This is a genomic window from Candidatus Poriferisodalis sp., from assembly GCF_965237655.1.
Taxonomy (GTDB): Bacteria; Actinomycetota; Acidimicrobiia; order Acidimicrobiales; family Poriferisodalaceae; genus Poriferisodalis.
The window spans coordinates 57,397-965,288 of the sequence record NZ_CBDEGB010000001.1 but is presented as its reverse complement, the minus strand read 5'-3'; the positions used below and the strand labels follow the sequence as shown (position 1 = coordinate 965,288).

Genomic DNA, 907,892 nt, shown 5'->3' with positions numbered 1-907,892 from the left:
GGTCGTTGAATACGAAACACAAGGCCGGATAGCGATCTTCACGCTGAATCGGCCCGAAGCCCGCAACGCAATCAGCCACGAGGTGTCCTCCGCCATGGAAGCCCATCTCGACGCCTTCGAGGCCGATCCCGACGTGTGGGTTGGGATCCTGGCCGGAACAGGCACCGTGTTCAGCGCCGGCGCCGACCTGAAGTCGGTGGCCGCCAAGAAGCCCATCGAGACCTCCAAGGGCGGCTTTGCCGGGCTCGCTCGCTATCCCCGTACCAAACCGCTCATCGCAGCGGTGGACGGGGCAGCCCTGGCCGGGGGCTTGGAGATCGTGCTGTCGTGCGATTTGGTGGTCGCGTCGCCCCGAGCCCGTTTCGGCATTCCCGAGGTGAAGCGATCGCTGGTGGCCGCTGCCGGCGGGCTGTTCCGGCTGCCGCAGGTGGTGGGACGCAATGTGGCGCTGGAGCTGGCGATGACGGGCGACCCGATCTCGGCCGAACGGGCCTTCCAGCTCGGGCTCGTCAACGAGATGGCCGACGAGGGTGAGGTTGTCCCAGCCGCCATCGCACTGGCTGGGCGCATCATCGCAAATGCTCCGAAGGCGGTGCGAGAGAGCCGCGCCGTGGTGCTCGAGAGCCATGCGCGCACGGAGGATGACGGCTGGGAAATCACCAAGAATCACTTCCGCAGCATCCTGGGCACCGAGGATTTCCTCGAGGGGCCAAAGGCCTTCGTTGAGAAGCGCGATCCTGTGTGGACCGGTCGCTGAGGCAGACTCACCACTGATCCGCTCGGATCAGCCCTCAGCCCGGAGCCTCACAGGAGCACTCTCATGGCCTACACGGCACCGACTGACTCATTCCGGTTCGATGAGTTCCGAACCGCGGCAACGGGCAAACGTGTGCTGATCACCGGTGCCGGCAAGGACGGCGGCATCGGCCAGGCATTCGCGCTCAGCACCGGGCTCAACGGCGCCGAGTCGGTCGGCGTGCACTTCCATCGCAGCTACGAAGACGGCTTCGACCTCATCGCCCAGCTGCGCGACGAGGGTGTGCACGCCTTTCCCGTGCAGGCCGATGTCACGAACCTGCGTGACCTCTGGGCGATCCGCAGCTACGTCATCGACCAGATGGGCGGACTGCCGCCGAACTTGATCATCTGCAATTCGGGCCTCACCGAGTCGGGCTACAACCTGGGTCGCACGCTGCGGCAGGTGGAGGGCGAATCCTCGTCGCTGCGGCGAGCCCGCGTGCGCCAGCACTTCATCGACAACCTCGAACAGTCGCGGCTGGTGCTCGACACCAAGGTCGACGGCTTCTTGGCCTCGACGCACTTGTGGGCGGGTGAGGCGGTCTACGCCGGCGAGCCGGCCCAGATCGTCTACGTGTCCTCCCGCCAGGCGATCGACCCGGGACCGGCGGTGCCCGGCTACGCGCTCAGCAACTGGGCGGTGCTGCAGCTGCCGAGAGTGCTGAAGGTGAATCTGGGACGCAGCGCCGACCTGGTGAGCTGCTTCACGCTGCTGCTGCCATTCGTGCGCACCGGAATGACCAACGAGTACGCCGGCAACGAGCGGGTCTATGGGCGCTGGCAGCCCCGGATGCTGGAACCGTGCGAGATGGCCGAGGCGTTCATGGCGCTTCTGGCCCGGCCGATCAACGAGACCGACGGCGGAATGTTCGAGTTGATGGTGAACTCCGTTGGAGGCACCGGCGATGCTGAAGATGCCGGCCCAGCTGGTGTGGAGCTGGTTTGGCACCAGCTGTCACTGAACCTCGACGAGCAGCCAGTCGGCTGGAGCGCGGAGGAGCCGCTGCAGTTCTCGTGAGTCATTCGCGCGCGAGTCAGATTCCATCCGGTTAGCGGACTCGACACATTTCGTTAGGTATCCTTGACATCGAACGGAAACAGTGGCTAAGGTGCGACGCCATGTCCACGACGTCTCGTTCTGTATCCCGCCCGTCGTCACCGTGCCGCTCAACTCGGTGGCATCTTCGCTGGGCCGCGATGGCCGTTGCGATCGCGACCATTGCAACTGCCTGCGGGTCGGCGCGCACGCTCGAGGGCCCGGCTGCTGCGATATACGACGGTGAATGCCAAGACGCAAACGGCCGGCAGCTCACCGTGTACTCGGGCCGCACCGAGAACCTCATCGGGCCAGTGCTCGACGCCTTCGAGTGCGAGAGCGGCATCGAGGTGGCCGTTCGCTGGGGCGCTTCGACCGACTTGGCACTGCTGCTCGCCGAGGAAGGCGACCGCACCGCCGCCGACGTGTTCCTGTCGCGCTCACCTGGTCCGGTCGGATTTCTCGAAGGCAAGGGTCTGCTCACCGCCATCGAACATGACGTCCTCAGCCTCGTCAGCGATGAGAACAGTTCAGACGAGGGAACGTGGGTGGGATTCACCGGCCGCAAGCGAGTGCTCGTCTACAACGTCGACGAGGTGCCCGACGACGAGCTGCCCGATTCTGTCTTCGACCTCACCGATGAGCGCTACCGAGGCCGGGTGGCGATCCCCGCCACCAACGGTTCGTTCGTGGACTGGTTCACCGTGTTCCGCAACCAGCACGGCACTGAGGTGGCCATGCAGTGGCTCGACGACATGGTCGCCAATGACGCCCGCTACTACCCGAACAACCGGTCCATCGTGGAGGCCACCGGCCGAGGCGAAATCGACATGGGCCTCGTCAACCACTACTACCAGTACCAAGTGGCCGAAGCGTCCGGTGAGGACCACAGGGCTGCGAACTGGGACTTCACCGACGACGACATCGGCTCGCTGCTGATCATCACCGCTGCCACCGTGACCGCCGCCAGCGACAACGTCGAAGCCGCACACGAGTTCATCGCCTACCTGTTGAGCGGGCCCTCGCAGCGCTACTTCAGCAGCGAGACGCTCGAGTACCCGCTTGCGGCGGGGGTCGCTCCCGCCGACGTCCTGCCGGCGTTGGGTGGTCCCGAGGTCGGGAGCATCAACTTCGACTCGCTCGGCGAGGGTTTCGCCCGCTCGACGGAGATCATCGAGGCGAGCGGCATCCTGAACGGGTGACGACCGGCCCGAGCGGCGAAATGATCCCAGCAGCCCGGCGGGGGCGCAGCAGCGCACCGCCGGCGCTGCGCGTCGCCGGCGTGGTGCTGGCGTTCTTGTTCGCCTTCCCCGGCGTGTACCTGGTGTTCCGGGCGCTGCGTGACGGCACGGGTCCCGAGGGTCTGCTGTGGAGTCCACGCACCCTGGGCCCGATGTGGCGCACGCTCCGGCTCGCCATCTCCGTGTCTGCGAGCGCGCTGGTGCTCGGCACGGGCCTGGCGTGGCTTGCCATGCGCACCGATCTCCCGCTGCGCCGGTTGTGGCGCGTGCTGCTGCCGCTGCCGCTCGTCTACCCGACCTTCGTGGGCGCCGCCGCGTTCATCCGCACGCTGAATCCCGGCGGCCTCGCGAACGACGTGCTCGCACGCATTGGCATCGCTTCGGTGCCCGAGTTGCGAGGGTTCTTCGGGGCCTGGCTGGTGTTGCTGCTGATGACTTACCCCTACGTGTACCTGCCGGTCGCGGCACGGCTGCGGCAGCTTCCCGGCAGCCTCGAGGAGAGCGCCAGACTGCTCGGGGACAGCGCATTCGCCGTGTTCCGACGCATCTGCCTTCCCCATGCCGGCACGGCAATCGGCGCGGGGACGCTGCTGGTGTTCCTGTACACGCTGAGTGACTTCGGTGCGGTGCAGCTGATGCGCTACGACACGCTGACCCGCGCCATCGCCACCAACTATCTGGCAAATCCGCCGGTGGCGCTGGCGCTCAGCCTCATGCTGCTCGTGCTCGCCGCGGCGGTGGTACTGGCTGAGCGTTGGTTCTCCCGCCGCCTGCCCGACGGAACACGCTCGGGCTCGCAACGACCCCTCGACTATCACTTGGGGCGCTGGCGGCCCGTCGCCCTGGCAGCGGTGGCAATCACCGTCTTCGCCAGCGTGGGCGCACCCTTCATCGCCTTGGTGGACTGGGCCCAGCGGGGCGTGCTGCGCTCGATCACCGGCGACCGGGCACTCGCTGTCGACTACGCGAGCATCGCTGACGCCACCTTCAACACGGTCTGGGTGAGTGTCGTGGCCGCAGTGGTGTCAGTTGCCGCGGTCTTGCCCATCGCGATGCTGGTAGGGCGACATCGCTCACGGACCGGATCGCTCGCTCACGCAGTCGTCATCAGCACGTTCGCGCTGCCCGGCCTGCTCATCGCCCTGTCGATGCGCTTCTGGACACTGCGGACCGACCTGGTGCTGGAACTGCTCGGCGACTCGACGGTGCTGCTGATCTTCGCGTACATCGTTCGCTTCGGGTCGCTGGCGATGGGCGTGAGCGTGGTCGCAGTGCGCAGCGTGCCCGATCGCCTGCACGACTCGGCCCGGCTGCTCGGCGCCGGACCGGTGCGCCGCTTCTTCTCCGTCGACCTGCCGGTCATGGGACCCGCATTGGGGGCGGGTGCTGGCCTGGTGCTGTTGTCGGTGATGAAGGAGCTGCCGATCAGTCTGCTGGTCTCTCCGCTGGGCTTCTCGACGCTGACCACCCGGATCTTCGGCTTGTTCGAGGACGCCTTCATCGCCGAAGCTGGCCTGATGGGCGTGATCCTGGTGGTCTTGTCCTTCGCCCTCACGTGGTTCCTGGTGGTGCGCCGTCAAGAACACACCTGACGCTCTCGCAAGCGCCATCGGCTCGCGCGTTGGCTAGCGGTGGTCGACCATCACGTGCTCTTTGGCCAGGAACATCACCGAACGGGAGAAGTCGATGAAGTTGGCCTCGTCCTCGTAGGCCCGCCGGGACGCGGCCCGGTTCTCGGGGATGGCGTTGCCCATCGCACTGCGGTCCATCCAGACCTCGGCGTGACCGGTGTAGGGCTCGACAGTTGAGTCCCGTGAACGGTTGATGGCTGCGGTGAAGGAGTGTTCGTCGGCGTGTACCTGCTGGTAGCGCAGGATGCCGGATGATTGCGCTTGACGCCGGATAACCGGCCCGTGGTGGGTGCGCCAGTACCACTGCGCTTCATCGATGCTGAGCGCTGGCAGGTGACGGAAGGCGAAGTAGAGCTTGACGAGGCTGGAGCGGTCGGTGGCAACGATGTTCTCCGGCGTCGGATTCACCTGCGGGTACTCGTAGCAGTAGTAGGCCGACGAGCGCTTGATGTCCGCGAAGTTGAGTTCGTCTTCGCGCAACAGCCGGTCGAACTCGCGACCGGCGTCGGTCTGCATGGCCTCGAGCATCGACTCACGCGACTCCCACCACACCTCAGCCACACCGTCGTAGGGCTCTTCCATTTCGCCCCGCCGGCCCGGCAGGCGGCTGTGGTCGTCGTCTGTGGTGTGCACCTGCACGTAGCGCAGCATCTTCGCCTGCGCCGCGTGAGCGCTCACCAGCGGGCCGTGCACGTTGAGCCAGTAGTCCTGCATCTCGGCCCGGGTCATGCCTTCCTTGCGCCGCAGCAAGAACGTGAGTCGCAGCATCGTTCGCCTCCTCGGGCGTCGGGGAGCTCGCCTCGCGGCGAGGCTAGTTGAGCTCCTATGTCAAGTTGGGGGCTTGGAGGTGGGTCCAGATGCGGTCTGGCGCGTGCGTTTCCGATCGTCATGCGGAGCGCGACTAGATTCGGCGGCTGCATGGACCACATGCCATGCTGGGATCTCGGTCATGCTCGAACTGAAGCAGGTCCCGCGTCATGTCGCCCAAGCTCACCGACCTGCTCAAGGGTTCAATCGACCGCACTTCTGTGGCTTCAAGCGTCAATTCACACGAACGCAGCTATGACTTTGGGAGCCGCCACGGCCAAGATCCGCGTGCGGCGAATTACCGAGAATTCATTGAGAACAATTACAACCTCGTCACCGACCTCTATGAGTACGGCTGGGGTGAATCGTTCCACTTCGCGCCACGGGTCCCAGGCGAGAGTTTTCATGCCTCACTGGCTCGTCACCAGCACTTCATTGCGCTCGCGCTCGGCTTGCGGCCTGGCATGCGTGTAGCAGACCTGGGGTGCGGTGTCGGCGCTCCGTTGCGCGAGATCGCCCGATTCTCGGGATCGCAGATCGTGGGCGTCAACATCAGCGCCTACCAACTCGAACGAGCACCGAAACTCACCGATGAAGCCGGACTGAGTCACCTGGCGGAGTATCTCGAGACTGATTTCACTAGAACTGGTGAACCGGAAGGCTCCTTCGACGCGGTGTATGCGATTGAAGCGACATGCCATGCGCCAGATCGGGCCGACGTGTTCGGTGAGGCGTTCCGCCTGCTCAAAACCGGCGGCTGCTTTGCGTCGTACGAGTGGTGCGTGACCGACCAATTCGACTCACTCAATTCGCACCAGGTACAGGTCAAGAACGACATCGAGTTGGGCACGGCAATACAGGACCTCATCACGACGCACGACGCAGACGTCGCGATGGGCAAGGCTGGCTTTGGGCTGCTGGAGACCCGCGACCTCGCGGATCAGGCCGGGCCTGCAATCCCTTGGTATGAACCCCTGGTCGGCTCCGGTGTGTCGCTGACGAGCCTTCGAAGCTCACGTGTGGGACGGGCAGTGACACACCAGTCCCTGCGCGTGCTCGAGGCGCTTCGCGTCGTGCCGCCGGGAACACCGGGTATGTCGAGAGTTCTGAACATCGGTGCGGCGGCCCTCGCGGAGGCCGGTCGGCTCGGGATCTTCACTCCGATGTACTTCGTGCTTGGGCGCAAGCCGGTCTAGCGCTCCGCCATATTGCCCGCCTCGGGTGTGCAGCCTCGGATCGGTTGCAGGGGCGCCTGATAATTTCGGCTGGGGCGCCGATGCGGCGCCGAGGGGGTTGCCACCATGCCGATCACTGAGTTCTTTCCTGGCATCAAGATCATCGACTCGGACACGCACTGGACCGAGCCGCATGACCTGTGGACCAGTCTCGCCCCGGCGAAGTACCGCGATCTTGTCCCGCAGGTCCGCGAGCACAACGGCAAGCGCAAGTGGGTCGTCAATGGCGACATCCCGATCGCCGGCGACTCGGCGGTCTCGGCGATCCTGCCCGACGGCAACAAGATGCTCGGGCTGAAGTTCCTCAAGCACGACATCGAGATGGTCCACGCGGCGTCTTACGACTGCGACGCCCGCCTGGAGCTGATGGATGCCATGGGCGTGAGCCACGGCATCGTGTACCCCAACGTCGGCGGGTTCGGGAACCAGAACTTCCTCAAGGTCGAGGACCGGGCGCTGCGCATCGCCTGCGTCGAGATCTACAACGACTGGATGAGCGACCTGCAGGCTCGCTCGGGCGGGCGCATCCTGCCCATGGCCCTGGTGCCGTGGTGGGACATCGACGCCAGCGTCGGAGAAGTCGATCGCATGCATCGCAACGGCGCCAAGGGCATCGTGATGTGCTCCAACCCCCACGACTCGGGCATGCCGAACTTCGCCCAGCCCGACTGGCGACCGTTCTGGGAGATCTGCGAAGCGCTCGAAATGCCGGTCAACTTCCACATCGGCGCCTCCGAAGGCGACATCAATTGGTCCGGCTCGGTGCCGTATGACACCTGGTCGGGCGACGTGAAGATCTCCTTGGGAGGAGCGGCGATCTTCCTGAGCCAGCTGCGCTGGATGGTGAACCTGCTGGTCAGCGACGTCCCCGAGCGCTACCCGAACCTCAACTTCGTGTCAGTGGAGAGCGGCATCGGCTGGATCCCGTTCCTGCTGGACGCGCTCGACTACCAGTGCGGCGAGACAGCGCCCGAGCATCTGGCCCACCTGTCGATGAAGCCCTCGGAGTATTTCCGGCGGCAGTTCTTTGGCTGTTTCTGGTTCGAGTCCCAGACGCTGGCGCCGGCCATCGACCACATCGGGGCCACCCAGATCATGTTCGAGACCGACATCCCGCACCCCACCTGCCTCTACCCGCGCAGCGTCGAGCGGGTGCGTGACGCGATCGGCAGCCTCGATCCCGCCGTCCAGAAGCGGATCCTGCAGGACAACGCTGCCGAGCTCTACAAGATCGACGTGTAGCAGAGCAGTTGGGGCGGTTGCCGGCGGGGGCGGTCGCTACGCGGCGGTGGCCCCTCGGCTGAGTCGGTCGGCGCCCCAGCGGGCGATGTCTGCTTCGAGATCAAGCGGGATGTTGCGCGGAGCGTCTTTCTCGTAGAGCTCCAGCGGCACCTCCCACATCACTTCGAATTCGATGCCGTCAGGGTCGTGGCAGTACAGGCTGCGGCTGGTGCCGTGGTTGTTCTCGCCCACGAGAGCATCCATCTCGGCCAGCCGGGTCTTGGCCTCGGCCAGTTCGGCGAGCGTGGCGACTTCCCAAGCCAGGTGGTACAGGCCCACATGTCGAGGGGGAGCGCCCTCGCCGACCGCGCCGAAGAGTCCAAGGTCGTGGTCGGTGTTCGATTGGGGTGACGCCATGTAGATGCCGGTGCCATAGCGGTTCACCACGTCCAGACCGAGCGCCTGGTTGTAGAAGCGGGCTGACGCCTCGGGGTCGCTCACCCACAGCACTGCGTGCCGGATGCCGAGTGTGGCCATGACGCCTCCCATCGGTGCTGATCGGGCCGCGGGCGCTGGCAGGGTCGTCGATTGCACCCATTGCCCCGCTTGGAGCGTACCGAGCTACCCGTGTCTCAGGGCAGTCGGAGCTTGATGCCACCGATGGCAGCGTCGTCGGGATCTCGGAGGGCATTGGTGGCCTCCAATTGGCCGCCGGTAGCCCCTTTGTCGTGCCAGGGCATAGCTGCCGTCCACCGCCACGCGAAGCTCATGACTCTCATCAGTACTGCAACATCATCAGCCTGCGTTGTCGAGGTGCGTCGGAGGCAGCCGATGTACTCATTGCGGAACACACTCGGGATGATGATCCGCGCAGCATCGACTGCCGACAGCTCGGCGTTCATCATCACGCGCGCCACCCTCCCATTGCCGTCGGTGAAGGGGTGAACCTCGGCCACCATGATCATGATGTAGAGCGCGCGCCGGAAGCCAGCGGGAACCGAGAGGGACAGCTCGAAACCTTGACGCAGTGTGCCTTCGACCAAGGGGGGATCGACGAAGAGATATGCGCCGACTTGGTTGGGTGCCTGCTTCCACTGCCCCGGACCCACTTCGGGGCGGCCTGCGAGAATCATCTGATGTCGCTCGCGCAGGTGACTCAGGAACCCTTCAACATCGTCAGCGGTGGCCCTGCGTCCGACGGTGTCGGCGACACAGCGATAGGTGCCCAAGATGTCGTGGCCATCGGCTGGGCGAGTGGGTGGGGGTTGCTGGGTGTCAATGATGCGACGGGCTTCGGGCACCGTGAATACTGTGCCCTCGATGTAGTTGGAGAAGTAACTCTCGAAGAACGGCAGCGGTTCCGCTTCGGGTCCTGCTGGGAGCCAATCGGGCACATCCGGGTCGTCGTAGCCGGTCAAGCCCTGAGCCAACCGGTTGAACATCTCGACCCTGCGTTCATCCCAGGCTCTACCGTAAGTCAACGCTTGTAGAAGCGGGCCGGCTGTGGGACGCAACGGCTGGTCGCCCGTCAACTGGTCAAACAGACGCTTAATCCTGTCGACCTGATCGACCTTGCCTAAGACGTCGGCGAGGGTGGTCGCGTCGTCGCGAAGTCGCGACATCCGTTCTGGCCCCCAAGTGATGGCCTTGGCGGCCAGCCAATCCTCAAGCTCCGCCAGCGACAGTGTCCGGGGCGTCCGCCCGCTGCGGCCGCGAGTGACGGCGAGGTTGTCCACCAAGATGCGAGCCGGGCTGGACATCCTGAGCCCGTGGGGCCAAGGCGGATCCTCTAGCGGTTCGGTCAAGGGCCTGCCACAGCGGATCCGGACCTCCATCCCTGGCAGCTGAATGGATTTGCGCCCATTCTCTGTTGCGACGAAGATGCAGTCTCCACTCACGCTGCCGTCTTGCGCGGCCGAGCGATCAACGATGACAGCACCGGGAAGCAAGTGCCCCAGGATGAGCCATCGGTTGGCAACCACGATCTCAGCGGGGTCGCTGACGAGGTCGGCAGAGTACAGCCGTGGTGCCAGCCGGCGAATCCTGCCATCGGCCACAGCCCGGCTGAGCGTGTCCCGCGACGCCACGTCGTCGAAGAACACTGTGCGAGGCTCAGTCGGCCAAGGGGTGGAGACTCTTCGAGCCATAGTCTGACGCTAACGCCCCGAGAACTCAAGAAGCAGCAATATTTCTCTGAGAAGAGATTTTGAATCAGTCATATTCTGGTCAAGAACTTAATTGTCTGATGTTCTTAGCTCGAAAGATGTGGCAAGACGAACTGCACCGTCTCGTCGCTCGCCGTCGGTTGCGGGATTCAGTTGCGGCGGGAAGCGGAGTAGGGGATGTCCTTGGAGTCGTCTGGCTCCTTGGGCAGGCCCAGCACCCGCTCGCCGATGATGTTGCGCTGTATCTCGTCGGTGCCGCCGGCGATCGACATCGCCGGTGTGGACAAGAGGATCTCCGAGACGATGCCGTCGGCGTTGCTGCGGGGCCCCACGAGCATTCCCATCGGGCCGGCGATCAGCGTGTGGGCCTCGTGGCAGGCGCGGGCGGTGACCGACATGTTCAGCTTGGTGAGCGAGCCTTCGGGGCCGGGCGGTTTGCCAGCGGCACGTGCGGCCCGGGCGCGCTTGGCGGTCCACGACGAGATCCGGCGAAGCGTCTCGACGCGGGCGATCTGCTGTCGGACCAGCGGGTCGCTGACCCGTCCGGTCCGCTGTGCCTCGGGGATGACCAGGTTCGCCCGCCCCGCCCGCTGCGGGTACCACTTGTAGGTGGCGAAGTATTCGTCGCGCTCGCGCTTGGCCTGGGTCACCGTCGGGCCGCCGTCGGCCGGGTAGCGGGGACGGCGGGTGGCCACCGCGGAGCGCTCGTGCGCCAGCGTGGTGAGGGCAATGCGCCAGCCGTCGCCGGGATTGCCGACCATCTCGCTGTCGGGTACCCGGGCATCGACAAAGAACACCTCGTTGAACGACGCATGGCCGTTCATCTGGCGCAGCGGGCGCACCTCCACTCCGGGCTGCTTCATCGGCATCAGGAAGTACGAGATGCCCTGGTGCTTAGGGACCTCCCAGTTGGTGCGGGCCATCAGGATGCCGAATCGGGCCTTGTGCGCCCCGGAGTTCCAGACCTTCTGGCCATTGACAATCCACTCGTCGCCGTCGCGGTCGGCCCGTGTCACGAGCCCCGCCAGATCCGACCCGTTCGTGGGCTCGGAGAACAGCTGGCACCACTTGTGCTCGCCGGTCAGGATCGGGCGAAGGTGACGCCGCTTCAGCTCGTCGTCGGCATGAGCCAGCAGCGTCGGCGCCACCAGGTACATGCTGACGCCGGCCGCAACGCCGATGGCTCCGACCGCGTCGAACTCGCCCGCCACGACGGCGTCCATGGACGGCGGCAGGCCTCGGCCGTGCCACTGCGTCGGCCATGACGGGGTGCCCCAGCCAGTGTCGGCCAGCAGGTTGCGCCACTCGATGAGCGGCCGCTCGGGGTGCCAGTGCTCGTCAAGCCATGTGCGGGCTTCGTCACGTACCTCGCCGGCACTCGCCATGAGTTGAGCGTAGGACCACAGCGCATTCGACGCCCGTTGGTGCGAAGCGGACACTGCGCGGGCCGCGACCCCACGGCGCGTGTGAGACGCCGGGGTTACGTTGAGCCGATGGACTTGGGGCTAGTGCAAACGTTCGTCGGGTTGGTGTCCGCGTGGCGGGGTGTGGTTTGTGGTTTGGTCGGGGGTATGGTGAGCGCGGGTCCGTCGGTTGACCCATCACGTTGCAGCGGATCGTGCGTCGCGGCGCCGACAAGTCGCCGGGGTCTCATGTGCGATGGCGGCGTGCGGTGGTGATCCATGCGTCGGCGGGCGGGAACTCGGTGCCGGTGATCGCGCAGCTGGCGGCGACGTCGCCTGATCGGGTGCGCGAGATGATCCACAGGTTCAACGAGTCGGGGATGGTGTCGTTGGACCCTCAGTGGGCGGGTGGCCGTCCCCGCCGGATCACGACTGACGATGAGGCGTTCATCGTCGAGACGGCCCGCACCCGCCCGCGCAAGCTGGCTCAGCCGTTCACTCGGTGGAGCATCCGCAAGCTCGCGACGTACCTGGCCGACAACCCGACCCGGGTGGTGCAGGTCGGCCGGCAGCGGCTGCACGAGATCCTCACCGAGTCAGGCATCACGTTCCAGCGCACCAAGACCTGGAAGGAGTCCAACGACCCTGACCGTGACGCGAAGCTGGACCGCATCGAGCATGTGGCGGACAAGCAACCGGACCGGGTGTTCGCGTTCGACGAGTTCGGGCCGCTGGCCATTCACCCGACCGGCGGGGCGTGCTGGGCGCCGCGGTCGCGTCCCCAGCGGCTGCGCGCGAACTACAACAAGCTCCACGGGGTGCGCCAGTTCCACGGCTGCTACAGCGTCGGCGACGACGAGCTGTGGGGTGTCGTGCGGCGCCGCAAGTCCGCAGCCAACACCCTCGCAGCGCTCAAGACCATCCGCGCCCGGCGCCCTGACGGCGAGCCGGTCTATGTGATCTTGGACAACCTGTCCGCCCACAAAGGCACCGACATCGCCAGATGGGCCAAGCGCAACAAAGTCGAGCTGTGCTTCACCCCGACCTACAGCTCATGGGCGAACCCCATCGAAGCGCACTTCGGGCCGCTGCGCGAATTCGTGCTCAACAACTCCGACCACCCCAACCACACCGTGCTCACCCGCCGCCTGCACGCCTACCTGCGCTGGCGCAACGCCAACAAACGCTCACCCGAACTGCTCGCAGCCCAACGGCGCGAACGAGCCAGAACCCGAGCCGAACGGCAACAACGATGGGGCCGACCCGCCAAAGCAGCCGCATGACCAAAGCGCGCAAACGTTTGCGGACACAGCACTAGCAGGCAGGCGCGCCGTGATCACTGGCGCATCAAAGGGAATCGGGCTGGGGTGCGCTATGGCGCTTGCCCGCGAGGGCTGCGATGTTGCGCTGGCGGCGCGGTCGGCTGATGTCCTGGCCAAGGCCGCCGGGGAGGTGGAGTCTGCGGCGCCGGAATCGACGGTCTCGACGCACGCTGTTGACCTGTCCACGACCGGGGGACGCCAGACGCTACTGGCCGAGACCGGCCTCGACGGCCCCGTCGACATCTGGGTCAACAACGCCGGGGCAATCCCCGGCGGTGACATCGTGACCGTCGACGACACCACATGGCGCGACGCCTGGGACCTGAAGGTGTTCGGTTACATCGACCTGTGCCGGGCCATCTATCCCCTCATGTCCGCTCGAGGCAGCGGTGTCATCGTCAACGTCATCGGGGCGGCCTCGCTACGGCCGCAGCCGTCCTACATCGCCGGTGCGGTCGGCAACAGCGGTCTTGTGGCGATGACTGCGGCGCTGGGCAGCCGGAGCCTGCGCGAGGGCGTGCGGGTGGTGGCCGTCAATCCCGGGCTCATCATCACCGACCGCATGGGTGATTTGCTGCGCCGCCAGGCGGTCGACGAATGGGGCGATGAGTCCCGCTGGGAAGAGCTGATCCCTGCCGATCCCGCTCCGGGAACCGTGGAGCAGGTAGCCGACGTGGTCGCCTTTCTTGCATCGGATCGGTCCAGCCACGTCAGCGGCACGTCGATCACGATCGACGGCGGCGCATCAGCTCGCTGACATCGCAGCGCCACCGGACCGGCCCAGACCGGTTAGTAGTGTCGTGCCTCCGGGGGGTGGACTGACATGGACGTGCCCGACTTCAGGACAGTGACAGTTGAAGCGCTGGTGTCGATGGTGCGAGACCGGACGCTGACCGCCGGGGAGGTGACCGAGCACGCTCTTGAGCGCATCGAAGCCCTGAACCCGCACCTCAATGCGTTCGTCGCCATTGACGAAGCGGCCGCTCGCTCCCAAGCCGCTGCCATCGATGTACGCCTCGATGCCGGCGAGGACGTGGGACCGTTGGCGGGCATCCCGATCGGCGTCAAGGACCTCGCCGACGCCGCAGGGTTCGGTACCACTCGCGGAGCCATGCACCTGCGCGACACCCCGCCGGTCACCGCCGACTCCACCGAAGTCGCGCGTTTGCGGGCTGCTGGCGCCGTCATCGTCGGCAAGACCAATACGCCAGAGTTCGGCTGTATGGGCGACACCTACAACCCAGTGTTCGGAGCGACGTGGAATCCATGGAACCTGAGCCGTTCTCCCGGTGGTTCGTCGGGGGGCACCGCTGCTGCGATTGCATCGGGCATGGTGCCGGTCGGCACTGGCTCCGACGGTGGCGGCTCCATCCGGATCCCCTCGGCGATGTGCGGCCTGTCGGGCATCAAGACGAGCCAGGGACGTGTGCCGAGCGGGCCGCCGCCGCCGGGACTGTTGGACCTGTCGTGCGTGGGGCCGATGGCTCGCCTCATCCGTGACGTGGCGTATTGCCTCGACGCAGTGGTGGGCCCCCATCCGTCCGACCTCCGCAGCCTGCCGGCACCGACCGAATCGTGGCACGGGGCGCTGGACGACCCCCCGCTGCCGAAGCGTGTGCTGTGGGTTCCCTCGTTCGACGGCGAACCGGTGGACGCTGAGATCCTGGCCAGCTGTGCTGCTGCGGTCGAGCGGCTCGCGGCGGAGGGCGTCGAGGTTGTCGAGATGGGCACGCTGTTCGACACGGTCTCGGGGGCGTTTCTGCCGCTCTTCCTGGGTGGGCTGATCGGGCCGGCGTTTCGGCCCCTGTACGGAACGCCCGCGTGGGATGACGTCACCGACGTGCTCGCCGTGGCGTTGGAAGAAGCCTTTGAACGAGTGACGGTGGACACGGTGGCAGCGGCCCGCCAGCAGGCCGCCGAGCTGTCGATGCAACTCGGCGAGGTGATGGCTGGTTTCGACGCGATGCTCTCGCCGACAATGGCGGGCCAGACACCTGTTGTCGGAGGGGACGGGACCATCAACGGCGTCGAGACGGAGAATTGGGTCCGCTTCACGCCGCTGGCCAACCTCACCCGGCGCCCAGCGGGAACCATCTGCTGCGGCTTCACCGATGACGGCATGCCCATCGGCCTGCAGGTGCTCGGCCATCAAGTCGACGACATCGGCGTGCTGCAGACGCTTGCCGTGCTGGAGGATCTGCTTGGTCTCGACCCCATCGCGCCAGAGATCGCCTCTGCCTCAGACTGAACTGCCGGAGCACGTCGCTTCGGGACGGGGGGTTACGTTGGGCCGGTGGACGCCGACAAGGTGACCGAGTTGCTGGGCCTCACTCCACTAGCGAGCGAAGGCGGCCAGTGGGCCCAGACCTGGCGCGACGAGCATTCGTCAGCGATCTACTACCTGATGCAGCCGGGGGACTTCTCCGCTCTGCATTGTCTCGGGGGCGTCGAGCTCTGGCATCACTACGCCGGGGCACCCGTCGAGATACTGCTGCTGGAACCCGGTGGCGGCGTCGAGCGTCCGATGCTCGGTGACGACTTGGCAGGTGGACAGCGGCCCGTCGTCGCAGTCGGGCCCGGTGTCTGGATGGCGGCGGGAACTACGGGCGACTGGTCGCTTGTCGGCACGACGATGGCGCCCGCATTCACCGATGCCGGTTTCGAGCTGGGCGAGCGGGATGCGCTTGTGGCCGCCTACCCGCAGGCGGCCTCCGACATCGCACGCTTCACGCGAATGGAGAAGGACTATGGCTGATCACGACGACCTTCGGGCGCCAGCGGACCTGCTGCGACTGGACGGCCGCGTCATCGTGGTGACCGGCGCTGGTGGTGGCGTCGGCACTGGCATCGCCCAGCGCCTCGGAGCGGCCGGTGCAACGGTGGTGGCCCACACGCGGTCGTCGCCAGTCGACCATCTGGTTGATGCCGCCGGCAACCCCGTGACCTCGGTCGAGGCGGATCTGCTCGCCCCCGACGCTCCGCAGCGCATCGTGGCCGCTGCGATCGATCATCACGGCCGCATCGACGGTTTGGTCAACAACGCCGCCATCGCGAACGTTGCACCGTTCGCCGAGCTGACCGACGACCTATGGTCCGAGATGATCGATGTCAACCTCAACGCGACACACCGGCTGACTCAGGCCGCCGTCCGCGCGATGCAGGCGCAGGGCTCCGGCGGCGCCGTAGTGCACATTGCGTCGATCGATGGACATCAGCCCGACGACGGGACCGGGCACTACTCCACTTCCAAGGCCGGGCTGCTGATGCATGCCAGGGCCGCGGCCGCTGCCTACGGCCCCGACGGGATCCGCGTGAACAGCATCTCGCCAGGTCTGATCGACCGGCCCAGCCTCGCCGACGACTGGCCCGACGGGGTGTCCCGCTGGCACGCAACGACACCGCTGCGACGGCTGGGCACCGCCGCGGATGTCGGCGACGCGTGCGTGTTCCTGTGCTCGGACCTGTCCAGGTGGATCACCGGAATCGCCCTTGTTGTGGACGGCGGCGTGCTGACGCGGCCCACCTGGTGATTCAGCGCGCCGGTGGCGCGTAGATCAGCCCGCCTTCGGTCCATCGCGCATTGGGCGTACCGGTCCGCTGTAACCCGACAGCTTCGAGGTTGCGGGCATAGATCTCGTCGTAGTTCCCGATCTGGCGGACCACCTCGTAAAACGCATCGGGCTCCAAACTCATCTTGGTTTGCAGCTCGCCTTCGCCACCGAGCAGCCGTATTGCCTCGGCATCGAGCTGGCCGCTGCCCAGCAGGTCATCGACGTTGGCAGACGTGATGCCCTTCTCGTCGAAGATGATCGTCGCGTAGATCGTCCAGTTGACGATGTCGCCAAAGGTCGACTGGTTGGGCAGGTACAGCGGGGCAAGCGGCTCCTTGGAGAAGGGTGCTGCGGGGAAGATCACCCACTCCTGGTCACCCTGTTGGCGATTCCGGCGGCCGATAAGCCCTGAGCCATCGGTGGTCATCAAGTCGCATGTGCCGGTGATGAAGCTGTCGGTGATGATGTCGAGGTCTTCGAAGGTCTGCAGCCTGATCTCGACGCCTGCAGCGTTGGCTGCGTCAGCGATGTTCTTCTCGGTGGTGGTTCCAGCGGTGGCGCAGACCGTTGCGCCGGCGATGTCCGCCACGGTCGATGCAGGCGTGAAGCCGTCACGGGCGCGGCCCATCAACTGCTGGCCGTCGTAGAAGGTGACTGGCGCGAAGTCGAATTTCAGGTCGCCGTCGCGGCTCTGCGTCCAAGTCGTGTTCCGCACCAGCACGTCGATGAGGCCGCTCTGCAACGCCGTGAATCGTTCGGCCGATGTGAGCGGCACGAAGTTGACCGCGCCAGCGTCGCCGAGCATCGCGATGGCGAGGGCCCGGCAGTAATCGGCGTCGAAACCGGTGGTGCTGCCGTCGGGTTGCGTCTCGGAGAATGCCACCGCGGCGCCGTACACCCCGCAGTTGAGGACGCCCCGCGACCTCACCGTCTCGAACAGGTCGATGTCTTGCGTCGCTTGAACCGGCACCGGATCGGCTGGCATCGCTGCGGTCCCTGCGTCGACATCGTCGCCGGACGCGCACCCGAGGATCAGCAGCACCACGACGGCGACTACGCCGAGCAGGCGACGGGCAGCTCGCATTCGTGTGACACCCCCTTGGTGCACTGCAGTGAGGACAACGTGCACCCCAACAGCATGGTGCACAGAGATGGAAAAGTCACCATGAACACACCCACCGAGACCCGTGCTCGCACCGGCGACTGGCTGCTCGCCATCGCTGTGGCGCTCGCCGGCTGCCTGCTTGTCGTCAGCTGGACCATGCCCAGCGGATAAGCCGGCACGGGTGCATCGAGCCTGATTCGGGCCCGCGGGGTCCCGTAGCGATCGCGCCGAGCAGGGCAACCGCCTGCGCGACACGCTGTCGGACGGTTAGCTCGCCGAGCGCTTTTTGCTGCCGCCAGGTGCCGAGACCATGCAAGATCAGTACTGTCCGGGTGTTCCCTCGCGACTGCGCGGGACGTGGCACAGCGAACACTTCCGATGGGAGTCGAACCATGCTCATCGCCAACCCCCGAGGCGGGTACCGCTTCCTCACGGGCATTTCCCCGTTCTCCAGCGGGGTAGTAGCCGAGGGGGACCACGAGATAGTCCACGCGACGCTGGGAACCCAGCTGCCGTGGCGGAAGGGCTTCGAGCTGATCGACGCCCACCTGTCCGAGGTCGGGCGGGAGCGTCAGGCCCTGTGTGCGATCGAGCTGCGTTGCCCAGTCCCGTACTCCATGCCCGGCTTTATGGAATTCAACGCCGGCTACGTCGAGCTGGTCCGGTCATGGGATCTCTACGTCGACGACCACAACCCCGTTGCACGCACCAATGTGGCTCCGGCCCACAACCCACCCACCGAGCCGGTTCTGCACGCCTTCTCCTACACCGCTGAGAGCGACGGAGCCGCTCCGGCGACATTCGTGGTCTCGGGAGCCGGGGAGATTCCCGAAGCGACGCTCGACGACAACGCGATCATCCGCAAGGGCGAGACCGGGTCCGAGGCCATGCGCGAGAAGGCCGGCCACGTCGTGGCCACCATGGGTTCGCGCTTGGGGGCCATGGGCGCTAGCTGGGATCTCGTCACGACTGCCGACGTGTACACGGTGTTCATGCATGAAGGGTTGCTGGAGGACGCGGTGATTCCCGCGTTGGGACCAGCGACCCGTCACGGACTGCGGTGGTACCGGTCGCGCCCGCCGGTACACGATCTCGACTTCGAAATGGACGTCCGAGGCATCCGGCACGAGATCACGATCTAAGAGAGGGATCGAGAGGGGGTCGAATTCGGCCCGCGGAGTCAGCGAAGTGCTGCATTGGCTAAACAGTCGTTAAGACTACGATCAGCGTTCAGTGCCGCTTCTCCCGAATTCCGATTCCCCGGTTCCAGCTGAAACGGCATCGCGCAGTCGAGGACCCGAGGAAGTCACGCATCGCCTCTTGAATTCGGCGATCAGCGTATTCAGCGAGCGCGGCTACGAATCCGCGACCGTCTCGGATATCGCCCGCAGGTGCGGTCTGACCACCGGGGCCATCTACGCGCGTTGGCCCACCAAGCGCGAACTGTTCACCGCTGTCATCGAGCACACATCGGCGCAGCGAATGCTGCTGTTGATCAAGGATACTGAGGCGACCACTGCCGAGAAGCTCACGATGCTCGGCGCGGCGCTGTTCATATCGACACGCGATGACACTCGCAACCTTTGGATCGAGGCATGTGTCAGCGCCAGCCGGGAACCGTGGCTGCACCCGGCCGTTGCCCAGTGCCAGGAGGCAGAAGCGGGCGATCTCGCGGAGATCGTGGCCGAAGGCAAGGCGACCGGCGTCATCGACCCGTCGTTGAGCACCGATGCTGTCGTCTTCTTGTGCCAGGCACTCGGCCTTGGCACCTATCTGACCATGCGTGTTCAGGCCGAGGAGCGGGGTCGCCCAACCGATGACGACTGGTCCGAAGTCGTGGCTCGGCTCATCCGAGCAATCAGACCGGGGCACTGAGTCGAGCCGGCGGGAGGCAGTACGGCTGCTCACCGTGCTGCTCGTACGGCTGCTCGTGGTGGCAGCAGCCGCCTGCAGCAGCGAAGACGTTGCGCCGACAGCTGGCCCAAGTGGGCATCGCCTCGCTGCGCTTCGACGACCGTGGTGTCGGCGGATCTTCGGGCGACGGTCTGGAGGCAACCATCGAGGACCGAGCCTCCGATGTCGAAGCAGCCGTCAAGCTGCTCCGCTCCCGAGACGACCGAGGCCGGCAGCATCGGTCTGCTCGGTCACAGCGAAGGCGGCATGGTTGCGCCGTACGTGGCCAACCGGTCTGACATCGTCGCATTCGTCGTTCTTCTGGCCTCTCCCGCCGTGCCGGGCAATGAACTGCTCAGGACGCAGCAGCTCGATCTTCTGAGGCTGGCATGGTGCTTCCCGCCATTGACTATGCACGAACGGGTCCAGATGTCGTAAAGGCGCATAGCTATGGCTTGGTAGATGATGCGTACCACGCTTCGCCGTACGAACTAAATCTCGGACGCTTTGTGGACTTCAACAAGGGTGACTTTGTCGGAAGAAACGCACTCCTTACTGAAAGTCAAGCTGGAGGCATCGGACGTCGTATTTGGGCCATGAGAGTTGATTGGCGTCAGCTTATTTCGTCATACTTGGAGCGTGATGAGATGCCCATCGTCAACGGTAAAATTCGGCGTATCCCCCCTATGCAATTGCTGAGTGGGGGTGACGTCACTGGATTCGCGACGAGCATCGGTTGGAGTTCGAATCTCAAGGAAATAATCGGGTTCGCCCAATTGCCGGCTTACCTAGATCCTCATGATGCTGTATTCCTGAGATGGGATGAGAGTGAACAACCGATCGATGTTCCGATTTCTCTCTCGAGACTGCCGTTCGTGAAGCCGTCGCGAAAATAGGAGGCACGACCGGCTCGGCATTCCCGGTTTGAGCTTCGCCGACGGACCGCGGGGCTGCGTGGTCGGCCGTTGCTCACCGAGGTGCTGCGCGACGACTGGGGTTGGAACGGGCTGGTCGTCACCGACCTCATCATGGGGCTCCGCGACCCTGTGGCCGGCTTGCCCTTGGGTGGCGACCGAGGCTCCTTGCGGCTGCATCCGGGCGATGAGCAGCTCATCGCTGACGCTCGGGCTGCGTGCGACCGGGTGATCGTGGCAGTCATGTCGGGAGGCGCAGTGGTGATGCCCTGGCTCGACAGCGTCGCGGCCACGTTGATGGTGTGGTACCCCGGGTCCGAAGGCGGCAACGCGTTGGCCGACGTGCTGCTGGGCCAGGCCGAGCCCGGCGGGCGACTGCCGTTCGCCGTGCCGCGCGACGAGCGCGAGCTCACCGACTTCGACCCAGAGGCCGAGACGGCGACCTACGGACTGCTGCACGGCCAGTGGCACCTCGACGCCAAGAGCACTCCGGCCCACCTGCCCTTCGGACACGGCCTCGGCTACACCGCGTTCGAACTCGGCGATGCTCGCCTCGACGGCGACGAAGTGATCGCCACTGTTAGGAACACCGGTCTGCGTCCCGGTTCCGCCGTCGTGCAGGTCTATGGCAGCGTGCCCGATTCTGTTCACGAACGTCCTGCGAAGCGGTTGGTGGGCTTCGCCAAGGAGCGCATCGCCCCCGGAACTGCCAGCAACATGCGAGTCCGGATCGACCGATCGCTGCTTGATCTGCGCATCGATGGCGAATGGCACCGCGAGGACCTGCCGATCGAGTTCTCCGTGGGGTTCGATGCCGCCACGGCCCGCCGCCTCTCAACCTGAATCCACCTGCTGAGCCGCTTCGCGATCAGCTTGCTCTGCGATGCCCGGCTTGGCAACGACCACCCGGGGGCGGCTGTGGATGGCCGCATGTGCCGCCTCGACTCGTCGGCGCTCCGCATGTGCCCGACGTCGGAGCAACGGTGGCCTTGCTGGGCGTTGACAGCGTCAGGTTCTGAGCAGATTGCTGGCGCACTGATTCGTTGAAGGCGTCCATCATGTCGCGGCACTCGAACACGCGGTTGCGGCGACCAGCGCTTCGTTGCTCCAAGACGCCTGCGTCGGCAAGTCGGGCGACCGCTCGTTGGGCTGTTCGCTTGTCAACCCGCAGCAGGCCCATTGCGCTGTCGACGGTGATCACGGGGTGCTGAGGGAGTTGCTGCAGCAGGCGGAACGCAGCGCTCGAGGTTCGAATGCTCGACGAGCGAGCCTGATGGACCCATCGTTCGGTGAGCGATTCGACGTGCGAGGTGAGCCTGCTCCGCAGAACGCAAGCATGGTCGGTCGCCTCAGCCAGTAACTCGATCCAAGGCCGGATTGCCTGCGACCGCTGAGGTGCATCAGGCGCACAGACGACACGAGTCAGGTCGAGCGCGTCGAAATACCGCTCCTTGTTGAGCATCAGCGACGAACTCACCGGCAGCGCTCCGCTCCCGATCACCCCGTCGCGCAGGTACATGTACTGGATCAGTGCACGGCCGGTTCTCCCGTTCCCGTCGGGGAAGGGGTGGACTGTCTCGAACTGGGCATGAGCGATCGCTGCACGCACGAGCGGTATTCCGTCGCCGTTGATGAACTCGATGAGGTCTTCGAGCAGATCGTGCACGAGTTCCGGTGGCGGGCCGACATGGCGAGCTTCGAGCGGGCCGCCAAGGGCGCCGCCGCCGACCCAGTTCTGCCGGTCGCGGAGCTGCCCGGCGATCGGGTCGTCGTCCCCCATCAACGTTGCGTGGATCTCGCACAACGCATCGATCGTCAGGTCTGCGCTCGATGCTGCCAACTCACTCGCCTTCCTTGTTGTCGCGACGTTGCGCAATGCCTCCATCTCGGGAAGGGGCGGCTGGGTGCCAAAGAGGCTGAGTTGCGCTTCCGCCCGGGCAACCCGACGAGCTGACGGCCGGATCTCTTCGATCGTGCTCGAGGCGATGCTCTCAGCTCGGTCCAAGAGCCACTCCGAAGCCAACCCTGGAGCGCCCGCTGTCGACTGCGCGAGGTCCTCGCATCGCTGGGCCGCAGCGGTAATCCGCTGCCATGTGTCAGCGTGCAGTTCCGGTGCCCATCCGCTGATCAGATGAGGGACGAAGGCAGAGAAGACCTGCTCTTTCGGGTCGGTCGGTCGCGCTGCGCGAGACGTGAATGTCCGGTCGTCCCAGAATCGCTGCTGGTTCCAACCCACGATCGTGCCCTTCCGAGTTGTCGCTCTGACGAGTTTAGCGACATTTCAGATGTTATTTGACGATGAATTGTCGTTCGGACTGCTCCTTCTCTGTGGTCACTCTGACCCCCCCATCCAGGTACCCGCAATTGCAGGTGACATGGCGTTCGCGGCCGTACTTACGCTGCGAACGGTTCGGCCCTTTCGAGGGTCGCGACGACGGACGACCTGGGGGTAGCGGTGGCCATTCCAGTACCGGACTTGGACGAGCTTCGGGCGATTTCGCAGAACTGGAATCTGGGACTTCACGACGACGAGCTCTCGGTGTATCAGGCGCTGATCGAAGGCACGCTGGGGTCATACGAGTACGTCGATGCGATGTACGACGCATCCAAACCCGCTGCGCCGGAGCGTCACAGCTACCACCCGGCTGAGGGCGACAACCAGCTCGGGGCCTGGTACTTCCGGTGTGAGCTCCGTGAATCCGAGTTCGGTCCGCTGACGGGAAAGACGTTCGCCATCAAGGACAACGTGGCGGTCGCTGGAATCCCGATGATGAACGGCTCGCGCATCGTCGAAGGCTACGTCCCCACCATAGATGCCACTGTCGTGACCCGGATCCTGGCTGCGGGGGGAACGATCCTGGGCAAATCAGCATGCGAGGATCTGTGCTTCTCAGGCGCCAGCCATACGTGCGCCACGGGTCCCATTCGCAACCCCTGGGACACGTCGCGAACCTCAGGGGGTTCGTCGGGTGGCAGCGGCGCCCTGGTGGCTGCTGGCGAAGTGGACATGGCCATCGCTGGCGATCAAGGCGGTTCGATCCGGATGCCTTCAGCGTTCTGCGGCAACGCCGGGCTGAAGCCAACCTTCGGCCTTGTCCCCTACACCGGCGCATATCCGATCGAGTGGACCATCGACCATCTGGGCCCGATCGCACGAAACATGGCAGATCTGGCGGCATTCCTCACCGCGATCGCCGGTCCTGACGGCCACGACCCACGCCAACCCCATGCGCCATCGGGCATCGACTACTCCGCCGGCATGGATGGCGGGATCGAGGGTCTCAGGGTTGGCGTCGTTGCCGAAGGATTCGGATGGGAGGGACTCAGCGACCCCGATTCCGACTCACTCGTGGAAACTGCCGCTCATCGTCTCGCGGACGCCGGAGCAATCGTCGAGACCGTCTCGATCCCCGAACACCGAGACGCGCTGCATGTCTGGAACGTCATCGCAACCGACGGTGCCATGTGGCAGATGATTCGAGGCAACGGCTACGGCATGAACTACCGAGGCCGGTTCGACCCCGAACAGATCGAGCACTCCCATCGAGGCTGGAAGGCCAAAGCCCAGCTGACATCGAAGACGCTCAAGTTCGTGATGCTGTGCGCGGAGCACACGATCTCCCATACCGGTGGCGGGGCCTATGCGCGAGCCTCCAACGTTCGCCCGCAGATCAACGCCGCCGTCGACGCGGCGCTCGCCGACTACGACATACTGTGCTATCCGACGCTGCCGTTCTCGGCGAAAGAAATCCCATCGAGTGACGCCCCGATCGACGAGTACGTGGCGCGTGCGCTGGAGATGATTCCCAACACGGCGGTTTCCAACGTGACCGGCAATCCTGACCTGACGATTCCGGTCGCAGCAGGCCATGGCATGCCGGTCGGCATGAGCATCGTGGGCAAGCAATGGGATGAGTGCACGCTGATTCGGGTAGGTCGTTCCTATGAGAAGCTTGTGGGCGGATTCGCCCTATCTCCGGTGGCAAGAAAGAGGCTCGACGGCTGAACGAAGAGCACACGAACCGTGCTCTATCAATTGGGGAAGCGTTGGTCTCAGAGCGCGAGGGAGCCATGACTGAAGTCAGGCCCAGGGGGAACGGCACCAGGGGCAGCGACGCTGTCGGCCTTGAGGATCTCGAACGGCTCGCGGATCTCAGCGAGACGCTCGTCGGATTCCTCGACCCGGGAGCGCTCGCCCAGCACACCGCCACGATGCTGCATCGCCTGCTGGGGCTCCCGCTCGTTTCAGTGGCCGTACGTGACGGCATGTCGCACTACGCGATGCGCGGCGTCCATGGCGCACGCACCGACCGTTTCCGCCAAGTTCAGTTGTCGACGGGCGAAGGCATGGGCGGCAGGGTGATGATCGAGCGGCAGCCGATCGAGGTGGAGAACTACACCACCGACCCGCGCATCACCAATCACTTTTCCGACGTGGTGTCCGCTGAGGGGCTCGGCGGCATGGTGGCTGTGCCCGTCGAGTACGACAACGAGCTCGTGGGAATCCTGTACGGCGGCCTGCGCTCCATCGGGTCGATCGGCGACCGATCCAAGGTGCTGCTCGAAGAAGCCGCCTTCAACCTGGCGCCGATGATGGCCGCCTCGATTCGAGCCGCCACTGCCATCCGGCGGCACGTCGATGCCGAACGTCAACGCATTGCGAGCAATCTCCACGACGACGTGAGCCAGCTGCTGTTCTCGATCAGCGTTGCCGCACAATGTCTGCGCGATGGCGGCAGCGAGAGCCAATCCGCGATCGCCGAGCGCATCGAGCGGCAAGCTCAAGAAGCAACCCAACGCATGCGCCAGGCCTTCAAAGTCACAGAGCCCAGCGTGTCCAGCGAGTCCGCGACCGTTGCGCTGCAGAGCGAGATCGACGACTTGGCCGGCAGATCGGGGCTCATGGCGCACTTCGTAGTGCGGGGTGCAATTCGTCCGATACCGCAACGAGTCGAGGCTGCTCTCGTCAGCATCGCCCGCCAAGCCTTCTTCAATATCGAACAGCACGCGCAAGCGTCGATGGTCGTCGCGACGCTGGAATTCAGAGACGCAGAAGTCTCACTGGTCATCCAAGACGACGGCCACGGACTGCCGGAGGAATTCCAGCTGCTGGTGGTCCCGTCGGGCGACCGGCACTGGGGCTTGGCCTCGATGCTGCGACGGGCACAGCGCCAAGGCGGCGACTTCGAGGTGCGGCCCGGAGAGGACGGCGGGACGACGGTCCGCATCACGATGCCCGTCGGCGAGCATCAATGACCGCTTCGGTACTGGTGATCGACGATCATCCTGTGGTGATTGAAGGGGTCCGCCAGCTGTTGGCCGGCGAGCTGGACTTCGACATAATCGGCGAGGCCACCAACGGCGACGAAGGGGTGGTACTGGCAAAGTCGCTGACACCTGACCTGGTGCTGTTGGACTTGAAGCTGGGCGACTGCTTCGCACCGCACCTCTGCCGGCTTCTGTCTGACGTCTCGCGGACGTCTCGCATCGTAATTCACACAGCCTTCGATGACCGGGAACCGCTGCGGGCCTGCCTGAACGCGGGCGCGGTGGGAGTCGTGCTGAAAGACGCCAGCAATCTGGTGGACGCACTGCGCCGCGTGATGACCGGAGAGATCTACGTGGATCCGTCGCTTGTTGTGGACCCGAAGGTTCGGGCGCTGCGGCTCGGAGAGGAAGGCGGCGTGTACGAGTCGCTGACCCTGCGGGAATACGAGGTCTTGTGTGTCATGGCGCTGGGCCGCACCAGTAAGGAGATCGCGGCCGAGTTGCATCTCGCGGAGAACACGGTGCGCAGCTACACCCAAGCGCTGCTGTCGAAGCTGCACGCACGAAACCGCATAGAAGCCGTGGCGATAGCTCGCGAGTTGCGACTCCTTTAGCCAGCACCTGCATTCGCGCGTAGTTGCGCGAGACCCTGCAATCGCGTGTGTCGGCGCATCGAGCTTGCGAAATAAGCACTGTGCAGAACACGCCTCAGATGCATCGCGCCGGAGGGGCCGCATGGTGCGGCGCCTGTGATCGATGACTGAAGCGTCACGAAGGGGAGACCAGTTCCTATGTCTGCAAATGCAAGCGTGGCCAGGCCCCGCGCCCGGAGTCACCTATACAGACTCGCTGTCGCACTCGTCGCGCTCGGACTGACGGCGACGGCATGTACCAGCAGCGATGATGCCGCCGAACCAGCGACTGAAACCGCTACGGCCGCCGACGCGGGCGCTGCCGACACTGCTGCGGGGGCCACCGAGACCACGACTGCGGACATGGCGGACGACGAGGCCGCGGCGCCAACCGAGACAGAGCCGATCCGTGTCGGCAGTCTCCTCGACGAGACGGGACCGCTGAACATCTACGGCACGCCGATGGCAGACGCCACGCGGCTCGCGATCGCCGACATCAATGCAAAGGGCGGAGTGCTCGGCCGTCAGCTCGAGCTCGTGGCACTCGACTCGAAGTCTGATCAGAACGAGTACATCGCCGGAGCCGACCAACTGGTGGCCCGAGACCTCGCCGTGGTCCATGCCGGCATCACCAGCGCTTCGCGTGAGGCGATCCGGCCCATCTTCGACGAGGCCGAGTTGCTGTACTTCTACAACGTCCTCTACGAGGGCGGCGTGTGCGACCGCAACACCTTCGTCACCGGAGTGGTGCCGACCCAGCAGCTGCAGGTGCTGATCCCGTGGGCGATCAAGAATATGGGGCCACGCCTGTACGTGCTCGCCGCGGACTACAACTACGGCCAGATCTCGGCCGACTGGGTGCGTGAGTACGCAGCGGAGAACGGCGGCGAGATCGTGGGCGAGGACTTCTTCCCCCTCGACGTCGCCGAGTTCGGCACCACGATCTCCGAGGTGCAGAACGCCAGCCCCGACGCGGTCGTGTCACTGCTGGTCGGCGGCGCTCACATGTCGTTCTACAGCCAGTACAACGCGGCCGGGGTCAACGCCGACATCCCCATCGTGTCGACGACGTTCGGACTGGGCAGCGAACAAGTCGCACTCGATGCAGCCTCCTCGGAAGGAATCGTCGTCGCCTACCCGTACTTCGAAGAACTCGACACCTCTGTCAATGCAGCATTTGTCACTGCTTGGCAGAACGAGTTCGGCGGCGACTACCCATACATCACAGACCTTGCTGTCTATGTCTGGGAGGGGTGGCACCTGTGGGCTGACGCTGTGAACGCCGCAGGGACCTTGGACCGCGACGCAGTGATCGCACAACTCGAGAGCGGTGTCAGCTTCGGCAGCCCGAAGGGCGAGGTGAGCATGGACGGCGGATCGCACCACCTGATCCAGCCGGTCAGCCTGGCCCGTGCCAATGCCAGCAACGGCTTCGACGTCTTCGAGACGTTCGACAACATCCCGCCGTCGTTCGAACAGGACGTCTGCGATCTGATCGCCAGCCCCGACACGAACGAACAGTTCACTCCCTGATCCCTCCCGGCGGGGCCAGCGACATGCAGTCGCGGGAAGGCGCCAACACCCCTCGGCGCTTCCCGCGACTGCCTCATGAATCCGAAGAACAACGGAGCACGCCGAGCCGATGGCCTTCGACCGACTCTTCAACCTCGGCTTTGATCTCACCACGACGATCTCGGTGCTGGCCTTGGTGTCCATCGGGTTGGCAATCACCTTCGGCATGCGGGGGATCATCAACCTCGCTCACGGCGAGTTCATCATGCTGGGAGCCTTCGCCACGCTCAGCGGGGTTCGCAACGGACTCAACGTCTGGGTCGCGATGCTGGTCGCTTCGCTGGCCGTTGGCGTGTTCGGCATCATCGTCGAGCGGTTGCTCATCCGATGGCTCTACGCCCGCCTGACCGACACGATGCTCGCGACCTGGGGGCTGTCGCTGATCATGGTCCAGGTCATCGAGAACCTCTACGGATCGGTGACCGAGGGCATCGCGGTGCCAGTCGGCAACTTCAACGTCGGCAGCTATTCGATGTCGACCTACAACGTCGTGCTGATGGGGGCTGCTGCGGCGTGCGTACTGGTCACCTACGGCGTCATGCACCACACCCGCTACGGGCTGCATGCGCGAGCGTCGGTGCAATCCTCCACCATGGCCGAGAGCCTCGGCGTCAATACGTCCCGGGTGAACATGTGGACGTTCGGGTTTGGCGCAGCGCTGGCCGGGGCCGCTGGTGCGCTGCTGGCTCCGCTCGTCGGCGTCATCCCGACCATGGGCCAGACGTTCGTGGCCCGCTCGTTCATGACGGTGATCGTCGGCGGGCCGGCCTTTGTCGCCGGGCCCGTGTCGGCCAGCGGGCTGCTGGGGTTCATTGAGAACCTCAGCACGAACTGGTTCACACCGGTGATTGGACAAGCCATGCTGCTGATCGCGGCGATCGTGATCCTGCGGTTCATGCCCCAAGGCCTCACCGGCCGTCGGAGCCTGCGATGAACGCCTTGCTGGCGCGGCTCAGCGCACCAGGCGGGGGAACCGCACATGGAAGGCTGCGCACGGACCTTGCCGGCGCCGCCGCTGCGTTTGTCGCAGCTGCGGTGCTGGCGAACTTGGTGCAGGAATTCACCGCGTTCGAGTGGTCGCTGTGGGCTACCCAGGCGATCCTCGCGCTGTCCCTGACGCTCGTATGGGGACAGGGCGGCATCTTCAGCCTTGGCCAAGCGGCCATCTACGGCATCGGCGGCTACACCTACGGGTTCTGGGCCATCAACTTTGCTGACAACACCGGCGAGACCATCACTGCAGTAGTGGCCGCAGTCGTCGTCGGGTCGATCTTCGCAGCGCTTCTCGGCTATTTCATGTTCTACGGCAACGTCACTGACGTGTATGTGGCGATCATCACGCTCGCCACGAGCCTGGTGCTGTTCGCATTCGTGAACTCGACATCGGGCACTGCGTACCGCATTGGCGACGCCCCGTTCGGCGGATACAACGGAATGACTCGCATTCCTCGCCTCACATGGCGGCTGCCAGGCGCCGACAGCCACGTTCTCACCCGGACGCAGTTCTTCTTGGTGTGCGTCGCCGCTGGATTGCTCATCGCGGTGATCATCCGGGTCATCGCGCGACGGCCGTTCGGGCGGATCGCCGTCGCGCTGCAGCACAACGAGTTGCGCACAGAACTGCTCGGCTACGACGTGCGCTGGCACAAGCTGGCGCTGTTCACCATCGGTGGCGCCATCGCAGGACTTGCAGGCGCCCTGTTCGCGGCGTGGGGCCGGTTCATTAGCCCACCGGTGTTCTCGCTCGCTCCGGCGGCACTAGTGGTGATCTGGGTGCTGGTAGGCGGCCGCACGAGCGTCGCCGGGGCAATTGTCGGAGTGCTCGTCGTCAAGGGCTTCTCGTCCTGGTTCGGCGGTGCGAGCGGTGACAACGAGCCGATCGTTCTCGGACTGCTGCTGATCGTGATCGTGTTGGCATTGCCTGGCGGAATCGTCACCGGCTTGGGTCGGGTCCGCATCTGGTCCCGGAACCGCCTAGCCGGCAGTGCTCGCCAGCTTGCTCACCAAGGCGTCGTGGCAAGAGACGGCGCCGGTGGTCAACGCGGCACCGGTGCGACCGCGCTGCGCGACGCCATCGAGCAGCCAGCGCGCCGTATCGCAGCTCGTGACGTAACGAGACGATTCGGCGGACTGGCAGCGGTGGACGACGTCACGTTGGAGTTCCCGCCACGGGGCGTGTCGTGCCTCATCGGACCCAACGGCGCCGGCAAGAGCACGCTGCTCGCATTGCTGTCGGGCCAGCTGCGCGCCACATCGGGATCTGTGACGCTCGACGATCATGACCTGACGAAGTGGCATCCCTACCGCAGGGCCCGCAGCGGCATCGGCATCAAGCTGCAAGTCGCTTCCATCTACAAGACGTTGACGGCACGGGAAAACCTCTGGCTCGCGTGCTACGCAAAGGCTCGCACTGTCGAGTCGGCCCGGAACCGTTCGGCGGACCTGCTCGAGTGGCTCGGGCTCAGCGACGACGCCGAACGTCCCGCCGGCACTCTGTCCCACGGCCAGCAGCAATGGCTGGAAATCGGCATGGTCGTCGCGGGCGATCCAGGCATCGTGCTGCTCGACGAGCCGACGGCTGGAATGACACGAGACGAAACCGAGCGCACCGCCAGCCTCGTGACTGAATTGGGCGAACAGGCATCCGTCATCGTCGTAGAGCACGACATGGAATTCGTGCGCCAGCTTGGCGCGCCGGTCACCGTGCTCCACATGGGATCAGTGTTCGCTCAAGGCACCTTCGGGGAGCTGTCAGACGACGAGCGCATCATCGACATCTACTTGGGAGGGAGCCACGCCGATGCTGCAAGCGACTGATCTGCGTGCCGGGTACGGAACCGCGGCGGTCCTCCACGGCGTCGACCTGTCCCTAGAAGCCGGAGAGCGCGTTGCCGTCCTCGGACGCAACGGCGTCGGCAAGACAACGCTCATGCGAACCATCAGCGGCGCAGTCGGCTGCACCGGCGGGACCCTGACCTTCGAAGGCACCGATCTCACGCCGCTCAAGCCCTACGAACGCGCCCGCATGGGCATCGCCCACGTGCCACAAGGCCGGGACATTTTCCCGAAGCTCACCGTGGCAGAAAACCTCAAAGTGGGAGCCGCGGCAGTCGGGCGCTCCAGCGACAGCAGCCTCGACGAGATCTACGACGAGTTCCCCCTCCTGGCAACCCGTCGCCGGGCCCGGGGCGGCAACTTGTCCGGCGGCCAGCAGCAGATCCTGGCGCTCGCCCGCGCACTTGTCTCCGAGCCGAGGCTGCTGCTGCTCGACGAGCCCTCCGAAGGGATTCAGCCGTCGATTCTCGATCAGATCGCGGAGGTCATCGACCACATCAACTCCAAGCGCGGCATTGCCGTCCTCGTCGTGGAGCAGAACCTCGACTTCGCCGCCCGCATCGCCCGCCGGGGTCTGATCATGGAGAAGGGCGAGATCATCGAGAGCCTCGACATCGCGGAGCTTCGCAACGATCGGGACCTTCAACGCAAGTTCATGGCCCTGTAGACGCCAGCCCGTTGATCCAGACACGAGGTGTACAGCGCCATGCAATTCACCGACGAGCAGAACCAATTCCGGTCCGTCGTGCGCGACTTCGCGAACGCCGAGATCGCCCCCTACGCGGCGGAATGGGATCTCGACCACACCTTTCCCACGGACACCGTCAAGGCGATGGGCGACCTCGGGCTGTTCGGGCTGATCTTCCCGGAGGAATTCGGCGGAGCAGAGGCGGACTTCACCACTCTGTGCATCGCCATCGAGGAAGTAGGCCGTGCCGATCAGTCGCTGGGGATCACCTTGGAAGCGGCTGTCTGCCTCGGCGCCAAGCCCATCTTCGAGTTCGGATCAGACGCACAGAAGCACGAGTACCTGCCCGACTTAGTGGCCGGTCAAGCGCTCGCCGGGTTCGGTCTGACGGAGCCCGACGCCGGCTCGGACGCCGGCGCGACCAAGACACGCGCCACGCTCGACACCTCAGGCGACCAGCCGCACTGGGTGATCGATGGATCGAAGTGCTTCATCACGAACTCGGGCACTGATATCACCAGCCTGGTCACGGTGACGGCGCGCACCGCCGACGGCATCTCGACCATCATCGTGCCCTCCGGCACCTCTGGCTTCGTCGTGGAATCGGCATACCACAAGATGGGATGGCACGCATCGGACACCCACGGGCTTCGGTTCGACGGATGCCGAGTGCCTGAATCCAACCTTCTCGGGGCGCCCGGCCGAGGGTTTCAGCAGTTCTTGGCCACCCTCGACGACGGGCGGATCGCCATCGCGGCACTCGCAGTCGGGTTGATTCAGGCGTGTCTCGAAGAATGCACGGCGTACGCGAACCAGCGGATCGCATTCGGCAGGCCGATCGGCAGCAACCAAGCGGTCGCATTCAAGTGCGCCGACATGGCGGTAGCCGCTGAAACAGCTCGACAGGTGACCTACGCCGCTGCGGCACGCAAAGACGCAGGACTGCCGTTCAAGAAGGAGGCAGCCATCGCCAAGCTCTATGCGACAGAGGCAGCTGTGGCGGCGACCCGCGAAGCGACGCAGATCTTTGGCGGCTACGGCTTCATCGACGAAACCCCTGTGGCGCGGTTCTATCGCGATGCGAAAATCCTGGAGATCGGCGAAGGCACCAGCGAGATTCAACGAATCGTAATTTCGCGCGAACTCGGCCTCGGCTGAGAGGTCCCCTGCAGCCCGGCTGTCACGAGTCGCTGCTTCAGGCCGGTGGCTGCATCGACCTCACGGCCGTGTGCGGGCATCTCGCCGTGATCAGTCGCCGACGTAGCGGGCTCGAAAGCGGAAGCGAAGCGGCCCCTCGTCGTATTCCTCCAGAGCGTGAGTGACCCAGCCGACCGTGCGCGCAATAGCGAAGACGGCCTCACCCGCCTCGGTCTGCATGTCTGCCAGATACGTCAGAGCACCGAGCGCGAAGTCCACGGTGGCGATGCCGTCAGTGCGGTCGGTCGCGAGGTCGTACACCTCCAGCACCGTTTGGAGACGCTCGTCCGTGGGCCAGGCGCTCGTGACGGCTTCCAGCAGTGCTCCGCATCGAGCATCGCGTCGCTTGAGCGTGACGTGACCGAACCCTGGGGTGCTTCTCAGCGTTCGCTGCGCATCACCCAGTGCACGGGCCGCATCACCGCTGCGTGCGGCTTCGGCGAAGAGACGGTGGACCGGAGCGCTTGCGGCGCCGTGCAGGCGCCCGCCGAGCACGCCGAGGCCAGCAGTGATGACCGAGTACGGATCGGCGCGCACAGAGGCCGCGACGCGAGCCCCGAGCGTGGAACTCGCCATGCCGTGCTCAAGCAGCAGCACCAGAGCGCGACTCAATGCAAACCGGCGCCGCTGGCCCGCCTGTCGCCGCGCCAAGCGACACCACAACGCGTCGGCAACGCCATCACCCTGAAGCGAACAGCGACGCGGAAGCGACATCACCATCATCCGCACCGCTCGACGGCCAGCCGTGCGCACGGCTGCCGGCGAGAGATCATCGCGCAGGGGGTCCGCGGCAGAAGCCAGCGCTACTCCGATGCGAAGCCGATCCATGGGGGGCGTATGCCTCGAGAGTCGGGATTGGACGTCGTCGAGAAGTTCGTCTGCATCGACGACGGACGGCCACGTCTCATCTGCGCCTGCCTGCCACACCCGATCCGCGGCCTGTTCAAACGTCGACAACGAGGCTTCGGCCACCAGGTCGCGACCACGCACGTACAGGCCTTCGTCAGTCGGCCGCGAGATTCGTGTCGACACGAGCGTGGCGAATTCTCCGTCTGATCGGTGCCGCTGGCGCAGGCGATCAATCTCTCCGGGGTCGAAGCGCGACCTCCGGCCGTCGGCGTCGAGCGCCCTGTGCAGCAGGCCCCGGCTCACATAGGCGTAGAGCGTCTCGCGTTTGATGCCGAGGCGGGCGGCTGCTTGCTCAGTTGTCAGCCAATCATCCATGTCCGTGGCTTCTTCTCAGCCAGCGCTCCACCGCGCCGTTGGTGTGGAGCAAAGCAATATTGACATTGATCAATATTGTCAATATATCCAGGCATGCATAGCCTCCCCGCCATGAGTGCAGAATTCGTTCCCGCAGGCGCTGTCGCCCCGCCTGGGTTGAAGGGCTTGATCGTCGCCAATACGGCGATCGGCACGGTCCGAGGCGATGAGGGCTGGTACCACTACCGAGGCCACGACGCCACCGACCTCGCACGCTCGGTGTCATTCGAGGCAATTGCCCGCTTGCTGATGGACGGGGTGCTGCCCGAGTCCGGCGGAGGGACTGCTTTCGCAGCTGAGCTTGCGACCTACCGGGCGCTGGCTTCCGAGGCTCGCGACCTGACCGTCAGGCTGTCGCACACGGATCTGGATCCGCTGGCCGTCCTGGCCAGCGTGCTACCGCTGGTTGTCGATCCGCGACCGACGATCGACATGACCCATGCAGAGCGACGCCGAGCCGTACTGCGGGCAATCGGAGTTGCGCCGACGGTCCTCGGCACCGTCAACAGGATTCGGTCAGGTGGCGAGCCAGTCAGTTCCGATGACACCCACTCGTATGCAGCGCACTACCTGAGATCAGCGCTGGGTGAGACTCCGCGAGCAGTCCACGCGAAGGCGGTCGAGACCTATCTGAACCTCACTGCCGAGCACGGCTTCAACGCCTCGGCGTTCACCGCCCGGGTCATCACCAGCACCGGTGCCTCCGTCGCAGGCGCAATCGCCGGCGCTCTGGGAGCGCTGTCGGGCCCGCTCCATGGTGGCGCCCCGAGCCGCGTCCTCGACATGCTCGACGCCATCGGCGACCCCGCGAACGCTCGGGCATGGGCCTCGGCCGAGCTCAACGCCCGTCGCAAACTCATGGGATTCGGGCATGCCGTCTATCGGGCCGCAGACCCCCGCTCGCAGACACTGAAGCAAGTCGCGTTGGAGCTCGGCGGCGAACTCGTCGAGCGGGCAATCGCCATCGAGTCAGAAGTCCTGACATTGCTCGCTGAGCACCGGCCCAGTGCCGTCATCGTCACCGACGTGGAGTACTACGCCGCCGTCGTTCTGCATCTCGCCGGGCTCCCCCAGGACGCCTTCACGCCGACCTTCACCGCAAGCCGAATCGTCGGCTGGGGCGCTCACATTCTTGAACAGGCCAATGACAACAAGATCATCCGGCCGAGCGCGAGGTACGTCGCGGCGGGTGGCGAGGCCACGGCGCGCAGCCGGCGGGCCCGAAATTCACCGGCTCCCACGGTTGTCACGCCATAGATTGCGTCTCAGCCTCGCCGCCGGGCTGAAACGGCGCGCCTGCCTCACCGCACCGCCTGCGAGACCGCTCCCTTGTCGAGCCTTGCCGACTCGCCCGCAGTGGTCCAAGGGCGCCCATCGGGGAGGCCGCCCGCCTGCGCGCCTGCACATGCTTACACTTGAGGAGAAGCCCGTGGCCATCGAAGAGATCGAACGGAACGCACTGGTGAACAAGCTCATCACCACACTCGGCGAAGATCCTGCCGCCACCCTCATGAAGACCGTCTGGCCCCACGGCACCGACAACCTCGCCACCAAAGACGACCTGTGTAAATTCGCCACCAAAGACGACCTGCGCAAGTTCGCCACCAAGAACGACCTGCGCAAGTTCGCCACCAAAGACGACCTGCGCGCTGTCGAGGAACGGCTACGCGCCTACGTCGACAGCGCCATCGCTAGGCAGACCCGCACGATCATGCTGGCCATGGCAGGGTTCATGACGGCCCTGTTGGCGCCGCTGTACGCAGGGCTGCTCGCCTAGATCTTCCTATCGGGACTTCTTGAGGAAACAGGTCCCTCAGGCGGAGCTGGTGCTGCAACAGGGGTTGCGAGACCTGAGAGACTGAACGCCGTGGCCCACAACGTTCTCGGCGGTGAGCTGCAGCCCTGCTCATACGACCCGCTCACCGGTTGGTTCCGGGATGGCTGCTGCAACACAGACTCCGGCGACCACGGAGTCCACACTGTGTGCGCCGTGATGAGCGCTGAGTTCCTTGAGTTCTCCAAGGCGGCAGGCAACGACCTGTCTACGCCGCAGCCGGCCGCAGGCTTCAACGGACTGGTCCCCGGCGACCACTGGTGCCTGTGCGCGTCCCGTTGGACGGAGGCACTCACCGCGGGAGCCGCACCCCAGGTCGTGCTGGAGGCGACCCATGCGCGCACCCTGGAGTGGGCAGACCTCAGCGACCTCCGGGCCCACCGCTTCAGCAGCGACCCAGTCTGATCCGCGCCCCGCAAGCATCTTTCGCGCCAGTCCGACCGCAGACCCCGGCGCAGCGAGCCACAATTGATTCCGCACTGTATTTCGCACCGTATGCAGCACTACATTTTGCACACACTCTCGCCCTCGTGCGGTTGGTGCGATTGGGTAAAGCCCCAGGTCAGGGTCTTGCGCTGTCATCTCGTGGAACGTGCGAACCTAGCCGTCGGGACGAACCTCGATCGGTGCGGGCGGCACCCGCACAGCGTTGAGCAGGGCGCGTTCGCCTAGCGGCTGAGACAGCTCGACCGTCACCCGTGTGAACGGGTTTCCCTGGCAGGTGACCGCGCCAGTGGTGATCGGCACGACAGCAAACGCCACGAGCACGCTGTCCTCGGTCTCGATGACCTGCGGTCCTTGAAGGGCGTCGCCCATCTCGCGGCCACTCGCGCAGTCGATCTCTCTCACCTGCAGGTGAATGCTCGTGTCGGCGGGCTGTGGCAGCGAGCCGGGATCGAGGTGGACCTCGACATGGGCGAGACCCGGCGGGAGCGCTACGCGTGCTTTGCACGGGCGGTTGCTCGTGCCGAAGCCTGACAGCACCCACCTCTCGCCAGCCAAGCGAAACGATGCACGCCCGACGATGACGTCGCCGTCGATGATGGCGAACGTGGCGCGGTCGTCGTCGATGCGCATGACTGACCAGTCGCCCATGAGCAGTGGTTCGGGGCCCGGAGATCGGAGCTCATCACGCAACGCCTCCACAGCGGGATGATCGACCTCGTCGACCGAGAGCGGGTTGACCAGCAGGGAGTAGCGCACCGATCCGATGCCGCGGCAAACCACCAGCGGGTCGTCGGCACTGACCAGCGGGACGATGTCCAACGGCCCGCTGGGCGGCTCGGGCCTGTAGGAGACATCGACGCACACCGGCTCTGCGGACACAAGTTCAGCGAGCCGGTCCAGCGTGGCGTCGGGCGGGTCGATGAAGCCGACTTCGACCCGGTTCCGTGTCGTCCGGATGCCGAAATGGCTCATTCCTTCGAGTTCTTCTGCGTTGGCTTGGATCTCGGCCCGGACCACCTCGAGCTCAGCAGTGGAATAGTCGGCCCGGACGACATCGAATCTCGCGCTGTCTGGCAGCAGGGCCGCTAGTGCCTCGCGGTGGGACTCAAGACCGTCCGTGAACGCTGCCACGAGCGCCCCGCCGTGCGCCCGATCGATCCACAGATCGGCGAACGTCTCACGGTGCTGTCCGCCGTAGTCCCGGATGGTGCGAGTCAGCTCGTCATCGGGATTCTGGGTGCCGCTCAGATTGCCTTCGACGGTGCTCTCCAGCTCGGGAATGTCATCGCACGCCACGAATGCGCTGAGCGGCGAGGCCGCTGTTGACGTCGTTGGCGACGGTTCGCTGGATGGCGACGGTGCGGCCGTCACGGGAGCAACCAGTGCAGTTGGGGTTGTCGAGTCCTCGGCAGTGTCCATCCCGGCAGTCGAGACTTGGTCCACCCGGTCGGCCGAACCGCACGCTGCGGCAGCGAGGACTGCAACAGCACCCAAGACCCAAGTGCGGGTCCGCAACGGGAATCGCGCCGCCATGTCGCAGGCGTACTACACCGTTCGACACACAGCCAGGCGCGCCGCCTGATTGACGCAACGTTGTCGTCAATTTGACGCCGTATTGCCCAGGTCGGACTCCTGCAACCTACGCAGGTCGCCCAGCTCACCGGTCCATGCCGTGTCGGCACGTGCGCCAGCGAGCAGCTCTTTGACGTCAAGTCATTGGCCGCCGAGGTGGCTCGCATAGCGTGGATGCGTGGTCGCATGGTTGCTGGCGGCCGCTGTGGCGCTTTCCCACGGGCTGCTGGCCGTCTTCATCGTGTTCGGCGCACCGCTGGCTGCGCGCAGTCCCCGGGTGATGCGCTGGTACCTCGTCGCGCTGGCGCCTATCGCGGCGGTGAACTTGCCCGGGCTGCCGTGCCCGCTGACGGTCTGGGAGAAAGATCTCTGGCGCCTCGCGGGTCACACGCCCTACCGGGGCGGCTTCATCTCCCAGTACTTCGTCGAACCGTTCTACGCACCCGGCCTCGACGCTCGTGGCGAGACTGTTCTGCTGGTCGCTGTGACGGTGTGGTGCGGGGGGTGGCTGCTGTACACCGCTGTGCCACGCCTGCGTCTGCGCGCTGCACGCTGAGAGGGGCGGCGTCGCCTGAATCTGAAGCGGTGCGTCAACCGTACGTGGCGATGGAGACGCCGGTGAGGCCATCGAACCCCGTCGGGTCGGCGGTCACGACCGTGCGGTTAGTCGCGCGTGCAGTGGCGGCGATGATGAGGTCGTGGGCGCCGCGCGCCTGACCAGCTCGGTGCGTGTCTGCCAGCAGCGCTGTCATGCGCGATCGTCGACCTCAAGCAGCCTGCGTAGGTCCGCGAGCTCATCGGCCCATGCCGGGTCCGGACGTGTGGCGGAAAGCAGCTCTTTGACCTCACGACCTTCGCCGAGGCCGAGAGGCTCGATGCGGGCGATCGCCTTGCCGCGCCGGACGACGGTGAATTGCTGGCCACGGTGCTCGACGGCATCGAGGACGGACGCAAAGCCTCGTGCGGCTTCGGTTGCGCTGATCTCCGTCATGAAATCAGATTATCTGATCGATGTTGCGATCTCGATCGATTTTCGGGCCAGCAATTGAGCGGCATCTTTCACCCAGAGTTTCTTGCGCGCAACGCCATTATTCGAGAGACACGCGGCGGGCCGCTCGCTAGGTTGCGGCCCTTATGCCCGAGCCAGCTGCCCAGTCGCCCGATGGTGACATTTTTCTGATCACTGGCATCCCGGCGTCGGGCAAGTCGACGATCGCCGAGGCACTCGCCCAGCGGACGTCTCGATCGGTTCATTTGCGAGGTGACATCTTCCGCCGCTACGAGCTCAGCGCGCATGCAGCTCGGGCGTACGCCGCGGCCGGCTTCACGGTCTTCTACCAAGACGTGATTCTCGGCGACTTCTTGGGCGAGATGGTCGAGCTGCTTCGTCCCGCTCGGCTTCATGTCGTCGTCCTGGTTCCGTCTATCGACGAGGTGGAACGCCGGGAACGAGGACGGATCAAGGTGGCCAACCGCGCCGCCGCGCGGATTCGGGTGCGGTGACGGTGACCGTCACATGACCGCTCCGCAGTCGAGGCGGTCGGAAAGGAGTTGAGCCGCGTCGCGGGCGTCCCGGACCGCGCCGACATGCATGACAGGACCGGTGTCGCCGAATACCGAGGTGATGAACTCCTTCAGCGTCTCGATCTCATCGACGGTGGCGGGGCGGGTGTCGCCGACGCGACAGGTGAGGAGGTTGTGGTCCTCGACGAGGCACTGGTCCCCGGTTTCCTCGAACTGTTCGAGCAGCCCGACGAGGACGAGCGTGTCCTCGTCATGGAGGTGCTTGGTAACCGACCCAGCCGGGTTCTCGACGAACATCTGAATCCTCATGTGAGCGCGCTCCAAACGCAAAGGTGCCTCTCAGGGAATCTTCGAACCGCTGGGATGGGACCTGCTCCACCGAATCCGCTCGACAGAACCAACCAACACACGAGTGCCGACGAGCTTCGAACCTACCCTTGGAGGAGTGCCGATCCTGAAGTGGTCCGATCCGCTGCCGGGGAAGCCGAAGCGAGTCTTGGTGGCGGGTGCGACAGGCGTCGGCAAGTCGACGCTTGCACGGCAGGTAGGGGCCCACCTGGCGCTGCCCTATGTGGAGATTGACACCCTTTGCCACGGTCCGGAGTGGCAACCGAGACCGACGTTTCGCGACGACGTCATCGCTCTGGCTGCTGAGGATCAGTGGGTCACGGAGTAGCAGTACCCCGTCGCCCGCCCTCTGCTGGCCGAGCGTGCCGATCTTCTGATCTTTCTCGACTTGCCGCGATGGGTGGTGACCTCGCGGATCGTGCGGCGAACACTGCGGCGGGCGCTGCACCGAACCGAACTCTGGAATGGAAGTCGTGAGGCACCCCTCCGGACGATCCTGAACGATCCCGACCACATCGTCCGCTGGGCGATGCGAACTCAACCCGAACACGCACCGCGTATCCCGGCATCGGCCGAGCAGCGTCCCGAACTCCCAATCGTGTGGCTGTCCTCGCGGCGTGAGCTCAGAGCGTGGACCGGCTCGCTGACTGCGCGGTCACCCGGCTCGGTCGACCCCTCGTAGAGCCGGGGCGTGCGCGTAACGGTGTCCCGCTCAGGGCAACACCTGCTTGATGAGCGCTTGGATCCTTGTCTCCCGGCGTGTGGCTTCGACGTCAGAGAGATTCTGCGCTCGGCCGATCTCATCTATCGCGTCACCGCCTCGCGCGAACTGTGTCGTGAGGACCTGTCTGACAGATTCCTCGTTGGGACCGAAGTCGATATCGCGTATGCCGGCAGCGGCGCAGACCTCAAGTGCGCGCCAGACGTCGACAGCATCGCTGTCTGCGCGCCGTACCGTACGGGCCATGATCTTGAGGGTCAGAACGTCGACGACGGCATAGTTGTTGCTGACAGCGGTCGGCAGGCAGTCGATGCGCACTTCAAGTCGAGTTGTTCTAACGGGCTAGTAGCCATTCACGAATTCCCTCTGCGGCTTCGTGTCGGTCGGTCCCGCCGAGTCGCTGGAGATCCAAGATCACCTGCGTCGGATGGGCAAGAGTCGGATCGCCGTCATGGCGGATACGTAGTACCGAGGCATCTGCCGGCACGATCAACTCGACGTTCGCGTCTTCGGGGCCTTGAGCGGGAGTCATCTCAAAGTGGGCAGCCAATCGATGATCGCTCGTGTACACCGTCGTGTGCGTAGGTACGCGCCACGGGACCAGGCGGTCAGCGGCGACGTCACCCGAGATGACGGCGTCAGCCTGCAGGGACTCTGCAGCGGCCACGATTCGGTCGCATGTCTGCTGAGGAGGATCAAGCGAGTAGAACCAGCTAGTGAACCCGCGCGCTCCCGCATAGTCCCTCAGTAGGGCATCGAGCAGCGCCGGCCGGTCCGCGGCCCATGTTGATCGCCCCTGGCGTTCGACGAGTCCGGCAGCCAACAGCGCCGACAACACCTGTGACACCCGAGGCTGGCTGACGCCAGCTCGTTCGGCGAACTCGGTTTCCCCCTCCACAACGCCCTCGGAAATGAGTGAACGGATGATCGACCACGATCCGGATCCTGTCGGCAAGCCGCGACGCGGTTTCCTCACAGAACGGCTCGGTATGCGCCGACTGATGCGGATTCCGCGTGCACGGACATCAGCGTTGCCGTGGGTGTCGGCCCACGACCACTGCGCTTCGGTGAGCGCCCGTCCGGTGGACTCGGTAATGAGCGGTGCCACGAGCAGAGGGACACCCTCGGCTGCGAGACGATCTCGCTGGGGCTCCAATCGCCGGGTCTCACCGGGATACGGAGCGCGGCTCTTCACCTCGACAGCGAATCGAACCCGCATGTCGTCAACCTCGGCGTCGAGCACGGCATCTGCATGGGCAGTTGTATGCGCGTCTGAACTCAGAGTCCCGGCGATGCCAACGCTGTCGAATAGCTGCATTACCTCCATAAGCATGTGAATATTATAAGTGACGTGCTTATTTCTGCCAATTGCTTATTCGACGACACACTTCTCAAGTCGAACGCCGCTGTCGGAGCGTGTCAAGCCGATATCTGCCGCCACTTCGTCATCAACGACTGGGGCGGAATTGCGCTTCTGCGCTAGCGGCGGTCGCTGACTGGGCAATGAGAGTGCAGAGCTGCTCGGCGGCCTGGCGCTGACTGTCGAGCGTTTCGAGGATCCCTTCCCGTCCCAGTCGATGAATGCCGTCGCCTGTCCGTCCCGAAAGACGGTGTGGCGCGGGGCTATGTCCCCGTGGCACACGACCTGACCCGAGGCGACTGCCTGAGGGCCTTCGGGGAAGCCTGTCTCGGGAGCAAATCCTGCGATGCTGTCGTGATACGACCGCAGCAGTTCCCCGACCGACGCCAACTCGCTGAGTCCCAGTCGCCAGCACTCGGCATCGGTCAGCACCCACCCCTCGATCCAGCTGAGCACGATCGAGCCATCGGGCTCGGCACCGAGGAATCGGGGGGCACCATCGAAACCGGATTGCTCGAGGTGCACGAGCAGTTGCAGATTGCCTAGCGGCTCAGCGTTCGCCTGCGGTCGCCTGTGTGCTGTGAGGCTGTACGGACGGCGGTCGCATCCGGTTTGACGGACGGGCTCATGTCGGTCTCAGAAGCCCGGGATGAAGAAAGTGTCTCGGTGGTACTCGAATTCCGCTCTTGCCTTGGCAGCCTTCGAGCCACGTCGCTCAGCACTGCCGCTGAAGCCCCTCGCACGGCCCCGTTCGAACCATCGGATCCGGGAGTGCTTGGACATGCTGGCTGCTGAGCCGACCGATCGAGCACACAGCATCTGGCGGCGCTTGATCCGGTGACGACGAGCCGCCGCCCCGCCGATGACATCCCTCGGGGCCATGCGATCCAGACTATGGCGTCTGGGCAATGTGGTCGACAACGGAAGGATGACTTGAGCCTCCGGAACGAACACGGCGACGAGAGCACGACCGACACACCAGGAGGACGGCACGCCACACTTGATCTCGCACCTCATTCCGAACTGGACTCAGCAGTACATTCCGCACACACCCCGCCCTCGTGGGGCTTGCGCGAAATAGGAAACCGCTAGGTCAGCGGCCTACACCAGATTTGGCTAGGAACGGATTTTCGCCAATCTTGGAACGGATTTTGCGGCCAGTCGTGCAGACCGGAGGCCGCTGAAGCGGCATTTTCTCAGGTCAGGGCGCTGCTGGAAGGGGAAACGGAGCCAGGAAAAGATGGGGCAGAGGAGCACTGAACCAGGCTCTTACCTCACCATTTCTTCGCCCACCTTTCCCACGTGTACACACCCTCGATGGCGATCCGGCAATTCTCGTGATCAAGCGTCGACTTGCCTCCGCTGCCGAGCCAGTGGGTATCCAGGTGATCCTGAAGGTCGTTGACTAGGTTGACTGCAGCTGGCCTTGGTCCCAGGACACCACGACTCTTAGCGAAACGACAATCGAACAGACTTGGGTTCTACCGCGGCTGCTCGCGACGCCGAATCCGCTACGGCCCGAACCCAAGTAGGGCTGTGCCCTTGGCTGCCCAGTCCCGTGAAGATCCGGCGCCGTAGTCAGCCCCACAGGCTGGAAAACGCGTTCAACGATTCCGCAATGTCGCCGTCCGTTGGTGGTGCCTATGGATCCGTGAGTCATGGTGACGACCGGTGCATCAGGGACGGTTGAGGCGACTGTAGTGGTATCGGTAGTGTCGGTGGTATCGGTGCTGTCGCGCATCTTGTAGCTTGACTGCCGACATCTGTAGCGGCGGGTCGCGGCGCGGTGCGTCGGGCAATTTGGCGGGTGCTCCGGGCGCTTCTTCTGTCGGCACAGATGCGGCTGTTCCCGATCAGCGATCAAGTATCCCCACTGGCCTTCCGGCTGTCCATGACGTAGCTGTCGTTCATCAGGAGACAGCGATGAACCGACCTGCTCACCATCCCGAAACGGCTGCTCTGTTGGCCAGCCGCAGCGCCGGCGACGGACTGGCGCCTGGACTCGAGCCATCCACAGCGTTCGGGGCCGCGGACGCGGCGGATGCCGCTCGCAGAGCCGTACGCCCCCGTGTCACCGATTTCTACGGGAGGTACGGCAATCCCACGGTGCAGGCATTCGCCGACGCCGTGGCCGAACTGGAGGGTGCCGAGGCAGCCATCTGCAGCTCCAGCGGAATGGGCGCCATCTCGACGGTGGTGCTCGGGATGTGCTCGCAAGGAAGCCATGTGGTCACCCAGCGTCAACTGTTCTCTGGCACGTTGCAGCTCTTCGCCCGGGTATGTCCGCGATTCGGGATCGACGTCACTTTTGTGGATGTGGACCAAACCGAGGCGTGGCTGGCCGCCGTCGAGCCGGGCCGCACAACGTTGGTCTTCGTCGAGACGCCCAGCAACCCGACGCTTGCCCTGGCCGATCTCGATGCGTTGGGTGCCATGGCCGGCCCGATCACCGTGGTCGACTCCACGATGGCCACGCCGCTCATCCAGCGTCCTTTGGACTACGGAGTGGACCTCGTGGTCCACTCAGCCACCAAAGCACTGTCGGGCCACAACGACGCCACTCTCGGGGTGATTGCCGGCGAGAAGACGCTGGTCAACGAACTGTGGGGCTATGGGGTGGTGCAGGGCAGCTCGGCGTCGGCGTTCGACAGCTGGAATGCGCTGCGCGGCCTCAAGACACTCGGGGTCCGCATGGAGCGCCAGTGTGCGAATGCCCTGGCAGTTGCCGGCATTCTCAGCGCCCACAGCGCCGTCGCCGAGGTGTTCTACCCCGGACTCGACCGGCATCCTCAGCGCGAACTCGCGGCCAGACAGATGGCATCGGGCGGAGGCTGCGTCACCTTCGAGCTCGTAGGAGGCTACGAGGCAGCCTGCACATTTGTGGATGCGCTGCATCTGGCCTACTTGGCGCCTTCGCTGGGTGGTCCCGAGACGCTCGTCAACCATCCTGCGTCGATGACGCATGCCCAGCTTGCACCCGATGAGCGTGCAGCAATCGGCATCGGCGAGGGGATGATCAGGATGTCGATGGGACTCGAGCATCCCGACGACGTGACAGCCGACATCTGCTCGGCACTGCAGGCTGCACACACCTGTTCGTGATCGCCACCCTGTGAAGTCTCGGACCGGCATAGTGCTGGCCGGACACACCGCAGCTAATTCCTGACCAAGTTGATCATATTTGTCGGTAATATGGCTGCCGCCTATGTCAACACCCGTATCAACACCTGCCACGTCCCTTGCCGACCGGCACTCGTACCCCGTGTACCTCGACCTTCGCGGCCGTCGGGTGCTGGTGGTCGGCGCAGGCGTCGTGGCCGCACGCAAGATCGAGCGCTTGGTGCCCACCGGTGCGGCAGTCACCGTCGTGGCGCCGACTGCGGTCCCCGCAATCGCCGAGCGAGATGACGTGCGATGGCACCGCCGGCCCTACCAGCAGGGCGAAGTCGCGGGCTACCGGCTGGCGTTCACCTGCACGGGCGAACTCGAGGTGGACGCGCAGGTGTTCGCAGACGGCGAAGCGAGCGGCGTCTGGGTCAACTCGGCCGACGACATCGACAATTGCTCGTTCATCCTGCCGGCTGTAGCGCGACGAGGCACGCTGTCTGTCTCGGTCTGCACGCAAGGCGTCACTCCGGCGCTGGCGTCGTGGCTGCGCAGCCGCTTCGGGCGCGAACTCGACGACGGCGCAGAGGAACTCGTTCGGCTCTTGAGTGCTGCACGGGCTGAACTGCGCGCGGCCACGGGGTCGTCGGAGCATCCGGGCTGGCAGGAAGCCCTCGACGACGGCCTCCTCGACGCCGTCAGGGCTGGCCGGGGCGCGTGGGCACGGCGGCGGCTGCGCGCCGCCCTCGGCCTTGACGCAGCCGACGACGACGCGGACACCGCCGACGACACAGAGCAGACGCAAGCGGTGACGCTTCGATGACGGTGTATCTAGTCGGCGCAGGACCCGGCGACCCGGACTTGCTGACGATGCGGGCAGCGCGACTGCTGGAACGGGCCGATGTGGTGATCCATGACCGGCTCGTCGGATCGGGTGTGCTCGATCTCATTCCGTCGGGAACACCGCTGGTCGATGTCGGCAAGCGACCGGGCGATCCGCGTCGCGCCCAGGCCGACCTCAACGCCCTGCTGCTCCACTACGCGGCTCTCTACGAGGTCGTTGTCCGGCTCAAGGGCGGCGACCCTTATGTGTTCGGCCGAGGCGGCGAGGAGGCCTTCGCGTTGCTCGACGCCGGTCATCACGTGGAAGTAGTGCCCGGCCTGTCGAGCGCTATTGCTGCTCCCGCGGCCGCCGGCATCCCGCTGACCCATCGAGGCCGATCGCATGGCTTCACCGTTGTGACGGCTGCCAGCGCCCACGACGTGGCGGGCGTGGACTGGCTTGGGATCGCCCGGCTCGATCACACGCTGGTGGTGCTCATGGGGGTGCGCTTGGCGCCTCACATCGCCACGGCGCTGATCGCAGGCGGCCGGTCGCCCGATGAGCCGGTCGCGGTGATCGGCTCAGCCACAACCGCATGTCAACAGGTGGAGCGCACCACCCTTGCCCGGCTCGCACAGGTCCGGGTTCCCGCCCCGGCAATCATCGTGATCGGCGATGTCGCGGGTTTTGAAGGGTTGCCGGTGTGGCAAGGCGACCATCTCACCAACCACCACGGCACCGCTCACGACAGCACCACCCACCACAACAGCACCCACAACGGCACCACCCACCACAGCACCACTCACCACGGCGCCCTCGGAGGCACAGCATGACAATCATCGACCGACCAGCTGCTCGCCAGCGGCCCATACCTCGCGACACGGAGCTCGCCGAGCCGTTCCTGGGCGACATCGTCAAATGGGAGTCGATCACCCAGCAGTACTTCGACGGTCACATCGACCCCGACGTGTACAAGACGTATCGACTGACCAACGGCGTCTACGGCCAGCGCCAAGGCGGACGCAACCAGATGGTGCGCATCAAAGTGCCGTACGGGTCGATTCAGCCCGAGCAGCTCGAGATGATCGGCTACCTCGCCGAGCACTACAGCCGGGGCTGGGCGCACATCACCACACGTCAGAACTTGCAGATGCACTACGTGCAACTCGACCAGATCGGCGAAGTGCTGCGGCTGCTGGCGAGTGTGGGCGTCACGACGCGGGAGGCATGCGGAGATACGGTGCGCAACATCGCGGGCTGCCATCTGGCCGGTGCGTGCCCGTATGAGATTCTGGACATCTCGCCGTGGGCCGAGGCCGCATACGAGCACTTCGTGCGGAATCCCATCGCCCAGCGGCTTCCCCGGAAGTTCAAGATCAACTTCTCGGGCTGCGACACCGATTGCGGCCAGGCCATGTTCAACGATGTCGGTGTTGTAGCGACCGTCGACATGAACGAAGGGGGCAAGCCGCAAGCCGGCTTTCGGGTGTATGTGGCTGGAGGCCTTGGGGCCAACCCCCATGCCGCGCTGGCATTGGAGGACTTCACTCCACGCGAAGACCTGCTGCCGACGATCGAAGCGATTCTGCGGGTCTTCGACCAAGCGGGCAACCGCGACAACAGGCTCCGCGCCCGCATGAAGTGGCTCGTGGACACGCTAGGGATCGACGAGGTCCGGCGTCGAGTGCTCAGCATCCGCCGAACGCTGATTGCGTCGACGAGCTGGCCCGGCGGGCTTCCCGATGCCGTGATGGCAGACGGCGACGAGCCTGCGGGGCGGGCATCGGACGGTGTCAGCTTCGTGGGCCATGGCGCTGCATCGGTCCCTGTGACCATTGCTGCCCGCCGCCCGGTCGACGGGGTGAGCGAATACGCCGACTGGGAGCGGGCCAACGTGGTGCGCGGCACCACCAACGGCACCGTCTCTGCCTACGCACATGCCCCCCTCGGCGACATCACCACGGCACAGTTCCGCGCCCTCGCAGACGTCCAGCGCTCCCTGGGGGCAAGCGTGCGGCTGACGAATCGTCAGAACCTCGTCTTCCGAGACCTGCAAGAGCATCAACTGGGAGACCTCTACCGCCGGCTCGCTGAGATCGGCATGGCCTCCGCCGGCGCCGAGCTGCTGCGCGATGTGGTGGCATGCCCGGGTGCCGACACGTGCAATCTGGCGGTGACCCAGTCGAGAGGGCTGGCAGAAGCGATCACCGATGCACTCGAAGAAGCCGGGCTGGCCGAAGTACCAGGGCTTCGCATCAACATCTCGGGCTGCATGAACAGCTGCGGTCAGCATCATGTCGCGGACATCGGCTTCTTCGGCATCGAGCGGCGCGTCGAGGCCAAGTCGGCACCCGGGTACCAGTTGCTGCTCGGTGGTCATGTCGGCCAAGAGCAGATCAAGTTCGGGTCCCGGGCGCTGCGACTGCCCGCCAAGAATGCGCCGCATGCGGTCGTGCGAATCGTCGAGCGCTATGTGGGGGAGCGGGATGCAGGCGAGACGTTTGCAACCTGGCTCGAGCGAGCGGGCGGCGCATCAGCGGTGGCGCGCAGCCTGCGAGACCTCGATCGCTTCGACACCGAGGAGCACTTCGCCGACTACAACGAGACGGGTCCCTTCGCGGTTGCCGTCGGCGAGTCCGAGTGTCTCTGAGCGAGTGATGCCGGCGCGGTGTTCAGAACAGCTCAGAAGAGCGTGGTGTCGGGATGGGCGGACGCTCGGGCGTAGGTTGCCAGTGCTGAGCTTGTGTTCCGGCGCGATCGACGCGCTGATGAGGCCTCCGAGTCCGAGCGACTTCGACTGACCGACCCTCCACAATTCGGGGGGAAACCCAACACTGGTCTTGTCCGAGACGACCTAGGCATCCGCCATGTCCCGAAGCTCGTCGAGGGACGCACCGAAGATGGCTACGCCATCGCGGGCGATTTCTTCCCACACTTGCCCGCCGTCCGACAGCTTTCCGACGGCAGTGGTCAGCCCGATCTCGATGACCTCGATGTCGTTCCCCGTGATTGCTCTGGCGTTCTCGCGCCATCGGTCAATCCCTTCGGTCCATGCGTCATCGTCGGGGTCCACCTCGTCGGGGCGCACGATGACGACATCGATGTCGCTTGTCCGGTCAGCTTCGCGGCGGGCGAACGACCCGAAAACGATCAAGCTCGCAGGCGACTGCGGCAGATCCCCTGCAGCGGTGCCGATTCGCCTGAGCACATTGTCTCGCAATCGAGCCAGCTCGACGACGATTCGAGCGGCCTCGTTCTCGCGATTGAGGCGGAACAACGACGACGACGGCACCTCTCGTCGTTCCGCACGACCCGAAAACGATCAAGCTCGCAGGCGACTGCGGCAGATCCCTTGCGCCCCTGCAGCGGTGCCGATTCGCCTGAGCACATGGGGTGTCGGAGGCTCGCAATCGAGCGGAGCGAGCTCGACGACGATTCGAGCGGCCTCGTTCTCGCGATTGAGGCGGAACAACGACGACGCGGTGATCGGGACACCTCTCGTCGTCGATCCACAGCAGCAAGCCGAGCCAGATATGGCTAAGCCCCACCTCATCGAGGTACCCCCCGACCCGCAGAATCCGCGACGTCGCCGGGCTGTACGAACGCCCGACGCTTGTGATCCAGCGCTCACGCACCGCGCCGAGCCATGCCCGACGCCAGCGGTGCGCCAGGTTGCAGCCCTCACGCGGATCATCACCTCCATGACAGCCCGGCACCGCAGCGAGGAGTTCTCCGCGAGCACCGCAAGCACTCGTCCTTGCGCGCCCTGGGATCACGGCATTGACCGGATGCACGAAATCCATGCTGGCACCCTAGCCATATAGCGAGCATAAATATAACAATCGTTGCATATTTGATCTATGCCGGAACATCAAATACCGCCTCGCCATCGCTGCGGCGGCCGGCGCGCACCCTTCAACAACGTCCGGAGCGTTACGTCTCGTCGTCTGAATCTGTTCGTCGCAGCCAGAGATCGAGCGTTGCTGTGGTCCACGTCGGCACGCCGGTGCCCAGGAAGTCGTTGTCGTTGGTCCACACCCCGGCGCCGAGCGACAACGCGCACGCCACGACTGGCCAATCATCTGGGTCGCGCACCGAACGAGCCCGCGCCTCGTCTTCTCGTGCCATGCAGATCGGCTCGGCAACGACCTCGACGTTTCCCATGACCGCTTCCAAGCAGGCCGTTACGAGGTCATGCTGGGTCGCCGGCGAGAGGCCGTGCTGCTGGGAGAATTGCTCTATCCGGACAGGAAGCATCCACTGGGTCTCCTGCCACATTTGCTCGGGCAGGAACAGGTTCAGGCGAGTGTCGCGCAGGCGCTCCCGTCCGGCCTTCCACAAGAGTTCGCCGACGAGAACGCTGGTGTCAACGACGAGCCTCATCAGGCTCGCGTGCCCACGGCGTGGCGGTATAGACGACACCCTCGGACGGGTTGCGGCTCACTCGAGCAGACTGCAGCTGGATTCTCCAGTCGCGATCACCGTCGGTGTCCGCGATCTCAGACACCAATTCGTCCTCGGTCCGACCGGTCTCTTCGAGCACTTCGGTGACGAGAACGTCCAGCCGCTCAAGCGCTTGTGCCCCGGCACGCCGGTCCTTGGCAACAATCGGCACGAAAAAACCGACCGGCCGGCCGTGCTTCTCGATGACGAGCGTCTCGCCGGAGCCGATCAGCTTCGTCGCATGGTCACGGAACTCCCGCACCCCTACTGACCTCATCTGATCTGCCTCCCGCACTGGTTCGCTGTTTTGTGACCACAAGCGTAGCCACAACGGCACGTGCGTGGCAATGTGCCAACGTGAACGTCGATGCGATGAGAAGAGGCCGACAGCGCTGTCATGGCACTTGATGAGCCCGTGAGCTCGCCTGCCCGGGTCTGAATTTTGCGCTCTTGCCAATGGTTCGGCCCCCGGCGGCTGCCAAGCCTGCCGCCTCAGATCCGGTGCCGAGTGCGGAGCTGGCCAATCGCTTGAGCCGTCCCGGCGCATCGCGCTCGGACTCGGATTCAGCCTTCTCGTCTCCGACATCCACGAGAGCGCTCTACTTCCTTGGGCTGATGGATGCAATCTCGTCGGCACGCTGTTCAGACGAGCCGACCCGAGTCAGGCTGGGTCTGAAACTGAATCGGTACCGTCAGCAGACCCCTGCCCGCGGTGTACGCGGTCGGGTTGTGGCCTGATCTCTTCCATCAGCGCCAGCAAGTCAATGACGTCGTGCGTGACGATGGTGCCGCGGAACTCTCCGTCCGGTCCGTCGACAACCGGTGTCACGTTGACAGCGTATTTCGCCATGCGTTCAAGCACATCGCTGATCGGCTCGTCGGGCCGAGCTTCCATTGGACATGGGCGCATCACCTTGTGCAGCGGCGTACTGGCCCGCGTTCTGCGGCGAACCCTCTTCAGACGGGCGGCAGAGACGATGCCCACGGCTTCGCCGTCGGACACCACGACATAGTCGGTGTGCCCGGGGACGGTCCAATTCTCAAGGAATTCTTCAATGGGCACTTCCGGGCCCGGGAACATGCGCGTTGCATCGAGCAAGCTGCTGGCCTGGACGCCAGCAAGGGCATAGCGGGCGAATGACGGCGGCATGGACAGCGGCGTCGCAGGTGCGCCGGTTGCCCGCGCATGCTCCACGGAGGCGGTGATGAGCGGCGGAATGAGCAGCATGTACCCGAACATCACGAGCACCAGCATCGAGAAGACATCCGCACCGATGACGCCGCGTTCCAGCATGACCAGCAGGAAGCCGACTTCGGCGACACCCTTCGCCATCAAGCCCGTGGCGAGCGTCAGCGGTGCATCGATGCGCACGAGATATGCGCCGATGAAAGCGCCGGCGAACTTGCCCGCCAGCGGGATGATGACCAGCGCGGCGATAGTGGACGCAGGCAGATCCAAGAACGACAGATCGAAGTACAGCCCGGCCGACGCAAAGAACAGTGGCACGAACAGACCTTCGGATGCGCTGCGCAGCCCGGGCATGATGTCGCCGCGCACCTGCTCAGGCAAGCCAGATAGGGCTGCGCCAAACAGCAGCGCTCCAATGGTGCCGTGCAGGCCCATGCGCTCGGCGCCGACCACCATCAGGAACAGCCCGCCCAGCAACAGGCCAAATGACAGCTGAGGGACGTTGAATATTCGCTGCAGCAACGCGATGGCGGTCGGCAGCACCCGGGTAGACAGCAGCCAGGCAACCAGGACGAAGCCCACGATCTGGGCGATCAACCCGACCGCCGCGGCGGCATCTGCCGTTTGGGCCTGTTCGCCAACCGTGAAGCCAACCACCAGCAGCGTCATGATTTCGGCGATGAGCACAACGGCGAAGATCCTGAGACCGATGCTCTCGCGCAGCTGCCCGCTGTCGGACAGCACTTTGGCCACTAGGCCCAGACTTGAGAGCGAAAGCACGCCCGCCAAGGCGAGCGCATCGGTGATCGGAAGGTTGAGCGAAAAGCTCAGGCCGAAGATGTCTGACGTGACCGACAGGGCAACCGTCGTGGATATCGCAACGGAGATGATCGCGGCGGCGAAGTAGCGGCCCCCAATGATCGACACGAAGCCCCGTACATCGATCTCGTCGAAGCCGATGTTGAAGAACAGCACGAAAATGCCCAGGCCCAAGAAGAGCTGCAACTCGTCGTTGGGCGTCACCCAATTGAGGACCGGCCCGAGCAAGATGCCGGTCAGCACGTATGCGATGATCGAATTCAGGCCAAGCCGTCCCAGCGCCCCTTCGAACAGCTTGGCCACCACAATGAGCAGTCCCAGCGGGACCAACAGCTCAGGCAGCATGTGTTGCCACAGTTGGCGCTACCGACCCTTGGGGGTGTTCCGAGTGGTCGGTGCCACGCACTCTCGTTCAACTCCCGTGCACTCGGGGTGCTGAACGTGACGCCCTTGCCGTTGTCGTCGGCGATCTCGTCGATTTGACGCTGGCACTAGGGATAGCGCCGTTGCAGAGGAGGCACCTGACAGTGCTTGCTTCGTAGCCGCCGATGCTGGGATCGTACCCGACGACCCAGTCTTGGGCCGTGGGGATCGTGACAGCCAACGCCTGGACGGCAGACACGTGGGTAGTGACCGGCATGTCGTCATGCTTTGTGGATCCGAGCATCACGCACCCTGGCATTGCCCCGCGATAATCCGGGATCTGCTGAAGAAGTAGACCCTCTGGCGTCTCAGGCCTGCCGTGTGTGCAACGTGACGCCGAGGGCCGCTGCGATGCGCTGAAGATCGCGCTCGTCGCTGGTGATCACGACGTCGCCCCGAGCGGAGGCCCCGACCACAACTGCGGCATCGACTACGTCATTGGCGCCGGCTGAGGCACATGCCGTGCCCGCAGAACGAGCCCGAGTCTCGTTGAGCGATTCGATCCGGCAGCCCGACAGCAGCCTCGACATCTGCGCCTGTGGACCGCCGCGCCACCCTTGGGCCAGCACACCAGCGGGAACCGTCGGGGTCATGCCATCTCCAAGTACACCCTGGTGCAACGCCCATACCTGCTGGTCGTTGCGTGCTGGTCGTTGCGTTCAGCGGCAATCAGCGCTCCGGTGTCGTACGTGATTCCACTCACGCTGGCGACTCAGGAACTCTTGACGGAGGCAATCACCTGCTCAGCCCATGTCAGTGCCTCAGGGCTGAGTTCACCGTGCTCCTGCTCCCATTCGCGCACAGCGGCGAGCCCTTGCTCGACACGCAACGCACGCTCCGCAGCCGCGTTCAGCCACGCCGACAGGCTGACCCCGTGCGTCGCCGCTGCGCTGGCCGCTCTCTCGGCGACCGATTCGTCCAATGCGACCGACAGCTTCCTCACAGCCACGAAAATTACGGTAGTCCCACGTTCCGGCCAAGCAGATTTCTGCCCGACGCTGGCTGCGCAGACCTAGGTGACTGGGCGGCGTCGTCTGAAGCGATCTCGGCAGCGAATTTCAGCCGTGCTCGTACGACCCGCTCAGGGTCCGGTTCCGTGATGATCTTCGTAGCCTCGCCGCCAGATGGCCGAGTTGGCACGGATCGTTGGTGTGGCATTGGTCGCAGGGCTGGTCTTGGGTTGCAGCGGCAGCGCTGCCGACCATCCCGAGGCGAAAGATCAGCCCCGCCACCGGGTCGTCAAGTGCATAGGCGTCATCGATGCGATCCCTGAGCTCGTTCCCGGCTACACGGCATACGGCGCCGACGGCGGGTTCGTCGCGCTGCCCTCGGGGGTGTTGCAGCTCGGGCGATCGGGGTCGGCGGTCTCGGGTCATGAGGACTATCGGTTCGCGAAGTTCGGGCTGCTCGTGCGTCGCTCCCGCCAGGCGTCGCTCGGGATCGTGGGAGCCCCGGACGGCGCATTCCTTGACTACGGGGAGATCAAATTGGGGTCTGCGAGTGCACTGACGGTCGGTCCCTGCGACACGCATGGTCCCCTATGCGAGGCCGACGCGGCCGGCAACGCCCCAGGCTGGCCGTGTGGGGCCGATCGCGGTGAGTGGCTCGTCTGGGCGGGCGGCATCTGGCTGAACGAGCCCGGCTGCGTCGAGGTGCTCGCCTCGTCCGATGACGAGGCGATCCACGTGTGGCTAGCGGTCGGTGCTTCCTGCGATGCGGAGGCCTAGCGGTCGGGGCGAACACACCGTGGAGCAGTGCACGGTCGCCCAAGCGCCCTGGCGCGTAAGTAAAGCCAGCTTCGACACCGGCTCGGGCGACTACAGGTCGAGGTGAAGACGGAGGGCGTCGTCGAGTCGCTGCATGAGTTCGAACGGCAGCACACCGATGCGGTCGCCGATGCGGCTCGCAGCGACTGAGCGGACCTGTTCGGCCTGAGCCTTGGAATCAACGGGCAGCCCTGCATCAGCGGCCTCGATGAGGACTTGGAACGGCAGTACCCGGTCGGTATTCGAGGTCAGCGGCACCACGGTGACCACGCCGCGTCCGGTGATGCCGACCGCAGCGTTGGCCGCATCATTGCTCACGATGACAGCGGGCCGCCGTCGGGCAGCCTCAGAACCAACGGTGGGCCCGAAGTCGACGACGCGGACCTCGCTGCGCTGCATCAGGCAGTCTTGAGTCCGTCATCCGCGGCGGTGTCCCACAGATCTGCATCCGCTCCCGACCACTCCTCGAACGCTTCGGAATAATCGACCACCAAGTCCGACGTGCGCAGTAGGCGGATGGCCTGTCTGATCGTCGCCGACCGAGACGGCAGCCGGTGCGCTTGCGCGTACGCATCGAGCGTTGCGACGTCCTCGTCGGGAATGCTCACGCTGATCTTCATACCAGAATCCTACTGTGGTAGGAAACTTGATTTCAGAGATGAGTTGGCGATCCGCGTCCAGCTCGCGGTCCTTGACCCTTGCGGCCTCTTTGGCGCTGCCATGTCGCCCGGCCTACCACGCCGCTCTGCGCACAGCCAAACGGGGTGCGCGAGGTCTCAACATCGGCGTCGAGACGAAGATCCCGTCCCAATCGATGAAGGCCGCCGCCCACCCGTCCCGAAAGACTGTCTTGCGTGGTCAGGCGGTGACCGATACTGGGGCTGTTCGTGTGTGTGGCGTACCCGGAATTCTCAGGGATCGAAAGCCGACTCACGTTTGTCGTGCGTGAATGCTCCCGGGCCGGTCGGAGGCGAAATGTGACGCTGGAAGTCGAGCGATTGAACCGGCTCCGTCGCACGATGGAATCGCTTGATGTCATGGCGGTCCTGACCGCTGATCCGGTCAATGTCGTCTATGCGACTGGCGTGCGGAACATGACGGTGTTCTCGATGATGGGCGCGTTCCGGTTCGTGCTCGTGCTCGCTGAAGGACCGGTCGTGCTGTGGGAATTCGCTGGTTGCGAGCACTTGGCCGCGAGTGCTCCGTCGGTCACCGAAGTGCGAATTGCTCCTGATTTGACGCCGGCGAGCGGGTCGCGTTGGGCCGAGTCCACCGAGGGCTTCGCTCGCGAGGTCGCCGATCTCATCAAGGTGCAACCGTTCGGCGGACGCCGTCTCGCGATCGAACGGTTCGATCACCATGTGACCGACGCGCTGCGCGCACAGGGTTGTGAGCTCACTTCGGCTACCAAGGTTTTCGCCTCGGCCCGCCGAATCAAGACCGCCGGCGAACTGGCCGCCATGCGCTCCGCGATGGACATCGTCACAGCGGCACTTGAGACGATGAGAGACCGGATCGAGCCCGGACGAACCGAGGTCGAGGTCTGGGCTGAGCTGCACCGGGGCCTCATCGCGCAGAACGGCGAGTTGATCTCGACACGGCTCGCCCAGGCGGGGTCCCGGACGTTCCCGTACTTCAACGAGGCCGGCACGGCCACGATCTCCAGCGGCGATCTGTTCTGCGTCGACACCGACGCGATAGGACCCGGCGGCTATGGCGCCGACTTCTCGAGAACTTTCGTGTGCGGTGATCGCCGACCCTCGCCGGCTCAGCAGAGCATTTTCTCGATGGCTCTTGAGCAGCTGCGGCACAATGCGTCGCTGTTGGCGCCAGGACGCAGTTACGAGTCATTCGCCCGATCGGCGTGGGCCGTGCCTGAGCGGTTTGCACCGTACCGCTACTACTGCTTGGCCCATGGCCTCGGCCTCACCGGCGAGCCTCCCTACATTCCGGTCCACGACCCATCACGCCCGTTCCCGGTCTCGGGTGCTTTCGAACCGGGAATGGTGATCTGCATAGAGAGCTACATCGGCGATTCGGAAAGCCATCAGGGAGTGAAACTGGAAGACCAGTACCTCATCACCGAACAGGGAACGGAACTGATGAGCACCATGCCGCACGCACTGACTGGTTCTTCGCGGCATAAGAGACTGTCGTGAACCCAGACCCTCGCTGATACGCCCCGAGGTCATCCGGCACGAGGCGGCAAGCATCACGATCTCGCTTGGCTCGGCAGAAGTCGCAGGGTTGCCGGAGCTCAGCTCAAGCAGCAGCGGCTTGCGCTACGAGCGTTCGGTGCTGCTCGGCGGCTCGGTGCTGACTGTCGAGCGCTGCGAGGATCCCTTCGCGTTCCATTTGCACGAATGCTGGGATCCCCGCAGCGATCTTGCAGACCACGCTGCGTCTGCAGCCGGCGATGACCTCGACGACCATGTCCGCGAGTCCATGGGCCCGGTCGGCGCTCAGCCGGTAGCCGCCGACCAAAGCTGCAATGCGCGCAGACCGATCGGGCGTGCTCGGCCAGTCTCCTAACCAGGGATCGGCATCGTCGCAGACAGGGGCGAATTGCCAGACGGCGTGCGCGAGGTCCCACATCGGCGCCGAGACGAAGATCCCGTCCCAGTCGATGAAGGCCGTCGCCCGTCCGTCCCGAAAGACCGTGTTGCGCGGGGCTACGTCCCCGTGACACACGACCTGACCCGCCGCCACCGCCTGGGGACCCTCCTCGAAGCCTGTCTCGGGAGCGAAACCCGCGACGCGGTCGTGAAACGACCGCAGCAGCTCCCCCACCGACGCCAACTCACCGAGGCCCCCTTCGCCAGCACTCGGCATCGGTCGGCACCCACCCCTCGACCCAGCTGAGCACGATCGAGCCATCGGGTTCGGCACCAAGGAAACGAGGGGCTCCATCGAAACCGCCATGCTCGAGGTGCACGAGCAGTTGCCGCACGGACACTGAGGACTCCGTTGCGGGACGCCGGACTGTGTCACCGACTTTGACGAACTCGGTGACGCGCCCGGCCTTCGGTTCCGGCTCAGGGGTGGGCTCTGGGCGGATCTGCATTGAGCGAGCACGCTAACGAGCGAGGTGCTGCGCCAGGGGTCGTGGGCGACGCCGAATGCCACGGGCAAACTGCCGCAGTGCGCGTGCTGCGGCGCGGATTGACGTTGGCCTGTCCGGCCTGTGGCGGCCGCGGCTTGTTTCAGAGTTGACGGCTTACCATCGTGGGAGGCATGACAACGAGTCGCAGCAGGAAGGTTCAAATCGAGAGCCAGTTCAGCCGAGCCGCTGACATGTACGCGATTTCTGAGCATCACTCCGGCTCTGATCTTGACACCTTGATTGAATTCGCCGAACCCGTCAGCGACGATGTCGTCTTGGATGTTGCAACTGGCGCTGGTCATGTGGCGCTGGCCCTGGCGCCGTTGGTCTCATCGGTAGTCGCCACCGACCTCGCGACAGGGATGGTCGACAAGGCACGTGAGCGTGGTACCGAAGCTGGCGTGCCGAATCTTGAGTGCGGCATCGCAGATGCGGAACGGCTGCCCCTTGATGATGAGCCGTTCGACCTTGTCACCTGCCGAATCGCCCCGCACCACTTCGTCGACATCAACGCCGCCATCGGGGAGGCCGCACGCGTCCTGCGTCCTGGTGGACGGTACGTCGTTGTTGACAGCATGTCGCCCGACGATCCCGAGCTTGACGCCTTCCTCGACATGGTCGAGCGACGCCGTGACCCGACTCACGTCCGTAGCTACCGTCGAGACGAGTGGATGCGCATCATCGAGCGGGCTGGTCTATGAGTGGAGCGGGTTGCTTCCGTTCGAAAGGGTCGGTCGTTCGAATTCTGGCTTGAACGCGGTGGCGTTGAAGGCGAGGATGCCGACCAGCTGCGTGAGATCTTCCGCGACGCATCCAATGCAGCCAAAGAGTTCTTCGAGATCCAAGTTGATGGAGACGTCATCAAGGGTTTCAGCGATGACAAGATCGTTGTGCGTGCGACAAGACCACAACTCTGATGTACGAGAACTGAGCAGACAAGTACTCGGATGCGGGAGTGCTGAAACAAGCGGAAGCGGCTCCAACCGGTCCGCGAGGGCCGCCATGGTCAAACGTTGCGCTTAGGGCAACACCCGCTGGATGAGCGCTTGGATCCGGGTCTCCAGGCGGGTGGTTTCGACGTCAGAGAGATTCCGCGCTTGGCCGATCTCAGTTGTCGCTATCGACCGTCGCTGCGGCGACATCTGCCAGCGCGCTGAATCCGAGGTGTTCGGCAGCCGACGCGCAAGTCAAGTCAAGTTGCTCTAGCGGGCCAGCAGCCATTCGCGCACTCTCTCTGCGGCTTCGTGTCGATCGGCCCCGCCGAGTCGCTGGAGGTCCAATATCACCTGCATCGGATGAGCCAGAGCCGGATCGTCTTCCCGGCGGATGCGTAGAACCGAGTTGTCTGCGGGAACGATCAACTCGACATTCGCATCGTCGGGGCCTTGAGCGGGAGTCAACTCAAGGTGGGCCGCAAGCCGATGATCACCCGTGTACACCGTCGTGTGCGTGGGCACGCGCCACGGGACGAGACGGTCAGCGGCGACGTCACCCGAGATGACAGTGTCAGCTTGAAGAGACTCTCCGGCAGCCATGATCCGCTCGCAAGTCTGATGGGGAGAATCCAAGGAGTAGAACCAGCTGGTGAATCCTCGTGTGTCCGCATAGTGGTTCGAGAAGGAATCGAGCAGCGCCGACCGGTCCACGGTCCACGTTGATCGTCCTTGGCGTTCGACGAGCCCAGCGGCCGACAACGCCGACAACACCTGCGAGACCCGGGGCTGGCTGACACCAGCACGTTCGGCGAGCTCAGCTTCCCCTTCCACGACGCCGTCCGAGATCAGCGAGCGGATGATCGACCATGATCCGGACCCTCTGGGCATGCCGCGCCGGGTCCTTCTCACCGAACGACTCGGCACGCGGCAACTGATGCGAATACCGCGTGCGCGGACATCAGCGTTGCCATGGGTGTCGGCCCACGACCACTGCGCCTCCGTGAGCGCCCGCCCGGTGGACTCGGTAATCAGTGGAGCCACGAGCAACGGCACACCTACGGTTGCGAGGCGATCTCTCACGGGCTCCAAGCGCGGGGTCTCGCCGGGGTACGGAGGGCGGCTCTTGATCTCGACAGCGAACCGAATCCGTATGTCGTCAACCTCAGCGTCGAGAACGGCATCGGTGACGGCAGTCGTCTTCGTGTCTGTCAAGGGCCAGTGGGATCTGCCCAGTGGCGGACAGCAGGACTGCCCGTTGGTGGCCAACAGAACTGCCCGGTGGTGGCCAGGTGTTCTGCCCGTGGGTCAGTTGGTCAGTGGCGTCACCCCCTTGCCGGCGGTGGCTTGGGTGAGGCGGATGCTGTCGCCGGCGGTCATGACGACGTGGGCGTGGTGGAGCAGCCGGTCGACGGTGGCGTTGGCGATGGTCTTGGGCATGAGTTCGTCGAACCCGGCGGGGTGAAGGTTGCTCGACAGGGCGATGGAGCGTTTCTCGTAAGCGGCGTCGACGACCCGGTAGAGCGCCTCGGCGGTCTCGGTGGTGACTGGGAGCAGGCCGATGTCGTCGATCACGATGACGTCGGAGCGCATGATCCGCCGGATGGCCTTGGCGGCGGTGTCGTCGGCGCTGTGGCGGCGCACGAGCGCGCCGAGGTGCTCGAGACTGAACCAGGACACCTTGTGGCCGGCATCGACGGCGGCCTGGCCGAGCGCTTCAAGGAAGTGCGTCTTGCCTGTGCCTGATGGTCCGCACACGACGAGGTTCTCGTGGCGGTGGATCCACTCCAGGGTGCGTAGCGCCCGCTGGGTCGGCGCCGGGATCGAGCTGACGGTTCCGTCCCAGATGTCGAAGGTCTTGCCGGTGGGGAACCCGGCCGCTTTGCGCCGGGCCCGGATTGAGGATGCTTGGCGGCCGGCGAGCTCCTCGGCCAGCAGTGCCCTCATTGCTTCGGCCGGTTCCCAGCGTTGTGCCTTGGCGGTGGCCAACAGGTCCGGTGCTGCGGCGCGCATGTGGGGTAGGCGCAGGGCGCGGAGCAAGTCGACGACCTCGTCGATCGGCGCTGGGTTCATCGGTCGCCTCCGAGGCGACCCCAAGCGGCGGTGCCGGGCTGCAGCGAGTGCGCGTCATCGGCGCGCCGGGGTTGTCCGGGCGGGTCAGCAGCCAGGATCGAGGCCAGGTCGCCGTCTGCGAAGCGGCCGAACATCGCGGAGTGGCCGAGCGCCCAATCAACGCGGACCTGGCCGTGGAGGCGGGCAAGGGTGACGGCTTGGGCCATCTTGACCTTCATGCGGGTCGTGCCCGCGGCGGCTGCTTCAACGAGCCAGGTGCGGGCGCCGTCTCCGATGGCGAGGAACTCGGTCTCGGCCGCGCTCGTCGGCTTCGGACGCCGCGCCAGTGGCCCAGCCGGGCGTGGCGGGTAGTGGGCGTCGTCGATCATCGGATGCCCGGGTGTCGAACTCTGGTGGCGGGCGACCTCGATTGGGCCTGACGGTGCGCAGTGGGTGACGACGACCTGGTCACCGTCGACGCGCACCCACACCGTCTCATCGGCGAGGGTGTGCGGGACCGAGTAGGTCACGCCGCCGAAGCTGACCGTGGAGCTCCAAGAGACTTTCCGGGTCTCCCCGAGCGCTGCCGTGTATGGGCGTTCGGGCAGCGCGTGCAGCCGGTGCCGTTCCTCGGTGAGCATCTCCACCGGCGCCCGCCGGGTCACCCGATGGACCCGCTCGTTCACCTCAGCGGTGAACGCCTCGCAGGCCTCGACCAGCTCGGCCCAACTGGCGTAGTCGCCGCGCAGGTTCGCGTCGGTTGGCACCAAGTCGGCCTTGGCGACCCGCACCGTCGCCTCGCTGCCGCCTTTGGATTCAGGGTCCGCCGGCACACACGTCGCGACCGTCACGCCGTAGTGGCCGCCGACCGCAACGATCTCCGGATGGCGCACGGCGATCCCGGCGACGTGGTCGATCGTGACCGTGCGCTCGTTGTCGGTGAGCCAATACGTCGCAGCGCCGCCAAAGGCTCGCATCGCCCGATCCACACAGGCGATCACCGTGGGCAGGGTGCGGTCCCAGGTCGCGATCACCACCCGGAACCTCGACCACGCCAGCCACGCGCAAAACAGATTCGTCCGCCGCCCGGCGATGACCGGGCCCGCGCCCCAGTCCCACTGCGCCCACATGCCCGGCTCGGGGATCCACGGCCGATACACCCGCCGCCGACCCGCCCGGAAGCTCTTCTTGGCCTCCGCCACTGCTCGGCGCACCGTGCGATCCGAACCCTCGAACCCCAACGCTTTCAGCTTGGCGTGGCAACGATCGGCGCGGATCTTGCCACAGGAGCGCTCCACCCACTCCTCGATCTTCGGCAGCCACGGATCGATGATCCGTTTCCGCCGCACCGGGCCCACACCCCCCAGCCGACCCTCGTCGCGCTCAGCCACATACGCGGCGACGGTGTGATGCGAACAACCGGCCAGCTCGCCGGCATCCCGGAACGACCCAGTCAGGTCGAACGCTTCCAACATGTTCATGATTTCCTCGCGAGACTTCACTTGCTCCTCCTGCTCGATGGTCACGGTTGTGGTGACCGGCTATTCGAGTAGGAGGAGCACCCCGCCGCGGTGCACCCCGACGGGAAATGGACTTCAACGCGGGCAGTTCTGTTGGCCGCCGCTGGGCAGAACCGTCGGCCGCCAGCGGGCAGCTACATGGCCGCCACTGGGCAGGATCTCATGGCCGCCGACACGTGTCTGAACCAACAGTCGCCATGACCCCGGCGCTGTCGAACAGCCGAGTTACTTCCATAAGCATGTGACAATTATAAGCAGCGTGCTTATGTAATTGAAATCCTTATTTGAACGCGAAGCTCTCTCGTCGAGCACAGCGGCCGGGCCATGCCCAGGCCGCAACAACCGCCGCCTTGACTTGAGCGATCGGTTAGGGATTGCGTCTCGGCAGTTGAGTTGGTGGCGGTTAGCGCGGCGAGCGTGCCCAGCTGCTCGGCTCCACGATGCTGTTCACCGTCGTGACCCTGCCGACGTTCCGAGCCGAGGCGGCAAGCAGAACCACGTCTGATGCGCCAGCTCGGTCTCAAACCGACCAGCGCGTGCCTGTGCCTCGAGTTCCTCACGCGTGAATCCGGTCTGGGCGATCGCGGCTTCAAGCGCTTCCCGTGCCTCGTCAGGTGTCAGCCGATGCACGACGATCTCGCTCGGCTCGGCGTACGTCGCAGGCACTTGATCTCGCCCGTTGGGCACCATTTCGGTCCGGGTTCCGGTGGAACCCGCTTTGCTAGGGATCTCTGTCGAGGTCCAGCTGGGACCCCCGATGGGGATCCCTTTTTTTCGTTTGGCGGCAAGTGTCGTCAGACATAACGTCGCCGGGGTGTCTGACAGCTGTTCAGTAAGATGATCAGTATGACAGCCACGAAGAGCCGGTTGACGATCACCGTCGACTCCGACATCGTCGACCGAGTGAAGGCGCTGGTTGCCCAAGGTGGCGCATCGAGCGTGTCGGCTTATGTCGAACACTCCGTGCAATGCCAGCTCGCGGCCGACGCTGACTTCGACGTGCTGCTGGCCACAATGCTCGACGAGACCGGCGGGCCGCTCACACCCGACGAACGCGCTGCCGCCAGGCGCGTGTTGTCGGGCGACGCTGCTGCGTGAACAGCGCTGTTATCGACACCGGGGCACTCATCGCGTGGGAACGCGCGACCCGAACCATGGTCGCGCTCGTCGCGGAAGCACGCGCTATCGGCGCGACGCTGACGGTCCCGGCGGGTTGTGTCGCCCAAGCGTGGCGCAACCCACGCCGTCAGGCACGACTTGCAGCACTGCTTCGCAGGCCCGAGATCGACATCGTCCCGCTGGATGCGAGCGACGCGCGTCTAGTCGGCGTGCTGCTGGCGTCAACGCAGACCACCGACACAGTCGACGCGCACGTCGCCATCTGCGCCCTGCGCTTGGGCCAGCCCGTGCTCACCAGCTGACCTTGAGCAACTGATCTCCCCGGAACGTTTCCCGACCTTCGTGACACTGGCCAATGCCGACCGCTCTCTGGCCGTTGATCTGTACGAGTGGACTGGAGCCATCCCGGGAGCACTCTTCACCGACTTCCGAACGCTTGAGATCGTCTACCGAAACCACGTCGACCAAGCTCTCAGCAACCACGTGGCGAGCGTCGCTCCGCATGTCCAGCACTGGATGTGGGACTCGTCTTGGATTCCTGCAAGTGGCTACTGGTGGCACACGGATGCGCTCGAGTTCCTCAACCGCGTGATGGGCGGCTCGTCTGGCTCCTGAGCCCACATCGCCACGAATCTTGACCGAAGTCTTGGCTCCTCATCTGTGGTCCTGGGGACGTGCAGTTCGTTGCGGCCCCAATTGAGTCGTTGCATACACAGCGTTCGTGGCATCCTCAGGACGAGCACGCATCCCGGGAGGTGCTGATGAGCCAGGTCACGTCCCTGCTTCACCGTGAGTTGTACGTGATGAGCCAAGTGGACCGCCTGCTCGACTTGGGCACCGGTACGGCGCGGCGTTGGATCGACGGCAATGAGCGGCGCGGTCGCCGATATGAGCCGCTGGTGCGTGTGGGGACCACTGGGTCAGATGTGGCGACTTGGGGTGAATTCGTCGAGACCCGGCTGATCGCCGAGTACCGCAGCCGCGGCGTCTCGGTCGTGCGGATGCGTCCGGCGATCATGGCGCTGCGAGAGGAGTTTGGTACCGACTATCCGCTCGCGACCGCTCGCCCGTTCCTCAGCGAAGATGGTAGAGACTTGGTGTTACGTGTCCAGGACGAGACGCTTCTGAGTCCTTCGCTGCGTTTCGTGGTGCGCACCAACCAAAGCGTCATGCTCTCGATGGAAGTGCAGCGCTTTCAGCAGGACGCCGAGTACGAGAAAACGGACGAGGTGCGCCGCTTCCGTTTGTTCGGCACCCCGAACGTGGTGCTGGACCCCGAATTCGGTTTCGGCGAGCCGACCGTGCGTGGCCGGCGATTGCGGGTCTCGGCAATCGCGGAAGCTCTTGCTGCTGGCGAGACGCGCGACGACATCAAGGCAACGTGGGACATCACCGACGACGACGTCGACGACGCCCTGAGATGCTCACGGGTCGCATGAGCCTGAACGACCATGGCGGAAGGCGGCACGTTCAACGGAGTGTTCATTGACGAGAACATCCTCGGCGTTGCCAAGGAACTCGAAGCCATGCACCCAGGGCTCGTGTACTACGTCGGACATCCAGCGATTCCGGAAATCCCAGCGTCAACCAAGGACCCCGACCTGCTCGACGCGCTCGGCGCGAGTGGTCGTGACCTGATCTTCATTACACGTGACAAGAGGATCCGTCGCGACAAGAACGAGCGCAAGCACCTGATGCGATCGGCAGTGAGGGCTGTGTTCCTGACGAGCACCAAGAACCTGAACAAGACCCAGATGGCTGCGCTCATCGAGCGGCACTGGAATGACATCGTCAGCGAGGTCGGTACCCAAAGCGGACCGTCCCTCTGGGCCCTGACGCGACGAGATGGTCTGAAGCCAATCGACTAGCCCTGATTATTCACGAGAATGCCTGTTCAGGGTTTATGGGTTGTGTTTTGGTGTGTCGGGCGGGTTTGTCGGCTTGACGGGACCCGGTGGGTGTTGTTTGGTGCCGCTGGGGTGGTCGCAGGGCCGGTGTTGGACCCTGACATGGGTGTGTGGGCGCGACGGGTCGGCCGCCGCGTGAGCGGCGCTGTTGGCGGCTGGGGGTGCGGGGTGCTCAGTTGGGGTGCTGGGCGGCGAGCAGGCTTCGGGTGCCGGGGTGTGCGGTGGGGAGCCGCAGCCAGGTGCGTCGGCCGGTTTCGCATACGAGCGCGGGCAGGTGCCACAGCTGCCAGCGGAGCCGTTTGGGTGCCGCGCGTTTGAGCGGTCCGGCAAGGCGCTGTGTCTGGAACCAGTGCACGAGCGCGGCGCTGATCATGCACAGCGCTGCCCATGCACAGTTGGCGTCCCAGGCTGTGAAGGGCATGCGGGCCAGTCCGCTGTCTTTGAGGCGGGCTATGGCGTCCTCGACGTCGGCGTGCTTGCGCATGAGACGGTCGAGCCGGGCGGGGCTGCCCGCAGCGTCGGTGAGGAATCCCCAGTAGCGGAAGTTCTCGGACGCGAACAGGCTGCGCTGCGCGCCCGGATGCAAGGGCTCGCGTCGGATGATCAGCCGTGTCCGCGCTGGCCAGCCCGACAGGTCCACCAGGTCGGTGAGCTCGGCGACGTGCGCTTTGGGATGCCGCTGTTTGGGGTTCGGCACCCCCGGCGTCCACCGCCCTGGGTCGCAGCGGGCCGCAGCGATCGCGGCGTCGATGCCTGCTGTGGCCCGGGCGGACATGAAAAACGTCACGTTGCGGTCCCTGCACGCCGCGGCGATACGCGCCGAACAGCCTCCTGAGTCCAAGCGCAGCACCATCTCGCGTCCTGCGAGCGCCAGATCGTCGCCTGCCCGATGGCCTGCCGCGTCAGCGTCGGGCAGCACCGATATCGCAGCGTCGAGCACCTCGACGTGATCGGCGATGCTGTTCGCGGCCGCGTTGCCCGGGCGCAGCTTCGCCCACAACGGCTCCCCGTCCGCGGTCGAGCAGATCATCGGGTGGAACCCGTACCCGCCCTTGAAATGCGGCGCCGCACCCGCCTTGTTGGGCGAGTGGACCTCCACCAGCGTCGAGTCGATGTCGACCACCAACGGACCCGAACCGCGGCGCTGGGACCACACTCGCTCACGCGCCTCGGCCGCGGCTGCCCACAGCCCGCCCAGCGCCGAGGCGTCGATGCCCCGCAGCGCCCGATACAGCGTCGAGTCCGACCCCACCGCCCCGAACAGCTCCCGCTGAGACCGCAGATGCTCGATATCTGTGCACGCCTCACCGCCGCCGGCGAGCACCAACAGCAAATGCGTCAACAGCCGGCCCCGGTCATGGACCGGGGCGCGCTCGCCGCGGCGCGGCACCGCCGCCGACAGCGCCTCGGTCAGCCCGACCCGGTCCGCGAAACCGCCCAAAGCGAACAGCCCCGCACCCCACACCACCCGATCCCCGCCGCCTGCCAGACGCGCGTTTGTCACACTGCTAAGTTTCACCTCGGAGATGCCCCCCTGAACTGCCGACCGCGTGCCTCGACAACACGCATCGTCGCAGATCAGAGGGGCTTTTCCGCGGACTCACACACCCAAGCCCACCAGACTCATGAAAAATCAGGGTTAGTGCCATGACTGGTGCCGGGATGCTCTCGGGGTCCGGCATGTCACCGGAGCCGAACTTTGGGAATCCCGGATGAGACTCAGCCAGATCACCGAACCGCTTGTGCCGATTCGCGTACTCGCCAATTGATTTGCCGACTCGCGCGTCGATCGCGCTGAACAAATCACGGGCTTGACGGGCGGTAAAGCCGAGGCGTCCTTGACATAGCACGTTCAATTGCGGATCGTCGAACAGCAGATCGAGTGTGCGCTCGGCTATGTGTTCGTAGGTTGGGCTTCGCACAAAGATCTCACGTTGGCTCGCAATGAACGCCAAGACATCACGAGAGTCGCCCTCCTCAACAGCACTGAGGAGCCTTCGGATAACTGTCAGGTCAACAATTTCACCCCCGAGATCGAGCGCCCGCTGAACAGCCTCCGAAGGATGCTCAATCTGATTTGGCTCGCCTAGAAAATCGTCAACTGGCGGCTGGGCAGTGAGCGCCAGAGCGACAAGCTCCAAGAGCGGAAGAGAGCCTCGATGAGTGGACTCTTGATACGTATTCGGGTTATGGACTGTCTGTGTGAACCTTGCTTGGTCAAGGAGGTCGAAGATGGGAAAAGTGCGGCCGATTGCATTGATTTCTCTCGCGCACGACCGTAAGTCCTCGGTCGCAGCTGCTAGTGCGCCCCGGTTGTCACCGTGCGATTCCTGATAATGCAAGAATCTCTTAAGCATGTGCGACGCCGCTTCCACTGGTTGCGGCATGAACGGACGATCATCCGGCGCGGTCGTATTCGATTTACGACGCGCTGGTTGACGTTTTGACCTTCTATTGCGTTTTCGGTTGGCCACTCAGGCGAGCCTAGAGACGTCGTGCTGGAATCATGGATACATCGGCGGAGGAAGATGATGTGACGCGGACCCGTTAGTTGGTCCGTGGGGCCCAAGTTAAAGAGCCTGCGCGGAAACGTGGGGATTGGGGTGGTTGAGGGTCCCTGAATAGGGGTGTGTCCCGTGTCAAGTTTGTTGCTCAGGTTTCGGGGGTTTCGGTTTGAGTGTCGGGGTATGCAGATATGCGTCGAGGGGGCGGGCCCAGTCGAGGCTCTCGTGGGGTCGGATTCGGTTGTATTCGTCGATGAAGTCGGCGGCGTGGTCGGCGAGGCCGATGCCGTCTGCGATGTCGTGGCGGTAGAGCCGTTCGTATTTCAATGCTTCGAACCAGCGTTCGATCACTCCGTTTGTGTGCGGCGACCGGTGCCTGGTTCTTACGTGCGAGAAGTGGGAGCGGTCGGCGAACCAGCGGGCGACGGCCGCTGATTTCATGGCCGGGCCGTTGTCGGTCACGATCACGATCGGGGTCGATCTCGCCGGTGTCGTCGTCGGTGCAGTCCTCGACGAGCCGGTGCCCCAGCAGTTCGCTGGCGCGGGTCTCGGCAGCGTCGAACGCGGCGCACAGGTCCCCGGCGGTCTGGGTTGCGCTCACCGGGCACGCCAACACGAGCTTGGTGACGTAGTCGACCACGCCGCCGAGCTGCCAGGCGCCGGCGGTCTCGGTCTCGAACTCCGAGAAATCGGCCTGCCATACCCGGTTCCGTCGCGACGGGGTCTCCGCGAAGACGGCTCTGCGGGCTTTGGCCAGCTGGCGCCGCTCAGCCTGGTAGCGGACCGGTTGCAACAGCCCCCGGCGGGCCATCGCGCGTCGCACCGACGACTGGGATCCGAACTCCCAGCCGGCGTGGCGGCCCATGGCCCAGATCTTGCGATGACCCCACGCCGGCCACGGCCCGGCCGGCGGGTCGCCGGCGCGGTGGGTGGCCAGCCGGTGCTGGTAGGTCCGCCGGGGCACGCCGATCACAGCAGCGAACCTCGCGATGGGCATGCCCGCTTCAGTGCGAATCACCTCGAGGTCCCCAACGGGGGGAGATACTCCGCCCCCTTCTTCCACACCCGCAGCTGCACATGGGCCTCGCCCAACGCCGCCTTGAGCTCCTCACACTCCGCTTCGAGCTCCAACTCGCGCGCCGATCGACGGCGACCGCCGAGCGCCAGACGGTCCCGACCCCCCTCCAAGAACGCCTTCTTCCAATTGTGCACCGTCTGCTCAGAAACCCCCGCCCGGCGACCCGCCACCGACGCGGACAACTCGCCGCGCAGCACGCTCAACACCACCCGCAGCTTCTCCTCGGGCGACTTCTTCGAAGCCTTCGCCATGCTCAACTCCTCGCAACAGACTCAAACCAAGAACTGTGCAAGAAACGATGACACGGGACAGGTCGAGGCCCTGCTGGGATCGGTGATTGGTAGATCACGATCCAGGAGGGCCTCGATGGCTTCCGATGTTATGCGGGTGCGGTTGCACCTGCGTCAGTTGCGCGTGCTGAGTGTGCTGGTCGACGAGGTCGACGAGCTGCGGGTGGAGGTCGCGTCCACGGTCAGGCGTCCTCGGTGCCCGGGGTGCGGGCTGGGCAGTGCTGGGGTGCACGACAGACGTCGCCGCGAGATACGCGACCTGGAGGTGTCGGGCCGGTCGGTGACGCTGGTGTGGCTGCGCCGCCGGTTCGCGTGCTGGGGCTGCGACAGGCGCTGGGTGGAGGACCACCCCGAGTTCGAGGGCCGCTTGACGCGGCGTCTGGCGCGTCGGCTGGTGTCGGACGCCAAGGCGATGCCGATCCGTGCGGTCGCTCGCCGTCACAGGATCGGCTGGGAAGCGGTGATGACGCTGGTGACGGCCTGGTCGGCGCTCGTGGCAGACCATCGCCGCAGCCGCCGCAGCCGGGTGCTTCTGGTCGATGAGACCTCGATGCGCAAACGGCACCGATACGTGACTGTGATCATGAACGGCGACTCCGGCGAGACCCTGGCAATGGTCCCCCACCGCAGCGCTGCAGCGCTTTCGGGGTTCCTGGCAGCTCAGGGGCCTCGCTGGTGCAAAGGCGTCAAGGTCGTGGTCTCAGACGGCTCCAAGGCGTACAGGGCCGCTATCGACGCCCGCCTCGGGCACGCCCGCCACGTGCTGGACCGCTTTCATGTGATCCGCTGGTTCAGCGCCGGGCTGACCGCGGTGCGCCGCGACATCCAGCGCCGCCGCCCGCCCGGCGTCAAGCCAGCGTTCGACCGCGAGGTGTTCAAGGCGAGGTTCGCGCTGGGGCGCCGCGGCGACCAGCTCAACCCAGCCGACCGTGCCCGCCTCGAAAAGCTCTTCGACGCCCACCCGCGACTGCGAGCCGGCTGGGCGGCCCTCCAGGAACTGCACGGCCTCTATCTCGCCGAAGACGAACAAGGCGCCCTCGAAGCCCTGGACCGGTTCGCCGATCTCTACGCCACCGGCGAGCTGCCCGAGTTCAGCTCCGTCGTGGACACCGTCATCGCCTGGTCCACAGAAATACTCGCCTGGCACCACACCGGCCGACCCTCAAACGGACGCATCGAAGGAACCAACAACCTCCTCCAAGTACTGCGTAGAACCGCCCACGGCTTCACCAACCCGCACAACTTCGCCGCCCGCGGCATCCTCACGACATAATGACCCCCACCGATCCCAGCAGCCCCAACCCCACAAAACCGCGCAGGACCAAGTTAAAGACCCTGTCGGCTAGTTCCATCTCCTCCGGAGTGACTCATGCTCGTGCCACCCTGCCACGCTCCGGCGGTTAAGCCACAGTGCTGCCGTGGGTCAAAGCCCGTCTACGGAACGGAGGCCCATGCTGCAGACGATGTTGGGTTCGGCTTGGGTGCCTTGGGGGACGGGAGGCACGCTGAGCCGGTCGTCGTTGTGGAGGTCAACGATGAGCGCGGCGAGGTCGTCGTCGCTGCGTTCTCGCAATGCCCGAGCGAGCCGCTGGATAGCTGAGTCGTACAAGGGACGTGCGTTGATCGCGTCCAGCGCCGCTTCGAGGTCGGCTTTGGTGACCCACAGGGTGTCGGTGAACTTGTCGAGCTGGCCGTCGAAGCGGTTCCACACCTTGCCGCGCACGCCTTGCAGGGCGCCGCTGGTGCGGCCTGTCGGTGTGCGCAGCGCGCCGCTCAGCGCTGCTGCGACGAGGTCATGGTGACCGTCGAGACGAGGCGCCGACGGTGTGGACGGTTCGGATTCAGCAAGACGAAGCGCTTCTTGGGGGGTGACACGCCGGCCGCCTCCGCTGGGCTCGATGAAAGCGAACGCGTCTGCGCCGGCGTGGGTCTGCGTGTGAATCACCACACCGGGCGTCGCGCCGGGCGGGCCATGGGCGAGTTGTTTGGTCGCGTACACGACATTGGGCAGCGCCGCGACTTTCTCCGCCAGGTCGGGGTCGGCGTCGGCTGCGTGACGCCAGATCTCATATGCCATCGACACAGGGTCCACTTCGTCCACGCCGGCACCCAGCCTGAACCCCGACGACTCGTCGAACACTCCTGAGATCACCTGCCGCTCGGAGTGGTGACCGAAGAAAGCCTCATCGGAGCCGAGCAGGCGCGCGTTCTCTCCCAGCCGGCGTAGCACGCGCCCGCGCAGTTCGATCTCCTTCTCCACCGAGGCGTCAGGCATCAGCGACACCACCACCACTTCAGCCGAGCGCTGTCCGATGCGATCGACTCGTCCGGCGCGCTGCACCAGCTTGACGATCGCCCACGGCAGGTCGTAGTTGACGACGATGTGCGCGTCCTGGAGGTTCTGGCCCTCCGACAGCACATCGGTCGACACCAGCACTCGCAACTCGTCCCGCACCGGGTGCCCGTCTCCGCCGAGACCGTTGGACACCGGCGAGAACCGCTGCGCCACTGCCGTGGGGTCCTCGGTGTCGCCTGTGACGAGCCCTGCGTCGCTGACGCCACGCCGTACTAGCTCTGCCCACACATAGCGGGCGGTATCCGCAGCCTCGGTGAAGATCAGCACCTTGGCGTGGGGATGCTGGACCGTGAGCACGTCCATCAGTGCTGCGATCTTGCCGTCGCGGTCCGCGTCCCAGTCTCCGAAGCGCCCCAGCAGGTCGCTGATGATGTCCGCATCGTCGCGCAGCTCGTCGGCGAGATCGGCGCTGAACATGTGCGGCGGCGCCCAACGGATCGCCTTGGGGCTCTTGGCGCGCAGCTTGTCGTATGCGCTCGCTGCAGTGTCCTCGTCTGTGCCGAACAGCACAGCACCGTCGCTGTCATCGTCTTCGCCGCTGTCTTCGAGTTCTTGGTCGGTCTCGGCCGCCCACAATGCGTTGTCAACGGAACCGATCGGCATGTCCAAGCCGTTCGCCAGCGCATAGGCCGCCACCAGGTTCCGAAGTCGATGACGCCGAAGGGTCGCCACAAACGCTGGCCCCGACGACGACAGCCGCTTGAACATCGTGATCCTGGTGAAGCCCGCCAGGTTGCCTTGCACTGAGTTCTCGAGGTCCTCCATCAACTGCCGCTCATCCCCATCGCCGGGCACGAAGTCCTCGTCGATGAAGTAGCCAAGCTGGTAGCGAGGCAGCCGCAGGTCGCGGATCGCGTCGAGGGTGCGATCCGAGATCATCTCGTGTGCCGGGTCGTCCTCGGCGAGGTCCCAGTCGACCGGCTGGGGTGTCCGTTCGGGGAAATGGAACCGTTTGCCCGTGCCGAACTCCAGATAGCGCCGACCTTGCTCATCGGTGAGTGCGTAGTTGTCTTCCACGAAGCGACGCGTGCGACGCACCATGTACTGGGACATGAGTGCTTGCCAGTCCTCCAGATGTTCCGACCGTCGGAACGCCGCCAGAGAGGAGGTCTGACCGTCGCACAAATACGAGAAGTCGCCCTCGCCGATCTCAGCAATCGCCCGCTCGGGCCGGACGCCCAGATCGGCGTCGGGACGGATGAACAGCGACAGCTGCGACGCGAGATCACCGAGTTGCTTGTTGTAGGGGGTCGCGGTCAGCAGCAGCGTCCGCGAGTCGTTGTCGGTGATGTAGTCCTTGATGACTTGATGGTCCCGGCGCTTGTCGCTTCTGAGATTGTGTGCCTCGTCGATGATGACCAGCCGGTAGCGCCGGGCATCAGGCAGGTTCTTGTGAACCATCGACAGCGACTCCACCTTGCCGCGCACCTCATAGCGGTGCAGGTACGACTCCCACATCTCGGTCAGATTCTTCGGGCAGACCACCAGCGTCTCGAAGCCCTGCTCTTCTTGGAGCAGCCGGGCGATCGCGGTGCCGACAAGCGTCTTGCCCAGCCCGACCACATCGCCGATCATGGCCCCGCCCTTTTGCATCACGATCCGGGCGGCGATCTTCACCGCCGCTGCTTGGAAGTCCAGAAGCTCGTTCTGCATCGATGCCGGCAGGCCGTACTCGACCAGGCCCTCGCGTGCCTCCTGCGAAAGATGGAAGGCCATCTTCAGATACACCAGGTACGGATCGAGCGGCTCCTCCGAAGCCCACGACTCCTTGAGAACCTCCGCCAGCTGCGGTGTGGCGTCAGCGCTGAGCGGATCGTTCCAGCGATCCTCGAACCAACCAGCGAGCTTCTCGGTGGCATCGCCGTCCACCACATCGACGTTCAGCTCGCCCTGCTCTCGCAGCCCTGAGCTCGTCAAGTTCGACGATCCGACGTACGCCACGCGAGGCGCCGCAGAGTCGTCGCGATGGCAGAGATACAGCTTGGCGTGCAGCCGATGAGCCATGTGTACCCGGACCTCGACGGTCCCCGACTCGATCTGGCGCAGCAGAGCCCGCAGCGCTGCCTCGTCGCCATACGTCGGCAAACCGACCTGCAACTGCTCCCGATACTCCCCGACCGTCTCGTTCTTCAAGCGAGCGGCACCAGCATTGTCCATCGGTGCGGCCCGCCCAAGACGTGCCAAACGAGCCATTTCATCGGCCGGGGCCTCGTGCATGCCAACAAGAATCCGCGCCTTCGGCCCACCGGCCCGCGCCGGCAGTGCATCCACCGCCTCGGCCAATAACCCCCAGCCGCGCAAGTTGAAATAGCCGATCGCTGCATCCAACCGGTAGGACGACGACAGCGAGTCAAGCAGTTCCCGCTCAGCATCAAGAACGATGTTGTCGATGATCTTCGGCACGTCGTTATTCCCTATTGCCGAACACCATGCGGTCGCGCAGATTCCCCGCCGCGTCGAATGCGTCCTCGATACCCCACGCCTGCGCCAGCAGCCAGTCGGCACGGTCGGTCATGTGGCGCAATCTGGACATGTTGTAACGACCAACCAAGACCCGCTTATTGCCGCTGCCGCGCAGGTGAAACTCCAAGTGATCGGCCGCACCCTCCAACAGCTTCTTGGACAGCTTCACTAAACTCTCGAATTTCATGTCACCCGCGGCAGGGTTGCCCATATGGACCGCATCAGAGCTCAGCCGTTTGATGTCACCTGGGAACGCTGCAAGCGTGCCGCGGGTGACATGAAATTCGTCGCCGTACAGAAGCCACCATAGATAGCCCCAGCGCCCGCTGAACACGGCCACGGCGATGTTCCGGCAGAATTCGTCATCAAAATAGAACCAGCCGCTTCTGTTAGATGCGGTTTCGGCAGGCACTCGCGAAATTGGATCAACCGTCGGCGGCTCGATGTCAAATACGGCAAGCCAGTTAGTAGCCGTCGTCTTGAATCCAAGGGCGTAGTTCGAATCGCTGGTTGTACTGCTGACGACGGGCTCGTTTGCGGACAACATCGAGGCGAATGCTCGATCCAAAACGACGCTGCATGAGAATGGCCAAACCTTCACACCGCACCCGGAGTCCAACCTGTCGATCAGCCGGGTGTACTTCAAGTTGTCCATCAAGTGCGTCCGCGCGACTACCAACCAGCGATGGCATTGCGTGGTGAATACTTCGCGTGATCCCGTGCGGCTCCCAATTGCTATGGAGTTGCGAACCTTTGCCGATCCAGAAAACAGACTGTCAGACGCGCGGCTGTATGAAGACACCCACAGGCAGCCGAATGCTGACGCCATGCATGCACGAAGAGACACAAAATGACGACTGAAGCAGAGGGAGTGCATCACGATCATGGCGAAGCGGCCACCGTCGTTGAGCAAGTTCGACGCCCGTTCCATGCAGACTGCATATAGATCCGGGCAGGATTGTGTCTCGTAGCCCAACCAGCGATAGCTCGTGACCTTCGAGGTCTTGATGTAGGGCGGGTTGCCGATGATGACGTCGAACCCGCCTTGTCGCCACACGCTCGGGAACTCCACGAACCAGTGGAACGGTTGGTGCGAACTCGCCCAATCGTCGAGGTCGCCATCCTCGTCTCGCATCTCGTGCAGCAGCGAGTCGGCCATGCTGCGCGCGGCTTGAAGCTTGGCGTGGAGTCTCTGTTTCGCGTCCGAGTGGTCAAGCTGGCCGGTGTCATCCGTTTCCGCAGCGATGTAGGCGTCGAAGGCATCGGCGATGTGCTGCGCCGTCTCCTCGACTTGTTGCAGCTGGCTCACATGGTCGAGTCTCTGACTGAACAGGCGTTGCTTTGCGTCCTCGGTGTCGGCGATGCCCACGAGCAGATTGCCGCACTTGATGTTGAAGTCCAGGTCGGGCAGCGGTTCCAAGTGCTTCACGTCGTCGATCTGGGCAGCGAGCTTCAAGAACAGCCGGAGCTTGGCGATCTCCGGCGCGTCGCGCATCAGGTCGACGCCGAACAGGTTGTGCAGGCAGATCGTCTTCAGCAGCCAGTACCGGCTGCTGGGGTGCGCGCGTGCCTCGGCGAGGAATGGAGGCACAGGTGAGCCGCGGGCCTCGAGTTCGGCGGCGCGTGCCAGCACTTCGCCGTACAGCGGTTCGAGCACATCGAGCACCGCGAACAGGAAGGCCCCAGAACCCACCGTCGGATCGCAGACAGTCAGCGAGCGCAGCACCTCGAACGCGGCGTCGCACTCGGCAGCGTTCGACAGCTGGCTCAGGTAGTCGCGCAGCAGCTCCGGGAGATCGAGATTCTCGGTGATCGCGTCATCGACGGTCCATGTCCGCTGCGGGTCGGACAGCAGTCCGGTTTGGCGTCGGTAGCGCTCCCGCCTATGCACTACGTCGCACCAGCGTTCGCCGGGCAGCGCAAGGTGCTCGCCTGGGGGCGGCAACGCCATGTAATCGGCTGGGTCGCCGCTGTGCCACTGCCACGGCCATGCATCCCCGACAGGCGGCAGGTCGCCGTCGCCGCGTCCGTCCGTCCGTCTCGAGGTTGGGAGTTCTACGCCGTGAGCGTTGCCGTCATGGAGGTAGGCGTCACCCGAGCCGGCCAGCAGCAGCGTCGGGTCATCCAGCCCGGCGGCGACGAGACGATCGGCGACCGCGGGCAGGATCGTCGATGATGCCATGTAGCCGGTCACGTCCGGCTTGGTGTAGTAGGCGCCTTTCTCCTTCTGGCCTGCATCTGTGAAGTTGATGTACTGCTCGAAGATGAACCCGAGGATGTCCGGGTTGATCTCGTCCGTCGCGCCGGTGGGGGTCTCGTCCAGGTGCCAGCGCCATGCGTCGAAGAAGTCGAACAAGGACTCGAATGCGTCGTCATTGATCTCGATGTCGTAGGCCACCTCCAGCTCGTGAGGCTCAAAGATCCCGCCGTTGACATACGGCACATCGCCGATGATGCGCTCGATCTCGGGGTCAACGCCTGCGCGATGACCCGGGGGACTTCCGAGACCTGCGTGGAAGAGCGGCACAAGGAATCGCTTGTAGAACGCGTAGAACCGGTCGGCGCCGTAGCGCTGCCGCACCATCGTCTGGCGGCTGCGGAGATAGTTCCGATCGCCTTCAAGGAACCCCTTGCGCTGGATGAAATAGATGAACATGATCCGGTTCAGCAACACCGACGCGTACCATCTGCGGTCCTCATCCGCAGCAATCCCCTCCACTGTCGCAGCGAAGTTCTTGTGGTGCTTCTGGAACTCCCGGTAGAACGACTTGGTGATCTGGTCGGCGTTGAACGTGCGTCGAATCCGGGCGAGCACCGACGTCGCGGTGAGCCCGTCCTCTTCATCAAGGGTGAAACTTGCTTGAACGAGCCGCTGCAGCAACGCCTCGGTTGGCGCCACCGAGGGGTACCCATGATCCACGAGGCGGTGCCCGACTCCGCTGGACCGCTGCTCCGGCCACAGCCACAGGTGCTGGGCTGGCGATACGAATACGACGAGCTGGTCACGGCTGAAGCGCTTGAGCCGCCGCACGACGCGATGCTGCTCCGAACGCTGCGGCACACCAGCGGGACACGCCACTAGCCACGCTGTCACGCCCCGCTTGTCGGCAACCGCCGTCGGCTCGAGGTCGCTCTCATCCACCTGCACGGTCCCGATGGCCCCAGGATCGTCCCAGCCCATCCTGCGAAACAGCGACCCGAAGTCACCCTGCTGCAGCAGCTCCCGCAGCTCCTGCTCGATCACCGCCTGCCCCGCTTGACCAAGCAGTGCTGTCGGCGTTCCTCAAATGGCGAGCACAGCACCGATTCGGCTGACGGATCGAACTCGACCTCTGTGGCCACCTCTGCCAGATCGCTGGGCATTCCGGTCAACTGCAGCTCGGCGCCGAAGCCGGCTGCAGTGTGAAATTGCCGTTATCCCATAAGTTCTGACCTTGTATGACTACATGCAATTGTCGGGATATTGCATATCGTCAGTGGCATTCGCGAAGATCGAGCGCTTGCGGGATCGTTCCATGACAAGACCCCGTGGGCGAGCGTCCGATTCGGAGCTTGCGTGTGTGGACCGGTCAGTGCCGCCAGTCGAAGCCACTCGGATCAACAAAGCCAACGGCTCTTGCGAAGAATCGGAAGCGCTCCGTCTATCGACATTCGAGGATCCGACGGGGCAGGCTGCTCCCCGGCGCGGCAGTTGCTGGCAAGAAGTCGTCCGCGGCAGTGTGGTTGTGACCAGCGAGCAATTGATTCGAAACTCGTCCGATAGACGCCCCGGATACAAGGCAACCTCCGATGTTGTTCTCCTCACAGAATCCGATGCGGAGAATCTGAGTGGACTGTTTTGCCACGAGATCACGCACAACACGATCCGTAGCTACAGAAGTCAATGGCGCAGCTTCGTCACCTGGGCCACTGCTCGGAGAGTCCCAGCAATTCCTGCCAAGCCCGAGCATGTTGCTGCGTACTTGGCCGAACGCTTTGAGCAGCGCGGGCACAAGCCGGCCACGCTGCGCGTGGCCGCTGCTGCGATCGCTTACGTCCACAACAACTGCGGCCTCGCGAACCCGTGCAGTCATCCGGACGTCAAGAGAACCCTCAGGGGAGCGACTCGAGTAGCCGGCAAGGCTCAGAAGCAGGCGAAGGGCCTCACGGCGGATGCACTCGATGCAATCGCAGCCACCGCCTGCCGGCCGCGTCTCGGAAAGAACGGCAGACGAGAGAGCGCACAGGCTGCCGCGAGGAGAGGAAGTGTCGACATCGCTCTCGTGAGGCTCATGCGCGACGCGATGCTCAGGGTCTCTGAGTGCGCCGCGCTGACCTGGAGCGACATCGAGACGGTGCCTGATGGCAGCGGGCGACTGCTAATTCGACGCTCGAAGACCGACCCCGACGGCGAAGGTGCTGTGGTGTTCGTGTCGACGCAGACCATGGCGGCCCTTGCGTCGATTCGTAACGGCGCCCCAGCGGGACTCCGGGTGTTCGAACTCAGCCCGAATCAGATCTCGCTTCGGATCAAGAAGGCAGCCTTGGGGGCCGGCCTGGGCGACGGTTTCAGCGGACACTCGCCACGTGTCGGCATGGCTCAGGACCTTGCACGAATAGGCGTCGAACTGCCCAGTCTGATGACCGCGGGACGATGGCGTTCCCCGACGATGCCCGCGCACTACACCCGCAATGAGACCGCCGACCGAGGCGCTGTCGCGCAGTTCTATGACTACCCGCGGGACCCCCGCTAACCGCCTCAGGCAACCTGATCCACGCAGAACGGCTCCGCGCGCAGCACCTACTGCTCGTCAACCGGACGCAGCGAACCGTGACTAGGTCTTCCGCTCGTCGGGATTGGGACTCTGGCTCGGAAGGCTCGCGCTAGCGTTGCTTCGTTGCGGAATCGGCCTACCAAGGGGACTCAAGGTCATGGATAACGGCAATTATCCTCGCCGCGATTTTGCCCGTGTACAGGCACGAGAACAAGTCCTCATTGAGTGTTTCTCTCGATGATTTAGCCCGTATTCGACGCAATTGCTTGCTAGCTCCCATCACCACGAATTCCCAATCGGACCATGCGCATCCGGCCTCACTGGACTGAGATTTCGTGCCCAAAGACGGCGGCGTCTAACCTCAACGCCGGTGACGGTGATCCGATTGTCGGTCAAGCTGGAACGAAGTCAGGGACCCCAGTCACACGGGAGAACACCTGCAACATGACCCGCCGCCCATGACTGAGCTCTTGCTCGATCCTGCACGGGCGCTGGTGCTCTCGCTGAAGCCGAGGTTCGCCCAGGCGATCTTGGCCGGCACCAAGACGGTCGAAGTGCGACGAGTCATGCCGCGCATCACCATCTCGACGCTCGCGCTGCTGTACGCATCGGGCAGTGCGCGAGCGCTGGTCGGCACATGTGTGGTCCGAAGTGTTGCCCGGTACTCAACCGACGAGCTGTGGCATTTGCACGGCGTCGACACCGCCCTGTCCAAGACTGAATTCGACGCTTACCTCGAAGGCCGAGATTGCGGCGTGGCGCTGTTGCTGGAGTGCCCCGAGCCGCTGCCGCCCCGATACCCCTGCACACGCTTCGGCAGGCTCACGACTTTCGCCCGCCCCAGAGCCTCGCCTATGTGTGCCACGCCCAGCGCAAGCGTCTGCTGGCAGCGTAGAGATCGGCGAGGGGCCAGATTGGCGTCAGCCAGCGAGAGTCGCTTGAGGGGTTGAGATCTCGACTTCGACCGTTTCGAACCGAGTCGAGAGCGTCGACGTGGCGTCGCCGTAGTCAGCCATCGACTCCGCGTCCGAATCGGCGAGGGCCTGGCCGTGGTACGCGATGGCATCGTCGATGGACATCGCAGGCACCGGCACAGGGTCGCCGCTCTCGACCAGGCCATCGATGTGGAAGGCGAGCGCCTCGCGGATGTTCGCGAGCATCTCATCGGGGGTCTCGGCGGTGCTGATGCATCCCGGAACGTCTGGCGCGTAGGCACCGCAGTTGTTGGAGATCTGCTCAATGACCACTGCGTAGGTCAGCTTCATCACGAACTCCGGCGGAGGCCTGCTTGTCTCAAGATGTTGAGCCACGTACCCCTCGGCACCGCATCCTCCAAACTACCCGGGATCGTGACCATGCCCGGCTGGTCAGGATGGCGAAATTGTCGGTGGCTGCAAGTGGGTCGCTCACGATGTCCAGCGGCGTGGAGCGTGGTCACGGCTGCATTTCCCGATGGGCGCACATGACGCGCGAGACGGGAGGCCGGTCCGCCTGAAGTCGGCTCAGGGCCGAGTGCTCAGGTTCCCCTGCGCAAGCGGTGGGTTCCGCGCCGCCCGTTGCCCGTCACCATAGCCATGAGGGTGTGACAGGCGGTCGAAGTGCGACGGGTCATGCCGCGCATCGCCATCCCGGCACTGGCGCTGCGGTCGGTTGGCCCGCGAAGGGCGACTTTGCAAGCTTTATAGGGAATTTGTTCTGACACCAAAAGCGCTATAAACCCAATAAAGCGGACACGTCGAAGAGTCGGCCCGCATCCACCGGCCGTCGTCGCAGCTGCATGTCATCGGTGAGACCGAGGCGATGAGCGTCCCGGGGAGTGCGCGGTCAGTGCGTCCAGGTGTCAATGAGGTCGTAGGCGGCGTACCAGTCGCGGTTGCGGCCTACGCCGGGTGTGGGGGCCTCGACGGCGGTGAGGATGCCGCGGTCGGCGAGGGACCGCAGCGCGGTTCTCGCGGCGGGTCTGCTGATGTGCAGCAGGGCAGCGGTGTCGGGAGCGCTCTGGAGGGGGTGAGCGACCAGCAGCGGCACCGGCGCCAGTGCTGCGCTGTCGGCGCGCAGTCCGCTCAGCCTGTCCTGCCACGAGTCGATGATGTGGCGTGTGCGGTCAGCGAGCTGATCGGTGATTGCTGCGGCATGTTGCGCGACGCCAGCGAACCAGGCGATCCACGGGCCGGTCCTGCCTAGCTCGAACAGATGCAGTCCCGACAGGTAGCCGCCGGCGTCTCGTGCGATCGCGACGCTGATCGGCACCGTCGAATGGCGGGTCAGGCCCGCTCGTCGCAGGGCTCTGGTGATGAGTATCCGGCCGAGTCGGCCGTTGCCGTCGCCGTAGGGATGGATCGCCTCGAACTGGGCGTGCAGGATCGCCGCGTGGGAGATCGGGTCCACGTCGGTCCGGTCGTTCGCGAAGCCGATGAGATCGTCGATCAGGCCGGGGATCTCGCTCGGCGGCGGGGGGATGTACGTCGCCGTGAGCGGTGAGCTGCCGCCGACCCAGCCGACTCTGGGACGGAACGCCCCGATCAGCTCGGGGTCCAGGTTGCTGTTGCGCATGAGGCGGGCGTGCCAGCCGTGCAGCACCTCCACGCTGAGCGGCTCATGCGCACTGGCGAGGGCAGCGTCGATGACAGCGAGGTTGTCGGCCACCCATCCGGCCGACGCGCGCGACTTCCTTGCGCATCTCGCCGCTACGCGGTCTCGAACTGGAGCGCGTTGAGGTTGAGATGAGGCGATCTGGCCGACACATTCAGCATCTCGATGCCGACGACCTGTTCGGCAGCGTTGAAATCCAACACCACGCCGGGCACGACCTCGAGCGAGTCGACAATCGCAGAGTCGTCGAGATGGAAGTACAGCGCGTCGTCCTCCTTGTCGATTCGCAGCTTCATGCCTCACCTCGCATTCCGCGGTCAAAGAACACCGTAACCACTCGCCACGGATCCGACGACGTGTTCACCGCCGCAAGCAGCACTCGGCCATCACGCTCGTCAATTGGCCCATAGAAGCGCTCCACCGTGCTGTCACCCGGGTCCCGCATGCGATGTGACGGCGACGCCACGACCCGCTTCGCCCACGACCAAGGAATCTCTCGCCGTTCCATCTGCCGTCGAGCGTGCTGCGTGTACGTCAGTTGCATCTCAGCCTCTTCATGGCAGCTCGGCTCTCAGGCGACGACGTCGAACTGGCGTTCAAGCCGTGACCTCGGAGGGAACGGTCAATTCTGACAGTCCCCTTGCTCGGTCGTGCACGGGCGCTAGGAGGGTGGTCGGAAAGTCCGGGGGTGGGTCCTCGTGTTGGGGGGCGTGATCGCGGATGATGGTGGGGTGCGCGGTTCGGCTGATGGTCAGGGTTCGATTTTCGATGTCGGGGTGTTGGTGGGCGGCCTGCTCGACACCGAGGGGTTCTTGGTGACGTTGGGGCAGGCTCGGGGCGAGCTGTTCTGTGATGCCGATTTTGATGCGTTGTATGCGTCTGGCCGGGGTCGGCCGTCGCATCCGCCGTCGGTGGCGGCGGCGTTGTTGTTGTTGCAGTTGTTCTATGGCGTGTCGGACCGTGAGGCGCAGCGGCGTTCGCGGTTCGACATGTCGTGGAAAGCGGCTTTGGGTTTGCCGCTGGAGCATCGGGGGATTGCTCATGTGGTGCTGGTGGAGTTCCGGGCGCGTCTGGTTCGCGCCGGGATGGAGTCCTTTTTGGGGGATCGTGTCAAGATCGCTGCCAAGCGCGCCGGGGTGATCGGCCATCGCCGCACGATGGACTCGACCGGTGTGGCGGACTGCGTGCTGACCCAGGACACGATCACGCTCATCAGGTCCGGGGTCCGCAGGTGCGTCGGGGTGCTGGGCGGGATCGACGCCGATGCCGGGGCGGAGCTGGCGGGGCTGTTGTCGCGTGACGACTACGACCGGGGGGCCAAGCCGCAGATCATGTGGGCAGACCCCCAAGCACGGGCGGCTCTGGTCGCGGAGCTGTTCGGCGACGCCGAGACCGTCATCGGGTTCTGCGCCCGTTTCGGGGACCCGGGCCTGGCTGGGGCGGTCGAGCTGTTGAGGGTCGTGGCGGGCCAGGACATCGAGATCGCCGCCGACGACGACGGAGCCCAGACCCCGCGGATAGCTCAACGGGTGGCCCCGGACCGGGTCATCTCCACGGTCGATCCCGACGCTCGGCACGGGCACCGTTCGCGCACCGACCGCTACGACGGCTACAAGCTGCACGTGTCCGCGGATGTGGACTCGGACCTGGTCTGCTCAGCGGCCGCGACGCTCGCGACCACCCACGACGCCGCTGTGATCGAAGACCTCATCGACGCCGACCCGGTCCCGGTCGCCGAGATCATCGCCGACACCCACTACGGATCGGGGCCCACCCGCCAAGCGATGGCCGACCGAGGCATCCACCTCGTCGCCCCCGCCCAGCCGATCCCGACCCGCGGCGACAAGCTCACCAAAGCCGACTTCGACATCGACCTCGAAGCAGCGACGGTCACCTGCCCGCAAGGGAACACCGCACCCATCCCGCCGCCGCGCGGCGCCAAACGGCGCCAGGCGCGGTTCGCAGCAACCGATTGTGCAGCATGCGAGCTCAAGCCCCGATGCACCACACGCGACGGCGGCCGAATCGTCGAGATCAACCCCCACGAAGAACTCCTCGCCCCCGCAAGAGCGCAACGATGGACACCGGAGTTCCTCAGCCGATACCGACTGCGAACCCAAGCCGAACGCAAAATCGCTCAGATCAAGTCCCGCACCAAAAACGTCCCCTGGCGCGGCCTCGACAAGGCCAACCTGTGGCTCGACCTGCGAATCGCCGCCCTCAACCTCGACCGCGCCGGCCGCCTCGGCATCATCAGGTAAAACACCCGCCCCGACCGGCGACCCCGGCCCCCACTGGCCGACCGACGATGCGCCTGGGCATCATCAAGCAGAACACCCGCGCCCAACCCACCCCGAACCACCGACCAGACAACCGCGCACGCTCAACAAACAACACACACCACACCCCAATTGCCGACCACCCTCCTAGGGGTTTCCCTGAAGCCGAGGTTCGCCGAGACGATCCTGACCGGCACCAAGGAGCACGGCTAACGCAAGCGTCTGCCGACGGCGCAGAGACCGGCGAGAGCCCGGGCTGGCGTCAGCCGGCGAGCGTCGCTTGAGGGGTTGAGATTTCGACTTCGACCGTCTCGAACCGGGTCGAGAGCGTCGCCGTCGCGTCGCCGCCCTCAGCCGGCCACTCCGCATCCGCATCGGCGAGGGCCTGGCCGTGGTACGCGATGGCATCGTCGATCGACATCGCAGGCACCGGCACAGGGTCGCCGCTGCGGACCAGGCCATCGACGTGGAAGGCGAGCGCCTCGCTGATGTTCGCAAGCATCTCATCGGGGGTCTCGGCGGTGCTGATGCATCCCGGAACGTCTGGCGCGTAGGCGCCGTAGTTGTTCGGGGTCTGCTCAATGACGACTGCGTAGGTCAGCTTCATCGCAAACTCCGGCGGAGGCCTGCCTGTCTCAAGATGGTGAGCCACGTTCCCCTCGGCACCCCGTCTCGAAGCTACCCGGGATCGTGACCTTGCCCGGCTTGTCAGGACGGCGAAACTGCCGGTGGCTGCCACGTGTTCGCGCATGGACCCAACCGTCGCGTTCGACCAGCCGTATTGCGTCGCGCACTGTCGGCATGACCTGCTCCGTCCGGCCGTCCAAGACAGCTGCTCAGCGGCGCATTGCAAAATACTATGCTTTTTGCATGACGCAACTCGTTACGCGCATCGATGACGATCTTGCCGCCCAAGTTGACGACCTCGTCGCTGCCGGCGAATTCGAGTCTCGCTCCGACGCGGTGCGGCGTGGACTCACATCGCTGGTTGATGAGCACCGCAGACGGCGGATCGGCAAGGTCATCGTGGACGGTTACCTCCGCCATCCGCAGACCGAACACGACGTCGGATGGTCCGACGCAGCCACGGCGGCAATGATCGCCGATGAGCCGTGGTGACGCCCGCACGAGGCGACATCTGGTGGGCAGAAGCCGAGGACAAACGACGGCCGGTCTTGGTAGTGACCCGGACAGATGCCATCGCAGTGCTGAGGTGGATCATCGTCGCTCCGGTCACGCGCACGGTGCGCTCAATTCCCACAGAGATCCAGCTCGGACCCGCAGAGGGACTGAGCGACGAGTGCGCAGCGTCGTTCGACAACCTGCAACCGATCAACAAGTCGTTCCTCACCGAGCGCATCGGAAGCGTCGGATGGCGCTACGTCGAGATATGCAGCGCCCTGGAAGCGCTCGCCGACTGCTGACCCTCTAGGTGAGCCACGTCGTGGATGAGGGACGACACGGCATCCTTCAGCGGCCTCGCCGATCACTCTCGTCAGCGCAGCCCGAAGACCTTCGAAAGCGACGTTCCGCCTTCACCTCGTCCCCCGGCTCCGGCTGGTCGGTGCGACACATCTGTGACACTCTGCTGATTCGGGGTCGTGCAGCCGGTGCTCTTGAACTACTACTGCGTTGCGGTCGCTGTGGCCGTGGGGGCCGCCTCGGGGATCTTCTCGGTGCGGTGGCTGCGTGCAGGCCTGCGCAGCGGACGGGTTGTCGGGCGTGCTGCGGGCGTGGGATTGGTGGGCACGGCCGTGTTGAGCGTCGGGGCGCTGCTCATCACCGGTGCGGACGGGTTCACGCTGATCCATGTCGCCTATGTCGTTGGGACCGTGGGGGTGCCGCTGGCGGGCGGCATCGTGCGGCTTTGGGCCCGCCCGCGCCCACGGGCAATCACCGCCGCCTGCGTCATCGCCGTGGCCGCCGTCCCGGTCGGCGTCTACGCGACCTATGTGGAGCCCTTCTGGTTGAGGGTGGACGCCGTGGGGCTTGCGGTCGACGACGTCGATGAACGGATCCGGATCGGCGTGCTGGCTGATCTGCAGACCACCGCGGTCGGCGACTACGAGCGCGATGCGACCGAACGTCTGCTCGGCTTCGCGCCCGACATCGTCCTGGTGCCCGGCGACCTGTACCAGTTCGATGCCGAATTGCTGGACGAGCGAGCACCGCAATTCACACAGCTGATCAGGCGGATTGTCGACGATGTGCCGCTCGTGTACCTGGTGAGCGGCAACACCGACACCGTCGCGGGCCTCCGCCGGATCACCGCCCGCACCGGCGCGAGGGTGCTCGACAACGAGATCGACACGTTCGAGCTCAAGGGCGTCTCGGTGAGCATCGGCGGCACGACGCTCTTCGGCGACGACGCGGCGGCTCGGCGGATGGCAAAGCGGCTCGCGGGCAACGGGCAAGCCGGAGTGCGGATCCTCCTCGGGCACAAGCCGGACGCCATCGAGTTGGTGCAAGCGACGCCTGTCGATCTTCTGGTAGCCGGCCACACCCACGGCGGGCAGGTCTCGTTGCCGATCCTCGGCCCGCCGCTGACGTTGTCGAGCGTGCCGAGGCACGTCGCCGCAGGCGGGCTGCATGAGCTGGACGGGACACCGATCTACGTGTCGACCGGCGTGGGCCGCGAGCGCGGCAACGCCCCGCAGCTCCGATTCGGCGTGCGCCCCTCGATCGGGATCATCGACCTCGTGAGCGCCGCCGGTGATCTCGGGTGATCTCCGGCGATCGTCTGCCGGCCCGCCGAGAAGGCCCGCAACCACGACGCGATGCTGGCGGCGCTGCCGGCGACGGCCCTACCCGGCCAGAAGCTCAGCCCCACCCTGCTGCCGCTGCACACACACGTCGATCGGCCCCACGTCGGCAGGATCAACATCGAGCATCAGGGCGATCGCCTCGCAAGCGGCCGCCGGCACCTCGTCGAGGTGTCTCGCTTGCGAGAAGACGCCCCGAAGCGAAGGAACCGTTATCGCCCACCACTCGCCAGATTGCACAACTTCGACGCGATGTCCCAAGGTGGTCACGTCAGGTTTCATGGTTCAACCATCTTGTCAGCTTCGGCGAGGATGCCGCGAGCGCCACGGCGTGCCGAACTCTGCTGCGAAAGGGGCAGACTTCGGACAGCCGTCCTCTCGGGGACGTGTGCGAATTGCCCTCGTGGGACGTGCTCGCATTGCGACTGGCGGCTATAAGTGCAGGTCAGAGGCCTGCACTTGAACGTTCGTTTGCAGTCCGCGGAACGCTAATCGCCAAAATCCGGAACGCGGGTGGGCCGTCAGCGCAACGAAATCCGAGCCGGTTGGCATCACAATGACACCATAACCGCAGGTCAGAGGACATTTCGGTTGCAGTTCGCAGTGCTGGTTGGATCCGCTGGGACACGCTGAGGTCATGCCAATGCGGAACGCGTGGACTTACCGCCGCGAGTCCAGTGCAGCATGCCAGCGACAGCTGGCAGCTCCTTGGTGAGATCGAGGCGCTTGCCGTTAGCGAATGCCAGAGGTAGGTCCCGGCCGAAGCGGTCGATCCCTACGACGCAGTCGGGTCCGAAGCTCGATCAGCGCATGCTTGTGGGTGCCCGATATTCGGACGTGAGTGCTGACCAGGCACGATGTGCTGCGATTCTCGTGCCTCGTGTCTCGCATTCTTTGCCGCTTCCTCGCGGCGCTGGCCGGTCTGGCCGTGCGCTCGGGCCGTTCCAAGGATCTCGAGATCATCGTGTTGGGCCACCAACTGACGGTGCTCCGCCGGCATCACCACCAACCCAACCGGCGCCTGGACTACCCAAGCAGCCCGCAACCTGTACCTGCGCCAGAACGAACGACTCGCCGATGCCCGAGCACTCGTCCGTGACCGTGGCAGCCAATCCATCGACGCCTTCGACGAGATCTTCCGAACCGAGGGCCTCAAGATTCTCAAGACCCCGGTCCGGGCACCCATGGCCAACGCCTTCGCCGAGCGCTGGATCGGCACCGTGCGACGCGAGCTCCTCGACCGCACCATCATCTGGAACCAACGCCAGCTCCAGCGGCTCGTGATCGACCACATCGACCACTACAACATCCACCGGCCCCACCGCTCGCTCGATCAACGGCCCCCAGCGCCGACGCAACCGCCGAACGCCAACGGACAGCAGCTTCGAATTGTCCGAGCGACACGCTGCGGCGGACTAGTCAACGAACATCGAAAAGCCGCCTGACCAGCCACGACAGGGTTTCGGGCACCCACACGCCGATGGCCAGCCATCGCGCAGCCTGAACCGACGCGCCTGCGGCCGGAGTGGCCGTGACGACTGCACCGGCTCCGATAGGTGGGCGACGGTCATGGTGCGCCAGCTCCGGGACAGGAGCGCCGCAACGGCTCAGGAATCATGTCGCCGTGCGCCTCGATCAGATCGTCCACCAGAGACCAGATCTGGTCAAGGTCGAGTTCGCTGGCGGTCCGGGGATCGAGCATGGCCGCGTGGTACACGCACTCGCGACGCCCAGACTTCAGCGCCTCGACGGTCAACTCCTGGGCTGCGATGTTCGTCCTGATCAGCGCCGCCAGATGCGCCGGCAGGCGCCCCACAGCGGTCGGTGAGAGGCCCTCACTGCTCACCGTCGCCGGAACTTCGACGATGCACTCGCTAGGAAGGTTCTCGATCAGGCCGTCGTTCCGGACGTTGACGTACACCGTGCGCTCAGTTCCGGTCTCGAGGCTGTGGATGATCCGGGGCGCGAACTCGTCGCTACCGGGAACCTCCACGGAGCTGGAGGGATCCTCGAGGCGGCCCCTCAACTCATCCCATCCCGCGATCTGCAGTTTGCACCGCCGTATGTACTCGCGTACGGGAACCTGGAAACGCTCGGCCAGATCAGGACGGTGGTTCCTGAGGAAGTACGGGGTGTACTCCGCGAAGTGCTCGCTCGACTCCGTCACGAAATAGCCGACGCGGCGCAACATCTCGTACCGGACCGCGTCGGGAAGGCCCCACTCGCCGCGCCTGGGGGCGTCGGCGGGGTCCGGGTACAGACGCTTGAGTTCCGGATAGAGGTCGCGGCCGCGATGCTCGAGGCGGAGGAAGAAGGCCATGTGGTTGATGCCGGCCACGACGTAGTCGAGTTCCTCTACGACGATTCCGAGGTCCGAGGCCAAGTGGGCGGCGGTTTGGGGCACGCTGTGACACAGTCCGTAGACCTCCACCTCGCAGAACTCGGCCAGTCCCCACAGGTTGATGGCCATTGGATTCGCGTAGTTGAGAAGAACGGCGGCGGGGCACCGCCTCTTCATCGCCTCAGCCACCTCCACGAGGGCCGGGACGGTCCGCAGGCCCCGCATGATGCCGCCAATGCCGACCGTGTCGGCGATCGTCTGCTGCAGTCCGTAGCCCTCTGGCAGATCGAAGTCGATGACTGTGGCCGGCTCGTATCCGCCAACCTGGAACATCGTGACCACGTAGTCGGCACCCTCAAGGGCTGCGTCCAGGTCCGTCGTCGCCCTGACGCGCGCCGCGGCGCCCCGTGCCTGAACCAGTCGCAGGGCCACAGTCTCCGACGTCGCAAGCCTGCGCTCGTCGATGTCGTGAAGACGCAAGTCGAGCTCGTCACGCAGATCGTCGAAGGCGAGCAGATCACAGACGAGGCCGCGGGCGAACACCGTGCTTCCCGCTCCGATGAACGCGACCGCTACCACTTCGCTCCTCCTCGAAGAAGGCTGCTCCTGAACGGATCGTCCGTTAGAACTTCCGTTAAAAGATTCGGCCTGTGGATAACCCAATCTTGTAGATCGGCACTGAATCTAGCCGACGGATGTCGCCCACCCCAGCAGACCACGAGACAGAGATGTGGCTCCGCGTCGTCCGTCCACTAGAAGATCCATTAGAGGTCAAGCGGTCGCGCCAGTGATTCTTGCCAATGTGCGCTCGCCGGATACGCGTAGAAGTCTGCAGTGGCAGGACGGAAGGCGGTTCCCGCGCCCCGGTCGATCCGACCACCGCTTGGGGGTGACGATAGAATCAGGGTCCCCTATGGGTGGAACCCCGCTTCTGCCTGCTGTCGGTCTCGGTACTGCGCCGCTTGGAGGGCTCTACGCCCGAGTCTCGCCAATCGACGCCGCCGCTGCGGTAGCGGAGGCGGTGGAGATCGGCTACCGGTACTTCGACACCGCGCCCCTCTATGGCTACGGCGCGGCCGAGCGGGCCCTCGGCCGCGGACTGGAAGGCTGCGGGGCTCAAATGGCGGTGTCTACCAAGGTAGGTCGCATCATTGATGAGATCGCGCCGAGGCCCGCAGGCGACATGTTCGCCGGTGGCAGCGGCGCGACCATGTGGGACTTCTCCGCTGACGGGGTACGCCGGTCTTTGGAGGCGAGCCTGAAGCGACTGGGCCGCTCCTACATCGATGTCGTGTTCATCCACGACCCCGACCGTCACGCCCGCCAGGCCCTGGACGAGGCCTACCCGGCTCTGGAACGCCTACGTGATGAGGGTGTGATCGGAGCAGTGGGCGTGGGAATGAACGAACCCAAGCTCCCTACCCAGTTCGTGACCGACACCGACATCGACGCGGTGCTCATCGCGGGCCGCTACACGCTGCTGGACCGATCCGCTGATCGGGCACTCTTCAGCGCCGCCATGGCCCGAGGGGTCCATGTGATAGCTGCAGGCGTCTACAACTCCGGAATACTCGCCGCCGTCGAGACCAATCCCCACTTCGACTACGCAGTCGCCTCAGCAGAGATCGTGTCGCGGGCCCGCCAACTCCAAGCGGCGTGTGACGACTTCGGCGTGCCGCTTGCCGCGGCCGCGGTCCAGTTCGTCATCCGCCATCCAGCCGTAGGCACTGTGCTGCTCGGGGCCCGCAGCCAAGCTGAGGCCGCCGAGAACTGGTCCTACACCCACGCCGGTCTGCCCGATGACCTGTGGACCGCGCTCGACGAGATCATCGAAGGGGCAGACGATGTGGATTGACGCCCATCACCATCTATGGGATCCGTCGGTGCGGCCTCAGACCTGGATGGACCAGAGTTGGCCCATCAACCGCCCCTTCGACACTGGGGATCTGCGAGCCGCCATCGAAGGCACCCCAGTACAAGCCTCCATCGTGGTTCAAACCGAGCCCATCATCGACGAGACCCTCGAGATGCTGTCGGTGGCCGCCGCCGACCCGCTGATCGCGGGGGTGGTGGGGTGGCTAGACCTCCACAATGACGTGAACCGCCAACTCGACGAGCTTGCCCCCTCCCACGGCGACGAGCTCCTTGTCGGAGTCCGCCACCAGGCCGAGTCCGAGGCCGACCCGAACTGGCTGAGCACCAATCCAGTTGTGGAATCGGTGCGCGCTCTCGGCCGCCGCGGGCTCACGTACGACCTGCTCGTCAAGCCCCACCAACTCGCCTCCGCCATCAACTTGGCCCAAGCCACACACGACGCCACTCGCCTCGTGCTGGACCACTGCGCGAAGCCGCCCATCGGCTCAGACCTCACGAACTGGACCCGATCCATCCGGACCCTCGCCGGCTTCGAGCACGTTGCATGCAAACTCTCCGGCCTAGTCACAGAAGCCGACTGGGCGGCCTGGACCCCAACGGACCTCACGCTCGTCTCCGATGTCGTACTGGAGTGCTTCGGTCCCGACAGGACGATGTTCGGCTCGGACTGGCCCGTCTGCCTGCTCGCCGCCACCTACCACGAAGTCACCGACTCCGCTGACGCTATGACGACAGGACTGAGCGACCACGAGCGAAGCCAGCTATTCGAGGGCACTGCCCGCGAGTGGTACAGCCTCACGTAGCAGCCGGGTCCGTCCGTCCATTGGGAGATGCATGAGAAGTTGAGCGGTCGCGCCGGTCATTCCCGCCAATGTGCGCCCTCCGGGTACCCGAAGGAGTCTGCTGTGGCGGGACGGAAGGCGGTTCCCGCACCGGGCTGGGTGGGCAGCCGGTAGCAGCCCGCTGTGACCTCCACAGGCTGGGCCATGTGCTCGTGGAGGTGGTCTACGTATTCGAGCGCCAGTCGAGACGGGTCGGCGGCGACGTTGACGGCGTTGAAGAAGGCGAAGCGCTGGACGGCCACGCACAGGCCGACGCCCCCGGCGTGGGGAATTACGTCGACTTCTGCGTGGGCAGCTAGCAGGATCATGGCGACCAGGTCGTGAACGCCGGCAACTCTGGTCGCGTCGATCTGCAGGATCTGGGCGCCCCCAAGTTGCAGCAGCTGTTTGGCCATCGTGGGGTTGGCGAGGTGCTCGCCGGTGGCGATGGGCACCGGGTGCACGGCCTTGGCGATGGCGGCATGGCCGACAAGGTCGTCGGGATGGGTGGGCTCCTCGACCCAGCGCAGATCGAATTGCGCGAGCTGGTCGATGGCGGCGATGGCTTCGGGGACGCTCCAACGCTGGTTGGCGTCTATGGCCAGAGCGGTGTCAGACCCGATGGCGCAGCGGGCGATGCCGAGCCGCCTCCGGTCGCTGGCGAGGTCGGCACCGACCTTGAGCTTGATGGTGTTGAAACCGTCATCGAGGGCTTGCCGGCACAGCCGGTCGAGCTTGTTGTCGTCATAGCCCAGCCAGCCTGGAGAGGTTGTGTACGCGGCGAGGCCGTCACGGTGCAGATCAGCGATGCGGCTGTCGCGCTCGCTGCGGCGCTCCTCAAGCATCTCCCGGGCGTGTGCCGGGTCCAGGAAGTCCGCCAGGTAGGTCCAATCAACTAGAGCAACGACCTCGGCTGGCTCTAGGTGGCCCAGCGTGGCCCACAGCGGACGTCGTTCGCGCTTGGAGCGCAGGTCCCAGACTGCGTTCATGACCGCGCCCACTGCCATGTGAATCACGCCCTTGTCGGGACCCAGCCACCGCAGCTGGCTGTCCCAGGTGAGTTCCCGGTTGATCGCGCCGGGATCCTCCAGCAGCTCGTCCAGACTTCTGCCCACCAGGCGGTCAGCGACCGCGGCCAGCGCGGCGGCCTGGATGTCGTTGCCGCGCCCGATGGTGAACACGAAGCCGCAGCCGGTCAGATCCGGATCCGACGTCGACAGCTCCAGGTAGGCGGCGGAGTAGTCAGGGTCGGGGTTCATGGCATCGGAGCCGTCGAGTGTCCCGCTGGTCGGAAACCGCAAGTCAATCACCGCGGCGGCTCTGATAGTGGTCATCGCACTCGAACCTCTCTGAACCCGCTCGGCTCTAGAGCCGGGAATGCAAGCCCTGTGTTGATCGGTTGGTCCAGAGACCGGCGTGCAGCGCAGCTCCGACCACTCCGCTGAGATCTCCGTGGGCAGCGAGGGCGACCGGAGGCGGCGGCCGCAATGGCGCTAGGAGAGCCTCAAGCCGCGGACCTACAGCCTCTAGGAGATGTCGGCCTGCTTTGGAAAGCCCACCTCCTAAGACCACTATCTCTGGATCGCTGAAACACACGGCTGTGGCGAGGCCGTGGGCCAGCGCGTCCATGGCGGTGGACCAGACCCGCGCCGCGACGGGATCCTCGGACAATGAGGCCACGATCTGCGGGACGCCGAGGGCTTGTCCCGTCTCTCGACGGTAGGCATCGCTGATGGCTCGCCCGGATGCCACCCGCTCGAGGGGGCGGCTGTCGCTGCCGACCGGTACGAATCCCATCTCGCCTGCCAGTTGCGAGCCGCCGCGCTCGGTGCCAGCGACAGTGAAGTGGCGCGAAGCCACGCCCGTTCCGACAGACACGTACAACATCGACGCAGCGCCCACGCCGCGGCCTGTTTCCCACTCGGCTCGGGCCCCGAGGTAGGCGTCATGGTCCAGCACGATTGGCAGCCCAAGACCCCGCCCCACCGCGGCGGACACGTCGATATCGCGCCACCCCAGATTCGTCGCTTCAATCACGACGCCGGATGGACCGTCCACGATGCCCGCACAACCAATCCCGACTCCACGGACGTCGGCACCCTCCGCGGTGCACACGAGTTCGTCGATCGCTTCACGGATGGCTGCCAGGATCGCAGCAGCCGGCTTGTCGGGCCCTGTGCGTCCCCGCAGCACTCGGCCCAGCCCCGTGCCGTCGTAGACCGCTGCCTTGAAGGCGGTGCCGCCGATGTCGACGCCGATGGCGGCAGATGAGAGCGCTTCGGATTCAAAGCTTGTGTTTGGCGATGGGGATTGGGGGACATTGATGCGCTCGGTCCGGCGGTATGCGATCCTTCCTTCGAGCATGGTGGCTACCGGATGAAGCTGCGCGTCCACGATGGCGATATCGGCCCGGCGGCCTGGTGAGAGGCGGCCGCGTTCGGTGTCGCCGAGTAGATCGGCGGGGTTCGTCGATGCGACCGCGGCCAGCTCATCCCATGTGGCGCCGGTGACTCTCTGCACCTGCCGGACCGCCTCTGGCATCGTGAGCAACGAGCCGGCGAGGCTTCCATCGCCGTTACGGGCCGCTTCACCGCACTCGACGATCTCGCTTCCGATGCGGTAGGTACCAGCCGGCGCGCCCATGCCGGCCATCGCGTCGGTCACCAGGAAGATGCGGCCGGGTCCGGCCAGGCGCCAAGCGATCTGGATGGCTTCCTCGCTGAGGTGATGATCATCGGCGATAAGCGAGACATAGGCCTGGGAGTGCAGTAGCCCAGCACCAGCCGCGCCCACCTCACGGTGATGCAGCGGCCCCATCCCGTTGAAAACATGGGTTAATCCCGACGCTCCCGCGTCGAGCGCGGCGGACGCCTGTGCCGCAGTTGCGCCTGTGTGTCCGAGCGAAACAGCGATCCCCGCCTCGACCAGCCGCGCGATCGAGTTCGATGCACCCTCCACCTCGGGGGCGATGGTCACAAGAGCCACTACATCCGCCTCGCGGAGGAACTCGACTGAGAGTTCTTCAGAGCCGCTTACGAGTTCGGTGCGCGGATGGGCGCCCGCGTAGTCGGGCGCGAGCTCGGGCCCCTCGATGTGCAGGCCGAGCGGCATCGCGCCCCGATACCCGGCCGGCCGGGATCTGATCGCGTCATAGGCGGCTTGCCGCTGCTGCGGGGGTGAGGTTATGACCGTGGGTAGGAATGCGGTCACGCCATGGCTCAGGAGCCGCTCGCCGATCGACCACATCTTCGAGGGGTCGGTCGTGATGTCGTGGCCGAAGGCACCGTTCAGTTGCAGGTCGACGAATCCGGGCAGGGCCACGTGGGGGGTGAAGTCCAGATCCGCGTCGCCATCCGGGCCGCTGCCGGGCAGCGGACCCACCTCGACGATGCGGCCGGAGGCGACGACGATGCGGCCGCAGTAGAGCCCACCCCGTCCGTTCGGCAACATGGCGGCTAGGCGCATGTCGCTCGGCCCCCGGTGCGTTCCTCGACAACGTGTTGTGATCGCGACCCGGGGGACGACCCCTTCGACGGGACGACGCCCTTCAGCATTGCCCCACCCGGGCTCGGTCAGCCGACTCGAAGGCGTCGACGACAGCGAGGAAGTTGTCACCGATCCTTGCTTCAGCCTCGGTCTGGGCGGTCTCGCGGTTGCACAGCGCCAGGATTGGCTCCTGCCAGATGGAGCGACCGACGGCGAAACCCCGATAGTGCTCATTGCCGTCTCGGCAGGAAAACGCCTGCCGCAGCCTGCCGATGTCGGATCCTCCCCCCAAGATGAGAATCCCCGTGTCCGGGCGGGCCGATGCCACGAGCGCATCCAGGCGGGCAGCCTCCTGCGCGTTGGAATGGCCCTCCATCTTCCACAACGCGGGCGAGATCCCCGAGCTCAGGATCTCCTCCGCGGCCGCCCGCTGGAGGCCCGCAAGCACGCCGTCCGTGTGCAGCCGCGACGACGAGTCGTCCAGCCCGTCGTGCGGCCTGGGGTGGATCAGCAGCTCCAACAGGAGTTCAGCGCCGGAGTCTGAGATGACGTCGTGGATATCGCGCAGCGCAACCAGTTGCCGCCGCTTCCTGGTATCGAGATCGCCGGGATGCCATCGCATCAGCACCTTCCCGAACCCTCCTCGGAGCGCGAGCAGCTCCCGACGCAGGACGGCGGCTGCCGCGTCGGGGCGGAGCGTGTCGCCTCCTGACTCCTCCAGGGCGAGGGCGACCCGGACGCCGGCCGAGTCGGCTTCACGTCCGATGCGCTCGTTGCCGCGGTCGATGAGTACGGCAACGTCGGCGTCCTCGGCAACGTCTGGCAGCGCCGTCTTCAGGCCCTGCCAGACGATCTGCTTCAGCTCACTGAGGTGTGCCGGCCCAGTATTGGCTCCGATGACGCTCAGAGCACGCCGGTGGCTGCGGCGATGGTCGAACGCCACCATGTACACCGGACGCTGATGCACGAGTTTGATCATTGCTGCTCATATGTGTCTGCAAGGACACCCGTACCCTGGCGGGTGTCTTCGCCCAGAGGGGTCTGTCCCGTCGTGGGATTCAGTTCCACATGGGCGTGAACCCCGAGCGGGGCGTCCGGGTCCAGGCCCTTGGCCAGGCCGCGCCGCAGACCGGCGAGCTGGGACACGATCAGGCAGGCCACCGCAGTCGATACTTCCGAGGCGCCGCGAGGAGTCTCGATGCTGCAGCGCGGGTCCGGGCCCACCGTGAACACCCGGGCTCCGCAGGCCTCGATGTCGGCTGCCACGGCGAGTTCATGGGCGAGGCTGGTGCCGCACAGGACGAGGGCGGCGGTGCGCTGGTCCGCGAGCGAGATCGGTCCGTGGCGGAAGTCCAGGACGGGGAACCCTTCGGCGAACGTGGCCGACATCTCCTTGATCTTCAGCGCGGCCTCAGGCGCCAGCTGCCCGTTCAATCCACTACCGAGCACGAACACCGACTCGAGCGATACATCAGCAAGCTGCTCGGTCATGTCCGGGGCCGCGTTGATGACTTCCTCACCCATCTCGCTGATCCCCTCGAAGACGGCCGCGGCGTTGCTGCCGGCCGCGGTGAGCTGCGCGGCCAGGGAGGCCAGGAGCATGCTGGTGAACGATCTCGTCTGCACCACCGACTCCTCCGAGGCGAAGTCGACAACGACGGATTCGGTGCACACCTCGCTCAGCGGACTGTGGGGGCTTGCAGTCACGGCCATCAGCGTCGAGCCCAGCCTGCCGGCTCGCCGGCACGCTTCGATCGTCTCGGTGGTCTCGCCCGACCTGGAGACGGCGACCACCGTATGGGCGCGGGGTGACTGCGGGTCCGATGCAAGCCAGATCTCCGAGGCCGCCTCGGACCACGCGAACGTCGGCAAACTCCGACGGTGGGCGAAGGCCAACGCCCGGGCGAGGTGAGCCGTAGATCCACAACCGATGTACAGGGTCGGCCCCCGAGTCAGCTCGTGCTGCAACGCAGTTGCGGACACCCCGACCTCGACGGCTCGAGGCCAAAGGCCAGGCTGGGAAGCGATCTCCGCAGAGGTCGCAGACCCGGCGCCGTGACTGGCGGCCTGGGTCTGCGGCTCGGTCACGCCGTGCCCGATGGTGCGCTCGGGTGCGCGACGGCAACGCCGGCGACCGCCAGCCGCAGCAGGTTCTGGATCGAACGCTGACGTGCGCCCTTCATGGGCGGCTCCCCGTTCGGTCAGCGCCCAATAGAAGAGATTGGGACGAGGCTTCGTCTGGAACCTGCTCCGGCAAATCGCGGGGATCGACCACTGTGCTGTGGCGACGGGCCTCTTCGGTGGCGAAGGCCACGCGGTGGGTGCGCAGGGCCTCCCCGAACGCTTGCCGTCCTGCCTTCGTAGGCTCACCGATCTCGTCCAGGTACCGGTGCACGAGGGCGCGGTCGCCGCCGGCGTGGCTGGCGCTCAGGCCTGCGCGCTCGGCACCATCGGCAGCCCAGAACCGGCGGCGCCGATCAGAAAACGAGTAGAGCTCGACCCCCGCGGCGGTCACAGTGGCCTCCGCTTGGGTGCCCGAGATGATCGTGTGCCTGCTGCGCAACTCGGTGAACGCGCTGAGGGTGATCGTGGCGGTCTGACCGCCCGCGAACAACAGTGACGCCACCTGGGTGTCAGCCACGTCGTTGTCGCCGAGGTAGACGCACCGGCCATACCGGCTGTTCTCCAATGCGTCCCTGACCGATGCGACCGTCGGGTCGGCCACGATGGCCTCGACGGGCCACGAGAAGTCTCCCGCGAGGGCCGCGTCCAGGTAGATCCTCCGAGCGTCGTAGACACAGTCCACCGAGCAGTCAATACAGCGCTCGGCAGCACCGGTCGGCCTCGATTCAGGCCGGAAGTGGGTGAGGCTGGCGAACGATGACACCGCCACGCACTCGGAGTCGATCAGGTGCATGATCCAATCCACGTCATGGCACGCCTTGGCCACCATGAAGTCAGCGGCCGTGGCGGTGGAGTGCCAGTTGCCCCGGACGAACGAGTGGGCGAAGTGCCAGAACCCGACCGGCTCGAGATGCAGAACGTTGACTATGTCGCCTATGGCGCCGTCGGCGATCAGCGAGCGCAGCAGCCGTGTGTATGGCGCATACCGCAGCACGTGGGCCACCAGGATGGGCGGGGCGGCATCGCCGAGTCCGGCCCGGAGCCGACAGCAGTCCTGCCATGACCGCGCGATCGGCTTCTCGAGCAACATGGGCACTCCCAGCCGAGCGAACCGCAGGGTCGGCTCGACGTGCATGTCGTCCATCGTCGCCACAATCACGCCGTCGACCTCACCGGCGTCCAGCTCGAGGGCGTCCCAACTCGACGCTTGCCGCGCCCCGGCCGACCCGAACGAGCTGAGGAGCCGCCGCTGCTTGCGGACGTCGGGCTCGGCGACGGCCACGACCTCGGCGCCGCGCTCGGCGGCCAGACGGGCGTAGGTGTAACCCCTCGTTCCGGCCCCGATCACCGCCAGCTTCAGACCTTGGTTCACCGTCGTGCTCATGGGCTCATCCCTTCATGTCCGTGAGGGTGATGCCGCGGATGAGGTGCTTTTGCCCCAACGCCAACATGACGACAAGCGGCACGATCGACACCGTGGCCGCGGCCATGGTCAGGCCCCAGTCCACCTGGTACTGGGTCACGAAGTAGCGAATCCCGACGCTGAGCACCCGCCGCTCGTTGTTGTTGGCCACCACCAGCGACCAGATGAACTCGTTCCAGAACCCAGCAGGTTCGAAACGATGAACGTTGATGATCTCACTGAGGACACCGTCCGTAATTGGCTATCAGTCAACCCTTCGAACTGCCGGATAGCAGGCCGCTAGCAAACTGTTTCTGCAACAATAGATAGTAGATGAGAATCGGTATAGAGGCCAAAAACATGATCGCGAACATCTGCCCATAGTCGTTGTTGTACTGGCCCAGAGCCACAAAGATCCCTGAGGTGATTGTTATGCCCTGGCTGGGTCCCAGGATGAACAGCGGCGTCACTAGGTCGTTCCAGGTCCACAAACCGATAAAAATAGCGACAGTCGCAGTCGCCGGGCGCAGCAGTGGAAAGATGACGTACACCAGCGTCTGCATCGGCGTAGCGCCGTCAACGAGAGCAGCCTCATCGAGATTCTTGGGGAGTGTCGACATGAAGCCGACGTAGACGAACACGGCGAATGACAGAAAGCCTCCCCCGACGTTGAACAGCACCAGCCCGGGAAACGTTCGAGCGATACCGAGAAATTCCAGCACCTCGACTGCGGGGATGAAAACCACGTGAGGGGGGATCATCATGCCCGACATCAGCACTATGAGAGCGATCTTTGTGATTCTGTTCCGGCGCCGCACTACCCAGTAGGCGACCGTGGCGGCGATGGGGACGATGATGATGACGGTGGCAGTCGAAATTATCATGCTGTTCCGCAACCCGATCCACAACAGATTGTCAGAGCGAGTCAGGCCATCGACCAAATTCTGCGTGGTGACGGGGTTCGGCAAAGCGAGGGGTCGGCGCGAGATCTGCGTGTTGATCTTGAGGACATTCACGACGGCTATGTAGAGCGGAAGCGAGAATGCTGCGACGGAGATGCCAGCGAGCAGCAAGCGCGTCCGACGCGTCAGTGTTGTCTCGCGGGTCCTGCTCACAGCTGGACCTCACGACGTCGCATCAGACCGATCACGATTGCGGACACAGAACCGATGATCAACAAGAGCACAAACGCGATAGATGACGCGTAGCCGGTCCGGTTGTTTGTGAACCCCATGCGCAGGAGGTAGAACACTGCGGTTTCCGTCCGGAAACCTGGACCCCCACCGGTCAGCACGGCTACGTGGTCATACAGTCGGAGTGTGGTGATGAGGACGATCGTCACTGCGATGGTCACGCCTTGCCCCATGAGCGGAAACGAGATCTTGGAGAAGCGCTTCCACGCTCCTGCGCCGTCGATCCGAGCGGCGTCCAATAGCTCATCCGGTACCGACTGCAGAGCCGCTAGGTAAACCACGGTAGTAAAGCCGATCATCTGCCAGATAACCACCGCCGCAATCGACCAGAGCGCCAAGTTCGGCTTGCCCAACCATGGCTCGGCCAGGCGCTCCAATCCGATGGACTCAAGCACCGAGTTCAGGATCCCACGGTTGGACAGGATCGTGACGAAGACGAAACTCACCACGACTGCACTCAAGACTTGAGGTATGAAAACCAGCGTACGGAGGACACGATAGTAGCGCGACGTCCCATCCAAAAGGACAGCCAAGGCCAATCCACCCACATTTGCGCCGATTGTGACGGCGATTGTCAGCTTCGCCGTGTTCTTGAGAGCCCGGTGCAGCGGCTCGTCGCCGAACAATTCGCGATAGTTGTCGAGGCCGACGAAGTTGGCGTCCTTGAGCAGCGGATTCTGGTCGGTGAACCCGATATAGAAGCTAATTGCCAGAGGTATGAGAACAAACGTCGTGAACAGCAGCAGGCCTCCGGAGGCCGCAACCTCGAGCATCGTAAACCGGCGCCCTCCGCTCCGACGATGGATCAATCGATGCAAGGAAGACCTTCACCTCCCTCAGGAGAAACTCTTCGGCCTGCCGCACCTCGCACCACAGGTCGAAGAGAATTGCCGCACGTCCATTAGGAGGCCTGATCTAGCGGTTCGCGGCGTCGAAGGCTTCGTCGAGTCGGGCCATCTCGTCGACGACGTCGTCACCGAGGAAGATGTTCTGCGCTGCCGCGTAGAACTCATCGTTGAAGCCCGGGGGCATGAGCATCCGGTCATTGACGGTCCAAGCGAATGGGGGCACGACGGTGTTGCTCGTGTCCGTGGTCCAGGCGAAGGCCTCGTTGTAAATGGGCAGCACGTCAGCACCAAGATCGGGCGCTCCCTGTCCCTTCACATACACGAACAAGCCGTCAGACTCAATCAAGAAACGCGACACCTCAGGGTCGGTGTGCCAGTTCTGCGCGAATTGCATCGCTCTGTCGACGTCCTCGGCCAGAGCCGAGACCGACAAGTTACCGCCGACGTGAAGCGGGACGACCACATCCCCGCTGTCGGTTGGGAACGGGAATACACCCACAGGGAAGTCAGCTTGCCCGGCCGCACCCAGCCACCACGAACCCATCATGTACATCGCTGCCTCCCCGTCGAGGAAGGCGTTGGTGGCACCATCGTAGTTGACGCCGAGCGCTCCGGCATCAAGTAGGCCCTCATCGACGAACTGCTTCCACTTATTGGCCGCGGCCACAACATTGTCATTGGAGAACGACACCTCGCCGGCTGTGCGCTTGATGACCCAATCGGGGTCCTGGCCCAGCACGTCGACTGCCATGATCGTGGAGAGCGTTAGCGAAGCAGACCAAGGCTCCGCTCCGGCGTAGGAGATGGGCACGAGCCCTGCATCCTTGGTTGCCTTCGCAACATCGAGGAACTCGGCGTAGGTGGTCGGGACGTCTAGACCAAGCTCAGCAAAGACGCTCTCGTTGTAGAAGACCATGGTGATGATCTGGCCACCCGATGGCGTCTGCCAGGCGTTGCCGTCGATCTTCGTGGCATCCGGGAAGAGGTAGTGCTCGTTGAGGTAGTCGTCGCGGAATGGGACCAGCAGGCCGGCCTCCACGAAGTCATTGACGTTCAGTGCGGCCAGAACATCGGGGAGCTGGCCCGAGGCCTGGAGTTGCTTTGCGTAGGCCGTCCTGTCGAGATCCGGAGTCACGAGTTTGACGACATTCAGCCCGTCAATGGGTGCTGCAGCTGCGGCCAATGTGGCGTCCCAGAACTCGGGAGTAAGCGCCGGCGTTTCAAAGACAAGCACCTCCAGATCGAACTCTTCCGCGGGCGCAGCACCGTCGTCGGCCGCGGGCGCAGCACCGTCGTCGACCGCGGGCGCAGCACCGTCGTCGACCGCGGGCGCAGCACCGTCGTCGACCGCGGGCGCAGCAGTGTCGTCGGCCGCAGGTGCAGCACCGTCGTCGACCGCGGGTGCAGCGCCCTCGTCGTCGCCACATGCCCCGGCTATCAAGGCCAACAGAAGAAACACCCCAAAGAGTCGGACGATGATATTGGACTTGGACATTGAGAATCCCCCTTCGAGTAATCGATTACTCGAACACTCGATCTTACAACACAACCTCAACGGTCTGTCAAGTGGCGATTTGAGCCTCGCCGTGTCGCGCTGAGGCCGAGATGCGTGAACAGCCAAGGGACCTCGCTGGTTGCCATGCATGGCTCCGGTGGCGCAAGGCTCATGCGAGGGCTCACCGTGAGGGGCTGGTCACCAACCCCCAAGCTCACACGCCGCATCTGGCGCAACGAACGCCTTCAGCGGCCTTCTCAGCGCAAGGCCAGGCGCCGCCTCTCAGTCGGCAACGCCGCACGGCCGCGCGCCCAAGGGTCCCAACGATGTGTGGGCGCTGGACTTCTGTTCCCGACGAGACATTGGATCGGCGCCGCATCAAGCTGCTCAACGTGGTTGACTAGCGCACACGCGAGGCCCTCGCTGTCGAAGCCGACCACAGCATCGGCGCTGGCGGCGGCGTCGCCACTGTGGAGCGCCTCGTCACACACCGAGGCGCTCCAGCGCACCTAAGCTTGGACAACGGCCCCGAGCTCATCCCCTCAGTCGCCGATTGGCCATCGCCTATTGTTCACGACCATGGCGACAATCCGCGACGTGGCGGCTGAGGCTCGATTATCGACGGCCACAGTGTCCCGAGTAATAAACAACAACGGCCGCGTGGATGTGGCGTTGGCAGCTCGCGTGAACGAGGCCATTGACCGGCTCGGCTATCGGGCGAACCCGCTCGGCCGCGCGCTGCGACGCAAACGGACGCCTATCTGGGGCTTCCTGGCATCTGACATCGAGGCTCCTTTCTTCGCGTCGCTCCTGCACGGGCTCGAAGGACAAGCTTTGCTGAACGACAAGCTGCTCATGCTGTGCAACACGGGCGAGGATCTCGAACGAGAGCGCCAGTACATCCAGACAGCGCTCGACTACCAGTTCGGTGGACTTGTCATCGCGGCAGCATCGATGACCGCGACCGAGTTGGACGTGCTCCAAGACGAGATGCCAGTCGTGCTGGTTGACCGTGTCTCGGCTACTTACCCCGAGATCGATGCAGTGCTGGTCGACAACCACCTCGGGGCCCACTTGGCGGTGACTCACCTGTTGGAGAATGGCTACCGGCGTATCGGGTTCATAGCCGGTCCGTCGGACATCAGCACGGCTCAACAGCGTCGAGCGGGCTACTGCTCAGCGCTCGTCGACTATGGGATCGGCGCGACTGATGACCTCGTCGCGACCGGCGATTTCTTCGCCCCCAGCGGTTACGCAGCAGCAACGGCGCTTGTCACGGCGGATCAACCTGCGGATGCATTGTTCGTCGCAAACGGACAGATGGCAGTGGGAGCTTACGCTTCGGTGCGCGACCTCGGCCTCTCCATCCCAGATGAGTTGGGGTTCGCTACATTCGATGACGATCTGTGGACGACGCTGGTCGATCCATCAATTACCGTTGTGCGGCAACCTGCCTATGAACTCGGCGAGGCTGCAGCCGATATTCTGCTGCGTAGAGAGAGCGTTAAGGATCGAAAAGCGGACGAGGTCGTCCGCCACATCTTGGAACCCGAACTAATTGTGCGGGCCAGCAGCTGTCGCGAGGTGGGCTCCTGACTTGGGTCCGCGTGTCCCCTCAACGGGCCTCGCAACTGAGCGGCACGGTTCGCCGCCAATCGGCTCAGAGGACACCCTTGCGAATCGTCGCGTTCCCATAGGGACGCGACTCACCTGTCTGCACGATGACAACGGCGGACCTGGCGTAATCGTAGAAATCGTGCCGCTTGAGTCCCACGACGTGCTCATCGGCTACCCCGGCGCGTCTGAGAACGGCTCTGCACTCAGCATGAACTTCGACCTCGCCGCGTGGTGCGGCCATTAACATGGCGCTGGGCAGATCGTCGATATCCACCGGAATTGCCGAGACTACGGCCTCAAGCGCTTCCGGTGTAGAACATCCCACAAGCCGGACGACCGGCGGACCCAAGGAGCCCGCGGGGAAGTTGCGATCTACAATGGCTGCCACGTCCCCGTGCCCCATCCCAGCCAAGGCCATGAGCAGTTCCGGGGACAGCCGCGGGTCAACACCGATGATCATTTGACTCCTTAGTAATCGATTACTCAAACTATAGAACGTGTCGCACAGGAGCCGCAAACGAACCGGTGTCGTTCACTAGCGCGGTTCAACCTGTGCCATCGCTTGCTCCCGACGGACCCACCACCCCATCGTCCCCGCCTGGCAGCGAGGCGCGTCGATCACCATGCGCATGGACACACCACTCGAAGAACTCGACGCCGAAGACCCCACGCTGCGTCCCGGCAGCGTCTCGTCGATAGCCGAATCCGATCCGCACTTCGACATCGTCTTCGGATGCCGCGAAGACTGCGAATCAGGCAACCGCGACCACAAAGAAAGGCTCCGCGACAAACGGTGCATCACCAAGTCCCGAGACAACAACCGCTACCAAGCCCTCGGCTTCCAGCTCCTCCAGCTCGCACGAGCGATGCTCGCCCACGCCAAACGCACCGGCAACCACCACACCGAAATCTTCGGACGGCTCCTCGTCCCCGAGAGCGACAGCCAGACTCTGCCCCCGACTCGGGAGGGTCTTGCCGTGCAGCAGCTACGGCGGTGGAGCCGTGCGGTTTATCAGCGGGACTCAGGGTGAGGCTTCCAACTGCCAGGTTCCGCAGGCGTCGGTCTCGAAGTACTCGCCGTCATTTAGCTCAACTCGCCTGCCCCACGCATCGCCAAAGTGGGTGGTGACCACGGCGTTGAGCGATCCGCTGAGATCGGTGACGGCCGCGTAGTAGCAGACGGACCCGGTACCGGTGGCGACGTAGCGGCCAGGTGTCAAGTCGGTGCCGACTAGGTACATGCCGTCTTGCTGTATCAAGGCCAGTGGGCGCGAAAACGGCAACGGCTCCGGCTGAGCAGCCGGTGCCAACTCGAGATCGGCGACAGTGCTGACTTGGGGATGTGCGGCGGGCCTTGGCCACGGCCCCCACTGTGCTGCCGCGAGCCAGCCGACGCCCACGCCGATCGCGAGCACCGACCCGAGTGCCACAAAGGACGGGCGTCGGCGGTTCGTGTCGTCGGGCAGTCGCCGGAGTTCGATGTCCGCGCCAGCGGATCGATCGCGCGTGGCGGGCGCTGCGCGAGCGCTGGTCGCGGTGGTTCGTCGCACTCTCGGGGATCGTAGCTTCGGCATCGGAGTCCTCTGCGTGACGTTGGCTGCCTGGCCTTGCAACACGCTGATTGTCGCTCGGCAGCGCATAGCTTGCGGCTGTGAGCCGCAGATCGACTCGACGACAATCGGCCCGAGTGGCATCTGTGGTGCTCGCCGCTCTCATAGTAGTGATGCCGCTGCCGGCAGGCGCTGTCGCTGGCCCATATCGAAGCCCGGTCGTTCGCAACCTGTCGTATCCCGGCGACGTGCTGCTTGACGGCTCTTTGAGGTCGGCGGGCAGCGCTCCGGAGCTGTTCCGCGACAACGCGATCCGCGAAGCATTCCGGCGCGCAGCAGTCGACATCGGCGTTGCCTACTGGGTCACCGATCTCAAGCACGAGCCGAACCTCGACGGTCTGTTGGTGGGTTACCGACCGCCGTCGGGCAATGTCGGCGAAGCCGACGCCTCGGAATTGTCGCGCCTGGTAACGCTCGCCAGCCGCCGTGAACTCGTGGCAGCCGACGCGTGGCATCAGCACGTTACGCGCTTGCTGGCACGCGATACGGACTGCCCCATCGGCCGTGGTCCGCAACAGTGTCCGGCCCTGCTGCTTTGGCTGGTTCCGCACTTCGAGCCGGCGACCGACGGCGCCTTGGAAATGCTGGCGGACAGCCGCACCCGCGGCACCGCCGTGAATGGGTTCGACTATCTCAACGCCGCGTTTGAGATCGATGTGTGGAGGCCGGCGGGCGTCCACCCCATGCTGGCCGAGGCAGCCCGCAACGCCGCCGCTGTCATGCGGCTGCGTACTGCGTCGCATCCGCACCCGTGCGGCGTGACAGCGCTTTGGGTAGTGGCAGCAGTCAGCGCTGACGTTCCAGAGATTACCCGTATCGGCTACGGAGAATGGCACCGAGGGGACCGCGTCGTCGAACTGCGGTCGGTGACCCGCAACGCGGCCGTGCGAGGTTGCCGCGCCTCCGCTGCGCTTGCCGAGCAGTACGACGAACTCGGCATCGGACCGCCAGCCTGGCCGTTCTGGGAGCGACATCTCGTCGAGGCGATGTCCGACGCGACAGCAGCAGGCTTAGCCGACACGCTCGACCGGATGACAGCGGGCTCGCTCAGATCGTCCCCGAGATCGCCGCTTCCCGATGACGCGCCTGCGCTGACGCCGTACCGGGCCTGCGATCAGCAGTCACCGGTGCTCCCGTTCTCGGAAGCGGTCGTCGTCGCAGGATTCAGAGTGGCTCCTTGCCTGGCAGACTCGCTGCGCGCTCTGCTCGACGCAGCGTCCGCTGACGGCATCAAGCTGAAAGGCTGGGGCTGGCGATCCACCCTTACTCAGATCCGGCTGCGACGCCAATACTGCCCGCTGCCCCCGCCCGATTCGGACCGGTACTGGCTGCAGTTGTCCCTCATGGAGTCAAACGAGTGCACGCCGCCTGTCAGCAAGCCGAGATCGTCGATGCATGAGAGCGGGCGCGCCGTCGACTTCACATGCGGCACCAGCGGTGCCTCCATGCGCCCCGGGGTCTCCTGTTTCGAATGGCTCTTGGCCAACGCACACCACTTCGGCCTGTACAACTTCGTCCTCGAGCCGTGGCACTGGTCTACCAATGGCCGCTGAGTCATCGTTGTTCGGCGGACGGCGGAACGCCGATCGCATGCACCGCTGCGGCAATTCCGTCGTCGATGCTGCTGGCGACACTGCTGCAAGCGGGGACAGGCTGGCGTGTGACTCCTTTGCCCGGTGCACCGGGCCGAGACCGGTATGGTCGCTGCGAGAGGAGTCGTCGGACTTCTGCCTTCATCGGTGAGGTCCTGTGGTCAACCCGCGGAGAGAGTTCCGAGGTCGTCATCCGCTGACAGCAGCGACGCTCTCGGCGATCCTGCCCGGATTCGGTCATTTCGGATACAACAACCGCCGCGCGTATGCGCTCATCATCACCTCGGTCGGGGCAATGGCGGCTGTGCTGGCGTATGTGTCCACGCGCAGCGCGACGACCCTGCTGATCTGGGGCGTGAGTCCATTTCGGCTCCGGCTTGTCATCGCCGGTGCCGTGGTGCTGCTCATTGTCCGCATCGCGGTTGCCGTCGACGTCTACATGACCGTCTCGCGGATGCGACTGTTGAAGGACCAAGGCGCCCGCCGAGTCTGGTCGGTGGCCAGAGTTGTCGTGCTGTTCGCGATTGTCTTGGTGCCGCACCTGTTGGTCGTACGCTACGCCGCGGCACAGCTGCACCTGCTGTCACGAGTCTTCGCTGCGGCCGAAACCCCGGCGGCCACACCGAGTCCGGCTGCGGTCGTGACGGTTCCTCCGGCAGCAGCCGTCGTTCCCGAAACGCCGCAAGCTCCGGATCCATCACCGCTGGTGATTGCGGCGCCGACGGACACCGCGCTGCCGCGAACCTGGGACGGCGCCGAGCGCCTTACCATCGCCTTGCTTGGTGGCGATGGCGGATTTGACCGCGTGGGTGTGCGAACCGACACCATCATCGTTGTTTCCATCGATGTGGACACTGGCGGGGCGGCCGCATTCAATGTCCCGCGCAACTGGCGGCACCTAACCTTCCCCGACGGAACACCTGCCGCACTACTCTGGCCTGACGGCTATCCGGAAATAGCGAATGCGATCTACGGCCTAGGACAGAGGTCTCCTGAGGTGTTTCCCGATGTCGAGGATCCGTCTGGCCATGCGATCAAGTCTGCGCTTGCGCAGCTGACCGGCTTGCCGATCCAGTACTACGTGCTCATCGACATGCAGGGGCTTGTCAGGGCAATCGACTTGTTCGGCGGCATTGACATCCACGTAACCGAGTCGATCAACGATCGCATCAGGCCCATATCTGAGGGAGGGCCGCTCATCGACATCGTTGTCGAGCCTGGCGAGCACCACTTCGACGGCCTGACCGCGCTCGGCTACGTGAGGTCCCGCAGAGGCAGCTCGGACTATCACCGCATGACCCGGCAGCGATGCGTGGTCGAAGCCTTGATCGACCAGAATTCGCCGTTGGAGATACTCCTGAGATACCCCTCGCTCACCGACATCGTCTCCGGGCATGTGCAAACCGACATTCCGCTCGACCGCCTCGATGAGCTGCTCGCGCTTAGCCGCTCTGTCGACACGTCAACGATCGTCACTGTCAACTTCATTCCCCCTGAGTTTCCCCGCGGGAGCGCGCCGATCGCCAAGGTGCGCGCCGCAGTGGCTCAGGCTCTCCTGGGCAGCGCGGAGGAGGCGAACGCCTCGTTGGCTGACAGCTGTCAAGCACCGGAATGACCCTCGCCGTTGGCATTGCCGTCGAGCAGAACGCCGAAGCGCTGCTGGCAGCTCCAACCGCCGGCACGCAATGCGGCTGATCGGACGGGGGCGGCGCGTGGCGCTCGCAGGGTCCGCGGTCGGCTCTTGAGCCGCTTGCGGCCGCTGGAGGTTGTCGATTGGGGCGCCCAGCGCCCGTCAAGGGGCTCAACAGGCCGTCGGGATTCGCGCTCAATGACGCTATTCGATGACGACAACCGGAGTACCGACGGGGACCCACTCGAAGAGCTGGCGCGCTTTGCTGTCCTGCTGGCGCACACAGCCCCCAGAACGCGGCTCGCCCAATTCGTGAATGCTCTGCGCGGGAGCGTCCGAGAGCGTTCTCGGGATGGAATGGAAACCGATGGCCGCGCCGTTTGGCCCGCGAGCGAATCGCACCATGTGCTCAATTGTCAGGCTGCCGTCGAGAGAGCGTGACCGCAAGGACTTGGAGAAGACTGCATACCTGCCGGGTCCGGGAAGCGAGTCCTTGCCGCTGACGGGATAGGTGTCAAGGAGCGTGCCGTCAGCTTCCAACAGCCACACGCGCTGCGCGCTGCGCCCGTAGACAACATGGCGTCGCCCCTGCAGCCCCACATCTGGCGTGGAGACGCCTGCTGTCCAGATCACCCGCTCGTCCCCGAGACCGACGACGACGGCGCCTGTGTTGACGACGCTCAATGACGCTCCCGCCCATTCCGAGGTGCGCGTCTGCCAGATCGGCCCGGCACGAGCAGGATCAGCGTCGTGCAGCACGAGATGGCCGTCGCGCTGCATCGTCAGCGTCAACTCGGCGGGCCGCGCTGCCGTCGATGCACCAGCGCTCCACACACTCCGCGCAATGCCTCCGGCAATGAAAGCGGTGTCGCCCCTGAAGCCGCCGAAGACTTCCACGGCGTCGGCGGCCGACCACGCAGTCATGTCGTAGAGCACGAGATCGCCGTGCGGCTCGAGAACCAGCCGGTAGCCGCCGTCGGGCGAACTGATCGCGGCACCGGCGGACAGCGTCTCGCCTGGGAGCAGCGTCTCTGCATCGCCGGGCAGCCAGGTCGCCTCCTTCGCATCGGCGTACGCCAATGCGTCGATAGTCGGCGCGGCCGCTGCCGGCGTCGTTCCCACTGCTGTTGCAGCCATGCAGGCGACCAGCGCCAATGCCGCCGCGCCGAGGCCTTGTGCATCGCGGGCGCGAGGTCCCCGGCATTGGAACGCCGAAGTCACGGGAGTATCGAGGCGGCAACCTTGGGCTGAGAGCGATAGCCCCAACAGGTCACCGTGCCGTCAGGGCGATGTCCGCACATGTGCCGACGGCCAGCCGAGACATCGGTGAACGAGCCTTCAGGCGGTTGCGATTCGCCGTCGTCGTTGTTTCCCCAGCACTCAACGGCAGCATCGTCTCGCACGGCGCACCCGAAGTTCTGACCCAGCGCGGGTGCAGTGAATCTGCCCGCCGGCGGCCTCGATTGGCCCTTGACGTTCTGACCCCAGCACACCAGACGACCATCGGTGCGGATCGCGCATGAGTGCGAGGACCCGATGGCGACGGCTTTGTACTTACCGCCGGGAGCACTCGCCTCTCCTCCAGCGTTCTCGCCCCAGCACTTGACTTGGCCGTCGGTGCGCAGGGCGCAGGTGTGGCCCCCGCCCGCATCCAGCGCGGTGAAGATGCCGCCGGGCGCGGCCGTTGCGCGGTTGCGACTGTTGCCCCAGCATGTCAGGCGGCCGTCAGTGCGAACGGCGCAACTGTGCTGCCAGCCGGGAGAGACTGCTGAGAACTTGCCGCCGGGCGGCGACGCGCGACGGTACGTGTCTCGGCCCCAGCACGCCAAGCGGCCGTCAGTGCGAACGGCGCAGGCATGGTGAGATCCCGCCGAGACCGCTGCGAAGTTTCCGTTCGGCGGCGTCGCTGTGCCGTCGCTGTTGGAGCCCCAGCACTCGATCTCGCTCGATGCCAGCAGCCCGCACGCAAAGCTCGAGCCGACCGAGAACGTCTCGAAGGCCTGCTCGGTGGAGCTCTCGCCAGTCGCCGCCGAGCTTCCCGGAAGCCCGAACCCAGGTATCGTCGAGATCGCTTGGCCGACGACCGTGATGCGCTCGGGCGACCATCCGTCGCGGAGCTTGTAGCTGGCAGTGCTGGGCACGTCTCGGCGCGCGAGCAGCACCACGGCCCCGGGATCGTTGGCCGCGACCACGGCGCCAGACATCACACCGCCCGGATTGTCCGCATCGACGAGCACTCCATGACGCAGTTCCAACGGCAGCGACCCACCACTGGACGAAGCGATGATCTCCCCAGGTTCTGAGTTCTCGTAGCGCTCGATCGGCATGGCGCCGAGGCTGTCAAGGGCCTGCCCGACAGGGCTGTGAGGCGCGGCGACACTGCCCAAGAGCAGGATGCGGCCCGGCGGATGATCGGCGATCGATTCGGCAACAGTGTCGCTGAGCCGTCCCGCTCCAGTGAGGAGCACGGCATCCGCGCCGCCCGACGCGACGAGGGCCGCGCCGAGCGCGACGTCTCGATCGGTCCAGCCGTGAACGATCACAAGTGAACGCGCCGCGTCACGGTCACGACCTTGCCGCTCTACCAGCGCAGCGGTGACGATGCGGCTGCTGCCCGCAATGCGCTCGATCACAGCTCCGGGCGCCAGTCCGGCTATCTCCCGCTGCAGTGCTCGCGACAGCACGGCCTCACCCCCGACCAGCACGGCCCGAGCCGGGCGCCGCCGGGCTATCGAAGCGGCGGCCTGATCGCCCAGGGAATCCGCGCCCTCAGCGAGCACGACCGTCGCTCTCGGATCGGATGCGGCGAGACTGATCGCGGCGGCTGTGTCCGCGAGGGATGCCTCGTTCGCGATCACGACGGCCGGACCACCTGACTCACCGACGGAGTGCGCCGATGCAGCGGGCGCCGCGAAGGCGAAGTGCCCCGCTACCAGCATCGCCGCCGCGACTGCCCAGACAGCGCGCCATGGCGGGTTCGCGGCTAGCGGCGGCGGGTGCTTCCCCCCGTTGGCCGGTCACCTCGACTAGGAGGTAGCCATGTCATTGGTGGAGGAACAGCAGCGGGCTGGGCCGGTGTTGCCGGCGGGCCGGTCGCGGTGATCGTTCTCGAAGGAGTTCAAGGCTGACGCTGTTGCGTTGGTGCTCGATGAGGGCCGCACGATCGCGTCGGTGGCGCGTTCGCTGGGGATCGGGGCGACGAACCTGGGCAACTGGGTGCGCCAGGCGCGGGTCGATCGGGGCGAGCGCGACGGGACCACGACAGCGGAGCGTTCCGAGTTGGCCGAGCTGCGTTGGGAGAATGCCCGGCTGCGTCAGGAGCGTGAACTGCTCAAAGGGGCGACGGCCTTTTGGGTGAAGGAGTTGGGACAGTGACCCGCTATGGGTGGGTGGCTGCCCGAAAGGCCGAGGGCTTCCCGACCAGGTTGTGCTGCCAAGCAGCCCGTGTGTCGCGTCAGGCGTTCTATGGCTGGAGAGCCAAGCACGCTGCGGGGCCGACGGTGCGCGAGCGCGCCGAGGCGGCCCTCGTGGGGCGGATCCGAGAGATCCATGCCGGCTCGGGCGGCGCGTATGGGGCGCCGCGTGTGACAGCAGAGCTGCGCGCCGAAGGCTGCCTGGTGAACTCCAAGCGTGTGGAGCGGCTGATGAGAGCACACCAGATAGCGGGAATACGCCCTCGGCGGCCCAAGCGCACCACGACGCCGTCGCGGTCCGCGCCCAAGCTGCCCGACCTTGTGGGTCGCCGCTTCGTGCCGGGCACCCCGGATCGGGCGTGGATCGCGGACATCACCTATGTGCGCACCGACCAGGGCTGGCCGTGCCCTCGCGGTCGTGCTCGACCTGGGCAGCCGCCGGCTCTTGGGCTATCAGATGAGCGACCGCATCGACACCCGCTTGGCCCAGGACGCCCTCGACATGGCCGGCGCGTCGCGCGGGGGCCGCACCGCGGGGATCATCTTCCACTCCGACAGGGGCAGCCAATACCTCGCTGGGAAGTTCACCAAGACCGTCACGTCCTGGGGCATGAGCCAATCAGTGGGCCGCGTCGGGTCATCAGCGGACAACGCCGTCGCCGAATCGTTCTTCTCCACCCTCAAACGCGAGCTCGTCCACCGGCACCGATACCCCGACCGAGCCACCGCGCGCCGGTCCATCTTCGAATTGTCCCGTGTCATCGTTTGTTGCTCAGGTTCGGGTTTTTTGCCCGTGCAAGGAGAGACAGGTGCCGAGACCGTCGAATAGGTCCGCGGAGCAGAAGCTCCGAGTGGTGCTGAGTGTGCTGGGGGGTGAGCAGAGCGCTGCTGGGGCTGGCCGCAAGGCTGGGGCCGGTGAGCAGTCGGTGCACAACTGGAAGCGTTTGCTGGTGGAGTCGGGTCGGGAGGGCCTGGCTGGGGGCCGTAGGCGCCGGTCGTCTCGTGAGGTCGAGCTCGAAGCGGAGAACGAGGAGCTGAAAGCGGCACTGGGCGAAGCCCATGTGGAGCTGCGGGTGTGGCGCAAGGGGGGGGAGTATCTCCCCCCGTTGGGGACCTCGAGATGATCCGCACCGACGCGGGCATGCCCATCACGAGGTTCGCGGCTGTGGTCGGCGTGCCCCGACGGACCTGCCAGTACCGGTTGGCCACCCGCCGCGCCGGTGGCCCGCCGAAAGGGCCGTGGCCTGCGCCGGTGGTGGATCGGATAGAACCGGCAGTTGCCGAGCTGGCTGGGGAGTGGCCGGGGTGGGGGCATCGCAAGATCTGGGCGATGGGCCGCTACGACGGCCACGACTTCGGGTCCCAGTTGTCGGTCAGGCGGGCGATGGCCCGCCGGGGCCTGGGCGAGCCGATCCGCTGCCAGGCCGAGCGGCGCCAGCTCGCCAGGGCCCGCAGAGCGGTCTTCGCCGACGCCCCGTCGAGACCGAACCGGGTATGGCAGGCCGAGGTCTCTGAGTTCGAGACCGCAGCGCAGGGCACCCGCCAGCTCGGCGGCGTGGTCGACTATGCCGCCAAAGTGGCTGGCGTGCCCGGTGAGCGCCACCGGGACCGCCGGGGACCTGTGCGCAGCGTTCGATGCCTCCGGGGCCCGAGCCGGCGAGCTGCTCGGGCACGCTCTCATCGAGGACTGCACCGACCCCGACACCGGCGAGACCGCCCCGGTCGTGATCGTGACCGACAACGGCCCCGCCACCAAATCAGCAGCCGCGGCCCGCTGGTTCGCCGCCAGGCCGCACTTCGCGCACGTGCGCACCCGGCATCGCTCGCCGCACACCAACGGCGTGATCGAGCGCTGGTTCGAAGCCCTCAAATACGAGCGGCCCTGCCGCCACGACATCGCAGACCGCATCAACCTCGCCGCCCACGCCACCGACTACATCGACGAATACAACCGCGTCAGGCCCCACGAGAACCTCGACTGGGCACGCCCCCTCGACGCACACCCCCAAGCCCCGACCCTCAAACAAGACGCACCCGAGACTGAGCAACAAACTTGACACGGGACACGGCGGGTGTAGTCGATGGTGGGCTGGTGGAAGCGCATGCGCACGATGACGGCGCGGTAGAGCGCTGCGTTGGCGTGTCGGTGCCCGCCGCGGGAGAGCCGGTGCCGGTTGGTGACGCCCGATGAGGCGGGGATCGGGCAGGCGCCGCAGAGTTTGGCGAAGGCTGCTTCGGAGCGGATCCGGTCGGGGTTGTCGCCGAAGACGATGAGCATCTCGGCTGCGGTGTCAGCGCCGATCCCGAACCCGTCTCGCAGGTTCGGGGAGTGGGCGCGGGTGAGTTCGTCGAGTATCCGGTCGTGATCGCCGATCTCGGCGTTGAGGGCGATCCAGCGCTTGGCCAGCGATCGCAGGGTGTGCTTGGCCGACGCGGTCGGCGTGTCCATGGGGCCAGGCCGCAAGCCGGAACAGCGGCCGATGAGCGCCTTGTCCGCCATGCCCTCGAGCTGCTCGCGCAGCTCGGCGGGGACGGTCACGATCACCGCCTTGAGAGTGACGATCGCCGATGTGCGGCCCTTGCGGGCGGTGTCGCGGGCGATCTTGATCTGGCGGATCATCTCCGCGGTGCCGTCCGCGGACTTCGGCACGGCGGTGGACTCGCCCGACAGCACTGAGCGCGCGGCGGCTTCGGCGTCCAGGGTTTCGGTCTTGCCGTTCATCCTGCGGGAACGGCGATCGCCCCGATTCACCTCAACCAGCCGGTAGCCGTTGCGGCGCAGCCAGCTGGCCAGACCGACGCCGTAGCTGGCGGTGCCCTCGACCCCGAACGCCATCGGCCGCCCCAGCGACACGGCCCATGCCTCAAGCTGCGCGTAGCCCTCCCGGTTCGCCCGCACATGGCATTCGCCGAGGCGGCTGCCCAGCTCGTCGACGGCGACCGCGGCATGCATGTGCTTGTGCGTGTCAACGCCGACGACGATTCTCACCCGCTTCGGCCCTGGCGCGATACTGGTCATTGCTGTCCTCCTGGGACTGTGGATGCCAGCTGGTCGGGCGGGAAGGACAGGACTGTGACGGGTCGGTCCAAAAGAGCAGGCCCCCATTCGGTCACGACCCTCCCGGCCAGCCGGCACTGCGTTGATCGCTGCCCGACTGGCGCCGACAGATCAACGCCAAGGCACACCGGCCAGTCGTAAGCAAGGGTCAAACACCAGCCGGACAGCGAACACCATCATGCTCACAGTCATAGCTGTCGCCTCGGCTGCCGACCGACGCCACGATGTCGTTGTCGGCGAGCCGCTGGGAGCACCGGATGGACAGGTATTGCGATCCCGTGTCGCTGTGATGGGTGACCTCGGCGAGGTCTGCGCCTGTGCGCCGCCGGCCCGAGACGGCCATGTCGAGGGCGTCGAGGGCGAGGTCGGTGCGCAGCGAGCGTGATGCCGCCCAGCCGATCACCATGCGCGAGTAGGCGTCGATCACGAACGCCATGTACGCCCAGCCGCTGCGGGTGCGCACATAGGTGAGGTCCGCGAGCCACAGCCGGTTCGGGGCCGGCGCGGTGAAGTCCCGCTCGACGAGGTCGGCGGGCCGGCAGGCGTCGGGGTCGGGGGTGGTGGTGCGCACCGCCTGGCGGCCTCGGCGCACTCCTTGAAGGCCCATGCGGCGCATGAGGCGCTCCACGGTGCAGCGAGCCACCGCGACGCCCTCAACAGTGTTGAGGTGGTCCCACACCTTGGCCGCCCCGTAGGCGTCGTAGTCCTCCCGATGCACCCGAGCGATCACCGCGCACAGCTGGGCGTCGCGCACGGCCCTTGCCGAGGGCCGCCGGGTCTTGGCTGCGTAATAGGCGGACGGGGCAATCCCGACGCCGTGCTCGGCGAGCACAGCGCAGATCGGCTCGACCCCGAACCGGTCACGGTGAGCGTCGATGAACGCCACTATCTCTGGGACTGGCGGTCGAGCCCCTTACCCGAAGAAAGCCGACGCCGCCTTGAGGATCTCGTTCGCTCGGCGCAGCTCACGGTTCTCGCGCTCGAGCTCTTTGATCCGAACGCGCTCAGCCGAGGTCACGCCCGGGCGGGCGCCGCCGTCGATCTCCGCGCGGCGAACCCACAGCCGCACCGTCTCCGCGGTCGGGCCCAGCTTGTCCGCGACCGAGCAGATCGCCTCCCACCGAGACCCATACAGGCGCTCATTGTCGAGCACCATCCTCACCGCCCGCTCACGCAGCTCGGCTGGATATCTCCCATTTCCTGGCATCGCTCAGCGTTGCGTCTGATTTCGCCGCGGAGAGTTGGTTGATAAATGATCCAAGTCTGGTTGTGTTCTCGCTGACGCGTGAAGGAGCATCTGATGACGATCGGCGAGGGTCGGCGTCGACTCAAGAGGCTGTCCGCGGAGACGAAGTGGGAGATCTGCTTGCAGGTCACGAGCGGAGCGGTCGCCCAGGCCGACGCTGCCCGGAGGTGGGGGGTCGATGTGTCGACGGTGATCACCATCGGCCGCACGGTGAAGGACGCGGCGCTGGCGGCGCTGGCACGCAGGCCGGGCCGGCCGGCTGCCGAGCGGAACTGGGAGCTCGAAGAAGCCCAGGCGGAGATCGGCCGGCTCGCCGAGGCGGTCAAGGCCCAAGCGATCGAGTTGGCCATCGTGCGGGGAAAATCCGGCTGGGACTGAGCGGGCCGGTCCCCGCAGGAGTCCCCGCCGAGGCTAAAGAGCTGGTCCTCAACACTGTCGACGACGCTGTTGCCGCCGGGTTCTCGCACACGTGGGCTGCGGGCGTGTGGCAGGTCTGCGACGACCGGGTGCACCGCTGGCGGGCCCGCCGGCGGGAGCTGGGCACCCTGTGCGATCTGGCCCCCGCAGGCGCGCCGGTGCACGCCTTGCTGGCCGATGAGGTCGCGGAGATCCTCGTCGTCGCCGAGGAGTGGGGGCCAATCGACCGATCACACCGCAAGCTCGCCCACCGTGGCTCCTATGTGGACAGGGTGTGGGTGGCACCCTCGACGTTGCGGCGTGTTCTCGCTGCTCACGGGCTTGTGCTGCCCGAGCGGGCACCGGCGCCGAAGCGGCCGAGGACACCGTGGCCGCACTGGCTGGTCTGGGAACCGAACCGGATCCGGGTCTGGGACGTGACCCGCCTCGGGCGGGCCCGGCGCTGCGTGCTCGCGATCGTCGACATGGTCTCGCGCTGCTGGACCGCCACGCTGGTCTCGACCGAGGAGACCTCCACCCAAGTGCGTGCCGTGTTCGACCAGGCGCTGGTGGCCCAAGGCCTCGACGAGCTGCCCGCCGACGACCGCCTCGACCTCGGCGTCGACGACCCCGACCGGCCCATCCTGCTCGCCGTGTCCGACAACGGCCCGGCAATGACCAGCCACGACACCCGCGCCTGCATGGCGATGATGGCCATCGCCCAGCACCACGGCCGGCCCCGCACACCCACCGGCCAAGCCTGGATCGAGAGCTTCTTCGGGCACATCACCCACGAATGGCCCCACCTGTGCTCGATCACCGACCCGGCGCTGCCCGACATCGAGCCGGCGCGCGTCCGGATCGACTACAACGAAGTCCGACTGCACGAAGCGATCGGCTGCGTCACCCCCAACGACGAACACCACCAACGAGGAGAAACGATCCGCGAGGCCCGCCGGCGGGGCCTCCAGCGAGCCCGAACACGACGGCTCGAACACAACCGCCGGACCGCTGCCAACAAACCTGAGAACACGGCATGACTTGGTTCATTTCTGAGCCGATCTCCGCGGAAGAGTCAGACACACCTCAGCTCCATCCTCTCAAGGAACAGAGCCTCCACCAAACCCGGGGTGATTCAAATAGAAAACCCGATCGCATACGTATCGGGTTTCTCTGCCCTTGGCTTCGGGCTCAGGCATTGTGGCTTCGCCCCGAAGGGACCTCAGGTTGCTACCCCAACAAGTTTGGCGGTCCACAGGAGGATGTGGGGGTGAGTTCTGCTACACACCGGGCTACAAGTCGGCGTCAGTGTCTGCCGCACCATTGCGGGCGGGGGGCGGGGGGTCTGAGCTTTGCGCGCAACACGGCCTCGGGGCCTTGTGTCACATGGAATAGTAAAGCAGCTATACTATTTTGTGTGACACAAGAGACGGTCGTGCTCGCCGCTCCAGGCGGCCTTCGCCGCTGTGTTCGTTTCCTGCGCCGCCGGCTCGGCTGGAATCAGGTGCAGTTGGCCGCGGCCGTCGGTCGGTCCCAGCAGTGGGTGTCCAGCTTTGAGAGCGGCCGTACCGACGCGTCGCTGGGCGATGTGGTGGCTGCGCTGTCGGCGTTGGAGGCCAGCGTCATCGTGCGGGCTTCGGGCGCACCGCCCGAAGAGGTGTAGCGCATGGCGGGGTCGACGCACTGCCTCTACGTATTCCTGCACGGCGAATTGGTCGGCCGCGCAGTGCGTTCGTTGCGAGGAGCCGTGCACTTTGGGTACCTCGACGACTATCCGCTGTCAGCCGCGCCTGTGTCGCTGTCGCTCCCGGTCGGTCAGCACAGCCGATTGGACATCTCGCCGTGGATCGACGGGCTGCTGCCGGACAACCCGCGCACTCGCTCGCGGTGGATGCAGGAACTGGAGGCGACCTCCACAGCCCCGTTCGACCTGCTGAGCACCCAGGCTGGGCTGGAGTGCGCGGGGGCGGTGCAGTTTCACCCGGACCCGGTGTTGCCCGACCCGCAACTGGCGGTCCTCTCGAGAGTCTCGGATTCCGAGTTGGCCGCGATGCTTCGCCTCATCGCGCAAGACGCAGAAGACGCCCCCACTGAAGGGCTGGGAGAACTGCGGCTGTCGCTCCCCGGCGCCCAGCCCAAGATGGCGTTGAGGCTCACCGTCGACGGGTGGCATTTGCCCACCGGCTCACTCGCGACGACCCATATTCTCAAGCCCCAGCGAGGGCATCTGAACTCGGCCTTGCGGGACTCCATAGCCGTGAACGAGCATCTGTGCCAGACGGCGGCCGGGACTCTCGGGCTGGAAGCGGCACGCACATCGCTGGCAGCATTCGAGGACGAGATCTGCCTGGTCGCCGAGCGTTTCGACCGCCATGAACGCGAAAGCGAAGTGCATCGCTCCCACTTTGAGGACCTGTGCCAAGCGCTGGGGTTGCGCCCGGACCTCAAGTATCAGTCGGACGGCGGGCCGACACCCGAGGCAGTCATCGGGCTGCTGCGGCACGAGACAGGCAGCGACGACCCTCGCAAGTTCTTCTTGTCTGTGTTCTACAACTGGCTGATCGGCAATGCCGACGGGCACTCCAAGAACTACGGGGTGCTGTTGGACGGCCGCGTTCCCAGGCTGGCCCCCTTGTACGACTTGAGTTCGGCCGTCGCCTACGTGACGCCCGATGCCCAAACGATGCGTCCCGCGATGCGCTTCAATGAGCCGAGCCCAACGACAGTGCAGCAGTGGTCACAGATCGCCGCGCGGCTTCGGGTCGATGTCGCCGCCGACGAACTCCACGACATGGCACAAGATATGCCGAACGCTCTAGAGTCGGCTGCCGCGCAATGCCCCGAGTGGGCGCTCGGCACGGCACAGTTCGTCTGCGAGCGCGTCGTCGCGCATGCTCGCCAAGCGGTGCGAGGCAACAACGCCATTCTGGCATTCTCCGGCCGGGAGCGGGATGCGTCGCTGCTCGCGGCGGCTGCTCCGCCTGAGATCGAGACATGCGGCGAGACGGTCAAGCGCACCCGCAAGCCCTGTCTGCTTCGTCCCGGCCACAAAGGCAGGCACAGGTCGTTGCTGTGATCGAGGGCTGCAAAGTCGGGTCGGCCGCCGATCTCGGGGCGGTGGTGCGCGAAACACGGCTCGCGGCCGCGATGACCCAACAGCAACTCGCGGATCAGGTGGGCACTACCCGGCAGTGGGTCATCCGGCTGGAGCAGGGCGATCACAGCTCAACGTCGAGCAAGGTGCTGGCGGCGCTGACTGTGCTCGGGCTGGAAATGGTCGCCCGATTCGATCTGCCGCTCCGTGGTGCCGATTGATGATCGCGACCGGTCGCTGTGAGCACATCGCGGAATGCCTGAACTCGGGTTGCGGCAGAGCGAGCCGGCACAGCCGCGACTGACCCTGGCTGCTCGGGTCAGACGCCCGCCACGATGATGGTCAACATGGCGCGGCGAGCAGGTGATAGCGAGTCGACGGTTGACGATGCGCTTCGGAACGGTCCGGCGATTGTCGGTGAGATCACGGCTGAGGTCGCGGCTGAGCGCGGGCTGCCGCGGGATTGGCCAAGAGAGGTCGGAGAACGCCTCGGCTCCACCGGACGCTCTCTGAACGTCTGCGAACGCATGGCGCAGAGTTCGCCTTGGCGCCATAGCGTCGAAAGGCCCGAACGAAACGCGTTGGAATTTCCCTTCCAGATCCGGCCAGAATCCCTGCCAATCAGGGCAATATCGCCTGCAAGCGGCGAATTCGCGCTCCTCTGACCTGCGGCAACGAATTTCGCGCCAGCGCCGGAGGGAGAGGCGATGTTCATGTCATAAGGGATGCCGCGAGCGCCCTGGGGTGCCGATCCCACAGCACTTTGCGTTCGCTGTCCACCCATGCGGCCTCGGACGGCCCGAGCGGTGCCCGCATGGATCGGCGCAGGCGAATCCACGCGTCGCCTCGTCGGGCGGTCACGATGTTTGCCCACTGGTCAGGGACGCTGCCCAAGCTGCCGCCGGGGTCGCTGGCGGCGAGGCGGCGCAGCGCGTCCGCGATGGACGACAGACGCCGCAGTCCTGCCCGCATCTGCAACGCGTCGCTGATCTCGACGGCTTCTTCGGCATCGAGGATGGCGCCGCCGTCCTCGGCGAACACCCACGCGATGCGCTCGTCCCACAGAGGCGCAGCAACATCATGCTGAGCGGTCTCGACCGCAGCGCGCGTCGGGGACGACATCCAAGTGCGCTCGGTCAGCCTCGCCGCGAAAAGGCAGACACGATCGCGGGGTTCACTGAACACTGTGATGCCCAAAGGCATCGCCGTCCTGGCGTGTTCATGCGGGAACGACAGTTGCGGTCCGACGACCAACGGCACGCCCGCTGCTTCAAGCGCCATCAAGTGCGACATTCGGCGCGGCGCAGCACCGAATGCTGCATCCATGAGGCACTCGTTGGCGTTCATCCAAGCAGGCGGGAACGGATGAGGCGTGCTGCACTCGGCGACAGGCGCTTCGCTGTCGCTGCGCTGCCACAGACCCCGCCCGACTCTTGAGACGATGCCTTCAGCGGCGGCGGCACGCAGGGAGCGCGACGCAGACGACGGCTTGACGCCAGCACACGCGCAGAACTCACGCGTCTTGAACACGAACGGCATGCTGGCGAGCGCCTCAGCAGAATCCATACGAATAGTAAACATCGTCGAGCGCCGATACGGCAATCCCCTCACCCCACCGTCACCCTCAACGACGAACAACATCGACTACGCCATGCCCTTGGCGCAATCCACGATCGCGTTGGCAGCCGACACCGCTACCCACTTGGGATGGTCGGAACAGGGTGCCGGGCTCGACCCCGGCATCGATGCGTGCCTGACGGCGCCACGTGTAGATCGACTGCCCGCTGATCCCCAGCTCAGCCGCCACCGCAGCGACCGGACGACCAGACTCGACCAGATCGATCACACGCCGCCGGAACTCTGCCGGCATCTCACGAACCCCGCCTCTCTGGTGTCGAACAGCGAGTCCCAAGCAGATGGTGCGCGGATCGGGCCGAGCAGCTTTGACATCGGTGACCCCGAGCGACGCACCAGCAGGCCCAGTGCCCACCCTCCCGATGCGGGCAGCACGAGATAGAGGCCCGGGACGAGGTACAACCACCACGGCAACGTCTCGCGTTCCGCGAAATCACGCCCGTAGGTGGCCATCAGCCAGTACAGCGGCCCCGCCCCCACTGCGAGGCACACCGCCGACAGGCCGGCCAATCGCAAGAGCCAGTCGTTCAGACGCCGGCCGTAACGCTGTACATGCCGCTCGAACCCCCAGGCTGCAAATGCTCCGGGGAGCAGCAGCACCAGCACCAGCAGTGCGGCCTCGTAGCCAGAGGTCACCGGGCTGCCCTCAACCGCTGTGGCAACACGCTCGGCGTGGTCGTTGCGTCATGGCGGCAGAGTAGGAGTGATCCCCATGTCGGTCACAGCCGTTTTGCTGCGTCGCTCGCACAATCCCACGCGCACCGACCGCTCGGCATCGGGGCTGGGTGCTCGATCTCAGCCCTGAGGCGATCCAGCGCTCGCAGAAACAGCGGCCTGGGCGATGCGGGAGTGGAGCCGTTCGGCGCTAGGCCGAGGCGTCGGCCTACTTGGTCGACCGAGCCTCCATCTGCGCCCCATCTGTATTCGTTTGTTATACAATCACCTCTGTGGAGATCCTCTTCGACCTGGATCTCCTCGACGATGATGACCCGTTCGAAATCATGGACCAGCTGCCGCATCTTTTCAAGCACGGCGCGCTCGGCGTGCCCGACATCGTCGACGTCTGGCGAAGCGACCCGCTCTTCTACCCTGCAACCCCGCCGGCGCTCTGGCTCATGGTCTCCGAGGTCAGCGGAGTGGTGCTGGTGGTCCTTCTTGCACCGTCGGACTCGGGCGACCCGACACGGTGCCGACCGATCGGCTGCTACGAGGCGCCCTCGTATCTCATTGCCCAGTACATGGAGGACAGATGAACGCTGAGCCCATGACCCCCGCCGAGGAATTCGAGTTCTACAGCCAGCCGGAAAACCTGCGTCCCCAAGGACCGGCGCGGCGACGCACGCCGAAGCTGTCCGATCCGATCGCCGTGCGCTTTCCGCCGAGTGTGCTCGAACAGATCAGAGTGGCTGCGGCAGCCGAGGATCGCTCGGTGTCATCCTGGATTCGACGCGCAGTGAGCGACGCTCTGCCGACCCCGTCCCGCTGAGTCCCGTCACACCTTGCGGGCACGGTCTGCTCTGCCCCGTGCCTGCGTTGATGGGTGGCGTGGCCTTTGCGCCCACGAGGCAGCGGTTCTTGGCGCCGGTGCCGTCACGGCGTGCGGTGCCTCCTCAAAGCCCCGGAACCGTCCTGCTTCGGTAAACGGTCGGGGTTACGTCTTTGCGGGATTCGACACTTCGGGCACCGCCAAGTGGGTGCTCTCGGCCGAAGCTGGGTCCGCGACGACGGCTTGGGCGATGAGGGAGTGGAGCTGTTCGGCGGCTCGGTGCTGGCTATCGAGCGCTTCGAGGACGCCTTCGCGTTCCAGCTGCACGAATGCCGGGATCCCCGCAGCGATCTTGCGGACAACGCTGCCTGTGATGCCGGCGATGACCCCGGCGACCATGTCTGCGAGCTCATCGGCCCTGTCGGCGCTCAGCCGGTAGCCGCCGACCAGCGCCGCGATGCGCGCTGACCGGTCGGACGGGCTCGGCCAGCCACCCAGCCAGGGATCGGCATTGTCGCAGACAGGGGCGAACTGCCAGACGGCGTGCGCTAGGTCCCACATCGGCGTCGAGACGAAGATGCCGTCCCAGTCGATAAACGCCGTCGCCCGCCCGTCCCTGAACACGGTGTTGCGCGGCGCTATGTCCCCGTGGCACACGACCTGACTCGCCGCGACGGCCTGCGGGCCTTCTTCGAAGCCGGTCTCGGGAGGGAAGCCTGCGACGCAGTCGTGATAGGACCGCAACAGCTCCCCGACCGACGCCAGCTCGCCGCGGCCCAGCCGCCAGCACTCGGTGTCGGCCGGCACCCACCCCTCGATCCAGCTGAGCACGATCGAACCGTCGGGCTCGGTGCTGAGGAAACGGGGAGCGCCGTCGAATCCGGTGTGCACGAGATGGGTGAGCAGCCGTCGGACCGACACTGAAGACTCGGTCGCGGGTCGCCGGACGGTGTCAGCGACCCTGACGAACTCGGTGACGCGGCCGACCAGCGCCTCCGGCTCAGGGGTCAGCGCTGGGTTTTCCTGCGTGAGCACAACCATGGCGTCACGCCACGCCAGAAGCACACCGTCAGGGTGGCCCGAACTGTTGACGTATCGCCGCCACGGTGCGAGGGAGACCTACGTCTCGAAGCCGTTCAAGGAGTTCTTCAAATGTCATTTCAGGCCTTGTGAGCGCACGAGCCTGATCCTTGATGATGCCGATGACTCGAGCCGGCGCGAGTTCAAGCACATTGATCACGAACTCATCAGGACTCTGCGCCTCAATGTCGAACGGTGCTAGTGATTCGTCGGGGAAGTGACGCAGATTGGCGGTTACGATCACTTGGGCGTTACAGACGATGGCGGCCGCCAGGATGTGGCGATCTGCTGCGTCAGGTAGCACCAATCCCTCTGTCAGGGACTCGTAGCCGGTGACCTGTGCGTCGGTGAGCGCGTTGTTCATCAATTCACGCGTCCGCCCCAACTTGTCGGCCAGCTCGGGCTGGTCTCGGACGATCGCGGAGAATGTCTCATCAAGGATCTGATCAGTCCACTTTGCTTGAAACAATCGGGATTGACCAAGTCTCACCAGAAGATCACGCAACGATCCCGGATAGAGGACGTTGGCGTCGTACAAGGCGACGAACGTCATGATCGTTAGTAGCTCTGCGCGATCTCTTGAGCCTCACGAGTGAGTTCATCTGCGATCTCTCGCCGCATCGCCTCATCGCGGCGCTTGTACTCAACTAGATCAACCAGCAGCACCTTGCGCCGATTGCCGACGCGCCGGTACGGGATCTCCCGCTCGTCGAGCAGCTTGACGAGGTACGGCCGACTCACATTCAAGATGTCCGCTGCCTGTTGTGTGGTGAGCTCAGCATGAACCGGAGCAACCGTGACTGCGTTTCCATTCGCCAGCTCAGCGAGAACGTCGACAAAAAACCGGAATGCCACCGACGGAACGACAATCCGGGTCGCTCCGTCAGGATCCTCGCTCACCAGCTGCACGTGCGTCGTCGGCGTTGGGTGCGCCCGGAGAAACGCCGTCAGCTGTTCAACAGCGTCAGCAGCTTGCTCGGCTCCATGCTCGTCGAGCAGTTCGAGTTCCCTAACTGATCCTTGTGCCATCGGTGCACCTCCGCGGGCCGCTAGTGCCTTTCGGGCACGGTAGCAGGGTATCGTTATTTTCGCAATATTCGAAACGCTCGAATCCCAAGCGCTATTCGCAATTTTCGAACACCACATGTGTAAGCTGGCCTTGAGCCGAACGATAGGTGACACCTGGTGAGCAGAAACGGACATCTCCGCTCCACAGCACCAGCGGCGCAGCAGCTACGGCCCCTCCCGTCGCTGGATCACGCCGGACTCAGCGATGCACGCCTGCTTCCAGACGCCGACTTCGCCGCTTACTGGGACGCCGTGGTATTGCCCAACGGCGACAAGAACCGAATCGCTCAGACGGCCGCTGCCGGATTCGTCCTTCGCCGCAGCATCGCATTCGAGCGTTTGCCACTCCATGGCGTGATCCTCCTCGTTGGACCACCAGGTACCGGCAAGACCACCCTCGCTCGAGGATTGGCAGACCGCTTGGCCAAGCTCATCTGCGGTCCCAGCCAGTTCGCCTATCTCGAGATCGACGCCCACACCTTGGCAAGCTCGTCGTTGGGCCGAAGCCAGCAGGCGGTCCAACAGCTGTTCGACACCACCATTGCCGAGGTCGCCGCCGGAGGACCCCTTGTGGTGCTACTCGACGAGGTCGAGACCATCGCAACGGATCGCGGTCAATTGAGCTTCGACGCCAACCCCGCAGACGTTCATCGGGCGGTGGACGCAGCCCTCATCGGCCTCGACCGGGTGGCACGTACTCGCCGAGACGTTCTATTCGTGGCCACATCAAACTTTCCAGCAGCGATCGATGGCGCACTCATGAGCCGGGCCGACCTCGTGATCTCGGTCGATCTTCCGACGCTTCAGGCCCGCAAGGCCATCCTCGCCGACACGATCACCGCACTCGCCGAGGCATACCCAGGGGCACGGCGCCTACTCGCTGACGACCTCCTCGATCGGGCTGCGGCCGTCTCCGAAGGACTCGACGGTCGTCGACTCCGCAAAGTCATCGCCGCTGCAGCTGGCCGCAACGCAGTGTCGACCGTCGATCCCGGCGAGATCACGTTCGACGATCTCCAAGCCGCTATCGGCGACGCCACAAACGGGGCGCTATGACGACAATTGCTCGCCGAATCGCGTCGACACCGATTCGCACCGCGACAGACACTTGGTCGCTCATTCGTGATCTCGTCAGCGTCGCCGGCCAGAACATCACGCATCAACTCGATCTCGCAGCCAACACGGCATGCATGCTCATCGCCGAAGAGCACACCAAGACCGACCCGATCGTGATCACCGGCTGTGGGCCGCAGATCCGCATCTACACGCTCCATGGCAACGACGCGATCGACGGTTCCACCGTCATCGAACAGCCCCTCATGATCACCGCCGACGACGATTGGCGGCTGTCGATTCCAGCGACCGGGTCCGACTACGACCTAGCCGAGGCTGTGCTTGCCTCTGTCGTCCACGTGACCGTCTACGACCCTGCCACGACACCCACGGGCCAGTCACTCGCGGGACAACCCGTCGACCACAAATCGTTGATGATCGATCTCACGGCATTGGAGACATGACATGGCAACTGCCGTACAGGTCAACGTGCACACCTATGCCACGACCCACGTCGCCACGAACCTCATCCGCAGCCTCAAGCAGCTGGTGGTCGGCTGCGGGCTCGACGCCGCCAAGCTCATCGGCCAGTGGCAGACCCTCGAACGCGGCGTCGCGACATGGCTCGGCAGCGGCCATCTCGAACGCCTCATTCTTGAGATTTACTCAAGATCTAGCCACAGGTTGATCCGGTGCTTCGACTTCGACATTGACTACGGATACAACCCTGGTGGAGACGGCGACCTGTGGATCGACCCTGACACTGTCGCCTATGCGCTCAAGAAGAGCGGAGAACTTCCAAGGAACTGCACGTACGACATCCTCGCGCGAACCAGCGCCGGGCGACCTGATGTCGCCGGCTGGAGCAAAGGCGCGCTGCGTTCGACCAGCGGACTCACCCGACGAAGCCTCGGCGCGACCGTCGGCGGCGGCAGCCTCGGTGCTTCTCTAGGCGTTTGGAAGTAGACCCACATGCTCTCCATACCCCAAGCATTCACCAAGTTCAAGAACCGGCTTGAGCTAAGCGGCACCGAGCAAGCCGACGCCGCGAGCCGCCAACAACGAATCCGTACGGTCATGGACGACGCGTTCGACGTCAAACATGACTTCCTCACTGGCTCCTACAGTCGCCATACCAAGACCAAACCCCTCCACGATGTCGACATCTTCGTTCAGCTTGGAGACGCCGAAGCGCACTACCAAGACAAACACCCCGACAGCATCCTGACCTCCGTGCGGACGGCTCTGGCCACCGAGTACGGCGAACAGCGCGTGGCTCTTCAACGACGGTCAGTGCGCGTAGATTTCGGCGTCAAACTCGTCGATGACCTCACCGATGCCGTTATGTCTTTCGACGTCACGCCAGCCTTCGGCAATGGTGGGCACTACCTCATCCCCGATCGCACGACCGGCGACTGGATGCCGACCGACCCTCAGGTTCATGCCACCAAAGCCACGGCCGCCAACGCCGCTTTCGGCGGCCATTGGAAACCGGTCGTCAAGATGATCAAGAAGTGGAACGAGCACCACGACAAGCCGATCAAGCCCTCGTTCCTCATCGAGGTCATGTCGCTCGAAATCGTCGCGGACTGGGGTGGCTCCTACCCACGTGAACTCAAGGCCTGGTTCGCCACCGCAATCGATGCGATCGACCAGACCTGGGACGACCCTGCTGGCCTAGGCCACCCCGTAAGTGATCGCATGAATGCCGACGCCGGTCAACTCGCTACGGCTCGCCTTGCGCTCAAACAAGCCGAGGCGGCCTGCACAAGCGCCCTGAATCACGATCGTGCCGGCCATACCGGGGCTGCGCTCGACGTGTGGCAACAACTTTTTGGCACGGCTTTTGCCAAGAGCTGAGGGCCGATGGACTCACCTGTAGCGATGGTCAGCTATTCTTGGCGTGATGACGTCGCCGCCGAGCTCATCCACGACGAGTTGGCTCTTCGCGGTTTCCGCGTAATTCACGATCGTCACAGCTTCACCCACGGCAGCCGCATCCCCGCCAACATGGCCAGCGCTGTTGACGCCTGCGACGTCTTCGTCGCCTACCTCACCCCAAGCAGCCTCTACCTGGATCGCCCGGACGACCAGCCGCGGCCCGCGCTCGTTGGCGAGCTGCGGCCGGCTCTGCGCCAGCGCCGCGAGAATCTCAGACCCGGAGCCGTTGACACCCCGGTCATTCTCGCACTCGCCCATGGTCTCGGAGATCGCAATGCCGCAGCAGAGATCATCCGTCGGCAAACCGGCGAGGACATCGCCAGTCTCTGGATTACCCCCCTCGATCAAGCCACGCCCCACATCACCCATCACGAAGCGGCGCTCGTCGCCAACAGTGCCCTTCGTGCTCTGACTGATCGCCAACCTCCAGCAGTACCGATCGATTTGTTCGTCGCGACCCGCGGAACAAAGCCGCCTCCACGCCGCCTCACCATTGACGGCACACGCCTGCTCGGCGGTGACCGCAACCCGAACAGGACTACCAGTTGGGCAAGGTTCTTGGGTGCCCTACATGGAGTCGCTGCAGTTCTTGCGCCAACAATCACCGATCACCGCATCACAGTCGACCTCCGATGCCACCTCAGCGCCGCTTTCGCAACTGGTCGAGTCTTTCATCAGGCCACCAGATGGTTGCCCGCCTTCACCACTCGGCATGGCCCAATCAGGCCCGCCGACACCGACCTCGGGTCCCATCTCAAGGGAGACTTCGACCACTACAACGAATCCGGTGACCTCATTGTCGACATTGACCTGCTCGGCCACGACGTCGCGGACCTCACCAGCCAGCTGGCCGCGAGCCTCCCACGGGTCGGTGGCCGAATCAGCTTGAGTCGTCGGGTCTCAGGCGTCGACCTCTCGCCGGCCGAGATAGCCAGTTCCGCGCGCTGGGCTGCAAACCTCATCCGCAAAGCTCACGCCGCCCTCCGTCCCGCCACGATTCACCTGACGCAGGCCACTCCAGCCGCATTCGCTGCGCTTCTTGGCCATCACCTCACGGCACTCGGCGCCAATGTCACCTGCTATGAACTTGACGGCGCCCGATACACCGCGGCCTTGACGATCCCCCATGCGGCCCCATAGCACGTGTGGTGCACTCGACGGCCATTCGTTCTCAGTGCATTCTGGCCGTGGCCGACCGCCCAGCACCAGCAACACACGGCACTCGGGCGCCCGCCCGCATCACGCGCATACAACTTCACGCGAAGCGACACTTAGTCGAATGCTGAGACGGTTCAACGATGTCCAAGAAAGCTGATCACAAGAAGCGCAAGCGGGCCAAAGCACGCTCGCGGGCTACTCCGATCTCCGAGGTCGACCCAGCAGAGCTGCCCATGGCTGTGCGTGTGATGCAGTCCGCTTGGCAACGCTTCCTACAATATGCGCAAGGGTACTTGACCGGTACTGAGAGCAAGGAAGAGGCCGTCGAGCGGATCACGGATGACATTACTGCGGCAATGGACGACATCGAGCGAGTTGCGCGGGCCTTTCCGATATTCGACATCTTGGAGCGTGTGCGTTTCGATGAGCTGGCGGCAGATCCAAACGAGTACAAGGAATCAGAAACAGAAGGCCGCGGTGCAGTAATCGAACTCATTGCGTACATTCTGGCAACCAGTTCACGCGATTCGGGAACCGAAGCAGAGCTTTCTGCAGCCGAAATGGACTTCGGTCAAGCTGTCCAGCAAATCGTCAACCAAGGGCGCATCGCTGCGGATCTGATTTCTACGCTCGCCGTTGTCGAGTCATTGGGCACCGGACCGTTCGGACCCGATGAGTGGCTAGCGCAGCGAGCACGGGTTCATCTCATGACTGTACGGAATCCCGCATATCCTCATATGATTCGCGACAGCCTCGTTACTCTATTCGGCGCACCCGAAGTGGAAACCTTGTGCTTGAAGGAACTCGGGTTCACTGTCCAACAAGCGTGCGCAGTGTTCCGAGAGGTGGAAGTCCTCGGGGAAGCATCGTCGCGACGCTTTCAAGAATTCGTCCGCACGGAATTGGTTTCCATCGTTGCGCAAGGGGGCGACAGGTTTAGCCGCCGGACAGAAGACACGCCGCCACCAGGTGTGGACAGCCTCAGTCAGGAGGTGCAGCAACTGATCGCCGCGGCGGTTCAGCGCGCCGACAACCAGCTTTGGTCACGTATCGGTGCAGATTCGACGTTCGATGCCGCGGCGCTGGCCACAAGGACAGGACTCTCCCCCGAAATTATCGAGCGAGTGCTCAAGCTGTTCGAATTCCCCTTCCAAGCTGCTAGCTCACAAGACAGAGTGAAGGCTCTGAGAGCCGATCCCGCCCCGCTCCGCCTGTCGCCCAAACTCCGTGACCGGAATGGTGTTGGCTTCTCTGCACACGGGCCTTACGGCATACACGCAGTCCGCGAAGTTGTCGAAGAGAAGCTTAAGAACTCGGCGTCATGGAACAAGTACTCGCAACACCGGGGCGACTACTTGGAGGATGCCACCATCCAGCTGATGCTCTCCATGCTGCCTGCGGCGGCACATCACCACAACCTCAAGTACATGGCTCCCGACTCGTCCGCCGCGCCGTCAGAAGACGCGCCCGCAAGCTACACCGTGCTGGTCGAGTGCGACGCACTACTGTTGATAGACGACATCGCGATCGTCGTTGAGGCAAAGTCGAACACGCTGCGGCCCAAGGCCCGCAGCGGCAACCAACAAGTACTGAACCAAGGCCTAAAGAGCATCGTGCGCCGAGCGGCAGACCAAGCCACGCGGCTACGCGACCTTATCCACGAGGACCGAGGTCTGCGACTGAAAGATCGAACATGGCTGGATCTCACGAATATTCGCGAAGTCCACGCTATAGCAGTGAGCCTCGAAGACCTGTCCGGCATCGCGACCGTCACGGCTGAACTTATCGACGCCGGGCTCATAGACAAACGATCAATACCTTGGACGGTATGGCTCTACGATCTCCGGATCATCAGCGAGCTTATCGAACGCCCAGCCGACCTTATCTTGTACTTGCGCCGCCGCACTCTGCCAGAGGTCACTCGCTTCTATCAAGCGAACGATGAACTCGATCTGTTCCTCGAGTACTTCGTGACCGGCCTATATGTGGACCCCGATCCCGAAGAAATCAAGCGGCAGTTGCCGCAATTCGGTGAACCGACCACGGCTGCCAAACGGAAGTACAGGCGCCAACAACCAAGAGTGCTCCTTAGCAGAACGGACCAGCTTGACGCATGGTACTTCTACGAACAACGCCATCGATCCGAACTAGCTGATCGGCCATCCAAGAGCGTCACGCCCGGGATTGCACAGATAGTCGATGCACTCGCCGAAATGCAGGAGCCGGGATGGCTAGCTGTCGGAACAACGCTGTTGGAATCGTCGGGCGCGACCCAGGAGAGCTATTTGCGCACAATAGAGCAACTCCGATCTCGAGCTCATGAAGACGGACGCGCTCACGACGCCTGCATTCCAGGTGGAACTCAATTTGCAAACAGCTTCATCCTGGTATTCGTCGTAGGACACGATCTCGACACAAACGCGGGAGAGCAAGAAACGATTCGGCGATACGTAGCCGCCAAGAAGCACCAGATGCAAACTGCGATCGGCGCAGCTGTTCTATTCGGTATGGAGCCATCGAGCAGACCGCACTCATTTATGTACGACAACCGCCGTCCCGGCGAGGATGCTGAACTCGATGCAATCGTGAAGCAAGTGGGCCTGAAACCATACGGCGCATTTCAATCCATGGCCAAACCGCCACCCAGAACACCCTCGCGCATAACACCTCGAAAGCGCCGAAAGTCGAAATAGATGCTCCGCCTCAAGGGTGCCGCTACCTTCGCCCGTGCCCGACGATCACAGCACGTCCAGAGACCGGAACTGCAGCGCAGGCTCTGCCAACTTCACACTACGGGTCCCTGTGCGCTCAGAGAGTTGCGCAGACTTTGGTCGAGCGGAGTCGAGTCGACGGCGTAGAACATCCCAATCGGCGCGCGACACGGCGAATAGCATTGATTGCAACAATCGTTCGCGAGAACGGGAGGTTCTCAATGACGCTTGAACCGATGGGCTGGGCGGGCTTCGCCAACAGCGACAATCCCCTCATCAGAGCGTTCGGACTCTGGCAGTTGCTGGTTATCGGCGCTATATCGCTCTCGCTGGAAAGCGTGCTCGCGAACGGAGACCACCGCTACAGCGTCGCACTGATCGTCATCGGGGCGATGCTGGCCTACAAGGGCCTCGCGCCCGAAGCACCACTGTCAGACAACGACCCGGCCGGACCCCGCAGTCACGAAATCCATGTCCTGATGGATCGCGTCTCGGTACTGCTTCTGCTGCTGTGGCTGGCGTACGCAACCATTCAAATCGACTGGCTGACAGACCACTTGCGACTGACAGCGATCATGCTCACCGTCGCGCGATTCGTGACTCGCAATCGGATCTGCGAGGCCTACGCCGTGCTGAAGGAATCGGTCGACAACCCCAAACCGGCACCGCTGCACCTCATTTGGCACGAAACCAAGAAGACCGGTCTTCGCACACTGCTTTTCTATGCGGCGATTCCCCTGCTCGCAGCCACTGTTCACCTGGCTGCACGGTTCAGCGGCCACGAGGGCTGGCTCAGCCCGAGCAGCTTCATTGCGTCGCTCATTTTCGGAAGCGTGGCCTATCAGTGCGCCGTCATCGCCCTATTTGGCCGTTCGGCCGTTCACGCTCTCGCATCGGAACGCGTCGTGTCAGTGAAGACTCGGCGAAGACCGCCGTGGGCTGTCTCCGCGATTCGGTCGCTCGCGTTCAACGCACCGCTCATCCTCACCGGCCTGCTGCTCGCTGTCGACGTGATCTTCTTCGGTGCCAACCCGGGTCTCAACATCGTTCTCGAGGTCCTGGGCACGCTTGCGCTGCTCTACTACGGCGTGGCGTACCTTCACCGCGACCGACGCGCAATCTACGACATCATCGCCGGCACCATGGTGCTCCGCTCCGACCTGACGCTGACTGCCTAGTCCGGCGCGCTCAATCTCACGGAGCCTGCTGCGTTCGTCGCGCGTGACGATACGCGGTCCGAGGAAAGTGGACTGCGCTCCTCCCGCCGCTGTTGTCCTGCTCAACTCCCTCGCTCCGCACAGGGCCGCGACACCATGCTCCACCGCTCGCAACTGGCTCGGCTGCTTCGTCGCAGTTGGCCTCCGATACATCACGCAGCAACCCAAACTCCCGACCAACAACGAACTCATGACCCTTATCGCGCGCATATTTGGCGAGCATGCCAACGCTGTGCATCTCGGGACCATCTATGAGGAGGTGGCGCAGCGATACCCCGCCGAGATGCACCAGCGGCCGTACCCAGTCAGCAACCGAGTCCCGCTGCGTTCGTGCATCCACCGGTCCCTATCGAAGCTGAAAGATCAAGGACTGGCCGTGAGCCCGACGCGGGAATGGTGGCGCATCAGCACCCAATAGCGGTTGCACGATCAGCAGCCCGCCACACATAAGTTCTCCCCGATGCGCACCAGCAACTAGCCCTCGATCTCCTTTGGAGCGATCTAGGGGCGTTTCACTGGGTTCCCGTCGCTGGCCCACACGAGATGAACGCTTGCAGCATCAGGCCACGTTACGCATGACTCTCAAGGAGGCACGCCCCGGGTTGTCCGCTTGATGCCGCTTTGTCGCGCCCGGGCGGTCAAGCCACTGTGCTGCCGTCGGTCATCACCCGTCTACGGAACGGAGGCCCATGCTGCAGACGATGTTGGGTTCGGCGTGGGCGCCCTGCGGGACGGGAGGCACGCAGAGCCGGTCGTCGTTGTGGAGGTCCACGATGAGCACGGCGAGGTCGTCGTCGCTGCGTTCGCGTAAAGCGCGGGCGAGCCGCTGGATGGCTGAGTCGTACAAGGGACGTGCGTTGATCGCGTCCAGCGCGGCTTCGAGGTCGGCTTTGGTGACCCACAGGGTGTCAGTGAAGTTGTCGAGTTGGCCGTCGAAACGGTTCCATACCTTTCCGCGCACACCTTGCAGGGCACCGCTGGTGCGGCCTGTCGGAGTGCGCAGCGCGCCGCTCAGCGCTGCTGCGACGAGGTCGTGGTGGCCGTTGAGGCGTGGCGCCGACGGCGTGGACGGTTCGGATTCAGCGAGATGAAGCGCTTCTTGGGGGGTGACACGCCGTCCGCTTCCGCTGGGTTCGATGAACGCGAACGCGTCGGCGCCGGCGTGGGTTCGCGTGTGAATCACCACGCCGGGCACCGCATCGGCTGGGCTGTCGGCGAGCCGTTTGGTCGCGTACACCACACTGGGCAGCGTCGCGACTCTCTCCGCCGTGTCAGGGTCGGCGTCGGCTGCGTGACGCCAGATCTCGTATGCCATAGACACGGGGTCCACTTCGTCCACGCCGGTGCCTAGCCCGAAACCTGACGACTCGTCGAATACTCCTGAGATCACCTGCCGCTCGGAGTGGTGACCGAAGAAAGCCTCATCAGAGCCGAGCAGTTGCGCGTTCTCCCCCAGGCGGCGCATCACGCGCCCTCGCAGCTCGATCTCTTTCTCTACCGAGGCGTCAGGCATCAGCGACACCACCAGCACTTCGGCCGAGCGCTGTCCGATGCGGTCGACTCGTCCGGCGCGTTGCACCAGCTTGACGATCGCCCACGGCAGGTCGTAGTTGACCACGATGTGCGCGTCCTGGAGGTTCTGGCCCTCCGACAGCACATCGGTCGACACCAGCACTCGCAGCTCGTCCCGCACCGGGTTCCCGTCTCCCCCGAAACCGTTCGACACCGGCGAGAATCGCTGTGCCACTGCGGTGGGGTTCTCGGTATCGCCTGTGACGAGCCCTGCGTCGCTGACGCCGCGCCGTACTAGCTCTGCCGACACATAGCGAGCGGTGTCCGCAGCCTCGGTGAAGATCAGCACCTTGGCGTGGGGATGCTGGACCGTGAGCACGTCCATCAGTACTGCGATCTTGCCGTCGCGGTCCGCGTCCCAGTCTCCGAAGCGGCCCAGCAGCTCACTGATGATGCCCGCGTCGTCGCGCAGCTCGTCGGCGAGATCGGAGCTGAACATGTGCGGCGGCGCCCAACGGATCGATTTGGGGCTCTTGGCGCGCAGCTTGTCGTATGCGCTCGCTGCAACGTCGCCGTCCGCTTCGAACAGCGCAGCACCGTCGCTGTCGTCGTCTTCGCCGCTGTCTTCGAGTTCTTGGTCGGTCTCGGCTGCCCACAATACGTTGTCAACGGAGCCGATCGGCATGTCCAAGCCGTTCGCCAGCGCATAGGCCGCCACCAGGTTCCGAAGTCGATGACGCCGAAGGGTCGCCACAAACGCTGGCCCCGACGACGACAGCCGCTTGAACATCGTGATCCTGGTGAAGCCCGCCAGGTTGCCTTGCACCGAGTTCTCGAGGTCCTCCACTAGGTGTCGCTCGTCCCCATCGCCGGGCACGAAATCCTCGTCGATGAAGTAGCCGAGCTGGTAGCGAGGCAGCCGCAGGTCGCGGATCGCGTCGAGGGTGCGATCCGAGGTCATTTCATGTGCCGGGTCGTCCTCGGTGAGATACCAGTCGACCGGCTGGGGCGTCCGCTCAGGGAAATGGAACCGCTTGCCCGTGCCGAACTCCAGATAGCGCCGGCCTTGCTCATCGGTGAGGGCGTAGTTGTCTTCCACGAAGCGGCGCGTGCGACGCACCATGTACTGGGACATGAGTGCTTGCCAATCCTCCAGATGCTCGGACCGTCTGAACGCCGCCAGAGAGGAGGTCTGACCGTCGCACAGATACGAGAAGTCGCCCTCGCCGATCTCAGCAATCGCCCGCTCGGGTCGGACACCCAGATCGGCGTCGGGACGAATGAACAGCGACAGCTGCGACGCCAGATCGCCGAGCTGCTTGTTGTAGGGGGTCGCGGTCAGCAGCAGCGTCCGCGAGTCGTTATCGGTGATGTAGTCCTTGATGACCCGATGGTCCCGGCGCTTGTCGCTTCTGAGGTTGTGCGCCTCGTCAATGATGACCAGCCGGTAGCGCCGGGCGTCGGGCAGGTTCTTGTGAACCATCGACAATGACTCCACCTTGCCGCGCACCTCATAGCGGTGCAGGTACGACTCCCACATCTCGGTCAGATTCTTGGGGCAGACCACCAGCGTTTCGAAACCCTGCTCTTCTTGGAGCAGCCGGGCGATCGCGGTGCCGACAAGCGTCTTGCCCAGCCCGACCACATCGCCGATCATCGCCCCGCCCTTCTGCATCACGATCCGGGCGGCGATCTTCACCGCGGCCGCCTGGAAGTCCAGAAGCTCGTTCTGCATCGACGCCGGCAAGCCGTACTCGACAAGCCCTTCGCGTGCCTCCTGCGAGAGGTGGTAGGCCATCTTCAGATAAACCAAGTACGGATCGAGTGGCTCCTCCGAAGCCCACGACCCCTTGAGAATCTCCGCTAGCTGGGGTGCAGCGTCAGCGCTGAGCGGGTCGTTCCAGCGGTCCTCGAACCAACCAGCGAGCTTCTCGGTGGCGTCGCCGTCCACCACGTCCACATTCAGCTCGCCCTGCTCTCGCAGCCCCGAGCTCGTCAAGTTCGACGACCCGACATACGCCACGCGAGGCGCTGCAGTATCGCCGCGATGGCAGAGATACAGCTTGGCGTGCAGCCGATGGGCCATGTGTACCCGGACCTCGACGGTCCCCGACTCGATCTGACGCAGCAGAGTCCGCAGCGCTGCCTCATCGCCATACGTCGGCAAACCGACCTGCAACTGCTCCCGATACTCCCCGACCGTCTCGTTCTTCAAACGAGCAGCGCCCGCATTGTCCATCGGTGTCGCTTGCTCAAGACGTGCCAATCGAGCCATTTCATCGGCCGGGGCTTCGTGCATGCCAACAAGAATCCGCGCCCTCGGCCCATCGGCCCGCGCCGGCAGCGCATCTACCGCCTCGGCCAATAGCCCCCAGCCACGGAGATTGAAATAGCCGATCGCTGCGTCCAACTGGTACGAAGAAGACAACGAGTCAAGAAGTTCTTGTTGCGTCTCAAGAGCAATGTTGTCGAGGATCTTGGGCACGCGGACTATGCCTTGTTGCCGAAGATTGTTCGATCGCGCAGATTGCCAGCCTCGCCAAATGTATCCTCGATCCCCCAAGCTTGGGCCAGAAACAAATCAGCCTCATCGGTAATTGCACGACATTCCAACATGTTGTAGCGACCTACCCGCACCCCAGCGTTTAGTTTCCACGCTGTGTGTCTTGGCATCTCGCTCTTGAGCGCCGATGCAAAATCATAGATCCTCTGCGCAGCGGTAAAGCCCGCGTGGTCAGTACTACCTTTCGCCAACAACCGGTTCAATCCACCAGGGAATGCCGCGAGCACCCCATCAGTGACGTTGAACTCATCTGAGTAAATTAGCCACCACAAGTAACCCCAACGGCCCGCCAATATCAGTAGGGCCGCATCTCGTTGACTCGGGCTCTCAAAGGAGAACTGGCCTGAATTTTGGTGCTCATCGGCTCCGCTTGTTGGAAAAGGCTTATCAGATACACCCATCATGTACTGGGCCGTCTTCTTGTAGACCAACCGATGATCCGAAGCAGCTACAATTGATGCCGACAATGGGTCATTGGTCGACATTAGCTTGCCGAATGCGATAGCAACCGCGTTTGAGTCTACGAACGGCCAGACACTCCGTCCTCTTAGAATCCTCATGGTGTCAGGCGGCTTGACATACTCGGTAGTAGAAAATAGGTGAGGCCGACGTTCAGTCAGCCAACGACGACATGACGAAGTGAATAACCCACGCGGAATGGTTCGAGTACCAATAAGAATGCTATTGCGCACTCTCGCTGATCCGCTAAAGAGACCATCCGGCATGCGTGAGTATGAAGATACCCACGTAGTCGAAAAGTGCTCAGAAAGGAACTCTCGGAGTGGACCAAAATCCTTGTTGTAACTGAGTGAGTGCATTACCACCATCGACATGCGACCAGCATCTTTGACGAGCGTCGAAGCACGCTCAAGGGACGGTGCGTAGAGATTGCGACAAGGCTGAGATCTGTAACCCACCCACGCATAGTTCGTGATCTTCGCAACTGCAACATATGGTGGATTTCCGACTACGACGTCGAACCCCCCGCTTCTCCAAGCGCTTGGAAATTCGACGAACCAGTGAAACGGTTGATGGGACTGTTTCCAATCGTCAAAGTTGACGCTAGTTGCGTCAGATCGCTTACTGTGAAGTAAGACATCTGCCAACTTACGCGCCGCTTCAAGTTGAGCGTTTAGGAATTGCTTCGCCGAAGCGTGTTCAGATGTGCCGGTATCCGTCGACTGGGCGATTGTGAAAGATTCGAATGCATTTGCGACGCTTTCAGTCAGCAACCTAATCTCGGCGATCTTACCTCCGAGATCCAACTGACCCGCGTTCAGCCTTAACTCAGCATCTCGTTGGTCCTTAATCCCCACGAGCAAGTTTCCGACTTTGATGTTGAAGTCAAGATCAGGCAAGGGTTCGATGTGGCTCTTGTCGTCAATCTGCGCTGCGAGCTTCAAGAAGAGCCTGAGCTTCGCGATCTCGGGTGCCTCATCCATCAGGTCGACGCCGTACAGGTTGTTGAGGCACAGGGTCTTGAGCATCCAGTAGCGCTCGCTGTGGTGTCGACGCGCTTCGGCTAGACACTCAGCCATTGCGTCGGCATCGTCTTTGCCGTGTAATTCGGCCGCGCGTCCGAGAACTGTCTCGTATAGGGGGTCAAGTACCTCAAGAGCAGCGAACAAGAACGCTCCCGAGCCAACCGTGGGATCACACACCGTCAGCGACTGGAGCACCTCGAACGCTTGGTCGCATTCGTCGGCACTGGCGAGCAGGCTCAGATAGTCCACCATCAGCTCCCGAAGATCCAGATTCTCTGTTACGGCATCGTCAATGCTCCACGAGCGACCCTGATCCGAGAGAATCTCTCGAAGTCGCGCGCAGCGTTCGCGGCGGTGCACGATGTCGCACCAACGTTCCCCAGGAAGGGACAAACTGTCGGATGGCTCCTCGTCGCCGTTGTCCCAATCCTCCGGTAGCGGATCGTCCACCCCGTGCAGGACGCTGTCGTGAATGTAGGAGTCGTCGGAACCGCTCAGAAGGACGGACGGTTCCTCCAAACCGGCACCGGCAAACCGGTCCGCGAGCGCAGGCAGGATCGTCGAGGAAGCCATGTAGCCAGTCACGTCGGGCTTGGTGTAGTAGGCGCCGTTCTCCTTCTGGCCGGCTTCGTTGAAGTTGATGTACTGCTCGAAGATGAACCCGAGGATGTCGGGGTTGATCTCATTCGATTCGCCCATCGGCCGCTCATCCAGGTGCCAACGCCAAACCTCAAAGAACTCGAACAGCGACTCAAACGCTTTGTCCGGCACCTCGATCAGATGCGTCTTCTCCAGCCTGTGGGGCTCGAAGATCCCGCCGTTCACATACGGGACATCGCCGATCAGGTTTCCGGCCTCGATCCCGGAGTAGTCAGTGCTCGGACTGCCGAGTCCTTCGTGGAACAACGGCAACAAGAACTCGCGGTAGAAGGCGTAGAAGCGGTCCTCGCCGAACTGCTCGCGAACGGACCACAGCCGATTCCGAAGGTAGTTCTGATCCCCGTCCAGAAACCGCTTCTGCTGGATGAAGTAGATGAACATCAACCTGTTCAGGAGCACTGACACGTACCAGCGTCGGTTCGCGACCGTCGATATGCCCTCGACCTCGGAAACGAATTCCTTGTGATGCTTCTGGAACTCCCGGTAGAACGACTTGGTGACCTTGTCGGCGTTGAACGAGCGTCGAATCCGGGCGAGCACCGACGTCGCGGTGAGCCCGTCCTCTTCATCAAGGGTGAAACTTGCTTGAACGAGCCGCTGCAACAACGCGTCGGTTGGCGCCACCGAGGGGTACTCATGATCCACGAGGCGGTGCCCGACTCCGCTGGACCGCTGCTCCGGCCACAGCCACAGGTGCTGGGCTGGCGATACGAATACCACGAGCTGGTCACGGCTGAACCGCTTGAGCCGCCGCACGACCCGATGCTGCTCCGAACGCTGCGGCACACCAGCGGGACACGCCACTAGCCACGCTGTCACGCCCCGCTTGTCGGCAACCGCCGTCGGCTCGAGGTCGCTCTCCTCCACCTGCACGGTCCCGATGGCCCCAGGATCGTCCCAGCCCATCCTGCGAAACAGCGACCCGAAGTCACCCTGCTGCAACAGCTGCCGCAGCTCCTGCTCGATCACCGCCTGCCCCGCTTGACCAAGCAGTGCTGTCGGCGTTCCTCAAGTGGCGAGCACAGCACCGGGTCGGCTGACGGATCGAACTCGACCCCTGTGGCCGCTTCTGCCAGATCGCCAGGCATTCCGGTCAACTGCAGTTCGGCGCCGCAGCCGGCTGCAGTGTGAAATTGCCGTTATCCCATAAGTTCTGACCTTGTATGACTACATGCAATTGTCGGGATATTGCATACCGTCAGTGGCATTCGCGAAGATCGAGCGCTTGCGGGATCGTTCCATGACAAGACCCCGTGGGCGAGCGTCCGATTCGGAGCTTGCGTGTGTGGACCGGTCAGTGCCGCCAGTCGAAGCCACTCGGATCAACAAAGCCAACGGCTCTTGCGAAGAATCGGAAGCGCTCCGTCTATCGACATTCGAGGATCCGACGGGGCAGGCTGCTCCCCGGCGCGGCAGTTGCTGGCAAGAAGTCGTCCGCGGCAGTGTGGTTGTGACCAGCGAGCAATTGATTCGAAACTCGTCCGATAGACGCCCCGGATACAAGGCAACCTCCGATGTTGTTCTCCTCACAGAATCCGATGCGGAGAATCTGAGTGGACTGTTTTGCCACGAGATCACGCACAACACGATCCGTAGCTACAGAAGTCAATGGCGCAGCTTCGTCACCTGGGCCACTGCTCGGAGAGTCCCAGCAATTCCTGCCAAGCCCGAGCATGTTGCTGCGTACTTGGCCGAACGCTTTGAGCAGCGCGGGCACAAGCCGGCCACGCTGCGCGTGGCCGCTGCTGCGATCGCTTACGTCCACAACAACTGCGGCCTCGCGAACCCGTGCAGTCATCCGGACGTCAAGAGAACCCTCAGGGGAGCGACTCGAGTAGCCGGCAAGGCTCAGAAGCAGGCGAAGGGCCTCACGGCGGATGCACTCGATGCAATCGCAGCCACCGCCTGCCGGCCGCGTCTCGGAAAGAACGGCAGACGAGAGAGCGCACAGGCTGCCGCGAGGAGAGGAAGTGTCGACATCGCTCTCGTGAGGCTCATGCGCGACGCGATGCTCAGGGTCTCTGAGTGCGCCGCGCTGACCTGGAGCGACATCGAGACGGTGCCTGATGGCAGCGGGCGACTGCTAATTCGACGCTCGAAGACCGACCCCGACGGCGAAGGTGCTGTGGTGTTCGTGTCGACGCAGACCATGGCGGCCCTTGCGTCGATTCGTAACGGCGCCCCAGCGGGACTCCGGGTGTTCGAACTCAGCCCGAATCAGATCTCGCTTCGGATCAAGAAGGCAGCCTTGGGGGCCGGCCTGGGCGACGGTTTCAGCGGACACTCGCCACGTGTCGGCATGGCTCAGGACCTTGCACGAATAGGCGTCGAACTGCCCAGTCTGATGACCGCGGGACGATGGCGTTCCCCGACGATGCCCGCGCACTACACCCGCAATGAGACCGCCGACCGAGGCGCTGTCGCGCAGTTCTATGACTACCCGCGGGACCCCCGCTAACCGCCTCAGGCAACCTGATCCACGCAGAACGGCTCCGCGCGCAGCACCTACGGCTCGTCAACCGGACGCAGCGAACCGTGACTAGGTCTTCCGCTCGTCGGGATTGGGACTCTGGCTCGGAAGGCTCGCGCTAGCGTTGCTTCGTTGCGGAATCGGCCTACCAAGGGGACTCAAGGTCATGGATAACGGCAATTATCCTCGCCGCGATTTTGCCCGTGTACAGGCACGAGAACAAGTCCTCATTGAGTGTTTCTCTCGATGATTTAGCCCGTATTCGACGCAATTGCTTGCTAGCTCCCATCACCACGAATTCCCAATCGGACCATGCGCATCCGGCCTCACTGGACTGAGATTTCGTGCCCAAAGACGGCGGCGTCTAACCTCAACGCCGGTGACGGTGATCCGATTGTCGGTCAAGCTGGAACGAAGTCAGGGACCCCAGTCACACGGGAGAACACCTGCAACATGACCCGCCGCCCATGACTGAACTCTTGCTCGATCCTGCACGGGCGCTGGTGCTCTCGCTGAAGCCGAGGTTCGCCCAGGCGATCTTGGCCGGCACCAAGACGGTCGAAGTGCGACGAGTCATGCCGCGCATCACCATCCCGACGCTCGCGCTGCTGTACGCATCGGGCAGTGCGCGAGCGCTCGTCGGCACATGTGTGGTCCGAAGTGTTGCCCGGTACTCAACCGACGAGCTGTGGCATTTGCACGGCGTCGACACCGCCCTGTCCAAGACTGAATTCGACGCTTACCTCGAAGGCCGCGATTGCGGCGTGGCGCTGTTGCTGGAGTGCCCCGAGCCGCTGGCCACCCCGATACCCCTACACACGCTTCGGCAGGCTCACGACTTTCGCCCGCCCCAGAAGCTCGCCTGTGTGTGCCACGCCCAGCGCAAGCGTCTGCTGGCAGCGTAGAGATCGGCGAGGGGCCAGATTGGCGTCAGCCAGCGAGAGTCGCTTAAGGGGTTGAGATCTCGACTTCGACCGTTTCGAACCGAGTCGAGAGCGTCGCCGCGGCGTCGCCGTAGTCAGCCAGCAACTCCGCGTCCGAATCGGCGAGGGCCTGGACGTGGTACGCGATGGCATCGTCGACGGACATCGCAGGCACCGGCACAGGGTCGCCGCTGCGGGCCAAGCCATCGAGGTGGAACGCGAGCGCCTCGCGGATGTTCGCGAGCATCTCATCGGGGGTCTCGGCGGTGCTGATGCATCCCGGAACGTCTGGCGCGTAGGCACCGCAGTTGTTCGAGATCTGCTCAATGACCACTGCGTAGGTCAGCTTCATCACGAACTCCGGCGGAGGCCTGCTTGTCTCAAGATGTTGAGCCACGTACCCCTCGGCACCGCATCCTCCAAACTACCCGGGATCGTGACCATGCCCGGCTGGTCAGGATGGCGAAATTGTCGGTGGCTGCAAGTGGGTCGCTCACGATGTCCAGCGGCGTGGAGCGTGGTCACGGCTGCATTTCCCGATGGGCGCACATGACGCGCGAGACGGGAGGCCGGTCCGCCTGAAGTCGGCTCAGGGCCGAGTGCTCAGGTTCCCCTGCGCAAGCGGTGGGTTCCGCGCCTCCCGTTGCCCGTCACCATAGCCATGAGGGTGTGACAGGCGGTCGAAGTGCGACGGGTCATGCCGCGCATCGCCATCCCGGCACTGGCGCTGCGGTCGGTTGGCCCGCGAAGGGCGACTTTGCAAGCTTTATAGGGAATTTGTTCTGAAACCAAAAGCGCTATAAACCCAATACAGCGGACACGTCGAAGAGTCGGCCCGCATCCACCGGCCGTCGTCGCAGCTGCATGTCATCGGTGAGACCGAGGCGATCAGCGTCCCGGGGAGTGCGCGGTCAGTGCGTCCAGGTGTCAATGAGGTCGTAGGCGGCGTACCAGTCGCGGTTGCGGCCTACGCCGGGTGTGGGGGCCTCGACGGCGGTGAGGATGCCGCGGTCGGCGAGGGACCGCAGCGCGGTTCTCGCGGCGGGTCTGCTGATGTGCAGCAGGGCAGCGGTGTCGGGAGCGCTCTGGAGGGGGTGAGCGACCAGCAGCGGCACCGGCGCCAGTGCTGCGCTGTCGGCGCGCAGTCCGCTCAGCCTGTCCTGCCACGAGTCGATGATGTGGCGTGTGCGGTCAGCGAGCTGATCGGTGATTGCTGCGGCATGTTGCGCGACGCCAGCGAACCAGGCGATCCACGGGCCGGTCCTGCCTAGCTCGAACAGATGCAGTCCCGACAGGTAGCCGCCGGCGTCTCGTGCGATCGCGACGCTGATCGGCACCGTCGAATGGCGGGTCAGGCCCGCTCGTCGCAGGGCTCTGGTGATGAGTATCCGGCCGAGTCGGCCGTTGCCGTCGCCGTAGGGATGGATCGCCTCGAACTGGGCGTGCAGGATCGTCGCGTGGGAGATCGGGTCCACGTCGATCCGGTCGTTCGCGAAGCCGATGAGATCGTCGATCAGGCCGGGGATCTCGCTCGGCGGCGGGGGGATGTACGTCGCCGTGAGCGGTGAGCTGCCGCCGACCCAGCCGACTCTGGGACGGAACGCCCCGATCAGCTCGGGGTCCAGGTTGCTGTTGCGCATGAGGCGGGCGTGCCAGCCGTGCAGCACCTCCACGCTGAGCGGCTCATGCGCACTGGCGAGGGCAGCGTCGATGACAGCGAGGTTGTCGGCCACCCATCCGGCGGCACCGCCGGCGCCGGTGCGTTCGGCTATCAGCACAGACACCAGCGGTTCTCGCAGTCCCTCGATCCCGACGAAGCGACGGCTCGGCGGGGTTGATCATGTCGAGAGGATGCCGCGGGCTTCGAAGCTGGTGTAGCTGGTGAAGCCGTGGGCAGCGCGTTGCGTGTCAGCCGTCGGACGTCTGCGCGCCGGAACATTGCATCTCGCTATGCTTCTTGCATGACGCAACTCGTTACGCGCATCGATGACGATCTTGCCGCCCAAGTTGACGACCTCGTCGCTGCCGGCGAATTCGAGTCTCGCTCCGACGCGGTGCGGCGTGGACTCACATGGCTGGTTGATGAGCACCGCAGACGGCGGATCGGCAAGGTCATCGTGGACGGTTACCTCCGCCATCCGCAGACCGAACACGACGTCGGATGGTCCGACGCAGCCACGGCGGCAATGATCGCCGATGAGCCGTGGTGACGCCCGCACGAGGCGACATCTGGTGGGCAGAAGCCGAGGACAAACGACGGCCGGTCTTGGTAGTGACCCGGACAGATGCCATCGCAGTGCTGAGGTGGATCATCGTCGCTCCGGTCACGCGCACGGTGCGCTCAATTCCCACAGAGATCCAGCTCGGACCCGCAGAGGGACTGAGCGACGAGTGCGCAGCGTCGTTCGACAACCTGCAACCGATCAACAAGTCGTTCCTCACCGAGCGCATCGGAAGCGTCGGATGGCGCTACGTCGAGATATGCAGCGCCCTGGAAGCGCTCGCCGACTGCTGACCCTCTAGGTGAGCCACGTCGTGGATGAGGGACGACACGGCATCCTTCAGCGGCCTCGCCGATCACTCTCGTCAGCGCAGCCCGAAGACCTTCGAAAGCGACGTTCCGCCTTCACCTCGTCCCCCGGCTCCGGCTGGTCGGTGCGACACATCTGTGACACTCTGCTGATTCGGGGTCGTGCAGCCGGTGCTCTTGAACTACTACTGCGTTGCGGCTGGTGTGCTGGTGGGGGCCGTCTCGGGGATCTTCTCGGTGCGGTGGCTGCGTGCATGCCTGCGCAGCGGACGGGTTGTCGGGCGTGCTGCGGGCGTGGGATTGGTGGGCACGGTCCTGTTGAGCGTCGGGGCGCTGCTCATCACCGGTGTGGACGGGTTCACGCTGATCCATGTCGCCTATGTCGTGGGGACCGTGGGGGTGCCGCTGGCGGGCGGCATCGTGCTGCTGGGGGCCCGCCCGCGCCCACGGGCGATCACCGCCGTCTGCGTCATCGCCGTGGCCGCCGTCCCGGTCGGCGTCTACGCGACCTATGTGGAGCCCTTCTGGTTGAAGGTGGACGCCGTGGGGCTTGCGGTCGACGACGTCGATGAACGGATCCGGATCGGCGTGCTGGCTGATCTGCAGACCACCGCGGTCGGCGACTACGAGCGCGATGCGACCGAACGTCTGCTCGGCTTCGCGCCCGACATCGTCCTGGTGCCCGGCGACCTGTACCAGTTCGATGCCGAATTGCTGGACGAGCGAGCACCGCAATTCACGCAGCTGATCGAGCGGATTGTCGACGATGTGCCGCTCGTGTACCTGGTGAGCGGCAACACCGACACCGTCGCGGGCCTCCGCCGGATCACCGAGGGCACCGGTGCGAGGGTGCTCGACAACGAGCTCGACACGTTCGAGCTCAAGGGCGTGTCGGTGAGCATCGGCGGCACGACGCTGTTCGGCGACGATGCGGCGGCTCGGCGGATGGCACGGCGGCTCGCGGGCAACGGGCAAGCCGGAGTGCGGATCCTCGTCGGGCACAAGCCGGACGCCATCGAGTTGGTGCAAGCGACGCCTGTCGATCTTCTGGTAGCCGGCCACACCCACGGTGGGCAGGTCTCGTTGCCGATCCTCGGGCCGCCGCTGACGTTGTCGAGCGTGCCGAGGCACGTCGCCGCAGGCGGGCTGCATGAGCTGGACGGGACACCGATCTACGTGTCGACCGGCGTGGGCCGCGAGCGCGGCAACGCCCCGCAGCTCCGATTCGGCGTGCGCCCCTCGATCGGGATCATCGACCTCGTGAGCGCCGTCGGTGATCTCGGGTGATCTCCGGCGATCGTCTGCCGGCCCGCCGAGAAGGCCCGCAACCACGACGCGATGCCGCCGACGCTGCCGGCGACGGCCCTACCCGGCCAGAAGCTCAGCCCCACCCTGCTGCCGCTGCACACGCACGTCGATCGGCCCCACGTCGGCAGGATCAACATCGAGCATCAGGGCGATCGCCTCGCAAGCGGCCGCCGGCACCTCGTCGAGGTGTCTCGCTTGCGAGAAGACGCCCCGAAGCGAAGGAACCGTAGTCGCCCACCACTCGCCAGATTGCACAACTTCGACGCGATGTCCCAAGGTGGTCACGTCAGGTTTCATGGTTCAACCATCTTGTCAGCTTCGGCGAGGATGCCGCGAGCGCTACGGCGTGCCGAACTCTGCTGCGAAAGGGGCAGACTTCGGACAGCCGTCCTCTCGGGGACGTGTGCGAATTGCCCTCGTGGGGTTGGTGCGAAACTGTGTTCTCGCAGGTCAGCGAGATGCCGCTGGGTGGCCGCGGAACGCGTTACGACGGTTTGCGGAACGCGTTTGGTCGATTCGCGGAACGCGTTGTGGCCAGGACCGGAGGCCAGAGCATCACCTCTTCTTGCTCGAGCCACCGACCAGCGAGAACCACATCGCCATCGACGCCCAGCAGTCGAGCGATGAGCAGATGGCCTGCCTCGGGGACGGTCTCAGGATGACGCAGCGGCCTTGCTTGGGGCACCTAGCTGTCGAGGTCTTGGGTGAGTGGGCCAGTTTCGTCAAATGGTGCGTCTTCGAAGGTCGAGTGGTGGAATCTCGCGAGCAGTTCGAATGCAAAAGCAGCTGCATTGGCAGCGGCGATTGGTTGGCTGCCGCCCGCGTCCGCCTCTGCCTTGCCGTCGAGGAGGTCGGATATGGCCCGTATCGCCAAACACTTAGATCCAGTCCAGTCTGCTGCGGTGGCGACGCCCATATCTTCCATGTCGACTGCGACGGCATCGCCGTAGGTCTCCTTGATTCGGCGTGCATCTGCAGAATCTCTGGACCCGACGACGCGCTCGCCCGCCACAATCGGAGCGACTATCGCCTTGGGTGCTGAGGCCGCGTCGGCTTCGCTCAGCCGTCGGGATTTCCATGTGTCGTCTGCGGCAACATCTCGGGCGACCTGAACCAGGTCTTGTGAAACAGGTCCATGGTCAGGTCGTGGTGCCTCATGATCGGCCTCACTCTTGCCGGATTCGGCCCAGTAGATCTTGCTCGATGCGACCACATCGCCGATATCGACATCCTTGACTCCGCCGGCCACACCCACCATCAGAACGATCTGCGGCTGCAGCCCTTCCACGGCCATCGTCGTGATGGTGGCTGCGCCGATGTTGCCTTGACCGACCTCAATGACTCCGACGCGGAGCGTCCGCTCGCCGCCTTCGAATGTTCCGACGTCGACGGTGATCTTCTTGTGGCGTAAAGACTTCCAATCCTCGAGGTGTTTCCGAACAGCCTTTCGCTCTATCTGAATTGCTGTGACGATCAGCGCATCTAACGTTCCTGGCAGAGTGTCATTTCTGAGGCGTGCGCGAACTGGCTTCGGGTACCTACCGAGCATGGCATCAAACCAGTCGACCACGGTCATGAGGAAGACCTGCCGGCACTTGCCTTCAATCGACGCGAGATCCGGCCTGTCCGGGGCCTTGCGGATGACGTAGCGTGCTGCCCCTGTCCAGCTTCGGTGAACGATGAGGTCAGCGAACCGGTCAGCATCGACTCCGAGATCGGCTGCCTTGACTACAGCTTTGGCGATATCGGAGTTCGCATGCGCAGCGAGTGTCTCAAGGGCATCGATTGCCGCTGAGACATCCGAGGCTGCTGCTCGTGCCATGACGTCAGCGCTGAGAACAGCGCTGCGCAGCGCCGGCTCGAGGTCGTCGGTCACCGTGCCCTCGAGGACAATTGTGACCGCAGTGCGGCGGAGCAGGCGGGAGCGTGCTGGTTCTTGGATGATGCCCCATGCTTCAGTTCGTCTGGGGTAAGTGGCGAGATCGATGTCGTCGTGCTTACTCAGTTCGGTCAGAATCCTCGCCATGGACTGATTGCCGTCCATGAGAGCGTCGATAACCGGCACCACAGCCTCCTCGGGTTGGAGCCAGATCCATGGGTCGGCACCGCCGTCAACTGCATGCGCCCAGATGTCCAGCCAGTGTCGGTTGGCTGGCTGCGCCGGCAAGAGAGCGTCAACATCTTGTAGAGCAGCTCTTGCAGCAAGTGGGATGAGGTCGGGTGCCCCGAGGGCGCACGCAGCCGATACGACGTGCTGCGGCCTGCACCTAGCTGCGAGTCGCGCGCATGACTCGGCCGAATGTCCAGAGATTGATAGGTGCGCGCTGAATGCACCGATCGGCTCATCCGTCGGGCACGAGCTGGCGTGGAAGAGGGGCAGCTCTTCAAGTCGGGCAATCTCGTGAGTCCAATCTCGACTACCGATTGCGCTCACGGATGCCAACATCAAATCGCCCCGGGTTCGGTCAAGGTGGCGGGCAAGCGCAGCGAATACGGCTCGATTGTCCACAGTCAGCGCAGCATCGAAGTGGCCCATGATCGCCTGACCGCTCGCTGCGATCTGCTCGGCTAGCGCGGCTTCCAACTTGGAAGAGAGCGGATCCGACGGGGTGACTGCCGTCTCAGCCAAAGCGGCCTCGAGATCATCGATGCGGTTTGGGTCCCGAATCACTGCATCTGCCCACGGATCGATGGCGTCCCTGAGCTGAACGCCTAGATCGTCGAGCTCGATACTGCGAAGACCTCGGATATGCGAGAAGGGAGCGCTCGCACTTGACTCGACGATCATCGTGCCCAACCGCTGTTTGATCGACAGGCCGTCTTCTGGCTCAGGGGCGAGCAGCATGACGAGATGAGCGCAGGACCGGAGCTCATCGGGATTCGAGATGCCAGCTTGGTTGTAGTAGCGGTTTGCCTTCGAGAGATGGAGCCACTGGCGAAGCGATGGTGTTTCGATGCCGAGATCGGCTGCGATGCCCGTCCTGCCAGCGAGTATGTCGCTGGCAGGCTCGCCGGCGACAGGCGGATTCGCTGCGCTGACTATCGATCTGGTCTGGAATCTCGAGCGCAGATGCTCCGGCACGCGGTAGACGCCGTGCGTTGTTCCGCTGATCAGTGGGTACGGAATGCTTGTTGGCGTGAACAGCGCCCCGAACACGAGCGCCGCTCGATCTTCCGCATTCAGCACTTCCCAGAGTTGGTCGACCAGTAGGCCGAAAGTCGGGTCTCCGACCCAGTAGGCCGGCCCTGAGCCCGCCAGTAGGTTCAAGACAGCGCCGAGGCCGTCTATGCGTTCGTGACGGTGCGGAGGGGCTGCGGGTTCGCTGATCAGGGCAGACGCCCGTCGGAGGGTTGCTAGCGCGACCCTTCCAACTTCGCTGAGGCCAACCGTGACCAATGTCGTTGCGACCATCCCGGGCCGGCTGGCTTGAGTGTCGGGCTGGGTGAACTGAACGACGTACTGGTCCCCGATCGGGTAGCCGGCGAAGAACGCAGGCCATTCGGACGGTGCGGCAGGCGGCAGGTCAGTGTGCCAGCGAATGTCGCTGAGCAGATCGCTCTCAATGCCATTCGCATCGATCAGGTTGTGCCCGCCGTTCACATCGCCGAATCTTGCCCACCCGAATCGCTCACTCATCGTGCCAAGAGTTCAGTGAGGTCGTCTGTCACCGTCCCGTCTTGTCGCACGAGGAACCCCATCGACTCGGGGCCGAGGTCAATGAACTGGGCGTTCGGATTCGACTCTTCGAGCGAAAGCCCTTGCGCCGAGAGCCCGACGACAGACAAGCGGGCAGGCTCCCAGCTGGCTTCCGCATACGAGTGCATGAGCGGTGCCCGCTCATGCAGGATGGACGCCGGCGCAATGCCGTCAGGTTTATCTGAGATCTCATCCCAGCACGACATCACGATCGTTAGGTCTGGCATCTCGGATGCAGACGGCTTTCGCCGTCGACGTTCGTGGCGCAAGATCTGGAGCAGCTCGACTAGCCGGATGTCCATGGGCAGTTCGCGTTGCAGGTCGGGGGAGCTTGGGGTCGACACTTCGCGTGCGGGCAAACCAGGGAGGTCGGGCATCTGCTCGACCCGAACGAACAGCAGCCATCGAGCGGATTCCACGGCCAGATCGCGCCAGCGGAAAGGAACACGGCGACGAGCAACCAGTTCGTCAACGGCTTCGCCCGGGTAGTCGGGGATGGACACCCGCACTTCCGCACCGTCGTTCCTTACGGTCTTGAGTTCTTGGATGAGTTCCGCCCCGGTTGAGGTATGGCGAACTGGCAACCCTTGGGCGAGACGGTTCAGCCCGTCTCTGACCGGGCCAAGGCTCTCTGGCGCGTCGACGAGCGAGAAAGCGCTGGAGCCTTCTTGGAGGCGACCGAACAGTTGCACCAGATACGTTGATTTCCCACTGCCGGGTCCTCCGATGATGAGGGTGAGCTCGGCCGGGGTTTCGGATTCGCCTGTTGAGCTCATGTCTTGGCCAAAGGGCTGCGATAACTGAGGAACGGGTCCGAAGACAGTCTTGGATCGGTAACGGACAACTGTGCAGGAGCGGTCACCCGTTGAACGATCTCGTCAAGTACATGGAGTGCGTCTGGCACGGGAGATTCTGCGATCACCGATAGAGGAGCGGCGGTTTGCCCGAAGAGGTCGATGTCCGTCTTGTTGAGCGCTTCGTCAATTTCGGCGGCAACCGTGGACATCAGGTCGTACTTCGCCCTAACTGGGTAGACCTCGCGCCCATTCGCGACCGAGGAGACCCGGCTTGCCAGCACGCGGTATGCGTTGCGTGCTGCGCCGCGTGACTCGCCTGACAACGCAGCGGAATCGGACAGAAGCACGAACATGTCCGCACGCTCAGATATCCATTGCGCCCCAGGCATCTCGACAGGTTCATAGGCCCATTCTTCAAACCACTCCCCGGGGGCGTCAGTGAAGTAGATGTCCCAGAACGCCCTCGAGCCGGACGCGAGGCGGACATGGAGCAGCGCCGGCTCGCGGCCGCTCGTGGTGTGCGGAGGGAATCCTCGTGTGCCCTCTGGAGGGAATGCGGCGAGGTAGGTGACCTGATCCCATCCCAAGAGTGTGTACGAGCCAGCAAAGCGCAGGCCACCGATGGGGCTTCCATGCCGAAGCCGAGTGAATATGGCCGTAAGAAGCGAGGTCTTGCCGGCGCCGGTACCTCCGACTAGCGCGACTACCCGTGCCCGCCGAGTTGCAGCGACGCCGCCTGCATCCACGGTTCCGAGGGCCAGCCCAGACCAAGGCGGGCGTTCACCTTCGACCATCGGAGCGGACTGGATCGGAATGTCCTGTTGCCAGTTGATGCAACTGGCAATCTCGAGTTCACCGAGATGGCAGTTGGAATCAGGAGCAAAGCAGTACCGGTTCGTGCATCCACCAGCCTGATCCAAGGCGACATCTTGAGCCTCGGCTTGAGCCCGACCGTGAGCCAGCGGTTCGCCACCAGGCACTTCGGGTGAGGGATCAGCGATCGACGTCAAGGCCGCATCTCTTGCAGATCAACTGTTCGTCTCGTTGAGCAGTCGGAGGACTTGAAGATCTCGATACACAATCGCGGCGACATCACAAGCCGTGAGAGTCTCCGGAAGGGTTGAGCCCGTCACACTTGCGTCGCCACTTGAAAGCGCAGCCAGCACGAGGCCACCATCAACGACACCGAACTCGTGGTCGGAGGTGATCTGCTGCCATGCTTCCACCAAATCCACGAATGAAACGGCGACTTGCCTTTCACAGGTGGAGTCGACAGTGGCCGTGAGAAGATGCTCGACGGCGCGCGGAGCAATGGCGGGCGACAGTCTCCAAACATCGACCGCTGCAGCGATGCAGCGGATCGCGGTGGCTTCCACTTCGACGTAGCGCATCTTCAGAGTCTCGGAGTACGCCGCGAGGTGCCACCACAACAGCCTCTCCCTCAACTGGGTCGCACCGACAACGGCCCACTGGGCCTCCAGTTGCGACCGGAGGTTCCCACCGACTTTCTCCGCGAAAGCTCGCAAGTCAGATGACTCGTCGCCAGATTCTTCCAATGCCGGCATCGGCGGCATTCGCAACTTCCCTGCGGCCGGCGAGGGCAGCCATGTGGCTTCCAAACGCTTCTCGACAGCCGTGTTGATCCTCTCGGCTTCACCTCGCACCACCTCCTGCCATCTGCCTACCGAGATCTTCAACGTCTCGGCTGTCCGAAGCACGTACGAGAGAACGGCCTCGAGTGTCGGGTCAGAAGCCGCCGCCGAGATGGCGGCTTGAAACACCGTTGCTCGCAGGAGCTCAGCTGGTGGCTCAGCGAACGCATTGCGAAACGACGGCCACTGCTCCAGCAGGCATTCGTCAGCAAAGCTCAAGACCGGATGGTTGATCGTCGTGATCGACTCGTCAATCGAGTGAATCAACGATGCCGCCAACTGGGAGCGGCCGTCGCTGCCGAGCCACTCGGCAACACGGTCGGACGCTGCCTCTGCCCGCTCTCGCCGCTGGTCGTCATCACCGAGCGCGGAGAGCAAGCCTGCGTGAAGGAGCTTTCGCAGGACCTGGTTTGACATCCGATCCCTCCGGCTGAAGCGAAACTAGGCGGCACCAAGTGACGCTACCGGAACACAGAAAGAACGTTGGTTCCTAACGTTGTCCTTGAGGTGGTCCTACCCGCAGCAACAGGGGGCGTTCGCCGTGCTCCCATTGGGTATATGCACCCGCAGGCCGATTCGGGATCGCCCGGGACGTGCGCGAAACTGCGTCCTGCCTGGTAGTGATCTCGAGGTTGCAACGCCGTGGAACGCGTCTATGCCAGAACTGCCGGTCGGAGCGCGGGGCGATCTCAGATTGGGGCCACAACCGACTCCCAATTGGGTCAGCGTTATTGAGATGTGCCCCGAGTCACAGCTCCGTGTTGAATGGGCGGGGAACGTGCGAACGTCGATTCTGGAACGTGTTTGGACGGTATGCCCTGATCAGGGTGCTGCGCTGACGGCTCTCAAGACTGGCTTGCTGCGGCGAAGTACTTCTCATCTTGGGACGCACCGCTGCGGTCAACGTACTAGACAGTCGCAAGATCTGGCCCTGCCGAGTTGGTCTCGCAACTTCGTTTCGCGGGACAGGACACGCGACCGGGCGAGGGGGCGTCGATGAGCGAGAACGAGATCGGGACACTTGAGAATGTCCCCGTGCGCAATGTGTGGCCCGACGAGGCCGGCGACTTCACGCCGTGGCTGGCCGAGCATGTCGAACTGCTGAGCGAGGCCCTCGGGATGGAACTCGAGCTGGAGGGCCGAGAGGTCGAGGTCGGCGAGTTCAGCGCTGACCTCGTGCTGCGGGACCTGTCGTCGGACGGCCTCGTGGTCGTGGAGAACATGTACGGCTCGACGAACCATGACCACCTCGGCAAGCTCATCACCTACGCGGCCGGCCTCAAGGCGAGCTACGCCGTGCTGCTGACCGAGAAGTTCCGCCCCGATCACCGCTCCGCGCTGAACTGGCTGAACTCGGTCTCGACTGAGGACTGCGGTTTCTTCGGGCTTGCCCTGGAGATATGGCGCATCGGCGAATCGATACCTGCGCCGCAGCTGCAGGTCGTGGTGCAGCCCGACGACTGGTCTAAGAGCGTCAGGGCGACCAAGGACCGCCAGGACAGCGAGCGCAATGCGCTCTATCGCAGATTCTGGGCCGCGGCGCAGACGGCGTTCCGCGAGGACAGTCCAGGATGGGCCGGGCAGGGCAAGCCATCGAAGCACTCGTGGATGAGCTTCAAGCGGCGTCTAGGAGTGGCGTTCGGCGTTTCGTTCTGTCGGCTGGACGGAGCCCCGCGCCTGCGTGTCGAGGCATACGTCGACACCGGCGACAAAGACGCCACGGCCGACTTGTACTCGGCTCTCGAAGCGCGCAGCGTAGACATCGAGACGGCTTGCGGCGAACCTTTGGAATGGTCACCGCTCGAAGACAGGCGGGCATCTCGTGTGAGTGCCTACTTCCCCGCCGAGATCACCATCGACGACGAAGACCAGTGGCCAGACGCCTACGCCTGGATGGTGCTCACCCTGGGGAAACTGCGGAGTGCTGTCGAGCCGGTCCTCGGCGAACTCTGAGCAGTCGAGAGACAGTCCGGCAAAATCCGGATTCGCATCGAGTCTGGGACAACTCGAGGCTACGGCTCCGCGGAATTGGTGCCAGAGCCCAAAGCCTTAGGTCAGGGCGCTGCATGCTTGCATCGTAGAATGCGCGGCCCCCAACTCCGGAACTCGCCCAGTTGGTCACCGCTGGTCAGAGTGTCGTGGGCTGAGTCGGCTGTGCTGGCTCGCGGACCTCAGCGTCATCGATCCAGCGTGCCAGCACGCTCAGTGAAGCGAGGTATCCCAGCGCCTCTTGTTCGTTGAGTCTGTCTGTGCCGTGCACGTTCAGGTTTCGGATTCCTTGTGCACAACCCCGACCGAAGTGCATCGCGCCCTCGTGCGCCGATGTCCAATTCTTGGTCCGTTCGCCGTTGGAAGTCCGCTCTTGGATGTTCCCGAAGCGCAGCCGGCGGCTGTCTGGTTGGGCGTCCGGTTTGTCGACCTTGAACGCTTGCGTGTACAGATCAGCGCCGTTTAGGTCGCCCCGATCGAGCTTGAGCTGGGTGTGTTGCTCCACGGCCGCCGCGGCAGCATTGACTGCCTCTCTGTAATGCTCGCCGTCCCAGAGGTCTGCTGCTGCGTTCCAGACCCACTTGTGCATTCCCCCGGCTGCGAGCTTCGGGCCGCCGGGACCCAAGATCGCGGCTTCTTCTGTAGTTCGTTCAAGGATGCCGACGAGCCGATGAGCTGACGCGTGCGCCTCGCGCCAAGACCACAGGGTTCCTCTAGCGCCTTCCTGAAACGACGCGTTCGTGAAGTCGGGGTCAACCTGCTTGGCGATGCCCTCTACCAAGGGAAGTCGTCGCCAGATCGCCACATTGAGATCGTCTCGTCGCTCGCGCAACGGTTCCTGCGCGTTGCCGTGATCACCCTTGGCGTCCGCCCATAGGTCCTCGAAGGAGTCGATCTGGTCGAAGCATCGCTTGTGCTCCTCAAGGAGCCCTATGAACTTCTGCGCCACGTCGAGCGCTCCAGCTGGATCGGCGACTCCCACCACTCCTCCTTGTCGGCCAGAGGACCAATGCAATCGCTGGCCATACCGGACGTCCCAATGTAGGGAGCATCCGCACGTCTCCTACGGCGCGTCCACGTCTGCCTTCTCAACCCGCCTGAACTCCCGCAGTCGCCCCTACCGCGCTGTCGCGCCTAACCGAGCGCGTGGTAGATGAACGCACCTTGCAAAATCGCTGTGCGTCGCGCCCGGAGCTCGTTCAGGGACGCTTCCAGAGCCGCTGAGTTGACACCGACCAGTACTGCGGTGATCGAGGCGATCCGCTCAAATCCGCGGGCTGCCGCCTCGATCGAGACGGCGTAAATGAGTGCTGTCAACGACGGGAAGGTGTCGCGGCGAATGTGCCAGTTCGAGATGGGCGTGGCGTGCACGAACTGTGACAGCACGGCGTACATCGCCCGGGCGGAGTCGACACCGGACGCGTTCGCGTACGCGGATTGCAGCATCTGGTCCAGGCTCGGCGGCGGTTGCGCCGGCGGTTCGGGTTGCGGGATTGCTAGCGCTGCTCCAAGCACATCGTCGATCAAGTGCTGCGGCACCCCCTCAGAACTAAGGCGTTCGGCGATTCTGTCTCGGCGCCAAGTTGCGTTTTTGACCAGCGCCTTCAGGGTCTCGCCCGGTCCGGCCTGAGTCGCATCGGGCAGCAGCGCAGCCCATCTAGCTCCGTCCTCAAGAAGCACGCGCGCAGCGAACGGCATTAGGGCCTTGCTGAGAGTTCCCTCAAGCCCGGCCTGGATGACCAGCATGTTCGACAGCGAGAGCCTGAAACTCTGCCTCGGAATCCACGTCTCTGGATCCGCCGCCCAGGCATCGTCAGACACAACCACCCCTGCGAACTCGTCGGCGGCGGTCAAGAATGCCATTCCCAGCCGAGTCAGTTCACGGGGAGCCGTCTGCATTCGCTGGGCAGAAGCAGTGACGCTCATCGAAGGCGACGATCTTGCCCTCGGCGGCCGCTTCGGCAAGTGCGACGCCGTGGGAGATTGAGAAGGCAATTCATGAAGCTCACATGCGACTTCAGCCACTCGCCCAAACTGCCCCGCCGCGTCAGGGCTGAGCGCGGCGATGTCGTCCCACGCGTGTTCAGTTGTGAACTCGTAAGGCTCGCATTCAGGCAGGGTCGTCTTTTCGGCTGCGCCGCCGCGCACCACGGCTGGGGGTCCGCTCGGGCGCGGATGCGGGCTCTGGGGTTGCATCGCACCGTAGAGGTGGGGTGTGACGCACAGCGAGTGATTTCGGGCCGAGACCGACCGCGGGAATGGGTTGGGAAGCTGTCGGCGGATTCCCACGACGGCGATGCGAAGAGGGGCCTTGGGCGGTTCTGCTCGGCAGCTGGGACCGCGCGTGTGACATTCGTTGGCGAGATGTGCGGTCCTGGACCGGTGGGTCGTGGCGTGTCCGCGGCGAGCTTTCGCGGCGGCGAGGTTGGATGTTTGTGACACCCCTTCGCGAGGGTCGCGGCCATGTCTGGGACAAACATGAGCAAGCGCCGGGTCGTGGTGTGGCCGCAGGGCGATCTGGTTCGCCGAGTGATGCTGGACGGCGTCGAGGTCGTCTTGGAGCGGCGGGCCGGCGTGTGGGCTGTGGTCGACGAGGAGGTTTTGGCTTCGGAGACGGCACTGCTTGAGACCTTGGGGCAGCCCAATGAGGCGCTGGGACGTGCGCGGGGTGTCACGGCGGCGCTGAATGCGAGTCTGGTGCGCCCTGATCAGCTCAGCGGCCTGGTTCGCCGGCTGGCGTGGCTGTGGATCCGCCGACCGTATGGATATTGGCATTTGGCGTTCGATGAGCGTGACGCGTTGGCGGTGGCGTGCGCGCATCTGGGCAGCGACGCGGCGTGGGAGTTCGTGTCGTGGGTGCTCGCGAAGCGGCTGGAGCGTGCGTTGTGGCGCACGCCGTGGCGGCTGCCGGGCTGGTCCAACTGGACGGGCGAGGGCCGCTGGGAGTTCGACACGCAGGTCGGGCAGCGGCTCGGTGCGGGGTTCTTCGACACGATGGCCGCGCATTCCGATCGGCGTTTCCGGGATGTGGCCACAGCCACGGACCCGGATGCGGACCCGCGACGTTTGGGCGAGCTGGCTGGCGAGCGCGATCGGCAGATTCGCGATCTAGTGGCGGTGAACCCCTCTACCCCGGTCGAAGCGCTCAAGAAGTTGGGCTGCAAGACGGCTCACAGTTTCGACGATGTGTGCGTTCGGCTGCGGGTGCTGCAGAACCCGTCCACGCCCGCCTGGCTGGTCGCCGAGGCTGCGGTGGGGCGGGTGGAGGAGTTCTATGCGAGGCAGACGTGGCGTGGGGGCAGCGCGGAGGTGTTCCAGCAGATCTTTGCCGCGATGCATCCGCGTGCGCCAGCACGGCTGCTGCGCGATCTGGCTTCCCACAGCGACCCGACGGTGCGAGCCACGGTCGGTCGGGCGCCTCGTGCGCCGGTGCGGGTCCTCGAAGCGCTCGCCCCGAGCCTCGACACAGAGGTGCGCGTCGCGGTCGCCGCGAACCCCGCTTCGCCGGCGAGGCTGCTCGACGCGCTCGCGGCTGATCCGCACAGGTCGGTGCGCGCCGCCGCCTCAGCGAACCACGCCACGCCCCCAGTAGTGCTGGAACGGCTGTCGAGGGACCGTGTGGTGTTGGTGCGGCGCCGGGTCGCCGCGAACTGTGCGACACCGCCGGGGGTGCTGCGGGGGCTGTGCGAGGACCCCGACAGCCAAGCGGCGGCCGAGGCCGCAGCGAACCCCGCCACCGACCGCACCGACATGGCCGGTGTAGCCGAGCGTCTCGCGTGCGACAGTCACTGGTGGGCCCGCCTGATCGCTGCGGGGATGCCCGAAACCCCCGTCAGGCTGCTGGAGCGTCTGGCCACGGACCCGCATCGGCACGTTCGCGAAGCGACTGCGAGAAACCTGCGCACACCCCTGGGTGCGCTGCGGGCGATCGCTGAGTGTGCCCAATCCGACGAGGACCTCGACACGCTCGGGGCGCTGTTGGACAACGACGCGCTCGACGCCGAACTGCGCAAACAGGTCGGGGACGCATACGTGACGGTCTGCGGACCGCCTCCCGAGAACTGCACGAGCCCCGCCGACCGCCGCCGATGGACACAGCGGTGACCTCACGAACGACGGCCCCGTCCCGGTTCGGTGCGATGTGTGTCACACCCCTGTGGCAGCGTTCGCGGCTTCCAACGACGACTGAATTTGCAAGGAGAAAACGATGAGCGACACGACTCAGCGGCTCACCCTCGAAGCGATGCAGATCCTGCTCGCAGCACGCATCCCGGTGCTGATCTGGGGCGACCCGGGCACCGGCAAAACCGTCACCGTGGAAGCGTTCGCCGCAGCCGCAGGATGGGCGACCGAGACGGTGGTTGCGTCGCTGTATGACCCCACTGACATCGGCGGGCTGCCGGTGCGCACCCCCGCCGGGGTGATTCTCGAGCCCCCCGCATGGGCGCGACGCGTCGCCGAGCGCGACTCCGACACGCTGGTGTTCTTCGACGAGATCAACACCGCCACCCCCGCCACCCAGAACGCACTGATGCGCGTCGTGCTCAGCGGCCGAGTCGGCGACATCGACCTCGGCGCCAAAGCCAGATTCGCCGCAGCAGCGAACCCACCGTCGCAGAACTCCGGGGCGTGGGATCTCTCCGCGCCGCTCGCGAACCGGTTCGCACACCTCAGGTGGCCATTGGGCGTCGATGAATGGGCAGCTGGGCACCTCGGCGGCTGGCCCGTTCCCGAGCCGCTCAAGATCGGCGACCCGGACCCTGGGCGGGTGTCGTTCCATCGGGCGATGCAGACCGCGTTCATGCGACGCCGCAGCGAACTGCTGTGCGCCGTGCCCCACAGCACCAGCGTGTCCGACGACAGCGGCGAACAAGGATGGCCGTCGCCGCGCACCTGGGAACGCACCGCCACCTGCCTCGCCGCAGCCGACACCGCCGGTGCCAATCCCGACGTGCACGAACTCGTCGCCGAAGCGCTGCTGGGCACCGCCGCCGCAGCGGAATACCTGACATTCCTCGCAGAGCTCGACCTGCCCGACCCCGAAGCGCTCCTCGCCGAGCCCGCGTCGCTGCGACTTCCCGAACGCTCCGATCAGCAGCTCGCGTGCCTGCACGCCGTCGCCGCCGCGGTCACCGAGCACAACACCCCCGCACGATGGGCCAAAGGCTTCGAAGTGTGCGTCGCAGCAGCCCGACAGCACGCACCCGACATCGCCATGACCGCAGCACGCACCTTCGCCGCTATCCGGCCCCCCAAAGCACGCCTCCCCGAAGGCCACGAACTCCTCAACAACGTGTTCCTCGAACTCCTCGACCCCCACAACAACCCCGAGCCCGGCACATGAGCACACACCACGACTACGACAATCCCGACGATTCGACAGCAGCCCAGCAGGCCGCGCTGCGGCGCATGCGCGCCGCCCGCTACTGGATCGCGTCCCACTGCCCGTATTACATGACCGCGCTGTTCCGCTGCCCGCTGCACACCACCGGCCACATCGACACCGTCGCCATCGACACCAGCTGGCGCATCTGGGCCAACCCCGATCACATCAACACCCTCACCGTCGACCAGACCGCAGTCGAGCTCATGCACGTCCTCAACCACGCCCTGCGCGGCCACCACCAACGCGCCCGACGCGCCGTCAACAACCCGCTGCACACACACGCATGGAACCTCGCCGCAGACTGCGAGATCAACGACGACCTCATCGACGGCCTCCCCTACAACACTGCCGAACTGCCCGACCACTGGCCCGGGCCATGGGACATGCACTACCCCGTCTCCCAGACCGCCGAGACCTACTACCGCCATATTCTCCACAGCGACCGCATCGACCCCGACAACGGCACCATCGCATGGGGCGACCCCAGAACCGGCGACATCCACCGCATCGACGCCGACTGCGGCTCCGCAGCCACCGGAATCACCCCCTGGTGGGAACCCCCACCAGACACCGGCACACCCACCAGCACCCAAGAACGCATGCTGTGCCGACGCGTCGCCCAAGCAGCCCTCGACCACGAACAAAACGACCCCGACACCGTCCCCGACAGCCTCCTGCGCTGGGCCGACCAGCAACTCCGCCCCCAAGTCGACTGGCGCCGCATCCTGCTCGCCGCGCTGCGCCGCGCCACCTACCAACGCGCAGGCGACGCCGACTACACCTGGACCCGACCACCCAGACGACCCAACACCAACACCGCGCACGGCGAGATCCTGCGGCCCGCCACCACCCGACCCATCCCCGACCTCGCCGTCATCATGGACACCTCAGGCTCCATGGAAACCGACGAACACCAACAAGCCGCAGCAGAAATCCACAACATCTGCACACAAGTCGTGCCCGGACACCACATCGACTACTACGCCTACGACACCGAGACCCAAGCCCACCAGCGCACCACCGGCACCCGCAACCTGCCCCTGCACGGAGGCGGCGGCACCGACATGGAAACCGCCATCAACACCATCGCCCAAACCCGGCCCACCGCCATCATCGTCCTCACCGACGGATACACACCCTGGCCCGATCAGCCACCACCCGGACGGCCCACCGTCATCGCCGCCCTCATCGGTGACAACGCCCCAACCGAAGACGTCCCTTCTTGGATGCGCACCATCCACATCATCTGAATACCGACAAGAGCGAAATGGACATGGCGCCGATCCAGCGCACACGGCCCGAGTGTGCTTAGGTGACCCGGATGCCCGGAACTAAGAAGCTGCCGATGGTCCTGGTGACCCTCACACCTGACCAGATCAACCGAGTCAAGGAAGCCAATGGACGGCGCAAGCAGATCACCCACGCTCTGGTCTGCGTCGACTACGGGCAGATGTTCGGCACCGAACGCCAATGCCTCAAGTACTACGACGTGTGGAAAACGGACTTCCGTCCGCTGTTCTCAAAGGTCCGGAAGACCAAGAAGCACATCGTCGAGGACTACACGACCACCGAGAACCTCGTGATGCGCCTCATCGAAGCCGACGACAAACGCGCAAAGCGGCGCTAGCAGCCTCGCCGGTGAATCTGTCGATGGTCGCCGCGTAGCCCTGCGTCGTGGGCATCGGGACGCACTGACCGGCGCTACGCCGAACGCAGCGAGGTCCAGCGCCATCACACCTAGCGGTCAGGCACCTAGCGTCATTGCGCCGACGTATCAAACCTCTCCCGAACGACCCCGCTGAGAACTGGACCGGCTAACGGGTCCCCCTCGCTGTCGCGCTCTGGCTGGCTTGTTCGCTGCGGGGTCTAGATGATTAGTTCCAAGGGGTCGGGTCCACCGGTTGTGGGGTGAGGGTGTCCAAGCTCGGGGTGTGTATTCACGCTTCGATCTTGGAGGTTCTCAGCATGGGCCCGGACTTGGACACCCTCGCGACCGCACTGTATGTGAGGATCGATGACCTGTTGGCACAGAACCCTGGGTGGGCGCCGCGGCGGCCTGTGGTGGGGTTCGCCCCGAAGCTGTCGGACGCGGAGCTGGCCGGCTTGGCGGTGATCTCGGCGCTGCTGGGCTATGACAACGAGTCGCAGTTCATGCGCTACGCCCACGCGCATCTGGGGCCGTGGTTCCCCTATCTGGCGAACCGCGACGGGTACAACAAGCGGCTGCGGCGCAGCGCCGAGATGATCGCTCATGTCATGGGATGTCTCGCACGCGAGTGCGAGTCCTGGCACGACGACGTGTGGCTGGTGGACTCCACCCCGGTCGAGTGCGGCCGAAGCCGCGAGACCCAAAAGCGCTCTGACCTCGCCCGATGGGCCCAATACGGCTGGTGCGCGTCGCATTCGCGGTACTTCTGGGGTCTGCGGCTGCACCTTGTCGCCACCCCGGCGGGGCTGCCGATCGCGTTCGCGCTCGCCGGCGCGAAAGCCGACGAACGCGAGGTCTGCGCGGACATGATCGCCGCGGCCCGGATCGCCCGGCCGGGCCAGACCCTCATCGCCGACAACCGCTACCGCTCCAAAGCGTTCGAAGCCGACCTCAACGACGTCGGCATCACCCTGCTGCGCCCCGCCACCCGCTCCGAGGCCCCACGGCCCGGCGCAAAGTTCCTGCGGCCCCTGCGCCAGATCATCGAATCGATCAACCAGACCCTCAAAGGCCAACTCAGCCTCGAACGCCACAAAGGCCGCACCCGCTCCGGCGTCGCCGTGCGCATCGGCACCCGCCTCCTCGCCCTCACCGCCGCCATCTGGCACAACGAGACCTACCACCGAACACGCCCCAGCCGCTCACTCACCGCCTACGACCACTAGACCCTTGGAACTAATCATCTAGCTGGCGGCCGTCTTAGAGGCTGATAAGCCCCGGCGTCCGCTGATGTCCGCAGCAGCTAGCCGCGGTTGGAATGTTCGCAGCGTTGAGCGCTGTGACGATGTGGCCGATGCTCCAATCAATGCATCGCACGCGCCCCCCAATGGCATGAGCATTTGATTGGCGTAGGTGACTTCCCCACCCGGTCCATCACAACGCGAATACTCAACGGCTTCACTTGCAGACACACTTACCTCCTTGGGGAAACAGCCCTATAACCCCCAAACCCGGGGCGATTCAGCGGCGCGTGTTGCGGTCTCGTAGTGCCATCCGATACGGTTCGTGCATTCCTCCCCGCCGTCCCGGCCTTGCCGGGCCTGGCGGGGTTATCTTTTGGCCCCATGCCTGAGTCGACGTCCGGGTCCGACAGCACCAGGGTCGCGGTGTTCGTGGACTACCAGAACACCTGGCACACCACCCGAGCGCTGTTCGTGCCGACAGGGTCGCCGTCGTGGCATGGCCACGTGCATCCGGAGCTGCTGGGCGAGCTGCTGTGCCAGCGAGGCCTCAGCGTCGACCCGGCGCGACGTCTCGACAGTGTGCAGGTGTACCGGGGCCAGCCGGGACCGCGCAGCTCCGCGAAGCTGCGCTCGGCATTCGCCCACCAGAAGGCCGATTGGGAAGCGCTCGACGACGTGAGCGTGCACACCCGCCCGATGCGCTACTGGCCCGCCGGCATGCATCCTGACGGCCGGCAGCGCTGGCGGGCCGAGGAGAAGGGCGTCGACGTGCTGCTGGCGCTGCACCTCGCACTGGGCGCACACAACGACCTCTACGACGTCGCCGTGGTGGTGTCCGCCGACACCGACCTGCTGCCCGCCGTCGAGGAAGCCGTGCGCCTGGGCAAGCGCGTCGAGACCGCCACCTGGTGGGCACCGCCCGAGCCGCACAAAGCGCTGCGCATCCCCGGCCGGCAGCTCTGGAACCACTACCTCGACGCCGGCGACTTCGCCGCCGTGCGAGACGACACCGACTACCTCGCCGGGCCATAAGCCAGCGCCGTTCCGGAGCGCTGGGCGCTCAGTCCCCGATGGGCGATCCGCGTGGGCGTTCGACAGTGAGGCCTGCGTCGAGAAGGTCTCGCAGCGTCCCGGCGGTGAGCGGCCTCCACTGGGACAAGTGGTCGCACAGCCACCACACCGTCCCCTCATGCCAGTAGGGCAACCAGGTGTCGGGCAGCGGGACGGGCAGCGCGTCGGCGATGGCCGCGACGCCGTGGGCTGCGACGCCGTGGGCTGCGACGCCGTGGGTGTCGCTGTCTCTGAGATGCCGGACGGTGGGCGGCGTCGCAGTCCCGCACAGGCGGGGGTGCCACACCACGGTGCTGGCCCAGCGCCGGCAGTCGGCGTGGTCCTCGGGGTCGAGCTTCAGGGCGTCGTAGGGGTCCCGCAGCGTGCTCGGCGGGTGGTGGATGAGCCGGCAGTCGGCCCTGGTCTCAAGCATGGCGCCGGTCTCGATCGCGACGCTGCGCTGGGACCTTGTCACGGCAGGCCGCCGGGCTGCTTGCCGCTCACGCCGGATCGAGCACTTCAAGCGCCACGTCGCACGGACAGCCTTCCGCATGCCCTGACATCACGCATCCCAGGCCGTCGCCGGCGGACACGCACAGCAGCACCCGATCGCAGCTGCACCACAGCACCAGGCCCTCTGCCCCGCAATCGCCGCAGACACCCACCCTGAATGCCGTCGACCCGCTGATCTCGTTCTTCATGCCCGCTCCCGGAGGACGCTGAGCTGCCGCTAGCTGGCGGCCACGACGATGCGGGCCCGGAACGGGAAGTCGCCCCAGCCGAGTTCGGTGCCGTCCTTGAGGCTGTACGCCGCCTCGCGGTGCGCCCTGGCGAGCAGTTCCGCTACCGGATCGCCGGACGCCTGGTGGTTGCACGAGTCGCAGCGCAGTCCCAGCAGCATCTCGCCCTCGGTGCCGGTGCGGACCTCGGTGGCGGGCTTCCCGCATTCGACGCAGAAGAACACCACGCGGTACGCGCCGCCGTCAGTGTTCATCGACGCTCTCCGCTGCCGCCTGTCGTTGTCGTGCTGAGTGGGCTCATACCAGGCTGAGGATAGACTCCGCTGCCGCTTCGGAGCGGGATTACGTGGCTCTACGCAACCAAGCTGGGACGTCGGGTTCGGATTGGTGTGACGGGTTGAGTTTGGCATGGTTGGCGTCCGGCGGCGAGCAGGATGCGGAGCCGGTAGATGCTCCTATGTGTGTCAAGTGGGGAGTTGGGCGAGGTGTTGTTGGTAGCGCTTGGCGAGGTCGTTGTTGTGGCGTAGGCCTCTTTCGAGTTCTGAGATGCGGGTGAGTGGCACGTTGAGGGCTTGGCCTGTGTCGCGGAGGGTGAGTCGGGCGCGTTGGCGGGCTCGGCGCAGGTCGGCGCCGTGGGGGGTTTGGGGCGGGTCGGTGAGGAGCCGGTAGATCTCGCGTGCGATGTGGCGTTTGAGGCAGCGGATGATCTCGCGGCGGGTTTTGCCTTGGGCGCGTCGGCGTTGGGCGTAGTCGATGGTGCGCTGGTCGACGCGCAGCCTGGTGATGGCGATGCGCCACAGGGCGTTGTTGGCCTGGCGGTTGCCGCCGCGGTTGAGGCGGTGGCGCACGGTGGCGCCTGAGGACGCTTCGATGGGGCTGGCGCCGCACAGCGCGGCGAAGGACGCTTCGTTGCGCATGCGGTGGGGGTTGTCGCCGGCTGTGACGAGCAGCGCCGCGGCGACGTCTGGGCCGACGCCGCAGGCGCCCAGCAGAGCGGGGTTGGCGTGCTCGCAGAGCTCGAGCAGCTCGGCGTCGAGCTGGGCGATCTCGCCGGTGAGGGCTTGGTGGCGGCGCGCTAGGGACCGCAGGGCGGTCTTGGCGGCGGCGGTGACGTGGTCGGGGCTGCGGTCGGGCCGCCAGCGGGTGCATGTCTCGACGAGCGAGGCGGTGCTGTGGCCTGCCAGGCGGTCCTTGAGGTGCTCGGGGGCGGTGACGATCAGGCCGGCGATCTGGTTGGCGGCCTGGGTGCGGGACTTGACCGCGGAGCGCCGCGCCACGGAGAGCATCCTGATCGCCTCCACGGGGCCGTCCGCGGATTTCGGCACAGCAGCGGCCTGGCCGTTGAGTGCCGCACGCGCAGCAGCCTCGGCGTCGACAGCGTCGGTCTTGCCGCGGCGGCGGCGCGTCTGGCGGTTCGGGCGGTTCACCTCGACCACGTCGACGTCGGCGGTTGCGAGATGGCGGGCGAGGCCGGCGCCGTACGAGCCGGTGCCCTCAACGCCGACGCGCGTGACACGGCCGTGCGAGCTGAGCCACCCCAACAGATTTGCGTAGCCGTGGGCGTCGGCTGCGAACTCAGCGGTGTCCAGCAGCCGCCCCGCGGCGTCGATCGCTGCGGCGACATGGATGTTCTTGTGGGTGTCGACCCCGCCGAATATCTCGGTTCGGTCCTGTGTCATGATGGCAATGCCTCCTTGTGGTCATCCAACTCTTGGGGGCACCACCGGCCGCGACGGCGGACAGAACACTCACGGTGTGGGGTTCAAGGCTCCTATCAGGTCACGTCCGCCCGACCGGTCGGTGCGCGCCCTGCCGTCGGCAACGAGCCGACAGATCTACCGAAAGGCATCAAGAAGAGCCAGTTGTCAAGCGGGTCAGACCCGTCCCGACGGCAAGGCCCCAACAGTCTGAGTGTTGGCAAGGTTGCGGAAGCCTCGTGCTGATCGTTTGACGTCTTTGATTCGTGCGTTGGCTGCTTCGGTGCGGGCGTTGCTGGTGCGGGTTCGCACGGCGGTTCCGATCTCGGTGTGCCAGCGGCGCAGCGTGCGGGCCAGCGTGGTGAGCTCGGGCGGTGCGCTGGGGTGCTCGCACCAGGCGATCGCTTCGTTGAGGTGGGCTTCCCCCGGAATCTAGGAGGCATGCTCTTAGAGGAAAGGGAGCTATGCCTGAGACACGAAGAAGGTTCGATCCGGAGTTCCGCGCCGGCGCGGTTCGGATCGTGACAGAGACCGGCAAGCCGATCGCTGTGGTCGCCCGTAACCTGGGGCTTCATGCGGGCACGCTGGGCAACTGGGTCGCGGCCCAGCGCCGCGACGGCGGCGATGTTGCACTGGATGTCGACGAGCGCGCCGAGCTGGTGCGGCTGCGGCGCCGCTGCGCTGAGCTGGAGATGGAGCGCGATGTGCTCAAACGATCCGTGGTCCTGTGGGTGAACGAGGCGACAAAGTGAGCACCGCAGCTTTCGTCGCTTCCCAGAGGACCGAGTTCGGGATCCCCCACGCGGTCGCGTGCCGGGCCTTGAGGATCAGCGAGTCGTGGTTCTACCGGTGGCGCAACGGCCCTCCCTCAGCCATCGAGCCGCGCCGGGCCGACCTCGACGCGGCGGTGCGGGACTGCTTCGCGGACTCCAAGGAGACCTACGGGTCGCCGAGGGTCCATGCGCAGCTGCGCCGCGACGGCCGGGCGGTGTCGCGCAAGTCCGTGGAGGCCTCGATGGCCCGCCAAGGACTGGCGGCGCGCCGCCGCAAGCGCCGCAAGGGCCTCACACGGGCCCAGCGAGCAGCAGCGGCCCCGCAGGACCTGTTGGGGCGCGACTTCACCGCCGCGGCGCCCGATCGCCGCTGGGTCGGGGACTTCAAGGAGGTCCCCACCGGCGAGGGCCCGGTGTTCGTGGCCACCGTCATCGATCTGTCCTCCCGCCGGGTGGTCGGCTTCGCGACCTCGAACTCCCATCCCACCGCCGAACTCGCCGAGGCCGCGCTGAACATGGCCGCCGCCATCCGAGGCGGCGACGTCACAGGCGTGATCTTCCACACCGACAAGGGCTCCCAATACACCGCGGGGGACTTCGCCGCCGCCTGCGAGCGCCTCGGCGCCGCCCAGTCCACCGGACGCGTCGGGTGCGCCCTGGACAACGCCGTTGCCGAGTCGTTCTTCTCCACCCTCCAGCACGAACTCGTCAACCACAACAACTGGGCCACCCGCTGCCAGGCCCGACGCCACATCGCCGCCTGGATCACCGACTGGTACAACACCCGACGGCTCCACAGCACCCTCGACATGACCAGCCCGACCGACTACGAACTAGCCAACACCAACTGACCAACCCTCCACGATTTGGGGGGAAGCCCAGTCTCACCAAGGTTGACAGGTGCCGTGATCGGATGCGTATGGGCGCCCGCGATATCCGGAGCTCGGGGGGGGATGTTCTTCGATGCGAGCCCATTGTTCGTCAGTGAGCATGGGTCTCATGACCCACTATGCACGGGACCCCACCAGGATCGGGTGTTCGGATAACACGCCTGTTGTTCGGGAGGAACATGTGTATACTCTCAGGCGAGTCTTGTCTGCATCAGCTTCCTGACTCAAAGGTTCGGCCCCGACACACTGCCCCTCGACCTGGTCACATCAGGCGAATTGGACAGTGGCCGGGGCCTAGCCGCGCATCGTCATGCGCGGCGTATCCCACATCCTAGCGGGCGCGAACAGGTGATCGCGTGCCGCACGACATGCGTGGAATTCCACGGCGGTGGTTCGGTGGGGTCCCCATACCCTGGCCTCATGACCGCATCATCCGACTTTGTAAACAGGCCCTAGTCAAGCGGGCGGCAGGTGCGTCGCGAGTCGCGACAATCGGAGCAGATGACACACGTGACGAACATGGCCGAGCAATGCGCCCTTGACGGCGCTGACGCTATGCCTCCATGTTCGAATCCAGCTAGGAGAACTCCTCGAGTGTCGTCGGACATCCCGCGACGAACTCAGCAAACGCCTGGCGGATCTCGTCTTCACTCATATCAGTCGACGGCGACTTGAGAGGGTCCCGAATCTCCTCCAACGACCTCCATCCGCCGCGGCGCTTCGGGGACGTCGAGGCACAGGTCAGGGTCGGATTCGGTCAGCTCCCGACTGGTCTCGACGTAGATGACAGCGATCTGCCGGAACGCGTCGGTCACGGCAGGGTCGGCGGCCGGCCTGTGGTGGTCTCCGGCTGCCGTCATGGGTTCAGCGTAATTCGGGCCGCCTGGGCGAATCGCCCGGACGCGGTCCTGTGTGACGGCCCAGTTGGCGGCGATGTTGGTGTTGCGGCTGGTGCCGCGTCGCCGGGCAGGTCAGTCGTGGTCGGTTGTGTCGAGGCTGCGTGCTGCTTTGGCGGCCGTTTCGAAGCGGGGCTTGGCGCCCCACACGGTGGCGTCGAGCGCTCGGTGGTAGCCGTCTCGCAGCGCTTGATAGGCGGGGGTGCTTTCGGTGAACGCGGGCGAGGTCCCACAGCCGTGTCGGGGCCGCGGTGTGGGTGCGCGCACGGCTGCGGACGCGGTGCGCCACATCTGCGGCGCCTGTTCGCGGGTCTGGGCTGCGTGGGTCCGCTGCGTGGCGATGGACCACAGGTCGTACAGGTCCCGTCCGCGTGCGCGCAGCCCATCGAGATCGCCGGTGGCGGCGCGACGGTGCAGCGCGTCGAGCTTGTTGACAGCTGTCCACCACGGGCGGACACATGGCAGCTCGAAGCCGCCGAGCTCAGGGAATCTTCCGACCGATCCGGGGTCGCCGCGGCGGGCGAGCAGCGAATTCACCTCGCAGCTCGCGGCCAGCTCGCCAGTTGCGTGCAGCAATGATGTCTCGAGTTTCACCTCGGCTTCTGCGGCTGGATGGTGAGCATCGTGGCGCGAACCCGGTTCCCGATGGTGGTCCCGCAGCTCGCTGCGGGATCGGAGGCGGCCCACTCTGCGACGGCTCGGCAGGCGTGCGCGTGACGATTGGGCGATCCCTGATGGCGTGGGGAGGCGAGCAGGGTGCCGTCGATGTCGTCGGAGAATCGGCGGGTGATGCCCCACGCCATCGACAGCGAGTTCCCACCGCTGAACGCCCACCCGCCGACGCTCGGTGACTCAGCGGATCGACCGTGATGGCGGCGCGGCTGCGCTTCGCTCAGGGTGCCGTCGGCGGGAAGGCGGAGATGCAGCGTGTACAGGACTCGAACGATCCAATAGTCCACGACCACCTGGCGGGCTGTCAGGCCCGTGTCCGCCGTGACGTGACGCACAGCGGCTTCGAATTCGCGCTCGTGCGCCGCGAACCGGTCATCGGCACGCGTCCGGCTCGCGCGGGTCCGGTCAAGCTGCGGGCGCGCGACCGCGCCTCGAGCGCCCTGGGGAGTCTCCGGCAATGAAATGCATCTGGGAGGGCGAGAGCAGATCGGGCCGACTCGCAGCGGCCATCGCCAGCGCGAGACCGATCCGCGACCAATATGCCCCGCCATTGCCAGCCAGCCGGCAAGGCGGGGAGAAGTACCGTCAGTGTACGGCCAGGCGATGCCGCACGCGGCTAGGCGCGCAAGCGTCGGACCGGCTCTTCGGCGGCCTGCCGGCGGCGGGCTCGGCTGAGCGTGCCCGTATCGCACTGCGAGCGTGTGCAAGGCGTTGCGCGGTCAACCACGCCGGCATGTTGCCCGGTCCATTCGGCCGCGTCATCAACGGATCGGTGGCTTGGGTGGGTTGTGAAGGTCCCGGAACCGTCACTGCTTCGGCAAACGGCCGGGGTCGCGTCCTGTCAGATGCTCGCCTCGCCCGCAAACGCGTATTCGAGCACGCCGAACGAATGCGGTGAAGTGCCGATCCGTTCCAGCGAGAAGTTGCCGGCCCCGTACCGCTGCAGCCCGAGCTCGTACGCAACGTCTTTGTCTTCGACGGTCTCGACGACTTCGCCGTCATGCATCAAAGCCAGTTTCCCCGAGTGGTCTGGCTCGAGCCGTGCCTGATGCCGCTCGACGAACGCAGCATGATTATCACGCGCTTGGGTTGACATGCTCATCGTTCCCCCGTGCCCGTCGTGTGCGGTGTCCACACGCGACAGTATGCGGCTTCCCGTATTTCGAACGACCGGAAGCCAACGGTTCAGCGTCGACCGCGCCAGGCGGCAGCCGAGCCACGGGCGCGAAAACCATGCAGGTGCTGTGACACCGGATACCTATGGTGCGGTCATGGCCCGCTGGTACACCTCGGATCATCATTTCGGGCATCGCAACATCATCGGCTACTGCGACCGGCCGTTCGCCGACGTGGACGAGATGAACGATGCGATGGTCGAGCGATGGAACGAACTCGTCGCAGACGACGACGAAGTGCGGGTGATCGGCGACATCGCGCTCGGCGACCTGCGCGTCTGCCTCGCCGAGCATGTCGCACAGCTGCGGGGCCGCAAGATCCTCGTGCCCGGTAACCACGACCGCTGCTGGGCCGGCCGAGACAACCACCAGGCCAGCCGCAGCGACTATCTCGAACTTGGCGGCTTCGAACGAATCGTCGATGCGCCCAAGCCGATTCGGATCGGTCGCAAGAAGGTGCGCATCAGCCACTTCCCGTACCTGCTCGATGAGACCTACGATCTCAAGTACCTCGATCACCGGCCCCGCGACGACGGCAGCTGGCTGCTGCACGGACACATCCACGAGAAATGGCGCCAGCGAGGCCGCCAGATCAACGTCGGCGTTGACGCATGGGACTTCGCCCCAGTGTCGGAGGACACCATCGCTGAACTAATCGCAGAGGGCCCTGCTGACCGCGAACCGCTCCCAGCGCGAACGCCATCCCAGTCCCGCCACCGCTGAACTCTGGCAGTTCTGCAGCCCAAGAGAACCAGTGTCTCGACGCGGACCGTGTGACTGGCAGTGCGTCGTTACAGTCGACCCCGCCGATAGACCACCGGGATCCCGAGAACACCTGAGCGAAGTCTGACCCACGCGCTTGCAGGAGGGAGACAGACACGAATTGGCCGCCGCGCCGTCCGCTCACCGAGGTGACAACCACCAGCACCCTCAGCCGCATCGACACGGACGGAGCTCGACCGCTCACCTACGACGAGTTCGTCGAGTTCGTTGACAGCATCGCCGATCATCTCCATGCGGACAGCGACCTCATCGACCCGAGTGTTTCCGGGCAGGCCAGTACCGGGGAGGTCGCGATCGTGTTCGGTGTACTGATGCCGATTGGAGATCCTGAGCTCAACGGACGGCTCACCGAGATCTTCGACAGCCTCAGCACGGCGCATGATCTTGTGTGGTCCCGCGACCCCGCACCTCGCACACATAGTCACGCGGCGACGATGCTGCATCTCAGGAGCCAGCATCTCGACAAGCTCGACGAGTCAAGCGCTCGCTTGAACTCTGACGTGTGCGGGGCGATCCGAATTCGGACCGATGAGCGCTTTGCGAGGCAGTCGGTGCCGGTTCAGACGGCGGCAAGGTCAGCTGCGTCGAGGCAAGAGCTCCGCGGGCGCCGGCCTGAGATCCGCAGCGCCCGATGGGAACGAGCTATGGCCGCCACGTGACGGTCGTGAAGCGTTCGCCTAGTCGAGAAACTTCTTGGCGAAAGATAGACCCCGCCATTCCCGGCAAGCCGGGAAGGCGGGGAGCATTGGGATGACACTAGCGCCGACTTACCGTTGCCGACGATGTCGGGAGCGCTCGCCGCGGCCGGGAAGACGACCCGTAGCTGAGGCGAAGCAGCAGGATTCCGAGGTCGTGGACCGCGTCTTGGCTGAGTCGCTGCCCAAGCCCGGTGTCGCCCAAGCCGCTGGTCCGGGTCGATCAGAGCATCAGTGCCGACCAGTTCTTCGGATTCGACTGGCGGGGCTGATGTGTCTCGTTGGCGCGGTAGAACTCGAGGGGGCGGTTTCTGCGAGTTCGTGAGGTGAAGTAGTGGTGCGAGTGAGGTGTGTCTGACTCTTCGCGACAGATCGCCGGTTTTTTCAGGCCGCATCGGCGGGTGGGCGGTGGTGGTTGGTTGGTCATGGTAGTGGTCGGTTTCGGTGCCAGGCTCGGCGTTGCCGGTCGGCGTTGCGCATCCCTTGTTGGCGGGCGGTTCGGATGGCGTCACCGCGGCTTTCGTGTTCGTCGTTTGGGGTCACGTAGCCGATGGCTTCGTGCAGCCGGACGCTGTTGTGGCGGGCTCGGGCCCGTTCGAGCTCGGCGGCGAGCAGGGCGGGGTCGGTGATCGCGGTGAGGTGGGGGTGCTCGTGTTTGACGTGGCCCCACAGCGACTCGATCCAGGCTTGGTCGGTCGGTGTGGAGGGGCGGCCGAAGTGCTGGGCGATCGAGCACAGGGCCATGAACCGGCGGGTGTCGTTGGCGCGCATCTCGGTGCCGTTGTCCGAGATCGCCAGCAGCAGCGGGATCTCGGCTCTGTCGTCGGGGGGTTCGGCGTCGGGGTCGTCGAGGCGTGCCCGCAGCTCGTCGGTGAGCAGCCCCTCGTTGTCGAGGCCGCGCATGAACAGGACCCGAGCGGCGACCGAGTCGGGGTTGGCGGTGAGGTGGGTGCAGATCCATTTGCGGCTGACGAGGTCGACGATCGCGTACGCGTGCTTGGCTGGGCGGCAGGCCGGGAACTGGGTGCCGTCCCAGCACCACAGCTGGTTCGGGTGCCATTCGCACCAGGCCGGCCACGGCGTCTTCGCGCTGCGCGCTGGCCGCGGATCGCCTTGCAGGGCAAGGCCGTGACGGCTCAGCACCCGATCCACTGTCGAGGGCGACACCCACACTCGCTGCTCGTAGGAGCCGCGATGAGCGAGCTTGCGGTGCGAGCGGTCGATGTCGCCCCAGTCGTCGAACAGCGTCACGATCTCGGCTTGTTCCCACTCGAGGAGCCCATGGATCGGGTTCCCGCCCGGGGCGAGGTCCTCAAGACCGCCGACGGCTCGGCGCTGCCGCCAGCGCCACACCCTGCCCCGGTCCACTTCGAGGACCGCGCAGGCCCGGGCCGCACTCCAGCCCGCAGCCGCTGCGTCGCCGATCAAGCCGAGCAGCGCTGCCTTGGCGGCCCCGTCGACGCGGGCGGGGATCGGGCCGCTCATCCCCAATGCGATTTTCCCCGCAGGACCGCCAGCTCGACCGCCTGCTCGACCACCGTGGACTGGAGCCGCTCGACCTCGGCGCGCAACGCCGCCGCCTCGGTCGCCTCTGCACGGGACCGGCGCGGCCGCCCCGGCCTGGACGCCTGCAAAGCGGCGATCGCCCCGTCGCGAGCCACCGCACGCAGCCGAGAGATCACCGAACGATCCACCCCCGCCTCCGCCGCCGCGTCGGCCTGGGTGATCTGCCCGGTCAGCATCCGCAGCCACAAGTCGTACTTCTGCTCCGCTGTCAGCACCCGCTTCGCTATTCGGTCCTGCGAACTCATCGGCCGCAGCCTCCTCCTCTGAGACCGCCAACCCTGCCCGACGCTGCCTGAAAAAACTCAGAACCTGTCGCGCTAAATCAGACGCAACACAAGTAGTGGTGCGAGCAGACTTGGTGCGCTGTCGAGATACGAGGGTGCTGGGCGAGAGGCTGGCTCGGTACGAGTCAGAGGTCGGCACGCTGTCGGGGATTGCCGTTGACGGGCGCCGGTGCGAGTTCGTCGAGCATCTCGTCGACAGCGGGCACAGCTCGGACTCGCTGCGCGCACTGGCTGAGGGCCATGTTGAGGGCGGATGCTCGGACCCGTCGTCTGAGGACTTCGATCCGCTGTGCGCTGCTGTGTCTCATCACCGCCGAGGCGACCTAGAGGAAGCCTGCTGGCTGGTGTTCCTCGCTACCGCGTTCGACATCTCGCCCATACACGGCTGGCACATGGTTGCCGCCGTGTACCGCCGCGAGAACGAGCCGGGGCTGTGGGACTGGGATGCTGCGTCCTCAGACGTCGTGCTGCTGCGGGAGTGGCTGCAGCGCAACCGGCACCGATTCGCGGGCGTCGGCTTCGGCAACCACCGAAAGTTCGAGTCGCTCAACGACCGAATCGGCGTCGGCAGGACCATCGAGTCGTACGTCGGTTGGGTGCGCCGAGCAGGAACCCACCAGACGCTGTTCGAGATAGCCCGACAAACGGCGGACCCGTTCGATTCGCTGTTCGGCTCGATGGTGGGCAACTGGAGGTTCGGGCGGCTAGCCAGGTTCGATTACCTGTGCTGCCTCGAAGCGCTCTGCATCGCCGACTTCGCTCCGCGCAAGGCGTACCTGAAAGGAGCGACCGGACCGCTCAAGGGCGCACGGCGCATGTACGGCGCACCAAGAGGCACCTGGGCAGGCAATCCGCTCCTGCTCGACGAGCGGCTCATCGAGCTCGAGGGCTACTTGGACGTCGGCTTCGATGTCCTCGAAGACGCGCTGTGCGAATGGCAAAAGCACCCCAACGGGCCAGATGCAGCGCCATGCGGTGTGCGCGGAACACTGCACATCTGCTCAACAGCAAGAAAGAGGCCGCGACGCTGCTGAAGACAGCAATCAGCGTCGCGGTCGGCTATACGTAGGACACCACAAGGCCCGGCTGGGTGCGAAGCAACGCAGTGCTATCTCGGCGTCCGTCTTCAGCGAGTCCGATCACTTCGGTGCGGTCGCTGATGCGCTCGGCGTTGGCCTGGTGCCAGTGGCCATGCAGCAGGAGCTCGGGCTGGGTGCGGTCGACGGCTGCGGCGAGCAGCCGACGGCCGCGTTCAGCTTCTCGCAGCACGTCGATGGGGATGCCGGTCATGCCTGACTTGAGACCGGTGACTTGTGCGGGGGCGTCGTGGGTGAACAGCACATCGAGACGGCCGTCGAACTCCGCTTCGGTGTTCGCGATGAGCCGTTCGATGTCGTCCTCGGTGAGGGCCTCTTCGGGCCATCGGTAGTGACGCACCTCAGGCAGCCGTTTGTCAGGCGACACGGCGCCGCCGAGCGCGCCGAATGCGTGCCTGTTCCAGCGCCAGACGCTGCCGCGCCATGCCCACCACAGCGATCCGCCCAGATGCAGCGGGCGGCGTGCAACCATTGCGTCCCGGGCGGCGGCCGTCAGCGCGTACCGGCCCAGCGCGGGCCAGATCTCGTGGTTGCCGTCGATCACGATGATCGGCAGCGGCGAGTCGCAAGCAGTCTGCATGTACTCCGCCTGCAGGGGGCTGAAGCGGCTCCAATGGCGGTCCGCCAGCCAGAAATCGCCGACCTGCACGATCGCCTGGGCACCGAGATCGGCAGCGTGGGTGATCGCGTCGGTGAGGTGGGTCTTGGTGCCGTGGATGTCCCCGACCACCAGCACGTCCCGAACAGCGTCAGCGGCGACCTCGGCTGTGTCGTCCCAGGTCTTGTCGGTCGTGAACTCGAACGAGCCCCGTTGCGGCATCTCAACCCTCCGCGGCCATTGAACCGGCCGAGTCCGCCGACACCTCGGGTGCGATGCGGGCGACGGCGATCGTCGTGTTGTCGCTCAGACCCGCGACGCGAGCGGTGTCCATCAGCGTGTCCGCTACCTCTGCGGCGGTGCCGCGCCGATCCGCCGGCAACGCAAAGCCGAGGCTGTTGTCGTCGGGATCGTCGTTGAACCACTCACGGCGGTAGGCCTCGAGGATCGGGCGGATCAGCCCGTCACTGGCCAGCACCACCAGCAAGCCACCGTCGACGATCCACCCACCGACGCGAGAGCGGGGAACGACATCGCCCATATGGTCCACCTCCCCCGACGGCAGGTCGAAGCTGTCGGGGTCGGCGCGGGACATCCCGATGCATCGGCTGACGAACCCCAGCAGGTCATTGTGCGGCTTGCTGTGCCAGCCCGGCGCGGCGCCGAGCGGCACGATGAACCCGAACGAGTCCCCGATCCACGACACCAGCAGTCCGGCCTGCGGAGTCCACGCAGCGACGACCAAAGTGGTGAGCGCGATCATCGACTCGCCTTCATCGGCGGCGCGCATCTCCGGGTGCAGCACCCACGCAGCCGCATTTGCCGCATCGAACGCCGCTGTCATCTCGGCGGTGCTCCCGATACGAGCCGGCAATGCGTCGACAGCCGCCTGCGCAGCTTCGTCGCCGAACGGATGCCCGCCCAACCCGTCAGCCACCGCCACCATCCATGAGCCATCAGCATTCACAACAGCCCGGACGCGGTCCTCCTGACGATCCCGAGAACCGATATCAGTGCGAGTCGCGATGTCCGTCATCAGGTTCTCAGCCATGCCCGCCGTCCAAGTTGGGGTGCTATTCGGACCGTAGCGACCCGGTGTGACATCACTCGAAGCGATTTTCCGAACCGAGCCACGCACGGAGGCCACAGTCGGACTCGTTGAGGGCCGCAGTTGCGCATCGTTGCCAACTGGCCGTGTCTGTCTTCGACAAGATTCTCGGTGTCGTCGCCGGATGGGTGTCACTCCGTCCCCCAATAGATTGAGCGCTTCGTGTCGTGGCGAAGCGGCACTGGGGGTGCAGGGTGCGTTTGAAGTCTTTTCAGGTGATGGTGTTCCGGAACGTCGTCGACTCAGGCGTCATCTCGATCGAGGGTCAGGTGACGTGTCTCGTCGGAAAGAACGAAGCCGGCAAGTCGGCCCTGCTCGAAGCGCTCTACCTCTTCAATCCTGCCTACGGCGACGTGTTCAGCGTCGAGGACCAATATCCGAGGTGGCTCGCGGTCCAAGACCGGCGAAAGGGCGACCTCGACAAGGCAACCCCAATAGCCGTCTCGCTCGAACTCGAGGATCACGAAGTGGCCGAGGTCACCGGCACCTTCGGCGCGGCAGTCTTGACCAGTTGTGAAATCACGGTCGCGCGGCAGTACGGCGGCGAGAGGACTTGGGAATTCGCGTTGTCCGAGAATTCCGCTGTTGAGTACCTGTTGAGCGAGTTTGCGGCGCCGGTCGCAGATGCGCTCGCGGATGCGGACACGTTGGACGGCCTCAGGGATGCCCTCGCTGGCCTTGTCCCGGACGGCGAGGAATCTGAGCCGAGTGCCGATCAAGGTGACGAGGAACACGAGTCTGGGGCGACGGACGACGGCCGGGGGCCTGGTCTCAGCAAAAAGAACATCAATGAGGCAAAGGCCCTTCTCGCGAGCCGGGGACTTGAGAGCGGCAGCATCGAAGACCGACTCGAGAGCGCCCTTGAGCCGCATCTGCCGAAGTTCTTCCGCTTCACGGAGTACTCGACGCTTCCGGGCCGCATCGACTTCGCCGATATCGCCAGCGGCGACGGAGACGGCCCCGCACGAAGCGGCTTCGAGGCCGCTCGAGCGCTACTCGAGCTCGCGGGAACAGAACTCAGTCAGCTCCAGAACGACGACTATGAACTGCGGCGCGGCGAGCTCGACGCGGTGCAGATCGACCTGACCAACCAGGTCTTCGAGTATTGGACGCAGAACCCCGATCTCCGAGTGGTTACCGATGTTGACAAGCAGACCGTGCAGCGGCAGAACGGCACGACTGCTGTAGCGCGTTTCCTTGAGATCCGGCTCTCTGATAACCGAACCGGGTATTCCAACAACTTCTCCCAACGCTCGTCCGGATTCCAGTGGTTCTTCTCCTTCTTGGCGGCGTTCAGCGAGTTCGACCAGCAGGACAAGCCGGTCGTGCTGCTCGACGAGCCGGCGCTCACCCTTCACGGCCGAGCGCAAGGGGATTTCCTGCGCTTCATCAACGAGCGACTGGCACCTGAGTCGCCCGTGCTGTACACCACCCACTCGCCGTTCATGGTGGAGGCCGGTCGGCTGGAGCGAGTGAGGATCGTCGAGGACTTGGGCCCGCCCGCAGGCGCGATCGCGACCACGGAGGTGATGGGAGCCCACTCTGACAGCCTGTTCCCCCTCCAAGCGGCACTCGGCTACGACATCGCGCAGAATCTGTTTGTCGGGCCGGACAACCTCCTGGTCGAGGGAACTTCCGACTTCGTCTATCTCACGATCATGAGCCAGTTGTGTGCGGCGACGGGCCGGTCACAGCTCGATGACCGCTGGAGAGTCCTGCCGGCGGGTGGAGCGACCAACATCCCGACCTTCGTCAGTCTGATCGGTCCTCACCTGGACATCACCGTCCTCGCCGATGCCAACGCGAGAGGCATGCAGCGAGTCGCTGACATGATCCAACGAGGCCTCCTCAGCGCCAACCGGCTGATCCTGACGAGCGTTGCGGCACCGTCTAGCAACGCCGACATAGAGGACCTGTTCAGCGAAGGCGACTATCTGACGCTCTACAACAGGACCTTCGCGACATCCCTGAAAGAGAGCGACCTTCCTCCTGGCGATCGCATTGTCAAGCGGCTCGAGCAATCGCAGGGAGAGTACGTGCACGGCCAGGTCGCCGAGACATTGCTCCGAAACTACTCCGACATCACATTCACCGACGCGACGCTGGATCGATTCGCGGCGCTATTCGACGCGCTGAATCAAACACTGAGCACGTAGGCCCGCTGCTCAGCAGTGGTCACGGGTCACCGCGATTGTTTGGCTTCGCTGTCGCCGTGATTCGCTAGGGATCCCTGAACGCATCCAACGGTGCCAGCGCTGCAGCGTCGTCGGAATACGGCGGCTGCGCCGTGAATCGTGGTACAGATCTGGTACCGGAATGCGCTGCACGACTCTGTTCCCCTGGGGATGGCTGGGTGTACCGGCACCGGCGAGGGCCGGGCATTGAATGCACCTCCGAGGTACCGCCAGCCTCGGACAGAGAGCCAACCACACTGCCGCCGGAGGGCGTGCTGTCAAGGGCCAGTGGGATCTGCCCAGTGGCGGACAGCAGGACTGCCCGTTGGTGGCCAACAGAACTGCCCGGTGGTGGCCAGGTGTTCTGCCCGTGGGTCAGTTGGTCAGTGGCGTCACCCCCTTGCCGGCGGTGGCTTGGGTGAGGCGGATGCTGTCGCCGGCGGTCATGACGACGTGGGCGTGGTGGAGCAGCCGGTCGACGGTGGCGTTGGCGATGGTCTTGGGCATGAGTTCGTCGAACCCGGCGGGGTGAAGGTTGCTCGACAGGGCGATGGAGCGTTTCTCGTAAGCGGCGTCGACGACCCGGTAGAGCGCCTCGGCGGTCTCGGTGGTGACTGGGAGCAGGCCGATGTCGTCGATCACGATGACGTCGGAGCGCATGATCCGCCGGATGGCCTTGGCGGCGGTGTCGTCGGCGCTGTGGCGGCGCACGAGCGCGCCGAGGTGCTCGAGACTGAACCAGGACACCTTGTGGCCGGCATCGACGGCGGCCTGGCCGAGCGCTTCAAGGAAGTGCGTCTTGCCTGTGCCTGATGGTCCGCACACGACGAGGTTCTCGTGGCGGTGGATCCACTCCAGGGTGCGTAGCGCCCGCTGGGTCGGCGCCGGGATCGAGCTGACGGTTCCGTCCCAGATGTCGAAGGTCTTGCCGGTGGGGAACCCGGCCGCTTTGCGCCGGGCCCGGATTGAGGATGCTTGGCGGCCGGCGAGCTCCTCGGCCAGCAGTGCCCTCATTGCTTCGGCCGGTTCCCAGCGTTGTGCCTTGGCGGTGGCCAACAGGTCCGGTGCTGCGGCGCGCATGTGGGGTAGGCGCAGGGCGCGGAGCAAGTCGACGACCTCGTCGATCGGCGCTGGGTTCATCGGTCGCCTCCGAGGCGACCCCAAGCGGCGGTGCCGGGCTGCAGCGAGTGCGCGTCATCGGCGCGCCGGGGTTGTCCGGGCGGGTCAGCAGCCAGGATCGAGGCCAGGTCGCCGTCTGCGAAGCGGCCGAACATCGCGGAGTGGCCGAGCGCCCAATCAACGCGGACCTGGCCGTGGAGGCGGGCAAGGGTGACGGCTTGGGCCATCTTGACCTTCATGCGGGTCGTGCCCGCGGCGGCTGCTTCAACGAGCCAGGTGCGGGCGCCGTCTCCGATGGCGAGGAACTCGGTCTCGGCCGCGCTCGTCGGCTTCGGACGCCGCGCCAGTGGCCCAGCCGGGCGTGGCGGGTAGTGGGCGTCGTCGATCATCGGATGCCCGGGTGTCGAACTCTGGTGGCGGGCGACCTCGATTGGGCCTGACGGTGCGCAGTGGGTGACGACGACCTGGTCACCGTCGACGCGCACCCACACCGTCTCATCGGCGAGGGTGTGCGGGACCGAGTAGGTCACGCCGCCGAAGCTGACCGTGGAGCTCCAAGAGACTTTCCGGGTCTCCCCGAGCGCTGCCGTGTATGGGCGTTCGGGCAGCGCGTGCAGCCGGTGCCGTTCCTCGGTGAGCATCTCCACCGGCGCCCGCCGGGTCACCCGATGGACCCGCTCGTTCACCTCAGCGGTGAACGCCTCGCAGGCCTCGACCAGCTCGGCCCAACTGGCGTAGTCGCCGCGCAGGTTCGCGTCGGTTGGCACCAAGTCGGCCTTGGCGACCCGCACCGTCGCCTCGCTGCCGCCTTTGGATTCAGGGTCCGCCGGCACACACGTCGCGACCGTCACGCCGTAGTGGCCGCCGACCGCAACGATCTCCGGATGGCGCACGGCGATCCCGGCGACGTGGTCGATCGTGACCGTGCGCTCGTTGTCGGTGAGCCAATACGTCGCAGCGCCGCCAAAGGCTCGCATCGCCCGATCCACACAGGCGATCACCGTGGGCAGGGTGCGGTCCCAGGTCGCGACCGGCACCCGGAACCTCGACCACGCCAGCCACGCGCAAAACAGATTCGTCCGCCGCCCGGCGATGACCGGGCCCGCGCCCCAGTCCCACTGCGCCCACATGCCCGGCTCGGGGATCCACGGCCGATACACCCGCCGCCGACCCGCCCGGAAGCTCTTCTTGGCCTCCGCCACTGCTCGGCGCACCGTGCGATCCGAACCCTCGAACCCCAACGCTTTCAGCTTGGCGTGGCAACGATCGGCGCGGATCTTGCCACAGGAGCGCTCCACCCACTCCTCGATCTTCGGCAGCCACGGATCGATGATCCGTTTCCGCCGCACCGGGCCCACACCCCCCAGCCGACCCTCGTCGCGCTCAGCCACATACGCGGCGACGGTGTGATGCGAACAACCGGCCAGCTCGCCGGCATCCCGGAACGACCCAGTCAGGTCGAACGCTTCCAACATGTTCATGATTTCCTCGCGAGACTTCACTTGCTCCTCCTGCTCGATGGTCACGGTTGTGGTGACCGGCTATTCGAGTAGGAGGAGCACCCCGCCGCGGTGCACCCCGACGGGAAATGGACTTCAACGCGGGCAGTTCTGTTGGCCGCCGCTGGGCAGAACCGTCGGCCGCCAGCGGGCAGCTACATGGCCGCCACTGGGCAGGATCTCATGGCCGCCGACAGCGTGCGACCAGTCGAGCTCCACGAGCAAAGCTGCGTTTCGCAGCGGCGGCGTTAGCTGATGCTTCGGGAACTGCTCGCCGCAGCTGGCACATGCACCGGAGTTGTGAGCGCGGGCGGCAAGGCAGCAACGGTCATTGGTCTCACCGAATTGCCAGCAGATGGCGCATTCCTGTGCGGTGCACTGGGTGTCTCAGCGAGTGCGATTCGATTCGAAGGGCTGACCGATCGGCTCGAGAATGCATAGACGCTCAGCAAGAGCCCTTCCCGGACACCACCGCCGTCGGCAGTGCCACCGTAATGGGAGGGCTTCCTGGGCATCTAGGATCGGCGAGTTATTCGAAGGCCTACCCACCGACAAGGATCTGGCGAATCTCGGGCACAGCGTCACTATCGCCGAGCCGTTGTCTTTCGCCGTCGGGGCCCCTGCTGAGGTCGCAGACAGCCTTGCGGGCAGCCTCCGATCAGTGGCGCCTATCGTCGCCTCACCCAGCGACCGATTCGTCTCTGGGAAGCGTGCGCTCGTCGCTCCAGGATCTCCAAGCAAGTCAGGCGTCGCCGGACGCGGTACAGAGCAAGCAAGGACAAAACGACATGACTGATCATCAATTGTTGAGCAGCAGTTTCCACTCTGGGCCGGCGAGACGTTCGTGCGCTCGCAAGGCTGATCTGATGCGGACTGCGCTTGCGTCGCGCCGGTGCGCGCGACTTCCGAAGGCTGTTCGATGACTAGTGAGTTGTTCGCCGGAGAGCGTGTCGAGGGCGTCGATGTCACCGGCCAGGTTGTGGACATCTGGGTTCGGCCCAACCACCACGAGATTGAGCGTCGGAGATCACACAGCGTCGGCGCCATGTGCGACCACGACCACATCCGAGCACTGATGGATCTGCCTGAGGGCCTTCATGTTCCGCTGAATTGCCTCGACGGCGCCACGCTCTTGGCAATGGATGACCTGGTCGACCGAGGCGCAGTCGAATTCGACGGTGACTCTGTAAGCCGTGTGGCCGTTCAGCCTGTCGCGATGGTTGGAATCTCGAAGGTCGCCGAGTGCTGGGACGACGCCCGTCGGATCACGTGGCTGGGGTCGCACGCGCCGCGGTACGTGATCGCTTCGGGCCGAATCGCAAAGCGGGTGCTCAAGGAGATTGACCCACAGGTTGGATTGGCAGTCCAACACGACGGCGAATGCCGGATCGCCAGAACTGCCGGTGCCCGCCGCGTGTTCCCGAGCTGGCAGCGTTGGGTGATAGCCGAGAGAACGTTCGAGAAGTGGCTCGAGACCACTCAGCCAAGCCATGTCAGCCAAGCGTCCAGCATCGGCGGACGCGAGGCGGGCATGATTCCGTCGGTATCGAAGCGGGCATAGGTGTCGGCCGCCCGTTCGCAGACTTCCCTCCATCTCGCTACGGGATCGCTGGCCGCCGCAATCTGGCGCACGAGAGCGATCGCAGCGGCGTTGGAATGCTCTCGCTGGATGGCCGCTCCGACCGACAGCAGATCGCGTACATCGCCGCCATCGCCGCACACCGGGCAATCGCAACGAAACGGCTCACCCGCACGAGGTTCCAAAACAGCCTCTGCGAGATCCGTCAACGGCACCCAGCTGGCAGCGGCGGGCACGAGGATCGTTCGGGAGCGATTTGACCCTGAGTTCTTACGCGGAAGCCAGAGATTCCGAACCGTGGAACTCGTTCCCACTGCCCCGGCATCGGCTCCAAGCGCCATCAGCCCAGCCAAACCGAGATCTCCACGCATCGCGAACACAAACGGCGCCGCTTCGATGACCTCAAGAACGCCGTCCAAGCAGGCCGGTGTCGAGAACGGATGCTCATAGGAGGCGAACACTGGCGCTATCGGCAAGCTGAATCGCCCTGGGTTTGTTGGAGACTCAGGGGTTTGGTTTTCCAGCCCCGGTTGGGGTGGTCTGTCGGGCAGTGTAGAACGCTGCTTCGAATTCTGCGGGCGGGGTGTCGTTGCAGTGGCCGTGGAGCCGTTGCTCGTTGAACCAGTGCACCCAGGACAGGGTGGCGAGTTCGAGCTGGTCGATGTCGTCCCAGCCGTGTGTGTCGGGTCCGTAGGCGCATTCGGCCTTGTAGAGCCCGTTGGTCGTCTCGGCCAGTGCGTTGTCATAGGAGTCGGCGACGGTGCCGATGCTGGGCCGGGCCCCGATCTCGTCGAGGCGTTCGGTAAATCGCAGAGACGTGAATTGCGACCCCGCGTCGGAGTGGGCCACGAGCCCGACCAAGCGCCGGCCGCCGCGTGAGCGGCGGGCCATCTCGAGCGCGTCGAGGACCATCTCGGTGCGCATGTGGGCTGCGACGCGCCAGCCCACGATGCGGCGGCTGAACGCGTCCACGATGAAGCACACATAGGCCATGGCTGCCCGGGTCGCGACATAGGTGAGATCGGTCACCCACAACGCGTCGGGCCGATCAGCGGTGAAGTCGCGGTTGACCAGGTCCGGGGCCCGAACAGCGTCCAGATCGCGGCGGGTGGTGAACATCTTGCGCCGCCGGCTGACGCCGCGTACGCCCAGCTCACGCATCAGCCGGGCGACCTGGTCCCGGCCGATCTCGTGACCCGCGCGCCGGGCGGCCTTCCACAGCTTGCGCGCCCCGTAGACCTTGCGGTTCGCGACCCACAACGCCAACAGAACCCCCATCCACACCGCGTCCGAGACCGCACGCGCCGACGGCTCGCGTTGGCGGCGCTTGGCCGCGTAGTACGTGCTCGGGGCCACCTGCAGCGCTGCGCAGACGGGCTCGACCCCGAGCTCGCCACGATGAGCGTCGACGAACGACACCGTCACCCCAGCGAGCGGTCGAGCCCCTTACGCGAAAGAAGCCGACGCCTTGCGCAGGATCTCGTTCGCCCGCCGCAGCTCCCGGTTCTCGGCCTCCAGCGCCTTGATCCGCTCAGCGTCCTCGCTGCTCGCACCAGGCCTCAACCCAGCATCGACTTCGGCCTGGTGCACCCACGACCGCAGCGACTCCACCCCGATCCCCAACTGGGCCGCGACCCGTTTCACCGTCCCGTGATCGGTGCCCAGCTCCTTGCGCAGCTGACGCACCGCACGCACAGCCCGTTCCTTTTCCGCCTCGCTGTACCGACGCGTCGTCGGCTTCCCAGGCGACATCTCATGTGGCATGACTCCATCCTCGTTTCCAAGATCAGGAGCCTCCAACAAACCCAGGGCGATTCAAGCCTCTCGCCTCGATTGACCTGGCCCAGCGTCTGTCCTCAAGTTCGTTCGAGCGAATGACTACCGGGACGAGCGCCGGCAAAGACGGCGCCTCCCTCTGTGCGGTCTTGACGAATTTCTCGCCGGCCGTGAGCAATTCGTCGACGGTGCTCGTGTCCGGCCTCATTCTCATGCGTGACGGTGCCAGCAGGCAGGAAACACCTGATTTCAGCTGCAGTTCGATGAATTCGGAATCTCGAATGGGTGCAAGTTCTCCAGGTCCCTTGCCGTCTCTATCACGCACATAGATCTCTGGATCAATCAGAAGGTACGTTCCCCGGCACGAGCGAGCCTCGCTATAGCCCTTCCCGTCGCGTAGCACGACACCGTCCGCATGACGTGCGAACTCAGGTGCCATCGTCGCGTCTCCGACATGTGCCAGCACTCGGCCGGTCAGATCCCGAAGCGACGGGGTGGGCGCCGGACTCTCGCTAGTGCGAATCGCCATGACTTTCCTCAAAGACTCCGATTGGGCAGTCATCGCATTGACCGGTGCGCCAAGAGCGGCGAACTCGATGCTCGGGATCGGCCATAACAGGCCCTCGGTTGGGTAGAACCCGCCGGTGAGCTGACGGGGCCGCCGGTTCTCGGCGGTAACCCCATGGTCGCGCGTGCCCTATGACGAAAGGCGGATTTCCACAGGTGGCCCAAAGGAGCGTCCCCGGCCTACCCAAGCCGGGGACGCTCAAATCGACTGAGACCGCCTCACAAGCTAAGCCACAGCCCTCACCACGCGTCAGATTAGACGTGCCAGACCAAGAAGGGTGGATCCACCGAACCGAGGCCGCCGGACCAGGTTCGGCCGAGCCATGGGCGCACCCACTTGGCTTCGAAAGTCACAATCACCGAAGATGCTCATGTCCCCACAAGGCGACATTGAGTCCCCGCTCGATCCGGGCGATGGTGGGCAGGTCGCCCCAGCTGTTCCCGTGGAGGATGTTGGACAGTGCGCTTACTGACGCGCCGGTGGCACGCTCGGCCTCACGCAAGCTCAGCCCGCGTCGAGTGATTTGTGCTTCCAGCCGTCTTGCGACGGCAAGCGCGAGGCGAGCTTCGGGCGGTGCATCAGGGACAAGTCCACCGCGCGGCCAAGGTTCGTCGGCGGCGAGGTAGTCGCTGGGGTGTGCGTTGAGTTGCCCGCGGGACGGCATCAGTCAGCACGCTAATTGCGGCTCAGCGCGATCTCCGCTCGGTGTGATACACAGCACCCCCGATGTTCCTATATAAGAACGTACTTTGGATGCAGACGGACGCCCCCGAGTCCGCCGTTGTTTCCTTCGCGAGATGCTCGGGCGCGCGTTCGCGCGCACCGGGCCCGACCAGGGTCGTGTTTCAAGGCCGTCTCGATGGGTGAGCTCGTGACGCCGCGAAGTGTGGTCTCACCTGGGCGTTTGTGGATCCAGCGGTCTCTTGACGGGTCCTCGGGGAGATATTCCGATCTGAGGATCCGCGTCTTTGTGACGAGAGTCGACTTCCCTAGTTCTCGGAGCCAAGCGCGACGAGTCAAGGCGCCAAGTCCGACAAGACAAAACAGCGCCCCGACTCGTCTGTGGTTTGACCCCTGCAAGACGTGTGACTGCCTCGAGGGGTGCTTATGCAAGCTAACACCACCGCGATGGGGGAAGTGGTGGATCCGGTGTTGCCGCTGGTCTGGACACGCACCCGGCCGCAGCATGTCGCGCTTCCGCCTCTTGTGCGCGCCGTACTCGGGGCGTGGGCCCTCGTCGTGAACGGCGGCGACCGCATCGAGGCGTGGGCGCCGGTGCTGCTGGACGCGCTCGCGGCGCGTTATGGGTCCAAGCCGGCGACCGCAGAGAAAGTCACTGCGGAGGTCGGGCGGCTCCTGAAGTTCCTCATCGCTCGAGGTGCCGTGACGTGGCGAGACGTCTTCCCAGCGCTGGTTTGGGAGTGGTGCTGGGCTGCTCGGCCGGACCGATCGGGCCGCTATCGGAGAGTTTCCGCGGGAACAGCGAAGGTTCGCCGCTGGGCGGCGAGGGCGATGTTCGAGACAGCGGAGATGCTCGGCGCCGATGTAGACGCGGCATCTCTCGTCGGCGATCCGGTTGGAGATGTGCTGCCGACGTACTCGTCACGTCCGCTGAGCGACGCTGAGGCACTGCTGGTGCGCGAGCACGCCGACTTTGGTCTGTGGTTCTCGTCGAGATCTGCCGCTGTGGCGCTGGCATTCGCCGGCGGCACCTCCAGCGACATCGCCCGCGTGACCACGGGCGATGTGAATGTCGATGCCGGCACGGTGCGGTTCGGCGGCAAGGTTGCACGCACGAACCCTCTCGACGACTGGGGCCGCGAAGCGATCACACAGCACCTGCGGAACCGCCCAGAAGCGACAGACCGACGGGGCCGGCTGTGCGTGAGCGGCTCGCTGACACACGAGCGCGCTACTCACTCGGTGACGGTCCGGCTGCGCCAGGTAGTCGTCGACGCCGGGCTCGGCGGCGAACCCGAGATCACTGCCCGCTCCATTCGACTCACCACGGCGCTGAGAATCGCGCAGCAGCAGGGGATCTTCGCCGCGGCGGCGTTCTTGGGCAATACCTCGCTGGATCGCACCGCCGCTGCTCTGCGCTGGCGTCTCGACCCAGCCGCCCACTCGGCAGAGGCGAGCGGTGGCTAAGCGCAGGCGACGACGCACCGCGGGCCGCAGGCTGTTCGTCGACGGGCAGCCCGAACGGATGCGCGACCTGCGGATGGTGTACGCCGAGCCGGCTGCCGACGAACGAAGAGACGGACCGGTCGGAGGCTCGGGCAATTCGTGGTCGAGCAGCGACGATTCCCGCAAGGCCACCGGGCCGCGCCTGACTCTCAACAGCAAGCAGCGCGTCTTCGCTGTGCTGTGCAGCAAGCCGTTCTGGGCCGAAGCCGAATTCATACAGCAGGCCGTCGACGAGTTCGACCGTTCCCGAACCGGCCGCCGCAGGGGTCGTCCGCGAGACAACAGTGCAGCAGACATGCTCGCCTACCGCCAGATGGAACTCGTCTGCGAGGGCATGAACGCAGCAGACCGCGAGATTGGCCCCGACCCCCACGCCGGCCTGGTCCGCTCGCTGTGGGACGAAGCCCAAGAGGCGCTCGAACAGGCATGGCCCGACCGTCCCGAGCGGCGGCTGTCCGCCAAGCCCGTGAACCGCACCAAGTACCACAACTTTTGCAAACGATTCCTCACCGACGACATGCTCGAACACATCGCACTCGCCATCAGCGACCACGCCGTCGAAGGAGCACTCGACACCGGGCTGCTCGACCCCGCCGACGGCACCCACACCAACCCGCATACGACTCAGCTGATCTACGGCGACGGATGCTGGTTCTCTACCCCGCACAACCACGGCGCCAAGATCCGCCGTGACCCCGACGCAACCGAATTCTTCAACAACGACGGAACCAGAGCCGACGCGCCCGGCAATCTCGCAGTACGAACCTACATCCGAGGCGAGGACCCCAACACGCGCATCACCCTCACCGTCGACGTCAAGGACCCACAAGCAGGTCCGATGAGCGACGCCCGCATCGCCGTCGACCGCATCCTCGGACTGCTCGACCGTCATTCGGCTCTGCGAGAAGGCGCCAAGGGATTCGTCTACGACATGGCATTGCGCTCAGCCGAGCACGACGACCTGCTCGACGCCGGGATCATCGGCATCTCCCACACGCCCAAGACCGCCAACGGGCGACCCGCAGCGCGCAACCTCGGCACGCACAAATTCCGCATCGGCACCGAAACCATCGCCACCATGACCGTCACCGCCATCGACGGCGCCCCGACCATCCACCTCGTCGACGGCAACGGCGACGACCTCGCCGTCCCGCTACTCGGCGGCCAAGTACGACGACGCTGGCGCAAACGGCTCGGACGCTACGCCGTCTACCGTGACTGGCACATCCCCCGCCAAGACCACGTGCCCCCACAACTCCAAGGCGCTACCACCGAGATCCGCCACAACAGCAGCGACACCGAACGAGAAGCAAAACCCCATCAGCGGCTCGCCTCAGCGCTGCGGGTCTTCCCCGACTACGACCCGGTCATGCTCAACAAATACGGACTGCGCGAAGACAGCGAATCATCCAACAACCACACCAAGGACATGTTCCCTCACCGGCGAGCCAACACACTCGGACGCCGCCGACTCCACTTCAAGCTCTTCGCCGCACAGCACCACGACCTCGTCACCGCACTGCTCAACCACGCCAAACGAACCAGCAACGACGTCTCAGATTGGTTCGGGCGCTACCTCGCTCACCTTCAACCAGCCGACGACCAGCCGACGAAACACGCCCGAGACGGTCCGCTGCCCCTAGCTGCCTGAGACGATCCCACGATGCTCACCCTGTACCAGGACAGGCAACCCCGACACGCCCCCGAACGGTCAGCACGCCCACAGACCCATCAGCATCGTCCCTAGGTCGCACCAAACCATGTAAACAGCGCCGCTTAGGTGCCAGATCACAATTACGCACCGAATTGCGCACTAGATTTCGCACTCCCCCCTGCCCTCGTAGCTCAGGGGATAGAGCGTCGGTTTCCTAAACCGTGCGTCGCAGGTTCGAGTCCTGCCGAGGGCGCCATGCACGTCAGCGCGACATTGCCCCAGCACAACCTGCGAGCCGTGCCCGACGAGGTGCGGCGGATCGAGGCCGACGGGTACGACTGCGTCGTCACCATGGAAAACCGGCATGAGCCGTTCATCCCGCTTGGCATCGCTGCAGTGCACAGCGAGCGGGTGCGGCTGTCGACCAGCGTGGCCATCAGCTTTCCGCGCAGCCCCATGGTGACCGCTTCGACCGCCTGGGATCTGCAGGCGGCCTCGGGCGGGCGGTTCGTGCTCGGCATCGGCAGCCAAGTCAAAGGGCACAACGAGCGGCGGTTCAGCGTGCCGTGGTCGGCGCCGGCGCCACGGATGGCCGAATACGTCCAAGCGATACGGGCCATCTGGAACACGTGGGCCACGGGCGAACGGCTCGACTACGAGGGCGAGCACTACCGCTTCTCGCTGATGACGCCGAACTTCACGCCCGAGCCACTGGACGGACCGCCGCCGCCGATCATGATCGCCGCGGTCGGCCCGGCCATGCTGCGAGTCGCCGGGCAGCACTGTGACGGGGTGCGCCTGCACGGCTTCTGCACGCCGGACTACCTGCGGGAACACGTCATGCCGCAGCTGCAGACCGGACTCGACCGGGCCGGGCGCAGCCGCAGCGACTTCTGGGTGACTGGCGGCGGGTTCGTCTGCACCGGGCCCGACGACGAGACCGTGGACCGGATGGTCGAGTGGGTTCGCTACCGAATCGGTTTCTACGGCAGCACCCGGGCGTACTGGCCAGTGCTCGAACAGCACGACCTGGGCGAGCTCGGCGAGCGGCTCAACCATCTCTCGCGCAACGACGGCTGGGGACAGATGGCCGGCTGCATCGACGACGACGTGGTGCGGCTGTTCGCCGCCGTCGGACGACACGACGAGATCGCCGGCACCATCGCCAAGCACTTCGACGGGCTCGTCGACGAGGTCAACGCCAGCGTCGCCATGGACATCGGCGCCGACCTGCCACCCGACGTGATCCAGGACATCCAGGCCATTCCGACAGCCGGCAAACCAACCTGAGCACGGGCGCCATCGCGCCCGCTCGAACAACTAACCCATCGGCTCCAATTCGGCCGTGCCGAACACGACGCTGAAGCGGACGCACCAGATGGCCACCGTGCGGTAGCGGTCGAGGTCCACATCGGCAGGGATCTCGTAGTTCTGTGCACCGATGTTGCCCTTGAGGTCGCCCAGGTCGACGAAATCGGCTGCGAGATCGCCGACCGAGGCGTCGGGGCCTGCCGCCGTCAGGTACACGTTCAGATCGGGACCGTTGTCGGTGGCGAAGTCGTCGTCGAACCGCAGGAACGTCTGAGTGCCGTCGGTGAGCACCACCGCAACGCCGGAGGCGGGATGCGACCGGGCTCCGAACGTGCCCACTGCGGTCACCCGCACGTCGCCGTCATCGGCCATTTCGGCCATTTCGGGTTCATCAAGCATGTGCTCGGCTACCGACATCGAGTGCTCGGTGATCTGCTTCTCAGCTTCGGCAGCCTGCTCGACTTCAGCCGGGGTCATCAGCCGCTCACGCTCGGCCTCCAACTCCGCTAGCTCGGCCTGTAGCACATCCACCTGCTGGTACATGGCCTCCATGGCCTCGTCGGTGTCCTGCGCCATCGCGGCATCACGCACGCTGACGATCTCTGATTCCAGCTCGGCGATCTGCTGGTCGACCGCGGCGCGCTCGTCGTCATCGGCCGTCGCTGCGTCAGTGTCGTCGCCCCGCGCCTCGCTGATCAGCTCGTCGATGTCGGCATCGCCGCCGGCGAACTCGGGGGCCTCCTCGTCCACCACCTCGTCTACGAAGATCAGGTGGAAGCCAAACACGAAGAAGGTCAAGTAGATGACCAGCGCGGCTCCCACCAGATTGCCGACACCAGCAGCCCAGCGGCCGCCTGTAGTCCGGGGAATCAGCCTGTTCAGAAGCCGCCTCATCGCTCGGTCTCACTCTTGATCATGTCACCACCGTAGGAGCCAGACGCGCTGTCTCATAGTCAGGAGCGAAGAATGGTCAGGACCGCTGACGAGACAGGTTCAACAGCACCGCAACCAGGACGAACACGCTGCCGGCCATATACGGGATCGACACGAAGCCGAACTCCCATGCGTACCGCACTGTGCACGGACTGACCAGGCTGCACGTCGTGGCGCCTTCGAGACCTGGGAAATGCTGCAGCAGGTAGTGCCAGGTCGACATCGCTGCGCCGGCCACGCACATCGGCAACCCGTAGCGGTAGACCCACCGGTCGCGGACGAGCAGACCGATCACCAGCACGAGCGCCAGCGGGTACATGGCGACGCGCTGGAACCAGCACCAGCGACACGGCTCGAGGTGCGCGATCTCCGACAGGTACAACGAGCCGAGCATGGCCCCCACCGCCAGCGCCGCGGCGATTCCCGTGACGGTACGAGCACTCAGCTGCCGTCCACGTGCGCGGCGGAACAACACCACAACGGTCGCCGCATTACAGGCAAGCGCTGCCACCGCGAACAGCCGGAGCATCTGGTCCAACGACACAGGTGATCAGCGTGCCATACGCGATTGCACGGCACCATTCGCAATATGTGATCGTTAGCTGCGCGAGCGGTCAGGTCGTCCGATGGGAACCCACAGCGACACGAACGCCGCAATCGCGAAGACCAGGAAGAACGCCAGCACATGCTGGTAATAGACGAGCGCGCGCTCGCCGGATTCGTCCTTCAGCAGCGCGAACAGGCCGGCGATGCCGATCGCGGAAGCTGCGTACCGCAGCGTGTTGAACAGTCCGCTGATCTCGCCGAAGTACGACTCGTCCACCCAGGCCAGCGCCACGCTGTTGAGCAGCGGCACACACATGCCCCAGCCCAACCCAAATAGCGCGATCGTCGGTGCCATCTCGCCGAGATAATCCGCCTCGGTGCCCAGCCGCACCACCTGCCACCCGATGGCCAGAATCTGTATGGCCGCACCGGTGCGGCACAGGGTGATCGCGCTCCATCGTTCGCCCAGCCGGCTGAAGAACACGGTGGACGCGCCCGCCACGATGGGCCCGACCGTGACGCCGAGTCCGACTTGGTTCGCGGAGTAGTCCCAGAAGTTGAACATGAACAGCGGCCAGATCAGCCAGATCGCCTGCGACGAGACGCCCACCAAGAAGTTGGACAACTGCGTCACCCACACGCCGCGTCGACGCAGAAGGTGCAGATTCAGCAGTGGCTCCGGATGGCGCAGCGAGTTGTTGACGAACCAGGCGAATGCACCTAGCCCCACGACCGCCACGGCGAGTGTGACCGGCGACGTCCAGCCCCAAACCCGGCCACCCTGCATGATCGCCGTGACAAGCGCCGCGAGCCCGATCGTCCCTGCGGCGGCACCGGTTACATCAAGCCGGTGCGAAGCCTCCGGCGTCGGCAGCTCCCGAAGAACGCGCCACGCCACCAAGAACATCAACACTGCAACGGGCGCGCTCACGAAGTAGAGGACCCGCCACCCGGCCGCCCCCAGCAAGAGCGCAGACAGTCCCGGGGCAATTCCGGCCGCCAGCGGGCCCGCAGCAGACCACAGACCCACAGCGGTGGTGCGTCGTGACGTAGGAAAGAGCGGCAGCACCAAGCTGAGCGAGGCAGGCAGAATCGCCGCGCCGCCGATGGCCTGCAGCACCCGGGCCAGATTCAGCGTCCACACGGTGGGCGCAATCGCCGAAGCCACCGCAGACAGGGCAAACAGCACCAGTCCTGCCTGGAAGATCAGCTTGCGCCCGATGCGATCGGCCAGGCGGCCTGCCAGCGGCAAGAACGCTGCGGTACCGATCATGAAGCCGGCAATGCCCCAACCCACATCGGCTGCGGTGGCGCCGACGAAACTCTCCTGAATCGCATCGAGCGCGAGATTCGTCGCGGTGCTGTTGAAGCCCACCAAGACTGTGCCCAGCGACGCCACCGTGAGCGCCCGCCAGGCCCGTCCCGGAACTGCTTCACGCGCTCGAGGACGACCCGGCGGTGGACTCGCAGCGGGCATCGTTCGGGGCGGCGCGGCCGTACCGTTGCGCTGGCCGGGGTCGACGAGCTCGCCGTCATCGCGACGTTCGATGACCGGGGCTTCCGTCGCGGCACGAGGAACTTGCGGCACCCGTGCCGGATCGACCTGGCTGAAGGTCGATCTCGTTCCGCATCCGCACAAGCGTACGGCGCAGCCTGCGCCGACAGCCCCAAGAATCGAACAGCAGTTAGAGAAGCTGTTATCGGCCCGCTCTCACGGCGAGTTGATCAACGGCCGTGGAAGACCGGCTCGCGCTTGTCCACGAAAGCTTGCGCCGCTTCCTTGTGGTCGTCGGTCTGTCCGCAGTGGATGTGGTGGGCAGCTTCCATGTCCAAGCATTCGCCCATGTCGCCGTTGACGGCCCGGTTCAGGTTCTCCTTCATGTACCGGAACGCCACGGTCGGGCCGTTGGCCAGCCGCCGCGCAATGGCTCCCACCTCGTCCATCAGGCTCTCGGCGGAGAACACGCCGTTCACCAAGCCCAATGACACCGCTTGGTCCATGTCGACCCGGTCAGACAGGTAATACAGCTCGCGGGCCTTGGCCGAGCCGATCAGGCGCGACATGAACCACGTGCCGCCGTAGTCGCCGCTGAAACCCACCCGGGCAAACGCCGTCGTGATCACGGCATTCGGCGACGCGTAGCGCAGGTCGCACGCCAGTGCCATGGACAGGCCCGCCCCCGCCGCAGCGCCTCCCAGCGCAGCAATGGTCGGCTTGGGCATCTCGTACAGCTTCCCGGAGGTGTCGCGCTGGCTGCGCCGCTGCCGGTGCACCCGGGCGTCGTACTGCAGTGGGCTGCCGCCGCCCTCGCCGCCAGCGGCGGCCATGCCCTTGACGTCGCCGCCGGCGCAGAAGGCCCCGCCGGCCCCGGTCAGCACCAGTGCGCCCACATCGGAGGCCACCTCGGCGTCGGCGATCGCAGTGATCAGTCCGTCCATCATCGGAGTGGACATCGCATTGCGGCGTTCGGGACGATTCAGCGTGATGGTCATCACGCCGTCGGTCACCTCGACGACGATGTCGTCGGTTCCGGTGTCGAAGACTCGATCTGTCATGACGCTCCCTTGTTGGTCGTGGCCCGCAGTATCGCGAACACGTGCGAGACGCGCTGAGCGACTCACCGGCCGGAGCATCTACTCCTCTGACTCGAAGGAACCCAGTTCCAGGTCGACCGACCGCAGCCTCCCGTCGAGGCCGATCACGCCCATCTCGACCCGATCGCCCGGCAGCCGCGCCAAGATCTCCACCACCAGGTCGTTGCTCGTCCGGATCGTCTCGCCTTCGAATTCGACGATCACGTCGCCCCGCTCGATACCCGCCCGATCGGCAGCTTCGCCAGGGTCGATGCCGACGACGAGCGCCCCGTACGTGACCTGGGGCGCAACCTCGATATCGGCGAGTTCGTCGTCGGGGTCGGGTCCCGGCTCCACCGTCACCGGACCCAAATCGCCGATCCCGCCGTCCGGCTCCGTATCGTCGGCATCGGGCGGATCGTCCCGATTGATCCAGTCCTCGACCGAGACGATGCGCACGCCGAGGTAGGCCTTGGCCTGCACCACGCCCTCGAGCAGCAGGTCGATGATCGGTCGAGCATGATCGATCGAGATGGCGTATCCGATGCCTTCGGCGAGTCCGATGCCTGCGGAGAGCCTCCGGGCAATCGCCGTATTGACCCCGATGACTTCTCCGGCGGCGTTGACGAGCGGTCCACCTGAGTTGCCGGGGTTGATGGCAGCGTCGGTCTGGATGAGACGCACCAACCGCTTCCCGTCCTCGAATTCGATGTAGCGGTTGAGGCCCGACACGATTCCCGACGTGACGGTCGGCTCGCCGATGATGTCGAGGGCATTGCCGATGGCAATCACCTCGTCGCCGACTTCCACACCGTCAGTGGAGCCGAGCCGCACCGTCGGCAGGCCGTCCCGGTCGACCTGAAGCACCGCGAGATCCCGCGCGGGATCGGTGATCATGACCCGAGCAGGCACCAGCTCGCCCCCGAAGAACCGCACGTCCACCCTGTTCGCGTTCTCGACCACGTGGGCGTTGGTGACGATGCGCCCCTGCGGGGTCACGATGAAGCCGGAGCCTGTGACGTCGCCCTCATCGGTTGTGACCTTCACGATGACGACCGATTCCTGGACCGCCTCGAGAACGGCCTTGATGTTGATGCCTTCGATGCGGCTTCCCAACGGCGAGCCTGGCTCGATCTCCTCACCGGTGAGCAGCCGCGCCCAGTACTCAGCGACGACAGTGGGTTCAAGCGCCGGGTAGGCATCGTCCCCCAAGACAGGAGCGCTGTCGCTCACCGGCTCGTCATCGGCGGCGGCCGAATCAGGACTGGTCGACTCGGGAGCCGTCTCGGCCCGTGTGGTGCTGGTCGGCTCAGACATCTCGGACGTGTCGGCGGCAGCCGGCGACGCCGAACCGGCCTTCGTCTCGGCCACCGTGACCGTGTCGGTCGGCCTGGCGACATCCGAGTCGTCGCCGCTCAATGCCACCAGCAGGATCAGTCCCGCGATCAGCGCACCCGCCAGCGCGCCCACCGCTCCGGCAATTCCTGCCAGCAGGCATCCCGGCCGCGCCAGCGGCTCTCGCACCGACGCACCTCGGGACGACCCATCCTGCGTCTCGGCTGCCGGCTCAGCATCGGGCTGGGGATCCCGCGCCGGGTCGCCGGTTTCGGGTCGGCTGTCGGGACCCTGTTCCATCAGCGATCAGCCGTCACCGTCACCTGATGGCGAGCCGCTCGGCTGCGCTCGCCGACAGGAAATCGACGCTTTGGCGGAACACGTCTGTGTCGGTTTCTTCAGCGTCGGCCATCACGCCGCGCAGGTACCGGTTCAGCACTCCTTCGGATATAGCAGCCAATCGCCAATACGAAAACGCGCGGTAGTAGTCGATATTCGACACGTCACGCCCGGACGCATCGGCGTACCAATCCAGCATGTCGCTGCGGGCCGCAAAGCCGCCCGCCTGCGTGGGCGCAGACGTGCCAGCCGATTGCTCATCGGGTGACACCCAGTTGTTCATCAGGAACCCCACGTCGGCCATCGGGTCGCCCAGCGTGCACAACTCCCAGTCGAGCACCGCCACGATGTCCCCGGCGCTCGACAGCATGTTGCCCAGCCGGTAGTCGCCATGGACGATGGCCGAGCCGATCTGTTCGGGCTTGCGGGCGTCGAGCTCGGTGGCCAATTCGTCCATGATCGGCAGTTCGCGCGTCTTGGACTGCTCCCATTGACGGGTCCAACGTCGCATCTGCCGCCCGAGGTAGTCCTCCCGGCGCCCCAGGTCGCCCAGGCCCACGTCATCGGGTTCGATCGCGTGCAGTTCGGCCAGCACGTCAGCCACCCGGCGACTCAACGACATGCGCTCGGCATCGAGAACGAGCTCGGATTCGTCCGCCGAGTGGAGCACTGCGCCTTCTTCGTAGCTCATGAGGTAGAACGGCGCCCCGTTCACGCCCTCATCAGTACACAGCGCGATCGCACGAGGCACCGGTACGTCGGTCTGCCCCACTCCCGAAATGATCTTGTGCTCACGGGACATGTCGTGCGCTGTGGCCAGCACGTGCCCCAGCGGCGGGCGGCGCAGCACCACCGAATCGCCGTCAGCGCAATGCACCCGGTAGGTCAGATTCGAATGCCCGCCCGCGATGAGCTCGAAGCGAAGCGGCTGGGCAGCCTGCGGGACATGGCGGGCGAACCAGGCGCTCACCGCCGGGGCATCGATGCCAGCGGGAGACATCTAGCCGCCGTAGGTGTAGAAGCCCCGGCCGGTCTTGCGACCCAGCAGGCCGGCGTCGCACATGCGGCTGAGCATCGGCGGCGGTGCGTAGAGCTGCTCGCGGAACTCCTCGTAGAGCGACTCTGCCACCGCCAGCGTCGTGTCGAGGCCGATGAGGTCGCACAGGGCCAGCGGGCCCATCGGGTGATTGCACCCCAGCACCATGCCGGCGTCGATGTCCTCGGTCGAGGCGAAGCCGGATTCGAGCATCCGGATGGCGGACAGGATGTAGGGGATCAGCAGGGCGTTCACCACGAAGCCGGCCCGGTCCCCGCTGTCCACCACCCGCTTGCCGAGCCGTTCAGTAGCGAACTTCCGGCATTTCTGGGCGGTCTCCTCGGCGGTCAGCAGCGAGGAGATGACTTCGACAAGCCCCATCACGGGCACCGGGTTGAAGAAGTGCATGCCGATGACCTGCGAGGGCCGGTCGGTTGCCATCGCCAGCTTCATGATCGGGATGGCCGAGGTGTTGGACGCCAACACGGCGTTGGGATCGGTGAGCACCTTCGACAGCCGGCCGAACACATCCAGCTTGGCCGCCTCGGATTCGACGATCGCCTCGATCACAAACTCTCGATCGGCCAGATCGTCGAGGTCGAGCCCGAACGACAGGGAGCCGAGCGCTGCTTCCCTCCCGGCGTCGTCGAGCTTGCCGGCGTTGACCGCGCGGTTCAGGCTCTTCTCGATGCGTGCCATGCCGGCCGCGAGTGCATCCTCGTCGACTTCGACAATCTTGACGTCGCAACCGCTGCGAGCAGCTACCTCGGCGATGCCGGACCCCATCAGGCCGCAGCCCACCACCCCAATTCGCTCCATAGGCACGACGGGCAATCTACCGGTCTGTCTGCGTTTGCCTGCCGGTAGGCCGGTATTTGCTCAGCCAACGCTCAGGTTGTCACTCGCGAGATCGGTCGATGGCGCCACGCACGGCGGCCACCACTTCATCGGAGGTGGCGCCCGGGGTCAGCACCGCTGCCACGCCGGCCTCAGCCATCGCCTCGAGGTCAGCACCGGGCACGATGCCGCCGAGAATGACCGGGATGCCCTCGGCGCCCGCTTCGCGCAGGCGTTGGACAACCAGCGGCATCAATGCCTCATGGGCGCCCGACAGCATGGAAACCCCGATGGCGTCCACGTCCTCGTCGATGGCGGCCGCGACCACGCTCTCGGGGGTCTGGAACAGGCCGGTGTAGATCACCTCGAAGCCGGCGTCTCGCAGCATCCGGGCCACGACCTTGACCCCGCGGTCGTGGCCGTCGAGACCGAGCTTCGCAATCAGCACCCTTCCGCCCTGAGCCTGCGCAGACATGCGGCGACCCTACAGGTCCGCCTCGCCGGGGAACGGAATCGCCTCGGGCAGCGGGCCAGTGATGGCGGGTGCCGCTGCTTCGAGGCCCGCGGCCAGCCGGAACGCCGTTTCCCAGCCGCTCGGGCGTGCTCCGAGCTGAGCCATCGCCACCTCCGCCTCCGAGCGCAGCGCAGCCGTGTCGGGCGCTTCGAACGACTCGTGGCCGATGGCGCGGGCCAGCCGTACCACCGCTTGGCTGAGCCGGCTGTCGGTGGCGTCGATGAGCACCAAGGCCTGCTCGAACGCAGCCTCCATCGCCGGCCGATCGGCGTCGCGCGCATGCGCGAGCGCACGGGCCACGAGGGCGGTGCGCATGTCGAGATAGGTGCCGGTGCCGCTTGCCATGGCGAATCGGGACTGCTCCAACGCATCGATCGTGCGCCCGACGGCCGCATACGCGATGGCCAGGCTGGAGTGCAGGTAGGTGGACGGCAGGTCGTCCGAGCTCACGGCTTCGAGTGCTGTGATCGCGTCCGCCGGCCGGCCCAGCTGCAACAGCGCGAGCCCCAGGGAGACCTGCAGGTCGAGCAGGCCGATCACTGCGGTCCGCTCGGCTCGCTTCGTGGGCTCGGGCCCGCTCGCTCCAGCGTGCGGATCGCGCCCAGACGTCCGGTCCCAGCCGGCGCGCACCAGATCGTCCGTGACTGTCTCTGGGTGCCCCATCTGGACCGCTGCGCCCGCTCGGACCGCCCGGGCGAATCCTTCGAGCGGACGACCTGGCATGTCGCTGGCCCGCTGGAAGCACTCCGCCAGCACCGCCCGGCTGCGCTGGAGTTCGCCCACTGCGGCGTACGACCGGCCCAGCAGGCCCAGCGCCTGCACGACGCCGAAGTCGCTGTGGACATCGCGGAAGACCTGTTCGGCGGCGCGAGCCCGTTCCACAGCTGCGAGCGCCCGTCCCGACCACAGCCCGAGCGACGCCAGCAGCAGATCCATCATCGCCTCGGTGAACCGCTCACCCCGCTCGTGGGCAATGGTGTGCACCGAGCCGGCCAGCTCCTCGGCCTCGTCGCGATCGCCCGAGTGGAACCGCAGGAACGCCAGCAGGCCTTCGGCGGTCGCCAAGCCGACGGTGTCGCCCAAGTCGATGAATCGTTCGATTGCGGTGGTCAGCCGGCGACCGGCCTCGGAGATCAAGCCCTGCTCGAATGACAGCCACGCCAGGTTCTGCAGGCACCACGCCACGCCGCTCTCGTCGCCGAGATGGGCGAAGGTGCCGTTTGCCTCGTTGATGTAGCGGTCGGCACGTGCGTAATCGCCCGCCCGCAGCGACGCAAGTCCTCGCAGCCGCAGCGACTCGGCGGCCTCGCGCACTTCGCCCATCGTGCGGAACTGATCCAGCGCGTCGGCCAGCAGCTTGTCGGCGGCGCCATGTTCGTCGCCGGCGAGCGCTACTTCGCCCAGCACCCGCAAACCATGCGCCGCGGCGATCCGGTTGCCGTTCAGGGTTGCCATGGCCCGTGCCAGCTCGGCATCGGCCCGGGCGCCATGCAGCTCGCCGAGCCTCAGTCGGGCCGCGGCCCGGCCCAGTGCCATATCGATGAGCCGCGGGTCGGCGTCACCGAGCATCTCGATGGCGCGGCGGTAGAACTGCGCCGATGCGTAGTGGCTGTCGCGGGCCGCCGCCCACCGGCCGGCCCGGCCGAGCCACTCGATCGCTACCTCAGTCATGCCGCCTTCGAAGACGTCGCCGTCTCGGTGATCTCGCTCGCCGGCACTTACGCCGAGCTCGACGGCCGAAGCGAAGTGATCGGCGATCAGCCCGACCGACTCGCTGGAGGGGTCCTCGCGGTTCTGTGCCAACCACAGCGCGACATCGAGGTGCCGCTCTGCCCGCCCGGCCTTGGTCAGCATGCTGTAGGCAACGTCGCGTACCACGTCGCTGCGGAACGTCCAGCCGTCTGCCTCGCTCGTGAAGATGTCCTTGTCGACCAGTCGCTGAAATATCGCTGGATCCTGTTCTGCGTTGGGGTCGGGTTCGGGCGATGCCGTCATCTCCAGCAGCTCGCTGATCGAACCGCCGCCGCCGATCACCGACGCGGCGTCCACCAGACGGCGTTCGGGTGGGCTGAGCGTGTCGAGGCGGGCCGCAACCAGTCCTCGCAGCGTGTCGGGCATTTCCGCCAGCGAGCGTTCCTCGTGGTCTGGCCGAGCGCCGGGACCCACTACGCCCGACTCGCGCAGCAGGACGCACATTTCCTCCAGGAAGAAGGGGTTGCCCCCGCTGCGCTCATAGAGCTGCTCAGCCACGTGATTGGGAACGCTCACGCCCAGCAGCTCGGCCACCAGGTCGGCGGTGGCCTCACGACTGAGCGCGTCGAGATTCAGCACCACCGTGCTGTGGCGGCCCGGCGGAACCGTCCAGCGATGCTCGTCCATGTTCCAGCGGGCCGTCGTGATGACGATGAAGGGCTGGTTGGCCAGTGCCGCCAGCAGCTGTTCGAGCACCTTGAGCAGCCGTTCCTCTGCCCAATGCACATCGCTGAGCAGCAGCACCACGGGCTGGCGCCGCGCCAGCGCCCCAAGGAATCGACGCAGGGAACGGAACGTAGCCTCGGCGCGCCATTCGATCTCGGCGGGATCGCCGGTGCCGACCCGCCCGAGCACGGCCAGCACCACATCGGTGATCTCGTCGATCTCCTCGAACGTGACGGCGTCGGATGAGCTGGCAACGCCGTTCGAGTTGCCGTTTGTGCTCTGCAGGACATCGGCCACGAGCGACGAGATGCGCCTGGTGGCCAGCACCGTCGAATCGCTGGCGTTCACCCCCGCAGCGGCCGCGATGGCATCGCCCAGGCAGCGCAGCGGGTTGGTCTCGTCATAGGGCAGCGCCATGCTCTCGAGCACCATCGCGCCGTGACGCTCCACGGTGCCTTCCGCCGCCTCACGAGCCAGGCGAGTCTTGCCCATGCCGGCTTCGCCCACGATCTGGCACAGCTGAGCGCGCCGGCGGGCCACGGAGGTGTCGATCGCGGCATCCAGCAGGGCGCTCTCGAGGTGACGTCCCACCAGCGGCGACAGCGACGCACTGCGACGGCGGCCTGGCGGCGCCAGCTCGCCGCTGGCCGCGAACACCGTCACGGGCTCGTCGCGACCCCGCAGGCCGATCTCGCCCCGCGGCGTGTACTCGACGATGCCCACAGTGGCTGCCTGGGTGGCGTCTCCCACCAGCACTTCGCCCGCTTCGGCGATGGTCTGGAGACGGCTCGCGATGTTGACGGTGTCACCCATTGCCGTGTAGTCGCCGCCGGCTCGCAGGGCGCCCACCAGCACTTCACCCGTGTTGATGCCGATGCGCATCTGGAGGTCCATGCGGCGCTCGGCACTGAACGCCTCCAGCGATCGACGCATCCGGAACGCGGCGCGCAGCGCCCGCTCGGGATCGTCCTCGTGCGCTGTGGGCGCGCCGAACAGGGCAAGGATCGCGTCGCCAATGATCTTGTCGACGGTGCCTCCGAACGCGGTGACATCGCCCACGAGCCGCTGGAAGCATTGATCGACGAGATGCTTCAGCTCTTCGGGGTCGGCGGACTCGCCCATCGAGGTGAACCCGACCAGATCGGCGAACAGCACCGTGACCACACGACGTTCCTCGGTCTGCACGAGCAGGTTGCCGCAGCTCGGGCAGAAACGTGCGCCCTGCGGGACCTCGGTAGCGCAAGCAGGGCACGTCATTGCGGCATTCTAGAAACGGCGCAGGAAGCGGACCGCATGAACGTCGGTTGCGAGTGCTCTGGCCGCGGAGGACGCTACCCAACCGCGCAGTAGCGTTCCGCCATGCCTCGCCCTCGAACAGCCACTGCACCTCATCACGCCGTGCAATTCGCCGACGATTCCGCCGTTGCCGCGCAGGCGGTGGATGCCTCGAAGATCTACGGCTCGGGCCCCACGGCGGTGCGAGCCCTTGACGGGCTCGACGTGAGCTTCGCCCGGGGCCAGTTCACCGCCGTGATGGGGCCATCGGGTTCGGGCAAGTCGACGCTCATGCACTGCATGGCCGGCCTGGACACGCTGACCTCGGGCGGGGTCGTCATCGACGACGTGCCGCTCGCCGACCTGTCCGAACGAGAGCTGACGCTGCTGCGACGCGACCGGGTGGGCTTCATCTTCCAGGCCTACAACCTGGTCCCCACGCTGACGGCGTACGAGAACATCGTGCTGCCGCGCCGGCTCGGCGCGCGCGAAGTCGACCGTGAATGGCTCGACGAGGTGGTGGAAGCAGTGGGGCTGACCGACCGCCTCAGCCACCGGCCCAGCGAGCTCTCAGGCGGCCAGCAGCAACGCGTCGCAGTGGCCCGGGCGCTCGCAGGACATCCTTCGATCGTCTTTGCGGACGAGCCCACCGGCAACCTCGACAGCCGAACGGGCGATGAGATCCTGCAATTCATGGGGACCGCCGTGCGGCAACTGGGACAGACGATTGTGATGGTCACCCACGATCCTGTGGCGGCGTCATACAGCGACCGGGTGGTGTTCCTCGTCGACGGTCGCATCGTGAACGAGATGAGCAACCCACAGGCCGACGACGTGCTCGACGTGATGAAGCACCTCGGCGACTGAGGCTGCGCCAGATCGATGCTGAAGCTCACTCTCAGGTCCTTCTTCGACCGCAAGATCCGCCTGGCACTCACGACGTTCGCCGTGGTGCTCGGTGTGGCTTTCGTGTCGGGATCATTCGTGCTGGCCGACAGCCTGCGAGCGGTCTTTGACGACATCGCGGAGGAAGTGGGCGCGCCGATCTCGGTGCGGGTGCGCGGCATTTCTGCGATCGAGAGCAACGACCTCACCCGCCCCCCTTCGCCGGACTCCCTCGCCGATGAGCTCGCAGGCGTCGACGGGGTGGCCAGCGTCACCGGCATCGTCGAGGGCTTCCCATTCGTCAGCACCGCCGATGGCGAGTTGGTGCGCAGTCAGGGACCCACACTTGCCTACAACTACGAAGCTGACGCCGTCTCAGCGATCGAGATCGTGCGAGGCGATGCGCCGGGGACCGGCGAGGTCCTCTTCGACGAATTCGCCGCCGATCGATACGACATTGCCATCGGCGACGTCGTCAATGTCCGCACCCTTGCCGAGCCCGAGGACTTCGCGGTGTCGGGCATCGCGAGCTTCGGCGAGGAGGACTTCGGCGCTGTATTTGTGCTGTTCGACACGCCGACGGCCCAGCGCCTGTTCGGTCTTCCCGACAGCTTCTCCTACATCAATGTGAGTGCAGCGGGGGCCTTGAGCCCCGACGAGTTGGCCGAACGGGTCAATGCAACCCTGCCCGCAGACTTCGAGGCCGTCACCGGCGAGATCGTCTCCGACGAGTTCAGTGCGTTCTTCGACGTCATCATCACGGTGTTCCAGAGCGCGCTGCTGGCGTTCGCGGCCGTCGCGCTTGTGGTGAGCGCCTTCATCATCAACAACACGTTCTCGATTGTGTTGGGGCAGCGCATCAAGGAGTTGGGACTGCTGCGCTGCCTGGGCGCGTCGGGCCGACAGGTGCGCACGTCGGTGCTGTTGGAGGCGCTGCTGATCGGCGGCGTGGCCTCGGTGGCAGGTCTGTTCGGCGGTCTCGGCGTGGCGGCGCTCATCAACCAGATCATCAGTGCTGCCGGCGATGGCGGCGGGTTGCCGAGCGGGGGGATCATCTTGGCACCGCGTACCTGGATCGTGGCCATCGTCGTGGGAATCGGAGTGACGCTGCTGGCATCGCTGTCCCCGGCGCGACGGGCGGCCAGCATCCCGCCGATTGCCGCCCTCACCGACGACTTCGTGCTGTCCGCGACGCGCACCCGCCGGCGCGTGCTCGTTGGCCTGGCATTTGCCGTTGTGGGCGGGCTGGCAGTGATCCTGGGAGTGCTCGGTGCAGGAGACACCACGACACGCCTGCTCGCGCTGGGAGCTGGGGCGCTCTTGCTGTTCATTGCGGTGGCGCTGCTCAGCCCGCAGGTTGCCGCGCCGATCGCTCGGGCGGTTGGTGCGCCCATCGCCTGGATAGGCCGCATCTCGGGAACGCTGGCGCGCAACAACGCTGCGCGCAACCCGCATCGCACCTCGGCCACTGCTGCCGCGCTCATGGTGGGCCTGGCGCTGGTCACGATGGTGCTGGTGGTGGGCACCAGCTTCAAGAAGACGGTGACCTCGCTGCTGGAGACGTCGATCACTGCCGACTACTACGTCGCACCCGCACAGCAGCAGGGACCGGGCGTGTTCAGCCGCCAGCTCGCAGTCGAGCTCAATGAGCTGCCAGAGGTGGATCTGGCGATCAGCTTTCGCGGCGGGCCGGGCACAGGCGCGCGGGCGCTGATCGGCGGCGCTGGGCGTGACATTGCCGGGGTCCCCAGTGCCGCCTTCGGTTCGGTCGTGCATGCGGGCATCGTCGATGGCGGCTACGACGGACTCGAGAACGACGGTGTGCTCGTGCATGCCGACCCGGCGACTGATCTCGGGCTGTCGCCTGGCGACACGTTGACCGCGGTATTCCCTGACACCACGCGGACCCTCACCGTTGTCGGCGTCTACGACGACGCCAGCATCGTGGGCAACTGGGCGGTTGACCTGTCGACCTACGAGGAGGTGTTTGGGTCATCAATGCAAGATGACGTCTTCGTCGCCGCCTCGGTGGCGCCTGGCATCGATCCCGCCAGCGTCCGTCCTGCGATTGAGACCGTCACCGATCGCTACCCCGAAGTGACGCTGCGGGATTCCGACGAGTTCGCACAGAACGCCGAGGACCAGCTGAATCAGCTCCTGCTGACCGTGAACGCCTTGCTGCTCTTTGCTGTCGTCATCGCAGCTCTCGGCGTGGTCAACACGCTCATGCTGTCGGTGTTCGAGCGGACACGCGAGATTGGGCTGTTGCGGGCCGTGGGCATGACGCGTCGCCAGACACGGCGGATGATCCGCTGGGAAGCCGTGATCGTGGCGGTATTTGGCGGGTTGATGGGCATCGTGCTCGGCCTGGTGCTCGGCGCCGTCTCAGTGGCGGCGATGCCCGAGTCGTTCGTGAGCGAATTCGGCGTTCCCATCGGACAGTTCGTCGTGATCTTGCTGCTCTGCGTGGTGATGGGCATCGTCGCGGCAATCCTGCCCGCCCGCCGCGCCGCCCGCATGGACGTCCTGCAGGCCATCTACCACGCCTGAACAGCGGTTCGCCGCGTCGCGCTGGCTCAGATCGCTACGGGACGATGTGACACCCTGAGGCGAGACTCACGCTGTCCATTCGCGATGTCGAGGAGTGCCCAGTGCCGTTCGCCGAGTACCGCCGATCCCTGTGTACGACTTTCAGCAGTGGCCGAGCGACTGAGCACAGCTACCGGCCCGCGCTGCAGAAGCTGCTGAAGGATGTTGGCGGCAAAGACGTCGATGCGATCAACGAGCCGACACACGCGGACTACGGCGCGCCCGACTTCATTGTCGAGCAACGGCAGGTTCCCATCGGACATGTCGAGTGCAAGGACATCGGCACAAATCTCGATGTTCAAGAGGAAAGTGAGCAGCTCCAGCGGTACCGCGAGGCACTGCCCAATCTCATCCTCACCGACTACTTGGAATTCCCTTGGTTCGCGAACGGAGAACTGCGCGCCGAGGCCAAGCTTGGACTGTTCGACAGCGCTGGGCGCCTGTCCGTGGAAGCTGGCGGCGACGATTCCGTACGGGACTTGCTCACCGACTTCTTCGATGCTGAGGTGCCCGTTGTCGGAGAGCCAGCTGACCTCGCCAGGCGCATGGCATCCAAAACGAGGCTGCTGCGTAACACCATCGAACAGATCCTGACGCACGACGCCGGTAGTGCCTCGGCGCTGACAGGACTGCTGGCGAGCTATCGAGAGGTGCTGATCAACGATGTCAGCATTAGCGACTTCGCCGACCTGCAAGCGCAGACGGCCGCTTACGGACTCTTCGCTGCGCGGTGCCTCCATGATGGGCAGCCAGCGGCGTTCACTCGGCAGTCGGCGGTATTCGCGCAGCCACGCCGTTCCTGCGAGATGTCTTCGGGCACATCGCCGGACCCAACACCGACGCTCGCATCGCATGGATCATTGACGACTTCGCCCTACTGCTCGCACGCGCCGACATGGCAGCGATCTTGGAGGGTTTCGGGAGGCCCACGCGCCAAGAAGACCCCGTCGTTCACTTCTACGAGGACTTCTTGGCTGCCTACGATCCGAAGCTTCGCGAGCTGCGCGGCGTCTTCTACACGCCGGAACCAGTCGTTTCGTACATCGTCCGAAGCGTCGATTGGGTGCTACGCGAGCGATTTGGGCTGAACGCCGGTCTAGCTGATACTGCCGAAGTGAAGGTATCCGCAGAAGATGGGCAGACGCGCAAGCTCCCGAAGGTCCTAATCCTTGATCCGGCGGCTGGCACGGGCACGTTTCTCCGCGAGGTCGTGTCGCATGTCCGCACCAGTCTCGCTGACACTGGACTTGCCGGTGCTTGGGAGCAATACGTTCAGGAGCACTTGCTGCCACGCTTGTTCGGATTCGAGCTGCTGATGGCGCCGTACGCCATTTGCCACCTGAAGCTCGCTCTGGAAATCAGCGGCGAGTCTGACCAGTTCGTCATGCCCGAAGGGGAACGATTGGGCGTGTATCTCACAAACTCCCTTGCTGAGGCGCACGAGACCGCAAGCGGGCCAATGTTCGCCAACGAGATCGTTCGCGAGGCTCGCGACGCCGACGCAATCAAGCGCGACCATCCGGTGATGGTGGTCATCGGCAATCCGCCCTACTCAGGTCATTCGGCAAACAAGGGCCCGTGGATCAGCGATCTGCTGCGAGGCCGAGTCGCCGAGGACCCGGAGAGCTACTTCACGGTCGATGGCGAGCCGCTCGACGAGCGCAATCCAAAGTGGCTCAATGACGACTACGTGAAGTTCATTCGATTCGCGCAGTGGCGTATCGGGCAGACCGGTGAGGGCGTGCTCGGCTTCGTCACGAATCACAGCTACCTCGACAATCCGACGTTCCGCGGGATGCGCCAGTCGCTCATGGAGACCTTCGACGAGATCTGGTGCTCGACCTGCACGGCAACTCCAAGCGAAGGGAACGAACCCCAGACGGAGACCCCGACCAGAACGTCTTCGACATCCAGCAAGGCGTCGCAATCGGGATCTTCGTCAGGCACGGTGACAGCCTTGAAGGCCTGGCGAAAGTCATGCATGCCGATCTCTGGGGCGCGCGGGGCGATGAGAAATCGGGGAAGTACGCGTGGCTAGCGGAGAACGACATCACCAGCACCACGTGGCGTGAGGTGTCGCCCCGCTCGCCGGACTACTTCTTCGTGCCGCGCGACTATGCGCTGCTCGAGGAATTCGAAGCAGGCTGGAAACTGACGGACATCGCGCCGGTCAACTCGGTGGGCATCGTGACGGCCCGGGACAAGATCGCCATCCAGTGGACCGAAGACGACATGCGCCGATTCGCTGAGGAATTCAGCGGTCTCACCGAAGATGCAGCCCGGCAACGATACGCACTTGGGCGAGACTCACAAGATTGGAAGGTCGCATCAGCACAAGAAGACATCCGATCGCATGCCGATGCGAATGAGTACGTCAAGCCGATTCTCTACCGGCCGTTCGACGTCAGGGCGACGTACTACACGGGTACGGCCGGCGGCTTCATTTGCAGGCCGCGATCGGATGTCATGCATCACATGCTGGCCGGGTCCAATCTTGGCCTGGCAGCTGGTCGCGCAGGCAACGTCGTCGGGTCCAACAGCTGGGACGTTGCGATCGCCGTGAATGCGCCGACGGACTTCAATTTGTTCAGGCGAGGCGGCAACTGCCTGTTCCCGCTGTACTTGTACCCGCGGAGTGGCGATGGAATGGGCCTCGGTGCCAACCAACGCTCACCGAATCTTGCACCGGAGTACACCGAGGCGTTCGCAGTTTCGGTCGGAATGCGCTTCCTCCCGGACACCCCAGGCGATCTGGAGTCGACGTTTGGGCCAGAGGACGCCTTTCACTACATCTACGCGGTGCTCCACAGTACGGATTACCGACATCGATACGCCGACTTCTTGAAGTCAGATTTCCCGCGCATCCCGCTGCCAGGAAGTCGAGGCCTGCTTGCTGGTCTGGCGGGACTCGGCGCAGAGCTCGTATCGCTCCACTTGATGGACGCAGATGGAGACGACAAGCCGTCCTTCGCGGTTTCAGGCACTGGAAGGGTAGAGAGCGTCCGCTACAGCGATCCGACGGGCGACGCGCCCGGCCGAGTCTGGATCAACCGGGACCAGCACTTCGAAGGCGTATCACCTCAGACGTGGGAATTCACCATCGGTGGCTACCAACCGGCGAAGAAGTGGCTCCAAGACCGCAAAGGACGCGTCCTCAACTTCGAGGATGTTCAGACCTACCTACGAATCTGCGCCGCTCTCGCCGAGACACCGCGCATCATGGAGCAGATCGACACAGGCGGGCAGCGTCGTTGAGGACGCCTATAGCCAATGCGGTCCGGTGTACGGCGACGGATTCTCCAGTGACCAGCGGTGGAGAGCATCAGCCAAGCTGTAGGGCATTGCCCGCCGCGTCGGAGTCGACTCTTGCGAACAACGACGACGGGAACCGCTGGAGTGCCAGCTTCGAGTGCATGACTCAGAATGCGCGCATAGTCGTCTTCGTCTTCCGATACGACGACCCGGCCCTCTGCGACAGCGGCTCCGTAGACATCCTCATCGCGAGCGGATCGCAGTTGGGTATCTGCGACGCAAACGGCGTCGTGGCCCCGTTCGTTCAGGATTCTTGCAGCCGCATGCGGCAGCATCTCGTCAAGCAGCCACCTCATTGTCCGGCTTAGTGGCGTTGACCGAAGTGCCTGCCCCGCAGCTTGGCTCGACTGGATCCGCCTGTTTGCTCCAGCGCAATCGAACGCTCGCGCTCAGCGATCATCTCATCGATCAGCCGGCCGGCGGCCAAGTCATCTGCAACCTTGGCCTCGATCTCGTCGGGATAGGTCTCGTAGAACCGAATAGCGAGATTGACCTGTCGCTCATGCAGGTCCGACTCGGTGCAGACCGTTTCGATGGGGTCGTACTGGTCCATTGGCACTCCGCGCAGTGCCTTGATCACCTGCCAGATGTCGGGACCACCGGCCAAGCTGGCCCGGCGTCCCGATGGCCCGTCGATGTAGACGATGCCGGGGAACTGGCGAGTCTTGAGGCCCTCGTCAAGCAGGGAGGCAGCCAACACAGGAGGTGGTTGTCCACTGGCCTGGCCTTCAGCACGAAGACGCTCGGCGAGTTCACCGGAGATTGGGAGTGAAACGGCCGCTGCCACAACCGCAAGAGTATTCCTGTCTTCCAGCTTCGTACCAGAGGTTTTTTCGGCGATCAGGGGCGGCGGGTGGGGCCGCAGCGGCGGCGAACTTGGCGTCGCCGCGACCCTCCACGAAGTGACCTCGCTGGACGGTGGCTCGCGCGCCACGTCATCTGCTCTTGGAGCCGGTATCTCTCAGGATTTCTGTTGAGCACGAGGGGCATACGCGCGCTCAAGATGCGCCAGTTGGTCCTCTGCCTGGTTCAGCAGCGCCTCGGCATGTGGACGTTGTGAATACTCGTCGTGCAACTCCGAAAGCGGCCGCAAGTCGAGGTTGCGGCGACGTCGGAACCAGCCCATGGCTACGACGCTAGCAACCAGGCTCGACACAGCTACTACGCCTTTCTCGACAGGCTCGCCAAGTGAGTGCCGTAGAGGCGATCCGCCCGTCGGATCATCTTCCGGTACCACTTCTCTCCCTGCTGACCGGCAGACTTGTCTCCGCCGCAGAGCATGAGGACCCGCTGCCACGGATCCAGGACGTAGAACGCACGAAGTGTTCGTGCTGGGCGCAATTCCTTCATGTTGCTGTACTTGGAGCCTCGAACGCTGTCGGCGATGGGTCTGCCCAAGTTCGGTCCCTGGTGGATGAGTCGGTGCTCAGCCCTTTGCAGTCTTGCCCGATGCTCGTCGGAAAGTGACCGCGCCCAGTCTCTGTACTCGGCCGTAGTCACGATCTCCCACACCGGGAGAGTAAATCCTGCTCCGCCTTTCGCGTCCAACGAATTTGTGGGATCAGGGACGCAGGGTGGGGCCTCTGTAGCCGGGGGTGAAGCCGTTGGCCGTCAGGGTGTCGTGCATCGGGTGTTCGGCGGCTGGGGCGGCATCGATGCGTGCCAGCTCGACCCTGGTGAGTCGCCCGTTGGCGAGGGCGTTGCGGAGCGCATCGATCCAGCGCAGGTCAGTGTTGGCGTGCTCGAAGGTGTGCAGCGTGCGACCGCCCCGGTCCAGCATCACGAGCGGAAAGCCGTCGGAGAGCACCACATGGCCCCCAGCGGTCCGGCTGGGACGGCCGTCGCTGGACGGCCAGCCGAGTGCGGCGCCGTAGGGCTGGGCCGGGTCTGCCGCTCCAAGGACGACTATGTCGTCGGAGCCCTCGCGGTGGTCACGCAGGCGCTCCACTGCCGCGGCGGTGGCGAACTGGGCGGCGCCGAGGCCTTCCACGAAGTGACCCCGCCGGACGCTGCCTCGCTCTTCGAGCGCACGCAGGATGCCGTAGGCCGCGGCGAAACCTCCTGGGTGACCGTCAGCCAGCACGCCGGGCCGGGTGACGATGCCGTGGCGTTCCAGCAGCGCCTGCGCCGCGCCGTGAGCACGTTCGGTCGGCGACGGTGCGGGTTCGCGCAGCAGTGACACCAGCGACCAGCGGCCTGCCGCGCTCGGCGGTCCCCCAGCACGCAGGCGTCCCGGACGGGGCCGATGACCAGGACCCGAGCGTGTCAGCACACCCGATCGGCCTCGTGACGCACTAGCTGCGCGCCTGCCGGGCCGTTTGGCCTTCGCTGCTCGACCCCGACGCGGACCGAGCGCACGCAGCGGGGCGAAGGTGTCGTTGGTGACCAGACCGGCCCACACCAAGTCCCACAAAGCTGCCAGCACCCGCTCGGACTGTCCGGACAGATCGGCTGGCGCATCGTCTGAGGTGGCGGCGTGCGCTGCAGCGAACAGATCAGTCCAGAACGCGGCGCCTCGTTCGCCGAGGTGGCTGAGCACGGATGCCGCCACAGGGCCGTCAGGCTCGTCATCGGGCGGCGGCGCCAGCGTGGCGATCTCGTCGCGCCAGTACAGGCGGACGCGGCCGTCGTTGGGACCGAGCGATCCCGCCCCGATCCACACCAGCTCTCCGCTGGCCAGCAGCGCGTCGAGATCGGCCCCGCTGTAGCGGGCCAAGCGCACCGGCAGGACGTCGGCCTCCAGGATCGACGCCGCCACCGGCGCACCCGCCAACTGGGTGATGGCGTCGGCCAGCGCGTCGGCACCCCGACGGGGCCGGTCAATGCTGTGCCAGGCGGACAGGAAACGCGCGTAGGCCTCCGGCGGTACCGGTTCCACCTCGCGGCGCAGTCGGGCCAGGGAGCGCCGGCGCACGGTTCGCAGCACCGTCATGTCACACCACTCGGTGCCGGTGCCGTCGGGCCGGAACGCGCCCCGGGTCACCCGTCGGGCCGCCTCGAGGCGGTTGAGCGCTGCTGTCACCCGGACCACCGGAATGCCCAGCCTTTGCGCGGCCGACTCGACTTCGAACGGCACATGCGTTGCTGCGAAGCGAGCCACCAGCTCGTCAAGCGGATCGGTGCCTTGGTACGCATCGACTGTGAATGCAGCCGGCAGGCCCACCGGCAGGGCGCATCCCAGCGCGTCACGGCAGCGTGATGCGTCCTCGACGGCGACGTAGCGGGTCTCATCGGCGATGCGAACCTCGACCGCCCGGCGCTCCGCCACCAGCTCGCCCAGCCAGCGCTCGCCCGGCGGCGAACCCGACGGGTCCGGCTCGCAACGGTGGGTGATTTCCAGCGTCGTGAGATCGCCAACTCGGCTCAACACATCAGCGAGCTCGTCGGCATCGCGAGCCCGACGACCATCGGCCAAGCGCTGGAGCTCCAGCTCGAGGGTTGCCAGCACCTCGGCGTCGAGCAGCTCGCGTAACTCCTCGGCACCCAGCAGGTCGGCCAGCAGGTCGCGATCCAGTGCCAGCGCCGCGGCCCGGCGTTCGGCCAGCGGCGCATCGCCGCCGTACATGAAGACCGAGATCCAGTCGAAGAGCAGGCTTTGGGCCATCGGCGAGGCCCGGTCGGTGTCGACGGTCACCATGCGGATCTTGCGGGACTTGATGTCGCCCAGCACCTCGGCCAGCGCCGGCACGTCAAACACTTCCTGCAGGCACTCGCGGGAGGTCTCCAGCAGCATCGGGAAGCTGGGATACTTCGCCGCAACCTCCAGCAGTCCCGCCGAACGCTGGCGCTGCTGCCAAAGCGGGACCCTCTCGCCCGGTCGTCGGCGCGGCAGCAGCAGCGCCCGGCCGGCAACCTCCCGGAAGCGGGACGCGAACAGTGCCGTCGAGGGCAGGTGGTTCACGATGGCTTCGCGCACCTCGTCGGGATCAAGCGCCAGATCGGGCGCATCGAGGCCAGGGCCGCTTTGGGAGCCCGCCTCGTCGTCTGGAGACCAGACGTCGCCTAATCGCAGCACGATGCCGTCGTCGCTCCACAACAGCTCGACTGGTCCTTCGCCGTGCTGGGCAGCCCCTTCAGCCAACTTGGCCTGCAGCGCGATGCCCCACGGCGCATGCACCCGGGCGCCGAACGGGGTGAGGATGCAGATCCGCCAGTCGCCGATCTCGTCGCGGAACCGCTCCACGACAATCGTGCGGTCATCGGGCACAACGCCAGTCGCAGTCCGCTGCGCGTCCAGATACCGCAGGATGTTCTCTGCGGCGGTTCGGTCCAGGCAGTGCTCGCGCTGCAGACGCCCAATCAGCCCAGTGACCGCATCGTCAGAGCTGTCCGTGGCGAAGTCGAGCGGCAGCGGGTCGGGCAATTGGTCGCCGACCGAGCGAATGAACGCCCCCACTGCCCGGCCCAGCTCGAGCGGCCGGCCGGGCCCGTCGCCGTGCCAGAACGGCATCTTGCCCGGCTCGCCCGGCGCGGGCGTGACCACGACACGGTCGAAGGTGATCTCGGCAATCCGCCACGTCGACGCGCCTAACAGAAACGTCTCACCCACCCGGGCCTCGTACACCATCTCCTCGTCCAGTTCACCCACGCGCGACCCGTCGGTGGTGAATACCGCGTACAGACCCCGGTCGGGAATGGTGCCGCCGTTGGTGACCGCCAAGCGACCCGCCCCCTGGCGAGCACGGAGCATCCCGGTGGTGCGGTCCCAGACGATGCGCGGCCGCAGCTCGCGGAACTCCTCGGATGGGTAACGGCCGGCGAGCAGGTCGAGCACCGACGAGAACACCTCTTCGCTGAGCTGTTCGTAGGGAGCTGCGCGGCGCACGACCCCAAGCAGATCGTCCACCGACCAGTCGTCGACCGCGACCATCGCCACGACCTGCTGGGCCAGCACGTCGAGCGGCTGGCGGGGGAAGCGGATCGATTCGATCTCGCCGGTGCCCATTCGCTGTGCCACCACTGCCGCCTCGACGAGATCGCCGCGGTGGCGAGGGAAGATCTTCCCCACGCTCGGCGCGCCGACTTGGTGACCCGCGCGCCCGATGCGTTGCATTCCCGCCGCAACCGACGGGGGCGAGGCCACCTGGATCACCAGGTCCACCGCGCCCATGTCGATGCCGAGCTCCAGCGATGAGGTAGCCACGATGGCGCGCACACGGCCCGCCTTCAGGTCGTCCTCGATTCCCAGCCGCTGCTCGCGGCTGAGCGACCCGTGGTGCGCTCTCACCAGCTCTGCACCCTCGGGCGGCGAGGTGCCTTCGGCCTCGGCAGCGCGGTTCAGCCCGTCCAGATGCAGCTCGTTCAGCCGCGAAGCCAACCGTTCGGCCAGCCGGCGAGCATTGGTGAAGATGATCGTGGATCTGTGCGCGTAGACGAGTTCCAGCAAGCGCGGATGGATGGCGGGCCAGATGCTGTTGGAATGGGTCTGCGGCGCTGCGCCGGATGCGTCTGATGGCGCTGTGTCCGATGGTGTCGGCGCAAGCGATGGCGCTGCGTCCGATGGCGCTGTGTCTGATGCCGGCGGCGCAAGCGATGGCCCTGTGCTCGATGACGCCGCGCAGTCATCGTCGTGGTCGACACGCACGTTGCCGTTGGGGGCTCCCGCAACGCTGGCAGCTGCCAGGTCGCCCATGTCGGACACCCCGACGATGACCTCCACGTCGAGCTGAGAGCTCATGCCCGCATCAGTGATCACGACGTGCCTGGAGGCCGGCTGGTCGGGATCGTTGCCGCCGAGGAACCGGGCGACTTCAGACAGTGGTCGTTGGGTGGCCGACAAGCCGATCCGCTGCGGTTGCTCGACGGTCAGCTCGCACAGCCGCTCCAGCGACAGCGCCAGGTGCGTGCCCCGCTTGGTGGCGGCCACCGAGTGGATCTCGTCGACGATGACCCAGCGCACCCATCGCAGCGTCTCGCGCGCCTGCGAGGTCAGCATGAGATACAGCGACTCGGGCGTGGTGATGGCGATGTCGGGTGGCCGGGTGATCAGCCGCCGCCGCTCAGCGGCGCTGGTGTCACCCGTACGCACGCCGACGGTCGGTGTGTGCATATCGGTGCCAAGGCGCTCGGCGGCCAGGCCGATGCCAGCCAGCGGCGCTCGCAGGTTCTTGTCGATATCGACTGCCAGCGCCCGCAGCGGCGACAGGTACAGCACCCGGGTGCGTTCGGCACGCGGCGGCTCGGGCTCGGACATGACCCGATCGATGGCCCACAGGAACGCGGCGAGCGTCTTGCCCGAGCCGGTCGGCGCAGCGATCAGGCAATGCCGGCCTTCCGCAATGGTCTCCCATCCCGAGACCTGACATTGCGTCGGCGCGGCAAATGTCGTCCCAAACCACTCGGACGTCGGCGCGGAGAATGACCCGAGCGCCGGATGCATCCGGGCGAGCACTTCGTTGTCAGCGGTCACACCAGCCATCTGAGGCCATTACTACTGCGAGGCTGTGACAACCGCTGTACTCGATGTGCCGGGTCCATCCCGGCTGTACTCGATGTGCCGGGTCCATCCCGGCTGTACTCGATGTGCCGGGTCCATCCCGGCTGTACTCGATGTGCCGGGTCCATCCCGGCTGTGGCTGAGCCAACGCCGGCTGGCAACGGGCGCGTCAGCTGGGCGGATTGAGGGCGCCGTCGAATCCTTGGTTGTGGCTGCCGTCGCACATCGGCTTCGTGTCCGACTGGCCGCAGCGGCACAGAGCCACGACCGAATCGCTGTCGGCCACCGAGTTTCCTTCGTGGTCGTCGATCTGGCACGAACCGCGAACCAGCAGCGGTCCGTTGTTCAGCACTGTCACCGTGACATCAGCCATGTGGTTCTCCCGAGTTCACCTCAACCGCATCGGCGTTTGCGGCGTTGCGGCCAGTGTTGCACGACTCGGCTCCGCGCATGATCTCCGCCCGGAGCGGATTGGGCAGCGGCTGTGAGTACACCACCGCAACTCTCTTGGTAGCGCGAGTCAGCGCTACGTAGAGAGCCCGCAGGCCCTGGGGTTCCTCATCGACCATCGCGCCGGGTTCCACCACCACGACACCGTCGGTCTCGAGGCCCTTGCACAGGCGCACGGGCGCCAAGGTGACGCGCGGGTGGAGCGCACCGGTGGTGTTGCGGCTGGCCGCGGTGGCGCGGCCGAAATCCACACCAGCTTCTGCCAACAGCGCCGCGATCTCGTCCATGAACTGGGTGGGCGACACCACGAGCATGCTCCCGCCGTCGAGCGCGACAGCCTCGGAATTCACCGTCTCAAGCACGGTGTGAGCCAAGCTCAGAGGCGCCGGCACAAAGCGAGGCGGCGACCCGTCGATGCGCACGGCAGCTGGCGGCGCGAGACCGGGCGCAGCTGCCGCGAGCACACGATTGGCGAGTTCAAGGCTGGGCTGGGGAATGCGGTAGCTGAGGGTGAGCTCAGCCAGCCGCGGAGGCACCGGACCCGACGGCAGGTGAGCGAGGATTTCCTGCCAACCCGATGGCGCGTGCGCAGACGTGGCCTGGGCGATGTCGCCGACCAGCGTCATCGAGCCGTTGAGCGAGCGCCTGGCAATCATCCGCAGCGCCATCGGTGGCTGGTCCTGGCACTCGTCGACCACGATGTGCCCGTACGTGCGCATCTCGGTGTCGCTGCGTCGCTTGCGTGAGCGCGACCGGGGCCCCAGCACGGCATAGGCCTCATCGAGCAGCGCAACGTCGGCATCGCTCCACTCGTAGTCATCTTCGCTGCCGCCGCGGGGCCGATGCAGCGATTCCCATTCGGCGTCACGCAGCACGCCGGCCGCCGCTGAACGAAGCAGCGCGCGTGAGCCGAACAGGTCGCGCAGCAGCTGTGCCGGCGTCAACAGCGGCCACATGCGCTCGAACGCCGCCATCACCTCGGGATGACGGGCGAATCGGTCACGCAGCTTGGCGGGGTCGGGCCGACGCCGGTGAGAGGCCGACATGGCCGCGTAAACCTCCTGCTCCACGAAGGCACGACCGGCGTTGTGATGGCGGAACCGGCGGCGAGCCTCGGCCACGATGGCGCGTGACGTGCTTGCGGCAAGGGTGACGTAGCTCAGCCCGAACTCCAAGCGAAGGTCGCCGCGGAGAGCTCGTTGGCGGTCCCGCACGGCGTTCACGATGACCTGTGACATGCGGGCATCGCCCTTGGTGCGAGCGACGTCGGGTGCGTCTGCAAATCGGATCCGCACCTCGGGGAAGATGTCGTTGAACAGATCGGCCAGCACGAACAGGTGCACGCCGACCTCGCCCAGGCTGGGCAGCACGCGCTCGACGTAGCGCAGGAAGAGTCGATTGGGGCCGACAACCAGCACGCCTTGGCCTGCGAGCGGGAAACGGTACGTGTAGAGCAGGTAGGCGGCACGGTGCAACGCCACGATCGTCTTGCCGGTACCGGGGCCGCCCTGACAGACCAGGATGCCCTTGCGTGGGCTGCGGATGATCTCGTCCTGCTCGGCCTGAATGGTCGACACGACCTGCCGCAGCTGGCCGTCTCGGCGCTCTTCGAGGGCCGCATAGAGCGCCCCGTGGGCGTTCAGCCGCGGTCGGCCATTATCGGAGCCATCGCCGTCGAGAGCGTCGAGGTCGAAAACCTCGTCTTCCAAGTCTGCGAGGACGCGGCCACGGCACACGAAGTGGCGGCGCCGCAGCAGTCCCAGCGGGTCGCCGCCGGTCGCACGGAAGAACGGCTCCGCGACCGGGGCCCGCCAGTCCACCACGACGGGCTCCTGCCGCTCGTCGGCAACGCCCAGCCGGCCGATGTAGAAGGTCTCGCTGGGACCGGTGGCATCGGGCTCGGGGGCGTCGTCGCTGGTCTTGGCCGGCCGGTCGATGCGGCCGAACACCAGCGACGACGAACCCAGCTCGAGCTGGCTGAGGCGACCTGCCACGGCGTCCTCGATGACGTCGCGTTCGAACCTCGCCTGCCGGGTGCCACCGCGGCCGACCTCGACCATGTCGCGCAGCCGCGTCGCTCGCTCCCGGGAAGACTCCAGAAGCGCATGCGCGCGGTCGATATGTGCTTGTTCTGCCTGGATTTCCGGATGGCTCACGCTTGGCTCGTCACCGTTTTTGAGGCTGATCAAGGCTACTTGGGGCGGGTGGTATCGGTGCGCCTCTTGGCGCGCGCAAGTGGCACAGCGCGCCTAGCAGCGTGCGTCATTCACACAGCGCGCCCATTCGTGCGCGCAGCTGTCACGGCGCACGATGCCAGAACGATGACAGCAGCCAGCATGAGGGGCCACGGGCCCAGCACCATCGCCGGGGTGGACCCCGAGCGAAGGTCCACATTGGCGGCCAGAACGACGGATTCGCGTAGCTCGCTGCGATGTGTGATCTCGCCCTTCGGGGACACGATCGCGCTGTAGCCGGTGGTGGAGGATTGCAGCACCCAGCGACCCGACTCGACGCCTCGCAGCCGGGCGCTGGCCAGCGACTGCGCCGGCACCACCGAGGTGCTGTACGACGACGCGAGCGTGGGGTTGGCCACGATGCGCCCGCCCGCACGGACACCGTCGCGGACCAAGTCGCTGAAGTACACCTCGTAGGACGTGACAGCAGCAATGTCGCCCAATGAGGTCGCCAGCAGGCCCGGACCGGCACCTCCGATCGCCTCCCGGGAAATCAGCGACAGGTCGGCGAACCGCTCCACCACGCTGCGCAGCGGCACGTACTCGCCGAAGGGCACCAGGTGGGCCTTGTCGTACCGGTCAGACAGTCCGGTGGCGGGATCGACAGCAACGGTCGCGTTGCGGAAGCGCTGGCCGTCGGGGGTCCGCTCGTAGAAGTTGGCCACGAGCACCAGATCGCGTTCCGCGGCCAGCGCCTCAAGTTCTGCCAGGCGGGTTGAGGTCTCGAGGGGTCCGTCGCTGGAGGTGCTGCTCTCGCTCCACAGCATCAGATCTGCGTTGCCCTCCCAGGCCGCGGTGGTCTCAAGGTGCCGAGTCCGCACGCTGCGCTGGGGCGTGTCGACGTTCGTACCCAACTCGCCGCCGGCCTGCACGACCGCTGCGGTGATGGTGGCATCGACGGTCGTCGCCGGCCAGGCCAGTGCCGCGAGGGGAATGCCGATCGCAGCCACCCCTGGCCACGACACGCCGCACCACTCCCGGGCACAGAGCCGCTCGACGATGACAGCCCCTACGCCGACCAGCGCGATCACACCCAGCGGGCCGGCCAAGACGGCGACACCCAGCCATGGCCCCTCGACCTGTCCCAGCGCCAGATTGGACATCGGGACGCCGCCGAACGGCACGCGCCAGCGCACTGCCTCGCCCAGCACCAGCGCTGCGGGCACGCCGAGGGTCCGCCGCCAGCCGCTCGGGGCGACGAGCGAGGCCGGGAGCGCCATGATGAGCGCTTCGACCGGTACGGCCACGATCCATCCCGGCAACGTCAGCTCGGTCATCCAGAACAGCCCGAGCACGTACGCGCCCAGCCAGAAAGCGCCTGCCGTTTCGAGCCGGTCGCGCCAGCGACCTGCACCCCGGTTGCAGAAGCGCAGCCACAGGCCTAGTCCGATGGGTCCGAGCGGCCACAGCCCCCATGGAGGCAGCGACAGCATGGTGAGCGCTCCGAGCGCGACGGCCAGGCCGTCGCGTAGGAGTCGTTGTCTCATCGCTGGACGGCTCACGGCGAGGTGGCCGGCAGGTCCATGCCGAGGTACTGCGCCACTGCTGCTGCCGCTTCGTTGCCTTGCCGGATGCAGGCGGGGATGCCAAGTCCCCGGTAGGCCGCACCGGTCACGAACACACCGGGGAGTTCGCGGGCGAGTGCGCTCTCGATGCGCTTGACGAGATGTCCGTGACCCGGCACGTACTGGGGCAGTGACCGCTCCCAGCGCGAGACGCGCCACGACGTGATTGCCGCGGGATCGCGCAGCGCTCGCAGGGGCGCCAGGCCAGACAGCTCCCCCACCACGGTTTCCAGCAGCTCGCGGTCACCCACGCGCGTGTGGCGGTCGTCGTCATGCCGGCCGACCGAGATACGCAGGATGGCGTTCGGGATGCCCCCGTTGCCCCCATCGCCGGCGTCGCTGTTGCCGGCGTCGCTGTTGCCGCCGCCGGACCACGTCGGCCACTTCGCCGACCCGTAGCTGCAGGCCGTCGTCAGCCAGCCGGTGTCTCGGGTGACCAGCAAGCCGGCCTCCTGCGGCGCTTCGATGGCATCGGGGCGCACGCTGAGCGTCACCACGGCAACCGACGCGTAACCGATGCGCGCGAGCGCAGCGGCAGCGTCGGGCGCGCCTGGCAGCATCTGGGCCGCCGCGTGGGCGGGTGCAGCGACGATGACTGCGTCTGCAGCAAGCACCTCGGACCCGGTGTCCACGGCGAACCGTGTTCCGGGGCGCCGGATTGCTTCCACCGGGGTGCCCAGCCGCAAGATGCATCCGTCAAGCCGCTGCACCAGTGCTTCGACCAGCCGACCCATCCCGGCTTCGAAGCTGCCGAAGATCGGTGCCGGACCGGCGGCATCTGGAGCACGTGCGGCGGGAGCCGGTTGCATCCGGCGCAGTCCCCGCATGAGCGAGTGGCTGCGTCCGAGCGCCTCGCCCAGGATCGGCGCCGACATTGTTGCGTCCAGCCGGTTGATGTCCCCCGCGCTGATGCTGCCGAGCAGCGGGTCGACCACCCGGGACGCCACCGCCGCTCCGAGCCTGGAGCGCACGATGTCGCCCACGCTGGCGGACTCGAGCCGTAAGCGCACGTTCTCGCCCGGGTCGGATGTCACCACGTCGATCCCGTCAGGGCCTGATCGGCGTGCGGTGACCCAGCGCGGCAGGACATAGTCGGCTGCGGCGCGCAGCGTGCCCGCCAAACCCAGCAGCGGGGAACGGACGAGCGGTCCCAAACGCGTGGGCACCCCGCCCACCAATCCATCGGGAAGGGGCGTGAGCTGCGGACCGTGTGTGCCCAGATGCGCCACCGAGGCACCGCCGACCGCTGGCGAGATGCGCTCGGCCGAGATTCCCAGCTCGTCGCAGAGCTCGATCGCCCAGGGCACCCGCAGCAAGAACGCATCGGCGCCCTCGTCGACGGACCGGCCTTCGAAGGGAGTGGAGAGGATCTTGCCGCCCAGGCGCTCGGCGCTGTCGATCAGCACCACCCTGGGCACCGCAGTTCCGGCGTCAGCGGGATGCAGCAGGCGGTACGCAGCAGTCAGCCCGGTGATCCCGCCGCCGACCACGACGACCCGCCTAGGTGCCATGACTACAGGTCACCATGACTACTGGGTGCCATGACGAGGGCCCCGCTCGCTCACTCGTGCTGGCTTGCGTGCGCCGGCTGGTACGCATGCACATGGTCTGTCAGGCGCTGCAGCACAGATGGGTCGGTCTCGGGCAGCACGCCGTGGCCCAGGTTGAAGATGAAGCCGGGCTGCTGGGTGCCCTCGGCCAGGATGCGGTCCGCGGCGGCACGAACGGTCGGCCAGCCGGCGAGGCACAACACCGGATCCAGGTTGCCCTGCAGCGCGACCCCGGGTCCCACCCGTTCGCGTGCCGCGCCTAGCGGTACGCGCCAGTCCACCCCCACCACATCGGCGCCGACTTGGGCCATCTGGTCAAGCAGTTCACCGGTGCCGACGCCGAAGTGCACTCTCGGCACATTGAGGTCAGCCAGCTCGTCGAACACGCGCTTGCTGTGCGGCGCCACGAACGCTGAGTAGTCGGCGGGCGACAGCGTGCCTGCCCAGGAGTCGAACAGCTGCACCGCACTGGCGCCGGCGAACACCTGTGATCGCATTGACGCCACCGCAATGGAGGCGAGGCGTTCCATCAGGTCGTGCCAGAGCGCCGGGTCGGTGTGCATGAGCGCTTTGGTCAGGGGGTGCTGGCGGGATGGACGGCCTTCGATCAGGTAGCTCGCCACCGTGAACGGCGCCCCGGCGAAGCCGATGAGCGGGACATCGAGCTTCGCTGCCAGCAGCCGCACCGTCTCGAGTACATGGGGTGTGTGCGCTTGCGCATCGAGCTCGGGCAGGCGGTCGAGGTCAGCGCGGCTGCGCAGCGGCTCGGCGGCCACGGGACCCACTCCGGGCACCACGTCGATGCCGAAGCCGATCGCTGCGGCAGGCACCACGATGTCGGAGAACAGCACCGCCGCATCGACGCCGTAGCGGCGCACCGGCTGCAGCGTGATCTCGGCTGCGGTGGCCGGGTCCGCGATGGCGTCGAGGATGCTCCCCCCGCCGCGCAACGCCCGATATTCGGGCAGCGAGCGGCCGGCCTGCCGCTGGAACCACACCGGCACGCGCTCAGTCGGCTGGCAGCGGGCCGCCTGGAGATACACGCTGTCGCTCAGCCGGTGGCTGGGGTGGTCGGCGGGCAGCAACCCGGCGGGCATCGTGACGGTCTCGGAAGTGCCAGCCATGCGCTGCGAACGGTACCGGGACGGGCTCGTAGTGCTCTCGTTCTCCGACAAGGGACACGGTCGGCAGGGACAGACCGGCAAGTAGCCTCACGCAACCCCGGCGAACTCGCCTACCCACCGCGGTTTCGCTGGGTTCTCGCTTGCTGACGGAGGCTGCGATGGGTCCCGACATTGGACTGGTCGAAGCCGAGCGTCCGCTGCGCGTTGCGCTGCTGACCTACAGGGGCCACCCCTGGGTGGGCGGACAGGGCGTCTACGTCCGCCACCTGGTGCGCGAGCTGTCAATGCTCGGCCACAGCGTCGAGGTGTTCAGTGGACCGCCCTACCCGCACCTCGATGAGGGCATCAAGCTGACCGAGCTTCCAAGCCTCGACCTGTATCGCATGCCCGACCCGTTCCGGGTGCCGAAGCTGGCGGAGTTCCGTTCTCCGATCGACGTGCTGGAGTGGGTCATCACCTGCACGGCCTCGTTCGCCGAACCGCTGACGTTCAGCCTGCGGGCATTTCAGGTGCTGCTCAGCCGGCTCGACGACTTCGACCTGGTGCACGACAACCAGTGCTTGGGCTACGGCATCGACTGGCTGCGACGGGCCGGCATGCCAACGCTGGGCACCATCCACCACCCGATCACCGTCGACCGGCGACTGGAGATCGCCCATGCGCCCACGCGGGGCAAACGGCTTGCCATGCGGCGCTTCTACGCCTTCACCCGCATGCAGAACCGGGTGGCTCGGCGTCTCGATCGCATTGTGACCGTGTCCACCAACAGCTTCGACGACATTGTGTCCGACCTGGGCGTGGATCCCGCTCGCCTGAACATCGTCACAGTCGGCGTCGATCCCGACCAGTTCCGACCCCTGCCCGACGTGACGCCGGTGCCGGGCCGGCTCATGACCACCGCCAGCGCGGATGTGGCCATGAAGGGTCTCGCCTACCTGCTCGAGGCACTGGCGAAGTTGCGAGTCGAGAACCCCGCACTGCACCTGGTGGTGATCGGCCGACCGAAGGACGACTCGGCGGCAAGCCGGCTCATTGACCAGCTCGACTTGGCCGGCAGCGTCGAGTTCGTGAGCGGCGTGCCCGACGAACGCATCGTCGAGCTGTACAACGAGGCACAACTGGCCGTGGTGCCGTCCCTGTATGAAGGGTTCTCGCTGCCCGCCGTGGAAGCGATGTCGTGTGGAGTGCCATTGGTGGCGACCACCGGCGGCGCCCTGCCCGAGGTCACCGGCCCAGACGGCGAGACGTGCCTGCAGGTGCCCCCCGGCGACTCGGAGGCCCTTACAGCCCGCATCGGCTGGGCGCTGTCTCAGCCCGAACTGCGATCGACCGTGGGAGCGGCCGGACGGGCGCGGGTGAAGGCCAACTACTCGTGGGCGGCGACGGCCCGCAAGACCGTCGAGCAATATCGGGCATTGCTGGCAGATGTTCCGGCGAGGCAGCCGCGCACGTCTGCGATCAGGGCGCTCGCCAGCCGCTAATGCTCACTGTCGACTACGAGCGGCTCGGCGCCGAACGCGGCGACCGGGTGCTGGACCTGGGCTGCGGCGCGGGCCGCCATGCCTTCGAGAGCGTTCGGCGAGGCTGCGTCACCGTCGCCTCGGATCGTGATCCCGACGAACTGCGCTCCGTCACGGACATGTTCGCGGCCATGGACGACACCGGGGAGATCGCCTCGCAGTCCGCGCAACGGCTCGCCCACGCGGTCGTGGCCGATGCCACGTCGTTGCCTTACGCAGACGCCAGCTTCGACCGGATCATCGCAGCGGAGGTGCTCGAGCACATCGTCGACGACGAGCGGGCCATCGCAGAGCTGGCACGGGTGCTGCGGCCCGGCGGCACCATCGCGGTCACCGTCCCGGCGCCCGCCGCCGAGCGAGTCTGCTGGGCGCTCTCCAGCGACTACCACGCACCCAAAGTGCCCGACGGCCACGTGCGCATCTACGGCTCGGACGAGTTGCGGACGAAGCTGGCCGCGGCAGGCATGTACGTCTCCGACAGCCACGGCGCACACGGCCTGCACACGCCGTACTGGTGGCTGCGCTGCCTGGTGGGTCCTCGCAACGACGCCAATCCGCTGGTGCGGGCCTATCACCGGCTGCTCGTGTGGGACATCACGGCGGCGCCACCGCTGACGCGCACGTTGGACCGGCTGCTCAACGCGGTGCTGCCCAAGTCGACAGTGCTCTACGCATACAAGGCGCCGGCACGTACCAGCGCGGCGAGCGGTGCCGAGTTGATGGGAGATTCGCATGCCTCCTGAGTCCGCGCTGCCCGACACGGCGCTGGCCGGCGTCCGCACAACGCCGTCCCCTAGCGGGCCGCTCGCCGAACCGGTGGGGGCCGCAGATGCCGCCTGAGTTCGCACCATCGGGAATCGCTGCGGCTCCCGCCCACGGCCCGAACCATTCCGGGCAGCTCGCCGTCGGCACCGCGCCGCTGCTGTCGCCTCGACAGGTCGCTGCTACGGCTGATGCCATCGAGGCCTGCCAGCAGCCGGGCGGCCTCATCCTGTGGTTCGAAGGCGGGCACGCCGATCCGTGGAATCACGTCGAGGCCGCCATGGCGCTGGCGTCAGCGGGCAGGCACAGCGCTGCCGAGACCGCCTACGAGTGGATGCGAGCGAATCAGCAGGCTTCGGGCAGCTGGCACAACTACTACACCGCGCATGGAATCAAGGACGCCAAGGTCGACACGAACTGCTGCGCCTATGTGGCCGTGGGCGTGTGGCATCACTGGCTCTCGACTGCAGACCGCGGCTTCGTCGAGACGATGTGGCCGGCGGTGGCACGTGCCCTTGACTTCGTGGTGGGGCTGCGAACCGCCAGTGGGCACATCCCCTGGGCGGTGCATGCCGACGGCACGCCGTGGCCGTATGCGCTCCTGACCGGCTCGTCGTCGATCGTTCATTCGCTGCGATGCGGGCTGGCGCTGGCGAGCCTGTTGGGACACGAGCGTCCGGCGTGGGCTCGCACGCTGGCACGCACCGAACGCCAGATCCGCCACCGACCCGACGGCTTCGAGCCCAAGGATCGCTGGGCGATGGACTGGTACTACCCAGTGCTGTGCGGAGCCGTTGACGGCGCACAGGCCCGGACCCACCTCGCCGCAGGCGCACCGAAATTCCTGCTCGGCAACCACGGCGTGCGCTGTGTGGCCGATCAGCCCTGGGTGACCGCTGCGGAGACCTGTGAGTGCGCGCTCGCGTACCTGCGCGCCGGTGCGCAGTTCACCGCCCGTCAGCTCATTGAGACCACTGAGCCACTGCGGACGGCCGACGGCGCCTACTACACGGGCTGGGTCGTGCCGCAGGGCAAGACCTTCCCGCACGAAGAACAGTCGACCTACACGGCGGCGGCGGTGCTCCTGGCCACTGATGCTCTCGACCGCCGTACAGCGGCCGCCGAGGCACTCACCACTGTGCCGCGGCGGTGATCGGTCTGCCCAAGATGCGCAGGCTGCCTTCGGCGGCGTGCTCAGTGAAGCCGTCGTCGAGGGCCCGGAGCCAGATCTCGTAGGGAGGACGGCCGCCGTCGGCGGGATCGGGAAATACGTCGTGGATGGCCAGCAGGCCGCCGGGCATCACTCTCGGGGACCAAGCTTCGTAGTCGGCGTGGGTAGGGGCCTCGCCGTGACCGCCGTCGATGAACACCAGGGCGGCATCGCCCCAGTGGGCCGCGATAGTGACCGAGTCGCCCACGACGGGCACCACGGTGTCTTCGAGACCGGCACGCTCGATGGTCTGGCGCAGCAGCGGCAGGGAGTCCATGCGACCGGTGCGGGGATCGACCATGTCCGCGTCGTGATGCTCCCAGCCGGCCTGCATCTCTTCGGATCCGCGGTGGTGGTCGATGGTGAACAACACGCCCCCGACCTGCGCCGCTGCAGCGCCTAGGTACACCGCCGACTTGCCGCAGTACGAGCCGATCTCGACGAGCGGTCCGCGTGGAGCCGCCTCGACGGCGGTTCGGTACAGCGCCAAGCCCTCGGTGTGGGGCATGAAGCCCTTCACCTGCTGCGCCAGCGCAGCCAGCTCAGGGTTCATCAGCGCTCCGGGGTGCCGGTCACCCGATGAGACGCTGGACGGGCGAACAGCACACGGTCGAGCAGCAGGAACTTGCCGACCCACAGGGCACCGAAACCGACCAGGTTGGCTCCCGAGACGGCGACGGTGGAGTGCCACCACCCCTCGGCCAGCGCCACGAACAGCGACGAGACGCCCAAGCCGGCGAGGCTGTAGCCCCAGAACGGCAGGATTTCTCGGGCGACCGAGTGCCGGTCGGTGCGAGCCCACACCCAGCGCCGGTTGGCGTAGTACGCGGGTCCGGCCGCCACGCACACTGCCACCACGTTGGCGACCACCGCGGGCCAGCCGAGCACCGCGTACGCGAGAACCAGCACGCCTTGAGTCACAACCACCGTGCCCGCTGACACGGTGCCATAGCCGGCCAGCCGACCCAGCAATCCCCAGCTCATCGCTTGAGTCTCATCGCCGAGGTCTCATGGTCTGGGCCTCACGGACGAGTTCCCAACGTCACGTCTCCGCTGGCGCATTCGGTCGGTAGAACGCGGCCAGCAGCAGGATCGTCGAGGCCAGCCCGCCTGCAATGGCGACGGCGAACCACACAGCGCCGCTCCAGTCGAGACCCAGCGCGTTGTCGAGCGACCAATCGCCGGGCCCGGCTGCCGCCACTGACGCCGCAGCCACAGCAAGCACGAACACGTACTCCCAGCCCTCGCGAATGATGAAGAACCCGTTGCTGCGGTGGCCGACCCACCCAGCCGTCGTCATCACGCCGATGAACGCCATCGCGCTGAGTGGCGTCACCAGCCCGAGTGCCAGGCCGAAACCAGCGCAGATCTCGGTGAGGGCCGCGAGGTAGGCGTGCAGCAGACCGGGGCGCAGACCCTCAGATTCGAACCAATTGCCGACACCTTTGATGCCGCCCCGGAACTTGGCGATGCCGTGCAGCGCCAAGGTGACGCCGACGATGACTCGCAGGACGAACAGGCCCAAGTTGATGCTGTCAGGATCCATGATTCCGGGTTCCCCCAGTGGTGTGTGGCAGTAGTGGGCGAGTCGATCGCTTTCGAACGGTACTCACAGCTCAAGTCGGTAGACGTTGGTGGTGCGCTGCGCAAAGCCGAGCCGGTCGTAGAGGCGGTTCGCGGCCTCCCGGTCAGGTCGCGACGTGAGGTCGACGGTGCGCGCGCCCGCCTGCCGGGCGATCTCGATGGCCCGCCGGTTCAGCGCTGCTCCGATGCCGCGGCCGCGAGCGGCTTCGTCCACCACGACGTCTTCTATCCAGGCCCGCAGGCCGCTCGCCAGCGGGAACAGAACGAGAATCATCGCGCCGACAATCTCATCGGATCCGGCCTCACCAGACCCTGCGCGGGCGACGAGCACCGTGTTGGCCGGATGGCCGACGATGCCCTCGAGCGTCTCGGCATCTGGCGGCGGCGAGCTCGACAGTTGCGGATGCAGCCGCGCAAAGGCGGTGACCACGTCGTCGTCGACACGCTCGCACACCTCGATGCGAACATCGGCATGGTGCGCGCCCGCGTTGGCGGCGCCGCCTCGAGCACTGGCGAGATCAGCCACGGTGCGCATCGTAGGGGCAGACCCGGGCGTCGGGGTCGGCCTGCGTGGGGGTGCCGGTAGCCTCGCCGCCGTGGGCCATCTCGAGTGGTTCGAACGACCCGAACCCAGCAGCGACTCCGTGCTCATCGCAGCGTTCTCTGGCTGGAACGACGCCGGCGATGCGGCCACCGAATCGGCCAAGTACCTGCGGCGACGCTTCCGCTGCCATCCCGTGGCCCAGATCGACCCGGAGTACTTCTACGACTTCGCCTCGGTGAGGCCCAGTGTGCAGGTCGTCGACGGCGAGCGGCAGATCGACTGGCCCACGCCAGACGTACGGATCGGCGAGGCCGACGACGGCCGGACGGTGATCACCGTGCTGGGTGTGGAACCCCGGCTGCGCTGGCGCACCTTCTGTGACGTGATCATCGAGATGGCGAATTCGCTGGGCGTCTCCACCGTCGTAACGCTGGGCGCTCTGCTCACTGACACCCACCACAACGCCCCGATCAACGTCGTGGGCGCCTCCAACAACGCCGCCCTCAACCTCACCATGGGCTTGCGCCAATCCACCTACGAGGGCCCAACGGGCATCATCGGCGTGCTCAACGACGCCTGTCATCGAGCCGGCTTCGCCAGCGTGTCGTTCTGGGCGACCGTTCCGACCTACGTGCACAACTACCCCTCGCCGAAGGCCGCCTTGGCACTGGCTGAGCGGGTCGCCCGATTCATGGGCATCAACCTGGGCGAGTCGGAGCTGCACAGCGCCGCCGCCAACTATGGCCACCAGATCGACGAGCTGGTGGCGGGTGACGACACCCTCGCCCAATACGCACAGCAGATTCTCGAGGAGTCCGCCGCCGAAGCCGTCGAAGACTTCAGCGAGATGGTCGAGAACCCCGACGGCCTCTTCGACGAGATGGAGCAGTTCTTGCGTCAGCAAGAACCAGAGTGATCAGTTTGCGTCAGCAAGAACCAGAGTGATCAGTTTGCGTCAGCAAGAACCAGAGTGATCAGCTGCGTCGCTCAGGCCAGGATGTGGCGCAGGGCCAGCTCCACCTCTCGCTGGTGCGCCTCGTCGATGACCGGACCGTCGGGACCGACCACGTAGAACGCGTCGACCACCTCGTTCGCCAACGTCTGGATCTTGGCAGACCGGATGTCGAGACCCATCTCGGCCAGCACTCGGGTCACCTTGTACAGCACGCCGATGTGGTCCTCGGTGCGGACCTCCACGATCGTTGCTCCCGTGGCCGACTCGGCGTCGAATGTGACGCTCGTAGCGGCCCGTGTCGCCGAGAGCGCCCGGCGCCGCCGGTACACCCGGGCACGCTCCGCTATGCGCGCTTCCAGCGCCAGGTGGCCCCGCAACGACCGGCGCACGTCGTAGGTGACCCGGTCCCAATCGACCGGCGTGTCGGGCGGCACGATCCGGAATGACGACACCGCCATGCCCGCAGGGCTGGAATAGGCGTCCGCTTGCAGCACGTCGAGCCCTCGCAGTGCCAGCACGCCTGCCGCGCGGCTGAACAGGCCTCGCTCGTCGGGTGCGACCACGGTGAGGACGTTGCCATCGACCCGCAATGCCGTTTCGCCAGCCGCCATCAGATCCACGATGTCGGTGGTGAGCAGGCGGCGGTGAGTCGACGGCGTCGAATCGGAACCGCTCAGATGTTCAGAGGTCATCTCCACGAGTGCGGAAACCAGGTTGGCGGTCCAATCCCCCCACGCCATGGGGCCGGTGGCCAAGCAGTCGGCCTCGGTCATGACCGCCAGAAGCTCCAGGAATTCCTGAGTCTGGGCGGCACGGGCGACGGTAGCGACGGTCAGCGGATCGTCGAGGTCGCGACGCGTCGCGATGTCGGTCAGCAGCAGGTGGTGCTGCACGAGGCGCACCAAGGTGTCAGCGTCGGTGGGGCTCCAACCGCAGCGCCGGGCGATCGGGCCCGCCAGGCGCATGCCGGCCTGGGTGTGATCGCCCGGATAGCCCTTGCCGATGTCATGCAGCAGCGCTCCCATCAGCAGCAGGTCGGGGCGTGCCACCCGGTGGGTGAAGCGGGCCGCCTCGGCGACGGCCTCGAGCAGATGGCGGTCCACCGTGAAGCGGTGGTAGCGGGAGCGCTGAGGGCGATTGCGGTTCGGCGCCCACTCGGGCAGCACCCGGGTCCACACGTCGAAGTAGTCGAGCGTCTCGATGACGTCGATGGCGCGGTGTCCGCAACCCAGCAGCTCGACGAACAGCGCTCGCGCGCCGTGGGGCCACGGGTCCGGGAACTGCGCCTGGCGCTCAGCCAGCTTGTCGAGGCTGGCTCGGCTGATCGGGATGCCCCCGCGGGCCGACTGCACCGCCGCGTGCAACACCAGGACGACGTCGGCGGCAGGATCGCCGTCGATCACCAGCTCTCCGTCGCGGACTGCCAGTCCGGCAATGTCGACATCCGGCACCGCAAGGGCGGTGCTCTGGCGGGCAATGGTTGACCACAGCTGGTCAGACAGGAACGCGATGATGCGCCCCGCCCGCGCGATATCGGCCATGAAGGCATCGGCGTCGACTGCGCCCGATCGCTCGGCCACCGCATCCTGATCATCGGCGGAGAGCACATCGCTGCGCAAACCGGTGGTGCGGTGCAAGTCCACCCGGGACCGCAACAGCGTCTGGTAGGCCTCATCGAGGCGTTCGGTGTCCGCAGCGGGCAGTTCAACCCCCGCCAGTTGCGCCCACCTGATCGCATGCGCGTCGCGCAGCCCGCCGCGGCCCGTCTTGAGATCGGGCTCCAGCAGGAACGCCACCTCACCGCTCTGGCTGTGCCGGCGGCTGACAGAACGGTGCAGCTCGTCGAGCCGCTGTGCTGCGTTGGCGCGCCAGTCGGACTGCACTCCCTCGATGAGGCGGGCTGTCAGAGTTGCGTCGCCGGCCAAGTGGCGGGCATCGGCGAGCGCCGTGGCCGTGTCTGTGTCGGATGCCGCCAGTTCCAGCGTCCCCGACATCGAGCGCACGGCGTGGCCGAGCTTGAGCTTCTCGTCCCAAATCGGGTACCAGAGGCGGTCGGCCAGGTTGCCCGTATCGACATCGTCGTGCAGCAAGAGCAGATCGATGTCGCTGCCGGGGCACAGCTCGCCACGGCCGTAGCCGCCGACCGCCACGAGAGCCACACCCGTGCTGGCGCCGTTCGCGCCGCCCAGCCCGCACTCGGCGGCCTCGGTTGCGTAGCTCTCGGCTAGCCAGGAATCAGTGAGCGCAGACAACGCCGCGGGCAGTTGGTCGGCGGCTGCCGTTTCGATCAACCCAACGCGGCGCTCGCCGAACGACGTCATCGTTGTCCCTCCGCGCGCCGACGCTGCAGCACCTCGTATGCCTTCGCTGCTCCCCACCCGATGCCGATCGGTCCCAGCCCCGGATCGATGTCGGCGAACGACGCCGGTGTCAAACCGTAGGGATCGTCGGGGAAACGGGACGCATCGAAGTCGTCCCGGTCGGGCTCGGGCACGCCGCCGTCCGCGAGCACCTGAGTCGGGAATCGCACTGCAGCGCGCAGCACGCTCAACGGCGTGGATGTCTGCGCGTCGACATCGGTTGCCAGCAGATCGCGCAGCGCAGGGCCAGTCTCGGCTGCGCACTGCAGACCAGCGGCACGCGCCGGTCCGCTGAGTTCCACAGCGCCAACACCCCCGCGCTCGCAGGCATCGGCCACGCATCGCTCGACCCAGCCGGGCAATGCGGCGATGGCGAGATCGGCCAATAGCTCTGCGGCTTCCTCTACTGACCCGGGCACGGAAATGTCGGGCGGCACCGCCGGGGCCTCGGCACCGGTCCCGGCTGCGCTCATCAGTCGGCCTCTGGGGCCGAGGCGGCAGAGTTGGGCGAGATGCCGCTCGCCAGCGCGTTGTTGAGATTGCCCGAGCGAAAGCCCTCCAGGTCAAGCGTGACGTAGCGATAACCGACGGCGCGCACCGCCTCCACCAGGGCTTCACGCTGGCGGATCGCCTCGGCAAGATCGTCGAGCGGCAGTTCGATGCGTGCCGTGTCGCCGTAGTCGCGGACTCGCAGCTGGCGGAAGCCCAGCCGGCGCAACGTTGCCTCGGCCCGATCGAGCCGCGCCAGCAGCGGCACCGTCACCTGCGTGCCGTAGGGCACCCGAGAGGCCAGGCATGCGGCAGCGGGCTTGTCCCAAGTGCGCAAACCCAATTCGGCACTGACACGCCGGACGTCGACCTTGGCGAAACCGGCTTCGACGAGCGGGAATCGCGCTCCTCGTTCACGCGCCGCGTGCTGGCCCGGCCGGTGATCTCCCAGATCGTCGAGGTTGACGCCGAGCACCACCACCGCGTCCCGTTCCGATGCCAGGGGCTCGAGCTGGTCCATGAGGGCTGACTTGCAATGGAAACAGCGGTCTGCGTCATTGGCGCGATACGCAGCGCGTGCCATTTCGTCGGTCTCGACGGTCTGCCACGCGAGTCCCCACTCAGCGGCCAGTGCCGCGCAGTCCCCAGCCTCATCGCTCGCGAGGCTCGCCGAGACCGCCGTCACGCAGAGCGCATCGTCTCCGAGAACGTCGTTGGCCGCCCAGGCCACCAGCGCCGAATCGACGCCGCCGCTAAAGGCCACGACCACTGGTCCCGACTGTTTGAAGAAGGCACGCAGCCGGCCGATGGAGGCTTCGGCCGACGCCGGGGCGTCCTGCACGCTCAGCCCCCCGTCAGCATGCGACCCGGCCATGTCGTCGCTCCCAGTCCTCGGCCACGGTCATTCACGCGGGATCTCCTCTGCTTAGAGCCGCTCGGCGGGTATGGCGAAGAAGAGATCGGCACCGCCGGTCACGGCGGGCACCAGGCCGCGAGCAGTCGGCAGGATCTGGTCGGCGTAGAAGCGAGCGGTGGTGATCTTGTCGGCCAGGAACTGCGGCGATGCGGAGCTGTCTGATCCTGGGGTTGACCCCCCTGGCGCAGCGTCCCGAGCCTGCTCAGCCGTCAGCCCTTGAGCCTGCAGGAGGCCCGCTGCAGACTGCGCGCTTCGAGCCAGCAGCCAGCCGCCCACCACCACGCCGGCCAGGCGCATGAACGGCGTCGAGCCGGCAGCGACATCGTTGGGCGCCGCGGAGAGCTGACCGCCCAGCCACATGGCTGCGTCGCCCATCGCAGCCACGCCATCGCCGAGTGCGGCCCCAATGGCGGCCAGATGGGCGTCGTCACTGGCGCCCAACTCGCCGGCGGTCGCCCCCATGTCGCCGATCAGGCGTGCCACGGCCTCGCCGCCTCCAAGCGGCAGCTTGCGGAATGCCAAGTCCGCGGCCTGGATGCCGTTGGTGCCCTCGTAGATCGGGGCGATCCGGCTGTCGCGCCAATGCTGTGCAGCGCCGGTTTCCTCGATGTAGCCCATGCCACCGTGCACCTGCACGCCGAGCGAGGTCATCTCGACGCCCAGGTCAGTGCCCCAGCCCTTGCTGATCGGCGTCAGGATCGCCGCGAGGTCATCAGCCCGTTGGCGCTCGTCCGGATCGGTCGCCACGATCGAGCGATCGATCGCCGCGGCGTTCAGGTACATCACGCACCGCATGGCCTCGGCGTTGGCGCGCATCGTCAGCAGCATGCGCCGCACATCGGCATGGTCGACGATCGGAGACGATTCGCCTGGAGGCAGCTCGGCGCCGATCGCCCGCCCCTGCTTGCGGGCCAGCGCATATTCCCGTGCCTGCTGGTACGCCCGCTCGGTGAGCGCCAGGCCCTGCAGGCCCACCGAGAGGCGAGCGTTGTTCATCATCGTGAACATGGCGCGCATGCCGCCGTTGGGGGGGCCGACGAGATAGCCGACAGCACCCTCGTCGTCGCCGTAGGACATCACGCAGGTCGGGCTGGCATGTATGCCGATCTTGTGCTCGGTGGACACCGCGCGCAGGTCGTTGCGCCGCCCGAGCGAGCCGTCGGGGTTGACGAGGTACTTGGGAACCAGGAACAGGCTGATGCCGCGGGTGCCCGGAGGTGAGTCCGGCGTGCGTGCCAGCACAAGGTGGAGGATGTTGGAGGCCAGCTCGTGCTCGCCGTAGGTGATGAAGATCTTCGTGCCGGTGATGAGGTAGCTGCCGTCGGGCTGCGGGACGGCCCGGCTCGTGAGGGCTCCCACGTCGGAGCCGGCGTGCGGCTCGGTCAGGTTCATGGTGCCGGACCATTCGCCGCTGATCATCCTGGGCAGGAAGGTCTGCTGCAGGGTTTCATCGGCGTGGTGGGTCAGGGCGTCGATGGCGCCCTGAGTCAACAGCGGGCACAGGCTGAATGCCATGTTGGCCGCGATCAGCATCTCCTGGACGGCGAGTCCCACGCACCAGGGCATCCCACCGCCGCCGAAATCGGCATCGAAGGCCATGCCGTTCCAGCCGGCGCCGACGAATTTGCGGTAGGCCTCTGCGAAGCCGGGCGGATGAGTGATGACGCCGTCGTCGAAGTTCAGCCCCTGCTGGTCGCCGGTCACGTTGAGCGGCGCCAGCTCGGCGGACATGAAGCGGCCGGCTTCATCCAGGACTGCGCCTGCGGTCTCCAAGTCGGCATGCGCGAAGCGTTCGTGGGCGGCCAGACCTTCCAGACCGGCCACATGCTCGAGCACGAAGAGCATGTCGTCGATGGGAGCGGAATAGTCGGACATGGCGGCCTCAATTCAGTCACGACCGAAGCATCGCCGGCTCCTCACGGGCGTTGCACGGGCACGCGAACAGGCTACGGCGCGCCCTGCACGGGCTGCGATCCGCCGAGGCCCCCCCAATGGTTAGAGCCACGACCGATGCGTTCGAGGACAGTCTCGGGGTCGGCAAGCAGGCCAGTGTAGAACGTGCCGAACTCGGCATACACAGCGCTGGCTTCGTCGTAGCGCATCGTGTACACGACGTCTTTGAGGTCGTCGAGGTGCTCGCCGAACAGCGTCACGCCCCACTCGAAGTCGTCCACTCCGGTGGATCCCGTCACAACTTGCAGGATGCGGCCACGGAATTGGCGGCCCGACTTGCCGTGTTCGTACATGAGCTCTCGGCGAGTGTCGTAGGGCAGCGTGTACCAGTTGCCACTGCCTTCGGATACGGCGCTGCGGCGTTTGGACATCGGGTAGAAGCAGAAGGCCCGCTTGCCCTCGGGCGGCAGTTGCGGGTACAGCCGCGGGGTCTTCATCTCTGGGGGCAGGTCGGGGGCGTACTCACTGGTCTCGGTCATGGACACGTAGCTGTCGACCACTTCCATTCCGGCCTGCTGCAAGTCGGTTTGGAGCGTGCGCAGCTGCCACAGATCGGGTCCGAGCGCCATGAAGCCGATGTCGGCCTTATGGCCGAGGACTGCCACGGTGAGCACTTGGTGATCTCCGCTCGCTGCGGTCTTGACCGCTGCGAGCACGGCACGGGTGTTCGTGTCGGGTGAGAGCTTGCAGAACAGGTGCAGCACACCCCATCCGACGGACGTCGTCACTTCCGGCATCTGCGACACCCGCGCAGCCTATGAATGAACTTCAGCGTTTGCGGGGGACTCGCCGAGGCGCTCTGGAATCCCCGCCAAGCTGCCGCAGTAGACGTTGAGTTCGTCGCCGCGTGCGAAACCCGCCAACGTGATAGCCGCCGCCCGGGACGCCTCGATGGCGAGCGAACTGGGGGCGCTGACCGCAACGAGGGTGCCGATTCCCGCCGCCCAGGCCTTTTGCACCATCTCGAAGCTGGCGCGGCCGCTCACGAACAGTGCCGTGGCAGCTGCGTCATCGCGCCCGTCGAGCAGGCGCCTGCCGATCACCTTGTCGACGGCGTTGTGTCGCCCGATGTCCTCCCGCACGATGTCAATGCGGCCGTTGGTGTCGAAGGTCGCGGCTGCGTGCAACCCGCCGGTGCGGCCGAACATCTCTTGGGTCGCGGGAACTGCGGCCAGGGCTGCGTGAACCGCATCGACGCTGAATTGACGTATGCCTGCCAGCGGGCCCAAGCGTGCGGCCATGTCGGTGATGGTGGTGCTGCCGCAGATTCCGCAGGCGGCGCTGACATTGCCGAGGCGAGGCGTGGGCACTGGTGCCTTGCCGCCGGTCTCGACGGTCACCATGTTGTATTCGAATTCGGCCGCCGGTCCCTCGCCGCAGTAGCGCACCCCGGTCACGGCTGCGTCGCCGAGCAGACCGTCGCCTGCACAAAACCCGACGGCGAGTTCGTAGTCGTGGCCCGGCGTGCGCATCGTGGTGGCCACCAGGTGGCCGTCGAGGCGGATTTCGAGTGGTTCCTCCACCACGACCTCATCGGGCGAACGCCTCCATTCGCCCTGCCGCAGCCGGTCCACCAGCACCCGCATCGTGCGCCCCCGCCGCATCCGGTCAGGGTACCGGCGCCCCCCGCTGCCCTCAGTCCAAGCTGAGCGCGGTGGCGCCTCAGTTGGCGGTGCCGCGTTCGACGATCCACTCGGTGGGTTGGCCAGTGATGTCGGCGATGAGATCGAAGTCGGCGTCGTAGTGGAGAACGATGAGGCCACAGTTCTCGGCAACTGCCGCCGCCAGCGCGTCGACCAATGAGACGGCCCGGTGATGTCCTCGGCGTACCAGGCGCCGCTGGATGTCGAGCGCACGCCCGAAGTCGCCCTCGGTGGTCTGGGCCAATTCGAAGGCGTCTATCCGGTTCGTGATCTCATCGTGATCCGCGGCATTGCGAGCACTGAAGCCCAACTCATAGATCACCGGTGCGCACAGCGCGACTCGCCCTGACGCAATCAAGGGAGCGGCCGCCGCACGCACATGGGGTTGACGCAAGCGTGCGAAGGCGCTGGTGTCCGCAAGATGGGTGGCGCGGGCCACCTCAGCTGTCCCCGCCCCAGGCCTCCTCTGCGGCAGCAAAGTCGAAGCGGTCGGGCTCGGCGAGCAGTCCGACAAGCTCAAGACGGCGCTTCGCGTTCACAATCTCGCGCAGCGACGCATCGATGGTCTCTCGCAGGGTCGTCGTCCCCAGAATCTCCGCTGCCCGCGCTGCGATATCTCGATCGACCTCAACAGATGTCTTCGCCATACAAAAAAGATATCAGAGGTTTAGCGACGGCGATCTGGACGCGAACCGGCCCGGGCGTTGGCCCGGGCCGATTCGTTGGGTTGGGCTGTTCTGGTGGTCTGTACAGGCTCCTGCTAGAAGTCCATGTCCGGCATGCCGCCGCCGGCGCCACCGGAATCGGGCTCCTCGCAGATGACTGCCTCGGTGGTGAGGAACAGTGCGGCGATCGAAGCCGCGTTCTGCAGCGCCGACAGCGTCACCTTGGCGGCATCGATGACGCCGGCCCCGACCAAGTCCTCGTACTCACCGGTAGCAGCATTGAGACCCATCGGGCCCTCAAGCTCACGGACCCGGCTGACCACCACGCCGCCCTCAAGACCGGCGTTCTCGGCGATCTGCTTCAGCGGTCCCGCCAGCGCACGCTGGACCAGCCGGGCACCGGTGGCCTCGTCACCATCCAGGGCTTCCGCTGCTGCCTGCACTGCCGACTCGGCCCGCACCAGGGCGACACCGCCACCAGTCACCACGCCGGCCTCGATGGCCGCCTTGGTGGTGCTGACCGCGTCCTCGATGCGGTGCTTCTTCTCCTTCAGCTCGACCTCGGTGGCCGCACCGACGCGCAGCACTGCGACGCCGCCGGACAGCTTCGCCAGCCGCTCCTGCAGCTTCTCGCGGTCGTAGTCCGAGTCGGTGTTCTCGACCTCGTTCTTGATCTGCTCGATCCGACCCCGTACCTCGGACTCGTCACCGGCACCCTCGATGATGGTCGTCTCGTCCTTGGAGACGACCACTCGGCGGGCGGTGCCCAGCAGGTCGAGCGTGGTGTTCTCGAGCTTGAGACCCACGTCCTCGCTGATGACCTGGCCACCGGTCAGAATCGCCATGTCGGCCAGCATGGCCTTGCGGCGGTCGCCGAATCCGGGAGCCTTCACAGCCACCGAGCGGATCGTGCCGCGGATCTTGTTCACCACGAGCGTGGCGAGGGCCTCGCCCTCGACGTCCTCGGCGATGATGACGAGCGGCTTGCCTGCCTGGGTCACCTTCTCGAGCACCGGCAGCACGTCACGGACTGCCGAGATCTTGCCCTGCATGAACAGGATGTTCGCGTCCTCGAGCACGGCTTCCTGCGTGTCGGGATCGGTGACGAAGTACGGCGAGATGTAGCCCTTGTCGAAGCGCATGCCCTCGACGAGATCCATCTCGAGGCCGAACGTCTGCGACTCCTCAACGGTGATCACACCGTCCTTGCCGACCTTGTCGAACGCATCGCTGATCAGCTGGCCGATGTCGCTGTCGGCGGCAGAGATTGCCGCCACCTGGGCGACATGGGTCTTCGAATCGGTGACGCTGATCGCCATGTCGGTGATGGCACCCACTGCGGCGTCGACGCCGGCCTCGATGCCTCGCTTGACGGCCATCGGGTTGGCACCCGCAGTCACGTTGCGCAGGCCGTCGCGCACCATCGTCCACGCCAACACGGTGGCTGTGGTGGTGCCGTCGCCCGCAACGTCGTCGGTCTTCTTGGCGACTTCTTTGACGAGCTCGGCCCCGATGCGCTCCACCGGGTCTTCCAACTCGATGTCCTTGGCGATCGACACGCCGTCATTGGTGATCGTGGGTGCACCCCACTTCTTGTCCAGCACGACGTTGCGACCCTTGGGGCCCAACGTGACGCGCACTGCGTCGGCGAGCTGGTTCATGCCCGATTCGAGCCCGCGGCGGGCCTCGTCGTCGAACGTGATCATCTTGGCCATATCAGGTGGCTCCTGTCCTCGGTGACACTGTGTTGATTGGTCAATCGGGTTGATTGGTCAATCGGGTTGATTTGTCAATGGGCCTATTGGTGCATGGGCAACTGGGTGACGGGGCGTCACGTCGCTGCTGCACTTCATGCAGCGGTTAGCACTCTAGAGCTGAGAGTGCTAACCGCCAACTCAAGAGACGAGATTTGCGGCCAGATCCGCGGCGGCATTGCGCACTGCCGACAGCGTGTCGCCCATCGACCGCTCCGCCCCGTATCGCTCGGTCAGCACTACAAGGTGCGTGAGGGGGGACTCGCCTGTGGGCGAGCGCCAATCGGCAGGATCGGTACCTGGTTCTCGAGCACCCACGACGACGCCCACTGGCACTCCGGCCTCGGCCGCCATCTCCAGCACGCCACCCACGACTTTCCCGTCGAACGAACCTGCATCGAGCCGTCCTTCGCCGGTAATGACCAGATCGGCGCCTTCGATCGCTTCGAGCAGGCCAACCTCGGTTGCGACAACCTCAAACCCGGGGGCCAGCTCGGCCCGCAGGCCCGCCGCCAGGCCACCGGCCAGGCCACCGGCCGCGCCCGCGCAGGGCATCTCGCTGACGTCGATCCCATAGCGCTCGTGGTACAGGTCGACGAGTCGTTCCAGGCGGCGGGTCAGCAACTCGATCTTCGGCGGCGAAGCACCCTTCTGAGGTCCGAAAATGCGTGCGGCGTCACAGAAGCGGGTGCGCACATCGCAGGCCACCACCACCGAGACGCCGGCGAGACGGGCCAGCGGTGACATGGCGTCGAGCGCGCCGAGACCGCCATCGGTGGTGGCAGAGCCGCCCACTCCCACGATCACGCGCCGGGCGCCGCTGGCGACGGCCTCCGCGATCAGCTCACCGGTGCCAGCAGTTGTTGCCGCGAGCGGATCGTTTCCCTCGGCTCCGCCAGCCAGCAGCAGTCCGCTGGCGCGAGCCATCTCCACGATCGCGGTGTCGCCGACGAGCCGCCACTCGGCTTCTACCAGTGCCCGCAGCGGCCCGGTCACCAGCGACGTGCGATTCGGTCCGCCCAGCGCTTCGAGCGTGCCCTCGCCGCCGTCCGCAGCAGGCAGGCATGCCACATGGGCGTGAGCGCCGACGTGCCGACGCACCCCCGCCTCGATAGCTGCTGCGACCTCTGCGGCGGACGCAGTGCCACGGAACTTGTCCGGGCACACCACGACCCGCATACCGCCTACTCGGCCAGATCGGTCCCCAGCGCCACCAGCACGTCGGGTGTCTTGAAGTCCTGCACGGCCGACGGATCCGCCAGCATCGGGAACACGTCGTTGTCGGCGTCGAGCTCCAGCACTCCGGCGATCGCTCGCGCTTCGAGCAGGGAACCCGGCTGGTAGTAGATCCGCGTCCGGTCGAGCGGCGTACCCACGTAGTTCGTCGGTGTATTGGTGATGTAGCTCAGCGTCTTGAACCGGTCGGTGAGCCGCCCCGCAGCTCCGCGCACGGTCGTGGAGTTGGCGACCTGGATCGATACCTCCGCCGCCGGTCTCGGCTGGAACGGCTCTGCTCCCGCCGCGGTGGTGGCGGTGGAGGGGTCCGCCGTGACAGGCGGCGCGACGGTGGTGACCGTGTCGGAGTTCGTTCCGCCGGTACCGGGAGCCGCGGTCGTCGCCGTCGTCGCCTGTGTTGCGGACGGGAGTGTTTCCCCTGGCTCGACCGGGGGCGTCGTGTCGGTCACGACAGCGTCGTCGGGATCGTCGACCGAGCGGAGCAGCAGCACGCCCACGACGACGGCCACCAGCACCAGCAGCAGTCCGCGCACCGCTGCGCCGCTGTTGGATTCGCCGGCTTGGCTGTTCATCGGGTGACCTCCCGTCGGTGCACGGCCCGGGTTCCTCCCGCCGTGGCCGGCGTGCGCTGCAACTCACGTTGGTTGGTCGCGCTTATAAATGACGAAGAACCGCTTGGCAGCGGCAGTGTTGTGAGCGTAGGGCCAAAGAAGCGCTGCCGGGTGTACCCCTGAGCACCTAACTTGCGCCCGGACCCCAATCCCACCGCAAAGATGAGCCCGTGAGAGTCAGCCCATGAGTATCAGCATTGTCGACCATCCGGTAGCCGCAGCACTTCTCACTCGGCTGCGCGACAAGAACACCGCCGTCGAAGAGTTCCGTCAGCGACTCGACGCTCTGACGTTCTTGCTGGTGTCAGAAGCACTCGCCGACGCGGCATGTGTCCCTGTGCCAGTAGAGACGCCGCTCGGACCCGCTGAGGGCTCACGGCTCGAACCGATGCCAGCGATCGTGCCCGTCCTGCGAGCTGGGCTGGGAATGCTCGATGCAGCGCTGAGACTCTTGCCGGCCGCACCGGTCGGGTTCATCGGGATGCGAAGGATCGAGACACCCGACGGCGTCGGCCACGAGCGCTACCTCGAATCGCTGCCGAGCGTGTTGGAGAATCGACCAGTGCTCGTGCTCGACCCGATGCTGGCGACGGGTGGCTCGGCGGCCGAGGTGATACGAGTGCTGGCAGCGTCGGGTGTGGGCCCGGTCACGATGGTGTGCGCCCTCGCTGCACCCGAGGGAGTCGCAGCTCTGCAGGGCAGCGCCTCCAATGTCCGCGTGGTGACGGCCGCCATCGACAGCCATCTCGACGAGCGGGCGTTCATCGTGCCCGGACTCGGCGATGCCGGCGATCGTCTCTACGGTCTGGCTTAGGCGCCAGCGTCACCCACGTCCTGCAGCTGCGCCATCGTCGGCAAGCTCGGCTGAGCACCGGCGACCCCCACCGCCCAGACACCAGCCCGCACGGCCAGATCGGCCGCGTCCAGGGGATCAGTACCTGATGCCATGCCGACCGCAAACGCCCCGGCGAATGCGTCGCCCGCGCCGGTGGCATCGACAACAGCGACCTGCGGCGCCGGCACGGAGATCTCCTCTGGGATGTCGCCTGAATCCTGCGCTCGCAGCGCCGGCTCGGACGACCGAGACGCACGCACGACGCAGCCCTCCGCTCCCCGAGTCTCGACGAGCACCGCATTGGCGCGCATCTCGGCGGCACTGCCACCCGAATTCGACTGATGCAACTGCTCGGCTTCGGCCCGGTTCACGATGACAACGTCTGCCAGCGGCAGCACTGCTGGAGCGACGTCGTTGAAGGGGGCTGGGTTCAGCACCACGATCACGCCGTGTCGGCGCGCGATCTCCGCTGCGGCGCGGGCTGCACGAGCGCTCACCTCGCCTTGCAGCAACAGTGCGTCGGCTGCTGCAATCTCAGCGGCGGCCGCCTGCACGCCGTCAGCATCGAGAGATGCATTGGCACCGGCGGCCACCACGATCGACACGTCTTCCGGATCGACAGTGATCACTGCCAGGCCGGTGGGAACGTCGACGGTCGCCACGTGGCGGCAGTCGATCCCCTCGGCCTCGAGGCCCGAGCGCAGCCACTGTCCGTGCTCGTCGTCGCCGACCCGGCCGACCATGACCACGCTGGCGCCCAGCCGGGCCGCAGCGGCCGCCTGGTTGGCGCCCTTGCCGCCGCGGAACCAGGCGATGCGCGAGGCGTGCATCGTCTCGTCAGGCGATGGCCGCCTTGGCACCCACAGCGTCACGTCGGCGTTCAGGCTGCCGACCACGACGATGCGCGGTGCGTGCGAGTGGCTCACCGGATCAGCGCTCGCTCGGAGCTCGCCCATAGCGAAGCGCTGATTGCACCAGCGCCCCTAGGTGGGCCACCGCATCTTCGCTGTGCACTGAGGCAACTCCAGACGGCTCGGTGATGAGCGGCCCGGGGCGATACCCGCGGCTTCGAACGCCACGCTGAGTCGACTCGACGAGCCTCAAGTCCTCGGACACCGTGGTGTTCCAGTCCAAGTCGATGATCTCGCGTTGCACATCGGTCGGCTCGGCACTGTCGAACCACCACTCCCGCACCAGCAGCGTCTGGTCCGGCCCCCTCGGCACCCAGCGGTAGGTATTGAGCGCCTGGCCGGGATAGCACTGGATCGATGATGCCGGCCAGATGTAGAACGCGGCATAGGCGTCGCTGGCTGCAGGGCGCGTATAGAAGGAGCGATCGCTGTCGACGCCTGTGGCCGTATGACGGATCACGGTGCCGTCCGGAATGACGCGGTAGCTGGCGGGGTCGACCACTCCGGATGTGAACGATCGATGCACGTTCGGGCAGTGGTAGCACTCGTTGTAGTTCTCCACCGCGATCTTCCAGTTCGCGGCGATGAGGTGCGTTCGGCGCCAAGTCAGCACACGGGTCGCAGACTGCGGGATGATCGCCAGGATCTCCTCGGCGACGCGGGGCGCGCACTCCGTCAACGGCGGCGCACCGGGATCCACATTGACGAAGAGGAGTCCGGCGAGCTGGTCGACTGCGATGGGCGGGATGCAGATCTCGCCCACATCGCGACTGCGCGCGTTGAGCAGCCGGCCGTCCAGCCCGTACACCCATGCGTGGTAGGGGCACATGATGACGCCCGGGGTGTCTGCAACGTCGCCGCCCTCAGACTGCGGCGGAAACAGCTCGTGACCTCGGTGCTGGCAGACGTTGAAGAACGCGCGGATCTCGCCGCCGTCGTTGACGACGAAGACAGGCTCGTCGCCGACTACCGTCGCGAGGACCTGGCCGGGCTTGCTCACCTGGGACAGATGACCGACGAGCTGCCAGGACCGAGCGAACACGGCAGACAATTCGGCAGCGTGGATCGCCGGATCGGTGTAGTAGCGAGCCGGCAGCGCTTGCTGCCGGAGGCTGTCAGCAACCCCACGGTCATCGCCATCGGTCGGAACGTTGCGGTCCGGCGAATTCATGCAGCGATTCCGATCATCTGCGATTTCGTGGCCTCCACTGGCCGCTATTCTGCCGCGCACTCATGACCGAACATGTCCATCTCGAATCCGCATGACCGTCGCCACACCACCATCGGGCGAGCCATCTAGGCCGACGATGCGCGCAGCGCTGCTCGTCGGCAGCGGCGGACCCGAGATGCTGGAGGTGCGAGACAACGTGCCCGTGCCGGTGCCTGGTCCCAGCGATGCCCTGATCCGGGTGTCGGCGTGCGGCATGAACAACACCGACATCAACACCCGCGTGGGCTGGTACAGCCGCGCTGTTGACTCGGCAACCAGCGAAGGCGGATACGTCGAGGCGAGCGTCGATGAGACCGCGTGGAGCCGCACGAGCCTCCAATTCCCTCGCATCCAGGGCGCCGACGTGGTGGGGCGTGTCGTCGCAGTGGGCCCAGACGTCGCAGACACTTCGCTGGTCGGGAAGCGGATCATCGTCGATCCGTGCCTGCGCGATCCCGACGATCCGTCCGATCGCAGCGGGGCCGGGTATCTCGGCAGCGAGGCCGACGGCGGGTTCGCCGAGTTCACAGCCGTGCCGGCCGTCAATGTGCACCCCGTCAACTCGGAGCTCTCCGATGCCGAGCTTGCGACGTTCCCGTGCTCGTCCGTGACCGCAGAGCACATGCTGTCGCGCATCGGTCTGCGAAACGGCCAGAGCATCGCCGTCACCGGTGCCAGCGGCGGGGTGGGCAGCGCCCTGGTGCAACTCGCGAAGCGACGCGGCGCACGGGTGGTCGCAGTGGCTGGCAGCTCGAAAATCGCCCAAGTGCTCAACATCGGCGCAGATGCCGCCGTAGCCCGGGAGACCCCATCAGCCGCCGACGCAGCTGTCTCGGCCAACGGCGGTCGCTTCGACGCTGTCGCAGATGTGGTCGGCGGGGACAGCTTCGCCGGCTGGCTCGATGCGCTCACCCGAGGAGGGCGATACGTCACTGCGGGCGCCATCGGCGGACCGATCGTGCAACTCGACCTGCGGACCTTGTACCTCAACGATCTCGAGTTCTACGGAGCGACCATCTACGAGCCGGGCATCTTCGCAGACCTCGTCGGGTACATCGAACGAGGCGAGATCCGGCCGATTCTCGGCGGCACCTATCCCCTTGAGGAAATTCATGCTGCCCAGGAGGCCTTCGGCCGCAAGGAGCACATCGGCAATCTGGTGATCACGCTGTGAGCAGGTCGTTCCTGTGGGGCGAGCCCGAGGTGGGAATCGAACCCACAACCCCCGCTTTACAAGAGCGGTGCTCTGGCCGTTGAGCTACTCGGGCAGCCGCCCCAGCGTATGGCTGAGCGCTGCGTATTCAGGCCGAGTCCCGGGCGCGAGCGCGGGCGCGGGCGCGGGCTGTGTCGACGTCACCCGCGCGGGCGCGGGCGATGTCGAACAAGGCAACGGCCGTTGCCGCAGCCACGTTGAGCGACTCGATACGCCCGTAGACCGGGATCGAGATGACCTGGTCGCAGCGCCGCTCGACCAGCGTCGAGAGACCTCGTCCCTCGGCGCCGACGACGACCACCACGGGTTCGTCGGCGACTCGCAGGTCCTCGAGACCGTCGCTTGCGTTGCCGTCGAGTCCGATCGCCCACAGGCCGGCTTCACGCAGATGTTTCAACGCACCGGGCAGACCTCCGACCTGTGCGAAGCGCAGATGCTCGATGGCCCCCGCAGCCGCCTTGACCGCTGCGGGCGTCAGGCTCGCGGAACGATGGCGTCCCAGAACGACTCCCGTCGCGCCAGCCACTTCGGCGGTGCGCAAGATGGCGCCGAGATTGCCGGGGTCGGTTACGCTGTCGGCGGCAATGAGCAGCGGAGCAGCCCCGCGATGGGGCCGAGCCAGTTCTTCCAGCGGCACCGGCCGGATTTCCTGAGCCTTGGCGATGACGCCCTGCGGCGACTCGGTGAGCGCTTGGTCACGCAGCTTGCGACGACTGGTCTCGCGCACCGGCACCCGACGATCGGCTGCCAGATCGGCGATCTCTGCCAGCACGGCGGACTCGTGCGCGTCCTCGGCCAGCAAGACCTCGTGCACCTTGCGATTGCCGGCCCGCAACAGCTCACGCACGGCCTGACGGCCTTCGACGTGGTCGCCGCCGAGACCGCGGGGTGCGGATTGTTCGCGACCGGTCGAGGGGTCGCGACGCTGCGCATTCCCGCCGCGACGCGCACCCGCGCCGCTGCGTGGCCTCGGACCGGCTCCGCTGCGCTGCTGCGCACCCGGACCGCCTCGGCCTCGCGGTCGAGCGCTGCGCGCTCCCCCTGGGGCTGGCTGTCCCCGACGGCGGGGCGGTTGCGTGCTCATCGGCAGGTCATTTCAGCGAGTCGGATTCAAGCGTGTCGGATTCAAGCGTGTCGGTGCCCGGCCGGGCGAACACCAGGGCCACGGCGTGGGCCACGATCCCGTCTCCGTGGCCGAGCCCTTCGGTCCGCTTGCCGCAGACCGTGATCGGTCCGCCCGCAGCGCTGCTGAGCCGTTCCTGCATCTGATCCCGATGCGGGGCGATCATCGGCCGATCACAAATGACAGTGCAATCGGCATTGGCCAGCTGCCAGCCGTCTTCCGCGAGGCAGGCGGCGACCTGAGCCAGCATCTCGATGCTGTCGGCGTCGCGCCATCGCTCGTCGCTGTCAGGAAAGTGCACGCCGATGTCGCCGAGACCGGCTGCGCTGAGCATCGCATCGATGACGGCATGCGCAACCACATCGGCATCGCTGTGACCTTCAAGCGGCCGCTCGCCAACAAATCGGACCCCGCCGAGCACCAACGTCCGTCCAGGGTGGTCGGCAGCATCAGCGAACGGGTGCGCGTCATAGCCGTGCCCCACTCGCATCACCGGGCCGAGCCCGCCGCTGTCGGCCGTCGTCACGCTTGTTGACGCTAGAGCCCGTCGTCTGCCACGCGGGCTCGCAGCAGGGCTTCCACGATGACAAGGTCTGCCGCCGTGGTGACCTTGTGAGCCGCAGCCTCGCCCGGAATCGCCACCACCGTGCCGCCCGCCGCCTCGACCAGCGCCGCATCGTCGGTGGCCTCAGCTTGGTCGGCGTGCACCGTCGCCAGCACCTCACGGCCAAATGCCTGCGGCGTCTGCACGGCAAAGAGCCCCGCACGATCCACGGTCCCCGAAACGACGCCACCGCCCTCGCCCCACTCCGGCACTCGCTTGAGCGTGTCGCTCACTCCCAGAGCCGGCACCGCAGCGTCCGCCCCAGCCCCCACAGCCGAAATCACCGCACCAAACAGCCCCGAAGAAGCCCCCGGCCGAGCCGCATCATGACAAACCACAACGTCAACCCCGTCGGGAACGGTCTCAAGCCCTGCACGTACTGACGCCGACCGGCTGTCCCCGCCAGCCACAACAGCATCAACACCGTCAAACGGTTGGTGGACCATCGCCGCTGACACGACAAGCGTGACGCCATCGCACGCCCGACGAGCCGCGTCAACGCTCCATGAGACCATCGAGCGCCCAGCAATGGGCGCCCACACCTTCGTGACGCCGTCGATCTCAGTTCCGAACCGAGTCCCCAACCCAGCAGCCAGCACAATCGCCCAAGTCCGAGCCACCCTCGAAGTCTGCCCCGCCCGAAGACCCTCAGCGGAAGGTGAGCCCGCGCCGCCGTCGACCACGCAAAGCAAACACCACGACAACAACGGCAACCACCGCAGCAAGGATCCACCAACCGACCGCGATCCGCGCCCCCCGGCTCGCACGCTGCGACAGACGCTCAGCCTCCTCGTCAGCTGCGGCCACTTCGGCGTCGAACAGCTCACCTGACACCAACAGCTCGCGCATGCCGCCTTGGTTCAGCGTCATGAAGCCCTCGGCTGGCAGCCTCCCCGCGCCCTGAGGCACCGTCGCCTGCACGACGAGCGTGACCAGCTCGTCGAGCGGAGCACCAGCACGCGCCTCGATCTCGGCGATGGGCATGCCAAAGAGCTCGCCCTCGAGTGCGTCCGCAGTGGCGGGGTTGACAAGCTCACTGACCGGCCGGTTGAGACCAATGCCCACAGCCAGCAGATAACGCACGTGTGCCCCATCGCGTTCGGCCGTCACCGTGACCGACCTGAACAAGCCAGCAGATCCGTCCGGCGGCCGATCAATCTCGGCGAGCACCTCGGCCAGTTCACTTTGGTTCGCAAATCGCTTGACGGCAACAACCTTGAGTCGTTCGCCGAGCAAGGTCTGCTCGCGCTGGCGGGTGATCTCCCACCCGACCAAGTCATCGAGAACGAGCAACTCGCCCAGATCGGGTGCGGTACGCATCACCTCTTCATCGAAGGTGACGGCCACGGTCACCCGACCCGCTCCGTCGTGCGCCATGTCGATGTCTACGAGGATGTCCACGCGGCAGCCGGCAAGCGCTATCAGCGCCATCGCGACGAGGAGCCAACGGCTCACCTGGCGTTGAAGTGTCACGCCGCCTCGCCGCCGCTGAGGCGCTGCGAGCGACGGCATGAGCGGGCCTATTCGGCCGTTGCGGCCTCTTCGAGCTCGATCGACCCGGGGTCGAAGCCCTCGATGGCGCGGAACACGATCTCGTCGTCCTCGACGTCCACCACGATGATCTCGCCAGCGTGGAATTCCTTGTAGAGGATGCGCTCGCTCAGCGAATCCTCGACGTGGTGCTGCAATGCACGGCGCAGCGGCCGGGCTCCGAGCTGCGGGTCGTACCCGGTACGGGCCAGCCATTGCTTGGCGGCATCGGTGAGCTCCAAGCCCAGGCCCTGTGCCCGAAGCTGGTCAGAGGTGCGCTTGATCATCAGATCGACGATCTGCACCACCTCGTCGACACTCAGCTCGTGGAAGACGATGGTGTCGTCGATGCGGTTCAGGAACTCGGGGCGGAAGTGCGCCTTGAGCGCGTCGCTGACCTTCTCCTTCATCCGGTCGTAGCTGGCGCCCTCATCGGCGGTGGCGAAGCCCACCCGAGCCTTGCGCAGGTCGGCGGTGCCCAGGTTGGAGGTCATGATGAGCACGGCGTTGCGGAAGTCGACCGAGCGGCCCTGCGCATCGGTCAGCCGGCCCTCTTCCAAGATCTGCAGCAGCGTGTTGAAGACGTCCGGGTGGGCCTTCTCGATCTCGTCGAAGAGCACCACCGAGAACGGCTTGCGACGCACCGCTTCGGTGAGCTGGCCGCCCTCGTCGTAGCCGATGTACCCGGGCGGGGCGCCGACGAGGCGGCTCACCGTGAACTTGTCCATGTACTCGGACATGTCGAGGCTGATCAGCGAGCCCTCGTCGCCGAACAGGAACTCGGCCAACGTCTTGGCCAGCTCGGTCTTGCCGACGCCCGAGGGGCCCAGGAAGATGAACGAGCCGCCGGGACGCTTGGGGTCTTTCAGGCCTGCACGGGTGCGGCGAATGGCCTGGCTGACGGCCTTGATGGAGTCGTGCTGGCCGATGACCCGCTTGTGCAGCTCGTCTTCCATCTTGAGGAGTTTCTGGGTCTCTTCCTCGGTGAGCTTGTACACCGGGATGCCCGTCCAGATCGACAGCACCTCGGCGATGGCCTCCTCGTCGACCTCGTCGAACAGGTCGTGGCCCTCGGCTTTGGCCTGCGCGAGGACGACGGTGCGCTGCTCGAGCAGCTCCTTCTCCTCGTCGCGCAGCGCTCCGGCCGTTTCGAAGTCTTGCGACTCGACCGCCTGCTTTTTTCGCTCGGTGACATCGGTCAGCTTGGTCTCGATCTCCTTGAAGTCGGGCGGCGTCGACATGCGCTTGATGCGCAGTCGCGACCCGGCCTCGTCGATGAGGTCGATGGCCTTGTCGGGCAGGTGACGGTCGGCGATGTAACGGTCGGCGAGATTCGCCGCGGCCACCAGCGCCTGGTCGGTGATGGTGACCCGGTGGTGCTGCTCGTAGCGATCGCGCAGCCCCTTGAGGATCTCGATGGTGTGGCTGAGCGTGGGCTCGTCCACCGTGATCGGCTGGAAGCGACGTTCAAGCGCTGCGTCCTTCTCGAGATACTTGCGGTACTCCTCGAGCGTGGTGGCGCCGATGGTCTGCAGCTCGCCGCGTGCCAGCATGGGCTTGAGGATCGACGCCGCGTCGATCGCACCCTCAGCGGCACCGGCACCCACCAGCGTGTGCAGCTCGTCGATGAACAGGATGATGTCACCGCGGGTGCGGATCTCCTTGAGGACCTTCTTGAGGCGCTCCTCGAAATCGCCCCGGTAGCGGGAACCGGCCACCAGCGCGCCGAGGTCCAGCGTGTAGAGCTGCTTGTCGCGCAGCAACTCGGGGACGTCGTTGTTGACGATCTTCTGGGCGAGGCCCTCAACGATGGCTGTCTTGCCCACGCCGGGCTCGCCGACAAGCACCGGGTTGTTCTTGGTGCGGCGCGACAGCACTTGCATGACGCGTTCGGTCTCGCGCAGCCGCCCGATGACCGGGTCGAGCTTCTTGGCCCGCGCGTCGGCGGTCAGGTTGCGCCCGAACTGGTCGAGCACCAGCGAGCCGCTCTGGCCACCCTGCTCGCTGCCTTGCCCCGACGAGGCGCCAACGGATTCGCGGCCGCCGCCGGAGCCGCTGTAGCCGGATAGCTGCTGGATGACCTCTTGACGGACCTTCGACAGGTCGGCGCCCAGCTTCACCAGCACCTGCGCTGCGACGCCCTCGCCCTCGCGGATCAGCCCCAGCAGCACATGCTCAGTGCCGATGTAGTTGTGGCCCAGCTGCAATGCTTCGCGCAGCGACAGCTCCAGCACTTTCTTGGCGCGCGGCGTGAAGGGAATGTGGCCGCTCGGCGACGAGCTGCCCTGTCCGATGATCTCCTCGACCTGGCTGCGCACGGCCTCGAGCGAGATGCCCAACGACTCGAGCGCCTGGGCTGCGACGCCCTCGCCCTCGTGGATCAGCCCCAGCAGGATGTGCTCAGTGCCGATGTAGTTGTGATTCAGCAGGCGCGCTTCTTCTTGCGCCAACACCACCACTCGGCGGGCCCGATCGGTGAAGCGTTCGAACACTGGGCCTCCTGGTCTGAGCCACCCACACGGGAGCTTCGGGTCAGGTGAGCGCAGTGTAACGCTGCCCTGCAAGATCGCTCCTTTGCGGTTCTGAGGCCCTCGCGAACCTCAGACGCGGGGTGTTTCGAGCGCGGCAACCCTGCCGCTGTCGTTTACGGTTGCGCCGTGGCGCCGCTTTCCCCGTTGCAGGCCCGACCCACCGCAGACGATGACCTGGCCCGTGTCGAGACGGCGCTGCGGGCCGCGGCGGTCACTGGCGACGAGTTTCTCACCGAGGTGACCTCGCACCTGATCCCCGCGGGCGGCAAGCGACTGCGGCCTGCGTTCGTCATTGCGTCGGCGCTGGCGCTGAACCCACAAGGGGCTGCACCTACCGCAGTCACCGACGAGATGGTGTGCGGCGGTGTTGCCGTCGAACTCGTGCACCTGGGCTCGCTGTACCACGACGACGTCATGGACGACGCGCAGACACGGCGCGGCATCGAGGCGGTGAATTATCGCTGGGGGAACCTGAAGGCGATCCTGGCCGGCGACTTCCTGCTGGCCAAGGCGTCCGAGCTAGCGGCGTCGCTCGGCACTGAGGTAGCAACCCTGCTGGCCGCAACGATCGGGCGTCTGTGCGAGGGACAAGTGCGCGAGCTGCAGTTGATCTACGACACGAGCCGCACTGAAGACCAGTACTTCCTGGCCATCGGGGGCAAGACCGCCGAACTGTACGCCACGTCGTGTCGCATCGGCGGTCTGGTGGCGGGCGTGGACTCCGCGACTCTGGAGTGCCTGTCCGCCTTCGGGCTGGCCTACGGCATGGCGTTCCAGATCGTCGACGATCTGCTCGACCTGGTGGCCTCCGACGAGCAACTCGGCAAGCCGTCGGGCAACGACCTGCGGGAGGGCGTCTACACGCTGCCGGTCATCCGGATGCTGGCCAACGGGCATCCAGTTGGCGATCTGCTCGGCCAACCCCTCGACGATGCCCAGCGGGACGAGGCACGGGCGGTCGTCGCGGCAGGAAGCGAGATTGCTACCTCGGTGGAAACGGCACTGTCCTACGTGTCGCAGGCCCTTGACACTCTGGCACCGTTCGACGCGACAGCCGGGGTTGTCGGCCTGCGGGCCGCTGCGTCGAACCTTCTCGGTGTCTTGCCTCCGGTCACGACGGGCAACCCCACAGCGGACTTCAGCTGACGGTGACCGGACCCGGGGCGCAGCCAGGCTGGCCGATCCGGCGCCGCTATCGCCACGGCCGGTGGGACCCCGGGCGCGGACCGTGCTGGAAATGGGGCACCCGCACGTACGTGATGGGCATCATCAATGCCACTGACGACTCGTTTTCCGGCGACGGCGTGTCTGACCGGCTTGACGATGCGCTCGCGCTGACGCACGAACTCGTAGCAGGCGGGGTCGACATCATCGACATCGGCGGCGCTTCCAGTCGGCCGGGCGCGGAACCCACCCCCATAAAGGTGGAGCGGCAGCGGGCTGTCCGAGTCATCGAGGCCGTTCGAGCCGAGCTGGACCGCCTAGGAGCCGACCTGCCGATCTCGGTGGACACGACATGGGCGGAGGTGGCAGGACCTGCGGTTGATGCCGGTGCCACGGTGGTGAACGACATCACGGGCTTTCGCCTCGACCGCCAGATGGCACCGCTGGTGGCCGAGCGCAGTGCCGCCGCCGTACTCATGCACAACCAGCGGGGCCGCCCCCATACGGACCTCGTCGCCGATGTGACAGCCGGGTTGAAGGCCAGTCTCCAGATCTGCGCGGAGGCCGGTGTGGGCACCGACCGCCTGGTGGTCGACCCGGGCTTCGGCTTCGGCTTCGGCGTTTCGCAGAACCTGGAGATGATGCGGCGACTGCCGGAGCTGTGGGCGTTGGAGCTGCCAATGCTCATCGGCACGTCGCGCAAGTCGACTATCGGGGCGATCACCAACGCCGAGATCGACGATCGCCTCTTCGGCACCGCGGCCACCATCACCGCCGCCATCTGTGCGGGCATCGACATCGTGCGGATCCACGACGCCGCCCAGATGACCCAGGCCATCCGCATGACCGACGCCATCGTCCGTCCAGCCTGCTGAACGCGGGCCGTCACCCTTCAGGCTGGGTGGCTCAGCCCTCGACTGGGGCGCAAGCAACTGGTGCAACAGTGCCGTCGGGCATCAATTGCTGGCGGGCGCCATCGGCGGACCGGCTGTAGAAGGTTGGCTGGCCGGACGCCTCGAGCCTGGCGAGCATGGCTGGCAGCGGAGCGCCGACACCATGCAGGAATTCGATGACCCGGGCGGGTCCGAGGTGGTCGAGCATCTCGAACGGTCCGTGCACCCAGTTGAAGCCCCAGCGGATCGCGTTGTCGACGTTGGCAATGTCGTCGGCGATCTCGGGCACCAGGTCTGCCGCGTACGCCAGCGTGCCGCCGAAGATGTGCCGTGCCAGTTCGCCCTGCGGTGAATCGGCGAATATCACCGCGCCAAGCTCGGCGGGTACGCCTTCGAGATCGGGTTCGGTGGCCGCTCGCCACTCGCCGGTCACGAGATCGAACGTCTCGGTCTTGCGGGAGCCGTCGTCAAGTCTCAGGCGCCGACTGAAGCCGCCGCCGGTCTTGCGCCCGAGCTGGCCACGGGCGGCCATCGCCTGCTCCGCAGCGGGGAACTGGGCGAATTCGAGTCCCCGGTCGCCCGACGGCAGGTTCTGGGCCAAGTTGGCGCCGACCAACTCCATCACGTCGAGGCCTATGAGGTCGATGAGCCCGTACAGGCCTGTGGGCGGCAAGCCCATCGGTGCGCCCAGCACTGCGTCGATGGTCTCGGGGGTCATGCCATCGGCGAGGAACGGCTTGGCCTGGTGCAAGCCGGACAGCATGAAGTAACAGCCGATGCGATTGCCGATGAAATTGACGGTGTCCTTGGCATGCACGACGCCCTTGCCGAGCCGCTCAGCCCCAAAGCGTGCGAACGCCTCGATGACCTCGGGCTCGGTGTCGGAGCCGGGCACCAGTTCGAACAGCTTCATCACCTGCACGGGGTTGAAGAAGTGCGTGATGGCCACGTCGCGCCGGAATCGCTCGCTCATGCCCTCGCTGATCTGCCGCAACGGGATGCCCGACGTGTTCGATGAGATGACCGAGCCGTCGCTGCGGGCGGCTTCGAGGCGCTCGAACAGCTCACGTTTGGTGGCGAGGTCCTCGATGACGGCCTCGCACACCCAGTCGTAGCCGGCGATGTCGTCGAGGCGGTCGTCGACCGAGCCGATGCTGACGAGTTCCTGGAAGTCGGCGTCGACCGAGTCGCACGCTCGCTGCGCAGCGGCCTCGTCGACGTCGAGCAGCAGCACGCGGCAGCCGGCCTTTGCCGACACGGCCGCAATGCCGGCGCCCATCGTGCCCGCCCCGATGATCGCTACTGAATTGATGCGCCTCGCAGGCTCGGCCGAGTCAATACGCCTCGCAGGCTCGGCCGAATTGATCTCTCGCACGCCTGCTGCCTATCGGGTGCCGGTGACTTCGCGGCCGATGATCTCTTTCATGATCTCGGTGGTGCCGCCGTAGATGGTCTGTACTCGGGCATCGGCGTACGCCTTGGAGATGGGGTACTCCGACATGAAGCCGTAGCCGCCGAACAGCTGCAGGCAGCGAGTGATGAGCTTCAACTGCATCTCGGTGACCCACCACTTGGCCTCTGCGGCGTCTGTAGCGGTCAGCTCGCCCTCGTTGAGGGCCTCGATCTGGCGGTCCACGAACACCCAGGCGATATCGAGCTCAGTCTTCATCTCGGCGAGCTCGAAGCGGGTGTTCTGGAACGAGGCGATGGTCTGGCCGAAGGCCTGCCGCTCGCCCACATAGTCGACGGTCCAGTCGAATGCGGCCTGCGCGTGGGCCACGCCAGTCACCGCGATGGACAGCCGCTCCTGGGGCAGGTTGCGCACCAGACTCGTGAAGCCGTTGCCCTCGCCGCCGAGCAGGTTTTCTTCGGGCACGAACACGTCGTCGAAGAAGAGCTCGGCAGTGTCCTGAGACTTCAAGCCCAGCTTGTCGAGATTGCGCCCCCGCTCGAATCCCTCCATGCCCTCGGAGAGCACGATCAGCGACATGCCCCGGTGCTTCTCGCTGGGATCGGTCTTCGCCGCCACGATGACGAGGTCGGAGTTGATGCCGTTGGTGATGAACGTCTTCGAGCCATTCACGACGTACCCGTCACCGGAGCGGATTGCCGTCGTGCTCATCGAGGCCAGATCCGAGCCGATGCCCGGCTCGGTCATCGCAATGGCGCTCATCAGCTCACCGCTGCACAACCCCGGCATCCACCGCTCGGCCTGGGACTCATCGCACAGGTTGATGAAGTACGGCAGGCAGACGTCGTTGTGCAGCGTCATGCACATGCCCGAGCCAGCCACGCCGGCGGACATGATCTCCTCGTTGAGGATGGCGTTGTAGCGGAAGTCCGGCACTCCGCCGCCGCCGTAGCGCTCGTCGACGGCGGTGGCCAGCAGGCCCACGTCTCCCGCCTTGCGGAACATGGCCTTGTCGACCTTGCCGTCGGCTTCCCACTTCTCGTGGTAGGGGACAATCTCGCGCTCGGTGAAGGCCCGGGCCGTTTCACGGAACATTTCGTGCTCTTCTTCAAAGATGGTGCGCCGCATGGTCCGAGCGTATGCCCCGACGGCAATGCGAACCACGGCCACACGCAGCGGGCGTACATCGGGGCGGCACAGATAGCGTCTCGGCCCGTGACCCAGCAGGATTCGCGCAGCGATCCGGCCAGCACCGTCGGGCCAGGACATGACTGGAGCGCCGTCGAACGGGCCGCCGCTGCGATGCGCCGGCTGAACCAGGCACTGGCGGGGCGACGGGTCCGAGACGAGATGCTCGACGAGGTCACAGCGGCTGTTGAGGCTGCCGCTGACCGGCTGGAGCAGGGCACGCTGAGAGTGAAGCTCGACGACATGTTGAGCCGGCCATACCTCCGCGAGATCTACGAAGGCCAGTTCTTCCCACTGCCGCTCGAGGTTGGCGACGAGATCGAGTTCGACCCCTTCTCCATCGGCGGAGGGCAGTTGCATCCGGCGTCGGTGGACGTCAGCTACTTCAAGGAATCTGACGAGGCGGTCACTGGCCAGGCCATTGTCGACCCCATGTTCGCCGGGCCTCCCGAGCGCACCCACGGCGGCGTTGTGGCGCTCATCATCGACGAGCTGATGGGCGCGCTGAACCGGATGCGGGGCCGCCAGGCCTATACGGGCCGGCTCACCGTCCACTACCGCGCCGCGACTCCGCTGGGCGAGCCTCTGCAGCTTCGGGCGTGGATACATGACACATCCGGCCGCAAGATCGTCCAGCACGCTGAAGTGCACGGCCCCGAGGGCTTGTGCGTCAACGCCGAAGGTCTGTTCATCCTGCGCGCCGACGCACCCCCCGTCCCGGAGGCCTAGCTCCCCTCTGTCCGGAGCGGAGCGTCGAGAACAGCACCGCCTCGCGGCACCGATCGTGCGCTACAGCCCCGGCGAGGCTGCGGCCAGGTCTCGCAGCCGGTCTGGGCCAGCGATGCGCTCGCAATCCTGGTCGGCCACGGCCGCCAACTCGCCGACGGTGACCATTTCGGGTGCGAGCTCCACCAGCGGGTCGAGCACGAATCGGCGCTCCCGCAGGCGCGGGTGCGGGATCACCAGTTCGGGATCACGCTGGACGAGGTCGCCGAACAGCAGCACGTCGACGTCGAGCGTGCGGGGTCCCCAACGCTCCCGCCGCACTCGATGGGCGGCCACTTCGAGGGCCTGGCACCGTGCAAGCAGCTCATAGGGGCCCTCAGCCACGCGCAGCTCGGCCACGAGATTCAGGAACGACGGCTGTGACGGGCCGATCGGCGCGCTGCGATACACACCCGAACTGGCCACCAGCACACCAGCGTCTGCCAAGGCCCCGAGAGCATCGGCCAGTTGCGCGGCGGGGTTGCCGATATTCGCGCCCATGCTCACGAATGCCCTCACAGCGGCGTTGTTCACCGGCTCACACTGCGTTGGCTCATCGGCTCACGCCGGGTTGGCTCATCGGCTCACGCCGGGCGGCGGCGGGTGATGCGCACAGCGCTCGTGGCCAGGTCGGCCGCAACGGCCGGGCGGAGCTTGGTGACCGTGACCGCGGCTGCCGTCACAGCGTCGAGGCTGCACAGGTCTGCTGCGATCAACTCGGCCAGCCGCTCGAGCAGCTGGGGCGCTTCGGTGGCGCACAGCGCGACGATTCGATCGCACGCGCCGCCGTAGTCGATGGTGTCGGCCAGATTGTCCGATGCACCCGCACGGCTCAGGTCGGCGTAGAGGTCGACGTCGATGCTGAGCGGCTGCGGCGCGGTGCGCTCGTGGGCAAGCGCCCCGACCACGCACATCACCCGCAGGTCGCGCAGCTCAATGCGGTCGCCGTCAGGCGACGCATCATTGACACAGCGGTCGTCGAGAGGCGACGCATCAGACGCAGCGGCGCTGGGTGCAGTCACGACTGGGTTCAGCCCTCTGCTTTCCGATCAGCCAGGATGCCGAGCGCGACGTCGACGACGCGGCGCCCCTCGGGCCCAACACGCTGGCCGAAGATCCGCTCGGTGATGGCCGTCGCCTGCGGACCTGTGGGCACCTTGCCCGACAGCAGCAGGTACGAGGCCATGAACCCGCAGACGTCCTCGCCGACCCGCTCCTTGTGCAGCACGACCCGCTTGCGTTCGCTGGCCAGCCGCGCCAGATCGTTGTGGACTCTCTGCAGGTATTCAGCCATGTCGTCAAGGACAGGCCACGGCCGGTGCAGATACGGCAAGCTCAGCTCGTCGTAGTTGTGAAGGTTGTGCGGAGCAGCGATCAGCGAGACGACCATGTCGAACCCGTTGCGGCGCAGCCAGATGATCTCTTCCTGACGACGGACGCGCCTGTGACTGGCGCCATAGCCGCCGGGACGCTCGCAAACAGCGAGGCGCTCGGCGACGACCCAGTTGAAGTTGCGGGGCTGAATGCCCTCCGCCCACTTCCCTCTCATAGCCGCCGTCCCTGCAAGCGTGTACGGAGCCGAATTTACCGGTGCCGAACCGGCCCTGCACGGCGAACACGCAGGAGTTTCAGGCGTTTTCGGCGGCGGAAGCGTCGCAGGCGCGAATCTCGGCCAGATTGCGGTATTTCTGAGCCAAATCCAGCCCGTAGCCGATGACCCACACAGGCGGCAGGCGGAAGCCGATGTAGTCGACGAGGCCGTTCAGGCTGCCGTTGTGCTCGCGGGTCAGCAACGAGCACACCGCCAGGCTGGCGGGGCTGCGAGCCAGCAGGCTGCGACGCAGGTACGACAGGGTGAGACCGCTCTCGACGATGTCCTCCACCAAGATCACGTCCCGCCCTGCGATGTCGATGTCGAGATCCTTGAGAATGCGAACAACCCCGCTGGAACGGGTGCTGCTGCCGTACGACGACACGGCCATGAAATCCATTTCGACCGCCAGGTCAATCGCGCGGCTGAGATCGGAGGCGAACATCACGGCGCCCTTGAGCACCGCCACCAGCAGCGGCTCACGGCCGGCGTAGTCGGTGGTGATCTGCGCGCCCAATTCGACGACCCGCTCGGCAATCTCGGAGCCAGAGACGAGTACCTCCCCGACAGCCGGATCGCCTGCGAGCATCGAGTCGAGGTCGCTCTGAGGCGACGGCGAGGCCGGTGCGGGCGTCACGTGAGTCGAACCTACTGGTTTCGCGTTGCGGACGGCGGAAGGGTCACCCTTCCAGCCGGAGCTGGTCGGCTGATCGGGTCACCCGGCGGCCTCCTCCGACCTCGGTAGCCCGGTGGGTGTGCCGGGCCACCTCCAGCACCCGCTCGACGGTGGCGGCATCAGGTGGATGATCGGTGCGCAGCCATGCGCGGACGGCTCGCCGAGCCAGAGCCAACGGTGCGGTCCGTAGTTCGGCGGCGCTGGTGGGATCGATGTCGGCAGCCAGCAGATCGAGCAGGTCGGCGTCAGTGGCCGCCAGCCCGGCTGCACGCGCCAGTAATGGCACGACATCGCGGCCGGAGATGTCGCAGAGCAGCGGGATCAGCTCGTGGCGGACGCGGCTCCGCCAAAAGCGCGGGTCGGCATTGGAGGGATCCTGGATCGGCTCGTAGCCGGCGATCTCGCAGACCCGGTCGGTGTCCGCCCGTCGCAGCACCAGCAGCGGCCGGCGGTCGGCTCGCATGGCTGCGAGCGCATCGAGTGCTCCGCCGCGCAGCAACTGCAGCAGCACCGTCTCCGCCTGGTCGTCGGCGGTGTGGCCCACCAGCGCCTCGGGGCCGAGGGCGGCGTTGCGGGCTTCGCGAGCGCGCGCCTGCAGGTTCGCCCCCGCAGCGAGCCCGAGCCGCACGATTCTCAGCGAGGCACCGAGTTGGTCGCAGAGCGCCCCGACACGCTCCGCCTCCGCAGCCCCGTCGGCCCGGATGCCGTGATCGATATGGACAGCAGTGACAGCTGTGACGTCATTGCCGCTTCTCTGCGCGAACCGGCATGCCAGCACGAGCAAGGCGGCCGAGTCGGCACCACCCGACACCCCACAGACAAGCTCACGGCGCTCGATTTCGCCGAATGTGCAACGGTCGATCAGCTGATCGAGTTCTTCGGCCCCCGCAGCGGGCGCCGACGGTTCGCCGTCGCAGGCTTCAGGCTGCCGGGACACGCTCCAGCCACGCTGTCGGGTTGCGAATCTCCGTCATGGACGGCAGATGCTCAACGCGCTCCCAGATCCGGTTGACGGCCTTCGGTCCGCGTTCGCCTTCGATCGCGGCGATGAACTCCTCGCCCGCCCGGTACTGGGCGAGCTTGGCCTCGATACCAAGCAGGCGCTGGACCAGCCGGGCCATGCCGCGGGCGTTTCGGCGCCGGTGCTCCATCACGAGGGCGAATCGCTCGGCATCGGGAATGTGCCCGCGGGCGGCTCTGGCCATGGTCACGTCACCGTGTCCCTCGACGAGGCTCATCATGCCGCCGACCTGAGCGATCAGGCTGCGCTGTTGCTCAGTGGCGAACACCGCGGCCAACCCTCCCTTCGCCCAGAAGGTCCTGACCGCCGCGGCGCTGCGCGACCAGCGCGCGAAGGCCTTCGCGCAGTCGTTCGGGATCGGGCTGAGCCTCGTCGACAAGACCGTTCACGAGCTGCAAGAAGTGGGGGCGCAGCCACGGCACACCGGTGAACTGCGAACGGTGCGTCAGCTCGTGAAGCGCCAGCCAGAGTCGGAACTGCGCCGGGGGAAAGGCGTAACGCTTCTCGGTGACCAGGATGTTCGGACCGACGAAGTAGACCGTGTCGCCCGCTGTCTCCGCGGCGGTGCCGTTGCTTTCATCGTCGGAAGCCCACAGCAGGTCGTACTGGCCCAGCACCCGGCGGGACATCCAACCGAGCACCGAGCCCAGCTCAACGGCGCCCAGCGTGCGCGTCACCCGTGATGTCTCCGCCGGCTGATCGGGGGTAGCCGGGGCACCGAGCAGCGGCTGCAGCAGCCGCCGGAACGCTGCGATGTTGGCGTCAATCCATCCCGCCCGATCGATGATCTCAGCGTGAGCCTCGCCCGGCGTTTCCAAACCCGTCTCAATGGCGACCAGCTCGGCCGCAACCGGCACGAACCGGGCGAAGTCCGCACGCAGCGGCTCAGCCAGGTACGACTGGTACAGCGGCTCGGTGCCAGCGACCCGCACGGCGATGCGGCGCGCCAAATCCCAGTCGACGTACTCGTCGGCGGGAGCGCTCACTTGCCGGCTCAGCGCTTGGGGTAGCGCGGAGCAACCACCTTTTGCACATAGCCCGCAACCAGCTTGGCGACGGTCAGCACCGTCACGATGGTGAGCGGTACCGCCAACCAGTAGTGCCAGACCTGCGCAGCAAGTGCGTTCATAGCGCAGATATTAGTGGTCGGTTGCGCCGGAACCCCCTCGTGGGGCGCCACCGCCCGCTGGTACCGTGACCGCCGGTTGCCCGAGTAGCTCAGTGGCAGAGCGGCTCTCTCGTAAAGAGCAGGTCGTGGGTTCAATCCCCACCTCGGGCTCGTTCGCCGGCCGCAGCGTCCGATCAGCGGCGAGGTCTTACGGACTTGTCCGCCCGAGCCGGATGAACAGGCAGCTCAGCGTGAGTCGCTGGTTGGCGTTGAAACGCAACGCCTCTGCAGCATCGCCGACGGCTGCCAGCTGCTCCGCTGCGGTCTCCGCTGCCAACTTGGCATTGCGGGCCTCATCGCGAATCTGTGCCGAAAGCACTGCGAATCCCATCGTGAGCTCGTCGGTGCGCACTCGCCGCAGCTCGCGGCGGTGCCGCTCGTCAAGCGAGCTGCGGCCGAAGTTCGTCCCATACAGCTCGGCCCGCTCATCGGCGTCCGCACGTTCGGTCTGGTGGCGGGCTTCGAGTGGGGCCGCTGCCTGCTCGGTCGCCTCCAACGCTGTGTCGACGGCTGCCATCGCGGCAGATGCCGTGCCATCGAGCGAGCTGCGCATTCCCCGCCAGGTGTCGATCCTGGAAGCAGCGTCCGCATCGGAGGCAAGCAGGCGAGCTCGATCGATCGAGCCTCCGGCGGCGACCGCTGCGAAGTCGGCGCGGCTGTCATCGATGCCCTCGGCAACGAGCAGTGCTCGCAGGTCGGCTTCGCCCAGTGCCTCGAAGTCGATGCGGACGCAGCGGGATGCCAGGGTCTCCATCGGCCGGTTGATCTCCTCGGCGAGCAGCACGAACACGCACGACGGCGGCGGCTCCTCGACCGACTTGAGCAGGATGGGCGCGATCAGTGCGGCTCGGTCCACTTCAGGAAGCACGATGACTTTGAGCTCACCGGCTGCCGGGGCAACCGCTGCTGCACGCACTGCGTCGCGGGCCTGCTCGGCAGTCATCGCAGCGCCGACGCGGTCGAAGACCAGCAGGTCGGGATGCTGTTCGGCGAGGGCGAGACGCCGCTCTCGCTCGGGCGTTGCACTGCGCGCCGCGAGCAATTCGCCTGCGAACCGGCACGCCGCACTGCGCAGTCCCGCACCAGCGGGGCCCACGAACAGGTACGCCGGCAGGGGCGATTCGAGCGCCGACTGCAGACGGGAGACCGCAGCGGATTGCCCGACGATGCCGTCGAGCAGGTCGCCGACCGGGGGTTCGTCAGCCGGCGGTGTGTCGAACCGTGACTCGGCGACGGGGGCTGGAGGCGGGCTGGGGGCCGGAGTTCGCGCGGATTCGGTCGCGGGCTCCGGCAGCTCAGGTTGCTCCGCCGCTTCGTCGAGGGGGGGAGGCGGTTCCGGCAGCGCCGGCGGCGGGTCGTCGAAGTCGAAGAGCGACAGCGCGGCGGGCTCCGTCGTGCCCGGCTGATCGTCGCCGCCGGACGCTGAGGCCACGATGACCGGCCTAGTCCCGCATCGCAGGATGCCCAGTTACGGCCTCGATGACCCGCGCAGCAACATCATCGACGGTGCCGGTGGCGTCCACACGGACCCACCGCTCGGGTTCCGCCTCGCAGAGCTCCCGGTAGCTGCGCCACACACGCAGCGCGAACTCCAGCGCTTCACCCTCCAACCGGTCCGGCTCTCCGCCCGCGGGCTGGTCCGCGTGCGGACCAGCCTCCAGCAACGACATCTGCTCGCCCCCGATGCGATCAAGGTGGTGAACCCGACGATCGGAATCGACCAGCGGCACATCGAGCAGCACGACGACATCGGGAAGGATGACCTCGGGCAACTCGATTGATGCGCCCGCCGGCCGCCGAGAGGCGTAGTCGATCAGCCCACGCAGCTCGTCGAGTGGCAGGCCCCGGCCGTAGCCCTGGTAGGCCAGCGTCGAACCGTACGAGCGATCGGTGACGACGTCGCGGCCCGCTTCGAGTGCGGGAGCCACCACTGTGGCGATGTGCTGCGCCCGATCGGCGGCAAAGAGCAGTGCTTCGGTACGCGGCGCGGGGGCGCGGTCATCGGAATCATCGAGCAGCAACCCCCGCAGCGATGCGCCGAGCGGCGTTCCGCCGGGCTCTCGGGTGAGCACAGCGTCCCGTTCGGTTGCCAGTCGCTCGGCCTGAGTCGACTTGCCGCTGCCGTCGAAGCCCTCCAGCGCGACATAGCGACCGCGGGCGGTCATGACTCCTCCCCGACGCCGCCCGCCCTTTGCGGCGCCCGACGTCCCTCACCCCGGTGGCTGCGCAGCGAAAGACCGGCGAGCACGCCCGCCATCAGGATCAGCAGTGCTCCCAGCCACAGTGCCCCGCGCACACCGGGCAGCGCGAGCACAGCGTTGCCGAACGTGATCTGGTTGTCGAAGACGACATCGAACAGCCAGTTGAAGCCGTCGGACAAGAAGCCGCCGGCTGCCATGGAGATCAGCAGGCAAAAGCGCACCAGCGTGTACATGGCGGAAAACACCCGCCCGCGCAGCACTTCCTCCACGTTCTCGTGCAGCAACGTCAGGCCAGTCACATACACCGAGCCCGCCGCCAGCCCGAGCAGCAGCACACCCGCAAGTACCAGCAGCGTGATGGACACCGAGGCGGCGAACAGCAACGAGCCGCCGGCCACGAAAACCGACAGCACGAAGAGGCGGGCACGACCGGCGCCGGCGAAACGGGAGTGATGGCCGAAGCGATTCGCTGCACTCTGCAGCAGGGTGACCAGAGCAACCCCGCCGCCGACGCCGAGGCCCATCGCCACGAGAATCGAACTGAAGCCGGCACTGCCTGCGCCCAGCACCTCGTCGTTGTAGACGGCGCCCAGCGGCACCAGCATCCCCCCGCCGATCATGCCAGTGCCCAAGCCGACCAGCACGGCGCGCACCTGTGGGCTCAGGAAGATGAAATCCCAGCCTTCGCGCAGCTCGCGGAAACCCTGGCCCCAGTTGATGCGGCGGTCGCTGTCGCGCTTGCGATGCGCAGCAGTGATGTGCGGGGACAGCGGCAGCGTGGCAATGAGCGCCGCGGCCACCAGGAATGTGGCGGAGTCGATAACCAGCGACATCTCCACCTGGCCGATGTCGGTCCAGCCGAACACCGCGCCGAGCTTGGCCATGCCCGCGAAGGCGGCGGCACCGAGGGGGAACGTGCCATACGCGGCCACGAGCCCCAGCGAGTTGGCGGCCGTGAGGTGCTCGGTGGGCACGATGTTGGGAACGATGGCTTCCTTGGCCGGACTCCACAGCGAAGTTGCCAGCTCCAAGACCAGCGATGCCACCACCAGGCCCCACAGTCGGTCGATGAACGGGATTGTGAGCAAGACACTGGCGCGCACGATGTCGCATATCACCAGCAGCCGCTTGCGGTTGAAGCGGTCAACGATGATGCCCCCGGCCGATGCCAGGAAGAAGCCGGGAAGCACCCGCGCCGTGACTACAAGCGCGATCGCAGATCCGGGCTGGTCACCGCCGATTCGCCGCGCCACCTCAATGGTCGCCAGCAGCCCGATCCAGTCGCCGAATGAGCTGACCACCTGCGCGATCCACAAGCGCAGGAAGCCCGGCGCAGCGAACAGCCCCGATCCCGATGCAACGGGGCCGGACACATCCGAGCCGTCGAACGACGGGATCGAGTGATCCGAATTCATGACACTCAGCAGACTAGGAGCAAGGGTGCGCAGCCCTCTCGCCATGAGCTGCACGCGGCTTCGACGCCGGGGCGGGCGGGCGTCATCAATCGCTTGATGGAGGAGATTGCTTGCGTGGCGGGGCCTTCTTGCGGACAGCAGATTTCTTGGCAGCGGACTTCTTCGCACTCGCCTTCGTTGCCGCCCTCTTCTTGGCGCTGGATTTCTTCTTGGCTGGCTGCTTGCGTCGGGTTGCACGCTTGGTTGCCGGGCCTTTCGCGCGCCGCATCGTCAGAAGCTCGGTCGCGCGCTCGACGGTCAGCGTCTCAGCATCGTCGCCCTGCCTCAGCGACGCGTTGTACTCGCCGTCGGTCACATATGGTCCGAACCGACCGTCGCGCAGGGTGATCGCCTTGCCGCTGTCGGGGTCCTGACCGATCTCGCGGCCTGCATTCGCGGCTTGCTGGCCGCGCCGTCGGCGGGGCTGAGCCAGCAGCGCCAATGCTTCTTCCAGGGTCAGCGTGAAGAGCTGCTCCTCGGACTCAAGACTCCGGTTTTCTGCGTTCGTTCCGGAATCCGGGCCCTTGGTCAGGTACGGCCCGAAGCGGCCGTTGCGAACGACGATCTCTTCCCCGTCAGAGGGGTCAACTCCGACCGTGCGCGGCAGTGTCAGCAACTGCAGGGCATCTTCGAGCGTCAGCGTCTCGGGCGATTGGTGTCCCAGCAACGATGCCGTGCGAGGGCGCTCGTCGGTCTCGTCGGGCCGTCCCACTGAGACATAGGGGCCGAAGCGGCCGGGCCGCACGAGGATGTCGAGTCCGGAATCGGGGTCGGCGCCCAGCACCCGTTCGGTGGGCTCAGACAGCAATTCGAGTGCTCGCTCGATGGTGAGCTCGTCGGGGGCAAGGTCGTCGGGCAACGGCCGTGTCGCTTCGCCGCGCCGCAGGTACGGACCGAAACGTCCCACTCGGGCGATCACCGATTCACCGTCGGCATCGATGCCAATGGGGATGCTGTTGATCTCCGCCGGATCGATGTCCGCGAGCCGGTCATCGGACACCAGGTAGCGCAGACCGCGGGCGTCGGAGGGCGTCTTCGCATCTTGATCGCCGAAATAGAACTCAGTGAGCCACGGCTCGGCGTCGCGCTCGCCGCTCGCGATCTCGTCGAGGTCTTCCTCCATGCGGGCCGTCAGCGCGTAGTCGACCAGATGGTCGAAGTGCCGCTCCATCAGTCCCACTGTCGCGAAGGCAGTGAACGCCGGCACCAGCGACGACCCCTTCTTCCACACGTAGCCACGCGCCTGGATTGTCTCGATGATGCTGGCGTAGGTGCTCGGGCGGCCGACGCCGAGTTCCTCAAGTCGCCGCACCAGTGAGGCTTCGGTGAACCGGGTCGGCGGGTTTGTGCTGTGTTCGGCAGGCTCGACGGCCATCGCGGTAGCTGAACCGCCAGCGTCGAGGTCGGGCAGGATGCGCTCGGGCTCCTCGTCGGGACCCGCTGGTGGCGGCGCGTACACCAGCCGGAAACCGGGGCTGCGCACCACGGTGCCCGCGGCAGACAGCTCAAGGTCGTGCTGGCCGGTTGCCGATGAACCCGCTGAGAGTGCCGGTGCCAAGTCGCAGTTCGCCGTGCCAGCCAGCCGGATCGTGACGGTCTCGCCGGTGGCGTCGATCATCTGGCTGGCGATCGTTCGCTGCCAGACCAAGTCGTACACGCGAGCGGCGTCACCACCGAGATCGGTCACGCTGCCGGGCGCAGGCCAGTTCTCACCGGCTGGGCGGATCGCCTCGTGTGCCTCCTGGGCGTTCTTGACCTTGCGGGTGTAGATGCGCGGTTTCGGCGGCAGGTTCTCGGCCCCATAACGACCGGCCACGATGCGCCGTGCCGCGTCGAGCGCCTGATCCGACAGCGTGGTGCTGTCCGTTCGCATGTAGGTGATGCGGCCGTTCTCATACAACCGCTGGGCTGCTGCCATCGTGCGCGAGGCCGAGAAGCCCAGCCGAGCGCCCGCAGCCTGCTGCAGGGTCGAAGTGATGAACGGTGCTGGAGGCCGGCGACGGTACGGCTTGGACTCACGAGAGCTCACCGCGAACCGCGCGCCGGTCATGGCATCGGCGAGCGTTGCGGCGGCGCCGCCATCGAGCACGACGATTTCGCCCGAACGCAGCTCACCCTGCTGGTTGAAGTCACGCCCGGTCGCAATCCGTCGTGCGTTCAGCGAGATGAGCGTCGCATCGAACTGCTCCGCCCCGGCACCGCCCGCTGCGCGGAGCTCAGAATCGAGCGTGGCGGTGATGCTCCAGTACCCGGCGGCCCTGAACGCCATCCGCTCTCGCTCACGCTCGACGATGAGGCGGTTAGCCACGCTCTGCACCCGCCCAGCGGACAGCCGCGGTGCCACCTTGCGCCACAGCACCGGCGAGACCTCGTAGCCGTAGAGGCGGTCGAAGATGCGCCGGGCCTCCTGCGCGTCGACGAGCCGACGATCGAGATCTCGGGGATTGTCGATTGCCTCCCGGATGGCCGCGGCGGTGATCTCGTGGAACACCATGCGGTGCACCGGAATCTGCGGGTTGAGCACCTCGAGCAGATGCCAGGCGATGGCTTCGCCCTCGCGGTCCTCATCGGTGGCGAGATACAGCTGGTCCGCTGAGCGCAGCAGGGATTTCAGACGCCGCACCTGGTCGCGGGCCGTCACCACGTAGAGCGGCTTGAAGCCGTCGTCAGGATTGACTCCGAGCGTTGCCCACTGCTCGGATTTGTAGGCGGCGGGCACCTCGGAGGCATTGCGTGGCAGGTCACGGATGTGACCGACCGAGGACTCGACGACGTAGTCGTCGCCCAAGAAGCGCGAGATCGTGCGCGCCTTCGCGGGCGACTCGACAATGACAAGAGAAGTGGCCATGTGCATCCGGGGTGGGCGGAGCCGGACGGTAGCGGAACGATCCCGACTATCGGCGGCGAAGTGCCGTCACGCAGGCCTCTGGCGTGCACCGAAACGGTGCAGGCCCGCGGCAACGGCCGCAGCCACCGTAGCGACAACGATCGCGCTCAGGAGGTCTGACGCGGGCGGGGCGCCGAGCGCGGCATTGCCGAATCCCTCAGCGTTGGCATCACCGACCGGCCATGGCCACAGCACCCGCAGGGACCCGGCCATCAGGCCCATGAGGACCACTATCACGGCATCTCGCCACCGCTCCAGCACGTATTGCAGAAGGCGGGAAAACAGCCCGAGTCCCAGGGCGGCACCGAGTGCGAACAGCGCGACGGTCCCGAGTTCTCGCTCGGCCACCGCCTCGGTAATCGGGTCGTAGAGCCCCAACAGCAGCAGCACGAAGGCGCCGGAGATGCCGGGCAGGATCATGGCACAGATCGCCAGAGCGCCGGCTGCGATGATCGTCCCCGCAGCGGGATCGGTGACGCTGCCCGCCCGGACGCCCAGCAGCACGAACACCCCGACAGCGACGGCCACGAACACCACGACGAGCCCCGCTCGCCAGTGGCTCACTTGGTGCCTGGTGGTCACGACGGTCATGGCAACGAGTCCGAAGAACGCCGCCGACAGACCGACGGGCTGTTCATCGATTCCGAGCCGCACCAGCTCGACAAGCGCCAGAACCGCGATGGCGATGCCCGCTGCCAAGCTGGCCAAGAACAGCCACTCGGCTTGCCGGGCCATCCCGAGCGCAACGCGAATACGGCCTCGCAGCGCTTGGGCCGCAGCGGCGCTCAAGTGTGCGACCTGGCCGACCAGCCGGTCGTAGATCCCCAGCAGCAGCGCCACCGTGCCGCCCGACACGCCCGGCACGACATCCGCGGCACCCATCGCCAGCCCACGCGCCACGTTCGCGAGCGCATCCACTAGGACTCGGGATTGCATCGAGTTGAAGCTAGGCGCGGAAAGTCCCCGGGCCTAGACCCGGGGACTTCCGCTGACAGCAGAGCAGGTGGTCGCTGGGCGACTCAGCCCATGGTCGAGTGTCAGCCGCTCGATACCACGTCGTCCAGTGCCATTCCGGGGCCCCCGTGTTCGGAAACGTCGAGACCCACCATTTCCTCCTCTGCCGTCACTCGCAGGCCGATAGTGGCCCGCAGGACCCCGAACAGGATCATCGAGGTCACGATGACCCAGACGGCCACGATGACCACCATCAGGAACTGCACGATCAGCTGCTCGATGCCGCCGCCGTAGAATAGGCCGGCGTTCTCCCGACCCAGGAAGGCATCGTCGTACCGGGCGAACAGGCCGATGGCGAGCGTGCCCCACATGCCCGCAGCGCCATGGACGGCGAAGGCGCCGACGGGATCGTCGATCTTCAGCTTGCGGTCCACGAATCCGACCACGAGCACCACGATGAGACCTGCGACGAACCCGGTGATGATGGCGCCCCAGGGCGTCATCGTGCCGCAGCCGGCGGTGATGCCGACCAGGCCCGCCAGGGTGCCGTTTCCTGCCATGGGCACGTCAGGTTTCCCGGTGCGCAGCCAGTTCAGCGCCGTGGCCCCGATCGTGCCCGCGCATGCCGCCAGCACCGTGTTCAGTGCGACGAACATCACGAACTCGTCGGCAGCCAGCTCGGAACCGGGGTTGAAGCCGAACCAGCCGAACCACAGGATGAACACGCCCAAGATGGCGAGCGTCACGTTGTGGCCCGGAATGTTCCGCGACGTCCCGTCGGGGCCGTACTTGCCGATGCGAGGCCCGAGCATCCAGGCACCCACGAGGGCGGCCCAGCCGCCCACGCTGTGGACGATGGTGGAGCCGGCGAAGTCGCTGAACACGGCGTCGCCGATCGAGATGCTGGCGATGAGGCCACCGCCCCAGGTCCAGTGGACCACGATCGGGTAGATGATCGCCGTGACCACCAGGCTGAAGATGAGGTAGGTGCTGAACTTCGTGCGCTCGGCCATGGCGCCCGAGGCGATCGTGACCGCCGTGGCCGCGAAGACCGCTTGGAAGAAGAAGTCGGTCGAACCGGACAGGCCCTCGGAGATGTCGAACAGATCGATTCCCGACAGCGCGAACGCGCCCCAGCCGAACAGGTTGTTGCCGTCGCCGCCGTAGGCCAGCCCGTAGCCGACGAGGAAGAACGCCAGAATGCCGATGGATGCATCGGCAAGGTTCTTGGCCATGATGTTGGCCACGTTCTTCGTGCGCGTCAGTCCCGATTCGAGCATGGCGAATCCGGCCTGCATCAAGAACACCAGCACGCTGGCGATGAACACCCACAGGTTGTCCATGACGGCCTGCACCATCTCGGCGGACAGCGAGTCGTCCTGTGCGCCAGCTGGCCCGGCAAACAGGAGCAGGCCGCCGATGACACCCGCGACAGAAACAAGGATCTTGCGTTTCATGGTTGTCCCCTTGACACCTGGCTGACTTCGGCGAACCTAGGAAAGGCGTGTTGCGCGGGAGTCACCCCGTTGTGACCGCTCGATGCACAGTGCGGGTCGGCGCTGTTGCCGAGATGTTTCGGCTGCGTTGCGGGCCCTGCCAGCCGGCACCGCCAGCCCGTTGGGGAGTGCCTGTGGCGCTAGCTCTGCTCGTGGGGAAAGCGCAGCCGGGGGTCGGCTTCGGCCCAGTCCATGTGATCGCGGATGTAGGTGTTCGCGGGATCCGAGGGAGGCGAGAAGTCCCAGTCTTGCGGTGCCGCGGCGTGCACAATCCGCCGAGCGCGCTGGGATGCAAGCACCTCCGAGCGGATCGCCTCGGAGTCCCAGCGCTCTGCCACCTCCTGCGCGAACGACGCCGCCAGGTCGGACTCGTTCGGTGAACTATCGCCAGCTCCCTCGGCGGGATCGGCCAGGTTCCGATGCTCGGCCGGATCGGCCGAGATGTCATACAACTGCGGCGGATCGGTGTCGCAGTGGATGTACTTGTAGCGGCCGCGGCGGATCATGAACATGGGATGGGAGGTCAGCTCCCCCATGTACTCGCCGATGGTCTCATCGACCGGGTCGTGACCCCCGGTCGCCGCGGGCCACAGGCTGCGACCGTCGAGCGGAGCGCCGAGCTCAGCCGGCCGACCCCCTGCGATGTCCGCCAGCGTCGGCGCCAGATCCAGCAGGGAGCACACATTCGGCACAGCACCCTGGGTGATGTCGGGCCCGGCCATCACCAGCGGGACACGGGCGGACCGCTCCAAGAACGACATCTTGAACCATGCATCCCGGTCGCCGAGCATGTCGCCGTGATCGCTGGTGGCGATGACCACGGTGTCATCGGCACGGCCAGTCTCTTCTAACGCTCCCAGCAGCTCGCCCAGCCACCAATCGAAGTAGCTCGTGTTGGCGTAGTAGGCGTGGCGGGCAGCGCGGCACTGCTCTTGCGTCCAGCCGACGGTGTCGGCCTCGATGCCGGCACGGATGCGCACCGTGTGCGGGTCAAGCTCGGCAGGGGTCGGGCCAGGCAGATCGATCTCGTCGTGGTCGTAGAGGTTCCACCACTCGGGGCGCGCCACGTAGGGATCGTGCGGGTGGATGAAGGCCACAGCCAGGAAGAACGGGCGGTCATCAGCCTCGCGGGCCAGGTCGTACAGGCATCGGCGTGCGGCGAAACCCACTTCGGAGTCGTAGTCGATCTGGTAGGTGGCGAGCGCCTGGCCGGCCTCGGAGAGGCTGTCCATGTTGTGGTACCACTTGCCGATCCGTTCATCCGCGTTATCCCAGTTGGGAGTCCAGGCGAAGTTCGACGGGTAGATGTCAGTCGTCAGGCGCCGGCTGAAGCCGTGCAGCTGATCGGGGCCGACGAAGTGCATCTTCCCCGAGAGCACCGTCCGGTAGCCCGCCAGGTTCAGCCAGTGGGCCATGGTGGGCGCTGACGCACTCCATTCAGCCGCGTTGTCCCATGCGCCGATCGCCGACGCGCGCCTGCCGGTCATCATCGAATACCGCGAGGGTGCGCACAGCGGCGAATGGCAATACGCAGCATCGAACCGGACCCCCCGCGCTGCGAGCGAGTCCATCGAGGGCGTCTGGACGACAGGGTGGCCGTAGGTGCCGGTGAAGTGCGGCGCAAGCTGATCGGCCATGACAAGCAGGATGTTGGGAGTCATCATCGGACCGCACAGTACGCCCGCCTGTGCGGGGCCGAGCAACATGCTTCGCTTCCCGCTGTCTTCGGGTCGTGCGGTACGCGCGCATGTGCGCGGTACCGGCCCGTTTTCGGCGTGCTACGGTTTTCAAAACCGTCCAAATGGCCTGTTTTATCCGGAGAAGGCTGGGACAGCCGGACCCGCAGCAGGTCGAACGTCCACAAGCCGGCGCTGGTGACAGGCGCCAGCGAGGGGCAGTACTGACGGGCGGGGAACGAAACCGGGGGTGCCCATGTCCGAAGTACGCAAATCCGACGCACGAACGCGTCGGCATCGAAAGCTCGGCAGCTGGCAGTTGCTCATCGCATTGATTGCAGGTCTCGGGCTCTTCGCAGCTGCATGCACGGGCGGCGATGATCTTGGCTCGCAAGAGTCGATCACGCTGGCCGCGAATCCGTGGAACGGCTCGGCCCTGAACGTGGCAGTCGCCGCGCAGCTGCTCGAGAGCGAACTCGGCTACGACGTCGAGATCGTCGAGATCGACGAGAATGGCCAATGGGCGGCCATCAACACCGGCGATCTGAGCGCCTCGCTCGAAGTCTGGCCGTCGGGTCACGCACAGAACGTGATCGACTTCATCGACAACGCGGGTGCCAACGTGGACAACGCGGGTCTGCTCGGCCCGATCGGCAAGATCGGTTGGTTCATCCCGACCTACATGGTCGAGCGCCATCCGGAGCTGGCCACATGGGAAGGATTCGCCGATCCTGAGCTGGCCGGCTTGTTCGCCACCGCAGAGACCGGCGACCTGGGACAGTTCCTGGGCGGTGATCCCAGCTTCGTGCAGTACGACGAAGACATCATCAACAACCTGGGCCTGCCGCTGCAGGTTGTGTACGCCGGGTCCGAGGCCGCGATCTTGGCGGCTGTTGACGCCGCGTACAGCCGGGAGGATCCGATCCTGGTGTACCTGTGGACCCCGCACTCAGCGTTCAACAGCTACGACCTCACCAACGTGCTGTTGCCCACCTACAGCGACGACTGCTACGGCACGGCTGATGCCGGCGGTGTCGACTGCGACTACCCCGCCGATGTCCTGTTCAAGATCATCGATGCCAGCCTCGCTTCCAATGCCCCGTCAGCAGACAACTTCCTGCGAGCCATGAGCTACGACAGCGCCGACCAGATCGCGATGCTTGCCGCCGTCGAAGGCGAGGGCATGTCGGTTGATGACGCCGCTGCGCAGTGGATCGCAGACAACGAGGCAACCTGGAGCGCCTGGCTCCAATAGCCGGGCAGCGCACAGGTTGCAGCCCGACGCTGACCCGTCGGCGTCGGCCCACCGGCGCCGGCGCCGGCGGGGCTCGTCTGGCATCTCACAGTTCTGTGCATCACATCATGAACAATGCGGTCCATGGAAGATTCTGTGTATGACTTCGTGATCGTCGGCGGCGGATCGGCTGGCTGCGCGCTCGCCAATCGGCTGAGTGCGGACCCCAGCACCAAAGTGCTCGTGCTCGAGGCCGGACGCCGGGACTATCGCTGGGACGTGCTCATCCACATGCCTGCGGCGCTGGCAATGCCGATCGGCAACCGCTTCTACGACTGGCAGTACGAAACCGAGCCGGAACCGCACATGAGCGGTCGGCGGGTGTACCACGCTCGCGGCAAGGTGCTCGGGGGCTCCAGCTCCATCAACGGGATGATCTTCCAGCGGGGCAATCCCGCCGACTACGACAAGTGGGCCAGCCAGCCCGGCATGGCGGCGTGGGACTACCGGCACTGCCTGCCGTACTTCAAGCGGATGGAAACGTGCCTGGCGGGCACCGACGAGTGGCGCGGCGGCGATGGCCCGCTGGTGCTCGAACGGGGTCCGGCGACGAGCCCGCTGTTCGAGGCGTTCTTCGAGGCCGCGCAGCAAGCCGGTTACGAACTGACCGATGACGTGAACGGCTTTCGCCAAGAGGGCTTCGCTGCGTTTGACCGGAATATTCACCGCGGCCGGCGGCTGTCTGCGGCACGGGCGTACCTGCATCCAGTGATGGACCGCCCGAATCTGGAACTCCGCACCGGTGCGCTGATCGGCCAGGTGCGCTTCGACGGGAACCGGGCGACGGGGGTTGCCTACCGCCGGCGGGGCCGCCAGCGTGTCGCCCGCGCAGGGCACGTGATCCTGTGCGCGGGCGCATTCGGCTCGGCACAGCTGCTGCAGCTGTCAGGCGTCGGTCCTGCGGCGCTGCTCAGCCAGCACGGCATCGAGGTTGTCTCCCGGCTGGAGGGAGTCGGCGAGAATCTTCAGGATCACCTCGAGGTCTATATCCAGTACGCCTCGAAACTGCCGGTCTCGATGCAGCCGAATCTCCAACGCTGGCGCCGGCCGTGGATCGGGCTGCAATGGCTGGCACGGCGGGGACCGGGGGCAACGAATCACTTCGAGGCCGGGGGCTTCGTCCGCAGCAACACGGACGAGGCCTATCCGAACCTGATGTTCCACTTCTTGCCGCTGGCCGTGCGCTACGACGGCTCGGCACCGGTCAGCAAGCACGGCTACCAGGTCCATGTGGGGCCGATGTACTCCGATGCCCGCGGCTGGGTGCGCATCAGCTCGCGTGACCCAGCTGCGAAGCCGGCGATCCGGTTCAACTACCTGTCCACCGCCCAGGATCGGCGAGAGTGGGTCGAGACCGTGCGGGTGACGCGCCACATCATGAACCAGCCGGCCTTCAAGGCGTACAACGATTGCGAGCTGTCGCCCGGCCCGACCACCCAGACGGACGACGAGATCATGGACTGGGTGGCACGCGATGCGGAGACGGCATTGCATCCCGCAGGCACGGCGCGGCTCGGCACGGACGATTTGGCCGTCACCGAACCCGCAACGATGGGTGTGCGGGGCACCTCGGGTCTCAGCGTCGTGGATGCCTCGGTCATGCCGACGGTCACGAATGGCAACATCTACGCGCCGGTCATGATGATCGCCGAGAAGGCCGCCGACCTGCTGCTCGGCAACGTGGCGCTCGCGCCGCTGGATGTGCCCGTCTATGGTGCCGAGCCGACCTCGCTGCCATCGTGATCGGAGATCATCGCCGAGACCAGATCGAGCACTTCGTGGCGCTCAGCTTTGGTCGGCGGGGCGAGTCCGAACAGGTCGATGAGCCACAGGCCGTCACCCACGATGCGTGCGAGCAGCCCAGTGGTCTCCGCCAGCCTGTCGTTGCGCATGAGGCGCTCCTGCCAGCGCTCGAACGTTGCGCGGGTGTTCGCGAGCAGCTCGTCGTCGAGCGCAGCAGCCGCCAGGATCGACGCCGAGGTGTCATCAGCTGCCTTGTACGGCTCGCGCACATAGTCGAGGTACGCGAGCGCGAACGTGCCCCGGGCAGCGGGGTCAGCGGCACGGAACCTGGCCTCGCGGATGTCCAGCTCGTCGTCGAGGACTGCGAGCGTTGCGTCCAACAGGCCGGCCATGAGGGCGTCCTTCGAACCGAAGTGGTAAAGGAAGCCGCCTTTGCTGACACCTGCTGCCATCGCGACTCGATCGAGCGTGAGGTTGGCGGCTCCGTCGGTTCGGATGACCTCGATGGCGGCCTGCAGGATTCGCTCGCGGGTCTGCACGGCGCGTTCCTGCACCGGGCCCGATCGCGATCCGACCCCTTCGGCGGTCGGCGCCGAGGTTGCGCCGCCGACGGTTGTCGCATCACGGGGGCGAGATCGTGCCACAGTCAGCACAGCGTATCGACACGCCGAACCCGTCCGGCTGGACGGTAACGCGGCCAGCGGAGGCGCCCATGGATCGAATCGTCGCGGTCAGTGGTCTCTGGAAGATCTTCGGCAAGAAAGTCGATACAGCGCGCGAGTTGGCCTCCGCAGGCGCGCAGCGAGAGCAGATCCAGTCCGAGACAGGCTGCCTCGTGGCGGTACGCGACGTGAGCTTCGAGGTGTCCGCCGGCGAGACATTCGTGGTCATGGGCCTGTCAGGCTCCGGCAAGTCCACCCTGGTGCGCTGCATGTCGCGCCTCATCGAGCCCACCTACGGCGATATGGAGGTGTGCGGAACGGTGCTGGCCGACGCCGGCGAGGCCGAATTGCGCGAGCTGCGCCGGAGCAAGATGGCCATGGTCTTCCAGCACTTCGGCTTGTTCCCCCACCGGCGGGTCGTCGACAACGTTGCGTACGGGCTTGAGGTCCAGGGCGTCGGGCGTGACGAGCGCCATGAGCGGGCACGGGAGGTGCTGGCCACCGTGGGCCTCGACGGCTGGGGCGACCACTATCCGCAGCAGCTCAGCGGCGGGATGCAGCAACGCGTCGGGCTGGCGCGGGCCCTTGCTGTCGAGCCCGAAGTGCTGTTCTTCGATGAACCGTTCTCGGCGCTCGACCCGCTCATCCGGCGAGACATGCAGGACGAGCTAGTGGCCCTGCAGCACGAGCTGCAGCGCACGATCGTGTTCATCACGCACGATTTCGCCGAAGCGCTCCGCCTCGCGGACCGGATCGCGATCATGAGGGACGGGGCGTTCACCCAAGTCGGCACGCCGCTCGAGATCCTGACGCAGCCGGCGGACGGCTACGTCCGGGCATTCACGCAGGACGCGCCGATCGCGAAAGTGCTTCCGGCAAGCTCGCTGATGCGACCGCTAGGCGACTCCGTGGCCCCCGACGACTGGCCGCGCACCACCGAGACGGCCACGCTCGAAACGGCGCTGCCGCACCTGCTGTCCGAGCACCGACCCGTTTTGGTGTGCAACACCGCTGGCGACCCCGTTGGGGTACTGCACCAGGATGACGTGGCAGCCATCTTGGAACGAAACTTGCGATGAGCCAGACGGCCGAGGCCGGCGCGCCTGCGGGAGCTGCAACGCCGTCCGATCGGCGGCGATCGCCGGTCGCGGTCGGCATGGCCGCAGCGTCGGTAGCTCTCGTGATCGTCGGCTTCGCCGCCTCAGTGGGGGCCTTCCCAGAGTCATGGAATCTCGGGCTGGCCGACCCGATCGATCGAACCCGGCGCTGGCTCATCAACAACCAGACCTCGCACTGGCTGTACTCGGTGCTGCTGAACCCCGTCACCGATCTGGCCGACGCCGGCATCCGGCGACTCGAAGCGATCCTGCGGTGGTTCCCGTGGTACGTGTACCCGATCTTCTGCGGCCTCGGTCTGTGGCGTGTGCGCGGCCGGGTGGCTGGGGCACTCGGCTTCTGCGGCGTGGTGCTCATCGGCATGGTGGAGCTGTGGCAGCAGGGCTTCGCCACGCTCGCGCTGATGGGCGTGGCGGTATTCCTGTCGTTGCTGGCGGGCATCCCGCTGGGCATCACCGCATGGCGTAACGACCGGTTCGCAAGCGTGCTGCGTCCCACGCTCGACGCCATGCAGACCATGCCCGGGTTCGTCTACCTCATCCCGTTCGTGCTGCTGTTCGGCATCGGGCGGGTGCCCGCGCTGATTGCGACGGTCATCTTCGCCCTGCCGCCAGTGGTACGGCTGACCGACGTCGGGCTGCGCAACGTGCCCCACCCGATGGTCGAGGCGTCGGAGATGTTCGGTGCGACCGAGCCTCAGACGCTGCGCCTGGTGCAGATCCCTGCCGCCCGCCCTGCCATCTTGGCCGGTGTCAACCAGACGACGATGCTGGCGATGAGCATGGTGGTGATCGCCGCCTTCATCGGGTCCGGAGGTCTCGGCCAGGACGTGCTGCGAGCCATGCGCGACATCGACGTCGGCGAGGCCTCGGAGGCAGGCATCGCGATCGTCATCATGGCGATCATCCTGGACCGCTTCTCTCGAGGCGTGGCAACCCTGGGTGAACGCGGCCGCGGCCACGGAACCATCGCCTCGCGGGCTGCCGATCTGCAGGCAATCCGCTGGCTGGCTGTGGCAGCGGCACTGGTGGCAGTGGTCGGCGGGCTCGTCGGCCACAACGAGTTCCCCGAGTGGTTGCACTGGCACTTCTCGCCCTACGTGAATGACATCACGGCGTGGGCCCGCGACAACCTCTACGACATCGGCTCGTCGGGCATTGGCACCGGGCCGCTCAGCGACTTCATCACCTTGTACATGGTGACGCCGCTGCGCGAGCTGCTCTCATCACAGATCCCGTGGCCGGCGATGATCGGCCTCGGCGTGTTGGCGGGCCTGATGGCGCGCGGCGTGACGCTGGGTCTGGGCATTGGCATCGCGATGTTCGGCATCGGTTGGTTGGGCATGTGGGAGCTGTCGATGGACACGCTGGCCCAGACGGTGGTGGCGGTGGTGGCCACGTTGGCGACCGGCGTTCCGCTGGGCATCTGGGCCTCGCACAGCGACCGGTTCCAGAAGCTGGCAGATCCGGTGCTGGACTTCCTGCAGACGATTCCCAGCTTCGTGCTGCTGGTGCCGGTCATCACGCTGTTCCACGTGGGGCGCATCCCGGGCATCATCGCCTCGGTGGTGTACGCGCTGCCGTCTGCGGTGCACTACACCGATCTCGGTCTCCGGCGAGTGCCAGCAGAGGTTCATGAGGCTGCAACCAGTTTTGGCGCGACCCGCGGGCAGCGTTTGCGCCGCGTCGAGCTGCCGCTGGCTGCGCCCGAGCTGATGGTGGCGGTCAACCAGGTGATCCTGCTGGTGCTGGCCATGGTGGTGATCGCCGGGCTGGTCGGCGGTGGCGGGCTCGGTCTCGAGACCGTGAACGCACTGCGCCGCAGCGACGCCGTGGGGCGCGGCTTCGAGGCCGGCATCGCGATCGTCCTGCTGGCCGGCATCCTCGACCGCCTCACCCGCGGCGTGGCCGACCGCCTCCGACCGCCTCCGGCGGTTTGATCCCGCCGCTGCTGGGCCCGGCTGCGGCGGTCGCGTCGGAGCTGACCGCTCTGATCACCGTCGTTCGAAGACAGATGCCGTGGTTACGGTGGGCGTAATGACTGGCTTCGCCCGGTTTCGCTCAGCTCTTCGCACCTCGGTCGGATGGCACCGACGAGCCGTGACGGCCATGGCCGTCATTGCGCTCGCGCTCGTCGCGGCCGGTTGCGTCAAAGTCAACGTGGACTTCGCCGTGAATGACGACGGATCGGGATCGTTTTCGCAGAAGATCGCACTCGCCGAGCCGGTGATCGAACTCATGGCTGGAACGGGCCAGTTCGAGACACGAGCACAGGCCTGCGACAGCTTCATCGCGGAATCCGAGGCAAACGAGTCGGCCCTCGACTTCAGCACTGCCGGGATTGACACTTCGGACCTCGACAGCATCGTCCTGGTGTTCGAGAACGTGAACTCCGACAGCGAATGCAGCACGACGCAGGTCTTCTCGTGGAGCGCCGCTCAATACAGCGCGCTCCGCGAGGTCATGACCGTGGGCGACGGGCCCCAGATCATGCAGCTCGATGATGGTTGGCGTTTCGAGCTCAGCTCCAGCATCATGAGCCAAGGTCCCTCCGAGGATGAGTCCGCGCAGCTCTTCTCGCTGGGCCTGGACCCGCCGACAGCCGTCATTTCGGTGACGCTCCCGGGCGAACCGCTCGAGCACAACGCCGACTCAGCAGCCGGCTCGACATTCACTTGGGAATTCGATCTGACGGACCCACAGAGCGCCCCCGAGACGTTCTTTGCCCAGACCGGACTCAGCAGCGGCGGGTTCGGGCCCGAGGCGATCGCTGGGATCATCGTCGGAGCCGTGGTGCTGCTGCTCGCGCTCGTGGCCCTGCTCAGGCGACGTAGCGGGAACTAGGGCCGAGGCGGGATGCGAGCACCACGGCGGCGAGTGCGAGCGGCAGCTGCCACGACAACGCCACCCGGATGTCGCCGGTGAAGTCGCCCAGGATTCCCACGGCGGGTTTGGCAACGGCGGTCATCAAGCCGGAGACGCCGAAGACCACTCCGATGCCTGCACCTGTCTGAGTCGGCGGCGCCAGCCGGCTGGCCATCGCCAGCGACACCGGGAACAGGCTGAACATGCAAAAGGAGATGCCGCCGATGGCGATGAGCGAAAGCGCGCCGCCGGTGAGCGCGAACAGCGCCACGAACAGCGAAGTTCCGGCAGCGGCGATGACCAGCACCATGCGGCCTCCGGCTCGATCGAAGGCCAAGCCCCCCAGCGGTTGAGCGACGACGCCGACCAGCAGGATGACGGTCAGGATCACGCCGGCATCGTTGGTGTCCCAACCCTCGTCGACGAGCATCTTCACCGAGAAGTTGATGAAGCTCATGCCCACCATGGCCACTGCCCCGAACGACATCGCCAGCACGAGCAGCGGTTTGTTGAAGGCACCGCGCAGCCGTACCGCCGGCGCGGCCGGAATCTCGCGAAGTCGCCATTGCAGGGTCGCGGCCGCGATCACCATCGGTATGGCCAGCGCCACCATGGTCAGCCTCCAGTTCAGGACCGAGACCGCCAGCACCACCGCCGCCGGTGCCGCGAAGTGCCCGAACGAACCGCCCCAGCCGTGGATGCCCAACATGCGCCCGCGCTTGCCGGGGTAAGCCGAGACGATGAACGCCGTGGCCTGCGGGTGGTAGGTAGCGCCTCCGAGACCGCAGAACAGGCTCAGCACAACGATCAACCAGAAGCTCGGCGATGCTGCCATGCCCAGGAACCCCACCGCACCGATCACAAAGCCGAAGACCAAGATCCACCGCCGACGACCCCGGCGGTCGGCCTCGCCGCCCACCACCGGCGAGAGCACACCCGTCAGAAGGGTGAACGCGAACGACAGCACGCCGAGGTCCGTGTAGCTCAAGCCGAACTCGTCGGCCAGGGCGGGGAGGAACGCAGGGAGCACCGTCACGTAAAAGTCGTTGATGGCATGCACCCCAACCAGAACTGTCAGCACAGTCCGGGGCTGGACGACAACCTCATCGGCCGCTAGGTGCCGCTCCGCTGCTGATTCGCGCACGACAGCGGACGCTACGCCACTGGACGGCGGCATGTGCCAATGCGTGACGCAAGTGTCGAAATTGTGCTTCTTGTAGTCACATCACGTTGCTAACGTGACTACATGAGCACTGACATCGGGATTCGCGAGCTGAAGGCGCACCTGTCGGAGTGCATACGGCGGGCCGCCGACGGCGAGCGCATCATCGTCACTGATCGCGGCCGCCCCGTGGCGCAACTCACAGCCCTGGACGACATGGCACGCATCGAACAGGGCGTCGCCGAAGGCTGGATCACCCCTGCGAAAGGGCGTGGGAGGCTCGGACCGGCACGACCCATTCCCCCCACTTCTGGGCTCACTATCGCTGAGGTGTTCGATGAGGACCGTGGTGACTGATGCTCTACGTGGAATCCAGCGCACTCGTGAAGCGTTACATCACCGAGCGGGACTCTGACATCGCCATTCGGTTCATGGATGCTGAACCGCTGCTGTTCACCTCACGTCTCACCGAGATCGAAGTACGACGCAACCTCGCGCGTCTGATCGGTGGGAGGGACCTTCTGACAAAGCGCCAAGAATTCCAAGACGATCTTGCAGCATTCGAAATCGTCGAACTTGATGACACCGCGTTTGACGATGCAGGTCGTATCGCAGAGGACACGCTGTGCCGGTCACTCGACGCACTGCATCTCGCGGCGGCACGTCGCGCCAGTCCCTCGGCGACGGTGCTCACGTTCGACCAGCGTCAAGCTCGCGCCGCCCGAGCGATCGGTCTCGCCGTCATCGGCGCCTGAACCGCCAGCCTTGCAATTCGCCCGGGCACCGAGACAACCACCTGTAACTGGAGTTGTATCAACCCGGACGCCCGTTTCACCCAAGGCCTCTGCACACCGGCCGCAGCCGCTCGCTTCGTCGGCATGAGCCCGAGCACGTTTCGTTACTGGTCCCACGGCTATCGACGGACCTTCCCTAACCGCCCAGCAGTCGTGATGGGTCCTGTCATCTCTGCCGTGCCTGATGGCCGGAGTCGCCGTGTGCCGTTTGTAGGACTCGTCGAAGCGACCGTCGTTCAAGCGTTTCGAAGCACTGGGCTGTCGCTGCAGAAGATCCGCCAAGCTCTCGAGGTGCTGACGCATCAGGGCGAACTCCGTAACGCCCTGGCATCTCAGCAGCTCTACACCGATGGAGCCGAGATTCTGTACGACTACGCCAACGACCATGAAGAGCCGCTGCTTCGGCTGCTGACTGTCGTTGGCACCGGTCAACGGGTCTTTCATGAGGTGCTCGACGAGTATCTGCAGCGGAGCGCCCTTGTCCGCGGTGAGGTCGAGAGCCAAGGCCGGGGAACCGATCAAGTCGATCGCACGCGACTACGACGTCCCGACGGAGGACATTTCGGAAGCCCTCGATGCCATCTGGCCGGAAGCGGCAGCAGCCTGAGATACCACTGCCGACCTTCTTCCTGGACCGGGGAGTAGGCCGGCATGTAGTAGCAGACACGGTTCGAGCCCGAGGCTGCGTGGCGCTGCCCATGGCGGACGTCTATCCAAGTGGAACGGACCAGCGGGTGTCTGACAACGAGTGGATCATGCGCGCGGGACACGAGGGACGGGTACCGATCACCAAGGACTATTCGATCATTCGTGACCACGCCCACGACCTGCGGACGTCAGGGTTACGGGTCTTCGCGTTCAACAATGCCAGCATTTCGGGCCACGAAATGGCGGAACGACTGGACCGTCACTTCAACCGCATCTTGCAGCGGGCGGCGAAGCCTGGGCCATACGTCTACGTGATCGGGAAGGACGGGTTGGAACTCCGCTGGCCGAGGGATTGACCGGACCCCTTCGGCGGTTAGATAAAGGCGGGGACGAAGACCAGGCTGACGATGGTCATCACCTTGATGAGAATGTTCATCGCCGGGCCTGAAGTGTCCTTGAAGGGGTCGCCGATGGTGTCGCCGACCACGGCCGCCGCGTGTGCATCGGTGCCTTTGCCGCCGTGGGCGCCCGCCTCGATGTACTTCTTGGCGTTGTCCCAGGCGCCGCCCGAGTTCGCCATGTAGATGGCAATGAGGAACCCGGTCACCACCGCACCTGCCAGGAACCCGCCGAGTGCGTTCACGTCGATGAAGCCGATGACGAGCGGCAGCACGACCGCCAGGCCGCCCGGCAGCAGCATCTCGCGCAGCGCCGCCTGGGTGGAGATGTCCACGCAGCGGCGGCTGTCGGGTTTCACGCCGGGCTCGCCCTCGCGCAGGCCCGGGATCTCGGCGAACTGCCGGCGGACTTCCACGATCATCGCCTGCGCCGCCCGGCCGACCGAGGACATGGTGAGCGCCGCAAAGATGAATGGGGTCATGGCGCCCAGGAACAGGCCGATCGTGACCGCAGTGTCGTTGATGTCCAGGAAAACCTGATCGCCGGCGGTCAGGCTGAACGACTTGAACAGCGCCAGTGCTGTGACAGCGGCCGAGCCGACGGCGAAGCCCTTGGCTACCGCCGCAGTGGTATTGCCCAGCGAATCGAGGCTGTCGGTGACGCTGCGCACTTCGGGTGGCAGTTGAGCCATCTCCGCGATGCCGCCCGCGTTATCGGCGATGGGGCCGTAGGCGTCCACGGCCACGATCACGCCGGTCACTGACAGCATGCCGATGGCTGCCAACGCCACGCCGTACAGCCCGATCTCGTTGCCGGCGTCACCGAAAGCCATCCCGCCGAACCAGTACGACAGGCCGATCATCGTCACCACGAGCGCGACTGCGGGCAGCGTGGAGAGCTTGCCCTGTGCAATGCCCTCGATCGCGACGGTGGCTGGGCCCGTCTCGGACTGCTTCGCGATGCCCTTCACGGGCCTGTAGTGCTCGGAGGTGAAGTACTCCGAGGTGAAGCCGATGGCCCAACCGCCGAGCAGTCCGACGATGATGGTCAGCGCCAGGAAGATCGGGGCGCTGAGTTCGGGGGCATCGGCGCCGACGCCGAAGGTCGGGTTACCGCTGAACAGCACCAGTGTGCCGACAATGGCGAACACCACCGTGAGCGCCATCGCCACGTACTGACCGGTGTGCAATTGCCCCGACAGGCTGCGGCCCTCGCGGCCGCGCACGAAGAGTGCGCCGACGATCGAGGCGATCATGCCGAGCGCTCCGATCAGGATCGGGTACATGAGGAGCGCTTCGGCATCGCCGAAGTTGGGGGCCAAGCTGTCGCCCTCGAGGAAGACCGGCACCAGCAGCGAGGCGAGCACCACGGGCGCCACGATCGACCCGGCGTAGGACTCGAACAGGTCGGCTCCCATGCCGGCCACGTCGCCTACGTTGTCGCCGACTGCATCGGCGATGGTGGCGGGATTGCGGGGGTCGTCCTCGGGAATGCCGGCCTCGACTTTGCCCACGAGGTCGCCGCCGATGTCAGCGGCCTTGGTGTAGATGCCGCCGCCGATACGGGCGAACAGCGCGATCGAGCTGGCGCCCAATCCGAACGCGGCCACCACCTGGAAGGCCTGGTCGACGCCCAGCCACTTCACCCACAACAAGTAGTTGAACGAGATGCCCAGCAGCGCCAGGCCGGCCACGCTGAAGCCCATGACGGCCCCGCCCTTGAACGCCAGCGGCAGCGCCTTGGCGGCCCCTTGGCGGGCCGCGTTGGCCGTGCGGGTGTTGGCCGCCGTGGCGATGCGCATGCCGACAAAGCCCGCAACCGACGACAGCACCGCACCCATGAGGTAGGCGAAGCTCGCCGCCGGGCGACCGTCGATCGGCACCACGAGCAGCAGCACGAACATGGCGGCCACGAAGACCGAGACCCACTTGTACTCCCGGCGCAGGAACGCCATGGCGCCCTCGCGAATGGCGCCGCCGATCTCGCGCATCAGATCGGTGCCTTGGTCCGCCCTCAGCACGACCTTGGCGAAGTAGTAGGCCAGCAGCAGCGCCAGCCCGGAGGCGATCAGGGCCAAGTACGGAACAGCAGTCACATGGACCTCACGGTGTCGCGTCGGGCTTGGGGCAACGAGGGGGATCGAAGCACGGAGAGCGAGGTTAGCTATTGGCGGCTGGAGACTCTGGCGGCACGCTGCCGTCGCTGAGCATGCCGGGCGGCGCCTCGTCGGGGTGATCGCCTGCCTTGCCCGACAGAGCCAACAAGACGAGTGCCGCAATGCCGGCGCATGCGGATGCGAACAGGATGCCGATCTTGGCGAGATTGGTGATGTCGCCGTTCTCGAACGCCAAGCCCGTGATAAAGATCGACACGGTGAACCCGATGCCTGCCGCGAAGCCCATGCCGATGAACTGCGGCCAGTTCATTCCCTCGGGCAGGTTGAATCCGAAGCGGGTCGCCACCCAGGTGAACACTGTGATCCCCACCGGCTTGCCGATGACCAGGCCCGCCACCACGCCCCAGGTCACCGGCGAACCCGCAGCATCGGAGATCGTGTCGCCCGACAACGGCACGCCAGCGTTCGCGAGGGCGAACAGCGGCACGATGAGAAATGCCGTGAACGGGTGGAACAGCGTCTCCAGCCGTTCGGTCATCGGCACTGATTCCTGCACCAGGAACGATGCCTGGTGGACTTGCTCGATGCTGGGACGTTCCGGCAGATCGTCCACCACGTTCTGGGCCAGCCCCCGGCCGAGCAGCGGCCTCGCGGGCGTCAACAGGCCCAGCGCCACCCCGGCGATCGTGGCGTGCACGCCCGATTCCAAGGTGGCGTACCACACCACCAGGCCGATCACCCAGTAGACCTCGAGTGCCCAGACCTTCATCACCGTCAGCAGCCTGATGACCACCAGGAGCGCAACGGCGAACAGCAGCCACCTGAGGTTCAGGTCGCTCGTGTAGAAGATGGCAATCACGGCAATGGCGCCAATGTCGTCGACGATGGCCAGCGTCAGCAAGAACAGCTTGAGCATCGGCGGAATCCGCGAGCCCAGCAGCGCCACCACGCCCACAGCGAAGGCGATGTCGGTGGCCATCGGGATGCCCCACCCAGAGGCCGCTTCGCCGGACGGATTCAGCATGAAGTACAGCAACGCCGGCACGACCATCCCGCCGATGGCGGCAATCGCCGGCAGCGTCGCGGCTCGCACGCTGGCGAGGTAGCCAGTAACCAGCTCCCGCTTGATCTCCAGGCCGACCACGAAGAAGAACAACGCCATGAGCGCGTCGTTCACGAATTCCTCGAACGTCAGCGGGTGCAGCTGAACGCTGCCGATCATGATGTCGATGTGGGTGTGCCAGAAGTCGAAGTACGTATCGCTCGCGGATGAATTCGCCCAGATGAGCGCTGCCGCGGTCGCCAGCAACAACAGCACGCTGCCGGCCACCTCGCGGTGGACGAACTTCAGGATTGGCCGCGCCAGAAAGCGGGCAAGCCGGCTGTCTCCGCCTGCGAAGGTCTCCCGCTGGTGCAGGTACTCCGGTCCAGCCATACGGGCGCTCAGGATACGGCCGCCGCGACGGGGGCCTTGCCGCTGATCGGCCCCAATGGCGTGTCGTTTGCCGATGCTCAGCCGGCCGAAAGACGTCGCATGGCGTCCTGCAGCCCGGCGGCCACGTCGAAGAGCGGCTCGACGCCGGTGTCGGCCAGCGTGGCGCCGATTTCAGGGGTCGTGACGACCAGCAACAGACTGCCCCCAGCGCCCTGACAGCGCCGCTGAGCGTCGAGCAGCACGCCGAGGACCACTGGTGCCAGCACGTCCACATCGGACAGGTCGATGATGAGCCTCGGTGGCGATCCCGCGGCGGCCAGCGCCGAACGCACGGCACTGTCCAATGACCCAATGGCCCCCAGATCGAGTTCGCCACGCGGGGTCACGACGACGGCACCTGAACCGTCTGGCGCGGTGACTGTGCGCTGGGAGATGCCCGAGATCACTGCAGCCCCCGATGCCGCCGGACCAGGGGCGGCTGGGTCATGGGCCCTCGGTCCAGCTCACGCAAAGCGAGGCATCACCTTGTCGCTGATGAGTTCGAGCGACGAGTTGATCTGGTCGGCGGAGTGGATGCCCTGGGGAACCAGGAAGAAGGCCTCGTCGATGCCGAGCAGTGTCTGCGCTTGCTCGATCTGGCGGCTGATCGTGTCGGGGCTGCCGACGAGCCGCAACGGCATGCCCTGGCCGAACTGGATGGCCCACTCGTTCCAGAACCACTCCATGTCGGCGAACTGGCGCCAGGCCTCTTCGTCGGTGGGCGCGCACACCGCCACACCGCCCCAGCCGCACTCGTGCCCGCGGGGCTTCTCGACGCCGTGGCGAGCCGCCTCTTCCCGGTACGCCTTCCAGAGCGCCTCGCAAAAGTCCATCTTGTCGCTCAGCACGATCGGCGTGCCGCCATATCGGGCCCAAAACACGGCCGAGCTCATCGACATCGTGAACCCGCCGTACAGGGGAGGGTGCGGCGACTGTAGCGGGCGTGGCGCGATGCCGACCTCGTGAATGGTCATGTCGGCATCGACACCGGCGCCGTAGTCGGAATACACGGTGTGGGTGTGCGGGTTGAGGTTGTCGTTGGGGAAGCGCCAGAATTCGCCCTCGTAGGAGAACGTGTCGCTTCGGAGCGCAGTCAGCACCACCTCGACGAACTCTTCGAAGAACCGGCGGTTGTACTCGTCGTCATGGGTGCCACGGTTCCACTTGCCGACCGCGGCCAGATCGGGACGGATCTTGAGCTGGTCCACCCAGCGGTGCTGGTAGCCGCGCACCACGCCGAAGCAGAGCCGCCCGCCCGTCATGTGGTCGAGGGTTGCCACCTGCTCCGCCACCCGGAGCGGGTTGTGCGTAGTCGACACGTACCCGCAGGCAATCGGGCGCAGCCGGGTGGTGTGCTGGGCAATCCAGCTGGCCATCAGATTCAAGTCGTTGGAGATCTCGAAACCCTCGATCTGCAGGTGGTGCTCAGGGTGGCCGAAGCCGTACCAGCCGGCCTCGTCGGCGAAGCGTGCGATCTCGGCAATCTCGCCGAGCATGCGCTGGTAGTAGTCGTTGTTGAGTCCTGCGAGGCCGGCTTCCAACTCGTGGCGGCGGCCGATCGTGCAATACATGAACAAGCTGAACTTCACCCCGACCCCCCGTCGGCTCGACCCGCAGCCGCCTAGTACGACTACTTCGCGGAGTGTAGGTGAGCACACTTCGGCACGGTCCGGCGGAGCCCCTGAAGGTGTCAAGACACTGCTGCACGTTCTGCCACTGCATGAACGCACGTTCAGGACTAGGTTCTCCAACGGCATGGACAGCACCGAGGCAGCCACGGGCAGCTCGGCCGAGGCGGATCCCGCAGACAGCACCGTTGCCGCTGAAGCCGATGAGAACGGCAGCAACGGCAACGGCAACGGCAACGGCCGGCGAATCCGCAAAGGCGAGCGCAGCCGGATGCGCATTCTGGATGCTGCCGCGCGCCTGCTCTCGTGCCACGGCTACGCCGCCACCACGCTGACCGACATCGCCGGCGCCGCCGAGATGCAGGCCGGCAGCCTCTACTACCACTTCGACTCGAAAGACGCGATCGTCGAAGAGGTGCTGCGTGTCGGCATCGACCACGCCCGCGAGGCCATCGATGCAGCACTGGAGGCGCTCGGCCCTGATGCCTCGGGCTCCGATCGGCTGGCCGAGACCATCGTGGCCTACGTGAACTGCATCGTGGCCGAGAGCAGCTTCACGGTCGCCAACATCCGCTGCTTCAACGAGTCGCCGCCGCAGACGCGCCAGAGCCTGGCGGTGCCGCTGCGCGAATTCGCGAACCTCTGGGTGGGGCTGATCTCCGAAGGCCAAGCCGACGGCTCGCTGCGTGCCGACACCAACGCCAAGGTCCTCGCCAGACTGATGATCTCGGGTCTCAACTCGCTCGCGAGTTGGTACCGCCCCAGCGGCGAACTCCGCCTCGAGGACCTAGCCCGCCAATTCGCCGACATGGTCCTCACCGGCCTCACCCCCGCAAACGACTAAGCGCTACATCCGCCCGCTGGTGACGAGTCGCCGTCGGTGCTCCAGGAAGTCGACCAGCACGTAATCACCCAGGTTTTGGGGGCTGGTGAAGAAGGCCCGCCCGCCGTTCATCTCGGTCATCTTTTCCACGAATGCCCGCAGGTAGCTGTTCGGGTCGAGCATGAACACGTTGATGCGGATGTCCTCGCGGGTTGCCCGGGTCACCTCCAGCAGCGTGGCCTCGATGGTCTCGCGCACCGGCGGGTAGGCGAAGAATGGCCGGCCGTCACGGGCGAGGTGGGCGGTCGGTTCGCCGTCGGTGATCATGATGATCTGCTTCGAACCGGTCTGGCGGGCCAGCAGGCGCCGGGCAATCATGAAGCCGTGCTGCATGTTGGTGCCGTAGGCGAAATCCCACGACACCTCCGGCAACTGGGCGGCCGTCAGCTCCTTGGCCGATTCTGCGAAGCCCACGATCCCCAGGTAGTCGCGCGGGAACTGCGTCGAGATCAGCGAGTGCAGCGCCATCGTGACCTTCTTGGCCGGCAGGAAGTTGTCGCGCATCGGCATCGACAGCGACAGGTCCAGCATCAGCACAGTTGAGGCTCGCGAAAGCAACTCAGAGCGCTCGATCTCGAAGTCGTCCGGCGTGAGCCGCACCGGCGTGCCGGTTCCCTGCCGGGAGACAGCATTGCGCACGGTTCGCTCGATGTTCAGGTTGAACGTGTCGCCGAACTCGTACGGCTTGGTCTCGTAGGCGAACTCGTGGCCGACCCCGGACTTGCGCACCTGGTGGCTGCCCACCTTGTCGTCCATCAGGCGGTTGAACAGGTCGCCGAGCGCGTTCTGCCCGATGCGGCGAAGCGCCCGCGGCGTCAGCTCCAAACGGCCCTCAGTGTGCTGCGCAAGGCCTGACTCCTCGAGCATGCGGGCCATTTCGCTGAGTCGTTCCAGCGCCTCGGCGGACTGGTTGCCCAGCAGCTCGCGGACCCGCTCGGGATCAACTTCGGCCAGTGCCGACGGGCTGACAGCGCCCTGCAGCATCTCCGACAGCGCGTCCAGATCGCCGAGCTGGCCCATCACGTCGGCCGCCTGGGACATCGAGAGCGGATCATCGCCGCCGAACTGGTAGTTGCGGTCCCAACCCATGTCGGGAAACGCCTGCTGGAGGTTCTGCGCGAGCTGTTGGGCCTGCCACTGCAGGTCCATGTCGTCCATGAGCTGAGCGGCCAGGTCGGCCAGTTGCTGTCGCTGGGCCGGGGTCATCGAGTTCAGCATCGAAGCCATGGCTGCCATGCGCTTGGCCATGATTTCGAGCAGCTCGTCGAGCGACTGGGGATTCTCGGGGAAGAAGTCGCCGTAGCGGTCCATGAAACCCTCGAAGTCGGGCTCCTCGCCACGGGCACGCTGTTCGAGCATCTGGTTGAGCTCGGCCATCATGTCCTTGGTGCGGGCCAGGTCTTCGGGGCTCATGTTGCCCATCGCGCCGGTCATCTGATCGAAGTAGCTCTGGGCAACCTCCTGGCGCAGCCGCTCTACCAACTCGTTGAATTGCTCGCGGGCCTCGGGGGAGACGAAGTCGTAGTTCTGCAGGCCCCGCATCTTCCCGGCCAGGTCGGGCGGCAGCATGTCGAGTTGCAGGTTGCGCTCAGCAGCGCTGGTCTGGGCGATCTCGTTGCGACGATCGTCGCCGCTGTCGGCGGCGTCCTGCGCGAACTCCTCCAGTGCCTCGCGCTCGGCGTCGGTGATCTCGTCGAGCTCACGGGCGATGTCGTCGTACACCCCGCCAAGGTCGAACTGCTCGAGCATCTCGGAGCGACGTTCACGCAGGCGTTCGATCATCTCGCGCAGGCCTTCGAGCCGGTTGCCCTCGGCGTCGGTGAAGCCCTGCTGCATGAGCCGGCGCAGGGCGGCGTTCAAATCGCCGTGATACAGCAGGTCGTCGGTCATCTCGGCGAACAAGCTGTCCGCGTCGAAGTCGAAGCCGGTCTGGGTGCCGTCCCATGCGGAATAGCGGAAGCGGGTGCCCTCGCGGCGGGCCCGGCGCCAACGGATCTTCATGGGTCCACTGTCCTTGCTCCGTCGGCCGCCCCTGCCGCCAGGCGCCTCGGGAATCGAACGCGCACCCGCATGTCGATCACTCTGTCACGGTCGCAGCCGGGACAGCGACTCAGCCGCGTGAGCGATAGGTCGCCCGGGCGCCGACGTGCTCTTTGTTGAGACGCTTGGACAGGTGCAGACCCTCGAGCACCAGCTCGACGGCCGAGGCGAGCACCGCTGGACCGGCGTGTTGCGAGGACGGCGGGTCGGTGACCGCAGCAACCAGCGATTCCGCAGCGACAGCCAGCGCCTGGTTGCCGGCCAGCAGCTCCATGTAGGCCTCCGAGCCGAGGTCGTCGCCGGTGTGCACGACCTTCCCCTCGCCGAAGCTGGCAACCACGTCGCTCAACTCGTCAGGCGAGAAGCGGTTCTTGAAGACCTCCAAGACGGCCGCTCGCAGCATGGTCTCCACGATCTTGCCGTCGCGTCCCTCTTCCATCGACTCGATCTCGATCTTGCCGGCGGTCGAGCTCATGAGCGCTTCCAGGTCGCTGACCCTGGGCACGACGTGGCGCTCGCCTCGCTGCAGCGCCCGGCGGGCGGCGTTCGCAACCAGCGTCTCGGTGTTGGTGACCGTCATGCGCACCGACACGCCGGAGCGCTGGTTGACGTGGCTGCTGGAACGAGCCACATGGCTGAACGTGGCCACGATCTCAGACATGAAGTCGGGCAGGGTGACCTTGACGCCGCCATCGAAATCCGCCAGATCCAACGGGCGCGCCTCGGCCGCCGCAATGTCCATCTCGGTGTCCACATCAAGGGGGTAGTGGGTGCGGATCTGCGCACCGAAGCGGTCCTTGAGCGGCGTGATGATGCGGCCCCGGTTCGTGTAGTCCTCAGGATTAGCCGTCGCCAGCAGCAGCACATCCAGTGGCAGGCGGATCTTGTAACCCCGGATCTGCACGTCGCGTTCCTCGAGCACGTTGAGCAGGCCCACCTGGATGCGTTCGGCAAGGTCGGGCAGCTCGTTGATGGCGAAGATGCCGCGGTTGGTGCGCGGCACCAGTCCGTAGTGCAGCGTCAGCTCGTCGGACAGGTACCGACCCTCGGCCACCTTGATGGGATCGACCTCACCGATGAGGTCGGCGATCGAGGTGTCGGGAGTGGCCAGCTTCTCGCCATAGCGGAGGCTGCGATGCGCCCAGGCAATCGGAGTGTCGTCGCCGTGCTCGGCGACAAGGTCGCGGGCGTGACGGGAAACCGGGTTGTAGGGGTCGTCGAAGATCTCCGAGCCCTCGATGTAGGGCATCCACTCGTCGAGCAGGTTCACCAGCGAGCGGATCATGCGGGTCTTGGCTTGGCCCCGCTCGCCTAGAAACACCACGTCGTGACCGGCCAGCATGGCGTTCTCGAGTTGGGGCAGCACCGTGTTCTCGAAGCCCAGCACACCCTCGAACAGCGGCTCGCCCGCTGCAACGGCCTTCGCGGCGTTCGCACGCATCTCGTCTTTGACCGGTCGAGACACCCAGCCGATCTTGCGCAGTTCGCCGAGCGTCGCGGGTTGGGTCATGGCGGGCAACCTAGTGGCCTGTTGGTGTGCAGGCGCGGGGACTGTCGCGCCAGGAGCTCCGGCAACGACCGGTACCGTCGCGACGTGAGCGTCGAATGGTCGCTGGACGGCGACTGGCTGGTGCGAGCAGCGGGGCACGGCGAGTGGCGCACTGTGGCCGACCACGCGCTCGACGAGTCCGGCTGGCAGAAAACTGCCACTCCCGGCCGGTGGTGGCTCGATCCCGGCCTCGGCGGCGAGAGCGCAGTTCTGTACCGGCGGCGCTTCGATCTGTCGCCAGATCTCGAGTCCCAACTCCGCAGCGATGCGAACCCCGACGCTCGCTGGTGGTTCGTTGTGAGCGGCTTGTGCGAACTCGGCCACCTGTGGCTCGACGGCACGTACCTGGGCGACCTGAGTGGGCGCCACGCCGAGCACGCCTTCGAGGTGAATCAACTGCTGCGCACCGGCAAAGAGCATCTGGTAGCCGTTGAGGCTGCGCGCGGAACTGTTCGAGTGCCCCAGAGCGCGGACGCGCAGCTGCGGATCGAACAGACCGGCCCGGCGCGCATCGAACGCGTCCGTGCACTGGTGATCGAAGCTAACTACGACAGGGCAGTGCTGCGCATCGCCGCCAACGTGGACAGCTCCGGCACTCACAGATGCGAAGTCACGATCGCCGTGCTCCCGATCGGCGCCCCAGGTGCCGACGCCCCAGGTGCCGACGTAGCAGGAAACAGTGCGGCGCTGGGCAACGGCCTGGCCAAGTCGGAGCCGGTCCTGGCCCGCGGCCGCAACGAGCTGGAGTGGCTGGTGGCAATGGAACGACCGGCGCTGTGGTGGCCGGCGGGCATGGGTGCGCAGCCGCAGTACCGCATCGACATCGACGTCGCTGTCGACGGGCGCTCCAGCCACGCCGTGCAGCGCTCAACCGGCATCCGGACGGTGGCAGTTCGAAGGGGCGAGTGGTTCGTCAACGGAGAGCCGTACCGGCGAGAAGCCCCCGCACTGGTAACGGTGGAACACGACGTCGCCCATCGCAGTACCTACGAAGCTGCAGATGCCGCCGGCACGCTGTTGTGCCAGCAGTTCACGCTCGAGCCCAGCGTGTTTGTCGGCGCAGAGCGTGGCCTGCGCGCGCTCGCCATCCGGGGATCTGCGGCGGCTGTCGAGGGGGTCGGCCACCATCCCAGCGTGGCCGCCTGGCAGCCGGTGCAACCCTCCGGTGGGCGGCGCCGTGCACCGTGGATCCGTCCATGGGTCGAACGCACCCTGCGCCACGCCATGCGTTCCGCCGATCCCACCCGCCCGGTGCGCTTGGGGTAGGGGGTGTAGCTCCCCGCTGTGTCCCCAGCAGGGCGAACCCGGCGCGCTCGGCGGGGCCGGCCAACTCCAGCCCGCCGACAGGGAGCGCTGCAGCAGGCGCGCAAGTACCGTACGGCGTTGGCGCGTCCAGCCAGCGGGTCGCGCCCTACAACCTCAGCCGCGCTGACCGGCTGGTTGCACGCAATACTGGGTCGCCGCACCACGCCACCCCCAGGAGGAGCACATGGCGCCGACTGCCACGCAGGCCGCCGGGTCTGCACCGGTGTTCAAGACCAAGCGCCCGCTGCCGTTCCCGCTGAACATCTACCAATCAGCAGTCGGCCGCAAGTGGGTGATGGCGTTGACGGGCATCGGGCTGCTGGGCTTCGTGATCGTCCACATGATCGGCAACCTGCACCTCTACGAGGGCCCCTCGCGGATGTACGAGTACGCCGAGACGCTGCGGGACCTCGGCGGCGGTCTGCTGCCTCGCACGCTGCTGCTGTGGATCATGCGGGTCGGGCTGCTGGCCATGTTCCTGGTGCACCTGCACTCGGCGTACACGCTGAAGGAACGCAGTCGGCTGGCCTCCGACCGGGCCAGCTTCGTAGGCGGCACCAAGAAATACGAATCCAAGCGTGACTACATCGCCGCCAACTACGCCTCGCGCACCATGCGCTGGACGGGTCCGATCGTGGGCCTGTACGTGCTGTTCCACGTTGCCGATCTCACGTGGGGCTGGTGGTTGGGTGACGCCTACGTGCGGGGCAACCCGTACCACAACGTGGTCGAGTCGCTTTCGTCGGTCCCCGTGGCGATCATCTACGTCGTGGCCAACCTGGCGCTGGCCATCCACATCTTCCACGGCACCTGGAGCATGTTCCAGAGCCTCGGCGTGAACAATCCGCGCTACAACGGTCTGCGCCGCAACCTGGCGACGGTGCTGGCCGGCGTGATCCTCGTCGGCAACATGTCATTCCCGATTCTCGTCCAAGCGGGCCTCGTCGACGAGGACAACGCCAAGTGCAGCAGCGTCGATCTTGAGTGCTTGGCCGACGAGGCGGAGGCACATTAGATGCAGCGAAGAGGCGGAGGCTCACTGAGATGGCTTCTGAGAGGGCTGACGCGGCCATGAACGGTTCATCGAACGGCGTGCTCGACGACCGTGTGCCCGATGGGCCCATGGCAGACAAGTGGCAGAACCACAAGTTCTCCATGAAGCTGGTCAACCCGAACAACAAGCGCCGCTTCGAGATCATCGTGGTGGGCACCGGCCTGGCGGGCGCCTCAGCGGCAGCGTCGCTGTCTGAGCTGGGCTACCGGGTGAAGGCGTTCACCTTCCACGATTCGCCCCGTCGGGCGCATTCGATCGCTGCACAGGGCGGCATCAACGCAGCGAAGAACTACACCAACGACGGCGACTCGGTTCACCGGCTCTTCTACGACACCGTCAAAGGCGGCGACTACCGCAGCCGCGAGGCGAACGTGCACCGCCTGGCCGAGGTGTCGCTGAACATCATCGACCAGTGCGCCGCTCAGGGCGTGCCGTTCGCACGCGAGTACGGCGGGCTGCTCGACAACCGCAGCTTCGGCGGCGCGCAGGTCAGCCGCACCTTCTACGCCCGGGGCCAGACCGGCCAGCAGCTCCTGCTGGGCGCCTATCAGGCACTCGCCAAGCAGGTCGCAGCCGGAGCGGTCGAGCTTTATACCCGCAGCGAGATGCTGGACCTGGTGACCAAGGACGGACGGGCCTGCGGCATCGTGACTCGCGACCTGGTCTCCGGAGAGATCGAGGCCCACTCCGCGCACGCGGTGGTGCTGGCGACCGGCGGCTACGGCAACGTCTATTACCTGTCCACCAACGCCATGGCGTGCAACGTCACCGCCGCGTGGCGGGCGCACCGGCGCGGGGCGTACTTCGCGAACGCTTGCTACACGCAGATCCATCCCACCTGCATCCCGGTCAGCGACGAGTTCCAGTCGAAGCTGACACTGATGTCGGAGTCGCTGCGCAACGACGGCCGTATCTGGGTGCCCGAGACGATGGACGACGCTCGCTCACCCGACCAGATCCCCCCCTCCGACCGTGACTACTACCTCGAGCGCAAGTACCCGGCCTTCGGGAACCTGGTGCCGCGCGACGTGGCGAGCCGCAATGCCAAGACCGTCGTGGACCAGGGCAGGGGCGTCGGGCCGCTGCGCAACGGCGTCTATCTCGATTTCGCCGAGGTCATAGCCCGCGAGGGCAAAGCGGCGGTGGCGGCGAAGTACGGGAACCTCTTCGACATGTACGAGCGCATCACCGGGGAGAACCCCTACGAGGGGCCCATGCGCATCTACCCGGCCACGCACTACACGATGGGCGGTCTGTGGGTCGACTACCACCTCATGACCACGGTTCCGGGCTGTTACTCCATCGGTGAGGCCAACTTCTCCGACCACGGGGCGAACCGGCTTGGTGCCTCGGCGCTGATGCAGGGCCTGGCGGACGGCTACTTCGTGCTGCCCTACACCATCGGCGACGACCTGGCTGGGAGGCTCGGCGAGTCGGTGGTGCCGCTGGACGACCCGGCGTTCACCCAGGCGGTTGCCGGGGTCACCGATGCCACCCAGCGGTTCCTGTCGATCGGCGGCACTCGCTCAGTGGACTGGTTCCACCGGGAGCTGGGCAAGATCGTGTGGGACTGCATCGGCATGGAACGCACCCGGGAAGGCTTGGAGAAGGCCTTGTCCGAGATCCCAGCGCTCGAGGCCGAGTTCTGGGCGGACCTGCGGGTACCGGGATCGGGCGCAAATTTGAATTCGGGTTTGGAGAAGGCCGGCCGGGTCGCCGACTTCTTCGAGCTGGCCAAGCTGATGGCCCGCGACGCGCTCGTTCGCGCGGAGAGCTGCGGCGGGCATTTCCGGAACGAGCACCAGACTCCCGAGGGCGAGGCGCAGCGCGATGACGAGAACTTCGCGCACGTCGCCGCGTGGGAATGGAACGGGCCCGACGAGACGCAGACCCGTCACACCGAGGAGCTGGACTTCGAAGTGGTGGCACTGACACAGCGGAGCTACAAGTGAGCGGGACCAACGGCCAGCCCAGCCAGTCCGGCCAGCAGAGCCACGGCGGCACTCTGAACCTCAAGTTGCGCATCTGGCGGCAGGAGGGGCCAGACGCCCCAGGTCGGTTCGAGGCCTTCGACGCACCAGACGTCAGCGAGGACATGTCGTTCTTGGAGATGCTCGACATCATCAACGAGCGGCTCATCGACGAGGGCGGGGTGCCGATCGAGTTCGACCACGACTGCCGTGAGGGCATCTGCGGCACGTGCAGCCTGATGATCAACGGCCGGGCGCACGGTCACGAGGCCGCCACCACGACGTGCCAGTTGCACATGCGGAAGTTCTCCGACGGCGATGTCATCACCGTGGAGCCATTCCGGGCGAAGGCGTTTCCGGTGGTGCGCGACCTGGTAGTGGACCGCAGTTCCTTCGACCGCATCATCGAGGCGGGCGGCTACATCTCGGTCAACACCGGCGCAGCCGGCGACGCCAACCTCACCCCCGTTCCCAAGGAGGCCTCGGACGCATCGTTCGACGCTGCGGCGTGCATCGGCTGCGGCGCCTGTGTGGCCGCGTGCCCCAACTCGGCGGCGCAGCTGTTCACCTCGGCGAAGCTGGCACATCTCAACCTGATTCCCCAAGGTCAGCCTCAGCGGTGGGAACGCACCGAGGCCATGGTGGAGACGATGGAGCAGTACTTCGGCTCGTGCACCAACCACGGCGAGTGCACCGAGGCCTGCCCCAAGGAGATCAGCCTCGACTTCATCGCATTCATGAACCGCGACTACGTCAAGGCCAAGATCAAGAATCGCAAGCTGACCGGCCAGAACTGAGCCCGGCCACCGCGATCCGGTGCCACGCATCGGGGTGACTAGCGTTCCGCATTCGTGAAGAGAGATCGCGGTCCCGCAATTCCGACTTCGACGGCAAAGCGTCGCAATCGGCGTTTCAAGCCAGCAGCGAAGGTAGTGATGGCCCTGGCGGCCTCGCTAGGCGTCCTTGCACCAGCGGTGCCGTCGGGCGCGGCAAGTTCGCCATCGAATCTTGCACGCAATGGGCCCAACCTGACGCTCGTCGTGGCCGGTTGCCCGGGCCCAGCCGACAACGCGGTCGCCGAGGCGCTGGCTCATCACGCCCGCAACGCAGCGAAAGTGTGCATCGATCCCGGCGGCCTGTCGCCCGAGACCGCCGCCCTCATAGCCGACTTCGCGCCAGACCGCGTGCAGGTCGTGGGCGGCGAGGTTGCGGTGCCACCGGCGGCGATGGATGAGTTGACCACAGCGGCGCGTGCGGCATACCGCTGGAGCGTGGTCGAGCGCCTCGGCGGTGCCACCCGGATCGAGACCGCAGCGTTGGCTGCCCGCGTTGCGCTGGAGCGCCCTGAGGTCGTCGGACTGGACACGGCCACCCTGATTGTGGCGAACGGCTGGAACGGGACCGATGTCCGCACTGCAGCAGACGTGGCCGCCCAGACCGCAGACGCAGCCGTCGCATACGTATCGCCGCGCACGATCGCGGACGGCTTGCCGGACGCAACCGCCTCCGTGATCGCCGACTACCGCCCTGCGCGTGTCGTGATCGTGGGCCGTGCCGATGACGTGGGCTCAGCCATCGAAACGGCGGTTAAGGCGACGCTGGATGCCATCGGATCGACGATCGAGATCGAGCGGATCGCCGAAGCAGGAGAGCCTCGCGTGGCGATCCCCGAAGCCTCCCCGTCAGATGAGCAGGCGCGCGCGATCTTCACTGCCATCCAGCGAGGACTGCCGCGCCCCGCTCCCGTGAGTGGAACGTCGCTGCCGGTCCTGGCAATGAGCAAGGCGCGAGGCCCCTCCGGCGAGGGCGAACGCCTCTGGACGGTGCGCGCCGACGGATCGGAACGGCAGCTGCAATCCGAAGACCATCGCGGCTGGGCATGGCATCCGAATGACGGTCGTTTGAGTTGGTCCAATTTCGACGGCCATCTGAGGGTCGCCGGGCTCGCCGGTGACGAACAGGTGCTCTTCGAACCGGGCGGATACCCGACGTGGTCACCCGGCGGCCGCCACGTGGTCGCCTTCAGGTTCATCGACACCGATGGCGACGGTCGTTCCGACAGCATCGAAGCGCACCTCGCCGCGGCCGATGGCAGCCGACTCCGCCGCATCGGCCACGTCGATTACCGCACCTTCCTCTTCTCGGATCTATCGCTCGCGAACTGGTCGCCCGACGGGCGACGCCTCGCGTACGTGGAGCTGTCCACCGATCCCGAATCAGGGGAAGAGACATCGCACGCGCGTATCAAGACGGTGGATGCACGCACTTCCCCCGTCACTCTCGGGGAGGACGTCACGTTCCTGGGCTGGTCACCTGATGGTCAGCGCATCGCGTATGCCACGCCAAGCGACTGTGACGGCAACGAGCGGAACGAGAGCCAGAACCTCTGGATCGCGAGCAGCGATGGCAGCGACGACCGCGATCTGGGCTTCATCGACCGCATCCAATGGCGCCTCCTGCATCTCTGGTCGCCGGACGGCAGCCACCTCGCGTACGAGTCGCTCGATCCGACGGACTGCTCGATGCGACTCAAGGTGCAGACCGCAAACGGCGACACCAACGTGCTCGAGCTGCCGGTCGGCAGCCGATTCATGGGCTGGTCACCCAACAGCACCCACCTCGCCTACGGCATCACAGTCGGCACGGCCGGCCGGGGCGTCCCGCTGCGGGAGCACGCCTGGGTGGTGCGACGCGACGGGAGCGACCTGCGTGAGCTGGGCGAGATCCGATCAAACGTGAACGGGGCGCTGCTGTGGTCGCGCTACGGCAACCATCTGGCGTACACCCAGGTGCTGCGCGATGCAGACGGCGACGTCATCGGCACCCGGCCCATGGTCCAGCAGTCCAACGGAATCGGCGGTGCTGCGGCCGTCGAGGGGAACGGCAACGTCCTCGGATGGTCTCCGGTGGACAACCGCCTCGCCTACGTCGCGCACTATGACGAGAACGGCGACGGCGTGATCGATCGCCGGGCACTTCAGTTGCACACCGCCGGATCACTGGGTGCCGAGCTCACGCTTGTCCACGAACTGCCTGATCTCACGCTCGGGGCGCGCTGGTCGCCCGACGGCGCCTACCTCGGCTACGGGTCAGGCCCGACGGAACTCATCTTGGACTGGTTCATCAACCGCCGGCGAGGCTCTGATGGGTGGGTCGTGTCCACCACTGAGCCGCGCTGGACGCTCCGAGTGGTCACCGACCTCGCTTGGGGCGCTTGGCAACCCAGCTGAGGGCGGCATGTTGCCGGGAGCCTTTACGGCGTGACTGATTCGAGGCGGAAAACGATGCCCGCTGCGCTGAGCACGTAGAGCTCGCCGCCGGCATCCTCGCCGAAGGACACCAGCGAGTTGCGCGGTACCGACACGCCGAGCTCGATCCGCTCTGGTTCGCCGCCGGGTCCCCGAACCAGGCCCCACAACGCACCCGTGCAGTAGTCGCCGAACACGTAGGTGCCCCACAGGGCCCCGATGGCGCTTCCCCGGTAGACGTAGCCGCCGGTCACTGAGCAGCCCTCGTCGTGGCTGTAGGTGTAGACGGGCAAGACAAGGTCGGCGGGAGTGTCGGAACCGGCACCGTTCTCACTGAACTGCTCGTTGCCCTCGAACAGCGGCCAGCCCAGGTTGGCGCCCGGTGACCATCCGTCATCGGCTGGCAGCACATGGATTTCCTCGAAGCGGTCCTGGCCGACGTCGCCGATCCACAGGTCGCCGCTCTCGCGATCGAACGAGAACCGCCACGGGTTGCGCGCGCCGTAGGCCCACACCTCGGGCGCTCCCCCGCTGGTGGCGAACGGGTTGCGGTCACCAATGCCGTAACCCCTCCCCGAGGCAGGGCTCGGATCGATGCGCACGATGGTGCCGAGCAGCGTGTCGCGATCCTGGCCCTGCCCGAAGACGTCATTCGCGCCGCCGCCGTCGCCGAAGCCGATCCACAGCTGCCCGTCGGGTCCAAACGTCAGGTCGCCGCCGTTGTGGTTGCACGCAGGTTGATCGAGCGCCAGCAGCACCTTGCTGCGGTCGGTCTGGGGGATCTCGCCCTCCATCGGCACGACCGCGATCCGGCTGTTGCGAGCCGTGTCGGTATAGCTGAGGTACAGCAGCGAGCCGTCGGGAGCGAACGCGAGGCCCAACAGCCCGTTCTCGCAGCCCTGGCTGACCCGCGTGCCGACGTCTGCCACGAGCTGCGGTGCGGTACTGGCATCGGCAGGGTCCAGCAGCCACACCTGCCCGGTCAGCGTGGCCACGTAGCGCTGGTCCGTGCCGGGCCTGGCGACCAGAGCGGTCGGCGAGGCGATCTCGGCAACGGGCACCAGTTCGAACCGGGTCTCGGCGAGGGACTGCGTTGTCGGAGTGGCACTGGCCGGCGCGCTGGAAGTCGCACTCGGTGCTGTGCCGGTCGCCGCTGGCGCAGTGCCGGTTGCTGCAGGCTCAGTACTGGTTGCCGGCGCCGGGACTGTGCGCAAGGCAGGAGGCGCCGTCACCACAACGCTTGGGTCGCCTGCAACACCCGGCTGCTGCTGATCGGCCGAGCCGGCAGGATCGTCCGCTCCGGAGCCGCACGCTGCGGCCAGAAGCACCATCACCGCAACCATCGCTGCTGCACGCACCGGCCTCATGGCCGCGACGGTACCGACACCGTCCGCTTCGAGCGTTAGCGAATAGGCGCCGATGCCTGGCAGCCCCGACTGCCTCGACTTTGTGCAGAAATGCCGCCACAGACGGCAAATTTGCACACAGAAAGCGTGACAGCAGCTTGCCGCGACGGTACCGACGCCGTCCGCTTACCCTCACGGCGAAACGCATCGAGTCGTGAACGAGGCGGAATTCGGATGAGCACGACGAGCAACGTGATGAGCTGGGCAGCCTTCGCAGCGGCCTGCGGGGAGCTGGCCGGGCGGGTGCAGGAGCGTTTCGAGAATCACCAACACGCCGTGATGGCGACCATCCGTCGCAATGGCTCGCCCCGCATGTCGGGCATGGAAGCGCCGATCCGTGACGGGCATCTGTGGCTGGGCATGGAGCAGACCTCGGCAAAGGCCGCCGACTTGCGACGCGACCCGCGCCTCGGCCTGCATTCGACGCCCGACGACGAGGACTTGGCGGCAGGAGATGCGCGGATCGAGGGCAGCGCTGTGCCAGCGGACACCGAACAGCTCAAGGTCTTCGTGCGCGGGCATCACCACGAGATCGATGACTCGGTCCGCTTGGCGCTCTTCACTATCAACATCGCCCGAGTGGTGCTGGTACACGTTGAGGACAGGCACCTGGTGGTCGAGACCTGGACGCCGGCCGGTGGCCTGACCGAGCGCAGGATCAGCTAGGCCAGTTCAGCTAGGCCAGTTCAGCTAGGCCAGTCCTGTCCCGAAGGCAGGTTCGCTCGCGGTCTTCGCCGCAGACGGGCCACTCGTAGCGACGCGTAGAGTTCCAGCGAGGAGGCAGTTCATGGGTGACTGGTGGCAGACTCTGACCGGCGATCTGCAGATCTTCTACGCGATCGCCTTCATCGCCAGCTTCTTCCTGCTGTTGCAGATCGCGCTGCTGGCATTCGGCATCGGAGGTGACGTCGAATTCGACGTTGGCGACGAGGACCCGGGCAGCGGGTTCCTGTCTGTGCGGACGTTGACCGCGTTCTCGTTTGCGTTCGGCTGGACGGGCGTCCTCATGAAGCAGGCAGACCGCTCCACAGCTCTGTCGGTGGGCGTCGCCGTCGCCGCCGGCTTCGCAGTGTTCATTGCCGTGGGCTTGCTGTGGCGCTCGTTCGCGAAGCTCGACGAGAGCGGCTCGGTCGACTACCAGTCCGCAGTGGGCGCGCACGGCACCGTCTATCTCACGGTTGCCGCGAACCGTGCCAAGCCAGGCAAAGTCGAAGTGATGGTGCAGGGACGACTGCGGGTCATCAACGCCCTGACAGAGTCCGAAGACAGCCTGCCTGCCCAGACTGCCATTACCGTCATCGGCGTCGTCGACCCATCGACTGTTCTCGTAGCGCCTCACTAGCCTGACCTTCCACACCAAACAGACATAGAGGTAGCTATGGCCGTCATCGCACTCGCAGCTGGCCTGTTCGCCATCCTGCTGACCGCTCTGCTGTGGATCTCATCGCGCTTCAAGCGCTGTCCATCCGACCGGATCCTCGTGATCTATGGACGCGTCGGAGGGGAAGGTGAGTCGGCGAAGTGCCTGCATGGCGGCGGCAGAATGGTGTGGCCAATCCTGCAGGGCTGGTCCTTCTTGGACCTCACGCCGATTCCCATCGAGATCAAGCTGCAAGGCGCTCTCTCGCAGCAGAACATTCGGGTCAACACGCCAGCCACGTTCACGGTCGGGGTCTCCACCGAGCCAGGCGTCATGCAGAATGCCGCCGAGCGGCTGCTCGGTCTGACTCTGCTGGAAATCGAGAACCTGGCCCGCGACATCATCTTCGGTCAGATGCGCGTGGTGATCGCCACCATGCCGATCGAACAGATCAACACCGACCGCGAGCAGCTCATCGTCAACATCACCGAATCGCTCGAGCTCGAACTGCGCAAGGTCGGGCTGCGCCTCATCAACGTCAACATCCAGGACATCACCGACGAATCGGGATACATCGACGCTTTGGGTCGCGAAGCCGCAGCCCGCGCCATCAGCGAGGCCAAGGTCAAGGTGGCCGAGCAGGAGCGCGACGGCGACATCGGCGCCGCAGAGGCGCAACGCGAGCAGCGCATCCGCGTGGCGCAGGCCAACGCCACCGCGACCGAAGGCGAGAACGAATCGTACGTTGTGATTGCTCAATCGGCCGGCGAGCGGCGCCAGTTGGAAGCCGAAGCCGAGCGCGCCGCCAACGCCGCTGAGCGCGTCAGCCAGGCACAGGCCGCACAGGAGTCGTTCTCGGCTGAGGCAGAGGCCGAGCGGGTGCGAGCAGAGCGCGACAAGGCCGCACAGGACGCCGACATCGTGGTGCCGGCCCAGGTGGAACGCGAGCGGGTGCGGACGCTTGCCGAAGCCGAGGCCGACCGGATCAGGCTGGTGAAGGCTGGCGAGGCCGACGGTCAGCGGCTGCTCATGGAGGCTGAGGCGCTGGGCTTGCTGGCATTGCTCAGCCGCCGCGCCGAGGGCTTCGGTGCCCTGGTGGCCGCCAGCGGCGGCGCGGCGCCCCAAGCAGCGCTGCTGATGATTGCCGAGCAACTGCCGAACCTCGTGGCCGAGCAGGTGAAAGCCATCTCGAACCTCAAGATCGACAAGATCACGGTGTGGGACTCGGGCTCGGGTGGCGACGGGCAAGCCGGCACGACGGCCAACTTCGTGTCAGGTCTGGTGGGCGCTCTGCCGCCGTTGCATGAGGTGGCAAGCCAGGCGGGCATCAAGCTGCCTCAGTTCCTTGGCGAACTCGAGGACGAAGGGGCGCTCGATCGACTGCGCGAGCTGGCCGACCGGCTGCGGGATGACTCAGACGAAGACGCAGACGACGAGGGCGCCGAGTAATACCTCGTTGCCCGTTGCCCGCCGCCGGGAACGGGCGACTCAGTGCGCTGGTGCGTCAGTGTCGGGCAAGCGGCGCTCATGGAACTCGACCGGTGGCGTGCGGGACGCGCGGTTGCGCTTCATCCGCAGATTGAGCGCCTCAACCATCACCGCGAAGCCCATCGCGAAGTAGATGTAGCCCTTGGGGATGTGGAAATCGGCACCCTCGGCCACCAGCGACATGCCGATGAGCAGCAGGAAGCTGAGCGCCAGCATTTTGACGGTGGGATGCCGGCTCACGAACCGCATCACCGGCCCTGAAGACCACAGCATCACCCCGACAGCGATGACGACCGCCGCAATCATCACGCCCACCCGGTCGGCCATGCCGACGGCGGTGATGACCGAGTCGAGGCTGAACACCAGGTCGAGCAGCAGGATCTGCACGATTACCCGCGCGAACGAGCCCGCTGCGCTGCCATCGGGGCCGTGGGCGTCGTCGCCTTCGAGCTTGTGGTGTATCTCGAACGTGGACTTGCCGAGCAGGAACAGCCCACCGCCCAGCAGGATCAAGTCGCGCCCGGAAAGCTCGTGGCCGAACACCGAGAACAGGGGAGCCGTCAGCCGCACGATCCACGAGATGCCGAGCAGCAGGAGCACCCGCATCCCCATCGCCAGCGACAGGCCCACGACCCGCGCCCGGTCGGCCTCGCGGCCACCCAGCCGGCCCGCCAAGATCGAGATGAAGATCACGTTGTCGATGCCGAGCACGATCTCGAGCACCGTCAACGTGACCAGCGAGATCCAGATTTCAGGATTCGACACCCACTCCACGGGCGCACACGCTAGAGCGATGGCGCGATACGCCCATCACGTTCAGCGTGTGCGAGGCGGGTGGCGACGCTGCGGGATGGCGCGGCAGTGTCCTCGGTGCCCTGCTGCGAGCCCGCAGCGCTGTCCGGTCGAGCGCACCAGCAAGGGGCATCGATCCCACTTCGCCCCTAGCTCAACGCTCTCGGTGACGCCCGAACGGTCGTCGCTGTCGTCGACCCGAAGAAACGGATCATCGGCGATCTGACCGAGGAGTTGACGTGCGGATTGGGGGTCACCCATCGTCGAGGACATGACGTCGTACATGTCGAATATGTGGTCGGCGTCGTAGGCGCGCAGTCGCGGACCGACGCGACGGCTCCGTGTGATGCCAGCTTCAGTCAGGCGACGAAGAGCGTCCGCGCATCGCCGCTGCGAGAAGCCGGATTCCGCTGCAAGAAGTTCTGGGGTCAACGAGGGTTGCGACACCAGCAGGTTCACTGCAGCCAGAGCCGCCGAGCGCCCGGTGCGCTGCCCGACACGCTCGCGCCAACGGTCCTGCAGGCGTGATACGGCATTCGCATAGGAACTCGCCGCTTCGCACGACTGGTTCACTGCTGTACTGACCACTTCGAGCAACGGGATGATGGCTGCGGATCTGTGCGCGTCATCGGGCGCTCCGACGTAGCTCTGATATGCAGCGAGCGATCGCAGGTAGACGTCACGGTTCTGCGACAGCGCCAAGCTGATGGGCGGCATGAACCCCTCCGAGGCGCATCGATGCCTCAACGCGGCATACAGGAGCGCCCGACCCGCACGGCCGTTGCCGTCGCCGAACGGATGAATCGTCTCGAATTGAGCGTGGCCCACCACTGCCTGGAGAACCGGCGAATGATCGCCAGTTCGGAGGTAGGAGACCAGATCTTCCATGAGCGGCCGGCACTCATCGGGCGGCGGCGGCACGAAGTCGCTATCGAGTGGATGCCAGTCATTGCCGCCGACCCAATTCTGTGTCGTCTTCAAGACGCCGCCGAGTCGCGGATTCGGAGACGAATCCATCAATACGCGATGGGCATCGCAGAGCAGTTCGACAGTCAATGCTGCCGGCTGGACCAGGATGCGCAGTGCTTCAGACGTTGCTTCGATGTTGCCGATCGCCTCGCCGACACTGCCCCGACGATGAGGTGGTGAAGGGGACGCCTCGGCGATCAGCGCGTGCACGACCCGCCGGGCTTGGGGTGACACTCCCTCGATACGCGATGAGCCGAGTGACTCCGCCCAGAAGAACATGCTGACCGAAGCTGAATCTGGTGCAAGCACTGAAGCCGTCGCAACCAGTTGGCGCTCGGCGTCAGCAACGAATGCCGCCACATTGGCTGGCAGCAGAGGATGCCAGCCGATCAGGCGGTGAGGGACATAGGCGAGGAATGTGCCCAGCCGCCGGTCGACAGCCCGTGGCGCCGCCGGATTTCCCGGCCACGACTCGGTGCGAAGGAAGCCCATGATGGTGACCCTCTTCCGCTGCTGGGTGTGGCGCTTACCGCGCCAGTTCTCATCGCATTTGACGCGTAAACAATCTTATCGTGTCAAATGCAACAGAGACATGCCGCAGCAACAGTGGTCGTCGCCGCGGGTCGCATTCATTCCTCGCTCCGATGCTCAACGGAAGCTTGGGCGGCCCACCACCCATGGAGGCGGCGGCGCACCTCGTCATCGCCCAGTTCGCCTTCAGTTCGGCGCAGCTCCAGCAGGAACTTCATGGCCTGGCCCACCTCGGGCCCGGGTGCCAAGCCCAAATGGGCCATCACTTCGTCGCCGTTCATCTCGGGACGCACCTCGGCGACGGCCTGCTCCCGAGCCAGCCGGGCGATGCGAACCTCGAATCGGTCGAGCGCATCGTGCAGCGCCTGGATCCGCTTCACGTTGCGCGATGTGCAGTCGCTGCGCACTATGTCGTTCAGGTCGCCGAGCAGCGGCCCGGCGTCACGGGCGTAGCGCCGCACCGCCGCATCGGTCCAGCCGGTGTCGTAGCCCTTGAAGCGGCCCGACAGGTGCACCAGCCGGGCCACCTCGTCGGTGAGCTTGCGGCTGTAGCCCATCTGCGGCATGCGGCGGCGAGTCATCTTGGCGCCCACGGCCTCGTGGTTGCGGAACGTCACCCCACCGTGGGAGAACGAGCGAGTCAGCGGCTTGCCGATGTCGTGAAAGAGCGCCCCGAGGCGCACCCGCAGCCGCGGCGGGCTCTGGGCCACGACGGCGATCGTGTGCGCCAGCACGTCCTTGTGGAGGTGGACCGGGTCCTGCTCGAGCGCCAGCGCCGGCAGCTCGGGCAGGTGCTGATCGGCCCAGCCGCTGTCGACCAGCTCCCACAAGCCCTGGCGCGGATCGTCGACCACCAGGATGCTGTTGAGTTCGTCGCAGGGCAGTACGGCACCGTCGTCGAACTCCAGCTCGTCGGCAGCGAGCTCGTCGACGCTGTCTCGGTCGTCAGCGCCCGGCGCGCTGTGCGGCGCGCGGTGCGGGGTGCTCATCCCTCCATGATGCAGTGCTGCGAGCCTCCGTCCAACCATGTTTTGCGGGGGTTTTGCCACATCGACGCGCGCACGCTTCCGCGATACCGGGATCGCGCCCGCAACGGGTCTAGGTTCGACAAACGGGTCACTTCGGACAACATCAAGGAGCAGCGTGGCAGCGTCGTTCGTTCACCTGCACACCCACACCGAGTACTCCCTGCTCGACGGCGCGGCGCGCATCAACGAAGTCGTGGCTGCAGCGGCCGCCGACGGCCAGCCGGCGCTTGGCATCACCGACCACGGCAACATGTACGGAGTCCTGGACTTCTACCGGTCAGCCAAGTCGGCGGGCATCAAGCCGATCATCGGCACCGAGGCCTACATGGCGCTCGACAGCCGCCACGAACGGCCCAGCCGAAACCGGGCCAAGAACACCAAGGTCGACGACTCGGGCGACGACGGCGAGGGCGAGAAGCTCTACTACCACCTGACGCTGCTGGCCCACAGTGACGCCGGCTACCGCAACCTGCTCAAGCTGGCCAGCCGGGCCTTCCTCGAGGGCTACTACTACAAGCCCCGCATGGACTGGGAGATGTTCGCCACCCACGCCGACGGCCTGATCGCCACCACCGGATGCCTCAGCAGCGTCACCCAGCAGGCTCTGCTTGCCGGCGACTACGACGAGGCCCTCCGCCGTGCTGGCCGCCTGCAGGACATCTTCGGGCGCGATGGTCTGTATGTCGAGCTGCAGGACCACGGCATCGGCGCCCAGCGCGACTGCAACCCGCAGCTGCTGAAGATTGCCCATGACCTCGGGGCGCCACTGCTGGCAACCAACGACTTGCACTACACCCACCAGGACGATGCGCTGGCCCACGATGCGCTGCTGTGCGTGCAGACCGGGGCGCTGCGCAGCGATCCGGACCGCTTCAAATTCCACGGCGACCAGCACTATCTCAAGTCCGCAGCGGAAATGCGGGCGCTGTTCGGCGAACATTCCGAGGCCTGCGACAACACGCTGGCGATTGCCGAGCGCGCCGAGGTGAACATCGAGTTCGGGCGGATGCTGCTGCCGCATTTCGAGGTGCCCGCCCCGCACGCCGATGCCGACGCCTACCTCGCACACCTGGCGTTCGAAGGAGCAAAGCGGCGCTGGGGCACCAACGTGGCGCAGAGCACCGCCGAGCGCATCGCGTACGAGCTGAAGGTCATCTCCGACATGGGTTTCAGCAGCTACTTCCTGATCACCTGGGATCTCATCCGCCATGCCCGAGACAGCGGCATCCGGGTGGGGCCCGGCCGTGGCTCAGCTGCCGGCTGCGCCGTTGCCTACTGCTTGGGCATCACCGATCTCGACCCGATCCACTACGGCTTGCTGTTCGAGCGATTCCTGAACCCGGCCCGCATCTCGATGCCCGACATAGACATCGACTTCGACGATCGCTACCGCGACGAGATGATCCGCTACACGGCCCAGAAGTACGGCCATGACCACGTGGCGCAGATCATCACGTTCTCCACCATCAAGGCGCGGGCGGCGGTGCGCGACGCCGCTCGGGTGCTGGGCAAGCCGTACTCCCTAGGTGACCGCATCTCCAAGGCCATGCCGCCGCTGATCATGGGCCGCGACACCCCGCTGGGCGCCTGCCTCGAACGCGACGACAAGCACGCCGACGGCTACGCGGCAGCGGCCGAGCTGCGCACCATGTACACGCACGACGACGAGGTTCGCGAGGTGGTCGATGTGGCCCGCGGGCTCGAGGGCCTCATCCGGCAGGACTCGGTGCATGCCGCTGCCGTGGTGATCAGCCCCGAGCCGCTCACCACGTACCTGCCGATCCAGCGCAAGCCCGAGGCGGGAACCGACCCCGACGAGGCACCCATCGTCACCCAGTTCGACATGGGCGGCGTGGAAGATCTCGGCCTGTTGAAGATGGACTTCCTGGGGCTGCGGACCCTGTCGATCATCGACGAGACCGTGCGGCTGGTCGAGCGCACCACCGGTGAGCGGCCCGACATCGACTCGGTGCCCCTCGACGACGCCGCCGCGTTCGAGCTGCTGCGAGCGGGCGACACGATGGGCGTCTTCCAGCTGGAGTCCACACCGGTGCGCTCACTGCTGCGGTCGATGCAGCCCACCCAATTCGAGGACATCTGCGCACTGGTGGCGCTGTACCGGCCCGGTCCCATGGCAGCCGACATGCACAACGACTACGCCCACCGCAAGAACGGCCGCCAGCTCGCCGCGCCGCCGCATCCCGATCTCGCCGAGCTGCTGGGTGAAACCTACGGGCTGATGATCTACCAAGAGTCGATGATGCGGGTGGCCCAGGAGATCGCCGGCTACTCCATGGCCGACGCCGACGACCTGCGCAAGGCGTGCGGAAAGAAGAACCGCGAGCAGATCGCCGAGCACCGCACCAAGTTCGTTGAAGGCAGCGTGGCCAAGGGCTACACGGACGACCTCGGCAAGCAGTTGTTCGACATCATCGAGCCATTCGCCGACTACGCCTTCAACAAGAGCCACGCGTTCGCGTACGGGCTCATCGCCTACCAAACGGCCTACTTGAAGGCCAACTACCGCACCGAGTTCCTGGCCGCCGTGCTGACGGGTTCCAAGCGCAACATCGACAAGGCGGGTGTGTACCTGGCCGACTGCCGCCAGCACGACATCGAAGTGCTCGTGCCCGACATCAACCGCTCTGAGCTGGACTTTGCGGCCGACGGGCAGACAATTCCCTTCGGGCTGTCGGCGGTGCGCAACGTGGGCGAGAAGGTGGCCGAGCCGATCATCGCGGAGCGGACCGCCAACGGACCGTTCGCCGACTTCAACGACTTCTGCGAGCGGATGCCGCGCGAGGTGCTGAACCGCAGGTTTGTGGAGTCGCTCATCAAAGCCGGCGCATTCGAGTCATGCGGCCACACCAGGGCCGGACTGCTCGGCGTGTTCGACCGCGTCATCGAGGCCGTCTTGCGGCGGCGCACTGAGGCCGCGGCGGGGCTGCAGTCAATGTTCGGCGGCGCGGATGCCGGTGGCGTCGACTTCGACGACCGGATCGAGGTGCCCGACATCGAAGCCTCCGAACGCGACACGCTGGCGTGGGAGAAGGAGCTGCTCGGGCTGTACGTGTCGAATCATCCGCTGCACGGCGGCGAGGCGCAGCTGCGGCGTTCGGTGGACTGCCCGGTGACCGGGCTCGGAGAGCTGCCGCCCAACCCAGACGGGGGGCAGCAATGGGTGACGCTTGGCGGCGTGGTGCAGAGCCTGCAGCGTCGCTACACGCGCAGCGGTGAGCCGATGGCCCGCTTCATGCTGGAGGACCTGTCCGGATCGGTGGAGGTGACGCTGTTCCCCAAGGGCTTCGCTGCCGCGGGCGATGTGCTTGCCGAGGACGCTGTCGTGCTGGTGCGCGGCCGCCCGGATCGTCGCGGCGAAGGTGAGACGACATTCCTCGCGAACGAGGTGGAGCACTTAGAGCTCCGCAAGGGACCGGTGCCCTTGTGGCTGAACGTGGAGCGCGTCGACATTGACGAACACTGGCTGGAGTCGTTCGAGCGGATGCTGTCGGAATCCCCCGGCGACCAGCCCGTGCACATACGCGTCGGCGACTCGGTGGTGAAGCTGCCGGAGTCGCGTTGGGTGGATGCGAGCACCCTGGCTGGACCGATGCGCGAGCTGCTCGGCGCCGACGCCGTACGTACGTGAAACTTCGGCAGCAAAGCGCGCACCGCAGCCCCTAGCCTTGCCCGGTGGCTGCACGCGCGGCCGACCCTCCGATCGCGGCACCGGCCGCCTAACAGTTTCCTCAGGAGAACTCATGAGCGACGGCGATACGCGCAAGGTCGACGAGACGTCGCTCCAGGATCCGTCCAAGATGATGGTCCCGTTCGCGAAGTTCAAGAGCTTCCAGTTCGCGGACAAGCTCTGGGTGCTTGGTGGGTTGCTCTTCCTGATCGTCCTGATCAACATCGTGTTCTCCGGCGGGGGCGGGGGCTAGTCGCAGCCCCGTGTTGCCTGCCCGATGAGGCTGGTCCAGTGAGCCCAGTCCCAATGAGCCCAGTCCCAGTGAGCCCAGTCCCAGTGAGCCCAGTCCCAGTGAGTCCAGTCCAATGAGCGCCGGCAGCGAGGCCCCCTCCGCAGCGATCACCGTGGTGCTGCCTGACGGGCAATCCCACGAACTTCCCGGCGGTGCCACTGGTGCTGACCTCGCCGCGTCACTGGGGCGGCGGGCTGCGAAGGATGCGCTGATCGCGATCGCCGAGGGCACCCAGCTTGATCTGAACCGGCCCTTGCCTGATGGCGCTTCGGTGTCACTGGTGTTCCCGTCCTCCGACGAGGGACTTGAGGTGCTGCGCCACTCCACCGCGCATGTGCTGGCCCAGGCGGTGCTGCGGCTCTACCCGGGCGCAACGTTCTCGATCGGGCCGCCGATTGCCGACGGCTTCTACTACGACTTCGACTTGGGTGCCGACGAGGTAGGCCGGCCGCGGACGTTCTCCGATGACGACCTCGAGGCGATCGAGGCCGAGATGTGCTCCATCGTGGCCGCCCGCCAGCCGTTCATCCGCGCCGAGGTGGACCGTGCCGCGGCCGATGAGCTGTTCGCTCAGCATCCCTACAAGATCGAGATCCTCGACGGCGAAGCCGACGACCCGACCTCGGGTCCCACCGGCGGGGTGATCACCACCTACCGCAACACCGACGAGTTCGTGGACTTGTGCCGTGGTCCTCATGTGCCCGACACCGGACGCCTTGGCCACTTCAAGCTGATGCGGGTAGCGGGCGCGTACTGGCGGGGTGACGAGAACCGCCAGATGCTGCAGCGCATCTATGGCACGGCGTGGGGCTCTGCAACCGAGCTGGCTGCTCACCTCGAACGGCTGACCGAAGCCGCCAAGCGAGACCATCGCCGGCTCGCCTCCGAGTTGGATCTGCTCAGCTTCCCAGCCGAGATGGGGGGCGGGCTGGCCGTGTGGCACCCCAAAGGCTCGGTGGTCCGCAAGCTCATGGAGGACTACAGCCGCGACCGGCACGAATCGGGCGGCTATCAGTTCGTGTACACGCCGCATCTCGCCAACGCCCGGCTGTTCGAAACTTCGGGTCATCTGGATTTCTACGCCGAGAGCATGTACCCGCCGATGGAGATGGACAACGGCGTCTACTACCCCAAGCCGATGAACTGCCCGATGCACTGCCTGATCTTCAGCCAGCGCCAGCGCAGCTACCGCGAGCTGCCGATGCGGCTGTTCGAGCTCGGCACCGTATATCGCTACGAGCGTTCAGGAACCCTGCACGGGCTGATGCGGACCAGGGCCTTCACCGTGGACGACAGCCACCTGTACATCGCGGCCGAACAACTCGCCGACGAGATCGAACGGCTGCTCGACTTCGTGTTGTCGGTGCTCGAGGCCTTCGGGTTCGATGACTTCACCTTCAACCTGTCCACCAAGGATCCCGACAAGTACGTCGGCGCCGATGAGGGTTGGGAACGCGCCACCGATGCCTTGCGCGAGGCGCTGCACCGTCAGGGTCACTCCTACGTCGAGTGCGAGGGCGAGGCGGCGTTCTACGGCCCGAAGATCGACATCGACGTGAACGACGCCATCGGCCGGTCGTGGCAGTTGTCCACGATCCAGGTCGACTTCAACCTGCCCGAGCGGTTCAACCTGCGCTACACCGGCGCTGACGGCGAGGTGCACCGGCCGATCATGGTGCACCGGGCGCTGTTCGGATCCATCGAGCGGTTCTTCGGCGTGCTGCTCGAGCACTATGGAGGTGCGTTCCCGCCGTGGCTGTCGCCGGTGCAGGTCGTGGTGCTGGGCGTGCGAGCCGACCACGATGCATTCGCCGAATCGGTGGTGGCGCAGCTGGCCGAGAAACGTATTCGGGCCGAGACGGTGCCGGCGGACGATCCGCTGGGGGCGCGGATCCGTCGAGCCAAGCTCGAGAAAGTGCCCTACGTGCTGGTGGTGGGCGACGACGATGTGGCAGCGGGCACGGTGGGCGTAAACCCCCGGGGCCAGCCCGTGCGGCGCGACGTGCCGCTGGGCGAGTTCATTGCGCAGCTGGCCGACGAGGTGGAGCGTAAAGCGTCTGACGTCAGTGCTGCGATGGCCGCGGCGAGCGACTGAGGCTCGGGCGGGCGTGCAGGCGCTGGTTTTCGAGCGCAAGGAGCTGCGGTTCGCGGCGGCCATGGCGGCGGGCAAGCTGAAGCCTGGCTCGGGTGCGGGCGTGGGCCCGCTGCGTTTGACCGAGATGGATCCCCCGGAATTGCCCGGCGGCGAATGGCAATATGTGCGCACGGCACTGTCGGGCATCTGCGGTTCGGATCTTGCGACGGTGGACGGAAAGGTGTCGCGCTATTTCGAATCGCTGGTGTCGTTCCCGTTCGTGCCAGGCCATGAGGTGGTCGGTCACATCGACGACGGCACCCGGGTGGTGCTGGAACCGGTGCTGGGGCCTGAAGCTCACGGTGTTGCACCGCCGTGGCCCGATGCGGCGCCTGCCGACGGCAACGATTACGGCCACCTCATCGGCGGCGAGATCGAAGCCGGGTTGCAGACCGGTTCGTGCGCGTCGACGGGCGGCGGCTGGTCCGAGACGTTTGCCGCACACCGGTCGCAGCTGCATTCGCTGGGTTCGCTGGAACCTGCGGATCTGTCAGACGAGGCGGCGGTGATGATCGAGCCGACCGCTGCGGGTGTTCATGCCGCGCTGCGGTCGGGAGTGACCCAAGGCGGCACGGCCGCCGTGATTGGCGCCGGCACGATGGGCTTGGTTGCGGTTGCCGCGCTGCGGCAGCTGACCGGCGTGGCGGCGATCGTGGTGGGCGCCCGCTACAGCCATCAGCGCCGGCTGGCGCGTGAGCTAGGTGCTGACCTGGCGGTGTCGCCCGACGAGCTGGGGCGAGCCGTGCGCCGGGCCGCTGGCACCAGGGTGATCGGTGAGACGCTGGGCTCCGGGACGCACGTGACGATCGATGCAGTGGCCTCGTCGTCGTCGCTGACCGATGCCATTGCGATCACTCGGCCGCGGGGTCGGGTGGTGGTGCTGGGCATGCCGGCTTCGGTGGAGCTGAACCTGTCGGCGTTGTGGCACCGCGAGACCGAGATGGTGGGGGCCTACTGCTACGGCACCGAGCCGTCGCTGGATGGGGGGCATACCTTCGAGGCGGCCATCAAGCTGGTGCGCGACTGCGACTTGGGCCGGCTGGTCTCCGAGCTGTACCCGCTGGAGGAATACCGCAACGCGCTCGAGCATGCCGCAAGTGCTGGTTCCCGCGGCTCGACCAAGATCGCCTTCGACCTGCGCGAGAGCTGATTTCGTCAGTACGACAGTCAGGGCGGCGAACCCAAAATCCCTGATCAGTTGCTGAAATCCTTGCATAGGATCGCCGGGCGTGTCAGGGATGCAGGCGCTCAGATGATCGAGTTCGTCGTCGCGGGTACGCCGAGGTCCCATCAAGCCAACTCAAGGTCGCAGTGGCAATCCACCGTCGCGGCGGCCGTTCCGGCGGCCGCTCAACTTCTCGCGGGGCCGCTCCGGCTGCGGATCGATTTCTTCTATGCGGACACGACAGACCTGGACACCGACAACATCATCAAACCGATTCAAGACGCTCTCGAGAACCTTGTCTACGAGAACGACAAGACCGTTGTTGATGTCTGCGCTCGAAGGGTCGACCGCAAGCACTTGCCGCAGATGGTCGAGCCGCCAGCGACGCTCAGCGACGCACTCGTATCGACCGAAGGCGACTTCGTCTTCATCCGCGTTGCCACTGCCCACCGGGAGGTGACATTCTCATGACCATGAATGGCCCCGCTTATGAGGCGCTGTTGAACGCGAAGGCAAAGTACGAGGCCGGCGGCTACGCGGTCAGCGTCAAGGAGCGGCTGCCAAAGCCATTCGATGCATTCACAGCGGATGCAGTCGCTCGCCGAGACGACGAGTTCGTGGTCGTCGAAGTCAAATCGGCCAACATGAGCGACTGGTCACGCAAGAGGCTCGAAGAACTCACAGAGATACTGAGAGCCGACTGTGGGTGGCGGCTCGACATCATCACCTACGAACCGGACGTTGCACCGCCCTTACCTGACCTTGATCACATCAACCGTCGAGTGCAAGAGGCACAGCACATCGCCGAGACGTCACCGGATGGGGCGAGCTTGTTGTTGTGGTCAGCAATCGAAGGTGCCCTGCTTCGGGCCGCTCACGAACGAGGCGTGGCACCGGCACGACCCTTGCCGACCCGCAGCCTCATCCAGCAACTCACCATCGACGGTGTCCTCAGCGACAACCAATCGAGGGAGCTCAAGGACTTCGCCGACCGTCGCAACGCGATTGCGCATGGGTTGTGCGCCGTCCCGCCAAGTCCGGAACAATTCGACTGGCTCAGTCGCTTCGCTCTCTCCGCTGCCGCTGGTCACCACGCCGACCTGCACGACATGGTGGTGTGGTTCGAAGCCCACTACGCCTCACCCGACGAAGCTGGTGTGCCGTACGTCAGCGATGTCGGGGGTTATCTCTGGCTCGAAGGCGGTCCCTACGATGCCGAGGAGGTCCTGCGCGGCCAATTCGAAGACGCCCTCGATGCTGACGTCGATGAAGCAGTCAGGATTATCGAGCGCGACGGCCTCGAATGGGCGCGCCGCGACCAACTCTGAGGTCGTCAGGGGCCTCGAGAGCGCCTCGCCTCGGAACAGATTGCTCGTGACGAGTCCGCCTGGTCAGACTCAATCTGTGCCACCAGATCGGGGTGCCGCAGCAACGCGTCCTCATGGACCGCCATCACGACGGCGGGCGTGAACATCAAGCTGCCCTCAGTTTCCTCGTCCACGTAGCAGAGACTGGCACATCGAAGGAGGAAGAGGCCGCCCGATCGTCAACTCGAGGGACATAGCCCACAGCCGGTCGGCGTGTTGCACCGCCGCTGTAGGTTCGCCGCCATGAACGACCAGCAATATTGGATGCAACGACTTGACGAGTATTGCAGACAGTTGGCCCGCGAGAGCGTCAAGGCCAAGACTGTCAGTGTCTACCGAAACGTCACACGACTGTGGATCGACAATTGCCTCGAGCGCGGGCACGATCCGTCAGCGAACGACCATGACATGGTCGAACGGTTTCTCGATTCCCGAGATGGCATCGCTGAGACGACGAGATCGACCTATACAAGCGATCTCCGTCGGTAGTTCAACTACATGAACGAGTCGGCATCGCAGTTCGACGTCGAAACCTGTATGCAGCGACTTGAGGCCTACATCAAGTGGCGAAGTGAAGTCGGTGGACGGAGCGGCGCAGTCGCCATGAGACCAACGCAGGAGAATCTGCGTTCGATCCTGGGTCGATGGGCACGCTACGCCTGCAAGAACGGGATCGATCCGGCTACCTACGACGAAACCGCCATCGCGCAGTTCTGCGACGAACAGGGCGACATCAAAGAATCAACCCATGGCGATTACAGACGGCACATTCGCAGGTGGTGCGAGCGATTGCCAGAGCTCGAGCGCGCTCGGCCTGAGCGTCTAGCAAAGCTCATTGCCGAGTTCCGCCGGTCCGGATACCCGAGGCCTGACGACGAAGAGAGCAAACTCGCGCGGGAACGATTCCAGCGAATCTTGGAATCACTGCCGTCACTCGCGTTCGAAGACCGGGACCAACTCAAGCAAGTTTGGAGTAGGGGCAAGAACACCTACGGCAGTCCGGGTCAGGTTGTTCATCTGAACTCGTACCTAAACCAGGCCTCCAGTGCGCAATGAGTCGAACTTCGAGACCTCCTCACTGAGCTGTGTTTCGGGGAAGGCGACCTCGCCTCTCGAATCGACAAGGCCATGAGCCAGAAGGGCATCGGCTCCGCGACTGCAACTCGATTGCCTGCAATCTGCCACCCTGAGCGGTTCATTCCCAACTACGTGCTCGCGAGAAGCAGCAGCGACAACTGGCGCGGCAAGCTGGAGATGATCGAGCTCGTGGACGAACTTGGACTCCTTGGTGTCGCTGGGACGCGCGAGGCACAAGAGATCCACCTGCTCCATCGTGAACATGGCGGCTCCGGTGCCGTAGTGATGCGCGCGAACGACCTCCTCCTCGAATCTCTCCGTCCTTACTTCACCGACGACGATGTCGTCGACACTTGGGGCATCCGATCCTTTCTGTCCTGGTTGGAAGACAACTACGGCGACAGCGACGAGACAGCCGATCAATGGATTGACGATGCGGAACGGGCGGAATTGGCGGACAACCTGCTGTGCGATCCGCGCTTCATCATGGACATCGTGGAACTGCTTGAGGACAAGGGGCAGGTGATCCTGTACGGGCCGCCGGGAACGGGAAAAACGTACTTCGCGCGCTACTTGGCGTGGACGCTTACGGGCATCCAAGACGACGAAGAGTACGAGGAGAACGGGCCCTACTCCTTGGTGCAATTCCATCCGGCGTACTCGTACGAGGACTTCTTCGAAGGGTTTCGGCCACGGGTCGAGGATGGTCAGTTGACCTACAAGCTGACGTCAGGTCCGCTGGTCCGGCTGGCAAAACGCGCAGAGGAGAATCCCCACGAGCGACATGTCATGGTGATCGACGAGATCAACCGCGCGAATCTGCCACGGGTGCTGGGCGAGTTGCTGTACTTGCTGGAGTATCGCGGCGAGTGGATTCAGACGCAGTACCGGCCGGACGAGGGATTCACCCTGCCGTCAAATCTATGGTTCATCGGCACGATGAACACCGCCGACCGATCCATCGCGCTGATCGACGCGGCGATGCGGCGACGGTTCCACTTCGTGCCGTTCTTCCCGAACCATGGACTGACAGCGGGCCTCCTGCGCCGATGGATGCAGCGCAATTCACCGGAACAGGAATGGATCGCCAGCATGGTTGACAAAGTGAATGACGAGTTGGCTGAGCAGGTGGGAGGCGATCATTCGCTGATCGGCCCGAGCTACTTCATGAAGAAGAACCTGAACGAGGACAGCCTGCGGCGAATCTGGGAGTACAACATCGAACCGCTCGTCGAGGACCAGTTCTTCGGCCAGCGCGACGTGATCGACGGCTTCCGGTTCGGCTCCATATGGAAGCGCCACGGGCCCAACGCAATCTTGGAGGCCGCGGAATCTCAGGAAGAGACGCCAGAGCAGAATGAGGTTGAGATCGAGAACGGCGGGTAGGTGCTCGCACTAACCGACGAACCAAGGCCAAGCACAAGCGAGTATCAGACCGTAGGGCTCGACGATGGACGGTTAACGCTTCTTGAGTGGGAGACCAAGCACCTGCCGCTCAGCGATGCACTCGCGAGACGTCTCGGTCAGACCGAGTGGGTGTCGGTGCAAACGGACCGGGAGTCTGGCTGGTGGAGGGTGTCCACCCGGCAGTGGGTGGGTGCGTTCACGGTCGGCGATCTCCGCATCATCGTGCGGCCGAAGATCAAGCCCGAGAACCTGTTTGTGCTGCTCGAGGTCGGTCTGCCCTACGAGGCGTGGCGCCAGGAGGCGTTCGACTACGCGCGGACTGAAGACCTCCTTCCGGCGCTGGTGTCGTTCTTTGCACGTACGGCGGAAACGACGCTCGCTCGTGGCCTGTTCCACGACTACCGACACGAAGAGGACGATCTGCTTGCGCTACGCGGTCGCATTGACTTCGTACGGCAGTTCCGGCGGGGCGGTGTCCTAGCTCCGATGGCGTGTTCGTGGGATGACTACACGGCCGACGTAGACGAGAACCGCTGCTTACTGACTGCGGCACGGCAGTCGCTTCGTGTGCCCGGTGTCCCCAACGAAGACCGGCGAAGGCTCCGTCGGCTGTTGACCGCGTTGGACGGCGTGGGCGAATCGGCGGTCCCGGCCGCGTTGGACTGTCTCGACCGTGTGCAGTTCACCCGGCTGAACGAGCACTACCGGCCGGCGCTGAAGCTGGCCCAGCTGATTCTCGCCAACTTGACCCTGCAGGACCGTCACGGTGACACCGCCGCTTCTGCCTTCATGCTCGACATGAATCAGCTCTTCGAGGATTTCGTCACAGCACGTCTGCAGCGAGAACTGCGGGGGCGCCTGGAGGTAGCACCGCAGCTCCGTCCACATCTGGACGTCGAGCATCGGGTGCAGATCAGGCCTGATCTCACGCTTCGTCGCTTGGGCCGGACAGTCGGCGTGGCGGACATCAAGTACAAGATCGCTACTGCGGATGTCCGATTCGACGCGGGTGAGGCAGCGGGACGGCACGGTGATTACTGCCAACTGCTGGCCTACACGGCGGCGCTCGGTTTGAGCGAGGGCACGCTCATCTATTGCGCCGATGTCAACGACGGCGAATCTACTGCGCCGGAATCGGTCGAATCACTGGCCAGGTCCGCGATCACGGTTGAGAACCTGGGCACGAGACTCCACGCCGTTGCCATCGACTTGTCCGGCAGCCCCAGCGATATCGACGCCCAGATCACTGCCCTCGCCGACCACTTGGCAGACTCAATGGACTCACTAGCCGTTTGAAGATGTGCCTGGCGACACGGTGGCGATCCCCAGAGCTTCTGCTGCGGTGAGCTGGCGACTGTCGTAGCTGACGAGACCACCGAGGTCGTCGCCGATCTGCAGGGCACAGGCGAGGTAGATGGCGTCCAGGGTTCGCAGGTTGCGACCGGGGATCCTCCCGGCCGTATCGAGCAATGCCGAAGTGAGGTCGACGAGATCGGTGTTTGCTAACAGGCGCTCGCACTGGTGATGCACCGCTGAGCCTTCGTCTGCGACCGCTCGCCGAGCTTCGGTGCGCAGCAAGGCGCTGGAAACCAGGTGTCGCCGTGATGCCCATTGGCGCAGCGCGCCGGATTCTGCTTCGGTCCGGATCAGCTTGACGAAGGCCGACGCGTCGAGGACCCAGATCTCACCGTTCATCTCGGCGCAGCTCTGCGAGGCGTTCGCTCAACGTCAGCGTGCCTGGCGGCGCGGCTGGCAGCGGCGGAAGTTCCTCGATCGAAGCTGACAAGCCTCGAGCGCTCCGGCTGATGAGCCCTCGTGCCGCCAGGCGGCCCATGGGGTCATCACGGTGCGGCAGCGGGCCGAGCAGTGCGACCGGCTCACCGCGTACCGTGACCTCGTAGGACTCGCCGTCAGCGACTCTGCGCAGCCACTCGCTGGCGTTCTGGCGGAGTTCCCGCACACCGATCTGCTCCATGTGCTACATGGTAGCACCAGTGTCGTTAGGTCGCCCCTGGGAGCCGACGCGGCCTGCGGCAATGTGCTTCGCCCGCTGCGTCGAATCATCCGCTGGTGTTCCCAGGAGCCTGCGCACAAGCGGCCGGGGAAACTCGAGAATTGTTGCGGACAAGTGTTTGCTTTTGGTACGTACGAGTGTATGCTTGATGCATGTTCATCGACCCGGTGCGTGACCACGCTGATGGCAGCCAGTCGGTTGCCGGCGTGCCCGGCGTTGGGCCGGAATTGAGCGATTCGGCAAGGGCCGAGCACCAGGTCGATTTCTCCGAGATGAGCTACAGCGATCTGCAGGACCGGGTGATGAGCCTGGTTGCGGAGCGGGCGCGCCTGGAGGGTCAGTACCTGGCTGCGTTGGGTGAGATGGCGTCCCGATGCGGTCCCCAAGGGGCTGCGCATGGTTTGCGCGAGTACACCCGGATGACATCCACCCAGGCACGTCACGACGCTCGGCTGGCCGACGATCTGGTCAACCATGGCCTGTCCGCGACGTTGGCGGCGTTGCAGGCCGGTGAGATTCAGACGTCCCATGCGAGGGTGATTGCTCGGGAGACGCCCAAGAAGCACCGCCGAAGCGAAGAGGAATTCTTGGAACTGTGCGCTGCGTATCCCGCCGACACCGTCGCCCGTCATCCTCTCGCCTACCAGAGCCTCGAAGTCTTCGCGGACCTCGAAGCCGAAGCCGCTGATGGGCAACGCCTCGACCCCGTCGATGCCGAACTCGCATTCCAGCGTGCAGAGCGATCAGGTTCGATGCGCCTGGGCGACGACGGCATGTGGCACCTGCACGCCAAGCTCGATTTCATTGCGGGACGAGAGGTCAGCCAAGCGATCCAAGCCGCGGTGCGCGCTGCTCGCCACCGCGACGGCGCCGAAGAATGGACACGCTCGCAGCTCACCGCAGACGCAATCTGCGACCTGATCGTGGGCACTCTCAAGACACGCCGCGCGAACACCAACCTGCTGATCATTGCTGACTACGACGTGGTCAACGACCGGCTCGCCAACCCTCGCCTCGACGACGGCACACCACTGTCAGCCCAACAGCTGGCCGACTTGGCAGTCGATGCACAGGCACTGCCCGCAGTGTTCAGCGCAGACTGGTCACAGCTTGCGATGGGTCGCACCCGCAACGCCAGCGACGCGCAGTGGCTCGTGCTCGCCGCTCGCGACCGGGGCTGTATCGGCTGCGACCTGACCAGCGAGCACACTCAGGCCCACCACATCCAGTACTACGAGCACGACGGCCGCACCGATATCCCGAACCTTGCATCACTGTGCGAACCCTGCCACCGAGACCTGCACCAACACGACCGGCCAATCCACACACCTCCCGACGGGCGGCCACGCATCCGCCCGCCCACACAACGCACCGGCCGGGACCCGGGCACAACACCGGCCACCGCCCGCAGCCCATAGCAACACACCGCTCGCGACCCGGGCACTGCTCCGGCCACGGCCCGCAGCCAATAGCCGGGCCCCGAGGAAGGGCCACCCGATGCTGGTTGATTGCGTGAGCATGTTCGACTTGTAGATGAGGAGAACTCGCCCTTCGAATCTTTCACGTGTCTGCTGGAAAACCTTCAGTACGGAACCGGCTTGGTGACATACCGGCACCACTAACCTGCGCCGCTCAGCCTCCGTTTGCAGCCCGGGGTATTGGCATTGCAGCCCGGGGTATTAGCAACCCCGTACTGCGGCGGAGGTTGTTCGCGTCATAGCCCCCAACCATCAACACGGGCTTCGGCCCTGCATCTTGAGGAGCGCGCCCCCTGTGCGAATGACAGCCCCCTTCCGTCGCTTTCTGGCGTCGGCGGCCGCCTTGGCCGTCGTGCTCACGCTGGCAGCGCCACCTCCGCACAGCCTGGCTCTGAGCACCGACTCAGAAGACAGCAGCACTCCGCAGTGGGTGGCTGCCGGGGGCGGCGCGGTGTGGGAAGCCGACTTGACGGTGGGAGGCGATGGAGATCCCCTGGGGTACAGCGAGTCTGTGGGCGGCTCCCTCACCGATACCGATTTCTCGTGGATGGAGACGGACTACTTGGTGACGAGCATTCTCCTCACCCAGCCCGACTCGGACTCAAGCACAGCAACGGTGAGCATCCGCATTGAGCCTGGGCTTGCGGACGAATTCAGCTCGTTGCGGCTGCAGGTCGGCGATGCGGGGCTGAACCTCGCAGACGGCAAGGTCGACAGCAGTCATTTCGAATGGGACGGCGTCGATGCCGATTGGACGACCGGCGAGGTCGTTTCTCTCAGCCTCGAAGAATTCCCTGACAATGTCGCGCCTCGGGCACTGGATGGCCGGGGAAACAACTTGACCAATCTCACATGGGGAATGGCGGGCACGGCTCTTCTCAAGAAGGCACCCAACTCGTACGCCGACGGTGTGTCAACGCTGACGACATCGCGACCGAACGCTCGAACCATCAGCAACCTCGTGTTCGCCCAGGACACCTCAGTACCGAACTCGTCACAGGCCAGCGACATCGTGTGGCAGTGGGGCCAGTTCCTGGACCACGACATCACGCTGAGCCTCGACAACGCAGATGAGCCGCTCCCGATCGCTGTCCCTGCGGACGACCCGGTGTTCGATCCCCTTGGGACCGGCGAGGCCACCATCGGTCTCAGCCGCTCGGTCTCCGATCCCGAGACGGGGACAGACGCAGAGAATCCTCGGAGGCAGATCAACGCGATCACCGCGTTCATTGACGGCTCGCAGGTGTACGGCTCCGACAGAGCCCGAGCTTCCGCTCTGCGCACCAACGACGGGACGGGGAAGCTCAAAACGTCAAGCGACGGCCGATTCTTGCCGTACAACGAGCAGGGCCTCGACAATGAAGGCGGCGTGCATCGCACGACGCTCTTTATTGCAGGTGATGTGCGCGTCAACGAGCAGATCGGCCTCACGGCGATGCACACGCTGTTCAACCGGGAGCACAATCGCCTCGCGGGCATCATCGCCACCCAGAATCCAGACCTGAGCGGCGATGAGATCTACGAGCTGGCCCGCAAGATCGTCGGCGCTCAGATCCAGAACATCACCTTCAGCGAGTTCTTGCCGTTGCTATTGGGCCCCGATGCCTTCGACGCCTACTCGAGCTACGACCCAGACGTCGATCCGACCATCGCCAGCGAGTTCTCGGCGGCGGCGTACCGGGTCGGCCACACCTTGCTGTCGCCCAAACTCAATCTCCTCGATGCAGACGGGGAGTCAGAGAAGCTCAGTCTGGCAAGTTCGTTCTTCAGCCCTTCGTTCTACAACGGTCATGGCATCTCCGAAGTCCTGCGCGGCTTCGCTGCTCAACAGGCCCAAGATGTCGACTCGCAGGTCATCAACGAAGTCCGGAACTTCCTTCAGCGCGAGCCACACGGCATCGCCTTCGACCTGGTAGCGCTGAATATTCAGCGGGGCCGCGATCACGGCGTCGGCGACTACAACACGGTGCGCAGCGCCTACGGCTTGACTGCGGTGGAGAGCTTCGCCGACATCTCGTCGGACCCAGATGTCCAGCAAGCGCTCGAAGACGCCTACGCAGACGTCGATGACTTGGACCTCTGGCCCGCTGCGCTGGCAGAAGACCACGTGCCCGCAGCGGCGGTCGGCGAGACGCTCCGTGCCGTCATCTCCGACCAGTTCCGCCGCCTCCGCGACGGCGACCGCTTCTGGTTCGAGAATGACGCCTACTTCACGGCGAACCCCGATCTCTTGGCGGAGGTTCGCAGCACCACCCTGGCGGACATCATCCGCCGGAACACCCCCATCTACGACGAACTCGACGACAACGTCTTTGTCGTCGCAAGCGACACGCCGCCCGAAAGCGACACTGGGTCCGACACCAACACGGCGCCCGAGAGCAACACAGAGTCCGACACCAACACGGCACTCGACACCGATACGGGATCCAACACCAACACGGGCTCCCAACGCAACACAGCGCCGCGACCTGCCCCGACGGTCGCCGCCTATGTTCCGCCGCTCTGCTTCTACTAGGAGACAGCCGAACGGGGCCCATGAGTTCGCTGCGCTGTTGACGCTCGTTCGCTCGTAGCTGCGAGGCTGTCCCGGTGACGGCGCTGAGGCAGACGACGGCCAGCCGGTTGACCTCGGAGTTCGTGGGGACTGGGTTCCTGCTGCTGAGCGTGGTCGGCTCGGGGATCATGGCCGAGCGGCTCAGCCCCAACGACGTCGGGCTGCAGCTGCTCGAGAACTCGATTGCCACGGCGGGCGCGCTGACGTGCCTGATCCTGCTGTTCGGATCGACGTCGGGTGCGCACTTCAACCCTGCGGTGACGCTGTGGGCGCGGCTCGCCGGTGACCTGGACAACCGGATGGCCGGGTTGTACGTGGTGGTGCAGACCGCCGGCGGGATCCTGGGCGCCATCGCGGCCAACGTGATCTTCGAACTCGACGCCGTGTTCTGGTCAACCAAGGACCGGATCAGTCCTGAGGCGTTCCTGTCGGAGATCATCGCCACGTTCGGGCTGGTGATCGTGATCATCGGCGTGGTTCGCTCGGGCAAGGAGCAGTTCGTTGCCTTCGCGGTGGCCGCCTACATCGGCGGCGCCTACTTCTTCACCTCATCGACCAGCTTCGCCAACCCGGCCGTCACCGTGGGCCGCATGTTCTCCGACACGTTCGCCGGCATCGCACCTGCCAGTGCTCCGTTATTCATCGTGGCGCAGTTCATCGGGGCGCTATGTGCGATCGGCGTGGCGCGGGTGACTCACCCGGCGCGCTGAGGCTGGCCGCAACCCAGGCAGTCCACTATTGGCGCCACTCATTGGAATCGTTCACTCCGAAGCTTCAAACGTCTCCGACGGCCCGTCGATATCCGATACACGCCTCCTTCAGCGACGGCGGCGCCGGAGGATGGAGCCGACCCGAACCGCACATCGTCGCTAGCGCCTGCGCATGTGGTTCGCAGGCTCGCTCGCGCGTTAGGCGCGGATAGGAGGAATTCATCTCATCCACATCCGATCCGTCGAGGTATGCGAGCCATGTCTCGATGTTCCAGGTGGGCACACATACCAATACGCGTTCCATCTCGGACGGAGGTTCGATTCCCTGTTCACGGCACGCGTTCTCAAGCTGCGCGCGGCGACCGTCCACGCCTGCGGCATCGCCGTCTATCAAGACCACTAGGAAGACCTGTTCGTTGCCCTTCGTACGGAGCGCGGCAAGCTCGACCGGAAACTTCTCACGAACGAACTTCTCAGCGGCGCCTCTGCCAGCCGGAGCCACTATCGGCCGCCAGTCCCGCAAGTTCCATCCCAACGCCTTGAAGAACCGATGGGCAAACGCCTGATGCTGCCTGTCTTCGCACAGCAGCGTCAAGCGGACGCTACGACTCATCGATCCAGCCGCGGGCTACCTGCTCTGACAGCTTCAAGCTGTGACCGACGTTGCACTCCGAAATCGGAACAGGAATCGTCGCTGAAGCTGCGACTCGGCGCAGCATCACTCCGTCGGCTGGACCGAGGTAGTCAATGAGCTCGGGATGGTGTGAGCACAACACGGCTTGCGATTGGGTGTCGCCGCAGAGTAACGACAGCTCGTCGAGCCACGGCTGTATTTCGGCAAGCGCCACAAAGTTTTCGGGCTCATCGAGCAAGAGGACCAACGAATCGCCCGCGGATCGGAAGTGCAGCAGCGCGTAGAGGATCACGATTGCCTTTTGACCGTCAGACAACTGATCGAATCGCAACCAGTACTTGAACCCGTCATCGGAGCCGTGACGGACTTCGAACATCAGCGCTCGGGCGTCAAGGCCCGACTGCTGCAAGCTCAGATCGACGAAGCCGCCGAGTATCGGCTTGAGGGCAGCCAGATGCCTGCTCGCGGCACCTGGGTTGAACTGAAGAGCCTGCCGGTACCAAGCGACGAAATTGGAGGCGTGTCGATCGAGCACGGAGTCTTCGTGGTGTGACTCAGCGCCGATCAACGGTGGACAGATTGACGTGATGACGACAGATCGCATGTGCGACACGAAGGACGACAACCGTTTGTTGCTCGGGTGCGGCAAAACCCTCGCAAGTGCTGATTCGTTCCAATCAGCGGTATAGGGAGGCCCCTTCGAGCCATCGTCGCGGTGTAGCTGAACGTTGCCGTCTTCGAACAAGAACAACGGTGTATCGCCCGCACTGAGGCTTTCCGAGCGGATGCGAGCGCTGCGCTTGTCAAATCGACTGTGCTCGATCTCGAGCCGGTAGCGGAAGTTGTCGTCATCAACGGCAGCATCGACCTCGACAACTTGAACTCGATCGTGCTGCCAAGTCGTCAGTGCGGCAGACGGGAAACATGCGGGCGCAGTGATCTTTGCCTCGCCCAAGAGCAACTGTCGCACGGCGTAGACGACATCGAGAACGGCAGTCTTGCCGGAACCATTGGTGCCCAGGAGCAAGCTGGTCTCGCCAAGGCGCAACTCGAAGTTGACCAAGCACTTGTAATTGTGCACGTAGAGACGCTTGAGCACGCGGTCAGAGTACCGCCACCCGCGATAGTGGACGCAGTTGTAGCTCCGCGTAGAGCGGTCTGAGCGCCGTGCGACGGTTCGGACCGGCCGCTACTGGAGCGTCTCGGCGAACTCGCGTGCGAGGTAGGTGAGGATGAGGTCGGCGCCGGCTCGCTTGATGGCGGTGAGGTGCTCGACCGCAGTGGCGTCGCCGTCGATCCAGCCGTTGGCAGCTGCGGCCTTGAGCATCGCGTATTCGCCTGACACGTGATACGCCGCCAGCGGCAGGTCGAAACGGGCCCGGGCGGCGGCGATCACATCGAGGTATGCCAGCGCCGGTTTCACCATGACGATGTCGGCGCCCTCGGCAATGTCCAGCTCGATCTCGGCCATGGCCTCGCGGGCGTTGGAGGGGTCCTGCTGGTAGCCCTTGCGGTTCCCGCCGCCGCTGATGGTCACGTCGACGGCGTCGCGGAACGGTCCGTACTCGGCCGAGGCGTACTTCGCCGAGTAGGCCATGATCGGCAGGCTCTCGTGGCCGTTGCGGTCAAGCGCTTGGCGGATCGCCCCTACCTGCCCGTCCATCATCCCCGAGGGTCCCACCATGTCAGCGCCCGCTTCGGCCTGGGCCAGCGCCACCCGCTGGTACAGCTCGAGCGTGGCGTCGTTGTCAACCTCGCCGTCGTCGGTCAGCACGCCGCAATGTCCGTGGTCGGTGTACTCGTCGAGGCACAGGTCGGCGATGATCGCCAGTTCCGGAGCCGTGGTCGTCTCGCAGGTTGGACAGCGCCACCTGCACGACACCGTCGGGGTTCCAGGCTTCGGAACCCACAGCGTCCTTGCGGGCGGGCAGCCCGAACAGGATCACGCCGCTGATGCCGAGGCCGGCTAGCTCGTTGACTTCCTTGCGCAGCGATTCCTGGGTGTGCTGCACCACGCCTGGCAGCGACACGATCGGCTGCGGCTCGGTGGCGTCCTCGCGCACGAACAGCGGAGCGATGAGATCGGTGGGTGTGACGGTGGTCTCGGCGACGAGGCGGCGCAGTGCTGGAGTGCGGCGCAGGCGGCGCAGGCGGCGAGCCGGAAAGGTCACCCCGTCATGCTATTAGCGGATGATGGGCGTAGGTTCGGGAGCGTGGAGATCGGGTCCGAGGACTGGTGCACAGCGATGTCGGTGGTGCTCGCGGAGGTGGAGCTGCCGGAGGTTCAGGCCACGGTGGAGCAGCGGATCGGCGACGGCAACGGCGGACCGGTCGTTGCCTACCGGCTGGTGATCGACGGCGGCCGGGCGCATCTGGAGCCTGCAACCGAGCGTTTTGACGACGTCGACGGCGACGACGGTAATGACGACAGCGTTGTGGTGATGAGCCAGTCACGGACCACCGCTGAGGCCGTGCGGCGAGGTGAGCTGGGTGCGCTGGCTGCCCTTCAGGCGGGGCTGATCAAGGTGAGCGGCGACGTGCGGGTGCTGATCGCGGCCGCTGAAGCGTTGGCAGTGGTGGACGCGGCGTTGGGTGCGGCACTGGCCCACGGCGACGGGAATGGCGCTGCGGACGGACGCACCGGCGTTCCACCCGATGACGCCGGCGACGACGGGGGCTGACACGCCGTGCCGGAGATCCCCGAGATCCGGGCGCACGCAGAACGATTGGAAGCGCTGGCCGCCGGCGAGGTACTGAAGCGCGTCGAACCGTTGTCGTTTACGGCGTTCAAGACCGCCAGCCCGCAGCCCAGCGCTGCAATTGGATGGCCGCTGTGCAGCGTCGGCCAGCGAGCCAAGTACTTGCTGCTGGGGTTCGCTCCCCCGATCCAGGATCCGGCCAGCGGAGGAACCGGCGGTGGCATGAGCCTCGGCGGCAACGGCGGCAACGGCGGCAACAGCGACGACGGGAGCGAAGGCCTGACATTCGTGGTGCATCTCATGCAGGGCGGCCGTCTGCGGGTGCTCGAACCGGGTGCCAAGCGGCCGAGCCGCCCCCGCGACGGCTTGGCACGGTTCGAGTTCGACAGCGGCCTGGGGCTCTTGCTCACCGAGCCAGGCACGCAGAAGCGGGCCGGCGTTTGGGTGCTTGAGGGGGATGTGTCCAACGCCGAGCCGATCGCCGGTCTGGGTCCCGAGGCCACCGAAGTGGACCCAGCGGGCATGGCCAAGCTCATGGCGGCCCATTCGGGACGCCTGCACAACTTCCTGCGGGATCAGCGGGTGATCTCGGGGCTGGGGCGGCGGCTGGCGAACGAGATCTGCCATCGGGCGAAGCTGTCGCCGTTCGCCACGGTCGGACGGCTTGACGCCGACGCCGTGGGGCGGGTGGTGGGCGCCGTCGAAGCGGTTGTCGACGAGTCGCTGGCCTTCGAACGGGGCCGCCCGGAGATGAGTCGTTCGGCCGAGCGGCCCTCGGCAGTGCACGGTCGCACGGGGGAACCCTGCATGGCCTGCGATGACGTGGTGCGGGCCGTCGAGTACCGCGACTACTCGGTCAACTACTGCGCCGGCTGCCAGACCGGAGGGCGGGTGCTGGCCGACAACACCACCAGCAAGTTCCTGCGCTGACGTCGGACCGCTCGGGCCCCGGTGTGTATCACGGGCGCCGGTTACGCTCCTGCGCCATGAGTGAACCTGACGTATCAAAGCTCGGCCTTGCGGCCGACGGAATCAAACTTGGACTGTCGGCCGACGAGGTGCTGCAGAGCACCCGGGCGGTGCGCAAGCGGCTCGACTTCGACCGGCCCGTGCCCGAATCGGTGCTGCGGGAATGCGTAGAGATCGCCGTGCAGGCGCCGACGGGCTCGAACATGCAGGGCTGGCACTTCGTGTTCGTCACCGAGCGCGACAAGATCGAGGCCATCTCCGCGCTGTACAAGAAGGGCTTCGACTCCTACCGCAACAGCCCCATGTATGCGGGCCGGGTGGCGTCGGGCCTGGGTGCCGAGCGTGACGCACAGCAGGCTCGGGTGACCTCGTCGGCTGAGTACCTGTCGGAGAACATGGGTCGCAGCCCGGTGCTGTTCATCCCGTGCATCACCGGCCGCACCGACGATCCGCGGATGATGGTGGGCCAAGCGGGCTCGATCATCCCGGCGGCCTGGAGCTTCATGCTGGCTGCACGCGAGCGGGGTCTGGGCACCTGCTGGACCACGCTGCACCTCGGCTACGAGAAAGAGGCGGCGGAGATCCTGGGCATTCCCTACGACACGGTGCGGCAATACGCGCTCAGCCCGGTGGCGTACACCCAGGGCACCGACTTCAAGCTGGCCACCCGGACCGATCTTGACTCGGTGATGAGCTGGAACTCCTGGAGCCGTTGATATGGCCGCGAAGTCACCGTCAGAGCTGTTCGACCTGTCGGGTCGGGTGGCGGTGGTCACCGGTGGGTCGCGGGGCATGGGCCGCGAGATCGTGCTGGCGTACGCCCGCGCCGGCGCCGATGTGGTGATCGCATCGCGCAAGCTCGACAACTGCGAGGCAGTGGCGGACGAGGTGCGTTCGGAAACTGGGCGCCGGGCATTGGCAGTGGCCTGCCACGTGGGCTACTGGGACCAGTGCGATGCGCTGTGCGAGCGGGTCTACGAGGAGTTCGGGCACTGCGAGGTGCTGGTGAACAACGCCGGGCTGTCGCCGATGTATCCGTCGCTGTACGACGTGTCCGAAGCCCTGTTCGACAAGGTGATCGACGTCAACCTGAAGGGGCCGTTCCGGGCCTCGGCAGTGTTCGGCAAGCGCATGTACGACGCTGGCGGCGGCTCGATCATCAACGTGAGCTCGGTGTCGGCCGCCATGCCGACGCCCAACGAGACGGCTTACGGCGCTGCCAAGGCCGGGGTCCACGCCATCACGGCGTCGTTCGCCCGTGAGTACGGCCCCCGGGTGCGGGTGAACTGCATCATGCCGGGGCCGTTCCTGACCGACATCTCCAAGGCGTGGGACATGGACGCCTTCGACAAGCGGGCCGAGAACGACATCGCGCTGCAGCGCGGCGGCGAGGCCGACGAGGTGGTGGGCGCTGCGCTGTACTTCGCGTCTGAGGCGTCGAGCTACACGACGGGTTCGGTGCTGAAGGTCGACGGCGGCACGGCCTGGGCGACGGGCTGACCTGAACTGCGAACGAGAAGGAGTTTCAAAGTGGGGACGACGAGACGACTGTCGACGCTGAACCGGTCGATCGAGGGGCGGGTGACGCTGATCACCGGCGCCGGCATGGGCCAGGGACGGGCGACAGCGCACCTGTTCGCCGACGAGGGGGCGCACGTTGCGGTGACCGATCTGGGCCAGGCCGAGGTGGATGCCGTGGTGGCCGAGATCAACGACGCCGGCGGCTCGGCGGCGGGCTGGACGATGGACGTGGCCAACCGTGACCGTGTCAATCAGGTCGCGGGCGAGGTGGCCGAGCGTTTCGGCGGCATCGACCACGTCATCAACAACGCCGGTATTTCACGCTTCTCGCCGATCGATGCCCCCGAGTACGAGGACAACTGGGCGATCTCGCTCGAGGTGCTGCTGACGGCGCACACCTACACCGTGCGGGCGGCGCTGCCGTACTTGCGCCAGTCGGACGCAGCGCGCATCGTGAGCATCGCGTCCACCGAGGGCTGGGGTGCCACGAAGTTCGGCTCGCCCTACACGGCCGCCAAGCACGGCGTGATCGGGCTGACGAAGTCGCTGGCGGTAGAGCTCGGCCGTGAGGGAATCACGGTCAACTGCATCTGCCCCGGTCCGATCCGCACGGCCATGACGGCGGAGATTTCCGAGGAGCACAAGACGATCTTCGCCAAGCGCCGCACCGCACTGGGCCGCTACGCCGAACCCGAGGAAGTGGCCCACGGCACGCTCAACTTCTGCCTGCCCGCCAGCCAGTACATGACCGGCGCCATCCTCCCCGTAGACGGCGGCCTCCTCATCAAGAACGCCTGACCGCCGCTGCCCTCGGCTATCGGGGTTGCTGAGCTCGGGCTGCTGGGTGGACTGAGCTCGGGTTACTGGGTGAGGGTGACGGACAGCGACTGAGGCATGCCGTCGGCGTCGAGTGTCAGGGTGCCCGACAGAGTGCCGCGCACTGTGAGGGGCAGCGCCTCGGTGGGTGTGGCGGTGAAGACCCCGGTCATCGACAGGGATCCATCGCCGTTCTCGCTGCCACGGGCGGCCAGCCGCATCTCAGCGGACACGCCATCATCGCCGGCGTCGAAGACCAGCAGGGTGCTGAATCGCCGCTCATCCAACGCAGGATCGGCGGCCTGAAGCGAAGCAGTGCTGGGCACGACCACTGCCACCGACTTGCTCATCGTCGTGGTCTCGACGGTCTCGCTGTCGTCGGTCGTGGTGGCTGTCGTGGTCGTCACCGTCAGGGACAGCGTGCCTGAGACGTCGTAGCGGTCGGCACCGGAAGGCGTGAAGGTCAGCTCGGCGCCTTCGACATTGCTCGTGGCGACGGCGGTCACGACCGGTTCGCTGGCGGTGCTGGATTCCGGCTCGCTGGCCACCGGATTGTCGGCGACGTTCGACGTACCGGTCTCGCTGACTGTTTGATCGACTAGCTGACCGCCATCTTCTGTGGCGGACACGCCCGGCGCAACCGCCGTGGCCGTCGACGAAGAGGAATCAGGGGTCAACGAGGTGTCGTCGTCCGCAACCGTTACGAGCGGAGTCTCCTGCTGCACGACAGCGACAACCGCAGCCTCCTGCGGTTCGACAGCTGTTGCCGTGGCTTCTTCCTGCGTGACGGATGCGGCGGCAACGGCGGCCGGAGTCACGTCAGTCTCCACAGCAGCAGGTGCCGACTCGACCACCGGTGGCTGTTCAGCGGCAGGTACGACGACTGGCGCGTCGGGCGCAGGCACCTCCACGGCGAGCGGGGTCAGCACCTCGATAACCGAATCGGGCAGCACCCGTTCGGCCGCCTTGTGGACGGTTGAATCCGCGGTCGGGGAGATCACCGCGGTGGCAAGCCCAAGGCCGACTGCAGCCTTGGCAACCATCGGCACACCGGTGGTTGCAACATTGGCGACGGCTGCAGCAGCACGCGAGGCCACGGGTGCTGACTCGGTCAGCAGGGGCATGGCGGAAGTAACCGACGACTGTGCGGCACCAGACCCATGGCCCGCGACTGCCGAAGCAGCCCGTTCGCCGCGGCGAAGCAGCCCTGCGAGTGCCACGGGAACAAACGCTGCAACACGCAGTGCAGCACGCAGCGCAGTACGCGCACGCGACACCCGAGCCCGGGCGTTGTCCTCGCTCACGCCGGTGGCCTTCGCCATCTCGTCGTACGAGAGCTCTTCGACGAAGCGCATCTGCAGCGCCTCGCGGTACGGCTCGGACAGGCCCTCCACTGCGTCGGCGACGTCGGAGAGATCGATGTCGAGCCCCAGCTCGGTCTCGACGCTGGGCGTCGGCTGCAATGCAGTGTCGTTGACGGCTACGCGTACGGTCTTCTCGCCCTCGCGGCGACGCCGGTTGCCCTCGTCAATGCAGACGTTGGCGAGGATCCGGTGCAGCCACGGGCGGACCTGGTAGTTGCCGTTGAACCGGGGCATGGCCCGCAGGGCACGCACCAGCGTTTCCTGGACAGCGTCTTCGGCGGACTCGTTGCAGCTCAAGCGACGGCGCGCGTGATTGAGAAGCTGTGGCCGGTACTCACGAACCAGTTCGGCGAACGCTTCGTCGTCGCCGGCCTGGTAGGCGATGACCAAGTCTCGATCTTCGAGTCGAAGGGCCATGGCGGTTCTCAGGGTCGCTGACAGAGGCCGGTACGGCCTCCTACATCTCGAATGCTACCGCAGCGCCCCCGCACAGCTGCCGTCACATTTTCGGTTGATCAGCAGTTGCAGGTGATGGTGACCGTGTGGGTGTTGCCGTCGTCTGCTGTGACGGTGATGGTGTAGCCGTGCAGCGTCACTGAGTCGTCCAAGCCGAGGACGGGGAAGTCGTCGACCTGGCCGTTGCCGCTGTCGTCGGCAATCTTCAGCGGCAGCGCTCCCGATCCGAGCGCCGAGTCGACCGTGTACACCAGTACGCCCTCGCTGAGGAGGTTCGGGGCTCGCACGCGTGCGCCATCGGCGGTCGTGGTCGTTACCGGGCGGTCGTAGCCGAGTTCACGGCGGCTCTCCACCACGATCAACTCGTGGGTCGTGAGCGGCACGGCGGCCAGCGCCGTGCTGCCGCCGGGCTCCGCAATCGGGCCCAGCTGCACAGTGGCCGACGGCTCTCGCACGCACTGCACCTGCGTGTCGTCGAGCCATCCGAGCTGCCAACGGCTCCACGCCATCATCTCAGCCGGCACAAGACCCGTCGTATAGCTGGTCGCCCGCCTGCCATCGGCGTACCGCCACGTGACCTCACGCCGTTCGTCGAACTTGTTCGCCGGGAACCAGGCTTCCAGGCCCATGCGGCCGAAGGCAGCGCGGACCCATTCGGTTCCGGCTGGCGCGTCGCGCAACTCATGCAGGGTGCCGTCGTAGGGGTACATGTCGAGCAGGCCCAGGTTGTGGATGATCTCGTGCGCGGCCACGCGCCCCCAGTTCGGCGCGCTAGCGAGGGTCCGCTCCTCGGAGAGCAGATTGTCGTTCGTGCGTGTCGCTGCCAGGCTGCGTCCGTCGGCCTGTACGACGCCGCCGGCATTGCCGCCGCCTCCGAAGTGGCTGCTCGGGAAGACCACAGCTACGGCATCGATGTCGGAGAAGTCCACGGCGACGTCTGCCAGCATGACCGCGTGGGCGCTGGCCGATGTGCCGAGGCCGGTTCCTACGGCGAGCTCCTCGATGTAGGAGGCGTGCGGCTGTTCGGCTCGCAGCCACGCATGGTGGATCACCAACTCCACATCGAGCTTGCCGTAGCTGGCGGCCTCGAGATACTCCTCGATGAAGGCGGCGCCCAACTCCGCTTCGCGTTGCGTCGTGTGCTCGGCCTGCGCGTCGGGGAAGTCCATGAACAGCAACGCCACCCGCAGTGTCCCCGTCGAAGGCACCGCCCAATCCGCGAGCGGGAACCCTACGGTCGTGCCCGAGACGCCCCACGGTCGGCATTCGCCAGCGCCTCCGGATGCTGGCGTGCCTGCGGCGCCTGAGATGGCCAGGCTCCAAGCCTCGTCGTGGTCGGAATCGCCTGGGTCGGCGTCGGTTGGATCGCCGACTCCGTCGTACACAATTCGCTTCCCGTCGGGCGACCAGCTGGGGTTCCTCTGCTTGATCAGCCCGTCGCCGATGACGTTCTCGGCCAATCCATCGAGCTCCACGGTCACCACGCGACTCTGGTTCCAGCTGCCTCGTGCAAAGGCAAGGTGCGTGCCGTCGGGCGACCAGGACAAGCCTCCGTCCCCAAAGGCGCCAGCGGCCACGGCGCGTGCATTCGAGCTGTCGGGCGCCATGACCCATACCGCTCCGGCGGAGAGATACGCGATGACGCTGCCGTCGGGCGACCACGCAGGCGAGCTTTCCCAGTCGTCGTCTTCGGTGAGGATGGTCTGATCGCTGCCGTCGTTGCCCATCAGCACGATGTAACGGTCTCGGCCCGACACATGTCCATTTGCGTCGGCTTCGCCCAGTGTCTGACGGGCAAATGCGATCTGGCTGCTGTCGGCCGACCATGTCGGGGAGCTGTCGAGGACATCGCCCTCGGTGATCTGCGTTCTGTGCGTCCCGTCGGTGCTGACCAGCCAGATGTGCGACAGCGTGCGCCGGTTCGCAGTGACTGTTCGAGCGAACGCAATGCGGCGCCCATCGGGCGACCACGACGGTCCCGACGGCGTCTCGCCGTCGAAACGGGTGAGACGACGAAGGCCTGAGCCGTCATTGCGCATCAGCCACAGCGATCCGCCCCGAGCGAACGCCACGTGTGTGCAGTCGGGCGACCATGCGGGCTCGCTGGCAACAAATGCGGTCTCGGCCAGCTTCACCGGGCCGTCGCTGGCTGTTCCACCGCACCCGCCCGTGGCAGGCACCGCTCCGCCGCCCACGAATTGCCCCGCCGTGGTGCCGACCTGGGTGCCCGATGCGCCGGCCGCCCAGACATGCTCGGTACCGTCGGCGTTCACTGTGTGGAACAGAATCCGCTGCCCGTCGGGCGACCAGTGCGGACTCGATAATCGCGCCATCCCATCGGTGACCTTGATATCGCTGAGGCTGGCCAGCTCGAGAAGGTGGATGGCCGTCGCACTGTCGTCGCCGCGGGTCACCGCGATGCGGGCACCGTCGGGCGACCATGACAGGCCGTTTGAGTCGACGTCGCCGGCGACGCCGCGGCGATGTGCTCCGTCGGGAGTGATGACCCAGACACTCTTGTTGGAGATGTACCCGATCAGGGTCCCGTCGGGCGACCACGACGGGGAGTGGTCCCACACCGCCCCGGCTGTGAGCGCCCGTCGACCCGAGCCGTCAGCTCTCATGACGGCGATGTAACGATCGTCGTCGGTCCGATGACCGGCGTCGCTGCGGCCGCTGCCCCAGTACCGGCTGAAGGTCAGCTTCATACCGTCGGGCGACCACGACGGCTCGTCGTCCCACACGTCACCACCGGTGAGCTGCGTGTGACCGGTGCCGTCGGAGTTCACCAGCCAGATGTGCGACACCCACCTGTCGTCCTGGTAGTCCGTCCGCGCGTAGGCGATGCGTGTGCCATCAGGCGACCACGACGGCGCATACGACGTACGGGCGTCATAGCGAGTGAGACGCCGCAGATCGGTGCCGTCGTTGCGCATCAGCCACAGCGATCGGTCATGAGCGAACACGACGTGGGTGCAGTTCGGCGACCAGGACGGGCTGCTGCCGCCCAGCGAGCCGAGTTGCTGCGATGTGTCGCTGGCGCCACCGCCGCAACCGCCCGGTGACGGAGCCGCGCCGCGCCCCACGAACTGTCCCGGCGCGATGCCAACCTGACGGCCCGACGCGCCTGCTGCCCATGCCTCGCGCGTGCCATCCTCAGTCGCGACGAAGAACAGGATCCGGTGCCCGTCGGGCGACCACCGCGGATGGCTTTCCCGCCCGGGAACGTCGGCAAGCACTTCTTCGCTGGCGGTGTCGACTTGGACCAGCCGGATGGACGCATCCTCCCCGTCACGGCGGGTGAACGCAATCTTCGAACCGTCCGGCGACCACGACAGGCCGCCGTCCCAGTAGGCGTTGCCCGCTATGGCTCTGCCGCCGGAACCGTTCGTGTTGTGCACCCAGACGGAGTCGTAGGCGATGTAACCGATCTGGCTGCCGTCGGGCGACCACGTGGGGGCGCCGTCCCATGCGCCGCCGACTGTCAGGAACCGCTTGTTCGTGCCGTTGGCGTTCATGGCCACGATGTAGCGGTCGCTGCTGATGCGATCGCCTTGCGCATTGCGTCCCGTCCCGCTGATGCGGCTGAACACGATCTCGGTGCTGTCGGGCGACCACGACGGGTCGCCGTCCCAGACGTCCCCACGGGTGACTTGAGTCTTGCCGGATCCGTCGGCGTTCACCACCCAGATGTGTGACTCCCAGTGTTCACCCTGGTAGACCTCGCGTGCATAGGCAATTCGAGTTCCGTCGGATGACCAGAACGGTTCATGGGAATAGCCGCCGTCGCGTTCAGTCAGTTCGCTCGGCTCGCTGCCGTCGCTGCCGGCTATCCACAGGCGTGAACGGGCTCCGTAGACGATCTGGCTGCAGTCGGGCGACCAGGCAGGTTCTTCGGGGTCGTTCTCGGTGACGAGCTGCACCGGCGCGGCATCGATCGCTCCCCCGCAGGTGCCTGCGGGCAGTCCGGCGGGCTCGTCGGCGGGTTCGACGGTGGGCTCGCCGCCGAGGTAGGCGTCGATCGCTGTCTGGGACACAGCTGCGTCGCCGCCGAACACCCGCAGGTCCAGCGTGTCGATGCCCGCGGCGGCCGTCGTCGTCCGTGCAGCGTCAAGAAAGCCCGCTGTGTCCAGCGGAATGGCGTTGGGGTTGGCGAGCAGCAGCGGGGCGCACAGCCGTCCCAGCAGCGGACCGGCACTGAACGAGTCGAATGGCACGCGCGCTCGGGCCAACCCGATGCGTTCAGTGGTGAAGCACCGCTCGGACCCCTGGGCGTAGAGGCCTTCCACAAATTCCGCAGCCTTCACCGCGGTGTCGAAGCGGGTCGCACCCGCCAGGCGCGTGACGGCAATGCCAAGGTCCGAGATCGACCAGTCCACCGCTTCGGCCAGCGCAGCGGTGCCGCCCATCAGCACCACATGGGAGATCCCCGCCTCGGACAGGTACCGGGCCACTCCGGCATGCAGTTCGTCACGCGGGGTCAGCAACACCGGATGCGGCCCCCGTGCTGCAAACGCACCCGCCACCAGAGCATCGGCAAACACGTCGCCGTTGGCAACGATCGCCGTGGTGCCGAAACCGGGCATCTCGCCCACCGACTCGATCTGCCGCGCCGCAACCACACCTGTGGCGTAGCGATCCACGCGGCCCACGCGCTCCACCGCGATGCCGAGGCCTTCCAGCGAAGTCACCACCGCGTCGCTGACGGCGTGCGCACCCCCCGTGGCGCCGACCACCACCACGTCGGTCACACCGGTGCGCTGCAGGAACGCCGCCGCATCGTCGCGCAGCTCCCCAGGCGGGGTCATCAATACAGGCGCACCCAGCGCACCCGCCACCGGCGCAGCCACCACCGCATCGGGCCAACTGAGGCCCGACACCATCACGACGTGCGTCAGCGAGCCGCCCGCATCGGCCGCGACCGCTTCGGCCACGAGCAACGAGGTGGCATACCGATCCGCGCCGCCGTAGCGGGAGACCGCAACCTTGGCCACCTGCTCTTCTTGGGCGGTTTGGGTCGCTGCCGACGCCGGCAACCCAAGCACGCCCCCCACGACTGCGACGACCAGCACCGCTCCGGTCAGTGCACGCCGCATCTGGCCGAACGTAGTGCCCAGCGACAGGACGCTGTCCCGCAGCCTGGCGGGACGGCGGTCAGGAGTTGCGGGTGATGACCACGGTGTGGGTGTCACCGTCATCGGCGGTGACCGTGATGGTGTAGCCCCGCAGAGTCACCGACTCGCCGACTTCGAGGACCGGAAAGTCGAGGACTTGGCCGTTGCCGCCGTCGCCCGCAACCTTGAGCGGCAGTTGCCCGCCGCTGAGCCAGGAGTCGACCGTGTACACGAGCACACCCTCGGTGATGAGCCGGGGGAACGTGGTGCTGGTACCCGCATTGGCGTATTCGAAGAACCGGCCGGCGTCGTAACCCAGCTTGCGGCGGCTCTCCATCACGATCATCTCGTGGGTGTTGAGCGGCACGACGGCCATCGCAACGCCGTTGCCTGGCTGCGCGATCGGCGCCAGAGTCACCGTGGTCTCGGGCGCATCGGAGCAACTCACCTGCGATTCGCCTAGCCAGCCCAGCTGCCAACGGCTCCACGCCAGCATTTCCTCGGTGACCAAGTGCCGTTCGTAGGCGGTTGATCGGCCCCCGTCGGAGGACTGCCAATCGTGCGCCAGGCGGGGATCGTGCTCGGCGGCGAGATACCACGACCACATGTTCATGCGCCCCCACTCCACCGCGACCCAGGCCTGGCCGCTGGGCGCAGCGGCACGGGCATGTGCGCTGCCGTCAGCCGGATACAGGTCGAGCAAGCCGAAGTTGTGCACGAGTTCGTGTGCGACGACGCTCCCCCACTGCAACGGGGGTCGCTCGGCTTCGAGGTGCGAGAAGTTGATGACGGTCGGAGTCATCGACGCCCCGTCTGCGGTGATCGGCCCACTGGCGAAGCCATTTCCGAACCAACTGCTCGGCAGCACGATCATGACGGCGCCGATCCCGGCAAAGTCGAAGTCGGGGTCTGCAGCCGCCACCACATCGCCGATGATCTCGATCGGAACCCCGGTCAAGTCCCGACCTCCGTAGCTCAAGTAGTCGTCGACATCGATGGCTGATCGAAGCCACCCATGGCGCTGTACGAATTCGATGTCGAGCCGGCCGTAGCTCACGGCTTCGAGGTATGCCTCCATGTACGGCAATCCGAGCCCGGCCTCTTCTTCGGTGGTGTGATTCGCTGGCGCATCTTCGAAGTCCACATAGAGCACTGCGATCTGGAGCGTTCCCGTGGTGGGGGCTCCCCAGCTGGGCAATGGGAACCCAGCGGTGACTCCCGAGAAACCCCCCGGGCGGCATTGATTGGCGCCACCTTCGACCGGATCGCCGCTCGCGCCGACGATATACGCACGGTGGATGCCGCCCGCTTCGATGGTGTGGAAGGCGATCAGCTCGCCGTCGGGCGACCAGCGCGGCGATAGCACTTGGTCCGAAGATTCGAAGACGGATTCCTCGTTGAGCCCTGTGAGGTCAGCGATCGAGAGCGTCGCAACGCCGTCGCGACTGCGAATGAACGCAATCCGCTTGCCATCGGGCGACCAGGACAGCTCGCTCTGACTAGAAACGGGGGCGATGATGTAACGAGGATTCGTGCCGTCGGCGTCGATCACCACCACGGTGTTGTTCGCGACATAGGCCAACTGGGTGCCGTCGGGCGAGTACACGGGACCGAAGTTCCACGCTCCGACGGTCGTGAGCACTTCAACGTCGGTGCCCGTACGGGTCATCCGTGTCACCTGCTTACCGCTGTCGTCAAAGCGGTCGAAGACGATGAGTTCACCGTCAGGCGACCAGCGAGGGGACGCGTCCACGAGGGCTCCGGTGGAGAGCTGGGTTGGGCCCGTGCCGTCGGCATTGACGGTCCAGATGTGAGCGATCCAATGGTCGACGCCCTGGTAGCCCCGGACGTAGACGATCTGGGTGCCGTCGGGCGACCAAGCAGCGGAATAGAGATGCGCGCCGGCAGCGGGCTGGAGCTGCTGCTGGTCGGTGCCGTCGTTGTTCATCGTCCACAGCGACCCGTCCTGGGTGTAGACGAGCTGGCTGCAGTCGGGGGACCACGCCGGGTCTTCGGCGTTGGTCGAGGTGATGAGCTGGCGCGGCTCATCGGTGACGGCACCACCGCAGGTGCCTGCAAGCAGCACCGTGGTCTCGACGACCGGCTCATCGGCGGGAACAGCCCCGCTGCTGAGGAACGCGTCCAGGGCGCCTTGTGAGACGGCTGCCTCGCCGCCGAAGATGCGCAGACTCACTCCGGGGTGTGTGCTGCGGGCAGTGTCGAGGAATGCGGCAGTGTCCGCGGGCACCAGGCCGGGATCCGCAAGAACCAGCGGGGCGCACAGTCGCCCCAGCAGCGGAGCTGCGCTGAATGAATCGAACGGCACCCGTGCACGAGCCACACCGATCGTGCTCGTCGCGAAGCAGGGCTGCCCGGCGGCATCGTCGTAGCGGCCGGTCACCAACTGTGCGGCCTGTACTGCGGTGTCGTAGCGGGTTGCACCTGCCAATCGGGTCACCGACGCTCCCAGATCGGTGACTGCGGTCTCCACGGCTTCGCTGAGCGCAGCGGTGCCGCCCATCAGCACCACATGGGCGATCTGGGCTTCGGTCAGGTATGTGGCCACCTGCGCGTGCAGCCCGGCTTTGGGGCTCAACAGCACCGGGTGCTGGCCGCGGGCAGCGAACGGGCCTGCCACGAGGGCGTCGGCGAACACCTCGCCGCTGGCCACGATGGCGGTGCGACCCAACCCACCCATGTCGCCGACGGAGGACAGGCGCCGTGCAGCCGCGGCAGCAGTCGCGTAACGGTCCGTTCCGCTGACCCGCTCGACGGTCACGCCCAATCCTTGGAGCGCTGTCACGACCTCGTCGCTGACCGTGTCGGGCTGACCTTCGGTGCCCACCACGACGACGCTCGACGCCCCCACTCGCTGCACGAAGGCCGCCGCGTCGTCTCGCAGCTCACCCGGCGGCGTCATCAGCACCGGCGCTCCCAGCGCACCTGCGATGGGAGCAGCCACGACAGCGTCAGCCCAGCTGCGACCCGACACCATCACCACAGCATCGACTGAGATGCCGGCGTTGGCCGCAAACGCCTCGGCCACCAACAGTGATGTGGCATACCGATCTGCGCCTCCGTATCGAGTAACGAAGACCGCGCCCTGATCGTCGTCGTCAGAGGCCGCCGACGCCGCCGTGGGCAGCACCAGCACTGTCCCGACGAGCACTGTCACCAGCAGTGCCGCTGTCAGCAACCGCCGCATTCGATCGACAGTACTGCCGGTTTCTGCCCCGGCAGTGAGCGGCCACTACTACATCGGGCCAGACGCAGCCTGAGTCAGTTCTGGCCGTCGAGCCGTGTCTCGAGCCGAGTCAGCCGGCGGTGGCCGCGGCCCGCTCATCGCCGACTCTGGGAATGCCCAGGTCGTGATAGGTGGCCATCGGGAAGTACGGCACCGAGCGCCGTGCGAACTCGCGGGCTGCGTCGTCGCCGCGGTCGGCCAGCGTCACCGCGGCAACCACCTCGGCACCGGTCGCCTGCACCACATCGAACGCCTGCAGGATCGACCCGCCGGTGGTCACCACGTCGTCCACCAGCAGCACACGGTCGCCGTCACCGATCCGCGCTCCTTCGATGCGACGGTCGGTGCCACGCCCCTTGGGTGTCTTTCGCACGATGAACCAGTTCGTCTCGCTCAGCAGCGCGATTGCAGCGGCGAGCGCATCTGCCCCGAGCGTCAAGCCGCCGACGGCGTCGAAGCCGACCCCTGCCTCGCCCACCCGCTCGCAGATCGCTTCGGCAGCGAGCCGCAGGTCTGCCCCTGCTGCGAGTGCTTCTTTGCCGTCGATGAAGTACCGCGACCACTGGCCCGATGCCAGCTGGACCGGAGCGGGCAACGTGGTGAGGCCGCCGTCTCGCAAGATCTCCAGCAGCTCGTCCGACCTGGCACTGCTCATGGGTGCGATTCGACTCCCTCGGCTGCGCAGCGCTGCGCCGTTGGTCCGCTCGCGTCAGATAATACGGCAGCGTCGCTGCAGATGGTGGTGCGCGGCAGCGAAGCCGTCCATTTCGCGAAACACGATTGCCTCGGTCTCCCCGTCGAAGTTCGTGTAGCCGATCGCGAGCTCGCCCGAACCCGGCAGCAGATCTCGGACAAAAGCGTGGCCCTCGCCGCCGGAGAAGATCGCCTCGTTGTTCTGCGCCGGCCACCAAAGGGCATTCTCGAATGGCTCGCTCTTGCCGCCGATCCGGTAGAACACTGGCACCCGCCCGTGCAATTCGCGATTCGAGAATGCGATCTGGCCAGCAATATGCGGCCCCTTGAACTCTTCAAGCACCGGGTCCCAGAAGTCGATTCGCACGATGTCATCGCAGAACACGATCAGGACTGGGATGAGGTTGTCGTAGGGACTCGTCAAGCTGTGCTGGTCCGACGTTGTCGCCAAGATGACGTAGGACACATTCGTGCTGGTCGTCGTCCCGTGTGACCAGTCGCCTTCGTCTGCGATGGCTTCGCCGCTCGGCTCCTCGCCGATGTCACCGGCAAGCAAGGCGGCCACGTCGGAGGCGGGTGCCAGCAGTCCGAGCGTGCCGATCACGCTTGAGCCGTCGTTGGTCTGGGCCAGGACCAGCGCGGATGCGACGCCCACGAGCTGTCGCTGGTCGTCAAATGCTGGCCCCCCGCTGTTGCCAGGGGCGATCTGCGTGTCGGTCTTGATCCAGGTCACGCCGTTCTGCTGTGTGATACCCGAGTAACGACCGGTGGTCAGCGTCATGGTCTCGCCGCCGATGCCCGGGTATCCCAGTGCGGTGATGGGCTCGCCCGCCCGCAGCGGATCTGTGGCGATCGCAACTGGCGGCAACGCATTGGCAGCCGGGTCCAGCGAGAGCAGGGCAAGGTCACGCGTGCGCGCCGAGCGCTCGAGTGTCGCCGTCACGTAGCTGGGCGGCGCCTGTTCGAACGTGCCCCCGAACCATGCTCGGATGCCAGCGCATTGCCGCTCCTGATCATCGAACACCACGTGGTGATTCGTCACGATCTGACGACCATCGCCGATGGCGAATCCGGAGCCAGACTGGATCGGCGTTCCGGAACTATCGGTGCATTGCACCAGCACGACTGATGCGGCCACCTGCTCCCATGCCTGCATTCCGCCTGTCGCACCGGGCCCGGTCGAGCCAGTCGCTTCGGTCACTCGGCCGGTTGCCACGGCACCCAGCACCGCATCGGCTACCGCTGACATTGAGCCGATGGCGGTCACGGTCAACCGGGCCGAGCTTCCTGCAGCGAGCAACCAGTCGCGCCCGAACGCTGCGAGCGACCCGGGCACCGAGCTGTCGGCTGGCGGCGCCAGCAGCAGCGGCTGGCACTTGTTCCGCACTGCGGCTGCCACGAGGCCTCCGTATGGCGACGTCCCGTTGGCCACAGCAACATCAACCACCGGGTGGCAGCCACGAGCGCTGAAGGACAACCGGGCAAGCCTGGCCGCTGTCTCGTAACGATCAGCGCCAGCGACGCGCCTCGTTTCGATCCCGAGGCCGCGGACTGCTGTTTCGACATCGGCCGAGATGGCCCCATGCCCGCCCAAGATCGTGACCGACGCGACACTCCGGCCGGCATCGGTGAGGAAGCGCTGTGCTTGGGGATGCAGCGCGTCGGGCGTTGTGAGGATGAGCGGACTGCCCACCGAGACACTCGGGGCAACAGCTACGGCGTCGGCGAAGTTGATCCCCGAGGCCAGGTAGACGGTGCTGAGCGACGGCGGAGCGAACGCCCGCGCGGCACGTCGGGCCGTGTCGTAGCGGTCTGCGCCGGCGATGCGGTCCACGCGGTAGCCGATGGTGCGCAGCGTGTTCGCCACGTCTTCGGAGACTGCCGCGGGTCCGCCCAAGATGATGACTTTGGCGTTGGGATGCGCCGAGCACGGTGCGAGGTACTCCCGAGTCGCCGCCGGAAGAAACGCTTGCTTGGTGAGCAGCAGCGGTCGATCGAGCGCGGTGCCTGCCAGCGCGTCGGGCCAGTTCTCGCCCGACGCTAGGGCCACGCTGTGTGAACCGCCGACCGATTCGCAGCTGCCACCTGCCAAAGTGGCTGCGAGCTCATAATCGCTCGTGGCGCTAATGCGCTGCTGCGTCACCTGCGCACTCTGCGCGGCGGCAGGTGCTGGCGTAAGCAGAATCGATCCGCACACCGCGGCGCAGAGGACGCTGAGCGCCGCCGCCCGCCCCATGCGAGCCCATCCGATCACTTCTCTCATACCGCTTTCGCTCTCCACGGACCTCGCAACGGCCAGCACGCCCACCCGACACCTCGAGTTCACGGCACCGTGGCGACGCTAAGTCAACCCGCTTGGCACCGCACCGCGCGCCGTTGCCAACGGCGTTCCTCATTCGCTCACAGTTACCCTCGGCCCGTGATCAAGGAGCGGCTGTCCTCTTTGAGCGGTGGACACCTGATAGTGAGACGACTGTGAACAGCAGGGCCGAAAGACCGCAGTCGCTTCGGACGACGCGCCGAGCTGTCGTCGCGGCTCTCATTGTCTCGACGGCGTTGCTAGCGAGCGTGCCGGTGCTTGCTGCTGAGCCCGTCGCGCTCGATGCCGGCCCGGTGGCGCCGTCACAGTGGCCGAGTTCACATCTGGCTTCACCGCAGATCGAAGGCTGGCCCAACGCCTTGCGCATCTTCGGAGGTGACCGCTACCAGACGTCGTTGGCCAGTGCACTGACGACGCGTGGCACCGGGGGCTTCCCATTCGACACACCCGACGGCAGCTCTGGCACCACCGCCGGCCTGCCCGACGCGGGGGACTGGTGGGGTCTCGGGCTATGCCCAAAGGCGATCGTGATTGCGGCCGGTGATGCACAGGCAGATGCGCTTGCCGCAGCAGCTCTGTCGGACCCGACGGGTCAATCCACCGAGCCGTATCTGCGTCGAGTGGCTGCCGCGGACCCGCTGTTCGACCCACCGGGAGGCTTCTCCCGGGTCGACACCTATGCAGCGCCCATCCTGCTCACGCCCTCTGCGCGTTCAGGTGCGACGTCGTTGGCTCTGCCGGTGCGGTTGGCGGCGCAGGACCTGCGCTCAGGGGGTTGCAACACTGCCCGCCAAGCCATCATCGTTGGCGGTACTGCTGCAGTAGCGACCGAGGTCGAGACCGAGCTCGTGTCGATTGGCTACACGGAAGTCTTCCGCGTGAGCGGCAATTCCCGCTACGGAACCGCTGCAGCGGTGGCGGCTGCGCTGGGCACTGCCGCCGTGCCTGACGAGGCAACCGGTTGTGCGGATCCGTCGGCGGCGGACGGCAACGCAGCGATGGCGTTCTGGGCCAACTCGGTAGTCGAATGGCGGCCAAGTGAGACCGAGTGCCGCCTGCTGGGCCGCACCGTCGTGCTCACTGACGGCGTGAGTGGCATCGACGCCGTTGCCGCTGGCTGGTGGACGAGTTTCTGGCAAGTGCCCGTTCTGCTTCACGACGGCAGCAACCGATTGCCGCGTGAGACAGCAGAGGCGTTGAGCCTGCTCGACATCGAGCACATCCTCGTGCTTGGCGGGCAGGCTCGGCTGTCGCAGGAGGTAGCCGACGAAGCCGCTCGACTTGCGGGCGCGGAAGCCATCCGGGTCGGCGGGCCGAACCGATACGCCACCAGCATCGAGATGGCCAAGCACCTCGGCGGCTGGTGGCCAGGGGACAGCGGCACGGAGTTCGAGTCGTCATTGCTGTGTTTGGTCGGGTCGTCCGGTACCGGCAGCAGGGCACGAGGCTGGCCGGACGCGTTCGGTGCAGGCGCGTGGTGCGGCGCTGCGTCGGGTGCCGTAGCCAATCCCGGGACGCCGCGGCGCATGCTGTCGCCGGTAACAGTCCGCCAGCCGCCGATGGCAGGCACCTCGACAGACTCGGCTGATGACGCTGCGGCGCCACGGCCAGCGCGTGACGCAGTTCCGGTCATCTTGGTGCCGGTCGGAGCGCGGCGTCTGCCTCCGTCGGTCGACCAGTTCCTTTCCGATGCCTTCGCCGCTCCGGGTTCGTGCGCTGCACTGGTGGGTGGCGGAGCCACCGGCAACTCGGGCGACGCCCTGGCCTACGCGGGTGCGCTGGAACGCGGGTCGTGCCCGATGCCTGGCTTCGCGGTTGCCTTCGGCGGCCCATCGGTCATCAGTCCAGAATTGCTGGGAGCAGTGTCGTCGATTCTCAGCGGCCGGCTCACATCTGCAGAAGTGCCCGCCGTGGCGTTCGTGGGTGCAGAGACACCGGATCCGACAGGGTCGTTCGGTGTGTCGTCTCTACGCGGTGTGCCGCTGGGCGTCGGGGCGTTCGCCACCGAGCTGCCTATGGGCCCCGTGTTCTGGGAGCCAAGCGGAGATTCGACCGACGCCCGGGAACGGCAAGTGTGCTTGCCCCGGGGCTCATACGCGAACGCACGCTGGCTGCTCGCCGAGACAACCTCGGCGGCTCCGCCTCTCGCGGTCATCGAACTACCGACGACCCGCTGGTACGCAACCGACTCCGATGGCGAGTTCCGCTCACCGGCCGTTGGCGCCCCAGCATGCTTCTCTGCGCCGGTGCCGCCAGGCGCACCGCTGATCGCCAGAGCAGTGGACACGAACGGCAGGACATCGCGGTCTCTGCTGCTTGCCGCTGACACAGACCGCACGTTCTCCCTCACCGGGGCGGTGCAGGCTCGGCTGCCCGAGTCGGACGGTCTCCGAAGCGACGTGCGACCTGTGACCGGCACCACTCAGTGGATATTCGAGACTGAAGCGCCAGGGCAGGACGTGCTGCTGGACGACGCACGCTCGTCGATCGTTTCCACTCGCTTGACGCTGGAACTGCGCCACCGAACGTCCACAGTCACCTCGCCCGAGGGCGTGCCCTACCAGAGGGCTAGCACGTTCCAGGCCACATGGACCATCAAGACCGCTGAGGGAAGTGTGATCGGCTCTGCCGAGGGCGAAGCAGTCTTCACAGGCCGAAAATGGCACTTCCGCGGGGCCACGTTGCTAACTGGCGGCTCGTTGTCGATCTCGGTGCTCGGAGCGCCCAGCCCCGGCATCGGCGAACAGCGTACCTCCCTGCTTCCCCGTCCGGCCGGGGAACCTGTCGAACCGCTGCGGGCGGGGACCTCAGATGCCTACGGCGCCGGCGGCTTCTCCGCCACGGTGTCCGTAAATGGCAACAACAACACCGACGACACCATCATCTGGCATCCCGAAGCCTTTATCAACACGACTAAGGGCGGGTGAAGCTGCTGAAGCGGCGGCTGACAGATTGGTTGCCGGCTCGGTCGGTGGCTGCGCCAACGTGGGTGAACAGACGGGAACGCAGCGAAGGCAGCGCTGAGTGGTCGTCGGACTCAATCCGGGCAACCAGCGTGCCCTCACCCGCAAACGGCGATAGGTCGCAATCGGCACCACCTTCGACAATCGCCGGATTGCCCTCGGGAGCATCCACGAACCTCACGCCCCAGCCAGCGATGTTGTAGCCGTCGAGGTAGAAGTCGTAGTCACCGTCACCGTCGATATCGATTTCGAGCTCGCCCGGGTTGCAGTCGACCACCGGCTCGGTCCACTCAACCGTCATATCGACGGTGCTGAGACCGCCGTCAAGGGTGGTTGCAGTGAATTCTTCATCGACGACTGCAATGTCACCGTCGTCGTCATCGGACTCGGCGACAAATAGCGTCGTGAATTCTGCATCACGGTTCAGGTCGTCGGCGAGATCGTCAAGTGAGCGACTGTGGGCGACCTGAAGCTCGATGCGCCGGCCGGCGGTTACAACGTTGACTTCCGATGCACGGTTTGAAGCCCACGCCAATTCGACGTCGAGCCGCAGCGTCCAGTCGTTTCCGATCGCGCCGAACGCCTCACCGCCCTGCTTCGCGGTGACGGTGAGCCCATCGCGCAGGAAGGTCCGAAGTGCGCGGCCGTTGATGCCAATCGACGCCGCGCGGCGTCCCTGTGGCTCGGTCACCGTCACTCGTGAGATCCGAGGTGCGGTCGTGTCACGCCGTGCGGACACCGTGATCTCTCGGTTCTCGTGGCCGACAAGATCTCTGACTGCACCCTCGTCGACCGTCACGCGATCACCGGTCTCGAGCGAGCCGCCGAATGCTGCAGGCACGGGCACCTCGAAGCGAAGCGCACCCGACGTCACCTGCACCTCCTCTTCGGCCGTCTCCTGAAGCGCTCCGCGACGGCGGAACTCGAAGATTCCTGTCCCGAGCTTCAACGGCTCGTTCGACTCCACCCAAACGACGTCGGCGCCGTCCAGTGCGGTGACCGTCAGGCGAGGCCGAGATCGGTCCCTGAGCACCGTGCCCGAAGAGCGCCGCACCGTACGACGGCCGTCCACGGTGCCGATCACCCCGCCGACAATTTCAAGCTCCTCGCGCGCACGCAGTGCAACCTCGTCAGGGCAGCCGACCGGAACTGCGGCTTCGGTGGGCTGAGTCGCGCCGGCCAGAAGGATGGTGGCGCGTGTCGTGGTGGTTGCGTCTCCCGCATCCACATCGGCGTCGCGTGGGTCTAGCGTGTCGCCCGCTAGGCGGTAGTAGCGGACGTTCGCTGCATCAGCAGTAAGGACCGGCTCATTGAAGGTCACCGTGATGTGACAGCGTCCTTCGAGCGCCGATATGCGAGCACGTACGGGGTCGAGCGTGCCCGCAGCAACTGCTTGGGAGACTGCGTTGGAAGACACTGCGAGCGGGCCGCCGAAGACCGTAAGGCGCAAGTCGCCATCGGCGTCGCCGGTCTCGTACCGGTTGGATTCGAGGAAGCTCCGCACGACCTGCGGAAGTGTCGCTTTCTCGCTAAGTAACAGCGGTGCGCACAGCTCGCCCAAGAGCGGGCCACTGACAATTGCATCAGCGGCCTTGCGTCCAAAGGCGAGGCCCAACTGACCACCGTCGAAACACGAATGAGGGGGGTCGTCGTCCAGCAATTCTTCGGCGACGCGCACCGCTGTAGCAAATCGGTCGGCTCCCCACAGCCGCTCGGTGGTGATTCCCAGAGATTCGATGGCGTTCTCGACATCAGCCGAAACAGCAGCCGGGCCTCCAAATATCACTACGTGGTCGGTACTTCGCTCAAGAAAGCTCGCGACGTCGGCGTGCAATGAGTCGCTGCGGGTGAGCAGCACCGGGTGCTCGCCCCGGTACGCGAGTGGGCCCGCCGCGAGAGCGTCAGCGAACACTTCGCCGGTAGCAACTAGCGCCGTGCTGCCGCTTGAGCGTAGGGCACCCGGCTCGCCCGGCCGCGGGCCCACGCGCCGAGCAACTGCGACCGACGTGCTGTACGCATCATCTCCGGCAATGCGAATAGCGCTGACGCCTCGGATGGCATCGACCGATTGCTCCACGTCGGCAGATACGACATCAGTACCGCCCAGGATGTACACGATTCGAATGCCATTGGTGCGCAAGAAAGCCGCCACCGATTGGGGCAACTCGTCGGGCTGAGTGAGCAACAACGGCGCATTGTGCAGCCGTGACAACGCTGGCGAGACAACTGCGTAGCCGAAATCTGTATCCAGGCCAGAGGTGAGGACTGCCGCTTCGACCGGCGCAACGCTGCCGCTTCGCTCCTCCAAATACGCGTCCGCTATGGCCACCGCAGTGTCGTAGCGTGTCAGCCCAGCAAGCCGTTCGATCGTCGTGTCGACAGCGGCACCTTGGACCGGGCTTTGCATGGTCGCGAGCATGGCCACTGCGACAAATACACACATCAGCAACCACGAGACCCGACGTCGCACGCGTCGCACGGGCACTGCATCGGACCGAGATTGCGGCTTAGCCGGCGCGGGCGAGGGGTAAGCACTCATCGGAGCCTCCTGCGACAGCTGCAAGAGTCGCAGGTCCACTCAAGCACACTTGCCAGCGCGAACTCGGGAGCTTCTAACATCGTCGGGCGCTACGGGCGGACGAAGTTGGAAATACGGCGATTTACCGACTCGTTGCCCTTCAAGTCAGTGGCGGCGCGGGCGTGGCTAAACAGCTGAGATCGCAGCGACGGAAGCGAGCTGTGCTTCGGCGATTCCAACCGTGCCACCAGCGTTCCCGGAACCACCCCTGGGGCGGTGTCGCACACGGCCTCGTTGCCGACGATGGCCGGGTTGCCATCAGGGGCATCGACGAACGTGATCTGCAGGCGCGCAGCGAAGCGGCCATCTAGATAGAAGTCGTATTCCCCGTCGCCGTCCGCGTCGAGTTCGAGCAATCCTGGCTGGACCGCGCCCTCGAAGGCTTCGCAATCGCGGATCTGCTCGGTCCAGAGCACTGTGAGATCCACCGTGCTGCTGCCATCGCGGAAGTTCGCCGCTCGCACATTGTCATTGACAACCGCAACGTTGGTTGAACTCGTACCGCTGGTGTCTGCGTCGAACAGCGCTTTGAATTCGGGTTCGTTGTTGAAATCGGCGGCCAATTGGTCAAGCGTGCGGCGTTCTCCGACGCGAACCTCGATGCGTCGGTTGCGTGTCGAGACATCGACTTCCGAGGTCTGAGTGGCCGGCCACGACGATTCGAGGTCGATTCGAAGCGTCCAGTCGTTGCCGATCGCGCCATAGGCCTCGCCGGTGGCTTTCGCCGTGATGGTCAACGCGTCGTCGATGCGCCTGCCGCTGTAGCGGCCGTCCACAGTGACAAAAGACGCGCTGCGCCCCGCCGGCTCGGTCACCTCGACACGTGATACACGTGGAGCAACGCTGTCTCGGCGCGCCGTAGCAGTTACCTCACGGTTCAGGTTGCCGGCGAGGTCCTCCACCTCGTCGTCTTCGATGGTGACGCGGTCGCCGGCCTTGAGGCCGTCCTCAAGCGGCACAGCGACCTCGTACCGCAGTGCCCCGTCGCCGACCCTGAATTGAACGAACTCGTCGGTGACACCGGAGCGCTCGAACTGGACTTGTGGATTTCCACTGGTACCCGGTTCAAGAGGTTCGCTGGTCTCGATGTACACGAAGTCGGACCCGTCGAGCGCAGTGATAGTAAGGCGCGGGCGTGACCGGTCAGAGCGCACCGATGTCGAGACACGCCGCACGGTTCGCCGGTCGTTCTCGGTTCCGATCGCCTCGTCAACGATCTCGACCTCGTCACGTTCAATGAGCGGAGCGCTGCATCCGACCGGAATGGTCGCATCGGAGACGCTCACGGCCCCTTGGAGTACGACGGTGGCCCGCGAGGTGGTCGTGCCTGTTCCGGCGTCGACGTTGCCCTGACCGCTGTCCAACGTGTCGCCCTCGATGCGGTAGTTCCGAATGTCCTCCACGTCACGGGTCAACACCGGTTCGTCGAACGTGACGACGAAGTGGCAACGGCCTTCGGTTGCCGTGATCCGTGCCCGAATCGGGTCGAGCGTCGCGGCGGCGTCAGCCTGCGCGACAGCATCGGGCGAGACTGCCAGCCGGCCGCCGAAGACCGTGATGCGAAGGTCGCCGTCGAGGTCGCCCATTTCATAGTCGTCGGATTCCAAGAATTGTCGAGAGGCGCCGGGCAGCTCACCGAGCTCGGTCAGCAGCAGCGGCGCGCACAACTCACCGAGCAGGGGCCCGCTGGCAATGGCGTCGGCGGCCTTGCGACCGTAGGCAAGCCCGATTTCCCCGCCGCTGAAGCACGACTGTGGCGGACTGTCGCCCAGAAGCTCTTGCGCGATGCGAACGGCCGTGGCGAAGCGGTCGGCGCCCCACAAACGGTCAACGGTCATGCCCTGATCCCGGACCGCTCGCTCTACGCCGGTGCCGATGGCTCCCGCACCACCCAGGATGACGACGTGGTCGGTGTCGCTGCGGTCGAGGAAACGGGCGACGTCCGCGTGCAACTCATTGCTCTGCGTCAGCAAGATCGGGTGCTCGCCGCGGTACGCAAGCGGACCAGCGGCGAGCGCGTCGGCGAACACCTCGCCGGTCGCCAACAGAACGGTTCGCCCGGCGGAACGGTAATTTCCTGGCTCCCCGGCTCGTGGACCAACTCGCTCTGCAACGGTGACGGCAGTGTCATACACATCAGAACCGGCAACGCGCACCACGGTCGTTCCGCGGATTCTCTCCACCGAACGCTCAACCGCAGCGGACACGACATCGGTGCTGCCGAGGATGAATACCGTTTCGATGTCGTTGCGATGGAGGAAATTGGAGGTCGCCGGTGACAACTGGCCCGGCTCCGTCAAGAGCAACGGCGCTTCATAGCGCCGCGACAGTGCCGGCGCAACGAGTGCATAGCCGAAGTGCTCGTCAGCCCCCGAAGCAAGGACGATGGTGTCGACATCAGCACGGCTGCCACCGAGCTCGTCGATGTACTCCTCAGCGATCTCCACTGCGGTCTCATAGCGCGTAGCGCCCCACAGTCGATCCGAGGTGACGTCGACGGCGGCCGCGTGCGCAGGTCCAGCGGCAATCGGCAGCATTGACGCCACGAGTGCAGCGCCTGTCAGCGCCATTGTGAGCCGGCGACGCGTCCAGCGGGCGTGCCGATCCCGTGGCGGGACTTCGGGGTCAGCCGGAGTGTGCATCGAGCGTTGAATCATCTGGGCCTCCGAGGCATGCCCAGCATGCCCGCGGTCCACGGTACCAATGACGCGCAACGGCCTTGGGGCGCTTGTTGTGGCTCGAATGGATCGTTCCGGGTCAACTCGGTCAGTCGGCTGCGCTAGGGACGCAGTTGCCTCGCGGCATTGAGGCTCTCATCGGGCACGGTGGCCATCTCATCCGGATGAAAGCTACGGGCGATGCCGGCGCCGATCTGGATGGCGCCGCGGTTGGGGCCGGTGGATGTGCTCGGCACTCGGACCCCGTCGGCCGTGGTGAACCGCACGAATACTCGGTCATATGGCGTCGGCGCATGGACGATGACACGATCCCCTGCTGCCTGCGCCTCGGGCAGCGTCGCATAGTCGACAATGAGACCGCCCAAGACATCGTCCACCAACTCGTAGACCTCGTTGCCCCCGTCGGTGTACAACGCGTTCTCGCTCACAAACTCCTTAACATGCGCGCCGAACTGCACCAGCAATGAGACCGTCGTGAGACCTCCCTCGAATTGCGTGGTGCCGTCGAAATCCGCATGATCGACATCCACCAGGTCGCGCCGCACATCACAACCGCCGGTGGCCTCAGCCTCGAAGCGTGACGAGAACGACCTGGTGCCGTTCAGCTTGTCGACGAGCTCGCCGTACGTCGGCGTGCCAGAAACGAAGCGAATGCTGACGATTTGGTTGCGCGTGTTCACCGCCACCTCGACAACGATCTCGTCGGCCTCGGGGTCATAATCGCTGACGCTGCCGATGTTGATCGAACCATGCGTTGCCGGCAGCTCCCTTCGCATCGCCGGTCCACTTGGCGGCGATTCGCAGTGCGTCAGCCAACAGGGCCTCAACGCGATGACTCACGCCTTCGATGCGATCGGGAATTGCATTGTCCGGATTGTGATCCACACCGGGATCTGACGGCCCGAGCCTGACGGCGCTGATGGCGAATGATGCTCTGGTCGATGCCACCCGCGTGCGCTGAGGTCGGCTCCGATTGTCCTCGGCATCGAAGGCGACACCGCTGCCCAACTGGAACGTGTCGCCCTCGGCGAGGGGGTAGGGGTCGCCAGGAGCGATGTCGCCCTCGTCGTCGAAATCGCTGTCCTCTCCAGGATTGGTGTTGTAGCCGTCCGGTGCGGTGAGTGCCGCTTCTCGTACGGCGACGCGCAAATACGGGTCGACTGTGGTCGCGCCCGTGCTCTCAGCGAGGACGTTGATCTTGCGGCTCGATACCACCCTGATGTTGTCGAGGTCGATCGAAATGTCGTCAGGGCCTGAGTTGTCACGGGCGATGATGCGAAGACCGCTGTGAGCGGCGGGCGCAACGACCTGGACCGTCGGTGCCCGCGTGTCTGTCCGAACCGTAGGCACCGTGTAGCGGGCCGCGGCCACCGGCCGCAGATCGCCGAGGATGCCGAACCTCTTGTCCGTCGGGCGTATTTCGATGACATCGCCCGATAGCAGCGGGTGGGTGAGTGCAACTGTCAGCTCCTTCGGAGCGTCGCAACTGTCGTCGGGCGGCACCACGACGCCCCCAACAGCAATCGAGGCGGGCACGTCATTGACATAGAACATGTCTTTGGCCTCATCGGTCAAGTTCTCCAACATCCCGTCGATGCGGTCGCCGAATCTGACGCTGAAGCCGCTCTGACCCGCGGTCGCCCTGATTCTGGCGCTGAGCACGCGTGCACCTCCGCCTGCACGCACAGCGGCGGCCATGACAGCGTCACTGACGGCTTCTGGGCCTCCAATGGCCGCGACACGGAGATGGTTCTTGTGGCCGTCGATGGTGATCGGCGTCGAAGCAAGGTATGAACGGGTGCTCGACGGCAGCGAATCGCCGACCATGAGCAGTGGAACAGGTGCCGAGCCATCAAGGCCTTCACCGGCCACTGGCACGGCAGCGATGGCATCGAAGAGCGCATCACGGTGAGCGAGCACAACGACATTGTTCGCCGTGCCGACGATGTCTTTGCATGTGCCTCGCATCAGCCGGGCGATCGCAGCCGATGTCACATCGGCAGTGCTGCCGCCGTAGCGCGTGGACGCCCCGACACCCAGTTCGGTTAGGTCGTCGACGACTTGCTGCGACACCGCTGCTGCCCCGCCCATGACGAGCACTCGATCGATTTCGTGCTCAACAAGAAAGTCCGCTGTTGCCTTCGGAAGCTCGCCTGCACGCGTCAACAGAATCGGCAACTCAAGGACGTAGGCCAATGGCCCGGCAGACAGGGCGAGGCTTGCCAGTTCGGCGCTGCCGTTCGCGAGAATGACAACGGTCTCATTGGTCCCGCACCATGTCGCCATGCCACCCAGCTCATTGGCGACCGCAACCGCCGTGCCAAAACGATCATCGCCGGAGACGCGCGTCACCATCGGTGCCGAATCGGTGGCGGCGAGTTCCTCCAGCACAGCATCGGACACCGCAGTCGGCCCACCAACGACGATGACGCGCTGCACCGCATGGTCCTCGAGGTATCGCACGACATGGCTATGAAGGTGCTGTGGGGGCGTCAGGAGCACGGGTGCGCCACGGTTAACCAGCGAGTCCGGCCACAACAGCACCGTCGGTACCTGATGTGCCCGACACCACAATGACGGTCGAAACCGAATTGAGCCCGCCCCGCTCCTGGGCGTAGCGCTCAGCCAGCTTGACCGCCGTCTCGTAGCGGTCACGTCCGGCGAACGAACGGGCATCGGGCAATTCGTCGTCGTCGCTGTCGATCAAGAATTCAGCCGCCGTATTCGCGGCCTGAGCTGGACCGGCGCCAACTGCGGCAAGAGCAGTCGTCAGCAAGGCAGCAGCGAGCAACGCTCTAAGCGCTGCCGCTCGTCGCCTTGCCAACTCACGGCTCACTCCGGCGGGACTCCTGGTCAGTGATCAATCCGTAGCGCCTCGAATGCGCTGTCAGCGCGCACGGTACCTCAAACGAAACTGCATTCGGATACTGCAGACGATCTGCACAACTCTAATGTTCCTGTCCATTTTGATACATGTTTCTTGAGCCGGTAGCACGAAACGCGAAGGGCCCCGGGGCGATTGCCCCGGGGCCCTTCTCAGGCTGTTCACCCTGTCAGAGAGCTGATGCCCTCCGGCGAGGTGTCCTGTATGTCAGACGTACTACCTGACTGGGATGCTCCGACTGGACGAAACGCGATGCTCGCTCGCGGCGCTCATGCTCTCGTCCGGGTCATCTTCAGTAACAGTGGTTTGATCGTCACCGTCACCATCGATGTTGTCCTGGTAGCTCGTAGCGACCGCTGCAGGAACCTCTACCACGCCACGGCCCGGGCCAGTGCGGGATCCGGGGATCATCGCAGCGTTGTCGGTTGTCCAGCGGAAGTACACCTGGCGATTCGGACCGACGAAGCCGAGATTCTCGGTGCCTGAGTCGTCGTAATCCTTGATGAGTGCCGCAAGGACCGTGTCCCGCAGAGTGTCACCATTCTCAGCCAACTCCTTCACGTAGTTGTTGAAGTCGACTGTGAAGCCAACCGAACTCTTGCCGCCTGCCAGCTCGAGGGTTCCCTCACCTTCGCTGATGTCGTCATCGGCTACTCCGCAGCCCTCAGTGGGCGACGCTGAGAAGCGGTCAGCGAAGCTGCTCGAGCCGTTCAGCGCTGCAGCGAGCTCACCAATCGTCGGCGTACCGTCCATGTAACGGATGCGGATGATCTGGTTGCGGGAGTTGACACTGACGTCGATCTCCGCGTCGGTGTCTGGATCATCAGTCGTACGTCCCGAGGACGAGTCGACTGTGACGCTCCAACCGTTGCCTGCGGCACCCGAGGCGCCACCGCTCCAGCTAGCCGAGATCTTCACGCCCGAGACCAACTCAACACTGGCGTTCCGGCTGAAGACCGTCTCGTCTACGCCGACTACACCATCTTCGTTCGTGTCTGCGAACGCGACTCTCGGCACCTTCTTGGTAGCGGGATCGTCGTCTACGTTCGGATCGACGGAACCGATCTTGATGGACGACACCTTGAAGTTCTTCGTGGTGTTGCCCACCGACGCACGAGTGGCACGGCTGCCGTTTGGCTGATCTTCGTCGTCCTGAACGGCACCTGCCGCCAGCACCACGATGTCACCAAGCCCTAGGGCGTATGCGGAACCGGCAGCCTCACCGGTGTCAGTCGTGTCATCATCATCATTCAGGTCGAAGGCCTCTTCGAGCGTCAAGCTGACGACTAGGCGCATACCAGCAGTGCCGGATGCGTCGGTCTCGGTCGTAATCTTCGCGCGTCGCTTGGAGATGACCGACACACCTGTCGCATCTTCCTCCGTATCTGTCGCCCCTGCCGGCACTTTGACGGTCGCGGGCTCGTTAGTGATCAAGATGACGTCGCTCTCACCCAGGACAGCGCGGATCTCGACGGCCGGGCCGGCGGTATCCCTGTCAGGGGCAGGCACCGTGAACGATGCCGCTTGGACAGTTCGCTTGTCGCCACCGGCACCGAATTCGGTCGACGTGGGTCGGACCTCAATGTCATCGCCTGGCTTCAGCGCGTGCGTCAAGGTGATCGTCACCACTTCAGCAGAGCCGCACGTAGCGTCTGCCGCCACCGTGGATTCAGCCGTGCTGATCCCGACGATGGCCGGGTCGACAGTCGAGTCGTCCTCGTCGATCGACGCTGGTGCGCCGTTCACATAGAACAGGTCCTTGAGTCGCTCCTCGAATTCTGTCTGGTCGTCGTCGTCGAGACCGTCACTGAACGTCGCCGTGAAGGTTGTGCCTCCGGCATCAGCATCGAGTGCCACTGTCAGCTCAGGACCCGATGCAGCGGCATCGAGTGCGGCCTCCATGACGGCCTCGCTCACCACGGCAGTGCCGCCGATTGCAACGATCGTCAAGTTGGTCTTGGCGTCGTCAACCTCATCAGCCGTGCCGGCGAGGTAGTCGCGGATTGCCGCCGGCAGTTCATCGCCAACGAGCAGGACCGGAATCGGACCAGACGTCTTGATGCCCTTGCCGAGCACTGGTGCAGAAGCGACGCCATCGGCGGTCGCCATGCGGTTGACAAGCGCCACCATTGAGGATGACGCGCCGACATCATCAGCGCAGTCGCCCAGCATCAGCTTGGCAAGCTTAACTGAGGTGCCAGCTGCTGAGTCACCGGCGATCCGCTGAACGGCGTCAACGCCAATCTCGTAAAGCTCGTCGTCAACGTCGGCGGAGACGGCACCCATGCCGCCCACGATCACGACACGCTCGATGTTCTCATCCATCAGGAAGTCGGCAGTCGCGTCGGGCAGCGCGTCGGCATCGGTGAGCAGCACAGGCAACTCAAGTGCGTACGCCAGCGGGCCAACTGCAATTGCATCGACCGCGGGCATATCGCTGCCATTCACGACAACTGCAACGCTCTCGTCGGTTCCGCACCAGGTGGCGTCGCCACCAAGCTCGGAAGCGACTTCAGCAGCAGTAGCGGCCCGGTCGGCGCCCGCGATGCGGTCCACCGTCGGCTCAGACTCAAGGCCTTCGATCTCTTCAAGCACTTCATCGGGAATCGACGCTGCGCCGCCAACCACGACGACCCGGCCGACGCCGTGGTCCTCGATGAAGTTGGCAACACCGCGGGAGATACCCGTGGAGCGGGTGAGCAGTACCGGTGCGTCCTTGTAACCAGACAGGCCGGCCGAGGTCACCGCGTCAATCAGCGTCTCGCCCGAAGCGATGATCACTGTTGACACCAAGCCCAGGTCGCCCCCGGCGTAGTTGTTCGCCAACTTGAGCGCAGTGTCGTAACGATCAGCGCCGGCAAATTCGCGCGAGTCGACCTTGCCGTCGTCGTTCGTATCGATCATGTGCTCGTTGGACGTGTTTGCGGCTTGAGCCGGTGCCCCTGCTACGACCGCTAGCACCGATGCCACGAGCATCGCTGCCAAGATCGCTGCGAGTGAGCGCCTGCTCCGCCGCTTCGTTCGGGTAATCAAGATTCCTTGCCTCCTGATTGGGAATTCATGGATGTTGGTGCCGGGCACGGGGGCCCATGGCACCCATCTCCCGCCTCATATAGAGAACCGCGGCAGAGCGCGCTCTGTGACACGGCAACTCGCAAGGGTACGGGGTCACTCCCGACTGCGCAATGCTGGATCCTCCTGCACACGCTTGATGTGAGCCTAGGCGACCGCAGGGGTGCCGTGTGGCGCGTTCTCAAGCGCCTGCAGGGCATTCTTTGAGTGCCAAAAGCGCTGACTGGGCACTTTTCTTGTGCCGGCAAGGCACTGGGGGCGCGCTGGGCCTACCGTGGGGGCTCCTCGCAAGCCGACCAGCACGGGAGCTCTGGTGAAGCGATCGCTAGCCGGTGCGTTGATCTTGCTCGCGGTGGCCGTGGTAGCGGCCGTGGCCGTGTGGTTTATCGTGTTCGCGGACGCGGGCGATTCGAACCAGATGAGCTACATCGTGGTCCCCCACCCTGATGACGAGATGCAGGCCTGGTCGCTGATCGAGGACACGACCGGCAACTACAAGGTCTTCATCATGGCGACCAGGGGCGAGCAGACCTTCTATTGCGGCTCTCCGGGCTACGACGAGGGAACCGGGGAGATCGCGCCCGACCCGTGGCCCGCCGGCAAGTGGACGCCGTCGTGCGAATCTGCCCGCAAGAACTCGTTCTTCGGCTTCATGGAGCACATGGCCGCCGGGGACAGCGGACTGCCCTCGTCGTACACCTACGAAGGGGTGAAGGGCCCCTTCGACACGCTGGGCACGGAGATCTGCCGCTACGACGACGCCGACGACAACGGAGCCTGCGTGCCCGATCTCACTGCCGAAGTGTGGACATCGCCGATGGGTGCCGTGGTGTGGTTCAACCTCGGTGACGGCGACCTCACACTGGACGAGGTGGTATGGGCCGTCACGACAGTGCGCGACAACCGGCGGTCGCTTGGCATCAACGATTCGCTCGAGAACCACAACCTGATCGGAGCGAGCTACTGGAACGGCACCTACTCGGGATGCTCCGACTATGCCCATTCGGACCATCTCGCGATTCGTGACGCGTTGTGGCACACCGACTTTGACATGGGGTACCAGGCGGTGCCGACCTGCAGGTTCGACCCTGCGGTGTCTCGGTCGCAACAGGTGTCCTATGACCGCTTCCACGAGGCGTTCGAGGCGTCTCGGACGACACGCATCGGTGCGCACCCGGTCCACTACGGCTGGATGCTGGGCGGCGAACCGGGCTACTGGCCCGGTGCATACGAAGGGCAGGACATCGAGTTCCACCGCAACCAGCACTTCTGGATCCGGTTCGAGTAGGTGCGCTTGCAGGCTGCTTGAGGCCGCCTGGGGTGCTTTCGAACCGACTGGTCTGCGCTACGGGTTGTCCACGGTGGACGGATAGCAGTAGGGCAAGCCGTGGCGCTCGCCCATGAAGCGGTCGAGATCGTTGCGCAAGCGCCAGCCGGTGATCCACACCTTCTCAGGGGTCACCTGCACATAGCCGTTGATGAGCAAGCAGCGGATGGTGTCGCCGGTTTCGCTGTTGTCGAGGTGGATCGTGGAGACAGCGATCAGGCTGGTGACGGCTGCGGTGGGGTCGCGGCGATCCACTTCGGCGAAGCGCCAGTTGGCCAGGAACGTGAACATCAGACCCACCGCCAGCACTGCTGCCACGGCTGCCCGCAGAGCACGGCGAGCTCCCTCCGACCGGGCGGCGAGGTCGAGCGCCGCTAGGCCGCCGGCGATGATCAGCGACCAGGCAAGCTGTGCCAGTTGTGCCTCCCGCCACGCTTCGCCCATCGGGAGATTGCGCTGCTGCATCGATGCCGACAGCCCAGCAAGCGAAGCAGAGAGGATCGCCATGAAGGCGCCGAGCCCCGCCAGGGCGATGGCGAGGCGGACATGCGCGTTGCGGGGCGGCGTGGCGGTTGTGGCGGCGGCGTCCGTGGCGGCGGTGCCGGCGGTGGCGGCGGTGGCGGCGGTCTCGGCGGTGCCTGCTCGGTCTGATCGCCAGCCCCTGGCCGCTGCTGCGACGGCCATGGCCACGATTCCGGCCAGCATGACGGCGAGCACGGCATTCGTCGCCAGATCGGCCAGCCCGGCATCGACGGCGAACAAGCGGGCCAGATCGGCGTTGTAGTCCCAACCGACGGGAGGCAGCCCGGTCGCCAGCCGAGGCAGGGCCGTCTCGAACGCCTCAGGCGAGATGCTGAGATCCGAGGCGGTGTAGCAGGCGTCCCGCGCGCAGCGCCGGGCAATGTCGATGCGGACCGGAATGAACACCGCGGCGAACCCGGCGCTGAACGCCGCCCAACGGCGAACCGCTGCGGTGGCCAGGGCTGCTCGAAGGGCGACCCTGGCGACGGCCACCCGGGCGATGAGGAAAGCGCCAGCCACCAGTGGTGCGAGGTAGGCGACGTCATAGAACATGACCAGAACGGCGCCGAACAGGGCCATGGAGGCGTATTCCCGTTTGCGCATCGGCCGGGGGTGGAGGTCTCGGTCTCGGATGATGGCAAGCGTCGCCGCCAAGATCAGTACGACAGCGCCGATGAACGTGTGCGGGAATTGCGCCAGCCCGCCGATGATCCCGTTCGCCACGATCACCGCACCCATCGCCAGCGGGTACAGGCCAACCAGCGACCGGTCGGCGTCCACGCCTGCCGAGCGGGCCAGCGCTTGGACCATCTTCGCCGCAAGCACTGCCAGCAAGGCCACGACAGCGACACGTACGACGCCCACCAGGACGTGGGGGGTGAGGCCGGTCGCTTCAGCGGCTTCGAAGACGACGCCGTGGACCAGCACTTCGGTGAAGCGCCCGATCGGCCGGAAATTGCCGATGTTCAGGAAGTTGACGAGGCGCTCCTCGACGTAGCGCCCGATGCCGAAGAGGTTGACGTCGGTGAAATAAACCTGCTGGAAGAGGTGGAGACGCTCGTCGGACTTGAGCGACATGCCGAGCAGGGGAAGCACCACCAGGATCGCCGGGCCGGCCGTGAAGGGCCAGGCGCGGTGCTTGCGGGCGGTTGCGGCGTTGCGGCGGGTCGTCGCGGGGGCGTTCACGAGGCGTCCGGTTCCACATCACCGCTGGGTGTGCCGTCATCGGGCGTGGTTGTCGGGGGCGGGTCGCAATAGGGCGTACCGACGCGTTCGGCCATGAGCCGGTTGAGCGCGGCTCTGAGTTGTTCGGTGGCGTCGGGCACTGGCTGGGCTGGCCCGGTGCCGTCAGAGGCGTTGAGCAGCAAACAGCGAATTGCATTGGGGGGTGCCGTGTAGTCGACAACATCGGTACGGACCGGCCAATCGTTCAGCTCAGCGATACCCGCGGGGCTGTCTGCGTCGCCCATGTTGACCGTGGACGCCGAGATCAGGCTGGTCACCGAAGCAGCGGAGTCATACCGGTCGATCTGAGCGGTCTGCCAATTCGCGACCAGCGTGAGGGCTGCGGCTGCGGCGAGGGGGAGCGCAGCGGCGAACGTCGCGAGCGCTGCCATCTGACGTTGAGGGCGTTGCCGATGGTGCCGGCGGTGCCGCAGGGCAAGATCGAGGGCAGCTAGGGCGGCGGCGGCGACCAGCGACCAGCCGATCTGTGTCAGCAGCGTGTCGCGCCAGCCCTGCCTGACAGCGTGGCCGAACGGGAGCTGCTGCACCCGCCACGACAAGCCTGCGTACAAGGCTGCGGCACCTGCGACTGCCGCACCGAACCCGCCGAGGGCCAGTACGAGCCGGAGCCGGCGGAGTGCGTGATGGTTGTTCGTCGGCAGGGGTGAGAGGTTGTCGGGGTCGCTGGTGTCTGCGGAGTCCGCGGTGTCGGCGGTTTCGTCAGTCGAGGGGTTGTTGCGGAGTTCACGCCGAGCGGCTGCCACCGTGATTGCGAGCAACGCCAGAAGTGACAGCACGAGCATCGAGTTGGCAAGCACCGCTGCGAATCCGAGATCGAGACCGGCGTCGTCGGCGCGGTCTGCATTGGAGAGCCACCCCGCCAGCGGCAGCGCCGACCCCACCCGCGCAACTGCGGCGCTGATGGCGTCGGGGCTCCAACTGAGCAGCCAGCCGTCGGAGCAGTCGTAGGTCGCGGCGCAGCTTCGTGCAACGGCGAAGCGAGCTGGAATGAAGACCACCGCGAACCCGGCGGTGAGCGCCACCCACCGTCGTGACGCCGCGGTGCGCAGCGCTGCGCGTGCCGGCAGCCCTGCGGCGAGGGCGCGAGCGGCGATGAACGCCGCAGCAACAAACGGCGTCAGATAAGCGAGCTCATCGAACGCAACTGCGGCCGCCCCCAGCGCTGCCATGAAGATGTACTCGCGCCAGGCGACGTTTCGAACCGCCATGTCTCGGTATCGGGCGACTGCCAGCGCCGCACCCAAGACGAGCGCCACGGCACCGATTGAGGTGTGAGGAGTCTGGACCAATCCGCCGGTGGTTCCATTCGCTACCAGCACCGCTGCGAACGCCAGTGGATACAGCGCAACGAACGAACGGTCGGAGTGCAGGTTCGCTGAGCGCCGCAACGACTCGACGAGCCCGACGGCCATCACCGCGACGAGACCCACCAGGATTAAGCGCACGGCGCCGAGCACAGCGTGGGGAGCCAGGCTGAGCGCCTCGCCGGTTTCGACCGCAAGGCCGTGCACGAGGGATTCCACAAAGCTCCCGATGGGCCCGAAGCTGCCTTCGTCGAGTCGGTCCCCGGTGAGACGCCAGGCGCGCCGTGCCGCCTCAATCGGGTTGGTGCCGGTGGCATCGGCGTTCAGGTAGACGTTGAGTCGCTCCCTCGACTGCAGCGCAAGCCCGGCGAGGGGCAGCACAACCAGCAGCGCCGGGGCAGCCAGGTGCAGCCACCTGCGGCGGCGCCTGCTTCGGCTCATCATGGTCAGGCGCCGCCTGGGCCGGGGGGTCTCCGCCCTGGCAGCTCGGAGGCGGAGCGACTGCCCTGCGACACCGCTAGAGCGCCAGATACGCCCGGCGGCGATGCATCGTTCCCACGAGCAAGTAGATGACGAGTCCGAGGACGGCTGCGTAGGCGATGTGAACGCCGGGTGCTCCGATCGGCAAGATGTCTTCCATCAGGCGGGTTTCGATCGAGCGATCGCCGATGTGCACTGACCTGGCGGCGTGCAACAGGACGCGTTCGAACAGATACACGATGATCGCGTTGCGGCCGAACGCGATGATCGGCCATGTCGCTGCTCGTCTGAGGCGGTCGATTGATTCTCGGCCGCTGCTGCCGCTTCCTGCGTCGACCAGCAGGTAGATCACGCAGACGACTGCGAGCGCTGTTCCCGCTACCAGCAGGGCGAACGACGGCGTCAGCAGGCGCTTGTTGGGGGGTGACCACAGCGATGCGGCGAGTCCGACGATGACGCACAGTGCGGCGAGGGTGCCGACGCTGGCGAGAGTTCTCTGCGGGTCGTCGCGGCCGTGCCGTCGTATGAGCATTCCGGCCGAATAGCCGAAGAGGACGAATGACGAGGAGGCCATAGAAAGGACGAGGCCTTCGGGATCCCATCCGGCATTTCCTGCTCGGTAAACGTGGCTCGTGCTGAGAACGGCTGAGTCGAAGTCGAAGTAGGGACTGCAGCGGTCGACGGGATCACAGGATAAAAGGTCGAGGCCGAGGCCGTACAGCAATATGACCGTGGCAGCCGCCGCGATGATCAGCCACATCTTGTCTTCGCCGAATATCGCTCTGCTGGCGAGCACGACGAGCGCTCCGCAGGCGCCGGCGATGCCGATCATCTGCAGGACACCCGTGAAGCGCAGTTCTGAAATGTCGAACCACGAGGTGCCGTACGCGTTGTAGGCGATGCCCAGAAAGACGAGCAGGAGGAGCCGGCGGATCAAGCGGCGATAGGTGGCGGCGTTGGACCTGTTGCGCAGCAGGAACGACAGGCTCAGGCCGCTCGTGACGAGGAATGCGGGGAATATCCAGTCGTTGAGGGTGACGCCGACCCATTCGGCGTGTCTCAAGAAGGCGAAGTGTTCGCCAACGGCAGTGCTTGGCGTGAAGATCATGCCGACGAGCAGTGCGCCCCGGAAGGTGTCGACGGAGGCGAACCGGGTGCGTTGTGCGGGTGCGGTAGGTGTGGGCTCGGAGGGGACCGTGGGTGTTGCGGTGGGTGCGGAGCCGCTTGGCGTGGTGGGTGCAATCGGCGATGCAGCCTCCGGCGTCATGCCGGCAGATTGTATGACCGCGCCATGCGAACGGACCCCCGAGTGCGTGTCATCGCTTACTGCGCCGGGCGCGGCGAAGTTGCTGGCGTGGCTAGGAGTTCCAATTCGGAATGAGCACTGGTCGGCCCCAGCACAGCACCGCGCCGTCATCCCGAATTGCGCAGGAGTACTCGCTGCCCACAGACAGCCCTGTGAACTTGCCCGGCGGAGGTTCCGTTACCCCGTGTGGGTCGTCTATTCCCTCGGCGGGGGCACCCCAGCAGACGGCGGTGTGGTCGGTGCGGACACCGATCTTCATGAAGGTCGGCGGAGGCGCAGCGCCGGTGCTGACAAGGTCGGTGCCGGCATAGAACTGGCGGGTCACTTGGCCTGCCTTCTCGATGGTCTCCCAGCGGTTGGCTCCCCCGACGAGCTGGGTGCCGTCTCGATGCGCCGGCTTGGCGGCGGGGACCGCCGTAATCCCGCCGACGATGTAGCCGCCTGGCTCGGCGGCGTTGAGGCGGGCGATCTGGTCCGCGGTCATGTCGGCCTCGCGCTGGTCCGCGAGGCGGTCGAACTTGGTGTCCATACGGGCGCAGAGCGCCTCGAAGCGCTCTTCGAAGTGTCCCTTGGTGGCGAAGCGTGTGAGGTCGTCCTTGGTGGCCAAGTCTGACAACGGCGCTGGGCGGAGCGACCGTAGGCGTGACCAGCTCAACTATCACGACGATTTTAGATGCCTTTGGCTGATACCGGGCGCCGCAAGCTCGAGCGGGTGCGGGTGGTCGGGGACGATGACTGGCCATTCGGAGATGGGCAGCGTGTGGCCGCGTACGATTCGGCGCGCTGGTGGTCTAAGAATGGGTGATGGCTCAAACGGTGGGGCGGCCTTGACGGGTGTTCGGCCAGCGACGGCGGATGCTCGGAGTCGTCGCAGTGTGCGGCACCGTTTCCGGCAGGCAGCTGTGGTTGTGGTTGCGTTCGTTGCCGCCGTGATCGCTGTCGCTCCTGCAGCAACGGCGACTCCTTGGGACCCCGAGCCGCTGGCACCCCAGTCGCCTGTGGGCAATGAGCGTGCTGCGCCCGCTAGCGCACTGCTTCCCGGTGAGCGGATGAGGCCCGGCAATTCGCTGCGTTCGCCCAATGGCCGCTACCTGCTGGCCCTGCAGCGCAACGGCAATCTCGTGCTGTACGACATGGCGCGCTTCGCTGAGCCGCCGCCGGGCGCTGCCCATTCGAGCTGGCCCGCGGATGCCGCGCTCGGCGTCGGCAACGTGCCCGTGGCGCTGTGGGATGCCCGCACCGCCGGAACCACGGCGGGCGCACTGGTGATGAGCCCCGACGGCGACCTGGTGCTGCACGCCGCTGACGCGGCGGGTGGGCCCCTGTGGAGCAGCCGCACCGCAGATCGGCCCGGTGCGTTCTTGAGTGTGCGCGACGACGGTGCCGTCGTGGTCGGCTATGGCGACGGCCGAGTGCTGTGGACGGCGGGCACTTCCATTCCCGATGTGGGCCTCGCCGGCACCAAGCATGTGGTGTACGACCGCGCAGGCCAGCGGGTGTGGCTGATCGAGGCCGACGGATCGCTGTTCGACACCTACCCGGTGAGCGGTCGGGCCACCAGTCCGTCGCCCGGCGCCTACAGCGTGTTCTCCAAATCGCAGTATTCGAGCTCGCCGCGCACGCCGGTCACCATGCGCCACATGGTTCGCTTCGTGGAGGGCATCACCGGGCTCGACATCGGATTCCACTCCATCCCCCGAACCTACGGCGGCATCCCCATCCAAACCGTCGACGAACTCGGTCAGCCGCGCTCGGCGGGCTGCGTCCGCCAGCACGACGCCAAAGCCAGCCAGCTGTACGACTGGGCGCCAATTGGCACACCTGTGATCGTTCTGGCTTAGCGGCTGCGCTGTCCGAAGCCGGACACGATCCTGTTCAGCGCCGCGCCGTGTGATCTCGGCGGCGATCATCCCTGCTGTCATGCCGGTGTCGCATCCTCGAACCGTGCGGCACTCGCGCAACGCCTGGGCGAGGTCTTTGCGCGGCGAGTGACCGCGGCGTCGCCTTCATCACGCCGTGTTCTTGCACTACCAGCACAGGTACCACAACGCCCTGGAGGCGTAAGGACCCCCGACCGGCCGAGTTAGCGACTCAACCGGCAACGGTGCGAAACGTGATGGAGACGCGTCGCTCGCGCTTGACCCTCTGTCCGTTCCACTCGTCCGAATGCCGCTTGGCGATGCCGTGGCGCCACGTCGAGCGCACTTCACCATGCATCAGCACCAGGCTGCGCGGCTTGAGTCGCTGCACGTGGTCGGCACCGGTTGCCTCGCAGCGGAGATCCATGTTGACCGCCGAGCCCAAGCTCACAGTCGCAACGACGGGACCGAAGCAGTCCCGGTCGACGTGGGGTGCGATTCCTTGCCCCGGTTGATATTCGTTGACGATTGCCTGTTCGAACGGCTGTCGAGCGTCGAGCAGCCGCGTGGCATCCCCCGATGCCGCTGACCGAACCTTGTGCGTCAGCTGTGTGAGCCATTCGGGCAGGGGCCCGATGCGGGCTGTTTCGTCGAGCCTTCGGTTTGAGTAGTCGTACTTGTATCCGAAATGCAGAACGCGCCGGGACAAGTCTGTGAGCCACTCGGAAGCGTCGATGTGGTCGAGCAGGTCAGCCTCTTCGGCGGCAGACAGGAACCCATCGTGGTACTCGAGCCCGATGGGTGCAACTGCTGTGTCGTCGTCAAGCAGCGACAACTGCATGCTCATGCGATCAACTTCCAGTGCTCTGCTTCGACATCCCACAGGACAGTCTGATTGTCCCACTTCACCGGGTCCGCGCCGAGAGCGTGTGCCATGGCTGCGGCTACCGTCGCTGCGCCGGCACCGATGTCCACAACCAGCAGGCGCTCATGGTGTGCGTCTGAGTTCGGCGCGGGTGCGGCCGCGGTGGCGTTCGAGGCTGGCGCGCCGATAGCCCTTGTCCGCGATGAGGGTCTGGCCGGGTCGCGCGAGGCCGGCATGGTCGATCATGTCCGCGCAGATGTCTCGCTCGTCGACACGAGCGATCATCTCGGCGCTGCGGCGCAGCCGCTTGTTGTACCCGTCACGCTTGGGGATGTACGGGAACCACGGCCTCAGATGCGTCCGGGCGAAGCGAACGAACCGTGCTTCGGAATCGAACCCCAGCAGCGCCGAGATCACCGCGAGCGTCACCAGCTCCGCATCGGACAGCTTCGGCGCGATGCCCACCGCCGGGCGCTCAGGAACCCACTGCGGGTTCGCACACAACAGATCATCGGCCTTCACACACAGTGCAGTCGCGAGGGTGTCCAAGTCCGGGTTCATGGCCCGGTCCTCCAGGATCGAGGCGTGTATTCACACCCCGAGCTTGGACACCCTCACCACACCAACGGCGGACCCCACCCCTTGGAACTAATCATCTAGGCGACCGCAGGGGGGTGGCGGGGCGCGGTTTTGGGCGCTTTCAGGGCATTTTTTGGATGCGTACGGGGTGCTCGTGGGCACGGACGGGTGCTGGCTTGGAAGGCGAGGAGCCCCGGGGCCGAGACCGAGCTCGGCGGATTCGAGCTGCTGAACCGCGCCGCGGCGTGTCAGCCGTCGGCGTCGGGGAAGAGCGGGACGCCCATGGCGCGGGCTGTGTCGTTCATTCGGCGGTCGTAGCTGGCGAGCTCAACGGTTTGGCCTGCGTCGCGCAAGAACTCGCATGTTGCCAGGTGCAGGGCGTCGAGCGTGCGCACGCTCGACGGACCCGGGAATGCCTCCAGCGCACGTGCGAGCACCGCAGGCACGAGCTCGACGAGTCCCAGCCGGCCCAGCAGCGCCCGAGCGGCCTCGCCGTGGGATTCGGCCAGTCCGCGCCCGTGCAGCTGGGTCCAGGTCTCGTACTCGGTCAGCCGGCTGGACACGAGCGTGTGGCCCCACAGCGATTCGGGCGGCACACGGTCCTCACTGAATAGCTGGGCGAGCACAACAGAGGTGTCAAGGTAGATCACCGGTCAGCTCTGGCCGAGTCGAGGTCCGTGAGGATCTCGCTCAGCGGCGCGGTCGGCTGCGAAGGCGGAGGCTCTGTCGCCGCCACCAGGCCTGGCCTCAGCACGCCGCTGCGGACGAGATCTGCCAGGAAAGCATCTGCTACCAGCGGGCTGCGGGTCGGCTGCGGCGGCCCCATCTCGGCGACGACGCGGTCGCGGTCGGTCACCAGGATGGTCTCGCCGCTGGCCGCCAGCCGTACGTACTCGCTGAGTCGGCTGTTGAGCACCTTGATGCCGACTGACCGCATGACGACAAACATAGCAGCCGATGGAGCAACATGTAGCTACTTTGTTCAAGCCCCGAGCGACGCGCTCGCAGCCGCCCGACACCGGGGCGTGAGGACGGATCGCAGCGAAGGCCTCGTCTATACAGTCGGAGCACTATGCGATCGGCTGGCGCAACGGCGCCCGGCATCGCCACCCGCTCGGCGGTGCTCGGCGTCGTCCTGCTGGCGTTTGCAGCTCTTGGCGCGTGCAGCAGCGACAATGGATCGGAATCGGGTTCAGGCCCAACTGCGCCACCAGACACGAGCCAAACCGACACCCCCACGACACTCGAATCGTCCGATCAACCGCTCACAGACTCAGACAGCGCACCCAGCCAAGACGGACTGGCTGCGCTGCCGCTGTTGCCACGCATGCAATCCGTGCTCGTCCAGGTCGAGACGCCCCAGGGCGTCGGCACCGGCCTCATCGTCGAAGACGGATATATCGTCACCAGCTATCGCCTCTTGGCCACCTACGAGGCTGCCCAATTGACGTCGAGCGCTCACGGCCGGCCCTTCGTCTTTTGTTGGGATGAGGGTGGGTTGAGGGTCCGTTTGTAGGGGTCGAGGCCCTGCTGGGATCGGTGTTTGTGGACGCCGAACCCTGGAGGGCCTCGATGGCGAGTGATGTTATGTCGGTGCGGCTGTGGCTGTGGCGTATCAGAGTGCTGGGGGTGGTCGTCGACGCGCCCGAGGAGCTGGTGGTGCGGGTGCGCTCGACGGTGCGCCGCCCGCAGTGCCCTGATTGGGGGGCGCCGTGCGGGAGGGTTCATGACCGTCGGGACAACGTGGTGCGGGACTTGGAGGTGTCGGGCCGGCCGGTGACGCTTTTGTGGGACCGGCGACGGTTGGTGTGCGAGTCGTGCGGCGATCGCTTCAGCGAGGGCCATCGGGCGTTCGAGGGCCGTGTCACGGCGCGTCTGGCTCGCCGGCTGGTTGCTGATGCGCGGGCGATGACGGTCAACGCCGCAGCGTGCGGTCACGGGGTGAGCTGGAAGCTGGTGAACGCGCTCGTCGTGGCATGGGCGGGGCTGGTCGCCGGGCATCGCCGCCGTCGCAGATGCCGGGTGCTGCTGGTGGAGGGGACCTCGATCCGCAAGCGGCACCGCTATGTGACGGTGCTGGTGAACGGCGACACCGGCGAGGTGCTCGCCATGGTGCCCCACCGCAGCCAGGCGGCCCTGAGCGGCTTTTTGGCTGCTCAGGGGCATCGCTGGTGCAAAGGCGTGAAGGTCGTGGTGTCCGACGGCTCAAAGGCATACAAGGCAGCGATCGACCAGCGGCTCGGCCACGCCCGCCACGTCCTGGACCGGTTCCACGTGATCCGCTGGTTCCAAGCCGGCCTCACTGCCGCGCGGCGCGACGTCCAGCGCCGCCCCGAAGGCTCGGTGCCCGCATTCGACCCCAAGGTGTTCGGGGCCAGGTTCTTGCTGATGCGCCGACCGGACAAGCTCGACGCCGCCGAGCAGGCACGCCTCGACGAGCTGTTCGAGGCCCATCCTGGGCTGCGGGCCGCGTGGGAAGCGCTCGGCGAGCTGCACAACCTCTATCTCGCCGACGACCGCAAAGGCGCCCTCGAAGCGCTCGACCGGTCCGCCGACATCTACCGCACCGGGCTGATCCCCGAGTTCAGCGACACCGTCGACACCTTCCTCGCATGGCATGCCCAGATCCTCGACTGGCACCACACCGGACGGCCCAGCAACGGCCGCATCGACCGCACCAACAACCTCCTCCAAGTCCTTCGCCGCCGAGCCCACCGGTTCACCAACTACACGAACTTCGAAACCCGCGGCATCCTCACAACATGAACCCCACCGAGCCCAGCAGCCCGAATCCCAACAAAAGACGAAGGCTCAGCAAATTACACACCGGTGGTCCCCCACTGGAACCCCGTGAACTCGCGGGTATGATGCAAGGTGCTCAGTGGATGCCTGCTGAGCAGGCGGGTGGACCAGGTGTCAGCACGATTCTGACCCGGCAAAGCACCTGGCCACCCGCCACTACGTTCGCAGCCAGTGTAACCACAAACCCGTAGTTCGCGCGCGAGTCTTTTGTTATGGGGCTGAGTCGGGTGTCAGAACGCGCCGGCTACGACCGAGATGATCAGCACGACTACCGGCACGAGAATCATCTGGCCTGCCTTCTCGATGGTCTCCCAGCGGTTGGCTCCCCCGACGAGCTGGGTGCCGTCTCGATGCGCCGGCTTGGCGGCGGGGACCGCCGTAATCCCGCCGACGATGTAGCCGCCTGGCTCGGCGGCGTTGAGGCGGGCGATCTGGTCCGCGGTCATGTCGGCCTCGCGGGGTCCGGTCAGGACGATGCAATCGAGATAAGCACGCTGGTGATCTAGAAGTCAGAAGAACGGCACGAATGCCGGCTTGGAAATTGCCGCCAACAGCGTCGCTGCGGCAGAAATTCCGGCGATGATACTCCAGTAGAAGCGGCGTGCTGATGTTCGACGGTCGGCCTCGCGCTGGTCCGCGAGGCGGTCGAACTTGGTGTCCATACGGGCGCAGAGCGCCTCGAAGCGGTCTGCGAGGTGTTCCTTGGTGGGGTACTTCTCCAATTCGGACCGCAGGTCGTCCTTGGTGGGGTACTTCTCAAGCTCGGACCGCAGGTCGTCCTTGGTGGCGAAGCGTGCGAGGTCGTCCTTCGTGGCCAAGTCTGACAACGGCGCTGGGGCGAGACACGACATCAAGTACTCCGCGAGCGGTTCGTTGGTCTGCTCGCACAGCCAAGCGTAGAGCTGAGCACGGTCCTGTTCAGACATCGGCAACCCCCTCCATTCCTCTGCGGAGCGACCATAGGTGTGACCAGCTCAACTATCACGACGATTTTCGATGCCTTTGGCTGATACCGGGCGCCGCAAGCTCGAGCGGCTGCGGGTGGTCGGGGACGATGACTGGCCATGAGGAGATGGGCAGCGTGTGGCCGCGTACGATTCGGCGCGCTGGTGGTCTAAGAATGGGTGATGGCTCAAACGGTGGGGCGGCCTTGACGGGTGCTCGGCCAGCGACGGCGGGTGCTCGGAGTCGTCGCAGTGTGCGACGCCGTTTCCGGCAGGCAGCTGTGGCCGTGGTTGCGTTCGTTGCCGCCGTGATCGCTGTCGCTCCTGCAGCAACGGCGACTCCTTGGGACCCCGAGCCGCTGGCACCCCAGTCGCCTGTGGGCAATGAGCGTGCTGCGCCCGCTAGCGCACTGCTTCCCGGTGAGCGGTTGAGGCCCGGCAATTCGCTGCGTTCGCCCAATGGCCGCTACCTGCTGGCCCTGCAGCGCAACGGCAATCTCGTGCTGTACGACATGGCGCGCTTCGCTGAGCCGCCGCCGGGCGCTGCCCATTCGAGCTGGCCCGCGGATGCCGCGCTCGGCGTCGGCAACGTGCCCGTGGCGCTGTGGGATGCCCGCACCGCCGGAACCACGGCGGGTGCACTGGTGATGAGCCCCGACGGCGACCTGGTGCTGCACGCCGCTGACGCGGCGGGTGGGCCCCTGTGGAGCAGCCGTACCGCAGATCGGCCCGGTGCGTTCTTGAGTGTGCGCGACGACGGTGCCGTCGTGGTCGGCTATGGCGACGACGGTGCCGTCGTGGTCGGCTATGGCGACGGCCGAGTGTTGTGGACGGCGGGCACTTCCATTCCCGATGTGGGCCTCGCCGGCACCAAGCATGTGGTGTATGACCGCGCAGGCCAACGGGTGTGGCTGATCGAGGCCGACGGTTCGCTGTTCGACACCTACCCGGTGAGCGGTCGGGCCACCAGTCCGTCGCCCGGCGCCTACAGCGTGTTCTCCAAATCGCAGTATTCGAGTTCGCCGCGCACGCCGGTCACCATGCGCCACATGGTTCGCTTCGTGGAGGGCATCACCGGGCTCGACATCGGATTCCACTCCATCCCCCGAACCTACGGCGGCATCCCCATCCAAACCGTCGACGAACTCGGTCAGCCGCGCTCGGCGGGCTGCGTCCGCCAGCACGACGCCAAAGCCAGCCAGCTGTACGACTGGGCGCCAATTGGCACACCTGTGATCGTTCTGGCTTAGCGGCTGCGCTGTCCGAAGCCGGACACGATCCTGTTCAGCGCCGCGCCGTGTGATCTCGGCGGCGATCATCCCTGCTGTCATGCCGGTGTCGCATCCTCGAACCGTGCGGCACTCGCGCAACGCCTGGGCGAGGTCTTTGCGCGGCGAGTGACCGCGGCGTCGCCTTCATCACGCCGTGTTCTTGCACTACCAGCACAGGTACCACAACGCCCTGGAGGCGTAAGGACCCCCGACCGGCCGAGTTAGCGACTCAACCGGCAACGGTGCGAAACGTGATGGAGACGCGTCGCTCGCGCTTGACCCTCTGTCCGTTCCACTCGTCCGAATGCCGCTTGGCGATGCCGTGGCGCCACGTCGAGCGCACTTCACCATGCATCAGCACCAGGCTGCGCGGCTCGAGTCGCTGCACGTGGTCGGCACCGGTTGCCTCGCAGCGGAGATCCATGTTGACCGCCGAGCCCAAGCTCACAGTCGCAACGACGGGACCGAAGCAGTCCCGGTCGACGTGGGGTGCGATTCCTTGCCCCGGTTGATATTCGTTGACGATCGCCTGTTCGAACGGCTGTCGAGCGTCGAGCAGCCGCGTGGCATCCCCCGATGCCGCTGACCGAACCTTGTGCGTCAGCTGTGTGAGCCATTCGGGCAGGGGCCCGATGCGGGCTGTTTCGTCGAGCCTTCGGTTTGAGTAGTCGTACTTGTATCCGAAATGCAGAACGCGCCGGGACAAGTCTGTGAGCCACTCGGAAGCGTCGATGTGGTCGAGCAGGTCAGCCTCTTCGGCGGCAGACAGGAACCCATCGTGGTACTCGAGCCCGATGGGTGCAACTGCTGTGTCGTCGTCAAGCAGCGACAACTGCATGCTCATGCGATCAACTTCCAGTGCTCTGCTTCGACATCCCACAGGACAGTCTGATTGTCCCACTTCACCGGGTCCGCGCCGAGAGCGTGTGCCATGGCTGCGGCTACCGTCGCTGCGCCGGCACCGATGTCCACAACCAGCAGGCGCTCATGGTGTGCGTCTGAGTTCGGCGCGGGTGCGGCCGCGGTGGCGTTCGAGGCTGGCGCGCCGATAGCCCTTGTCCGCGATGAGGGTCTGGCCGGGTCGCGCGAGGCCGGCATGGTCGATCATGTCCGCGCAGATGTCTCGCTCGTCGACACGAGCGATCATCTCGGCGCTGCGGCGCAGCCGCTTGTTGTACCCGTCACGCTTGGGGATGTACGGGAACCACGGCCCCAGATGCGTCCGGGCGAAGCGAACGAACCGTGCTTCGGAATCGAACCCCAGCAGCGCCGAGATCACCGCGAGCGTCACCAGCTCCGCATCGGACAGCTTCGGCGCGATGCCCACCGCCGGGCGCTCAGGAACCCACTGCGGGTTCGCACACAACAGATCATCGGCCTTCACACACAGTGCAGTCGCGAGAGTGTCCAAGTCCGGGTTCATGGTCCGGTCCTCCAGGATCGAGGCGTGTATTCACACCCCGAGCTTGGACACCCTCACCACACCAACGGCGGACCCCACCCCTTGGAACTACTCATCTAGGAACGCCGACGCAAGCACTGAACCGCTGGCTGACTCTCTCAACCGCCGTTGTGCTCGGTGCCGATGGGGTTCGCAGAGCGCGGCCTGGACAGCGGTCTCGTAGCATTTTGATCATGCGGTCACCGAATCGACGACGTCCCCGGCAACGCACTCGAATCGTCCCGCCAGGCACCGATCTGGACGCATTGGCAGACCGTGTTCGCTACGTCGGCAGCCCTGAGCACAAGAACATGCCGACATTCGCGGGCCACCCCCGTCCTCGCAGCGACGCGTCCATCTGCCCCCGGGAGCACAACGACGCCGAAGTGGTCACGGATTGGCTTCGTTCCGCCATGCGCGCTGGCTCGACCGGTGGGCCATGGGAAGACGGCTACCCGCGATATGCGTGGCACCGATTGGGTGACACGGTCTTCGAAGCGCGGCTCGTCAACAGGGGCGACGGTGCGTACAAGGGCTACCCGCTCAGGCCAGACGAGTGGCCCCTGCACATGGAGAGGTCCCGATGAACGCACTGCGCTTCGATGTCGAATGGCTTGATGGCACCGGCATCAAGGGTCCGGAACTGGCAGCAACGTTCGCTTCATTACGCATTCAAGCCGACAATGCGGTGCTGACGCGGGTTGACGACAAGCGAGCGCGGACACTGCGTGACGCTGTCTATGTCCCTCTCTATCCCATGGCCGAATGGCTGGTGTCGAATTGGTGGTTCCTCGCCTATGAGACAGAGAATCTCGTCAACCGAACTGATCCGGCGTTCGCTCAGCGCCACAGTCTGGTGACCGGTGCAGAGGGCTATGCCTTGCCCGATGTGCGATTCAGCTCGGCTGGCCGACTGACACACATCGCATGGAGCGACCGGATGTCGGAGTGGAACGAGCTCGAGTTTCGAAGTCGCGGCTCGATAACGGTTGATCGTGACCAATTCGTACAGGACTGCTCTGACTTCGTCAGCATGGTGGTGAGTCGACTCTCGGCATGCGACATCACCGCCACCCATCTGCAGTCGGAGTGGGCGACCATCCAGGCCACCGATGCCGACGAGCTGGCGTTCTGCGCGACCGCGGCAGGACTCGGCAGGGATCCCTACGACCTTGACGGGCCGCAGGAGCAACTCGTGCTCCAGGTTGGAGAGTTGTTAGGGGATCTGCGAGCGGAAGCCCTGCCCGCGCTAGGTCCCGACGAGCCACTGTCGGCGTGCACCGCAATCCACAAGGCCATGGAGGCCGCGGTGCCCAATGAGGTTCGCCTCGACGCAGGTCTGCTGCACTCGGGCGGCCTGCCGCACCATTCGCGCCGTCCGTGGCATGCCGGCTACGAGTTGGCCAGGCAGACCCGCCGCAGGCTTGGCCTCAACGGTGAACTCATCGCCACCACGGCAAGGCTGGCCGAGGCGATTTGCCAAGACTTCGCGACGTTCGAGCGAGCCACCCGGCCCGTCAGATCTCTGGATGCGCTGACGTCAATCGACGGAGTGGTGAGGTCCCGAGACTCGCAGACTGTGTCATTCGGGTTGAGGGCGGCCGGGAAGACCAGTCAGCGATTTCTATTTTGCCGCGCATTGGCCGAGGCGCTGACAACCAGCGCCGACGCTCTGCTCACGAGAGCGAACACTGAGCGGCAGCAGCGGAACCGGGCCTTTGCAGCTGAATTCCTAGCACCATCCGCGAGCTTGGCGGAAAGAGTTACCGGTAAATTCGTCGATCAAGACCTTGTCGCCGACCTTGCCGACGAGTTTGGCGTTTCCTCGTATGTGATCGGGCACCAGATCGAGAACCATGGCATCGCCGAACTCGTGGCGGCGTGACACCCCAGGCGTACTGTCGAGTCACCGCAAGACGAGGAGGGTCCGTGACCGCGGCACGACATGGTGATCGAGCAGAAACTCAAGACGGCGGCCGAACCCGAGCGATTGGCGGACCCGCTCGCAAGGACTTGACGCCCTGGGCCGAATCGGCTGCATTCACTGGCGATGTGGTGCTGCTGACGACCGACCAGGATCGTGCGCGCACCTCGATGAGGACGCTGCTGCAGCTCTCCTCGCGTCATGTGCCGCTGAGGAGTCCCGTCTGGGCTCGCTTGCATGTCCGGACTTGAGGTGTGAGGTTGCGGTGCTGGCGGGGTCGTCGCGCAACTGCCGGTGCGTCGGCGGTCGGGCGCTTGTCGGCTACCAGTCGCTCGGTGGGGTCCAGCCGCCCGACACCGGGGCGTGAGGACGGATCGCAGCGAAGGCCTCGTCTATACAGTCGGAGCACTATGCGATCGGCTGGCGCAACGGCGCCCGGCATCGCCACCCGCTCGGCGGTGCTCGGCGTCGTCCTGCTGGCGTTTGCAGCTCTTGGCGCGTGCAGCAGCGACAATGGATCGGAATCGGGTTCAGGCCCAACTGCGCCACCAGACACGAGCCAAACCGACACCCCCACGACACTCGAATCGTCCGATCAACCGCTCACAGACTCAGACAGCGCACCCAGCCAAGACGGACTGGCTGCGCTGCCGCTGTTGCCACGCATGCAATCCGTGCTCGTCCAGGTCGAGACGCCCCAGGGCGTCGGCACCGGCCTCATCGTCGAAGACGGATATATCGTCACCAGCTATCGCCTCTTGGCCACCTACGAGGCTGCCCAATTGACGTCGAGCGCTCACGGCCTGCAGGGCCGCACCGTGCCGCTGGTGGCATGGGAGCCCCGGGCCGATCTCGCTGTATTGGGTCCAGTCGACGTCGAGTTCGAGGCACTCCCGCTCGCAGCGAGCGGTGCGACGCCAGTCGGCACCGTCATCTTCCTGGCCGCGTACGAGGAAACAGAACTCGGCGTTGCGACCCTGTCAGTCGTCCCAGGCCGCCTGACCAGTGTCCACACGCCGGATTCCGCGGGTCCCACATACGTCGCAACAAATGCCTACGTAGAAGCGGGACGCAGCAGCGGCCTCATCGTCGATTCCCACGGCACGCTGATCGGCATCGCGCCAGTCGTCGTCGACGATCCCCATGGCACGCTCGGCATCCCCGCCGAGGACGCCTTACAGATCGCGGACGACCTCATCGACCGCAGCGGCAGCCGAACGCCGGTCTCCATCGAGGTTCCCGATGGGCTGCTCGATGACGCTGTTGTGTTCGAGGACCCGAACGGCTACTTCCGTGTTGTGGTGCCAGGACACGACGAGATCCCCGAACTGATGTCCGATTGGCAGACGGTGTTCGCGGCAGCGCTCCGGCAACGAAGCAGTGTTGTCACCGTTCGCTACATCGATTTCGCAGATGCGGGACTGCACGGCATCTCACTCGACGAGCACGCAGCCTCGTCGACGGAGAATCTCATCGAAGGATTCGGCCATTCAGCGATCGCTACCTCGACCCTGATCGACACCGCCCTCAAGGTCCCGATCTTCCTGCTCGAGTACTCCCGTGACGGCGGCACGGTCATCGCGGCCACCTTCTTCGTCGACAACGACTTCGCCACAGAAGTGGCCTACTTCTTCGCGGAGCCGGTCACCGAGCCCGAACGGGTCATGACCTATGCGTCGTTGGACACGCTGAGGCTTCCGTAGGCACGCCGGTCAGCTCGTCGCCGAAGCGGTTGCCGCTGACGCCGGCGGGAACCTCGGCGGCGGGAACCAGCTCCAATTTCGAGCAGCGTCGGAATCCAGGGATCAGCCGCCAATCGTCGCGAGCGCCCGCAAGCACCACACAAAGGGTGCCCGCCGCAAGGCGGATCAGGACAGACCGGTGCGGACCATCAGGTCGAGGGTGTGCTGGATCTGGGCCATGCGGCGTGCCTCGTTGGTGGCGCCGAGGTCGGCGGCACGAACTTGCTGAGAGTGCTCACCGGCCTTGAGCGCACCCGGAGGATGCGCCTGTCCCGACGAGGTCAGAACCGCTCGCAGTGGAACCTTCAGGTAGTCACTCGCCACTTGTATTGCCTGCGAGATGAGCAGGACGTATGCTGTGGCTGCCTTGCAGTACTGATCTGCGAGGAGGTCGCAAGCCCCGGAGGGCCAGTCCGAGGCTCCACAAGGAGCGCCTAGGACGGGAGCCGGGGCTTACGCATGTCCCGAGTCGGCACCAACCATTCCACACCGGTCAAGAAGCAACCGCTCTGCAGGCGTGCGAATCCGGGCGAAGATCGCTTGGCGGCGATTTCTCGTGCGGCCCCAGCAAGCGCATCGGCATACCACAGCAGCGGCTCACTCTTGTTACGCCATTCGTAGCTGAACCCGTGGTTGAGTTGCTGTCGGCTCCCATCGAGAACCACCGCACGGTCAAAGTTGTCTGACGTCTCGCCTCGAGACTCGATTGGCTGATCCCGTTGAACGCCTGGTCGAAGTGGGGCGATTCGTTGTTCGTCAGGAGTGCTCGGATGTAGGTGTATGGGTCATTCGGAGATCCGCTGCCGCCGTCATGGAACGCGACGGCGTACTTGATGTTCAGCGCCTTGATGTCTTCAGGGTTCAGCTCCCACCAGCCCCGCATGGCGTCGACGACTCGCGCGCCACTGTCGCTGTCGCGAAATCCACCTCTTGCGGTGTTATCGGTGCGGTAGCTGAGCCGGAACAAGACCGCCGGCGGTGCGTCCTCCGGCACTTGGGGTAGGTCTACCGACATCGTCAACCTCCATGACTGGGTGGGGTGGTCTTTCGTGCCGACAGGCGCGGTGCTGCTGATCCGGTGACGTTCGGCTCAGCCACATGCTTCTCACTGCATTGAGCATCACCGCTTGGCGTGGGACAGGCTCGCTGCTAACGTCGGCACCGATCCAAGGCCCGCAGGGTCAAGGGGGCACTCGTACGCTAGCTACGTGCCGAGTGCCAGTCATGCGAAAGTAGAGGTACGACGGGCCAGTTGCCCCATATATGCGAGGCGAGACTGACAAAGTCTCCATTGCGCAGCTGGACTCTTGCCCACATGTACGATCCATGGCAAAGACCTCGCGTGATTTCTCTAAATTCCCGGCTTTTTTGGCCGGGAATTAGAATTCAGGCACTGGTTTTTCTGAGCCTTCGTCTTTTGTTGGGATTCGGGCTGCTGGGCTCGGCGGGGTCAGGTTGGTAGCAGGCCGCGGGCTTCGATGTTGGCGTAGTTGGTGAAGCCGTGGGCCCGGCGGCGCAGGACTTGGGTGGAGATTGTTGGTGCGGTCGATGCGTGCGTTGTTGGGCCGGCCGGCGCGGTGCCAGTCGAGGATCTGTTCGTGCCATGCGAGGAAGGTGTCGACGGTGTCGCTGAACTCGGGGATCTGGCCAGTGCGGTAGATGTCCGCGAACCGGTCCAGGGCGGCCATCGCGCCGTCGCGGTCGCCGGCGAGATAGAGCTGGTGCAGCTCGCCGAGCGCGTCCCAGGCCAGCTTGAGCCGTGGATGGGCGGCGAGGAACCCCGACAGCGCCCCGGTGTTGCGGTGGGGCACCATGGCGAGCACCTCGCCGGTGTCGCCGTCGGCCAGCACCGTGACGCAGCGGTGCCGCTTGCGGATCGAGGTCTCGCCCGCCAAGAGCACCCGGCATCGCCGGCTGCGACGGCGGTCGTCGGCTACCAGCCGCCGGGCCGGACGCGCCGTGACACGGCCCTCGAACACCGGGCGGCCCTCGGCGAACCGGCTGGCGCACGGCTCGCACACCAGCCGCCGCCGCTCCCACACCAAAACCACCGGCCGCCCCGAGATCCCCAGGTCCCTCACCCGGTCGTCCCGGCGGTCACGAACCTTGCCGCCCGCAGCCGTGCACCGCGGGCACTCGGGACGGCACACCGTCGAGCGCACCCCAACCATCAGCCGCCCGGGCGCGTCGACCACCACCCCCAGCACCTCAATGCGCCACAGCCACAGCCGCACCGACACAACATCACCCGCCATCGAGGCCCTCCAGGGCTCGGCGTCCGACAACACCGACCCCAGCAGGGCCTCGACCCCTACACGAGGACCCTCAACCCACCCCTATCCCAACAAAAAACGAAGAACCAACTAATCATCTAGGAGTCAGGGCTGCATCACGCCGCTGCTGCGACCGATCCGAACTTGCGAGGCAGCGTTCTTCTCGTCGTTATTCGCAACAGGGGCGTAGCCAGTAGCGATGCCCGCAACGGCATCCTTCGCCACGACGGTCACTGAGCGTGCTGTCGCAACCGCGGAGCAGCCGCCTGTTCGCCTGAGCCTGTTCCCTCGGTTGGCTGCTGTGCTGGCAGCGAACCGGGTTGCTGCTCAACTCCTGAGCATTAGTCAGCCCTCGGCACGGTCCTCGACCCAGTGGTAGCGGCGCGCGCGCGTGTTTCCGACCGGCCGTACCAACCCGGCGGCTGCGAGCTTGTTCAGCATGTTGCGTGCCGCCGCCCGTTCGATCTTGAGCAGCTTTGCTGCCTCAGCGCTGGACAGGTTGCCAACGCGCTTGAGCTCAGTGAGCAACGACGCGCGGCGCATGCCTGGACCAGAACCTGCCGAGGTCCCGGCCCGTCTGAGCACTGCGTCGGACAGCCGGTACTGGGTGCCGCCGGCATGGCCCACGCGTTCCATGAGACCCCGCTGGAGCATCTCAGCAAACAGATAGTCCAAGTCGATGCTGGGCAAGACCTCAGCAACGTGTCGTTTGGCTGCTTCACCCCGACGACGCAATTCGACCAGCACCCGTCGCTCCGCAGCCGAGCCCGGCCACGGTCCAAGTGCCAGTAGCCAAGCTTGCTCCTCAATGTCCACGAGGAACTGATTGCGCAGGGTGACTGTGACCGAGTCGGAGGTGACGGCGAACTCGGGAGGCGGCATGAGGCGCGATTCCATCTCGCGGTACATACGGTCCACGCCTTCGCCGAATTCCTCCACGAGCCCAAGGTCGCGCAGCGTCCTCATCAATCGGCGATTGCGACTGAAATGCTCCCGGCGCATGTTGTCGGTAGTGATGTGCCCGGGGAGTGGCCCGGGGCTGCGGATTTCGATGCGGTCGTCCCATACGGTCACGTCGATGGTGGTGCCTACGAGGCCATAGTCGCGGTGCGCCAGCGCGTTCAGCAACGCCTCGCGCACGACCGAAGGCGGGTACTCGGGAATGGTCTCTCGCAACAGGCCCGACACCATGTCGTAGCTACGAGTGTGTCGGCCGATGAATTCGACGCAGCAGTCGAAGACCGCCTGAAGCGGGCCCCAGCACTCGTGGCGGTCCGCGGTGACGTCGGAAGCCGAACCGGTCCCTGGACGTCGAACAAGGTGTGCAGCGACGCCAGGGACGAAGCGTCGCGGGTCGTTCGCGAAGAGAATTGCCGCTGCGGTCATCACCACAAGATCACGGCTCGAAGTGGCCCCAGGGGCGCCCTCGGCAAGGTGCAGATCTAAGAGTGCCTTTCCGATGTCTGCCTCGGCGACAGGCGGACGTTTGTGTTGAGCGAGAGCGGTATTGACGAGTTCGAGATCGAAGTCGCGGTGATCGAACTTGCGGCTCAGCGGCTCTTCCTCCGCAGAACGACGGGATCGGTCCCGGACGAATGCGCCGAGCGCATCGCCTACCAGCGGCTGCGAGTCGCCTCCGACGCGGCGCAGCAGTCGCCCGTCGGGCGTGGTGACGATGCGGTCGCTGATCTGGGGAACCTCCACGGCGATCAGCTCGAACTCGTCCACGCTGAACGATTTGCGTTCGACGGGGATGTTGCACTGGTTCGCATAACGGGTGATGCGGTCTTGGACACGCTGCCCAAGCGGGCAGCCGACGATCTGGCGTTCGTCGTCGGTGTCGCTCACGCCAAGGACTACGAGTCCGCCGTCAGTCATGGCCATCGCCGGAAGCAGCTCCTTGAAGCTGTCACCGGGTCCGCCCTTAAAGTCGAGTGTCTCGTGCTCGACCGTGCCGAACAAGGCCCAGAACTCATCGACCGAGAGGTGGCCAGGGATGTCAGCGAGACGGGGCTGCGGCGGGGCCATTCGCACCACTGTAACCATCTGGAAGAAGATTATGCGATCTACTTCTTACAAATGGACGTTAGGAGATTTTGAAAACAAGATTATAGAATCTTCTTTATCGAATGGCAGATTTCTCCTTTTGTTGTTGAAGTTTCTCTAATCTTCTGCCAGATGCTCGCTGACGGACAGTTGGGCGATTGCCGGGTAGGGCGCAGAGACGATCACGAGCGAGTGCGTCGAGCACCATCTGGGTGCGCATGTTCGAAGCGACCCGCCAGCCCACGATGCGACGGCTGAACGCATCAGTGATGAAGCAGACATAGGCGACACCCGACCAGGTGGGGGCATGGGTGAGGTCCGCGACCCACAGCCGGTTCGGCGCGTCCGCGGTGAAGTCCCGCCCGAGCACCCGCGTCGATCTCAGCCTGGGCCACCCACTTGCGGACCGACTCGACCCCATAGCCGAGCTGACGAGCCACACGCGTGACCGTGCCCGCCGAGGTGTCCAGCTCCGCACGCAGCGCCAGCACCATCCGCACCGCGTGCTCCTTCTGCTCAGCCGAATACCGCCGCGACGTCGCCGCACGCCGCACATCTGCATCCATAGCTCCCATGCTTGTTCCAATCTCGGGAGCCTGCGCAACACCCAGGGTGAATCAGTACATGCCAGTACTCACGAAAACAGAACCTCGTGCTTTTCAACATAACCGCAGCCACATACGGTCAACCTCAGCTTCTAGAGCATCTCAATGACCCCTGCTGATCTGAGGGACTCGACACGATCGTCGGTGTACCCGAGGACCTGCTTCAGCACCTCTGCAGTCTGTTCCCCAAGATCGGGCGCTCGGCCCTCAGACTGGCCAGGCGTGCAGGAAAGCATCGGAACCGGCCACGGAAGAAGTGAGCCGTCCGTGCCGCTGCGGTGGAGGCTGCGACTCTTCAGATGCGGGTCCTGAGCCGCATCGTCGGGCGTCAATATTACGCCGCAAACTAGTCCATTCGATTCCAACTTATCCACCACATCTTCTGCCGTCCGAACAGCAACCCAATCAGTCATCGCGCCATCAATGACTTCTCGATGTATGGTGCGCGAGTCGATCGTCTGGTACTCCGGTTTCTCAGTCCAATCCTCACGACCGATTGCTCGAGCGCATCGGTCGAACTGGTCATCGCCCTGTATTGAAATTGCCAACCACCTGTCGTCCTTGGTGCGAAAATGGCCGGTGGGTGCACCTCCAAGGCTGCGATTCCCGTGACGTCCGTATACTTCTCCAGATCTGTCGTACAGGGTTAGCAGCGGTGCCAGTACGCGGAATGCAAGGTCGTAGAGTGCGACGTCAATGACCTGTCCTCGCTCCGAGGAAAAGCGCTCTATGATGGCAAGGCATATGCCAAGAGCGCCCAGGAAACTCGTAGTAAAATCACATACCGGAATGCTGCCTCCTGCGCGCATTGGCGGCCCACTTGGATCTCCCGTCATGTAACTGAGACCGCTGATTGCTTGGGCAACCGGGTCATAACCCGGACGCGAACTATACGGACCGGTTCTTCCGAACCCCGATATATGCAGAGTAATCAAGCGCGGGTTCATAGATTGAAGCGTCTCATCGTCGAAGCCCCAGGTATCGAACAACCCCGGGCGCAGACTATCCATCAGAACGTCTGATTGCTTGATCAGATCTCCGAGAATCGCGCGTCCTGCCGTGTTACTCAGATCGACCGCAACCGACTTCTTGTTTCGTGCAAGCATTGACCAGTAGACGAACTCTCCGTCAGTCTGGGGTCCAAAAAGGCGAATAAGGTCGCCCCTCTTCGGCCGCTCGATCTTTATCACCTCCGCACCAAATTCTCCCAGGAGAGTACATGCGAAGGGACCCGCAATCAGTTCACCGACCTCCAAGACACGAATACCCTCCAATGGCAGCCGCCGGTCTTCCTGCATGTGTAGCCTCCCGACGTCCTGCCCGGCTATCGACCTTCGAATGCTGGCCGACGCTTTTCAAGGAACGCGAGCATCCCCTCTTGGTGATCCGACGAGAGAAACAAGGGGGCTTGCAACTGCGCTTCCAACGCGAGCGTCTGCTCCAACGTGGCAGTCGCGTTCAGTCTTGTGGCCCTCTTCGTTGCAGCAAGGGCAAGCGGCGGCAGAGCGGCACACTCGGCCGCCAGGCTGCGCACCTCGTCCGCGAGATCCTCGTCCGGCACGACCCTGTTGACGAGGCCGATGCGGTCGGCCTCCTCAGCGGTGACGTCGCGCCCGGTCAGAAGCAGCTCAAGAGCCCGACCTTCACCGATCGCCCTCGGTAACAGGTATGTGCCACCCATTGCGGCAGAACTCAGCCCGATCTTCACGAAGCTCGAGGCGAAGCGCGCGCTCGGTGTTGCTAGGCGGATGTCGCATGCTAGCGCTAAATTGCATCCTCCACCCATTGCTGGCCCGTTCACAGCTGCTATTACTGGGTAAGAGATCCCGCGCAGCCTGTGTACGAGGTCCGAAAGGGCTGTCATCATTTCCAACAGACCCCGAATCGCTTCGCCAGAAGGTCGGGCCGCTCGCTCGACCCACTCCTCCGAGAAATCCTTCAAATCGGCACCAGCGCAGAACGCCGGGCCTACAGCATCTATCACGAGGCAGCGAACCTCCACCTGGCTCTCGAGCCAGTCGAGCGCTGTGAAGAGATCGGCAACCAGCTCGGGGCGGATCGAGTTACGCTTGTCGGGACGGTTCAGCGTTATCGAGGCAACGTGATCATCGACGCTGACCAATACGTTATCCAACTTCATCGGGCTCCTATGCGTGGTTCATGCTAGGCGTCGTCTCCCTGGGAAGTCGATGCCGCAATTCGACCTTCTTCCTTCGCCAGACACTCCTCACAACGAATGAACCAGCGATAATCGATTGCGTGCCAACCACCTTCCGTGCACTCGTACACCTTCTCACACGAAGGACATCCATGAGTATGTGACTTCTGCTTCAAATCCTCACTCCTCCAGTCGATCTACATATGGACTAAAGTGGACCGCAACCATTACCAGACCCGGCTCCACCTGCAACCTAGACAACCTTCACCAACACCAGTCTCTTTCCCAAGGCGGAATCCAAACGCCCTCCGCCTTGAGGATCGGCAGTACTTTCTCCGCAAAGTCGCGAATCGCGTGTTCTGACCAAATCGGAAAGGACAGCGCGAAGCCATTAAGACAGCCGACCTGATACATCTTCAGCAGGCCCTCGGCGATGGTCTCCGGGCTCCCGACGAGACGGAACAGGCCCTGACCGATTCCCCAGTGCTCGAGGATCTCCTTCCTGGAGAGTCCGGCATACATGTCGGCGGTCTCCTTCACGCCTCCCGGGTCGGCTGCGGCGTCGTAGTACTCCGCGACCGCGCCCCAATCGAGTGAGTCGACGACCGACCGATAGAACTCCCTCGCCTCTTCGTCGGTGTCTCGCATGAAGATCAGGATGGCGAACTGCGAGACGACGTCGTCCTCCTGCCGTCCGTGCTGCACGGCCCGCGCCCGCGTATCTGCGAGGAGCTCGGCGCCCGTCTCCGGATCCATCGCGATCATGAAGTTGTAGTCCGTGTGTTTCGCCGCGAACTCCCGACCGCGCGGTGACCCGCCGGCCTGGACGATCAGGGGCCACGGCTCCTGCAAGGGCTTCGGACCGACGATCTTGCCCTTCGATCGATGGAACTCCCCCTCGAAGTCGATCGGCTCATCGGAGGTCCATAGCGCCTTGACGATCGTGATCAGCTCATCGGCTGCGTCATAGCGATCCTGGTGAGACGGGAAGTCCACGCCGAAGACCTCACCGGTGTACTCGCCTCTGGGTGGGATACCGGTGACGACGTTCCACCCCCAGCGCCCACCGCTGAGCACGTCCAGATTTGCTCCGAAACGGGCGATAGCCGCCGGTAGGTACGTCGTGGTGTAGATGGTCGTCACCACGCCGATGCGCTTCGTCGCGGCGAACAGGTACGGGGCGAGCATTATCGGCTGCAGCAGCGGATCCATGTGTTTGGCCCGCGTGCTCTCCGGCCCGTACGGGATCGGGAAGTCGAGCATGAAGATGTAGTCGAATCCAACTTCCTCGACGAGACTCGCGAGTCGCTTGTGCATCTCGACGTCGAGCCAGTCGGGGTTCGCGTCGGCGACACGTTTGGACGTGGTGTGGAGGCACCCGGTCGGATGGAAGAACCCGAGGCGCATTGACTCGACGAACTTGTTCCTCTTTCTCACTGCCGTCTTGGTCAATGTCGATTCTCGACTCATGGTTGTCTTTCCTTTCGGTCTGCGTTCGGAACGGCCTAGGCGCGAAGGCCCATCTTCTTGAGCCGCGGCATGAGCTCGTCTTCGACCTCGTGGACTCCCTTCATGGGGTCGAGGAACGACAACGCAACCGCGTCCTGCATGTGGTCGTCGGCGAGGTCTCGCAACTGCTCGGCGACGTCGTCGAAGCTGCCCATGAGGTGGATCCCGCCGAACCCGATGGCCAGCTTTCGGTAGTTCGCCGTACCGACGAGCTCCTCGAGCGAAGCGTCGCCGAGCCGATCGGCGATGGCGGTGTCCAGAAGTCCTTCCGCCTCTCCGGGCTGCTCCAACGCCTCCCTCACGATGTTGTCTGCCGCAGTCGAGTCGATCGCCGCGACGAGCTCGTCGTACTCCGCCTGCGCCGACTCCGCGGTCTCTGCCATCGTCACGAACACCTGGACGAGCATCTTGAGTCGCCGGCCGTAGTTGTGCGCGGCGTAGACCCTCGTGCGTTCGACGTGCTCGGCCAGCAGACTCAAGTCGTCTTCGGAGGCGTTGCAGAGGAGCCAATCGCAGTGCTTCGCTGCGAAGTCCACGGCGCCTTCGGATGCATCGCCACAGATCAGGATCGGTCGCGGTTGACGCGTCGGCCTGGGGCCGACCATTCCGACACGGGTGGACTTGAAGTATTCGCCTTCGAACTCGAACGGCGTCGTCAGGGACCACCAGTGCTTCATCAAGGTGACGAACTCGTCGGCGATCTCGTACCGGAGGCTGTAGTCGGTGTCCAGGCCGAACACCTCGGCATCACGACGACTCCAACCGGGAACGATGTTCAGGCCCCAGCGTCCGTTCGACACGTGGTCGAAGTTGCCGCCGAATCTGGCGATGTGCAGCGGATGGGCATGCTCGTTCATGTGGATCGACGAGAAGAGCGTCAGGTTCTCGGTCACCTGGGCCAGTGCCGGGGCGGTCGTCAATGAGTCGAGGCTGTCCTCGTGGAAGCCGATCTCGCCGGCGTATCCGAAGCGCCGCTCGAATGGGAGCTCGAAATCGAAACCGGCGCGGTCCGCCGACTCCACCAGCGCCGAGGCCCGGGGCCATTGCCAGTAGTCCCGGAAGCGGTCGCGGTCCTCGAGGACCGCCCTCGACGCCACGGTTCCGCAGGACGCGTTCCAGCCCCAGAGACCCACCAAGAGGCGATGCGGGCTCTCGAGGTCGGGCTGACCGCCTGGATCGAAGGGGCCTCGGGTGATAGCCACTTTCTGATGGAATTTTCGCTGCGGCTGCAGCGTCTGGAGCGCGACGGTCTGGGTGATCTCCTCTTCCGGTTGCTCCGCGCCCTCGGGCGAACGCGTCTCTGTCGTTTCCGATGTCACTTGCGTAGCCCCATCTTGCGAAGCCGGGGGATGATGTGGTCCTCCAGCTGGTGGATCCCTCGCAGTGGATCGAGCCAGCAGAAGAGCTGACCCTCCTGTCCGTAGTCGGTGTGGAGCATCCGGATGTGCTCCGCGACCGAGTCGTAGCCGCCGACGATTTGACGGCCGGCGATGCCGAGTCCGTAGCGGACGAAGTTCTCGGCGCCGACGGCCTGCTTGAGCGTCGCCGTCTCGCCGCCGAGTGGCAGTGAGAACGATGCGCCTGTCTTGGTGCCCGGCTGGTCGAGCCCGCGGTACAGGTGCCAGCTCGTCGCCAGCTCGTCCATCATTCCCTGCTGCTCGGCGAGAAGGGTCTCGGCCTTCTCGTCGGTCTCCTCCCAGATGCAGTAGCAGAAGCTCATCACTCGGACCTGGCGGTTGTACTTCTCCGCTTGCTCCTTGGCCCGGTTGGCCACGTCACCGAGGTCTTGCGGATCCCCGCTCGGGTTGGCTGCGAAGAGCCAATCGCAGTGCTTCGTAGCGAAATCCATGCCGGCCGGCGAGTAGCCGGCGTTGACGAGGACCGGCCGGGGCTTACGGCTGGGCTTTGGCGTGACCCAGATGTCCTTGCCGGTGAAGTAGTCGCCCTCGAAGTCGAACGGCTCGTCCGCGTACCAACAGTGCTTCATGAACGTGACGAATTCGTCGCACACGTCGTACCGGAGATCGTGGTCCATGAACGTCTCGCCGAACATCTCGACTTCGTCGCGAATCCAGCCGGCGACGATGTTGAGACCCCATCGACCATCGGACATGTGATCGATGGCCGCTCCCCACTTGGCGAACTGCACCGGGTGATGCTGATACCCGATGTGCGCTGTCGACGGCAGGAGGATGTTCGAGGTCAGCGGGGCGAGTCCAGCCGCCACGGTGAGGAAGTCGAGGGTGTTCTCGTTGTACTCGGTGATACCGCCATGACCGAGCCAACGCCCGAACGGCACCTGGAACTCACAGCCGATTCGGTCCGCCTCTTTGATCAAATGGGATGCGGCAGGCCATTGCCAATAGTCACGGCGCCTCTCTGGATCTTCCATCACAGCGATCGTCGGGGCTCCGCCGCCTGCAAGGTTCCATGCAAAAACTCCCAGGTAGACAGAATTCTGACTTTCGAATTTAGGCTGCCCCTGCGGATCAAAAGGACCCCTAATTTGTTCTACTCGTTTTGCCATGATCTTCTCGCACACATACCACTGCCAGTTACAATCTTGCGCAGTCTATCTCGCGCCCACAACGTGGCCAGGCCGCGCAATGACTGGCCAAATCTACTTGACAACATTCATCATCCGCTCGCGGTCGATCGTCGTAGCGACCGCCAAAATCACCACAAATCCGACGATCATCATTCGAGTAAACGAACTGACGCCCATGATACCCAGGCCGTTGCTGAGAATGCTGACTATCGCGACACCCAGAAGCGTCCTGTGGACCCCACCGACTCCTCCGCTTAGCGCTGTTCCGCCAACGACGATGGCAGCAATGCTATCCAGGAGAAAGTTCGCACCAACCTGAGGTGAGCCTGAGCCAAGACGCGCCAAGATGAATGCACCAGCCACGCCGGCAAACGCACCTGAGACCGTAAATGCGTAGATCTTGTATCGTCGAACGCGAATTCCGGATACGGTCGCCACGGCCTCGCCCGCGCCTATAGCCGCTATGTACCGGCCAAATCTGGTCCAGCTTCCAACGAAGATTAGTACGGCCGATGACGCTAGAGCGAACAGCGCGGCATTTGGAAGATTGGGGATGAATTGGCCGATTGCTAGTTGTCTAAATGGCGGATTTCCAACGGGGACCGAGCGGCCTTGGAGCAGGTGTAAAGAAAGCCCGCCAAAGATCGAAAGAGTACCCAGCGTCACCAGAAAGGATGGAAGCCGAAAATAGGTCGTTATCAGGCCGTTGAAGAGACCTGTCGTCATGCCGACGGCGATCGCGACAGGCATAGCCCAATACCCAATATTGTAGTCGCGCACCAACACCGCGGCGAGCGCCGACGCTAACGTTGCCGCCGATCCAACTGACAGGTCGATCCCGCCCATGAGTACAACGAACGTGGCTCCCAACGTGATGAACAATAACGGAGCCGCTTGGGACGTAACAATCGTGAAATTCGAGATAGTCAAGAATCGGGGTTCGAGTACGCCGAAGAATATGACGAGGACAAGTACTGACACAAATGGCAGTATCCTATTCCTCAGGCCGGACGACAACTGGAAGGAGGGCCAGCCACGAGCAGCTAGTTCGCGGCGCGACTCTGAATCCGTCTGTGTCGAATAACCGTCGTCTGTACTCAAGAGTTACCCATTTCAGCGAACTGGAGCGCACCAATCATGTGGCTAATGATTTCTTGTTCACTTGGTTTCTGATCCGGCGGTGCGTCGACCGTTGTGGCGATAGTCCCCGAGTTCAGCACAAGTATTCGGTTACTCAATCCTACTAGCTCAACCAGGTCGTCGCTAATCAGAATTATCGCCGCCCCACTTCTGGCGAGATCTCGAATGATCCGGTAGATCTCGGCCCTTGCACCTACATCGACCCCCCGAGTTGGATTGTCGAGGATGAGGACCACGGGTTCTCGACGCACCCACTTCGCTACAGCTATTTTCTGCTGATTTCCACCGCTCATAGTAGCCGCGAGGGCGCCAGGCGTACCCCTTATTCTGAATTTCTCGACAGCGTCTCGCGCCACTTGTCGTTCTCTGCCGAGGTTCCATACACCGAGCCTATTGGTAAAGCCCAATCGATCGCTTTCGCCGCTCGGCAGGGAAATATTCGATGCGACGGAGAAATTCGCGATAATCCCCTCGAATGAGCGATCTGGTGGCACATAGCCAATCCCGGCAGCCTTAGCCTTCGGAGGCGTCAGTCTGTTTACTATTCCAGTGCCGTTGATCTCAATTGTCCCGCTATCCGGCTTCGACAGTCCGGCCAGTACTCGTCCAAGTTCAGATTTCCCGGAGCCAATCACTCCGCCAAGGCCCAATACCTCGCCCTGCCTGACCTCGAAACTAATGTCCGACAACTCACCGGTCAGGTTCAGATCAGTGACTCTGACGCTGACCGGCTTCCCGGTCACCTCGACCTGCTCACCTTCCAAGTAATAGTCCTTCTCTCTGACCCTGCCGACCATCAGCTCGTGAAGTTCAGTTGGCTCCGTCTCGTCCGCCATGACCTCGGCAGCTAGGACTCCGTCCTTCATTACATATAGGCGACTGCATACCAGGAAAATCTCGCTCAGCCGATGCGATACGAAGACGACAGATGATCCGCGCCGCTGTAGTTCGCGCATAAGAGCCAAGAGGGCCTCAACCTCAACGTGAGACAGGCTTGTGGTGGGCTCGTCAAACAGGACGACGCTCGACTCGAGGCCTAAGACTTCGGAAAGCATCGATGCTTTGGCGACCTCCAGGGCTTGCCGAACTGCGAAATTGTACCGGTATGTGGGTTGGGTGACATCAATCTCGAGCCGCATCTCATGTGCAATGCGTTTCGCCTCGCGAATCATCGCTCTCTTGTCCAGGACAGAGCCAAATCGGGCGAACTTGTCTGCGTGACCTAAGAAGAGATTCTCATAGACAGGTATCCCTGGAATAACTGCGGGATCTTGAAAGACTCGCCAGATTCCGAATCGGTTGGCCTCTAGATAGTTCCTCGGAGCTATCTCTCCGACGCCGTTGAGCAGGATTTTGCCCGAGTCCCGACGTTCTGTCCCTGACAGTATGTTGAGTAGGGTGCTCTTTCCGGCACCATTCTCACCGACGATACCTACGATCTCCCCTCGGTTGATTTGCAACGAAACATGATCCAACGCGACTACTGCGCGAAAGGACTTACAGAGCTCGCGGACCTCTAGGACTGGCGCTTCTAGCACTGGCACTCAGATGTCCAACCTTTCTGTGCCCTGCCTTGCGGCAAGACGAGAATTGACCGGCGTCCTCTCCTCGGGAGAAGTTATTCTGGAACCGGGACACCTTTGTAGCTGAAGTCATCCATCCTGATCTTGTAGTGATCGGCATACATCTGGGTTACTTGTTCCATCTCGCCAGCCTCCAGAGCTCTTACGTACTCAGGCGGGCCCCAACCTTCGGGCTTTTCAGAGATTACCTCGCCAAACGGTGCCCAGTGATCCTCGAGGACGAGAGCGCGGAGTTGGTGCATCGGGTCCCAATCGTCAGGATGGTGAACCTTCGACATCAATACTGGGTCGAATGGGAGGTTGTCCGTCTCAATGAAACGTCGCTTGACCTGCGCTACATTGTCCTGAAGTACGGGGATAGCCCCGGCTATTCCCATCTGCCTTTCGGGTGCTGAAAGCTTCACCCCGTTTAGAGCGTCGAAGCACCTCACAACCGGTGCCACTCCGAAATAGGCTGGTGAGTGGAATCCAGTCACATAGACACGTCCGTCTTCTATCATGTCAAGGACGTCTCGATTGCCGTCCTGGCCGGAGATAAGGACATCAACTCCGGGCGTCATTCCGAGGCCTTCGACCGCCGCGACTGCGCCTGCTGCCTCGCCGTCGTTGTCGCACAGGATAACGTCAGGCATGCCGACCGCAGCGACCATGTCCTCAACGGCCTTCTGCGCATCGACCGGGTTCCACTTTCCGTCCTGGCTGGCCAAGAGTTCAACGTTGGGGAACTCATTCTTCAGGACGTTCAGGGTCGTGACTTTCCGCGTGGTTGCCACTGAGGCGCCAGTAAGGCCCTCAACGTATATTGCCGTACCCTCTCCGCCAATCGCATCAAGCACTATCCTGGTTGTCCGCGCAAGATTCTCCGACTCGAACAAGTCGAGATACCACACGTAGTACTCGCCTGCGTCAAATGGCGTGAACCACGGATCAGTTACGAACATGTTTGCAAGGTACGCCTCGTTCGCGGTACATGCTTCGACGATTGGCCGAAGGTCTGAACCATCAACATTGCCCTGGATAATCATCTTTGCACCGCCCGCTACAAACTCCTCCACCAGGCTGATATGCCGAAGCACATCCTGATTTGACGAAGTTGCCGCGTAGTCGAGGCCGAGGATCTTAGCGGCCTTTCTAGCCCCATCGTCCTGATCGAGGAAGTAGGCCTGCTCAACCCGAATGATGTTGGCGACTTGCCCACTCTTCGGCACAACGATTGCGGTGGTCGACGGGCTGCCAGGCGCCGTTGTAGCCGTTGTAGTTGCGCTCCCTCCAGTGCTCGCCCCAGCGCAGGCGCTGAGTAGCGGCCAACCAGCCGCAGCAACTACACCTGCGGATGCAAGCTTCAGTAGATCGCGCCGAGACATATGACGCGAATCTAGCTCTTCAAGGACGGCGTCAGCAACCTTTTTGTCACTGAAATCGGGCACGTTGATTCTGGGCCGTTTTACCATCTGCTCTAACCTCTTCCCTCTTCTGATATCTCTTTTCTTTCATTTACTAACCCGGGGACCTAGGTTCCGGGGAAATTTATATGTTCTACTTTACGTGACAATCGAAGTCAGTCTGAACTTAAGAGTGACCAAATCCTCTCGGCAAGTATAGTCGTGTCGCCTCTCCGGGCGGAAGACCTGGCAGAAATCTGGCGGAGCAACTAGGCCGGCCCACCGCGTGCTTTTGGCCAACTCTGGATCAAGGCAGAGGAGATCCGATTCACTTATTGCATAGCAGTATCTACGAATACCCTCAGCCGTGAATGGTGGCGCTGTTAGCGGAACTGATTGAGAACCAACCAGTGGCCCCACGAGGTCGTCAAGCTGTGAACTCATCGAGAAACTCTAGTGTTGTTATCACTCGTCCGAATTTGGGGATGATATTCTTGAGCGAGAACTCGTTGTCCTCAGCATCGAAACTCGCGCAGCAGTCCTCAAGTACGATATTTGCGAAACCCCTGTCGGCGGCATCTCGCACTGTCGCCTCGACCACCATGTTCGTGGCAACACCGGCCGAGACAATTGTCTTGATTCCGGCAAGTCGAAGAACAAGGTCAAGGTCTGACTGATAGAAGGAACTGACTCGACGTTTGGGTACAACGATTTCGTTCTCGATCGGTGCAACCATTTCGTGGTGCTCGGCACCCCAACTGCCTTCGGTCATTGCGTCTGCTGTCTTGATTGAGTCGAAGATTGCCATTCCCTGGCCTACCTCGGGGTGACCTGCTCGATACTGGTGAGCTACATGGACCACTAGCATCCGAAGCTGCCGGGCTCGCTCGAGAACCGCATGGGAGTTCTCGAGGACGCTCCTCTCTCTGACGACATCTGCAAGTCCCGACTTTCCGAAGAGACCTTCCGGATGAACAACGTCGTTCTGGAGATCCATCAGTACGAGAGCAATCTCATCCTTCTTCATCTGTCTGTACCCACCATCCCTCTATTGGTCCATGTTCGGCACGCGATCGACGGTCCCGCGTATGCTCCTCAAGCTGCTTGGTGACGCGGCGCCTCGCACCAAGACGGTGGCCCGGGCAGATCCTTGGGCTTGAGGGTCTAGCCAAGCTCCTACCGACCCGGAGACGGCCGGTACCCCCCCTGATGGTGCCATCGCGCTCTCTTCCCACGGGCCTAAACCGCTGATGATGCAACATTAGCACGCGAGTCGTCCTTGTGCTTGCGTATAATGCATAGGTGGATGCACGGTACGTCAAAGCCCTTCTCGAGATTGCCAGAACTGGGAGCATGACCGTTGCGGCCACACATCTCAACATCTCCCAATCCGCCTTGTCCCGCCAGGTCAAACGGATCGAGACCGAACTTGGAATCGCTCTGTTTGACCGGGTCGGTCGTGGGGTCAGGCTCTCTGAGGCTGGTGAAGCTCTGCTGAGACACTGTACGGATTTCGTGCAGAGCGAGAGTTCATTGTTTGAAACCGCCAGGCAACTGCGTGGGGGGCGACTCGGGAACTTCAGTATCGGTGCAACCCCGTGGACGATCGAACGGCTCATCGCTCCGTTCTTGCAGACCTTCCGCAAGGACTTTCCGAACGTGGAGTGCAAAGTGGTCGAGGCCGGAGGAGCGAAGGTCGTCGAGCTTATCGAGGCGCATGAGATCCGACTCGGCGTCGCATTCATAGGGCCGTCACCGCGACTTGTGCAGCATCCTCTCGTCGATCTCACCCTCATGGCCATCAGACCTCAATCGAGGTCTTCGCCTTCTTCGGGGCTAAAAGCAATGACAATACAACAAGCGTGTACCTTCCCTATTCTGGCTCTCAACGAGACGTTTGGGAGCAGACTTCTCTTCGATTCAGCCTGTCGCATCGAGAATCTCACCCCCGAAATCGCCTTCGAGACCTCAGCTCCAGACGCTGCGCTCGCCATGGCCGCCGCCGGCGAAGGATTGGCGATTCTCCCGTCATCTGTCGGTCTCCGTGGCATGGACCTGGGCGCAGTCCCCCTCATCACCCACGCTGGCGCGGCTCTGACTCTCCAGTTGGGCGCGGTGCACGACCCGCAGCGGAAAGACCCTGGCTATCTCGACGCGGTAATCAGCAATCTCTCAACACTCGCTCGAGAAACCATGATCTAGCAACAGGAGCTTCACGGTGGGAAGACAGCTCACGGCAGCCAACCTCTGACGCTCTCATGCCATGTGGCGACAATGGCGTCGAGATACTCGAGCGCATCTTCGATCACATACAGCCCCCGAGTCGGTGACGGGGACCCGTTAGTTGGTCCAGCTGATGTGTCCCCCGTTCACCGGACTCGGTTTGTGAAAGTGGTGGTGTCCGAATCAAGAGGGAGATGGGGATGCGCGGTGAACGTTGCCGCGCCGCAAGGCTCGCTTACTCGCCGGAGTTTCGTTCGATGGTCGTGGAGCAGATGAGCGATGGTCGCTCGGCTGGAGAAGCTGCTCGCCGAGGCGGAGCTAGACAAAGCGATGCTGAAGGATCTCGCGGAGGGAAAATGGTGACCCCGGACCGTCGGCGGGCTGCGGTGGTGCGGCTGCAGGACCGGTTCGGGGTGTCAGAGCGCCGGGCGTGCGCGGTGGTGGGCCAGCATCGCTCGACCCAGCGGCGACCGGCGGCCGTGCGCGCCGATGCCGATGTTGCCTATGGGGAGTGGCTGTGCCGCTTCGGCGCAGTACCACGGCTGCTGCAGCGGATGAAGTCACAGCAGACGCGAATGCGAATCCGCCGGTCCAAGCCAGGGATGCGGTGGCGCCGGTCGCACTCGGCTACGCCGACGACAATCCGAATACGAGCCCTGCCAAGGAGGACATGAACAGATCCTCGCGTCCCGTTCTCTATCCGCGGCGGGCGCCCATGCGGTGAAGGGCTGGCGAGTCATGCCGCGGTTGGGCGTGTGTTCGGCCGTTCAGGCGGTGATGGAGTCGCAGCGTTGAGTGATCGCTACCAGCAGGCGGGTGGTGATGCCGCTGGACCTGTCGCCGGGGGACAGCGCGTCGATCTCGGCTTGTAGGCAAGCAGGTGTGTTTGCTGCGATGCGCTGTATCTGTTCGGCGGCCCAGCGGACATCCACGCCGATGTCGCGGGCGAAGCTGCGCCAGTCCTCGCTGCGATCACCGTGACCTGCTTCAAACCGGCCGCCGAGGGACATGGCGAGGTGGATGTCGGCTGCAGGGAGGTCGGTGTAGGGCAGCCACGAGGCTGTGTCGTACAGCGGCGCCAGCCGGCAGACGGCGCCTGGCAGGTGCAGCAGTGCATGGTTCTTGGCGTGCGCGTCGTCGGCGACGATGACCCAGCAGTACACAAGCCGCTGGAACCACGCCGCGCCGTCGCGAGCGCGAGATGCTCGGCTACGGCCTGCCCTGGGTACACCTTCATCGAGGGCTTCAAGATGTGCGTCGTCGGCTCGTCGCCCAGCGCCTCGTGCCAGCGGCTTCCGCTGCGCGAGCCAACATCGCGGCGCGTACCCCGCCGACGCGCACGCGCAGCACAGCCGACGTCATTCCAGCGAAGCCAGAGCGTCCTGGTAGCCGAGACGCGTCCGGTCGGCTTCGCGCACAACCACATCGCATCCCAACGCGACACAGATCTTGATCAGGCCGTCCAGCTGTATCGTCAGCTTGCCCGCCTCGGCATCGCATACCAGCTTGCGCGATACCCCCGCCGCATCCGCGAGCGCCTGCTGGGTGAAGCCCGACAGTGCCCGCCGCGCAGCGATCACGCTTGCCAAGGACCCTGCCGAGCGCACTGCCAACGCTGCCCGAGCCGCCATGGGCGCAGTCGACCGACTTGTCACCGTTCGCATACAAATCTCGAAATTCCACCGATCGTTTACAGCCCTCCCGCGTGCAACCGAACGCAAGGACCGTTCCCAGTCGGCAAGGACCAACATGCGTGCCATGTTCTTGGGGTGGCAGCGCCGGCGGGGATGGCTCACACCGACGTGGCGCGGTCTTGGGCGCTGTTGTGGCCTTCTTCGGGACTGGAAGGCGCCAAGGAGGTCGTCCTTGTGCCGCGGGGGGCGGTCTACAGGAACGTCAGGTTCGCGACGAACAGCGCCACTATGAACCCGATCACCGTGTAGTGGTGCACCTTGACCGACCGCAGGTCTTCCTTGCGCTCGACGCGGTCCGCCTCGCGCAGCGCAGCCGCCTCCGCGCGGTCCGCTTCGCGCAGCGCTAAGAGCGCGTCGAACCTCTGGTCGATGCGATCGAACCGCTTGTCGACCTGCTCGAACCGCTTGTCGACCTGCTCCAAGTCAGCCTTGGTGGCCAGGTCCGACAGCGGCGCCGGCGCCAGGCACGACATCAGATACTCCGCGAGCGGCTCGCCGGTGTGCTCACGGAACCAAGCGTAGAGCCGAGACCGATCTTCCTCCGACACACTCACCCCCGAACACACACCCACCGGCGCGCCGTCCCGCGCTCAACATTGGGAGACCGTAGGGACCGCGCTGCCAACGGGTCAAGCGGTTTTCGACACACGTCAGTCATTTCGGCACGCGAGAGGCCCGGCAGCGGTTCGCAGCCCAAGAATTGACGTACGGGTCAACTTCGCACACGCGATACTCGATCCCGACCGACCTTTCGAACAGGCGATCATCAACGAGTACTTGCCCGGTCAAGGCATCGCTCCGCACATCGACCGCGATTGTTTCGGTCCCGTCGTGGCCACCGTGAGCCTGGGGTCCGCGGTCAACATGGACTTTCACTGCGACGCCACCGGCGACGACTACGTCGAGCGGCTTGAGCCACGCAGCCTCCTGCTCATGCACGGAGACGCACGCTCGGGTTGGCGCCACGGCATCGCCAAGCGCCAAACGGACAACTGGAGTGGGCAGAAGATCCAGCGTCACCGACGCGTCTCCATCACGTTTCGCACGATCACAGAACCGGTGCGCGCTGTGGGGCGGTCTACAGGATCGTCAGGTTCCCGACGAACAGCGCCACGATGAACCCGATCACCGTGTAGTGGTGCACCTTGACCGACCGCAGGTCTTCCTTGCGCTCGACGCGGTCCGTTTCGCGCAGTGCGCCAAGGCTTGAGGCTGGGAGCTTTGCTCTGCTCATACAATGTGAATGACCAAAATATTGGTCATTGATATTCTTCGTGCATGCGAGGCGAACGAGACGTCCTGACGCCTGAGGCTCTCGGTTTGGCACTGCGTGACGCCAGACGCGCCGCCGGGCTGAGCCAGAGCGAAGCCGCTGAACGCGCTCAGACGACTCGTGCCACGATCAGCGCCGCCGAGCGTGGGCAAGGCGGTCTCGCATGCCGTGTGCTGCTCGACCTCGCTCGCGTGTACGGGTGCGCTGTTCGTCTCGCCCCCCGCGACCAAAACCCGCTCCTTGTCGAGGTGCTCGCACGAGCATCCTCGCCTGATCCGATCATCCCGCCATGTCCAGCGACTCGCTAGCGGTTCTCCTGCACGGCACACATGTCGCCGATCTCGTGCGTGGACGCGGACGGCTCGGTGCACGGTTCGTGTACCAGCCTCACGCAGCCAGACCGGTCTCCATGTCGCTGCCGGTCACGCAACGCCCCTATAGCGCTGCACGCAGTGAGCCGTGGTTGCAAGGACTGCTTCCTGACGACGCACGCGTCCTGCGGCGTTGGGCTGACGAGTTCGACCTGTCCGACGCGACAGCTTTCTCGAATCCATCATCACGGCGCTGCATCGCGAATCGGGGCGATGGGGCAAGCCGTACGGCGCAACCCCTTCGACGCACATCCTCAAACCGCAGATCAGCGTGGGAAGCGACAGCCGACGCATTGCGGATGCCCGCCGAGGATGTGATCGAACGCGCAGAACAACTCGCTGAGCTGATCCCGGCGGCGTTTCTAGAATCCGTCAGCGCGGTGACTGAGGCTGACTCGGTGTAGGCCGAGATGAGGGCACAGCACCGTCGTCACGTAGGGCGTTGATCTCCCACACCATCAGGCGCCGAGGGCTGTGACGGTGATGGCGATTGTCAGGAACGCGACCGAGGCGGCGCCCGCAAGAGAGCACCGGTGCTCTACCCCGGTGATTCAGCCTGGGTCTTGCACGGATTGCGGCGCGGGCGGTGGCCGATTGGGGTCGCAGAAGGGAATGCCTCGGCGCTCGAGCGTCAGATCGTTGAGGTTCTCGCCGATGGCCTGCCCGGCTGTCCACGCCGGCTGGCCGATGGTCGCTTCGGCGTAGGCATCGATAAGAGAGCAGCGCACTGCGTTGCCGCCCGGGGTGTCGTCCAGGTTGACCGCGCTGAGCGAGACGAGGCTGGTGAGCACAGCAACGGGATCGCGGCGGCTGACTTCGGCGAAGCGCCAGTTCGCAAGCAGTGTCAGCGACATGGCGAGGGCCAGGGTGGCCGCAACGAGGCCGCGCACGATCCGGTTGGTGGCGCGGCCACGCAGGGCAAGGTCGAGCACGGCCAGGCCGGCCGCTATGACCAGCGACCACGCAACCTGGGCGAGCAGCGTTTTCCGCCAGGCCTGACCGACGGGAGGCTGACGCTGCTGCGCCCACGACGTCAGGCCGGCCAGCGACGCTGACAGCACTGCCAGCGATCCGCCGAGCAGCAGCGAGACACCAGCAAGCCGTCCCGAACTGCCATCTCCTCCCCCTGCCGCCTCACTGCTGTGCAACGTGCCCAAGGTGTCCGGGACCGGACGCTGCCACGCTGCTGCTGCCGCCAGGACGACAATCCCGACAACCACGAGCGCCATCAGGGCATTGGCGGCCAGATCAGCCAACCCGAGTTCCACCCCGGCATCACGGGCGAGATCCGCGTTGAAGTGCCACCCGATCGCCGGGAAACCGGTCAACAGCCGCGGCCAAGCAGTGCTGAAAGCGTCCGCAGACAGGCTGAGGTCCGAGCCCTCATAGCAGCCGCCATCGGAACACTGGAATGCGATGGCGATGCGGATCGGAACGAACACCGCCGCGAAGCCCGCCGCCTGGGCGACCCATCGCCTGGTTGCTGCCGTGGCAAGCGCTGCCCGAAGTGTCATTCGCGACGCGAAACAGCGTGCCGCCAAGAACACCGCGGCGATGAGCGGTACCAGATAGGCCAGGTCGTAGAACATCGCGGCGAGCGCCCCCGAGGTGCCGTTGGCGATCAGCACGGCGCCAAGCGCCAGCGGGTACAGCACCACCAGCGAGGCGTGTTGCCGCACGCCGGCAGATCGCGCCAGCGCCGAGACCATCGCTGTGGCACCGAGAGCCATCACCGCCACCAAGGTCAGGCGCAGCGCGCCCAAGACGATGTGAGGCACCACGGCGGTGGCCTCCCCGGCTTCGTAGACGAAGCCGTGGACGAGCATCTCCCAGAACCGCCCGACCGGCCGGAAGTTCCCCCCGAGAAGAAGTTGTCGGTGCCGCGGGCGGCATCCATCGCCGCCCTGAAGGGGTTCGCGTCATTGGTGAGCGCCCTCAGCTACACGCTGCGACGCTCATCCGCGACGAATGCGAGCCCTGCGAGCGGAAGCACCACGAGCACACTCGGCAACCAGCGACCGCAACGGCGGATGGTCCGCATCAGCGAGCTCATATCAGCAGAATGCCGGGCCTACCGTGGGTGTGCCCGCGTGCTGGCCAGGCTGGGAGCAGCGATGAAGCGACCACGAGCGACGCTGATCATGGTGCTCGCCGTTGCCGTTGCTCTTGCAGCCTGCACGTTTCAGGCAGGCGCGAACGATCCGAACAAGATGAGCTATGTGGTGGTGCCCCACCCCGATGACGAAATCCAAGCGTGGTCGCTCATCGAGAACTCCACTGGCAACTACAAGGTCTTCATTGTCCTGAACAGGGGTGAGCAGACGTTCTATTGCGGCTCGCCGGGATACGACGAAGGCACTGGCGAGATACCGCCGGATCCATGGCCGCAGGGCAAGTGGACACCGTCGTGCGAGTCCGCTCGCACGAACTCGTTCTTCGGCTTCATGGAAGCAATGGCACGCACCGACAGCGCGCTTCCGGCTTCCTTCACCTACGCAGGGGTGAAGGGCCCCTTCGACTCCTTGGGAACCGAGGTATGCCGCTTCGACGACGGCGACTGCGTCAGCGATCTCACTGCCGAGGTCTGGACGTCGCACATCGCTGCTGTGGTGTGGTTCAACCTCGGCGACGGCGATGTGACCGCCGACGAGGTGAAGTGGGCGATCACGACGGTCCGTGACAACCGGACCGCCCTGGGCATCAACGACACGTTGCGAAACCACAACCTGATCGGCGCTGGCTACTGGAACGGCACCTATCCCGGCTGTTCCGACTACGCCCATGCCGACCATGGCGCCATGCACGAAGCGCTGTGGAACACCGACTTCGACGTCGGATATCAGGCCGCTCCGACATGCAAGAACGACCCGAACGTGACTCGCATCGAAGAGGTGACCTACGACCACTTCCATGATGCGTTCGAGATCTCGGGAAACACGCGTGTCGGCTGGCACCCCGTCCACTACGGATGGCTGCTGAGCGGCGATCCGGGTTACTGGCCCGGCGACTACGAGAGCCAAGACATCGAGTTTCATCGCATTCAGCACTTCTGGATCCGGTTCCGCTAGGAGCCGGGCTCGGGAATTTCAATCGTCGGAGGGAAGCAGTACGCCAAGCCGTGGCGCCCGCCCATGAAGCGATCGAGTTCGTTGCGCATCCGCCAGCCGGCGATCCACACCTTCTCGGGCGTCACCTCGCGATATCCGCCCGAGAGCGCACAGCGGATCTGGTCGCCCGTTTCGGTGGTGTCGACATGGATCGTCGACGTTGCGATCAGGCTGGTGAGTGCCGCCGTGGGATCGCGACGGTCGACTTCGGCGAACCTCCAATTCGCCAGCAGCGTGAACGCCACGCCGATGGCAAGCACAGCGGCTACGGCCGCCCGCAGCGCCCGGCGCGTGCGTTCTGACCGGGTCGCGAGGTCGAGCGCCGCGAGGCAACCCACAATGATCAGCGACCAGGCCACCTGGGCCAGCTGCGCCTCTCGCCATGCCTCGCCGATCGGGAGATCACGCCGTTGCATCGAGGCCGACAGCCCCGCGAGCGTTGCCGAAAGGACCGCCATCAAGGCCCCGAGCCCGATGAGCGCAGCAGCGAGGCGCGCGTGGGTTCCGCGGGGTTGTTCGGGGGTGGGCTGGTCGGCGGCGGATGTCTCAACGGCTGGTTCGGGGTTTGGGCGCCAGCCGCGGGCCACGGCAGCGACCGCGAACCCCACGATGGCGGCCAGCATGAGGAACAACAGGACGTTGGTGGCGAGGCCGGTGAGCCCGACGTCGACGCCGAAGAGCCGCGCGAGCTCGGCGTTGTAGTCCCAGCCGACCGGGGGCAGCCCCGTCGCCAAGCGTGGCAGCGCCGTCTCGAACACCTCGGGCAAGACGCTGAGGTCCGAAGCGGAGTAGCACCCACCCGGTGCGCAGCGCCGGGCGATGTCGATGCGGACGGGAATGAACACCGCCGCAAAGCCGGCGCTGAGCACTGTCCAACGGCGAACCGCCGCCGTGGCGAGAGCCGCTCGGAACGGCATCCGCGCGACAGCCACTCGGGCGGCAAGAAAGCCGGCTGCGACGATGGGCGCCAAGTAGGCGACGTCGTAGTACAGGACGAGCAGGGCGCCGAACGCTGCCATCGAGGCGTATTCGCGTTTGCGCAGCGGACGCGGTTCGAGATCGCGGTCGCGAGCGGTTGCAAGCGCCGCCGCCAGGATGAGCACGACCGACCCGATGAACGTGTGCGGGAACTGTGCGAGTCCGCCGATGATGCCGTTCGCCACCACCACGGTGCCCACCGCCAGCGGGTAGAGACTGACGAGTGACCGGTCGGCCGAGACGCCGGCCGAACGGGCGAGCGCGCTGACCATCTTCGCCGCGAGCACCGCGAGCAGCGCGACCACGACCACACGGACCACGCCGAGGACGACGTGCGGGGTAAGGCCCGTCGCTTCGGCGGACTCGAAGACGAGTCCGTGGACCAGCACTTCGGTGAATCGCCCGATCGGCCGGAAGTTGCCGATATTCAAGAAGTTGAAGATGCGCTCTTCGACGTACTGCGCAATGCCGAACAGGTTGACGTTGGTGTAGAACACCTGTTGGAAGAGGTGGAGGCGCTCGTCGGACTTGAGCGACATGCCGATCAGGGGGAGCACGACCAACACGGCCGGACCCGCGGTGACGAGCAAGGTGCGGCGGCGGGTTGTCTGCGGGGCGCGGTCCTTCGTGAGCGCTGTCATGAGGCGCTCGCTTCGGGGGCGGTGCTTGGTGAGTCGTCTGCGGGGGCGGCGGCCGGGGCGGCTGTGGGTTCGGCCGCCTGGTCGCAGTAGGGCACGCCGTTGCGTTCAGTCGTGAGCCGGTTGAGGTCGGCTCGGAGTTGTTCCGCGGCGATGTGGCTTTCGGGAGCGGATGCCTCGCGGTCGGCGTAGACCTCCAGCAGCAGGCAGCGGACGGCACTCGGCGACGCTGGGTAGTCGACACCGTCGGTGCGCAGGGGCCAATCGTTCAGCTCTGCGATGCCGGCCGCGCTGTCGGCGAGGCCCATGTTCACGGTGGATGCTGAGATCAGGGTGGTGACCGACGCGGTCTCGTCGTACCGGTCGATCTGGGCGAGCTGCCAATTCGCGACAAGCGTGAAGCCCGCAGCTACTGCGAGTGCGAGCGCCGCAACTGGCTTCAGTACATGTGCGGCGCGGCGGCGCAGAAACAGGTCGAGGCATGCGAGGACTGCGGCTGCGATCAGCGACCATCCGACTTGGGCGAGCAGCGTGTCGCGCCATCCTTGCCTGACGGCGAGGCCGAAGGGGAGCTGCTGCACCCACCACGACAGACCTGCGTACAGCGACGAGGCGCCTGCTATTGCCGCGCCCAACCCGCCGAGGGCCAGTGCGAGCCGGAGCTGTCGGGGCGTGTGTTGTTCGTGGGGGCCGGGGTCTTCAGTGACGTCGTCCGTGACATGGTTCGGGACGTCGTTCGGGGCGGCTCGGTGACGTCCTCGCAGTACTGCTGTGAGTGCAAGTGCAAGCAGGACCAGCAGGGCGACGATGAGCATGGAGTTGGCGAGCACTGCCCCGAACCCGAGGTCGAGCCCGGCGGCATCGGCACGGTCGCTGTTGGCAATCCAACCTGCCAGCGGCAGCGCTGACCCCAGCCGTGCCACCGCAGCGCCGATGGCAACGGGCCCCAGATTGAGAATCCAGCCGTCGTTGCAGGCGTAGTCGGCGGCACAGCTCTGTGCGATGGCGAAGCGGGCAGGGATGAAGACCACCGCGAAACCGGCCGTCAGTGCGGCCCACCGGCGAACTGCTGCGATACGCAGAGCTCTCCTCGGTGGCAACCCCGAGGCCACGCTGCGTGCGGCCAACAAGGCAGCCGCGACGAAGGGGGCCAGGTAGGCGAGCTCGTCGAACGCGGCTGCCGCTGCGCCCATGGCCGCCATGGAGGCGTACTCATGCCAGGCGACCGGTCGAACCGCCATGTCCCGGTCGCGACTGGTTGCCAGCGCCACTGCCAACACGACCGCCACAGCGCCGATGGACGTGTGGGGGACTTGTGCGAGGCCCCCGCCGAGGCCGTTCGCCACCAGCGCGGCTGCGAGCGCCAGCGGGTACAGCCCGATGAACGATCGGCCGGCGTGTGTGTGCGCAGAGCGCTGCAGCGATTCGATCAGCTTGAACGCGAGCACGGCAAGGAGGCCCACCATGGCCAGACGCACGGCGCCCAGAGCAGCGTGCGGTGCCAGGCTGAGGGCGTCGCCCGCTTCGATGGCGAGGCCGTGCACGAGGAACTCGACGAAGCGGCCGATGGGGCCGAAGCTGCCCTCGTCGAGGTAGTTCCCGGTAAGGCGCCAGGCCCGCCGTGCCGCCTCGAGCGGGTTGGCGCCAGTTGCGCCGGCATTGAGGTAGATGCTGAGCCGGTCTGCAGATTGCAGTGCGAGTCCGGCGAGCGGCAGGACAACGAGCACCGCCGGCCACGTCGGACGGAGCCATCGTCGGCGGCGCCTATTCGTGTCGAGTTCAGTTGCGGCCAATGAACGGGGACGAGTTGTTGACATCAGCCGATGTGTGACACGTGGTGCTTCACCGCTAGAGCGCCAGGTACATCCGGCGTCGATGCAGGGTCCCGACCACCAGGAGGATGACGCACGCGATCACGGCGGCATACGCCTCATGCACTGCGGGCGCCCCGACGGGCAGGATGTCCTCCATCAGCCGGGTTTCGATCGAGCGGTCGCCGATGTGGATGGACTTGCCAGCGTGCAGCAGGACCCGTTCGAACAGGTACACGATGATGGCGTTGCGGCCGAACGCGATGATCGGCCAGGTGATGCGGCGCCGGACCTTGTCACCCGTGGGGCTGTTGCTGGTGTCGATCAGCAGGTAGATCAGGCAGACGACGGCGAGTGCCGTGCCCGGCCGGTCGGTCTGGCCGATGCTGACACCAGCAGGGCCGGTAGGGCGAACGACGGGGTCAGCAGGCGCTTGTTGGGCGGGGCCCACAGCGATGCGGCGAGTCCGGCGAGGAAGCACGCCGAGGCGAGGGCGCCGATTCGCAGCACCGTGCCCGGCCGGTCGGTCTGGCCGATGCGGCGGATGACCATGCCGGCCGAATAGCCGTACAGGACGAACGCCGACGATGCAATGGAGAGCACCAGGCCTTCAGGGTCCCATCCCGCTTGGCCGGCCCGGTAGACGTGGCTGTCGGTCAGGATGGCTGTGTCGAACTCGAGGTAGGGGCTGCAGCGACCGATCGGCTCGCAGGAGATGAGGTCGAGGCCGAGGCCGTAGAGGATGAGCCCGGCGGTTGCCACCGTGATGAGCAGCCACATCTTGTCTGCGCCGAACATCGCTCGGCTTGCGAGGACGACGGCGGCGCCGCACGCTCCGGCGATGCCGATCATCTGGAGCACGCCGGTGAAGCGCAGTTCGGTGATGTCGAACCATGAGGTGCCGTAGGCGTTGTAGGCGATGCCGAGGACAACGAGGAGGATGAGGCGGCGGATCAGGCGGCGGTAGGTGGCTTGTTTGGATGGGTTTCGCAGCAGGAACGACAGGCTCAGGCCGCTGGTGACGAGGAACGCCGGGAAGATCCAGTCGTTCATCGTGATGCCGTCCCACTCGGCGTGGCGCAGGAAGGCGAAGTGGTCGCCGACGGCGGTGCTGGGCGTGAAGACCATGCCCATGAGGAGGAGGCCTCGGAATGTGTCGACTGATGCGAATCGGGCGCGGCGTGGTGCTTGAGGGATGTCTGGTCGTTCCGGGCCCACCGGGTCTGCGGGTGCGGCTGTTCGGTCTGGTTCGGCGGGAGGCGGTTGCTCGCCTGTGGGCGGATGCTCGTCGGGATCTGTCTTCACGATGAGCCAAGCCTCATGATGAACCGAGTCGAAGCGGTCCCCATCTGGACAGCGCGACCGGAGACGCAGCCCGCGGCAGCATACCTGTGGCTCCACTAGGGGTGGTTGACGTAGCGCTGTTCGTGGCGAACCTGACGATCCTGTAGACCACCCTGCTCAGGCTCGGCCCCGGTCAGGACTGATTGGCTTCGATGGCGGCGAGGGCGTCTTCGAGGGATTCGACGCCAACGACGGTGACTGAGGGCTCGGCAACGGCGACGGCTTCTTCGACCTGGGAGGCGGGTACCAGGAAGAGGTCCATGCCGGCTCGTACGACGGCGTGGGATTTCTGGGGCACACCGCCGATGGGCCCGATCGTGCCGTCGTGGTGGATGGTGCCGGTGGCGGCCACGTCGAGGTTGCCGGTGAGCGGTTCGGCTGTGAGCGCGTCGATGACCGACAGCGTGAATGCGAGGCCCGCTGAGGGGCCGCCGATGTTCTCGACGTTGAGAGTGACGTCGATGGGGAGCTCGGCGAACTCGACATGGGTGGTGACGATGACGCCGAGGAGTGCGACGCCGTCACGATCGGCCAGGGTGACGGTGACGGTGCGTGTTTCGCCGTCGGGGTCGAGGGCGGTGAGTGCCGCTTGAGTGCCGGGTTCGTTGGCCTTGATGGTCTCGGACAGCTGCTGCGCCGTCATGATGGGTGTGTCGTCGACGGATTGGACGATGTCGCCGGCGCGGAGGGCGTCCTCGGCCGGGGAGTCGGACATGACCCGTTCGATTCGGGCGCCGACCGGCGTCATGATCTCGTAGCCGAGGTGCTCGAGCGCGATGGCCACGGCGACCTGTGTCGACTGGTCCATCTGGAGGCGGCCGTCTTCCCGGTTCTCGGCGATGGTGCGTTCGCCGAGGATGTCCTCGATGTCGACGACCTCGAGGGCGCCGTCGAGCCAGCCGCCGATCACTTCGAACAGCGACGGGCCGAAGCTGGTGCGGACACTGACGAGGGAGATGGAGGCGTCAGAGGGGTAGGCGGGGTGGTCGTTGACTTGGACAAACTCCTCGATATCGGACGTGCCGCCGGGGGCGATGACTGCTTTGCTGAGCAGGCGGGTGGTGAAACCGCCGATGATCAGCAGCGCGAGAACGATCTGCACGATGACGACGGTGATGCTTGCGCGTGAGTACTGCCTGGGGCGCGGGTGGCCTGACGGGGTGGGTTCAGGGTGGGGTTCGGGCTCGTCGGCGGCGGCTGTGGCGATCGTTGCGGTGGGCGTTTCGGGGTCGGGTTCGAGGTCGAGTGACTGTGTTTCGGGTTCTGCTGGCGCGGTGGCGGGGTCGGGAGTTTCGGGGTCGGCGTCAGGGGCCGCAGGCGGTGGCGGCGAGGCGAAACCCGGGTCGTCGAGCGACCCGGCCAGTGCGCGCCAGCCGATAGCTGCGTCGTCCTCGTGGGGATCGTCGCCAGGTTCGTCTGCCGGATTGCCGCCGGGCGCATCGGTCACAGGCGCACAGCGTGCCATGCGCCCTTGTTGGGCCATGCGCGGTTCGGCCGGTCAATGGTGCATATTGGGCCCATGGAGTTCGGGCCCACGAAGTCGGGGCGCTGGCCGTACAAGCCGACAGCGATCTGGCGCAGGCTGGTTGCGGTTGTCGGCTTGGCGGCGTTCACCGCTCTGTGCGTTATGGCGCTGGTGGCGTTGGTGGCCATTGGCGCGGCTGTGGGGGCGCTCGTGCTCGAAGCGCTCATCGGATGAGTGGCGGTGGGCTCGGCGAGGCGGCGGACGATGCCTATGCGCGCCGGCTCGAGGCGGTAGTGGCCGGGCACCGGGGCGAGGCTGCGGTCGCCGAGCGGCTGCTTTCTGATAGCGCGGCGGCCGTGCGAGCGGCGGCGCTCGGGGCACTGGCGCGCTGCGGTGAGTTGCAGGTCGCCCAGGTCAGGCGGGCGCTGGGGGATGAGGCAGCGGCGGTGCGGTGCCGTGCTGCGGAATTGGCACCGGTCGAGGTCGAGCTTGTGCGGCTGCTGAGCGATCCGGATGCGTCAGTGGTGGAGGCTGCGGCGGCTGCGCTCGGCGAGCGTGACCGGGATCCTGGGCCGGTTGAGGAGCTGTGCCAGGTTGCCCGTGGACACGATGATCCGCTGTGCCGTGAGAGTGCTGTCGCGGCGCTGGGTGCGATTGCCGCGGGCTTGGATGCTGATGCTGACGCTGACGCAGGCCCCGATGCGGCTCAGGCGATGGCGCTCGAAGTCCTGTTGGCCGCCATGGAGGATCGTCCTCAGATCCGGCGCCGGGCGCTGCTGGGCCTGCACCAGTTCGACGATGACCGTGCCGCCGACGCTGTGCGAGCGGCGCTCGAGGACCGTGACCGCCAGGTGCGAGCCGTCGCCGGCGAATTGCTCGGCGTGCCTGTCCACTGACAGCGCTGCCGAATTCGTGCCCTGCCTGACTGCTGACCTGCCACCAAGCCACTCGGCGCAACTGTCACGCAGCGGCCCAGCCCTGCCTCACCGCTGACCTACCGCACTGCGTCACCGGCCCGCCGACCCGCCATTCCTCACCGCAGACCCGCCGCTCTGCGTCGCCCAACTCCCGCCCAACCTCGCCGACCCGCCACTCCCCTCCCCACATGGTTGTCACACCCCGGTCGTACGGTTGTTCTCATGTTGAGAGACGGTTCGAGCGGTGCCCGCAAGGCCAGCATTCCCGGTACGTCCAGCGGCCAGCCGGGAATGCTCGCGTTGCGGCGGCTGGACGGGGGCGAGCTCTCGTTGTTGCGCCGCGATGGGCTCGTGGATGTGCTCGGGGACATCGAGCGGATGACGAACCGGTTGGCGGGCTATCGCGTCGAGGTGCTCGGCGCGCTGGACACGTTGAGTCGCTCGGGTGCTGCACCCGATGCAGTGCCGCACCTGACGTTGCGGGACGCCACGGGAGTGTCCGATCGCGAAGCGCGCCGGATTTGCCGAGTCGCGCACAAGACCCGTGGGCACGACACGGTGCTTGGGGCGCTCGCAGGCGGCGACATCAACCCCGCGCAGGCTGAAGCGATCTGCGACGCACGGGTCCCCGAGAACGTGCGCACCGAACTGGCCGCAGCCGCCACAGCAGAGGACACCGACCAAACACGGCGCCGTATCCGCGAAGCCGAGACGCTGCACGACATTGAGTCCCCGACTCAGCGGTTCATGCGCCAGCGGGCTGCGCGCGCGGCGGGTTGGGGACGCGACCACGATGGGATGCTCAAGCTGTGGGCACGATTCGATCCCGAGACTGGTGCCCGCATCGAAGCGGCGCTCGAACCGCTGCGCCGCGCTTATTGGAACGACGACAAGCGACAGCGCACTGGCCGGCGCACGCCCGCCCAGCGAGACGCCGACGCATTGGCGTATGCGCTGGCGGGCGTCACCCTCAGCGATGCTGACGGCCGAGCAGTCGCCGGGCTGTCTGAGGATGTCGCAGTGCCGCGGCTGCCGCCAGCGCAGATCAGCGTGCTCATCGGCCTCGACGCGCTGCGCGGCCAGACCGACGAAGCCGGCCTGACTGACGCCGGGACCGAACTGGCGCCCGACACCGTGCGGCGTCTCGCCTGCGACAACGAGATCATTCCCATCGTCTTGGGCGGGTCCGGCGGCAGCGCCGATATCGGCCGTGCACGACGCACCGTGCCGCTTCGGCTGCGAAGGCTGCTGATCGCACGCGACCGGCACTGTCGATGGCCCGGCTGTCACGTCCCGCCGTCACGCTGCGACGCCCACCACATCATCCACTGGGCAGCGGAAGGCCCCACCAACTTGGGCAACTTGCTGTTGCTGTGCCACACCCACCACCATCATCTCCACGAGTACGGGTATCGGCTCGTCCCCGGCCCTGACGGCGTCTGGACCCCAATCCGACAAACCGCTCAGCCACGACCCGCTAGTCCGCAGCACACTGCCCGGCAGCCGCGAGCCCCCTGACCCCACACTCGGGGCAGGCACCTCAGAATGCCGCGAGCCCGCGCCCACGCCCACGCACCGACGCCCACCCCACAGGGCCGAAAGCGCGTCTAGCCACGGGTGCTGAGGCGGTCTCGCAGTTCTTCCACGAAGCGTGTTGCGTCGTAGAGGAGTACTTGGCGCAGTCCGCGGGCGTCTGCGCCGACGTCGCTGCGTCCGTAGAGACGGAGCGTGCGCAACGGACCGCCGCCGACTGGCTCGGAGATGTCCATGCCGAGGCGGGGCACGCCGGGCAGCGTGTTGCGATCGGGATCGACCGGCTCGATAAGTCCAGAGAGCTCCACCAGTAGCTCACGGCTCACGTCGCCGCCAGCGATTGCGTCCTCCAGCAGTGCGTGCAGGCGCAGCTGCGACAGCCATCCAGCCCGCGTGCCCGAGACAGGCTGCGTGCGCGAGTCGGGCTGCGTGCCCGAGACAGGCTGCGTGCCCGAGACAGGCTGCGTGCCCGAGACAGGCTGCGTGCCCGAGACAGGCTGCGTGCCAGCGGCGAAGCTTGCCCAGTCGGCGGCGAAAGCGTCCATCACAGCGGACTGGCCGGCCGTCCACGGCGGCGCCGGGTCGATGAACAGCTCTACCTGCGTCGGCAGTTCAAGTTCGGCAGCCAGGGTGGCGCGCCGCACCACGGTCAGGTTCGGCGGCAGTTGTTCGAGCACACCGGTCACCCGCGGCTCGGCAACCTCGACCAGCACGTAGCGGCAACGTCGGTCGGCGACCGCGTCGGCGATGTCGAACACAGATGCAGACAGGTCGAGCACCTCGATCTCGCCCACGTCGAGGTCGAGCATCGCCGGCACCGTCTCACGGGCCGCGCCCGCCACATGGGCCGCTGCCGCAACCTGACGGCCGAGGTGTGAGCCGTCCACCACGACGCACCAGGTCGCCCCCGGACCGCTCGCTCGGAATCGGTCCAGCAGGGCCACCGTGGTCAGCTCCACCGGCGTTGTCGATGTGAGTACCCAGGCCAGGTCCTCACCGCCGAGCGTGGCCACCGCGGGCACGGCCGGAAGGGGCAAGTTCGTGAGCGAGACGTCAGACGGGACTTCGGAGGGAGTGCCGGACGAGGTGTCGGAGATGTCGACAGACGGAGCGTCGGATGTGTCAATGGACGAGGTGTCGGAGATGTCAGCAGACGGCGTGCCAGGCGGGCCAGCAGACGGCGTGCCAGGCGGGCCAGCAGACGAGGTGCGACGAGGCCGAGGCCTGGTGAGCTCGGCCGTGTCGACGCCCGCGCTCACGTAGGCCAGCGCTGCTATGTCCCACCCCTCGAGCGCGGCAGCGGCCGCTTCAACATCGCCTAGGTCCCTCACCGACAACTCGACCGAGTACAGCTGCGCTACCCCGCCACGAGCATTGACCCCAGCCCAGTAGGCCTGCACGCCGGCGAGCGCCGCACGATCCGCCCCGGCGCCTGGGCCCGATAGGTCAACCAACACACCCAAGGTCAACGTGCCTGCGTCGAAGCCGTCGGCGGGAGCCGGTTGCGGCGGGAACGTTGGCGCTGGTTCAGAAGGCGATCCCGAGCAGCCCGCGACCGCCAGCAACAGCACCGCCAGACCCAGCGGTGCCATGAACGTGCCTCGGCCAACCAACTTTGCTGCTGCCAAGCACGCGTCCCGGCGCACTCGCACTGCTCTCAACCGTGTAGCGCGACCCACCGACTCAGCCGCAGCCACGCAGGCGCTGGAGCGTGTCACACCCCCGCGAAAGAGTGATCCCATGAGCACAACCAACCAGCGGACGCCACCGCTGCGGACGGTCCGCTATCGGCCGGGAATGGTGTGCGAGGCGTGCAGCGCTTCGAAGTTCTCGAGCGCTCGGCCCGCACCCAGCACCACCGTCTCAAGCGGCGACTCCGACCGCAGCACCGGCACCCGAGCCTCAGATGCGATGCGCTGGTCCAGCCCCCGCAGCAGAGACCCGCCGCCGACCATCAGGGCACCGGTGTGAATGAGGTCCTGTGCCAGCTCCGGCGGCGCCTCGCCCAAGCACTCCAGCACGGCCTCCACGATGAGCTCCACCGTGTCTGCCAGCGCCGATCGCACCTCGGTCGGTGTGATGAGGAACATGCGGGGCAGCCCCGTTGTCAGGTCGCGCCCCTTCACTTCGGCGTCGAACTTGTCGTCGATCGGCCACGCCGACCCGATGCTGATCTTCAGTTCCTCGGCAGTGCGCTCGCCGATGGCGATGCCGTGCACACGTCGTGAGTAGTTCATCAGTGCAGTGTCGAAGTCGAACGACCCCACCCGCACCGCACGCAGCGACACCATGCCGCCTAGCGACACCATCGCAACCTCGGCGGTGCCGCCACCGATGTCGATCACCAGCGAGCCGGTGGGCTCGTGGATCGGCAGGCCGGAGCCGATGGCCGCGGCGATCGGCTGCTCGATGAGCCGGACGTCGGACGCACCAGCTCGACGCGCAGCCTCGATCACCGCACGCCGTTCCACCGGCGTGATGAGCGACGGCACGCAGACAGCAACACGGGTCCGGCCGAAGCGGCCGACACCGACGCCCTGGAGGATGAGCCGGATCATCCGCTGGGTGATGTCGAAGTCAGTGATGGCACCGTGGCGCAGCGGTCGTGCAGCGATGATGTAGCTGGGCGTGCGCCCGATCATCTGCCACGCTTCGCGCCCGACCGACAGCACGTCGCCCGAACGTTCATTGAGCGCGATGACCGACGGCTCGTTGAACACGATGCCGCGTCCCCGCTCGTACACCAGCGTGTTCGCGGTGCCGAGATCGATCGCCAGGTCACGAGGCAGGACGACGCCTTTGGTTGCGAGATGTGACCCGTTCGTTGCGTGGCGGCACGATTGGAGTCTGGATCGCCACGAGCCGCACTGTGCCCTCGAATTGGGGCGCAGCCTGCGGGGGCGCCGGAGCTGTGGGGGCGGGCAGAGGAGTGCCGACTGTGCTGTGTACGCGGCGGTCGGCATCACGACGGACGGCACCGCGGCGCACGGCACCACGACCAACGGCACCAGGACCAACGGCACCGCGGCGCACGGCACCAGGACCAACGGCACCGCGGCGGCTGGCATCAGGACGGTCGGCATCAGGACGGCCATCGGATGCCGGGCTTGAGACAGGCCGTCGATGCTGATCTTGGTCTCGGCCGCTCCCCTGTGCGGGTAGGAGGCGAACGCTGGAACCCGGCGGCCGTATCGAGCGCGGCGACGGCTGCGTCGCATCGGCCAGCGACCGTGCAGAGCCGACCCTTGGTTGCGCTGAATGAGCCCGCGACTGTGCAGAACCGAACCCTGGCTGGGTTGAACTGGCCGGAGACTGGGTTGAACTGGCCAGAGACTGGGTTGAACTGGCCAGAGGCTGGGTTGAACTGGCCGATGGCTCCGTCTTTCGGGCCGGTGGTTGCCGGGCTTCGGGTCGTCGGCCGGGTGCATGCGTGCGTGCATCCCGTCGCTGCCAAGCGGGATCGTCAAGCTCGGCGCTGAATGGTGGCAGCAGCGGCAACGAGTACTCGCGCTCGATCAGCCGGACGCTGGCAGTCGTGGCCTTGGGGCGAACTACGCCGATTGTTGTCTCGGGCCGTTGGGTGCGCTGCCGACGCCGGCCGCGCCGTTGCCTTCTGCCCCCATCGTTCCCAGCCGTCCCAGCGTCAAACGCCGCGCCGCCCGCCAACCCACCGTCAGCCGCGCCACCCGCCGCCGCGCTTCTCGCCGCCTCGCCGCCAGCCGCGTCCCTCGCCGCAGCGCCTCTCGACGCAGCGCCTCTCGCCGCCGCGCTGTCCGCTGCGCCTCTTGTTCCCGCGTTGGCTGCCGCCGCATCAACAGCCGCATCGCTCGCGTCAGCCGGGTCAGCGCCTCGTGCGCCCCTCAGCCGCCGCATCATCTGCACCAGCCCCGGTGTGCCCAACGATCGCCCACCCGACGATCGGGGAGCAATCGACGCCAACCTCCGCCGGAACGGCTCGGTTTCGTCGTCGGTCACACGCTGGCTCTTCAAGCGGGCGCCCACGCCCAGCACAGCCATTCCCAACAACGGCACAACTATGGCGATAGCCAGAAACAGCAGCGGGCTCATGACCCGGGCACCTGCGCGACCGGCTGCGACTGCAAACCCCAGTCGGTTCCGCCGTCGTGATGCTCTTGCTTCCAGATCGGCACCGTGGCCTTCAAGGTATCGATACCGAACCGGGCGGCTTCGAATGCTGCATCACGATGCGGAGCCGAAGCGGCCACCACCACCGAGCTCTCGGTCAGGCACAGTGTCCCCACCCGATGCAACAGCGCCGCCTTGCGCACGCTCGGCCACCGCTGCCGCATCTCGGCAGCGATGTCGGCAAGCCGCGGCCCAACCTCCGACTCGTACGCCTCATAGACCAATTGCGTAACACCCGTGCGGTGCTCGGCGTGGTCACGGACCGTGCCCGAGAACAGCACCACCGCCCCCGCCTCCGGGTCGAGCGCCCAGTCATAAATGGCCGCGATCGGCAGCTCCTCGGGCGTCAATTCCACCCAAGTGTCGTGCTGTGGCGGCACCATCATCATCGCAAAGCGTAGGAGCGCCGGAGCCAGGCCGCGGCAGCCCACCCTCCGGCCACCAAAGCAGCCCCTGCGCCGACCAACATCGCGTGCTGGCGTTGGCGCGCATTGAGGTCGTCCCAGGGCATTCCGACGTCCGCAATCACGTACGCCTGGGCACTGCTGTAGCGGGGCGTCCAGCCCTCCGCACGGAGCCGATCGTTGGCCACCACCCAGCTATAGCGGGTGTACGGCAGCAGTCCCTCGGGGGCGGAATGGCCGACCCGGCTGGCCACGTAGCGGTCGAGCCGCTTGGGCAACGGCATGGGCAGGCGGATCTTGGGCCGGGCCCCCAGCAGGGCCCGCAGCTCGCCAGGCGACAGCCAGCCGTCGGGGGCCACGTTGAACACGCCCGACAGGCGGCGCTGCGTGGCGAGCACAACGGCGGACCCCAGGTCGTCCAGGTGCAGGAACTGCACGGGCGGATCGTCGCTTCCAGTGCGAATGGGCGCTGCGGCAAGCATCGCCTCGCCGATCGGACCCCCGATGCCGCTCGAAACCACAGGCGCCGGCCGCAGAATCGCCACCGTGCGGGCCGGATCAGCATCACGCCAGTCCAGGACCGTGCGTTCGGCATCAGCCTGGTGCACGGCGAACGACGACTCGAGATTGGGCCGCACCGGCACGTCCTCCGAGATGGGCGTCGGATGGTTCGGCCACGCCCCGTAGACGGCGGCGCTCGACACCAGCGTCAGATGTTTGACCCCATCCGCAACTGCGAGTACCCGGCGCAGACGATCCGTGGTCACCTCACGGGTCAACCGCAAGTGCACCAGTACCTCGGCGCCGAACAGGTCAGCCCCGCCAGCCCCGCCAGCCCCGCCAGCCCCGCCAGCCGCTCCAGCCCCGCCAGCATCGTCGATATCCACGACCTCGTCGAAGGACCCAGCCAGCCACTGCAGCACCCGGGCGCCGATCACGCCGCCCGCGCCCGTCACCGCGATCCGTGGGGTCATATCCCTACGATGCCCCAGCCGGTGCGCCCAGCCCTACCATGCCCGATCCCAGCGACACCCCACCCCAGCGACACCCCATCCCGGCAACACCCTCGGCCGGTTCGCCCAGCCGTACCATGCCGTTGTGGCCCCTCCCGACGACGACGACAACCCGTTCTCGGGCATCCCGTTTCTCGGTGACATCGCCGCGCTCCTCGGCAATGACGCAAACCTCTGGGAAGGCGCCCGGCAGGCCGCCAACCAACTCGCCACCGGCGGCAAGCTCGAACACAACGTCGACCCAGTCGTCCGGCACCGCCTCAGCGAGATCAGCCGGGTAGCAGAACTGCATGTGGCCCATGTCACCAACCTCGATCCCACATCCGGCGGCCGTCCCCCACGCACCGATCCTGTCACCCGCTCGGGGTGGGCCAGCGACGCACTCGAAACCATCCGCCCCCTCATGGATCGCCTGTCCGAACGCCTGGCCAGCGACCAAGAACATGGTCAAGAACACAGCATGGACCCCTTCGCCGGCCTGCTCCGCATGATGAGCCCGATGACCGTGGCCATGACCGCCGGCATGATGGCCGGCCACCTCGCCACCAAGGCATTCGGCAACTCGGACCTCGGGGTGCCCCGCCAGCACGACCGAGTGCTTATCGTGCCCGCCAACATCACCGACTTCGCCGGCGAATGGAGCCTCGACGTCGACGACGTGATGCTGTGGGTCGCCATCCGGGAGCACGCCATGCACTCGGTGCTGTCGGTGACACACGTGCATGCCGAGCTCGACAGGCTGCTGCACCGCTACGTGGACGGCTTCCGCCGCAGCGAGCCCACCTTTGACGACCTGGACCTCGACCTCACGGCGCTCGCCGACAGCGCGGACGCATCCCAGCAGATGAACACGCAGCTGCAGCGCATCTTCGGCAACCCCGAGCTGCTGCTGGGCGTGTCACGAGACGACAGCCAAAACGACACCGTACAACGGCTCGAGACGCTGCTGAGCGTCGTCCACGCCTATGTCGATGATGTGGTCGCCCAGGCGGGGCCCCGGCTCATCGGTGGCTTCGGCGCACTGAGCGAGGCCGTGCGGCGACGCCAGGTTGCCGCGCAGGGAACGGACTTCGCAGATCGGCTGCTGGGAGTGCGGCTGAGCGCCGAAGCCCGCGACCGGGGCGACAACTTCGTTGCCGGCGTGATCGAGCGAGCCGGCCGGGAGGGCTTGGCCCGCCTGTGGGAACAAGGGGCGCTCCCGACACCCAACGAGCTTGCGGCGCCCGGCCTGTGGCTAGCCCGCCTCGACCTGCCGCTCTAGCCCGACGTTCTTGCGCCAGACCTGCTTGCGGCGCCCGGCCTCTGGCTGGCCGGCCTGTGGCTAGCCCGCCTCAACCTGCCACTTGACCAGTTACCACGGCTAGTCACGACGTCTGATTCTTGCGGCGGATACGGGTCCGCACACGGGTGGCGATGATCTCCGAAGGAGGACGCCGGCCCCGAGCCAGCGCCCACAGCCCCCCGAGGTAGAGAACTACCGCCACGGTGGCGGCGATGCCTAGCAGCATCACCCCGGCCCGCAGCGGCAGGATGCCGTTCGGCGTAACCACCGGCACCAGCGCGCCGATCACCCACATCACCTGGAAGCGGGTCTCGAAGCGGGCAAACGTGCGGCCATGATCCACAGGCAGCTCGTCGCGCTGCACGATCGCGTCGAAGCACAGCTTCCCCAGAGCGGACATGAGTCCGATCACCATGGCCAGCCCCAGCACCGATACCCGATCGGGCGCCGTCACCACATAGAACGACCCAACGGCTGCCAGCAGAAGAGTGCAGGCGAGCAGGGCCTCCTCACGGATGCGGCGACGCAACCAAGGCGCGGAAACGGCGCCCACCAGCTGGCCGACAGCACTCGCCGTGAACATGAAACCGAACCACCACGGCGCCGCATCGTCGGTGCGCAGCCAGAACGCAATAAGAAACAGCGTGAAGCCGGTCATGGCACGCACGACGCCCATGGCCGAGCCCGCCAGCAGCATCCCGCCCCGTCGCGTCGCAGCGGGAGCCTGTCTCGGCACCGCCGGCGGGCCTGGCTGCGGACGCCCACCCGGGTCGCTGCCGACTCCGATGCCCCCTTCGATGTCCCCCTCGTCACGCCATGGCCCCGTGTAGAGCTCTGATGGCCTTCGCCAACGGGGACCGAGCGGCTCGGAATACGGGTCGCTGTGGGGACGGTCGTGACGAGGCGCCGGTCCCGGTTGAGGCACCTGAGGCACATGGCCCGCCTCGCCGGGGTGTGACCGCGGCGGCCGCACAGCCGTGCGGGGCAGCCGGGCAGCGGGGAACGTCATCAGCACGAACACCACCGACGCCAGCACCAGCACCCAGCGCGAAGAGATCAAGCTCAACAGCACGCCCGGCCCAGCGGCAAGCGCACCCCCCAGCCCGCTCAGCAACATCAGCTTCGAGTTCGCCTCCACCAGGTCGCGTTCTTCACGCACCAGCCCCGGCACCACCGCGCTCTTAGCCACGTGGTACGTCTTGCCCGCCACCAGCGCACCGAACGCCTCGGGGAACAGCAGCAGCGAGTCGAGGTGGCGCACCATCAGCAGCGCCAGGACTGCACGGGCAATACCGGCACCAATGATCATGCTCCGGCGCCCGCCGCGGGCACGATCCACCAGCGGCCCAATAAGCGGCCCGACCAAGGCGAACGGCGCCATGGTCACCAGCAGGTACAACGCCACCTTGGGCCGCGCAGCAGCCGGATCCAAGTTGAAGAACAGCGACCCGGCCAGCGCAATCGCAATCAGCGCATCGCCTGCGGCGGACAGCAGGTGCGTGCGGGCGAGCCAGGTGAACGGTTGCATCAGCCCGCAGTCATAGGGGGCTCATGAGGCGTCGGGCCTCGCCGCAGTCCGCTCGTAGCGATAACCCAGACCGCGGATGGTTGTGATCCGCTGCGGATTCGACGGATCGTCCTCGATTTTGGCCCGCAGCCGCTTCACATGAACGTCAATCGTCTTGGTGTCGCCGATGTAGTCGTAGCCCCACACGTTCTGCATGAGGCTGTCGCGGGTCACCACCCGGCCGGCGTTCTGCAGCAAGTAGGCCAGCAGCTCGAATTCCTTCAGCGCCAGGGTCACCAGCTCGCCGCCCACCCGCAGCTCATGTCGATCGATGTCGAGCGCCACGTCGCCCTCGATCAGACAGGTGGTGTCGCCCTCGGGCTCGACCGGCTGGCCCGAAGCGCGCCGCAGCACCGCCCGCATGCGAGCCACCAGTTCGCGCAGCCGGTACGGCTTGGTGACATAGTCGTCGGCACCCACCTCCAGGCCCACGACGGCATCGATCTCCTCGCCACGAGCGGTCACCATGATGAGCGGCACCCGTGACGACTTGCGGATTTCCCGGCAGACATCCAAGCCCGACATGCCGGGCAGCATCACGTCCAGCAACACCAGATCGGGCTCGGACTCGCTGATCTCGGCCAGGGCGGCGCGGCCGTCAGCGGCAGTGCGCACCTCGAAGCCCTCGCGCCGCAAGCCCACGGTGAGGGCCTCGGTGAAGGACGGCTCGTCGTCTACGACCAGTATCGATGTCGTCATTGTCCTGCCTGGTTGCCTCAAGGGTTCTGTCAAGAGTCTTCGGGAGCGGGGAATCTCAGTGTGAACGTGGTGCCGACGCCCTCACGCGTATGCAGCATCACCTCGCCGCCATGATTGGCAACCACGTGGCGCACGATGCTCAGGCCCAAACCGGTGCCGCCCGTAGCACGGGCACGAGCTTTGTCGACCCGGTAGAAGCGCTCGAATACCCGCTCGGTCTCATCGGCGGGAATGCCGATGCCCTCGTCGGCAACCACGATGTCCACCCATGTCTTGGCTGCCTCGGATGCGTCAGCTGCGTCATCCAGATCATCCAGATCATCCAACGAGTCAGCCGCATCCAACGCCCCAAATGCATCCGGAGGCCCGATCCGAGTCACCGCCGCGTCCGCATCGGCCAGCACCGCTGACGGCGGCCCGTCGTCGACCGAACGGGGAGCCACGCTCAACCGCACCTCCGAACCGGGGTCGCTGTACTTGATGGCGTTGTCGACCAGATTGCCAACCGCTCGCAGCAGCTGCCCCCGATCGGCGTGCAGCGCGATGCCCTGATCATCGTCTTGATCAACAGCCGGCCGCACCAGCGCCACGTCGTGCTTGCGGGCGTGCTCGGAGTACTGGTGTGCCACCTCGCTCAGCAGCGGCACAACCGGCACCGATTCCCGCCGCATGGAGCCCTCCAGCTCGACCCGGCTCAGCTCCAGCAGGTCGTCGATGATGAGTCGCACCCGCTCAGCCTCGGCACTGATGCGGTCGACGAGCCGGGTGCGCACCTCCGCATCGCCCTCTTCGGCCAGCGTCTCGGACAGCAGCGCAATGGCGCCCACCGGCGTCCGCAGCTCATGGCTCAGGTTGGCCACGAAGTCACGGCGCACGTGGTCGACCCGCGCACCCTCAGTCCGGTCCGCAATCACCGCCACTGCGCCCAGAGCGTGACGGTCGCTCGCCACGGGGTGAGCGCTGATCTCGATCACCCGCGGCGGCGGACCGGTCAGCTTCACGATGCGGGAGCGAGCGTGCCCGTCCCGGGCCGCCTCGAGCAACTGGGTCACCCCTGCGCCAACCAGTGCCATCGCGTCGCGGGCCGACATCATCTCGTCGGCCAGCGCATTGCTGGCACAGACAGTGCCGTCCTCGTCCACCAGTACCACGCCCACCGAGAGCTCGTTCATGGCCAGCTGCCAGCGCGCCCGGTCCCGCTCAGCCAGGTTGGCCGTCATGGCAGCTGTCGTGGCAACCGACTCCAGATGGGTGATCCAGTCATCCAGGCCGTAGTCGTCGAGACGTGGTTCGCCGGGACGCGGCCCGTCGGGCTCGCCCTCACCAGAAAAGCGGTGCACCACACGGCCGAGCCGCTCGGAAGCCGACGTCCGCGCCCGCACGCCGATGATGACAACCAAGATCAGCGCAAGCGCAAGCGCGGACGCAGCCGCCACCAGCGCAGCGATCACAGCGTCTCGCCCTGCTCCCGTCGGGCCCGGGCCCGGTTGGCCCCCATATGTTCGGGCAACTGGCCGGTCACCAGGAACTCGACGCGCTGGGCGATGTTGACGGCGTGGTCGCCGATGCGTTCGTAGAAGCGGCCCACCACGGCCAGCTGCACGGCCTGCTGGGTGTCGATCTGGCCCGCATTGCGTGATGCGAACACCGCGTCGAGGTACTGGCCGTGCAGGTCGTCGAGCACGTCGTCGACGTCGTTGAGCACTGAAGCCAATCCGGCGTCACGCTCGGCGAAGGCATCCATGGCCATGGCAGTGAGCCGCACCGCCTGCTCCCGCATCCGGTCGAGCAGGCCGCGCACCCGAGGCTCCAGCTCGGCGCCATGCAAGCGGACAACCGCCTTGGCGATGTTGGTGACCAGGTCGCCGCTGCGCTCGATCTCCGAGATCATTCGCAGGTCGGTCAGGATCGTGCGCAGGTCGACCGCCACCGGCTGCTGCAGTGCCAGTAGCTGCACGCACTTCTCCTCGACCTCCAGACTGAGCAGGTCGAGTTCGTCATCGGCGGTGATGATCTGGTCGGCCCCGCCGATGTCGCCCGCGAGCAGCGCTGCGGTCACTGCGGAGATGCCCTCGGCCACCATGCCGCCCATCTGCACGAGATCGGCACGAACCTCGTCCATCAACTGATGGAACTCGGTTCGTACTTCTTCGGTCATGGTTGCAGTGTGTCGTATCTGTGTCGCCTGGCTGGTGAGCGTCGCTAGCCGACCCGTCCGGTGATGTATGCCTCCGTGCGGGTGTCGTCAGGGTTGGTGAAGATCAAGCTGGTGGGTGCGTATTCGACAAGCAGGCCGGTGCGATGGCCCATTTCGTTGGCCTGCACCGAGAAAAACGCCGTCATATCGCTGATGCGAGCCGCCTGTTGCATGTTGTGCGTCACGATGATGATCGTGTAGTCGGTCTTGAGCTCGGCGATGAGCTCTTCGATGCGGCCGGTGGCAATCGGGTCGAGCGCCGAACAGGGCTCGTCCATCAGCACCACATCGGGCTGCACCGCGATGGCCCGGGCAATGCACAGACGCTGCTGCTGGCCGCCCGACAGCCCGTAGGCGGACATCTTCAGACGATCTTTCACCTCGTCCCACAGTGCCGCCCGGGTGAGCGAACCCTCGACCACGTCGTCCAGATCGGACCGCTTGACGCCCGCAAGCCGGGGCCCGTACGCAATGTTGTCGTAGATCGACTTGGGGAACGGGTTCGGCTTCTGGAACACCATGCCGACCCGCCGCCGCACCTCCACCGGGTCGACCTCGTCCTGGTACAGGTTGACGCCGTGGTAGTTGATGGTGCCGAGCACCCGGGCGCCCTCGATGAGGTCGTTCATGCGGTTGAAGCAGCGCAGTAACGTCGACTTGCCGCAGCCCGAGGGACCGATCAACGCCGTCACCTCATGTTCGGCAACATCGAGCGTGACGTCGCGCAGCGCCCGAAAATCGGTGTAGTACACGTCGACACCGGCGCATTCGAACACGGTGTTGGCCTCGAGGCGCTGGCCGGTCATCGCCGCCGTCGCAGCACCGCTCACGTCAATGCGCGTGTGGCGTGCCGGCGGTGCCATCACTTCGGGCACTGGTACGTCGGACTCGGGGGTCATCAAGGCCTTCTCGGGATTCACAGAGTCATCGCCTGTTCGGGGAGGTCGTCAAGGAGGTTGTACTGCAACTACCACTGCTTTTCGAAGCGGTTGCGGAGGTAGATAGCGAGGCCGTTCACCGCCAGCACCAAGACCAAGATGACGACGCTGGCCGCAGCGGCGTTCATCCCCCAGTCTGCGCCGGGCAGGCGAGCGAAGTTGAAGATCTGTACCGGCAACGCCGTGTAGGGGCCGGTGAAGGTCTCGAGCATGTTGGCGTCGCCGAAGCTGAGGAAGCCCGTGGCGGCGCCGACCAGGATCAGCGGCGCTGCCTCGCCGAGGGCGCGCGCCAGTGCCAGCACCGTGCCGGTGAGGATCGTGGACAGCGCGGCCGGCAAGACCTGGCGTGAGAGCACCTCCCACTTGGTAGCTCCCACACCGTACGCGGCTTCGCGCAATGACGAGGGCACCGCCTTGAGCGCCTCGACCGAGGTGATGACGATGATCGGCAGCACCATCGCGGCCAGCGTCATGCCGCCGGCGATGACCGACTTGCCCTGTGTGAAGTCTTGGAGCGCCTTCACGAACACCGCGAGGCCCAGCAGGCCATAGACAATCGAGGGCACACCGGCCAGATTGCGGATGTTCAGCTCGACGATGCGGGCGAAGCGGGAGTCCTGGGCGTACTCGACGAGGTAGATAGCGGTGGCGACACCGATCGGCACCGCAAAGACGCCCGTGACCAGCGCCACCTGCAAGCTGCCGATGATGCCTTGCCAGATGCCGGCCTCTCCAGCCGAGCGCTGCGAGAAGCCGTGGGTCAGGAAGTACCAGAGGTTGCCCGACAGCACGTCCCAGCCGTCCACGATCATGACGGCGAGCAGCGCGGCCAAGAAGCCCGTCGCGAACACGGTGGCGCCGATGAGCAGCCACTTGAAGACGGCCCCGGTCACATCAGCACCGCGGCGGCGGCGCAATACGTCGGCTGCGTTGGTGGCGATGCCTGCGGGGGTGGTCAGTACTGCCATGTCAGGGCCTGTGCTCTCAGTACCTGTTCTGCAGCCGGCGGACGATCACGTCGCCTGCCATGTTGAGCACCAGGGTCATGACGAACAGCAGGGCGCCCAGGAAGTAGAGGCTCTGGAACGCCAGGTCGTTGCCGGCGACCTGGTCGGTGCCGAGGCCCAGCGCAGCCATGGCCGAGGTGATGGTGCCGCCCGATTCGAGAATCGACATGTTGAACAGCGAGGTGTCGCCGCCGCCCGACGCGATGGTGACCACCATGGTTTCGCCGATCGCACGGCTGAAGCCGACGATGGTGGCGGCCATCAGGCCGGACATGGCGGCTGGCAGCACCACGCGGATGGAAGTGGTGACCTTGCGGGCGCCGAGACCGGCGGAGGCCTCCCGCAGCGCCACCGGCACGGCTCGCAGCGCGTCCTCAGCGATCGAGGCGATGAGCGGGATGACCAGCAGGCCGACTGCGATCCCGGCGGCAAGCTTGTTGAAGAAGTTGATCTCGTTGAAGAAGTTGCTGAGGATCGACGGGGTGATGAAGCTGATGGCGAACACGCCGAGCACCACGCTGGGGACGCTGGCCAGCAGCTCGAGCGTGGGCTTCATGACCTTGCGCACCTTGGGGTGCGCGTACTCGGAGAGGTAGATCGCCGCGCCGAAGCCCGAGGGCACCGCCACGGCCATGGCGATGACCGAGATCTGCAGCGAGTTGACCAACAGCGTGCCGAGGTCGAACAGACCGCGGCGGGGGAACCAGCCGATGTCGGTGAGCTTGGTGAACTCCACCTGGCTGATGTAGGTCCACGCCTGCGAGGCAACTGTCCAGATGATGAGTGCGCTGACCAGCACCGTGACTGCGGCCGCGCCCATGAACAGCCAGCGGACGGTTTGCGAGCGCACCCGGCGCATCGGCGAGGTCTGAAGGTCTGCTGCGCTGAGCGTGAATCTGTCCGGCGTGGGACTCATACGGCGGGACTCATGCGATGGGACTCATGCGATGGGACTCATGCGGAGGAACTCATGCGGAGGAACTCATGCGGCGGCGTCTTTGGTTCCCGGATGTCTAGAAGTTCTTGCCCGTGGTCAGGTTGGTCCAGTTGCTGCGCGACTGCTCCAAGTCGGTCGAATTCAAGTTCACGTAGCCGGCCTCGACCACGTAGATCTGGCCCTCGTCGCTCAGCATGAAGTCGACAAATGCCTTGATAGCCGGGTCCGACGCCTGCGCGGCGTCAATGTAGGTGTAGAGGAAGCGGGCGATCGGGAATTCGGCCGAGGCGATGGTCTCGGGCGTCGGAGCGACGCAGCCGTCGCCGTCGTCGATCTCGAGCAGCTTGACCACGTCGCGGTTCTCGTCGGCGAAGGCGAAGCCGACCCAGCCCAGGCTGGAGTCGTTGCCGGCGATGCCGTCGATGATCACGTTGTCGTTGGCCGACGCGTTGTAGTCGGGACGCACGGCGAAGTTCTCGTCGGCATGACCTTCTTCGACGCGGCCTTCCCAGACGTCTTCGAGGGCGATCTCGATGAAGCTGTCGAAGGTGCCCGACTCTTCGCCGGGGGCGAAGATCTCGAGTGCGCCGCCGCTGAACGGACCGGTGCCGCCCAGCTCAGCGTTCAGGCTGTTGGCGTCGGTCCAGGAGCTGAAGCCGGTGGACTCGACGCCGACCAGGCTGTAGAGGTCTGCGAAGTTCAGGCAGTCGATGGTGTCCTTGGCCGCTGCGGTGATGACCGAGATGCCGTCGATGCCGACGCTCAGCTCGATGAACTCGATGCCGGCCTCAGCAAGGCATTCGGCTTCGGAGTCCTTGATCTGGCGCGAGCTGTTCCAGATCGGAACCTCGCCGGCGCAGGCGGCCTTGTGACCGTCACCTGAACCCGGGCCCGCCACCGAGAAGGCCACTTTCGGGTTCTTCGCCGCGAAGGCCTCAGCGAGCAGGTTGGTGATCGGCTCGACCGTGGAGGATCCGGTGACGCTGATCGATCCGCTGTTTGATGCCGCGCCGTCTTGGCCCGACGAGTCTTCGCCCGACAAGTCGTCGTCGCTCGAACTGCACCCGACAGCGAACAAAGCAAATGCAATGAGCAGGGCCACGACCAGCTTCGTGGCGCGGCGCGACGACGAGCAAGGGTCTCGCATGGCAGCGAAAGCTACGAAGACCCGGTGAAATCGACGGTGGCTGCCGGTGAACGACCAGAACGGATGCCGTGAACAACCCGTGAACGCGAGTGAGGCCTACAGATCTTCCTCGTCTTCTTCGGGCATGCCGAGGTCCCAGTGCAGCTCGTAATTCTCGCGTTCGGCGTCGCGTACGACCCGCTCGCGGTTGCGGCGGAACTGCGGATCGTGGGGCGGGAGCAACTGCAGGCGTGCGTTGGTGCGGCGGCGGAATTCCTCGACGGCCGCCTCTTCGCCGTAGATCCCCGCAATCTCCCAATGGGGCGCGACAGGCCCCAGATAGATGATGCGGATGCCGACCTCGGGCGGGAGCTGTTCTGCTTCGGTGGCGATGTCGGACACAAGCTTCCTTGGGTGTGGATCGGCGCTCGACAAGGGTACCGACGTGGTTGTGGCAAACAGGTCATGAACACCACATGAAAATTCGATGAAAGTCGGCGACCTCCGGAACCAGACGCGTGTGTATGGCGTTGGTTCTCGTGATGAGGATGTACGACGATGGCCTCGCCAGCCGGGGCCTCAACAACGGAGCTTTTCTGGTCGGTTCGATCCGGGCGGCAAGGCAGAATCCCGAATCGAGCGATCTGCCGACATTGCAGGTTGCTTCTGTCCACGAGCCAAACGGCCCTGGCTCGGAGAGCCTGGCCTCCGACTGGGTCACTCGTCGCAGCTGTGCCGATACCGACCCGAACGTCTTCTTTCCCAGCGATGGGGCCGGCGTGATCGCCGCTCAAAAGGTGTGCGCAGAGTGCCCGGTGAAAGACCCGTGTCGGGAGTACGCACTCGCCCACAACATCACCCACGGAGTGTGGGGCGGGACTTCGGAGCGGCAGCGCCGCCGGATCCTGCGGGATCGTCGTCGTGCAGGCAAGCCCGCTCGCGCCGCCTGAGCGCGAACTAGGTCAAGAGTCTTTGGGCTTGGAATCGCTCGACGAACTGCTCGACGAGCTGCCGCCAGCCGCCTTTTCCTCGTCGCTCACGCCCTCACGGAACTCGCGCTGAGCCTGGCCGAGCGAGCGCGCCAGCTTCGGCAGCTTGGCTCCCCCGAACAGCACCAGCACGATGATGAGCAGGATGAGCAGTTCGGGCGGTCCAAGCGCGATTGCCATCACGCTCGCGAGCGTACCAGCGCTCAGTCAAGCCAGTAGCCAGGCTGGCAGGCCTCGACACGTCAGCCAGCAGCGGTGCGCCTCGTCAGGGCTCGTTGGCGGCGTACTCGGCGGCGCTCTCGCTCGCTCATGCCGCCCCAGATGCCGAACTTCTCGCTGTTCCGGAGTGCGTACTCAAGGCAGTCATCGCTAACGATGCAGCCGCGGCAGACGGCCTTGGCCTCGCGGGTGCTGGCCCCGCGCTCGGGAAAGAACAAATCGGGATCGACGCCGAGGCAGTTGGCCTGATCCCACCAGTTCCCTTCTGGTGCTTCGAGCGCTTCTTCAGTTGCGAATGCCATCGTTCCTCCCGGCAGTCCCTCGACAGGTGTGCCCGACCCCGGTTGCAGCTGCAATCTCGTTGCCGAAATTCCTGACTTGTAATTACAGGTGTGTGACTTGCATTGAACCCCATGGGTGTGACATGCGCAAGCGGCAATTTCGCGCTATCCCCCTCGACGGTCTCGGCGTTCGTCGGGCATGGCGGCCGATTCGGACAGATCGACGTCGCCGATCAGGACACCGACCAGCGGAACTTCCGTAGGCGAGCGGTAGCGCACGGTGACGCGCACCAGGTCGCCGGCGGATTCTCGCTCGACGTCGAGCCGTCCCGAATCAAGCGGGGTTGCGGCGATCACCGCGCTGCGGACGGCGTTCAGCGACGGCTCCACCGCCGCAATGCGCGCGCCGACCCGGGCCGCATGTGACACCAGCACTGCGTCACGCGCGACCAAGGCCGTCTGGACGATGCACATGAGCAGCAACACCAGGAACGGCATGAGCAGGGCCAACTCGACCGTGGCCTGCCCGTGCTGGTGGCGGCCTGGGGCGCGTGGGCTCAGGAGATGGCCTTGGTGAGGTAGTTGAACACCGCATCGAGCAGGCGGCCGATCTTGCCGGTGGTGGTGGCCCAGGCCGTGACGGCCGCCACCAGCAACGCGATGGCTCCCGTGAGCAGGGCGTACTCGGCGGTGGTCTGACCGGTCTCGTCGGCTAACTCGACCGGCGTGAGCCGGTGGGTGCGGCGCACCGGCGGTGGGCGGCGCACCGGCGGTGGGCGGCGCGCCACAGCATTCAGATGGGCGGTCGGATGGGCAGTCGGATGGGCAGTTGAGAATTCCGTCATCGGAGCTCCTTGGTGGTTCTGGTTGGTTTTGGAGGCGAAGCGGGTGCCGGGCATCAGGCACCGAACGCAGCGACGAGCACTGGCACGATCGCGATCAGCCCGAGCGCCGGGAGCACGCACAGCACGAGGGGGAACAGCAGCAGCACAGGCAGGCGCCGGACCCGCCCTTCGAGGCGCCGGCGGACTTCGGAGCGCAGCTCCCGCCCGAGACGCTCCAGCTCGGGTGCCAGCGGAATGCCGGTACGCATGGAGCCGGTGACAGCAGCGGAAAAAGCCCGCGCGCGGGGCCCGCAGACGCGGCCGAACTCGTCCAGTGCTTCGTCAAGCGGCCGATGGGGCGCTGTCAGTGCGGCGAGCCAGCGGCCGGTCGGGCTCGCAGCGTCGCGGTGGGCGAGCGCGAGCTGCAGCGAGGCCATGATCGACAACCCCGACGCCAGGGCTACGTTCATGACGTCGACGATGGCTCCCAACTCTGCCGCCACGCGATCGGGGTGCGGAACGTCAACGCGGCGCGACCGCGTCAGGCGCAGCCAGCGGGACGGGTGGCTGGCGAGGGAGTCCGCCGTGATGAACGCGCCCCTGGTGTGCTGCGCCGTGGCTGCGAGCAGCATCGAGCGGCGGCGCGCCGGCTCGGGCCGGGTGATGAAGCCGCCCCAGCAGACGGCTGCAGCAGCCAACCCGCCCACGACGACGGGATTGGTGAGCACGACGCTCCTGAAGATGGGGCTGTCCGCAAGCGGGCCGACCACGAGGGCGGCGTAAAGAACTGCCGTGCTCCATACCGCAGCCAACTCGCCCGTCATCGCATCTCCCGTCATCGCATCGCCCGTGCGACCGTGGCGCGCATCCATGTCACGCCCGCCAGCTCTGCCAAGGCCGCCGCGCTGCCGCAGAACCAGCCCAGCGGTGTGGACGTGAGCACTCGGGCGGCAGCACCGCCTTCGGCCAGCAGCGCGAGCGCGACTGCCCACGGCAACGCCGCCACGACCCAGACCGAAGCGCGGGCCTGCGCTGCGTGGACGCGAGCCTCGGCGGCCATGTCGGCTCGCGCCCGGACTGTCGCAGCGACGTGGTCGAAGAGCTGCGGCTGCGCCCCCACCCGGTCCGAGGCCAGCGTCACTGCCGTCGAGAGCAGCGCCGCCTCGGACGTCTGCTCGCGTGTCGCCCATCGCTGCACGGCGCGGCTCAGCGTGACCCCACGCTCGTGCTCGTCCGAGACCTGGTCCAGCGGCAGCGACATCGGGCCATCCCCGGCGGCAGCGCGCAGCGCCTGCAGCAGTGTGTCTCCGCCACCTAGCCGGCGCGACACGGCGGCGCAGAAGTCGCCCATGTGCGCCGAACGGGATGTAACCGCCGCCCGGTCTCGACGCCGTTGCCGACGCTTGCGGAGCCACTGGCGCGCCGCCGGTGACGTGATCGCGCCCACGCATGCCAGCACCAGTACGAACAGCACGCTCAGCCGCTTCCATCACACGGCCGCAGCCACGCGCGCCGCCATGTCCAACCCAGCAGTTCGCTGCAGCGAGCCGTCGCTTCGCACCTCGTAGATGGCGGTGACCGTCCGGCGCCCCTCGGGAGCGCGACTCATGTGAATGAGGCCGTCGAGGACCGACGCGATGTGCGCGCCGACATCGCCGACCGCGCCACCGGTTCGAGCAAGCTGTTCGAGCCGCCACAGCGCATGCGCGGGATCGTCGGCGTGCAGGGTCGACACCGAGCCGCGATGGCCGGTCGTGAGGGCTTGCAACAGCGCCGCTGCTTCGGGGCCGCGCACTTCGCCGATCACCAGACGGTCGGGTCGCATCCGCAGCGCCGCTGCCACCAACTCGGCCATCGTCACCGCTCCGACCCCGTCGACGTTCGGCGGCTGGCCTTCGAGGCGCACCGTGCTGACGCCCAGCCGGGGCAGCTCCGCTGCTTCCTCGACCACAACGAGGCGCTCCCGGTCGGCGACCGTGGCCAGCAAGCTCGCCAGCAGAGAGGTCTTGCCGGTGCTGGTGGGGCCGAAGACGATCAAGTTGGCCCGTTCAGCCACAAGCCGATGCAGATATTCGACGTCTGCCGGACGTGCCAACTCGCTGAGATGGCGGATGTCGGCGGGGAAACGGCGCAGCGTGATGTACGGGCCGTCCACTGCAACCGGCGGCACGACGATGTGGCAGCGCGTGCGGTCGTCGAGCCGTACGTCCACCATGGGAAGGCGACGATCCACGCGGCGCCCCGTCGGCCCCAGCAAGTACTCGACAAGACGGTGCACCTCGGCGGCGCTGATCGAACCCAGCGTCGACAGGCGGCCGCGCCGCTCGATGACGATCGGGCCGGGGCCGTTGATCATCACCTCGTTCACCTCGTCATCGCCCCAGATCTGCGCGAGCGGGCCGATGCCCGCAAGGCGGGCCAGCACTTCGGACACGAGCTCGGCAGCGTGGTTGCGGTCGAGCAGCGGTGCCGCGGTGTCCACAGCGGCCGCGACGTCACGGGCCTCGGGCGCCGGTGCCGGCAGGAACCGTTCGTGGATCTCCTCCACAAAGGCTCTGCTCGACGGCGCCCTGCTTGCCGGATGCCGCCCGACAGCCCGCGCCATGCGATTCACAAGAACGCATCCAGGGACCGCGCCGACTTCGCGCAACGGTCGAGCAGCAGTCCCGCATCGGCCCAGCGCGAGATCGAGCGGTCGACCGCCACGACGGCATCGGCATGACGTCCCAATGCGGCTTCGATGTCGGCGAGGCCCAGCGCACGCTGCGTGTCGGTCAGCACGATCACGTCGTCAACCTCGGCCACGACGTCGCGTGCTCGGTGCAGCGCCTGGTAGCAGCAGGTCATCGTGAGCAGCCGCCGCACTCGCGGCCCCTCCACCCGGTCGAGCGCCGCCCGGCCGCGACCCGCGTCGATGATGTTGACCCGTGGCTTGGCGGCGAGCAGCGACCACAGGGTTCCGAGCCGGGCGTCGTCGATATCGCCGCTGCCGCGCGGTAACAAGCTGACCCCGGGCGCGACATCGACCGCCAGCGCCGACGCCGCGCCCAATGACAGTTCGTCTGCCGCGGTCCACTCGGCGATTCCCGGCAGATCGGGCGCTGTGCCCAGCACTACACCGAAGTCGCCGGTGAGATCGACCAGCACGACATCGCGACCGGCGCGCTTGGCACTGCTCGCAGCAAGCAGGGCCGTCACGGTATTGCCGACACCGCCCTTCGCACCCACATAGGCATAGATCATTGATGCTCCTGAAAATCAGAGAAAACACATGAAATTCATAATGAGATATGACCTTGGCCGATACCCAGGGGCGCGATCAATTGATTTTCCGACGAGCACGAGTGGGCTTGGCCGCTGGCGCGGGGCGCGAAGGTGGGCAAAGATGACCGACGGAGGTGTCTGAGCGCCTGGTGGGCTCCCCCGCCTTCAAAGCGGGCGGGACGGGCGATCCCCGTCCGGCGGGTTCGATTCCCGTCCACCTCCGCCAATCGAGCCGCGCGCCGTGTTCGGAAAATGTGTGCGTAGCATTCGCTGAGCCGATGACTTCGGCCCACCCGTCACAGAGGACGATGCACCATGAAGAAGCTGTTGCTCGCCGTGATCGTCGGCGCCCTGATTGTCATCGTGGTTCGGCGCCTCAGCGAGGCCTGAGCCAACCGCCGCGCCCTTGGGGGCGCGTGCCGCAAGAACCAGACCGTCGCCGTGAGCTAGCGCTGCCGGCTTCCCGCGCCGCCAAGACCTGCTGATCGCATTTGCAGCGTCACTGGATCGAGCACGGCCAGGCTGCCCGGCTCGCCGTTCGCTGCCAGGCCCACCACGTCGGTCAGCTCCGTCCGCCCCGTGTCGAGCAACGACAAGTGACCGATGTGCCAGTGGCCGTGCACGACCAGCCGGGCCCCGGTGCGCCGAGCTGCCGTGCGTACCTGGGCGCTGTTCGCCTCGCCGATCTGGGTATCGCCTCGGCGTGCGAACCCCGATCCCTCCCCGACGAGTTCGCGGGCGGGAACGTCGTGGCACACCAGCACGTCCAGCGGCTCGTCGCTCAACGCGTCGAGGTCTCGCCGGCTGATCGTCTCTCTCGGGAACCAACGCCAGCCCCGCTGGCGATAGTGCCAGCCGGGCGACCACGCACCGCCCAACGCGCCGAATCTCGTGCCGCGCCACGTCCAGCGTGAGCCTCGAGCAGCCCACCACAGCATGGGAGCAATCAGGATCGGTTCCGTCGGCCCCCACAGCCCGTCGGGATCGGGATCGAAGCCGCCTGGTGAGCGCTGGCTGCGGTGCGGTGCCGCCCGCGACGCCAAGTCCCCGAGGTGCTCATGATTCCCGTCAATGAAGACCCATGGCACGCCACCGCCGGCCACCGCCTCGCACATCTCGGCACTGCGTTCGTCGCCCGGGCGCCACCCCAGGTCGCCGACCTGCAGCACAACCGCGCAGCCCTCGTCGAGCGCTGCGGCCGACACCCGAGCCGCGACCTCGGCATTGCTGTGGATGTCCCCGCAGAGCAGCACCTGATGCACGGGTGCCGCTGACAGGTTGTCGAATGCTGACAGGTTGTCGAATTCAGGGACTGCTTCGGCGCTTGCCATCGACAGCGGCGTCCGGTGCCGACGCTTCCGGTGCGGAAGCTGCGCTGCCTACACCGACAGCAGGTCGCGAGCGCCCGTATCGGTGCTGGGATGGCGGAGCTTCGACATCGCCCGCGCCTCGATCTGGCGGATGCGCTCGCGGGTCAGCTGGAAATGCTCGCCCACCTCCTCGAGCGTGCGGGGCTCGCCCCGGTCGAGGCCGTAGCGCAGCTTGAGGATCTCGCGTTCGCGCTCGTCCAGCGGCGACAGCAGTCGCACGATCTCGCTGGGCAGCAGCGTGGTGGCCGCCACCTCGAACGGCGACTCGGCCGCGCGGTCCTCGACGACATCGCCGAGCTCCGCGTCGCTGTCCTCGCGCAGCGGCTCCGACAGCGACAGCGGCTCGGCAGCAAACCGCAGCGCCTCAGTGACCTTCTGCTCGGGCATGTCGACTTCGATCGCCAGCTCGCCGAGCGTGGCGGGACGGCCGTACTTCAGCTCGAGGCGGGAACGGGCCTTCTGCAGGCGCGCCAGCGTGTCGCCTGCGTGCACCGGCAGCCGGATGGTGCGGCCGGTGTTGGCAATGCCACGGGTGATCGCCTGGCGGATCCACCACGTCGCGTAGGTCGAGAACTTGAAGCCCTTGCGCCAGTCGAACTTCTCGACTGCGTGCATCAGGCCCAAGTTGCCTTCCTGGATGAGATCGAGCAGCGGCAGCCCCGACGCCTGGTACTTCTTCGCGATCGACACCACCAGCCGCAGATTCGACTGCACGAACGTGCGCTCGGCTCGTACGCCTTCGCGCTGGGTGCGCACGAGGCGGCGGCGCTGGGCGCTCGACAGCTTCGAATTGACCAAGGCGCTGTCGGACTCGAGGGAGTCCTTGGCAGCTATGCCCTTTTCGATCTGCTGGGCGAGCCGGACCTCGTCGTCCTTGTTCAGCAGGGGGTACTGGCCGATATCGGTCAGGTACAGGCGGACGAGATCTTCCTCGTCACGTTCGACCCTCTCTTTGGCCACTACGCCACCTCGCTGGTCGTCCCCCGCTACTACCAAGCCGGTAGCCGCCACAGCGTCCCCCCGGTGACGGCGCATCGTACCCACGTCCATCGCCGTTACCTCCGCGCGCAACATTCACTCGATTGATCCTTCGTTGCTGTTCTTTGACGCAGTGCGCGGTGGTTCGGTTCCGTGCGCCCAAATGGTGTCTTCGCCCCGGTGGTGGGGTTGGGGGGTGGGCGTAGGGTTTGGCCTATGGCTCGGGTGCGTTTGGGGTTGGCGCAGTTGAACCTTCGGCTGGGGGACCTTGACGGGAACGCCGAGATGGTTCTGGCGGCCTACGAGGAGGCTGTGGAGCTGGGCGCGCAGCTGGTGGTGTTCAGCGAGCTGACGGTGACTGGGTACCCGCCCGAGGACCTGTTGCTCAAGCCGGCATTCGTGGAGGGCGCTGCACGGGCGCTGGAGCGGATCGCTGGGGGCACCGGGAAGGTGCCTGCGGTGGTGGGCTTCCCTGAGGACAGCGGGCGGGCCGGGCCGGTGCGGTTGTGGAACTCCGCAGCGATGTGCTGGGACGGCGAGGTGCGCGGCGTGTTTCGCAAGCATCTGCTGCCCAACTACTCGGTGTTCGACGAGCAGCGCTACTTCGTGCCCGGCACCGAGGCGGGACCATTGCTGGAGATCGGCGATGTCCGCGTCGGCGTGTCGGTGTGCGAAGACCTTTGGGGGCCGCCGCGGACTGCTGACGCCGCCGCCGACGACGGTGGGCTGCCCTCGATCATCGGGGGCGAGGCCGACACCAGTCCGGCGGTCGCGCAAGTTGCCATGGGCGCGCAGCTGTTGGTGAACCTGAACGGGTCGCCGTACCGGCGCGGCAAGCAAACCGACCGGGAGGCAGTCGCTCGGACCCGTGCCTCGGCGCTTGGCGTTCCGGTCGTCTATGTCAACCAGGTGGGCGGGCAGGACGAGCTGGTCTTCGACGGCAGCTCGTTCGTGACCGGCGCGGACGGCAGCGTCGTGTGCCGGCTTCCTGCCTTCGCCGATCAGGTCGCCGTCTGCGATCTGGACATCGGAGACGCCCAGCGTTCCCCATCGACCGGCGAAGGTGCGGCACAAAGCGTGCTGACGCCGCCGCTCGACCCGCTGGAGGAGGTGTGGCTGGCGCTGGTGGTTGCGACCCGCGATTACGTCCGCAAGAACGGCTTCACCGACGTGGCCGTCGGACTGTCCGGCGGCATCGACTCGAGCGCTGTCGCAGCCATCGCCACCGACGCACTCGGCCCCGAACACGTCCACGGCGTCTCCATGCCGTCGCGCTATTCGAGCGCAGGATCTCGCACGGACGCCGCCCAGCTCGCCGCCAACCTGGGCATCGACTTCAGAACCGTGCCGATCGAGCCCGCGCACGCAGCCCTGGCCGGAATGCTCGAGGGCGCCAACCCCGGCGACAACAGTTCGGCTGCCGACCGAGCTGCTGACGTCGGCTCAACCGCCGACCGGGCAGCCGCAGACCTCACCGATCAGAACCTTCAGAGCCGCATCCGCGGCGTCCTGCTCATGGCGCTGTCGAATCGGTTCGGCTGGCTCGTGCTGACCACCGGCAACAAGACCGAGACGTCCGTCGGCTACACGACGCTGTACGGGGACACCGCCGGCGCGTACGCCGTCATCTCCGACGTGCCCAAGCTGGTGGTGTACGAGCTGTGCGGGTGGCGCAACCGCCAGGGCGACGGCGAACGCATCCCGCAGGCCTGCGTGACCAAGCCGCCGTCAGCGGAGCTGCGGCCCGACCAGCGCGATGACCAGAGCCTGCCGCCCTACGAACTGCTGGACCCCCTGGTGGAGGCCTATGTGGAAGGCGACCTCAGCGCGGCCGAGTTGATTGACGTTGCCGAAGAGCTCAGTGCCGACGCCGAGCTCGTGCACCGCGTGACGCGGCTCGTCGACATCGCCGAGTACAAGCGCCGTCAGTCGCCGCCCGGTCCTCGCATCACAGCGAAGAGCTTCGGCAAGGATCGGCGCATGCCGATCACGAACTTCTACCGCTAGGGCGTCAGGTCAGGCGAGGACTTCGCCGATGGTCTGGCTCAGCAGCGCAGTCACCACGTAGGGATCGGCGTTGGCGTTTGGCCGACGATCCTCGATGTAGCCCTTGCCTTCCTGATGGACCTGCCAGGGGATGCGCACCGAGGCGCCACGGTCGGACACGCCGTAGCTGAACGTGTCGTAGCGCTCGGTCTCATGCTCGCCGGTCAGGCGCAGCTCGATGCCGTGGCCGTAGCCGACGATGTGCTCCGCGGGCTTGCCGGGGGCGCCCAGCGACTCGGCCGCTTTCACCACTGCCTCGTAGTTCTCGCGCATGGCCTTGGTGGACACGTTGGTGTGCATGCCGGCGCCGTTCCAGTCACCCTGCATGGGCTTGGCGGCGAGGCTGATCTCGATCTGGTGCTCCTCACCGGCGCGGTACAGCAGGTAGCGGGCCAGCCAGATCTCATCGCCCACGGTGAGGGCGTCGACCGGGCCGATCTGGAACTCCCACTGCCCGGGCATGACCTCGGCGTTGGTGCCCGAGATGGCCAGGCCCGCGTCCATGCACCAAGTGGTGTGCTGCTCGACCACATCGCGGCCGTGGATGCGCAGCGCACCGACACCGCAGTAGTAGGGCCCCTGGGGACCGGGGAAGCCGTTGGGCGGGAAGCCCGAGGGCCACTTCGTGACCGGATCGAGCATGGTGTATTCCTGCTCGAGCCCGAACCAGAAGTCCTGATCGCCGTACTTGTCGAGGATTGCCCGCAGCTTGGCCCGCATGTTGGTGGGGTGCGGCTCCAACGTCTCGGGCAGGAGGGTCTCGCACATCACCATGATGTCGTTGCCGCCGCGCAGCGGATCGGGACAGGTGTAGACGGGCTGCAGCACGACGTCGGAGTCGCTTCCTTCAGCCTGGTTCGTACTGGAACCGTCAAATCCCCAGATGCCCGGCTCTTCGCCGTCGGCAAGGACCTTCGTCTTGGAACGCACTTCGACCGTGGGCTCGGTGCCGTCGGTCCAGATGTACTCAGCCCGGTAGGTCACAGCATGCTCCTTCGCTGAATCGGATGTGAACTGAATCGGATGTGAACCAGGGTGGATCGGGTGTGGCCGGTGAGCCTGCGCGCAGCTGGCTCGGTCGGCGGCTGACACCAATATCCGTGCGCACGATACAAACGAGCCAGGGTTTCCGGGCCATTGCTCAATTGTGAACAACGCGTGAAGCTGGCTCTGGTGCCTGGTTTTGGCCTCATATCACCGCCGACAATGGGGGCTCAGCCACTGGGACCCTGCCGGTCCTCCACCGAGGACTTTGCGACCCACTGAGCCGAACCGGAAGGGGAAGGCCGCCATGGAACGACCGCAGGACTACGTGCTGCGCCGCGTCACCGAACGGGGCGTGCGACTGATCCGTCTTTGGTTCACCGACGTGGCCGGGCAGCTGAAGTCATTCGCCATCTCGCCCGCAGAGCTGGAAACGGCCTTCGAGCAGGGCATGGTGTTCGACGGGTCATCCATCGAAGGCTTCAGCAGGATCGCTGAGGCCGACATGGTGGCCCAGCCCGATCCGGAGACGTTCGAGCTCATGCCGTCGCGGACCAGCGACGATGTCTCGGCCCGCATGTTCTGCGACATCACCGCTGCCGACGGCACGCCGTTCAGCGGCGACCCGCGCGGCGTGCTGCGACGGGTCATGGACCGGGCGCGCGCCGCCGGTTACACGTTCTATGTCGCACCCGAGATGGAGTACTTCCTGTTCGAGCCCGAACGAGCCGACGGGCGCCCCGTGCCTCTGGACGGGGGCAGCTACTTCGACCTGACCACCGCCGACATCGCGTCGGACATCAGGCATCGCACGCTGAGTGCGCTCGAGGCGATGGGCATACCCGTCGAGTACTCGTTCCACGAGGACGCGCCGTCCCAGCACGAGATCGACCTCCGCTACGCCGATGCGCTCACCATGTCCGACAGCGTGATGACATTCCGGCTGCTGGTGCGCGAGATCGCTTTCGAGCACGGCGTGCATGCCACGTTCATGCCCAAGCCGCTGGCTGGGGTGCAGGGCTCGGGGATGCACACCCACCTGTCGCTGTTCTCCGAGGGGCGCAACGCCTTCAGCGACCCCAGCAGTGCGGACGGGCTGTCCGACGTGGCGCGGGGCTTCGTGGCGGGGTTGCTGGCCCACGCACGCGAGATCACCGCCGTCACGAACCAGCTCGTCAACAGCTACAAGCGGCTGATTGCGGGGTACGAGGCGCCGGTGGGGATCTCGTGGGCCCGCAGCAACCGGGCGGCGCTCATCCGGGTGCCGCCGACACGCAACGAGGCGGAGGAGGCGACGCGGGTCGAATACCGGGCGCCGGACCCCGCGTGCAACCCGTACCTGGCGTTCGCCGTCATCTTGGCCGCGGGGCTGAAGGGCATTGAAGAGGGGTACGAACTGCCGCCCGAGACGCCCCCGTCGATCACCGGCTACAGCGACCACGGCGGACCGGCCTACGGGCACAACCTGCCGGCCTCGCTGGACGAGGCGCTCGACGAGATGGAAGGCAGCACGCTCGTGGCCGAAACGCTGGGCCAGCACCTGTTTCGCTGGTTCTTGCGCAACAAACGGCGAGAATGGTCGGCGTACCAGACCCAGGTGACCCAATTCGAATTGGACAACTACTTCGCCGCTGTGTGAACTGTTGAGTGACCATGTACGCCGTCCACCCCGCCTCCGTGAGCGCCGAGCTAGCGCAGTTCCTGGATCTGGGCGGCTACGCCTGGAAGCCGGTGGCCAGTGCGGCCGACGTGACGGCGGCCGCGCCGTCGGATGGTTGGACCGGAGCGATCATCCGGCTCGACAGCGGAATCGTGGACGGCGGGGGTGGCACCGATGCTGCCTGGGCGGTGGCGCGGGCTCTGCGTGAGAACGCGTCGGCCACGCTGGGAGTGCTGGTGCTGGTGCGCGGAAACGCGCTTGACGAATTGACAATGCGCGACGAGCTGTTTGACGACTTCTGCCTGGACCCGTTCCACCCGCGCGAGCTGGAGGCTCGCCTGGCGCACTTGGCAGCCGCATCGAGTGGCCCCTCGACCGAGATCATCACCTACGGGTCGCTGCGCATCAATCTCGACACCTACGAAGCGGTGGTGGACGAGCGTCCGCTCGACCTCACCTACATGGAGTACGAGTTGCTGCGCTTCCTGGCTTCTCAGCCGGGGCGGGTGTTCACGCGTGAAGCGCTGCTGAACCAAGTGTGGGGATACGAGTACTACGGCGGTGCCCGCACGGTGGATGTTCATGTGCGGCGGCTGCGAGCCAAGCTGGGCGAGGAGAACGCCAACCTGATCCAGACCGTGCGATCGGTCGGCTACCGGCTCGGTACTTACCGCTGGCGCTAGCTGGCTAGAAGTTTGTTTCGACGAGGGAGCTGCCTTCGTGGCGGGCTTCAGCGTCGTCTCCGAGGAGCTTGCCCAACAGGGCAGCTACGGCGGCCAGTGAGATCGTGATGATGAACGGGCTCAGCAGAAGCACGATCACGATGAGGATGCCGCCGAACATGGGCCGCAGCGTAGTAGGTGGGCGGGCCGGGGCAGGGGGCTATTCGGGCAGGTGCGCGATGGCTTCGATCTCGACTTCGGCACCGAGCGGCAGCGCTGCCACGCCGATGGCGCTGCGGGCCGGGCGATGCTCGCCGAAAGCCTCGGCGTAGATCGAGTTGACCAGCGAGAAGTTGCCGATGTCGGTCATGAAAACCAGGCATTTGACGACATCGTTGAGCGTGCCTCCGGCCTCGGCGAGGGCTTCTTCGACGTTTGCAAGAACGGCGCGGGCCTGGGCCTCGACGCCATCGACGAGCGCGCCGTCCTGCAGGCCGATCTGGCCTGAGACGAACACGAAGTCGCCGGCTCGGTACCACTTCGAATAGTGAGCGATAGGTGCAGCCATCGGTATGCCTTCGTTCTGCGGTGATCAGCTCAGGAGATGCTGCCGGCGTTGGACGTGATGTGATCGAGCGTGATGAAGACCGCCAGGCGACGCTGGCGGGCCATCACCCGGTCGTACTCGTCCCAGTCCTCGTGGTTGCCGCCGGCTGAGCGGAACACCTCCCGCAGCAGCTCGGGAATGTCGGCGTCGGTGACGCCGTCGGCGGGATCGTCCAAGCCGATCAGCTGCGCGTTGCCGTGGACAGCCACCCAATCCCAGCGGTGGCGGAACGCGACCGCTGCCCGGGGGTCTTCGCGCAGCAATCGAGCCTTGCGAGCCTTGCCCGCCACCACGCAGGCGACGCTGGTCTCGCCGGTCACTGGGTTGTCCATGACCCCGGCGTTGATAATGGACACGTGCGGGTTACCGCTCGCGTCGAGACAGACGAAGCTGCAGAGTCCGTCCTCGGCTGCGCTGAGGCGGCGGAGCTTGTCAATTGCTGATTCAGCCATCGCCGGGTGACGCTAGCGCGGCGCTGTCGCGTCCGGTGGGGAGGTGGGGCGGGGCTCCTGCGCTGAGCCAGGTGGCAATGCGTTACGCCCCCAGGAGTGCCGCCGGAACAACAGCTATGCCATCGCGGCGACGGTACGCGTGGGATCCGGTGGTGATGACCGCGGCGTCAAGCAGGTCGGGCCCGAGACGTTCGCTCAACCAACGAAGGTGACGCAGATCACGTTCCTCGACTGAGGAAGTGAGCTTGACTTCGAGCGCCACCACTGTGCCGTACCCACGCTCGACGATCAGATCAACTTCACGCTCGCCGCCATGGGTGCGCAGGTGATGAACCCGTGCTTCGTTCTGTTGCGCATAGACCTTCACCGACAGCGTGACGAGTGACTCGAAGAGAGCACCGAGCAATGGTCCATTGCGAGCAATTGCCGGACCGCCAGTGGTGCCGGCGAGAAGTTCATCGGCGTCGCAGCCGAGCAGCCGAGCAGCCAACGCAGGATCGGCAAGGTGATGGGTGGGTGACCCAGCTAGACGGCGCAACGGGTTCCGGGTGGGGTGCCAAGCCGAAACCTCGTCGAGCAGCCACAGCTGTTCCAGAGCCGTCCGGTACGGGAGAGTGGTGGATCTCGCTGGTTTGTGGCCTTGGGACGTCGCCGCTGCGTCACGCACGGTTTCGAACGATGCTGTCGTTGAGGTTGCTGCTGCGTAGGCCATCAGCCAGCGACGCAACGTGTGGGGATCACGTACACGACGGTCGAGGTCATCGAAGTCGTGCTCTGCGATCCGGTCCAGGTATCCGTCGAGGGCAGACCGCCGAAGACGACTCGAGAGGCGCCGGATTCCCGGAAAGCCAGACCGCATGATCTCCTCGGCGTAATCGACGATGGTCGCATCGGTCTCGCCCGTCAAGTCGGGCCGGGTGCCACTCAGCAATGAACCGAGACTGACCGTGGGCACCACGGGCATTCGTTCCGCCAAGGACATCGGTCGCATTCGAACGGTCACGATTCGACCTGCCCCCGAGTGCGTCGGCTTGCGGGTTGGCGTTGCTGAACCGGTCAGCAGGAATCTGCCCGCAGTGCCGTCTGCGTCCACTGCTCGCCGCACCACGTCCCACGACTCGGGCATTCGCTGCCACTCGTCAATCAGAATTGGCGGTTCGCCCTCGATCAATCTCTGGCGTTGAGCTCGGATCAAGGCGTACTGGTCGGCGTCGTCGAGCCGGTGAACGGTCTTGGCCCGCCGCAATGCAGTCTCGGTCTTGCCGACACCGCGGGGCCCCTCAATGGCGATCGCCGGCAGACCTTCGATGAGCTCGTCCAGTTCTTGGTCGACAATTCGAGGGATGTAGCCGTCGGGTGACATAGCTCAACACTACAGATTCGACGCACTGTGAACTACATTTTCGACGCACTGTGAACTACAGATTCGACGCGGTCAAGGTGCTCTTTGCGTCCGGGGTGGGGCTCCTGCGCTGAGCCAGGTGGCTGCTGCTACTGCTGCGAATACTGCTGCGCCCGCTGGGACGGGGGGCTGGTTGGAGGGTTTGATCGTGACTTCGATGTTGGGGGTGTCGGCGGAGCGGGCTATTTCGAAGCTGCGGATGGTGAGGTCTTGGACTTCGCCTTTGGCGTCTACTGACAGGGACTCGGAGGTGACCCAGCTCCAGGCCATGTGGGTGGCGCCGATTGCGTAGCTGCGCAGGGTCACGTTGTCGAGGGGGTCTCCAGCTTCGATGTGCACTTCGATTCCGGTTGGACCGACCGTTGCCTGGGCTGTGGCTCCTGCGGGAGACGTGATCTTGACCGTGGCGGTGCCGCTCGTGTGGAGTGGTTCGCCGGATTGCAGCCGCTCTAGCGCTGTGGCCAGCATGTTTGCTTCGGCCCAGACTGCGGCGCGTAGTGCGAGCGAGGTTGGGGGGCCCGGCACTTCTACTTCTTCGATCGTTGCTGCTGGCAGGACGGCTCGGAGGATGTCGGCGGCGCCGGGTGTTCTTGCTATTCGGATGATTCCGGTTCCGTCGGCTCTGAGGCCTGCAGCTAGCGGGGGGCGCTTGGGGCCTCGGCGTACTGCGTCTTCTCGTGACCACAGCGCGCAGACTGGCTGGCCGAGTTGGGCTGCGAGCTGCCGTGCCTCGTCTTGGACCGGCGACGATGTCTTGCCTCCGAATGCACCGCCGTTTGCCAGCGGATCGGATGGTTCGCCGCCGGGCACGCACCATGCAGCGTCGGTTTCGAGGTAGCCGGGCTCGGTCCAGCAGGTTGCCAGGCGGACGTCCCATGCTTGGCCAGCCGGCGGGTCGGGGATCTCGATGGGCGGGGCAGGTTCGAGCGTGCTGCGGCGACCCTGCACTTTGGCGGCCTGGCGGCGCGCCTGCGTCAGGGTCTCTGCCGCAAACCAGTTGCCGTCTGGTCCGGCAACCGCAGTGAGCGTGCCTGGGGGTGCTCCGTCGGCGCCGAAGTCGAGCCCGCCCAGCACACTGACCGGCACCGATTGCTGCGGGCCGCCGGTCTCGATGCTGGCGCGACGGGCGGCGGCCTCTGGGTCACGTTCGGGGACGTCTGCGGGTGGCGACGCGGCATGGTTGGCGGCTTCGCGGATGGTCTGCCAGCCCGTGCAGCGGCACAGGTGCGCCGCCAGCGCTTTGTCGACCGTCGTGCGGTCCGACAGATCGGCGCCGCGCCGTTCGTGGCCCACGAAGCGACACACAATGCCTGGCGTGCAGAAGCCGCATTGGGTGGCACCGCATGCAAGAAATGCCTCCGACCAGCGCTGTCGCTCGGTGGAGTTCAGCCCAGCAGCTGTGGTGACGTGGCGTCCGGCCACTCTGCGAGCCGGTGTGACGCAGGCCACGCGGGGCGCGTCGTCGACCAGCACCGTGCAGCAGCCGCACTGCCCCTGAGGGCTGCAACCGTCGAGGACCGCCTCAATGCCGAGACGGTCGCGCAGCACGCCGAGCAGCGTGTCGCCGTCGTCGGGAACTTCGACGGCTACGCCGTCGACCACGAACTGCAGGAGTGAGCCTGTGCTCGCCCGGCCGTCGGTCGGGCCAGGCTCGATGTCAGACGGGCTCAGCTGAACGAGCTGCCGCAGCCGCAGGTGCGCTGCGCATTGGGATTGTCGATGGCGAAACCCGATCCCATCAGGCCGTCGGTGAAGTCGAGCGTGGCGCCTTCGAGCAGCTGCGCGCTCATCGGATCGGACACCACCTTGATGTCGCCGTACGACTTCGACATGTCGTCGGAGGCCGTCTCGGAATCGAAGAACATTTCGTAGCTGAAGCCCGAGCAGCCGCCCGGCCGCACTGCCACACGCAGCGCCAGCACCGTCTCGCCTCCCGACTCAGTCAGCTCCTGAGTAATGAGTTCGTGGACCTTTTCAGCGGCGGTATCGGTCAGCGTGATCACAACAGTGACTCCCGAATCAGCCCGAATTGGGCAAATGTTCTGAGGCCGATGCTAGTGCCATCGGAGCCAGTTGCACAGGTGTGGCTTGAAACTGCGTGCAGCAGGCCGAAGGAGCCATACCCGCCGCAGCAGGCGCCGGCCTGTGGGGCCACCCGCAGCGGCGTTACCCTGCCTCGGCGTGAGCACCTCCACCGATGCTCCCGTGAATGACGAGGCGATGATCGCCATCCTTCGCGGTGTCATGGACCCCGAACTGGGCGACAACATCGTCGACCTGGGCATGGTGCGCAACGCCTATCGCGAGGGCAGCACCGGGCATGTCACCGTGGCACTGACCACCGCCGGCTGCCCGTTGCGCGCCACGATCAAGCGGGACTGCGAGACGCGGGTCGTTGGGCTGCCCGGCATCACCAACGTACGGCTGCACTGGGACGAGCTGAACGCCGCCGAGAAGGCGCGGGTGATGGAGCGTGCCCGGCGCACCGCCCGCGACAGCGCCACACCGAGCCAGGTGCCCGCCAGCGCCCGGGTGCTGGCGGTCGCGTCGGGCAAGGGTGGCGTGGGCAAGTCGTCGGTAACGGTGAACCTGGCGACGGCGTTGGCTTCACGCGGCTTCGTCGTCGGGGTGATGGACGCCGACATCTGGGGCTTCAGCGTTCCTCGGATGCTGGGCATGGAGGGCCGCCTCAGCGCCCGCCCGCCCGCTGAGGGCGAAGAGCGGGGCAAGATTCTGCCTGACGAGCGGCCTGCCGGCAATGGCCTGCTGAAGGTCGTGTCGACCGGGCTATTGGTGGAGACCGAGGAGACCGCGCTGATGTGGCGGGGTCTCATGCTCGCCAAGGCCGTCGAGCAATTCCTGCACGACGTGGACTGGGGCGAGGTGGACTACCTGCTCATCGACATGCCGCCCGGCACCGGCGATGTGCAGATGGCGCTGGCGCGCCTGCTGCCTCAGGCCGAGATGCTGGTGGTGACCACCCCCGCGCTCAGCGCGCAGAAGGTGGCGGTGCGTGTGGCCGACATGGCTCGTCGCAGCCACATGCCGATCGTCGGCGTGGTGGAGAACATGAGTGCGTTCGTCGCACCTGACGGGCAGCGTTGGTCGTTCTTCGGCGAAGGCGGCGGCGAGCGGTTGGCTGCCGATCTTGGCGTGCCGCTGCTGGGCTCGATCCCGCTGGAGCCGGCGGTGTCCGCTGGCGGCGACGCTGGTGAGCCTGTGACTGGCAATGGTGCTGGCGGGCCTGCCGCCGAGGTGTTCGAGCAGATCACTGAGCGGTTGGTCAGCGAGGTTTGCCCGCCCGTGGACATGGGTACCTGCACTGCTCGTCTGGAAGGCCCGATCTCCGTCACGCTCAGCTCCCGCCGCAGCTAGGGCATGGACAGACCCCACCCCTGGGAACTCATCGTCTAGCTGAGGGTTTTCTTCTTCCAGCGAGCCTGGCCCAAACGGATCGGTTGACTGGGGCTCAGCTCCACAGTTCTCCGTCGCGCAGGGCCTGGTGGAAGGTTTCGAGCGGCCAGACGTCGATACCGTCCTCAGTGCGGAAGGCGCGGCGGCCTCGGTAGATCACGATGCGTCGTGCGAGGCCCGGCAGGTCGGCTGCTGCTTGAAGTCCTTTGACGAAGGCGGAGATGTATCGCTCCGCTGCCGTGACCTCGATCGCTGCGTGCCGGTGGTCGCGGCGCAGCACGAAGTCGACCTCGATGGTGGACTCGGTCGCTGCCCAGTAGGTGATGTCGTCATAGAGGCGCTGCTGCTCGTTGTGGGCGCGCAACTGGCCGAGCACCCAGCCTTCCAGCAGGGCTCCGCGTTCCTCGGGGACGACCGGGCCGAACTGCCGCTTGACCGCACGCACCAAGCCCGGGTCCACCCGGTACAGCTTCGGGCGGCGTCGCTCGCGGACTCTCAGCTTTGCCTCCAGAGCGGGAAGCCGGACAGCCAGCAGGGTGTCTTCGAGAATCTCGAGGTAGCCCTCGACGGTCGCACGCGCAACGCCGGCGTCGCGTGCGATGGCTGCGGCGTTGAGTTGCCGCGCGTGCATCAGTGCTGCAACTGGGAGGAATCTGACGAACCCGGCGAGGTTGCGCACGGCGGCTTCGGCGCGGATCTCTTCGCGCAGGTACATCTGGGTGTAGCTCACGAGCACTTCGCCGCGGTCTCGGGCCGCCCACACCAGCGGAATAGTGCCGTAGCGCAACGCCTCGTCGAGGTCGAAGTCGCTGCCCAGTTCCGCGGCAGTGAGCGGATGCATGGCCATGCGCGACGCACGGCCCGCCAACAGGTCTGTGCCCGCGGACTTGAGCTTGCGTGCACTCGAGCCCAGAAGCGCAAACCGCAAATCCCGATCGGCGATCTGGCGATGTACCTCGTTCAGCAGGCTCGGGAGCCGCTGAACCTCGTCGACGACGACCCACTCGCGTGTCCCGACCGCTGAGACCATGCGGCCGAACAGCGCCGGGTCGGCGAGCAGATCGGTGAACAAGGCTTCGTCAAGGAGATCGAATCGCACCGCAGACGGCAACGCCGAACGCACCCATGTGCTCTTGCCGACCCCTCGCACACCGAGCAAGAAGAAGCTCCGATCGGGAACACGCGTCAGCCGTTCGTATAGCACCCCATCAAATATTGCCGAAAAATGCTATCTGCACCGTATATTTTCTGTGCTTCTGGACACGACGCGCGGACCGCTGACCCAAGCACCGATCACGCCCGCTGATACAAGAATCCGGACAGGCCCGAAACCCATGTGCTGCGGCCGTTGTGTGTCAGTCGAGAGTCTTCTTCTTCCAGCGGGCCTGGCCCAAGCCGTTGTCGCCGGTGCAGATCACTTTGGGCGCTGTCTCGGCGCCATAGGTCCAGCAGGTGTGCCAGTAGCCCGCAGACGGATGGCGGGCGTTGTCTGGCTGGGCTGCGCTGGGCGCGTTGTAGTGGTCGTGCTGGGGATGATGATGCGCCTTGGCGGAGTCGTCGAACCATGCCCGGTTGCCCCAGCAGAACACCTCCCCGACAGTGGTGCCGCAGGTGTGCCACACCCCTGCAGACACCGAGTCCCACCGCTGCCCCCCAGGCGACGCGATCACGCCAGTGCAGCGCTCGTCGGCCCCGGCGTCATCGGCGTCGGCATCGGTGGCGTCGGTGCAGACTATTCGAGGGGCAGCCGCGCCATCACGCACGAGCTCTTGGGCGCTCTCGACCGAGCGCCGCTCGCCCCAGCACACCAGCTCGCCGTCTGATCGGGTCGCGCACACATGGGCACCGCCCACCGACACCGACGTGTAATGCAGACCGGCCCCCGCCGCCGGCACATCTTCGAAGACGGCTGCGTCGTGGCCCCAGCAGCGCGTCGTGCCATCGAGCACCAGCCCGCACGTGCGCGAATGCGCCGACCCCTCATCGGTACGGGTCCCGCCCAGATAACCCCCAGCGGACACCTGGATCCACTCCAAGCCGTCAGCGAGCTCAGGCACGTCGAACTCCTCGACGCTGTCGGTCAGATCCGGGTCCTCGCCGAGCTGGCCGTCGTCGTTGCGGCCCCAGCATTCCAAGCTGCCGTCGTCGACCACCGCACAGGTGTGCCACACCCCCGCATCGATCGACACATACTCCAACGTCGTGTCGCTGTGAGAACGATCCGCCGGCGCCTGGCCATAGTCGTTGTTGCCCCAGCACTTCACCGCACCGTTGTCCAACAACGCACACGAATGAAACCCGCCCGCAGACACCATCTCGTAATGACGGCCGCTGCCCGCATCAGGCACCGGCGCAGTGCTGCCAAACGGCCCATAACCCCCTGAGCAGTCCACCCGCGTCGAAGAACCAGTGCCACCCAACACGCACGAGTGATACCCACCAGCAGACACATGAGCCACACCCGCCGCAGGCACCCCCGACACCTCCACATCCCCCACGCGGTAGGTGTAGATCTTGGCATCGACCTCGTCGACGACGAACATGGTGACCCCGTTGGACCAGATGCCTCTGGGGTTGTCGTTGTCGGCGTGCAGCTCGAACTCCGCTGCCGGGACTCGGGTGTCGTCGGCGACGCGCACCGCCCGCACCGTGGACTCCCCGACCTCGACGCCCCACATGATCGCCCCGTCGGTGAAGATCCCGTGGAGATCCAACCCGTCCTCGCCGAAGCCCAGATCGCGGCTGGTGTCCTTGGTGCCGTAATCGTTGCCCGCCGTAGCGGGGTCGTCGAACAGCCGAAACGCCTGCGCCGTCACCCGGCCGCCGCCCGCCGCGACCCACAGATAGTTCCCGTCGCTGGCCATGCCCCGGTTCGACGTCACCCCCACCGTGTCGGCGCCGGTGCCGCTGCGCAACGCGAAATCGTGCCCCGAGGACCGCTCGAGCCCCGGCAGATCGAACGCGTACGCCCACGGATCACCCGAATCCGTGGCAGCACCCTCGTCGCCGGTCCACAAACGGTCCCCGAAACCCGTCACAAAGAACGCCTCGGCGGTGACCCCCGCAATGTCCTTGGCCGACACACGGGACCCGAACGTGCCCGACAGCTCATACCCATACACCTTCTCGTCAGCATCGTCGCCCACCCACAACGTCACCCCGTCAGACCAGACGCTGCGCGGATCCCCATTCGCCGCATCCAACACCAAGTCGGGATAGTGCGTGCGGTCGAGGTCGTCGATTGTCTGGGTGGAGGTCTGCAGCAACGGAGGGTCGACAGTGACGATGCTGCGGGCAGGGACCGGGTCGCCGTCGGTGAGCTTGTCGGGGTCTTGGATGAAGGGAATGGCCTCGTCGGGGATCACATTGTCGTTGTTGGCTTCGCCGCCGTCATTGCCGTCGTCGCTGTTGATTGGCGGGGGGGGGGGGGGTCGCGCGCGCAGGAACGTGGACTGTCGGCTGACGCCCACAGAGTTGACCGCTTTGACGCGGTACACGTAACGCGTCTCGGGCGTGACCTCGGTGTCGGTGAACTCGGTGTCCGCGGTGCCGGTGCTGTCCGCGATGACGTCGAAGCGGCCCACCTCATGGGAATCGCGCAAGCGACGCAGTACCTGGTAGCCGCTGATCGACGCGTCGCCGGGGTCGTCCCAGGCAATGGTGACCTGGTCATGCGCGGCCGACACCACCCGCAGCCCGGTGGGCCTGCCAGGCGCGGCGGGGGTGTCGGCTGCTGCGGGCACTGCGAGCGCGGTCGCTGCCACAACGAACACGACAGCGGCGAGCGTGAGGCGTCGACGCGGCGGGCGTTGGACCGGTTCTCGAACGGCCACTGTCATCCCCTCTGACGCCACCTGATGTGACTCGCAGATTACCATGAATTGTGTTCATGTCATGTGGCCCCGCAGAGTACTCCCCCAACGGCCAAGCGGCCGTCGGCTGGGCGTACGGGATGGAGTCTGAGCAGGGCGGGGATGTCTTCTAGTTCGTCGGCCCAGGCGAGCAGGTCGGCCACGGATCGGTCATCTCGGCTCCAGTTGTCGGCAAAGCCCCAGGGACGTTACCGACGGGCGTGTGAGAGGGCGGCGGTAGTGTCCGGGCGATGAGGCCGCCGTCGGTGAACGACCTGGCGCTGCGGATCGCAGATGTGGGCCTGCCGCACCCATTGCTGGTGATTGCCGCCCGGGCGGCCATTGCCGCCGGCGATCCGGATTCGGCTGCTGACGAGGCACACCGGCTGCGGCGGAGCTTGCTGGGGCCCGCCATCAATGCCACTGGGGTCCTGCTGCACACGAATCTCGGCCGGGCTCCGCTCGGCCATCAGCACAGTCGGGCGCCGCTCGGATTGGAACCTGACGACGAGGGACCGGTGCGGTTCAGCAACCTGGAGTTCGACCTGGCGTCGGGACGCCGCGGTTCACGCACCTCACACGCCTCGCTGCTGCTCGCGACCCTGACTGGCGCCGAAGCGGCACTCGTGGTCAACAACTGCGCCGCAGCGGTGACGCTGGTGCTGGCGGCTCTGGCCCGTGACCGCGGCGTGGCGGTGTCACGGGGAGAGCTCGTCGAGATCGGCGGCGGATTCCGGGTGCCCGAGGTAATGGAGCAGTCGGGCGCGCGGCTGGTGGAGGTGGGCACCACCAACCGCACCCGTGCAGCCGACTACCGGGCGGCCGTTGAGCGGGACGACATTGCGCTGCTGCTGAAGGTGCACCCCTCCAACTACCGCATCACCGGCTTCACCGAAGAGGCCGACGTGGCGGACCTGGCCAAGATCGGGCCACCGGTGGTGTCCGACCTGGGATCGGGCCTGCTGGACGAGCGCTGCCCGTGGCTGGGGACGCGGCCCGACTGGCTGGCCGGCGAGCCGGGAGCGCGGCAGACCCTCGCAGCGGGCGCTGCACTCGTCACGTTCTCCGGCGACAAGCTGATGGGCGGCCCGCAAGCCGGAATCATCTGCGGCAATGCCGATCTGGTGGCCGCCTGTGCGTCGCACCCGCTGATGCGGGCTTTCCGGCCTGGCTCGCTGGTGCTGGATGCGTTGCAGTCGGTGGCGCTGGTGTACCTGCGTCGCGATGCCGATGCGATCCCGTTTTGGCGCATGGCCAAAGTGCCGGTCGACGAGTTGGCCCAGCGGGCCGAAGCGCTCGGCGTCGGCCAGCCAGCACGCACGACCGCGCTGGCTGGCGCGGGTTCGCTGCCCGGTCAGGAGATCCCGTCTGCGGGCATCGAACTCGACGGCGACCACGCGGCTGCGCTGCGGACGTTCGATCCGCCGGTCATTGCCCGCGTCAACGAGCAGACCACCGTGATCGACCTGCGCACAGTGGATCCCGCCGACGATGCCGTCGTCGCTGCTGCGGTGAACCAGGCACTGGGCCAGTAGTCCGAATCACCGCATTGCGCACGTGGGTCGCTTCCGCGGCGCGCTCGGTGTGATCAGAAATTGATGAAAGTTACTGACGCTCTGCCTGCCAGCATGACGAGAGCCGCACTCCGAAGAGTGCGGCTCTCGTGGGCCGAGCGCTGGTGCGCCGAGCCGGTTTGATACCCCTGCCTCGGACGGTTCGATTCCGTCTCGGTCCACCAGCGACCCTAGGGTCGCGGCAACAAGCTACACAAGCCGATTCCCGGGCCCGGCCATTCCTGCGAGCATTCGGCGCAATCCGGCTCGGGCAGGGCAAGCTGGCACCGTGCACATCGTCGGCACTGCAGGGCACGTGGATCATGGCAAGTCCACGCTGGTGCGCGCCCTCACCGGCACCGACCCCGACCGGCTGGCCGAGGAGAAGGAACGCGGGCTCACCATCGACCTGGGGTTCGCTTTCTGCGCCTTGCCGTCAGGCAGGCAGGTCAGCTTCGTCGACGTTCCCGGGCACATCCGCTTCGTCAAGAACATGCTGGCCGGCGTCGGAGCCGTGGACGCCTCGCTGTTCGTCGTGGCTGCGCCCGAGGGCTGGAAGCCGCAATCGGCAGAGCACCTGGCGATCCTCGAACTGCTCGGCATCTCGCACGGCGTGGTGGTGCTCAGCCAGATCGGTCTCGTCGACGACGAGCTGGCCGAGTTGGCCCGGCTCGACGTTGCCGACCACGTCGAAGGCACGTTCCTCGAAGACGCGCCGGTGATTGCCACCGACGCCATCGATGGCACCGGGCTCGACGAGCTGCGGGCCGCGCTCGACGACCTGTGCGCTGCCACGCCCACGGCATCGGACCGGAACCGGCCCCGCCTGTGGATTGACCGGTCGTTCGCCGCAACCGGAGCGGGCCGGATCGTGACCGGCACGCTGGCGGGCGGTGGCGTGTCAGCCGGCGACGAGCTGGCGACCGCGCCAGGCGGCCGGACGGCCCGGATTCGAGCAATTCAGACCCAGGGCGCGGCGGTCGAGCGCATCGGACCGGGACACCGGGTCGCGCTCAACCTGACCGGTGTCGATGCCGACGATCTGGGACGCGGCATCGCGCTCGTGCGGCAGGGCCAGTGGCACCGCACCCGCAGCATCGACGTGGAACTGAGGGTGCTGGACAGCCTCGGCAGCGATGTCACCCGGCGGGGCGCCTACGCCTTCTACCTCGGATCGGGCGAATGGCCCGTGCGGCTGCGAGTGCTCGGACCCGAACGCATCGCTCCCGGCGAGACCGGCTACGCCCGGCTGCACCTGCCGGTCGCGCTGCCCCTCGTGCTCGGCGACCGCTTCGTGCTGCGCGACTTCGGCCGGGGGCAGACCATCGGTGGCGGCACCGTGCTCGATCCCGATCCGCAGCTGCGAGCTTCGGTCGCCACGCCCGACGCCCGGCCCGAGCGCATGCTTGCCGAGCGCGGCTGGGTGGAGGCGGCGCAACTCGAGCGACTGACCGGCGAACGCGTCGAGCCCGTACTGGGCGAATGGGTGGCGCCGCCCGAACTGCTGGACGAACTGCTTGACGACCTGCGAGAGGGGGTCGAGCGGGCCGGTCCCCTCGGCCTGGACCTGGCTGCGCTCGACGAACGACAGCGTCTTGCGATCGAGGTCCTCGACGGGATCGTGATCGACGCCGGACGCGCCCGGCGGATGGACGCGGCAGATGTGCTCGCCGACCATCCCGTCATTGCCGAGCTTGCAGCGGCGCCCTTCTCACCGCCCGAGCCAGGCGGTGTCACCCAGCAGGAGCTCTTGGCACTGTCGGGGCGCGGCGACCTCGTTCACACGGACGGGATCTGGTTTGCCGCTTCCGCCATCGAGGCCGCGGCCCAGCAGATAGCGGACCTGCTGAGCGCTCAGCCGGACGGCGTCACCGTGGCCGAGATCCGCGAAGAACTGGGCACGACACGCAAGTATGCGCTGCCGCTGGTGGGGTACCTGGACCGGACGGGGGTGACGCGTCGACGGGGAGATCTTCGCATTGGCGGGCCGCGGCTGCCCCCGGTATCTGATTGACGCCAGTGCAGGACTGAACCCGCGCTGGCGCGCAGCGCCAGCGGGTGGTGGCTGGTGGAACTGTGGGGGACTGCTAGCTGGCGTCGGTGCGCACTAGCAGCATGTTGCGGCGCTCGATCTCATTGCGCCCGCCCCAGATGCCATGCGCTTCACCGACGTCCAGCGCGTGATCGAGACAGTCAGCGATCACTGAACACTGGTTGCAGATGGCTTTCGCGCGCGCCTCGCGCTGAGCTTTCTCGTCGCGTCGCTCAGTGCGGGGCGGCGGGAAGAACACCGCCGCCTGAGGTCCTCGACAAGCTGCCCTGTCCTGCCACTCCTCGACCAGCAAAGCGCTCATGTGTCCCCCTTCTTGGGGGGGACATTAGAGGACAAGAATTCACTTGACAAGAGGTAAACGAAACCTCATTCGGTTTCGGAAACCGGCGCATCAGCCCGTTTCTTGCGCATCTCGCGGTAATCCACCGCTGCACCTTCGAGCGGCTCCACCTCCAGCACCACCCCGCTGAAGCCGCTGACGCGCAACGGTTCACCCGCCTGCAGCGGTGTCAGCCGGTTCACTCGGGCCCGCCACTGGGCACCGTGAACTTCGACAGTGCCGTCGGGATCGATGTCGGTCACCGCAGTGCCCGCAACCCCGACCAGCCAATCCCGGCCCACAGTGGCGGTGCCGTACCGGGTCCGGACCAGCGCAGGCATGCCCGACAGCACGAATACGCCGACCATCACGAGGCCCACGACCAGCGGGATCCAACTCATCGAGTGCTGGCCGAACAGCAACAGCGAGCTGACGAGCAACGCCACGCCGCCCACGGCAGTCCAAAAGCGCGGCACGCCCGTTTGGATGTCCACAGCGAACGCCACGAAGGCCGCGATGAGCAGCGCAAGCGCCCACGGTCGAATGTCGAGTGTCCCCAAGCCGAAGGCCGAGAGCAGCCCGCACAGAGCACCCACGACCGCGGCGACGCCGATGCCGCCGGTGTAGAAGTCAAGCAGCAGCAACGACAACCCGGCGAGCAGCAGCAAGTAGGCCACCGCCGGGCTGGCAGCGGTGTGGAACAGGCCGTCGAGCAGCGGCAGCTTGACGAACTTCACGACCACATCGGGGGCCGGGGCTCGCCGCACCACACCGTCGTCGCCGGTGACGTTCTGCCCGATCGGCGGCAAGTAGCCCGTATCCGACATGGCGAAGATGAACTCGCCGATCGAGGGAGCCGTGCTGTGGATGAGACCCTCGCCCATGGCAGATTCGGCGTCGAAGTACCGGACGCTCGTGCCCGAGTGAAGCCCGTCGTCGTCGTGACGGTGGAACCGCTCGGCATCGGGACCATGGGCATGAATGAGGCCCTGCACTGCGGTGAAGTCGCCGATCCGACCGCCGGGCGCGATCGCGGCGAAATCGGCCATGGTGACCAGGTGGGCAGCGCCTCGGAGCGCCTGTGCGCCGCTAGGTCCGACCCACACGCCCACCGGCAGGTGCGCGAGGTGCATATTGTCGAGCAGTTCGACGAGTTCGGGGTCGTCGAGCGTGGTTCCGGCACTTTCAACCTGCAGCACCACGCCGATCGCGTGACGCCCTTGCGCGGTGGCGATTTCCCGCGTGATGTACGACGCCATGATCGGATCGATGAGGCCGTTGACTTCCACCACGACGATCTGTCGGGAACCGTCGTCGCCCACGATCTGGGGGTTCTCGCTGTCGGGGGCGTGGTCAGCCGACTCCTCGTGAGCGGACGCCGGCGAGATGGCCAAGCCCAACACGCCAGACACCAGCAGCGTCGCGGCAGCGAGGCGCGCGAACCCGCGGCGGCGGTTCTGTCGTGCTTTCACCCAGGCTCCCTGGATCGGCGACGGCCCGAACTCTAGGAGCGCTGCCCAGATGTGCGACGCGAGCCGGACCGGCCGCGACACGACGCCCAGCAGTGCAGACCCCATTACCCTGCGCCATCGTGACCGACGTGCTTCTGGCCACCGACGCAGACTGGGTCGTCGAAGAGGTGGCCGCCGCGCTTTCCGGGGCCGACGTGACCTTCCGGGTCGTGCGATCAGGTCACGAGGTCCGGCCCGCGGTGGCGGCCAGCACACCTGACCTGGTGATCCTGGACTTCCAGATCGGCAACATGGGCGGCATGGCCACATGCTTGGATTTGCGGCTCGAATCCGGCATGGGCAGGCTGCCGCGGGTGCCGGTGCTGATGCTGGCCGACCGGGAAGCCGACGTCTTCTTGGCCCGGCGTTCTGACGCCGATGCGTGGCTGATCAAGCCGCTCAACCCGTTGCAGCTGCGGCGCACCGCGCACCAACTGCTGGAGCGCGACGCCGCGAGCGCCACATAGGCGGCCGTACATTCCGGTAGCGCTTGCGCTTGCGAGACCGGTAACTTCGGCCGGAGCGATCAGCCAACGGTGATCGCAAACGGGCAGTGGCGCAGGTTGGTAGCGCGCTTCGTTCGGGACGAAGAGGTCGTGGGTTCAAATCCCGCCTGCCCGACCATTCTTTGCGAGCGCAAGGCTTCGCCGCGCTCGCGACAATAGAAGGGCGTGATGCAATCTGACGCAGCGCGCCGGGTTGGCTTCATCGGGCTGGGCAACGTGGGCGGCAAGCTGGCCGGTTCCCTTCAGCGCAACGGATTCGAGCTGGTCGTGCGCGATCTGGATCCGGCTGCGATGGCGCCATTTCTCGATGTCGGTGTGAGCGAGGCCTCATCGGGTGCTGAGTTGGCGGAACGCTGCGACGTGGTGATCACCTGCCTCCCGACGCCCGCTGCGTCAGCGGCCGTGCTCGAAGCTCGCGACGGCGTGCTGGCTGGGTTCTCCTCGGCTGCGTTAGCCGGGCCGGCCGGATCGGGTTCGAAGATCTGGGCTGAGATGAGCACCACCGATCACCACGAGGTCCGTCGGCTGGGAGCGCTTGTGGAAGCCGCCGGTGGCACCGCTATCGACTGCCCGGTATCGGGCGGCTGCCACCGGGCCGCCACCGGCAACATCTCGATCTTCGCCGGCGGCGAGCGGGACACCTTCGAGGCGATGCTGCCGCTGCTCACGACGATGGGGCGCCGCATCCTGTACACTGGAGCGTTGGGCTCCGCGTCGATTCTCAAAGTGGTCACGAACTACCTGGCCACGGCCAACCTGGTCTCGCTGTGCGAGGCTTTGGTCACCTCCCAAGCGGCGGGAATGGACCTGGCCACCGCGTATGAGGCCATCCGCATCAGCTCGGGCAACTCGTTCGTGCACGAGACCGAGAGTCAGGTCATCCTGAATGGCTCGCGGGACATCAACTTCACCATGGACCTGGTGTGCAAGGACATCGGCCTCTTCGCCGACATTGCCGCTGAACAGGGCCTGCCGCTGGAGCTGTCGCCGCTGCTGGTGGACGTGTTCGCCGACGGTGCCGCTCGCTACGGCGACCGGGAGTGGTCGCCGAACATCATCCGGCGGCTCGAGGAAGCCACGGGGCGGACCATTACGGCACCCGGCTTTCCGGCCGAGATCGTCGACGACGAGCCTGAGGTGCCCGGCGCCGAAGTAGCAGTGCGCCGCGGCGACGAGTCCTAGGCGCCGCCGAGAACTTCGGCACTGTGTCTCAGATCGCCGAGAGAACCTCGGCGATTTGAATCGCGTTGAGCGCCGCTCCCTTGCGGAGATTGTCGCCGACCACAAACAGTGCCAAGCCGTGTTCGACGGTGGGATCGCGGCGGATGCGACCCACGTAGGACGGGTCACGGCCCGCTGCGCTGAGCGGTGTGGGCAGATCGGCCAGCTCGACACCCGGCGCATCGGCCAGCAGCTCGGTCGCCCGCTCGGGCGAGATCGATCGCTCGAAGCGCAGGTTCAGCGCAAGCGAGTGCCCGGTGAACACCGGCACCCGCACACAGGTGCCCGATACCGCCAGATCACCGATGCCTAGGATCTTCCGGCTCTCGTAGCGGAGCTTCTGCTCTTCATCGGTCTCGCCGCTGCCGTCGTCGACGAAGTTGCCCGCCTGTGCCAGCACGTTGTGAGCTATCGGGCCTGGGAACTTGTCCGAGGCCGGGTGGGTGGCAGCATCGCCGTCGAAGGTGAGCGCAGCGGCACCCTCGGTGGTCGCAGCCAAGGCACGGACGAGCTCGTCGACGCCGGCGAGGCCCGCTCCGGACACCGCCTGGTAGGTGGCCGCCACCATCGACACCAAGCCGGCCTCAGCGTGCAGCGGCGCCAGCACGGGCATTGCCGCCATCGTCGTGCAGTTCGGATTGGCGATGATCCCCTTCGGCGCGTTGAACACCTCCTTGGCGTTCACCTCCGGCACCACCAGCGGGACATCGGGGTCCATGCGCCACGCCGAGGAGTTGTCGATGACTGTCGGACCTTGTGAGGCGACCCGCTCGGAGATCGCCAGCGACGTGGTCTTGCCCGCCGAGAACAGGGCGATGTCGAGACCGGTGAAGTCGGCTGCTGCAGCGTCCTCAACAGCGATCTCGGATCCGTTCCACGACAGCTTGCGGCCGGCCGAGCGGGCAGATGCGAACAGCCGCAGCTCGTCGATCGGGAAGTCCCGTTCGGCGAGGATGTCCCGCATGACGCCGCCTACCTGGCCGGTGGCTCCCACGATTCCTACGCGCATGAATCTGAGGCTACCGAGGTCGGTTCAGCGGGCTTCTGCGATTTTCTCGGCTGGTCAGTCGAGGCCGAAGGCTGTGTGCAGGGCCACTGTGGCTCGGTCTACGTCTGCTTCGGCTACTACGCAGGAGATGCGGATCGGCGAGGTGGAGATCATCTCGATGTTGATGTTCTGCGCTGCCAGCGTCTCGAACATGGTGGCGGCCACGCCGGGATGGCTGGCCATGCCGGCGCCGACGAGCGAGACCCGGGCGATGCCGGCATCGGTGTTCGCCGAGGCGAAGCCCACCGTGTCCACCATGCCCTCGCAGATGGCTCGCACCTCGTCGGCGCTCTCTGCTGGAACGGTGAACGAGATGTCCGTGCGGTCGTGATCGCCCACGTTCTGCACGATCATGTCGACGTTGACCGCGGCGTCGGCCAGCGTGCGGAACACCTTGGCGGCGATCCCCGGTTCGTCGCGGACGCCGACCAGTGTGACCTTGGCCTGCGACGTATCCGGCACGATGCCGGTCACAATCGGCTTTTCCATTTCTCTCGCGTCCATGCCTGACTCCGTGTCGACGACCCACGTTCCCGGTTCCCATGTGAATGCCGAGCGCACGTGCAGGGGAACGCCGTACGTGCGGGCAACCTCGACCGAGCGGGCGGCCGGCTTGGGGCAGCCCATGGCGGTCATCTCGAGCAATTCATCGAAGCCGAGACGTGCCAGTTTCCGAGCACTGGGGCACACCCGTGGATCTGTGGTGAACACCCCCGACACATCGGTGTAGAGCTCGCAGGCGTCGGCGCCGAGGCCGTGCGCCAGCGCCACCGCGGTGGTGTCCGAACCGCCGCGGCCCAGGAACGTCACGTTGTTGTCGGTGGACACCCCCTGGGCACCCGCCACGACCGCGACACGCCCGGCCTCGAGCGACTCAGTCACCCGCTTCGGGGTGACCGACAGGATCTTGGCGTTGCGGTGGTTCGTGTCGGTCACAAACCCCGCTTGGCTGCCGGTGAACGAGTCCGCCAGAACGCCCACGTCATGCAGTGCCATGCACATGAGAGCGATCGCCTTGCGCTCGCCCGCCGTGATGAGCATGTCCATCTCACGGCCTGCTGGCTCTTCGGAGATCTGCGTGGCCAGAGTGATGAGCTCGTCGGTCTCCGAACCCATGGCGCTGATGACCAGCACGATCTCGTCGCCGCGGCTGCGGCAGTGCTTCACGTGGTCGGCAACCTCGCGCATGCGCGCGGCGCTGGCGATCGACGTTCCACCGAACTTCTGCACGACCAACGGCACGCCGAGCGAGGGTACCGGGGGGTCTTTCCGCGACCGCCTCTGCGGGCCACTGAGCGGGCATCGGTAGTGTGACCGCCGGTACTGGTCAGGGGACACCTTGAGCCCCGAGATTGCGCCCGCCCTATGCGGGCCGAGGGCACGGAGAACGCCGCTCATGAGCAGCGAGAAGAGACAGCGCCAGCGCGAGAACCGCATGCGGGCGGTGGCCCAAGCCGAACGCGTCAAGAAGCGTTCCACCGTGGCCCGCAAAGTGATGCGAATCGTGCTCATCGCGGCAGCCGTGCTGGTGGCGCTGTGGCTGTGGAGCACCTTCACCGGCGATGACCCTGACGACAGCGGTGACAGCGCAGTGGTCACTGACACCGAGGCACCCGACGTCACCACGTTCGAGACCGATGAGCCGAGCGATGAAGCGCCGCCGGCCAGCGAGGTTGAAGCTGAGACTGAGGCCGATGACAGCCCCGACGACACCGCGGCCGCTGCGCCAGAATCGACGGGCTGTCCGGCCGCCGACGGCAGCGACGGCACCCGCAACCAATTCGACGGGCCGCACCCGCTCTGCATCGACGTCGAGGCGATGTACGCCGCGACCTTCGAAACCAGCATGGGCGACTTCACCATGGTGCTCGACTCGGTGCTCGACCTCGACAGCGTCAACAACTTCGTGGTGCTGGGCCGCTGGGGAGCCTTCGACGGGACACTCTTCCACCGGATCATCGCTGGCTTCGTAGTCCAAGGCGGCGACGTGCAACTGCAGTACGGCACCGGCGGTCCCGGCTACCAATTCACCGGCGACTTCCCCGAAGAGGACTGGTACCGGATCGGCTCGGTTGCGATGGCCAACCGTGGGAATCCGGCCACCAACGGCTCCCAGTTCTTCGTCATCACCGGTCCCGACGGCGCCTCGCTGCCGCCCCTGTACTCGCCGCTCGGCCACGTCGTCGACGGCATGGACGTCGTCTTGGCAATCGAGGGAGTCGAGACCGACCCAGCCGACGCCCCGATCGACGAAGTCGTGGTGCACAGCGTGACGATCACCGACGCGACGGACGCTCAGATCAACGCATACACCGATGCGCGCAGCTAGCCCAGAGCGCGGCCGGCGCGGCCGGCGCGTCAAGCGGCGCTTCGACCAGATCACGCCTAGGCTCGCACTGATGCAGCGCCAGTCAGAAGACGGCCCAACGGAGCCGCCTGGGTCGGGATGGTCATTCCCGCCAGCGTCGACAGCCGATGAGAACGGCCTTGTGGGAGCGGGTGCCGACCTCGGAGCCGGCACGCTGCTGGGCGCCTACCGGACGGGCCTGTTCCCGATGCCGTTGGGCGACACCGTCGGATGGTGGTCGCCGGACCCACGCGGCATCCTGCCGCTCAGCTATCTGCGAGTCAGCCGATCGCTGCGTCGGGCTTGCAGGCGCTTCGACATCCGTATCGACACCGCCTTCGAGCAGGTGCTGGAGTCGTGCGCCGATCCCGCCCGTCCCCACGGCTGGATCAGCGACGACATGGGAAACGCTTACCGGGAGCTGCACGAGCTGGGATGGGCGCACAGCGTGGAGGCCTGGCTCGACGATGAACTCGTAGGCGGCCTCTATGGGGTGGCGATCGGCGCCCTGTTCGCCGGCGAGTCGATGTTCCACACCGAGAGCGACGCCTCCAAGGTGGCGCTGGTGGCGCTGGTGGATGCGCTCAAGGTGACCGGCGGCGCGCTGGTGGACGTGCAGTGGACGACACCGCACCTGGCCGGGCTGGGAGCCGTGGAAGTCGAGCGCGCGGCGTACCTGGAGCTTCTGTCCGAGGCCGTCACCCGGCCGCTGCCTGAGATCTGGCTGCGCCCGATGGTCTTCCGCATGCTCGACGGCTAAGGCCGGTGACTGCCTCCGATTCGCCGCGGCGCTCAAGGCCGTGGCTGATGCGCACGTACTCGGGGCATTCCACGGCACGGGCGTCCAACGAGCTGTACCGGTCGATGCTGGCCAAAGGCCAGACCGGACTGTCGGTGGCGTTCGACCTGCCGACACAGACCGGCTACGACCCTGACCATCCGATGGCACGCGGCGAGGTGGGCAAGGTCGGCGTGCCGGTGGTGCACCTGGGCCACATGGCCCAGCTCATGGACGGCATCCCGCCCGAAGCCATGAACACCTCGATGACCATCAACGCCACGGCGCCATGGCTGCTGAGCCTGTACATCGCCAACGCGCAGAACGCCGGCGTGCCGCCCGACGGCCTGCGAGGCACCACCCAGAACGACATCGTGAAGGAGTACCTCAGCCGGGGCACGTACATATACGGCCCCGAGGCCAGCCGGCGGTTGACCGTCGACGTCGTGGCTTACTGCTCGCAGCACGTGCCGCAATGGAACCCGATCAACGTGTGCAGCTACCACCTGCAAGAAGCCGGCGCCACGCCCACTCAGGAGATCGCCTACGCGCTGGCGACCGCCATCGACGTGCTCGATGCCGTGCGCGACAGCGGCAAGGTGCCGCCTGATCGCTTCGACGCCACCGTCGGCAGCATCTCGTTCTTTGTGAACTCGGGCATCCGGTTCGTGGAGGAGGTCTGCAAAGTGCGGGCCCTCACCCAGATGTGGGACCGGATCTGCTCTGAGCGCTACGGCGTGGCCGACCCGAAGCTGCGCCGGTTCCGCTATGGCGTGCAGGTGAATTCGCTGGGCCTCACCGAAGCTCAGCCAGAGAACAACGTCGCACGCATCACGCTTGAAGCCCTCGGCGTAACCCTGTCGCAACGGGCACGGACCCGCTCATTGCAGCTGCCCGCGTGGAATGAAGCGCTGGGTCTGCCGCGGCCATGGGACCAGCAGTGGTCGCTGCGAATCCAGCAGGTGCTGGCACACGAGACCGACCTGCTGGAGTACGGCGACATCTTTGACGGCTCGGTTGTGGTGGAGGGCCTGACGGCCGAACTCGTGGCGTCTGCGCAGGCTGAGTTGGATGACGTGCTGGGCATGGGCGGCGCCTTTGCGGCCATCGAAGAGCTGAAGGGGCGCTTGGTCGCGAGCCACACCGAGCGCGTACGGCAGATCGAGAGCCGCGAGCTGACCGTGGTGGGAGTGAACGAGTTCACCGAAACCGCCCCGTCGCCGCTGGAAAGCGACGAGTCCATCCTGCGGGTGGATCCCGAGGTGGAAGCCGAGCTCATCGCCGATCTCGAACGGTGGCGGGGGGCCCGGGATTCAAACCGGGTGGTGGCAGCGCTCGACGACCTGCGGGTTGCCGCCTCGGGCGATGTCAACATCATGGGGCCGACCATCGAAGCCGCCCACGCCGGGGTCACCACCGGCGAGTGGGCGCAGGCGCTGCGCGAAGTGTTCGGGGAGTACCGGGCACCGACGGGACTGGGTGGCGTAGGGGCCAGTAGCGCTTCGCTGGCATCGGTGGCGGAGCATTGCGCCCAGATGGCGGGTGGGCCGCCACGGGTGCTGGTGGCCAAGCCGGGACTTGACGGCCATTCCAACGGCGCCGAGCAGGTGGCGGTGGCAGCGCGCAACGCCGGCATGGAGGTGGTGTACGAGGGCATTCGTCTGACACCCGCTCATATCGCCGCGACCGCCCGCGACGAGGACGTCGACGTGGTGGGGCTGTCGATCCTGTCAGGCAGCCATCTCGAGCTGGTGCCCGAAGTGCTGGCGTGTCTCGACGCCGAAGGCGTAAGCGCTCCAGTGGTGGTGGGCGGGATCATCCCGCCGGCCGATCATCAGGTGCTGCGCGATGCCGGCGTGGCCGCCGTCTATACGCCGAAGGACTATGAGCTGTCGGCGATCATGGCTGACATCGCCGAATTGGCCGAGCGAGCCCGCTCCGACGCTGTCTAGGGGGCGGGCCAGGGGTCAGTTTCGGAACCCTGCTGAAGGCAGTCGTTGTCGGCGCCTTCAGGGCGGCCGGTCCAGCGGACTCGGCCGGGGGTCGCGCTGAGCCGGGCAACCACGTTCTGTTGCACCAGCCCGTCGACCTCCACGAAGACCTGTCGGTTCTTGACATGGGGATCGGCGGCGAGCTGGCTCATGTCGAGCACCGGTGCTGCTGCGGCCTGGGCTTCATCGAAGGCTTCCACTGCTTCGGCGAGCGTTCGCTGGGACACCCATTCCGCCATGACAGCGTCCAACTCGGCGCGGTGGGCCATGCGTCCTTCGAACGTCGTGAAACGCTCGTCGTCGCCCACGCCGATCATCGCCATGACCCGAGCGGCAACCGAGTCGCTCGAGGTGCTCACGGCCAGCCAGCCACCGTCGGACCCCTGGTAGGTGCCACGGGGGACGCTGTAGGGAATGCCCGATCCCAACCGGGGCTGCAGGTAGCCCTCGGTGTGCCAGGCGGTCATGAGCGGGCCCATCACCTGCGACATGGACTCGAGCAGGTTGACATCGACAACCTGACCGACGCCGCTACGGACGGCCGCCAGCGCGGCGAACGCGCCCGCGAGTCCAGCGATCTCATCGGTGACCGCAACCGGCGGCAGCAGCGGGGCGCCGTCGGCCTCGCCGTTCATCGAGGCGAAGCCGCTCATGGCTTCCGCAAGGGTGGCGAAGCCGGGACGGTCGCGATAGGGCCCGTCTTGGCCGAAGCCGGTCAGCCGGACGATCACCAGCTTCGGGTTGGCTTCGATCAGCTCGTCAGGAACCAGGCCGAGAGCTTCGAGCTTGCCGGGCCGGAAGTTCTCCACCAGGACATCGGCGACCGCCAGCAGGCGTTGCAACAGCGCCAAGTCGCCGGGTGCCTTGAGGTCGAGCGTCACGCAGCGCTTGTTGCGGTTCACGAGACGCCACCACAGCGTCCCGCCGTCGGCGTCGCGCCAGCCCATGTTGCGAACGGTGTCGCCCCCCGGCCGTTCTACCTTGATGACGTCGGCGCCGAAGTCGGCCAGGTAGCGGGCGCAGTGCGGTCCTGCGAACACCGACGAGAGGTCCACCACCCGCAGTCCCTCGAGCGGCATCGACCCAGATTGCATCAGACGATGCTGCCACGCGCCGGGCGCACCCTGCTGACTAGCGAGGCTTCGACGCTCCTTTCAGCTGGTTTTCTTTTGTCAGCAACAAAAATAGACCCGTAGACCCTGATATCAAATCTATGTTTGTTAGCTGGAGAAGATAAGCTCGGGTACATGGCGGACCGAGGCTTTACTTTTCTCCCGGCACCATCGCACGACGCCGAGGTTGAGCGGGTTCTGGGGGCACTCGCCTCGGGAACCGCGAATCCAAGCACCCTTGAGTCCCAGGCGATTGATCTCAAAGAGGAAGCAGGCCGCCGCGAAGAGTCGCGCATTCTGCCGGGCGAGCCTCGCAGCGAGGTCGTCGCCAAACAGCTCGCAGCAGAGGCAGCTTGCTTGGGCAACACGCGAGGAGGCGGTGTCATCATCGTCGGTGTCGACGGCACGAACGGTGACCTCATCGGTGCCGTTAGTGATGTCAACTGGCTGCGCACACGCCTGTACCAGCTCACCGACGGCAAGGTGACCGCGGATATCCGAGTTGCCGATGTTTCGGGAGCCAGGCTGCTCGTAGTCGCCGTACCGCAGGCCGTCGAGCCCGTCCCGTTCGCCAGCAAGTACCGGCATCGACAAGGAACGTCCTGCGCTCCGATAACGGCAACCGAGCTGATGCAGGGGCTGTTCGTCGATGCTGCGGCCGATCCATCAAATCGCGAGTCCGGACTGTTGCTCCAAGGTGTGTCCGACGGTGCCGTGGCGTCGCTGCGGAGGCGGGTCATGGCGACCGACCGTTCCAAGGCGTCACTCGACCTGCGCGACCTCCTCGCGAGACTGGGCCTGCTCTATGGAGATTCAGACACGCTGAACCTTGCGGGCGAGATTCTGCTCGGCCGCCGAAGTTCGCCCGCCCTCGACTACATCCACCGAAGCGTGCCTGGCGGCCCGTCGGATGTGCGCGTCAATGTGCCCGGTCTGTCATTGCTCGAAGAACTTGACTTGGTGGAGGCTGAGTACGCACGCCACAACCCCTTCCGAGAGATGACCAGCGGCCTCGGTGTGATCAGGGTGCATGCCATCCCCGAACGTTCGCTACGTGAGGCGATTCTGAATGGGGTTTGCCACCGTGACTGGAACCAATCAGATCCCACAGTGATCGAGCACATCGGCAATCAGCTACGCGTCACCTCACCAGGAGGCTTCATCGGCGACGTGACCGCCGAGAACATCATCACCCACCCATCCCAACCGCGCTATCGCGCCCTGGTGAACGCATTTCGTCAGTTAGGCCTCGTGGAACAGGAAGGTGTGGGAGTCGACATGATGGTTGCCGACCTCATCAAGATTGGCAGCGATCCGCCGCTGATCGAGCTCACCGACAGGCCGGCCGTGCGAGCAGTCCTGAGCGGTCAGCCGGTGAATGCGGCCCGGTATCAGATCTTCACGGGCCTGCGACGCGCGACGGCCGACCAAACGGTGCCAACTGAAGATGCAGCTGACGATGTAGATGCAGCGTTGCTGGTATGGCGCGCAATGAACCCAGCGACCGCGTTTCTCACTGCGGAGTCATGCGCTCCGCTGTTGCAGCGGACACCCGCTGACGCGGCGCACGCATTGCGCCGCGTTGCTGGCTACCGAATCGCCGACGGTTTGCGGTTGCTGGTGCCAATCCCAGTCCCTCCAAACACCGCTGCAGCTTGGTGCCTCTCGCGTTCAGCACGCCGAGCCCTGCAAATCTCTCGGCCTCGTCACGAAGCAGCGACAGCATGGGTTCGGGAGCGGGGACGAATCTCCTCGGCGGAATACCAGATGATCGCCCAAGTCAGCCAACCGACCGCGAATACCCACCTCCGCATCGTTGCCTTGTCAGAAGGGCTCGTCCCGAGTTGGCCCTCGGGGCGCGGACCCGGTTTTCACTATCGATATCCGGGCCCCGAGGACGGCAACAAGCCCGAAGGAATGCCGCTGCCATTCGACGACTAATGCCAAGGCACGGGAACTCGCGCCCTGTGCGAGCATCCAAAGAAGAACTTCTCGACTCGAGGCGCACCAATGTTACTTTTGTGCGCCAAAAAAATAAACCTTAGCGGTAGCGGGCGGCGGGCCAACGGGCGGGGAGCTGCCAAGGGCGGCCGCTGAAGCGCCACTTGCTGGGCGGGCCGCCGTGCGCTGGAGCCGGGGCGGGACGGGGCCACAGCAGCTCGAGCGCGGCGACAATGGCGGCGGCTTCCTCCGCACTCGCCGTGGGTGAGATGGCCACGTGCGACGAGCTGATGACGGACCCTGTCACCCGTCGCTCACAGTGTCTTCGTGTTTCGCAGAGCTCGCTGTGTACATCTGTGACTCCGTCACAGTGGGATGTTGCCGTGCTTGCGGCGCGGCAGTTCCTCGCGCTTGGCACCGATCATGTCGTATGCGGAAATGACCTTCTGGCGGGTCTCCGCGGGATCGATGACCGCATCGATGATGCCGCGCTCGGCTGCGATGTAGGGGTTTGCGTACTTGCGGCTGTATTCCTCGACCAGCGCTGCCTTGCGGGCGTCCGGGTCGGCCGCCTGCTGCAGCTCGCGCCGGTGGAGGATCTCCACCGCTCCCTGCGGGCCCATCACGGCCAGCTCGGCGGTGGGCCAAGCGAAGCTGACGTCGCAGCCCACCGACTTGGAATCCATGACCACGTACGCACCGCCATAGGCCTTGCGGGTGATGACCTGCACCCGCGGCACGGTCGCCTCGCAGTAGGCGTACAGCAGCTTGGCGCCGTGGCGGATGATGCCGCCGTGCTCCTGGTCGACGCCGGGCAGGAAGCCGGGCACGTCCACGAACGTGAGCAGCGGGATATTGAAGGCATCGCAGAAGCGCACAAAGCGGGCGGCCTTCTCCGAGGACTCGATATCGAGCACGCCGGCCATCACCATCGGCTGATTGCCGACGACGCCGATCGAACGGCCGTTGAGCCGAGCGAAACCGCACACGATCGAGGCGGCCCAGGCGGCGTGGTACTCGAAGAACTCGCCGTCGTCGACGACGACGGCAATGATCTGCTTCATGTCGTAGGGCACGTTGGAGCTCTGCGGCATGAGGTCGCGCAGCTCCGAGCACAAGCGGTCGGCTTCGTCAGTGGGCTCGACGGTGGGCGGCGCATCCAGGTTGTTCGACGGCAGGAACGACAGCAGGTAGCGCACGTCGTCGAGCACTGCCTTCTCGTCGGCGGCCACGAACGTCGCCACGCCCGACTTGGTGCTGTGCGAGCCGGCGCCGCCGAGCTCTTCGAGGGTGACGTCCTCACCGGTGACGGTCTTGACCACGTCGGGTCCGGTGATGAACATGTGGCTGGAGTCGCGCACCATGAAGATGAAGTCGGTCATGGCGGGCGAGTAGACGGCGCCGCCGGCGCACGGCCCCATGATCACGCTGATCTGGGGGATGACGCCCGAGGCCAGCACGTTGCGGCGGAAGATGCCGCCGTAGCCGGCGAGGGAGACCACGCCTTCCTGGATGCGGGCGCCCGCCCCGTCGTTCAGGCCGACGATGGGAGCGCCGACCGATTCGGCAAGGTCCATGACCTTGTGGGTCTTCTCGGCGTACACCTCGCCGAGGGCGCCGCCGAAGACGGTGAAGTCCTGGCTGGCAACGAAGACCTTGCGGCCGTTGATGTTGCCCCAGCCGGTGATGATGCCGTCGGTGTAGGGGCGCTCTTCGAGGCCGACGTCGTGGGCCCGGTGGCGGGCGAGCATGTCGAGCTCGTGGAAGGTGCCTTGGTCGAAGAGGTACTCGATGCGCTCGCGGGCCAGCATCTTGCCCTTGTCGTGCTGCCGCTGGATGGCGCGCTCGGTGCCGGCGTTCAGCGCCTCGTCGCGACGGCGGGCCAGCTCTTCCAGCCGCTCGGCCATGGTCGGCTCAGACATCTGGCAGAGCCTACGAGATCACCTCCCGGCGAACCCGTTGGAGCCATCGGGCTCTCTCTCGCGTCGGCTGGGCAGCGGCGACTGGCCGCGATGTGCTCGTCTCCGTCGTTGGTTGATCGCTCATGCGGATCTGCTGCCCCGCTCCGTATCCGGCGCTTCGTCAGCCGCCGTCGGAGCCGATCCCGCTGGCGGGAAGGGCGATGCAAACCCGAGCGGCGACGCTGATCTTGCGGGGTTGAGTCACGGAGAGCTGGTGGACGTCGTGGTCAGCTTGGTCGCCGAGCGGGCACGCGTGGAGGGTCGATATCTGGCCGCTTTGGGCGAGCTTGCGACTCGCGACGGCGCTCAGGCAACGGCGTGGCAGCTGCGCGAGTACACCCGCATGAACTCTGCCCAGGCACGTTCGGAGTCCCGGTTGGCCGAAGGTCTTGCCGAGCACGACATGACCGCGACGGTGGAAGCCTTGCAGGCCGGGGAGATACAGATTTCGCACGCCAAGGTGATCGCCCGCGAAGCCCCCAAGCAGCCCCGTCGTAGCGAGGAGGAATTCCTGGAGCTCTGCCAGGCATACCCATCGGATGTCATCGCTCGGCACTCTCTCGCCTACCAGACCCAGCAGGTCTACGCCGACCTCGCGGCCGAGGCCGCAGCTGAGGGGCGCGAGCTGGATCCGATCGATGCCGAGCTCGCATTCCAACGCGCCGAGCGATCGGGTTCGATGCGCCTCGGCGACGACGGCATGTGGCACCTGCACGCAAAGCTGGATTTCATCGCAGGACGAGAGGTCAGCCAAGCGATCCAAGCCCAAGTGCGCGCAGCTCGCCAACGCGACGGCGCCGAAGACTTGACTCGTGCCCAGCTGACGGCCGACGCCGGCTGCGACCTGACGAGCGAGCACACCCAGGCCCACCACATCCAGTACTACGAACACGACGGTCTCACCGATATCCCAAATCTGGCGTCACTGTGTGAGCCCTGCCATCGGGACCTGCACCAACACCACTGGGCAATCGAAACTCCGCCGGACGGCCGCCCTCGAATGCAGCCACCCGGGAGACACCCAACCTCTACACCCCGATCGCCCCCGCCAACCTCAGCCGGAGCCCGCAGCCCATAGCCACACCCCAGACGGCGCCGGCCTCCGCACGACCCGTCGTTGCCAAGCCACGCAATTGGGAACTGCCTCTCCCAGACCTGCCTCGTCCAGGCACTTCGGAGAACCATTCATCTAGGGTTCAATCTGTCGCTCGCCCAGGTCATGGGCGAGAAGCGGTCGTCAAGGAGGGTTACGAGATGGAGAGTTCGAGCGCGTCCAGCACGTCGGTTCGGTCGCGGCACAAACAACTTGCCTCTGGCGTGTTCGCCTTCGAGGGCGATCCCGAAAACGATCTGAGCGTGAAGTACTCGGCGCGACTGATCCTGCAGTTCCTGCACGATCTTCACGACCTGAAGTACATCTTCCGAGATATCGGAACCCCGAGGAGCTGAAGTTCGACATCAAGAAGTGGCTGCAGTCGGGGAACGAGCCGTACCAAGTCGGCTATTTCAGCTTTCACGGCAGTCCTGGGGCGCTCTGGTTCCCCGACGGTCGCAAAGCAGCCGTGACGCTGGATGACCTTGCGGAATGGATCGGTGGACGGGCGCAGGGCCGCATCATCCACTTCGGTGCGTGCTCGGTGATGCGGTTAGGCAAAGTGCGGCTGGAGGACTTCCGGACGATGACCGGCGCCCGCGCCATTACCGGCTACCGCAAGGACATCCTCTGGGATGAGTCCCCGGCCTTCGAGCTACTCATGCTGAGCGCTCTGTGCCGTTTCCAGAAGCTGGGCAATGCCGAGAACTATCTGCGCAGGACTTTCGGTGGCTTGTGCGACCGGCTCGGTCTCGAGATCATTCGCTGAGCGCAGTGCCGTATGACGGTCACTCCTCCCAGACGTCCTCGTCATCACGACGATGTTGCTGGTTCGCCATCAAGAACGACTCCAGATCGCCCCAGGCGTCGGGCTCATTCAACGGCACTCGGTCGTATGCCTCGTACAGGCGGTCTATTTCGTCCTCGGACACCGTGGGCTCGGACACCCGTCGCAGGGTACGGCTCCGTTCCCGTGGGATCTGTGCGCGGGGGTGGGCCTAAGCTGCGGGCATGGAACTGGGGCCTGTTCATCACGTTTCGATCAACTGTGCCGACGTGGACGCCGCGGCGCCGTTCTACACCGACGTTCTCGGCATGAAGCAGCTGGATCGGCCGGACTTCGGCTTCAACGGGCGGTGGCTGCAGACTCCCGGCGGCGGCGAGGTGCACCTCATCGAGGTGCCCGACTGGGTGCCGCCGAAGGGCCAGCACTGGGCGTTCAAGGTGGACGACATCGACGCCACCGTGACAGAGCTGCGCGATGCAGGCGTGAGGGTCAAGGACCCCGTCCCTCTGCCAGGAACCACGGCGCGGCAAACGTTCTTCTTCGACCCGGCCGGCAACATGATCGAGCTGAACCAGCCCGCCTGAGAGGCCGCTCGGATAGTTCGCTGCTCGGGAAACGGCAGTCACGCTCTCTGCGCAAATTTGCCGTCTGTGGCGGCATTTCTGCACACAGTTGAGCCAGACGGGGCTGGCGAATATCGCCGCCAATCCGCTAGCGCTCTAGGTCACGGTCTCAATTCAGTCGGTGCGGTACGCCGCGAGATTCATCACGCGGTCGAAGAGTGCCCCGGCGCCGATCTGCTCGCAGAGGTTTTCGAAACCGCGGTGCGGGCCGCGCCACGCCAGCTCGTCCACGCTTTCTGACACCGGTGCATCCGTGCGGACGGTGGCGATGCGGCGGAACAGCAGGGCCAGATCACGCTCGGCAGCAAGCGTTGCCGCAAGGCCGGCGGCGCCTCGGACCTTGGGCACCCAGTCGGTGTGCGAGTCCGGAATTTCCTCGATGTGGCCGTAGTGCGACAACATCACCGATGTCGACTTGGCGCCCCAGCCGCGCAGGCCCGGAAAGCCGTCGGCGCTGTCGCCCACTAAGCCCAGATAGTCGGGGATCGACCCGGGGCTGACGCCGAACTTCGCTTCGACGCCGGTCGCGTCAATGACCTCATCGGGACGTCGATCCCACTGGACGACCTTGCCACCGACGCACTGGCCCAGGTCCTTGTCGGGCGTGCAGATGAACACCTGCTTGACACGGTCGTCGTCTGCGGCCATCGCGGCGCCCGCGGCCATGGCGTCATCGGCTTCGAATTCGATCATCGGCCACACAGCAACGCCCAGCAGGCACAGCGCTTCCTCGGTGGGATGGAACTGCGCCAGCAGATCCGGCTCGATGCCCGAACCGTCCTTGTAGCCGGGCCACAGGGCGTTGCGGAACGACTCCACGACGTGGTCCGTCGCCACTGCTACATGGGTGGCGCCGTACTCCAGCAGCATGACGATGTTGCCGAGTACCCCCCGCAGCGCCCCGACTTCGCTGCCATCAGCCGACGTGCGGCGGGGCACCGCGAAGAAATGCCGGAACAGCTCATAGGTGCCGTCGATCAGATGAACATCGAACTGTCCTCCGGCGGGCACGGCTCCCGGCGATGCCTCCATGGGCGCGACCCTACGAGGCAGCCAGCCAGGGCACCGCCGCCACAGCCCGCTCTAGAGTTGGCGCGGGTTCACCCTCGGGCGAGCCTGCTTGTGGACGGATGACACAGCAGACATCAGATCGGTAGAGACACCATGAAGGTTCCGTTTACTGTTTCCGACTTCCTGTACAGGGCCGAGAACGTCTACCCGGACCGGGTGGCGCTGGCCGACGAGCCTGAGGCGCCCGGCGGCGGGCTCGGCGAGATCACCTACGCACAGTTCGGCGAGCTGGTGCGCGCCCAGGCTGCCAAGCTGGACCAGCTCGGCATCGAGCACGGCGAGCGGGTCGCGATGGTGTCCCAGAACGCCGGACGGCTCATGACGTCGTTCTATGGCGTGTCGGGCTACGGCCGCATCTTCGTGCCGATCAACTTCCGCCTCAGCCACGACGAGATCAGCTACATCGTCGATCACTGCGGCGCCACGATGCTGCTGGTGGACCCCTCAATGGAGGACACCTGCAAGGACATCGACATCGAGCACTTCGTCGTGATGGGCACCGACGCCGACGACCAGATGTACGCGACTGGGGTCGAGCCGGCGCCCTGGACGCCCGACGAGGACATCACCGCCACCATCAACTACACCTCAGGCACCACCGCCCGCCCCAAGGGCGTGCAGCAGACGCACCGGGCGCTGTGGGTGAACGCCACCACGTTCGGCTGGCACTCCGGTGTGAGCGACCGTGACGTGTACCTGCACACGCTGCCGATGTTCCACTGCAACGGCTGGGGCATGCCCTACGCCGTCACTGGCATGGGCGGCAAGCACGTCGTGCAGCGCGAGGTGCGCGGCCCCGAGATCCTGCACCGCATCGAACAGCACGGCGTCACGCTCATGTGCGGCGCACCGGCAGTGGTGGCCGCAGTGCTCGACGCCGCGGCCGACTGGGAAGGCGAGATCCCCGGCAGCGGACGCGTACGGATGGTGGTGGCGGGCGCCCCGCCCCCCACGCGCACCATCGCCCGGATGGAAACCGAGCTGGGCTGGGAGTTCATCCAGATCTACGGCCTCACCGAGACGGCGCCACTGCTGACCATGAATCGCTGCCGGCACGAATGGGACGACTTCGATCCCGACGAGAAGGCTCGCAAGCTGAGCCGGGCGGGCGCTCCGGCAATTGGCGTCAAGATCGACGTCGACAACCAGGGCGAGATCCTGGCTCGGGCAAACGTCGTGCTCGAGGGCTATTGGGAGCAGCCCGTGGCAACCGCCGAAGCCATCACCGACGGCTGGTTCCACACCGGTGACGGCGGCACGATGGACTCAGAGCACCACGTCACCATCTCGGACCGCAAGAAGGACGTGATCATCACCGGCGGCGAGAACGTGTCCTCCATCGAGGTGGAGGACGTGCTGTTCAACCATCCGGCGGTGACCGAAGTGGCCGTGATCGGCGTGCCCGACGAGAAGTGGGGCGAGACCATCAAAGCGCTCGTGGTGATCGACGCTGCAGTTGACACAGTGACCGAGCGCGAACTCATCGATTTCTGCCGCGACCGGATGTCGCACTTCAAGTGCCCCACCAGCGTCGAGTTCCGCAAGGAATTGGCCCGCACGGCCACCGGCAAGCTGCAGAAGTTCAAGCTCCGTGCCCCCTACTGGGAAGGCATGGAGAAACTGATCAACTAACCGCCGCTAGAGGGGCTCGACGCCGCCTTCGGCTCGGCGGCGCTCGACGAAGTCGGTGAGCTCGGCCCGGATGGCGTCGTCCATCGGGGGCTCTTCGTAGTCGGCGAGCAGCTGCTTCCAGATGCGGTTCGCACGCTGGGTGGCGTCGAGCGCGCCGTCCTCGTACCACGTCTCGAAGTTGCGCCAGTCCGACAGCATCGGCTCGTAGAAAGCGGTGTCGTAGCGCTCCAGCGTGTGGGCGGCGCCGAAGAAATGGTTGGCCGGGCCGACCTCGGCGATGGCGTCGATGGCGAGCGAAGCGTCGTCGATGGAGATGGGCCGCAGCACCGCTCGCAGCATCTGGATCATCTCGGCGTCGATGATCACCTTCTCATAGGAGGCACACAGACCGCCCTCGAGCCAGCCCAGGCCGTGCAGCACGTAGTTGATGCCGCCGACCACGCATGCCCACAGCGACATCTGTGACTCGTAGGTGGCCTGCGCATCGGGAGCGTTGGAAGCGTTCGCATTCGAGGCACGCAGCGGCAGGCCATAGCGCCGTGCCAACTGGCCGCTGATGATGGTGGCCTTCACGTACTCGGGCGTGCCGAACGCCGGCGCCCCTGACCGCATGTCGACATTCGAAGTGAAGCTGCCGTACACCACCGGCACGCCCGGGTTCACGCACTGCGCCAGCGTGATGCCCGCCAGCGCCTCGGCATTCTGCAAGGTGAGCGCTCCGGCAATCGTGATCGGCGCCATCGCACCCGCCAGCGTGAACGGCGTGTACACGACCGGCTGGCCGTGCCGGGCCAGCTCGATGGCTCCTTCGAGCATCGGCCTGTCGTACACGAGCGGCGAGTTTGCATTTACGACCGTATGGATGGACGGCTCTCGCAGCAGCGTGTCATGGTCGATGCCGCGGGCGATGCGAGCGATCTCGATGGCGTCGCTGACACGGGTCCGGCCCAGCGAGTAGCAGAAGCCCGGCTTGGTCGACAGCGTGTACATGGCCGAGACCGCGTCCAGATGGCGGGTGCGCACTTCGAGATCGATCGGCTCGACGGAGTGGCCGGTACAGGTGTCGGCGGCATCCAGCTGCTCCTGCAAGCGCAGCATGTTGCAGTAGTCGATGTAGTTGCCCGTGACCCGGCCACGATCCAAGTCCGACACGTTCGGCGGGCTGCCAACCATGCCGAACACGACCCAGTCGTCGCCGAAGATGACGCTGTTGGCGGGGTCGCGCGCATGCAGTGTGAAGGTCGACGGCGCCAATGCCACCGATTCGGTGACCATTTCGGGCGGGAAGCGGACCCGCACGCCATCATCGGACGTCGCGCCCGCCGTGCGAAGGATCTCCACCGCTTCAGGCAGCAGGAAGTTCATGCCGATCTCGGACAGCACCCGCAGCGATGCATTGTGGATGCGCTCGACTTCGTCGGCGCTGATGAGTTCCAGCGGCTTGAAAATGTTGCGCGCCTGCTGCCGGGGTGCCGCAGCAGCCGCGACCGAGTCCTGTCGCCTACGGCCTCGACGCGTCATGTCGCCTCGCCACTGTGAGGAAGCGCTGAGTGGAAGCGCTCAGTGGAGGCGCTCACTGTCGTGAGCCGAATTGCACAGCTCACCATCTCAAACCGTACGGTCCTGTATGGAACGCGTCAAGGAAGGCTGCGCATCTCAGGAATGCAGTCCTGTGAGAATCGCTGTCCGCTCCTGCGCAGTTGGCGCGCGACCCACGTAGATCTCGAAGTAGTACGTGCAGGACTCGATCCTGGTCTCCATGGGCACCTCCACCTCGAGCTCGTACCAGCCCATCTGCAGGTAGTACATGGTGCGAGCCCGGTTCAGGGCCATCGTCGGGTCGGGAACCTCGGGAGACAGCATTGCCACGAACGCTTTGATCCGCCGCTCGTCGGCCGCCCGCAGGCGCTCCCACAATTCAGGATTGCTGCGCCCCCAATGACGCACCGCCACCTCGAGGTGCGGGTCGAAGCGTTCCATGCTCAGCCAGCAGCGCATCAAGGCGATGTAGCGCTCGATGATGCCGCCCTCGAGTGTCGCGGCGGCGATGATCGTCCCAGAGTTGGTCTCTTCCCAGACCTCGAGAAGCCGGGCCAGCAGGGCTTTGCGGTTCTCGAAATGCCAGTAGAAGCTGCCACGGGTGACGCCGAGCTTCTTGGCCAGTGGCAGGACCTTCACGGCACCGATGCCGTCGGCGACCAGTGTTTCCAGAGCTGTCTTCACCCAATCGTCAGCGCTCAGACGCACCCGTTCGGCCATCGGGTCACCCTAGCGAGCGCCTGACCGTTCGATAGTGGGACGTCCTATGGATTGACAAAGCGAGGACTCTTGGAGTCATCACTCTCACAATGCGTCTACGCTGGGGCTGTGCGGGTCTCCGAGCTGGCATCGGCGCACGCGGTGAGCGTTGACACGGTGCGCTACTACCAGAAGATCGGGGTCCTGCATCCGCCCACACGCCAAGGACGGGTGGCACAGTACGACGAGAGCCACAAGCGACGGCTCGGTGAGATCCGACGCCTATCCGAGGCGGGCTTCTCGCTGGCGCAGATTCGACGGCTCGGCGACGGCCACGACGATCCGATGCTGATTGCGCTGGGCGGACGCCACGGTGACACCCTGACCTTCGACAAGTTGGTGCAGCAGTCCGGGCTCGACCCAGAACTCGTCCGGCTGGCGACCGACACCGGCCTGGTGCGACCGCTGCGCAGGTCCGTGAGCAGTGGTGACGCGTCCTCGACTGCGGATGCCGGCGGTGCCGCGGACGACGCGCTCTACAGCACAGGCGCGCTGACGATGCTGCGCGCGGCCGCGGAGCTGCTCACCGCCAAAATGCCGCTTGACGATCTCATCGGCCTCGCGCTGCGGCACGCATCGAACATGGAAACTGTCGCTGCGGACGCGGTCGAGCTGTTCGCTGACCGCTTCGCAGACGTGCCCGCGGCGCAACGCGCCGATCTGGCCGCTCGCCTGATCCCGCTGGTCACCGATCTGGTGGCACAGCATTTCCGCGAAGCACTCGTCGAACACGCCACCGAACGGGTCCTGGCCGGCAGCGACCATGAATCGGTGGGACGTGCCCCCACGATGGTGACGGTGACAGGGCCGAGCGCACCCGCCGCAGCGGGGTTCCGCCGCGGCGCATCAGCGGGCCTGCGCGGCACCCCCACCCTGACATTGGAATGCCGGGAGCTGCCCGGTGCGCCCGATCCGCTGGAGGTGTTCGCCGCAGCCGAGGGGTCGCGACGGGTGTACTGGGCATGTCCCGACGACGATCTGGAGTTCTGTGCCCTCGGCAGCGTCTTCGAAGCCAGCGCTGAGGCGGGCGCTGGACGCTTCTCCTCCGTTGCCGAGGCGCTGGGCCTGCTGGATGTCACCGTGACTGGCGACAGCGGTCATCCGATCGGACCACTACTCGTCGGCGGCTTCTCGTTCAGCGCAGACCCGCCCGAGGCCCCTTCGGCGTGGGAGGCATTCGGCACAGGCGCCTTGACGCTGCCCGAGCTGCTCTTGGTGCGCCACGGCGGCCGGTCCTGGCTGACATCAGCGCCGGGCGCCAGCGTGTGGCCGGTCATGGCAGCCGTGCACAGCGCTGCGGACCCTGAACTCGCGGACACGGCAGCCAGCGATCTGAATGCGGCGGCACTTGCGTTGCTCGGCAGCAGCTATCAAGCCGACGACAGCTATGTCGCGCTCGTGCGGCGCGCCCTGCGCAGGATCGCCGAGGGAGGGCTCGACAAGGTCGTGACGGCTCGCGAGCTGCGCATAGCGTCGCGCCTCGAGCCCATCGCAGTGCTCGACCGGCTGCGGACGCGATATCCGTCCTGCGCGTCGTTCGCATTCGGACGCGGGTCGCAGACGTTCTTCGGCGCCACGCCTGAACGGCTGGTGCAATTCGACGGCACACGGCTGCACACCGATGCCCTGGCCGGCTCGCGGCCCCGCCACGGCGATCCGGCACGAGACCGGGAACTCGGGGCCGAAATGCAACGCGATCCCAAGGAGCTGACCGAGCACGCGATGGTGGTCACCGACGTGCGCGACACGCTGCGTGCGTGCGGTGTGGCGCTCGATCCCCCCTCGCCGACCGGCGTCATGGAGCTGGCGCGCATCATGCACCTGCATACGCCGATCACCGGACGTGTCACGGCGGGCTCAACGGTGCTGGAACTCGTGGGCGCACTGCATCCGACGGCGGCGGTCGCGGGACTTCCACGGCGCATTGCCCGCCACTGGATTGAGCAGCACGAAGGCTTCGACCGTGGCTGGTACGCAGCGCCGGTCGGCTGGACGACGCTGGACGGGAACGGCGAGTTTCGCGTTGCACTGCGCTGCGCGCTGACTGGTCCGACCGAATCCAGGTTGTTCGCGGGCGGTGGCATCGTGACTGGCGCAGATCCGAGCGCTGAACTGGCCGAGACCGCTACCAAGCTCGAAGCCCTCCTGTACGCGCTCGAAGGCGACTGAACCGCGGTATGCGGATCTCCGAGCACGATTCTGCGTACGTGGCCTGCCGCTCGCTGTGCGAGGGGCTGGTCGCAGCCGGCGTCACCGATGCGGTGGTGTGCCCGGGTTCGCGGTCGATGCCGCTGGCGCTCACCGTCGACGCCACTGCCGGGTTGCGAACCTGGGTCAGGATCGACGAACGTTCAGCTGGCTTCTTCGCGCTCGGGCTGGCGAAGGGCTCCGGGAAACCGACGGTGCTGGTGTGCACGTCGGGCACCGCAGCGGCCAACTACCTGCCGGCGGCCGTCGAGGCGCACTACTCGGGTGTGCCGCTGGTGGTGCTGACCGCCGATCGGCCGCCGGAGCTGCGCGGCTGGGGAGCCGATCAGACCATTGACCAGCACTCGCTGTATGGCAGCCATGTGCGCTGGTTCTGCGAGACCCCGGTACCTTCGGAGTTGCCGCCGTCCCAAGCCCAGCGCTGGTTCGCGCTGGCCGCAGCCCGGGCGGCAGAACAGGCAACCGGGCTGAGCCCCGGCCCGGTACACCTCAACGTGCCGTTCCGGGAACCGCTGGAGCCGGAGCCGGTTGCGATTGCGGTTGCGCCGAGCGAAGGCCTGGAAACGGCGCAGGACTACGTCGTGCGCTCTCCCCGGGACGTCTCCGCGACGTCATCAGCCGGTACTGACGCGCTCGTGGATTTCGCTGACGCGCACGAGCGCGGGGTCGTGGTAGCAGGGCCGATGCATGACGGCGCTCTTTGGGCTGATGCGGTCGCGGAGTTCTGCAGGCGCAGCGGATGGCCCCTGCTGGCCGAGCCGTGCTCGCAGTTGCGCCGGGAGCTGCCCGGCGTCGTCGTCACGAATCATCACGACGTGTTGCTCCGGACGACATGGGCTGAGGCCGAGCCGCCCGGAGCAGTGCTGCGCGTCGGCGGAGCGCCCACATGCAAGCCGTTGCGGCTGTGGATTGAGCGGCATCGTCCGGCGCTTGCACTGGTTGACCCGGCGCGCAGCTGGACCGATGCCAGCTTCAGCGTCTCGTTGCACCTGGGGGTGGGGCCCGACGTATTGGCCGAAGCGGCCGGACAGCTGTCCGGGTTCGGGTCCGGGTGGGCGCGGCGATGGGCCGACGCCGACGCACGCGCAGCCGCTGCGATTGACGGCGTGCTCGATGCTGAACCCTTGCTGGAAGCGGGCGTGGCTCGGCAACTGGGACGGAGCCTGCCCGCGGGCCATGCGCTGTACGTGTCGAACTCGATGCCGGTTCGAGACGTCGACACCTACCTGCGTGCTCGCCCCGAACCGTTGGCAGTGCACGCCAGCCGGGGCGCCAGCGGCATCGACGGCGTGATCTCGGCAGCGTCCGGGGTGGCGGCGTCGGGCACGCCCACCACCGTGCTGGTCGGGGATCTGGCATTCCGTCACGATCTCGGCGGCCTGGTGGGAGCGTTCGATCCAGCGCCCGCGCCGATCGACCTCACGGTCATTGTGGTCGACAACGGCGGCGGGACGATCTTTTCGTTCCTGCCCGCGTACGGGGTTGTCGACGCTGACGCATTTGATCGTCTGATGACGACGACGCCCGCTCGTCGCAGTGCAGAACTCGCCGGCGGGCTGGCAGCCGCCGTGGGCTTCGAGCACCACCACGTTGCGTCATGTGCTCAGCTGCATGACCTGCTGGCTGCGACCCAGTCGGGCCGCGGCGTACGCGTCATCACGATCGACATCGACCCAGACGCCAACCGCGACCAGCACCGTCGCCTCGCTGCTGCCGTCGATGTGGCTGCGGCGGGCGCCGAACCGGGTTCGCAGTGACATCTGCGCCCAGAGCGCTGCAGCTCGCCACCACGGTCGCCGGCAGCGGGGCACCAGTCATCGTGATTCACGGATTCACCGGCAGTGCCGCTGCGATGGCGCCATTGGTGGACCGGCTTGAGGGCTACCGGCGCGTCGCGGTGGACCTCGTCGGGCACGGCCGCAGCCCATCACCGCCAGATCTGCCGCCCTACAGCCTTGAGGCCACGGCCGAATCGCTCGCCGAACTGGCGGCCGCGGCGCCCGATGGACCGTGCCACTTCGTCGGCTACTCGATGGGCGGCCGAGCGGCACTCGCGCTGGCCCGTTCGCACCCGGAGGTGTGCCGCTCGCTCAGCCTCATCAGTGCCACCGCAGGGCTCGCCGATGCCGGCGAACGCGCTCAGCGCCGCGAGGCTGACGCCGATCTCGCCGACCGGATCGGCCAGCACGGCCTGACCCGGTTCGTGGACGACTGGGTTGCCCTGCCGATGTGGCACACGCTGCGCGCTCGCCTCGACCTCGACGAGTGGGACGCCTCGATCCGCCAGCGCCGACAGAGCAACCCCGCGGGTCTGGCGAACTCGCTGCGCGCGGCGGGAACCGGCTCGATGACGCCGCTGTGGGATCAGTTGGTTGGCATTGCGGTACCGACACTGGTGGTGTGCGGCAAACTGGACGCCAAGTTCGTCACGACCGGCCGCAAGCTGGCCAGCCTGCTTCCCGACAGTGAACTCGTCGTGCTGGATGGCGCAGGGCATGCCGTCCATCTCGAAGACCCTGATCGCTGCGCAGCGGCTATCCGCCAGCACCTCGACGCTCACTGACCCCGGGCACTGCAAGGGGAGCGGGCAACTCAAAGGCGCCGGGCAACAGCTCACCGGCTGTGGTGTGCTCGTTCACGACGCAATCTGGACCACCGGCCTCGTGCAGCAGCTGCCGGCAGCGGCCGCAGGGGGCAAGCAAGTTGCCGTCAGGATCGGTCACCATCACCGCGACAAGGCGACCGCCACCGCTGCGATGCAGGTCGCTGACCATGCCGCATTCCGCGCACAGTGTCAGCCCATAGGACGCGTTCTCGACGTTGCATCCGGACACGATTCGCCCATCGTCGACGAGACCGGCCGCTCCTACAGAGAAGTTCGAATACGGCGCGTACGCCATGCGGGACGCGTCTTGGGCTGCGGTACGCAACTCAGCCCACGGGACGTCGATTTCTCTCGGCATCGGTGGTGCGCCTCCCCCCTCGGATGGTCGATGAGGGTATGCCTCGCAGAAAGCAGAGGGGCGACGGTGCTGTTTGCCCAATGGCTTGAGCCCAATAGCTTCAACCCGGTGCAGTCGACCTTGCAGGAATTCGAGCTGGCGCTCGCACGGCCGTTGCTGACGGCTCACGGCCCGATCACCGTTCGCCGTGGCATCGAGGTGCACGTGGGCGACGACGCCTGCGTGGGTCGAGGCGAGGCAGCGCCGCTGCCTGGATTCGGCGTAGAGACCTACGACGAAGCGCTCGCAGCGCTCGAACGATGGGCGGCCGATCCCGAGGGCGATCCGCCAAACGAACCATGCGCTGCGGCTGCGGTCGAGTCTGCACTGACACAGCTCGATGCCGAGATCGAGGGTGTGACCTTGGCCACGCTTCTTGCCGGAAAGACGCCTCCCCAGCGACGCATCGCCACGCACGCCCTCGTCGCTGACCTGGATCCCGAAGCCGCCGCGCAGCGGGCCGCGCGCGCAGCAGCGGCTGGTCATGTGGCCGTGAAGCTCAAGGTTGCGGCGAGCAATCCGAGCGGTAACGGGGTGTCCGTCGCATCGGCCGCGGACGAGTCTGCGCGCATCGCCGCCGTGCGCCGTGCGCTGCCGGCCGGTGTGGCGCTGCGATTGGATGCGAACGGGGGCTGGGACCGTTCAACCGCGATCAAGGTGCTGCGCCGCGTCGGCTACCTCGACATCGAGTTCGTGGAAGAACCCACGCCGCAGCCTGCGGACTGGGCGCAGATCAGCCGCACCGTCGGGCTGCCCGTGGCGGCCGATGAACACCTGCGAGACCCGGATGCGCTCGACCGGCTCGTCGAGGTGGGCGCTATCGAGGTGGCGGTCCTCAAGCCTGCCGTGCTGGGTGGGCCGCACGCCACCTACGACCTGGCCCGCCGGGCGTCGATGCGCGGCGTGCGTTCGGTGGTGTCGTCATTCATCTGCGGTCCTGCCGGTTTGCGGATCGCCCGCGACACGGCGGTTGCTGTCGATCCACACGGCGTGCACGGCATTGGCACCGCGACGCTGTTCGCCGACCCGCTGCCCGAAGATGTCACGCCTGCTGGCGGCTACCTGCCCGTGCCCACCGAGGCCTCTGCCGGCGCCGCTTGAACCCTCGCTAGATGCGCCAGCGTTGGGTCTTGCCTAGCGGGGTCTTGGGCAGCTTGTCGACCAATTCGATCGCGCGCGGTGCGCAGTAGGCGGGAAGCTGAGACTTGACGGCGTCGCGGAGCTCGTCGACCGATGGAGGATTGGCGGGGTCAGCGGGGACGATCACCGCGGTCACCGCTTGGACCCATTCGGGTTCGGGGCGACCGACGACGGCGACTTCGGCGACACCGGGGTGCTGGGCCAGAATCCGCTCGACTGCGACCGGCCAGACCTTCTCCGCACCGCTGGTGATCATGTCGTCGACTCTGCCGAAGACTGAGAGGCGGCCGTCGTCAGCGACGGCTCCGGCGTCGCCGGTGTTGAACCAGCCATCGTCGGTACGGGGATCGGTGCCGTCGCGGTAGCAGCGCAGCAGCATCGGGCATCGCAGTTGGACCTCGTCGTCGACGGTGCGCAGCTCGACATCGCGCAGAGGCCAGCCCTCGTAGACCACGCCGCTAAACGTCTCGGTCAGGCCGTAGGTGGCGACGGTGTTCTGGGGTCGCTGGGCGGGCATGGCGGAACCGCCGAGCAAGATGGCTCGGAAGGCTGACGCTTCGGTGCGTTGCAGCGCTGTTGGCACGAGTGACGTCAGCGTTGCTCCCCGCCGGGTGGCGTTGGCGACCGCTGCGGCGTCGAAGCCGTCGTGCACCTCCAGCGGCGTGTCGGTCAGCAGCGCCCGCACCACGACGGCCAGCCCGCCAACATGGCTGAGGGGCAGGCATGCCAGCCAGCGGTCGGTACTGGGGTCGACTTCGAGGAACGAACTGGTGGCCATGGCATTCGCGGCGATCGCGTCGTGCGTGAGGACCGCTCCCTTCGGCTCGCCGGTACTGCCGCTGGTGACCATCACCGCAGCGTCGCCGGGTTCGACGGGCCAGCCGCCGCGTCGGCGGTGGCGACCCGTGTCGTCCACCACGTAGCTCGCACCCATGCGCTCGACGAGCGAATGCTGTGCCACGGTTGGCAAGCGCTGGTCAACCGGCAACACGGCGTCGCCGGCGTCCCAGGCGCGCTGCAATTCGGTCACGAAGCGATCGCCTCCGCCCAGCGACAGGGCCACCAGTCGATGCACAGCGCGGACGCTACCGGCGGGTGTCGGGTGCGTCCGCTGGATTTCTCCCGCGAGACTGGGCCCGACATGGCTGGATCCGATGTCGGTGGGCCAATCCCATCGCCGACACCGACGCTGCGCTGGACGGGCGACAGCGTTGAGATCATCGACCAGACGCGGCTGCCCGCAGAGCTGGCCTTGATCGATGTGCGAGACACGGAGACAGCAGTGGACGCCATCGAGCGGCTCGCCATCCGGGGCGCACCCGCACTCGGTGCGTTCGGCGCTCTCGCCGTCGTCGTCGGATTCGACGAAGCGGCACCTCGCTCGCTCGACGAGGCTCGATCGGTACTCGAGCGTCTGCGCACTCAGATCGGCAATGCCCGTCCGACGGCTGTAAACCTGCGCTGGGCGGTCGACCGCACGATCGACGCAGCACTCGGCACCCCCGCCGCGGCAGACACAGCGACCTTGCGAGACCGATTGCTTGTCGAAGCGCAGGCCGTCGGCGCCGAGGACGCCGAGGCGTGTGCAGAGATCGGACGCCTCGGGCGCGAGGTCCTGGCTGACGCGACCAACATCGCGACGCATTGCAACGCAGGCCGGCTGGCCACCGCTGGAATCGGCACTGCGCTGGCCACCGTGTACGCCAAGGCCGCAGCTGGCGAGCCGGTTCGGGTGCTGGCGTCAGAGACGCGGCCTCTGTTACAGGGTGCACGACTGACGGCGTGGGAGCTCGCTGATGCCGGTATCGACGTGTCGGTGGTGGCGGACAGCGCGATGGCGTCGCTGATCGCCGCTGGCGATGTCGACGCGGTGATCGTCGGCGCAGACCGCATCGTCGCCAATGGCGACACCGCCAACAAGGTCGGCACCTTCGCCCATGCACTCGCCGCCGCCGATGCAGGCATCGGGTTCTACATCGCTGCCCCGACCACCACGATCGACCCGACGATCCCGTCGGGCAACTGCATCGTCATCGAACAGCGGAACCCCGACGAGGTGCACAGCGCTGGCGGCAGACGCCTTACGCCTGCGGGGGCGGGGGCGGTCAACCCGGCCTTCGATGTGACGCCGGCTCGCCTCATCACGGCGATCATCACCGATGCCGGAATCCTGCGACCGCCGTATGGCCCCTCCATCGCCGCGGCCCTGGCAGCGTCCCGAGGTTCCGGAGGGGGAGCCGACTGATGCAGAACCGTTGGGACGCTTCCGAAGCAGAGCGCTGGGCCGCATTGGGCGATCTCGGCGAAATCACCTTCGGGTCACGCTTGGTCGGCGCCGACCCGGCGCTCGTGCTCCATGGCGGCGGCAACACGTCGATCAAGGGCACCAGCCGCGACGCCTGGGGTGAGCCGGTGCCGACGCTGTGGGTGAAGGGCAGCGGCTGGGACCTTGCCACCATCGAACCGCCCGGCTTCGCGCCGTTGCGACTCGAGCCTGTACAGCGACTGGCGGAACTGTCGCAGCTGAGCGATACCGAGATGGTGAACCAGCTGCGGATCCACCTCCTCGACGCATCGGCGCCGAATCCATCGGTCGAAGCCATCCTGCACGCGCTGCTGCCACAGCGAGCGGTCCTGCACAGTCACGCCGACGCCGTTCTGGCGCTTACCAACACTGCCGACGGCGATGCCCGAGTGCGCGATCTCTGGGGCGACCGGATCGTGGTGGTGCCATACGTCATGCCGGGGTTCGACCTTGCCCGTCGCTGCGCCGTCGAATGGGCCGCGCAGGCGCACGACGGCACCGAGGCCATGGTCCTGGCGAACCATGGGATCTTCACTTTCGGTGCGACGGTGCGCGCTGCCTACGACTCGATGATCGCCCTCATCAGCGAGGCCGAGCAGTGCCTCGCCGATGCCGGGGCGCCTTCGTTCGGCGGCAGCGATGCGGGCGGGACGGGTGCCGGCAGGGCGCGTGGCATCAGCCCTGACACGGTCGAGGCGGTAGCAGAGCTGCGAGCAGCGATCTCAGCTGCGGCGGGAACGCCGATGCTGCTGCGCGCCGTGCGCGATGAGCGTGCCGAAGCGTTCTGTGCCAGAGACGACGTGGCATCGGTGGCGCGCCGGGGACCGGCGACGCCGGATCACATCATCCGCACCAAGCAGTTCCCGATGGTGGGCCGCGACGTCGGCGCGTTCGCGGCCGACTATCGCGAGTATTTCGAACGCAACCGTGCACGCCATGACCAACCCGGCGCACACACCACGCTCACGATGCTGGACCCTGCGCCGCGGGTGGTGCTGGACCCTCGGCTCGGGCTGTGGACGGCGGGCCGGCGAGCTGTCGACTGCGACATTGCCGCCGACATCTACCTGCACACCATCGATGTGATCTGTGCCGCTGAAGCGCTGGGTGGTTACGTGGCGCTCAGCGAAGGCGACTTGTTCGATGTGGAGTACTGGGAGCTCGAGCAGGCCAAGCTGGCTCGCTCCGGAACGCCGGCGGCCCTGGCGGGCCAAGTGGCGCTGGTGACGGGCGCCGCTTCAGGCATCGGGCGCGCCGCAGCGGACGCACTAGCGGCCGGCGGCGCTGCGGTGGTCGGCATCGACCTGGCCGAAGCACCGGACCGAAGCACCGGGACGGCGCGACATCACGCCGTCACCGACATCACCGATCCTGGCGCTGTTGCGGCAGCGGTGGCCGGCGCCGTGGAGCTTTTCGGGGGCATCGACATCGTCGTGGCAGCGGCTGGCATCTTCGGCCCTTCGGCACCGCTGGGCAGCCTCGCCGACGAAGCCGGGCTGGGCACTGCCTGGCAGCAGACCTTCGACGTCAACGTGAGCGGGGCGGCGAACACCCTGGCGGCGGCTCACCGCGTCCTGCGGCACTCGCCCGCTGGCGGCCGTGTCGTGATCGTCGGCTCGAAGAACGTGCCCGCACCGGGCAAGGGAGCCGCGGCCTACTCGGCATCAAAGGCTGCGCTCACCCAACTCGCCCGAGTCGCAGCACTCGAGTGGGCGGCCGACGGCATCACGGTCAACGTCGTGCATCCCGACGGCGTGTTCGACACGGGACTGTGGTCTGATGCGCTCATCGCCGAGCGAGCTGCCGCCTACGGGTTGACGGCGGAGCAGTACCGGCGGCGCAACCTGCTGGGCCGCGAGCTGGCCTCAGCCGATGTCGGTGCGCTCATTGCCCAGATGTGCGGTCCCGCCTTTGCCCACACCACCGGCGCCCAGATCCCCCAAGACGGCGGCAGCGACCGCGTCATCTAGCTGCCGGTTGCAGCAACCGCTGGGGTGGCGCCGGCCATGAGCAGGCCGATCTCCTCGCGGGTGGTGGTGCGGGGTTCGACGGTGGCCACAATGCGGCCCTCGTACATGACGGCAATCCGGTCGCTGAGGGCCATCACCTCGTCGAGCTCGGCTGACACCAGCAGCACCGCCGTGCCCTCGTCGCGGCGCTCGCGGATACGGCGCCAAATGAACTCGATGGCGCCGATGTCGATGCCGCGGGTGGGCTGCGCGGCGATCAGCAGGTCGATCTCGTCGGAGAACTCGCGGCCCACGATGAGCTTCTGCTTGTTGCCGCCCGACAAGCTGTCGGCTGACGATTCCACGCTGGGTGTACGCACGTCAAATGTGGCCACGACATCGTGCGCATGGGCATCGATGCGATCCCGGCGCAGCATGCCGCCCGCCGAGAACGGCCGCCTGAAGTAGCGGTTCAACACCGAGTTGTCGGCCACCGAGTAGGAGCCGATGAGGCCGTGCTTGGCCCGGTCCTCGGGAATGTGACCCACGCCGATGACCGTGACCCGGCGCGGTCGTGCTCCCGAGGCATCCTGATCGTTGATCGAAACGGTGCCAGAAGTCGCGTGGCGCAGGCCGGTGATGGCTTCCACCAGCTCCCGCTGGCCGTTGCCTTCCACACCGGCGACACCAACGATCTCGCCCGCACGCACCGAGAGCGACAACTCGTCGAGAGCGCGCTGGCCGCGGTCGTCGTCGGCGCAGAGGCCATCGATGTGTAAGACCACCGGTTGCTGCGCGGCGGCGCTCGAGCGTTCTTCGGGGGTCGGCGCTGTCATGACGACCGCGGCACCGCCAGCGGCACTCGACTCAAGCCGGTCTCCGTGGAGGTCCACAGCCCGACCGACCATCAGCTCCGCCAGCGCTGCTTCGCTGGTGTCCGCCGGCGTCGTGGTGCCCACCACCCGTCCCTCGCGCAGCACGACGATGTCGTCGGCTGCAGCCATGACCTCGCGCAGTTTGTGGGTGATGAACACGATGCCGACGCCTTGGTCGGTCAGCCCGCGCAGCACACCGAGCAGGTGGTCGGTCTCCTGCGGGGTGAGCACCGCAGTGGGCTCATCGGCAATCAGCACTCGAGCGTCGCGATACAGCGCCTTGAGAATCTCGACCCGTTGCTGCGCACCCACCGGCAGGTCCTCCACCGCGGCGTCGGGGTCGACGTGCAGGCCGAAGCGCTCCGCCAGCTCCAGGACGCGTCGGCGGGCCTGGGAGAGGTCAATCATCCCGAACCGGTGCGGTTCGGCACCCAGCACGATGTTGCGCACGACGCTCATCGGGGGCACCAGCTGGAAGTGCTGGTGCACCATGCCGACGCCGCGGGCGATGGCGTCGTGCGGGCTCGACAGCTCCACCTTCTCGTCGGCAATCACCACCTCGCCCGCATCGGGCCGGTGCAGCCCGAACAGCACGTTCACGAGGGTGCTCTTGCCGGCACCGTTCTCGCCCAGCAGCGCCAGGATGCGTCCCGGTCGCAGTTCGACCGACACGTCGTCGTTTGCCACCACGGCACCGAAGCGCTTGGTGATCCCCCGCCCTGCCAGCAGTACCTGGGGCACGCGCTGCGCAGCAGCGGCATCAGACACAGGCTGCGCGCCGTTGGCGGGAGATGCAGCCATCACCGAACCTCGTACGGCTGGCCGAGCGCGGCGGGGTCGCGCATGTGTCCGAACAGACCTGCAGCTGCCACCACGATGATCGTCACCACAAACGGCAGCATCCCCACGAATTGCGCCGGAATATCGAAGGTGTCGTTCAGCTGGAACTGGTTCTGCAAAGCCGTGGTGAAACCGAAGAACAGGGCCGCGGCATAGGCACCGAGCGGCGTGCGGCGGCCGAAGATCATGACGGCAAGCGCCAGGAAGCCGCGGCCGCCCGACATTGCACGGCTGAACGTGCCGACGGCCTCGAGGGCAAGGTAGGCACCGCCGAGACCGGCCAGCCCTCCCGCCAGCGTCACGTTCAGGTACCGCAGGCGGATCACGTCGACGCCGACCGTGGCGGCGGCGCCGGGGTGCTCGCCGATGGCAGTGGTGCGCATCCCCCACACCGACCGCAGCAGCAGCACGTGCAGCACGACAACCAGCACGAGCGCGATGTAGGTGAGCGGCGGGCGGTTGAACAGCGCCCTGCCGACGACCGGCAGGTCGGCCAGCGGCCCGAGTTCGATCGCCTGGTACTTGAGCTGGCCGAGCGAGCGCCCGCGGTCGTAGAAGAACGACGTGAGGCCGAGCGCGGCGATGTTCAACACCGTGCCGGCGATGATCTGGTCGGTGCGCAGCCCGATCGACATCGCGGCCAGCATCCAGCCCATCGCGAGCCCCATGGCCACGCCGGCCACCACGCCCGCAGCGAGCGATCCGACGACCGACGCCACCGTGAACGCCGCGAACGCCGACATCAGGAACTGCCCCTCGATCCCGATGTTGACGATTCCTGAGCGCTCGCCAATCATCCCGCACATCGCTCCGAGCACTAGCAGCGTGGCCGCACGCACGGTGCCCGACAGCACAGCGGTGGTCTGTGCACCGTTCCAGGCGTAAAAGCCCCACACGCATACGACGACCGCAACTGTTCCCGCCACAGTCCAGATGCGCGCCGGACTCCAGTACCGCTGCACAGCGGCCCCCGACGACGCCTCGATCACCGTCATCGGCCCCAGCCAGCGCCCAGGGTGAGACGGCGGTCATCCGCGTCGCGCAACCGCAGCAGCCAGCGCACAATCATCGGCGCAGCGACGAACAGCAGGATCAGCGCCTGAATGACATCGATGATCTCGGGTGCAACACCCGACTCGAACTGCATCTTGGCTGCACCGGCTTCCATCACCCCTACGAGCAGGCCCGCGGGGATCACGGCCACCGGATGTGTCCGCGCCAGCAGTGCGATGGTGATGCCCTCGAAGCCGAGGCCCACGTTCACGCCCGCTTCGAACCGCCCGTCCACACCCAGCGACTCGACAGCGCCGCCGAGGCCGGCCAACAGCCCCGACACCGCCATGACCGACGCGATGATCCACCCCACCGAGATGCCTGCGTATCGGGCAGCGTGACGGTTGGCCCCGACGCTGCGCACCTCGAAGCCGTACGTCGTGCGCTCCAGCAAGAACCAGCACACCACCGCGGCGGCCACGGCCAGCAAGAACCCCGCAGGCAGCCAGCCCCAGGTGGGGATGACAGCAGAGTCCTCCACGAGCGGGGTGCGGGCAATGATGTTCGAACCCGACGTGTCCTGCCAAGGATTCGCCGCCAGCCAATCGGTGAGATTGCCGGCGACGAAGTTGAGCATGATCGTGACGATCACCTCGTGTGCTCCCGAGGTGGCCTTCAGCACGCCCGCGATCGCACCCCACGCCGCTCCCGCAGCGCCGCCAACGAGCAGCGCTAGGGGCAGGTGAATCACCAGCGGCAGCCCGTCGATGCCAAATCCGATACCCGCCGCGAATGCAGCGCCTACCAGCAGCTGGCCCTGGCCGCCGATGTTGAACAGGCCCGCCTTGAAGGCAAACGCGACCGCCAAGCCGCCGAAGATGAGCGGCGTGGCCTTCTGCAGCGTGCGCAGCACCGCATCGGCGTCTCCCAGCCCGCCGAGAACCAGTGCCCCGTAGGCACTGAGGACCGAATGGCCCTGCACTGTGATGAGCACCGCTCCCAGCACCAGCCCGAGCACGACTGATGCCAGCGGTACCGCTGCGGCGCGCAGGACCGCGCGAGCCGTGACCCGGGAGGCTGGAGCCCGCCGGGCCGCGACGTCACCGGAGCCGGTTGTCTGATCTGTCTCAGCGGGCGCCGATGAGCCAGCGGACGCGCTCACGGCGAGGTGAGGTGTCCGCGGCCCACGGCGACCGACTCAGTTCGTGCCTCGCTGGATCAGCCCGGTGGCCAGCCGGTGTTGATGCTGCCGTCGTTCAGGCCCACCAGCACGTCGTCGAGCGTGGCACGCATGTCATCGGTGACGACATCGTCGAAGTCATGGAACGGAGCCAGTCCGACCTCTCCGAGGTAGTTGCCACCAGCGAACTCACCTGCGTTGGCTTGGGCGACCAGATCGGCCACACCGGGGGTGATGAGCTTCATGGCGCTCGTCAACAAGCACGGCTGCGCTTCGGGCACGGTGTTCCACTGGTCGGTGTCGACGCCCACGCAGTACGCGCCGTCTTGCGAGGCGATCTCGATGAGCGCCCCGTTGCCGGTGGCACCGCCTGCGCCGAAGATGATGTCCGCGCCTTGGTCAAGTGCCTGGCGTGCAGTGGCGGCACCCCAGTCGGGGTCGCCGAAGGCCACGTCAAGGCCGCCAGGGTGGTACGTGGAGATCGTCTGCACGCCTGCGTTGGTGTAGCGCGCACCATGCTCCCAGCCTTCCTTGAAGGCCACCACTGGCGGGACCAGGTCGGTGCCCAGCACCGCACCCACGATGTCGGTCTCGGTGAGCATGCCCGCGAGCGCTCCGGCCAAGAAGCCCGACTTGTCCTCGGGGAAGATCAACCCGGCCAGGTTGGGCAGCGTTTCGCCTTGGAACTGGTCGACGCCGATGAAGAAGATGCCCGGGTTCGCCTTGGCGGCGGCGATCGTGGCGTCGCCGAGACCGAAGCCGACGGTGATGATGACGTTCGCGCCGTCCTCGACGAACAAGCCGATGTTGTTCTCGTAGTCCTTGGCCTCTTCGGTCTCGATGTAGTTGGCCTCTACACCCAGCGCGGCGGCGGCTTCCTGTGCGCCTTCCCACGCCGATTGGTTGAAGCTCTTGTCGTCAACCTTGCCGGTGTCGGTGACCAGGCCGATCTTGAACGCCTCGCTGTCGTCGCTGCCAGTGCACCCTGCAGCAAGCATCGCGACGACGGCAAGCACAATGGCCAGTCGTCTGGTGAATGTGGTCATGTCGGTCCTCCCAGTGGCACAGGTGGCGCGATCCGGTCCTGCGCGGCCCCGCCCCCGTGTCGGGGAGCCTATTCCTCGACGAGTTCGACCAGCGTGCCGAGGTTCCCCTTCGGGTGCACGAACGCAACGGTTGTGCCGCGCGAGCCCGGACGGGGGGCTGTGTCGATGGGTACGGCGCCGGCGTCAATCATCGCTCCGAGGGCCGCTGCACAATCGTCCACCCGGTAGCCGATGTGGTGGAGGCCTTCGCCCCGACGCTCGAGGAACTTGGCAATCGGCGAATCGGGACGGGTCGCGGCGGTGAGCTGGATGTAGCTGTCAGCCACCTTGATCAGGGCTTCTTCGACACCGTCAGAGTCGACAGTCTCACGGTGGGCGACCTCGGCTCCGAATGCCTCGGCGTAGTAGGCGACTGCCGCATCAAGGTCCTTTACGGCGATGGCGACATGGTCGATCTCGGTCAGGATCATCGGTTCGGCACTTTCTTGTCGGCGGCTTCAGGCGTTGGCGGCTTCCAGCGATGCAGCGTGGCGCGCGAATAGCGTGATCTTCTCTTCGCCGATCTGTTCGCGCTTGTCCGGATCGGTGATGCCCTGCCCGGGCCCGGACGCCAGGCACAGCACGCCGAGCTTGCCCTCGTGCAAGTTGCCATGCACTTGCCACGCCGCAAGACCGGTCTCGTCCAGCGTGTACGTCTTGGACAGGGTCGGCTGGATGCGGCCCTGTCCGATGAGGCGGTTCATCGCCCATGCCTCGGCGTAGTTGGCGAAGTGACTCGCGACGATCCGCTTGAGCCGCATCCACAGGTGACGGTTGTCGTACTCGATCATGTAGCCGCTGGTGGCGGCACACGTCACGATCTTGCCGCCGCGCTTGGCGACGAACACCGAAGCGCCCATCGTGGATCGGCCGGGATGCTCGAACACGATGTCGGGGTCGTCGCCGATGAGGCCCCGCACCGTCTTTCCGAGGCGGCGCCATTCGCGCTCGTCCTGGGTGTTCTCGTCGGCCCAGAAGCGGTAGCCGTCGGCGCTGCGGTCGATGACGTGGTCGACGCCGAGCTGGTGGAGCAACTCGGCTTTGTCGGGTGAGCTGACCACGCCGATCGGCACGCCGCCGCCGTTGAGCACGAGCTGGCAGGCATAGCCGCCGAGCCCACCCGAGGCGCCCCAGACGAGCACCGAGTCGCCCTGTTTCATGCGAGCAGCGTTGTCGCCGACCAGCATCCGGTACGAGGTGGATGCGCACAGCGCATTCACGGCCGCTTCTTCCCAGCTGAGATGCGTCGGCTTGGGCATGAGCTGGTTGGCCTTCACCATCGAGAGGTCGGCGAGACCGCCGAAGTTGCTCTCGAAGCCCCAGATCCGCTGGTTGGAGGCCATCATCGAGTCCTCGTGAGCGGCTGGGTCCTGGTCGTCGACGTAGTTGCAGTGCACGACGACCCGGTCGCCGGGACGCCAGTTGCGCACCGCCGAGCCGACCTGCAGCACCACGCCCGAGGCGTCGGAGCCCAGCACGTGGTAGTCGAGCGCGTGACGGGCGCCCCAGGGGCTCTCGCGGCCGAGACGGTCCAGGAAGCCGAACGTCGGCAGCGGTTCGAAGATCGAGCTCCACACGGTGTTGAAGTTGATCGAGCTGGCCATCACCGCCAGGTACACCTCGTCAGGAGCCAGCCCGGGCGTCGCGACCTCGCCGATGTGCATGGCCTCGCGAGGGTCCTTTTCGGCTGAGGCGCGGCCCTCAAACATCGTTTGCTCATTGCGCAGTACGTGCGCCGCCCTGAAGCTCTCCGGGATCGGCATTGCCTCAAGATCGGAACCGGACGCACCGGCGGCGATGGCATCAGCGAACTGCTTCACGAGCCCGAACGCTAATCGTGCGGCGCGACGTCGGGAGCCGCCGCCAACTCCTCGCAACGGTAGCGTCTAGAGCCGTTTCGTATACTCGCCGTTCATACATCCGTGTCTCGACAGAGGGGCTGTGAGCGCGGGCAGAAGCGAAGGGGTCGCGATGGCTGGTTCTGTGATCGTCGGGGGCGCTCGGACGCCAATCGGCAGGTTCAACGGCGCGTTGGCCGGCCTGACGGGCGCCCAGCTCGGCGGCGTTGCCATCGAAGGAGCGCTTGAGCGCTCAGGCATTGCTGCTGCAGATGTCGACTACGTCGTGATGGGGCAGGTGTTGCAGGCGGGCCAAGGGCAGATCACGGCCCGGCAGGCGGCGACCGCAGCGGGCATTTCGATGGAGGTGCCGGCCATCACGGTCAACAAGGTCTGCCTGTCCGGCCTGAACGCCATCTACATGGCCGACCAGATGGTCGCGGCGGGCGACGCTGACGTCGTCGTGGCAGGTGGCATGGAATCGATGACGAATGCCCCGTACCTGCTGCCCGATGGTCGCAACGGCATGCGCATGGGATCAGGCACCGTGCTGGACGCGATGATCCACGATGGCCTGTGGTGTGCCTTCGACGACCGGCACATGGGCGACGGCACCGAGCGGGATGCCGCTGGTGCGGGGATCTCACGCAGCGCTATGGACGAGTTCTCGGCGCAGTCGCACGAGCGTGCCGCGTCGGCTCAGAAGGAAGGCCGCTTCGACGACGAGATCGTCACGGTCAACATCCCTCAACGGCGGGGCGAGCCGCTGGCAGTGCTCGATGACGAAGGCATTCGGCCGGGGACGACCTCGGAAAGCTTGGCGGCGCTACGTCCCGCTTTTGCGGCAGAGGGCGCGGTCACGGCCGGCAACGCATCACAGATCTCCGACGGCGGCTGCGCAGTCGTGGTCATGTCTGCCGAAGCAGCCGAACGGCACGGCGTCGAACCGCTGGCTGAGGTCCTCACGTACGGCATGGTGGCTGGGCCTGACACCTGCCTGCTGAACCAGCCGGCGAATGCCATCCGTCGGGCGCTGCAGCGCACCGAGCTAGATGTCGAGGACCTGTCCTTGTTCGAGATCAACGAGGCTTTCGCCGCGGTAGCCGTGGCGTCGACGGCTGATCTGGGCGTGTCGCCCGAAATCGTGAACCCCAACGGCGGTGCGGTGGCGCTCGGACACCCCATTGGCATGTCGGGTGCCCGCCTGGCACTCACGCTCATCGGTGAGCTGCGCCGTCGCGGCGGCGGGCTCGGCGCCGCGGCGCTGTGCGGGGGCGGCGGCCAAGGCGACGCCGTCATCCTGCGGGCTGCCTAGAGGCTGAGCCGCGGCAGCACCTTGGTCGCGACGCACAGCGGCCACATCGCGGCTTCGACGGCATCGGTAACTGCCGGTGCGTCGGCGCCGGGAACCTCGAGGTAGATGCGGCTGGCTCCGAGCAGTTCGGTGAGTCGGGCGAACGGGGCCGGGTCGACGAGCATCGCCCCCACGACGGCTGCGGGGGCGGTGGCAATGGCCAGCAGCACGCCGCACGGATCCACAAACACCGCAGCGACGCCCCCCGGGTTAGCGCCGGCGCTTAGACACAGTGCCCGGGCGTGGCACGGTCCGGCCACCATCACGCGCTCATCGGGCGACGGTCGGAACACCGCCACGGGCAGGTCCGGGGCAGCTCGGTCGTTGGGGTTGTGGGCAGCCATGACACTCCTCGAACGCGCAGTTCGAATGTGCAGGCCGCCGGGGAAGTGCCGTCCGAAACCTATGCAGCTACCGCCAGCCCGTCCAGCGATTTATTGCCTGGCCGGAAAGGTGCCTGAACTCGTGGGTCGATCAGCTCGACATGGCGGAGATGAATTTCCCGGCGAGGAATGCAATCAAGATCCGAGCACCGCATCCGGCTTGACATCAAGTGCATCCAGCGTGCTGCTGTGATGGTCGAGCCACAAGAGTGCTGGCTCGCTCAACAACTCGACGACATCGCGGATCCGTCGATAGTCGTCCTTGAGATTGCGTTGGAAGATGGGCTTGTGGTGGGCAATCCTGTTCCTCAGAGTACGCAGGCGGTCGAGAGTTTCATGAAGTCCTTGGCGATTCTTGATACGTCTCGCAAAGATCCTGTAGAGATCGGAACGCCAAATCGTCGTGTCGTAGGCATTGGCGAACAGCGCCACCCAGAATCCGAAGGGAAGTTCCGAAACGACGCGGTTGGCAGTCGGCTGCTTGCCGACCCTGCGGAGATGCTCAACTGCTCGCTCCAGCGTGCTTACCTGGGCTGGCCGAAGCAGCCGTGCAGTGCCGAACCATCGGGTGCCGTGGGCCGTGCTCATCACATCGTGGATCGCGTTGCGAAGTGTGATTTCAAGTGTCTGAAGCGACCGTGGAAAGACGCAGCAACAGCGGTGTTCCACGTGTAGAGCTGCAGCGCTCCTTTATCGCTGTCAGTCGACTGCCGGTAGGTAGCAAAACGGGTCTTCGACACAGCCGAGACAAGGCCGTCCACGTCACTGAAGGCGAAAGGCTGACGATCCACATTGCGCCGCTGTATTGTTGTCATGTACGCCCCCTTCAGCCTCTCCCCGGTCCGCCGGGTGATGCGGTAGGGGGCAGATTTCGTTTCGATGGCCGAGCGCTGCTGCCGCGATCCCGTCCAGCGATTTACGTCGAGATCTACGGAGTGATGGTGCGGCGGTTGCGCAGCGCTCGTTCGAGCGTGAGTTCGTCGGCGTACTCGAGGTCGCCGCCGACGGGCAAGCCGCTGGCGAGTCGGGTCACAGCCACGCCGAGTGGTTCGAGCTGTCGGGCCAGGTACATGGCGGTGGTGTCGCCCTCGATGTTGGGGTTGGTGCACACGATCAGCTCGGTGACCGACTCGCTGTCGAGTCGTGCGAGCAGTTCGCGGATGCGCAGTTGCTCGGGGCCGACGCCTTCGAGCGGGTTGAGCGCCCCGCCGAGCACGTGGTAGCGGCCTCGGAAGCCGGCTTTCTCCATGGCAATCACGTCACGTGGTTCCTCAACCACGCAGACCATGCCGTTGCGTCGGGCCAGGTCGTCGCAATAGGCGCACGGGTCGGTTTCGCTGAGGTTCCAGCACTTGCCGCAGAATCCGACACGGTCCTTGGCTGCGGTGATGGCTGCCGCGAGGCGGTGGGCGTCGGCCGCGGGCCGCTTCAGCAGCCAGAAGGTGATGCGCTGCGCACCCTTGGGACCGATGCCGGGCAAGCGGCTGAGCTCGTCGATCAGGTCTTCGACCGCGTCGTCGTACACGTCAGTCCCTGCTGCTGGTGGTGTGTCGCCAGCGTGGTTCCCGCCACCGTGCGTGAAGTGGACGTCGCCCGCTGCCGGTCAAGGCTGTCAGGTTGTGCCCTCGTCGACGTGGACCACGACCGAGCCGGGAAAACGGTCCACGATCTGGCGCACCTTGGACTCCCGCGAGGAGGCCGATAAGCCAGTCTCCTGCGACACGGACTCCTGCGACACGGACTCCTGCGATACCGTTGATGCGCTTGCGCTGCCGGTCTCGGACTGCTGCGCGGTGCCTCCCTCGGGTGCACTCGCAGCCGGAGCAGCGTCGTGGAAGGGCGCAGGCGAGGCGACTTCGGCCGGCGCGACCGGCGCGGGCGGTGGCGGCGGAGCCTCGTCGTGCGCCGTCGAGGCCGGACCGGCCACGTTGCCCGATCTGCTCACCTCGAGGCGGATCGTCTGGTCGAGCACTTCCGACAGGACCGCTTCCGCCTCGTTGCCCCGGCGCTGGGCCTGATCGAGCGGTACGCCTTCGCTGAGCCGGACGGTCACCACGTTGCGGTCGTGGGCAAGGACCTCGGCCTCGCGGAACAGCCCCGCGGCAACGGGTCGCAGCCGCTCAACGATCTGCGTCTCCCAGATCCGCTGCAGATCCGCAGCCGTCATCGCTGACCCCGGTGTGCGCTCAGCCGTCGCATCGGGTTGCGGTGCGGCTTCGATTGGCGGCGCGGGCGGTGCCGGGGCTGGAGGCGCTGGAGGAGCTGGCGGCGGCGGGGGCGGCGGAGGCTGTGCAGCGATCCGAGGGGCGTCGAGGGAAGGCGGCGCCTTGGTTGCGGCCATTGCAGCCCGGGCGGCGGCTGGACCACCGCCGGTTGGCGTTGCTCGGCCTGTCGCACTCGATGCCGGTGCCGCGGACGCAGGCGCAGCCGCCGATGGTGCGCCCGAACCCAGCAACTCGTCGGCGAGCAGGCCCACCAGCGCAGTCTCCAGCGTCAAGCGGCGGTCGGCTGATTGGGGCATCTGTGCCAGCGCATTGCCGAGGGCCTCGAGGGCTCGCACGTTGGCTCGGCGACCCATCGCATCGCTCAGCTCACGCGCCGACGCGACCTCGGCGGAAGGCAGTTCCGCTGGCTCCACACCGGCACCCACCAGGAACATGTCGCGCAGGCGGCGCGCCGTGCGCTCGGCGAGGTCCCGGGCGTCGACACCCGCCGACGTCGCTTGGGCCACCGCGATCAGCGTCGCCGCGAGATCGGCATTCGCCAGTGCCTGCACCAGTGCGTTCACGTCGGTGCGGTCGTCGGGGATGCCCCCGGCCGCCAGCACGGTGTCGAGCGCTGAGAGCGCGTCACGCACGGATCCGCCGCCGCGATCGGTCACGTAATCCACGACCGCGTCGTCGACAGGCGCTCCGGCCGCCTCGGCGATGGCTCGCACGTGCGGGACCATCTCGTCCGCGCCGACCAGCGAGAGCTCGAACTGCTGGGTGCGGCTGCGGATGGTAGGCAGCACCTTCTGTGGATCGGTGGTGGCCAGGATGAACACGACGTGCGACGGCGGTTCTTCCAAGGTCTTGAGCAGCGCATTCGAGGCCGCCGTGGACAGCATGTGCACCTCGTCGAGCAGGTACACCTTGCGGCGCCCGGAGCTGACGAGGGCTGCCTTCTCGGTCATGTCGCGGATGTGGTTGACCGAGTTGTTGGACGCTGCGTCAAGCTCGATGAGGTCCAGCGAGGTGCCCGCGGCAACTGCGGTGCAGCTGTGGCACGTGCCGCACGGTTCCCCGTCGTCGCCGAGCGCCTCGCAGTTGAGCGCTTTGGCCAGGATGCGTGCGGTGGAGGTCTTGCCGGTGCCGCGGGGGCCGCTCAGCAGGTACGCGTGACCGACGCGGTCCTCGCGGACGGCATTGCTCAAGGCCCGGACCAGGTGAGGCTGTCCGACTACCTCTGCAAACCGCTGAGGTCGGAACCTCCGGTAGAGCGACTGGTGCGGCATCTCGCAGCGATCCTAAGAGCTACAGCGGAGACGTGACGAAGCGATTCGGACGGACGATCTCTGAGGGTGGCGGATCAGCAGATTCATTGGTTAGCGTTTGGCGTGTGTCGCCGTCTGACGTGGCGGCCGGGTCCTGTGCAACGGCGACCCGTGAACCGAGTCAGGGCCGGGAGGCAGCAGCTCTCAGCGGACCTCGTTGTGTGCCGCAGATCACCTGGCCGCCTCGCCAGACGGCGACACATCTTTTGTTGGAGAGTTGCCAGAGTGGACGAATGGGCTCGCTTGGAAAGCGTGTGAGGTTTTCATCGGCCTCCGTGGGTTCGAATCCCACACTCTCCGCGTGTCAGACTCAGAATTCATGACCGACAGCAGGTCGCGCGGCATCGAGACCAAGGGTTACGAGCCGGACTTGCCCATCTCGGTGTCGTCGATTCTGGACTGGCCGCCGCGGCCGATAGCGACGCTGCGGCACATTGCGTTGATGATGCTCCCGCAGGGAATGCTCTGGGTGGCGATGTCCGCGGTGGTGTGGAACTTCTTCACGCCATCCATGGAGCGCATGGAGAGCCCGAGCCCCAGGTGGATTCTCGAGATTTACCTCCGCAACGTGGTGGTGTTCACGCTGGTCGCGGGAACGCTGCATGTGGCCCTGTACGTCCGGCGGGTCCAGCAGCAGCGCTACAAGTACAACCGCCGATGGCTCAGCACCACGAACCGGTCGTTCCTGTGGAATAACCAGACCCGGGACAACATGTTCTGGTGCTTGGTCAGCGGCTGTGGCGTCTGGTCGGCCTATGAGGCACTCACCTTGTGGTTCTACGCCAACGACTGGATCCCGTCGGTGGAGTGGGGCACATGGTGGCCGTACATCTGCGCGCTGACCGTGATTGCGTCTCTGTGGTCGGTGACTCACTTCTATTGCATACACCGGGTGCTGCACATGCGCTGGGTCTATGACCACGTGCACTACCTGCACCACCACAATGTGAACACAGGTCCGTGGAGCGGGCTGTCGATGCACCCGGTCGAGCACATGATGTACCTCAGCATGATCGTGCTGTGGTGGGTGGTGCCCGCTCACCCGTTCATCTTGATCCTCACCTTGCTGTCAAACAGCGTCGCAACGGCGTTCTCCCACTCGGGTTTCGAGCGCTTCGAGATCGGCAAGCGCTCCGGGCCCACCATGGCTGGAGCCGACTACTTCCACCACCTGCATCACCGTTACTTCGAGTGCAACTACGGCAATCGGCCCGTGCCGCTCGACAAGCTGTTCGGCACCTTCCACGACGGCACGCCCGAGGCCCACGCCCGGATGCGAGAGCGAGCCAAAGCCCGCCGCGGCATAACGACTGCATGACGCCCCGAAATAGCGGCACACTCTCGGTGTGACAGACGAAGCAGCCATGGAGCTGGCATTGGAGCAGGCCCGGCGGGCTGCGGCGGCTGGCGAGGTGCCCGTCGGTGCTGTGGTGATCGTCGGCGGCGAGGTCGTCGCGGCGCGCCACAACGAGCGCGAGACGACGAAGGACCCCACAGCGCATGCCGAAGTGCTGGCGCTGCGCGACGCAGCCGCCGCCGTCGGAGACTGGCGACTGTCAGACGCAACGCTGGCGGTGACGCTCGAACCGTGCCCGATGTGCGCCGGGGCAGCCCTGTCGGCCCGGGTGGCCCGGGTGGTCTTCGGGGCGTATGACCCCAAGGCCGGCGCTGCTGCCACGCTCTACAACCTGCTCGTGGACCCCCGCTTCAACCACAACTCTGAGTTGATTGGCGGAGTACGCGAGGCGGAGTGCGGCGAGCTGCTCAGCGAGTTCTTCAGCAATCACCGCTGAGTGCGCAGCACCATGCAGGAGTCGGAGGAACCCTTCCCCTCAAGTCACCCGGCGGCACCGGAAGCGAGCGTCACGGTGGGCCTGCGGTTGTGCGTCACCGGATGGCTGGGTCAGAGTCCGAGCAGGTCAGCGATGAGTTCTCGAATCTGTTGCAGCGCGACGGGCCCGGTGTTGGTGCCCGTCGTCTCGACGACGCGGTCGACGCTGAGGGTGGTGGGCAGGTGCGCTTGGGCGACACCGAAGCCAGCGATCTCAACCTCGCTCAACCAACCTCGCCTGGTCGTCGTACAAGGTACGACCACGATCGCGTGTTGACGGAACTCGAGCACATCATCGGCGGTGACGACGATGGCCGGTCGGACGAACCCTGGCTCGCCCCTCGCCGGCGTCCCGAAATCGCAGCGGACGACATCACCCGCTTGCATGAGCGACATCGCTCGCAGACGCATCGAGCACAGCCTCATCGGCGGTATCGAGCGGGGCACTCGCGAGCTGAGCCCCGATGATGCGACGACGTTCGCGCCGGATCAGCTTCTCGATCTGCGCGTCGAACGTGAGCCCCTCACGATCGGCAAGCTGACGCAAGGCGTCCCGGGTCCGGGCCGAGACCTTGATGGTAGTCGAATCAGGCATACCGCAGAGTATGCCTCCTCAGGCTCGTCATGCGTGCTCTGAAATCGTCTTGATTTCGGCTAGCAGCACCCGGGTCTCGGCTACTGCGTCATCGGGGAGCTGACTGATGCGGACTAACCGACGCTCGAACTTTCCCATGTCGCTTTCGAAGGCGACGAGATCGTCGCGGCGCGCCACAACGAACGCAAGACCACAAACGACCCCACCGCCCATGCCGAAGTGCTGGCCCTGCGAGACGCGGCGTCCGGCGCGGGTTCGCTCCCGAACGGCCTGCTCGCGGGCCTGCACTACAGTATCTTTACGTCTCATATCTATATGTTGATGCCTCACAACTGGCCACGCGCTGAGCACAAGCGCTGCACAACGAAAAATCCGAAGGTGGTTGTAGCCGTGTCGCAGACCCCCCCCCCCCCCGTAGATCGCGCCGTTCCCGCAACCCCGGCGAACCCGGGTCCATGAGCCCGCCTAGCGCCGTGAGGCGCGCCATTCTGGTGGGCGCTGCTGTGGCGCTGGTGGCCACCGCCGTCGTGGCTGTCCCCGCCTGGGCCCAGAACCAGGAGGTGGCCCCGACTCCGGCTGCGGTCGGCGCCGACCCCCCGGCCAAGCCCCACAACCTCGGGGCCTCGGCCGAGCACGATGAGGTCACCCTCACCTGGACGGCCTCAACGGACCAGACCGTCACCCACTACGCGATCCTTCGCCGCAACCGCGACGTGGACGCAGTGGGCGTCTTCCACGTGATCGAGGCCAACGCCGGTCCCGAGACCAGCTACACCGACAGTTCGGTATCGGCGTCGAGCACCTACGTCTACCGGGCGAAGGCGGTCAGCCCCACCGGCGTCAGTCAGTGGTCCGGCTACGTCAGAGCCGACACCCCGGCCGCACCGGAGCCCGCAACAGCCGATCAAGAGGACCAAAAGGAGGGAGCGTCGGAGTTCGTGCAGGTGGTGCCCAGACTCGCGGTGTTCACCGATGCCGACTCGGTCGTGCCCCTGAACTGGGCCCTGACGCCCAGCGGCCTGGCCGCCGGCGACCGGTTCCGGCTGTTGTTCATCACCTACGCAGGCCACGCCCCGACCTCCACTGACATTGAGGACTGCAACGCTTACGTCCAGTCCCAGGCCAACGCCTCCAACGCCCACTCCGCCATCAAGCCCTACGCCTCGGGTTTCCGCGTCGTCGGCAGCACCGCCGACGACGACGCCCGCGACAACGCCTCGACCGCCTACACCAGCACAGCCAAGGGCCTCCCGATCTACTGGCTGAACGGCTCCAAGGTCGCCGACGACTACGAGGACTTCCACGACGGCTCCTGGGACGACGAGGCCAACCCCCGGGGCCGCAACGGCAACAAAGTCGGCTCCAACAACACCCTTATCTGGACCGGAAGCAACAGCAACGGGATTGAAGCGATAGCTAACGGCAACTCGCAGGCCTTGGGCAGCTCCACCATCGCTCTCGGATGCCTCAACTTTGTGGGCGGTCCCATCGATTGCGCAGCTAACTCTGTAGGCAATTACTCACTTTTTACACCGAATTCAAATCACCGCTATTACGCCCTGTCCGGGGTGTTCACGGTGGGCGGCAGCGTGCCGGTGTTCACCGATTCGGACCCCGCGGCGCGCAGCGTGGCCGAGAATCCCGGCGGCGGCGCAAACGTCGGCGCTGCGGTGGCGGCCAGCGACGCGGACGCCGGCGACACGGTGCGCTACAGCCTGGGCGGCGCCGACGCGGGGTCGTTCGCGATCGACCCGACCAGCGGCCAGATCCGGACCAGGTCCGGGGTCGGCTATGACTTCGAGGCCAAGCCCGGCTACTCGGTGCAGGTGCGCGCCAGCGACGGCACCCACACCGCCACCAACACCGCCGCCATCGCGGTGACCATCACCGTGACCGACGCGGCCGAGCCGCCGAGGGCGCCCGCCGCGCCCAGGGCGCGCACCGTCGCGGCGATGACCGACAGGCTGGCCGTTCACTGGACCGCCCCGGCCAACAGCGGCCCACCAATCACCGACTACGACGTGCAATACAGGCTCAGCGACAGCGGGGCGTGGAACGACGTGTCCCACACCGGCACCGCCCGCACCGCCGCCGTCACCGGCCTGAGCGCCGCCAACATCGACGACGTGGCAGTGCAGGTGCGCGCCACCAACGGCGAGGGCACCGGCGCCTACTCGAAGTCGAGCCCGGCCCTGTACGACATCTGCGGACGCACCGCACAGGTGATCGGGGCGATCCTGGCGGCCACCCCCGGTGCCGACTCCTGCGATTCGATCTCGTGGCAGGACATGGCGGCCATCGCCGAACTGGACCTCAGCGACAACCGCCACCTGAGAGCGGGCGACTGGCCCGCGGACACCTTCGACGGCCTCGACAGCCTGGAGACCCTGCGTCTCGCCAACATGTCCTACAGGGGACGGAGCATCAAGTTCGTCAACAACGACTTCTACAACGGCCTCTTCGACGGCCTCGCCAACCTGCGCGAACTCGACGTGCGGCCCAGCACGCCCCACCTGGGCGCCCCCCTGGCGCTGGCGCCCATGACCAGCCTGGTCACCTACAACACCCAGCCCTATGCCCGACCCATCGCCGCGCCCCAGAACCTGACAGCCACCATCAGCGACATCGCCGGATCGATCATCGTCAGGGCCAGAGACGACAGGGGCCGCCTCACAGGCGAGAAAACCAGATTCTGCAAGACAGTCACCCTCAACTGGGCCGCCCCCGCTGGCGCCGCCGGCATCACCGGCTACAAGATCATGCGCACCCACTACGGCCACCCCGTGATCAGCCGCGCCAACCCCAACACCGACTACCGCCGCTACGGCTACGACATCGCCACCCTCGCCGCCGGCGACCGCTCCTACGTCCACGAACCGCTCCGGCCCGGCGCCAACGGCCACACCTTCACCTACTACGTCGCCGCCGTCACCCCCGACGGAGTCGGCTTCCCCGCGGTGGTGAACGTGAGCGCCCCCATCAAGATCCGCTGGAACTCAACCGGGACCATGACGACGGGACCCGACGTACTCCCATGCCCCATGCTCGAATAGCACGCCCGACCGCAGCCAACCCACCACGACAACCGTCTCGCCCTTGAAGGCGGGACGGTTGCAGTATCGGGTCGACCGTCATTATTTTGTTGCTTAAAATACTTAACTGTCAATAGACTGTTGACATGAGAGCAGGTGTTCCAAGGAGTCGGATTGCGACGGATGCTGCGCGCCTGCTGGGGCGCAGCATCGCGCTTGCCCGACGGGAGCGCAGATGGACCATCGCGCAGCTCGCGGAACGCGTCGGTTCCTGCGAGGGCACCATGCGAAAGGTCGAGCGGGGCGACCCATCGGTCGCGTTGGGCACGGTCTTCGAGGCAGCCTCGCTGGTGGGTGTGCGTCTGTTCAGCGAAGACGCCGCAACGCGGACACGGGAGTCCGAACTCGTCGACGCTCGCCTGGCCGTGCTGCCCCAGAGAGTGCGTCACCGTGTCGTCGATGACGACTTCTAGTCCGCGGCTGAATCCAAGCACAGTCTTCGTGTGGGTATGGCTGCCCGATGCCTCCGAGCCGGTTGTGGCAGGGCGTCTCGATGAACAAGGCGAGGTCGCGACGTTCGCCTATGGCCGCCGCTACCTGGCCAACCCTGACGCGATTGCGCTGTACCTGCCCGATCTTCCTCTTACGGAAGGCACCATGTCGCCGAGTTCGGGGAACCTGCATGGTTGCATCGCCGACGCTGCGCCTGATTCGTGGGGGCGCAAGGTGATCGAGCACCAGCACCGCCGCACCGACAGCAATGTGCCTGAACTCGGATATCTGCTCAACTCGGGCTCTGACCGCATCGGAGCGCTCGACTTCCAGGCGTCACCCACCGAGTACGTCGCTCGCAGCGGCGACGACGCCACACTCGACGAGCTCTACGACGCGGCCCGCCATGTGGAGGAAGGTCTCCCCCTGCCACCAGCATTGGACAGAGCATTGCTGCACGGCACCTCAGTTGGCGGAGCGCGCCCCAAAGTCACGCTCAGCGACCGATCACGGCACCTGATCGCAAAGTTCAGCTCGTCGACGGACCGCTACCCCGTGGTCAAGGCCGAGTACGCAGCGATGGAGCTAGCGCGCCGAGCAGGCATCGATGTCGCACCGGTCGAGCTGAGTACCGCCGCAGGCAAAGCCGTGTTACTGGTAGACCGCTTCGACCGCACCCAACGAGGGCTCCGTCGCATGATGGTCTCGGCGCTCACCATCCTGGACCTGCACGACGCCTGGGGCATGGCAGGCCGCCACGCGACCTACTCCGACCTCGCGGAGCAGATTCGGACGCGTTTCGTGAACCCGGACGCGACGCTGCGCGAGTTGTTCTCGCGCATCGTGTTCAACATGCTCGTCAGCAACACCGACGACCACGCCAAGAACCACTCGGCGTTCTGGGACGGCAACATGCTGACGCTCACCCCCGCATATGACATCTGCCCACAATTGCGCACAGGAAGAGAAACCGCCCAAGCGATGGCGTACGGCGCCGACGGCGAACGCCTCAGCCAGGCCGCACGCTGCGTCGAACACGCGAGCACTTATCACCTCAGCGTCAGCGAAGCCAACGAGATCGTCAATCATCACATCGAAGTGATACGCGACGACTGGGAAGAGGTCTGCGATCTGGCGCAATTGGCCGCAGCGGATCGCGAGCAGCTATGGGAACGCCAATTCCTCAACCCGTTCACACTCGGCACATAAACGAGCACCGCACGGGCAACTGGCGCGCTGGCAGCGTGCGTGAAACCCGGTGAGGTTCAGTCAAGGCGCTTTATTGGGACTGGTTGGGCGGAAGGTGTGGGATTCGAACCCACGGTGACCCGAAGGCCACAACGGTTTTCGAGACCGCCCCATTCGTCCGCTCTGGCAACCTTCCGCAGCGCACCCTATCGACGCTGACCACGGTGACCGCCCGGCCCGCCGCCCGGCTCTCGAGTCTTAATTCGGTCGCGGCAAGGGTGATTTCGTGACAGCCTCAGGGCCGTGAGCAGCGCTGTTGAAAGCTTCGAAGCCGTAGGCGGCGGCGATGCTCCGCAACCCGACGGCACCTGGTCGGTGTCGGACCTCGCGGCCGCCATCGAAGAGACGATCCGGCGGGTCTTCAGCTCCGAGGTCTGGGTGCGCGGCGAGATCATCGGCTACTCGCAGGCGGCGAGCGGCCACATCTACTTCAATCTGATCGAGCCGGGCACGGGCAAGGACCGCCGCGGCGCACGCATGCGGGTGGCGCTGTTCAAGGGACGCCAACGATTCGTGAACCGGGATCTCGCTGCCGGAGGCGGGCTGACGCTCGACGACGGCATCGAGGTGCGGATCCGCGCCGAGGTCGAGTACTACGCAGGCAGCGGGCAGGTGCAGCTCATCATGAGCGGCGTCGACCCGCACTTCACACTCGGTGTGCTGGCCGCCGACCGCGAGCGCACGCTGGCCGAACTGGCTGCCTCGGGGCTGTTGCGGCGCAATGCCGCTGTGCCGCTGCCGCTGGTGCCGCTGCGCGTCGGCCTCATCACGGCCGCCGGCAGTGCAGCACACGCTGACTTCGTCCATGAGCTAACGGCGAGCGGCTACGCCTTCGAGGTGTTGCTGTGCGACGCCCGGGTGCAAGGCGTCACCGCCGAAGCCGACCTTGTCGCGGCGCTGCGCACGCTCGGGAGCGCCGATGTTGACGTCATTGCCGTGGTGCGCGGCGGCGGCGACCGCACCGACCTGCTGGCATTCGACCTCGCCAGCGTTGCGAAGGCCATTGCGACGTGCCCGCTGCCGGTGTACTGCGGGATCGGCCATGAAATCGACACCTCGGTGGCGGACCAGGTGGCGCACACGGCTGCCAAGACGCCGACCGCGTGCGCCGCCGCCCTCGTCGCCCATGTCGCCAACTTTGACGAACGCCTGGTCCAGGCACGGCGCGAACTCCATCGCACTGCCCGCTCCCGGGCAGCCGCCGCAGCAGCTCGCTTGGCAGCAGCTCGTGGAGCGCTCGGCCTGCTGACCGAGCGTCGCCTGGGCCGGCCGCGTGCTCGCCTGGGCCAGGCACGGCTGCGGCTCACACACCGCGCTGAACGGCGAGTATCGGAGGCGCACGCCCAACTGCGTTCAGCTGCGGCCGTGATTGCCGCACTCGCGCCACAGCGGACGTTGGCTCGCGGCTTTTCGATCACGCGTGCAGCCGACGGCACCGTCGTGCGTTCGATGCCCGCTGCCGGAGCCACGATTACCACCCAGACATTGGATGCGGTGTTCGCCAGCACCGTGAACGCACCGGCTATCGACCCGACCGACCGGGGGACAGACAACCCATGACAGACCCTGTGACAGATGAAGGCGAGTTCGGCGGCTACGCCGAGTCCATAGCCGAGATCGAATCGATCCTGGCCAGCCTCGAGGACGACGACGTCGACATCGACACGCTGGCATCGAAGGTCGAACGAGCCTCGCTGCTGATCGCGCACTGCGAGCAGCGGTTGCGGGCCACCGAGCTGTCGTTGCAGACGATCCTGGCTCAGCACGAATCGACGCCGTCGGACAGCGACGGCCCTTGAACGGCCGCAAGGCGTTGCAGGCATGTGTGGACCGAGGGAGTTGGTGGGCGCTCCCCCGGTCCACCTGCGCGTCACGGGCCGGTGGAAGACCCGGAGCGCACGCTGGTGCCGCTGCAGGATCTGCTCAGAATGAGTGACCGCAGCGATGTGTCGAAACCAACGAGGAACCTATGAGTTCACCATCGCGTTGTCAAGATAACGGCGGCCGAAGTCCCAGTATTTCCAGGGAATTTCGACATGGTGCGTGGCCGTCGCCGCTGCGGGCGGCTGACGTTGCCGCGGGCGCGGTGCGAAGGACCGAATCACGCATCGCTGGCGGCTGGGCCTACTGGGTGGAAGAGCGGCCTCTCGAGCGCGGGCGAGGCGCCGTGGTCCGGGTCCGGCTCGACGAGTCCGGCGCTCAGCCCGCCGACGTGCCCCATACGGCGGAGGCGGACATCCGCACTTCCGTCCACGAATACGGCGGCGGGGCTTGGCTGCCGTTCACGGCGCCTCATGGCGGCCATTTCGTGCTCGGCAGTTGCATGAGCGATCATCGGATCCGGCTGTTCGACGTGACGGGTCGCAGCGAGCCGCAGGCAGTGACCCCTGAGCCGGACACTCCCAGGGGTCTGCGCTACGCCGATCCGGCACTCGTTCCAGAGCCCCAGGGCAACGCTGAGGGCGGCAGCTTCGATCCGGTCAGCGTGTGGGTGCGCGAGGCCCACACCGACGGCGGTCACGAACCCCGCAACGAACTCGTCGCGGTTCGCCTCGACGGAATGGTGAGCGTCGTAGCGACGGGTGCCGACTTCTATTCCTCACCTAGGCCGGCGCCCGACGGCAGCGCGCTCGCGTATCTCAGCTGGGACCACCCGAACATGCCGTGGGACCACGTCCGCCTGCATCTCGTCGACCTGCGTGACGGCAGCCCGGTGCCGGGCAGCGATCGGGTGCTGGTCGACGGCCCTGCACTGGCCCAGCCGGCCTGGAGCCCAAACGGCGACCTCCATGTCGTCACCGATGTCGATGGGTGGTGGTCGATTCACCGCGTGGATACCCACACGGGCGCCACCGAACCGGTGCTGGGTGACGCAGCCCCCGGGGAAAGCCGCCGTGAATTCGGGGTGCCGGCGTGGGTGTTCGCGCAGGCCACCTACGGCTGGGATGGCGGCGGCACGCTGTGGTGCACCTGGACGTCCGGCGGTGTCAGGCACCTCGGCGTCATCCGCGGCGGTCACCTCGAAGAGATCCCGAGCGGGTTCACAGAATTTGGGAGGCTGGCGGTGACCCCGGGCGGCACGGTCGTCACCGTGGCCGCCAGCTGGACCCGCCGAGCCGCGATCGTGGAAATCTCACCCGACGGCGGGCATCGTCAGCTCAGTGACGCCGAGCAGTCGGCGCTCGAACCCGGCGACGTCTCGGTCCCGCGGGCGTTCACCTTCGACAGCGATGACGGCCGCCAGGCGCACGCGTTCTTCTTCCGGCCCAAGAACTCGGCGGTCGCCGATCAAACGGGTGAGCCGCCGCTCATCGTGTTGAGCCACGGCGGGCCCACGGGTTCGGCCCGCAGCTCGCTCGACTTGGGCATCCAGTACTGGACCACCCGCGGCATCGCCGTCGTGGACGTGAACTACGGCGGCAGCACTGGCTACGGCACCGACTATCGCAACCTGCTGGCCGGCCAGTGGGGCATCGTCGACACGCAGGACTGCATCGCTGCAGCGCTTCATCTTGCCGGCGAGGGCAACGTTGACCTGCAGCGCCTGGTCATCAAAGGTGGCTCGGCGGGCGGCTACACCACGCTGTGCGCGCTCACGGGCAGCGACGTGTTCGCGGCCGGCATCTCCCGGTACGGCGTGGCGGATCTCGAAGCGTTGGCTCGCGACACCCACAAGTTCGAGGCCCGCTACCTCGACGGGCTGATCGGCCCATATCCGCTAGAGGCCGAGCTGTACCGGGAGCGCTCGCCGATCTGGCGAACTGGCCAGCTGCGTACTCCGATGATCGTGCTGCAGGGCACCGAGGACCGGGTGGTGCCCCAGAGCCAGTCCGAGCAGGTGGTGGCGGCCCTGGCAGACGCGGGCGTGCCGCACGCCTACGTGGTGTTCGAAGGCGAGGGGCACGGCTTCCGCCGCGGACCCAACATCGTGGCTGCGCTCGAAGCCGAGCTGTCGTTCCTCGGCCAAGTGCTGGGCTTCGAACCCGCAGGCGACATCCCCCGCGTCGAGGTGCTCAAGGGCCACCGGTAGCGTCGCCAAAGAGGTCGTGACATGTACCACTTCGCGCGCACGCCGCGCTGGCTGGCGGGTCATGCGCTCGCTGGCGTGCTGCTGGTGATCTTCCTGATCGCCGGTTTCTGGCAGCTCAGTCGCCACAACGAGGTGCGTGAGCGCAACAGCGTGATCGCCGAACGTCAAGCTATGCCGCCACTCGACGAAGACCGGTTCTTCGACGCCATGTCGGACACCGAGACCATCGATCAATTGGAGTACCGCTCGGTGAGCCTTGCAATGGTGGACTTCGACTGGGACGAATCGGTCCTGATCCGCAACCGCAGCCTCGGCGGGGTCGCGGGTTGCCATTTGGCGCTGCCCGCCGAGACAGCCTCGACCAACAGCGACGAGTCGTACGGGGTGCTGGTGGTTGCGGGCTGGCTGCCAGAACCGGGATGCGGGACGACGCGCGGAAGTGAGGCGGGGTCCACCGACGTCATTGCCATTCGACTCGCCACGCCGACGCCGATCACAGGTCGGATCCGTACAAGCCAAGAACGCGGCCTTCTTGGACCGACCGATCCTGCCGAAGGTCAGCTGAGCTCGCTGGCTCGGGTCGATGTGGAACGCATCGAGCGTCAGACGACACTGGATCTCGTTCCTGTCTATGTCGAGCGCATCGACCACCGAGATGCAGTCGACATCGCACCGGTGCGATTCGAGGACGTGAACGCAATGACCCCGACTGGGGAAACGCTCGCTTGGGGTGAGGACACAGCTCCGGACCTGATAATGCTCACGCCCGTGCCCTTGCCGCCGCCTGAACTCGACGCCGGCCCCCACTTGGGCTACACGCTGCAATGGTTTAGCTTCGCCCTTGTCGCCATCGTGGGCTACACGCTCGTGCTGCGCCACCAAGCCCGCAGGGGCGAGTCGGAGCAGATCGCCGACGACTGAGCCTGTCAGTGTCGGCGTCTGAGGACATGACGCGACCGGGTGATGACGGCTTGGTCCGCGGGTCAGGGCAGCCTGGCGAATGACCAGACATTGCACGTCGGAGCGTTTCGCGAGCGTGACATCGAAGCCATCCGGTCCGGCATGGTTATTGGCTATCTTGCAAATAACAAACTCTAGCTATAGGTTATTCTGCAAGCAACGGATATCGGAACGGACCAGTGATGGTTACCTGGCAGCCGACGCAACAAGACTTCCACGAGATCTTCAACGAGCAGAATCCTTGGCATCGCAGCGGAATGGTGCCTCCTGCGTTCGCGCCGTCGACAGAACGATTCCTCGCCGGTGGGCTCTGGAAAAGACTGCTCTCCGACGACCCACGGAGGCACCACGTGGTGCTGGGGCCACGTCGCGTCGGCAAGACAACCGTGCTCTACCAGACCGTCCGGCGCCTCATCGGTGCTGGCGTACCGGCGGGAAAGATCTGGTGGCTCCGCTTGGACCACCCGTTGTTAGTTCAAGCGAGCCTCGGCGATCTCGTACGTGGCTTGCTGGAGGGCTCTCGGGCGACGGCACATGATCCCCTGTTCTTGCTGCTGGACGAGATCGTCTATGCCGACAGCTGGAACTTGTGGCTGAAGACGTTCTACGACGAGCACTGGCCGGTACGCATCGCAGCAACCTCAAGCGGCACTGCTGCGTTGCGCAAACAGCGTCACGAAAGCGGCATCGGCCGATGGGAACTACATCATCTGATGCCGTGCCTGCTCGATGAGGCATACCTGCTCACCGGAATCGCCCCATCCGCTGAGCCGGCGCTGCCCGACCCAGGCCCCACACTCGGCGAGACACTCGGCTCCCTGTTGCCTGGACCAGTGCTCGACGGCAGCGTCACGGAAATGCGGAGGTTCTTGATCATGGTGGGCGGGTTTCCTGAGTTGCTGATCAGAAGTCGGCCGCTGTGGAATGAAAGCGGGCCCGCCGATTTCGAGGACCAGGTGCTTGAGTCTCAGCGGATCTTGCGTGGCGATGCTGTTGCCCGTGCCGTGTACCAGGACATCCCCCAAGCAGCCGGCGTCGACAACCCGATGAACCTGGAGCGGTTGCTCTACCTGCTCGCGAGCGATGTGACCGGGATTCTCTCTCCCACCAGGCTCAGCAGAGAACTCGGCATCGCTCAGCCAACGCTCGAACGCTATGTCTCGTTTCTTGAACAGGCGTATCTCATCTTCACGCTGTCCAACTACTCGAGCTCAGAACACTCCATTCAGCGGCGAGGACGCAAGGTGTACTTCACCGACTGCGCCGTGCGAAACGCAGCGCTGCAACGCGGCCTCGCGCCGCTGCAGAACCCCGAAGAGCAGGGCGTGCTGCTGGAGAACCTTGTCGCGGCGTCAGTCAGGGTGCTCGCGTGGCACTCAGACGTGCGACTGCACCACTGGCGTGACGGGTCTTCAGAAGTCGACCTGATCTACGACGATCCGCGTCAGCCAGTCGCCTTCGAGATCGCTTCGTCGCCCGGTCATCATCGCAAGGGCCTCGCGGCACTGATTGATCGCTTCGAGCAATTCCGCGGGCACAGCTACCTCGTTGCCCCGCAAGCTCCAGTGCTCCCCGCCGGTTCGAGCACATCGGGCATCGGCACCCTGCCTCTCGACACCTTCCTGCGCATCGTCGGACAGCAGGCGAGGCTTGCCATGGCCGAGAGCTTGGGAGTCGCCGGGTAGGCAGAGCAGGCGGCTGCCCATCATCGCTCCACAGTGCTAGCGGGGAGGGCGTTCGGCCAAGGCCACTCAACGCAGCTAGCGGTCGATGGCTTTGGCCATTCGGGCGGTGGCTTCGTCGAGCATCGCTGGCGAGGTGGCGAAGTTGAGGCGCACATGGCCTGCGCCCCCGGGTCCGAAGTCCAGGCCCGAGTTCAGGTACACCCCGCCCTTATCCAGGAACACCGCGGACGGATCGTCGCCGAGCCCGAGCTCGCTGCAGTCAAACCAGGCCAGGTAGGTGGCGTCGGGTGGGCGGTAGCGAACTTCGGGCAGACGCTCAGCCAGCAGATCCGCCAGCAGGTGGCGGTTGCGGTCAAGACCGGCGACCAACTCGTCGAGCCAGTCGAGCGCCTCGGTCCAGCCAGCCACCGTGGCCACTTGGCCCAGAATCCCGATGCCGCCGATGAGTCGCTTCGGGATGCCCGTTATCACCGGGCCGTAGCGCGATGACGCCGAATGCAAGAACGCCATCCGCAGTCCCGCCATGTTGAACGACTTGGTGGCCGCCGTCACGGTCACCGTTCGCTCAGACGCCAGCTCGCTGACCGACGCCACCGGAATGTGGCGTCTGGGCGCATACACCAAGTCGCAGTGGATCTCGTCGGAGATCACGACCAGGTCGTGACGTTCGGCGATATCGACCACGGCGGCAATGTCGTCGGCGTCCAGCACCATGCCGCACGGGTTGTGGGGCTGGCACAGGATGACTGCGGTCACATCGGGGGCGCTCGCCGCTGATTCCAAGTGGTTGAGGTCGAGATGCCAGCCGTCGTCATCGCAGATCAGCGGGTCGGGCACCACCCGGCGGCCGTGTCCCTCCACGCTGGAGAAGAACGGCGGGTAGGCCGGGGTCTGGAAGATGATCCCGTCACCTGGTTTCGTGCAGTAGGTGATCGCCAGCTCGAGACCCTGGATGACGTCGTGCACGCGCACCGTGTCGGCCCCCTCGACCTGCCAGCCGAACGCCTCGCCCATGCGCTTCGCAAACACGTCGAGCACCGGGATCGGCTTGTCGTAGAAGTCGTAGCCCAGCCCGCCGGTGTCGACGCGTGCCTTGACGGCGTCCAGCACAACGTCGGGCAGCTCCAAGTCCATGTCGGCAACCCAGGCCGCCAGCACGTCAGGACCCTGCCGGCCCCACTTGATTCCCGGGCGGTTGCGAACTCGGTCAGCGTCCAAGTCGAAGATCACGGGGCGACCCTACGCGGCGAAGCGCGGCCGGGGCCTACGAGAGCCGCCTGTGGGGGATCTCGGGCTCAATAGAGCCCCCTGCGTTCGACCTCGGGCTCAATAGAGCCCGAGCATGCGGCCGGCCAGACCGACGACGGCCAGGACGAGGACAGGGCGGATCACCCGCTCCCCGCCGCGTACGGCCAAGCGGGCGCCCAGCCAGCCGCCGACAGCGAAGCCCACGGCAACGATGACGGCGAAACCCCAGTGCACCTGGTCGTTCAGGATGAACACCGGAACCGCCACGGCAGTCAGCACGGCGATCACCACCACCTTGACCGCGTTGGCATTCACCAGGTCCAGGCCGGCGTGCGACAGCGCAAGCACCAAGATGAGGCCGACGCCCGCCTGGAATGCGCCGCCATAGAGGCCGATCGCGAAGAACACCACAACGGTCAGCGCCCTCGGCCACACGATGTCGTCGCCACGCGCCTTCGGCGGACGCAGGCTCAGGATCAGCAACGGCACCATCAGGATCCCGAAGATGCGCTCGAATGCCGTGTCGCTGAGCAGGTTCGAGACCGCGTATGCACCAATCAAGGAGCCGACCAGGCTCGGTACGAGCACCGGCACGGCTCGGCGCAGACCCGATACGCCCTCACGGCGGAAACCGGCCACGGAGGCCACGTTCTGAGTCAGGACGCCGATGCGATTCGTGCCGTTCGCGACCAACCCACCGAGGTCGCCCACCACCGTCAGCAGGCTCACGGTCAACAACGACCCGCCGCCCGCCATGGCGTTCACCACGCCGGCCACCACGCCCGCACCAGCCACGAGCGCAATTTGCAGACTGTCCATCAGGACGAGCCCATCAGCCCTGCGTCTGTGCTGCGGGTCCGGGTGCCAGCTGGGTTGTCTGCTGTCGCAACAGGTGGTCGGCCAGCACGAGGCAGACCATCGCCTCCACCATCGGCACCGCCCGGGGCAGCACACACGGATCGTGGCGGCCCCGAGCCGCCAGCACCGTGGGCTCACCGGCGCTGGTCACGGTCTTCTGCTCGCTCGCGATGGTGGCGGTGGGCTTGAAGGCGACGCGCAGCACGATGTCGGCCCCGTTGCTGATGCCGCCCTGGATGCCGCCGCTGCGATTGGTGACGGTGACCGGTCGCCCGTCGGGCCCCGGTGCGAATTCATCGTTGTGCTGTCGTCCGGTCATCAGCGTCCCGGCGAACCCGCTGCCGATCTCGACGCCCTTCGCCGCCGGCAGTGACATCACCGCGCCGGCCAGCTCGGCGTCGAGCTTGTCGAACACGGGCTCTCCCAGCCCAGCCGGAACCCCACGCGCCACACAGGCCACGACGCCTCCCAGCGAGTCGCCGTCGCGCCGGGCCGCCTCGATGGCCTCGGTCATCGGGACCGCAGCGGCGGGATCGGGGCATCGGGTCGGGTCGGCCTCGACGTCGTCACGCATCAGCGCCGCGGGATCAACGTCGGCGTTGATGTCGCGCACCGAGCTGACCCAGCCCAGCACCTCGGTGCCGACCGTCGAGAGAATCCTGCGGGCGACGGCGCCTGCCGCCACCCGGCCGACGGTCTCGCGAGCAGAAGCCCGGCCGCCCCCCTGCCAATTGCGGATCCCGTACTTGGCCTCGGTGGTGAAGTCGGCGTGGCTGGGCCGGTACACGGCTGCCATGTCCGCATAGGCACCCGGCCGGGCATCGGTGTTCGCCACCGTCATGCCGATCGGCGTCCCCAGCGTCAGGCCCTCGAAGACACCCGAGTGGATCGTGACCCTGTCGGCTTCATCGCGCTGGGTGACCAGGCGGCTCTGGCCGGGACGGCGGCGATCCAGATCGACCTGCACATCGGCTTCGTTCAGCTCAATGCGCGCGGGGCAGCCGTCGATGATCACTCCCAGCGCTCCGCCATGGGATTCGCCGAAGGTGGTGACCGCGAAACGCTCCCCGAACGTGCTGCCGCCCATGGCAGAACCCTACGGCGGCGGTTGGCGCCCGACGCCGTTCTTTTTCCCGTGCAACCTGGGCGTGTGCCGCTCAGCCCGCCTCGTCGGAGTCGCTGTCGCCATCGCTGGGCCCCGACTGGCGCTGCTCGGCCAGGAACCTCTGGAACTCCTGTGCCAGATCGTCGCCGCTGGGCAGGTTTTCTTCGGCAGTGCGATCCGCTTCGGCTTCCAGCTGCTGGATGTACGACACGATCTCAGGGTCACGCGCCACTGCCTCGTTGACCCGCTGCTCCCAAGCCTGCACGCTGGAGTCCAGTTCGCTGTAACCAGTCTTCACGCCGGTGACCGTCTCCACATGGGCCAGCAGCGCTCTCGTGCCCTTCGGGTTCGGCGGCCCGGCCACATAGTGCGGCACTCCCACGCGTAGCGACACCACCGGCAGCGACGCCTGGTCGAGCACGTCATGCAGCGTGCCGATGATGCCGGTTGGACCTTGGTAGGTGGGCCGGTCCAAACCCAGCCGGGCGGCCAGCTCGGCATTGGCCGCGCTGCCCTTCACCGACGCGGTCCGCGAATGCGCCACGCCCGCGACCATCGCCCCGAGCGTCACCACCATCTCGCAACCCAGCTCGCTGGCGATCTCCACGACACCGGTGCAAAACGTGCGCCAGCGCATGCGCGGCTCGATGCCCGACAGGAGCACGAGATCGTGCGGCGGGGCTGCCGGCACAACATGGCACTCGATCTCCGGCCAGCTGATACGGCGCTCTCCCTCGGGAGTGATCTCGATGTGGGGTCGGCTTTCCTGAAAGTCGAAGAATTCTTCTGGGTCGATGTGGCAGACGCGCCGGGCTTCGCTGCGGTCGCGGATCCACGACAGCGCGCCAGTGGCGCACTCACCGGCGTCGAACCAGCCCTCGAAGGCCACCAGCAGAAGCGGATTAGCCAGCTTTGGCGCGCCATCCCAGACGACTATCTGCCGCTTCGCGGCGTGATCAGCCCCATCGGTGGCATCACTGTGACCCATGGCATCACTATGGCCCATAATCGACCCGATCGCGCCAGGAATTCGCGCTCAGTCAGCCCACCGGAGCAGCGAGATGCGCTCGGTTGATCCCAGCTCGATTGATTCGAGTGCCTTGTTCGATGCGAGGTACAGCCGGCCGGCGATCACTGCGCTACCGGCAACTCGCGCCTCGTAGTCGACGTCGTACCAGCAATAGCGTTCGAAGGGGCCGACTTCCTCAGTGCCGTCGGGGCGGACCGTGATCTCCCGGGATTCGCGGCACTTGCGCAGCGGCGGGTCCGCATGACTGAAGCGGCCGAGTTCAGACAGCTCGTCGTCAACAGTTGTGAGCGCCACGGCACCGAGGAACGGAGGATCACCTTCGTTCTCGTCGCTCGGGTACTGGTTCATGGGCAGCACCGCGAGACCGGTTGGGGGCCAGTACAGGAACGCGAGCGCATCGAACTCCACCTGGCTGCGGCCACCCGGCGCTGTCCACTGGGCGATGCGTTCGGGCCGATCCAAATCAGAAATATCGAACAGCGACACCTGGGTGCCGAGTGTCCGGCCTTCTTCGTCGGCGTCCTGGCCGACGCCGAGCAACCGGTCGGCGCCGACCGGATGCAGATAGGCCGAATAGCCGTGAATCTTGAGCTCGCCCCGCACCGTCGGCGAAGCTGGATCAGTCAGGTCGATGATGTACAGCGGATCCGTCTGGCGGAACGTCACCACCGCAGCGATGTCACCCAGGTACCGCACCGCAAAGATCCGCTCGCCGACACCGAGCCCGCCGATCTGGCCGACCTCTGACAGGCCGCCGGCGTTAACTTCGAACACCGTCACGAGACTCTCAGAGTCGGGCCCACCCTCGAAGCGCCACGGCGGGACCGTTGTGGTCGCGATCCTCAGGTGGCCCTCGTGGGAGGACATCGAGTACTGGTTCAGCACGGTGCCGGTCACCGTCGCCGACCCGACGTAGGGGCTCGAGAGCGCGTCGCCGGTGTCGAACATGTGGATCTCGGACTCGGCGAGCGTGCCGTCATCGGGACCCTCTGGTTGGGTATGCCAGTTGAACCATCGGGTTGTCGTCACGTACAGGTGCGCCGGCGAGGCGTACACGGTGCTGCCGTCCGACATGATCGACGTGGTGTCCAACGATCCCGCCAGGCCGTCTGCAGCGATGTCGATGGTGGTGACGCTGAGCGTGCCCGGACCTGAATAGTGAGCGGGAGCCCAGACGCGGTCGCAATCGACGAGGCGTCCCCCGTCGACGGTTGTGCCGGCGGTATCGGTCAACTCGTAGCGCGGGAGCCAATGATCGACCGTCGTGCTGGCGACGATCTCCCGGTTTGCCTCGGTTGCCTGCTCCTCAGCGGCTATGCCAGCCGCCTCCGGAACGGTCCAACCGATGGCACGCGGCCTCGAACTCGTGACAATGCGGACCACGCCGTCGGTCATGCGAGCGCTGACGTAGTTGCCTTCGATGCTCAGCCGTCGCGCGACCGCAGGAACTGCCTGAGCAAGGTCGATCTCGACGATCTCGGTCGTGGGTCCCCAGCCGGGTTCCGGTTCGATGACATCTGCTGTGCCGTCGTTATCGGACACCTCGAAGGGAACGATGACGTCCCATCGCGTTGCGAACGCAAGCACTCGATCGCCGTGCAGCAGCAGTCTCCAGCCCCACAAGTCGTCGAGATCGAGCGTGGCTGCCAGCGACGGTTCCGGCCCAGTCACGTCGACGATCTGGACCCGGTTCTGTGTGGCGACGATGATCCGCTCACCGTCGGTCTTGATCACGTCAGGCTCGTCGATGCCCGCTTCCTGCACGTTAGAGGTGCTGTAGTCGACGCCCGCCTGCAACGACGCGAAGTCACCCGATGCTGCAGAGTCAGCGACAATCGCGCCTTCCTCGATGACATCCCCTTTGAGGCGCTGGCCGCCGACGAGACCCCACGGGCCAACGACTCCTGCCGCGTTCGCATGGACATAGCCGAGCACAGCGCCACAGTCGCTGAACCGCTCCAGCGCAGCGGTCTGTGCGCCGTCCGCCTCGCGCTGGCGCCTCAGCCGTTCCTCCGCCTCGCGACGCCTTCGTTCCTCTTCGACGCGTTGTCGCTCTTCTTCAGCCGCAATGCGTTCCTGCTCGGAAACCTCGCCAGCCGAGTCACCATCGACGTCGGCGTCCCTCGCAGCAGTGTCCTCATCGTCGTCACTCGACGGCTCGGCGCCAGGGTCTTGGCTGGTGGGAGTGTCAGGTTGCTCACCGTCGGTTGCTACCGACGGGCTCGTTATGGGCGCAGCGGAATCTCCGGCCGGAGCATCGGCGGAGTCGCTGGTGCAAGCGGCCGCAAACAGCCCCGCGGCGAGCAGTATGACCAGCAGTCGGCCAGACATCGGCTTCGATGCATGACGCATCTTCGAGTGGCTCATCACATAGACAGAGTCGTTGCGGCAGATTGACGTTCCGACGCCATCGTTACAGTCCGGTGTCAGCGATCCGGACGCAGCGACGTCCCGCTGAGTGATCAGGCCGGGGCAGGGTCGTTGCCGTCGGCGTCATAGAGGCCGTTGCGGCCGAGCCGTACGAGCAGTTCCTCGGTGCTCCACGGCAGCATCGTGGCGCCGCAGCGGGCATCTCGGTAGTGCTGTTCGAGCCTGCCCGGTCGCAGCAACGACCGGCCGCCGCAGGTGCGCAGCGCCAGCGACGCCATCTCGGGGGCGCTCTCCATCGTGGTGATCGTCGCCACTTGGGCACGGCGCAGCTGCTGCGGATCGGGGTCCGCGCAGATCTCGCCGAGCACGCGATACGTCATCGCCTGCGCCCGGTCGTAGATGAGCTGCAGCTGCGCCCAGCCGGTCTGCTTGATGGGGTGATCCCGAGACGCCTTCACACCGGACTCGCCGCGCAAGTACGTCCGCGTCGTGTCCAAGATGGCTCGCATCAGCCCCAGGTAGCTGAACGACAGGCTCATGTAGAATTGTGGGAAGCGCGACACCATCGCGTTGAACATCCCGGGCGGCAACACCTCATTCGCAGCCGGCACGAACACGTTGTCCATCAGCAGCGTGCGCGAGTCGGTGCCGCGCATCCCCAGCGGATCCCAGTCGCCCACGATCTCGACACCGTCGGAGTCGGCAGGCACGCCCAGCAGGCGAACGTGGGGATCGCCCTCCACCACGGCGAGCACGTTGTGCCGGTGTGCCGCGCCGCTCAGCGAGGCGAAGATCTTGCGGCCGGTCACCACATAGCCGCCGTCGGTCACCACAGCAATGGTGCTGAAACCTGCGCGAGCCCCCGGTGCCTGTCCCTCGGAGAAAGGCTGGGAGTGGATGGTGCCGTCGTGGATCATGCCGTGCCACAACTGCGGCCGATTCGCTTCGAGGTGGGCAGCCATCCGCCCGTCGGGATCCAACGCGCGGCCGTTGGGGCCGGCGAGCAGCGATTCCGCAATCGGTCCGGCCAGCAGCGCCGTCGCGGTATGCATGTTGAACGTCAGCGCGGTCGTTGCGCAGTGCCGTCCCATCTCCTCGGCCACCAGCGCGTAGCCCACGAAGTCCGCGCCGAGGCCGCCGGCGGACTTCGGGACGCACAGGCCCAAGAACCCGGCTTCGGCCAAGTCGTCCCAGTTGCGATGCGGGAAGCTGGCGTCGCGATCGTGCTCTGGGGCACGCTCGCCAAACGCAGGACCCAGTTCCGCCATCCGGGCGGCCAAATCCGCCCGTTCGGGCGTCAGCAGTTCGTCACTCATCGCTCTCACCCTTGCACTTGTCAGCGTTTGCTCCCAAGCGGAGGTGGGCCGTAGCCCCCGCCGCCCGGAGTGTGGATCTCAATGACATCGCCCGCGGCAACTTCGGTGCGGGCGCACCCAGCCAGCTCGATCACGGCGCCATCGGATCGCTCCAGCAGATTCCGGCCGAGGGCGCCGGGCCGGCCGCCGGCGACACCAAACGGCTCGATCCGCCGGCGCGAGCTGAGCAGGTTCACCGTCATTGCCTCGCCGAAGCGCAGCCGGCGCACCACGCCGTCGCCGCCCCGGTTCGCCCCAGCGCCGCCCGAGCCCCGCCGCACCTCAAACCGCTCCAGCAGCACCGGGTGGCGCTGCTCGAGGATCTCAGGGTCGGTGAGGCGGGTGTTGGTCATGTGCGTGTGCACCGCGTCGGCGCCGGGTCGGCGAGCTGTCGCGCCGGCTCCCCCGCAGATCGTCTCGTAGTACTGGTGCTCCGCATTGCCCCAGATGAAGTTGTTCATCGTGCCCTGCGAGGCCGCCACCACGCCCAGGGCGCCGAACAGCGCGTCGGTGATCTGCTGGGAGGTCTCGACGTTGCCGGCGATGACCGCTGCAGGTGGGTGCGGTGACAGCATCGAAGGATCAGGCACAACGAGTTCCAAAGGCCGCAGGCAGCCCGCATTGAGCGGAATGGCGTCGTCGACCATGCAGCGGAACACGTACAACACCGCCGACCGGCAAACCGCCGTGGGTGCATTGAAGTTGCCAGGGTGCTGCCCGCTGGTCCCGGTGAAGTCGACGACAGCTCCCCGCGCCGAGCGATCCACCGAGATGCGAACGCAGATGACGCTGCCGTCATCGAGTTCGAGCTGATAGCTGCCCCGATAGTTGCTATTGCCTAGAGCGTCGATCACCCGCCGCACCATCTCTTCGGCGTTGTCGGCGACGTGGCTCATATAGGCGTGCACGACCTCGAGCCCGTAGTAGTCGACGATGCGTGCCAGCTCGGCGGCGCCGCGCTCGCAGGCGGCGACCTGGGCTCGCAGGTCGGCGATGTTCTGATCGGGGTTGCGGGCCGGCCACGGGCCGCTTCCGAGCACGTCGCGGACCTGCTCTTCGAGAAAGCGGCCCCCGGCCACGATCTGGAGGTTGTCGAGGACGAGCCCTTCCTCGTCGATGGTGGTCGAGTCGGCGGGCGCCGAACCGGGCACGCAGCCGCCGATGTCGGCATGGTGGCCGCGGGAGGCCACGTAGAAGATCCGATCCGTGCCTGAGGCATCGAACACGGGCCGCACGACGGTCACGTCGGGCAGGTGGGTGCCGCCGTTGTACGGGTTGTTCAGGACGTACACGTCACCGGGCGACATCGTCGGGTTCTGGGTGATGACCGTGCGGATGGACTCGCTCATCGAGCCCAGGTGCACCGGCAGGTGCGGCGCGTTGGCAACGAGCTGGCCAGCGGTGTCGAAGAGCGCGCAGCTGAAGTCGCGCCGCTCCTTGATGTTGACCGACACCGCGGTGTGCTCGAGCACAACGCCCATCTGCTCGGCGATGTTCATGAACAGGTTGTTGAAGATCTCGAGCTGCACCGGATCGACGCTGGTGCCGATCGCGACCCGTGACGGTCGAGCCACGACACGTTCGAGCACGAGATCGCCGCGGTCGGTGATCGTGCCCTGCCAGCCCGGTTCGATCACGGTGGTGGCGTTCGGTTCGACGATGACTGCGGGGCCAGCCATGACTGCTCCTGGTGCCAGCGCAGTGCGATCCCAAAACGGTGTGCCGTAGGGCGCGCAGCCCGGCGGGGCTTCCGCGCTCATGTAGGTGGGGTGCGTGGCCAATAGCGCCTCACGGTCACCCTCGGGCGGAGTCGCCGGAGGCGGATCGACTGCCTGGCCGCGGGCTTCGATGTGCAGTGCGTCAACCACCAACGCCTGATCTGGTGCGCTGAACCCGAATCTCGTCCGGTGTGCTGCTGCGAATTCGCTCGCTACCTCGTCGGCTGAGCCCAGAAGCACTTCGAGCGTCGTGTCAGAACCGCGGTAGCGAACTGCCAGACGCCCGGTGACATCAATGCGGTCCTGCGACACCCCCGCAGCGGCCACGGCCTCGACTGCGGTCGGGCTGGCTGCGGCGAGCCGCCGATGCAGCGCGTCGATGAGCTCGCTGTCTAGCGGGGCCTCGATCGGTGCAGCGCGCAACTCGGTGACGTCAGCCAGCCCGATGCCCAGCGCGGACAGCACCCCAGCGTGGGGATGGATGAGGATCGTGGTGATGCCGAGCCGGTCTGCCACCCGGCAGGCATGCTGGCCGCCGGCACCGCCGAAGCAGACCAGCGTGTAGGCGGTGATGTCGTGGCCCCGCTCGGTGCTGATCTTGCGGATCGCGTTGGACATGTTCTCCGCCGCGATCTCGCCGTACCCGAAGGCCACCTCGGCCGCACTGCGCTGCACGCCAGTGGCCTGCGCGATCTGAGCGGCCAGCTCGGCAATGCCATAGGTGGCAGCATCGACATCGAGCGGCTGGGTCCCGTCGGGGCCGAACAGCGACGGGAAGAACTCGGGCCGGATCACGCCCAGGGTGACGTTGGCGTCGGTGAGGGCAAGCGGGCCGCCGTTGCCGTAGCTCGCGGGTCCGGGGTCGGCGCCGGCCGACTCGGGACCGACACGCAAGCGGCTACCGTCGAAGGTGAGCAGCGACCCGCCTCCGGCCGCCACCGTGTGCATGTCGATGATGGGAGTGCGCACGCGGATGCCCGCCACCTCGGTCTCGTTGGCCCGCTCGAACTCGCCGGCAAAGTGCGAGACGTCGGTTGACGTGCCGCCCATGTCGAAGCCGATGAGCTGGGAGAAGCCCGCCGCCCCGGCGGTGCGCGCCATGCCTACGACACCACCGGCTGGTCCCGACAGCAGCGCATCGCGGCCGGTGAATCGCCGGGCATCGGCCAGGCCGCCATTCGACTGCATGAACTGCAGCTGCGGACCCTCCGCCGACGCAACAGCGTCGCTGTTTCCGATTCTCGACGCCACAGCGTCGACGTAACTGCGCAGGATCGGGGACAGGTAGGCGTCCGCAACGGTGGTGTCGCCCCGGGGAACGATCTTGACGAGTGGGTCCACCTCGTGACTGACCGAGACCTGCTCGAAGCCGATTTCGCGGGCTGCAGCGGCTAAGGCCGCTTCATGATCGGGGTAGCGGTAGCCGTGTACCAGCACGATCGCGACTGCAGTCATGCCGCGCTCACGTGCCGCAGCCATGCCCACGACGGCAGCGGGCAGGTCCAACTCTCGCAGCACCGTGCCGTCCGCAGCGATGCGCTCAGAGACCTCAAGCACCTCGGCGTAGAGCATCTCGGGCAGGACGATGTCGAGCTTGAACAGGTGCGGGCGGGTCTGGTACCCGATGCGCAGCACGTCGCCGAATCCTGCGGTCGTCACGAACAGCGTCGGCACGCCACGCCGTTGCAGGAGCGCATTGGTGGCAACCGTGGTGCCCATCTTCACGGACCTGATCCGCTCAGGTGGCAGCGGTTCGCCCCGCGGCACGCCGAGCAGGTCCGCGATGGCAGTGGTGGCAGCGTCGTCGTAGCGGCGCGAGTCCTCGCTCAGCAGCTTGTGCGTGACCAGGCTTCCGTCGGGACGGCGGGCCACGACGTCGGTGAACGTGCCCCCACGGTCGACCCAGAAGTCCCAGCCATCCGGCGATTGGCTCATCTGTTGACCCTAGATGTCGTCACCTCAGCGGTCCGCGGCACGGCTCGTGTCTCGCTCAGCTGGGAATGACCGCTGTAGCGATGATCTCGACCAGGGCGTCGGGCTCGAACAGGGCGGTGGTGCCGAGCACTGCCATGGCCGGGAAGTGGCGGTCCAGATGCTTGCGATGGGCGCCGCCCACGCCGCGGCGGTCGTCGCGGTACGCCTGCACGTCGGTTGCATACACGACGAGCGACACGATGTGGTGGGGTTCGCCACCGGCGTGTGCCAGCGCCTCGACGACGTTGCCCAGCGCCACGTCGTACTGCTCGGCGAATGTGTCCCCGACGACGGCTCCGGTCGGGTCAGAAGAAATCTGCCCGGCGATGTACACGGTTCGCCCGTCCGCGGGGACGACGGCGTGAGCGAAGCCGGGGGCCGGCGCCATGGAATCCGGACTGATCAGCCGGTGCGTTGTGGTCATGTCATCGTCCCTTCCAGTTCGGCGTTTCCGAGGCCCCGAACGCACGGTGGAACTCGGCATGATCCTCGGTGCGCATCAGCAGCGCCTGGGTCATGGCTTCGAACTCGATCGCTGCAGCGAGGCTCATGTCGGCCTCGCGGCTGATCAGCAGCTTCGTGGCCCGGTACGCGAGCCGAGGCCCGTCTGCGAGCCGCCGGGCGAGCGCCGTGCACTCCTCGAGCAGGTCGTCGGGATCGACCACCCGGTTCGCAAGCCCGATTTCGACTGCATCGGCAGCAGAGACAGGATCGCCGAACATGAGGATCTCGGTGGCGCGGCCGTGGCCGACCAGCCGGGGCAGCAGGTAGGCCGAGCCCATGTCGCCTCCGGAGAGGCCGACCTTGGTGAACAGGAAGCGGAACGTGGTCCCCCGCACACAGATGCGGAAGTCCGACGCCAGCGCGATCACCGCGCCGGCCCCGGCGGCAGTGCCGTTGACGGCCGCAATGATCGGGATCGGGCACTCGCGCATGTTCTGAACGACTGCACCGGTCATGTGAGTGAACTCGAGCAGGCGGGCGGGATCGAACCTCACCAATTCGCCGATGATCTCGTCGACGTCGCCGCCAGAGCAGAAGCCCCGTCCCTGACCGGTGATGACGATGGCGTCGATGTCGCCGCGCAGCGGCGCCTCACGGAACAGATCGCGCAGGTCGGCGTACACATCGAAGGTGAGCGAGTTGAGCGTTTCCGGGCGCTGGAGCGTGATCGTGGCGACCCGATCATCCACAGAGACGTCGAAGTGCTCCCAGTCGTCGGTGAACCCAGCAGATGCGCGGAACGTCATGTCGGCGCTCCGTCGAGCACGATCTCTTGACCGTTGCGGTCTGACTCCACAAGCGCCATCACTGCGTCGACCACCTCGGCAATTTCGATGATCCGTCCATGGGGTGTGGCCTTGGCAAGTGCCGCCTCAGCATCCGCGAGGTTCTTGCCGGTCTTTTCCGCGATGTTCGCGATGGTGGCAATGGTCATCTCGGTGCGGACGAACGTCGGGCACACCGTGTTGGCCGTGACACCGGTTCCCGCAGCCTCAGCCGCAACAACCCGCATCAGGCCCATGACGGCGTGCTTGGACGCTGCGTAGGCGGCGATGTACTTGTCGCCCTCGACGCCGGCGATCGACGCAACGGTCACGATCCGGCCTGTGCCGCGCTCCAGCATCCCGTCGATGATCGCTCGGGTGCACAGGAACGCCCCGGTCGCGTTGACAGCCAGGCTGTGGTTCCACTGTGCGAGCGTGGTGCGCCCCAGCCGATTCGACGACGAGATGCCGGCGTTGTTGACGAGGATGTCGACTGGGCCGATGTCTGAGAACGTCGAGGCGACCTGCTCTTCATCGGTCACGTCGCAGATGCGGGCCGCGATACCCGGCAGCGGCTCCGCGGCCTCCGACGTCGCCAGCGCGGTGACATCGTGGCCAGCAGCGGCGAGCCGCAGGCCGACGGCTCGACCGATGCCGCGTGTGCCGCCAGTGACCACGGCCGTACTCATGCCGTGGCCCCGCTGCGATTCAGTCGACCAGGCTCGCCCCGGCGGTTGGCGGCGATGTCGAGCATCGTCAGAACTATACTACTCTTTTGACTATCGCAAAATTCCGGCAATTGCCCAAATGCCTCGAATTCGTATGCGCTGATGTTGTGCTCGAAAGCAGTTGATGTGGCAACTGTGACCTCGCTTGAACCGATCCGACGAATGTCGGCGAACCGGGAGCGGACACCCCGATGAAGATCGCGTGCATCGGCGGAGGCCCGGCCAGCCTGTTCTTCAGCATCCTGATGAAGCAGCAGGATCCGAACCATGACATCACCGTGTACGAGCGCAACCGCCGTGGCGACACGTTCGGGTTCGGCGTGGTGTTCTCCGACGAGACCTTGGCCAACATTGCCGAGTCCGACCCAGATGCCATTGCAGCAATCGAATCGGAGTTCCGTCATTGGGGTGCGATGGATGTCCGCTACTGCGGCCGGACCATCTCCTCCGACGGCCACGGCTTCGCCGCGATTTCTCGGGTGCGCCTGCTCGAGATCCTGACCTGCCGGGCGACCGAGCTCGGCGTGTCCGTCGAGTTTGAAACCGAGGCTGACGTCGACGCCTTAGGAGACGACGTCGACCTCGTGGTTGCCGGCGATGGCGTCAACAGCGGCATCCGCGCCCGCTACGCGACCCAGCTGCGGCCCACGATCAGCTACGGATCGGCGAAGTACATCTGGACAGCAACCGACGCGCCCTTCGACCGCTTCACCTTCATCTTCGAAGACACTGGACACAGCGAAGACACTGGACACAGCGAAGACACTGGCAACGGCGCCGTACAGGCGCACATCTATCCCTACAACGACAGGCGTTCGACGTTCATCGTCGAGATGGCCGAAGCAACCTGGAACCGGGCACAGCTCAGCGGCCACGACGCCGGGTTGGCCCCTGGCGAATCTGACCAACATGCCCTGGGGTGGTGCAGCCGGCTCTTCGCCCGCCACCTCGGCGGACGCCCGCTCATCGGCAACAACTCGAGATGGATCAGCTTCCCCCGAATCTCGTGCGAGTCGTGGGTGGTGAACAACGTCGTGCTGCTGGGCGACGCCGCCCACACGGCTCACTATTCGGTCGGCAGCGGCACCAAGATGGCGCTGGAAGACGCCATCGCACTCGCCGACGCCATGGCCGCAGCCGGCGATGTGTCCACAGCGCTCAAGAACTTCGAGGCGGAGCGACGGCCCCAGATCGAAAGCTTGCAGCGGGCCGCGGCGACCAGCGAGGACTGGTTCGCACACGTCGACCACCACCGCCAGCGTCCCTTCGAGCAGTTTGCGTTCTCGCTGTTCACGAGGTCGCAGCGGGTCACTTACGACAACCTGCGTGAGCGAGACGCCGGCTACCTCGACGAGACCTTGCGTTGGTTCGCATCCCAGCAGCCGCGCTCCGCCCAGCCGTCGACGCCGGACACACCGCCGATCTTCTACCCGTTCGCGCTGCGTGACGTGACTTTCGGAAACCGCATCGGCGTGTCGCCGATGGCGCAATACAGCGCTGTCGATGGCATGCCGAACGACTGGCACAAGGTGCACCTGGGCAGCCGCGCTGTCGGAGGCGCCGCTCTGGTGATGACCGAGATGACCTGCACGTCGCCAGAGGCCCGCATCACGCCTGGATGCACCGGGATCTGGAACACCCCCCAGGCCGAGGCCTGGGCCGGGATAACCAGGTTCGTACACACCTTCACCGAAGCCAAGATCGGCATGCAGATCGGCCACGCCGGCCGCAAGGGTTCAACAAAGGTGCCGTGGGAGGGCGAAGACGTACCGCTCGATTCCGGCAACTGGCCGCTGGTGTCAGCCTCTCCGCTGCGGTACCGCGGCGGCAGCCAGATGCCAGCGGAGATGTCGTATGAGCAGATGGACGCCGTACTCGACGACTTCGTGGCGACAACCCATCGAGCGGCCGACGCCGACTTCGACTTGGTGGAAGTCCATGCTGCGCACGGCTATCTCCTGTCGTCGTTCCTGTCGCCAGCGACGAACCGGCGCGGCGACGATCACGGCGGCACGCTCGAAAATCGGGCGCGGTTCCCGCTGCGTGTCATCGAAGCGGTGCGGGAGGCCTGGCCCCACAGCAAGCCGCTGTCGGTGCGGATCTCGGCCACCGACTGGGTGGAGGGCGGGTTCAGCCGCTCCGAGGCCATCGAGCTGAGTCACATGGCAAAGGACTGCGGCGTGGACATCATCGACGTCTCGACCGGTCAGGTTGATCCCGACGGCGAGCCGGCGTATGGGCGCCTGTATCAGACGCCGTTTGCCGAGGCGATCCGCAACGCGGTCGGCATCCCGACGATGGCAGTGGGTGCCATCTCCAGCATCGATGACGTCAACACCGTGCTCATGGCCGGCAGGGCCGACATCTGCCTCATCGCCCGCGGGCATCTCGTCGACCCCTACTGGACCCTCAACGCCGCGATCGATCTCGGGCGCAGCGAGCAGCCGTGGCCCATCCAGTACTGGCCCGGCCGCACGAGCCGCCGCCGAGAACAGGTGCCAGACGCACTCATCGACCGCGACCTGCGCTGACGGCGATGTTTCCCGCTCTTGTTCCCAGTCCCTATTCGAGACGGGCTGACGGGCTGACGGGCCGCTCGGGCCGCGGGCTAGCGGCGTGCAGCTGCGTCGAGCGTTTCCAGGTAGAAGCGGTGCGCGCCGGGCCGAAGCTGCCGATGGAGTCGCATGAACACCTCACGCGCTTGTTCCGCGAGCCAGTCCGGGGATGTGACCGAGCGAGGCAGCCCGGGGTCGGCGTACGGCAGCGGCCGCCAGGCGCTGATGTTGTTCATGTGAGCCACGAACGCGTCGCGGTCCCCCCCAGGTGATGCGACCCACGACTCCGAGATGGGTCGCTGAGCGGTCAGATACTCCCCGTACAGCTTGTTGATGAGGTCGAGATCCCACGCCGATGCCGCAATGTGCTCGCTGTTCGCGTCGGCTCGGAATTCGCCTTCGAAGAACGACACGTAGCCATCCAGCTCGCTCCGCTTGAGCATCGTGCGGGCCTCTTCCAGCAGCGAAGCTGGGGCGATCCACGACGCAGCGGGGCCCGGTGCGAACCCGAGACGGGCGAGCCTCGACCGGATCAGGTACCGCTTGCGGCGTTCGGACTCAGGAATCGAGAACAGCACCAGCAGCCACGAGGCGTCGTTACGTCTGGCTCCGCTGCCGAAGATGCGCAGATCGCCTGCTTCGAGGATCTCGCGCCCGTCGGCGCTCAACGCGTAGCCGGCCTTGCCATCCACTCGCTCAGGCACCAGCAGGCCTGAACGCTTCATGCGAGACGCGGCGGACCGCACGGCCTGCGCGTCGATCCCGAGCTCACGCATCAACGCGATGAGCCCGCCGACCGCTATCGGGCCCCCGTACTCCCGAGCGAACAGCCCGTAGGTGTCGAGGATCCGGTCTCGGGGTGACATCGTCGTCGAATCTGGACGCTAGGCGCCGGCCAGCTCAGCCAGCTCAGCCAGCTCTGTCAGCTCTGTCAGCTTGGCCAGCGCCCGCCGCTGGAGCTTTCCTGTCGGCGTCTTGGGCAGTGGCTCAGCGCAGAACGTGATCCGGCGAGGGTACTTGTAGGGGGCGATGGTGGCCTTGGTGTGGTCCTGCAGTTCGCCCGCGAGTGCCTCGGTGGCTGCCGATGGGTCGCACAGATGGACGAATGCGTGCACGACCATGCCCCGTTCCGTGTCGGGCGTGCCGATCACGCCTGCCTCCGCGACAGCCCCGTGGCTCAGCAACGCTTCCTCCACCTCTGGGGCGGCGATGTTGTAGCCCGAGCTGACGATCATGTCGTCGGCGCGGGCTTGGTACCAGAAGTAGCCGTCGGCATCGCAGGTGTAGACGTCGCCGGTGAAATTCCAGCCGTTCTGCACATAGGTGGACTGGCGCGCGTCATTGAGGTACCGGCAGCCGATCGGTCCCTTGACTGCAAGCCTCCCGGGCTCGCCTGGCGGCACCGGATTGCAGTCCTTGTCGAAGATCGCTGCCTCCCACCCGGGCAGCGGCTTGCCCGTGGCACCCGGCCGGATGTCGTCGTCAGATGCCGAGATGAAGATGTGCAGCAGTTCGGTCGAGCCGATTCCATCGATCAGCCGCAGGCCAAGCTCCGCTTGGACCTGTTCGAACGTCGCCCGCGGGAGCCACTCGCCGGCCGAGACGGCCCGCCGAAGAGACGACAGGTCCGGGCGAGGCTCCAGCGCCAGCATCGCCCGGTACGCAGTCGGGGAGCTGAAGCACACGGTGGCTCGCCGCTCGGCGATCAGATTCGCCAAGGCTGCGGGGCCTGGTTCCTCGCAGAACCAGGTGCACGCTCCTACTCGCATCGGGAAGACGACTTCTCCTCCCAGCCCGAAGGTGAATGCGAGCGGCGGGCTGCCGACGAAGACATCGTCGGGTAGTGCTTTCAGCAGCGGCGCGAATGCGTCTGCGATCACCAACAGGTCCCGGTGGAAATGCGCGGCCACCTTGGGGACGCCGGTAGTGCCCGAGGTGCACGCCAGCAGCGCGGGGTCCGTCGCCGCGGTGTCTATCGCAGTGAACTCCGCCGACTTGGTTGCAGCCGCCGCCGCCAGATCGCCTGCCGGCCCCCAGATGGCGATCGGGCCATCGGTCACCTCCTGCAGCTCTGCTTCCAGACCCTGCGCGCACAAGCCGACCGACGGATCGCACTTAGCGCACACCTGCGCAAGCTCCTGGGCGCGCAGCAGCGGCATCGTCGTGACCGCGACGGCACCGGCCTTCAGCACGGCGAACCAGGCAGCCACCATCCAGGGAGCGTTGGCCCCTCGAAGCAGGACCCGATTCCCCGGCACGATCTCGTAGTCCTCCACGAGCACTGCGGCGATCCGGTTGGCGCAGTGGTACACGTCAGCGTAGGTCCACATGTCGTCGCCGAGTCCCATGCAGGGCCGTTGGCCCCACCCCTGGGCGATCGCGCCGTCGAGCAGGACTGCTGCAGCATTCAGTCGGCTCGGGTACAAGAAGAGCGGCTCGGACAAGGTGATCTCGGGCCACTGTTCAGCCGGCGGCAGGCCATTGAGTACGAACCGGTCGACGTGCGCGGTCTCGGTGCTCATCTCCAACCGCAAAATACCGTTGACGTGACGATCACCAATCGCACGCTATATCTGGGAGACGCTCCGCGCAAGCAATTCAGGCCGGATTCGCGGCCAGCGGGAAGGTGTTCGGCCCGTTAGGCCTCGGCCTCGGCCTTCGCCTTGGCCTTGCGGAAGCGGGTGCCGTGAATGATGCCGCCGTAGTAGTTGAACGCCTGCCGTGCGGTGGGCTCATCGAACGGGTAGTCCGCACCGATCTGAGTTGCAGCGGCGAGCCCGGTCACGAAGCAGGTCTCCTGACGGTTGACCAGCGTGTGGGCACCGCAATACCAGCTCCGCCGCTTGCCCTGGATGAAGCGGAACAGCGGGACGAGCAGTGCCACATGGCGAACGTCGTGCACGATGTGCTGGAACCACCAGCGCTTGACGATCTGCTCGTCATCGATGCGGGTGATCGGGTTGTACGTCACCAAGCAGGGCCGCTCGGATTCTTGGGCCCACGGCTGCTGGTTATGCATGATGTAGGTGATCTCGTAGTTGTCCGGTCTGGCGCCGTACTGGACGATGTGGTTGCTGCGTGTACGCAGCACTTCTACCTCGTCGTCGGGCAGCACTGCCGAGTCTGAATGCACCACCACATGGTTGTGGAGCTCGCTCTCGTAGCGAATCGATGACAGCAGGTAGCGCTCCAGCATCGTGGGCTTGTCCAGCATCATCAGCGTCTGGTTCGCATTGCAAGCGAAGATCACCTCGTCGAAGGTCTCGCGGGCACCGGCCTCGTCCTCGACCTCGACGCCGGACGGCTGCCGGTACACCTTGCGCACCGGCCGATTCAGGTAGATCTTGTCGCCGAAATCAGCCGACAGGTTCTCGTAGATGCGCCGCGTTCCCTGGTCCCAGGTCTGCATGGGCGTTGCCGTCTCGATGTCGAAGAACTCGAGATACCGCGCGAAGAGCGCCGCCGGCATATCGAACACGTTCGTCGCCATCAGGAAGTTGACGAACATCGGCTTGAGGATCTTGTACCTGAAGTCGGCGGAAAACCCGCCCATGTTCAGCACAGTCCGCATGCTGATGTAGTTGAACGGGTTGAGCGCGTTCGCGAACTTCGACCTCGCGCGGGTCAGACGACCGAATGAATGCAGGCGCGTCAGCAGGCGCTGGAACTTCGCTATCTCGGGTTGCAGCTGATCCCTGATATCGGAGTCGAAGTCGTGGGCGTAGATGCCACCGCGGTATCTCACGCTGTAGTTGAACTCGGTGTCCACGAGATCGATGCCGAAACGCTCCAGCAACAGCACGACGTGGTCGTACACCTACGGGATGCACGCGGTGACGGAGATGTCGAAGGGGATGGAGCTGCCGTCGGCCTGCGGCATATCGGCCGTGACTGCGTTGCCGCCGACGTGTTCGTTGGCCTCGAACAGCCGGAAATCGAAACGGTCCGGGTGGTGGTGCAAGGCCCACGCAGCCCCCAGCCCCGACATGCCGCCGCCGACAATTGCGATTCTGTGCTGCATCATCATGCTCCGCCGGTCAGCATGCCGCGGGCTAGCTGCCATGCCCCTCAGCGCGCTTGGAGGGACTCGAACCCCCAACCTTCTGATCCGTAGTCAGATGCTCTATCCAATTGAGCTACAAGCGCTGATCCTCGCCGGAACCGGGTCGGATGGCCCGATGGCGCCCAGACAGTCTAGGAGACGGTACCTGTAGGGCTTCAAGAGGTTTCCCCTCAGGCCGGGAGGTCGTCACGGTCGGGCGGATCAGCAGCGGCCAGCAGCCCAGCCGCCCGTGCGACTTCGGCTGGCGTGCGGCCAAGGGCCTCGGCAGTGGCTACCACGTCAGACCACTCCGGTTTGCTGCGGTGAGGGCCGTGCTTGACGCTGACGGCGTGCCCCTCGACGTGCACGGTCGATGTGTGCCGTTCGAGCGCTGTGCGCACCACCGGGCGTGCGCGAAGACCCAGCGTGCCGGTGAGCCGGGTGATCAGGTCGGCCAGGCGGGTCACGTCGCCGGGTCGGCACAGCGCCATCAGCGTGTGCGCCGGGCGGCCCTTCTTCATCACGATTGGGACGGCCCAGGCGTCAAGCGCTCCAGCGGCCAGCAGTTCGGTGAGCGCATGGCTCAGCACCTCGCCCGAGACGTCGTCGAGGTTGGCGGCCAGCTCGACCAGCTCTTCGGTGGTGTCGGCTCCCTCGAGGGCTCCCATCGCAGCGCTGAGCTGCGGCGATGTCTGGACGGCCTCGGCGGGGGACTCGGTACCGATGAGCACGCCGGTGACGTTGGGGCGTCCCGGCAAATCCCGGGTGCCTGCACCGAAGCCGGCGCTGACAAGCGTCATGGCCGGTGCTGGCCCGAAGTGCTCAGCGAGAGCGACGACGATGGCGGCGCCGGTGGGGGTGGTGAGCTCCATGTCGATGTCGACGCCCACGATCGGGCGACCTGCCAGCAGGTTCACCACCGCGGGCGGAGGGTTCGGCAGCACCCCGTGGGCTGCGTTGATCGTGCCCTTCCCTACCGCGACGGGGCCGCAGCGCACGGAGTCCACTTCGAGCGATTCGAGGGCCGCGCACACGCCGACGATGTCCACGATGGCGTCAAGGGCCCCGACTTCGTGGAAGTGCACCTCTTCGGCCGCCATGCCGTGCACCTGGCCTTCAGCTTCGGCTAGCGCCCCAAACACTGCCAGAGCCCGCTGCCTGACACGCTCGGCGAGTGGTGCTGCGGTCAGCAGCTCCCGGATGTCACGCCAGCGACGGTGATGATGCCCCTCGGGAGCGTCGACGATTGCCCGCGTTGCGGCGAGCTCGTTCCGCCTGACCCGTTCGGTATCCAGCTGCCAGCCGTCGAGGCCCAGCGTCTGCAGTTGGGCAACCACATACCCCAGGTCAGCACCGGCATCGAGCAGCGCTCCCAGCGCCATGTCGCCCGCAATGCCCGAGACCGGGTTGAACCACGCCACCATGCCTCCCGACGCGGGCGATTCAGTGCTGTCGGCAGTGATGGCCTCGACGCTCGCCGGCTCACGCGCCTCGGCAATCGGCGGGCTGGCCGACGGGTTGTCGTGCATCACTCGGATCCGCCGTGGGAGCGGGCGGCCAGATCCAAGATTCGCATCGCAGCCATGGCGGCACCGAAGCCGTTGTCGATGCCCACCACGGTGATGCCTGCAGCGCACGATGCATGCATGGCCAGCAGCGCTGTCACACCCTCAAGTGCGGCGCCGTAGCCGGCACTGGTCGGCACCGCGATCACCGGTGCAGGCGTGACACCTGCGACTGCGGTGGCCAGCGCTCCTTCCATCCCGGCAACGACGATGACCACGTCAGCCGCAGCCAAGGTGTCGATCTCGGCAAGGAAGCGGTGCATCCCCGCCAGACCGATGTCGCTGCGGGGCGTGGCGCTGATACCGAAGGCACAGAGCACTGCCGCCGCCTCGTGTGCCACCGGGCCGTCTGCCGTGCCGGCTGAGGCCACCACCACCTGCTCGTTGCGAGGGTTCCCCGCACGCCACACCACCGTCGCCAATTCCTCGCTGTCTGCGGAATCTGGTCCCCGATCGGCCGGCCGGTGCACCGTCGCGCCTGGGCATGCCGCCAGCACGGCGGTCACCTGCTGTGGCTGCGCACGCGTCAGCAGCACGGGGCCGGAGCCCCCGCTCAGCATCTCCGCCACGATCCGGGCGCACTGGGTGGGCGACTTTCCTGGTCCATAGACGGCCTCGGGATGGCCGGTCCGCAGCAAACGGTGATGGTCGATGCGCGCTCCGGCGACGTCTGCATAGGGCAGCCGACGCAGGCGACTCAGCGCCTCGTCGGGCGCCAGCGAACCGTCACGCACGTCTGCCAGCAGATCGGCGAGCTGTTGTGCGTCCATCGGCTGCCGTTCTACCCGCTGCAGCGAAGGGTTCGTTGCCCGCGGCGCGATGCGTATCCTGCCTCGATGGCTACAGCCGGTTCTTCAACGGGTGCCACGACCCTGCCGCCTTCGACGCGCATTGCCTACATGGGTCCTCCCGGCACGTTTACCCTGACCGCCCTCCAAACTCAAAGCGACCTCGTACGAGCCACATTGGTTCCGCTGATGTCGATCCCGCACGTCCTTGACGCCCTCGAGACCGGCTCAGTGGACTTCGGATTCATCCCGATCGAGAACGCCATCGAGGGCAGCGTCAACATCGCGCAGGACTCTCTGGCGTTCGATTTCGATTTCCTCATCCAACGTGAAGTTGTGGTGGACGTGCAGCTTGACCTGATGGCACTGCCTGGCAGCGCCACAGCAGACGATTTGTCTGGGATCCATACCGTGAAGTCCTTCCCAGTCGCACTCGCGCAGTGCCAGAAATTCTTGCGCCATGAGCTGCCCGCGGTGCACATCGAAGAGACCGCCTCGACTGCCCTTGCTGCGCACGAGATCCGCACCGAAGAGCAAGCCGGTGTGGCGGCGATTGCGAGCCGGGCGGCCGCCGACCTTTACGAATTGGAGATCGTGGCACCGTCTGTGCACGACAACCCCGACAATCAGACTCGATTCCTGCTTGTCGGCAAGGGTGAGATCCCGCCGCCTACCGACAACGACAAGACGAGCATCGTGGTGTTCCAGCATCACAATGAGCCCGGCAGCCTGATGAACATCCTCATGGAGTTCGAGTCGAGGCGCATCGATCTCACCAGCCTGCACTCGCGCCCGGCCGGCGGCGGGCTCGGCGCCTACTGCTTCTTGGTGGACTTCGAAGGCCATCTCTGCGACTACGCCATCGGCGATTGCCTGCGAGCGCTCAAGATGAAACAGCGCGACGTCAAGTTCCTCGGCTCGTATCCCGCAGCCAAGGATTCCACGAGTAACCGTGATCTGGTCAGCGATGAGGCATGGGCCAACGCGGTGGCTTGGCTCGGCCAGCTGCGAAGGATGATGACGTAAGCAACGCCAGCGTCACCGGCGCGTTGGGAGAACTACTCGAGGCCGACGGCGAACTACACCCAGGGGCAGTTGGAGTTGCGGTCGCCGAAGGTGGCGCCGGTGCGGTAGCGGTCAAGCGTGAACGGCTCGAGTTCGGTGGGCTTGACGCCGTGCACCATCATCTGGGCGGTCAGCTTGCCCACCCCGATCATCTTGAACCCGTGGTTGGAGTCGGCGATCACCCAGGCGTTGTCGGCCACGTAGTCGAACACCGGCACGTTGTCTGGTGTGAACGCGCCGATGCCGCTATTGCGGCGCTCCTTGAAGAACGGCCGCACGTTCTCCAGGCGCTTGAACAGCATGCCCAACGTCGCGCAGTAGTAGTCGGCGAACCATTCCTCTGCCTGGTATTCGTCGTTCAGGTGGCCGTAGGGCTCCACCGCCGCTCGCGGCCCGATCTTGATCGGGATCGTTCCACCCTGCAGACCGGGCGCGCCCACCCGCTCCGCGGCATAACGCGTGTACGAGTAGAAGTGGTCCTTGAGGAATCGGCCGTCGTCGGAATACACCGGCGTGTTCATGAGCTCAACGTGCAGCACCGGGGAGTCCCGGTGCTGGGCGGTGCGGAAGTCGACTCCGGGGGGCAGCAGGACCTCGCCTTCCAGCAATCGCCAGTAGGTCCACATGTCCATCTGCTCTTCGACATGGCCGTCGGGGTACAGCACGTCGACCTGCGAGGGGCCGCCGAGCCACTCCCAGTGCACCGGCGTCCACGCACCTGCGCCCACCACGACCTGCTCGCAGGTGATCGACCCCTGGTCGGTGTCCACCGCGGTGACCGCGCCTGAGTTGTCGAGCTGGTAGCCGGTCACGGTGGCGCCGTAGGTCCGCTGCACGCCCCACTGTCGGCACTTCTGGTCCAGGCCCCACACCGCCATGTGGGTGCCGGCGTACCCGGAGCGGTGCTCGTGCAGGACCACGTCGCAGTTCTCGGTCTTGAAGTCGGGCCACAGGTTGGTGAGGAAGGCGCGGGCCTCCGCACCGGTGTAGACGTCGGAGGGATATCCACTGGCTAGCTGCGACGCCTGGAGCTTGAGATAGTCCTCGGTCTGGTTCGACTCGCCCACCGACACGTACCCGACCTGCTGGAAGCCGAGGTTGACGGGGTCGGACTCCCACACCTCCACGCTGGCTCGCAGGATGGCGTGCAGCGGCCCGGTCATGTACATGTTGCGGATGCAGCCGCAGGCCAGCCCGGTAGCGCCCGCGCCCGGGCCCTGCTTGTCGATCAGCACCACGTCACTGCCCGAGCCCTTGCCAGTGCGCTCGAGGTACATGGCCAGGTGGTAGGCGCTCGACAGCCCGTGCACGCCCGCGCCGACCACCACAAACCGCGCGTGGCGCGGCAAAGGGGCGGCGTCGAACACCGGGATGACGGCCGGGTTGACCACTTGCCCGTCCACCTCTGGCGGCAGGGGCCGGTTGGCGAACGGATACCACTGGTTGTGCCCAGTGGGGTTGGGGACGGTATTGGTCATGTCTTCTCCAGTTGCAATCGAAGGTCAAGTCGGGTCGGCGGCGGGCGAGAGCCGGTAGTCGGCGCCCAAGGTCCGCCAGATCAGTGGGACGCCGGGCCGGTAGGCGAGGTGGTGGCGGCTGGGCGCGTCGAGAATGGTCATGTGGGCAGGACCGCCGGGGGCGATCCGCCCGACGTCGGTCCGACCCAGCGCGGTCGCCCCTCCAACCGTCACCGCGGCGACGGCCTCATCGATCGTCATGCCCATGTCGCGCACGGCCATGGCGATGCAGAACGACAGCGATGTGGTGTAGCTCGAGCCGGGGTTGCAGTTCGAGGCGATTGCCACCTTGACCCCGGCGTCGATGGCTCGCCGAGCGTCCGGGTAGGGCTGGCGGGTGGAGAAGTCGGTGGCCGGCAGGAATGTGGCGACGGTGTCGCTGGCGGCCAGGGCCTCGATGTCGTCGTCGGAGAGGTAGGTGCAGTGGTCCACCGACGAGCAGCCCATCTCGACGCCGAGCTGTACGCCCGGCCCGTGGCCAAGCTGGTTGGCGTGTAGACGCAGGCCCAGTCCGGCGGTCCGACCCGCCTCGAGCACGGCCCGGGACTGGTCGGCGTCGAACGCGCCGGTCTCGCAGAACACGTCGATCCAGCGGACGCGGTCCCGGACCGCGTCCAGCATCGGCCCGCACACCAGTTCGACGTAGGAATCGACCCGCCCCTGGTACTCGCTGGGCGGCAGGTGGGCGCCCAAGAACGTGGCCTCCGCGCTGGCCTCGGCGGCCAGGGAGGCCAACTCGGCCTCGGAGCGCACCGACAGCCCGTAACCGGTCTTGATCTCCACCGTGGTGGTGCCGGCCCGGTGCACCTCGACCAGCCGCTGGCCGAGCGAGGCCGCCAAAGCGTCCCGGCCAGCGTTGCGCGTGGCGTCGGTGGTGACCCGGATCCCGCCCCCGTCGTAGGGCTCGCCCGCCATCCGCCGGGTGAACTCCTCGGCCCGGTCGCCCGCGAACACCAGGTGGGTGTGGGAGTCGACGAATCCGGGCAGCACGCACCGGCCGCTGACGTCGAGGCGCTCATCGGCGACAGCCCCGGACGGGCCCACCGCCAGCACCGTGTCGTCGTCGATGACCACCGACGCATCGGTCACCACGCCGAGCGGGCCGTCCCCCAGCTCGGGGTCGTTGGTGATCAGCTCGGAGATGTTGTCGATCACCAGGGTCATGGCGCGGTGACCTCCGTGATGGCCGAAGCCAGATCGGCCGCGACGTCGACGGTCGTGTGCTGTCCGTCGCGCACGACAGTCCTGCCGCCCACCACCAGGTGGTGCACATCGGCACTGGTGGCCGCGAAGATCGTCGCGGCCAGCGCGGTATCGGCGTCAGCTCCGGCCATCCGCACAGAGTCGAGCCCCACCGTCGCGAAGTCGGCCAGCGCGCCCGCCTCCAGCGTGCCTCCCTCCGGCCAACCGACAGACCGGTAGCCGCCGGAGGTGGCCATCGAGGCCAGGGCGTCCACACCGAACACGCCGCGTTCGTTGGTGGCCGCCCGCTGGTCGAGCTCGACCATGCGGGCCTCGGAGAGGATGTCGACGGTGGCGTGGGAGTCCGAGCCCAGGCACAGTTCGGCCCCTGCTCGGGCCAAGCCGACGCTAGGTCCGGTGCCGTCGGCCAGATCCCGCTCGGTCGTAGGGCACAGGCAGCAGTACGCGCCGGCCTCGCCGATCATCGCCTGGTCGCGCCCGCTGGCATGGGTGGCGTGCACCAGGGTCGTGCCCCCCTCCAGCCCTCCGGCCTGGGCGATCACGTCAATGGGAGTCAGACCCCAGACGCCGAGGCACTGCTGGTTCTCCGCCGGCTGCTCGGAGGCGTGGAAGTGCAGCGGGGCGCCGCTCTCTTTGGCCCAGTCCGCGACCACCTTGATGGACGGCGGATCGACAGCCCTCACCGAGTGCACGGCCGCTCCGACCCTCACCATCGGTCCCGATACCGTCGAGGTCAGGCCCTCGACCCGATCGGCCCACCGGTCGGCGCTGCCGTCGCTGAACCGGGCCTGGGACGGCCGCAGCGGCTCGTAGCCGCCGTCGCGCGCGGGGTCGAGCCCGCCATGGAGATACAGCGTGTCGAGCAGGGTCAGGCGGATGCCGGCGTCGCGGGCCGCGGCCACCACCGCTGCGCCCATGGCGTCGGGGTCGTCATAGTTGCCCCCGCCGGGGCAGTGATGGACATAGTGGAACTCGCCGACGACACCGATGCCGGCCAGGGCCATCTCCGCGAACACCGCCCGGGCCAGCCTGTGGTAGCAGTCGGGGTCGAGCCGGGCCGCCACCCGGTACATCAGGTCGCGCCAAGTCCAGAAGTTGCCCCGACCGGCGTGGGTTCGGCCCCGCAGGGCTCGGTGGAAGGCGTGGCTGTGCGCATTGGCCAGCGCCGGCAGGGTAAGGCCCGCCAGTGGCACGGCTGCGGGGGGGCGGACCGGCACACCGGCACGGACCGAGGCGATGCGATCCCCGTCGATGGTGATCACCACGCTGTCTGCGGCCCCGGACCCACCGAGCCAGGCCAGCTCGCACCAGTATTGAGCGGTCATGAGCCGACGCGCTCGGTGAACCGGGAGATGCGCTCGATGAACGCGTCGCGGTGGTGCCGTTCAAACTCATCCCAGGTACACAGCGTGGAAGGGTCGGCCCGGTCGGTGATCAGGACACCGTCGAGGTGGTCGCACTCGTGCTGCCAGGTTCCCGCCGTCAGACCCCGTGCTCGGGTGCAGTGCTCAGTGCCTTCACGGTCGAAGTAGCGGACCCCAAGATTGACTGAGCGGACCACATCGCCCCGCAGCGGTACCGAGAGGCAGCCCTCGTTGATGACCACGGTCTCGTCGTCGAGCACCTCGAACTCCGGGTTGATGGCAACGGTCAGCTCAATGGGCGGCTTGTAGGGGTAGCGAGGGTTGTCGTTCACTTCGATGACGACGATCCGGGCCGTTTCGCCGATCTGATTGGCGGCCAGGCCTGCCCCGTTGGCGTGGCGCATGGTGTCGATGAGGTCGTCGACGATGCCCTGGGTTCGCTCGCTGGCGATCTCCGCCTGCGGCACGACCGCGGCCGTCCTGCGCAGGGCCGGATGGCCGATGGAGAGGATGTCCCGGACGGTCATGTCCCCCGCCTTCGCAGCCCGGGGCCTACTGCGCGGCCGCCGGAGCGACCGGTATGTGTACGCCGCGCTCGGCGGCCACTTCCCAAGCCCTGTCGTAACCGGCGTCGGCATGGCGCATCACGCCGGTGCCCGGATCGTTGAGCAGCACCCGCTCCAGCTTCTGAGCGGCCAGGTCGGTTCCGTCAGCCACGCTCACCTGGCCGGCATGGATCGACCGGCCGATGCCCACCCCGCCGCCATGGTGGATGCTCACCCACGACGCTCCCGACGACGTGTTGACGAGCGCGTTGAGCAGTGGCCAGTCGGCGATGGCGTCGCTGCCGTCTGCCATGTCCTCGGTCTCGCGGTAAGGAGAGGCCACCGAGCCCGAGTCGAGATGGTCGCGTCCGATGACGATCGGCGCGGCCAGTTCGCCGGACCGGACCATCTCGTTGAACCGCAGCCCCAGCCGGTGGCGCTCCCCGTAGCCGAGCCAACAGATCCGGGCCGGCAGGCCCTGGAACGCGACACGCTCGCGGGCCAGGGTGATCCATCGCTTGAGGCCCTCGTCATCGGGGAACTCGTCGAGTACGGCCCGGTCGGTGGCGGCGATGTCGGCCGGGTCGCCCGACAGCGCAACCCAGCGGAACGGTCCCTTGCCCTCACAGAACAGGGGCCGGATGTAGGCGGGAAGGAAGCCCGGATAGTCGAAGGCCCGCTCGCAGCCGCCGAGAGCGGCCTCGGCCCGCAGGCTGTTGCCATAGTCGAACACCTCGCTGCCGGCGTCGAGGAAGCCCACCATGGCCTCCACGTGGGCGGCCATGGCCGCCCGGGACCGGCGCACGAACTCGTCGGGCTGGTTGCGCCGCAGCTCGTCCGACGCCTCAGGCGACAGGTCGTTGGGAACATAGGTCAGCGGGTCGTGCGCGGAGGTCTGGTCGGTGACGATGTCGGCAGCGACGCCGTCGGCCAGAAGGCGCGGCACCAGGTCGGCCGCGTTGCCGACCAGTCCCACCGACAGCGGGCGGCGGGCCTTCACGGCCTCTTCGCAGCGACGCAGCGCATCGGCGTAGTCGTCAGCGACCACGTCGAGATAGCGGGTCTCCACCCGGCGAGCGGCCCGTTCGGGGTCGACCTCAATGCACAAGGCAACCCCGTCGTTCATGGTGATCGCCAGCGGCTGAGCGCCGCCCATCCCGCCCAGCCCCGCGGTGACGGTGAGGGTCCCTGCCAGCGACCCCCCGAAGCGTTTGCGGGCGATGGCCCCGAAGCACTCGTAGGTGCCTTGCAGGATTCCCTGGGTGCCGATGTAGATCCACGACCCCGCCGTCATCTGGCCGAACATGGTCAGGCCGAGATGCTCCAGTCGGCGGAACTCGTCCCAGGTGCCCCAATCGGGGACAAGGTTGGAGTTGGCGATGAGCACCCTGGGTGCCCATTCGTGGGTGCGGAGCACTCCGACCGGCTTGCCCGACTGCACCAGCATGGTCTCGTCGTCGGCGAGATCGGTCAGCGCCGCGATCATGGCGTGAAACGCCGGCCACGACCGCGCCGCCCGACCGGTGCCCCCGTACACGACCAGGTCGTCGGGGCGCTCGGCCACGTCGGGATCGAGATTGTTCTGCAGCATCCGGAACGCGGCCTCCTGGGGCCAGCTGCGGCAGGTCAGGGCAGTACCGGTGGGAGCTCTCACTCCACCTGGAGGGGCGCTGGCGCTGTGCTGTGTGCTGGGGGCCATAGAGGACCTCGGGATGCGGGGTGTGCGGTGTGCCACACGTTACCGAGAGTCGGCCTATGCTGTCAATATGCAGCAAGAGATTTCAAGTAGTGAAATTACCCCTGCTGCTCCGCTGCATAGATCGCGCTCGGCGGAGCGGGTGCTGGCATTGCTTGACACCGTCGTCACCAGCGGCGAACTCAGCCTGACTGCAGCCGCTGCCCTGACGGACATGCCAGCTAGCACGGCGCTGCGACATCTGCGAGTTCTGACCGACCGCGGCTATCTCGTCAAGGACAGATCCGGGTCGTATTCCGTAGGTCCAGCGTTCGTGCGCACCGCCTTGGCGTCGTTGCAGTCCGGCCCATACGCCCGGCTCAGGGCGGCAGCCCAGCCAGAGCTCGAACGACTGGTCGAGGCCACCGAGGAATCCGCGTATCTTGCCGTGCGCGACGGCGATTCCGCCGTCTACATCGCCACAGTCGAGGGCCGTCGGGCCATCCGCCACGTCGGCTGGGTGGGCCGGTCCGTTCCCATCGAGGGCACCGCGGTAGGCACGGCACTGCTCGCCGCCCCGCTCGCGCGCGGTGCCCGCCCCGCTCCCGTCATCAATACCGGCGCCATCGAGTCCGACGTCACCGCGGTCTGCGCGCCGGTCCACGGTTTCGCCGGCCCGGTAGCGGCTCTGTCGGTGCTGGGTCCGGCGGACCGGCTCGTCGGTGCCCGCCTGCGGACCGCGTCCGACGCCGTGATCGAAGCGGCCGTTGCCACCTCCGCCGCGTTCTCGTCCGTCGAGGCAGTCTTGACGTGACGGTGGAACTCGACGGCGCAGGCGTCACCGTTTCCGATGTCGTCGCGGTTGCCCGCCACCATGAGGAGGTTCGCCTCAGCGACGCCGCCCTGTCGCGCATGGCCGCAGCCCGCAGCATCGTCGAGGCCCTGGTCGAAGGCGAGCCGGCCTACGGGATCTCCACCGGCTTCGGCGCCTTGGCCAACACCACCATTCCCGCCAGCCGCCGGGCCGCCCAGCAGCAGTCCTTGATCCGCTCCCATGCCGCCGGGATGGGCCCGGCGGTCGAGACCGAAGTGGTCAGGGCCATGATGTTTCTGCGGGCCCGCACGCTCGCCTTCGGGGCCTCGGGGTCGAGGCCACAGGTTGCGGAGTCGCTGGTGCGTCTCATCAACGCGGGCGTGGTGCCCGCCGTGCCCGAACACGGCTCACTGGGAGCCAGCGGCGACCTGGCGCCGCTTGCCCATGCTGCGCTCGTGCTGATCGGCGAAGGCGAAGTCCTGACCGACGACGGGGGCACGATTGACGGTGCCGAGGCGCTCTCGGCAGCGGGCATCGAACCCTTGGTCCTCGCTGAGAAGGAGGGCCTGGCCCTTACCAACGGCACCGACGGGATCCTGGGAATGCTCTGCCTGGCCGTCCACGATCTCGCCGGCCTGCTGACCGTCGCCGACATCGTGGCCGCCTGCAGCGTCGAGGCTCTGCTGGCCACCGATCGGGCCTTCGCCGCCGACCTGCTGGCACTGCGGCCCCATCCCGGCCAGCAGGTCTGCGCGGCCAACCTCCGGGCCGTGCTGGCTGGCTCGCCGATCGTGGCGAGCCACCGCTTTGGTGACGACCGGGTGCAGGATGCCTACTCCATCAGGTGCACGCCCCAGGTGCACGGAGCGGCCCGCGACACCCTCGACTTCGCAGCAGGCGTCACGGACGGGGAACTGGCCTCGGCCATCGACAATCCGATGGTGCTGCCCGACGGCCGCGTCGAGTCGTGCGGCAACTTCCATGGCGCGCCGGTCGCCCTGGCAGCCGATTACCTCGCCATCGCCGCGGCCGAGGTCGGCGCTATTGCTGAACGCCGCATCGACCGGCTGCTCGACTCCAATCGGTCCCATGGCTTGCCCCCGTTCCTGGCCGACGATCCGGGCGTGGACAGCGGTTTGATGATCGGCCAGTACACCGCGGCCGCCCTGTGCGCTGAGAACCGGCGCCTGGCCGCGCCGGCTGCGGTGGACTCGCTGCCCACCTCCGCCATGCAGGAGGACCACGTGTCCATGGGCTGGGGCGCGGCTCGCAAGCTGCGCCTAGTCGTCGCCAACCTGCGCCGCATACTGGCCGTCGAATGGGTGGCGGCTGCCCGCGGCATCGAGCTGCGAGCGCCCTTGCAGCCCGCGGCGGGGACTGGTGCCGCGCTCAACTTGCTGCGGAACAAGGTGCCCGGCCCGGGTCCCGACCGCTGGCTGTCACCCGAGCTCGCCGCAGCCGAACAGATGCTCGCCGACGAGGCTCTGGTGACCGCGGTAGAAACAACCACCGGCCCCTTGGCCTAGGACACCTCTGCGGAGGGAGGGGGATTCGAACCCCCGGAGGCTTGCGCCTCAACGGTTTTCAAGACCGTCGCAATCGTCCACTCTGCCACCCCTCCGCAGGCCAACTTACCGGCGCGGCCATCGCGGAAGCTTTCTGCTCGGGGCTATCTTGTGGCGGTGCGCCTGCCGCTAGCGGCTGGTTGCTCATGGAGAGGTGGCCGAGTCCGGTTGAAGGCGCTTCCCTGCTAAGGAAGTAACTGCCGCAAGGTGGTTCGTGGGTTCGAATCCCACCCTCTCCGCACCTGTGATTTCGTCGTCGGGAGGTCGTGCGCCCGCTCGCTAGCCGGCTTGCATCACGGGCAGAACTTCGGCCTCCATGAGCCGGCGTGCAGCTGTGCCCTCGGGGGAGCCGTAGACGTTTTCGTTGAACTGGCCGGAGAGGAGGACCTTGTCGATACCCAGGGAACGCAACTCGGAGAGCTTCGCTATGCAGCGGTCCGGTAGGCCGACCACGCCAAACCGGTCAATGAACTCGGGCGGGAGCGTCGCTGGAAAGGCGTGAATCCATAGCTCCATTGTCGTCACCCGTCATTGTTTTCCGTAGGCGAGCGAACGCTATGACACGGTTTTTCGATACGCCTACACGCTCCGAGTTCTCGGCGGGGAGCTCGCTGGTCCAGGACTCGTACGGCGACGGCCGGTTGATCCTTGTAGACATGCACCGGCATGAGAAACCGGCTGCTCCGCTTTGCGGCGTACATCGCCGTCGGCGTCGTCACCGGCCTGATCGTGGCCGCCGTTGCCGTGCTGAGCGAGAAGGTGCTGCTCGAACGGGTGCTGAACCTGCCGCCGTGGCAGCGAGTGCTGGCGCCGGCGCTCGGACTGTGGGCTGCGGTGCTGATGCTGCGCTGGGCCGATGCCGGTCGCCGACTCTCGCCGTCCACCTCGGAGGAGTACATCCGGGCCTTCCACGACCGCACCTACCCGATGCGGTTCCGCGACCTGCCTTTCCGGCTGGCAGCCGGCATCGTCACAATCGGGTCCGGAGGCGCAGTCGGGCTTGAAGGCCCGTCGATCTATGCGGGTGCCACGACGGGGAGCGCTATACAGCGTGTCGCCCGGCGTCTGTTCCGCAACCGGGAGGGCTACGCACTGCTGGTGGCCGGCGCTGCGGCTGGCGTCAGCGCCATCTTCCAAGCGCCCGCCACCGGAGTGCTGTTCGCCCTCGAAGCGCCCTACAAAAGTGACCTGGGCCGCCGGGCCCTGCTTCCCGCACTGCTCTCGAGCGCCTCCAGCTACGTCGTGTACGTGCTGGTCACCGGCTTCGACGACCGCCCATTCGAAATCAGCACCGAAATGGTGAGAGTCGGATTCGGCCGCCAGGAACTGCTGGGAGCAGCCGTCGTGGGCGCCCTGTGCGGGCTTGCAGCGTCAGCGTTCTGCCGAATTCTGGGAGCCGCCAAGCGGATTCAAGAGTCCGACCGGCCCTGGTGGCTGGTGGCATTGTGCGGCGGCGGGATCCTGGTGGGCCTCGCCGTGCTCTGCGAGTTCCTGTTCGAGGCGCCGCTGTCGCTGGGCCCGACCGCCGAGGGTCAGCTGGTGAGCTGGTCGCTCGATCCCGAACAATCGCTGGTGCTGCTCGGGGCACTGCTGGCGGTGCGCGTGATGGCCACATCGACGGTGCTCGCATCGGGCGGCGTGGGCGGCGTGTTCATCCCGCTGGCCGTGTTCGGGTTGATCGTCGGGCGCCTGGTCGGCGGCTGGATTGAGCTGGGGCCTGAATCGCTGGCGTTCTTCCCCTTTATTGGCGTGGCCGCCTTCCTGGCGGCGGGCTACCGCACCCCGCTGGCAGCGGTGATGTTCGTGGCTGAGTCGACGGGTGCTCCGGCATTTGTCGTGCCCGCCTTGGTGGCGGTGGCCGTGTCGCAGGTGCTCATCGGCAACTCCTCGGTTTCGCAGTACCAGCGGGACAGCCGCACCGGGCACCTGGAGCGTCGCCTGGAGATGCCGGTCAATTCAGCGATGTCAACCGATGTGCCCACGGTGAGTGCCGACGCCCCGCTCTCTGATTTCGTGTGGGGCATCGCGCTGCCTCGCAAGCAGCTCGAAGCCGTCGTGGTGGGGCCCGAACGGAACTTCCTCGGTGTTATCCGGCTCAGCGATTCCCGCCATGTGGATCGCAATGACTGGATGTCGGTCACGTGCGGCGAGGTGATGACGACCGACATCGAGCCGGCACGCCCGTCGTGGACCCTGCGTGAGGTCACCGAAGCGATGGCTGATGCGGAGATCGAGCTGTACCCCGTCATCGACAGCGGTGGACGGATCGCGGGCGTTGTCACCGAGAATGCCATCGTCAAGCTGGTGGACTTCCTCAACGAGACACAGGGCGGCAGATGACGAGTGAAGCTGAGTCTGACACTGGGGCTAACACTGGGTCCGAATCCGGGTCCGACACTGGGGCTGAATCCGGGGCTGAGCCTGGGCCGATCGGGCTGCTGGAAGGTCTGGCGACCACCCGCTCCATCCGTCGCTACCTGCCCGACCCGATCCCCGACGAAGACCTGGCATCAATCATGTGGCACGCGAGCCGAGCACCCAGCGGCTCCAACCGGCAGATGTTTCGCTTCGTCGTGCTGCGCGACGGCCCGGTTGCGCGTCAAGCGAAAGCACTGCTGGGCCGGTGCTTCCGGGAAGGCTGGAACTCGAAGCGCTCCGGCGACGGCTACACGGAAGGCTCCGGCGCCGCCGACAACTCGCCCAAGGCCCGCATGGCCCGAACCATGCAGCACTTCGTCGACCACTTCGAGGAGACGCCAGTGGTGATCCTGGCGTGCCTGGTGCGCTACCGGAAACCCACCTACGCCGAGGGCGCATCGGTGTATCCCGCCGTGCAGAACCTCATGCTGGCGGCACGGGCGCTGGGCTACGGCGGCGTCATCACCGGCTGGCACCGCGCGGTCGAAGACGAACTGTGCGAGCTGCTCGGCATTCCCGAGGGCGTGGCGATCCACGTGACCATCCCGCTCGGCCGGCCCGCTGGACGCCACGGCCCGGTGCGGCGACGCCCGCTGCGCGAACTCGTCTACGAGGACCGCTGGGAGCAGGATGCGCCGTGGGCCGTCGACCCGCCCGACACCCGCTTCACTTCGGCAGGTCCGCCGCCCGGCTCACCGGTCTGAGGCGGCGGCGCCCATTCTGTGCGCAAAAATGCCGACTGAGGCGGCTTTCTTGCACACAGATGAGGCAGAGCGATCCTGGCAGCAGTCGCGGCGGGAAAGCCAGGCGGTTCAGGAAGTCGCTGCGGGGCGGTCGGTGTGGCTCCACTGCGACCACGACCCGATGTAGACCCTCGGGCTGCCCAGACCGCTGTGCTCCATGGCGAGCGCGTTCGTACAGGCACTGACACCCGATCCGCAATACATGATCGTCTCGTCGGCGTCCGCGACGCCTTCGGATTCGTAGCGGGCCCGCAGCGTCGCCAAGTCAGCAAAGAAGCCGCCAGCGTCGAAGTTGTCGGCGAACGGCACGTTGGCCGCGCCGGGGATGTGCCCAGGCCGGGCGTCGATCGGTTCGGTCTCGCCGCGGTAGCGGTCTGCACCGCGGGCATCGATGAGAACGCTGCTGGTGCCGGTACCGGCTGCCGCTGCTGCGTCGATGTCAACGAACGCGCCATCGGGCCAGTCGCGCACCGGGCACGTCACCGGCGCACGATGGCTCGGCTCGGTTGCCGTGGGTCCGGGCCACGCCTGCAGACCGCCGTTGAGCAACACTGCGTCGTGGCCGAGCACGCGCAGCATCCACACGAGCCGGCTGGCGGGCACCCCGTTCTGATCGTCGTACGCCACAACCGGGTTATCGGGGCCGATGCCAAGCTCGCCGAGCGAGTCAGCGAAGCTCTGCGCACTCGGCAGCGGATGGCGGCCATGTTCTGGCGCACCGTGCGCCGACAGGTGAGCGTTCAGGTCCACCCAAATCGCTCCGGCAATGTGGCCCTCCAGGTAGGCGTCGAGCCCTGAGCGGCCATCGAGATACCAGCGCACATCGCACAGCACGACGTCATCGCGGCCTGCAATCTGGGACGCATCGACAATGGGCGGCAGCGGCGCAGCAAACCCAGCCATCAGCCCTGCCCGAACATCATCAGCCACTGCGCCACCATCACACCTTCGGCGCAGAACACATCACGTCAGCCCTGCCCGAACATCATCAGCCACTGCGCCTCGCTGCGCGGCTTGAAGACGTAGTTCATCTGGCGTGTCTGACCCATCGTGGCGCTGGGCTCGTGCGAGTACCGGTGCCCGGGAAACAGCACGGTCTCATCGGGCACCTTGGCGAGCGTGTCGTGCAGCGAGCGATACATCGCAGCGGGGTCGCTGCCGGGCAAGTCCATGCGGCCGCAGCCGTCGAGGAACAGCGTGTCGCCGGCAACGAGCGCCCCTGCCACCAAGAAGCACTGGCTGCCGGGCGTATGCCCAGGCGTGTGCAGCAGCTCGATGTCGATGGCTCCCACCGACACGACGTCGCCCGGCGCGTGCAGCTCCATGTCATTCACCGAGATGCCCGTGGTCTTGCGCACCAGTTCGGCCTCGGGCGCCTGCAAGTGGATCTTGGTGCCCTGGCGCTCCAGCAGTTGGGCCACGCCTTCGATGCTGTAGCCCATCATGTTCCCACCGACGTGGTCAGCGTGGAAGTGCGTGGCCAGCACACCGGTGAGCTCCATGTCGTCTTCGGCGAGCATGTCGAGCAGGTCATCCACGGCGTAGGCCGGGTCCACCACGACGGCCTCGCGGGTCTCCCGATCACCGATCAGGTAGGAGAAATTCACCATCTGGCGGGCGATCGGGTCGCTGACGGCGAAATCCTGACCCGACAGCAGCTGGCGGAAATAGAGCCTGCTCTCGGCGGGCGGCGGCGTCACCTGCGAGTCCTCGGACATAGCAGCGCACAGTACTGCGGCAGGCCACGAATCGTCTGCGGCGACGGGCATCGCACCGAGAGTTGCCCGATGTCGGATGCGTGTCTGTTCGGCGACGATCCGGGCGGCTGGCTGGCCCGCCTGCCGCCAGCGCGGCAGTATTCGCCCATGAGTCAAACGCCTGCCCCGCTGTCGGACTTCTACGAAATGGACGAGTTCCTCACCGACGAGGAGGCCATGATTCGCGACACCGTCGCCACCTTCGTGGCCAAGGAGTGGGATCCGATCGTGGGCGACCACTTCGAGGCGGGCACCTTCCCCATGGAGCTGATCCCGACGATCGCCGACATGGGCCTGCTCGGCATGCACCTCGACGGTTACGGCTGTGCGGGCGCCTCGGCCATGGCGTACGGCGTGGCCTGCCGGGAGTTGGAAGCGGGCGACAGCGGGCTGCGCAGTTTCGTGTCGGTGCAGGGGTCGCTGTGCATGTTCCCCATCTGGCGTTACGGCTCGACCGAGCAAAAGGAGGCGTGGCTGCCGCGTATGGCCGCCGGCGAGATCATCGGCTGCTTCGGGCTGACCGAGCCCGACCACGGCTCCGACCCGGTCTCGATGACCACTCGGGCGGTGCGCAGCGGCGACACCTGGATCCTCAACGGGTCCAAGCGGTGGATCACCAACGCCGGGCTGGCCGACCTCGCCATTGTGTGGGCCAACACCGACGACGGCTTCCGGGGCTTCCTCGTGCCCACCGACTCGCCCGGCTTTGAGGCCCGCAAGATCCAGAACAAGCTCTCGCTGCGGGCCTCGGTGACCGGCGAGTTCTACATGGACGACGTCGAGGTGCCCGAGTCGATGCGGCTGGGAGATGCGCTGAGCATCGGCGCGCCGCTGAGCTGCCTGTCAGAAGCCCGTTTCGGCATTGCCTTCGGGGCCGTGGGCGTGGCCCGCTGCTGCTACGAGGCGGCGCTGGACTACCAGCTCGAACGTCCCCAATTCGGCAAGCCGCTGGCCAGCTTCCAGATCAGCCAGATCAAGTTCGCCGACATGCTCACGTCGATCACCAACGCCAACCTGCAGGCAATGCGGCTCGGGCAGCTGAAGGAACAGCGCCGGCTGCGACCGCATCACATCTCGATGGCGAAGCGGCACAACTGCCGAGTGGCCATTGATGTGGCCCGCACGGCCCGGGCGATGATGGGCGCCAACGGGGTCTCCACCGAATATGCGCCGATGCGCCACGCGGCGAACATGGAATCGGTCATGACCTACGAGGGCACCGAGGAGATCCACGGACTGATCCTCGGCCAGCAGATCACCAACATCCCAGCCTTCCGCTGATACCAACGCTGACATAGGGAGCACGCCATGACCGCCGCAACGCACCGACCATCCCGATCCCAACGGCACCGGGGCGCCCTGCTGCGACCGCTGTCAGCAGCACTTGTGCTGGTGCTTCTGACGGCAGCGTGCGTCGGCGGCAGCGATGACAGTGAGGACGCCTACACCGAGCAGCAGTTCGCGGTCTCTGCGGACACCGACGGTGCATTGGACATGGCCGATGATGAGATGGCCGTGGAGGAAATGGCCATGGAGGAGGAAACGGCCGAAGAGTCCACTCCCGCCTCGCTCGTTGGAGCTGCCCAAGAAGATTCGGGCTCAGACTCCTTGGCGGGGGCACCGCCGGTTGTACCCGCCGATCTGGGCCGCGACATCATCTACACGGCCTGGATCTCGGTCGAAGCTGCCGACGTGGCCGCCGCGGCTGCGCAGGCCACCTCGATCATTCAAGGACTGGGCGGTCTCACGTTCGGCCAGGAGACCTACACCCAGGGTCGGGCCCACACCACGCTGACGTTCAAGGTCCGGCCCGAACAGTTCTCGGTGGCGCTGGAGCGCCTGTCGAACGTCGGCGAACTCGTGGAACAGAGCGTCAGGGCCGAAGACGTCACCGACATCGTCGTCGACCTCACCAGTCGCATCTCCACCGCCGAGACCAGCGTCGAGCGGCTTCGTGAATTCCTCAGCCGTGCCACCGATGTGGAAGGCGTGGCCGAGCTGGAACGCGAACTCGCCCAGCGGGAGACGAACCTGGAGCGGCTCCGAGGCCAGCTGCGCTCGTTGCGAGACCGAGTCGACCTGGCCACGATCACGCTGATGATCACCGAGTCGGTCGAGGCGGTGCCGCCGACGTCGGTGATTCTGCGTGCCTGGCTGACCTCCGGCGACGACGACCCCTGCCTGGGATTCACCGACCTCGTCGCACCGCCCGAGGGCGAGGTGAGCTTCTGCATCGAGCTGGAGAACGACGGCGAGACCACCCTCACCGAGGTGACCCTCAGCTCGAATGCGCTGCGGTTCGGAAACGACGACCTGACGGTTCCCGAAGGCATGAACCTCGAGAGGATCGAACCCGGCGAACGCGCCGTCGCCACGCTGCACGAAACGGTCGAAGACGGCCGCATTGCCGGGCGGGTGGCCACCCGGGGCCTCTCGGTTGATGTCCGGCTGAGCGCCGTGCCCGTGACCGACAGCGGTCAAGAGGGGCCGCGCCTGGCTCGCAGCCACACGCTCCAGCTCTTGATTACCGAGGACGACTCGCCACCGGGCTTCGGCGATGCACTGAGCGGCGGTTGGGATGCGCTCGTGGCCGTGGGCAACGGCGTCCTGCTGATCATCGGCGCTCTGCTGCCGTTCCTGCCGGTCATCGCGATCGCGCTCTGGGTGGCGTGGTGGTGGCTGCGTCGCCGTCGAGCCCGCCGAGCTGTCACGACAAGCAACTCCGACGAGGCCTGATCCTTCGCAGGAACCGTCAACGGCCGAGACCGCTATCGGACAAATTCGGACGTCCTTCGTGATGTCCGTTTATGTCCGATCGTCACGGGCCAGACTCGCTGCATGCAGGTAGAAGCCGTTCTCACCACGGGCATCTACTGCCGGGCAGACTGCTCGGCACAGCCACTGCCGCACAACGTGACGCACTACTCCAACCCGGTGGCCGCCGAGGTGGCTGGCTTCCGTCCATGCCTGCGTTGCCATCCAGAACGCCGCGCCGGCTCACTGGCCGATCTGGACGTGCCCACGCCGGTCGGAGCGGCACTGCTGCGCATCAACGACGGCTTTCTCGATCACCACGACGAAGAAGCATTGGCGGCCCACGTCGGCTACAGCACCCGTCAACTGCGGCGACTGTTCGAGCACCATGTCGGCGCGACTCCCACAACCATCGCCCGGTCGCGCAGGGCGCACTTCGCCCGCTGCCTGATCGACGACACCGATCTGACGTTCGCCGAGATCGCCCGTGCTGCGGGCTTCGGCGGGCCGCGCCAGCTGCACAGGGCCATTACCTCGGTGTTCTGTTTCACCCCTACGGAGTTGCGGTCGAAGCGGCGCCGAGGCGAACGGCCTCGCCTCGACGGCGGCCTCGTGCTCGCATTGCCGTACCTGGCGCCATTCGACTTCGAGGCGTTCATCTCGCACCAGGCCTCCAGAGCCATACCGGGCGTCGAGGCCGTTACCGGTGCTGACGGCTCAGCCGTTTATGTCCGCAGCTTCAGCGCGTACGGGCATGCCGGCATCGTCGAGGTGGCCGTGCCAACAAACGCCGCCCCCATGGCGGCCGTGCCAACAAACGCCGCCCCCATGGCGGCCGTGCCAGGCAACGGCGAACAGCTGCAGCTGCGGCTCCACCTGCCGACGTACGATTCAATCATCGACGCCGTGAGCCGCTGCCGGGCACTGTTGGGCACCGACACCAATCCTTCGCCGGCTGCAGCTGCGCTCGCCGACGACCCGCTCATCGGGCCGCTTGTCCGGGGCGCACCGGGCTTGCGCGTGCCGCGCTCGTGGGACCGCTTCGAGACCGCCATCCGCATCGTCGTCGGGCAGCAGATCTCGCTCGCCGCGGCGTCCACGTTGTGCGGCCGGATCGCCCAGCGCTTCGGCACACCGATTGATGCGCTATTGGAATGCTGCGCAGGTTCACCTGCGCGCATCGAGCACGGCGAAGACGTTTCGGTGCCACTGACTCACCTCTTCCCGGACGCAGCGAAGCTCGCTGATGCCGGACCGGCAGGGTTCGCGGGGCTGGGGTTCACCCAGCGACGAATCGACACCATTGTCGGCATCTCCCGTGCAGTCGCCAGCGGCGACGTGGATCTGAGCGCCACCGACACGCTCGAAACCACCGTGGCCCAGCTCTGCGAACTGCCCGGCATCGGGCCCTGGACCGCGCATCTCATCGGGATGCGGGTGTTCGGCCACGACGACGCATTCCCCGCCTCCGACCTGGGCCTGCGCCGGGCGATAGAACGCCTGGTGGGTCACCCGATGCAACCACGGGAAATCGACTCGCTGGCAGAACGCTGGCGCCCCTACCGTGCGTGGGCCGCACAGCATCTCTGGCACGCCGCTGCGGGGTCCGGTCCAACCCAGCCCGGCCCGACCCCTCGCTGACCTCAGTCCGGACCCAGGAAGGACCCTCATGAACCCATCGCATTCCCGCCCTAGCAACACCGACACCGTCGACGCGGCAGCCGGCAGCGCAGACATGCACTGGCACACGACCATCGACAGCCCGATCGGACCGTTGGGCTTGGTGGCAACCGAACAGGGGTTGCGCGCGGTGTCGTGGCGGGGCGACGAGACCTCCGTCAAGCTGCCAGACAACATGGTCGAAGATCCCGACCACCCGATCCTGCACCAGGCCGCGCAGCAGCTCGATGAGTACTTCGACGGGAAGCGCACCAGCTTCGATCTGCCGCTCGACTTGCGGGGTACTCGGTTTCAAGTGGCGGCGTGGCGGGCGCTCGGTGACATCCCCTACGGCAGCACCCGCAGTTACGGCGAGCAGGCGTCGCTGATCGGCAGGCCGAAGGCCGTGCGGGCCGTGGGCCAGGCGAACGGCCGCAACCCGGTGCCGATCGTGCTGCCGTGCCACCGGGTCATCGGCGCCAACGGCTCGCTCGTGGGCTTCGGTGGCGGCCTCGACCTCAAGACGCAATTACTCGAACACGAGGGCGCACTCGACTGAACAGATCGGCTGAACAGCAGTCCGCTGACCACACCCCGCAACAGCTGCCACCACGTCGTCGCCGCAGTGCGCGAGGAGGGACTTGAACCCTCACACCCTTGCGGGCACAGGCACCTGAAGCCTGCGCGTCTGCCAATTCCGCCACTCGCGCGTGGGGCGATCAGGCTAGCCCGCGAACCTGCGCTCCTACACTGGGCCGTCGTGGTTGGCGCCAGCTTGGTCGGAAGCGACGGACAGTGCCACGAACTGGGGCATTCGACCGTCATCGGGCGGCGCGACGACTGCGACATCGTGCTTGACGGCCCAAAGGTCTCACGACGACACGCTCAGATATGCCAGGACGCAGATCGTCTGCTCCTGGTGGACCTGGCCAGTGTCAATGGGACGTTGCTGAACGGGATCGAGATGACCAGCGAACGTCTCGCGCACGGTGATGTCGTCACGATCGGCACCCACGAACTGCGGCTGGAGCTGAGCTGATGTCCGAGCAGCTGGTGCGGCTGCTCGCGCTGGGCGTGCTTGTCCTGCTCTACCTGTTCTTCTTCCGGGTCATGCGCGCGGTGTGGGCCGGTGTGGCGACACCCCGCAATCACCTCAGCTGGAGATCGCTGCTTGCGTTGCGAGGCGACGGGCCCCCCAACGGCAACGCCGCCCCGCAGCCAGTGGCGCTCGTCGTGCGCTCGCCGTTGAGCGCCCAGGGCGAACGGCACCTGCTGGCCGACACGCTGACCATCGGGCGCAGTGCCGAGTGTGACGTGATCATCTCCGACAGCTACTCATCGCAGTCTCATGCCCGCCTGTACCGCAACGGCGCCCAGCACCTGCTGGAGGACCTGGGATCGACGAACGGGACCTACCTGAATCGCCAGAAGGTCGCCAACGCCACCGTTGTGCGCATCGGCGACTACGTGCAAGTGGGCTCCACCGTCTTCGAGGTCAGCGCATGACAGAACTCCGCTGCGCCCACATCGCGGACTGGCCGCGCCCTGCGTGCGCTGCACTCGGCTGTACCGCTGCCCGGCAAAGCCGCGAGACTGGTCCGCTATGAGTGCCCCCGCCCGCCAGATGCGCATCCGCTGGGGCGGAGCGTCCGACCGGGGCCTGCGCCGAGCCGAGAACCAAGACGCCATGTACGCCGACATCGGTCTGTTCGTGGTGGCCGACGGAATGGGCGGCCACCTCGGCGGCAGCGTCGCATCCAGCCTCGCAGTGAAGACCGTTGCAGCCAACTCCCCTTCAACACCACCGGAGCTGCTGGCGGCCGTCCGCCACGCCAACCAAGTCGTGCACCATCGCTCGACAGCCCATCCAGATCTCGCAGGCATGGGCACCACGTTGTGTGCCATCGCCGTGGTGCAAAGCGACGACAGCCGGGTGTGGTGCTTGGTCAACGTCGGTGATTCACGTGTCTACCGCTTCCAAGGGGGCGAGCTCTCCCAGCTGACCGTCGACCACAACTTCGTTGCCGAGATGATCCGGGCCGGCGATCTCACGGTCGAACAGGCCACCGACCATCCCCGGCGCAACACGCTCACTCGAGCCATCGGCGTGGAGCCAGAGGTGCTGATCGACGACTGGATCCTCGACCTCACCGGCAACGACCGCTTCCTGCTGTGCACCGACGGCGTCACCAACGAACTGGACGAAGACGAAATCGCCGAGCTGCTGGATTCCGATGAGCATCCATCAGACGTGGCACGCGCGCTTGTGCGTCAGGCCAACGACTGCGGGGGACGCGACAACTCCACGGCGCTGGTGGTGGACGTCGACATCGAAGGGATCGAGATCGCCACGACCGCTCCCGACGCCGAAGTCACACGGACGGGCGACAGCACCGAAAGCACGCCCAAACGGCGCGGCTGGCGGCGTTCTCGCTCACGCTGAGGCCACCGCTGCGCGCGCGACGCCGCACCGAGTCTGCGCTCGCAGCAATGGCGAGTGTGGTGGTCTGTGCTGCCTTCGCGGTCGCCGGCATCGGAGTGTCGCGCAACGGCGACATGGGATCGCTGTGGGACACGGCTGTCTGGCTGGGAATCGTCCTCCTCGGCGCCGCGGCGACGCGTGTCGCGATCAGGCGATGGGCTCCGAACAGCAATGAGATTCTCTTCGGCGTCGTCGGTTTGCTCATCGGCATCGGTTGGGTTTTCGTGGTCCGGATCGATCCGGCACTGGCACAGGGCCACACGTTCGCGGTGCTGGCGGGGTTCGCGGCCCTCGTGGGGACCTTGGTCGCCATGGCGCGCCTCGACTGGTTCATGCAACACCCAGGCGCCTGCGGTCTCATCGCCGCAGTGCTGGCTGGGCTCGGCAGCTTCGCCAGCGGGATCGATGTGTCCGGCGGCGCCTACGACCCGGCCCGGCAGTGGCTGAGTCTCGGATCGCTCAACGTGCAGCCATACGGCGTGGCCAAACTCGGCGTGATCCTGGCGGCCTGCGGGCTCACGGTCACCGCCCCGCGGTGGCTGCCGGCTCGCTTGGTGCCTCACCGCCATGCCGTGGGCGCAATCGTCGCTGCGGTCGGAGCGTGGACGCTGCTCCTCGCCCAAGGCGACCTCTCGTCGTCGGTGTTGATCTTCGCAGCGGCATGGTTGCCGCTGTGGCTTGACGGCGACGATCTCGTCGGCAGCGAGCTGCCGACGGTCGCCCGGTCGACGCGCACGCGCGCACTCGGCGGCGTGATCGCCACCTACGGAGTCGGCGTCATCGTGCTCGCCTCTGTGTACGACTGGCTGTCCGCACAGATGCGCCACTGGCAGGACCCGTGGACCGTGGGCGAGGTGGCATCCACTGTCGAGGCGGCGTTCGCGATCAGCGCCGGCGGGATCAGCGGCGTGGGCCCCGGCCTCGGCGCTCCGCAACGGATCGCGGCGGTACACAGCGATTTCGTCTTCGCCGTCATCACCGAGGAACTCGGCATTCTGGGCGGCGCAGCGCTGCTGGCTGCGTTCATGCTGCTCATCGGGGTCGGCGCTGGAATCGCCCAGCGGGCACGGAACACCCATCGCCTGCTCGCTGCCACGGCGACCGCCGTGATCGGGCTGCAGGCGCTTGCCACCATCGCAGGGGTGTTGCGGCTGCTCCCGCACACCGTCGGCGCCCTGCCGTTCGTGGCCCATGGACCTGTGGCACTGGTCGGCAACTGCATCGCCGTCGCGATGCTCCTGGCAATTTCGGATGTCAGCGGCAGCTTGCGACTCGAGCAGAGCGCGCCGAGGGCGTCCGAGCCGACGCAACTCCGTATGCCCCGCCGTCTGGACGACGACTCAGCGGCGGGGGACGCTCCGACGGGCGAACTCCGTGCTGCCATCGCCAAGCCAGCGCGTCGCAGACGCCGACCCGCGAGCGATCCCTCCCAAGGCGAGCCTCAACAGCTTCCACTGGGTGACCCGTGAACCGGCGCATCACACGGTTGGCCGTCGCGCTTGCAGTGAGTTTCGCTGTGCTCCTGGTGCAGCTCACCAACATCGGCTTCCTGGGCGCCGACGAGCTGCGCCGTCACGAACTCAACACACGTGCAGCGGCGGCCGCCATCGGTTCGGCGCGCGGTGCGATCATCAGCGCGGACGGCGAGACGATCGCGCCCGGCATCGGCCCAGACGACTCCGGCGCGCTGCAGGTGCGCTCCTACCCGCACGGCTCGCTCTACGCCCACATCGCGGGCTACCTCTCACCCGCTGCGGGCGCTAGCGGTCTCGAGCGCAGCTGGGATGCCGAGCTGTCAGGAAGCGCCCTTGATGTCGCCGTGACACAACTGGCCGACCTGTTCGCCGACAGCGGTCGAGTCGGCGACGTGATCTTGACGGTGCGCCACGGTGTGCAGCTCACCGCCCGCGCCGCGCTCGGGGACCGTGACGGCGCCATCGTTGTCGTGGACCCCGCGACCGGCGCCATTGTGGCGATGTGGTCGCGTCCCAGTTTCGACCCCAACGCGCAAGTCGTGCTGGCACCCGATGCGGCTACAGCCAGTGCCTCGCAGCCGGTGGCACGCGCCTACCAACGCCACTACGCCCTCATCGCCGACGCCGCGCTCGATGCGACCGGGGACGAATTGCTGCGCGGGGCGCGCCGGCAGCTGGGTTTGACAGGCATCGATCTGCCCGGCGAACCCGACGGCGCCGTCTTCGGCGAAGGTGTACCTCTGACACCGCTGCAGCTGGCCCTGGCCGCTGCTGCGATCGCCAATGACGGGGTGAGGATGCGCCCCTACTTGGTGCACCGTGTTGATGCGCGCTCGGCCTCCCGCTCGGGCGAGGGCGAGCCGCCCACCCCGGATGCATCCGCACAGACAACGCCACGCGACGCCGGTCGCATCTTCGAGATCGCTGATGCGGCTGGGCTGCTGGCGCACATGGCAGCACAGGCGCAGGTCGCTTCGATCAGCCTCGCACCGACCGATGGCGTCGAGCTTCCCGCAGCGGTCGCGACCGGCCAACTGCTTGATCCAAACAGCGACCGCGAACGAACCGGCAGTTGGGCGGTGCTGCTCGCCCCAGCCGATGCACCCACGGTCGCCGTCGCGGTGCTCATCGAACCCGACACCGGTCTTGACGTGGGCGACCCGCAGGCCGGCGGTACCTTGGCAACGATGATCGCTGCGACCGCAGCGGAAGCCGCCCTAGCGCTGCGGGCAGTCCCGACCTCATTCGAAGACGGCCCGTAGCCCGAACCCTGCAGTCACACCGCCGGCGCGACGGCCCGACCTGGCAGCAAATGCCCTGTGCCCATGGCAGACACCGACAATCCAATCTTCGGCGGCCGCTACGAGCTGTTCAGCCGTATCGCCCGGGGCGGGATGTCCGAGGTGTTCCTGGGCCGCGACCGCCTGCTCGATCGGCCTGTCGCCGTCAAGGTGCTGTTCCCCGAGTTCGCGACCGATTCGTCGTTTGTCGAGCGGTTCCGGCGCGAGGCCCAAGCCGCAGCGAACCTGAGCCAGCCGAACGTGGTCGGCGTGTACGACTGGGGCAACCACGAGGGCACCTACTTCATCGTGATGGAGTACGTCGAGGGACGGAGCCTGGCTGAGGTCATCCGCAGTGAGGGTCCGCTGCACCCCGATCGCGCCGCCGACATCACCATTGACATTGCCGCGGCGCTGGCGTTCGCTCACAGCAACGGCGTCGTGCACCGCGACATCAAACCGGGCAACGTCATGATCACCCAGTCCGGCCAGGTCAAAGTGGCCGACTTTGGCATCGCACGGGCGCTCGGCGGCAGTTCTGACGACCTGACACGCACCGGTTCGGTGATGGGCACAGCCACGTACCTGTCGCCCGAGCAGGCCCAGGGGCAGGACGCGGACCCGCGCAGCGACGTGTACTCGCTGGCCGTCGTGCTCTATGAGGTGCTCGCGGCGGGGCCGCCGTTCACCGGCGACAGTCCGGTGGCCATCGCCTACAAGCACGTGCAGGAGGTTCCGGTCCCGCCGTCGCGCTACAACGCCGACGTTCCCCACGAGCTCGAAGCCATCTGCCTGCGCGGGCTCGCCAAGGATCCCGATGCCCGCTACGGCTCAGCCGCCGAGATGCGCAACGACCTGCTGCGGTTCCGGGCAGGCCAGCCGACTCATGCCTCAGCGGTCGATGTCACGGCATATTTCCCTGTGGTGCCGGCCGCCACGCCGGCGGCGGCACAACAAGCACCCGCGTCCGCTCAGGGCGCACCGCCCGCCTACCCGCAGCCGCCCGCTCCCCCGCCTGCTCCCCCTTACGGCCACACGCAGTATCCGCCGCAGTACCCGCAGGGCCCGCCGCCCAGCGCCGTCGAGCCGCCGGACCGCACGCCGATGTGGATCACGCTGCTCGTCGTGTTGCTGCTGGTCATCGCAGGGCTGGTGTTCCTGCTGGTCAACGACCGGGGCGAATCGGGAGTCGTGACCGAGCCCGAGCGCACTTCCGACGTGCGGTTGCGAGTGCCCAACGTGGTGGGCCTGCATTTCGCCGAGGCCGAGCGCGAGCTCGCCGACGTCGGCTTCGATCACGTCAGCATCGAGTTCTCCGAACGCGACGACGTCGACGAGAACGTCGTCTTCCAGCAGAACCCCCGCGCTGGGCTGCTGCTCGCAGAGCCGAACGATCCCGACAACCCGATCACCCTGTTCGTCGCCGCGCCGCGCACCCTGGTCCTGTTGCCCAATGTGGTCGGGCGAACGTACGAAGAGGCTGAGGCGCTGCTGGTGGCGGCCGGCTTCAGCGTCGAGCGCATCGACGTGCGCAACGACAACCTGGCAATCGGTCTCGTGACCGAGCAGAGCATTCCGAGCACCGAACAGCGCCCGGCAGGCACGATCGTGACGCTGACGGTTTCAGCAGGCCGGGGCGAGGTGGAGGTGCCGCGCCTGATCGGGCAGACGATCGACGACGCCAGGATCACATTGGCCCGCCTGGGGCTCGTCGACCGGGTCGAGCGGGAGTTCTCCACCGAGTTCAGCGAGGGGATCGTCATCCGCAGCAGTCCCGAAGCCGTCCAGTCGGTGGAACGGGGCAGCGTCATCACGCTTGTCGTCTCCGCTGGACCTGAAGAACTGGTCGTGCCGTCGCTGGACGAGTTGGGCACCACCGATGTGAGTGCCGTTCAAGCGGCGCTCGAGACACTCGGGTTCCGAGTGCGGCGAGCGGAACGCGAGAGCGAGAACCCTGACGTGAATCCAATGATTGTTCAGGAACTCGACCCCATGCCCGGAACCCGACAGATCGCCGGATCTGAGATCATCATGTTTCTGGCGAAGCCGCCGGTCATTGCCGTCGTGCCGAGCTTGCAGGCGATCGGAACATTCGAGCCCGACAAGGTGGCCGCCGCCATGGCCGAGTTAGGTTTCACCGTCGATCAGCGAACGCAGCCGGTCACCCAAGGCGACCCGGCTGACGGTCAGGTCATCGCATTCGAACCCGCCTCGGGCACCGACATCAAGATTCACTTCGACACGGTGACGCTTGTAGTTGGGGAAGCGACGATCAGTGCGCCCGAAGTGTCGCCCGACAATGACGAGCAATTGCCGAACGGTGACTCAAACGACTCATAGTCACGGCTCGGCCGCGCCGCTGGCAGGCAGTACACCTCTCCATGTTCTCCCAGACAGACCACTAGGTTGATCGGCCATGGCCCGGCCACGCAAGACCAGCCGCATCACTCCCAAGGGAACGCGACCTCAGAACGCGCCCGCCCAGCAGCACAGCGCGAGCAGCCATGGCGAACCGAGCGGCTCGTGGTTTGGCTGGCTGATCGTGGCGCTGCTCGGGGCTGGCACGGCGGTGATCGTGGCGAACTACCTCAGCTGGTTGCCCGGCAGCCCCACGAGCGCGTGGATCGCCGTCGGCCTTGGCATCGTCCTGGTGGGCATCCTGCTCGCGACGCGCTGGCGCTGATCGACTGCCGTCAGGTCTGTCGCCAAGGCGCCAAGGCCGCAAGACGGTGAATTACATCGATGTGACTTTCCCCAGTTTGTGGAAAACCTGTGAACTGGGGCGCTACTCGTCCGCGTTGGCAATGAGATCCATTTCCTCGCTGCAGCAGCGAGGCGGATCCGGGTTCTGCACCGGGGCGCGAGTCATGCGCATCTCGGTGCCGCATAGGCTGCATCGGAAGGTGAGCCGCACACGGCGCAGCTCCCCCGGCGGGGGCGGCGGCGGGATCGGCCGTGAGAACGTCGCCATCATCCGCAAGCCGAGCCGGTACACGATGTAGATGAACACCAGCGACAGCGGCACAGCCACCCACAGGCTCACGCTGTCAAGCTACTGGCGCTTATGCGAAAGTGTCCCTATGCGGCCTAGTGGGACTGAGCCTGGGGACTTTGTCGAGTACGACATGGACCTCTACGAGGCGCAGCGCCGCAGCGCCATGCGTGCTGCGCTCGAGGCCAGCCGGGCCGAGCTGTCGGCGGAACTCGGCATCGAGCTGCAGGTTGCCAGCGAGGGCAACGAACTGGTGCTGGTCGACGCCGAAGGGGTGCGCTACCGGGCGACTCTGAATCACCATGGCCGGCTCGTGCTCACCGCAGCGCGGGGAGCGAGCCTGCTCTAGCGGGTGGGGGCGGCTCGGAAGGCTCGTTCGAGCAGTGATGCCGGGGCCGGCGCCGGCTCGGGCTCGGGCATTTCAACCGGTTCGGGGCGTGACCGGGGCTCGAAGAGCGGCGAGGCGGCAGCGCTCTCGGGGGTTCTTGCGCTTGGGCTGGATCGCTCCATGACCGGTTCGGGCTCGGGTGCCCGACGATCCACGAACTCCCAACCGACCGGAACTTTGATCCGGTCCGCATGGGCCCGGCACAGCGGGACGATGACGTCGCGCTGGCGAGACGTGCCAGCGATCGTGGCGGCATCGAGGTCGTAGAGCCACGCTCTTGTCTGGGGCACCTCGTAGCCCAGCCCCGCGGTGGCCGTCTCGGTGCACATCCCTCGAACACACTGCAACATGGCATTTCAAGGTACCGGCGCTCCCCCAACGGGTCGGGGATAGGGACGTCGATCCGGTGCCGAACATGCGATCTCGGTAGGGTTCTCTGCGCCAGGAGCAGGCACGCAGCTGGCAAGCACACGAGGGGAGCTGCTGTGGTTGGCGGAGCATTGAAGTCAGCGAGCATGGACGATTTCGACCTGCGGATGTCGACTGGGGTCGAGCCGCTGTATGAAGCCGTGAAGACGTTCATCCGCGACGAGGTCGATCCCATCACCGAAGAGTTCCATCGCCTCGGCGAGAACCGTGAAGAGCGCTGGAGCTGGGGGGACGGGCAGCTCGAACTGCTGGAAGTTGCCAAGACCAAGGCACGCGAGCAGGACCTGTGGAACTTCTTCCTGCCCGACGCCGAGACCGGCCAGGGCCTCAGCAACCTCGATTACGCCTACATCGCCAACGAGCTCGGCAAGAACCGGCTGGCCTCGGAGTGCCTGAACTGCTCCGCGCCTGACACCGGCAACATGGAAGTGCTGGAGCGTGTCGGCACCGCCGAACAGAAACAGCAGTGGCTTGAACCGCTGCTCGAGGGCAAGATCCGCTCTGCATATGCCATGACCGAGCCGGCCGTGATGAGCTCGGACGCCAAGCAGGTGCAGACCAATGCTGTGCTCGACGGCGAAGAGTGGCTCATCAACGGCGAGAAGTTCTACATCTCAGGGGCGGGCGACCCGCGCTGCAAGATCATGATCACCATGGTCCGCACCAACCCCGATGCGGACACCTACAAGCAGCAGTCGCAGATCCTCGTGCCGATCGACACACCGGGTGTCGAGATTCTGGGGCCCATGCATGTGTTCGGCGCCGACGACGCTCCGCATGGGCACATGCACATCCTGTTCAACGACGTGCGCGTGCCGAGAGACAACGTGCTGCTCGGTGAGGGCCGGGGCTTCGAGATCAGCCAGCTGCGGCTCGGCCCGGGACGCATCCATCACTGCATGCGCTCCATCGGTGCTGCCGAGAAGGCCATCGAGATGATGGTTGACCGGGGCATGAGCCGCGAGGGCTTCGGGAAGAAGCTCATCAACCTCGGCAAGAACATGGAAATCGTTTCGCGGTCGCGCATCGAAGTGGAGGCGATGCGCCTCATGGTGCTGCGTGCCGCGAAAGCCATGGACACCCTGGGCAATGCCGAAGCACGAGTCTGGGTGAGCGCCGTCAAGGCGATGGTGCCCGAGAAGTGCTGCGACATCATCAACGAGGCCATCCAGATGCACGGCGCCGCTGGCGTGTCGCAGTGGTTCCCGCTGGCGGAAATGTGGCATAGGCAGCGCACGTTGCGTTTGGCTGATGGTCCCGACGAGGTGCATCACCACATGGTGGCCCGCGCCGAAGTGCGTACTCGCGAGTCAGAGCGGTCCATGGGTCTCGCTGCCGAGCACACGCTGGACGGGCCGCGCCAGCCCGCCATGGCGTTCTCGGGGCCGTAGCCGCCACACGTTTCCGGACGTTCGCCCGGGGCCATGAGGGGTCTTAGGCGTGGGCGGGGTCGCCGAGGTCTCGCAGCGCCCAGTCGCGGAGTTCTACTTTTCGGATCTTGCCCGAGGGCGTGGTGGGCATCTCGTCCACGAACACGACGTGGCGCGGGATCTTGAAGCTGGCTATGCGGCCGCGGCAGCGTTCGAGGAGGGCATCCTCAGTGAGGTCAGTCGGGGCTGCGGCGGTGCGTTGCACGAAGGCCACCGGCACCTCGACGAGGCGGGGATCGGGGTAGCCGACGACGGCGATCTGTTCGACGCCCTCGACGTCAAGCAAGTAGCCCTCGACTTCGGCGGGTGAGACGTTCTCGCCGCCCACTTTCAGCATGTCCTTGTGGCGGCCGATGAAGACCGCGTGGCCGTCGGGCCGCATCCGGGCGATGTCGCCGGTGTCGAGCCAGCCGTCGTCGTCGAGCACTTCGGCGGTGGCTTCGGGGCGGCGCCAGTACTCCTCCATCACCGTGTAGCCCCGGACGAACAGCGCCCCAGGAACGTCGGGCGGGCATTCGTCGCCGGTGTCGGGGTCGCGGATCTGGAACTCGATGCCGTCCATCGGGTAGCCCGAGGCCTCGGTGCGCTGCTCGACGCTGTGGGTGGGGTGGCTGCAGCTCACGAACGCCCACGACTCGCTCATGCCCCAGCCCGAGATGGTCGGGCAGAACACTTCTTGTGCCCGGCGGGCTACGGGGGTGGACGACTCCATGCCTGCAGCCAGCGTTCCCATCCGCAGGCTGGACACGTCGCGGGGTTGCTCTTCCTGAGCCCGCAGCAGGTCGCCCCAGTGCGAGTCGAACCCGTGCATGACCGTGCCGCCGCGTGACTCGACTTCTGCCAGGACCGCCGCAGGGTCGAAGATGTCGAACAGCACCTGGCAGCCACCGGAGAGCACCGCTTGGATCGACACCTCGCCGAAGCCGAACAGGTGGAACAGCGGCAGGTAGCTCATGTGAATGTCGTTGGCCGTGTGGCCCAGCAACATGGCTCGCTCTCGGCTGTTGCGGAGGGGGCGGTGGGTGTGCACGACGCCCTTGGGGTGCCCTGTCGTGCCCGAGGTGTACGCCAGCATCATGCGGTCGTCGACGGTCACGCTGGCGGCCCGTTCGGCCAGCTCGGCGTCGGAAACGCTCTCGCCGGCGACCAGCAGGTCGCCCCAGCTCAGAGTGTCCGCAAGGCTGTCATCGCGGGGCTCTCCGGTGAACACGAGTCGCTCCAGGTGCCCTGCCTCAACGATCCCGGGGTAGGCCTCGCAGAGCATCTCGCGGTAGTCGATCGGCCCCGACCGGTCGATCGAGATCATGAACCGGCTCTGCGACTGCGCCACCGTGTAGGCGACATCGTCGGTGCGGTAGCGGGTGTTCAACGGCACGATGCAACACCCCACTTTGGGGATCGCGTACTGGAGCCACAGCCACTCGGGCAGGTTGGTCATCCAGACGGCCACGTGGTCGCCTCGCTGCGCGCCCAGCGCCATCAGCCCCTTGGCCGCCCGGTCCACCTCGGCGGCGAAGTCGGTGTAGTCCCAGCACTGCGAACCGAAGACCGCCGCCGGGCGGTCCCCCCACATGCGGGCCGCATGGTCGACGGCGTCGCCCAGCAGCAACCAGTCGTATTTCGCACCCTCAGCCATCGCCGCAGCGTAGGTCACGACGTCATTCGGCTGCGGAAGGGACGGCTAGGTGATCACTCCGTGGTCCTGATGTCGGTTGCTGCGGCCTACGCCGGCTCGGTCACGTGATCGCAGGGATCAGCAGCCCGGGTCTGGGGGTCTCGGCGGCGCAGCGGGCGGGCGGGCGGGCGGTACGTTGAGCGGGTTCGTGCGTTCGTGGGCACTGGTGGGCCGAGCCACCTGCAGCCCGAAGGAGTGGTGCCGCCGTGGAATTCGACCTGATGACGGGGTCCTCAACGTGGGGTGAGGCCGCCGAGTTGGCGCAAGCGGTCGAGGGCGCCGGTTTCTCGGGAATGCTGTACACCGAGACCGGGCAGGTGCCGTGGATGCAGCTCGCCGCGGCCGCCATGGCAGCCCCGAGCCTGACCTTCACCACGGGCATCGCGGTTGCGTTCCCACGCAGCCCGATGGTGTCGGCCCAGCTCGCCTGGGAGCTGGCCGGTGAGACCCGCGGCCGTTTCCGGCTGGGGCTTGGCAGCCAGGTCAAGGGCCACGTGGTACGGCGTTATTCGTCGGAATTCGATCGCCCTGCGGCGCGCATGCGCGACTACGTGCTGGCAGTGAGGGCGTGCCTGCGGGCGTTCCGGCGGGACGAGAAGCTCAGCCACGAGGGCGAGTTCTTCAACCTCAGCCTGCTGCCGGCCCAATGGATGCCACGCAGCCACGACTACGGCGACGTCAAGGTCGACATCTCGTCGGTGGGGCCGATCATGAACCGGGTGGCGGGCGAAGTCGCCGACGGGGTGCATGTCCACCCGATGCACACGATGCACTACATCCGCGAACGGCTGCTGCCCGAGGTGGCCCAGGGCGCCGAGCGGGCCGGCCGTGATGTCACGGAGATCGACCTGATCGTTCCGGTCTTTGCCGCGCCGGGCAACTCGACCGAAGAGCTGGCACCGCTGATCCGGCGTGCCAAGACGCAGATCGCCTTCTACGGCACCACGCCGAACTACTCGTTCCAGTTCACCGATCTGGGGTACGAGGGCGTCACCAAGAAGCTGCGCGACCTGATGCGCACGGGCGACATCGCCGGCATGGCCGAGGTCATCACCGACGACATGCTGGAGCACTTCGCCCTGGTCGCACCGTGGAACGAGATGGGCGACCGGCTGAAAGACCGGTACCGCGGCACTGCGGCCCGGGTGGTCATGTACTTGGCCGAGGAGCAGATCCGCAAGGACCCCGACATGGTTCACAAGTGGGGCGCTGTGGCGCAGGCCACACGCTCCTGAACGCACCTACAACGCAGCGTTTGGCGACAGGAGATGACGTGACTGACGATGGCAACGTGGACCGGGTGGCTCTGGTGACCGGCGGCGGCCGGGGCATCGGGCGGGAGATCTGCCTGGGATTGGCCCGCGCCGGGCGACGGGTTGCCGTAGCCGACCTGCGGGTGCCCGAGGCCACCGACACAGCCGCGGCGATCAACGCCGAGAGCGGCAGCGGTCGCCATGGCGGCGACGAATCGAACAGAGCAATTGCCGTGGCGATGGACGTCGCTGATTCTGATTCGGTGGCACAGGGACTGCTGGCGGTGGCCGACGAGCTCGGCCCGGTCGAGGTCCTCGTGAACTGCGCCGGCTGGGACGAGCTGAAGCCGTTCGGAACGACCGACGAGGCGTTCTGGGACCGCATCATCGAGATCAACTACAAGGGTCCGCTGCGGACGACGCATGGATGCCTGCCGCCATGATCGAGGCGGGCTTCGGCCGGATCGTGAACATCGGATCCGACGCCGGACGGGTGGGCTCGTCGGGCGAGGCCGTCTATGCCGGTGCCAAGGGCGGCGTCATCGCCTTCACGAAGACCATTGCCCGCGAGGTGGCGCGCCGCGGCATTACCGCGAACGTGGTGTGCCCCGGGCCGACCGACACGCCGCTGTTGGAAGAGATCGCCTCGGCCACCGACACGAGCGACAAGATCATCGGCGCAATGGCCCGAGCGGTGCCGATGAAGCGCATCGGCCAGCCGCACGAGGTGGCTTCGGCCGTCATCTACCTGTGCAGCGAGGAGGCCGGGTTCATCACCGGCCAGACGCTGTCGGTCAGCGGCGGCCTGACGATGGCCTAGCTAGACGGGCCTAACTGGACGGCGTTGACGAGCGCTGTCTGAGTGCCGATGGCGGCCGTGGCTCACGCACCTGCCCGGCCGTCACTCGGATCCAGTACTCGTACGCCTCGCACATCGCCCCTGAGTCACCGACAGCCCGACGGCCCCGGAGCGTACCCAAGCCCTCGGAGCCGATCACAAGGGATTGGTCCAGCGAAGTCCCTCGAAGCGGCCAAAGTCGGCGTCGTTCGAATGGACTTCGGCCTGATGCTCAATCGCCAGCGCGGCAATGTGCGCATCGGTGACAAGGTTGGCGCCGACACCCGCTGCGGCCAGAGCGTTCCGGAAAATCTCAAGATGCTGTGCACCGGGGTTCAGCACCGAGACATTGGGAAATTCGAACCACTGTGCCACGTAGTCCACAGCCGCCTCAGGCGTGGCGGGATCGACAAGGACGCTCGGATGCGTCAGCAGTCGGACGAACCCGGTCACGACGATCCACGGCATCCCGACGCGGTTGATGCCATTGACCAGGTTCTCCCACCACAGGCATGCGCGTTCATGCAGCGGGGTGCCCGCGCTGTGCGCGTAGATGAGAAGGTTGAGATCGGGAATGATCACTCGGAATCCTGAGTGACGATCGCGCCGGCTTCGAGAGCGTCATTGAGCTGGTTGAGACGCAGGGGATCAATGCCGGCGCGGAAACCGCTCTGGTGTGCCTGTACTTGGTAGACGAGCCTCGCGCGGCGGCGCGCAGGGCTCAGGCCGCGACGAAGCGTGTCGTTGACGATCTGTTTGAAAGGCACCCCGAGTCGGCGCGCGCCTTCACGGAGGGCGTCGGCCACATCGTCATCGAGCGTCAAGGTGGTCCTCATAGGCACATCTTGATGCTCTCCAATTGTGATGTCAAGATGTTTGCACTGGGCCAGGCTGCGAAGAGCTCGCTGAGCTGCCGAGTGGATAGGTGACGCCTCAGAAAGCTGCTGTCACGCTTTCTGTGTGCAAATTTGCCGTCTGTGGCGGCATTTCTGCGCAGAGTCGAGAACGTCGGGGCTGGCGGGCATCGCTGCCTATTCGCTCAGGCTCTTAGCTGCCGTAGTTAGGGTCTCGGCGTTCGGCGAAGGCGCGGAGGCCCTCCTTGGCGTCGGGGGAGGCGAAAGCGGCCCGGGTGTATTCCTGGTAGAGGCGCAGGCCGTCGGGCAGGGACATCTCGTTGCCGCGCAGTGCCAGTTCCTTCGTCATCCGGATAGCGGCCGGGCCGTTCGCTGCGATCTGGTCGGCGATGCTGCGGGCGGTCGACTGCAGGTCCTCCGGGGCGGTCATCTCGCTGACCAGGCCGACCCGCAGCGCTTCGGCGGCGTCGATGAACGCGCCGGTCAGCAGCAGCCGCATCGCATCCGACGAACCGATCAGGCCGGGTAGCCGCAGCGCCCCGTAGCCGTGCAGGATCGCCCAGCGCACCTCCGGACAGCCGAACTGCGCGGTGTTGTCGCAGACCCGGATGTCACAGAACAGCGCCAGCTCGAGCCCGCCAGCCAGGCAGTAGCCCTGGACCGCGGCGATCGCGGGCTTGGCGGTCTCCAGCCCGACGTCGAAGCGGTCCGGGCGCCACGGCATCCACGCCGTCCGGTCGGCGAACTCGCCGAGATCGTGGCCCGACGTGAACGCCCGGCCGGTCCCGGTGACGATCATGCACCGCACCGCCGGATCGGCGTCCGCTTCTCCCAGCGCGACGCCGATGCCGTGATACATCTCGTCGGTCATCGCGTTGAGCTTGTCCGGTCGATTCAACGTGATCGTGGCCACGTGCCCGTCGACGTCGTAGGTCACCTCGTCCATTGCGTTCCCCCTGTGCCGCCCGACTGTGCTGGTCGGTCTTGGATCCACGCCGACATTAGGTCAGTAGTTCCGAGGGGTTTGTGGTCGCAAAGGGCGACTGAGCGGCTGGGGCGGGTGCGGTCGTTGTGGCGTTGGAGGCCGAACTCGCCTTTGAGGGTCTGGTTGACGGACTCGACAACGAAGCACAGCGTCGTGACGAGTCAAGCAGGAGCGTCACGGGCCCGTTTCAATGGAAAATATGCTTCTATCTCATACTTTATCAAATCCAGGTCATACTTTGGCTGCATGAGCAGGTCGCGACCGTCGGCGGGCAATGCCCATTCCGTTGTGACATCGAGGGAACTGCCTGTCAGGCGGCGGGCCGCAATGGATGTGCTGCCGACCGACGTCGATCTGAGCGCGAGCGCTGACGCCGAGATGCTGTGCACAGGCCGTGGTCCCGCAGCGGCCGAGCAGCTCCCCGACAACGGCACGCCGTCTGTTTCCACGCGTTCAGAGAGCGAGACAGTTCCCGAGCTCAAGGTTCGCACCGTGGTCTCGGGACTGACGATCCCATGGGACATAGCGTTCGCCCCTGACGGGACCATGCTGTACACGCAGCGATCCGGGGTGTTTACTGCCAAGCTGGCCGATGGAACCACCACCACGATCACGGCGGACATGAGCGACCTGTTCGCCCGCGGCGAAACCGGGCTGATGGCGATCGCCGTCGATCCCGCCTTCGAGAGCAATCGCCGCATCTACACCTGCCAGGGCCATACGGGTCCCGAAATACAGGTGATCGCATGGACCTTGAACGATGACTACACCATGGCCACCCGCGCCAACGATCCGCTCGTGGGCGGCATACCGGCGGACCCAACATATGGCCGCCATGGCGGCTGCCGGTTGCGGTTCGGCCCCGCGAACAACCTGTGGATAGCCACCGGCGATGCCACCGTCGGCACTCACCCCCAAGACCAGTCCACGCTGGGCGGCAAAGTGCTGCGCGTCAGCGCCGCCACAGGCAGCGCCGCAGCGGGGAACCCGACCGCCGGTTCGCTCGTCTACTCCTTCGGCCACCGCAACGTGCAAGGACTCGCGCTGCGTCCTGGCACCGGTGAGATGTGGTCAGTCGAGCACGGCCCCACGTTCGACGACGAGATCAACCTGCTCGTCGCAGGCGGCAACTACGGCTGGGATCCAATTCCGGACTACAACGAGCGGGTCTCGATGACCGACTTCGCCAAGTTCCCGAGCGCCGTCGAGGCCAAACGGTCGTCGGGGAACAGCACACTCGCCACCAGCGGCGGAGTCTTCCTCGACGGTGACATCTGGGGAGCGTGGGAGGGTCGGCTGGCTGTTGCCACGCTCAAGGACCGCAGACTCAGGCTGTTCGAGTTCGGCGATGACGGCGCATTCGTGAGCCAGACGTCTCCGAGCGCTCTGCGCAACACATACGGCCGTCTGCGGACACCGGTGCTGGGACCAGGCGGGGCGTTGTACATCACCACGTCGAACGGCAGCGGCAACGACAAGATCCTGCGGATCACACCGAAGCAGGCACCCAGCTTCGACGAGGCCTCCTACGCCGTCAGCGTTGCTGAGGACACCGCAATCGGAAGCGTCGTTGCCAGTGTCAGCGCACAAGATTTGAACGACGACCCGTTCACGTACTCGCTGAGCGGCACCGGCGCTGCGCTGTTCCGCATCTCCGACAGTGCAACAGGCGACATCGAACTCGCTGCCGCGCTCGACTATGAGACGGACACGTCGCATGAGATCATCGTCATCGCATCCGATGTGGACCAGATGGCTGCCACGGTGACCGTGACAGTGACGGTCTCCGACGTGAATGAGCCTTCGGAGATCACGGGCGACGCGTCGAACAACTTTGTCGAGAACGGCACCGGAAGCGTCGCGGACTACAGCCTGAACGACCCGGAGCAGCAGGAACAGGTGACGTGGTCGCTGTCGGGCGACGATTCCGGGTTCTTCGAGATCGACTCGAACGGGGTGCTGCGGTTCGAGCGATCCCTTGACCCGCCCGATCGTGAGGCCGCACGAGGAAACGTGTACGACGTGCGGGTGGAGGCCTCCGACGGCAAGGATGCAGACGAAGACGAAGCGCCGACGATCACAGCGGGGCCGACCACTGCGAGCGTCGTCGAGGGCCACACGGGCGAAGTGGCCCGGTTCGAGGCGGAAGATCCCGAAACCGAGGGCGTTGCCTGGGAGCTGCTCGGTGTCGATCGGGCGGACCTCACGATCGGGCGCATGGACGGCATCGTCTCGTTTGCCGGCACGCCCGACTTTGAGCATCCCGACGATTCGGGTGCCGACAACTCCTACGTGGTCACCGTGCAAGCTTCCGACGGGTGGCTGACGGCTTCCCGGTCGCTGAGCGTGACGGTCACCAACGAGGACGAACCCGGCATGTTCGAGCAGGAGTTACCCCAACCCCAGGTCGGCACAGTGCTGGAGGTGACACTGAGCGATCCTGATGGGGGAGTGCGCGACACGACGTGGGATTGGAAGCGTTCGCAGGTGGGCTCGAGGTCGGGATGGACAACGATCAGCGCCGAGTCCGACCATGCAGTTCGCGCAGCGCCCGCAAGCAACCGGGCACCCGAGTTCCCGACTTCTGAGACGGGATTGCGCAGTGTCGAGGAAGACTTCGTCATCGGCACCGACATCGGCGCAGCCGTTGCTGCTGATGACCCCGACGGTGACGACCTGACTTACTCGCTCGCGGGCGCCGACGCGGCATCCTTCGACATCGACGCCGATACCGGTCAGCTGCTGACCAAAGCGGCATTGGATTACGAGGACAAGGCCGCATACCAGATCAGCGTGACAGTCCGTGGTCCCTCGCGTCTGTCTGCATCGCAGCCGGTGACGATCCAGGTGGACGATGTGAATGAAGCGCCGACCGTCTTCGGCCCCGCTGTGCCGGGCTACGCCGAGAGTCGCACTGATGCGGTTGCGCAGTACACGGCGGCGGATCCTGAAGACGACAACGTCAAGTGGAGCCTGGGAGGCGCCGACGCCGGCCGCTTCCAGATCGACGAGGACACGGGAGAGCTGAGCTTCGGGCACCTCTTCCAGCCAGACCATGACACCCCGGCAGACCAGGACAGCGACAACGTCTACGGGATCGTCGTCAAGGCTGACGACGGGAAGTTGACCGCTCGCTACCCGGTGACGGTGCGAGTGACTCCGGTGAACGAGCCGCCGACGGTGACGCGGACCCGAGGCGACGAGGCTGAGATCGCTTGGGTCGAGAACGACACCGGCACCGTCGGGAGCTTCGAGGCGGACGATCCCGAGGGACAGTCGGTGACTTGGTCGCTCATGAGCACAGACAGCGGCGACGTGAGGATCGGCGACGACGGCAGCCTGAGCTTCGTCGAGGCACCCGACTTCGAGCACCCCGCTGACGCAGATCTGCGAAACGACTACCAGGTCATCGTGTGTGCTTTTGACGGCGAACAGTGCGGCACCTTTGCGGTCATCGTGACCGTCGCAGATGAGAATGAGGAGGGGTCGCTAGAGCTGTCTCACACGCTGCCTGGAGTGAATTCGAGGCTGGACGCGTTCTTGTCGGAACCCGACGCAGGTGTAGCCGACGACGCGTGGTCCTGGGAGCGCTCCAAAGATGGGACCGACTGGACGCTGATCGACAGCGCGACGTCGTCGAGCTACCGGCCGAGCGCCGACGATCTGGGCTGCCGGCTCCGGCCCACGGTCACGTACTCCGACAAGTTCGGACCAGGCCAGTCAGCATCGGTAGAGACTGTCAGCGCTGTTCAGGCGTCAGCGGTCGTCGGCCTCCCGGCCTTGAGGCCCACCACCGGCGCTGGTGGTGGCGGCGCTGCTGAGAGCACAGCGGTGCTGATTGTGGTGAATGGGTGGAGCCCGCCCGACATCGGCGTGGCCGCAGCGCTGTCGGCGCGTATCGAAGGCTCCGTTGTGCTGTACACCCAAGCGCGGCACCTGCCGCCCGAGGCTGAGGCGGTGCTGCGCGCTTACCGTCCTGCGAGGCTGGTTTTCGTCGGCGGTCCCGCAGCGATCACCAACGAAACCAAAGAACAAGCCCGCGCCGTGGTGCCCGGCGCCAGCGCACCCCGCTACAGCGGCTCCACACGCACCCACACCGCAGCGGCCGTCGCTCGCCGCATCCTCGGCAACCTCTAGCGCATGTCCACGCGGGCGGACCGCGGCGATCGTGGGCTTGGCGGTCTCGAGCCCGACGTCGAAGCGGTCAGGGCGCCACGGCATCCATGCAGTCCGGTCGGCGAACTCGCCGAGATCGTGGCCCGACGTGAACGCCCGGCCGGTCCCGGTGACGATCACGCACCGCACCGCACCGCACCGCCGGATCGGTGTCGGCTTCGAGCAGTGCGGCGCCGCCGGGGCTTGGGCAGCACCAGAACACCGGTTCAGCGACGGCCGGGTCCCGTCGTACGATCCGAGTGGCACCGCACGTCGAACCGGGCGCGCGGTCGCGGCCACTCGGAGGGCATGCATGATGTCGGTGTGGGGCCAACAACGGCAGGCACTTCGGTGAGCATCGCCGCAGTGAGCATCGCCGATCTCATAGCGGACAAGGGGTACGTCGTCGCCGACGGGGCAATGGGCACCCGGCTGTTCGCCGTAGGTCTCAGCTCCGGCGATTCGCCTGAGGAATGGAACATCAGCCACGAGGCCGAGGTGCGTGCGATCCAGCGGTCGTACCTGCAGGCCGGGGCCGACCTGGTCGTGACGAACAGCTTCGGGGGCACCCACTTTCGCATGGCGCTGCACGGCCTCGAAGACCGAGTGTGCGAGCTCAACGGAGCCGCCGCCCGCATCGCACGCTTCGAAGCTGACGCAGAATCCGAGCGGGCCGGGCGGCCGGTGCTGGTGGCGGGTTCGATGGGGCCGACGGGTGAGCTGCTGGCACCGCTCGGCAACATGACGGCCGGGGCTTGCGAAGCTGCGTTCGCGGTGCAGGCGACGGCCCTGGCGGCCGGCGGGGCCGACCTGCTGTGGATCGAGACGATGAGCGCCCTCGACGAGGTGGAAGCCGCTGTGCGGGGGGCGCGGTCGGCGTGCGATCTGCCGGTCGCCGCAACCATGAGCTTCGACACCGCGGGTTGCACGATGATGGGCGTGACCGGCAATGAGCTAGCCGAGCGGCTGGCGCAGCTGGATCTGGCCGCCATCGGCGCCAACTGCGGCAACAACGTGCCCGACACCGAGGCAGCGGTGGTCGCCATTGCCGGGGCTGACCATGCAACCCCTGTCGTCTCCAAGCCGAATGCGGGTGTTCCGGTCTGGAGCGGGCATGGATTCGTCTACAACGGCACGCCCGAGATGCTGGCTGCCCACGCACACCGGGCCCGGCTTGCAGGCGTGACCGTGATCGGCACCTGCTGTGGCAGCACGGCGGAGCACACCGCCAAGATCGTCGCTGTCCTTGCCGGAAACGAGCCCCCGCCGGAAGTTGCGCCAACGCCTGACCCCGGCACCGTCATCGAGAACCGCCTGGCCCGTCGCCGCAACCGGAGGCGTCGGAGCGCGTAGTCACACCCCGGCGAAGAAGCCGAACGAAGTAGCCGGTCGATTCCCGCACATGCAAGACCCGTACATGCAATGACCAAAGACAGTGATCTTGAGGTTGACGATCTGTGGCAGGCCATCGAGGCCTGCTACGACGCCGGCTGGACTGACGGGCTGCCGGTGGTGCCGCCGACCGAGCGGTTGGTGGACGACATGCTGGCCGGGGGTGTCTGGGGCGGCGACGAGGTGCTGTTGCGCGAGCCGGCGCGAGGCCTGGGGGTGAGCGCCCGCAAGGCCGCCGCCAATGCGGTGATGGCCGGGTGCCTGCCGGAGTATTTCTCGGTGGCGGGCGCTGCGCTCGTCGCGATGGGCGCCCCGGAGTTCGAATTGCATGCTGTGGCGGCCAGTACGGGCGGGGCGGCCATTCTCATTGCCGTCAACGGGCCGATCCGTGACGAGATCGGCATCCACTACAAGGAGAACCTGTTCGGTCCGGGCTTCCGGGCCAACGCCACGATCGGCCGCACCGTGCGGCTGGTGCTGCGGAATTGCCTTGCGGCCATCCCCGGCAAGCTCGACAAGAGCACTCAGGGGTGGGCCGGCAAGTACGCGATGTGCTTCGGGGAGGACGAGGCAACGAGCCCGTGGGAGCCGTACCACGTCTCGCTCGGCTACTCGCCGTCGGCCAGCACGGTCACGGTGATGGCTGCCGAGTCGGGCCACAACGTGCTCAACCATGCGTCGCCCGATCCCGAGGGTTTGCTGGACACGTTCGCCGACACGATGTCGGCGTTCGGCTCGCTCAGCTCGGGACGTTCGCTGGTGGTGTTCGCACCGGAGCACGCCCGCAAGATCGGGGCGGCTGGCTGGAGCCGGGGCCAGGTGCAGGAGTACCTGTTCGCCCACGCCACCCGGAGCTATGCCGAAGTGAAGCGGGGCGGCAAGGTCGAGGGCGCTGGCAACGTGGCCGGGTTCCATCCCACCCAGTGGATGGAGACTGACCCGGTGGTGCAGCCGGGCGACGAGGACATCCCGGTCCCTCGTGGCACCTGCCCTGGCGACATTGCGCTCATGGTGGGCGGCGGCGATGCTGGCGGGCACTCGTCGTTCTTTCCCACTTGGAGCCGGGACCGCAGCGTCCCGCTCATCACCCAGGAGATCTTCACGCCATGACCGTCACCCTGGTTGACCCGACGCTGTCTGGCGCTGGCGCCGGCGCGGGCCTCGCTCCGCGTCCCGCCTCGCTGGAGGGCGTCGTGGTGGGGCTGGTGAGCAACGGCAAGACGCACGGCCCGGGGATTCTCGAGCGGGTGGCCCTGAACCTGATCGACGGCCACGGCGCACACGCTGCGGTGCTGATGCGCAAGCCCACCGCCAACCTGCCGGCCGCCCCCGAGGAAGTCGAGGCGCTGGCCGCCGACGTCACGGCGATCATCGCCGCCATCGGCGACTGAGGTAGCTGCTCGTCGAGCAGTGTGCTTGACGCCGTGCATTTCGAGGAGCGTGGTGTGCCCGCCGTGGCCATCCTGACCGAGCCGTTCGCCAGCACCGGCCAGGCGATCGCCGAACTCGCAGGCTTCGCCGACTACCCGTTCGCCACGGTGCCGCACCCCATCGGCAGCCTCACGGTTTCAGGGGCAATGATGCTCGCTGACGCAGTGACGCCGATGGTGCTTGACCTGCTCACCGGCACAGCCGACGGCACCTCGAACGAAACCGGCGACACAGCGACAGATCTGCACGACGTCGTCGAGGGGCTCGCGCAAGGTTTGCGAACCGACGGTGCCGATCTCACCGCCTCAGTGACCGGGCGCGACATCCATCTGCAGCTCCACATTCCCGATGCCGCCTGCGCCGAGTGCGTCATGCCCGCATCAGTGCTGGCACCCATGTTCCGCAACCGCATTGAAGCCGAGCTCGGCCCCAACTGGACCATCACCCTGGACGATCCCCGCGAACCTCAGGCGGCGCCCGCGTAGGACGCGATCTAGGGTGGCGACATGAACGGTCAGCTGCTCGCGGGTACCACCAAAGGCGTCTTCATTGTCGACGGCGCGGGGTCGCAACAGACGCTCGAGGCTCGGCACGTCCGCGACCTCACGATGGTCGGCGGCCGCCTCTTCGCAGCGGCAGCCCCTGGCCTGTTCGCCAGTGACGACGGGGGTCGCACGTGGTCGGTGACCCAGCTCACCGACTACGACGTATGGCAGGTCCGGGCCGCTAGCAACGGTCTGCTCTACGCCAGCACCGAGCCAGCCCATCTGTTCCGAAGCGACGACCTAGGGGAGACCTGGACCGAGATCGAGTCGTTCGCCAACCTTCCTGAAGCGGCTGCCTGGTGCGTGCCCGTCGAGCCGCCCATGCCGGGGCGGGCCCGGGCTCTCGCCATCGACGAGGACGATCCGAACCGCATCTGGGTCGGCGTCGAGGTCGGAGGGGTGGCACGCACCACCGACGGAGGCCAGACCTGGACGGTCGACCTGCCCGGCGGCAACCCTGACCTCCACATGATGTTCCCCCACCCCGCCGAGGCGGGCGTGCTGTTCATCACCACCGGCTACGGACGCTTTGACGGCATCGCCGAAGAGATCGAGGGCAACGCCGGCGTCTTCCGGTCGGACGACTACGGCCGGACCTGGGAGTACGCCTGGAAGGGCATCACCCCCCGCTACTCACGGCCGATGTGCATCGACCGTCGCAGCCCCTACAGCGTCACTGTCGCCAGCGCTCCCACCGCGTTCTCGCACTACCGCGATGACGGCGGGGCCGGCGCAGCCCTGTACCGCTCTGATGACCAGAGTCGGTCGTGGCGATCCCTGTGCGACCCGGCCCATTCCCCGTCGCACGCCAACTTCCATGGCCTGACCGTGGACCCCGATAACACCGGTGGCGTCCTGGTCGGCACCGACACCGGCGAGGTGTGGCGGGTGTCCAACGATGCCCAGTGGACCGCACTCGGGTCGGGCCTTCCCCTCGTCTGGTCGCTGACGGCGGTTTGAGGGTGGAGGACCGCTTCGGTCTCGAGCTCAGCACCTCATCGGCAGAAGCACGCGACGCCTACGTCGAAGCCATCGATCGGATGCTCGCTGCTGACGGCCACGTCGAAGATTGCTTGGCCGCAGCCATTGCAGCCGACCCGAGCTTTGCCCTCGCCCACGCCGCGGAGGCCCGCCAGCATCAACTCAACGTGCGAATACCGCAGGCGCGAGCCGCAGTGGAAACCGCTATTGCGCTGAGCGAGGCGGCGACAGCGAGGGAGCAACAACACGTCGAGATCATCAATCGCCTCGTCAGCGGCAAGGTCCCCCAAGGGCTCGACCTCATCCGCCAGCACGTCGACGACTACCCCCGCGACGCGTTCGCCTTGTCGCCCGCATGCGGCGTGTTCGGTGCCATCGGCTTCAGCGGTCGCATCGGCAGGGAAGCCGAGCTGCTCGCATTTCTCGAACCGCTCGCCACCCATTACGGCGACGACTGGTGGTTCGCGACCGTGCATGCGTTCGCGCTCATCGAGACCGGCCGCTGGGACCGCGGTCGAGAGCTGGCCGAGCGCTCGCTGCGGCAACGGCCGACCAATCCCCATGGCGCCCACACGCTGATACACGCGCTCTTCGAGGCCGGCGATGATAGCGAAGCGGTCGATTTTCTCGACGGCTGGCTTCCCGCCTCCGACCGGGCGAGCGTGCTGCATTGCCACATCTGGTGGCACTACGCGCTGGCGCTCTTGGCGATCGGGCGCGACGACGCGGCGTTGCAGGCCGTTCGCCACAACTGCCTGCCCGGAGCGACAACCAGCCCGCCGATCACCGTGTTCTCCGATTCCTCGTCGTTTCTGTGGCGCTTCGAGCTGGCGGGCAACCCGCGCGAACGCACCACCTGGGACAGGGTGCGTGAGTTCTATGAGGAGCACTTTGCCCAGCCCATCGTGTTCGTCGACGCACATGTCGGTCTCGTCTACGCAGCATTGGGCGACACCGAGCAGTTGCAGGCCAGCATCTCGGTGCTGCAGGAGCTCGGCGCGACCGGCCGCCTGCCCGCGGAGACCACCGGGGCGACGCTGGCCCGGGCCTACGGCGCCTTCGTCGACGAGCAGTGGTCGACGGTTGTCGAGGTTCTTGAGCCGTTGATCCCGCAAGTCGTCCGCATCGGGGGCAGCCGGGCCCAGCGGGACCTGATGACCAACACGCTGCTCGCCGCATACGTCAGGAGCGGGCGCATCGACGAGGCACGAGCGTTCTGTGAGCGCGTGGTCGACCGCCGCCCCACACGCCCGGTCGCTGGTTTCGAGCTGTGCTGACCTGCGAGAGGTTCTGCAGCAGAGATTCGGCGAGGGTGCGTTGGACGAAGGGGTGCCAACTATTGGCCATCGCGACGACGTCGGCTCAAACTGACAGCGAGAACGATGCCTACGGCGATTCCTATTGCTATGCCGGCGCCGATGTTGCCCATTAGCGCGCCTAGGCCTACGCCTGCTCCAACTCCTATTGCGATGCCTAGACCGAGGTTCCTGTTCGCGCCCATGCTGTGCTCCGGCCGTCGGGCAGTGCAACGTTACGCCCTGTTGATCTGGTGGAGCTGACGGGACTCGAACCCGTGACCCCCTGCTTGCAAAGCAGGTGCTCTTGCCATCTGAGCTACAGCCCCGAAGGATCGAAGGCATCTGAGGGTACCGGGCCTTCATTTGGGTGAATACCGTCGAACCCGACGCGCTGTGCCGCCGCGGGGCAGGCTTGAGGGTTGGTGCCCGACACATCAGATCTGACGCCCTCCGGGGAATCTGCGGACCCCGCAGCCCCGTGGTCGGTCGCGGCGGCGGCGTTCGCTGCGAACTTCGTGACGTTCGGGATTCTCTTCTCGTTCGGGGTGTTCCTGACGCCGATCGCCGACGACTTCGGCACCACCACCGGGCCTGTGGCCGCGCTGTTCTCCACGGCCATCAGCACCTACTACCTCGGCGGTGCCATCGGGGGTCGGATCGGCGATCGTTTCGGCGCTCGACCGCTGGTGGCGGTGGCCGCGCTGGCCATGTCGGGCGGTTTGCTCGGGACGGCCTGGTCGTCGGCGCTATGGCAGACCTACGCGGCCTTCGGCGTGCTTGTCGGGCTCGCCACGGGGTTCTGCTATCCCTCGATGATCGGCCTGATCGGGCGCAGCTTCAGCGAGCGGCAGCGTCCGGCGGCGATGGGGTTCCTGCTCGTCGGCGTCGGTGCGGGGACGTTGGTGATGCCGTGGCTGGGACACCAGCTGATCTCGGCGATCGGGTGGCGGCAGACGTATGCGGTGCTGGCTGCGGTGGCGCTCGTGGTCATCGGCTGGGCCGCCACACGGGGCGACCGGGTTCGCACGTCGGGCGCCCGGCTGATGCGCATCTCGTTGCTGGCACGGTCGCGCCGCTTCCTGCTGTTCTTCGCGGCCGTTGTTGCGATCGGGCCGGGTTTCTATGCGCCGGTCGCGTTCTACAACGACTACGCGGTCGACGCCGGCGTGGCGCCGGGTCTGGCCGCCGGGCTGATTGGCATTTCCGGGGCCACGAGCGTTGTCGCCCGTCTGGCGTGTGGCGCGCTGGGCGGCCGGGTTGATCCCATGTGGCTGTGCCGGGCCGCGTTCGCCTGCCTGACTGCTGCGCTGGCGATCTGGTGGGTTTCCGGTGGCAGTGCAGCGGTGCTGGTCATCAGTGCCGTCACCCACGGTGTGGGGTGGGCGGTGTGGGTGACCGCCACGCCGTCGGTGCTGGCTGAGTGGTACGGCGTGGAGAACCTCGGCGGTGTCATCGGCATCTACTACACGGGCCTGGGGGTCGGCGGGCTGGTCGGCCCAGCGGTGTGTGGATTCGTGATTGACGCCGCCGGTTTCGGGCCCGCCATTGCGCTGGTCACCGTCACCAGCCTGATTGCACTGGGCCTGCTGACGCTGCCGATGCGCGACGGGGCGGTTGCAAGCTCCAGTCGAACTTGAGGCCTGAGCGGCACGGCCGCACGCTGCGTCGGGCACCGCGCCAAGCGGCTCGACTGAGACCGGTCTGCTAGGAAACCCCGCATGAACATGCCTGCCATTTCCCTGGCCGCAGTGCGCGGCCGTCGTGAGCGCACCCTCGAGATTGCCGCTGAGATCGAGCAGCGCGGCTTCAGCGGGATTTTCTGCCCGTCGATGGGCGACCCCGTGGCGCTGTGCCAGTCGATCGCCCACGTCACGAACGAAATCGTCTTTGGGACGTCGGTGCAGCCGATCTACTTCCGCAACCCCGTCGACATGGCGTCGACTGCGGCGTTCATTCACGAGATCTCCGGCGGGCGATTCCGGCTGGGCATCGGCGTGACGCACGGGCCGGTGCACGATCGTCTGGGCATCACGCCCGGCAAGCCGCTTGCGGACACACGGGACTACATCGCCGCCATGGAGGCTGCTTCACAGCAGCACGGCGAGCTGCCGCCGATCATGCTGGCCACGCTGCGCCAGCGCATGGCCGAGTTGTCAGCCGAGATCAGCTCGGGTGCGGTGTGGGCGAATGCAAGCTGCAACGATTTCGCCAACTCGGTGGCGCACCTCGGCGACGCCAGCGAGCGGGACGATTTCTTTGTGGGGAACATGATTCCGACCGTCATTGACGACGACCGGGCTGCCGGGGCGGCTCGCAATCGCAAGACGCTGGCCGGTTATGTGGCGCTGCCGAACTACCGGAACTACTGGAAGCAGGCCGGCTGGGTCGATGAGATGGAAGGTGCGGAGGCCGCTGCTGCCGCCGGCGATACGGAGGCGTTGCATCGGGCGATGACCGACGACTGGCTGTCAAATGCGACGCTGTACGGCTCAGCTTCTGAGGTGCGGGACGGGGTCGAGGCGTGGTTCGACGCCGGGTGCAAGACCCCGATCCTCGTGCCGTCGAGCACGAGCGGCGGCCAGCTCAAGGCGCTCGAGGAGATGTTCGACGCGTTTGCGTGAGCCGCGGGCGCGGCATCGCCGCCGGGATCAGTACAGCGCACGACAGCGGGCCCGGAAACGTCGCGCAGCGCGCAGTTACGCTGCGGGGCATGCACATTGAGCTGTTCGGATTCGACACGAGCCCTGCGCGTTTCGAGGCCAGCATCCGCGACGCCGCGGAGCAGGGCTTCAGGCGCTACTGGACCCCGCAGATCTTCGGCCACGACGCGCTGACCACCATTGCCGTGGCCGGCCGTGATGTGCCGGACATCCGCATGGGGACTGCCGTGGTGCCCACGTACCCGCGCCACCCGATGATGCTGGCCCAGCAGGCGCTCACCACCCAGGCCGTCGTCGGTGGGCGGTTGGACCTGGGCATCGGCCCGTCGCACAAGCCCGTGGTGGAGGGCATGTGGGGCTACTCGTTCGACCGGCCGATTGCGCACATGCGCGATTACCTGACGATCCTGACCAAGCTGCTCACGGACCGACGCGTCTCCCACGGCGGCGATGCCGTGGTTGGGCGTGGCGAGATCACTCCCCCGGCTGCGGACGCGCCGCCCGTGTTCGTCGCTGCGCTCGGCAGCCAGATGCTGCGCCTGACCGGCCGCATGGCCGACGGCACGTTCACCTGGATGACCGGTCCGGCGACGCTGCGGAATCACACGGCGCCGACCATCAACGAAGCGGCCGCCGAGGCCGGTCGCGCCGCGCCGCAGGTCGTGGCTGGCTTCCCGGTGTGCGTTACCGACGACGTCGACACCGCCCGGGCGCGGGCTGCCAAGGACCTAGTGGTGTACGGCACCCTGCCGAGCTACCGGGCAATGCTCGATCGGGAGGGTCTCGGCGGGCCCGAGGACATCGCCATCATCGGCAGCGCCACGGAGGTCTCCGACCGCATCAGCGCCATGGCGGACTGCGGCGTGACCTCATTCTCCGGCTCGGCCTTCGGCACCCTCGACGAGCAGGCCGACACCCGCGACACCCTCATCGGCCTGCTCAGCTAATCACTGACGGACGGCGTCGCTCTCGCTTGTGGCTTCGGGGGCGGGGCGCAGGCCTACGAATACTGCGGCTAGGGCTGCTAGGCCCACCACGATGCTGGTCCACACGTTGATGCGCAGGCCGCCTAGCTCGGTGGCGTTGTCGATGCGGAGCAGTTCGATCCAGACTCGTCCGGCGGTGTAGCCGAACACGTATGCCGCGAACAGGTAGCCGGTGCGCAGGCGGGGCAGCGCTTTGGGAACCAGCCAGACGAGCGTCGCTGCCAGCGCCAGGTTCCACAGGGCTTCGTAGGCGAACGTCGGATGAAACGTCTCTTCAAGGCCGTAACCGGCGACACGATGTGCCTGGTCGATCTCAAGTGCCCACGGAAGATCGGTGGGGCGCCCGTACAGCTCCTGGTTGAACCAGTTCCCCAGCCGGCCGATGGCCTGGGCCACCGCGAGCGCCGGTGCCAGTGCGTCGAGCATCGTCGGGGTGCTGTGCCCGCCGCGGCGCAGCATCCACACCGCTAGCAGGACGCCAGCGGAGATCCCGCCCCAGATGCCCAGGCCGCCCTGCCAGATCTTGGGAATGTCGCCGAGGTTGTTCCGATAGCGATCGAAGTCGGTGATGACGTGATACAGCCGGGCGCCGAGGAGGCCGGCCGGCACAACCCAGATCGCGATCGTCCCGACGAGGTCGCTCGCTCCGGCCATGTACGAAGCGTCCTGGCCAGCGATGGCCCGGCGCCAGCGGCGGCTGGTGATCCACACCGCAACCAGCACGGACAAGCCAATGGCAACGCCATAGGCTCGAATGTCGAGCGGTCCGAGCGAGATGTAGCTGCGCGATGGGCTCGGGATCGCCGCGAGTGCATCTGCGATCGGAAAGAGGGGGCCAACAGCCATGACGCAGCAAGGGTACGCACAGTGGCTGGAAGCAGAGGGTCGGCGGCTCAATGAGATCGCCGCCCGGGCCGAGAGCACGCCCGGCGACTGGCAGCGGCCCATCCCGGAGTGCCCCGGTTGGGACCTCGAGGGGCTGATCGGTCACTGTGCCGGCGTGTGGACGTTCGTCGGCTCCAGCATCGCCGCAGCCGGCCCCGTAGACCGCGACAGCATCATCCAGCCCGACTGCACGCTGTCGCAGTGGCATGCCGACGCCCTCGCCCGCCTCACAGCCGAACTCGCCGCCCGGAACCCCAGTGATCCCTACTGGAGCTTCAGCCCCCGAGACCAGACCATCGGGTTCTGGCAGCGACGCATGGCCAACGAAGCCGTGATGCACCGCTGGGACGCCGAATCCGCGTTCGACGGCACGCCGAATCCGATCGATCCCGCCGCGGCCGTCGACGGCATCGACGAAGTCTTCGACTTCTTCCTGCCGGTGCGTCAACCGACGGTCTTCGCCGGCAACGGCGAGACCATCCACCTGCACGCCACTGATGCCGACGGTGAATGGGTCATCACTCGGACATCCGAAGGCCTTGAGGTGGAGCATGTGCACCGCAAGTCGGATGTGGCCGTCCGGGGGCCAGCACAGGATTTGATGCTGTTCGTGTGGGGCCGCATCGGTCCCGAGACACTCGAGACGTTCGGCAACTACGAACTGCTCGAAGACTGGCAGCGCGAAGTGCGCATCTGACCGGCTGAGCTCGCTGGGCTGACCCGGCGCAGCTGTTCGGTTGCAATTGCGGCCGAGCTACAGGCGGGCGCCCTCGTAGGCAGCGGCGCGCACGCCCCGTTCCGCCAACTCCGCTAGCCACGGCAGCGGGTCGTCGAGCATCCCGAGCCCCCACGCCCCCGAAGGCAGCTCGTCGGCTAGTGCCCATCCCGTGGCAGTAGCGGCCACGGCGGCAGCCGCCGCGCTCGGATGGTCGATCACGCCGAGCACATCGGTGCAGTGACGGCCGTCCCGCATGCCTCGCAGCTCGACGCGCACTCCCCCAGGCCCGCCTTCGGGATGGGGTGGGCGCAGCATCGGCAGCATCGCAGTCAGGCGATCGCGGCGGGTTCCCGCAACACGCGCCGTCACCCGTTCGATGTCGTTGAATGCCGGCACCAGCAGCAGCGCGTCCGCGAGCGCAGCCCGGTAGCAGTCGCGCGCACCGAGCGGATCAGGAAACCACACCAGTTCCCGGCCCGAGCCGCCCCGCCGGCGGCGCCAATCCCCGTCCCGCCAATCGATCGAGGTCCCGGTCCGGGCACGGTGCAGTTGGCGCTGGGAGGCAGGACCTCCCGTGCCCACACGAGCAATGTGAATCTCGGTCACCATGTCGAATTGCGCAGCACCGTGGCGTGCCAGCAAGCAGCTGTACCCGGGCGAGAATCCCGCCCCGACCACGACGGACTTCTTGGCGTTCTTGGCCCGCTTGTCGAGTGCAAGCAGTTGCTCCACATCGCTGACGGCGCCTGACAGCGACACCACGTGGGCGCCGCGCTCGAGGGCCTTCTCCGCCAGCGCAGTGTGGCCACCGCTCGGCAGGCTGAGTATCACTACATCGACTTCGGGCAACGAGCCCGGTTCCACGACCTCGACATCCACGTCGAGCAATTGCGAGGCAAGCCCACGCAGCCGGTCGGTGTGGCGCGAGCCCAGCACCAGGCGATCCACATCCTCTCGTGAGGCCAGCTGCCGGGCGATGCGCCGACCGACCGCTCCCGCGCCAATGACTGCTGCCGAACTCATCGGGAGATCACCTGATCACCGCAGGTCGGGCCCTGATAGCTCACGCCAGCTGCCCTCGCGGCGAGGCACGTCTTGGGAAGAACGCAGGCGCAAGATGAAGGTGACCAACCCGCCGACAACGCTGGCGAGCAGCACCCGCCGAAGAAAACTCACCATGACTGCTTTGGTCTGTGTGGGGCTAGATGGAATCGAACCAACGACCTCACCCTTATCAGGGGTGCGCTCTAACCGACTGAGCTATAGCCCCGCGAAGTTGCTCACACTACAGCCCGCCTGCGGGCACATCCAAGTGCGAATTCTGGTCGAGCGCTCAGCGGGCGGGCGGACGGCGCTCGTCCTCCAGCACCGTGACACGCACGCCGCCGGTGAGATCGCTGATCAGATTGAACATGATCGCCATCACCACGTTGAAGGCGACACCGACGGTGGCGACGATGAGACCGATGATCCGGGCGCGCTGGTAAATGACCATGCCGTCGATCATCCAGCTCTCGTACGAGCCCACTTCGGTGATGAACGATTCGACCTTGTCGACCAGACCTGACCGCTGAGCCGCATTCCACAGCAGCACGCCCGCGGCCAGCACCGCGACATACAGGCAGGCATAGAGCAGCACCGACACCTTGAAGACCGACCAGGGATCGATGTGGCGAAGGATCCGGTGCGTCCGCCGCACTCGGGCCCGGCGCTGGCTGAGCCATTTCCAGCGGACGGGCTCCATTTCCTCTGCAGGGGGCGGGGCATCGGGGCCCGGCGGCGCGTGCGGAATCTGGGGCGGGGCATCGGGGCCGGCCAGCGGCCCGTCGGGCACCGGAGCGCGGCGGCGACGGGAGCGACCCGCTGGGGTGATGCCCAGCGCTTCAGCAAACAGCTCGTCGGTGGGAGTTGGTCCGCTCGGCTCCGGCGACGGCGGCGCCCCACCGGATGTCCCCTCGGCCACGCTTCGCAGTGTAGGAGTCAGCCGCCAGACAGCCCGTCAGGGGAGCCGGGCACCAGGCCGGGCAGCGGGCCCAGCGGCAACGACAGCGGTACTTGTGCCGCCGCGGCTGCCGAGGCGCGCTGGCCGTCGAGCTCCACGACGACTTCGACCTGCACGGTGCCGTCACCGATGTGGAGATCAAAGGCGAGCAGCGTCCCGCCGGCATCGCGAACGGCGGCAGCTGCCGCGCCGGCATCGGGCAGCACACCTTGGGGGACCTGGCTGAGATCCGCCCCGGCCAGCGTCGCCAGGGCTGCGGCGTCAGCAGCGGTCTGGGCACGCGAACTCGCCAGCGCAGCATGACCCCAGCGAGCGACGAGGCCCAATCCGACCAGCAGTCCAAGCGCCAGCAGCGCCACCGGCAACGCGGTCTGACCGCACTGGCTCTGCCGGAAAGGCGCGACCGGCGCGACCGGCGCGACCGGCGGGGCTTGAACGAGCACAGCCGACGTCATCGAGCGACGTTACGCCCGTGAGCTCTCCTCGGCCGAAGAGATTTCGCCAGGTTGCGTGTCGGCATCATCGGGTTCGGGCACGTCGACCTCAAGGTCGACAGGGGCAATCGCCACCACGGTCTCGCCGTCGCCCAGGGCCATTGCCCGCACGCCGGAAGCTGCGCGGCCCTGCCGAGAAATATCCACGACGCGAGTCCGGATGAGCACACCGCTCGACGACACCAGCAGCACCTCATCGTCGGGGCCGACCAGCCGCGCACCCACGACATGAGCCTTCGCGTCCGGCAGCTTCACAGCGATCATGCCGAGACCGCCGCGTCCCTTGCACCCGAACAGCGCCGCAGCGGTGCGCTTGGCTGTCCCGGTGCTCGCCACGACCAGCAGGTCACGCTCGTCGTCGGGCGACAGCGCATCAGCAGCAGCCACCGTGTCGTCACCGCGCAGGCGCATGCCCCGAACGCCAGCTGCAACTCGGCCCATCGAACGCACATCGTCTTCTGAGAACCGGATAGCCCGCCCCGCTCGCGACACGATCATCACGTCGTCGTTGCCCGAAGTCTCGAGCACACGGACCAACTCGTCGCCGTCGCGCAGGCTCAACGCAATGAGGCCATTGGAGCGGATGTTCTCGTACGCGCTCAGCGCAGTCTTCTTGGCCAGACCTTGGCGCGTGATGAACATCAGGTACCGGTCCGAGGGGAACTCCCGCGCCTCCACCACCGCCTCGACGCGCTCGCCAGCGGCCAACTGCAGCAGGTTCACCAGCGCGGTTCCGCGCGCGGTGCGGTTCGTGAGCGGCACCTCGTAGGCCTTCAGCCGGTGCACCCGGCCGCGGTTGGTGAAGCACAGCAGCCATGCGTGTGCCGTAGTGAGCATCACACGGTCCACGACGTCGTCGTCCTTGAGCCGGGCGCCTTGCACGCCACGCCCGCCACGACCCTGAGTGCGGAACATGTCAGGCGAAGTGGCCTTCACATAGCCCTCGCGGGTGAGCGTCACCACCAGCGGCTCGTCGTCGATCAGGTCTTCGGCGTCCATCTCGCCCGGATCGGTGACGATCTCGGTGCGCCGGGGAATTGCGTGATCTGAACGCAGCGCGCTCAGCTCGTCGATGATCACCTGCCGCAGCCGCGCATCGTCGCCGAGGATGGCTTCCAGTTCGGCAATGGTGCGTGTCAGCTCAGCCAGTTCGTCAGTCAATCGGGTGCGGGCCAGCCGGGTGAGGCGGCTCAGCTGCATGTCGAGAATGTGGTTCGCCTGCTCGCCACTGAACGACATCGGCTCAGCGCACAGGCCCTCGAGCGCTGCAGCGCGATCTGCACAAGCGCGTATCAGGGCGATGATCTCGTCGATCAGGTCCAGCGCTCGCAGCAGGCCTTCCACGATGTGCGACCGAGCACGCGCCACGTCCAGGCGATGCTGACTGCGCCGCGTCACCACCTCGATCTGGTGGCCGACATAGGCGACCAACGCACTCCGAAGGTTCAGCGTGCGCGGCACCCCGTCGACGAGCGCCACCATGTTCACCGCAAAGCTGGACTGCAGCGGCGTGTGCTTCCACAGGTTGTTGAGCACCACATTGGCCGGCGCTGACGGCCGCATCTCGATCACGAAGCGCGTCTTGCCTTTTGCGGACTCGTTGCGCAGCTCGGTGATGCCGTCGATGACCTTGCGGTTCACCGCATCGGCAATCTTGCGTTCGATGCCCTCGACGGAGGTCTGGTACGGGATCTCGGTCACCACGATGCTCGACCGCCTGCCGTCTTCGACGATCTCGGCCCGGGCGCGCATCTTCACCGAGCCGCGGCCGGTCGTCATCGCCTCCCGTGCGCCGGCTCGACCCAGCATCCGGCCACCCGTCGGGAAGTCGGGTCCGTGCACGAACGCCATCAAATCCTCGACGGTGGCGTCGGGATGGGAGATGAGATGAATCGTGGCGTCGATGATCTCGCCGAGGTTGTGCGTGGGGATGTTGGTCGCCATGCCGACCGCGATACCCTGACTGCCGTTGACCAGCAGGTTCGGGAACCGTGACGGCATCACCAACGGCTCAGTGCGGGAGCCGTCGAAGTTGGCGGCAAAGTCCACCGTCTGCTCGTCGATGCCCTCCGCCATTGTCATGGCCAGGTTCGTCAGGCGGCACTCGGTGTAGCGGTAGGCGGCGGGCGGGTCCGACGGCGAGCCAAAGTTGCCGTGCGGGTCGATCAGCTTGTTCGCCAGGCTGAACGACTGGCCCATCCGAACGAGTGCGTCATAGATCGAGCCGTCGCCGTGGGGGTGGTAGTTGGCGATGACATCGCCGACCACGGTGGCGCACTTCTTGTGGGGACGGTCCGGTCGCAGGCCGGTGTCGAACATCGACCAGAGGATCCTGCGATGCACCGGTTTCAGGCCGTCACGCGCATCGGGCAGTGCCCGGGACGTGATAACTGACATGGCGTAGTCCAAGAAGGACTGCTCCATCTCGGTCTGGATCTCGATATCCACCACGCCGGTTCCAGCGCCGGTGTCACCGCTGTCGGGTTGGTCGTCGCTCATGGGGTATCGGGCCGGTGATCCATCGTTGTGCTGGGCCTAGACGTCCAGGAACCGGACGTCGCTGGCGTTGTTCTGGATGAAACCCCGGCGGGCTTCCACGTCGTCACCCATGAGGACGCTGAAGATGAGATCCGCTGTGGCGGCCTCGGAGAGCGTGACGCGCAGCAGGGTCCGGCGAGCCGGATCCATCGTGGTGTCCCACAACTCTTGGGCGTCCATCTCACCGAGGCCCTTCAGGCGCTGGAACTCGTTGCGGTGGTTGGTCCGCTCGGAAAGGAATGCCGTCTTTGCGCGGTCGTCCTTGAGGTACACCGTCTCGGACCCGACCTTGGTGGAGTACAGCGGTGGCTGCGCGATGTACACGCAGCCGAACTGCAGCAGATCGCGCATGCGATGGAAGAAGAACGTCAGCAGCAATGTGCGGATGTGACTGCCGTCGACGTCGGCGTCGCATAGCAGGATCACCTTGCGGTACCGCACCCGTTCGACGTCGAATCCGCCTTCACCGGTCGCGCCGTCGACGCCAGCACCGATTGCCGAGATCAGCGCGCCGATCTCGTTGTTGTCGAAGATGCGCTCGGGGCGGCTGCGCTGAACGTTGAGGATCTTCCCCCGAATCGGCAGGATTGCCATGGTGGCGGGGTCGCGTGCCTCCTTGGCCGATCCCCCAGCCGAGTCGCCCTCGACGATGTACAGCTCGGACTCGTCGGGATCGCTGGATGAGCAGTCGGTGAGCTTGCCGGGAAGACCGGCGCCCCGCAGCGCCGACTTGCGCACGGTGTTGCGTGCCTTCTGAGCGGCAATTCGGGCCCGGCGAGCGTCGACCGCCTTGCCCACAACCAGCTTGGCCTCGCTCGGGTGTTCCTCGAACCATTCGCCGAGCCCAATGTAGGCAGCCTTCTGCACCAGGCTGCGCATTGCGGTATTGCCCAGCTTGGCCTTGGTCTGGCCTTCGAATTGCGGCGACTCCATGCGGACGCTCACCACCGCAGTCAGCCCCTCGCGGATGTCGTCGCCCTGGAGGTTCCCATCGTCGGGGCGCAGCATCTTGCGATCGCGGGCGTAGGCGTTCACGGCCGAGGTCAGCGCAGAGCGGAACCCCTCAGCGTGCATGCCTCCCTCGATCGTGTTGATGCCGTTGGCGAAGCTGTGAATGCCATCGGTGTTAAAGCCGTTGTTCCACTGGAAAGCGATCTCCACCTCGTCGCCAGCTTCTGCCGCTGACAGGTAGCCGACACCGTCGAACAACGCCTCGGACGTTTCGTTCAGGTGCCGCACGAAGTCGCGAATGCCACCGGGGTAACAGAACTCGTGGCGGGCGGGCTCGGCCCGCCGCTCGTCGGTGAATCCGATGCGCAGACCCGCGTTCAGGAACGCCATCATCTGCAGCCGCTCGGTGAGCGTCTGCGCCCGGAACTCGACGTGATCGAACACCGTGGAGTCGGGCTGGAAGGTGATGGTGGTGCCAGTGTTGGCATCGGGCGAGGGGCCGATGTCGGTCAGCTTGCCGACAGGCTCGCCGCCGTCGCGGAACTGCAGACGCCAACGCCGACCCTCGCGGTCGATGATGGCCTCCAGCTCCGAGGACAGGGCGTTGACGACCGACACGCCGACCCCATGCAGTCCGCCGGACACCTTGTAACCGGCGCCGCCGAACTTGCCTCCTGCGTGCAGCACGGTCAACACGACCTCGGCAGCCGACTTGTCGGGATACTGCGGATGGGCCTCAACGGGAATGCCTCGACCGTTGTCGAAGACACTGCATGTTCCGTCTGCCTGCAGGGTCACCTCGATGGAGGTGCAGTGCCCTGCCATGGCCTCATCGACGGCGTTGTCCACCACTTCGTAGACGAGGTGGTGCAGGCCGCCCGGACCGGTCGAGCCAATGAACAACCCGGGCCGTTCACGCACGGGCTCGAGGCCTTCGAGCACCGTGATGGCATCGGCGTTGTAGTCGCCTACGACTGGGTTGTTGGGTGCTGGCGCGCTGCTACTAGGCGCATCTGTGCCGTCGACTGGGATCGCCGCGGTCGGCGCCAAGGTGGCGTCAGTCACTGTGCGAGTCGGGGTCTCCGGCGCGGCATGGATCAGCTCTGTCTCCAAGTCCGGGTCCTGGTGTCCAACGGCACTCTTCCTAGCGCTTCAGTCTACCGGAGAGCGAACCATTTTCGGTGCCAAAACGCTCGCGGAAAGGGAAACAAAACCGCAGGTCACACTGGGTTTTTTACGTTATCCGGCAGGACGCACACGCAGGTGCAGTTCTGAGATGGTCGCAGCACCGGTTTCAGCGTTCAATGCAGCCAGAATCCGGCTGGAGTGATAGCGCAATTCCGTCGCCCAAGCGGGGTCGTCGACAACAACGATCAAGCGGCCGGCTTCGAGCCGCTCGGGCTGCGCGTGGGCCGCAATCGCCTCGCCCACGGCTTGGGCCCAACGCTCGCCCAGGTCGATCGCCCGACCCCGCGAACCGAAACCAGAGGTGACGGCCCGCAGCGAGTCCTTGATCGGCCGAGGCTCGCGCCCAGTTGTGCCGTGGCGACGTCTCTTCATCGGATGCCCATGCTCGCACGCCTCATGACGCAAACCGGTCAGTCGGTGCTCTCGCTGACCTGAGCGTCTTCAGGGGTCGCCTCGCCGTCGCGGATCTGGATGTGGCGGCGAATCTCGATTCCCGGCGGCACGTGCCCAGTGGCCGACGTCACCACGGTCTGTGCGGAAGGAAGGCAGCCGACGAGACGTTGAGCGCGGCCCTCATCGAGCTCGGAGAAAACATCGTCGAGCAGGATGACCGGCTCGATACCGCCGATCTCGGCTGTGTAGCGGTGCTGCGCCAGTCGCAGCGCCAGCGCAATGCTCCGCTGTTCTCCCTGCGAGGCGTGCGTCCGTGCCGGCAGCCCGTCCAGGAAGATCTCCATGTCGTCGCGGTGTGGGCCCACTGTGGTGGTACCGCGCCGCAGATCGTCCGAACGCGCCTGATCCAAGGCGACGGCGAGCGTGCCGTCGCGCCACGGGGCTGCGTAGGACAACTCCAACTGAACTGTGGTCCCGGCAAGTCGGTAGTAGGCGTCCTGTGCAGGAGGCGCCAGTGCAGTGCACAGGGCGGCGCGGCGGGTCGCAACCGTCTCGCCAGCAGCAGCGAATTGTGCATCCCAGACCTCCAGCGTGGTCAGGGCTTCGTCGTCGAGACGCGTGCCCGCCTGCTTCAACAGGTTGTTGCGCTGGCGCAGGATCCGTTCGAAATCGAGTCGCGCCGCGCGGTACTCGCGATCGGTGGCGGACAGAATGTCGTCGAGCAGCTCCCGCCGCACGGCTGGGCCGCCCGCAGGGATCGACAGGTCCGCTGGGCAGAACACCACGGCGCTGACCACCTCGGCAAGATCGCGCAGCGACCGCACACGCTGGCCGTTCACCTGGGCCCGGGAACGGCCAGCCGCGGCAATCTCCATCTCCACCAGGTACTTGCGGCGCTCCCGGCGGATCTCGGCGCGCACGTAGGCCCGCTCGCAACCGGCCCGCACAACAGTCTCCGCGCTCGCCCCGCGGAACGAACCCGACCCATCCAGCATCGCGATGGCCTCGAGCAGGTTCGTCTTGCCGTGCCCGTTGGGCCCGACCACGAGCGTCCGGGCCTCGTCAAGCGACAGCTGGGTAGATCGATGGTTCCGAAAATTCTCGATACTCAGCCAGGCAACGATCACAAGAGCTGGCTCTGGCGGCGGCGGTTCAGCTGACTACGACACCCGCACTGGCATCAGCAGGTACAGGAACTCGCCGTGGCCAGGCGTTCGAAGCACGGCGGGCTTGAGGGCATCGAGCCGCACCAACTCGACGGTGTCGCCGCCGGCAGCATCGAGGCCTTCGATCAGGTAGTCGGGGTTGAAAGCGACTGTGGTCGGCGTTCCCTCGTACGTGGCATCGATTTCCTCGCTCGCGCTCCCGACGTCCTGGGAGATGACCGTGAGTTCGATGCTGTTTTCGCGCAACTCCATTCGCAGCGGCGCATTCGTGTCGCGTGCCAGCAAGCGGAGCCGGCGAGCCCCGTCGAGCAACGCGGCACGGTCCACCTCCAAGCGGTTGTCGTGCGAGTCGGGGATCAGCGGTTCATAGCTCGGGAAGTCGCCCGCAATGAGACGACAGGTCACCTGGGCGGTTTGAGACTCGTCGGAGACTTCGAAGGTGACTTCACGTTCGCCCAGCCGCATGGTCACGTCCTTGCTGGAGTCCAAGATCCGTCCGAGCTCCTCGAGTGCTCGCGACGGAACCAGCACTTGTTGCCCTGGCGCCAAGACTTGCGCCTCGGGCAGGTCACGCAGTGCCAGACGGTAGGAGTCGGTGGCTACGAGGCGCAGTCCGTCTCCGCGAGCTGCCATGAGCACACCAGTCAGAATCGGTCGGGCGTCGTCGGAACTTGCAGCGCGGACAACCTGCCGGAAGGCTTGCGCCAAGTCGCCAGCAGGAACGGTCACGCTGTCTCCAGCCGGCTGAGGCAGTGCCGGGAAATCGGCTGTCGGCAGGGTCCGTACGGAGAACTGCGCACGTGCCCCGGTGATCTGCACTTCGTCGTCGGTCACTTCCAGGCTGATCTCGCCGGCAGGCAACGCTCGGGCGATATCGGTCAGGAGGCGAGCTGGGACGACCGTCTCGCCTTCGGTCTCTACCGGAGTCCGCAGCTGGGTCCGCACGGTCAGGTCCAAGTCGGTTCCCGTGACCGTGAGGCCTTCGCCGTCAGCACGCAGATGCAATCCGGTGAGTACGAACAACCCGCCACCGCGCGCATTGACCCCACGGCTCGCCAAGGTCAGCTGGTCGACCAGTGCATCTCGTTCAATGCGCAATTTCACGGGCGGTTCTCCTTGGCCGTACGAGACCGATGAGACAGACAATTTTCAATGTGATGGTTGAGACTTATTCAGTAGTGGTTATAGGGGCTGTGAATTGTGGACGGCGAGCCGTTTTCGCAGATCAGCGCCATGTGGCCGTCAACAGTCTTGCTTGCCGCGTCCACAGCTACACCCTCCCTTTTCCTGTATCGCTGGCGCAGCGGTGGAAAAGCACGACTTTTCCCGAGCTTTGTCGAGAACTTTTCCACTCATTATCCACAACGTGTGGAGACACCCTAGATCCACTTGTCGGCCGCATAGCGGACAGCCGATGTCGAGTCAGCCTCAGGCGGCTCGGACCCGCGCGATGAGCTGTGCTACTTGGTCGTACACCTTGCGTTCTGAAGGCAGGAGGCTGTTGATCTTCTTGACAGCGTGCATGATCGTGGTGTGATCGCGGCCGCCGAACACGCTCCCAATGGCGGGGTAGCTCAGGTCGGTGAGTTCGCGCATCACGTACATGCTGATCTGGCGTGCTTTGACCAGGCCCTGCTGGCGGCCTTGGCTGGTGAGTTCGATTACGCCGTAGCCGAACATGTCGGCGGTCATGTGCAAGATCCGCTCGGTCGTGATGGGTTTCTCCTGCGGTTCGCGGACATCGCTGAGGATCTGCTGTGCCATCTCGAGCGTGACGGTGTTGCGGGTGAGACTGGCGTAGGCGGTGACGCGAATCAGCGCGCCCTCGAGTTCACGGATGTTGTTGATGATGATGTAGGCGATGTGCTCGAGGACCTCGTCGGGCACATGTCTGTGCTCGGTTTTCTTGCGCAAGATGGCCACCCGAGTCTCAAGATCGGGCGGTTGAATGTCGGTGATCAGGCCCCACTCAAATCGGCTGCGCAGCCGGTCTGACAGCGTGGCGATGCTGCGAGGCGGGCGATCTGAGGAGATAACGATCTGCCGGCCCGCCACGTGGAGCGAGTTGAAGGTGTGGAACAGCTCTTCTTGCAGGCCTTCCTTGCCTTCCATGAACTGGATGTCATCGAGCAGCAGCACGTCGAGTTCGCGGTAACGCCGCTTGAACGCCGGCGTCGTGTTCGTACGGATTGCTTCGATGAACTCTGAGAGGAAGGTCTCGGTCGAGACGTACCGGACACGATGCTCGGGCAGGGTCGTGCCCAGGAAGTTCACAATGGCCTGCAGCAGGTGGGTCTTGCCCAGGCCCGTGCTGCCATGAATGAACAGCGGGTTGTACGCGATTCCCGGAGTCTCAGCTACCGCGAGCGCCGCGGCTTGGGCGAACCGGTTGCTGCTGCCGGTGACGAAGCTCTCGAAGGTGTAGCGGGGATTGGTGATGTCGACGCCCGACACCTTGCGCGGCGTTCCGGCGACACCGGGTGACGCAGCGTCACGGACGGCGCTCTCGGCGACCGGTGCAGGCTGGGCAGAGCCGCCCGCTGGGTGCCATGTCTCATCCTCGCTCAGGACGGAGGCATCGTCGTCGGGGATTGCATCGACGTCGTGTGGGTCCGCGTCGGTGCCGTTGGCGCTGTCAAGATCTCCGAGTTCGGGACGGGTCTCGATCTCGTAGGTCTGAGGGCGGACAGGCAGCCGTTCGAAGGCGGCGTGGAGTATGGGGATATATCGGCGCTGGATGCGATCCCGGATCATGTTGCTCGGCGCGATCAGCACGGCCAGCTCGCCGTCGATGTGCAGCGCCTGCAAGTGGCGGAAGTAGCCCAACCAGAGTGCGTCCGAGACGGTCGTGCGGAGGATCTCACGGCACTGCGACCACAACTCGTCAGTATTCGCCCGCGCGTGTTCGGCCGTTTCTGATGGCTCCTGTGAAGTCGCATGAGATTGCTCGAATGGGGCCGACTGCTGTGAGATGTGGGGTTCGTCGTCAGGCTCGTGTGCTGTGGCACCCGCCTGCGGAGAACTCACCACAACAACCTCGTTCGCCTGCGGCCGTAGTGCACCCGGGGAACCCGTTGTTCTCCTGCGAGCCACCAAGCGGCATTCGTGAAAGGAACTTATGGCCGCGCACCCACTGTCGCAAGCGCGCGTTGGTGCACCACCATGATGTCCGAGATGGCGCGGGCTCGACAGTTCATCGACAGGCCCATAACTCCCGCAAACAGGCAGGTGACATGGGTGTTTGCTGTCCCGGCAATCTGCCCGACCGCAGCCGGTGATGGATCGGCACAAGGTGTTGCGCGCGAATAACGCGCGCGAATGCGCGCGCAACACCCGCGTCGACACGCGCGTCTTCGTGTTCCCCGTACCCCGGTGCCGCCTTGTGCCAGCACCCGTAGGCTGTCAGCGCTCTCGGGTCGACACCCGGGCACGCTCCGGTCGCCGCACCGCATTTCGCGGACCTGCCCGCGGCCTGAACCTCCAGGAGGCTGCAGCGTGAAGCGCACGTACCAACCCCACAGCCGCAGACGGGCACGCCGACACGGCTTCCGCCATCGCATGTCCACCCGCGCGGGCCGGGCAATTGTGAATTCTCGCCGACACAAGGGCCGGCAACGGCTGAGCGCCTGATCGATTCGTGCCACAGCAAGGCCGACTTCGCAGCGCTGCGACGCGGTCGTCGCTTCGACAGCGAGCTGCTGTGGATGTCCTTCGCAGCCGACGCCGGGCTGGCACGGCCCCGTGTGGCGTTTGCGCTCAGCCGGCACGCTGGCACCGCGGTGGCGCGCAACCGGGTGCGTCGACGCCTGCGGGCGCTGTTTCGCGAACACGCGGACGACTTGGCGCCGGGCCGCTATCTCGTCGGCACGCGCGGAGCAGTCTCGGCGGTGACCTACCGGCGCGCCCGAGCCGAGCTGGCGAGGTTGCTGGAGATGGCGGGGGCCTTTCCGAGAACCAAGAGCACGCCGAAATGAGGATGAGGCCCGTCGCACGAGCGCTGGTCGCTGTGGTCAGGTTCTACCGCGCACTCCCCCGCTCGAGGCCGCCGTCGTGCCGCTTCGATCCGACGTGTTCGCAGTACGCACTCGATGCCGTGCGGACCTGGGGTGCGGCACGCGGTGGTTGGCTGGCCATTCGGCGCTTCTGCCGCTGCCATCCGTGGGGCGGCTGGGGCTACGACCCGGTACCGGGGAGGAGCGGCCGGGATCGCCGTGCGGATGCCGCTACTGGATCCTGGGAGCACTGATGTTCGATTGGGCTGATCCGATATTTGACGGCATCGCCGGTGTGCTGGCATGGTTCTACTCGCTCGTCCCCGACTACACGTTCGCCATCTGCATGCTGACCCTGGCGATCATGCTGCTGTTCACCCCGCTCACCTTGCGCGGTGCCCGGACGATGACCAAGACCCAGGCACTGCAGCCGGAGCTGGCTCAGCTGCGCAAGAAGCACACCGGCGACCGCCAGAAGCTCAACGAAGAAACGATGAAGCTCTACCAGGCGAACGGGGTGAGCCCCCTGGGCGGGTGCCTGCCGAATCTGGCCCAGATCCCCATCTTCATCGTGCTGTACCGAGTCATTTGGAACCTGCGCATACCCGAACAGAATCCAATCGACAAACCTTTTCCCCGAAATCTGAGTCCTGATTCGCAGCTTTACCAGGACATCGTCAACGCGGGCGGCGAAATGCGGTCCCTGGGGATGGACTTGTCGGAGGCAGCGAAGGACGTAATCCAGTCTGATTTCGTCGAGGGACTCCCCTATCTGGGTCTCGTGGCAGTGACCTTTCTGCTGGCCTGGCTCCAACAACGCCAGATGGCGGCTCGGCGTGGCAACACGGCCATGCCGAACCGTCAGATGGAAATCATGATGAAGTACATGCCCTTCATGCTGCCGGTGTTCAGCTTCTTCGTACCGGCGGCGTTGGTGCCCTACTTCATCGTGTCGAGCGTCTACCGGATGCTGACCCAGGCCTTCATCCACGCCACGATGAAGCCGGCGAAACCGCTGGTCACGCCCGAGTCCTCTGACGATGTCATCGAGGTCGAGACGGTGTCGGAGCCTGAGCCGCCGCGACAAGTGCCGAATCAGCGATCACGCAAGGCGCTTGACGCTGAAGCGGCCCGTCGAGTGGCTCGCGAGCAACGCCGCGCAGCACGGCGGTCAGGCTCACGCAACTCGTCGCACGAGAGCGCGCCAGAACCCGCGCTGCCGGAACCCGCGCTGCCGGAACCCGCGCTGCCGGAACCCGCGCTGCCGGAACCCGCGCTGCCGGAACCCGCGCTGCCGGAACCCGCGCTGCCGGAACCCGCGCTGCCGGAACCTTCGGAGACTCCTTCGGTCCGACGAACCCGTTCGTCGGAGGAGCGGGTCACCGATGCCCGCAAGCGTTCACGCCGGGGCGGAACCGGTTCGCGTCGGTACCAGACCTCTGAACGTGGCCGCAAGCGCCGTCGGGGCCAGTCCGAACCAGAGTCGAAGCCCATCCAGAGTCGCCGCACCTCAGGAGACGGCAGGACGCGCAATCGACGCAAGCGATGAGTGCGACGGCGATTTCTGCGGGGAGCTAGGGCTGCGTCATGGAGTGGATCGTGATGACGGGCCCCACCGTTGACGAGGCGCGTGAGCGTGCCCTCGACGCGCTCTCGGTCGCCGCCGAGGACGTTGACATCGAGATTTTGGCGGAGCCAACGCGAACTCGCTGGGGATTTCGGCGCCAGCCCGCTCGCGTCCGAGTGCGGGTGCGCCCGACCGGTCCACCGCCGCGCTTGGGCGCCGCCCGGCGAGATCGCCGCCGGCCGCGCCGCCGATCCGGTGGTGGACAACGTCCCCGGCAACGGGGGAAGGGCCAAGGTCAAGGCCAGAAGCGCGGCGGCCGATCATCTCGACGGCGATCCCGATCAGGCAACCGCGGCAACGCGTCGAAGCCGGCGAGCTCGGCTTCGTAGCGACTGCCGGCCTGCAGGCCGCCGTCTGTCAGACGGCCAGTTCGTGCCGCCGATTGGCGATCGTGAACTTGAGCTTCTTGTTCGGCGACATCGACGGGAATGCGCTGATCTTGAGCTTGTAGCGCGCCGGTGCCACTTCAAGCTCGAAATAGTGTGCGAGCATCAAGAGAGCGAGCGCGAGCTGCATCTCAACAAGATGGGAGCCGAGACAGCCGTGCGTACCAAGACCAAATGGGGCATACGCTGGCGTCCGATGCTCACCGCGTGATGGCAGATATCGGTCAATGTCAAATGTGTGAGGGTCGGGAAACACCTCACTCATGTAATGGGAGGCCGTCTGGGCGATGAAAACTCTCGATCCGATTGGCAATTTATAGTCTTCTACGACGCAGGAATTCATGACATTCCGAATCGACATCGGAACGATTGGATACAGCCGGAAGCACTCCATAATGAAGCGGTGAGTAACATCGATCGTGGATGGGTTAACATCCTCCGGATTTGGATCGCCGTGCTCAAAGAGCGTGTCTGCCTCTGCTCGAATCTTTGCATAGATATCTGGATGAGAAATCATACTGTAGACCATGAAACACAACTGATCACCGCTGTACGTGCTTGCCAACAATGGTGCCGAGAAGATAAAGCGCAGGTTTGATTCGGGCAGGAAAACTGGATCGCTTTGGTGTAGACTAAGCACATCATCGGCATGGTCTCGCGGACACCCGTCACGCTGAGCGGCTGTATGAGAATCCAGTACGCGGTCACGAAGTACGCCGATGGCCTTCGCCTTTTTCTTCATACCGCGAGTCTTGAGTAGGAATTTCGGCATGACGTTGATGACTTGGGTCTTGAGCGCTCGAATCTTATAGGCAACCAAATCGTCAAAGAGGTCCTCCGCTTGCACGCTTATGAGTAGCGGCGTCAAGTGCGCATTGACGAGACGACGACACATTGTCACGGCGTGCCAAGAATCACCGTCGTTCCAGCTATTCATATGGTTGCGTATGTCATTGCACACTTCGCCGATGCGTTGCTCCAGTCGTGCACGGGAATAGCTCGATCGGAGGGCTCGCCGCATGCGGAAGTGATCCGCGCCATCAAGCGCTGGCAAGAGGCCAGAGGCATGGTATGCGCTCTCCAAACCCCGAAGGTAGTCACCCGACCGGAGGTACATTCGTCCATATCGGTGTACCCAGCGATTGACCTGAGGACCAACGATAAAGGTCATAGCTCCCCCATAGAGAGGAGCCTTGACCTGAAAAACAGGGCCGCACTCTTCGGCGAAATCGGCAAACGCAGCTGGAATATTTCCCTTTCGCAGATGCCGATTCGCTAGCATTCGTCGGAGTGGCAAATTCGGAATCGCCTTGGTTAGAGACGATGCCTGCGACCTTGGACTGACTAAATTCTGCGAAACCGCATCTGCGATTGCTCTGCCAATGAGGTCCATATGAGAGAGGAGCTGGATTCTTTGTTCGGCTTTCTCGTCAAGGTCAAAAACGAACCGCAAGACATCACAGGTATTGACCAGAGCGATAATGATGGTATCCCGCGGATGAGGAATGTCATCACCAAAGATCGATTTCTCGATACGGGGCTTAATAAATTCGACTACTGTGTCCTCGTCGCCTCCAGCGAACAACTCGGATTGCCGAGCTCTATGCGCTAGCGTCCAGAAATCTCCTTCATGGTACTCAAGCACTCCGAGAGAAGTGAGCCGATCCAATGTCAGGTCGATCATCATCTCGGCACGTGACGCGAGTTTTTCGACCCAGTACTGAGCGCTATGTTGCTGGGTTTCGTTTGCGATCTGAAGCAGGACGAGATCCAGGACCGGGCTTCCTGTCGGAGTCTCATCCAACAGAATCAGCGATTCCATGTCAGTATCGACGCGCGTTTGTAAGGAGAGTTCTGCGAGCGCGGCGCCAGCAACGGCACAGTTCAAGCTCCAGCCAGGAACTTGGTGGAAATAGCCGCTCTCCTCGTTGAGAAGCATCAGGACGAGTTCTTCAGGCAAGCTGAGCGTTCGCGTCGCGGCAGCCTCGGTGGAATGGATGGTCACGTTGCGCTTCCCGTGGGTGATTGCGGTAATCTGTGGTACGTGCGTTTGCTACAACGTCTGCAAGTTATAGAACCCTGTGCACCAGTGGTGATAACACACGTTATCCTGCCCAAGCCCATAATTACTGAGGAAACCGGCAATCGTCGAAATAGGCGAGGAGTATGGAGTTGTGCCGACCGAAGGCCGCGAGCTAGCGAACATTAGTTTGCTTCAACCGTTTCCCGAGGGTTGGTACTTCCTTGCCACGCGGCAAGCAGTGGAGAAGTCGAAGCTCGTCAAGCAGACGTGGATGGACCAGAACATCATCATCTGGTGCGACGAGAGCGGCCGTATCAGCGTGGCCAAGTCGGTGTGCCCCGTCTTGGATCGCAACTGGGTCCGGCTGCAGGGGGACGTGTGGTCGATGGCCGGCTCGTGTGTCCCTTCCATGGTTTTCAGTACGACGCAGACGGGAAGTGCGTCGCTACACCATCTGCGGCTCCCGCTCGATCCGCGCAGCTGAGCGTCTTCGAGACTCGGGAGCTCAACGGCCTGATCTTCGCCTGGTGGGGGATGGGCGGACGTCCCCCGCAATGGCACCTCCCCGCCGAGCCGCCGGATGCAGGTGAGTGCAGCAACATCCAAATCCGGACAGTGCGTTTCCCGGGTCATCCCCAAGAGACGAGCGAGAACTCGGTGGACATCGCCCACATGAGCCATGTCCACGGCTACGGCAATGTGACGAACGAGACACCGGTGTCGATCGACGGTCCGTACCTCGAGAGCCGTTTCGGCTTCTCGACCACCCGCAAGATCGCCAAGATTGCGAGACTCAACCTCGAGGTAGCAGCCGTTGCGTGGGTCACTGGCCTGGGCTACTCGTATGTGGAGTTCCAGGAGCTCTCCATCGGCATGGATGCACGACTGTGGATATTGGCCACGCCTGTGGACGGCACGCTGATCGACATGTCGATCATCTCGCAGGTGCGTGAGATGCGCAGCCCGAAGCGACGAATTGCCGGCTTGGGATTCCTGCCACGGCGAATGCGCGCACCCATCATGAATAAGTTCGTTGCGGACCTGCAGATCCAGGACGTGCAGCAGGATGTCGTCGTCTGGAGCCGCAAGCAGTACGTGCCACGCCCGAAGCTTGTTCGTTCTGACGGCGAGGTGATGAAGTACCGGGCGTACTGCGCCCAGTTCTACCCTGATCTGCGCCAGTGTGAGTCGACGGCTCGCTGACGCGTGCCCGTAGGCTGAGCGTTCCTGAGGGCGCGACAACGATTCCAGTGAAACGCCCGCGAGCAAGCACTCCAGCAGTGCATCGGGCCAGATGTCGAGGGCCCCACCAGAGGAGACGAAGATGACAGTCGAGACAACGACAACAGAACAACAAGTCATGGTGCAGGAGTTCCTGGATGGCTTGGTCAACGCCTTCGGTATCGATGCCACCGCAGTGCCAGTTGCGGCAGATGACGACAGCTTCGAGATCAATCTCGAAGGTTCGAATGAGTCGTTGGGACTGCTCATCGGCCCACAAGGGCGCCATGTGGTCGCGCTGCAGGAAGTCGCCAAGACCATGCTGCAGCGCCGGCTGCCAGGCGAGCGCCGGGCCCGGGTGAGGGTTGATGTGGGCGGCTACCGCCAGCGGCGCCGCGAAGCGCTCGAGGCGTACGTTCGTGAACTCGCCGGAGCTGTGGCGGAGGCTGGCACTGAGCGCGGACTGGAGCCAATGAACGCGGCCGATCGCAAGGTCGTTCACGACACCGTCAATGAGATCCCCGGCGTCGGCACCATCTCGGTGGGCGACGAGCCGAGGCGGCGCGTCGTGCTGGTGCCCACCAGCTCGGGCAACGCGGAGTAGTTGCACTCACCGATCAGCACTCACCGATCAGAACAACGGCCGCTTTCGGATCTGCTTCCACGTCCGGGGATACGCCGCGCTCGGCGGCGACTGGCGTTCCATCACGGCGAACGCCGGCGTCGTGTTGGTATGCCGCACGAAGTGCAACCCGAGTTGGGCAAGGGATTCGGCCGGCCAACGCTGATCGTTGCTGTCGGGCGGCTCGCTGACGACAAGCCTGCCCCCGTGACGCAGCAGGCCGACGCTGCATTCCGCAACCGCAGCCGGGGGACCGAAAGCCCTGCTCACCACACCGTCATAGGCATGACGGTGCTCGGGACGATGGGCGAGTTCTGCGGCATCTCCGAGTGCGAGGGTGACCCGATCACCGATGTCGAGGTCGCCAATCGCCGTGTCGAGGAAGTCAATGCGGCTCTGTGAGCGGTCCAGGAGCACGAATTCGACGCCGGGTTGCTCGAGAGCCATCACCAGGCCCGGCACTCCCCCACCGGTTCCCAGATCGCACCAGCGTTGACCGAGCTCGGGTTTAGCTGCTTCGGCGTGCGCTCGTGCATGTTCCACGTGCGTGAGAAGATCGCCCGGGCCGAGGAAGCCCTGTTGCTGGCTGCGAGCAAGGATGCTCAAGAGACGTTCATCGACTGGTGACATGACACGAGCCACGGTACTTCGGAGATTGCGTGAATCTGTGAGGCATCCCGCTGCGGCACCGTTCGTTTCCCCCTCTTGTTCGCTGCGCTCACGGGCCTCTCGCGCCCCTGGGACGTTTCACGTGAAACATTGCCGACCTCAGACCTTGCGAATGGGGCCAACTGGCGTACCCTGATCTCCAATTGTCGGCGAATGGAGACCGGATGGGTCGGATCATTGCGGTGACGAACCAAAAAGGCGGCGTTGGCAAGACCACCACGGCGGTCAACTTGTGCGCAGTACTCGCTGAACTTGGTCACAACATACTGCTCGTCGACATGGATCCGCAGGGAAATGCGGCTACCGGCGCAGGCATCGATCCACGCGTGTTCGAAATCTCGATGTACCAGGTCCTTCTTGGTACTGCAGCACTCACTGAGTGCATCCGGCCCACCGGGATTGACGGCTTCGACGTAGCACCGGCACGCTTGGAAATGTCTGGCGCGGAGATCGAACTCGTCTCAGCATTCAGTCGCGAGTTGAAGCTTCGGCACGCACTCGCGCCGATTGCCGACAACTACGACTACATCTTCATCGACTGCCCGCCGTCGCTTGGGCTCTTGACCGTCAACGCGTTGAGCGCGGCCACCGAAGTCCTGGTGCCGGTCCAGTGCGAGTACTACGCGCTCGAGGGACTCGGTCAGCTGCTCCACAACGTGGAGATGGTGCGGGAAGGACTGAACTCGGCCCTCGTCATCAGTGCCATCGTCATGGTCATGTACGACGCTCGAACGCGACTCGCTGCAGAGGTGGTCTCCGACGTTCGCCGGCACTTCGGGGACCGAGTGTGCCGGGTTGTCGTCCCTCGGACTGTGCGCTTGTCGGAAGCCCCGAGTGTCGGGCAACCGGTGACGGTGTACGCACCCAAGAGCCGAGGCGCCATTGCCTACCAGGAACTTGCCCGAGAGATCCATGAACGCGGCGACCCTCACCAAGCTGCAGCGGACCGCGCTGGTGACGGGCATGCCGATGGACTCAGTGATCGGAGAGAGGTCACCGAGCAGTATCGAATCGCCGAAGGAGCGCCGACATGAACGCCCAGCGAGGACTTGGACGAGGGCTCGGCGCGCTGATTCCGACCGGACAGTCGGTGTACCGTGAGGTTCCGCTCTCGGCTGTCGAAGTCAATCCCCTGCAGCCCCGGCAGCATTTCGAAGCTGCGTCCCTCGAGGCGCTCTCGGACTCGATTCGTCAGATTGGGGTCCTCCAGCCGATCGTCGTGCGAGAGACCGGCATCGTCGGACGCTTCGAGATCATCGCGGGCGAACGCCGCTGGCGAGCAGCGCGCAGCGCAGGCTTGGACACCATTCCGGTTGTCATACGAGCTGCCGACGACGAGACCAGCCTGACTCATGCCCTGATTGAGAACGTCCACCGGGCAGATCTCAATCCCTTGGAAGAGGCGGCTGCATACCGGCAGCTCATCGATGATTTCGGGGTCACTCACGACGAGCTCGGCCGCCGCATGGGCCGCAGCCGAGCAGCAGTCACCAACTCGCTCCGGCTCCTGTCCTTGCCGGTGACCGTGCAGCGCTACCTCCTGGACGGCGAGCTCTCAGCTGGCCACGCCCGAGCGTTGCTGGGATGCGACGATCCAATCGATCTTGAGCTGTTGGCAGAGCGAGCGGTGGATGAGGGCTGGTCGGTGCGCACCGTCGAGGAAGCGGTCCGATCCCTCAGCGCGGCGCCTGAATCTGAATCCTCGCCGGAGCCGCCAGCCGCAGAAGCCGGCGAACCGGAGCCCGCAGCCGGCGCCGACCGCCCAGCTGCGGTGCTGGAGGTCGAGACTGCCCTGTCCGTCGCCTTGGCAACCTCTGTCGAGGTCCAACTTGGGCGCCGAGGGGGTCAGATTGTCATCAGATTCGCTGATTTGACCGATCTTGCCCGGCTCTACGAGGCGATGAGGGATAACCTTCAAGTATCACTCGAAAGTTGAGTGATCCGGGTCGCCGAGTTCAGACTTCAGGTCGGACGGGCGCTGTCACCCAGATTCGTAGCCTCAATCTGAACTTGTTGTCCACTAACTGTGGACAACCTGGGGACAAGGGGCTACTCGCGTAACGCCTAGGCGACGTGCAGGTCGGCGAGCAGGTCGCGAGTCGACTGAGCAACGACGTCGGCAACCTCCCGGTTTCGCTCGAGCAAGACGTCAATCCGCTCGAACCTGCACAGCACTGCTGGCATGGCACTCTCACGCAGCATCGGGAGGCCCATGCCGTTGGTCGGGATGGCACCGAACATTGGTTTGAGCCTGTGCGCGATGTCAGCAGCGAGTTTCTGACCTGCGCGGCTCACAAAGTGACGACCCTGGAAGAAGCTGATCGAGGGAGCCGCAGACTTCACTTCGAAACCGATGTAGACAGCTGCACCGAACCGGTTGACCTGCGCGGCTTGCGCCGACCAGTCGGGATGGTGAACGGTCAGCACCTCGGCGCCGTTGCGACCGATCTCGCGCCTCACCGACGCCGTGACCGGTTCGAGCCCGCCGGCTTCTCCCACAGCGATGCGACGTCCCGCCAGCTGGCCGCCGGCGGACTCCAGGCGCTGGGTCTCAGTGATATGCGCTACGACCGACGCGTCGCCGAGCGGACGCACCAACCGTTGCAGCGTCTGCAAGGTCTGCCCGCCGCAGACGCTGTCGCCTCCGAGACCCATGTTGAGCTGGAAGTCCGCAAGCGCTGCAGCGGTCAGCGGGCCCCAGATTCCATCGATCCGCCCGACTGTGAAACCCAGTGTGCTGAGCATGCGCTGCACTTCAGCAACGTCGTCACCGCGCAGGTGCGGGGTGCACAGGTACAGCAGGCGATCTCCGAGCCGCTGACCTGCCTCGATCAGCAGTGACCACGTCTCAGGACCGCAGATGCCGTCGATATCGATGGAGCGCTGAGCCTGGAATGCCTGGACGGCCGCGGCGGTCGCCGAATCGAATGTTCCGGTGATGGGGCCATGCCAATGGCCCGTCGCGTTCAGCCGGTGCTGGAGGTCTCGTACATGCGGACCTGCTGCGGCGATGCCGAACGGTCGGATCAGAGGAATTCGCCGATCTCAGCAAGCAGGGCGTTCTTCGGCTTGGCGCCCACGAGACGCTTTGCCGGTTCGCCGTCGGTGAACATGATGAGCGTGGGAATGCTCATCACCTGATAGCGCATCGCCAAGTCAGGACTCTCGTCGACGTTGACCTTCGCGATGCGGATGTTGTCGTTCTCAGCGGCGATTTCTTCGAGGATGGGGGCGATCATCTTGCACGGCCCGCACCATTCGGCCCAGAAGTCCACCAACACGGGGCTGTCGGCGCTGCCGACGGTCTCGTCGAATGTGCTGTCGTCCAAGGTGGAAATGCCTTCGGCCATCGCCGGCTCCTCATCTCGTGATTGCCGCGAGGCTACCTCTCGGTCTGGCTCGACGGCGGTTGGACCGGCGGTCGTCAGTGGCCTTGGGCTTCCAGCCAGCGCTCGGCGTCGATGGCCGCCTGGCATCCCGAGCCGGCGGCCGTTACCGCCTGACGGTAGTAGTCGTCTTGCACGTCGCCGCAGGCAAAGACGCCGGCGATGTTGGTGCGCGCGCTGCCGGCCTCGGTCACGAGATAGCCGTTGGGCTTGAGGTCGAGCCAGTCCGCGAACAACTCCGTATTCGGCTGATGTCCGATCGCGATGAACAGGCCGGTCACATCGAGCGCGGAACGCTCCTGGGTCGCAGTGTCCACCAGCGTGACGCCTGCGAGCTGCTCATCACCCCGGATCTCCACCACCTGACGATTCCACAAGAACTCGATGCGCTCGTTGGCGAACGCCCGGTCCTGCATGATCTTCGAAGCCCGCAGCTGGTCGCGTCGGTGCACGACGTACACCTTGGAGGCGAATCGGGTTAGGAACGTGGCCTCCTCGAGTGCGCTGTCGCCGCCTCCCACCACTGCAATCTCCTGTCCCCGGAAGAAAAAGCCGTCGCACGTGGCACAGGTGGATACTCCGTGGCCGATGAGGCGTTCCTCATTCGGTAGCCCGAGCAGCAGGCTCTGCGCTCCGGTCGACACAATCACCGTGCGGCTTTGGTAGCAGTCGTCACCTACCCAGACTGAGAACGGTCGTTCGCTAAAGTCCACATTGGTGGCCTTGGCAGTGATGAACTCGGCACCGAAGCGCTCCGCCTGGGCCCGGAAGCTCACCATCAAGTCGGGACCCATGACGCCATCGGGGAATCCGGGGTAGTTCTCCACGTCGGTGGTCAGCATGAGCTGGCCTCCTGGCTGGTCGCTGGTGGAGGACGGCTCGCCCTCGATGACGAGGGGCGCCAGTCGGGCGCGAGCGGTGTAGATGGCAGCGGTCAGGCCAGCCGGTCCGCTTCCGACGATGATGACGTCGCGCGGCTCGGCGCCGTTGCTGCTCATGTCCCCCTCGCCGTGCGTGGCCGCCGCTTGGACCACGCCCATGCACCAGCGAGGCCGAACGCGCCACTCCCAATCAGGTACGCCGACCACACCTCGCCCGGCACGACGATGTCGAGCGCTCGGATGGCCGCGATTGCCACGAGCACCAGGACGCCGACGGCTGCGGTGGCGATGACGAGGCCGTACACCAGCGCTCGACCAGCCGTGACCAGCGGTCCGCTGGTGCGGGCGCGCACGGCCTCGACCACGTCCACGAAGCGAGCGATCGCTGCGTCCACGTTGTCATTGTCCGCCTCGTGAGCGTCCGCCGTCGAGCTGCGCCGCCCCCGCTTGGAGATCATCGGCGGAAGCCTACGAGAATGCGCTGGCGGGCCGCTCGGGCCCGTGTTGCCCGCTCTTGCTCGCTGCGCTGGCGGGCCGCTCGGGCCCCGGTCTCGCCGCTCGGTCGCTAGGGCGTGACGGCATCGGTGCTGGGTGGCGCCTCGGCGGCGTCGGCTGTGGTGCCGATTTCGATCCGGGAAATGGTCACCCGGTGCCCGCCGCTGGGCAGTTCATTACCGAGATCGGTGATCCACACGAGCACCGCCGCGGCGTCGGTGGTGGGCACGTCCAGTGCAATCGAACCGGTGATGTCCTGCGCGGCGGCCAGGGGGCGGCCCCAGTCGATCAGCGTGCGATTGCGTTCGCCCGATGCGTACACCTCGAAGGACCAGCCCACAGTGGGGGAGTCGACCGCCACGCGCTCGATCCGGCGCGGCTCGTCGCCCGCGAGCACGACAATGAGTCCGACACCGTCTTTGAGGCCGCCGAAGTCGCGCGAGCTGTAGCGCGCCGTGCTCCATCCGGTCGTCGGGTCGCCGTCGTTGATGAAGATCAGCCGTTCGGGATGCTCGACCCGATCGTCACCGGCTGGATCGAAGTCGGTGATGGATTCGAGCAGGATCGGCGCGCGACGGACTTGGGTCGTTGTCGGTGCGGGCACAATTGCAGGCGTCGTCTGCGGCGCGACGGTCGCGGTCGCGGTCGGGGCAACCGTGAGGACCTCCGGTGCATCAGGATCCGGGACTGTGGTCTCGACTGATGGTGTGGCGTTTTCGCTGCTGCGATCAGCCGGCTCCTCGATGAGCACTGCAATGCCAACCAGCGTCGCAGCAGCGGCTACGAGCACGCCAACAGGGGCCAACCAGTGCCGCTCCGCCTGCCACACCGACCTCCGGTCCGTGCGCACGCCGTCGGATATCGGCAAGTCGTCCACAATCGACCGCAGCGCGAGCAGCATCGACGGTACGTCGGGCCACGGATCAGACGCACTCATTGCCCGTGCCAGCACAGGTGCCACAACGTCAGGAATGACGGAGTCGAGCTCCCACGTCCCGTCGGGACGCCGCTGGGGCAGCGCCCCGACGATCAGGCGATGTGCGAGCACAGCGAGCGACACCAGATCGGCTCGCCGAGTGGCCGGGATCGTCACGGCGTCGTCGGTCGGCGGGCCATTGAGAATGACCCATCCCACCTCGGCGCGCCACCCGATGTAGTCCGCGTCGACGCCGCCGTGAGCGAAGCCCGCGCTGTGCAGGACGGCCAGCGCCTCCGTCACTGCAATGACGATGCGGACTGCTTCGGGCGCGGTGAGCCGTCTCGTGTCTCCGTTGGGTGCCGTGAGCTCGTCGACGAGCAACCTCGTGGGCAACTGCTCGGTGACGATCGCGAAGTGGTCTGCTTCGTCGTAGGTGTCGAGGATGTGCAAGAGGCCGTGGTGCTCCACCCGCGCAAGCGCCTTGGCCTGCAGGCGCAGCCGGTGCCCGATCTCGCTGTCGGCATCGGCGCGGCGAATGGTGACGGGTCGGTTGAGCGTGCGGTCGAGCCCCGACCACGTCTCGACGGCCCCCGGCTGCAGCAGCTCGCGCCGTTCGTACCGTTCGCTCGAGGCGGTGTTGGTCACTCCTGGCGCGGAGCGGACTCTCGCTCGATGAAGACCACACCGATGGTGCCGACACCCGCGTGCGCGCCGACCACGGGGCCGATCAGCATCACCATGGGCTCAATGTCTGTGAGCGGCGCGACCCGTGCCACGAAATCGTCGATGTCAGCGCAGTCCGCATGCATCACGGCGAGCTGGGAAATGTTGGCGCTTTGCGCCGACACCAAGTCGACCAGGTGCGTAAGTGCCCGAGTGCGCGTCCGCTGCTTGCCCGCAGGTTCGACGCAGCCGTCCGTGACCGTGATCAGCGGCTTGATCGACAGCACCGAACCGAGCAGTGACTGCGCCGCGCCGATGCGGCCGCCCTTGCGCAGGTTCTCCAAGGTGTCCAGGGCGGCGTGAACGCGGACCCGCTGCGCGGCCGCGCGCACAACTTCGGCAATCTCGGCCCCGCTGGCGCCACCCGAGGCGAGCTCCGCCGCGCCGATGACGAGCAAGCCAAGGCCTGCGCTCACGGAGCGGCTGTCGACAACGTGGCACGTGATGCCGTCGGGAGGCTGCGACGCAGCTTGCTGTGCTGCTTCGATCGTGGCGGAGAGATCGCCGCTCAGCGTGATGACGACGACCTCGCTCGCGCCGGCGTCTGCAGCGCGTTGATACGCGTCGGTGAAGGCACCGGGAGAGGGCGCGGCAGTGGACGGCAGATCATCGCTTGCTCTGCACCGTTCCCAGAAATCGGCCGTGCTCAGCTCGACGCGGTCGGTGAACGTCTGCATGCCAAACCGGATTTCCAGCGGGACGATCGTGATGCCGAGTTCTGTGGCTACGTCGTCGCTGAGGTCGCAGGAGCTGTCAGTGATGATGTGAACCGGGGCTTGCGCTGTCATTGCGTCACGCCTCCTTCGTTGTCGTCAGTAGGCGACTGAACTGTGTCGTCGCCCGTGGTGCCGCCCGCGTTGTCGTGCGGGCGCTGCCGCCGGTTCAGTACGAGTCGGGACAGTTGCGAAGTTAGTGCTCTGGCCGCGGGCAGCCGGAGTGCGAGCCCGCAGCCGAGGTGGAAACCTGCCATGACTAGCACCGCGACGGCAGCTCGCAGTACCGAGGGCAGGACCTCCAGCACCAGCGCTGTAGGGAGGCCGACGACGAATGCCACAGCGGCCGGCACCAAATGACGGCCGAGCGCGCCCCCGAACAGCCGCTGGTTCGGCCAGTCAGCTTGCCGTGGCAGTCCAGTTCGCGCGGAACGGCGTTGCAGGAGAGCTCGGCGCAGCAATCCCAATTCGACCCAAGCGCCGACTGCTGCGCCGATGGCCAGACCCACGGCGCCTAGGCGGGCTGGCAGCGCGGGATTGGAGCGAATCTTCGAGTCCAGCAACGACCAGGTGGACTCCAGCGAGAACAGATCGATGTCGCCGAACCCGGTGAGGGCACCGTCGACGACGAGCACCCGGTCCAGCGGCAGCATCAGCGCAGCGCCGATGGCCAGCGATACTGCCAGCCGGATTGCTGCGATGGTGGCGGCCGTGCGAGTGTCGCGGGCAGCAAACAGGACGTTCTGGCAGAGCCGCGAAGCCACCAACGGCACCAGACCCACTGAGTAGGCGCCGAGCACCAAGGCGATCAGGGTGATGTCGTCATTTGCGATCGCGTTGCGGAGGCCGGCCAGATTGAACACCGTGTCGGTGAGGGGTCCTCCGGCTGCGAAGTAGATCGCCACCGCGCCCGAGACAGCGAAGGCAGTGGCGCACAGGCGTCGAGTTGTGCGCTCTGCAATGGCTGCGGGATCGCGGACCCGGCTCAATTCGGTCAGCTCAGCCGCGGCGATGCTGGTGCCGATCAGGCTCAACGGCAGCAGGTACAGCGTCTGTGCAGCGGCCATTGCTGCCGCTGCCCCCACGCTGAGCAACGAAGCCAGGGCGAGATCCAAGAATGCGGAGATCTGCAGCACGCCCCGTCCAGCCACCGCAGGACCGAATCGCTTGATGACACCTGCCGACACCCGCTCGCGCCAGCCGAAGTTCAACGCGATCTGGGGGTCTGCCCGCCAGACGCCCCGCAGCTGCACCAGGACTTGGGCGGCCGCGCCAGCGGTCACGCCCCAGGCCAGCGCTGTTGCGCGGTCGGCGCCCGCGACCCCCCACGCGAGCACGCCGACGAGTACCGCAATCTGGGTGGCGTTCCACACCACCGGCGCCACATAGGACAGGAAGAAGCGTCGATGGCTGTTGAGCACGCCCAAGCACCACGCGCTCAGCACCGCCAGCGCCGTCCCGCACACCGTGATGCGCACCAGGGTGACGGTCAGCTCGAAGCGTTCACCGACAAAGCCCCAGGCGATGAGCCGCACCAACGGCCGTGCGGCGAAGATGCTGATCAGCGCTGCGGTGGCCGTGATCGCCACCAGGAAGGTTGCGATCGCGCCGGCGAGCCTTCCCGCCGCACGCTCATCGCGTTCGGTCAGCGAGCTATACGCCGGGACGAATGCCCCCGACAGTGCACCTTCGCCCAGAAGGTTCTGCAGGAAGTTCGGGATGCGCATGGCGGCAGCGAAGGCATCGCCGATGGTGCCGATCCCGAGGACGTTGGTGATGAGCGCCGTGCGTGCGAGACCTGACAGGCGAGAGACGCCGATGCCAGCGGCAGCTGCCCCGGCGCCCTGCGGTCGGCGCATCTTCGCGCCCGTTCGCTGCCCGCTCAGCCGGCGAGCCGCAGTTCCACCTGTTGGCGAGCCTCGTCCTCAGTGACGTCCATGCTGATGGACAGCTCCGACACGAGGATCTGCCGGGACTTCTCGAGCATCGACTTCTCGCCGGCCGAGAGACCCTTGGCGTTCTCACGAAGCGCGAGGTTCCGCACCACCTCGGCGACTTGGTAGATGTCGCCGGACTTCAACTTCTCCTGGTGATTCTTGAAGCGCCGACTCCAGTTGGCCGGCTCACGCACGTCCTTCTTGGCGAGTAGCTCGAAGAGATCCTCGACGTCGTCGGTGTCGATCGGCGGCCGCATGCCGACTTCGTCCACCATGTCGGTGGGGACCTTGACGGTCAGATCGCCGTGAGCGGTCTTGAGCACCAAGTACTCGCGGGCTTCGCCGAATTCGTCGCGCTCCTCCCGGGCTGTGATCTCCGCTGCACCGTGGTGGGGGTAGATCACGCGGTCGCCAAGCTCAAACTTCATCGTCACCTGCTCCGCCGCCGGCTGCTGCGGGAGCCCGTAGAGGCCCGCGCCGGACAGCTAGAAGGATGCCAGAAACTCCCACTGCTGCCACTGCCGGGCCCGACTCACTGAGCGGACGGCATTCAGGCTGCCCAGGTGTGTCCCCTGATCAGCTGGGGCCCAGCGGATAGCGCCGGATGAGGTGGTTCCAGCCGCACTTGGGACAAACCTCCACCTCGTAGGCCACGAAGTTCCCGTTTCGCTGTGCGACGCGTTGGAGTTCTACATCCGAGAGCACGCACTTGCCCCCGCTGCCCATCCGGGGCCCGAAGACATAGCCGACGATGCGGAGGTCACCGTCGGGGCACAGTGGGCAGCTGCGGCCCAGCGGCGGTGCTGCATTGCGAGCAGCCCGCAACAGGTCGGGGTGCGCATCGCAGGCCTCGGCACGTGAGATCACCCCCGCCTCCACATCGGCAAGCAGGCGCCGCCGCCTGAGGCGGTAGTCGACCGATCCGGGAACGGCCGGAGCGGGCTCGGGTGCAATGTGAGGCTGAAGCGTCACGCGGCTCACGCTAGTGCGCGGCTTCAAATGCACCCGTCCCCGATTGCGGCCGGCGTCGATCCCATTCCGCGAGCAGCGCGCAGGCACGTTCGGAACTCAACGGGCCGTGTTCGATCTGCTGGTTGCGCAGCCATGCCAGAGCTTCACCCACCACGGGACCCGACCTCCCAAGCACCTCCATGACGCGGTGGCCGTCCACGGGGAGGCGCCTGAGGGCTTCGCCTTCGGCTGTTTGGACCTCCGCCAGCAACCTGACGAACGTCTCGCTCAGCGAGCCGTCCCAAGCGGTCACGGTGGCGGTGGCAGCGTCCAGCTGCGGGCCATGATCCGCGACCAGTCGACGCGCAACCGGTCGCCCTGTGTCGGGTCCGCCGCCACCTGACGCCGCCGCGTCGGCGGAAGCCGTCTGGAGCGCACGCGCAGCCCGCCCGATCGCGATGACCCCCTGGATTGTCGCGCCCCTGATACGAAGCGCAGACAGGCAGCGTGCCGCGGTGGCCTCGTCGTCGCAGACGAGTCCCAGCAGGATCGCCCAGCGAATCTCGACGCGCTCGTCAAGGTCGCCGACGGCGTCGAACCCCGGAGCCGGAACGGCAGTGCCGGACTGCTGCCACGGCGGCAACAGGTCGCCCAGCAGGCCCGTGTCGGCGAGGAATCTCACTCCGGCGGACGGCCGCGGCAGCTCCAGCAGCTTGGTGAGTTCTGTTCCGATGCGCTCACGCGACACGATGGCCAACCGGGGACGCATGCCGCGGATTGCCGTGACCAATTCCTGCGTCGGGGCGAGCGCGAGCTGCGCGCTGAATCGAGCCGCCCGCAGCATCCGCAGCGGATCATCGGAGAACAGTCCCTCTGGTTCCGACGGCGTGCGCAGGACACCGTTCGCCAGATCCGCTAATCCGCCGAACGGGTCGTACAACGTCCAGCCCGGCACCTCGATGGCCATGGCGTTGACGGTGAAATCGCGCCGCCCCAGATCGGTCACGATGTCGTCGGAGAAGCGCACGTGCGGCTTACGCGAACCGCTGTCGTAGGACTCGGCTCGATGCGTGGTGATCTCGACTGCGGTGTCTTTGCGGCGCGCACCGATGGTGCCGAAGGCCTTTCCCTGTTCCCACACCGTGTCCGCCCAGCCGGCGACCAGTTGCGCGATCTGGTCGGGAATCGCGTCGGTCGTGATGTCGATGTCGCCGGTGAGCCCGTGACCGAGCAGCGTGTCACGCACAAGCCCGCCAACGAGGAAGAAGCGGTGCCCTGCGCGGGTGAAGGCCGCTGCAAGCGGACCGATCCGCCCGCTCAGCTCTCGCCGGTCATCGTCGCTCAGCGCTGGTGTGCCCGGCGGGGGTGCTCGGGCCGGGGTCGATCCCACCACTCCGAGGGTACAAATCGACCGCGCCCATGTTGGCAACCATGTTGGCCCGCACGTTCGCTGTACTCTGCGCCGCGCGAGCGACATGGACCGCCCCAGCCCTTCTGGCACGCCCACCTCATCAGGGTCGCCGACCTCGGGCGCCCCCCCAGGAGCCGCCCGTGAGCCGGTCCGGTCGGGCCGAGGTGCTCGGGCGACGCCGGCCTCTCAGCGCTGGGCGCGGCGGCTGTTGTGGCTGATATTGGCGTTGGCGATCGCGGTAGGCGTCGGCAGTCGAGTGTTTGACAGCCTGCCCTCGCCACCTGCCCATACGGAGGTGGTGCCGAGCGTGCTGTATGACCGCTACGGCACGCCGATTGCCGAGATCGGCCCGAGCGTCGCGCACGCTTCGCTGGGCCTCGAGGACATGGCACCTGCACTTGTCGACGCCATCGTTGCGGTGCTCGACCCGAGCTTCTTGGAGCGCGATGGCGTCGATGCCACGTCATATGCAGCTTCGCTGCGGCGGGTCTGGGATGAGCCGGACGCTCCGGGTGACGGTGACGGTTCCGGTGACGGGGTCATGCGCAGGTATCTCGACACCGTCCATGACGATGACACCGGCGCGGTCACCGAGGCGCGCATGTTGTTGGCAGAGCTGCGGCTGGGTCGCCAGCTCAGCCGACCAGAAATCCTTGAACGCTTTGCGAACGTCGCGTACCTAGGCCGTGGCTCCTACGGCGTGCATGCCGCCGCCACTGTTTGGTACGGCGTCCCGGCGTCCGATCTCACGGTGACCCAAGCGGCCTACATCGCTTCGCTCATTGACGCTCCCTGGGGTGTCGACGCGACATCGGATCGTCCCGACGACCCGTACCGACCGGCCCGACTCGGTCGTGACCGGGTACTGGTGGCCATGTACGAGCACGGGGTTCTCACCTCCGACGAGCTGGCAGCCGGGCGATCGGTGCCGGTCGAGTCTGACGTCCGAGCGGCTGGCTCCGACGCACTGGGGGAGGCAGCTGGCGGGTACGTCCGGATGCTCGTCGCCGACGCCGGCCTCGTGACGGCGGTGGGGGAGGCGTACTTGCAGCTGGTCGAGCGGTACGGCATTCATCGGATCGTCACTGCCGGCCTGCATGTCACGACCAGCCTTGACCTGCCTGCCCAGCGTGCCGCTGTTGAGACGGTTCGCAATCAGCTCGGTCCCGCAGCCGGCGCCGACGTCGTCGTGCTGGACCACAGCGGTGACGTGCGCGTGCTCGTGAGTATCGCTGCCGCCGGGCCGGCAAGCGACGTCGATGTTGTGTCCAGATTGCGCCCACGGCCACTCGGTGATCTCCTCGTCTCGGCCGCGAGCGCCCTGGGTCCGTGGATCGCTCCGGACATCTCCTCCGACGTCGTCCCCCAAGTTGCCGACGTCGCCCAGGTTGCAGCAGCGTTCAGCGTTGTCGCCACCGGCGGGGAGGAACGCACCTCTCGGATCGTGCTGGAGGCAGGTGACGCAGCACCGAGTCGATCGCTGCGAGACCGCGACACCGACCGTTGGCTGATGAACCGCCGGACCGTCTTCGAGGCGGCCGTGGTCTCGCAGCTGCGTGCGGACATGGACAGGATCATTCTGCCGTCGGGTGTCACAGCGCTCGGCCGAGCGGGAATCTCACCGGAAACCGGCGATGCATGGTTCGCGGGGTGGACCTCCCACTACACCGCTGCGGTGCGCATCACGTTGAGCCCGCCACACAAACCGGTCGATGCTGCGGAGCGGGCGAGCCAGCTGTTCGCGGCAGTTTTGGATCCCTTGCAGTACCCGTCCGGGACGCCTGGAGACTCAGGCTGAACGTGGTCTCGCTGCGTCGCAGGACTGCCGCCCGGCATGAGGGGCAACGGGTCGAAGCCACAGTCTCGATAGAAAATGCAGGTGTGATCGATGAGCGCCGGGCCTAGCGTTGCGAGCGCACCACGGGCACTGCGTGCCCGTTCGGCCACAGGCGTCAGTGACGCTTGCCGCAAGTCCGCTCATTGGGGCCGGGCTCGCAAGGTGGGTGCATCAACCAGTCCCTGCCCCGAAAGGGGCCCCGCCCCGGCGGGTCCACAGGAGGTCGCCCCCAATTGCGCGTATACGAGCTAATGGTCATCTGCGATGGTGACCTGGAAAACGCTGAAGCCCGCAAGGCCATGGATGATGTCCAAGGCCGGATTTCGGAGATCGGCGAGGTTGCCTCGTTCGACTTCTGGGGTCTGCGCGATTTTGCGTACGAGATCAACCACAAGACACGCGGCTATTACTCGGTCATCGAGCTGCGGGCTGAGCCCGGAGCGATGGACCCGGTAGAGCGATACCTGCGGATCGCGGACGAAGTCGTCCGCCACAAGCTCATCCGACTCCCCGACGACGAAGCGCAGCGACGCGGATTGATCGACGCGGGGTCGACCAACAGCCAATAAGCGGAGGCGTCATGGCTGACAACACCATCACCGTGGTGGGAAATCTCACCCGCGATCCCGAACTTCGATTCACTCAGACCGGCCGCGCCCGGGCAGTTCTCGGCATGGCCGTGAACCGGCGGTGGATGAACCGCCAGACCAACGACCGGGAGGAGCAAGTCAGCTTCTTCAACGTCGTCTGCTGGGCCGAACTTGCCGAGAACGTCAGCGAGTCTCTGGCCAAGGGCAACCGCGTGGTCGTCACCGGTCGGCTCGAGCAGCGCAGCTGGGAGACACCGGACGGCGAGCAGCGCAGCGTCGTCGAGATCGTCGCCGACGAGATTGCACCATCGCTGCGCTGGGCGACTGCCGAAATCACACGAATCCCACGGGGACCGGCAGGCGAAGCTGGCGGAACCCGCGAACGCCGCGGCGGCGCCCCCGCTTCGGAGGCCAGCGACGGGCCACCGCAGCACTCACCTGAGGAGGAGCCCTTCTAATGCCACCACGCAAGCGAACCGGTCGAGCGCGCACCAAGGATCTGCGCAATCGTCCGCGCCGGCGCAAGGTCAGCCCGCTCACGACGTCTGGTGCGACCTACGTCGACTACAAGGACGCCGAACTGCTCCGGTCCTTCATCTCGGAGCGAGCCAAGATCCGCGCCCAGCGAGTCTCTGGGAACAATCGCCAGCAGCAGCGCGAGGTGGCGCGTGCCATCAAGACCGCTCGGGAGATGGCGTTGATCGAATACGCGCGCCGGCCGATGACGCAGCGACGCGGTGACAAGCGACGCGGTCAACGCTCGGGCGACGACCGCCGGCCGCCCCCCGACCGGGCAGATGGGCCTGTGGGCGACGAGCAGGAAGACCACGACAACGGGGTTGCAGAGCTCCTCGACGACGTCGTTGAACAACTGCCAGCGGCGGTTGACGGAGAGCAAGCATGAAGGTCGTGCTGCGCAGCGACGTCGACGGTGTCGGCACCGCAGGTTCTGTCATCGACGTCGCCGACGGGTTCGCCCGGAATCACCTGATACCTCGTGGGCTGGCCTTGCGAGCGACGGATGGCACTGTCAGCCAGGCTGCTGCCATGGCTCGGGCACGCTCGGTGCGTGACCTGCGCGAGCGCGAGACGGCCGAGCGTGTCGCACAGCAGCTGGCCGCGGACGGTGTGACGATCGCTGCCCGGGCGGGATCGGGTTCGCACCTGTACGGATCGGTCACCACCAGCGAAATTGCCGTTGCGATGACTGCCCGTACGGGCGTCGAGGTCGATCGGCGCAAGCTGACGCTGCCCGCGCCGATCCGGACCGTGGGTTCGCACGAAGTCTCGGCGCAGTTGCATCCCGCGGTGGCGTTCACGTTCAACGTCGAGGTCGTCGCGCTCAGCTAGCGCTGCGCCGGCTGGTTCCTCCGACGAGGGGTTCGCCAGTTTTGGCGTCACACCCCCTCTGTTTGATGGGGGTGTGATCTCATCGGGTGCGCAGGACATGTGGACAAGCGGCTGTTTGTCCACACCTTGGGGCCGAGATTTCCACCGGAAGTGGGACTGTCGGTCCCCATGCAATGCGCGAGAGAGTCACTGGCAATGAGTCTCGCCGAGCTGCAGATCGATGTCGGGCGCCGACCGGGCGGGCGGGTCCCGCCGCAGAACGTCGATGCTGAGGAGTCCGTGCTCGGCGCGATGCTGCTCTCGAGCGATGCCATCGGCGCTGCGGTCGAGCGCCTCGGTGCCGACCATTTCTACGTGCCGGCGAACGGTCTCGTCTTCGAGGCGATCGAGGCGCTCTATGTCACCTCCGAGCCTGTCGACTGCCTGACCGTCGCCGATCAGCTCGAACGCACCGGCAACCTCGCCGCCGCCGGAGGCCCCGAGCGCCTGCTGACACTCGAAGCGGCAACGCCGACGCTGACCCACGTCGACCGTTACGCGCGCATCGTGGAGGACACAGCACTTCTACGGCGCCTGATCGCTGTCTCATCGGAAATTTCTGAATTGGCCTACAGCCGGCCCGGTGACACAGCCGCGGCCATCGACCAAGCGGAATCCTTGGTGTTCAGCGTGGCCGAGCGCCGCATCATCGACTCCACCCAGTCGTTGCACGACTTGTTGGACGAGAGCCTGGATCGGCTGGAGGAACTGTACGAACGGGGCGATGCATTCTCCGGCCTGGCGACCGGTTTCAACTCGCTGGACCGCATTCTGGCTGGCATCCAGCCGTCGTCATTTGTGGTCGTGGGCGGCCGGCCCTCGATGGGCAAGACAGCGTTCGCACTGACGATGGCTTCCAGCGTGGCTCTCGAACTGCGGGAGCCAGTGCTGCTGTTCTCGCTGGAGATGAACCATGCTGAGCTGACGGGCCGGCTGTTGGCCTCCGATGCCCGCGTCGATGCCACCCGCGTGCGTACGGGCCAGCTGCGCGCCGACGAGTGGAACCGCATCACGCGCAGCGTGGGCCGCTTGGGTGACGCGCAGATGTGGATCGACGACAACCCGAACGTGACCGTCACCGAGATCCGTGCCAAGGCCCGCCGGCTGCGCAGCCGCCTGGGCGGCTTGGGACTCATCGTGGTCGACTACCTGCAACTCATGAGCGGCCGAGCGAACGCCGAGAACCGCCAAGTGGAGATTGCAGAGATCTCACGCGGCTTGAAGATCCTGGCCCGAGAGCTCGAGACGCCGATCGTGGCGCTCTCGCAGCTGAGCCGCAACCTGGAATCCCGCGGCGACAAGCGGCCGATGCTGTCTGACCTGCGCGAATCAGGCTCGATCGAGCAGGACGCCGACATCGTGATGTTCATCTACCGCGACGAGGTCTACAACGAAGAAACCGCTGAGCGAGGCATGGCCGAGATCATCGTTGCGAAGCACCGCAACGGACCGACGGGCACGGCGCGGTTGGCGTTCATGCCGCAGTACACGCTCTTTGCCGACATGGCCCACGAGAACTGAACACCGTGTTTCTTGGCGAAGATCTCATCCCGTACCTGGTCTTGGCGCTGGGTGGCGCGCTGTTCGTCGGCAACGTGGCAGCCATGGCGCGGCCGCGGCGTGCCGGCGAAGGAGGAGAGCTGGTACGAGCGCCCGCGCGACGCGCCGTGCCGCTCGCGCTCGTGGGACTCGTCGCGGCCATCTGGGGGCTCGCGACCCTCCTGTGGGGGTGAGTGAGCGGGTGAGGGGAATCGAACCCCCATTATCAGCTTGGGAAGCTGAAGTTCTGCCATTGAACTACACCCGCGGACCGACGCCAGAGCCTATTCAGTACGGGCATCTTGACAGGCGTCCTGAAGGGCTCGGCGGCGCTAGCGTCGCCCGTCGGCCCACCGCAGGAGTGGCGCCGGGAGCGTGCGGCAGAGGGGGACTGCGGTGATCCTGTCGGACCGGAGCATCCGTGAAGCCTTGGAGACCGGCCGTATCGTCATTGAACCGCTGGGCGATGCAGCAGTGCAGCCCTCATCGGTGGACCTGCGGCTGGATGCCAGCTTCCGGGTCTTCCGCAACCACACTCGCCGGGTCATCGACGTCATCGAGGACCAGACGGACCTGACCGAGGAGGTCGAAGTCGCTGCGGGTGACGCGTTCATCCTCCATCCCGGCGAGTTCGCGCTGGGCTCCACCCTCGAGCGGGTGGCGGTGCCAGACGACCTCGTCGGGCGCATCGAAGGCAAGTCGTCACTCGGGCGTCTCGGCCTGCTCATTCACACCACAGCGGGATTCGTCGATCCTGGCTGGGACGGCTACCTGACCCTCGAATTGTCCAACGTGGCCAACCTGCCGATCACGCTGTACCCCAGCATGAAGATCTGCCAGATCAGCTTCATGGAGATGACCACACCGGCCGAGCACCCATACGGCGCCGAGCTGCTGGGGTCCAAGTACCGGGGCCAACGCGGCCCGACCCCCAGCCGTTACCACGAGAACTTCCGCTCCCGCCGCCTGTTGTAAGCGTTGGCGGACACCGCGGGGCTCAGCCCTCGCCGGCTTCGAGGGCGTCGATGAGGTGGATGGAGATGTCGGCGACCTTGACCTGGTCGTCCTCGACCCCGTGACCCTTCACTCCGTCGTCGATCATGATGAAGCAGAACGGGCACGCCGTCGCGATGCGATCGGCGCCGGTGTCGAGCAGTTCGCGCGAGCGCTCGTCGTTCACCTTGGTGCCGATGGTCTCTTCCATCCACATGCGAGCGCCGCCCGCACCGCAGCACATGCCCATGGTGCCGTTGCGGGGTGCTTCCACGATTTCGACGCCGCCCAGGCTGCCGATGACATTGCGGGGTGCCAGGTAGATGTCGTTGTGGCGGCCCAGGTAGCACGAGTCGTGGTAGACGATCCGCTCGTCCAGCCGCGCGCCTGAGAGGTCCAAGCGGCCGTCGGCGACGAGCTGCTCCAGGAATTGCGCGTGGTGGATGACCTCCCAGCTGCCGCCGTATTGCGGGTACTCGTTTCGCAGGGTGTTGAAGCAGTGCGGGCACTGCGTGAGGATCTTGCGGACGCCCATGCCGTTGAGCGCAGCGATGTTCTCCGATGCGAGCATCTGGAAGAGATACTCGTTGCCGGACCGCCGGGCGCTGTCGCCAGTGCAGTTCTCGCCCGGCCCCAGGATGGCGAAGTCGACCCCGGCGCGATTCAGCAGCTTCGCCGTGGCCACCGAAACGCGACGGTTCTTGTCGTCGAATGATCCTGCGCAGCCGACCCAGTACAGGTACTCGTGGTCGAACGCGTCGTCGGGATTGACCACCTCGACGTCGAGCCCATCGGCCCAGTCAGCCCGCTCGCCATTGTTCAGGTTCCACGGATTGGCGTTGTTCTCCATGCCGCGGAACGCGCTGCCCAGCTCGGCGGGGAAGTCGCTTTCCATCAGCGTGAGGTAGCGCCGCATGTCGAGGATCTTGTCCAGGATCTCGATATTCACCGGGCAGGCCTCGTCGCACGCCCGACAGGTCGTGCACGCCCAGAGCTCGTCATGGGTGATCCGCTCGAACATCGAATCGGCTGACACCGTGATCTCGGCATCGGTGCCGATGGGCGGTGTCACCGTGCCGTGAGAGCCAGTTGCCGCCATGATCTCGCCGGTCTTGAGCACGATCTCGCGGGGATCGAGCGGCTTGCCCGTGGCGTGAGCCGGGCAGACGGCGGTGCATCGGCCGCACATGGTGCACGCGTCGGTGTCGAGCAGCTGCTTCCACGTGAACTCGTTGATCACCGACACACCGATGGTCTCGATGTCTTCGGCCTCCATGAGGTCGGGGACCATGCGCATGGCGCCCTTGGGCCGCTCGCGGTCGCGCAGGTACATGTTGAGCGGCGACGTGAACATGTGCCGCAGCATGGTGATGGGCAGAATCGCCAGGAACGCCATGAAGCAGCCCACGTGGGCGATCCACAGAGCTTGGTGCCACCCGGCGATGGGGCCGATGCTCTCAAATGCCGCCGACAGCGGGTAGCCGATGAACGACCACTGCTCGTAGGCGGGCCGGCCGTCGATGACGATCCGCATGGCCTCGGCCACGAACCCGGTTGCGCCCAGCGCAGCGAGCACGATCAGGATGACCATGTGCTCGGGCCGGGACTTGATCCGGATGCGATACGGCCGAGCCGCGTACCGGCGAACGATCGCCCACACTGCGCCGACCAAGAAGATCAGCCCGGCCAGATCGCCGACGAAGCTGAATCCTTGGTATGTGGGGCCGATGAGGAACTTGGCTGCCGTTGGCAGCTGGTGATTGATCTCGAGCGTGGTGGTGACGGCCAGCAGCACGAGGAAGCCGTAGTAGAGCAGCGCGTGCATAACGCCTGCCGCCGGGTCGCGCAGCAGCGTCTGCATGAGCACGCCGCCGCGGTAGTCATGCAGTCGACGGCGGGCGTTGGCCACCGTGGTGGGGCGACGGTCGGGTGCGCCGCGCTGCCAGTTCCGCGTGCGTTGCGCGAAGTTCCACGCCCCGTAGATGATCAGCACACACGTCAAGACGTAGAACGCGAACTTGACCCCGCCCGGCACGTTGCCGAACACCTCGCGATGCGCGGCGTCGGTGTCTTCGTGGAATCCAAGGGTTGCCGCCGCAATGCCCGAGGCAGCGGTGATCGCAGCGAATGCGATGCCGATGCCCAGCACGAGCTGGTGCGGCCGGAGGGGTGGCTTGCTCACGCTGGCGAAGCTAGTTGACGCCCCCGCGGGTACCGGGAGCCATAGACGCCTGCGGCGTCGAAGGACTCACGAGGCCGCAAGAACGTTGTGAATACTGGGGCGGCTCAGCCGTAGAGCTTGCGGTTTGCCTTGCGCAGGCGGGCAGCGAGCTCCGACAGCAGCTTGTGCGCAACCGACGGGGCGCTGTCGATGATGCCCTTCAGCGCTCGGCGCGACAGCATGATCGTCTCCATGTCGGTGGCAGCCACCACCGATGCAGTGCGCGGCCCGTCGTCGAACAGCGCCATCTCTCCGATGGTCTCGCCTTCGCCAATCTCGGCAACCTTCCGACCGTTGCGGCGAACCACAGCGGTGCCGTGCACGATTACGTAGGCATAGCTGGCAGCGGCACCTCCGCTGCCCTCCTCGACAATGTTGTCGCCGGCGGTGTAGTCGACCTGCTCGGCGGCACGTGCGATGTGCTGGAGTTCCTTCTTGCTGCAGTCGGAGAACAGATCGATCTCACGCAGACTCTCCACACGATTCGCCACAGACATATCCCGCTCCTTGCCAGAGTGGCCGATTGCGCCGGGACCCTTAGGCCCTGCAAGCGCCGGACCGTAGCACTCGCCCGGCCCCCACGACGCGCCAGAGGTTAGCGCTTGCGTCCCAAGTTCAAAGGAAAGCCTCGCCACGATTCTGGTTGGTATCGGGTCTGACGTTGGGGATTGCTTGCGCATGCGCGCTGTTGAACAGGTTGCGTGCAATCGGGCACGCGGCGTGCGACCCTTGGGGTAGACGGCCCAACCGAAGGGCGCAGTCGGGAGGGCCAATGGTTGAGGCGTCGGTCGCAATGGTGACGGCAGTCATCAAGCCGCACCGTCTGGAGATGGTGCTCGAGGCACTCCGGGATCTCGACATCACAGGACTTACGGCATCAGAAGTACGGGGTTTCGGCCGTCAGGGTGGGCACACCGAGACCTATCGGGGCACCGAGTACCACGTCGACTTCATTCCGAAAGTTCGGATCGAGGTGCTTGTTGCCACCGAGCTGGCGGACCGGGTCGTGGATGCCATCGTGGAATCCACCCGTACCGAGCGCATCGGCGACGGCAAAGTGTGGGTCACGTCGGTGAACGGCGTCGTGCGCATTCGCACCGGTGAAAGGGGCATCGACGCCCTCTAGCCGTGATGACTGGGAACGTTGCCGCTTAGCGCAGGTAGCGGTCTTCGACCGAGCGCACTGTCTTGACCTTGAGGTCGGCGCCGAGTTCGTACACCAGAGGAACCCCGGTTGGGATGTTGAGTTCGGCGATCTCGGCGTCGCCGATCCCGTCGAGGTGCTTGACCAGAGCCCGCAGGCTGTTGCCATGGGCGGCCACGAGCACGGTATGTCCCGACTGCAGGTCGGGGGCGATGCCGTCGTACCAGTAGGGCAGCAACCGCTTCACGACGTCGGCGAGGCACTCGGTGCGCGGCACGTCGCCCGCAGCCAAGCCTGCGTAGCGCGGGTCGCCGGCGACATCGAATTCATGGCCGGCGGGCATCGGCGGGGGAGGCACGTCGTAACTGCGGCGCCAGAGATGGACTTGGTCGGCGCCATGCCGAGCCGCCATCTCTGACTTGTTCAGCCCCGTGAGCGTTCCGTAGTGACGCTCATTCAGGCGCCAATGACGACGTACCGGCAGCCAGCCTCGGCCCATCACGTCGAGCGTCGTATTGGCGGTCTGGATGGCGCGCCGCAAGAGCGACGTGTGGACGACGTCGGGCTCGATGCCAGCTGACGCGAGCGCGGCACCGGCGGCGCAAGCCTCGGCCTGGCCTTCGTCGGTCAAACCGACATCCCACCAGCCGGTAAAGCGATTCGCGAGGTTCCAAGCGCTCTGGCCGTGGCGCACGAGTACGAGCGTGTGCGTGAGGGCGCCCGGTCCGCGTGAGGCGTGCTGATCGACGGGTTCGCCGGGTGCCGATGCCATGGGCGTGCACGGTAGCCCGCAGCCGTGTCCAGGGAAATGCCCCGACGCGACGCTCCTCGGCAGCCTTCGGGAGCCCCGAGTCCAAAGCGTCACTTAAGGAAGTTGCTAATGGTACACTCAAGTTATATGCTTGCCGTAGTCAACTTATCGATATTCCGGCCCGAACCGGCGCTGGGATGACTCATTAGGAAAGGCACAACGATGCCCAAGGCTGTCGGAATCGACCTGGGAACCACGAACTCGGTGGTGGCTGCGATGGAGGGCGGCGAGCCTGCCGTCATCGCCAACGCCGAGGGTGATCGCACGACGCCATCCGTTGTGGCCTTTGCCCGCAACGGCGAGGTGTTGACCGGCGAGGTTGCCAAGCGGCAGGCGGTCACGAACCCCGACCGGACCGTGGCGTCGGTCAAGCGGCACATGGGCACCACGTGGGGCAAGAACATCGATGACAAGAACTACACACCGCAGGAGATCTCGGCCCGCGTACTGCAGAAGCTGAAGCGCGACGCCGAGCAGTACCTCGGCGACACCGTGACCGAGGCGGTGATCACGGTGCCGGCGTACTTCGACGACGCGCAGCGGACCGCCACTACCGAGGCCGGCAAGATCGCCGGGCTCGACGTACTGCGCATCATCAACGAGCCCACGGCTGCCGCGCTGGCGTACGGCCTCGACAAGGAGACCGACGACCAGACGATCCTGGTGTTCGACCTCGGCGGCGGCACCTTCGACGTGTCAGTGCTGGAGATCGGCGACGGCGTCTTCGAGGTGAAGTCCACCGCAGGCGACACCCACCTCGGCGGCGACGACTGGGATGCTGCGGTGGTGGCGTGGCTGGTGGTGTCGTTCAAGGGCGATCACGGGGTCGACCTGAGTACCGATGCCATGGCATGCCAGCGGCTGCGGGAGGCAGCCGAGCAGGCCAAGAAGGACCTGTCGTCCAAGCAGACCACCCAGATCAACCTGCCGTTCATCACCGCAACCGACAGCGGTCCGCTCCACCTCGATTACGAGCTGACCCGAGCCAAGTTCGAAGAGCTGACCTTCGACCTGCTGAAGCGCTGCCGGTCGCCGTTCGAGCAGGCCATCACCGACGCAGGCCTCGCAAAGACCGACATCGACCACGTGATCCTGGTGGGCGGCTCCACGCGCATGCCTGCCGTGCAGAAGCTGGTGACTGAGCTCACTGGCCGCGAGCCCCACAAGGGAGTGAACCCCGACGAGGTGGTCTCGGTTGGCGCAGCGATCCAGGCCGGGGTGCTGAAGGGCGAGGTCACTGATGTTCTGCTGCTCGACGTCACGCCGCTGAGCCTCGGCATCGAGACCAAGGGCGGTGTGATGACGCGGCTCATCGAACGCAACACCACGATCCCCACGCGCCGGTCGGAGATGTTCACCACCGCCGAAGACGGCCAGCCGTCGGTGGAGATCCACGTGTTGCAGGGCGAGCGGGAGATGGCCGCGGGCAACAAGACGCTGGGCAAGTTCCAGCTTGTGGGCCTGCCGCCGGCACCGCGGGGCGTGCCGCAGATCGAGGTGGCATTCGACATTGATGCGAACGGCATTGTCCACGTCTCTGCGAAGGACAGCGCAACCAGCAAGGAGCAGTCGATCACCATCACTGGGCAGTCGGCCATGTCGCCCGACGAGATTGAGCGGATGGTGTCCGACGCCGAAGCGCATGCCGCCGAGGACGCTCGCCGACGTGAAGAGGCCGAGGTGCGCAACAACGCGGACACGCTCGTGTACCAGACTCGCAAGCTGCTCGATGAGCAAGGTGACAGCATTGCTGCGCAGGACAAAGAACCAGTGGAGTCCGCTCTGGCGGCTGCCAACGAGGTGCTGGAGAGCGACGACCTCGACGCGATCCGGTCGGCAACCGAGGCGCTTGCTGCCGCCAGCGGCGCCTTCAGCCAGAAGCTGTACGAGGCAGCGGCCGCGACCGCCTCTGGGGGCGCTGACGGTGCCGGATCCGACGACGATGTCGTTGACGCGGAGATCGTTGACGAGGAGAAGTGAGCCCCTCAACGTCCCAGCCGGCTCCGGCCGCCGATGAGCCCGCGCCGCATCTTGACGGCAGCGAGCACGAGATGCCGAACGATGACGTTGCCGATGAACCCGCGCGCATCGATGCGGAGGCCCCCGATTTGGCCGCCCAGCTCGAGGCCGCGACGGCTGAGCGCAACGACTATCTGGATCAGCTGCAACGCCAGCGAGCGGAGTTCCAGAACTTCCGACGACGGGTCGAAGCAGAGCGACGCCAACAGGTGTCTGCTGGAGTCAGTCGTCTGGTCGAATCGCTGCTGCCAGTGCTCGACGGGTGCGCCGCGGCCACCGCGCAGGGCCACAGCGAAGTGGCAGCCGTGGGTCAGGCGCTCATGGTGGCTTTGGGCAAGGCAGGTCTCGAACGCATCGATGCAGTCGGGGAGCCGTTCGATCCCACCCAGCATGAGGCCGTGACCATCGAGGTGGCACCCGACCCAGATCCTGATCCCGACGAGGACGGCTCCGGCAATGGCGAGACATCCGGTGAGACAGCGGGGCCCGATGGTGCGGATCCGACCGCATCCGACGATCGCAACGACCACTACCAGGTAGTGACCGAGGAGTTGCGCAGCGGGTTCCGTTTCGACGGTCGCGTGCTGCGTGCCGCCATGGTCAAGGTGCGCACGGCGTAGGGGACGACGATGGACCCACGACGCGAGTGGTTCGAGACCGACTACTACGCGCTCTTGGGAGTCTCGCCTGATGCGTCGGATAAGGACATCACCAAGGCCTACCGGAAGCTCGCACGCAAGCACCACCCTGATTCGAGCGATGGCGACGAAGAGCGCTTCAAGCAGATCTCCGCGGCGTACGACGTCATCGGGGACTCCTCGAAGCGGGCCGCCTACGACGAGGCCCGTCGCATGGGTCCCGCAGGGTTCGGTCCCCAGATGGGCGGCTTCGCATCGGGGCCCGGCGGCTTCAGCATCCGAATCGAGGACTTGGGCGACCTGGGCGGCATCTTCGGCCACCTGTTCGGCGACGGCCGCGGGCGAACGGGCCGCGGCGGACCGGTGCCGATGCGGGGACAGGATCTTGAGACGCGCGTTGGCGTCTCGTTCCGCGACGCAGTCGAAGGCGCGATCACCGAGGTCGCCGTGCCGGACCCGTCGTCGGGCGGCATGCGCAAGGTGAAGGTACGCATCCCTGCCGGCGTCGACGATGGCGACAGGATCCGGCTGGCCGGCAATGGATCGCCGGGTTCAGGCGGCGGACCGAATGGCGATCTCTTCGTGATCGTCGACGTCGCGCCCGATGCCGATTTCGGCCGGGACGGTCGCAACTTGACCGTCAGCGTGCCGATAACCTTTCCAGAAGCAGTGTTCGGCGCGGACGTGCGAGTGCTGGATTTCAGCGGAGACTCGGTCACGTTGCGCATCCCGCCGGGGGCACCGTCGGGAAAGACCTTCCGGGTGCGCGGCCGCGGCGTCAAGACGCGCCGTGGCACCGGCGATCTGCTGGTGAGCGTCGAGATCGCGGTGCCGACGAAGCTGTCTGGCGCCGAGCAGGCTGCCGTCGAGGCGCTGCGCGACGTCACCGACTTCGAGGGAGCCTCGGGCCGGCGTCAGCGCAATGCAGATCCGGAACCGGCCACGCTCGCAGATGGCGAGCCGTCAGCCAACCGCTCCAACAGTCACGTCGCCAGCGGCGACAGCAACGCTGCTGGGACGACCGACACGAACTCCGATACCGCTGGAGTCACGCCGTAGGACTCAGGCCTCAAGGAAAGCTGCCATGAGCAACCAACCCCGCCCCAACCAACCAAGCCGCAAGCCATCGGCATCGGAACGCAACCGGGCGCTGTACGTCATCTCGGTAGCGGCCGAACTCGCCGGGGTGCATGCTCAGACGCTGCGGATCTACGAGCGAAAGGGTCTGCTGGCGCCGGCGCGCACCTCGGGCGGCAGCCGCCGCTACAGCGACCGCGATATCGCCATGCTCGACCGAATCAGCCAGCTCACCAGCGAGGGTCTCAACCTGGCTGGTGTCAAGCGAGTGCTGGAGCTGGAGGAGCGTGTGGCGTTGCTGGAACGCCGGCTGGCCGAAGCTCAAGCCGAGACAGCGGCCCTCGTGGCCGAGACACACCGCCATTACCGGCGTGACCTGGTGCCGCTGCCGCCGACCGATCTCATGCGGCGGCCCGGTCCGGGGCCGGCCGCATCCACCTGAGGCTGCACCGGAGCTGTCCCCGATGCATCACTTGTCGAGTCAACAAAGTTGAGTGGATATATATCAATTAATCTGCTAGCCTAGAAGTCATGAATCACGACGCAGATCCTCGTAACCGCCCTCTGCCGTCTAGCCCGCTGACGCACAAGTGCCAGGAGGCACTGGCTGGCGCAGTTGCTAGCGCACAGAGCCAGGGCCACCCGGAGGTCACGAGCGCACACCTGATGGCAGCTCTGGTCTCTCAACCCGAAGGCCTGGTGCTCCCGTTGCTCACCCGCGCCGGCATCGAGCCGGTCGCCGTGCGTGCCCGTGCGACCGAGGCGCTCGGGCGTCTGCCGCGCAGCTTCAGCACGCAGCCGCAGTCGCCGCCCGGACTTGCCCGCGAGCTGGCTGAGACGCTGCAGGCAGCCGACGCGGAACGCGCCCAGATGGGCGACGACTACCTGTCCACCGAGCACCTGTTGCTGGCGCTCGCTGACGATCTCGAAGCAGATCGTGACGTGCTGGCGAACCTGGTCGGCGAGTTGCGCGGCAGCACGCGGGTGACGTCGCCGACTCCCGAGAATTCCTATGCCGCGCTCGAGCGGTTCGGGCGCGACCTCACCGCAGATGCTCGCGATGACAAGCTCGATCCGGTCATCGGTCGCGACGACGAGATCCGCCGGGTCATCGGGGTGCTGTCGAGGCGTACCAAGAACAACCCAGTGCTCATCGGCGAGCCGGGCGTCGGCAAGACGGCCATCGTGGAGGGTTTGGCCCGTCGCATCGCCGAAGGCGACGTGCCCGAGGGTTTGCGAGACAAGCGGGTCGTGGCCCTCGATCTGGCCGCCATAGTGGCGGGGGCCAAGTACCGCGGCGAGTTCGAGGAACGGCTCGAAGCCGTGCTCAACGAGATCGTCGAATCCGACGGTGAGATCATCACGTTCCTCGACGAAGTGCACACGCTGGTGGGCGCCGGCGCCGGCGGCGACAGCTCGCTCGACGCCGCCAACATGGCAAAGCCCATGCTGGCGCGGGGCCAGCTGCGTCTTGTCGGCGCGACGACGCTGGACGAGTACCGCCAGCACATTGAGGATGACGGGGCACTTGAGCGGCGCTTCGCGCCCGTCTACGTGGGCGAGCCGTCGGTGACCGACGCAGTGGCGATCCTGCGTGGGCTGAAGGAGCGCTACGAGGTGTACCACGGTGTGCGCATCACCGATGCAGCGCTGGTAGCGGCGGTCGCCCTGTCGGATCGATACCTGCGGGAGCGCTTCCTTCCCGACAAGGCAATCGACCTCATGGACGAGGCCGCCAGCCGCTTGCGCATCGAGATCGACTCGGTGCCGCTCGAAATCGACGTGTGCGAGCGGCGCATCCGTCAGCTGGAAATCGAAGAGCTGGCGTTAAGCGGCGACGAGAAGTCGAACCAGCCCGGCGGCGCCCGGCGCCGCGACAACCAGCGCAGAAACGACATTGCGGAGGAGCTGGCATCTGAGCGCGAGCGGGTGGCTGCGCTCAAGGCGCACTGGCAGGCAGAAAAGGAAGCCATCGGCGAGATCCGCGCGCTGAAATCCGAGGCGGAGTCGCTCGCTGCCCAGGTGGATCGAGAAACCAACCTCGAACGGGCGGCGGAGATCCGTTTCGGTCAGCTGCCCGAAGTGAATCGCCGGCTCGACGAGGCCGCCGACGAGCTCGCACGGCTGCAGGCCGAAAAGCGAATCCTGCGCGAAGAAGTGGACGCGAGCGACATTGCCGAGGTCGTCTCGCGCTGGACCGGCGTCGCCACCAGCCGGCTGCTCGAAGGCGAGGCGCACGGGCTGACTCACCTCGAATCCACGCTCGCCCGCCGGGTCGTGGGCCAGCGCCATGCAGTCGCCGCAGTCTCGAACGCCATCCGCCGCAGCCGCGCCGGGCTGAGCGAACCGGATCGGCCCATCGGCAGTTTCCTGTTCCTGGGCCCGACCGGCGTCGGGAAGACCGAGCTGGCGCGAGCGCTGGCCGAGGCACTGTTCGACGACGAGCGTGCGATGGTCCGCATCGACATGTCCGAGTACCTCGAACGGCACTCTGTGAGCCGACTGATCGGCGCGCCGCCCGGCTACATCGGCCATGACGACGGCGGCCAGCTGACCGAGGCGGTACGGCGCCGCCCCTATTCGGTGGTCCTGCTCGATGAAATCGAGAAAGCGCATGCCGATGTGTTCGGCGTGCTGCTGCAGGTGCTCGACGACGGGCGGCTCACCGACGGTCAAGGCCGCACCGTGGACTTCTCCAACGTGGTGCTCATCATGACCTCGAACCTGGCAGTCGACCCCGCCGAGTTCTTCGCCCCGGAGTTCATCAATCGCGTCGACGAGATTCTGCGGTTCGATGCGCTCAGCCGCCGCGATGTGGCTGCCATTGCCGAACTGCAACTGGAGATCCTGCGCACTCGCCTCGCCGATCGCGAGATCACGTTGCAAGTGACGAAAGCCGCGGCCGAGCTGCTGTCGGGCCGTGGGTACGACCCCGCCTACGGCGCCCGACCGCTTCGACGGCTGATCCAGCGCGAGTTGACCGACCCGCTCGCGGCTGGCCTGCTCGACGGCACGTTGGCCGGCGGCGACAGGGTTGTCGTCGACAACGTCGAGGGCTCATTTGGCCTGAGGACGGTTGGGCAGGCGGCTGCCGCCGCTTCGGAGGCCCCCGAAGACGCACCGCCGCTGTTACAAGCCTCCTGAAGGACCCTATCGACAGCAAGAACCGGCTGACGACGGGTGCGCGCTCGTAGGCTGGCTCAGTGACTGGCTTGGTGGCGACTCGCCGACTTGCGCCCGCAACGGCGACCGGGCTTGCGGACACCCTGGCGAGGTAAGCAGTGCCTGGCTCGATCGTCGTAGGAACGCAGTGGGGCGATGAGGGCAAGGGCCGCATCGTTGACATCGTCGCCAAGGAATGCCAGCACGTCGTTCGCTACCAGGGCGGCCACAACGCCGGGCACACGATCGTCGTCGACGGCGAGACCTTCGCCCTGCAGCTCATTCCCAGCGGGGTGCTGTACGACCATGTGACGCCGATCATCGGCAACGGCGTGGTCGTCAACCCGTGGGTGCTGATCGACGAGATCGACATGCTGCAGCGCCGAGGCGTCGACTGCGGCCGGCTCATGCTGAGCCCCGCTGCGCACCTCGTGCTGCCGTACCACCAGATCGCCGACGAACTCGCCGAAGCCCAGCGCGGCGACGCCAAACTCGGCACCACCAAGCGCGGCATCGGGCCTGCGTACGCCGACAAGGCGGCACGGGTCGGATTGCGCGTCGAGGATCTGCTCGAGCCGAAGGCACTACGCGAGCGACTGCTCAGCGTGCTCGCCGATCGCAACTCCTACTTGCAGCGGGTGTTCGACCATCCCGGCGTCGATCCCGATGAGCTGGCCGATCAGCTCATCACCGAGGTGGCGCCCCGACTTACGCCGCTGGTGGGCGACACCGTGGGTTGGCTGCACGAGGCGCTGCATGCGGGTGAGCGCGTGCTGTTCGAGGGCGCCCAGGCCACGTTCTTGGACCTCGACCACGGCACCTACCCCTTCGTCACGTCCTCGAACCCGGTGGCGGGATTCGCGCTGGTCGGCTCGGGCATCGGTCCTGGCGCCATCGACCAGGTCATCGGCATCGCAAAGGCGTACACCACCCGGGTCGGCTCGGGACCGTTCGTGACCGAACTGCACGATGAGATGGGCGACGAATTGGTCGAGCGTGGTGCCGAGTTCGGCACCAACACCGGTCGGCGCCGCCGTTGCGGCTGGTTCGACGCCGTCATGGGTCGTCAAGCAGTGCGGCTCAACGCCTGCACCGAGATCGCGCTCACGAAGCTCGACGTGCTCGACGAGATCGACACGATCAAGGTGTGCGTGGCCTACGAAGTAGACGGTCGCCGCTACGACTACCTGCCGCACCTGCGGTCGCTGTGCGACCGTGCTGAACCGGTCTATGCAACGCTGCCTGGCTGGAAGACACCGCTCGACAAGGTGACTGAGCGGTGGCAGCTGCCCCGGCAGGCCGTGGACTACATCGTTTTCCTCGAACGCCACCTCGGCTTGCCGATCCGGTACGTCTGCGTCGGCCCGGGCCGCGAGCAGTACATCCGCTTCGCGGCCTGAGTCGGGGAGCGTCGATGAAGGTCTGTGTGGTTGGCCAAGGTGGGCGTGAGCACGCGTTCGCGACCACCTTGGGGAGAACGGCCGAGGTGGTCGTCACGCCCGGGAATCCCGGCATCCCGGCGAGTACCGGGACACCCCCGACCGAGATCGATGCGGACCTCTACGTCATCGGGCCGGAGGGTCCGCTGGCAGATGGCCTGGCGGATCGCCTGCGTGCAGACGGCCACCTGGTATTCGGACCAGGTGCCGACGGTGCCGCGCTGGAGGGATCCAAGGCGTGGATGAAGGAAGTCGTCAGCGCTGCGGGCGTGCCGACCGCGGCCTACGCCACCTTCAACGGCGAGCCGGAGCAGCGCCGAGCAGCGCATGCCTACCTGGAGACGCTGTCCCCGCCATACGTCATCAAGACCAGTGGGCTCGCCGCAGGCAAGGGCGTGCTGGTCACCGAAGAGCTGGCGGAGGCCCACGCTGACGTCGACGCCAAGCTCGACGGCACTGCGTTCGGGGATGCCGGCCGTCGCATCGTCATCGAGGAGGGACTGCGAGGTCCCGAGGTGTCGCTGTTCGCACTCTGCGATGGCCGCCGTGCGGTGCTGCTGCCCACAGCCGTGCGCGACCACAAGCGCATCGGTGACGGCGACACGGGGCCGAACACCGGCGGCATGGGCTGCGTCTCGCCGCTGGCAGATGTCGATCGGGCAGCCTGCGAGGAGCTGTCCGCGATGGCCTTCGAGCCGACGCTGGCCGAACTGACCCAGCGGGGCGTCGACTACCGCGGTGTGCTGTACGCGGGCTTCATGCTGACGCCCGCCGGGCCGCGCCTGCTGGAGTTCAACGTTCGGTTCGGCGATCCCGAGGCTCAGGTCACGTTGCCGCGCATCGAGAACGATCTCGCTGGACTGCTGGCGTCGGCTGCAGCGGGTGAGCTGACCGACGAGGTCGTCGTGTCCGACGACGCCATGGTGTGCGTCGTCTGCGCCGCTGCGGGCTACCCGGTCGCACCCCGTACCGGCGACGTCATCGAAGGCCTCCAGCGAGCGCGCGAGGTCCCCGGCGTGACGGTGTTGTGCGCAGGAGTCGCGGAGGTGGACGGCCGGGCTTCCCCGGGGGGAACTCTGGTGACAGGAGGCGGCCGGGTGGTGAACGTGTGCGGACGTGGAGCCGACGTGGCGACGGCGCGTGACCGGGCGTACGAAGCTGTTCGATGCATCAGCTGGCCCGGCATGACCTACCGCACTGACATCGCTGCAGCCGAAACCCTGCTCGTCGCTGGCGACCGCTGATGGCTGTGCACGCGGGTGTGTTTCGGCGCTGCGAGCACGGACTCGGGTATCTCCCTCTTGGGTACTCCGGGCGGCGAGACTTGGATCGACCCGACACTGTTTCATTCGCTATCTCACTCATTGGCTCATTCGTCGGCAGGCAGCGGGCCCACCGCCGCGCAGGACACGTCAGGGGAGCACATCGATGAAGGTCGCAATCTTGATGGGTTCGCCGAGCGATGCGCCGAAGATGGAAGCCGCTGCCGAGATGCTCGACCGGTTCGGCATTGGCCACGTGATTGAAGTGATGAGCGCCCATCGCACGCCAGCAGCCGTGGCGGCGTTTGCTTCGGGAGCACGGGACGCTGGCTTCGCTGCCGTCATCTGCGGCGCGGGAATGGCGGCTCATCTTGCTGGGGTCGTGGCCGCACACACGACTCTGCCGGTGATTGGCGTGCCGCTCAGCGGCGGCCTCGCCGACGGCCTCGACGCGCTGCTGTCCACCGTGCAGATGCCGAAGGGCATTCCTGTCGCGACAGTCGCAGTCAACGGGGCAGCCAACGCTGCGGTGCTCGCCACCGAGATCATGGCAGTGAACGATGAGCAGCTCGCCGCCCGCTTGGCAGAGTTCCGCGGCGCGGGTGCACGGTGAGGCTGACGTGAGCCGAGCCGAGGTCCCCAACTATCTGGCGACGCGTTACGCCTCTGCGGAGATGGCCGAGCTGTGGTCGCCCAGGCACAAGGTCATTCTTGAACGCTGGCTGTGGATCGCTGTGCTCGAAGCCCAGCGCGATGCCGGAGTCGACGTTCCCGATGGCGCTCTGGAGGCCTATCGCGAGGTGGCCGACCAGGTTGACCTCGAGTCCATCAACGAGCGCGAGCGGGTCACGCGACACGACGTGAAGGCGCGCATCGAGGAGTTCTGCGCGCTGGCCGGCCACGAACAGATCCATCGCGCCATGACCTCGCGGGATCTCACCGAGAACGTCGAGCAGTGCCAGGTGCGTGAAGCGCTGCAGCTGGTCACCGAGAGGATGGCGGCGTTCATCATGCGCGTTGCCGCTCTGGCGACCGCCCACCGCGATCTCGTGATGACCGCCCGCACCCACAATGTGCCTGCGCAGGCCACCACGCTGGGCAAACGATGGGCCAACGTCGGCACTGAGGCGCTGGTGGCCACCGAACGCCTCGAAGATCTGACAGCCCGCTACCCGCTTCGCGGCCTGCGTGGCCCTGTGGGAACGCAACAGGACCTGCTCGAGCTGCTGGGCGGCGACGCCGAAGCAGTCGACCATCTGGAGCGCCGCATCGCCGACGAGCTGGGCTTCGCCCGTGTGCTGGGCTCGGCTGGTCAGGTCTATCCCCGCTCGCTCGACCTGGACGTCGTCGCTGCACTCGTGGGCGCCGCCGCCCCGCTGGGCAATCTGGCGCTCAGCGTGCGCCTGATGGTCGGACACGAGCTGGTGACCGAGGGCTTCGCAGCGGGTCAGGTGGGATCGTCGGCGATGCCGCACAAGATGAACACCCGCTCGAGCGAACGCATCAACGGTCTCGTGACCATCCTTCGAGGACACCTGACGATGGCATCGCAATTGGCGGGCGACCAGTGGAACGAGGGCGACGTCAGCTGTTCGGTGGTCCGGCGCGTGGTCCTTCCCGACGCTTTCTTCGCACTCGACGGGGCACTTGAGACAGCGTTCAGCGTCCTGGCCGGCTTTCGCGTGTTTCCCGGACGCGTCTCAGCCGAACTGGACGAGTATCTGCCGTTCCTCGCGACGACTCGCCTGCTGGCCGCGGCGGTCGCGGCAGGTGCTGGCCGGGAGCAAGCGCACGAGCGCATCGGCGCCCACGCGACCGCTGCAGCACTGGCGCTACGCGAGGGAACGGTCGACCACAACGATCTTGCCGAACGCATCGTCGCCGATCCCTCCCTGGCGCTCGACGCCGACGACGTCGCAGCGGCGCTCGCCGATCCGGCCTCGTTCAGCGGCCGCGCTGTCGACCAGGTCGATGCCTTTGTGGCAGCTGCCAGCGAAGTAGCGGAGCGATACCCCGCTGCTGTGACCTACACAGGGGGCGAGGTGCTGTGAGCCTCGCAGCACTGAGCGCACCGAACAGTTGGATCTCGAAGGGAGCACAGTGAGCGAGCTTGAGTTGGTCCACCGCGGCAAGGTGCGCGAGATGTACTTCGTCGACGACAGGCACCTCTTGATGGTCGCAAGCGATCGCATTTCGGCATTTGATGTCGTGTTCACAGAACCAGTGCCCGACAAGGGCCGCGTGCTAACCGCCATGACGGCCTGGTGGTCGTACTGGCTCGGTGACATAGCGCCGACCCACGTGGTCTCCAGCGACCCGGCCGACTTTCCGGCGGCCGCACGTCGGAGCGAGTGGATCGGCCGCTCGCTCCTGGTCCGCCGGGCGGAGATGCTGCCGATCGAGTGCATTGTGCGCGGCTACATCACAGGTTCGGCGTGGAAGGAATACCGGGAGCACGGCACGATGCACGATGAGCCGTTGCCGGCTGGGTTGCTCGAATCGCAACAGCTTCCCGAACCAGTCTTCACACCATCGACCAAGGCCACTGATGGGCATGACGTCAACATCTCGTTTGCCGCGGCCGCCGACTTGGTCGGAGCCGAAGCGGCTGAGGCCGCGCGCCGGATATGCGTCGATGCGTACAGCACTGCGGCCGCCCATGCGTTCGAGCGAGACATCATCATCGCCGACACCAAGTTCGAGTTGGGCTTTGTCGACGGCTCGCTGGTCATCGCCGACGAGTGGCTGACACCCGATTCGTCTCGTTTCTGGCCCAAGGCCCACCACAAGCCCGGTGCAACGCCCCCGTCGCTCGACAAGCAGCCGGTTCGGGATGCCACCGAGGCCACCGGCTGGAACAAGGAGCCACCGCCCCCGCCGCTGCCCGACGATGTGGTCGCTGCCACACGCGCTCGGTACATCGAGGCGTACGAGACATTGACCGGCGAGTCATTCGAGGACTGGGTGGCACAGCCAGGCGTCTTGGCGGAAGCCACCGCTTCATGAAGCGCTGGGACGTCTTGGTAGAGGTATCGCCTCGAGCTGAGATCGCCGACCCGGCCGGATCCACGATCGAACGCGCATTGGCGGCGCTGGGTTTTGGCGGCGTCAGCGGCGTCAGGGTCGGCAAGGCCATCCGCATGGAGCTCTTGGCGGCAGACGCGGTCGAGGCGCGGATGGTGACGGAGCAGATGTGCGACCGCCTGCTGGCGAATCCGGTGATCGAAGATGCCCGTATCGAATTGCGTGCCGCGGAGCAGGATCACGGCACGTGAGCGTCACCGTCGGCGTCGTCCGATTTCCCGGCACGAATTGCGATCTCGACACACTCGATGCGTTGGAGGAGTTGGGGACGAAGACCGAATTGCTGCGGAGTGACGACACGTCGCTGCAAGGTGTTGACGCAGTCGTGATACCAGGAGGATTCGCGCACGGCGATTACCTCCGAACCGGAGCAATCGCTCGATTCTCGCCGATTATGGACGCTGTGGCGTTGTTCGCGAGCGCTGGTGGTCCCGTCGTCGGCATCTGCAATGGATTCCAAGTGTTGACCGAAGCAGGCCTACTCCCCGGGGCTCTGCGTCCGAATGCCGGGCTCTCCTTTCTGTGTCAACCGCAGCAGGTCGCCATGGCTTCCGTGAACCATGTGCTCGGGCATGGGTTGGCACTGTCGGAAGAACTGAGCATTCCGATCAACCACTTCGAAGGCAACTACGTGTGTGATCCCGAGACTTTGCAGCGTTTGCACGACAATGACCAAGTAGTGATGCGATACATCGGCAACCCGAATGGATCGGTGGACGATATCGCCGGAATCTGCAGCGAATCTCGCAATGTCGTGGGCCTCATGCCCCACCCAGAACGCGCTACGTCCGAGCTATTGGGCTCAACAGATGGGACCAGACTGCTCGAAGCGTTGCTGCACGCGGCAAGCACCTGCCAACTGACGAGCGCCACACGGCTTGAAGGAGAAATAGGTACTATGATCCAAGCTTCTTGCGCTGTGGCTGGGATGGTCTGAAGTGTCAGCCGCCCCGTGTGATTCCCGCACGGGCCAGCATTTCTGCTGGGACGCCGAATTCACGCCAAGTGGCGTACTGGATTCCCTTGCGTTGCCCGTAGTTGACGGCGTGGGTGACAAAGCCCTCTTCGACGGAAGCCATATCGGGTTCGACCTGCAACGCCTCAATAGCCGCTTCAACGTCCCGGCGTTCTTGCATCAAGAGCAGGCGCTTGATCGGCTTTGCCTCGGCAATCTGGGTATCAATTGCGTCCTTCTTGGCATTCAACGACTCGGTGCTCTGCCGGCGACCCGGCCGCGGCCGATGCGTTTCGAGGGCCTCAAGATAGTCGCGCACTGCAGCGGCTTCGATGCGCCCAGCAGCAATTGCAGCCTTGTGCTCGTCGGACATTGTTCGTTCGCTCATGGTGCTTGTATAGCACGTTCGCAACCCAGTTGTATGTCCCAGAGTCGATGTGACCGGTTGATGTGACTGCAGTGTCTCCCACTTCTTCGAGCATTCATGTGGCGCTCGGTCTCACTGACCCTGAATACAACCGCATCTGCGAACTTCTGGACCGCGAGCCAAATCATCTTGAGCTCGCGATGTATGCAGTCATGTGGTCGGAACATTGTTCGTACAAGTCATCGCGTCGGCATCTTGCTCGTTTGCCAACTGAGGCGCCGTGTGTGCTCGTCGGTCCCGGTGAGAACGCGGGGGTAGTCGATGTGGGCGACGGGATCGCCGTTGCATTGCGCATCGAGAGCCATAACCACCCCTCGGCTATCGAGCCGTATCAAGGTGCGGCGACCGGAGTCGGGGGCATCTTGCGCGACATCTTCACCATGGGCGCGCGACCTATTGCCTTAGCCGATCCCTTGCGCGTCGGACCACTTGACGAGCCACGAAGCAATTGGATTGCTGAGGGAATCGTCAGCGGGATATCTGGTTATGGCAATAGCGTCGGTGTTCCCACCATTGTGGGCGAGTTCGTGTCGTGTGAGACCTATCGCGACAATCCGCTCGTCAATGTGGCCGCACTCGGGATCATGCCGACGGAGCGTCTTGTCTTGGGTCGTGCGACCGAAGTGGGCAGCTTGGCTGTCCTGATGGGCGCGAGCACGGGTCGCGATGGAATTGGGGGCGTCAGCGTGCTGGCGTCTGCGGGCTTCGACGAAGGAGTCGACGACGCAGCCAAACGGCCGAGCGTTCAGGTCGGCGATCCCTTTGAGGAGAAGCGTCTCATCGAGGCGTGCTTGGAGATGCTCGATGCAGGACTCGTCAGCGGAATCCAAGACCTTGGTGGAGCCGGGTTGACCTGCGCCGCGAGCGAGACAGCTTCACGGGGCGGGACCGGCATGGAGGTTGATGTCACCGCGGTGCCGTTGCGCCAAGTCGGCATGGTCCCGTTCGAAATCATGACGTCGGAATCTCAGGAGCGAATGCTGGCGATTGTCTCGCCGGGCAACGTTGATCAGGTGCGCGCGATCTGCGAAGCGTGGGAAGTGACGGCAACGGTCGTTGGGCGTGTGACTGGCGACGGGATGCTGCGTGTGCGCGACGGTGCCGACGGCGAGGTTCTCGCCGAGATTCCTGCCGCCACATTGCACGACGACGCACCGACGTATGACCGGCCCATGCGGCCGCCCGCCGACATGGCGGCACGCCGGGACGTCGACCCAGCCACCGGCTCGGGCGACGTCAGCCCGGGCGAGTGTGCGGGGGATCTGCTGGCGATGCTGGCGGATCCGCTCTGGGTGTACCGGCAGTACGACCATCAGCTGTTCTGCAACACGGTCGTCGGTCCCGGCCACGATGCCACGCTGCTGCGATTGCGCGACCCCCGCTCCGGCACGCCCACGGGCCGGGGCCTGGCGGTCTCGGTCGACGGCAATCATCGCTGGTGCGATGCTGATCCTGGCCGGGGCACTGCCATGGTCGTGATCGAATCGGCGATGAACCTTGCCTGCGTCGGGGCTGATCCGCTCGCACTCGTGAACTGCCTCAATTTCGGCAATCCGACGCATCCCGAGGTGATGTGGCAGCTGTCAGAGACCATTGACGGCATGACCGAAGCCTGCGATGCGCTGGGTATACCGGTCGTCGGAGGCAACGTCAGCCTCTACAACGAGACCAACGGCATCAATATCGCTCCGACGCCGGTGGTCTGCATGATCGGTATCCACCCTGAACTCGTGCGGCGGCCGGTCCCCGACAGCTTGCGAGCTGGGACCGAACTCGTGCTCCTGGCTGCGCCCGAGGTTGCGCCCGGCAACATTCGCGGGCCGCAAGCCCCCTCGGCGCAGCCGGTCCCGCTCGGCGGCAGCCGGTGGGCATGGGAACGCCGCCACTGCCGAGACGGGGCGTTGCCGGTGATCGACCTCCCCGGTGCGGTCGCAACCGCCCGCTTCGTGGCCGCAGCGGTGCGGGACAAGCTCGTCCAGTTCGCCCACGATGTCTCTGACGGGGGGATTGGGTTGGCCATTGCAGAGATGTGCTGCCGCGGGGGCGCGGGCGTGCAAGCCCGGATCCCGCCGCTTGGAGCATCTGCGCCCGCGGTCCGTACGTTGTTCGCAGAGCCACCGGGTCGCGTCCTGGCGGCCGTCGAACCTGGTGACGTCGAACGCCTTGCGCGTGTGGCTTCGTCGGTGGGCGTCGAGTGCCGCCGCCTTGGCCGGTTCGGCGGATCGAGGGTGCAGATCGGCCGCCGTGGGGAGCCCGGCTACGACATCGACCTTGCGCTCGCCGACACCGTCGCCCGGTGGCGCGGCGCCTTGCCCCAATCGTTCGCGGGGCCGATCGATGGAGCAGCGGCATGAGCGAGGCTCCCAACGAAGGCGTGGATCTCATCAAGCCGCGCGAGGCCTGCGGTGTCTTCGGCGTGTACCTGCCGGGTGGACCGGTCGCTCACCTGTGCTACCTCGGGCTGTACGCACTGCAGCACCGTGGGCAGGAATCGGCCGGCATCGCAGTGTCCGATGGCACGCACATCACGGTGGTGAAGGACATGGGCCTGGTGGCCAGCGTCTTCGACGACCGCGTGCTGGCGGGACTCGAAGGCGACCTCGCCATCGGTCACACCCGCTACTCCACGACGGGTTCAAGCTCGTGGCGGGCGGCGCAGCCGTTCTACCGCTGTCTCGATGGAACCGAGTTCGCCCTGGGTCACAACGGAAACCTCACCAACACGGCTGAGCTGGCGACCTCGTCAGGGATGCTGGACGGCGTCGTCACCAGCGACAGCGACTTGGTCGCCGAGCTGATAGCGCAGCGCGTCACCGCTACCCCGCAGACAACCCGCACCCGGCCGCGCGAGGCGGTGGCCGAGGCGCTGGCACACGTGCTGCCCAGCCTGCGCGGCGGATTCACGTTCGTGGTTGCCGACCGCGACCGCCTGATTGGGGTTCGCGATCCGCACGGCATCTGGCCGTTGTGCGTCGGGCGCCTTGACGGCGGTTGGGTGCTGGCTTCGGAAAATCCCGCGCTGGAGGTTGTCGGGGCATCGTTCGAGCGCGAGATTCAGCCGGGCGAGATGATCATCATCGACGCAGCCGGGTGCCGCTCACTGTGGCCCTTCGCAGGCGGCGGAAGGGCTGGCGAAGGCGCGCCCTCGCGCCTGTGCGTCTTCGAATTCGTGTATTTCTCGCGTCCCGACACCACCCTGGCCGGACAGAACGTCCACGCTGCACGCCAGCGCATGGGGGCCCACCTGGCGACCAATGCGCCAGTCGAGGCCGACTTGGTCATGCCTGTACCCGAATCGGGCATTCCCGCAGCACAGGGCTACGCACGCGCCAGCGGAATTGCCTACGGCGACGGACTGGTCAAGAACCGCTACATCGGTCGCACGTTCATCACTCCGAACCCGCTCGTCCGGTCGCTGGGTGTACGAACGAAGCTGAATCCGATCAGCTCCAACATCGACGGGCGCCGGCTCGTGGTGGTCGACGATTCGATCGTGCGGGGCACCACCACTCGATCCATAGTGGACCTGCTGCGCGGGGCTGGCGCCACCGAGGTGCACCTGCGCATCTCCTCGCCCCCGTACCGCTGGCCGTGCTTCTACGGCATGGACACGGGCACGTCCGATGAGCTGCTGGCGGCGAACCGCGATCTGGAACAGATCGAGGCGTTCCTGGGGGTCGACTCGCTGTCCTACCTCAGCCTCGACCAGCTCATCGAAGCAACCGGCGTGCCGGGCGGCGGTTTCTGCCATGCATGCCTGACAGGCGCATACCCGGTCGAGATTGGCGCTCAGGCACGAGCGGAAGTCTTCGGCGGCGGCGCCAGCGAGCCCAGCCGCTCGCTCATCGCGACGGGCAGCGTACAACCGGCTGCCGTCGCGGGATCCGTCGCGGGATGACAGACGAACCTGTCGCCACGCCTGCCGGCATCACCGCGGCCAGCGACACGGGGCCGTTGACGTATGAGACAGCAGGGGTGAGCATCGCAGCCGGCGACGAAGCGGTCCGCCGATTGGCGCCGCACGCTCGCAGCACGTTCCGGCCAGAAGTGCTGAGCGACATCGGGGCCTTCGGCGCGGTCACGGCGCTGCCGGACGGCTTCACCGAACCGGTGCTGGTGAGTGCGAACGACGGTGCCGGCACCAAGCCGCTCATCGCCGCGGCGCTTGGCCGCTGGGACACCATCGGGATCGATGTGGTGGCCATGTGCGTCGACGACATCGTCACGCTCGGCGCGCAGCCCTTGCTGTTCCACGATCAGATCACTGCGGGGCGACTCGAGCCCGATGTCGTCGAGGCGATTGTGTCCGGCTTGGCGGCCGGCTGCCGCAGCGCCGGCTGTGCCCTGGTCGGTGGCGAGCTAGCGGAGCATCCCGATGCGCTCGCACCTGGAGAGGTTGACATCGCCGGCTTCGCTGTGGGCGTAGCCGAGCGCGCGCGGCTGCCTCGACCGCTCACCGGGGAACCCGTTGTGCTCGTTGGGCTGGCATCGGGCGGGTTGCGATGCAACGGCTACAGCCTCGCCCGCCGCGTCCTGCTCGGCAGCTCGCCAGAACCGGACCTGCTCGATGCGCCGGCATGGCCAGGTGCCGATCGCACGCTGGGCGACGAGCTGCTGGCGCCGTCGGTGATCTACGCCCCGACAGTGCTAGCGCTCTTTGCCAAGTGCGATGCACGCGGGGCCGCCCACATCACGGGCGGGGGACTGGCGCCAAACGTGGCGCGCATGCTGGGACCCGCCGCCGACGCCGTGATCCAGCGCGGCACCTGGCCGGTGCCGACCATTTTCAGCCACATCGCCAGCACTGGACCGGTGATGCCGTCGGAGATGGAACGCGTCTTCAACCTGGGGATCGGCATGGTGGTTGCTGTGCCGCCTTCACAAGCAGATGCTGCGGTCGCCACGGCTCACGCTGCGGGCTACGAGGCTTGGATGATCGGCGAAGTCGGGCCCGGTACCGGCACCGCCTGCCTTGTCAACCCTGATACCTAGCCGGCGCCCAATACCCTGCCAGCGCTGCAGCCGCGCCAGGAGCACTGATGACTGCCACCGCAGGGTCTCGACCCACCGCCGCCTTCTCCGCCACGCTCGAGGTCGAGCTTGCCCACGTACCGGGCACACTCGGCCGGCTGTGCATGGCCATCGGTGACGTCGGGGGCAACATCCAAAGCCTCGACGGCTTCACCATCATGCAAGGAACCCTGACCCAGCACATCGTCGTGGACGCTTCCAGCGAGGCCCACATCGCCCAGATCTGCGCGGCGGTGAACGGCCTCGAAGGCATCACGGTCATCTCAGCCCTCGACCGCACCTTCGAACTCCACGCCGACGGCAAGCTCGAGACGGTCAGCCGCATCCCGCTGCGAAATGCCGACGACCTCTCCATGGCCTACACACCCGGTGTGGCCCGGGTGTGCCGGGCAATCGTGGACGAACCCGAGCGCGTCCACGACCTGACCATCAAGGGCAACACGGTGGCGATCGTCACCGACGGCACAGCGGTGCTTGGTCTCGGCGATATCGGTCCCGCCGCGGCGATGCCGGTGATGGAAGGCAAGGCGCTTCTGTTCAAGGAATTCGCCGGAGTGGACGCCTTCCCGATCTGCCTCGACGTCAACGAGCCCGCCGAGATCGTCGAGACGGTCATCCGGCTCGCACCGACCTTCGGCGGCATCAACCTTGAGGACATCGCTGCGCCCGGAGCCTTCGAGGTGGAAGAGGCGCTGCGCGCTGCGCTTGACATCCCCGTGTTCCATGACGACCAGCACGGCACTGCCGTGGTGGCGCTGGCCGCGCTCGAGAACTCGGCGCGCATCGTCGGCAAGGAGATGGCGAATCTGCGCTGCGTCATCCTGGGCGCGGGCGCCGCGGGCGTTGCGACGGCCAAGATCCTGCTCGGTGCGGGCATCGGCGACGTGATCGCGTGCGACCGCAAGGGCACCATCCATCCCGGACGCGCTGACTTGAATCACTCCAAGGCGTGGCTGGCGAACAACACGAACGTCGATCGCGTGGCGGGGTCGGTGTCCGACGCGATGGCGGGCGCTGATGTGTTCCTGGGCCTGAGCGGCCCCGGCCTCATCGCGCGCGCCGACGTCGAGACGATGGCCGATCGGCCGATCGTGTTCGCGATGGCCAATCCGGATCCCGAGATCCTGCCCGACGCCATCGCCGACATCGTCGGAGTCATGGCGACGGGTCGCAGCGACTATCCCAACCAGATCAACAACGTGCTCGCATTCCCGGGCATCTTCCGCGGCGCATTCGACGCTGACGCCACGGACATCACCGAGAACATGAAGATCGCGGCCGCTGAGGCCATCGCGGCAGCGGTGTCCAGTGACGATCTCAGCCCCGATCTCGTCATCCCCACCGCATTCGACCGCTCAGTCGTTCCGGCAGTTGCAAACGCGGTAGCCACGGCCGCAATCAGCGACGGCGTAACACGCAACACCAGCTGAGGCTCGCGAGTGCGGCGAAGCCTTGCGTTTTTCTATTGTCGCGAGTGCGGCGAAGCCTTGCGTTTTTCTATTGTCGCGAGTGCGGCGAAGCCTTGCACTCGCAAAAAGTGGTCGGGACCGGCGTCGATCCGGTGACCTCACGCTTTTCAGGCGCGCGCTCTGCCAACTGAGCTACCCGACCGCGGTCCCGACGGGATTTGAACCCGCGACCTCTGGCTTGACAGGCCAGCGTGAACTCCAGACTTCACCACGGGACCAGCTGTATTGCTGTGTGCTTGCACCGGCGTTGGGGCCGAGGTCCCTGCTGGTGCAAGAGCAGCAACGATAGCCACCTCGGTCATCAATCAGCGCCGATTTCGATGCGGTCGTCCAACCGTCGTGTGGCCGGTGTGCGATCATCGGCGACCTCTGACAATGAGCAATGAGTTGGTGACACCCCCTGCCTATTCTGGTGGCATGGCGACCGAACAAACGCGCGCTCCTGCCGGGTCCGACGAATCGCAGCCGCGTTGGTCGCTGCACCGCGGCGATGTCCTGGATGTCTACGTTGAATGGCCACAGCCTTCACTGATCATGTCCGATGGTGCGTACGGTGTCGGCGGGTTTCCCGGCGATCCGCGCACGGCCTCAGAACTAGCGAACTGGTACGCGCCACATATCGAGAATTGGTCCAAGTTCGCTCACCCGGCTACGACGCTGTGGTTCTGGAATACGGAGATCGGTTGGGCGAATGTGCACCCGCTGCTGGCGGCGGCCGGATGGGACTACGTCCAGAGCATCGTCTGGGACAAGGGAATCAGTCACATCGCTGGCAATGTGAATGGTGACACGATTCGTCAGTTTCCGGTGACCACCGAAGTCTGCGTGTTCTACCGTCGGCGACTTGAATTCGAGACGGCCGAGGGCGTCATGTCCGCCAAGCAGTGGCTTCGCCATGAGTGGCGGCGAGCCGGCTTGCCGCTGTATCGCGCAAACGAGGCCTGCGGCGTTGCAAACGCAGCGACTCGCAAGTACCTGACCCAGGATTGGCTCTGGTACTTCCCGCCGCCCGAGATGCTGGAGCGATTGGTCATTTACGCGAATCGCCATGGCGACCCGCAGGGCGCTCCCTACTACTCCGTCGACGGGGCTTTGCCTCTCACAGCATCGGAGTGGTCGCGTCTGCGCCACGTCTGGACTCACGCCCACGGCCTGACGAATGTGTGGCCCCGACCGGCGTTGCACAGCGACGAGCGCTACAAGGGCAATGGCATCCGTTCCGCACCACGTGTCCACAATCCAGGTCGTCACGCGGCCGTCCACCTCAATCAGAAGCCGATCGAGTTCATGCGGCGCATCATCACGGCGGCTACGCGTCCAGGCGACGTCGTCTGGGAGCCGTTCGGCGGTTTGTGCAGCGCCGCTGTTGCAGCAATCGCGTCCAGACGGCACGCATGTGCAGCTGAGCAGGTACATCACTTTGCCGATGTCGCCGAACAGCGGCTCTTGGAGGCATCAGCTGCTCCGCACGAGAACTTGTGATGCCCAGCGACGGCCGTGCCCCGCGCATCGACGAACCGACCCCACCTGAGCCGGATCCCGACCATCGAATTACGTCTCTCGCCAACCGGGTTCGGGATGCGCTCACCGCATTGCCAATTCACTTCCAGTCGCCGACGGTCATGGAGGGCCTCGATGCGACCGATCTGTTTGCGTTGAACACAGTCCTCGGCGCGACCATCGAGGTGCAGGTCGTGGAAGCGCTGAATCGAATGCGCGAGGTCTGGGATCCTGAGGGCGAGTGGCCGCTGCATGAATTCGTCCGGCAGGCGCAAACGTTTCCCGATGTCCTCTTGCGTCGCCGCAGCACTCAGGGCATCGACGACGTGGCAATGGGAATCGAGCTCAAGGGCTGGTACTTGCTCGCGAAGGAGGCGGTACCGAGCTTCCGGTACACAGTCACACCGATGGCGTGCAGTCAGTGGGATCTGCTCGTCGTGGTGCCGTGGTGCTTGTCGAATGTGGTGTCGGGCAAGCCGCGCGTACTTGGCCCTGGCATCTGGTCAGCCCGTTATGCCGCGGAATATCGCAACTACTGGTGGCAGAACATCCGACATGCGCGTAGCGACATGACAATCCGCATTCCAGCAGGAGTTGAGCCGTACAGCGGACGGGACCACACGGTTGACGAACCGGTCTCCGACAGCGGCCGCAACTTCGGCCGGATCGCCAGAATCGGCATCATGGACGACTGGATTGACGACGCCATTCGTCGACCCTTGGCAGGGATACCTGCACGAGACTGGACAGCGTTCCTGCGAAAGCACACCGACGACAGCGATCCAGAAACCGTGTGGTCCATCCTGAGTGCAGAGGCCGTCGAAGTTCTTGCCGGTGGCAGCGCAGCACGCACTGAGGAGGTCCTCTCCACCCTTCGCCGCCTGACTTCGCTGCTTGATGCCGACTGAGACTCTCGACAAGATGCGTTGGCCGCTGCGACGCTGCCGTGAGGCTCAATTCGCCGGCCCGTGCACCTCGTTGTAGATGTCGTTGAACATTCGTCCGTCCTCGCTGCGCCAGTAGCGCGTTGGGGCGACGTTTCGATCCAGGCCGAGCAGCCGTGAGGTCAAAGGCGACAAGTGCCACAAATCATCGCCCGCACGCAGGCCGTCGTAGCCATCGTCGGGGATGCGCAATAGCCGCACCTGACGCTCATCGGCAACTTCCACTTGCACGCCATCATCGTTGACGTACACGAGGCGTGTTCCAGGAGCGAGGCCAAGTTGGACAAAATCGAGTCGAGGGCGTCGAAGTCGCTCACGCGCTCGTCTATCAGCCGGAGATTGTTCCGCATCCACTTCAGCACGCACGTCCTCGGTGATGTCCATCGCGTTGATGAGCTGCAGGATGGCGATGGGCTGCTCAGGAGCAATCTCGAAGAACTCTCGCTTCGGATGTACGCGCTGAGGAGCGAATGCCTTGTGAAGTGCCTGTTCCACCGCTGCGGGGTCGTTGTTTACAGAGGCGGCGTACTCCATCTCGAAGGGTACGGGCACGCTTGTGTTGAAGAGCGAACTGATGCGACTCTGCGGATCATCCTGGGTGGTCCTGCCGATCTTGACGACTCCGGGCATCGCAGGGTTGGTCGCGACATACACGTATCCCGAGTGAGCTGGTGCTTCGCCCGGGGTCTGATTCTCCGGCTCGGTGATGTCTCGGCCCGCAACGTTGGGGTTCATCGGTTGTGCTGCCTTTCGAGGCTCGGGCGCCTCTGGTCGCCGTGCACCCTACGCGATCGCGCGGCGGAGGCGACCAGCGAGATTGCCAAGCGATCCGATGACGACTCCCTCGCCGCCGCACCACGCTGACAGCGCATTCAGTTCCGTTGCCAGCGCCGCGAGAGCGTCTGTCTCCGCCGCATCGCCGGTGGGCCACCACCCTGGCTCGGCCCAAGCGGCGGGTACCTCGAGCCGTCCGCGCTCGCGGTCGAAGCGCAGGTCAAGCCGTGCAACGAGGGCGTCGTCGTGCAGGAACGGCAGTACGAAATATCCGTACTGACGCTTCGCCTTGGGCGTGTAGATCTCGATCCGGTAGTGGAACCCGAAGAGCCGTTCAGCGCGCGGGCGGTACCACACCAGGGGATCGAAGGGGCTGAGCAGCACAGAACGGGAACGCTTGCGGGCGAGATGAACGTCTGCGGGAACGTACGCGGGAACGTCCCAGCCCTCGACCGCCGTTTCGCACAAGGCACCGTCTTCGGTCAATTCACCCAGACGCGCTCGCGCAATGCGCTTGGGCAGCCGGTGGTAGTCGATCAGATCATCGGCGGTCGCAATGCCCAGACACGCCGCCGCCTGACACAGCAACGCCCGATGGGCGTCCGGTTCGTCGATGTCGAGCGCCAGCACATCACCAGGCAGCACTCGTTCGATCAGGTCGTAGCGCCGTGTGAAACCGGCACGCGCTGCCACCCCCACGTGGCCAGCCCAGAACAGCCATCCCAGCGCCAACTTGGCGTTGCTGCGCGTGCCCCAAGGACCGCGCACGCCGGGACCCCAGCCCATTGCCGTGTCCAGCTCAGAAGACATGGCAGGCCCGTTGCTGTCGAGCCATGCGATGGCGTCGTCGATGCGCGCTCGCTCGTCGCGCTCGAACCGGACGTACAGGGGCCACATCTCGCCCTCGGAGCCCCGCCGCATGCGCCAGCGGTACAGCGGCCAGTCGCAGGCCCGCACGAACGAGGCCTCATGGCCCCAGTACTCCGTGAGCTCGCGCCGCTCGGGCTGGCGTGGGTATGCCGCTCTTTCCAGCAGCCCCAGTGCGGCGTCATGGCTGCCGCCGAGCCGGGCCCGCAACACCAGCAGGTGCGAGCGAGCCAGCACGCTGACGGCGTCGATCTGCAGCAGACCCATGCGGTTCATGGCCGTGCGCAGGTGCCGCACATCTCCACGGCCGGCTGGCAGCGGTGCCGCCAACCCCTGGGCGCCAATGGCGAGGCGCCGCGCTGCCCGCAGGCTCAGGCGCGCCGGCCGCGCTCGTGTCATTCGAGGCCGGTCGGCGCATCGCACGACGATGCGCGCAGTCAGGAATCTCCGGCGCCGCTCAGCGTTCTTCTCTGAAGATGACGTGGCGACGAAGCACCGGGTCGTACTTGCGCAACTCGATGCGGTCGCGGGTGTTCGTCTTATTCTTGCGCGTCGTGTACGTGTAGCCGCTGCCCTCGGTGGACTTCAGCTTGATGACCGGCCGCTTGTCGCTCTTAGGCATCAGATCTTCTCCCCGCGCCGGCGCAGATCAGCAACCACCGACTCGATGCCGCGCTTGTTGATGGTCTTGATGCCCTTGGCGCTGACCGTCAAGGTCACCCAGCGGTGCTCGTTGGGCACCCAGAAACGCTTCCGCTGAATGTTCGGCTTGAACCAGCGCTTCGTGCGACGGTGCGAGTGGGACACGTTGAAGCCCGAATGCGGCCGACGACCGGTGACTTGGCAGATGTTGCTCATTCCCAGCATCTCCAGGCGGGTGGGCTTGACAGCAGCGCACAAGGCTAGCGAGCTCCCAGCGCGCATCGTCGTGCTAGCTGGCCTGTAGTTGGGGGAGGATCTCGCGGCCGACGCGTTCGAGTACTTCGTAGCGGGGGTCGAAGTTCGGCAGGATCATGATCTGGTCGAGCCCGCGCTCGCCCAGGTCCAGCAGGCGCTCGGTGACCTGGTCCGCCGTGCCCACAATGCAGGTGGCGTCGATGAGCTCGTCGGTCAGGAACCGCGTTTCCTCTTGCAGCACCCAGCAGTTGTGGCCGGCGTGGATCCGCTGGTGGATGCGTTCGGGGTCGGTGTCGTCGAGCATGGCGCAGTACTCGTCCCAGATGGCTTCCAGCCGGGCGCCGGGAGCACGCCCGTATTGGCGGTACTGGTCGTAGGAATAATGCACCGAGGCCATCGCGAACGCTCCGGCCTCGTGGTACACGCGCTCGCGCTGGCTGGCCAGCGTCTCGCCGTCGTCCAGCACCACGATGGTGGTGAGCGAGCACATCAGGTAGTCGCTGCGGTCAATCGTGCGGCCCGCCTCGGCGGCGCCGGCTTCGATGTGCTCCCACACACGTGCGGTGGCTGATCCGTCGGGCGGCACCGACAGGACTGCGCCGTCACCGTACTGGCCCGCGAGACCCAGCGAACGCGGCCCGAATCCCGAGATGTACAGCGGGATCGGGTCGTCGAAGTTGACGAATCCTGCGTCGGGCATGATGTGGCGGATCGGCTCGGCGGTGCCGCCGAAGTGGTGAATGGCCTCCTCGCCGCGCAGCAGCGGCCGCAGCGCCGCGAGATACCGGTCGAACTCGGCGATGCGCTGCGGCTTGTGCCCCATGATCCGCATCGCTGTGTTGCCCGTGCCGATGCCCAGGAACGTCCGGCCCGGAGCCAGCGCGTTGATGGTGGCGATCGAAGCGGCCGTCACAGGTGCGGGACGAGTGCCGGAGACCGATACGCCGGTGCCGAGTTGCATTGTGCTGGTCCGCTCGGCCGCGAGTGCCAGCGTGGCGTAGCAGTCCGACCACAGCATGTGGCTGTCAGCGAACCAGGCATGGGTGTAGCCGAGTTCTTCAGCACGCGTGACGTACTGCAGGTCGCCGATGTGCGATGCGATGCAAATCCCCAAGTCCATGATGAATCCTCGTAGTGAGTTCTGTTGGCCCGACAAGCACGCCGCGGGTGGCGCAGACACGCTAGACACGAACCGTGGCACAGGACAGGGCTGCGTGTTCGAAGGAGGGGTCTTCGGAGAAGGGGTCTTCGAAGAAGGGGTCCGCAAGGAAGGACCAGAAGAACATCCCCTCCGAGGCGTCGGCAAAGCCTCGCCGCCGTCACGTCGAGTGGGGTCGCTATTCCAACGCTCCCATGGACCGGGCAGCCGGTGGCGTTGTGTGCCACGAGGGCTCAGTGCTGGTGGTGCACCGCCCTCGCTACGACGACTGGTCGCTGCCCAAGGGCCACCTCAAGCGCGGCGAGACCTGGGCCGAGGCGGCGCTGCGAGAAGTCCGTGAGGAGACCGGAGTGCGCTGCGTGATCACCTCGGCGCCATATCCGGTCAGCTATCTGATTGGCGATCAGGTGCCGAAGGTGGTGCTGTTCTACGCAATGTCGCCGGCGAAGATGCCGAAACGGCTCAAGGGCGATCCCGGCGAGGTGGACGAGGTGGCCTGGTGGGACATCGCTGATGCTGTTCGGGCGCTGAGCTACGAGATCGAGCGCGACGCTTGCTCAGCGCTCACGATCCCGCACCTGCGTCGCCGCAATTCCACCGCCGGATAGGCAGCCACCGCTAGGGCCCGGCGGCATTCTCATGGGATTCTCACCGTCTGGATTCCAGAATGAGGCTGTGGACCTCGACCGGCCGGGCGGCAACGGTCCAGCGGTAGCCGTCGTCGACGACGATCAGCGGATCCGCGCGGCATTGCGTCGCGCCCTGCAGATCGAGGGCTATTCGGTGCTCGAGGGTCGCGATGGCCTCGAGGGAGAGGCATTGGCCGGCAGAGCTGACGTGATGGTGCTCGATGCCACCATGCCGAACCTGGGCGGCTTCGAGCTGTGCCGCCGCTTGCGTGCTGCTGGGAGCCGGTTGCCGATCCTGCTGCTGACGGCCCGGGGCTCGACCGTCGACCGGGTGGAAGGCCTCGATGCCGGCGCCGACGACTACCTGCCGAAGCCGTTCGCGCTCGACGAGCTGCTGGCACGGCTGCGGGCGCTGCTACGCCGGGGTGCTGCCACGGAGGCCTCTGGAGGCGATAAGCGGCTGGCCTGTGGCGACATCGTCATGGACACGGCCAGCTACGAGGTGACGTGTGCCGGCGAGCCGGTGACACTGACGCACACCGAGCATCGGCTGCTGGAACTGTTCCTGCGCAACCCAGGTCGCGTCCTCCACCGTGAGGAGATCTACGACACGGTCTGGGGTTACGACGCCTCGCTCGCTTCGAACTCGCTGGAGGTGTACGTCGGCTACCTGCGCCGCAAGCTGCCAGCAGCGAACACTGGCACTGATGGACGCGGACCCATTCGCACCGTGCGCGGCGTGGGATACGTCCTGAGGAACTCGTGAGCTTCCGAACACGCCTGGGTCTGCTGGTGGCCGCTTCGGTAGCGGTCGCAGTGTTGGCGGTGTTGGGGGTCATGTTGTGGATCGCGCGCAGCGAGGCCCGCTCGGCGATTGACGAGCAGCTCGAGGAACGTGCGCAGGTCCTGGTGACTGCTGACGGCCGCTTTCGCCAGAGCGTCGGGGTTCGCGCGTTTGGCAAGCACGTCCCCTATGACGTGCTGGTCCAGGTGATCGGTCCCAAGGGAACGGTGAGATACATCTCCGACGACGTGATTCCGGTCTCGCCCGGCGACCTTGAGGTCGCCTCGGGCCACGCGACGACTCACTCCGCCGATGTCGCCACCGACACGGTGAGGCTCCGGGTGTTGACGGTCTCGCTCGGACCACGAGGAGCACTCATGATCGCCCGGCCGTTGAGCGAGTTCGACCACTACGCCCACGGAGTGCGTGAGGCGCTCGCAGTAGTGGCGGTCGCCGGCGTGGCTCTCGCGGGCTTGCTGGGCTTCCTTGTAGCTGGCCGCGCAATGGGCCCGGTCCGTCGACTGACGGCCGCGGCACAGAACGTCGCACAAACCCAGGATCTCGACCAGCCCATCGAGCCCGAGCGTGACGACGAGCTGGGCGAGCTGGCGCGCAGCTTCAACGCGATGCTCGAAGCACTTGCCCTGTCGCGCGCCCAACAACAGCGGTTGGTGACCGACGCCGGCCACGAACTTCGGACGCCGCTTACCAGCATCCGCACCAACATCGAGTTGCTGTCGCGTGCTGAAGCCACAGAAGACTCCGACGGGGCCGCCTCGGTGCTCGATGCCGGCGAGCGCCGCCGGATGCTTGACGATGTCCAATTCGAGCTGGACCAGCTCACCGAGCTGGTGGGCGAGCTCGTCGAGTTGGCCAGTGATCAGCGTGCCCAGGGCGAGCCGACGCCAGTCGATCTGGTCGACATTGCGGCATCGGTGGTGGACCGGCACCGTCGTCGCGCCGAGGTCGACTTCGTGACCGACTTTGAGTCGTGTGAGGTGGTGGTCAACGTGGCGTTGGTGGAGCGTGCCATCAGCAACCTCGTCGACAACGCCCTGAAGTGGTCACCGCCCGGCGAAGCCATCGAGATCAGCGTTGCCCATCGCGAAGGACTGGCGATCGTTCAGGTGCACGACCGCGGTCCCGGAATCGACCCCGCCCTGCGGGAGGTGGTCTTCGAACGCTTCTACCGGGCTCCCGAGGCCCGCTCGCAGCCCGGTTCGGGCCTCGGGCTGTCCATTGTCGACTACGTCGCTCGCACCCACGACGGCTCCACGGCCGTCATCGACACCGAAGGCCCGGGAGCCACTGTCGAACTGCGTCTGCCGCTGGCCGAGCGCGACTGAAGTGGTCGCGGATTCGCAGCACCCCCAACGGGATTTGAACCCGTGCCGCCGGCGTGAAAGGCCGGTGTCCTAGGCCGCTAGACGATGGGGGCAGGGCATCTCAGGCTAGGCCGGAGCCGTCTGGGGGCCACGACCGCCGTGACACTGCGACGCCGCCGCGACGACGCTGCGACGACACGGCAATGACAGTGCCGGGATCAGCGGTGCGCGGCGTCAATGAGTTCGGCGAGCAGGCCCCCGAGGTAGTGGTACCGCAGGCGCGGCCGCTGGCCGGGATCGTGCGGGTCGACATCAGTCGAGTCATCTTGCTCGGAGATGTTGAGCTGGGTGCCGAGGACCAGGCGCAGCTCATTCAGACCCTGGATCCAGGCGGTCACCTGAGAGTCGTCGAGGTGATCAGCTTTGAGCGTGCCATCAAGCAGATCGAGGTGATCGAGCCGCTCGGCCAGCAGTTCGTCGCGCATGAGGCGCTGGTAGTCGGTGTCGCGATCGGGATCACTCAGGTAAGCCGGCGGGAACAGGCGCCGGAGCGAGGGATCCAAGCCGTCCCCGCCGTCGCGTGCTGGCGTGTGATCCAGCAAGTTTCTGCGCAGCTCTCCCACCATCTCGGCAAGGAGTCGCCGCTCCCAATCGGCGAGATGCACGCTCACCATGGATCCTCGAGCTCCGAAGCGCGTCCCGGTCACGAGGCCACCTTTGTCGAGCCACCGACAGTCGGCCGACAGCAGCGTGCAGCGGACACCGCTCAGGTGTCCTTCTGCATGGTGGCCCACAGGCCGTACTCGTGCAGGCGAAAGACATCGAGCTCGGCCTTCTCGCGCGTCCCCCAGGCCACCGCCGCACGACCCTTGTTGTGCACGTCCAGCATCAGCTCGGTCGCCTTGGCCTCGCTGTACCCGAACAGCTTCTGGAACACATACACGACGTAGCTCATCAGGTTGATCGGGTCGTTCCAGACCAGAACCACCCATGGCACATCGGTGCTGTGTTCGTCCTCGGTCGTCGGATCGCGGATGACCTCAGGGTCGGCGACGGCCGGTGCAGGCGGGCTCACGGCATCATTTTGCGAAGCCGCGGGACGCGATGCCAACCGATTCGTCGACCGGCGGCTGCGCTGAGAGGGTTTGCGTGGCCGCAGGCTGTGTTGAATGGATCCCGGTTGCCAGCACCAAGCGGGTCATGGCGATGGTTGCCAGTGTGGCGCCAGCGACATGCAGCGCAACGAGCAGCACTGGCAGTTCGGTGAAGTACTGCACATAGCCGATGGCGGCCTGTACGGCCATGACACCGATCACCGTGCGCACCCTCCGCCCCAGTTGCGACGCACATGTACCGAACGCACTACCGCGATGCGCGATGGCCACGCGCCGCACGCGAGCGCCGAGCACCAAGGTGACGACAGCCAGGATCACCACAGTGATGCCGTGGATGCGCGCTACCGACGGCAGCGCGAACTGCAATCGCTCGACGTGCTCGTCACCGCCGTGGGGGCCCGTGCCGGTCACCACCGTCCCGGTCCACAGCGCTGCCGCGGTCAACGCCGCCGCGAGCCAGGCGTGCGCCCGGATCGGCGTCCCAAGCGCAGCGCTCGTGTTCCCGCCAGCCCGCGGCTCGATGCCTGCCCGGTGTTGCAGCACGACCGCTGCCGCCACCAGCACCTGCGATGCCAAGAAATGCGACATGACGATCGGCGGCGACAGGTGCGTCAGCACGGTGACCGCACCGAGGCCGATCTGAAATGCGACGCCCACAACCAGCGCAAGCGACCACCACATCAGGTCAGCCCGCCGGGGATCCCGCCACAACGACGCGCCGACGGCCAAGACAACCGCCACCGACACCAAACCGGTCACGATGCGGTTGCCGAACTCCACCCAGCCGTGGAAGTCCGCAGCCGGCACGAACTCGCCGGGCTCGCAGTTCGGCCAATCGCTGCACCCCAGCCCGCTGCCAGTGAGTCGCACCAGCGCGCCGGTAATCACAATTGCCACGAGCGCCCAGAGCGCCCAACGGGCTACCAGTGCGAACCGCCTCGGCGTTACATACGGCCTGCGCCCCCGCAGGCGCATCAGGTCCAGCCTGCCCTCCCCGACACGCGCCTGACGCAGCAAGCTCACGCCGAAACGCTAGAGGCGACACGTACGCTCACAGCAATGCTGGCGACGCTGCGCCCAACACTGTTTGGATCAACATTGCGGGGGTATGTCGCGCTCACGAAGCCGCGCATCATCGAGCTGCTGCTGGTGACAACGGTGCCGCCGATGTTTGTCGCCGAAGGTGGCGTGCCCAGCCTGGCGCTTGTGGTGCTCACCGTCGTCGGCGGCACGCTGTCCGCGGCAGGTGCCAACACCTTCAACATGTACATCGATCGCGACATCGATGCCACGATGGCTCGGACGGCGCATCGACCGCTGGTCGTCGGCACCGTGACGCCCCGCGCGGCCCTGATCTACGGCGTGGTGCTCGAGGTGTTGGCCTTCGGGATTCTGTGGTGGGGCGCCAATCTGCTGGCAGCGCTGCTGGCGCTGGCGGCCTGCCTGTTCTACGTGTTCGTGTACACGCTGTGGCTGAAGCGGACGTCCGCCCAGAACATCGTCATCGGCGGGGCGGCGGGCGCGGCGCCGGTGCTCGTCGGCTGGGCGGCCGTGACGGGCTCGCTGTCGCTTGAGGCCTGGATCGCTTTCGCTATCGTCTTCTTCTGGACGCCGCCGCACTTCTGGGCGCTGGCAATTCGCTATGCCGACGACTACGGCGCTGCCGACGTGCCGATGCTGCCGTCGGTAGCGAGCGAGCGCTCGGTGCTGGTGCAGATGACGCTGCACACGGTCGCGGTGATCGCGCTGTCGCTGTGGTTCGCCGTGGCCGCCGAAACAGGAGCGCTGTACTTGGTGGCAGCGGTGTCTGGGGGTGCAGCATTCGGGTGGCAACTGCTGGCGCTCTGGCGCTCTCTGAACCCTGGTACCGCAATGCGCGTCTTCCACAGCTCCATCGCATACCTCGGCCTGCTGTTCGTGGCGATGGCAGCCGACGTGATTGTGCGGTTCGGCTGGTGACGGGGTTGTGGTGGGGCACCGGCGTTCAGCCAGTGCGGAAGACCGCCGCGATTTGGTCGCAGACAATCTGGTTGAGGAGCCCGCGGGTCGCTAGAGTGCCCCGTTGGTGTCGCCCCAAAGCGGCGCTGCCAGCCGAGTCCGGGAATCACTTCGCCGCATGACCGACGCCACTACCGAAGCTGAGCATTCGGAAGGATCTGCCGTGGCTTCACAGGCAGAAGACCCAACGGCGTTCGGCTGGCTCAATACCACCGACCACAAGCGCATCGGTCGCCTGTTCATCGCCTGTTCCCTGCTGTTCGCTCTGGCTGGTGCGGTCACCGACCTGCTGGTGCGCTTCGATCTGGCCTCAGCAAACGGCCACACCGTTCTGAATTCCGACACCTTCGTGCAGGCGTTCACGTTCACGCGGGACGCTTTGGTGTTCGGCATGCTCATCCCGCTGTTCCTGGGCATTGCGATGTATGTGGTCCCGCTGCAGGTGGGTGCCCCCAACGTGGCATTCGGCCGGGCAGCAGCTCTGTCGTTCTGGGGCTGGCTGGTCTCGTTCGGCATCCTCGTTGGCGCGTACATCGCCAACGGCGGGCCCGGTGGGGGCTGGGACGACGGCGTCGACCTGCACTTGCTGGCGGTTGCCGGGCTCGTGATGTCGCTGCTCACCGGCGCCATTTGCGTTGCCGTCACCACGCTCACCATGCGTGCCCCGGGCATGTACATGGACCGCACGCCCCCATTCGCGTGGTCGGCGCTCGTAACGGCGTCGATGCTGGTGGTCAGCCTCGGCGTGGTGCTCGGCCAGATCGTCATTCTCTACATCGACCACCGCTACGGCCGCGTGTTCCTCGAAGGCAACTACGGCATCTGGTCCCGTATCGACTGGATGTACCGGACGCCGCAGTTGTTCATCTACGTCGTGCCGGTTCTGGGCGTGGCCGCCGAGATCATGCTCGCCGCAGCCCGGCGCTGGGTCTTCGAACCGCTGGCGCTCTACTTCACGATGGGCCTCGTCGGGCTCTTCGGATTCGGCGCCTGGGCCAACTTCGGCATCACCAACGAGGGCGCCGACATCGTCGATGGCCTCGAAGGCATCGTGCTGGTCGGCCTGTACGCCGGTGCGCTGGCGGGTGTCTCTGGGTTGCTAGCACTGCTGGGCTTCACCGTGTGGCAGAGCCGCAAGTGGCCGCGCCCCAACACGGCTGTGCTGGCTGCATTCGTCGCCGGCAATCTCGTGGCGGTCGCCGCGCTCATCGGACTGATCGGTGCGGCTGTGGATTGGCTGCAAATCGCTGGCCGAGGCATTGACGGGAATGCCCCACTGCGCTCTACAACTTGGATCACGGGCCAGCAGAGCCTGCTCATCTACGGGGCAGGACTGCTCGGCGCGCTGGCTGCGCTGCACTGGTGGGCGCCCAAGATCTGGGGCCGGCGCTTGTCTGAACTCGCTGGCTGGGCCAGCTTCGCGGCGATCGGAGGTGGCGCCTTCCTGGCGTGGCTCGGTCCGACGCTGTCGGGCGCCTTCACCGAGCAGCCGCAGTTTGTGTATCACGCGCCGAACGAGACCACTGACTATGCCCACCTCGTCGACACCTCCGGCGCGGAGGGCCTCTCGGCGCTCGGCGCGGTCGGTGTGCTGATCGTGCTGGCCGGCCTGGCGCTCGTGGTGCTGAACCTCTTGGTCTCAGTGGCCATGGGCAAAGGCGCCGAGGCCGAAGCAGACCCATGGGGCGGTCTCACACCCGAGTGGCTGCTCGACTCGCCACCCCCGCTCGGTCCCGCCGATTCCCTGCCCGAGCTCACCTCTGGAACACCGCTGCTGGACGCTGAGCTCAACGGCAGCGTTGCCGCAACCGAGCGGGAAGCGACCGAGGTGCCAGCCTGATGCCAGCGTCTGTCGCCAGCCCAGCCACCACGGCCAGCACCGTCGATGTCCCCCAACCAGGCCGCTACGTCGTTCCAGGCCCGCCGCCGCGCCCGCGTAGCCAGCTGGTCGGCACGGGCTTTGCGATTGCAGCCGGGGCCATGGCAGTCGCCGGAGCGCTGGGCCACTACATGGCCCGCCGGCACGCCTCGGGCATGGACCCGGGCCACGAATGGCTGGCCGGCCACGCTGTACCGAGTCCGCAGCTCGTCTATGCCCTCATCACGCTGCTCGTCTCGGTGGTGACTGCGCACTGGGCCGTGTGGGCAAGCGGCCGCGGCGAACGCGGTCATACCTGGGTGGGCATGGCCATCACGCTGGTGATGGGCTTCGCCTTCTTCAACATGGTGATGTTCAGCCTGAACCGCATGGAGGTAGAGCTCGGTTCGGGCGAGTGGGCCAATCTCGCGTTCGCGGTGACTGGGCTTTCACTGGCGATCCTGATCGTCGGAATGTTCTACCTCGGCCTCATGACGCTCCGGTCGCTCGGCGGCGGCGTCGGCCGCGACCGTTCGACGCCGCTGGGCTCAGCGGTCTTCTTCTGGGACTTCGCCGTGCTTGCGTGGGCAGCCACCTGGTACGTCGTGTACGTGGTGAAGTAGGGATCGATGGTCGGCATCGCCAGCAGGTACTTCGCCGGTCGCATCGCGCTGGCCGCCGCAGCCGCGGTGGTTGTCGGCGTGCTCACCGGTATGGACGACACGGGCCATGTGGTCATGTACGCCACCATCGTGCTGGGTGTCGCTGCTGCGGCATTTGCGCTGCTGTTCGCCCTGGCACTGACGGTGGGCGACGGCGACTCGCCCGACCGGGAGCATTCGCACGACTACCGACCGACACCGGCCTACTGGCCGATCATGGCGGCGGTGGGCATGGGCGTGCTCATGGTCGGCTTGGTGACGGGCTCCCTGCTGACCATTGCAGGCGTGGCGCTGCTGCTCATTTCCGCTGTCGAGTGGACGATGAGCGCGTGGGCCGAGCACCTCTCCACTGACGCAGCATCGAATGCGGTCGAGCGGGCCCGGTTGCTGCGGCCCTTCGAGATCTCGCTCTATGGCGTGCTGGGCATCGGTGTGCCGGTGGTGCTGGCCTCCCGGATCTTCCTGTCGGTGAGCAAGACCAAGGCGAGCTTGGCGGCAATCGTGATTGCAGCGATGATCCTGGCGTTCGCGTTCGTGGTGTACGCCAAGCCCCAGATCAGGCGTTCGGTGATGGCCTCGACGCTGGTACTGGGTGGCGTTGCACTCATCGTGGCGGGCATCGCTTTTGGGGTGAGGGGTGAGCGCGAGTTTCACCCGGAGGGCGGCGCCGAGATCGCTGGCGATCACGGCGAACCTGGCGAGGAGGGCTCAGGCGAATCGGACGAGTCTGGCGAAACCGGCGGGGGACACGAGTGATGGGCACCGGTTTCGCTCGACGCTGGCGCCTGGTCGCGTTGGCCCTGCTGGGGTTGATTGCAGCAGGCTGTGCCACCGGTCGCCTCGATGCCACCAAACCGGTCGGGGAGAACGCGCAGAAAATCGACGGCCTCATGCGCCTGTCGGGCTGGATGGCAGTCGGTGTCGGCATCTTCGTGGCGGCTGCGGTTGCCACGATCATCGTGAAGTTCCGGGCCAAGCCCACCGACGACCCCGACGACCTGCCCCCGCAGATCCACGGCAACCGCAAAGCCGAACTTACGTGGACGATCATCCCGACGATCTTGCTGATCTTCCTGACCGTGATCACCTTGCCGACGGTGTTCGCGCTCGCCAAAGAAGGTGACGGAATCACGATCAAGGTTGAGGGCCAGCAGTGGTGGTGGCAGTTCAGCTACGACATCGACGAGAACGGCCAGTACGACATCGTCACTGCGAACGATCTGGTCATCCCCACCGGCGAAGAGATCAACCTCGAAATCCATTCCAACGACGTCATCCACTCGTTCTGGATCCCCCGGCTGAACGGCAAGAAAGACGCTGTGCCCGGGCGTGTGCACGATTGGCGGATCAGCTCCAACGAGCCGGGCATCTTCTACGGAGAGTGCGTGGAGTTCTGCGGCCTGAGCCACGCCAACATGCAGATGCGGGCCATTGCGCTCGACCCCGACGATTTCGATCGCTGGGTGCAGCAGCAGTACGACGGACAGACACAGGCCCGAGACGTCGCACCCGCTGAGGGGACGCCCGAAGCCGCCGGAGCGACGCTGTTCGAGACCCACTGCATCAGCTGCCACGTCGTCGACGGTGCGTACGAGAGCGCCGCCGCCGGCAACGCGAACCTCCTCTCAGGCCTCGCGCCGAACCTCACCAACCTGATGGGCCGCACGGCGTTCGCCGGGGCGCTGTACGACACGTACCTGCCCGACGGCAGCCTCAACATCGCCAAGCTTCGTGAGTGGGTGCGCAATGCGCCGAACATGAAGCCGGCCCGCGCGGACAACCAGCAGGGCATGCTGGACTTCTCCGAAGTGCTGACCGATCAGGACCTCGACAACCTCATGGCGTACCTGAAGACCCTCGGCAGCCCGCCCGTGCTGCCCCAATGAGCACGGCCCGGACTTAGGGGGACGACCCGATGGCAATCATCACCGATCGCCCAGAAGGCGAAGCATTCGGCACCGAGCTCGAGGTAGCCGGCGATGCCCCCCACGTCACCGACGACTCGCCACGCACCGGCGTCTTTGCACGCCCCACTCAAGCGATGGGCTGGCGCTCGTGGCTGTTCACGGTGGACCACAAGAAGATCGGAATCATGTACGGCGCTGCCGCCATGTTCTGGTTCCTCGTGGGTGGCATCGAGGCCGGGCTCGTCCGCCTGCAGCTGTGGGGGCCGGACGCCGGGGTGTTGAGCGCCGACTCCTACAACCAGCTCTTCACCATGCACGGCGTCACCATGGTCTTCCTGGTGATCATGCCGCTCGCGAACGCGTTCGCGAACTATCTGGTGCCGCTGCAGATCGGCGCCCGAGACGTGGCCTTCCCCCGGATGAATGCCCTCGGATTGTGGATTTTCGCCTTCGGCGGAATTTTCTTGAATCTCAGCTGGTTCCTCGGCGGTGGCGCTGACGGCGGCTGGTTTGCCTACGCACCCAATACCGGGCTGGCGTTCAGCCCCGGCAACGGCATGGACTTCTACGCGATCGGCTTGCAGATCGTCGGCATCGCCTCGCTGCTGGGCGCGCTCAACCTGCTCGTGACCATCCTCAACATGCGCTGCCCGGGCATGTCGCTGCTGCGCATGCCGGTGTTCACCTGGATGATCCTGGTGGTGCAGTTCCTGCTGGTCTTCGCACTGCCGGTCATCACTGTGGCACTCGTGCTGCTGACCTTCGACCGCACCTTCGATTCGAACTTCTTCGACGTGACCGCGGGCGCCGATCCGCTGCTGTGGCAGCACCTGTTCTGGATATTCGGCCATCCCGAGGTGTACATCCTCGTCCTGCCGTCGTTCGGCATCGTGTCTGAGACGCTGCCGGTGTTCAGCCGCAAGCCGCTGTTCGGCTATCCGATCGTGGTGTTGTCGGGTGCCGCCATCGGCTTCATGGGCTGGGGCGTGTGGGCGCACCACATGTTCACCTCCGGCATGGGGCCGGTGTCGGTAGCGGCGTTCTCAGCGACGACCATGTTCATCGCTGTGCCCACCGGCGTGAAGATCCTGAACTGGATCGCAACCATGTGGGGTGGGAAGGTCCGCTTCACGGTGCCGATGATGTTCTCGGTATCGCTGGTCTCGATGTTCACCATCGGCGGCCTGTCCGGCGTCATGCACGCCATTGCGCCCGCCGACACCCAGCAGACCGACACGTACTTCATCGTGGCGCACTTCCACTACGTGCTCTTCGGCGGCGCGCTCATGGGCCTGTTCGCCGGCATGTACTACTGGTGGCCCAAGGCATTCGGCTTCCACCTGAATGAGCGGCTCGGACGCTGGCACTTCTGGCTGGTGCTGCTGGGCTTTAACCTCACGTTCGGGCCGATGCACATCGTGGGCTTGCAGGGCATGGCTCGGCGCCACAGCGTCTACGGGGAATTCGACGGATTCGAATTCTGGAACAAGGTCGCCACGATCGGCTACTTCATCATCTTCATTTCCATGGTGATCTTCGCCGTCAACATCTTCGGGACGTGGGGCCGCTTCCGCCGGGGCCTCGAGCCGAAGGCCGAGGCCGACCCGTGGGACGGCCGCACGCTCGAATGGGCGATTCCTTCGCCGGCACCCGAGCACAACTTCGACTACGTGCCCGTGGTGACCGACGTCGACGACTTCTGGCACAAGAAGTACCAACACGACGAGAACGGCAAGTTGCGCCGGGTCGCCTATGGCAACGACATCGCCCAGCTTGGCGACCAGCACCCGCACCTGCCGTCGCCGTCGTACTGGCCCATCGTGCTGGCCATGGGCCTGCCGCTCATCGGGTTCGGGCTCATCTACAACTTGTGGATCACCGGCATCGGCCTGCTGCTGCTGGTCGGCTCGATGTTCGGCTGGACTCTCGAGCCGCCCACCGATCCCGACGCGGGGCATGGCCACGGCCACGACGACCACGGCCATGACGGTCACGACGACGATCATGACGGCGGCCCCAACGGCCACGCTGACGGGAATGGCGTGCTGGCGGCCAGCACGCCGAATGGGGAGGCCACCGGTGACTGAGACCGCTGAAGCCGCCGTCGAACCAGTCGATCCGGACGAGCCGCAATTCGCGTACCCGCGCACCTCGTGGGACGACTACGAGATGGTGCCGCCCACCACGAGCCTGTCCAACGAGAAGATGACGATGTGGGCCTTCCTGGGCTCAGATTGTCTGCTCTTCGGCGCGCTGATCTCGACGTACCTGCTGCTGCGCAACCGCAAGCCGCCATCGGGCGAGGAGCCGTTGGCGGCGGCTGATCTGTTCGACATCCCGTTCACATCGGTGAGTTCGTTTGTGCTGCTGATGAGCTCGCTCACGATGGTGCTGGCGGTGTCGTCGATTACCCGTCGCGAAATGGAACGCTGCAAGCTGTGGTTGCTGAGCACTGCCGCGCTGGGCGCGGTGTTCATCGCCGGGCAGGTGTACGAGTTCACGAGCTTCTACCGGGAGGGACTCGGGTACACGGTCAGCATCTCGTCGTCGGCCTTCTACACGCTGACCGGTTTCCACGGCGTACACGTGTCGCTGGGCATCGTCATGCTCGTCACGCTGTGGATGCTGGTGAACCGTGGAATTCTCGGGCCTGAACGGGCGGAAACCGTCGAGATCATCGGCCTGTACTGGCACTTCGTCGACATCGTGTGGATCGTGATCTTCGCGGTCGTCTACTTGATCCCGTAGGGAGTGCAGCGATGAGCACCGCCACCGAAACCGCCCCCGAAGAGGTTCACGACGACCACGGCGACCACGAACACGGCCTGAGCGACTTCGGCTACATCAAGGTCGCCCTGCTGCTGGGTGCGCTGACAGCAGCGGAGGTGATGACGTACTTCGTGGACTTCGGTCCGGTGGAGGTTCCGGCGCTGCTCATCCTGATGGTGGTGAAATTCCTGATTGTCGTCGCTTATTTCATGCACCTGCGGTTCGACAACAAGCTCTTCACGTGGCTGTTCGTGGGTGGCTTGGTGCTCGCCGTCGCCGTCTACGCGGCGTTGGGCACCTCGATGGTGTTCTGGACCGACCCAGCGGGCTGCGACCTCAGCCCCAACCTGAACTGCTGATCGTCGTCCATCGACGCGGTTCCCGAGTACAGCCGCCTCTTCAGACGCGGTTGAGCCGCTCTATCGCCGAAGCGGTGTAGTCGCCATGGGGCCCGTCGTGGCTGAACACGTACGCGTTCGTGCGGTTCGCATCGCCCGCCACGGCAATCACGAACTTCGACGGCTCGGACACGATCGGCACCAGTCGGTCTGGATCGTTGGAGGTTGCGAACTGCTGCGGCAGCTTGCCGGCGGCGACGACATCGGTGAGCCGGGGACGACCCGCCGTCAGGTTCGTCCATTCGCCGATGAGCTTCTCGAAGCGCCACGCCGGGATGCGCGCGTGTTCGAACAAGGCCTCCGCCAAGCGCGCCTTCGTCCACCCTGCCGCAGCGCAGGTGCGTGCCAGGATCGGCGACAGCACCAGCAACGGCCGGTAGTGCAGGTGGCCAAGGCCGTACAGGTGGCCGAGATCCCAGCCGGTGATGCGAGCCAGTCCGTCGCTCAGGTAGGGCACGATCTCGTCCGGTGTCGAGCCGAACACACTGCCGACGATCGCGCCGCTGTTGAAGCGGGCCATGGTCAGCACGTCGTCGTCGGGGCCAAAGCCGAACTCGGAGCTGACGGGTTCCCAGCCGATGTCCGCCAGCGTCGCGGCGTCCTCGCACAGCACGACGCGGAATGTGTTCCCGAACGTGGACTTGTCGTGTTCGGTGGCGGTGAAGCCGAAGACGTTGCGCTGGTACAGCCGCAGCCACCGTCCGACGCTGGTGTTGGAGCGCACGCCGTCGCGCAGCGCCCCGACGCCGGAGTTGAAGCCGAGTTCTGCCGCCCGCGGCCCGTCGAGGATCATCAGGGCATCGGCGCCGGTGGTGTTGCCGGAGTGCTCGGCGCCGTAGTGCGGGTCGGCCAGGATGCGGGCCGCGGCGAGCAGCACCGGAAGGTGCCGCGCTTCGCAGCCCGCCATGACGGCGTTGGTCGTCACCGACCACACGGTCATGTCACGGCCGGTCGTGCGAGCGAGACCCAGCGACTGCTGCGGATCGAGGCCAGAGCCGGCCAGGAATGCCTCGACACGGTCGCGTGTCGGCGGCACGATCGGCAGGCCGTCGGACCAGCCTCGGCTGGCAAAGACATCGTTGATCTCGTCGATGGATCCGCTGGCCACTGGGTCGTAGGGAGCTGGGTCGTCAGGCGCTGGGTCGTAAGGGAGCGGATCGATGCGGGAGGCAGCGCCGTTCGTGCCGTTGCTGACCGCCGACTCGCCGGTGAGGCCCTCGATGACTGCGTCGACGGTGTGAGAAACGAAGTTGGCCGCCATCTCGGCGGCGGACTGGGCATCGACATGCCCTACGGTGAGAGCCACTGGCAGTCCATCGAAGCCGTGTCCTCGTGCGGTGGCGATGGCCTGGCCGTCGAAGCTCTCGCACACGACCGAGACCGACGGCACTCCGGCGGTCTCGGCCACCACTGCTGCCCGCGCCACGGCGGGCGTGCAGCTGCCTCAGCAGCCCATGCCCGACACCACCGCGTCCACGGCTCGTGAACGCAGCGAATCGGGCAGGCGGTCGATCACTTCGGCTTCATCGGGGCCGTGGGTGTTGCCGAACGTGTCGTAGCCGATGAACTCCACGTTCTCGAACCGGTTGGCGAGTTCGCGCTCGAGGATCGGGAACAGCTCGTCGCCCCGGAACAGGTAGTCCCACAGGAACCCGATTCGCTTGCCGGCCAGCGTGTCGAGCCGCGGCGCCAGTTCCCGGTGTTCGATTCCCGAACGGGATCCAGGCCAGACGACGTCGTAGGCGGGTTCAGTGGTCATGGCACCTCGGGACTCACAGATGCGGGCGCATCGACGTGGAGGGTCACGATATCCAGCCCGTGATACTGGTGGTGAAGCACAGAGGACGCGTGGTGCCGGAGCATCCGCAGCGACAGGTCGCGCTCGGTGGGCCGTCCCGTGGCGTGGTCGGCCAGCACTGCGAACTGATCCTCGAAAATGGACGATCGGCTGTCGATGTCGTGGGGTCTTGCGTCCCTGGGTAGCTTCACCCGGCGTGATCGATCTTCGGCGGCTCCGTGACGACGCTGCGTATCGCGACGGCGCGATTCGCAAGGGCACCGAGCCCAGTCTCATCGACGAAGTGCTCGCGGCAGACGAGACATGGCGGTCGGTGACCCATCAGGCCGAGCAGGCGCGTGCCGCCCAGAACGCCGCCTCGCGCGAGATCGGCCGTGCGGCACCCGACGATCGCCCGGCCAAGATCGCCGAGGCGGGACGCTTCAAGGAAGAGGTGGAGCGCCTTGAGACCGAAGAGCGCGTAGCCGCGGAGCGGCGCACCGAATTGGCGCTGCAGGCTCCGAACCCTGCGGCGGCCGACGTGCCGTCGGGTGGTGAGGAGGATTTCGAGACGGTGCACGAGGTGGGGGAGTGCGGCGAGCCGCCTGCCCACGATCACGCCGAGATCGGAGCACTGACCGGCCTCGTCGACTCGGAGAGCGGGGCCCGCAACAGCGGCTCGCGGTTCGCCTACCTCAAGGGTGCCGCAGTGCGGTTGGAGTTCGCCCTCGTGCAGTGGACGATGGACTTGCTGGAGCGAGACGGCTTCGTCCCGGTCGCGCCGCCGGTGCTCGTGCGCGAGGAGATGATGGTCGAGGCCGGGTTCTTCCCCGCAGACCGTCACCAGGTGTACGAGATCGCCGGCGATGATCTGTTTCTCATCGGGACATCTGAGGTTGCGTTGGCTGGCCTGCACCGGGGCGAGCGCCTGGGCCGGGCTGAGCTGCCGCTGCGCTATGCCGGGTTCTCGTCATGCTTCCGCCGCGAGGCCGGCACCTACGGCAAGGACACCCGCGGCATCTTCCGGGTGCACCAGTTCGACAAGGTCGAGATGTTCTCGTTCTGCGATCCGGACACGAGCTGGGACGAGCTGGAGGCCTTGCGCACCATCCAGGAGGAGATTGTCGGTTCGCTCGATTTGCCCTACCGGGTCATCAACGTGGCGGCCGGCGATCTGGGTGCAGCAGCGGCCAAGAAGTACGACCTCGAGGTCTGGTTGCCATCGGAGCGGGCGTACCGCGAGGTCACGTCGTGCTCGAACTACACCGACTACTCGGCTCGTCGCCTTGGCACCCGCTGGATCGATGACGACGGCACTGGCCTGATCCACACGCTCAACGGCACGGCCTGCGCCATCGGCCGCACCCTCGTGTTCATCATGGAGAATCACCAGCGCCCCGACGGCTCCATTGCCGTGCCCGAAGTGCTCCACCCCTGGCTCAATTTCACCGAGATCGGTGCGCCAGCCTGAGCCTCCAGCCAGCCGCAACCCTCAGGGGACCTCAGCGACGAACCAGATGGGATCCTCATCACGTGGCTGCACTGAGGCGATGAAGAAATCGGAGCCCGGCGCGAGTGCGATGCTCGACGCCAAGACATCGACTCCGAACACATCTTCGGTGTCCTGCCAGCTCCAATCGACACCATCGCGGGACCAACCCACCCACAGAGAAGTCGTGCTTCGCGCCAAGCTGACGGTGCCTTCGAAGCTCCTGCCTAGCTCGTTCTCCAAGTGCTCCCCCAGCTCGGGATCGAATCGCGATCGGAACTCGTCGAGGGGTTCTGCCAGAAAGACGAATCCGGCAGGTCCGACCTGAGACTCGGAGTTGCTTGGGTATTCGAGTACAAACTCGTCGAGGTTCGCCACAGGAGCAGGCGCCTCGCCGCATCGCAACGTTGTCAGAGCGTTGCGCACAGGGGGATCTGAGATCACGGCCCACGCCTCGCCGTCGGCATCGATGCCAGAGAATGCAGGGCCGTGTCTCGGGCTGAGCGAGTACACCTCGCCCCACTCGTGCCCGTCAGTCGAAGCGGAATATTGCCAGCCATCTGGGTCGTCGCGATCGAGAGCAAGCATGAAACCGTCCGCGGTAGCCAGTCCCTTGGCCCATGCGTTGGGGAACTCGGCGGCAACCTCAAGACCGTTCTCATTGCCGGCGTAGATCCGGGTGTAGTGGGCATCGTCGAAATGGATCCGATGTTTGTCGCCCAGCAGCCGCTGCTCTCGTTCAGTCAAATCAAGCCCTTCGAGCGGGATTTCGCTGAAGGTGATGTCGTCTTCGGAATCCGAGATAATCGCGCCGACGATCACCGTTCCGCCCCGATAGCCGAGGTAGGCACTCTCGGGTTCGATCTCGACCATGCGTTGCTGGCTGCGGGGGTCGGTGGGGCGTATCTCCAATGGAATACGGGTGATCAGCACGATGCGGTGACGCGACACCATGAGATCGGATGTGAAGAGGTTACGGTCCCAGAACAGCGACGGCGCGGGCGGATGGATGGGCACGTCAGTCCAAGTGGCACCATCATCGGTGGAGGTGATGACGAGGTCGAGATCCCACCGGTCCTCGCGGTCGAAGTCGTCATCAATCCTGGGACCTGCGATAACCCAGCGGCCGTCAGCAGAGCGCACAAGTGTGGGGTAGACGTGCGACGGAATGGGCAGTTCGTCCCAGTCGACGCCGTTTGAAGTGACCCGCAAGCGTTGGCGTCCGTTGTCGTTTGCCCGGACCAGGACGGAGCCGTCAGGCATCGTCGCGAATCCAGGAACGAGGCCATAGCTCTCCACGACAACGTCGAGGCTGGCGAAGATGCTCACCGTGCCGTCGTCTTCTACGACCGTCTCGCTGGATGTACGCGTTCGGTAGAACTCCTTGATGGGCGGATCGACTCGCGTCCACTGCAGGACCGGCGGGGATGACAGGGTTGCAGCCACTGTTGGAGCCGTTGCGGTCTCGACGGATCCAGCCGGCGCTTCGACTCCGCACGAATTCGGCGACGAATCGAACAACTCGAATGCATCGTCGCCTGCAGCCAGCACGGTGGCACCTATGACGGCGGCAGCGACGATGACCGCGGCGATGATGGTTTGCGGGCGCCACGACCGCTTCGGCGGCCGCGGCGATTCGCTGGCGACGTCGGACACTTCATCGGCCGTGTTGTCGGCCATGCGTTCGAGACTAGGCGTGCGTCCTCAGTTGATTGATTGGGCTAGGTGAGGGAGAGGCCGACGTAGGCGGCGGCCGTTGCGCCCGTGATCGTCAGCGAGACGTAGCCGAGCGCGAGCACGGGGCTGGCCCGGCCGAGGCGGGCGCTCTCGGGGAAGATGCCCGACACGGTGGTCAGGGCGCCGAGACCCGCGGTGCCAACGATGGTTGCGGCGGCGCCAGATGTGCTCGCGAGCAGGCCCAAGGCGAAAGCTCCCGCGACGTTGACGATCAGCGTCCCGCCCGGCCCGAGTGTGGTGCTCGCTCGCCAGCGGAGCGTAGTGCCGACCGCGGCTGCGACACCAAAGCCGAGCATCACTGCTGCCGTCGTCATGCTCGTCTCCAGTAAGCGAGAACAGCGGTGCGGCTCCCCACGAAAGCTGCAGTGCAGGCAGCAATGGTCAGGCCCAGCCATGCTCCTGCGGTCCCGATGCGGCCGTCGTCGAGGTACCTGGCGAGTTGCAGGGCGAGTGCCGACATGCTGGTGAGCGCCCCACAGAAACCGGCCGTCAGCCAGGGAGACGGGCCAGCGTCGCTCCCGACGACGCTGGGGGAGCGAGGCTGGCTACGCCTGTCAAGGCGGATGCGCTCGTGGCGAGCGGTGGCCCAGCCGACGATGCCACAGCCGACGACGTTGACAATGAGCAGCGCCCAGTTGTCGTCGATCTGTGCGGCGACGCCCCACCTGACGGCAGCGCCGGCGATTCCAGCCACCGCGACTGTGGCTGCGATGCGCGACGGCATCGGGGATCTCTCAGCCGGCGATCGAGGGCTCGGGGACCAGCCCGCGACTATCGCCTGCCGAATCCTCCTCAGGCGTCCATGCGCGAGCCGCAGCCGCCAGACCTTCGATGAGCGCCTCGTGATGGGGTACCCGGCCGGGCCCACCGAACCCCGTCCACATCGGGCTCTTGCCGCGGATGCGCGGGGGCAGCTCGATCTGCACACCACCGCTTCGCGGCAGGTTGCAGGGGTTGCGCGGGTGCTGGCCCGCCAGCGAGCGGGGGATGTCGTCGAGACGGTGAAGGATCTCGTAGTGCGGCAGCCGCCTGATCAAGTGCACGGCGACGTGGGACGCCAGCGTGCGATTGCGGCCGCCCAGCAGCACCGCTCGCAGTAGGCGGGGGCTGCCGAATCCATGGACCGCGACCACCACGTCGACATGGTCGAGGAACTGGCGCAGCACCGGGGAGTCGGTTGGATCGAAGCAGTGGCTGGGCAAGTGCCACTGGTCATCGGGGCCTTGAAGGCAGGCATACACCGAAGCGCCGCTGCGTTCGGCAGCCGCCGTGGCGATGTCGTCGGTGACCTCCTCGAGCCAGCCGCCATGAAAAGCCATGAAGCCGAAGCGCGAGCGCAGTTGCAGCACCTCGGTCACACCAGACCGGCCGAGGAGTTCGGCAAATGGCCGCTCGGCGTCGAGGAGCGTGCGGTCCGTCAGGTGCAGTGCCACAGTGGCTCAGTTCAGCATCTCGGCGGCACTGTCCGCTTGGTCCGTCCCAGACAGTTCATCAACGTCAGCGGTCGCCGTCTCAGCGCCGTCGCCACGACCCGCTACCAGCATCGTCATGCCACCGACCGCGAGCACGATGCTCATGACAAGGCCCAGTCGCACGCCGCCCACCGAGGCGACCCAGTTGCTCAGGCTGCTGCTCCAGCGCTCGACGGTCACCACCAGTCCGTCACCGCTGCGGTCAGTCAGATCGTTGATCCAGTACCAGATCGTGAAAGCACCTGCTGCAATCATCAGCACCGCGGCGATGTTGTCGGTGTGGCGCATCAGCACGCGCAGCTTGCCGAGCAGCCAGCCGCGAGCCAGCGCCAGGCTGACTGCCAGCGAAGTGAGCACCATGCCCATGCCCAGCGCATAGAGCACGAACGACACGATTCCGCCCACGAAGCCGTCGTTGCCAGCCGATGCGGTGACCACGACCAGGAACGTCGCCAGCCCGCACGACACTGAGGCCACGGCGTAGCTGACGCCGAACAGGAACAGCGAGCGCACGTCCCGACCGGAGGCGCCGCGCTCGAATTTGGGCAGATACGCCGTCAATCGGAATCCGGCGAGTATCGCGACGCCGAGTGCGATGAGCCCCACGCCGATGACAATGGCCGCCCACGGCACGTAGTCGCGCAGGGCGCTCAGCCCGGCCGACAGCGCGATGCCGACGATGCCGAACACTGCGACGATGCCGGTGGTGACGACGGCGCCGGTTGCCAGCGCCCGCCCGACGCCGGCGCGGGAATTGCCTTCGGAGGCTCGGCGGTCGATCCCCAAGAAGAACGACAAGTAGGCGGGCAGCATCGCGAAGCCGCACGGGTTGACCGTCGCGACGATGCCGGCCGTGAAGGCGAAGGTGAGGCGTGCGCCGTTCACAAGCCGCCCCTGCGCGGGAGAGACCCGACTGGTGTCACTTCTGCCATCCGACTCATCATTGCGCCCCTCACGGCATCCTCATAGCCCGAAGTGCTCTTCGGCACGGCTGGTGATGTCGTCGAGGGTCAGCAGGCCGCTGTGAGTCTCGAGAATCTCACCGTCGGGCGACACAAAGACCGTCGTGGGCATGCCCAGCCCGCCGAAGTCGATGAACAGCTCGCCCTCATCGAGCCCGGTGGGATAGGTCACGCCGCGTTCGGCCACTGTGGCGATGGCGTCTTCGAGCCGATCGTTCGCCGCAAGGCCCAGCACCGCAACCGTGGCCCCGTGGGTATTCCAGAAGCGTTCGAAGTCGGGCATCTCGGTCACGCACGGCGCACACCACGATGCGAAGAAGTTCACGATGAGCGGGCAGCCCACATAGCCAGCGAAGGCGGCCGGTCGTTCATCGAGCGTCACGAAAGCCAAGGCGTGCACGGCGCCCAGGCTCGAGTCGACACTGTGTTCTGAAGGGTCGATATCGCTGCACAGAGGAGGCGGTTCGGGAGCCGCGGCCACAACCGTTGAGGCGGGCACAGCCGAAGCGGACACAGTCGAATTGGGGGTGCTGGCCGGGTCGGAGTCGACGTCGACCCCGCCGCTGCCCACTTCGGCTTCCATTGCCACCAACGACGTCATCGCAGGCTGGCCGCCGCCCGCCAGCAGGAACACTGTTGCCCCAAGCGCGTACAGGCCAAGCAGGGCGAACAGCCCACCGCGCCAACCTGATAGCTGCGTTCGCCAGCGCGCCGCTCGCTGTGCATCCATGCAGCGGCGAGGCTACTTGCGCTTCATGTGACGCCCGTTTCAGGGCTGCCAACGCCCTGACGACCCGCCCCGTGGCTGCCAGCCGCCCATTTCGGGCAACCTCAGTCCACCGGGGCAGGCCGTGTCTGATGGGCCTGTCTGGGGACAGGCCCTCTCGAGGACGCGCCTGAGCGGGGGAAGACTCAGGCGCGAACCAGGTCGGGAGGCAGTGGCACCTCCTCGATGATCAGCGGCGGCCGCGGCCGTTTGGGCGGTCTGCCGCGTGGGCGTTTGTCTCTGCAAACTCGGCCGTTCTCGAAGAGCTCGCCGCCCCACACGCCCCATGGCTCGTAGCGCGCCTTGGCGGCCTCGAAGCACTCGTTCATTACTGGGCAGGCCGAGCAGATGGCCTTGGCCCGAGCGATCTCGTAGAAGTTCTCCGAGAAGAACAGCGGCGTCAGGGTTCCCACGAGGTCGCGGCAGCGGCCCCGAGCGCGCCAGGCCTCATTGGTGAGGCTCGGTGGGTTGTCGATGATGAGTTCCAGCATGTGTGTGCTCCTCTGTGATGCCGGTTTGGTGTGGTGGTCGGTGGTGGTCTTCGCGCTTGCGCCGAGAACGCAGAACGGCCCCCGGGTTGTCCCGGCGGCCGTTCGGAGAGTTCTGGTGTCTCAATGGACTACATCAGACACTCCGAAGGCCGCAGGCGGTGGCGCTTGATGGTTGCCGTCGGGTGGGTACCGAAAACGCGCACGGCGTGCCGGAACACCGTCGGCATAGGGCCCGTCGCAGTGCGGCCGCAGATGGGCATGCCGCGCTCGTAACACCACATGACGGGCTGCTGGTCGCAGCGCGCGCCGAGTGCAGGCACCCGTACGCGGCCGTTACAGGCACGCGCCGTGTTGTAGGTGCCGAAGTCGGACATCCGGAGATCCAATCGAGCCAATGGTCGGGGCAGGTGATCAGCTGCGGTCACCCGACGATACGCCGCAGCGCCGCCAAGATCACCACGTCGCTGCGGGTCGTGTCAAGTTATTTTCGGCCCGTCGCGCAGCGTCGCCCGCGCGGAGCGGGGCTTCGCCATGCGCGGGCGCTCAGCTGAACTCGTATTCGAGGACGTTGTCGGGCCGGCGGGAAACGTTGACTTCGCCGATGTAGCGGAGGTGCTCGAGATGGGCGAACGTCTCTGACTCGGCCATCGGACCCCACGAGCGCTCCTTGAACAGCTGCTTCATGTAGTCCTGCACGGGGGCACGTCCGAGCCGGTCAGATGAGGAGCGAAGCAGGTCCAGGCGCTCGTTGTGGTGGCGCTTGATGTCGCCAACGCGACCCACGAGATCGGTGAAGGGCTGGCCGTGAGCCGGCAAGCCCATCGTGACGCCGTCGAAGGTGGCGACTCGATCGAGGCTGGAGAAGAAGTCCTTCAGCGGGTCACGCGCCGTCGTGATGCCTGAGATGTGCGGTGTGATCGTCGGCAGCACATGGTCGCCGCAGATCATCAGCCCACCCTCAGGATCGAACAGGCACAGATGGTCGATGGTGTGCCCGGGCGTGTGGATCGCCACGAATTCGCGCCGCGCCAGCTTGATTCGGTCGGCGTCCTCCACGCGATGGGTGGGATGCGGCGTGGCGAACCAGCGACCGCCCCAGCCGTTGCGCATCGCGAAATACCCGACCTTGGCGCGCAGCGGCATCTTGTAGCGCTGACCGCCCCAAGGTGTGGGTCCGCCCGGACCGGTATCGCGCCCGCTGTACACCGGGTCGGCGACCAGTTCGTTGTTCTCGCCGTCGGACGACACCGTTTCGAGCGCTTCCTCGTCCTCATCGGCCGTGTCCCACCACAGCCGGAACCGTCGATGGGTCACCAGGTCCGCGCCGAACTCGCGAGCGAAGCGCCCCGCTGCTCCGAAGTGGTCCGGGTGGCTGTGGGTGACGATGATCGAGTGGACTCTCTCGGGCGGAACTTCGGCTTTAGCCAGCCCAGCCATCAGTGCCTTCCAGCTCGCCGGACCGGGCAGGCCCGGATCGACGAGGGCGACGCCGCGGTCGTCGTCGAGGATGTAGCAGTTGACGTGCCCGAGGCCCGGCATCGTCATGGGCAGCTGCAGCCGGCGCACGTCCGGAGCGAGCTCAGTGATCTTTCCGTCGGGCGGCAGCTGCTCCTCGCGGGTGGGACGCGACACGGGCTGCAGGCTAGCGAGCCACTTGATCCTTCTAACGAGCGTTCGATTCTGGGTCAGGACCCGGTGTCAGGTCCGGCAACTGATCCGGCGGCAGGCTCGGTCACGTTCGATCTCAGCCACTGCTCGCGGTAGAAGCGAAGCTCGTCAATGCTCTCGAGCACATCGTCGAGGGCTCGATGCTTGGTGGTGCTGGCACGAGACCTGCTCAGATCGGCCCACGCCTCGGCCACCTCGGGCTGCCAGCGCTTGGCGAGCTCCTTGACCGACGACACGTCGATGACCCGGTAGTGCAGGTGCTCTTCCAGCGCCGGCATGTACTGGTCCAAGAAGCGCCGGTCGGTCCCGATCGAGTTGCCGCACAGCGGCGCTGTGCGGGGCTCGGGAACGTGCTCGGTCACGAATGCGAGCGTTCGTTCTTGTGCTTCGGCCACGGTGAGCTGCGAGGCCCCGATCTCATCGAGCAGCCCAGTGGCCGTGTGCATCTTGTGCACCTCAGGGTCCATCGCCTCCAGGTCTGCCCGCGATGCTCCGATCACCAGCGACGGGCCCGTGGCAACGACCTCGAGCGAGTCATCGGTGATGACCGTCGCGATCTCCACGATGCGATGGCGGCGATGATCCAGCCCGGTCATCTCGAGGTCCAGCCAGACCAGCACGGCTGCATCGTAGGCACGACGGAGGGTGCTGGCCGTTCTAGCGTGCAGGCGATGAAGGGCCTGTCTCGCACGAGACTGTCGCGCCAGGGCCCAGGGCGACGGCTCACGTCGTCCGGGCTTGAGCCCAGTCAGCGGCTCCTCGCAGGCCTCGCCGTCCTCTTCATCATCTTGGTGGCCGGCACGACGGGCTATGTGCTGCTGGGGCTCGACGTGCTGGACGCGCTCTACCAGACGGTCATCACGATCTCGACGGTGGGCTACGGCGACCCCGAAAACGTGGGCGGTCGCTACCAGCTGTTCACGATCGCTCTCATCCTGCTCGGCACCGGCACCTCGCTGTACACGATTGGTGTCGTCATTGAAATGCTGTTCGAGGGACGGCTCGACGACCAGTTCAGGAGGCGGCGCATGCAGCGCTCCATTGACAATCTCTCCGGTCATTCGGTCATCTGCGGCTATGGCCAAGTAGGCCGGGCAATTGCTGCGGCCATGGACGACGGCGGCACAGAAGTCGTGATCATCGATCGGGATCCCGACATCAGCGATGAGGATCGCGTTCTCGTACTCGGCGACGCCACGAACGACCGCACCTTGCATGACGCGGGCATCGAGCGCGCCAGGTCGATGGTGCTGGCGCTCGATTCCGACGTCGACAATCTCTACGTTGCCTTGAGTGCCCGCTCGCTGTGCCCGGGGCTGTTCATCGTGGCCCGGGCGAACTCGGCGGGTGCGGTGCCGAAACTGCGCCAGGCGGGAGCGAACCGCGTGATCAACCCGCACCAGATCGGCGGTTCGCGCATGGCCGCGATTGCCTTGCGGCCTGGCGTGGCCGGTTATTTCGAAGAAGTCCTCCGCCGGACCGACCAGGACGTACGTCTGCTCGAGCACCGAATTCCCGAGGACAGCCGCTTCGTGGGCCGGCCCCTGTCAGAACTCCAGCTGACGCAGCGCACGGGCTGCGGCATGCTGGCAATCCATCGTGGCGGCCGCTGGCTCACCAACCCCCAGGGCGGCCATCAACTCGCGGTGAACGACGAGCTGGTCATGCTGGGCACGGACGAGCAGCTCAGCTTGGCGCTTGCGCTGTTTGAGAACGAATCGCCGCCAGGCGCCTGACGGTCACGCCGGCCGCGCATTGACCCTCCAAGTCCCCGAACCAGTGTGCTCGACAAACGATGCCGACTCAATCGGCTTGGCTCAATCGGCCACGAGGTGCAGCCCCCGGCGGGCCTGCTCGATGCGCTCGTAGCTCTCGCTGTCTGCGAGATAGCGACGCTTCGCAAGCCGTGCCCGAGCGCGCCGCCTGCGGGCCTTCGCCGCATCGGCGTCGACAGCGATACTCCTGGCGGCAATCGCGGAGGCGAACACACGGGCGTGCGGCCCCCGTGCGGCGTGACGAGTCGGCGTCTTCGTGTCGGGATCGGCCTCGAACTTGAACTGCGAGACATCGAACAGCGTGAGCGGCGGCTGTGTCGGTGGCTTCGTCGTCATGGCGTCATGACTACTGAGGGGGTGTGACAGTCATGATGGGAGGGTCAGCGGCCAGGCTCAGCGTCCCGAGTGTCCGAAGCCTTCGAGACCCCGCTCGGTCTCGTCGAGTGCCTCCACCTCTTCCCACTCGGCCCTCTCGACGCGCTGGATGACCAGCTGCGCGATCCGATCGCCGCGCTGGATCTCGTACGGCTCGGTGGGATCGGTGTTCAGCAGCAACACGCGCAGCTCATCGCGGTAGCCGCTGTCGATCAGGCCGGGCGAGTTCACGCATGTGACCCCGTGCCGCATCGCCAGCCCGCTTCGGGGCTGCACGAAGCCCGCATAACCGGGCGGGATCGCCACGGCGATGCCCGTCGGGACCATGGCCCGGCCCCCGCCCGGAGCGAGCGTGACCGTCTCGGCGGCAAGCAGGTCGCATCCCGCGTCACCCGGCTTGGCATAGGCCGGCAGCGGAAGGTCGGGGTCGAGGCGTCGAATCGGCACAGCCACCACGGCGAGCACTGTAGGTGAGGCTCCAGCTACTGCCGTGGTCGTTGCGGTAGGCCGCCCGGGGCTCGAACCCGGCATCTTGGGGTTGGTAGGGGCCTGCTCTACCCGATGGGTTAGCGGCTCGATGTCATGACGCTCTTGTCGACGGTAGGCCGCCCGGGGCTCGAACCCGGCATCTTGGGGTTGGTAGGGGCCTGCTCTACCCGATGGGTTAGCGGCTCGATGTCATGACGCTCTTGTCGACGGTAGGCCGCCCGGGGCTCGAACCCGGCATCTTGGGGTTGGTAGGGGCCTGCTCTACCCGATGGGTTAGCGGCTCGATGTCATGACGCTCTTGTCGACGGTAGGCCGCCCGGGGCTCGAACCCGGCACCTTGGGATTAAAAGTCCCCTGCTCTACCCGATGAGCTAGCGGCCCGACGTCCGCAGGCACCGATGCGGCGCTCCGGCACTCGTGTCGAGGCTACTGGCGAGGATTCTCGCTCTAGCCTGACGTCGGTGCCCGAAGAGTCGTCTCCACTGGTCTCTGCGCAAACTTCGCCGACGGGGTCGGAGCTGCTGAACGACGCTGAGCTCGACGCCATGGAGGACGACCTTGCACGAGCTGAACGGACCTTGGGCCTGCTGGCGGACGCCAATGTCGACCCCGCAGCTGCAACGTCCTGGCTTGTTGAGCGCTGACGACAGGTCCCGAGCGCGCGCCGAAGCAAATGGGCGCAGCTACTCGATCATGAGGTCGACGTCGGAGGACACCAACTCGACTCTGTTGCGGGGCTCAAGCTGATCCCACGACCACTTCGCATCTGCAGCGGCTCCGTCAAGCCAGAACCACCGTCCTGCCAGGTTCGGCACCCGCTCGTCGCCGAGACCGACGCGGGCATCGATGGTCTTGAGCACGCCGGCATGTCCGACGAGCAGCACCGGGCCGCAGACCGACAGGTGTCGCTGCAGCGCGGGCAGCAGGCGTCGGGCAATGCTGTCTTCTGACTCGAAACCGGGCGGCCACCGCCGGGCAGCGACGTCGCCCGGCCAGCCCTCGTCGATCTCGGCCCGGGTGAGGCCCTCCCAGGGACCCGCGCTGCGCTCACGCAATGATTCGTCGGCCACGACGTCGCTGACGCCGAGCTGCTTCGCGATGATCTCGGCGGTCCGGCGTGCCCGCTGTAGGTCGCTGGACACGATGAGGTCGAATGTCGGCCGATCGAAGGCCCCTCGACCGGTGTGCAGGTCGCGACCACCCATCACGGGGGTGCGCCAACTGTCGTCCGCAGCTGCGAGCGCTGTTGCCAGGGCGTCGGCGGCAATCTCCGCTTGCCGTTCTCCGAGACCTGTCAGAGGTGGGTCGGCCTGTCCCTGCCAGCGGCCGCGCAGATTCCACTCGGACTGGCCATGGCGCACCGCCAGCAACTCTGAATGCTGTGTCACGGCGCCTGACCGTAGCGGCGGCCGCGATGCCATCCGTGGACAACCGGCAGTCGTGCTGCCGGCCTCATCAGTCCCGTCAGCGCTCAAAGTTGCCTACCGAGACGTCGGTACGCTTCTTTGCATGGCCGCCAGGCTCGCGCAGCTTCGAATCCCGGCGTTCAAGAGCGTCCGTGACTCTTACGTGCAGTTGGGTCCGCTCACCTTGCTTGTCGGTCGCAACGGAAGCGGAAAGTCAAACGTCATCGATGCCTTGGCCGTTCTGTCAGCGCTTGCTAGTGGTGTTCCCATCCGGGAGGCACTCGACGGCACGCGCGACGGGCCTCTTGTACGCGGGGGCTCTGAGGGCTGCGCGCCAGTGGGTGAGGATTCCTTTCGAATTGGGTGCGCCGCGATCATTGACCGAGTCGCGTACTACTTGGATCTCGAGGTCGCAGTACGTCCCACCGTTCAAGTTGTCAGCGAGAATCTTTGGACTAGGCGGCGGGGCGGTCCGCGCAAGGGCGAACTACAGGATCTGTTGAAAACGGATCCTCCGCGACCTGATTCTGGGGACATCGTCGCACGCTGGGACAATCGCAAGCAGGGGCCGAATCCAGCGGTCACGTTTCGTGCCACGCAACTGCTCACTGCGCAGGCGGCGACCCGAGTGCCTGCAACTTCACAGGCAGGGCGACACGTTCGGAACATCGCCGAGCAGATGCTTGAAGCGATGTCTGGGGTCTTCATTCTCGACCCTGTGCCCCACCAGATGCGTGAGTACGTCCCCGAGAAGGACATCAATCTGCGCAGGAACGCTGACAACCTCTCAGCAGTGCTTGCCGAATTGTCGCTCGATCCTTCGACGCAGTTGATACTGCGCGAAATGACCGAATCGCTTTCTGAAGCTCAGGTTTCCGAACTCGGTACCGTGCGCAGCGAACTCGGCGACGTGATGGCGACCATTCAGGAGGAGATTGGTTCCACGGTCCGTTCCGTCCCGGCACGATTGATGAGCGACGGCACGCTCAGATTCTTGGCTATAGCCGCGGCGCTGCTCGACCGGCCACAGAGTGTTGGCGATGAGGACGAGGTGGCGCGCGCCGAACGACTGCTGGTTGTTGAAGAGATTGAGAATGGCCTGCACCCGTCACAAGCAGCGCTGCTCCTTGATCGGCTGAAGGAGTCTGCCGAATCAGGTGTACGGACCTTGGCAACGACGCACAGTCCGGCGATTCTCGACGCGCTGCTCGGAGAGGATCACCGGGGCGTCATCGTGTGCAGTCGCGATGACGACGGCTGGAGCCAACCCACGAAGCTGACTGACTTTCCCGATTATTTCGAGGTGGTTGGGCGCGGTCCCTTGGGCTCTGCGGCTGTGAGGGACCGATTGAGGCCACAGGAACAATTGGCGACCGAGCAACGTTCCCTCGTGGATGTCCTCGGATTTTGATTGCCGATGGATCCCCGCAAGGCTGTCTTTGTCGACACGTCCGTGCTCCTTCGCTTGATCGGCATAGACGGCGACGAAGCTGCTCGCGAGATCGCCGCGGAGTTCGACCAAAGGACAAGTGCGGGTCAGCAGTTCGAGATTCCCGTGACGGCAATCGTTGAGACCGGCAACCGCATCGCCCAGCTACCCAGCGATCGCCGCCGCTTCGCTGAAAAACTCGCGGGCGTGTTGGAGGCGGTTCAGTCGGGTGTGCTGCCGTGGATACTCCGTGCCACGGTCTGGAATGAGGAATTCGTTCAGGAACTCCTGGATGGCAACGCGACCGGTTCCACTCTCGTCGACCTCGTCGGAAATGGGCGTCTGGGTACTGGTGATGTCGCGATCCTCGTGGATCGGGACCAATTTGAGCGAGCTACTGCGTACGTCAGTGTCAAGGTCTGGAGCCTGGACAGCCAGCTGTCCGCATACGGCTGATGCTCGAGCGCCTTGGCACGCCCGAGGTTTCTGACCGAAGCGGGCGCTCCGGCCCCGCCGTTGACACTGTTGCCTCCGACTGTCATAAAGTCGATCGGTAGCATCGCGGCGATGCCGACGGTGACGATCCGCCTTTTTGCGGGGGCGCGTGAGACGGCCGGCGTCGGCAGCACCCAGACCGAGGCGTCATCGGTCGCCGACGCGCTCGACTGGGCCAAGGCGAACTTCGGCGATGGTTTCAGCGCCGTATTGGCCGCCAGCCGCGTCTGGCTGAACGGCGAACCCGCAGATCCCGACTCGCGGCTCAGCACCGGCGACGAGATCGCCGTTCTGCCGCCGGTTTCGGGCGGTTGAGCAGCGGCGGCACGGTGGCGGCGCCTCCCCGAGCACCGGCGCACATCCCGCCAGCCGTGCTGTGGCTCGGTCCCGCAGTGGCGTTGCGTGACGCCAGCATCGGTGCGGGAATCCTGTGGTACGCCGCGCAAGTGGCAGCCATCTGGGCAGGGGCGTTGACGTTTGGGCTGTTCATGACGGCGATTGCCGTGCTTGGTGCCTGGCAAGCAGCGAGCGTTCGCGGCCGCGCCGACGCAATGTCCCAGCGGCACGGCGATGACAAACCTGCCGCGCCGGCCACGCTCGAGGTAAACCATCGATTGCCGGCTGCCGCGCTCGCTGGCGCAGTTGGATTCGCGGGCGTCCTCGACACACGGCTCGCGGGCGCGGTGCTCGGCGCGGCGGTCATTGCCAGCTTCATCGTGGTTGGGGCGTTGCGAGCCAGCCGCGGCAGCGCCGGCGCGACCGCCAGAGCACATGCACTGCCACCGGCTGTTCTGGCTCGTGCAGGACTGTTGATTCGCACCTGGATGCACGTCGGGGTCGCCGCCGCGTGCTCGGCAGCGATTGCTCGGTACTCGCTCGGTGCGACCCTGGTGCTGGTAACTGCTGCGGCTGCCTACGACGCGGGCGCTCACCTCACAGCGGCGGGGCGGCCACCGGGAGTGCGGGGCCCGTTTGTGGGACTGGTCGGAGCCGTGATCACCATCTTTGCGCTGACCGGTCTGAGCGTGCCGCCGTTCGCACCCTCTGACGTCATCGAGTTCGGTGCGCTTGCCGCGCTGACACTGGCGATCGGACCCGCCGTAGCCCGGCCCATGACGGCCTTCGCGGCGCGGCCGCGGCGCCGGCTGGCGGATTCGCCGAACTCCGCGAACCAAGCACCGGCCGATTCCCGAGCAGGCCAGCGCCCCCGAGCGCGTGAACGGGCGTGGCTGCGACTGAGTGGGGAGTGGGCAGTGCGCAGGATCGATTCGCTGAGCGTGACCGCGCTGGTTTGGATGTGGGGGCTGGGTCTGCTTGCCATCTGAGCATTCGAATCGGCGCGAACCGGGCGAGACCGCTAACACTGCCGACCCGTTAGTGCTGGACGGGCGATCTGCGTAGCGTTGTCGGCTGTGGCCCCCACCGCATCGGACGATTCCGGGTATCCGGCGACTCGGCTACCCCGCAGCGATGCCCCGGATCGGCGGGTATCTCGCGAACCTGGACGCGTCTCATCGGTAGCGGTGCTGTGCATGCACACCTCGCCGTTGCACCAGCCCGGCAGCGGCGATGGCGGCGGTTTGAACGTCTACGTGCGTGAACTCACCGCGGCGTTGGCGCATCTCGGCGTCGAGTGTGACATCTACACCCGGCGCACCGATCCGTCACAGCCCGATGCGGTGGATGTGGAACCCGGGGTGCGCGTCACCCATGTCGATGCTGGCGCTCCCTCGCTCGACAAGGACGACCTGCCAGCGGTGGTCGCAACGTTTGTTGACCAAATCGCCGAGCATCTCGTTCGTCGACCGGTCGACGCCATCCACGCGCACTACTGGCTGAGTGGCATGGCGGGACACGAATTGAAGCACCGCCTCGACGTGCCCCTCGCGGTCACCTTTCACACATTGGGGCGCGTCAAGACGAGCACCGGTGATGCCGAACCGCGCCACCGCGGCGATGCGGAACAGCGCATCATCGACTGTGCCGACGCCGTGTTCACCTCGGGAGACGCCGAGGCCAGCCAGCTGCAGTCGCTGTACGACGTTCCGTTTGAACGGGTCCATGTGCTGACCCCCGGCGTAAACCGGGCCATGTTCGCGCCCGGTCAGCGCCACGCGGCGCGGGCGGCGATCAGGCTTCCGCCCGGACCGGTGCTCCTGTTCGTCGGCCGTCTCCAGCCGCTCAAGGGCGCCGAACTGGCCGTCGAGACCCTTGCAGCCACAAGAGTCGCTTCTTCCGACGGAGCCCAGGCCCAGCTGGTCATCGTGGGAGGACCCAGCGGTCCGCAAGGCGAATCCACGCTGGCCCGGTTGAGGGTCATGGCTGCCGACCTGGCGGTCGCCGACCATGTGCGGTTCGTAGAGCCGCTCCCGCATCACCTGCTGTCGACCTACTACCGCGCGGCCGATGTATGCCTGGTGCCGAGCCGCTCGGAATCGTTCGGCCTGGTTGCGCTCGAGGCCGCTGCCTGCGGGACACCCGTGGTCGCGTCCGATGTGGGCGGCCTGCGCGACAACGTCGTCGAGAGCCAGACCGGGTATCTCATCGCCGGCCGTGACGCCGACGCGTACGCCCGCCGGGTCACCGACATCCTCACCGATCCACTGCTGGCGCTGCGCCTCGGCGATGCCGGCTCTCGCCGCGCGGAACGCTTCAGCTGGCGCGCGAGCGCGACTGCGGCTCTCGAAGCACTTGACACCGCGGCGCGCCGCGAACTCGTTGCCTGCGTGTGAGTCACCCGGGCACCAACTCATGACCCGTCGCCCGGCCACCGACGCCGAACTTGATCAGCTCGAAGCTCGCATGGATGCCTGGCTGGCGCAGTGGGCTCGCTCACAGGCCGAAGGCGCTCCCGACGAGCGCCCCATGTTGATTGACGTGACCCGGGACGATGCAGTGCCGCGCCGCTGGTACGTGCGCCTGGCGGGGGAGTCCCGCGACGTGATTGCCATTTGGCTGACGCTGCGTCAACGCACGTTGGCCTACGAGTCCTACGTGCTCCCAGTTCCTCCGCAGCGACCAGACCAGGTGGCCGACTTCGTCCTGCGCCGCAATTACGCGCTTGTGGGCGCCCAGTACGGCATCGGCCCCGAAGATGCGCTGTACCTGACGGGCGAGCTGCCGACGCATTGCGTCGACGAGGACGAACTGGATCGGATCGTCGGGTCGCTCTGGGCGTACATCGAGCGCGACTTCACGACGCTGCTTCGCCTGGGCTTCGGGAAGTAGATCCCGAAATTCATTTGACGGCTTTCATTGTCTTCTGATTGATTCAGTGCTCGCCGGGGCATTCGCCAGCAGGCATGCAGGGAAGTGCCCCACTCACGGCGAGTGCCCCGGCACGGCACGTTCAGTCGCCTCGCGAGATCCAGGGGATCGCCCGAGCCCGACATTCGATGGTGACGACATCGGAAACCTCGGCGGAAGAGGTTCGGATGCGGTCCGGTACCTTGATCCCATGGCTGAGGTGGTCGAACTGCTCATCGTGGGCGGCGGCAAGATGGGGGAGGCGCTGCTCGGCGGACTGCTCGCGGCTGGTCGCAGCGCTGAGACAATCTGCGTAGCCGAACCGATCTCGGCTCGCCGGGATGAACTGGCCGGCCGCTACGGCGTGTCGACCTCGGACGACGTCGTGGCTTCGACCGGTGCCATTCTGGCAACCAAGCCCGACGTGATCCCGGCTGTCGCGGGTGCCGTCACTGCCGCCGGCACCGATCGCATCCTCTCGATTGCCGCCGGGGTCACTCTGACAACACTGGGCAATGCTGCTGGCGGCGGCACCCCCATCGTGCGTGCCATGCCCAACACGCCAGCGCTGGTGTCGCAAGGCGCGGCGGCAGTCTGCGGGAACGACCAGGCAACCGATGCGGACTTCGCATGGGCCGCCGAGATCCTCGGCTCAGTGGGCAGCGTCGTGCGAGTTTCCGAGCACTTGATGGACGCCGTCACTGGCCTGTCTGGCTCCGGTCCGGCGTACGTGTTCCTTGTCGCCGAGGCGATGATCGAAGCGGGCGTGCTCATGGGCCTGACCCGCCCGGTGGCGGCCGAGCTGGCCAACCAGACCTTGCTGGGCGCTGCGACGTTGCTGGCCGAAGGGCGTTCGCCTGCCGACCTGCGGGCCGACGTGACCTCGCCTGGCGGCACGACCGCGGCCGGGCTCCGGGAACTGGAACGCCATGGCGTACGGGCCGCGTTTGCTGCGGCCGTCGAGGCGGCGACCCGCCGGTCGGCCGAACTCGGCAAAGCGTGATCGAAGGCCGAACGAGGACCGGCGACCCGAGATGACGGGCTTCGACACCGTCACCTGCCTGAGCGATCTGGGTACCGCAGACGAATCGGTGGGCGTCATCCACTCGATCCTGCGCCAGGCCGCGCCTCATGCGGCTGTCATCGACCTGTGCCACGAGATCGACCCGGGCGACACGCGCACGGCGGCGTTGATGCTGGTGCGCAGCGTGCAGCATCTCGCCCCGGGCGTTGTGCTGGCATCTGTGGGCCGGCTGCTGGACCGACCCGCAATAGCGGTATCGGTCGGCGGCGGTCAGTCGATGCTGGTCGGCCCTGACAATGGCGTGCTGGCTGCAGCCACTGCAGCGGTGGGTGGCGCGGACGCAGCAGTCCGGATCTCCGATGGCGGCGACGCGGACCACCAAACGGTGCTGCACCCGGCCCGTGACGTGCTTGCACCCGCAGCGGGCCGGCTCGCAGCAGGGGAGCCCATCGAGGCACTGGGATCACCGGTCGACCCGGCGTCGTTGCTGCCCTCGCTGGTCGCCGTGCCACGCATCTCCGACGACGGCTCGGTGGCCGCAGAGGTCCTCGCGGTGACGCGCTGGGGCACGGTGCAGCTCAACGTGGACCGCGACACTCTGGCACCCCTCGGCCAGCAACTCGTCGCGGAATGGATTGCCAGCGCCAGCGTCGGGGTTTCGGCGGCGGCCAACTCCCAATCGGTCCAGCTGGCTGAGCCGGGCACCGCAGGCACGGGCAGCCTTGCACTGTCGGATGATCCCTACGGCCTGCTCGAGTTCACCGTCGCGGGCGGGAGCGCACACCATCTCGGCTTCGATGTGGGAACCGAAGTGCGTCTGCGGAGGGTGACATGAGACCCCGCACCGCCCTCGTGCTGGCCATGCTCGCTGCACTCATCCTGCTCACGGCCACGATCCGGTTGGTCTTTTTCTTTGCCTGAGCGCCCCAGATCCATATTTCTTACGCGACATTTGCCCGATCGCGTGGAAACGGGGTGTCTGATCGGCGAGACTGTGTGGGCCGCATTCCCGACCCCGGGGTAGTCCTCGTGTCCATCGTTGTCATGGGCGTGAGCCACCGCAGCGCACCGCTCGAATTGTTGGAGCGGTGCACGGTTGCCACCGCCGACGTGCCGAAACGACTTGGCGATCTCGCCGGTTGCCCCAACGTCAGCGAAGCCGTCGTGGTGTCCACCTGCAACCGCACCGAGGCCTACGTCGTTGCCGAGAAGTTCCATGCGGCCTTCGGGGAACTGCGCGACTTCTTCTGCACGCTGTCGGGCGCGGCGCCAGCCGAGATGTCCGACCATCTTTATGTCCTCTACGACGACGACGCAGCGCGACACCTCTTCCGGGTGGCCAGCGGCTTGGAGTCGGCGGTGCTTGGCGAGCACGAGATCTTGGGTCAGGTACGCACTGCGTGGGACACGGCGCGTGCTGAGGGCACCGCAGGCACGGTGCTCAACCAGCTGTTCCGTCATGGCATCAGCGCCGGCAAGCGTGCACGCACCGAGACCGGGATCGCACGGGGCACCGCTTCGGTCAGTCACGCAGCGGTGAGCATGGCCATCGAATACCTCGGCACGCTCGAGGACTGCCGGGTGCTCGTCGTGGGAGCGGGCGAGATGGCCGAGGGGATGATCGTTGCCGTCGCAGCCGCGGGCCCGGCGGCGGTGCAGGTGGCAAATCGAACCCCGTCGCACGCCGAGGCCCTGGCCGCGCGTGTCGGCGGTCACCATCTGCCGCTCGGGAACCTCGAAGACGCCCTCGTCGAGGTCGATCTGCTGCTGACCTCGACCGGAGCGACGTCGGTCATCGTGGACCACGCCAGCGTGGGAGAGGTCATCGAGCGACGTGCCGGACGCCCCCTGCTGATCGTCGACATTGCCGTGCCACGCGATGTCGACCCGGCCGTGGCTCGCATTCCGGGTGTCACCCTGCTCGACATGGACGACCTGTCACGCTTCGCCGACGCGGGCCAGATCGGCAGGCAAGCGGAGGTGGCGGCGGTCGAGTCCATCCTGGCCGCCGAGACGGAGCGCTTCTCGGGGGATCGCACCGCCCGAGAGATGGCACCGCTCATCGAATCGCTGCGCGGCAAGGCAGAAGCGGTGCGCAAGCGGGAAATCGAACGTGCGCTGGCCGCGCACCCCGAAATCGACGACGACGCTCGCGAAGCGCTCGAACGTGCGACAACGGCCCTCGTCAACAAGCTGCTGCATCAGCCCACCGTCGCCCTGCGGTCTGCGGCGGGCAGGGCCAAGGGCGACCGGCTCGCCGACTCAGTGCGCGACCTGTTCGATCTGTAGAACCTGACCGCGTGAGGATCGCGACACGATCGAGCCCGCTGGCAACGTGGCAGGCGCGCGCCGTCGCGACAGCGCTGGCAGCGGCCGGACCGTCCCCTTCCGACATCGAGCTCGTGCCGGTCTCTACGAGCGGTGATCTGGACCTGTCCACGCCGATCTCGCAAATGTCTGGCCGGGGAGTGTTCGTGACCGAAGTGCAGGCGGCTGTGCTTGACGGCCGGGCCGACGTGGCGGTGCACAGTGCGAAGGACATGCGCTCAGAGCCGACCCCGGGCTTGACGCTGGCGGGCTGTCTTGGCCGAGGCGACGTGCGCGATGCGCTCGTGGGTCTGGCTCTCGACGCGATTCCCCGCGGGGGAGTCGTCGCGACCGGATCACAACGACGCGAGTGCCAACTGGCGACGCTGCGGCCCGATCTGCGTTTCGCCGGCCTGCGCGGGAACATGGCCCGCCGCATCGCCGCCGCGGAGAATCCAGACATCGACGCCGTGATCGTTGCCGCAGTGGCGCTGGAGCGTCTCGGCGAGTCACACCGCATTGCGCAGCGATTCAGTCCCGATGAGCTCGTTCCCCAAGTCGGGCAGGGCGCCATTGCAATCGAGCATCGGGACGGCGACGCTGCCACCGCTGCCGTAGTTGCGGGGATCATCGACCAGATCACGACACGTTGCGTGCATGCAGAACGCTCCTTTCTGCGAACGCTCGGCGGCGGTTGCGAGCTGCCCACCGGGGCCTACGCCACCCTCGGCGCTGACGGGAGCATCGAGATGACGGCACTGCTGGCAACACCCGACCACTCCGAGATTGCGCGCGCCTCTGGCAATGACCTCGACGGCGAGGCGCTCGGCGAGGCGCTCGCACGCGATCTGCTCGCTCGGACAGGGACAAGCGGTGACTGAGAAGCGCCTCGACGTGCTTGCCGACCGCACGGTCGTCGTGACGCGGGCGTCGCACCAGGCCAGCCCATTGGTTGAAGTCCTGCGCCGTCACGGCGCACGTCCGGTGGTTGCCCCAGCCATAGCGGTGGTGCCGCCGCTCGATGGCGGCCAGCCGCTGGACGACGCTCTGCTGCGGCTCGAGCAATTCAGCTGGGTCGCTTTCACGTCACCGAATGCGGTAGCGGCCACGCTCGCCCGTGCCGATCGTCGCGGTGTGCGGAAGCGTTTCGCACGGATCCGCGTCGCGGCGGTCGGACCCTCAACGGCAGCGCGCATCGAGGCCGAGCTGGACCGTCCGGCCAACCTCGTGCCCGACCGCAACGACGCCGTCGGGCTTGCCGCGGCCTTTGGAGATCCACGCCCGGGCGATGCGTGCTTCGTGCCGCACTCCGCGCAGGCCCGCCCTGAACTCGTCGACGGCTTGACGGCCCGCGGCTGGAACGTCACGGCAGTGAGTGCGTACCGCACGGTCACACCGACCCTGTCGGACCACCTCATCGCCGATGTGGCCACCGCAGATGCGGTGATCTTCGCCTCGCCGTCTGCGGTCCAGGGCCACCTGACCCAGATCGGCGGTGGGCCGGTGAGCGGTGCGGTGGTGTGCATCGGCCGCACGACTGCCGTTGCATGCACCGAGGCTGGCCTGACGGTGGCGGCAATCGCCGCGCAGCCGTCCGACGACGGACTCGTCGATGCGGTCGTCAGGGCTATGAGAGACTGAGGTAGTGATTCGTAGCGCCGAAAATCGGGGCAGCGCGGACGCAGTTGCGCGCGACGCTTGCGGTCGCGGCGGCCGAATGGGGTCACTGCGCAGAGCAGACCGTAGGAGGCTCCCGATGGGCGTAACTCATGTTTCCGTCATCGTCAGGAATCCGGCAGCACCGGACCGCGTCTGGGACGGCGAGTTCTTGGTGGACACCGGGGCCGTCGATTCCCTTGTCCCGCGTATACGGCTGGAATCCATCGGCATTCGGCCAGGGGGCACCCGCACCTACGAGCTGGCGGACGGCACGAAGAGGGCGTTCGATATCGCAGTTGCTCAGTTCGAGTTCATGAACGAGACCGTCGGGGGAACGGTTATCTTCGCTGACGATGACGCCGAGCCGTTGCTTGGCGTTACAGCACTGGAGTCGGCGGGTATTGAGGTGGACCCGCGCAACGAGCAGTTGAAGCGGCTGTCCGCGGTCAGGCTCAAACCCTTCGCGACTGCCTGATTCTTGCCAGCATCCGCGCGCGGCTTGCCTGAGTCCGTGCGCTGCGCACGATGCTGTTGACACCAACAACGGCACTGTCCCGCATTGGGGCCGAAGCCGGCCCCAGCAAGCCGTCGCTCGCGCGGACTTCGCCTACGCTGCCGACCGTGACCGGGCCCCAGCCGACCAATGCGGGGTTGTTCGAGGCCGCGCAGCGGGTGATTCCCGGCGGTGTCAACTCACCTGTGCGGGCCTTCGGCTCGGTCGGCGGCACGCCGTACTTCGTGGCCTCCGCAAGCGGTCCCTATGTCACCGACGTCGAATGCCGCCGCTACATCGATTTCGTGCAGTCCTACGGCGCAGTGATCCTGGGTCACGCCCACCCCGCCGTCACCGAGGCAATAGCGGCCGCGGCGGCGCAGGGGACGTCCTACGGAGCGCCCACGCAGCGAGAGGTGGCACTGGCGACTCTGATCGCTGAGGCCGCACCTGGGGTTGAGCAAGTGCGCTTGGTCAACAGCGGCACCGAGGCCACCATGACTGCCGTGCGGCTGGGTCGTGGCTTCACCGGCCGGCCGCGCATTGTGAAGTTCGCCGGCTGCTATCACGGCCATGCCGACTCGCTGTTGGCGGCGGGCGGCAGCGGGGTCGCGACGCTCGGGCTGTCGGGTTCAGCCGGAGTCCCGCCGAGCGCGGTGGCCGACACGGTCGTCGCGCCCTACAACGTGGTGCCCGAACTCGACGACCAGATTGCAGCGGTGGTCGTCGAGCCGGTGGCGGCGAACATGGGTCTGGTGCCGCCGGCGCCCGGCTTTCTGGAGGGCCTGCGACAGGCCTGCGACGAAGCGGGCGCGCTGCTCATCTTCGACGAGGTCATCACCGGATTCCGCCTCGGCCCGGGCGGCGCCGCCCAGCGGTACGGGGTGACGGCCGACATCTCCTGCTTCGGCAAGGTGATCGGCGGCGGCTTGCCCATCGGCGCGCTCGGCGCACGCACCGAGATCATGGAGACGCTGGCACCGACCGGTCCCGTGTACCAAGCCGGGACGCTCTCGGGAAACCCGCTCGCCACCGCAGCGGGTCTCGCCGCGCTGGACCAGCTCTCGCCTGAGGCCTACGCAGAGCTCGAAGCCCGGGCCAGCCAGTTCGCCGACGGCATGCGCGGCGTCCTCGCGGGCGCCGGGTTCGACGCGATCGTCTGCCAGGTAGGCACCCTCGTCGGCCTGTACTGCGGCGCGGGTCCCACTTCAGGCTCCACCTCAGGCTGGGTGCCGGCGGACTACGACGATGCCCGCACCACCGACGAGCAGGCCTACGCCCGACTGCACGCCGAGCTGCTGGCCCGTGGCGTGGCGTTCGCGCCTGGTGCCTACGAAGCGATGTTCGTCAGCCTCGCCCACACGCCCGACGTCATCGATGAAACCCTCGCTGCCATCGCCGACGCCGCCAAGGCGTGCACGGCTTTCTGAGAGGTTGCTACTCGGACCTCGTCGTCCGGGACACATCAAGCAAAGAATTCAGTTTCCTCATATGCTCCCGAATCTGATTGAGACTGAATCCGCTTCACGACCTTCCGGCGACAGACGGAATCCTTGAATGAACCTGTGCCCACTGCGAACAGATGAGCAATCCGGCGCCCGCCCGCTCTGGAAGTCCGCTTCCATGACTTCGCCCTTGCTCATTGCGCCAACGAAGCCCTCTTCGCATGCTTGGATCGACCAGCTATGGCTGGCACGACGTGACGGACATCGAGGCTGACGAACCGATGGTCGAAGATGCGCACGTCTCCTTTGCGAGATTGTTCGAGTCTTGGGTCAAGCGATACGTAGAACCCAGATCAGCCTCAGCCCGAGAGCGCCTCATTGAACAGCTGGTCCGTCATGTGGGCGATTACAGCCAAGATTACGAGACCGGCCGTCTGTTCGTACGCCTTCGGACGAACTTGACTTCGGAGGAGTTCGCAAACCTCCCACAGACGGCGCACGAAGTTCTACGCGGCGCTTCGATCACGTTTTCCAGCGATGAAGAGAGGAAGCAGCAATACGAGGCTCGGCAGCAGGCCGAACGTCAACGAGAAGCCGAGCAGTCTCGTCGCGAGGAGGAGCGCCGTCGTGAGCTACAGCGCTTCCGTGAGAATCGAGAGCGGGAACGCCAGCGGTCGATTGAACAGCGCCGGAAGGCTGAGGCGTTGAGGCGCGAGCGCGAAGCGGAGAGGCAGCGCAGACAGGCCATCTATGACGCGGAGTTGGCAAGACTGCAAAGTGATCGTGAGCGATTGCAACGGCTAAAAGACCGCCTCGATCTTCACAACACCAAGCCGAACAGCAGAATCCACGAACGGCTGCATGAGGACTTTCTGCGATTCGACCGGCACATAGCTGCAAAATGGTTGTCATTGGTGCGGGCTACTGGCTTCTACGAGCATCAAAAGATGAAATTCGTTTCCCATTGGGCCGCTGAGCGTTACGGACTGCCTCTAGACCAGGAGCAAGCGGCGGCCGTCGGTGCAGTCAATCGCAATGTGTTGGTGACAGCACGGGCGGGCTCCGGCAAGACACGGGTATTGACCGCCCGCGCGTTATTTCTACACAAACACTGTCGCATACCCGCGCATCGCATCATGCTGTTGGCCTTCAATCGTCGTGCCGCATCGGAAATGGAAAGCCGCCTGCGAGAGCGGCTTGGCGATGACATTCCATATGTGATGACGTTTCATGCGCTTGCGTACGCCTTGGTGCACCCTCCGCAAGGGTTGCTGTATGACGACAAAGACGAAGGCAAACAGCATCTCAGTGAGGTTACGCAGCAGATCATAGATGAACACGTACGCAGCGAGCGATGGGCCAACCGAATCAAGAGTTTGATGCTTGAGCATTTCGAGGCCGATTGGAATCGGATCGAGACGGGCGGCTACAACCTGTCAGGCCAAGAGTTCCTCGACTTTCGATATTCCCTTCAGTCTGAAACCCTGAACGGTGAACGTGTTCATAATTTTGGCCAGAAGGCCATTGCGAATCTCCTCGTCGAGTACGACATTCCATATACGTTTGGCCCTAGAGCTAGAATACGATGGGGACAGCGGCAGCTTTCTGCAGATTTCGTAAATTACAAGGACGGAAGAGATCCCCTCTTCGTTCGCTACATTGAAGAAGGTGGAGGAGACGACTCTGAAGGATGGGAGAAGCTCAAGTCGTCGATAGCGGCCAAGAAGTTCAAGGGTCATCTATTGGAATACCATTACGAAACCCTTAGGGAGCTCGGCAAGGATGCCTTCGCTCAGTTGCTGTTGTCCGACTTGCGAGAGTACGGATTGCGGCCGCGACATTTGAACCAAGACAAGCTTTGGCTTAAGGTGAGGGACAGAGCGGTAGACCGGTTCACCAAAGCGATGGCCAATTTCGTCGGCCGGTGTCGACAGCGCGCTTGGACAAACCATGACCTAGAGCAAGCTGCCATACAACGAAAGGCGAGTCCCGATGTCACACACCATGAAATTGAATTCTACCGCATTGGCAATTCCGTGTACAAGGAATACCTGGGGAGGCTTCACCAGGCTAATCTTGAGGACTTTAATGGCCTCATGCTAAGGGCTGCTCATACCGTCAGGGATGGTACAACCACTTTCATGCGCAAGGGTGATCCTGGCGATATCAGAGATATCGACTACCTGCATATTGATGAGTACCAAGACTTCTCGCGATCATTCTACGACCTCACGTCTGCGATGCGAATGACCAATCCCAAAATGAACGTCTTCGCGGTAGGTGATGACTGGCAAGCGATCAATGGCTTTGCCGGATCTGATCTCACCTACTTCCATGACTTCGATGAGCACTTCCCCAATACACGGCATCTGTCGATCACCCGAAACTATCGGTCGCATAAGAGAATCGTCGACGCCTCGAACGCGCTCTTGACTGAAGATGACGAATTCGCCAAGGCGGTCAACGAAGAGGACGGAGTCGTTCAAGTTTGCACCCTGGATGAGTTTGATCCGACGCGGCTGGAGCGAGAGATCCTCGGTGCTCGGAAGAGCGGTGGCTATTCGGACTCTGACGAATATGAGATCGCTGTGGCGCGAATAGCGCAAGAAGTCGCAAGAAAGGGAGAAGTCGCGTTTCTCAATCGGACTCGGGACCCCGACGTAGTTGCCGGCTCGACTCCGAAAGCCGCGCAGACAGCTCTTCGAGAGTTGTTAGGCGAAGAGCTGCGTGAGAACGTTGCCGTTGACACGGCGCACAGCTACAAGGGGCTCGAACGTGACGCGGTGGTTATATTGGACGCTGTTGCGAATCACTATCCCCTCATCCATCCGCATTGGATCTTCGGCCAGATATTCGGAGACACATTGAAGTCTATCGAAGCGGCTGAACTGCGTCTCTTCTATGTGGCAGTCAGCCGCGCAAGAGATCGATTGATTATTTGCACACAAGACTCCAAGCGAAGCTCATTTCTTGACACGATCCAATCGGTGTGTGACTTCCCGACGCTCGACGTCAACGAACTGCCCCCCGTGATACGGAATGACTCGCATCGCTACGAGGTGCGAGTCCTCAACTCATACGAAGTCCGGGAACTCTTGAAGAAAGAGGACTTCACCTTTGTCCCTGGCTCTGACTCCCAGCTAAGCCACTGGTCAAGTGTGATGCCTGCTGAAGAGGTGACGCTTGACTGGATCGATAAGGCCCCGTGGAACGACGGCAACGTGATCATTGAGGTGTACGACGAGACCAACAGGCGCATCTGGTCGTCAACAGATGGTGGTGATGCGTCAGCATTGGCGTCCGCCGACCCGTTCTGATTTACCAGTCCCCGTGTCGCTCGACAATGGCGCCCGCTTCGAGGTCGTTACCTTCTCAGTCGTGACGGGCGAGCCTGTGACGCTCGTGGCGGGGAGCAGGGTGGCTGTCCGTCGCTGTTGCGCCGCGGCCTTGCGTATCATTGCACATCGATGTTATGATGCGGTGATGCGCACCACCGTCGATTTGCCCGACGACCTGCACGCTCTCGCCCGCGAGCTGGCCCATCAGCAGCACAAGACCCTCAGCGGGGTCATCGTGGAGATGCTCCGTAAGGCCACCGGTACCGGAAGCGCCACCCGTGACTCATCCCACGAAACTGGGTGGCCCACGGTAAACCTCGACCGACCGATCACCATCGAGGACGTCAGGTCGCTCGAGGACGAATGGTGAACGTGGCGCTGGCGGACAGCAATCTGCTGATCGCACTGACGGTGCCGAGTCATGTGCATCACGGCATGGCGCACTCGTGGCTCGCGCAGCATCAAGGTGTGGTTGCCACATGCCCGATTACCCAGGGAGCGCTGTTGCGACTGTTGATCCGAGAAGGCAGATCCGCAGAAGCTGCTCTCACGGCACTCGAAGCTATCTCACGGCAACCGAATCATGTCTTCTGGCCCGACAACCTCGGCTACGGGGATGCGTCACTGCGTGGGGTCATCGGCCACCGGCAAGTCACCGACGCCTACCTTGCGGCGCTGGCCGAGCACCACGGTGGCGTTGTCGCGACCCTTGATCGCGGCCTCGCGCTGCTCCGCCCCGACGCGACGCTGCTGATCGGGGCCTGAGCCCACGAACCGAAATCCTTGCCGCATCGAGCACGGCTGGCAACAATGGGTGGGCTAATCTCATCGCTCGTGTCGAGCACGACGGTGCATGTCGCCCGCGATCTGCGACTCGCGCCCGGGTTTCGAAACTCGGTGCACGAACTCGCCAGGAACGAGCAGATCAGCGTCTGGGATGCAGTGGGGCAGCTCGCTGAGGACCCATCGCATCCCGGATTGAACCTCAAGAAGCTGAACTTCAGGAGTTCAGTCGGTTGGCTGTGGTCCGCGCGGGCATCTAAGGATCTGCGCATTTTGCTCCGGCGCCTCGGAGCAATAAGCGAGCTGGTTCACGCCGGTCATCACGACGCGGTCTATGAGCGGGCCGAGCGCATCAGAACCCTGCCGACTGCGCCGCCACCGAGCGAGGTGATGCCTGCAAGCGAGCCGGCTGAAGACGGCCTTCCGTCGACAGAACGCCACTCCAAGCCAGACTCGTACGTCCACGAGCGCCGGGAGCACCTGTCGACGAAGGACGAGCCGCAACGACCGCTGCTGTGGATGTGGTCTGCCGCAGACGTGCTCGACATGTTCAAGGTGCGAGACGAATTCGGTGGCGTGAGCGCCGATCAGGTGGAGGCGCTGGTTCGTGCGACCGATCTTGACGGGGACGACGTGCTGCTGCGTCATTGGCCGGGCGACGACAACATCGCCTTGCGACTCTCGCTGCTCGAACTCTTGTTTGAACTGCACGATGTTCATCCTGACCAATGGCGCAGCGATCAGCTAACCGCGGCAGAGCAAGCGGCTGTCGAGCAGTTCGCTCGAGACATCACCGAGCGTGGTGCCGCGGCCGCGCTTTCGATCACGCTAAACGCCGACGAAGTCAAGCGCCTCGCCGAAGCTCCGATCGAGGACTGGATGATCTTCCTGCACCCCTCGCAGCGCGACATCGTCGAACGCGACTTCACTGGCCCTGCCCGGGTAAGCGGCTCAGCGGGTACCGGCAAGACCACCGTGGCACTGCATCGAGCGGCCTGGCTGGCCAAGCGCCCGTTGCAAGAAGAGATATTCGGCGAGGAACCCCGGCCGATCCTCTTCACGACCTTCATCCGAAGTCTGCCGCCCGTGCTCGAGAGTCTGTATTCGAGGTTGCCCACGTCCGTCTCGGGATCGGTCGAGTTCACGAATATTGACCAACTCGCGGACCGCCTGTGCCAAGTGATCGACGAGTATCGCGGTGGCCCTCAGGCGAGCGTCAACGTAGCGCAGTCGAAGAGCACGTTCGCGCGGGCGAAGCGCGACGTGGTTCGCCCCGGTTCGCCGTTGCACGCGCTGGGACTCTCCGACGACTACCTCATCGACGAGGTGACCAAGGTCATCATCGGGCGTGACATCGGAGACTTGGAGACCTATCGCAAGATCAGGCGCCACGGCCGCGAAGTTGCGTTCCAGCAACCCGTGCGCGACCAGATGTGGGACCTCCATCTCGCATGGCGCGAAGTGATGGCGGATAAGGGCCTCGAACACTTCGATGACCGCATCCGCCGAGCGCGTGACTACGTGCGATCGCTCCCGCAGCCTCGATACCGCGCCGTGCTTGTCGACGAATCGCAGGACCTGACCCAGATTGGCCTAGAGCTGCTGAGCGCGTTGGTGGCCGAACGCGTCCCTTACGAGACCGGCGAAGGGCACGGCTTCGTGCTTGGCCACAACTCGCTGCTGATTGTCGGCGATGCCGCCCAGCGTGTCTATCCCGGAGGCTTCGCACTGAGTGATGCGGGCATTGAAGTTCGAGGCCGCAGCGAAGTGCTGGTCGTCAACTACCGAAACACGCGTCAGATCATCGAGGCAGCCATGGCCTGTACCGGCGCGCAGGAAATTGGCGATCTCAGCGACGAGACAGACGACGAACCGTCTGGCTCAGCATCTGCGGTGCCGACATCAGCGCGGCCGCGGCGACGCGCTGATGCGCAATGGGAAACTCGCCGTGACGGTGTGACGCCGCGCCTCGTGATCGCCGCAGATCAAGGCGATGAGCGCCGGTACGTGGTGGAAGAAATCACCTTGCTCGCCGCAACGAACCCAGCGCTGAGTCTGGGTGACTTCGGCGTCTTTGCGGTCACGAACAGCCAGGTCGACGCCGCGATCTCAGTACTGGAGCAGGCCGGCCTGAGCTGTGTCAACCTGAAGGACTTCGCCGGCAAGGCGTCCGAAGAGGTCAAGGTGGGGACCTTCGATCGGGCGAAGGGCCTGGAGTTCAAGGTCGTCTTTCTGCTCGGTGTGTCGCACGGCGCATGGCCGTTCACGGCCTCCAACAAGTTCCCTCCCGCCGAGCGCGCCGATGCAGAGGCGCTCGCCGCCACCAAGCTCTTCGTCGCCATGACCCGTGCCCGCGACGCGCTCTACGTCGTGTGCAGCGAGAAGCCTCACTCGCTGATCGACGCAGGCCGCGATCACTTCGAGACCATCCGCGTCCCGGCCACCTAGAAACTGAGCTGTCAATCGCTTGGCAGGCTGAGCTGTTTGATGATCTGTCTGGCTAGTCGCTCATTGATCTCGTTATGGCGCGCACCGCCTGATACGCGCCGATATTGGGGCGCGATACCAGTCGTGTTTTGAGCCGTGCCGAACCAAGACCGACCCTGTCGCGCGGATTCGCCTGATCAGTTCAGCCCGCTTCACGCCAGCGTGAGGTCGGCGACGTGGCGGACTCCCGGTAGTTCACCGCTCGTCAGATCTGCGTGGAGATCGCGCAGATGCTCTTCGAGGTCCTCCAACGTCTTGCCTTGCGTCCAATAGTCAGGGAATTCCTCGAGGTAGCCGAGCCACCACTCGTCCTCTTGCTAGTAGACGATCTTCGTGGTCCGCACGCCCACATCTCCCAGCTGGCCGTTTGTGTTGAACATAGCGCTCGTGGAGAGTTGATCCCGACGCGGAATCGGCGGTAACCGCGACCTCCCCGACAGCGCGTCCTTGCGTCCGGGCATCTCGCCGGTCACAACCGGAAGTCCCGCCGCTGGCCCGCCATTCTGAGGCCCAAGATGCGAGCGCACATCGGGACCGATGGTGGACAGTTCAGGGGCGGAGGTGGGTGATGGGGACGACGGCTATGCCGTCGTCGGTCTCGAAGGCCCTGCCGGCCGCGGTGATGACGATCAAGCGTGATTGCTCGCCGGCGCGTTGGGTGTCGACCTTGGCGCGCAGGCGACGCAGTGATGCAATTGCCGCCTCGATGGCTGCCGCTCCGCCAAGCTTGATCTCGACTGCGGTCCAATCGCCGGCGCCTCGGGTGATGATTGCGTCGACTTCCAGCTCCTTGCTGTCCCGGTAGTGCATGACCTCGGCGTCGAAGGTCTGGGAGTAGATACGGAGGTCACGGATTACCAGCGATTCGAAGAGGAAGCCGAGCGCCTCGAGGTCGGCGACCAGTCCTTCTGGTGATGCTCGCAGCGCTGCCGTCGCGAGTGACGGATCCACGAAGTACCGCTTCGGTGTGGAGCGCAACGTCGCTGTGCCACGGAGGTGTGTCGACCATGCTGGGAGTGGTTCGATGACGAACGCATCGGTCAGCCGGTCGAGATACCGCCGAACTGTGTCGCGGTCAGATGGGCCCCCGAAGCCTGCGGTGTCGTCAATCAACGTTCGCAGCGAGGCAGACGTAGCTTCGTTGCGGGCGAGTGACGCAATCAACGCCAACATCTTCCGCGGGTCGTGTCTAGCGGACTCCCCGGTCGCCAGGTCGATCTGCGAGACGTCGCGCAGGTAGTCACGCAGGCGCTCCCGGGCGTCGGCGTGGTCCATTGTGATGAACCGCGGAAAGCCGCCGCGGCAGATCAGTCGTGCGACGCTCTCAAGATCTGGCCCAGCGGGATCTGCTGCGCAGGGGTCGCGGTTTAGCAGTCTCGCAAGCGAGATTGCGCCAGACGAGTCACCCGATTCCCACAGCGACATCGGGCGCATCCGGAGCCGAGCGACACGACCGGCCCCGCTGTGATCGGTGGCGGTGAAGGCGGGCTTCACCGAGCCCGTCAAGATGAATTGACCGTTGACCCCCCGGTCATCGCAGGCGTGGCGCATTGCATTCCACAGGCCATCGGCGACGTGCCATTCGTCTAGCAGCCTTGGCGTGTCACCGACGAGGAATGAGGCCGGGTTCACCTCGAGCTGTCGACGGGTCGAATCGAGTTCGTCGAATCGCACCATGCTGTTGGCAAACATCCGACCGGTCCACGTCTTGCCACACGCACGGGGACCCTCGACCACCAGGGCGGGTGCCGTTCGCAGCAATCGCTGCATTTGCTGATCGACAACTCGCGGGATGTAGCCCTGAGGCCCGAGGCCGCCCATAGTCATACTGCAAAATATACCTCATTGATACCGCAGAAAATACCTTTCAGATGCCGCAAGAAAGAGCCGGTTGGCCGCATCTTGGGTTTCGGCTTGTCTCGGAACGCTCTTAGAGGCTTAGCGGGTAGGCGGCGATGCCCGGCGGCCCCGACTGTCTCGACTCTGCGCAGAAATGCCGCCACAGACGGCAAATTTGCACACAGAAAGCGTGACAGCAACTTTCCGAGACGTCACCTCTCCGCGCGGTCTCTCAGGTGCGGTCGCGCCAGAGCCGCGCGACCGAGGAGGCGAGTCGGTAAATCTGCCGGTCCGTGCGGGGGCCATCGGGGCTCGCCAGCAGGTCGGTCGAGACGCGCATGGCCAGGTTCCCCATCAGGGGGGAGCGAATCGCGAGCTGCGTCAACTGCCGCATCAGCCCGGGCTGGCCGAGCGCGCGTCGTCAGCCGGCCGAGGTGGTCGTACCGCTGCCAACGGGCAGCCAGCGCGGCCTCGTAGTGCCGCAGCTCGAGACCGTCGTCGGCGTCGGGTGCTCGTCCGATCATTTCAGCAGCCAGCCGACCCGTTGTCAGCGCCGGACCGATGCCATCGCCGTTCCAAGGGTTGATGCTGCCGGCCGCATCGCCAACCACGACCCAATGACGTCCTTGCGGACGCTGGGTTCGACGCGATCGTCTGCCAGGTCGGCACCCTCGTCGGCCTGTACTGCGGTTGGGGTCCTGAACCAGGCTGGGTGCCGGCGGACTACGACGACGCCCGCACGACCGACGAGCAGGCCTACGCCCGCCTGCACGCCGAGCTGCTGGCTCGTGGGGTGGCATTCGCGCCTGGTGCCTACGAAGCGATGTTCGTCAGCCTCGCCCACACGACCGAGGTCATCGGAACGAGGCGACGACGGATGCCGGAATGGCAGCCTGACCTCCAATGACATGCACGGCGACGCCGTACTCTCGAATCAGCGCGAGCAGGTACTTCTTGGTGGCTTGCGTCAGCCCCTCAGGCGAGCTCAGCAGCAGCGGAGCGCATGACTTGCCAAGCATCGGTGCTGCGCTCAACGCATCCATCGAGCTCGCCAACGCCGCGAGACCGACCACCGGGGTGCCGTGACACTGCGCGCCTGGCCCGGCTTCGGACCCGCCAATGGCGAACTTCGCCACGGCGATCGCGGTCGCATATGGATCTGTTCCGGCCAGACGAGTGACCTGAAGCCCCAGATCGGCGATGGTCTGGGCTGTACCGGCGTCCACGGCAGCCTCGTTGCCCACCAAGATGGCATGGGTGACCGCGCCCGAGGCCAGATACGCCTCGACATCGGGATGCAGGCGATCGGAGCGCGTCAACAGGACTGGGTGTCCGCCGCGCGCTGCGACCGGGCCAATCGAGATGCCGTGTTCGTGCGACACGCCGCTGATCACGAATGCGACCCGGCCGAAGCCCCTGAGCCAGCCCCCGGATCCGAGACGGCGGGCCGCTGCCGCGGAGGTCGCGTAGCGGTCAGAGCCAGAGACGCGTTCCACAGTGACGCCGGGGCTTAAACCTGCCAAGGTCGAGGCCAGCACGGCCGCTTCGCCGCCGCCGACCACGACCCTTCTGGCACCGGTCTGGGACAAGAATTTCAGCGCGTCGCTGCCGAGTCCATCCTTGGGGACGAGCACAATCGACGCGCGCAGCCGTCCCGCCAACCCTGCAGCAGCCATCGCGTCAGCCCAGCTTTCGCCCGACACCAGCACAACGGTGCTTCCGCTGGTGTCGCGCGCCACCCTTCGCGCTATCGCCAACGAGGTCGCATAGCGATCTGGGCCGCTGAAGCGCGTGATTGTCGGGCGAAGATTCTGTGGCGCTGGAATCTGGCGAACATCTCGATTCGATGTAGTTGGCGACGTGGATGGCGGTGCGGTCGGGCAGGTGCCTGCCTTGGCGCCAGTTTCATACGCAATCGTCAGCTCGTCGACGTGGCGGCACGCCCCATAGCGGTTCTTGGCACGAACGCGCACGGCGTAGGACTCGCCCGTCACCAGCATTTCTGAGGTCGAATCGATCGTGTGCTGAGTACTGCTCCCACTGACGGAATCGCGGTCTTGGTCTTGATACCCGGCTGCGCCGAGCGGCTTCCAGGAGACGTCGTATCCCGTGACGCGATCTCCGCCACGATCGACCGGCGCGTCCCACAGCACAGATATGCCGCCATCGTTGACCTCCAGGCAGAATTCTCGAGGTTCCGAGGGCGGATGGCTTCGCAACCGGATGGTCTGCTCGTCCGAGTCGCTCTGGCCGGCGCTGTTTGTTGCCGCGACCCGCACCGTGTAGGCCGCACCGTCGTCTAGTCCCGGAATGAGGTAGTCGAGCACGGAGCCGGCCTGGCTGTCCACAAGCGATGCCGGCACGTCGATCCGGACTTGCCGATCGGCGATGCCGTAGCTGCTGCCCGTCGGCCAGGCGTCCGTGCCCGTTTTCCACTGCAAGGTGTAGCTCGTGACCGGGCTGCCGCCGTCTCCGGGAACCGTGTCAGTGTCCGGCGGCTCATACCACCAGACGATGCCGACGCCGTGACCTCCTGCTGATCGGTAGGTATCCGGCGGTTGTGGCGCCACTGACGGCGATGGATCGGCGGGCGCGGAATACGTCACTGACGGCGGCGAGGCTGCATCCGTCGGCGATGCTGACAGCCACGGTGTGAAGCGACCCGCATTCAGTCGGGTGTGGAATGCGGCAACCCGCACCCGGTAGGAGGTCCCGTTCGTCAGGCCGGAGATGGTGTGGGACAGACTGGAGATCCGATCCTCAAGGTCCGTTAGATCAACCGGCTCACCGGCACCGTTCAGCTCCTGCCATTCCAGCCGGTAGCTGTCAGACTCGCCGCCGCCGCCGTCGCTCGGCGCGCCCCACGTCGCGGTGATTGTCCCATCACCTGGCGCCAGCGTGAAATCAGTCGGCGGCATCGACAGCGTGGAGACCGTGTCGGGGGCCCTCAGCTTTCCGAAGTCGCTGAAATTCGAGGACTCAGCCCACGGTCCCATGCCGTCATCACTTACTGCTGCAACACGCGCGTGGTAATCGGCACCGCTGGTGAGTCCGGTGATCCGATACCACAGGTTCGACAGATCAGTGATCTCGACTTGCCGGTGTGCATCGCCAAAGTCGTTGCCGGTCGGCCAGCCCTCACTCGCGGTCAGGTTGCGCCATTGCACCCTGTACTTCGTGACCGACGATGCGCTGCTGTCGTCAGGTGCCCCCCACAGCACGGTGATCGTGCTGTGGTTCGCGAACATCCGCGCTGCGTACGGCTCGGACGGCACGGTCGCGGTTTGCGCTGCGACGGCCGGGATCAGTACCAGACTCGAGAACAGGAATGCGATGGTCAGCACTGCGCCACATGCGCGCCTCATGCGAGGGGGGGGGGGGGTCTGACAGACAAATCCTCTGCATGATGAACTCCTCTGCGCACCGCGCGGCAAACATGAATGCAAATGTCTATCAGCATGAGATTGATTCATTGCGGAATCCCTCGGTACGCCGCGAATCGACGACCAGGAGGGCTCACGATTCCGCCAAGTCGCGGTGGTCGGCTGTCGGCGGCCATGAGATCCTGCCCAGTGGCGGCCATGTAGCTGCCCGCTGGCGGCCGACGGTTCTGCCCAGCGGCGGCCAACAGAACTGCCCGCGTTGAAGTCCATTTCCCGTCGGGGTGCACCGCGGCGGGGTGCTCCTCCTACTCGAATAGCCGGTCACCACAACCGTGACCATCGAGCAGGAGGAGCAAGTGAAGTCTCGCGAGGAAATCATGAACATGTTGGAAGCGTTCGACCTGACTGGGTCGTTCCGGGATGCCGGCGAGCTGGCCGGTTGTTCGCATCACACCGTCGCCGCGTATGTGGCTGAGCGCGACGAGGGTCGGCTGGGGGGTGTGGGCCCGGTGCGGCGGAAACGGATCATCGATCCGTGGCTGCCGAAGATCGAGGAGTGGGTGGAGCGCTCCTGTGGCAAGATCCGCGCCGATCGTTGCCACGCCAAGCTGAAAGCGTTGGGGTTCGAGGGTTCGGATCGCACGGTGCGCCGAGCAGTGGCGGAGGCCAAGAAGAGCTTCCGGGCGGGTCGGCGGCGGGTGTATCGGCCGTGGATCCCCGAGCCGGGCATGTGGGCGCAGTGGGACTGGGGCGCGGGCCCGGTCATCGCCGGGCGGCGGACGAATCTGTTTTGCGCGTGGCTGGCGTGGTCGAGGTTCCGGGTGGTGATCGCGACCTGGGACCGCACCCTGCCCACGGTGATCGCCTGTGTGGATCGGGCGATGCGAGCCTTTGGCGGCGCTGCGACGTATTGGCTCACCGACAACGAGCGCACGGTCACGATCGACCACGTCGCCGGGATCGCCGTGCGCCATCCGGAGATCGTTGCGGTCGGCGGCCACTACGGCGTGACGGTCGCGACGTGTGTGCCGGCGGACCCTGAATCCAAAGGCGGCAGCGAGGCGACGGTGCGGGTCGCCAAGGCCGACTTGGTGCCAACCGACGCGAACCTGCGCGGCGACTACGCCAGTTGGGCCGAGCTGGTCGAGGCCTGCGAGGCGTTCACCGCTGAGGTGAACGAGCGGGTCCATCGGGTGACCCGGCGGGCGCCGGTGGAGATGCTCACCGAGGAACGGCACCGGCTGCACGCGCTGCCCGAACGCCCATACACGGCAGCGCTCGGGGAGACCCGGAAAGTCTCTTGGAGCTCCACGGTCAGCTTCGGCGGCGTGACCTACTCGGTCCCGCACACCCTCGCCGATGAGACGGTGTGGGTGCGCGTCGACGGTGACCAGGTCGTCGTCACCCACTGCGCACCGTCAGGCCCAATCGAGGTCGCCCGCCACCAGAGTTCGACACCCGGGCATCCGATGATCGACGACGCCCACTACCCGCCACGCCCGGCTGGGCCACTGGCGCGGCGTCCGAAGCCGACGAGCGCGGCCGAGACCGAGTTCCTCGCCATCGGAGACGGCGCCCGCACCTGGCTCGTTGAAGCAGCCGCCGCGGGCACGACCCGCATGAAGGTCAAGATGGCCCAAGCCGTCACCCTTGCCCGCCTCCACGGCCAGGTCCGCGTTGATTGGGCGCTCGGCCACTCCGCGATGTTCGGCCGCTTCGCAGACGGCGACCTGGCCTCGATCCTGGCTGCTGACCCGCCCGGACAACCCCGGCGCGCCGATGACGCGCACTCGCTGCAGCCCGGCACCGCCGCTTGGGGTCGCCTCGGAGGCGACCGATGAACCCAGCGCCGATCGACGAGGTCGTCGACTTGCTCCGCGCCCTGCGCCTACCCCACATGCGCGCCGCAGCACCGGACCTGTTGGCCACCGCCAAGGCACAACGCTGGGAACCGGCCGAAGCAATGAGGGCACTGCTGGCCGAGGAGCTCGCCGGCCGCCAAGCATCCTCAATCCGGGCCCGGCGCAAAGCGGCCGGGTTCCCCACCGGCAAGACCTTCGACATCTGGGACGGAACCGTCAGCTCGATCCCGGCGCCGACCCAGCGGGCGCTACGCACCCTGGAGTGGATCCACCGCCACGAGAACCTCGTCGTGTGCGGACCATCAGGCACAGGCAAGACGCACTTCCTTGAAGCGCTCGGCCAGGCCGCCGTCGATGCCGGCCACAAGGTGTCCTGGTTCAGTCTCGAGCACCTCGGCGCGCTCGTGCGCCGCCACAGCGCCGACGACACCGCCGCCAAGGCCATCCGGCGGATCATGCGCTCCGACGTCATCGTGATCGACGACATCGGCCTGCTCCCAGTCACCACCGAGACCGCCGAGGCGCTCTACCGGGTCGTCGACGCCGCTTACGAGAAACGCTCCATCGCCCTGTCGAGCAACCTTCACCCCGCCGGGTTCGACGAACTCATGCCCAAGACCATCGCCAACGCCACCGTCGACCGGCTGCTCCACCACGCCCACGTCGTCATGACCGCCGGCGACAGCATCCGCCTCACCCAAGCCACCGCCGGCAAGGGGGTGACGCCACTGACCAACTGACCCACGGGCAGAACACCTGGCCACCACCGGGCAGTTCTGTTGGCCACCAACGGGCAGTCCTGCTGTCCGCCACTGGGCAGATCCCACTGGCCCTTGACAGTCGGCACCAACGGTGACCGCCATCAGACATCCATCGACTATCGCGACGGATGAAAAGCCCGGGGCCCCTATCCGCTAGTGCTTTAGGTGCGGTGTCGCCAGAGTCGCGCCACCCCCGAGGCCGCCCGGTAGATGCCGCGGGGGCCGATGGGACCAGCCTTGCTCGCCAGCAGGTCGGTCGAGACGCGCATGGCCAGGTTCCCCATCCGGGGGGAGCGGATCGCCAGCTGCGTCAGCTTCCGCATCAAACCGGGCTGGCCGAGCGCGCGCGTCGTCAGCCGTCCGAGGTGGTGGTACCGCTGCCAACGGGCAGCCAGCGCGGCCTCGTAGTGCCGCAGCTCGAGACCGTCGTCGGCGTCGAGTGCTCGTCCGATCACCTCAGCAGCCAGCCGACCCGTTGTCAGCGCCGGACCGATGCCATCGCCGTTCCAAGGGTTGACGCTGCCAGCCGCATCGCCGACCACCACCCAATTCGGCCCCGAGCGCGGGCGCACCGATCCTCCCATTGGGAGCCGGCCACCCGCCGGCGCGGAATGCGGTCCAGCGCGGTCGATCTCCCAACGATCAGGAATCTGGGTGGTCCATTGCTCAAAGAGGCGTTCGAGCGAGATGGCCTCGTTGCCGTAGTGATGGCTGAGCAGACCCACGCCCACATTCGCGGTGCCATCGCCGACCGGGAACACCCAGCCATAGCCCGGCAATTGGCTGCCTGCATGATCGGTGAGTGCGAAGACCGACTCGATCCACGGCTCGGCATGGCGCGGCGTGGGGTAATACGCGCGCATCGCCAAGCCCTGCGCGTAGGTCCGGGTTCGCACGGTTCCGAGCGCCCGGCCGAAGTTCGAGCGCGGCCCGTCAGCGATCACCACATAGCGGGCATGCGCGACTACCGGCCCTTCGGGCACACTGCCCGCGCCGGTGGCGATCGCAGTGCATCCCCGCAGGTGACCATCGGTTATCAGCGGAGCCGTGACCTCTGTACCCGTCAGCACGCGTGCCCCCGCCGATTGTGCACGGACCGACATCAGCGCATCCAATCTCGGCCGGCGCACGACGATGCCATAGCCAGGCGACGGGCCCCCTTTGGGCCACGTCACCTCGAGACTCTGACCGTGGGCGGTGATGCGCAGCCCACGGTGCCGGTGCCAGCGCGCGGCGCTGGGATCGCAGCCCATGTCGATGAGCTCACCCACTGCGACCGGAGTCAGCGCATCGCCGCACACGCGCTCGCGTGGATGGCTCGCGCGTTCGATGAGCACGACGTCACGCCCCGCGCGCGCCGACCAGTAGGCGGCAGCACAGCCGGCAGGCCCGCCTCCGACGACGAGCACGTCGCACGCCAGTGATTGGGTCACGGTGTCTGGGTCAAGGTGTCTGCGTCACGGTGTTTGGGTCACGGCCACGGTGCCCGGCGGAACGGGGCCCGGCAGGCGCGCCGCAGCGCTGGGAACTGGGCCTCAGTGGCCGCCGCCCTCACCGGAATCGGAGCCGCCGCCGCGGTGTTCCCACTCGGCGTCACGCTCAGCCGCGACTTCATCGCTGATTTCTTCACCGCCGATGACCTCGCGGACGTAGCGCGCGACCGAGTACAGCTGGTGCTCGCTGAGCACTTCGCCAAATGCGGGCATGTTGGCGGCGTTGTCGCTGCCGCCGGCGATGTGTGCGCCGCCGGGGCGGTTCGGGTCGCCATAGGCCTGCCCCAAGCCGATCCCCTCAGAGCCGACCGAGATCCACTCGATGAACGAATCGTCCAGGCTGGGGAACGTCAGCAGCACCTCGCCGTTCCACAGCGGTCGGCCCACGGCACCGCCTTCGGAACCGGAGCCATCGCCGCCATGACAGCTTGCGCAACGCACTGAGAATGTGGTCGCGCCTTCGGTAATCGCCGTGATCGGCTCGGGGGGCGGCTCGGTCAGCTTCACGTACACGAACGCCCACAGCGGCAGGCAGAACAGCACGGGCAGCACCCAGATCGGAATCCGGTGACGGGTCTGGGCCGCAACCACCCATGCAGCGTCAGGCGGCGGTGCGGGTTCGATTTCGAGCTTCGCCGCTTCGCGCGCCGCAGCGATCATCTCAGCCTGGCCTGGCGTTGCCGTCGGAGCTCCACCGGCCGCCGGCGCCGCCGCAGCAGCGGCGCCACCGTCCTCGCTGCCGTCGTCCTCGAGCACCCCTAAGGCAATGCGACGTTGTCGCGAGCGCTCCAGCAGGTACTCGGGAACATCGGTCACGGGATCCTCCGCGGGGTTTCCCCCAGGGGTTCTGGCACGGCCGTCGGGGCCAAGTTCGCAGGGCACGATACGCGCCCGAGCGCACCGAGGCGCAAGTCTGCCACGCAGTCACTCCAATGGCGCAGTAGAAGTCAACTCGAATTGCGATGACGGATTGCGGTGACATGGTGGCGACCGCAGGCCGTCGTGCTAGAACATCACGCGCCATAGCCGGGGCGCCGGTAATCTTTGCCCCGGTCTCGTTGCGGCTGACGCACTCGGTACAGCATCGAAAGCGCCAGCTTGCAACAGTCCTGACACGCCGACGACCGAACGCGGGAGGAACGAAAGAGTGGTTGCACTCCTCACCTCGATCCTCGTCACCGCGCTGATGGTTGCAGGCTTCATGTGGTACGGCAAGCGCCGTCCCACTGGCCGTCCCACCACCTGGGGCGAGGCCATGTTGGGGGCGGCCTACGTGTTCATGATGCTGCTGCTGGTCTTCGGGATCGTTCCCGACCGCTGGGTCCGCCTCACCGACAACGAATGGGGCTGGTCGGTCGAGCGTTTCCTGGTCACTGAGGGGCAGTTCATGACGTCTCCGATCACGTTCCCGCCGATGCGCATCGACCTCAAGAAGGTCAGCGACACCGTGGTCGTGATCGAGCACCTTGTGGCCCTCGTCGCCATTCCGCTGCTGTCAAAGTGGTGGCGGCGGCGCGACAGGGCCCAGCCCACCGCCGAGGCGACCTCGGACTACGGCCGTCCCCTCATCAAGGGCAACTGAAAGCGCGAACCCATGGCTGCGAACGACGCAAATCCGCCGATGCCCAAGTTCCGGGACGATTACGTCCTGCATCAGGTCGATGCCACGTATCTCGACGCGGCGGTCAAGCCGAAGCAGTTCATCAATATCGACCAGTCCGAGTGCATCCAGTGCGAGGGCTGCGTGGACATCTGCCCATGGAAGTGCATCTGGTACGTGTCCACCGAGGCGGTCGACGAGGCCGTCGGCGTGGAACTGCCGGGGCTGGATCCCACCGACAACGCCATCTTCATTATCGACGACGACGTGTGCACCCGCTGCGCGCTGTGCGTCGACCGCTGCCCGACCGGCGTGATCACGCTCGGCAGGGTCAGCAACAACCCTCCGCCGTCAGGCGATGTCCACGGCCGGACCCACACCCACGGCTACGCCTACGGAATGCGTCTGTAGCGCCAGCCCCGATGCTTGAACTGCTGCGACAGCAAAGTACCCGGTCGACCTAGATCGAACAGATATGGCGAACGCTCTCGAGTCCCCCAAAACCAAGCCGAACCTGCCGCAGCGTCTCCAGAACGCGCAATCGCAGGCGGCCGATTGGATGCAGGACAGCCAGTTCTGGACGTCGGTCTTCCGCCCCGGTTCGATCTTCCGCAAGGGCTACACCGACAGCCCCCGGAACCGCTCCTACGTCATCATGAACAGCGTCCTGTACCACCTTCACCCGGTAAAGGTGAAGCGGCACGCGGTGAAGGTCAGCTACACGCTGTGTCTGGGCGGTCTCAGCTTCTTCCTGTTCATCCTGCTGACGATCACGGGCATCTTCCTGATGTTCTTCTACCGACCCACCGACACGGCGGCTTGGGCGGACATCGAGAGCCTCCACACGCAGGTTGCGTTCGGCTTGCTCGTACGAAACATGCACCGATGGGCTGCGCACCTCATGGTGCTCACCGTCTTCTTGCACATGGCCCGGGTCTTCTACCACGGCGCCTATAAGGCGCCACGGGAGTTCAACTGGGTCGTCGGCGTGATGCTGCTGCAACTGACGCTGCTGCTCAGCTTCACGGGCTACCTGCTTCCGTGGGATCAGCTCTCGCTGTGGGCGGTGACGGTGGGCACGAACATGATGGGGTTCACGCCCGTTTTCGGTGATCAAGTGCGCTTCGTGCTGCTGGGGGGCCAGCAGATCGGAGCGGAGACGCTGCTGCGGTGGTACGTGCTGCACGTCTTGATGCTTCCTTTTGTGATCGTCATCTTCATGGCGATCCATTTCTGGAGAGTGAGAAAGGACGGAGGTATATCGGGACCCCTGTAGGAACCCTGAACGTCCCGCAACGAACGCCATGACCGAGATCCCGGAACACCTCCTGAGGCGCAGCGCCGAAGCCAAGGCACGCGCCACCGGCGCGCCCGCGCCTGGCGACGCCGCGTCCTCGGCTGCCGCGCAGCCCGATGACGACGACGGTGTCACGATCCCGCGCACACTGCTGGAAGCCAGCCAGCAGCCCGGCGGCGCGCCCGCTGTTGCGGGCATGGCCGCGGGCGGCCCAGCAGCTGGCGGCGGGGGTGTGGCCACCACGCTGCCGCCGCTCATGGCGGGGCCGGCGGGTAACACCCACCGCTTGCTGACGGTGGTCAAGTCGGGCTCGATCCAGGATGTCAAGGCCAGCCCGGGCGACAAGGTCCATGTCTGGCCGCACTTGCTGGCAGCAGAATTCACCGCCGCGCTGTTCATCACGGCCTTCACGCTGGTCTTCTCGCTGTTCATCAACGCGCCGCTGCTGGAACTCGCCAACCACAACGAGACACCCAATCCCTCTAAGGCCCCCTGGTACTTCCTGGGCCTGCAGGAACTGCTCACGATGTTCGATCCGATGATCGCCGGTGTGACGATTCCCGGCGTCGCTCTCGTGCTGCTGGCCTTCGCTCCTTACATCGACAAGAACCCGTCCATGCGGCCGGAGGACCGCAAGTTCGCCATCTCTATCCAGACGATCCATCTCATGTTCTGGGCGGTGCTGGTGATCATCGGCTCGTTCTTCAGGGGGCAGGGTTTCAACTTCACCTACCCGTGGGACACCGGTCTGCACGGCATCTTCCACCTGTAGGAGCACGTCGGCATGTCCACCGGAACGATTCTCGCGATTGCCATCCCGGTCATCGTCGTGCTGGGTGCGGTGGTCGCGTTCGTCTCCCTGCGTCGCCGGGATGCCACCGGACTGGGGCACCTGTCGCGCGAGACACGTCGGCGCGACGAGCTGGCGGCCGCCGCGGCGGGTGAGGCCGCTGCGGGCGATGACGCCGGCGCGTTCGGAGTCAGCTCACAAGCCCGGGAGCTGGAACGCTCAGTTGCACTGGAGCGCCGCCCGGCACCCGTGGCGGTCGACGAGCCTGAGCTGCCGCAGGACTGGGCACCGCCGCCTCCCAACGAGGTGGGCGTCACGCGCCGGCAGTTCCTGAACCGGTCCTCGGTCATTTTGATGGCGACCGGTCTGGGCACCTTCAACGCCGCCATGATTGCCTTTCTGTGGCCTCGTCCGACGCGCGGCTTCGGCGCGAAGGTCAAGATCGGCACGATTGCATCGGTGGACGAGGCCATCGCCTCGTCGACCCCGGCGGCCAACTTCTCGTACTTCTCCGAGGCGCAGAGCTACATCCAGCCGTATCCGACCGACTCCGCAACGCAGTCCAATGCCGAGGCGACCTATGGGGGTGTGGTGCTCGAGGGCATAAGGCTGGGGTACGTCGCACTTTGGCAGAAGTGTCCGCATCTCGGCTGCAAGGTGCCGGTGTGCGGCAGCTCGCAGTGGTTCGAGTGCCCCTGCCACGGCTCGAAGTACAACCGCGTCGGCGAGAAGAAGTCTGGCCCAGCGCCTCGTGGCATGGATCGGTTCCCGGTGACCATCGAGGGGGGCAACGTGTACGTGGACACCGGGAGCGTGTCGCAAGGACCTGCAATCGGCACCGACACCACGGGGCAAGGCCTCGAGGGGCCGCATTGTGCTTGACGTGAGCGGGCCCGGAGCCCTTCAGTTGCTGGCCGCCAGTACGGAGCGGTCCATCGCAATCGTGCTCATGGCCATCGTGGTGATCGGCTGGGCGATCTATGTCTTCGTCAACATCCGTCAGGCAAAGGCGGAGGTGGGCAGCGAGATCGAGCTGGCGCCGAACCGCGGCGTCATGCCCGACGACGAGGAACTCGAGGGCCGCCGGCTGGAGAAGGTGCAGGCCTTGGGTGTGCTGATGCTGCTCATCATGGCGCTGGTGCTCCCGGTGTACTGGATGCTCGAAGGCGGTCGCCGTTCGGGTGCCGAGACGGCATTTTCCGAGGCCGCCGAGAACCGCGGTGAAGCACTGGCAGCCGAGCAGGCGTGCACCGACTGCCATGGCGCCGACCTGGGCGGCGCGCGTTTCGCACCGGTGGTGCTCGACATCGGCCACCAGTTCTCGGACAAGAAGTCCTACGTCATCAACACGACGTGGGAGGCTCCGTCGCTCGACGACGTCTTCACTCGATTCGACACTGATGCCGAGACGCTCGACGAGGTCAGCGAGGTGCGGCAGATCCTCGTGTACGGCCGCGGCGTGATGCCGGCGTGGGGCCTCGACGGCGGTGGCCCCCTCAACGACCAGGAGATCGACGACTTGGTGGCCTGGCTGTGGCGGGAGCGCATCACCGACGAAGAGGCGCAAGAGCGCGCTAGGGCGCGCCTAGCCATCGAGTCGGCAGCGAACCCCGACACGTCCAAGGGTGCGATCCTGTTCGATTTGCATTGCGCGCGATGTCACACGCCTCGCTGGCCTGGCCGCGGTCCCGCGCAGCTTCCGAACAACGGCGGACTGATCGAGGTGAAGCCCGGCCCCGACGGCGCCGGTCGCTACGGCCCGTCGCTCAACGGCGTGAGCCTGGAACGGCTGTTCCCCGAAATAGAAGACCACATCTCGTTCATTTCCGACGGCGCAGCCGACAATGTGCCCTTCGGCGAGTTTGCTCGGCTGGGGAATTACGGCATGCCGGGCTTCCGACGGGTACTGGATGAAGACGAGATCCGGGCCATCGCGGAATACGAGCGCAGCCTCGACCAAGAGAGCCAGGCTGTAATCGGCTTCGAGCTGTTGGACGAAGCGGGAGATGACGAATGATCGCCTCGAACCTTCTCGGGATCGTCCGCTGGGATCCGGTTCTCACCGGCTACCTGGCCGTCATCCTCGCCGTGTCCGTGCTGTGCGGTTCGGTGTACCTGCTGCTGGCCACCAACCTCGGCGTACGTCTCGGATTCCTCGTGGCGTGGACCGGCCTGTGGGGCTGGATGCTGCTGATGTCCATCGTGTGGTGGGTGTTCGGCATTGGGTGGATCGGCAGCCAGCCGGGCTGGAATGTCCTGCAGGTGGCGACCAATCCAGCCGTCGTGCCCACCGAAGAGGTGCAGCAGTTGTCGGCGTACGGGCTCGATCAGATACCCCCCGACTGGACCGTGGTCGACGAAGCCGACGCCCGCTCGACGGCCGACAGCCACGTCGTCTGTAACGACGCCGACCCTCGGCGCTTGCTGGCCGTGAACTCGTGCCTCTTCTCTGCCGCCACCGACTACTTCACCCACCGGGTAGTCGTGACCGGGGGCGAGCGGTATCGCCCGCTCAGCATTCCGGACAACGTGATCACGCAGTACTTCTTCCCGAGTCGTGGACGGCCCAACTACGCGGTCGTGCAGATCCAGCCATTCGCGCCGGTCGCCGACATCGACCCGAACCAGCTCGACGAAGAGGGCGAGGTCATCCTGCCGCAAGCCGAGATTGACGACGACGCGCCGGTGTACTCGGTCGTGATGGTGCGCGATCACGGCAGTGTCCGGCTCCGCCCGGCCTTGCTGTCGATCTTCGCTGCGCTGCTGTTCGGCTTGGGCTGCTATCACCTGCATCGACGGGACCAGGCGATCTGGGCGGTGCGCGAAGCTGCGGGCCAGTGACCGACTGGCCTTTCTTGGGCCAGACTGGGACCGGCATCGAATCGACGACACGCTGAGGGGGTCAGGGGCATGAACAGCGGCTTGGCGGAATACCTGCCGGTGTTGGTGCTCGGCGTGCTCGCTGTCTTGTTCGTGCTGCTCAGCATCGTTGCGTCGCGCTTGCTGGCACCGCAGCGCAGCACCAAAGCCAAGCTGGCGCCGTACGAGTGCGGCATCGTCGACCAGGCCGCCATCCCGGAGCGATTTCCCGTCCGCTTCTACCTCGTGGCGATGCTGTTCATCATGTTCGACATCGAGATCGTCTTCCTGTACCCGTGGGCGGTCGCGAACGCCAGTCTCGGTCTCTTCGGCTTTGTAGCGATGCTGATCTTCGTCGTGATTTTCTTCCTGTCGTTCGTCTACGAGCTAGCGATGGGCGGGCTGGAATGGGGCCCACGCAGACGCCGCGTCCTTCCTCTGCCCCCTGCCACTCGCAGCGGGGTGACCGCCGTGCGCACCGTCGGGCTGACGGGACGTGAGCACGTGCCAGCTGGCGCCGCATGGAGCGGCGCCCCGCAGCACGGCAGCGGGACGGGAGCGGGCTGATGGCGGGCATCGACGACCTCAAGGCGAAACTTGGCATCGACGACGGCCTGGCAGGACTCGGGCACAACGTCTTCACCGCACCGGTGGAAGAACTGGTGAAGTGGGCGCGGCGCCGCAGCCTCATGCCCGCCACCTTCGGGCTGGCGTGCTGCGCGATCGAGATGATGGCGACCGGTACGGCTCACTACGACCTGGCTCGCTTCGGCATGGAAACGTTCCGAGCGTCGCCCCGCCAAGCCGACCTCATGATCGTGGCCGGACGCGTCAGCCAGAAGATGGCACCGGTGCTGCGGCAGATCTACGACCAGATGATGGAGCCCAAGTGGGTGCTGTCGATGGGTGTGTGCGCATCCAGCGGCGGGATGTTCAACAACTACGCCATCGTGCAGGGCGTCGACCAAGTCGTGCCGGTCGACATATACGTGCCCGGCTGCCCGCCGGGTCCTGAAACGCTGCTGCACGCCATCCTTGCCCTTCATGAGAAGATTCGCACCGGCGAGCTGACCCAGCGACGCGCCGAGCGCGGTGGCGGAGCTGCAGTGGCCCTGGCGGCACATGGAGTGCCGCAATCGGCTGCGGCGGCACATGGAGTGCCGCAATCGGCGCAGGCGCATGGGGTTGGCCAGTCGAGCTCCGTGGTGACGCGCTGATGGCAGACGAAGGCGTAGAAGCCGACGACACCGCGCCGCCCGCAGAAGCGGCTGAGCAGCCGACGATGTTCGGCGTGCCGCGCACTGACGAGCGCGGCCAGCAGGTCGTGCATCCGAGCCGTGACGAGTACCTCGATGTAATGGGCATGGCCGCTGCCGACGGTTTCGAGCTGTGCGTCGACGTGTGCGCCACCGATGGGCTCACGAACCGCAGCCGGACCCTGCCGCCGGGCATTGAACCGGAGCGTTTCGAGGTCGTGGTGAACCTGCTGGATCTCCGGGGCCGTCGCCGGTTGCGCGTTCGCACCCAAGTGCCTGCAGACGACCCGCAGGTGCCCTCGGTGGTCGGTCTGTACCCGGGGGCCGAGGCTCCCGAGCGAGAAGCTGCCGACTTGTTCGGCATCAGCTTCAGCGACCACCCCGATCCCAGCCGCATCCTTATGCCGCCGGACTGGGAAGGCCACCCGCTGCGCAAGGACTACGCCATCGGCGCCATCCCGGTGCAGTTCAAAGCGGTCGAAGGCCGATGAGCGCCACGACGGAGACCGCCATCCGCCGGCCGGCCGATGCAGTGCTGCGCATCTCCGAGGACGCCGCTCTGGCTGCCGCCGATGTTTCATCGGCGCAGGCAAGCACAGCCGATGTTGACGAGGGCACTGTTGCTGCCCAGAGCGGCGACGAGCCGATGCTCATCAACATGGGCCCGCAACATCCGTCCACTCATGGCGTGCTGCGCATCGCGATGGAACTGCAGGGAGAGACCGTGCTGCGGTCCAAGCCGATCATCGGCTACCTGCACACCGGGATGGAGAAGACCGCCGAGGACCTCACGTACCTGCAGGGGCCGACGAACGTCACCCGCATGGACTACGCCTCGCCGCTGTTCAACGAGTTGGTGTTCTGTCTCGCGGTCGAGGATCTGCTGGGAACGGAGATCCCGCCGCGAGCCACCTGGATCCGCATGCTCATGTGCGAGCTGAACCGCATGAGCTCGCACCTACTGTTCCTCGCGACGAACGGCATGGACCTCGGCGCACTCGGCATGATGCTCTACGGCTGGCGAGAGCGCGAGGAGATCCTTCGATTCTTCGAGAGCGTCACCGGCTTGCGGATGAACCACAACTACATCCGCCCTGGCGGCGTGGCGGCTGACCTGCCCGATGGCTGGCAGGACGATGTGGAGCACATCTTGGCGGTGCTGCCCGGACGGCTCTTGGAGTTCGACACGTTGATGACCGGCCAGCCGATCTGGCGAGACCGCACTCAAGGCGTCGGCGTCATCACTGCCGACGAGGCCATCGCCATGTCGGCCACGGGGCCGCTGCTGCGCAGCACCGGCGAGGCGTGGGATCTGCGCCACACCATGCCGTACCTGGCGTACGACGAGGTGGAGTTCGACGTCGTCGTAGGTGCCTACGGCGATACGTTCGACCGCTTTTCGATCCGCCTGAACGAGATCCGCGAGTCGATGCGCATCGTCGAGCAGTGCCTCGACAAGATGCCGAAGGGTCCCTACCGCACCGAGGACCGCAAGATCACGCCGCCGCCTCGGGCTCGTATCGACGAGTCCATGGAAGCGCTGATCCACCACTTCAAGATCTTCACCGAGGGCTTCAAGGTGCCGCCCGGTGAGACCTATGTGGCGGTCGAGTCGCCGCGCGGCGAGCTGGGCTGCTATCTGGTGTCCGACGGCGGGCCCAAGCCGCAGCGGGTACACATCCGGGCCCCTTCGTTCGTCAACCTGCAGAGCCTCCCGCATCTCATGTACGGCGGCCTGCTCGCCGACGCCATCGCCGTCATCTCCTCAATCGACCCGATCATGGGGGAGGTCGACCGGTGAGGGTTCGCGACCGCCGCGTAGTTGTTCACCCCACGTCCAACGGTGGGGAGCGACCGGTGAGGGTTCGCGACCGCCGCGTAGTTGTTCACCCCACGTCCAACGGTGGGGAGCGACCGGTGAGGGTTCGCGACCGCCGCGTTGTTCAGGGTTCCCCGTCCGACGGAAGTGGGGAGGTCGACAGATAGATGGGTTTCTTTTCGGAGGAGAATCGCTCGCTGGCGCGCGAAATCATCGGCCGCTACCCGAAGCGTCGCTCGGCGATGATCCCGCTCCTGCATGTCGCGCAGGCACAGGCCGGCTGGGTCTCCGAAGAGGCAATGGTCGAAGTCGCTGAACTCGTCGACACCACGCCGGCCGAGGTGCTCGGCACCTGCTCGTTCTACGAGATGTTCAAACGAGATCCGGTCGGCAAGTACCTCGTGAACATCTGCGCCACGATGTCGTGCGCACTCGCCGGTGCTGCCGATCTCATGGAACACGCGGAGGAACGCTTGGGCGTGCGGGTCGGCGGCACCACTCCCGACGGCATGTTCACGCTGGCGTCTGCGGAATGCCAGGCCGCCTGCACCGAGGCCCCATGCCTGCAGGTGAACTACCGGTACCGCTACCGGGTCGACACGGCGCAGTTCGATGAGCTCATCGACGATTTGGCGTCGGGTGCCCTTGAAGACGAGATCCCGTCGCACGGCATCACCGCACGCATTCCGCAGCGCATCCCGGCCGAGCGAGCGGTCGGGGCCATGCCGCCAGACGAAGTCCACGAAGCACCCGTATGGCTGGCGCCTTCAGCAGCAAACGGAGCGTCCGGCGGGGGAACGGGCTGATGGCGTCGTACACGATTCCTCATGCACCCGGATTCGTGGCGAACGACGCGCCGCGCATCGTCACCGAGCGCTTCGACCATCCCGACAGCTACACGCTCGAGCGCTACCTGGCCACCGGCGGCTACGAAGGTTTGCGTGCTGCTCTGGAGCGCGCGCCGGCCGATGTCCACAGCGAGGTACGCGACGCGACCTTGCTGGGCCGTGGCGGTGCCGGCTTCCCTGCGGGGGTGAAGTGGGGCTTTTGCCCGCCAGGCGTGTGGCCCCGCTACCTCGTCGTGAACGGCGACGAGTCCGAGCCAGGCACCTACAAGGACCGCCTGCTCATGGAGCTCGATCCGCACCAGCTCATCGAAGGTTGCTTGATTGCCTGCTACGCGGTGGGACTGTCGCAGTGCTTCCTGTACATCCGCGGCGAGATGGCGCTGGCGCAAGAACGTGTCGCGCGGGCTCTCAACGAGGCCTATGACGCCGGCTGGGTGGGCCGCAACATCTGCGGCACCGATTTCTCGGTGGACATCGTGCTGCACTCCGGCGCCGGCGCGTACGTCGTGGGCGAAGAAACCGCTCTCATCGAGAGCCTCGAAGGCAAGCGGGGCATGCCGCGGCTGAAGCCCCCGTACTTCCCGGCCGCGATCGGGCTGTACGGCCAACCCACCATCGTCAACAACGTCGAAACCCTCGCGAATCTGCCGTGGATCCTGCGCAATGGAGCGGCGGCTTTCACCGCCATCGGCACCCGCACCTCGCCCGGCACACGGATGGTGGCCGTGAGCGGGCACGTCCAGCGCCCCGGCGTCTACGAGATCACCAACGGCACCACCACGTTCCGCGATCTGATCTATGGCCCCGACTACTGCGGCGGTCTGCGCCCGGGCAGGGAACTGAAAGCCTTTGTGCCCGGCGGCGGTTCCGCGCCGTGGTTCACGCCCGCACAGCTGGACCTGCCCTTCGAGGCGTCCGAAGTGGGTCCGCAGGGATCGATGCTGGGTTCGGGAGCGGTGATGGTGATGGACGACACCACCGACATCTGTGCCGCGGCGCTCACGCTGACGAAGTTCTATGCCCATGAGTCATGCGGCAAGTGCGTGCCGTGCCGGGAAGGTGCGACCTGGTTGCAGCGGGTGCTGCGGCGAGTCTGCGACGGCACCGGCACGCCGCGCGATCTCGACTTGCTGTTCGAGATCGGGGCCTCGATCTGCCCCGGCGACTTCCCGCACGCCGCCGTGCCCGAACGCGGCCTCGAACCGAAGCCGTTCCCGTACCAGATGACGACCATCTGTTTCGTGGGCCCGTCGGCATTCGCACCGGTGCACTCGGCGATGACGCTGTTCCCGGAGGAATTCGAGGCCCGGGTGGCGCCGAACGCTCACCTCGACGCTGAGTTGTCGGGCAGCCCGCAATCGAACTCAGTCTCGGAGGTGGCCATCCGTGTCTGACGCCACTGCTGCCCAAGCGGCACCGAGCACGGTCGAGGTGACGATCAACGGCATCGCCGTCGACGCGCGGCCCGGCGAACTCGTCATTGCGGCTGCGGACCGCGCCGGGGTGCGCATCCCGCGGTTCTGTTACCACGAGCGGATGAGCCCGGTGGGCATGTGCCGCATGTGCCTCGTCGAGATCGACACCGGTCGTGGGCCCCAGCTGCAGGCCTCCTGCATGGTCCCGGTCTCGCCACAGATGGTGGTCGACACCACCAGCGAGCGCACGCAGCGAGCGCAAGAAGGCGTACTGGAGCTGCTGCTCATCAATCACCCGCTGGACTGCCCGGTCTGCGACAAGGGCGGCGAATGCCCGTTACAGGACCAGACCATGGCCTACGGCCCGGGCGAGTCCCGCTTTGTTGAGGAAAAGCGACACTTCGAAAAGCCGATCCCTATCTCCGACCTGGTGCACCTGGACCGGGAACGCTGCATCCTGTGCGACCGCTGTACCCGCTTCGCAGACGAGGTGGCGGGCGAACCGCTCATCGATTTCACCGAGCGTGGCAACGAGACCCAGGTGCTCACGTTCCCCGGCGAGCCCTTCTCGTCGTACTTCTCGGGCAACACGGTGCAGATCTGTCCCGTCGGCGCGCTCACCGCGGCGCCGTACCGCTTCAAGGCGCGGCCGTGGGATCTGGTCCAAACCGAGTCCACCTGCACGACGTGCGCAGTCGGCTGCCGGATTGCGATCCAGTCGTCGCGAAATGAACTGGTGCGCTATCTGGGGGTTGACATCGACCCGGTCAACCATGGCTGGCTGTGCGACAAGGGCAGGTTCGGCTATGGCTCGGTCGCAAGCTCCGATCGGGTGACGACGCCACTGCAGGCCCGTGCTCCATCGGCTGCCGGTACTTCCGAACTTGCCGATGCTGAGCCGCTGCGTCGCTTTCAGCCGACCGACTGGGCGAGTGCCCTTGGCGCTGTGGCCGCCGCTGTGGCCGCCGCCCGTCCCGGAACGATTGCCGTTCTCGGCGGAGCCCGCGGCACCAACGAGGACGCGTACGCATGGTCGAAGCTGGCACGCACAGTACTGCGCACCGATCACGTCGACGCTCAGCTGGGCGACGGTTTGCCAGCGGAGCTTGTCGTAGGCCTGCCGGGCGCGACGATCGACGACGCATGCAGCGCTGACACCACGCTGCTGGTGTGCGGCGACCTCCGCGAGGAGCTGCCGGTGCTGCACTTGCGGTTGCGCGGCGCAGCACGAGCGGGCACGACTCGCCTGGTCGAGATTTCTCCGACCGAAACTGGTCTGACCCGCAATGCAGCGCGGAGCGAGCAGTGCCGCGGCGGTGAGGCCGCGTCGGTGCTGCGGGACTTGCTCGACGGCGACGATCCGTTGGCTGCCGAGCTGGCGTCGGGATCGGTGGTGGTGGTGCTGGGCCGCTCGTCGGTCGCAGAGTCCGCCGAGGCAACGGCCGAGGCGGCTTCAGTCATCAGTGCTCGCGTCCCCCACTCCCGCTTTCTCGTTGCTGCACGCCGCGGGAATGTTCGTGGCGCGCTCGACATGGGCCTGGCGCCAGGGCTGCTTCCGGGGCGCACGCTGAGCACCAGCCCGTCGCCGACTTTGACGGCGGCGTGGGGCGAGCTGCCCACTGAACGCGGGCACGACGCAGCGGGGATCCTCGCGGCGGCCGCTTCCGGGGAGATCGACGTGCTCTTCCTGCTCGGCGCGGATCCCCTGACCGATTTCCCCGACAGCATGCTGGCGCGCCTCGGCGTGGCGGGCGCGGGCACGGTCGTGGCGGTGGATTCGTTTGTGAACCAGTCCGTAGCAGAAGCCGACATCGTTCTGCCTGCCGCTGTGTTCGGAGAGAAGTCAGGCACTACGACCAACCTGGAGGGACGCGTCTCGGCCGTCGGCGAGTTGGTGACTGCCCCCGGCTCAGCCCGTCCCGACTGGATGATCGCGGCCGAGCTGGCGGTGCTCTGCGGGGGGGACCTGGGCTTTGAGTCCACAGAGGAAATCACCGCCGAGATTGCCGCCTTGTGCGCTACGCACGCTGGAGCGACCGGCGCTGAGCTTGGGGCTAATGGCGTGGTTGCATCGGGAGCGGCTTTCGAGCCCGAGTTCCCGGCTGAACACGTCGCACCACCTCGAGACGCATATGGCCTCCGGTTGGTGTGCGGTCGCAAGCTCTACGACGGAGGGGTGGCTGTCAATCAGACGCCGGCGTTGGCGTCGTTGCAAGCCGAGACTGTCCTGCGAGTGCACCCGGTCGACTTGGAGCGAGTCGGCGTCGACTCGGGAACTGAGGTCGAAGTTCACTCTGAGCGCGGTGCGCTGCGGTTGCCGATCGTGGCTGATTCCGGCGTCGCCCGTGGGAACGTCGTGCTGCTGTTCCCCTCGTCTGATATCGACGTGGGCGCTCTGATCGACGCGACTGCACCGGTCACCGACGTGCGGGTCGAGACCCGAGCCGGCGGTGGGGCGTTGCGATGACGGGTGACCCGCTCTTTGCCGATGGCGTCGACTGGGGCGACATCGCCGTCATGGGCGTCAAGGTCCTGGTGGCCTTCGGTGCCCTGCTGGTCGCCACCATGTTCATGATCTGGTTCGAGCGCAAGCTGATCTCGGACATGCAGCATCGCATCGGTCCCAATGTGGCCGGACCGTGGGGCCTGCTGCAGGCCTTCGCCGACGGTGTCAAGTTCTTCTTCAAGGAAGACCTCCGGCCGGCCAACGCAGACCCGCTCGTCTTCCGGCTGGCGCCCTACATTTCGGCGGTCACGGCGTTCGTTGCGTTCGCGATCGTGCCCGTTGGCGGCGTGTTCGTTGACACTGGATCTTCGCCAGGTGAGGTCCGCACCGGCACGGTCACGCTGTTCGGCAAGGAAACGATCCTGCAGGTGGCCGACCCGCCGATCGGCATCCTGCTGTTGCTTGCGATGTCCTCGGTCGCCGTCTATGGCGTGATGCTGGCGGGCTGGTCGTCGGGATCGAAGTACCCGCTCATCGGCTCAGTTCGCGCTTCGGCGCAAGCCATCTCCTACGAGGCGGCGCTGGGCATGGCGGTGGTGGCGGTGGTGATCGGGGCGGGGACGCTCTCCACCCAGGGAATCGTGGCGGAACAAGCCGGTGGTGTGAACACCTGGTTCGTGATCTCCAGCGGCATCGTGCCGTTCGTGGTGTTCCTGATTGCTGCAACTGCAGAGCTGAACCGCCCGCCGTTTGACTTGGTCGAAGCCGAGCAGGAACTCGTCGGCGGATTCCACACTGAGTACTCGTCGATCCGATTCGCCCTGTTCTTCCTTGCCGAGTTCATGAACGTCATCACGATGTCGGCGATCATGGTGACGCTGTTCTTCGGCGGACCGGCCGGACCCGTCTTCTTCGGCTGGACCTGGCTGTGGCCGACAGTGTGGTTCTTGGTCAAGGTGCTGGCGTTCCTGTTCATGTTCGTCTGGTTCCGAGCCACGCTGCCGAGGCTGCGTTACGACCAGCTGATGTCGCTGGGGTGGAAGGTGCTCATCCCCGTGATGCTCTTCTGGCTGATGTTCCTGGGTCTGCGACAGCTGGCGAGCGTCGAGGGCTGGAACCAGGTCTGGACATTGATCGCGGGTGCGATCGGATTCGCGATCGGGTGGGCGTTGCTGTCGGCGGCACTGCGGGCCGCCAAACGCAGAGTCGGCGACGTCGATGAACCCTTCGACGTCGACGTCGGCTCGGCGCCGCAGGACGGCGCGCCAACCAACACGGCAGGGAGAGGCTGATGGGCTACCTCGACGGTTTCATCGTCACGTTCGGCAAGCTCTTCGGTGAGCGGGTCACCACCGAGTACCCACACGAGAAGCGACCGAAGCCGCCGCGCTTCCACGGGCGTCATGTGCTCAACCGCTATCCAGACGGCATGGAGAAGTGCATCGGGTGCGAGCTATGCGCTGGTGTGTGCCCCGCTCGGTGCATCTACGTCCGCGGCGCCGACAACTCGCCCGATGACCCGGTGTCCCCGGGAGAGCGCTACGGCTACGTCTACGAGATCAACTACCTGCGATGCATCCACTGCGACTTGTGCGTAGAGGCTTGCCCGACCGAAGCGATCACCGAGACAAAGGTCTTCGAGTTCAGCTTCCCCACCCGGCGCGACGCCATCTACACGAAGGACGAACTGCTCACCGACGACGACGGTCGGCCCCGCCGCCAGCCGTGGGAGCTGTGGCACGACGGGGAAGACGAGCACACCTCCGGCTGGATGCGCGCCACGTCCCCTTCGGGCCAACCCGAATACGAGGGGCGCGTCGGGTGGAGCGGTGAGCTGGGTTACGGCGTGAGGGCTCCCGAGCAGGGCCAGCACGCCGAATACGACGACGTCGATGACGACTCGATCGATCCCGACAACGAACCCTGCGAAGACGACGGGCCCTCCGACACCGACGGGCACAGTCAAACCCATGCACCGGGGACTCACCACTGATGGTTGAAGTGGTCGTGTTCGCGGTGGCTGCTGCCGCGTGCCTCATCGGCGCGATCGGCGTGGTGCTGTCGCGCAACCCGGTGCATGCGGCGCTGATGCTGGTGATGACGCTGTTCGGCATAGCGGTGCTGTTCGTCGCCCAGCAGGCGCACTTCATTGCCGCCGTGCAGGTCATCGTCTACGCGGGCGCCATCGTGGTCCTGTTCCTCTTCGTCATCATGCTGCTCGGCGTCGACAAGGCCGCCGGGCTGTCGTTGGGGGCACTGCCTGCCCAACGCTGGACTGCAGCTGCATTCGGCATCGGTGGCGCAGCGGTATTGGTCTGGATGGTGGCAGCAGTCGACCGGATGTTCAAGGGTGCCACCTCGCTCGCTCGCGAATCAGCGGGCCAGCTCGGCGGTGTCGCTGAGCCAGCTCCTACGAGCTACGCCGCCGACGTCGGCGACATTGCCCGGTCACTGTTCTCCGATTACGTGTACGCGTTCGAGCTGACGTCGCTGTTGCTCATCGTGGCCGTCATCGGCACGGTGATCTTGGCTCGGCGCAGCTCGTATGGCGACACGGCGAACTTCGAGAGCGCCGAGACGTCGCAGGAGGCTCGTCGATGAATGGCCTCGAGGTGACGACCAGCTGGTACTTGGTTCTCGGCGCGATGCTCTTCATCATCGGGGGCACCGGTCTGCTGCTACGACGCAACCCGCTGATCATGCTCATGTGCGTCGAGCTGATGCTGAACGGTGTCAACCTCAGCTTCATCGCTTTCGCCGATCGTTTCGGCGACGTGCATGGGCACACGGTGGTGCTGTTCGTTCTGGTCGTCGCTGCCGCCGAGATCGTCGTGGGTCTCGGCTTGGTGGTTGCGGTGCTGCGAGCCTCCCCACGCGCGACGGCGGACGATCTGTCGGCTTTGAGGGGCTAAGGCAATGGTCTCGTTGGTGTGGCTTATCCCCGCGCTGCCCCTCGCGGGGTTCGCGGTTCTCCTGCTGGCAGGTCCGCGCCTCGGCGAGCCTCGGGCTGGCTGGCTGGCCACTGCAGCCAGTGCTGGGTCATTCCTGCTCACCCTCATCACGTTCGGCGGGCTGCTCGGTCTCGATTCAGCGGCTAAGGGCGGTGCCGGCGGGCACGGCGGGCGCTGGTTCATCTCGACGCTGTTCGAGTGGATGCCGATCGGGGGTCTCGAGGTAGACGCAGCGCTGCTGGTGGACCCGCTGTCGATGACGATGGCGCTGTTCGTGACCGGCGTCGGAACGCTCATCCACCTCTACTCGGTCGGCTACATGGCGGGCGACCCGAAGTACTCCAAGTTTTTCCTGTACCTGAACCTGTTCCTGTTCTCGATGCTCATGCTGGTGCTGGGCGAGAATCTCGTCGTTACCTTCCTGGGCTGGGAAGGGGTCGGCACCTGTTCGTACTTGCTGATCTCGTTCTGGCACGAGCGGCCCACCGCGGCAACCGCTGGCAAGAAGGCATTCGTCACCAACCGCATCGGCGACTTCGGCTTCATGGTCGCCACGTTCCTGCTGTGGACCACGCTCGGAACGGTGTCCTACGCCGGGCTGGCGGCCGCCGCGCCAGGGCTGGCCACTGGAACCGCTACCGCTGTGTCGCTGCTGCTGTTGCTGGCCGCTGCGGGCAAGTCGGCGCAGCTGCCGCTGTACGTCTGGCTGCCCGATGCCATGGAAGGCCCCACACCGGTCTCCGCGATGGTGCATGCCGCCACGATGGTGACCGCCGGCGTGTACCTGCTGGTGCGGCTCAACCCGGTGCTGACCGATACGGCACTGCTCATCATCGCCATCGTGGGTGCGGCCACAGCGCTCTTTGCTGCGCTGGCCGCCGTGGCTCAGCACGACATCAAGAAGGTGCTGGCGTACTCCACCATCAGCCAGCTGGGCTACATGTTCCTGGCGATCGGCTCGGGCGCGTACGTGGCGGCGATCTTCCACGTGGTCACGCATGCGTTCTTCAAGGGGCTGCTGTTCCTGGGCTCCGGCTCGGTCATCCATGGCCTCGGAGACGAGCAGGACATGCGCCGCATGGGCGGCCTGCGGTTAGCCATGCCCATCACCGCGGTCACGTTCATCGTGGGCTGGCTGGCGATTGCCGGTGTGCCGCCGCTGTCGGGCTTCTGGTCGAAGGACGAGATCCTGCTTGCCGCGTGGGAGCAGCCCGACATCGGGCCCCTGCTGTGGGTTGTGGGCCTGGTCACCGCCCTGCTGACTGCCTATTACATGAGCCGTCAGACCTTCCTGGTGTTCTTCGGCGGCCAGCGCTGGGACGACGGCGCCCACCCGCACGAGTCACCGGCGACCATGACGCTGCCGCTCGTGATGCTGGCCGGTGCGGCGGCCATCGGCGGTGTCGTGAACCTGCCGCTGGTGGGCGACTGGCTGGTGCTCGAGCACTTCTTGGAGCCGGTGCTGGCCCACCCGCTTCACTTCACCTCGGGTACCGCTACCAAGCTGATCTTGGCGCTCGTCGCCACTGTTATGGCGCTCGGCGGTATTGCCGTAGCGGTGGGGGCGTGGTTGCGATCGCGCATCCCGACGGACCGGCTCGAGCCTGCGCTGCTCGAGAACGTCTTCTATGTCGACGCCACCATCTCGAACTTCGTGGGTGGGCCCGGTACCGCTGCGTTCGAGGCCGCGGCCACTGTTGACCGGAACGTCGTCGACGGCGCCGTCAACGGCATTGCCAAGCTCGTGCGGCAGCTAGGTCAGTCGGTACGGCCCCTGCAGTCGGGCTACCTGCGGCACTACGCGTCGGGCGTGGCGGTCGGCGCGATCATCCTTGTTGTCTGGCTGGCGCTTCGGGGCGTCTCATGAGCGCAGGCCCCCTGCTTGCGGCCGCCGAGGTGGCACCTGGGTTCCCGATTCTCAACGCACTTATTTTCGTGCCCGTTGTGGGCGCGTTGGTGGTTGCGCTGTTGCCGCGCAATCGGCCCGATCTCGCCCGACCGTTGGGCACGCTCTTCGCTGCGATCGGCGGGGCGCTGGCGCTGGCGTTGGCGTGGCAGTTTGACACTGCCAACCCTGGGTTCCAGTTCGAGAGCACTGTGTCGTGGATTCCAGCGCTCGGCATTTCGTGGAAGGTCGGCATCGACGGCATCTCGCTGTGGCTCGTGGTGCTGACCAGCGTGATCGTGCCGATCGTGCTGGCGGGCGTCGATCCGCACCACGATCCCAAGCCCTACACGGCGTGGATGCTGCTGCTGCAAGCAGGTTCGGTCGGTGCTTTCGTGGCGCTTGACCTGTTCCTGTTCTTCGTCATGTTCGAAGTGGTGCTGGTGCCCATGTACCTGCTCATCGCAGGCTGGGGCTACGAGGGGCGCCGCTACGCCGCCACGAAGTTCTTCATCTACACGATGGCGGGCTCGGCGCTGCTGCTCGTGGCCATCGTGGCGACTGCCGTGCTCGGCAAGCCCGACAGCGGCATCACGTTCGATATCCAGACACTCGCCGAAGGGCAGCATCTGACTGAGAACGCGGCACGCTGGTGTTTCGTGGCGTTCGCGCTCGCCTTCCTGGTGAAGGTGCCGGTGGTGCCGCTGCACACCTGGCTGCCCGATGCGCACACCGAAGCACCCACGGCCGGATCGGTCGTGCTGGCGGCCGTGCTGCTGAAGCTGGGCACCTACGGCCTGCTGCGGTTCGGCCTGTATCTGTTCCCAGAGGCCTCCCACTGGGCGGCGCCCGTGCTGGTCACTGTCGGCGTGGTGGGTGTCATTTGGGGTGCGATCACCGCTGCCATGCAGCGTGACCTCAAGCGGCTCGTGGCGTATTCCTCAGTGGCGCACATGGGCTTCATCGTCCTGGGCATCTTTGCCTTCACTACCCAGGCAGTCGGCGGTGGGGTCATCTTGATGGTCAACCACGGCATCAGCACCGGCGCCTTGTTCCTGCTGGTCGGGATGCTGTATGAGCGGCGCCACACCCGGCAGATCGACGAGCTGGCGGGCATCCAATCGGCCGCTCCGGTCTATGCCGGTGTGTTCACGCTGATGATGCTGTCATCAGTCGGCGTGCCGGGCCTGAACGGCTTCGTCGGCGAATTCTTGATCCTGATCGGCTCGTTCGAGACGCGGCGCTGGTGGACGGTCGTCGCTGCGACGGGAGTGATTCTCGCGGCGCTGTACCTGCTGTGGGCCTACCAGCGGGTGTTCCACGGCCCGCCCGCCGCGGCCGATCGCACGACAGCCGACCTGCGCCGGGGCGAGTTGCTGACGCTTGCACCGTTTGTCATCGCCGTGGTGGCCCTCGGCGTGTACCCGAAGCCGTTGCTCAGCGCCGTGGAGCCGGCGGCCGACAACCTGCTCGAGCACTTCGCCGAGCACAGCGGGTTTGAGTTGCCTGCGCCCGATGACCCAGTCGAGGTACTTGCTTCAAGCGAGCACTCCGATGCTGAGCATTCCGATGCTCCCCACGACGAGGACCGTCACTGATGACGTCGCTCGAAGAGCCGTTCGTCTCTCCGGCGGTCGACTGGTGGGTGCTCGTCCCGCAGATCATCCTCGTCGGCGCCGCGCTCGGACTGCTGCTGGTGGCCTCGCTGTCGCCACGCTCGCTGCCCGGCTGGGTGTCCACCATCGCCTCGATCGCCACCGGTGCCGCCGCAGCCATAGTGGCGGCCGTCCAATGGGCTACGTGGGGCGCCACGCCTCGCCCCACGTTGGCGGGTGCATTCGTGAGCGATGGCTTCAGCCTGCTGCTCACCGTGCTGATCGGCGCAGGCGTGGTCATGACTGCACTGGTCGCGCATTCAGCCCTCGACCGCTACGGCATGGCGCCACCGGAGTTCGCAGCGCTGCTGCTGGCGTCTGCTGCCGGTGCCGTCGTGATGGCTGGCGCAAACGATCTCATCGTGCTGTTTCTGGGCCTTGAGTCGCTGTCGATCGCCCTCTACGTGCTGATCGCGCTGGCGGGCCGGCGAGCTAGCGCACGCGAGTCGGCCATGAAGTACTTCGTCCTAGGGGCGTTCAGCTCAGCGTTCTTCCTGTACGGCGTCGCGCTGGTCTACGGCGCCACCGGCAGCACGAATCTCAGCGGCATTGGAGACTTCCTCTTCGGAACTATCCGACAAACCGACTACTTGCTGCTGGTTGGCGTCGCGTTGTTGCTGGTCGGCCTGGGGTTCAAGGTGGCCGTTGTCCCGTTCCATTTCTGGGCCCCCGACGTGTACGAGGGTGCGCCAAGCCCGGTCACCGGCTACCTGGCGTCGATTGCCAAAGCAGCGGGTTTCGCCGCGCTAGCGCGCGTGCTGTACGTGGCCGTCGCGGAGCAGAGCACCGCTTGGACGCCGATCCTCGTCGGGCTGGCGTTCGCCACGCTGGCGGTCGGCGCGGTCATGGCCATCTGCCAGGCCGACGTCAAGCGCATGCTGGCGTTCAGCTCGATCAGCCATGCCGGATTCGTGCTCGTCGGATTGTCAGCAGTCGATTCGGGAAATGGGGTCTCGTCGGCCGTCTTCTACCTGGTCGCCTATTCGTTCATGGCGATGGGCAGCTTTGCCGTGCTGTCGGTGATGGGTACTGAGCCCCGATCGCCCGAACCCGATGGGAGCCCCCATTCCCTCAGCCACTACAGCGGGCTGGCACGTCGCCGACCTGTTCTGGCGCTCGCTTTTGCGGTGTTGTTGCTGGCACAGGCAGGTGTGCCGCTGACTGCGGGCTTCGTGGCGAAGTTCGAGGTCATCCGTGCAGCAGTCGGTGCCCGCGGCTACATCCTGGCTGCGGTTGCGATGGTCACCGCTGTGGTCGGCGCATTTGCCTACCTGCGCGTCGTGCTGACCATGTACGCCCCTGAAGGACCGGCCGACGACGGCGACAGCGCTCCCACCGCCCGCGCCACCCGACCGCGCTGGGGAGGCCTGCCCCTCACATCGGTGTTGGCCATCACACTTGCCGTGGCAGTGACCTTGGTTGTCGGCGTCCTTCCCCAGACGCTCCTCGAGTGGAGCGCTGACGCCGTCGTGTCGATCATCCCGTAGCGAGCCGCCGGTTCAGGAATCTGCTGCGTCGCCGAGGGCCAGAGAAATGGGTGTCGTCGACTCTTATGAAGAAGTATGATCCGAACCGTGACGACCGAACGACTGACGATCTCGCTCGAGGCGGGTCTCGCGGGCGCCGTTCGTAAGGCCGCCGCGGCAGATGATCAGAACATGTCTGCTTGGCTGGCTGATGCGGCACGCCGCCGGCTTGTCACGCGGGGCCTGCGCGACGTGATTGCCGACTGGGAGGCCACGCACGGCGCGTTCACGGAGGCTGAATTGGCCCAAGCGCGAGCAGAGCTGGGTCATTGACCGCTCTGGTGCTTGACGCCGGGGCGCTCATCGCGCTCGATCGAAACAATCGCGACATGTGGGCACGGCTGTATGCGGCAGACAAGGCCGGCGACATCGTGGCAACTCCGGCAGGTGCCATCGCCCAGACGTGGCGTGGCGGCCGACGTCAGGCGCTGCTGTCTCGCGCCCTGATGCACTGCGATGAGATCGCTCTCGATGGCCCCATTGCCCGCGCCTGTGGTCGGCTCTGTGCAGGCACCGGCACAGCCGACGTGATCGATGCCTCAGTAGCCGTAGCGGCTGCAGAGTTCGCGCATCACACTCACACCGTCATCGCAACGTCGGACCCCGACGACATCGGAACTTTGACCTCAGCATTGAATGCCCAAGTGAGCATCCTGACTGTGTGAGCTGAGCCCGTCGACCGGCGCATCGGAGTCATCGCTGTCGAGCCTTGCTAGCGCCCCGCTCAGCCGTCTGACCTGCACTCGACAACCGGCTCGGTGATTCGGCGCAGGCGGTCCCGAAGTCGCTAGCGTTGCGGTCCGTGTCCGATCTCTTGCGGAGCTATCTGACTGTCGCAATCTTCGGCGCAGCGGCAGTCCTGATGGCCGGGGCGATGTTCGGCGTCGCCCGGATCCTGCGGCCGCAACGACCGACACCTCAGAAGCTGATCGCGTATGAGAGCGGCGTCGACCCGGTCGGCAGCGACTGGACTCAAAGCCAGATCCGCTACTACGTCTTCGCGGTTCTCTTCGTCTTGTTCGACGTGGAGGCCGTGTTCATTTTCCCCTGGGCGACGCGGCTCGACGTCTACGCCCTGTTCGGCCTGGTTGAGATGGCGATCTTCATCTTCATCCTGATCCTGGGCCTGTTCTACGCATGGCGCAAAGGCGTCTTGCGCTGGGTGTGAGGGGGAGCGCGTAATGGCACTGGTCGACAAGGTCAAACTGCCCAAGCCGCTCACCTGGCTGCTGAACTTCGGCCGGGCCCGCTCACTGTGGGTGTACCAGTGGGGCTTGGCTTGCTGCGCCATCGAGATGGGTGCCGCGTTCGGCTCGCCCCGCTACGACGTCATGCGCCTGGGCGTCATCCCGTTCCCCGCCAGCCCCCGCCAGGCCGATCTGGTGGTGATCTCGGGCACGGTCACCGACAAGATGGCGCCAGTCATCCGACGCCTGTATGAGCAGATGCCCGAGCCCAAGTACGTGATCTCGATGGGCTCGTGCGCGAACTGCGGCGGTCCGTACTGGGACAGCTACTCCGTCACGAAGGGCGTCGATCAGATCATCCCCGTCGACGTGTACGTGCCCGGCTGCCCACCCCGGCCCGAGGCACTGCTTGAGGGCATCGTGCTGCTGCAGGAGCGCATCCAGCGCGAGGACATTCAAGAACGCTGGCGAGGTGAGCCCATCGTGGTGCCGCCCTCGGCACCAGCGTCGACACGGGTGCCGGCGTAGCCATGGCGGACGACATGGACGACGGCACCGAAACGCCCGGCGACGAGGCTCGTGAAGCCCTTGTGGCTGAGCTGGCAGAACTGCTGGGTGATGCCGTGGTCGAGACTCACATCGAAGCGGGCCAGAACCTCTGGCTGCGCATCGAGATCGAGCACTGGCGCACTGCGATCACTGCGCTGCGCGACGCCGGCTTCGTCTATTTCGGCTTCCTGTCGGCCATCGACTGGACAGATGCGCCTGAAGGCCGCTACGAGGACACCGAGTTTGATTCCGCCACCGCAAGCGGCGGCGGCAAGTTTGATTCCGCCGGTGTCGGCCAGGACCTCGAAGAGGCCACGAGCGCCACCGCCTCCGAAACGGTGCGCCTAGGCGGCGGCGACACTCGCTTCCAGCTGCTCGCACATCTGCACGCCCCTGCACGGCACGCCGCCGTCATCCTCAAGGCCGACGTGGCCGACGTCGACGGCGCCCCGGCATCCGTGCCGTCCATCATCGACGTCTTCGCCGGTGCCGACTGGCACGAGCGTGAAGCCCACGAGATGTTCGGCATCCGCTTCGAGGGCCATCCGAACCTGGAGCACATCTACCTGCCGAGCGAGTTCGAGGGCCATCCGCTCCGCAAGGACTTCCCCCTGCTGGCGCGTGCGGTCAAGCCGTGGCCCGGTGTGGTCGACATCGAAGAGATCCCGCCGGAGCTCGAAGCCCAGCTCGAGGCCGAGGTGATGGCCGAATTCGAGGCGTCGGGAGCGGGCGCATGAGTCCCGCAACTGCGTCCGATGGTGCTCGCAGGTTCGCATCCGGAGCCGCCGCGCTGCGCGAACAGCAGGCCTACGTGGCAGGGCAGGCTGCCGATGCTCGTGTCAACGTCGAACTCGACACGGGCGACATGACGCTGAACATCGGACCGCAGCACCCCGCCACCCACGGGACGCTGCGCATCGCCTGCCGGCTCGACGGCGAGCAGGTCATCGCAGCCGAGCCGTTGATGGGCTACATGCACCGCGGCTACGAGAAGCTCTGCGAGGTCCGTACCTACCCGCAGTGCACCACGCTGATCAACCGCATCGACTGGCTGGGCAGCTTCGCGAACGAGGTGCCGTTCATCCTGGCCGCGGAGCAGCTGATGGGCGTCGAGGCCCCGCCGCGTGCGCAGTGGATCCGAACCATCCTGTTCGAGCTGAGCCGCATCGCGAATGTGTCGCTGTTCCTCGGCGACATGGGTGTGCAGATCGGTGCCCTCACCCCGGTGTTCTTCGCCTTCCGCGACCGCGAGCGGGTGCTCAACCAGATCGAAGAAGTGACCGGCGGTCGCTTCCATCCCAACTTCGACCGCATCGGCGGCCTCAAGGACGACCTGCCACGGGGCTGGATCGCCGAAACTCATGCCGTCATGGCCAAGATGCGCGGTTTCTGTGACGAAATGGAAGACCTGCTCATGGGCAACGAGATCTTCCAGACTCGCTGTCGAGGCGTCGGCGTGATCCCCAAAGATGTGGCTCTGGGCTATGGCCTCTCGGGCCCCAACCTACGAGCCAGTGGCGTCGACTGGGACCTGCGTCGCGACGCCAACCCGGGCCTTGCCTGGGATCAGATCGACTGGCGGGTGTGGACGCACCCCGACGGCGACTCATTCGCCCGCTACTGGGTGCGGATGCAGGAAACCCGCGAGGCCACCAAGATCGTCGACCAACTGCTCGACGCCATCCCGTCGGGGCCGATCATGGCCAAGGTGCCGCTCATCATCAAGGTGCCAGCCGGCGAGGCCTACGTCTCCACCGAGAACCCGCTGGGCGAGATGGGCTACTACGTGATCTCCAAGGGCGGCCTGGGGCCGTTCCGGGTGAAGATCCGCACGCCCAGCTTCAGCAACATCTCGATCGTGCCCTGGGTCATGCGGGGCACCTACGTGCCCGACATCATCACCATCTTGGGCTCGCTGTACTTCATCCTCGGGGACATCGACCGGTGAGCGCGATGGGAGACCTGAGCGCCCTGCTGGGATTGGCGTACTGGGCGGAGACCAGCATCAAGCTCGGCGTCGCGCTCATCGTCATCCCGACGGCTGCGCTGATGCTCGGCTACCTGTTTCTGCTCAAGATGATGGCCTTCATGCAGAGCCGGCTGGGTCCCCAGGACGTGGGCCCTTCCGGCTCGCTGCAGCTCATCGCGGACGCGATCAAGTTCCTCCAAAAGGAAGACATTCACCCCGCCGCCGCCGACCGGCGCGTTTTCCGTGCAGCACCGGTGGTGGTGCTTGCCTCGTCGTTCCTGCTCTTCGTCGTGCTGCCCACCGGCCCCGACGCTGTCGTGGAAAGCCTCGACACGGGCATCTTCTACGCGCTGGCGGTCTCGTCGCTGTCGGTGCTGGGCGTGCTGATGGCCGGCTGGGCCTCAGCCAGCAAGTACGCACTGCTCGGTGGCCTGCGAGCTGCTGGCCAGCTCATCGCCTATGAGCTGCCGCTGATCCTCGCCGTCATGGGCGTGGTCATCCAAGCCAACTCTCTCAACCTGCAAGAGATCGTGCGGGCACAGGCCACCGGCGAGATCTTCGGCTTCGGCCTCATCGGAAACCCGTTCATCCTGACCCAGTTCATCGGCTTCTTGATCTTCATGGTCTCTGCCCAGGCCGAGCTGACCCAGACGCCGTTCGACATGCCAGTGGCCGAGACCGAACTGGTCGGCGGCTTCCACGTCGAATACACGGGCTTCCGCTTCCTGCTGTTCTTCATGGCCGAATTGGCCACGGCCTTCGCGTTCTCGGCGCTCGCCACCGTCATGTTCCTGGGCGGCTGGTGGATTCCTGGGTTCGACATCGACGCTCCGATACTCAATGTTCTCGGCCCGGTCGTGATGCTCGTCAAGATCCTGCTGGTGGCCTTCGTCATCTTCTGGATCCGCTTCACCTACCCCCGCCTGCGTGAGGACCAACTCCAGAAGTTCGCCTGGAAGGTCCTCATCCCGCTGTCGCTCGCCAACATCGTCGTGACCGGAATCTTCAAGGTGGTGCTCTAGATGCCGCAGCTCCCCGGATTGCTGAAAGGCCTTGGAGTGACAGCGCGCACCGCAGTGCGCACGCTGTTCCCCAAGCGAGGCATGCGCACGCTCATCCCCGCGCCGCAGCAGGGCTCGGTCACCGTGCAGTACCCACACGAGAAGGAAGCCCCGCCCGACCGCTCCCGGGGCGTGATCGCACTGCACGAGGAGAACTGCACCGCCTGCATGCTGTGCTCGAGGTCGTGCCCCGACTGGTGCATTTACATCGAGGGCCACAAGGTGAAGGCTCCGCCTCGACGGGCCGGCGGCAAGGCCCGCACGGTCAACGTGGTCGATCGGTTCGACATCGACTACGCGCTGTGCATGTACTGCGGCATCTGCGTGGACGTGTGCCCGTTCGACGCACTGTTCTGGACGCCCGAGTACGAGTATTCCGAACCGCACATCGCCGACCTGCTGCACGACCGGATCCGGCTCGGCGAGTGGATGGAGACCGTGCCCGAGTTCCTGGCCTACGAGCCGGGCTCTGAGCAGAAGGTGCGCACGGTGCCCGACTTCGGCCCCGACGACATGGCGCCGGTGCGCAAGCTCGGCGCCGATGAGGCCAGCGCCGCTGGCGGAGCTGGCGGCTAGGCGGGCACCATGGTTGCGCAGAACATCGCCTTCGGCATCATCGCGGCCGCCACCGTGCTGGCCGCGCTCGGGATGGTGACGACGCGCAACATCGTGCATGCGGCCCTGTTCCTGGTGGCCGTGCTGGGCGGTTTGGCGGCGAACTACATACTGCTGGCGGCCGAGTTCATCGCCACGACGCAGGTGCTCGTCTACATCGGCGCCGTGATGGTGCTGTTCCTGTTCGGCATCATGCTCACCCGGGCGCCGATCGGGCGAATACCCCAGATGACCGGGGCCACGTGGCCGGTAGCGGCCCTGTCGGCGCTGGCACTGGGCGGGGTCACCGTATACGCCCTCATTGACCGCTTCGGCACCGACTCGCTGGCGCAAGACAGCCAGGTCTTCCGGACAGCCGACGTGTCGGACTCGGTCTTCTCGCAGTACATCATCCCGTTCGAAGCCATCTCAGTGCTGCTGCTCGCCGCGTTGATCGGTGCCGTCGTTCTGGCGCGCAGGGACTGAGGCAGGAGGCGGGTCGATGCTGCTGAACCAGTTCCTGCTCCTGGGCGCGCTGCTGTTCGCCGTGGGCGTATACGGCGCGCTTGCACGCCGCAACGGCGTCATGGTGCTGATGTCGATTGAGCTGATGCTGAACGCCGTGAACCTCAACCTCGTGGCGTTCGGGCTGCAGCACGATGTCGTGTCCGGGCAGGTCTTCGCCCTGTTCATCATTGCGGTCGCAGCCGCCGAGGTCGGCGTGGGCCTGGCCATCGTGCTGCTGTTGTACCGCAACCGCCGATCGATCGCGGTCGACGAGTTCGACCTGATGAAGGGCTGATCGCACGCGCATGTGGATCCTTGAGAACGCCTACCTCATCCCGCTGATCCCGGCGATCTCCTTCGTCGTCATCTTGCTGTTCGGCCGCAGCATCATCGGCATCGAGCGGGTCCAGAAGGTGGGCATCACCGCCGTGGGCATCGTGTGGGTGCTTTCAATGATCGCGGCAGTGTCGTGGATCACCCAGGTGGAAGACAGCGCATCATCGGGCGGCCCGGAGGACCACGCACTCGTCGAAGTCAACGAGGGGCTGAATGCGACGAGCGCGGGCGCAGCCGTTGACGGCGATCTGTACCTCGCCGCCGAAGACGATGGTCACGCCGAAGACGATGGTCACGCCGCGGCCGGCCCCGATCCGGTCATCTCCAAGTTCGGCAGCTGGTGGTCGACTGGCGGTATCGACTTCGCCGTGGGCACGCTCGTCGACGGCCAGACCGTGCTGCTGCTGGTGGTGGTCACGTCTATCTCACTGCTCGTGCACATCTACTCCAGCGAGTACGTGAAGGGCGACAGGCGCTTCGTCCACTACTTCGCCTTTTTGAGCCTGTTCACCGCCGCGATGCTCATCTTCGTCATGGCCCAGAACCTGATCCAGATGATCGTGGGTTGGGAGCTGGTGGGCGTCTGCAGCTTCGTGCTCATCGGACATTGGTGGGAGGAACGTCCAAACTCCGATGCCGCGGTGAAGGCCTTCCTGACCAACCGGGTCGGCGATATCGGCCTGATCGTCGGCGTGATCATCCTGTTCGGCACGTTCGGCACGTTCGGCATTCACGACATCAACGTGAAGATCGGCGAGGCGAGTCGCGACGCGAGTGAAACCGGGACCGCCAACCCGTACCACTTTGCCCTGTTGATGGCGTCGATCGCGCTCATGGCAGCGGTGTGCTCCAAGTCGGGCCAGTTCCCGCTACATACGTGGCTGCCTGACGCCATGGCCGGACCCACTCCTGTCTCAGCCCTGATCCACGCGGCGACCATGGTCGTGGCCGGTGTGTTCATGATCGGCCGCCTGTACCCGGTCTTCTACGAGGGCTTTGCCATCGGCTCCTCGGCGATCAACTTGATGGCGTTCATCGGCGGCTTCACGGCCCTGATCGGTGCGGGGCTGGCCTTCGCCCAGTGGGACATCAAGAAGGTACTGGCCTACTCGACGGTCAGCCAGCTCGGCTACATGGTGATGGCGCTCGGCGTGGGCGCCTGGACCGCCGCCATGTTCCACCTGTTCACCCACGCCTTCTTCAAGGCCTGCCTGTTCCTGGGAGCCGGCTCGGTCAGCCACGCAGCGCATCACACCTTCGACATTCGCGAGATGGGCGGCCTTCGCAAGTACATGCCGCACACCTACAGGACGTTCGTGATCTCGACACTGGCGCTGGCGGGCATCTTCCCGTTCGCGGGGTTCTGGTCGAAGGATGAGATCCTGCTGGGGGCGCTCGCCGGCCAAGAGCGCGCGTACCCGCTCATGCTGATCTTCGGCTGCGTTGTGGCGCTACTCACCGCCGCCTACATGACACGGGTCATCTGGTACACGTTCTGGGGCGAATACCGGGGTCACGGCCACCCGCACGAATCACCCAAGGTGATGACCGTGCCGCTGTGGATCCTTGCCGGCATGGCGGTGGTGGCCGGTGTGTTCAACCTGCCGACCGGGGCGCTGTCGCCGTTCGGACTCGAGGGCTTCGCGCACCGCATCCAGACCTACGCCGAGCCGTCGCATTACCTGAATGCCCTCGGCCTGTCGCATCCCGATCCGTCGCTGATGATGGCGCTCGTCGGCCTCGTGCTGGCGCTCGCGGGCATCGCCATCACGTTCATGTACTACTGGCGCAACACCGGACCGCACGGGCTGACCGAGCGCAACCGCTACGCCAAGGCTGGGCACACGTTCCTCGAGAACAAGTACTACCTCGACCACCTCTACACCGACATCGTGGTGGGCTCGATCAAGGCGCCCATCGCTCGTGCCGCCAACTGGGTCAACGACAACGTGATCGACAAGGTCGTCAATACCGCCGGCGAGTCGGCCCGCGACGGCGGCAAGTGGGTGTACCGCTGGATCGACCAGGGCACCATCGACAACACCGTCAACGCGCTCGGCACCGGTGCCGATGCAGGCGGTCAGGGTCTGCGGGTGATGCAGACCGGCAAGGTCCAGAACTACGGCTCGCTGCTGTTCGGCACCGCGGCCGTGGTTGCCATCGTGTTCGTGATCGTCCTGTGACCAGCGAAATGACACAGAGACATGCAACAGGGTCGTAAGCAAGAGGGAGCTTCGTAGTGGACGCAACTGGATTCGACGCTTGGGCGCTGACGCTCGCGGTGTTCCTGCCGGTCGTCGGCGCGCTCGTGATGATGCTGGTGCCGCGTGCGCGCGAGGTCGAGCTGAAGCTGATCGCGCTCATCTCGTCGCTGGCAGCACTGGCTGTCGGGGTGTACCTGCTGTTCGCCTTCGACTACGGCAATGCGGGGTCGCTGCAGTTCGTCGTGGAAAAGGGATGGATCAACGCGATCGACGCCGACTACATCCTGGGTCTCGACGGGCTGTCGATGCCGCTGCTGATCCTGTCGATGGTGATCATTCCGCTGTGCGTCATCTACTCGTGGGAGCACATTCCCGAGCCGGGCAACGCCAAGGCGTTTCTGATTCTGATACTGATTCTGGCGTCGGGCATGAACGGCACCTTCGTGGCGCAGGACCTGATCCTGTTCTTCGTCTTGTTCGAAGTCGTGCTGCTGCCGATGTACTTCATGATCGGCGTGTGGGGCGGCGAGAACCGCCGTTACGCCTCGCTGAAGTTCTTCCTGTTCACGCTGTTCGGCTCGGCACTGATGATCGTCAGCTTCGTGGCGCTGTATTTCGTGGCCACCGGCGACAACGGGCTGGTGTTGAACTCGTTCGACATGCGGGTGCTGGCAAGAGCGGCTGGCGGCGATCTGGCCCGGGGCACCCAGGCGATCATCTTCGCCGGCCTGTTCATGGGCTTCGGCATCAAGGTGCCGATGTTCCCCTTCCACACCTGGCTGCCCGATGCGCACACTGAGGCACCCACGGTGGGCTCGGTGATCCTGGCGGCGATCTTGCTGAAACTCGGCACCTACGGCTTCGTGCGGATTGCACTGCCGTTCCTGCCCGAGGGTGCAGCAGCGTGGGCGCCGTGGATCGGCCTGCTGGCGGTGATCGGCATCATCTACGGCGCGTTGGGATGCCTCGCACAGACCGACATGAAACGCCTCATCGCCTTCAGCTCGGTGGCCCACATGGGGTTCGTGATGCTGGGCATCTCCACGCTGACCGACTTCGGCATCAACGCCGCAGTGTTCGGCATGGTGGCACACGGGATCATCACCGGGATGCTGTTCTTCCTGGCCGGCTCGATCAAGGAGCGCTATCACACGCTGGAGATCAGCCGCCTGGGCGGGTTGCTCTCCTCGGCGCCCCGGATGGGCTGGATCCTGGGCATCTCCGCAATGGCATCGCTGGGCCTGCCCGGCCTGGCTGGTTTCTGGGGCGAGTTCCCGGCCATCCTGTCGGCCTACAACCCCGGTGCTGGTCTTCCAGAAGAGACATTCCGCACCTACATGGTGATCGCGGCGGTGGGCACGGTGTTCGCCGCCGGCTACCTGCTGTGGCTCTTCCAGCGCAGCGCGTTCGGCGAGCCGCCCCCGGAGTGGGACGGCCACGTCATCGCAGACGTGAACCGCTACGAGTGGATGGCGTGGGCGCCGCTGATCGTGGCCATGGTGCTGTTCGGTATTTTCCCGAACCTGATCTTCGGCATGGTCGATGACGTGTCGACCGGCATCGCCGAGAGCATCGAAGCTGCCGTGGGCCGGAGCTGACGATGGCGCTGACCATGGACCTCGGGGCGGTTCTCGCGTTTGTACGACCGGCACTTGACTGGCACGCGCTTGCACCCGAGCTGACCCTGCTTGGCGTCGGCACGCTCGTCACAGTGGCCGACATCGCATTCGACGATCGCGCCAAGCGGATCATGCCGACGCTGGCCGGCGTCGGACTGCTGGTCACGCTGATACCGATCCTGACCCTCGCGGCCGACGGTGCCGAGCGGCCCATGTTCGGCGGGGCGTACGTCGTCGATGACTTCTCGCTCGTGCTCAAGGCGCTGTTCATCGTGGCCGGCTACATCGTGGTGCTGATGTCAGTCGACTATGTGCGTGACGGCGACTACTACGAGAACGAGTACTACACGCTGCTGCTGACGTCGCTGCTGGGCATGGTGATGATGGCCAGCTCGCGCGACCTGGTGAGCGTGTTCGTGGCGCTGGAGCTGCTGTCGATCCCCGCGTACATGCTGGCGGCGTGGCGTAAAGGCGGCCCGCGCTCCAACGAAGCCGGTTTGAAGTACTACCTGATGGGTGTGTTCGCCTCGGCGGTCATGTTGTACGGCATGTCGCTGCTGTTCGGCGTGGCCGGCGGCACTGACTTCGGGACAATTGCAACAGCGCTGAAGGGCGAGGGCTCGAGCCCGATCGTCATCGTGGCAGTCCTGTTCGTGCTGATCGGCTTTGCTTTCAAGGTGTCGGCCGTGCCCTTCCACACGTGGGCGCCCGATACCTATGAGGGTGCTCCGACGCCGGTCACGGCGTTCCTGTCGGTGGCCTCCAAGGCGGCGGGCATGGTGGCGTTGCTCGGGCTGGTGTTTGTGGCGTTCGAGGGCGCTGCCGATGTCGTTCAGCCGTTCTTCTGGGCGCTGGCTGTGGTGACGATGACGGTGGGCAACCTGATCGCGCTGCGCCAGACCAACATCGTGCGCATGCTGGCGTACTCGGGCGTGGCACAGGGCGGCTTCATGCTCGTGCCGTTTGCGGTTGCCTACTCCGAGAGCACCGCGGGCACCCTGGCGAGCGCCCGAGAGGCCGTGATCGTCTACCTCATCATCTATGCCTTCATGAACCTGGGGGCGTTCAGCGTTGTGCTGGCGGTGTCGCGTCGCACCCGTTCTGGCGTGATCGACAGCTACGCCGGACTGTTCCGCTATGCGCCCGGCATGGCGGTGCTCATGACGCTGTTCCTGGCGGCCCTTGCCGGGATTCCGCCGACAGGCGGGTGGTTCGCCAAGTTCGTCGTGTTCCGGGCGCTGGCTGATGCGAGCACGCCCGCGGCCTGGGTGCTCGCCGCGATCGTGGCCGTGAACGCAGTGATTGCCTTCGGCTACTACGCCCGGGTGCTGGTGCAGATGTGGATTCAGCCGGTGCCCGAGATGGTGGAGCTCGGCGTGGACACACGAGACGACACCCATGACGAGCCGGCAGTCGAGTTGCCAGCCGAGGCAGGTGCCGACGAGGGTGGTCTTGTTGCCGTCGAGACTCGCTCGGCCACGATGGTGAAGTTCACCCCAGGTCCCATACCGATGACTGGGGCCTTGGCGGCAGCACTTGCCATCACCGCGGCCGCAACACTGGCGCTCGGGATCTTCCCCGGGTTGGTCAGTCACTTCGGCGATATCGCAACATTCGACTTCGGCGGCTGAGCGCTGGCGGAGCGCCATGCTCCGCCCTCCAGACTGATGCGGATGGCTGTGACTCAGCGCTTCGACGCGTACATGGACGAAGCGTTGTATGGCGATTCTGGCTTCTACGTGCAAGGGGGTCATCCCGGAGCGCGCGACGGCGATTTCGCGACCTCGGTGGAACTGGGCTCGCTGTTTGCTCGGTGCCTGGCTGGATACTTGGACCGCACGTGGCATGAGCTGGGTCGCCCCGACCCGTTCGTGGTGGTCGAGGGAGGTGCCGGCCGCGGGACGCTGTGCAGCGATGTGCTCGCCCATCTTGGCGAGTGCCGTGACGCGCTGCGCTACGTGATGGTCGAGCGTGTGGCTTCACAGCATTCTGAGGCACAGGCGCGGGTCGCCGCCCAGGATGTCGAGCAGCCAGTAGCGGCAGTGCCAGATCTTCCGTCGGGTCCGCTGGCGGGTGTGGTGCTTGCCAACGAGCTGCTCGACAATCTGCCGTTCCGCCTGCTCGAACGATCCCACGACGGCTGGCAGGAAGTGCACGTGCAGCGCAGCGAGTCTGCTGCCGTCGAGGTGCTTGTTGCCGCCGGGGCGGACGCCGTCAACATGGCCGCCGCACTGGCCCCCGAAGCGGGCGTCGGCGCACGAATCCCATTGCAGCTGCGGGCAGCTGTGTGGATGCGACGTGCGCTGGGCCTGCTGAGTCGCGGTCGCGTGTTGATCTTCGACTACGGGGTGCGCAGGACTGCCGAGCTGGCAGCGCGGCCGCCGGTCGACTGGCTGCGGACCTACCGCTCCCAACGCCGAGGGCACGACCCGCTGCGCGAGCCCGGCACTGCAGACATCACCTGCGAGGTGGCCTTCGATCAATTGCCGCCCGGTGCCGCATTGAGCTCTCAGGCCGACTGGCTCAGCGCAGCCGGCATCGACACGCTGACCGCAGGGGTACGGGCACTGTGGGAACGCAGCCGGACGGCCCCCACAGCCGAAGCCCTTGCTGCGAGGGCCCTGCTTGACGAGGCATCGGCGCTGACCGATCCCGATCGCTTCGGCGCCTTCTGGGTTGCTGAGTGGCGCACCGGCTGACCAGATTTGGGATATCTCTCATGCGTTGCGTCTCGCTGTGGGCCGCTTGGCGGGCGGCAACTACTCTGCGAATCTGGCTGCGCAGCCCGGGCGTTGCCGATCCGGGTCATTCGGTTGCAGCACGACGAGACAGGGGTACCGATGGCTGACGCAACGACTCAAGCGACGATCGAGGACTACTACGTCGAGGACCGCGTCTTCGAGCCCTCCGACGAGTTCCGATCCGCAGCGCTTGTGGCAGACCGGTCGCTGTACGACCAAGCAGCTGAGGACCGGCTGGCGTTCTGGGCTCGACAGGCCCGCGAGCACGTCACTTGGTTCCGCGACTTCGACACCGTGCTCGAGTGGGATCTGCCCTTCGCCAAGTGGTTCATCGGCGGCACGCTGAACGTCTCGTACAACTGCCTGGACCGTCACGTCACCGCCGGCCGCGGCGACAAGGTGGCCTACTGGTGGGAGGGCGAGCCAGGGGATACACGCACCATCACCTACGCCGACCTGCTCGACGAGGTGTGCAAGTTCGCCAACGTGTTGAAGGGCCTCGGTGTCGAGCGCGGCGATCGCGTGTGCATCTACATGCCGATGATCCCCGAGCTGCCGGTGGCGATGCTGGCGTGCGCCCGCATCGGCGCCGCCCACTCGGTGGTATTCGGCGGGTTCTCGGCCGACTCGCTGTCGGACCGGATCGACGACGCCTCGGCGAAGCTGCTCATCACCGCCGACGGCGGCTACCGCCGCGGCGAGCCATTCGGACTAAAGGACACTGCCGACGCCTCGGTGGCCGCGACGAACTCCATCGAGAACGTGGTCGTCGTGCAGCGCACCGGCCAGGACGTGTCATGGAACGGCGACGTCGACCACTGGTACCACGACCTGATGGCCGGTGCGGGGGACGAATGCCCGCCCGAGCACATGGACTCAGAGGATCTTCTGTACCTGCTGTACACCTCGGGCACCACGGCCAAGCCGAAGGGCATCATGCACACCACCGGGGGCTATCTCACTCAGGTGGCATTTACGCATCGCTACGTGTTCGACCTCAAGCCCGACGCCGACGTGTTCTGGTGCGCAGCCGACATCGGCTGGGTGACCGGCCACAGCTACATCGTCTACGGACCACTCGCCAACGGTGCGTCGTCGGTCATGTACGAGGGCACGCCGGACACGCCGCGCCCGGAGTTCCGCGACGACGACCGGGCAGCGTGGCCGAAGGACCGGCTGTGGGACATCATCGAGCGCTACGGGGTGACCCAGCTGTACACAGCGCCGACAGCCATCCGCACGTTCATGAAGTGGGGTTCAGCAGAGGTCGAGCGGCACGATCTCTCCAGCCTGCGGGTGCTCGGCACGGTCGGCGAGCCGATCAATCCCGAGGCTTGGATGTGGTACCACACCCACATCGGCGGGGGCACCTGCCCGATCGTGGACACCTGGTGGCAGACCGAGACCGGCGGCCACATGATCACCCCGCTGCCGGGCGTCACCACCACCAAACCCGGTTCAGCCACTCATGCGCTGCCCGGCATCTCGGTGGAGCTGGTGGACGATGCCGGCAATGTCGTGGAGCGTGGCGGCGGCTACCTGACCATCACAGAGCCGTGGCCCTCGATGCTGCGAGGCATCTGGGGCGACCCGGAGCGCTACCGCGAGACCTACTGGAGCGCGTATGAGGGCCGCTACTTCGCCGGGGACGGCGCAAAGATCGACGGCGGCGGCTACCTGTGGCTGCTCGGGCGTGTCGACGACGTGATGAACGTCTCTGGCCACCGGATATCGACGACCGAGGTGGAATCGGCGCTCGTCGACCATCCGTCGGTTGCCGAGGCCGCCGTGGTCGGCGCGACCGACGCCACCACCGGCCAGGCCATCGTGGGCTACGTCATCCTGCGCGGCGGCCACGAGGCCTCCGATGCGTTGCGGGAAGAGGTGCGACAGCACGTCTCCACCAAGCTGGGGGCCATCGCCCGGCCCAAGGCGGTGGTGCTGGTGCCGGACTTGCCCAAGACCCGCTCGGGCAAGATCATGAGGCGTCTGCTGCGCGACGTGGCCGAGGGACGCCAGCTCGGTGACACCACCACACTGGCCGACGCGGGCGTGGTGGACGAGATACGCACCCGCGCAGCCGAAGCTCCGAGCGAAGACTGAGCCAGCTTGGCTTCCTCCGACGGCGACTGGCCGTCGTACTGGTGGTGGCGGGCCGGGCCGGTGCCGCCCGGCGACTGCGTCATCGTCGACATCGACGGCGTGCTTGCAGACGCTGCCCACCGCCAGCATCACCTGGACGGCCCCTGGCGCGACTGGGACTCGTTCTTCGCCGACGTGGGCGACGACGATGTCCTCGAAGAGGTGGCCGAGTTGCTGGTGCTGCTGTCCCCCGACCTGGTGGTGGTGGCGCTCACGTCACGGCCGACGTGGGTGTCCGACGCCACCCTCACCTGGCTGGTGAAGCACGGGCTCCGCTGGGACCTGCTCATCATGCGGCCCATGGGCGATTTCCGGCCGTCGCCCATGTTCAAGAGCGATCAAACCCTTGCGTTGCAGGAACAAGGCTTCACCCCCCGCCTTGCCATTGACGACGACATGCGCAACGTGCGCATGTACCGCGACCTTGATCTGCCGACCCTCTACATCGACAGCGGCTACCACCCCCACTGACCCGGGTACGACGGCCTCGGACCTGACAGCATGAGCCGATGGCATCTACGGCGTTGGTGATCGGAGGCACGGGGCCGACGGGTCCCGGCGTCGTCAATGGCCTGATCAAACGCGGATACGAGACGAAGATCCTGCACACCGGGCGCCACGAGGTGGACACGATCCCGCCGAGCGTGGAGCACATCCACACGAACCCATTCCGCGCCGCCGAGGTCGAAGCAGCACTCGACGGTGCCACGTTCGATGTCGTCTATGCGATGTACGGGCGGCTGCGCGACTTGGTGCCATTCTTCGCCGGTCGCTGTGGGCAGTTCATTGCCGTCGGAGGAGTGCCGGCCTACAAGGGCTTCGCCCGCCCCAAGCTCAACTGGCCGCCCGGCATGCTCGTGCCGATCCGTGAGACCGCCGAGCGCGCCGTCGACGATTCCAACGACAAAGTGGCCAAGATCGTCGCCACTGAGGACATCGTCTTCGACCATCACCCCAGCGCCACCATCTTCCGCTACCCGCTCATCTACGGACCGGGCCAGATCAACCCCCGAGAGTGGCTGATCGTGCGGCGCATCATCGACGGTCGCCGGCGGGTCATCATCGCCGACGGCGGACTCACGCTGCGCACCGTCGCCTACGGCCCGAACGCCGGACATGCGCTCACCCTGGCCGTGGACCGTCCCGAGGTGGCTGCCGGCAAGGTGTACAACATCAGCGACGAGCACGTCCTCACAGCTCGTCAGACGATCGAGATCATCGCCGCCGCGCTCGATGTCGAACTCGACATCGTGAACCTGCCCGAAGAACTCGCCACTCCCGTACGTCCCTTCCTGGGCGGCGAGCACTCGCTTCACCAGATGACTGGCCCCGATCTGCTCATCAGCGACCTCGGGTACCGCGACCTCGTGCCTGCCGTCGAAGCGATCGGCGTGACGGCCCAGTACCTGCGCGACAACCCCATCGAGCGAGGCAGCATCACCGAGATGCGTCTGCAGGACCCGTTCGACTATGACGCCGAGGACGCTCTCATTGACGCCTACCGGGCTGCGATCGGGTGCGCCAGCGAACTCGCAGCCGACTATGACCCCGAGTTCCGGGACCGCTACGCCCCGGGCTCGGACGACTGGCGCCTCGTCGAAGCCAAGAACTGACGAGCACCCACAGCGGCTCCGGCACTGTTGCTCGCGACCACCGCGAAGCTGGTCGTCACTAGCCTGAATCCCGACCGGCACATCCACTGTGGAGCGACGGAAAAGGGACAGCGAACAAAGTGCGCAACACGGCCAAGACCACCGTTCTTCTGGCAGGTCTCGCCGGCCTGATCCTGTGGATCGGCAGCTTCTGGGGCCAAAGCGGCCTCACCATCGCGGTCATCATCGCCCTGGTCATGGTGGGCGGCAGCTACTGGTTCAGCGACAAGCTGGCGATCCGCTCCGCCCGGGCTCAGGAAGTCCAGCCGCATCAGCTCCCTGAGTACTGGACGATCATGCGCGAGCTCACCGAGCTGTCCGGCCTGCCCATGCCCCGGCTGTATGTCTCGCCCGACCCGCAGCCCAACGCCTTCGCCACTGGCCGCAATCCGAAGAACGCGGCGGTGTGCGTCACTGAAGGGCTCATCCGCCACCTCAGCTGGTACGAGATCCGCGGCGTGCTTGCCCACGAAATGGCCCACATCCGCAACCGGGACATCCTCATCGGCTCGGTGGCGGCAGCAGTCGCCACTGCAATCACGTTCGCAGCCCGGATGGCGTCATTCGCCTTGATCTTCGGGGGCGGCGGGCGCGACAACGACCGCAACCCGTTCGGCGAAATCCTGCTCATCATCCTTGCGCCGATCGCCGCGATGCTGCTGCAGATGGCCATCAGCCGCAGCCGCGAGTACCAGGCAGACCGCACCGCAGCCCGGCTCATCGGCGACGGGGAGCCACTCGCGCAAGCGCTTGCGAAGCTGGACGTGGCCTCGAAAATGGTCCCCAGCCTGGCTGACCCCAATCAGGCTCAGATGTACATCGCGAACCCGTTGGCCAGTCGCCGGATGGGCTTCAAGGGCCTGTTCACGACGCACCCGCCGATGGAGGAGCGCATCCGCCGCCTGCGTGACGGCACCTGGCAGGAAGCGATCTGAATCGGCTTTCTCGACCGGCGAGCTGAGACGGCGAGCTGAGACGGCGAGCTGAACTCGGGCGTCAGTCCCGGAAGTTCTCGAACTGCAGCGGCACGTCGAAATCGCCAGCCTTGAACTCGGCGATGACCGCCTGCAGATCGTCCCGCTTCTTCGACATCACCCGCAGCTGATCGCCTTGGGTCTGCGACTGCACGCCCTTGATGCCCAGCCCCTTGATGAACTTGTTCAGTTCCCGGGCCCGGTCCGATGAGATGCCTGCTTGCAGAGCGGCTTCCTGGCGAACTGTCCCACCGGAGGCCTCCTCGACGTTGCCGTAGTGGACGGCCTTCAAGCTGACCTGGCGGCGCACGAGCTTCTCTTCGAGCACGACCCGCATCGCCGTAAGCCGATCTTCAGTGCTTGAGCGCATGGCGATAGCGCCTTCGCCCAGCTCCACGGCACTGCCGGTGTTGCGGAAGTCGTACCGGTTGGCGACCTCGCGGGAAGCCTGATCCACGGCGTTGCGGATCTCCTGCATGTCCACTTTGGAAACGACGTCGAATGAAGGCATAAGCGCAAGCTACCGACGCGAATCAGGCAGCAGACCGTGGGTCTTGTGGTGCTCTGGGCCTTACCGACGGTGTCGCGTGCGCCGGTAGCCTGCCCACTTCTGGGGTCGGTGCCCGAGCGGACAAAGGGAGCGGGCTGTAAACCCGTCGGCTACGCCTACGGAGGTTCGAATCCTCCCCGGCCCACCAGTGTGATTCAGCGGCCGGCGGTGAAGCCGCCGTCGATGGGGTAGAGGCTGCCGGTGATGTAGCTGGCTTCGTCGGAAGCCAGGAACGCCACCAGCGCAGCGACTTCGTGGGGTTCGCCGTAGCGCTGCACGGGCAGGCGTTCGGTGAACCTCGGCAAGCTCTACCGGTGGTTGCAAGTGAGTTGAGTGTAGATGTCGGTGGCTGATTGCCAGTTGTGGAGTCGGCGGGGCATGTGGTTGAGGTTGTCCTCGATGACTGAGAGCCGCAGCTGCCCGATGTCGAGGCTGGTGCCTTTGGGGAGCCATCGGCGCAGCAGCGCGTTGGTCTGCTCGTTGGTGGGTCGCTGCCACGGCGAGCGCGGCTCGCAGAAGAACACTTCGATGCCGAGCGCGGCTTCGATGTCGGCCCAGCGGGCCATCTCGCGACCTTGGTCCCAGGTGAGGGTGCGCACGAGCGCGGGGGGCTGGCGAGCGAGCGCCGCGGTGACCGCGGCGGCGACCTGGGGCGCGCTGTAGCCGTCGGGCAGCGCTGCGGTGACCGCGTAGCGGCTGGTGCGCTCGGCGAGCGTGACCGCAGCGGTGAGGTTCGCTTTGCCGACGATGAGGTCGCCTTCCCAGTGGCCTGGCTGCGTGCGGTCCTCGACGTCGGCGGGCCGGTCGGCTATCGGCCGGTATTGCCCCAGCGGGCTGGGCTTTTGGGCCTGCGCGACGCTGCGCGGCCGACGGCGCCGGCAGCGCCGCGGCAGCTTCGCCCAGGTGCCGGCGGGCAGGCCGCTGCGCGGGTCGTTCGCGTAGCACGCCCGGTAGATGGTCTCCGCGCACACGCTCATGCCCGCCTCGCGCAGGTCCGCCGCCGTCGCGTGCGGGGACCACCTCAGCTTCAAGCGCTCATCGACCGCGGCGGCCAGCACCCGATCGCGCGCCAGCTTGGGCGTTCGCTCTCGTCGCGCCCTCGCGCATGCCGCCGCGTGCGCCGCGCGGGCGTCATAGGCCCCCCGCCCGCCGCAGCGGGCCAGCTCGCGATGCACCGTGGACCGATCACGGCCCAGCCGCTGCGCTGCGTCCGCGACGCTGCGGCCCGCCCCCAGCGACGACTCGATGAACACCCGCTCATCCAAACTCAGCCTCGCTGCCATACTGGACACCTCCACCGGTCGGTTGCACGTGTTGGCAACGGTCATCATGACCGTTCACTTGCAACCACCGATGGAGTTCGCCCTCTTACGGATCTCGTCGGCGTCATCGCCACCGATGTAGGCCTCCAGCCGGCGCGTCATGCGCGTCTCAATGGGCCCAGGGCACACGGCGTTGACCCGCACACCTGACGTCGCGAGCTCCAGCGCTGCGGATTTCGTGAGCCCCGCAACGGCGTGCTTGCTCGCCGAGTACGGAGAGATGCCTCGGGCGCCGAGCAGGCCAGCCACCGATGCCGTGTTCACGATGGCCCCACCGCCGCTTGCGATCATGGCCGGGGCGGCGTACTTGATGCCGAGCCACACGCCGCGCACGTTGACCGCAATGACCTGGTCAAAAGACTCTTCGGAGTACTCGATCATCGGGGCGGAGGCGCCCTCGATGCCGGCGTTGTTGAACAGGACGTCGACGCGTCCGAAAGCCTCCTGAGCAGCGTCGACGTAGCCGGCGACTTGGGCGGAATTGGTGACATCGGCGGGCACGGCCAGCGCTGCGCCACCCGCGTCTTCGATGGCCGCTACCGCGGCGTCGAGGTCGGCCGACGCCAAGTCCACCGCAACCACCGACGCCCCCTCTGAGGCAAACCGGGCACAGGCCGCCAGCCCGATTCCCCCGGCCGCCCCCGTCATGATCGCCACTCGCCCTGTGAACCTGCTCATCAAGTCGCTCCATGTCGTCGATTCAAGAGTCCCGACGACGGTAGCGAGGTGCAGGCAAACCCGCCGAACCGGCACGCCACTCCAGGCTTCGAGAAATTCTTGAAAGGCATCAAGGTCCACGGGGCTAGCTTCACGCCCGTCATGGAATTGCGATTCAAGCCCTACCCGGAAGCGCACAGTCTCTTGAGCCGTGTGGACGACGATTCAAACCAGCTGACGCTCGACTTGAGCGAGGTGGAATTCGTCAAGCCGTCACTGCTCTTCGCAGCAGCCGCAGTGGCGTCCGCGCATCGTGATCAGCATGGCGATGCGCCGCGCTTTGTGCTGCCGAACAAGGGCGATCCGTGCGTCTACGCGAGCCGTATGTCGCTCGGCGAAGTCCTCTCCGACGTGGGCATCGGTATTCGGGCTTCATTGGCTGGCACTCAGCACGAGCGTGATGACGACCGGAGCGCGATCGAGGCGTCCGTAGAGCCACGCGTGACATCGGTCCGAGACAAGCCACGCGGTGTCGGATTGCCGAATCTCCTTGGGTGGGTGACCGCGATGGGCGGCGGGTTGACGATTCGTTCCGGGCGGGCGGCGATCGAGTATCGCCATCAACCAAACTCGACGATGCCGCGTGCGACGTTCTCGCATGTCGATGCGGTAGACGGCACCTTGGTAGCGGGTTGGGTACCGTGTTGACCACAGAGCAAGCAGGAGGGGCCACGGCGATGGCTACGACGCTGGCGGCGCCGCCTCGGATTGGCGGGCGGGAACTGCCACGCGAACTGTTTGAAGCCAGCGGCCGGCCTGAGGATCTCTCAGGCACCGCACTCGTAGTTGACTTCGAGCAGCGCACCCTGTACACGATCTCGTTCGTCGACGAACTCGTGTACGAAGCACTGGTGGCTCGCAAGTGCGAACGGCTCACTTTGCGTGGGCTGTCCGAGCGGCTGCAACAGGTAGCGACAGACGCCGCCGAGTACCACATCGTCAGCGAGCGTTTGGACTTGTCGTCCTAGCGTCTTGTCGTTTCTCCCTAACAGCGCGTCGGGCTAGTGCTGTGTCCGCAAACGTTCGTCGGGTTGGTGTCCGCGTGGCGGGGTGTGGTTTGTGGTTTGGTCGGGGGTATGAGTGAGCGTGTTCGGGTCCGTCGGTTGACCCATGAAGAAGGCCAGGCGTTGCAGCGGATCGTGCGTCGCGGCGCCGACAAGTCGCCGGGGTCTCATGTGCGATGGCGGCGTGCGGTGGTGATCCATGCGTCGGCGGGCGGGAACTCGGTGCCGGTGATCGCGCAGCTGGCGGCGACGTCGCCTGATCGGGTGCGCGAGATGATCCACAGGTTCAACGAGTCGGGGATGGTGTCGTTGGACCCTCAGTGGGCGGGTGGCCGTCCCCGCCGGATCACGACTGACGATGAGGCGTTCATCGTCGAGACGGCCCGCACCCGCCCGCGCAAGCTGGCTCAGCCGTTCACTCGGTGGAGCATCCGCAAGCTCGCGACGTACCTGGCCGACAACCCGACCCGGGTGGTGCAGGTCGGCCGGCAGCGGCTGCACGAGATCCTCACCGAGTCAGGCATCACGTTCCAGCGCACCAAGACCTGGAAGGAGTCCAACGACCCTGACCGTGACGCGAAGCTGGACCGCATCGAGCATGTGGCGGACAAGCAACCGGACCGGGTGTTCGCGTTCGACGAGTTCGGGCCGCTGGCCATTCACCCGACCGGCGGGGCGTGCTGGGCGCCGCGGTCGCGTCCCCAGCGGCTGCGCGCGAACTACAACAAGCTCCACGGGGTGCGCCAGTTCCACGGCTGCTACAGCGTCGGCGACGACGAGCTGTGGGGTGTCGTGCGGCGCCGCAAGTCCGCAGCCAACACCCTCGCAGCGCTCAAGACCATCCGCGCCCGGCGCCCTGACGGCGAGCCGGTCTATGTGATCTTGGACAACCTGTCCGCCCACAAAGGCACCGACATCGCCAGATGGGCCAAGCGCAACAAAGTCGAGCTGTGCTTCACCCCGACCTACAGCTCATGGGCGAACCCCATCGAAGCGCACTTCGGGCCGCTGCGCGAATTCGTGCTCAACAACTCCGACCACCCCAACCACACCGTGCTCACCCGCCGCCTGCACGCCTACCTGCGCTGGCGCAACGCCAACAAACGCTCACCCGAACTGCTCGCAGCCCAACGGCGCGAACGAGCCAGAACCCGAGCCGAAAAACAACAACGATGGGGCCGACCCGCCAAAGCAGCCGCATGACCAAAGCGCGCAAACGTTTGCGGACACAGCACTAGTCGGCGTGACGGCAGAGGACCATGCGGGTGGGGGAATACACCATCACGAGCTTGCCGTGCTGGTTGAAGACCTCGTTGCGGGTGGTCACGATGCCGCGGTCGCCCCGTGAGGTGAGTCGGGCCGCGGTGACCTCGGCGACCACCTGCAGGGTGTCACCGACGAACGTGGGCCCCTTCACCTCGACAGTGGCGCCCAAGTAGGCCACGCCGGTACCGGCAATGGCGCCGCCGCTGATGATCAGCCCTTCAGCCAGCGACATCACCAGGCTGCCCGGCACGAGTCTCCCGTCATAGCCGGCGCGCTCGGCGGCGGTGGCATCCAGGAAGAGCCCCTCGGCGAAGCCGAACTGCGTGGCATATACCACCAGGTCGGTCTCGGTGATGGTTCGGCGGCTTGTGCTCCAGCGCTTGCCGACGGGTTGCTCGTTAAAGGTCCAGCCCCGATGCGGCCGAGGCGGGAGTCCGGGGATCGCCCCCGAACCACTGCTGCTCTGATCGTCACTCATGTCGCCTCCTCGCCCTGAGTCTGGCAGTGCAGTGTCTGGCAGTGCGGTGCACCCATCGTGTTGACTTGGTGCTGACGACAGGGGACGACGATGAGCGACACCGTGCTTGATCGATCTGGGCTTGATCAACCGAGGCTTGATCGACCAGCACAACCGGTCGTCGACGAAGAAACCATCGAGCGTTTTCGCGCTGATGGCGTCGTGGCGCTGCGCAACGTTGTCGACGCCGAGTGGGTTGAGCGGTTGCGCGAGGGTGTGGCTGCCGAAATGGCGAGCCCGAGCCCGACTGCACACGCCTATGAGTCGACCGGGTTCTTCGGGGGGCTGGACCTGTGGCGTAACCATTCGGTGTTCGAAGAGTTCGTCCTCCACTCGCGCCTCGGCGAGTACGCGTCGGCCATGTTCGGCTCGCCGACGGTTCGCATGTACTACGACCAACTCTTCGTCAAGGCGCCCGGTGCCAGCCAGCCGGTGCCGTGGCACAACGACCAGCCTTACTGGCCGATCTCGGGACGCCAGGTGATGTCGTTCTGGATCGCCCTCGACGAGGTAGACGCCACCAGCGGCCGGGTCGAGTACGTGCGGGGTTCGCACGCCTGGGACCGCTGGTTCCAGCCCCGCACCTTCGCACCGACCAACGCTCACGACTACACGCAGAACCCTGACTACGAGCCCGCGCCCGATGTCGAGGCTGACCGCGACGCCTACGACATCGTGTCGTTCGATCTTCAGCCGGGTGACGCCATCGCGTTCTGGGCGATGATCCTGCACGGTTCGCGGGGCAACTCGAACCCCGGCCGCGCCCGCCGGGGCTACGCCGTGCGCTATATCGGCGACGACGTCCGGTACGACCCCCGCATCGGCACGGCCGACGCGCTGCACTATGCCGAGCTGGAACCCGGCTCGCCGATGGCGACTGACCACTACCCGATCGTGTGGCCCCGGTCGGCCTGAGCTGCCGCGCAGCCCTGGCTAGCCGCCGGACTCAACCCCTTCCACGAACCGAACAGGAGCTCTCGTGCACAAACACGCTTCGACCGCCCAGATCGATGCCGTTGCGGAAGGCGACCCCGACCAACCGGTCGTGATGCTCAACCTGCTGCGCTACCGCGAGACCGCCGAGTCGGGCTATGGCGTCGACGGCCTGTCCGGAGAGGCCGCCTACCGGGATTATGGACGCCGCTTTGCCGAGCTGCACCCTCGATTCGGCGGCGAGCCGATCTGGATGGGGCGTGCCGGGCACACGGCGATCGGCCCGAACTCGGAGCAGTGGGACATTGCCATCCTGGTTCGCTATCCCACACGCGCCCAGTTCGTTGCGATGTTCCGCGACCCTGACTACTTGGCCATCGCGCCTGTCCGAGCGGCAGCGCTGGAAGATTCCCGCATCATCGAGACCACCCAGCTTCTGCCAAGGGTCTGAACGCGGCGGCAGCTCCGCCGACCCTGGTCTGTCAGCCGATGCGGACTGCTACGCGTTGACTAGCCCTGATTATTCACGAGAATGCCTGTTCAGGGTTTATGGGTTGTGTTTTGGTGTGTCGGGCGGGTTTGTCGGCTTGACGGGACCCGGTGGGTGTTGTTTGGTGCCGCTGGGGTGGTCGCAGGGCCGGTGTTGGACCCTGACATGGGTGTGTGGGCGCGACGGGTCGGCCGCCGCGTGAGCGGCGCTGTTGGCGGCTGGGGGTGCGGGGTGCTCAGTTGGGGTGCTGGGCGGCGAGCAGGCTTCGGGTGCCGGGGTGTGCGGTGGGGAGCCGCAGCCAGGTGCGTCGGCCGGTTTCGCATACGAGCGCGGGCAGGTGCCACAGCTGCCAGCGGAGCCGTTTGGGTGCCGCGCGTTTGAGCGGTCCGGCAAGGCGCTGTGTCTGGAACCAGTGCACGAGCGCGGCGCTGATCATGCACAGCGCTGCCCATGCACAGTTGGCGTCCCAGGCTGTGAAGGGCATGCGGGCCAGTCCGCTGTCTTTGAGGCGGGCTATGGCGTCCTCGACGTCGGCGTGCTTGCGCATGAGACGGTCGAGCCGGGCGGGGCTGCCCGCAGCGTCGGTGAGGAATCCCCAGTAGCGGAAGTTCTCGGACGCGAACAGGCTGCGCTGCGCGCCCGGATGCAAGGGCTCGCGTCGGATGATCAGCCGTGTCCGCGCTGGCCAGCCCGACAGGTCCACCAGGTCGGTGAGCTCGGCGACGTGCGCTTTGGGATGCCGCTGTTTGGGGTTCGGCACCCCCGGCGTCCACCGCCCTGGGTCGCAGCGGGCCGCAGCGATCGCGGCGTCGATGCCTGCTGTGGCCCGGGCGGACATGAAAAACGTCACGTTGCGGTCCCTGCACGCCGCGGCGATACGCGCCGAACAGCCTCCTGAGTCCAAGCGCAGCACCATCTCGCGTCCTGCGAGCGCCAGATCGTCGCCTGCCCGATGGCCTGCCGCGTCAGCGTCGGGCAGCACCGATATCGCAGCGTCGAGCACCTCGACGTGATCGGCGATGCTGTTCGCGGCCGCGTTGCCCGGGCGCAGCTTCGCCCACAACGGCTCCCCGTCCGCGGTCGAGCAGATCATCGGGTGGAACCCGTACCCGCCCTTGAAATGCGGCGCCGCACCCGCCTTGTTGGGCGAGTGGACCTCCACCAGCGTCGAGTCGATGTCGACCACCAACGGACCCGAACCGCGGCGCTGGGACCACACTCGCTCACGCGCCTCGGCCGCGGCTGCCCACAGCCCGCCCAGCGCCGAGGCGTCGATGCCCCGCAGCGCCCGATACAGCGTCGAGTCCGACCCCACCGCCCCGAACAGCTCCCGCTGAGACCGCAGATGCTCGATATCTGTGCACGCCTCACCGCCGCCGGCGAGCACCAACAGCAAATGCGTCAACAGCCGGCCCCGGTCATGGACCGGGGCGCGCTCGCCGCGGCGCGGCACCGCCGCCGACAGCGCCTCGGTCAGCCCGACCCGGTCCGCGAAACCGCCCAAAGCGAACAGCCCCGCACCCCACACCACCCGATCCCCGCCGCCTGCCAGACGCGCGTTTGTCACACTGCTAAGTTTCACCTCGGAGATGCCCCCCTGAACTGCCGACCGCGTGCCTCGACAACACGCATCGTCGCAGATCAGAGGGGCTTTTCCGCGGACTCACACACCCAAGCCCACCAGACTCATGAAAAATCAGGGCTAGTGCGTTGTTGTGGCTGCCGATGGTGCCGGACTGCATCGTCACGGCGACCTGAAGCACCGCGTCGCTGCCGCCGGCGAAGTTCTCACCGAGACCATCACTCATGGCGAACATATCGATCCCCTTGGCCCCGTAATCACGGGTATGAGGCCGACATAAGTGCGGGCGCGATGCCGCTCAGCATGTCCGCGGGCACGCGTTGTTCACAGGGTCCAGAATGGCGAAATGGATGATGCGGATGAAGCGACGAGCAGTGCACTGACACCGTCCGACGAGGCGCTGATCGACCGACTAGGGGCTCGCGGCATCGAGCCGATGGAACCGATCATCGCCAGCGCTGCCGTGGTGGCCCCGCCTGCCGACGTCTGGGCGGCCATCAGCGAGTCCGGCAACCTCACCAACATTCACCCGTTCTGCGAGCGCAATGAGGTGAAGCGCTGGGACGGTGCACGCAGCCGCGATCACGTCTACTACTACAGCGGCGTTCACTACCAGCGCGAGTTCCGCGACTGGTTCGACGGCGCCGGTTACGACTTGGTGCTCGGCCCGCCCGACGCCCGCACAGCGCTCGTCCGTTGGCGCATCACCAAGCCTGCGGAGAGTAGGACGTCGGCGGACAGCGCCGGATCACCCGGGTCCGAGTTCACCATCAAGGTCGTGGCATTGCTGCGCGACGACGTGCCGGCCGCTGAGCGAGAGCACTATGCCGAGCACATGATCCGGCGAGCGCTGCCGTCATATCTCGACTCGGTCGTGTGCGGCACGGCGTTCTATGCCGAGACCGGCACACCCGTCACGAAGAACCAGTTCGGCACCCACCCCATCTACTCGCCAGCCGACTGATTGCGCCGGTGCCCCGCAGCGCCACCAAACCGACCCGCGCCGAGAACGCGCCGGCCAACGCTGAGCGAAGCGGTGAGGGGACTACTAAGTTCGCCCGGCATGGGTGAATTCTGTTATTCGGAACGCGACGGGCACCTGTTCGTCGTGACGATCAACCGGCCGGAGCGGATGAATGCGCTGCATCCGCCGGGCAATGCCGAGATGTCGGACCTGTTCGACGAATTCCAGAACGACCCGGACCTCTGGGTCGCGATTGTGACCGGCGAGGGTGACCGGGCGTTCTCTGCAGGCAACGACTTGAGGTACCAGGCCGAGGGCGGCGATCGTTCGGCTATGCCGTCGTCGGGTTTCGGCGGATTGACCTCGCGCTGGGACCTCGACAAGCCAGTGATCGGAGCCGTGAATGGCGTGGCGATGGGCGGCGGCTTCGAGATCGCGCTGGCCTGCGACATCATCGTCGCCTCGGAGAACGCGCTGCTGGCGTTGCCCGAGCCGAAGGTCGGCCTGGCTGCCCTGGCCGGTGGTGTGCATCGGCTGCCGCGCCACATCGGGCTGAAGCGGGCCATGAGCATGATGCTGACCGGCCGTCACGTGCCCGCAGCCGAGGCCAAGGAGTTGGGCATCGTCGCCGAGGTGGTCCCCAAAGGCGAGGCACCGGCATGCGCCCGTCGCTGGGCCGAGATGATCCTCGAATGCTCGCCGATGTCGATCCGGGCCACCAAGCAGGCCGCGATGCAGGGCCTCAACGAGGCCAGCGTGCGAGCAGCGCACGAAGGCCGGTACGAGGCCGTTCGCGCCATGAACAACAGCGCCGATTACATCGAGGGGCCGCGGGCATTCTCCGAGAAGCGGCCGCCCCAGTGGCAGGGCCGCTAGCAGTCTTCGTAACTTCTTCGACTGGGGATCGTCGTTCTGTCTGAGGTTGATTCAATCGGCGCCTGATATCCAGCTGGTGCCGACGAGGAGAACCTCCACCATGTGTGAACCGTGCCGGGTGGCGCGACTGCCACCGCAGGAAAGGAACCGAGCAGCTCTCTGATCGAGAGACACCATGAGCCCGTAGGAAGCCGTTCGCCTTGCTGGGCCGCGGCGATGCTCGGAAGGTGCCGTGAGTATCGTGCCGCGGGTGCGGCGTATGGCTGTGCTGGTGCTGGCTGCGCTCGTGGGGCTGGGGGGCGTTTTGGTGTTGCTCGCCGGCTCGGCCGCGGCGGCCGTCGGCGACGGTTCGGATGTGACGATCGCTCGGTATGGCGGCGCGGATCGTTATGCGACGTCGTTGCTGGTCGCCAAGGCGGTCGCAGCCGACGCGGGGGGTTCGCTGTCGTCGGTGGTGCTGGTGTCAGGTGAACGCTGGACTGATGCCGTCGTCGCGGCTCCGGTGGCTGGAGCGCTGGGCGCGCCGGTGCTGATGACCCCGCCTGGCGAGCTGCGATCTGATGCGTTGGAGTTCTTGCAGCGCGTCGGTGTGACCGATGCGGTGGTGATCGGCCCTGACGTCAGCGGAGCCACGCAAGGCCCCGGGCGCGCGGTCAGCGCCGCGGTGATTGACGCCCTGGCAGATGCAGGGATGACAGCTGAACGCATCACAGGATCGAATCGATACAGCACCGGCGTCGCTGCTGCGGGGCAGGTCAAGCCGGGGGTGATGCCCGGATTGGGCCGAACGGCGATCGTGGCCAGCGGCGAAGTCTTTGCCGACGCGCTGGTGGCGGGTCCGTTCGCTGCCCTCGGCACCCATCCGGTCCTGCTGTCGCCGCCCGATCAGCTGCACCCTGATGTGGCCCGGTATCTGAACACTGCGGGCATCGACCATGTGGCGGTCATGGGCGGCACTGCAGCGCTCAGCGCAGCCGTCGAGACAGCGATCACCGAGCTCGGGGCGTCGGTGACCCGCCTCGCCGGCAAGACTCGCTACGACACCGCGGCCAAGGCCGCTGAGCTCGTAGCCGACCGGTACAGCACCGTCGCTGGGCGACCCTGTTTCGCTACCAGCACCATCGGGTTGGCGCGTGCACGCGTGCCGTTCGACTCGTTCAGCGCCGCACCGCTGCTGGCGCGACTGTGCGCCCCGCTGGTGCTCGCCGACCCCCAACAGATCCCCGCCGACACAGCCACATACCTCGATGCGGCGCGTGCAACGAACGCAACAGTTGGCTTGCGTGTGTTCGGCGGCGACGCAGCCGTGTCGCAGTCGGCACTCGACGCATACCTGGCTGCCGTGGCCTCGGTCGCCGGCCACGACGCCTGCCGCCCGCCGAGCCTCAGCGATGTCTCGACAACGGTGGGCTTCCCGCTGCCAGAGACGGCTGATCCGTCTTCGGGCCGGGTGAAGATCACTGTGCTGTTCATGGACTTCCCCGATGCACAGGCCACCCACACGACCCATGAGGAAATCGAGTCTGGCCTGCCGCTCATGGAGGAGTACCTGGAGGCTCAGAGCTACGGCAGACTCGACATCGGCATCGACGTCGTGCACAGGTGGTATCGGTCGCTGCTCTCCTATCGCACCTACCTCGCTGATGACGCGGCGGGCGCTACGGGTCTGTGGCCGTCGGCGGGCGCGGAGTCGGTACGGCTAGCCGACGACGCCTACGACTTTTCTGACACCGACATCGTGCTGACGGTGTTTCCCAGCGATCACTTCGGGCGCGGCCTGGCTCACGGGTCGGCATTCGCTGACCGAACCGCCCTGTCGGGCATGCGGATCAATACGCACCCAGGCACGAGCGCGGGAGTGCCGTGGAACTGGGGCCTGACCGCAGCGCACGAGCTCGCTCACAATTTCGGGCTTGTCGACCTGTACCCGTACGACGCGAACGTGTTTGATGCCGGGGACCCGCCAGAGGGTTCTGCGTGGGTGTTCGTAGAGCTGGGACTGATGGGTCTGAAGGCCCGATATCCAGACCCCGACTACACGCTGTGGTTCGCTGCATCGGTCGAGATGCTGGCGTGGACGCGCTGGCAGCTTGGGTGGCTGGAGCCCGCACAGGTCGCCTGCGGTGTGCGCTCGGGCACGGAGGTGCGGCTGGAGCCAGTCGCCCAGCCCGGCACGGGGACCGTCATGGCGGTGGTGCCGCTGAACGAGTACGAGATGATCGTGATCGAGAATCGCCGCCGCCTCGGTTTCGACGCCACTACTCCCGTGACCCATCAGAGCGGCGCACCTCCACGCCACGGCCTGCTCGAAGAGGGCGTGCTCGTCTACACGGTGGACTCCCGTGTGCACAACGGTCAGCTGTCCATCACGATCGCCGGCGCTGGCAGCGACAGCCGAACCGACGGATTCCCGATGCTCACCCCCGACGAAGCAGTCACCATGCGAGGACACACCGTTACCGTCACCGGTGAGAACGCCAACACCTACACCGTCACAGTCACTAAAGCGAACTGACCACTGGTCGCCGCAGTCCAGCCGCGCCGACAGTGCCGGGCCCGCAGGCAGCACCCCACCTGCCCATCAACGATGGGTCAATCGGCGCCAGGCACCCAATTCGTACCGGCGAGGGGAACCTTGGCCATCGCTGCAGCTTCCACGGTGAGCGCGGCCAGGTCTTCGGGTTCAAGGTTCAGCACGTGCGACTTGCCGTTGGCCCGGGCCAAGATCTGGGTCTCGATGGTGAGCACCTGCAGGTAGTTGGCCAGGCGCCGACCAGCCAGAACAGGGTCCAGCCGGGCCGACAGGTCCGGGTCCTGGGTCGTGATGCCGGCCGGGTCGGTGCCGGCTTGGAAATCCTCCCAGAATCCCGCTGAGGTTCCCAATGACCGGTATTCGGCCTCATAGGCGGGGTCGTTGTCGCCGATGGCGATCAGCGCGGCCGTGCCGATCGAGGCAGCATCGGCGCCCAGCGCCAGCGCCTTGGCCACGTCTGCGCCCGAGCGAAAGCCGCCCGCGGCGATGAGCTTCACCTCGCGACGGTGCACGCCGAGCTCGCGCAAGGCCCGTACGGCTTCGGGAATGGCAGCCACCGTCGGGATGCCGACGTGCTCGATGAACACGTCCTGGGTCGCGGCGGTGCCCCCCTGCATGCCGTCGACCACCACGGCGTCGGCGCCGGCCTTCACCGCAAGCGCCGTGTCGTAGTAGGGACGGGCCGCGCCCACCTTGACGTAGATCGGCACCTGCCAGTCGGTGATCTCGCGCAGCTCGCCGATCTTGATCTCCAGGTCGTCGGGGCCGGTCCAGTCAGGATGGCGGCACGCCGAGCGCTGGTCGATCCCGGTGGGCAGGGTGCGCATCTCGGCTACCCGCTCGGTGATCTTCTGGCCGAGCAGCATCCCGCCGCCGCCCGGCTTGGCGCCTTGGCCCACCACTACCTCGATGGCGTCCGCCGCTCGCAGATCGTCCGGGTTCATGCCGTAGCGAGACGGCAGGTACTGGTAGACGAGCACCGAGGAGTGCTGGCGCTCCTCGGTGGTCATGCCGCCGTCGCCGGTGGTGGTGGAGGTCCCCGCAGCCGACGCGCCCCGGCCGAGCGCTTCTTTGGCTTGGGCCGACAGCGAGCCGAAGCTCATGCCGGCGATGGTGACCGGGATCTTCAGGTGCACTGGCCGCTCGGCCCGGTCCTCGCCGATCACCACATCGGTGCCGCAGGCCTCCCGGTATCCCTCCAGCGGGTAGCGCGACATCGACGCCCCCAGGAACACCAGGTCGTCGAGCGTGGGCAGGCGGCGTTTGGCCCCCCATCCCCGGATGCGGTAGATGCCAGTGTTGGCAGCCCGACGGATCTCGGCGATCACGTTGCGATCGAACGTGTACGACTCGCGCAGGTGCCAGTAGTCAGGGTCGGTGTTGGCGAGAGGCGCCGAGTGGCTGGGTGGTGTGGGGCCGCCGTTCGGTGTCCCAGCCGGTGTCCCAGTCATCGGATGGCGGCCTCCGTATTGGTTGGAGCGGCGGCTTGCAGTGCGTCGACGTCGTCGATGGTGAAGTTGTAGAGGCGTCGCGCCGATGCGTAGCGGCGAAAGTCGCCGGCGTCAGCCCCACCGGTTGCCCCGTCGGCTGCTGCTAGCAGCAGCCTCAGCGTGTCGAGATGTTCCGGCCGCATCTCCTTGGGTACACAGTCGGCGCCCAACGACTCCACGTCGCCCCGCACGAAGATCTGCGCCTCGTAGATGGAGTCGCCCAAGTCCGCCGCAGCATCGCCACACACCACCAGGTTCCCGGCTTGGGCCATGAACGCACTCATGTGGCCGACGTTGCCGCCTACGACGATGTCGACGCCCTTCATGGAGATGCCACACCGGGCGCCCGCATTGCCCCCCACAACCAGGAGGCCACCGCAGCCCGTCGCGCCCGCTGACATCGTGGCGTTGCCGGTGATGTGTACCACCCCGGACATGATGTTCTCGGCCAGCCCGGTGCTGGCATTGCCCTCCACCAGGACACGACCTCGCTGGTGCATACCAGCGCAGTAGTAGCCCACCGAGCCGCGTACCACGACGTCGATCGCGGCAGTGATGCCACAGGCCACGGCGTGGGCGCCGCGGGGGTTGGCAATCTCGAAGGACTCACCGTCGGGGGCGTCGTGCAGTGCCCGGTTGAGTTCTCGCCGGCCCACCTCGGCGAGATCGAAGACGCGCGCGGCCCCGCTCATGCCGCCCGGCCCCTCACGCCGCCAGACTCCAGGCGTAGATACGGGCCGGCTCCGGCTCCCAAATCTCGGCATCAGTCGCGCCGGGCAGGCGCGCAATGGCTCGGTACTCCGACGACATGGCCACCCAGTCGTCCGTCTCGGCCACCACCGCAGGCTTGCAGGCAATGGGGTCGCGCAGGATGGCGAACCCGTCGGCCACGCCAATCGCAAACGTGTAGAAGCCGTCCAGGTCGCCCAGCGCACCCTCAAGTGCCTCGGAGATGGTGTCGCCCGAGCGCATCCGCCACGACAGGTAGCCGGCCGCCACCTCGGAGTCGTTCTCGGTCTGGAACGATTCGCCCTGGGCCTCCAGGAATCGCCGCAACCGATTGTGGTTCGACAACGAACCGTTGTGCACCAGGCAGGTGTCTGCGCCGGTGACGAACGGGTGCGAGCCGTTGGTGGTCACCGCCGACTCGGTGGCCATGCGGGTGTGGGCCAAGGCATGGGTGCCGGTGCGCCCCGCAAGGTCGTAACGCTCGGCGACCAGGTCCGGGTCGCCCACCGCCTTGTACAGCTCGATCTGGTCGCCGTAGCTCAGCACCGACGCGCCCGCCACATTGTCGATGATCCATTGGCGGACGGTGCGGCCAGCGCCGCCGGTGGTGAACACGGCGTGGTCGTGGACCGCCCGCGCCGTCACCTCAGCGCCTAGCACCTCTTCCAGCGCGGCGGCAATCGGGCCCCAGTCCACCTCGCGCCCCTCGGCCAGCACGGTGACACGAGTGCGGCCGTCGGTGCCCGGGTCGTACACGGCGAACCCGGCGCTGTCAGGGCCGCGGTCACGCATCTCCCGCAGCATCACTGCCGTGAGCCGGCCCAGCTCGTGCCGGTGGGTCTCGGTCTTGCAGAACAGGCCCACGATGCCGCACATGGCGATCCTCCGCCCGACGGTCCTCGTCGCCGTCAGTCCAGCCCCGAACCGTAGCGCCCAGCCAAATTGGGCCACGCCGTTGAGTACTGTCGGCGCGGGGACAGCGCTCGTTTCGGGCCGATGAGGGCTCGGACAGTGAGGGCACGATCACAGGGGGAACGCCATGAGCAACGGCACTGACGCAGTCGACGAGATCCGCAGCCGGGCCGAGGCTGACGGCGTGGAGTTCATCTACGCCATGTTCGTGGAGATGCACGGAAAACCGTGCGCCAAGCTGGTGCCGATCAGCGCCTTGGACGGTCTGATGAGCGACGGCGCCGGCTTTGCAGGCTTTGCGGCTGGCCCGATGGGCCAGGACCCCTCCAGCCCCGACATCCTGGCCCTGCCCGATCCGGCCTCGTATACACAGCTGCCATGGCAGCCGAACGTGGCCGCAATGCAGTGCGATCCCACCGTGGAGGGCGAGCTGTGGCCATATTCGCCCCGGGTGATCCTGCGCCGGGCGCTCGAGGCCGCGACCGAGCGCAACCTCGTGCTGAAGTGCGGCGTAGAGGCCGAGTACTCGCTGGTGGTGCGCAACGACGACGGCTCCATCTCGGTGGCCGACGAACGCGACAACATGACGCTGCCGTGCTACGACGCCAAGGGCCTCACCCGGATGCTGCCGCACCTGGTGGCGGTGTCGAAGAACCTCGATGCCATGGGCTGGGACAACTACGCCAACGACCACGAGGACGCCAACGGCCAGTACGAGCAGAATTGGCTGTACTCCGACGCGCTCACCACTGCCGATCGGCTGATCCTGTTCCGGCTGATGGTGCACACCCTGGCTCAGCGCGATGGCCGCTACGCCACGTTTATGCCTAAGCCCTTTGCTGACAAGACCGGCAACGGACTGCACACCCATCTGAGCCTGTGGACCGCCGACACCGACGAACCGCTGTTCATCGGCGGCAGCGGCGGCGGGCCCGACACCAAGGGACTGGGCCTGAGCGACCTCGCCTACAAGTTCGTGGGCGGGATCACCCGCCACGCCCGCTCGCTGGTGGCGGTGGTCTGCCCGATCGTTAACTCCTACAAGCGCATGGGGGTGGGCGCGCCCACCTCAGGAGCCACCTGGGCACCGGCGTACGCGGCGTACGGCGGAAACAACCGCACGCAGATGATCCGCATCCCCGAGCCCGACCGGATCGAGATACGTCTGGGTGACGGCGCCGCCAACCCGTACCTGATGTTCGCGACGTACCTGGCCTGCGGGCTCGACGGCATCGACAACGACATCGACCCGGGCGATCCGAACACCGACAACCTGCATGCCCTGTCTGCCGAAGAGGTGGCAGCCAAGGGGATCGAGGTGCTGCCGCCCACCCTGCTGCACGCCGCCGAGGAACTCGCTTCCTGTGACGTCATCGGCGCCGGACTGGGGGACACCGCCGAGGGTCCCTATCGCGACTATTTCGTGAAGGTAAAGCGGGAGGAATTCCTGGCTCACCACAGCGTGGTCACCGCCGGAGAGGTCGACCAGTACCTCACGTTGTTCTAAGAGGGGGAGCCATGAGCGCAACAGATATGGCGGCAGAACGGGCCGCCGAGCGCGCTGTCGCGGTCGCTGACGCGATGGAGGACATTGCGAAGATCGACGCGCACGGCCGTGAGCACGGCGGTATCGACCGTGGCGGGGTTGAGCGCATCCGCGAACGGCTGCTGCAGCTGGCCGAGCGCGACGATCTGTTCCCGCTCGAGGACTTCCCGCCGCCCGTCGACGAGCGCAGCACGCGCATGTACCGGATCGCGCAGAACGACGACGACGAGCTGGCGCTGTATGTGCAAAGCGTGCGCGACGGCACCGCCGCGCCGCCGCACGAGCACACCACGTGGGCGGTGATCGTGGGCATGCGCGGCCAAGAGCTGAATCGCTTCTACGACCGGTGCGCCGGCGAGGGAGAACCGCAGGCCGTCCGTGAGGTCATGGTCGAACGCTGCACCGGCGTGGCAATGCTGGGCCACGATCTGCACTCGATCCATATCGAGGGCGCGTCGACCAACTTCCACTGCTACGGCTTGGCGCTGGAACGGCTCAAGGGGCGACGGTTCTGGCACGCCGACGAGGGCGAGTGGCGTGAGTACTACGACGTGGGTCACATCGTCGAAGCCCGCCCGGGCCATCGGTCGACCGCCGTTGCCTGAGGTACGCCTGCGCCCTGGCGCAGCCCCGACCCGGAGAACTTGATGGCTGACGTCCGCGCCGTGACGGCGGCTGAGCTGATGGAGCGGCACCGCGGGTTGCTGCGCCGCGACGGCACTGAGTTGGCGCTGGTGGATGCCCGCGAGCCCACGGAGTTCACCCGCCGGCACCTGCTCTATGCCGCCAACCTGCCGCTGAGCCATGTGGGGCTCGAAGTTGCGGCGCGCATCCCGCGTCCGGGCGCACCGGTGGTGGTGTGCGATGACGGAGGCGACGAGGCCGCGGCGGTGGCGCTGGAGCTCACCGTGCTCGGTTACACCGACACCGCGGTGCTCGACGGCGGCATCGACGCCTGGGCGGCTGCAGGTGGCGAGCTGTACTCGGGCATCAACGTGCCGTCGAAGCTGTTCGGCGAGTTGGTCGAAGGACACTTCGGCACGCCGCATGTGACCGCTGAGGAGCTCTCGGGCTGGCTGGTCGACGGTCGGGACTTGGTGGTGGTGGATTCGCGCACCCGCCGGGAGTTCAATCGCATGAGCATCCCGACCGGCCGGTCGTGCCCGGGCGGCGAATTGGTGCGCCGGGTCCACGAACTGGTCGACGACGGCACCACGGTCGTTGTGAATTGCGCCGGGCGGACCCGCAGCATCATGGGAGCGCAATCGCTGCGCTCGGCTGGGCTGGAGCGAGTCGTGGCGTTGAAGGACGGCACCATGGGATGGGAGCTGGCTGGGCTGCAGCTGGAGCATGGCTGCGACGAGTTGGTTCCCGAGCCGGGCGTTGGCGGGCGACAGCAGGCGCTCGCAGCGGCTGGGGCAGTGGCCGAACGGTGCGGCGTGCGCACGATTGACCGCGACCAGCTGGGGGTCTGGCTGACCGAGAGCGACCGCACGACGTACTTCATGGATGTACGCACACCCGGGGACTACGCCGCCGGGCACCTGGCGGGAGCGCTGTGCGCACCTGGCGGCCAACTCGTCCAGGCCACCGATGAGTACCTGGTGACCCGAGGGGCGCGGGTGGTATTGGCTGACCACGACAGCATCGGCGCCACCATGTCGGCCTCGTGGCTCATCCAGATGGGCTGGGACGCCTGGGTGCTCGAGCCCGATTGGCTGGACGAGCCAGGGTTGGTAACCGGCGGCAACGACGACGCTGAAGCAGCGCGCCGCTCACGTCAGCCGCCGCTGCCGCACGACCCCGAAGACGCCGAAGTGGCCCGAGCCGCCATGCAGGCCTACCTCGACTGGGAAGTGGCCCTGCCCGACCAGTACGCCCGCGACGACCTGGTCGAATTCCAGTTCTGTTAGCGAGACAGCCGCGTATACGCTGGCGTCATCGCGCGATGCGAGCGGGACGGACCCGGGCGCACGGCTCATCAAGGTCTTCCGGGTCCGTCCCGCCGATCGCGCAACGTAGTTCCCGAGTGCTCTTGGTAGATCTCGATTTATTTCAATCTTTCTCAGACGAGCCGACGTCTAGAGGTCGGCGTAGCGCTCGATGGTCTCGGCCCACGAGCTGGCGTCGTCGGGCGTGGCGATCACGGTCTGCAGACCGGCCATTGGTGACACTGGCACCGCAATCCGGCTGACCCCCCGACGGGCCAGCTCCGGGATTTCGTCGAGGTCCGCAGGCACCGACACCGTGATCTCCAGCGCATCGGGATCCCGGCCGTGCTCGACGGCGGTCTGGCGGGCCAAGTCGATGAGGTCCCACGGCGCACCGCGGGCGGGGAAGTAGCCGTCGCCGAGCCGCCCCGCCCGTCGCGCAGCAACTTTGGAATCGCCGCCCACGATGATCGGCACCGAGCCGTTCACCGGCTGCGGCCGGCAGTACGCGGCATCGAAGTTCACGAACTCGCCCCCGAACGTAGGCCGATCGGCTGACCACAGCTCCCGCATGGCGGCCACGTACTCATCGGTGCGCCGCCCTCGATCATCGAACGGCACACCGATCGCCTCGAACTCCTCACGCATCCAGCCCACGCCGATGCCCAGCAGGACGCGTCCACCGGACATGTGGTCGAGCGTGGCGATCTGCTTGGCGCACACGACCGGGCTGTGCTGGGGCACGATCAGGATGCCGGTGGCGAAGTTGATGGTGGACGTGACGCCAGCCATGTAGGCCATCCACATCAGCGGATCGGGCAGCAGCAGATCCTCCACGCCGCCGGCCATCTTGCCGTCAGGGCTGTAGGGGTACTGCGACTGGTAGCCCGACGGAATCACGGTGTGCTCCACCGTCCACGCCGATTCGAATCCGGCGGCCTCGCCGGCCTGAACGAGCTCTGCCGCCAGCGCCGTGTCGGTGGCGAACTTGCCGGTGTTGCAGTACCTGAGCCCGAACTTCATGCTGCTGTTCCCCTTGTCTGTGCTGCTGCTGCGGCTCGCAGTTTCGCACGCAGTCCTGTTTCAGGACGGGTCTGAGCCAATACCGTGCCTGCACGTCACCGGCCTTGGAGCACCCATGCCGTTCTTGCCTCATGTCTCGGACACCTTCGACTCGTCACGCTGGGAGGCAGTCGACGGGTTCGACTTCACCGACATCACGTTCCATCGCAGCACGGAACACGGGACGGTTCGCATCGCGTTCGACCGGCCCGACGTGCGCAACGCCTTCCGCCCGCACACGGTGGACGAGCTGTACCGGGCGCTCGACCATGCCCGCATGACGCCCGATGTGGGTTGCATCCTGCTGACCGGGAACGGTCCGGCGCCGGCCGACGGGGGTTGGTCGTTCTGCTCAGGAGGCGACCAGCGCATCCGTGGCCGGGACGGGTATCGCTATGCCGACGGCGAGACTGCTGCAGACATCGACCCGGCCCGCACCGGGCGCCTGCACATCCTGGAGTGCCAGCGCCTCATCCGGATGATGCCCAAGGTTGTGATCTGCGTGGCGAGCGGCTGGGCGGTGGGCGGCGGGCACAGCTTGCACGTCGTCTGCGACCTGACCATCGCCTCGGCCGAGCACGCCCGCTTCCGCCAGACCGACACCAACGTCGCCAGCTTCGACGGCGGCTTCGGCTCGGCCTACCTGGCCCGCCAGATCGGCCAGAAGAAGGCTCGAGAGATCTTCTTCCTCGGTCGCACGTACTCCGCCCAGGAGCGTTTCGACATGGGCGATGTGAACGCGGTGGCGCCCCACGCCGAACTGGAGTCGGTGGCGCTGGAGTGGGCGGCCGAGATCGTCTCCCGTTCGCCGACGGCACAGCGGATGGCCAAGTTCGCGTTCAACCTCATCGACGACGGGCTCGTCGGCCAGCAAGTGTTCGCGGGGGAGGCCACCCGGCTGGCCTACGGCACTGACGAAGCCGCCGAGGGCCGTGATGCCTTCCTGGAGAAGCGGGACCCCGAATTCGAGCAGTTCCCCTGGCACTTCTGAGCGGGTTGGGCTCCAAACGCGCTTTAGGCAGGGCGCAGACGCTGCATGAGCGTCACATCGAGCCAACGGCCGAACTTGCGACCCACTTCTCGCTCCACGCCGATGAGCTCGAAGCCGTGCTTGACGTGCAGCGCTACTGAGGCCGCACCGGCATCGGCGATGCGGGCGAAGATTGCGTGAAACCCGTGCTCGTCGGCGAGGGCGACGAGTTTGCCGAGCAGCAGGCCGCCCACACCGCGTCCCTGGTGGTCGCGATGGACGTAGATGGAGTCCTCGACGCTGGTCGAGTACGCCGGCCGAGTCCGGTACGGCGACAGGCACGCCCAGCCCAGCACAGTGTCGTCAGTTGTCTCGGGGACTGCCACGATGCACGGGTAGGCACCCGAATGGTCTCGCATCCAGGCCGCCTGCTCGGCAGCCGTGCGGGGCACCATGTCGAACGTCGCAGTGCCCTCGTTGACCTCGCGGTTGTAGATCTCCGCGATCGCGTCGGCATCGGCCATCGTGGCCAGCCGGATTCGCATGGCAGCGAAGCTATCGGGGGTCCACAGCTACACTCCGGACCCCACAAACTTCCGCGCACATCGCTCGGGATGCGTACGGATGTCGCCCCGTTAGCTCAGTAGGTAGAGCACAGCCATGGTAAGGCTGGTGTCGCCGGTTCGATTCCGGCACGGGGCTCGCCGCGCGAGGTCCCGGCTAGGGCGCATATCGGTGCTATCAGTAGGCTTCGCAAGACACTTTGGCGGGATAGCTCAGTTGGTCAGAGCGCACGGCTCATAATCGTGAGGTCCCGGGTTCGAGCCCCGGTCCCGCTACTGGATCTGGACGCGACCCAGATTGCTGCCGGTAGCGTGTTGCGGCGGACATTCGCCCAGAAGGCCCGCATCCTCGCTGAGGGCAGTAGCTCAATTTGGTAGAGCACCGGTCTCCAAAACCGGCGGTTGCGGGTTCAAGTCCCTCCTGCCCTGCGCTTCCGCCGTCCTGTTGACCGTCAGCCGGGCGGACCGACCATGCCCAAGCCCCTGAAATTCTGAGCCGGAGACTTTCCCGATGGCCATGAACCGACGGACACGCCGTCACCTGCAGCGTCAGGGCGAGATGACGGCTGACGGCGCGCCGGCGGCGAGGCGTGAACGGCGTCAGCCTGCGTCGGCGTCGCCGACCACAGAACGGGCCGGGCCTGCGCAGTTCGTGGGCGAGGTTCGTTCCGAGCTCAAGAAGGTGATCTGGCCGACTCGGGCCGAGATCGTCAACTACTCGATTGTCGTGTTCATCACCATCGTGATCCTGACAGCGATCATTGCCGGCCTCGATTGGATTCTAGGTGAAGGCGTCCTCCGCCTTTTTGACGTGAACTGACGAAGATCTGAACTGACGAACATGAGTGACCCGACCGATACCTCCGCAGAGCCCGACACCGACCCGATGGCGACCGCTCGCCGGTTGCTGAGCTCACAGACGGCCACGACCCTGATGGGACCGGGCCCCGAAACCGCCGAGGCAACTGAGACCGCAGACACCGTCGAGGGAGCCACCGATGAGGCGGGCTTTGCCAACGTGCTCACCGAGGACGACCTGCTCGCTGCCGACGAGCCCGAGGCGAAGCGTGTCTCTCCCTATGACCGGCCGGGCCGCTGGTTCGTCGTGCACACACAGTCGGGCTACGAGAAGAAGGTCAAGCAGAACCTCGAAGCCCGGATCGGCACATTCGACATGGAGGAACAGATCCTCGAGGTCGCGATCCCGATGGAGGACGTGATCGAGTTCAAGGCCGGCCGCAAGGTTGTCGCGAAGAAGAAGGTTTTCCCCGGCTACCTGCTCATCCGTTGCCGCCCCAGCGACGAGGCGCACCACATGATCCGCAGCACGCCCGGCGTTACCGGGTATGCGGGCCCAGGTGGCAAGCCGTCGTCGCTTCGCCGCCGGGAAGTAGAGGCCTTCCTCGCCGAGCCCGACGACGGGCCCGAGATGCCGCGCCGCACCAAGCCGTCGATGATCTTCGAAATTGACGAGAGCGTGCGCATCAAGGAAGGTCCGTTCTCGGACTTCCAGGGTCAAGTGATCGAGATCAACGAGGAGCAGCTGAAGGTGAAGGTGTTGGTGAACATCTTCGGCCGCGAGACCCCCGTCGAACTCGACTTCGTCCAAGTCGCAAAGATCTGAGCCGCGCCAGCGGCAGTCAAAGACCTGAGCATCTGCGCAGGCAAGTTCCGAGGAACACCCCATGGCAGAAAACCCAGCAAGGTCATCGAGGCGCAAGAGAGTCACCGCGATCGTGAAGATCCAGATTCCCGCCGGGCAGGCTTCGCCGGCACCGCCGGTGGGCACCGCGCTGGGCCCGCACGGTGTGGCAATCATGGACTTCTGCAAGGAGTACAACTCCAAGACCGAGAGCCAGCGCGGCACGATCGTGCCCGTCGAGATCACGATCTTCGAGGACCGGACGTTCACGTTCGTGACCAAGACGCCGCCGACATCGGTTCTGCTGCGTCAAGCGGCTGGGCTCGAGAAGGCCGCGAACAATCCCGGTCGGGAGACGGTGGCACAGGTCACCGAGGCACAGGTCGCCGCGATCGCCACCACGAAGATGCCCGACCTCAACGCCCGTGACCTCGAGACCGCCAAGCTGCAGGTGATCGGCACCGCGCAGTCGATGGGCATCGAAGTCACCGGCTGAGGCGAACCACAGGAGACCCCCATATGTCAGGAAAGAAGTACGCCGACACCATCCGTCGCTTTGACCGTCAGATGATGCACGAGCCGAGCCAGGCAATCGACATGGTGCGAAGCTTCGCCACGGCGAAGTTCGACGAGTCGGTCGAGCTGTCGATCCGGCTCGGCGTCGATCCGCGCAAGGCCGACCAGATGGTTCGGGGCACAGTTGCGCTGCCGTCAGGCACAGGCGGCGATGTGCGAGTTGCAGTGTTCGCGCAAGGTGAGGCGGCCGCGGAAGCCTCCGAGGCAGGTGCCGATGTGGTGGGCGGCGCCGATCTGGCGGAGCGTGTGGAGGGCGGCTTCACCGATTTCGACGTGGCGATCGCGACGCCCGACATGATGGGCGTGGTCGGTCGCCTGGGCAAGGTGCTGGGTCCGCGTGGACTGATGCCGAACCCCAAGTCCGGCACGGTGACCCCCGATGTCGGCAGGGCCGTGGGCGAGTTCAAGGGCGGCAAGGTCGAGTACCGCACCGACCGATACGGCAACGTGCACCTGGCGATCGGCAAGGTCAGCTTCAGCGCCGAGGATCTGAACGCCAATCTTGATGCAGTCATGGGCGAACTGGCTAGGGCAAAGCCGGCCAGCGCCAAGGGTCGATACGTCCGCAAGATGGTGGTCTCATCGACGATGGGCCCTGGCATCCGCGTCGACCCCACCATTTTCAACTAACCGCTGGCAGTTGGACGCGTCCGGGGCTCCCGGTAGCGTGTGGGGTTCTACAACCTGCTCGCCGTAGAACTCCGGTGGCTTCGGCCTGAAATCGGCCCCGTCTGAACGTGTTTCAGGGGCTTGCTCAACACGGGCAAGCCACACGGGTCGGGCCTGATGAGGCGGACTGTCTTCCTGTGCGCGGATGCGCTGGGGCGCGGTTCTGTCTGGTCTGCGGACCGGTGCCCGATCCGGGACCGGGAGCGATCAACCAGCCCTACGACAGCGAATCCCGCAGCACAGGAGATCCCCACAGTGCCTACAGCAACAAGCGGGCCAACAGCAACGGCGGCTGAGGAACGTACGCCGCGGGCCGACAAGGTCGCCGTGGTGGACGAGGTCCGCGAACGATTCGGTGAGGCCGAAGCGGTGCTGTTCACCGAGTACCGAGGTCTCGACGTGGCCGCGATGGCCGACTTGCGTGGCCGTCTCATCGATGCCGACTGCCGCTACAAGATCTACAAGAACACTTTGGTTCGCCGGGCGCTGTCTGATAATGCGCCCCCCGGGACGCTCGACTTGCTCGGGGGACCGACAGCCCTTGCCTTCTGTGGCAAGGATCCCTCCGCCGCCGCCAAAGCTCTCCGCACGTTCGCGACCACCCATGAAGCACTCGTCATCAAGGGCGGCGTGCTGGCGGGCACCCTGCTGAACGATGCTCAGGTGCGTGAGCTTGCAGACCTGCCGTCACGCGACGAGCTGATGGCACAGATGCTCGGTGCATTCGCTGCGCCACTCAATGCACTCGCCTCGATGATGAACAACCTGATCGGCGAAGTGTCCGGTCTTGTCCAGGCGCTGATTGACCGCAACTCCACGGAGAACTCAACAGAAACGGAGAACAACCAGTGAGTACATCCACCGAAGAGATCCTCGACGCCATCGGCAACATGACGGTGCTCGAGTTGGTCGAGCTGAAGAAGGCGTTCGAAGAGCGCTTCGACGTCACTGCCGCTGTGGCCGCACCGATGATGGTGGCTGCCGCTGCCGCAGGATCCGACGGCGACGGCGAAGCCGCCCCCGAAGCCGCCGACGAGGTCACCGTCATGCTGACTGCCATCGGCGACAAGAAGGTGCAGGTCATCAAGGAGGTGCGTTCGCTCACGAGCCTGGGTCTCAAGGAGGCCAAGGATCTCGTGGAGGCCGCCCCGAAGGCCGTGCTCGAGGGCGTGCCGAAGGTAGACGCCGACAAGGCCAAAGAGGCCCTCGAAGCTGTCGGCGCCACTGTCGAGCTGTCATAGTCGCGCGCTGCCATCAACTGGCCGCGAACTCGGCGTCACGGTTGTGGCGCACGCTAGGGCTGGGTAGCCTCGTTCTGGCCGTGGCACAGGTGGCCTCTCCCTTCGCGCACCCCACCAGTCCCCAGCATCGAGGCCCAGGGTTGAGGTCACCGTTTGCTGCGGACACCTGCGACTGCGCGCGCTTGTGCTCAATCGTCAATGGCCGTCGGCAGTCGCCTGCGACCCATCCCGCACAACTGAACCGCTAGGAGAGTCCGTTGTCGTCTCTTGTCGGCCGCGAACGCTATTCGTTCGGCAACCTCGACGAAGTCCTGGAACTCCCGGACCTCGTGTCCATCCAAAAGGACTCCTTCCAACGCTTCCTCGACGTCGGCCTCGCTGAGACGTTCGCCGACATCAGCCCCATCAGCGACTTCGGTGGGCACCTGCAGCTGGTCTTCTCTTTTGACCCGCACGACGAGGACCTTCGTCCGCCGCCCAAGTTCTCCGTGGAGGAGTGCAAGGAACGCGACATGACGTACTCGGCGCCGATCTTCGTGCGCGCCGAGTTCAAGAACGCCCACACCGGTGAGGTCAAGGCCCAGACCGTGTTCATGGGCGACTTCCCGATGATGACCCCCAAGGGCACGTTCATCATCAATGGCACCGAGCGGGTCGTGGTCAGTCAGCTTGTCCGTTCGCCCGGGGTCATCTTCCAGCCCGGTGAGCGCTACCGGCTGCGGAACATGTCCAAGCACCAGCTGGTAACCGCAACCATTCACCCCTACCGCGGCGAGTGGATCGAGTTCGACGTCGAGCACAAGCCCGGCAAGGACCCGACCGCCGGCAGCCGTGTGGCCCGAAAGCGCCGGCTCAGCATCTTCTCGCTGCTGCGAGCCCTGGGCTACGGCGAAGACCGCTATCCCGGCTTGCTCGAGCGCTTCGTCGAGCACTTCGACTTTCTCGAGCCGCAGTGGGAGAAGGACCGCCACGTCGCGGTCTCCCAGGAACAGTCGGTCATCGAGCTGTACAAGCGTGTGCGTCCTGGCGAGATGGCCACGGCCGACGCCGCCAACAACTACTTCCAGAACGCCTTCTTCGACGATCGCCGGTACTCGCTATCCAAGGTCGGCCGTTACAAGCTGAATCGCAAGCTTGGCCCCGAACTGGATCGCGTGTCGGAGCTGTTCGGCCTCGACTTCGTCGACCGAGACGACCCGCGGGCGCTTGATCATCCCGAGCTCATCCGGCCCGACCCAGAATCCACGGTGCTCACCCGCAGCGAGGTCCTGGCCACAGCGAGCTACCTGCTGCACCTGGCAAACGCCGAGCCCGGCTACCGGCTCGACGACCAGGACCATTTCGCCAACCGCCGCATCCGCTCGGTCGGCGAGCTGATTCAGAACCAGGTTCGCATCGGGCTGAGCCGTATGGAGCGGGTCGTGCGCGAGCGCATGACCACACAGGACGTCGAGGCGATCACGCCGCAGACGCTCATCAACATCCGGCCGGTCGTGGCGGCCACCAAGGAATTCTTCGGCACCAGCCAGCTCAGCCAGTTCATGGACCAGGTGAATCCGCTGTCGGGCCTCACCCACCGCCGTCGCCTGTCCGCGCTCGGCCCCGGTGGCCTGTCACGCGAGCGCGCCGGTTTCGAGGTACGTGACGTCCACTTCAGCCACTACGGGCGCATGTGCCCCATCGAGACGCCCGAGGGCCCGAACATCGGCCTGATCGGCGCGCTGGCGACGTTCGCCCGCGTCAACGAGTTCGGCTTCATCGAGTCGCCGTACCGCGTCGTCCGCGACGGTGTCTCCACCCGCGAGGTGCGTTACCTGACCGCCGACGAGGAAGAGGAATACGTCGTAGCGCAGGCCAACGCGCCGCTCAATCCCGACGGTTCGTTCCGCAATCCCCGCGTGCTTGTCCGCAAGAGTCCCCAAGGCGCCAGCCTGGAAGACTTGCGCCTGCAGATGGAGCGCGACACCTACTTCGCTGCCACCACCGAGATCAGCTACGTGCCGGCGTCCGAAGTCCAGCTTATGGACGTGTCGCCTAAGCAAATCGTGTCGGTGGCCACAGCGCTGATCCCGTTCCTCGAGCACGACGACGCAAACCGAGCGCTCATGGGCGCCAACATGCAGCGCCAAGCTGTCCCTCTGCTGCGGGCCGAAGCCCCCTACATCGGAACCGGCATCGAGGGTCTGGCCATGGCCGACGCTGCCGAGATGGTCCTGTCCGACATCGACGGCGTCGCGACAGAGGTAACCGGCGACCAGGTCATCCTGGAATCCGACGACGGCTATGAGCACGTGTTCCCGCTGCTCAAGTTCCGACGCTCCAACCAGGACACCTGCATCAACCAGAAGGCGCTCGTGCGCCCCGGTGACAAGGTGACCGCCGGTCAGGTGATTGCCGACGGGCCGTCAACTGATCACGGCGAGCTGGCGCTGGGCAAGAACCTCCTCGTGTCCTACATGGCCTGGGAGGGCTACAACTTCGAGGACGCCATCATCTTGTCCGAGCGCCTCGTGAAGGACGACGTGCTCACGTCGATCCACATTCACGAGTACGAGATCGACGCCCGCGACACCAAGCTGGGACCCGAGGAGATCACCCGGGACATTCCCAATCTGGCCGACGACATCCTCGCCGACCTCGACGAGCAGGGCATTGTGCGCATCGGTGCCGAAGTCGAGCCAGGCGCTGTGCTGGTGGGCAAGGTCACCCCCAAGGGCGAGACCGAGCTCACACCTGAGGAACGGCTGTTGCGTGCCATCTTCGGCGAGAAGGCCCGCGAGGTGCGCGACACGTCGCTCAAGGTGCCCCACGGCGAGAACGGCGTCGTCACCGACATCCGGGTGTTCAGCCGCGACAAGGACGACGAGCTGCCACCTGGCGTGAACCAGCTGGTGCGTGTCTACGTGGCCCAGAAGCGCAAGATCAGCGTGGGCGACAAGCTTGCCGGCCGCCACGGCAACAAGGGCGTGATCTCGAAGATCCTCCCGGTCGAGGACATGCCGTACTTGGCCGATGGCACGCCGGTCGACATCATCTTGAGCCCGCTCGGCGTGCCGAGCCGCATGAACGTCGGCCAGGTGCTCGAGGCGCACTTGGGCTACGCGGCCCGCTGGGGCTGGAAGGCCACCGATGAGGGCGGCAATGAGCAGATGATCGGTTCCGAGCCGGTCAGCAACACCGCCCGCAAGACCCGCCCCACCACCGAGCCGTCGGTGTTCATCGCCACCCCGGTGTTCGACGGCGCACGCTGGGACGAGGAAGAGGCTGCTGGACGGCATCCCACGATCCAGCAGACGCTCGAGAACCTGCGGCCGGAGTCGATCACCGGCGAACGACTCATGACCCGTACGGGCAAGACGACGCTCTACAACGGGCGCACCGGCGAGCGCTACGACGAGCCGATCATGGTGGGCTACAGCTACATCTTGAAGCTGGCGCACCTCGTCGACGACAAGATCCACGCCCGCTCCACCGGCCCGTACTCGATGATCACCCAGCAGCCGCTGGGCGGCAAGGCGCAGTTCGGCGGCCAGCGATTCGGCGAGATGGAAGTCTGGGCGCTCGAGGCCTATGGCGCCGCCTACTGCCTGCAGGAGCTGCTCACGATCAAGTCCGACGACGTGCTGGGCCGGGTTCGGGTGTACGAGGCGATCGTCAAGGGCGAGAACATTCCAGAGCCCGGCATCCCTGAGAGCTTCAAGGTGCTCATCAAGGAGATGCAGGCGCTCTGCCTCAACGTCGAGGTCATGTCGACAGCAGGGCATCAGATCGACATCCAGGGTCTCGACGAAGACGTCTTCCGTGCCGAGGAATCGCTGGGCATCGACATCAGTCGGCCCGAGCGCGGCACCGATGAAGAAGACGAACTACGCCGTCAGCGCATCTGACCGGCGCAATCGAACAGCAAGAACTCGCACGACACATAGGGCCAGACACACAGCATGATCGACGTCAACGACTTCTCTGACATCCGAATCGGCTTGGCGACTGCCGACGCCATCCGCACATGGTCCAACGGCGAGGTCCGCAAGCCGGAGACCATCAACTACCGCACGCTCAAGCCCGAGAAAGACGGCTTGTTCTGCGAGAAGATCTTCGGTCCCACCAAGGACTGGGAGTGCGGCTGCGGCAAGTACAAGCGCGTCCGGTTCAAGGGAATCATCTGCGAGCGCTGCGGCGTCGAGGTCACCCGATCCAAGGTGCGACGTGAGCGCATGGGCCACATCGAGCTGGCAGCGCCGGTCGTGCACATCTGGTACCTACGCGGCACTCGCTCGTGGCTGGCGTACTTCCTGACCGGCCTCGATCCCCGCCAGGAGCTCAAGGCCAAGGCGCTGGAACGTGTCATCTACTTTGCTGCGAACCTCGTCACCAAGGTCGAGAGCGACAAGCTGCACACCGACCTGCCGCGGCTCGAGGCCGAGAAGGCCGAGGAGATCGCCGTCATTGACGAGGAACTCGCTGAGCGGCGGGCAGAACGGCTTGGACAGCTCGAAGGCGAGCTCGCATCGCTGGAGACCGATGGCGCTCGTGAACGCGACTTGAGGTCGGCTCAGCGTGAGGCCGACCGCGATCTCGAGGCGCTCGACGAAGCAGCCGACGAAGAAAAAGACCTCGTCGAGCGTGCGTTTGCTGCGCTCAAAGATCTGCACGAGCGAATGATCATCGACGACGAGGATCTCTGGCGCGAGTTGGAGGATCGCTACGGCCAGTACTTCGAAGGCGGCATGGGCGCCGAGTCCATTGCGCAGCTCATGGCCAACATGGACTTCGACACTGAAGAGGCCGAGCTTCGAGCCGCCATCGAGGCCGCCGACGGGCGCCGTCCGCTGTCCGCGCAGCGCAAGCAGAAGGCGATCAAGCGTCTCAAAATCCTGAGCGCCTTCAACCGGCGTGACGAGCACGGTCGTCGCATCAACGATCCCCGGGCGATGATTCTCGATGCCGTACCGTGCATCCCGCCGGATCTGCGGCCGATGGTCCAGCTTGACGGCGGCCGCTTCGCGACGTCCGATCTCAACGACCTGTACCGCCGGGTCATCAACCGGAACAACCGGCTGAAGCGTCTGCTGGATCTGCGGGCACCCGAGATCATCGTCAACAACGAGAAGCGCATGCTGCAAGAGGCGGTGGATGCGCTGTTCGATAACGGTCGAAGGGGCCGTCCTGTGACAGGTCCCGGCAACCGGGCGCTGAAGTCGCTGTCGGACATGTTGAAGGGCAAGCAGGGCCGTTTCCGCCAGAACCTGCTCGGCAAGCGAGTGGACTACTCGGGCCGGTCGGTCATCGTTGCAGGGCCCACGCTGCGCCTGCACCAGTGCGGGCTGCCCAAGCTGATGGCGTTGGAGCTGTTCAAGCCGTTCGTCATGAAGCGGCTGGTCGACTCGGAGATCGCCCAGAACATCAAGTCGGCCAAGCGGATGGTGGAGCGCCGGCGCGCTGACGTCTGGGACGTGCTCGAGGACGTCATCAAGGAACATCCGGTGCTGCTGAACCGGGCGCCAACGCTGCACCGGCTGGGCATCCAGGCCTTCGAACCGCTGCTGGTGGAAGGCAAGGCAGTCCAGATCCACCCGCTGGTGTGCGCCGCGTTCAACGCCGACTTCGACGGCGACCAGATGGCCGTTCACCTGCCGCTGTCCTCGGAGGCGCAGGCAGAAGCCCGGGTCCTGATGCTGTCGGCCAACAACATCCTGAGCCCGGCCGACGGCCGTCCCATGACCGTGCCCAGTCAGGACATGCTGATCGGCAGCTACTACCTGACCGAGTTGCGTACGCGCGGCAATGAGGACGATCTCAACGATCCCGACGCTGACAAGCCCATCTTCCGTCACCTGCACCAGATCGAGCGGGCGCTCGAGGGGTCTCAGGTTGGGTTGCACCAGTTCATCGAGTGGCGCATCCCGCAGCTCAGCGACGGCGACGGCGGGTTCATCCCGACCACGCCCGGCCGTGCGCTGTTCAACGCCGCATTGCCCGACGACTTTGAGTACATCAATCGCGCTGTTCGCAAGAGCGAAATGGGCCAGATCGTTCGCGCGCTTTCGGACAACTACAGCACCAGCGACATTGCGACGAGCCTGGACCACATCAAGGACCTCTGCTACTCCTACGCCAGCCGCTCAGGTCTGACGATCTCGGTCGACGACGTGCGCACGCCGCCGGACAAGGCCGAGATCCTCGAGCGACACGAAGGCGAGGCTGAGCGAGTCGAGACCCAATTCCGGCGCGGCATCATCACCGATGGCGAGCGGCGTCAGAAGGAAGTGGAGATCTGGACCGACGCCACCGACGAAGTGCGGCGTTCGCTCGAGGCTGAATTGGCCAAGACCACCTTCAACCCGATCGACATGATGGTCGGCTCAGGTGCTCGCGGAAACATGATGCAGGTGCGCCAGATCGCGGCGATCCGCGGGCTGGTGGCCAACCCTCGTGGCGACATCATCCCGCGCCCGATCAAGTCCTCGTACCGGGAAGGCCTCGCCACACTGGAGTACTTCATCTCCACGCCAGGCGCCCGCAAGGGTCTGGTCGACACGGCGCTGCGAACCGCAGACTCGGGCTATCTCACCCGCCGTCTGGTCGATGTGGCTCAAGAGCTCATCATCAACAGCGAGAATCCTTTCGACCGTCCTGGTCCGGTGAACGGGCTGTGGATCGATGACATCGCCGCTGACAGGCCGGACAAGCGCACGCACCTTGACACGCGGCTGTTCAGTCGCTGCCTCGCGGCGGAGGTGACGCTCAGTGATGGCACTGTGTTCGAAGCCGGGAGGCTGATCGGCGAGGACGAGCTGATTGCGCTGCGCGACGATCCTGAGGTCACGGGGGTGCGTGTGCTGTCCCCCCTCACCGACGACTCCGAATTCGGGGTGTCGGCCACGGCCTATGGCGGATCGCTGGCAACGGGCAAGCTAATCGAGGTGGGCGAGGCGGTCGGCGTCATTGCCGCGCAGTCCATCGGCGAGCCCGGCACGCAGCTGACCATGCGGACCTTCCACACCGGCGGTGTCATCGGCGGCGAGAACATCGCTGGCGGTCTGCCCCGCGTCGTGGAGCTGTTCGAGGCGCGCACCCCGCGCGGCAAGGCTGTCCTAGCCCGCCGCTCGGGCGTGGTGCGCATCGGCGAGGACGACGGTCGGGGCCGTCAGATCGACGTCATCGGTGACGACGGCTCCGAGGACACCTACACCGTCCCGTCGATGTCACGCCTCGCGGTCGTCGACGGTCAGGACATCCGCGCTGGCGACCCGCTTGTGGACGGACCACGCGATCCCAAGGAGCTCATCGAGATCCGCGGTGTGCGCGAAACCCAGCAGTACCTCGTTTCCGAGGTCCAGAAGGTGTACCGCGAGCAGGGCGTGTCGATCCACGACAAGCACATCGAGTTGATCATCCGCCAGATGACCCGGCGAGTGCTCGTAGGCGAGCAGGGCGACTCGCCGTTCCTGCCCGGCGAACAGGTCGACCAGCGGATCTATCGCGAAGCCAACCGCGAACTGGTGGCCCAGAGCAGCCGCCCCGCAGAAGGCCGCCCGATCATCATGGGCATCACGAAGGCGTCGCTGGCGACCGAGTCGTGGTTGTCGGCTGCCTCCTTCCAGGAGACGACCCGCGTGCTGACCGAGGCTGCCATCGAGTCGCGCCGCGACGGCTTGAAGGGCCTCAAGGAGAACATCATCATCGGCAAGCTCATTCCTGCGGGAACGGGCCAGGACTGCTACCGCAACATCGAGACGGTCGCCCCCGAGTACGAGCCGATGGAGTTCTGGTCGTCCGAAGACGCCGAGGATCCGGCCGCATGGCTGGCCTCGATCGGCGACGAGACCGATTTCGACAAGACGGGACTCGACGCGAACGTGGCGTCGATCACCGACGCCAGCTGAGCGGCCTGGTCCTCCCGTCGCTGGCGGTTGTCGTGTCGGGACGCGCTGCCTAGCCTGCTCTCTCAGTCAGGTTCGCTCCCGGTGGGGCTCCCCACAGACTTGCCGAGCACTGTCCGCAAACCTGTCCCACTTACAGCTTCCCCAGCCACAGAGGTCTTGGTGCCCACGATCCAGCAACTGGTCCGCAAGGGCCGCAAGTCGAAGTCGACGAAGGTTCGCACGCCTGCGTTGAAGGGATCGCCGCAGCGGCGCGGGGTCTGCACGCGCGTGTACACGCACACGCCGAAGAAGCCAAACTCCGCCTTGCGCAAAGTTGCCCGCGTGCGCCTCACCAGTGGTGTCGAGGTGACCGCCTACATCCCGGGCGAGGGCCACAACCTCCAGGAGCACAGCATCGTTCTGGTTCGCGGCGGCCGGGTGAAAGATCTTCCCGGCGTCCGCTACAAGATCATCCGCGGTGCGCTGGATGCTTCGGGTGTGAGCGCCCGCCGGCAGGCGCGCTCGCGCTACGGCGCCAAGCGGGAGTCCTGACATGCCCCGCCGAGGCGCAGCGCCCCGCCGCGATATAGCTCCCGACCCTGTGTACGACTCCACGCTGGTCAGCCAATTCATCAACAAGGTGCTGCGGCGTGGCAAGCGGTCGCTGGCCGAGCGCATCGTGTACCAGGCGATGGATCTCGTCGGCGAGCGGACGGGCGGCGAGCCGCTCGAGATTCTGAAGCGAGCGGTCGACAACACCCGCCCGCAGGTCGAGGTGAAGAGCCGCCGTGTCGGCGGCGCCACCTACCAGGTGCCCGTCGAGGTGCGACCCCGCCGCGCCACCGCGCTGGCGATCCGCTGGATCGTGGGCTTCTCCCGCGAACGCCGGGAGCGCACAATGTCGGAACGTCTCGCGAACGAGCTGATGGATGCCTCCAACGGCACCGGCTCGGCTGCCAAGCGGCGCGAAGACACGCACCGCATGGCGGAGGCCAACAAGGCCTTCGCGCATTATCGCTGGTGATCTGAGCTACCGGGGCAGCGCTGCAATGGCTCGAACGCAACCTCTCGACCGCGTCCGCAACATCGGGATCATGGCCCATATCGACGCGGGCAAGACAACGGTGACAGAGCGGATCCTCTACTACACCGGCGTCAACTACAAGATCGGCGAGGTCCACGATGGCGCCGCCACGATGGACTGGATGGAGCTGGAGCAGGAGCGGGGAATCACCATCACCTCGGCTGCCACCACCTGCCACTGGAACGATCACATCATTAACATCATCGACACGCCGGGCCACGTCGACTTCACCGTCGAGGTGGAGCGCTCGCTGCGGGTGCTCGACGGCGCCGTCGCGGTGTTCGACGGCGTGGCGGGCGTGGAACCCCAGACCGAGACGGTGTGGCGACAAGCCGACCGCTATGGCGTGCCGCGGATGTGCTTCATCAACAAGCTGGACCGCACGGGCGCCTCGTTCTTCGGCTCCCTGGCCAGCATCGAGGACCGGCTGACTCCCAACACCGCCGTGCTGCAGCTGCCGATCGGACTTGAGGCCGGTTTCGAAGGGGTGGTGGACCTCGTCGAGATGAACGCCGTGGTGTGGAAGGGCGACGATCTCGGCGCCACTTACGACACCGTCGACATCCCTGCCGATCTTGCCGACCGGGCGCAGGAATACCGCAGCAAGCTGCTCGAGCGGCTCGCGGATGTCGACGAGGACATCATGCTGGCCTATCTCGAAGGCGACGACGTCGACGCTGCCACGGTGCGGCGGGCGATCCGGCAGGGCACGATCGACGGCCAGATCGTCCCGGTGCTCACCGGCAGCGCCTTCAAGAACAAGGGCGTGCAGCCGCTGCTCGACGCAGTGACGATGTACCTGCCCTCGCCCGTGGACATCCCTGCGATCTCGGGCAGCTCCCTGAATGGCAAAGATGCGCTGGAGCGCAAGCCTGATGACAGCGAGCCCTTCTCGGCGTTGGCGTTCAAGATCATGACCGACCCCCACGTCGGCAAGCTCATCTATTTCCGGGTGTACAGCGGCCGATTCGAGCGTGGCGGCCAGGTGCTCAACACCACGACGGGCAATCGCGAGCGCATAGGGCGCATCCTGCAGATGCACGCCAACAATCGCGAGGACCGTGACGACATCGCAACCGGCGACATCGTCGCGGGCATCGGTTTGAAGAACACCCGCACTGGCGACACGCTGTGCGATTCTTCGAAACCGATCGTGCTCGAACAGCTCAACTTCCCCGATCCAGTCGTGCACGTTGCTGTCGAGCCGAAGTCCAAAGGCGACCAGGACAAGCTGGGCAGGGCGCTCACAGCTCTCAGCGAGGAAGATCCCACCTTCCAGGTCAAGACCGACCACGAGACCGGCCAGACGGTGATCTCGGGCATGGGCGAGCTGCATCTCGAGGTGATCGTCGACCGGATGCTGCGGGAATTCAAGGTCGACGCCTCGATCGGCAAGCCACAGGTGGCCTACCGCGAGACGATCACGGTGCCGGTCGACAAGTTCGAGTACCGCCACATCAAGCAGACCGGTGGTTCGGGCCAGTACGCGGTGGTGGTCATCAATCTGCGACCGTCTGAGCCGGGCGAGGGATACGTCTTCGAGGACCGCATTCGCGGCGGCGTGATTCCGCGTGAGTACATCAACTCGGTCAACGCGGGCTTGCAGTCGTCGCTGGAGAACGGCCCGCTGGCAGGCTTTCCGCTGGTGGACGTGGCCGTCGATCTCGTCGACGGCAACCATCACGACGTGGACTCCTCGGAAATGGCGTTCAAGATCGCCGGCACGATGGCCATGCGTGACGCAGCCAGGCTGGCGCGGCCGGTCCTGCTCGAACCGGTCATGTCGGTGGAGGTCGTGACGCCCGAGGACTACATGGGAGATGTCATCGGCGACCTGAACTCCCGGCGCGGCCGTGTCGGGCAGATGGAGCTGCGTGGCGTCAACCAGGTGATCGACGCCAAGGTGCCGCTGTCGGACATGTTCGGCTACGCCAACGATCTGCGGTCCCGTACCCAAGGCCGAGCCACATACAGCATGCAGTTCGACAAGTACGAACAGGTGCCCTCCAACATTGCCGAGGAGATCATAAAACGCATCCGCGGCGAATGATCCGGCCCGCCGTTGGTGGGCACAACAGCCGTCCGGATTCCTGAGTTATTTGGCTGGGTTTATTGGAACTGGGCCACGGCGTCTCTAACCTCACACCGTTCAACACGATGAAGAAACAAAGACATCCCCTGCACCTCACTCACCTCCGTTAGGCGAGCAGAACCCCGAAAGGCGGGTACGACATGGCCAAAGAGCGTTTTGAGCGGACGAAGCCTCACATCAACGTGGGCACGATGGGACACATCGACCATGGCAAGACAACCTTGACGGCTGCCATCACGCGTGTCCTTGCTGAACAGGTCGGCGGCCAGGCAACGGCCTTCGACGAGATCGACAAGGCGCCCGAAGAGCGCGAGCGCGGCATCACGATTTCCATCGCTCACGTCGAGTACGAGACGGCGAACCGGCACTATGCGCACGTCGACATGCCCGGCCACGCCGACTACATCAAGAACATGATCACCGGCGCCGCCCAGGTGGACGGAGCCATCCTGGTCGTGTCTGCTGCCGACGGCCCGATGCCCCAGACCCGTGAGCACGTGCTGCTGGCCCGTCAGGTCGGCGTGCCTTACATCGTGGTCGCACTCAACAAGGTCGACATGGTCGACGACGAGGAGCTGCTCGAGCTCGTCGAGCTGGAGGTGCGCGAGCTCCTCAGCGAGTACGAATTCCCCGGCGACGACGTGCCCGTGATTCAGGTCTCTGCGCTGAACGCGCTCGAGGGCGACGCGGCCGCTGGCGAGCAAGTCATCGAGCTGATGAATGCGGTAGACGATTACGTGCCCGAACCCGAGCGCGACACGGACCGCCCATTCCTGATGCCGATCGAAGACGTGTTCTCGATCACTGGCCGCGGCACCGTGGTGACCGGCAAGATAGAGCAGGGCATCATCAACACCGGCGAAGAGATCGAGATCGTCGGTATCCGCAACACGCAGACCACGACGGTCACCGGTGTCGAGATGTTCCGCAAGATCCTCGACGAGGGCCGGGCCGGCGACAATGTCGGGCTGCTGCTGCGAGGCACCGGCAAGGACGACGTCGAGCGCGGCCAGGTTTGCACCAAGAAGGGCGCGATCACGCCGCACACCAAGTTCGAGGCACAGGTGTACGTGCTGAACAAGGACGAGGGCGGTCGTCACAAGCCATTCTTCTCGAACTACCGGCCGCAGTTCTACTTCCGTACCACCGACATCACCGGCGTCGTTGAGCTTCCTGCAGGCACCGAGATGTGCATGCCGGGCGACAACACCGAGATGACGGTTGAGCTCATCAACCCGATCGCGATGGACGAGGGCTTGCGCTTCGCCATTCGCGAGGGCGGCCGCACCGTCGGTGCCGGCCGGGTCACCAAGATCATTCAGTAACAGAAGCGACAAGTCAGGCGTTCACATGGCAGCACCTCGGATCCGGATGCGGCTCAAGGCCTACGACCACGAGATCGTGGACCAGTCCGCACAGAAGATCACCGAAACGGTGCTGCGCACCAATGCCAAGGTCCGCGGGCCTGTGCCACTGCCGACGGAAAAGCACCGCTACACCGTCGTGCGGTCACCCCACAAGGACAAGGACTCGCGCGAGCACTTCGAGATGCGCATCCACAAGCGCCTCATCGACGTGATCGACCCGACGGACAAGACGGTCGACTCGCTTCAACGTCTCGACCTTCCCGCCGGCGTCGAGATCGAGCTCAAGGTCCAGCCCTAGCTGCTCCGCCCTTGTGGAGGGCGTTGGTGCCTTGCTGGCGAGTGCTCCCGAAAAAGGGCGTAACCCCGGACGTTTGCCGAAGCAGGGACGTTTCCGGGGCCTTCAGCGATAACTCTAGGACTCGACGGTCTGCGATGCAGTGCCAAATCCGCCGGCGCGATGTGCGCGACGCTACGCTGAACCTCGTGCTCACGCCCTCGGCCACGCCGGGTGCCTGACGATGCCGGTCGCTCAGAATGCACCCACAGGTTCCGCGCGTCCGCCCGGGCTGCCTGACTTCGCCCAGCCCCCGGTTGTCGAAACCGTTCTAGGCGTCAGCTTCCACGAGGTGCCGGAGCTGGACACGATTCAGCTTGGCCGTCTTTGGGAGCGACATCTCGCGCAGGATTTTCCGAAGTTCGAGGAGGCGCCTCCCTACGAAGCGCCCGTCGAACGGTTTGCCCCCGAGATTGGTGCCGAGGGTCCCGCGCTCAGTCTCAGGGTCGGCGTGCCGCCTCGCCGCGTTCTCTTCTCCGCCGGGAACGATCTTCTTCAGGTCCAGCGCGATTGGTTCGCGTTCAATTGGCGAAAGACAAGTGAGCGACAGACCTACGTGAGATACGAAGCCGGTCGAGTTCGATTTGAGAAGTACTACAAGATGCTGGAAGGCTTCCTGGCCGAAGAGGCAGGCACATCACTCCATCCAACCCAGTGCGAAGTCACCTACGTCAACCACATCGATGTCGCTGGCGTCGATGAGCCTCTGCTGGACTCGGTCCTCGGGGATCTCGCGCTACAAGGTGGTACGCACCTGCCGCTGCCGGACGACATTGAGTTCTCGTGCCACTACGACATGGGACTGCTCGGCGAAACGCGCGGGCGGCTGCATGTCACGGCCCGAACAGCTACCAGACGGATCGATGCATCGAGGTTCGTCTTGCTGACGCTGACTGCTCGGGGCATGCCGCACTCACCCGACTTGGACGGCGTCTTGGCGTTTCTTGACAATGGCCGTGAGTGGGTCGTGACTGGATTCGACGAACTGACGACTGGGACGATGCATGAACGATGGGGCAAGTTGATGAAGGAGAGCGCAACCTGATGAACCCGACCGCTGCCTTGCTAGCAACTGAGGACGAGACAAGATCTTGGCCCTACGACGCATACGTATCGGCTCCATCGCCAACAACTGTCTTGACGGCTCCTCCACAATCGTCAACATGGCGCGATGACGCCGAACGCCGCATCCGCGACTTGCGTTGGCTCGGACCTGATTGGGACGGTCCGGGTTCACCAGCCGTGACGCTCCGCGCTCAGCGCGTGGCCCTGATGTTGGTCGAGCGACTCTCGGCGGCAGAAGGCCACCTACGGTCGCCTGCGGTGACACCGACGCCGTACGGCGGTGTGTTCATCGAGTGGTATGGCGACGAGTGCAGCGTCGCGTTCACGGTCGAGGCCGCCGGCGAGATCGAAATCTGCTTTGACGACCTCGAAACCGGAATTGAACGGGAAGAAACAGATCCCTGCCGCCCGGAGTTGGCCGGTGAATGGCTTCCCCTGCTCGCCAAACATCGCACCTGAGCGGGCCAACCGCCGACTCTTGTGCCGGACAGCCCGTACACGAACGACCTCGAGGGTGTTCCACCGGGTTCGTTTCTGATTCGCCGCATCAATCCGAAGTTCTGTGATTGGCATGAACTGGATGGTGAAGGACATCCGCGCATCACACGCCAAGCGGTGCAGTTCCACCGTGACGCCGAAGCCGAACGACTTGGACGCCCCGGACCAGATATGTCATTCGTCTTGCAGACCTCAGAGGAAGAGCTGGAGGAGCTAGGGAAGCGCTACCCCGGCTACGGCCTTGCGCGCATCTCCACGGATTGGATCAGGGTCGAGGGGGCGTTGGGAGCGCAACTCTGGCCCACCGACGAAGAAGCGTCGCACGTCGTCGTCTTCCGTATTGATGGCGCGTCGAGACTCTCTGGTACTCAAGCGAAACGACTTGCCGAAGGGCTGGGCGAGGGGTGGCTCGTCAGTCCTGCTCCGCCGCAAGGTGCTGCTTGACCCTCGACGAACTTGCCGCAACGATGCTCCTGACTCGACTGCGTCCGTGATCTGGTACCGAGGCAGCCACCCCAGTGCTAACCGCTGAGTACCCCCATTCGCTTCAGCGGCCGCGCGGAGCGACATGGCCCCGCGCCCAGGCGCCGAATGGGCTGTCGCGCTCGATATCTGAAGTAGTTCAGCTATGGTGTAGGCATGCAGGTGATCGAGCGGACGTTGTCGGAGTTCTTGCGCCACCCCAAGGAGATTGTGGCCGAACTCGACAACAGCGACGTGGTGCTGCGCCGACGGAGCGCGCCAGCGCTTCACCTGTGCCGTGCCGACCGAGAGGACGCGCGGTCAGAAGCCTTCAGCGGCATCACCCGCTTGCTTCGCCACTTGTCTCTTCACCACCCGGCCGCGGTCGGGACGTCCTTGCGCGAGGCATACCCGTGGACGGAGTACTTGCCCGATGAAGAACTTGCGCAGTTCGTCGAGGAGTTCGCCCGGGAACTCGCGGCAGCTGCATCGGTCGGAGAATTCAAGCCTGTTGCGCAGTTCTTGCACGAATGGAAGGCCACCGCCGAGGTGTATACCGACCCTGAGCTGCTTCGCATCCTCTCAGGGCCGATCGAGATCACGCACGGCGGACGCGTACCTCGCCCTCCCGGCTGAGAATATCTGCGCCGCAGCATGCCGAAGCGTCGAGAACGCGTTGCGCCCCCACCGCGTCCGAGTGGCTGGGATTTCCGCTTCGCGAACAACAATGCGGCAAAGGGATGGGATCAGATGTGTATAGATGCCCCATCCAACTCTTGGACTGCCTGGGACTCGATCATCGGCGATCCGCGTCGGCGGAACACGCGCCAGCATCCGCTGAGGGGTCCACATCGGCAATGTGTCGTCAATGGCGTCCAGATGGAGCAGTGGCAGCACGAGGTCACCTCAGGTGGCCGCATCTGGTACTGCATCGACGACGCCAAGCGAACGATCTGGATGACCGCAGCCAGCGTGGGTCATCCGAAGGCCACCGAGTAGGCGGATCCTGCTCGGCGTAGGTCCATGCCAGAAGTGTCCCCGCATGGAGCGCCCGTAGCGCCGCTGTCAATCTTGCGAAGCGCGGTGCTACTGTCGGATGGCTCGGGCACCTGCTGATCCCATTGCTCTTCTCTGACCTCTTTGATTTCGGGAGTGTCACCCTCGGGTGGCCGCAGTTTCGGCCTGCGGGGTGTGTCATCCGGCTGACCGGGCCTCCTAGGAGGCTTGGTCAGCAATTCGATGGTGCTGACGAACTCGGAAGTTTCGTGGTTGTCGTCGACGACCGTGAATTTTAAGCGGAGCACATCCCCCTCTGCGGCTGTGTCGGGCAGCAGGAGCCGTATCTCGGCTGTGCCATCGCTGAGGTGCCATCCGTCCACGAGATGGTCTGCGTCACCCCAAGCGCCATCGTCGGCTGCGAGATCTAGGAATCTCGCGCCGGGTGCGTCGACTCGGTCGAAGTAGCCGTCCCGATTAAGGCGCTCTCGTGTGTACTGCGGATGTTGGAGCAGTCCACGATGATCAGCAGTAACTGACGATCAGCTGAAGCACGCGGCGGCTCGCTCAGGCGGGCGGGGCCTTGCAGCCGCAGGTGTGGCACAGTTCGCTGGTCGTAGGCGGCGGGTGGTGGATGGCGTCGTGTGGGGCCTGCGGGTGGTGTCCGATGCAGTCAAGGCACCGAGTGCACCACACGACCTGCGATCGTGCGACCCGTGCTCGTGCGTCGTCCATGCGGCGGGCGACGCCGGGAAACAGGGCGCTGGCGTCGTGGGTGAGCAAGGCGTCCGCGATGCGCCGCAGCAGCGGGCCTTCGGATGGCGCGCGCGTGTAGGGCGGTGGCTCGTGGTCGGGCGGTTGTGCGGGGCGAGGGCGGGTCACGCGCTCAGGAGCGAATAGGCGGGCGTTTCCTGCTGGCCGCCGATCATCGAAGCGTTCGCCGGATTGTCACCGAACACGCTCCATGCTCCGATGTCGTCCCAGCAACCAGCCTCCCGCAGCGCAGCTTCCACCTCGGACTCGGTATCCGCTCTGATCAACCGCTCGCACAGCGCCCGCTCGTTCTCATCGAACGTGTGATTGAGTGGTTCGAAGAGGCTCGAAGAGCGGCTCGCCATCCCGGATTGCTCCCTGTCGGTGGTCTTTGATGGTGGTTACAGGAGTGAACGGATCCGCTCAGAGACTAGTGAGCGGGCCAGAACCGGTTCACAACCGATGCCAAGTCTGTACACCGCAGCTCTGTTGATTGCTGCTGCTTCGAGTGAGTTCGTTGGCGCATGATTCGGTGGGTCGCCGATGGAGGTGTTGCGTCGATGGCAGTCATGTAGTTCGCCCGGTGTCGCAAGCAGCGGCGTTCCGACACTGGTGGGAGACCGCATATTTTACTCGCTGCCGGATGCGCGGCGCAGTACAACCGACAGTGGTGAAAATTACTACCCGTTCACCACACAGCCTCCGTCGGTGCCGAGCGTACCGGGGAGGATGGGGCCAGCCTGCTCTGGATCCGGTTCATTGCCATTCAGGTCGCCAACGCACTCGACGTCGTCCGGCACGTAGGCGCGTCCGCAGAATGATTCCCAGCCAGGTCGTTCGAGAAACGTGCCGGGATGGATGAGTCCGTCGGCGCAGGTGCGATGTCGGATAATTTCGCCTGCTGCCGTCTGCCGTGGGTCGGCCTCCGACCATCCTTGGCAATCTCCGCTGGCGTCACACTCAATGCCGTAGCAGGTCTTGAGGATGGTCAGTTCATTGACGGACAGGCCAAGCGCAAGTTCGTGATTGGCTTCGAACACGTCGAGTGCGTGTTCTGACTCGCAGTTGAACGCGGTCGCGTAGATCCCTTCGACAAGAGCCGGATCGGGTTCGCGTGAGTCCGTGAGACAGCCATCGAAGCCGCCCTCGCGGAAATAGCCGTAGTCAAGCTCTCCAAGGGCGCGAGTGTTGATGATGCTCATCCTTGACGGGTCCTCTGTTGTCCGCATGGCCGCAATCGCCATCGTGTCAGCGATCAACTCCACGGCAAGCCGATCCGTGCTGAGGCCGTCGCGGTCGCTGCGGCACCCGGCGTAGTGGGCGATGAACTGACTCAGGAGCTGCCTGCCCTCGGATGTGGAACGTGTGTAGGCGTGGGCGAGTTCATGCAACACGATGTCGCTGCTGCTGGGGCCCTCGTAAGGGTTGTAAGACTTATGCTCAATTCGTAGCGCGTCCAGACTGAGCCAAACCTCGCCGGTGGCATAGTTGTAGCAACCAATAGCGCTTGCACAACTTGCTGGCAGCTCTTCGAAGAAGTTCAACTGGGCGGCATTCAGCGCCGGGTCTAACCAGTTCCAAGTCTCTGTGTGCTCCTCGACGATGGTCTCAACAATTTCCATGGCCTGCAATTGAACCTGCGGATGCAGCGCTGGGTCCGGCGCGCTGGACGGCATTTGTTGCTCGCCAACGGTCGGCGTAGTTACCATCTCCGAGGTGACCGTGGCCGTCATTCCGTCATCGAGATCTGCAGTAGAAGGCTCGAGTTCCGGCGGTGTGAGCGGAGGCAAGTGCACAGCGGGAACACCGACCGCTTTGACAGAAGGGTCACTGTCACCCCGCCACTGGTTCCACACATTGAAAGCGACTACGCCGATTACGGCACCGATGAGCGCGATCAGGGTGCCCAAAACGAGCTTCCTCAACACGGCGAGCACCCTAATCGCGTGCCCATGCGCCAAATCGTAGGCGTGGGGATGATCTGCACTATCAGCCCGAAATCGCCCGCGAGCGGGCGTTGTGCTGCTCTATCCGCCCGCGAGCGGGCGAACTAAGTGCACCTCTGAGGTTTCGGCGAGCTCTTCGAGCATCGGGTCGGGGATGATTTCGCCGTCGATGGCTACTGCCGTCGAGGATGTCTCGACGAGGTGTGCGTTCAGCGAGGGGTAGAACTCGGTGAGCTGGCGCACCAGTTCGCGCACGTTCGCTGCGTCGATCGTGACTTCGGCGACGCCGGTGTGTTTGCGTTGGTCGGTCGAGAAGTGGACGACCGCCATGGGACTTTCCCTCGGATCAGCTCTCGGCTAGCAGCGCCGCTAGCACCCGCGGTGGTGAGAGCGGCAGGTCGCTGATGCGCACACCCGTGGCGCCGGCCACTGCGTTGGCCATCACGGGCAGCGGCGGCACGATGCCCACCTCGCCCACGCCACGCACGCCGTAGGGATGCGACGGGTTCGGCACTTCCACGATGATCGTTTCGATCATCGGCAGGTCTGATGCCACCGGGACGCGGTAGTCCAAGAAGCCCGGGTTCTCGAGCGTGCCGTCGCTTGAGTAGATGTACTCCTCGTTGAGCGCCCAGCCGATGCCCTGCACAACGCCGCCTTGCATCTGGCCTTCCACGTAGCTCGGGTGGATCGCCGTGCCGGCGTCCTGCGCCGTCGTGTACCGCTCGACGGTGACCCGGCCGGTCTCGGAGTCCACAGAGATGTCTGCCACCTGGACCGAGAAAGCGGGACCGGCGCCGCGGGCGTTCAGCGACGCCGTCGCGCCGAGCGGTCCGCCCGTGCGCTTCGCGCCAGCGGTGATGGCCGCAATGGTCAGCGGTTCCTGCTCGCCCGGTTCGTGCACGGCCGAGCCGTCTACCCACTCGACCTCTTCGAGGTCGCAATCCCAGGTCTTCGCCGCACGCTTGCGCAGCTGCACCTTGAGATCGCGGCAAGCCTCCACGACCGCCATGCCAGTGGCGAATGTGGCGCGGCTGCCCTCGGTGACATCGGTGAATCCAACGACCTCGGTATCGCCCACGACCGGCTGGATTAAATGCACATCGAGGCCCAGCTCTTCGGCAGCCATCAGCGCCATGGATGCCCGGCTGCCGCCGATGTCCGGACTGCCGGTGATCACCGTGGCGGTGCCGTTCTCGTTCAGGTTGACCGTCGCGCTCGAGGCCTCGCCGATGTTGAACCAGAAGCCGCTGGCGACACCACGCCCCTGCCCAGCGGGGACTTCCGATTGGTAGTGGTCGCTGTCGCGGATCGCTTCGAGGCACTCGCGCAGTCCGATCAGCGGCCACTTGGGGCCGTATGGCGTGGGGTCGCCCTGCGACGGGCAGTTGTGGAGCCGGAGATCGATCGGATCCATGCCGACGCGTTGTGCGATCTCGTCAACCACCGAGTCCATGGCGAACGCCGCCGCCGGGGCCGACGGCGCTCGGTAGGCCACGTTGACCGGCCGGTTGAGTACCACGTCGTATCCCTCGACATAGAGGTGATCGAGGGTGTACGGCGACACGACGCACATGCAGCCCAGCATCGCGGCGATTCCTTGGAACGCCCCGTTCTCATACGCCAGCCACGCCTTCGCCGTGGTGATCGTGCCATCGTTGCGGGCGCCGACCTTCATCTTGATGATCGACCCGGGTGCGGGCCCGGTGGCCCGGAAGACATCTTCGCGGCTCATCACGATCTTGACGGGGCGGCCGGCTTTCGTCGACAGCAGCGCCGCAACCGGCTCGATATAGATCGTCGTCTTGCCGCCGAAGCCGCCGCCGATCTCTGCCGGGATGACCTTGATACGCGAGGTGTCCCAACCCAGCACCGTCGCGGTCGAAGAGCGCACCATGAAGTGGCCCTGCGACGAGCACCAGATGACGGCCTTGCCTTCCTGATCGCAGTCCACGACGCAGGCGTGGGGCTCGATATAGCCCTGGTGCACCGCTTGGGTCGAGAACTCCCGCTCGATGACGATGTCGGCTTCGGCGAAGCCCTGCTCGACGTCACCGCGTTCGTACACGGTGCGCGCCGCGATATTCGACGGCTCAGTGGGCCGCGGGTCGACGCCGCGCGTCAACAAATTGTCGTGCAGCACCGGCGCGTCGTCGGCCATCGCGTCGGCGATGTTCAGCACGTAGGGGAGCAGCTCGTAGGTGACCTCGATGGCCTCGGCCGCCGCTTTGGCTTCACGACGGGTCGATGCAGCCACCGCAGCCACCGCGTGACCCGTGTACAGCACCTTGTCGCGGGCGATGATCGTGCACATCAGGTTGCGGGTGGCGCCCTTCGGTGGTGCTTCGGGGAAATCGGCGCCGGTCACGACCGCCTTCACGCCCGGCATCGCCTCGGCTTTGGAGGTGTCGACGGAAACGATCCGTGCGTGAGGATGCGGCGAGCGCACGATGTGCCCGTGCAGCATTCCCGGCAGGATCAGGTCGGCTGCATAGCGGGCCTTGCCGGCAACCTTTTCGAGGCCGTCGTGGCGAACGGGTCGAGTGCCGACCCAGCGGTAGCCGCCTGTGCCATTGCCGCCGTTGCCGGCGGTGCCGTTGCCGTTGGTTCCGCTGGATGCGGGAGCTTCGGTGGTGCTCATGTTCAGGTGTCCTTAGTGCGTTGCGGTGCGAAGTCGGGTCCAGCGGCGGTACGGATCTGGACAGCTGCGTCAAGCACCGATCGCACGATCTTGTCGTACCCGGTGCAGCGGCACAAATTGCCGGCCAGCGCGTAGCGCACTTCGGTCTCGGTGGGGTCAGGGTTCTCGTCGAGTAGCGCCTTGGCGGCCACGAGAAACCCGGGGGTGCAGATGCCGCACTGCAGCGCGGCGCCTTCGAGGAAGCACTGCTGCAGCGGGTGCAGCCCCTCGGCGCTGGCAAGACCTTCGCAGGTGGTGATGGCCGCGCCGTCGGCTTCGGGGGCGAAGATCAGGCACGAGCACTGCAGGCGCCCGTTCATGATGATCGAGCAGGCACCACAGTCGCCGGTGCCGCAGCCTTCCTTGGCCCCGGTGAGCCCCAGCTCGTCCCGCAAGGCATTGAGCAGCGATTCGCCGTCGTCGGTGAGGAAGTCGACGGTGTCGCCGTTGACCTCGCAGCTCACATGGGTGCGGCTCATTGGGAGTCCCCTTGCTGTTGGTTGTTGGGCTGTCCGTTGCGGGTGCGGATCCGGTCGGCGGCGATGCCGGCGGCTCGACGGGTGAGCACACCGGCGACCTGGCGCCGGTAGTTGATCGTGCCCCGCTTGTCGTCGATGGGGTTGCAGGCAACGCTGGCGGCCGCGTCCGCTGCGGCCAGCGCAGCGTCGTCGAGGCGGCTGCCGACCAGCGCTACTTCTGCCGCATGCACTCGCACGACGGTGGGGGCGACCGCGCCGAGTGCAACAGCGGCCGCGCTCACGGTGCCGTCGTCGTTCAGCGTGAGCCGGACGCCGGCGCCCACCACAGCAATGTCCATCTCGGTGCGCGGGATGAGCCGCAGGTAAGCGTCTGCGGTGCTGGCCGCCGGACGGGCGAGCTCGAAGCACACCACGATCTCGCCGTGGGCCAGCGACGTCTGGCCCGGGCCCGTCACCACGTCGGCCACGGGCACTCGTCGCTCGCCCTGCGCCCCTGCGATCACCGCGACCGCATCGTTCACCACCAGAGGCGGCACAGAGTCGGCGGCGGGAGAGGCGTTGCACAGGTTCCCACCGAGGCTCGAGCGGTTCTGGATCTGGTCCGACCCGATGAGCCCGGCGGCCTCGCTCAGGCCCGGAAAGTCGGCGCTGAAGGCGGCATTGCCGGTCAGCACCGAAGAGGGCACAGCGGCTCCGACGTGCCAGGTGTCGCCCTCGAGGCTTACCGACATGAGACGGTCGATCTTCTTGAGGTCGATCACCATCGACGGCTCGGGCCGGCCGCCACGCATCTGCGGCACGATGTCGGTGGCGCCCGCGAACACGATGGCGTCGGTATCGCCAGCGAGCAGCGCCCGGGCCTCATCGATGGTGGTCGGCGCGGCATATTTCATGCGGGTAGCTCCCGATCCGGTGTCTGTGGCGGATGTATCAACGGCACCGCCTCTCGGCGGTCGTGTCCAATGCATCGCCTTTCGGCGGTCGTGAGTACACGGCAGCGGACGATAGTTGCGCTGGGCCGTGCTTGTCGCGTTAGCGAGCATCGTCGGCCGCTGGGGCGAACGCGACCCGGCCGCGAGCGAACGAAGAATGGTCGCCGGAAACCGGCCATCATGGCGGGTGCTGGGCGAGACCCAAGGAGCGAGTCATGGCTGAACAACAGGGTGCATCGCGGGTGTCCGACTGCGTCGTGCTGGCGAAGGTGCCCGACGGGCCGCTGCGCACCGAGCACTTCGTGATGCAGACCCAAGACGTGCCCGAACCGGGACCAGGCGAGGTGCTGGTGCGGGTCCAGGCGATCACGATCGGCGCGGGACAGCGGGCCGGACTGCAGGGCAGTGCCAGCTACGCGGGCGCTCCGGAGGTGGGCGTCGTGATGCGAGGCACTGGTGCCGGCGTGGTGGAGGCCTCGAACGCCGAGGGGATCAACGTGGGCGACACGGTGGTGGGCTGGACCGGCTGGCGCCGCCATGCAGTGATGGCCGGTGGCGACCTCCGCGTTGCCGATGGCTCGCTCGATCCCGCCTTGCACCTGGGTGTGCTGGGTACGAACGGGCTCACTGCCTACTTCGGCTTGCTGGATGTCGGCCGACCGCAACCAGGCGAGACCGTGGTGGTGTCCGCAGCGGCCGGCTCGGTTGGACACATCGTCGGACAGATCGCCAAGTCGCTCGGCGCCACGGTGGTGGGCGTGGCCGGTTCAGACGAGAAATGCGCACTGCTGACCGACGAGATCGGCTTCGATGCTGCCATCAACCGGCACTCGTCCGATTTCAGGGCCGAGTTCCGGGCTGCCACACCCGACCGCATCAACGTGTACTTCGACAACACCGGCGGCGAGATCTTGGGCTCCGCCCTGTTCCGCATGGCCACCTTCGGCCGCATCGTATGCTGCGGGGCCGTGTCGGCCTACGACACCGCCACTCCCGACCCCAGCCCGCGCGGCATCCCGGGCCTGCTGGTGAACAATCAAGTACGCATGCAGGGCTTCATTGTCTTCTCCTACGCCGACCGCTACGACGAGGCCCGCGCGGAGATGCGCGAGTGGATAGATGCCGGTTCGCTCGTGCCCCGTCACGTCACGTACAACGGCCTCGACACCGCGGGTGGCGCATTCGTCGACCTGCTCGGCGGCCGCACGATCGGCACCACCATCGTCCGCCTCGGCGACTGAGCCGCATGCACCGCGCATTCGGCTGCCATGCGCACGGTGCAACCTAGGCTCAGCCCATGGCGGCCGCGCCCCGGCAGGAACGAGTGGATTCTGAGCGGTACGCCCATAGTGGAGACCGATCATCCGCTCTCGCGAGGCTTGCGGTTCGAGGCTCCTATCCGATCGTGATCCTGCTGGGGATCGGCATCTACACCACATTGGGATCGCTCGGGATGCCCGTCGCGGTCGCGTCGTACGCGGCGGTGCTGGTTGGGGCGGGACTGATCACGTTGCACGAGATCGTTGTGCCCTACCGCCCCGAATGGCGCCCACAGGGTGACGACGTGCGGGCCGATGTGGCCTTCATGGCGGCCGTGCAGGTGATGTTGCCGTTGCTGCTCTCGCTCGCAGCAACGACGGCGTTTGCCGGCTGGTTGCGAGAAGGCGACCTCACGCTCGGGGGCCTGTGGCCGCATACCTGGCCAGTCGCGTTGCAGGCGGTCCTGATGATGGCCGTGGCTGACTTCTTCCGGTACTGGATGCACCGCGCGTTTCACGGCTCAGCGTTCATGTGGCGGTGGCACGCCGTGCACCACTCTCCGCACCGGCTGTACTGGCTCAACGTCGGGCGCTTCCATCCAGGAGAGAAGGCGGTTCAGTTCTGCGTTGACGCGTTGCCGTTTGTGCTCGTGGGCGTGGGAAGCGAGGTGCTTGCGGCGTATTTCGTCTTCTACGCGCTGAACGGCTTTTACCAGCACTCCAATTGCGATGTGCGCCTTGGGTGGCTCAACTACCTCATCAGCGGCCCCGAGCTGCACCGTTGGCACCACTCCGAGCTGCCGGCGGAGTCCAATCACAATTTCGGCAACAACCTGATCATCTGGGATCTGCTATTCGGGACGCGGTACCTGCCCGCGGACGCAGCCGTCGGACGGCTCGGACTGCTGAACCGGGAATATCCGACGGGCTTTGTGGCCCAGATGCGCACCCCTTTGATTCGAGGACTCGACAAGCGGGCGGTCGAGGTGACGACGTCTTCGTGACCGACGGCTTCAACTACCGCCTGCTTCGAGCTGGACTGGCCGCGGCCAGCGGGCGAACGCACCGTTCGCTCGTCGATGCGTGCGCCCATCCGCGGGCGGCTCAGGATCAAGTGCTGCAACGCATCCTGTCCGACAATGCCGGCACGGTATTCGGCGCCGATCATCGCTTCGGCTCCGTCGCAGGATTCGAGGACTACCAGCGTGCCGTGCCAGTGCAGACTTATGAGGACCTGCGGGAGGGGATCGAGCGGCAAGAGGCCACCGGCGAGCCCTGCCTTACCGCGGAACAGCCCGTCTATTACAACCAGACCAGCGGCACCGTCACAGCGCCCAAGAACATCCCGCTGACCAAGGCCGGCTTGGCCCGTATCCAACGCTTGCAGCGACTCGCTGCATACGCGTTGTCGAGGAGGACATCGGCACTCGGCGGCAAGGTGTTTGTGGTGAGCGGCGCTGCGCACGAAGGCACCATGCCAGCGGGCACGCCGTACGGCTCAGCATCGGGCCAGCTGTACGCGAGCCAGGGTGCGCTGCTTCGTCGCCGGTACGTGCTGCCCGCGTCGGTCTCCGATATCGCTGACTACGACGCCCGCTACCTGACGATGGCGGTGCTGGGTGCCGCTGACAGCTCCGTCACAGCGATGGCCACGGCGAACCCATCGACGTTCGTCCGGCTGATGGATGTGCTCAACACGCACGCCGAGATGGTGCTCACCGCAGTGGCCACGGGGAAATTGCCAGCGGGCTGCACTGTCGAGCATCGCAGCGACCAACTCGGGCTCCGTGCGGACCCGAAGCGAGCGGCAGCGCTGGGCCGGTGCCTTGAGACTGCCGGCGAGCTCACCTTTGCCGACATCTGGAGCGATCTGCGGGCCGTGGTGACGTGGACCGGGGGGAGCTGCGGCCTGGCCGTCGAGCGCCTCGGGCCGATGCTGACAAACGGCTGCCCGGTGTTCGAATTGGGTTATCTCGCCAGCGAGGTAAGCGGCACCGTCAACATCGATCCCATCAAGGGCTCGTGCGTGGCGACCTTGGCGGACAACTTCTTCGAGTTCGCAGAACGCGACGCGTGGGAGGACGCAGCCGATGAGGCTGACCGTGGCCTGCAGACCTGCACGCTCGCCGACCTCGAGACCGGACGCGACTACTACGTCATCGTGACCACGGCCGACGGTCTGTACCGCTACGACATGAACGACATCGTGCGGGTGACGGACTGGGTGGATCGCGCGCCGGTCCTTTCCTTCGTCCAGAAGGGCAAGGGAGTCACGAGCATCACCGGCGAGAAGCTCTATGAGTCCCAGGTGATCTCGGCCGTGACCGCTGCGGTCGCGGAACTCGGGACCGTCACGCCGTTCTTCATCATGCTCGCCGACGAGGCCGAGGTGACCTACACGTTGTACGTGGAATTGGCGAGCACTCCGGACGCCGTGTCGGAGGCCAGCGTGGCCGGCGACTTGGCGAGCAACATCGAGCGGTCGCTGCGACACGCCAATGTCGAGTACGACGCGAAACGAGCCAGCGGTCGGCTCGCTCCGCTGCGTGTCCGGTTCCTTGCTGCGGGCACCGGCGACGCATACCGGCGGCAGCGTGTCGCCGACGGCCAACGCGACGTGCAGTTCAAGTACCTCCGCTTGCAGTACAGCGCCGAGTGCTCGTTCGGCTTCGACGACTTCCTCACCGCCGTCTGAGCGAGATTCGACGGGGTCAGCGCGTGCAGATCCGCCACCTGAAAGCGTTCACGTTCCCGGTGCCGTTCAAGCGTGTGTTCCGGCATGCTTCCGCCAGCCGCCGCCACGCCGAGAACGTCATCGTGGCGGCCCACGCTGCCGACGGGAAGATCGGTTACGGAGAGGGGTGTCCGCGGCTGTACGTGACTGGGGAAACGGTCCCCGACTGCGCTGCATTCGTCAGCCGGTACGCCGATTCGTTCTGCGCGGATGTCAGGAGCGTGAACGATCTGCGGGCGTGGGCCGATGCCCATCGCAGCGTCATTGACGAGAATCCAGCCGCGTTCTGCGCGATGGAGATCGCCGCGCTCGATCTACTGGGCAAGGAAGGCGGCTGCAATATCGAGCAATTGCTCGGCGTTGCGGCGGGCCCGCCCGACGTGGCGTACTCGGCAGTCGTGGGCGACATGCCGTTGCCGCTGTATCGATGGCAGCTCCGTGGTTACCGGGCGCGGGGCTTCACCGATTTCAAGGTGAAGCTCTCGGGCTCACCCCGGCGTGACCGCGCCAAGCTGGCCCCGTTTGCCTCTCGAGGTTCAGGTCCGGGGACCGTTCGCCTCGATGCGAACAACCTCTGGGAGACGCCCACGCAGTGCATCGAGCACTTGGACGCACTGGGAGACGTCGCGTTCGCCATCGAGGAACCGCTGCAGGCGGGTGACATCGAGGGGTGCGCTCAGATTGCCTGTGACCGCCGCGTCAAGATCATCGCCGACGAGAGCGTGTGGCTTGCCGACCAGCTGGAGGCGTTGGCGGAGCCATCCCGGTGGATCGTCAATGTGCGCGTTTCGAAAATGGGCGGCATCGTCAGGTCACTCGACATCGTGGCCGCCGCTGTACGCGCAGGTATCGATGTCATCGTCGGATGCCAGGTGGGGGAGACGAGCCTGCTCACCCGGGCAGCGCTTCCGGTCATCGCGAGCGCCCCGGGCGCAATCGTGGCGGCGGAGGGTGCCTTCGGCACGCACCTGCTGGCCAGTGATCTCACTGATCGGACCATCATGTTCGGTCACGGCGGCGTGCTGCGGGGACGCGATGTGACCGATCGCAGCGGCGGCGGGCTGGGCCTTCGGCTTGATCCCGCAGCCGTTCTCGTGCCGCTGGAGGTCACATGAGCGATGACCGCTTCGCAGCGGCGAGCCTGGCGCTGGGCCTGGCGTTCTTGGCCCGCGTCGCGGGCCAAGCCACCCAGCGCTGGTGGAGTGTCGGCTTCCTGCCCTCGCAGGACGCATGGCAGGGCAGCAGCCTGCCGTTTCCGGCATTGTTCGTGTCCCAGATCGTGATCCTGGTGATCATCGTGGTAGCGACGCTGCGGATCCGAGCAGGCCGGAATCTCTTCGGGCGGCGCTGGGTGACGCCGGTCGCTTGGTTCGGGATCCTGTACTTCGTCGTGATGTCGGCCCGCCTGGTCCTCGGGTTCGGGGGCAGCGCCGGCGTATTCGGCGAGGACAGCTTTACCGCCCGAAGGTGGTTCACTGCCTACCTGCCGACGGTGTTTCACTTGGTCCTGGCGGGTGAAGTGCTGCTGTTCGCGGCCTACCAACGCGCTCGCCTGAGACAGACCAGCTGAGCGACCGCGGGGTTGGGGTGTTGCCCGTGACTGTCAGTGACACCGTGCCCGCATGGTTGCCGCCTTGATGTCATCGGCTTCTGCCTTGGCGTACAAGCTGTCTGTGTCGCCGAATTCTGCTTGTTCTGGCTCGACCCCGACCAGTAGCTTCAATTGGTGAGACGCAGGAAAGGAAGTGACGCTGTGGCCGCGAATCCGATGCCAGCCGCGATCAAGATCGAATCCGATACGGAACTTGTGACGCTTGCTGATGTGGACGCTGCCGTAGGCGCCGCCCCGATTCCACCGGATGAGCAGAACGGCGTGATCTACAGCAGCGACGAGGAATTCTCCGCGCACCTCGAAGCTCAGCCGTTCGATTCATCGGGCGAATAGTCCGAGCGCGTGCCAACGCACGAGATTCTTCCGTAGCTGGTCCTCCAACCCACGATCCGATCGGTCGTCTGCCGCGACGACATCAATAGGGCCGAAGCGACCGCGTCGAAACACGCTGATGGGAGCCATTTGTGCCCGCGGCGTTGCTGAAGACCATGTCGTGCGCGCCGATGGCGGTCGGGGCCCAAGCGCGCGACACAGATGGGTTGGCCCAATAGAGGTGTGGTTGACTGTTCAGCCATGAGTTTGGGTGGACTGCGGATTCCGGGGCGCGGGCAAGTGCTGGCAGCGGTCGTCGTGTTGGCCACGGCAGCGCAGTCGGATCTGTACAGCGCAGTGACGCTCGCTGGTGTGATCGAGACCGACTGCATCGTGCTCGCGGGTGACTGAGACGAACCGATGCCCGAATCCCAGCGGGTGCGTCTCGACGCGGCTGCCGAGGGCGGCTACGTCGTGGGTGGGCTTGCTGCGGTGCCGAGCGCAAAGGTCACTGGGCATGACTTGACGCGGCTTGCCGGCACTGATCGCTGGCAAACCGCACGCCTGCTGGTGGGCAACCAGGCGCGCAGTCTCGCCGGTGATGACAGCAGCGAAGCCGACGCTTCGGCTGGGGCAGAGGACCCAACCACCGACTGCACCGGCGACGTTCCGATCGTGGCAGCGTCGGATGCAGCGGCGCAGTCGGATTTGTACAGCGCCGTCACGCTCACTGGCGTATTCGGCACTGACTGCATCGTCCTCGCGGGCGCCAGGGACGAGCCGATGCCGACAGAACAGCAGGTGCGCCTCAATGCAGCAGCCGGGGGTGGCTACATCGTCGGCGGGCGCGCAGCCATGCCCGACACCAAGGTCTCCGGCCGGGACATGACCCGCCTCGCTGGAACCGATCGCTGGCACACCGCCCAACTCGTCGGCAATCAAGCCCGCATCACCGTCGTGGGCGAGGCCGCTTCCAGTAGTGATTATGAGAGGGTCCGCGCCTTGCAGGTCCCAATTGTCACCGGGAACTCGCGGGCGTTCTTGAGACAGCCTGATAGAGCGATGGCGTTTGGTGAGATGAATTTCCTGCGGCCGCATTTCTTCCAAGGCAGTACCGTTGAGGCGGTGACCGATACGACCCAGCAGCCACGGCACGACGCGAAAGCGTCAGAAGAAGGCGCCCGCCAGGTGGTCGAGGCGTGGCTGCGGTCTGGCAGTTGTGAGCCGCTTTCCCTACAGGCCGACTTGACGACCATGTTCATCGAAGGCGACGAGTCACCGTTGGGTTTCGAGGTGTGGCGGTTGGTCGCTGAGGCCATCGAGACCGGCTGGGCTGACGAGCGATTGGCCGACGCTCTGTCAAGTTCACTGGCGGAGGACGCTCGACATCCGTCGGCAGGAACCAGACGGCGAGACTGACGACAGTTCAGTCGCTGAGGGGCCCGGTGAGCGAGAGCGCTCAGGTTGGAGCGGTTGTGGGGGCTCGGTAGGCTGCTTCATTCGCGGTGTGGGAGTTCCTGCGCCGAACCGACGTCCGGCCAGGCCGGGTGCCCAAAGCCAAATGGCGGCGGGCACACGGAACCGGTCGGCACAACCGGAGAATCGCTCCGCCGGCAGTGCCGTGCGGAGCGTTTACGTGCCGCCCGGGAGGGCGGACCGGCAAGCAGAGTGCCGCCCGGGAGGGCGGACCGGCATCGACGAAGGCACGAGAGAGACGCTGACATGGCGAACAAGGCGCTCGTCGCGACGAAAGTCGGCATGACGCAGCTTTGGGATGACGAGAATCGGGTCGTCCCGGTCACCGTGCTGCGCGTGGATACATGCCGGGTCACCCAAGTCCGCACCACCGAGCAGGACGGCTACACCGCAGTGCAGGTCACCTACGGCCACCGCGAAGCCCGCAAGCTCAATCGCCCCACGGTGGGTCACTACGAGCGTGCTGGGGTCGACCCCGGCGTACGCCTCGTAGAGCTGCGGCTCGATGATGTGAGCGAAGTGACGGTCGGTGCCGAATTGGGCGCCGACCTTTTCAGTCCTGGGGAGCTCGTCGATGTGACGGCCACCTCCAAAGGCAAGGGCTTCGCCGGCGTCATGAAGCGGCACAATTTCTCGGGCCAGCGAGCCAGCCACGGCGCCCACCGCGTGCATCGCGCTCCCGGAGCCATCGGTGCCTGCGCCACGCCCTCGCGTGTGTTCAAGGGGACCCGCATGGCCGGCCGCATGGGCAGCGAGAAGGTCACCACGCTCAACCTCGCTGTCGTCGAAGCCGACGCGGAACGCGGCCTGCTGTTGGTGCGCGGTTCGGTCCCCGGACCCAAGGGTGGCACGGTCATCGTCCGCAACGCTGTCAAAGCGCCACTGGACGCGTCGGCAAACACAGCGCCCCTGGGCACGTCGGCAAACACAGCGCCGGCAAGGGTTTGAGGGGGCTGCGATGACGCTTGCGCTCGATGTCCGCACCTCCGACGGCGGCACTGCCGGCACCGTCGAACTCGACGAGGCCATCTTCGGTATCGAACCGAACATGGCGGCCCTGCACCAAGCCGTCACCGCACAGCTCGCAGCTCGCCGCAGCGGCACTCACAACACCCGCACGCGCGCCGAGGTGCGCGGCGGCGGCGCCAAGCCCTGGCGGCAGAAGGGCACCGGTCGGGCCCGCGCGGGTTCGATCCGCTCGCCCCAGTTCGCCGGTGGCGGTGTGGCGCACGGTCCCAAGCCGCGCGACTACCGCCAGAAGGTGAACCGCAAGATGGTGCGGCTCGCCCTCCGATCCGCCCTGAGCGACCGGGCTCGCAGCGAGCGCGTCATGGTCATCGACGAGTGGCGCTTCGCCCAGCCCCGCACGAAGGACGCCATTGCCGTGCTGGAGAACCTGTCGCTAGACGGGCAGGTTCTGCTCGTTCTGGACGGCAGCCCTGCGCACCAGACCGCCGACCGTAGCTTCCGCAATCTCCCCTCAGTGCGTTCGGTTCGCACGGCTGAGCTGAACGCCTACGACATCCTGCGCTCGGACTGGCTGGTCTTCACTCGCGACACCCTTCCAACCAGCAACGGCTCACAGAGCGGGGGAGCAGACCAGTGAAGGACCCCCGCGACGTGCTGATCGCCCCAGTCATCTCGGAGAAGTCCTACGACTTCCTCGAAGAGGGCGTGTACGTGTTCCGCGTCCATCCCTCAGCCAGCAAGCCGGAGATCCGCCAAGCCGTCGAGTCGGTCTTCGACGTGAAGGTCGCCAAGGTCAACACGCTGAACCGCAAGGGCAAGGCCCGCCGCAACCGGCGCAACAACACCACTGGCAAGCGGCCCGACACCAAGCGGGCGATCGTCACCCTCGTCGAGGGCGACTCGATCCAGATCTTCAATTCCTGAGGCACAGCGTCATGGGCATTCGAGTACGCAAACCGACAAGTCCCGGCCGGAGGTTCCAGACCGTCTCGGACTTTGCTGACATCACCGCAACCAAGCCCGAGCGCTCGCTCATCGCCAAGCAGCACTCCACCGGCGGCCGAAACAGCTACGGCCGCAAGACCTCCCGCCACCGTGGCGGCGGTCACAAGCAGCGATACCGGGTGATCGACTTCCGCCGCAACAAAGACGGTGTGCCGGCCACGGTCGCCACCATCGAGTACGACCCCAACCGCAACGCACGCATCGCGTTGCTGCACTACCACGACGGCGAGAAGCGCTACATCCTGGCGGCAGCGGGGCTGGAAGTCGGCGACAAGCTGGCCAACGGATCCCAAGCGGAAGTGCGCGTCGGCAACGCCATGCCGCTGCGGTACGTGCCGGTCGGCACCACCGTTCACAACGTGGAGCTCAAGCCCGGCGCGGGCGGCCGCATGGCGCGTTCGGCAGGTTCTAGCGTGCAGCTGGTGGCCAAGGAAGGCGTGTACGCCACCTTGCGCCTGCCGTCCACCGAGATGCGCCGTGTGCCGATCGACTGCCGTGCCACGATCGGCTCGGTCGGCAACTCCGAGGCCGATCTCATCAAGATCGGCAAGGCAGGCCGGAATCGCTACAAGGGCGTCCGCCCGCAGACCCGCGGCGTGGCCATGAACCCCGTCGACCACCCCCTCGGCGGCGGCGAGGGCAAGTCCTCGGGCGGCCGCCACCCGGTATCGCCGTGGGGCAAGCCCGAAGGCCGCACCCGCTCCAAGAACCGCAAGTCCAACGACCTCATCGTCCGCCGCCGCCGGACGCGCGGGTCCCGGAGGTAGAGCGATGCCGCGCAGTCTCAAGAAGGGCCCGTTCGTCGACGACCACCTGCTTTCCAAGGTGGACGCACTCAACGAGAGCGGCGAGCGCAAGGTCATCAAGACGTGGAGCCGGCGCTCCACGATCATCCCCGAAATGATCGGCCACACCATCGCCGTGCACGACGGGCGAAAGCACCTGCCGGTGTACGTGACCGAGTCGATGGTGGGCCACAAGCTCGGCGAGTTCGCGCCGACGCGGACATTCAAGTTCCACGCCGGCCAGGAGCGAGGCGGTCGTCGGCGATGAGCGGTTTGATCGATCTCAACGTCATCGCTGGGGCGAAAGCCACGCACAAGTACGCGCGGCTGTCGGCATCGAAGGCACGCGTCGTGCTCAACCTGGTCCGCGACGAGGACCTGGGCCTGGCCCGCGACCGCCTGCGGTTCTGCGAGCGCGGTGCCGCCGAGGTCGTGTCCAAGGTGCTCGAGAGCGCCGTGGCCAACGCCACCAACAACGAGCAGCTCGACGCCGACGAGCTGTATGTGGCCGAGTGCTGGGCCGACGAGGGTCCCGTGCTGAAGCGGTGGCGCCCGCGGGCGAGAGGCCGCGCCACGCGCATTCACAAGCAGACCTGTCACATCACGGTGATCGTGGCGCAGCTCAGCTCTGAGGAATTGGAGTTGCGCGAAGCACGCCTCGCGGCCTCGGGCGCTCAGACAGCCACCGCCGCTCGCGCTGCTCGCGTTGCCGCCAGCCGTGGTGCCGAAGACACCGATGAGGCGCAAGACGCTGAGCTCGAAGACGCTGAGCTCGAAGACGCTGAGCTTGAGGACATTGTCGACGTGGCCGAAGCAGTCGACGAGACCGAAGACGCCGCCGACGAGGCCGACGAGACCGAAGACGCCGCCGCCGAGGCCGACGAGACCGAAGAAGTCTCCGCTGTTGCGACGGACGATGTCAGCCCAGCCGATGAGATCGACGAGGCAACAGAGGCTGAAGCCACCACCGACGACGCCACCGACCGCAAAGAAGGCAGCTAGCCATGGGTCAGAAGGTCAACCCGTACGGCTTCCGCTTGGGAATCACCACCGACTGGAAGTCGCGCTGGTACGCCGACAAGGAGTATCAGGACTATCTCATCGAGGATTGGAAGATCCGCGACTTCCTGCGGACCGAGCTTCCGCATGCTGCAATCAGCCGCATTGAGGTGGAGCGAACCCGCGACCGCCTACGGGTCGACGTGCACACGGCGCGACCGGGCATCGTCATCGGCCGCCGGGGGAGCGAGGCCGATCGCCTGCGCACCAAGCTCGGGCAAATCTCGGGCAATCCCAAGGTCCAGCTGAACATTCAGGAGATCAAGCAGCCCGAGCTTGAAGCGGCGCTCATCGCCCAGGGGATAGCGGACCAGCTGGCCGGCCGGGTCGCATTCCGGCGAGCCATGAAGCGTGCCGTGCAGAACGCCCAGAAGGCGGGCGCACTCGGGATCCGGGTGCAGTGCTCAGGCCGTCTGGGCGGTTCAGAGATGGCCCGCACCGAGTGGTACCGCGAGGGTCGTGTGCCACTGCACACACTGCGCGCCGACATCGACTACGGCTTCCGCGAAGCGCGCACCACGGCGGGACGCATCGGCGTGAAGGTGTGGCTCTACAAAGGCGACATCCTCCCCTACAAGGTCTCCTCCGATGACCGCATTCACCGTGAGGCGGCCATGGCAACAGGGCAGACCTCGGGCGACGGTGCTCCTCCCGGAGGGGTGGTGTCATCCGCCGGGCGCCGGGGCGACGCCGATGAACATCCGGAGGAGCCAGCACCGCTGCTGCGCGAAGCCGATCCGGAGTTTGAGCGCCTGCTGGAAGAGGAAGAGCAGATCGAGCGGGCAACGCGCGACCAGTCCCAGACGCCGAACTTCAGGCCGGGAGACGACTGATGCTGATGCCCCGCAAGGTGAAGTACCGCAAGGCGCATCGCGGTCGCATGAAGGGCCGCACCAAGGGCGGCACGGCCGTGCATTTCGGCGACTTCGGCATCCAGGCGCTCGAACCAGGCTGGATCACTGCCCGCCAGATCGAAGCTGCCCGTATCGCCATGACCCGTCACGTCAAGCGCGGCGGCAAGGTCTGGATCAACATCTTCCCTGACAAGCCCGTCACGGCGAAGCCCGCGGAGACCCGCATGGGCTCGGGCAAGGGCAACCCCGAGAAGTGGGTGGCCGTGGTGAAGCCCGGTCGGGTGATGTTCGAGCTGGGCGGAGTGAACGCCGAGCTGGCTCGCGGCGCCATGGAGCGCGCCATTCAAAAGCTGCCGGTGCGTGCACGGGTGATCTCCCGAGAGGAGGCCATCTGATGGCAAAGGCCGCAACGCTTCGCACGCTGTCGGACGATCAGCTGCTCGACGAACTCGACAGCGCAAAGCAAGAACTGTTCAACCTGCGCTTCGCGTTCGCCACCGGGCAGCTCGACAACTCCGCGCAGATGACCGCGACCAAGCGCGACATCGCTCGCATTCACACCGTGCTGCGCGAACGCGAGATTGCCGCCGCCGACGTGCTGGCTGGCGCTTCGCAGGGCTCAGCCGCTGTGCTGGGCTGGGGCGCTTCGCAGGGCTCAGCCGCTGTGCTGGCTGGCGCTTCGCAGGGCTCAGCCGCGCAAGGCGCAGCTTCGACAGGAGACTCCTCATGAGCACCGAGACCTCTGAGTCCATCGAGCGCAACCGGCGCAAGGTGCGTGAGGGGATTGTCACCTCGACCAAGATGGACAGTACGGCCGTCGTGTCGGTGACCGAGCGCGTGCGGCACCCCCGCTACTTCAAGACCGTCCAGCGCACCAAGAAGCTGTACGTCCACGACCCCGCTGGAGACACACGTCCGGGTGACCGGGTGCGCGTCATGGAAACCCGACCGATCTCGAAGACCAAGCGCTGGCGCTTGGTGGAGATCGTCGAACGGGCTCGCTGAGCCCGCGGCGCCACAAGCACAGGGAATGCCATGATCCAGCAAGAGTCCAGACTCAAAGTCGCCGACAATTCCGGCGCACGCGAGGTGCTGTGTATTCGCGTGCTCGGCGGCACGGGTCGGCGCTACGCCTCGATCGGCGATGTGTTCATCGCCACCGTGAAGGACGCCATTCCCGGCGCAGCGGTTCGCAAGGGCGACGTGGTGCGCTGCGTCGTGGTGCGCACTCGCAAGGAGCGCAGGCGCCCCGACGGCAGCTACATCCGCTTCGACGAGAACGCCGCGGTGCTCGTCGACGACAACCGCCAGCCACGCGGCACTCGCATTTTCGGTCCCGTCGGCCGCGAGCTGCGCGACAAGCGCTTCATGCGCATCGTGTCGCTCGCCCCTGAAGTTCTGTGATCGGGGTGACGTGATGCCGAGACAGCGAAACCAATTGCCCCGCCTGCGCGTCCGCAAGGGCGACACGGTGCGCGTGATTTCCGGCCCCGACAAGGGCCGGGAAGGCGAAGTGGTGTCAGTGGATGTGCAGCGACGCCGCCTCACGGTCGAAGGCGTGAACGTCGGGCACAAGCACCAGCGACCCTCCCAGCAGAACCAGGAAGGCCAGATCATCGACTACCTGCTTCCGATCGACGCGTCGAACGTGGCGGTTGTGTGCCCGCGCACGGGCCAGCCGGGCCGTGTCGGTTTCCGCTTCGAAGGCGGGCGCAAGGTGCGTTACCACCGGATTTCCGGGGAGGAACTGCCATGAGCGTGACCGAGGCCCAATCCGAGCCCCAGTCCCTCGACGGTGGCCCCACGCGGCCCGAGCCCCGCATGAAGGTGCTCTACCGCGACACCCTGCGCGCCCAGTTGCAGACCGAGCTCAGGCTTTCCAACATCATGCAGGTGCCCAAGCTGACGAAGATCAGCGTGAACATGGGCGTGGGCGCGGCGCTGACGAACCGGGCGCTGCTTGAAGGCGCCATCGGCGACCTCAGCCGCATCTGCGGTCAGCGGCCGGCGATCACCCGGGCGAAGCGTTCCATCGCCGGATTCAAGCTGCGCGAGGGCAACGCGATCGGGGCCCGGGTCACGATGCGCCGGGATCGGATGTGGGAGTTCTACGACCGTCTCGTGTCGCTGGCAATCCCGCGCATCCGGGACTTCCGCGGCCTGTCGCCGCGCAGCTTCGACGGGCACGGCAACTACACGTTCGGCATCACCGAACAGCTGGTCTTTCCAGAAATCGATTACGACAGCGTCAACCAGGTCCGGGGCATGGACATCACTCTCGTTACGTCGGCCGTCGACGACGAGGGCGGACGTGCCCTGTTGGTTGCACTCGGCTTCCCATTCCGACAGGGGCAGAACTGATGGCCAAGAAGGCACTCGTCAACAAGCAGCAGCGCACTCCCAAGTTCAAGGTGCGCGCGTACACGCGCTGCCGCGTGTGCGGTCGACCGCGGTCGGTATACCGCAAGTTCGGGCTGTGTCGAGTGTGCCTACGAAAGATGGTCCATGCCGGCGAGGTGCCCGGCGTGACGAAGGCCAGCTGGTGAGGGAGGTGCGCACATGTCGATGACCGACCCCATTGCGGACATGATCACTCGCATCCGTAACGCCAACATGGTGTTCAAGGACGAAGTGGCCATGCCGTCCTCGAAGCAGAAGGAGCGCCTCGCGGCGATCCTCAAGAGCGAGGGCTACGTGAGCGATTACAAGGTGGAAGAAGCCGCCGACAGCCGCGTCCGTACGCTCACCATCAACCTGAAGTACACCGGTGACCGGGATCGCACGATCTCGGGACTGCAGCGGATCTCCAAGCCCGGGCTGCGGGTGTACACCAAGTCCGACAAGGTTCCCCGTGTGCTCGGCGGTCTCGGCATCGCCGTGCTGTCGACGAGCCGGGGCCTGATGACCGACCGTGAAGCCCGCCGCAACCGTATGGGCGGCGAAATCCTCTGTTACGTCTGGTAGGAGGCGACAATGTCACGCGTGGGCAAGACGCCCATCTCGATTCCCGACGGGGTAACGATCACGGCTCAATCGGCCGCGGATGTCGCCGGCTCGGTGCCAGGCGAAGTGGTGACCGTCAGCGGACCGGGGGGCAAGCTGAGCCGGGAGCTGGCTGCGGGCATCACGGTGCGCCTCGACAACGGCGAAGCAACCGTCGAGCGTGCCGACGACAGCCGCTCGCAGCGGTCGCTGCATGGGCTTTGCCGGGCGCTGGTCGCCAACATGGTGCTTGGCGTGTCGCAGGGCTTTTCCAAGGAACTGCAGATCGTCGGCGTGGGCTACCGGGCAGCTGCCCAGGGGCCATCGTCGCTCGAGCTGTCGCTGGGATTCAGTCACACGGTGCCGGTGAAGGCACCCGACGGCATCAGCTTCGAGGTTCCGAACCAGACATCGATCATCGTGAAGGGCATCGACAAGCAGCTCGTCGGGCAGGTCGCGGCCAACATCCGCGCGCTGCGCAAGCCCGAGCCCTACAAGGGCAAGGGCATCCGCTATGTCAACGAGCGCGTGCTGCGCAAAGCAGGGAAGGCGGCCAAGTGAGCGTTCCCACGAGGGCGGCTCGGCGCGATCGGCGCCGTTACCGCGTCCGCAAGAAGGTGATGGGCACTGCGGAGCGTCCGCGCCTCTCCGTGTTCAGATCCAATCGGCACATCAGCGCCCAACTCATCGACGACGAAGCGTCGAACACGCTGGCCGCCGCGTCTACCCGCGAGTCTGGGCTGGCGGCGGCTGGCGGCGGCAATATCGCAGCCGCCGGCGAAATCGGTCGGCTCATCGCCGAGCGGGCCCGGGCGGCCGGCACCACCACGGTCACCTTCGACCGGGGCGGCAACCGTTACCACGGCCGCGTTGCGGCCCTTGCAGATGCTGCCCGCGAGGGCGGCCTGGAGTTCTGAGGGAGGACTTGTGACAGACGCACCAACCTCAGCGACACGACCTGAGCGAGAGCGCAGCGGCAACCGTCGCCCGCGCGACCGTCAGTTCGAAAATCCGCGCAACAGCGGCGATGACGGCCTGCGCGAGTCGCGGGTCATCGACATCAACCGTGTGGCCAAGGTGGTCAAGGGTGGCCGCCGCTTCTCGTTCTCTGCGCTCGTCGTGATCGGCGACGGCGCAGGCCGGGTCGGGCTGGGCTACGGCAAGGCCAAGGAAGTGCCGCTGGCCATCCAGAAGGGCACCGAGGAGGCCCGCAAGAGCCTCTTCCAGGTGCCGCTCGCCGGGTCGACCATCATTCATCCCGTGCTGGGCGTCATGGGCGCCGGCAAAGTGCTGTTGCAGCCGGCGGCACCCGGTACAGGGGTCATCGCCGGCGGCGCGGCGCGGGCAATCCTCGAGGAGGCGGGCATCAGCGATGTGCTGGCCAAGTCCCTTGGCTCGTCCAATCACATCAACGTGGCCCGCGCCACCATCGCAGGCCTGGCGGCGCTGAAGCGGCCCGACGAGGTGGCAAAGCTGCGCGGGCTGTCGCCCGAGGAGTGCATCCCCGCCGGTCTGCTGGAGGCGTACCGGGAGACCGAACGCACTCGCAAGCTGAGCCAGGCCTCCCCAGGAGCCCAATCATGAATCCGCCCAGCGTGAGCGACAGCAGCACGAACCAGATCGTGGTGACCCAGGTGCGGTCAGGCATCGGAGCCAAGCCCAAGGCGCGCGGCGCCCTGCGGGCACTGGGGCTGGGCAAGATTGGCCGTAGCCGTACCCTTCCGGATCGGCCCGAGATCCGCGGCATGCTTCGTAAGGTCAGCCACTTGATCACAGTTCAAGAAGTGACAGGGGAGGTCAGCGATGCTGAGACTGCATGACCTGGCCCCGCCGCCGGGAGCGAAACGCAAGCGCAAGCGGGTGGCGCGCGGCACCAGTGGCAAGGGCGGCAAGACCGCAGGCCGCGGCACCAAGGGAACCCGCGCTCGCGGGACCGTGCCCGTCTGGTACGAGGGCGGCCAGCTGCCGCTGCAAGTCCGCATTCCCAAGCGGAAGGGTTTCAAGAACCCGTTCCGCGTCGAATACCAGCCGATCAATCTCGACACGCTCGAAGATTGCGGCCTCGACGAGGTGACGCCATCAGAACTGCTGGCCCGCGGCTTGGTGTCCAAGGGCGCCATGGTCAAGGTGCTCGGCCGCGGCGAGATCACCCGGCCCATCTCGGTGAAGGCCCACGCGGTGTCGGGTTCGGCCCGCGAGGCCATCGAGGGCGCGGGCGGCAGCATCGAAATCCTGCCGCCCAACTTCGGCGGCCCTCGGCCACCCGCCCAGGGCAATCAGCACACCAATCGCTAGGAACTCATCGTGCTCGGCCACATGCGCAACATCTTCCGGATCGCTGATCTGCGCCGGAAGATCATGTTCACGCTGTTCATCATTGCGGCGTACAGGCTGGGCTCCCAGGTGCCGGTTCCGGGCATCGACTTCGATGCCATCGTGTCGCTGCGTGAGCAAGCCAGCTCCACCGGCGGCGTGCTGGCGCTGCTGAACCTGTTCTCGGGCGGCGCGCTCACCAACTTCGCGATCTTCGCGTTGGGGATCATGCCGTACATCACGGCGTCGATCATCATCCAGATCCTCACCGTGGCCATCCCGCGCTTCGAGCAGCTCCAGCAGCAGGGGGCGGTGGGTCAGCGGAAGCTGACGCAGTACACGCGCTACCTGACGCTGGGCATCGCTTTCGTGCAGGCCACGGGCATCACGTTCATCTTCGGCCGAGGGCAGGGGACGGCGCTGGGCAACACGGCTGGCGTCATCGTCATCCCCGACTTCACGTTCAACCGGGTGGCGCTGGTGATCCTGTCGCTGACGGCAGGCACGGCGCTGCTCATGTGGATGGGCGAGCTGATCAGCCAGCGGGGCGTCGGCAACGGCATGTCGCTGTTGATTTTCGCCTCGGTCGTGTCCACCATCCCCTTCGACGGGGCCCGCTTGCTGGCAGTGCAAGGCACGGTGTACCTCGCTGCGGCGGTCATCGTTGCCACGGGAATGATGGTGGCAATCATCTTCATCGAGCAGGGCCAGCGGCGCATCCCGGTGCAGTTCTCCCGCCGGCAGGTGGGACGCCGGCTCTATGGCGGGCAAAACACCTACATCCCGCTGAAGGTCAACCAGTCGGGCGTGATCCCGGTCATCTTCGCCAGCTCGATCCTTTTCCTGCCTGTATTGCTGTCGAACGTGGCGAATTGGGGCTGGCTGCAAACCGCGGTCGATGACTACCTCACCCAGCCCGACAACATCGCCTACATCCTGTTCTTCGGCGGGCTGATCGTCGGCTTCGCCTACTTCTATACGGCTATCTCATTCGATCCGGTTCGCCAGGCCGACAACATCCGCAAGCAGGGCGGCTTCATTCCCGGCATCCGGCCCGGGCCGCAGACCGAGCGCTACCTCTCCAAAGTGTTGAATCGCATCACGCTGCCGGGAGCGCTGTTCATCGCCGCGGTCGCACTGCTGCCGAGCGTGCTGCTGTCGCTCACGAGCGACCTCGATGCGCTGGGCTCTGGTGGCGCAGGAGCGGCAATCGGCTTCGGTGGTGTTTCGATCCTGATCGCCTCCGGCGTGGCGCTCGAGACCATGAAGCAGGTCGACAGCCAGCTGCTGATGCGCAACTACGAAGGGTTCCTGGCCTGATGTCCGGCACCATCACCAGGCGCCTCGTCATTCTGGGCAAGCAAGGGGCCGGCAAGGGCACCCAGTGCGAGCTGCTTGTCGAGCGCTACGGCGTGGCGCACATCTCAACGGGCGACATGCTGCGGGCCGCGGTGGCCGCTGGCACCGAGCTGGGGCGCCAGGCAAGAGAACTCATGGATGCGGGTGAGCTCGTCGGCGACGAGTTGATCCTGGGCATCGTGGCCCAGCGTCTCACCGAGCCCGACACCGCTCCTGGTTTCTTGCTGGATGGCTTTCCTCGCACCGAGGCCCAGGCCGACGGTCTGTTCGCGCTGCTCGCGCCGCACTCCGTCGAACGAGCCATCGATCTCGATGTGCCCGATGAAGTGGTGACGCAGCGCATGCTGGACCGGGGCCGAGCCGACGACACACCGGAGGCAATTGCCCGGCGGTTGGAGCTGTACGAGGCGGAAACGGCGCCGTTGCGTAAGCTGTTTGCCGATCGGGGTGTACTCGTCACGGTTGACGGCCTCGGCACTCCCGCACAGGTCCATGGCCGCATCGTGGCCGCCATTGAGGCGGCACCGTGAGCTTGCGTGGCGGCTATGGAGGCCGCACCATCCGCATCGTGAATGCCATCGAGGCCCCTATACTTGCTCGCTCGCCTAAAGCGCAGGTCACCCGATGAAAGTCCGTCCGAGCGTCAAAAAGATCTGCGACAAGTGCCGCATTATTCGTCGTCACGGGCGGATTCGGGTGATCTGCCCGAACCCGCGGCACAAACAGCGACAAGGCTGAGACAGGAGTCCCGTATCGATGGCCCGAATCGCTGGCGTCGACATACCGCGTGAGAAGCGTGTCGAGATCGCTCTCACCTACATCTATGGAATTGGCCGCTCGGCCAGCCAGAAGATCTGCGAAGACCTGAATATCGCTGAGCGCACCCGCGTGCGCGACCTGACCGACGCCGAGGTGGCCCGCATCCGCAACCACATCGACGCCAACCTCACGGTCGAAGGCGACCTGCGGCGCGACGTGGCCCAGGACGTCAAGCGGAAGATCGAGATCGGCTGCTACCAGGGTGTCCGACACCGCCGCGGACTGCCAGTGCGGGGTCAGCGGACGCACACGAACGCACGTACTCGCAAGGGTCCGCGCAAGACGGTGGCGGGCAAGAAGAAGGTACGCAAGTGAATCAGCAGCCCCGGCGCGGACGGCGCAAGGAGCGCAAGAACGTCGGCGACGGCGTGGCGCACATCAAGAGCTCGTTCAACAACACGATCATCACCTTCACGGACCTGCAGGGCAACGTGGTGTCGTGGGCGTCGGCAGGCAATGCCGGCTTCAAGGGCTCTCGCAAGTCCACGCCGTTCGCTGCGCAGCAGGCCGCAGAGCAAGCCTCCGAGCGTGCCATGGAGCAGGGGGTGCGGCGAGTGCACGTACACGTGAAGGGTCCCGGCTCGGGCCGCGAGACCGCTATCCGCTCCATCCAGAATTCCGGCATCGAGATCAAGGGCATCCGCGACATGACGCCGGTGCCTCACAACGGCTGCCGTCCTCCGAAGCGCCGGAGGGTCTGAGATGTCTCGCTATACGGGTCCCAAGGCGCGCGTCTCGCGGCGTCTCAACACCAATATCTGGGGTACTGCGGGCGAGACAAAGGCGCTCGACCGCCGTCCGTATCCGCCTGGCGAGCACGGTCGTGGCAGGCGCCGCAGCCAGAACTCAGAGTTCCTCATGCAGCTGCAGGAGAAGCAGAAGTGCCGCTTCACCTACGGGATGACGGAGCGGCAGTTCCGCAACGCCTACGAAGAAGCAGCTCGCCAACGAGGGGTCACTGGCGAGAACCTGCTGCGGCTGCTCGAGCTGCGCCTCGACAACATCGTGTACCGAGCCGGCTGGGCAGCGACTCGCCCGCAGGCCCGTCAATTCGTCAGCCACGGCCACATCGATGTCAACGGACGCCGGGTGAACATTCCCAGCGTCCGGGCTCGCAAGGGCGACGTGATCGAGCTGCGGTCGAAGGCCCGTGAGATCGTCACCGTTCGCTGGAATCTCGATGTGCTGGACCGCACTCCGCCCGTGTGGCTGGAGGCGAGCGACGGAGACCAGCGTGTCACCGTGCGCGAGCTGCCGACCCGGGAACAGATCGAGATCCCGGTGCGCGAGCAGCTCATCGTCGAGCTCTACAGCAAATAGCCACCAACCGCCCACGAAGGGGTCAATGTGTCCATTTCCGACACCTTGGTCATGCACCGACCGACCATCGACATTCTCGGCGAACCCGAGGGCAACCGCCAGCGTTTTGCCATTGGCCCGCTGGAGCCCGGCTTCGGGCACACGCTGGGCAACTCGCTGCGACGCACGCTGTTGTCGTCGATTCCCGGCGCAGCCGTCACGCAGGTCCGTTTCGATGAAGCGCTGCACGAGTTCACGACCATCGAGGGCGTCGTTGAAGACGTCACCGACATCATCCTGAATCTCAAGGACGTCGTTCTGCGCTGCCACAGCGACGAGCCCGTGGCAGTGCGCCTCGACGAGCGTGGCGTGGGCCCTGTGCTGGCAGGACACGTCGACTGGGGCGTCGACATCGAGTGCCTGACGCCGGACCTGCACATCGCGACGCTCGGCGAAGGTGCCCGCTTGGCGATGGACCTCACCGTCGAGCGCGGATGGGGCTACGCGGCGCCTGAGAGCGACCGCGCCGGTGCCACGATCGGCGTCATCCTCATGGACGCCCTGTTCAGCCCGGTGCGGCGCGTGGCGGTCGAAGTCGAACCGGTGCGCGTGGAGCAGTCCACCGATTTCGACCGGCTCGTGCTCGACATCGAGACCGATGGCGCGATGAGCCCTCGTGAGGCGCTTGCGTCGGCCGGCGACACCCTGTGCCGGTTGATGCTCATGATCGCGGAGCTGTCACCCGAGCGCTTGGGACTCGACATTGCCGATGTGGTCGTCGGCGATGGTCGGGCCAGCGATCTGGAACGACCCATTGAGGACTTGGGCCTGTCCGAGCGTGCCCGTAACTGCCTCAAGCGTGCGCAGTTCAACACGATCGGCGAGCTGCTCGATCAGTCCGTCGATGAGCTCATGACCGTCCCGAACTTCGGCCAGAAGTCCCTTGACGAGGTCATCGAGAAGCTCGACGAGCGCGGCTTGGCGCTCCGGGGCATGCGCCCGTCAGCTGAGGTCACCCAAGAGCAGGCTGAACCTGCGGCGGTCAGCTGACCGTGCCGGCACCCACAAAGGGTCGACGCCTCGGCGGCAGCGCCAGCCACCAGCGCGCCATGCTGGCGAACCTGGCGGCGTCGCTCTTCGCGGCAGAGGCCATCGAGACCACCGAAGCCAAGGCCAAGGCGCTGCGGCCGTTTGCCGAGAAGCTCATCACCAAGGCCCGCACGGGCGGCTTGGCACGGCATCGCCAGATCATCGCCAGCCTCAACGGCGACCAGGAGATGGCGCAGAAGCTGATCGACGAGATCGGACCGCGCTATGAGGGGCGCCCGGGCGGCTACACGCGAATCCTCAAGCTGGGCCCGCGCCGCGGCGACAACGCCCCTATGGCGCTCATCGAGCTGGTCTAGCCCGGCCCACGAGGCACCCGGTCATGGTCGCCGACCCGCTGAGCTCCGACGTTCTCGATGCCTTGCGGGCGCTTGACACTCCCACGGTCTGCAACGCGCTCGAGATTGCTGCGCCGCACCGCCGTGCCTATGGCTACACGACCTCGCCGCTGGTGTGCCCGAACCCGGATGCACCGCCCATGGTCGGCTATGCGCGGACGGGCACGATACGTGCGAACGCACCGTCGGGCCGCTCCGGCGATGAGGATCTGGCAGTCCGAGTCGGCTACTACCGCCACATGGCCGAGGGCCCCCAGCCCACCATCACGGTCATCTCCGACATCGACGCATCCCCGGGCTATGGCGCGTGGTGGGGCGAGGTGAACAGCAGCATCCACGCAGGGCTGGGCTCGCTCGGCGTCATCACCAACGGCTCCATCCGGGACCTGGAAGATTGGGCACCCGGCTTCGGCGCTCTCGCCGGCTCCATCGGCCCCTCCCATGCGTGGGTTCACGTTGTTGAGTACGCGGTGCCGGTGACCATCCACGGCATGTCAGTGCGACCGGGTGATCTCATCCACGCCGACCGGCATGGCGCTGTCGTGGTGCCACCGGAAGCCGCGGCCGACGTGCCCGAGGCCGCCGCCCGCATCGCCGCCGCCGAGCGAATCCTCATCGCCGCCGCCCGAGGCGACGGCTTCACCATCGACCAGCTCACGAGCCTGCTCGACCCCAAAGGCGATCACTAGCCCTGCGCCCTGCCGGGGGGCCGCACGATGAGCCCGTTCAGGGCCGCCCACCGACGCCGAGCGCCCGTTCGAGGTTCAACAAGTATTCGGCGAACGCATGGCGCCCCACCGCTGTCGCCTGGACCCACGTGCGCGGTTTGACACCGTGAAACTCCTTGGTGATCGCCACGTACTGAGCGTCTTGAAGTTTTCGCAAGTGGGTCGTGAGGTTGCCTGGGGTCAAGTCCAGGTGGTTCTGCAGGAATCCATACGCGAGCGGGTCAGTCGCGTCCACGGAGACAAGCAACGACATGATGCGCAGCCGGGTCGGCTGATGAATGGTCTCGTTGAGGACGATCGCACCGTTGTCGGGCACTCCGCCGGTGTCTACCATTCGCCGGTCCTGCGCACCCAGACGAACGTGGCAGCGAGCAACGCAAGCATCGCGATTCCGGAGACCGCTGGAGCGATGTCATCGAAGATGTAGTGCGGAAGGTAGAACGACACGGCGTAGCCCAAGCCGAACACCGCAATCACGGGCCTGTGCAAGACGCCGAAGAGCACGTATCCCAGCGCGATGACACCCACCAGGACGTACGGGATGTTCTCGGCACGGGTCTCGTTCCACAGTCCTGCCGCTCCTGGCAAGAGTCCAGCCGTCGTCACGACGGCCATCCAGTAGAGAAACACCCGGATCCGAGCGCTCTGCATGGTGGCGCCCGTCGACAGATCTCGGCCGGCGCGGTAGCCGATGATCATGCTCCCAATCACGCCGGGGAGCGTGATGCCTGCCCACAGCGGCCCCAGGAACCATGGATATTGTTCGGCGAAGTCCGAGGCGAAGGTCGAGATGGCGTATTGGGCGAGGTACGCAGCCGAGATGATCCCGGCCCACATCAACAGGATTGCCGTGCTCCCCGCGGTGTACATGGCCCCGCGGGCGTCGTGGATGGTGGCCTGAATGGTCTGCCACCCCTCCTCGGTGCTCAGCACGGCCGTGTCGTCGTTGTCTGACGTCATCGGGCTCTCCTCTACTGCAGCGCAAACTAGTTTGCAGCACAAACTAACCGAGCGAGCGACAACAAACAAGCGCGAATTCAAGGCGTGCTGTTCCGGCGATCGAGCCAGCCGCGCCTTTGTTGCGTCGGCACCCTGGCGGAACGCAGCGGCCGCCTAACGCCGAGCGCCAGGTGCGCCGAGAGCTATTGCAGCAGTGCCGCGTCTCGGCCCAGCGATCTCCGTGCTTCGCCGTAGCGCTCGGCAAGACGCTGGCTCACGCGGCCGATCCGATCGATCAGCTTCATGAGCCGGTCGCGGGCCGCCTCGGCAATGCTAGACAGCTCCGTCAACCCCGGCAGATTCCAGTCCCGCAATACCACGGGTTGAAGGATCTGGTCGTGATGAATCGACAGGTCGTAGATCCCGGCCTCGGCGATGATGCGCGCGTGGTTGTCGAAATCGGTGATTCCCAGCCCGGGCATGGCAAAGCCCTTCACCTGGTTGGCGATGGCGACCACCGCGCTGGAGGGATCCATCTCGACGGCGGCGCTCATCACATCCCGATAGAACAGGAAGTGCAGATTCTCATCGAAGGCGACCCGGCGCATGATGGCCTTGCCCGCTGGGTCGTCGATGTGGCGCCCTGTGTTGAAATGCGCAATACGGGTCGCCAATTCCTGCAGTGTCACGTAGGCGAGGCCCTCCAGGATGCCGGGGGGTTCGGGCACCTGCCCGCACTGCACCATCGCCATGCGGGCCCGCTCCAATGCCACCGGATCCAGGGCGCGGGTGACGGACAGGTAGTCGTAGATCACCCGGCCATGCCGCCCCTCTTCCGCGGTCCAGCGGCGCACCCACTCGCCCCAAGCGCCGTCTCGGCCGAACAACCGCTCGCTGTCGCGGAAGTAGTAGGGCAGGTTCTCCTCGGTGAGCACGTTCACGAACAGGGCGCTGCGAGCCTCTTGGGTGAGATTTGCCTCTTCGGGCGACCATTCGTAGTCAGGCCCAAAATCCTCGCCGCGGCTCCACGGCACTAACGCGTGGGGATGCCACTCCTTGGTCTGCCGAAGGTGGCGCTCAAGCAGTTGCTCTACGGTCGGCTCAAGGTCGGCAAGCGACCGGACATCGGCTTCTACAGACATCGGGCATCGCCAATCTGACTTAGGAATTCAGCCTAACGACCTGCGCCGCCGCTGCAGGACACCTGCCAGAGGTAATGTCGGTGTCAGTTCAACTTTGACAACCGGCGCTCATCTCCTCCAACGGCAGAAACGAGCGGTTGGGCTAGGCGTGGATGCGCAGGGCTGCGGCGTAGTTGGCCGAAGCGAACTCCCAGCAGACCAGGTGCTCAACAAAGGCGTTCACATAGGCAACTCGCGCGTTCTGGTAGTCGAGGTAGTAGGCGTGCTCCCACACATCGATGACCAGCAGCGGTGTCAGCCCGTCCGTCAAAGGCGTCTGCGCGTCGTCGGACTGGACGATGCGCAGGGCACTCGGCCCCGCACTCGTACCGTCGAACACCAGCCAGCCCCAGCCCGAAGCGAAGTTTCCGACCGCCCCGGCGGCGAATTCGTCCCGGAAGGCGTCCACGCTTCCAAAGCTCGCTGCCAGCGCCGCCGCTAGGTCGCTATCAGGCTCACCGCCACCGCCCGGGGACATCGACCGCCAATAGAAGTCGTGATTCCACGCCTGCGCGGCAGCATTGAACAGGCTGCCCGCCGGCAGCGAACGCACCAATTCGGGAAGCGCTCGGCCCTCGTCCGGTGTGCCCGCAACCCCATCGTTCACCGCCCGCACGTAGGCGGCGTGGTGCTTGCCGTAATGGAAGCTGATGGTGCGCTCGCTGATGTGCGGCGCCAGCGCATCGGGCGCGTATGGAAGGTCTGGAAGCTGAATCGTCATGTGAGAGTCACGTGGTCACCGGCCCGGGCGAGTATGCCAGCGGCCACGGCAACTTCCCCCGGGGCAGCGTCCAAAGCACTGCCTAACGCGCCGGTATGGTGCGGCGTGCATTTGGTCGGCATCTATGACGCAGACGGATCGCTGGCCGGTGAGCTCCGCTACGCATTCGACAAGCTCACGGGCCGCAGCAGCTGCGCCCTGTGTGACATCACTCACGGCTGGAATCCGACGGGTTCACGTCAGTGGAAGCAGGCCTGCGCGGCCTCGCCGATCGCGCTGGAGCTCGTCCACCGCGACGATGCCGCCGCCGATCAGCTCGCAGCTGCCTCAGCGCTCCCGAGCATCGTTGCCCACAACGGCGAGGGCTGGAGCGAAGCGCTCACTACCGCTGACATCGCTGGTTACAAGGACTCACCCGAGGCCTTGCTCGCTCGGCTAGAGCAGCTGTGAAGAACGGTCACTTGCACGCCAGTGCGCCCTATAGCCGCAAGCGAGAAACGCCGATACCGTCCTGTGCCGCTCGCCTGCTGTGCTGCGGCTCCCTCTCCGCGCACGCGGCATTGCTCAACTCGTCCGAAAGGCGACTCAGCCGATGAACACCACCTCTTGGCGCAGGCTGTTCGCAGCCCTGTTTGCCTCCGTGTTGCTGGCGGTGGCCTGCGCACCCGACGCTCACGACGCGGTTCCCGCTCCCGGCGAGGCCGACGACGAAATGTCCGAAGTCCACGAGGAGGCTCCCGAGGCTCCCGCTGAGCCCGAAGAAGCCGACGAGCCCTCCCCGGCAGAGGAACCTGAGCCCGCCGACGAACCCGATCCCGCAGACGAGCTGGAGCCCATCGGCGATCCGGTCGATCTGGGTGAGTTCAACGACTACGAACCCGCCGATCCGGATGCGACCCTGCTACCGGTCGACTCGAACGTGCTGATCGGCGAGCTCTCGAACGGCCTCACCTACTACCTGCGGTCGAACGACTCGCCCGGCGAGGCCGTCGTCATGCATCTGGTCATGAACGCAGGCGGGGTGCAGGATCCCGATGGGGCTGAGGGCGCCGCGCATTTCTTGGAACACATGCTGTTCAACGGCACGGAGCGCTTCTCCAAGAACGAGCTCGATCAGGTGCTGCGCGACTTCGGCACCGACTTCGGCGCCGACCTGAACGCCTTCACCAGTCCAGACGAGACCGTCTACATCCTGGACTTCCAGCTTGACGATCCCGAGGCACTGGATCTTGCGTTCACGGTGCTGTCGGAGTGGGCGTCGGCTGCCACGATTCTCCCCGAAGATGTCGAGGAAGAACGCGGCATCATCCTCGATGAGTACCGGCTGCGAGACGAGTCGGCTTCGGGCCGGATCTCGAACTTCCTCGATGCGATCTACTACAGGGGCACGGTCTACGAGGGCATGCTGATCGGGGGCAGCGAGGAGTCCATCTCGTCGGTCACCGCCGCACAGCTCCGTGACTTCTACGAAACCTGGTACCGGCCCGACAACATGGCCGTCGTCGTGGTGGGCGACCTGCCGGTTACGCAGATGGAGCAGCTGGTTGTCGAGCACTTCGGAGACTGGGCCGCGCGCACCGATGCGGCGCCGGCTCAGCCGGACCGGAACGCGTTCACCGTGGAATTCGTGACCGAGCCGGTTACCGGCGTCGTCACCCACCCTGACCATGGACCCATCTACATATCGCTGGATTGGCAGCTGCCGGCATGGCCTGCTGGCACCGTCGGCGGCGAGCGGCTGCGGCTCATGGAAACCCTCATCACACGGATGCTCGACATCCGCTTGGACGCCGCGCACCGAGCGGGCTTGATGTCCCAGGCGACCGAGCCGCACATCGATACCTTCGCGGCGGCCCGGGGATTGCGCCTGGTCGGCACCAACTACCAAGGCTCAGATCTGGTGCAGGCGACCACCGACTATCTCGCGGTCGTTGAAGGGGCGGCTCACTTCGGCTTTAGGCCCGATGAGCTTGACCAGGCCGTCAGCGCCTTCCGCACGTCGCTCGAGTTCCAGCTCGAGAGCGAGGAGACCCGACAGGACGGCGAGTACGCGTTCAGCTACGTCGACCACTTCCTCTCGGGAGCAGACATCTCGTCGACCGCGGACCGGGTCAACCGCCTCGGGGCTCTCCTGGGCAACTACTCGGTCACCGAGCTGACTGCGCATCTGCGCTGGGTGCTGGACAAGGCGCCGCCGCTCGTCGTGTCGATCGGACCCGATCCATCCCAGGTGCCGACCGCGGAAGAGCTCCTTGGGGCGGTCGAAGCCGTGGTGCCACTGGCGCCGCCGGAGGCTGAAGAGGCGGTTGACGTCCTGATGCAGGAGCCCGAACCGGTCGCTCCCGCACGCGAAAGCGCGCTGGACCTGTTCGAAGACGCGTACGAGTGGGAGTTCCCCAATGGCGCCCGCGTCGTGTTCGCGCCATCTGACATTGCGGCCGGCGAGGTGAACGTCCGCGCAGAGGGCTTGGGTGGCTGGTCGACATTGTCCGAAGGCGACTCCGCGCTGGCCCGGCATGCGGTCGGAGCTGTCGCCTCCAGCGGCGTGGGGGATGCCTCCGCGACACAGCTGGACGAGTACCTCGCCACGACGACAGCCCGGGTCAGTCCGTTCATCGCCGAGTTCTCCGAGGGCTTCTCCGGCGCGACGGGTTCTGAAGACCTCGAGGCCTTGTTCACGCTCATGCACCTGTACATCACCGCGCCCCGCATCACCGATGTGGCGGTCAATGAGCAGGTCCAGGCCATGCAGACGCGACTCGCGAATGCCGAGACCTTCCCGCGGTGGATCTCGCAGTTGGCGCTGCTTAATGCGCTCTATCAGGGCAGCCCGTGGTACCAGTTCATTGCCACGCAAGACCAGATCGACGCCACGACGACCTCGTCGCTGCTCGGCTTGTACGAAGCGCGGCTGAGCGACGTGGACGACCTGGTGGTGGCAGTCGTGGGCGACATCGACCGTGCCACCGTGGCCGACTTGGCGGCGCGCTACATCGGCACATTGCCGTCCGGTGCCTCTGACACGTTCGTGAACCATCGTCCGGGCTTCCCCTCCGGCGTCAAGCGCATCACGATCGCGGTCGACGCCGATGCCGGCGCGGCGGGCTTCGACGTCATGTTCGGCGCTGAGGCACCGATCACCACCGAGAGCTTGGTCATTGCCGACGTGACTGCTGCGGTCATCAACGACCTGCTCACCGTGCGGGTGCGCGAGGAGCTCGGCGATGCCTACGCCGTCGGAGCATCAGTGTCGCCGAACGACGCGGTGGGAACCTGGGAGGCACGGATTTTCTCCACCGGTGCCTCGGAGGGCCTCGAGGCCGGTCACGCCGAAGTCATCAAGATTCTTGCCGAGTTGATCGCCGACGGTCCGACAGAGCGCGATCTCGCCCAGGCGCTCGCAGTCATCCGCGACAACTACGTGCTGGAATCCAATTCGCTGATCATCAACCCGCTGCTGCGACGTCACCATCTCGACGACGCAGACGTGGGCACGCCGGCTCAGCGACGGCAGGCGCTCAACGAGGTGACGGCGGACGACGTGCAGCAGTACGCCGCTCTGCTGTTCAACCTCGACAACCGCATCGAGGTGTTCCGCACCGCCGAGTGAGCCGGGCGACCAGCCTCGCCTAGAATTCCTCGTCGCGGTAACGCACCGCCACGAGGGTCAGCCCGTGGGGCGGCGCGATCGGCGCGGCCGCGTCCCGGCGGCGCGCAGCCAGCACGGCGGGTACATCGTCGGCTGAGCGATCGCCGCGGCCAACCGCAACGCACTGCCCCACAATGGCTCGCACCATCTGGTGGCAGAAGGCATTCGCTTCAATCTCGAATAGCAACTGCGCGCCCTCAGCTGACCAGTGCGCCTGCGCCACGGTCCGCACCAGCGACGCGTCGGGACGATCCTTCGGCCGGCGGCAGAACGACGTGAAGTCGTGCTCGCCGACGAGGTGGCGGGCCGCAGCGTTCATGCGGTCGACGTCCAGGCGCTGGGGCACATGCCATTCGAGGTCGGCGGAGCGCGGGTCGAGATGCGCTGCGTTGCGAATGCGGTACTCGTAGGCCCGAGCGCTGGCCGAGTGACGCGCGTCAAAGCTGTCTGTGGCCAACGCAGCGCCCGTTACGGCAATCTCAGGATTCAGCAGGCGATTCAGCGAAGCCGCGAGGCGATCCAGACGATCACCAGGCTGGCCATCGCCGATTCGGCGCAGTCCCTCGCTCTCGATCTTGAACGACACCACCTGACCTGTCGCGTGAACTCCCGCGTCAGTGCGACCTGCCACGGTCACCGGGGGCGCCTCGCCGAGGACCCGCTCCAGCGCCGCGTTGAGACCGCCTGCAACCGTGCGCACGCCTTCATTGGCGGCGAAGCCACGAAAGCCGGTGCCGCGGTAGGAGAGATCCAGCCGCACTGTGCGGTGCTCGGACTCATGTTCGTTCACCGTTGGCACGGTAACTTCGCCTTCAGCTTCGCGGGACCGGCTCGCAGAGGCCATCTGTGAGGGGGACGGGGCAGATGCTCGATATCAGGATTGCGGGTGGCACGATCATCGACGGCACCGGGGCGCCACGAAGCCACGGCGACATCGGCATTCGAGATGGCCGCATCGTGGCCATCGGCGACGAGGCGGTGCGCGCGGCGGGCATTGCGGAGCGAACCATCGACGCCGACGGCATGGTCGTCGCACCCGGCTTCGTCGACATCCACACGCATTTCGACGCGCAGGTGTTCTGGGACACGACGCTGTCCCCGTCGCCACTGCACGGCGTCACCACGGTGATCGGCGGCAACTGCGGCTTCACGATCGCCCCGCTGGAGCCCGACCACGGCGACTACCTGATGCGGATGCTCGCCCGGGTGGAGGGCATGCCGCTTGCATCTCTGCAGGAAGGCGTCCCGTGGGATTGGCGCAGCTTCGGCGAGTACCTCGACTCCATCGACGGGACGCTCATGCCCAACGCCGGGTTCCTGGTGGGCCACTGCGCGCTGCGCAGAGTGGTGATGGGCGAGCGCTCTGTCGGGCACGAGGCCACGCCTGAAGAACTTGAGGCCATGAAGAAGATGCTGGCCGACAGCATCGCCGCTGGCGGGCTGGGTTTCAGCTCGTCGTGGGCCAAGACCCACAACGACGCGTCCGGCGAGGCAGTGCCGTCGCGTCACGCCTCGACCACCGAGCTCATCGAGTTGTGCTCGGTGCTGCGCTCGAGCCCTGCAGTCGCGCTTGAATTCATCCCGACCATCGAACGCTTCGACACCGACGTGTACCAGTTGCTCACCGACATGTCGGTGGCTGCGGACCGGCCGCTCAACTGGAACGTGATCTTCGCCAACGGCCGGCATCGAGACGCCATCGCGCAGAAGCTCGAGGCCAGCAACTTCGCGGCCCGCCAAGGGGGGCGCGTGCTGGCGCTCACGGCGCCGATGCCCGCCGTCAGCCGCCTGTGCTTCGAGAGCGGCTTCCTGCTCGACACGCTGCACGGCTGGGCCGAGCCGATGTCACTGCCGCCTGATGAGAAGATGCGGCTGCTGTCTGACCCGGTGCGCCGGGCCGAGCTGAACGATCTCGCCCAGCAGCCGAGCGCGTTCCGGGGCTTGGCTCGCTGGGAACGCCTGACGGTCGGCGAAGTCACCAAGCCCGAGCTGACGCACTTCGAGGGCCGCACGATCGGCGAGATTGCCGACGAGCAGGGCATCACGCCATGGGATGCGCTCTGCGATCTGGTCGTGGCCGACGATCTCAAGACCGGTCTCTACCCGCGAGCCGCAGGGGACGACGACGACAGCTGGGCGCTGCGCCAGGAGCTGTGGAACGACGACCGCTGCGTGATCGGGGCATCCGATGCGGGCGCCCACCTCGACTTCCTGGCGACGTTCAACTACTCGACGTACTTGCTGGCTGCTGCACGCGACCGCGAGATGCTGGAGCTCGAGGACGCCATCCACAAGCTGACCGACATCCCGGCTCGGCTGTACGGCCTTGCAGGTCGGGGACGGTTGGCCGAAGGCTGGCACGCCGATGTGGTGGTCTTCGATCCCGACGCGGTCGCGCCGCGCCCGATCGAGGTGCGCGAGGACCTGCCCGGTGGGGCATGGCGGCTCTACGGCGAGGCCGATGGCATCGACACCGTGCTGGTGAACGGCGAGGTTGCCGTCAGCGGCGGCGAGTTCACCGATGCCCGCCCCGGAACCCTGCTGCGGGCCGGCCGCGACACTGTGCCGGTGAGGGCATCTGGACCAGTGACGGCAACTGGCTGAGCGCCGGTAGCCTCGTGAGGTCTCATCGACGACCCCAAGCGGAGTTCCAGCGTGCGCACTTACGCCCCCAAAGCATCTGAGATCGAACGCGCTTGGTTCGTTGTCGATGCCGAAGGCATGGTGCTCGGCCGCATGGCCACCGAGGTGGCCAGAATCCTGCGCGGCAAGCACAAGCCGACCTTCGCCCCCTACATCGACTGCGGCGACCACGTCGTGGTGGTGAACGCCGAAAAGGTCGTGTTGACCGGCGACAAGGCGACGCAGAAGCTCGTGCACCGCCATTCGGGATACCCGGGCGGTCTGCGCAGCGAGAAATACGGCGACCTGCTGGCCCGCCGCCCCGCCGACGCTGTCCGGCGCTCCATCAGGGGCATGCTGCCCCACAACCGTCTCGGCCGGGCCCAGCTGCGCAAGCTGAAGGTGTACGCCGGACCAGACCATCCCCACGCCGCCCAGCAGCCCCAACCGCTGCAATTGCCTGGCGCCTCGGCGCGCTGAGGCTCCAAACCAAACACGGAGAGTTCGTGCCCGTACCGCTGACGCAGACCACAGGCCGTCGCAAGCGCGCCGTCGCGCGGGTGAGGTTTCAACCCGGCGGCGGCAACGTTCGCGTGAACGGCCGCCCGTTCGACGAGTACTTCACCTCGTCAGTGCACCGCATGAACATCACTGAGCCGCTGCGGCTCACCGAGACCACCGAGAGTTACGACGTCGACGCCACTGTCGACGGCGGCGGTGTAGCCGGCCAGGCGGGTGCGCTGCGGCTGGGTATTGCCCGCTCGTTGCTGGTGATGGATCCCGAGATGCGGCCGACGCTCAAGTCCGCCGGGATGCTCCACCGCGACGACCGCAAGAAGGAATCCAAGAAATACGGCCTCAAGAAGGCCCGCAAGGCGCCCCAATATTCCAAGCGATAGCACTCCAAGCGCTAAGCCTGGCGTGATACCCACCTTCGGAACTGACGGCGTTCGAGGGCTGGCGTTCGAAGAACTTGACGAGGTGGTCGCGCACGCCATCGGGCGTGCGGCCAACCAGGCGCTCGGAGCCGGTGCAGCGGACGCCCGCTGGGTCGTAGGCCGCGATACGCGCGCATCGGGTCCCGCACTGGCGGGTGCGCTCATAGCGGGCTTCCGTGCAACGGGTGCCGAGGTCGTCGATCTCGGCGTCGTGCCCACGCCGGTCGTGGCCTTTGGCGCCGGGTTCGAGAGCTCAGCGGGAGCAATGGTCTCCGCGTCGCACAATCCATGGACTGACAACGGCGTGAAGCTGTTCGCGCCGGGCGGCACAAAGCTCGACGATGACGCTCAGTCAGCCGTGACGCACCACCTCGACCGCGTGGGACTCACCCACGGCGACCGCCCATCAGCTTCCGATGTTGCCCGGCGGCGCAGTCTCGCCAGCGCAGCGGTCGGAGCTGCTCCGACCGGCGAGACGGCCCGAGTGCTTGCTGCGTACGAGATGTCGCTGCGCGAGGCCATCGATGGGCGCACGCTCGACGGCCTCCGCCTCGTCATGGACGGCGCCAACGGGGCCAGCGCCTCGCTCGCGCCTGCGGTCCTGCGACGGTTGGGGGCACAGGTCACGGCGCTGTTCTGTGAGCCCACCGGTCGCAACATTAACGACGGCTGCGGCTCGGTGAATCCGGCTGCGCTCCAGGCGTCGGTGGTCGAGCAGAGAGCGGACCTCGGGTTGGCATTCGATGGCGACGGTGACCGGCTGATCGCCGTGGGCAGCGATGGACACCTCATTGACGGCGATCGCCAGATGGTGCTGTTCGCGTTGGATATGGCCGAGCGCGGCCTGCTTGAGGGCAACACGCTCGTCGTCACCGTGATGTCCAACCTGGGGCTGCGCCGGGCCATGGCCTCCGCTGGCATCGAGGTGATCGAGACCGCAGTGGGGGACCGTGCTGTGCTTGAAGCGCTGGACACCGGCGGCTACAGCCTTGGGGGCGAGCAGTCAGGCCACGTGGTCTTTCGTCACGAGGCCACGACCGGTGACGGGCTGCGCAGCGCAGTCCATCTGGCCGACCTCGTCATACGCCGCGGTGTGGCCGGCTCACCGGTCCGCACGAGCAGTGATCTTGCAGGCGCGGCGATGCAGAGCGCTCCGCAGGTGCTGCGCAATGTGCTAGCCAGCGCAGGGTCATTGTCCGACGAGACCCGCCGCTCGGTCGATGAGATTGCTGCGCAGGCGGGACCCGATGTGCGGGTGCTAGTGCGCCCGAGCGGCACCGAGCCGGCTATTCGTGTCATGGTCGAAGCGCCGACCGAGAGCGAGGCAGCCGAGATTGCGGACCGCCTCGTCCAGCTCGTGCGAGCGACCAGCTTCTAAGAACGCCGTAGATGCGGCGTCCCACCGCGCTTGATCAGGTGTAAACGTTCAGGAACGCCTCGTTGAGCCGGCGGTCGACGTAGAACACGCCCTTGCCAAGCTGCTCGGCATCCCAGGTCCGCTGGGGGTTGTCCGGGAAGTAGATGTAACCGCCCGAGAACACCTCGTTGCGGTTGCCCGACGGATCCCAGAAGTAGATCGTCTGGCCGCGGGTGATGCCGTGGCGGGTCGGGCCGATGTCCACGGGAATGTCGTACCGGCTCATGACGTCGCCAGCGTGGGCGACGTCGTTCCAGCTCTCCAAATAGAACGAAACGTGGTGGAAGATCCCCGGGTCGTCGTGATGGACGAATGCCACGTCGTGGGCTTTGCTGGCGCACGTGAGGAACGGCGCGATGTAGGAGCCGTCCGGTGCGACCACCACCTCGGCGAGCTCGAAGCCCAGCACCTCGGTGAACAGTTCCACGGTCTCGGCGATGTTGGGCCCGTACAGCAGGCAGTGGTCCATGCGGGTGGCCCGCATGCCCCGGGGCTCGGAGTCCCACACGTCAGGGTTGTGCGTCGGCGGCGTCCGCTCGGCAATCGCCATCTCGGAATAGAGGTGGATGGTGTGCCCCGCCGGGATCGTGAAGCTGGCGACACGACCCAGTGCGGGTTGCGAACCCGGCTCGAGGTGGTCAACCGCCACGCCGTGGTTGTAGAGCTTGTCGGTGAGCTCGGTCAGGTCGTCGTCGTTGCGTACCTTGAAGCCCATGAAGTCCATGCCGGGCTTATCGGCGGGCCGCAGAATGACGCTGTGATGGTCGAACTCGTCGTATGCCTTGAGGTAGACGCGGCCGTCGTCACCGGTGCCGACGACGGACAAGCCGATCCGGTCTCGGTAGTGAACGATGCTGGCATCCATGTCAGTGACGCGAACCTGCACATACCCGGCTCGCATGACGCCCCTAATGGCCATGGCGAAACCCCCCTGTGAGTTGCTGCCACCTATCTAATCACGCAACCCAAACCCCCGCCGCCGGCCGAGAGACACCGGGCGGGGCGGTGTCCGGGTGCTCGGTACCCTCGCTGGTGTGTGCGGGATTGTGGCCGTCATCGGGCGCCGCGACGACCGGGATGCGCTGGAAGCGTCAGCTGTCGTACCGCTGCTGTATGACGCAGCGGCCCTGCTTGCTGCGGTAACAACTGGCGACGCCTCGGCCGCCGGTGCTGACGGCCGCGACCTCGCCGAACAACTTGAAGCTGGCGCTGTCTTGTTGCGAGAGGCCGACGAGGCACTTCGATCGCTTCCGGGAGTCCGCCTGCTGGTCGATGATGCCAAGTGTGTGCTCGACATCGAAGCCGCCCTGGCGACGGTGGATGCGCACATCACCGAAATCGACGGCGCCGTCGATGCGGGCGAAGTGTTGTCTGAGGCTCAGAACGAGCCAGACGGCGAGCTTGATCGCATTGAACGCATCAACGCCGCCTTGGGCGAACTGAAGGACCACGCCTTCGCGTTACGACGCGATCGCCTGCGGATGGCCCGGGAGCTTGTCGGGCTGTGGGGTGGCACGCCTCCGCCGACAGCCATCGGGGGACTCTGGTCGATCCAGGTCGCGCTTTCTGCGCTCGACCGGCTCGAGGTGCGAGGCCGGGACTCGGCCGGCTTGCAGGTGTTCGTGCGGGGTGCTCGCCTCGACGCGGATGCTGAAGGCGCCACTGCAAGCTCCCACAGCGTGCGACTGGCGGATCCGCTCTTCGGTACCGGCGCGGTGCGGAACACTCCCGATGGCCTCGCATTCGTCTACAAGACCGCCTCGGAAATCGGCGAACTGGGCGACAACACCTCGGCGTTGCGATCGCAGATCCGTCAGGACAGCCTGCTGCGCTGGACCCTGTGCGTCGACGGCGCCGAGGTGGTGGTGGTCAGCCACACCCGCTGGGCGAGCATCGGCATCGTCTCGGTCCCCAATACCCACCCGCTCGATGCCTGGACCGGATCGGGCGACCGCAGTCACGTGGCCGCTGTGCTCAACGGTGATGTCGACAACTACGCCGACCTGATCGCGCAGCGTCGCCTGTCGATTGCGCCCGAGATCACCACCGACGCCAAGGTCATTCCCACGATGTTGGGCCAAGCGCTTGCGGTCGGAAGTGACGTCGAATCGACTCCTGCTGGGTCAGAGCAGCTGCGGCAAGCCTTCGCTGATGCCGTCAGCAGCTTCGAGGGTTCGGTGGCGATTGCGGCGCACACCTCGCAGGTGCCCGATGTTGTGGCGCTGGCGTTGCGGGGAAGCGGGCAGGCGCTCTATGTCGGCACGGCGGGGCAGTCGTACGTGGTTGCCAGCGAGCCGTACGGCCTGGTGGAGGAATGCCGCCAGTACGTCCGCCTTGACGGCGAAACCCCGTCCGATCCGGCGAACCCTGTCGGCAGCCGGGGCCAGATCATGCTGGTCGGCACGCCGCCTCCTCCAGCGGCTGGCGAACCCGCGGCGGCTGAGTTCACTGCCCTACGACGTTTCTCCTACGACGGCACTGAGTTGCCTGTCGAACCCGGCGGCATCGTCACTGCCGAGGTGACCACCCGCGACATCAACCGGGGCGACAACCCGCACTTCCTGCTGAAGGAGATCCGCGAGGCGCCCAGGTCGCTCCGGGCCACATTGCGTGGCCGTATTGAGACAGCCGACGCGTTGCTGCACTCCCGTCTCGGTCCCGACGTGCTGCCGACTCACGTGCGAGACCGTCTGCGTGACGGCTCCATCCGCCGGGTCGTTGCCATCGGCCAAGGAACTGCGGCCGTGGCCGCGGCGTCGCTGCCGCACTTCTGCGAGACGTTGCTCGAACCGTCGCGCAGCCAACAAAACCTCGAAACCGTGGCATCGCTCGCCACCGAGCTCAGTGGTTTTGGCCTGCGCTCTGACCTGTCGGACACGCTCGTCGTGGCAGTCAGCCAATCGGGCACCACCACCGATACGAATCGCACCGTCGACTTGGCGCGTTCGCGGGGAGCAACGGTCATCGCCATCGTGAACCGGCGCGGCAGCGACCTGACCGATCGATCCGACGGCGTGCTCTACACGTCGGACGGGCGCGACGTCGAGATGTCGGTGGCGTCGACCAAGGCGTTCTACGCACAGGTTGCGGCCTGCGCGCTGCTCGCCGCCGCCATTGCCGCAGAGGTTCGCCCCGACGACGCCCAAACGGCGCGTGCTATCAGCGAACTGCTCGGTGCTCTGGGCGAGCTGCCGGCGGCGCTCGAGGTGGTGTTGGCGTCACACGACGAGATCGCCCGGATCGCCCGTCGACACGTGGGTACCCACCGCCACTGGGCAGTGGTGGGCAACGGCGCCAACCGGATCGCATCGCGTGAGATCCGCATCAAGCTCTCCGAGGTCTGCTACCACGCCGTTGCCGAGGACAGCACCGAGGACAAGAAACACATCGACCTCTCGTGTGAACCACTCATCTGGGTGTGCGCTACGGGGCTCAGCGGCTCGGTCGCCGCCGACGCCGCCAAGGAGGTGGCGATCTACCGGGCGCACCGGGCCACACCGATCGTCATCGCATCAGCTGGAACGGGCCGCTTCGATGCGGCGGCAGAACTGCTGGAAGTTCCCGCGGTGCACCCCGCAGTGGATTTCGTGCTCGCGACGGCTGCAGGCCACCTGTACGGCTACGAAGCGGCGCTGACCATCGACGCCCTCGCCGATCCGCTGCACGAGATGCGCGCAGCCACTGAATCACTGCTCGCGGCTGGGGGCCGCGACGAATCGCTGCTCGCGGCTGGGGGCCGCGACGAATCGCTGCTCGCGGCTGGGGGCCGCGACGAATCGCTGCTCGCGGCTGGGGGCCGCGACGAATCGCTGCTCGCGGCCGGGGACGGCGACTCGACATTGCTCGCGGCCCCACGTACCGACGGGACTCTGCTGGGGCCACGAGGCCCCGACGACGATCTGCTCGGCGTGCTGGCGGAGCGACTGCGTCTGGCGGCCAACCGCTTCCGCGACGGTGTGCGCGCCGGAAACTACGACGGCCACTTGCGGGCGGGCACTGCCGCTCGCCTCGGTGCGGTGCTGCGCTACGCAGCAGGGGTGGCGCCGCTCGAGATGTACCAACTTGACCTGGGCAAGGTAGGCAGACCCTCGGTTGTCATCGACGACCTCACCGATGCCCTGAACATCGCCATCGACGAGCTCACCCGGCCGATCGACACCATCAAGCACCAGGCCAAGACCGTCACGGTGGGCATCTCGCGAGCCGACGAGACACTGCTCGACTCGATGCTGGTGTCGGCGGCGCTTGAGGCTGGGGCCCCGCGGGATCGGCTGTCGTACGCGACCCTGCGCACCCTGGCTGCCCTGGACCTCGCCGTGGCGCAGGTCACCGGTTGGTCGCGCTACCGCATCGAAGGCGACGTGGCTTCGGCCAGCAGTCCCGAGGTCACGATCTGGCTGACCGACCGGGGCGGCACCGCGCTGGGCATCGAGTCGCGCACGGTGGCCAATCCGCAGCTGCGCGGCAGCAAGCACCGTGCCGCCTACGAGCGGGAAGTCACCGTGGCCCGCGGCAGCGATGGCCGCACGGTGTTCCACATTCCTGAGACCAAGGACGGCACAGCAACCGGGTTGACGCTGTTGCACTGCCGCTTCGTTCAGCGGCTACGGGCACCAGCGATGCGGGCAGTGCTGATGAGCTACCGGGGCCGTTACGGCGCGCTGGCCGACGCGGTCACCGAAACGCTGCCGTGGTTCCGTGACGACCTGCTCGGAACGCTCGACGTCTTCGATCTGCTGACCCGCCCGGTGTATGTGCTCGCGGAGCACTGGCTGGGCCAATCAGCTCCGTCCGCCGGAGGCGGAGCATCAGACCCGTCCGCCGGAGGCGGAGCATCCGGCCCGTCCGCCGACGGCGAACCGGATGACTAGGACCGTGATCGGGTGAGCACCGCAATCGGGCTCGACATGGTGGACGTACAGCGCTTCGCCGCTGTGCTCGAGCGGCGCAGCGGCATGCGCACCCGTCTGTTCACCGAAGCGGAGCTCTCCTACGCCATGGGAACGGTGGATCCCGACACCCGACTCGCCGCTCGGTTTGCTGCGAAGGAAGCAGTGATGAAAGTGCTGGGCATCGGCTTGGGCGCCTGCCGCTTCCGGGACATTGAAGTGGCACGCCACCCCGACGGCCGCCCCGAACTGGTGCTGCGGGGACTTGCGGCCGAGCGGGCAGCAGCTGCAGGACTGTCTGACTGGCAGGTCACGCTCACCCACACCGACTCGGTGGCAGCGGCCATGGTGCTGGCGCAATGAGCGAGCGCTGGTGTGCGGGCGGCTGCGCGCCGGCGGGGAGCTGACGCCGTGATCCCGATCGTGACACCGGCCGAGATGGCCGAGATCGACGCGGCCGCGCCCGAGGGCACCGACGTGCTCGTTTCCCGTGCCGGCGCGGCTGTTGCCATCGAGGCCCGCCGGATGATGGGTGGCACGTACGGGCGCCGGGTCCTTGTGGCCGCCGGCAAGGGCAACAACGGGGCAGACGGTCGGGTGGCGGCAACGGCGCTGGAGCGATGGGGTGTTCGCTGTCGCACCGTAATGCCGACCGAGGCACTCGAACTTGTCGCAGCGGCCAATGCTGCCCCAGGAGCCTCGGCGCCGTGGGACCTCGTGATCGATGCGGCGTACGGAACGGGCTTGCGCGGATCGTGGGGCGCGGATCGTCCGCCGCCTGTGCCCGTGCTGGCAGTCGACATCCCGTCGGGCATCGACGCGCTGACCGGCGAGGACTATGGCTGCTGGCCGGCGACGTCGACCATCACGTTCGGGGCGTTCAAGCCAGGCTTGCTGCTGCATCCCGGCGCTGCAGCCGCCGGCGAGGTGCAGCTGGCACCCATCGGCCTCGACACCAGCGGGGCAACGTCGTGGCTCGTCACTGACGCCGATGCCGACATGGCGCTGCGGGGCCCGGAGCCGACAGCGCACAAGTGGCGCCGAGCCGTGCGGGTCATCGCGGGTTCGCCGCAGATGCGCGGCGCCGGCCATCTCGTGTGCGCAGCCGCCCAGCAGACGGGAGCGGGCATGGTCGTCATCAGCTCGCCGGGCCTGCGCGCGGCCGACGTGGCTCGGCCTGCCGAGGCGGTCGCTGGCGACCTTCGACCTGGCAACTGGGCAGAAGCCTCACTTGAGGGCATCGAACGCTTCGACGCAGCTGTCATCGGTCCTGGCATCGGCACCGACCCCACGGCGTTGGCTCAGATGGCTCGCTTCATCTCCGAGTGCCCGGTGCCGTTGGTTGTCGATGCCGACGCCCTTTCGGCTGTTGGGGACCATCCCGAGTGCCTGTGTGCGCGAACTGCGCCCACCGTCCTCACGCCGCACGAGGGGGAATTCGCCCGGCTCGCTGGCGGCCCACCCGCGGCTGACCGATTCGATGCGGTGCGTCAAGCTGCTGCCGCGCTTGGCGTCATCGTGCTGCTGAAGGGGCCGACAACACTCGTGTCTGTGCCCCCGAGCGAATCCGGATCGTCGACTGTGCTGGCTGTCACGTCGGGCACCGAGCGTCTGGCGACCGCTGGCTCGGGCGACGTGCTCTCCGGCGTGATCGCCGCAGTGCTGGCGGGCGAGGCTCCGGGCCGCGATCTCGACGACATTGCAGTAAGCGTTGCCGCAGCGGCGCACTGGCACGGCCGAACAGCCAGCATCGCGACCGCGGGGGGAGTCACTGGCTCGACGCCGCTGCTTGCGAGCGCGCAGGCTGACCTGCTTGAAGCCGCCAGAGCCGAACTGGCCGACGCGCCGGCGGATCGCAGGCGCCCATGACCTTTGACGCGATGGCCGACGCCGCCGACTTGCGCCTGCCTCCAACGGACGCATCACAGATGCGTCCCACCTGGTGTGACATCGACCTCGGCGCGCTCGACCGCAACCTGGCCACGATCCGTCGACATGTCGGCAGCTCGGAGGTGGTGCCCGTCGTCAAGGCCAACGCCTATGGCCACGGCATCGCGCCAATCGGGCTCGCGTTGCAGGCGGCCGGCGTGTCCTGCGTGGCCGTCGCGTACGTCGAGGAAGCGCTGGCGCTGCGCGCCGCAGGCGTCACTATCGACATTCATGTCCTCGGCGGCGCCGTCAAGCGGCAGATCCCGCTGTTCGTTACCCATGACCTGATCCTCACGGCGCCGTCGGTGGAGAAGCTGCGCCAGATCGACGAAGCAGCAGCTGCTTCGGGCGGCACCGCTCGGGCGCATCTCAAGATCGACACCGGCATGGAGCGCATCGGCATCCACCACTACAACGCCGACCGTCTGATCGAGGCCTCACTGCGCTGTGACTCGGTGCGCATCGAAGGCGTGTTCAGCCACTTCGCCAACGCCGATGCCGCCGAGCTCTCGGACGCCCGCACACAGCTGGATCGCTTCAGCGAAGCGGTGAGCTTCTACGAGCGGCGCTCGCTGCCGACCCCGGTGCGCCACATGGCCGCCTCCGCAGCGATAGCTCGCCTGCCCGAAGCACATCTCGACCGCGTGCGCCCCGGCATCGCGCTGTACGGGGTCTCCCCGAAGCCCGAGATTGCGGCCGCCTTGCCGACCGAACCCGTGATGACATGGCACAGCGAGGTCGTCTACTTCAAGGTCGTGCCAGCCGGAGCGTCTGTCGGCTACGGCAGCACCTGGACTGCGCCCCAACAGACCCGGGTGATCACCCTGCCGGTGGGATATGCCGACGGCTATGCCCGCTCGCTCGGATCTGGATCGACGGGAGAGGGGGCAAGCGTGCTCATCGACGGCGTCCCGCACCCCGTCGTCGGCCATGTCTGCATGGACCAGACGATGGTGAACATCGGCGATTCCAGCGCCTACAACGGCGACCGCGTCACCCTCGTGGGCACCCACGGCGACGAGCGCATCACCATCGCCGATCTTGCTCGATGGTCTGAACGCAGCCCCTATGAAGTGCTCACGGGGATCTCATTGCGCGTCCCCCGCGTTTACCGCCGCACAGATGCCCCCCAATGCGGTCCCGTCACCGGCGAGGCGCGCTAGACAAGCTCCGTTATGCAGTTCCGGACGACGAGTGCCGAAGCGACACGGGAGATCGCCGCAGCGCTTGAGCCGCTGCTGCGCCCCGGCGACGTGGTGCTGCTCTCAGGCGACCTCGGGGCCGGCAAGACCGTCTTCACTCAGGGGCTGGCGACAGCCCTGGGAGTCACCGAGCAGGTCACCAGCCCCACCTTCACCTTGGCGCAGAGCTTCCAGGGACGGATGCGGCTGCATCACCTCGACGTCTACCGGCTTGACAATCTCGGCGAGGTGCTCGACCTGGACCTGCCCGAGCTGCTCGACGACGACGCTGTGGTGTGCGTGGAATGGGGCGAGGTCGTCATTCCTGAGCTGCCGCGAGATTTCCTGCGGGTACGGATCAGTCTCGCGAGTCCTAGAGAGCACCCGGACATTCGCATGTTCGACGTCGATACCGTCGGTCCTAGTTGGCAGGCACGCGCCAGCGCGCTCGCCGAGGCGTGGCACGTGCACAGCCCCTCGGGAGTCGAGAGGTGTTAGTGCTCGGCATCGAGACTGCGACGCCCCAGGTCGGCGTGGCCATCGGCGGGCACGAGGGCATCATCGCCTCGTTCCACACCACCCGCGACCGGCGTCACGCAGAGACGCTCGTCCCGGCGATCCAGTTCCTGTGCGAACAGGCACAGATGAAGCTGTCCCAGCTGGGCCTCGTGGCGGTGGACATCGGCCCGGGCCTGTTCACCGGCCTGCGGGTGGGGCTGGCCACGGCGAAGGCCATAGCGCACGCCTGCCGAATCCCGATGATCGGCGTTTCCAGTCTCGACCTCACCGCGTTCCCGGCGCGGTTCAGCGATCGGCTGATCGTCTCGACGGTGGACGCCCGCCGGGGTGAGATCTTCTACGCCACCTACCGGCGCGCACCCGGCGGCATCCAGCTCCTGAGTCCTCCGGCAGTCGACCAGCCCGCCGATGTTGCAGGACAACTGATGGCACTCGGCCAGGAGACCCTGATCGTCGGCGATGGGGCCGAGCGCTACGCGGACGAGCTCGGTGCGGTGAGAGGCGCCGAGATCGGCCGGGAAGGCCTGCGCCATCCGAATGCCGGCGCGCTGGTGGAACTGGCGCACGCCCGGGCGCTGCGCGAGGAGTTCGTCAGCCCGTCGGAGATCGTGCCGCTGTACCTGCGTGCCCCTGACGCCCGTATCAACTGGCAGCAGCGGGAGCGGTCGTGAGCATCCGTTCCGCGCCGAACGCTCCGGCGCCGGCCGCTGCGGGACCGGCCGCCGCCCGACGAGTACTCATCTGCCCGATGAGCCGCAAGCACCTGCGTGACATCAGGCGCATCGACCAGTTGGTGTACCCGCGACCCTGGTCGATGTCGCTCTATCTAGATGAGCTGCGCCACGAGGGTGACCGGGTGTACCGCGTGGCCGCCACGGTCGGACCGGGTGGTCGCTCTACCGGAGTCGTCGGCTACGGCGGCTTCATGATCGTCGCCGGCGAGGGTCACATCACCTCGGTGGCCGTCCATCCCGAGTGCCAGGGCAGCGGCGTGGGTGCGCGGCTGCTGCTGGAACTGCATCAACAAGCCCGCCGCATCAACGGGCTGGAAGCGTTGACGCTGGAGGTGCGGGCGTCGAACGCTGCGGCGCAACGGCTGTACCGCTGGTTCGGCTATGCGCCCGTCGGAACGCGCTCGGACTACTACCGGGACGGACCCGAAGGCAGGCGTGAGGATGCCTTGGTGATGTGGTGCCACGACATCGACAGCGCAGAGCACGGCGACCGCCTCGATGACATCGGTACGGCTCTCGGCCTTACCGAGGGCGCATCGAGTACGGCCCTCGGCCTTACCGAGGGCGCATCAAGTACGGCCCTCGGCCTTACCGAGGGCGCATCAGGCACAGGTTTGGGTGTAGCCGAGAGGGGGCCGCAATGACGACCATCTTGGGCATCGAGACGTCCTGCGACGAGACGGCTGCAGCAGTCGTCGACGATGGCCGCGAAGTGCGTTCGAGCATCGTCAGCAGCCAGGTGGACCTGCACGCCCGCTACGGCGGCGTCGTGCCCGAGATCGCCGGGCGCGCCCACGAAGCGCTCATCACCCCGGTGGTGGCCGAAGCGCTGGTGGAAGCCGGCGCGGCCGACAGCGACATCGACGCAGTGGCGGCCACCTGCGGCCCCGGCCTCATCGGCAGCCTGCTCGTGGGCGTAGCCGCCGCCAAGGCGCTGGCGCTCGTGTGGGATGTCCCCTACATCGGCATCAATCACCACGAGGCGCACCTGTACGCAGCATTGCTCGACGAACACGACGCCGAGGTCCAGTTCCCGCTCGTCACCCTGCTCGTCTCGGGCGGGCACACGATGCTGGTCACGTTCGAAGGCCACGGGCGCTACCGCCTGCTGGGCGCAACCCGCGACGACGCAGCCGGAGAAGCCTTCGACAAAGTCGCCCGCTACCTCGGGCTGGGCTATCCGGGCGGTCCTGCCATCGACCGTTTGGCAACCGAGGGAGACCCCACTGCGGTTCCGCTGACGAGAGCCATGCTGGACGACGGCTACGAGTTCTCGTTCTCGGGTATCAAGACGGCGGTCATCAACTGGGTGCGAGCGCACCCGGAGGTCGACACCGCCGACGTTGCGGCATCGTTCCAGGCCTGCGTGGTCGACGTTCTGACTCACAAGGCTCGGCGGGCAGCTCGCGATGTGGGTGCCGCGGGCATCTGCCTGGCCGGAGGCGTGGCGGCCAACAGCGCTCTGCGCGAACGCACGCTCGACATCTGCATGGAAGACGGCCTCAACGCTTACCTGCCCAGCCGTGCGATGTGCACTGACAACGCAGCGATGATCGCCGCGACCGCCTGGTATCGACTGGCCAGCGACGGCCCGTCAGCCCTCGACAGCGGCGCCGATCCAAACCTGCGGATCGACTTCGGGGACTGAGCAGCGACACCGCCTTCAGACCCATTGAAATCGGGTGTCTGGGAGGTTGTGGCCCGTTCCTTGGGCTCGTATCGTTAGCACTCGCCCGGTGAGAGTGCTAAGTGCTGCCGGGCAGTCCAATTGGACCCGTCATGAGCCACAGGAGGCACATCCGACCATGAACCTGAAGCCACTTGAGGACCGAATCGTCGTGCGTCCCAGCGACGCTGAAGAGACCACCGCCAGCGGGCTCGTCATCCCCGACACCGCCAAGGAAAAGCCGCAGCAGGGCGAGGTACTTGCGGTCGGCCCCGGCAAGCGTTCCGACCATTCGGGCGAGATCATCCAGATGGACGTCGGCGTCGGCGACACCGTCGTCTACAGCAAGTACGGCGGCACCGAGATCACCGTGGCCGGCGAGGACCTGCTCATCCTGAGCGCTCGCGACGTCCTGGCCGTCGTCGCCTAACTCATTACGCGACGACAAGAAAGAGAACCGACACATGCCGAAGATTCTGAAGTTCAGCGAGGAGGCCCGCCGCGGCCTCGAAGCTGGTGTCAACAAGCTGGCTGACGCTGTCAGGGTGACGCTGGGCCCCAAGGGCCGCAACGTCGTGCTCGAGAAGTCATTCGGGGCGCCGACGATCACCAATGACGGCGTGAGCATCGCCCGTGAGATCGAGCTCAGCGACCCGTTCGAGAACATGGGTGCTCAGCTGGTGAAGGAGGTCGCCACCAAGACCAACGACGTCGCTGGCGACGGCACGACCACCGCGACGGTGCTGGCCCATGCAATGGTGCGCGAGGGCTTGCGCAACGTGGCAGCCGGCGCCAACCCGATGGAGCTCAAGCGGGGCATCGAGGCCGCTGTTGCTGCAGCCGTCGACTCCATGGGCGCCATGGCCATCGACGTGTCCGATGACAAGGACAAGATCGCCAGCGTGGCTGGCATCTCGTCTGCGGACAGCACGATTGGCGAGACGCTCGCCGAGGCGTTCGACAGGGTCGGCAAGGACGGCGTCATCTCGGTCGAGGAATCCAACACGTTCGGCGTAGACCTCGAATTCACCGAGGGCATGCAGTTCGACAAGGGCTTCCTGTCGCCCTACTTCGTGACCGATCCCGACCGTCAGGAGGCCGTCTTCGACGATCCCTACCTGCTGTTCGTGAACGGCAAGATCGGCTCGGTGACCGAGCTGGTCCCCGTGCTCGAGAAGGTGATGCAGGCAGGAAAGGCCCTTGTGATCATCGCCGAGGATGTCGAGGGCGAAGCGCTGGCAACGCTGGTGGTCAACAAGATCCGCGGCACGTTCTCATCGGCGGCGATAAAGGCCCCTGGCTTCGGCGAGCGCCGTAAGGCGATGCTGGCCGACATGGCCATCCTCACCGGCGGTGAGGTCATCTCTGAGGAGGTGGGCCTGAAGCTGGAGAACACCACGGTTGACCTGCTCGGCACCGCCCGCAAGGTGATCATCACCAAGGACGAAACCACCATCGTGGACGGCGGCGGCGAGTCCGGCGACATCGAGGGTCGTGTGGTGCAGATCAAGCGCGAGATCGACGACACCGACTCCGATTGGGATCGCGAGAAGCTGCAGGAACGGCTGGCGAAGCTGGCTGGCGGCGTGGCGGTGATCCAGGTCGGCGCGGCCACCGAGGTCGAACTCAAGGAAAAGAAGCACCGCATCGAGGACGCCGTGTCGGCGACCCGTGCCGCCATCGAAGAAGGCATCGTGCCTGGTGGCGGCACCGTGCTGCTGCGGGCTCGTGCCGCTGTCGCAGCGCTGGACCTCGATGGCGATGAAGCCACCGGGGCCCGCATGGTGCACCGGGCGCTCGAAAGCCCCAGCCGTCAGATTGCACACAATGCCGGCTATGAGGGCGCCGTGATCGTCCAGCAGATCGAGCAGGCCGATGGCAACACGGGCTTCAATGCCGAAACCGGCAAGTTCGAAGACCTGGTTGCCGCCGGTGTGATCGACCCGGCGAAGGTGGTCCGTGCGGCGCTGCAGAACGCGGCGTCGATCGCGGCCCTGCTGCTCACGACCGAGACGCTGGTGACCGACAAGCCCGAGGAGGCTGACCCCGCAGCCGCTGCTGCCGCTGCTGCTGCCATGGGTGGCATGGGTGGCATGGGCGGGATGATGTAGCTCCCGCTGCAGCTCCTTACAACTCACGCACAGGGCCGGCGAACTCGTCGGCCCTGCGTCATTTCTGGATGCCGAATCCCGCAGGGCACCCTGGGCCCAGCGCTACCCTCGTTGTTTTCCCGAACGTGGCGCAGCTGCGGCGCCGGTCTTATGCCCCCACACTCGCCGGCGGCCAGCTCGGTCGCCCACCCAACGGTCCTCGTGGTGGATTTCGGCGCGCAGTACGCGCAGCTGATTGCGCGGCGGGTGCGCGAGGCGCAGGTCTATTCCGAGATCGTTCCTCACACGTCAACCGCTGCCGAGCTGGCTGAACGCTCGCCAGCGGCGATCATCTTCAGCGGCGGACCGGCTTCGGTGCACGTCGAAGGGGCACCTGGCATCGACCCAGACGTCTACGAGCTGGGCGTGCCGATCCTGGGCATCTGCTACGGATCGCAGCTGCTGGCTAGCGACCTCGGCGGGCGGGTGGACCGCAGTGGTCGGGGCGAGTACGGGCGCACGATGCTCGGCCGAACCGACGCGGCGTCGGAGCTGCTGGGTGGCTCGTCCCCTGGAGCACTTTCGTCGGAATCAGTGTGGATGTCGCACTTTGATGCGGTGACGGAGCCGCCTGCGGGATTCGTGGTCACGGCATCGACGCCGGACAGTCCCGCCGCCGTGATCGAGGACTTCGAGCGTCGCTTCTACGGAGTGCAGTACCACCCGGAGGTTCATCACACACCTGGTGGGCAGGCTCAGCTCGAGCGGTTCTTGCACGAGGTGTGCCAGGTCAACTCCGAATGGACGATGACGAATGTCATCGCCGAGAGCGTCGAAGCCATCCGTGCCCAAGTCGGCAGTGCCCGTGCCATCTGCGGATTGTCGGGTGGCGTGGACAGTGCCGTGGCGGCGGCGCTGACGCAGCGGGCCATCGGCAGCCAGCTCACCTGCGTTTTCGTGGACACGGGACTCATGCGAGCAGGCGAAGGCGAGCAGGTCACCGAGACGTTCCGGCGCACGCAGGGCATCGAGCTGATCCACGAACGCGCCGCAGACGAGTTCTTCGAAGCGCTTGCCGGGGTGACCGATCCCGAGGACAAGCGCAAGATCATCGGCGAGAAGTTCGTGCGCATCTTCGAACGGGCCGCAGGCGGCATCAGCGACGCCGGGTTTCTGGTGCAGGGAACCCTGTATCCCGACGTGATCGAGTCTGGCTCGCCCACCGCCGCGAAGATCAAGAGCCATCACAACGTCGGCGGGCTGCCCGAAGACATGACCTTCGAGCTGGTCGAGCCGCTGCGCAACCTCTTCAAGGACGAGGTGCGTGCCGTAGGCGCCGAGCTGGGCCTGCCGCCCGAGATCGTCCAGCGCCAGCCGTTCCCAGGGCCGGGCCTCGGCGTGCGGATCGTGGGCGAAGTCACGCCCGAGGCTGTCGAAACCGTGCGAGCCGCTGACGTCATCGTGCGCGAGGAGATTGCGACAGCAGGTCTGGACGGTGAGGTGTGGCAGGCGTTCGCCGTGCTGGCAGACATCCGCAGCGTCGGCGTGATGGGCGACGAGCGCACGTATGCCAAGCCCATCATCGTGCGGGCGGTCACGAGCGAGGATGCGATGACCGCCGACTGGGCCCGCTTGCCTCACGATCTGCTCGAGACGATTTCATCGAGGATTGTCAACGAGGTGTCTGGCGTGAACCGGGTGGTCTACGACATCACCTCCAAGCCGCCCGGCACGATTGAGTGGGAATAGGCGAATGGGACTAGGCGAGTGACGCAGTCAGTTGCGAGCTTGGCGGTCGAGACGCTCATCGCGAACGGCATCACCGACCTGTACTGCCTGCCCGGAGTGCAAAACGACCCGTTCTTCGACGTGCTCTACGACCGTCGCGACGCCTTGGCCCCGATCCACACCCGCCATGAGCAGGGCGCTGCTTACATGGCGCTGGGCGCTGCCATGGCAACCGGCGAGCCGCAGGCGTTCTGCGTCGTGCCAGGGCCCGGCCTGCTCAACACGACCGCCGCGCTGAGCACTGCGTACGCCACCAACGCCCCGGTATTAGCGCTGGTCAGCGAAATCCCTTCGGCCGCAATCGGCAAAGGGCTTGGCGCTCTGCACGAGATCCCAGATCAGCTCGGCGTGCTGCAGCGGCTCACCAAACAGTCTGAGCGCATCGCTGACGGCGCGACAGCTCACGCGGTGCTGCAGAACGCGTTCGCGGCACTTCGCTCGGGACGTCGAGGACCGGTCGGCGTGGAAGTCCCGACCGACGTGTGGAGCGCCGCTGCCCCAACACCTGCCGGCAGCCTCGCCACCCCCGCAGTCGCGGGTCCAGCGCCCGATCCGGCGGCCATCTCCGAGGCAGCTCAGCTCGTTGCCGCGGCCGAGCGACCGATGATCGTCGTCGGGGGCGGCGCCCAGTCGTTCTCAACCGAGATCTGCCGGCTGTCCGAGCGGCTGTCGGCCCCTGTTGTGACGTTTCGAAGTGGGCGCGGCGTGGTGTCGTCGCACCACCCCTTGAGCATCACCATGCCGACCGGTCACCGGCTCTGGCCGCAGATCGACGTGGTGATCGGGCTGGGCACTCGGCTCGCCATGCACCAGTCCACCTGGGGTGTCGACGACGACCTCAAGATCGTCCACATCGACATCGATGCCGAAGAGATCGGCCGCGTTGGGCCGCCCACGGTGGGCATCCATGCCGATCTCGCCGACGCGTTGCCGCTGCTCGCCGACGCACTGGGGGACGCACCGGCCGATCGCTTTGCGTGGCGCGCCATGATCGCTGACACCAAAGCCGAAGTCGAAGCCGTCTGCGCTGAGGCACTTGCGCCCCAGTACGGCTGGCTCGGTGCAATCCGGGCGGAACTGCCACCCGAGGGCATCTTCGTCGACGAGATGACTCAGTGCGGTTATGTGGCTTGGTTCGGGTTCGAGGTGTACCGCCCGAGGACCTACATCAGCGCCGGTTACCAAGGCACGCTGGGATACGGGTTCGCAACAGCGCTCGGTGCGGCACATGCGCGGCCCGACATTCCGGTGGTGTCGATCGTCGGCGACGGGGGAGCGCTGTTCACCATCAGCGAGTTGGCGACCGCCGTACACCACCAGATTCCGCTCACGACGATCGTGTTCAACGATCACGCCTACGGCAACGTTCGTCGCATACAGCACGAGCGCTACGACGGCCGCGTCATCGCCAGCGACCTCACGAGTCCGGATTTTGTGAAGCTGGCCGATTCCTTCGGTGTCCGAGGGCTGTCCGCCAGCACGCCCGACGAGCTGCGCACCCGCCTGCGTGAAGCTCTTGGCTCGGACGGGCCGACAGTGATCGAGGTGCCGTTCGGCGAGGTGCCATTCCCCTGGCCGTACATCGTCTTGCCCCGCGTCCGGGGCCAGCAACCCAGTCAATAGCACCTATCCCGTGTCCGCCGGGTGAATTGCCTGAGGCTCTCGGCGCAACCGCAACTACCTTGGCCCCACAGCCGCGGGCAGGCCGTGGAGATGCGTGCAACGAGGGTTCAACATGGTGTCTGCAGAGCTTCCGGATCCGGGCGCGACGGTCGACTTGCCGGCCGGGTTCGGCTGCCATGTCGGCAACATGGGCATGAAAGACGACACCGACGATGTGATGGTCTTGGCGGCTGATGGGGTGGCCGCTGCGGCGGGTGTGTTCACCAAGAGCCTGTTTGCCGGTGCCAGCGTGCGCCTCAGCCAGGCCAACGTCGCCGACGGGCGGTCGCAGGCGGTCGTGGTGGTGTCGAAGAACTCCAACGTGGCGACCGGAGAGCAGGGCGAGCGAGACGCAGCGAATCTGGCGCGGCGCGTTGCCGAACTCGTGGGCTGCCAGCCCGACCAGGTGCTGGTGGGTTCCACGGGTCTCATCGGCGTGCACTACCCCGAAGGCAAGGTTGATGTCTACTTCGACCATCTGGTTGCAGCGCGGGAGGGGGCACTGACGTCGCAGGACGCCACTGCGGCAGCCACGGCGATCATGACCACCGACACACATCCCAAGACCGCCAGCGCATCGGCTGGTGCTGCCACCGTGATCGGCATCGCCAAGGGCTCAGGCATGATCGAGCCCGACATGGCCACGATGATCTCGGTGATAACCACCGATGCCGAGATAGCCCCGGACCGGCTTGACGCCATGCTGCGCCGCGTGTGCGACGTGACGTTCAACGCGCTCAGCGTGGACACCGACACGTCCACCAGCGACATGGTGGTGATGCTGGCGAACGGTGCAGCCGGAGCGGTCGACGAGGCCGAACTGGAGTCTGCCCTCGGTGCCGTCAGTTTGGATCTGACCCGTCAGCTCGCCTTTGACGGCGAGGGCGCCGAGACACTCATCGTGGTGACCGTGAACGAAGCCCGTGACGACCCGCAGGCCAAGCGGGTCGCCAAGGCCATCGTGAACTCGCCGCTGGTGAAGACCGCTGTGCATGGCCGCGATCCCAACTGGGGCCGGGTCGCGATGGCTGTCGGCAAGTGCAGCGACGAGACCGACATCCACCAGGACAATGTGGTGATCCGCTTCGGCAACCAGGAGGTGTATCCCACGCCCGCAACTCCCGAGGCGCTCGCCGAACTCGAGGCCTACCTGGCGTCCGACGAAGTGCTGATCTCGGTGGACCTGGGCATCCAGACGTCGGACGTGGGCGGGTCGTTCACGGTCTACGGCTGTGATCTCACCGACCAGTACGTCCGCATCAACGCCGACTACACAACGTGAAGCGACCCGCATGAGCCAACCTGCGCCGAACCCTGCTTACGGGCGCCACGCGAACCGCGGTTGCCAGCCATGAGCGCAGACGACGACCCGATCCTGGCTCCGCTGAATGCCGGCCAGCGGGCCGCTGTTCTGCACGGCGACGGCCCGGCGCTCGTAGTAGCCGGGGCTGGGTCGGGCAAGACCCGGGTGTTGAGCCACCGCATCGCGTACCTGTTGGCACACCGTCACCTCAGCCCGCTCGGCCTGCTGGCGATCACCTTCACCAACAAGGCGGCGGGGGAGATGCGCGAGCGCATCGGCGGTCTCGTCGGCCAGGTGGCGCACCGGATGTGGATCTCCACGTTCCACAGCGCCTGCGCCCGGATCCTGCGCAGCCATGCCGACGTGCTCGGCTACCCCGCCACGTTCAGCATCTACGACCAGGCTGACTCGCGGCGGCTCACTCGCTACGTGGTACGCGACCTCGATCTGGACCCCAAGCGCTTCAACGAACGCGCTGTTCATGCAGCCATCTCCACCTTGAAGAACCGCCTCATCACCCCGCCGCAGGCAGCTGAGCTGGCCGAGGCCCCCGATGGCGGCGGACCGTTTGCTCGCGACGTGGCCCGGATCTATTCCGAGTACCAGAAGCGAATGCGGCGCGCCGGTGCCATGGACTTCGACGATCTGCTGATGCTCGGTGTGGAACTGCTCGGCGCTCATGACGACGTGGCCGAGCACTACCGGCAGCGCTTCGAGCACATCCTCGTCGACGAGTACCAGGACACGAACCTGGCGCAGGTGCGGCTGATCGGGCTGCTCAGCGGCCCCCTGCAGAATGTCTTCGTCGTCGGCGATTCCGACCAGTCGATCTACGCGTTCCGGGGCGCGGACATCACCAACATCTTGGAGTTCGGCGCCACCTTCAGCGACAGCTCGACCTACGTGCTGGATCAGAACTACCGTTCGAGCCAGGTGATCTTGGACGCCGCTAACGCGGTCATCCGCAACAACCTGGGACGGCCGACCAAGAACCTGTGGACCGATCAATCCGGCGGGGCGAGGCCGATTCGGTACCGCGGCACCGACGAGGCGGATGAAGCCCGGTACGTCTGCAGCGAGCTGAGACGCCTGCACAGCGAAGGTCAGATCGACTGGAGCGACGCAGCGGTCTTCTACCGATCCAACGCGCAGTCGCGGGTGATCGAAGAAGAGCTGGTCGCCAACGACGTTCCGTACCAGATCATCGGCGGCACCCGGTTCTACGACCGGCGAGAGATCAAGGACGCGCTGGCGTTCCTGCGGGCGGCCGTCAACCCATCCGACGAGGTGTCGCTCAAGCGGGTCGTGAACCTGCCTGCACGTGGCATCGGCGACCGCACCATCGCCAAGCTGGACGATGCGGCGGCGCGGGGCGGCACGTCGTTGGCAGAAGTCATCGACCGGTTCGAATCGCTCGGCGTGCGAGGCACTGCCCGCAACGGCTTGCTCCGGTTCCGCGAGCTGATGGGCCGGGCCGTCGCCCGCATCCCCGACGGCCCGGCTGCCGTGCTCGAAGTGGCGCTGACCGAATCGGGCTATGTGCAGGCGCTGACCGATGAAGGCACCATCGAGGCCGAAGGGCGGCTGGAGCATCTCGAAGAGCTCGCAGGTGCCGCCGCAGAGTTCGAGTCGTGCGACGAGTTCTTGGAGCAGGTGTCACTGGTCAGCGATGTCGATGAGATGAGCGACGCCTCACAGGTGGCCCTGATGACCTTGCATTCCGCCAAGGGACTCGAGTTCGACGTCGTGTTCGTCACCGGCATGGAGGACGGCGTCTTCCCGCACCACCGTTCGATGACCGACCCCTACGAGCTGGAAGAGGAGCGCCGGCTGGCCTACGTCGGCATCACCCGGGCCCGCGAGCAGCTGTACCTCACCCACTCGTGGAGCCGGATGCTGCATGGCCAAACCAGCTACAACCCGCCCAGTCGCTTCCTCGCCGAGATACCGCCCGACTTGATTGACGACCGCTCGGACGACACGCAGCGTCTCGGCAGCTCGTGGCGGCCCGTCACGAGCGACTGGGGCGCCAATCGCCGTGCCAGCGAGCCCACCGAACACAGCCAGCTCGACGAAGCCGAACTGGCCGCCCAACGCCAGCAGCGGACCGACCCTGCCCGCCGCGATGACAGCACCTCGAAGGGCCGCGAGTCTCGGCGGGAAGAGGCTCGCCGCCGGGTTGCTGCCCGGATGGGGGAGCCCAGGCCGGCACCGTCGGAAGGGCTCGACTACGGCGTGGGCGACGACGTCCTGCACGCCAAGTTTGGAGCCGGCGTCGTCCAAGAGGTGCGGCCCGACGGCGACGACTGGGAGGTCACCGTCCACTTCGCCGACGCCGGCACCAAGACCCTCGTCGCCAGCTTCGCCAACCTGCGCCGCCAGCACACCAGCGGCCCGGCACAGACGAACTAGCTGCGGAGGCGGCAGGGAACTCTGCGAGGTTGGAACCTGCTGGATTCCCGGAGCAGAGGGCCCTGCCTCCTCCGCAGCGGGCGACAAGCCTCCCCTCCTATGCTCCCCGCCGTGGATCTCTTCGAGTATCAGGGCAAGCAGTTCTTCAAGAGCTATGACATGCCGGTATCCGACGGCGAAGTTGCCTTCAGCGTCGACGAAGCAGTAGCCGCTGCGCAGCGCCTGGGTACGCCGGTGATGGTCAAGGCACAGGTGCACACCGGCGGGCGCGGCAAGGCGGGCGGCGTCAAGTTCGCCGCCACCGTCGACGATGTGCGAACCCATGCCGGCAACATCCTGGGGCTCGACATCAACGGCCACATCGTGCGGCGGCTGTGGATCGAACAGGCGTCCGACATCTCCGAGGAGTACTACGCCAGCTTCACGCTGGATCGCTCGGCCAAGAAGCACCTCGGGATGCTGTCCGCCGAGGGCGGCGTGGAGATCGAGACCGTTGCGGCCGAGAACCCCGACGCCATCAGCAAGGTGTTGGTGGATCCTGCCGAGGGACTCACCGCGCAGGCCGCTCGGGCCTGGGTCGAGGGTGCCAACCTCAACCCGGTCGCCACCGATCAGGCCGTCGAGATCCTGCAAAAGCTCTACACGGCCTACACCGAAGGCGACGCCGACCTCGTCGAGATCAACCCGCTCATCCTCACGCCCGACAACCGGGTCCACGTCCTGGACGCCAAGGTCACGCTGGATGCGAACGCAGTGTTCCGCCATCCGGACTATGCCCAGTACGACGAGACGCAGCCGCGTGACGAACGCGAGGAAGCCGCGCACGCCAAGGGCCTGCAGTACGTCGGCCTGGCCGGAAGCGTCGGCGTCATCGCCAACGGCGCCGGACTGGCAATGAGCACCGTCGACGTCGTGAACCAGGTGGGCGGGCGCCCCGCCAACTTCCTGGACATCGGCGGCGGTGCGAATGCTCAGGTGATGGCCAACGCACTCGAGGTGATCAACAACGACCCCGACGTGCGAGCCATCTTCATCAACATCTTCGGCGGCATCACCCGTGGCGAGGAAGTGGCCAACGGGATCATCGGGGCACTCGAGGCCGTTGAGATCGAGGCGCCGATCGTGCTGCGCCTCGACGGCACCAACGCCGCAGAGGGTCGCGAGATCCTCGCCCCCTATCTCAACCAGAAGCTGATGATGGAACCGACCATGCTCGACGCTGCCCGTCGAGCCGTCGCGCTGGCCGCGGCTGCGAGCTGAACGGGAGCTTCAGATGAGCATCTTCGTCGACAAAGACACCAAGGTCGTCTACCAGGGCCTCACGGGCTCCCAAGGGCGCTACTACGGCATGCTGAACCGCGACTACGGCACGAACGTCGTGGCGGGTACCAATCCTCGCAAGGCCGGCACCGACGTCGAAGGTGTGCCGGTGTTCGCCAACTGCACCGAAGCGGTCGCAGCGACCGGCGCTAATGCCTCGTGCATCTTCATTCCCGCTCCTCGCGTACTCGATGCCGTGCTCGATGCCGCCGAGGCAGGCATCAGCTTCGTCGCTTGCATCACTGAGGGCGTTCCGGCACACGACGAGGCCCGCTTCTTCAACATGCTGCGGCGCGACTACCCCCACGTCCGGCTGCTGGGGCCGAACTGTCCCGGGATCATCACGCCCGGGGAGTGCAACATCGGCATCACCGCGGGGCATATCGCCAAGGCGGGCGGCCCGGTCGGGATCGTGAGCCGCTCGGGCACGCTGACCTACCAGGCGCTGTACGAGCTGCAGCAAAAGGACATCGGCGTCACCACCTGCGTGGGCATCGGCGGCGACCCCGTGCCGGGCACCTCGTTCATCGACTGCCTCGAAGCATTTGAGGCCGATCCTGAAACCAAGGCCGTCATGATGATCGGCGAGATCGGCGGCTCGGCCGAGGAAGAAGCCGCCGAGTTCATCAAGCACAACATGACCAAGCCGGTGTCGAGCTACATCGCCGGTGTGACTGCTCCGCCGGGGAAGAAGATGGGGCACGCTGGCGCCATCGTCTCGGGGGGCAAGGGGACTGCTGCGGCGAAGATGGATGCTTTGCGCGATGCCGGCGTTCGGGTTGGGCTCAATCCGACTGAGGCTGGCGAGTTGATGGAGGAGATCGTCGCCGAGCTGTAGCGCACCGTCTCCGGGTGCAGCGCGAGCGCTTCCCGGGGCCAGCGGGACCGCCCCCCTGCGCAGGGAGATCCAGCAGGTCCCAACAGCGCAGGCTGGCGGCCCCGCCGACCCCTTGCGGTCCCGGTTCTTTGGCTTTCGTCTTCTACTTCTGACTCAGCGTGGCGTAGAGATCCAGCAGGGTTGCAGCGTGTGCTTGTGGGCTGAACGGTGCCAGCTCGTCCTGGCTCGCGGTTGAGAGACCGGGGTCTGACTGCATTGCTTGGGTCAAGGCAGCGGACAGTGCTTTGGGGTCGCCGGGGGCGACGAGGTGGCCGTTTGTTCCATCGGCAATGAAGTTGGGTGCGGCCCCGACTGCGGTTGCCACGACGGGGCGTCCTGCGGCGAGCGCTTCGGCGACCACCATGCCGAAGCCCTCGCGGCGGCTTGGCACGCACACCAGGCGGGCTCGCTGATACCACTGGCCGACCTCGCTGGGGGCCACCGCGCCGACGAACTGGACTGTCACACTGCGTCGCAGAGCCAACGCTTCGAGCAGAGTCCGGTCGGGGCCGTCACCGACAATGACGACTTCGGGCCGTTCGGCGGTCGGCATCAGCGCCACGGCCTCGATCAGCACGTCCAAGCCCTTTTCTGCCATCAGGCGGCCAACAGCGACTATGGGGCCGTCGGTGGGCGGCAGCGTGGGCGATCCGAGTCGCTCGGTCCTGACGGGCATGGACACCACTTGAAGCAGCGGCCCGGTTCTGCGGCCCCCTAGTTCGGTACTGGGCGGTGGGTGCGGTCCGTGGGATCGCTGCACCAGCGATTCTGCCCAGCTGCGCAGATCTTCTGAGACGGTGACTACGGCGCTGGCCCGGCGCAGCACCCGGCGAGCCAGCCATCGGTGCACTGCGTTGGTGGTGACCGCGGCGTCGGAGCCGTGTACATGCACCACGCTGACGGCTCGCCGACCAGCTGCGGCGGCAGCGACGGCAACGAGACCGCAAGGGAACCACCAATGGCCGTGAATCACTGCATCCCCGGCCTTCGAGCGACGGCGGGCCTGGCGCGCGGTGGCCAGGGTGAGCCTGGCGATCATTGGGATGACCCACAGTGCCGACAAGCCGGAGAAGACGCGGTAGCTCTCGCCGAGTGCCACCCGGGCCTGGACTCGGGAAGGAGCGAACCGAACCCGGCGCACCTCGATGCCACCCACGTCGTGGCGACGTGGTGCATCGGGATGAGCCGGGCACACCACGGTCACGTCGGCTCCCGCAGCGGCGAGTGCTTGCGCGTGGTGGGCCAGGAAGGGCTTGTGGTGATCGTTGAGCGAAGTCGGGAACCCGGGGGTCACCAGTACGACTCTCACCGTCCCAGTCTCGCAAAGTTCCTGCTGGCCCGGCGGCGTGGTGCCTGGAGGCGCTGTCAATACCGTGTGACCCGTGAGCGCGAGCGACTGAGACCTCAGTTCGCAATTCCCGCGTTGGGGATCATGAATGCCCACCAAACGAGCTGCACTGGCAGCGACGCCAGCCCGGCATAGCGCACGGCGCGGACGCGCAGGCTCCACCCGATCGCGACGATCGCTGCCATAGAAATCAGCGCGACGGACCAAGCGGCGATCGGGTTCGGCGGGTGCGGATCGTCCCAATCCCCAATGAGGCCCATCCACACCACTGCAGACGACCACCACCACACGAAAGCGCTCCAGAGCGCCCACGCGGAGAGCCTGCCGAACTTCGACCACCCGCCGAGTTCCTGAGGCGGCACGTTCGCAGGTGGTGCTGCAGGCAGGGGACGCACATGATCAGTCTCGCGGCGAAGCGTTCGTCGGTTGCGTCATGCTCTAGCGGGTGACCTCTCGAGGCCTCAGTACGCTCAGCGGGATGCTGGTGGGGGGCCATGCGGATGGCCTTGAGGGCCCACCGTCGTGAACGATCGGACCGGACCCAAGGCGCAGCGGACAGTTGGCACGGCCGTGCGGTGGGCGCTCGGGCTGGCGACCGCTGCAGTGATTGTCTGGCTGGCCGTCCGGAACTGGGACGACCTTCGCCAGATCGACCTGAGCGTCGAGGCCGGCTGGCTGATCGGGGCGATCGCCGCGTCATTCGCGGCGACGCTGCTGCTGGCGACCGGGTGGCGCGAGCTGATCGGCGGCTACGGCACATCGCTGGCGTGCCAGCCCGCGCTTCGCATCTGGATGCTGTCCCAAGCCACCCGCTACCTGCCCACTGGCCTGGTCCCCATTGCAGCCCGTGCCTCCCTGGCTGCCCCGTTGGGTGTCAACCGGGCGGCCGCGGGGGCCTCAGTTGTGGTCGAGACCGCCACCCTCGTCGGCTGGGCCGCCGTATTCGCGGCGCTGTGGGCCCCGAGCGACTGGCTGGGCACAGCCGGCGGCTGGCTTGTGCGCATCGTGATCGGAGCCGGCGCAGCAGTCGGCCTGGCGACGCTGCCGTGGACGCTCGCGGGTGCCAGCACGTGGTGGCGGCGCGTCGACCGGTTCATGCGCCGTGTCGTGCTCCTGCGACCGATCGCTGACCGCATCCCTCCCGACGCGCTCAGCGCGCAACCGTCGACGGTCTGGCAGGCGACGTTGATGTACGGCTCCTCGGTGGCGCTGCGGCTCGTGGCAACGGTGCTGCTGGCCCTTGCCGTGGTCGGAGCCGGTACCGGCGATGTCTGGCTAGTCGCCGGCGCAACGGCAGCCGGCGTGCTCGTTGGCATGGTCGGCATCACGCCGGCGGGACTTGGCGTGCGGGAAGTCGTCGTGGCGGCGATGCTGGCCGACCGCTTCGGCATCGGCGACGCGGCCGCGTTCGCCATCGCCGTGCGAGTGTTGGAATTCGCCCATGAGCTCGTGTTGCTGCCCATCGCCGCCGCGGCGGGCCGAGCGAGTCCGCCAGAAGCTCCCCGTTGAGCGATCCGGCGTCTGGGTCGGCAGGCTGTAGCGGTGCCGCACCGGGACATGATCGTGATCGGGGCTGGTCCCGCCGGTGCGGCGGCGGCCATGCGTGCCGCGGGCGCCGGTATCAAGGTGACTGCGTTCGAGAAGGCACCGCCGGGTCGCGACAAGGTCTGCGGCGACGGCCTGACGCCCCGTGCGGTCGCAGCGCTCGACGAGCTCGGCGTTTCGCTGGACGAAGCGCATCGCATTGCGGGGCTGCGGATGATCGCCGGGCGGCGTGTGCGCGAGCTGGACTGGCCCGCGAACGGGCAGTTCGGCCCGTACGGCGCCGTATGGCCCCGGCGCCGTCTCGACAGCGCTCTGTGTGAAGGCGCCGCTGCGGCAGGTGCCGAGCTGTGCTTCGGCACCGAGGCGCTGCCGATCGTCGAGGACGGCCGTGCGGTGGGGGTCACCGCCGGGGGGGAGCGCTGGACCGCCGATCTCGTCGTGCTCGCTGCCGGTGCTCAAGGCCAGGCCGCCCGCATGCTCGGCGCGCTGCGCGACCCCGCCGAGCCGTTCGGTCTCGCCATCCGCACCTACGCCGAGACGCCCCGCCACGCCGACGAATACCTCGAAGCGTGCCTGACGCTGCGTGACTCCGACGGCACCGCGGTGCCCGGCTACGGCTGGCTGTTCCCAGCCGGCGACGGCACGGTCAACATCGGCGTCGGTGCGCTCAACACCATGAAGGGCTTCGCGAAGCTCAACCTGAACCGGCTCTGCGACAGCTACCGCGACCTGGTGGCCGACAGCTGGCAGCTCGGCCCGTACCTGGAACGCCCACGTGCCTGGCGACTGCCGATGAGCGCCACGAAGCGGCACGGCCCCGGCTGGGTGGCCATCGGCGACGCGGCTGGGCTGATCAACCCGATGAACGGCGAGGGCATCGACTATGGCCTCGAGACCGGCATCCTCGCCGCCGACCTGTTCACAGTCGACCCGGCAGCGGTTGCCGACACCTACGACCGCATTGTCGCCGAGAAGTTCGACGCGTTCCTGCGCACGGGCCGACGATTCTCGTTCCTCATCGGGCACCCGCGCATCCTGCGAACCGGTCTGCGTCTCGCGGTCGGCACCGATGCGATCGCCCGCCTCACCCTGCAGGTGATGGGCAACCTCATCGACAACGAAACCCCCGGCACCGCAGGCCGGGTACTGGCCGCCGCCGACCGAGCGCTAGCGGCAGCGTCGCCTGCGCTGCGTCGCCTCCACAAGCGCCGCACCGCCCGCAACCGCAGCACTCAGTCACCGATGGTGATCAAGTAGCCCGCCGGTCCAATACAAGCAGCTCTCCGTCCATTCGTACCTCCTTAGGATCGGGCCTGCCGGAGGCCGCCATCTCGCCGTCGGGGGTGACAAATCGATGCGCTACGGCCACTCGCAGACCCGCTTCGTAATACCCGACGAGTTCACTCACCGTGCCCGGCGGTTGACGAGATGCAGGTCCAGCTTGAGCGCTTGACAGCACCAGTTCCTGGAGTTCACCGCGCTCAGCCCGCGGCAGGACGATTGCGTTGAAGACTGCTCGCAGTTCAGCTGCCGAAGTGAATCGTCTGCTGTCCAAAGGCAGCAGACTGCCTCAGCGATCCCGTTACATCGGAAAGAATTTTCGATCAAGACCGGCGACAGCCGGCACGTACAATCCTGCTCATGCCCCGGGCTGTCGTGAATTCGACCAAGCAGTCGTCGTCGCTGCATAGGTCCGACGTCGGCATCATCGAGACATGGCTCACGACGAGGCAAGCGTCGGTATACAAGTTGCAGGCCGAGCTGTTGGAGGCGCTTGACACGACGGGAGGCTCGTCGACGTTGGCTGTTGAAACCCTGCGGATGGTTGCAGAAGCCACATCGGCAGGATGGACCGAGGCAGAAGTGCGTTCTTCGGCGACAGAGCTGCTGGCACGTCATCACCGAAGCTGAGCCAGAGACCGTTCTCTGACCCAGAGTCAAATAGCGCCACCTGAGGCCCGTGCGTTTGCTGGCGTGCCACTACTGTTCACGCCGTGACGGCGGTGCTCTTGGACGGTCAGGCGCTGGCCGATGAGATCAAGGACAGCTTGCAAGCCAGGATCACTGCCCAGCGATTGGAACCCGGGCTCGGCACAATCTTGGTAGGTAACGACCCGGCGTCGCAAAGCTACGTCGGCGCCAAGATCCGCGACTGTGCTGAGGTCGGTATTGACTCGGTGCACGAGCACCTCCCGGCCGACGTCACCCGAGCCGAGCTCAACGCTGTCATCGAACAATTCAACGCCGACCCGATGGTGCACGCCTACATCGTGCAGCTGCCCCTCCCGCGCCACCTCGACGAGGAAGCGGCGCTGCTCGCCATCGATCCCGACAAAGACGCCGACGGCCTGCATCCGGTGAACCTGGGCAGGCTGGTGATGGGCGCCGACGGTCCGCTGCCGTGCACGCCCCGTGGCATCCAGGTGCTGCTCGAGCACTACGGCGTGCAGATAGAGGGACGCCACGTGGTGGTCGTGGGCCGAGGCCTCACCATCGGACGCCCGATGGCGCTGCTCCTGGCGCTCAAGCGCCCGAACGCCAACGCGGCCGTCACCGTCGTGCATACAGGGGTGGCCGATCTCGGCGCCTACACCCGCCAGGCCGACATCATCGTTGCGGCGGCCGGCGTGCCCGGCCTCATCACGCCCGACATGGTGAAGCCGGGTGCGGCGGTGGTCGGCGGCGGGATTTCGCGCGAGGGCCGCCGGATCCTCTCTGACGTGGACGAATCGGTCGGTGAGGTCGCTGGCTGGGTGACTCCTCGTCTCGGCGGCGTCGGTCCGATGACACGGGCGATGCTGCTCGTCAACACGGTCGACGCAGCGGCTGAGATCGGCTGAGACACGTCGGCACCCAGCTCGCTGGTGCTGCAAATGAGAAGCCGATGTGACGCGGGTGCGGTTGCCACGCTGCTGCGCTAGAAACGCCCGCAGCCCGGACGGGTTCCCGGTTTGCCGACCCAGGAGAGTGCAGTGAACGATCCAGCCGTCAAGAATCCAGTCCGGGTTGCCGTGACAGGAGCTGCGGGCCAGATCGGCTACAGCCTGCTGTTCCGGATCGCCTCGGGAGCGATGCTCGGCCCCGACCAGCCGGTTGAGCTGCGGATGCTGGAGATCCCGCCCGCGATGGGTGCGCTCGACGGCGTGATGATGGAGCTCGACGACTGCGCCTTCCCGCTGCTGGCCGTGCGCAAGGGCACCTCAGACCCGAACGAGGCGTTCGAGGGCGCCGACTACGCGCTGCTGGTGGGCTCGATGCCTCGCAAGGCGGGCATGGAGCGCAGCGACCTGCTCCAAGCCAACGGCGGCATCTTCACCGTGCAGGGAAAGGCGCTCAGCGACGCTGCGAACCCGAGCGTGCGGGTGTTGGTGGTGGGCAACCCTGCCAACACCAACTGCCTGATCGCCATGCGCAACGCGCTCAGCATTGCCGACGGGCAGTTCACGGCCATGACCCGCCTCGATCACAACCGGGCCATAGCACAGCTGGCCGGCAAGGCCGGCATGTCCGTCAACGACGTGACCCGCATGACGATCTGGGGGAACCACTCCGCCACGCAGTACCCGGACATCTTCCACGCCGAGGTGGGCGGTCACAATGCAGCGGCGCTGGTCGACGACCAGGCGTGGCTGGAGGACGACTTCATCCCGACGGTGCAGCAGCGCGGCGCGGCCATCATCAATGCCCGTGGCGCATCGTCGGCTGCCTCGGCAGCGTCTGCCGCCGTGGATCACATGCGCGACTGGGCGTCGGACACGCCCGGCGGCGACTGGGTGTCGATGGCCATCCCGTCCACCGGCGACTACGGCGCTCCCGACGGGATCATCACGTCGTACCCGGTAACGGTGTCAGCCGGCCAGTACCACGTGGTGACCGGACTCGAGCTCGACACCTTTAGCCGGGCCCGCATCGAGGCCACCTGGGCGGAGCTTGTCGAAGAGCGCGACACCGTCGCCGGAATGGGCCTCCTGGGCTGATCTCGCCCGCCCCACCGTTCACGTCAACGAGACGTAGTGAACGGCAATTCCAAGGTTCGGTGCCCGGGCTAGTTTGCCGTCCGCGGTAAGCAGCGGCGCATCGACAGCTTCGGCTGTGGCCACATACATGGCCTCGTACGCGCTGACGTTGTGCCTGTGCCTCCACGCCGAGCGCGCGAGAAACCGATGCGAAATGCGGTTGATGGGCCAGACGGCGAGATCGTCGAGCAGCCTCTCGGCCTGCTCTGGTGCGAGGGCTTGCCTATTGACGTGCCTGCGGAACGTCGACATGACCTCTGCATCGAGAATCTCGGGAGCGTCGATGTGTGCCACGTTGAGCGTGTCGGCGAGCGTCAGCCCGACGGGAGACCGGAGCAGGTACTCCACTGCCGCAGACGCGTCGACTACGAATCGCGCCACGCGAGTTCCTCGTCGCGTTCACGGCGCACTTCAGCGAGCACTTCCGCGGCGCTGATTCCGATGTCGATTTCTGGGCGCGACTTCCAACGCTCGAGCCACTCAGATTGCTCGAGTTCGTGCTCGATAGCCCGGAGCACAACTGCGCTCATCGAGCAGTTCTGCCGCTCGGCATGTCGCCGCAGACGTTCATGGAGTTCGTGCGACATGTTCCGCACCTGAAGATTCGCCATTGCATGAAACTAGCATGAAACCATCATGCATACTGCTTGAATATGGTGCGGCGATCGAATCAGGAAAGTCACTGAAATTCACCTAGAAAAGATGACACACTCGACGGCGCCGCACCTCATCGATTTCTGCTCTCAAGAACGAGCCGCGGCGCTGGGACTCGCGCGTCATGGGCAGATCGCGCTCCTGCAACGATCTGAGGTTGCGATGTGCCCATCGAATGCCATGCCTGCGGCCACATACATTCGCTGATCAACCTGTCGAGCACTCTCGGCGGAAGGATGTGCGTGAGGGGGCTCACCCAGAACGACATCTGTGGAGTCGTTCTCGGAAATCACCCAGGCGAGGAACTGATGGAATTGGAGCTGGGAATGTCATTCGCGCACGTTGCCTCGGTTGCCAACTCCTTCTGCCCCTAACGGGAGGGACCGGTCGGTCAATGGCGAGAAACACTGGTGGTGCAGGTTCTCTCTCGGACGAGGCTGTTGAGCGCGTCGTGCTATGGCTTGAAGCGGCTGATCGCAGCATCTCTCGGCGGGACCGAGCCACGGTCAATCGTCTGGCCGAGGTCGTGACCGATGAAACGGCCACCGCTTTCGCGATGCGATTCGTCGACCGGGTCATGCGGCCAGAGAACGCAGCGGTCGCCGCCGATCAACTGGTATCGCTTGTGCAAGAGGCGTCGCTGCCGGCGTTCTTGTCGCCACTTGACCGAACTCTGCTTCGAGCCGGTGCGTGGCTAGGCTCGCGGTTGCCTCGCCAGGTGATGCCGATCGCCCAGCGCAGGATGAGGGCGCTAGTAGGGCACCTCGTTGTTGACTCCGATCCCGCTCGGCTGGCGGCTCATCTTCGTGCTCGGTCTGCAGAAGGCTTTGCGCTGAACGTGAACATGCTCGGCGAGGCTGTCCTCGGCGACGCCGAAGCCAGCCGACGACACCGGGAGGTGCTCGACACTCTGACGCTGCCTGACGTGGACTATGTGTCGGTCAAGGTGTCATCGGTTGTTTCTCAGCTCAATCCTTGGGACTTCGACGGCTCCCTCTCCCGAGTATCCGATGCTCTGCGCCCGCTGGTCAGAGCCGCCCGCATGACGCGTCCCGCGACGTTCGTGAACTTCGACATGGAGGAGTATCGCGACTTGGAACTCACGACGAATGCCTTCACGACGCTGCTTGATGAACCTGAGTTCGCGGACATTGACGCGGGGGTCGCGCTGCAGGCCTATCTCCCGGACTCGTTCGACACGTTGAGGTACCTCGTCGACTGGCACAACCGAAAGGTCGCCTTGGGCGACCGGCACGGCACCATCAAGATCCGTTTGGTGAAGGGCGCGAATCTTGCGATGGAACGCGTCGAAGCGGCCATCCACGGTTGGGTTCAAGCGCCCTACGCCACGAAGGCCGAGACCGACGCCAACTACAAGCGCTGCCTCGATTGGGCTCTTACCGAAGATCGCACGGCGTCGGTGCGGTTCGGCCTGGCCAGCCACAATCTCTTCGACATGGCATGGACCGACCTGCTTGCCGGCCAGCGCGGGGTCCGTCACCGGGTGGAGTTCGAAATGCTCGAGGGCATGGCGCCGACTCAGGCCGGACTGCTTCGCCGCGAAGGCCGAGGTGTGCTGCTCTACACCCCGGCAGTCGCCGAGAACGACATTGACGTTGCTATCAGCTATCTCTTCCGGCGCCTTGAGGAGAATTCATCCGACGAGAACTTCATCCATCATCTGTTCGGCCTACAACCTCGTACCGCTGCGTTTGATTCTGAAGAGCGCAAGTTTCGAACGGCCGTTGCGGAGCGCTGGGCGGTCGACCGTGTACCTCGTCGCCAGCAGAATCGCCGTCACCGAGTCGCTTTCGTCGATCCGAGACGGGGTTTCTTCAACGAACCAGACACCGATCCGGCGTTGCCGGCCAATCGAGCTTGGGCCAATGAACTTCTGAGCCTGGACTGGAACGGCCCCACTGCAACCGTCACCCGCGAGACGGCGATTGTCGACAGGGCCGTCAACGCGGCCGCGGCCGCGCAGCCGGCCTGGATCGGCAGGCCAGCACGAGAACGCCGTGACCTGCTGTGGCGCGTGGCCGACGAATTGAACCGAAAGAGGGGTGAGTTGGTGGCCGCCATGATCCGCGAGGGCCACAAGACGATTGCCGAGGCAGATCCGGAGGTGTCCGAGGCAATCGACTTTGCTCGCTGGTATGGAGAGCGGGCTTGCGAATTGGATGGCTGCGAGCAGTCCCGCTTCCAGCCATTTGGAACCATATTGGTCGTGCCGCCGTGGAATTTCCCGGTGGCCATTCCCTCTGGCGGAGTGTTCGCTGCGCTTGCGGCAGGCAACGCGGCCATCCTCAAACCTGCACCCGAGACACCCCGCTGCGCTGAGATTGTGGTGCAGTGCTGTCGGGCCGCCGATCTGCCAGAGGGACTGGTCGGATTCATCCGGACTCTCGACGACAAAGTTGGGCGCCATTTGGTCAGCCACCCACTCATCGACGCCGTCATCCTCACTGGTGCATACGACACAGCAAGGATGTTCCGTTCGTGGAAGCCCGACCTGCGGCTGTTTGCAGAGACCTCAGGCAAGAACGCCATGGTGATAACGCCCAACGCCGACGTCGACTTGGCGGTTCGAGACTTGGTGTCATCGGCCTTCGGGCACTCCGGTCAGAAGTGCTCGGCTGCCAGCTTGGCGATCTGCGTGGGAGACGCCTACACATCCCCTCGTCTCCGCCGCCAACTCGTCGACGCTGTTACGAGCCTCGCGGTCGGCCCCAGCACCCACGTGGCCACAACCTTGGGCCCGATCGTTTGCCATCCCGATCCCAAACTGCTCCGGGGACTCACACAGCTTGACGACGGCGAGGAGTGGCTCGTCGAACCCCGCCAGATCGGTGATCAACTGTGGTCACCCGGAGTGCGGATTGGCGTCCAGCCCGATTCGTGGTTTGCTCGTACGGAGTGCTTCGGCCCAGTCTTGGGTCTGATGCAGGCCGAGTCGCTCGACCACGCCATCCGTATTCAGAACTCGAGCGCCTATGGACTCACTGGAGGAATCCACACGCTCGATCCCGGCGAGATCCGTGGCTGGACCGACACCGTCGAAGTCGGTAACGCTTATGTCAACCGTGCCATCACTGGTGCCATTGTGTGTCGGCAGCCGTTCGGGGGCTGGAAGCAATCCTCGGTTGGCCCTGGTGCGAAGGCCGGAGGGCCGAACTATGTATCCCGGCTCGGAACGTGGCATCCCGTCGAGACCGGCCTCAGCGACAGCGCATGGTTGGAGGCGGCCCGCGCCAGCGACGAGGTTGAGTGGCATGCAGAGTTTGGCGTCGAGCACGACCCATCAGGATTGTTCTGCGAGACCAACGTGTTCCGCTACCGGGCCCTGCCGTCCATGGCGCTGCGCGTGGAAGTTGACGCTGCCCCCAGGGACATCGAACGCGTACGGGCGGCGGCCGGTCGATGCGGCGTACACGTGCTCGAGTCGCACGCCGTCGAGGAGTCGGGTGAAGAGCTTGCGGCCCGACTTCGCTCACTTGGCGTGCAGCGCATGCGGCTGTTGGGAACATGCGGCGTTGAGCTGAGAGAGGCTGCCACCAACGCCGGCGTACATATTTGCGATGACCCAGTCATCGCCGATGGCCGCATTGAGTTGCTCCACTATCTCCGCGAGCAAGTCGTCAGCCAAACTGCACATCGCTACGGCAATGTCGTGTAGATGCCATCGACATCCGTTGGCGGGTTTGCAGAGCAGATCGCTTTCACTGGTGGCCCCAGAAGGCACAGGTTTCTGGGAGCCTTTGCTGGAGGGGTTCGGAGAATCTGCGTGAGCCATGGCCGCTGACTCGTCTCTCTCATTCGATGTGGTGGTTGTGGGCGGAGGCATTGCTGGCGTGTCCGCCGCGTTTGCTCTGGCGCGGCGCGGCCAGCAGGTCGCCGTCGTCGAGCGCGAGGCCACCTTGACTGCCCATAGCACTGGTCGATCTGCTGCGCAGTTCTTGGCCTCCTACGGCGAGCCGGCGAACAGGTTGCTGAGCGCTGAGTCGCGGGACTTTCTGGATTCGAATGCCGATGGGTTTGCCGACAGCGCCGTGTTGCTGCCGCGCAATGTTCTGTGGGTGGCGCCCGTTGGCTTTGAGGATCATCTCGACGAGCGGGTCGAGGCCAACCAGACCACAGCAACCGGTTGCGAGCTTCTCGACGTAGCGCAGGCGATTGAGGTCTGCGGCGCGCTCGACCCGGATTGGCTCGCCGGGGGCGTCATCGAATATGGCGGCTTCGACATTGACGTTGCCAGCCTCCACCAGGCCTTCGTACGGGGCGCACGTGCTCACGGTGCGACGATCTTGCGGCAGCACCGCGTCTGCGGGCTTGTTCGAGAGGGCAATGGATGGCGGATCGAGACGCACAACGCCGTGCTGAGTTGCGGTGTCGTGGTGAATGCTGCAGGCGCATGGGCCGACGAAGTCGCTTCCTTGGCCGGCGCGGACGCGGTGGGCATGCGGCCGCTTCGCCGCACGATTTTTACCTTCCCGACCAGTCATGACGCCGATGATTGGCCGCTGGTGATCGCCGCCAATGAGACCTTCTACTTCAAGCCGGAAGGTCCGGGCCAGATACTGGGGTCGCCGGCCGATGAGCAACTCGATAGCCCATGCGACGCGCGGCCACGCGAACTCGACGTTGCCGCGGGCATTGAGGCCATCAATCAGGCGACCCGGCTGGGAATCCGCTCCGTTCGCTCGACCTGGGCCGGCCTGCGGACGTTCGCACCCGATCGCATCCCGGTCGTCGGGTTCGACCGCAACGTCGAAGGCTTCTTCTGGTGCGCCGGCCAGGGCGGCACCGGAATTCAGACGTCCCCAGCCATCGCGTCATTGACAGCCGATGTGATCGGCGGAGATACGCCCGCCGATGGTGTTGGAGAACTTGCCATTGAACTCAGTCCTGCTCGGTTCTCTAGTTGATCAGTGCGCTTTGCACACATACTCTATGGAGACTGAGCTGATTGCCCATGATCTATCTACGGCGTCTCCAAATAATGTGAATCTCTCAGTCCGCGGGACACGTAAGGGAGACAGCGGATGGCCCGGATTCTGTGGATCAACCCAGTCGGTACTGACGCCTACGACGCTCCAATTGGAGCAGAGCTGCGGCGCGAGGCCTCAGCGACCACTCGAGTCGACGTGTGCTCTCTGCCTGGTGCCGGCCCCCAGCACTTGGAATGGAACGCTCTAGAGGCGGTCGTGGCCGGACCAACGATGGGCGTTGTGCGCTGGGCCGCCGAGCAAAGGGGCTATGACGCCGCAGTGGTCGGTTGCTTCTACGACCCCTTCTTGCGCGGAGCTCGGGAGCTGGCAGGCCCGATGGCCGTCACCGCTCCCGCCGAAGCCTGCCTCCACATAGCGGCCACCGTCGGCGAACGAGTCGCCATTCTTGTCGGCCGCCGAAAGTGGATCCCCGAGATGCGCGAGAACGTCGTCAAGTACGGATACGGCGACCATCTGGCGGCGTTCAGGGTGCTGGAGATGGGCGTTGACGAGTTCCAAGCCGATGCAGAAGCAACCCAGCAGCGCATCTTGGATGAAGCGGAGCGCGCCGTGCACGTCGACGGTGCCGATTCGGTCGTATTGGGTTGCACCATCGAGTTCGGCTTCTACCGCGAAGTGCAGGAGAAGATCGGCGTGCCAGTCATTGATGCCATCACTGCTCCTTTGCGGTACGCAGAGTTTCTCGCAGCGTTGGGGGCTGATCACGGTTGGCGTACCAGTCGAGTAGGCGGCTACGAATCAGTGCCGGCCCGCGAACTCGAGTGGATTCCGATGGTGGAACCCGTGCTCGACTTCGACCCTCGGCCTTGACCGCAGACCTGTCCCCTCAGTTGCGTTCGACATCGTGACCGTTGCCGAAGGTTTGCTGCCGGGGCCAAAGAACATCGACCTGACGGAGACGCAATGGAAACGTTGACAGCCGACGACATCGAGGCGCTCTGTCTGGGCGCCACCCTGCTGGGCACTGGAGGCGGCGGAGACCCTTACATTGCCAAGCTCGTCGCCCATCAGGCCCTTGAAACGTACGGGCCGGTCAAAGTGGTAAATGCCGCTGACCTGCCGCCCGAAGCACTGGTGCTGACCACAGCGGTAATTGGCGCTCCCACGGTGATCTTGGAGAAAATTCCTGCCGGGACCGAGTACGTAGCCGGCGTCAAGGCGCTCGCTTCGTACCTCGGTAAGGAGCCCGCTGCGATCATGCCTATCGAAGTCGGTGGTTGCAACACCTTGCTGCCGATCGCGACTGCCGCAGAGATGAGCCTTCCCATCGTGAACGCCGATTCGATGCGCCGGGCATTCCCGCAGATCGAGATGACGGTGTTCACACTCGCTGGCTTGCCGGCTGGCCCGTTGTCCGTTGCAGACGAGAAGGGAAATCAGTGCGTATTTGAGACGACTACCAACCATGTGGCCGAGACACTGGCCCGAACAGCGGTCATCCAGCTGGGATTGGCGAATTCCATTAGCTGTTATCCCCTCACGGCCGCGCAGGTCGCACAGCACGCCATTCAAGGTTCGCTGACGTACTGCATGGAGGTGGGGCGTTTGCTGCAAGACGTGAAGGACGGCAACAACGGCGCGTGGGAACGGTTCCTCAGTGAGTCCGGGTCCCGAGAGTTCTTCACCGGAAAGGTGATGGACCTCGACAGGCGAACCACCGACGGCTTCGCCCGGTCCACCGTGATCCTTGAGGACCTCGACGGACACGATGCCACGATGCGCATTGAGGTACAGAACGAAAACCTCATCGCATTCCTAGACGGCGAGCCCACTATCACGACCCCCAACCTCATCTGTTTGCTCGACTGCGAGACCTTCGAACCCATCACCACCGAAGCGCTGGCCTACGGGAATCGTGTGCTGGTGATCGGCATGCCTTGCGCACCGGAGTGGCATCAGGAGGGGATGCTCGACCTCGTCGGACCAAGGGCGTTCGGATACGACATCGACTTTGTGGAGCTGTCGGCATGAGCACAGACGAGGAGTTCCGCATCGGTATCGATGTTGGGGGCACGAACACTGACGCAGTGGTCATCGACAGCGCCGGCAACGTAGTCAAAGCAGTCAAAGTCGCCACCACCTCCGAACCCATCGACGGCATCCGCGAATCGCTCGACCGCGTGCTGTCGGAGGTGAACAAGCTGTTGGTCACCAAGGCGATGCTCGGCACGACCCACCCGACTAACGCCATCATCCAGCGTCGAGGGCTCGACACGGTGGGCGTGTTGCGTCTGGCGGCGCCTTCGTCGCTCGGCGTGCGACCGGGCGCCGCTTGGCCCAACGACATCCGAGCCACGGTGATCGGTCTTTCCGCCATCATCGAGGGAGGCAACGAGTACACCGGAGCGGAAATAGCTCCACTCGACACCGATGCAGCCCGCCGCTTCTCGGTGGACGCCACCGCGGCGGGATGCAATGCGATCGCTGTATCGGCTGCGTTCAGCCCGGCCAGCAGCGAACACGAGTTACGAGCTGGCGACATTCTCAGCTCCGAGCTCGGGCCAGACTTTCCGGTGTCCCTGAGTCATCAAGTGGGTTCGCTGGGATTGCTGGAACGCGAGAACGCCACGATCCTCAATGCGGCACTGCTGAGCGTGGCGTCCAGCGTGGTGAACGGATTCGAGGATGCCCTCGCCGCCCACGACCTCGCTGTGGACGCCTACCTCACCCAGAACGACGGAACGCTCCTCACCGCGGTCGAGGCCGGGCGCTTCCCCGTGCTCACCCTCGGGTCGGGACCAACCAATTCAATGCGGGGAGCGTGCGCGCTGGCCGGGGTGAACGATGCTGTCGTCATCGACGTCGGCGGCACTTCAGCCGACGCAGGCATTCTGGTGGACGGATTTCCACGCGAGTCGACTGCAGCGGTCGAGGTGGGCGGTGTGCGAACCAACTTCCGCATGCCGGACCTGATCTCCATCGGTCTAGGCGGCGGCACCGTGGTGCGCGACGCTCGGGCAGGCAACGGATCCGTCCTCGCGATCGGCCCAGACTCGGTGGGCTATGCCGTGGCCAAGGAGGCTCTCTGTGCAGGAGGCGGAACGTTGACGCTCTCGGATGTGTCGCTGGCGTCAGGACGCTTCGAAGGCTTCGGCGACCCGGCCTTGGTTGCGCACCTGGACGCCAGACTCGTGCGTGACGCTTTGAAGTGGGTGGACGAGCAAGTGTCGACCATGAGCGATCGCATGAAGTCGAACCGGGCCGAGATACCCCTCTTGGCGGTGGGTGGAGGTGCTCACCTCATCGCCGAGCAGGTGCAAGGCATATCCGAGGTTCTGCGCCCCGAGAGCTATTCGGTGGCGAATGCGTACGGGGCCGGAATCGCCGAGGCCTCCGGAACCGTCGACCGCGTCTACAGCTATGACCGGACGGGCCGGGAGGCGTGCCTCGACGACGCCAAGGAATTGGCGGCACATGCCGCGGTGCGGTCCGGCGCTCATCCCGACCGCATACGCATCACCACGGTTACGGAGGTGCCGATGACGTACGTGCCCGGTGGCGGATGTCGGGTCATGGTGAAGGCTGTCGGCCCTCTTGCTTGAGATGCGCATGCGTATAGCCGACGCCTCGTGCTCCGGTTGGGGTCAAGCAGAGTGACATCCGCCGATGCTGAGCGGCGTCGCTTGCCGATGGCTGACTCTCACAATGATCTGCTCTTGGCTTGCATGCACCGGCATGAGCGAGGTGTAGCCGATCCCTTCGGCGACGATTGGCTGCCGGGACTACGAGCGGGAGGCGTGGTGTTCCAAGTTCTTCCCATCTTCACCGAGGAACAATTTGTCGGCGAGGCGGCATTGCGGCGGACTCTCGAGATCATCGCTCTCGCTCGTGAGATCACCGAGATTCACAAGACAGATGTCGCCATCGTGGAGCACGGTGCTGACATCGACCGGGTCATCGACAGCGGCCGGATCGCCTTGCTTCTCGCGTTGGAGGGCGGTGAACCCGTCGGCTCTTCGATTTCCATGTTCGAGACGCTCTTTCGACTGGGAGTGCGTATGGCATCGCTGACGTGGAATCGACGAACCATGCTGGCCGACGGCACCGCAGAATCCGGTACGGGCGGCCGCCTCTCATCTCTTGGAGTTGAGGCTGTGACTGAGATGGACCGTCTGCAGATGGTGCTTGACGTCAGTCACTTGTCAGCAGCGGGATTGGAGCATCTTGCGGAGCTGACAGCAGGATCGTTCGTGGCAAGTCACTCGTCGTGTCGGGCGCTATGTGACCATCCCCGCAACCTCACCGACGCCCAGATCGAATTGGTGGCCGCCTCCGGAGGGTTCGTGGCGATCAATGCCTTCGGGCCGTTCGTATCGGAAACGGCACCCACCATCGACGGTTTCGTCGACCACATTGAGCATGCGGCAGGCGTCGCGGGCGACGGTCGTGTCGCTGTCGGCGCCGATTTCATCGATGATCTCGTCCGTACAGTCGATCCGATTCTCGGCCGACAGCTCTTGGTTGATCCCTCCGACCTCTCCCTGATCGAAGGCCTGAAGGCGCCAGCCGACTTCGCGAACCTGGCTCCCCGACTTGTCGAGCGGTTCGGAGTGCGTCGGGCAGCCCGCTTCGCCAGCGCCAACATGCTCGATTTCTTCCGCGCTGCCGTGCCATAGCGACGGTGCCGTGCCAACACTGCAGGACTGCATCGATTCCCGCAGAACTGCGTCAGTAGGTTTGGGACATGGGCAATGAGCGCACGATCACGGTGAGGCAATTGTTGGCCTCGCCCGTGCTCACCGAAGCCGAGCTCCTCGCGGGCGAAGCTGGGTTGAACGCCGCTGTTGCCGAGGTGGTGCTGTACATGCGGCTCAAGGCTGACTCCCCGCTGCTGCCGGGTGAAGTTGTCGTGCTTGACGCAGCTGGAATTGGCGAGCACTTCTACCAAATCGACATGGCCATCCGTACCGTCGCCGATGCAGGCGCGGCAAGCCTCGTCGTCACCAATTCCGGCTTCGAGCTAGGACTCGGAGTGCGCCGTCTCGCCAACCGGTTCGACGTGCCCTTGGTGGTGGTGCCTGAGGTCGACGCCATGACGCTCACTCACCGTTTGCGGACACAATTGTGGGCGTCTGATGTGGAGCATGCCTCCGCGGTGCATTCGCTCCTCGCCACGCTTAGTCGCACGCACGCAGCCAGTGTCGAACGAGTTCTCGACGCCATCGCGAGCCTCAGTGCCTCAAGGGTTTTCTTATTGGGCCAAGATCGCAGTCTGGTGGCCGGAGATGCTGTCGAGATCGGCGCTCGACGACTTGCATCGGACACAGCGCACTTGGTGGACAACTCAACCGAAGCGGCTCTTCACAGCACGCCGATCATCCTGACGTTGGGCGAACGCGATGAAGAGGCCGACTACTGGTTGATGGCTGAGTGCGCGGGGTCGCAGGGAGTGCAGCGACTGCTCCGCTCCCTGATGCTGATCGGCTCCTGGTATCTGGCTGCCCTGCTGTCGTCGGCTCGAGCACGAACCGAGAGCGACGCACGGCGCCGCATAGCGGTGCTCAACGAGCTGTTGGCGACCAGCGATCTCCATGAGCGTGACATCCGCAATCAGATGCTGGCACTGGGGTGGAGCGCCGCGGGATGGAATACGGGCCTTCACATCAAGCTTCGGGGAGCAAACACCTCGAGAATCATCGACCTGCACGCCGAGGTCCGCGAGCGGCTGCGCGAAGTGGGGATGGACGGCCCGCTGGTGGAGCGCAATGACGGATGGAGTGGCTGGATCACTGACGCATCGGAGCCGGCAGTGGAGACCTACTCGGTGATGGTGCAAGAACTTGGCGACGCACTGGAAGAGTTCGTGGATGCCCACTCAGGCTTGCAGGCTCACGCCGGTATTGGTCGTCCATACCTCGACCTGAGCGGGCTTCGTAGATCGCTGGCGGAAGCCCACGAGGCAGCGCTGATTGCCAATGCGCGGTTCGGTGGCCGCTCAGGTGCGGCCCACATCGACCAACTCGGCGTCCAGCGAGTGCTCATGGGATGGTTCGGCTCTGACGACTTCGCCCGCTATGCGCGGTTCATCCTTCAGCCGGTCCTCGACGTCGACAGCGACCACGAGCTAGCGCGAACCCTCGAGGTGTATCTCGATGCAAGCTGCTCCACGACTGAGGCGGCGCAGATGCTCGGGCTCCACCGCAACACCGTTGCCAACCGGATGCGCCGCATTGCGGGGCTGTTGGGCGTCGCCCTCGACGACGCCGAAACCCGGCTTTCGCTGCAATTGGCCTGCCGAATGCTGCGAATCAACCGTGAACCAAGCTCCGGTGTGCAGAACGCACTTCAATAGCCTTACAACTGTTCAAATCGCATCGATCTCCGTTCAGGGGTGCCTCTTATTGTTTGATCGACTCGACACAGGTCGAGCGACAAACCAGTAGGAGGTGACGCCTCATGGCGACAATCTCGCGAAGGCGACTCTCGTTCGTCTGGCTGGCTCTCGTCGCAGTCCTCGCTCTCGTCGCCGCCGCGTGCGGCGACAGTGACGATGGAGCCGCCGGCGGGGACCAGACGGAGTCCACAACTTCGGTCGACGACGGCGCCGAGGTCACACCGGAGTCAGAGCCGGAGACCGAAGCCGCAACAACAACAGAAACATCCACCCAGGACGACGAAGGTGCCGAAGACCAGCCGGAACCCGTCGAATCTGAAGAGCCTTTCCAAGTTGCCTACTTATCGGCCAGTTCAGCCAACACCTGGCTGCTGTCCTCGCGCCTCGAGATGGAGGCGGTGGCGGCGGCCAACAACGTGGAGATCACTGAGTTCGACGCCCAGTTCGATCCCGGTCTGCAAACAACGCAATTCCAGGATGTGATTGCTTCCGGCACGTACGACGGAGTCATCTTGGTGTCGGTCAATGGAATTGCCTCAGCTCCCGACATCGCCGCCGCTCATGACGCAGGCATGGAGGTAGTCATCCTGAACCAGGTCGTGGGCGAGGATTTCTCAACATCAGAACCTCAGGTGGCCGGTGTCAGTGCCAACGTGATGGCTGCTCCGTTTGTCAACGGCAGACGTCTCGGCGAGCTAACCGTGCTCGCCTGCGCGGATCGCGACCCTTGCGAGGTCGTGTACATCTACGGCATCAAGGGTTTACCAATTGACGACGCGGCTCGCGCTGGGCTCGATGAAGTCATCGCGGGGCATCCGTCCATCAAGGTCGTCGCTGAGGGTGAAGGCCAGTATCTGGGTCCCGAAGGCGGCATCAACGCCACGCAGGACATATTGCAAATAGCGCCTGACTTCGACGTGCTCGTCGGTGCTGACCAGTCGGTGCAGGGAGCGGAGATCGTTCTCGCCGAGGAGGACAAGCTGGATCATGTCCGGCTCGTCGGCTGGGGAGGGTCGACGCCAGCACTTGAGGGCATCGCTGCTGGACGGTGGTTCGGTGGAGTCTTCGGCGCCCCCGGCGACGAGGGCCGCATCGCCATGGAAGCCATGGTCTCGGCCCTGACCGGTGGACCCGATTTCAGTGGAGTGGACCCACTTGTTGATCTCCCGGACAATGGACTGGTGACGGCCGACAACGTGAGCCTGTTCACCGCGCAGTGGGACGGCTGAGCCAGCCCGCCGCCCCTTCCCCTCCCGGGGTTGAAGCGGGCATGGTTCAGAGATGACGTCCGCCGGAGCGCTTGTCAGCGTGCGCAACGTGAGCAAGCGCTTCGGCGCGACGGATGCCCTCAAGGACGTGACCGTGGAGTTCGAGGCTGGCCGCGTCCATGGGCTGGTCGGCGAGAATGGAGCCGGCAAGTCAACCCTGGCTGGTGTGGTACTCGGGATTCACACGCCCGACTCGGGCGAGCTAACTCTGGATGGTTCGCCGCTGCGCCTCGATAGCCCCGCGGAGGGCGTCGCTCAAGGCCTCGTCGGAGTTGCACAAGAGCTCTCGCTGCTGCCGTCGATGAGCGTCGTGGACAACGTCATGCTCGGAACCGAAGAACATGTCGGCCCTTTTGTCAGGCGCAGAGCGAACCGGAGCAGAGTCGAGGCGCTAATCGTCGAACACGGCTTGAGCGTGCCCGTCGACGCCCGAGTCGGATCACTGGCCGTCGCCGACCAGCAGAAAGTGGAGATTCTGCGTGCCTTGGGGCGACGGTCTCGTCTTGTGGTCCTCGACGAGCCAACAGCTCGGCTGGCCAGTCACGAGGCCCGCGAACTACGCCATACCGTGCGCGAGCTGGCAGCGCGTGGGGTGGCCGTGGTGTACGTATCGCACTTTCTCGACGAAGTGCTGTCCGTCTCCGACACCGTCACGGTCATGCGCGATGGGCGCGTTGTGCGCACCGGCCCCGCCGACACCGAGACGCACGAGTCGCTGGTGGAGGGCATGACTGGCCGACACATCGACGACGTATTTCCGGCCAAGCCACCCGCGCCATCCGACGATGCGCGGGTTGTGCTGCGAGTCGATGGCCTCTGTTCGGCCGGCGCAGAGTCAGCCGAATCGCTGCGCAGTGGGACCCAGAGCGCGTCCATCGGTGGTTCACCGGATGTTTCGAACAAGCATCGGTTCGCCCAAGTAGAGGGACGAAGTACTCCGAGTTCACGCAGCATCGACTTCTTTGACGTGTCGCTGAGCGTCCGATCGGGCGAGATCGTCGGGTTGGTTGGGCTCGTCGGCGCAGGAAGAAGCGAAGCGGCTCATGCGTTCTACGGTGCTTCGCCAACTGGATCGGGCTCAGTCACAATCGACGGACGACCGTTGGCGGGGACCGTCCAAGATGCACTGGCCAATGGCGTGCGCTTGATCCCGGAGTCACGCCGCCATCAGGGCCTGATCGCCCCGCGGTCCGTGGTCGACAACACCACGCTGCCGAATCTGCGCAGTTTCGTTGGACGCTTCGGCATCCGGAAGCGCCAAGAGGAACAGGCGGCGATCCATGCCTGCGACAAGGTGGACGTGCGTGCACCAAGCCTGATGACACCAGTTGCACACCTCTCCGGCGGCAACCAGCAAAAGGTGCTGTTTGCCCGGGCTGTGCTCGGTGAGCTCACGCTGCTGATTGCCGACGAACCCACGCGGGGCGTCGACGTCGGATCGAAGCGCTCCATCTACGAGACGGTCAATGACCTGGCGCGGAAGGGCTGCGCTGTGCTGCTCGTCTCATCCGAGCTTGATGAGGTGATCGGCACCTGTCACCGGGCGCTGGTGATGCGCAGCGGCCGGATTGTCGCCGAATTCGTCGGCGACGACATCGTCGAGGCCAACCTGCTGGCCGCCGCCTTCGGAACGGGCAACGACAACGGTTCCGGTGTCGACCACGGCGTCTGTCCAGGGGAGAAGGAGCGGCCGTGATCTCGCAAGCCCTTCCTGCAATTCGTCGCTACGGCATCGCCGCCGTCACCGTCGCACTCTTCTTTCTCTTGGCCGTGACTACCGACGGATTCTTGAGTCAGGCCAATTTCCGCAACATCCTCGACCAGCAATCTGCGCTGCTCATCGCAGCCTCGTTCGCGACGATCACCATGATTGCGGGTGGTTTCGACATCTCGGCTGCATCAGTATTCGTCGTGGCGCCGCTCTTCGCCCTGCAAGTGGAGAACGCCACCGGCAACGCGCCCTTGGCGGCTGCGGCGGGTGTGGTCGTGGGACTTGTCGTCGGAGTCGCTAATGGCCTAGTCGTAACTGCCCTGAAGGTGAACTCGTTCATCGCCACGCTCGCCACATCGTTCATGGTGTTCGGGATCGGCTTCTTGGTGAGTGATCGCAGCGTCCTGCGCGTCTCCACTGACGCCTATCCCGCCATCGCCCGAACCCGCTGGTTGGGCATTACTACCGGAGCTTGGATTGCGGCTGTCGTGGTGGCAACGGCGTGGTTGCTGTTGAGCCGCACACGCTTCGGCCGCCACGTGTATGCAACCGGCGGCAACGCCGAAGCAGCACGCCTCGCAGGGGTACCAGTCGCGCGCGTCACGACAATCTGTTTCGCTCTGGCTGGCGCTGCAGCCGGCTTGGCCGGGGTTGTGTCGTCGTCGAGGTCGTTGTCAGCGCTGCCGTCCGACGATTTCAGTTTCGTGTTCGGAGTGATTGCTGCGGTCGTTGTGGGCGGTACATCCATCGCGGGCGGCGAAGGCGCTGTCTGGCGCACAATCGCAGGGGCATTCTTCATTGCGCTGATGATCAATGGCTTCAACCTGCATCAAATCGATCCCATCTGGCAGCGGGTCATCCAAGGGGCGGTCATCCTCGGTGCGGTCTCGATCGACTCCTGGACCCAACGCCGCGAGCGCTAGCGCCCTTGTTTGCTCCGGCACTGGCCAGTGGTGGCTGTGCCTGATGGCTCCGGCACTCGCTAGTGCCGACTGTGTCTGATCGTTCCGGCGCTCGCTAGTGCCGGAACTGACGCTCGCCGGTGAAGAGCATGGCGAGGCCGAGTTGGTTGGCTCGGGCGATGACGTCGTCGTCCCGCAGGGCGCCGCCGGGCTGCACCACTACCGCCACGCCGGCTTCGGCGGCGGCTTCGACGCCGTCGGGGAACGGGTAGAAGGCGTCGCTGGCGCAGGCGCCGCCCGCGGCACGCCCGTCGGCCTTTGAGGCGGCGAGCTGGCCTGACTCCACCCGGTTCTGCTGGCCGGCACCGATGCCCCACGCCGTGCGGTCACGCGCCAGCACGATGGCGTTCGACGTGACATGCCCGCACACTCGCCAGGCGAAGCGGGCGTCGGCCAGCTCCTGCTCGGTCGGCCGGCGTTGGGTCACCACCTGCCAGTCCTCGGGCGCTGAGGCGAAGGCATGCGGCGACTGCGCCAACCAGCCGCCGTTGATCTGCCGCAGCGAGATGCCTGCGGCGTCAGGCCGAGGCCCCTCCAGCACGCGGGTGTTGCGTCGTTTCGCCGCGATGCGCTCGATCACACCGTCCTCGTACCCGGGCGCGATCACCAAGTCGGCCTGTGCCGCGGCTTCCAGGCGTTCGACCGTGTCCAGGTCGACCACCCGGTTGAACGCCACGATGCCTCCGAACGCCGAGCGGGCATCGCAGTCGTACGCCCGCTGGTAGGTGTCGGCAAGATCGTCGCCGGCGGCCGCACCGCACGGGTTGGCGTGCTTCACAATGACCACAGCCGGGCAGTCCTCGGCATCGCCCAGGTCGTGCACGATTCGCCAAGCCGCATCGGCGTCGAAGAAATTCAGATAGCTCAGCGCCAGCCCGCGGTGTTGGAAGGCGTGGTCCCACCAGGTCAGCTCGCCGACCGGGCGATACCGGGCCCCGAGGTGGTGCGGGTTCTCGCCGTAGCGGCACTCGTCGACCCGCTCCAGCGCCAGATGCACGGTGGGCGGCAGGGGAGCGCCCCCCGGATCGGCCGTCCCGGACTCCGCATCGTCGTCGGCCGGCTCGTCCAGCCAGCTGACAATCGCCGCGTCGTACGCAGCCGTATGTGCAAAGGCGCCCCGCGCCAGCCGCCGCCGGGTCGCGGGGCTCAACGCACCCAGCTCAGCCAGCTCGGCCAGCACCGGCTCGTAATCGGCCGGGTCAACCACCACACCGACACCACCGGCGTCGTCGCCGTGGTTCTTGGCGGCGGCCCGCACCATCGCCGGTCCGCCGATGTCGATCAGCTCCGGACCCGGATCGGACCGGAACGGGTACAGGTTGCACACCACCAGGTCGATGGCCGCAATGCCGTGCTCATCCAATGACGCCAGATGGGCAGGCTTCGACCGGTCCGCCAGGATTCCGCCGTGGATCCGCGGGTGCAGCGTCTTCACCCGACCGTCGAGCATCTCGGGGCTGCCGGTCACGTCTTCCACCGCCAGCACCGGCACACCCGCATCGGCCAGTGCCCCAGCGGTCCCGCCGCTCGACACAATCTCCCAGCCAAGCCCCGACAGCCGAGTCGCGAAGTCCACCACGCCGGTCTTGTCCCACACCGAGATCAACGCCCTCATCGGGTCAGTCCCTCCTGAATCCTGTAATGGCTGCCAGTCTGCCGCCAGCCAAACCTCCGACCAGTGCAGCGCCCTCATCGGTCTCGCAGCGCTCCAAGAACGCCGCAATCGTCGCCGGGTACAGCTCTCGCTCCACGGTCTTGATCCGCTCGTGCAGTGTGGTCTCATCGTCGCCTGCCAGCACTGGCACTGCACGCTGCGCCAGCACCGGGCCCGCATCCACCTCTGAAATCGCGACATGCACCGTGCAGCCCGACTCGGTGGCCCCCGCAGCCAGGGCGTCGCGCACCGCATACCAGCCCGGAAACGCCGGCAGCAGCGACGGGTGCGTGTTCAGCACCCGCCCCCGGTAACGCCCGCCGCCCCACTCGAAGAACGATCCATCCAGCACAGTGCCGAAGCCGGCCATCGCCACCACGTCCACATCTCGTCCGGCCAGCGCAGCCGCCAGCTCGCAGCTGTAACCGTCCCGGTCGAATCGCCGCCGGCCCGATCCACCCGACTCGCCGCCCGCACCAGCCCCGCCGGATCGCCCAGCCACCTCGACCATCCAATACTCACGCTCCACCAGCACCGTTTCGATCCCGGCATCGGTTGCAATCCTCAGCCCACGGCACGCCCGATCGGCCGCCACCAAGCCCACCGGCAGCCCGCAGCCCAGCATCGCTTCGAGGATCGAGCCGGTTCCCGAAACCAATGCCGCCAGGCGCACCCCGCCGAACCTACGCGCCTCGCCCGCCGACAGCGCGGTCCGCTGGCTGCGGCGCCCACGCGCCCCAGTAGCCTCGCTGCCGTATGCGTCCCCCCGAGGACATGCCGCCTCCCGCGTCCGAGCAGCCCCAGCAGCCTCGGCGGGTGCCGCGCCGTCGCAACATCAACCGTTTCCGCCTGATCATCGGCATCGTCATCGGCGCCGGGCTGATCCTGCTGCTGTCCATTCGCGGCCTGGCGGGCTTCTACACCGACTACCTGTGGTTCGACAGCTTGGGCTTCGCCTCGGTGTGGTGGAAAGTGCTGTGGGCCAAGATCGGCCTCGGCCTGCTGTTCACAGCGATCTTCTTCGTCCTGCTGTGGGTGAACCTGTTCATCGCCGAGCGCATGGCCGCCAAGTCGGCCCCTCCAGGCCCGCCCGAGGACATCGCCGCCCGCTGGCGCCAGATGAGCCGCCGGCGCCGCGGCCTCATCCGCATCGCCGTCGCACTGATCCTGGCCTTCATGGTCGGCTCGGGCGTCTCGGGCCAGTGGCAAGCGTGGCTGTTCTTCATCAACAGCACCGAATTCGGCCTCACTGACCCGCAGTTCGGCCGCGACGTCGGCTTCTACATCTTCCGCCTGCCGTTCTTCAACTTCCTGATCGGCTGGGCCTTCGCGGCCGTGCTGGTCACGTTCATCTTCACCACGATCTGGCACTACTTGAACGGGGCAATCCGGGTTCAGGCCCCCGCAGGCAGCCGGGTCATACCGCAAGTGAAGGCACACCTGTCGCTGCTGCTAGGTCTGCTGGCGCTCATCAAGGCCGTCGGGTACTACTTCGACAGATTCGAGCTGACGCTGTCGACGCGGGGCTTCGTGGACGGTGCCACCTACACAGACGTGAACGCGCAGCTGCCCGTCCTGCAGCTGCTCATGATCATCAGCATCTTCAGCTTCTTGCTGCTGATCGTGAACATCTGGCGGCGCGGCTTCACCTACCCGGTCATCGCGGTGGCGTTGTGGGTGGTCGTTGCCGGCTTGGCGGGAGCGGCGTATCCGGCCATCGTCCAGCGCTTCCAGGTGGAGCCCTCGGAGTCCACCCGGGAGGCCCTCTACATCGAGCGCAATATCGAGATGACCCGCATAGCACTCGGGCTCGACGACGTGACGCCGCGTGAGTTCAACTTCACACCGGAGCTGACCGCCACCGACATCGAGAACAACTTCGAAACGGTGCGCAACGTGCGGCTGCTGGACCCGGCCGTCATGCAGGACACGTTCCAGCAGACCCAGGGCATCAAGAGCTTCTACGACTTCCGCGACATCGACGTGGACCGGTACGAAATCGATGGCAAGGTCACCCAGATCGTGCTGGCGGCCCGTGAGCTGCGGCCCACCGAGCTGCCGACCGACACGTGGGAGACCGAGCACGTCGCCTACACCCACGGCTACGGCGTGGCGGCGGCGCCGGCCAATACGGTGGACTCCAACGGCCGGCCGGCGTACGCACTGGGCGACATCCCGAACGTGATTTCTCCGGGTGCTGAGGCCCTGGAGCTGGACGAGCCCGGGCTGTATGTGGGCGAGGACCTGCCGGGCTACGCCATCGTGGGCGCCCGGCGTGCCGAGGTCGACTTCCAGGACGATGACGACCGCACCAAGACGACTCGATATGACGGCTCCGACGGAGTGGGCATCGGCGGTTTCCTGCGGCGGCTGGCGTTTGCGATGCGCTTCGCCGAGCCGAACCTGCTGGTCTCGGGCGAGATCACCGGCGACAGCCGGATTCTCTACAACCGCGACATCTCCGACCGGGTGCGGCTGCTGGCCCCGTTCCTGTCCTACGACAACGACCCCTATCCGGTTGTCATCGACGGGAAGGTGAAGTGGGTGCTCGACGCCTACACGACCACGTCGCAGTTCCCGTATGCGCAGCGGACTAATTCGCGGGCGGCGACGCCGGGGAGCGATCTGCGTCAGCCGCTGAACTACGTGCGCAACTCCGTGAAGGCCGTGGTGGACGCCCACGACGGGACGGTCACGTTCTATGTTGTGGATGACGACGATCCGATCGTGCAGTCCTATATCAAGCAGTTCCCTGCGCTGTTTGCCGATGGCTCGCCGCCGGCCGAGCTGCGTGAGCACTTCCGGTACCCGGAGGACCTGTTCCGGGTGCAGACCGATGCGTGGGGCCGTTACCGCCTGGACAAGCCGTCGGAGTTCTACGACGCAGCCGGGGCATGGGCGGTTGCGCAGGACCCGGGCGATTCGATCGGGCAGACCACGGTCGAGACGGTGCGCGACGAGACGACCGGGCAGGTGATCGCGACGGTCGAGGCTCGGATTTCCCCGCAGTACTTGCTGTTCCGATTGCCGGGGGACGACTCTGCCTCGTTTGTGATCTTCCGGCCGTTCGTGCCGTTCTCCGAGGACGACTCTCGTAAGAACCTCGAAGGTTTCATGGTGGTCCACAACGATCCGGACCGTTATGGCCAGATCGAGGTGTTCGAGATCCGGTCTGATCAGCCGATCGACGGTCCGGCGCTGTTCAACTCGAACATCCAGACCGAGGAGGAGATCTCCGAGCGGCTGACGCTGCTGAATCAGAACGGCTCGGTGGTGCGGCCCGGCAACCTGCTGCTGATCCCGGTGGAGAACTCGCTGCTGTATGTGCGGCCGCTGTTCATTGCGGCGACCGGGCCGACGGCGGTGCCCGAGCTGCAGCTGGTGATTGCCGGCATCGGCTCGAACGTGGTGATCTCAGAGACCTTCGAGGGGGCACTCGAGAAGGCCATCGGCGGTGTTGACATCGACATCGGCAATGAGACGGTGAGCCTGACGGGTGCGGCGCCGGCCGTGACGCCTGATGATGCCCCCGACGAGCCGGCGGCAGCTGCGCCTGCCGACGACGAGCCAGAGCCGACGCTGGACACCGACACGGTGAGCAACCTGCTCGAGCGGGCCGCGACGGCCTTCAACCGGGCCGATGCGGCGCTGCGCGAAGGCGACTTGGCGGCCTACCAGACGGCCGTTGACGAAGCCGAGAGCCTGATCGCCAGGGCCGCCCGCATTCTCGAACAAGCCGCCACCGGCTAGGCCGCTCATTTGGCAGAGTTTGCCAACACCGCGGTATGATGCGTGTGTGGCAACGATGAACGTGTCGCTTCCGGTGGAACTCAAGGCGTTCGCCGACGGCCAGGTGAACTGCGGCCGGTATGGCTCGACGAGCGAGTACGTCCGCGAGCTGATCCGCCGCGACCAGGATCGGTCACGCTTGCGTGAGTTGCTGCTTGATGGTGCTGCAGGGCCAATCGTGGGACGGGCTGACGAGGAATACTTCGCCTCACTGCGAGATCGAGTTCGTGAGGCCGCCAACTCGAACTACCCGCCTGCCTCAGGACCAGTCGCCGACGCCACTGTGTAGACCTCGCCGACGATGGCAAAGGCGGTCGAACTCAACGCTGCCGCAGCGCGGGATATTGGGTTTGCTGTTGACTACTACGCAATCGAGGCTGGCGCGAGCGTGGCTCACCGCTTCATCTCGGAACTCGACCAAGCGTTCGACTACCTCAGCAGCCATCCGCTGTCCGGCTCAACGCGGTGGGCTCATGAGCTGGGGATTCCCGAACTCCGGAGTTGGTCGCTCCAGCGTTTCCCGTATGTCGTGTTCTACGTCGACAGACCATCTTTCTCCGACGTGTGGCGGGTCCTTCACGCCAGACGCGACCTTCCCGCCTCGCTCGCGCCGTCTGGCGGAGGCAGGTGAAGGTGAGCGATCTGGCAGAACCCTGTTGTACCGCAATCTCACCTCGGTCGGGCCACTATGCGAACGTCGGCGTAGAGAGCGTCAGCGATCCGCTGCAGGGTTCGTGCCGTGGGGCTCGTTGCACCGCGTTCGATCCGGCTGATGTCAGCTTGGTTCACACCGCAGCGCTCAGCCAACTGGGCCTGGGTCAGGCCATGTTTCTCGCGCAGTTCCACGACCTGTATGGCGATGTTGTACGCCTGCGCAAGCACCTCGCTGTGCGCTGCTGCGCCTGGCTCAACGCGCTCTCGGCGCGCAGCGACCACTTCGTCGTAGGCGCGTGTCATCGGACATCACCTCGCAACTGCTCAGTCTATGGCTAATTCACCATAGACAAAGCGCGCAGGAAGTTCATGGCCTTGCTGGTTTCGGGAGGCCGCTGGTAGTGTGGCTGCTCTCGCCGCGGGGTGGAGCAGTCTGGAAGCTCGTCGGGCTCATAACCCGAAGGTCGCAGGTTCAAATCCTGCCCCCGCCACCAACGGATGTTGGCCAATATCCGGTATGGACGTTGGCCAATATCGATGAAATCGGGCCTGTTGGGCCCGATTTTGCGCGTTTCGGCAGGTGTTAAGCCGCTCGTGCGGGCCGAGTGGATAGTTCGCGTGACGCGTGACGTGCGTTGTCGGTGTGGGGACGCGAAGAGGCGGACGGCTCAGCGGCCGTCTGCCTCGTTCATGGCGTGTGAGGTGATCTAACCGGGCCGCGTGCGGGGTTTGGCAGCGCTGGGATCGTCGGTGTCGTTCTCGGGCGGGGTTGATGGTTCGGGCGTGCCGGAATCTGTGGACGCGTGCGTCTTGGGGCGTGCTCGGTTGCCAGCGCGCCTGGCTCTCTTTGCTTCCTTGACGGCCTGCTTTCGCTTGCGGGTGGTGTTGAGGTTGTGGTGGACGATCCGAGCGAGGGCTGAGATCGCTCGGGCGGCGTCGTTGAGGGCTCGGCAGGTCTTGTTCGTGAACCCGTTCTTGTCCTTGATTACTGAGATTCCGTTCTCGGCTTGGTTGCGACGGCCATAGGACTCGACTTGTGGCGTGGTGCCGTGGTGGGGCTGTTGGAAGTCGTCCAGCTCTTCGGCGGTGACGGTGACGTACCGCTGGTAGAGGACATCTTCAGGGATGTCGGGGAACAGGGTGCTGATGTCGTCGGGTACGGGGTACAGGGCCTTGCCGGTCGTGCCGGTGAGCTGTGTGGGGTCGACGGCGAACCGGCCCCGGTGGACGGGGGATTCGAATTGTTTGTCGCCGTTAGGGAGGTGCTGGTTGACGGTGAGCGCGAATCGCTCTCGCTCGTTGTAGAACTCCTGGAGTTCTTGGTCGGTGAGTCCTTTAGCTGGGACTCGGAGATGCTTCGGCGTGCATATGTGCAGGATTGTGCCGCCGTGGACGAACGCGGGGTACTTGCTGGGGCCGAGCAGGGCAGGCTTCGCGGCCTCGAGCATGTTGTCTTTTTGGTCCATGGTGACGTGCTTGCCGCGTTTGTGCATCTCGTGGTTGAAGGCTTGACGCAGCTGGGAGATGCCCATGTCGACGATGATGTCTTCGATGTTGGGGCAAAGCCTGAGGGCTTTGTCGACGACATTGATGCTGAGTTCGGCCGGGTTGCTGCCTGCGGGTCTGATGTTCCATGAGACGATGTATGGCGGAATGGGTGGCCCGAACTTCGCTTTCTTGAGGCTTCGGGTCACTTGCCTGGACTTGGTCGCGACGGCGACCGTGACGTAGTTCCCGAAGAATGTCCCCTTTTCGTGGCCGCTGGCGCCGCTTCGGTAGCCCCAGCTGGCGCCTGGGGTGCTGCTGAGGATGACCCTTCCGTCGGGACGCCGTTGGCCGATGAGGCCGTTGGTCCGTTTGAACTGGCGCCTCTTCGCGCCTTTGCGGGGGCGGACGGGCCTGTTGAGCTCGGCGAGGTCGTCTTCGGTGGCGGCTTCTGCCTTGCTCCGTGACACTCTCGGATTGGCCGCTGATGGGAAGTCGGTTGGGTCGACGGCGATCGCTTCTGTCAACAATGCGATATCTGGGGGGAGCGACGCACGGGTTATCGAGTCAAGAAACCAGTCCAGGTCGCAGACGGTGCCGTCGGTCTCGTCCACCCAGCCTTCGCACAGGCCGTACTCGATCTTTCGGCTCTGCTTGCCGACGATGTTGTAGGTGAGAGGGTCCTGCAATTCCTTGGTCGTCTGTATTCCGATGTCGACGGCATCTTGTGGGTGCAGACCCGCGAAGAACCCGGTCAGCTTGGTCCGCAGGTTCGTGTTCCCTGTGCCGGCGACGTACATTTCGCCCGCCAGCCAAGCAGGTGGCTTCAGTTGCGATTCATTGCCTCCTTTTGGTCGGAATCGGCGCGCGAGGTACGGCTGGACTCCTGCCTCGGAGAGCACCTGCCTGAGTTCGGCGAGATGCTCTGAGTCCGCCATCTCCAACTTGGCGTCGCTGAAGAGCACGTCATGAGGCAGTTCGCGTTTGTCGAGGCGTCTGGCGACCTCCGCTGGTTCGAGTTGCGCGGATGACGGAGCAGACGGCTGTCTCTCCGCGGGGGCAGGGCGCCGCTTCATGCCAGCAGCCCTCTGTTTGCTGCCTCTGTCGGATCGACCAACTCGGCGCAGTACGCGAGCATCTGATGGAGATATGCGCCTGTGACCGGCCCGGCGATCTCGTCGAGGGCGTCGAGCGGCGTGCCGGCGCGGATGTGGGCGCACACGAATGTGGCTCTGGCGCGGTGGATCGACAGGTGCCCGAAGTTGTCGACCTTGATGCGCGCAGCGATGCGCGACGGCGCGGCCGCTTTGTCGTTCGTGAAGAACCTGCCCTTCTTGCGCAGCTTGCAGGCCTCAGCGATCAGATCGGTGTAGTGCTTGCGGATCGGGACGATTCGTGTCCGATCTCGTTTCACTCGAACGCCCAGCCGGGCCCCGTCGAGCCTGACGACGTCATCGGGTCCCAGCGGGAAGATCTCCGTTCCTCGCAGCCCCGCGCCGAAGGTCAAGCCGGTCAGCGCCAACCGTTCGCACCGAGGCTCGCGAGCGGGCATCAAACCTGCTTCGCGCAGCATGAACTCGTCGACCGGGTCGTAGGGTGCTACGGCTTCGCGGACCCCTATCGGCCGCGGCTGGTCGGGCCACTGCTCGGGGCAGACTGCTCGCCCGACTCGTCGCAGAGTGCTGCGCACCTGTGCGCGCCAGCCGTCGCTCCAGACATGGTCGGGGTCCATGGTGAGTGCCTCGACATTGACGGGGTGGAGCACTGCCAAGCGGTTGATCGACCCGAACTTCTTCAAGCCCCATTCGAATGCCAGATAGACGCTCAGCAGCATCGTCGTTGCCGTGGACACACTCGGCGGGGCCGCGATCGTCACGCACTTTCGCGTCTCGGCCGTCAGCGGGTCCGCTCCAGCAGGGTCGGTGCCTTGGCGGTACCACGTATCGATCACATGAGCGATCCGCTCCGGATCGCTGTCAGAGATGCCGGGTCGGGAGGAGTTGCGTCGCGGCCTGAGACACCCTGCGACCTCGACGCCGGGCGGGATCGCACCTAACGCGACTACGGATGCCAGCGTGCGGCGGCCACCCCAACGACGCTGCTTTCTTGACTGCTCGGATCGGCCTGGTTTGCGTCCCGACTTCGGATCGGTCCAGTCCCCTTCGTAGAAGTCAAGGACCATCTGCGGGGTCACGTTCTCCCAGCGATCACCAGAGACGCGTGCCAAGTACTCCAGAAACATCCGCGCAATCCACAGCAGATTGCTCAGACCCGCCGGCGGCAGATCGGCCGTCTCCCTCAGCCGAGCGAGAATCGCCGGCGCCGATGCACGAATGCTGCCAGCACCCGGACGACGACCAAGAGCCTCGCTCAGCGTCCGCACTGCGTCCGTGTTGAGACTCACGACGCACTCCCACAGGCAACTGAGAGCGCGCGTCGTGCGGTTTGCCTGGCAGTGGGCCGGCTCGGCAGCGGGGTGCGCGGTGTACGTTGCATGTCGACTTGTGGTTGTCGCAGCCGCGGCGCTGTCCGTGTGGTTGTGGAGCGGTGCCGTGGCTGCGACGCACCAGGGTCCCAGAGGTCGCCTGGCGATCTTCCGTTTTCGGCGTCGAATTGGGCGATTCCGCAGCGTTCATGCGGGTTGACGTGATCGCGGCCTGGCCGAAGAACAGCGCGATCCGAAGCATGGCCGAGCGCGCGTCGTGCGGTTTGCCTGGCAGTGGGCCGGCTCGGCAGCGGGGTGCGCGGTGTACGTTGCATGTCGACTTGTGGTTGTCGCAGCCGCGGCGCTGTCCGTGTGGTTGTGGAGCGGTGCCGTGGCTGCGACGCACCAGGGTCCCAGAGGTCGCCTGGCGATCTTCCGTTTTCGGCGTCGAATTGGGCGATTCCGCAGCGTTCATGCGGGTTGACGTGATCGCGGCCTGGCCGAAGAACAGCGCGATCCGAAGCATGGCCGAGCGCGCGTCGTGCGGTTTGCCTGGCAGTGGGCCGGCTCGGCAGCGGGGTGCGCGGTGTACGTTGCATGTCGACTTGTGGTTGTCGCAGCCGCGGCGCTGTCCGTGTGGTTGTGGAGCGGTGCCGTGGCTGCGACGCACCAGGGTCCCAGAGGTCGCCTGGCGATCTTCCGTTTTCGGCGTCGAATTGGGCGATTCCGCAGCGTTCATGCGGGTTGACGTGATCGCGGCCTGGCCGAAGAACAGCGCGATCCGAAGCTCGCGGAATCGCGATGGGGTGAGACGCCGAAGTGATCACGCATCGCTGCGACGACCGGTATGGGCCTAGTGGGCATCAGTCCCGCAAGGGCTCCACGGACTCGTGGGTCGTGGCTGAGCGTCTCATGGGCGGCCTGTGAACGACCCGCCGTCCGGTGATCGGTTGTTGCGATTCGCTGACTTCAGCGGTCTGTCGGCATGACGAACACGAGCGAGTCCTCTGAGGACATCCTCGGTGCGTGTCGATTGCGGGGAGCCATGCGACGGTTCGGGGACAGAACTCGGTTGATCGCACCCTTCTTCGAGAGTCCCCGCGATACGGCCAGTTCGCTGAAGATCTGCCTCAGCGGCACGGGCCGGCCGCCTACGTGCCGATCGCCGATGGTCCACACGAGAACTGCTCCGGGGACGCAAGCCTCGATGATGCGTTCCAAGCAGTGGTCGAGGTCTTCGACGAATCGCCGGAGACGCTTGATTCGCTTCGCCGGCTCGCCGCTGAGCAGCTGCAGCGTCACAGCGAGCGCCTCGGACTCAGGCGGTGGCCGGCCTGGCGGAGCCTTCATCGACCCTCCGAGACTCCCTTTGTCGGTTTCGTACGCGGTCGTGGGGTGGAGGCTCTTTGTGGTGCGCGCAAGCTCGCTCGCTGGAATCCAGTGCAGGGGCAGGTATGAGGCTTGGCCGTAGGGGACGGTTGTGTAGTTGTCGCCATAGGGCGGGGATGTGATCACCAAGTTGAAACTGCGGGGCGGCAGAACTGTGCGATCAGCGGCCCGGACGTCGCCGCACACCAACCGCGCCATTCGATAGTGGTCGCGTCCTGAGTCGGGCGGCGCACTCGCGTGCTCGGCCAGCTGCTCCGTGAACGATTCAGCGACTGCTTCGAAGAAGTCGATGACCCGCAACGGCCGCCGCAACTCATGGGGAAGGCGGATGTGAAGCTTGTACGTCGAGATCCGTGAGTTGCTGACATTGCGGACCGTCTCGGCAATGCACACCCACAAGAAATCCCGTGTCGCATCATCGTCGACGTCGAGGATCGCTCTGCGCAAACGCGCGAGATCCGTGGCCACGTCGTGTCGAAACCACTTCTCGAGACCGGCGAACTCATGGTCCAATCCCACACGCGAATCAAATCGCGCAGCCAGCCCCACTGACCGGGCACTACACAAGAACTCAGCACAGCGCAGCGGGCCGGCCTTGACCGCGCAGATCAGAACCGCGAGCGGATTGATGTCAATACCGGTGAACTCCAGCGACCTCAACCGCGCTGCGTCCAGAGTGATGCCCGACCCCACGAACGGATCCAACACAGCCGCCCCGTCGGGCAGAGCAGGCAGCACAGCGTCGAAAATCGCCGACTGAACAGACGGAGCCATCCTCCCCGGGTACTGAAACAGCACCGGACCCGACAACGCCCCAGGACCGTCAAGCTCGCCGCGCCTCGAACGTCGCGCCACCGCCCTGATACGCATCTCCAGCCCCTCAATGCCTGATGCGCTGGAGCAGCTCCTCATCGCTTCGCAGCGTAGGGAACGCAGATCCACTCGAAGAGAATCCTGCTGACCTCAGTTTGGGACGGCTGTTCGCTTCGTATCCTGCTCCGTCATGACAATTGGATTGGTGGAACGTGCTCACATGGAGGGCTGGGCCCGCTGGCCTGATGCGCAATCGACGCTGCCGGAGCTGATGCGGCGTTTGGTGATTGAGACCACAGGGGGCCGTGCTGATGCCTACTTCCCTAGTGGCAAGGGTGTCGTCCTTCCGGGTTTCGACGGACTCGTGCAAGGTGCACCGCCGGATTCGATGTGGGTGCCCGAGGGCTCGTCTGTCTGGGAAGTGTCGACCCAGGAACATCCGGCTGACAAGGCGAAGAAGGATTTTGATAAGCGCGTTGATGCTCCAACGGGCTGGCAAAAGCCTGATACGAGCTATGTGGCGGTGTCGCTGCGCCAGTGGTCCGACACGGATAAGTGGGAGGCCGAGCGGACGAGCAGCGACTGGAATTCGGTTCGGGCGTACGGCCTTGACCATCTCCTCAGCTGGCTCGCCGTCGCGCCCTTCACCGAGCTGTGGCTGGCGGAGCGGCTGGATCTGAACGCTGCCGAGTTCAAGCCGGGTCCTGCTTGGTGGAAGGACCGGTTGGCTCGGACGGACGTCCGCTACAGCGAGTCTGTTGTGCTCTCGGGCAGGTCCGATGCAGCCGAGCAGCTGTGTGAGGAATTGGCGAGTGGCACATCGCCTGTCACTGTCGAGGCTGAGTCGCTCGACGATGCCCTTGAGTTCATTGCAGCCGCCGCGTCCGCCTCGGGTGTCTCTGTTGCGGGCTTCGCGTTGCTGGAGCGGATGGTGTTCGTGCATGGGCAAGCGGCGCTGAGCCGACTTCTGGGCGAACCCGGTGGCCCGATGGTGCTGGTCGCTGCTGATCCTGGTCTCGTCGTGGGCCAGTCAGCGCGGAATCATCACTTGATTGTGACAGCGGCAGCTCGAAGCGGCGATGGGTTCGCTGTGCCGAGGCGCTCGCAGGGATCGGGAGCCCTTGTGTCTGTGCCTCTCCTCAAGGCATCGGCAGTGGCTGAGGCGCTGAGCTGTGGCACTGCCCAGCGATCCGGCATGGAGTATCACCGTGCTCAAGAATTGGGTGCGTTGGGGCGCAGGAGCCCTGCTGCGCTGCGCCGTGCCTTGTCAGTCGATCATGTCGTGCAAGTTCCGCTGTGGGCGCGCGACGAAGGCAGCGAGAACCAGCGGAGCTCCATTCGTGCTGCGCTGCTCGCCGGGGCTTGGTCGACCGGGCTGCGGACATTCGACCAGGAGTACTCCGACGGCGAGATTCTCGTTGATCTGGCGGGTGGTCAAGTCGAGTACGAGACGATCGAGCGGGAGTTGCACCGGTTAGCAGATGGCGGCGATCCGCTGGTTCAGCAATCGAACTCTGAATGGAGATTGGCGGCTCCACGCGATGCGTGGGAGCTGCTCGCGCCCAAGCTGCTCACCGACACTGATGTCGAACGCTTGGTCGAAGCGGCGCATCGTGTGCTCGGCGAGATCGATCCGCGTCGCGGCATGCAAGGCTCGCAGCATGCCGCCGCGGGCCTCATTGGCGGAGGATGGTCATACTCGCCGCAGTTGCGCCGAGGACTGGCGAGGTCGCTTGCACTGTTGGCGGATGCGGTGGACCGGCAGACGTTGAGGCATTGCTCGGACGTGACGACCGTGGCAGCGTTCACCGTGCGCAGACTGCTCGCGGGCGCGAGCGGGCAAACGGCCGGGCCCAACGCAGCGCAGGTCCTCCCGGACGAGCTTGTCGGGACTCCGGGGCGTCTCGTGGATCTCGGCGACATCTTGTCGTTACTGGCGGAGGCTGCACCCGATGAGTTTCTGGCCGCTGTCAAGATCTCCTGCGAGCTGGCTGACGATGCCGCGCAGCACTTGTTCACCGACCGGCACGACGCCGTTGACATCATGGGTCCGAGTTCGCCTCATGTGCGTGTTCTGTTCGCCTTCGAGACGTTGGCGTGGCTGCCCGATCTTCTTCCGCAGATCGCCGACGTGTTGTTGCGGTTGCACGTGCTCTATCCGGGGGGTCGCATCGCCAATCGGCCATCGCGGACGTTTGCAGAGATCTTCTCTCCTTGGGCTCCGCAGACCGCCGCGAGCAACCAAGCACGGCTCGATGTCCTGAGTGGACTCAGCAGCCGAGTTCTCGGTTCCGACTCTGCCGCGGAAATGTTCGAAGCACTCTCGCAGCTGCTCCTGTCTCTGATCCCCGAACAGCATTCGACTGTCATTGATGGGCCCCGTCCGACCGTTCGCGACTACGAACTGCCTTCACGAGACATCACACTTGATTCGGTGACGGAGTATGTAGGCGAGGTGTCGACGATGCTGGTGGCAGCGGTGCGCTGCCGGCTCGTTCGCCACCATGACAGCAACGCAATTCTGGATCTTGTAGATGCCGCCACGCCGGCGAGCGCTGCGCGTGTGCCGCTTCCGCAGCGTTCGGCGCTTTGGGACATGTTCGAGGAGTTCTTGACGTCGGAGGCTGCGCCGACGATTGAACCCGATCAGCTCCTGCAAATCGGCCGAACGCTGCCCAACTTGGCCCGGACGCATCAGCAGCACGCCGACCAAGACTGGTCGTTGCCCGCCGCGGAGGCCGAGCGACTTTCCCACCTCGGGGAGCTCGCGAACGCCGCCCGCTCCTCAGATGACAACGACAGTGAAGATCATCTGTGGCTGTTCGAGCACCACTCGCCGGACCTCGGCGATGGCCCGTCAGCCTACGACGACCACGAAGCCTACGAAGCGGCATTGAGGGACCGACGTTCCGAGGCCGTGGCGCAGATCATCCGAGCTGATGGCCGTCGAGGGATCGAGCGGCTGGCTGACGAGATCGGCTCCGACTCGGGTTTCGGGCCCGTGGCGAGCGTCGGTGTCTCGATCGCGCACCTCCGGCACTCCGTCGGCTCATCCAGCCCGGGCGAGCTGAGCGACCCGCTCGACTCCATCGAAGCGTGGCTGTACGGGAGCCTCGACATGCCCGCAACAGCACCTTCGTCTGAGTGGGAGGATCAGCGGGACGCGGCCATGGCTGACGGCTACTTCGGCACCCTCTTTCGGAGACTGAGCCAATCCGACATCGACGAATGGGCATGGGTGAGAGACTTGCTCGACGATCCCCAGTCAAGCCCCGCTCAAGCAGGCTGGCTGCTCGCGCTGACACGAGACCACCCAGCCTCATGGCAAGAAGCTGACGCCCGAGATCCTCAAGTGCAAGCCGCATTCTGGCGTCGCATGGACACACGAGGGCTCGGCAGCGATTTCTGCCACGTCGAACGGACCGCCGTCGGGCTGCTCAGCGTGGAGCGGCACATGGACGCGGCCGAGTTCCTGGTCTCGTACCGGAGAACATCGGAACTCTCACCTGACCGCTACGCCGAACTCGCGATGCAGGCACTCGAAGGCTGCGCGAGTTCTGAACCGGACCGAACTCCGACCCACATGGACGCTTGGAACATCAATGAAATGCTCGACGGACTCGCCGAGCATTGCCCGCTGACACGCGACAATCTTCACTTGCCTCAGCAACAGCAGCTGGCGCGACTGCAGATTGCGTTCATCTCAGCACGCCGCGTGAGCGAACCCGTCCCATTCCTGCATGACCGCATGGCGCTCGATCCAGGGTTCTACGTCGAGCTTCTGCAATCCGTCTACGGCATCGACGTGGACCGGGCATTTCGAAGTGAGGCGCAGCGCTTGCTCGATACATGGCGAACTCCGCCGGGGCTCGACGAAGACGGCCTAGCCGACAAGCAGCTTCTCCGAACGTGGCTGAGCGAGGCTCGCAGCTTGCTGGCCGATGCCGACATCCGCGAGCTCGCCGAGGAGCGCCTCGGTCGCGTGCTCGCAGCGCTGCCGCCCGACCCTGACGAGGGGATCTCCCCGCCAGTCGCGCTGCGGGATCTGCTCGAAGAACAGCAGTCTGAAGCGCTTGTGGACGGTCTCGTGCAAGGCCTAGTCAGCGGACCGACCCCGCTTCAAATCGGCATTGTGCCGCAGATGGCCGCCGAGGCCGAACAAGGCGCAGCCCAGGCCGAGAGCGACATGGAGACGATCTCATTCCGATGGCCAGCTACAGCAGCATTGCTGCGCCGAGCTGCAAACGGCCGCGCAAGCGCGGCGCGCCGCTGGAGATCGAGACCTGGCCTCGAGGACTGAGTCACAACGCTCAAGAGCCGAAGCCAGTCCTAGGTCTGCCGCCATCCGCGACGTCGACGCGTCACTTCGATACCGGGTCCTCGACAAAACCGACTACGTGGGTCAATTGAAGGTTGTCAAGAAGGACACCGGCCGAGTGTTTCGCAGATGGGCAACTCGCAACGATTAGATGTGATCAAGCGATGCGAATGGCGTGTATCCACCGTAGGATGGTCTCGGTTGGTGCGTGCAGGTCGGCGATGACGGTGCGGTAATCGGGTGGCGACTGGCGTGGCTTCTGAGGCCACGGCCAGTCCAGGCTGCCGCGAGCGCGTTGTCCTTGACCGAGAGGGCAGGTGTGCCGCCGGGACGTGGCGGTGCTGGCCGCATGTGCCGCTTGCACAAACGGCACAGCGACGACGGCGAGAGACCCTGCGCCAACGATGGATCCAGCGTCGTGTCTCAGACTCGCTCTCGTCGAGGGGCAGTGCCGTCGCGACGCCACGGCTGGGAATGGCATGACTGGGGATTGAGTCCGGCTACGAAGCGCGAGAGTGGGTTGATGGCCCTCGGAATTCGCAGCGGGTGATCGGTGCCTTCGGACGAGGAAGCCCCGCACGCGGCCCGCGTCTAGGGTGATGCTCTGTGCTGCCGCGAAGAACCTGTAGCCGTCGAGCGAGACGTGAGCAGCGCTGCCGTCGGGTGAACGGTCTTGAGGTCGCTGCGTATCGGTGGACCACATGTAACTCCCTGGTGCACGTGACCTGCGGGACTCGACGTCTTCAGACGCGGCGACGCTGCATGACGACCCGGCCTGCGCCCGCGCTGCGTGGCGGGAGCGGTCGAGTCCGCTGGAGATAAGGGCATCCCTTGGGCGCGCGGCGAATTACATTACTGTAACTTAAACGGAGGAACTTTGGTTCGCAGTTTCGGCAGAAATCGAATGAAAATTCGGAAACGAGTTCCGGAGAAGGCAAAGGACATCAAGTGGACGACTCAGTCTCAGCAGGCTCTGCAATCCAGACAAAGGGCAAAAGGGCAGCATCCCTATATGAGCAGGTATTCAACAGCGAGCAGGCGCGCGACGCGTACCTGAACACGACTCAGGCGATTCTGACCGGAGATCCGGCTCTTCCCGAGATCGAAGAAATCCGTCAGAAGCTAAAGAACTCGTCTATCGCTTGGATATTCACGCCAAATTGTCGCTTGCCTCGTCCAATTTTTCGCTCACGAAATTCGACTCTCGTCGGGAAGACAGATATTCTTGAAGCTATCAAGCGCCTTGAGAATAGCTAGACCGGGTCGAACGAGCCTTTCTCGTCATGGACCAGAGTCCACTCGTATTGCTTTGCGCAGCGTCGGGTACCGGCTTGTCGGCAATTGCCAGAGGGCTTTCCGACAGCGATGAGAACTCCGATGCCGAGGCAGGCAAAGTCGAAGCGTTGCGGGATCTCGAGACATCTCTCTGTGAGAGCTACAAGGGCGATGCGCGAATAGTCAATCACGGCGACACTGTTCCATCGATGGGCAGTGTAGTCACATTGCCGCGGGACGAGCTATATCAGACATGGAACAGCACCTGTGACCGTCTGATGGATAAGCACGCGAATTCGAAGAAAGCTGACTTGCGTGTTCTCTCGCTGCACTTGACATGGTTCGACTCGAACACCGGTGAATTCTTTTCACCAGTCGATGTACGTCACCTGGATCGCGAAGGCTGCAAATTCGACCATGTAGTGATTCTGATTGACGACATCTTTGATATGTACTCAAGATTGCAGAACCCCGGAGGCCTATACTCTCAGTCTGTCATCGACAATAAGGCATCTCTGATCGCAGGGTTGCGAGGTCTCAATCTAGGCTCGCTAGACGCGTCGTCCAACCCGCCAGACGACGACGATGCTGTCAGGCAAAACAAGCTAGCGGCACGCCGCCTCCGCCTGGAAGCCAAAGAGCTTGCGCTCGGGCACCTTATGTCATGGCGGCGCTCCGAGATGATCTACGCGGAGAATATCGCGCGAATTCTCGGCGCAAACTTTACGATTCTGGGGACCAAGCATTCGAAGACCGCTCTGTGGCATCTAGCGAAATCTTCCGAGATCCCTAGGACCTACTTGTCGCATCGCATCTCCGAAGTTCGGCGGCTCAACAAGAAGTCCAGTTCGCTGCCGGAGGAATTGGGAGAATGGGGTTCCGTCGTAGGTGAAGTCAACGATCTGCACTTCGCGTTTTCAAGAGGCAAGCAGCTCCTGATAAATCCAACCGCGATCGACGAACTCCGCTTTGCGACTATCGATCAGCACAAGTCGGACGAGGAACAAGCGCAGCCGAGCCTCAACGGCGAGGGCGCGAGCGGCTGCGACGGCCATGATTCTGGCCCGGTTGACTACGGAGGCAGAGAATCCGCACTGCTGGCAGCGCGCTGGGAATTACCAAAGTCACAATCGGAGCTGCTTTGGGTGAGCAAGATAGAGCTGCCCGATGGAAGCATCGGGAATCTATCGCCGGAACATACAGAGATATTCACCGAGGACCTCAGTCCTATCGATGACATTGCCTTAAGCGTCACACGGTCATTGGAGTCGAGAATCTTTGAGGAGGTTTCCTTCAGGGATCACATCATCGTAGAGAACACCCCGCATCTCTTCGTTTACCGACCGTTCTACCACCCAAATCGAAGCAGCGACGCAACCCGTGTTGAGTGGTCCGGTGGAGTAGGACCTGAGGTTGACCACTGGACAAAGAAGTTCAAGTTCACATCTGAAGCAAGCGCGAGAGTCGCCTTCGTGCACACACGATCGGAAGTCGCGGCTCGAATAGCCTGGCTAGAGTCGATGGGCACCGAAGCGCCGTTCCTGGATCATGCAGACAGTATGCTACGAAGCCTCTTCAAGAAATGGCATGTATCGGATGAAGAGAGTTTCGGCTTCTTCAGGGGCAGGCTCGTTAAGCGTACGCCAAAGGGACTCGCGCAGAACCCTAGCTCCATTCTGCTTGAGGAACCTGACACTGTCTTGGGTTGGATTCGAGCAGCCGCGCTATTGGGGCTGACCGAGGCCTTTACGCGGTTGAAGCTGAGGAGCAGCGATGAAGCGGAGAGCAGCGACCCGGAGCGCGTCTCGGTTCCCTTAGATGCGCTCGGCCTGTTCGCAATCGAAGAGGGCGACAAGGGAGTTGCGCAGAATCCTGAAGACAATGCCCAGAAGCTATGTGCATTCTTCAAAGGTGCCTTGAGTGCGGAAGACCTGTACCGTGAGTTTTGGGCAGTTCATGACGCTGAATTCCTCAGAATCGTAGGTGAGTCTCCGGCTGAGTACGTCGCACACAAACTGAACTATCCTTACGATGAATTGCTCAATACAAGTTTGGCGAAGCAAACTTGACCGGGGCGCGCTGCTTGCTGCCGTGAAGCGCCGCAGCAAGCGGCATACTTCGCCACCGGCTCGATTGTATCTCGACCGAGGTTTGCGAACGGTACGAACCAGAGACCGATTCGCTTACTCGGTTAGTGAGGACCCACTGCATTCAGGCCGAGAGGCACGTGCTTGGATCAGTTGCTAGCGAAGCACCTCCCAACCTCGATTTTGGCGCAACTGTTCCCTACGAGAACCTCCGATACGCCCATTGTGGCGTCGTCGCTCGGTGCCTGGCGGCTTGACGCACTCTTGGGACGGTCAGTTTTCGACCGTCCCGGAACTGCCCGAACGGCAAGCCTTGCTCGCAAAGGAGATCGCGTCTAGCCGCGTCTTGATCGGCGGTCGTCGGCTTTGATGAGGCGTATCACGAGATTCTCCGTTGATGTGTAGTTCTCGATGTCGTGCTTCTTTGTCCTGTGGACTCTTGAGAAGAGCGGTCGGAAGATCGAATTCCATGCGGTGAAGTACTTGAGGCATTGTCGTTCGGTTCCGAACATCTGCCCGTAGTCGCCGCAGATCAGAGCGTGTGTGATCTGCTTGCGTCGCCCGTTGGCTTCTTTGGCTCGGTCGATCTGGTCCGGCGTGAGGGTCACGAGGACCATCGGCGGTTTCTTGGATCTCGGCATCGGAGGCACCTAAGCACACCCGCTCCGAGAGTGCTGGCTCGGAGCCTCAGCGAACTTCCTCGTGCTGCGGGTCAGGTGATGTGGATGGTGCGCATCCAGCCGGGTACGTCTCGTATCGGGGCGTCTGTGCCGATGAGCGCGGCGATGGTGGTGGGGTTTCCGGGTGGGGGTTGGTCGGGCCAGGGTGTGTGTCCGTCGGTGAGCACGATGATGGCGGTGGGTCGGGTTTGGGCGATGGTGTTGATGGCGGTTTCCATGTCGGTGCCGCCGCCTCCGTGCAGGGGCAGGTTGCGTGTGCCGGTGGTGCGCTGGTGGGCTTGGGTCTGGGTGTCGTAGGCGTAGTAGTCGATGTGGTGTCCGGGCACGACTTGTGTGCAGATGTTGTGGATTTCTGCTGCGGCTTGTTGGTGCTCGTCGGGGCTCATGGATCCTGAGGTGTCCATGATGACGGCGAGGTCGGGGATGGGTCGGGTGGTGGCGGGCCGCAGGATCTCGCCGTGCGCGGTGTGGGTGTTGGGTCGTCTGGGTGGTCGGGTCCAGCTGTAGTCGGCGTCGCCTGCGCGTTGGTGGGTGGCGCGTCGCAGCGCGGCGAGCAGGGTGCGGCGCCAGTCGATTTGGGGGTGGAGGTGTTGTGTTGCCCAGCGCAGGAGGCTGTCGGGGACGGTGTCGGGGTCGTTTTGTTCGTGGTCGAGGGCTGCTTGGGCGACGCGTCGGCGCAGCATGCGTTCTTGGGTGCTGGTGGGTGTGTCGGTGTCTGGTGGGGGTTCCCACCAGGGGGTGATTCCGGTGGCTGCGGAGCCGCAGTCGGCGTCGACGCGGTGGATGTCGCCGGTTCTGGGGTCGCCCCATTCGATGGTGCCGTTGTCGGGGTCGATGCGGTCGCTGTGGAGAATCTGGCGGTAGTAGGTCTCGGCGGTCTGGGAGTTGGGGTAGTGCATGTCCCATGGCCCGGGCCAGTGGTGGGGCAGTTCGGCAGTGTCGTGGGGGAGGCCGTCGATGAGGTCGTCGTTGATCTCGCAGTCCGCGGCCAGGTTCCATGCGCGGGTGTGCAGCGGGTTGCCAACGGCTCGTCGGGCGCGTTGGTGGTGGCCGCGCAGGGCGTGGTTGAGGACGTGCATGAGCTCGACTGCGGTCTGGTCGACGGTGAGGGTTCCGATGTGGGCGGGGTTGGCCCAGATGCGCCAGCTGGTGTCGATCGCGACGGTGTCGATGTGGCCGGTGGTGCGCAGCGGGCAGCGGAACAGCGCGGTCATGTAATACGGGCAGTGCGACGCGATCCAGTAGCGGGCGGCGCGCATGCGCCGCAGCGCGGCCTGCTGGGCTGCTGTCGAATCGTCGGGATTGTGGTGGTCGCGGTGTGTGCTCATGTGCCGGGCTCCGGGTCGTTGTCGGGGTCGAGGAGTTCGAGGAACACGTCGTTGAGGAGTTCGTGGCCTTCGGGGAGGCGTGCTTTGGGGGGACGGATCGCGGCGAAGGTGCGGGCTGCGGTCATGGCGATGTCGGGTGCGTGCTGTCGGGCTGCTGCGACGCACACTTCGAAGCCTTTGGCCCACCGTGCGGGGGTGTTGTGCTCGCTGACCGCGGCGGCGACGGCGTGCAGGCACGCGAGCTGCTGATCGGAGCGTTCGGGCAGTCGCAGCGACGCGGGCTCGGCGAGGAGCGCTTCGGGGTCGGGCAGGTCGAGCTCCGCGAGGAATGTCAGGTATTCCGCCGCGGCGGCGGTGCCCAGCAGCGCTTCGGCGACGAGTTCGTGCACGTCGGGATTAGTACCGGCGGTGTCGGCTGCGGCGAGGCAGATGGCGGTGCGCTCCCAGGTGCGCGGCGACGGCCATCCCTGTTCGCCGCTGTCATCGGACACTGCGGCGATGTCGGGCACGGCGCACAGCAGTTCGCTGCGGCGGCGCATGAACGCGGTCTGCATCGCCCGATGGAACGACACCCGCCCGGGATCCGGGTCGCCGATCTTGAGCGGCTCGGGGACGGGCCAGCCGCCGAGGTGCCCAGCTGCCCATTCATCGACGCCCAATGGCCACCTGAGGTGTGCGAACCGGTTCGCGAGCGGCGCGGAGAGATCCCACGCCCCGGAGTTCTGCGACGGTGGGTTCGCTGCTGCGGCGAATCTGGCTTTGGCGCCGAGGTCGATGTCGCCGACTCGGCCGCTGAGCACGACGCGCATCAGTGCGTTCTGGGTGGCGGGGGTGGCGGTGTTGATCTCGTCGAAGAACACCAGCGTGTCGGAGTCGCGCTCGGCGACGCGTCGCGCCCATGCGGGGGGCTCGAGAATCACCCCGGCGGGGGTGCGCACCGGCAGCCCGCCGATGTCAGTGGGGTCATACAGCGACGCAACCACCGTCTCGGTCGCCCAGCCCGCGGCTGCGGCGAACGCTTCCACGGTGACGGTCTTGCCGGTGCCAGGGTCGCCCCACAACAGCACCGGGACGCGTGACGCGATCAGGACTTGCATTGCTTCGAGGGTGAGCCGCTGGGTTGTCTCGCTCATCGTGAGCTCCTTGCCTGTTTGGTCGTTTCGGGAGGCCGCGAACGCTGCCAGGGGGGTGTGACACGCATCGGCTCGCGCCTCGTCGGCGCAGTGCCGGGCGGGTTCATCGCTGTGCCCATCGGCGTCGGTCCGCTGGGGTCATGCAGATCTCGGGGGGCGGTCCGCACACCGTCACGAATGCATCCGCGACCTGTGTGCGCAGCTCCGCGTCCAGCGCGTCGTTGTCGAGCAGCTCGCTAAGCGTGCCGAGGTCAGCGTCGGCCTCGGCGCGCCCCGCGATCCCTGCTAGCGCCCCCGCAGGGGTGCGACGGTTTCCCGCGGCCGTGGCGCGGACCTGACGGTGGGGGTCCGCTGCGAGGCGTTCCAGCAGCCCGGCGGGGGTCTCTGCCATTGCTGCCGCGACACAGCGGGCACGCCATCGTCGGTCGTGGGCGAGACGCTCGGCGACGCGGCTCATGTCTGTGCGGTCCACAGCGGGGTTCGCTGCTGCCGCAGCGGCTGTTGCGCTGTCGGGGTCCTCGCACAGCTCTCGCAGCGCACCCGGCGGTGTCGCCGGATTGGCGGCGGCCCGGCGCCGCACCGCCGCGACACGGTCAGAACAGCGCCGCTCCAGCACAGCCGGAGCCGCCCCGGGATTCGCTGCGGCAGCCGCGCGCACCCACCGGTGAGAGTCCGCCGCGAGCGGGCCGAGCAGCCCCGCAGGCACCGCACGGTTCGCTGCGACCGCAGTGCGCACCTCGACATCGAGGCTCGGCGCGAGCGCTTCGAGCACCCGCAGCGGTGCCCTCGCGGACCCGCCGACCGCGGCGCGCACCGTCGGGTCAGGGTGAGATGTCAGTTCGCGCAGCAGCCCCTTGGGGGCACGCGGATGAGCCGTCGCGCAGATCCTCTGGATGCTCTCAGGGCTGTGCCCGCGCCACGATTGCCGCGAGTAGAAGCCGTCGATCTGGGCGACCGCTGCTTTGGCGATCAGCCATCCCGGCGTCGACGGGTTCGACAGCACCCGCAACCGACGGCACATGTCGTTGAAACTGCGGGCAGGCCCGCGGCTCATCTCCTCGAGCGCGTCCACAGGAGTAGCCGGATTGACAGCGATCAGATCTTGCAGCCTCCAGTCGCCGCCACGGGCCAGCTCCCCGAGCCGCTCAGGGTCCCCGTCGGGATCGGTCGCCGTGGCCACGTCGCCGAAGCGCCGATCCCGATGAGCAGCCATGGTCTCGAAGAATTCTGCGCCCAGACGCCGATCAATACCGAGATCGAACTCCCAGCGGCCCTCCCCGGTCCAGTTGTGCCAACCCGGGGGACGCCACGCAGTGCGCCACAGCGCTGGTTCCAGCCGCTTCGCGAGCACCCACGCCACGAACTCCCACGCCGCGTTGCTGTCCAGATGCGCGCACGCCACCGCCAACGCCTCGCGCTCATCGAACCCCAAATGCCAATACCCATACGGCTGACGGATCCACAACCACGCCAGCCGGCGCACCAGACCGCTCAGCTGATCGGGGCGCACCAGATCCGCGTTCAACGCCGCGACCACACCCCGCGCACGCCCCACTGCCTCGGTCGGCTGGCCCAGCGTGCCCATCAGCGCCGACTCCGACACCAGCAGGTCCTCGTCGACCACACCCCACACGCCGTCGCGGCGCACCAGCGTGACCTCGACGCCGTCGAGGACCACCCGACGGGACAGATCGCCCGAAGGCCACACCACCGCTTGACGCTCTCGCTGTTGTGTCGCTGACATGGCCGCGACTCTCGCGAAGGGGTGTCACACGAACCCGCCGCCGTGAGCGTGCACACCGAAATCCGTTCGGCTCATTTCGCGTCCTGCGTCTACGTTGTCCACACAGCCGCGACACGCAGCCGTGCACCGAAGCGCCCCGGGCGCACATTGCGTCGGCGCTGCGGGGAGAACGCCGCATGATCGAATGGGATCTCTACGAGTTCACAACCCAGCACCACTGGGACGACGTCGCGGGCCTCTCATCTGAAAGGGTTCGCCAGGTGCTCGTCGTGGGCGACGTTCACGGCACCAAGACACATCTGAGCGCCGCGATCGACCTGGCCGTCGATCTCGAAGCCGCGGCGATCGTGCAGGTCGGCGACTTCTGGCTCTCGGACCGACACGGAGCCCAGCACCGCTCCAAAGAAGCCGAGTTCATGTGGGAAGCCCACGACTCGCCCGTCCCGGTTGTGGTCCTCGACGGCAACCACGAAGACTGGCCCGCGCTCAGCCGCTACGCGAAGACACCCGCCGCGCAAGAAGCGATCACGACGCGACGGCCGCTGCATCTGGGCGGATCGCTGTGGTGGGCATGGCGCGGAAGCACCTGGGCTTGGGCAGGCCTGCGATGCGCAGCGCTCGGCGGAGCGGTGTCCCCCGACCGACGCGACCGCTCAGTGCACCGATGGCGATGGCCACAGGAGACCCTCACCCCGCACGAACTCGACCGATTCGTCGCGAACGTCGACACCGACCACGACGGAACCCTCGACGTGCTATTCACCCACGACGCCCCCGCACAAGTCCGCCGCATCAAAGGAGGCATGGGGGCCATCCCGTGGGAAACCCAGCACGCGATGCACCAGATGCGTCTGCTGCTCGACCACGCCGTCGACCACGCCCAGCCCCGCTACGTGATCCACGGCCACTGGCACCGCTCCCACCGCGAACAGATCAGCGACACAACCGAATCAGTCGGGCTCGCCAACGACGGACACCGCGACCACATCGCGTGGCTCACCGCCGAACCCGAGCTGCACGTCTCCTTCACCAACTGATCACCCCAAGACGACCGCCCCCGGGGCGATGTCACACCCCGGCGCGACGCTGCAGCCATGACCACGCCGCCTCTGGACCCACGCACCCGAGCAGCGCTCGACGCATTCGACAAGCGGCTCGACGCCGAGCAGATCAACCTGCGGATCTATGTCGCCAGCGGCATCGTCGCGGCGTTCGTGTTCGACCCCGACGAGGACCCCGTCGACTACGCCGCCGCAGCGGACTGCGGCGACGCAGTGCTCGCCACCATCGGAGCCGACATCGCCCGCGAGCACGACTTGCCGCCGGACTGGATCAACCAGATCAACCCCCGACCCGACCCGACACCCCGAATGTGGCGCCGGCCCGCGGGACGCCTCAGAGCATTCCTCGACCGCATGCGACGCCCGACGAGAAGGAGCTCGTGATGTCAGCAGAACACAAAGAGCGGACAGCGGGGGCGCTGCTGACCGGCTACCCGGCCCGAATCGGCGACACCAAGCCAAATGCCGATCTGTCCGGCGAGACCGCCTCCGAGGCGATCACAGCGATTCCCGAACGCGTCCACGCAACTGCGCGACGCAGAGTCATCCAGGAGACGTCATGACCCGTGTCGAGGACTTGCTCGACGGCGATCTGGACAGCGCCACCGCCCTCGCCGCACAACAGGTCCCTGATGTCGTCGCCGCTTTGGACATCCTCATGCTCCGGGTGACCGGCCACAGCGACCTCGCCGCGCTGCGGCGCTACTGCGCAGTCGCAGATGAAGCGATCCGCACCCTCGCAGGCGAAGGCGAATTCGAAAGCGCCGAACATGCCCTCGGCGAGAGCTCGCGGCTCGCGGTGCACCTGCTGCGACGCGACGTCGCCGCCGTGTTGTGGCTGGCCCCCACAGTCGACGGGATCGGCTGCGTGCGGGTCATCATCGACCGGCTGCGCGGCTACGTCGCAGGCATCCCCCAGCAGTGCGTCAAGGTGCGCGACAGCATCGACCCGCACCGATTCGACTGGACGAACAAAACGCTCGAGCACATCGAGCTCGAACGCCGCTACAGCTCACCGCTGCGGCGGGCCATGGCCATCCTGAACCTCTCCAGCAGCGACATCGCCGCGATGACGGGCGTGCGACGCCACACCGTGGACGAGTGGCTGCTGACCGGACCCCCAGCCGAGCGGCTCGATGTCATCGGCTCTCTCGCGGAAATCGCAGACATCCTGCACTACCGGCTGCGCACCGGGACAGAACCGATCGCGGCACGGCGCAGCACCGAAGCGTACGAAGGCCGCAGCATGCTCGACGTGATCGCCGACGGCCAGCACCAGTGGCTGCTCCAAGAATTCCGCGGCAGCTTCGACTTCAACGACATCGCGTGACAGACCAGAAGACCCCGCCCGCAACCCGACAAGCGCTCTGTGCCGCTCGGATCGACGCGACCGGTGATGCTCGAAAAGTTGCTATCGGGACACCTGACGCCGCCGACGCGACGCAGGCGCCGTCTCAGCTTCTGTGCCTTGGAGCGCACATGGCTTCAGCGTCACTAGGCGGTGCAATTGCCCGACTGAGAGCCAAGCGCCGCCGCGCAGCGCCGCCAGGGGACAGTGCGCTCCCCGCGCCGGTGGAGCCGACCGGCGGCCAGGCAGCTCGCATCATGGCCGACGCACTGTGGGTCGAGCAGATCACCGCCGAACAGGCAGCACAAGCCAGCGGGCGCGACCAAGCGTGGGTCGAAGGCGTCGTCGACGGAAGCGTGGACCCCACCCTCGACGAACTCGAGCTCACGCTGAACGCGATCGGCCTCGAGACACGAATCGCGTTGAAGCTGCCCGGGCACCCATGGCCGCCCATCGCGCACGACCCCCAACGCATCGCCGACACCATCAAACGGCACCGCGAACTCGACATGGAAATGTACGGACAGACGTGGATCCGCCGCGAACCCCCACAGCCAGGAGCCACAGCTCACCTGTTCGGCGCCGGACCCGGCCGACAAGACGGCGGCGGCTGGGCAGCCATCCTGCTCGCAAACGTGCTGCACGCCCTCAACATCAGCCACGCCGGATTCGCCGCGCGAGCCGGCATCGCGCCCCAAGAAGCACAACAGATCGCAACAGGCCACCTCAAACCCCCAGCAGGCGACTTCGAACAGATGCTCGCCGCGAACGGCGTGACCATGGCGATCCGCATCGAGTACTACCGCGAAGACGACGACGAAGAACACGCCGCATGGCAAGCAGACCCCGAAGAATACGAAGCCACGATCGCAGCCATCCGAGCCGAACTCCAAGCAGCCAAGCCGGTTCCGTGGTGGCGGCGGCGGATACGACAGCAAAGGCGCTCGATCAGATAGCCGAATGCTGCGCGCGGCCCGATATCAGTGACGCCGTCTGTGAACGCGTTGCCCGTGCATCCGCTGACCGTAAGCCGCGCTGCTCGGGTCGTCACGTCAGCCTCAACCGAGGACAGGCGCAGCGCCGCGGGTGCGACGAGTGCCAAACCCGAGACCTTCAGCAGACTGTGGCGGCATGGCGACCCCTGACCCCGAGCCGGGGAAGTGCGAAACTGTGTTCTCGCAGGTCAGCGAATTTCGCGCCAGTCGTAGCGGAACGCCTTTCGGTGAATCGCTGAACGCGTTAGCGACAAGGCCGCAGATCAGCGGGTCACCCACCGATCCGGCATGTAGGCGCGAGCCATTTCGTCGGAATTGCCGCAACCAATGGACACCGGCTGGTTCAGCTCCGCCTCGGTGGGCTGGCAGTGCGTCTTGGTGACAGGCATGTGCTTGCCTCACACAGAGCGGTTTCTTGCAGTGCTGTTCATCTTTCGGAAGACACGACTCAGCCCGGTCACCCCGCTCAGTTCGCGACCTTCCCGAGTCCGTAAGTTGGCAAGATCCTCTCGGGCCTTCGGGTACATGCAGGCCATCGATCCCGCATCGGAACGATGGATCAGGTCATTGTCGGCACGTAATTCGTCTAGCGGGAAGTGCGGCGATATGTAGCTCTCGAAGTACCCGGTAGGCAGGCAGCGGTTCAGCAGATAGGCGTCTGTTGTGACCCATGACGAGTAGTGGGCGACAGCTTCGCAGACGTCATAGTTCCTCTCGTAGTAGTGCTGCATCGCGTAGGTGTTGAGTGCAGGGTCGTAGAGGTGCCCGATTTCGTGCGCCAGCACGATCGATTCCTCCACTGGATGCAGACCGGTACGGATCAATATTTGGCGAGCGGCCGGCACAGGATCATTCGTGAACATGCCGTCCACGTCCGGAGGGAGATCGCATGGATCCACCCAGATGACCTTCGTGCCCTTCATGCCCGCAGCTCGGATGCATGCATCTCGCATCAGTTGCGCGTTGTTGAGGTCGATTTCGTCATGGGCGACAATGGCACCGGCATGCCCGATTGTCGTCATCGGCCGTCACTATAGGTCATGCGAAAATATTGAAAATATTGGCAGATTCTCAGAATTCCGATAATGGAATCTGCCGGAAGTTCCTCAGAAACGTCAGGCAGCGGTTCTTCCGGCGCTGCGGCGCATCGTCGATGGGCCGGCACCCAGCTTGGCTGCGGCCTCGCTGATCGCGCGGCCCAGGCCCGCCCGGCGGGTCGCCCATCGAGCACGAGTCGTCGGGACAGCGCCAGCGGCGCTTGTCCTGCACCAGCCGTACCGCGCGCCACAACGCCGGCAGATCCGCCAATCTCACCGGGTTCTCGCCGCGAACCCGCACCCGTCCCCGCACCACCGGGGCCCTCGCCGAGATGCTCCACGCGCAAACACGAAGCGTCCCTAACATTGACCACCGTGCTGCAGCGACACAGGGCAGGTGTCCGATGGCGTTGATATTCGTTGCCGTCGCTGCCGCAGCGTTGCTGCTCGTGGCGTTGCTGGTGCGTTCCTTCGTGGGGCGCCGATGGGACGCAGCAGCAATCGACGAGCAGGAATCTTTGATGTCGGAGTTCCTTGCCCAGTACTTCGACGACATGGTCCCGACGGACGAACTGGAAGCGTTCCTCCGCCGGCAACAACACCCCGTCGCCCACTACTACAGCGAGAATGCTTACAAGTGGGCGAAACGATTTCTGGCAGCGCGACTGCCGGCAGCGATCGCCGGCTACGAGACGAGATGCGCGGAACGGTCCCATAGCCACAACCTGTATCAATGGGAGCAACGGGCCACCTCGGCGCTCATTGACGACGTGCTCCGCGCCGCGCCCGAGGCGAAGTACGTGTCGTTCTCAGAGCTCGCAGGAGCCAAGGAAGGCTCCAAGGGCGAAAAGTGGCGGCACCTTCATCTCCATGAACTGCTCACGAAACACGGACTCACCCTCGGCGAGGTGGAGTCGCTAGGCGACCGGATCGACAGCCGTGTAGAGGACGAGCGGAACGCATGGAATCGAAATACACGCCAAGCGAACCTTGATGCCTACAAGGACCTGTTCGACAGTCTCGAGGCGCATCCCCTGACACATGCGCAACGCACAGCGGTCGTCACCGACGAGGACGCAACGCTTGTGCCGCCGGGGCGGGGACAGGCAAGACCTCGGTCATCACTGCAAAGGTCTGCTACCTGATCAACTCCGGTCTGGCTCGAGCAGACGAGATCCTCGTCATGGCGTACAACCGCAAAGCGGCCGCTGAGCTGCAAGAACGAGTTGGGGAAGCGGTCAGCGGCAAAGCGCCACGCATATCGACGTTCCACGCTGCCGGGCTGTCCATCCTCAAAGAGGTCGGCCTCGGCGACAAGAGAGTCGCTGAGTGGACCAGCGGCCAAGGCATCGTGTCGTGGATGCAGCGGGCATTGGAGGGAATGCTGCGAGACGAAGAGCTCCGGAACGTTGCGACGGAATTCGTCACGATGTTCGGATCCAAGGCGAACACGGGCGCGGACGAAGGCGGCGAGTTCGGTACCTTCCAAGGCTGGCGGGTCAAGTCGAGACAGGAGCAGTCCATCTCGAATTGGCTGTACCTGAACGGCTACTGGGCTGAGTATGAGCGCCCATACGCTGAGGCGGAGGTGTCTTACGAGCCGGACTGGAGCCTCAGCCGGCGCGTCTACCTAGAGCACTTCGGAGTCGACCGGCACGGCATCACCCGATCTGACATCGACGCGAGGCAGTACAACGAAGACATGGTGTGGAAGCGGCAACTGCACTTTGATCAGAGAACCACAATGCTGGAGACCTACAGCTACCAGTTCACAGAACGAACATGGCAAGCCGCTCTGCAATCACAGATGGAGAACATCCCGAGACGCAAGAAGCTCATCGACGCCGATCGCCTGACGGGTTTGCTCAAATGGCAGATCTCCGCATCTGCTTCGCTTTGCGCGACGTTCCTGTCGTTGATGAAGAACTCCGGCATGACGATTGATCAGGCCGTTGGGAGGCGTCACACCGACAGCGTGATGGCGTACAGGGACGGATGCTTCTTGAACGTGTTTCGGTACCTTTTCGAGCAGTACAAGAGCGAGCTTGAGCGCACCAACAGCATCGACTTCGCTGACATGTGCAACATCGCGACCGAAGCCACCAATGACGGCAGGTTCCGGTCGCCGTACAAGTACGTGCTCGTGGACGAGTTTCAGGACATCACACGTGCACGAGCGAACATGGTGAGGTCGCTGCTCCAGTCGAAGCGCTACAGCCGGCTGTTCGCTGTAGGCGACGACTGGCAATCGATCTATCGATTCAGCGGCGCTGAGATCGCAGTCATGGCCACGGAGTTCGAGGACTACTTCGGGAAGACCGAACGGTGCGAGCTGGATCGCAGTTTCCGGTACACGCCGTCCATAGGCCGTGTCGCTGAGAAATTCGTGATGCGCAACCCGCTGCAGCTGCCCAAAACGGTTCACGCGGTGCGCGAAGACGACCAGCCCGGAGTGGTGGCGCAGCCGTATGTGTCCAGTTCGTCAGGCGACCGAGGGAACGTCCTGCTGCTGGATGACGCGCTGGGGCCCGGGTAGCAGAAGAAATCGACGACGACATCAGGCGACGCGGCGAGAGCCATGCGACTGTGCTGGCGCTCGGCCGGCAGAACGCGCATGCCGGAGCCTC

The 907,892-nt window shown here is 65.9% G+C and carries 847 protein-coding genes, 23 tRNA genes, 1 other RNA gene, 18 pseudogenes and 2 other annotated features (1 of these 891 running past the window's edge); of the genes and pseudogenes, 470 read left to right on the top strand and 419 right to left on the bottom strand.

All coding sequences use genetic code 11. From position 1 onward, the window contains the following. The 4 genes from ACPXYO_RS04715 to ACPXYO_RS04700 form a co-directional block, all read left to right on the top strand. Positions 1-757, top strand: partial view of a crotonase/enoyl-CoA hydratase family protein gene (locus ACPXYO_RS04715; protein WP_423917061.1) — the 3' portion only. The gene continues 2 nt to the left of window position 1, outside the view; only the last 757 of its 759 coding nucleotides appear in the window; only part of the start codon is in view: it crosses the left edge, with 1 base visible at position 1; its stop codon occupies positions 755-757. 63 nt (positions 758-820) lie between these two features. Next, complete coding sequence (locus tag ACPXYO_RS04710) at positions 821-1,816, top strand: SDR family NAD(P)-dependent oxidoreductase (RefSeq protein ID WP_423917060.1); 996 nt, start codon at positions 821-823, stop codon at positions 1,814-1,816. Between the two features lie 179 nt (positions 1,817-1,995). Further along, complete coding sequence (locus tag ACPXYO_RS04705; protein ID WP_423917058.1) at positions 1,996-3,036, top strand: extracellular solute-binding protein; 1,041 nt, start codon at positions 1,996-1,998, stop codon at positions 3,034-3,036. Then, a complete protein-coding gene (locus ACPXYO_RS04700; RefSeq protein WP_423917056.1) occupies positions 3,033-4,667 on the top strand; it encodes an ABC transporter permease in 1,635 nt (544 codons plus the stop codon). Before ACPXYO_RS04705 ends, ACPXYO_RS04700 begins: the two co-directional genes overlap by 4 nt. Before the next feature lie 33 nt (positions 4,668-4,700). Here the strand turns inward: ACPXYO_RS04700 and ACPXYO_RS04695 are convergent, their stop codons facing one another. After that, a complete protein-coding gene (locus ACPXYO_RS04695; RefSeq protein WP_423917054.1) occupies positions 4,701-5,474 on the bottom strand; it encodes an EthD domain-containing protein in 774 nt (257 codons plus the stop codon). Between the two features lie 209 nt (positions 5,475-5,683). Here ACPXYO_RS04695 and ACPXYO_RS04690 point away from each other — a divergent pair, with 209 nt between their 5' ends. Next, complete coding sequence (locus ACPXYO_RS04690; RefSeq protein ID WP_423917052.1) at positions 5,684-6,709, top strand: sterol methyltransferase; 1,026 nt, start codon at positions 5,684-5,686, stop codon at positions 6,707-6,709. Positions 6,710-6,814: 105 nt separating this feature from the next. After that, the gene (locus ACPXYO_RS04685; protein ID WP_423917050.1) at positions 6,815-7,990 is read left to right on the top strand and encodes an amidohydrolase family protein; all 1,176 of its coding nucleotides are present in this window, start codon (positions 6,815-6,817) and stop codon (positions 7,988-7,990) included. A gap of 36 nt (positions 7,991-8,026) precedes the next feature. Here the strand turns inward: ACPXYO_RS04685 and ACPXYO_RS04680 are convergent, their stop codons facing one another. The 3 genes from ACPXYO_RS04680 to ACPXYO_RS04670 all read right to left on the bottom strand — a co-directional run bounded on the left by ACPXYO_RS04680 (position 8,027) and on the right by ACPXYO_RS04670 (position 11,519). Continuing rightward, positions 8,027-8,506 carry a VOC family protein gene (locus ACPXYO_RS04680; protein ID WP_423917049.1) on the bottom strand — a complete coding sequence of 160 codons (480 nt, stop codon included), beginning with the start codon at positions 8,504-8,506 and terminating at the stop codon, positions 8,027-8,029. A 95-nt stretch (positions 8,507-8,601) separates the two neighbouring features. After that, on the bottom strand, positions 8,602-10,116 hold the full coding sequence (locus tag ACPXYO_RS04675; protein ID WP_423917047.1) for a Fic family protein: 1,515 nt from the start codon (positions 10,114-10,116) through the stop codon (positions 8,602-8,604). A gap of 167 nt (positions 10,117-10,283) precedes the next feature. Continuing rightward, positions 10,284-11,519, bottom strand: coding sequence for an acyl-CoA dehydrogenase family protein (locus ACPXYO_RS04670; RefSeq protein WP_423917046.1), 1,236 nt, complete (start codon positions 11,517-11,519; stop codon positions 10,284-10,286). Between the two features lie 215 nt (positions 11,520-11,734). Here ACPXYO_RS04670 and ACPXYO_RS04665 point away from each other — a divergent pair, with 215 nt between their 5' ends. The 5 genes and pseudogenes from ACPXYO_RS04665 to ACPXYO_RS04645 all read left to right on the top strand — a co-directional run bounded on the left by ACPXYO_RS04665 (position 11,735) and on the right by ACPXYO_RS04645 (position 16,389). Next, positions 11,735-12,820 (top strand): IS630 family transposase, encoded by a 1,086-nt coding sequence (locus ACPXYO_RS04665; RefSeq protein WP_423918689.1) that lies wholly within the window; start codon positions 11,735-11,737, stop codon positions 12,818-12,820. A 22-nt stretch (positions 12,821-12,842) separates the two neighbouring features. Continuing rightward, positions 12,843-13,616 (top strand): annotated as a pseudogene (locus ACPXYO_RS04660) (short-chain dehydrogenase/reductase); the annotation flags it as partial. Between the two features lie 66 nt (positions 13,617-13,682). Next, the gene (locus ACPXYO_RS04655; RefSeq protein WP_423917044.1) at positions 13,683-15,107 is read left to right on the top strand and encodes an amidase; all 1,425 of its coding nucleotides are present in this window, start codon (positions 13,683-13,685) and stop codon (positions 15,105-15,107) included. 45 nt (positions 15,108-15,152) lie between these two features. Further along, on the top strand, positions 15,153-15,614 hold the full coding sequence (locus ACPXYO_RS04650; protein ID WP_423917042.1) for a cupin domain-containing protein: 462 nt from the start codon (positions 15,153-15,155) through the stop codon (positions 15,612-15,614). After that, the gene (locus ACPXYO_RS04645; protein WP_423917040.1) at positions 15,607-16,389 is read left to right on the top strand and encodes an SDR family NAD(P)-dependent oxidoreductase; all 783 of its coding nucleotides are present in this window, start codon (positions 15,607-15,609) and stop codon (positions 16,387-16,389) included. The genes ACPXYO_RS04650 and ACPXYO_RS04645 overlap by 8 nt, the downstream gene beginning before the upstream one ends. Before the next feature lies 1 nt (position 16,390). Here the strand turns inward: ACPXYO_RS04645 and ACPXYO_RS04640 are convergent, their stop codons facing one another. Next, entirely contained in the window at positions 16,391-17,494 is a 1,104-nt protein-coding gene (locus ACPXYO_RS04640) for an amino acid ABC transporter substrate-binding protein (protein WP_423917038.1), read from the bottom strand. A 413-nt stretch (positions 17,495-17,907) separates the two neighbouring features. On the opposite strand from ACPXYO_RS04640, the gene cnbZ reads away from it, so the two are divergent. The 4 genes from cnbZ (at position 17,908) to ACPXYO_RS04620 (ending at position 21,165) form a co-directional block, all read left to right on the top strand. Then, a complete protein-coding gene (gene cnbZ / locus ACPXYO_RS04635) occupies positions 17,908-18,657 on the top strand; it encodes a 2-amino-5-chloromuconate deaminase CnbZ (RefSeq protein WP_423917036.1) in 750 nt (249 codons plus the stop codon). A gap of 178 nt (positions 18,658-18,835) precedes the next feature. Beyond that, the gene (locus ACPXYO_RS04630; RefSeq protein ID WP_423917035.1) at positions 18,836-19,390 is read left to right on the top strand and encodes a TetR/AcrR family transcriptional regulator; all 555 of its coding nucleotides are present in this window, start codon (positions 18,836-18,838) and stop codon (positions 19,388-19,390) included. 201 nt (positions 19,391-19,591) lie between these two features. Next, positions 19,592-19,846: a hypothetical protein gene (locus ACPXYO_RS04625; RefSeq protein ID WP_423917033.1), complete on the top strand. Its 255-nt coding sequence runs from the start codon at positions 19,592-19,594 to the stop codon at positions 19,844-19,846. Positions 19,847-20,373: 527 nt separating this feature from the next. Further along, on the top strand, positions 20,374-21,165 hold the full coding sequence (locus ACPXYO_RS04620; RefSeq protein ID WP_423917031.1) for a glycoside hydrolase family 3 C-terminal domain-containing protein: 792 nt from the start codon (positions 20,374-20,376) through the stop codon (positions 21,163-21,165). Positions 21,166-21,190: 25 nt separating this feature from the next. On the opposite strand, the gene ACPXYO_RS04615 is transcribed toward ACPXYO_RS04620, so the two are convergent. Beyond that, positions 21,191-22,558: a Fic family protein gene (locus tag ACPXYO_RS04615; protein WP_423917029.1), complete on the bottom strand. Its 1,368-nt coding sequence runs from the start codon at positions 22,556-22,558 to the stop codon at positions 21,191-21,193. A 219-nt stretch (positions 22,559-22,777) separates the two neighbouring features. Here ACPXYO_RS04615 and ACPXYO_RS04610 point away from each other — a divergent pair, with 219 nt between their 5' ends. The 8 genes from ACPXYO_RS04610 to ACPXYO_RS04575 all read left to right on the top strand — a co-directional run bounded on the left by ACPXYO_RS04610 (position 22,778) and on the right by ACPXYO_RS04575 (position 32,475). Then, on the top strand, positions 22,778-24,328 hold the full coding sequence (locus ACPXYO_RS04610) for an amidase (RefSeq protein ID WP_423917027.1): 1,551 nt from the start codon (positions 22,778-22,780) through the stop codon (positions 24,326-24,328). Between the two features lie 65 nt (positions 24,329-24,393). Then, entirely contained in the window at positions 24,394-25,578 is a 1,185-nt protein-coding gene (locus ACPXYO_RS04605; RefSeq protein ID WP_423917025.1) for a histidine kinase, read from the top strand. Further along, on the top strand, positions 25,575-26,204 hold the full coding sequence (locus ACPXYO_RS04600; protein ID WP_423917023.1) for a response regulator: 630 nt from the start codon (positions 25,575-25,577) through the stop codon (positions 26,202-26,204). Before ACPXYO_RS04605 ends, ACPXYO_RS04600 begins: the two co-directional genes overlap by 4 nt. 177 nt (positions 26,205-26,381) lie before the next feature. After that, a complete protein-coding gene (locus tag ACPXYO_RS04595) occupies positions 26,382-27,755 on the top strand; it encodes an ABC transporter substrate-binding protein (protein ID WP_423917021.1) in 1,374 nt (457 codons plus the stop codon). Positions 27,756-27,864: 109 nt separating this feature from the next. Further along, positions 27,865-28,728 (top strand): ABC transporter permease subunit, encoded by an 864-nt coding sequence (locus ACPXYO_RS04590; RefSeq protein ID WP_423917020.1) that lies wholly within the window; start codon positions 27,865-27,867, stop codon positions 28,726-28,728. Continuing rightward, positions 28,725-30,611, top strand: a complete 1,887-nt coding sequence (locus ACPXYO_RS04585) for an ATP-binding cassette domain-containing protein (protein ID WP_423917018.1) — start codon at positions 28,725-28,727, stop codon at positions 30,609-30,611. Before ACPXYO_RS04590 ends, ACPXYO_RS04585 begins: the two co-directional genes overlap by 4 nt. Next, positions 30,595-31,296 carry an urea ABC transporter ATP-binding subunit UrtE gene (gene urtE / locus ACPXYO_RS04580; protein ID WP_423917016.1) on the top strand — a complete coding sequence of 234 codons (702 nt, stop codon included), beginning with the start codon at positions 30,595-30,597 and terminating at the stop codon, positions 31,294-31,296. The genes ACPXYO_RS04585 and urtE overlap by 17 nt, the downstream gene beginning before the upstream one ends. Before the next feature lie 39 nt (positions 31,297-31,335). Beyond that, on the top strand, positions 31,336-32,475 hold the full coding sequence (locus ACPXYO_RS04575; protein WP_423917015.1) for an acyl-CoA dehydrogenase family protein: 1,140 nt from the start codon (positions 31,336-31,338) through the stop codon (positions 32,473-32,475). 90 nt (positions 32,476-32,565) lie between these two features. Here the strand turns inward: ACPXYO_RS04575 and ACPXYO_RS04570 are convergent, their stop codons facing one another. After that, positions 32,566-33,738, bottom strand: coding sequence for a citrate synthase (locus ACPXYO_RS04570; protein WP_423917013.1), 1,173 nt, complete (start codon positions 33,736-33,738; stop codon positions 32,566-32,568). Positions 33,739-33,849: 111 nt separating this feature from the next. Between ACPXYO_RS04570 and ACPXYO_RS04565 the strand changes: the two genes are divergently transcribed. From ACPXYO_RS04565 to ACPXYO_RS04555, 3 genes are all read left to right on the top strand, one after another. Continuing rightward, positions 33,850-35,034 (top strand): citrate/2-methylcitrate synthase, encoded by a 1,185-nt coding sequence (locus tag ACPXYO_RS04565; protein ID WP_423917012.1) that lies wholly within the window; start codon positions 33,850-33,852, stop codon positions 35,032-35,034. 172 nt (positions 35,035-35,206) lie between these two features. Next, entirely contained in the window at positions 35,207-35,554 is a 348-nt protein-coding gene (locus tag ACPXYO_RS04560) for a hypothetical protein (RefSeq protein WP_423917010.1), read from the top strand. 90 nt (positions 35,555-35,644) lie between these two features. Continuing rightward, complete coding sequence (locus ACPXYO_RS04555; protein WP_423917008.1) at positions 35,645-36,016, top strand: DUF2237 family protein; 372 nt, start codon at positions 35,645-35,647, stop codon at positions 36,014-36,016. A 195-nt stretch (positions 36,017-36,211) separates the two neighbouring features. Here ACPXYO_RS04555 and ACPXYO_RS04550 read toward each other — a convergent pair whose 3' ends face one another. Beyond that, positions 36,212-37,591 (bottom strand): hypothetical protein, encoded by a 1,380-nt coding sequence (locus ACPXYO_RS04550; RefSeq protein ID WP_423917006.1) that lies wholly within the window; start codon positions 37,589-37,591, stop codon positions 36,212-36,214. Positions 37,592-37,808: 217 nt separating this feature from the next. Here ACPXYO_RS04550 and ACPXYO_RS04545 point away from each other — a divergent pair, with 217 nt between their 5' ends. Beyond that, entirely contained in the window at positions 37,809-38,186 is a 378-nt protein-coding gene (locus tag ACPXYO_RS04545; RefSeq protein ID WP_423917004.1) for a DUF2784 domain-containing protein, read from the top strand. 34 nt (positions 38,187-38,220) lie between these two features. Here the strand turns inward: ACPXYO_RS04545 and ACPXYO_RS04540 are convergent, their stop codons facing one another. Both ACPXYO_RS04540 and ACPXYO_RS04535 read right to left on the bottom strand, forming a co-directional pair. Further along, complete coding sequence (locus ACPXYO_RS04540) at positions 38,221-38,382, bottom strand: type II toxin-antitoxin system VapC family toxin (RefSeq protein ID WP_423917003.1); 162 nt, start codon at positions 38,380-38,382, stop codon at positions 38,221-38,223. Beyond that, on the bottom strand, positions 38,379-38,621 hold the full coding sequence (locus tag ACPXYO_RS04535) for a type II toxin-antitoxin system Phd/YefM family antitoxin (protein ID WP_423917001.1): 243 nt from the start codon (positions 38,619-38,621) through the stop codon (positions 38,379-38,381). Before ACPXYO_RS04535 ends, ACPXYO_RS04540 begins: the two co-directional genes overlap by 4 nt. Before the next feature lie 143 nt (positions 38,622-38,764). Between ACPXYO_RS04535 and ACPXYO_RS04530 the strand changes: the two genes are divergently transcribed. Then, positions 38,765-39,133 carry an AAA family ATPase gene (locus ACPXYO_RS04530; RefSeq protein ID WP_423917000.1) on the top strand — a complete coding sequence of 123 codons (369 nt, stop codon included), beginning with the start codon at positions 38,765-38,767 and terminating at the stop codon, positions 39,131-39,133. A gap of 9 nt (positions 39,134-39,142) precedes the next feature. Here the strand turns inward: ACPXYO_RS04530 and ACPXYO_RS04525 are convergent, their stop codons facing one another. Next, the gene (locus tag ACPXYO_RS04525; protein ID WP_423916998.1) at positions 39,143-39,463 is read right to left on the bottom strand and encodes a hypothetical protein; all 321 of its coding nucleotides are present in this window, start codon (positions 39,461-39,463) and stop codon (positions 39,143-39,145) included. Between the two features lie 136 nt (positions 39,464-39,599). On the opposite strand from ACPXYO_RS04525, the gene ACPXYO_RS04520 reads away from it, so the two are divergent. After that, the gene (locus ACPXYO_RS04520) at positions 39,600-39,830 is read left to right on the top strand and encodes a hypothetical protein (protein WP_423916996.1); all 231 of its coding nucleotides are present in this window, start codon (positions 39,600-39,602) and stop codon (positions 39,828-39,830) included. A 384-nt stretch (positions 39,831-40,214) separates the two neighbouring features. On the opposite strand, the gene ACPXYO_RS04515 is transcribed toward ACPXYO_RS04520, so the two are convergent. The 5 genes and pseudogenes from ACPXYO_RS04515 to ACPXYO_RS04495 form a co-directional block, all read right to left on the bottom strand. Further along, positions 40,215-40,541, bottom strand: a complete 327-nt coding sequence (locus tag ACPXYO_RS04515; protein ID WP_423916994.1) for a hypothetical protein — start codon at positions 40,539-40,541, stop codon at positions 40,215-40,217. Positions 40,542-40,557: 16 nt separating this feature from the next. Continuing rightward, positions 40,558-41,556 (bottom strand): hypothetical protein, encoded by a 999-nt coding sequence (locus ACPXYO_RS04510; protein WP_423916992.1) that lies wholly within the window; start codon positions 41,554-41,556, stop codon positions 40,558-40,560. Between the two features lie 39 nt (positions 41,557-41,595). Beyond that, positions 41,596-42,108 carry a phosphotransferase gene (locus ACPXYO_RS04505; RefSeq protein WP_423916990.1) on the bottom strand — a complete coding sequence of 171 codons (513 nt, stop codon included), beginning with the start codon at positions 42,106-42,108 and terminating at the stop codon, positions 41,596-41,598. Between the two features lie 111 nt (positions 42,109-42,219). After that, a complete protein-coding gene (locus ACPXYO_RS04500; protein WP_423916988.1) occupies positions 42,220-42,465 on the bottom strand; it encodes a hypothetical protein in 246 nt (81 codons plus the stop codon). A gap of 629 nt (positions 42,466-43,094) precedes the next feature. Next, positions 43,095-43,163, bottom strand: a pseudogene (locus tag ACPXYO_RS04495) (hypothetical protein); the annotation flags it as partial. A gap of 343 nt (positions 43,164-43,506) precedes the next feature. On the opposite strand from ACPXYO_RS04495, the gene ACPXYO_RS04490 reads away from it, so the two are divergent. The 4 genes from ACPXYO_RS04490 (at position 43,507) to ACPXYO_RS04475 (ending at position 48,161) form a co-directional block, all read left to right on the top strand. After that, positions 43,507-44,685, top strand: a complete 1,179-nt coding sequence (locus ACPXYO_RS04490; protein ID WP_423916987.1) for a trans-sulfuration enzyme family protein — start codon at positions 43,507-43,509, stop codon at positions 44,683-44,685. A gap of 103 nt (positions 44,686-44,788) precedes the next feature. Beyond that, positions 44,789-45,511, top strand: coding sequence for a precorrin-2 dehydrogenase/sirohydrochlorin ferrochelatase family protein (locus tag ACPXYO_RS04485; protein WP_423916985.1), 723 nt, complete (start codon positions 44,789-44,791; stop codon positions 45,509-45,511). Continuing rightward, positions 45,508-46,344, top strand: a complete 837-nt coding sequence (cobA, locus tag ACPXYO_RS04480; RefSeq protein WP_423916984.1) for a uroporphyrinogen-III C-methyltransferase — start codon at positions 45,508-45,510, stop codon at positions 46,342-46,344. The genes ACPXYO_RS04485 and cobA overlap by 4 nt, the downstream gene beginning before the upstream one ends. Further along, positions 46,341-48,161, top strand: coding sequence for a nitrite/sulfite reductase (locus tag ACPXYO_RS04475; protein WP_423916982.1), 1,821 nt, complete (start codon positions 46,341-46,343; stop codon positions 48,159-48,161). The genes cobA and ACPXYO_RS04475 overlap by 4 nt, the downstream gene beginning before the upstream one ends. A 204-nt stretch (positions 48,162-48,365) precedes the next feature. Here the strand turns inward: ACPXYO_RS04475 and ACPXYO_RS04470 are convergent, their stop codons facing one another. From ACPXYO_RS04470 to ACPXYO_RS04445, 6 genes are all read right to left on the bottom strand, one after another. Beyond that, a complete protein-coding gene (locus ACPXYO_RS04470; protein ID WP_423916980.1) occupies positions 48,366-48,803 on the bottom strand; it encodes a nucleotidyltransferase domain-containing protein in 438 nt (145 codons plus the stop codon). Between the two features lie 641 nt (positions 48,804-49,444). Further along, positions 49,445-49,894, bottom strand: a complete 450-nt coding sequence (locus ACPXYO_RS04465) for a PIN domain-containing protein (RefSeq protein ID WP_423916978.1) — start codon at positions 49,892-49,894, stop codon at positions 49,445-49,447. Further along, positions 49,878-50,231 (bottom strand): type II toxin-antitoxin system Phd/YefM family antitoxin, encoded by a 354-nt coding sequence (locus ACPXYO_RS04460; RefSeq protein WP_423916976.1) that lies wholly within the window; start codon positions 50,229-50,231, stop codon positions 49,878-49,880. The genes ACPXYO_RS04465 and ACPXYO_RS04460 overlap by 17 nt, the downstream gene beginning before the upstream one ends. A gap of 384 nt (positions 50,232-50,615) precedes the next feature. Next, complete coding sequence (locus ACPXYO_RS04455; RefSeq protein WP_423916974.1) at positions 50,616-52,307, bottom strand: cation:proton antiporter; 1,692 nt, start codon at positions 52,305-52,307, stop codon at positions 50,616-50,618. Between the two features lie 386 nt (positions 52,308-52,693). After that, entirely contained in the window at positions 52,694-52,978 is a 285-nt protein-coding gene (locus ACPXYO_RS04450) for a hypothetical protein (RefSeq protein ID WP_423916973.1), read from the bottom strand. Between the two features lie 119 nt (positions 52,979-53,097). Next, positions 53,098-53,334 carry a hypothetical protein gene (locus ACPXYO_RS04445; RefSeq protein WP_419922016.1) on the bottom strand — a complete coding sequence of 79 codons (237 nt, stop codon included), beginning with the start codon at positions 53,332-53,334 and terminating at the stop codon, positions 53,098-53,100. Between the two features lie 175 nt (positions 53,335-53,509). On the opposite strand from ACPXYO_RS04445, the gene ACPXYO_RS04440 reads away from it, so the two are divergent. Beyond that, positions 53,510-54,112 (top strand): hypothetical protein, encoded by a 603-nt coding sequence (locus ACPXYO_RS04440; RefSeq protein ID WP_423916971.1) that lies wholly within the window; start codon positions 53,510-53,512, stop codon positions 54,110-54,112. 90 nt (positions 54,113-54,202) lie between these two features. Here ACPXYO_RS04440 and ACPXYO_RS04435 read toward each other — a convergent pair whose 3' ends face one another. Together ACPXYO_RS04435 and ACPXYO_RS04430 are read right to left on the bottom strand one after the other, a co-directional pair. Next, on the bottom strand, positions 54,203-54,550 hold the full coding sequence (locus ACPXYO_RS04435) for a type II toxin-antitoxin system PemK/MazF family toxin (protein ID WP_423916970.1): 348 nt from the start codon (positions 54,548-54,550) through the stop codon (positions 54,203-54,205). Next, positions 54,550-54,771, bottom strand: coding sequence for a ribbon-helix-helix domain-containing protein (locus tag ACPXYO_RS04430; RefSeq protein ID WP_423916968.1), 222 nt, complete (start codon positions 54,769-54,771; stop codon positions 54,550-54,552). The genes ACPXYO_RS04435 and ACPXYO_RS04430 overlap by 1 nt, the downstream gene beginning before the upstream one ends. A 357-nt stretch (positions 54,772-55,128) precedes the next feature. Between ACPXYO_RS04430 and ACPXYO_RS04425 the strand changes: the two genes are divergently transcribed. Beyond that, positions 55,129-56,310: a M24 family metallopeptidase gene (locus tag ACPXYO_RS04425; protein ID WP_423916966.1), complete on the top strand. Its 1,182-nt coding sequence runs from the start codon at positions 55,129-55,131 to the stop codon at positions 56,308-56,310. Between the two features lie 103 nt (positions 56,311-56,413). Here the strand turns inward: ACPXYO_RS04425 and ACPXYO_RS04420 are convergent, their stop codons facing one another. Both ACPXYO_RS04420 and ACPXYO_RS04415 read right to left on the bottom strand, forming a co-directional pair. Continuing rightward, positions 56,414-56,983, bottom strand: a complete 570-nt coding sequence (locus ACPXYO_RS04420; RefSeq protein WP_423916964.1) for a phosphotransferase — start codon at positions 56,981-56,983, stop codon at positions 56,414-56,416. Continuing rightward, the gene (locus tag ACPXYO_RS04415) at positions 56,952-57,215 is read right to left on the bottom strand and encodes a hypothetical protein (RefSeq protein WP_423916962.1); all 264 of its coding nucleotides are present in this window, start codon (positions 57,213-57,215) and stop codon (positions 56,952-56,954) included. Before ACPXYO_RS04415 ends, ACPXYO_RS04420 begins: the two co-directional genes overlap by 32 nt. 170 nt (positions 57,216-57,385) lie before the next feature. On the opposite strand from ACPXYO_RS04415, the gene ACPXYO_RS04410 reads away from it, so the two are divergent. Together ACPXYO_RS04410 and ACPXYO_RS04405 are read left to right on the top strand one after the other, a co-directional pair. Continuing rightward, the gene (locus tag ACPXYO_RS04410; RefSeq protein ID WP_423916960.1) at positions 57,386-57,955 is read left to right on the top strand and encodes a class I SAM-dependent methyltransferase; all 570 of its coding nucleotides are present in this window, start codon (positions 57,386-57,388) and stop codon (positions 57,953-57,955) included. After that, positions 57,956-58,171, top strand: a complete 216-nt coding sequence (locus ACPXYO_RS04405) for a hypothetical protein (protein ID WP_423916959.1) — start codon at positions 57,956-57,958, stop codon at positions 58,169-58,171. 285 nt (positions 58,172-58,456) lie between these two features. On the opposite strand, the gene ACPXYO_RS04400 is transcribed toward ACPXYO_RS04405, so the two are convergent. The 4 genes from ACPXYO_RS04400 to ACPXYO_RS04385 form a co-directional block, all read right to left on the bottom strand. After that, positions 58,457-59,401: a hypothetical protein gene (locus ACPXYO_RS04400; protein ID WP_423916958.1), complete on the bottom strand. Its 945-nt coding sequence runs from the start codon at positions 59,399-59,401 to the stop codon at positions 58,457-58,459. Between the two features lie 93 nt (positions 59,402-59,494). Then, positions 59,495-60,259, bottom strand: a complete 765-nt coding sequence (istB, locus tag ACPXYO_RS04395; RefSeq protein WP_423916039.1) for an IS21-like element helper ATPase IstB — start codon at positions 60,257-60,259, stop codon at positions 59,495-59,497. Beyond that, positions 60,256-61,740: an IS21 family transposase gene (gene istA, locus ACPXYO_RS04390; protein ID WP_423918612.1), complete on the bottom strand. Its 1,485-nt coding sequence runs from the start codon at positions 61,738-61,740 to the stop codon at positions 60,256-60,258. Before istA (ACPXYO_RS04390) ends, istB (ACPXYO_RS04395) begins: the two co-directional genes overlap by 4 nt. 465 nt (positions 61,741-62,205) lie before the next feature. After that, entirely contained in the window at positions 62,206-62,424 is a 219-nt protein-coding gene (locus ACPXYO_RS04385) for a hypothetical protein (protein ID WP_423916957.1), read from the bottom strand. 180 nt (positions 62,425-62,604) lie between these two features. Here ACPXYO_RS04385 and ACPXYO_RS04380 point away from each other — a divergent pair, with 180 nt between their 5' ends. The 5 genes from ACPXYO_RS04380 to ACPXYO_RS04360 all read left to right on the top strand — a co-directional run bounded on the left by ACPXYO_RS04380 (position 62,605) and on the right by ACPXYO_RS04360 (position 64,745). Further along, positions 62,605-62,856 carry a ribbon-helix-helix protein, CopG family gene (locus tag ACPXYO_RS04380; protein WP_423916955.1) on the top strand — a complete coding sequence of 84 codons (252 nt, stop codon included), beginning with the start codon at positions 62,605-62,607 and terminating at the stop codon, positions 62,854-62,856. After that, positions 62,853-63,179 (top strand): type II toxin-antitoxin system VapC family toxin, encoded by a 327-nt coding sequence (locus tag ACPXYO_RS04375; RefSeq protein WP_423916953.1) that lies wholly within the window; start codon positions 62,853-62,855, stop codon positions 63,177-63,179. The genes ACPXYO_RS04380 and ACPXYO_RS04375 overlap by 4 nt, the downstream gene beginning before the upstream one ends. 40 nt (positions 63,180-63,219) lie before the next feature. Further along, positions 63,220-63,492 (top strand): hypothetical protein, encoded by a 273-nt coding sequence (locus tag ACPXYO_RS04370; protein WP_423916951.1) that lies wholly within the window; start codon positions 63,220-63,222, stop codon positions 63,490-63,492. A gap of 146 nt (positions 63,493-63,638) precedes the next feature. Next, positions 63,639-64,316: a DUF433 domain-containing protein gene (locus ACPXYO_RS04365; RefSeq protein WP_423916950.1), complete on the top strand. Its 678-nt coding sequence runs from the start codon at positions 63,639-63,641 to the stop codon at positions 64,314-64,316. A 12-nt stretch (positions 64,317-64,328) separates the two neighbouring features. After that, entirely contained in the window at positions 64,329-64,745 is a 417-nt protein-coding gene (locus ACPXYO_RS04360; RefSeq protein WP_423916948.1) for a hypothetical protein, read from the top strand. Between the two features lie 211 nt (positions 64,746-64,956). Here the strand turns inward: ACPXYO_RS04360 and ACPXYO_RS04355 are convergent, their stop codons facing one another. The 4 genes from ACPXYO_RS04355 to ACPXYO_RS04340 all read right to left on the bottom strand — a co-directional run bounded on the left by ACPXYO_RS04355 (position 64,957) and on the right by ACPXYO_RS04340 (position 68,617). Next, complete coding sequence (locus ACPXYO_RS04355) at positions 64,957-66,288, bottom strand: IS1380 family transposase (RefSeq protein ID WP_423915956.1); 1,332 nt, start codon at positions 66,286-66,288, stop codon at positions 64,957-64,959. Positions 66,289-66,292: 4 nt separating this feature from the next. Next, positions 66,293-67,258, bottom strand: a complete 966-nt coding sequence (locus ACPXYO_RS04350; protein WP_423916947.1) for a hypothetical protein — start codon at positions 67,256-67,258, stop codon at positions 66,293-66,295. Positions 67,259-67,423: 165 nt separating this feature from the next. After that, on the bottom strand, positions 67,424-67,729 hold the full coding sequence (locus ACPXYO_RS04345; RefSeq protein ID WP_423918686.1) for an integrase core domain-containing protein: 306 nt from the start codon (positions 67,727-67,729) through the stop codon (positions 67,424-67,426). Positions 67,730-68,302: 573 nt separating this feature from the next. After that, positions 68,303-68,617, bottom strand: a complete 315-nt coding sequence (locus ACPXYO_RS04340; RefSeq protein WP_423916945.1) for a transposase — start codon at positions 68,615-68,617, stop codon at positions 68,303-68,305. 115 nt (positions 68,618-68,732) lie between these two features. Between ACPXYO_RS04340 and ACPXYO_RS04335 the strand changes: the two genes are divergently transcribed. Next, positions 68,733-69,929, top strand: coding sequence for an ISL3 family transposase (locus tag ACPXYO_RS04335; protein WP_423916943.1), 1,197 nt, complete (start codon positions 68,733-68,735; stop codon positions 69,927-69,929). Between the two features lie 150 nt (positions 69,930-70,079). On the opposite strand, the gene ACPXYO_RS04330 is transcribed toward ACPXYO_RS04335, so the two are convergent. Both ACPXYO_RS04330 and ACPXYO_RS04325 read right to left on the bottom strand, forming a co-directional pair. Next, a complete protein-coding gene (locus ACPXYO_RS04330) occupies positions 70,080-73,415 on the bottom strand; it encodes a helicase-related protein (RefSeq protein ID WP_423916941.1) in 3,336 nt (1,111 codons plus the stop codon). Between the two features lie 4 nt (positions 73,416-73,419). Next, entirely contained in the window at positions 73,420-76,719 is a 3,300-nt protein-coding gene (locus tag ACPXYO_RS04325; RefSeq protein ID WP_423916939.1) for an Eco57I restriction-modification methylase domain-containing protein, read from the bottom strand. A 481-nt stretch (positions 76,720-77,200) separates the two neighbouring features. Here ACPXYO_RS04325 and ACPXYO_RS04320 point away from each other — a divergent pair, with 481 nt between their 5' ends. Continuing rightward, complete coding sequence (locus tag ACPXYO_RS04320; RefSeq protein ID WP_423916833.1) at positions 77,201-78,208, top strand: tyrosine-type recombinase/integrase; 1,008 nt, start codon at positions 77,201-77,203, stop codon at positions 78,206-78,208. A gap of 479 nt (positions 78,209-78,687) precedes the next feature. After that, positions 78,688-79,179, top strand: coding sequence for an ASCH domain-containing protein (locus tag ACPXYO_RS04315; protein ID WP_423916938.1), 492 nt, complete (start codon positions 78,688-78,690; stop codon positions 79,177-79,179). Here ACPXYO_RS04315 and ACPXYO_RS04310 read toward each other — a convergent pair. From ACPXYO_RS04310 to ACPXYO_RS04290, 5 genes are all read right to left on the bottom strand, one after another. Continuing rightward, positions 79,150-79,494: a type II toxin-antitoxin system HicB family antitoxin gene (locus ACPXYO_RS04310; protein WP_423916936.1), complete on the bottom strand. Its 345-nt coding sequence runs from the start codon at positions 79,492-79,494 to the stop codon at positions 79,150-79,152. The two genes, ACPXYO_RS04315 and ACPXYO_RS04310, sit on opposite strands and share 30 nt — an antisense overlap. After that, positions 79,494-79,667 (bottom strand): type II toxin-antitoxin system HicA family toxin, encoded by a 174-nt coding sequence (locus tag ACPXYO_RS04305; protein ID WP_423916828.1) that lies wholly within the window; start codon positions 79,665-79,667, stop codon positions 79,494-79,496. The genes ACPXYO_RS04310 and ACPXYO_RS04305 overlap by 1 nt, the downstream gene beginning before the upstream one ends. Before the next feature lie 386 nt (positions 79,668-80,053). Beyond that, positions 80,054-80,875 (bottom strand): Fic family protein, encoded by an 822-nt coding sequence (locus tag ACPXYO_RS04300; protein WP_423916934.1) that lies wholly within the window; start codon positions 80,873-80,875, stop codon positions 80,054-80,056. A 41-nt stretch (positions 80,876-80,916) separates the two neighbouring features. After that, positions 80,917-81,117, bottom strand: a complete 201-nt coding sequence (locus ACPXYO_RS04295) for a DUF2283 domain-containing protein (RefSeq protein ID WP_423916932.1) — start codon at positions 81,115-81,117, stop codon at positions 80,917-80,919. Beyond that, positions 81,114-81,365, bottom strand: coding sequence for a DUF4258 domain-containing protein (locus ACPXYO_RS04290; protein ID WP_423916930.1), 252 nt, complete (start codon positions 81,363-81,365; stop codon positions 81,114-81,116). Before ACPXYO_RS04290 ends, ACPXYO_RS04295 begins: the two co-directional genes overlap by 4 nt. Positions 81,366-81,531: 166 nt before the next feature. Between ACPXYO_RS04290 and ACPXYO_RS04285 the strand changes: the two genes are divergently transcribed. After that, positions 81,532-83,082, top strand: coding sequence for a transposase (locus ACPXYO_RS04285; protein ID WP_423916928.1), 1,551 nt, complete (start codon positions 81,532-81,534; stop codon positions 83,080-83,082). A gap of 280 nt (positions 83,083-83,362) precedes the next feature. On the opposite strand, the gene ACPXYO_RS04280 is transcribed toward ACPXYO_RS04285, so the two are convergent. Beyond that, entirely contained in the window at positions 83,363-83,707 is a 345-nt protein-coding gene (locus ACPXYO_RS04280; RefSeq protein WP_423916927.1) for a type II toxin-antitoxin system HicB family antitoxin, read from the bottom strand. After that, a pseudogene (locus ACPXYO_RS04275) lies at positions 83,704-83,903 on the bottom strand (type II toxin-antitoxin system HicA family toxin). Before ACPXYO_RS04275 ends, ACPXYO_RS04280 begins: the two are co-directional and overlap by 4 nt. A 67-nt stretch (positions 83,904-83,970) precedes the next feature. Between ACPXYO_RS04275 and ACPXYO_RS04270 the strand changes: the two are divergent. The 3 genes from ACPXYO_RS04270 to ACPXYO_RS04260 all read left to right on the top strand — a co-directional run bounded on the left by ACPXYO_RS04270 (position 83,971) and on the right by ACPXYO_RS04260 (position 85,826). Continuing rightward, positions 83,971-84,219: a ribbon-helix-helix domain-containing protein gene (locus ACPXYO_RS04270; protein WP_423916925.1), complete on the top strand. Its 249-nt coding sequence runs from the start codon at positions 83,971-83,973 to the stop codon at positions 84,217-84,219. Then, a complete protein-coding gene (locus tag ACPXYO_RS04265; RefSeq protein WP_423916823.1) occupies positions 84,216-84,524 on the top strand; it encodes a type II toxin-antitoxin system PemK/MazF family toxin in 309 nt (102 codons plus the stop codon). The genes ACPXYO_RS04270 and ACPXYO_RS04265 overlap by 4 nt, the downstream gene beginning before the upstream one ends. A gap of 186 nt (positions 84,525-84,710) precedes the next feature. After that, positions 84,711-85,826 (top strand): metallophosphoesterase, encoded by a 1,116-nt coding sequence (locus tag ACPXYO_RS04260; RefSeq protein WP_423916923.1) that lies wholly within the window; start codon positions 84,711-84,713, stop codon positions 85,824-85,826. A gap of 78 nt (positions 85,827-85,904) precedes the next feature. On the opposite strand, the gene ACPXYO_RS04255 is transcribed toward ACPXYO_RS04260, so the two are convergent. Further along, positions 85,905-86,144: a type II toxin-antitoxin system HicB family antitoxin gene (locus ACPXYO_RS04255; RefSeq protein ID WP_423916921.1), complete on the bottom strand. Its 240-nt coding sequence runs from the start codon at positions 86,142-86,144 to the stop codon at positions 85,905-85,907. Between the two features lie 902 nt (positions 86,145-87,046). Between ACPXYO_RS04255 and ACPXYO_RS04250 the strand changes: the two genes are divergently transcribed. Then, positions 87,047-87,307 carry an integrase core domain-containing protein gene (locus ACPXYO_RS04250; protein ID WP_423916919.1) on the top strand — a complete coding sequence of 87 codons (261 nt, stop codon included), beginning with the start codon at positions 87,047-87,049 and terminating at the stop codon, positions 87,305-87,307. Positions 87,308-87,429: 122 nt separating this feature from the next. Here the strand turns inward: ACPXYO_RS04250 and ACPXYO_RS04245 are convergent, their stop codons facing one another. Then, positions 87,430-88,782 carry an alpha-glucosidase/alpha-galactosidase gene (locus ACPXYO_RS04245; protein WP_423916917.1) on the bottom strand — a complete coding sequence of 451 codons (1,353 nt, stop codon included), beginning with the start codon at positions 88,780-88,782 and terminating at the stop codon, positions 87,430-87,432. A 334-nt stretch (positions 88,783-89,116) separates the two neighbouring features. Between ACPXYO_RS04245 and ACPXYO_RS04240 the strand changes: the two genes are divergently transcribed. Next, the gene (locus ACPXYO_RS04240) at positions 89,117-90,058 is read left to right on the top strand and encodes an aldo/keto reductase (RefSeq protein ID WP_423916915.1); all 942 of its coding nucleotides are present in this window, start codon (positions 89,117-89,119) and stop codon (positions 90,056-90,058) included. Further along, on the top strand, positions 90,048-90,881 hold the full coding sequence (locus tag ACPXYO_RS04235; RefSeq protein ID WP_423916914.1) for an amidohydrolase family protein: 834 nt from the start codon (positions 90,048-90,050) through the stop codon (positions 90,879-90,881). The genes ACPXYO_RS04240 and ACPXYO_RS04235 overlap by 11 nt, the downstream gene beginning before the upstream one ends. Before the next feature lie 56 nt (positions 90,882-90,937). Here the strand turns inward: ACPXYO_RS04235 and ACPXYO_RS04230 are convergent, their stop codons facing one another. From ACPXYO_RS04230 to ACPXYO_RS04190, 9 genes are all read right to left on the bottom strand, one after another. Further along, positions 90,938-92,233, bottom strand: coding sequence for an enolase C-terminal domain-like protein (locus tag ACPXYO_RS04230; protein WP_423916912.1), 1,296 nt, complete (start codon positions 92,231-92,233; stop codon positions 90,938-90,940). Between the two features lie 31 nt (positions 92,234-92,264). Then, the gene (gene nagA, locus ACPXYO_RS04225) at positions 92,265-94,349 is read right to left on the bottom strand and encodes an N-acetylglucosamine-6-phosphate deacetylase (protein ID WP_423916911.1); all 2,085 of its coding nucleotides are present in this window, start codon (positions 94,347-94,349) and stop codon (positions 92,265-92,267) included. Between the two features lie 97 nt (positions 94,350-94,446). Next, positions 94,447-95,364: a 2-deoxy-5-keto-D-gluconate 6-phosphate aldolase domain-containing protein gene (locus tag ACPXYO_RS04220; protein ID WP_423916909.1), complete on the bottom strand. Its 918-nt coding sequence runs from the start codon at positions 95,362-95,364 to the stop codon at positions 94,447-94,449. Next, positions 95,361-96,473, bottom strand: coding sequence for an SIS domain-containing protein (locus ACPXYO_RS04215; RefSeq protein WP_423916907.1), 1,113 nt, complete (start codon positions 96,471-96,473; stop codon positions 95,361-95,363). Before ACPXYO_RS04215 ends, ACPXYO_RS04220 begins: the two co-directional genes overlap by 4 nt. Positions 96,474-96,564: 91 nt before the next feature. Next, positions 96,565-97,893 carry a Gfo/Idh/MocA family protein gene (locus ACPXYO_RS04210; protein WP_423916905.1) on the bottom strand — a complete coding sequence of 443 codons (1,329 nt, stop codon included), beginning with the start codon at positions 97,891-97,893 and terminating at the stop codon, positions 96,565-96,567. Positions 97,894-97,897: 4 nt separating this feature from the next. Then, complete coding sequence (locus ACPXYO_RS04205; RefSeq protein WP_423916903.1) at positions 97,898-98,083, bottom strand: hypothetical protein; 186 nt, start codon at positions 98,081-98,083, stop codon at positions 97,898-97,900. Positions 98,084-98,180: 97 nt separating this feature from the next. Beyond that, on the bottom strand, positions 98,181-99,026 hold the full coding sequence (locus ACPXYO_RS04200) for a carbohydrate ABC transporter permease (protein WP_423916901.1): 846 nt from the start codon (positions 99,024-99,026) through the stop codon (positions 98,181-98,183). Beyond that, positions 99,023-99,877: a carbohydrate ABC transporter permease gene (locus tag ACPXYO_RS04195; RefSeq protein WP_423916900.1), complete on the bottom strand. Its 855-nt coding sequence runs from the start codon at positions 99,875-99,877 to the stop codon at positions 99,023-99,025. The genes ACPXYO_RS04200 and ACPXYO_RS04195 overlap by 4 nt, the downstream gene beginning before the upstream one ends. 142 nt (positions 99,878-100,019) lie before the next feature. Next, positions 100,020-101,447: an ABC transporter substrate-binding protein gene (locus ACPXYO_RS04190; protein WP_423916898.1), complete on the bottom strand. Its 1,428-nt coding sequence runs from the start codon at positions 101,445-101,447 to the stop codon at positions 100,020-100,022. A gap of 579 nt (positions 101,448-102,026) precedes the next feature. Here ACPXYO_RS04190 and ACPXYO_RS04185 point away from each other — a divergent pair. Next, positions 102,027-103,043: a LacI family DNA-binding transcriptional regulator gene (locus ACPXYO_RS04185; protein WP_423916897.1), complete on the top strand. Its 1,017-nt coding sequence runs from the start codon at positions 102,027-102,029 to the stop codon at positions 103,041-103,043. 64 nt (positions 103,044-103,107) lie between these two features. On the opposite strand, the gene ACPXYO_RS04180 is transcribed toward ACPXYO_RS04185, so the two are convergent. Further along, positions 103,108-103,524, bottom strand: a complete 417-nt coding sequence (locus ACPXYO_RS04180) for an RbsD/FucU family protein (protein ID WP_423916895.1) — start codon at positions 103,522-103,524, stop codon at positions 103,108-103,110. 169 nt (positions 103,525-103,693) lie between these two features. Here ACPXYO_RS04180 and ACPXYO_RS04175 point away from each other — a divergent pair, with 169 nt between their 5' ends. Continuing rightward, complete coding sequence (locus ACPXYO_RS04175) at positions 103,694-104,095, top strand: hypothetical protein (protein ID WP_423916893.1); 402 nt, start codon at positions 103,694-103,696, stop codon at positions 104,093-104,095. On the opposite strand, the gene ACPXYO_RS04170 is transcribed toward ACPXYO_RS04175, so the two are convergent. Further along, on the bottom strand, positions 104,087-104,614 hold the full coding sequence (locus tag ACPXYO_RS04170) for a hypothetical protein (RefSeq protein WP_423916891.1): 528 nt from the start codon (positions 104,612-104,614) through the stop codon (positions 104,087-104,089). The two genes, ACPXYO_RS04175 and ACPXYO_RS04170, sit on opposite strands and share 9 nt — an antisense overlap. Before the next feature lie 173 nt (positions 104,615-104,787). On the opposite strand from ACPXYO_RS04170, the gene ACPXYO_RS04165 reads away from it, so the two are divergent. Continuing rightward, the gene (locus ACPXYO_RS04165) at positions 104,788-106,227 is read left to right on the top strand and encodes a D-alanyl-D-alanine carboxypeptidase family protein (RefSeq protein WP_423916889.1); all 1,440 of its coding nucleotides are present in this window, start codon (positions 104,788-104,790) and stop codon (positions 106,225-106,227) included. 196 nt (positions 106,228-106,423) lie between these two features. After that, positions 106,424-107,881, top strand: a complete 1,458-nt coding sequence (locus ACPXYO_RS04160; RefSeq protein WP_423916887.1) for an LCP family protein — start codon at positions 106,424-106,426, stop codon at positions 107,879-107,881. A gap of 219 nt (positions 107,882-108,100) precedes the next feature. Here ACPXYO_RS04160 and ACPXYO_RS04155 read toward each other — a convergent pair whose 3' ends face one another. Next, positions 108,101-109,033 (bottom strand): L,D-transpeptidase family protein, encoded by a 933-nt coding sequence (locus ACPXYO_RS04155; protein ID WP_423916886.1) that lies wholly within the window; start codon positions 109,031-109,033, stop codon positions 108,101-108,103. 80 nt (positions 109,034-109,113) lie between these two features. Continuing rightward, positions 109,114-110,835 (bottom strand): hypothetical protein, encoded by a 1,722-nt coding sequence (locus ACPXYO_RS04150; protein ID WP_423916884.1) that lies wholly within the window; start codon positions 110,833-110,835, stop codon positions 109,114-109,116. Positions 110,836-111,013: 178 nt separating this feature from the next. On the opposite strand from ACPXYO_RS04150, the pseudogene ACPXYO_RS04145 reads away from it, so the two are divergent. The 5 genes and pseudogenes from ACPXYO_RS04145 to ACPXYO_RS04125 all read left to right on the top strand — a co-directional run. Beyond that, positions 111,014-111,271, top strand: a pseudogene (locus ACPXYO_RS04145) (transposase); the annotation flags it as partial. Continuing rightward, positions 111,268-111,567, top strand: a pseudogene (locus ACPXYO_RS04140) (IS3 family transposase); the annotation flags it as partial. The pseudogenes ACPXYO_RS04145 and ACPXYO_RS04140, both read left to right, overlap by 4 nt. Positions 111,568-111,688: 121 nt before the next feature. Further along, positions 111,689-112,138, top strand: coding sequence for a DDE-type integrase/transposase/recombinase (locus ACPXYO_RS04135; RefSeq protein ID WP_423916882.1), 450 nt, complete (start codon positions 111,689-111,691; stop codon positions 112,136-112,138). Next, entirely contained in the window at positions 112,119-112,433 is a 315-nt protein-coding gene (locus ACPXYO_RS04130; protein ID WP_423916880.1) for a helix-turn-helix domain-containing protein, read from the top strand. The genes ACPXYO_RS04135 and ACPXYO_RS04130 overlap by 20 nt, the downstream gene beginning before the upstream one ends. 441 nt (positions 112,434-112,874) lie before the next feature. Beyond that, a pseudogene (locus tag ACPXYO_RS04125) lies at positions 112,875-113,240 on the top strand (transposase); the annotation flags it as partial. Between the two features lie 2 nt (positions 113,241-113,242). Here ACPXYO_RS04125 and ACPXYO_RS04120 read toward each other — a convergent pair. The 3 genes from ACPXYO_RS04120 to ACPXYO_RS04110 form a co-directional block, all read right to left on the bottom strand. Next, entirely contained in the window at positions 113,243-114,328 is a 1,086-nt protein-coding gene (locus ACPXYO_RS04120; protein WP_423916879.1) for an IS110 family transposase, read from the bottom strand. 187 nt (positions 114,329-114,515) lie between these two features. Continuing rightward, positions 114,516-115,253, bottom strand: coding sequence for an IS3 family transposase (locus ACPXYO_RS04115; protein ID WP_423916877.1), 738 nt, complete (start codon positions 115,251-115,253; stop codon positions 114,516-114,518). Continuing rightward, positions 115,167-115,296, bottom strand: a sequence feature (AL1L pseudoknot). It overlaps the preceding gene by 87 nt. Beyond that, entirely contained in the window at positions 115,281-115,574 is a 294-nt protein-coding gene (locus tag ACPXYO_RS04110; protein ID WP_423916876.1) for a transposase, read from the bottom strand. Its footprint overlaps the feature before it by 16 nt. 93 nt (positions 115,575-115,667) lie before the next feature. Here ACPXYO_RS04110 and ACPXYO_RS04105 point away from each other — a divergent pair, with 93 nt between their 5' ends. The 5 genes from ACPXYO_RS04105 (at position 115,668) to ACPXYO_RS04085 (ending at position 119,324) form a co-directional block, all read left to right on the top strand. Then, a complete protein-coding gene (locus ACPXYO_RS04105) occupies positions 115,668-115,991 on the top strand; it encodes a hypothetical protein (protein WP_423916874.1) in 324 nt (107 codons plus the stop codon). 104 nt (positions 115,992-116,095) lie between these two features. Beyond that, entirely contained in the window at positions 116,096-117,049 is a 954-nt protein-coding gene (locus tag ACPXYO_RS04100) for a DDE-type integrase/transposase/recombinase (RefSeq protein ID WP_423916872.1), read from the top strand. A 377-nt stretch (positions 117,050-117,426) separates the two neighbouring features. Beyond that, the gene (locus ACPXYO_RS04095) at positions 117,427-117,672 is read left to right on the top strand and encodes a helix-turn-helix transcriptional regulator (protein WP_423916870.1); all 246 of its coding nucleotides are present in this window, start codon (positions 117,427-117,429) and stop codon (positions 117,670-117,672) included. 3 nt (positions 117,673-117,675) lie between these two features. Next, positions 117,676-119,085 (top strand): HipA domain-containing protein, encoded by a 1,410-nt coding sequence (locus tag ACPXYO_RS04090; RefSeq protein WP_423916868.1) that lies wholly within the window; start codon positions 117,676-117,678, stop codon positions 119,083-119,085. Beyond that, positions 119,082-119,324: a helix-turn-helix domain-containing protein gene (locus ACPXYO_RS04085; RefSeq protein ID WP_423916866.1), complete on the top strand. Its 243-nt coding sequence runs from the start codon at positions 119,082-119,084 to the stop codon at positions 119,322-119,324. Before ACPXYO_RS04090 ends, ACPXYO_RS04085 begins: the two co-directional genes overlap by 4 nt. A 490-nt stretch (positions 119,325-119,814) precedes the next feature. Here the strand turns inward: ACPXYO_RS04085 and ACPXYO_RS04080 are convergent, their stop codons facing one another. The 3 genes from ACPXYO_RS04080 to ACPXYO_RS04070 are packed head-to-tail and all read right to left on the bottom strand — an operon-like array spanning position 119,815 to position 121,374. Beyond that, the gene (locus tag ACPXYO_RS04080; protein ID WP_423916865.1) at positions 119,815-120,669 is read right to left on the bottom strand and encodes a hypothetical protein; all 855 of its coding nucleotides are present in this window, start codon (positions 120,667-120,669) and stop codon (positions 119,815-119,817) included. A gap of 58 nt (positions 120,670-120,727) precedes the next feature. Further along, positions 120,728-120,973: a transposase gene (locus tag ACPXYO_RS04075; RefSeq protein WP_423916863.1), complete on the bottom strand. Its 246-nt coding sequence runs from the start codon at positions 120,971-120,973 to the stop codon at positions 120,728-120,730. After that, positions 120,946-121,374, bottom strand: coding sequence for a DUF6338 family protein (locus ACPXYO_RS04070; protein WP_423916862.1), 429 nt, complete (start codon positions 121,372-121,374; stop codon positions 120,946-120,948). Before ACPXYO_RS04070 ends, ACPXYO_RS04075 begins: the two co-directional genes overlap by 28 nt. A 311-nt stretch (positions 121,375-121,685) precedes the next feature. Here ACPXYO_RS04070 and ACPXYO_RS04065 point away from each other — a divergent pair, with 311 nt between their 5' ends. After that, positions 121,686-121,991: a hypothetical protein gene (locus tag ACPXYO_RS04065; RefSeq protein WP_423916860.1), complete on the top strand. Its 306-nt coding sequence runs from the start codon at positions 121,686-121,688 to the stop codon at positions 121,989-121,991. Further along, complete coding sequence (locus tag ACPXYO_RS04060; RefSeq protein WP_423916858.1) at positions 121,988-122,224, top strand: Arc family DNA-binding protein; 237 nt, start codon at positions 121,988-121,990, stop codon at positions 122,222-122,224. The genes ACPXYO_RS04065 and ACPXYO_RS04060 overlap by 4 nt, the downstream gene beginning before the upstream one ends. A gap of 165 nt (positions 122,225-122,389) precedes the next feature. Here ACPXYO_RS04060 and ACPXYO_RS04055 read toward each other — a convergent pair whose 3' ends face one another. Genes ACPXYO_RS04055 through ACPXYO_RS04045 form a run of 3 tightly spaced genes read right to left on the bottom strand, consistent with a single transcriptional unit; the run spans position 122,390 to position 124,333 of the window. After that, the gene (locus tag ACPXYO_RS04055) at positions 122,390-123,265 is read right to left on the bottom strand and encodes a phosphotransferase (RefSeq protein WP_423916856.1); all 876 of its coding nucleotides are present in this window, start codon (positions 123,263-123,265) and stop codon (positions 122,390-122,392) included. Positions 123,266-123,293: 28 nt separating this feature from the next. Then, complete coding sequence (locus ACPXYO_RS04050; protein ID WP_423916854.1) at positions 123,294-123,857, bottom strand: PIN domain-containing protein; 564 nt, start codon at positions 123,855-123,857, stop codon at positions 123,294-123,296. Positions 123,858-123,862: 5 nt separating this feature from the next. Further along, positions 123,863-124,333: a helix-turn-helix domain-containing protein gene (locus tag ACPXYO_RS04045; RefSeq protein WP_423916852.1), complete on the bottom strand. Its 471-nt coding sequence runs from the start codon at positions 124,331-124,333 to the stop codon at positions 123,863-123,865. Between the two features lie 156 nt (positions 124,334-124,489). On the opposite strand from ACPXYO_RS04045, the gene ACPXYO_RS04040 reads away from it, so the two are divergent. From ACPXYO_RS04040 to ACPXYO_RS04005, 8 genes are all read left to right on the top strand, one after another. Continuing rightward, a complete protein-coding gene (locus ACPXYO_RS04040) occupies positions 124,490-125,428 on the top strand; it encodes an AAA family ATPase (protein WP_423916850.1) in 939 nt (312 codons plus the stop codon). Further along, a complete protein-coding gene (locus tag ACPXYO_RS04035; protein WP_423916849.1) occupies positions 125,425-125,889 on the top strand; it encodes a hypothetical protein in 465 nt (154 codons plus the stop codon). The genes ACPXYO_RS04040 and ACPXYO_RS04035 overlap by 4 nt, the downstream gene beginning before the upstream one ends. A 1-nt stretch (position 125,890) precedes the next feature. Next, entirely contained in the window at positions 125,891-126,391 is a 501-nt protein-coding gene (locus tag ACPXYO_RS04030) for an HORMA domain containing protein (RefSeq protein ID WP_423916848.1), read from the top strand. 6 nt (positions 126,392-126,397) lie between these two features. After that, positions 126,398-127,285 carry a CBASS oligonucleotide cyclase gene (locus ACPXYO_RS04025; protein WP_423916846.1) on the top strand — a complete coding sequence of 296 codons (888 nt, stop codon included), beginning with the start codon at positions 126,398-126,400 and terminating at the stop codon, positions 127,283-127,285. Positions 127,286-127,291: 6 nt separating this feature from the next. Beyond that, positions 127,292-128,506: an SAVED domain-containing protein gene (locus ACPXYO_RS04020; protein ID WP_423916844.1), complete on the top strand. Its 1,215-nt coding sequence runs from the start codon at positions 127,292-127,294 to the stop codon at positions 128,504-128,506. A gap of 158 nt (positions 128,507-128,664) precedes the next feature. Next, positions 128,665-131,217 carry a hypothetical protein gene (locus ACPXYO_RS04015; RefSeq protein WP_423916842.1) on the top strand — a complete coding sequence of 851 codons (2,553 nt, stop codon included), beginning with the start codon at positions 128,665-128,667 and terminating at the stop codon, positions 131,215-131,217. Between the two features lie 239 nt (positions 131,218-131,456). Further along, a complete protein-coding gene (locus tag ACPXYO_RS04010) occupies positions 131,457-132,413 on the top strand; it encodes a hypothetical protein (protein ID WP_423916840.1) in 957 nt (318 codons plus the stop codon). Positions 132,414-132,642: 229 nt separating this feature from the next. Next, positions 132,643-132,870 (top strand): hypothetical protein, encoded by a 228-nt coding sequence (locus ACPXYO_RS04005; RefSeq protein ID WP_423916838.1) that lies wholly within the window; start codon positions 132,643-132,645, stop codon positions 132,868-132,870. Positions 132,871-133,116: 246 nt separating this feature from the next. Here ACPXYO_RS04005 and ACPXYO_RS04000 read toward each other — a convergent pair whose 3' ends face one another. Beyond that, positions 133,117-136,449, bottom strand: coding sequence for a helicase-related protein (locus tag ACPXYO_RS04000; RefSeq protein WP_423916837.1), 3,333 nt, complete (start codon positions 136,447-136,449; stop codon positions 133,117-133,119). A gap of 5 nt (positions 136,450-136,454) precedes the next feature. Next, a complete protein-coding gene (locus ACPXYO_RS03995; protein ID WP_423916835.1) occupies positions 136,455-139,640 on the bottom strand; it encodes an Eco57I restriction-modification methylase domain-containing protein in 3,186 nt (1,061 codons plus the stop codon). Positions 139,641-140,121: 481 nt separating this feature from the next. Between ACPXYO_RS03995 and ACPXYO_RS03990 the strand changes: the two genes are divergently transcribed. Both ACPXYO_RS03990 and ACPXYO_RS03985 read left to right on the top strand, forming a co-directional pair. Continuing rightward, complete coding sequence (locus ACPXYO_RS03990) at positions 140,122-141,129, top strand: tyrosine-type recombinase/integrase (RefSeq protein WP_423916833.1); 1,008 nt, start codon at positions 140,122-140,124, stop codon at positions 141,127-141,129. Positions 141,130-141,608: 479 nt separating this feature from the next. Next, complete coding sequence (locus ACPXYO_RS03985; protein ID WP_423916831.1) at positions 141,609-142,046, top strand: ASCH domain-containing protein; 438 nt, start codon at positions 141,609-141,611, stop codon at positions 142,044-142,046. Positions 142,047-142,089: 43 nt separating this feature from the next. Here the strand turns inward: ACPXYO_RS03985 and ACPXYO_RS03980 are convergent, their stop codons facing one another. From ACPXYO_RS03980 to ACPXYO_RS03970, 3 genes are all read right to left on the bottom strand, one after another. Beyond that, on the bottom strand, positions 142,090-142,416 hold the full coding sequence (locus ACPXYO_RS03980; protein WP_423916829.1) for a type II toxin-antitoxin system HicB family antitoxin: 327 nt from the start codon (positions 142,414-142,416) through the stop codon (positions 142,090-142,092). Then, entirely contained in the window at positions 142,416-142,589 is a 174-nt protein-coding gene (locus tag ACPXYO_RS03975; RefSeq protein WP_423916828.1) for a type II toxin-antitoxin system HicA family toxin, read from the bottom strand. Before ACPXYO_RS03975 ends, ACPXYO_RS03980 begins: the two co-directional genes overlap by 1 nt. A gap of 386 nt (positions 142,590-142,975) precedes the next feature. Then, a complete protein-coding gene (locus ACPXYO_RS03970) occupies positions 142,976-143,848 on the bottom strand; it encodes a Fic family protein (RefSeq protein ID WP_423916826.1) in 873 nt (290 codons plus the stop codon). 177 nt (positions 143,849-144,025) lie between these two features. Between ACPXYO_RS03970 and ACPXYO_RS03965 the strand changes: the two genes are divergently transcribed. The 3 genes from ACPXYO_RS03965 to ACPXYO_RS03955 all read left to right on the top strand — a co-directional run bounded on the left by ACPXYO_RS03965 (position 144,026) and on the right by ACPXYO_RS03955 (position 145,881). Next, positions 144,026-144,274 (top strand): ribbon-helix-helix domain-containing protein, encoded by a 249-nt coding sequence (locus tag ACPXYO_RS03965; protein WP_423916825.1) that lies wholly within the window; start codon positions 144,026-144,028, stop codon positions 144,272-144,274. After that, positions 144,271-144,579 (top strand): type II toxin-antitoxin system PemK/MazF family toxin, encoded by a 309-nt coding sequence (locus ACPXYO_RS03960; RefSeq protein ID WP_423916823.1) that lies wholly within the window; start codon positions 144,271-144,273, stop codon positions 144,577-144,579. The genes ACPXYO_RS03965 and ACPXYO_RS03960 overlap by 4 nt, the downstream gene beginning before the upstream one ends. A gap of 186 nt (positions 144,580-144,765) precedes the next feature. After that, positions 144,766-145,881 (top strand): metallophosphoesterase, encoded by a 1,116-nt coding sequence (locus tag ACPXYO_RS03955; RefSeq protein WP_423916822.1) that lies wholly within the window; start codon positions 144,766-144,768, stop codon positions 145,879-145,881. Between the two features lie 78 nt (positions 145,882-145,959). Here the strand turns inward: ACPXYO_RS03955 and ACPXYO_RS03950 are convergent, their stop codons facing one another. From ACPXYO_RS03950 to ACPXYO_RS03930, 5 genes are all read right to left on the bottom strand, one after another. Then, positions 145,960-146,199 (bottom strand): type II toxin-antitoxin system HicB family antitoxin, encoded by a 240-nt coding sequence (locus ACPXYO_RS03950; protein ID WP_423916820.1) that lies wholly within the window; start codon positions 146,197-146,199, stop codon positions 145,960-145,962. 388 nt (positions 146,200-146,587) lie between these two features. Then, positions 146,588-149,539, bottom strand: coding sequence for a hypothetical protein (locus ACPXYO_RS03945; RefSeq protein ID WP_423916818.1), 2,952 nt, complete (start codon positions 149,537-149,539; stop codon positions 146,588-146,590). Beyond that, positions 149,536-150,375, bottom strand: coding sequence for a hypothetical protein (locus tag ACPXYO_RS03940; protein WP_423916816.1), 840 nt, complete (start codon positions 150,373-150,375; stop codon positions 149,536-149,538). The genes ACPXYO_RS03945 and ACPXYO_RS03940 overlap by 4 nt, the downstream gene beginning before the upstream one ends. Continuing rightward, positions 150,372-151,406: a TRAFAC clade GTPase domain-containing protein gene (locus ACPXYO_RS03935; RefSeq protein WP_423916814.1), complete on the bottom strand. Its 1,035-nt coding sequence runs from the start codon at positions 151,404-151,406 to the stop codon at positions 150,372-150,374. The genes ACPXYO_RS03940 and ACPXYO_RS03935 overlap by 4 nt, the downstream gene beginning before the upstream one ends. 18 nt (positions 151,407-151,424) lie before the next feature. Further along, positions 151,425-152,465 (bottom strand): GTPase-associated system all-helical protein GASH, encoded by a 1,041-nt coding sequence (locus ACPXYO_RS03930; protein ID WP_423916812.1) that lies wholly within the window; start codon positions 152,463-152,465, stop codon positions 151,425-151,427. A gap of 579 nt (positions 152,466-153,044) precedes the next feature. On the opposite strand from ACPXYO_RS03930, the gene ACPXYO_RS03925 reads away from it, so the two are divergent. Then, positions 153,045-154,001, top strand: a complete 957-nt coding sequence (locus ACPXYO_RS03925; RefSeq protein WP_423916810.1) for a DUF4268 domain-containing protein — start codon at positions 153,045-153,047, stop codon at positions 153,999-154,001. 175 nt (positions 154,002-154,176) lie between these two features. Here ACPXYO_RS03925 and ACPXYO_RS03920 read toward each other — a convergent pair whose 3' ends face one another. Together ACPXYO_RS03920 and ACPXYO_RS03915 are read right to left on the bottom strand one after the other, a co-directional pair. Beyond that, positions 154,177-155,019 (bottom strand): TIGR02391 family protein, encoded by an 843-nt coding sequence (locus ACPXYO_RS03920; RefSeq protein ID WP_423916809.1) that lies wholly within the window; start codon positions 155,017-155,019, stop codon positions 154,177-154,179. A 152-nt stretch (positions 155,020-155,171) separates the two neighbouring features. Further along, positions 155,172-155,963 carry a hypothetical protein gene (locus ACPXYO_RS03915; protein WP_423916807.1) on the bottom strand — a complete coding sequence of 264 codons (792 nt, stop codon included), beginning with the start codon at positions 155,961-155,963 and terminating at the stop codon, positions 155,172-155,174. Positions 155,964-156,500: 537 nt separating this feature from the next. Between ACPXYO_RS03915 and ACPXYO_RS03910 the strand changes: the two genes are divergently transcribed. The 6 genes from ACPXYO_RS03910 to ACPXYO_RS03885 all read left to right on the top strand — a co-directional run bounded on the left by ACPXYO_RS03910 (position 156,501) and on the right by ACPXYO_RS03885 (position 163,347). Further along, the gene (locus ACPXYO_RS03910) at positions 156,501-158,141 is read left to right on the top strand and encodes a hypothetical protein (RefSeq protein ID WP_423916806.1); all 1,641 of its coding nucleotides are present in this window, start codon (positions 156,501-156,503) and stop codon (positions 158,139-158,141) included. A 103-nt stretch (positions 158,142-158,244) separates the two neighbouring features. Further along, positions 158,245-159,381 carry an AAA family ATPase gene (locus ACPXYO_RS03905; protein WP_423916804.1) on the top strand — a complete coding sequence of 379 codons (1,137 nt, stop codon included), beginning with the start codon at positions 158,245-158,247 and terminating at the stop codon, positions 159,379-159,381. Further along, positions 159,378-160,673 (top strand): DUF2201 family putative metallopeptidase, encoded by a 1,296-nt coding sequence (locus tag ACPXYO_RS03900; protein WP_423916803.1) that lies wholly within the window; start codon positions 159,378-159,380, stop codon positions 160,671-160,673. The genes ACPXYO_RS03905 and ACPXYO_RS03900 overlap by 4 nt, the downstream gene beginning before the upstream one ends. A gap of 71 nt (positions 160,674-160,744) precedes the next feature. Continuing rightward, positions 160,745-161,050 (top strand): hypothetical protein, encoded by a 306-nt coding sequence (locus ACPXYO_RS03895; RefSeq protein WP_423916801.1) that lies wholly within the window; start codon positions 160,745-160,747, stop codon positions 161,048-161,050. Between the two features lie 338 nt (positions 161,051-161,388). Next, positions 161,389-162,297, top strand: a complete 909-nt coding sequence (locus ACPXYO_RS03890) for an IS982 family transposase (protein ID WP_423916799.1) — start codon at positions 161,389-161,391, stop codon at positions 162,295-162,297. A 399-nt stretch (positions 162,298-162,696) separates the two neighbouring features. Further along, complete coding sequence (locus tag ACPXYO_RS03885; RefSeq protein ID WP_423916797.1) at positions 162,697-163,347, top strand: NYN domain-containing protein; 651 nt, start codon at positions 162,697-162,699, stop codon at positions 163,345-163,347. Between the two features lie 28 nt (positions 163,348-163,375). Here the strand turns inward: ACPXYO_RS03885 and ACPXYO_RS03880 are convergent, their stop codons facing one another. From ACPXYO_RS03880 to ACPXYO_RS03860, 5 genes are all read right to left on the bottom strand, one after another. Continuing rightward, positions 163,376-163,840, bottom strand: a complete 465-nt coding sequence (locus ACPXYO_RS03880) for a hypothetical protein (protein ID WP_423916795.1) — start codon at positions 163,838-163,840, stop codon at positions 163,376-163,378. A 25-nt stretch (positions 163,841-163,865) separates the two neighbouring features. After that, positions 163,866-164,066, bottom strand: coding sequence for a hypothetical protein (locus ACPXYO_RS03875; protein WP_423916793.1), 201 nt, complete (start codon positions 164,064-164,066; stop codon positions 163,866-163,868). A 29-nt stretch (positions 164,067-164,095) separates the two neighbouring features. Then, entirely contained in the window at positions 164,096-164,359 is a 264-nt protein-coding gene (locus tag ACPXYO_RS03870) for a hypothetical protein (protein WP_423916792.1), read from the bottom strand. A 210-nt stretch (positions 164,360-164,569) separates the two neighbouring features. Continuing rightward, the gene (locus ACPXYO_RS03865; RefSeq protein ID WP_423916790.1) at positions 164,570-165,784 is read right to left on the bottom strand and encodes an IS110 family transposase; all 1,215 of its coding nucleotides are present in this window, start codon (positions 165,782-165,784) and stop codon (positions 164,570-164,572) included. Positions 165,785-165,979: 195 nt separating this feature from the next. Then, entirely contained in the window at positions 165,980-166,234 is a 255-nt protein-coding gene (locus tag ACPXYO_RS03860) for a transposase (RefSeq protein WP_423918683.1), read from the bottom strand. A 32-nt stretch (positions 166,235-166,266) separates the two neighbouring features. Between ACPXYO_RS03860 and ACPXYO_RS03855 the strand changes: the two genes are divergently transcribed. Continuing rightward, positions 166,267-166,554, top strand: a complete 288-nt coding sequence (locus ACPXYO_RS03855; RefSeq protein WP_423916789.1) for a transposase — start codon at positions 166,267-166,269, stop codon at positions 166,552-166,554. Further along, positions 166,551-167,426: an IS3 family transposase gene (locus ACPXYO_RS03850; RefSeq protein WP_423916788.1), complete on the top strand. Its 876-nt coding sequence runs from the start codon at positions 166,551-166,553 to the stop codon at positions 167,424-167,426. Before ACPXYO_RS03855 ends, ACPXYO_RS03850 begins: the two co-directional genes overlap by 4 nt. A gap of 695 nt (positions 167,427-168,121) precedes the next feature. Here the strand turns inward: ACPXYO_RS03850 and ACPXYO_RS03845 are convergent. The 4 genes from ACPXYO_RS03845 to ACPXYO_RS03830 all read right to left on the bottom strand — a co-directional run bounded on the left by ACPXYO_RS03845 (position 168,122) and on the right by ACPXYO_RS03830 (position 170,135). After that, positions 168,122-168,325 carry a hypothetical protein gene (locus ACPXYO_RS03845; RefSeq protein WP_423916786.1) on the bottom strand — a complete coding sequence of 68 codons (204 nt, stop codon included), beginning with the start codon at positions 168,323-168,325 and terminating at the stop codon, positions 168,122-168,124. A 111-nt stretch (positions 168,326-168,436) separates the two neighbouring features. Continuing rightward, complete coding sequence (locus ACPXYO_RS03840) at positions 168,437-168,955, bottom strand: nucleotidyl transferase AbiEii/AbiGii toxin family protein (RefSeq protein ID WP_423916784.1); 519 nt, start codon at positions 168,953-168,955, stop codon at positions 168,437-168,439. After that, complete coding sequence (locus tag ACPXYO_RS03835) at positions 168,952-169,491, bottom strand: nucleotidyl transferase AbiEii/AbiGii toxin family protein (RefSeq protein WP_423916782.1); 540 nt, start codon at positions 169,489-169,491, stop codon at positions 168,952-168,954. The genes ACPXYO_RS03840 and ACPXYO_RS03835 overlap by 4 nt, the downstream gene beginning before the upstream one ends. A gap of 383 nt (positions 169,492-169,874) precedes the next feature. Next, positions 169,875-170,135, bottom strand: coding sequence for a hypothetical protein (locus ACPXYO_RS03830; RefSeq protein WP_423916781.1), 261 nt, complete (start codon positions 170,133-170,135; stop codon positions 169,875-169,877). Between the two features lie 169 nt (positions 170,136-170,304). Here ACPXYO_RS03830 and ACPXYO_RS03825 point away from each other — a divergent pair, with 169 nt between their 5' ends. Both ACPXYO_RS03825 and ACPXYO_RS03820 read left to right on the top strand, forming a co-directional pair. Beyond that, positions 170,305-170,931 (top strand): metallophosphoesterase, encoded by a 627-nt coding sequence (locus ACPXYO_RS03825; RefSeq protein WP_423916780.1) that lies wholly within the window; start codon positions 170,305-170,307, stop codon positions 170,929-170,931. A gap of 188 nt (positions 170,932-171,119) precedes the next feature. Then, positions 171,120-171,650 (top strand): hypothetical protein, encoded by a 531-nt coding sequence (locus ACPXYO_RS03820; protein ID WP_423916779.1) that lies wholly within the window; start codon positions 171,120-171,122, stop codon positions 171,648-171,650. A gap of 459 nt (positions 171,651-172,109) precedes the next feature. On the opposite strand, the gene ACPXYO_RS03815 is transcribed toward ACPXYO_RS03820, so the two are convergent. Further along, the gene (locus ACPXYO_RS03815; RefSeq protein WP_423916777.1) at positions 172,110-173,171 is read right to left on the bottom strand and encodes an integrase core domain-containing protein; all 1,062 of its coding nucleotides are present in this window, start codon (positions 173,169-173,171) and stop codon (positions 172,110-172,112) included. Then, entirely contained in the window at positions 173,168-173,497 is a 330-nt protein-coding gene (locus ACPXYO_RS03810; protein WP_423916776.1) for a helix-turn-helix domain-containing protein, read from the bottom strand. Before ACPXYO_RS03810 ends, ACPXYO_RS03815 begins: the two co-directional genes overlap by 4 nt. Before the next feature lie 98 nt (positions 173,498-173,595). Here ACPXYO_RS03810 and ACPXYO_RS03805 point away from each other — a divergent pair, with 98 nt between their 5' ends. Beyond that, positions 173,596-174,570, top strand: coding sequence for a hypothetical protein (locus ACPXYO_RS03805; RefSeq protein WP_423916775.1), 975 nt, complete (start codon positions 173,596-173,598; stop codon positions 174,568-174,570). Between the two features lie 25 nt (positions 174,571-174,595). Here ACPXYO_RS03805 and ACPXYO_RS03800 read toward each other — a convergent pair whose 3' ends face one another. Together ACPXYO_RS03800 and ACPXYO_RS03795 are read right to left on the bottom strand one after the other, a co-directional pair. After that, complete coding sequence (locus ACPXYO_RS03800) at positions 174,596-175,453, bottom strand: metallophosphoesterase family protein (protein WP_423916773.1); 858 nt, start codon at positions 175,451-175,453, stop codon at positions 174,596-174,598. Between the two features lies 1 nt (position 175,454). Continuing rightward, positions 175,455-176,282, bottom strand: a complete 828-nt coding sequence (locus tag ACPXYO_RS03795; protein ID WP_423916771.1) for a PP2C family protein-serine/threonine phosphatase — start codon at positions 176,280-176,282, stop codon at positions 175,455-175,457. Between the two features lie 251 nt (positions 176,283-176,533). Between ACPXYO_RS03795 and ACPXYO_RS03790 the strand changes: the two genes are divergently transcribed. Beyond that, the gene (locus ACPXYO_RS03790) at positions 176,534-178,495 is read left to right on the top strand and encodes an AAA family ATPase (RefSeq protein ID WP_423916769.1); all 1,962 of its coding nucleotides are present in this window, start codon (positions 176,534-176,536) and stop codon (positions 178,493-178,495) included. Between the two features lie 393 nt (positions 178,496-178,888). On the opposite strand, the gene istB (ACPXYO_RS03785) is transcribed toward ACPXYO_RS03790, so the two are convergent. Beyond that, positions 178,889-179,653 carry an IS21-like element helper ATPase IstB gene (istB, locus tag ACPXYO_RS03785; protein WP_423916039.1) on the bottom strand — a complete coding sequence of 255 codons (765 nt, stop codon included), beginning with the start codon at positions 179,651-179,653 and terminating at the stop codon, positions 178,889-178,891. Then, the gene (gene istA, locus ACPXYO_RS03780; protein ID WP_423918680.1) at positions 179,650-181,134 is read right to left on the bottom strand and encodes an IS21 family transposase; all 1,485 of its coding nucleotides are present in this window, start codon (positions 181,132-181,134) and stop codon (positions 179,650-179,652) included. Before istA (ACPXYO_RS03780) ends, istB (ACPXYO_RS03785) begins: the two co-directional genes overlap by 4 nt. Positions 181,135-182,050: 916 nt before the next feature. Here istA (ACPXYO_RS03780) and ACPXYO_RS03775 point away from each other — a divergent pair. Then, positions 182,051-182,692 (top strand): hypothetical protein, encoded by a 642-nt coding sequence (locus ACPXYO_RS03775; protein WP_423916768.1) that lies wholly within the window; start codon positions 182,051-182,053, stop codon positions 182,690-182,692. Here the strand turns inward: ACPXYO_RS03775 and ACPXYO_RS03770 are convergent. The 3 genes and pseudogenes from ACPXYO_RS03770 to ACPXYO_RS03760 form a co-directional block, all read right to left on the bottom strand. Continuing rightward, the gene (locus tag ACPXYO_RS03770; protein ID WP_423916766.1) at positions 182,611-183,186 is read right to left on the bottom strand and encodes a hypothetical protein; all 576 of its coding nucleotides are present in this window, start codon (positions 183,184-183,186) and stop codon (positions 182,611-182,613) included. The genes ACPXYO_RS03775 and ACPXYO_RS03770 overlap by 82 nt on opposite strands. A 28-nt stretch (positions 183,187-183,214) precedes the next feature. Then, a pseudogene (locus ACPXYO_RS03765) lies at positions 183,215-184,474 on the bottom strand (IS3 family transposase). Continuing rightward, positions 184,058-184,172, bottom strand: a sequence feature (AL1L pseudoknot). (Overlaps the previous pseudogene by 115 nt.) Before the next feature lie 935 nt (positions 184,475-185,409). Further along, complete coding sequence (locus tag ACPXYO_RS03760; RefSeq protein ID WP_423916764.1) at positions 185,410-185,718, bottom strand: helix-turn-helix domain-containing protein; 309 nt, start codon at positions 185,716-185,718, stop codon at positions 185,410-185,412. 443 nt (positions 185,719-186,161) lie between these two features. Here ACPXYO_RS03760 and ACPXYO_RS03755 point away from each other — a divergent pair, with 443 nt between their 5' ends. The 4 genes from ACPXYO_RS03755 to ACPXYO_RS03740 all read left to right on the top strand — a co-directional run bounded on the left by ACPXYO_RS03755 (position 186,162) and on the right by ACPXYO_RS03740 (position 190,185). After that, positions 186,162-187,202: a hypothetical protein gene (locus tag ACPXYO_RS03755; protein ID WP_423916762.1), complete on the top strand. Its 1,041-nt coding sequence runs from the start codon at positions 186,162-186,164 to the stop codon at positions 187,200-187,202. After that, entirely contained in the window at positions 187,195-188,892 is a 1,698-nt protein-coding gene (locus ACPXYO_RS03750) for a hypothetical protein (RefSeq protein WP_423916760.1), read from the top strand. Before ACPXYO_RS03755 ends, ACPXYO_RS03750 begins: the two co-directional genes overlap by 8 nt. A gap of 183 nt (positions 188,893-189,075) precedes the next feature. Further along, positions 189,076-189,151: transfer RNA gene (locus ACPXYO_RS03745), tRNA-Arg, on the top strand. Further along, a complete protein-coding gene (locus ACPXYO_RS03740) occupies positions 189,151-190,185 on the top strand; it encodes a TIGR03617 family F420-dependent LLM class oxidoreductase (RefSeq protein WP_423916758.1) in 1,035 nt (344 codons plus the stop codon). The genes ACPXYO_RS03745 and ACPXYO_RS03740 overlap by 1 nt, the downstream gene beginning before the upstream one ends. A 30-nt stretch (positions 190,186-190,215) precedes the next feature. On the opposite strand, the gene ACPXYO_RS03735 is transcribed toward ACPXYO_RS03740, so the two are convergent. From ACPXYO_RS03735 to ACPXYO_RS03695, 9 genes are all read right to left on the bottom strand, one after another. Further along, the gene (locus ACPXYO_RS03735; protein WP_423916757.1) at positions 190,216-191,100 is read right to left on the bottom strand and encodes a DM13 domain-containing protein; all 885 of its coding nucleotides are present in this window, start codon (positions 191,098-191,100) and stop codon (positions 190,216-190,218) included. 76 nt (positions 191,101-191,176) lie between these two features. Further along, positions 191,177-191,683 carry a disulfide bond formation protein B gene (locus ACPXYO_RS03730; protein WP_423916755.1) on the bottom strand — a complete coding sequence of 169 codons (507 nt, stop codon included), beginning with the start codon at positions 191,681-191,683 and terminating at the stop codon, positions 191,177-191,179. A gap of 54 nt (positions 191,684-191,737) precedes the next feature. Continuing rightward, positions 191,738-193,273 (bottom strand): MFS transporter, encoded by a 1,536-nt coding sequence (locus tag ACPXYO_RS03725; protein WP_423916754.1) that lies wholly within the window; start codon positions 193,271-193,273, stop codon positions 191,738-191,740. A gap of 137 nt (positions 193,274-193,410) precedes the next feature. Beyond that, positions 193,411-194,241 (bottom strand): enoyl-CoA hydratase-related protein, encoded by an 831-nt coding sequence (locus ACPXYO_RS03720; protein WP_423916752.1) that lies wholly within the window; start codon positions 194,239-194,241, stop codon positions 193,411-193,413. Between the two features lie 78 nt (positions 194,242-194,319). Further along, positions 194,320-195,894: a S1C family serine protease gene (locus tag ACPXYO_RS03715; protein ID WP_423916750.1), complete on the bottom strand. Its 1,575-nt coding sequence runs from the start codon at positions 195,892-195,894 to the stop codon at positions 194,320-194,322. Positions 195,895-195,913: 19 nt separating this feature from the next. Further along, positions 195,914-196,933, bottom strand: coding sequence for a phosphotransferase family protein (locus tag ACPXYO_RS03710; protein ID WP_423916748.1), 1,020 nt, complete (start codon positions 196,931-196,933; stop codon positions 195,914-195,916). After that, positions 196,934-197,788, bottom strand: a complete 855-nt coding sequence (locus ACPXYO_RS03705; RefSeq protein WP_423918677.1) for a 3-hydroxybutyryl-CoA dehydrogenase — start codon at positions 197,786-197,788, stop codon at positions 196,934-196,936. Positions 197,789-197,867: 79 nt separating this feature from the next. Next, positions 197,868-198,281: a cobalamin B12-binding domain-containing protein gene (locus ACPXYO_RS03700; RefSeq protein ID WP_423916746.1), complete on the bottom strand. Its 414-nt coding sequence runs from the start codon at positions 198,279-198,281 to the stop codon at positions 197,868-197,870. A 9-nt stretch (positions 198,282-198,290) separates the two neighbouring features. Beyond that, positions 198,291-201,995, bottom strand: a complete 3,705-nt coding sequence (locus ACPXYO_RS03695) for an adenylate/guanylate cyclase domain-containing protein (protein ID WP_423916744.1) — start codon at positions 201,993-201,995, stop codon at positions 198,291-198,293. Between the two features lie 102 nt (positions 201,996-202,097). Between ACPXYO_RS03695 and ACPXYO_RS03690 the strand changes: the two genes are divergently transcribed. Beyond that, positions 202,098-202,880, top strand: a complete 783-nt coding sequence (locus ACPXYO_RS03690; protein ID WP_423916743.1) for an ABC transporter ATP-binding protein — start codon at positions 202,098-202,100, stop codon at positions 202,878-202,880. A 15-nt stretch (positions 202,881-202,895) separates the two neighbouring features. Next, the gene (locus ACPXYO_RS03685) at positions 202,896-205,448 is read left to right on the top strand and encodes an ABC transporter permease (protein WP_423916742.1); all 2,553 of its coding nucleotides are present in this window, start codon (positions 202,896-202,898) and stop codon (positions 205,446-205,448) included. A gap of 26 nt (positions 205,449-205,474) precedes the next feature. Here the strand turns inward: ACPXYO_RS03685 and ACPXYO_RS03680 are convergent, their stop codons facing one another. Continuing rightward, complete coding sequence (locus ACPXYO_RS03680) at positions 205,475-206,227, bottom strand: hypothetical protein (protein WP_423916740.1); 753 nt, start codon at positions 206,225-206,227, stop codon at positions 205,475-205,477. 155 nt (positions 206,228-206,382) lie between these two features. On the opposite strand from ACPXYO_RS03680, the gene ACPXYO_RS03675 reads away from it, so the two are divergent. Beyond that, complete coding sequence (locus tag ACPXYO_RS03675; RefSeq protein ID WP_423916738.1) at positions 206,383-207,525, top strand: N-6 DNA methylase; 1,143 nt, start codon at positions 206,383-206,385, stop codon at positions 207,523-207,525. Next, positions 207,465-208,742 (top strand): type ISP restriction/modification enzyme, encoded by a 1,278-nt coding sequence (locus tag ACPXYO_RS03670; protein ID WP_423916736.1) that lies wholly within the window; start codon positions 207,465-207,467, stop codon positions 208,740-208,742. Before ACPXYO_RS03675 ends, ACPXYO_RS03670 begins: the two co-directional genes overlap by 61 nt. On the opposite strand, the gene ACPXYO_RS03665 is transcribed toward ACPXYO_RS03670, so the two are convergent. The 9 genes from ACPXYO_RS03665 to hemE all read right to left on the bottom strand — a co-directional run bounded on the left by ACPXYO_RS03665 (position 208,664) and on the right by hemE (position 222,158). Continuing rightward, positions 208,664-209,095 (bottom strand): DUF5615 family PIN-like protein, encoded by a 432-nt coding sequence (locus ACPXYO_RS03665; protein ID WP_423916734.1) that lies wholly within the window; start codon positions 209,093-209,095, stop codon positions 208,664-208,666. The genes ACPXYO_RS03670 and ACPXYO_RS03665 overlap by 79 nt on opposite strands. A gap of 8 nt (positions 209,096-209,103) precedes the next feature. Continuing rightward, positions 209,104-209,586 (bottom strand): hypothetical protein, encoded by a 483-nt coding sequence (locus ACPXYO_RS03660; protein ID WP_423916732.1) that lies wholly within the window; start codon positions 209,584-209,586, stop codon positions 209,104-209,106. Positions 209,587-209,960: 374 nt separating this feature from the next. Next, on the bottom strand, positions 209,961-210,299 hold the full coding sequence (locus ACPXYO_RS03655) for a type II toxin-antitoxin system RelE/ParE family toxin (protein WP_423918675.1): 339 nt from the start codon (positions 210,297-210,299) through the stop codon (positions 209,961-209,963). Between the two features lie 61 nt (positions 210,300-210,360). Continuing rightward, positions 210,361-215,178 (bottom strand): Lhr family helicase, encoded by a 4,818-nt coding sequence (locus ACPXYO_RS03650; RefSeq protein ID WP_423918672.1) that lies wholly within the window; start codon positions 215,176-215,178, stop codon positions 210,361-210,363. Between the two features lie 226 nt (positions 215,179-215,404). Continuing rightward, positions 215,405-215,608, bottom strand: a complete 204-nt coding sequence (locus tag ACPXYO_RS03645) for a CDGSH iron-sulfur domain-containing protein (RefSeq protein WP_423916730.1) — start codon at positions 215,606-215,608, stop codon at positions 215,405-215,407. Then, positions 215,601-217,841: a HelD family protein gene (locus ACPXYO_RS03640; RefSeq protein WP_423916729.1), complete on the bottom strand. Its 2,241-nt coding sequence runs from the start codon at positions 217,839-217,841 to the stop codon at positions 215,601-215,603. Before ACPXYO_RS03640 ends, ACPXYO_RS03645 begins: the two co-directional genes overlap by 8 nt. A 110-nt stretch (positions 217,842-217,951) precedes the next feature. Beyond that, on the bottom strand, positions 217,952-219,406 hold the full coding sequence (gene lnt, locus ACPXYO_RS03635; protein WP_423916727.1) for an apolipoprotein N-acyltransferase: 1,455 nt from the start codon (positions 219,404-219,406) through the stop codon (positions 217,952-217,954). 11 nt (positions 219,407-219,417) lie between these two features. Continuing rightward, the gene (gene hemG / locus ACPXYO_RS03630) at positions 219,418-220,995 is read right to left on the bottom strand and encodes a protoporphyrinogen oxidase (RefSeq protein ID WP_423916726.1); all 1,578 of its coding nucleotides are present in this window, start codon (positions 220,993-220,995) and stop codon (positions 219,418-219,420) included. 50 nt (positions 220,996-221,045) lie between these two features. Further along, positions 221,046-222,158 carry a uroporphyrinogen decarboxylase gene (gene hemE / locus ACPXYO_RS03625; RefSeq protein ID WP_423916724.1) on the bottom strand — a complete coding sequence of 371 codons (1,113 nt, stop codon included), beginning with the start codon at positions 222,156-222,158 and terminating at the stop codon, positions 221,046-221,048. Positions 222,159-222,316: 158 nt separating this feature from the next. On the opposite strand from hemE, the gene ACPXYO_RS03620 reads away from it, so the two are divergent. The 3 genes from ACPXYO_RS03620 (at position 222,317) to ACPXYO_RS03610 (ending at position 225,593) form a co-directional block, all read left to right on the top strand. Then, positions 222,317-223,639: a glycosyltransferase family 4 protein gene (locus tag ACPXYO_RS03620; protein ID WP_423916722.1), complete on the top strand. Its 1,323-nt coding sequence runs from the start codon at positions 222,317-222,319 to the stop codon at positions 223,637-223,639. Further along, positions 223,639-224,421, top strand: coding sequence for a class I SAM-dependent methyltransferase (locus tag ACPXYO_RS03615; protein WP_423916720.1), 783 nt, complete (start codon positions 223,639-223,641; stop codon positions 224,419-224,421). The genes ACPXYO_RS03620 and ACPXYO_RS03615 overlap by 1 nt, the downstream gene beginning before the upstream one ends. An 86-nt stretch (positions 224,422-224,507) precedes the next feature. Next, a complete protein-coding gene (locus tag ACPXYO_RS03610; RefSeq protein ID WP_423916718.1) occupies positions 224,508-225,593 on the top strand; it encodes a prenyltransferase in 1,086 nt (361 codons plus the stop codon). Here the strand turns inward: ACPXYO_RS03610 and ACPXYO_RS03605 are convergent. From ACPXYO_RS03605 to ACPXYO_RS03590, 4 genes are all read right to left on the bottom strand, one after another. After that, positions 225,571-226,203, bottom strand: coding sequence for a class I SAM-dependent methyltransferase (locus ACPXYO_RS03605; protein WP_423916716.1), 633 nt, complete (start codon positions 226,201-226,203; stop codon positions 225,571-225,573). The genes ACPXYO_RS03610 and ACPXYO_RS03605 overlap by 23 nt on opposite strands. After that, positions 226,203-226,634, bottom strand: a complete 432-nt coding sequence (locus tag ACPXYO_RS03600; RefSeq protein ID WP_423916714.1) for a GtrA family protein — start codon at positions 226,632-226,634, stop codon at positions 226,203-226,205. Before ACPXYO_RS03600 ends, ACPXYO_RS03605 begins: the two co-directional genes overlap by 1 nt. Before the next feature lie 58 nt (positions 226,635-226,692). Continuing rightward, the gene (locus ACPXYO_RS03595) at positions 226,693-227,196 is read right to left on the bottom strand and encodes a DoxX family protein (RefSeq protein WP_423916713.1); all 504 of its coding nucleotides are present in this window, start codon (positions 227,194-227,196) and stop codon (positions 226,693-226,695) included. A gap of 63 nt (positions 227,197-227,259) precedes the next feature. Then, positions 227,260-227,760: a GNAT family N-acetyltransferase gene (locus ACPXYO_RS03590; protein WP_423916711.1), complete on the bottom strand. Its 501-nt coding sequence runs from the start codon at positions 227,758-227,760 to the stop codon at positions 227,260-227,262. A 70-nt stretch (positions 227,761-227,830) separates the two neighbouring features. On the opposite strand from ACPXYO_RS03590, the gene ACPXYO_RS03585 reads away from it, so the two are divergent. Next, positions 227,831-228,694 carry a PAC2 family protein gene (locus ACPXYO_RS03585; RefSeq protein WP_423916709.1) on the top strand — a complete coding sequence of 288 codons (864 nt, stop codon included), beginning with the start codon at positions 227,831-227,833 and terminating at the stop codon, positions 228,692-228,694. Positions 228,695-228,765: 71 nt separating this feature from the next. Here ACPXYO_RS03585 and ACPXYO_RS03580 read toward each other — a convergent pair whose 3' ends face one another. The 11 genes from ACPXYO_RS03580 to ACPXYO_RS03530 all read right to left on the bottom strand — a co-directional run bounded on the left by ACPXYO_RS03580 (position 228,766) and on the right by ACPXYO_RS03530 (position 240,321). Continuing rightward, a complete protein-coding gene (locus ACPXYO_RS03580) occupies positions 228,766-231,054 on the bottom strand; it encodes a [protein-PII] uridylyltransferase (RefSeq protein ID WP_423916707.1) in 2,289 nt (762 codons plus the stop codon). Then, entirely contained in the window at positions 231,051-231,566 is a 516-nt protein-coding gene (locus ACPXYO_RS03575) for a hypothetical protein (RefSeq protein ID WP_423916705.1), read from the bottom strand. Before ACPXYO_RS03575 ends, ACPXYO_RS03580 begins: the two co-directional genes overlap by 4 nt. Further along, positions 231,566-232,456, bottom strand: a complete 891-nt coding sequence (larE, locus tag ACPXYO_RS03570; protein ID WP_423916703.1) for an ATP-dependent sacrificial sulfur transferase LarE — start codon at positions 232,454-232,456, stop codon at positions 231,566-231,568. Before larE ends, ACPXYO_RS03575 begins: the two co-directional genes overlap by 1 nt. Positions 232,457-232,507: 51 nt before the next feature. Continuing rightward, positions 232,508-234,373 carry an acyl-CoA dehydrogenase gene (locus ACPXYO_RS03565; RefSeq protein ID WP_423916702.1) on the bottom strand — a complete coding sequence of 622 codons (1,866 nt, stop codon included), beginning with the start codon at positions 234,371-234,373 and terminating at the stop codon, positions 232,508-232,510. A 71-nt stretch (positions 234,374-234,444) separates the two neighbouring features. After that, positions 234,445-235,188 carry a chlorite dismutase family protein gene (locus ACPXYO_RS03560; protein WP_423918669.1) on the bottom strand — a complete coding sequence of 248 codons (744 nt, stop codon included), beginning with the start codon at positions 235,186-235,188 and terminating at the stop codon, positions 234,445-234,447. Between the two features lie 18 nt (positions 235,189-235,206). Beyond that, a complete protein-coding gene (gene fdhD, locus ACPXYO_RS03555) occupies positions 235,207-236,055 on the bottom strand; it encodes a formate dehydrogenase accessory sulfurtransferase FdhD (protein ID WP_423916701.1) in 849 nt (282 codons plus the stop codon). Between the two features lie 58 nt (positions 236,056-236,113). Continuing rightward, the gene (locus tag ACPXYO_RS03550) at positions 236,114-236,533 is read right to left on the bottom strand and encodes a PIN domain nuclease (protein ID WP_423916699.1); all 420 of its coding nucleotides are present in this window, start codon (positions 236,531-236,533) and stop codon (positions 236,114-236,116) included. A gap of 1 nt (position 236,534) precedes the next feature. Beyond that, the gene (locus ACPXYO_RS03545; protein WP_423916697.1) at positions 236,535-236,741 is read right to left on the bottom strand and encodes a type II toxin-antitoxin system VapB family antitoxin; all 207 of its coding nucleotides are present in this window, start codon (positions 236,739-236,741) and stop codon (positions 236,535-236,537) included. Positions 236,742-236,854: 113 nt separating this feature from the next. After that, on the bottom strand, positions 236,855-238,474 hold the full coding sequence (groL, locus tag ACPXYO_RS03540) for a chaperonin GroEL (RefSeq protein WP_423916695.1): 1,620 nt from the start codon (positions 238,472-238,474) through the stop codon (positions 236,855-236,857). Positions 238,475-238,654: 180 nt separating this feature from the next. After that, positions 238,655-239,692 carry a glycerate kinase gene (locus ACPXYO_RS03535; RefSeq protein ID WP_423916693.1) on the bottom strand — a complete coding sequence of 346 codons (1,038 nt, stop codon included), beginning with the start codon at positions 239,690-239,692 and terminating at the stop codon, positions 238,655-238,657. Between the two features lie 5 nt (positions 239,693-239,697). Continuing rightward, entirely contained in the window at positions 239,698-240,321 is a 624-nt protein-coding gene (locus tag ACPXYO_RS03530; protein WP_423916691.1) for a LytR C-terminal domain-containing protein, read from the bottom strand. 223 nt (positions 240,322-240,544) lie between these two features. Between ACPXYO_RS03530 and upp the strand changes: the two genes are divergently transcribed. Then, positions 240,545-241,174 (top strand): uracil phosphoribosyltransferase, encoded by a 630-nt coding sequence (gene upp, locus ACPXYO_RS03525; protein ID WP_423916690.1) that lies wholly within the window; start codon positions 240,545-240,547, stop codon positions 241,172-241,174. On the opposite strand, the gene ACPXYO_RS03520 is transcribed toward upp, so the two are convergent. Together ACPXYO_RS03520 and ACPXYO_RS03515 are read right to left on the bottom strand one after the other, a co-directional pair. Further along, on the bottom strand, positions 241,171-242,121 hold the full coding sequence (locus ACPXYO_RS03520) for a PfkB family carbohydrate kinase (protein ID WP_423916688.1): 951 nt from the start codon (positions 242,119-242,121) through the stop codon (positions 241,171-241,173). The two genes, upp and ACPXYO_RS03520, sit on opposite strands and share 4 nt — an antisense overlap. Before the next feature lie 4 nt (positions 242,122-242,125). Then, a complete protein-coding gene (locus ACPXYO_RS03515) occupies positions 242,126-243,277 on the bottom strand; it encodes an aromatic ring-hydroxylating oxygenase subunit alpha (RefSeq protein WP_423916687.1) in 1,152 nt (383 codons plus the stop codon). Positions 243,278-243,413: 136 nt separating this feature from the next. On the opposite strand from ACPXYO_RS03515, the gene ACPXYO_RS03510 reads away from it, so the two are divergent. Further along, positions 243,414-244,490, top strand: coding sequence for an alcohol dehydrogenase family protein (locus ACPXYO_RS03510; protein WP_423916685.1), 1,077 nt, complete (start codon positions 243,414-243,416; stop codon positions 244,488-244,490). Positions 244,491-244,511: 21 nt separating this feature from the next. Here the strand turns inward: ACPXYO_RS03510 and ACPXYO_RS03505 are convergent. The 6 genes from ACPXYO_RS03505 to ACPXYO_RS03480 all read right to left on the bottom strand — a co-directional run bounded on the left by ACPXYO_RS03505 (position 244,512) and on the right by ACPXYO_RS03480 (position 250,278). Continuing rightward, positions 244,512-244,584, bottom strand: a tRNA-Thr gene (locus ACPXYO_RS03505). A gap of 33 nt (positions 244,585-244,617) precedes the next feature. Beyond that, positions 244,618-245,613, bottom strand: a complete 996-nt coding sequence (gene rlmB, locus ACPXYO_RS03500; RefSeq protein ID WP_423916683.1) for a 23S rRNA (guanosine(2251)-2'-O)-methyltransferase RlmB — start codon at positions 245,611-245,613, stop codon at positions 244,618-244,620. Between the two features lie 7 nt (positions 245,614-245,620). After that, on the bottom strand, positions 245,621-246,178 hold the full coding sequence (gene ispF / locus ACPXYO_RS03495) for a 2-C-methyl-D-erythritol 2,4-cyclodiphosphate synthase (protein WP_423916681.1): 558 nt from the start codon (positions 246,176-246,178) through the stop codon (positions 245,621-245,623). 11 nt (positions 246,179-246,189) lie between these two features. Beyond that, positions 246,190-246,876: an IspD/TarI family cytidylyltransferase gene (locus ACPXYO_RS03490; RefSeq protein WP_423916679.1), complete on the bottom strand. Its 687-nt coding sequence runs from the start codon at positions 246,874-246,876 to the stop codon at positions 246,190-246,192. A gap of 28 nt (positions 246,877-246,904) precedes the next feature. Then, positions 246,905-247,711: a hypothetical protein gene (locus tag ACPXYO_RS03485; RefSeq protein ID WP_423916677.1), complete on the bottom strand. Its 807-nt coding sequence runs from the start codon at positions 247,709-247,711 to the stop codon at positions 246,905-246,907. A gap of 65 nt (positions 247,712-247,776) precedes the next feature. Beyond that, complete coding sequence (locus ACPXYO_RS03480) at positions 247,777-250,278, bottom strand: ATP-dependent Clp protease ATP-binding subunit (RefSeq protein WP_423916676.1); 2,502 nt, start codon at positions 250,276-250,278, stop codon at positions 247,777-247,779. Between the two features lie 165 nt (positions 250,279-250,443). On the opposite strand from ACPXYO_RS03480, the gene ACPXYO_RS03475 reads away from it, so the two are divergent. Further along, positions 250,444-251,463, top strand: coding sequence for a polyprenyl synthetase family protein (locus ACPXYO_RS03475; RefSeq protein ID WP_423916674.1), 1,020 nt, complete (start codon positions 250,444-250,446; stop codon positions 251,461-251,463). 2 nt (positions 251,464-251,465) lie between these two features. Continuing rightward, entirely contained in the window at positions 251,466-252,356 is an 891-nt protein-coding gene (folP, locus tag ACPXYO_RS03470) for a dihydropteroate synthase (protein ID WP_423916672.1), read from the top strand. 31 nt (positions 252,357-252,387) lie between these two features. On the opposite strand, the gene ACPXYO_RS03465 is transcribed toward folP, so the two are convergent. Next, positions 252,388-253,749 (bottom strand): 3-hydroxyacyl-CoA dehydrogenase family protein, encoded by a 1,362-nt coding sequence (locus ACPXYO_RS03465; RefSeq protein ID WP_423916670.1) that lies wholly within the window; start codon positions 253,747-253,749, stop codon positions 252,388-252,390. A gap of 9 nt (positions 253,750-253,758) precedes the next feature. Then, a complete protein-coding gene (locus ACPXYO_RS03460; protein ID WP_423916668.1) occupies positions 253,759-254,913 on the bottom strand; it encodes an acyl-CoA dehydrogenase family protein in 1,155 nt (384 codons plus the stop codon). Positions 254,914-255,000: 87 nt separating this feature from the next. Between ACPXYO_RS03460 and ACPXYO_RS03455 the strand changes: the two genes are divergently transcribed. After that, positions 255,001-255,702, top strand: coding sequence for a PaaI family thioesterase (locus ACPXYO_RS03455; RefSeq protein ID WP_423916666.1), 702 nt, complete (start codon positions 255,001-255,003; stop codon positions 255,700-255,702). 60 nt (positions 255,703-255,762) lie between these two features. On the opposite strand, the gene folK is transcribed toward ACPXYO_RS03455, so the two are convergent. From folK to ACPXYO_RS03415, 8 genes are all read right to left on the bottom strand, one after another. After that, positions 255,763-256,272 (bottom strand): 2-amino-4-hydroxy-6-hydroxymethyldihydropteridine diphosphokinase, encoded by a 510-nt coding sequence (gene folK, locus ACPXYO_RS03450; RefSeq protein ID WP_423916664.1) that lies wholly within the window; start codon positions 256,270-256,272, stop codon positions 255,763-255,765. A gap of 50 nt (positions 256,273-256,322) precedes the next feature. Then, positions 256,323-256,760: a dihydroneopterin aldolase gene (folB, locus tag ACPXYO_RS03445; protein WP_423916662.1), complete on the bottom strand. Its 438-nt coding sequence runs from the start codon at positions 256,758-256,760 to the stop codon at positions 256,323-256,325. A gap of 8 nt (positions 256,761-256,768) precedes the next feature. Further along, on the bottom strand, positions 256,769-257,287 hold the full coding sequence (locus ACPXYO_RS03440) for a hypothetical protein (RefSeq protein WP_423916661.1): 519 nt from the start codon (positions 257,285-257,287) through the stop codon (positions 256,769-256,771). 79 nt (positions 257,288-257,366) lie between these two features. Next, complete coding sequence (gene hpt / locus ACPXYO_RS03435) at positions 257,367-257,918, bottom strand: hypoxanthine phosphoribosyltransferase (RefSeq protein ID WP_423918666.1); 552 nt, start codon at positions 257,916-257,918, stop codon at positions 257,367-257,369. Between the two features lie 91 nt (positions 257,919-258,009). Further along, a complete protein-coding gene (gene tilS, locus ACPXYO_RS03430) occupies positions 258,010-258,942 on the bottom strand; it encodes a tRNA lysidine(34) synthetase TilS (RefSeq protein ID WP_423916659.1) in 933 nt (310 codons plus the stop codon). Beyond that, the gene (locus ACPXYO_RS03425) at positions 258,926-259,294 is read right to left on the bottom strand and encodes a zinc-dependent metalloprotease (protein ID WP_423916658.1); all 369 of its coding nucleotides are present in this window, start codon (positions 259,292-259,294) and stop codon (positions 258,926-258,928) included. The genes tilS and ACPXYO_RS03425 overlap by 17 nt, the downstream gene beginning before the upstream one ends. Continuing rightward, the gene (locus tag ACPXYO_RS03420; protein WP_423916656.1) at positions 259,281-260,012 is read right to left on the bottom strand and encodes a zinc-dependent metalloprotease; all 732 of its coding nucleotides are present in this window, start codon (positions 260,010-260,012) and stop codon (positions 259,281-259,283) included. The genes ACPXYO_RS03425 and ACPXYO_RS03420 overlap by 14 nt, the downstream gene beginning before the upstream one ends. A gap of 8 nt (positions 260,013-260,020) precedes the next feature. Next, positions 260,021-260,155, bottom strand: a complete 135-nt coding sequence (locus ACPXYO_RS03415) for a hypothetical protein (protein WP_419551622.1) — start codon at positions 260,153-260,155, stop codon at positions 260,021-260,023. A 78-nt stretch (positions 260,156-260,233) separates the two neighbouring features. Here ACPXYO_RS03415 and ACPXYO_RS03410 point away from each other — a divergent pair. Next, a tRNA-Thr gene (locus ACPXYO_RS03410) sits at positions 260,234-260,305 on the top strand. A gap of 37 nt (positions 260,306-260,342) precedes the next feature. Here the strand turns inward: ACPXYO_RS03410 and ACPXYO_RS03405 are convergent. The 7 genes from ACPXYO_RS03405 to betC all read right to left on the bottom strand — a co-directional run bounded on the left by ACPXYO_RS03405 (position 260,343) and on the right by betC (position 270,850). Further along, entirely contained in the window at positions 260,343-261,626 is a 1,284-nt protein-coding gene (locus tag ACPXYO_RS03405) for a hypothetical protein (RefSeq protein ID WP_423916654.1), read from the bottom strand. Between the two features lie 10 nt (positions 261,627-261,636). After that, the gene (gene tmk / locus ACPXYO_RS03400) at positions 261,637-262,359 is read right to left on the bottom strand and encodes a dTMP kinase (protein ID WP_423916652.1); all 723 of its coding nucleotides are present in this window, start codon (positions 262,357-262,359) and stop codon (positions 261,637-261,639) included. After that, positions 262,356-263,810: an MFS transporter gene (locus tag ACPXYO_RS03395; protein WP_423916650.1), complete on the bottom strand. Its 1,455-nt coding sequence runs from the start codon at positions 263,808-263,810 to the stop codon at positions 262,356-262,358. The genes tmk and ACPXYO_RS03395 overlap by 4 nt, the downstream gene beginning before the upstream one ends. A gap of 85 nt (positions 263,811-263,895) precedes the next feature. Next, positions 263,896-266,697 carry a type I DNA topoisomerase gene (topA, locus tag ACPXYO_RS03390; RefSeq protein ID WP_423916648.1) on the bottom strand — a complete coding sequence of 934 codons (2,802 nt, stop codon included), beginning with the start codon at positions 266,695-266,697 and terminating at the stop codon, positions 263,896-263,898. 66 nt (positions 266,698-266,763) lie between these two features. Further along, the gene (locus tag ACPXYO_RS03385; protein WP_423916647.1) at positions 266,764-267,672 is read right to left on the bottom strand and encodes a DUF368 domain-containing protein; all 909 of its coding nucleotides are present in this window, start codon (positions 267,670-267,672) and stop codon (positions 266,764-266,766) included. A gap of 101 nt (positions 267,673-267,773) precedes the next feature. Next, the gene (locus tag ACPXYO_RS03380; RefSeq protein ID WP_423916646.1) at positions 267,774-269,147 is read right to left on the bottom strand and encodes an ammonium transporter; all 1,374 of its coding nucleotides are present in this window, start codon (positions 269,145-269,147) and stop codon (positions 267,774-267,776) included. 179 nt (positions 269,148-269,326) lie between these two features. Next, a complete protein-coding gene (betC, locus tag ACPXYO_RS03375) occupies positions 269,327-270,850 on the bottom strand; it encodes a choline-sulfatase (RefSeq protein WP_423916644.1) in 1,524 nt (507 codons plus the stop codon). Between the two features lie 268 nt (positions 270,851-271,118). Between betC and ACPXYO_RS03370 the strand changes: the two genes are divergently transcribed. Both ACPXYO_RS03370 and betA read left to right on the top strand, forming a co-directional pair. Beyond that, positions 271,119-272,117 (top strand): glycine betaine ABC transporter substrate-binding protein, encoded by a 999-nt coding sequence (locus ACPXYO_RS03370; RefSeq protein ID WP_423916643.1) that lies wholly within the window; start codon positions 271,119-271,121, stop codon positions 272,115-272,117. A gap of 123 nt (positions 272,118-272,240) precedes the next feature. Further along, entirely contained in the window at positions 272,241-273,899 is a 1,659-nt protein-coding gene (betA, locus tag ACPXYO_RS03365; protein ID WP_423916641.1) for a choline dehydrogenase, read from the top strand. Here the strand turns inward: betA and ACPXYO_RS03360 are convergent. Beyond that, positions 273,866-274,543, bottom strand: a complete 678-nt coding sequence (locus tag ACPXYO_RS03360; RefSeq protein WP_423916638.1) for a TetR/AcrR family transcriptional regulator — start codon at positions 274,541-274,543, stop codon at positions 273,866-273,868. The genes betA and ACPXYO_RS03360 overlap by 34 nt on opposite strands. Before the next feature lie 68 nt (positions 274,544-274,611). Between ACPXYO_RS03360 and ACPXYO_RS03355 the strand changes: the two genes are divergently transcribed. The 3 genes from ACPXYO_RS03355 to ACPXYO_RS03345 all read left to right on the top strand — a co-directional run bounded on the left by ACPXYO_RS03355 (position 274,612) and on the right by ACPXYO_RS03345 (position 278,520). After that, positions 274,612-275,640 carry a quaternary amine ABC transporter ATP-binding protein gene (locus ACPXYO_RS03355; RefSeq protein ID WP_423916636.1) on the top strand — a complete coding sequence of 343 codons (1,029 nt, stop codon included), beginning with the start codon at positions 274,612-274,614 and terminating at the stop codon, positions 275,638-275,640. Continuing rightward, the gene (locus ACPXYO_RS03350; protein WP_423916634.1) at positions 275,637-277,616 is read left to right on the top strand and encodes an ABC transporter permease; all 1,980 of its coding nucleotides are present in this window, start codon (positions 275,637-275,639) and stop codon (positions 277,614-277,616) included. Before ACPXYO_RS03355 ends, ACPXYO_RS03350 begins: the two co-directional genes overlap by 4 nt. 97 nt (positions 277,617-277,713) lie before the next feature. After that, positions 277,714-278,520 (top strand): hypothetical protein, encoded by an 807-nt coding sequence (locus tag ACPXYO_RS03345; protein ID WP_423916633.1) that lies wholly within the window; start codon positions 277,714-277,716, stop codon positions 278,518-278,520. On the opposite strand, the gene ACPXYO_RS03340 is transcribed toward ACPXYO_RS03345, so the two are convergent. Continuing rightward, positions 278,498-279,685, bottom strand: coding sequence for an MFS transporter (locus tag ACPXYO_RS03340; RefSeq protein WP_423916631.1), 1,188 nt, complete (start codon positions 279,683-279,685; stop codon positions 278,498-278,500). The genes ACPXYO_RS03345 and ACPXYO_RS03340 overlap by 23 nt on opposite strands. 102 nt (positions 279,686-279,787) lie before the next feature. Between ACPXYO_RS03340 and ACPXYO_RS03335 the strand changes: the two genes are divergently transcribed. The 4 genes from ACPXYO_RS03335 to ACPXYO_RS03320 are packed head-to-tail and all read left to right on the top strand — an operon-like array spanning position 279,788 to position 281,501. Next, the gene (locus ACPXYO_RS03335) at positions 279,788-280,060 is read left to right on the top strand and encodes a type II toxin-antitoxin system Phd/YefM family antitoxin (protein ID WP_423916630.1); all 273 of its coding nucleotides are present in this window, start codon (positions 279,788-279,790) and stop codon (positions 280,058-280,060) included. After that, a complete protein-coding gene (locus ACPXYO_RS03330) occupies positions 280,060-280,458 on the top strand; it encodes a type II toxin-antitoxin system VapC family toxin (RefSeq protein WP_423916628.1) in 399 nt (132 codons plus the stop codon). Before ACPXYO_RS03335 ends, ACPXYO_RS03330 begins: the two co-directional genes overlap by 1 nt. Positions 280,459-280,473: 15 nt before the next feature. Further along, on the top strand, positions 280,474-281,142 hold the full coding sequence (locus tag ACPXYO_RS03325; RefSeq protein WP_423918663.1) for a hypothetical protein: 669 nt from the start codon (positions 280,474-280,476) through the stop codon (positions 281,140-281,142). Then, positions 281,073-281,501: a hypothetical protein gene (locus tag ACPXYO_RS03320; protein ID WP_423916626.1), complete on the top strand. Its 429-nt coding sequence runs from the start codon at positions 281,073-281,075 to the stop codon at positions 281,499-281,501. The genes ACPXYO_RS03325 and ACPXYO_RS03320 overlap by 70 nt, the downstream gene beginning before the upstream one ends. 17 nt (positions 281,502-281,518) lie before the next feature. Here ACPXYO_RS03320 and ACPXYO_RS03315 read toward each other — a convergent pair whose 3' ends face one another. From ACPXYO_RS03315 to ACPXYO_RS03300, 4 genes are all read right to left on the bottom strand, one after another. Further along, entirely contained in the window at positions 281,519-283,639 is a 2,121-nt protein-coding gene (locus tag ACPXYO_RS03315) for a sodium-translocating pyrophosphatase (protein ID WP_423916624.1), read from the bottom strand. A 64-nt stretch (positions 283,640-283,703) separates the two neighbouring features. Next, positions 283,704-285,095 carry a Na+/H+ antiporter NhaA gene (gene nhaA, locus ACPXYO_RS03310; protein ID WP_423916622.1) on the bottom strand — a complete coding sequence of 464 codons (1,392 nt, stop codon included), beginning with the start codon at positions 285,093-285,095 and terminating at the stop codon, positions 283,704-283,706. 77 nt (positions 285,096-285,172) lie between these two features. After that, complete coding sequence (locus tag ACPXYO_RS03305; protein WP_423916620.1) at positions 285,173-285,541, bottom strand: STAS domain-containing protein; 369 nt, start codon at positions 285,539-285,541, stop codon at positions 285,173-285,175. 57 nt (positions 285,542-285,598) lie between these two features. After that, complete coding sequence (locus tag ACPXYO_RS03300; protein ID WP_423916619.1) at positions 285,599-286,723, bottom strand: LLM class flavin-dependent oxidoreductase; 1,125 nt, start codon at positions 286,721-286,723, stop codon at positions 285,599-285,601. A gap of 166 nt (positions 286,724-286,889) precedes the next feature. On the opposite strand from ACPXYO_RS03300, the gene ACPXYO_RS03295 reads away from it, so the two are divergent. Next, on the top strand, positions 286,890-287,606 hold the full coding sequence (locus ACPXYO_RS03295) for a TetR/AcrR family transcriptional regulator (protein WP_423916617.1): 717 nt from the start codon (positions 286,890-286,892) through the stop codon (positions 287,604-287,606). Between the two features lie 3 nt (positions 287,607-287,609). On the opposite strand, the gene ACPXYO_RS03290 is transcribed toward ACPXYO_RS03295, so the two are convergent. Together ACPXYO_RS03290 and ACPXYO_RS03285 are read right to left on the bottom strand one after the other, a co-directional pair. Further along, the gene (locus ACPXYO_RS03290) at positions 287,610-289,646 is read right to left on the bottom strand and encodes a hypothetical protein (RefSeq protein ID WP_423916616.1); all 2,037 of its coding nucleotides are present in this window, start codon (positions 289,644-289,646) and stop codon (positions 287,610-287,612) included. Between the two features lie 109 nt (positions 289,647-289,755). Continuing rightward, complete coding sequence (locus ACPXYO_RS03285; RefSeq protein WP_423916614.1) at positions 289,756-291,195, bottom strand: magnesium chelatase; 1,440 nt, start codon at positions 291,193-291,195, stop codon at positions 289,756-289,758. Positions 291,196-291,279: 84 nt separating this feature from the next. On the opposite strand from ACPXYO_RS03285, the gene ACPXYO_RS03280 reads away from it, so the two are divergent. The 5 genes from ACPXYO_RS03280 (at position 291,280) to ACPXYO_RS03260 (ending at position 298,793) form a co-directional block, all read left to right on the top strand. Next, positions 291,280-292,500, top strand: a complete 1,221-nt coding sequence (locus ACPXYO_RS03280) for a hypothetical protein (protein WP_423916612.1) — start codon at positions 291,280-291,282, stop codon at positions 292,498-292,500. 223 nt (positions 292,501-292,723) lie between these two features. Further along, positions 292,724-293,554 carry a succinate dehydrogenase cytochrome b subunit gene (locus ACPXYO_RS03275; RefSeq protein WP_423916610.1) on the top strand — a complete coding sequence of 277 codons (831 nt, stop codon included), beginning with the start codon at positions 292,724-292,726 and terminating at the stop codon, positions 293,552-293,554. 29 nt (positions 293,555-293,583) lie between these two features. After that, complete coding sequence (locus tag ACPXYO_RS03270) at positions 293,584-295,545, top strand: fumarate reductase/succinate dehydrogenase flavoprotein subunit (RefSeq protein WP_423916608.1); 1,962 nt, start codon at positions 293,584-293,586, stop codon at positions 295,543-295,545. A gap of 53 nt (positions 295,546-295,598) precedes the next feature. Continuing rightward, positions 295,599-296,360, top strand: coding sequence for a succinate dehydrogenase/fumarate reductase iron-sulfur subunit (locus tag ACPXYO_RS03265; protein WP_423918660.1), 762 nt, complete (start codon positions 295,599-295,601; stop codon positions 296,358-296,360). A gap of 54 nt (positions 296,361-296,414) precedes the next feature. Further along, a complete protein-coding gene (locus ACPXYO_RS03260) occupies positions 296,415-298,793 on the top strand; it encodes a hypothetical protein (RefSeq protein WP_423916606.1) in 2,379 nt (792 codons plus the stop codon). A 23-nt stretch (positions 298,794-298,816) separates the two neighbouring features. Here ACPXYO_RS03260 and ACPXYO_RS03255 read toward each other — a convergent pair whose 3' ends face one another. After that, positions 298,817-300,178, bottom strand: coding sequence for a PQQ-dependent sugar dehydrogenase (locus tag ACPXYO_RS03255; RefSeq protein ID WP_423916604.1), 1,362 nt, complete (start codon positions 300,176-300,178; stop codon positions 298,817-298,819). 213 nt (positions 300,179-300,391) lie between these two features. On the opposite strand from ACPXYO_RS03255, the gene ACPXYO_RS03250 reads away from it, so the two are divergent. The 3 genes from ACPXYO_RS03250 (at position 300,392) to ACPXYO_RS03240 (ending at position 303,026) form a co-directional block, all read left to right on the top strand. Next, entirely contained in the window at positions 300,392-300,883 is a 492-nt protein-coding gene (locus ACPXYO_RS03250) for a pyridoxamine 5'-phosphate oxidase family protein (protein ID WP_423916603.1), read from the top strand. A gap of 121 nt (positions 300,884-301,004) precedes the next feature. Continuing rightward, positions 301,005-301,559 carry a hypothetical protein gene (locus tag ACPXYO_RS03245; RefSeq protein WP_423916601.1) on the top strand — a complete coding sequence of 185 codons (555 nt, stop codon included), beginning with the start codon at positions 301,005-301,007 and terminating at the stop codon, positions 301,557-301,559. 36 nt (positions 301,560-301,595) lie between these two features. Next, complete coding sequence (locus ACPXYO_RS03240) at positions 301,596-303,026, top strand: flotillin family protein (RefSeq protein WP_423916599.1); 1,431 nt, start codon at positions 301,596-301,598, stop codon at positions 303,024-303,026. Between the two features lie 39 nt (positions 303,027-303,065). Here the strand turns inward: ACPXYO_RS03240 and ACPXYO_RS03235 are convergent, their stop codons facing one another. From ACPXYO_RS03235 to ACPXYO_RS03225, 3 genes are all read right to left on the bottom strand, one after another. Further along, positions 303,066-303,839 (bottom strand): TerC family protein, encoded by a 774-nt coding sequence (locus ACPXYO_RS03235; protein WP_423916597.1) that lies wholly within the window; start codon positions 303,837-303,839, stop codon positions 303,066-303,068. Positions 303,840-303,881: 42 nt separating this feature from the next. Next, positions 303,882-305,318, bottom strand: a complete 1,437-nt coding sequence (locus ACPXYO_RS03230; protein WP_423916595.1) for a Fic family protein — start codon at positions 305,316-305,318, stop codon at positions 303,882-303,884. 137 nt (positions 305,319-305,455) lie between these two features. Further along, entirely contained in the window at positions 305,456-306,346 is an 891-nt protein-coding gene (locus ACPXYO_RS03225; RefSeq protein ID WP_423916593.1) for an HDIG domain-containing metalloprotein, read from the bottom strand. A 154-nt stretch (positions 306,347-306,500) separates the two neighbouring features. On the opposite strand from ACPXYO_RS03225, the gene dnaE reads away from it, so the two are divergent. The 6 genes from dnaE (at position 306,501) to ACPXYO_RS03195 (ending at position 314,992) form a co-directional block, all read left to right on the top strand. Then, positions 306,501-310,034: a DNA polymerase III subunit alpha gene (gene dnaE, locus ACPXYO_RS03220; protein ID WP_423916592.1), complete on the top strand. Its 3,534-nt coding sequence runs from the start codon at positions 306,501-306,503 to the stop codon at positions 310,032-310,034. 112 nt (positions 310,035-310,146) lie between these two features. Next, a complete protein-coding gene (locus tag ACPXYO_RS03215) occupies positions 310,147-310,326 on the top strand; it encodes a hypothetical protein (protein WP_420622493.1) in 180 nt (59 codons plus the stop codon). 112 nt (positions 310,327-310,438) lie between these two features. Then, on the top strand, positions 310,439-312,460 hold the full coding sequence (gene thrS, locus ACPXYO_RS03210; protein ID WP_423916590.1) for a threonine--tRNA ligase: 2,022 nt from the start codon (positions 310,439-310,441) through the stop codon (positions 312,458-312,460). 13 nt (positions 312,461-312,473) lie between these two features. Beyond that, entirely contained in the window at positions 312,474-313,649 is a 1,176-nt protein-coding gene (locus ACPXYO_RS03205) for a zinc-dependent alcohol dehydrogenase (protein WP_423916588.1), read from the top strand. Positions 313,650-313,751: 102 nt separating this feature from the next. Beyond that, positions 313,752-314,135: a RusA family crossover junction endodeoxyribonuclease gene (locus ACPXYO_RS03200; RefSeq protein WP_423916586.1), complete on the top strand. Its 384-nt coding sequence runs from the start codon at positions 313,752-313,754 to the stop codon at positions 314,133-314,135. Next, on the top strand, positions 314,132-314,992 hold the full coding sequence (locus tag ACPXYO_RS03195) for a hypothetical protein (RefSeq protein WP_423916584.1): 861 nt from the start codon (positions 314,132-314,134) through the stop codon (positions 314,990-314,992). Before ACPXYO_RS03200 ends, ACPXYO_RS03195 begins: the two co-directional genes overlap by 4 nt. Positions 314,993-314,997: 5 nt before the next feature. On the opposite strand, the gene ACPXYO_RS03190 is transcribed toward ACPXYO_RS03195, so the two are convergent. Further along, entirely contained in the window at positions 314,998-315,165 is a 168-nt protein-coding gene (locus ACPXYO_RS03190) for a hypothetical protein (RefSeq protein ID WP_423916582.1), read from the bottom strand. Positions 315,166-315,274: 109 nt separating this feature from the next. On the opposite strand from ACPXYO_RS03190, the gene ACPXYO_RS03185 reads away from it, so the two are divergent. The 4 genes from ACPXYO_RS03185 (at position 315,275) to ACPXYO_RS03170 (ending at position 318,811) form a co-directional block, all read left to right on the top strand. Next, complete coding sequence (locus ACPXYO_RS03185) at positions 315,275-315,520, top strand: hypothetical protein (RefSeq protein ID WP_423916581.1); 246 nt, start codon at positions 315,275-315,277, stop codon at positions 315,518-315,520. A gap of 9 nt (positions 315,521-315,529) precedes the next feature. Then, complete coding sequence (locus tag ACPXYO_RS03180) at positions 315,530-316,087, top strand: hypothetical protein (protein ID WP_423916579.1); 558 nt, start codon at positions 315,530-315,532, stop codon at positions 316,085-316,087. 72 nt (positions 316,088-316,159) lie between these two features. Next, the gene (locus tag ACPXYO_RS03175; RefSeq protein WP_423916578.1) at positions 316,160-317,494 is read left to right on the top strand and encodes an McrB family protein; all 1,335 of its coding nucleotides are present in this window, start codon (positions 316,160-316,162) and stop codon (positions 317,492-317,494) included. Between the two features lie 189 nt (positions 317,495-317,683). Beyond that, complete coding sequence (locus tag ACPXYO_RS03170) at positions 317,684-318,811, top strand: McrC family protein (RefSeq protein WP_423916576.1); 1,128 nt, start codon at positions 317,684-317,686, stop codon at positions 318,809-318,811. Here the strand turns inward: ACPXYO_RS03170 and ACPXYO_RS03165 are convergent. Both ACPXYO_RS03165 and ACPXYO_RS03160 read right to left on the bottom strand, forming a co-directional pair. After that, on the bottom strand, positions 318,800-319,210 hold the full coding sequence (locus ACPXYO_RS03165; RefSeq protein WP_423916574.1) for a type II toxin-antitoxin system VapC family toxin: 411 nt from the start codon (positions 319,208-319,210) through the stop codon (positions 318,800-318,802). The two genes, ACPXYO_RS03170 and ACPXYO_RS03165, sit on opposite strands and share 12 nt — an antisense overlap. Further along, positions 319,200-319,490, bottom strand: coding sequence for a type II toxin-antitoxin system Phd/YefM family antitoxin (locus ACPXYO_RS03160; RefSeq protein WP_423916572.1), 291 nt, complete (start codon positions 319,488-319,490; stop codon positions 319,200-319,202). Before ACPXYO_RS03160 ends, ACPXYO_RS03165 begins: the two co-directional genes overlap by 11 nt. Before the next feature lie 191 nt (positions 319,491-319,681). Here ACPXYO_RS03160 and ACPXYO_RS03155 point away from each other — a divergent pair, with 191 nt between their 5' ends. The 3 genes from ACPXYO_RS03155 (at position 319,682) to ACPXYO_RS03145 (ending at position 324,271) form a co-directional block, all read left to right on the top strand. Further along, a complete protein-coding gene (locus tag ACPXYO_RS03155; protein ID WP_423916570.1) occupies positions 319,682-320,947 on the top strand; it encodes an HNH endonuclease signature motif containing protein in 1,266 nt (421 codons plus the stop codon). A gap of 361 nt (positions 320,948-321,308) precedes the next feature. Further along, positions 321,309-323,522 (top strand): peroxidase family protein, encoded by a 2,214-nt coding sequence (locus ACPXYO_RS03150; protein WP_423916569.1) that lies wholly within the window; start codon positions 321,309-321,311, stop codon positions 323,520-323,522. A gap of 74 nt (positions 323,523-323,596) precedes the next feature. Next, positions 323,597-324,271, top strand: coding sequence for an aquaporin (locus ACPXYO_RS03145; protein WP_423916567.1), 675 nt, complete (start codon positions 323,597-323,599; stop codon positions 324,269-324,271). Positions 324,272-324,335: 64 nt separating this feature from the next. Here ACPXYO_RS03145 and ACPXYO_RS03140 read toward each other — a convergent pair whose 3' ends face one another. From ACPXYO_RS03140 to hemB, 3 genes and pseudogenes are all read right to left on the bottom strand, one after another. Beyond that, the gene (locus ACPXYO_RS03140) at positions 324,336-324,884 is read right to left on the bottom strand and encodes a hypothetical protein (protein ID WP_423916566.1); all 549 of its coding nucleotides are present in this window, start codon (positions 324,882-324,884) and stop codon (positions 324,336-324,338) included. Continuing rightward, positions 324,874-326,004 carry an AAA family ATPase gene (locus ACPXYO_RS03135; RefSeq protein ID WP_423916564.1) on the bottom strand — a complete coding sequence of 377 codons (1,131 nt, stop codon included), beginning with the start codon at positions 326,002-326,004 and terminating at the stop codon, positions 324,874-324,876. The genes ACPXYO_RS03140 and ACPXYO_RS03135 overlap by 11 nt, the downstream gene beginning before the upstream one ends. A gap of 90 nt (positions 326,005-326,094) precedes the next feature. After that, a pseudogene (gene hemB, locus ACPXYO_RS03130) lies at positions 326,095-327,076 on the bottom strand (porphobilinogen synthase). A 42-nt stretch (positions 327,077-327,118) separates the two neighbouring features. Here hemB and ACPXYO_RS03125 point away from each other — a divergent pair. From ACPXYO_RS03125 to ACPXYO_RS03105, 5 genes are read left to right on the top strand one after another with little or no spacing between them, the layout of a single operon-like run. Further along, positions 327,119-327,586, top strand: a complete 468-nt coding sequence (locus tag ACPXYO_RS03125; RefSeq protein ID WP_423916562.1) for a hypothetical protein — start codon at positions 327,119-327,121, stop codon at positions 327,584-327,586. A gap of 6 nt (positions 327,587-327,592) precedes the next feature. Continuing rightward, positions 327,593-328,534 (top strand): DNA-formamidopyrimidine glycosylase family protein, encoded by a 942-nt coding sequence (locus ACPXYO_RS03120; protein WP_423916560.1) that lies wholly within the window; start codon positions 327,593-327,595, stop codon positions 328,532-328,534. 56 nt (positions 328,535-328,590) lie between these two features. Next, positions 328,591-329,289 carry a nitroreductase family protein gene (locus ACPXYO_RS03115; protein WP_423916558.1) on the top strand — a complete coding sequence of 233 codons (699 nt, stop codon included), beginning with the start codon at positions 328,591-328,593 and terminating at the stop codon, positions 329,287-329,289. 1 nt (position 329,290) lies between these two features. Next, positions 329,291-330,073 carry an SDR family NAD(P)-dependent oxidoreductase gene (locus tag ACPXYO_RS03110; RefSeq protein WP_423916557.1) on the top strand — a complete coding sequence of 261 codons (783 nt, stop codon included), beginning with the start codon at positions 329,291-329,293 and terminating at the stop codon, positions 330,071-330,073. Positions 330,074-330,103: 30 nt separating this feature from the next. Then, positions 330,104-330,892, top strand: a complete 789-nt coding sequence (locus ACPXYO_RS03105; protein ID WP_423916555.1) for an SDR family NAD(P)-dependent oxidoreductase — start codon at positions 330,104-330,106, stop codon at positions 330,890-330,892. Positions 330,893-330,954: 62 nt separating this feature from the next. On the opposite strand, the gene ACPXYO_RS03100 is transcribed toward ACPXYO_RS03105, so the two are convergent. The 5 genes from ACPXYO_RS03100 to ACPXYO_RS03080 form a co-directional block, all read right to left on the bottom strand. Beyond that, positions 330,955-332,691: a sigma-70 family RNA polymerase sigma factor gene (locus ACPXYO_RS03100; RefSeq protein WP_423916554.1), complete on the bottom strand. Its 1,737-nt coding sequence runs from the start codon at positions 332,689-332,691 to the stop codon at positions 330,955-330,957. 98 nt (positions 332,692-332,789) lie between these two features. Continuing rightward, a complete protein-coding gene (locus ACPXYO_RS03095; RefSeq protein ID WP_423916552.1) occupies positions 332,790-337,928 on the bottom strand; it encodes a cell wall-binding repeat-containing protein in 5,139 nt (1,712 codons plus the stop codon). Then, positions 337,885-341,049: a cell wall-binding repeat-containing protein gene (locus ACPXYO_RS03090; RefSeq protein ID WP_423916550.1), complete on the bottom strand. Its 3,165-nt coding sequence runs from the start codon at positions 341,047-341,049 to the stop codon at positions 337,885-337,887. Before ACPXYO_RS03090 ends, ACPXYO_RS03095 begins: the two co-directional genes overlap by 44 nt. Positions 341,050-341,158: 109 nt before the next feature. Beyond that, a complete protein-coding gene (pyrE, locus tag ACPXYO_RS03085) occupies positions 341,159-341,743 on the bottom strand; it encodes an orotate phosphoribosyltransferase (protein ID WP_423916548.1) in 585 nt (194 codons plus the stop codon). 54 nt (positions 341,744-341,797) lie between these two features. After that, positions 341,798-344,017, bottom strand: a complete 2,220-nt coding sequence (locus ACPXYO_RS03080) for a cell wall-binding repeat-containing protein (protein WP_423918658.1) — start codon at positions 344,015-344,017, stop codon at positions 341,798-341,800. A 338-nt stretch (positions 344,018-344,355) separates the two neighbouring features. Here ACPXYO_RS03080 and ACPXYO_RS03075 point away from each other — a divergent pair, with 338 nt between their 5' ends. After that, on the top strand, positions 344,356-347,028 hold the full coding sequence (locus ACPXYO_RS03075; protein WP_423916546.1) for a cell wall-binding repeat-containing protein: 2,673 nt from the start codon (positions 344,356-344,358) through the stop codon (positions 347,026-347,028). Here the strand turns inward: ACPXYO_RS03075 and ACPXYO_RS03070 are convergent. The 6 genes from ACPXYO_RS03070 to ACPXYO_RS03045 form a co-directional block, all read right to left on the bottom strand. Continuing rightward, the gene (locus tag ACPXYO_RS03070; RefSeq protein WP_423916544.1) at positions 347,015-349,471 is read right to left on the bottom strand and encodes a cell wall-binding repeat-containing protein; all 2,457 of its coding nucleotides are present in this window, start codon (positions 349,469-349,471) and stop codon (positions 347,015-347,017) included. The two genes, ACPXYO_RS03075 and ACPXYO_RS03070, sit on opposite strands and share 14 nt — an antisense overlap. A 221-nt stretch (positions 349,472-349,692) precedes the next feature. Next, positions 349,693-352,299, bottom strand: coding sequence for a cell wall-binding repeat-containing protein (locus ACPXYO_RS03065; RefSeq protein WP_423916542.1), 2,607 nt, complete (start codon positions 352,297-352,299; stop codon positions 349,693-349,695). A 122-nt stretch (positions 352,300-352,421) separates the two neighbouring features. Further along, positions 352,422-353,096 carry a hypothetical protein gene (locus tag ACPXYO_RS03060; RefSeq protein ID WP_423916540.1) on the bottom strand — a complete coding sequence of 225 codons (675 nt, stop codon included), beginning with the start codon at positions 353,094-353,096 and terminating at the stop codon, positions 352,422-352,424. Beyond that, on the bottom strand, positions 353,035-354,783 hold the full coding sequence (locus tag ACPXYO_RS03055) for a cell wall-binding repeat-containing protein (RefSeq protein ID WP_423916539.1): 1,749 nt from the start codon (positions 354,781-354,783) through the stop codon (positions 353,035-353,037). The genes ACPXYO_RS03060 and ACPXYO_RS03055 overlap by 62 nt, the downstream gene beginning before the upstream one ends. Positions 354,784-354,835: 52 nt before the next feature. After that, positions 354,836-355,156 carry a cell wall-binding repeat-containing protein gene (locus tag ACPXYO_RS03050; protein WP_423916538.1) on the bottom strand — a complete coding sequence of 107 codons (321 nt, stop codon included), beginning with the start codon at positions 355,154-355,156 and terminating at the stop codon, positions 354,836-354,838. A 264-nt stretch (positions 355,157-355,420) separates the two neighbouring features. Further along, positions 355,421-358,180, bottom strand: coding sequence for a cell wall-binding repeat-containing protein (locus ACPXYO_RS03045; RefSeq protein ID WP_423916536.1), 2,760 nt, complete (start codon positions 358,178-358,180; stop codon positions 355,421-355,423). Positions 358,181-358,589: 409 nt separating this feature from the next. Here ACPXYO_RS03045 and ACPXYO_RS03040 point away from each other — a divergent pair, with 409 nt between their 5' ends. Then, a complete protein-coding gene (locus ACPXYO_RS03040) occupies positions 358,590-359,564 on the top strand; it encodes a hypothetical protein (protein WP_423916535.1) in 975 nt (324 codons plus the stop codon). Between the two features lie 57 nt (positions 359,565-359,621). Here ACPXYO_RS03040 and ACPXYO_RS03035 read toward each other — a convergent pair whose 3' ends face one another. From ACPXYO_RS03035 to ACPXYO_RS03020, 4 genes are all read right to left on the bottom strand, one after another. Then, positions 359,622-361,310 (bottom strand): hypothetical protein, encoded by a 1,689-nt coding sequence (locus tag ACPXYO_RS03035; RefSeq protein WP_423916533.1) that lies wholly within the window; start codon positions 361,308-361,310, stop codon positions 359,622-359,624. After that, positions 361,307-363,115 carry a hypothetical protein gene (locus tag ACPXYO_RS03030; RefSeq protein WP_423916532.1) on the bottom strand — a complete coding sequence of 603 codons (1,809 nt, stop codon included), beginning with the start codon at positions 363,113-363,115 and terminating at the stop codon, positions 361,307-361,309. Before ACPXYO_RS03030 ends, ACPXYO_RS03035 begins: the two co-directional genes overlap by 4 nt. Before the next feature lie 76 nt (positions 363,116-363,191). After that, a complete protein-coding gene (locus ACPXYO_RS03025; RefSeq protein WP_423916530.1) occupies positions 363,192-364,421 on the bottom strand; it encodes an acyltransferase family protein in 1,230 nt (409 codons plus the stop codon). A 91-nt stretch (positions 364,422-364,512) separates the two neighbouring features. Further along, complete coding sequence (locus ACPXYO_RS03020) at positions 364,513-365,067, bottom strand: hypothetical protein (protein WP_423916528.1); 555 nt, start codon at positions 365,065-365,067, stop codon at positions 364,513-364,515. A 301-nt stretch (positions 365,068-365,368) separates the two neighbouring features. On the opposite strand from ACPXYO_RS03020, the gene ACPXYO_RS03015 reads away from it, so the two are divergent. After that, positions 365,369-366,301, top strand: coding sequence for a L,D-transpeptidase family protein (locus ACPXYO_RS03015; protein ID WP_423916526.1), 933 nt, complete (start codon positions 365,369-365,371; stop codon positions 366,299-366,301). Positions 366,302-366,551: 250 nt separating this feature from the next. On the opposite strand, the gene ACPXYO_RS03010 is transcribed toward ACPXYO_RS03015, so the two are convergent. From ACPXYO_RS03010 to ACPXYO_RS02995, 4 genes and pseudogenes are all read right to left on the bottom strand, one after another. Then, positions 366,552-367,166, bottom strand: coding sequence for an alpha-ketoglutarate-dependent dioxygenase AlkB (locus ACPXYO_RS03010; RefSeq protein ID WP_423916524.1), 615 nt, complete (start codon positions 367,164-367,166; stop codon positions 366,552-366,554). Positions 367,167-367,454: 288 nt separating this feature from the next. Further along, positions 367,455-367,745, bottom strand: a pseudogene (locus ACPXYO_RS03005) (IS982 family transposase); the annotation flags it as partial. A 266-nt stretch (positions 367,746-368,011) separates the two neighbouring features. Beyond that, the gene (locus ACPXYO_RS03000) at positions 368,012-368,413 is read right to left on the bottom strand and encodes a PIN domain-containing protein (protein WP_423916523.1); all 402 of its coding nucleotides are present in this window, start codon (positions 368,411-368,413) and stop codon (positions 368,012-368,014) included. Beyond that, the gene (locus tag ACPXYO_RS02995; RefSeq protein ID WP_419551522.1) at positions 368,410-368,700 is read right to left on the bottom strand and encodes a type II toxin-antitoxin system Phd/YefM family antitoxin; all 291 of its coding nucleotides are present in this window, start codon (positions 368,698-368,700) and stop codon (positions 368,410-368,412) included. Before ACPXYO_RS02995 ends, ACPXYO_RS03000 begins: the two co-directional genes overlap by 4 nt. A gap of 135 nt (positions 368,701-368,835) precedes the next feature. On the opposite strand from ACPXYO_RS02995, the gene ACPXYO_RS02990 reads away from it, so the two are divergent. Together ACPXYO_RS02990 and ACPXYO_RS02985 are read left to right on the top strand one after the other, a co-directional pair. Continuing rightward, positions 368,836-369,279 (top strand): hypothetical protein, encoded by a 444-nt coding sequence (locus ACPXYO_RS02990; RefSeq protein ID WP_423916521.1) that lies wholly within the window; start codon positions 368,836-368,838, stop codon positions 369,277-369,279. 56 nt (positions 369,280-369,335) lie between these two features. After that, a complete protein-coding gene (locus ACPXYO_RS02985; RefSeq protein WP_423916519.1) occupies positions 369,336-370,529 on the top strand; it encodes an ISL3 family transposase in 1,194 nt (397 codons plus the stop codon). A gap of 266 nt (positions 370,530-370,795) precedes the next feature. Here ACPXYO_RS02985 and ACPXYO_RS02980 read toward each other — a convergent pair whose 3' ends face one another. Together ACPXYO_RS02980 and ACPXYO_RS02975 are read right to left on the bottom strand one after the other, a co-directional pair. Then, the gene (locus tag ACPXYO_RS02980; protein ID WP_423916517.1) at positions 370,796-371,011 is read right to left on the bottom strand and encodes a hypothetical protein; all 216 of its coding nucleotides are present in this window, start codon (positions 371,009-371,011) and stop codon (positions 370,796-370,798) included. 63 nt (positions 371,012-371,074) lie between these two features. Beyond that, entirely contained in the window at positions 371,075-371,491 is a 417-nt protein-coding gene (locus tag ACPXYO_RS02975) for a hypothetical protein (protein WP_423916515.1), read from the bottom strand. Positions 371,492-371,796: 305 nt separating this feature from the next. Between ACPXYO_RS02975 and ACPXYO_RS02970 the strand changes: the two genes are divergently transcribed. After that, the gene (locus tag ACPXYO_RS02970) at positions 371,797-372,759 is read left to right on the top strand and encodes a L,D-transpeptidase family protein (protein WP_423916513.1); all 963 of its coding nucleotides are present in this window, start codon (positions 371,797-371,799) and stop codon (positions 372,757-372,759) included. A gap of 250 nt (positions 372,760-373,009) precedes the next feature. Here the strand turns inward: ACPXYO_RS02970 and ACPXYO_RS02965 are convergent, their stop codons facing one another. Beyond that, positions 373,010-373,624: an alpha-ketoglutarate-dependent dioxygenase AlkB gene (locus ACPXYO_RS02965; RefSeq protein WP_423916512.1), complete on the bottom strand. Its 615-nt coding sequence runs from the start codon at positions 373,622-373,624 to the stop codon at positions 373,010-373,012. Positions 373,625-373,912: 288 nt separating this feature from the next. Then, a pseudogene (locus tag ACPXYO_RS02960) lies at positions 373,913-374,203 on the bottom strand (IS982 family transposase); the annotation flags it as partial. Positions 374,204-374,415: 212 nt separating this feature from the next. Here ACPXYO_RS02960 and ACPXYO_RS02955 point away from each other — a divergent pair. From ACPXYO_RS02955 to ACPXYO_RS02945, 3 genes are all read left to right on the top strand, one after another. Continuing rightward, positions 374,416-374,808 (top strand): hypothetical protein, encoded by a 393-nt coding sequence (locus ACPXYO_RS02955; RefSeq protein ID WP_423916510.1) that lies wholly within the window; start codon positions 374,416-374,418, stop codon positions 374,806-374,808. Further along, positions 374,805-376,106: an ImmA/IrrE family metallo-endopeptidase gene (locus tag ACPXYO_RS02950; protein WP_423916509.1), complete on the top strand. Its 1,302-nt coding sequence runs from the start codon at positions 374,805-374,807 to the stop codon at positions 376,104-376,106. Before ACPXYO_RS02955 ends, ACPXYO_RS02950 begins: the two co-directional genes overlap by 4 nt. Before the next feature lie 449 nt (positions 376,107-376,555). Continuing rightward, the gene (locus ACPXYO_RS02945) at positions 376,556-377,848 is read left to right on the top strand and encodes a S1 family peptidase (protein ID WP_423916507.1); all 1,293 of its coding nucleotides are present in this window, start codon (positions 376,556-376,558) and stop codon (positions 377,846-377,848) included. 165 nt (positions 377,849-378,013) lie between these two features. Here ACPXYO_RS02945 and ACPXYO_RS02940 read toward each other — a convergent pair whose 3' ends face one another. The 16 genes and pseudogenes from ACPXYO_RS02940 to ACPXYO_RS02865 all read right to left on the bottom strand — a co-directional run bounded on the left by ACPXYO_RS02940 (position 378,014) and on the right by ACPXYO_RS02865 (position 394,158). After that, a complete protein-coding gene (locus tag ACPXYO_RS02940; protein ID WP_423916505.1) occupies positions 378,014-378,211 on the bottom strand; it encodes a hypothetical protein in 198 nt (65 codons plus the stop codon). 169 nt (positions 378,212-378,380) lie between these two features. Continuing rightward, complete coding sequence (locus ACPXYO_RS02935; protein ID WP_423916503.1) at positions 378,381-378,902, bottom strand: hypothetical protein; 522 nt, start codon at positions 378,900-378,902, stop codon at positions 378,381-378,383. Positions 378,903-379,266: 364 nt separating this feature from the next. Then, entirely contained in the window at positions 379,267-380,142 is an 876-nt protein-coding gene (locus tag ACPXYO_RS02930; RefSeq protein WP_423916501.1) for a transposase, read from the bottom strand. 363 nt (positions 380,143-380,505) lie between these two features. Continuing rightward, the gene (locus ACPXYO_RS02925; protein ID WP_423916500.1) at positions 380,506-382,188 is read right to left on the bottom strand and encodes an ATP-binding protein; all 1,683 of its coding nucleotides are present in this window, start codon (positions 382,186-382,188) and stop codon (positions 380,506-380,508) included. Between the two features lie 196 nt (positions 382,189-382,384). Continuing rightward, a pseudogene (locus ACPXYO_RS02920) lies at positions 382,385-382,573 on the bottom strand (DDE-type integrase/transposase/recombinase); the annotation flags it as partial. A gap of 64 nt (positions 382,574-382,637) precedes the next feature. Continuing rightward, positions 382,638-382,700 (bottom strand): annotated as a pseudogene (locus tag ACPXYO_RS02915) (hypothetical protein); the annotation flags it as partial. 203 nt (positions 382,701-382,903) lie between these two features. Further along, positions 382,904-384,109 carry a CaiB/BaiF CoA transferase family protein gene (locus ACPXYO_RS02910; RefSeq protein WP_423916498.1) on the bottom strand — a complete coding sequence of 402 codons (1,206 nt, stop codon included), beginning with the start codon at positions 384,107-384,109 and terminating at the stop codon, positions 382,904-382,906. 26 nt (positions 384,110-384,135) lie between these two features. Beyond that, positions 384,136-384,951 (bottom strand): enoyl-CoA hydratase/isomerase family protein, encoded by an 816-nt coding sequence (locus ACPXYO_RS02905; protein ID WP_423916497.1) that lies wholly within the window; start codon positions 384,949-384,951, stop codon positions 384,136-384,138. A gap of 282 nt (positions 384,952-385,233) precedes the next feature. Then, positions 385,234-386,439, bottom strand: coding sequence for an LLM class flavin-dependent oxidoreductase (locus ACPXYO_RS02900; RefSeq protein ID WP_423916495.1), 1,206 nt, complete (start codon positions 386,437-386,439; stop codon positions 385,234-385,236). Positions 386,440-386,474: 35 nt separating this feature from the next. Continuing rightward, positions 386,475-387,797: an LLM class flavin-dependent oxidoreductase gene (locus ACPXYO_RS02895; RefSeq protein WP_423916493.1), complete on the bottom strand. Its 1,323-nt coding sequence runs from the start codon at positions 387,795-387,797 to the stop codon at positions 386,475-386,477. Further along, positions 387,794-388,870, bottom strand: coding sequence for an LLM class flavin-dependent oxidoreductase (locus ACPXYO_RS02890; protein ID WP_423916491.1), 1,077 nt, complete (start codon positions 388,868-388,870; stop codon positions 387,794-387,796). Before ACPXYO_RS02890 ends, ACPXYO_RS02895 begins: the two co-directional genes overlap by 4 nt. Positions 388,871-389,098: 228 nt before the next feature. Further along, positions 389,099-390,007: an ABC transporter permease gene (locus tag ACPXYO_RS02885; protein WP_423916489.1), complete on the bottom strand. Its 909-nt coding sequence runs from the start codon at positions 390,005-390,007 to the stop codon at positions 389,099-389,101. 116 nt (positions 390,008-390,123) lie between these two features. Then, entirely contained in the window at positions 390,124-391,704 is a 1,581-nt protein-coding gene (locus tag ACPXYO_RS02880; RefSeq protein ID WP_423918656.1) for a sugar ABC transporter ATP-binding protein, read from the bottom strand. Between the two features lie 80 nt (positions 391,705-391,784). Further along, entirely contained in the window at positions 391,785-393,200 is a 1,416-nt protein-coding gene (locus ACPXYO_RS02875) for a sugar ABC transporter substrate-binding protein (RefSeq protein WP_423916488.1), read from the bottom strand. A 90-nt stretch (positions 393,201-393,290) separates the two neighbouring features. Next, entirely contained in the window at positions 393,291-393,575 is a 285-nt protein-coding gene (locus ACPXYO_RS02870; RefSeq protein ID WP_423916486.1) for an FAS1-like dehydratase domain-containing protein, read from the bottom strand. Further along, entirely contained in the window at positions 393,559-394,158 is a 600-nt protein-coding gene (locus ACPXYO_RS02865) for a cysteine hydrolase family protein (RefSeq protein ID WP_423916485.1), read from the bottom strand. Before ACPXYO_RS02865 ends, ACPXYO_RS02870 begins: the two co-directional genes overlap by 17 nt. Before the next feature lie 275 nt (positions 394,159-394,433). Here ACPXYO_RS02865 and ACPXYO_RS02860 point away from each other — a divergent pair, with 275 nt between their 5' ends. Next, on the top strand, positions 394,434-395,333 hold the full coding sequence (locus ACPXYO_RS02860; RefSeq protein WP_423916483.1) for a LysR substrate-binding domain-containing protein: 900 nt from the start codon (positions 394,434-394,436) through the stop codon (positions 395,331-395,333). 788 nt (positions 395,334-396,121) lie between these two features. On the opposite strand, the gene ACPXYO_RS02855 is transcribed toward ACPXYO_RS02860, so the two are convergent. From ACPXYO_RS02855 to ACPXYO_RS02845, 3 genes are all read right to left on the bottom strand, one after another. Beyond that, positions 396,122-396,643, bottom strand: a complete 522-nt coding sequence (locus ACPXYO_RS02855) for a HipA domain-containing protein (protein ID WP_423918653.1) — start codon at positions 396,641-396,643, stop codon at positions 396,122-396,124. Positions 396,644-396,712: 69 nt separating this feature from the next. Continuing rightward, the gene (locus ACPXYO_RS02850; protein WP_423916481.1) at positions 396,713-396,985 is read right to left on the bottom strand and encodes a helix-turn-helix transcriptional regulator; all 273 of its coding nucleotides are present in this window, start codon (positions 396,983-396,985) and stop codon (positions 396,713-396,715) included. Positions 396,986-397,239: 254 nt separating this feature from the next. Next, positions 397,240-397,596, bottom strand: a complete 357-nt coding sequence (locus tag ACPXYO_RS02845) for a hypothetical protein (protein ID WP_423916479.1) — start codon at positions 397,594-397,596, stop codon at positions 397,240-397,242. Positions 397,597-397,666: 70 nt separating this feature from the next. On the opposite strand from ACPXYO_RS02845, the gene ACPXYO_RS02840 reads away from it, so the two are divergent. Continuing rightward, positions 397,667-398,167, top strand: coding sequence for an alpha-ketoglutarate-dependent dioxygenase AlkB (locus ACPXYO_RS02840; protein ID WP_423918650.1), 501 nt, complete (start codon positions 397,667-397,669; stop codon positions 398,165-398,167). On the opposite strand, the gene ACPXYO_RS02835 is transcribed toward ACPXYO_RS02840, so the two are convergent. Continuing rightward, the gene (locus ACPXYO_RS02835) at positions 398,127-398,282 is read right to left on the bottom strand and encodes a hypothetical protein (protein WP_423916477.1); all 156 of its coding nucleotides are present in this window, start codon (positions 398,280-398,282) and stop codon (positions 398,127-398,129) included. The two genes, ACPXYO_RS02840 and ACPXYO_RS02835, sit on opposite strands and share 41 nt — an antisense overlap. 44 nt (positions 398,283-398,326) lie before the next feature. On the opposite strand from ACPXYO_RS02835, the gene ACPXYO_RS02830 reads away from it, so the two are divergent. Both ACPXYO_RS02830 and ACPXYO_RS02825 read left to right on the top strand, forming a co-directional pair. After that, positions 398,327-398,629, top strand: coding sequence for a helix-turn-helix domain-containing protein (locus ACPXYO_RS02830; protein WP_423916475.1), 303 nt, complete (start codon positions 398,327-398,329; stop codon positions 398,627-398,629). After that, positions 398,611-399,096 carry a HipA N-terminal domain-containing protein gene (locus ACPXYO_RS02825; RefSeq protein WP_423916474.1) on the top strand — a complete coding sequence of 162 codons (486 nt, stop codon included), beginning with the start codon at positions 398,611-398,613 and terminating at the stop codon, positions 399,094-399,096. Before ACPXYO_RS02830 ends, ACPXYO_RS02825 begins: the two co-directional genes overlap by 19 nt. Before the next feature lie 147 nt (positions 399,097-399,243). On the opposite strand, the gene ACPXYO_RS02820 is transcribed toward ACPXYO_RS02825, so the two are convergent. Continuing rightward, a complete protein-coding gene (locus ACPXYO_RS02820) occupies positions 399,244-400,518 on the bottom strand; it encodes a hypothetical protein (RefSeq protein ID WP_423916472.1) in 1,275 nt (424 codons plus the stop codon). Positions 400,519-400,806: 288 nt separating this feature from the next. On the opposite strand from ACPXYO_RS02820, the gene ACPXYO_RS02815 reads away from it, so the two are divergent. Continuing rightward, a complete protein-coding gene (locus ACPXYO_RS02815; protein WP_423916471.1) occupies positions 400,807-401,760 on the top strand; it encodes a hypothetical protein in 954 nt (317 codons plus the stop codon). On the opposite strand, the gene ACPXYO_RS02810 is transcribed toward ACPXYO_RS02815, so the two are convergent. The 5 genes from ACPXYO_RS02810 to ACPXYO_RS02790 form a co-directional block, all read right to left on the bottom strand. Further along, positions 401,757-403,418, bottom strand: a complete 1,662-nt coding sequence (locus tag ACPXYO_RS02810; protein ID WP_423916469.1) for a hypothetical protein — start codon at positions 403,416-403,418, stop codon at positions 401,757-401,759. The genes ACPXYO_RS02815 and ACPXYO_RS02810 overlap by 4 nt on opposite strands. Continuing rightward, positions 403,415-405,142 (bottom strand): hypothetical protein, encoded by a 1,728-nt coding sequence (locus tag ACPXYO_RS02805; protein ID WP_423916467.1) that lies wholly within the window; start codon positions 405,140-405,142, stop codon positions 403,415-403,417. Before ACPXYO_RS02805 ends, ACPXYO_RS02810 begins: the two co-directional genes overlap by 4 nt. A gap of 121 nt (positions 405,143-405,263) precedes the next feature. Continuing rightward, complete coding sequence (locus ACPXYO_RS02800) at positions 405,264-405,464, bottom strand: hypothetical protein (RefSeq protein WP_423916465.1); 201 nt, start codon at positions 405,462-405,464, stop codon at positions 405,264-405,266. Positions 405,465-405,562: 98 nt separating this feature from the next. Then, entirely contained in the window at positions 405,563-406,531 is a 969-nt protein-coding gene (locus ACPXYO_RS02795) for a heparan-alpha-glucosaminide N-acetyltransferase domain-containing protein (protein ID WP_423916463.1), read from the bottom strand. Positions 406,532-406,703: 172 nt separating this feature from the next. Beyond that, a complete protein-coding gene (locus ACPXYO_RS02790; protein ID WP_423916462.1) occupies positions 406,704-408,017 on the bottom strand; it encodes a YlbL family protein in 1,314 nt (437 codons plus the stop codon). 72 nt (positions 408,018-408,089) lie between these two features. On the opposite strand from ACPXYO_RS02790, the gene ACPXYO_RS02785 reads away from it, so the two are divergent. From ACPXYO_RS02785 to ACPXYO_RS02775, 3 genes are all read left to right on the top strand, one after another. Next, a complete protein-coding gene (locus tag ACPXYO_RS02785; RefSeq protein ID WP_423916460.1) occupies positions 408,090-408,269 on the top strand; it encodes a hypothetical protein in 180 nt (59 codons plus the stop codon). Beyond that, the gene (locus ACPXYO_RS02780; RefSeq protein ID WP_423916459.1) at positions 408,266-408,931 is read left to right on the top strand and encodes a HEAT repeat domain-containing protein; all 666 of its coding nucleotides are present in this window, start codon (positions 408,266-408,268) and stop codon (positions 408,929-408,931) included. Before ACPXYO_RS02785 ends, ACPXYO_RS02780 begins: the two co-directional genes overlap by 4 nt. 243 nt (positions 408,932-409,174) lie before the next feature. After that, on the top strand, positions 409,175-410,470 hold the full coding sequence (locus tag ACPXYO_RS02775) for a hypothetical protein (RefSeq protein WP_423916457.1): 1,296 nt from the start codon (positions 409,175-409,177) through the stop codon (positions 410,468-410,470). An 89-nt stretch (positions 410,471-410,559) separates the two neighbouring features. Here ACPXYO_RS02775 and ACPXYO_RS02770 read toward each other — a convergent pair whose 3' ends face one another. The 4 genes from ACPXYO_RS02770 to ACPXYO_RS02755 all read right to left on the bottom strand — a co-directional run bounded on the left by ACPXYO_RS02770 (position 410,560) and on the right by ACPXYO_RS02755 (position 416,009). Next, the gene (locus tag ACPXYO_RS02770; protein ID WP_423916455.1) at positions 410,560-412,113 is read right to left on the bottom strand and encodes an ABC transporter substrate-binding protein; all 1,554 of its coding nucleotides are present in this window, start codon (positions 412,111-412,113) and stop codon (positions 410,560-410,562) included. A gap of 156 nt (positions 412,114-412,269) precedes the next feature. Then, positions 412,270-413,274 (bottom strand): rod shape-determining protein, encoded by a 1,005-nt coding sequence (locus ACPXYO_RS02765; RefSeq protein WP_423918647.1) that lies wholly within the window; start codon positions 413,272-413,274, stop codon positions 412,270-412,272. Between the two features lie 1,275 nt (positions 413,275-414,549). Then, positions 414,550-415,017 carry a molybdenum cofactor biosynthesis protein MoaE gene (locus ACPXYO_RS02760; protein WP_423916453.1) on the bottom strand — a complete coding sequence of 156 codons (468 nt, stop codon included), beginning with the start codon at positions 415,015-415,017 and terminating at the stop codon, positions 414,550-414,552. Then, complete coding sequence (locus ACPXYO_RS02755) at positions 415,017-416,009, bottom strand: NAD-dependent epimerase/dehydratase family protein (RefSeq protein WP_423916451.1); 993 nt, start codon at positions 416,007-416,009, stop codon at positions 415,017-415,019. Before ACPXYO_RS02755 ends, ACPXYO_RS02760 begins: the two co-directional genes overlap by 1 nt. A 124-nt stretch (positions 416,010-416,133) precedes the next feature. Between ACPXYO_RS02755 and ACPXYO_RS02750 the strand changes: the two genes are divergently transcribed. Next, positions 416,134-417,309 carry a zinc-dependent metalloprotease gene (locus tag ACPXYO_RS02750; RefSeq protein ID WP_423916449.1) on the top strand — a complete coding sequence of 392 codons (1,176 nt, stop codon included), beginning with the start codon at positions 416,134-416,136 and terminating at the stop codon, positions 417,307-417,309. Positions 417,310-417,412: 103 nt separating this feature from the next. On the opposite strand, the gene ACPXYO_RS02745 is transcribed toward ACPXYO_RS02750, so the two are convergent. From ACPXYO_RS02745 to ACPXYO_RS02705, 9 genes are all read right to left on the bottom strand, one after another. Then, positions 417,413-418,858, bottom strand: a complete 1,446-nt coding sequence (locus ACPXYO_RS02745) for an MFS transporter (protein WP_423916448.1) — start codon at positions 418,856-418,858, stop codon at positions 417,413-417,415. Positions 418,859-418,879: 21 nt separating this feature from the next. Next, positions 418,880-419,596 carry a response regulator gene (locus ACPXYO_RS02740; protein WP_423916447.1) on the bottom strand — a complete coding sequence of 239 codons (717 nt, stop codon included), beginning with the start codon at positions 419,594-419,596 and terminating at the stop codon, positions 418,880-418,882. Between the two features lie 29 nt (positions 419,597-419,625). Beyond that, positions 419,626-421,047 (bottom strand): sensor histidine kinase, encoded by a 1,422-nt coding sequence (locus ACPXYO_RS02735; RefSeq protein WP_423916445.1) that lies wholly within the window; start codon positions 421,045-421,047, stop codon positions 419,626-419,628. Beyond that, positions 421,044-421,754 carry a phosphate signaling complex protein PhoU gene (gene phoU / locus ACPXYO_RS02730; protein ID WP_423916444.1) on the bottom strand — a complete coding sequence of 237 codons (711 nt, stop codon included), beginning with the start codon at positions 421,752-421,754 and terminating at the stop codon, positions 421,044-421,046. The genes ACPXYO_RS02735 and phoU overlap by 4 nt, the downstream gene beginning before the upstream one ends. A gap of 44 nt (positions 421,755-421,798) precedes the next feature. Beyond that, positions 421,799-422,656: a phosphate ABC transporter ATP-binding protein PstB gene (pstB, locus tag ACPXYO_RS02725; protein WP_423918644.1), complete on the bottom strand. Its 858-nt coding sequence runs from the start codon at positions 422,654-422,656 to the stop codon at positions 421,799-421,801. 104 nt (positions 422,657-422,760) lie between these two features. Further along, positions 422,761-423,699, bottom strand: a complete 939-nt coding sequence (gene pstA / locus ACPXYO_RS02720; RefSeq protein ID WP_423916442.1) for a phosphate ABC transporter permease PstA — start codon at positions 423,697-423,699, stop codon at positions 422,761-422,763. A 16-nt stretch (positions 423,700-423,715) separates the two neighbouring features. Next, positions 423,716-424,654: a phosphate ABC transporter permease subunit PstC gene (pstC, locus tag ACPXYO_RS02715; protein ID WP_423916440.1), complete on the bottom strand. Its 939-nt coding sequence runs from the start codon at positions 424,652-424,654 to the stop codon at positions 423,716-423,718. A 97-nt stretch (positions 424,655-424,751) separates the two neighbouring features. Next, a complete protein-coding gene (locus ACPXYO_RS02710; protein WP_423916438.1) occupies positions 424,752-425,822 on the bottom strand; it encodes a substrate-binding domain-containing protein in 1,071 nt (356 codons plus the stop codon). A gap of 96 nt (positions 425,823-425,918) precedes the next feature. Continuing rightward, entirely contained in the window at positions 425,919-426,203 is a 285-nt protein-coding gene (locus ACPXYO_RS02705) for a hypothetical protein (protein WP_419551500.1), read from the bottom strand. A gap of 122 nt (positions 426,204-426,325) precedes the next feature. Here ACPXYO_RS02705 and ACPXYO_RS02700 point away from each other — a divergent pair, with 122 nt between their 5' ends. Then, complete coding sequence (locus tag ACPXYO_RS02700) at positions 426,326-426,751, top strand: WhiB family transcriptional regulator (protein ID WP_423916436.1); 426 nt, start codon at positions 426,326-426,328, stop codon at positions 426,749-426,751. A 12-nt stretch (positions 426,752-426,763) separates the two neighbouring features. On the opposite strand, the gene ACPXYO_RS02695 is transcribed toward ACPXYO_RS02700, so the two are convergent. The 8 genes from ACPXYO_RS02695 to ACPXYO_RS02660 all read right to left on the bottom strand — a co-directional run bounded on the left by ACPXYO_RS02695 (position 426,764) and on the right by ACPXYO_RS02660 (position 431,357). Beyond that, on the bottom strand, positions 426,764-426,970 hold the full coding sequence (locus tag ACPXYO_RS02695) for a Sec-independent protein translocase subunit TatA/TatB (protein WP_420627114.1): 207 nt from the start codon (positions 426,968-426,970) through the stop codon (positions 426,764-426,766). A gap of 62 nt (positions 426,971-427,032) precedes the next feature. Then, complete coding sequence (locus ACPXYO_RS02690) at positions 427,033-427,311, bottom strand: WhiB family transcriptional regulator (protein ID WP_423916434.1); 279 nt, start codon at positions 427,309-427,311, stop codon at positions 427,033-427,035. A 144-nt stretch (positions 427,312-427,455) separates the two neighbouring features. Then, complete coding sequence (locus ACPXYO_RS02685) at positions 427,456-427,851, bottom strand: TadE family type IV pilus minor pilin (protein ID WP_423918642.1); 396 nt, start codon at positions 427,849-427,851, stop codon at positions 427,456-427,458. After that, a complete protein-coding gene (locus ACPXYO_RS02680) occupies positions 427,848-428,135 on the bottom strand; it encodes a hypothetical protein (protein WP_423918757.1) in 288 nt (95 codons plus the stop codon). The genes ACPXYO_RS02685 and ACPXYO_RS02680 overlap by 4 nt, the downstream gene beginning before the upstream one ends. A gap of 53 nt (positions 428,136-428,188) precedes the next feature. Continuing rightward, entirely contained in the window at positions 428,189-428,938 is a 750-nt protein-coding gene (locus tag ACPXYO_RS02675) for a type II secretion system F family protein (protein WP_423916432.1), read from the bottom strand. 11 nt (positions 428,939-428,949) lie between these two features. Then, positions 428,950-429,588, bottom strand: a complete 639-nt coding sequence (locus tag ACPXYO_RS02670) for a type II secretion system F family protein (RefSeq protein WP_423916430.1) — start codon at positions 429,586-429,588, stop codon at positions 428,950-428,952. A gap of 15 nt (positions 429,589-429,603) precedes the next feature. Beyond that, on the bottom strand, positions 429,604-430,662 hold the full coding sequence (locus ACPXYO_RS02665; protein ID WP_423916428.1) for a CpaF family protein: 1,059 nt from the start codon (positions 430,660-430,662) through the stop codon (positions 429,604-429,606). Between the two features lie 62 nt (positions 430,663-430,724). Further along, positions 430,725-431,357 (bottom strand): hypothetical protein, encoded by a 633-nt coding sequence (locus tag ACPXYO_RS02660; protein WP_423916426.1) that lies wholly within the window; start codon positions 431,355-431,357, stop codon positions 430,725-430,727. Positions 431,358-431,508: 151 nt separating this feature from the next. Between ACPXYO_RS02660 and ACPXYO_RS02655 the strand changes: the two genes are divergently transcribed. Continuing rightward, positions 431,509-431,604, top strand: a tRNA-Sec gene (locus ACPXYO_RS02655). A gap of 220 nt (positions 431,605-431,824) precedes the next feature. Here the strand turns inward: ACPXYO_RS02655 and ACPXYO_RS02650 are convergent. Both ACPXYO_RS02650 and ACPXYO_RS02645 read right to left on the bottom strand, forming a co-directional pair. Next, positions 431,825-432,709, bottom strand: coding sequence for a metallophosphoesterase family protein (locus ACPXYO_RS02650; RefSeq protein ID WP_423916424.1), 885 nt, complete (start codon positions 432,707-432,709; stop codon positions 431,825-431,827). Positions 432,710-432,757: 48 nt separating this feature from the next. Continuing rightward, a complete protein-coding gene (locus tag ACPXYO_RS02645) occupies positions 432,758-433,798 on the bottom strand; it encodes a sigma-70 family RNA polymerase sigma factor (RefSeq protein ID WP_423916422.1) in 1,041 nt (346 codons plus the stop codon). A 144-nt stretch (positions 433,799-433,942) separates the two neighbouring features. Between ACPXYO_RS02645 and ACPXYO_RS02640 the strand changes: the two genes are divergently transcribed. Further along, entirely contained in the window at positions 433,943-435,733 is a 1,791-nt protein-coding gene (locus tag ACPXYO_RS02640; protein WP_423916421.1) for an NAD+ synthase, read from the top strand. A 9-nt stretch (positions 435,734-435,742) separates the two neighbouring features. Here the strand turns inward: ACPXYO_RS02640 and glnII are convergent, their stop codons facing one another. Beyond that, positions 435,743-436,756 carry a glutamine synthetase GlnII gene (gene glnII, locus ACPXYO_RS02635; protein ID WP_423916419.1) on the bottom strand — a complete coding sequence of 338 codons (1,014 nt, stop codon included), beginning with the start codon at positions 436,754-436,756 and terminating at the stop codon, positions 435,743-435,745. A 307-nt stretch (positions 436,757-437,063) separates the two neighbouring features. Here glnII and ACPXYO_RS02630 point away from each other — a divergent pair, with 307 nt between their 5' ends. Then, positions 437,064-438,395: a glutamine synthetase family protein gene (locus ACPXYO_RS02630; RefSeq protein WP_423916418.1), complete on the top strand. Its 1,332-nt coding sequence runs from the start codon at positions 437,064-437,066 to the stop codon at positions 438,393-438,395. Between the two features lie 38 nt (positions 438,396-438,433). Then, the gene (locus tag ACPXYO_RS02625; protein WP_423916416.1) at positions 438,434-439,099 is read left to right on the top strand and encodes a winged helix-turn-helix domain-containing protein; all 666 of its coding nucleotides are present in this window, start codon (positions 438,434-438,436) and stop codon (positions 439,097-439,099) included. Positions 439,100-439,103: 4 nt separating this feature from the next. On the opposite strand, the gene ACPXYO_RS02620 is transcribed toward ACPXYO_RS02625, so the two are convergent. The 6 genes from ACPXYO_RS02620 to erpA all read right to left on the bottom strand — a co-directional run bounded on the left by ACPXYO_RS02620 (position 439,104) and on the right by erpA (position 443,569). Then, on the bottom strand, positions 439,104-439,259 hold the full coding sequence (locus ACPXYO_RS02620; protein WP_419551486.1) for a hypothetical protein: 156 nt from the start codon (positions 439,257-439,259) through the stop codon (positions 439,104-439,106). Between the two features lie 39 nt (positions 439,260-439,298). Then, a complete protein-coding gene (locus ACPXYO_RS02615; RefSeq protein ID WP_419551485.1) occupies positions 439,299-439,646 on the bottom strand; it encodes a RidA family protein in 348 nt (115 codons plus the stop codon). A gap of 29 nt (positions 439,647-439,675) precedes the next feature. Next, positions 439,676-440,137, bottom strand: coding sequence for a pyridoxamine 5'-phosphate oxidase family protein (locus ACPXYO_RS02610; protein WP_423916413.1), 462 nt, complete (start codon positions 440,135-440,137; stop codon positions 439,676-439,678). A gap of 82 nt (positions 440,138-440,219) precedes the next feature. After that, positions 440,220-441,500, bottom strand: coding sequence for an ATP-binding protein (locus ACPXYO_RS02605; RefSeq protein ID WP_423916411.1), 1,281 nt, complete (start codon positions 441,498-441,500; stop codon positions 440,220-440,222). Between the two features lie 72 nt (positions 441,501-441,572). Continuing rightward, entirely contained in the window at positions 441,573-443,141 is a 1,569-nt protein-coding gene (locus tag ACPXYO_RS02600; RefSeq protein WP_423916409.1) for a 2Fe-2S iron-sulfur cluster-binding protein, read from the bottom strand. A 65-nt stretch (positions 443,142-443,206) separates the two neighbouring features. Next, a complete protein-coding gene (gene erpA / locus ACPXYO_RS02595) occupies positions 443,207-443,569 on the bottom strand; it encodes an iron-sulfur cluster insertion protein ErpA (protein ID WP_420624374.1) in 363 nt (120 codons plus the stop codon). Positions 443,570-443,720: 151 nt separating this feature from the next. Here erpA and ACPXYO_RS02590 point away from each other — a divergent pair, with 151 nt between their 5' ends. Then, entirely contained in the window at positions 443,721-444,914 is a 1,194-nt protein-coding gene (locus tag ACPXYO_RS02590) for an Mrp/NBP35 family ATP-binding protein (RefSeq protein ID WP_423916407.1), read from the top strand. A 94-nt stretch (positions 444,915-445,008) separates the two neighbouring features. Here the strand turns inward: ACPXYO_RS02590 and ACPXYO_RS02585 are convergent, their stop codons facing one another. Next, the gene (locus ACPXYO_RS02585) at positions 445,009-446,157 is read right to left on the bottom strand and encodes an ATP-binding protein (protein ID WP_423916406.1); all 1,149 of its coding nucleotides are present in this window, start codon (positions 446,155-446,157) and stop codon (positions 445,009-445,011) included. Between the two features lie 151 nt (positions 446,158-446,308). Beyond that, entirely contained in the window at positions 446,309-448,792 is a 2,484-nt protein-coding gene (locus tag ACPXYO_RS02580) for a fibronectin type III domain-containing protein (RefSeq protein WP_423916404.1), read from the bottom strand. Positions 448,793-449,055: 263 nt separating this feature from the next. Between ACPXYO_RS02580 and selA the strand changes: the two genes are divergently transcribed. Continuing rightward, complete coding sequence (selA, locus tag ACPXYO_RS02575) at positions 449,056-450,339, top strand: L-seryl-tRNA(Sec) selenium transferase (RefSeq protein WP_423916403.1); 1,284 nt, start codon at positions 449,056-449,058, stop codon at positions 450,337-450,339. Between the two features lie 307 nt (positions 450,340-450,646). Then, positions 450,647-452,371, top strand: coding sequence for a selenocysteine-specific translation elongation factor (gene selB, locus ACPXYO_RS02570; protein ID WP_423916401.1), 1,725 nt, complete (start codon positions 450,647-450,649; stop codon positions 452,369-452,371). 73 nt (positions 452,372-452,444) lie between these two features. On the opposite strand, the gene ACPXYO_RS02565 is transcribed toward selB, so the two are convergent. Together ACPXYO_RS02565 and ACPXYO_RS02560 are read right to left on the bottom strand one after the other, a co-directional pair. Next, positions 452,445-452,711 (bottom strand): WhiB family transcriptional regulator, encoded by a 267-nt coding sequence (locus ACPXYO_RS02565; protein WP_423916399.1) that lies wholly within the window; start codon positions 452,709-452,711, stop codon positions 452,445-452,447. Between the two features lie 65 nt (positions 452,712-452,776). After that, the gene (locus ACPXYO_RS02560; protein WP_423916397.1) at positions 452,777-454,201 is read right to left on the bottom strand and encodes an NfeD family protein; all 1,425 of its coding nucleotides are present in this window, start codon (positions 454,199-454,201) and stop codon (positions 452,777-452,779) included. A 119-nt stretch (positions 454,202-454,320) separates the two neighbouring features. Here ACPXYO_RS02560 and ACPXYO_RS02555 point away from each other — a divergent pair, with 119 nt between their 5' ends. The 3 genes from ACPXYO_RS02555 (at position 454,321) to ACPXYO_RS02545 (ending at position 455,928) form a co-directional block, all read left to right on the top strand. Next, positions 454,321-454,707: a response regulator transcription factor gene (locus ACPXYO_RS02555; protein WP_423916395.1), complete on the top strand. Its 387-nt coding sequence runs from the start codon at positions 454,321-454,323 to the stop codon at positions 454,705-454,707. 80 nt (positions 454,708-454,787) lie between these two features. After that, positions 454,788-454,864 (top strand) — tRNA-Pro (locus tag ACPXYO_RS02550). Positions 454,865-454,914: 50 nt separating this feature from the next. After that, a complete protein-coding gene (locus ACPXYO_RS02545; protein WP_423916394.1) occupies positions 454,915-455,928 on the top strand; it encodes an NAD(P)-dependent oxidoreductase in 1,014 nt (337 codons plus the stop codon). 28 nt (positions 455,929-455,956) lie between these two features. On the opposite strand, the gene ACPXYO_RS02540 is transcribed toward ACPXYO_RS02545, so the two are convergent. After that, positions 455,957-456,976, bottom strand: coding sequence for an aspartate-semialdehyde dehydrogenase (locus ACPXYO_RS02540; RefSeq protein WP_423916392.1), 1,020 nt, complete (start codon positions 456,974-456,976; stop codon positions 455,957-455,959). 54 nt (positions 456,977-457,030) lie between these two features. Continuing rightward, positions 457,031-458,257: an aspartate kinase gene (locus tag ACPXYO_RS02535; RefSeq protein WP_423916391.1), complete on the bottom strand. Its 1,227-nt coding sequence runs from the start codon at positions 458,255-458,257 to the stop codon at positions 457,031-457,033. A gap of 154 nt (positions 458,258-458,411) precedes the next feature. Here ACPXYO_RS02535 and ACPXYO_RS02530 point away from each other — a divergent pair, with 154 nt between their 5' ends. The 3 genes from ACPXYO_RS02530 to ACPXYO_RS02520 all read left to right on the top strand — a co-directional run bounded on the left by ACPXYO_RS02530 (position 458,412) and on the right by ACPXYO_RS02520 (position 462,092). Further along, positions 458,412-459,344 carry a peptidylprolyl isomerase gene (locus ACPXYO_RS02530; protein WP_423916389.1) on the top strand — a complete coding sequence of 311 codons (933 nt, stop codon included), beginning with the start codon at positions 458,412-458,414 and terminating at the stop codon, positions 459,342-459,344. Positions 459,345-459,414: 70 nt separating this feature from the next. After that, positions 459,415-460,122 (top strand): leucyl/phenylalanyl-tRNA--protein transferase, encoded by a 708-nt coding sequence (aat, locus tag ACPXYO_RS02525; protein ID WP_423916387.1) that lies wholly within the window; start codon positions 459,415-459,417, stop codon positions 460,120-460,122. A gap of 5 nt (positions 460,123-460,127) precedes the next feature. Next, on the top strand, positions 460,128-462,092 hold the full coding sequence (locus ACPXYO_RS02520; protein ID WP_423916385.1) for a methylmalonyl-CoA mutase family protein: 1,965 nt from the start codon (positions 460,128-460,130) through the stop codon (positions 462,090-462,092). Here the strand turns inward: ACPXYO_RS02520 and ACPXYO_RS02515 are convergent. Continuing rightward, positions 462,089-463,225, bottom strand: a complete 1,137-nt coding sequence (locus ACPXYO_RS02515) for a CaiB/BaiF CoA transferase family protein (protein WP_423916383.1) — start codon at positions 463,223-463,225, stop codon at positions 462,089-462,091. The two genes, ACPXYO_RS02520 and ACPXYO_RS02515, sit on opposite strands and share 4 nt — an antisense overlap. Positions 463,226-463,378: 153 nt before the next feature. Between ACPXYO_RS02515 and ACPXYO_RS02510 the strand changes: the two genes are divergently transcribed. Continuing rightward, on the top strand, positions 463,379-465,184 hold the full coding sequence (locus ACPXYO_RS02510; protein WP_423916382.1) for an ATP-binding protein: 1,806 nt from the start codon (positions 463,379-463,381) through the stop codon (positions 465,182-465,184). Between the two features lie 365 nt (positions 465,185-465,549). Here ACPXYO_RS02510 and ACPXYO_RS02505 read toward each other — a convergent pair whose 3' ends face one another. Further along, on the bottom strand, positions 465,550-467,091 hold the full coding sequence (locus ACPXYO_RS02505; RefSeq protein ID WP_423918639.1) for an acyl-CoA carboxylase subunit beta: 1,542 nt from the start codon (positions 467,089-467,091) through the stop codon (positions 465,550-465,552). Between the two features lie 127 nt (positions 467,092-467,218). Between ACPXYO_RS02505 and ACPXYO_RS02500 the strand changes: the two genes are divergently transcribed. The 3 genes from ACPXYO_RS02500 (at position 467,219) to ACPXYO_RS02490 (ending at position 469,007) form a co-directional block, all read left to right on the top strand. Next, positions 467,219-468,223: an HNH endonuclease signature motif containing protein gene (locus ACPXYO_RS02500; protein ID WP_423916380.1), complete on the top strand. Its 1,005-nt coding sequence runs from the start codon at positions 467,219-467,221 to the stop codon at positions 468,221-468,223. A 176-nt stretch (positions 468,224-468,399) separates the two neighbouring features. Continuing rightward, entirely contained in the window at positions 468,400-468,594 is a 195-nt protein-coding gene (locus tag ACPXYO_RS02495) for a hypothetical protein (protein ID WP_423916379.1), read from the top strand. After that, on the top strand, positions 468,591-469,007 hold the full coding sequence (locus ACPXYO_RS02490; RefSeq protein WP_423918637.1) for a DUF6642 family protein: 417 nt from the start codon (positions 468,591-468,593) through the stop codon (positions 469,005-469,007). The genes ACPXYO_RS02495 and ACPXYO_RS02490 overlap by 4 nt, the downstream gene beginning before the upstream one ends. A gap of 19 nt (positions 469,008-469,026) precedes the next feature. Here ACPXYO_RS02490 and ACPXYO_RS02485 read toward each other — a convergent pair whose 3' ends face one another. After that, positions 469,027-469,185 (bottom strand): hypothetical protein, encoded by a 159-nt coding sequence (locus tag ACPXYO_RS02485; RefSeq protein WP_423916377.1) that lies wholly within the window; start codon positions 469,183-469,185, stop codon positions 469,027-469,029. Between the two features lie 64 nt (positions 469,186-469,249). Between ACPXYO_RS02485 and ACPXYO_RS02480 the strand changes: the two genes are divergently transcribed. Continuing rightward, the gene (locus ACPXYO_RS02480; protein WP_423916375.1) at positions 469,250-469,609 is read left to right on the top strand and encodes a VOC family protein; all 360 of its coding nucleotides are present in this window, start codon (positions 469,250-469,252) and stop codon (positions 469,607-469,609) included. A gap of 153 nt (positions 469,610-469,762) precedes the next feature. Here ACPXYO_RS02480 and ACPXYO_RS02475 read toward each other — a convergent pair whose 3' ends face one another. Further along, positions 469,763-470,680: a 5'-3' exonuclease gene (locus ACPXYO_RS02475; protein WP_423916373.1), complete on the bottom strand. Its 918-nt coding sequence runs from the start codon at positions 470,678-470,680 to the stop codon at positions 469,763-469,765. 132 nt (positions 470,681-470,812) lie between these two features. Between ACPXYO_RS02475 and ACPXYO_RS02470 the strand changes: the two genes are divergently transcribed. Further along, the gene (locus ACPXYO_RS02470; protein ID WP_423916371.1) at positions 470,813-472,351 is read left to right on the top strand and encodes an AMP-binding protein; all 1,539 of its coding nucleotides are present in this window, start codon (positions 470,813-470,815) and stop codon (positions 472,349-472,351) included. A 6-nt stretch (positions 472,352-472,357) separates the two neighbouring features. Here the strand turns inward: ACPXYO_RS02470 and ACPXYO_RS02465 are convergent, their stop codons facing one another. Both ACPXYO_RS02465 and ACPXYO_RS02460 read right to left on the bottom strand, forming a co-directional pair. Next, positions 472,358-473,872 (bottom strand): trimethylamine methyltransferase family protein, encoded by a 1,515-nt coding sequence (locus tag ACPXYO_RS02465; RefSeq protein WP_423916370.1) that lies wholly within the window; start codon positions 473,870-473,872, stop codon positions 472,358-472,360. Between the two features lie 135 nt (positions 473,873-474,007). After that, positions 474,008-474,610, bottom strand: a complete 603-nt coding sequence (locus tag ACPXYO_RS02460; protein WP_423916368.1) for a TetR family transcriptional regulator — start codon at positions 474,608-474,610, stop codon at positions 474,008-474,010. A gap of 108 nt (positions 474,611-474,718) precedes the next feature. Here ACPXYO_RS02460 and ACPXYO_RS02455 point away from each other — a divergent pair, with 108 nt between their 5' ends. The 3 genes from ACPXYO_RS02455 to menH are packed head-to-tail and all read left to right on the top strand — an operon-like array spanning position 474,719 to position 479,420. Further along, positions 474,719-476,818 (top strand): isochorismate synthase, encoded by a 2,100-nt coding sequence (locus ACPXYO_RS02455; protein ID WP_423916367.1) that lies wholly within the window; start codon positions 474,719-474,721, stop codon positions 476,816-476,818. Positions 476,819-476,826: 8 nt separating this feature from the next. Then, positions 476,827-478,614 (top strand): 2-succinyl-5-enolpyruvyl-6-hydroxy-3-cyclohexene-1-carboxylic-acid synthase, encoded by a 1,788-nt coding sequence (gene menD, locus ACPXYO_RS02450; RefSeq protein WP_423916365.1) that lies wholly within the window; start codon positions 476,827-476,829, stop codon positions 478,612-478,614. Then, entirely contained in the window at positions 478,611-479,420 is an 810-nt protein-coding gene (gene menH, locus ACPXYO_RS02445) for a 2-succinyl-6-hydroxy-2,4-cyclohexadiene-1-carboxylate synthase (RefSeq protein WP_423916363.1), read from the top strand. The genes menD and menH overlap by 4 nt, the downstream gene beginning before the upstream one ends. Here the strand turns inward: menH and ACPXYO_RS02440 are convergent. Continuing rightward, positions 479,392-479,820 carry a cytidine deaminase gene (locus ACPXYO_RS02440; protein ID WP_423916361.1) on the bottom strand — a complete coding sequence of 143 codons (429 nt, stop codon included), beginning with the start codon at positions 479,818-479,820 and terminating at the stop codon, positions 479,392-479,394. The two genes, menH and ACPXYO_RS02440, sit on opposite strands and share 29 nt — an antisense overlap. A gap of 108 nt (positions 479,821-479,928) precedes the next feature. On the opposite strand from ACPXYO_RS02440, the gene menC reads away from it, so the two are divergent. Continuing rightward, positions 479,929-480,960, top strand: coding sequence for an o-succinylbenzoate synthase (menC, locus tag ACPXYO_RS02435; protein ID WP_423916359.1), 1,032 nt, complete (start codon positions 479,929-479,931; stop codon positions 480,958-480,960). Between the two features lie 7 nt (positions 480,961-480,967). Here menC and ACPXYO_RS02430 read toward each other — a convergent pair whose 3' ends face one another. After that, a complete protein-coding gene (locus ACPXYO_RS02430) occupies positions 480,968-482,074 on the bottom strand; it encodes a class I adenylate-forming enzyme family protein (protein ID WP_423916358.1) in 1,107 nt (368 codons plus the stop codon). A 66-nt stretch (positions 482,075-482,140) separates the two neighbouring features. Here ACPXYO_RS02430 and mtnA point away from each other — a divergent pair, with 66 nt between their 5' ends. Next, positions 482,141-483,244 carry an S-methyl-5-thioribose-1-phosphate isomerase gene (gene mtnA, locus ACPXYO_RS02425; protein WP_423916356.1) on the top strand — a complete coding sequence of 368 codons (1,104 nt, stop codon included), beginning with the start codon at positions 482,141-482,143 and terminating at the stop codon, positions 483,242-483,244. Continuing rightward, entirely contained in the window at positions 483,244-485,274 is a 2,031-nt protein-coding gene (locus ACPXYO_RS02420) for a bifunctional aldolase/short-chain dehydrogenase (protein ID WP_423916354.1), read from the top strand. The genes mtnA and ACPXYO_RS02420 overlap by 1 nt, the downstream gene beginning before the upstream one ends. On the opposite strand, the gene ACPXYO_RS02415 is transcribed toward ACPXYO_RS02420, so the two are convergent. The 6 genes from ACPXYO_RS02415 to ccrA all read right to left on the bottom strand — a co-directional run bounded on the left by ACPXYO_RS02415 (position 485,271) and on the right by ccrA (position 492,046). Beyond that, the gene (locus ACPXYO_RS02415; protein WP_423916352.1) at positions 485,271-486,929 is read right to left on the bottom strand and encodes an ABC transporter ATP-binding protein; all 1,659 of its coding nucleotides are present in this window, start codon (positions 486,927-486,929) and stop codon (positions 485,271-485,273) included. The genes ACPXYO_RS02420 and ACPXYO_RS02415 overlap by 4 nt on opposite strands. Then, positions 486,929-487,963 (bottom strand): ABC transporter permease, encoded by a 1,035-nt coding sequence (locus ACPXYO_RS02410; RefSeq protein WP_423916350.1) that lies wholly within the window; start codon positions 487,961-487,963, stop codon positions 486,929-486,931. The genes ACPXYO_RS02415 and ACPXYO_RS02410 overlap by 1 nt, the downstream gene beginning before the upstream one ends. After that, the gene (locus tag ACPXYO_RS02405) at positions 487,960-489,123 is read right to left on the bottom strand and encodes an ABC transporter permease (RefSeq protein ID WP_423916348.1); all 1,164 of its coding nucleotides are present in this window, start codon (positions 489,121-489,123) and stop codon (positions 487,960-487,962) included. Before ACPXYO_RS02405 ends, ACPXYO_RS02410 begins: the two co-directional genes overlap by 4 nt. A 56-nt stretch (positions 489,124-489,179) precedes the next feature. Continuing rightward, positions 489,180-490,187, bottom strand: coding sequence for a BMP family ABC transporter substrate-binding protein (locus tag ACPXYO_RS02400; RefSeq protein ID WP_423916347.1), 1,008 nt, complete (start codon positions 490,185-490,187; stop codon positions 489,180-489,182). 68 nt (positions 490,188-490,255) lie between these two features. Then, positions 490,256-490,657, bottom strand: a complete 402-nt coding sequence (mce, locus tag ACPXYO_RS02395) for a methylmalonyl-CoA epimerase (RefSeq protein ID WP_423916345.1) — start codon at positions 490,655-490,657, stop codon at positions 490,256-490,258. Positions 490,658-490,684: 27 nt separating this feature from the next. Beyond that, on the bottom strand, positions 490,685-492,046 hold the full coding sequence (gene ccrA, locus ACPXYO_RS02390) for a crotonyl-CoA carboxylase/reductase (RefSeq protein WP_423916344.1): 1,362 nt from the start codon (positions 492,044-492,046) through the stop codon (positions 490,685-490,687). Positions 492,047-492,197: 151 nt separating this feature from the next. Between ccrA and ACPXYO_RS02385 the strand changes: the two genes are divergently transcribed. After that, positions 492,198-493,379, top strand: coding sequence for an acetyl-CoA C-acetyltransferase (locus ACPXYO_RS02385; protein WP_423916342.1), 1,182 nt, complete (start codon positions 492,198-492,200; stop codon positions 493,377-493,379). Here the strand turns inward: ACPXYO_RS02385 and ACPXYO_RS02380 are convergent. The 4 genes from ACPXYO_RS02380 to dnaX all read right to left on the bottom strand — a co-directional run bounded on the left by ACPXYO_RS02380 (position 493,376) and on the right by dnaX (position 497,297). Next, positions 493,376-493,762: a hypothetical protein gene (locus ACPXYO_RS02380; protein WP_423916340.1), complete on the bottom strand. Its 387-nt coding sequence runs from the start codon at positions 493,760-493,762 to the stop codon at positions 493,376-493,378. The genes ACPXYO_RS02385 and ACPXYO_RS02380 overlap by 4 nt on opposite strands. A 174-nt stretch (positions 493,763-493,936) precedes the next feature. Further along, positions 493,937-494,389: a hypothetical protein gene (locus ACPXYO_RS02375; RefSeq protein WP_423916338.1), complete on the bottom strand. Its 453-nt coding sequence runs from the start codon at positions 494,387-494,389 to the stop codon at positions 493,937-493,939. A gap of 340 nt (positions 494,390-494,729) precedes the next feature. Continuing rightward, the gene (recR, locus tag ACPXYO_RS02370; RefSeq protein WP_423916336.1) at positions 494,730-495,326 is read right to left on the bottom strand and encodes a recombination mediator RecR; all 597 of its coding nucleotides are present in this window, start codon (positions 495,324-495,326) and stop codon (positions 494,730-494,732) included. An 87-nt stretch (positions 495,327-495,413) separates the two neighbouring features. Further along, positions 495,414-497,297, bottom strand: coding sequence for a DNA polymerase III subunit gamma/tau (dnaX, locus tag ACPXYO_RS02365; RefSeq protein WP_423916334.1), 1,884 nt, complete (start codon positions 497,295-497,297; stop codon positions 495,414-495,416). Between the two features lie 124 nt (positions 497,298-497,421). On the opposite strand from dnaX, the gene ffs reads away from it, so the two are divergent. The 4 genes from ffs to tadA all read left to right on the top strand — a co-directional run bounded on the left by ffs (position 497,422) and on the right by tadA (position 499,129). Next, positions 497,422-497,520, top strand: an RNA gene (gene ffs / locus ACPXYO_RS02360) — signal recognition particle sRNA small type. A gap of 27 nt (positions 497,521-497,547) precedes the next feature. After that, positions 497,548-497,636 (top strand) — tRNA-Ser (locus tag ACPXYO_RS02355). 1 nt (position 497,637) lies between these two features. Further along, entirely contained in the window at positions 497,638-498,654 is a 1,017-nt protein-coding gene (locus ACPXYO_RS02350) for a sterol desaturase family protein (protein WP_423916333.1), read from the top strand. A 28-nt stretch (positions 498,655-498,682) separates the two neighbouring features. Next, positions 498,683-499,129 carry a tRNA adenosine(34) deaminase TadA gene (gene tadA / locus ACPXYO_RS02345; RefSeq protein ID WP_423916331.1) on the top strand — a complete coding sequence of 149 codons (447 nt, stop codon included), beginning with the start codon at positions 498,683-498,685 and terminating at the stop codon, positions 499,127-499,129. Positions 499,130-499,239: 110 nt separating this feature from the next. On the opposite strand, the gene ACPXYO_RS02340 is transcribed toward tadA, so the two are convergent. Beyond that, a complete protein-coding gene (locus ACPXYO_RS02340; RefSeq protein ID WP_423918634.1) occupies positions 499,240-499,554 on the bottom strand; it encodes a type II toxin-antitoxin system PemK/MazF family toxin in 315 nt (104 codons plus the stop codon). Next, a complete protein-coding gene (locus ACPXYO_RS02335) occupies positions 499,541-499,762 on the bottom strand; it encodes a toxin-antitoxin system protein (RefSeq protein ID WP_423916329.1) in 222 nt (73 codons plus the stop codon). The genes ACPXYO_RS02340 and ACPXYO_RS02335 overlap by 14 nt, the downstream gene beginning before the upstream one ends. A gap of 165 nt (positions 499,763-499,927) precedes the next feature. Between ACPXYO_RS02335 and ACPXYO_RS02330 the strand changes: the two are divergent. From ACPXYO_RS02330 to ACPXYO_RS02315, 4 genes and pseudogenes are all read left to right on the top strand, one after another. Continuing rightward, positions 499,928-500,017: pseudogene (locus ACPXYO_RS02330) on the top strand (tRNA-specific adenosine deaminase); the annotation flags it as partial. Positions 500,018-500,235: 218 nt separating this feature from the next. Beyond that, positions 500,236-502,815: a fibronectin type III domain-containing protein gene (locus tag ACPXYO_RS02325; RefSeq protein WP_423916327.1), complete on the top strand. Its 2,580-nt coding sequence runs from the start codon at positions 500,236-500,238 to the stop codon at positions 502,813-502,815. A gap of 125 nt (positions 502,816-502,940) precedes the next feature. Further along, entirely contained in the window at positions 502,941-503,267 is a 327-nt protein-coding gene (locus tag ACPXYO_RS02320) for a helix-turn-helix transcriptional regulator (protein WP_420445740.1), read from the top strand. Beyond that, on the top strand, positions 503,254-504,495 hold the full coding sequence (locus ACPXYO_RS02315; protein WP_423916325.1) for a type II toxin-antitoxin system HipA family toxin: 1,242 nt from the start codon (positions 503,254-503,256) through the stop codon (positions 504,493-504,495). The genes ACPXYO_RS02320 and ACPXYO_RS02315 overlap by 14 nt, the downstream gene beginning before the upstream one ends. An 88-nt stretch (positions 504,496-504,583) precedes the next feature. On the opposite strand, the gene ACPXYO_RS02310 is transcribed toward ACPXYO_RS02315, so the two are convergent. After that, a tRNA-Ser gene (locus tag ACPXYO_RS02310) sits at positions 504,584-504,670 on the bottom strand. Between the two features lie 107 nt (positions 504,671-504,777). Here ACPXYO_RS02310 and xseA point away from each other — a divergent pair. The 5 genes from xseA to ACPXYO_RS02285 all read left to right on the top strand — a co-directional run bounded on the left by xseA (position 504,778) and on the right by ACPXYO_RS02285 (position 511,209). After that, the gene (gene xseA / locus ACPXYO_RS02305; RefSeq protein ID WP_423916323.1) at positions 504,778-506,094 is read left to right on the top strand and encodes an exodeoxyribonuclease VII large subunit; all 1,317 of its coding nucleotides are present in this window, start codon (positions 504,778-504,780) and stop codon (positions 506,092-506,094) included. After that, positions 506,091-506,333, top strand: a complete 243-nt coding sequence (gene xseB, locus ACPXYO_RS02300) for an exodeoxyribonuclease VII small subunit (protein ID WP_423916322.1) — start codon at positions 506,091-506,093, stop codon at positions 506,331-506,333. Before xseA ends, xseB begins: the two co-directional genes overlap by 4 nt. A 287-nt stretch (positions 506,334-506,620) precedes the next feature. Further along, on the top strand, positions 506,621-508,564 hold the full coding sequence (locus ACPXYO_RS02295; RefSeq protein WP_423916320.1) for a S9 family peptidase: 1,944 nt from the start codon (positions 506,621-506,623) through the stop codon (positions 508,562-508,564). A gap of 21 nt (positions 508,565-508,585) precedes the next feature. Continuing rightward, on the top strand, positions 508,586-509,485 hold the full coding sequence (locus tag ACPXYO_RS02290; protein WP_423916318.1) for an SURF1 family protein: 900 nt from the start codon (positions 508,586-508,588) through the stop codon (positions 509,483-509,485). Between the two features lie 221 nt (positions 509,486-509,706). Beyond that, on the top strand, positions 509,707-511,209 hold the full coding sequence (locus tag ACPXYO_RS02285) for an ATP-binding protein (RefSeq protein ID WP_423916316.1): 1,503 nt from the start codon (positions 509,707-509,709) through the stop codon (positions 511,207-511,209). A gap of 75 nt (positions 511,210-511,284) precedes the next feature. Here ACPXYO_RS02285 and ACPXYO_RS02280 read toward each other — a convergent pair whose 3' ends face one another. From ACPXYO_RS02280 to ACPXYO_RS02235, 10 genes are all read right to left on the bottom strand, one after another. After that, positions 511,285-512,439, bottom strand: a complete 1,155-nt coding sequence (locus ACPXYO_RS02280) for a MalY/PatB family protein (protein ID WP_423916315.1) — start codon at positions 512,437-512,439, stop codon at positions 511,285-511,287. 96 nt (positions 512,440-512,535) lie between these two features. Beyond that, positions 512,536-513,276 carry a sulfite exporter TauE/SafE family protein gene (locus tag ACPXYO_RS02275; RefSeq protein WP_423916313.1) on the bottom strand — a complete coding sequence of 247 codons (741 nt, stop codon included), beginning with the start codon at positions 513,274-513,276 and terminating at the stop codon, positions 512,536-512,538. Positions 513,277-513,289: 13 nt separating this feature from the next. Continuing rightward, a complete protein-coding gene (gene aroC / locus ACPXYO_RS02270) occupies positions 513,290-514,402 on the bottom strand; it encodes a chorismate synthase (RefSeq protein ID WP_423916312.1) in 1,113 nt (370 codons plus the stop codon). 70 nt (positions 514,403-514,472) lie between these two features. Beyond that, entirely contained in the window at positions 514,473-515,408 is a 936-nt protein-coding gene (locus ACPXYO_RS02265) for a PAC2 family protein (protein WP_423916310.1), read from the bottom strand. 48 nt (positions 515,409-515,456) lie between these two features. Further along, positions 515,457-517,817 (bottom strand): beta-propeller domain-containing protein, encoded by a 2,361-nt coding sequence (locus tag ACPXYO_RS02260; protein WP_423916308.1) that lies wholly within the window; start codon positions 517,815-517,817, stop codon positions 515,457-515,459. Positions 517,818-517,912: 95 nt separating this feature from the next. Beyond that, positions 517,913-519,136 carry an acyl-CoA dehydrogenase family protein gene (locus ACPXYO_RS02255; protein ID WP_423916306.1) on the bottom strand — a complete coding sequence of 408 codons (1,224 nt, stop codon included), beginning with the start codon at positions 519,134-519,136 and terminating at the stop codon, positions 517,913-517,915. Positions 519,137-519,156: 20 nt separating this feature from the next. Next, positions 519,157-522,828, bottom strand: a complete 3,672-nt coding sequence (locus ACPXYO_RS02250) for a hydantoinase B/oxoprolinase family protein (protein ID WP_423916305.1) — start codon at positions 522,826-522,828, stop codon at positions 519,157-519,159. A gap of 55 nt (positions 522,829-522,883) precedes the next feature. Then, on the bottom strand, positions 522,884-523,291 hold the full coding sequence (locus tag ACPXYO_RS02245) for a RidA family protein (protein ID WP_423916303.1): 408 nt from the start codon (positions 523,289-523,291) through the stop codon (positions 522,884-522,886). A gap of 1 nt (position 523,292) precedes the next feature. Then, positions 523,293-524,117, bottom strand: a complete 825-nt coding sequence (locus tag ACPXYO_RS02240; RefSeq protein WP_423916301.1) for an enoyl-CoA hydratase family protein — start codon at positions 524,115-524,117, stop codon at positions 523,293-523,295. Then, positions 524,114-524,824 carry an SDR family NAD(P)-dependent oxidoreductase gene (locus ACPXYO_RS02235; RefSeq protein WP_423916299.1) on the bottom strand — a complete coding sequence of 237 codons (711 nt, stop codon included), beginning with the start codon at positions 524,822-524,824 and terminating at the stop codon, positions 524,114-524,116. Before ACPXYO_RS02235 ends, ACPXYO_RS02240 begins: the two co-directional genes overlap by 4 nt. A 230-nt stretch (positions 524,825-525,054) precedes the next feature. Here ACPXYO_RS02235 and ACPXYO_RS02230 point away from each other — a divergent pair, with 230 nt between their 5' ends. Next, positions 525,055-527,394, top strand: coding sequence for an FAD-dependent monooxygenase (locus ACPXYO_RS02230; RefSeq protein ID WP_423916297.1), 2,340 nt, complete (start codon positions 525,055-525,057; stop codon positions 527,392-527,394). A 77-nt stretch (positions 527,395-527,471) separates the two neighbouring features. Here ACPXYO_RS02230 and ACPXYO_RS02225 read toward each other — a convergent pair whose 3' ends face one another. The 7 genes from ACPXYO_RS02225 to larB all read right to left on the bottom strand — a co-directional run bounded on the left by ACPXYO_RS02225 (position 527,472) and on the right by larB (position 533,795). Beyond that, entirely contained in the window at positions 527,472-528,284 is an 813-nt protein-coding gene (locus tag ACPXYO_RS02225) for a PaaX family transcriptional regulator C-terminal domain-containing protein (protein ID WP_423916296.1), read from the bottom strand. Positions 528,285-528,302: 18 nt separating this feature from the next. Beyond that, on the bottom strand, positions 528,303-529,940 hold the full coding sequence (locus ACPXYO_RS02220) for an AMP-binding protein (RefSeq protein ID WP_423916294.1): 1,638 nt from the start codon (positions 529,938-529,940) through the stop codon (positions 528,303-528,305). Between the two features lie 116 nt (positions 529,941-530,056). Next, complete coding sequence (locus ACPXYO_RS02215) at positions 530,057-531,235, bottom strand: FAD-dependent oxidoreductase (RefSeq protein WP_423916292.1); 1,179 nt, start codon at positions 531,233-531,235, stop codon at positions 530,057-530,059. Further along, the gene (locus ACPXYO_RS02210; RefSeq protein WP_423916290.1) at positions 531,236-531,439 is read right to left on the bottom strand and encodes an NAD(P)-binding protein; all 204 of its coding nucleotides are present in this window, start codon (positions 531,437-531,439) and stop codon (positions 531,236-531,238) included. Positions 531,440-531,490: 51 nt separating this feature from the next. Then, positions 531,491-531,564: transfer RNA gene (locus tag ACPXYO_RS02205), tRNA-Arg, on the bottom strand. 87 nt (positions 531,565-531,651) lie between these two features. After that, positions 531,652-532,989, bottom strand: coding sequence for a nickel pincer cofactor biosynthesis protein LarC (larC, locus tag ACPXYO_RS02200; protein WP_423916288.1), 1,338 nt, complete (start codon positions 532,987-532,989; stop codon positions 531,652-531,654). Beyond that, positions 532,989-533,795 (bottom strand): nickel pincer cofactor biosynthesis protein LarB, encoded by an 807-nt coding sequence (gene larB / locus ACPXYO_RS02195; RefSeq protein WP_423916286.1) that lies wholly within the window; start codon positions 533,793-533,795, stop codon positions 532,989-532,991. The genes larC and larB overlap by 1 nt, the downstream gene beginning before the upstream one ends. 66 nt (positions 533,796-533,861) lie before the next feature. Here larB and pheA point away from each other — a divergent pair, with 66 nt between their 5' ends. Then, the gene (pheA, locus tag ACPXYO_RS02190; RefSeq protein ID WP_423916284.1) at positions 533,862-534,839 is read left to right on the top strand and encodes a prephenate dehydratase; all 978 of its coding nucleotides are present in this window, start codon (positions 533,862-533,864) and stop codon (positions 534,837-534,839) included. Positions 534,840-534,892: 53 nt separating this feature from the next. On the opposite strand, the gene ACPXYO_RS02185 is transcribed toward pheA, so the two are convergent. From ACPXYO_RS02185 to hutU, 5 genes are read right to left on the bottom strand one after another with little or no spacing between them, the layout of a single operon-like run. Then, positions 534,893-536,356, bottom strand: coding sequence for an NAD(P)/FAD-dependent oxidoreductase (locus ACPXYO_RS02185; protein ID WP_423916282.1), 1,464 nt, complete (start codon positions 536,354-536,356; stop codon positions 534,893-534,895). 24 nt (positions 536,357-536,380) lie between these two features. Continuing rightward, on the bottom strand, positions 536,381-537,559 hold the full coding sequence (gene hutI, locus ACPXYO_RS02180) for an imidazolonepropionase (protein WP_423916280.1): 1,179 nt from the start codon (positions 537,557-537,559) through the stop codon (positions 536,381-536,383). Then, positions 537,556-538,923, bottom strand: coding sequence for a formimidoylglutamate deiminase (locus tag ACPXYO_RS02175; RefSeq protein WP_423916278.1), 1,368 nt, complete (start codon positions 538,921-538,923; stop codon positions 537,556-537,558). Before ACPXYO_RS02175 ends, hutI begins: the two co-directional genes overlap by 4 nt. Continuing rightward, positions 538,920-539,489 (bottom strand): peptide deformylase, encoded by a 570-nt coding sequence (gene def, locus ACPXYO_RS02170; RefSeq protein WP_423916277.1) that lies wholly within the window; start codon positions 539,487-539,489, stop codon positions 538,920-538,922. Before def ends, ACPXYO_RS02175 begins: the two co-directional genes overlap by 4 nt. A gap of 25 nt (positions 539,490-539,514) precedes the next feature. Beyond that, on the bottom strand, positions 539,515-541,206 hold the full coding sequence (gene hutU, locus ACPXYO_RS02165; protein ID WP_423916275.1) for a urocanate hydratase: 1,692 nt from the start codon (positions 541,204-541,206) through the stop codon (positions 539,515-539,517). 139 nt (positions 541,207-541,345) lie between these two features. Here hutU and ACPXYO_RS02160 point away from each other — a divergent pair, with 139 nt between their 5' ends. Both ACPXYO_RS02160 and hutH read left to right on the top strand, forming a co-directional pair. Continuing rightward, positions 541,346-541,996, top strand: a complete 651-nt coding sequence (locus ACPXYO_RS02160; protein WP_423916273.1) for an IclR family transcriptional regulator — start codon at positions 541,346-541,348, stop codon at positions 541,994-541,996. Continuing rightward, entirely contained in the window at positions 541,993-543,522 is a 1,530-nt protein-coding gene (gene hutH / locus ACPXYO_RS02155; protein ID WP_423916271.1) for a histidine ammonia-lyase, read from the top strand. Before ACPXYO_RS02160 ends, hutH begins: the two co-directional genes overlap by 4 nt. 10 nt (positions 543,523-543,532) lie before the next feature. Here hutH and ACPXYO_RS02150 read toward each other — a convergent pair. Further along, positions 543,533-543,617 (bottom strand) — tRNA-Ser (locus ACPXYO_RS02150). Positions 543,618-543,709: 92 nt separating this feature from the next. Between ACPXYO_RS02150 and ACPXYO_RS02145 the strand changes: the two genes are divergently transcribed. Then, positions 543,710-543,800 (top strand) — tRNA-Ser (locus tag ACPXYO_RS02145). A 40-nt stretch (positions 543,801-543,840) separates the two neighbouring features. On the opposite strand, the gene ACPXYO_RS02140 is transcribed toward ACPXYO_RS02145, so the two are convergent. Continuing rightward, a complete protein-coding gene (locus tag ACPXYO_RS02140) occupies positions 543,841-544,077 on the bottom strand; it encodes a hypothetical protein (protein ID WP_423916270.1) in 237 nt (78 codons plus the stop codon). A gap of 150 nt (positions 544,078-544,227) precedes the next feature. Here ACPXYO_RS02140 and ACPXYO_RS02135 point away from each other — a divergent pair, with 150 nt between their 5' ends. Together ACPXYO_RS02135 and ACPXYO_RS02130 are read left to right on the top strand one after the other, a co-directional pair. Further along, the gene (locus ACPXYO_RS02135) at positions 544,228-545,901 is read left to right on the top strand and encodes a chloride channel protein (protein WP_423916268.1); all 1,674 of its coding nucleotides are present in this window, start codon (positions 544,228-544,230) and stop codon (positions 545,899-545,901) included. After that, positions 545,898-546,683 (top strand): nitroreductase family protein, encoded by a 786-nt coding sequence (locus ACPXYO_RS02130; RefSeq protein ID WP_423916266.1) that lies wholly within the window; start codon positions 545,898-545,900, stop codon positions 546,681-546,683. Before ACPXYO_RS02135 ends, ACPXYO_RS02130 begins: the two co-directional genes overlap by 4 nt. Positions 546,684-546,791: 108 nt before the next feature. Here the strand turns inward: ACPXYO_RS02130 and ACPXYO_RS02125 are convergent, their stop codons facing one another. Beyond that, positions 546,792-547,652 carry a sulfurtransferase gene (locus tag ACPXYO_RS02125; RefSeq protein ID WP_423916264.1) on the bottom strand — a complete coding sequence of 287 codons (861 nt, stop codon included), beginning with the start codon at positions 547,650-547,652 and terminating at the stop codon, positions 546,792-546,794. A 38-nt stretch (positions 547,653-547,690) separates the two neighbouring features. Continuing rightward, the gene (locus ACPXYO_RS02120) at positions 547,691-548,440 is read right to left on the bottom strand and encodes an MBL fold metallo-hydrolase (protein ID WP_423916262.1); all 750 of its coding nucleotides are present in this window, start codon (positions 548,438-548,440) and stop codon (positions 547,691-547,693) included. Positions 548,441-548,587: 147 nt separating this feature from the next. On the opposite strand from ACPXYO_RS02120, the gene ACPXYO_RS02115 reads away from it, so the two are divergent. The 4 genes from ACPXYO_RS02115 (at position 548,588) to ACPXYO_RS02100 (ending at position 553,451) form a co-directional block, all read left to right on the top strand. Next, complete coding sequence (locus ACPXYO_RS02115; RefSeq protein ID WP_423916260.1) at positions 548,588-549,760, top strand: acyl-CoA dehydrogenase family protein; 1,173 nt, start codon at positions 548,588-548,590, stop codon at positions 549,758-549,760. Between the two features lie 27 nt (positions 549,761-549,787). Further along, positions 549,788-551,215, top strand: coding sequence for a DUF4349 domain-containing protein (locus tag ACPXYO_RS02110; RefSeq protein ID WP_423916259.1), 1,428 nt, complete (start codon positions 549,788-549,790; stop codon positions 551,213-551,215). Between the two features lie 102 nt (positions 551,216-551,317). Then, positions 551,318-552,874 (top strand): AlkA N-terminal domain-containing protein, encoded by a 1,557-nt coding sequence (locus ACPXYO_RS02105; RefSeq protein ID WP_423916257.1) that lies wholly within the window; start codon positions 551,318-551,320, stop codon positions 552,872-552,874. A 94-nt stretch (positions 552,875-552,968) separates the two neighbouring features. Beyond that, positions 552,969-553,451 (top strand): methylated-DNA--[protein]-cysteine S-methyltransferase, encoded by a 483-nt coding sequence (locus tag ACPXYO_RS02100; RefSeq protein ID WP_423918631.1) that lies wholly within the window; start codon positions 552,969-552,971, stop codon positions 553,449-553,451. Between the two features lie 67 nt (positions 553,452-553,518). Here ACPXYO_RS02100 and ACPXYO_RS02095 read toward each other — a convergent pair. Next, positions 553,519-553,602, bottom strand: a tRNA-Leu gene (locus tag ACPXYO_RS02095). Between the two features lie 50 nt (positions 553,603-553,652). On the opposite strand from ACPXYO_RS02095, the gene ACPXYO_RS02090 reads away from it, so the two are divergent. From ACPXYO_RS02090 to ACPXYO_RS02060, 7 genes are all read left to right on the top strand, one after another. Next, complete coding sequence (locus ACPXYO_RS02090; protein ID WP_423916255.1) at positions 553,653-553,931, top strand: FHA domain-containing protein; 279 nt, start codon at positions 553,653-553,655, stop codon at positions 553,929-553,931. Beyond that, positions 553,931-554,398: an FHA domain-containing protein gene (locus ACPXYO_RS02085; protein ID WP_419551382.1), complete on the top strand. Its 468-nt coding sequence runs from the start codon at positions 553,931-553,933 to the stop codon at positions 554,396-554,398. Before ACPXYO_RS02090 ends, ACPXYO_RS02085 begins: the two co-directional genes overlap by 1 nt. Before the next feature lie 97 nt (positions 554,399-554,495). Further along, positions 554,496-555,335 (top strand): PP2C family protein-serine/threonine phosphatase, encoded by an 840-nt coding sequence (locus ACPXYO_RS02080; protein ID WP_423916253.1) that lies wholly within the window; start codon positions 554,496-554,498, stop codon positions 555,333-555,335. Positions 555,336-555,382: 47 nt separating this feature from the next. After that, a complete protein-coding gene (locus ACPXYO_RS02075; protein WP_423916251.1) occupies positions 555,383-556,843 on the top strand; it encodes an FtsW/RodA/SpoVE family cell cycle protein in 1,461 nt (486 codons plus the stop codon). Further along, positions 556,840-558,111, top strand: coding sequence for a penicillin-binding transpeptidase domain-containing protein (locus ACPXYO_RS02070; RefSeq protein ID WP_423916249.1), 1,272 nt, complete (start codon positions 556,840-556,842; stop codon positions 558,109-558,111). Before ACPXYO_RS02075 ends, ACPXYO_RS02070 begins: the two co-directional genes overlap by 4 nt. A 63-nt stretch (positions 558,112-558,174) precedes the next feature. Further along, the gene (gene pknB, locus ACPXYO_RS02065; protein ID WP_423916247.1) at positions 558,175-560,469 is read left to right on the top strand and encodes a Stk1 family PASTA domain-containing Ser/Thr kinase; all 2,295 of its coding nucleotides are present in this window, start codon (positions 558,175-558,177) and stop codon (positions 560,467-560,469) included. Positions 560,470-560,545: 76 nt separating this feature from the next. Continuing rightward, positions 560,546-560,812 carry a cell division protein CrgA gene (locus tag ACPXYO_RS02060; RefSeq protein ID WP_423916246.1) on the top strand — a complete coding sequence of 89 codons (267 nt, stop codon included), beginning with the start codon at positions 560,546-560,548 and terminating at the stop codon, positions 560,810-560,812. Positions 560,813-560,914: 102 nt separating this feature from the next. Here the strand turns inward: ACPXYO_RS02060 and ACPXYO_RS02055 are convergent, their stop codons facing one another. Beyond that, positions 560,915-561,172: a hypothetical protein gene (locus tag ACPXYO_RS02055; protein WP_420622247.1), complete on the bottom strand. Its 258-nt coding sequence runs from the start codon at positions 561,170-561,172 to the stop codon at positions 560,915-560,917. Positions 561,173-561,209: 37 nt separating this feature from the next. Here ACPXYO_RS02055 and ACPXYO_RS02050 point away from each other — a divergent pair, with 37 nt between their 5' ends. Continuing rightward, positions 561,210-561,470, top strand: a complete 261-nt coding sequence (locus tag ACPXYO_RS02050; protein WP_420622246.1) for a hypothetical protein — start codon at positions 561,210-561,212, stop codon at positions 561,468-561,470. On the opposite strand, the gene ACPXYO_RS02045 is transcribed toward ACPXYO_RS02050, so the two are convergent. After that, positions 561,467-561,859 (bottom strand): DUF3499 family protein, encoded by a 393-nt coding sequence (locus tag ACPXYO_RS02045; RefSeq protein WP_420622245.1) that lies wholly within the window; start codon positions 561,857-561,859, stop codon positions 561,467-561,469. The genes ACPXYO_RS02050 and ACPXYO_RS02045 overlap by 4 nt on opposite strands. Positions 561,860-562,024: 165 nt before the next feature. On the opposite strand from ACPXYO_RS02045, the gene ACPXYO_RS02040 reads away from it, so the two are divergent. Continuing rightward, positions 562,025-563,329, top strand: coding sequence for an acyl-CoA dehydrogenase family protein (locus ACPXYO_RS02040; RefSeq protein WP_420622244.1), 1,305 nt, complete (start codon positions 562,025-562,027; stop codon positions 563,327-563,329). 43 nt (positions 563,330-563,372) lie between these two features. On the opposite strand, the gene ACPXYO_RS02035 is transcribed toward ACPXYO_RS02040, so the two are convergent. Beyond that, positions 563,373-565,004 carry a class I adenylate-forming enzyme family protein gene (locus tag ACPXYO_RS02035; RefSeq protein WP_423916243.1) on the bottom strand — a complete coding sequence of 544 codons (1,632 nt, stop codon included), beginning with the start codon at positions 565,002-565,004 and terminating at the stop codon, positions 563,373-563,375. A gap of 245 nt (positions 565,005-565,249) precedes the next feature. Here ACPXYO_RS02035 and ACPXYO_RS02030 point away from each other — a divergent pair, with 245 nt between their 5' ends. After that, positions 565,250-566,278, top strand: a complete 1,029-nt coding sequence (locus tag ACPXYO_RS02030) for a TIGR03617 family F420-dependent LLM class oxidoreductase (RefSeq protein ID WP_423916241.1) — start codon at positions 565,250-565,252, stop codon at positions 566,276-566,278. A gap of 65 nt (positions 566,279-566,343) precedes the next feature. Beyond that, a pseudogene (locus ACPXYO_RS02025) lies at positions 566,344-567,116 on the top strand (SDR family NAD(P)-dependent oxidoreductase). Positions 567,117-567,290: 174 nt separating this feature from the next. Here the strand turns inward: ACPXYO_RS02025 and ACPXYO_RS02020 are convergent. From ACPXYO_RS02020 to ACPXYO_RS02010, 3 genes are all read right to left on the bottom strand, one after another. Beyond that, on the bottom strand, positions 567,291-567,716 hold the full coding sequence (locus tag ACPXYO_RS02020; protein WP_423916239.1) for a type II toxin-antitoxin system VapC family toxin: 426 nt from the start codon (positions 567,714-567,716) through the stop codon (positions 567,291-567,293). Further along, positions 567,713-567,958 (bottom strand): antitoxin, encoded by a 246-nt coding sequence (locus ACPXYO_RS02015; protein ID WP_423916237.1) that lies wholly within the window; start codon positions 567,956-567,958, stop codon positions 567,713-567,715. Before ACPXYO_RS02015 ends, ACPXYO_RS02020 begins: the two co-directional genes overlap by 4 nt. A gap of 223 nt (positions 567,959-568,181) precedes the next feature. Then, the gene (locus ACPXYO_RS02010) at positions 568,182-568,934 is read right to left on the bottom strand and encodes an enoyl-CoA hydratase/isomerase family protein (protein WP_423916235.1); all 753 of its coding nucleotides are present in this window, start codon (positions 568,932-568,934) and stop codon (positions 568,182-568,184) included. Positions 568,935-569,219: 285 nt separating this feature from the next. Here ACPXYO_RS02010 and ACPXYO_RS02005 point away from each other — a divergent pair, with 285 nt between their 5' ends. The 6 genes from ACPXYO_RS02005 to ACPXYO_RS01980 all read left to right on the top strand — a co-directional run bounded on the left by ACPXYO_RS02005 (position 569,220) and on the right by ACPXYO_RS01980 (position 578,754). Next, positions 569,220-573,110 (top strand): PQQ-dependent sugar dehydrogenase, encoded by a 3,891-nt coding sequence (locus tag ACPXYO_RS02005; RefSeq protein WP_423916234.1) that lies wholly within the window; start codon positions 569,220-569,222, stop codon positions 573,108-573,110. 369 nt (positions 573,111-573,479) lie between these two features. Then, positions 573,480-574,481, top strand: coding sequence for a homocysteine S-methyltransferase family protein (locus ACPXYO_RS02000; RefSeq protein ID WP_423916232.1), 1,002 nt, complete (start codon positions 573,480-573,482; stop codon positions 574,479-574,481). Positions 574,482-574,550: 69 nt separating this feature from the next. After that, positions 574,551-575,630, top strand: coding sequence for a hypothetical protein (locus ACPXYO_RS01995; protein ID WP_423916230.1), 1,080 nt, complete (start codon positions 574,551-574,553; stop codon positions 575,628-575,630). Further along, entirely contained in the window at positions 575,627-576,436 is an 810-nt protein-coding gene (locus tag ACPXYO_RS01990) for a UGSC family (seleno)protein (RefSeq protein ID WP_423916228.1), read from the top strand. The genes ACPXYO_RS01995 and ACPXYO_RS01990 overlap by 4 nt, the downstream gene beginning before the upstream one ends. Positions 576,437-576,457: 21 nt before the next feature. Then, a complete protein-coding gene (locus ACPXYO_RS01985; protein ID WP_423916226.1) occupies positions 576,458-577,456 on the top strand; it encodes a hypothetical protein in 999 nt (332 codons plus the stop codon). After that, entirely contained in the window at positions 577,402-578,754 is a 1,353-nt protein-coding gene (locus ACPXYO_RS01980) for a tetratricopeptide repeat protein (protein WP_423916224.1), read from the top strand. The genes ACPXYO_RS01985 and ACPXYO_RS01980 overlap by 55 nt, the downstream gene beginning before the upstream one ends. 270 nt (positions 578,755-579,024) lie before the next feature. Here ACPXYO_RS01980 and ACPXYO_RS01975 read toward each other — a convergent pair. Further along, positions 579,025-579,101 (bottom strand) — tRNA-Ala (locus ACPXYO_RS01975). A gap of 96 nt (positions 579,102-579,197) precedes the next feature. Between ACPXYO_RS01975 and ACPXYO_RS01970 the strand changes: the two genes are divergently transcribed. From ACPXYO_RS01970 to ACPXYO_RS01960, 3 genes are all read left to right on the top strand, one after another. Further along, the gene (locus ACPXYO_RS01970; RefSeq protein WP_423916223.1) at positions 579,198-580,412 is read left to right on the top strand and encodes an MFS transporter; all 1,215 of its coding nucleotides are present in this window, start codon (positions 579,198-579,200) and stop codon (positions 580,410-580,412) included. Between the two features lie 81 nt (positions 580,413-580,493). Then, positions 580,494-581,396 carry an LLM class flavin-dependent oxidoreductase gene (locus ACPXYO_RS01965; protein WP_423916220.1) on the top strand — a complete coding sequence of 301 codons (903 nt, stop codon included), beginning with the start codon at positions 580,494-580,496 and terminating at the stop codon, positions 581,394-581,396. Positions 581,397-581,485: 89 nt separating this feature from the next. Next, positions 581,486-582,382 (top strand): TIGR03564 family F420-dependent LLM class oxidoreductase, encoded by an 897-nt coding sequence (locus tag ACPXYO_RS01960; protein WP_420622231.1) that lies wholly within the window; start codon positions 581,486-581,488, stop codon positions 582,380-582,382. On the opposite strand, the gene lgt is transcribed toward ACPXYO_RS01960, so the two are convergent. Continuing rightward, a complete protein-coding gene (gene lgt, locus ACPXYO_RS01955; RefSeq protein ID WP_423916218.1) occupies positions 582,383-583,267 on the bottom strand; it encodes a prolipoprotein diacylglyceryl transferase in 885 nt (294 codons plus the stop codon). It abuts the gene before it with no gap. Between lgt and ACPXYO_RS01950 the strand changes: the two genes are divergently transcribed. Beyond that, a complete protein-coding gene (locus ACPXYO_RS01950; protein WP_423916216.1) occupies positions 583,266-584,003 on the top strand; it encodes a maleylpyruvate isomerase family mycothiol-dependent enzyme in 738 nt (245 codons plus the stop codon). The genes lgt and ACPXYO_RS01950 overlap by 2 nt on opposite strands. Positions 584,004-584,060: 57 nt before the next feature. Here the strand turns inward: ACPXYO_RS01950 and ACPXYO_RS01945 are convergent, their stop codons facing one another. The 11 genes from ACPXYO_RS01945 to dnaA form a co-directional block, all read right to left on the bottom strand. After that, positions 584,061-585,047, bottom strand: a complete 987-nt coding sequence (locus ACPXYO_RS01945) for a saccharopine dehydrogenase NADP-binding domain-containing protein (protein WP_423916215.1) — start codon at positions 585,045-585,047, stop codon at positions 584,061-584,063. A 15-nt stretch (positions 585,048-585,062) separates the two neighbouring features. Continuing rightward, positions 585,063-585,200 (bottom strand): hypothetical protein, encoded by a 138-nt coding sequence (locus ACPXYO_RS01940; protein ID WP_423916213.1) that lies wholly within the window; start codon positions 585,198-585,200, stop codon positions 585,063-585,065. Positions 585,201-585,220: 20 nt separating this feature from the next. Continuing rightward, positions 585,221-585,294 (bottom strand) — tRNA-Ile (locus tag ACPXYO_RS01935). Positions 585,295-585,357: 63 nt separating this feature from the next. Continuing rightward, positions 585,358-585,987, bottom strand: a complete 630-nt coding sequence (locus ACPXYO_RS01930; RefSeq protein WP_423916212.1) for a DUF3566 domain-containing protein — start codon at positions 585,985-585,987, stop codon at positions 585,358-585,360. 17 nt (positions 585,988-586,004) lie between these two features. Beyond that, positions 586,005-586,481 carry a pilus assembly protein TadG-related protein gene (locus ACPXYO_RS01925; RefSeq protein WP_423916210.1) on the bottom strand — a complete coding sequence of 159 codons (477 nt, stop codon included), beginning with the start codon at positions 586,479-586,481 and terminating at the stop codon, positions 586,005-586,007. A 9-nt stretch (positions 586,482-586,490) separates the two neighbouring features. Further along, a complete protein-coding gene (gyrA, locus tag ACPXYO_RS01920; RefSeq protein ID WP_423916208.1) occupies positions 586,491-589,019 on the bottom strand; it encodes a DNA gyrase subunit A in 2,529 nt (842 codons plus the stop codon). Positions 589,020-589,055: 36 nt separating this feature from the next. Further along, positions 589,056-591,122, bottom strand: coding sequence for a DNA gyrase/topoisomerase IV subunit B (locus tag ACPXYO_RS01915; protein ID WP_423916206.1), 2,067 nt, complete (start codon positions 591,120-591,122; stop codon positions 589,056-589,058). Between the two features lie 126 nt (positions 591,123-591,248). Then, positions 591,249-591,569 (bottom strand): DciA family protein, encoded by a 321-nt coding sequence (locus ACPXYO_RS01910; protein ID WP_423916204.1) that lies wholly within the window; start codon positions 591,567-591,569, stop codon positions 591,249-591,251. Between the two features lie 38 nt (positions 591,570-591,607). Then, positions 591,608-592,717 (bottom strand): DNA replication/repair protein RecF, encoded by a 1,110-nt coding sequence (gene recF / locus ACPXYO_RS01905; RefSeq protein ID WP_423916202.1) that lies wholly within the window; start codon positions 592,715-592,717, stop codon positions 591,608-591,610. Between the two features lie 33 nt (positions 592,718-592,750). Continuing rightward, complete coding sequence (dnaN, locus tag ACPXYO_RS01900) at positions 592,751-593,860, bottom strand: DNA polymerase III subunit beta (RefSeq protein ID WP_423916201.1); 1,110 nt, start codon at positions 593,858-593,860, stop codon at positions 592,751-592,753. Positions 593,861-594,184: 324 nt separating this feature from the next. Further along, the gene (dnaA, locus tag ACPXYO_RS01895; protein ID WP_423916199.1) at positions 594,185-595,783 is read right to left on the bottom strand and encodes a chromosomal replication initiator protein DnaA; all 1,599 of its coding nucleotides are present in this window, start codon (positions 595,781-595,783) and stop codon (positions 594,185-594,187) included. Between the two features lie 468 nt (positions 595,784-596,251). Here dnaA and rpmH point away from each other — a divergent pair, with 468 nt between their 5' ends. Genes rpmH through ACPXYO_RS01870 form a run of 5 tightly spaced genes read left to right on the top strand, consistent with a single transcriptional unit; the run spans position 596,252 to position 598,704 of the window. After that, positions 596,252-596,386 carry a 50S ribosomal protein L34 gene (rpmH, locus tag ACPXYO_RS01890; RefSeq protein ID WP_423916197.1) on the top strand — a complete coding sequence of 45 codons (135 nt, stop codon included), beginning with the start codon at positions 596,252-596,254 and terminating at the stop codon, positions 596,384-596,386. Beyond that, on the top strand, positions 596,383-596,730 hold the full coding sequence (rnpA, locus tag ACPXYO_RS01885; RefSeq protein ID WP_423918628.1) for a ribonuclease P protein component: 348 nt from the start codon (positions 596,383-596,385) through the stop codon (positions 596,728-596,730). The genes rpmH and rnpA overlap by 4 nt, the downstream gene beginning before the upstream one ends. Beyond that, a complete protein-coding gene (yidD, locus tag ACPXYO_RS01880; RefSeq protein ID WP_423916195.1) occupies positions 596,727-597,002 on the top strand; it encodes a membrane protein insertion efficiency factor YidD in 276 nt (91 codons plus the stop codon). The genes rnpA and yidD overlap by 4 nt, the downstream gene beginning before the upstream one ends. Continuing rightward, on the top strand, positions 597,002-598,297 hold the full coding sequence (gene yidC / locus ACPXYO_RS01875; RefSeq protein ID WP_423916193.1) for a membrane protein insertase YidC: 1,296 nt from the start codon (positions 597,002-597,004) through the stop codon (positions 598,295-598,297). Before yidD ends, yidC begins: the two co-directional genes overlap by 1 nt. Before the next feature lie 38 nt (positions 598,298-598,335). Beyond that, complete coding sequence (locus ACPXYO_RS01870; RefSeq protein WP_423916192.1) at positions 598,336-598,704, top strand: Jag N-terminal domain-containing protein; 369 nt, start codon at positions 598,336-598,338, stop codon at positions 598,702-598,704. A 28-nt stretch (positions 598,705-598,732) separates the two neighbouring features. On the opposite strand, the gene ACPXYO_RS01865 is transcribed toward ACPXYO_RS01870, so the two are convergent. Then, complete coding sequence (locus tag ACPXYO_RS01865) at positions 598,733-600,766, bottom strand: cytochrome P450 (protein WP_423916190.1); 2,034 nt, start codon at positions 600,764-600,766, stop codon at positions 598,733-598,735. Positions 600,767-600,935: 169 nt separating this feature from the next. On the opposite strand from ACPXYO_RS01865, the gene ACPXYO_RS01860 reads away from it, so the two are divergent. From ACPXYO_RS01860 to ACPXYO_RS01850, 3 genes are all read left to right on the top strand, one after another. Beyond that, complete coding sequence (locus tag ACPXYO_RS01860; RefSeq protein ID WP_423918754.1) at positions 600,936-601,268, top strand: hypothetical protein; 333 nt, start codon at positions 600,936-600,938, stop codon at positions 601,266-601,268. Further along, positions 601,163-601,987, top strand: a complete 825-nt coding sequence (locus ACPXYO_RS01855) for a Rieske 2Fe-2S domain-containing protein (protein ID WP_423918625.1) — start codon at positions 601,163-601,165, stop codon at positions 601,985-601,987. Before ACPXYO_RS01860 ends, ACPXYO_RS01855 begins: the two co-directional genes overlap by 106 nt. A 121-nt stretch (positions 601,988-602,108) precedes the next feature. Then, positions 602,109-602,609, top strand: a complete 501-nt coding sequence (locus ACPXYO_RS01850) for a protein jag (RefSeq protein WP_423916189.1) — start codon at positions 602,109-602,111, stop codon at positions 602,607-602,609. Between the two features lie 27 nt (positions 602,610-602,636). Here the strand turns inward: ACPXYO_RS01850 and ACPXYO_RS01845 are convergent, their stop codons facing one another. Then, positions 602,637-603,257, bottom strand: a complete 621-nt coding sequence (locus tag ACPXYO_RS01845; RefSeq protein ID WP_423916188.1) for an RsmG family class I SAM-dependent methyltransferase — start codon at positions 603,255-603,257, stop codon at positions 602,637-602,639. 203 nt (positions 603,258-603,460) lie between these two features. Here ACPXYO_RS01845 and ACPXYO_RS01840 point away from each other — a divergent pair, with 203 nt between their 5' ends. Then, positions 603,461-604,330 (top strand): ParA family protein, encoded by an 870-nt coding sequence (locus ACPXYO_RS01840; RefSeq protein WP_423916186.1) that lies wholly within the window; start codon positions 603,461-603,463, stop codon positions 604,328-604,330. Next, a complete protein-coding gene (locus ACPXYO_RS01835; RefSeq protein ID WP_423916184.1) occupies positions 604,327-605,232 on the top strand; it encodes a ParB/RepB/Spo0J family partition protein in 906 nt (301 codons plus the stop codon). Before ACPXYO_RS01840 ends, ACPXYO_RS01835 begins: the two co-directional genes overlap by 4 nt. 128 nt (positions 605,233-605,360) lie before the next feature. On the opposite strand, the gene ACPXYO_RS01830 is transcribed toward ACPXYO_RS01835, so the two are convergent. The 10 genes from ACPXYO_RS01830 to ACPXYO_RS01785 form a co-directional block, all read right to left on the bottom strand. Further along, positions 605,361-606,308, bottom strand: a complete 948-nt coding sequence (locus ACPXYO_RS01830) for a peptidoglycan-binding protein (protein WP_423918622.1) — start codon at positions 606,306-606,308, stop codon at positions 605,361-605,363. A 14-nt stretch (positions 606,309-606,322) separates the two neighbouring features. Beyond that, positions 606,323-606,646, bottom strand: a complete 324-nt coding sequence (gene trxA, locus ACPXYO_RS01825) for a thioredoxin (protein ID WP_420622209.1) — start codon at positions 606,644-606,646, stop codon at positions 606,323-606,325. A gap of 74 nt (positions 606,647-606,720) precedes the next feature. Beyond that, positions 606,721-607,680: a thioredoxin-disulfide reductase gene (gene trxB, locus ACPXYO_RS01820; protein WP_423916182.1), complete on the bottom strand. Its 960-nt coding sequence runs from the start codon at positions 607,678-607,680 to the stop codon at positions 606,721-606,723. Further along, entirely contained in the window at positions 607,677-608,021 is a 345-nt protein-coding gene (locus ACPXYO_RS01815; RefSeq protein WP_423916181.1) for a hypothetical protein, read from the bottom strand. The genes trxB and ACPXYO_RS01815 overlap by 4 nt, the downstream gene beginning before the upstream one ends. Positions 608,022-608,128: 107 nt before the next feature. Then, positions 608,129-609,622, bottom strand: a complete 1,494-nt coding sequence (locus ACPXYO_RS01810) for a hypothetical protein (RefSeq protein WP_423916179.1) — start codon at positions 609,620-609,622, stop codon at positions 608,129-608,131. Further along, positions 609,619-610,488, bottom strand: coding sequence for a DegV family protein (locus ACPXYO_RS01805; protein ID WP_423916178.1), 870 nt, complete (start codon positions 610,486-610,488; stop codon positions 609,619-609,621). Before ACPXYO_RS01805 ends, ACPXYO_RS01810 begins: the two co-directional genes overlap by 4 nt. Beyond that, positions 610,485-612,272, bottom strand: a complete 1,788-nt coding sequence (gene murJ / locus ACPXYO_RS01800) for a murein biosynthesis integral membrane protein MurJ (RefSeq protein WP_423916176.1) — start codon at positions 612,270-612,272, stop codon at positions 610,485-610,487. The genes ACPXYO_RS01805 and murJ overlap by 4 nt, the downstream gene beginning before the upstream one ends. A gap of 23 nt (positions 612,273-612,295) precedes the next feature. Beyond that, positions 612,296-612,778: a CarD family transcriptional regulator gene (locus ACPXYO_RS01795; protein ID WP_419551332.1), complete on the bottom strand. Its 483-nt coding sequence runs from the start codon at positions 612,776-612,778 to the stop codon at positions 612,296-612,298. Between the two features lie 148 nt (positions 612,779-612,926). Next, a complete protein-coding gene (locus ACPXYO_RS01790) occupies positions 612,927-613,322 on the bottom strand; it encodes a DUF5318 family protein (protein ID WP_423916174.1) in 396 nt (131 codons plus the stop codon). A gap of 10 nt (positions 613,323-613,332) precedes the next feature. Then, entirely contained in the window at positions 613,333-614,691 is a 1,359-nt protein-coding gene (locus ACPXYO_RS01785) for a CCA tRNA nucleotidyltransferase (protein ID WP_423916172.1), read from the bottom strand. A 241-nt stretch (positions 614,692-614,932) separates the two neighbouring features. On the opposite strand from ACPXYO_RS01785, the gene ACPXYO_RS01780 reads away from it, so the two are divergent. The 7 genes and pseudogenes from ACPXYO_RS01780 to ACPXYO_RS01750 all read left to right on the top strand — a co-directional run bounded on the left by ACPXYO_RS01780 (position 614,933) and on the right by ACPXYO_RS01750 (position 620,261). After that, positions 614,933-616,510, top strand: coding sequence for a transglycosylase domain-containing protein (locus ACPXYO_RS01780; protein ID WP_423916171.1), 1,578 nt, complete (start codon positions 614,933-614,935; stop codon positions 616,508-616,510). Between the two features lie 272 nt (positions 616,511-616,782). Then, positions 616,783-617,118, top strand: a complete 336-nt coding sequence (rpsF, locus tag ACPXYO_RS01775) for a 30S ribosomal protein S6 (RefSeq protein WP_423916169.1) — start codon at positions 616,783-616,785, stop codon at positions 617,116-617,118. Positions 617,119-617,129: 11 nt separating this feature from the next. Beyond that, complete coding sequence (gene ssb / locus ACPXYO_RS01770) at positions 617,130-617,597, top strand: single-stranded DNA-binding protein (RefSeq protein ID WP_423916167.1); 468 nt, start codon at positions 617,130-617,132, stop codon at positions 617,595-617,597. After that, a pseudogene (gene rpsR, locus ACPXYO_RS01765) lies at positions 617,597-617,848 on the top strand (30S ribosomal protein S18); the annotation flags it as partial. The gene ssb and the pseudogene rpsR, both read left to right, overlap by 1 nt. 191 nt (positions 617,849-618,039) lie before the next feature. Then, positions 618,040-618,489 carry a 50S ribosomal protein L9 gene (gene rplI, locus ACPXYO_RS01760; protein ID WP_423916165.1) on the top strand — a complete coding sequence of 150 codons (450 nt, stop codon included), beginning with the start codon at positions 618,040-618,042 and terminating at the stop codon, positions 618,487-618,489. A 195-nt stretch (positions 618,490-618,684) separates the two neighbouring features. After that, a complete protein-coding gene (dnaB, locus tag ACPXYO_RS01755; RefSeq protein WP_423916163.1) occupies positions 618,685-620,049 on the top strand; it encodes a replicative DNA helicase in 1,365 nt (454 codons plus the stop codon). 5 nt (positions 620,050-620,054) lie between these two features. Continuing rightward, positions 620,055-620,261 (top strand): hypothetical protein, encoded by a 207-nt coding sequence (locus ACPXYO_RS01750; RefSeq protein ID WP_420622196.1) that lies wholly within the window; start codon positions 620,055-620,057, stop codon positions 620,259-620,261. 3 nt (positions 620,262-620,264) lie between these two features. Here ACPXYO_RS01750 and ACPXYO_RS01745 read toward each other — a convergent pair. Next, a tRNA-Gly gene (locus ACPXYO_RS01745) sits at positions 620,265-620,335 on the bottom strand. Positions 620,336-620,463: 128 nt separating this feature from the next. Here ACPXYO_RS01745 and dcd point away from each other — a divergent pair. Then, a complete protein-coding gene (gene dcd / locus ACPXYO_RS01740) occupies positions 620,464-621,042 on the top strand; it encodes a dCTP deaminase (RefSeq protein ID WP_419551324.1) in 579 nt (192 codons plus the stop codon). A gap of 22 nt (positions 621,043-621,064) precedes the next feature. Here dcd and ACPXYO_RS01735 read toward each other — a convergent pair whose 3' ends face one another. Together ACPXYO_RS01735 and ACPXYO_RS01730 are read right to left on the bottom strand one after the other, a co-directional pair. Then, the gene (locus ACPXYO_RS01735) at positions 621,065-623,242 is read right to left on the bottom strand and encodes a heterodisulfide reductase-related iron-sulfur binding cluster (RefSeq protein ID WP_423916161.1); all 2,178 of its coding nucleotides are present in this window, start codon (positions 623,240-623,242) and stop codon (positions 621,065-621,067) included. Positions 623,243-623,346: 104 nt separating this feature from the next. Continuing rightward, positions 623,347-623,778 carry a Crp/Fnr family transcriptional regulator gene (locus tag ACPXYO_RS01730; RefSeq protein ID WP_420622193.1) on the bottom strand — a complete coding sequence of 144 codons (432 nt, stop codon included), beginning with the start codon at positions 623,776-623,778 and terminating at the stop codon, positions 623,347-623,349. A 275-nt stretch (positions 623,779-624,053) separates the two neighbouring features. Here ACPXYO_RS01730 and ACPXYO_RS01725 point away from each other — a divergent pair, with 275 nt between their 5' ends. Beyond that, positions 624,054-624,407: a P-II family nitrogen regulator gene (locus ACPXYO_RS01725; RefSeq protein WP_423916159.1), complete on the top strand. Its 354-nt coding sequence runs from the start codon at positions 624,054-624,056 to the stop codon at positions 624,405-624,407. A gap of 25 nt (positions 624,408-624,432) precedes the next feature. Here the strand turns inward: ACPXYO_RS01725 and gpmA are convergent, their stop codons facing one another. Then, positions 624,433-625,197: a 2,3-diphosphoglycerate-dependent phosphoglycerate mutase gene (gene gpmA, locus ACPXYO_RS01720; RefSeq protein ID WP_423916157.1), complete on the bottom strand. Its 765-nt coding sequence runs from the start codon at positions 625,195-625,197 to the stop codon at positions 624,433-624,435. 201 nt (positions 625,198-625,398) lie between these two features. On the opposite strand from gpmA, the gene dnaK reads away from it, so the two are divergent. From dnaK to purQ, 12 genes are all read left to right on the top strand, one after another. Continuing rightward, a complete protein-coding gene (gene dnaK, locus ACPXYO_RS01715; RefSeq protein ID WP_423916155.1) occupies positions 625,399-627,216 on the top strand; it encodes a molecular chaperone DnaK in 1,818 nt (605 codons plus the stop codon). Further along, entirely contained in the window at positions 627,213-627,875 is a 663-nt protein-coding gene (locus tag ACPXYO_RS01710; protein ID WP_423916154.1) for a nucleotide exchange factor GrpE, read from the top strand. Before dnaK ends, ACPXYO_RS01710 begins: the two co-directional genes overlap by 4 nt. 9 nt (positions 627,876-627,884) lie before the next feature. Then, positions 627,885-628,952, top strand: a complete 1,068-nt coding sequence (locus ACPXYO_RS01705) for a DnaJ C-terminal domain-containing protein (RefSeq protein WP_423916152.1) — start codon at positions 627,885-627,887, stop codon at positions 628,950-628,952. Positions 628,953-628,977: 25 nt separating this feature from the next. Continuing rightward, positions 628,978-629,412 (top strand): heat shock protein transcriptional repressor HspR, encoded by a 435-nt coding sequence (locus ACPXYO_RS01700; protein WP_423916150.1) that lies wholly within the window; start codon positions 628,978-628,980, stop codon positions 629,410-629,412. Between the two features lie 122 nt (positions 629,413-629,534). Next, positions 629,535-632,114 (top strand): ATP-dependent Clp protease ATP-binding subunit, encoded by a 2,580-nt coding sequence (locus tag ACPXYO_RS01695; protein WP_423918620.1) that lies wholly within the window; start codon positions 629,535-629,537, stop codon positions 632,112-632,114. A 137-nt stretch (positions 632,115-632,251) separates the two neighbouring features. Then, the gene (locus tag ACPXYO_RS01690; RefSeq protein ID WP_423916148.1) at positions 632,252-633,532 is read left to right on the top strand and encodes an adenylosuccinate synthase; all 1,281 of its coding nucleotides are present in this window, start codon (positions 632,252-632,254) and stop codon (positions 633,530-633,532) included. Between the two features lie 14 nt (positions 633,533-633,546). Next, positions 633,547-634,815 (top strand): phosphoribosylamine--glycine ligase, encoded by a 1,269-nt coding sequence (gene purD, locus ACPXYO_RS01685; protein WP_423916146.1) that lies wholly within the window; start codon positions 633,547-633,549, stop codon positions 634,813-634,815. A 184-nt stretch (positions 634,816-634,999) separates the two neighbouring features. Continuing rightward, entirely contained in the window at positions 635,000-635,446 is a 447-nt protein-coding gene (gene purE / locus ACPXYO_RS01680) for a 5-(carboxyamino)imidazole ribonucleotide mutase (RefSeq protein WP_423916145.1), read from the top strand. Next, positions 635,394-636,884: an adenylosuccinate lyase gene (gene purB / locus ACPXYO_RS01675; protein WP_423916143.1), complete on the top strand. Its 1,491-nt coding sequence runs from the start codon at positions 635,394-635,396 to the stop codon at positions 636,882-636,884. Before purE ends, purB begins: the two co-directional genes overlap by 53 nt. Before the next feature lie 49 nt (positions 636,885-636,933). After that, positions 636,934-637,839 (top strand): phosphoribosylaminoimidazolesuccinocarboxamide synthase, encoded by a 906-nt coding sequence (locus ACPXYO_RS01670; RefSeq protein ID WP_423916142.1) that lies wholly within the window; start codon positions 636,934-636,936, stop codon positions 637,837-637,839. Further along, complete coding sequence (purS, locus tag ACPXYO_RS01665; RefSeq protein WP_423916140.1) at positions 637,836-638,108, top strand: phosphoribosylformylglycinamidine synthase subunit PurS; 273 nt, start codon at positions 637,836-637,838, stop codon at positions 638,106-638,108. The genes ACPXYO_RS01670 and purS overlap by 4 nt, the downstream gene beginning before the upstream one ends. Beyond that, the gene (gene purQ, locus ACPXYO_RS01660; RefSeq protein ID WP_423916138.1) at positions 638,105-638,854 is read left to right on the top strand and encodes a phosphoribosylformylglycinamidine synthase subunit PurQ; all 750 of its coding nucleotides are present in this window, start codon (positions 638,105-638,107) and stop codon (positions 638,852-638,854) included. The genes purS and purQ overlap by 4 nt, the downstream gene beginning before the upstream one ends. 4 nt (positions 638,855-638,858) lie before the next feature. Here the strand turns inward: purQ and ACPXYO_RS01655 are convergent, their stop codons facing one another. Continuing rightward, positions 638,859-639,260: a hypothetical protein gene (locus tag ACPXYO_RS01655; protein ID WP_423916136.1), complete on the bottom strand. Its 402-nt coding sequence runs from the start codon at positions 639,258-639,260 to the stop codon at positions 638,859-638,861. A 62-nt stretch (positions 639,261-639,322) separates the two neighbouring features. Here ACPXYO_RS01655 and purL point away from each other — a divergent pair, with 62 nt between their 5' ends. Genes purL through ACPXYO_RS01635 form a run of 4 tightly spaced genes read left to right on the top strand, consistent with a single transcriptional unit; the run spans position 639,323 to position 645,760 of the window. Continuing rightward, positions 639,323-641,653: a phosphoribosylformylglycinamidine synthase subunit PurL gene (purL, locus tag ACPXYO_RS01650; protein ID WP_423916134.1), complete on the top strand. Its 2,331-nt coding sequence runs from the start codon at positions 639,323-639,325 to the stop codon at positions 641,651-641,653. Then, the gene (gene purF / locus ACPXYO_RS01645; RefSeq protein WP_423916133.1) at positions 641,650-643,197 is read left to right on the top strand and encodes an amidophosphoribosyltransferase; all 1,548 of its coding nucleotides are present in this window, start codon (positions 641,650-641,652) and stop codon (positions 643,195-643,197) included. The genes purL and purF overlap by 4 nt, the downstream gene beginning before the upstream one ends. Next, positions 643,194-644,291: a phosphoribosylformylglycinamidine cyclo-ligase gene (gene purM / locus ACPXYO_RS01640; RefSeq protein ID WP_423916131.1), complete on the top strand. Its 1,098-nt coding sequence runs from the start codon at positions 643,194-643,196 to the stop codon at positions 644,289-644,291. Before purF ends, purM begins: the two co-directional genes overlap by 4 nt. A gap of 47 nt (positions 644,292-644,338) precedes the next feature. Next, positions 644,339-645,760 (top strand): NAD-dependent malic enzyme, encoded by a 1,422-nt coding sequence (locus tag ACPXYO_RS01635; RefSeq protein WP_423916129.1) that lies wholly within the window; start codon positions 644,339-644,341, stop codon positions 645,758-645,760. 108 nt (positions 645,761-645,868) lie between these two features. Here the strand turns inward: ACPXYO_RS01635 and ACPXYO_RS01630 are convergent. Then, positions 645,869-645,941, bottom strand: a tRNA-Phe gene (locus ACPXYO_RS01630). A 1-nt stretch (position 645,942) separates the two neighbouring features. Beyond that, a tRNA-Asp gene (locus tag ACPXYO_RS01625) sits at positions 645,943-646,017 on the bottom strand. 199 nt (positions 646,018-646,216) lie between these two features. Between ACPXYO_RS01625 and ACPXYO_RS01620 the strand changes: the two genes are divergently transcribed. Both ACPXYO_RS01620 and ACPXYO_RS01615 read left to right on the top strand, forming a co-directional pair. Continuing rightward, positions 646,217-647,281, top strand: a complete 1,065-nt coding sequence (locus tag ACPXYO_RS01620) for a DNA methyltransferase (RefSeq protein WP_423916127.1) — start codon at positions 646,217-646,219, stop codon at positions 647,279-647,281. Further along, a complete protein-coding gene (locus ACPXYO_RS01615) occupies positions 647,281-648,207 on the top strand; it encodes a hypothetical protein (RefSeq protein ID WP_423916125.1) in 927 nt (308 codons plus the stop codon). The genes ACPXYO_RS01620 and ACPXYO_RS01615 overlap by 1 nt, the downstream gene beginning before the upstream one ends. 45 nt (positions 648,208-648,252) lie before the next feature. Here the strand turns inward: ACPXYO_RS01615 and ACPXYO_RS01610 are convergent, their stop codons facing one another. From ACPXYO_RS01610 to ACPXYO_RS01590, 5 genes are all read right to left on the bottom strand, one after another. Continuing rightward, on the bottom strand, positions 648,253-648,978 hold the full coding sequence (locus ACPXYO_RS01610; protein ID WP_423916124.1) for a GIY-YIG nuclease family protein: 726 nt from the start codon (positions 648,976-648,978) through the stop codon (positions 648,253-648,255). A gap of 48 nt (positions 648,979-649,026) precedes the next feature. Beyond that, a complete protein-coding gene (locus ACPXYO_RS01605) occupies positions 649,027-650,283 on the bottom strand; it encodes a winged helix-turn-helix domain-containing protein (protein WP_423916122.1) in 1,257 nt (418 codons plus the stop codon). A gap of 58 nt (positions 650,284-650,341) precedes the next feature. Further along, the gene (gene rpmG, locus ACPXYO_RS01600) at positions 650,342-650,506 is read right to left on the bottom strand and encodes a 50S ribosomal protein L33 (protein ID WP_420625324.1); all 165 of its coding nucleotides are present in this window, start codon (positions 650,504-650,506) and stop codon (positions 650,342-650,344) included. Continuing rightward, positions 650,506-650,742, bottom strand: a complete 237-nt coding sequence (gene rpmB / locus ACPXYO_RS01595; RefSeq protein WP_419551298.1) for a 50S ribosomal protein L28 — start codon at positions 650,740-650,742, stop codon at positions 650,506-650,508. Before rpmB ends, rpmG begins: the two co-directional genes overlap by 1 nt. Positions 650,743-650,815: 73 nt before the next feature. Then, entirely contained in the window at positions 650,816-651,901 is a 1,086-nt protein-coding gene (locus ACPXYO_RS01590; protein WP_423916121.1) for an LLM class flavin-dependent oxidoreductase, read from the bottom strand. 74 nt (positions 651,902-651,975) lie between these two features. Between ACPXYO_RS01590 and ACPXYO_RS01585 the strand changes: the two genes are divergently transcribed. The 3 genes from ACPXYO_RS01585 to ACPXYO_RS01575 all read left to right on the top strand — a co-directional run bounded on the left by ACPXYO_RS01585 (position 651,976) and on the right by ACPXYO_RS01575 (position 654,699). Then, complete coding sequence (locus ACPXYO_RS01585; RefSeq protein WP_423916119.1) at positions 651,976-652,548, top strand: NUDIX hydrolase; 573 nt, start codon at positions 651,976-651,978, stop codon at positions 652,546-652,548. A 67-nt stretch (positions 652,549-652,615) separates the two neighbouring features. Then, positions 652,616-653,335: a response regulator transcription factor gene (locus tag ACPXYO_RS01580; protein ID WP_423916117.1), complete on the top strand. Its 720-nt coding sequence runs from the start codon at positions 652,616-652,618 to the stop codon at positions 653,333-653,335. After that, entirely contained in the window at positions 653,332-654,699 is a 1,368-nt protein-coding gene (locus ACPXYO_RS01575; protein WP_423916115.1) for a HAMP domain-containing sensor histidine kinase, read from the top strand. Before ACPXYO_RS01580 ends, ACPXYO_RS01575 begins: the two co-directional genes overlap by 4 nt. A 19-nt stretch (positions 654,700-654,718) precedes the next feature. On the opposite strand, the gene ACPXYO_RS01570 is transcribed toward ACPXYO_RS01575, so the two are convergent. From ACPXYO_RS01570 to ACPXYO_RS01555, 4 genes are all read right to left on the bottom strand, one after another. After that, positions 654,719-654,791 (bottom strand) — tRNA-Glu (locus tag ACPXYO_RS01570). 105 nt (positions 654,792-654,896) lie between these two features. Further along, on the bottom strand, positions 654,897-655,385 hold the full coding sequence (locus ACPXYO_RS01565; protein WP_423916113.1) for a DUF2017 family protein: 489 nt from the start codon (positions 655,383-655,385) through the stop codon (positions 654,897-654,899). 59 nt (positions 655,386-655,444) lie between these two features. After that, a complete protein-coding gene (gene clpS, locus ACPXYO_RS01560; protein WP_420622169.1) occupies positions 655,445-655,753 on the bottom strand; it encodes an ATP-dependent Clp protease adapter ClpS in 309 nt (102 codons plus the stop codon). A gap of 4 nt (positions 655,754-655,757) precedes the next feature. Continuing rightward, complete coding sequence (locus ACPXYO_RS01555; RefSeq protein WP_423916112.1) at positions 655,758-656,816, bottom strand: COX15/CtaA family protein; 1,059 nt, start codon at positions 656,814-656,816, stop codon at positions 655,758-655,760. A gap of 36 nt (positions 656,817-656,852) precedes the next feature. Here ACPXYO_RS01555 and ACPXYO_RS01550 point away from each other — a divergent pair, with 36 nt between their 5' ends. The 8 genes from ACPXYO_RS01550 (at position 656,853) to ACPXYO_RS01515 (ending at position 665,346) form a co-directional block, all read left to right on the top strand. Then, a complete protein-coding gene (locus ACPXYO_RS01550) occupies positions 656,853-657,752 on the top strand; it encodes a heme o synthase (protein ID WP_423916110.1) in 900 nt (299 codons plus the stop codon). A gap of 202 nt (positions 657,753-657,954) precedes the next feature. Then, positions 657,955-659,631 carry a cbb3-type cytochrome c oxidase subunit I gene (locus tag ACPXYO_RS01545; RefSeq protein WP_423916109.1) on the top strand — a complete coding sequence of 559 codons (1,677 nt, stop codon included), beginning with the start codon at positions 657,955-657,957 and terminating at the stop codon, positions 659,629-659,631. Further along, positions 659,631-660,272, top strand: coding sequence for a cytochrome c oxidase subunit 3 (locus ACPXYO_RS01540; protein ID WP_423916107.1), 642 nt, complete (start codon positions 659,631-659,633; stop codon positions 660,270-660,272). The genes ACPXYO_RS01545 and ACPXYO_RS01540 overlap by 1 nt, the downstream gene beginning before the upstream one ends. A 6-nt stretch (positions 660,273-660,278) precedes the next feature. Next, complete coding sequence (locus ACPXYO_RS01535) at positions 660,279-661,067, top strand: hypothetical protein (protein WP_423916105.1); 789 nt, start codon at positions 660,279-660,281, stop codon at positions 661,065-661,067. After that, positions 661,067-662,197, top strand: coding sequence for a cytochrome c oxidase subunit II (gene coxB / locus ACPXYO_RS01530; RefSeq protein ID WP_423916103.1), 1,131 nt, complete (start codon positions 661,067-661,069; stop codon positions 662,195-662,197). Before ACPXYO_RS01535 ends, coxB begins: the two co-directional genes overlap by 1 nt. A gap of 155 nt (positions 662,198-662,352) precedes the next feature. Next, a complete protein-coding gene (gene ctaD, locus ACPXYO_RS01525; RefSeq protein WP_423918617.1) occupies positions 662,353-664,305 on the top strand; it encodes a cytochrome c oxidase subunit I in 1,953 nt (650 codons plus the stop codon). Next, positions 664,298-664,966, top strand: a complete 669-nt coding sequence (locus tag ACPXYO_RS01520) for a cytochrome c oxidase subunit 3 (protein WP_423916101.1) — start codon at positions 664,298-664,300, stop codon at positions 664,964-664,966. Before ctaD ends, ACPXYO_RS01520 begins: the two co-directional genes overlap by 8 nt. An 11-nt stretch (positions 664,967-664,977) precedes the next feature. Beyond that, entirely contained in the window at positions 664,978-665,346 is a 369-nt protein-coding gene (locus tag ACPXYO_RS01515) for a cytochrome C oxidase subunit IV family protein (RefSeq protein ID WP_423916100.1), read from the top strand. Between the two features lie 40 nt (positions 665,347-665,386). Here ACPXYO_RS01515 and ACPXYO_RS01510 read toward each other — a convergent pair whose 3' ends face one another. Both ACPXYO_RS01510 and ACPXYO_RS01505 read right to left on the bottom strand, forming a co-directional pair. Beyond that, positions 665,387-667,144, bottom strand: a complete 1,758-nt coding sequence (locus ACPXYO_RS01510) for a UGSC family (seleno)protein (protein ID WP_423916098.1) — start codon at positions 667,142-667,144, stop codon at positions 665,387-665,389. Next, on the bottom strand, positions 667,141-667,374 hold the full coding sequence (locus ACPXYO_RS01505; RefSeq protein ID WP_423916097.1) for a hypothetical protein: 234 nt from the start codon (positions 667,372-667,374) through the stop codon (positions 667,141-667,143). The genes ACPXYO_RS01510 and ACPXYO_RS01505 overlap by 4 nt, the downstream gene beginning before the upstream one ends. A 5-nt stretch (positions 667,375-667,379) precedes the next feature. On the opposite strand from ACPXYO_RS01505, the gene serS reads away from it, so the two are divergent. Continuing rightward, complete coding sequence (serS, locus tag ACPXYO_RS01500; RefSeq protein WP_423916095.1) at positions 667,380-668,633, top strand: serine--tRNA ligase; 1,254 nt, start codon at positions 667,380-667,382, stop codon at positions 668,631-668,633. 21 nt (positions 668,634-668,654) lie between these two features. Here serS and ACPXYO_RS01495 read toward each other — a convergent pair whose 3' ends face one another. From ACPXYO_RS01495 to orn, 10 genes are all read right to left on the bottom strand, one after another. Beyond that, the gene (locus ACPXYO_RS01495; RefSeq protein WP_423916093.1) at positions 668,655-670,331 is read right to left on the bottom strand and encodes a hypothetical protein; all 1,677 of its coding nucleotides are present in this window, start codon (positions 670,329-670,331) and stop codon (positions 668,655-668,657) included. Between the two features lie 41 nt (positions 670,332-670,372). Next, positions 670,373-670,702 (bottom strand): CrcB family protein, encoded by a 330-nt coding sequence (locus tag ACPXYO_RS01490; protein WP_423916091.1) that lies wholly within the window; start codon positions 670,700-670,702, stop codon positions 670,373-670,375. After that, entirely contained in the window at positions 670,699-671,112 is a 414-nt protein-coding gene (locus tag ACPXYO_RS01485; RefSeq protein WP_423916089.1) for a fluoride efflux transporter FluC, read from the bottom strand. The genes ACPXYO_RS01490 and ACPXYO_RS01485 overlap by 4 nt, the downstream gene beginning before the upstream one ends. 10 nt (positions 671,113-671,122) lie before the next feature. Then, positions 671,123-671,821: a poly-gamma-glutamate hydrolase family protein gene (locus tag ACPXYO_RS01480; protein ID WP_423916087.1), complete on the bottom strand. Its 699-nt coding sequence runs from the start codon at positions 671,819-671,821 to the stop codon at positions 671,123-671,125. Between the two features lie 6 nt (positions 671,822-671,827). After that, positions 671,828-672,745 (bottom strand): cytochrome c biogenesis CcdA family protein, encoded by a 918-nt coding sequence (locus ACPXYO_RS01475; protein ID WP_423916086.1) that lies wholly within the window; start codon positions 672,743-672,745, stop codon positions 671,828-671,830. A 78-nt stretch (positions 672,746-672,823) separates the two neighbouring features. Continuing rightward, the gene (locus ACPXYO_RS01470) at positions 672,824-673,552 is read right to left on the bottom strand and encodes a TlpA family protein disulfide reductase (RefSeq protein ID WP_423916084.1); all 729 of its coding nucleotides are present in this window, start codon (positions 673,550-673,552) and stop codon (positions 672,824-672,826) included. Between the two features lie 182 nt (positions 673,553-673,734). Then, positions 673,735-674,079, bottom strand: a complete 345-nt coding sequence (locus ACPXYO_RS01465) for a WhiB family transcriptional regulator (RefSeq protein ID WP_423916083.1) — start codon at positions 674,077-674,079, stop codon at positions 673,735-673,737. Positions 674,080-674,207: 128 nt separating this feature from the next. Further along, entirely contained in the window at positions 674,208-674,453 is a 246-nt protein-coding gene (locus ACPXYO_RS01460) for a hypothetical protein (protein WP_423916081.1), read from the bottom strand. 169 nt (positions 674,454-674,622) lie between these two features. Continuing rightward, positions 674,623-675,711, bottom strand: a complete 1,089-nt coding sequence (locus tag ACPXYO_RS01455; protein ID WP_423916079.1) for an MBL fold metallo-hydrolase — start codon at positions 675,709-675,711, stop codon at positions 674,623-674,625. A gap of 53 nt (positions 675,712-675,764) precedes the next feature. Next, the gene (gene orn, locus ACPXYO_RS01450) at positions 675,765-676,367 is read right to left on the bottom strand and encodes an oligoribonuclease (RefSeq protein ID WP_423916077.1); all 603 of its coding nucleotides are present in this window, start codon (positions 676,365-676,367) and stop codon (positions 675,765-675,767) included. 51 nt (positions 676,368-676,418) lie between these two features. Here orn and ACPXYO_RS01445 point away from each other — a divergent pair, with 51 nt between their 5' ends. Further along, entirely contained in the window at positions 676,419-677,483 is a 1,065-nt protein-coding gene (locus tag ACPXYO_RS01445; protein WP_423916075.1) for a potassium channel family protein, read from the top strand. An 81-nt stretch (positions 677,484-677,564) separates the two neighbouring features. Here the strand turns inward: ACPXYO_RS01445 and ACPXYO_RS01440 are convergent, their stop codons facing one another. From ACPXYO_RS01440 to ACPXYO_RS01430, 3 genes are all read right to left on the bottom strand, one after another. Further along, positions 677,565-677,858, bottom strand: coding sequence for a hypothetical protein (locus ACPXYO_RS01440; RefSeq protein WP_423916074.1), 294 nt, complete (start codon positions 677,856-677,858; stop codon positions 677,565-677,567). Between the two features lie 57 nt (positions 677,859-677,915). Continuing rightward, a complete protein-coding gene (dut, locus tag ACPXYO_RS01435) occupies positions 677,916-678,428 on the bottom strand; it encodes a dUTP diphosphatase (RefSeq protein ID WP_423916072.1) in 513 nt (170 codons plus the stop codon). Positions 678,429-678,694: 266 nt separating this feature from the next. Next, positions 678,695-678,767 (bottom strand) — tRNA-Lys (locus ACPXYO_RS01430). A gap of 80 nt (positions 678,768-678,847) precedes the next feature. Between ACPXYO_RS01430 and ACPXYO_RS01425 the strand changes: the two genes are divergently transcribed. Further along, a complete protein-coding gene (locus ACPXYO_RS01425) occupies positions 678,848-679,030 on the top strand; it encodes a hypothetical protein (protein ID WP_420622144.1) in 183 nt (60 codons plus the stop codon). Between the two features lie 39 nt (positions 679,031-679,069). Here ACPXYO_RS01425 and ACPXYO_RS01420 read toward each other — a convergent pair whose 3' ends face one another. Continuing rightward, positions 679,070-679,774, bottom strand: a complete 705-nt coding sequence (locus ACPXYO_RS01420; RefSeq protein WP_423916071.1) for a histidine phosphatase family protein — start codon at positions 679,772-679,774, stop codon at positions 679,070-679,072. A gap of 121 nt (positions 679,775-679,895) precedes the next feature. Here ACPXYO_RS01420 and ACPXYO_RS01415 point away from each other — a divergent pair. From ACPXYO_RS01415 to ACPXYO_RS01330, 18 genes and pseudogenes are all read left to right on the top strand, one after another. Next, positions 679,896-680,045 (top strand): annotated as a pseudogene (locus ACPXYO_RS01415) (AAA family ATPase); the annotation flags it as partial. 426 nt (positions 680,046-680,471) lie between these two features. Beyond that, a complete protein-coding gene (locus tag ACPXYO_RS01410; RefSeq protein ID WP_423918615.1) occupies positions 680,472-681,203 on the top strand; it encodes an AAA family ATPase in 732 nt (243 codons plus the stop codon). Between the two features lie 6 nt (positions 681,204-681,209). Next, positions 681,210-681,677: a hypothetical protein gene (locus tag ACPXYO_RS01405; protein WP_423916069.1), complete on the top strand. Its 468-nt coding sequence runs from the start codon at positions 681,210-681,212 to the stop codon at positions 681,675-681,677. A gap of 111 nt (positions 681,678-681,788) precedes the next feature. Next, a complete protein-coding gene (locus tag ACPXYO_RS01400; protein WP_423916067.1) occupies positions 681,789-682,031 on the top strand; it encodes a MoaD/ThiS family protein in 243 nt (80 codons plus the stop codon). Further along, on the top strand, positions 682,028-683,041 hold the full coding sequence (locus ACPXYO_RS01395) for a hypothetical protein (protein ID WP_423916065.1): 1,014 nt from the start codon (positions 682,028-682,030) through the stop codon (positions 683,039-683,041). Before ACPXYO_RS01400 ends, ACPXYO_RS01395 begins: the two co-directional genes overlap by 4 nt. Positions 683,042-683,128: 87 nt before the next feature. After that, positions 683,129-684,448, top strand: a complete 1,320-nt coding sequence (locus ACPXYO_RS01390; RefSeq protein ID WP_423916063.1) for a glycosyltransferase — start codon at positions 683,129-683,131, stop codon at positions 684,446-684,448. 19 nt (positions 684,449-684,467) lie between these two features. Further along, complete coding sequence (locus tag ACPXYO_RS01385) at positions 684,468-684,944, top strand: YbjN domain-containing protein (RefSeq protein WP_423916062.1); 477 nt, start codon at positions 684,468-684,470, stop codon at positions 684,942-684,944. A gap of 229 nt (positions 684,945-685,173) precedes the next feature. Further along, positions 685,174-685,965, top strand: coding sequence for a pyrroline-5-carboxylate reductase (gene proC, locus ACPXYO_RS01380; protein ID WP_423916060.1), 792 nt, complete (start codon positions 685,174-685,176; stop codon positions 685,963-685,965). Positions 685,966-685,996: 31 nt separating this feature from the next. Further along, positions 685,997-686,821, top strand: a complete 825-nt coding sequence (locus ACPXYO_RS01375; protein ID WP_423916059.1) for an SAM-dependent chlorinase/fluorinase — start codon at positions 685,997-685,999, stop codon at positions 686,819-686,821. A gap of 140 nt (positions 686,822-686,961) precedes the next feature. Continuing rightward, the gene (gene hemA / locus ACPXYO_RS01370) at positions 686,962-688,275 is read left to right on the top strand and encodes a glutamyl-tRNA reductase (RefSeq protein ID WP_423916058.1); all 1,314 of its coding nucleotides are present in this window, start codon (positions 686,962-686,964) and stop codon (positions 688,273-688,275) included. 11 nt (positions 688,276-688,286) lie between these two features. Next, positions 688,287-689,174 carry a hydroxymethylbilane synthase gene (gene hemC, locus ACPXYO_RS01365; RefSeq protein ID WP_423916056.1) on the top strand — a complete coding sequence of 296 codons (888 nt, stop codon included), beginning with the start codon at positions 688,287-688,289 and terminating at the stop codon, positions 689,172-689,174. Continuing rightward, on the top strand, positions 689,167-689,934 hold the full coding sequence (locus tag ACPXYO_RS01360) for a uroporphyrinogen-III synthase (protein ID WP_423916055.1): 768 nt from the start codon (positions 689,167-689,169) through the stop codon (positions 689,932-689,934). The genes hemC and ACPXYO_RS01360 overlap by 8 nt, the downstream gene beginning before the upstream one ends. A 115-nt stretch (positions 689,935-690,049) precedes the next feature. Continuing rightward, positions 690,050-690,427, top strand: a complete 378-nt coding sequence (locus ACPXYO_RS01355) for a clan AA aspartic protease (RefSeq protein ID WP_423916053.1) — start codon at positions 690,050-690,052, stop codon at positions 690,425-690,427. A gap of 146 nt (positions 690,428-690,573) precedes the next feature. Then, positions 690,574-691,875: a glutamate-1-semialdehyde 2,1-aminomutase gene (locus tag ACPXYO_RS01350; RefSeq protein WP_423916051.1), complete on the top strand. Its 1,302-nt coding sequence runs from the start codon at positions 690,574-690,576 to the stop codon at positions 691,873-691,875. Positions 691,876-692,144: 269 nt separating this feature from the next. After that, on the top strand, positions 692,145-695,207 hold the full coding sequence (locus ACPXYO_RS01345; RefSeq protein WP_423916049.1) for a UvrD-helicase domain-containing protein: 3,063 nt from the start codon (positions 692,145-692,147) through the stop codon (positions 695,205-695,207). Positions 695,208-695,373: 166 nt separating this feature from the next. Next, complete coding sequence (locus ACPXYO_RS01340) at positions 695,374-695,598, top strand: antitoxin (protein ID WP_419551246.1); 225 nt, start codon at positions 695,374-695,376, stop codon at positions 695,596-695,598. After that, on the top strand, positions 695,595-695,993 hold the full coding sequence (locus ACPXYO_RS01335) for a TA system VapC family ribonuclease toxin (RefSeq protein ID WP_420445549.1): 399 nt from the start codon (positions 695,595-695,597) through the stop codon (positions 695,991-695,993). The genes ACPXYO_RS01340 and ACPXYO_RS01335 overlap by 4 nt, the downstream gene beginning before the upstream one ends. Positions 695,994-696,062: 69 nt before the next feature. After that, complete coding sequence (locus ACPXYO_RS01330) at positions 696,063-698,459, top strand: 3'-5' exonuclease (RefSeq protein WP_423916047.1); 2,397 nt, start codon at positions 696,063-696,065, stop codon at positions 698,457-698,459. Between the two features lie 588 nt (positions 698,460-699,047). On the opposite strand, the gene ACPXYO_RS01325 is transcribed toward ACPXYO_RS01330, so the two are convergent. The 4 genes from ACPXYO_RS01325 to ACPXYO_RS01310 form a co-directional block, all read right to left on the bottom strand. After that, on the bottom strand, positions 699,048-700,325 hold the full coding sequence (locus ACPXYO_RS01325; protein WP_423916045.1) for an ATP-binding protein: 1,278 nt from the start codon (positions 700,323-700,325) through the stop codon (positions 699,048-699,050). A 244-nt stretch (positions 700,326-700,569) separates the two neighbouring features. Beyond that, complete coding sequence (locus ACPXYO_RS01320; RefSeq protein WP_423916044.1) at positions 700,570-700,731, bottom strand: hypothetical protein; 162 nt, start codon at positions 700,729-700,731, stop codon at positions 700,570-700,572. A gap of 153 nt (positions 700,732-700,884) precedes the next feature. After that, positions 700,885-701,181, bottom strand: a complete 297-nt coding sequence (locus ACPXYO_RS01315) for a hypothetical protein (protein WP_423916042.1) — start codon at positions 701,179-701,181, stop codon at positions 700,885-700,887. Positions 701,182-701,191: 10 nt separating this feature from the next. Further along, a complete protein-coding gene (locus tag ACPXYO_RS01310) occupies positions 701,192-703,681 on the bottom strand; it encodes a fibronectin type III domain-containing protein (protein WP_423916041.1) in 2,490 nt (829 codons plus the stop codon). Positions 703,682-704,076: 395 nt separating this feature from the next. On the opposite strand from ACPXYO_RS01310, the gene istA (ACPXYO_RS01305) reads away from it, so the two are divergent. Further along, complete coding sequence (gene istA / locus ACPXYO_RS01305) at positions 704,077-705,561, top strand: IS21 family transposase (protein ID WP_423918612.1); 1,485 nt, start codon at positions 704,077-704,079, stop codon at positions 705,559-705,561. Then, positions 705,558-706,322: an IS21-like element helper ATPase IstB gene (gene istB, locus ACPXYO_RS01300; protein ID WP_423916039.1), complete on the top strand. Its 765-nt coding sequence runs from the start codon at positions 705,558-705,560 to the stop codon at positions 706,320-706,322. The genes istA (ACPXYO_RS01305) and istB (ACPXYO_RS01300) overlap by 4 nt, the downstream gene beginning before the upstream one ends. A 182-nt stretch (positions 706,323-706,504) precedes the next feature. Here istB (ACPXYO_RS01300) and ACPXYO_RS01295 read toward each other — a convergent pair whose 3' ends face one another. Beyond that, positions 706,505-707,776 carry a geranylgeranyl reductase family protein gene (locus ACPXYO_RS01295; protein WP_423916037.1) on the bottom strand — a complete coding sequence of 424 codons (1,272 nt, stop codon included), beginning with the start codon at positions 707,774-707,776 and terminating at the stop codon, positions 706,505-706,507. Between the two features lie 102 nt (positions 707,777-707,878). Then, on the bottom strand, positions 707,879-708,652 hold the full coding sequence (locus tag ACPXYO_RS01290) for a c-type cytochrome (RefSeq protein ID WP_423916035.1): 774 nt from the start codon (positions 708,650-708,652) through the stop codon (positions 707,879-707,881). A 331-nt stretch (positions 708,653-708,983) separates the two neighbouring features. Here ACPXYO_RS01290 and ACPXYO_RS01285 point away from each other — a divergent pair, with 331 nt between their 5' ends. The 39 genes from ACPXYO_RS01285 to ACPXYO_RS01095 all read left to right on the top strand — a co-directional run bounded on the left by ACPXYO_RS01285 (position 708,984) and on the right by ACPXYO_RS01095 (position 747,679). Continuing rightward, entirely contained in the window at positions 708,984-709,418 is a 435-nt protein-coding gene (locus ACPXYO_RS01285; RefSeq protein ID WP_423916033.1) for a hypothetical protein, read from the top strand. A gap of 12 nt (positions 709,419-709,430) precedes the next feature. Then, the gene (locus ACPXYO_RS01280) at positions 709,431-709,847 is read left to right on the top strand and encodes a 4Fe-4S dicluster domain-containing protein (RefSeq protein ID WP_423916031.1); all 417 of its coding nucleotides are present in this window, start codon (positions 709,431-709,433) and stop codon (positions 709,845-709,847) included. 148 nt (positions 709,848-709,995) lie between these two features. After that, the gene (extP, locus tag ACPXYO_RS01275; protein WP_423918609.1) at positions 709,996-710,712 is read left to right on the top strand and encodes a selenite/tellurite reduction operon b-type cytochrome ExtP; all 717 of its coding nucleotides are present in this window, start codon (positions 709,996-709,998) and stop codon (positions 710,710-710,712) included. A 28-nt stretch (positions 710,713-710,740) separates the two neighbouring features. Then, complete coding sequence (locus ACPXYO_RS01270; RefSeq protein ID WP_423916029.1) at positions 710,741-711,505, top strand: menaquinol-cytochrome c reductase cytochrome b subunit; 765 nt, start codon at positions 710,741-710,743, stop codon at positions 711,503-711,505. Between the two features lie 12 nt (positions 711,506-711,517). Further along, entirely contained in the window at positions 711,518-712,405 is an 888-nt protein-coding gene (locus ACPXYO_RS01265; RefSeq protein ID WP_423916028.1) for a ubiquinol-cytochrome c reductase iron-sulfur subunit, read from the top strand. 1 nt (position 712,406) lies between these two features. Continuing rightward, a complete protein-coding gene (locus ACPXYO_RS01260) occupies positions 712,407-713,540 on the top strand; it encodes a c-type cytochrome (protein ID WP_423916026.1) in 1,134 nt (377 codons plus the stop codon). Continuing rightward, positions 713,537-714,364 (top strand): hypothetical protein, encoded by an 828-nt coding sequence (locus tag ACPXYO_RS01255; protein ID WP_423916025.1) that lies wholly within the window; start codon positions 713,537-713,539, stop codon positions 714,362-714,364. The genes ACPXYO_RS01260 and ACPXYO_RS01255 overlap by 4 nt, the downstream gene beginning before the upstream one ends. Before the next feature lie 69 nt (positions 714,365-714,433). Continuing rightward, positions 714,434-714,949 (top strand): NADH-quinone oxidoreductase subunit A, encoded by a 516-nt coding sequence (locus ACPXYO_RS01250; protein WP_423916023.1) that lies wholly within the window; start codon positions 714,434-714,436, stop codon positions 714,947-714,949. Further along, a complete protein-coding gene (locus ACPXYO_RS01245; protein ID WP_423916021.1) occupies positions 714,949-715,599 on the top strand; it encodes an NADH-quinone oxidoreductase subunit B in 651 nt (216 codons plus the stop codon). The genes ACPXYO_RS01250 and ACPXYO_RS01245 overlap by 1 nt, the downstream gene beginning before the upstream one ends. Then, a complete protein-coding gene (locus ACPXYO_RS01240) occupies positions 715,599-716,129 on the top strand; it encodes an NADH-quinone oxidoreductase subunit C (RefSeq protein ID WP_423916019.1) in 531 nt (176 codons plus the stop codon). The genes ACPXYO_RS01245 and ACPXYO_RS01240 overlap by 1 nt, the downstream gene beginning before the upstream one ends. Beyond that, entirely contained in the window at positions 716,126-717,439 is a 1,314-nt protein-coding gene (locus tag ACPXYO_RS01235; RefSeq protein WP_423916017.1) for an NADH-quinone oxidoreductase subunit D, read from the top strand. Before ACPXYO_RS01240 ends, ACPXYO_RS01235 begins: the two co-directional genes overlap by 4 nt. 185 nt (positions 717,440-717,624) lie before the next feature. Then, positions 717,625-718,263, top strand: a complete 639-nt coding sequence (gene nuoE, locus ACPXYO_RS01230; protein WP_423916015.1) for an NADH-quinone oxidoreductase subunit NuoE — start codon at positions 717,625-717,627, stop codon at positions 718,261-718,263. Further along, positions 718,263-719,699 carry an NADH-quinone oxidoreductase subunit NuoF gene (gene nuoF / locus ACPXYO_RS01225; RefSeq protein WP_423916013.1) on the top strand — a complete coding sequence of 479 codons (1,437 nt, stop codon included), beginning with the start codon at positions 718,263-718,265 and terminating at the stop codon, positions 719,697-719,699. Before nuoE ends, nuoF begins: the two co-directional genes overlap by 1 nt. Then, positions 719,692-722,187, top strand: coding sequence for an NADH-quinone oxidoreductase subunit NuoG (nuoG, locus tag ACPXYO_RS01220; RefSeq protein WP_423916012.1), 2,496 nt, complete (start codon positions 719,692-719,694; stop codon positions 722,185-722,187). The genes nuoF and nuoG overlap by 8 nt, the downstream gene beginning before the upstream one ends. Continuing rightward, positions 722,184-723,458 carry an NADH-quinone oxidoreductase subunit NuoH gene (gene nuoH, locus ACPXYO_RS01215; RefSeq protein WP_423916011.1) on the top strand — a complete coding sequence of 425 codons (1,275 nt, stop codon included), beginning with the start codon at positions 722,184-722,186 and terminating at the stop codon, positions 723,456-723,458. The genes nuoG and nuoH (ACPXYO_RS01215) overlap by 4 nt, the downstream gene beginning before the upstream one ends. Beyond that, the gene (nuoI, locus tag ACPXYO_RS01210; protein ID WP_423916009.1) at positions 723,458-724,159 is read left to right on the top strand and encodes an NADH-quinone oxidoreductase subunit NuoI; all 702 of its coding nucleotides are present in this window, start codon (positions 723,458-723,460) and stop codon (positions 724,157-724,159) included. Before nuoH (ACPXYO_RS01215) ends, nuoI begins: the two co-directional genes overlap by 1 nt. Next, positions 724,159-724,767 (top strand): NADH-quinone oxidoreductase subunit J, encoded by a 609-nt coding sequence (locus tag ACPXYO_RS01205; RefSeq protein WP_423916008.1) that lies wholly within the window; start codon positions 724,159-724,161, stop codon positions 724,765-724,767. The genes nuoI and ACPXYO_RS01205 overlap by 1 nt, the downstream gene beginning before the upstream one ends. After that, complete coding sequence (gene nuoK, locus ACPXYO_RS01200) at positions 724,764-725,078, top strand: NADH-quinone oxidoreductase subunit NuoK (protein WP_423916006.1); 315 nt, start codon at positions 724,764-724,766, stop codon at positions 725,076-725,078. The genes ACPXYO_RS01205 and nuoK (ACPXYO_RS01200) overlap by 4 nt, the downstream gene beginning before the upstream one ends. A 4-nt stretch (positions 725,079-725,082) precedes the next feature. Then, positions 725,083-726,984, top strand: a complete 1,902-nt coding sequence (gene nuoL, locus ACPXYO_RS01195; RefSeq protein WP_423916005.1) for an NADH-quinone oxidoreductase subunit L — start codon at positions 725,083-725,085, stop codon at positions 726,982-726,984. Next, positions 726,981-728,600 (top strand): complex I subunit 4 family protein, encoded by a 1,620-nt coding sequence (locus ACPXYO_RS01190; RefSeq protein ID WP_423916003.1) that lies wholly within the window; start codon positions 726,981-726,983, stop codon positions 728,598-728,600. The genes nuoL (ACPXYO_RS01195) and ACPXYO_RS01190 overlap by 4 nt, the downstream gene beginning before the upstream one ends. After that, positions 728,600-730,144 carry an NADH-quinone oxidoreductase subunit N gene (locus ACPXYO_RS01185; protein ID WP_423916001.1) on the top strand — a complete coding sequence of 515 codons (1,545 nt, stop codon included), beginning with the start codon at positions 728,600-728,602 and terminating at the stop codon, positions 730,142-730,144. Before ACPXYO_RS01190 ends, ACPXYO_RS01185 begins: the two co-directional genes overlap by 1 nt. 87 nt (positions 730,145-730,231) lie before the next feature. Then, positions 730,232-730,456: a hypothetical protein gene (locus ACPXYO_RS01180; protein ID WP_423915999.1), complete on the top strand. Its 225-nt coding sequence runs from the start codon at positions 730,232-730,234 to the stop codon at positions 730,454-730,456. Beyond that, entirely contained in the window at positions 730,453-730,848 is a 396-nt protein-coding gene (locus ACPXYO_RS01175) for a twitching motility protein PilT (RefSeq protein ID WP_423915997.1), read from the top strand. Before ACPXYO_RS01180 ends, ACPXYO_RS01175 begins: the two co-directional genes overlap by 4 nt. A 137-nt stretch (positions 730,849-730,985) precedes the next feature. Next, positions 730,986-731,351 (top strand): NADH-quinone oxidoreductase subunit A, encoded by a 366-nt coding sequence (locus ACPXYO_RS01170; protein WP_423915995.1) that lies wholly within the window; start codon positions 730,986-730,988, stop codon positions 731,349-731,351. 13 nt (positions 731,352-731,364) lie between these two features. Then, positions 731,365-731,898, top strand: a complete 534-nt coding sequence (locus ACPXYO_RS01165) for an NADH-quinone oxidoreductase subunit B (protein WP_423915993.1) — start codon at positions 731,365-731,367, stop codon at positions 731,896-731,898. A gap of 2 nt (positions 731,899-731,900) precedes the next feature. Beyond that, positions 731,901-732,656 carry an NADH-quinone oxidoreductase subunit C gene (locus ACPXYO_RS01160; protein WP_423915992.1) on the top strand — a complete coding sequence of 252 codons (756 nt, stop codon included), beginning with the start codon at positions 731,901-731,903 and terminating at the stop codon, positions 732,654-732,656. Beyond that, entirely contained in the window at positions 732,653-733,867 is a 1,215-nt protein-coding gene (locus tag ACPXYO_RS01155) for an NADH-quinone oxidoreductase subunit D (protein WP_423915990.1), read from the top strand. The genes ACPXYO_RS01160 and ACPXYO_RS01155 overlap by 4 nt, the downstream gene beginning before the upstream one ends. Before the next feature lie 5 nt (positions 733,868-733,872). Beyond that, on the top strand, positions 733,873-734,910 hold the full coding sequence (gene nuoH / locus ACPXYO_RS01150; protein ID WP_423918606.1) for an NADH-quinone oxidoreductase subunit NuoH: 1,038 nt from the start codon (positions 733,873-733,875) through the stop codon (positions 734,908-734,910). Then, positions 734,911-735,525: a NuoI/complex I 23 kDa subunit family protein gene (locus ACPXYO_RS01145; protein ID WP_423915989.1), complete on the top strand. Its 615-nt coding sequence runs from the start codon at positions 734,911-734,913 to the stop codon at positions 735,523-735,525. It begins immediately after the preceding gene. 9 nt (positions 735,526-735,534) lie between these two features. After that, on the top strand, positions 735,535-736,029 hold the full coding sequence (locus ACPXYO_RS01140) for an NADH-quinone oxidoreductase subunit J (protein WP_423915987.1): 495 nt from the start codon (positions 735,535-735,537) through the stop codon (positions 736,027-736,029). 16 nt (positions 736,030-736,045) lie between these two features. Further along, positions 736,046-736,345 carry an NADH-quinone oxidoreductase subunit NuoK gene (gene nuoK / locus ACPXYO_RS01135; protein WP_420445516.1) on the top strand — a complete coding sequence of 100 codons (300 nt, stop codon included), beginning with the start codon at positions 736,046-736,048 and terminating at the stop codon, positions 736,343-736,345. A gap of 10 nt (positions 736,346-736,355) precedes the next feature. Further along, on the top strand, positions 736,356-738,569 hold the full coding sequence (gene nuoL, locus ACPXYO_RS01130; protein ID WP_423915986.1) for an NADH-quinone oxidoreductase subunit L: 2,214 nt from the start codon (positions 736,356-736,358) through the stop codon (positions 738,567-738,569). A 56-nt stretch (positions 738,570-738,625) separates the two neighbouring features. Next, positions 738,626-740,188: a complex I subunit 4 family protein gene (locus ACPXYO_RS01125; protein WP_423915984.1), complete on the top strand. Its 1,563-nt coding sequence runs from the start codon at positions 738,626-738,628 to the stop codon at positions 740,186-740,188. Between the two features lie 2 nt (positions 740,189-740,190). Further along, positions 740,191-741,840, top strand: coding sequence for an NADH-quinone oxidoreductase subunit N (locus tag ACPXYO_RS01120; RefSeq protein WP_423915982.1), 1,650 nt, complete (start codon positions 740,191-740,193; stop codon positions 741,838-741,840). A gap of 42 nt (positions 741,841-741,882) precedes the next feature. Beyond that, positions 741,883-742,908: an SAM-dependent methyltransferase gene (locus ACPXYO_RS01115; protein ID WP_423915980.1), complete on the top strand. Its 1,026-nt coding sequence runs from the start codon at positions 741,883-741,885 to the stop codon at positions 742,906-742,908. A gap of 141 nt (positions 742,909-743,049) precedes the next feature. After that, positions 743,050-745,053 carry an acetate--CoA ligase gene (acs, locus tag ACPXYO_RS01110; RefSeq protein WP_423915978.1) on the top strand — a complete coding sequence of 668 codons (2,004 nt, stop codon included), beginning with the start codon at positions 743,050-743,052 and terminating at the stop codon, positions 745,051-745,053. A 6-nt stretch (positions 745,054-745,059) separates the two neighbouring features. Beyond that, complete coding sequence (locus ACPXYO_RS01105) at positions 745,060-745,563, top strand: hypothetical protein (protein WP_420622083.1); 504 nt, start codon at positions 745,060-745,062, stop codon at positions 745,561-745,563. 38 nt (positions 745,564-745,601) lie between these two features. Beyond that, entirely contained in the window at positions 745,602-746,705 is a 1,104-nt protein-coding gene (locus tag ACPXYO_RS01100) for a hypothetical protein (RefSeq protein ID WP_423915976.1), read from the top strand. A 119-nt stretch (positions 746,706-746,824) separates the two neighbouring features. Beyond that, on the top strand, positions 746,825-747,679 hold the full coding sequence (locus tag ACPXYO_RS01095) for a zinc metalloprotease HtpX (protein ID WP_423915974.1): 855 nt from the start codon (positions 746,825-746,827) through the stop codon (positions 747,677-747,679). Between the two features lie 61 nt (positions 747,680-747,740). Here the strand turns inward: ACPXYO_RS01095 and ACPXYO_RS01090 are convergent, their stop codons facing one another. After that, on the bottom strand, positions 747,741-748,229 hold the full coding sequence (locus ACPXYO_RS01090; RefSeq protein WP_423915973.1) for a YajQ family cyclic di-GMP-binding protein: 489 nt from the start codon (positions 748,227-748,229) through the stop codon (positions 747,741-747,743). A gap of 102 nt (positions 748,230-748,331) precedes the next feature. Between ACPXYO_RS01090 and ACPXYO_RS01085 the strand changes: the two genes are divergently transcribed. Continuing rightward, positions 748,332-748,416, top strand: a tRNA-Tyr gene (locus tag ACPXYO_RS01085). Between the two features lie 7 nt (positions 748,417-748,423). Here the strand turns inward: ACPXYO_RS01085 and ACPXYO_RS01080 are convergent. Genes ACPXYO_RS01080 through ACPXYO_RS01070 form a run of 3 tightly spaced genes read right to left on the bottom strand, consistent with a single transcriptional unit; the run spans position 748,424 to position 750,268 of the window. Then, positions 748,424-748,573: an SDR family oxidoreductase gene (locus tag ACPXYO_RS01080; RefSeq protein WP_423915972.1), complete on the bottom strand. Its 150-nt coding sequence runs from the start codon at positions 748,571-748,573 to the stop codon at positions 748,424-748,426. A gap of 3 nt (positions 748,574-748,576) precedes the next feature. Further along, complete coding sequence (locus tag ACPXYO_RS01075; protein ID WP_423915970.1) at positions 748,577-749,551, bottom strand: IS30 family transposase; 975 nt, start codon at positions 749,549-749,551, stop codon at positions 748,577-748,579. Positions 749,552-749,605: 54 nt separating this feature from the next. Beyond that, positions 749,606-750,268: an SDR family NAD(P)-dependent oxidoreductase gene (locus ACPXYO_RS01070; protein ID WP_423915968.1), complete on the bottom strand. Its 663-nt coding sequence runs from the start codon at positions 750,266-750,268 to the stop codon at positions 749,606-749,608. A gap of 141 nt (positions 750,269-750,409) precedes the next feature. Between ACPXYO_RS01070 and ACPXYO_RS01065 the strand changes: the two genes are divergently transcribed. The 3 genes from ACPXYO_RS01065 to ACPXYO_RS01055 all read left to right on the top strand — a co-directional run bounded on the left by ACPXYO_RS01065 (position 750,410) and on the right by ACPXYO_RS01055 (position 752,514). Beyond that, positions 750,410-750,955: a hypothetical protein gene (locus ACPXYO_RS01065; RefSeq protein ID WP_423915966.1), complete on the top strand. Its 546-nt coding sequence runs from the start codon at positions 750,410-750,412 to the stop codon at positions 750,953-750,955. 29 nt (positions 750,956-750,984) lie between these two features. Beyond that, positions 750,985-751,275 carry a hypothetical protein gene (locus tag ACPXYO_RS01060; protein WP_423915964.1) on the top strand — a complete coding sequence of 97 codons (291 nt, stop codon included), beginning with the start codon at positions 750,985-750,987 and terminating at the stop codon, positions 751,273-751,275. A 108-nt stretch (positions 751,276-751,383) separates the two neighbouring features. Continuing rightward, a complete protein-coding gene (locus tag ACPXYO_RS01055; RefSeq protein ID WP_423915962.1) occupies positions 751,384-752,514 on the top strand; it encodes an IS630 family transposase in 1,131 nt (376 codons plus the stop codon). Between the two features lie 31 nt (positions 752,515-752,545). On the opposite strand, the gene ACPXYO_RS01050 is transcribed toward ACPXYO_RS01055, so the two are convergent. After that, positions 752,546-753,055 carry a MaoC family dehydratase gene (locus tag ACPXYO_RS01050; protein ID WP_423915961.1) on the bottom strand — a complete coding sequence of 170 codons (510 nt, stop codon included), beginning with the start codon at positions 753,053-753,055 and terminating at the stop codon, positions 752,546-752,548. A 90-nt stretch (positions 753,056-753,145) separates the two neighbouring features. On the opposite strand from ACPXYO_RS01050, the gene ACPXYO_RS01045 reads away from it, so the two are divergent. Continuing rightward, positions 753,146-754,009, top strand: a complete 864-nt coding sequence (locus ACPXYO_RS01045; RefSeq protein ID WP_423915959.1) for a phytanoyl-CoA dioxygenase family protein — start codon at positions 753,146-753,148, stop codon at positions 754,007-754,009. Between the two features lie 64 nt (positions 754,010-754,073). After that, positions 754,074-754,478, top strand: coding sequence for a DUF1330 domain-containing protein (locus ACPXYO_RS01040; RefSeq protein WP_423915958.1), 405 nt, complete (start codon positions 754,074-754,076; stop codon positions 754,476-754,478). 274 nt (positions 754,479-754,752) lie between these two features. On the opposite strand, the gene ACPXYO_RS01035 is transcribed toward ACPXYO_RS01040, so the two are convergent. Continuing rightward, positions 754,753-756,084 carry an IS1380 family transposase gene (locus ACPXYO_RS01035; RefSeq protein WP_423915956.1) on the bottom strand — a complete coding sequence of 444 codons (1,332 nt, stop codon included), beginning with the start codon at positions 756,082-756,084 and terminating at the stop codon, positions 754,753-754,755. A gap of 361 nt (positions 756,085-756,445) precedes the next feature. On the opposite strand from ACPXYO_RS01035, the gene ACPXYO_RS01030 reads away from it, so the two are divergent. The 3 genes from ACPXYO_RS01030 to ACPXYO_RS01020 all read left to right on the top strand — a co-directional run bounded on the left by ACPXYO_RS01030 (position 756,446) and on the right by ACPXYO_RS01020 (position 760,454). After that, positions 756,446-757,063 (top strand): hypothetical protein, encoded by a 618-nt coding sequence (locus tag ACPXYO_RS01030; protein WP_423915954.1) that lies wholly within the window; start codon positions 756,446-756,448, stop codon positions 757,061-757,063. A gap of 99 nt (positions 757,064-757,162) precedes the next feature. Continuing rightward, a complete protein-coding gene (locus ACPXYO_RS01025; protein ID WP_423915952.1) occupies positions 757,163-757,939 on the top strand; it encodes an enoyl-CoA hydratase-related protein in 777 nt (258 codons plus the stop codon). Positions 757,940-758,171: 232 nt separating this feature from the next. Beyond that, entirely contained in the window at positions 758,172-760,454 is a 2,283-nt protein-coding gene (locus tag ACPXYO_RS01020) for a cell wall-binding repeat-containing protein (RefSeq protein WP_423915950.1), read from the top strand. Between the two features lie 77 nt (positions 760,455-760,531). Here the strand turns inward: ACPXYO_RS01020 and ACPXYO_RS01015 are convergent, their stop codons facing one another. From ACPXYO_RS01015 to ACPXYO_RS01005, 3 genes are all read right to left on the bottom strand, one after another. Next, complete coding sequence (locus ACPXYO_RS01015) at positions 760,532-761,830, bottom strand: FMN-binding glutamate synthase family protein (protein ID WP_423918603.1); 1,299 nt, start codon at positions 761,828-761,830, stop codon at positions 760,532-760,534. An 89-nt stretch (positions 761,831-761,919) separates the two neighbouring features. Then, entirely contained in the window at positions 761,920-762,654 is a 735-nt protein-coding gene (locus ACPXYO_RS01010; RefSeq protein ID WP_423915949.1) for a hypothetical protein, read from the bottom strand. Positions 762,655-762,667: 13 nt separating this feature from the next. Further along, a complete protein-coding gene (locus tag ACPXYO_RS01005) occupies positions 762,668-763,567 on the bottom strand; it encodes a hypothetical protein (RefSeq protein ID WP_423915947.1) in 900 nt (299 codons plus the stop codon). A 163-nt stretch (positions 763,568-763,730) separates the two neighbouring features. On the opposite strand from ACPXYO_RS01005, the gene glnT reads away from it, so the two are divergent. Genes glnT through ACPXYO_RS00990 form a run of 3 tightly spaced genes read left to right on the top strand, consistent with a single transcriptional unit; the run spans position 763,731 to position 767,062 of the window. After that, positions 763,731-765,110, top strand: coding sequence for a type III glutamate--ammonia ligase (gene glnT / locus ACPXYO_RS01000; protein WP_423915945.1), 1,380 nt, complete (start codon positions 763,731-763,733; stop codon positions 765,108-765,110). A gap of 11 nt (positions 765,111-765,121) precedes the next feature. Further along, positions 765,122-765,754, top strand: coding sequence for a cysteine dioxygenase (locus tag ACPXYO_RS00995; RefSeq protein WP_423915943.1), 633 nt, complete (start codon positions 765,122-765,124; stop codon positions 765,752-765,754). A 42-nt stretch (positions 765,755-765,796) separates the two neighbouring features. Further along, complete coding sequence (locus ACPXYO_RS00990) at positions 765,797-767,062, top strand: rhodanese-like domain-containing protein (protein WP_423915941.1); 1,266 nt, start codon at positions 765,797-765,799, stop codon at positions 767,060-767,062. Positions 767,063-767,230: 168 nt separating this feature from the next. Here ACPXYO_RS00990 and ACPXYO_RS00985 read toward each other — a convergent pair whose 3' ends face one another. Next, positions 767,231-768,103, bottom strand: a complete 873-nt coding sequence (locus ACPXYO_RS00985) for an LLM class F420-dependent oxidoreductase (RefSeq protein ID WP_423915939.1) — start codon at positions 768,101-768,103, stop codon at positions 767,231-767,233. Positions 768,104-768,218: 115 nt separating this feature from the next. Between ACPXYO_RS00985 and ACPXYO_RS00980 the strand changes: the two genes are divergently transcribed. Beyond that, on the top strand, positions 768,219-769,133 hold the full coding sequence (locus ACPXYO_RS00980) for a 1,4-dihydroxy-2-naphthoyl-CoA synthase (protein ID WP_423915938.1): 915 nt from the start codon (positions 768,219-768,221) through the stop codon (positions 769,131-769,133). A 23-nt stretch (positions 769,134-769,156) separates the two neighbouring features. Here the strand turns inward: ACPXYO_RS00980 and ACPXYO_RS00975 are convergent, their stop codons facing one another. After that, positions 769,157-769,657 (bottom strand): N-acetyltransferase family protein, encoded by a 501-nt coding sequence (locus ACPXYO_RS00975; protein ID WP_423915936.1) that lies wholly within the window; start codon positions 769,655-769,657, stop codon positions 769,157-769,159. An 84-nt stretch (positions 769,658-769,741) separates the two neighbouring features. Here ACPXYO_RS00975 and ACPXYO_RS00970 point away from each other — a divergent pair. The 20 genes from ACPXYO_RS00970 to ACPXYO_RS00875 all read left to right on the top strand — a co-directional run bounded on the left by ACPXYO_RS00970 (position 769,742) and on the right by ACPXYO_RS00875 (position 789,206). Continuing rightward, positions 769,742-769,814, top strand: a tRNA-Thr gene (locus tag ACPXYO_RS00970). Positions 769,815-769,877: 63 nt separating this feature from the next. Then, positions 769,878-769,951, top strand: a tRNA-Met gene (locus ACPXYO_RS00965). 79 nt (positions 769,952-770,030) lie between these two features. Continuing rightward, positions 770,031-770,104: transfer RNA gene (locus ACPXYO_RS00960), tRNA-Trp, on the top strand. Positions 770,105-770,186: 82 nt separating this feature from the next. Next, positions 770,187-770,495, top strand: coding sequence for a preprotein translocase subunit SecE (gene secE, locus ACPXYO_RS00955; RefSeq protein WP_420445489.1), 309 nt, complete (start codon positions 770,187-770,189; stop codon positions 770,493-770,495). Between the two features lie 21 nt (positions 770,496-770,516). Beyond that, on the top strand, positions 770,517-771,299 hold the full coding sequence (gene nusG / locus ACPXYO_RS00950) for a transcription termination/antitermination protein NusG (RefSeq protein WP_423915934.1): 783 nt from the start codon (positions 770,517-770,519) through the stop codon (positions 771,297-771,299). 61 nt (positions 771,300-771,360) lie between these two features. Continuing rightward, a complete protein-coding gene (gene rplK / locus ACPXYO_RS00945; RefSeq protein ID WP_423915932.1) occupies positions 771,361-771,813 on the top strand; it encodes a 50S ribosomal protein L11 in 453 nt (150 codons plus the stop codon). Positions 771,814-771,836: 23 nt separating this feature from the next. Next, complete coding sequence (gene rplA / locus ACPXYO_RS00940) at positions 771,837-772,523, top strand: 50S ribosomal protein L1 (protein WP_423915930.1); 687 nt, start codon at positions 771,837-771,839, stop codon at positions 772,521-772,523. Positions 772,524-772,679: 156 nt separating this feature from the next. Continuing rightward, positions 772,680-773,414: a 50S ribosomal protein L10 gene (gene rplJ / locus ACPXYO_RS00935; RefSeq protein ID WP_423915929.1), complete on the top strand. Its 735-nt coding sequence runs from the start codon at positions 772,680-772,682 to the stop codon at positions 773,412-773,414. Beyond that, on the top strand, positions 773,411-773,803 hold the full coding sequence (rplL, locus tag ACPXYO_RS00930; protein ID WP_423915927.1) for a 50S ribosomal protein L7/L12: 393 nt from the start codon (positions 773,411-773,413) through the stop codon (positions 773,801-773,803). Before rplJ ends, rplL begins: the two co-directional genes overlap by 4 nt. Positions 773,804-774,060: 257 nt before the next feature. Next, positions 774,061-777,690: a DNA-directed RNA polymerase subunit beta gene (locus tag ACPXYO_RS00925; protein ID WP_423915926.1), complete on the top strand. Its 3,630-nt coding sequence runs from the start codon at positions 774,061-774,063 to the stop codon at positions 777,688-777,690. 54 nt (positions 777,691-777,744) lie between these two features. Next, positions 777,745-781,689 carry a DNA-directed RNA polymerase subunit beta' gene (gene rpoC / locus ACPXYO_RS00920; RefSeq protein ID WP_423915924.1) on the top strand — a complete coding sequence of 1,315 codons (3,945 nt, stop codon included), beginning with the start codon at positions 777,745-777,747 and terminating at the stop codon, positions 781,687-781,689. Between the two features lie 159 nt (positions 781,690-781,848). Then, positions 781,849-782,220, top strand: a complete 372-nt coding sequence (gene rpsL / locus ACPXYO_RS00915) for a 30S ribosomal protein S12 (RefSeq protein WP_419554762.1) — start codon at positions 781,849-781,851, stop codon at positions 782,218-782,220. A gap of 1 nt (position 782,221) precedes the next feature. Continuing rightward, positions 782,222-782,692 (top strand): 30S ribosomal protein S7, encoded by a 471-nt coding sequence (gene rpsG / locus ACPXYO_RS00910; protein WP_419554761.1) that lies wholly within the window; start codon positions 782,222-782,224, stop codon positions 782,690-782,692. A 25-nt stretch (positions 782,693-782,717) separates the two neighbouring features. Beyond that, entirely contained in the window at positions 782,718-784,802 is a 2,085-nt protein-coding gene (gene fusA / locus ACPXYO_RS00905; RefSeq protein ID WP_423915921.1) for an elongation factor G, read from the top strand. A 182-nt stretch (positions 784,803-784,984) separates the two neighbouring features. Next, positions 784,985-786,169 carry an elongation factor Tu gene (gene tuf, locus ACPXYO_RS00900; protein ID WP_423915919.1) on the top strand — a complete coding sequence of 395 codons (1,185 nt, stop codon included), beginning with the start codon at positions 784,985-784,987 and terminating at the stop codon, positions 786,167-786,169. Between the two features lie 25 nt (positions 786,170-786,194). Next, positions 786,195-786,509, top strand: coding sequence for a 30S ribosomal protein S10 (gene rpsJ / locus ACPXYO_RS00895; RefSeq protein ID WP_323671069.1), 315 nt, complete (start codon positions 786,195-786,197; stop codon positions 786,507-786,509). A gap of 220 nt (positions 786,510-786,729) precedes the next feature. Beyond that, positions 786,730-787,590: a TIGR04255 family protein gene (locus ACPXYO_RS00890; RefSeq protein ID WP_423915917.1), complete on the top strand. Its 861-nt coding sequence runs from the start codon at positions 786,730-786,732 to the stop codon at positions 787,588-787,590. Positions 787,591-787,868: 278 nt separating this feature from the next. Next, positions 787,869-788,069, top strand: coding sequence for a hypothetical protein (locus ACPXYO_RS00885; RefSeq protein WP_423915915.1), 201 nt, complete (start codon positions 787,869-787,871; stop codon positions 788,067-788,069). 21 nt (positions 788,070-788,090) lie between these two features. Beyond that, positions 788,091-788,552 carry a hypothetical protein gene (locus ACPXYO_RS00880; protein ID WP_423915914.1) on the top strand — a complete coding sequence of 154 codons (462 nt, stop codon included), beginning with the start codon at positions 788,091-788,093 and terminating at the stop codon, positions 788,550-788,552. A gap of 195 nt (positions 788,553-788,747) precedes the next feature. Beyond that, positions 788,748-789,206 carry a DUF6247 family protein gene (locus tag ACPXYO_RS00875; RefSeq protein ID WP_423915912.1) on the top strand — a complete coding sequence of 153 codons (459 nt, stop codon included), beginning with the start codon at positions 788,748-788,750 and terminating at the stop codon, positions 789,204-789,206. A gap of 341 nt (positions 789,207-789,547) precedes the next feature. On the opposite strand, the gene ACPXYO_RS00870 is transcribed toward ACPXYO_RS00875, so the two are convergent. The 8 genes from ACPXYO_RS00870 to ACPXYO_RS00835 all read right to left on the bottom strand — a co-directional run bounded on the left by ACPXYO_RS00870 (position 789,548) and on the right by ACPXYO_RS00835 (position 796,317). Next, positions 789,548-789,949: a hypothetical protein gene (locus ACPXYO_RS00870; protein ID WP_423915910.1), complete on the bottom strand. Its 402-nt coding sequence runs from the start codon at positions 789,947-789,949 to the stop codon at positions 789,548-789,550. Between the two features lie 184 nt (positions 789,950-790,133). Next, positions 790,134-790,448 carry a hypothetical protein gene (locus ACPXYO_RS00865; protein ID WP_423915908.1) on the bottom strand — a complete coding sequence of 105 codons (315 nt, stop codon included), beginning with the start codon at positions 790,446-790,448 and terminating at the stop codon, positions 790,134-790,136. Beyond that, positions 790,445-790,684, bottom strand: a complete 240-nt coding sequence (locus ACPXYO_RS00860; RefSeq protein ID WP_423915906.1) for a hypothetical protein — start codon at positions 790,682-790,684, stop codon at positions 790,445-790,447. Before ACPXYO_RS00860 ends, ACPXYO_RS00865 begins: the two co-directional genes overlap by 4 nt. Before the next feature lie 315 nt (positions 790,685-790,999). After that, positions 791,000-792,247: a hypothetical protein gene (locus ACPXYO_RS00855; RefSeq protein WP_423915905.1), complete on the bottom strand. Its 1,248-nt coding sequence runs from the start codon at positions 792,245-792,247 to the stop codon at positions 791,000-791,002. Positions 792,248-792,346: 99 nt separating this feature from the next. Beyond that, positions 792,347-792,595: a MoaD/ThiS family protein gene (locus ACPXYO_RS00850; RefSeq protein ID WP_423915903.1), complete on the bottom strand. Its 249-nt coding sequence runs from the start codon at positions 792,593-792,595 to the stop codon at positions 792,347-792,349. 16 nt (positions 792,596-792,611) lie between these two features. After that, positions 792,612-794,906, bottom strand: a complete 2,295-nt coding sequence (locus tag ACPXYO_RS00845) for a xanthine dehydrogenase family protein molybdopterin-binding subunit (protein WP_423915902.1) — start codon at positions 794,904-794,906, stop codon at positions 792,612-792,614. A 2-nt stretch (positions 794,907-794,908) separates the two neighbouring features. Beyond that, positions 794,909-795,424, bottom strand: a complete 516-nt coding sequence (locus tag ACPXYO_RS00840; RefSeq protein ID WP_423915900.1) for a (2Fe-2S)-binding protein — start codon at positions 795,422-795,424, stop codon at positions 794,909-794,911. Next, positions 795,421-796,317: an FAD binding domain-containing protein gene (locus tag ACPXYO_RS00835; RefSeq protein ID WP_423915898.1), complete on the bottom strand. Its 897-nt coding sequence runs from the start codon at positions 796,315-796,317 to the stop codon at positions 795,421-795,423. The genes ACPXYO_RS00840 and ACPXYO_RS00835 overlap by 4 nt, the downstream gene beginning before the upstream one ends. A gap of 254 nt (positions 796,318-796,571) precedes the next feature. Between ACPXYO_RS00835 and ACPXYO_RS00830 the strand changes: the two genes are divergently transcribed. The 37 genes and pseudogenes from ACPXYO_RS00830 (at position 796,572) to ACPXYO_RS00650 (ending at position 819,327) form a co-directional block, all read left to right on the top strand. Then, positions 796,572-797,597, top strand: coding sequence for an NADP-dependent oxidoreductase (locus ACPXYO_RS00830; protein WP_423915897.1), 1,026 nt, complete (start codon positions 796,572-796,574; stop codon positions 797,595-797,597). 56 nt (positions 797,598-797,653) lie between these two features. Beyond that, positions 797,654-798,619 (top strand): sterol desaturase family protein, encoded by a 966-nt coding sequence (locus ACPXYO_RS00825; protein WP_423915895.1) that lies wholly within the window; start codon positions 797,654-797,656, stop codon positions 798,617-798,619. Further along, positions 798,616-800,310, top strand: a complete 1,695-nt coding sequence (locus ACPXYO_RS00820; RefSeq protein ID WP_423915894.1) for a GH3 auxin-responsive promoter family protein — start codon at positions 798,616-798,618, stop codon at positions 800,308-800,310. Before ACPXYO_RS00825 ends, ACPXYO_RS00820 begins: the two co-directional genes overlap by 4 nt. 23 nt (positions 800,311-800,333) lie before the next feature. Then, on the top strand, positions 800,334-801,464 hold the full coding sequence (locus ACPXYO_RS00815) for a mandelate racemase/muconate lactonizing enzyme family protein (RefSeq protein ID WP_423915892.1): 1,131 nt from the start codon (positions 800,334-800,336) through the stop codon (positions 801,462-801,464). Continuing rightward, a complete protein-coding gene (locus tag ACPXYO_RS00810; protein ID WP_423915890.1) occupies positions 801,461-801,919 on the top strand; it encodes a hypothetical protein in 459 nt (152 codons plus the stop codon). Before ACPXYO_RS00815 ends, ACPXYO_RS00810 begins: the two co-directional genes overlap by 4 nt. Before the next feature lie 156 nt (positions 801,920-802,075). Continuing rightward, a complete protein-coding gene (locus ACPXYO_RS00805; RefSeq protein ID WP_423915888.1) occupies positions 802,076-802,294 on the top strand; it encodes a hypothetical protein in 219 nt (72 codons plus the stop codon). Positions 802,295-802,534: 240 nt separating this feature from the next. Further along, positions 802,535-802,684, top strand: coding sequence for a hypothetical protein (locus ACPXYO_RS00800; protein ID WP_423915886.1), 150 nt, complete (start codon positions 802,535-802,537; stop codon positions 802,682-802,684). 9 nt (positions 802,685-802,693) lie between these two features. Further along, positions 802,694-803,692 (top strand): hypothetical protein, encoded by a 999-nt coding sequence (locus tag ACPXYO_RS00795; RefSeq protein ID WP_423915884.1) that lies wholly within the window; start codon positions 802,694-802,696, stop codon positions 803,690-803,692. A gap of 303 nt (positions 803,693-803,995) precedes the next feature. Further along, positions 803,996-804,697, top strand: coding sequence for a 50S ribosomal protein L3 (rplC, locus tag ACPXYO_RS00790; RefSeq protein WP_423915883.1), 702 nt, complete (start codon positions 803,996-803,998; stop codon positions 804,695-804,697). A 10-nt stretch (positions 804,698-804,707) separates the two neighbouring features. After that, complete coding sequence (rplD, locus tag ACPXYO_RS00785; RefSeq protein WP_423915881.1) at positions 804,708-805,355, top strand: 50S ribosomal protein L4; 648 nt, start codon at positions 804,708-804,710, stop codon at positions 805,353-805,355. Then, positions 805,352-805,642, top strand: a complete 291-nt coding sequence (gene rplW / locus ACPXYO_RS00780; protein ID WP_423915880.1) for a 50S ribosomal protein L23 — start codon at positions 805,352-805,354, stop codon at positions 805,640-805,642. The genes rplD and rplW overlap by 4 nt, the downstream gene beginning before the upstream one ends. An 11-nt stretch (positions 805,643-805,653) precedes the next feature. Next, complete coding sequence (rplB, locus tag ACPXYO_RS00775; RefSeq protein WP_420622039.1) at positions 805,654-806,490, top strand: 50S ribosomal protein L2; 837 nt, start codon at positions 805,654-805,656, stop codon at positions 806,488-806,490. A 4-nt stretch (positions 806,491-806,494) separates the two neighbouring features. After that, positions 806,495-806,776 (top strand): 30S ribosomal protein S19, encoded by a 282-nt coding sequence (gene rpsS, locus ACPXYO_RS00770; protein WP_419554743.1) that lies wholly within the window; start codon positions 806,495-806,497, stop codon positions 806,774-806,776. Further along, a complete protein-coding gene (gene rplV, locus ACPXYO_RS00765; protein WP_423915877.1) occupies positions 806,773-807,510 on the top strand; it encodes a 50S ribosomal protein L22 in 738 nt (245 codons plus the stop codon). The genes rpsS and rplV overlap by 4 nt, the downstream gene beginning before the upstream one ends. A gap of 2 nt (positions 807,511-807,512) precedes the next feature. Then, positions 807,513-808,400, top strand: a complete 888-nt coding sequence (gene rpsC / locus ACPXYO_RS00760; RefSeq protein ID WP_423915875.1) for a 30S ribosomal protein S3 — start codon at positions 807,513-807,515, stop codon at positions 808,398-808,400. Further along, positions 808,400-808,816, top strand: a complete 417-nt coding sequence (gene rplP, locus ACPXYO_RS00755) for a 50S ribosomal protein L16 (RefSeq protein WP_419554740.1) — start codon at positions 808,400-808,402, stop codon at positions 808,814-808,816. Before rpsC ends, rplP begins: the two co-directional genes overlap by 1 nt. After that, positions 808,816-809,046: pseudogene (gene rpmC / locus ACPXYO_RS00750) on the top strand (50S ribosomal protein L29); the annotation flags it as partial. The gene rplP and the pseudogene rpmC, both read left to right, overlap by 1 nt. A gap of 101 nt (positions 809,047-809,147) precedes the next feature. After that, positions 809,148-809,426: a 30S ribosomal protein S17 gene (rpsQ, locus tag ACPXYO_RS00745; RefSeq protein ID WP_423915873.1), complete on the top strand. Its 279-nt coding sequence runs from the start codon at positions 809,148-809,150 to the stop codon at positions 809,424-809,426. A 30-nt stretch (positions 809,427-809,456) separates the two neighbouring features. Beyond that, positions 809,457-809,825 (top strand): 50S ribosomal protein L14, encoded by a 369-nt coding sequence (gene rplN / locus ACPXYO_RS00740; protein ID WP_419837551.1) that lies wholly within the window; start codon positions 809,457-809,459, stop codon positions 809,823-809,825. A 13-nt stretch (positions 809,826-809,838) separates the two neighbouring features. Further along, positions 809,839-810,177, top strand: coding sequence for a 50S ribosomal protein L24 (gene rplX / locus ACPXYO_RS00735; protein ID WP_423915872.1), 339 nt, complete (start codon positions 809,839-809,841; stop codon positions 810,175-810,177). After that, positions 810,174-810,782, top strand: a complete 609-nt coding sequence (rplE, locus tag ACPXYO_RS00730) for a 50S ribosomal protein L5 (RefSeq protein WP_423915870.1) — start codon at positions 810,174-810,176, stop codon at positions 810,780-810,782. The genes rplX and rplE overlap by 4 nt, the downstream gene beginning before the upstream one ends. Next, positions 810,782-810,967 carry a type Z 30S ribosomal protein S14 gene (locus tag ACPXYO_RS00725; RefSeq protein ID WP_419554737.1) on the top strand — a complete coding sequence of 62 codons (186 nt, stop codon included), beginning with the start codon at positions 810,782-810,784 and terminating at the stop codon, positions 810,965-810,967. The genes rplE and ACPXYO_RS00725 overlap by 1 nt, the downstream gene beginning before the upstream one ends. 13 nt (positions 810,968-810,980) lie before the next feature. Then, a complete protein-coding gene (rpsH, locus tag ACPXYO_RS00720; RefSeq protein ID WP_423915869.1) occupies positions 810,981-811,385 on the top strand; it encodes a 30S ribosomal protein S8 in 405 nt (134 codons plus the stop codon). A gap of 9 nt (positions 811,386-811,394) precedes the next feature. Next, a complete protein-coding gene (gene rplF / locus ACPXYO_RS00715) occupies positions 811,395-811,964 on the top strand; it encodes a 50S ribosomal protein L6 (protein ID WP_423915867.1) in 570 nt (189 codons plus the stop codon). Continuing rightward, positions 811,961-812,320 (top strand): 50S ribosomal protein L18, encoded by a 360-nt coding sequence (gene rplR / locus ACPXYO_RS00710; RefSeq protein ID WP_423915865.1) that lies wholly within the window; start codon positions 811,961-811,963, stop codon positions 812,318-812,320. The genes rplF and rplR overlap by 4 nt, the downstream gene beginning before the upstream one ends. Then, entirely contained in the window at positions 812,289-812,987 is a 699-nt protein-coding gene (rpsE, locus tag ACPXYO_RS00705) for a 30S ribosomal protein S5 (protein WP_423915863.1), read from the top strand. The genes rplR and rpsE overlap by 32 nt, the downstream gene beginning before the upstream one ends. Then, entirely contained in the window at positions 812,984-813,223 is a 240-nt protein-coding gene (rpmD, locus tag ACPXYO_RS00700; RefSeq protein ID WP_423915861.1) for a 50S ribosomal protein L30, read from the top strand. Before rpsE ends, rpmD begins: the two co-directional genes overlap by 4 nt. Next, a complete protein-coding gene (gene rplO / locus ACPXYO_RS00695) occupies positions 813,207-813,698 on the top strand; it encodes a 50S ribosomal protein L15 (protein WP_423915860.1) in 492 nt (163 codons plus the stop codon). The genes rpmD and rplO overlap by 17 nt, the downstream gene beginning before the upstream one ends. Before the next feature lie 9 nt (positions 813,699-813,707). Beyond that, positions 813,708-815,036: a preprotein translocase subunit SecY gene (secY, locus tag ACPXYO_RS00690; RefSeq protein ID WP_423915858.1), complete on the top strand. Its 1,329-nt coding sequence runs from the start codon at positions 813,708-813,710 to the stop codon at positions 815,034-815,036. Then, positions 815,036-815,605, top strand: coding sequence for an adenylate kinase (locus ACPXYO_RS00685; protein WP_423915857.1), 570 nt, complete (start codon positions 815,036-815,038; stop codon positions 815,603-815,605). Before secY ends, ACPXYO_RS00685 begins: the two co-directional genes overlap by 1 nt. A 94-nt stretch (positions 815,606-815,699) precedes the next feature. Next, positions 815,700-815,813 (top strand): 50S ribosomal protein L36, encoded by a 114-nt coding sequence (gene rpmJ, locus ACPXYO_RS00680; RefSeq protein ID WP_419554728.1) that lies wholly within the window; start codon positions 815,700-815,702, stop codon positions 815,811-815,813. An 18-nt stretch (positions 815,814-815,831) separates the two neighbouring features. Further along, on the top strand, positions 815,832-816,209 hold the full coding sequence (rpsM, locus tag ACPXYO_RS00675; RefSeq protein ID WP_420622027.1) for a 30S ribosomal protein S13: 378 nt from the start codon (positions 815,832-815,834) through the stop codon (positions 816,207-816,209). Further along, complete coding sequence (gene rpsK, locus ACPXYO_RS00670; RefSeq protein WP_420622026.1) at positions 816,206-816,595, top strand: 30S ribosomal protein S11; 390 nt, start codon at positions 816,206-816,208, stop codon at positions 816,593-816,595. Before rpsM ends, rpsK begins: the two co-directional genes overlap by 4 nt. Position 816,596: 1 nt before the next feature. Then, positions 816,597-817,214: a 30S ribosomal protein S4 gene (rpsD, locus tag ACPXYO_RS00665; RefSeq protein ID WP_423915854.1), complete on the top strand. Its 618-nt coding sequence runs from the start codon at positions 816,597-816,599 to the stop codon at positions 817,212-817,214. A gap of 27 nt (positions 817,215-817,241) precedes the next feature. Continuing rightward, on the top strand, positions 817,242-818,243 hold the full coding sequence (locus tag ACPXYO_RS00660; protein ID WP_423915852.1) for a DNA-directed RNA polymerase subunit alpha: 1,002 nt from the start codon (positions 817,242-817,244) through the stop codon (positions 818,241-818,243). A 2-nt stretch (positions 818,244-818,245) separates the two neighbouring features. Further along, a pseudogene (rplQ, locus tag ACPXYO_RS00655) lies at positions 818,246-818,596 on the top strand (50S ribosomal protein L17); the annotation flags it as partial. 26 nt (positions 818,597-818,622) lie between these two features. Beyond that, the gene (locus ACPXYO_RS00650; RefSeq protein ID WP_423915850.1) at positions 818,623-819,327 is read left to right on the top strand and encodes an RraA family protein; all 705 of its coding nucleotides are present in this window, start codon (positions 818,623-818,625) and stop codon (positions 819,325-819,327) included. A 37-nt stretch (positions 819,328-819,364) separates the two neighbouring features. Here ACPXYO_RS00650 and ACPXYO_RS00645 read toward each other — a convergent pair whose 3' ends face one another. From ACPXYO_RS00645 to ACPXYO_RS00630, 4 genes are all read right to left on the bottom strand, one after another. Further along, on the bottom strand, positions 819,365-819,700 hold the full coding sequence (locus ACPXYO_RS00645) for a transcriptional regulator (protein WP_423915848.1): 336 nt from the start codon (positions 819,698-819,700) through the stop codon (positions 819,365-819,367). Beyond that, positions 819,694-820,326, bottom strand: coding sequence for a hypothetical protein (locus ACPXYO_RS00640; RefSeq protein WP_423915847.1), 633 nt, complete (start codon positions 820,324-820,326; stop codon positions 819,694-819,696). The genes ACPXYO_RS00645 and ACPXYO_RS00640 overlap by 7 nt, the downstream gene beginning before the upstream one ends. A gap of 182 nt (positions 820,327-820,508) precedes the next feature. After that, positions 820,509-821,447: an acyl-ACP desaturase gene (locus ACPXYO_RS00635; protein ID WP_423915845.1), complete on the bottom strand. Its 939-nt coding sequence runs from the start codon at positions 821,445-821,447 to the stop codon at positions 820,509-820,511. A gap of 142 nt (positions 821,448-821,589) precedes the next feature. Next, a complete protein-coding gene (locus tag ACPXYO_RS00630) occupies positions 821,590-822,207 on the bottom strand; it encodes a superoxide dismutase (protein ID WP_423915844.1) in 618 nt (205 codons plus the stop codon). A 105-nt stretch (positions 822,208-822,312) separates the two neighbouring features. Here ACPXYO_RS00630 and ACPXYO_RS00625 point away from each other — a divergent pair, with 105 nt between their 5' ends. Continuing rightward, entirely contained in the window at positions 822,313-822,657 is a 345-nt protein-coding gene (locus tag ACPXYO_RS00625) for a hypothetical protein (RefSeq protein WP_423915842.1), read from the top strand. Between the two features lie 142 nt (positions 822,658-822,799). Further along, positions 822,800-825,817 (top strand): M16 family metallopeptidase, encoded by a 3,018-nt coding sequence (locus ACPXYO_RS00620; protein ID WP_423915840.1) that lies wholly within the window; start codon positions 822,800-822,802, stop codon positions 825,815-825,817. 19 nt (positions 825,818-825,836) lie between these two features. Here ACPXYO_RS00620 and truA read toward each other — a convergent pair whose 3' ends face one another. Next, on the bottom strand, positions 825,837-826,646 hold the full coding sequence (truA, locus tag ACPXYO_RS00615) for a tRNA pseudouridine(38-40) synthase TruA (protein ID WP_423915838.1): 810 nt from the start codon (positions 826,644-826,646) through the stop codon (positions 825,837-825,839). A gap of 74 nt (positions 826,647-826,720) precedes the next feature. On the opposite strand from truA, the gene ACPXYO_RS00610 reads away from it, so the two are divergent. The 4 genes from ACPXYO_RS00610 to ACPXYO_RS00595 are packed head-to-tail and all read left to right on the top strand — an operon-like array spanning position 826,721 to position 830,794. Next, on the top strand, positions 826,721-828,460 hold the full coding sequence (locus tag ACPXYO_RS00610; RefSeq protein WP_423915836.1) for an N-acyl-D-amino-acid deacylase family protein: 1,740 nt from the start codon (positions 826,721-826,723) through the stop codon (positions 828,458-828,460). 51 nt (positions 828,461-828,511) lie between these two features. Next, positions 828,512-828,958, top strand: coding sequence for a 50S ribosomal protein L13 (gene rplM, locus ACPXYO_RS00605; RefSeq protein WP_423915835.1), 447 nt, complete (start codon positions 828,512-828,514; stop codon positions 828,956-828,958). Positions 828,959-828,984: 26 nt separating this feature from the next. Further along, complete coding sequence (gene rpsI, locus ACPXYO_RS00600) at positions 828,985-829,377, top strand: 30S ribosomal protein S9 (RefSeq protein ID WP_423915833.1); 393 nt, start codon at positions 828,985-828,987, stop codon at positions 829,375-829,377. Positions 829,378-829,399: 22 nt separating this feature from the next. Then, positions 829,400-830,794: a phosphoglucosamine mutase gene (locus ACPXYO_RS00595; protein WP_423915832.1), complete on the top strand. Its 1,395-nt coding sequence runs from the start codon at positions 829,400-829,402 to the stop codon at positions 830,792-830,794. Positions 830,795-830,828: 34 nt separating this feature from the next. Here the strand turns inward: ACPXYO_RS00595 and ACPXYO_RS00590 are convergent, their stop codons facing one another. Continuing rightward, positions 830,829-831,752, bottom strand: coding sequence for a catechol 2,3-dioxygenase (locus ACPXYO_RS00590; RefSeq protein WP_423915830.1), 924 nt, complete (start codon positions 831,750-831,752; stop codon positions 830,829-830,831). 115 nt (positions 831,753-831,867) lie between these two features. Between ACPXYO_RS00590 and ACPXYO_RS00585 the strand changes: the two genes are divergently transcribed. The 16 genes from ACPXYO_RS00585 to sucD all read left to right on the top strand — a co-directional run bounded on the left by ACPXYO_RS00585 (position 831,868) and on the right by sucD (position 853,164). After that, positions 831,868-835,704, top strand: coding sequence for an SIS domain-containing protein (locus tag ACPXYO_RS00585; RefSeq protein WP_423915828.1), 3,837 nt, complete (start codon positions 831,868-831,870; stop codon positions 835,702-835,704). A 12-nt stretch (positions 835,705-835,716) separates the two neighbouring features. Beyond that, on the top strand, positions 835,717-836,085 hold the full coding sequence (locus ACPXYO_RS00580) for a holo-ACP synthase (protein ID WP_423915826.1): 369 nt from the start codon (positions 835,717-835,719) through the stop codon (positions 836,083-836,085). 48 nt (positions 836,086-836,133) lie between these two features. Next, positions 836,134-837,591 (top strand): NAD(P)H-hydrate dehydratase, encoded by a 1,458-nt coding sequence (locus tag ACPXYO_RS00575; RefSeq protein WP_423915824.1) that lies wholly within the window; start codon positions 836,134-836,136, stop codon positions 837,589-837,591. Further along, positions 837,588-838,814, top strand: coding sequence for an alanine racemase (gene alr / locus ACPXYO_RS00570; RefSeq protein WP_423915822.1), 1,227 nt, complete (start codon positions 837,588-837,590; stop codon positions 838,812-838,814). The genes ACPXYO_RS00575 and alr overlap by 4 nt, the downstream gene beginning before the upstream one ends. Before the next feature lie 12 nt (positions 838,815-838,826). Beyond that, positions 838,827-839,330 carry a tRNA (adenosine(37)-N6)-threonylcarbamoyltransferase complex ATPase subunit type 1 TsaE gene (tsaE, locus tag ACPXYO_RS00565; protein ID WP_423915821.1) on the top strand — a complete coding sequence of 168 codons (504 nt, stop codon included), beginning with the start codon at positions 838,827-838,829 and terminating at the stop codon, positions 839,328-839,330. Beyond that, positions 839,324-840,022, top strand: a complete 699-nt coding sequence (gene tsaB / locus ACPXYO_RS00560) for a tRNA (adenosine(37)-N6)-threonylcarbamoyltransferase complex dimerization subunit type 1 TsaB (protein ID WP_423915819.1) — start codon at positions 839,324-839,326, stop codon at positions 840,020-840,022. The genes tsaE and tsaB overlap by 7 nt, the downstream gene beginning before the upstream one ends. Then, positions 840,019-840,729, top strand: a complete 711-nt coding sequence (gene rimI, locus ACPXYO_RS00555) for a ribosomal protein S18-alanine N-acetyltransferase (protein WP_423915817.1) — start codon at positions 840,019-840,021, stop codon at positions 840,727-840,729. The genes tsaB and rimI overlap by 4 nt, the downstream gene beginning before the upstream one ends. Then, positions 840,726-841,733, top strand: coding sequence for a tRNA (adenosine(37)-N6)-threonylcarbamoyltransferase complex transferase subunit TsaD (gene tsaD, locus ACPXYO_RS00550; RefSeq protein ID WP_423915815.1), 1,008 nt, complete (start codon positions 840,726-840,728; stop codon positions 841,731-841,733). The genes rimI and tsaD overlap by 4 nt, the downstream gene beginning before the upstream one ends. A gap of 157 nt (positions 841,734-841,890) precedes the next feature. After that, entirely contained in the window at positions 841,891-842,181 is a 291-nt protein-coding gene (gene groES, locus ACPXYO_RS00545; RefSeq protein ID WP_419554702.1) for a co-chaperone GroES, read from the top strand. A gap of 34 nt (positions 842,182-842,215) precedes the next feature. Then, on the top strand, positions 842,216-843,862 hold the full coding sequence (groL, locus tag ACPXYO_RS00540) for a chaperonin GroEL (RefSeq protein ID WP_423915813.1): 1,647 nt from the start codon (positions 842,216-842,218) through the stop codon (positions 843,860-843,862). A gap of 150 nt (positions 843,863-844,012) precedes the next feature. After that, complete coding sequence (gene guaA / locus ACPXYO_RS00535; protein ID WP_423915811.1) at positions 844,013-845,590, top strand: glutamine-hydrolyzing GMP synthase; 1,578 nt, start codon at positions 844,013-844,015, stop codon at positions 845,588-845,590. A gap of 18 nt (positions 845,591-845,608) precedes the next feature. Next, on the top strand, positions 845,609-847,252 hold the full coding sequence (locus ACPXYO_RS00530; protein WP_423915810.1) for a thiamine pyrophosphate-dependent enzyme: 1,644 nt from the start codon (positions 845,609-845,611) through the stop codon (positions 847,250-847,252). 112 nt (positions 847,253-847,364) lie between these two features. Further along, positions 847,365-848,573 (top strand): bifunctional glutamate N-acetyltransferase/amino-acid acetyltransferase ArgJ, encoded by a 1,209-nt coding sequence (argJ, locus tag ACPXYO_RS00525; RefSeq protein ID WP_423915808.1) that lies wholly within the window; start codon positions 847,365-847,367, stop codon positions 848,571-848,573. A 69-nt stretch (positions 848,574-848,642) separates the two neighbouring features. Then, the gene (locus tag ACPXYO_RS00520) at positions 848,643-851,006 is read left to right on the top strand and encodes an ATP-dependent helicase (protein WP_423915807.1); all 2,364 of its coding nucleotides are present in this window, start codon (positions 848,643-848,645) and stop codon (positions 851,004-851,006) included. Between the two features lie 111 nt (positions 851,007-851,117). Beyond that, a complete protein-coding gene (gene sucC, locus ACPXYO_RS00515) occupies positions 851,118-852,266 on the top strand; it encodes an ADP-forming succinate--CoA ligase subunit beta (RefSeq protein ID WP_423915805.1) in 1,149 nt (382 codons plus the stop codon). Positions 852,267-852,279: 13 nt separating this feature from the next. Further along, positions 852,280-853,164 carry a succinate--CoA ligase subunit alpha gene (sucD, locus tag ACPXYO_RS00510; RefSeq protein ID WP_423915803.1) on the top strand — a complete coding sequence of 295 codons (885 nt, stop codon included), beginning with the start codon at positions 852,280-852,282 and terminating at the stop codon, positions 853,162-853,164. A gap of 142 nt (positions 853,165-853,306) precedes the next feature. Here the strand turns inward: sucD and ACPXYO_RS00505 are convergent, their stop codons facing one another. After that, the gene (locus tag ACPXYO_RS00505; RefSeq protein ID WP_423915801.1) at positions 853,307-854,512 is read right to left on the bottom strand and encodes a glycosyltransferase family 4 protein; all 1,206 of its coding nucleotides are present in this window, start codon (positions 854,510-854,512) and stop codon (positions 853,307-853,309) included. 95 nt (positions 854,513-854,607) lie between these two features. Next, a complete protein-coding gene (locus ACPXYO_RS00500) occupies positions 854,608-854,946 on the bottom strand; it encodes a hypothetical protein (protein ID WP_423915799.1) in 339 nt (112 codons plus the stop codon). A gap of 127 nt (positions 854,947-855,073) precedes the next feature. Between ACPXYO_RS00500 and ACPXYO_RS00495 the strand changes: the two genes are divergently transcribed. Together ACPXYO_RS00495 and ACPXYO_RS00490 are read left to right on the top strand one after the other, a co-directional pair. After that, positions 855,074-856,060 carry a lysylphosphatidylglycerol synthase transmembrane domain-containing protein gene (locus tag ACPXYO_RS00495; protein ID WP_423915797.1) on the top strand — a complete coding sequence of 329 codons (987 nt, stop codon included), beginning with the start codon at positions 855,074-855,076 and terminating at the stop codon, positions 856,058-856,060. A 33-nt stretch (positions 856,061-856,093) separates the two neighbouring features. Further along, positions 856,094-857,353 carry a geranylgeranyl reductase family protein gene (locus tag ACPXYO_RS00490; protein WP_423915796.1) on the top strand — a complete coding sequence of 420 codons (1,260 nt, stop codon included), beginning with the start codon at positions 856,094-856,096 and terminating at the stop codon, positions 857,351-857,353. Here ACPXYO_RS00490 and ACPXYO_RS00485 read toward each other — a convergent pair. After that, complete coding sequence (locus ACPXYO_RS00485) at positions 857,346-857,651, bottom strand: hypothetical protein (RefSeq protein WP_423915794.1); 306 nt, start codon at positions 857,649-857,651, stop codon at positions 857,346-857,348. The genes ACPXYO_RS00490 and ACPXYO_RS00485 overlap by 8 nt on opposite strands. Positions 857,652-857,737: 86 nt before the next feature. On the opposite strand from ACPXYO_RS00485, the gene ACPXYO_RS00480 reads away from it, so the two are divergent. The 3 genes from ACPXYO_RS00480 to ACPXYO_RS00470 all read left to right on the top strand — a co-directional run bounded on the left by ACPXYO_RS00480 (position 857,738) and on the right by ACPXYO_RS00470 (position 860,073). Beyond that, a complete protein-coding gene (locus ACPXYO_RS00480; RefSeq protein ID WP_423915793.1) occupies positions 857,738-858,007 on the top strand; it encodes a hypothetical protein in 270 nt (89 codons plus the stop codon). Positions 858,008-858,090: 83 nt separating this feature from the next. After that, on the top strand, positions 858,091-858,936 hold the full coding sequence (locus ACPXYO_RS00475) for a bifunctional 5,10-methylenetetrahydrofolate dehydrogenase/5,10-methenyltetrahydrofolate cyclohydrolase (RefSeq protein WP_423915791.1): 846 nt from the start codon (positions 858,091-858,093) through the stop codon (positions 858,934-858,936). A 132-nt stretch (positions 858,937-859,068) separates the two neighbouring features. After that, positions 859,069-860,073 carry a malate dehydrogenase gene (locus ACPXYO_RS00470; RefSeq protein ID WP_423915789.1) on the top strand — a complete coding sequence of 335 codons (1,005 nt, stop codon included), beginning with the start codon at positions 859,069-859,071 and terminating at the stop codon, positions 860,071-860,073. An 18-nt stretch (positions 860,074-860,091) separates the two neighbouring features. Here ACPXYO_RS00470 and ACPXYO_RS00465 read toward each other — a convergent pair whose 3' ends face one another. Both ACPXYO_RS00465 and ACPXYO_RS00460 read right to left on the bottom strand, forming a co-directional pair. Then, a complete protein-coding gene (locus tag ACPXYO_RS00465) occupies positions 860,092-860,493 on the bottom strand; it encodes a type II toxin-antitoxin system VapC family toxin (protein ID WP_423915787.1) in 402 nt (133 codons plus the stop codon). Continuing rightward, positions 860,478-860,723, bottom strand: a complete 246-nt coding sequence (locus tag ACPXYO_RS00460; RefSeq protein WP_423915785.1) for a FitA-like ribbon-helix-helix domain-containing protein — start codon at positions 860,721-860,723, stop codon at positions 860,478-860,480. The genes ACPXYO_RS00465 and ACPXYO_RS00460 overlap by 16 nt, the downstream gene beginning before the upstream one ends. Positions 860,724-861,160: 437 nt before the next feature. On the opposite strand from ACPXYO_RS00460, the gene ACPXYO_RS00455 reads away from it, so the two are divergent. The 10 genes from ACPXYO_RS00455 to ACPXYO_RS00410 all read left to right on the top strand — a co-directional run bounded on the left by ACPXYO_RS00455 (position 861,161) and on the right by ACPXYO_RS00410 (position 876,011). Next, entirely contained in the window at positions 861,161-864,442 is a 3,282-nt protein-coding gene (locus ACPXYO_RS00455; RefSeq protein ID WP_423915783.1) for a bifunctional proline dehydrogenase/L-glutamate gamma-semialdehyde dehydrogenase, read from the top strand. 115 nt (positions 864,443-864,557) lie between these two features. Further along, positions 864,558-865,691 carry an NAD(P)/FAD-dependent oxidoreductase gene (locus tag ACPXYO_RS00450; protein ID WP_423915782.1) on the top strand — a complete coding sequence of 378 codons (1,134 nt, stop codon included), beginning with the start codon at positions 864,558-864,560 and terminating at the stop codon, positions 865,689-865,691. 117 nt (positions 865,692-865,808) lie between these two features. Continuing rightward, positions 865,809-866,585, top strand: coding sequence for an aspartate/glutamate racemase family protein (locus ACPXYO_RS00445; RefSeq protein WP_423915780.1), 777 nt, complete (start codon positions 865,809-865,811; stop codon positions 866,583-866,585). A gap of 93 nt (positions 866,586-866,678) precedes the next feature. Beyond that, entirely contained in the window at positions 866,679-867,746 is a 1,068-nt protein-coding gene (locus tag ACPXYO_RS00440) for a DUF917 domain-containing protein (RefSeq protein ID WP_423915779.1), read from the top strand. Next, a complete protein-coding gene (locus ACPXYO_RS00435; RefSeq protein ID WP_423915777.1) occupies positions 867,743-869,317 on the top strand; it encodes a hydantoinase/oxoprolinase N-terminal domain-containing protein in 1,575 nt (524 codons plus the stop codon). The genes ACPXYO_RS00440 and ACPXYO_RS00435 overlap by 4 nt, the downstream gene beginning before the upstream one ends. An 87-nt stretch (positions 869,318-869,404) precedes the next feature. Then, positions 869,405-870,391 carry a dipeptidase gene (locus tag ACPXYO_RS00430; RefSeq protein ID WP_423915775.1) on the top strand — a complete coding sequence of 329 codons (987 nt, stop codon included), beginning with the start codon at positions 869,405-869,407 and terminating at the stop codon, positions 870,389-870,391. Between the two features lie 68 nt (positions 870,392-870,459). Further along, positions 870,460-872,067, top strand: coding sequence for a helix-turn-helix domain-containing protein (locus ACPXYO_RS00425; RefSeq protein WP_423915773.1), 1,608 nt, complete (start codon positions 870,460-870,462; stop codon positions 872,065-872,067). A gap of 104 nt (positions 872,068-872,171) precedes the next feature. Further along, positions 872,172-873,338, top strand: coding sequence for a sugar ABC transporter substrate-binding protein (locus ACPXYO_RS00420; protein ID WP_423915771.1), 1,167 nt, complete (start codon positions 872,172-872,174; stop codon positions 873,336-873,338). 52 nt (positions 873,339-873,390) lie between these two features. Next, on the top strand, positions 873,391-875,073 hold the full coding sequence (locus tag ACPXYO_RS00415; protein WP_423915769.1) for a sugar ABC transporter ATP-binding protein: 1,683 nt from the start codon (positions 873,391-873,393) through the stop codon (positions 875,071-875,073). Beyond that, complete coding sequence (locus ACPXYO_RS00410) at positions 875,070-876,011, top strand: ABC transporter permease (RefSeq protein ID WP_423915768.1); 942 nt, start codon at positions 875,070-875,072, stop codon at positions 876,009-876,011. The genes ACPXYO_RS00415 and ACPXYO_RS00410 overlap by 4 nt, the downstream gene beginning before the upstream one ends. 94 nt (positions 876,012-876,105) lie before the next feature. Here ACPXYO_RS00410 and purH read toward each other — a convergent pair whose 3' ends face one another. After that, the gene (gene purH / locus ACPXYO_RS00405; RefSeq protein WP_423915766.1) at positions 876,106-877,665 is read right to left on the bottom strand and encodes a bifunctional phosphoribosylaminoimidazolecarboxamide formyltransferase/IMP cyclohydrolase; all 1,560 of its coding nucleotides are present in this window, start codon (positions 877,663-877,665) and stop codon (positions 876,106-876,108) included. A 4-nt stretch (positions 877,666-877,669) separates the two neighbouring features. Beyond that, positions 877,670-878,377, bottom strand: a complete 708-nt coding sequence (gene purN, locus ACPXYO_RS00400; RefSeq protein WP_423915765.1) for a phosphoribosylglycinamide formyltransferase — start codon at positions 878,375-878,377, stop codon at positions 877,670-877,672. A gap of 83 nt (positions 878,378-878,460) precedes the next feature. Here purN and ACPXYO_RS00395 point away from each other — a divergent pair, with 83 nt between their 5' ends. Genes ACPXYO_RS00395 through ACPXYO_RS00385 form a run of 3 tightly spaced genes read left to right on the top strand, consistent with a single transcriptional unit; the run spans position 878,461 to position 882,124 of the window. After that, entirely contained in the window at positions 878,461-881,454 is a 2,994-nt protein-coding gene (locus tag ACPXYO_RS00395) for a UPF0182 family protein (RefSeq protein WP_423915763.1), read from the top strand. A 46-nt stretch (positions 881,455-881,500) separates the two neighbouring features. Beyond that, positions 881,501-881,782, top strand: coding sequence for a type II toxin-antitoxin system ParD family antitoxin (locus tag ACPXYO_RS00390; protein ID WP_423915761.1), 282 nt, complete (start codon positions 881,501-881,503; stop codon positions 881,780-881,782). Between the two features lie 12 nt (positions 881,783-881,794). Then, positions 881,795-882,124, top strand: coding sequence for a type II toxin-antitoxin system RelE/ParE family toxin (locus ACPXYO_RS00385; RefSeq protein WP_423915759.1), 330 nt, complete (start codon positions 881,795-881,797; stop codon positions 882,122-882,124). Positions 882,125-882,162: 38 nt separating this feature from the next. On the opposite strand, the gene ACPXYO_RS00380 is transcribed toward ACPXYO_RS00385, so the two are convergent. After that, on the bottom strand, positions 882,163-882,450 hold the full coding sequence (locus tag ACPXYO_RS00380) for a helix-turn-helix domain-containing protein (protein ID WP_423915757.1): 288 nt from the start codon (positions 882,448-882,450) through the stop codon (positions 882,163-882,165). A 114-nt stretch (positions 882,451-882,564) separates the two neighbouring features. Between ACPXYO_RS00380 and ACPXYO_RS00375 the strand changes: the two genes are divergently transcribed. After that, positions 882,565-882,641 (top strand) — tRNA-Met (locus ACPXYO_RS00375). Positions 882,642-882,854: 213 nt separating this feature from the next. On the opposite strand, the gene ACPXYO_RS00370 is transcribed toward ACPXYO_RS00375, so the two are convergent. The 3 genes from ACPXYO_RS00370 to ACPXYO_RS00360 all read right to left on the bottom strand — a co-directional run bounded on the left by ACPXYO_RS00370 (position 882,855) and on the right by ACPXYO_RS00360 (position 888,220). Beyond that, positions 882,855-884,597, bottom strand: coding sequence for a hypothetical protein (locus ACPXYO_RS00370; RefSeq protein ID WP_423915756.1), 1,743 nt, complete (start codon positions 884,595-884,597; stop codon positions 882,855-882,857). 107 nt (positions 884,598-884,704) lie between these two features. Further along, the gene (locus tag ACPXYO_RS00365; protein ID WP_423915754.1) at positions 884,705-886,036 is read right to left on the bottom strand and encodes a hypothetical protein; all 1,332 of its coding nucleotides are present in this window, start codon (positions 886,034-886,036) and stop codon (positions 884,705-884,707) included. Between the two features lie 990 nt (positions 886,037-887,026). Further along, complete coding sequence (locus ACPXYO_RS00360; RefSeq protein ID WP_423915753.1) at positions 887,027-888,220, bottom strand: hypothetical protein; 1,194 nt, start codon at positions 888,218-888,220, stop codon at positions 887,027-887,029. Positions 888,221-888,449: 229 nt separating this feature from the next. Between ACPXYO_RS00360 and ACPXYO_RS00355 the strand changes: the two genes are divergently transcribed. The 3 genes from ACPXYO_RS00355 (at position 888,450) to ACPXYO_RS00345 (ending at position 895,921) form a co-directional block, all read left to right on the top strand. Continuing rightward, the gene (locus tag ACPXYO_RS00355) at positions 888,450-892,559 is read left to right on the top strand and encodes a hypothetical protein (protein ID WP_423915751.1); all 4,110 of its coding nucleotides are present in this window, start codon (positions 888,450-888,452) and stop codon (positions 892,557-892,559) included. Between the two features lie 966 nt (positions 892,560-893,525). Beyond that, on the top strand, positions 893,526-893,834 hold the full coding sequence (locus ACPXYO_RS00350; RefSeq protein WP_423915749.1) for a hypothetical protein: 309 nt from the start codon (positions 893,526-893,528) through the stop codon (positions 893,832-893,834). 26 nt (positions 893,835-893,860) lie between these two features. Then, positions 893,861-895,921, top strand: a complete 2,061-nt coding sequence (locus ACPXYO_RS00345; RefSeq protein WP_423915747.1) for a hypothetical protein — start codon at positions 893,861-893,863, stop codon at positions 895,919-895,921. A 353-nt stretch (positions 895,922-896,274) separates the two neighbouring features. On the opposite strand, the gene ACPXYO_RS00340 is transcribed toward ACPXYO_RS00345, so the two are convergent. The 4 genes from ACPXYO_RS00340 to ACPXYO_RS00325 all read right to left on the bottom strand — a co-directional run bounded on the left by ACPXYO_RS00340 (position 896,275) and on the right by ACPXYO_RS00325 (position 900,824). Continuing rightward, positions 896,275-896,580, bottom strand: a complete 306-nt coding sequence (locus ACPXYO_RS00340; RefSeq protein WP_423915745.1) for a hypothetical protein — start codon at positions 896,578-896,580, stop codon at positions 896,275-896,277. A 71-nt stretch (positions 896,581-896,651) separates the two neighbouring features. Beyond that, a complete protein-coding gene (locus tag ACPXYO_RS00335) occupies positions 896,652-897,947 on the bottom strand; it encodes a DUF2201 family putative metallopeptidase (protein ID WP_423915743.1) in 1,296 nt (431 codons plus the stop codon). Continuing rightward, complete coding sequence (locus tag ACPXYO_RS00330) at positions 897,944-899,080, bottom strand: AAA family ATPase (RefSeq protein ID WP_423915742.1); 1,137 nt, start codon at positions 899,078-899,080, stop codon at positions 897,944-897,946. Before ACPXYO_RS00330 ends, ACPXYO_RS00335 begins: the two co-directional genes overlap by 4 nt. Positions 899,081-899,183: 103 nt before the next feature. Continuing rightward, positions 899,184-900,824, bottom strand: coding sequence for a hypothetical protein (locus tag ACPXYO_RS00325; RefSeq protein ID WP_423915740.1), 1,641 nt, complete (start codon positions 900,822-900,824; stop codon positions 899,184-899,186). Between the two features lie 176 nt (positions 900,825-901,000). Here ACPXYO_RS00325 and ACPXYO_RS00320 point away from each other — a divergent pair, with 176 nt between their 5' ends. From ACPXYO_RS00320 to ACPXYO_RS00300, 5 genes are all read left to right on the top strand, one after another. Then, positions 901,001-901,861, top strand: a complete 861-nt coding sequence (locus ACPXYO_RS00320; protein ID WP_423915738.1) for a metallophosphoesterase family protein — start codon at positions 901,001-901,003, stop codon at positions 901,859-901,861. 57 nt (positions 901,862-901,918) lie between these two features. Next, positions 901,919-902,269, top strand: coding sequence for a hypothetical protein (locus ACPXYO_RS00315; RefSeq protein ID WP_423915736.1), 351 nt, complete (start codon positions 901,919-901,921; stop codon positions 902,267-902,269). Beyond that, positions 902,269-902,448, top strand: a complete 180-nt coding sequence (locus ACPXYO_RS00310) for a hypothetical protein (protein WP_423915734.1) — start codon at positions 902,269-902,271, stop codon at positions 902,446-902,448. The genes ACPXYO_RS00315 and ACPXYO_RS00310 overlap by 1 nt, the downstream gene beginning before the upstream one ends. Then, positions 902,445-903,215 carry a hypothetical protein gene (locus ACPXYO_RS00305; RefSeq protein WP_423915732.1) on the top strand — a complete coding sequence of 257 codons (771 nt, stop codon included), beginning with the start codon at positions 902,445-902,447 and terminating at the stop codon, positions 903,213-903,215. Before ACPXYO_RS00310 ends, ACPXYO_RS00305 begins: the two co-directional genes overlap by 4 nt. Before the next feature lie 149 nt (positions 903,216-903,364). Beyond that, the gene (locus ACPXYO_RS00300) at positions 903,365-904,189 is read left to right on the top strand and encodes a hypothetical protein (RefSeq protein WP_423915731.1); all 825 of its coding nucleotides are present in this window, start codon (positions 903,365-903,367) and stop codon (positions 904,187-904,189) included. A 302-nt stretch (positions 904,190-904,491) separates the two neighbouring features. On the opposite strand, the gene ACPXYO_RS00295 is transcribed toward ACPXYO_RS00300, so the two are convergent. From ACPXYO_RS00295 to ACPXYO_RS00285, 3 genes are read right to left on the bottom strand one after another with little or no spacing between them, the layout of a single operon-like run. Beyond that, positions 904,492-904,617 (bottom strand): hypothetical protein, encoded by a 126-nt coding sequence (locus tag ACPXYO_RS00295; RefSeq protein WP_423915729.1) that lies wholly within the window; start codon positions 904,615-904,617, stop codon positions 904,492-904,494. A 9-nt stretch (positions 904,618-904,626) separates the two neighbouring features. Then, positions 904,627-905,250, bottom strand: a complete 624-nt coding sequence (locus ACPXYO_RS00290; protein WP_423915728.1) for a hypothetical protein — start codon at positions 905,248-905,250, stop codon at positions 904,627-904,629. A 49-nt stretch (positions 905,251-905,299) separates the two neighbouring features. Beyond that, the gene (locus tag ACPXYO_RS00285; protein WP_423915726.1) at positions 905,300-905,542 is read right to left on the bottom strand and encodes a hypothetical protein; all 243 of its coding nucleotides are present in this window, start codon (positions 905,540-905,542) and stop codon (positions 905,300-905,302) included. A gap of 127 nt (positions 905,543-905,669) precedes the next feature. On the opposite strand from ACPXYO_RS00285, the gene ACPXYO_RS00280 reads away from it, so the two are divergent. Together ACPXYO_RS00280 and ACPXYO_RS00275 are read left to right on the top strand one after the other, a co-directional pair. Further along, positions 905,670-906,410: a hypothetical protein gene (locus tag ACPXYO_RS00280; protein WP_423915724.1), complete on the top strand. Its 741-nt coding sequence runs from the start codon at positions 905,670-905,672 to the stop codon at positions 906,408-906,410. Beyond that, the gene (locus tag ACPXYO_RS00275) at positions 906,386-907,801 is read left to right on the top strand and encodes a UvrD-helicase domain-containing protein (RefSeq protein ID WP_423918600.1); all 1,416 of its coding nucleotides are present in this window, start codon (positions 906,386-906,388) and stop codon (positions 907,799-907,801) included. Before ACPXYO_RS00280 ends, ACPXYO_RS00275 begins: the two co-directional genes overlap by 25 nt. Positions 907,802-907,892 lie beyond the last annotated feature (91 nt).

What these genes read in the sequence shown, in the direction of transcription:
- ACPXYO_RS04710 (WP_423917060.1), top strand. Translation starts at nt 821, where the DNA reads ATGGCCTACACGGCACCGACTGACTCATTCCGGTTCGATGAGTTCCGA.
- ACPXYO_RS04705 (WP_423917058.1), top strand. Translation starts at nt 1,996, where the DNA reads ATGGCCGTTGCGATCGCGACCATTGCAACTGCCTGCGGGTCGGCGCGC.
- ACPXYO_RS04695 (WP_423917054.1), bottom strand. Translation starts at nt 5,474, where the DNA reads ATGCTGCGACTCACGTTCTTGCTGCGGCGCAAGGAAGGCATGACCCGG.
- ACPXYO_RS04690 (WP_423917052.1), top strand. Translation starts at nt 5,684, where the DNA reads ATGTCGCCCAAGCTCACCGACCTGCTCAAGGGTTCAATCGACCGCACT.
- ACPXYO_RS04685 (WP_423917050.1), top strand. Translation starts at nt 6,815, where the DNA reads ATGCCGATCACTGAGTTCTTTCCTGGCATCAAGATCATCGACTCGGAC.
- ACPXYO_RS04680 (WP_423917049.1), bottom strand. Translation starts at nt 8,506, where the DNA reads ATGGCCACACTCGGCATCCGGCACGCAGTGCTGTGGGTGAGCGACCCC.
- ACPXYO_RS04675 (WP_423917047.1), bottom strand. Translation starts at nt 10,116, where the DNA reads ATGGCTCGAAGAGTCTCCACCCCTTGGCCGACTGAGCCTCGCACAGTG.
- ACPXYO_RS04670 (WP_423917046.1), bottom strand. Translation starts at nt 11,519, where the DNA reads ATGGCGAGTGCCGGCGAGGTACGTGACGAAGCCCGCACATGGCTTGAC.
- ACPXYO_RS04655 (WP_423917044.1), top strand. Translation starts at nt 13,683, where the DNA reads ATGGACGTGCCCGACTTCAGGACAGTGACAGTTGAAGCGCTGGTGTCG.
- ACPXYO_RS04645 (WP_423917040.1), top strand. Translation starts at nt 15,607, where the DNA reads ATGGCTGATCACGACGACCTTCGGGCGCCAGCGGACCTGCTGCGACTG.
- ACPXYO_RS04640 (WP_423917038.1), bottom strand. Translation starts at nt 17,494, where the DNA reads ATGCGAGCTGCCCGTCGCCTGCTCGGCGTAGTCGCCGTCGTGGTGCTG.
- cnbZ (WP_423917036.1), top strand. Translation starts at nt 17,908, where the DNA reads ATGCTCATCGCCAACCCCCGAGGCGGGTACCGCTTCCTCACGGGCATT.
- ACPXYO_RS04625 (WP_423917033.1), top strand. Translation starts at nt 19,592, where the DNA reads ATGTCGAAGCAGCCGTCAAGCTGCTCCGCTCCCGAGACGACCGAGGCC.
- ACPXYO_RS04605 (WP_423917025.1), top strand. Translation starts at nt 24,394, where the DNA reads ATGACTGAAGTCAGGCCCAGGGGGAACGGCACCAGGGGCAGCGACGCT.
- ACPXYO_RS04600 (WP_423917023.1), top strand. Translation starts at nt 25,575, where the DNA reads ATGACCGCTTCGGTACTGGTGATCGACGATCATCCTGTGGTGATTGAA.
- ACPXYO_RS04595 (WP_423917021.1), top strand. Translation starts at nt 26,382, where the DNA reads ATGTCTGCAAATGCAAGCGTGGCCAGGCCCCGCGCCCGGAGTCACCTA.
- ACPXYO_RS04590 (WP_423917020.1), top strand. Translation starts at nt 27,865, where the DNA reads ATGGCCTTCGACCGACTCTTCAACCTCGGCTTTGATCTCACCACGACG.
- ACPXYO_RS04585 (WP_423917018.1), top strand. Translation starts at nt 28,725, where the DNA reads ATGAACGCCTTGCTGGCGCGGCTCAGCGCACCAGGCGGGGGAACCGCA.
- urtE (WP_423917016.1), top strand. Translation starts at nt 30,595, where the DNA reads ATGCTGCAAGCGACTGATCTGCGTGCCGGGTACGGAACCGCGGCGGTC.
- ACPXYO_RS04575 (WP_423917015.1), top strand. Translation starts at nt 31,336, where the DNA reads ATGCAATTCACCGACGAGCAGAACCAATTCCGGTCCGTCGTGCGCGAC.
- ACPXYO_RS04570 (WP_423917013.1), bottom strand. Translation starts at nt 33,738, where the DNA reads ATGGATGATTGGCTGACAACTGAGCAAGCAGCCGCCCGCCTCGGCATC.
- ACPXYO_RS04565 (WP_423917012.1), top strand. Translation starts at nt 33,850, where the DNA reads ATGAGTGCAGAATTCGTTCCCGCAGGCGCTGTCGCCCCGCCTGGGTTG.
- ACPXYO_RS04550 (WP_423917006.1), bottom strand. Translation starts at nt 37,591, where the DNA reads ATGGCGGCGCGATTCCCGTTGCGGACCCGCACTTGGGTCTTGGGTGCT.
- ACPXYO_RS04540 (WP_423917003.1), bottom strand. Translation starts at nt 38,382, where the DNA reads ATGACAGCGCTGCTGGCAGACACGCACCGAGCTGGTCAGGCGCGCGGC.
- ACPXYO_RS04535 (WP_423917001.1), bottom strand. Translation starts at nt 38,621, where the DNA reads ATGACGGAGATCAGCGCAACCGAAGCCGCACGAGGCTTTGCGTCCGTC.
- ACPXYO_RS04530 (WP_423917000.1), top strand. Translation starts at nt 38,765, where the DNA reads ATGCCCGAGCCAGCTGCCCAGTCGCCCGATGGTGACATTTTTCTGATC.
- ACPXYO_RS04525 (WP_423916998.1), bottom strand. Translation starts at nt 39,463, where the DNA reads ATGAGGATTCAGATGTTCGTCGAGAACCCGGCTGGGTCGGTTACCAAG.
- ACPXYO_RS04510 (WP_423916992.1), bottom strand. Translation starts at nt 41,556, where the DNA reads ATGCTTATGGAGGTAATGCAGCTATTCGACAGCGTTGGCATCGCCGGG.
- ACPXYO_RS04500 (WP_423916988.1), bottom strand. Translation starts at nt 42,465, where the DNA reads ATGGCCCCGAGGGATGTCATCGGCGGGGCGGCGGCTCGTCGTCACCGG.
- ACPXYO_RS04490 (WP_423916987.1), top strand. Translation starts at nt 43,507, where the DNA reads ATGAACCGACCTGCTCACCATCCCGAAACGGCTGCTCTGTTGGCCAGC.
- ACPXYO_RS04485 (WP_423916985.1), top strand. Translation starts at nt 44,789, where the DNA reads ATGTCAACACCCGTATCAACACCTGCCACGTCCCTTGCCGACCGGCAC.
- cobA (WP_423916984.1), top strand. Translation starts at nt 45,508, where the DNA reads ATGACGGTGTATCTAGTCGGCGCAGGACCCGGCGACCCGGACTTGCTG.
- ACPXYO_RS04475 (WP_423916982.1), top strand. Translation starts at nt 46,341, where the DNA reads ATGACAATCATCGACCGACCAGCTGCTCGCCAGCGGCCCATACCTCGC.
- ACPXYO_RS04465 (WP_423916978.1), bottom strand. Translation starts at nt 49,894, where the DNA reads ATGAGGCTCGTCGTTGACACCAGCGTTCTCGTCGGCGAACTCTTGTGG.
- ACPXYO_RS04460 (WP_423916976.1), bottom strand. Translation starts at nt 50,231, where the DNA reads ATGAGGTCAGTAGGGGTGCGGGAGTTCCGTGACCATGCGACGAAGCTG.
- ACPXYO_RS04455 (WP_423916974.1), bottom strand. Translation starts at nt 52,307, where the DNA reads ATGCTGCCTGAGCTGTTGGTCCCGCTGGGACTGCTCATTGTGGTGGCC.
- ACPXYO_RS04450 (WP_423916973.1), bottom strand. Translation starts at nt 52,978, where the DNA reads ATGACCCCGACGGTTCCCGCTGGTGTGCTGGCCCAAGGGTGGCGCGGC.
- ACPXYO_RS04440 (WP_423916971.1), top strand. Translation starts at nt 53,510, where the DNA reads ATGGCCGAGTTGGCACGGATCGTTGGTGTGGCATTGGTCGCAGGGCTG.
- ACPXYO_RS04435 (WP_423916970.1), bottom strand. Translation starts at nt 54,550, where the DNA reads ATGCAGCGCAGCGAGGTCCGCGTCGTCGACTTCGGGCCCACCGTTGGT.
- ACPXYO_RS04430 (WP_423916968.1), bottom strand. Translation starts at nt 54,771, where the DNA reads ATGAAGATCAGCGTGAGCATTCCCGACGAGGACGTCGCAACGCTCGAT.
- ACPXYO_RS04420 (WP_423916964.1), bottom strand. Translation starts at nt 56,983, where the DNA reads ATGCCGAGTGCTGGCGAAGGGGGCCTCGGTGAGTTGGCGTCGGTGGGG.
- ACPXYO_RS04415 (WP_423916962.1), bottom strand. Translation starts at nt 57,215, where the DNA reads ATGCAGATCCGCCCAGAGCCCACCCCTGAGCCGGAACCGAAGGCCGGG.
- ACPXYO_RS04410 (WP_423916960.1), top strand. Translation starts at nt 57,386, where the DNA reads ATGACAACGAGTCGCAGCAGGAAGGTTCAAATCGAGAGCCAGTTCAGC.
- istB (WP_423916039.1), bottom strand. Translation starts at nt 60,259, where the DNA reads ATGAACCCAGCGCCGATCGACGAGGTCGTCGACTTGCTCCGCGCCCTG.
- ACPXYO_RS04380 (WP_423916955.1), top strand. Translation starts at nt 62,605, where the DNA reads ATGACAGCCACGAAGAGCCGGTTGACGATCACCGTCGACTCCGACATC.
- ACPXYO_RS04365 (WP_423916950.1), top strand. Translation starts at nt 63,639, where the DNA reads ATGAGCCAGGTCACGTCCCTGCTTCACCGTGAGTTGTACGTGATGAGC.
- ACPXYO_RS04360 (WP_423916948.1), top strand. Translation starts at nt 64,329, where the DNA reads ATGGCGGAAGGCGGCACGTTCAACGGAGTGTTCATTGACGAGAACATC.
- ACPXYO_RS04345 (WP_423918686.1), bottom strand. Translation starts at nt 67,729, where the DNA reads ATGAAATCAGCGGCCGTCGCCCGCTGGTTCGCCGACCGCTCCCACTTC.
- ACPXYO_RS04340 (WP_423916945.1), bottom strand. Translation starts at nt 68,617, where the DNA reads ATGGCGAAGGCTTCGAAGAAGTCGCCCGAGGAGAAGCTGCGGGTGGTG.
- ACPXYO_RS04335 (WP_423916943.1), top strand. Translation starts at nt 68,733, where the DNA reads ATGGCTTCCGATGTTATGCGGGTGCGGTTGCACCTGCGTCAGTTGCGC.
- ACPXYO_RS04315 (WP_423916938.1), top strand. Translation starts at nt 78,688, where the DNA reads ATGACTGAGCTCTTGCTCGATCCTGCACGGGCGCTGGTGCTCTCGCTG.
- ACPXYO_RS04310 (WP_423916936.1), bottom strand. Translation starts at nt 79,494, where the DNA reads ATGAAGCTGACCTACGCAGTGGTCATTGAGCAGATCTCCAACAACTGC.
- ACPXYO_RS04295 (WP_423916932.1), bottom strand. Translation starts at nt 81,117, where the DNA reads ATGAAGCTGCGAATCGACAAGGAGGACGACGCGCTGTACTTCCATCTC.
- ACPXYO_RS04290 (WP_423916930.1), bottom strand. Translation starts at nt 81,365, where the DNA reads ATGCAACTGACGTACACGCAGCACGCTCGACGGCAGATGGAACGGCGA.
- ACPXYO_RS04280 (WP_423916927.1), bottom strand. Translation starts at nt 83,707, where the DNA reads ATGAAGCTGACCTACGCAGTCGTCATTGAGCAGACCCCGAACAACTAC.
- ACPXYO_RS04270 (WP_423916925.1), top strand. Translation starts at nt 83,971, where the DNA reads ATGACGCAACTCGTTACGCGCATCGATGACGATCTTGCCGCCCAAGTT.
- ACPXYO_RS04255 (WP_423916921.1), bottom strand. Translation starts at nt 86,144, where the DNA reads ATGAAACCTGACGTGACCACCTTGGGACATCGCGTCGAAGTTGTGCAA.
- ACPXYO_RS04250 (WP_423916919.1), top strand. Translation starts at nt 87,047, where the DNA reads ATGGCCAACGCCTTCGCCGAGCGCTGGATCGGCACCGTGCGACGCGAG.
- ACPXYO_RS04240 (WP_423916915.1), top strand. Translation starts at nt 89,117, where the DNA reads ATGGGTGGAACCCCGCTTCTGCCTGCTGTCGGTCTCGGTACTGCGCCG.
- ACPXYO_RS04235 (WP_423916914.1), top strand. Translation starts at nt 90,048, where the DNA reads ATGTGGATTGACGCCCATCACCATCTATGGGATCCGTCGGTGCGGCCT.
- ACPXYO_RS04230 (WP_423916912.1), bottom strand. Translation starts at nt 92,233, where the DNA reads ATGACCACTATCAGAGCCGCCGCGGTGATTGACTTGCGGTTTCCGACC.
- nagA (WP_423916911.1), bottom strand. Translation starts at nt 94,349, where the DNA reads ATGTTGCCGAACGGACGGGGTGGGCTCTACTGCGGCCGCATCGTCGTC.
- ACPXYO_RS04220 (WP_423916909.1), bottom strand. Translation starts at nt 95,364, where the DNA reads ATGATCAAACTCGTGCATCAGCGTCCGGTGTACATGGTGGCGTTCGAC.
- ACPXYO_RS04210 (WP_423916905.1), bottom strand. Translation starts at nt 97,893, where the DNA reads ATGAGCACGACGGTGAACCAAGGTCTGAAGCTGGCGGTGATCGGGGCC.
- ACPXYO_RS04195 (WP_423916900.1), bottom strand. Translation starts at nt 99,877, where the DNA reads ATGCTCGAGGTTGCGGCCTCCGGAGGCCTGCTGCTGTTCACGACGTTT.
- ACPXYO_RS04190 (WP_423916898.1), bottom strand. Translation starts at nt 101,447, where the DNA reads ATGTCCAAGTCCAATATCATCGTCCGACTCTTTGGGGTGTTTCTTCTG.
- ACPXYO_RS04185 (WP_423916897.1), top strand. Translation starts at nt 102,027, where the DNA reads ATGGCGACAATCCGCGACGTGGCGGCTGAGGCTCGATTATCGACGGCC.
- ACPXYO_RS04180 (WP_423916895.1), bottom strand. Translation starts at nt 103,524, where the DNA reads ATGATCATCGGTGTTGACCCGCGGCTGTCCCCGGAACTGCTCATGGCC.
- ACPXYO_RS04175 (WP_423916893.1), top strand. Translation starts at nt 103,694, where the DNA reads ATGGACACACCACTCGAAGAACTCGACGCCGAAGACCCCACGCTGCGT.
- ACPXYO_RS04165 (WP_423916889.1), top strand. Translation starts at nt 104,788, where the DNA reads ATGCCGCTGCCGGCAGGCGCTGTCGCTGGCCCATATCGAAGCCCGGTC.
- ACPXYO_RS04155 (WP_423916886.1), bottom strand. Translation starts at nt 109,033, where the DNA reads ATGGCTGCAACAGCAGTGGGAACGACGCCGGCAGCGGCCGCGCCGACT.
- ACPXYO_RS04150 (WP_423916884.1), bottom strand. Translation starts at nt 110,835, where the DNA reads ATGCTGGTAGCGGGGCACTTCGCCTTCGCGGCGCCCGCTGCATCGGCG.
- ACPXYO_RS04135 (WP_423916882.1), top strand. Translation starts at nt 111,689, where the DNA reads ATGTGCGCACCGACCAGGGCTGGCCGTGCCCTCGCGGTCGTGCTCGAC.
- ACPXYO_RS04120 (WP_423916879.1), bottom strand. Translation starts at nt 114,328, where the DNA reads ATGACCAGTATCGCGCCAGGGCCGAAGCGGGTGAGAATCGTCGTCGGC.
- ACPXYO_RS04110 (WP_423916876.1), bottom strand. Translation starts at nt 115,574, where the DNA reads ATGCCAGGAAATGGGAGATATCCAGCCGAGCTGCGTGAGCGGGCGGTG.
- ACPXYO_RS04105 (WP_423916874.1), top strand. Translation starts at nt 115,668, where the DNA reads ATGACGATCGGCGAGGGTCGGCGTCGACTCAAGAGGCTGTCCGCGGAG.
- ACPXYO_RS04090 (WP_423916868.1), top strand. Translation starts at nt 117,676, where the DNA reads ATGGCGGGGTCGACGCACTGCCTCTACGTATTCCTGCACGGCGAATTG.
- ACPXYO_RS04080 (WP_423916865.1), bottom strand. Translation starts at nt 120,669, where the DNA reads ATGGATTCTGCTGAGGCGCTCGCCAGCATGCCGTTCGTGTTCAAGACG.
- ACPXYO_RS04075 (WP_423916863.1), bottom strand. Translation starts at nt 120,973, where the DNA reads ATGCCGGCAGAGTTCCGGCGGCGTGTGATCGATCTGGTCGAGTCTGGT.
- ACPXYO_RS04060 (WP_423916858.1), top strand. Translation starts at nt 121,988, where the DNA reads ATGAACGCTGAGCCCATGACCCCCGCCGAGGAATTCGAGTTCTACAGC.
- ACPXYO_RS04055 (WP_423916856.1), bottom strand. Translation starts at nt 123,265, where the DNA reads ATGGTTGTGCTCACGCAGGAAAACCCAGCGCTGACCCCTGAGCCGGAG.
- ACPXYO_RS04050 (WP_423916854.1), bottom strand. Translation starts at nt 123,857, where the DNA reads ATGACGTTCGTCGCCTTGTACGACGCCAACGTCCTCTATCCGGGATCG.
- ACPXYO_RS04045 (WP_423916852.1), bottom strand. Translation starts at nt 124,333, where the DNA reads ATGGCACAAGGATCAGTTAGGGAACTCGAACTGCTCGACGAGCATGGA.
- ACPXYO_RS04035 (WP_423916849.1), top strand. Translation starts at nt 125,425, where the DNA reads ATGACGACAATTGCTCGCCGAATCGCGTCGACACCGATTCGCACCGCG.
- ACPXYO_RS04030 (WP_423916848.1), top strand. Translation starts at nt 125,891, where the DNA reads ATGGCAACTGCCGTACAGGTCAACGTGCACACCTATGCCACGACCCAC.
- ACPXYO_RS04025 (WP_423916846.1), top strand. Translation starts at nt 126,398, where the DNA reads ATGCTCTCCATACCCCAAGCATTCACCAAGTTCAAGAACCGGCTTGAG.
- ACPXYO_RS04020 (WP_423916844.1), top strand. Translation starts at nt 127,292, where the DNA reads ATGGACTCACCTGTAGCGATGGTCAGCTATTCTTGGCGTGATGACGTC.
- ACPXYO_RS04015 (WP_423916842.1), top strand. Translation starts at nt 128,665, where the DNA reads ATGTCCAAGAAAGCTGATCACAAGAAGCGCAAGCGGGCCAAAGCACGC.
- ACPXYO_RS04010 (WP_423916840.1), top strand. Translation starts at nt 131,457, where the DNA reads ATGACGCTTGAACCGATGGGCTGGGCGGGCTTCGCCAACAGCGACAAT.
- ACPXYO_RS04005 (WP_423916838.1), top strand. Translation starts at nt 132,643, where the DNA reads ATGACCCTTATCGCGCGCATATTTGGCGAGCATGCCAACGCTGTGCAT.
- ACPXYO_RS03985 (WP_423916831.1), top strand. Translation starts at nt 141,609, where the DNA reads ATGACTGAACTCTTGCTCGATCCTGCACGGGCGCTGGTGCTCTCGCTG.
- ACPXYO_RS03980 (WP_423916829.1), bottom strand. Translation starts at nt 142,416, where the DNA reads ATGAAGCTGACCTACGCAGTGGTCATTGAGCAGATCTCGAACAACTGC.
- ACPXYO_RS03965 (WP_423916825.1), top strand. Translation starts at nt 144,026, where the DNA reads ATGACGCAACTCGTTACGCGCATCGATGACGATCTTGCCGCCCAAGTT.
- ACPXYO_RS03950 (WP_423916820.1), bottom strand. Translation starts at nt 146,199, where the DNA reads ATGAAACCTGACGTGACCACCTTGGGACATCGCGTCGAAGTTGTGCAA.
- ACPXYO_RS03945 (WP_423916818.1), bottom strand. Translation starts at nt 149,539, where the DNA reads ATGAGTGAGCGATTCGGGTGGGCAAGATTCGGCGATGTGAACGGCGGG.
- ACPXYO_RS03940 (WP_423916816.1), bottom strand. Translation starts at nt 150,375, where the DNA reads ATGAGCTCAACAGGCGAATCCGAAACCCCGGCCGAGCTCACCCTCATC.
- ACPXYO_RS03930 (WP_423916812.1), bottom strand. Translation starts at nt 152,465, where the DNA reads ATGTCAAACCAGGTCCTGCGAAAGCTCCTTCACGCAGGCTTGCTCTCC.
- ACPXYO_RS03925 (WP_423916810.1), top strand. Translation starts at nt 153,045, where the DNA reads ATGAGCGAGAACGAGATCGGGACACTTGAGAATGTCCCCGTGCGCAAT.
- ACPXYO_RS03915 (WP_423916807.1), bottom strand. Translation starts at nt 155,963, where the DNA reads ATGAGCGTCACTGCTTCTGCCCAGCGAATGCAGACGGCTCCCCGTGAA.
- ACPXYO_RS03910 (WP_423916806.1), top strand. Translation starts at nt 156,501, where the DNA reads ATGTCTGGGACAAACATGAGCAAGCGCCGGGTCGTGGTGTGGCCGCAG.
- ACPXYO_RS03905 (WP_423916804.1), top strand. Translation starts at nt 158,245, where the DNA reads ATGAGCGACACGACTCAGCGGCTCACCCTCGAAGCGATGCAGATCCTG.
- ACPXYO_RS03900 (WP_423916803.1), top strand. Translation starts at nt 159,378, where the DNA reads ATGAGCACACACCACGACTACGACAATCCCGACGATTCGACAGCAGCC.
- ACPXYO_RS03895 (WP_423916801.1), top strand. Translation starts at nt 160,745, where the DNA reads ATGCCCGGAACTAAGAAGCTGCCGATGGTCCTGGTGACCCTCACACCT.
- ACPXYO_RS03890 (WP_423916799.1), top strand. Translation starts at nt 161,389, where the DNA reads ATGGGCCCGGACTTGGACACCCTCGCGACCGCACTGTATGTGAGGATC.
- ACPXYO_RS03885 (WP_423916797.1), top strand. Translation starts at nt 162,697, where the DNA reads ATGCCTGAGTCGACGTCCGGGTCCGACAGCACCAGGGTCGCGGTGTTC.
- ACPXYO_RS03875 (WP_423916793.1), bottom strand. Translation starts at nt 164,066, where the DNA reads ATGAAGAACGAGATCAGCGGGTCGACGGCATTCAGGGTGGGTGTCTGC.
- ACPXYO_RS03870 (WP_423916792.1), bottom strand. Translation starts at nt 164,359, where the DNA reads ATGAACACTGACGGCGGCGCGTACCGCGTGGTGTTCTTCTGCGTCGAA.
- ACPXYO_RS03865 (WP_423916790.1), bottom strand. Translation starts at nt 165,784, where the DNA reads ATGACACAGGACCGAACCGAGATATTCGGCGGGGTCGACACCCACAAG.
- ACPXYO_RS03855 (WP_423916789.1), top strand. Translation starts at nt 166,267, where the DNA reads ATGCCTGAGACACGAAGAAGGTTCGATCCGGAGTTCCGCGCCGGCGCG.
- ACPXYO_RS03845 (WP_423916786.1), bottom strand. Translation starts at nt 168,325, where the DNA reads ATGACGGCAGCCGGAGACCACCACAGGCCGGCCGCCGACCCTGCCGTG.
- ACPXYO_RS03830 (WP_423916781.1), bottom strand. Translation starts at nt 170,135, where the DNA reads ATGAGCATGTCAACCCAAGCGCGTGATAATCATGCTGCGTTCGTCGAG.
- ACPXYO_RS03825 (WP_423916780.1), top strand. Translation starts at nt 170,305, where the DNA reads ATGGCCCGCTGGTACACCTCGGATCATCATTTCGGGCATCGCAACATC.
- ACPXYO_RS03815 (WP_423916777.1), bottom strand. Translation starts at nt 173,171, where the DNA reads ATGAGCGGCCCGATCCCCGCCCGCGTCGACGGGGCCGCCAAGGCAGCG.
- ACPXYO_RS03810 (WP_423916776.1), bottom strand. Translation starts at nt 173,497, where the DNA reads ATGAGTTCGCAGGACCGAATAGCGAAGCGGGTGCTGACAGCGGAGCAG.
- ACPXYO_RS03800 (WP_423916773.1), bottom strand. Translation starts at nt 175,453, where the DNA reads ATGCCGCAACGGGGCTCGTTCGAGTTCACGACCGACAAGACCTGGGAC.
- ACPXYO_RS03795 (WP_423916771.1), bottom strand. Translation starts at nt 176,282, where the DNA reads ATGGCTGAGAACCTGATGACGGACATCGCGACTCGCACTGATATCGGT.
- istB (WP_423916039.1), bottom strand. Translation starts at nt 179,653, where the DNA reads ATGAACCCAGCGCCGATCGACGAGGTCGTCGACTTGCTCCGCGCCCTG.
- ACPXYO_RS03775 (WP_423916768.1), top strand. Translation starts at nt 182,051, where the DNA reads ATGACTAGTGAGTTGTTCGCCGGAGAGCGTGTCGAGGGCGTCGATGTC.
- ACPXYO_RS03760 (WP_423916764.1), bottom strand. Translation starts at nt 185,718, where the DNA reads ATGCCGTCCCGCGGGCAACTCAACGCACACCCCAGCGACTACCTCGCC.
- ACPXYO_RS03755 (WP_423916762.1), top strand. Translation starts at nt 186,162, where the DNA reads ATGCAAGCTAACACCACCGCGATGGGGGAAGTGGTGGATCCGGTGTTG.
- ACPXYO_RS03740 (WP_423916758.1), top strand. Translation starts at nt 189,151, where the DNA reads ATGCACGTCAGCGCGACATTGCCCCAGCACAACCTGCGAGCCGTGCCC.
- ACPXYO_RS03735 (WP_423916757.1), bottom strand. Translation starts at nt 191,100, where the DNA reads ATGAGGCGGCTTCTGAACAGGCTGATTCCCCGGACTACAGGCGGCCGC.
- ACPXYO_RS03720 (WP_423916752.1), bottom strand. Translation starts at nt 194,241, where the DNA reads ATGACAGATCGAGTCTTCGACACCGGAACCGACGACATCGTCGTCGAG.
- ACPXYO_RS03715 (WP_423916750.1), bottom strand. Translation starts at nt 195,894, where the DNA reads ATGGAACAGGGTCCCGACAGCCGACCCGAAACCGGCGACCCGGCGCGG.
- ACPXYO_RS03710 (WP_423916748.1), bottom strand. Translation starts at nt 196,933, where the DNA reads ATGTCTCCCGCTGGCATCGATGCCCCGGCGGTGAGCGCCTGGTTCGCC.
- ACPXYO_RS03705 (WP_423918677.1), bottom strand. Translation starts at nt 197,788, where the DNA reads ATGGAGCGAATTGGGGTGGTGGGCTGCGGCCTGATGGGGTCCGGCATC.
- ACPXYO_RS03700 (WP_423916746.1), bottom strand. Translation starts at nt 198,281, where the DNA reads ATGTCTGCGCAGGCTCAGGGCGGAAGGGTGCTGATTGCGAAGCTCGGT.
- ACPXYO_RS03695 (WP_423916744.1), bottom strand. Translation starts at nt 201,995, where the DNA reads ATGACGTGCCCTGCTTGCGCTACCGAGGTCCCGCAGGGCGCACGTTTC.
- ACPXYO_RS03690 (WP_423916743.1), top strand. Translation starts at nt 202,098, where the DNA reads ATGCCTCGCCCTCGAACAGCCACTGCACCTCATCACGCCGTGCAATTC.
- ACPXYO_RS03685 (WP_423916742.1), top strand. Translation starts at nt 202,896, where the DNA reads ATGCTGAAGCTCACTCTCAGGTCCTTCTTCGACCGCAAGATCCGCCTG.
- ACPXYO_RS03680 (WP_423916740.1), bottom strand. Translation starts at nt 206,227, where the DNA reads ATGGAGGCACCGCGCAGCGAAGAGTCCGTAAGCGGCCGTCTGCGCTTG.
- ACPXYO_RS03675 (WP_423916738.1), top strand. Translation starts at nt 206,383, where the DNA reads ATGGCAGCGATCTTGGAGGGTTTCGGGAGGCCCACGCGCCAAGAAGAC.
- ACPXYO_RS03670 (WP_423916736.1), top strand. Translation starts at nt 207,465, where the DNA reads ATGCATGCCGATCTCTGGGGCGCGCGGGGCGATGAGAAATCGGGGAAG.
- ACPXYO_RS03665 (WP_423916734.1), bottom strand. Translation starts at nt 209,095, where the DNA reads ATGAGGTGGCTGCTTGACGAGATGCTGCCGCATGCGGCTGCAAGAATC.
- ACPXYO_RS03650 (WP_423918672.1), bottom strand. Translation starts at nt 215,178, where the DNA reads ATGCATCCGGCGCTCGGGTCATTCTCCGCGCCGACGTCCGAGTGGTTT.
- ACPXYO_RS03645 (WP_423916730.1), bottom strand. Translation starts at nt 215,608, where the DNA reads ATGGCTGATGTCACGGTGACAGTGCTGAACAACGGACCGCTGCTGGTT.
- lnt (WP_423916727.1), bottom strand. Translation starts at nt 219,406, where the DNA reads ATGAGACAACGACTCCTACGCGACGGCCTGGCCGTCGCGCTCGGAGCG.
- hemG (WP_423916726.1), bottom strand. Translation starts at nt 220,995, where the DNA reads ATGGCACCTAGGCGGGTCGTCGTGGTCGGCGGCGGGATCACCGGGCTG.
- hemE (WP_423916724.1), bottom strand. Translation starts at nt 222,158, where the DNA reads ATGGCTGGCACTTCCGAGACCGTCACGATGCCCGCCGGGTTGCTGCCC.
- ACPXYO_RS03620 (WP_423916722.1), top strand. Translation starts at nt 222,317, where the DNA reads ATGGGTCCCGACATTGGACTGGTCGAAGCCGAGCGTCCGCTGCGCGTT.
- ACPXYO_RS03615 (WP_423916720.1), top strand. Translation starts at nt 223,639, where the DNA reads ATGCTCACTGTCGACTACGAGCGGCTCGGCGCCGAACGCGGCGACCGG.
- ACPXYO_RS03610 (WP_423916718.1), top strand. Translation starts at nt 224,508, where the DNA reads ATGCCGCCTGAGTTCGCACCATCGGGAATCGCTGCGGCTCCCGCCCAC.
- ACPXYO_RS03605 (WP_423916716.1), bottom strand. Translation starts at nt 226,203, where the DNA reads ATGAACCCTGAGCTGGCTGCGCTGGCGCAGCAGGTGAAGGGCTTCATG.
- ACPXYO_RS03600 (WP_423916714.1), bottom strand. Translation starts at nt 226,634, where the DNA reads ATGAGCTGGGGATTGCTGGGTCGGCTGGCCGGCTATGGCACCGTGTCA.
- ACPXYO_RS03595 (WP_423916713.1), bottom strand. Translation starts at nt 227,196, where the DNA reads ATGGATCCTGACAGCATCAACTTGGGCCTGTTCGTCCTGCGAGTCATC.
- ACPXYO_RS03580 (WP_423916707.1), bottom strand. Translation starts at nt 231,054, where the DNA reads ATGACGTCGTTCGGCGAGCGCCGCGTTGGGTTGATCGAAACGGCAGCC.
- ACPXYO_RS03575 (WP_423916705.1), bottom strand. Translation starts at nt 231,566, where the DNA reads ATGAGCGCAGCCGGGACCGGTGCCGAGGCCCCGGCGGTGCCGCCCGAC.
- larE (WP_423916703.1), bottom strand. Translation starts at nt 232,456, where the DNA reads ATGGCCGGGTCGCATGCTGACGGGGGGCTGAGCGTGCAGGACGCCCCG.
- ACPXYO_RS03565 (WP_423916702.1), bottom strand. Translation starts at nt 234,373, where the DNA reads ATGTCCGACTATTCCGCTCCCATCGACGACATGCTCTTCGTGCTCGAG.
- ACPXYO_RS03560 (WP_423918669.1), bottom strand. Translation starts at nt 235,188, where the DNA reads ATGCCGGAAGTGACGACGTCCGTCGGATGGGGTGTGCTGCACCTGTTC.
- fdhD (WP_423916701.1), bottom strand. Translation starts at nt 236,055, where the DNA reads ATGCGGCGGGGGCGCACGATGCGGGTGCTGGTGGACCGGCTGCGGCAG.
- ACPXYO_RS03545 (WP_423916697.1), bottom strand. Translation starts at nt 236,741, where the DNA reads ATGGCGAAGACATCTGTTGAGGTCGATCGAGATATCGCAGCGCGGGCA.
- groL (WP_423916695.1), bottom strand. Translation starts at nt 238,474, where the DNA reads ATGGCCAAGATGATCACGTTCGACGACGAGGCCCGCCGCGGGCTCGAA.
- ACPXYO_RS03535 (WP_423916693.1), bottom strand. Translation starts at nt 239,692, where the DNA reads ATGCGGGTCGTGGTGTGCCCGGACAAGTTCCGTGGCACTGCGTCCGCC.
- ACPXYO_RS03530 (WP_423916691.1), bottom strand. Translation starts at nt 240,321, where the DNA reads ATGAACAGCCAAGCCGGCGAATCCAACAGCGGCGCAGCGGTGCGCGGA.
- upp (WP_423916690.1), top strand. Translation starts at nt 240,545, where the DNA reads ATGAGTATCAGCATTGTCGACCATCCGGTAGCCGCAGCACTTCTCACT.
- ACPXYO_RS03515 (WP_423916687.1), bottom strand. Translation starts at nt 243,277, where the DNA reads ATGAATTCGCCGGACCGCAACGTTCCGACCGATGGCGATGACCGTGGG.
- ACPXYO_RS03510 (WP_423916685.1), top strand. Translation starts at nt 243,414, where the DNA reads ATGCGCGCAGCGCTGCTCGTCGGCAGCGGCGGACCCGAGATGCTGGAG.
- rlmB (WP_423916683.1), bottom strand. Translation starts at nt 245,613, where the DNA reads ATGAGCACGCAACCGCCCCGCCGTCGGGGACAGCCAGCCCCAGGGGGA.
- ACPXYO_RS03460 (WP_423916668.1), bottom strand. Translation starts at nt 254,913, where the DNA reads ATGCGGCGCACCATCTTTGAAGAAGAGCACGAAATGTTCCGTGAAACG.
- ACPXYO_RS03440 (WP_423916661.1), bottom strand. Translation starts at nt 257,287, where the DNA reads ATGAGAGGGAAGTGGGCGGAGGGCATTCAGCCCCGCAACTTCAACTGG.
- hpt (WP_423918666.1), bottom strand. Translation starts at nt 257,918, where the DNA reads ATGCTCGCAGGCGATCCGGCTGTCGGGGAGGTACTCGTCTCTGGCTCC.
- ACPXYO_RS03415 (WP_419551622.1), bottom strand. Translation starts at nt 260,155, where the DNA reads ATGAACGCACTTGCTGCGCAGGTCTGGCACTACTGGTTGGCGGTACCG.
- tmk (WP_423916652.1), bottom strand. Translation starts at nt 262,359, where the DNA reads ATGACCGCCCGCGGTCGCTATGTCGCGCTGGAGGGCTTCGACGGCAGC.
- ACPXYO_RS03395 (WP_423916650.1), bottom strand. Translation starts at nt 263,810, where the DNA reads ATGAATTCGGATCACTCGATCCCGTCGTTCGACGGCTCGGATGTGTCC.
- topA (WP_423916648.1), bottom strand. Translation starts at nt 266,697, where the DNA reads ATGGCCACTTCTCTTGTCATTGTCGAGTCGCCCGCGAAGGCGCGCACG.
- ACPXYO_RS03385 (WP_423916647.1), bottom strand. Translation starts at nt 267,672, where the DNA reads ATGCAATCCCGAGTCCTAGTGGATGCGCTCGCGAACGTGGCGCGTGGG.
- ACPXYO_RS03380 (WP_423916646.1), bottom strand. Translation starts at nt 269,147, where the DNA reads ATGAAACGCAAGATCCTTGTTTCTGTCGCGGGTGTCATCGGCGGCCTG.
- betC (WP_423916644.1), bottom strand. Translation starts at nt 270,850, where the DNA reads ATGATGACTCCCAACATCCTGCTTGTCATGGCCGATCAGCTTGCGCCG.
- ACPXYO_RS03370 (WP_423916643.1), top strand. Translation starts at nt 271,119, where the DNA reads ATGTCCGAAGTACGCAAATCCGACGCACGAACGCGTCGGCATCGAAAG.
- betA (WP_423916641.1), top strand. Translation starts at nt 272,241, where the DNA reads ATGGAAGATTCTGTGTATGACTTCGTGATCGTCGGCGGCGGATCGGCT.
- ACPXYO_RS03355 (WP_423916636.1), top strand. Translation starts at nt 274,612, where the DNA reads ATGGATCGAATCGTCGCGGTCAGTGGTCTCTGGAAGATCTTCGGCAAG.
- ACPXYO_RS03350 (WP_423916634.1), top strand. Translation starts at nt 275,637, where the DNA reads ATGAGCCAGACGGCCGAGGCCGGCGCGCCTGCGGGAGCTGCAACGCCG.
- ACPXYO_RS03345 (WP_423916633.1), top strand. Translation starts at nt 277,714, where the DNA reads ATGACTGGCTTCGCCCGGTTTCGCTCAGCTCTTCGCACCTCGGTCGGA.
- ACPXYO_RS03335 (WP_423916630.1), top strand. Translation starts at nt 279,788, where the DNA reads ATGAGCACTGACATCGGGATTCGCGAGCTGAAGGCGCACCTGTCGGAG.
- ACPXYO_RS03330 (WP_423916628.1), top strand. Translation starts at nt 280,060, where the DNA reads ATGCTCTACGTGGAATCCAGCGCACTCGTGAAGCGTTACATCACCGAG.
- ACPXYO_RS03320 (WP_423916626.1), top strand. Translation starts at nt 281,073, where the DNA reads ATGCCATCTGGCCGGAAGCGGCAGCAGCCTGAGATACCACTGCCGACC.
- nhaA (WP_423916622.1), bottom strand. Translation starts at nt 285,095, where the DNA reads ATGGCTGGACCGGAGTACCTGCACCAGCGGGAGACCTTCGCAGGCGGA.
- ACPXYO_RS03295 (WP_423916617.1), top strand. Translation starts at nt 286,890, where the DNA reads ATGGACAGCACCGAGGCAGCCACGGGCAGCTCGGCCGAGGCGGATCCC.
- ACPXYO_RS03290 (WP_423916616.1), bottom strand. Translation starts at nt 289,646, where the DNA reads ATGAAGATCCGTTGGCGCCGGGCCCGCCGCGAGGGCACCCGCTTCCGC.
- ACPXYO_RS03285 (WP_423916614.1), bottom strand. Translation starts at nt 291,195, where the DNA reads ATGACCCAACCCGCGACGCTCGGCGAACTGCGCAAGATCGGCTGGGTG.
- ACPXYO_RS03275 (WP_423916610.1), top strand. Translation starts at nt 292,724, where the DNA reads ATGGCGCCGACTGCCACGCAGGCCGCCGGGTCTGCACCGGTGTTCAAG.
- ACPXYO_RS03270 (WP_423916608.1), top strand. Translation starts at nt 293,584, where the DNA reads ATGGCTTCTGAGAGGGCTGACGCGGCCATGAACGGTTCATCGAACGGC.
- ACPXYO_RS03255 (WP_423916604.1), bottom strand. Translation starts at nt 300,178, where the DNA reads ATGAGGCCGGTGCGTGCAGCAGCGATGGTTGCGGTGATGGTGCTTCTG.
- ACPXYO_RS03250 (WP_423916603.1), top strand. Translation starts at nt 300,392, where the DNA reads ATGAGCACGACGAGCAACGTGATGAGCTGGGCAGCCTTCGCAGCGGCC.
- ACPXYO_RS03245 (WP_423916601.1), top strand. Translation starts at nt 301,005, where the DNA reads ATGGGTGACTGGTGGCAGACTCTGACCGGCGATCTGCAGATCTTCTAC.
- ACPXYO_RS03240 (WP_423916599.1), top strand. Translation starts at nt 301,596, where the DNA reads ATGGCCGTCATCGCACTCGCAGCTGGCCTGTTCGCCATCCTGCTGACC.
- ACPXYO_RS03230 (WP_423916595.1), bottom strand. Translation starts at nt 305,318, where the DNA reads ATGGGCTTCCTTCGCACCGAGTCGTGGCCGGGAAATCCGGCGGCGCCA.
- ACPXYO_RS03225 (WP_423916593.1), bottom strand. Translation starts at nt 306,346, where the DNA reads ATGAGCACCCCGCACCGCGCGCCGCACAGCGCGCCGGGCGCTGACGAC.
- ACPXYO_RS03215 (WP_420622493.1), top strand. Translation starts at nt 310,147, where the DNA reads ATGAGCGACGGCGATACGCGCAAGGTCGACGAGACGTCGCTCCAGGAT.
- thrS (WP_423916590.1), top strand. Translation starts at nt 310,439, where the DNA reads ATGAGCGCCGGCAGCGAGGCCCCCTCCGCAGCGATCACCGTGGTGCTG.
- ACPXYO_RS03200 (WP_423916586.1), top strand. Translation starts at nt 313,752, where the DNA reads ATGATCGAGTTCGTCGTCGCGGGTACGCCGAGGTCCCATCAAGCCAAC.
- ACPXYO_RS03195 (WP_423916584.1), top strand. Translation starts at nt 314,132, where the DNA reads ATGACCATGAATGGCCCCGCTTATGAGGCGCTGTTGAACGCGAAGGCA.
- ACPXYO_RS03185 (WP_423916581.1), top strand. Translation starts at nt 315,275, where the DNA reads ATGAACGACCAGCAATATTGGATGCAACGACTTGACGAGTATTGCAGA.
- ACPXYO_RS03180 (WP_423916579.1), top strand. Translation starts at nt 315,530, where the DNA reads ATGAACGAGTCGGCATCGCAGTTCGACGTCGAAACCTGTATGCAGCGA.
- ACPXYO_RS03175 (WP_423916578.1), top strand. Translation starts at nt 316,160, where the DNA reads ATGAGCCAGAAGGGCATCGGCTCCGCGACTGCAACTCGATTGCCTGCA.
- ACPXYO_RS03165 (WP_423916574.1), bottom strand. Translation starts at nt 319,210, where the DNA reads ATGAACGGTGAGATCTGGGTCCTCGACGCGTCGGCCTTCGTCAAGCTG.
- ACPXYO_RS03160 (WP_423916572.1), bottom strand. Translation starts at nt 319,490, where the DNA reads ATGGAGCAGATCGGTGTGCGGGAACTCCGCCAGAACGCCAGCGAGTGG.
- ACPXYO_RS03155 (WP_423916570.1), top strand. Translation starts at nt 319,682, where the DNA reads ATGTTCATCGACCCGGTGCGTGACCACGCTGATGGCAGCCAGTCGGTT.
- ACPXYO_RS03150 (WP_423916569.1), top strand. Translation starts at nt 321,309, where the DNA reads ATGACAGCCCCCTTCCGTCGCTTTCTGGCGTCGGCGGCCGCCTTGGCC.
- ACPXYO_RS03140 (WP_423916566.1), bottom strand. Translation starts at nt 324,884, where the DNA reads ATGAGTCGTAGCGTCCGCTTGACGCTGCTGTGCGAAGACAGGCAGCAT.
- ACPXYO_RS03115 (WP_423916558.1), top strand. Translation starts at nt 328,591, where the DNA reads ATGAGTGAACCTGACGTATCAAAGCTCGGCCTTGCGGCCGACGGAATC.
- ACPXYO_RS03110 (WP_423916557.1), top strand. Translation starts at nt 329,291, where the DNA reads ATGGCCGCGAAGTCACCGTCAGAGCTGTTCGACCTGTCGGGTCGGGTG.
- ACPXYO_RS03100 (WP_423916554.1), bottom strand. Translation starts at nt 332,691, where the DNA reads ATGGCCCTTCGACTCGAAGATCGAGACTTGGTCATCGCCTACCAGGCC.
- ACPXYO_RS03095 (WP_423916552.1), bottom strand. Translation starts at nt 337,928, where the DNA reads ATGACGGTGACACCCACACCGTGGTCATCACCCGCAACTCCTGACCGC.
- ACPXYO_RS03090 (WP_423916550.1), bottom strand. Translation starts at nt 341,049, where the DNA reads ATGCGGCGGTTGCTGACAGCGGCACTGCTGGTGACAGTGCTCGTCGGG.
- pyrE (WP_423916548.1), bottom strand. Translation starts at nt 341,743, where the DNA reads ATGAGCAGTGCCAGGTCGGACGAGCTGCTGGAGATCTTGCGAGACGGC.
- ACPXYO_RS03080 (WP_423918658.1), bottom strand. Translation starts at nt 344,017, where the DNA reads ATGGGGCGGGCGGCGGCGCTCAGCGTCCTCTGCGCCGCGGTGTGCGGA.
- ACPXYO_RS03070 (WP_423916544.1), bottom strand. Translation starts at nt 349,471, where the DNA reads ATGCAAAGCCCGGTCCAAGGTGCCGCTGTCGACACGACGATCGAACGG.
- ACPXYO_RS03065 (WP_423916542.1), bottom strand. Translation starts at nt 352,299, where the DNA reads ATGATTCAACGCTCGATGCACACTCCGGCTGACCCCGAAGTCCCGCCA.
- ACPXYO_RS03060 (WP_423916540.1), bottom strand. Translation starts at nt 353,096, where the DNA reads ATGCGAAGGGAGCTGCCGGCAACGCATGGTTCGATCAACATCGGCAGC.
- ACPXYO_RS03045 (WP_423916536.1), bottom strand. Translation starts at nt 358,180, where the DNA reads ATGCTCGTGGCATCGGTGCTAGCGGTCGTAGCAGGGGCACCGGCTCAA.
- ACPXYO_RS03030 (WP_423916532.1), bottom strand. Translation starts at nt 363,115, where the DNA reads ATGAGCCGAAGCAGGCGCCGCCGCAGGTGGCTGCACCTGGCTGCCCCG.
- ACPXYO_RS03025 (WP_423916530.1), bottom strand. Translation starts at nt 364,421, where the DNA reads ATGACGCCGGAGGCTGCATCGCCGATTGCACCCACCACGCCAAGCGGC.
- ACPXYO_RS03010 (WP_423916524.1), bottom strand. Translation starts at nt 367,166, where the DNA reads ATGAGCATGCAGTTGTCGCTGCTTGACGACGACACAGCAGTTGCACCC.
- ACPXYO_RS02995 (WP_419551522.1), bottom strand. Translation starts at nt 368,700, where the DNA reads ATGCGGTCAGTCGGCATCAAGGTGCTCAACAGCCGACTCAGCGAGTAC.
- ACPXYO_RS02990 (WP_423916521.1), top strand. Translation starts at nt 368,836, where the DNA reads ATGCGATCGGCTGGCGCAACGGCGCCCGGCATCGCCACCCGCTCGGCG.
- ACPXYO_RS02985 (WP_423916519.1), top strand. Translation starts at nt 369,336, where the DNA reads ATGGCGAGTGATGTTATGTCGGTGCGGCTGTGGCTGTGGCGTATCAGA.
- ACPXYO_RS02980 (WP_423916517.1), bottom strand. Translation starts at nt 371,011, where the DNA reads ATGACCGCGGACCAGATCGCCCGCCTCAACGCCGCCGAGCCAGGCGGC.
- ACPXYO_RS02975 (WP_423916515.1), bottom strand. Translation starts at nt 371,491, where the DNA reads ATGTCTGAACAGGACCGTGCTCAGCTCTACGCTTGGCTGTGCGAGCAG.
- ACPXYO_RS02965 (WP_423916512.1), bottom strand. Translation starts at nt 373,624, where the DNA reads ATGAGCATGCAGTTGTCGCTGCTTGACGACGACACAGCAGTTGCACCC.
- ACPXYO_RS02955 (WP_423916510.1), top strand. Translation starts at nt 374,416, where the DNA reads ATGCGGTCACCGAATCGACGACGTCCCCGGCAACGCACTCGAATCGTC.
- ACPXYO_RS02950 (WP_423916509.1), top strand. Translation starts at nt 374,805, where the DNA reads ATGAACGCACTGCGCTTCGATGTCGAATGGCTTGATGGCACCGGCATC.
- ACPXYO_RS02945 (WP_423916507.1), top strand. Translation starts at nt 376,556, where the DNA reads ATGCGATCGGCTGGCGCAACGGCGCCCGGCATCGCCACCCGCTCGGCG.
- ACPXYO_RS02935 (WP_423916503.1), bottom strand. Translation starts at nt 378,902, where the DNA reads ATGTCGGTAGACCTACCCCAAGTGCCGGAGGACGCACCGCCGGCGGTC.
- ACPXYO_RS02930 (WP_423916501.1), bottom strand. Translation starts at nt 380,142, where the DNA reads ATGGCGGGTGATGTTGTGTCGGTGCGGCTGTGGCTGTGGCGCATTGAG.
- ACPXYO_RS02925 (WP_423916500.1), bottom strand. Translation starts at nt 382,188, where the DNA reads ATGGCCCCGCCGCAGCCCCGTCTCGCTGACATCCCTGGCCACCTCTCG.
- ACPXYO_RS02910 (WP_423916498.1), bottom strand. Translation starts at nt 384,109, where the DNA reads ATGCAGGAAGACCGGCGGCTGCCATTGGAGGGTATTCGTGTCTTGGAG.
- ACPXYO_RS02905 (WP_423916497.1), bottom strand. Translation starts at nt 384,951, where the DNA reads ATGAAGTTGGATAACGTATTGGTCAGCGTCGATGATCACGTTGCCTCG.
- ACPXYO_RS02900 (WP_423916495.1), bottom strand. Translation starts at nt 386,439, where the DNA reads ATGAGTCGAGAATCGACATTGACCAAGACGGCAGTGAGAAAGAGGAAC.
- ACPXYO_RS02890 (WP_423916491.1), bottom strand. Translation starts at nt 388,870, where the DNA reads ATGGAAGATCCAGAGAGGCGCCGTGACTATTGGCAATGGCCTGCCGCA.
- ACPXYO_RS02875 (WP_423916488.1), bottom strand. Translation starts at nt 393,200, where the DNA reads ATGGTAAAACGGCCCAGAATCAACGTGCCCGATTTCAGTGACAAAAAG.
- ACPXYO_RS02870 (WP_423916486.1), bottom strand. Translation starts at nt 393,575, where the DNA reads ATGAGTTCACAGCTTGACGACCTCGTGGGGCCACTGGTTGGTTCTCAA.
- ACPXYO_RS02865 (WP_423916485.1), bottom strand. Translation starts at nt 394,158, where the DNA reads ATGAAGAAGGATGAGATTGCTCTCGTACTGATGGATCTCCAGAACGAC.
- ACPXYO_RS02850 (WP_423916481.1), bottom strand. Translation starts at nt 396,985, where the DNA reads ATGGCGGCTCGGGCAGCGTTGGCAGTGCGCTCGGCAGGGTCCTTGGCA.
- ACPXYO_RS02835 (WP_423916477.1), bottom strand. Translation starts at nt 398,282, where the DNA reads ATGAGCAGAGCAAAGCTCCCAGCCTCAAGCCTTGGCGCACTGCGCGAA.
- ACPXYO_RS02830 (WP_423916475.1), top strand. Translation starts at nt 398,327, where the DNA reads ATGCGAGGCGAACGAGACGTCCTGACGCCTGAGGCTCTCGGTTTGGCA.
- ACPXYO_RS02825 (WP_423916474.1), top strand. Translation starts at nt 398,611, where the DNA reads ATGTCCAGCGACTCGCTAGCGGTTCTCCTGCACGGCACACATGTCGCC.
- ACPXYO_RS02820 (WP_423916472.1), bottom strand. Translation starts at nt 400,518, where the DNA reads ATGCTCGTCCACGGCTTCGTCTACGAAGCCGGGGAGGCCACCGCCGTG.
- ACPXYO_RS02815 (WP_423916471.1), top strand. Translation starts at nt 400,807, where the DNA reads ATGAAGCGACCACGAGCGACGCTGATCATGGTGCTCGCCGTTGCCGTT.
- ACPXYO_RS02810 (WP_423916469.1), bottom strand. Translation starts at nt 403,418, where the DNA reads ATGACAGCGCTCACGAAGGACCGCGCCCCGCAGACAACCCGCCGCCGC.
- ACPXYO_RS02785 (WP_423916460.1), top strand. Translation starts at nt 408,090, where the DNA reads ATGGAGTTCGGGCCCACGAAGTCGGGGCGCTGGCCGTACAAGCCGACA.
- ACPXYO_RS02780 (WP_423916459.1), top strand. Translation starts at nt 408,266, where the DNA reads ATGAGTGGCGGTGGGCTCGGCGAGGCGGCGGACGATGCCTATGCGCGC.
- ACPXYO_RS02775 (WP_423916457.1), top strand. Translation starts at nt 409,175, where the DNA reads ATGTTGAGAGACGGTTCGAGCGGTGCCCGCAAGGCCAGCATTCCCGGT.
- ACPXYO_RS02760 (WP_423916453.1), bottom strand. Translation starts at nt 415,017, where the DNA reads ATGATGGTGCCGCCACAGCACGACACTTGGGTGGAATTGACGCCCGAG.
- ACPXYO_RS02755 (WP_423916451.1), bottom strand. Translation starts at nt 416,009, where the DNA reads ATGACCCCACGGATCGCGGTGACGGGCGCGGGCGGCGTGATCGGCGCC.
- ACPXYO_RS02745 (WP_423916448.1), bottom strand. Translation starts at nt 418,858, where the DNA reads ATGCAACCGTTCACCTGGCTCGCCCGCACGCACCTGCTGTCCGCCGCA.
- ACPXYO_RS02740 (WP_423916447.1), bottom strand. Translation starts at nt 419,596, where the DNA reads ATGACGACATCGATACTGGTCGTAGACGACGAGCCGTCCTTCACCGAG.
- phoU (WP_423916444.1), bottom strand. Translation starts at nt 421,754, where the DNA reads ATGACCGAAGAAGTACGAACCGAGTTCCATCAGTTGATGGACGAGGTT.
- pstB (WP_423918644.1), bottom strand. Translation starts at nt 422,656, where the DNA reads ATGGCACCGCCGGCACGCCACACGCGCATTGACGTGAGCGGTGCTGCG.
- pstA (WP_423916442.1), bottom strand. Translation starts at nt 423,699, where the DNA reads ATGGCAGTACTGACCACCCCCGCAGGCATCGCCACCAACGCAGCCGAC.
- pstC (WP_423916440.1), bottom strand. Translation starts at nt 424,654, where the DNA reads ATGAGTCCCACGCCGGACAGATTCACGCTCAGCGCAGCAGACCTTCAG.
- ACPXYO_RS02710 (WP_423916438.1), bottom strand. Translation starts at nt 425,822, where the DNA reads ATGCGAGACCCTTGCTCGTCGTCGCGCCGCGCCACGAAGCTGGTCGTG.
- ACPXYO_RS02700 (WP_423916436.1), top strand. Translation starts at nt 426,326, where the DNA reads ATGGCGTTGGTTCTCGTGATGAGGATGTACGACGATGGCCTCGCCAGC.
- ACPXYO_RS02695 (WP_420627114.1), bottom strand. Translation starts at nt 426,970, where the DNA reads ATGGCAATCGCGCTTGGACCGCCCGAACTGCTCATCCTGCTCATCATC.
- ACPXYO_RS02690 (WP_423916434.1), bottom strand. Translation starts at nt 427,311, where the DNA reads ATGGCATTCGCAACTGAAGAAGCGCTCGAAGCACCAGAAGGGAACTGG.
- ACPXYO_RS02680 (WP_423918757.1), bottom strand. Translation starts at nt 428,135, where the DNA reads ATGACGGAATTCTCAACTGCCCATCCGACTGCCCATCCGACCGCCCAT.
- ACPXYO_RS02675 (WP_423916432.1), bottom strand. Translation starts at nt 428,938, where the DNA reads ATGACGGGCGAGTTGGCTGCGGTATGGAGCACGGCAGTTCTTTACGCC.
- ACPXYO_RS02660 (WP_423916426.1), bottom strand. Translation starts at nt 431,357, where the DNA reads ATGATCTATGCCTATGTGGGTGCGAAGGGCGGTGTCGGCAATACCGTG.
- ACPXYO_RS02650 (WP_423916424.1), bottom strand. Translation starts at nt 432,709, where the DNA reads ATGGCAAGCGCCGAAGCAGTCCCTGAATTCGACAACCTGTCAGCATTC.
- ACPXYO_RS02645 (WP_423916422.1), bottom strand. Translation starts at nt 433,798, where the DNA reads ATGGACGTGGGTACGATGCGCCGTCACCGGGGGGACGCTGTGGCGGCT.
- ACPXYO_RS02640 (WP_423916421.1), top strand. Translation starts at nt 433,943, where the DNA reads ATGGCTCGGGTGCGTTTGGGGTTGGCGCAGTTGAACCTTCGGCTGGGG.
- ACPXYO_RS02630 (WP_423916418.1), top strand. Translation starts at nt 437,064, where the DNA reads ATGGAACGACCGCAGGACTACGTGCTGCGCCGCGTCACCGAACGGGGC.
- ACPXYO_RS02620 (WP_419551486.1), bottom strand. Translation starts at nt 439,259, where the DNA reads ATGTTCGGCGGCATCCTCATCGTGATCGTGCTTCTGCTGAGCCCGTTC.
- ACPXYO_RS02615 (WP_419551485.1), bottom strand. Translation starts at nt 439,646, where the DNA reads ATGGCTGCACCTATCGCTCACTATTCGAAGTGGTACCGAGCCGGCGAC.
- ACPXYO_RS02610 (WP_423916413.1), bottom strand. Translation starts at nt 440,137, where the DNA reads ATGGCTGAATCAGCAATTGACAAGCTCCGCCGCCTCAGCGCAGCCGAG.
- ACPXYO_RS02605 (WP_423916411.1), bottom strand. Translation starts at nt 441,500, where the DNA reads ATGTCACCCGACGGCTACATCCCTCGAATTGTCGACCAAGAACTGGAC.
- ACPXYO_RS02580 (WP_423916404.1), bottom strand. Translation starts at nt 448,792, where the DNA reads ATGACAGTGGCCGTTCGAGAACCGGTCCAACGCCCGCCGCGTCGACGC.
- selA (WP_423916403.1), top strand. Translation starts at nt 449,056, where the DNA reads ATGAGGCCGCCGTCGGTGAACGACCTGGCGCTGCGGATCGCAGATGTG.
- ACPXYO_RS02565 (WP_423916399.1), bottom strand. Translation starts at nt 452,711, where the DNA reads ATGAGCGCTTTGCTGGTCGAGGAGTGGCAGGACAGGGCAGCTTGTCGA.
- ACPXYO_RS02545 (WP_423916394.1), top strand. Translation starts at nt 454,915, where the DNA reads ATGCAATCTGACGCAGCGCGCCGGGTTGGCTTCATCGGGCTGGGCAAC.
- ACPXYO_RS02540 (WP_423916392.1), bottom strand. Translation starts at nt 456,976, where the DNA reads ATGCGCGTAGGAATCGTGGGAGCCACCGGCCAGGTAGGCGGCGTCATG.
- ACPXYO_RS02530 (WP_423916389.1), top strand. Translation starts at nt 458,412, where the DNA reads ATGAGCAGCGAGAAGAGACAGCGCCAGCGCGAGAACCGCATGCGGGCG.
- aat (WP_423916387.1), top strand. Translation starts at nt 459,415, where the DNA reads ATGCAGCGCCAGTCAGAAGACGGCCCAACGGAGCCGCCTGGGTCGGGA.
- ACPXYO_RS02515 (WP_423916383.1), bottom strand. Translation starts at nt 463,225, where the DNA reads ATGCAATCTGGGTCGATGCCGCTCGAGGGACTGCGGGTGGTGGACCTC.
- ACPXYO_RS02510 (WP_423916382.1), top strand. Translation starts at nt 463,379, where the DNA reads ATGGCGGACCGAGGCTTTACTTTTCTCCCGGCACCATCGCACGACGCC.
- ACPXYO_RS02505 (WP_423918639.1), bottom strand. Translation starts at nt 467,091, where the DNA reads ATGGCCGAGCGGCTGGAAGAGCTGGCCCGCCGTCGCGACGAGGCGCTG.
- ACPXYO_RS02495 (WP_423916379.1), top strand. Translation starts at nt 468,400, where the DNA reads ATGGAGAGTTCGAGCGCGTCCAGCACGTCGGTTCGGTCGCGGCACAAA.
- ACPXYO_RS02480 (WP_423916375.1), top strand. Translation starts at nt 469,250, where the DNA reads ATGGAACTGGGGCCTGTTCATCACGTTTCGATCAACTGTGCCGACGTG.
- ACPXYO_RS02475 (WP_423916373.1), bottom strand. Translation starts at nt 470,680, where the DNA reads ATGGAGGCATCGCCGGGAGCCGTGCCCGCCGGAGGACAGTTCGATGTT.
- ACPXYO_RS02470 (WP_423916371.1), top strand. Translation starts at nt 470,813, where the DNA reads ATGAAGGTTCCGTTTACTGTTTCCGACTTCCTGTACAGGGCCGAGAAC.
- ACPXYO_RS02465 (WP_423916370.1), bottom strand. Translation starts at nt 473,872, where the DNA reads ATGACGCGTCGAGGCCGTAGGCGACAGGACTCGGTCGCGGCTGCTGCG.
- ACPXYO_RS02460 (WP_423916368.1), bottom strand. Translation starts at nt 474,610, where the DNA reads ATGGCCGAACGGGTGCGTCTGAGCGCTGACGATTGGGTGAAGACAGCT.
- menD (WP_423916365.1), top strand. Translation starts at nt 476,827, where the DNA reads ATGCGGATCTCCGAGCACGATTCTGCGTACGTGGCCTGCCGCTCGCTG.
- ACPXYO_RS02440 (WP_423916361.1), bottom strand. Translation starts at nt 479,820, where the DNA reads ATGCCGAGAGAAATCGACGTCCCGTGGGCTGAGTTGCGTACCGCAGCC.
- mtnA (WP_423916356.1), top strand. Translation starts at nt 482,141, where the DNA reads ATGGCTGGATCCGATGTCGGTGGGCCAATCCCATCGCCGACACCGACG.
- ACPXYO_RS02420 (WP_423916354.1), top strand. Translation starts at nt 483,244, where the DNA reads ATGCAGAACCGTTGGGACGCTTCCGAAGCAGAGCGCTGGGCCGCATTG.
- ACPXYO_RS02415 (WP_423916352.1), bottom strand. Translation starts at nt 486,929, where the DNA reads ATGGCTGCATCTCCCGCCAACGGCGCGCAGCCTGTGTCTGATGCCGCT.
- ACPXYO_RS02410 (WP_423916350.1), bottom strand. Translation starts at nt 487,963, where the DNA reads ATGACGGTGATCGAGGCGTCGTCGGGGGCCGCTGTGCAGCGGTACTGG.
- ACPXYO_RS02400 (WP_423916347.1), bottom strand. Translation starts at nt 490,187, where the DNA reads ATGACCACATTCACCAGACGACTGGCCATTGTGCTTGCCGTCGTCGCG.
- mce (WP_423916345.1), bottom strand. Translation starts at nt 490,657, where the DNA reads ATGATCCTGACCGAGATCGACCATGTCGCCATCGCCGTAAAGGACCTT.
- ACPXYO_RS02385 (WP_423916342.1), top strand. Translation starts at nt 492,198, where the DNA reads ATGGCTGGTTCTGTGATCGTCGGGGGCGCTCGGACGCCAATCGGCAGG.
- ACPXYO_RS02380 (WP_423916340.1), bottom strand. Translation starts at nt 493,762, where the DNA reads ATGGCTGCCCACAACCCCAACGACCGAGCTGCCCCGGACCTGCCCGTG.
- ACPXYO_RS02375 (WP_423916338.1), bottom strand. Translation starts at nt 494,389, where the DNA reads ATGAGCACGGCCCACGGCACCCGATGGTTCGGCACTGCACGGCTGCTT.
- dnaX (WP_423916334.1), bottom strand. Translation starts at nt 497,297, where the DNA reads ATGCCGCACCAGTCGCTCTACCGGAGGTTCCGACCTCAGCGGTTTGCA.
- ACPXYO_RS02340 (WP_423918634.1), bottom strand. Translation starts at nt 499,554, where the DNA reads ATGCAAGCGGGTGATGTCGTCCGCTGCGATTTCGGGACGCCGGCGAGG.
- ACPXYO_RS02335 (WP_423916329.1), bottom strand. Translation starts at nt 499,762, where the DNA reads ATGCCTGATTCGACTACCATCAAGGTCTCGGCCCGGACCCGGGACGCC.
- ACPXYO_RS02320 (WP_420445740.1), top strand. Translation starts at nt 502,941, where the DNA reads ATGAGAGCAGGTGTTCCAAGGAGTCGGATTGCGACGGATGCTGCGCGC.
- ACPXYO_RS02315 (WP_423916325.1), top strand. Translation starts at nt 503,254, where the DNA reads ATGACGACTTCTAGTCCGCGGCTGAATCCAAGCACAGTCTTCGTGTGG.
- xseB (WP_423916322.1), top strand. Translation starts at nt 506,091, where the DNA reads ATGACAGACCCTGTGACAGATGAAGGCGAGTTCGGCGGCTACGCCGAG.
- ACPXYO_RS02290 (WP_423916318.1), top strand. Translation starts at nt 508,586, where the DNA reads ATGTACCACTTCGCGCGCACGCCGCGCTGGCTGGCGGGTCATGCGCTC.
- ACPXYO_RS02285 (WP_423916316.1), top strand. Translation starts at nt 509,707, where the DNA reads ATGGTTACCTGGCAGCCGACGCAACAAGACTTCCACGAGATCTTCAAC.
- ACPXYO_RS02275 (WP_423916313.1), bottom strand. Translation starts at nt 513,276, where the DNA reads ATGGACAGTCTGCAAATTGCGCTCGTGGCTGGTGCGGGCGTGGTGGCC.
- aroC (WP_423916312.1), bottom strand. Translation starts at nt 514,402, where the DNA reads ATGGGCGGCAGCACGTTCGGGGAGCGTTTCGCGGTCACCACCTTCGGC.
- ACPXYO_RS02265 (WP_423916310.1), bottom strand. Translation starts at nt 515,408, where the DNA reads ATGGGTCACAGTGATGCCACCGATGGGGCTGATCACGCCGCGAAGCGG.
- ACPXYO_RS02260 (WP_423916308.1), bottom strand. Translation starts at nt 517,817, where the DNA reads ATGAGCCACTCGAAGATGCGTCATGCATCGAAGCCGATGTCTGGCCGA.
- ACPXYO_RS02255 (WP_423916306.1), bottom strand. Translation starts at nt 519,136, where the DNA reads ATGAGTGACGAACTGCTGACGCCCGAACGGGCGGATTTGGCCGCCCGG.
- ACPXYO_RS02250 (WP_423916305.1), bottom strand. Translation starts at nt 522,828, where the DNA reads ATGAGCCAATCGCCGGATGGCTGGGACTTCTGGGTCGACCGTGGGGGC.
- ACPXYO_RS02245 (WP_423916303.1), bottom strand. Translation starts at nt 523,291, where the DNA reads ATGACCACAACGCACCGGCTGATCAGTCCGGATTCCATGGCGCCGGCC.
- ACPXYO_RS02240 (WP_423916301.1), bottom strand. Translation starts at nt 524,117, where the DNA reads ATGACGTTCCGCGCATCTGCTGGGTTCACCGACGACTGGGAGCACTTC.
- ACPXYO_RS02235 (WP_423916299.1), bottom strand. Translation starts at nt 524,824, where the DNA reads ATGAGTACGGCCGTGGTCACTGGCGGCACACGCGGCATCGGTCGAGCC.
- ACPXYO_RS02230 (WP_423916297.1), top strand. Translation starts at nt 525,055, where the DNA reads ATGAAGATCGCGTGCATCGGCGGAGGCCCGGCCAGCCTGTTCTTCAGC.
- ACPXYO_RS02225 (WP_423916296.1), bottom strand. Translation starts at nt 528,284, where the DNA reads ATGTCACCCCGAGACCGGATCCTCGACACCTACGGGCTGTTCGCTCGG.
- ACPXYO_RS02220 (WP_423916294.1), bottom strand. Translation starts at nt 529,940, where the DNA reads ATGAGCACCGAGACCGCGCACGTCGACCGGTTCGTACTCAATGGCCTG.
- ACPXYO_RS02210 (WP_423916290.1), bottom strand. Translation starts at nt 531,439, where the DNA reads ATGCAGCACAGAATCGCAATTGTCGGCGGCGGCATGTCGGGGCTGGGG.
- larC (WP_423916288.1), bottom strand. Translation starts at nt 532,989, where the DNA reads ATGCACGACAACCCGTCGGCCAGCCCGCCGATTGCCGAGGCGCGTGAG.
- larB (WP_423916286.1), bottom strand. Translation starts at nt 533,795, where the DNA reads ATGGACGCACAACAGCTCGCCGATCTGCTGGCAGACGTGCGTGACGGT.
- pheA (WP_423916284.1), top strand. Translation starts at nt 533,862, where the DNA reads ATGGCTACAGCCGGTTCTTCAACGGGTGCCACGACCCTGCCGCCTTCG.
- ACPXYO_RS02185 (WP_423916282.1), bottom strand. Translation starts at nt 536,356, where the DNA reads ATGACCAATACCGTCCCCAACCCCACTGGGCACAACCAGTGGTATCCG.
- hutI (WP_423916280.1), bottom strand. Translation starts at nt 537,559, where the DNA reads ATGACCCTGGTGATCGACAACATCTCCGAGCTGATCACCAACGACCCC.
- ACPXYO_RS02175 (WP_423916278.1), bottom strand. Translation starts at nt 538,923, where the DNA reads ATGACCGCTCAATACTGGTGCGAGCTGGCCTGGCTCGGTGGGTCCGGG.
- def (WP_423916277.1), bottom strand. Translation starts at nt 539,489, where the DNA reads ATGACCGTCCGGGACATCCTCTCCATCGGCCATCCGGCCCTGCGCAGG.
- hutU (WP_423916275.1), bottom strand. Translation starts at nt 541,206, where the DNA reads ATGGCCCCCAGCACACAGCACAGCGCCAGCGCCCCTCCAGGTGGAGTG.
- ACPXYO_RS02140 (WP_423916270.1), bottom strand. Translation starts at nt 544,077, where the DNA reads ATGGAGCTATGGATTCACGCCTTTCCAGCGACGCTCCCGCCCGAGTTC.
- ACPXYO_RS02135 (WP_423916268.1), top strand. Translation starts at nt 544,228, where the DNA reads ATGAGAAACCGGCTGCTCCGCTTTGCGGCGTACATCGCCGTCGGCGTC.
- ACPXYO_RS02130 (WP_423916266.1), top strand. Translation starts at nt 545,898, where the DNA reads ATGACGAGTGAAGCTGAGTCTGACACTGGGGCTAACACTGGGTCCGAA.
- ACPXYO_RS02120 (WP_423916262.1), bottom strand. Translation starts at nt 548,440, where the DNA reads ATGTCCGAGGACTCGCAGGTGACGCCGCCGCCCGCCGAGAGCAGGCTC.
- ACPXYO_RS02115 (WP_423916260.1), top strand. Translation starts at nt 548,588, where the DNA reads ATGAGTCAAACGCCTGCCCCGCTGTCGGACTTCTACGAAATGGACGAG.
- ACPXYO_RS02110 (WP_423916259.1), top strand. Translation starts at nt 549,788, where the DNA reads ATGACCGCCGCAACGCACCGACCATCCCGATCCCAACGGCACCGGGGC.
- ACPXYO_RS02105 (WP_423916257.1), top strand. Translation starts at nt 551,318, where the DNA reads ATGCAGGTAGAAGCCGTTCTCACCACGGGCATCTACTGCCGGGCAGAC.
- ACPXYO_RS02100 (WP_423918631.1), top strand. Translation starts at nt 552,969, where the DNA reads ATGCACTGGCACACGACCATCGACAGCCCGATCGGACCGTTGGGCTTG.
- ACPXYO_RS02085 (WP_419551382.1), top strand. Translation starts at nt 553,931, where the DNA reads ATGTCCGAGCAGCTGGTGCGGCTGCTCGCGCTGGGCGTGCTTGTCCTG.
- ACPXYO_RS02080 (WP_423916253.1), top strand. Translation starts at nt 554,496, where the DNA reads ATGAGTGCCCCCGCCCGCCAGATGCGCATCCGCTGGGGCGGAGCGTCC.
- ACPXYO_RS02075 (WP_423916251.1), top strand. Translation starts at nt 555,383, where the DNA reads ATGGCGAGTGTGGTGGTCTGTGCTGCCTTCGCGGTCGCCGGCATCGGA.
- pknB (WP_423916247.1), top strand. Translation starts at nt 558,175, where the DNA reads ATGGCAGACACCGACAATCCAATCTTCGGCGGCCGCTACGAGCTGTTC.
- ACPXYO_RS02060 (WP_423916246.1), top strand. Translation starts at nt 560,546, where the DNA reads ATGGCCCGGCCACGCAAGACCAGCCGCATCACTCCCAAGGGAACGCGA.
- ACPXYO_RS02050 (WP_420622246.1), top strand. Translation starts at nt 561,210, where the DNA reads ATGCGGCCTAGTGGGACTGAGCCTGGGGACTTTGTCGAGTACGACATG.
- ACPXYO_RS02045 (WP_420622245.1), bottom strand. Translation starts at nt 561,859, where the DNA reads ATGTTGCAGTGTGTTCGAGGGATGTGCACCGAGACGGCCACCGCGGGG.
- ACPXYO_RS02040 (WP_420622244.1), top strand. Translation starts at nt 562,025, where the DNA reads ATGGACGATTTCGACCTGCGGATGTCGACTGGGGTCGAGCCGCTGTAT.
- ACPXYO_RS02035 (WP_423916243.1), bottom strand. Translation starts at nt 565,004, where the DNA reads ATGGCTGAGGGTGCGAAATACGACTGGTTGCTGCTGGGCGACGCCGTC.
- ACPXYO_RS02010 (WP_423916235.1), bottom strand. Translation starts at nt 568,934, where the DNA reads ATGGACGAGGTGACCTACGACGTCGACGGGCACGTGGCCACGATCACG.
- ACPXYO_RS02005 (WP_423916234.1), top strand. Translation starts at nt 569,220, where the DNA reads ATGAGCAGGTCGCGACCGTCGGCGGGCAATGCCCATTCCGTTGTGACA.
- ACPXYO_RS01995 (WP_423916230.1), top strand. Translation starts at nt 574,551, where the DNA reads ATGACCAAAGACAGTGATCTTGAGGTTGACGATCTGTGGCAGGCCATC.
- ACPXYO_RS01985 (WP_423916226.1), top strand. Translation starts at nt 576,458, where the DNA reads ATGAACGGTCAGCTGCTCGCGGGTACCACCAAAGGCGTCTTCATTGTC.
- ACPXYO_RS01965 (WP_423916220.1), top strand. Translation starts at nt 580,494, where the DNA reads ATGAACATGCCTGCCATTTCCCTGGCCGCAGTGCGCGGCCGTCGTGAG.
- ACPXYO_RS01960 (WP_420622231.1), top strand. Translation starts at nt 581,486, where the DNA reads ATGCACATTGAGCTGTTCGGATTCGACACGAGCCCTGCGCGTTTCGAG.
- ACPXYO_RS01950 (WP_423916216.1), top strand. Translation starts at nt 583,266, where the DNA reads ATGACGCAGCAAGGGTACGCACAGTGGCTGGAAGCAGAGGGTCGGCGG.
- lgt (WP_423916218.1), bottom strand. Translation starts at nt 583,267, where the DNA reads ATGGCTGTTGGCCCCCTCTTTCCGATCGCAGATGCACTCGCGGCGATC.
- ACPXYO_RS01945 (WP_423916215.1), bottom strand. Translation starts at nt 585,047, where the DNA reads ATGAGTTCGGCAGCAGTCATTGGCGCGGGAGCGGTCGGTCGGCGCATC.
- ACPXYO_RS01925 (WP_423916210.1), bottom strand. Translation starts at nt 586,481, where the DNA reads ATGACGTCGGCTGTGCTCGTTCAAGCCCCGCCGGTCGCGCCGGTCGCG.
- gyrA (WP_423916208.1), bottom strand. Translation starts at nt 589,019, where the DNA reads ATGAGCGACGACCAACCCGACAGCGGTGACACCGGCGCTGGAACCGGC.
- ACPXYO_RS01910 (WP_423916204.1), bottom strand. Translation starts at nt 591,569, where the DNA reads ATGAAGAGACGTCGCCACGGCACAACTGGGCGCGAGCCTCGGCCGATC.
- yidD (WP_423916195.1), top strand. Translation starts at nt 596,727, where the DNA reads ATGAGGATGAGGCCCGTCGCACGAGCGCTGGTCGCTGTGGTCAGGTTC.
- yidC (WP_423916193.1), top strand. Translation starts at nt 597,002, where the DNA reads ATGTTCGATTGGGCTGATCCGATATTTGACGGCATCGCCGGTGTGCTG.
- ACPXYO_RS01870 (WP_423916192.1), top strand. Translation starts at nt 598,336, where the DNA reads ATGGAGTGGATCGTGATGACGGGCCCCACCGTTGACGAGGCGCGTGAG.
- ACPXYO_RS01850 (WP_423916189.1), top strand. Translation starts at nt 602,109, where the DNA reads ATGACAGTCGAGACAACGACAACAGAACAACAAGTCATGGTGCAGGAG.
- ACPXYO_RS01845 (WP_423916188.1), bottom strand. Translation starts at nt 603,257, where the DNA reads ATGTCACCAGTCGATGAACGTCTCTTGAGCATCCTTGCTCGCAGCCAG.
- ACPXYO_RS01840 (WP_423916186.1), top strand. Translation starts at nt 603,461, where the DNA reads ATGGGTCGGATCATTGCGGTGACGAACCAAAAAGGCGGCGTTGGCAAG.
- ACPXYO_RS01835 (WP_423916184.1), top strand. Translation starts at nt 604,327, where the DNA reads ATGAACGCCCAGCGAGGACTTGGACGAGGGCTCGGCGCGCTGATTCCG.
- trxA (WP_420622209.1), bottom strand. Translation starts at nt 606,646, where the DNA reads ATGGCCGAAGGCATTTCCACCTTGGACGACAGCACATTCGACGAGACC.
- trxB (WP_423916182.1), bottom strand. Translation starts at nt 607,680, where the DNA reads ATGAGCAGCAACGGCGCCGAGCCGCGCGACGTCATCATCGTCGGAAGC.
- ACPXYO_RS01815 (WP_423916181.1), bottom strand. Translation starts at nt 608,021, where the DNA reads ATGATCTCCAAGCGGGGGCGGCGCAGCTCGACGGCGGACGCTCACGAG.
- ACPXYO_RS01805 (WP_423916178.1), bottom strand. Translation starts at nt 610,488, where the DNA reads ATGACAGCGCAAGCCCCGGTTCACATCATCACTGACAGCTCCTGCGAC.
- murJ (WP_423916176.1), bottom strand. Translation starts at nt 612,272, where the DNA reads ATGCGCCGACCGCAGGGCGCCGGGGCAGCTGCCGCTGGCATCGGCGTC.
- ACPXYO_RS01795 (WP_419551332.1), bottom strand. Translation starts at nt 612,778, where the DNA reads ATGAAGTTTGAGCTTGGCGACCGCGTGATCTACCCCCACCACGGTGCA.
- ssb (WP_423916167.1), top strand. Translation starts at nt 617,130, where the DNA reads ATGGCTGACAACACCATCACCGTGGTGGGAAATCTCACCCGCGATCCC.
- rplI (WP_423916165.1), top strand. Translation starts at nt 618,040, where the DNA reads ATGAAGGTCGTGCTGCGCAGCGACGTCGACGGTGTCGGCACCGCAGGT.
- dnaB (WP_423916163.1), top strand. Translation starts at nt 618,685, where the DNA reads ATGAGTCTCGCCGAGCTGCAGATCGATGTCGGGCGCCGACCGGGCGGG.
- ACPXYO_RS01730 (WP_420622193.1), bottom strand. Translation starts at nt 623,778, where the DNA reads ATGTCTGTGGCGAATCGTGTGGAGAGTCTGCGTGAGATCGATCTGTTC.
- ACPXYO_RS01725 (WP_423916159.1), top strand. Translation starts at nt 624,054, where the DNA reads ATGGTTGAGGCGTCGGTCGCAATGGTGACGGCAGTCATCAAGCCGCAC.
- gpmA (WP_423916157.1), bottom strand. Translation starts at nt 625,197, where the DNA reads ATGGCATCGGCACCCGGCGAACCCGTCGATCAGCACGCCTCACGCGGA.
- dnaK (WP_423916155.1), top strand. Translation starts at nt 625,399, where the DNA reads ATGCCCAAGGCTGTCGGAATCGACCTGGGAACCACGAACTCGGTGGTG.
- ACPXYO_RS01705 (WP_423916152.1), top strand. Translation starts at nt 627,885, where the DNA reads ATGGACCCACGACGCGAGTGGTTCGAGACCGACTACTACGCGCTCTTG.
- ACPXYO_RS01700 (WP_423916150.1), top strand. Translation starts at nt 628,978, where the DNA reads ATGAGCAACCAACCCCGCCCCAACCAACCAAGCCGCAAGCCATCGGCA.
- purD (WP_423916146.1), top strand. Translation starts at nt 633,547, where the DNA reads ATGAAGGTCTGTGTGGTTGGCCAAGGTGGGCGTGAGCACGCGTTCGCG.
- purE (WP_423916145.1), top strand. Translation starts at nt 635,000, where the DNA reads ATGAAGGTCGCAATCTTGATGGGTTCGCCGAGCGATGCGCCGAAGATG.
- purB (WP_423916143.1), top strand. Translation starts at nt 635,394, where the DNA reads ATGAGCAGCTCGCCGCCCGCTTGGCAGAGTTCCGCGGCGCGGGTGCAC.
- purS (WP_423916140.1), top strand. Translation starts at nt 637,836, where the DNA reads ATGAAGCGCTGGGACGTCTTGGTAGAGGTATCGCCTCGAGCTGAGATC.
- ACPXYO_RS01655 (WP_423916136.1), bottom strand. Translation starts at nt 639,260, where the DNA reads ATGAGCGAACGAACAATGTCCGACGAGCACAAGGCTGCAATTGCTGCT.
- purF (WP_423916133.1), top strand. Translation starts at nt 641,650, where the DNA reads ATGAGCGAGGCTCCCAACGAAGGCGTGGATCTCATCAAGCCGCGCGAG.
- purM (WP_423916131.1), top strand. Translation starts at nt 643,194, where the DNA reads ATGACAGACGAACCTGTCGCCACGCCTGCCGGCATCACCGCGGCCAGC.
- ACPXYO_RS01635 (WP_423916129.1), top strand. Translation starts at nt 644,339, where the DNA reads ATGACTGCCACCGCAGGGTCTCGACCCACCGCCGCCTTCTCCGCCACG.
- ACPXYO_RS01620 (WP_423916127.1), top strand. Translation starts at nt 646,217, where the DNA reads ATGGCGACCGAACAAACGCGCGCTCCTGCCGGGTCCGACGAATCGCAG.
- ACPXYO_RS01615 (WP_423916125.1), top strand. Translation starts at nt 647,281, where the DNA reads ATGCCCAGCGACGGCCGTGCCCCGCGCATCGACGAACCGACCCCACCT.
- ACPXYO_RS01610 (WP_423916124.1), bottom strand. Translation starts at nt 648,978, where the DNA reads ATGAACCCCAACGTTGCGGGCCGAGACATCACCGAGCCGGAGAATCAG.
- ACPXYO_RS01605 (WP_423916122.1), bottom strand. Translation starts at nt 650,283, where the DNA reads ATGACACGAGCGCGGCCGGCGCGCCTGAGCCTGCGGGCAGCGCGGCGC.
- rpmG (WP_420625324.1), bottom strand. Translation starts at nt 650,506, where the DNA reads ATGCCTAAGAGCGACAAGCGGCCGGTCATCAAGCTGAAGTCCACCGAG.
- rpmB (WP_419551298.1), bottom strand. Translation starts at nt 650,742, where the DNA reads ATGAGCAACATCTGCCAAGTCACCGGTCGTCGGCCGCATTCGGGCTTC.
- ACPXYO_RS01590 (WP_423916121.1), bottom strand. Translation starts at nt 651,901, where the DNA reads ATGGACTTGGGGATTTGCATCGCATCGCACATCGGCGACCTGCAGTAC.
- ACPXYO_RS01550 (WP_423916110.1), top strand. Translation starts at nt 656,853, where the DNA reads ATGCTGGCGACGCTGCGCCCAACACTGTTTGGATCAACATTGCGGGGG.
- ACPXYO_RS01540 (WP_423916107.1), top strand. Translation starts at nt 659,631, where the DNA reads ATGCCAGCGTCTGTCGCCAGCCCAGCCACCACGGCCAGCACCGTCGAT.
- ACPXYO_RS01535 (WP_423916105.1), top strand. Translation starts at nt 660,279, where the DNA reads ATGGTCGGCATCGCCAGCAGGTACTTCGCCGGTCGCATCGCGCTGGCC.
- coxB (WP_423916103.1), top strand. Translation starts at nt 661,067, where the DNA reads ATGGGCACCGGTTTCGCTCGACGCTGGCGCCTGGTCGCGTTGGCCCTG.
- ctaD (WP_423918617.1), top strand. Translation starts at nt 662,353, where the DNA reads ATGGGCTGGCGCTCGTGGCTGTTCACGGTGGACCACAAGAAGATCGGA.
- ACPXYO_RS01515 (WP_423916100.1), top strand. Translation starts at nt 664,978, where the DNA reads ATGAGCACCGCCACCGAAACCGCCCCCGAAGAGGTTCACGACGACCAC.
- ACPXYO_RS01495 (WP_423916093.1), bottom strand. Translation starts at nt 670,331, where the DNA reads ATGGCCGACAACACGGCCGATGAAGTGTCCGACGTCGCCAGCGAATCG.
- ACPXYO_RS01490 (WP_423916091.1), bottom strand. Translation starts at nt 670,702, where the DNA reads ATGACGACGGCAGCAGTGATGCTCGGCTTTGGTGTCGCAGCCGCGGTC.
- ACPXYO_RS01485 (WP_423916089.1), bottom strand. Translation starts at nt 671,112, where the DNA reads ATGCCGTCGCGCATCGCAGCCACAGTCGCGGTGGCTGGAATCGCCGGC.
- ACPXYO_RS01470 (WP_423916084.1), bottom strand. Translation starts at nt 673,552, where the DNA reads ATGGATGCACAGCGAGCGGCGCGCTGGCGAACGCAGCTATCAGGTTGG.
- ACPXYO_RS01465 (WP_423916083.1), bottom strand. Translation starts at nt 674,079, where the DNA reads ATGCTGGAACTCATCATCGACAACCCACCGAGCCTCACCAATGAGGCC.
- ACPXYO_RS01460 (WP_423916081.1), bottom strand. Translation starts at nt 674,453, where the DNA reads ATGTCCGACTTCGGCACCTACAACACGGCGCGTGCCTGTAACGGCCGC.
- ACPXYO_RS01445 (WP_423916075.1), top strand. Translation starts at nt 676,419, where the DNA reads ATGAAGGGCCTGTCTCGCACGAGACTGTCGCGCCAGGGCCCAGGGCGA.
- ACPXYO_RS01440 (WP_423916074.1), bottom strand. Translation starts at nt 677,858, where the DNA reads ATGACGACGAAGCCACCGACACAGCCGCCGCTCACGCTGTTCGATGTC.
- dut (WP_423916072.1), bottom strand. Translation starts at nt 678,428, where the DNA reads ATGCCGGGTTCGAGCCCCGGGCGGCCTACCGCAACGACCACGGCAGTA.
- ACPXYO_RS01410 (WP_423918615.1), top strand. Translation starts at nt 680,472, where the DNA reads ATGCTTGAAGCGATGTCTGGGGTCTTCATTCTCGACCCTGTGCCCCAC.
- ACPXYO_RS01405 (WP_423916069.1), top strand. Translation starts at nt 681,210, where the DNA reads ATGGATCCCCGCAAGGCTGTCTTTGTCGACACGTCCGTGCTCCTTCGC.
- ACPXYO_RS01400 (WP_423916067.1), top strand. Translation starts at nt 681,789, where the DNA reads ATGCCGACGGTGACGATCCGCCTTTTTGCGGGGGCGCGTGAGACGGCC.
- ACPXYO_RS01385 (WP_423916062.1), top strand. Translation starts at nt 684,468, where the DNA reads ATGACCCGTCGCCCGGCCACCGACGCCGAACTTGATCAGCTCGAAGCT.
- proC (WP_423916060.1), top strand. Translation starts at nt 685,174, where the DNA reads ATGGCTGAGGTGGTCGAACTGCTCATCGTGGGCGGCGGCAAGATGGGG.
- ACPXYO_RS01375 (WP_423916059.1), top strand. Translation starts at nt 685,997, where the DNA reads ATGACGGGCTTCGACACCGTCACCTGCCTGAGCGATCTGGGTACCGCA.
- ACPXYO_RS01355 (WP_423916053.1), top strand. Translation starts at nt 690,050, where the DNA reads ATGGGCGTAACTCATGTTTCCGTCATCGTCAGGAATCCGGCAGCACCG.
- ACPXYO_RS01340 (WP_419551246.1), top strand. Translation starts at nt 695,374, where the DNA reads ATGCGCACCACCGTCGATTTGCCCGACGACCTGCACGCTCTCGCCCGC.
- ACPXYO_RS01325 (WP_423916045.1), bottom strand. Translation starts at nt 700,325, where the DNA reads ATGACTATGGGCGGCCTCGGGCCTCAGGGCTACATCCCGCGAGTTGTC.
- ACPXYO_RS01320 (WP_423916044.1), bottom strand. Translation starts at nt 700,731, where the DNA reads ATGCGGCAGTTGACGCAGCTCGCGATTCGCTCCCCCCTGATGGGGAAC.
- istB (WP_423916039.1), top strand. Translation starts at nt 705,558, where the DNA reads ATGAACCCAGCGCCGATCGACGAGGTCGTCGACTTGCTCCGCGCCCTG.
- ACPXYO_RS01280 (WP_423916031.1), top strand. Translation starts at nt 709,431, where the DNA reads ATGGCTGCGAACGACGCAAATCCGCCGATGCCCAAGTTCCGGGACGAT.
- extP (WP_423918609.1), top strand. Translation starts at nt 709,996, where the DNA reads ATGCAGGACAGCCAGTTCTGGACGTCGGTCTTCCGCCCCGGTTCGATC.
- ACPXYO_RS01270 (WP_423916029.1), top strand. Translation starts at nt 710,741, where the DNA reads ATGACCGAGATCCCGGAACACCTCCTGAGGCGCAGCGCCGAAGCCAAG.
- ACPXYO_RS01265 (WP_423916028.1), top strand. Translation starts at nt 711,518, where the DNA reads ATGTCCACCGGAACGATTCTCGCGATTGCCATCCCGGTCATCGTCGTG.
- ACPXYO_RS01255 (WP_423916025.1), top strand. Translation starts at nt 713,537, where the DNA reads ATGATCGCCTCGAACCTTCTCGGGATCGTCCGCTGGGATCCGGTTCTC.
- ACPXYO_RS01250 (WP_423916023.1), top strand. Translation starts at nt 714,434, where the DNA reads ATGAACAGCGGCTTGGCGGAATACCTGCCGGTGTTGGTGCTCGGCGTG.
- ACPXYO_RS01245 (WP_423916021.1), top strand. Translation starts at nt 714,949, where the DNA reads ATGGCGGGCATCGACGACCTCAAGGCGAAACTTGGCATCGACGACGGC.
- ACPXYO_RS01240 (WP_423916019.1), top strand. Translation starts at nt 715,599, where the DNA reads ATGGCAGACGAAGGCGTAGAAGCCGACGACACCGCGCCGCCCGCAGAA.
- ACPXYO_RS01235 (WP_423916017.1), top strand. Translation starts at nt 716,126, where the DNA reads ATGAGCGCCACGACGGAGACCGCCATCCGCCGGCCGGCCGATGCAGTG.
- nuoE (WP_423916015.1), top strand. Translation starts at nt 717,625, where the DNA reads ATGGGTTTCTTTTCGGAGGAGAATCGCTCGCTGGCGCGCGAAATCATC.
- nuoF (WP_423916013.1), top strand. Translation starts at nt 718,263, where the DNA reads ATGGCGTCGTACACGATTCCTCATGCACCCGGATTCGTGGCGAACGAC.
- nuoH (WP_423916011.1), top strand. Translation starts at nt 722,184, where the DNA reads ATGACGGGTGACCCGCTCTTTGCCGATGGCGTCGACTGGGGCGACATC.
- nuoI (WP_423916009.1), top strand. Translation starts at nt 723,458, where the DNA reads ATGGGCTACCTCGACGGTTTCATCGTCACGTTCGGCAAGCTCTTCGGT.
- ACPXYO_RS01205 (WP_423916008.1), top strand. Translation starts at nt 724,159, where the DNA reads ATGGTTGAAGTGGTCGTGTTCGCGGTGGCTGCTGCCGCGTGCCTCATC.
- nuoK (WP_423916006.1), top strand. Translation starts at nt 724,764, where the DNA reads ATGAATGGCCTCGAGGTGACGACCAGCTGGTACTTGGTTCTCGGCGCG.
- nuoL (WP_423916005.1), top strand. Translation starts at nt 725,083, where the DNA reads ATGGTCTCGTTGGTGTGGCTTATCCCCGCGCTGCCCCTCGCGGGGTTC.
- ACPXYO_RS01190 (WP_423916003.1), top strand. Translation starts at nt 726,981, where the DNA reads ATGAGCGCAGGCCCCCTGCTTGCGGCCGCCGAGGTGGCACCTGGGTTC.
- ACPXYO_RS01185 (WP_423916001.1), top strand. Translation starts at nt 728,600, where the DNA reads ATGACGTCGCTCGAAGAGCCGTTCGTCTCTCCGGCGGTCGACTGGTGG.
- ACPXYO_RS01165 (WP_423915993.1), top strand. Translation starts at nt 731,365, where the DNA reads ATGGCACTGGTCGACAAGGTCAAACTGCCCAAGCCGCTCACCTGGCTG.
- ACPXYO_RS01160 (WP_423915992.1), top strand. Translation starts at nt 731,901, where the DNA reads ATGGCGGACGACATGGACGACGGCACCGAAACGCCCGGCGACGAGGCT.
- ACPXYO_RS01155 (WP_423915990.1), top strand. Translation starts at nt 732,653, where the DNA reads ATGAGTCCCGCAACTGCGTCCGATGGTGCTCGCAGGTTCGCATCCGGA.
- nuoH (WP_423918606.1), top strand. Translation starts at nt 733,873, where the DNA reads ATGGGAGACCTGAGCGCCCTGCTGGGATTGGCGTACTGGGCGGAGACC.
- ACPXYO_RS01145 (WP_423915989.1), top strand. Translation starts at nt 734,911, where the DNA reads ATGCCGCAGCTCCCCGGATTGCTGAAAGGCCTTGGAGTGACAGCGCGC.
- ACPXYO_RS01140 (WP_423915987.1), top strand. Translation starts at nt 735,535, where the DNA reads ATGGTTGCGCAGAACATCGCCTTCGGCATCATCGCGGCCGCCACCGTG.
- nuoK (WP_420445516.1), top strand. Translation starts at nt 736,046, where the DNA reads ATGCTGCTGAACCAGTTCCTGCTCCTGGGCGCGCTGCTGTTCGCCGTG.
- nuoL (WP_423915986.1), top strand. Translation starts at nt 736,356, where the DNA reads ATGTGGATCCTTGAGAACGCCTACCTCATCCCGCTGATCCCGGCGATC.
- ACPXYO_RS01120 (WP_423915982.1), top strand. Translation starts at nt 740,191, where the DNA reads ATGGCGCTGACCATGGACCTCGGGGCGGTTCTCGCGTTTGTACGACCG.
- ACPXYO_RS01115 (WP_423915980.1), top strand. Translation starts at nt 741,883, where the DNA reads ATGGCTGTGACTCAGCGCTTCGACGCGTACATGGACGAAGCGTTGTAT.
- acs (WP_423915978.1), top strand. Translation starts at nt 743,050, where the DNA reads ATGGCTGACGCAACGACTCAAGCGACGATCGAGGACTACTACGTCGAG.
- ACPXYO_RS01100 (WP_423915976.1), top strand. Translation starts at nt 745,602, where the DNA reads ATGGCATCTACGGCGTTGGTGATCGGAGGCACGGGGCCGACGGGTCCC.
- ACPXYO_RS01090 (WP_423915973.1), bottom strand. Translation starts at nt 748,229, where the DNA reads ATGCCTTCATTCGACGTCGTTTCCAAAGTGGACATGCAGGAGATCCGC.
- ACPXYO_RS01075 (WP_423915970.1), bottom strand. Translation starts at nt 749,551, where the DNA reads ATGGCAGCGAGGCTGAGTTTGGATGAGCGGGTGTTCATCGAGTCGTCG.
- ACPXYO_RS01070 (WP_423915968.1), bottom strand. Translation starts at nt 750,268, where the DNA reads ATGAGCAGGTTCACAGGGCGAGTGGCGATCATGACGGGGGCGGCCGGG.
- ACPXYO_RS01065 (WP_423915966.1), top strand. Translation starts at nt 750,410, where the DNA reads ATGGAATTGCGATTCAAGCCCTACCCGGAAGCGCACAGTCTCTTGAGC.
- ACPXYO_RS01060 (WP_423915964.1), top strand. Translation starts at nt 750,985, where the DNA reads ATGGCTACGACGCTGGCGGCGCCGCCTCGGATTGGCGGGCGGGAACTG.
- ACPXYO_RS01055 (WP_423915962.1), top strand. Translation starts at nt 751,384, where the DNA reads ATGAGTGAGCGTGTTCGGGTCCGTCGGTTGACCCATGAAGAAGGCCAG.
- ACPXYO_RS01050 (WP_423915961.1), bottom strand. Translation starts at nt 753,055, where the DNA reads ATGAGTGACGATCAGAGCAGCAGTGGTTCGGGGGCGATCCCCGGACTC.
- ACPXYO_RS01045 (WP_423915959.1), top strand. Translation starts at nt 753,146, where the DNA reads ATGAGCGACACCGTGCTTGATCGATCTGGGCTTGATCAACCGAGGCTT.
- ACPXYO_RS01030 (WP_423915954.1), top strand. Translation starts at nt 756,446, where the DNA reads ATGGATGATGCGGATGAAGCGACGAGCAGTGCACTGACACCGTCCGAC.
- ACPXYO_RS01025 (WP_423915952.1), top strand. Translation starts at nt 757,163, where the DNA reads ATGGGTGAATTCTGTTATTCGGAACGCGACGGGCACCTGTTCGTCGTG.
- ACPXYO_RS01010 (WP_423915949.1), bottom strand. Translation starts at nt 762,654, where the DNA reads ATGAGCGGGGCCGCGCGCGTCTTCGATCTCGCCGAGGTGGGCCGGCGA.
- ACPXYO_RS01005 (WP_423915947.1), bottom strand. Translation starts at nt 763,567, where the DNA reads ATGTGCGGCATCGTGGGCCTGTTCTGCAAGACCGAGACCCACCGGCAC.
- glnT (WP_423915945.1), top strand. Translation starts at nt 763,731, where the DNA reads ATGAGCAACGGCACTGACGCAGTCGACGAGATCCGCAGCCGGGCCGAG.
- ACPXYO_RS00995 (WP_423915943.1), top strand. Translation starts at nt 765,122, where the DNA reads ATGAGCGCAACAGATATGGCGGCAGAACGGGCCGCCGAGCGCGCTGTC.
- ACPXYO_RS00990 (WP_423915941.1), top strand. Translation starts at nt 765,797, where the DNA reads ATGGCTGACGTCCGCGCCGTGACGGCGGCTGAGCTGATGGAGCGGCAC.
- ACPXYO_RS00985 (WP_423915939.1), bottom strand. Translation starts at nt 768,103, where the DNA reads ATGAAGTTCGGGCTCAGGTACTGCAACACCGGCAAGTTCGCCACCGAC.
- ACPXYO_RS00980 (WP_423915938.1), top strand. Translation starts at nt 768,219, where the DNA reads ATGCCGTTCTTGCCTCATGTCTCGGACACCTTCGACTCGTCACGCTGG.
- ACPXYO_RS00975 (WP_423915936.1), bottom strand. Translation starts at nt 769,657, where the DNA reads ATGCGAATCCGGCTGGCCACGATGGCCGATGCCGACGCGATCGCGGAG.
- secE (WP_420445489.1), top strand. Translation starts at nt 770,187, where the DNA reads ATGGCCATGAACCGACGGACACGCCGTCACCTGCAGCGTCAGGGCGAG.
- nusG (WP_423915934.1), top strand. Translation starts at nt 770,517, where the DNA reads ATGAGTGACCCGACCGATACCTCCGCAGAGCCCGACACCGACCCGATG.
- rplK (WP_423915932.1), top strand. Translation starts at nt 771,361, where the DNA reads ATGGCAGAAAACCCAGCAAGGTCATCGAGGCGCAAGAGAGTCACCGCG.
- rplA (WP_423915930.1), top strand. Translation starts at nt 771,837, where the DNA reads ATGTCAGGAAAGAAGTACGCCGACACCATCCGTCGCTTTGACCGTCAG.
- rplJ (WP_423915929.1), top strand. Translation starts at nt 772,680, where the DNA reads ATGAGGCGGACTGTCTTCCTGTGCGCGGATGCGCTGGGGCGCGGTTCT.
- rpoC (WP_423915924.1), top strand. Translation starts at nt 777,745, where the DNA reads ATGATCGACGTCAACGACTTCTCTGACATCCGAATCGGCTTGGCGACT.
- rpsG (WP_419554761.1), top strand. Translation starts at nt 782,222, where the DNA reads ATGCCCCGCCGAGGCGCAGCGCCCCGCCGCGATATAGCTCCCGACCCT.
- fusA (WP_423915921.1), top strand. Translation starts at nt 782,718, where the DNA reads ATGGCTCGAACGCAACCTCTCGACCGCGTCCGCAACATCGGGATCATG.
- tuf (WP_423915919.1), top strand. Translation starts at nt 784,985, where the DNA reads ATGGCCAAAGAGCGTTTTGAGCGGACGAAGCCTCACATCAACGTGGGC.
- rpsJ (WP_323671069.1), top strand. Translation starts at nt 786,195, where the DNA reads ATGGCAGCACCTCGGATCCGGATGCGGCTCAAGGCCTACGACCACGAG.
- ACPXYO_RS00890 (WP_423915917.1), top strand. Translation starts at nt 786,730, where the DNA reads ATGCCGGTCGCTCAGAATGCACCCACAGGTTCCGCGCGTCCGCCCGGG.
- ACPXYO_RS00875 (WP_423915912.1), top strand. Translation starts at nt 788,748, where the DNA reads ATGCAGGTGATCGAGCGGACGTTGTCGGAGTTCTTGCGCCACCCCAAG.
- ACPXYO_RS00860 (WP_423915906.1), bottom strand. Translation starts at nt 790,684, where the DNA reads ATGGCGAGCCGCTCTTCGAGCCTCTTCGAACCACTCAATCACACGTTC.
- ACPXYO_RS00850 (WP_423915903.1), bottom strand. Translation starts at nt 792,595, where the DNA reads ATGGCGGTCGTCCACTTCTCGACCGACCAACGCAAACACACCGGCGTC.
- ACPXYO_RS00845 (WP_423915902.1), bottom strand. Translation starts at nt 794,906, where the DNA reads ATGAGCACCACCGAAGCTCCCGCATCCAGCGGAACCAACGGCAACGGC.
- ACPXYO_RS00840 (WP_423915900.1), bottom strand. Translation starts at nt 795,424, where the DNA reads ATGAGCCGCACCCATGTGAGCTGCGAGGTCAACGGCGACACCGTCGAC.
- ACPXYO_RS00835 (WP_423915898.1), bottom strand. Translation starts at nt 796,317, where the DNA reads ATGAAATATGCCGCGCCGACCACCATCGATGAGGCCCGGGCGCTGCTC.
- ACPXYO_RS00830 (WP_423915897.1), top strand. Translation starts at nt 796,572, where the DNA reads ATGGCTGAACAACAGGGTGCATCGCGGGTGTCCGACTGCGTCGTGCTG.
- ACPXYO_RS00825 (WP_423915895.1), top strand. Translation starts at nt 797,654, where the DNA reads ATGGCGGCCGCGCCCCGGCAGGAACGAGTGGATTCTGAGCGGTACGCC.
- ACPXYO_RS00810 (WP_423915890.1), top strand. Translation starts at nt 801,461, where the DNA reads ATGAGCGATGACCGCTTCGCAGCGGCGAGCCTGGCGCTGGGCCTGGCG.
- ACPXYO_RS00800 (WP_423915886.1), top strand. Translation starts at nt 802,535, where the DNA reads ATGAGTTTGGGTGGACTGCGGATTCCGGGGCGCGGGCAAGTGCTGGCA.
- ACPXYO_RS00795 (WP_423915884.1), top strand. Translation starts at nt 802,694, where the DNA reads ATGCCCGAATCCCAGCGGGTGCGTCTCGACGCGGCTGCCGAGGGCGGC.
- rplC (WP_423915883.1), top strand. Translation starts at nt 803,996, where the DNA reads ATGGCGAACAAGGCGCTCGTCGCGACGAAAGTCGGCATGACGCAGCTT.
- rplD (WP_423915881.1), top strand. Translation starts at nt 804,708, where the DNA reads ATGACGCTTGCGCTCGATGTCCGCACCTCCGACGGCGGCACTGCCGGC.
- rplB (WP_420622039.1), top strand. Translation starts at nt 805,654, where the DNA reads ATGGGCATTCGAGTACGCAAACCGACAAGTCCCGGCCGGAGGTTCCAG.
- rpsS (WP_419554743.1), top strand. Translation starts at nt 806,495, where the DNA reads ATGCCGCGCAGTCTCAAGAAGGGCCCGTTCGTCGACGACCACCTGCTT.
- rplV (WP_423915877.1), top strand. Translation starts at nt 806,773, where the DNA reads ATGAGCGGTTTGATCGATCTCAACGTCATCGCTGGGGCGAAAGCCACG.
- rpsC (WP_423915875.1), top strand. Translation starts at nt 807,513, where the DNA reads ATGGGTCAGAAGGTCAACCCGTACGGCTTCCGCTTGGGAATCACCACC.
- rplP (WP_419554740.1), top strand. Translation starts at nt 808,400, where the DNA reads ATGCTGATGCCCCGCAAGGTGAAGTACCGCAAGGCGCATCGCGGTCGC.
- rpsQ (WP_423915873.1), top strand. Translation starts at nt 809,148, where the DNA reads ATGAGCACCGAGACCTCTGAGTCCATCGAGCGCAACCGGCGCAAGGTG.
- rplN (WP_419837551.1), top strand. Translation starts at nt 809,457, where the DNA reads ATGATCCAGCAAGAGTCCAGACTCAAAGTCGCCGACAATTCCGGCGCA.
- rplX (WP_423915872.1), top strand. Translation starts at nt 809,839, where the DNA reads ATGCCGAGACAGCGAAACCAATTGCCCCGCCTGCGCGTCCGCAAGGGC.
- rplE (WP_423915870.1), top strand. Translation starts at nt 810,174, where the DNA reads ATGAGCGTGACCGAGGCCCAATCCGAGCCCCAGTCCCTCGACGGTGGC.
- ACPXYO_RS00725 (WP_419554737.1), top strand. Translation starts at nt 810,782, where the DNA reads ATGGCCAAGAAGGCACTCGTCAACAAGCAGCAGCGCACTCCCAAGTTC.
- rpsH (WP_423915869.1), top strand. Translation starts at nt 810,981, where the DNA reads ATGTCGATGACCGACCCCATTGCGGACATGATCACTCGCATCCGTAAC.
- rplF (WP_423915867.1), top strand. Translation starts at nt 811,395, where the DNA reads ATGTCACGCGTGGGCAAGACGCCCATCTCGATTCCCGACGGGGTAACG.
- rpsE (WP_423915863.1), top strand. Translation starts at nt 812,289, where the DNA reads ATGCTGCCCGCGAGGGCGGCCTGGAGTTCTGAGGGAGGACTTGTGACA.
- rpmD (WP_423915861.1), top strand. Translation starts at nt 812,984, where the DNA reads ATGAATCCGCCCAGCGTGAGCGACAGCAGCACGAACCAGATCGTGGTG.
- rplO (WP_423915860.1), top strand. Translation starts at nt 813,207, where the DNA reads ATGCTGAGACTGCATGACCTGGCCCCGCCGCCGGGAGCGAAACGCAAG.
- ACPXYO_RS00685 (WP_423915857.1), top strand. Translation starts at nt 815,036, where the DNA reads ATGTCCGGCACCATCACCAGGCGCCTCGTCATTCTGGGCAAGCAAGGG.
- rpmJ (WP_419554728.1), top strand. Translation starts at nt 815,700, where the DNA reads ATGAAAGTCCGTCCGAGCGTCAAAAAGATCTGCGACAAGTGCCGCATT.
- rpsM (WP_420622027.1), top strand. Translation starts at nt 815,832, where the DNA reads ATGGCCCGAATCGCTGGCGTCGACATACCGCGTGAGAAGCGTGTCGAG.
- rpsD (WP_423915854.1), top strand. Translation starts at nt 816,597, where the DNA reads ATGTCTCGCTATACGGGTCCCAAGGCGCGCGTCTCGCGGCGTCTCAAC.
- ACPXYO_RS00650 (WP_423915850.1), top strand. Translation starts at nt 818,623, where the DNA reads ATGGTCGCCGACCCGCTGAGCTCCGACGTTCTCGATGCCTTGCGGGCG.
- ACPXYO_RS00645 (WP_423915848.1), bottom strand. Translation starts at nt 819,700, where the DNA reads ATGGTAGACACCGGCGGAGTGCCCGACAACGGTGCGATCGTCCTCAAC.
- ACPXYO_RS00640 (WP_423915847.1), bottom strand. Translation starts at nt 820,326, where the DNA reads ATGACGTCAGACAACGACGACACGGCCGTGCTGAGCACCGAGGAGGGG.
- ACPXYO_RS00635 (WP_423915845.1), bottom strand. Translation starts at nt 821,447, where the DNA reads ATGTCTGTAGAAGCCGATGTCCGGTCGCTTGCCGACCTTGAGCCGACC.
- ACPXYO_RS00630 (WP_423915844.1), bottom strand. Translation starts at nt 822,207, where the DNA reads ATGACGATTCAGCTTCCAGACCTTCCATACGCGCCCGATGCGCTGGCG.
- ACPXYO_RS00620 (WP_423915840.1), top strand. Translation starts at nt 822,800, where the DNA reads ATGAACACCACCTCTTGGCGCAGGCTGTTCGCAGCCCTGTTTGCCTCC.
- ACPXYO_RS00610 (WP_423915836.1), top strand. Translation starts at nt 826,721, where the DNA reads ATGCTCGATATCAGGATTGCGGGTGGCACGATCATCGACGGCACCGGG.
- ACPXYO_RS00590 (WP_423915830.1), bottom strand. Translation starts at nt 831,752, where the DNA reads ATGGCCATTAGGGGCGTCATGCGAGCCGGGTATGTGCAGGTTCGCGTC.
- alr (WP_423915822.1), top strand. Translation starts at nt 837,588, where the DNA reads ATGACCTTTGACGCGATGGCCGACGCCGCCGACTTGCGCCTGCCTCCA.
- tsaE (WP_423915821.1), top strand. Translation starts at nt 838,827, where the DNA reads ATGCAGTTCCGGACGACGAGTGCCGAAGCGACACGGGAGATCGCCGCA.
- tsaD (WP_423915815.1), top strand. Translation starts at nt 840,726, where the DNA reads ATGACGACCATCTTGGGCATCGAGACGTCCTGCGACGAGACGGCTGCA.
- groES (WP_419554702.1), top strand. Translation starts at nt 841,891, where the DNA reads ATGAACCTGAAGCCACTTGAGGACCGAATCGTCGTGCGTCCCAGCGAC.
- groL (WP_423915813.1), top strand. Translation starts at nt 842,216, where the DNA reads ATGCCGAAGATTCTGAAGTTCAGCGAGGAGGCCCGCCGCGGCCTCGAA.
- guaA (WP_423915811.1), top strand. Translation starts at nt 844,013, where the DNA reads ATGCCCCCACACTCGCCGGCGGCCAGCTCGGTCGCCCACCCAACGGTC.
- argJ (WP_423915808.1), top strand. Translation starts at nt 847,365, where the DNA reads ATGGTGTCTGCAGAGCTTCCGGATCCGGGCGCGACGGTCGACTTGCCG.
- ACPXYO_RS00520 (WP_423915807.1), top strand. Translation starts at nt 848,643, where the DNA reads ATGAGCGCAGACGACGACCCGATCCTGGCTCCGCTGAATGCCGGCCAG.
- sucD (WP_423915803.1), top strand. Translation starts at nt 852,280, where the DNA reads ATGAGCATCTTCGTCGACAAAGACACCAAGGTCGTCTACCAGGGCCTC.
- ACPXYO_RS00480 (WP_423915793.1), top strand. Translation starts at nt 857,738, where the DNA reads ATGCCCCGGGCTGTCGTGAATTCGACCAAGCAGTCGTCGTCGCTGCAT.
- ACPXYO_RS00460 (WP_423915785.1), bottom strand. Translation starts at nt 860,723, where the DNA reads ATGGCGAATCTTCAGGTGCGGAACATGTCGCACGAACTCCATGAACGT.
- ACPXYO_RS00455 (WP_423915783.1), top strand. Translation starts at nt 861,161, where the DNA reads ATGGCGAGAAACACTGGTGGTGCAGGTTCTCTCTCGGACGAGGCTGTT.
- ACPXYO_RS00450 (WP_423915782.1), top strand. Translation starts at nt 864,558, where the DNA reads ATGGCCGCTGACTCGTCTCTCTCATTCGATGTGGTGGTTGTGGGCGGA.
- ACPXYO_RS00445 (WP_423915780.1), top strand. Translation starts at nt 865,809, where the DNA reads ATGGCCCGGATTCTGTGGATCAACCCAGTCGGTACTGACGCCTACGAC.
- ACPXYO_RS00440 (WP_423915779.1), top strand. Translation starts at nt 866,679, where the DNA reads ATGGAAACGTTGACAGCCGACGACATCGAGGCGCTCTGTCTGGGCGCC.
- ACPXYO_RS00435 (WP_423915777.1), top strand. Translation starts at nt 867,743, where the DNA reads ATGAGCACAGACGAGGAGTTCCGCATCGGTATCGATGTTGGGGGCACG.
- ACPXYO_RS00430 (WP_423915775.1), top strand. Translation starts at nt 869,405, where the DNA reads ATGGCTGACTCTCACAATGATCTGCTCTTGGCTTGCATGCACCGGCAT.
- ACPXYO_RS00425 (WP_423915773.1), top strand. Translation starts at nt 870,460, where the DNA reads ATGGGCAATGAGCGCACGATCACGGTGAGGCAATTGTTGGCCTCGCCC.
- ACPXYO_RS00420 (WP_423915771.1), top strand. Translation starts at nt 872,172, where the DNA reads ATGGCGACAATCTCGCGAAGGCGACTCTCGTTCGTCTGGCTGGCTCTC.
- ACPXYO_RS00415 (WP_423915769.1), top strand. Translation starts at nt 873,391, where the DNA reads ATGACGTCCGCCGGAGCGCTTGTCAGCGTGCGCAACGTGAGCAAGCGC.
- purH (WP_423915766.1), bottom strand. Translation starts at nt 877,665, where the DNA reads ATGAGGGCGTTGATCTCGGTGTGGGACAAGACCGGCGTGGTGGACTTC.
- ACPXYO_RS00395 (WP_423915763.1), top strand. Translation starts at nt 878,461, where the DNA reads ATGCGTCCCCCCGAGGACATGCCGCCTCCCGCGTCCGAGCAGCCCCAG.
- ACPXYO_RS00385 (WP_423915759.1), top strand. Translation starts at nt 881,795, where the DNA reads ATGGCAAAGGCGGTCGAACTCAACGCTGCCGCAGCGCGGGATATTGGG.
- ACPXYO_RS00380 (WP_423915757.1), bottom strand. Translation starts at nt 882,450, where the DNA reads ATGACACGCGCCTACGACGAAGTGGTCGCTGCGCGCCGAGAGCGCGTT.
- ACPXYO_RS00360 (WP_423915753.1), bottom strand. Translation starts at nt 888,220, where the DNA reads ATGGCTCCGTCTGTTCAGTCGGCGATTTTCGACGCTGTGCTGCCTGCT.
- ACPXYO_RS00355 (WP_423915751.1), top strand. Translation starts at nt 888,450, where the DNA reads ATGACAATTGGATTGGTGGAACGTGCTCACATGGAGGGCTGGGCCCGC.
- ACPXYO_RS00345 (WP_423915747.1), top strand. Translation starts at nt 893,861, where the DNA reads ATGGACCAGAGTCCACTCGTATTGCTTTGCGCAGCGTCGGGTACCGGC.
- ACPXYO_RS00340 (WP_423915745.1), bottom strand. Translation starts at nt 896,580, where the DNA reads ATGCCGAGATCCAAGAAACCGCCGATGGTCCTCGTGACCCTCACGCCG.
- ACPXYO_RS00335 (WP_423915743.1), bottom strand. Translation starts at nt 897,947, where the DNA reads ATGAGCACACACCGCGACCACCACAATCCCGACGATTCGACAGCAGCC.
- ACPXYO_RS00330 (WP_423915742.1), bottom strand. Translation starts at nt 899,080, where the DNA reads ATGAGCGAGACAACCCAGCGGCTCACCCTCGAAGCAATGCAAGTCCTG.
- ACPXYO_RS00325 (WP_423915740.1), bottom strand. Translation starts at nt 900,824, where the DNA reads ATGTCAGCGACACAACAGCGAGAGCGTCAAGCGGTGGTGTGGCCTTCG.
- ACPXYO_RS00320 (WP_423915738.1), top strand. Translation starts at nt 901,001, where the DNA reads ATGATCGAATGGGATCTCTACGAGTTCACAACCCAGCACCACTGGGAC.
- ACPXYO_RS00315 (WP_423915736.1), top strand. Translation starts at nt 901,919, where the DNA reads ATGACCACGCCGCCTCTGGACCCACGCACCCGAGCAGCGCTCGACGCA.
- ACPXYO_RS00310 (WP_423915734.1), top strand. Translation starts at nt 902,269, where the DNA reads ATGTCAGCAGAACACAAAGAGCGGACAGCGGGGGCGCTGCTGACCGGC.
- ACPXYO_RS00305 (WP_423915732.1), top strand. Translation starts at nt 902,445, where the DNA reads ATGACCCGTGTCGAGGACTTGCTCGACGGCGATCTGGACAGCGCCACC.
- ACPXYO_RS00300 (WP_423915731.1), top strand. Translation starts at nt 903,365, where the DNA reads ATGGCTTCAGCGTCACTAGGCGGTGCAATTGCCCGACTGAGAGCCAAG.
- ACPXYO_RS00295 (WP_423915729.1), bottom strand. Translation starts at nt 904,617, where the DNA reads ATGCCTGTCACCAAGACGCACTGCCAGCCCACCGAGGCGGAGCTGAAC.
- ACPXYO_RS00290 (WP_423915728.1), bottom strand. Translation starts at nt 905,250, where the DNA reads ATGACGACAATCGGGCATGCCGGTGCCATTGTCGCCCATGACGAAATC.
- ACPXYO_RS00280 (WP_423915724.1), top strand. Translation starts at nt 905,670, where the DNA reads ATGGCGTTGATATTCGTTGCCGTCGCTGCCGCAGCGTTGCTGCTCGTG.